The sequence below is a fragment of the Streptomyces sp. PSU-S4-23 genome (assembly GCF_055632315.1).
Window position 1 is genome coordinate 3,865,085 of record NZ_JBVMUU010000002.1, and the last position, 913,712, is coordinate 4,778,796.

A 913,712-nucleotide genomic window follows, 5' to 3' on the forward strand; every position below is an offset into this window, starting at 1 on the left:
GGTGGAGGGCGGGGCCTCGCGCGTGCGGCTGTCGGTGCGCACGGCACCCCACATCGTGCGCCGGTCCACCGCGGGGTGGGCGGCGCAGTTCTCCGGAATCCTCGTACGACGGCTGCCGGTGCGGCTCGTCGACCGGCTGGCCCGCCCGGTGGCGCGGATCGGCGTACCGGACCTGTCGGCGCACGGGCTGCCCCGGCCCGGCACCGGCCTCTACTCCCGGGTGACCGAGGGGGCGATTCCCGTGCAGGACGTCGGGTTCGTCGACGCGGTGCGCGGGGGACGGGTCGAGATCGTGGCGGCCGTCGAGGGCTTCGACGGCGGCAAGGTGGTCCTCGCCGACGGGAACCGGATCGAGCCGGAGGCCGTGATCGCCGCGACCGGGTACGTCCGCGCCCTGGAGGGCCTCGTCGGCCACCTCGGGGTCCTCGACGCCCACGGCAGACCCGTCGTCCATGGCGCCCGCTGCCCGCGCACGGCCCCCGGCCTGTACTTCACCGGCTTCACCAACCCGATCAGCGGCATGCTCCGCGAACTGGCCATCGACGCCGAGAAGATCGCCAAGGCGGTGGCGCGCCGCGCGCAGCGCCCGGAACGGCGGCCCCTCCCGGCCCACTGAGGCGGACCGGGCGGAGCAGGCCCGTCCGCGGGCTCACCCGTCTTTTGCGTGCAGACCAGTTCCTGACGGCGTATCAGTTCAACTAATCTGACACTGCGTCAGTTATTGAATGCTGTCACACAGGAGCGGGCGGACCGATGCTTGGATCAACCCACGGCACCCTCACCACCGACTCCCGCCGGGCCCGGGTCATCGCCTGCGGCGAGCAACCCTCCCCCGTCGTGCACGGCAGGCCGGCCGAGGCAGGCGACCTCGACGTCAGCGGGCGGCCGCTGCACGCCGACGTACCCGATCTGGACCGGTTCTTCCGGCCCGAGTCCGTCGCCGTGATCGGCGCCTCGGACGCCGAGGGCCGGCCGAACACGGGCATCACCCGGCAACTGCTCGCCTGGGCCGAGCGGGTCGGCGCCCGGCTGCACCCGGTGCACCCCACCCGTCGGTCCGTCTTCGGCATCCCCTGCTCCCCCTCCGTCGCGGACCTGCCCGAACAGGTCGACCTCGCCGTGCTGCTCGTCTCCGACCCCCTTCCCCTCATCGAGGAACTCGGCGCGGCCAAGGTGAAGTTCGCCGTCGCCTTCGCCTCGGGTTTCGCCGAGACCGGCGAGGAGGGCGCCGCCGCGCAGGCCCGGCTCGCCGAGACCGTGGAGCGGTCCGGGATACGGCTGCTCGGGCCCAACACCAACCTCAACGCCTTCGAGCGGTTCCGGGAGGACCTGGACGGGCCGGCCATCGCGCTCATCACGCAGTCCGGGCACCAGGGGCGGCCCCTCTTCGCCCTGCAGGAGCTGGGGATACGGCTGTCCCACTGGGCACCCACCGGCAACGAGGCCGATCTGGAGACCGCCGACTTCATCTCCTACTTCGCCGAGCAGCCCGGCATCGGGGCCATCGCCTGCTACATCGAGGGACTCAAGGACGGCCGCTCCTTCCTCCTCGCCGCGGACCGGGCCGCCCGGCGCGGTGTGCCGGTGATCGCGGTCAAGGTCGGCCGCACGGAGACCGGCGCCCGCACCGCCGCCTCACACACCGGCAAGCTGACCGGCGCGGACCAGGTCGTCGACGCGGCGATGCGGCAGTACGGCGTGATCAGGGTGGACACCCTCGACGAACTGCAGGACACCGCGGCCCTGCTGGCCCGGGCGCGCACCCCGCGCGCCGACGGTGTCGTCGTCTATTCGATCTCGGGCGGCACGGGCGCGCACGTCGCGGATCTGGCGGCCGAGGCGGGCCTGCGTCTGCCGGTCCTGTCCGAGGCCAGACAGGCCGAGCTGCACCAGTGGATACCCGGGTACCTGAACGTCGCCAATCCCGTCGACAACGGCGGCCATCCGGTGGGCGACTGGCGCGGACGCAAGATCATCGACGCGATCCTCGACGACCCGGAGGTGGGGGTACTGATCTGCCCGGTCACCGGGCCCTTCCCCCCGCTGAGCGACAAGCTCGTGCGGGATCTCGTGGACGCGGCGGAGCACACGGACAAGCTGGTGTGCGTGGTGTGGGGCTCGCCGGTCGGCACCGAGGCCGCCTACCGCGAGACGCTGCTCGGCTCCTCGCGCGTGGCCACCTTCCGCACCGTGGGGAACTGCATCGCGGCCGTCCGCGCCCACCTCGACCACCACCGCTTCGCCGGAGGCTACCGCTCCCCCTTCGACGAGGCGCCCCGCACCCCCTCTCCGTCCTTCCGCAAGGCGCAGGCGCTGATGCGGCCCGGGCAGCAGCTGAGCGAGCACGCGGCGAAGCAGCTGCTGCGGGCGTACGGCATCCGTGTGCCGCGCGAGCAACTGGTGACCAGTGCCGCGGCGGCGGTGCGCGCGGCGGGGCTCGTCGGCTACCCGGTGGTGATGAAGGCGTCCGGCGCGCGGATCGCCCACAAGACCGAACTGGGTCTGGTGAAGGTCGGGCTGACCTCCGCCAGCCAGGTCAGGGACGCCTACCGGGAACTGACCGACATCGCGCGCTACGAGGGGATCCCGCTCGACGGCGTCCTCGTGTGCCAGATGGTCGAGGCCGGAGTCGAGATGGTCGTCGGCGTCTGTCACGACCGGCTCTTCGGGCCGACGGTGACCGTCGGGCTCGGCGGTGTGCTCGTCGAGGTGCTGCGCGACGCGGCCGTGCGTGTGCCGCCCTTCGGCGAGGAGCAGGCCCGGGACATGCTCTCCGAGCTGCGCGGGCGGGCCCTGCTGAACGGGGTGCGCGGGCGTCCCCCGGCCGACGTCGACGCGCTGGTCGAGGTCGTGCTCCGCGTCCAGCGCATGGCACTCGAACTCGGCGACGCGATCGCGGAGCTGGACATCAACCCGCTGATGGTGCTGCCCAGGGGGCAGGGAGCCGTGGCCCTCGACGCGCTGGCGGTGTGCCGCTGAGCGCAGCGTCCGCGCGAGGTCCGCCCCAGCCCGTACGCACACCCGTACGCATGCCCGTACGCATGCCCGTACGAAACGGAGTACTCCCATGTCCGACTCCCCCGAGACGTCCGCCGGCTCCGCCGATCTGCTCGATTCGGCTGGTTCATTGGTACTGCACACCACTGACAGTCACGTCTCGTGGCTCACCCTCAACCGCCCCGACTCCCTCAACGCCATCACCCCCGACCTGCGCGAACACCTCATCCGGGCGCTTCTCGACGCCTCGGCCGACCCGGATGTGCGCGCCGTGGTCCTCACGGGCCGCGGACGCGGTTTCTGCGCCGGCGCCGACCTGCGCGGCGGGCCGGCGGGCGGGGAGCGGATCCCCGGCGACGTGGCCCGGACCATCCGCCGCGGCGCCCAGCGTCTGGTCGCCGCGGTCCTCGACTGCGAGAAACCGGTGATCGCCGCGGTGAACGGCACCGCCGCCGGTCTCGGTGCGCACCTCGCCCTGGCCTGCGACCTCGTACTCGCTGCCGACTCGGCCGCGTTCATCGAGGTGTTCGTGCGGCGGGGGCTGGTGCCCGACGGCGGGGGCGCGTATCTGCTGCCCCGGCTGGTCGGGCCGCAGCGCGCCAAGGAGCTGATGTTCTTCGGCGACGCGCTGACCGCCGCGGACGCCGAACGCCTGGGCCTGGTCAACCGGGTGGTGCCGGCGGACGCCCTGGAGAAGACCGCGCACGAATGGGCCGGGCGCCTGGCCGCGGGCCCCACCCGGGCGCTCGCACTGACCAAGCAGCTGGTCAACGCATCCCTCGGCGCGGACCGCGCCACCGCGTTCGCCGCCGAGGCCGCCGCCCAGGAGATCAACATGACGACGGCGGACGCGCGGGAGGGTGTGGCGAGCTTCGTCGAACGGCGCACCCCCCGTTACCGGGGCCGTTGAGCGGCCCGTGGAGCGGGCCTGGGTCTTCACTTCTGACGCCGCGTCAGTTTCAATGGGCGATGTGATGGGACACGCGGGGATGGCGGCCACCGCCGTCCGTTACCTCAGGTCGGTCGGAGCGCCCACGGCAGCGGGGCCGGTCGAAGCGCTGCCACGCCCCCACCTGCGGGCCGTGGGGGACGACGAGCGGGCACCGGTCGACTCGGGCGAGTTCCGCCGCGTCCTGGGAGGCTTCGCGACCGGCGTCACCGTGATCACCGCGCCCGCCGCGGACGGGGAGGCGAGCCCGGCCGGCTTCGCCTGCCAGTCGTTCTCGTCCCTCTCACTCGACCCTCCGCTGGTCGTGTTCATGGTCGGCCGTACGTCGACGACGTGGCCGCGGATCGCCCGCGCGGGCGTGTTCTGCGTGAACGTGCTGGCCGCCGGCCAGGCCGAGTTGTGCCGCGGCTTCGCGGTGAGCGGCGGGGAGAAGTTCGCCGGCGTCGACCACGAACCGGCACCCTTCTCCGGCTCGCCCCGGCTCGCGGGCGCCGCGGCCTGGATCGACTGCGCGATCCACGCCGTGCACACCGGCGGCGACCATCTGATCGTGGTGGGCCGGGTCGCGGCCCTGGGGACCGGCGACGACGAGGCCGCGCCCCTGCTGTTCCACAAGGGCCGCTTCCTCCAGCACTACCGGTAGCGCTACTGGACCGGGCGGCTCCTGCTGCCGGCCGGCTCCGGCCTCCGCTCCTCCGAAGCCGCCCCCGGCCGCCTCCAGCCCTCTGCGGCCGCCGTGGCACGGGACCGGCCGGGCGACGGCGCGGGTCGGCTCAGGCCGGGATCGGGACGCGCGTCGCCGGGCGGCGCCGGATCACCAGGGCCATCAGGGCCGCCGCCGCGCAGAGTGCGCCCGACGCGTACCAGACCACGTCGTACGAACCGAACGTGTCGCGCGCGACGCCGCCGAGGAAGGCGACCAGGGCCGCGCCGATCTGGTGCGAGGCCAGGACCCAGCCGAAGACGATGGCGCTGTCCTCGCCGTACTGCTCCCGGCACAGCGCCAGGGTCGGCGGGACCGTGGCGACCCAGTCCAGGCCGTAGAAGACGATGAAGAAAATCATCGGCGGGTGCACGGCCGGGGCCAGCAGCATGGGCAGGAAGAGGAGCGAGACGCCGCGCAGGGCGTAGTACACCGCGAGCAGGCGGCGCGGTTCGAAGCGGTCCGTGAACCAGCCCGAGGCGATCGTGCCCAGCACGTCGAAGACGCCGATGACGGCGAGCAGCGAGGCCGCCGCCGTGACCGGCATGCCGTGGTCGTGGGCGGCCGGCACGAAGTGGGTCTGGATCAGGCCGTTGGTGGAGGCTCCGCAGATCGCGAACGTGCCCGCCAGCAGCCAGAACGGGCCCGTGCGCACCGCCGAGAGGAGCACGGTCACCGCACGCCGCCCGGCTCCGGGCGCGGGCTGCGGCCTGGGCACGAACTCCTCGGCGCCGTACGGCTTCAGGCCCACGTCCGCCGGGTGGTCCCGCAGCAGCAGCCAGACGAAGGGGATCACCGCGAGCGCCGCGAGGGAGACGGTCACCGCGGCCGGACGCCAGCCGCGGTCCTCCACCATCCAGGACAGCACGGGAAGGAAGATCAGCTGTCCCGAGGCGGAGGCGGCGGTGAGGATGCCGCTCACCAGACCGCGCCGCACGGCGAACCAGCGGTTCGTGACGGTCGCCGCGAAGGCCAGCGCCATCGAGCCGGTGCCCAGCCCGACCAGCAGGCCCCAGCAGAGCAGGAGCTGCCAGGCCGCCGTCATCCACACGGTGGCGCCCGAGCCGAGCGCGATGACGGCCAGCGCCGCGGCGACGACCCGGCGGATGCCGAAGCGGTCCATCAGGGCGGCCGCGAAGGGCGCGGTCAGACCGTACAGCGCGAGGTTGACCGACACGGCCGCGCCGATCGTGCCGCGCGACCAGTGGAACTCCTGGTGCAGCGGGTCGATCAGCAGGCCCGGCAGCGAGCGGAAGGCCGCCGCGCCGACGATGGTCACGAAGGTGACGGCGGCGACGGACCACGCACGGTGCAGGGAGGCCGGGCGGCGTCGCCGCGGACGGTCGGGCCCGGTGGGTCGGGGCGTCCCGGAGGTCGATGCGGTGGCGGTTGGCTGGGTCACGCCTAGAGCTTCCGGTCTGCGGTCTCGCGGATCGAGTGGCCCGAAGGACAGCATTCGTTAGGATCGGGCCATGACCGCCGCCGGGGAGTTCGCCGAGGAGTTCCAGGAGTTCCAGGAGTTCCGTCGCCACCGCGTCGTCGTCCTCGCCCTCGACGGGCTGCTGCCGTTCGAGCTGGGCATACCGCAGCGGATCTTCCGGCGCGCCAGGGACGCGCGGGGCAGGCATCTGTACGACGTCATCACCTGCTCGGTCCGGCCGCCGGGCCCGGTCGAGACCGACGCCGACTTCGCCATCCTCGTCGAGAACGGCCCCGAGGCCCTGGCCACCGCCGACACGGTCGTCGTCCCCGCCTCGTACGAGCTGGGCCCGGTGTACGAGGAGGGCGTGCTCACCCGCGAGCTGGCCGCCGCCCTCGCCCGCATCCGGCCCGGCACCCGGCTCGTCGCGATCTGCACCGGCGGCTACGTGCTGGCCGCCGCCGGGTACCTCGACGGCCGTCCGGCGACCACCCACTGGTCCTCCGCCGAGCACTTCCAGCGGCTCTTCCCGAAGATCAGGGTCGACGCGGACGTGCTGTTCGTCGACGACGGCGACGTGCTGACCTCCGCCGGTGTCGCGGCCGGCATCGACCTGTGCCTGCACATCGTGCGCCGCGACCACGGCACGGCCGTCGCCAACGAGGTGGCCCGCCGCACGGTCGTCCCGCCGCACCGCGACGGCGGCCAGGCACAGTACATCCAGCGGCCGCTGCCCGAACCGCAGCGGGCGACCACGGCCGCCGCCCGGGCCTGGGCGCTCTCCCGCCTGCACGAGCCGATCCAGCTGCGCGACCTGGCGGAGCAGGAGTCGATGTCCGTGCGCACCTTCACCCGCCGCTTCCGCGAGGAGGTCGGCGTCAGCCCCGGCCAGTGGCTCAGCGGGCAGCGCGTCGAACGGGCCCGCCAACTGCTGGAGTCCACCGACCTGTCGATGGAGCAGGTGGCGCGGGACGCCGGCTTCGGTACGGCCCAGTCGATGCGGCAGCATCTGCTGGCGGCGGTCGGGGTCACGCCCACCGCCTACCGGCGGACGTTCCGCACGGGCGCGGCGGACCCGGCGGCCGGCCCGGGCTGAGACCGGGCGCCGGCTCCGGAGCCGGCGCCGCGCACCGCCCTGCCCCGACGCCTACGCATACGCATACGCATACGCATACGCCCGGCTGCGCCCCTGCCCGTGACCGGCTCAGAACGTCAGCACGGCCCGTGCCACCCTCCCCGCGTGCGCGTCCGCCGCCGCCTTCTCGTAGTCCTCGACCGGGTATGTCGCGCTCACCAGCTCGTCCAGGAGCAGGCGGCCCTCGCGGTACAACCCGGCGTAGAGCGCTATGTCCCGCTGGGGGCGGGAGGAGCCGTAGCGGCAGCCCAGGATGGACTTGTCCAGGTACATCGACGAGACCAGGAACGTCGCCTCGGCCGTCGCCGGCGGCACTCCCAGCAGGACGGCCTGGCCGTGGCGGTCCAGGGAGTCGATCGCGGCACGGATCAGCTCGACGCGGCCCACGCACTCGAAGGCGTGGTCGGCGCCCGTGGGCAGCAGGTCCCTCACCCCGTCCGTCGTGGTGAGGAAGTCCGTCGCGCCGAAGCGGCGCGCGACCGCCTCCTTCGCCGGGTTCGCGTCCACCGCGACGATCCGCGACGCGCCCGCGATCCGTGCGCCCTGGAGGACGTTGAGGCCGATCCCGCCCGTGCCGATCACGAGGACGGTGTCGCCCTGCTCCACCCGGGCGCGGTTGAGCACGGCGCCCACCCCGGTCAGGACGCCGCATCCGATCAGCGCCGCGGACGTGAGCGGGACGTCCTCGGGGATGCGGACCGCCTGGACCGCCTTGACCACGGTCCGTTCCGCGAAGGCGGAGTTGGACGCGAACTGGTACACCGGCCGCCCGCCCCATGTGAACGGGCGGCCGGGGCGGCCGATGGCCTGCCGGCACATCGTCGGCCTGCCCCGGTCGCACTCCGCGCACGCCCCGCAGTTGGCCAGGGTCGACAGGGCCACGTGGTCGCCGGGCGCGACATGGGTGACGCCCGCTCCCACCGCCTCGACCACACCCGCGCCCTCGTGGCCGAGGACCACGGGCACCGGGAAGGGTATGGTCCCGTCCACCACCGACAGATCGCTGTGGCACAGTCCCGCCGCCGAGATCGCCACCTGCACCTCGCCGGGGCCCGGGTCCCGCACCTGAAGGTCGTCCACGACCCGCGTCCCCGAACCGTCGTACATCACTCCTCGTATGGCGCCCCGTGTCGCGCCTCGTGTCGCGCCTGGCATCCCGACTCCCTCAGCCCTTGGGTCCCCTGGGTTCCTTCGGCAGGCCGAGCACCCGCTCGGCGATGATCGTGCGCTGGATCTCGTCCGACCCGCCGTAGATGGTGTCCGCCCGGCCGAAGAGGAACAGGTGCTGGAACGGGTCCAGTTCGTACGGCGCCGCCGGCGACCAGTCGGCCGGACCCGCCGCGCCCGACGCGCCCCGTACCTGCATCGCCAGCTCGCCCAGCCGCTGGTGCCAGCCGCCCCACAGCAGCTTGGCCACGCTGGGGGCGCCCGGGCCTGCGGTGCCGCCCAGCGTGCGCAGGGCGTTCCAGCGCATCGCCCGCAGCTCGGCCCACTGCCGCACCAGGCGGTCGCGCACGACCGGGTCGTCGGCGGCGCCGGTCGCCACCGCCACCCGTACCACCTCGCCCAGTTCGCGGGCGAAGCCGATCTGCTGGGCCAGGGTGGAGACACCCCGCTCGAAGCCGAGCAGGCTCATCGCGACGCGCCAGCCCTCTCCCTCTGCGGCGACGACGTGCTCGGCGCGGGCCGTCGCGCCGTCGAAGAACACCTCGTTGAACTCGCTGGTCCCGGTGAGCTGGCGGATCGGGCGCACCTCGATCCGGCCGGGCTGGTCCATCGGCACGAGCAGGAAGGTCAGGCCGTGGTGGCGGTGCGAGGACGGGTCGGTGCGGGCGAGCACGAAGCACCAGTCCGCCTCGTGGGCGAGGGAGGTCCAGATCTTCTGGCCGGTGATGCGGTATCCGTGCGGGGCGTCCCGTACGGCCGTGGTGCGCACTCCCGCCAGGTCGGAGCCGGCGCCGGGTTCGCTGTAGCCCTGGCACCACAGTTCCTCGCCGCGGGCTATCGGGGGCAGGAAGCGGGACTTCTGCTCCGGGGTGCCGTGGGCGATCAGGGTGGGGGCGAGGAGGTTCTCGCCGATGTGGCCGGAACGGGGCGGTGCCTGGGAGCGGGCGTACTCCTCCGCCCAGGCGACCTGCTGGGTGAGCGTGGCCCGGCGGTTGCCGTAGCCGTCCTCGGGCCAGCCGAGGCCGATCCAGCCGGCTGCGCCGAGTTCACGTTCCCATTCCCGGCGGTCCGTCGTGCCGCCGAGGTGGTCCCGCAGCCAGGCGCGCGCCTCGCCGCGGAACGAGTCGTCCTCCGGGCCGAACCCGAAATCCATGGTTTCCGCCTTGTGTTGGGTGGGTCGACGGTGGTGCGGTCTCTAGGCGTTGGGGCGTTCCCCCTCCCGCGCCGCCCGTTCCATCGCCGTCAGCCGGTCCAGCATCGGCATCGGGTCCGTGCCCACCGTTCCGGGCAGGAAGTCCGCGATCCGCTCGGGGGTCCAGGAGCCCTCCGCGTAGGCCGCCCGCAGTTCCCTCGGCTGCGCCCAGACCGCCAGCTTGGGGCCGGCGATGGTGTACACCTGGCCCGTGATGCGTTCCTCGCGCGCCCGGTCGGACAGCAGGTAGACCACGAGTGCGGCCACGTCCTCGGGTTCGCCGATCTCCTTGAGTTCCATGGGGACGTTCGCCGACATCCGCGTGCGGGCCACCGGCGCCACCGCGTTCGCCGTCACGCCGTACTTGTGCAGGCCGAGCGCCGCGCTGCGGACGAGGGAGATGATGCCGCCCTTGGCGGCGCTGTAGTTGGCCTGCGCGACCGAGCCCTGGTGGTTGCCGCTGGTGAAGCCGATCAGTGTGCCCGAGCGCTGTGCCCGCATCACCGCCGACGCCGCGCGGAACACCGTGAACGTGCCCTTGAGGTGGGTGGCGACCACGGGGTCCCACTCCTCCTCCGTCATGTTGAAGAGCATCCTTTCGCGCAGGATGCCGGCCACGCACACCACGCCGTCCAGCCGGCCGTAGGCGGCGAGCGCCTCGTCCACCACGCGCTGCCCGCCCGCCATGGTCGAGATGTCCTCCGCCACCGCGAGGGCCTCGCCGCCCGCCGCGACGATCTCCTTGACCACGGCCTCGGCGACCTCGCTGGTGGGGGAGCCGCCCTCGACGGACACCCCGTAGTCGTTGACGACGACCCGCGCGCCCTCGGCCGCCGCGGCCAGCGCCACGGCCCGTCCGATGCCGCGGCCCGCGCCCGTCACGGCGACGACCTTGCCTGCCAAGAAGTTCCCCACGTCCGGCCCCTTCCCGCGGTTTCTGACGGACCGTTAGATTTTATGTCCGGCCGGACGCCTTCAGACAAGCCCCGGGGAGGACCGATGTCACTGCCTGCCGAGTTCCACGAGATCGCCAAGCGCGTGAACAACTGGGGGCGCTGGGGGGAGGACGACGAGATCGGCACCCTCAACCTCATCACCGACGAGGTGGTCAGGCAGGCCGCGGCCTGTGTGCGCAGCGGGCGGCGCGTTCCGCTGGCCCTCCCGCTCCAGCAGGACGGCGTGCAGACCGGCGTCATCCCCGGGCGGGTCAACCCGCTGCACGTCATGGTGCAGATCAACCAGGAGATCTTCGGCCCCGGCACCGTGGCGTGCAGCGACGACGCCGTGACCATGGGACTGCAGGCGGCCACCCACTGGGACGCGCTCACCCATGTCTCGCACTCCGGGAAGCTCTACAACGGACGCCCGGCCGACACCGTCACCGCCCACGGCGGCGCCGCGTTCGGCGGCATCGACAAGCCGCGGCACATCGTCTCCCGCGGGGTCCTTCTGGACGTTCCCCGTGCGCTCGGCACGGAGCGGCTCGACGTGTCGCACGCGGTCACCCCGGAGGACCTCGACGCCGCCGAGGAACTCGCCGGGACGCGGGTGCGGTCCGGCGACATCGTGCTCGTGCGGACGGGACAGATGCGGAGCTGTCTGGCGGGCGACAGACAGGCGTACGGCTTTCCCTCACCGGGGCTGTCGGTGCGCACCCCGGAGTGGTTCCACGCGCGCGATGTGGCCGCCGTGGCCAACGACACGCTCACGTTCGAGATCTTCCCGCCCGAGATCGAGGATCTGTGGCTGCCCGTTCATGCGCTCGACCTCGTGGAGATGGGCATGCTGCAGGGCCAGAACTGGAATCTCGAGGAGTTGTCCACAGCCTGTGGAGAAGAGGGGCGCTACACCTTCCTGCTGTCGGCGATGCCCGAGCCGTTCGTCGGCGCGACCGGCACTCCCGTGGCACCGGTCGCCATCCTCTAGCTCCAGGGCCCGGCCGCACCGCGCCCTACGCGAACTCCGGTACCGGGGCGCCCGTCCCGCGGGAGGCCACCCTGCCGGCCGCCTCCGCTCCGCAGCGGTCCACCTCGCACCAGATGCGCTTGCCCACGCCCTCGGCGTCCCAGCCCCAGCGGTCCGCCAGGCCGTCCACGAGTTCCAGGCCACGGCCGCCCGTCTCGTCACCCGTTGCGTGCCGGGGCACCGGCGGGCAGTCGCTGGCATCGGCCACCTCCAGGCGGACGGTGCCGGACCCGGCACCCGGGGTGTCCTCGCACACGCCCGTCAGCAGCAGTCGCAGCACGGCGGGGCAGCCGGTGTGCACCACGGCGTTGGTGACCAGCTCGGAGACGAGCAGGATCAGCGTCTCGGACAGCGGCTCGTCCGCGCCTATCCCCGACCCGGCGAGCCGCGAACGGGCCCACCTCCGGGCCCGCCCCACCTCCGCGGGGTCGGGCCGGATCTCCAGCTGCACTTGAAGCACCTGCACCGCTCACACCATCCGAACCGGCGGACACATCGCCTCGCGCCTCGCAAGGGCCACGATCGTGGTCATTGTCTGCATGGCAGGAACCAGGATCACGGACCGTGATTCCCTTGCATGACAGCATGGTTGACGTACAGTCACCCCAACAAGCGCTTCGGGCATATTCCAGCGCGAAGGAGTACGCGTGCGGCATACTGTGCGACGCTTGCCCCGGGGAGTCGAACAGGCAGGTGCGACGGCCCGCACCGCCCCGCGAGCGGCGCGCATCGCCGAATCCGGCGCCACCACAGGGGCCGCACCGACATGGCTCAGGCTCGGAACCACTCGCATCTCACACAAGGTACCGGAGCCCTTCGCCGACTCCAGTCCGTGACAAGTCACACGTAGGACACAACCCGGTATCAACGCTCCGTGACCCCGGATTGCCACAATCCGCGACATTCGCCGGACCGCACCCGAAGAACGCCTGACCAGAGGGCCTTCAGGCGGGCTCCGACAGCAGGTCCGCCGCAAGCAGTTCGTCACTGTCCGTGTCCATACCCGTACGGTTGGTCCGCACCCACGCACGCTTCAGGAACAGGTGCACATCCGACTCCCAGGTGAAGCCCATGCCGCCGTGCACCTGGAGGCAGTCGCGCGCACCGCGGACGGCCGCCTCGTCCGCGAGCAGGCGGGCCGCGGCGATGTCGAGGGGGTCGGCGGTGACGGCGGCCGCGTACACCGCCGCGCGAGCCGTCTCGACCCGCACCAGGCTCTGCGCGCACAGGTGCTTGACCGCCTGGAACGCGCCGATCGGCCGGCCGAACTGTTCCCGCGTGCGCGCGTACTCCACGGACAGTTCGCAGGTCCGGGCGGCGCCGCCGAGCTGTTCGGCGGCGGTGAGGAGCACGGCGAGGGGGTCCGGCCCGCCGCCCGGCGGGGGGTCGCGGTCGGGGTCGGGGGGCAGCAGGTGCAGGGGCGTCAACGGGTCCACCGACGCGACCGGTACGGCCCCGGACGCGTCGCCCCGGACGACGTCCGCCTGTGCCAGCCACTCCACGGTCCCCCCGTACGGCGCCGCCACGACCGTCTCCCCGGTCGCCGCGCCCTCCACCTCGCCCGCCGCCAGATGCGTGGCCACCAACGGACCGGGCAGCAGCGCCCGTCCCGCCTCCTCGAACGCCAGCACCGCCTCGGGCAGGCCGAGTCCGACCCCGCCGTCCGCCTCCGGCAGCCGCAGCGCGAAGAAGCCGGCCTCGCCCAGCTCGCGCCAGAGCGTGCGGTCGAGCACGCCGGGCGACCCGGCGGCGGCGCGCAGCGCGTCCCGGCCGAAGCGGCCCGTGAGCAGTGCGCGCACACCGGCCCGCAAGGCCCGCTGGTCGCCGGTCAGTTGGAAGTGCACGGCTGATCACCCCTTCGGCAGTCCCAGGATGCGTTCGGCCACGATGTTCTGCTGGATCTGCGAGGTGCCGGCCGCGATGGTGTACGACAGGGACGACAGCCGGTCGAGCACCCAGGGGCGGTCGAGGTCCAGGGCCTGCGGTCCCAGTACCTCGGCGGCGGCGTCGTACAGCTCCTGACGGGCGTGCGAGTACCTCAGTTTGAAGACCGAACCCCCCACGCCCGGCACTCCGCCGGTCCTCTCCGCCTCGCTCACGTTCCACTGGGTGAGCCGCCACAGGGCGCGGAACTCCGCGTTCAGCCGGCCCAGCCGCCGCCGGAGCGAGGTGTCGTCCCAGCGGCCGTTCCCGCGCGCCTCGCGCGCGATGTCGCCGAGGACGCGGCGGCAGGCCACCACCTCCCCCACGAACGCCGTGCCGCGTTCGAAGGACAGCGTCACCATCGTCACGCGCCAGCCGTCGTTCTCGGCGCCGACCCGGTTGGCCACCGGCACCCGCACCTCGTCGAGGAACACCTCGGCGAACTCGGCGGACCCGGCCAGCGTGCGCAGCGGCCGTACGGTGACGCCCGGCGCGTCCATGGGCAGGGCGAGCCAGGTGATGCCCCGGTGCCTGGGCGCGTCCGGGTCGGTGCGCACCAGCAGTTCGCACCAGTCGGCGACCTCGGCGTGGGAGGTCCAGATCTTGGAGCCGCTCACCACGTAGGCGTCGCCGTCCCGCCGGGCGCGGGTGCGCAGCGACGCGAGGTCGGAGCCCGCGTCCGGTTCGCTGAACCCCTGGCACCAGACCTCCTCGCCGCGCAGCACGGGCGGCAGCCAGCGCGCCCGCTGTTCGGGCGTGCCCTCGGCGGCGATGGTCGGTCCGGCGTGCAGCAGGCCGACGAAGTTGGCCCCCACGTAGGGCGCGCCCGCCTTCTCGGTCTCCTCCAGGAAGATCAGGTGCTGGGTGGGGGTGGCCCCCCGCCCGCCCGCGTCCACGGGCCAGTGCAGGCCCGCGTACCCGGCGTCGTACAGCATCCGCTGCCAGCCCAGGTCGTAGGCGCGCCGGGCCGGCCAGTTGCCGGGGGACGGCTTCGGGGGCAGCGTCGGGAGCACCTTGGCCAGCCACTCCCGCAGCCGGGCCCGGAACTCCTCCTCCTCGGGCGAGTGCGCGAGGTCCACTAGCGGTCCAGGCCGAGGCCGAGCATGCGGATCGCGTTGCCGCGCATGAGCTTGTGGACGGTCTCGTCGTCGAGGCCCTTCACATGGTCGAGGGCGATCTCCTTGGTGTGCGGGAAGGTCGAGTCGACGTGCGGGTAGTCGGTCTCGAAGGTGGCGTTGTCGCGGCCGACGACGTCGAGGGACGCCACGCCGTGCTTGTCGCGGAAGAAGCAGCAGAAGATCTGCCGGTAGTAGTACGTCGACGGCGGCTCCGGGATCAGATCGCGGACGCCGCCCCAGGCGCGGTGCTCCTGCCAGACGTCGTCGGCGCGCTCCAGGGCGTACGGGATCCAGCCCATCTGGCCTTCGGAGTAGGCGAGCTTGAGCCGCGGGAACTTCACCAGCACCCCGCTGAACAGGAAGTCCATCATCGACGCCATGGCGTTGTTGAAGGAGAGCGACGCCTGGACGGCGGGCGGGGCGTCCGGGGACGCGGCCGGCATCTGCGACGACGAGCCGATGTGCATGTTGACGACCGTGCCGGTCTCCTCGCAGACCGCGAAGAACGGGTCCCAGTACCCGGAGTGGATGGAGGGAAGCCCGAGGTGGGTGGGGATCTCGGAGAAGGTCACCGCCCTCACCCCGCGTGCGGCGTTGCGCCGGATCTCGGCGACCGCGAGGCCGACGTCCCACAGCGGGATCAGGCACAGCGGGATCAGCCGGCCGCCGCTGTCGCCGCACCACTCCTCGACCATCCAGTCGTTGTACGCGCGCACACAGGCCAGGGCGACCTCCTTGTCGTGCGCCTCGGCGAAGGTCTGGCCGCAGAAACGCGGGAAGGTCGGGAAGCAGAGGCTGGCCTCGACGTGGTTGAGGTCCATGTCCTTGAGCCGTTCGGCCGGGTCCCAGCAGCCGCGCCGCATCTCCTCGCGGGTGATGCCCTCCAGGGTCATCTCGTCGCGGTCGAAGCCGACGGCGGCGATGTTGCGCTTGTAGGGGAACTTGAGGTCCTCGTAGATCCACCAGTCGGTGGGCGGCCCGTCCGGGTCCATCGTGATCTGGTACTTGCCGCCGATGTAGGCGAGCTCGCCGATCCCGGCCGTGAGCGGCTTGGGGCCGCGCTCGCGGTACTTCTCCGGCAGCCAGGTCTCGAAGAGGTGGGCGGGCTCGATCACATGGTCGTCGACGCTGATGATCCGGGGCAGTTCCGTCATGAGTCCCCTCCGCCTGACATCTCGTATCCGACTCATATCTGATGGGTCGTCAGATTTATGTGTACGAGAAGGCTAGTCCCCCACCCCTGGACCGACAAGGCGGCGGGCCCTACGCTCTGCCACGATCTGACTGTCCGTCAGGAAGTGGGGGCCGTCGTGAACGAGACCGCGCACGCGTTGGGCACGTCCCGGACGCTCTGGGAGCTGGCGGCGCGCCGCGCCGCCCTCACCCCCGACCGGCCCGTCCTGCTCCAGGACGACCGCTGCCTGACCTTCGGCGAGCTGTGCGAGCGGGCCGAGCGGGTGGCCGCCGGACTGTACGACAGGGGCGTGCGCCCGGGCACGGTGGTCGCCTGGCAGCTGCCCACCCGCATCGAGACGGCCCTGCTGTCCTTCGCGCTGGCACGCCTGGGCGCCGTGCAGACGCCGATCATCCCCTTCTACCGCGACCGCGAGGTCGGTTTCGCGCTGCGGGAGTCGAAGGCGGAGTTCTTCGCGGTGCCGGGCACCTGGCGGGGCCACGACCACACGGCGATGGCACGGCGGCTGGGCGCGAAGGGGATCTTCGAGGCGTACGGCGCGGACGGCCTGCCCGACGGGGACCCGGCCGTCCTGCCGCCCCCGCCCGCCGACGGCACGTCGGTCCGCTGGATCTACTGGACCTCGGGAACGACCTCCGACCCCAAGGGCGTCCTGCACACGGACCGTTCACTGATAGCGGGCGGGTCCTGTCTGGCCCACGCGCTGCGCCTGTCGGCTCACGACGTGGGCTCGATCGCCTTCCCGTACGCGCACATCGGCGGGCCCGACTACACGGTGATGCTGCTGCTGTACGGCTTCCCCGCGGTGATGTTCGAGCACTTCGCGCTGCCCGACGCGCTGGAGGGCTACCGCAGGCACGGGGTCACGGTGGCCGGCGGATCCACCGCGTTCTACGCGATGTTCCTCGCCGAGCAGCGCAAACGGCCGGGGACCCCGGTCGTACCGACGCTGCGCCTGCTCGCGGGCGGCGGGGCGCCCAAGCCACCCGAGATGTACCACTCCGTCGTCCGCGAGATGGGCGTGCAGCTCACCCACGGGTACGGCATGACCGAGGTGCCGATGATCACCATGGGGTCGCCGGACGACTCGGCCGAGCACCTGGCGACGACGGAGGGGCGGCCGCCCGAGGGGATGGAGATACGGATCGTCGACGGGGAGGTGCGCCTGCGGGGCGAGGCCGTCTGCCAGGGGTACCTGGACCCGGACCAGACGGCGGAGGCGTTCGACGAGGAGGGGTTCTTCATCACGGGCGACCTCGGCCGGCTGACCGGCAGCGGTCACCTGGTGCTGACCGGGCGTCTCAAGGACGTCATCATCCGCAAGGGGGAGAACATCTCGGCGAAGGAGATCGAGGACCTGCTGCACGAACACCCGGCGGTCCAGGACGTCGCGGTGATCGGGCTGCCCGACGCGGAACGCGGCGAACGGGTCTGCGCGGTGATCGAGCAGCCCCCCGGGGCCGAGCCGTTGACCCTGTCCGCGGTCGGCTCGTATCTGCGCGGGGAAGGGCTGTCCGTGCACAAGCTGCCGGAGCAGCTGGAGGTGGTGGACGCCCTCCCCCGCAACGAGACCCTGCGGAAGGTGCTCAAGTACAAGCTGCGCGAACGCTATTCGGGCACGGTGAAGTAACGCGCGAACGCGGCCACGATCTCCGCCTCGCCGACCCTGCCGTCGCCGTCCGAGTCGAGCGCCGCGGCCACGGTCGCGGCGACGTCCTCCCGCACCCCGAGGGCCCTCAGGACGCGGACGGTCTCCTCGACGGTGACGGCACCGTCCCGGTCACCGTCCGCCACGGCGAGCGCCGCGTGCAGGAAGGGGCGTGCGATCTCCGCGAACCGGTCGGGGTTGTCGCGCAGCCGCTTGACGGCCCCGCCCACGAACTCCTGGCGGGTGATGCGCTGGTCGCCGTCCCGGTCCGCGATCCCGGCCATGCCCTGCCAGAACGCCTCACCCCCGGCGTACAGGGCCTGCCCCTGCTCGGACCGGGCCGCCGTGCCGAACTCGGCGAGGACCGCCTTGGCCGCCGCGCTGAAGTCCTCGCGGTCGATGTAGCCGTTGCCGTCCTGGTCGAAGGTGGCGAAGCGGGCGGCGATCCTGCGCTCGTACTCGGTGCTGACCATGTGTTCTCGGGCCGCCTTACATGACGTCGGGGTGCATCTCGCACGGAGCGTACGACGCCGGGGACTTCTCAGGAGACGGAAAACGACGCTTGTACCAAGACCGCGGGAATTCTGGGACAACAGTGTGGCCGTGCCGCGACGTGGCGTTCACCGAACCGTGCCCTCACACCGGCAGCGGGCTCGGCCGCTCGTCGGTGGCCGAGCCGAGGTCCGGGTGGACGTCGAAGAGGCGGCGCACACCGAGGGCGGCCAGTACCCGGTTGACGTGCGATCCCTCCGGCGCGCCGGGCCCGGGCAGGATCAGCCTGAGCCGGCCCCGGCAGGAACGGATCAGCCGCCGGGTGGCGATCAGCACGCCGACACCGCTGGAATCGCAGAAGACGACCTCGGACAGGTCCAGGACGAGCCGGTGGCGGCCGTCCGCCACGGCGTCGTGGACCCGCCGGCGCAGCGCGGGCGACGTCATCAGATCCAGTTCGCCCGCCACCCGGAGCACGGCCCACGGGCCGTGTTCCTCGTAGGTCACCTCGAACATCACCGCCACGCCTCCCGCTCACCCGCACCCCCCGCCACAACGGAAGCGCTTCTTACGCTTCCGTCAGCGCGGCTGCCCCAACGTCCTTCCATGAAACACCGAACCACCGATCGAAAGCGTGTGGTAGATGAGCCAATTCAATCCGTAACGGTCTCGTTCGTTCAGGTCTGATCGGCGGCCCGTCGGGTAGGCGCCCCGATCACAACCGTCCCACCGCCTCTACCACCTGCGGCCCGTCAAGAGGCGCACATTGCCACAAAGGGGCGTGCGCCGTGCGCCGTGCCGACTACATTTCGAGGAGGCGGAGGACACAGGCCGGGCCGGAACGGAACACGCAGGGCACCGAGGACGAGCAGGGTGAGGGGGCCGCATGGCGGGGAAAGACGCACCGCCCCAGTGGGACCGCGGGATGCAGCAGCGCCTCGCCCGCGGTGAGGCCGCCGCGCTCGGCGAGTGCTACGACCGGTTCGCCCCGCTCGTGCACGGCCTCGCCCACCGCGTGCTCGGGGACGAGGACGCGGCCGACGGCATCACGCGCGAGGTGTTCGCCCGCATCTGGGAGAACCCCGGCTCCTACGACCCGGAGCAGGGCCCCCTGCGCTCCTGGGTCGCCAGGCTGACCCAGGAACTCGCCGTACACCGGCTGCGCGCCACCGGGACCGCCGCGCTCGCCCGGAGCGGGGGCACCCCGGAGGACCTGGAGCGCACGGTGCGGCACGCCTCCGTCGCGGCCCGCGCCGACTACATCGTCGACTGGATGCCGGTCCCCCTGCGCGCCGCCCTGGAGCGCGCGTACTTCCAGCGCCGTGACTACCGCCGGACCGCCGCCGACCTCGGCATCACGGACGACGAGGCCCGCCGCCGCCTTCGCCTCGGCCTCCAGCTCCTGTCCACGGCCCACGACCAGGACCCCTCGGACCCCCCTCCCGAACCGGGGGCGGCGCGGTGACCGGGGCGGAACGCGCGCAGCGCCACGACGCGGGGGAGGGCGCCGGCCGGGACACGGACGGCGACGGCGCGGATGAGCGGCGGGCCTGCGGCGCGGGCCGCTCCGGCGGGGGACCGGGCGCCCTGCGCCGGGGTGGCGCGGGCCCGGGTGGCGCGGGCCCGGGTGGCGCGGGCGAGGACCGGGCGGGCCAGGGCAGAGTCGAGGGCGAGGGCGAGGGCGAGGGTGATGAGCGGGGCGACCCGCCAGGGGACGCGGTCGGCGGGTCCGTCAGGTCCGGCCCCGGTGGCGGGGGCGTGCGCGGCGGCTCCGGCCGGTCCGGGCACGGGGGCCGCGGCTCCGGCCCGTCCGGCCCCGGTGGCGGGGGCGGCGGGCCCGTGCGCCCCGGGGGCGGAGGTGGCGGTGACGCCGGGTGGACGCCTCGCATACCGCTGCCGCGCAGTTCCGTCGAGGACACCGCGCTGCCGTTGCCGCCCGTCTTCGGGCCCGTGCCGCTGATGCTGGAGCACAGGGTGCTGATGTCGCTGCTCGGGGCCTGGGCGCTGGCCGCCTGTTCGCCGGAGGAGGCGGAGGCCGTCGAGGCGCACCTCGGCGAGTGCGGCCGGTGCGCGGACGAGGCGCGGCGGCTGCGCGAGGCCGTGGGCCTGCTGCACCCGGCCGAGAGCCTCGACCTGGATCCGGGACTGCGCGCCCGCGTCCTGGAGAGTTGCCTCGGCCGGCGAGCCCCGCGCATCCCGGTGCCGCAGTGGGCGGCCCCGTACGACACGGAGACCGCGCGTCTGGACGCGCTGCTGCGGGACATGGGCGACGCCGAGTGGCACGCGCCGGTGCGGCTGCGGTGGTTCGACGGCCGGGAACCGGCGAGCCGGCGTACGACGGTCGCCGGTGTCATCGCCCATCTGCTCACCGTCGACGGGCTGGTGGCGGCGGCGCTGGGGCTCGACGACCCGCTCGACGGCGCGGCGGGCGAGGACGGCACGCCACGAGGGCGCACGGAGGCGTACTGGGGCGCCTCGCCCTTCCCGCCGACCCGCGCCGTACGGGGTCCGTGGCGCAGGCAGACCCACGCCCTGGTGCGGACGGCCTCCTCCGCCGAGGAACGCCCCGGAGCCGGGGAAGTCATGGTCTCCTACGGCGGGTTCGCACTGCCGTTGCGGGACGCGATGCTGGATCGGGCCTTCGAGTGCTGGGTGCACGCCGAAGACATCGCGGACGCCGTCGACTATCCCTACCCGTTGCCGGCCCCGCGCCATCTGCACGGGATGATCGGCCTGGCCGCCCGGATGCTGCCGGCGGTGCTGGCGGAACGGCGGCGGGCCGGGCTGGCCCCGCCCGGCCGCACCCGGCACCTCGTCCCCGCCGGCGAGCCCGGGCGCAGCCTGCGCCTGGAGATCGAGGGCGCGGGCGGCGGCGAGTGGCTGATCGCCCTCGACTCGCCCGGCGCGGTCGCCTCCGCCGAACGGGAGGTGGCGCACGTCGTGCTCGACGTGATGGAGTTCTGCCGCCTGGCCGCGGGCCATGTGCCGCCGCAGGAGGCGGCCGCGGGACAGGTGGGTGACCGGGAGGCGGTCGCGGACGTGCTGTTCGCGACGGCCTCGCTCAGCCGGATCTAGTGCCCCAACAGGCAGCGTCTGCCCCGTCGCGACGCCCGGCACGCTCCCCCACGCTCGGCTCCGCTCGCGCGGGCGGTGCCCCCACGACGCCGCTCCTCGACGGGCAAACGTTGCCTGCCGGGGCACTGGCAGCGCCGCGACGGCCCTACGCGAACACCACCGTCCGCCGCCCGTTCAGCAGGATCCGGCGCTCGGCGTGCCACTTCACCGCGCGCGCCAGCGCCTGGCACTCCACGTCGCGGCCGACGGCGACCAGTTGGTCGGGCGTGACGTCGTGGCCCACGCGCTCGACCTCCTGCTCGATGATCGGGCCCTCGTCGAGGTCGGCCGTGACGTAGTGCGCGGTGGCGCCGATGAGCTTCACGCCGCGCGCATGCGCCTGGTGGTAGGGCTTCGCGCCCTTGAAGCTCGGCAGGAACGAGTGGTGGATGTTGATGATCCGGCCGCTGAGCTGCTTGCACAGGTCGTCCGAGAGGACCTGCATATAGCGGGCCAGCACCACCAGTTCGACGTCCAGGTCGCGGACCAGCGCGAGCAGTTGCGCCTCCGCCTCCGTCTTGGTGTCCTTCGTCACCGGAATGTGGTGGAAGGGGATGGAGTACGAGCCGACCAGCTCGGCGAAGTCGGTGTGGTTGGAGACCACGGCCGCGATCTCGATCGGCAGCGCGCCGATGCGGGCGCGGAAGAGGAGGTCGTTCAGGCAGTGCCCGAACCTGCTGACCATCAGGATGACGCGCATCTTCTCGTCGGCCCGGTGTATCGCCCAGTCCATCCGGAAGGAGTCGCCGATCGCCGCGAAGCTCGCGCGCAGCTTGTCGACCGTCACCGGGGCCTCGGCCGAGAAGTGGACCCGCATGAAGAACAGTCCCGTGTCGTGGTCACCGAACTGCTGGCTGTCCTCGATGTTGCAGCCGGTCATGAAGAGATAGCTCGACACGGCGTGCACGATGCCCTGCTTGTCCGGGCAGGAGAGGGTGAGGACGTACTGGTCGGCGGTGGCCGGGGGTCGGGTGGACTGCTCGTTCATGCACGCCAGGGTCTCATGTCCGCGGGCGGCGCGGGGCGGTGTCCCGCCACCCGGACGGCGCGGGGCCTACGCGGAGCGCGTGAGGATCCGCAGCACCTCCAGCGTGCGCGGCGGCGCGTCCGGGTCCTCGCCGTCACTGATCGTGAGCCGCACATGCGCGTCGCGGGCAGCCCGCACCGCTTCCGGCCACGCGTGGTGATCGACGTAGGCCTGCACTGGCGCGTCCGGCCCCACCTGGTGCATGATCCGCAGCACGCGCAGCACGGCGGTGTCGACGAGCGCCGCCTCCTGCGAGTCGCGGAAGATCGTGCCCACGTACTTCTCCGCGGACCAGTTGTCCAGCCAGGTGTCCTCGACCAGGCGGTAGACGGCGTCGGTGACGTCGCCGTACCCGTCGACACCCGCCAGCCAGACGTCCCGCTGGAAGACCGGGTCGGAGAGCATGTGCAGCGCGGAGCGCACATTGCTGCGCCAGCGCCACCACGGCATGTCGTTGAGTGGCATGCCGCCCATGGTGGATGAGCGACGGCCGCGACGGGAAGAGTTCTCCGTACCTTGCACGGTCCCCGATCGTACGTTCCCGCCGGGAACGAGATCACCGGCCCCCGTAATTCACCTCCACGTCACCCGCCGTTGACCGGTGGTCACACGAGGGTTAGGAGTGTGGCGGAATCGTGCGTATGCATGACCGGCAGGCGACGCACCAGCACTCCCCCCACCAGCTCCGGGGCTCCGGGATCCGCCCGAAAAGCCGTGACTCCCCGCGTGCGGGCGGCCCTGTGGACCGCGGGCGCGCTGGTGGCGTGCGGGTCGATCGGCGCGGCGTACGGGGTCGTCCCCGGCACCACGGGGGGTTCCGGGGACGGCACCGTGACCGTCATGACGTGGGCGCCCGAGAAGACCTCGGCGACCAACAAGCCGGGCATGCCGGCGATGGCGCGGGCGTACGCGCGCTGGGTCAACGCACACGGCGGCCTGGGCGGCCGCCGGCTCGACGTGCTGACCTGCAACGACCACAACGACTACGTGGACGCCGCGAAATGCGCCCGGCTCGCCGTCAAGGAGAACGTCGCCGCCGTCGTCGGCTCCTACAGCCAGTACGCGTCCTCCTTCCTCTCCCCGCTGGAGTCGGCGGGCATCCCCTACATCGGGGGCTACGGGCTCACCGACGACGAGTTCAAGAGCGTGCTCTCCTACCCGGTCAACGGCGGCCAGCCCGCGCTGCTGGCCGGACTCGGCGAGCAGCTGGGCAGAAGCTGCGGTCCCGTGGCGCTGGTGCGGCCCGACACCATCGCCGGCGACCAGCTCCCGGTGCTGCTCGACTCCGGGCTGAGGGCGGGCGGCCATGACGCGGCCGTCGATGTGCGCGCCGCCGAGGACGCCACCTCCTTCGACGAGCAGGCACAGGAGGCGCTGCACCGGACGACCGGCGACCCGCGGACGAAGGGCTGCGTGCTGCCGGCGCTGGACGACCGCACCGGGACCTTCATGGACTCCTTCCGCCGTCTGAGCGGCGACTACCCGGCGGTGCGCACCGCGTCCGTGCTCGGCAGCGTCGACCAGTCCGTCATCGACGCGTCGGGCGGCAGCTCGGGGCCCTACGAGGGCGCGTACCTCACCGGCTGGTACCCGGCGGCGTCGGACCCGCGCTGGAACCAGATGAAGAAGGTGATCCGGGAGGAGGCGTTCGGCGACAACCGGATCGATCCGACGGACGCGGGCGTGCAGACCACGTGGATCGCGTACACGGTCCTGCAGAGGGTCGTCGCATCGCTCGGCGACGGTGAGGTGTCCGCCCGCACGATCCGCACGGCCCTCGACAACGGCCTCAAGGTCACCACCGGCGGCCTGACCCCGCCTCTCAGGTGGCGCTTCCAGGACCTGACGGCGGTCATCGACTACCCCCGCCTGATCAACTCGGACGTGACCTTCCAGATCGTGCGCGACGGGCAGCTGACGGCGGCCCGCAAGGGGTTCGTGAACGTGTCGAAGACCCTGGAGAAGTCCTCGGCCTGAGGCGGCCGGGGGATGCTCCGCCCGGTCTGCGAGCGGCGCACCCCCGTGCTCACAGCTGGGTCGGCTGGCGCTCGGTCAGGCCGTACTTCTGCGCGATGACGTTCCACAGCCGCGCGGCCTTCGCCTTCTGTGTGCTGGCCGTGCCGCTGGCCCGGTTGCCCAGCGCGGTCTGGCCGGTGTTACGGGCCTGCCCCTTGTGGCAGCCCTTCCTGCCCGCGGTCTGGTCGGCCCAGGCGGCGTAGTGGGTGTCGGCGGATGCGGACGCCTTCCACGCGCTGTTGAGGGCCTCGGTCAGCTCGGCGTGGCCGGGCAGCCGGTCGACGGCGAGCCCGGACAACCGGGTGACCAGGCCGCCTCGCTGCTTGGCCGCCTCACGCAGGTCGGTGGCCGCCTGGCCGAGGTTCCGGCACGCCTTGACGTCGGCGACGGCCCTGATCACCGTGCCGCGGCTGTTGCCGCTGTCGGCGAGGAGCTTGTCGAGCGCGACCGCCTGCGCCTTGGCGGGGTCGCCGCCCGCCTGCTGCGAGGCGTCCGCGGCCGGGCCCGTCGCCGAGACGTTCTTGCTGTCGTCGTTCTTGGCGTCGGCGCTGCCGCCGCCGAGCAGGGCGCCGGCTCCGATGCCGAGGACGGCTATGCCCACGCCGACGGCCGCGATGAGCGGCACGCGGGATCGGGTCCGGCCGCCACGGCCGTCGCCGCGGCCGTCGCCGCCGCGGCCGTCGTTTGCGCGCCGTCCGGCCGCGCGGCCCATGGGTGCGCCGGCGCCCGGCGCACCCTCAGCGTCGAAGCGCGGCAGGTGCTGGGTGGCCCCGGCGCCGCCCGCGTCGCTGCGGAAGAGGTTGTCGAACTCGGCCGGTGTCTGCCGGTCGCCGCCGGGCGCGCCCGGCCCCGCACCGTAGGGCGCCGGGCCCGGCACGGGCGGCAGGTACTGGGTGGCCTGCGCGTCCGGGTCCGCCGCGGCCGGCGGGCCCCCGGCCCCGGGCCGCCCGAGGAACCGCGTCGCGTCGTCCGCGGGCGTCTCCGGCGGCAGCGCCCCCGGGCCCACCGGGGGTATGTACTGGGTCGCGCCCTCGTCGGCCGCGGCGGGGACCGGCGGAATGTACTGCGTCGCCCCTTCGTCGGGCGCGGTGGCCACCGGGGGGATGTACTGCGTGGCGCCCTCGTCGACGGCGGGCGGCAGGGGCGCGGAGTGGGCGGCGTGCGGCAGGGGGTGTGCGCCCTGCCGCGGGTCCGGTGCGCCCTGGGGCGCAGACCGTCCGGCCGCACCGTACGCCGGCGGCTGCGCGCCCTCGGCCGGCAGCGGCCCGGCACCCCAGGAGGGCTGTGCGCCCGGAGCGCCCCAGTCCGGCACGGGCGCCTGGCCGGGCTGCTCGGGCGCGCGCCAGGGCTGTGCGGAGTCGGCCCCCCACTGCTGGGTGGGCGGCTCCTCGTTCTGCCCGGGGCCCCACGGCTGGCCCCATGCCTGGCCGCCCGCCGGGGCGGCCTGGCCGCCGGGAGCGCCCGCCGGGGCCGCACCGCGGCCGCCCGCCGCGCCCGCCGTGCCCGTCATCCCCGGCAGCAGGGGCTCTCCGCCGTCGGAGGGCAGCACGATGCCTTCGCGCGCGGGCCGCGCCGAGGGCTCCTCGCCCTGTCCGCTCTGCGTCACCGGGACTCCTACGTATGGGGGACCTTCGGAATCGTCGGCTCACGCTACCGGGTCTCCCGAGCCGTGTGCCACGCAGCACCGGGCCCGCCTCCCCTCCCCGTGACGCGGACGACAGGGATGGGAGGGGCCGCGCGGACACGAACCACGCGGAGGAGAGGCGCAGGAGAGGCGGAGGAGAAGAGGTCTGAGGGCCCCGTGTCACCCGCTCACGCCGCCGCCTGCAGCTCCAGCCGCGCCCCGAACTCCCGTACCACCGCCTCGTCCCGGTACGGCTCCAGCCGCTGCTGGAAGTCCTCCAGGTACTCGGCACCGCGGCCCGACCGCAGCGTGCCGAGCAGGTCCACCGCCTTCAGGCCCGTGTGGCACGCCTGTTCCACCTCGCGCTGCTGCACCTGCGCGGTGGCGAGCAGCACCAGGCCGATCGCCCGGCGCCGGGCGCGGGACTCGGGATGCCCCGCCAGGGACTCCTCCGCGCACCGCGCCGCCGCCTCGGCCTGCCCCAGGTCCCGGTGGCAGTGCGCCAGTTCGTCCGCCAGATACGCCTCGTCGAAGTGGGCGATCCAGGCCGGGTCGTCCCCGGACGCCGCATCGGCCGCCTCAAGGGCCGTGACCGCGCGGCCCGACGCGATCTGCGCGGCGCGCGCATCGCCCATCAGCGCGTGCCCCCGCGCCTCGGCGGCGTGGAACATGGCCTCCGCCCTCGGCGTCACCCGCCCCCGCGCGCCCTCCTGCGCCGCGCGCGCCAACTGCGCGATCTCACGCGGGTTTCCGAGCTGAGCCGCGAGATGGCTCATGGAGGCGGCGAGCACATAGCCGCCGTACCCGCGGTCGCCGGCCGCCTGTGCGAGCCGCAGCGCCTGGATGTAGTACCGCTGGGCGAGTCCCGGCTGCCCGGTGTCGATGGCCATGTACCCGGCGAGTTCCGTCAACCGGGCGACGGCGGCGAAGAGTTCGCGCCCCACGGCGTCCCGGTACGAGCCCGCGAGCAGTCCCGAGACGACGCTGTTGAGGTAATGCACGACGACCGGGCGCACATGCCCGCTGCCGTACTGGTGGTCGAGGTCGACCAGCGCCTGGGTCATGGCGCACACGGCCGCCACGTCCGACGTCCCCACCCGCGGCCCGGCCGAACGCGCGACCTGTGCGTCGGGAGCGGAGATCAGCCAGTCACGGCTCGGTTCGACGAGGGCCGACGCGGCGACCGAGGAGCCGGACAGGAAGTCGCGGCGGCCGACGTCGCTGCGCCACAGCTCGCAGACCTGCTCGATGGCGCCGAGCACCGTCGGCGAGAACTGCAGGCCCACACCCGACGCGAGGTTCTTGCCGTTGGCCATGCCGATCTCGTCGATCGTGACGGTGCGCCCCAGCTTGCGGCCGAGTGCCTCGGCGATGACCGCCGGAGCCCGGCCCCGGGGCTGCTGCCCGCGCAGCCACCGGGCCACCGAGGTCTTGTCGTAGCGGAGATCGAGACCGTGTTCCGCGCCGCACATGTTGACGCGGCGGGCGAGTCCCGCGTTGGAACAGCCCGCTTCCTGGATGAGTGCCTGCAGCCTCTCGTTCGGCTGCCGCGCGATGAGTGGCCTTGCGGCCATGGCGTACCCCCTGCTGTCTCACGGCTCGCCTCCGGGGCGCCCCTTCGGCTCACTCGCCTGTGGCTGCGGTGCCTGCCCACGCACCGAGTTGACGTGTCTTCGAGCGGCCGGCCCACCGGAACACCGTCCCGTGCACCGAAAAGATCCGGCCTTGAAGATCGATGCCCAGCGGACATGCCTCTGATGCGGGACATGCGAGGATTGCCGGGGTAAAGGCCGATCCCGTACCCCACACGTGGTTACCCAGCCCCCGCCGCCGATCCTCGTGCGCGCCCCCGCCCGTGCATCCATGCGCCCCGCCCGCGGGAACGGTGCTCCTCCCCGCGCATGTGGGATAAAAAGGACATGCCCAAAAAGCATTCCCAGCCCGGGAGATGGCACCCCGTCGGGCGGCCGTAACCCGCGGTGACGGCTAGAGTTGAGTTCATCGTGGAAGAGACCATCGCGGGCCCTGAAGCTGCCCACATCCCGAAGCAGCGCGGCGATTCGCTGCTGGAAGCCGCCGTACGGTACATCGAGGAACGTCACTGGGACGTGTTCCCCGGGACCTGGCTGGAGGCCGCCGGCGGGGAGCACCACTGCTCCTGCGGCCGGTCCGAGTGCCCCGTACCCGGCGCGCACCCGGTGGTCGACGACTGGGTGACACAGGCGACGGGCAGCGCGACCGTCGCGCGCGGCCTGTGGTCGAAGCAGCCGACCGCGTCGATCCTGCTGCCCACCGGGCGCACCTTCGACGCGATCGAGGTGAGGGAGACCGCCGGCTTCCTCGCCCTCGCCCGCATGGAGCGCATGGAGCTGACGCCCGGTCCCGTGACGCTGACGCCGGACCGGCGCATGCAGTTCTTCGTGCTCCCCGGCGCCTCCGCGAAGGTCCCCGACCTGGTGCGCAAGCTGGGCTGGTCCCTCTCCACCCTCGACCTGGTCGCCTTCGGCGAGGGTGCGTACATCGCCGCGCCGCCCACGCGGTACGGCTCCCGGGGCGCGGTGCAGTGGGTCTGCCGGCCGACGGCCGCGAACCGGTGGCTGCCGGACGCGGAGGAGCTGATCTCCCCCCTGGCGTACGCCTGCGGGCGGGACCGGTAGCTCCCCCGGTCCCTCCGTGCGCCGGGGTGCGCCGGTGGGGTGGGACTCCGTGCGGGGTGCTCCTGCCCGTAGGGTGCTCGTATGACCGAGGGAGCTGGGGCGAGCGTGGCCGCCGTACGGGTGCAGGGGCTCTGGAAGCGGTTCGGGGAGCAGGTCGCGGTCGCCGGGATCGACCTGGAGCTGCCCGCGGGCCGGTTCATCGGGCTCGTCGGGCCGAACGGGGCCGGGAAGACCACCACCCTGTCGATGGTCACCGGGCTGCTCAGGCCCGACGCGGGCACCGTCGAGGTCGTCGGCCACGACGTGTGGCGGGACCCCGTCGCGGTGAAGGCCCGCATCGGCGTCCTGCCCGAGGGGCTCCGGCTCTTCGAGCGCCTGTCCGGACGCGAACTCCTCGGATACACCGGCCGGCTGCGGGGGCTGCCCGGCGCCGAGGTCGACAAGCGGGCCGCCCAGCTCCTCGACGTCCTCGACCTGGCCGGGGCCCAGCACAAACTCGTCGTCGACTACTCGACCGGCATGCGCAAGAAGATCGGGCTGGCCGCCGCCCTCCTCCACAACCCCGACGTCCTCTTCCTCGACGAGCCGTTCGAGGGCGTCGACCCGGTCTCCGCGCAGACCATCCGCGGCGTCCTGGAGCGCTACACCTCCTCCGGCGCCACCGTCGTCTTCTCCTCCCACGTCATGGAACTCGTCGAGTCGCTGTGCGACTGGGTGGCCGTCATGGCGGCGGGCCGCATCCGCGCCCACGGCCCGCTCGCCGACGTGCGCGGCAGCGCGCCCACCCTGCAGGAGGCGTTCCTGGAACTGGTCGGCGCGCACGGCCGCGTCGCGGGCGCCGACCTCGACTGGCTCGGCGGCGGCACCCGATGAACACGCCGGGGATCACCCCCACCGTCGTACGGCTCAAGCTGTCCCTGCTGCGCAACGGACTGCGGCAGTCCGCGGGGCGGCGGGCCGCGTACCTCACGTCCGTCGTCGTCGTGCTCCTGATCGCGGCTCTCCAGCTGATCGGCCTGATCGCCCTGCGCGGCACCGCGCACGCCGGCACGATCGCGGTGCTGCTGGTGGTGGTGCTCGCGCTCGGCTGGGCGGTGATGCCGCTGTTCTTCCCCAGCGGCGACGAGACGCTCGACCCGAGCCGTCTGGTGATGCTGCCGCTGCACCCGCGGCCCCTGGTACGGGCCCTGCTGGCGGCGTCCCTGATCGGCATCGGGCCCCTGTTCACGCTCTGCCTGTTCACCGGCTCGGCGATCTCCGTGGCGCACGGGGCGGCCGCCTACGCCACCGCCGTCGTCGCCGTCGCCCTCGCGCTGCTGGTCTGCGTGGCGCTCGCGCGGGCCGTGGCCGCCGCCAACAGCCGGCTGCTGACCAGCCGCAAGGGCCGCGACCTGGCCGTACTGAGCGGACTCGTCATCGCGGTCGGCGCGCAGCTCGTCAACTTCGGCGCGCAGCAGCTGGGTGCGGCCGGGCTGTCGCGGCTGGACCCGGCGGCGGACGTGCTGCGCTGGCTGCCGCCCGCCTCCGCGATCGGCGCGGTCGACTCCGTGAGCAGGGGCTCCTACGGCACCGCGGCCGCCCAACTCGCGCTGAGCGCCGCGGCGGCGACCGGTCTGCTGGCCCTGTGGTCGCGCAGCCTGACGCGGCTGATGACCTCACCGGACGAGTCCACCCTCCAGGCCGCCGAGCCGGGCCCGAGGGAGCGCACCTCGACGGGCCTGTCCCGGCTGCTGCCCCCGGGGCGCACCGGCACCGCGGCGGAACGCAGCCTGCGCTATGTGTGGCGCGACCCCAAGACCAAGGCGGCGTGGGTGACCTCGCTCGCGATCGGGCTGATCGTGCCGGTCTTCAACGCGCTGCAGGGCACCGGCTCGGTCTACTTCGCCTGCTTCGCGGCGGGCATGCTCGGGATCCAGATGTACAACCAGTTCGGGCAGGACACCTCCGCGTTCTGGATGGTCGCGACGACGATCGCCTCCCCCCGGGACGCCTACGCCGAACTGCGCGGCCGCGCACTGGCGCTGCTGCTGATCACGCTGCCGTACGCCACGCTCGTCACCGTGGTGACGGCCGCGCTGCTCGGCGCCTGGCCCAGGCTGCCCGAGGCACTCGGGCTCTCCTTCGCCCTGCTCGGCGCGATGCTCGCCACCGGCGCCTGGTCCTCGGCCCGCTTCCCGTACTCCATCCCGCAGGAGGGCTACAAGAACGTGGCCCCCGGCCAGGCCGGGCTCGCCTGGATCTCCATCGTCGGCGGCATGGTCGCGGCGGCCCTGCTGTCCTCACCCGTGATCGCGGGGACGATCTGGCTCAACGTCGCCTCGGGGGGACGCGACTGGGCCTGGCTGCTGCTGCCCGCGGGCGCCGGGTACGGGACGCTGCTCACCCTGCTCGGTCTGCGCCTCGCGGCCCCGCGGACCGCGCGGCGCCTGCCGGAGATCCTCGCGGCGGTCAGCAAGGGATGAGCGGACTGGCGGGGGCGGACATCGGAGGACGCAACGATTTCGCCGCAATCTTCGAGGAAGCAGATGTGGGCTGTGTCACGTTCGAGTTGAATGAGGGCGAGCGAGCGGACGAACGCGCCGTATGTGCGGACGCAGCAGCCTGCAGGGGGTTCGGGTGAGTGCTTCCCGGCGTAGTGGGACAACGGACGAGCTCGGGCCGGACGAGCCCGAGCGGGATGGTGCCGATCTCCTCGCCGCGCTCCTCGACGGGATGGACGCGGCCCTGTGCGCCTTCGACGCCGGCGGGATCGTCACCCACTGGAACCGGGAGGCCGAACGGATCCTGGGATGGAACGCCGCCGAGGCCGTGGGACGGCGCGGGTTCGCCGGGTGGGCCGTGCGCACCGCCGACGCCGCCGAGGTCGAGGCGCGGCTGATGTCCGCGATGACGGCCCCCGGGCGCCAGGTGCACGAGTTCGCGCTGCTGACGAAGGACGGCGGGCGGGTGCTCGTACGGACCCAGTCCGCGGCGGTGCGGGGACCCGACGGCAAGCCGGCCGGGGTGTACTGCGCCTTCAGCGAGGTCCACGCGCAGATCGACCTGGAGCGGTCCATCGCCCTCAGCGAGGCGCTGTTCGACGACGCGAGCTGGGGTGTCGTCCTCGTCGACGCGGATCTGCGGCCCACCGTCGTCAACGCGTACGCGGCCCGGGCGCTCGGCACCGGACGCACCGCCGTGCTCGGACGGCCGCTGGGAGACCTGCTCGCCCAGGGCGTCGAGGAGCTGGAGAGCGCGCTGACCCATGTGCTGGCCGAGGGTGCCCCGCCGGCTCCCGCCGAGATGTGGGTGAGCGTGCGCACCGCCGAGGGCCGGCAACCGCGCTGCTGGCGCAGCGGTTTCCTGCGGCTCGCCTCGCCGCTCGCCGAGGAACCGGTTCCGCTCGGTGTCGGATGGCTGTTCCTGGACATCACCGAGGCCAAGCAGAACGAACAGGAGGCGGCGCTGCTGCGGTTCCGCTCCAACCAGCTGCACCGCGCGGCGCGGGCGGCGGCCGAGTGCGAGGACCCGAGGGAGGCGGCCACCGTCCATCTGGACTTCGCGCTCGCCGGGTTCGCCGATCACGCCCTGATCGACCGGGTGGCGGGCGGCCGGGTGGCGGACGGGGACGGGCCGGTACGGCTGGTACGGGCGGCCGCGACGCCGTCCGGCGCGCCGGGGCCGAGCGTGCACACCGGCAAGGCGGGACTGCCCGTGCCCTACGGTGAGGGGCATCCCGCCCTGCAGTGCGTGGCGCGCGCCGGGTCGGTGCGGGCCGACGCGGGCGACGTCGGCCCGGAGGCGGCCCGCGCCTGGGCGCTCGCCCGGCACTGGCCCGCGGACACGGTGCACGCCCTGTGCACGGTGCTGCGCAGCCGCGGGCGGACGCTGGGCGTGGTGACGTTCCTGCGGGGAGCCGGCCGCAGCCGGTTCGAACGGGGCGACGCGGTCTACGGGGAGGACGTGGCGGTCCGTATCGCCGCGGCCCTGGACCTGGCCGACGCACAGGAGGCGCCACGGGAGGCGTAGCCCGCCCGGCCGACCGAAGCACCGAAACCCCCGCGACACCGCCCCCGCCCCCGCTCACCCGCGCACACCCGCCCCACGGCAAGCGGCCCCGCGCCGCCCCCGGCGGCGGGCAGCGCGCGGTGGGCGGGGCGTGGGGCTGGGACGGTGACGGTCCCGGCTACCGCACACTTGCCCAGTGCTCCACCCTTCCGGGTGGAGGTGTAGGGCGTCCTCGCCTCAGCGGCCCGTAGGGCCGCAGCACCATTGCTAAAGTCGCTTTGTCCGACAACGTAGTTGGCGGACCTACCGCCGGACGGGCGGGAAGTCAGGCCTGTGGAGGCCCGGTAAGACCACCTTCGGGTGGCAGAGGCCCGTGAAGCAGGAACCCGAGGGAGCACCGCGTAGCGGTGCTGACCGGAATCACCTGCGTTTACGCAGGTGAGGGCGTCAAGCCTGTCGGTAGAAGATCCGGTCGCCGTACTCGCGCATCACCCGGGCGTTCCACTCGTGGCCGCCGTCCACGTTGCCCGATCGCAGCAGCGGCGGTTCGATGCCGCGGTCCGCGAGGGTGGCCGCGGCCGTGGCCATGACCGCCTGGAGCAGGGCCGCGGTGACGACCGTGGAGGCCGGCGCGAACGGGGCCTCGATCGTGTCGAGGACGAGTTCCGCGTCACCCACCGCGATCTTCGAGTCGAGGACGACGTCGCAGTGGTCCTTGAGGTACGTGCCAGAGGTGTGCCGGGACGTGGTCTCGGAGGCGTACGCCACCGAGGTGACCCCGATGACCCTGACGCCCAGCGCACGGGCGCTCGTCGCCATCTCCACGGGCAGCGCGTTGCGCCCGGACAGCGAGATGATCACCAGGAGGTCGCCGGCCCGCAGGGGGCTGGCGTCGAGGACCGCGCTCGCCAGGCCGTCGACCCGCTCCAGCGCGGACCCCAGCGTCGCCGGCATGACGTCGACGCCGACCACGCCCGGGACCGCGAGCAGGTTCATCAGGGCGAGCCCGCCCGCCCGGTAGACGATGTCCTGCGCGGCCAGCGAGGAGTGCCCGGCGCCGAAGGCGAACAGCCGGCCGCCGGCGGCGACGGTGTCCGCGATCAGCGTGCCGGCCGCCGCGATCGGCTCCGCCTCCTCGTCCCGCACCCGCTGCAGCAGGCCGATCGCCGCGTCGAAGAACCGCCCGGCCGGATCGCTCCCGCCCCGCTGCTCCCCGTCCCCCGGCTGCTCGCTCATCGGCGGCTCCCCTTCGAAGTCCGGTGCCGGTCTCCGGTGTCCGTTTCCGCCGGACGGCCCGTGTCGCGGATCACGTTGCGGTCTGGACCAGTGCGCTGTCAATACGGCCTGAACGAGGGCCGGAGCGGTGCCGTCCGCGCTCCCCCGGTTTCACCGGCGCGCCCCGGTTGTCAGTGGGATGCGTCAGAATTGAGGTCAGGGCCAGCGCATGCCGGTGTGCCGTCGAGCCTCCGGCAATCTCATCGAGGGGCACGTATGTCCGGACTGATCGACACCACGGAGATGTATCTCCGCACCATCCTCGAACTGGAGGAGGAAGGCGTGGTCCCGATGCGCGCCCGTATCGCCGAGCGGCTCGACCAGAGCGGCCCGACGGTCAGCCAGACGGTGGCGCGGATGGAGCGGGACGGCCTGGTGTCGGTCGCCGCCGACCGCCATCTGGAGCTCACGGGCGAGGGCCGCCGCCTCGCCACCCGCGTGATGCGCAAGCACCGGCTCGCCGAGTGCCTGCTCGTCGACGTGATCGGGCTGGAGTGGGAGCAGGTGCACGCCGAGGCGTGCCGCTGGGAGCATGTGATGAGCGAGGCGGTCGAGCGCCGCGTCCTGGAGTTGCTGCGCCACCCCACCGAGTCGCCCTACGGAAACCCGATCCCGGGCCTTGAGGAGCTGGGCGAGCGGGACGGCGCGGACCCGTTCCTGAACGAGGGCATGGTCTCGCTGGCCGAGCTGGACCCCGGCACGGACGGCAAGACGGTCGTCGTGCGCCGCATCGGTGAGCCCATCCAGACGGACGCGCAGCTGATGTACACGCTGCGGCGGGCGGGCGTGCAGCCCGGTTCCGTGGTCAGCGTGACGGAGTCCGCGGGCGGCGTCCTGGTCGGCAGCGGCGGCGAGGCGGCCGAGCTGGAGTCCGACATCGCGTCCCACGTCTTCGTGGCCAAGCGCTGACCGCAGGCTCAACCCCTATGACTCCAGGGGAAGTTGTGATAATCCCGCGATCGTACTGAAACCAAGATTCAGTGCACGGAAGCGCAGCGCGCGGGCCGTTCGCATGCGAGGCTGTCGCATGAGGCATATGACCGGAGGGGCTCTTGGCCGACGCCGACAGCGATGTCGCACGGCCAGGAAGGGGGCGGGAGGATGTGCCGCACACACAGGGAAAGCCCCGGCGCCCGAGAGCGCCGGGGCTCGTCCTCCCCTGTTGTGACCCGGAGCCCCGAGCTCTCAGGGTCATCCCCCTCGGACCGTTTTTCCCCGAGCGGTCCGCCTCCGCTGAAGATCTCCCCGCCGAGGCGGCGGCCAATCATCGAAAGGGGTCACCCAAAGGTGGGGTGTTGTCGCCGGAAAGGGCATTTTCGAATAGTCATTCGATAACGTGGCACCACCGCAGGACGGCAACACTCCGCGACAGCGGTGATCAGCAACACCCGCAGGAGCAGCAGCACGACAGCGGCAGTACGACGAGCGCGTGGACCCGCCGCTCGAAGGGGAGTGAAGGGTCCGGGCGGAGCAGGGGGGTGCCAGACCATGGTGCGGCGCACCGATGTGACCGGAGCGGACGGCCTACGCCTCGCCGCATGGGAGTTCGCCGATCCTCCCAAGAGCAGGGAGAACGAGCGGGCGCCGGGCGTGCTCTTACTGCACGGCCTCATGGGCCGCGCCTCGCACTGGGCGGCCACCGCGCGCTGGCTCTCCGAGCGGTACCGCGCCGTCGCGCTCGACCAGCGCGGCCACGGCCGGAGCGGCAAACCGCCGGACGGCGAGTACACCCGGGAGGCATACGTCGACGACGCGGAGGCCGCCCTCAACCAGCTCGACCTCGCCCCGGCCGTCCTCGTAGGCCACGCCATGGGCGCCCTGACCGCCTGGCAGCTCGCCGCCAGGCGCCCCGACCTCGTGCGCGCGCTGATCATCTGCGACATGCGGGCCTCCGCGCTGGGCGCCGCCACCCAGCGCGAATGGGAGAACTGGTTCAAGTCCTGGCCCCTGCCCTTCGCCACCCTCGCCGATGTGCGCAAGTGGTTCGGCGAGGACGACCCCTGGGTGGAACGCCCGAACCCGGCCCGCGGCGAGTTCTACGCCGAGGTGATGGCCGAGTCCGCGGACGGCTGGCGGCCCGTCTTCGAACCGGAGCAGATGCTGAGGTCCCGCCAGACCTGGGTGTACGACGCGCACTGGGAGGAACTGGCCCAGGTGCGGTGCCCGGCCCTGGTCGTCCGCGGGCTGGACGGCGAGCTGGGCCGGGCGGAGGCCCAGGAGATGGTGCGCGTCCTGCCGCGCGGCCGGTACGCGGAGGTGGCCGACGCCGGCCACCTCGTCCACTACGACCAGCCGGAGGCGTGGCGCGCGGCGATCGAGCCGTTCCTGGACGAGGTGCTCACACCGTGACCGACCGGGCACCCGGAGCCATCGCGGTAGTCCTCCGGAAAAGCGGTTGATCGGTGGCCGACCGGTTCCTAGGGTGTGGAGTACACGGAAAGGAGGTGGTTCGGCAGATGTATGAGAACCGGACGTGTGAGGTGGCTGCGGGCTAGCGGCCCGCCACCACACCCAGTGCGGTGCCGGACCAGCGCATGTGCACCATGCGCAGCCGGCCTAATCCAACGCAGTCACCCGACCCGCGAGCTCGCCGGTATGTCCGGCCGGCTCCCCGCCGCCAGGCGGAGGACCCGAGCTCGCGGGTCGTCTGCGTTCCCGGGCCCTCCCGCCACGCGTCTCAGGGGCTGAGCCGCTCCACCCGCCATGTCCCGTCCGGCTCGGCGGCGTAGCGGAGGCGGTCGTGGAGGCGGTTGCCGCGGCCCTGCCAGAACTCCACCGTCCGCGGCGCGATGCGGTAGCCGCCCCAGTTCGGCGGCACCGAGACCTGGGTGCCCTCGGGATAGCGGGCGCTCAGTTCCTGGTAGGCGGTGTCCAGCTCGGCACGGGAGGCGATGACCGAGGACTGGGTGCTGGCCCAGGCGCCGAGCTGGGAGCCGTGCGGCCGGGTGCGGAAGTAGGCGGCCGTCTCGTCGCGGCCGGTGCGGCTCGCGGTGCCCGTGACGATCACCTGGCGCGCCATCGGGTGCCAGGGGAAGAGCAGCGCGACATGCGGGTTGACCGCGAGGTCCAGCCCCTTGCGGGAGTCGTAGTTGGTGTAGAAGACGAAGCCCTGTTCGTCGTACCCCTTCATCAGGACCGTGCGGGAGCTGGGGCGTCCGTCGGCGTCCGCCGTGGAGACGATCATCGCGTTCGGTTCGTAGACCATGCCCTGCACGGCGGCCTGCGCGGCCTGCTTGAACCAGCGGGCGAACTGGTCCATGGGGTGGGCGGCGAGCGACGACTCGTCCAGGCCCTCGGCGCGGTAGTGGGCCCGCATCGCGGCGGGGTCGGGGCCCAGGTCCTCGGCGGGGCCCTCGGCCGCGCGTTCGACGATGGGTTCGATGGCGGGTTCTTCTGCGGGTTCGTCCGGGAAGAGGTCGGTCACGCCGATCATCTTGCCGTATGCACCCCGGGCCTCCGGTGAGGGTGTGGTTCATCACGGGAATGGCACTGAGTGCCGCCTCCTCTCCCCAAAGGTGGCACTCGGGGATATCGTGCTGATGCCGCTCGGGTTGGATGACCGCCGACCGATCGGGGCATCACCGGGGTGACCGTTTCGGACCGCGAGTTTTCGAGAACGACCGTGGAACCGGGACGGAGAACCGCTCCCGGCAGCTGACGTCCGACGCCCGCCGTCCCACCGGGCCCGTGGACGGGGGCGGGCGGGAGACCCATCGACCACATCCGCCGCACACATCACGAGGAGCCGCCTGATGTCCGACTTCGTACCCGGGCTCGAAGGAGTCATCGCGTTCGAGACGGAGATCGCCGAACCGGACAAGGAGGGCGGGGCCCTGAGGTACCGGGGCGTCGACATCGAGGATCTGGTCGGCCATGTGTCGTTCGGCAATGTCTGGGGGCTGCTTGTCGACGGCGCCTTCAACCCCGGACTGCCGCCCGCCGAGCCGTTCCCCATCCCGGTGCACTCCGGTGACATCCGTGTCGACGTGCAGTCGGCGCTGGCCATGCTCGCCCCGGTGTGGGGCCTGAAACCGCTGCTCGACATCGACGTGGAGCAGGCCCGCGACGACCTGGCCCGCGCCGCCGTCATGGCGCTGTCGTACGTCGCCCAGTCGGCCCGCGGCCAGGGCCTGCCCATGGTGCCGCAGCGCGAGATCGACAAGGCGCACTCCGTCGTGGAGCGGTTCATGATCCGCTGGCGGGGCGAGCCGGACCCGAAGCACGTCGCCGCCGTCGACGCCTACTGGACGTCGGCCGCCGAGCACGGCATGAACGCGTCCACGTTCACCGCCCGGGTCATCGCGTCCACGGGCGCCGACGTGGCCGCCGCGCTGTCCGGCGCGGTGGGCGCCATGTCCGGGCCCCTGCACGGCGGCGCCCCCTCCCGTGTCCTCGGCATGATCGAGGAGATCGAGCGCACCGGCGACGCCCGGGCGTACGTCAAGCAGGCCCTCGACAAGGGCGAGCGGCTGATGGGCTTCGGCCACCGGGTGTACCGCGCCGAGGACCCGCGGGCGCGCGTGCTGCGCCGCACGGCCAGCGAGCTGGGCGCGCCGCGCTTCGAGATCGCGGAGGCGCTGGAGCAGGCGGCCCTGGAGGAGCTGCACAACCGCCGCCCGGACCGGGTCCTCGCCACCAACGTGGAGTTCTGGGCGGCGATCGTGCTCGACTTCGCCCAGGTCCCGGCGCACATGTTCACCTCGATGTTCACCTGCGCCCGTACGGCCGGCTGGTCCGCGCACATCCTGGAGCAGAAGCGCACGGGCCGGCTGGTGCGCCCCTCCGCCCGCTATGTGGGCCCCGGCGCCCGCGGCCCGCAGGAGGTCGAGGGGTACGCGGACATCACCCACTGAGCGGTCACACCGCCGCGCGGGCACGGGGCCGTGTCCGCGCGGGGTGCGCTCGCGGGCGGAGGCGCGGGCAGCGGCGCCTGCGGCCGTGCGGGCGGTGCGTCCCTTGTGGCGCGTGCGGGTCGATGCCTGTCCGGCCGCCGCGCCGGGAACCGCGCCGGACCAAGGGGGTCGGCGTTCGGGACCGCGGATGCCCTCGAGCCGGGGCGTGACGTGCCTGCGCCGGTCACGCGGTGTCCTTCCGGCTCGGCTCTTCCGGGCCGAGGATCGCGAGGCCGAAGGCGGTGTCGTCGACGGGCTTCCGCACCTGGTGCAGGGAAGTGCCCAAGCCCGCCGTGGACGCCTAGGACGAGCGGTTCCCCGCTCCAGGCCGAGGCGAGCCCAGCGCCTGCTCCAGCAGTGCCGCCCACTGGGTCACCACCCGCTCCCGGCGGCCCGCGTCGTCCGTGAGCAGGTTCGCCAGGCCCAGGCCGCGGGCCATGTCCAGCAGGCCCTGGACCGTTTCGCGGGTGCCCGGCCGGGACTCGTCGGCGCCGAGCATGTCGACGGCGATGCGGTGGGTCTCGCGGCCGACGCGGGCCTCCAGCTCCGTCACGCGCGGCCGCAGCTGGTCCTCGTTCGAGGCGGCGACCCACAGATGCAGGGCCGCGCGGAACAGCGGCCCGGTGTACAGGTCGACCAGGGCCGCGACCACCGCTCGGCGGTCGGCGGCGCCCTGCGGGAACAGGGCCCGTATCGCCGTGGAGCGTTCCTCCGCCACGTACTCGACGGCCGCGGTGAACAGGTCCTCGCGGGTCGGGAAGTGGTGCTGGGCGGCACCCCGGGAGACCCCGGCGCGCTCGGCGACCACGGAGACCGTGGAGCCCGCCCAGCCGTGTTCCGCGAGGCAGGCCACGGCGGCCTCCAGGAGCCGCTGCCGGGTGGCCCGGCTGCGGTCCTGCTTGGGGAGGCGTTCGGCCGTGCTCACATCACCCATGCGGGGTCCCGTCGTTCGAGGAAGGCCGTCATCCCCTCGCGGGCCTGCGGGGAGGAGAACAGCCGGGCCGAGAGCGTGGTGAGGCCGGCCGCGTCCCGGTCGAAGGTCTCCAGCACAGTAGCCGTGAGCAGCCGTTTGGTCTCGGCCAGCCCCTGGGGCGAGGCCCTGCGCAGCCCGTCGAGCACGGGCGCGAGGACCTCGTCGACGTCGTCGCCCGCCGCCGTGAGCAGTCCCGTGCGGACGGCCTCGGCGGCGTCGAAGCGCTCGCCGGTGAGGTAGTAGCGGGCGAGGGCGCGGGGGTCGGTGCGCGGCAGCAGCGGCAGGGAGATGACGGCGGGGGCGACGCCGATGCGCACCTCCGTGAAGGCGAAGGTGGCCGCGGTGGAGGCGGCGGCGATGTCGCAGGCGCCCAGCAGGCCCAGGCCCCCGGCCCGTACATGCCCCGTCACCCGGGCGACGACGGGTTTGCCCAGGTCGATGATCTGCCGCAGCAGGTCGACCAGGCCCTCGGGGCGCGGAGGGTCACGCAGGTCGGCGCCCGCGCAGAAGGTGTTGCCGGTGTGGGTGAGGACGGCGGCGCGGACGTCGCCGTCCTCGGCGCAGCGGGTCAGGGCGTCCGCCAGGCCGCCGACGAGCGCGGCCGACAGGGCGTTGCGGTTGCCGGGCGAGTCGAGGGTGAGGGTGGTGACGCCCCGCTCGTGCGTGGTGTGGACGAGTTCGGTCACGAGCGCTCCCTCAGCTGCCGGCGCAGGATCTTTCCGGAGGCGGCCTTCGGCACCGCGTCGATGAAGGTGACCTTCCGGACGCGTTTGTAGGGGGCGACGCGTTCGGCGACGTACATCATCACGTCTCCTTCGGAGAGGTCGCCGGCGTCCGGCTGGCGCACCACGAAGGCGTGCGGAACCTCGTTGTTGTCGTCGTTGTAGACGCCTATGACGGCCGCGTCCGCGATCTCGGGGTGGGTCAGCAGCAGGGCCTCCAGTTCGGCGGGGGCCACCTGGAAGCCCTTGTACTTGATGAGTTCCTTGACGCGGTCGACGACGAACAGCCAGCCGTCCGCGTCGACGTACCCGACGTCCCCGGTGTGCAGCCAGCCGTCCTGGTCGATCATCGCGTCGGTCGCCTCCGGCCGGCCCAGGTAGCCCTTCATGACCTGGGGGCCGCGGATGGCGATCTCACCGGGCTCGCCCACGCCGAGTTCCCGGTCGGGGTCGTCGAGGGAGAGGATGCGCATCTCGGTGCCCGGCAGGAGCTTGCCGACCGTGCCCGGGGGCGCATTCTCGGCGCCGAGCGGGACCACGTGCGTGCCGGGGGACAGTTCCGTCATGCCGTACGCCTGGCCGACCGGCGGCAGGCCGAGCCGGCGCGAGCAGGCCGCGGCGAGGTCGGCGTCCAGGGGGGCGGCGGCGGAGACGATGTACTTCAGGGACGACAGGTCGTAGCCCTCCACGGCCGGGTGCTTGGCCAGGGCGAGGATGATCGGAGGGGCGACGTACAGGTGCGTGATGCGGTGCTTCTCGATGGCCGCGAGGAACGTCTCCAGGTCGAAGCGCGGCAGCACGACGACCGCGGCGCCCAGCCTCAGGGGCGCGTTCATGAGGGCGGTCAGACCGTAGATGTGGAAGAACGGCAGGACGGCTAGGAGCCGCTCGTCGGGTCCGGTCGTCGCCAGCGGTTCCAGCTGCGCGAGGTTCGTGGCGATCGACCGGTGGGTGAGCATCACGCCCTTGGGGACGCCCGTGGTGCCCGACGAGTACGGGAGGGCCGCGATGTCCCTCACGGGGTCTATGTCGACCTGGGGTTCGGGCGCGGTCGTGGCCAGCATGTCGATCAGCGAGCGATGGCCGGGCGCGCTGTCGCAGACGAAGATCTCCTGTATGCCGCCCGCCTTTTCGGCGGCCGTGCGGGCCGTCTCCAGGAAGGGTGAGACGGTGACGATCCAGCGGGCGGCCGAGTCGCGCAGCTGCTTGGCGAGCTCCTCCGCCGTGGCGAGCGGGTGCACGGTCGTCACCGATGCTCCCGCGCGCGTGGCGGCGTAGAACGCCGTGGGGAAGGCGATGGTGTTGGGGCTGTGCAGGGCGAGGACGTCGCCCTTGCGCACGCCCGCCTCAGCGAAGGCGGCGGCCAGCCGCCGGTGGAACCGGTCGAGCTGCTCGTACGTGAGGGTGGTGCCGTCCACGCCGTCGATCAGGGCGGGCCGTTCGGCGAACTCGGCGGCCCGGCCCAGGACCGCCTCGTGGATGGGCAGTTCGACGGCCTGGACGTCTGCGTACTGGCTTCGGAACACGGTTCCTCCTCGTACGGCTCTGTACGACTGCGGTACGGCTGCGGTGGCGGCCGCCGGGTCCTAGTACGACTTCGGCAGGCCGAGGGTCTGGTGGGAGACGTAGTTGAGAATCATCTCCCGGCTCACCGGTGCTATACGAGACACGCGCGCTGCCGTAATCAGCGAGGCGAGCCCGAACTCCCGGGTGAGGCCGTTGCCGCCGAGGGTGTGCACGGCCTGGTCGACGGCCTTCACGCACGCCTCCCCGGCCGCGTACTTGGCCATGTTGGCGGCCTCTCCGGCGGCGATGTCGTCCCCGGCGTCGTACAGGTGGGCGGCCTTCTGCATCATCAGGCGGGCCAGTTCGAGCTCGATGTGCGCCTGGGCGAGGGGGTGGGCGATCGCCTGGTGGGCGCCGATGGGCTGCTTCCAGACGGTGCGCTCGCGCGCGTACTCGACGGCGCGGGAGAGCGCGTACCGCCCCATGCCGACCCCGAAGGCGGCCGTCATCACGCGCTCGGGGTTGAGGCCGGCGAACAGCTGCAGCAGTCCGGCGTCCTCGTCGCCGACGAGCGCGTCGGCGGGCAGCCGTACGTCGTCCAGGGTCAGTTCGAACTGCTTCTCCGCGCTGGACAGCTCCATGTCGAGCTGCCGCCGCCCGAAGCCCGGAGTGTCGCGCGGGACGATGAACAGGCACGGCTTGAGCCTGCCGGTGCGGGCGTCCTCGGTGCGGCCGACGATCAGGGTCGCGTCGGCGATGTCGACGCCGGAGATGAACACCTTGCGGCCGGTCAGGACCCACTCGTCGCCGTCGCGGCGGGCCGTGGTGGTGATGCGGTGGGAGTTGGAGCCGGCGTCGGGTTCGGTGATGCCGAAGGCCATGGTGCGGGTGCCGTCCGCCAGGCCGGGCAGCCACCGCTCCTTCTGCGCGGTGGTGCCGAAGCGGGCGATGACCGTGCCGCAGATGGCGGGTGAGACGACGAGCATGAGGAGGGGGCAGCCGGCCGCGCCCAGCTCCTCCAGCACGATGGAGAGTTCGGCGATCCCGCCGCCCCCGCCGCCGTACTCCTCGGGGAGGTTCACGCCGAGGTAGCCGAGCTTGCCGGCCTCCGCCCACAGTTCGGTGGGGTGGCGGCCCTCCTTGAGGAGGGTGGTGACGTACTCGCGGCCGTAGCGCTTGCCGAGGGCGGCGACGGCCGCGCGAAGGTCCTTGTGTTCGTCGGATTCGATGACGGGGCTCATGTCGGCCTCCCGGGTGCGGGTTCGTTGTGTGTGCTCGCGCTCGCGGTCGCTCGCGCCCGCGCGGCCACGGCCGCGCGGTGGTGCTGTCCCGTGCCCCCTACCGGGGCGTGTCGTCCTCCACGACGGCCAGCAGCGTGCCCAGCTCCACCTGCCGGCCGGGGCTCGCGTGGAGGGCGGTGACGGTGCCGGAGACCGGCGCCGTGATCTTGTGTTCCATCTTCATCGCCTCCAGCCACAGCAGGGGCCGGCCGGCTTGTACGCGGGCTCCGACGGCGAGGCCGTCGGCGACGCGGACCACCGTGCCGGGCATGGGCGCGAGCAGGGAGCCGGGGGCGTGGTCGGCCGCCGGTTCCGGGAAGCGGGGCAGGGCCGTCAGGGCGGTCGGCCCGACGTACACCCGGTCGCCGTAGCGGGCCACCTGGAACTTCCGCTGGACGCCGTCGACGTCGAGGACGACGAGGCCGGCGTCGGCGTGCACCACGCGCACCCCGTCCGCCGCCAGGCCCTCACGGGTGTGCCGGTAGCGGACCTCGTGCTCCTCGCCCGCCATGAGGTAGCGCTTGGCCTGCGGCTGCGACGGCAGGTTGCGCCAGCCGCCGAACCGCGAGCGGCCGTGCGCGTCCGCGAGCGCGGCGGCCAGGGGGGCGTACGGGTCGGGGGCGGGCTCGGTGAGCCGCGGCAGATGGCGCTCGTAGAAGCCGGTGTCCGCCCGGACCGCCGTGAACTCCTCGTGGCGCAGGGACCGTACGAGCAGGTCCCTGTTCGTCACCGGGCCGTGGATCTCGGCCCGCTCCAGGGCGCCGGCCAGCTTGCGGACGGCCTCCGCGCGGGTCGGGGCGTGGGCGACGGCCTTGGCGAGCATGGGGTCGTAGTGGACGCCGATCGTGTCGCCGTCCGCGTACCCGGTGTCCAGGCGCACACCCGGCACGGCGAGGCGGTGCAGGGTGCCGGTCTGCGGCGCCCAGTCGCGGGCCGGGTCCTCGGCGTACAGGCGGGCCTCCACGGCGTGGCCGCGCGCGGAGGGAGGCTCCTCGTCCAGCACGGCGCCCTCCGCCACCCGGATCTGCAGGGCCACCAGGTCGACCCCGAACACCGCCTCGGTGACCGGATGTTCCACCTGCAGGCGGGTGTTCATCTCCAGGAAGTGCGCCCGGCCGTCCGCGACGAGGAACTCCACGGTGCCCGCGCCCGCGTAGTCGACGGCACGGGCGGCCCGCTCGGCCATCTCGCACAGGGACCCGGTCAGTTCGGGCGTCAGGCCCGGCGCCGGGGCCTCCTCGATCACCTTCTGGTGGCGGCGCTGCAGGGAGCAGTCCCGGGTGCCCAGCGTCCACACCGTGCCGTGCGTGTCGGCGAGGATCTGCACCTCGACGTGGCGTCCGCCCTCCACGTAGGGCTCGACGAAGACCTCGTCGTCGCCGAAGGCGGCGAGCGCCTCGGCGCGCGCGGCGGTCAGTTCGGCGTCCAGGGCGTCCAGGTCCCGTACGACGCGCATCCCGCGTCCGCCGCCGCCGGCCGCGGCCTTGACCAGGACGGGCAGGTCGTCGGCGGTGACGGTGGCCAGCGGCTCCAGGCCCATCAGCTTCTTGGCGCGGGTCTTGGATGCCATCGCCTCGATCGCCTCGGGGGGCGGCCCGATCCAGGTGAGGCCCGCCTCGCGCACCGCGCGCGCGAAGCCGGCGTTCTCGGACAGGAAGCCGTAGCCGGGGTGCACGGCGTCGGCGCCGGCCGCGAGGGCCGCCTTCACGATCAGGTCGCCGCGCAGATAGGTGTCCGCGGGAGCCGCGCCGGGCAGCCGTACGGCCGCGTCCGCGACGCGTGTGTGCAGCGCGCCGGCGTCGGCGTCCGAGTGCACGGCCACGGTCCGGATGCCCAGCTCGCGGCAGGTTCGGGCAATACGGCAGGCGATCTCGCCGCGGTTCGCCACCAGTACGGAAGTAATCACGGGCCTCACATCCGGAAGACGCCGAATCCGCCACGCGCGCCCTCGTAGGGCGCGGTGTGGATCGCGGACAGGCACAGGCCGAGAACGGTGCGGGTGTCGCGCGGGTCGATGACCCCGTCGTCGTACAGCCGCCCGGACAGGAACATCGGCAGGGACTCGGACTCGATCTGCTGCTCCACCATGGCCCGCAGGGCGGCGTCCGCGTCCTCGTCGTACGGCCGCCCCTTCGCGGCCGCCGACTGCCGGGCGACGATCGACAGGACGCCGGCGAGCTGCTGCGGGCCCATGACGGCCGACTTGGCGCTGGGCCAGGCGAACAGGAAGCGCGGGTCGTACGCCCGCCCGCACATGCCGTAGTGGCCGGCCCCGTAGGAGGCCCCCATGAGCACGGACAGGTGCGGGACCCGGCTGTTGGACACCGCGTTGATCATCATGGCGCCGTGCTTGATGATGCCGCCCTGCTCGTACTCCTTGCCCACCATGTAGCCGGTGGTGTTGTGCAGGAACAGCAGGGGGATGTCGCGCTGGTTGGCGAGCTGGATGAACTGGGCCGCCTTCTGGGACTCCTCGCTGAACAGCACCCCCTGCGCGTTCGCCAGCACCCCGACCGGATAGCCGTGCAGGGCGGCCCACCCGGTGCACAGGCTCGTCCCGTACAGCGGCTTGAACTCGTCGAAGTCCGAGCCGTCGACGACACGGGCGATGACCTCGCGCGGGTCGAACGGCACCTTCAGGTCGCCCGGCACGATCCCGAGGAGTTCCTCCGCGTCGTACTTCGGCGGGCTCGCCGGGCCCGGATCCGGGTACGCCTTGCGGTGGTTGAGGCGGGCGACGACGCGCCGGGCCTGCCGCAGGGCGTCCTGCTCGTCGACGGCGTAGTAGTCCGCGAGGCCCGACACGCGCGCGTGCATCTCGGCGCCGCCGAGGGACTCGTCGTCGCTCTCCTCGCCGGTGGCCATCTTCACCAGGGGCGGCCCGCCGAGGAAGACCTTGGCCCGCTCCTTCACCATGATCACGTGGTCGGACATGCCCGGCACGTAGGCGCCGCCGGCCGTCGAGTTCCCGAAGACGACCGCGACGGTGGGGATCCCGGCCGCGGACAGCCGGGTGAGGTCGCGGAAGATCGCCCCGCCGGGGATGAAGATCTCCTTCTGGGACGGCAGGTCGGCGCCGCCCGACTCGACGAGGCTGATGCACGGAAGCCGGTTGGCGAGCGCGATGTCGTTGGCGCGCAGCGCCTTCTTCAGGCTCCACGGGTTGCTGGCGCCGCCCCGCACGGTCGGGTCGTTCGCGGTGATCAGGCACTCGACGCCCTCGACGACGCCGATGCCGGTGACCAGGGAGGCGCCGACCGTGTACTCGGGGGAGGCGCTGCCCCACGCCGCGAGCGGGGACAGCTCCAGGAAGGGGGTGTCCGGGTCGAGGAGCAGCTCGATGCGCTCACGGGCGAGCAGCTTGCCGCGCCCGCGGTGCCGCTCGACGTACTTCTCGCCGCCGCCCGCGAGGGCCTTGGCGTGCTCGGCGTCCAGTTCGGCGAGTTTGGCGAGCATGGCGTCACGGTTGGCCCGGTGGTCGGGGTCGTCGACGTCCACGGCCGTGGACAGGACCGTCACGGGAGGACCTCCGAGGGGTCGGACGGGTGGTCGGATGCGCGGTCGGGCGAGGGGCCCGGTGCGCGGTCGGCGGTCGCCAGCAGGGCCTCCGGTATGTCGAGACGGCGGGCGCGCAGCCATTCGCCGAGGCCCTTGGCCTGCGGGTCGAAGCGGTGCTGCGCGGCGACGCCCTCACCGAGGAGCCCCTCGACGACGAAGTTCAGGGCGCGCAGGTTCGGCAGGGCATGGCGTACGACGGCCAGGTGGGCCGTCTCCGGGAGGAGTTCGCGGAAGCGGTCGACGGTGAGGGTGTGGGCGAGCCACCGCCACGCCTCGTCCGTGCGCACCCACACCCCGACGTTGGCGCTGCCGCCCTTGTCCCCGCTGCGGGCGCCGGCGACCAGTCCGAGCGGGGCGCGGCGCGTGGGCCCCGCGGGCGGCGGTGCGGGCAGGGACGGCTCCGGCACGTCGGCCAGGTCCAGCGTGCCGGGGGCCGGGGGCACGGCGACGCGCCGTCCGCCGGGGAGGACCGCCGTGTGCTCCACGGACGCGCGGTCGACGTAGGCGGCCTCGAAGACCCCGTACGGCGCGCCCTTGCCCGGCGGGGCGACCACATGGAAGCCGGGGTAGCTGGCGAGCGCGAGTTCGATCGCGGCGCCGCTGAGCGCGCGGCCCACCGGCTCCGGGGCGGGGTCGCGCACGACGAGCCGGAGCAGGGCGCTCGCGGTCTCCTCGGTCGGGGCGTCGGGGTGGTCGGTGCGGGCGAGGTCCCAGCGCACCTCGGACGGAGGGGACTCGGCCGCGTTCAGGGCCGCCTCCATCTGGTCCCGGACGAGCGCGGCCTTGGCCTCGATGTCGAGGCCGGTCAGCACGAAGACGACCTCGTTGCGGAAGCCGCCGAGGCGGTTCAGGCCGGCCTTCAGGGCCGGGGGCGGCGCCTCCCCGCGCACGCCCTCGATACGCACCCGGTCGGGCCCCTCCTGGGTGAGCCGGACGGTGTCGAGGCGGGCGGTGACGTCGGGCCCGGCGTACCGGGCGCCGGCCGTCTCGTACAGGAGCTGCGCGGTGACCGTGCCGACGTCCACGACGCCGCCGGTGCCGTCGTGCTTGGTGATGACGCTGCTGCCGTCCTCGTGGATCTCGGCGAGCGGGAAGCCCGGGTGGCGCAGCAGGGCGGGCGGATGGTCGGTGAAGAAGGCGTAGTTGCCGCCGGTGGCCTGCGCCCCGCACTCCAGGACGTGCCCGGCGACCACCGCGCCGGCCAGCCGGTCGTAGTCGCCGGGTGACCAGCCGAAGTGGGCGGCGGCGGGCCCGGTGACGAGCGCGGCGTCCGTCACCCGCCCGGTGACCACGATGTCGGCGCCCTCGCGCAGGCACGCGGCGATGCCGTGGCCGCCGAGGTAGGCGTGGGCGGCGAGGGTGCCGGGGTGGGAGGCGGTGAGGTCGTCGCCCTCGACGTGGGCCACGCGCGCCGGGATGCCGAGGCGGTCGGCCAGCTCCCGTATCGCGTCGGCGAGTCCGGCGGGGTTGAGGCCGCCGGCGTTCGTCACGATCCGCACCCCCCGCTCGTGGGCGAGGCCCAGGCACTCCTCCAACTGGCGCAGGAAGGTGCGCGCATAGCCTCCGGCCGGGTTCTTGAGGCGGTCGCGGCCGAGGATGAGCATCGTCAGTTCGGCGAGGTAGTCACCGGTGACGACGTCGAGGGGGCCGCCGGTGAGCATCTCGCGCAAGGCCTCGAAGCGGTCGCCGTAGAACCCGGACGCGTTGCCTATGCGCAGGGGCCGGGGGGCCGCCGGGGCCGGGGTCACGTCGCGGTACCCGTCGCCGTGCCGCTCCCGGGGACGCCGCCGGGCGCGGCCGGCTCGGCGGGGTCGCCCTCGAACGGCCGGTCCCCGCCCGGTTCTCCGCTGGGCGGCCGGTCCCCGCCCGGTTCTCCGTTGGGCGGCCGGCCCGTCCCCGGCGGCCCCGCGAACGCCTGGGCGATGTCCAGCCAGCGGTCCGCGTCCGGACCCTCGGCCCGCAGCGCGAGGTCGGCCCGGTGGGCGCGCTGGGTGACCAGCAGACAGAAGTCCAGCGCGGGTCCGGTCACCCGCTGCGCGGCGTCCTCGGGCCCGTAGGTCCAGACGTCGTTCCCGGACGGCGCGAGGAGCTCCACCCGGAACTCCCCGTCCGGCGCGTTCAGCCCCCGTACCGCGAAGGCGAAGTCCCGTGCCCGCACGCCGATGCGGGCCACATGCCGCAGCCGGTCGGTGGGGGTGCGCGCCACACCGAGCGTGTCCGCGACGTCCTGTCCGTGCGCCCAGGTCTCCATCAGCCGGCCGGTGGCCATGGACGCGGCCGACATGGGCGGCCCGTACCAGGGGAAACGGGTGCCGGACGGCGCGGCGCGCAGGGCGCGGTCCAGGGCGGCACGCCCCTCGCGCCACTCGGCGAGCAGCCGGGCTGGCGGCAGCGCGGCGCCTTCCGCGGCGGCCTCGTCGACCCATGTCCCGGGCGATCCGAGCGCCTTCTGCACCTCCGCCGCGAACGCCTCCGCGTCGGTGACGGCCAGCAGCGCGGCCCGGTCCGTCCAGGCGAGATGGGCGATCTGGTGGGCGACGGTCCAGCCGGGGGCGGGCGTGGCGAGCGCCCACCGGGCCTCCCCCAATCCGGCCACCAGCCGGTCGAGTTCCTCGCTCTCCCGCCCCAGATCGTCGATGACGGACGACGCGTCGGACACGATGCGCTCCCCTCCGGGCACGACGGTGTGTGGGGGGAGCATGGCAGCGGGGACAGAAACAAGCAAGCGTGCTTGCATGGATTTCCCGTCGCGGCCGGGCGCGGCGCCGGCGCCGGCGAGCGCGATCGTCGAGGCGGCGAAGGCGTCCGACGCGCACGAGAAAGGTCCGGCACCCTGGCCCGGCATCTGATCCCCCAGGCCACCGCAGTACAGGCGCATAAGGAGTTCACACGCCTGGCTGAGTCCACTACCCTGAACCGCCAGGTGCATCAAGTTGAACGAACTCGCGATCGCGTCCCAGGAAGGCCCCGTGAACTCCCCTCGCTCCGCGTCCTCCGCCCCAGCCCCCGCCACGGCTGGGGGGAACCCCGCTCCCGCGGCGGCCGGCGGGCATCGCCCGCGAGGTTCCCTGGGGCCCGTGGGGCTGGTCCTCGCGGGCGGCGTCTCCGTGCAGTTCGGCGGGGCGCTCGCGGTGACGCTGATGACGCGGATCGGCCCCCTCGGCGTGGTGAGCCTGCGGCTCGTCGTGGCGGCCGCCGTCCTGCTCCTGGTCTGCCGGCCCCGGCTGCGCGGGCACACCCGCGCCGACTGGGGCACGGTCGTCGTCTTCGGCGCCACCATGGCCGCGATGAACGGGTTCTTCTACGAGGCGGTGGACCGCATTCCCCTGGGCCCGGCGGTCACGCTGGAGGTCCTCGGCCCGCTGGCCCTGTCCGTGCTGGCCTCCCGCCGCGCGGTGAACCTGCTCTGGGCCGCCCTCGCCCTGACCGGCGTCTTCCTCCTCGGCGGCGGTGACTTCGGCCGCCTGGACCCGGCGGGCGTCGCCTTCGCGCTGTCCGCGGGCACGATGTGGGCGGCGTACATCGTCTTCAGCGCCCGCACGGGGCGGCGCTTCCCCCAGGCCGACGGACTCGCGCTCGCGATGGCGGTGGCCGCCGCGCTGTTCGTGCCCCTGGGGATCGCCGAGTCGGGCACCGGCCTGCTCGTCCCGACGACGGTCGGTCTCGGCGCCGCCGTGGCGATGCTCTCCTCGGTCCTCCCCTACACCCTGGAACTCCTCGCCCTGCGCCGCCTGCCCGCCTCCACGTTCGCGATCCTGATGAGCCTGGAACCGGCGCTCGCGGCGACCGCGGGCTTCCTGATCCTCGGCCAGTCCCTGACCTCCGCCCAGGCGTTGGCGATCACTCTGGTCGTCGCCGCCAGCATGGGGGCGGTGCGGACGCAGGTGGGACGGGGCCCAAAGGCGGGAAAGCCCTGAGGCGTAGCCGGGGGAGGGTGAAGGCGGCGAGCGGCGCCTTCACCGCACGGAAGTCTGCCCGGGAGGCCGCATCGCGGCGGGCTCGGCCCGGACCTCGTAGTCCCCCGAGGGCGGCCGCGCAAGACGGCGCCCGCATGATGGCCTGATCGCGTCGGCAAGACATCTTCTTCCCGCGGCGCGTCGAGCGTCCCTCCGCGCCGCGTCAGGGAGGGAAGACATGCGTGTATCTCTGCTTCGGCGCCTGGCCGCGCGGGCCACGACGCTGGGGCTCACCTCGCTCGGGCTGCTCGGCGCGGGCACGGCACCCGCACAGGCCGCGGTCGGTGACTGCCCGGCAGGCCATTTCTGTGCCTGGAAGAGCGACAACGGCACGGGCAGCATGGTCAAGACGGACACCAGCAAGGCGACGCTGGGGGACTGGGAGAACACGTTCCGAACGGTGGTGAACCGCACGTCCAAGATCGCCTGCCTGTACGGCGACCCGGACTACGGCCAGTCCAGCGGCACCGCGGTGTGGTACTCCGACCCCGCGGGTACCGAGTGGGGTCACTCGGACGGCTCGGTCAGCTCGGTGCGGCTCGTCCCCACCGAGCGGGAGTGCACTCTCCCGGCCTACCCGCGGTGGTACGCGCCGACCGCTCCCCAGGCGGCGGGCTCCGGTGATCTGACCGCCGACCGCCGCGCCGACGTCCTCGTCCGGGACATGGCGGGGCGTCTGTGGTTCCTGCCCGGCCGCGGCACCAGCGGGCTGGCCCCGGGCGTGGGTGGTGGACAGCAACTGGTGGGGCCTGAACGGCGCCTTCTGATTCCGGGAAGGGGCCTCCGCTGCCGAGCGGAGGCCCCCTCGCCGACACTGCCGCCGGTTAGCCTTCGAGGATGGTGGAGAAGCGTGGACAACTTTCCTTCGAGGCGGGTGACGAGGCTGAGAACACCTCCGTCCCAGGGCTGCGGTACATCCCCGACTGGCTCAGCCCCGACGCGGGACGGGTGACGCTCTCCCGGATCGATGCCGCGGAGTGGTCGGCCGAACTCAGACGGCGGGTGCAGCACTACGGCCACCGGTACGACTACGGGCGGCGCGGCCTGGCGGCGGACGCGCAGGCGGGCGCCACGGCCCCGCCCCTGCCCTCGTGGGCGCGTGACCTGGCCGCGCGCCTGGCCGGGGAGGGCCTCATGGACCGGGCGGCGGACCAGGTCATCGTCAACGAATACCGGCCGGGGCAGGGCATCAGCGCCCACGTCGACCGTGTGCCCTGCTTCGGTCCGGTCGTCGCCGCGGTCTCCCTCGGCTCCGGGTGCGTCATGGACTTCACCCACCCCGGGGACGGAACGAAGGCCGAGGTGTATCTCGCCCCCGGCAGCCTGTGTGTGATGTCCGGCCCGGCCCGCTACGAGTGGCGCCACGGCATCGCCGCCCGCAAGAGCGACCCGGGTTCCCCGGCTCGGGTGCCACGCGGCCGGCGGGTGTCGGTCACGTTCCGCACGGTCCTCCGGCCCGTCTGACGACGACCGCCCAGCCCGTGTGCGCGCCCGCGGTCACCGACGCGACATGTACAGATCCAACGCCTTGTGCAGCAGGCGGTTGAGCGGGTAGTCCCACTCGCCCAGGTACTCCGCCGCGTGACCGCCCGTGCCCGCCTTGAAGCGGAGCAGGCCGAGGAGGTGGTTGGTGTCCTCCAGGGTGTCGGTGATGCCGCGCAGGTCGTAGACGGCGGCACCCATGGCGTGGGCGTCGGTGAGCATGCGCCACTGGATCGCGGTGCTGGGCTGGACCTCGCGGCCGCGGGCGGTGGAGGCGCCGTAGGAGTACCAGACGTGCGTGCCGACCGTCAGCATCGTCGCGGCGGCCAGTACCTCGCCGTCGTGGTGTGCGAGATACAGCCGCATGCGGTCCGGGTCCTCCGCCGTCAGCGCGGTCCACATCCGCTGGAAGTACGGCAGCGGACGCGGGATGAAGCGGTCGCGCTCGGCGGTCTCCGTGTAGAGGGCGTAGAAGGCCGGCAGGTCGTCGTAGCCGCCCCGGACCACCTTCACGCCCGCCTTCTCGGCCTTCTTCACATTGCGGCGCCACTGCTGGTTGAGGCCGCCGCGGATGTCGTCCAGGGTCCGTCCCGCGAGCGGCACCTGGAAGACGTACCGCGGCTGGCCGGCCGCGAAGCCGTCCTCGCCGCCGGGCTGCGTCTGCCGCCAGCCCATGCGGCGCAGCCGCTCCGCGATGTCGGCCGCGCCCGGCTCGTACTCGGTCGGCGGCACGTCCCGCAGCCGCCGCGCGCCCGGGTCCGCGATCGCCGCCTTGACGGCGTCCGCGCTCCAGCGGCGTACGACCACGGGCGGGCCCATCTTCACCGAGAAGGCGCCGCGGCCCTTGAGGTGGGCGAGCAGCGGCTCCAGCCAGCGGCCGAGGTCGGGCGCGTGCCAGTCGATCACCGGGCCCTCGGGCAGGTACGCCAGATACCGCCGCAGCTTCGGCAGTGGGCGCAGCAGCACCAGGCCCGCCCCGGCCGGCCGCTGCGCGCCCTCCTCGAACCAGCCCAGGCTCTCCGCCCGCCAGTCCGGCTTCACCTCGCCCCACGACGGCGCCTGCATCGGGCTCGCCGACGGACGCGAGGCGATGAACGCGAGGTGTTCCTCACGGGAGATCGGGCGGATGCGCAGGGTCATACGAGGGCTCCTGAGGAACGGGGGGGCTGACATCGGGTACGGACGCCGGAGGGACCGGACCGGCTCCCGGTGCCGGGGCAGCGGCGCGTCACCGGTGGACGGCGTACGCCCTCGCCGGCGGGCGGGAGCCCGCCCCGTCCCGCTCCTCCATCCTTCCGGGTACTTCCCGCGCCGCCACACCGTGCGCGGGAGTTCACCGCGTTGGCCGTCACTCCTTCGTCGCCGGCCGCCCCTCTGCCGGTCCGTGCGGCGCCAGCCCTTCGGCCAGCGCCTCCGCCAGGTGCCGCGCCCTGACACCCGCCAGCTGCTCCAGCTGGGTGCGGCAGGAGTAGCCGTCCGCGAGGACCACCGCGTGGGGCGGGGCCGACCGCACGGCCGGCAGCAGCTGGTCCTCCGCGCAGGCCGTCGACACCTCGATGTGGCCCTTCTCGAAACCGAAGCCGCCCGCAAGTCCGCAGCAGCCGCCGCTCAGTTCGCCCGTCAGGCCGGCCGCGGCGCGCAGCCGGCGGTCCGCCGCGTCGCCCAGGACCGCGTGCTGATGGCAGTGGGTCTGCCCGGCCGCGGGACGGTCCAGCCGCGGCGGCGTCCACTTCGGGGCACAGCGCTCCAGGGCCTCGGCGAACGTCACCACCGCCGCCGCCAGCCGGGCCGCACGCGGGTCGTCGTGCAGCAGCTCCGGCAGGTCCGTGCGGAGCGTGGCCGCACAGCTCGGTTCGAGGACGACCACCGGGCAGCCGTCCGTCAGCAGCGGTTCCATCAGGCCGAGGGTGCGGCGCAGGACGGCGCGGGCGCGGTCCAACTGGCCCGTGGAGACGTAGGTCAGTCCGCAGCAGACCGGGCCGTGGCGGGCCACCCGCCGTACCCCGCCCGCCACCGGCCCGGCACGGCCCGCCGGCGGCAGGACGACCTCGACTCCCGCGGCCTCGAGCACCCGTACGGCGGCCCGGCCGACCGACGGCGACAGGTGCTCCGTGAAGGTGTCCGGCCACAGGACGACCCGCGGCCCGGCAGGGGGCGTCCCGCCCGCCCGGGGCGCCGCGCCCCCGCGCGCCCGCCCGGCGGACTCCCGGCGCCACCACCGGCTGAAGGTCTCCCGCGCCAGGCGCGGAAGCCGCCGCTCGGGCGCGATCCCGCCCAGCCGTTTGCCGAGCGCCGCCAACGGGCGTACGGACGCGAGGGCGTTGACCACCACGGCAGTACGGGTGCGGGCCACCGCGCGCAGCCACACCGACAGCCGGCCCATCGTGTAGTGCGCGGCCGGTCTGGGCCGCCCCGCGTAGTGGTGGTGCAGGAACTCCGCCTTGTACGTGGCCATGTCGACGCCGACCGGGCAGTCCGTGCGGCAGCCCTTGCAGGACAGGCACAGGTCCAGCGCGTCCCTGACCTCCGCCGACCGCCAGCCGTCGGTGACCACCTCGCCGGCCAGCATCTCGTGCAGCAGCCGGGCCCGTCCGCGCGTGGAGTGCTCCTCCTGCCCGGTCGCCCGGAACGACGGGCACATCACTCCCGCGCCCGGGGCCGTCGTCGTACGGCACTTGGCGACGCCCACGCAGCGCCGGACCGCCGCGGAGAAGTCGCCGCCGTCCGCGGGGTAGCCGAAGGCGACCGGCACCGGCCGCCGGGGCAGCGGCGCGAACCTGAGGTTGTCGTCCAGCCGGGCCGGGCGGACCAGCATGCCCGGGTTGAGCAGGCCGTCGGGGTCCCAGACGTCCTTGGCCCGCTCGAAGAGGGCCACCAGCTCCGGTCCGTACATCCTCGGCAGCAGCTCCGCCCGCGCCTGGCCGTCGCCGTGCTCCCCGGACAGCGAGCCGCCGTGGGCGACGACCAGGTCCGCGATGTCCTCGGAGAAGCGGCGGAAGCGGGCGATGCCCGCCCCGGTCAGCAGGTCGAAGTCGATGCGGACGTGGATGCAGCCGTCCCCGAAGTGGCCGTACGGCGCTCCGCGCAGACCGTGGTCGGCCAGCAGGCGCCGGAAGTCCGCGAGGTACGCCCCCAGCCGGGCCGGCGGCACCGCGCAGTCCTCCCAGCCCGGCCATGCCTCGGTGCTTCCCTCAGACTTCGTCTGGGAGGTGCCCCCAGGCATCCGGGTCGCCGTGCCGCTCGCGTCCTCGCGCAGCCGCCACAGCGCGCGCTGCCCGGCCGGATCGGTGACCACCACGGCGTCCGTCACATCCGCGGACCGGACGATCGCCTCCGCACGCGCGCGTGCCTCCGCCCCGCTCGCGCCACCCGCCTCGACGAACAGCCAGGCGCCGCCGCGCGGCAGTCCCGCCGACGGCGGCACCAGGTCGGCGGCCATGCCCTCCACGGTCAGCGGGCTCTGCGGCAGCAGTCCGGCCGCCGCCTGGGCCGCCGCGCTCTCGTCCGCGTACGCCAGCACGGCGAGCGCACGCGCGCGGGGTGCCTCGACGAGCCGCACGACCGCCTCCGTCAGGACGCCCAGGGTCCCCTCGGAGCCGCAGAGGGAGCGGGCGACGTCCGCACCGCGCTCCGGGAGCAGGGCGTCCAGCGCGATCCCGGAGATGCGGCGCGGCAGGACGGGGAAGCCCGTGCGCAGGAGCGCCAGTTCTCCCTCCACCAGGGCCCGCAGGCCCTCGGGCGCACCCCGCCAGTCAGCGCCCGGGGTCAGGGCCTCGCCCCGCGCGGTGAGCACCGACAGCCCGCGCACGTTGTCCGCGGTGGTGCCCCAGGCCACCGAGTGGGAGCCGCAGGCGTTGTTGCCGATCATTCCGCCCAGGGTGCAGCGGGCGTGCGTGGAGGGGTCCGGGCCGAAGCGCAGGCCGTGCGGTGCGGCGGCCTCCTGGAGGCGGTCGAGGACCAGGCCCGGCTGGACCACCGCCGTGCGCGCCTCGGGGTCCAGGGACACGATCCTGTTCATGTGCCGGGTGAAGTCGAGCACGACTCCCGTGCCGGTCGCCTGCCCCGCGGTCGAGGTGCCGCCGCCGCGGGCGACGACCGGCACTCCGTGCGCACGGCACACGCTCAGGGCGGCCGCCACGTCCTCGGCGTCCCGGGGGGCCACGACGCCGAGCGGCACCCGCCGGTAGTTGGACGCGTCCATGGTGTGCAGCGCCCGCGCCGTCGTACCGAAGTCGACCGCGCCGCGCACCGCCGCGCGCAGTTCGGCACCGAGTGTGACGGTGTCCACATCCGTCGCCCCGCGCCGCTCCCCGAGATCCGTCATGCATCCCAGGATGCATCCGGCCACTGACAGTGACCACCTCTGGGTGCGGGTGCCCCGGTCGTGGCCGCCTCGCCGACCGGTCGGCACCGACAGTGACCGGATTCGGTCGCTCAGAGTCCGGATCCGGCCCTCCGTGCGGGTGCCCGCGCCGGCTGGGTGCGCACCGCGTCGCCCTCCCGGTTCCCCGTCAGATGGCACCAGCGGGACCGGAATCTGCACATTATGATCAGGAAGTCTCCTATAGTGACGCCCAATTGAGCACACGGGTCGCTGCTCCCCCTCCGGCCCCGCGCGCCGCACTCGCCCTGGACATGACCTAGGCCGACCGAGGACACCATTCATGACCGCCCCCACACCGTCAGGCGAACGGCCCGCTCTCCGCGCCGTCGCACCCGCCTCGCTGGCCACCGCCTCGGTGGCGGGCCTCGCCGTCACCGCCGCGGTCCTGGCGGCCCCGGAGACGGTCCGCGTCCCCCTCGCCTGGGGCGGGGCCGCGGCGACGCTGCTGCTGTGCGTGGCGGTCGCCCTCGCCGTCCACGGCGCCCGCTCGGCGCGGGTCGCGCGCCGCCGCCTGGACGCCGTGACGCAGGACGCGGGCCGGCTGCTCCAGGAACGGGCCCGGCTCGCCGAGGAGTTCAGCCAGGAGCGGGGGCGGCTGACGGACGGCTTCATCGAGGAACGGGTCCGGCTGAGCGAGGAGTTCGAGAGGGAACGCACCCGGCTCGCCCAGGAGTTCGCCCAGGAGCGCGAGCGCCTCACCGACGGGTTCGCCCAGGAGCGTGCCGCTCTCACCGGGGAGTTCACCGAGGAGCGCGACCGGCTCGTCGCCGACCTCGCCCGGCTCACCGCGGAGAAGGCCCGTCTCACCCAGCGCCTGCGGCAGGCCGCCAACACCCGCGACGCGGCCATATCCGTCACCGCCAACGTCGCCGGCCGCATGCAGGCCCTGGCCACCGGCACCCTCGCCGACCTGCGCGCGATGGAGGAGCGGCACACGGACGAGGACGTCCTCGCCGACCTCCTCCACCTCGACCACCGCACCGCGCAGGCGGGTCGCCTCGCCGACTCCGTCGCCGTCCTCACGGGCGCCCGCTCCGGCCGCCGCTGGGCCCGCCCCATCGTCATGGAGTCGATCCTGCGCGGCGCGATGGGCCGGATCAGCGGCTACCAGCGCGTCCGCCTCCACTCCTCCAGCGATGCCGCCGTCACCGGACACGCCGCCGAGGGCGTGATGCACGCGCTCGCCGAACTCCTCGACAACGCGGCCACCTTCTCGCCGCCGACCGCCGAGGTCCACGTCTACGTGGAGGAGGTCCCGGCCGGCGTCATCGTGTCCGTGGAGGACGCGGGCCTGGTCATGAGCGATGTGCAGCTGCGCCGCGCCGAACGTGCGGTCTCCGGCGACATCACCGAACTGGGCGGGCTCACCGGCACCCGGCTCGGCCTCGCGGTCGTCGGGCGCCTCGCCCGCAAGTACGGCCTGAAGGTGTCCTTCCGGCCGTCGGCGCGCGGCGGCACGGGCGTCCTGATGCTGATCCCGCAGGAGATCCTGTCGCAGCCGACACAGCCGACACAGCCGACGCCGCCGACGCCTCAGTCGCAGTCGCAGTCGCAGTCGTCGCCCGCGGAGCGCGGCCACGCCCACGCCCCGGCCGCCGACGCCGCCGCCGAGCGGGGCGCCTCCGCTCCGGCCTCCGCCAAGCCGGCCGCCGCCGGGCACCGGCCCTCGTACGCCACCGCCCGCGCCCCCCAGGACCTCGATCCCGACCCGGTCCCCACGCACGAGTCCCCGGCATCGGCCGGCACGTACCCCGGCGTCCGTCCCGGCCCGCGTACGAGCACGGAGACGAGCACGGACAAGGGCGACGGCCCGGGCGCAGGCGCCGGCACGAGCAGCGGCGGACTGCCCCAGAGGCGCCGCGGCCAGGCGCTCGCCGCGGCCGAACGCGGCCGGGCCCAGACCACCCCCCGCTCCCAGCGGGAGCCGCTCACCGCCGAGGACGCCAAGACCCGGGCCGCCCGCTTCAGCAGCTTCCGTCAGGCGGTCCGCGGCGCGATGCCGGACCAGGCGGCGGTCCAGGGCACGACGACGGCGGACACCCCGCACGAGCCCCCCGCAGCCGGCACACCGCACGAACCCTCCGACGGTCTCGTACCGGACGCGCCGGTGCCCGGCCCCTCCCCGGACCCCACCGCCGCACCCGAACCGGCCGCCACCCCCTCCCACCCGGAAGGCAAGACCACTTCATGACCGGCACCACGACCGCCGACGAGAAGCTCACCTGGCTCATCGAGGGACTCCTGGAGCGCACCCCGGGTGCCCGGCACGCGCTCGTGCTGTCCCGGGACGGGCTGAAGCTGTGCCGCACTCCGGAGCTCTCGGTCGACCAGGCCGACCAGCTGGCCGCGATCGCCGCCGGCATCCAGTCGCTGTCCCACGGCGCGTCCGTGGAGTTCGGCGACGGCAGCGGGGGCGTGCGCTCGGCGATGACCGAGTTCTACGGCGGCGTCCTGTTCATCGTGGAGGCGGGCGAGGGCGCCCACCTCGCCCTGGTCACCACGGAGGACGCGGACGCCGGGCTCGTCGGGCACAACATGAGCGAACTCGTGGAGCAGCTCGGCGAGCACCTGAGCGCGCAGCCCCGGACCTCATGAGCCGCCCCGGCAGGGACGACGCGCCCGACCGGCTGTACACCCTCACGGGAGGGCGCAGCCGGTCCGACGCTGCCGACCGGTTCGACCTGGTGACGCTCGTGGTCGCCGAGTGCGACCCGGTACCGGGCATGCAGTCCGAGCACGCCGCGATCCTGCGGCTGTGCGAACGGCCGACCGCCGTCGTGGAGATCGCCGCCGAGCTGCGGCTGCCGGTGAGCATCACGAGGATCCTGCTCTGCGACCTCCTCGCGACCGGCCGTGTCAGCGCCCGCCATCCGCGCACCGCCGCACTTCCCGATCCCGACATCCTGGAGCAGGTGCTCGTTGGACTCCGCAACCTCTGACACCCGCACTCCGCTGGGTGCCCAGGCCGACAACGGCCTGAAGATCGTGGTCGTCGGCGGCTTCGGCGTCGGCAAGACGACCCTGGTCCGCTCGGTGAGCGAGATCCGCCCGCTCAGCACCGAGGAGACGATGACGCAGGCCGGCGAGACGGTCGACGACGTCAGCGAGGTGCGGGGCAAGTCCGCGACGACCGTCGCCTTCGACTTCGGCCGCATCACGCTGGACGCCCGCAACGTGCTGTACCTGTTCGGCGCGCCCGGGCAGGAGCGGTTCTGGTTCCTGTGGGACCGGCTGTTCTCCGGCGCGCTCGGCGCGGTCGTCCTCCTCGATACCCGGCGCATCGACGACTCCTGGTACGCCATCGACCGCCTGGAACGCCACGGGATGCCGTTCATCGTCGCCTGCAACGACTTCGGCGGCCCCCGGCACACACCCGAAGAGGTCCGCGCGGCGCTCGCCCTCGACCCGCACGTCCCGCTGATCGCATGCGACGCGCGCTCGCGGGAGTCCGCGAAGCAGGTCCTGATCACTCTGGTCGAACACGTCCAGCGGCTCCGCGCCGGCCAAGCCCCCACATCCGAACAGGAGCTGGTGTGACCACCGCCCCCGTGCCCCTGAGCGGGCCCCGGTTCCAGACCGAACCCACCGCCCTGTACCGGGAGATGCGGCTCGAACACGGTGCCGTGACACCGGTCGTGCTCGACGGCGGCATACCGGCGTGGCTCGTCCTCGGCTACCGCGAGCTGCACCAGGTGACCGGCGACCCGGTGCTGTTCAGCCGCGACTCCGACCTGTGGAACCAGTGGGACAACATCCCCGACGACTGGCCGCTGCTGCCGATGATCGGCCGCAAGCAGCCGTCGATCCTCTACACGGTCGGCGAGCGCCACCGCGAGCGCGCCGCGATGATCAGCGACGCGCTGGAGTCCGTCGACCCGTTCGAAATGCGCCGCCACGCCGAGCGGTTCGCGGACGAGCTGATCGACGCGGTGTGCGCCAAGGGCGAGGCCGATCTCGTCGCGGACTACGCGATGCTGCTGCCCGTCCGGGTGCTCGCCTTCCTCTACGGGTTCGCGGAGGAGCAGGGGCCGGCTCTGGTCACCGCCCTCAACGACATGATCGACGGCCGGGAGCGGGCGCTCGCGGGCCAGATGCACCTGGCCACCTCCATGGCCGAACTGCTGGCCGCCCGGAAGGAGCAGCCGGCGGACGACGTCGTCTCGCGGATGCTCGCCGACACGAGCGGCTTCACCGACGAGGAGATCACCCAGGACCTGATGGTGATGCTGGCGGCGGGCCACCAGCCGACCGCCGACTGGATCGGCAACACGCTGCGGCTGATGCTGACCGACGGCCGCTTCGCGGCGTCCCTGTTCGGCGGGCGCAACTGCATCGCCGAGGCCATGAACGAGGTCCTGTGGGAGGACACGCCCACGCAGAACGTGGCGGGCCGCTGGGCGTCCCGCGACACCCGCCTCGGCGGCCGCCACATCCGCGCGGGCGACCTGGTGCTGCTCGGCCTCCAGGGCGCCAACAGCGACCCCCAGGTCCGCACCGACGGCTCCGCGCTGACCGGCGGCAACAACGCGCACTTCTCCTTCGGCCACGGCGAGCACCGCTGCCCGTTCCCGGCGCAGGAGGTGGCCGAGGTCATCGCACGGACCGGCATCGAGGTGGTCCTGGACCGCCTGCCCGACATCGATCTCGCCGTGCCCGCCGAGACGTTGACGCGCCGCCCGTCGCCGTGGCTGCGCGGCCTCACGGCACTGCCGGTGATGTTTACCCCCACCCCTACCCTTGGAAGCCCTTCCGCATGACGTCTAGCGACAGACCTCCCATAGCCCTGGACCCCTTCGTCTCCGACCTCGACGCCGAGAGCGCCCGGTTGAGGGAGGCCGGCCCGCTCGCCGCCGTGGTCCTGCCCGGCGGCGTTCCCGTGTGGGCGGTCACGCACCACACCGAGGCCAAGCAGCTCCTGACGGACCCCCGGCTGGTCAAGGACATCAATGTCTGGGGCGCCTGGCAGCGCGGCGAGATCGCGCCCGACTGGCCGCTGATCGGCCTCGCCAACCCCGGCCGGTCCATGCTCACCGTGGACGGGGCCGACCACCGGCGGCTGCGCACCCTCGTCGCCCAGGCGCTGACGCCGCGTCGGGTGGAGGAGATGCGGGAGCGGATCACGAAGCTGACGGAGAGCCTGCTGGACCGGCTGCCCGCGGACGGCGGCGTGGTCGACCTCAAGGCGGAGTTCGCCTATCCGCTGCCCATGTACGTCATCGCGGACCTGATGGGCATGGACGAGTCCCGTCTGCCGCGGCTGAAGGAGCTGTTCGAGAAGTTCTTCTCGACGCAGACCCCGCCTCAGGAGGTCGTCGCCACGCTCACCGAGCTGGCGGGGATCATGGCGGACACGGTGGCCGCGAAGCGCGCCGAACCGGGCGACGACCTCACCTCCGCGCTGATCCAGGCGTCCGAGGACGGCGACCACCTCACCGACGAGGAGATCGTCTCCACGCTGCAGCTGATGGTGGCGGCGGGCCACGAGACGACCATCTCGCTGATCGTCAACGCGGTGGTCAACCTGTCGCTGCACCCCGAGCAGCGCGCCCTCGTCCTGTCCGGCGAGGCGGACTGGTCCGCCGTGGTCGAGGAGACCCTGCGCCACTCGACCCCGACCTCCCACGTCCTGATCCGGTTCGCGACGGAGGACGTCCCGGTCGGCGACCGGGTGATCCCGGCGGGCGACGCGCTGATCGTGTCGTACGGCGCGATCGGCCGTGACGAGCGGGCGCACGGCCCGACGGCGGGCGCCTTCGACATCACCCGCGACACGAAGAACCGGCACATCTCCTTCGGGCACGGCCCGCACGTGTGCCCCGGAGCGGCCCTGTCCCGGCTGGAGGCGGGCGTCGCCCTCCCGGCCCTGTACGCGCGCTTCCCCGCCCTCGACCTGGCGGTACCGGCGAGCGAACTGCGCAACAAGCCGGTGGTGACCCAGAACGACCTCTTCGAGCTGCCGGTGCGGCTCGGGGGCTGATGCGCTCCGCCGCCGGGCGGGTGGGCCGGCCCGGCCCACCCGCCCGGCGTAGGGGAGGCTGCGGCCGTTCGGATGGACCGGGGCCGTGGCCGTGGCCGGGGCCGGGGCCGCCGGATCCCGGGGGACGTCGTCCCCCGCCGGGTGTCCGGCTCAGCCACGGTGCGACACCCCGTCTCATCCGACGGACCCCGTTTCGCCCAGGTTTCCTCCACCGGCTACGCTCCCCCCGTGGCTGATATCCAGATCCCTGCTGACATCAAGCCCGCGGATGGTCGTTTCGGCGCGGGTCCCTCCAAGGTGCGGGTCGAGGCGCTGGACGCCCTCGCCGCCACGGGTAGTTCCCTGCTCGGTACGTCCCACCGCCAGGCCCCGGTCAAGAACCTGGTCGGCAAGGTGCGCGAGGGTGTCCGCGAGCTCTTCCAGCTCCCCGACGGCTACGAGGTCATCCTCGGCAACGGCGGCTCCACCGCGTTCTGGGACATCGCGACCCACGGCCTGATCGAGAACAAGTCGCAGCACCTCAGCTTCGGCGAGTTCTCGTCGAAGTTCGCGAAGGCCGCGAAGCTCGCCCCGTGGCTGGCCGAGCCCACCGTCATCGCCGCCGACCCCGGCACGCACCCCGAGCCGGAGGCCGAGGAGGGCGTCGACGTGTACGCCTTCACGCACAACGAGACCTCGACCGGTGTCGCGATGCCGATCAAGCGGGTCGCGGGCGCCGACCAGGGCTCCCTGGTCCTCGTGGACGCCACCTCCGGCGCCGGCGGCCTCCCGGTGGACATCGCCGAGACGGACGTGTACTACTTCGCCCCGCAGAAGTCCTTCGCCTCCGACGGCGGCCTGTGGCTCGGTGTCTTCTCCCCGGCCGCGATCGAGCGCGCCGAGCGCGTCCACGCGTCGGGCCGCCACGTCCCGGAGTTCTTCAGCCTTCCCACGGCGATCGACAACTCCCGCAAGAACCAGACGTACAACACCCCGGCCCTCGCCACCCTGTTCCTGCTCAACGAGCAGCTGGAGTGGCTCAACGGCCAGGGCGGCCTCGACTGGTCGGTCCGCCGCACGGCCACGTCCTCGCGGACGCTCTACGGCTGGGCCGAGGACGTCAAGTTCGCGACCCCGTTCGTCGCCGACCCGGCCAAGCGCTCGCAGGTCATCGGCACGATCGACTTCTCCGACGAGGTCGACGCGGCCGCCGTCGCCAAGGTCCTGCGCGCCAACGGCATCGTCGACACCGAGCCGTACCGCAAGCTCGGCCGCAACCAGCTGCGCATCGCGATGTTCCCGGCGATCGAGCCGTCGGACATCGAGGCGCTGACGAAGTGCATCGACTACGTGATCGAGAAGCTCTAGCGTCCGGCGGTCTCCCGTACGTCGAGGGGCGCCCGGCGCAGGCCGGACGCCCCTCACCCATGCGGCCCCACGGCTCAGGCGGCCGTACAGCTCACACTGGGCACGCCCCCGCCCCCGGGTGCTCCCCCGAACCCGAAGCCCACCGATCCTCCCGCCGGCACGCTCCCGTTGTGCGCCGCGTTGACCGCGGTGACCGTCGGGCCGGTCTGTGTGTAGGTCGCGTTCCACATGGACGTGACCTGCTGCGCGCCGCTCCACGTCCAGGTCACCTTCCAGGAGGCGAGTGCCGTCGTGCCGGTGTTGGTCACCGTGACGTCGGCGTTGAAGCCGCTGCCCCAGTCGCTGCTGACCGTGTAGGCGGCGGCGCAGGACGCCGTGCTCCCGCCGCCACCGCCGCCACCGCCGCCGCCACCGCCACCCGTGCCGGGAAAGCCGGGCGCCTTGATGCTCGCCAGATAGCCGTCCTTCACGGTGTCCACGGTCGTCCAGTCGTCCTTCAGGATCCCGCCGGTGTCACCGGAGTTCGGGTTCCACGACCAGAACGTCCAGTGGAAGCCGTCGGCTCCGTACGTGGCCGTGGGGCGCAGGTACGACACCAGGGCGGCGAGCCACTTCTGGTCCACCGTCGACTGCAGCGTCGTACCGAACTCGCCCACCCACACGGGCGCGATGTTCTGCTTGAAGAGGTAGCCCCAGTATCTGTCCCAGACGCCCGGCATGTTGTCGGGGAACGCCGGATCGCTGAACCAGCTCTGCTGGGCCACGCTCGTCGCGTAGTCGTGGGCCGAGTACACGACCCGGTCGGGCACGTCGAGCCGGACCGGGTACCGCCCGGCGCCCATCAGGTTGCCGCCCCACCAGCCGGAGACGCCGTCGAACGTCTGCACGCCCTCCACGAAGACCAGCAGGCCGGGGTTGGCCGCGAGCACCGCGTTGCCCGCCCGCTGCGCGGCCAGCCGCCAGTCGGTGGCCGGGTCGCCGCAGCCCCAGCAGGCGGGGTCGTGCGGCTCGTTGTGCAGGTCGATGCCGATGACCGTGGGGTTCCCGGCGTAGCGGGACGCAAGCGTCCTGAGATCGCTGATCCACGTCGACTCGGGGACCGCGCTCGTGTACCAGAGCGCCGACTGTCCTCCCGAGTCCGGGCGGTGCCGGTCCAGGATCACCTTCAGGCCGTCCCGGCCGGCGTGGTCGACGATCCTGTCCATGACCTGCAGGGAGGTGAGCCCTTGCAGGTCGGCGTTCTTCCCGCCGGAGAAGTCGATGCTGTCGGGCATCGTGCCGCTTCGGAGGATGTCGTCGCTGTACGGCAGCCGGATGGTGTTGTAGCCCAGCGACTTCATCTGGTCGATCATGCTCTGGTAGTCGCGTGACCAGAGGCCGTGGACGACGTGGTTGCCGGTCTCGAAGCCGAACCAGTTGACGCCGGCGATACGGACGGGCTGCCCCGCCGCGTCGAGGATCTGCCGGCCGCTGGTGTGCCAGTAGCCCGCTCCGGGGGCGACCGCCTCGGCTCCGGCGTGCGCCGGGTGCGCGCCCGCCAGCGGTAACAGGAGCGCGGCGGCAGCACACAGCGCTCTTCGCAAGCTGCGGAACATATGGCTGGTTCCTCTCGGGGAGGCGCGGCCCCGGAACGAATGGGAGCGCTCCCATGCGCCGCGCACTCCCAGGTAACCGGCATGCCATGACCTCGTCAAGAGTCCCGGCGCAGCAGCCGCTTGATCCCGAGGACGAGGGCCAGTCCGACGGCGAGGGCCAGGCCGCCGACCTTGTAGTCGGCGTTCAGGGTGGCATCGCCCCCGGCCGCGCCGCCGCCCTTCCCGGAGGGCGAGGCGGAACCGCCGCCTTCCGTGCGGCCCGGCACGCTCCCGGACTGCACCCGGCTGTCCCTGCCCTCGCTGCCATACATCAGCCTCGACCCGTCGGCGGTGTAGGTGACCGACTCGCCCTGGCCCTGCAGGGGCACGTCGAGCCGGGCCCGCCGCTTGATCCTCCCGCCGTTCCAGTCGTACGCGATGCCGCCGAAGTAGCCGCGTACGGCGAGCTGCCCGCCGTCGGGCGAGAAGGCGGCGTCGGTGGCCCACAGGTCGACGGCGGCGACGGGCCGGAAGACGTTCGTCCCGGTGGCCGACAGCTTCGCCGGGCCCTCGTACAGGTGCCCGCCGTCCTCCTTCTTGTCGATGATGTACACGCGCCCCGTGGTGGGATGCACCACGAGGGACTCGGCGTCCCTGGGGCCGTCGGAGTACTTGACGACGTACTGGGTGGCCCGGACCGTCCGGCTCTTGAGCACCTTCGGCTCGGGCAGCTTGTAGATCCACACGTACGGCCAGCTGCCGCCGAGGTTGTCACCGATGTCGCCCAGGTAGATCTGGTTCCCGGGGCCGATGGAGACGGCCTCGACGTCGCGGGGCCTGCCGATGCCGCTGAGGGTGAGGGTGGCGACGGTCTTGCCGGTGCGGCCGTCCACGGCGTACAGGTACGGACCGTCGTCGCTGTCGTTGTGCGTCCAGTAGATCCCCGGGTGGAGGCGCGAGGCGGCGAGTCCGCTGGACTCGGTGATCCGCGGGTCCGTGACGGTGAAGCCGCCGTCGTCGGCGGACGCGGGCGCCGGCATGGCCAGCGCACCGACGAGAAGGGCCCCGGAGAGGAACGCGAGCGATCGGCGCATGCCCCAAGACTGCCATCCGGCACGGCGGTTCACGGTGCCTGCCGCGCGTGCCGGGCCTCGGCCCGGGGCCGTGCGGGCGTGTCGATCCTCACACCGTCCCGCCCCATACGTCCCACGATGCTCGTCCATGATGAGCGGATGCTCAGGTTCATGCCCGTAGGCGACTCCATGACGATCGGAAGCGCGGGCGAACACACATGGCGCTACCGGCTGTGGCGGCACCTCTGCACGACGTACGGGGGCCCGTTCCGGATCGTGGGCCCGCGCGAGACGCTGTACGACAAGGCGACGGACGAACCGACGTCGTACGCGTACGCCGAGCCGGACTTCCCCCGCGCCCACCTGGCGGGCTGGGGCGAGGGCTGGCTGCACATGGCGCCGCTGATCGCCGAGGCCGTACGAAAGTCGCGGGCGGACGTGCTGCTCGTGTCGCTGGGCCTGATCGACCTGGGCTTCTACACGAACGCCGAGCAGACGGCGGAGAACGTGCGCGGCTTCGTGGCCCAGGCCCGGACGGCGAACCCGCGCATCCGCATGGTCCTGCTCCCGGTGATCCCGAACGTCCGCGCGCAGGAGGACGCCCCGTTCGCCGCCCAGGTCACGCTCTTCAACGAACTCCTGGAGAAGACGGTGGCGGACCTCGACGAGCCCCGCTCCGCGCTCCTGCTCGCGTCACCCCCGCCGGCGTACGACATCCACCGGGACACCTACGACGGCACGCACCCGAACGCGAGCGGGGAGCACAAGATCGCGGCGGCGTTCGCCGAGGCGATGCACCAGGGTTGGGGATTCGGGCAACCGTACGCGGCCGGAACGGATTGACCGGCTTCCGGCGTACCCCGATCACTGTGCGTGTCGTTGTACCGCGCGGCCGCACTCGTGGGGAGGGAGGCCGGGGAGGAGCGCCACGATGACCGTCCTTGACGACAGGATCGCGATGGCCGAGAGCGACAACACGCGCCAACTCGACGAGACGTTCGAGCGGCTCGAGAAGATGCCCGTCCCCGAGGGATACAAGGTCGAGGTCGTCGAGGGGGCCGTCTACATGTCGCCGCAGCGGGACACCCGTTGGGAGATCATCCGCCGGATCGTGCGGGCCCTCGAAGACAGGTTCGGGATGGACGTCAAAGTCCTCTCGGACATCCGGATCGACTTCCCGGGGCATGAGAACGGCTTCTGCCCGGACGTGGCCAAACTGGCCGACGCCGCGGAGAAGGACGGCGACGGCCACTGGCGCCACGAGGACGTCGAGTTCGTCGCCGAGGTGATCTCCAAGAGCACCGCCGCCAACGACTACGGCCCGAAGAAGACCGCCTACGCCACCGCCGAAGTCCCCGTCTACCTCATCGTCGATCCGTACCAGGGCAGGTGCCGCGTCTTCACCCACCCCAAGGACGGCGACTACGCGACCGAGACGAAGACCGCCTTCGGAGAGGACCTGGACCTCACCGGCACCGTGGTCGGCCTCACCCTCGCCACCGCCGGGTTCCCCCGCGACTGAGCCGTCCCGCGTCCGATCTCCCTTGCCTAGAGCGCACTCCACGCCGTTGGGTAGGCGGACATGAAGTACACGCAGCTCGGACGCACAGGACTCAAGGTCAGCCGGCTCGTCCTCGGCACGATGAACTTCGGACCGCAGACCGAGGAGGCCGACAGCCACGCGATCATGGACGCGGCCCTCGACGCGGGCATCAACTTCTTCGACACCGCCAACGTGTACGGCTGGGGCGAGAACAAGGGCCGCACCGAGGAGATCATCGGAAACTGGTTCGCCAAGGGCGGCGAGCGGCGCGACAAGGTCGTACTCGCCACCAAGGTGTACGGCAACATGGGCCCCGACGGCGACGCCTGGCCCAACCACGACAAGCTCTCCGCCCTCAACATCCGCCGTGCGGTCGACGCCAGCCTCAAGCGGCTGCAGACCGACCGCATCGACCTGTACCAGTTCCACCACATCGACCGGAGCACTCCGTTCGACGAGATCTGGCAGGCCGTGGACGTACTGGTGCAGCAGGGGAAGATCCTCTACGCCGGCTCCAGCAACTTCCCGGGCTACAAGATCGCCCAGGCCAACGAGACCGCCGCCCGGCGGGGCTCGTACGGGCTCGTCAGCGAGCAGTGCCTGTACAACCTCTTCGAGCGCCGTGCCGAGATGGAGGTCGTCCCCGCCGCGCAGGACTACGGCCTGGGTGTCATCCCGTGGTCGCCGCTGCACGGCGGGCTGCTGGGCGGTGTCATCAGGAAGCAGGCCGAGGGCGGGCGCCGGGCGGGCGGCCGGACCGCGGACGCGCTCACCAGCCCCACCGTGCGTGGGCAGATCCAGGCGTACGAGGACCTGCTCGACAAGCACGGGCTCGAACCCGGCGAGGCCGCCCTCGCCTGGCTGCTGACCCGCCCCGGCGTCACCGGCCCCATCGTCGGCCCGCGCACGGCCGGCCAGCTCGCCTCGGCGCTGCGGGCCGTCGACCTGGAGCTCACGGAGGAGGTCCTCGCGGGCCTGGAGGAGATCTTCCCGGGCACCGGGCCCTCTCCCGAGGCGTTCGCCTGGTAGGGCACCGTCCCCGTGCGGCGGCGGCTACTTTCCGGCCGCCGCCGCCAGCGCCACCACCGCGAACATCAGCACGAGCACACCGGCCATGATCCGGTTACGGGTCTTCGGGTCCACGCATCGAGCGTAACCGGACCTCAGGGCGCCCCGGTGCCCAGCCCCCACCGCTCCACCGTCTCGTAGCGGGGCTGCTCGCCCGGTGTCCCCGACCGCGGCAGCAGGCTGCGGACGAGGGCGAGCTCGCCCACCGTCCACTCCTGCCCCGCGAACGCGTGCAGCGCCGTGACATACGGCCGCAGATCCGCGTGCCCCCGGCTGCGGGCCAGCGTCAGATGGGGACGGTAGCCACGGTGCTCCCCCATCTCCACACCCGCCCGGCGCGCCGCGGACTCCGCGCGGTCCGCGAGCAGCCGCATCGTCCGCAGGTCCCCCGAGGCGCCCACCCACAGCGTCCGGCCCCCGAAGTGCCCGCCCCCGCCCAGTGACAGCGCGAACGGCGGGGTGCGCCGGACCGCCCGCCCCAGCCGCTCCGACAGGTCCGGTACGACGTCCTCGGCCACCTCCCCGTAGAACGCGAGCGTGAAGTGCCAGGCCGGGCGCTCGGTCCAGCGCAGGCCCCGCGCCCCCGGCAGTCCCTCCAACCCCCGGACGACCGAGGTGAGTTCCCGGATCGCGTCCGGGGGCGGCAGCACCGCGGCGAACAGTCTCATGCCCTCACCCTTCCAGGGAACGGATCACGCCGCACGGCGGCCACCGTGCAGGGGCGCCCTGCACCGGGAGTCCGCCCGGTGCAGGGTCGACTGCGGCGCGAGCGACGACGGCGTACCCGCCGCCCGCCCGGGGCGGCGGTGCCGGCGCGGCGCCCGGGGCACCGGCCGGGGACGCCCCGGGGGTGTCCCCGGCGGCGGGTCAGGCGGACGCCGTCTCCGCACCCTCGCGGGGCACGAACCGCACCCGCGGATGCCCGTGGTGCCAGCCCACGGCCAGCCGCAGCCCACCGGCCCGTGCGAGGACCAGGCCGACGGTCGCGGCCGCCGCGAGGGAGACCGCACCGCCCACGACGAAGCCGGCCCGGGCGCCGTACGCGTCCGTGATCCAGCCGACGACGGGCGCCCCCAGCGGCGTACCGCCCATGAAGACCATCATGAACAGGGCCATGACGCGGCCGCGCATCGCCGGGTCCGTGCCCATCTGGACGGCCGTGTTCGCGGTGACGTTCACCGTCAGGCCGAAGATCCCTATCGGGACCATCAGCAGCGCGAAGAGCCACAGTGAGGGCGCCCCGGCCGCCACCAGCTCCAGGGTGCCGAACGCGGCCGCCGCCGCGATCAGCACGCGCAGCCGGGCCGTGCCGCGGCGGGCGGCGAGCAGCGCCCCGGTCAGCGAGCCGGCCGCCATCAGCGTGTTGAAGAGGCTGTAGGCACCGGCGCCCGCGTGGAAGACATGGTCCGCGTACGCCGACAGCCAGACCGGGAAGTTGAAACCGAAGGTGCCGATGAACCCGACCAGCACGATCGGCCAGATCAGCTCCGGCTGCCCGGCGACATGGCGCAGTCCCTCGCGGAGCTGCCCCCTGCCGCGGGGGGCACGCTCCACGCTGTGCAGTTCCCGGGCGCGCATCAGCAGCAGGCCGGCGATGGGGGCGAGGAAGGACAGACCGTTGAGCAGGAAGGCCCAGCCGGTGCCCACGCCGGTGATCAGGACGCCCGCGACGGCGGGCCCGATCAGGCGGGCGGACTGGAAGTTCGCCGAGTTCAGGCTGACCGCGTTCTGCAGCTGCCGGGGGCCGACCATCTCGGCGACGAAGGTCTGGCGGGCCGGGTTGTCGACGACCGTGGCGAGTCCGACGGCGAAGGCCGCGAGGTAGACGTGCCAGACCCGGACGTGGCCGGAGAGGGTGAGGAAGGCGAGGACGAGGCCCGTCGCCCCCATCGCCGACTGCGTGACCAGCAGGGCCGGACGCTTGGGGAGGCGGTCCACGAGGACGCCCCCGTACAGGCCGAAGAGCAGCATCGGCAGGAACTGCAGCGCCGTGGTGACACCGACGGCCGTGGAGGAGCCGGTCAGGCTCAGCACCAGCCAGTCCTGCGCGATGCGCTGCATCCAGGTGCCCGTGTTGGAGACGACCTGGCCGATGAAGAAGAGCCGGTAGTTGCGGATGCGCAGGGAGGCGAACATCGAGGAGGTGCGGCGCCCGCCCCGTTCGACGGGTTCGGCGGGCTCCGGGCTCTCGGCGGCCGTGGCGGTGCGGGGGACCGCGGGGGTCCGGTCGGCCCGGGGGGTTTCGGGGGTGGACGGGGAGTCGTGGGTGGCTGGTGCGGGGGCGGAAGCTGCTCCGGTTCCCGTACTCAAAGGGGTTCGCCTCCTTGCGATGACGGCTTCGTACGCACGCGGGTGGGGCCGCGTCTGTCACGGTGCGCCCCGGTCACAGGTGCGCGAGTTTCTCCAGCACGGGGGCGGCGGCGCGCAGTGTCGCCCACTCGTCCTCGTCCAGGCCCTCGACGAGCCCGGCCAGCCATGCGTTCCGCTTGCGGCGGCTCTGCTCGAGCATCGCCTCGGCCCGCTCGGTCTGGGTGACCACCTTCTGGCGCCGGTCCTCGGGGTGCGGTTCGAGGCTGACCAGCCCCTTGCTCTCCAGCAGCGCCACGATGCGGGTCATCGAGGGCGGCTGGACGTGCTCCTTGCGGGCGAGCTCTCCCGGTGTGGCGGAGCCGCAGCGGGCCAGGGTGCCCAGCACCGACATCTCGGTCGGGCTCAGCGACTCGTCGACCCGCTGGTGCTTGAGCCGGCGCGACAGGCGCATCACGGAGGAGCGGAGGGCGTTCACGGCGGCGGCGTCGTCGCCATGGTTCAGATCAGCCATGCTCTTTAGGATAACTCATTACTTTCGCTAAGGACCAGTCGCCGGGCTCCCGCCCCATGACATACATCACCCGTACGAGTGATCCGGTGGGGGAACGTGACGCGCCGGCCGGCGGGGTCCGGCGACCCTCGTACGCATGGGGACAAGCGTGCTCAGCGTGCGGATAGACGGGGAGCTGCTCGAACGGCTCCGGCAGCACGCCGCGAAAAGGGGAATGAGCGTCCAGGACTACGTCGTCCGGACGCTCATTCGGGATGACTTCGACGAGCGGATCCAGGCCGCCGTCGAGGAGACGGAGAGGTTCTACGGGGTCACCTGACTCCGGCGCTCCCTGACTCCGGCGCTCCCTGACTCCGGCGCTCCGTTCCGCCGGGGGTGGCACGCCCCGCCGGATCAGGTCAGGCCCAGCGCCGGCATCAGGTAGTAGAACGCGAAGACCGCCGACACCACGTACATCGGGACCGGCACCTCCCGGCCCCGCCCGGCGGCCAGGCGCAGGATCACGAAGGCGATGAAGCCCATGCCGATGCCGTTCGTGATCGAGTACGTGAACGGCATCATCAGCATCGTCACGAAGGCCGGGATCGCGATCGTGTGGTCCGCCCAGTCGATCTCCTTGACGGAGTTGGACAGGATCAGGAAGCCGACCGCGACCAGGGCGGGGGTGGCCGCCTGGGACGGGACCATCGTGGCGACCGGCGTGAGGAAGAGGGCCGCCGTGAAGAGGGCGCCGGTGACGACGTTCGCGAAGCCCGTGCGGGCGCCCTCGCCGACGCCCGCCGTGGACTCCACGAAGCAGGTGGTGGCCGAGGAGGAGCTCGCGCCGCCCGCCGCCACGGCGATGCCGTCGACGAACAGGACCTTGTTGATGCCGGGCATGGTGCCCTCGGCGTCGGTCAGCCTGGCCTCGTCGCCGATGCCCATGATCGTGCCCATCGCGTCGAAGAAGCACGACAGCAGGACGGTGAAGACGAACAGGATCCCGGTCAGCACACCGACCTTGCCGAAGCCGCCGAACAGGCTGACCTTGCCGATCAGGCCGAAGTCGGGGCCGGCGACCGGGTTGCCGGGCCACTTCGGGGTGGTCAGGCCCCAGGAGGGGATCTTCGCGACGCTGTTCAGGACCAGTCCGAGGACCGTCATCGCGACGATCGAGATCAGGATCGCGCCCGGCACCTTGCGGACGATCAGCGCGAAGGTGAGCAGCGCGCCGAGGACGAAGACCAGCACCGGCCAGCCGGTCAGATGGCCGTCGGCGCCGAGCTGGAGCGGGACCGTGGTGTGGGCGACGTCGGGGATACGGGTGACGAAGCCGGAGTCGACCAGACCGATCAGCATGATGAACAGGCCGATGCCGATCGAGATGCCCTTGCGCAGGCCCAGCGGGACGGCGTTCATCACGCGCTCGCGCAGACCGGTGGCGACCAGCAGCATCACCGCGAAGCCGGCGAGGACCACCATGCCCATCGCGTCCGGCCAAGACATGCGCGGGGCGAGCTGCAGGGCGACGACCGTGTTCACGCCGAGACCGGCGGCGAGGGCGATCGGGACGTTGCCGATCACGCCCATGAGCAGGGTGGTGAAGGCGGCTGTCACGGCGGTCGCGGTGACCAGCTGACCGTGGTCGAGCTGGTGCCCGTACAGGTCCTTCGCGCTGCCGAGGATGATCGGGTTCAGCACGATGATGTAGGCCATCGCGAAGAAGGTGGCGAAACCGCCCCGGATCTCACGCGACAGCGTGCTGCCGCGCTCGGAGATCCTGAAGTAGCGGTCGAGGGGGCCGGAGGCGGGCCGGGTGCCCGGCTGCTGGGGGGCGGTGGCCTTGGCGGGGGCCGAGGTGGGCATGCGGGACCTCAAGAGTGCGGGAGATCTGTGCGGGGGTTCGGACAGACGTGATCGAGTCCCGCCTTCGCCCGATCGCCGGCAGGCTCCCCCTGCGCACTGTTGGCGTTTCGTACGGACATAAGCGGCCGGACTCGACTTGTTTCAGTATGAACAGACGACCCGCAAATCGCTATCTCCGCGCGTAGACACCCGTCTCCACCTTGATATGCAAGGTCTCGCGGGGGCACCACCACCCCAGTGGGAGCCCCTCGTAAGCTGTGCCCATGGCGAAGTGGACCCCCAGGCACGAGGCGCCGGAGCCCCTTGAGGGCCCCGTGGTCGCCACCATCACCGGCGGCACGATCCTCTGGTTCGTCCTCTTCCTGGTCCAGCTCCCGTTCTACGGCTGGTTCGCCGGCCACGGGCACACCTGGTGGCTGTGGACCTGCCTGGCCGGCGCCGGGCTCGGCTGCATCGGCATCTGGTACGTGCGCAGGCGCGACGCGGCGATCAGACGCGACGCGGCCGTCGGACGCGCCGCCGGCGGAAAGGTCCCCTCCGCCGAGTAGCCGGCACGGCGGGGCGCCGCCCGCGTACTACCGCCGCACGAGACCCGTCCTCCCCTGGTCGGATCTTTGGGACGCTCGGCGGGTGCGGGTGTATGTCCGCACGTACCGTCGGATGCATGACGCACATCGACGCGGGCGCCGGGCTCGATCCCGTGCATCCCGCCGCGCCACCCGGGCAGACACGAGGACTGACCGCCGCCGAGGTGGCCGAGCGGGTCGCCCACGGTGACGTCAACGACGTTCCCGTCCGCAGCAGTCGCTCCCTGGGCGAGATCGTCCGCGCGAACGTCTTCACCCGCTTCAACGCGATCATCGGTGTGCTCTGGCTGATCATGCTGTTCGTGGCGCCGTTCCAGGACAGCCTGTTCGGGTACGTGATCATCGCCAACACCGGTATCGGCATCATCCAGGAGTGGCGCGCCAAGAAGACCCTGGACTCCCTCGCGGTGATCGGCGAGGCACGGCCGACGGTGCGCAGGGACGGGGTCGCCGTCGAGGTCGGCACGTCGGAGATCGTGCTGGACGACGTCATCGAGGTCGGACCGGGCGACAAGGTCGTGGTCGACGGGATCTGTGTCGAGACGGACGGGCTCGAGATCGACGAGTCGCTGCTGACCGGCGAGGCCGACCCCGTCGCCAAACGGCCCGGCGCCCCCGTCATGTCCGGCAGCTTCGTCGTCGCGGGGGGCGGCGCCTTCAAGGCGACCAAGGTGGGCCGCGAAGCCTACGCCGCCCAGCTCGCCGAGGAGGCGACCCGCTTCACGCTCGTCCACTCCGAGCTGCGCACCGGCATCTCCACGATCCTCAAGTACGTGACGTGGATGATGGTCCCGACCGCGGTGGGCCTGGTCATCAGCCAGCTGTGGGTCAAGCAGCACGGCTTCAAGGACTCCGTCGCCCGCACCGTCGGCGGCATCGTGCCCATGGTCCCGGAGGGACTCGTGCTGCTGACGTCCGTGGCCTTCGCCATCGGCGTCATCCGGCTGGGGCGCAAGCAGGTCCTCGTCCAGGAACTGCCCGCCATCGAGGGACTCGCCCGCGTCGACACCGTCTGCCTGGACAAGACGGGCACGCTCACCGAGGGCGGGATGGACGTCACCGAACTGCGGCCGCTCCAGGGCGCCGACGAGACACGCATACGGAAGGTGCTGGGCGCGCTCGGCGAGTCGGATCCCCGCCCCAACGCCTCCCTCCAGGCGATCATCGACGCCTACCCGGACAACGGGGACTGGCGCTGCATCGAGTCACTGCCCTTCTCCTCCTCGCGCAAGTACAGCGGCGCGTCCTTCAGCGAGGGCGACGGCGAGTCCAGCACATGGCTCCTGGGCGCCCCGGACGTCCTGCTCAACCCGGACGACCCCGCCCTGACCGAGACCGAGCGGCTCAACGAACAGGGGCTGCGGGTGCTGCTCCTGGCCCGCGCCACCCGGGACCTGGACGACGCCCAGGTCAAGGACGGCGCCCGGCCCGCCGCCCTGGTCGTCCTGGAACAGCGGCTGCGCCCGGACGCCGCCGACACCCTGCGCTACTTCGCCCAGCAGAACGTGCACGCCAAGGTGATCTCCGGCGACAACGCGGTGTCCGTGGGCGCGGTGGCCGCGAAGCTCGGCATCGTCGGCGACGTCATGGACGCCCGCCGCCTTCCCCCGAACCAGGCCGAGATGGCGAAGTCGCTGGACAAGGGCACCGTGTTCGGGCGGGTCACGCCCCAGCAGAAGCGGGACATGGTGGGCGCGCTGCAGTCGGGCGGGCACACCGTGGCGATGACCGGCGACGGCGTCAACGACGTGCTCGCGCTCAAGGACGCCGACATCGGCGTCTCGATGGGTTCGGGCTCGGAGGCGACCCGGGCCGTGGCCCAGATCGTGCTGCTCGACAACAGCTTCGCGACGCTGCCGTCGGTGGTCGGCGAGGGCCGGCGGGTGATCGGCAACATCACCCGGGTCGCCACGCTGTTCCTGGTGAAGACGGTGTACTCGGTCCTGCTGGCCGTGCTGGTGGTGTGCTGGCAGGTGGAGTACCCCTTCCTGCCCCGGCACCTGACGCTGCTGTCCACCCTGACGATCGGCGTCCCGGCCTTCTTCCTGGCGCTGGCCCCCAACACGGAACGCGCGCAACCCCACTTCGTCCGGCGGGTGATGCGTTACTCCGTCCCCGGCGGGGTGGTGGCCGCGCTCGCCACCTTCGCCACGTACCTGATCGCCCGCCACTCCTACACCGGACCGGGCGCCCTGGACGCGGAGACCAGCGCCGCGACGCTCACCCTCTTCCTGATCACCCTCTGGGTGCTGGCGATCATCGCGCGCCCCTACACCTGGTGGCGGATCGCCCTGGTGACCTCGATGGGCGCGGCGTTCCTGCTGGTCCTGGTCGTCCCCTCGCTGCAGCACTTCTTCGCGCTGAAGCTGGTCGGGGTGACGGTCCCGTGGATGGCGGTGGGCATCGCGGCGGCGGCGTCGGTCGTCCTGGAGTTCCTGTGGACCTGGGTCGACCGCCGTTTCCCCGCTTGACGCGGAGACGCGAAGACGCGGTGCCTGGCGGGCACCGCGTCGGTCGCCTGTTTCTGCGGGATTACTGATTACTGCACGTCGACGTAGTCGCCCGTGGCGTTCACCGCCGGGGTCGTCGTGGTGCCGGCGAAGCTGAAGCGCCAGTAGCCGTCGTACTTCGCGGTGGTGGTCGCCTTCACGTTGCCGTACTTGTCCGAGTACACCGTCTTGACGGTGCTGTACGTGCTCGTGCCCTTCTTGCGGAACTGCAGCTTCACCGGCTGGTTCGTGTAGCCGTGGTACTTGTTGTCCTCCCAGTTGGCGCGGGACAGCTTGCCCGTGGCCGTCAGGGTCTTGCCCTTCTTCACCGGCTCCGGGCCGGCGTTGACCGTCAGCCTGGAGTAGCGCTGGATCAGCGTGGTGCCGAGGCCGCCCTGGTCGGCGACGCCGACCTTGGTGACGTCGAAGCTGCTGCTGGCCGGGTCCTGGCCGTTCCACGCGATGGCGAGGGCGCCGACGTGCCAGGTGCCCGCGTCGGCGTTCATGAGGTCGCCGTAGTCGGGGTAGATGTCGACGTTGCCCTTGCAGGTGGCGGTCGTCGACGAGGTGGCGGTGCAGGTGGCCGGGTCGTCGCCGAACAGCATGTTGCTCGGGGTGTCGTAGGAGCCCTTGTAGAGGAACGGGCCGTTGTCGAAGTCGGCCGCGGTGATGTCGACGTCCGCGCCGTGCGTCAGGGTGTACGACACGGGGACGGCGACGTGGTAGGTGGTGCCGACCTTGTACGCCTTGCCGATCTTGAGGTTGGAGAAGTTGACGTTCAGCGCGTAGGGCTGGCCGTCGGCGGCGGTGGCGGCCGAGGTGGCGCCGAACGCGGTCTTGCCGGAGGCGGCGTGGGCCGCCTGGAGGACCTTCGCGGCGCCCGCGCCGAACGACGGGGCGGGGTCCGCGGCCTGGGCGGCCGGGACGGCGAAGGCGGAGAGAGCCAGGGCGCCGGTGACGGCGGCCACGGTGGCACGAATGCGCATTGCGTTCCCCAAGTGGAGAAAGGGGCCCACAAGTTGGCTTCACGTGGGGCCCGGTGTCGATGAGTCAGTTGCCTCGGGTGATCAGATCCGTGACCGGAAAGAATGGTTGTACGGGCTCTGATCTCTTTGCCGCCGCGTGACCGTTCGGGCCCGCGGGCACGGTCCCCGCGACCCGGTCGGGGGCACGGGGACCGAACGGCCGCTTGCCTCAGGTCACTTCACGTCGACGAAGTCGCCCGCGGCGCTCACGCCCGGGGTCGTCGACGTACCCGCGAACGAGTAGCGGTAGTAGCCGTCGGCGGACGCCTTGACGGTGGTCTTCAGGTTGCCCGTGCTGTTCGTCTTGATGGTCTTGACCGTGCTGTAGGTGCTGCTGCCCTTCTTGCGGAACTGCAGCTTCACCGACTGGCCGGAGTAACCGGCGTACTTGCCCGTCTCCCAGTTGGCGCGGGAGAGCTTGCCGGTGACGGTGATGGTCTTGCCCTTCTTCACCGGCTCGGGCGAGGCGTCGGCGGTCAGCTGGGAGGCGCGCTGGACGAGGAAGCTCCTGGCGTTGTCCTTCTGGACGTAGTCGCCGTCCTTGCCCTGTGCGAGCACCCACGTCTTCCAGGTGCCCGCCAGCGCGTTGAACACGTCGTAGCGCGCGTCGACGGTGAAGGTCTCCTTGCAGTTCACCGTGGTGCTGTTGACCGTGGTGCAGGTGGCCGTGTCCTCGTTGGGCACCATGCCGCCGTCGAGGTTGTCCATGGTCGGCCCGTGCCACAGCACCGCGAGCGCCGACCTGATGCCCGAGTCGTCGCCGGCGGTGAAGGTGACCGTGAAGGTCTTCTTGGTGGTGGTACCGAGCACGATCGCCTTGCCGCCGTTGACGACGACGTTGGAGATCGTGGTGTCGCCCTGGCCTTCGTCGGCGGGCGACTTCGCCGTGTTCGGCCGAACGCTCTGGGCGAGCGAGCCGACGCCCGGCGTTCCGGCCGCCTGCGCGGCCGGAACGGCGAGGGCGGTAAGGGCCAAGGCGCCGGTCACAACGGCGGCAGAGGCACGAATGCGCATGTGTTTCCCCACGTTCGCAGGGGCACCCGGGGCGGCTCTGAGGCTTCCGCGGTGCCCGGTCTGGTCGGTGGAGTCCGCTGACTCCACCGACAAGACCCGCGGCGAATGTGAACAGTTGTAGGGCGGTGTGAAGTTTTTTCGAAGGCGGGTTTTGCGGCGCCCGGGGCTCAGTCGAACCAGCGGTCCCGGGCCAGCTCCTCGGTACGGGACGGGTCTTCCAGCAGTGCGGCGACCTCGAAGCGGCGCGGCCACTGGCCCGCCGCCCAGGCCAGTCCCGCCGCGACGCCCTCCAGGGTGGCGGCGTGCAGGACGCCGTCCGACGTGAGACGCCAGTCGATCTCCACGCCGTCGACGACGAGTTCCTCGTGTTCCACGTACCACTCGGGGGTGGCGGGCCCGAGCAGGATCCGGACCGGCTCCGGTACGTCGTGCTCGGCGCCCTCGGAGGTCACCTCCCCCGTCACCGACTCGCTCAGCCGCCGCACCTGGAACAGTTCGGCGAGGTCGGCGGCCCGCGCGGGACGCACCGGCAGCAGCGGAAGGCCCTCGGTGAAGGGCAGCAGGTCCGGCGAGTCGACGACCACGGCGCCGGCGGCGTCCACCACCGTCACCCGGCCGTCGACGACCGCGCGCAGTTCGTCCGGCAGGGTCACCTGTTCCGGGTCCAGCTCGGCCAGTGCTCCGTACAGGGCGTGGAGCTGAGCCGCCGAGACTTGCCGCTCCGGGTCGGCGAGCCGGTCCAGCAGCTCGGCGGCGCCACCGGGCTCGTCGAGCAGGGCGGCCACGGACGTCCGCACCCCGAGGGCGTGCAGCACCTGCTCGTCGTCGAAGCCGGTGGCGTCGGCCTCGTCGTACAGGCCGTGCAGCAGCGGATCGCCGCCGGCGGCCCGCAGGCCGGCGGGCCGCCGGCCGTCGAGCACGGGATGGCCCCGCAGCCACCAGGCGGTGTAGGGCCGTACGACCTCGTGGGTGCCGTCCGGCAGCAGGATCCGCACGGGCTGGGTGAGCGCGTCCCGCAGCGGCGGCTGCGACAGGAGGGCGAGGGCCCCCGGCCAGCGGTCGTCGTCGACGAGGTCCAGGTCGCGCACGGCGACGATCTCGGTCGCCACCGGTGGCACCGGAGTGTCGGGCAGCCGGTCGAGGACGTCCTCGCACCACACGTCGACGGCGTCGAGCAGCCCGGCGTCGTCGGGCTCCGCGAAGTCCGAGTCGCGCGGCTCCAGTTCGTCCGGGTCGAGGACGACGTCGGTGGCCCGCACCAGGGCGAAGTTCGCGAGCACACCGCAGGCGGCGAGCGGCTGTTCACCCCAGCGTTCGGCCAGGTCGCCGTCCACGAAGGCGAGTTCGCCCTCGCGCATGACGCTCGCGAAGGGGGATGCGGGAAGGACGAGTTCACCGGCGGGCGCGAGTTCACCGTCCTCGTCGGGCAGTGCGAGGGCGCCGAGCCACGGCTCGTCGCCCGGTTCGAGCCCCGCCTCGCGCACGAGGGCGAGCACGGTGTCCGCCAGTTCCTCGGCGTCCAGGCCCTCCTGGTCCCAGCCGGGGCCTTCGTCCTCCAGCGAGGCGGCGACGGCGGCCCGCACCTGCGGGGTGGTCAGGACGGCGCGCGGGGTCGCCGGCAGGGCGCCGAGCTTCTCCAGGAGGGGGTGGGCGCCGTCGGCATGGGCGACCTTGAGCCCGAGCCGGGCCAGCGCCTCGGAGGTCACCGGCGGCCCGTCGAAGGTCGGCAGCAGGACCTGCCGGGGCCCGATGGTCGTACGGCCGTCGGCGAGCGGCACCGGCAGCCCGGACAGCCGGTCGGGGTCGACCCCGGCGAGGCTGTCGTAGAGCCGCCACCACCAGCCGGGCTCCTTCTCCAGCCCCGCCAGCCGGTCGATCGCCTCCGCCAGCGGCAGCCGGGCGACGCCCAGCGTCCGCAGTTCGGCGCGGCGTTCGAGACCCGCCGGCAGCAGGCTGGGCAGCACCTCGGCGAGGACGCGCACGGTCTCCGCGCCGGCCCCCTCGACGATCTCCGCCTCCCGCGGGCGCAGCACCTCCGGCAGGCTCGCGTCGTCGCCGGCGTCGACCGCGGGCGGCAGGAAGGCGGTGCGCGGCAGCCGGTCGAGGACGGCCCGGCGCAGCGCGCCGTCCAGCTCGCCCCTGCCCAGCGGACCGGGCACCAGGTCGATGATGCCGGGCGTCACCGGGCGCCAGGCGGCCAGGAGTTCGGCGTACGCGTCGGCCGCGCGCTCCACCAGGAAGCCGGTGAGCGGACCGGGGGCGGCGCGGCGGCGGCTGGTGTCCAGCGGGAACGAGGCGATCAGCAGGGCGGGCACGCCGAGTTCCTCGTCGCTGGGGGTGGGGGCGTGCACGACCGGTGCGGTGCGCGGCCGGACCGGTGTGCCGTCGGCGTCGACGGGCACGGCCCAGGTGACGGACCAGTGGGGGCGCAGCCGCTCCTCGACCGGGCGGTCGGCGAGCAGGTCCGGGGTGAGGGGCCCCTGGTGGGAGACCGTGCGCCAGCGGGTGGTGCCGATGGGGGTCCCCCCGCTCGTGGGGGTCCCCCCGCTCGAGCGAAGCCGAGAGTGGGGGATGGAGTCCTCGATGACGGTGTCGGGGCCGTCGGTGCGGCGGCGCAGGGTGCGCGGCGGCTCCTCGCCGATCTCGACGACGACCTCCTCAAGGCCGGGCAGGGCCAGCAGCAGGGCGTCGTCGACGGCGCCCAGCAGCCGCTCGGCGAGGTCCCCGGCGGCGGCGTCGCGCAGCGGGAGGATGACGACGGTGTCGTACGGGTCCGGGGCGGTGCCCTCGGCGGCGAACGGCAGCCGCAGCAGCGGTACGTGCCCGTCGCGGCGGCGGATCTCGTCGCCGAGGCCGGGGCTGTGCAGGGCGGTCTCGGTGGCCAATTCACGGGCCTCGGCCAGCGACCAGCGGACACCGCCGTGCCGGCCCACGACGGCGGGCTCGTCGCTGACGGCGAGGACGGCCGCGAAGCCGACACCGAAGCGTCCGACGGCGTGGGTGTGCTCGCGGGTGTCGCGCTTGGCGGAGGCCCGCAGGGTCGACAGCGACTCGACACCCGCCGCGTCGAGCGGGGCGCCGGTGTTGGCGGCGACGAGTACGCCGTCGCGCAGGGTGAGCCGGAGCCGGCCGGTCACCTTCGCCCGGGCGGCCGCGTCGGCGGCGTTCTGCGCGAGCTCGACGACCAGCCGGTCGCGGTAGCCGCCGAGGACGAGGTCCTCCTCGGCGTTGGCGTCCTCCCGGAACCGGGCCGGGCTGGTGGCCCAGGCGTCCAGCACGCCGCGCCGCAGCCGCGCCGTCCCGAACGGATCGCCCTCGGCCGCCGGCCGCACGAACTTGCTCACGGTTCACTCTCCCTCTCAGCGCTGCGGGACGAAGGTACCGTGCGCCGGGACGGCCACAGCGTGGGGAAGGCTCCGCCGGGGAACCTCCATGACGAGCCGATGACGAGCCGCCGCTACCACGCTCCCTACGAGTGACCCAGCTCCGCCGTCGCCTCGTCCGCCACCGGCGGCACCGAACCGGAGTCCGGGGAGGGCCGCAGCGGGAACGGCTCCACCCTCGTCTCGTCGATCACCGGCGGGGCGGGCCGCGGTGTCTTCGGCATCACCGCCGCCTCCGAGTGGCCGCCGCAGCCGTAGGCCAGGGAGACCATGCGGCCGTCCGCGGGCGAGAACTCGTTGGCGCACACCCCGAACGCCTGCCCGAGGGAGCCCCCGATCGGCATCAGGAAGCCGCAGCTGACGCAGGACGCGGGCGCCGCCTGCGCCATCGGCGTCTTCGCCCCGTAGGCGTCCTCCCAGCGGTCGGCGGCGACATGCAGCCCGTAGCGGGACAGGACCCGGGCGCGGCGCATGCCCAGCTCCTCCGCCACCGCCGCGATCGAGCCGCGCGACGGCGCGAGCGGCAGGCTCGCCGGCACCCCGGCGGTCACCTCCGCGTCCTCCGCCTCGACGAGCTCCGCCATCTCGCCCGACACGGCGGCGTTCGGCGGCGGCTCCTCCTCGCCCGAGAAGCCCGGCTCCAGGCGCAGGTCCTCGGCGTCCGTCGGCAACAGGTCGCCCGGGCCCATGTCCCCGGGGCGCAGCCGCTCGCTCCACGGCACCCACTCCGGCGCGAGCAGCGCGTCCGGGCCGGGCACGAGCACCGTCTCGTCGAGCGTGACCACCTTCGCCCGGGACGCCCGGACGACCGTCACCGCCCAGCGCCAGCCCCGGTAGCCCAGCTCCTTGCACTCGAAGAAGTGCGTGACAACGCGGTCGCCCTCCGACACCATCCCGGCGTGCTCGCCGACGATGCCGGGCGCGGCCGCCTCCTCGGCGGCGGCGCGGGCGAGGTCGACGGCCTCGGCGCACAGGCGGTCGGGGGTGCGGCTTCGCGTTGTCGCTGCGCTCACAGGTATCGCTTCTCTCCTACGCCGTCACGGGTGCGCCCTGCTCGGCGGGGATGCGGACGGAGCGGACCGGAGGGCCGCGTCGACGTCCGCGCCCGATCGCGCTCGGGCACACCTACACATCCATTCTGCGGGATGGCTGTGAGGCGCGCGGCCGAGAACAACCGCCACGGCGCGCTACGCACGCTACCTTCTCCGGGCCCCGGGGCCCACACCGAGGCGCTGGCTGTCCCGGATACCGGCGCGGCACCGCGGCGCCGGGCCGGTGTCGCGGGCGTATCCGGCCCGTCCGGCGCCGTTGGCCGGTTCCGCGCCTTCCCCTGTTGGCCCCCGTACGACACCACTCGGCCCCGTACGCGCGGTAACCGCACTACCCCCGCCGTTCTCGGGGCACTATGGCGGGGTGGCAACCGCAAGGTCGCCCCATGGGACCGCCGGGATCGGCCGGGCCAAGGGGCGCAGCCGAAGTGGCGGCGGTCCGGGCCGGCTGGGCGGGTCCGTCCGCGCGGTCGGCCGTGCCCTGCGGCTGCCCGTCACCGGTACGGCCCGCGGGATCCGCAGGGCCACGCACGCGCACGGCGCCGGCGAGTCCGGCCTCGGCAAACTGATCGAACTGCACGCCGTGAACGGCGCCGGCGATGTGATGATCACCGTGGCCCTGGCCTCCACCGTCTTCTTCTCCGTGCCGACCGCCGAGGCCCGCGGCCGCGTCGCGCTCTACCTCGCCATCACCCTGGCCCCGTTCGCGCTCCTCGCGCCGGTGATCGGCCCGCTCCTCGACCGCCTGCCGCACGGCCGCCGTGCCGCGATGGCCGGCGCCATGCTGGCCCGGGCCCTGCTCGCCCTGCTGCTGTCCGGCGCTGTCGCCACCGGCGGTCTGGAGCTGTACCCGGCCGCGCTCGGCGTCCTGGTCGCGTCCAAGGCATACGGCGTCGTCCGCAGTGCCGTGGTGCCACGGCTCCTGCCGCCCCGCTTCTCGCTCGTGAAGGCCAACTCCCGGGTCACCCTCGGCGGGCTGCTCGCCACCGGGGTGGCCGCCCCCGTCGGCGCCGGCCTGCACGCGATCGGGCCGAGCTGGCCGCTGTACGGCGCGTTCGTGCTCTTCGCCGTGGGCACGTTCCTGTCGTTCTCGCTGCCGCCGAAGGTCGACTCCGCCCGGGGCGAGGACACCGCGCTGCTCGCCGCGGACGCCGAGCACCTGCACGGTCCGCACCGCAGGACGGCCCTGCGGCGGCCCGGGCTGCGGACGGTCGGCCCCGCCGTGACGCACGCGCTGGCCGCCAACGCCGCGCTGCGCGGCCTGTCCGGTTTCCTGATCTTCTTCCTCGCCTTCCTGCTGCGGGAGCATCCGCTCGCCGGCGGGAGCGCGGCGGTGTCGCTGGGCATCGTGGGCGTCGCGGCGGGCGCGGGCAACGCGCTGGGCACGGCCGTCGGGGCCTGGCTGAAGTCGCGCGCCCCCGAAGTGATCATCGTGACGGTCGTGGCGATCGTGCTGGGGGCGGCGATCACCGCGGCGGCCTTCTACGGTTTCTTCCTGGTGACGTGCCTGGCCGGGATCGCCGGGTTCGCGCAGGCGCTCGCCAAGCTGTCGCTGGACGCGCTGATCCAGCGGGACGTTCCGGAGCTGGTGCGGACATCGGCGTTCGCGCGGTCCGAGACGCTGCTGCAGATGGCGTGGGTGCTGGGCGGTGCGATCGGCATCGCCCTGCCTCTGAACGGGGTGCTGGGCCTAGCGGTGGGGGCCGCGATCGTGGCCTCGGGCTGGCTCACGACGGTACGGGGCCTCCTGGCCTCGGCCCGCCGGGGCGGCGCGCCCCACCCGCGGGTGGCCTGACCGCCCTCGGCATCCGCCCGTCCTCGGTGACGTGGCGGGCGGCGGGGCGCCGGCACCCCGGACCGGCGGCGAGCGGCCGGCACCGGCCACGGACGGCCTGCCGACCGGCCGCAGACAGCCTGCCGACCAGCCGCAGACAGCCGACCAGCCGCAGACGGCCAGACCGGCCAGGGGCCGGCAGCCCCGGCCGCAACCGACCCGACCGGCCACAAGCCACCAGACCCCGGCCGCACGCGATCCGACAGGCCGCGCAACCAGCACCTCCTGACCAGCCAGCACCTCCCGGGACCGGCCCGCCACCAGCCACCGGATCCGGCCATGGCCGACCGGCACGACCAGACCGGCCACAGGCCCGCAGACCCGGCCGCAACCGACCCGACCGGCCACAAGCCACCAGACCCCGGCCGCACGCGATCCGGCCGGCCGCGACCAACCAGCACCTCCCGGGACCGGCCCGCCACCAGCCACCGGATCCGGCCATGGCCGACCGGCGGTGAGCGGCTGGGCCGGCCGAGCGGGTCGTGCGGCCCGGGCGCGGGGGACGTGACCGCCGCCGCCGAGCCGACCAGGCCGCGGGCGGGGCCGAACCGGGCGCAGACGAGCAGGCCGCCCGCGCGGCACCTGATCGCACGAGTGCGCGGCACGTCGTGCCCCCCACGTGGGGGGCCGGCTGAGGGTGCCCGATAGCCTTCGGCCATGACCGCACTGCGTTCCCGACGCGCCGTAGCCGCCCTCGGCGCCGTTTCCGCCGGACTTCTGCTGTTGTCCGCCTGTGAGAAGCCGACGCCGCTGGCGACCATCACGGTCGGCAGGAACTCGGTGAGCTCCGAGACCGACTGCTACAACGACGGCAAGACGGTGCCGAGCCCGCAGCTGGCGAAGTGCCTGAAGTCGAAGGACATCAAGTCGATCAAGGTCGATCCCGATGAGACGGTCCGCTTCGGCGTGGACCCGGAGATCGCGGACAAGGGCTGGACGATCCTGATGAACGGCCAGCCCCTGACCGACGCCAGCAAGAAGACCTACCGCACGATCCCGGGCAGCGTGTTCTTCAACGCGCAGTACGGGGCGAGCGGCGACTCCACCCTGGTGTCCGTCAAGGCGGGCGAGAACACGGTGACGGGCCTGTGGACCTTCAAGCTGAAGAAGGAGTCCTGACCACGCGGTCGCAAGCCCGGGGACGGATCCTGGTGGCCACCGCGGTGCCCGTGGAACGGGACGCGGTGGCCAGGGCGTTCACGACCCCGGCCACCGAGGTCCGCCTCCCCGGGGCGGTCGTGCACCGCACCGGCGCCCTCGATCTCGTCGCCGCCGGCGTGGGCCCCGCCCTCGCCGCCGCCTCCACCGCCTCCGCGCTCACCGCCGCCGCCCTCGCGGGCGCCCCCTACGGCCTGGTCGTCTCCACGGGCATCGCGGGCGGCTTCGCGCCGGACGCGCCCGTCGGCGCGCTCGTCGTCGCCGACGACATCGTGGCCGCCGATCTCGGCGCCGAGACCGCGGAGGGTTTCCTGCCCGTCACCGAACTCGGTTTCGGGACCGTCAACCACGAGCCGCCCACACCACTCGTACGGGAGATCGCCGCCGCGACCGGTGGACTCACCGGGGCCGTACTCACCGTCTCCACCGTGACCGGCAGCGCCGAACGCGCCGCCGCGCTGCGCGCCCGGCATCCGCGCGCGCTCGCCGAGGCCATGGAGGGGTTCGGGGTCGCCGAGGCGGCCGCAGCGCACGGTGTCCCGGTCGTGGAGGTCCGTGCCGTCTCCAACCCCGTCGGCCCGCGCGACCGCGCCGCCTGGCGGATCGGGGACGCCCTCACCACGCTCACCGAGGGCTTCGGGAAGCTCGCACCCCTGCTGGAGAGTTGGAAACAGACATGACCGCATCCGGTGAGCCCCTGCAGATCGCCTACTCCCCCTGCCCCAACGACACCTTCGTCTTCGACGCCTGGGCCCACGGCCGCATCCCGGGCGCGCCCGCGCTGGATGTCACCTTCGCCGACATCGACGTCACCAACGGAATGGCCGAGCGCGGCGAGTCCGACATCCTGAAGGTGTCGTACGCCGTCCTGCCCTACGTCCTCGACGAGTACGCGCTGCTGCCGTGCGGCGGCGCGCTGGGCCGGGGCTGCGGCCCGCTGGTGCTCACCCGGGAGCCGGAGACCGCGCTGACCGGCCGGACGGTCGCCGTGCCGAGCGAGAAGTCGACGGCGTACCTGCTCTTCCGCCTCTGGGCCGCGGACACGGTTGGAATCGAGCGGGGCGGGCCCGCAGGGCCCTCGGTTGAGGGTGGTGGTGGGAGACGGGCGGGCGGCGTCGGCGAGGTCGTCGTCATGCCGTTCCACGAGATCATGCCGGCCGTGCGGGACGGGAAGGTCGACGCGGGGCTCGTCATCCACGAGGCGCGGTTCACCTACCGGAACTACGGGCTGCACAAGCTCGCCGACATGGGCGAGCACTGGGAGGGGACCACCGGCCTGCCGATTCCGCTGGGCGCGATCATCGCCAGGCGGTCGCTGGGCGCGGACACGCTGAAGCTGCTCGCCGAGTCCACCCGCGCCTCCGTACGGGCGGCCTGGGACGACCCCGGGGCGTCGCGCCCGTACGTCATGGAACACGCGCAGGAGATGGACCCGGCGGTGGCGGACCAGCACATCGGGCTGTACGTCAACGAGTTCACGGCCGAGCTGGGCGAGGACGGCTACGCGGCGGTCCGTGGGCTGCTCACGCGCGCGGCGGCCGAGGGGCTGCTGCCGCCCCTCGGTCCGGACGCGCTCGTCTTCCCCTGACCCTGACGACCGGGGTCAGACGTCCAGCTGGTCGGCGACCGCCCGCAGCAGGCCCGCGATCTTCTTGCCGGACGCCTTGTCGGGATAGCGGCCCTTCTCCAGCATCGGGGTGATGTTCTCCAGAAGGGTCGTCAGGTCCTGGACGATGGATGCCAGTTCGTCCGGCTTCCTGCGCTGCGCGGCCGCGACCGAGGGGGTCGGCTCCAGAAGGGTGACCGACAGCGCCTGGTCGCCCCGCTGGCCGGCGACGACCCCGAACTCCACGCGCTGTCCCGGCTTGAGCGAATCGACTCCGGCGGGGAGAACCGAGGAATGGACGAAGACGTCGCCGCCGTCGTCGCGGGAGAGAAAGCCGAAGCCCTTCTCGCTGTTGAACCACTTGACCTTGCCGGTAGGCACGTCCGTCCTCGTCCTCGTACTCGTCGGAAACTGCGTCTGCAAAGCGCCCGGGAAACCGCCCGGACAGAACTACAGCGGGCCGCGCGGACCCGCCGGTACCAAGGCTAATGGTCCGGGGGCCGGTGACAAGACGTCGCCGAGTTGTTCCTCGCGCTGGGAACTACCCTGGTCCGGTGCGTGACAAAACCCAAGCGAATTCCCCCGCGGCCGGCGACTGGCTGATCCGTGCCGGTGCGATCGTCTTCTTCGTCGGAGCGGCCGCCACTTTGGTCACGGTGGCCCCGCTGCTGCTCGGGACGAAACCTTTCCCGTCGTACATGTTCGGGCTGAGCATGCTCATGGGGCTCGGCTTCCTGATGGCCGGGGCGGGGATGCTCCAGTCGATCGCGGAGGGCCGCAGGCGGGCGCGCGCGCCCCGCTCACCGCAGACCCGCGCATAGCCGCCCGCCCCGGAGGCGTTGGCCTGTTCCCGACGGCCCCGGGGCGCCGCCCGCGACGGCGTACGCCCCTCCCTGGTTCTCACCGGGAGGCGTACGCCGTCAGCCAGGCGGGGAACTCGGTGAGGTCGCGGAGGACGACGTCCGCGCCCGCGGCCCGCAGTTCGTCGGCGTCGCAGGGGCCGGTGGCGACGGCGACGGAGTACGCCTCCGCGCTGCGGGCGCCGCGGACGTCACCGGTGTGGTCGCCGACGTACACCGCGGCGCCGTGCTCCCGCAGCGCCTCCGCCTTGCCCTCGGCCCACAGGTCGCCGACCACCGCGTCCGGCTCGATGCCGAGGTGTTCCAGGTGCAGCTTGGCGTTGGGCTCGTACTTCGCGGTCACGACGATCGTGCGCCCGCCGGCCGCCCGCACCGCCGCGATCGCCTCGCGGGCCCCGGCCATGGCCGTCGTCTCCGCGATCGCGATGCCGGGATACATCTCCCGGAAGAGATCGGCCATGGCCTCGATCCGCTCCGCCGGGAACCAGTGGACCAGCTCCTCGGCCAGCGGCGGCCCGAGCCGGGTGACGACCAGATCGGCGTCTATGTACGTCCCCGTACGCGCGGAGAGCGCCCGGAGGCAGGCGCGGATTCCGGGCCGGGAGTCGATCAGGGTCATGTCGAGGTCGAAGCCGACGGTGAGGGCGCCAGATGTCATGAAGGCCATTGTCCCCATGGAGGCGGTGCCGCAGTCATCGCCCGCGCCGCGAGCGCCACACCAGGTACAGGGCCGAGGCCAGGGCGGCGCCCCGGACCACCCACGGCCAGGTCTGGGCGATCGCGTCGTTCATATGGCCCTCGGCGATGGGTGCGCCCCAGCGGCCCTCCGTACGGCCCCAGAGCCAGACGACGCCCCCGGCCGCGACCACACCGGGCAGGCCCATGACCGCCCACTTGGACTCGACGGGACTCAGCCGGCGGGACGCCCACGCGATGAGCCAGCCGAGGCCGAGCGCGATCCAGCTGCCGAGGACGGCGCCGGCGACGAGGAGCCCCGCGGCCAGGAGCAGCAGCGGGTTGCCCCAGCCGGTGAGGCGGGGCAGCCGGCGCCGCGGCGCGGCTGCGGTCTCGCCGGCGGCCGCAGCGGCCTCCGCGGCCGGCTCCGGCTCCTCGCCGGCGCCCTCCGGCTTCGGCTTCGCCGTGCCGCCCGGCGGCGGCTTCAGCAGCTCGGGGATCTCCACACCCCCGACGAACCCCGGTACGGCGTCACCGAGCCCGAACCCTCCCCCGGGTCCCCCGGGCCCCCCGCCCTCGACGCGCCACCAGTCGGGCCGGGTGGCGCTGTCACCCAGCTCGTGCGCACCGGCCAGGTGGGGCGGGGAGGCGGCGTTCCCCGATGCGGGGGCAGGGCCGGGCTCGGCGGCGCGGGGGCGGGGCACGACGCGCCGCAGGCCCTTGGGGCGGTCGTCCGGCTCGTCGGCACGCTGGAGGGGCACGGCGGCGGGGCGGCTCCCGGGGGCGGCGCCGCCGGCATCGGCGGCCGCGGCGGCGACCAGCTCGTCGGGGGTGCCGAGGCGGGACAGGATGCGGCGCACGGCGGCCGGGCTGTCGACCGGGGACTTCGCCCGGCGCCGGTCGATCTCGCCGCGCAGCTCGGACACGAGCCGCATGCGCGCGGCCGACGGCAGCTGCCGCTGCTGGGCCAGGTCCCCGACCCGGCTCAGATAGTCGAAGACCAGCTGGTCGCTCTCGATCCCCACGAAGTCCCCTCCGGGACGGGCACATTGGACACCCTGTGCGACGACCGTACCGCCTACGGCTCCGCCGGAGCACCGCGACCGCGCCGTGCCGCCCGGTCGCAGGCGCCGCCACCGGGGCCCGCACCACCGGGGCCGCCGTGCCGCCCCCCGAACGCCATCGTGCCGACGCCGCGGGGGCTGCCCCTGCCGGTCACCCGCTACGGTTGAGCGGATGACCCCCGAGGAGCGCTCGCGCAAGGAACCCCCGGCCACCGGCAGCGGCACCACCGCCCCCCGCTCGCTGGCCGAGTCCCTGCGCGCCCGGGACGACGCCTCCCTGGCAGCCCTCCTGCGCGCCCGTCCGGATCTCGTCGCCCCGGTCCCCACCGACCTCACCCAGCTCGCGACCCGCGCCGCCACCCGTGCGAGCGTCGTCCGCGCGCTGGAGCGCCTCGACACGTTCGCCCTGCAGACCGCGGAGGCGCTGGCGGTGGCCGCGGACCCGGCGTCGTACGACGAGCTCCTCGGCCTGATGGCCGGCGACGGCGGACACCGGGCCGCCACCGCGGCCGACGCCGTGATCGGCACCACGGCCGGCACCGCGGCCGGCACCTCCGCCGGCGCCTCAGGGCCCGTGGTCGCCGAGGCGCTGCCCCGCGCCCTGGCCACCCTCCGCGAGCAGGCCCTCGTCTGGGGCTCCGACGACTGCCTCCGGCTGGTCCGCACGGCCCGGGAACTGCTCGCGCCCTCCCCCCAGCACCCCTCGCCCACGGGCCTCGGCCCCACCGTGGCGGAGGCCGCCGCCGCCATGTCACCCGGCCGCATCCAGGAGATCCTCACCGCCGCCGGGCTGCCGACCACCCATGACACGGTGTCCGCCGTGACCCTGCTCACGGGCCTGTTCACCGACCGCACCCGGATGGCCGCGCTGCTCGACACGGCACCCGCCGACTCCCTGGAGGTCCTGTCCCGGCTGGTGTGGGGGCCGCCGTACGGCCAGGTCACCGCGGCCCCCGCGCACCGGCTGCGCTGGCTCCTCGACCGGGGCCTGCTGCTGCCGACCGCCCCCGGCACGGTCGTCCTCCCCCGTGAGGTGGCCCTGCACCTGCGCGGGGGCCGCGCCCACCGCCGTCCCGAGCCGCTGCCGCCCGCTGTGGAGGCCGCCGCCACCCACCGTCCCCAGGTGGTGGACGCGACGGCGGCCGGGCAGGCGTACACCGCGCTCGCGACCGTCGAGGAGCTGCTGAAGGACTGGGACGAGGGCGGACCGCCGGTGCTGCGCGCGGGCGGCCTGAGCGTGCGCGATCTGAAGCGGACGGCGGTGGCGCTCGACGTGTCCGAGCCCGTGGCCGCCTTCTGGGTCGAACTCGCCTACGCGGCCGGCCTGCTGGCGTCGGACGGCGAGGCCGACGAGCGGTACGCGGCGACCCCCGCGTACGACGAGTGGCGGGAGCTTCCCGCCGCCGAGCGCTGGAGCCGCCTGGCCACGGCATGGCTCGCGGCGACCCGCACCCCGGGCCTGGTCGGCGGCCGGGACGCGAAGGACCGCACGCTCTCCGCGCTCGGCCCCGGTCTGGACCGCTCGGCCGCGCCGGAGGTCCGCCACCGCGTCCTGACCCTGCTCGCCGGGCTGCCCGAGGGCACCGCCCCGGCCCCCGAGTCGGTGCCGGCCCGCCTGCGCTGGGAGCGTCCCCTGAGGGGGGCGCAGCCGACGGCGGACGATCTGCGCACCCGCCTGGCCCGGTGGACGCTGTCCGAGGCGGAGCTGCTGGGCGTCACGGGCCGCGGCGCCCTGTCGGCGCACGGCCGGGCCCTGCTCGGCGAGCACCCGGACCATCCGCCGGCCCCCGCCCAGCCGGTCCCCGGGCCGCCGGCCCCCACCCAGCCCGTCTCCGGGCCCGCGGCCCCCACCCAGCCCGTCTCCGGGCCCCCGGCCCCCACCCAGCCGGTTTCCAGGCCCGCGGTCCCCGGCGCCACCCCCACCGGCCCCGGCGACAAGCTCCCCGTCCACCGGCAGTACCACCGCCCCGGCCTGCGCGAGCCGCTCACCGCGCCCGAGCGGGCGGCGGCCGCCGCCCGTGCCGCGCGGCTGCTGGCCCCGCTGCTCCCCGAGCCGCTGGACCACGTCCTGCTCCAGGCGGACCTGACGGCGGTGGCGCCCGGCCCGCTCCAGCGGCCGCTGGCGGACATGCTGGGTGTGCTCGCGGACGTCGAGTCGAAGGGCGGCGCGACCGTCTACCGCTTCACGCCCGCCACCGTGCGCCGCGCCCTGGACGCGGGCCGTACCGCGTCCGACCTGCACGCGTTCCTCGCCACCCACTCCCGCACCCCGGTCCCGCAGCCGCTGACGTACCTGATCGACGACGTGGCCCGCAGACACGGCCATCTGCGCGTGGGGGCGGCCTCGGCGTATGTGCGCTGCGACGACGACGCCCTGCTGAACGAGATCGTCGCGGACAAGCGCGCGGCCGCCCTGCGGCTGCGGCGCCTGGCCCCGACGGTGCTGGCCGCCGAGGCCGACCCGGCGACGCTCCTGGACGGCCTGCGTGCGATGGGCTTCGCCCCGGCCGCGGAGTCGGCGGAGGGGGACGTCCTGATCACCCGCGCCCACGCCCACCGCACCCCGCCCCGCACCCCGCCGGAGCCGGTCCCGGAGGGGCCCCCGGACCCCGACGCCGCACTCCTGACGGCGGCGCTCCGCGCCATCCGCGCCGGCGACCTGGCCTCCACGGCTCCCCGCAAACCCGCCGGCGCCCCCACCGCGGCCGGCGAGCTGCCGCGCACCACGTCCGCCGAGACCCTCGCCACCATGCAGGCCGCCGTCCTGACCGGCGAATCCCTCTGGATCGGCTACGTCAACGCCGAGGGCGCCGCCACCCAGCGCCTGATCGCCCCCGTCCGGGTGGAGGGCGGCTTCGTCACCGCGTACGACCACACGGCGGACGAGGTCCGCACGTATCCGCTGCACAGGGTCACGGGGGTGGCCGAGCTCGCGGACGACCAGCTGTGATCGTTCCCGTATGAGGCACACTGGACGTTTGGCCGCCCGGATCGGCCATACGGAAAGGGTGCCCGCGTGAATGGTCCGCTCATCGTCCAGTCCGACAAGACTCTGCTCCTGGAAGTCGATCACGAGCAGGCCGACGGCTGCCGTCGGGCCATCGCGCCGTTCGCCGAACTGGAACGGGCGCCCGAGCACATCCACACCTACCGGGTGACCCCGCTCGGCCTGTGGAACGCGCGAGCGGCGGGGCACGACGCCGAGCAGGTCGTGGACGCGCTCGTGCAGTACAGCCGCTACCCGGTGCCGCACGCGCTGCTCGTCGACATCGCCGAGACCATGGACCGGTACGGGCGGCTGACCCTCACCAGGCACCCGGCCCACGGACTGGTGCTGTCGAGCACCGACCGGCCCGTCCTCGAAGAGGTGCTGCGCTCCAAGCGGATCACACCGCTGGTCGGGGCGCGGATCGACCAGGACACCGTCGCCGTGCATCCGTCGGAGCGCGGGCAGATCAAGCAGGTGCTGCTCAAGCTGGGCTGGCCCGCCGAGGACCTCGCCGGGTACGTGGACGGCGAGGCGCACCCCATCGAGCTGCGCGAGGACGGATGGGCCCTGCGGGCCTACCAGAAGCAGGCCGTGGAGAACTTCTGGCACGGCGGCAGCGGCGTCGTCGTCCTGCCCTGCGGGGCCGGCAAGACCCTCGTCGGCGCCGGGTCCATGGCCCAGGCCAAGGCCACCACCCTGATCCTCGTCACGAACACCGTCTCCGCCCGGCAGTGGAAGCACGAGCTGGTGCGGCGGACCTCCCTGACCGAGGACGAGATCGGCGAGTACTCCGGTACGCGCAAGGAGATCCGGCCCGTCACCATCGCCACGTACCAGGTGCTCACCACCAAGCGGAAGGGTGTCTACCCCCACCTGGAGCTGTTCGACTCCCGCGACTGGGGCCTCATCGTCTACGACGAGGTGCACCTGCTGCCCGCGCCCGTCTTCAAGTTCACGGCGGACCTGCAGGCGCGCCGGCGGCTCGGCCTGACCGCCACCCTCGTGCGGGAGGACGGGCGCGAGTCGGACGTGTTCTCCCTCATCGGGCCCAAGCGGTTCGACGCGCCCTGGAAGGAGATCGAGGCCCAGGGGTACATCGCGCCCGCCGACTGCGTGGAGGTGCGGGTGAACCTCACCGAGTCCGAGCGGCTCGCGTACGCCACCGCCGAGACCGAGGAGAAGTACCGGTTCTGTGCCACCACGGACACCAAGCGGAAGGTGACCGAGGCCCTGGTGCGGCGCTTCGCCGGGCAGCAGATCCTCGTCATCGGGCAGTACATCGACCAGCTGGACGAGCTGGGTGAGCACCTGGGCGCGCCCGTCATCAAGGGCGAGACCTCCAACGCCCAGCGCGAGAAGCTCTTCGACGCCTTCCGCGAGGGTGAGATCAGCGTGCTCGTCGTCTCCAAGGTGGCGAACTTCTCCATCGACCTGCCGGAGGCGACGGTCGCCATCCAGGTGTCGGGGACGTTCGGTTCGCGCCAGGAGGAGGCGCAGCGGCTGGGACGGGTGCTGCGGCCCAAGGCCGACGGCCATCAGGCCCACTTCTACTCGGTCGTGGCGCGCGACACCATCGACCAGGACTTCGCGGCGCACCGCCAGCGCTTCCTGGCGGAGCAGGGGTACGCCTACCGGATCGTGGACGCGGACGAGCTGCTGGCCGGGAACTGAGGAGAGGCCGCAGGCCGGGTCAGACGAGCTGCCGGCGGCGGACGCCCGCCTCCTCGCCGTACTCGCCGAGGAGGACGACGTCGACCGCGGCGCCCACGAACACCCTGAGGGCGTGCAGGGCGTCGCCGAGGCGGTGGCGGTGGGTGCCGCTGTCGATGGCGGTCGCGCCGGGCGGCGGGCCGTGCCGTGAGGGGACCGGGGAGAAGGCTGCTGCGCTCATGTCTCCATGGTGGAACCGGGCACCCCGAATGGCGTCGGACCAAGGGTGTAACCTGCGCCGCCGTCCCGTACCCCTGCGGTCCGCCCCGCGTAGTACTCCAGGGGGAGCGCATCCCCTAGGGCGAGCGGGGTGAGGACCCCGAGGCACCGCGGTCCGCGCGCCGGAAGGGCAGGCGGGCGCGCCGGAAAACCGTTGGCCCCCTCATCCGGCCGTCACCTACAATCCCCTCTCTTGCCCGCCTCCCTTCACGGAGAGCCGCTGTCCGGACGGAAACCGGACGGCAGAACCGCCACCTGTCACCGCGCCGGCCGGCCGGTGCGCCCCCGCGCCCCGGCCGGCCCGCTGCCACGCCCCGGAGGCACCTTTCCGTGTCCATCCCGTCAGCCCCGTCCGCCCCCGACCCGGCCCCCGGCCCTGCTCCCGGCCCCGCCCCGGATCCCGCCCCGGATCCCGTCTCCGGCCCCTCCGGCACCGGCCCCCTCGCCCGCGAGCGCTCCCACCTCGCCGCTTCCCGGGCCGCGCTGCGCGCCATGCGCGAGGACGTGGAGAACCTCGACATCCGCGACGTCACCGCGAACTGGGTCAACGCCGAGGTCCTCGCCCGTCAGATCGACGAGCGCATCAAGGCCCTCGCCGACCTCAGCCACACCCCGCTGTTCTTCGGCCGCCTCGACTACCTCCACGCACCCGGCGCCGACCGGGCCGAGGGCGCCGGAGGAGAGAGGTTCTACATCGGCCGCCGGCACGTCCACGACGCCGGCGGCGATCCGATGGTGATCGACTGGCGCGCGCCCGTCTCGCAGCCGTTCTACCGGGCCTCGAAGAAGGACCCGATGGACATCGCACTGCGCCGCCGCTTCGGCTACACCGGCGGCGACCTGACCGCGTACGAGGACGAGCACCTCTCCGACCCCGCCGAGGCCGCCACCACCAGCAGGCTGCTCCAGCAGGAGATCGAGCGGCCGCGTGTCGGCCCGATGCGCGACATCGTGGCCACCATCCAGCCCGAGCAGGACGAGATCGTGCGCAGCGGACTGTCCGGCACGGTCTGCGTCCAGGGAGGCCCGGGGACCGGGAAGACCGCCGTCGGCCTGCACCGCGTCGCCTATCTCCTCTACGCCCACCGCGAGCGGCTCGCCCGCACCGGCACCCTGGTCATCGGGCCGAACCGGTCCTTCCTGCACTACATCGAGCAGGTGCTGCCCGCGCTCGGCGAGCTGGAGGTCCGGCAGTCGACGGTCGACGACCTCGTCGCGCACGTAGAGGTGCGCGGGACGGACACCGCGGCCGCCGCGGTCGTCAAGGGCGACGCGCGCATGGCCGAGGTGCTGCGCAGGGCCGTCCGCGCGCAGGTGACGATGCCCGCCGAGCCCGTCGTGGTGGTGCGCGGCTCCCGGCGCTGGCGGGTGCCCGCGTACGAACTCGAGGAGATCGTCCGGGAGTTGCTGGAGCGGGACATCCGCTACGGCGCCGCCCGGGAGGCCCTGCCGCAGCGGATCGCGCACGCCGTGCTGGTCCAGATGGAGCGGGCCGGGGAGGCGCCGGACGACCGCGTGCAGGACGCCGTCGCCCGCAACCCGGCCGTGAAGGCGGCGGTCAAGGCGATCTGGCCGCCCGTGGACCCCGCCAGGCTCGTCCTGCGGCTGCTCACCGAGGCCGGCTTCCTGGCCGCGCACGCGGACGGGATCCTCGACGCGGACGAGCAGAAGGAGATCCTCTGGGCGAAGCCGGTGCGGTCCGTGAGGTCCGCGAGGTGGTCGCCGGCGGACGCCGTGCTGATCGACGAGGCCGCCGACCTCGTCCAGCGCACCCACTCGCTCGGGCATGTCGTGCTGGACGAGGCGCAGGACCTCTCCCCGATGCAGTACCGGGCCGTCGGCCGGCGCTGCACGACCGGTTCGGCGACCGTGCTCGGCGATCTCGCGCAGGGCACCACGCCCTGGGCGACGCGCAGTTGGCAGGAGGCGCTCGCCCACCTCGGGAAGTCCGGGGCGGCGGTCGAGGAACTGACGGCCGGTTTCCGGGTGCCCACGGACGTGATCGCGTACGCCTCCCGGCTGCTGCCGCACATCGCGCCGGACCTGACGCCGGTGGCGTCGGTGCGCGAGAACCCGGGCTTCTTCGACGTGCGCGCGGTCGCCGGCACCGCCCAGGTGGTGGCCGCCTGCGCGGAGTTGCTGCGCCACGAGGGCTCGACCGGTCTGATCGCCGCCGACGCCCGCGTCCCCGCGCTCGCCGAGGCGCTCGCCGCGGAGGGCATCGGCTACCTGGGCCCCGGCGAGGAGACGACGCACGAGACCCGGCTGACGCTGGTCCCGGCCTCGCTCGCCAAGGGCCTGGAGTACGACTACGTGGTCCTGGACGAGCCGCAGGCCGTCGTCGACGGCGAACCGGACGAGCGCACCGGGCTGCGCCGTCTGTACGTGGCCCTGACCCGGGCGGTCTCGGGCCTGATCGTGACGCACGCGGCACCGCTGCCGCCCCAGCTCGGGTGACGGCGCGCCCCCGGCGCGGGGGCGCCGGGGGCCGGGAGCGTACGGCTCGTGCCGGGGCCGGCCGCTCTACCTGAACTTCCTGCTGGTCGCCAGGTACACCTGCTTGGCGTTGTCACCGAGGTGCGGACCGCTGACATACGTGCTGCGGTCGCTCAGGGAGTTGTTGGAGACCAGGTACGTACGGCCGTTGTGCGTCGTGAACCAGGGGCCGCCGGAGGCACCGCCGTTCATCGTGCAGCCCATCATGTACTGCGCCGGGTACGAGCTCGGGTAGCTGTAGCCGAGCACCAGGCGCTTGGTGGCGCCGCGGCAGTCGTACATCTTCGAGCCGTCGTAGGGCGCCTCGGCCGGGTAGCCGCGCAGCTCCAGGCCCTTGGCCTTGTTGGCCGCCGGCGCGCCGAACCACACCGGGAGCGCCGAACCGACCGCCTCCTGAAGGGACTTGTGGCCCTTCTCCGGCTTGAGGTGCAGCACGGCGTAGTCGTACGCGTAGGCCACCGTGGCCCGGTGGGCGCCGCCGCTGATCCACGCCTGGGACGTGGTGGCCCAGTCGGCCCACCAGACGCCGTACGGGGAGACCGCCGAGGAGCGGGCGTTCCGGGTCGCCTGCTGGATGCCGTACCGGGCGCCGTTGTTGAACGACGGGACGAAGGCGATGTTGCGGTACCAGCCGCCGCCCTTGCCCGCGTGCACACAGTGCCCGGCCGTCCACACCAGGTTGGACTTGCCGGGATGCGCCGGGTCGGTGACCACCGCCGCGGAGCACACCATGGATCCCTGGGGCGTGCTGAAGAACAGCTTGCCCACGGGCGGCGCGTAGCGGTGGTACGTCGCCGGGACCCGCGTGGCCGCCTTCCGCTTCACCGTGCCGTCGGGCGCGTACACCTTGGTGGTGCCGCCCGAGCCGGAGCTGATGCCGCTCGCCTCCGGCACCGCCGGCAGGTTGGTCTTCGCCTCGGCCAGCCGCTCCGGCGTCCAGAAGTCCTTGATGTACGGGTTGGCGAAGTCCTCGGCCTTGGACTTCCAGGTGCCGAAGTCCTTCCAGCCGCCGTCCTTCCACTTCTGCAGGGCCTGGCCGGTGAGGTCGGTGGGGATGCCGTCCGGCAGCTTGAAGCCGCCGATCGAGGTCCCGCCCCCGTCCTGGCCGGTGCCGGCGCCCGTGTCCTTCCGGTCCGCCCGGCCCGACGACGAGGCGGACGCCCTGCTGTCGTCGTCCGCCTTGCTGTCGCAGGCCGTGGCGGTCACCATGACCGCGGCGATCACGGCGGCAGCGGCCGTGACGCCGCGGCGGCGTATGAATGGCATGGAGCCCAGTCCCCCTGTGACGGAAAGTTGTCATGCTCCGGCACGGCCGGAGCGCCCTCAACTATGCACCTCGGCGCCCACGCGCCGACCGTCGGGGGACGGTCAGGACACAACGGCTACCAGGCCGCCACAACTCCGTGACATGGCGTCAGACGGAGTGCGGCGGCCGCCCGTCGACGGCCCGCCGCCACTCCCGCACCGCCTCCGCCGAGACCGGTGCGCCCCAGCCGCCCGGGCGGGCCGCGCCGCCGATGTGGAAGGCGTCGACACCCGCCTCGAGCAGCCGCGGGACATGGCCGAGGCGCAGGCCGCCGCCGACCAGCAGCCGCTGGGTGTGGCCCGGCTCGCCGCGCCGGGCCGCCTCGGCGAGGAGCGTGGGCATGCCGTCGTCCACGCCGGCCGGGGAGCCCGCCGTGAGATAGGCGTCCAGGCCCGGCAGTCCGGCGAGTTGCTCGCGCAGCCGGGCGCGGTCGGCGGAGTGGTCGATCGCGCGGTGGAAGGTCCAGCGGCACCCGTCCAGCTCCGCGGCCATCCGCTCCAGCGCGTCGAGGTCGGGCCCGCCGTCCCGGCCGAGGAACCCGAGCACGAACTCGTCGGCACCGGCGGCGCGCAGCCCGCGCGCGGCGCGCAGCAGCGGCTCGACGTCACCGGCCGCGAAGCCGTCCCGGAGACGGAGCATCACGCGCAGCGCGATGTCGACGGCGGCGCGGATCCCGGCGAAGGTGCGCAGCGGCGGGGTGAGCCCGTCGGCGGCCATGTCGGTGACCAGCTCTAGGCGGTCCGCGCCTCCGGCCTGGGCGGCGACCGCGTCCTCGACGTCGAGGGCGATCACCTCCAGGACTGCACGCGTGCTCATAGGACCCCTTCCGTCGTGTTCCCTGGAGCGGCTACAGGTCTAGTCCAATCTCAGGGTACGACGGCGGGGGCGGTCAGCCGAAGATGTTCAGCTCCTGCTCCCCCGCTCCGGCCAGTTCATAGCGCGCCCCCGCCAGCGGGCGGCCGGAGTAGAGCCGTACGAGCGTGGACGCGCCGCCGATGTAGCGGGCCGGCGGGCGTGTCCCGCTCGCATCGCCCAGGCGCAGCGGTTCGTCGGCGTCGTCGAGGTCCGCGTGCAGCGGGACGTGCCGCTTCACACGGGAGACACGGGCCAGCAGGGTGAGCGCATGGGGCAGCCCGTCGCCCGCGTACGCCCCCGGCTCCCCGAACGCCTCCCGCACGTCCCCGGCGTGCACCCACTCGCCCAGCGCGATCACGTCGAGCACCCCGTCCGCCTTCGCGATCACGGCCCCCGCCCGGGTCATCCCGTGCTCCAGTTCGTCGACGACCCGGGCGTTGCTCCACGCGGCGCGGTCGGCGATGTCGCGTTCGTTGGCCTCGGGGCTGAACACGCCCTTCTCGAACCGGTTCTCCACCACCCGCATCAGGGCCGCCGAGCAGTGCGCGAGCACATGCCGCACCGTCCAGCCCGGACAGGCGGCGGTCGGCAGCGCGAAGTCCGCGTCCGGGCGGGCCCGCAGCAGCGGGATCAGCGCGTCGCGCTCCACGGTCAGCAGGCGGCCGGGCAGATCCGGGTCCCGTACGTCGTCGTGCAGGTCTGCAGTCGTCATGGGACCACGCTAAGGGCCCCCGGCGCACCCGCGGGAGAATGGGCACATGGCCGATCTCGACGCGCTGCGCGCCCGCTGGGCAAGCGCCCTGGAAGGAGCCCGGGGACCGGGCGGCGGCCCCGACCCGGCCCCGTACGCCGACAACCTGCTCGCGCGCTGGCAGGAGCCGCAGCGCCACTACCACACGCTCACCCATCTCACGGCGGTCCTCGACCACGTCGACGCGCTGCAGGCGTACGCCGACGACCCGGACGTGGTCCGCCTGGCGGCCTGGTTCCACGACGCCGTCTACCTCCCGGACCGCTCCGAGAACGAGGAACGCTCCGCCCGGCTCGCCGAACGCGCCCTGCCCGAGGCCGGCGTCTCCCGCGCCGGGACGGCCGAGGCCGCCCGCCTGGTCCGGCTCACCGTCGGCCACGACCCGGCGGACGACGACCGCAACGGCCAGGTCCTGTGCGACGCCGACCTCGCGATCCTCGCCGCGCCCCCGTCCGCCTACGCCGCCTACGCCGCCGGCGTCCGCGAGGAGTACGGCTTCGTCCCCAACGACGCGTTCCACGAGGGCCGTTCCGCGGTGCTGCGCCAGCTGCTCGCCCTGCCACGGCTGTTCCACACACCGAAGGGGCAGGCCGAGTGGGAGGCCACGGCCCGGTACAACATCGCCTCCGAGCTGGAAATGCTGTCGAACTGAGGACGGCACGCGCCTACCCTGCACCACATGCGGACCATGGGCGGGGAACGGGTGACGGAGGCCGTCGCGGGAGCGGTGGCGGCGCTGCGGGCGGGCGTGGACCGGGACTGGGGCGTCAGGGCGGGGCGTGTGGAGTGGAGCTGCCGCCGCACCGCCGAGCACGTGGCGAGCGATCTCATCGCCTACGCCGGCCAGTTGGCGGGGCGCGCCCAGGACGACTACGTGCCCTTCGAGATCACGCTCGACGACGGCACCGGCACCGAGGGCGCACTGCAGGTGATCGAGACGACGGGGGCGCTGCTCGCCGCCGCCGTCGCCACCACGCCCCGCGAGGTGCGCGCCTTCCACCCGTACCCCTTCCGCAGCGCGAACCGTGAGGGGTTCGCCGCGATGGGCGTCGCCGAGGTGCTCCTGCACACCCACGACATCGCCGAGGGCCTGGGCCTGGCGTACGAGCCGCCGGCCGAGCTGTGCGAGGACGTCCTGACCCGGCTCTTCCCGCATGTGCGGCCCGGCCCCGAACCCTGGCCCACGCTCCTGTGGGCCACAGGCCGCGGCGACCTGCCCGGGCGCGCCCCCGTCACCGAGTGGCGCTGGCACAACAACCTGGTGATCCCCGCCGGGCGCGTCACCCTCCAGGGCCTCACGCCCGCGGCCGCCGCCGATCTGAGGGCGGGCGGCACCGGCGGCTTCGAGTGGATCGACGGCGGTCCCTTCGACACCACGCGCGACGCCGCCGGGATCGTCCTCAAGGCGTACGAGGCCGGGGTGCACCGGCCCGAGTGGGGCGTGTTCGTGCTCGTGCGGTCCGAGGACGGCCGCGCCATAGGGAGCATGGGATTCCACGGCACCCCGGACGACGAAGGGCGCGCGGAGGTCGGATACGACCTGGTGGAGGCCGCTCGCGGCCACGGCTACGCGACCGAGGCACTGCGCGCGCTGGCGGCCTGGGCACTGGCCAGGGACGACGTCAAGCGGCTGCTGGCGGTCACCGACCGCGACAACACCCCGTCGCAGGGCGTGCTGGCACGGGCGGGATTCACACGGGCGGGATTCACACGAGCGGGCGAGAACGGGGGGAACGGGGGGAACGGGGGGAACGGGGGGAACGGGGGGAACGGGGGGAACGGGGAGACGTACAACGAGGAGACGTACGCATACATACGGCAGCGCTGACCCCGCTCCCGCGCCCCGTCGCCCGCGCAGACCGGAGACGCACGGCGGCCGCACCACCCCGCGGCCCCGGAGGGCCGACGCGGACCGTCACGAGGACGCCATACCGCCGGTCGCCCTCCCCAGCGACCCGACGGCCGCGACCTTCACGCCCGCCTTGTGACACACCCAGTGCGGGTCCGGGCCCAGCTCCGGCTCCACGTCAAGCGCATGCGGGTCACCGGAAGGGCAGACGGGACACAGCGGCCAGCGTCCGTAGCGCTCCAGCAGGGCGTCCTGGACGTCCTGGGCGACCAGCCCGGCCACGTAGACCGCGCCCTCCGGCCACTGCTCGACCCACCAGCGCCGCTGCACGACGGAGTCCTCGACCAGCGAGACGACGTCGGCCTCGACGACCTCGCCCGCGATCAGGTCGGCGAGCACCAGGGCGCGGGCCGCGTGCAGCGCCTGTTCGAGCGGACTGATGGGCTCCATACGCCCATTGTGCGCACTCTTGACCATACGTCCGAACGGAAAATATCTTTCATCCTGTGACCCAGGACGTGAAGGAAACTTTCGCGGGCTCGGCGGGGCCCGGCGTGCCGCCCGCGCCCGCCGCGCTGGCCGCCAAGGTGCGCACCCTCGCACCCTCCATGACCCGGTCCATGCAGCGCGTCGCCGAGGCCGTGGCCGGCGACCCGGCCGGGTGCGCGGCCCTCACGGTCACCGGGCTGGCCGAGCTGACCGGGACCAGCGAGGCCACCGTCGTCCGCACGGCCCGTCTCCTCGGCTACCCCGGCTACCGGGACCTGCGTCTCGCCCTCGCGGGCCTCGCCGCCCAGCAGCAGTCGGGCCGCGCCCCGTCCGTCACCGCCGACATCGCCGTCGACGACCCGATCGCGGACGTCGTCGCCAAGCTCGCCTACGACGAGCAGCAGACCCTCGCCGACACGGCGGCCGGACTGGACACCGTGCAGCTCGGCGCCGCCGTCTCCGCACTCGCCGCCGCCCGCCGCACCGACGTGTACGGCATCGGGGCCTCCGGGCTCGTCGCCCAGGATCTCGTGCAGAAGCTGCTGCGCATAGGGCTCATAGCCCACGCGCCCGGCGACCCGCACCTCGCCGTGACCAACGCCGTTCAGCTGCGCGCCAAGGACGTGGCCATAGCGATCACACACTCCGGCTCCACCGGCGACGTCATCGAACCGCTGCGCGTCGCCTTCGAGCACGGCGCGACCACCGTCGCGATCACCGGCCGCCCGGACGGGCCCGTCACCCAGTACGCCGACCACGTGCTCACCACCTCCACGGCACGCGAGAGCGAGCTGAGGCCAGCCGCCATGTCCTCCCGTACGAGCCAGCTCCTCGTCGTGGACTGCCTGTTCGTCGGCGTGGCCCAGCGGACCTACGAGACCGCCGCGCCCGCCCTGTCCGCCTCGTACGAGGCCCTGGCGCACCGCCACCGCCCGCGCGGAACGCAGCGCTAGCCCCTTCTCCCGTCCTCCACCCCGAGCAGTGCCGCACCGAAGAAAGCCGCCTTCGATGACCTCCACGTCCGACCCCCGCGACCTCCGCGCCCAGTTGGAGACCCTGACCACCGAGGCGTTCCGCCCGGAACTGTCCGACATCGACCGGCTCCCCACACTGGAGATCGCCCGGCTCATGAACGGCGAGGACGCGACCGTGCCCGCCGCGGTCGCCGCACGGCTCCCACAGATCGCGGCCGCCATCGACGCCGTCGCGGAACGGATGGCCCGGGGCGGCCGGCTCGTCTACGCCGGCGCGGGCACCGCCGGGCGGCTCGGTGTCCTCGACGCGTCCGAGTGCCCCCCGACCTTCGACACCGACCCCTCCCGGGTCGTGGGCCTGATCGCGGGCGGCCCCGACGCGATGGTCACCTCGGTCGAGGGCGCGGAGGACTCCGGAGAACTGGCGGCGCGGGACCTCGACGCCCTGGACCTGACGGCCCACGACACGGTGGTCGGCGTCTCCGCCTCGGGCCGCACACCGTACGCGGTCGGCGCGGTGGAGCACGCCCGGGCGCACGGCGCCCTCACGGTCGGCCTGTCCTGCAACGCGGACAGCGCCCTGGCGGCGGCCGCCGACCACGGCATCGAGATCGTCGTCGGCCCCGAACTGCTGACCGGATCCACACGGCTGAAGGCGGGCACCGCGCAGAAGCTGGTCCTCAACATGCTCTCGACGATCACGATGATCCGCCTGGGCAAGACGTACGGGAACCTGATGGTCGACGTCCGCGCCTCCAACGACAAGCTGCGCGCCCGCTCCCACCGCATCGTCGCCCTGGCCACGGGCGCGACGGACGAGGAGATCGAGGACGCCCTCGCGGCCACGGACGGCGAGGTCAAGAACGCGATCCTGACGATCCTGGGAGGCGTGGACGGCCCGTCGGCGGCACGGCTGCTCGCGGAGAGCCGGGGGCACCTGCGCGTGGCGCTGGAGAAGGCGGGCGGCTGAGGACCGGGACGCCCGCTGACCGGTGGACCGCCTTCCGGAGGAGAGCGGGAGCGGCCTGCGCGCGGCTCCCCCGACGGCGGCCCGCCGGGCCGCACGCTCGTCAGGTGACCGGTACCCCACACGCTGCCACCGCCGCCGCGCTCCTCCCCCTGGTCGGCGGCCCCGCGAACGTCACCTCCGTCGCCCACTGCATGACCCGCCTCCGGCTGGGCCTGGCCGACCGCTCCCTGGTGGACGAGCCCGGCCTGCGGGCGGTGCCCGCCGTACTGGGAGTCGTGGACGACGACACGTACCAGATCGTGCTCGGGCCCGGGACGGCCGCACGGGTCGCCACCGAGTTCGAGACGCTCCGGCGGCCCAGGGCGGCCGAACCGGCCGCCCGCGGCGCCGAGCTGAGGGAGGCGCGGCGACGGAGCAACGCCACCCCGGGCAGGCTGCTGCTGCGCCGCGTCGCGAACGTCTTCGTCCCGCTGATCCCGGCCCTCGTCGGCTGCGGCGTCATCGCGGGCGCGGCCGGCCTGCTGCAGAACCTGCGCCTGCTGCCGTCCCTCACCCCCGCGCTCGCCGCCCTCTCCTCCGGCTTCATGGCCCTGATCGCGGTCTTCGTGGGCCACAACACGGCGAAGGAGTTCGGCGGCACCCCGGTGCTGGGCGGCTCGGTGGCGGCGGTCGTGGTGTACCCGGGCGTCGCGAAGGTCACGGTGTTCGGGGAACCGCTGTCCCCCGGCCAGGGCGGGGTCCTCGGCGCCCTGGCCGCGGCGCTCCTGGCGACGTACGTCGAGAAGTGGTGCCGCACCTGGGTGCCGGGAACCCTGGACGTCCTGGTGACACCCACGCTGACGGTCCTCGTCCCCGGCCTGCTGACGCTGTACGTCCTGATGTACGCGGCGGGTGCGGCCGCCACCGCGATCGGCGCGGCGGCCACCTGGCTGCTGTCCACGACGGGCGCGTTCGCGGGCCTGGTCCTCGGCGGCCTCTTCCTGCCCCTGGTGATGCTCGGGCTGCACCAGGCCCTGATCCCCCTCCACACCACCCTCATCGAGCAACAGGGCTCCACGGTGCTGCTCCCCATCCTGGCGATGGCGGGCGCGGGCCAGGTGGGCGCCGCCCTGGCGGTCTACATCCGCCTCCGCCACGACACCTCGATCCGCACGACGATCAGATCCGCACTCCCGGCGGGTCTGCTGGGCGTCGGCGAACCGCTGATCTACGGTGTCTCGCTGCCCCTGGGCCGGCCGTTCGTCACGGCCTGCGCGGGCGGCGCGGCGGGCGGCGCGTTCGTCGGCTGCTTCGCGATGCTCGGCGACAAGGTGGGGGCGACGGCGATCGGCCCGTCGGGCTGGGCCCTGTTCCCGCTCCTGTCGGGCACGGGCGGCCTGCCCCTGACCGCGGCGATCTACGCGGGCGGGCTGCTGACGGGCTATCTGGTGGGCTTCGCGGCGACGTACTTCTTCGGCTTCGCCGGGCGAGCGGGAGCGGGAACCGCGGCCGAGGTGGCCGCGGCTCCCGTCTCCGGTTCCGCATCCGGGGGGCGATGAACGGGCGCTCACCAGGGGCGGCGCTCCTGGTGAGCGCCCGTTGAGACGCTGAGCGGCTCACCAGGGGCGGCGGTCCCGGTTCATCCGCCGCACCCGTTGCCGCAGCACCTCCCGCGGCGGCGCGGGCCCCACCGACTCCGGCGGACAGTCCCACTCCCGGCCGCCCGCCACCGGCCTCAACTGCACGTAACCGCCCTCGTGCCCCATCACCTCACCGATCCGCCCGTCGCGCCCGTCCACGGCGTACGAGCCGACCGCGGGCGCCGTCCCGCTCACGAGCCGTCACCCCGCCCGCGCAGCACGGCCGCCAGGCGTGAGGCCACGCCCAGGTTGCAGCGGCCGAGATCGACCAGCGCGTACGGGTCACCCTGCGCGCCCGTCACCGGGTCGACCCGCAGCGAGGGCAGCACGATGCCGACGTCGTGCAGGGCCGCACGCAGCAGTTCCACGGCCTCCTCGGCCGAGCGGGCGGGCCGGTGACCCGTAGTCATGTCCATAGCGCCGTTCCTCCACTGTGAGTTTCACGTTCACCACACAGCGTGTCGGCCACCCGTCTAACCTGGCCAGACGGGACACCCCAACAACCACTGCTGTGTGACATGGAGTAGCCATGCCCGGACCGAAGGACCTCGACCCGTCCTCGTCACCCCGCGCGCTGCTGGGCGCCGAACTCCGCCACAGACGCGAGAGAGCGGGGCTGAGCCAAGAGGAGCTGGGACAAAGGCTGTTCGTCAGCGGATCGTTCATCGGGCAGTTGGAGGCGGGTACGCGGCGGATGCAGCCGGAGTACGCCCGGATGCTCGACGACGTGCTCGGCACGGACTTCTTCCTGCGGCACTGCCGGGCGGCGGCGAAGTCGCGGTATCCGGAGCACTTCGCGGAGGCGGCGGAGGCGGAGGCCGTCGCCACGGCGATCCGGGAGTACGCGCCGATGCTGATCCCGGGGCTGCTGCAGACGCCCGGGTACGCGCGGGCCGTGTGCCTTGCACATCAGCCTACTGCGCCTGAGGAGGAGATCGACGAACTGGTCGCGGCAAGGGTGGAGCGGGCCAAGCTGCTCAGCAATCCAACAAAGCCGGTGTTGTGGACCGTGCTTGACGAGGCAGCACTTCGTCGGGTGACGGGCGGGCCCGCTGTGATGGCCGAAGCCCTCCAGCACGTCGTCGGGATGGTTCGCCGGCGCCGAGTCATCGTGCAGGTCTTGCCGTTCAAGGAGGGCGCACACACGCTGATGGGCGGCGCGGTCAAGCTGATGGTCTTCGACAACGCACCGACACTCGTCTATTTCGAAGGCCCTGGAACGGGCAGGCTGGAGGACGAGCGGGCCACCGTCACACGCTACGAACTCGCTTACGATTTGCTCGGGGCCACTGCACTCTCACCGCAAGAATCCCTGGCCCTGATCGAATCGGCGGCGGAGGATTACGCCCATGAGGAGCATCCCTGAGTACGACCTGACCGCGGAGACCTGGCACAAGTCCAGCTACAGCGGCGGCAGCGGAGGCGACTGCGTCGAGGTGGCCCGCTGGCGCAAGTCGACCCACAGCGACGGCAGCGGCGGCAACTGCCTCGAAGTCGCCGACGGCCACCCCGCCGTCGTCCCCGTCCGCGACTCCAAGAACCCCCGCGGCCCGAAGCTGGTGTTCCAGGCGGAGGCATGGGCGGCCTTCGTCGAGCACGTGAAGGCCTGACGAAGGCCGCACTGAGGCCGTCCATGCCCCGGTGCCGGGAGGCTACGGAGGCCGTTCTTGACGGGAGCGTGGCGGGGACCTCGTGGCGGCCGGTCACGGGATTGTGTGGATGCGGTTCAGCGGCGGTGGCGCCACCGGGCTGTGCGCGCCGAGGTAGTCGGTGAGCGCGGCGAGGTCCTTGCCGTCCGCAGTGCGGTTCGCGCCCTGGGTGAACACGGTGAATCCGTCTCCGCCCCCGGCGAGGTACTCGTTCACGGTCACGCGGTAGGTCGCATTCGGCTGCACCGGCTGGCCGTTGATCGTGATCGATGTGATCTTCGATCCGTCGGGCGCCGACTGGGACCAGGTGTACTCCATGTTCGCGGACGGGTCGAGGAGCAGCGGACGCGACCCGCGGTTCGGGAATCCCTGTTCCAGTGCCTGTTTGAGCTGACTTCCGGTCAGGGACAGGGTGACCAGCGTGTTGTCGAACGGCAGCACGCTGAAGGCCTCCCCGTAGGTCACCTCTCCGTTCGGCGGATGGTAGGTGAGCTCCGCTCGGACGTCACCCGGGTCGACCAGGGCGACCTGCGCCCCGTGGTTCGTGGTGGCTTCGAGTTCGGCGTCGGCGACCACATCGCCGATGGCGGACTCGCCCACGGTGGATTTGGGGATGTCGGCGGTGATCCTGCCCACGACCTTGTTCGCGATGGGCGCCGCGAGGGCCACCGCCCGGGCGACCAGGGCCTGGGCCTCGGGGTCCTGCGGCACGTCGCGCGTGACGATCTGGTTGAACGCCGTCGTCCGGTCCCGCAGGACGTCCTTGGTGCGCGGGTCGATCTGCAGGTCCGTCACGGCCAGCTCCCGCCCGTAGGAACTGCCCTGGATCAGCGGACGCCGGTGCCCGGCGGGGTCGTTGACCCAGCACACGTACTGCTGGTGGGTGTGCGCGCTGAAGACTGCGTCGATCTTCGGGCTGACCTGCTCGGCGATGGCGTGTGCCGGTCCCCCGCTCGCCACGTCGCAGGTCTCGGGATCGTTGGGCCTGGTGGTGTTGTCCCCCTGGTGCAGGAGCAGGATGATCGTCTTGACGCCCGCGCGGTTCAGCCGGTCCGCGTACCGGTTTGCCGTCCGCACCTCGTCCTGGAACGTGAGGCCCGCCGTCCCGCCGAGGCTGGCCTCGCTCGGGGTGTCCGTGAGGGGCTCGCCGATGAAGCCCACCGGTACGCCGTTCACGCGCCGGATCCAGTAGGGCGGCAGCGCGTCCCTGCCGGAGTTCTCGAACTTCACGTTGGCGCCGAGGTAGGGGAAGTGGGCGCCCTGGAAGTAGGGGTCGAAACGGCAGCCGTCCACCGGGCTGCATCCGCCGTGCTGCATGCGCTGCAGCTCCAGATACCCCTTGTCGAACTCGTGGTTGCCCACGGAGGAGGCGGCCATGCCGAGCTGGTTCATCAGATCGATCGTCGGCTCGTCGTGGAACAGCGCGGACTCCAGCGGTGACGCGCCGATGAGGTCGCCGACGCCGACGAGGAGGGAGTTGTCGGCCTGGCGGCGGAGCTGCTTGACATGGGTCGCCAGGTAGGCGGCGCCGCCCGCCGGTACCGTCGATCCGTCGCGCCGGAAGACGAGTCCGTCATTGCCCGCGGGCGGCTGGAGGTTGCCGTGGAAGTCGTTGACGCCGATCAGCCGGAGACCGAACGGGGAGCCGGGGCGGTGCCCGTGCCCGTGCCCGTCTCCGTCTCCTGCCACGGCCGCCGGTGCCGCCGTGGCGCCGAGGGCCAGTGCCGCGACCAGGGCTGAGAGCAGCCTCGGACGACGGGAGTTGAACAGCACGGGTCCTCTCTCCGATCCGGGCCGTCCCGTGCCATGGCGCGGGACGGGCCCCACGTGTGCGGGAGCTGCCGTCACGGCGACCGGCTCGCGGCCACAGCGGGCCCGCGGCCGTTCCGCCACCCGGGGGTACTGTGTCCGCGCCGTTGTATGGGCCGTTCGCGCCCCGCCCGGAAGTCACCCGCTCGCCGCAGGGACGCAACGCCTTCGACGCAACGCCTTCCGCAATGGACATGACGCGACGGATATGACTGCCGGTCAGTTCATCTGCCCCGCCGGTCAGCTCCTGTGCCCCGCCCGGCCCTCCCGCACCCGGCGATACGGAGGCTCTACGTCCTGGCCCCGGACACCTCCGCGGCCTGCCCGCCCGGTCCGCCGGAGGCGGGTGCCGGCTCCGTGTCGGCCGGGCGGCGGCGCGGGATGAAGGCGGCGACGGCGAAGCCGAGGAGGGAGGCGGCGACCCCCGTGATCAGGACGGTGCGGAAGGCGTCCTCGGAGGGCAGGGCGACCGGGCCGAGGGACATGGTCATATGGGCCAGGACGACACCGGCGACGGCGCTGGCGACGGACGTTCCGATGGACCGCATCAGGGTGTTGAGGCTGTTGGCGGCGCCCGTCTCGGACGGGGGCACGGCGCCCATGATGAGCGCGGGCATGGAGCCGTAGGTGAAGCCGATGCCGGCGCCGATGACGCAGGAGACCAGCACGAAGTGCCACACCTGGTCCATGAGGGCGATGTTCAGGGCGTAGCCGGAGGCGACGATCAGGGCGCCGATCATCAGGGTCACCTTGGGGCCCCTGGCCCGTGAGACGAGCGCGGACACCGGGGCCAGGGCCATCATCACCAGGCCGGACGGCGCCATGACCAGGCCGGCGGTGAGCATCGACTTGCCCAGGCCGTAGCCGGTCTGCTCGGGCATCTGCAGGACCTGCGGGATGACCAGGGACATCGCGAACATGGCGAAGCCGATCGCCACCGAGGCGAGGTTGGTGACGAGCACCTGGCGGCGGGCGGTGGTGCGCAGGTCCACCAGGGGCTCGCTGACGCGCAGTTCGTAGAAGCCCCAGACCGAGAGGACCACGACGGCCGCCGCGAACAGGCCGAGGGTGGTGCCGCTCGCCCAGCCCCAGTCGGCGCCCTTGGAGATCGCCAGCAGCAGGCAGATCAGGCCGGCCGCCATGCCGACGGCGCCGGGCAGGTCGAAGCGCCCTCCGGTGCGCACCGCGGACTCGGGCACGAGGACCAGGACGAGGACGGCGGCCACGACGCCGAGTACGGCGGAGGTCCAGAACAGCACGTGCCAGTCGAAGGTGTCGGCGATGGCCGCGGCGGTGGGCAGGCCGAGGGCGCCGCCGACGCCGAGGGAGGCGCTGATCACCGCGGTGGCGGAGCCGAGCCGTTCGGCGGGCAGCTCGTCGCGCAGGATGGCGATGCCGAGCGGGATGACGCCGGAGGACAGGCCCTGCAGCGCCCGTCCGACGATCATCGGGGTCAGGGAGTCGCTGAGGGCGGCCGTGACCGAACCCGCCACCAGCATGCACATGCCGAACAGGAGCATGCGGCGCTTGCCGTACATGTCACCGAGCCGGCCCATCACGGGGGTGGCGACGGCGGCGGCAAGCAGGGTCGCGGTGATGGCCCAGGCGGTGTCCGACGGCGAGGCGTGCAGCAGTTGCGGCAGCTCGGTGATGATCGGGATGACCAGGGTCTGCATCAGCGAGACGACGATTCCGGCGAAGGCCAGCACCGCCACCACGGTGTTCGGGCGCGGCGGCGGGGCTTCCCCGGTCGTGGCGGGCGGGGAAGGGGCGTCGGACATGGCAGGGGTCCTCCGTCGGACAGCAGATGTACTTGACTCAAGCAACCTAATCGGATTGATTGACTTAAGCAAGCGAAATCCGGCGGAATCCCAGGGGCGCCCTCCCCGACGGGCTGACGCCCATCGCCCCGCCCCGGGGTGGCACCCTGCCCGCGGGTCCAGGCGGGGCGCCGCCCCCGGAGACCGGCGATCGGTGATCGGCGGTCGGCGGTCGGGGACCGGGGCGAGGGTTCAGTTCAGCGTCTTCAGCGACGCCGCGTCGTACGGCTTCAGTTCGTCGAAGCGGCCCTCAAGGACCTTCTGGGCCCACTGGGGGTCCTGGAGCAGGGCGCGGCCGACGGCGACCATGTCGAACTCCCCCGCCTCCAGGCGGTCCAGCATGCCGTCGATGCCCTTGAGCGGCGCGCCCTCGCCGCGGAACGCGTGCAGGAAGTCGCCGTCCAGGCCCACCGAGCCGACCGTGATGACCGGCTTGCCCGTGAGCTTCTTGGCCCAGCCCGCCAGGTTGAGGTCAAAGCCGTCGAACTCCGGGAGCCAGTGGCGGCGCGTGGAGGCGTGGAAGACGTCCACTCCGGCCGCGGAGAGCGGGGTGAGGATCGCCTCCAGTTCCTCGGGGGTGTCGGCGATCCGGACGTCGTAGACCTCCTGCTTCCACTGCGAGAAGCGGAAGATCACCGGGAAGGACGGCGAGACCGCCGCGCGCACGGCCGCCACGATCTCGGTGGCGAACCTCGTACGGGCCACGACGTCGCCGCCGTACCCGTCCGTGCGGCGGTTCGTGCCCGCCCACAGGAACTGGTCGATCAGATAGCCGTGCGCGCCGTGCAGTTCCACACCGTCGAAGCCGATCCGCTCCGCCGCGGCGGCCGCCTCGGCGAAGGCCGCGATCACGTCGTCCACGTCCTGCGGCGTCATGGCCCTGCCCGTGCCCTCGGTGCCGTCGAGGCGGAGGCCGGACGGACCGACGGCCGGCGCGTCGGGGACGGGCGGGGCGCCGGCCTTGCGGGTCATGCCGACATGCCACAGCTGCGGCACGATCATGCCGCCGGCGGTGTGCACGGCCTCGGCGACCTTCGCCCAGCCGGCCAGCTGCTCCTCGCCGTGGAACCGCGGAACGCGGTCGCTCTGACCGGCCGACCCGTGGTTCACGTACGTGCCCTCGGTGACGATCAGGCCCACGCCGGCGGCCGCGCGGCGCGCGTAGTACGCGGCCACGTCCTCGCCCGGAACGCCACCCGGCGAGAACTGACGGGTCATGGGCGCCATCACGATGCGGTTGGGGACGGTCAGGCCGTTGAGCGCGATGGGCCGCGAGAGGATCTCGGCCGCGCGGGACGGGGAGGCGGAGACGGACACGGGAGGCTCCTTGCCGAGGTGCTGATGCGCCGGGCGCATGCATACGCATGCTCATGCGCTCCAACCGCTCCGCGGACCACGGCATTCCGTATCGGTCCCGCGCTTCGGTGTGATCCCGGATACGGCCGAGGGCGGCACCCCCTGCTTCCAGGGAGTGCCGCCCTCGGTGGAACGGACCGGGTCCGAGCCTGGTTTCAGGCTCAGAAGTCCATGTCACCGCCCGGCATGCCGCCGCCGGCGGGCGCGGCGGCCTTCTCCGGCTTGTCGGCGATGACGGCCTCGGTGGTCAGGAACAGCGCGGCGATGGAGGCGGCGTTCTGCAGCGCGGAACGGGTCACCTTCGCCGGGTCGATGATGCCTTCCTTGACCAGGTCGACGTACTCGCCGGTCGCGGCGTTCAGGCCGTGGCCCGGGGTCAGGTTGCGCACCTTCTCCACCACGACGCCGCCCTCCAGGCCGGCGTTGACGGCGATCTGCTTCAGCGGGGCCTCGAGTGCCAGCTTGACGGCGGCGGCACCGGTGGCCTCGTCGCCCGTCAGCTCCAGCTTCTCGAAGACCGAGGACGCCTGGATCAGGGCCACGCCACCACCGGCGACGATGCCCTCCTCGACGGCCGCCTTCGCGTTGCGGACGGCGTCCTCGATGCGGTGCTTGCGCTCCTTGAGCTCCACCTCGGTGGCGGCACCGGCCTTGATGACGGCCACGCCGCCGGCCAGCTTCGCCAGGCGCTCCTGCAGCTTCTCGCGGTCGTAGTCGGAGTCGCTGTTCTCGATCTCGGCGCGGATCTGGTTCACGCGGCCCGCGACCTGCTCGGCCGCGCCGGCACCGTCGACGATGGTGGTCTCGTCCTTGGTGATGACGACCTTGCGGGCGCGGCCCAGGAGGTCCAGGGTCGCGTTCTCCAGCTTGAGGCCGACCTCCTCGGAGATGACCTCGCCGCCCGTGAGGATGGCGATGTCGCCGAGCATGGCCTTGCGGCGGTCGCCGAAGCCCGGGGCCTTGACCGCGACGGACTTGAAGGTGCCGCGGATCTTGTTGACGACCAGGGTCGACAGGGCCTCGCCCTCGACGTCCTCGGCGATGATCAGCAGCGGCTTGCCCGACTGCATGACCTTCTCCAGGAGCGGGAGCAGGTCCTTGACGCTGGAGATCTTGGAGTTGGCGATCAGGATGTACGGGTCGTCGAGGACGGCCTCCATACGCTCCATGTCGGTGGCGAAGTACGCCGAGATGTAGCCCTTGTCGAAGCGCATGCCCTCGGTGAGCTCGAGCTCCAGACCGAAGGTCTGCGACTCCTCGACGGTGATGACGCCTTCCTTGCCGACCTTGTCCATGGCCTCGGCGATCAGCTCGCCGATCTGGGTGTCGGCGGCGGAGATGGAGGCCGTGGAGGCGATCTGCTCCTTGGTCTCGACGTCCTTCGCCTGCTCCAGCAGGGCGGCGGAGACGGCCTCGACGGCCTTCTCGATACCGCGCTTGAGGGCCATCGGGTTGGCGCCGGCGGCCACGTTGCGCAGGCCCTCGCGGACCAGCGCCTGGGCGAGCACGGTCGCGGTGGTCGTACCGTCACCGGCGACGTCGTCCGTCTTCTTGGCGACTTCCTTGACCAGCTCGGCGCCGATCTTCTCGTACGGGTCCTCGAGCTCGATCTCCTTGGCGATGGAGACACCGTCGTTGGTGATCGTGGGGGCGCCCCACTTCTTCTCGAGGACGACGTTGCGGCCCTTGGGGCCGAGGGTCACCTTGACGGCGTCCGCGAGCTGGTTCATGCCGCGCTCGAGGCCGCGCCGCGCCTCCTCGTCGAACGCGATGATCTTGGCCATGTGAAGTGGTCCTCCCAGGACTGGGGGTGATTACTTCGGACCGCGCCCGCGCCCGCGACGGACGGCCCCGGCCGGTGGTTCCTTGCCCCACCCGGTCCGTGGCCTCACCGACCCGGTCCATCATTGTCACTCTCACCTTCAGAGTGCTAACGCCAATGATTAGCACTCGACCCCCCCGAGTGCAAGGCGCGCCCGCGAAGCGGGCTCGTTGGGGGGTGGTGGCCGGGAGACGGGTGGGCGCAAGGCGCGCCCGCGAAGCGGGCTCGTTGGGGGGTGGTGGCCGGGAGACGGGTGGGCGCAAGGCGCGCCCGCGAAGCGGGCTCGTTGGGGGGTGGTGGCCGGGCGTCAGGGCGCAGGCGTCAGGCCCGTCCTGTGAGGGGACGGGTCAGGTGGTGGGCACGAGCGGCGGGGACTTGTGCGATTCCGGGCGGCATTCGGGGCCGCGTGGACCGAGGGGCCCGTATCCCGGGTGGGATACGGGCCCCTCGACACGTCGATCAGTTCAGTCGTCGGCGCGTACTTCAGCCGGCCACGCGGACCATGTCGGCCTGCGGACCCTTCTGCCCCTGCGAGATCTCGAACTCGACCCGCTGGCCCTCTTCCAGGGTGCGGTAGCCGTCCATCTGGATGGCGCTGTAGTGGACGAATACATCCGCACCACCGTCGACCGCGATGAAGCCGTACCCCTTCTCCGCGTTGAACCACTTGACGGTGCCCTGAGCCATGCCTAACTCCCCTATTACTGGCCCTTGCACAGATCCACACTTCGCGGATCCGGGTCAGACCTCACCCCCCAACGGTTGGGGGCGTGCGCCGGAACGCGTCGACCGCGGCTGAATGTATCTGTCCAACTGCCGTCTGCAACAGGTCAATCGGACGAGAATTCCGGGCATGACCGGTCGGGAATGTACGAAGAATTCGCCCGACTTCAGGGCAAGTCGGGCCCGACAAAAGGAGCGAATGGCGCAAAAGCACTGCACACTTTGGCTACTTCTTGCCGGATGCACGGCAGGAACTCATGGGCCCCGGCGGGGAAACCGGGAGCGCGTTCCCCAACTGTACCCTGCTCAACCATGGAGAATTGCCCCCTCCGTTTCTCTCACGGAGAGGGCAATTCGATGAACTCTCGGTGTTCACCCTTACCGAGGGTAACGAACACTCCGCCGAGTGACCGTCAGCCGCCCGCGACCGCCGGGATGATGGAGACGCCCGCACCGTCCGGCGTCGCCGTCTCCAGGCCCTGCTCGAAGCGGACGTCGTCGTCGTTCACGTACACGTTGACGAAGCGGCGCAGCTTGCCCTGGTCGTCCAGGACACGGGCCGCGATACCGGTGTGGTTCTTCTCCAGGTCGGCGATGACCTCGGCGAGGTTCGCGCCCTCGGCGGGCACCTCGGCCCGGCCGCCGGTGTAGGTGCGCAGGATGGTGGGGATGCGGACGGTGACGCTCATGGGGTTCGACCTCCGGTCGGAGTACGGAGTACGGCTGGCAGGGGATGGGGCGGGCAGGAGGTCAGGCGAGGCCGGCCTCGCGGAACGAGTCGAGGGTGGGGCGGATGGTAGCGCTCAGACCCGTGCCGGCCACCGCGTCGAGGGTCTTGAGGCCGTCACCCGTGTTGAGGACGACCGTCGACTGCGCCGGGTCGAGGACGCCGTTCTCGATGAGCTTGCGCGTGACGCCGACGGTCACGCCGCCGGCCGTCTCCGCGAAGATGCCCTCGGTGCGGGCGAGCAGCTTGATCGCGTCGACGATCTGCTCGTCGTTCACGTCCTCCACCGCGCCGCCCGTGCGGCGCGCGATGTCGAGGACGTACGGGCCGTCCGCCGGGTTGCCGATCGCCAGCGACTTGGCGATGGTGTCCGGCTTCTGCGGCCGGACGACGTCGTGGCCCGCCTTGAAGGCGACCGACACCGGCGAGCAGCCCTCGGCCTGCGCGCCGAAGATCTTGTACGGCCGGTCCTCGACGAGCCCGAGCCTGATCAGCTCCTGCAGGCCCTTGTCGATCTTCGTGAGCTGCGAGCCGGAGGCGATCGGGACCACGATCTGGTCCGGCAGCCGCCAGCCCAGCTGCTCGGCGATCTCGTACGCCAGGGTCTTGGACCCCTCCGCGTAGTACGGCCGGAGGTTGACGTTGACGAAGCCCCAGCCCTCGCCGGCCGGGTCGCCGATCAGCTCGGAGCAGAAGCGGTTCACGTCGTCGTAGTTGCCCTCGATGCCGACGAGGTCGCCGCCGTACACCGCGGCCATGACGATCTTGCCCTGCTCCAGGTCGTGCGGGATGAAGACGCAGGAACGCAGTCCGGCACGGGCCGCCGCGGCGCCGACCGCGCCCGCGAGGTTGCCGGTGGAGGAGCAGGAGAGGGTGGTGAAGCCGAAGGCCCGCGCCGCCTCCAGCGCCTGGGCGACCACCCGGTCCTTGAAGGAGTGCGTCGGGTTGCCGGAGTCGTCCTTCACATAGAGCCCACCGGTCACGCCCAGCTCGCGCGCCAGGTTGTCGGCCTTGACGAGCTTGGTCCAGCCCGGGTTGAGGTTCGGCTTCTCGGCGACGTCCGCCGGGACCGGCAGCAGCGGCGCGTAGCGCCAGATGTTCGCGGGGCCCGCCTCGATCCGCTTGCGCAGCTCCTCGGTGTCGTAGTCCGAGAAGTCGTAGGCGATCTCCAGCGGGCCGAAACACTCCTCGCAGGCGAAGACCGGGCCGAGCGGCACGCGGTGGCCGCACTCACGGCAGGACAGGGCCGCGGCGGGACCGAGATTCACGGAGTTCGTGGTGTTTGCAACTGTCTGCGCAGCCATGTGAGGCGAGGCCCTTTCTCCTCATCTTCCTCACGACGCATCTCGCCGTGAGACGGATTTGGCACCTTCCCTAGCCGGGAGCCTCGCTGTGATGACGAGTGCCGGCTGGAGGGTTGCCGGGGCTTCATCGGGCCGTGTCCCTCTGCCCCTCTGGATGAGCTGTATGCGGTTGTTTCACTGGTATCGGCAGCGGCGGCCCCGACATGCGATGGTCACCGGCGTTGTTCAAGACTGTAACCGAAGGCCAGCAGAGTTGAGATAGTCGTCCGAACCGCGAGACGGATCACACACCGAGACCCATTCGAAGATCCGCCGATCCCCTTTGACGACCGCCGTCCACCGAACGTACCGTCGTCCGCCGAACGTGAGGAGCCGCAGACTGTGCTGGAAGAAGTCGAGCGCTGGCTGAGCACCCGCTCCTGGTCCGTGACCGACCGTCCGCTCCACCAGATCCTGGCCGCGAAACGCGCCTCGGGCTCCACGGTCAGCGTGGTGCTGCCCGCACTCAACGAGGAGGGGACGGTCGGCGAGATCGTCTCCGTCATCCGCCACGACCTCGTGCAGCAGGCTCCGCTCGTCGACGAGATCGTCGTGGTCGACTCCGGCTCCACGGACCGCACCTCCGAGGTCGCCGCGGCGGCCGGGGCGAGGGTGGTGCACCGCGACGCCATCCTGCCGCGCATCCCGGCGGTGCCCGGCAAGGGGGAGGTGCTGTGGCGCTCCCTCCTCGTGACCGGCGGGGACATCGTCTGCTTCGTCGACGCGGACCTGAAGGAGTTCTCGTCGGACTTCGTCTCCGGGATCGTGGGCCCGCTGCTCACCGAGCCGGGCGTGGACCTCGTGAAGGCGATGTACGACCGGCCGCTGACGCTGCCCGGCGAGGGCTCCTCCGGCACGGCCGCCGCGGGCCAGGGCGGGCGCGTCACGGAGCTGATGGCGCGCCCGTTGCTGAACATGCACTGGCCGCAGCTGGCCGGTTTCGTCCAGCCGCTCGGCGGCGAGTACGCGGCCCGCCGCTCCCTGCTGGAGCGACTCCCGTTCCCGGTCGGCTACGGGGTGGAGCTGGGCATGCTGGTCGACGCCCTGCATCTGGTGGGCCTGGACGCGCTGGCCCAGGTCGACGTGGGCGTGCGCATCCACCGCCACCAGGACGGCCAGGCGCTTGGCCGCATGGCCGCCGCGATCTACCGCACCGCGCAGCTGCGGCTGGCCCGCGGCCATCTGATCCGCCCGTCCCTCACCCAGTTCGAGCGGGGCGCGGACGGCTTCGAGCCGCGTACGTACCGCGTGGACACGGAGGAGCGTCCGCCGATGGCCGAGGTCGAGGAGTACGCGGAACGCAAGGCCGCGTGACCGTGTCCCTCCGGGGGCGCGGGCCGGCGCCGCGCCCCGGCGCCGGTTTCGGCCGTTGTATACGGTTCCGCATACGGCCGAACCGCACGTTTGAGCGTTTTCGGCTCGGGCTAGGTTTCGAGGCATGGCTTCCACGCATGTGGCTTCGCATCACGCTCGCGTCCTCGTCGCGTCCAACCGCGGCCCGGTCTCCTACGCACTGGACGAGACCGGGACGCTCACGGCCCGGCGCGGCGGGGGCGGGCTGGTGTCGGGCCTGTCGGCGATCGGCCCGGAGGCGGACGCGGTGTGGGTGTGCGCGGCGCTGAACGACGGCGACCGCGAGGCCGTACGCCGTACGGGCGGCGCGCTCGATCCGTCGGACACGGGCGGGCAGCGGGTGCGGATGCTCGACATCGCCCCGCAGGTGCACGCGGACGCGTACAACGGCATCGCGAACTCGGTGCTGTGGTTCGTGCACCACATGCTCTACCAGACGCCGCTGGAACCGGTCTTCGACGCGGAATTCCGGCGGCGCTGGGCGTCGTACGAGGCGTACAACCGCGCGTTCGCCCGGGCGCTGGCCCAGGAGGCGGCCCAGGAGGCGGCGGTCCTCATCCAGGACTACCACCTCAGCCTGGCCCCCCGGATGCTGCGCGAACTGCGTCCCGACCTCAGGATCGGCCACTTCTCGCACACGCCGTGGGCGCCGCCCGACTACTTCCGGCTGCTGCCCGACGACATCGCGGCGCAGGTCCTCGGCGGGATCCTGGGCGCGGACCGGGCGGCGTTCCTCACCCGGCGGTGGGCGGACGCGTTCACGGACTGCTGCCACGCGGTCCTCGGCCCCGGCATCCCCTCGGGCACCCGCATCGGCGTCCACGGACTGGGCGCGGACGGGGACTTCCTGCGCAGGCGGGCGCACGAGCCGGACGTGGACGACCGGATGCGCACGCTGCGGGAGCAGATCGGCACGGCGCCCGACGGCAGCGCCCGCAAGGCGATCGTGCGGGTGGACCGCACGGAGCTGTCGAAGAACATCGTGCGGGGGCTGCTGGCCTACGAGGAGCTGCTCCGGTCGCGTCCCGAGTGGCGCGGGCGCGTCGTCCACGTCGCCTTCGCCTACCCCTCCCGCCAGGACCTGGCCGTCTACCGGGAGTACACGGCGGAGGTCCAGCGCGTCGCCCAGGAGATCAACTCGCGTTACGGGACGCCCGGCTGGACCCCGGTGGAACTGCATGTGAAGGACGACTTCGCGCGCTCGCTGGCCGCGTACCGGCTGGCGGACGTGGCCCTGGTGAACCCGATCCGGGACGGTATGAACCTGGTCGCCAAGGAGGTCCCGGTGGTCTCCGACGAGGGCTGCGCGCTGGTGCTGTCGCGGGAGGCGGGTGCGTACGAGGAGCTGGCCGAGGACGCGGTGACGGTGAACCCGTACGACATCCGGGGCACGGCGGCGGCGCTGCACGAGGCCCTGTCGATGCCGGCGGACGAGCGCGCCGAGCGGACGAAGCGGCTGGCCGCGCAGGCCACGGCGCTCCCCCCGGCCCGGTGGTTCCTGGACCAGCTGGCCGCGCTGGACGGGTGAGAGGGGCCGCTTGCGGCCGCCGGCCGGGGGCGGACCGCTGCGCCCCGGCCCGGGGCGGGACCGCTGCGCCCCCGCCAGGGCGCTCGGCTCGTTACCGGGGTGCTTCGGCCAGTCGGTGGTCCAGTGATCTCAGGAGCCGTACGACTCCTGCCGGGCCGTCGACCACCAGGTCCGCGCGGGCGGCCAGTTCCGTGACCTCGTCGCTGCCGCTGCACACCAGCAGGCCGTGGACACCGTCGGAGCGCAGCTTGTCGACGGCGGCGAAGGCGGGGAGGTCCCCGAGGTCGTCACCCGCGTACAGGACGGCCTCGGCGCCCGTCGCGCGGGTCCACTCCAGCAGCGCCTTGCCCTTGTCCATGCCCGGCGGGCGCAGCTCCAGGACGAGCCGTCCCGGTTCCACGACCAGGCCGTGGCGGGTGGCGAGGCCGGCGAGGGGTTCGCGCAGGGCCTCGAAGGCTGCCTGCGGGTCCTCGGCGCGGCGGGTGTGGACGGCGACGGCGAACCCCTTCTCCTCGACGTACGCGCCGCTCCCGGCGCCGGAGCCGGCGAGGACGCCGGGGAGCTCGGCGCGGACCGCGGCGATGCCGGGGTGCGGGGCGGGGGCGGTGACGGTGCCGGTGCGGGCGTCCCAGCGTTCGGCGCCGTAGTGGCCGAGGACGACGAGGCGTTCGAGCCCGGGAACCCCGGCGAAGCCGCCGTAGCGGACGGCGACGTCGGCGGGGCGGCCGGTGACGACCGCGACGGAGGCGACCCGGGGGGCGACGGCGGCGAGGGCGGGGACCGCGTCGGGGTGGGCGCGGGCCCGGTCGGGGTCGGGGACGATCGGGGCGAGCGTCCCGTCGAAGTCGAAGGCGAGGACGGCCCGGTCGGGCCGGGCGAGGATGGCGTCGAGACCGTCACGTCCGGCCGGTGTCGTGGGGGTCGGCAAGGAGTCCGCGTGGCTGCCCATGACACGACCCTATCCGCGGGGGGCCGGGCTCACGCATGGCCCGGGGGCGCACCCCGGTCGCGGTCCGTCAGCGCTCGGCGCGGCGGGAGTCGCGGACGCGGCGGAGGCGGTTGACGGTGACCGGGTCGTGGGCGAGGGCACGGGGGTCGTCGAGGAGGGCGTTGAGCAGCTGGTAGTAGCGGATCGGGGCGAGTCCCAGCTGCTCGCGCACGGCGCGCTCCTTGGCACCCGCCCCGGGGAAGCCGCGCCCCTCCATGGCGAGGATGGCCTTTTCGCGGGCGGTGAGGTCGTCCATGGGGGAACGGTATCCGGCGCCTCGGCTGGCCGACGAGTCCGCGGTGTCGGCCCCGGACGGCACCGGTGGCAGACCCCCGCCCCGCGAGTGGACTAGACCTCTTCAGGGTTCAGGCGCCACACTGTCCTTCGTGAGACATGTCATCGCCCTCGACGTGGGCGGCACCGGGATGAAGGCCGCCCTGGTCGGGGCCGGGGACGCGGCGCCGTCCGGGCCTTCCGGGAGCGGCCCGGACCGGCGGCCGCCACGTCAGGCACCCGGCCTGCCCGTGCTGCACCGGGCGCGCCGGGCGACCGGGCGCGAGCGCGGGCCGGACGCCGTGGTGGAGTCGATCCTCTCCTTCGCCGCCGAGCTGCGGGCCCACGGCGAGCGGCACCTCGGCGAACCCGCGTCCGCGGTCGGCGTCGCCGTCCCCGGCATCGTCGACGCCGACCGCGGCATCGCCCGCTACTCGGCCAACCTCGGCTGGCGCGACGTGCCCCTGCGCGACCTGCTCGGCCGCCGGCTCGGCGGCGTTCCCGTCGCGCTCGGGCACGATGTGCGCACCGGCGGGCTCGCCGAGGGCCGGATCGGCGCGGGCAGGGGAGCGGACCGTTTCCTGTTCGTGCCCCTCGGCACCGGCATCGCGGGCGCCATCGGCATGGGCGGCCGGGTGGAGGCCGGCGCCCACGGCTTCGCGGGGGAGATCGGCCATATCGTCGTACGGCCCGGCGGGACCCCCTGCCCGTGCGGCCAGCGCGGCTGCCTGGAGCGTTACGCGTCGGCCGCCGCTGTCAGCGAGGCATGGGCCGAGGCGTGCGGGGACCCGGGGGCGGACGCCGCGGCCTGCGCGAAGGCCGTCGCGTCCGGTGACCCGAACGCCGTCCGTATCTGGCGGGAGGCCGTGGACGCGCTCGCCGACGGGCTGGTCACCGCGATCACCCTGCTGGACCCCGGCACGCTCATCATCGGCGGCGGGCTGGCCGAGGCGGGGGAAGTGCTGTTCGCACCGCTGCGGGACGCCGTCCGGCGGCGGGTCACCTTCCAGCAGCTCCCCTCGATCGTCCCCGCGGCGCTGGGGGACTCCGCCGGATGCCTGGGCGCTGGGCTCCTCGCCTGGGATCTCCTACACACCACTGACCGTTCGGAGGTAACCGCCTGATGCCCCCTAGCAAGGTTCTCGCCGGTGCCCGGGTGGTACTTCCCACCGGGACCGTGACCGACGGCCGCGTCATCGTCGACGGCACGCGGATCGCGGGCACGGCCCCGCGGGACGCGGAGACCATCGACGTACGCGGGCACTGGCTGGTCCCCGGCTTCGTCGACATGCACAACCACGGGGGCGGCGGCGCCTCCTTCCACGGCACCGCCGAGGAGGTGCTGACGGCCGTCCGCACCCACCGGCTGCACGGCACCACCACCGTCGTCGCCTCGACCGTCACCGCCGACCCGGACTTCCTCACCCGGCAGGCCGGGCTGCTGTCGGAGCTCGCCGAGCAGGGCGACATCGCCGGCGTCCACTTCGAGGGACCGTTCATCTCGCCCTGCCGCAAGGGCGCGCACTCCGAGGCGCTGCTGCGCGACCCGGACCCGGCGGAGGTCCGCAAGCTGATCGACGCGGCACGCGGCCAGGCGAAGATGGTCACCCTCGCCACCGAACTGCCCGGCGGCATCGAGTCCGTGCGGCTGCTCGCCGAGCACGGCGTGATCGCGGCGATCGGGCACACGGACGCGACGTACGAGCAGACCGTGGCGGCGATCGACGCGGGCGCCACCGTGGCGACGCATCTCTTCAACGCGATGCCGCAGCTCGGCCACCGCGCGCCGGGCCCCGTCGCCGCGCTTCTGGAGGACGAGCGGATCACCGTCGAGCTGATCGACGACGGCACGCATCTGCACCCGGCCTCCCTCCGGCTGGCGTTCCGTCACGCGGGGGCGGGGCGGGTGGCGTTCATCACGGACGCGATGGACGCGGCCGGTTTCGGCGACGGTCGGTATGTGCTCGGCCCGCTGGAGGTGGAGGTCAGCGAGGGGGTGGCGCGGCTGGTGGAGGGCGGTTCCATCGCGGGATCGACACTCACCCTGGACCGCGCGTTCCAGCGGGCGGTCACGGTCGACGGGCTGCCGGTGGAGGACGTCGTCGCGGCCATCTCGGCCAACCCGGCCAGGCTGCTGGGCCTCTACGACCGCGTGGGCTCCCTGGAGCCCGGCAAGGACGCCGACCTGGTGCTGCTGGACGCCGGTTTCCGCCTCAAGGGCGTGATGCGCCGCGGCGCCTGGGTGGTCGATCCCCAACTGGGATGATTCATCCACTCGTTGGCGTACGGCGGTCGACCCGGGGGACTGGGCCGACCGCCGCCTCGTTTGGCATGATCGAGCCGCCGCACACACCGTCGGCCGAAGCATTCCGGGACGGGGCGTACGCGACCGGCGCAGGTCGCACGGAAGGCGCCGCGACGACTTCGAGGGAGGCCCTCCAGGTGATCCTGACGGTCACACTGAACACCGCTCTCGACATCACCTACCGCGTACGCGCACTGCGGCCGCACACCTCGCACCGGGTGACCGATGTGACCGAACGGCCCGGCGGCAAGGGCCTGAACGTGGCCCGGGTGCTCGCCGCCCTCGGCCACACGGTGACCGCCGCGGGCTTCGCGGGCGGTGCGACGGGCCGCTCCCTGCGGGACCAGCTCGCCGGCACGCCCGGCGTCCAGGACGCGCTCGTCACCATCGGCGGCGCCACCCGGCGCACCATCGCGGTGGTCGACGAGACGACCGGTGACACCACCCAGCTCAACGAGCCGGGTCCGGCGATCGCTCCCGCCGAGTGGTCGGCGTTCCTCGCGGGGTACGAGGACCTGGTGGGCTCCGCCTCCGCGGTGGCCCTGTGCGGCAGCCTGCCGCCGGGGGTACCGGTGGGCGCGTACGCCCGGCTGGTGCGGACCGCCCGGGCCGCGGGCGTACCCGTCCTGCTGGACACGAGCGGCGAGCCGCTGCGCCGCGGGGTGGCCGCACGCCCGGACATCGTCAAGCCGAACGCCGACGAGCTGGCCGAACTCACCGGCTCCCACGAGCCGTTGCAGGCCACCCGGGACGCCCGCCGGCGCGGGGCGCACACGGTGGTCGCGTCACTGGGCGCGGAGGGCCTGCTCGCCGTGGACGCGGAGGACCGCTGGCGGGCCGTGCCGCCGCGCCGGGTCCAGGGCAATCCGACGGGCGCGGGCGACTCGGCGGTCGCGGGTCTGCTGTCGGGCCTGGTGGAGCGGCTGCCGTGGCCGGGACGTCTGGCCCGGGCGGTCGCCCTGTCCGCGGCGACCGTCGTGGCGCCCGTGGCGGGAGAGTTCGACCGCCGGACCTATGAGGAGCTGGTGGACCAGGTGACGGTGACCCGCGGGGCGACGGCCGCGTAGCCGGTGGGCCCCGGCCCCTTAGTTGCTCCAGCCCTTCGTCAGCCAGAACTGGTCGAGGTAGGCGTTGCACTGGTTCCCCTGCTCGCAGGAGACCCTGATGGTGTTGGTGCCCTTGTTGAGCTGGATGTAGTTGTACGTCTTCGTCCAGCCCTTCTCCCAGTCGCCCTGGGGCGCCTGCGCCCAGTTCTTCAGGGACATGGGGGTGGTCTGCGGCGTGCCGTTGACCGTGAGGGTGGCCGTGGCGTCGACGCCGGGCACGCCGTAGCCGGTGTGCAGCGTGTACTTGCCGGTCGAGGGCACGTCCACGCTCCAGTTCACGGCTGCCCCGACGTTGTTGAAGCCCGCGATGTAGACACCGCCGTCGGCCTTGGCGCCCTTGACGTCGGAGGCGGTGGCGGCGGTGCCCTCCAGGCGCAGCGCCTTCGCGTCGATGGCCGGAAGCTTGGTGTCGTCCGTCGACTGCTGGGTGGAGGAGCCGCTCGGGGACGTGCTCTGGCCGGCCGAGGGGCTGGAGCCCGCCTGGCCGCCGGAGTTCCCGTCGTTCCCGTCGTCTCCCAGCATGGCGATGCCGATGCCGATCACGACCGCGGCGACCACCGCGATCGCGCCGATCAGCAGGCCCCTGGTGTTGGGGCCCCGGCCTCGCCCGCCGCCCCCGCCGACCGGCGCCTGCCGGGATGGGGGTGCCCCCTGTCCGAGCGAAGCCGAGGACCTGGGGGAGGGCGCGCCGCCCGGCACGGTCTCGGGGGCGGCGTAGTGCGCATTGGGCTGCCCGTAGGTGCCCTGGCCGTACGCCCCCTGCTGCGGCACCTGGCCGTAGGCGGCCGTCTGGGCCTGCGGCTGCGGCTGGCCGTACTGGCGTTCACCGACGGCGCGCACTCTGTTGACGGAGCCCGGGTAGCCGTAGCCGCCGGTGGGCGGCTGGGCGCCGTTGGCCTGACCGTCGGCGTAGAGGTAGCCGAACGGGTCGTCGTCCTCGGGCGTGCTCGCGCCGTTGTTGCCGGGCGTCATCCCTAGGTACTCCTCAGCAGGTGCGGGTCATATGTGTACGTGGCTGAGTCGCGAGCCTACCTGCTTCCGGCGGCCCGGACGGGTGTTCTTCCCATCACCCTCACGCTGACCTGGGACTTACCCGGCGCGCCGATGCTGTTTGGGACGAGACCGTTTCTCTACGTACATCCGCTCGTCAGCCGATTTCAGCACTTCGTCCGCCGTCATGCCGCAGTGGGCCCAGCCGATGCCGAAGCTGGCGCCGACCCGCATGGCGCGGCCGTCGACCCGGATCGGCTGGATGATCTCGTTGCGCAGGCGCACCGCGAGGTCCTGGGCGTCGGCCTTGCCGAGCCCGTCGGCGAGCACGACGAACTCGTCACCGCCGAGCCGGGCGACGGTGTCCCCGTCGCGCACGCCGCGGGTGAGCCGCCGGGCGACCTCGATGAGGACGGCGTCACCCGCGTTGTGCCCGAACCGGTCGTTGATCGACTTGAAGCCGTCGAGGTCGCAGAAGAGCACCGCGAGCCCCTTGGTGCCGTCGTCGATGCCGCTCTCGGGCGCGACCGTGTGCACATGGTGGTCGAAGGCGTCGTACGGTCCCGGCCCGGCGTGGAAGTCGAAGGCGTGCCCGCCGCCGAACACCGCCGGATGGCCCGCCCCGTGCCCGTCGTAGGCGGCGTCGAGGGAGTCGGCCGCGCCCGGCGGCAGGGAGTGGGGACGCTGGCAGAGGCGGGCGGACAGCCGGGAGCGCAGCTCGGCGGAGTTCGGCAGTCCGGTGAGCGAGTCGTGGGAGGCCCGGTGGGCGAGCTGCAGCTCGCGGCGCTTGCGCTCCTCGATGTCCTCGACGTGGGTGAGCAGGAAGCGGGGTCCGTCGGCGGCGTCGGCGACCACGGAGTTGCGCAGGGACACCCAGACGTACGTGCCGTCCCGGCGCCCGAGCCTCAGCTCCGCACGCCCGCCCTCGGCGGAGGTCCGCAGCAGTGTGCCGATGTCCTCGGGGTGGACGAGATCGGAGAACGAGTAGCGGCGCATGGCGGAGGCGGGCCGGCCCAGCAGGCGGCACAGCGCGTCGTTGGTCCGCAGGATGCGCCCGTGCTGGTCGCCGCCCATCTCGGCGATGGCCATGCCGGAGGGCGCGTACTCGAATGCCTGCCGGAAGGACTCCTCGCTGGCGCGCAGGGCCTGCTGCTCCCGCTCCAGCCGGACGAGCGCCCGCTGCATGTTGGCCCTCAGCCGGGCGTTGCTGATGGCGATGGCGGCCTGGAAGGCGTACATCTGGAGGGCCTCGCGCCCCCACGCGCCCGGCCGCCGCCCGTTGCGCGGGCGGTCCACGGAGATGACCCCGATCAGCTCGCCGCCGACGCCGCCCTGCACGGCGGGCGTGTACATGGGGGCGAAGAGGCGGTCGGAGGGGTGCCACTCGTCCTCGAAGCGGGGCTCGGGGCCGTCGGTGTACCACTGCGGCACATCGTCGTCGTCGAGGACCCAGCCCTCGGTGTGGGATATGAACCGCAGGTCACCCCACGCCTCGCCCATGGTCAGCCGGCGCTCCCAGGCGGCGCGGGAGCCGACCCGGCCGGTGATCAGCGCCTCGGCGGCGGAGTTCCCGGCGAACGCGGCGACGACGAGGTCGCCGTCCGGGCGTACGAGGTTGACGGCGGCGAGCTCGTACCCGAGGCCGTTGACGATGCCGTCGGCGACGGTCTGCAGCGTGTCCGCCAGGCTGCGGGCGGTGTTCATGTCCGCCATCACCTGGTGCAGCTGCCGCAGAGTCGTGAGGCGGACATACGGCTCCGACTCGGTCTCCATTCGCCCTCCCCTCGAGGTCTCGCAGCAACTCCAGGGACGCGTCGCCGTACTACGGTTTCCGCCGGTTTTCCTCGGTACGCTACGGGGCGCACTCCGGAGCGAGCGTCGTGCAGCGTCCCCGCCACTGAATCACAGCGCGCTGCCCACTAGGTACACAGGGTCAACAAAATACGGCCCCTGTGACTCAAGTCACAGCGAAACATGAACAATTGAGTAGGGATTCCGCGTTTTCCCGGTGCCTTTACCGAAGGCAATTCGGAAGTTGTGCAGACGCCGTGATCATACGCGCCAAGTAACGGGCGGATGCACCGAGTTGGTTTCCACGGACCCTACCGCGAGGCCCGGCCCGGCACGGCGCGGGGTCCGCCGCTGGTCCTAGGTCACGGTTCGGACCTGGGGCCGATGTGGGCACCCGCGGGCGCCGACTAGCGTTCTGGCGTGCTCAAGACTCCCCCTGCCCCGTCCGTGCCCGCCGCCCCGCCCGCCTCCGGGCATGCTGAGGGGGTGAGCAACGACGAGTTCCGCGCCGCCATGTCCCGGCTGGCCGCCGGTGTGGTCCTGGTGACCACGCACGAGCCGGCCCTGGACCCGGAAGGGCCGGGCGGTGAGGACGTCGGCATGACGGCGACCGCCTTCCTGTCGGTGTCCCTGGACCCGCCCCTGGTCCTGGTCAGCCTGCGCGAGGGCGCCCGCATGGACGACCTGCTCGCCGAGCAGCCCCTGTGGGCCGTCTCCGTGCTCGCGGAGAGCCAGCGGCACATCGCGGGCCGCTTCGCCATGAGGGGCCGCGTCAGCGACCGGCTCCTGTTCGAGGACATCCCCTACGTCCACGGCGAGGTCAGCGGCGCCCCCCTGGTCCGCGGCGCCCTGGCCACCCTGGAGTGCCGCACGGAACAACGCGTGCCCGCCGGCGACCACACCCTGGTCATCGGCCGCGTCCTGACGGCCCACCTGCCCAGCGCCGACGGCGGCCCCCTGCTGTACTTCCGGGGCCGCTACCGCCACCTGGGCTGAGCACCGGGCGCGCGCCCCGAGGGGCGCGGGGCCGACACACCCCTTCGGCTCCGCCGCGCAGGCGCAGACGGAGCCGGCGCGCGCTGCTCGCCGTGCCGGAGACGCCGGCCCCCGCGGAGCGGCTCGCGTTCGCGCCGCACAAGTTGTTCGCGGTGCCGTTCGAGGGGGTCGCGGCCGTCCCGGTCCGCACGCCGGCCGCGGACCGCCGCCCGTGCCCGGCGCCGGGTCCGGGGCGGTCCGCCCGCGCCCGGGGCGGACCTCGCGGTCCTCGGCCCGGACGCGGTGGCCACGGCGAGCGAGCCGGGCATGCGGTGGCGACGGCGCGCGGACGGGCGCGGTGGCTCTCCGGCCGCCGGGCGGGGAATTCGGTTTCCGCGCGCGGCCCGCGCCGCCGCCGTGCCTTTCGCCGTTCCCTTTGTCCCGCGGCGTTTCGCCCGCCGTACGGCCCCTCGTATCCCCCGGTATCCCCGTCGTCCGCCCTGTCGTCCGCCCCGTCGTCCGCCCGTCTTATGCCGGGCCGTATCCGCGGCCGTATCCGCAGTCGCATACGCGGTCGTATACGCGGTCGTATACGCGGTCATATGCCGCACCGTTCCCTGCCGGGAATTCGCTCGCGCCCGTCCGCGCATGTACTCGGCGCCGTCCGTCAGGGGCCTGACGGACGGCGCCGGGGAGATGTGACGGGAGAACGCGCCGGCCCGCGCCGGCTAGTGCCAGTCGCGCCCCGAGCGCCCCCGCTTGGTCTCCGAGCGCTGCTTCTTCTCCCGCAGCCGGCGCTCATTGATCCCGCGGGGGATGCGGGTCGCCCTGCGGGGCTTCGGCGGCGGCGCCGTCGCCTCGGCGAGCAGGGAGGCGAGGCGCACGGCGGCGGCCTCGCGGTTGCGCCACTGCGAACGGTGCTCGGAGGCGCGGACGGTGACGACGCCGTCGACGAGCCTGCCGGCGAGCCGCTGCAGGGCCCGCTGCTTCCACACCGGGGGAAGTGCCTGCGTCCTGGCCAGGTCGAAGCGCAACTCGACCTGGGTGTCGCTGGTGTTGACGTGCTGCCCGCCGGGCCCCGACGACCGCGAGAAACGCCACATGAGCTCGGCCTCGGGGAGCGAGACGGAGCCACGGACGACGTAGGGACCGGACATGCCTCCATGGTCGCGCGCTGTCCGGTTCACGTCACCCCGTTTTCGGGTGGCCCGGGCCATTTGGGTAAAGAAAGTAAAGAGATCCGGAACCGCGGGGACCCCCCTCGACGTTGGTAGGGGTAGCTGTAGCTTCGTGCCCGTACGAAGCCCGTAAGTACCGCACCGCGCACGCGGACGAGGGAAGGGACTCCCAACAATGGCTGTAAGCCTGTCCAAGGGCGGCAACGTCTCGCTCACCAAGGAGGCGCCGGGCCTGACCGCCGTCACCGTGGGCCTCGGCTGGGACGTCCGCACCACCACCGGCACGGACTTCGACCTCGACGCGTCCGCGATCGCGGTCACCGTCCAGGGCAAGGTCTACTCGGACCAGCACTTCGTCTTCTTCAACAACAAGCAGACCCCGGACAACACGATCGTCCACACCGGTGACAACCGCACGGGCGAGGGCGCGGGCGACGACGAGGCGATCAACGTCAACCTGGCCGGCCTCCCGGCCGACATCGACAAGGTCGTCTTCCCCGTCTCCATCTACGACGCCGAGTCCCGCTCGCAGAACTTCGGCCAGGTGCGCAACGCGTACATCCGCATCGTCAACCAGGCCGGCGGCCAGGAGATCGCGCGCTACGACCTGTCGGAGGACGCCGCCACGGAGACGGCCATGATCTTCGGCGAGCTGTACCGCAACGGCGCGGAGTGGAAGTTCCGTGCCGTCGGCCAGGGTTACGCCTCGGGCCTGTCCGGCATCGCCCAGGACTTCGGCGTCGGCGTCTGAGCGCCCGGCGACGCCCGCACGGCCGTACGGCCGCGGGTCCGTACGTCGTGACACCCCCGGCAGCGGTGCGCGTGGCCGGGGGTGTCCGCGTATTCCCGGGCCGCGGGGCCCGTCCCGCGCTACGTTGCCCCCCGTGATCCTCCACCCCCTCCCCCGCACTCCCGGCCGCGCCGTCCCGGCACCGCTGCTGGCCGAGCTCGCCTCGCTCCACGCCTCCAACCGCGACTACCACACCCTCAGCGGCGACTTCCCGGACCCGGACGACATCCGGCCCGAGCAGGTGGCGGCCGCGCTGGCCGAGGAGACGGCGAACCCGGACGTCGAGGTGCTGGCGGCCCGCAGCGACGGGAAGCTCGTCGGGGTCGCCGTCACCCTCGCCCGCCATCCCGACCCGGCCGACCCGGACCCGTGGATCGGGCTGCTGATGGTGGACGCGGGCATGCAGGGGCAGGGCCACGGCCGCCGGCTGGCGTCACTCGTCGAGGACCGCCTGCGTGCCGCCGGCCACACCGCCGTGCGCCTCGCCGTCCTCGACGGCAACCCGGGCGGCCTCGCCTTCTGGACCGCGCTCGGCTACTCGGCCCTCGGACGGCGCAAGGACCTCCAGCGGGGGCGGCCCTGCACCGTGCTGCGCAAGGCGCTGGAGGAGCGGCCCGCGAACGGGGGGCCGGCCGGGGCGTGACACCATCGCCCCGTGCTCGACATCGGCTACGCCCTCTCCCTCCGCTTCCCGGACCCCCCGCAGACCGACTACCGCCGCGCGGACGTCCACGCCCTGCGGCACGACCTGTTCTGCGGTGACGTCTATCTGGCCGACACCGAGGCGGACCGGGAGCTGTCCACAGCCTGGGGATGGGTGCCGGTGCTTGACTTCGCGTGGGCGCTGTGCGACATCGTCGAGCGACTCGACCGCGACCCCCTCGGCAGCCGCGCCGCCGGCCCGCTCCGCGCCGAACTGGACTTCACCGAGTCCACCGACCGCCTGCTCTTCGAGCGCCGCTTCGGCTGGGTGGAGATCGCGGCACAGTGGCTGCCTGCCGAACCGCCGCTGACCTTCTCGCACGCCGAACTGCGCCGCGAGGCACGCGACTTCCTGCACGATCTGATCGCCGACCTCACGGACCTCCACGAGGACCTCGCGGAGAACCCCGCGATCTGGACCCTCCAGGCCCGCTTCCCCCGCGTCGGCTGACCGGCTGCGCACGGCCTGGTCACCGGGCTCCCCCGACGGCGGGGACCGGCGTCGCCGGGTGCGGCATCACGGCTCCAGCACCACCTTTCCCACGGTGCGCCGGCTCTCCAGGGCCCGCCGTCGCGCAGTCCCCGGCCCGGTGCAGCAAGGTTGAGGCCAAGGCCGCGCGACGGCGTCGGAGGGGATCGGGCGGGGCGGATCGGGCCGCTGTCAGTGGCGGGGTGCAGCATGGGGGCATGGCGCGCAGGAGACAGGTGGTGAAGCCGGCGCGGCGGCCGGAGGTTCGGCTGCCGGAGCTGGTCGCTTTCGAGGACGGGGGGCTGGTGCCCGACGGGGACTACGACGGGCTGGAGTTCCGGGACAGGGACCTCGCCGGGCAGGACGGCGGGGGCGCCCGGTTCATGGACTGCGCGCTGACGGGCTGTGCGCTGGACGAGACCCGGCTGCACCACGCCCGGATGCTGGACTCGGTCCTCACGGGCATACGGGGCGTGGGCACGGACCTGGCCGAGGCGACCCTGCGCGATGTGGAACTGGTGGACGCCCGGCTCGGCGGGGTGCGGCTGCACGGGGCCGTGCTGGAGCGGGTGCTGGTGCGCGGCGGCAAGATCGACTATCTGAATCTGCGCGGGGCGCGCCTCACCGACGTCGTCTTCGAGGGCTGTGTCCTGGTCGAGCCGGACTTCGGGGGCGCCCGGCTGGAGCGGGTCGAGTTCACGGGCTGCGTCCTGAAGGGGGCCGACCTCACGGGGGCGGCCCTGCGGGACGTGGACCTGCGCCGCGCGGCGGAGCTGGACCTGGCCCGCGGTGTGGACCGCCTGTCCGGCGCGGTGATCAGCCACGCCCAGCTCCTGGACCTGGCGCCCGTGCTGGCGGCGGAGCTGGGGCTGCGGGTGGCGGAGGCCGACTGACGCGGTGCGGTGCGGTCCGGGCCGTCTCCGGGCGGGTCAGCGGAAGGCGGCCTGACCGGTGAGGGCCTGGCCGATGACCAGGGTGTGCATCTCGGGTGTGCCCTCGTACGTCAGGACCGACTCCAGGTTGTTCATGTGCCGGATCACCGGGTACTCCAGGGAGATCCCGTTGGCACCGAGGATCGTCCGCGCCGTGCGGCAGATCTCCAGCGCCTTGGTGACGTTGTTGAGCTTGCCCAGGCTCACCTGCTCGGGGCGCAGCCCGACGGTGTCCTTGCGGCGGCCCAGGTGCAGCGCGAGCAGGGTGCCGTTGGTGAGTTCCACCGCCATCTGGGCCAGCTTCGCCTGCGTCAGCTGGAAGCCGCCGATGGGCCGACCGAACTGGGAACGCTCCCCGGCGTAGGCGAGCGCGGCACGGAAGGCGCTGCGGGCCGCGCCCATCGAGCCCCACAGGATCCCGTACCGCGCCTCGTTGAGGCAGGACAGCGGGCCGCGCAGGCCCCGCACCTCCGGCAGGGCGGCCGACGCGGGCAGGCGCACCGACTCCAGGACGAGTTCGCTGGTGACCGAGGCCCGCAGGGACATCTTGTGCTTGATGGCGCGGGCGGTGAAGCCCGGGGTGTCGGTGGGGACCACGAAGCCCCGCACACCCTCGTCGGTCCCCGCCCAGACGACCGCGACCTGGGCCACGGAACCGTTGGTGATCCACATCTTGGTGCCGTCGAGCACCCAGTCGCCGCCGTCCCTGCGGGCGCGGGTGCGCATCGAGCCGGGGTCGGAGCCGTGGTCGGGTTCGGTCAGGCCGAAGCAGCCGATGGCGTCGCCCGAGGCCATCCGCGGCAGCCACTCCCGCTTCTGCTCCTCGCTGCCGTGCCGCCAGATCGCGTACATCGCCAGTGAGCCCTGGACGCTGACCAGGGATCGGATGCCGGAGTCGCTGGCCTCCAGCTCCAGGCACGCCAGGCCGTAGTCGACCGCGCTCATCCCGGGGCAGCCGTAGCCCTCCAGGTGCATGCCGAGCAGCCCCAGCGTGCCGAGTTCCCTGGCGAGTTCACGGATCGCCGGCAGGTCGCCGGACTCGAACCACTCCGCGATGTACGGGTCGACCGCGCGGTCGCACACCTGGCGGACGGCCGCCCGGACCGCCTTCTCCTCGGGGCTGAGCAGGTCGTCGATACCGGCCAGGTCCAGCGGATCGGCCTTGGGGGCGGGGGTCTTCGTGCTCATCGGGGCACCTCTCGTGAGGGATGGGGCAGGGGAGGGGACTGCGGGTCGGCCAGCCAGGCGCGGACGCGTTCGCCGTCCGCGCCCAGGCCCGGCGGTGGTGTGGCCGGGCAGACCATGGCGGTGGAGTAGGCCGCCGGGTGCCGCGGCGCGGCCGTACCGCCGCCGGCCGGCGCCGTGGTGGGGTCCAGGCCCAGCCGCTCGGCCAGCGCGAAGCCGTCGGCGACGGTGCCGACCCGGCCGGCCGGCACCGCCGCGGCGGTCAGGCGTTCCTGCCACACGGCGCAGTCCTGCGCGGCCAGCGGCTCCTCCAGCGCGGCGACCAGCGCCTCGCGGTGGGCGACCCTGGCCGCGTTGGTGGCGAACCGCTCGTCCGCCGCCAGGCCGGGCGCGCCGAGCACCGCAGCCATCCGCGCGAACTGGCCGTCGTTGCCGCAGGCCACGGCGAGCAGCCCGTCACGGCAGCGCAGCGTCTCGTACGGGGCGATCGACGGGTGGCGGTTTCCCATCCGGCCGGGCGGGCGGCCCGTCTCCAGGAACGACTGGGCCTGGTTGACCAGGGCGCCCAGCAGGCTGGACAGCAGGTTGACCTCCACCCGGCAGCCGCGCCCGGTGCGGGCCCGGCCCGCCAGGGCGGCCAGCACGCCGACGGTGGCGTCCTTGCCGGTGAGCACGTCCACGAGGGCGACACCCGCCTTGGTGGGCTCGCCGTCGGCATCGCCGGTGATGCTCATCAGACCGCCGACCGCCTGCACCACGAAGTCGTAGCCGAGCAGATCGGCGCCCGCGCCGGCGCCGAATCCGGTGACCGAGCAGTAGACGACCCCGGGATTGCCGGCCGACACCTGGTCGTAGCCGAGGCCGTGCCGGTCGAGGGCGCCCGGTCTGAAGTTCTCCACCAGCACGTCGGCGCGCCGGGCCAGTTCCCGGGCCAGGGCCAGGTCGCCGCTGTCGGACAGGTCGAGGGCGACGCTGAGCTTGGAGCGGTTGACGCTCTCGAAGTACGTGGTGGAGGTGGCCGACCACGGTGGGCCCCAGGACCGGGTGTCGTCCCCGGCACCGGGACGCTCCACCTTGACGACGGTGGCGCCGAGATCGGCCAGCGTCATCGTGCACAGCGGGCCGGCCAGCACCCGGCTGAAGTCGGCGACGAGGATCCCCTCCAGGGGCCCGCCGCTCATCGCGCACCCCCTCCGGGGTTCGTTCCGGTGCTCGCGGTCCTCATTCCGGGGCTCCTTCCAGGAGACCGCCGACCCGGCGCGGCGGCCGCCGCGGGTTGGTGTCGGGCAAGCGTTCGGGGAGCGCGGTCCCCGGCACGTCCTGGAACGCCGCCGGCCGGGTGGAGCGGTCCAGGGCCGCGGCGCCCACGCCGGTGCGGCGGCGGGCGGCGGCCGTCCGGCGCTGCCCGGGCCGGGCCACGGCAGCGGCGGGGTGGGGAGCGTGGGGGCCGGGAGAGCGCGTGAGTGGGGCGGTGCCGGGAGTCACGGGGGTCCTTCCGAAGGCCGGAGACCGGGGGTGCGTGGGCCGCATCGTAGGCAGCGAAGGGCCGCCAGGACTTTGGATGATCCGACCGATTCCACGGAGACCTCGTGCAGAATGCACGAAGTCGTTCCCTTCAGGGAGGAAGGCGGGGAGGAAGAACGTGCCCACCCTCGACGTCCTGGTGCGTGCCCTCGGCGACGACCTGGCCCCGGTTCCCCCGTCCGTCCCCGTGCCGCGCCGCGAGGTGACCGGTGTCCATGTCAGCGAGCTGACCGACCCCACCCCGTACCTCTCCGGCGGCGAACTCCTGCTCACCACCGGCATGGGCCTCACCGGCCAGACCGCCCAGGCCCGCGCCTACGCCGCCCGGCTGGCACGGCACGGCATCACGGGCCTCGGCCTCGGCCTCGGCCCGGTGTACACCGCCGTGCCCGACGCCCTGACCGAGGCGTGCGCCGCGGCCGGGCTGCCGCTGCTGAGCGTGCCCGGCCCGACCCCGTTCCTGGTGGTCGCCCGCACCTACTGGTCGCTGCTGGCCGCCGCCGGCCAGGAGGAACTCACCGCCGCCCTCGGCGCCCACCGCGACCTGGTCAGGGCCGCGGCCGGGCCGACCCCGGTGACGGCCGTCGTCCGCATCCTGGCCGCCGCGGTCGAGGGCTGGGCCGCCCGGCTCGGACCGGCGGGCGAGGTGCTGGAGGTCTGGCCGCGCCGCCGCCGCGCCCACGCCCGCCAGATCGCCGCGGAGGTCGCCCGGCTGCGCGTCGCGGGCCCTCATTCCTCGGCGACCTTCCCCCTCGGCGACGAGGACGTGGTGCTGCACCCGCTGGCGGGGCACGGACGGCTCAGCGGGTTCGTGGCCACCGGCTGCCCCCGCCCCATGCGGCCGGCCGACCGGCAGCTGGTGCTGACCGCCTGCGCGCTGCTGGCGCTGCAGAGCGAGCAGCAGCGCCGCGGGGTCGCCGCGTCCCGGGCCTCCCGCGCCTGCGTGGCACGGCTGCTGCTGGCCGGCCACGTCGACGCGGCCCGCTCACTCGCCGCGGACCTGGGTCTGGGCGTGCCTCCGAGGCGGGTGCGCCTCCTGTGCCTGGCCGGGCCGGCCGGCGCCGCCGACGACGACGTCCTGGACGCACTGGAGGCGGCCGTCGCCTCGCCCCCTCGCGAGCTGATCGCCCTGTCGGAGGCCGGGGAGGTGTGGGCGCTGCTCGACCCGGCGGACGTGCCCGCCGTCCTGGACGCGGCCCGCGGCCTCACCACCGGGCAGCCCCTGGGGGCGAGGGCGCTGCTGGGCGCGGAGACCGGCCTGCCCGGCCTGCACCACCAGCCGGCCGCGCTGCGCCGCGCCCTCGCGGCGCAGCCCCCGGGCACCGTGCGGGACATGGGCGCGGACGGGGCGCGGGCGCTCGCCGCCGCACCCTCGCTGGAGCCCTTGCTCTCCTACCGCCGTGCGGATCTCGTGCCCGCCGTGGCCGCCTATCTGCGCCACCGCGGCCAGTGGGAACGGGCCGCCGCCGATCTCGGCGTGCACCGCAACACCCTGCGCCACCGGATCGGCACGGCGGCCCGGCTGCTCGGCGCCGACCTGGACGACCCGGACGTCGCCAGCCGCACCTGGCTGGCGATGCGTGAGCGCGGTCTGGCGTGACGCCCGGCCGCGGCGGGCCCGGTCGCGGCGGGCCCGGTCGCCCGGTGGAGCGGGCCGGCTACTTCTGGGCCCCCAGCCGCGCCAGCGCCCCGTCCGTCAGCCGGTACACGGTCCACTCGTCCTGCGGGCGGGCGCCCAGCCCCTCGTAGAAGCCGATCGCCGGGCGGTTCCAGTCCAGCACCGACCACTCCAGGCGCTCGTAGCCGCGTGCGACGCAGAGGCGGGCCAGTTCGGTGAGCAGCGCCTTGCCGTGGCCGGCGCCGCGGGCCTGCGGGCGGACGTAGAGGTCCTCCAGGTAGATGCCGTGCACGCCCCGCCAGGTGGAGAAGTTCAGGAACCACAGCGCGAAGCCGACGACCTCTCCGCCGTCGTCCTCCGCGATGTGCGCGAACGCCGCCGGGCGGTCGCCGAACAGCGCCTCCGTGAGCTGCTCCCGGGTCGCGCGCGCTTCGTCGGCCGCCTTCTCGTACTCCGCGAGTTCGCGGATCAGGGCGTGGATGAGGGGGACGTCGGCCGGGGTCGCGGTGCGAATCATGCGCGCAGTGTCACACAGGAGGGGCGGGGCCTGAGCCCCGCCCCTCACCTCGTGCGGCGGCGGCCGCTCAGTGCAGGCGGCGTGGGTCGATCGCCCAGATGCCGCGCCCGTGCGTCGCCGCGTACAGCCGGCCGTCGGGGCCGGTGCGCAGCTGGAGGACCGCCGTGGTCGGCAGGTTCTCCCCCGCCACCTCCCAGCCCGGCGATCCCGCCGGGCGGACCAGGACGCCGAGGTCCGTGCCGAGCACCACGGTGCCGTTCTTCAGCAGCGCCACGGAGTTCGCGGGCACGTCCGGCAGGTTCCCGGAGACGTCCTTCCAGGTCTCGCCGCCGTCCCGGGTCTCGAAGAGATGCCCGACGCCCGCGCCCGGGCCCTCCGTCCACTTGCGCGAGAAGCCGTTGACGGCGAGCAGCACGTGGTTCGAGTCCGCCGGGTCGATCGCCAGGCCGGAGAGGTAGCGGTTGGGGACGGTCCCGTCGACGGGCAGGTCCAGCTGGTGCCAGCCGGTGCCGTCCGCGTTGCCGACCGCGATGCCGCGGGTGAAGCCCTGGTTGTTGCAGGGCCCGCACCAGGCGGCGTACACCCTGCCGCCGGAGGAGGCGACGGCGGTCGCGGTGTGGCCCGCGCCGAGGTCGTAGGCCCCGGACCACTCGCTGCCGCTGCGGATCGCCCACCCCTTGGTGTTGATCCACACGTGCCGGCCGCCCGCGACCCAGGTGTCCGGGTTCTTGATGTCGGCATTGAGCGGTGCGATGAAGCGGGCCTCACCGGTGGCGTTGTCGGGCGGCGCGACCGAGTAGCTGGTCGCCTTCGACGGGTCGTCGACCCAGCTGCCGTCGTTGACGGCGCAGTTCTGCGTGACCGACACCGCCAGGTAGACGTACTCCGCGGCGACGTTGCACCCGTTGGCCGGGTCCACGATCGTGTCGCCGCCGTCGCCGCCGAAGTTGGAGCCCATCACCCGGTCGCCGGGACGGAGGATCGACTGCCCGTTGTCCTGCAGACCGCCGCTGACCGCGACGCCGCGCGCCGCGCGGTCGATGCCGACGCCGACCGAGTAGTACTGCAGCGCGTCCATCGTGCCGTCGTTCAGGGACGTCCAGTCCGTGGCGTGGCCGTCGGCGTTCGCGGAGCCGTCCACCGGCCGCCGGAACACGCCGCCGTCGTCGCCGACCACGACGTACGGCTTGCCGTTGCTGCTGCCGATCGCCACCGAGTGCTGGTCGGGGTGCGTGGTGGCCGGGCAGTCGCCGCTCTGCTTGGCGGGGTCGATGGACCAGCAGGGGAAGCCGAAGTTCCAGTAGGGGCCGGGGGCGGTCCAGTTCTTGCCGCCGTCCTTGGTCTCGAAGACCTCCTCCAGGCCCGCGTACACATGGTCGGGGTTCTTCGGGTCGACGGTGAGGAACTGGTCGTACCACGCCTGGACGCCGGGCTGGTAGCCGTCACCGGTCAGCGCCGAACCGGAGTCGCGCAGCTGCGTGTAGTCGGCGATCCTCGTCCACGGGCCGGTCGGGGAACCGGACTTGGAGACGAAGATGCCCGCGAGCCCGCTGTCCGGGTTGGACGCCATCATCGCCGGCGACTGGTCGATGGCGTAGTAGCGCGAGCCGTCCGCGCTGCGCGCGAAGGTCACGTTGCCCACGTTGTCGCTGTCGCTGGGCAGGTCCCCGAGCCCGGTCAGCCGCTCCCAGCCGTGGGCGCCCTCGGTGTAGAAGCCGTTGTAGGTGTCGCCGCTGCGCCAGCCGGCCGCGAGCACGACCTTGTGCGGGTCCTTGGGGTCGATCGCGATGTCGCTGGTGATGTTCTTGTAGGGGGCCGACGGGTCGCTCGCCTTCGCGCCGCCCGGCAGATAGTCGGGGTTGGGGGCGAACTGAAGCTTCCACGGGCCCTTCAGGGTCGTCGTGGAGTGGCTCCACACGCCGCGCGTGGTCGCCGCCCACACCGTGTCGCCGCCGAACCGGAGCGCATTGATGGAGGTCGACTCCAGCTCGTCGCCGCCGACCCTGTCGCGCTCGGAGAACCGGCCGTGGCGCGGGTCCTTGAGGACGTAGACACCGGTGCCGAGGAAGGCGGTCGCACTGGTGTTGGCCTCGCCCGTCGCGTACCACAGCCGGCCGCGCGGATCGAGCTGCAGATCGCCCGTGGACAGGGCGGGCAGGTGGTCGGAGATGTTCGTCCAGTGCCCGCCCCCGGTGCGGGACCGGAAGACGCCGCCGTTGGCCGCGCCCGCGTACACATAGCCGTGGTCGTCGGCCGCGAGACCGGTCACGCGCCCGGTGACCCTGCCGGAGCCGCCGCTGGAGTTGGAGTTGATGTCCCGGTAGCGCGGATCGTCGGAGTCGTACGGCAGCCGGGTCACGTCCCGCCAGCTGCCGTCGGTGTGCGGGAGCGCGTTGAGCGCGTCGTACGCGGCGCCGTAGGCGCCCGGCGCCACGATCCCCGGCGAGGTCCGGGCCTCCGCGTACTGGTCCGCCTGTTCGGCGATGTTCCCCGACTCGTCCTCGTCGCCCCCGGGGTCACCGGGGTCCGCCGTCTCCGCGAAAGCGGACAGGCCCTTCTGCTGGTTCAGCTGGGCCTGTTCCCGAAGTGCGCGCACACCGAAGGGATCCACCCCGGTGCCGGACGCCGCCTGGGCCTGCGTCACCGTCAGGCCCAGTGCGGCGGATGCGGCGAACAGCGCCGCCCACGCCCGTCTTCTGCGAAAACCGTCGACTGCCATGAAAGAAGTGCCCTCCCCAGGGGAAGCAGTGGCGTACATGACACAAGCTGCCCCACAGCTTTGGGGAGACGGGAGGTGCGGGAGAAGCGGAGAACGGCAATCAGCGGGTAAAGGTTGTCAGCGGCGGCCGGCCACCCGGTCCGCGAAGCGCGCCAGTCTCGACGACTCGGCGCTGTGCGCGGTCAGTTCGAGCCGGTCCGCCGTCCGGTAGGTGGCGTACATCCCGTGCACGCCCAGCCAACGCATCGGCTCCGGCTCCCACTTGCGCACCCGGTGGTTCACCCACGGCAGCGCGGTCAGGTCACTCGCGCCCGCCTGGCCGGAGTCCTGCCGCACCAGATCGCGCAGCGTGCGCGCGGCGAGGTTCGTGGTGGCGACGCCCGAGCCGACGTAACCGCCCGCCCAGCCGAGCCCCGTCGACCGGTCCAGGGTCACCGTGGCGCACCAGTCGCGCGGCACCCCGAGCACGCCCGACCAGGCGTGGGTCACCCGCACCCCGGCCAGCGACGGGAAGAAGCGGACCAGGATCTCGTGCAGCGCCTCGACGGTGGCGGGCTGCGTGCGGCCGTCGTTGTCCGTGCGGGAGCCGAAGCGGTACGGGACGCCGCGGCCGCCCAGCGCGATCCGGCCGTCGGCGGTGCGCTGCGCGTACATGTACGCGTGCGCCATGTCGCCCAGCGTCTCGCGCCCCTCCCAGCCGATCTCCGCCCACTGCGCGCCGGTCAGCGGCTCGGTCGCGATCATCGAGGAGTTCATGGGCAGCCAGGTGCGCCGCTGTCCCTTCAGCGACGCCGTGAAGCCCTCGGTGCAGCGCAGCACGTACGGGGCGCGGACCGTCCCGTAGGGCGTCACCGCGTGCTTCGGGCGGATCTCGGTGACCGGCGTCCCCTCGTGGATGGTCACGCCCAGCGCCTCGACGGCCGCCGCGAGGCCCTTGACCAGCTTGACCGGGTGCAGCCGCGCCCCGTGCGGGGTCCAGGACGAGCCGACCGCGCCCGTGACCCGGATCCGCCCGGCGGTCTCCCGGGCGCCGTACAGTTCGCGGTCCTTCTCGCCGTACGACAGCTCGTGCTCGTGGAACGCCTTGAGGCGGGCCAGTTGCGCGGGCGTGTACGCCACCTCCAGGACGCCGCCGGCGTGCACGTCCGCGTCGATGCCCTCCTCCTCGGTGGCCCGCACCACCTCGGCGACCGTCTCGTTCATCGCCCGCTGCAGCCGGACGGCGGACTCGTGGCCGTGCAGCCTCGCGTACCGGTCGCGGCCCGCGATGCCGTTGTAGAGCCAGCCGCCGTTGCGCCCGGAGGCGCCGTAGCCGCAGAACTTCTGCTCCAGCACGGTGATGCGCAGGAACGGCTCCGCCTTCTTCAGGTAGTACGCCGTCCACAGGCCGGTGTAGCCGCCGCCGACGATCACGACGTCGGCGGACGCGTCGCCGGCGAGGGGCTCGCGCGGGGCGGGAAGGCCGTCGTCCGCGTACCAGAAGGAGATGCCGCCGTTGGCGACGCTGCTGACTGCGCTGCTCATGCGCGGACGTTAACCGCTGGTGGAGGGCGCTGTCTCCTTCGGATTCCGTGTTTTTCCGCGGCCCCGGGTCAGGGGACGGCAGGCGAGACCGACCAGCACGGCGGAGAAGTGCCCGACATCGGTGAAGGTGGGGGCGGCGGTCAGCGGCAGGGTGTACACCACCAGCACCACCGCCAGATACGCGGGCCGCCAGGGCGCCGCGACCCGGTACGTGAGCACCGCGACCACCCCGGCCAGGGCGTAGCTCACCCCGATGTCCAGGGCGTTGACCGCCGAGTAGGGGGCCGCCCCGTCGCGGATCGCCCACAGCAGCGTGCCCTCGCCGGCGAGCGTGGCCAGCACGTGCGCGGCGACGCACACGGCCAGCCAGCGCGCGGTGCCCAGCCAGCGCTCCGCCTGCGCGTGGAAGACCGTGTACAGCCCCGCGTACGGCAGCCAGTGCCCGCCGTCCATCCACAGGGCGCTGGCCACGAAGGCGTGCACCGGACGGGAGGACAGCTCACGGAGGTTGGTGGACCGGTGCCGCAGGAAGGTCTGCTCGAACTGCGGCGACATGTGGTGCAGGGCGACGGTGGTCACGAACAGGATCAGCAGCCAGACGTAGGTGCCCGGGGCGCCGCGGACGTACGCCGTCACGGCCCCGAGCACGCGTCCTGTCCGCCCGGCCCGGCTCACACCCGCAGTATCGCCGGGGAGGCGATCGGCGCGCCTGCCGAGCCGGGCGGCGGGACACGCCACCGAATGGCCGATCCGGTTTCAGACGGCTCATCCGGTCATAGCGTAATGAACGTGACGAAGCACCACATCGCCTCCCTCGTATGCGCCGCAGTGCTCGCCGGAACGGGCCTCGGCGCCGCACCGCCCGCCACCACCCCCACGACCCGGCTGCTGCACCCCGGGGACTCCATCCAGAAGGCGGTGGACGCCGCCGTGCCGGGCGACACCATCCTCCTGTCCCCCGGCACCTACCGTGAGAGCGTCCGGGTGACCACCTCGCGGCTGACCCTGCGCGGCGCGGGCCCGGGCACCGTGATCGCGCCCGCCGCCGCGGCCGCCGACGCCTGCGCCCGGGCCGGAAACGGGATCTGTGTGGAGGGAACGGACGACCACCCGGTCCGCGACACCACCATCAGCGCGCTGACCGTGTCCGGCTTCGCCAAGAACGGCCTGTGGGCCTCACGGTCCGACCGGCTCACCGTCCACGGGGTGACCGCCGAGAAGAACCGCCAGTGGGGCATCGCGCTGGAGCGGGCCACCCGCGGGGCGGTCGTGGACAACACCGTCCGCGAGAACGGCGACGCGGGAGTCATGCTCGTGAACACGCTCGACACCGAGACGGGAGCCACGGACACCGGCGGAACGGTCATCGCGCGCAACCGGCTGCAGGGCAACCGGGTCGGCGCCTCCGTCAGACGCGTCAGGAACGTCATCGTGGCGCACAACGACATCGGCGGCAACTGCGTGGGGATGTTCGTCGTCGGCGACGAGAACGCGCCGCCCACCGGGGCCGTGACCGTGAGCGGCAACCTCGTCCACGACAACAACCGGTTCTGCCCGAAGACCGCCCGGCTGCCCTTCCGCCAGGGCTCCGGCATCGTCCTGACCGGCGTCGTGGACACCCTGGTCACCCGGAACGTGGTCAGCGGCAACACGGGCACCTCGCCCTTCTCGGGCGGCGTCGTGCTCTTCAAGAGCATGGTCGGCGTCCCCAACGACCGGAACCGCATCAGCCACAACACGCTGCGGGGCAACGGCCCGGCGGACCTCGTCGACCGGGACACCGGAAAGGCCAACGCCTTCCACGGCAACACCTGCCAGGCGTCCCGGCCGGCGGGACTGTGCTGACCGCCCGGCCATACCCCCCTGTGGACCCAGAGAGGAAGGTCGGCACATGACGACCGCAACCCCCGCCCCACCACCGTCCATGCGGCTCAGGGAACTCGCGTTCGGGGCCGCGTGCGCCGCCGCCCTCCGCGCGGCCGCCCGGCTGGGTGTCGCCGACGCGCTGGCGGACCGGCCCATGAGTGTGGAGGACCTCGCGGCCGCGGTGAAGACCGAGCCGGGGCCGCTGCGGCGGCTGCTGCGGGCCCTGTCCTGCTACGACGTCTTCACGGAGAACGAGGACGGGACGTTCGCGCACACCGGGATGTCCCGGCTGCTGCGCGAGGACGATCCGCACAGCCTGCGCGCCATCTCCCTGTGGTGCACCGAGCCCTGGACCTGGGACGCGTGGCCGAGGCTGGACGAGGCGGTGCGCACCGGACGCAACGTGGTCCAGGACCTGTACGGCAAGGAGTTCTTCGACTACCTCAACGAGGACGCCCCGGAGTCGGCCGACGTCTTCAACCGCGCCATGACGACCTCCAGCAAGCAGTCCGCGCGGGAGGTCGCGGAGCTCCTCGACCTGTCGGGCAGTTCGTCGGTCGCGGACATCGGCGGCGGCCAGGGGCATGTGGTGGCGCGTCTGCTGGAGAAGTACCCGTCGATGCGGGGCGCCCTGCTCGATCTGCCGCGCGTGGTGGAGAACGCCGATCCGCGGCTGCGCGAGGGAGGCGCGCTCGCCGAGCGGGTGCGGATCGTGCCCGGCGACTGCCGCGTGGCCGTCCCGGTGCGGGCCGATGTGTACATCATCAAGAACATCCTGGAATGGGACGACGACAGCACCGCCCGCACGCTGCGCAACGTCGTCGAGGCGGGCGGGCCCGGAGCGCGGGTCGTGGCGATCGAGAACCTCGTCGACGACACCCCCTCCATGAGGTTCAGCACCGCGATGGACCTGCTGCTGCTCCTCAACGTCGGCGGCGCCAAGCACACCACCCAGAGCATGGTCGACCGGCTGACGGGGGCGGGCCTGGTCATCGACTCGATCCGCCCCGTCAACCCCTATCTGCACGCGTTCGACTGCACCGTCCCCGGATGACCCCGGCACACGGGTCGCCGGGCCCGCGTCGTGCGCGGACCCGGCGACCCGTGGCCGTGGGGGCGTTCAGGCGCCGCCGTCCCGCTCCCACCGGTAGAAGCAGTGCGCCATCGCGTCCTTCGGGGAGCGCCAGGTCGCGGGGTCGTACGCACTGACGTACGCCGACAGCCGCTCGCTGATGTCCCTGAAGGCGGGGTGGTCGGCCACCTTGGCGACGGCCGGGCCCGGCTCCCGCTCGGACTCGATGAGGTGCAGGTACACCTCGCCGAACTGGAAGAGGCTGCGCCGGGCGACCCCGACGAGGTGCGGCAGTTCTCCCCGGTCCGACTCCTCGAACACCTTGGCGATGTCCGGGGCGGACCCCGGAGCCATGCGGGCGACGATCAGTGCCTGGTGCATCCGCCTGTCCTCCGTCCGGCTCAGTCGCTCAGCGCCGGCGCGGGCCGGTGCTCGGCGGCGACCTTCTCGATACGGTCCCGGATCAGGGCCATCTGGACCTTGGAATTCCGGTTGATGTTGTCCGTCATCCAGTCGTCGTCGACCGGCGCGTCCGGCTTCATCTCGAAGTCCTGCGTCCACACCATCCGGGTGCCGTCGGCGACCTCCTCGTACCGCCACAGGATGTTCATGTAGGCGAAGGGCCCCGGCTCGACACGGCGGGCCTTGACGGTCAGCGCCCGGCGGTCCGTCTCCCGCTCCGAGACCCAGCTCCAGACGGTGCCGTTCTCGTCGGGGTGCATGGTCAGCCGGAACGTCGTCCGGTTCCCGTCGCGGGACAGGACCTCGACGGCCGCGTACTCGCTGAACAGGTGCGGCCAGTTCTCCAGGTCGTTGGTCATGTCCCAGACGAGGTCCACCGGCGCGGCGATGGTGACGGCGTTCTCCGTGTGTCCGGCCATGGTCAGGCTCCTGCCATGAGGGTGCTGTTGATGAGGTCGAGGAACTGCCGGGGCGTCCTGCAGCGCTCCGCGTCGGGAGGCATCGGCGTGCCGTGCCGGTTCTCCAGTTCGCCCACGATGCCGAGCAAGCCGAGCGAGTCGATACCGAGGACGTCGAAGCCCGAGTCGTACTGCTGCTCCAGTTCCTGCGGGGAGACGGTGACTCCGGCGGCCTTCTTCATGAGCTCGGCCAGTTCATTCACGGTGATTTGGGCACTCATACCGTTCCTCTCCTTTACTCCGGGTGGCTATGAGTCGTCGTTTTCTTCGGTCGTTCGCCTACGGGGTGCCGTGCCGCAGCACGAGCGCCGTGTTCGACCCCATGAGTCCCCGGCTGAGGACCAGCGCCGTGCGCACCTCTGCGGCACGGGCGCGGACGGTCACCAGGTCGAGGTCATGGCAGACGTCGACGACGTTGGGGGTGGGCGGGATCAGGCCGTGTTCCATGGCGAGCACCGCCGCCGCGGCGTCCAGCACCGGCGCCGCGCAGTAGGCCCGGCCGATGCCGGTCTTGGGCGCCGTCACCGGCACGCGCCTGCCGTGCGCGCCCAGGGTGTCGGCTATCGCCAGCGCCTCGGCACGGTCCGCCTCGGGTATGCCGAGGGCGTCGGCGAAGACCACGTCGACCTGCTCGGGGGCGCAGCCGGCCTCGTCCAGGGCACCGCGGATGGCCTGGGCGAGCCCCTCCCGCGACAGCTCCCAGCGGGAGGCGCCGGTGAACGTCGCCGCGTGCCCGGCCAGGGTGGCCCGCACGGGAGCGCCCCGGTCACGGGCCGAGGTCTCCTCCTCCACGACGATCATGGCGCCGCCCTCGGCGGGCACGAACCCGCAGGCACCGGCGGTGAACGGGCGATAGGCCCGCGCCGGGTCGTCCAGGGTGCTGAGCTCCTCGTAGCCGAGCTGGCAGACCATCGAGTACGGGGCCAGCGGCGCCTCGGTCGAACCCGCCACGATCACATCGGTGCCGCGCTCCACGGCCCGCGCGGCATGGGCGAGGGCGTCCAGACCGCCGGCCTCGTCGGCGGCGACCACCGAGCAGGGGCCCTTGAACCCGCGGCGGATGGAGATCTGGCCGGTACTGGCGGCGTAGAACCAGGCGATGGACTGGTAGGGGCCGACGAAGCGGCTGCCCCGCCCCCACAGCTGCTGCAGCTCCCGCTGCCCGAACTCGCCGCCGCCGGAGCCGGCCGCGGTGACCACGCCCGCCGAGAACGGCGCCCCGTCGACATCGGCCTGGCCCAGCCGGGCGTCCTCCAGGGCGCGGTCGGCGGCGGCCATGGCGAAGTGGGAGAACCGGTCGGTCTGGACGAGGAAGCGTTCCTCGATCACCGACGGGTCGAAGGCACGGACCTCCCCGCCCACCCGCAGCGGCAGGTGGTCGCAGCCCTCGCGGGTGATCCGGTCCAGGACGCTGACGCCCTCCTGCGTGGACTTCCAGAAGGTGTCGGTGCTCGTTCCGTTGGGCGCGACCACACCGATTCCGGTGATGGCCGCGCGCCGGGTTCGCGGTGCGCTCATCGTGTCCTCTCCCTCGGCCGGGTCAGGATCACCGCGGACTGGAAGCCGCCGAACCCGCTGCCCACGGAGAGCACGCTGCCCAGCCTCCGCTCACGGGCGACGCGCGGGACGTAGTCCAGGTCGCACTCGGGGTCCGGGGTCTCGTAGTTCGCGGTGGGCGGTACGGCCTGGTGGACCAGGGCCAGCACGCAGGCCACGACCTCGATCGCCCCGATCGCCCCCAGGGAGTGGCCCACCATGGACTTGATGGAGCTCATGGGGGTGGCGTACGCGTGCGGGCCCAGGGCCCGTTTCACCGCGGCCGTCTCGTGCCGGTCGTTCTGCCGGGTGCCCGAGCCGTGCGCGTTGACGTAGTCGATCGCCGAGCCGTCGAGGCGCGCGTGGTCCAGCGCGTCCTCGATCGCCCGGGCCATCTCCAGTCCCTCGCCGGTCAGACCGGTCATGTGGTAGGCGTTGCCGAAGGTGGCGTAGCCGCTGATCTCGCAGTACACGTGGGCGCCGCGGGCGCGGGCGTGCTCCAGCTCCTCCAGGACCAGCACCGCCCCGCCCTCGCCCATGACGAACCCGTCGCGGTGGGCGTCGAAGGGGCGGGAGGCGTGCGCGGGGTCGTCGTTGTTCGGGGACGTCGCCTTGATCGCGTCGAAGCAGGCCATGGTGATCGGGGAGATCGGCGAGTCCGACGCGCCGGTCACACAGATGTCGGCCCTGCCCTCCTCGACGGTGTGGAAGGCGTACCCGACCGCGTCCAGCCCCGAGGTGCAGCCGGTGGAGACCGTCTGCACCGGCCCGCGGGCCCCGAAGCGCTCCGCCACCATCGACGCGAGCGTGCTCGGCGAGAACGCGCGGTGCAGATGGGGGCCCGCCTCGCGGTGGTCCACGTCCCAGCGCTGCCCGCGGTTGCTGACCAGGACGTAGTCGTGCTCCAGACGGGTGGTGCCGCCGACCGCCGTCCCCAGGCAGACCCCCACCCGCCAGGGGTTCTCCCCGGCCAGGTCGAGGCCGGCGTCCCGTACCGCCTCCTGACCGGCGACCAGGGCGAACTGGATGTAGCGGTCGGCGCGTTCGATCTGCTCCGGGTCCAGTCCGCAGGCCACCGGGTCGAAGTCGCACTCGGCGGCGATCCGCGAGCGGAGGCCGGCCGGGTCGAAGAAGGTGATGCCTCGCGTCGCGGTACGGCCGTTGGCGAGCAGATCCCAGAACGCCGGGACGCCGATGCCGCCCGGTGCCACGACGCCTATGCCGGTGACCGCCACGCGCCGGGTCATGAACGGACCTGACCTCGGTCGGCCGGCCGGGCACCGCCCGCCCCGGCTCCCTCCGCGGCGACGGCGACGGCGTCCGTCTCCTCCGTGTCGACATGACCCAGCTGCGGGCGTGGGGCGAGCGGGCCCAGATGGAAGACGATCCGGGCCTCCACGTCACCGACGTTGCGGAAGCGGTGCCGCATATAGGCCGGGATCATCAGCCCCTGCTCGGGTCGCAGCGGTGTGGGTTCGCCGTCCAGATCCACCTCGAGGCGGCCGCAGACGACGTACACGAACTCCTCGGAGTACGGGTGGTAGTGCTCGCCGATGCGCTCTCCGGGCTGCACGATGGCCACGCCCATGAAACCGCTGGTGGAGCCGACCGTGGCGGGGGTGAGCATGGCGCGCAGATCACCGCCGCGCCTGCGGTTGGGGTCGATCTCGCTGAGGTCCACGATTCTGGGACGGGGTTTGATCACGTCGTTCCTCCGATAGGGCTTGCGTCGACATGGGCTGGGGCCGGCCGCCGCGCCGCCGCGGCCCGCCGGCGCGGGTCAGGGCCGCGGCCCGCCGGCGCGCGGGTCAGACCTCGGGCGACCGGCGGTCGGTGATGAGATCCATGCGGGCGAGCGCGAGGAAGCGGGCGAGGTCGCCGTGCTTGAGCGCGGAACCGTCCGCACCGACGGCGCGGCCGTCCAGGAGCGTCGTCAGCTCCGCCACCTGCCCGGGGTCCGGCAGGCCGAGGGACAGGGCGGGGTCGGCCTCGAGACCGCCGCGGATGTCGATCAGGCGCACCACGATCTCGTCGCGCTGGAAGATCGTGCTGCTGCACACCGGGCTGTGCGGGTCGTCCGCCGCCGCCTCGTCCCGCTGGGCGAGCAGCCGGGCCAGCCGCGTGCCGCAGCCCGGCCGGGCCGGATAGCACAGCGCGTGCCGCTCCGCCTCCGGGCACTCCTGGTCCGCCGTCACATGGTGCACGGCCGGGACCGCCGCCCGCGTGAAGAAGACCCGCGCCGACTCCGGGTCGGCGAGGTCCCGCTCCTGCTCCAGATACGGGTTGATGGCCTCCTCGACGGCCCGGATCTCGGGCTGCCGGGAGACGTGGCGCAGCGCGGCGAGCAGGTCGCCGCGCACCTCGATGGCCCGCACGACCCGGTTGCCGTGCATGAACAGGGAGGTGCGGCACAGCCGTGTGGTGTCGTCGACCTTCGCCTCGGGCGAGGCGTAGTCCGCGAGGATCCTGGCGACCGTCGGTTCGCTGCCCGGCTTGACGGTGAAGGTGAGCGCGTGGCGGATCACGCCGTCCCCGATCCGGGGCGACGTCTGCAGCCGGCGCCGCCCGGGCCGGGAGCCCGATGCCTCGCTGCCGGTCTCGCGGACGATGTGGAAGCGCAGCGACCTGGTGTCGCGGACACAGCTGTGCAGCGGCTTCACCATCTGCACGTGCTCCTCGCTGTTCACCCAGTCGAGGAAGGGCGGGGCGCTCTCCCACTCGCTGGTGATGAGCCACTGGGAGGGATTCTCGATCGACTGGCAGAGCTGGTCGCTGACATGCCCGGGGACGGACGCGACCTGGTTGCACAGTTGCTCGTACGCCTCCAGGAACTGCTGCTGGGCTCCGTCGTAGACGTCCACCAGGAGGACGACACGGAGCCTGGAACCATCGAACACGGACTGGGAGACCCGTTTGGACACCTGTCGCGTCGCTGGCTCTGAAACACGGTCAGACGTTGTGGTCATCCTGCGCACATCTCCTTCGCGGGGCAGAGGTCGACGACGGCCGCGGGTGACGCGACGTCAGCGTTCCTCCACCCTGTGCCGGTCCCCAGGAGTGCGCGACTCGTATGAACCACGTGGGTGATGGCGTGCGGGGCCCGCTCCCGGAGCGTGCGGGAGATCCTGCGCGGCCCCCGCCCGCCGGCCCGCCGGACCCCTCGCCACCCGTGCGGACGACGCGCCGTTTGCGTCCGGGGCCGCCGTGATCAGAAGCCTCAACACGGCTGTGGCGCAGACCCGTTGGGCGCGCCCCCCGCCGCCCGCGGCGACCGGCGGCCGCGGGCCGCGGTCCCCGAAGGAGTGATCACGTCACCCGGGAGCGAGCCAGGGTGTCGCCGTCCGGGACGCCCGTCCGGCCCGGATGCCGACCGCCGTTCCGGCCGCCGGTGCGGGCGCCGGTACGGGCGCCGGTACGGATCCTCACCGGCGGTCCGGGAAGGGCGGTTCACGGCGTCACGGGACGCGGCCCCCGGCGGGCCGATGGCTGCCGCGGCCGGCGCCCCACCCGGCCCGCGACGCGGAGGACCCGGCCGCCCCGGGCCCCGGGAGGCGACGCCGGCACTCGTCGCGGCCGGAATCCACGGGCCGGCTCGCGCCTCCCGCCGGGCAGGCCCCTGACACGCGTGAACGACCCCGGTCGTCGCGGAGCCGGCCGCCCCGCGGCGGCGCGGTCCCGGCCCCGATCGCGATCGCCTCACCGGTGCGCGGGCTGGTCCTGCATCCCCAGGAACCGGCCGTGCCAGGTGTGGTACCAGACCGCGCCGGTATACGAATTGACCGAGAGCATGCCGGTGATCCGGTCACCGCGCAGCGTGTGCAGGGTGTGGTAACCGGGGAACGCCTCGGGCTCGGCCGCGTGCAGGCCGGGCCGGTGCTCGCGCAGCCACTGGTCGGCGATCCGCACGGCCCGGTCGGCGCCGATCACCGGGGTGCCCGTCCCGGCGCCGGCGGGCATCATGCCGTAGGCGGTGTTCCACATCATGGCCGGGCCGAACTCCGGCCGGACCGTGCCACCGGGGTCGACGAGGACCTCGGTCGCGCCCTTGCCGTCGGGGCCGAGGAGTTCGGCGTAGTAGCCGTTGCTGAACTGCATGACCTCCCCGACGTGCAGGTTCCACCGCTCGGCGAAGCGCCCGGCGGCCCGGTCGGCGTCGGCGAGAGTACGCACGGGCCCCTCACGGGTGACGGCGCCCACCATCGTCCGGGGGGCATGGGGGCCGCGGGGGCCGTGGTACCCGCCGCCGCTGCCCGTCACCCACACCAGTGAGGCGATCAGCGCCGCCACGGCGACGACCAGCACGGTCAGGGGCAGCCACCGGCCCCGCGGCCAGGCGGTCATCGGGGCCTCGGCCGGTGAGCGGCCAGGTGCTTGCGGGCCTCGGCGTAGGCGTCGGCGTCGATCTCGCCGGAGGCGAAACGCCGGTCGAGGATCTCCTCGGGTGTCTCGCGTGTCTCGCGTGGCGCCGGCCCGCGGTGGGTGCCGCCGTCGCCGGGCGCGGTGTGGTGCGTGAGGCGGACCACCGCCCACACCGCCAGGGCGATCAGCGCGATCCACAGCAGGGGCATGAAGGCCATCCACGCCCAGCCGCCGCCGTCCCAGTACATCATCGCGGCTCACCTCCGCAGGAGGGTTCTTCCTTTCACTCTCCGCCGTGTCCGGGTGGCACGGCAGGGCCCTTCGGCCCTGATGCCGGACCGCTCGGCACCGCGTGCAGGGCGCCCGATGGGCGTGCCGGCGCGGCCTCGCCCCGGACCGCTCACCCGGCGGAGTCGGGGGCGGCGGGGCGGGCGATCAGCAGCGGCCGGAGTGCGCCGCCGGAGCGCAGGCGGGACACCAGGGGGCGGACCAGGCCGCGCAGGGCCAGGGCGGCGACGAGAGCGACGGGTCCGGCGATGACGACGGCGCCGAGGACGTCGTGCGGGTAGTGGTCACCGACGTAGACGCGGGTGAAGCCCTCCAGGAGCGCGCAGACGGCGGCGACGGCGCCGAGCCGGCGGTCGAGGAGGAACAGCGCGGCGGCGGTGGCGGCGGCCGTGGTGGTGTGGCCGCTGGGGAAGGCGTAGTCGCCGGGGGCGGGGCACGCGTCGACGTAGTAGTCGTGGGGGAGGGCGCGGCAGGGACGGCCCTCCGCCACCAGCTTCTTGATCACTTCGGCGACGGCGAAGGCGACGACGACGCTGACCGGGGCGGCCAGGGCGAGGGCCATGGCGGAGTCGTCGCGACGACGGGCCCGCCACCAGCCCATCACCATCAGGACGGCGAAGACGCCCAGGCCGAGGTTGGTCGACAGTTCCACGGGGGTGTTGAGCCAGGGAGTGGCGCGGGCGAAGTCGGTGACCGAGGTGAACAGCGAGCCGTCGACGCGGGAGCCGTCGAAGGCGAGGTGGAGCGGTGCGAGGGAGGTCATCAGGCGGGATCTTTCGGGCAGGCGGAGACCGCGGTAACACCTGGGTGCGGAAGGGTGAACGGCAGCCTAACATCTACACGCGCGTAAAAGTTCGGGCGGTACACCGGACCCGCCGCGGCAGGGCGGCGCTCACCAGGCGCCGATCGTCTCCAGGAACAGATGGAGGTCGTGCGCGGCCTCCGCGCTGGACCAGGCCGCGGCGAGCAGGACCGCGACGGTGGCGGCGACGAGCAGGGGATGGCGGCCGGGCGGCGGCGCGAGCAGGGCGGCCACCCGGCGGGGCACGGGTCCGGCGCCGGCCAGGGGACCACGGCGGCGGCCGAAAATGCCGAGCGCTGCTCCCGGCGGGCCGGAACGGGCGGGCGCCCGGCGGGCGGCGAGGGCGGCCTTGCCCACGGCGCGGGCGACACGGGCGCGGTCGCCCGTGGCGGCGGCCGCGTCCTCGTCGGCCCAGCGTTCGGTGGTGTAGGGGACGGCGCCGGCGAGCGGGCGCAGCAGCGGGTTCGCGGCGGCACCGAACTGGGCCAGCGCGACGAACGCGTAGTGGTGAGCGGCCAGGTGGGCGCGTTCGTGGGCGAGCAGGATCTCGTGCTCGCCCGCGTCCAGCACATGCAGCATCCCGGTGGAGACGACGACGCGGCCGGGCAGTCCGGGCAGGGCGAAGGCGTCCGGTGCCGGATCGTCGACGACCACCAGTCCGTCGCGCGCCGGCATGCAGGCCGCGTCCAGCGCGGCAGCGGCCAGGGCCCCCGTGCGGCGCCAGAGCATACGGGCCGTGGTGACCAGCGCGCCGCCCAGCAGCAGCCCGGCGATCAGGGCGACGGACAGCTCGGTGGGATCCGCGCGCCGCGCGACGGGCACCGACCAGTGACCGAGCCCGGCGATCCCGGGCACCAGGGCCAGCCCGGCGATGGTCAGCAGGCCCAGCGAGACGGTGCTCGCCACCGCCAGCACCAGCGAGGAGACGGTCAGCAGCCAGGTGGCCAGGCGCGGTTCGCAGCGCTGCGACACCTGCCGGGCGCCCAGCGGGGCCAGCAGGGGCAGCAGCAGCGGAAGGTAGACGACGATGCGCATCCGGGCCCCTCTCGTACGGTCGCCGGGCTCAGTCGCCGCTGTCCGGCTCGGGGCCGAGCAACTGCCGCAGCAGGTCCGCGTCGGTGGCGGACAGACCGTCGGCGAAGCGGGCGAGCACCGCCTCCCGGTCGGATCGCGCCTCCAGGACCGTACGCATCCGGCGGGCGGCGAGCCCGGCGTCGTCGGTCACGGGAGCGTACGCGTAGGCCCGGCCGCGCCGGGTCCGGGTGAGCAGGCCCTTGGCGTGCATGCGGGTGAGGATCGTCACCACGGTGCTGTAGGTCAGCTCGCCGCCGAGGCGCTCGGCGACCTCGCCCGGGGTCAGCGCGGCCCCGGCCCGCTGCAGCAGCCCGAGGAGCTCGGCCTCGCGCGCTCCGTTGGGCAACCTGGGACCCCGGCCGTGTGCGTCGCCGTCCATGGGGTTCGTCGTTCCCTCACTCGTCGTGCCGTGGTGCGGTGCGTGCTTCCACGGCCGTGCAAAGGCTGCGCAACGGCCCCGGACCAGCGGTCCGGGGCCGGACAGAGCCCCCTGTCGGATTCGAACCGACGACCTTCGCTTTACAAGAGCGGCGCTCTGACCAGCTGAGCTAAGGAGGCGTGCGCAGGTGCGCCCGTGCAGTCTACCCAGGTCCCGGCCCGGTCCCGTCGAAAATTTCCGCGAAGTTCACAGTCCACCGGGTGCTGACAGGGGAGGTGAACGCCGGGTACCGTCCTGAGCCAGTTCACTCTTGTGGACTACACCACAACGGAACCCCGTAGTGGCAACCACCTTTACAACGGATCGTCCGGCACGTTCCTGCCGGTGAAGGGGGCCCATTCACCATGGCCACTGTCTCGTTCGACAAGGCGACCCGGATCTACCCGGGTTCCGACAAGCCCGCCGTCGACGCGCTCGACATCCAGATCGAGGACGGGGAGTTCCTCGTCCTGGTCGGCCCGTCCGGCTGCGGCAAGTCCACCTCGCTGCGCATGCTGGCGGGACTCGAGGACGTCAACGCCGGAGCCATCCGCATCGGCGACCGCGACGTGACCCACCTGCCGCCCAAGGACCGGGACATCGCCATGGTGTTCCAGAACTACGCGCTCTACCCGCACATGTCGGTCGCCGACAACATGGGCTTCGCGCTCAAGATCGCCGGTGTGCCGAAGGCGGAGATCCGGCAGAAGGTCGAGGAGGCCGCCAAGATCCTCGACCTCACGGAGTACCTGGACCGCAAGCCGAAGGCGCTCTCCGGCGGTCAGCGCCAGCGTGTCGCCATGGGCCGCGCCATCGTGCGCGAGCCGCAGGTGTTCCTCATGGACGAGCCGCTGTCCAACCTCGACGCCAAGCTCCGCGTCTCCACCCGCACCCAGATCGCCTCGCTGCAGCGCCGCCTCGGCATCACCACGGTGTACGTCACCCACGACCAGGTCGAGGCCATGACGATGGGCGACCGCGTGGCCGTGCTGAAGGACGGGATCCTCCAGCAGGTGGACTCGCCGCGGAACATGTACGACCGCCCGGCCAACCTGTTCGTCGCCGGCTTCATCGGCTCCCCCGCCATGAACCTCGTCGAGGTCCCGATCGCCGACGGCGGGGTGAAGTTCGGCAACAGCGTCGTGCCGGTCAACCGCGAGGCCCTGAAGGCCGCCGCCGACCGGGGCGACCGCACGGTCACCGTCGGCGTCCGCCCCGAGCACTTCGACGTGGTCGAGCTGGGCGGGTCCGCCGCCTCGTCCCTGTCCAAGGACACCGACGACGCCCCGGCCGGCCTGGCCGTGTCCGTGAACGTGGTCGAGGAGCTCGGCGCCGACGGCTACGTCTACGGCAGCGCCGAGGTCGGCGGCCAGACCAAGGACCTGGTGGTCCGCGTGGGCGGCCGCCAGGTGCCGGAGAAGGGCGCGCAGCTGCACGTCGTGCCGCGGCCGGGCGAGACCCACGTGTTCTCGACGTCGACGGGCGAGCGCCTCTCCGACTGAGACGACCCGGGTTGACGAGGAGGGCCCCGCGGCGGACCGCGGGGCCCTCCTCGTGCTCTCCGAATACCTCTCCAAATACCCCGGCACAGAGGGCATTTCGATCGGCCGCGTCAACCCCTTACCCGGAAATCACGGGTTTCTCATCCCTCGAACCGGTGACTAAATGTCGCCAAATCACTACGCCGCGCTACTCTCACTCGCGTGAAGCATTCCTCTACTCCACGGACACGGCGCGGCCGTGGCCCCGCCCGCCGGGTCGGCCGCACCCTCGCCTTCGTTCTGCCCGTCGTCCTGGTGCTGTCCGGGACACTGGCGGTCACCCGCGTCAACTGGACGGGGAGCCCCTCGGACTCGGTCCTCGCCGCCTCGGAGGCTTCGTCGGCGGACGTCTCGACGCGCGCTTCCAGCCGCGCCCCGCAGGACGTGCTGCGCGACAGGCTCCTGCTGGAGCTCCAGGAGAAGGATCCGGGCGTCGCGCTCACGCACCTCCAGCAGGCCGTCAACGGCCGCCCGTCGCTGGCGAGGCACTGTGCGTCCATCGCCCGCGCGCTGGGCCGCGCCGCGGTCCGCGTGTACGGCCCCTCGCGCGCCCAGTCCTACGCCCGCCCGGTCTGCGACACGTCCTTCGCCTCGGGCGTGTCGGCCCAGCACGGCTGACGCCCCGCCTCCGGCCGGGACCGCTTGCCGGGCGAGGAGGCCGACGGGGCGCGACGTACAGTTCGGTCATGAGCGATCCGAACGCCGCCTCGCGCCCCGTTCAAGCCGTCATCCTGGCCGGTGGCCAGGGCTCACGGCTGCGTCCGTACACCGACGACCGGCCCAAGCCGATGGTGGAGATCCCCGGCACCGGGACCCCGATCATCGGCCACCAGCTCACCTGGCTCGCCGAAGAGGGCGTCACCGACGTCGTGGTCTCCTGCGGCCATCTCGCCGACGTCCTGCAGAGCTGGCTGGACTCGGCCGATCTGCCCGTCCGCGTCACCACCGTCGTGGAGACGGAGCCGCTCGGCCGCGGTGGCGGACTCCGGTACGCCGCCAAGCACCTCCCCCACCCCGACAGGCCCTGGTACGCGACCAACGGCGACATCTGGACCCGCTTCTCGCTGCGCGACATGGCCGACTTCCACACCGAGCGCGACGCGGTCGGCACCCTCGCGCTGGCACGCCCGCGCATCCCGTGGGGCGCCGTCAAGACGGACGGCTTCGGCCGCGTCACCGACTTCATCGAGGCCCCGCCGACGACGTACGAGGTCAACGCGGGCGTGTACGTCTTCTCCGCCGAGTTCGCCACGCTGCTCCCCGAACGCGGCGACCATGAGCGGACCACCTTCCCCCGCCTGGCCCGGGAGCGCCGTCTGGCCGGTTTCCCCCTTCCCCAGGGCGCGTACTGGCGGGCCATCGACACGGCCAAGGACCTCACCGAGGCGGCGAAGGAACTGTCGACGCTGGGACGTTGACGCCGCGCCGCACGCCGACGCCCGGCGGACGCCGCGCCGGGCCCGGCATGCGGCGCGACGGGCCCGGCACACCGTGTGTGCCGGGCCCGTCGACGAGGCGTGCGTGCCGGGTCATCCTCCGTGCGAGGTCACCCCAGCAGCCCGCCCACCAGACCGTCAGAGCCCCCCGAGCTGCGGCCTCCGCCGCTGCCCGCCCCTCCCGTCGGGCCACCGGTACCGCTGCCGCCCGAGGACGACGGACCCGCGCTGGTGCTGGGAGCCTGCCTGGCCGGCGCCGAGTGCGGCGGCGGCACCTGGCCCGTCGTGCCCTGGGTCTGGCTCGGCCGGCCGCCCGTGGCCGTACCCGTCGTGCCCGCCGTGTCCGGTGTCGTGGCCGCGCTCGACGGTGACGACGTCGTGCCCTGCGTGGCCGACGGCTGCGAGGCCGAGGGGGTCGCCTTGTGCCGGTCCTTCACCGGCGTCTCGGGCAGCGGCGAACCCGGCAGCTCGTTGCGCGGCGCCTCCCCGGGCCCGGGGACGACCACCCGGTCCGCGTCCCGCACCGCGCCGCCGAGCATCGACCCGGTCAGCAGCGTGAGCCCGGACACGACCGCCGTCGCCAGCACGCCCCGGCGCAGCACGTACCGCCGCAGCTCCCAGATGTCCGCGCGCGGGCCGAGCCTGCGCCAGGCGCTGCCGGCGAGCCGGGCGTCCACGGAGTACACCGGTGCCCCGGCGATGATCAGCGGGGACCAGGCGGCGAGACAGATGATGTCGGGTGTGTCGTAGGCGGAGACGGTCCGCCAGCTGACGGTGACGATCAGCGCGGCCGACAGGGTCGCCCCGACCGCCGCCACGACCCGCTGCCACAGGCCCAGGATCGTGAACACGCCCACGATCACCTGGAGGAAGGCGACGGCGAGACCGGTGCCCACGGGGTGGTGGAGTGCGAACTGCCGCAGCGGCTCGGCGGGTTCCCAGGGATGCAGCGTGGTGAGCCAGGTGACCATGGAGCCCCGCTTGCCGCCGTCGAAGAAGACGGGGTCGCAGAGCTTGCCCATGCCGGAATAGACGGAGACGGAGCCGAGGAAGATCCGGAGGGGCAGCAGCACCACGCCGAGGTTCATGCGGCGGCCGGGATAGTAGGCGTGCCGGACCGGGTCACCGGCGTGCCGCCTGGCCCGCGGCCCCGGCTCCCCGGTCGCGGTCTCGACCAGCAGCTCCCGCTCCGGGTACTCCGGTTCGTCGTAGGCCGGGTCGTAGGCCGGGTCGTCGTAGGCGGGTTCGTCGTGGTCCGGGCCGTGGTGGCCGGGGCCGCCGTGGCCGGCTCCGCGGTACGCGGGTGCGCCGTAGGAGGGTTCGCGGTAGAGGCGCTCCTCGTGGACGTCCTCGTCGTACGCGCTGCCGGCGCTGCGCATCTGCGGCAGCAGCCGTGTCCCGCCCACGTCGTGGCCGCGCGGCCCGGCGAAGGGCGGGGCCCCGGCGGTCCGTGCGCCCAGGTCGTCGTGGCCACCGGCCCCCGGAAGGCCGTCGGCACCGATGCGCGGGAGGACCTGGGTCGCGCCCGCGTCGAGAGCCGGCTCCTCTCCGTGGCGCACGCTGGCGCTCCGCGCGGCCTGCAGCAGCCGGTGGGCGCCGCTGTCGTCGGGTGCGGACCTGCCGCTCCAGACGACGGGCCGCCGGCGGCCGCCCGTGACGGCCCCGCCCGCCGTACCGACGGCGGGCAGGCGCGCGGTGTCCTGCGCGGCGCTCATGCGCCGTACGACCCGCGGGGACTGCGCGCGCCGTGCCGATCCGCCCAACTGCACACGGAAGCTCGCATGGTTGACGATGACCTGCGCCGGGTCGCTCGGCACCTTCACCATGCTCAGGGCGGGAGTGTCGTCGAATCCCGACGAGCGGCCCCCCGTGGGTGTGCGGGGTGTTCTGGTCTCCACACTCATCTAACCGAGTGACGTGTGGTTAGGACACTGCCTTGACCGCGCGGATCTGTCCGGACCCCGTCAAGCTTGCCCTGTACGACCGGATTACCCCGCACGAGCGAGTGAGGGAACGGCTGCTCGAACGCCTACGGCGTCGGCGTCAGGCGCGCCTGCGGGCCGCCTCGTACAGCACGATCCCCGCGGCCACACCGGCGTTGAGCGACTCGGCGCCGCCCGGCATCGGGATCCGTACCCGGACGTCGCAGGTCTCGCCGACCAGCCGCGACAGCCCCTTGCCCTCGCTGCCGACGACGATGACGACCGGACCCTCCAGGGCCTCCAGTCCGCCGAGTTCGGCTTCGCCGTCGGCGGCGAGCCCGACGACCGTGATCCCGGCCTTCTTGTACGCCTCCAGGGCGCGCGTCAGATTGGTGGCGCGCGCGACGGGCGTACGGGCGGCCGTGCCCGCGGACGTCTTCCACGCCCCGGCGGTCATTCCGGCCGCGCGCCGCTCGGGCACGACGACGCCGTGCCCGCCGAAGGCGGAGACGGAGCGGACCACCGCACCCAGGTTCCGCGGATCCGTGACTCCGTCCAGGGCGACGATCAGCGGGTCCTCGCCCTCGTCGTAGGCGGCGTCGGCGAGGTCCTCCGGGTGCGCGTACTCGTACGGCGGGACCTGGAGGACGAGGCCCTGGTGGTTCAGGCCGCCCGTCATCCGGTCCAGTTCCGGGCGCGGGGCCTCCATGAGGTTGATGCCGCCGCGCTCGGCCGCGAGCTGCAGCGCCTCGCGCACACGCTCGTCGTTGTCGACGAACTGCTGGACGTAGAGCGTGGAGGCGGGCACGCCCTCGCGGAGCGCCTCCACGACCGGGTTGCGCCCGACGACCAGCTCGGACGACGCCTTTCCGCCCGTACGACGCTGGGGGCGCCCCTGGACGCGGCGCGCCTTCGCCTGGGCGGCGCGCTGCTTGGCGTGTCCCGTGCGCATCTCGGCGGGCGGAGTCGGCCCCTTGCCCTCCAGGCTCCGGCGCCGCTTGCCGCCGCTGCCGACCTGCGCGCCCTTCTTGCCGGACATGCGGCGGTTGTTCGCGGCCATGACCTACCCGTCTGTTGAGAATGCCGTACGTACGTATGCAGTGTGCCGCCCGGAGGGCCGGGCGGCACAATCGATCAAGGCCGGTCCGCGGGCCGGGCGGAAAGCGCCCGGCACCGGGACCAGGAGCGCTCAGCGCGGGCCGAGCGACCAGCGCGGCCCCTGGGGGCTGTCCTCGATGACGAGCCCGGACTGGCCCAGCTGGTCGCGGATGGCGTCCGCGGTGGCCCAGTCCTTGCGGGCACGGGCCGCCTCCCGCTGCTGGAGCACCAGCCCGACGAGGCTGTCGACGACCCCGTGCAGTTCCTCGCCGCGGTCGCCCTCGCCGGCCCACCGGGGGTCGAGCGGATCGAGGCCGAGGACGCCGAGCATGGCACGCACCTCGGCGAGCCGGGCCACGGCGGCCTCCTTGTCGTCGGCGGCCAGCGCGCTGTTGCCCTGCCGGACGGTGGTGTGCACGACGGCGAGGGCCCCCGGCACGCCCAGGTCGTCGTCCATCGCCTCGGCGAAGGCCGGCGGCACCTCGGCGGCGGGCTCGACGGTGCCGCCGGCCTTCTCGACGACGCGCTGCATGAAGCCCTCGATGCGCGCGAACGCGGACTCCGCCTCGCGCAGCGCCTCCTCGCTGTACTCGATCATCGAGCGGTAGTGCGGGGTGCCGAGGTAGTAGCGAAGGACGATGGGCCGCCACTGCTTGACCATCTCGCGCACCAGGACGGAGTTGCCGAGCGACTTCGACATCTTCTCGCCGCTCATGGTGACCCAGGCGTTGTGCACCCAGTAACGGGCGAACTCGTCGCCGAACGCCTTGGCCTGGGCGATCTCGTTCTCGTGGTGCGGGAAGACGAGGTCGAGCCCGCCGCCGTGGATGTCGAAGGCGCTGCCCAGGTACTTGTGCGCCATGGCGGAGCACTCCAGGTGCCAGCCGGGCCGCCCGCGTCCCCAGGGCGTCTCCCAGGTCGGCTCGCCGGGCTTGGCGGCCTTCCACATGGCGAAGTCGCGCGGGTCCCGCTTGCCCGTCTCCCCGGCCCCGGAGGGCTGCTGCAGGTTCTCCAGCTCCTGGTTGGACAGCTGCAGGTACCCGGGGAAGGACCGCACGTCGAAGTACACGTTCCCGTCGGCCTCGTAGGCGTGGCCGCGCTCGATGAGCGTGCGCATCATCTCGACCATCTCGGTCACGTGCCCCGTGGCCCGCGGCTCGTACGTCGGCGGCAGGCATCCGAGCACGTCGTAGCCCTCGTTGAAGGCGCGCTCGTTCTCGTACCCGATCGCCCACCAGGGGCGGCCCTGGTCGGCCGACTTGGCGATGATCTTGTCGTCGATGTCCGTGACGTTCCGGATGAACGTGACCTCGTATCCGCGGTACTCGAACCAGCGGCGCATGATGTCGAAGTTGAGGCCCGAGCGGATGTGCCCGATGTGCGGTGCGGCCTGCACGGTGGCACCGCACAGGTAGATCGAGACACACCCGGGCTTGAGCGGGGTGAAGTCACGGATCTGCCGGGCACTGGTGTCGTACAGGCGAATAGTCACGCGTCCAGGGTAGTGGGCCGCGGACAGTGCCTCACGCCCGTGCCCGTGGCGGCCGTCCATGTCGTGACCTTCCGGACGCCGCCGCGGCGGTCAGAGGCCGCCGACGACCTTCCGCGGAACGATCCGCACGACCACCCGCTCCGCGTCCCGGGCCGAGACGGGGTTGAACTCGGCGTACTTCTTGCCGGTGTACTTGAGCGACAGCTCGTCGATGAGCTGCGCCCCGCCCTCCGTCGTCATCTGCGCGGTTCCCCGGATCTCCGCGTACTCGTAGGGCGAACGGGGGTCCTGGACGACGACGCTGACCCGGGGGTCGCGGTCCAGGTTCTCCTTCTTGCGCCGGTCGACGGTGGTGGAGAAGAGGACGTGGTCGCCGTCCCGCTTGACCCACACCGGGGAGAGCTGCGGGCTGCCGTCGGGCTGGATCGTCCCGACGACGACGAAGACGGGGCTGTCGAGCAGGGCCTTGAGCCGGTCGGACAGTACGGCGGACGGCATGGGCACCTCCGGGACCTCGGTCGCTGGTCACCCCCCGGGTACCCTCGCACGCCGCCGGCTCACCCGCACGACGAGCACCGTGACGATCGCCGTCAGCCCACCGGGCACCACGCGCACGATGACGACCGCGGTCAGCCCACCCGCACCACGAGCGCCGTGGCGATCGCCATCAGTCCCTCGTCGCGGCCCGGGAAACCGAGGCCGTCCGTCGTCGCGCCGGACACGGAGACCGGTGCCCCCGCCGCCTCGGAGAGGATCTTCTGCGCCTCCTCACGGCGTCTGCCGATCTTCGGCCGGGGGCCGACGACCTGGACCGCGATGTTCCCGATCCGGAATCCGGCCGCCCGCACGATCCGCGCGGCCTCCGTCAGGAGCGTGACGCCGGACGCGCCCGACCACTCGGGGCGGCCCGTCCCGAAGTGCCGGCCCAGGTCGCCGAGCCCGGCCGCCGAGAAGAGCGCGTTGCACGCGGCGTGGGCGACCACGTCCGCGTCCGAGTGGCCTGCCAGGCCCGGGCCCTCGCCCTCCCACTTCAGGCCGGCGCACCACAGGTCCCGGCCCTCCTCGAAGGCGTGGATGTCGGTGCCGATGCCCACCTGGGGCAGCAGGGGCGCCTCAGAACCCATCGGTCAGCCTCCTGCGTGCCAGGACCGCCTCCGCGAGGACCAGGTCCAGGGGCCGTGTGACCTTGAACGCCTCCGCGTGGCCGGGGACCGCCACCACCGGCAGCCCCAGCTGCTCCACCATGCTCGCGTCGTCCGTCACGTTGTCCGTGACCGTCTCGTGGGCCCTCACCAGCGTCGCGCGGTCGAAGCCCTGCGGGGTCTGCACCGCGCGCAGCCGGGAGCGGTCGGGCGTGGCCAGGACGGGTTCCGGCTCGCCGGGCACGCCCGCCGGCTCGACCTCCTTGACCGTGTCCGCGAGCGGCAGCGCCGGCACCACCGCCGGCGCGCCCTCCCGTACCGCCTCGATCACCGCGTCCACGGTCTCCACCGGGACGAGCGGGCGGGCCGCGTCGTGGACGAGGACGATCTCGTACTGCGGGGGCAGCGCGTCGAGGCCGCGCCTCACGGACTCCTGGCGCGAGTCCCCGCCGGGCACGACCAGGAAGTCCGAACGCTCCGGCAGCGCGTACGCGTCGAGCAGGGACTTGACCTCGGCGACCCCGTCGGGCGGGGCCACGACCACCACCAGTGAGACGGCGCGGGAGGCGGCCATCGCCCGCAGGGCGTGGATGAGCATGGGCGTGCCGTGCAGTGTGCGCAGCGCCTTGGGGGCGCCCGGGCCGAGGCGTACGCCCCGGCCGGCGGCCGGAATCACGACCGCGGTGGGCACTCCGGTGGGCGAGGGGCGCGAATCGTCAGACATCGGTTCCTGTCAGGTTTGTGCGCTCGGCCGGGGTGGGTATTGGCCTGGGGGTGTCCCCCGCTCGAAGGCGAGCCGAGAGCGTGGGGGAAGTGCCGGGCGCGAGCCTTGACCGGACCCTTCCGTGACTTCCGGTCGAGCCGGCTGCCCGGGCCCGGCACGCCAAGTATCGGGGTTGCTCGTGGGCGTACCGCATCCGGGCACGGTGTCGCGGCCCGGCCGGGTCCGTTCGGCATCGCCCGGCCGGTCCGAGGGCTCCGAGTGCGTCGTCGCCCCGCCGGGTCCGGACATGCCGCAGCGCCCGGCGACAGCTATTGCGTCATCGGGCACCGCGGCATGTACATGTGTGCTGTGCGCCGGTCCGTCCGCCGCGTTCCCGGCCGGGAAGGCGAGCGGGGCGGAAGGGCGTCAGGACGCGAGCACCTCGTCGAGCAGGGCCTCGGCCTTGTCCTCGTTCGTGTTCTCCGCGAGGGCGAGCTCGCTCACGAGGATCTGCCGGGCCTTGGCGAGCATGCGCTTCTCACCCGCGGACAGTCCGCGTTCCCGCTCACGACGCCACAGGTCACGCACGACTTCCGCGACCTTGATGACGTCGCCGGAGGCGAGCTTCTCCAGATTTGCCTTGTAGCGACGCGACCAGTTCGTGGGCTCCTCGGCGTACGGCGCGCGCAGCACCTCGAAGACCCGGTCCAGCCCGTCCTGACCGACCACATCACGCACGCCGACGAACTCCGCATTGTCCGCTGGCACACGCACCGTCAGGTCGCCCTGGGCGACCTTCAGCACCAAGTAGGTCTTGTCCACGCCTTTGATCTGGCGAGTTTCGATGGCCTCGATCAGCGCGGCCCCGTGATGGGGATAGACCACGGTGTCGCCAACCTTGAACGTCATGTGACAGGTACCCCTTCCGTGGCTATCCAGGGTAACACGGAAACCGCGTCTTCTGAATGGCGTTTTCGCAGGTCAGGGCATATCTCAGGGCTTGACAACCGCGCCAGGAACGTGCTTCGAAGGGGGAGCGGAACAGGGTATTCGCAGGTCGGAGCGGCTCTGCGGGCGGGGCGAAACCCGCACGTTACACGCATCGGAGGACTCCCGCGAGGCCGGGAACGCCCCCATTTGTCCGCCTCCAAGCGCTCACCTTCCACTACTCCGTTCGGCGTTCGGAGTCGGGTACGAGACGAATCCGGAATTGATCAAGCCGCTCGGCGATCCCGCTTGTTGTCCCGTGATCGGTTTTCGGTACCGCCATGCATTCCTTACGGGAAATCCGCGAGTGCGGACCGGAGACGCTTATGTGAATGCGAGACCATGCACAGGTCAAACGGCTGATCGGACACCACGGGGACCGCGCACCGCGCCGGGGACGCACGCCCCGCCCGGGACGGTCTCCGGGCCGGAGGCCCGGGCGGTCCCCGGGCCGGCGTCCGGGCCGGAGACCGGGCCGGTGTCCGGGCCGGAAGTACCCCTGCTCGGGCGAAGCCGACGGCTTGGGGAGGGTCGGGTGCGGCGGCGGAAGGGCGGCTCGGTACCCTAAGGCCGCTGACAGACACTTAGGGCGGCTTTATCAGGGGGTCGCCCTGCTCCGCCCACGTTCAAGGAGTTGCCGCCGCCGTGAGCAGCAGCCTTCGACGCGGCGCCCTCGCCGCCGCCGCCATCGCGTTCTCGATCTCCTCGCTCGCCGCGTGCGGGGCCGGCAACAACAGCCAGACGCTCCAGATCAAGCCGGACAACGCGGCGACCAGCGTCGGAAGCCTCAAGATCCAGAACGCCATCGTCATCACCCAGCCCGACCCGCAGTCCACCGGCCCCGCCGTGATCTCGGCGACCGTCTTCAACAACAGCGGAACGCCCCAGACGCTGGACTCCATCACGATCGACGGGACCGGCAAGACCGCCGACCTCAGCCCCGCCTCGGGCAAGGGCAAGCTCACCGTCCCGGCCCACGGTTCCGTGGTCATCGGCGGCAAGGGCAACGCCTCCGCCGTGATCGAGAGCAGCCGCGAGGCCATCCAGGACGGCAACGCGCAGAAGATCACGTTCAGCTTCAGCAAGACCGGCGATGTGAGCCTGCGGGCGTTCGTCGTCCCGGCCGCGAGCTACTTCGACAAGTGGGGCCCCAGCAGCATCCCGTCGCCGACCGCCACCGAGACCGGGACCTCCAGCCCGGGCACGGAGACGACCGGCACCCCGACGGGCACCCCGACGGGCGAGGCGACCTCGACGGCGACCGCCACCGGCACGGCCGGCTGACGGTCTCCCGGCCGCACCCGCACGACGAAGGGCGGCACCCCCTGCCGGGGGTGCCGCCCTTCGTGCCGCCTCAGGCGCGCCAGCCGCAGGCGCGCCGAGCCGCAGGCGCGTCCGCGGCCTACGGCTCGAACTTGTAGCCGAGGCCCCGGACGGTCACCAGGTAGCGCGGGGCACCCGGGTCCGGCTCGATCTTGGCGCGCAGGCGCTTGACGTGGACGTCGAGGGTCTTGGTGTCTCCCACGTAGTCGGCGCCCCAGACGCGGTCGATGAGCTGCATACGGGTCAGCACGCGGCCGGCGTTGCGCAGCAGCATCTCCAGCAGGTCGAACTCCTTGAGCGGCAGGTCGACCTTCGATCCGGACACCGTGACCACGTGGCGGTCGACGTCCATGCGCACCGGCCCGGCCTCCAGGGCGGCCGGCGCCACCTCCTCCGGCTCGCCCCGGCGGCGCAGTACGGCCCGGATCCGGGCGACCAGTTCCCGCGAGGAGAACGGCTTGGTGACGTAGTCGTCGGCTCCTATCTCCAGCCCGACGACCTTGTCGATCTCGCTGTCCTTGGCGGTCACCATGATCACCGGGACGTTGGAGCGGCCGCGCAGCTGCCGGCAGACCTCCGTGCCGGGCAGACCCGGCAGCATCAGGTCGAGCAGGACGAGATCGGCGCCGTTGCGCTCGAACTCGTCGAGACCGTCGGGCCCCGTGGTCGCGATGGCGACCTCGAAGCCCTCCTTGCGGAGCATGTAGGACAGGGCGTCGCTGAAGGACTCCTCGTCCTCGACGACGAGCACTCGGGTCACGGAAGGACCTCCGGGGCGGGAAGCGGTTCGTACGGGGATGAGACGGTGGCCGTCCCGTCGGGCCGGCCGTCCTCGTCTTCGAGGTCGGACGGGTGTTCGGTCGCGCGGTCACGGGCGGCACCCGCCTCCGGCAGCCGCAGGGTGAAGGTGGAGCCTTGGCCCTCGGAGCTCCACACCGTGACCTCCCCGCCGTGCGAGGCGGCCACGTGCTTGACGATCGCCAGCCCGAGACCCGTGCCCCCCGTTGCACGGGAGCGGGCCGGGTCGACACGGTAGAAGCGCTCGAAGATGCGCTCCTTGTCCTTGTCGGAGATGCCGATGCCCTGGTCGGTCACGGCTATCTCGATCATGTCGCCGCCGGGCGCGGACACCCGGCGGGCGGCGATGCCCACGCGGGTGCGGGCGGGCGAGTAGTTGACGGCGTTCTCGACGAGATTGCCGAGGGCGGCGGCCAGCTGGCCCCGGTGGCCCCACACGTGCAGATGGGCGGTGCCTCCGGCGGCCATGGTGATCTGCTTGGTGGAGGCGGCGTGCCGGCAGCGGTCGACGGCCTCGGCGACGAGTTCGTCCACGCGCACGGACTCGGCGTCCTCAAGGGGGTCGTCGTTCTGCACCCGCGACAGGTCGATGAGCTCCTGCACGAGATTGGTCAGCCGGGTCGCCTCGACCTGCATCCGGCCCGCGAAGCGCTCCACGGCCTCGGGGTCGTCGGAGGCGTCCATCACGGCCTCGGAGAGCAGCGACAGGGCGCCCACCGGGGTCTTCAGCTCATGGCTGACGTTGGCGACGAAGTCGCGGCGCACCGCCTCGATCCGGCGGGCCTCGGTGAGGTCCTCGACCAGCAGCAGCACCAGCCGGGAGCCGAGGGGAGCCACCCGCGCGGACACGGCGAGCGCCTCTCCCCCGCGCCCGGTGCCGCGGCGCGCCAGGTCCAGCTCGACCTGCCGTATCTCGCCGTCCCGCCGGGTGTCGCGCGCCATCTGGAGCATGGGTTCGACGGAGAGCCTGCCTCCGCGCACGAGGCCGAGGGCGTACGCGGCGGAGCTGGCCTTCACGACGGTGTCGGCCTCGTCGAGCACGACCGCCGAGGACCGCAGGACGGACAGCACGGTGTCCACGCCCGGCGGGAGCACGGGGTCGGTGTGCAGGGAGGTGCGGGTAGGGCGTTTCTGGTCGCGCTCGCTCCAGCGGAACGCCAGCATGGCGATGACACCGGTGAGCACACCGGCGATCGCTGCCGCTGCGGCGACCGCCGCGTTCACGTCCATGCGTCCAGGTTAGGCACGCCCTGACCCCTGGCCGAAGCCATCGGAGTGCGACCTCGAACACTCGTCGCCCAGAGTTCACCTTGGAGCCAGTGATGGTTCATTTGGGGTGACGGAAACCGTCGCGTACGGGCCGGAACGTGGGAGCGTGGGGTGCGTGGAGTGCCGTGTCCGTCGTGTCGGCCATGGCGACGACGGGACCCCGGCCCCGGCCTCCGGGCCCCGAAGAGACATGAGAGAGGGACACCCTGATGCGGGACGCGTACCACGAGGAACTTGACTCGATCGGCGAGGGTCTGGTCGACATGGCCCGGCTCGTCGGGTCGGCGATCGGGCGCGCCACGACCGCCATCCTCGACTCCGACCTGAAGCTGGCGGAGTCGGTGATCGAGGGCGACAAGAAGATCGACGATCTCCACCACGACCTGGAGGCGCGCGCCATAGCCCTGCTCGCCCGCCAGCAGCCGGTGGCGACGGACCTGCGCATCGTCGTCACGTCGCTGCGGATGAGCGCCGACCTCGAGCGCTCGGGCGACCTGGCCCAGCATGTCGCGAAGCTGGCCCGGCTGCGCTTCCCGGAGCGCGCCGTTCCGCACGACCTGTACGCGACCATCCTGGAGATGGGCCAGCTCGCCCAGCGCCTGATGGCGAAGACGGCCGAGGTCATCGTCACCAAGGACGTCGATCTGGCGATGCAGCTGGAGCAGGACGACGACGCGATCGACCTGCTGCACCGCGCGCTGTTCCAGCACCTGATGGACGACCGCTGGAAGCACGGCATCGAGACCGCCGTGGACGTCACCCTGCTGGGCCGCTACTACGAGCGCTACGCCGACCACGCGGTCGCCGTGGCCAAGCGCGTGGTGTACCTGGTGACGGGTGAGCACGCGGACGAGCTCCAGCCGGAGATCCAGCCGGCGACGGGGGTCGAGGGCGCCTGACGGGCCCGGTCCCACCGGGCTCCCAGGGGCCACCGGGCCTCCCAGGGGGCCCGTACGGGCTTGAGGGAGCCCGCCTGGGGCGCGTGCAAGCACCTGTGCGCCGTTGATGCGCCCGGCGGGGTGGGCATGAAATGGGCAACAGGCACCAGTCTCGACAGCCTTGAGGAGGGCCCATGGCCGAGACCCCCAGCGCCCCCGACCCCACGCAGGAGCGCGAGACCGAACAGCCCGCCGAGATCAAGAGCCTGCCACTGGTCGGCGCGTGCGGCTGCGGCTCCGGCTGCGGGTGCGGGTGCCAGTCCGGCGCACCGTGCCAGTGCGGCTGACGGCGGACCCGAGGATCCGGCGGAGCGAGGAACACCGCACGACCACGAGTACGACGACGAGGGGCCCGGCCGCGTGCCGGGCCCCTCGTCGTCGTACGGGCGGGATCCGGCGGGCCCCTCGGCCCTGCGCGGCCGGCCGTTCGCAGCCGGCGCCGTCCGAGCGCAGCATGGAAGGGAGAACAGGCCGAGCGCACCGAAGGGAAGTGCGGAGCCATGACCCAGTTCATCGACGTCCACCACGGGATGAAGGGCATCACGGCCGACCAGCTGAAGCAGGCCCACAAGGCCGACCTCGCCATAGAGAAGGACGAGGGCGTGCACTTCGAGAGGGCGTGGGCGGACCCGGAGTCCGGAATCGTGTACTGCCTGTCCGAGGGCCCCTCGGCCGAGGCGGTCCAGCGCATCCACGAACGGGCCGGCCACAGGGCCGACGAGATCCATCCGGTGCCGCTGTCCATCTGGTGACCGGCAGGTGACAGCGGCCCGTTTCCTCCCCTCCCCCGCACACAGCAGCCGCTCGAACGGTTGAGCGAAGAAAGGCAATGATTCGGCAAAGCCGCCCGTGCGGGAAATGGAGCGCCCAGCTCCGGCGTTCGCATGCCGTAGGGGCGCTGTGCGCCGCCCCCGCACAGCATGCCCCCAGCAAGGAGGAACGCCACGTGAGCCAGTACGCCGGCAGGCTCGGGCGTCGCTCCCCGGCAGCTCCCCCGCGGCTCCGCCTTCCGCACCGCAGGCCCCGCCGCGTGGCCATGCTCTCCGTGCACACCTCACCGCTCCACCAGCCGGGCACGGGCGACGCGGGCGGCATGAACGTCTACATCGTGGAACTGGCCCGGCGCCTGGCCGAGATCAACATCGAGGTCGAGATCTTCACCCGCGCGACCACGGCCGCGCTGCCGCCGACCGTCGAACTCGTCCCCGGCGTCCTCGTCCGGCACGTCGACGCCGGCCCGTACGAGGGCCTCGCCAAGGAGGACCTCCCCGCCCAGCTGTGCGCCTTCACCCACGGCGTGATGCAGGCGTGGGCCGGCCACCGGCCCGGCCACTACGACCTGGTGCACTCCCACTACTGGCTCTCCGGCCACGTCGGCTGGCTCGCCGCCCAGCGCTGGGGCGCCCCCCTGGTGCACGCCATGCACACCATGGCCAAGGTCAAGAACGCCGCCCTCGCCGCGGGCGACACCCCCGAGCCCGCCGCCCGCGTCATCGGCGAGACACAGATCGTGGCCGCCGCCGACCGGCTCATCGCCAACACCGACGAGGAAGCCGCCGAACTCGTACGGCACTACGCCGCCGATCCCGCCAAGGTCGCCGTCGTCCACCCGGGCGTGAACCTGGAGCGCTTCCGCCCCGCCGACGGCCGGGCCGCCGCCCGGGCCCGGCTCGGGCTTCCCCAGGACGCGCTCGTCCCGCTGTTCGCGGGGCGCATACAGCCGCTCAAGGCGCCCGACGTGCTGCTGCGGGCCGTCGCCGTACTCCTCGCCCAGCGCCCCGGACTGCGTTCCCGCCTCGTCGTCCCCGTCGTCGGCGGCCCGAGCGGCAGCGGTCTCACCAAGCCGGAAAGTCTGCAGAAGCTCGCCGCGCGACTGGGCATCGCGGACGTCGTGCGCTTTTGCCCACCGGTCCGGCAGGACGAGCTCGCCGACTGGTTCCGTGCCGCGTCCGTGCTGGTCATGCCCTCGTACAGCGAGTCCTTCGGGCTCGTCGCCATCGAGGCGCAGGCCACCGGTACGCCGGTGCTCGCGGCCGCGGTCGGCGGGCTGCCGGTCGCCGTCCGGGACGGCCGCACCGGATTCCTCGTACGGGGACACAATCCCGCCGCCTACGCGCACGTGCTGCGCGCCTTCGCCGACGACCCGGGACTGACCGACCGCATGGGCGAGGCCGCGGCCCGGCACGCCGAGTCCTTCGGCTGGGGCACCTCCGCCGCCGCGACGGCGGAGGTGTACACGGCGGCGATGCATTCCCACCGGCGCCGGATGCGCACCCACCACGGCTGACGTCCCCACCGCCCACGGCACCCGCGCGGCCCCCGCCCGGCGGCCGTCGCGCCGCCCTCCCGGCCCCGGCAGCGGCCGCAACCCGTCGCGTACGCTCCCAGCATGTCTGAGGCACAGCGAGCGGCACAGGTCATCGAAGAGGTCCTCAAGGACGCCGAACTGGAGTGGGAGAGTCCGCGGGCGGGCTCGTACGTCGTGAAGCTCCCCGGGACGCGCAAGCTGTCGACGACCGTCTCGCTGATCGTCGGCAGGCACTCCCTGTCCCTCAACGCCTTCGTGATCCGGCGCCCGGACGAGAACGAGTCCGGAGTGCACCGCTGGCTGCTGGAACGCAACCTCAAGCTGTACGGGGTGGGTTACGCCGTCGACCCGCTCGGCGACATCTACCTGACCGGCAGGCTGCCGCTGGCCGCGGTCACCGCGGACGAGGTCGACCGGCTGCTGGGCTCCGTCCTGGAGGCGGCGGACGGCAGTTTCAACACCCTTCTGGAACTGGGCTTCGCCTCCGCGATCCGCAAGGAGTACGCCTGGCGGGTGTCGCGCGGCGAGCCGACCCGGAACCTGGAGGCGTTCCGGCATCTCACCGAGCGCGCCGAGAGCTGACCCCCGGCACACCCGCCGCCCGTCAACGGCGCGTCGCGCCACGTCGCGTCGCGCCACGTCGCGTCGCGTCGCTCAGGCCGCGCCGACCTCGGTCCCGGCCGCCTCCAGGCGTGCCTCCGCCGCCGGCTCCTGAGCCGGGAGACGGCCCATCAGCGCCCCATACCCGACCGCGGCGCCCGTACCGACCACCGCGCACAACCCCCACAGCCACACGGCGCCGAACCGGTCGATGACGAAGCCGGACAGCAGCGGGCCGACCAGGGCGGCCACCGACCACGACAGGGTGTACATGCCCTGATAGCGGCCGCGCCCGTGCACCGGGGAGAGGCGCACGACGAGACCGGTCTGGGTCGGCGCGTTGACGATCTCCGCCAGCGTCCACACGCACACCGTCAGCACGAAGACGCCGACCGACCCGGCGAAGGCGGTGAGCCCGAAGCCGTACCCCGCGAGCAGGGACGAGACCACCAGGAGCCGGCGCGGGTCGCGGTGCTCGATGACACGGGTGACCGGGATCTGCAGCACGACAATCAGCACGCCGTTGACGGCGATCGCCATACCGTAGTCCGCGGGTGTGAACCCGGCCCGGCCCATCGCCACCGGCAGGCCCACGTAGGCCTGCTGGAAGATGAGCGCGACGAGGAAGCACAGACCGACCACGCTCATGAAGCGGCCGTCGCGCAGGACGGTGCCCAGACTCACGTCCGCGGCGGTCTCCTTGCCGGCCCGCACCGGCCGCGACTCGGGCAGCTTCACGAAGACGACGACCGCGCAGAGCATCGTCATCCCCGCCTCGATCATGAACCCGGCGAGATAACTGACCTCGGCGACGAAGCCCGCGGCCGCGGAGGAGACGGCGAAACCGAGGTTGATCGCCCAGTAGTTGAGGGAGAAGGCGCGGACCCGGTCCTCGGGCCTGACGATGTCGGCCATCATCGCCTGCACGGCGGGGCGGGAGGCGTTGGCCGCCATCCCCACCAGGAAGGCGACGGCCGCGATCGCGACCGGGTCGCTCATGAAGCCGAGCACGGCGACGGAGAGCGCGGTGGACGACTGGGCGACGAGAAGGGTCGGCCGCCGCCCGAGCCGGTCGGTCATCACGCCCGCGCCGAGGGAGGAGATCACACCGCCGAGCCCGTGCAGCGAGGCGACGAGGCCGGCGTACGAGGCGGAGTACCCGCGCTCCAGGGTCAGGTACAGGGCCATGAAGGTGGCGACGAAGGCGCCCAGCCGGTTGACGAGCGTGCTGGTCCACAGCCACCAGAACTCGCGTGGGAGACCGGAGACGGTCTGCCGGGCAGCGTGTTTGAGGGTGGCGAGCGGCATGAGAGGTCCCCCACGGATGTAAGTGGCTCAAGCGGTATCCACAACTTACGAGCACCGGGCTCCCGGCGGCCACCCGATTAACAGATGCCGTCAACCGACGCACGGCCGAGCGGGCCGACGTCCGCCAGGCGGGCACGGGCGCGAGCGATCAGGGGGTTCGATTACGCTCGGGGCCATGGCCGACGCACCGTACAAGCTGATCCTCCTCCGCCACGGCGAGAGCGAGTGGAACGCGAAGAACCTGTTCACCGGCTGGGTGGACGTCAACCTGAACGAGAAGGGCGAGAAGGAGGCCGTCCGCGGCGGTGAGCTGCTGAAGGACGCCGGCCTGCTGCCTGACGTGGTCCACACCTCCCTCCAGAAGCGCGCGATCCGCACCGCGCAGCTCGCGCTGGAGTCCTGCGACCGGCACTGGATCCCCGTCCACCGCTCCTGGCGCCTGAACGAGCGTCACTACGGTGCCCTCCAGGGCAAGGACAAGGCGCAGACGCTCGCCGAGTTCGGCGAGGAGCAGTTCATGCTGTGGCGCCGGTCCTACGACACCCCGCCGCCGCCGCTCGAGGACGGCACGGAGTGGTCCCAGTCCGACGACCCGCGCTACGCGTCGATCCCGCCGGAGCTGCGCCCCAGGACCGAGTGCCTGAAGGACGTCGTCCACCGCATGCTCCCGTACTGGTACGACGGCATCGTCCCGGACCTGCTGGCGGGCCGCACGGTCCTGGTCGCGGCCCACGGCAACAGCCTGCGGGCCCTCGTCAAGCACCTCGACGGCATCTCGGACGCCGACATCGCGGGCCTGAACATCCCGACGGGCATCCCCCTGTCGTACGAGCTGGACGCCGACTTCAAGCCGGTCACCCCCGGCGGCACCTACCTGGACCCGGAGGCGGCCGCGGCAGCGATCGAGGCGGTCAAGAACCAGGGCAAGAAGAAGTAGGGTTTGTGATCATGCCCCTGACCTGCGCGGGAAGCGCGGGTCAGGGGCATTTTCATGCTCTGGAACCTCCCTGGAACCAGAGCCTTTCGGGCCCGGTCTCGGCTGTTGGCCGGTGCACGCCGGCGTGGCCAGTCGGCCGCCCGCCCTTTGGCTCGCTCCGCTCACGGTCGGCGGCCGTGGCACATCAGCCCCCGGCGTCATCTCCCGGTGCGGTACGCTCTCGCGGCCCACGGCCATGTAGCGTGCGGAAATGACGAGAAGCGAGCGGCTCGCGGAGCAGTTGGACCGGCACTGGCGCAAGAACCTGCGGCCGCGGCTGGACGGTCTTACCGATGAGGAGTACTTCTGGGAGCCGGTGCGCGGCTGCTGGAGCATCCGCCCACGTGGCACGTCGGCCGCACCGATGTCGGCAGGTTCGGGGGAGTGGACGATGGACTCCGCGTCCCCTGACCCGGTGCCGGCGCCGGTGACCACGATTGCCTGGCGGCTGGCACACATCATCGTCTCGTGCCTGGGCTATCGGGTCGGATGGCACTTCGGCGGCCAGGACGTCGACTCCCAGACATTCGCCTACGCGGGGACCGCTGACGAGGCGCTGAAACAGCTCGATGAGATGTACGGGAGATGGAACGCGGGGGTCCGCGCGCTCTCGGACGCTGACCTGGAGAATCCGCCCACGGTGGGTCCCGAGCGGTTTCCCATGGAGGGCATCGTCCTGCACGTCAATAGGGAGCTGATCCATCACAGCGCTGAGATTTCCCTGCTGCGCGACCTCTACCGCTGGCAGGACGGAGCCGTACCGCACCGAATATGACTTTTCGGTAGCTTACGTGGACTCCGTGACGCTCCGAATGGAGATGCTGCCCGCACAGGCCGCTGCGACCCGCAGGCGCTCAAGAAGGTCTGGCACTGCCGAGACTGGCGCGTGGGTGCTGCTGCTCAGCGCCTCGTCTCGTACCTGGTCAGGACCACGCCGCCGGGAAACGTCCGCGTCTCCACCAGGTTCAGGTTCACCCAGCTGTCCAGCGCGGTGAAGAACGGCGTGCCGCCGCCCACCAGGACCGGATGGGCGGCGATCGCGTACTCGTCGATCAGCCCGGCGCGCATGGCCGCCCCGGCGAGCGTTGCGCCGCCGATGTTCATTGGGCCGCCGTCCTCGGCCTTGAGCCGGGTGATCTCGGCGATCGCGTCGCCGGTGACCAGGCGGGTGTTCCAGTCGACCTTGTCGATCGTCGAGGAGAACACCACCTTCGGCGTGTCCCGCCAGTTCCGCGCGAACTCGATCTCCGCCGGGGTGGCGTTGGGCTGCTGGTCGCCGGTCGGCCAGTAGGAGCTCATCGTCTCCCACAGCTTGCGCCCATACAGCGACAGGCCACTGGCCTGCTCGTGGTCGAGCCACCACTGGAACAGCTCGTCGCTCGGCGGTCCGCTCCAGCCGATGTCGTCGCCGGCCGCGGCGATGTAGCCGTCCAGGGTCAGGTTCATGCCGTAGATCAGTTTCCGCATGGCCCAGCCTTCCGTCCGTGGGTGTCCGGCGTATAGACCAGCGCGGCGCGGGAAACTCATCGGTGCGCGATCTGGGCTCGCCGGTAGCCCTCGTGCTCGGGGCTCAGCGTGGTGTACTCGGCCGACTCGGACGGTGCCTGCTGCAGATGCAAGTCACGGCGCGATCGCTGTCTCGCAGGGCATCTCGGTGTTTCCGTTCCTGTGGTCGCAGGAGGCTCAAGCGGATCTTGCGGCCACCAGTCGCTGCGCCGTGCCGATGCGTGAAGTCCTCGGAGTCGCCGCTGACTTCGCCGGGCAGATGGGCCCGGTCGATCCGGGATTCCTCGGTGCGGTACAGGTGGAGGTCATGGCGCTTCCCCCTGTTGATCTCGGAGGGGTAGGCAGGCCAAGGCCGACGGCAGCGCCGTTGCGGGGCCTGCGGTTAATTTGGGCGAGCTTGTCCCCGGCGCCGGCGAGGCTGACACGGAGTCCTTCGACCTCACCGAGCCGGCCTTCGCGCTCGGCCTCCGCGATGCGGGCGTGAAGGTTGTCGCGGATCTCCACCAGACGATCGCGTTGGGCGGGGCCGGGCCAGAGCATCGGGCAGCGGACGCAGGCTTCTCTGAACTGACTGGGTGTTTGGTCCGTGGGATGGTTCCGGAATACGCCAGAGACCTGCCTTCTGCCACCGGCAGAACACCGGCCCGACCGGGCTCGACGATCACTACAGTCCAGGCTCATGACGACGGTTACAACGCGCACGATCGAATACGCGGCCGACGGCCTGACGATGATCGGGCACCTCGCGCTCCCGGCCGGTGTCGACCGACGGCCGGTGGTCTTGGTCGGGCCCGAGGGGGTGGGGCTCAGCGATGTCGAGCGCCGCCGGGCCGATGCGCTCGCCGAGCTGGGATACGTGGCGCTGGCCTTCGACCTCCACGGCGGGCGCTATTTGGGCGACCCTGAGGAGATGCTGGCCCGTTGCATGCCGCTGCTCGCCGACCCCGACCGGATGCGAGGCATCGGCCACGCGGCGCTCGACGTGCTCCGCGCCGAGCCGCGGGCCAACCCGGACCGGGTCGCCGCCGTCGGCTACGGCACCGGGGGCGCAATCGCGCTGGAACTCGGGCGCGACGGCGTCGACCTGCGCGCGATCGCGACAGTCAACGGACTGACCACGGGCCGACCAGGCGAGACGGCGCGCATTCACTGCCCGGTGTGGGCCGGGGTCGGGTCGGAAGACCCGATCATGCCGCCCGCGCAACGGGACGCATTCACCGCCGAGATGCAGGCTGCGGGCGTCGACTGGCGCCTCGTGGTCTATGGCGGCGCCTTGCACGCCTTCCATCACCCGCCGGTCGACCACACCGTGCTCCCAGGGGTCGGCTACCACCCGCAGCACGCGCAGCGAGCTTGGCGGGACATCGTCGACCTGCTCGCCGAGTGCCTGCCCATAACGGAGTGATCTGGTCGGCAACCACGATCCTGGACCGCAACCAGCCGGTCGAACGGGGCTTTTCGCAAACGCCGCGAGCGTGCGTGCCGGACGCCGCTGCGCAGGCGGGGGTTTGTTCACAGGCTCTGACTGAGTGGCTTCGCCGCAGTGGTGAGCAGGGAGCAGCGGGGACTGCGCCACGGATCCGCCGAGGTCGGAACATCGTTCCGCCACCGATCAGCGCGGCCCGGTCGGTTGGCTGACCCACCGTCGTGGCCGACTGTCGTCGGCTGAGGTTCAGACGGACCGCATCCAGGGCGCCCCGCCGTCAGCCGAAGCGGCCCCTGCACCCGGCGGGGGCGCTCCCGACGGGCAACGGCAACAGACTGAGGGGTCGCCTCTACGAGACCCGTCGAGTAGCGCCGCCTCTCAGCCACCCCAATTCTCGACGTGTTCCCGTAGGTGGTTGGCGAGTTCGGGCGGATGGAGTTCGAGCGCTCTCACGACTGACGCGTCCAACGCGACTCGCACCGGCGAGTGCCGATCGTGGCACCGATCTCTTCCATCACTTCGCGGCGTAGAGCCGCTTCAAAGTCGGCGTCCTCAGCGTCAACGCCCCCACCGACGGTCGTGTGGTAGGAGGCGCCGCCCGGCCATCCTCGGCGCAGGAACACCAGCTGACCGCCATCGAACAGAACCGCTCGAACGTTGTGACGGACCTTCATGTACGCGACGACAGTGCGCCCACCCCGGCGAGGAGACAGCAGTTCGGGACGAAGGAGTCCGCAGACCCGTTCCCGGCACGAGGCAGGCCCGACCGGTCACCGGTCATGTCCCACGGGGTGGTGTAGTCAGGGCAGCTGTTTCGGTTCCGGTTGTGGGGTGATCTGCGGTTCGGGTTCGGTCGGCTTGGTGGTGAAGAGCTCGGCCATGGAGGCTTCGGAGAGGTAGCGGCGGTCGAAGACCTGCCACTCGTCGTGGAGTTCGGCCAGCACCGCGGCGGCCAGCCGGTCCAGGGCGGTGGGATTGGGGAAGACCTGGACAACATCGGCCCGCCGTTTGATCTCCCGGTTCAGCCGCTCCAGCGGGTTGGTCGACCATATCTTCTTCCAGTGCGCCGGCGGGAAGTCGGCGAATGCGGTGATGTCCACCGCCGCATCCAGCAGCATCGTCTTGACCTGTGGGAACTGCCGCCCGAGCATGTCGGCGACCACGTTCAGCTGGCTGCGCACCTGCTCGCCGGTGGTCTGCGCGAAGATGGTGCGGATGGTGGCGGCAACCATCTCCCCAGAACCCCTCTCGATCACCGAGAACACGTCCCGGACGAAGTGCACCCGGCACCGTTGCCAGGCCGCGCCGAGGAAGACGGTGCGGATCGCGGCCACCAGCCCGCTGTGGCTGTCGGAGATCACCAGCTGGACGTTCTCCAGGCCACGGGCCCGCAGCGACCGCAGGAACTTCGTCCAGAACGGCTTCGACTCACTGTCGCCGACCATCAGCCCGAGGATCTCCCGGTGCCCCGTGGCGGAGATCCCGGTCGCGATCACCACGGCCTGCGATGCGATCCGGTGATTCACCCGCGCCTTGCAGTAGGTCGCGTCCAGGAAGACGTACGGGAAGACGGTGTGATCCAGCGGCCGCTCCTTGAACGCGGTCAGCTCGGCGTCCAGCTCGCCGCAGATGCGGGAGACCTCGGACTTGGAGATCCCGCTGTCCGCCCCCAGGGCTTTGACCAGGTCATCGACCGAGCGGGTCGAGACACCGTGCACATATGCCTCCATCACCACGGCGAACAACGCCCGGTCTATCCGCCGCCGGCGTTCCAGCAGCGACGGGAAGAACGACCCGCTGCGCACCTTCGGAATCTTCAGGTCCAGGTCGCCGGCCTGCGTGGTCAGCAGCCTCTCCCGGTGTCCGTTGCGCCAGGTCGTGCGCGTCTCGGAGTGCTCGCGCGGCGCGGCACCGATCACCTCGGTGGCCTCGGCCTCGATCAGCTCCTGCAGGATGCGCTCGCACACCACCCTGATTGCTTCAACTCCCTCGGCCCGACGTAGTGACTCCAGCAGCCGCATCAGCTCAGACTGGGACAAGGCCATCGCGTGCTCCTCCGGTCGAACTGCCCGTTCACCAGAGAGACTTGCGCGATGGCCTGCCCTTGTTCAGGGAGCATGCACCGCCAACGGATGCACGCCCCCGGGCAGACACCCGCGCGTTCCGGAACCCTGCCCGACTACACCACTTCACGGGACGCGATCCGGTCACCGGCCCGATGAGCACTCGCGTCGGCGCTGCGGCGGGTGGGATTGCGTCGTCTGCACCTGCGGGGTGCCCCGTCCGGTCAGGCAATGGTTGGACATCGTCTGGTCGGTCCCGTCCGGCGATGGCCCCGCGACAATGACTTGCCCGTCCTCGCCGTCCTTCCCTCTCCTTCCGTCATGCCCCCTCCTGCCGTGATGACCGTCCCTCCCGTCCCGCCCCGCTCTACCTGTCGGGCCGGCAGGTCCGGGCGGACCAGAGGGACCGGAGGGGCCGGGCGGCCCCGGGGGACCGTGCTCGATGCCGTTCGCCTGGAGGTCGATGCGCCGTGCTCGGAGTTCGTCGATCTGCTGTTGGTGGGCGACGAGCACAGCTGACTGCGCAACGACCACGACACTCAGCACTGCGCCGAGCACAGGGCGGCGCCGCGGGCTACGCAACGCCTCATTCACGCCTCTCACGCTGTTCCTCACGCTGTGTGACCGAGACAGTGTAAACGGCGAGTCCTCGGGGGAGGTGGACCACCGCGTCGAGTGTCTGCCCCAGGGCGACCTCGAACGCCCCGAGGCCGCCGATCCCTGCACGGAGGCACTGAAGCACGTCACGGGCGAAGCCCAGGCGAGCACGCGGAACAGTATTCACTTGCCCAAGGCGCGACTTCGGCACCCCGAGGGCAGAAAACCCTCCGCGGTGCATGACGGAGGAGCTGCCAGGGAGCGCCCCGACCCTGCATTCCCGCTACGGCCGAGGTCTAGGTCTAGCCGACCCCGGCGGAACGAGAGCATCCTGGCCGTTCTGGCCGTTCTGACCATCCTGCCCGTTCTGCCCGTCCTGCCCGTCTTTCCCGTCCGTCCCGTCCTCACCTGGTGGGCCGAGGGGGCCGGCCGGACCGGGAGGACCGGAGGGGCCGGACGGACCGGGGGGACCAGGCTTGAGGTGTTCTCGCAGGTCGACGGGCTGTGTCTGCAGACTGTCGATCTGCATTTGCTGGGCGATGAGTGCAGCCGACTGCGCTACGAGCGCGACGGCCAGCACCACGCCGAGCACAAGAGGGCGCCGCGGGCGCAGCGCTTCAATCACGCTTCTCACATCGCCCCTCACTTTGTGTGACGGCGAAAGTGTAAGGGACGGGGATTCAGGCGAGGCGGAGCACGTCGAGTGTCGGCGGCACATCCGGCCAGGCCGGGCCCGCCTCCGGGCCGCGCGAGGCAGCCCAACCGGGAGCCCAGCCGATCAAGCCTCCCGCCTGCGGGTTCTCCATCGAGGGGGTTTCGGACGCTGCGCACCCCCCAGAGCGTCACGGCGGCCAGGGCAGGCCGCAGGTGAGCGGCGGAGACAGATGCCGAGCGGCACACCACCCGGCCGGCGGACCTGATGTGCCGTCGGCGTTCATGTCCGGAAGTCTAGACTCCGTCACCGGCACTTTTACCCAAATTTGCCCTTTTTGTTCCGACGGGGACAGGGCCACCTGTGCGACGGAGGAGGCGGGATGCGTCACCGCTCCGGCAGGACCTGCTGGAAACGCTTCGCCGTTGTCCTCCTCTCGGGTCTGGTCGCCGCCACGGCTCTCGGTATCGGCATGGCCCAAGGAGCGCTGGCCGCGTCGTTCTTCATCTCCGGCCAGAAGTTCCAGATCGCCGCGGACACGCTGCGCGCCCGTGGCCAGAGCATCTACCCCGTGATCGACGTGGCCAGGAAGGGCACGCTCGTACCGGTCGTGGTCCAGGGGTTCCGGCATGCCCGTATCAGCGGGCTGTGCACATCCGTGGAGGTCCCGATCCCGGTGCTGGGTTCGTACACCCTGGTGCTCACCGGGGGAGAACGGCGCCAGGTCGAGGCGACGAACCTGTTCATCGACGCGACCTCCTTGTCGGCCGGTGAGTCGATCTCCCAGAACATCGACCTCGGCGTGGCGGCGGGTGCGGTCAGCAAGGGACCGGTCAGCCCCGGGGACAGGCACTCGCGGTTCTTCGACCCCAACGCCTTCGCGTCGCAGGCGGAGACGGTCTTCCTCAAGGACGTGCGCGTGACCTCGGTCGCGGTCTCGGCCAGCACGTTCAGCGTTCCCGGCCTCAGCCTGCGGCTTGAGCGGGGTCGTCGTAACTGCTTCTGACCCCCACAGGGAGCACACGTGTTCTTGGATTCTCTCGGCAGAGGCAGACGCTCGGGACCACCCCCCACGGTCGTCGGCGTCCGACGCGGATTCAGGGTCTGGCGGGGCGAACGGCCCTTCTGGGCAGGGCTGTTCACGTTCACGGCGGGGCTGCCCATCATGTACGTCCCTTACGCGCACCTGTCTCTGGACGGAGTCGTCCTGGCGCTGGCGACCACGTCCGGGGCGGGTTCCCTGATCATCGGGGTTCTGCTCATGGTCCTGGGCGTCTCCCTCTGGTTCCAGCAGCAGGTTCGCATGTTCGCCGGGATCGCGGCCCTGCTGCTCGCCCTCGTCTCGTTCCCCGTCGCGAACTTCGGGGGGCTGTTCCTCGGGCTCTTCTCCGGTCTGGTCGGCGGTTCCCTGGCCTGTGCCTGGACCCCGCCCGCGAGCGGCGCCGAGTCGCAGCCGCCCCGCGCCGACGCCGATCGGTGCCATCGGTGCGATCGGTGAGATCGGTGCGATCGGTGAGGTCGGTGAGGTCGGTGAGATCGGTGAGGACATACGGCCTGTCGTCAGCATGGCCGGGAGGTGCGGGAACCGTCAGGAGGGGGTCTTCGGCGGGCCGGTGGCGTGGCTCGACGAAATCCCTCCGCAGCGAGCGCGTCAGGCGTAGGTCCACCGCCACGCGTTCGAGCGGTACGTGCACTTGATCCGTGCGCCGCTCTCGGTGGTCGTGACGGCGCCGTGGTCGCTGTTGCGGCAGTACTGCCCCGCCGAGTAGCAGTTCCCCGCGTTGGAGACGATCGAGCAGGTGCCGATGCCGTCCTGGCCGCTGCTTCCGGTGTCGGCCGCCTCGGCGGTGGCCGTCCTGGTGACGGTGACCGTCGGACCGGGCCTGGCCTCGGCCTTGACGGTCTCGGTGACGGTCGGGCCGGGCCTGGGCGTGGCCGTCACGGTCGCGGTTACGGTCGTGGCGGGCTTGACTCCGGCCCCGACGGGCTGCTCTTCGCTGTTCCCGGCGCCGGCGATGAGCGCGCCCGCGAGGAACAGGCCCGAGCCGCCGAGCCACACGCGCTTGCGCTTGCGGAGCGGGCGGGTGTCGGGCCGGCGTGGCGCCGGCGGCATGGGTGTGGTGTACGGATCGGCCATCTCGTCCCCCCAGCGCGATCGGGTGGAGCGACCGTAGTGCCCGGCGGGACGGAATGTGGAGGGGTCGTGTGAGAGGTGACCGTTCTGTGATTGTCGCCGTGTCGGCGCTCCGCGCAGCGGCCGTGTGCCGCTGCGTCGTGTCGGGCGATCAGCGGCACTTGCGGTGGTGGCATGTGGTTCGGGTCGTCGGGGTGTGCTGGGTGGTGGTCGGTGTCTTCTTGCCGGTGCTGCCGGGGCGTTTGCCGGGGGGCGTGGACGCGGACGGTGAGGGGGCGCCGGGTTCGTCGGTGCCGTGGCCCAGGGGGGCCGGTGCGGGGAAGGGGACGTCGGGCAGGCCGGCGAGGGCCTGGCGCATGTACTCGGCCCAGATCTCGGTGGGGATGTCGCCGCCGAACACCTTCTGCAGGCCGCCGACGCCTATCAGGGACTGCAACTGCGGATTCTTCGGGTCCTCTCGGAAGAGGACGACGGAGGTCGCGAGTTGGCGGGTGTAGCCGACGAACCAGGCTGAGCGGAAGTCGTCGGTGGTTCCGGTCTTGCCTGCCGCGGTCCTGCCGAGGGCCTGCGCCTTGGTGCCGGTGCCGCGGGCGATGACGCCCCGGAGCACGTCGGTCACGTTGTCGGCGACCGCCGCCGGCAGGGCCCGTACGGGGGCGGGGGCGGTGAAGCCGGGCAGTGCCGTGCCGTCGTGGGTCACCCCGGTCACCGAGTACGGGGTGGTCTGCGTCCCGCTGGCGGCGAAGGTCGCGTAGACGCCCGCCATCCGGATCGCACTGGGGGTGGAGGTGCCGATGTAGAAGCCGGCGCTGGAAGCGGCGAGGCTGCCGGGGCGCAGGCCGAGGGCTTCCGCCGTCTTCGCCACGTTCCCGTAGCCGACGTACTCCCCCAGTTGCACGTACGGCGTGTTGACGGACTGCTCCATCGCCTTGCGCAGGTCGATGTAGCCCCAGCGCTGGTCGGTGTCGTTGTGCTGGTGGAGGAGCCCGGTCGGGTCGTTGGTGTCCGTGACGTAGTTGCCCTGCTGATCCTTGATCTTGATGCCGTCGTCGCCGTTGAACGTGCTGGCCGGGGTGATCGGCTGCGGGGCCCGGCCCGGGCTCAGTACGGCTCCGTGCTGGAGCGCGGCGGCGAGGACGACGGGTTTGAAGGTCGAGCCGACCGGGACGCCGGAGGTGTCGGCGTTGTCGGAGTAGTGGGCCTGGTCGTAGCCGGAGCCGCCGTAGACGGCCAGGATCCTGCCGGTCGTGGGCTCCACCGAGGCGGCTCCGACCTGGACGTCCCGGTCGACCGGCCGGTGGGCGGGGTCGAGCCGTTCCTTGCGCACCCGTGCGACGGCCCGGGACAGTTCCGCCGTCTTCTTCCTGTCGAAGGTGGTGTGGATCTGGTAGCCGCCCCGGCTCAGGCTGCTGTCGGTGATGGCCGGGTTGTGCGCCTCGGCGTACGACTTGGCGAGCTGGACCAGGTAGCCGGTCTGGCCGGTGAACCCCGAACCGGGGGTCCACTTCCTGGGCACCGGGAAGCCGTCGGCCGCGTAGCGGGCCCGCTGCCCGGGCGTCAGTCTGCCCGTCGTCACCATGCGGTCGAGTACCCAGGACCAGCGTGCTTCCGCCCGTGCCCTGGCGGTGGGTTCGGAGTCCGCGTACTGGAAGAGGCTCGGCTCGTTGACCGCCGCGGCGAGAAAGGCTCCCTGGCTCGCGTCGAGCTTCTCCACCGGGAGGTCGTAGTACATGCGGGCGGCGGCCTGGATGCCGTTGGCCTGGCGGCCGAAGAAGCAGGTGTTCAGGTATCCCTGGAGGATCTGCTGCTTGGTCATCACGGCGCCGATCTTCGAAGAGATCAGCAGTTCCTTGAACTTGCGTGAGATCGTCTGCGACTGGTCGAGGTAGGTGTTCTTGACGAACTGCTGGGTGATCGTCGATCCCGACTGGACGGAGCCGCCCTCGGCCATGTGGACCAGGGCGCGGAGGATGCCTTCCGGGTCGATGCCCGGGTCGGTGTAGAAGGACGAGTTCTCCGCGGCGATGAAGTCCCACTGCACATCCGCGGGCACCTGCGAGAGGCTGACGTTCTGCCGGTTGATGCTGCCGTCGGTCGCCAGGACGGTGCCGTCGGACCAGTAGTAGACGTTGTTCTGCAGCAGCGTCGAGGGATTCGGGTCGGGGATGGTGACCGTGGCGTAGGCGTACCCGATGGCCGCCGCGGTGCCGCCGAAGCAGAGCAGGAAGAGCGCCAGCAGCTGGCGCACCGACGGCAGCCAGCGGCGCGGGCCCGTCCTGCCCCCGCGCGGGTAGTCGATCCATCGTCTATTCTGCGGCGCCCCTCTCCGGGCGCGGCGTGACCCGCCCGGTTCGCGGGTGCGGTGCCGTGAGCCGCGGCGGCTTGTGGCATGGTCACCCGCGGCACGGTTGCCGGCGATGGGGCGCTGCGGCGGTCGGCGCCGGTGTCCACTCATGGGCTCGGATCACTGTCCTCTCGTTACCACTCGGTACCGCTCGGTACCGCTCGGTACCGCTCGGTACCGCTCAGTACCACTGCGTCGGTTCGTGCGATGCGGGCAGACGGACGCCGTCGTACGGGGCCGGGTGCGGGAGCGCGTCGTACGGGGCCGGGTGCGCAAGAACGTCGTACGGGCCCGGATGCGGGGCGGCGGGCTCCGGCGGAGTGCGGTCGTCCCTCGGGGCCTCCGTGGCCGCCGGGGCCCGCAGGCTGCCGTACCGCTCCATGCGCTGCCACCGCAGCCGTGAGCCGGACACGGCGGTGAAGACGGACTGGATCACCACCAGGTACATCAGCTGCCGGTAGACGAACTGCTGCAGTGGCAGGCTCCACAGCGGGCCGGGCCGCTCTCCGTCCAGGCGGAAGGCGTACAGGCCCATCACGAGCTGCAGCAGCAGGAAGGCGAGCCAGAGTCCGGTGATCCGGACCGGGTCGAGAAAGACCAGCCCGTAGAGGGCGAAGACGTCCACGACGGGGGCGAGCAGGGGCAACAGCACCTGGAAGAGCAGCAGATAGACCAGTCCCCGACGGCCCAGCTTCCCCGAGGCGCCGCGCTGCACCAGCGCCCCGCGGTGCTTCCACATCGCCTGCAGGGTGCCGTAGCACCAGCGGTACCGCTGCCGCCAGAGGGCGTTCAGCGACGCGGGCGCCTCCGTCCACGCCCTCGCGCCCTCCTCGTACACCACGCGCCAGCCGGCGCGGCCCAGGGCCATGGTGAGGTCGGTGTCCTCGGCGAGGGTGGCGTCGCTGACACCGCCGAGGTCCAGCAGCGCCCGGCGGCGGAACGCACCGACCGCGCCCGGCACGGTCGGCATGCACTCGGCGAGGTCGAACAGACGGCGGTCGAGGTTGAACCCGACCACGTACTCGATGTGCTGCCAGCGGCCGAGCAGGCCACCGCGGTTGACGACCTTGGCGTTGCCCGAGACGGCGCCCACGCGGGGGTCGGCGAAGGGCTGCACGAGCGTGCGGACGGTGTCGGGTTCGAAGACGGTGTCGCCGTCGACCATGACCACCAGGTCCCAGGTGGCGGCGGCGAGCCCGGTGTTGAGCGCGGCGGGCTTGCCGGCGTTCCGCTGCCGGATCACCCGCACCGGCAGACGCAGCGATTCCACCAGGTCGGCGGTGCCGTCGGTCGAACCGTCGTCCACCACGACGACCTCGACCGGGTGGTCCGAGGCGAGCAGTGAGCGTACGGCCGCCTCGATCCCGGCGCTCTCGTTGTACGCGGGGACGATGACGCTGACCGGCTCGGTCACCTGCGGGCCCCAGGGACGGCCCCGGCGCCTCGTCCGCAGGCGCCGGTGCCGCCGGGCGGCGATGAGCACGACCACCGCGCGCAGCACGCTGATCGCTCCGGCCGCGTACATCAGCAGGCCCAGCAGCCACACGACCCGGTCGCCGCCCTGCAGCACCCGGATGAGGGCCAGCCCCTGCAGATGGTCTCCGGTCCCGGCGGGCCGGACGGGTGGCGCCATGCCGACCGCGTCGCCGACCGTCGCGAAGGCGAAGCCCCGCGTCCTGAGCCGTGGTATCAGGGCGCCCAGGGCCGCAACGGTCTGCGCCCGGTCCCCGCCGCCGTCGTGCATCAGCACGATCTGCCCGGCGTCGCCCCGCGGGGTCACACGGGCGAGGATGCGGTCCACGCCGGGACGACGCCAGTCCTCGGCCTCCCGGGTGGCGAGCACCGTGACATAGCCTGCCGCGCCGGCCTGCCGGAGCACGGACCAGTCGGCGTCGTCCAGGGCCCCGTTCCCCGAGGAGAACGGGGGCCTCAGCAGTGCTGTGGTGACGCCCGCGGCACCCGCCACCGCCAGCTGCGTCTCGCGCAGCTCCAGGGAGCGCTGCCACGGGGCGAGCCGGGTGAGGTCGGGGTGGGTGAAGGTGTGGATGCCGATCTGGTGGCCGTCGGCGAGGATCCGGCGGACCAGCTCGGGGTGGGCGACGACCTGGGTTCCGACGACGAAGAAGGTCGCGTGCACATGGTTGCGGCGCAGCACGTCCAGGATCCGCGGGGTCCAGACGGGGTCCGGGCCGTCGTCGAAGGTCAGCGCGATGGTGCGGGGCCTCACCCGGGCGGTGTGCGGGGAGGCGGCGGCGTTCGCGATCACGGGGCCGCCGTGGAGCACCGGGCCGGGCACCGTGCCGTGGCGGCCGCGGGCGCCGGTCACGTCGTCCGCGGTGACGCCGAACATGTGGTGGGTGTAGCCCTGCAGCAGGAGGGCCGCCGAGAGGGTGACCGCGAGCACGATCAGCAGCAGCCAGTGGGTGCGGGGTGTGATCTGGCTGGTGCGGCTGTGGCGAGGGGGTGCGGTGCGGCGGCGGTTGGTCACGTCAGGGGCCTCGGATCACTTCACGGGATTGTGGGACGAGCCGATCGCGCGGCCCTTCGCGGTGGGGGCCGGGGCCAGGGTCGGGGACGTGATGCCGGTGGACGCCGCGGTGGGCGCGGACGTGGCCACAGGGGTGGCCGAGGCCGTCGGCCCGTCGGTGGGAGGTCGGGAGGGCTTCCGCGCCTCCGTGGGGCTCGCGCTCCCTGCGGAGGGGCCGGTGCCGGGGGAGGAGTCGGGCACGGCCGCGGGAGCCTCGGCCGGGTGCGGGGAGTCCGGCTGCGGGACGAACGGCGAGCTGAGGCTGGGGCCGCCCAGCACGGTGCTGATCAGCAGGGCGACGTAGCCGCCGGCGGGGATCACCAGCAGCCGGGCGGCGCGCAGCACGCGGCGCTGGCGCCGCCCCGAGGAGTCGACGAAGACGGGCCGCGCCGGCTCGCCCTCCGGCTCGGCCGGGACCGGTACGGCATGGCCGGACGCGTCGGGTTCCGGGGGCGGCACGGCGAAAGGCGGCACGTCGGGGGCGTCGGCGTGGGAAACGTCCCACGCCACCACGGCCGTCGCCTGGCCGGTGGCGGCACCGCGGCCGTGGTCGGGCGCGTACGGGTCCGGGTACGGGTCCGGGTACGGGTCCGGGTACGGGTCCGGGTCTGGGTACGGGTCCGGGTGCGCCTGGTCGTAGGCGTACGGGTAGGCGTCGTCGTACGCGTACGGAGACGCGTGGTCGTACGCGTACGGGTACGCATACCCGGACGCGTACCCGGCGCCGCCGTACGGATCCTCGCCGTACGCTCCGACGCTTCCGTCCACACACTGCACGAGTCGTGCCCCCTGTCCTGGCCGACCGACTCGGTCAACCGGAATAAGAGAGCGAACTCGGCCGGAAGTGTTACACCCCGCCCCGGGCCGGGCGACCGAACCCCGTCGGTTCCTCGTCGCCCGGATGACATGAGCCCCGGTCCACTGACACAGGGCGTCAGTGGACCGGGGCTAGCTTTCCCGCCGGGCGTCCGCCCAGTGAACGACTCACGGCGAAGGAACAGCACCTTGGACCACCCATCCGACCGCAGGCCCGGTATCGGCGATTTCGACTTCCTGGCGGGCACCTGGGACGTGGCGAACCGGCGGCTCCTCGCACCGCTGACCGGCGGTGGCGAGTGGGACGAGTTTCCGGGCACCGCCGTGTGTCACGGCACGCTGTTCGGCGGGGCCGCCAACCTGGACGAGATCACCTTCCCGACCAAGGGGTTCTCCGGCCTGACGCTCCGGCTGTTCGACCCGGTGCGCGAGGAGTGGTCGCTGAACTGGGTGAGCAGCCGTACGGGCCTGCTGCAACCACCCGTCCACGGCCGGTTCGGCGACGACGGGCGCGGCGAGTTCCACGGCGACGACACCCACGACGGCACACCGGTGCGGTGCCGCTTCATCTGGTCGGGCATCACCTCGGCGTCGGCCCACTGGGAGCAGGCGTTCTCGACCGACGGCGGGGCGAGCTGGGAGACCAACTGGACCATGGAGCTGCGCCGTTCCGAAGGGGTTCCGGGATGACCGGGACGGTGGCGGCACACGGTGCACCGGCGCGTCCGGGCGGACGGCTGACGGTCCGGCAGGGGGCCGCGCTGTACGTCGGCGCGGTGCTCGGCACCGGGGTGATCGCGCTTCCCACGCTGGCCGTGCGGGCGGCCGGGCCGGCGTCGCTGCCGGCGTGGCTGGGGCTGGTGCTGCTGTCGGTGCCGCTCGCGGGCACGTTCGCCGCGCTGGGCGCGCGCTACCCGGACGGCGGCGGGGTCTCCACCTACGTACGGCACGCGTTCGGTCCCCGGGCGGCGGCGGTGGTCGGCTGGTGCTTCTACTTCGCCGTGCCGGCGGGGGCGCCGGCGGCGGGGATGTTCGCCGGCACGTACGTCGCCACCGCCGCCGTGCTGGTGCTCGGCCCGGCCGCCGGCACGACCGACGCCCCGCTCGCCGAACTGCTCGCCCTCGGTGTGGGCGGCACGGTCCAGGTCCTGGCCGCGGTCGCCGCGCTGCTGCTCACCCTCGGCGCGATGAACGCCTACTTCGCCGGCGCCGCCAGACTCGGCGCGGCGCTCGGCCGTGACGGCGCGCTGTCCTACCTGCGGTGGCGATCCCCGTCGCGGGCGCCGGTGGGAGGCGCCCGCGACGGGGACGGGGAAGGCGAGCCGGATCGCACCCCTACCGGTCGGCCGGGGTGATCTCCCACGTGGTGTTGTCACCGTGCTGCTGGGTCCAGAACATCCGCCAGCCGTCGTGGAACAGCGTCGGCACCTTGGCGCCCAGGATGCCGCGGACGCCGGGGTCGCCGTCGGAGACGTGGATGCCGGTGATCTCGTTGTCGCCGTCGTTCTGGAAGCCGCCGCCCGCGGAGGACAGCATGTTGTCCAGGGTCGCGGAGGGGTCGCGGCCCTCTCCCAGGAAGCGCACCGGCTGGGCGCCGCGCGAGTAGTCCCTGCTCGTGTCGAAGACGAACCCGGAGTCCAGGGTGCCCCGCTGGGCGTGCAGGCCGTCGCCGGCGTCCTCGACGAAGGCGACGTGGGTGCGGTCGAGGAAGGTCACGTTGTCGAGGCCGGTGTGCTCCTTGTCACCGGCGTAGAAGACGCTGAGCCTGCCCTCGTCGGAGCTCGGGTCGCTCTGGGTGAGCTTGTAGAGGGTGCCCCAGCCGCCGTAGCCGGCGTTGGCCGTGGCGTCGGTGTTGGTGTCGCCGGTGGCGTCGAAGTAGAACTCCCGGAAGTCCGTGCCGGGGCGGAACTGGCCGTTCTCGGGCCGCTTGAACGGGGTCGCGTGGGCCGCCTTGGCCAGGGCGTTGGCGTCGAACGCCTTCCCGCTGGTGTCGGACCTGGTGTCGTGGATGGTCACCCAACGGGTGCTCAGGGAGGGACCGTAGGTGCTCAGGTCCTTCTGGTCGTCGGTGAACGCGCCACCGGTCGGGTGCTCGGCGTCGACGTTCTGGTACTCGATGGGGGAGCCGCTGCGGCGGGAGGTCACCTGCAGGGCCTGGAGCCTGCCGCCCTTGGTGAGGTCGCGCTTGTCGTACGGCACGAGCCGGTAGACGAAGCTGCTGGGGACCTTCGTCTTGGTGGCGACCGAGGTGCCGCCGACGTCCTCGATCATCCACAGGTTGCCGGCGGAGTCGTTCTGGATGCCCTCGTAGCCGGCCCGGCCGGTGACGTAGGAGATGTCCTCGACCTTGGAGTCGATGTCCGGGGTGGCCTGGAGAACGGCGCCCTTGTTCCCCTTCTCGGCGGTGAACAGCAGCCGCTTGGCCCAGGGGTCCCAGGTGGCGCCGTCGATGGTGGGGAGCGGCGTGCCGTCGGCCTGCTCGGTGGCCAGCAGCGTCACCCGGTGGGCCGGGTCGGCGTCCAGGTTGATCCGGGTGATGTACCCGCTTCCGCCGCCCTCGTGGCCCTGGAACAGGAAGTGCGTGCCGTACGCGTAGGAGGGGTCCGCGCCGTGCTGGCCGGTCAGCCTCAGGTAGACGTTCTTGTCGGGCTCCGTCTTGCTGGCCTCGACCTTCACACCCGCCGCCTGCGTGAGGGCGGGGTCGGGCAGCAGCGTGCCGTCGCCGAGGTAACCGTAGTACGGGACCTGGTCGGTGGGGTTCTCCAGCTTCAACGAGCCCTGGGCGACGGTGTGCTGGGCGAGCTGCGGCGACAGGAGGTTCGGCGCGGTCACCCCCCGTACGTCGGTCACGGCCTGCACCGGCGACCAGGCGGCCGCGCCGCTGCTGGCGTCGGCGGAACCGGGGGACAGTGCGAGGCCGGCACCGACCACGCCGGTCGCCACCGCTACCGCGACGGCGGTGCCACGTCTCTTCTTGGCCATGTGCGATCACCTTCCGGATGAGCGAGAGCACACAGTCAAGACACGGTCGCCGTCACAGAATGGCTGCGTCGATGTCGGTCGGATTGACACCACGTGAACATTGCGCCGGGCCTGTCGGCCCGGCTCGCGCGGCGCAGTGCCGCGAACGGCGCGGTCCACCTGCGGCGGGGGCCGTCCTTCAGGCGGGGAGCCGGCGGTCGGGACAGGCACGCGGACCCGTCAGGCGGGTGCCGCGGACGGCATGGGCGAGGTGGCCGTCGGGTCGTACGAGGCCATGGGCGGCATCCGGCCATGCGCTGTCCGCGTCGAGCGGTGGACGCCGACGAGGCCGTTCCGCCCGCGCAGGACCGAGGAGGGGTCCGCGTCACTCCACAGAGGGGAGGGGCGGGCGGGGCGCCGCGGCCCCCTGGGGATCCCGGCCCGTGGGATCCCGGCCCGTGGGATCCCGGCCCGTGGGATCCCGGCCGGCGCCGCCCGGCGGCCGCATGGCGAGCATGCGCCAGGTGGCCGGCGTGCCGAGGGGGAAGAAGCTCCGCGAGAACGCGTTCGGTCTCGACCCGGGGTCTCGGCCTGGGAGGTCTCAGCCCGGGGGGTCTCAGCCGGGGGGTCTCAGCCCGGGGGGTCTCGGCCCAGGGGTCTCGGCCCGGGGGGTCTCGGCCCAGGGGTCTCGGCCCGGGGGAGGAACAGCAGGAAGCGGTACGCGGTGTCGGCGCAGCCGACGTCGGACGGCCGCAGGCGGGTCCCGCGCCGGGGCAGGTGCGTCATTCCGCGGCCGCACCGCCGGATTGCCCCGGGCGACCGGTTCGCCCGTCACCCCGAAGGGCGCCGGCATCACCAGGGTGCGGGGCCGGGCGACCGGCGCCGCGGCTCCCGCACCCGGTCGGGGGAGCGGCCGACGATCCGGAACGCGGCGCCGTACGAGCGCAGTCGCGCGGCGCCGGCCGGGGCGGGGTCGACGGGTCGAGGGTGTGGTGTCAGGGGCTCAGGCCCGTCGTACGCGCCCCATCGCGGTCGTCGCCAGGCCCAGCAGGACGGCCACGGCCCCGGTGATGATGTTGCTGAGGATGACCTTCGTCGTCGTGGGGGCACCCGCGACGACGAAGGGGCTGATGATCGTCCAGACACCGATCGCGGCCGCGACCCACCCCATGCCGTAGGTGCGCTCGTACACCGAGCCGAAGCCCACCGCCAGAACGGCCAGCGCGATGCCCGTGACCAGGTTGCTCACCGTCAGGGTGGAGCTGGCGTTGAATCCGATGACCCACGGCGAGATCGCCAGGTAGAGCCCCGCCAGGAGGCTCAGGCCCTCCGTCGCCTGGGCGGCCGGCCGCGCGGACGCCTGCTCGTAGCGGGCGCGCAGGGCCACGATGTCGGGGTGATGCTCGATGCGTGACGGTTGAGTGACCACCTCTGCCACTCCCTTCAGGGATTTTGGGTACTTTGTCCACGGGTATCCCTAAATGCCGGATTGAACCGTTGCACATGGCAAAGACCGGTGCGGGACACGCCCGGCCCTTCACTCCTCGTCCGTGGTCGCCACGGGCCGGGTCCGGCCGGGCTCCGGGGCCTCGGCCAGCTCCGCCCGGACGTGCAGGACGTCGCCGATGAACAGGTCGTAGACCAGCACCCCGATCACGCCGCCGATCAGGGGGCCCACGAGGGGAATCCAGAAGTAGTCGCGGAAGGAACCCGCGAGCGTGCCCGGCATCGCGAGGTCCCGCCAGCCCGCGAGCCAGGTGAACAGGCGCGGGCCCAGGTCTCGCGCCGGATTGATGGCGTACCCGGCGTTCGCGCCGTACGACATGCCGATCGCGGCGACCGCGAACCCGATCACCAGTGGCCCGAGGTTGGCCCTCACCGCCGTGTTGCGCAGGTCGATGACCGCCACGACGAACATGACCAGGAAGGCCGTGCCGACGATCTGGTCCACGAGCGGGCCCCAGTTGCCGCCGTGGAAGTAGGGCGCAGGGAAGGTCCCGAAGATGGAGAAGGAGGCGAGGGTGTGCCCGTTCGTCTTCGGCCCCTTCATGGCGAGGTCGAAGGTGCTGATCGCGTCGTGGTAGACGCCGTACACCAGGGCGGCCCCGACGAACGCGCCCGCCACCTGCGCCACCCAGTACGGCACGACCTTCACCCAGGGGAATCTGCGGCGCACCGCGAAGGCCAGCGTCACCGCCGGATTGATGTGCGCGCCGCTGACCCCGCCCGCGACGTAGATGCCGAACACCACGGCCATCGCCCAGCCCCAGGTGATCAGGAGCCAGTCCCCGGCGCCGACGAAGATCGTCGTGGGGCCCGCGGTACGGCCGGATCCCGGAAGCCCGGCCACCGCCATGGCAACCGAGCCGCATCCGAAGGAGACGAGGACGAACGTCCCCAGGAACTCGGCGAGGCACTCGCCGAACAGGCCTCCTCGGCTCCGGAGCCGGGAAGGCCGTACCAGGGGCGGGATTTCCACAGCCATGTTGGACCCCTCAGGGACTGGTCCGGCCGGTGGCGGCTCTTCTCCACCGCTCAGCGGTCCCCGACACGGCCGGCGCACTTCCGGCACAACCTGCTGTTTGCACGCGGGCGCCCGACCCCGACCGGGGCCGGCTGTTCAAACGCGTGTGCTTCTGTCCGTGGCCACAGGCCGGGCACACACCTGAGTATGGCTCACGGACCGGCACCTCGCCTTTCGCGGACGTCCGTCCCGGCACCTGTGGAACCGACGCCACCGGTGGGGCAGTCTGTCTCCTCGTGGCAAGCGTTCCGCAGCAGAACGGGTCGGGTGACGCCGTCGCGCACATGGTGGTGTGCGGAGACGACGGGCTCGCGCACCGGCTGGCCGCCGAATTGCGCGGGGTGTACGGCGAGCAGGTGACCCTCGTCGTGCCGCCCTCCGAACGGGTGGCCCGGCAGCCGGTGGTGGGCCGTGCCCGCGCCTCGACCCTGTTCGACCGGGTCTCCGCCGCCGTCACGCGCGCGGCGGGCAGCGGCAACGCCAACGGCACCGGGAACAGCGGGAGCGGCACCGGGAACAGCGGCAGCGGCGGACGCACGGCGGGCGCCGGCGGCGACCGTGCGGCTGCCGGACAGCCCGGATCCATACGGCTGTTGGAGGCCGCCGAGGCGTCCGAGGCCGTGCTCGCCGAGGCCGGAGTGGAGCGGGCCGCGGCACTGGCGCTGGTCTATGACGACGACGAGACCAACATCCGTGCCGCGCTCACCGCCCGGCGCCTCAACCCGCGGCTGCGGCTCGTCCTGCGGCTCTACAACCGGCGGCTGGGGCAGCACATCGAGGAACTCCTCGACCAGGCCGCCGCGTTGGCCTCCGGCGGCCCGGACGGGGAGTCCGGCCAGGGGCCCGACGGGAGGTCCGTGGCGTTCGACGCGTCCACGACCGTCCTGTCCGACGCCGACACCGCCGCGCCCGCGCTCGCCGCGACCGCCGTGGCCGGCACCACCAAGGTCGTACAGACCGACGGGCTGATGCTGCGGGCCGTGGAGCGCCCTCCGCCGCGGCCGGGCCAGGTCGCCGACCCGGGACTGTGCACCCTGGCGCTGCTGTCCGCGACGGCCAGCGACCCCGCGGGGGCGGATGGCTCCGAGGGCAGCGGCGACCACGGGCCGCGGCTCCTGCCCGACGAGAGTGCGGTCGCGGCCGCCACGGGGCGCGGCACCGTCGTCCTGGAGACCGTCTCGTACGCGGGCCCCGCCCTGCCCGCGGGGCGCAGTGTCCTGCCCCTCGGCTCGCTGCTGTCGCGGCGGCTGCGGTGGTCGTTCGCCGGGATCGTGGGCTGCGTGGTCGCGCTCGCGGTCGCGTCGATGGCGGTCACCGGTGAACACCCGCTGCAGGCCACGTATCTGACGCTGCTGGACCTGTTCGCGATCAACAACCCGGCCATCGGGGAACCCGCCGGACGGCAGATCCTGCAACTGCTGTCCGGGCTGGTCGGGTTACTGCTGCTGCCCGTGCTGCTCGCGGCCGTGCTGGAGGCGCTCGGCACCTTCCGCAGCGGGAGCGCGCTGCGCAGGCCGCCGCGCGGGCTGTCCGGGCACGTGGTGCTCCTCGGCGTCGGCAAGATCGGCACCAGGGTCATGACGCGGCTGCGGGAGCTGAGGATCCCCGTGGTGTGCGTCGAGGGCGATCCGGAGGCGCGCGGACTGGCGACGGCGCGGCGGCTGCGGGTGCCGGTGGTGCTCGGGGATGTGACGCAGGAAGGCGTCCTGGAGGCCGCCAAGATCCACCGGGCGCACGCGCTGCTGGCCCTGACCAGCGCCGACACCACGAACCTCGAAGCCGTCCTGTACGCGCGCTCACTGCGGCCCGACCTCAGGGTCGTCCTGCGCCTGTACGACGACGACTTCGCCACCGCCGTCTACCGCACCCTGCGCGCCGCGCACCCGGGCGCCCTCACCCGCAGCCGCAGCGTGTCGCACCTGGCCGCGCCCGCGTTCGCCGGCGCCATGCTGGGGCGGCAGATCCTGGGGGCGATCCCGGTGGAGCGCCGGGTCCTGCTGTTCGCCGCCCTGGACGTGGGCGGGCACCCGCAGCTGGAGGGGCGGACGGTCGCCGAGGCGTTCCGCGCGGGGGCCTGGCGCGTGCTCGCCCTGGACACGACGGCACCCGGCGCACGAGGCCCGGCACGCGACCCGGAGTCGGACGACCCCGACCGCCCCTCGGGGCTGGTCTGGGACCTGCCGCCCACCTACGTCCTGCGCCCGGAGGACCGGGTGGTCCTGGCAGCGACACGCCTGGGAATCGCCGAGCTGCTGGGACGCAGACGGCGGGACACGAACGGGGCGTAGGGGCGCCGCGGCCGTCCGGAACCTCCGGGCGGCGGCCCGACGACGGACCCGGGCTCCAGGCAGCGCGACAGCAAGCCCGGGCTCCAGGCCGCAGGCGCCGGGGGCCACCGGCACGAGGGCGGGCGCGGGCCGCAGGCACGCGGGCCGGGGACGCGGGCCGCAGGCACCAGGGCGGGAGCGGGCCACAGGCACCAGGGCGGGAGCGGGCCACAGGCACCAGGGCCGGGGGCGCGCGGGCCACAGGCACCAGGCGGGCGCGGGCCGGGGGCGCAGGGTCCGGCGGGCACGGGGCGGGGGCGCAGGGTCCGGCGGGCACGGGGCGGGGGCGCAGGGTCCGGCGGGCACGGGGCGGAGCCGTGCCGCGTCGTCGGGATCGGGACTGGTCAAAGGGCTTTGCCGGCGGGTTGTCCACAGGCTGGAGGGCCTGGCCGCGGAAAGTCGGTCCGGCCAGGCACTATGGGGCCATGACTGAGAGCAACGGGTCCCCCTCGCCGAAGCGTGGCAAGGACATGCCGGACTGGGAGAAGCGCTTCCGGGCGCCGCGGGTGTCGCTGCCCGACTGGGCGCAGGACGCACCGCACCGATCGCTGTTCGTGTCCAACGCGACCGGGACGTACGAGCTGTATGCGTGGGACCGCGCCACGGGCGAGCAGCGCCAGGTCACGGACCGGCCGAACGGCACGACGGACGGCGTGCTCTCACCGGACGGCGAGTGGATCTGGTGGTTCGACGACACCGACGGGGACGAGTTCGGGGTGTGGAGACGCCAGCGGTTCACACCCGACGCCTCGGCTGCGGACGCGGCGGCCGACGCACCGGCGGCTCCCGGGCTTGAGCCGTCCTATCCGGCCGGGCTCACGATCGGCCGGGACGGACGGACCGCCGTCGTGGGCCGCTCGACCGACCAGGACGGCTCGACGGTCCATCTCGTACGGGCGGGCCGGGACCCGGTGGAGATCTACCGCCATCGCGAGTCGGCCGGGGTGGGCGATCTCTCCCAGGACGGCTCACTGATCGCGATCGAGCACACCGAGCACGGCGACGCGATGCACTCGGCGCTGCGCGTGCTGCGGCAGGACGGCACGACGGTGGCGGAGCTGGACGACACCAAGGGCGGCACGGTGGAGTCGGGCCTGGAGGTGCTGGGCTTCGCACCGGTCGACGGTGACACGCGGCTGCTGATCGGGCACCAGCGGCGCGGCCGGTGGGAGCCGCTGGTGTGGGACGTCGCCTCGGGCGAGGAGACGGACCTGGCGCTGGAACTGCCGGGCGACGTGGCCGCGGAGTGGTATCCGGACGGCTCCGCGCTGCTCGTCGTGCACGGCTTCGAGGCGCGCAGCGAGCTGTTCCGCTACGACCTGGCGACGCGCGACCTGGTGCGGCTGCCGACCCCGCCGGGCACGGTGTCGGGGGCGACGGCCCGCCCCGACGGGACCGTGGAGTACCTGTGGTCGTCGGCGGCCGAGCCCCCGGTGGTGCGGTCGACGTCGGGCGGGGTCGTGCTGGATCCGCCGGGGATGAGAGCGCCGGCGTCGGTGGCGGTGGAGGACGTGTGGGTGCGGGGGCCGGGCGGCCGCGTCCACGCCCTCGTGCAGAAGCCGGCGGGGGCGAGCCGTCCGCTGCCGACGGTGTTCGACATCCACGGCGGTCCGACCTGGCACGACAGTGACGCGTTCGCCGCGGGCCCGGCGGCCTGGGTGGACCACGGGTATGCGGTGGTGCGGGTCAACTACCGGGGTTCGACCGGATACGGGCGCGAGTGGACGGACGCGCTCAAGCACCGGGTCGGGCTGATCGAGCTGGAGGACATCGCGGCGGTCCGCGAGTGGGCGGTGTCGTCGGGGCTCGCGGACCCGGAACGGCTCGTGCTGACCGGCGGCTCGTGGGGCGGGTATCTGACGCTGCTCGGGCTGGGCACTCAGCCGGACGCGTGGACGATCGGGATCGCCGCGGTGCCGGTCGCGGACTACGTCACGGCGTACCACGACGAGATGGAGGCCCTGAAGGCGATGGACCGGACGCTGCTCGGGGGCACGCCCGAGGAGGTTCCGGAGCGGTACGAGGCGTCGTCGCCGCTGACGTACGTCGACGCGGTGAAGGCACCCGTGTTCATCTCGGCGGGGGTGAACGACCCGCGGTGCCCGATCCGCCAGATCGAGAACTATGTGGACCGGCTGGCCGCGCGGGGGGCGGTGCACGAGGTGTACCGGTACGACGCGGGGCACGGCTCGCTGGTGGTCGACGAGCGGATCAAGCAGGTGCGGCTGGAGCTGGACTTCGCGGAGCGGCATCTGGGGAGGTGAGTGGAGCGGCCCGGGGCCCGGGCCCGGACGGCGCGCCGAGCGGTCGCCGGGCCCCAAGGGCGGGCTTGCGGGAGCGGCACCGTACCGTGGAGGGCGTGTACCGGTTTCTGCTGACGCCCCGCTGGTGGGCGATCAACGTCTTCGTGCTGCTGGCCATCCCCTTCTGCATCTTCATGGGGTCCTGGCAGCTGAGCCGGTTCGAGGTCCGGGTACAGGAGCATCGGACGGCCGGCGAACAGGCCGTGGCGGACCGGAAGGCGGCGGCCCGGCCGCTGGACCAGCTCCTCCCGGTGGACCAGTCGACGTCCGGGAAGCGGGCCACGGCCACGGGGCGGTACGGGAAGCAGTTGCTGGTGCCGGACCGGGAGCTGGACGGCAGGCGCGGGTTCTACGTGCTGACCATGCTGCGTACCGACGGCGGCAAGGCGCTGCCGGTCGTGCGCGGCTGGCTGCCGGGTGACGCGGACCCGGCGAAGGCGCCCGCCGCGCCGGCCGGCGAGGTCACCGTCACGGGGGCGCTGCAGGCGTCGGAGAGTCCCGGGGCGACCGGGGGGCTGCCCGCCGGCCAGACGGCGGCCATCAGCTCGGCGTCGCTGGTGAACCTGGTGCCGTACGACGTGTACGACGCCTGGGTCACCCTCGACCGGGCCGACAGCGGGATGAAGGCGGTGCCGGCGACGGCGCCCCAGGGGTCGGGCCTGGACCTGAAGGCGTTCCAGAACCTCGGCTACACCGGCGAGTGGTTCGTCTTCGCGGGCTTCACGGTCTTCATGTGGTTCCGGCTGCTGCGGCGCGAGGTGGAGTACCTCCGCGACGCGGAACTCGGTCTGGTGACCACGGGAACGGACTCCGGGCCGGGGGCCGCGGAGTCCGCGGCCACGGCCGGGAGCCCTGGGGGCGAGGCGGGCGGGACCGCGGGCCCGCAGTCCGCCACCGGCGAAAGCCCGGCCCCGGCCGCCAACGGCTGACAGCCGTCCGGCACCTGCGGGCGCCCCCACCCCCTGCCGCTTCTCCCTGGTCCTCTTCTCCCTGGTCCTCAGTCCTCGCCGTCGGCGCCGCCGCGGTGCTCGGAGTCGTCGTAGCGCTCGCCGGAGCGGTCGTCGGAGTCGTGGCGGCCGGCGCTGTGGTTCCGGCTGTCGTAGCGGTCGTCGGAGTCGTTGTCGTGCTCGCCGGAGTGCTCGCCGGAGTTGTGGCGGCCGGCACCGGGCGTGCGGCTGTCATCGCGGTCGTCGGAGTCGTTGTAGCGGTCGTCGGAGTCGTGACGGCCGGCGCCGGGGGTGCGGCTGTCATCACGGTCACCGCTGCCGGTGCCCGGGACCTGGACGCCGGACTGCTTGACCGGGGCCTTGCCGTCCCCGCCCGACAGTGCGACGGCGGTGGCGGTGCCACCGCCGACCAGGACCGCCGCGGCGGCGGCGATGACGACGATGTTCGGCTTCATGGGTTTCCCTCCGTGGTGGGCTCGGTGCGAGGGCTCCACTGTGCTGCCGGGCACCTGAACCCCACCTGAAGTCACCTGAAGCGTTCTTCAGCTTCGTTCTGCCACTCTTGGCGCCATGCGCCTGTTGATAGTGGAGGACGAGAAGCGCCTCGCGCTCTCCCTCGCCAGGGGCCTGACGGCGGAGGGCCTCGCCGTGGACGTGGTGCACGACGGCCTCGAAGGTCTCCACCGGGCCTCCCAGGGCTCCTACGACCTCGTCGTCCTGGACATCATGCTGCCCGGCATGAACGGCTACCGGGTCTGCGACGCCCTGCGGAGCGCCGGCCACGATGTGCCGATTCTGATGCTGACCGCCAAGGACGGCGAGTACGACGAGGCCGAGGGGCTGGACACCGGCGCCGACGACTATCTGACCAAGCCGTTCTCCTATGTCGTGCTGCTGGCCAGGATCAGGGCGCTGCTGCGGCGGCGCGGTTCGGCGGGCGGGTCGCCGGTGATAGCGGCGGGCGGGCTCAGGGTGGACACCGCCGCCCGCAGGGTGCAGCTCGACGGCGACGAGATCGCCCTGACCGCCAAGGAGTTCAGCGTGCTGGAGCAGCTGGCGCTGCGGGTGGGTGAGGTCGTCGGCAAGGGGGAGATCCTGGAGCACGTGTGGGACTTCGCCTACGAGGGCGATCCGAACATCGTCGAGGTGTACATCAGCACCCTGCGGCGGAAGCTGGGCGCCGGCCGGATCGTCACCGTGCGGGGCGCCGGATACCGGCTGGAGGGCAGATGACGGGGCCCTTCCGTCTCGTCGGCTCGGTGCGTGCCCGGGCCACCCTCGGCGCGACCCTGGTCGTCGCGGTGGCCCTGATCGCGGCGGGCGCCGCGGTGCTGGGCTCACTGCGGTCGAGCCTGATGTCGCAGGCGGACTCCTCGGCGCAGTCCGCCGCCCGCGAGGTTGCCGTCAACCTGGGACTGGGCCATCGGTTCGACCAACTCGACCTCGGGGACGGCGGCGAGCACCCGGTCCAGGTCGTCGACGCGGACGGCCGGCTGCGCGCGGCCAGCGAGGCTCTGCAGAGGATCACCGGGACCGGCGTCACCGCGGTCGAACCGTACCTCCCGAAGACCGCCTCCCCCGCACCCCGGCCCGGTACGGACAGGCCGGAGACGCGGGGAGAGGACGAGCCGGAGGAGGACAGGGCCGAGTACGGGACGGTCGCGCCCGGGCGTGTCAAAGACGGCCACACCTACGCGACGGGCACCGCCACGGTCCGTGGACGGACCTCCGGCTACCGCTTCGCCACGGCCCAGGTGGACACGGAGACCTACGGCACCCTCACCATCCACGCCGGCGCCCTCCGCGACGCCGAGCAGGAGGCCGTGTCCACCGCGACGGCCGTGATGCTGGTCGGCCTTCCCGGCCTCCTGCTCGTGGTCGGGGGCGTGACCTGGCTGGTCACCCGTCGGGCCCTGCGTCCGGTGGAGTCGATCCGTGCCGAGATGGCGGCGATCACCGCCTCCGAGGACCTGAGCCGCCGGGTGCCCGAGTCCGGCTCGGGCGACGAGGTGGCCCGCCTGGCACGGACGACGAACGAGACGCTGGCCGCGTTGGAGACCTCGATCGGACGTCAGCGGCGGTTCGTCGCCGACGCCTCACACGAGCTGCGCAGCCCGATCGCGTCCCTGCGCACCCAGCTGGAGGTCGGTGCGGCCCACCCCGGGCTGCTGGACCTCGACGGCGCGGTGGCGGACACCGTACGGCTGCAGCGGCTGGCCACCGATCTGCTGCTGCTGGCCCGGCTGGACGCGGGTGGGCCGAGGGCGGACGGGCGGGTGGAACTGGGGCCGCTGGTGCGGGAGGAGCTGCGGCAGCGGGCGGCACGGGACACCATCGCGGTCCGCGCCACCGTGGAGGAAGACGTCGACGTGGTGGGATCACGAGGGCAGCTGGCGCGGGTCCTGGCCAATCTGGTCGACAACGCCCAGCGGCATGCCCGCTCCCGGATCGACGTCACCCTCGCGCGGGAGGCGACGGTCGCCGTGCTGCGGGTCGCGGACGACGGCGACGGCGTGCCGCGGACGCAGCGCGAGCGGATCTTCGAGCGCTTCGTCCGTCTCGACGACGCACGCAGCCGGGATGACGGCGGCGCGGGCCTGGGACTCGCCATCGCCCGCGATGTGGCCGAGCAGCACGGCGGAACACTGACGGTGCGCGAGTCCGCACTCGGCGGCGCACTGTTCGAGCTGCGGCTGCCCGGCCTCTAACCACGTGAGGGCGTGGGCGGGGTGGCCGGTCAGGACGCCGGCAGGATGCCGGTGCGGTAGACCGTCCCGGCGCAGGCGTTGGGAATGGTCGCCGTGGAGGCCGCCGAGCCCGCCTCCGGGATGTGGGAGACCGCCACGCTGCCGTCGGCCACGCCGTCCTCCCTGACCAACTGGGGTGATGTGCCGCTGCCGGTCGTGGTCGCGCCGCCGACCGTCGTGGTCGTCGAGGGGCTCGGGTCCGGGGACGGGCCGCCCGTTCCGCCCGTGGTGGGGCACGTCTGCGACGGGACCCAGGCGAACTTGATCTCGTATGCCCCGCCGGGCTTGAGCACGAGCGAGGCGACGTACTGGGCGGGGTCGGGCAGACCCGTGGCCGCGTCGCCCGTGACGTGGTTGACGACGCTGATCTTGGACGCGTCCGCCGCGCCCTGGGCCACCGTGGTCACGCTGCCGCCGTCCGGGACGGTGCAGCTGGCGGTGGAGACGTTGGTGACGTGGAAGGTGCCGTAGACCGTGCCGGTGGAGTCCGGGGTGCCCGCGGCGGCGGTCGCGCCGCCGAGCTGGTCCGCCGTACACGCGGGGGCGGCCTCGGCGGAGGCCGTGGGGTCGGCGCCGCCGGTGGTCCCGTTGCTCGCGCCCTTGCTCTTGTCCCCGGTGCCCTGCTGGCCGTTCGAGGTCTGGTCCTTGGAGGTGCCGGAGGAGCCGCCCGAGCCGCCGGGTCCGCCGTCCGGGTTCTTGCCCTGGCCGGTGCCGCCCTGGGCCTGCGACGCCTCGCCCGCGATGGACGGGTCGGCGTCGGAGCCGGTGGCGTCCGAGACATGGATGAGGGCCGGGATGGCCGTTCCGATGAAGAGGGCGGCGGCCGCCATGCCGACCGCGGCCTGGCGCTTGCGGGCCCTCCGGGCGGGCACCGCACGCCGCAGGTGCTCCAGGGTGCCGTCACGCGGCTCGATGTCCTGCACCGCCTGGTGCAGCATCCGCCGCAGCGCCGGTTCGTCCGAACCGTCCCCCGGCAGCCCCGCCCCGGCCCCGGAGGCCCCGAGGGCCCCCATGAGCCGGTCCCGTCCCGTGCCGAGACCGTCGTGCTCCCGGGTGGAACCGTCCGCGGCGGTCGGGTCGGAAGCGGCGCGGTCCGGGCCGGCTCCGGGCCGGTCCTGGTCTTCGGGGCGGTGGTTCACAGTTCCGTTCCCAGCGTGCTGCTCGTGGTCGTCCTCATCGGGCGCGGGCCGGTCCATCGGCTCGTGCCACGCGTACGGCTCGTGTCGCTCGTGGGAGTTGCGCTCCCAGGGGGCGGTGTGCCTCTCGTCGTACTCGCTCATGCCGGCGCCCCCATGGCGACGCGGAGCGCCGCGATGCCGCGTGAACCGTACGCCTTCACCGACCCCAGCGATATCCCCAGCGTCTCGGCGACCTGGGCCTCGGTCATGTCCGCGAAGTAGCGCAGCACCAGGACCTCGCGCTGGCGGCGCTGCAGGCCCTTCATGGCCTTGATCAGCGAGTCGCGCTCCAGCTGGTCGTACGCGCCCTCCTCCGCGCTCGCCATGTCCGGCATCGGCTTCGTCAGGAGCTTCAGGCCGAGGATGCGGCGGCGCAGGGCCGAACGCGAGAGGTTCACGACGGTCTGCCGGAGATAGGCGAGCGTCTTCTCCGGGTCGCGGACGCGTTTGCGCGCCGAGTGGACGCGGATGAACGCCTCCTGCACGACGTCCTCGCAGGACGCGGTGTCGTCCAGGAGGAGCGCGGCGAGACCCAGGAGGGAGCGGTAGTGGGCACGGTAGGTCTCGGTCAGATGGTCGACCGTGGTGCCGACGGCCGTGGTGCCGTCGACGGCCTCACGCTGATTCGGTATGCGGGCGGGCCGCGCTGCTGGCATGGGCGCGGTCACCGGCAGGCCGCCGGGCGCGCCGGACATGCGGGGGCGCCGGGGCGGGCGAAGGGCCGCACCCCGTGTCCGTACTGTGGTGAATTCGAGTACCTGTGCCACGCCAGTTGGACACGTATCCCCCCGTCGGGGTTGTACGCGACAGGCATCACTTTTGCGTCAGGCAGCAGCACATCCCGCTGCACGTCCTCCCGTGTGCCCCCCAGCACACGGAACCGTGCGTCAAGTGCCCTCATGCGTACCAGCTCTTCCCCTATGCCCCATATCCGACGGCGCCCAGCCCCCCGACGGGCGACCGCAAAGACGCTCCCCGCCCTGCGCGTGGTTGCGGGGCGGGGAGGGAAATATCTTCGAATGCCGACCGGCTTCGGATCAAGTGGCCCGGTCCCACTGGTCCGGACCTTCTCGGCCCACAGGACCGAAACAGATCTTACAAAGGATTCGGCCACTGCCAGCATGTTTTCTCGGCCCCGGGACACCGGCGGGGCGGGACACCGGCCCGGGGACGCGGGCATCGGCGGCGCCCTACGCCGCCCTACGCCGCCCTGCGCTCCCCCGCGACCAGTTCCGCGATCTGCGCGGTGTTCAACGCCGCGCCCTTGCGCAGGTTGTCCCCGCACACGAACAGTTCGAGCGCGGTCGGATCGTCCAGGGCGCGGCGGAGCCGGCCGACCCAGGTGGGGTCGGTGCCCACCACGTCCGCCGGTGTGGGGAACTCTCCCGCCGCCGGGTCGTCGCACAGGACGACGCCCGGCGCCGTCGCCAGGATCTCCCGCGCCCGGTCGACCGTGACCTCGCCCTCGAACCGGGCGTGCACCGTGGCGGAGTGCGTGGTGATCACGGGCACGCGCACGCAGGTGACGGCCACCCTCAGCTCCGGCAGCCCCAGGATCTTGCGGGACTCGTCGCGGACCTTCATCTCCTCCGAGGACCACCCGTCCTCGCGCAGCGACCCGGCCCACGGCACGACGTTCAGCGCGACCGGCTCCGGGAACGGCCCGGTGCCGTCGCCCACGGCGCGCCGCAGATCGCCGGGGTTCGTGCCCAGCTCCGTGCCCGCGACCAGCGACATCTGCGCCCGCAGCGTCTCGATGCCCGCGCGTCCCGCGCCGCTCACGGCCTGGTACGAGGACACGACCAGGTCGCGCAGCCCGAACTCGGCGTGCAGCGCGCCCAGGGCCACGATCATCGAGAGCGTGGTGCAGTTGGGGCTCGCGATGATGCCCCGCGGCCGCACCCGGGCGGCATGCGGGTTGACCTCCGGCACGACCAGGGGGACCTCCGGGTCCATCCGGAACGCGCCCGAGTTGTCCACCACGACCGCGCCCAGCGCGGCGGCGACCGGCGCCCACTGCCGGGCGATGTCGTCGGGCACATCGAACATCGCCACGTCGACGCCGGTCAGCGCCTCCTCGCCGAGCGCCATGACCTCGACCTGCTCACCGCGCACGGTCAGCTTGCGGCCGGCCGAACGCGGCGAGGCGATCAGACGGATCTCTCCCCAGATGTCCGCGTGCTGGGAAAGGATCTTGAGCATGACCGTGCCGACGGCCCCGGTGGCTCCCACGACCGCGAGCGTCGGCCTGCCGGTCCGCGCCGTCATCGGCGCCCCGTGCGCCCCGGGCCCCCGCGGGGGAGGCGGGTCATCGGCCGGTGCCTCCGTAGACCACGGCCTCGTCGCTGTCGGAGTCCAGGCCGAAGGCGGTGTGCACCGCGCGGACCGCCTCCGGCACGTCGTCCGCACGCGTCACCACCGAGATGCGGATCTCGGAGGTCGAGATCAGCTCGATGTTCACGCCCGCGTTGCTCAGCGCCTCGAAGAAGGCCGCGGTGACGCCCGGGTTCGTCTTCATGCCGGCCCCGACGAGCGAGATCTTGCCGATCTGGTCGTCGTAGCGCAGCGAGTCGAAGCCGATCGCGGTCCTGCCCTTCTCCAGGGCGTCGATCGCCTTGCGCCCGTCCGTCTTCGGGAGGGTGAAGGAGATGTCGGTCAGACCGGTCGACGCGGCCGACACGTTCTGCACGACCATGTCGATGTTGATCTCGGCGTCGGCGATGGCACGGAAGATCGAGGCGGCCTCGCCCGGCTTGTCCGGCACGCCGACGACCGTGATCTTGGCCTCGGAGGTGTCGTGCGCGACACCGGAGATGATGGCCTGCTCCACGTGCTTGTCCCCTTGCTGCTGCATCTTTTGAACGAGTGGCTCGCTGCTGACCCACGTGCCCTGCAGCCCGCTGAAGGAGGAGCGGACGTGGATCGGGATGTTGTAGCGGCGCGCGTACTCCACACAGCGATGGAGCAGCACCTTGGACCCGGACGAGGCCAGCTCCAGCATGTCCTCGAAGGAGATCCAGTCGATCTTCCGGGCCTTCTTCACCACGCGCGGGTCGGCGGTGAACACGCCGTCCACGTCGGTGTAGATCTCGCACACCTCGGCGTCGAGGGCGGCGGCCAGCGCCACGGCCGTGGTGTCGGAACCACCACGACCCAGGGTCGTGATGTCCTTCTTGTCCTGGCTGACACCCTGGAAGCCGGCGACGATGGCGATGTTGCCCTCGTCCAGCGCGGTGCGGATGCGCCCCGGCGTGACGTCGATGATCCGGGCTTTGTTGTGGACCGAGTCGGTGATGACACCTGCCTGGCTGCCGGTGAACGACTGGGCCTTGCTTCCCAGGTTTTTGATCGCCATGGCCAGCAGTGCCATGGAGATCCGCTCTCCGGCGGTCAGCAGCATGTCGAGCTCGCGCCCGGCAGGCATCGGGGAAACCTGCTCGGCGAGATCGATCAGCTCGTCCGTCGTGTCGCCCATCGCGGAAACCACGACAACCACGTCGTTGCCGTTCTTCTTCGCTTCCACGATCCGCTTGGCGACGCGCTTGATGCCCTCGGCATCGGCTACGGAGGAGCCTCCGTACTTCTGCACGACAAGGCCCACGTGCGCTCCTCGCTCAGTCCGTCTCTTCCCGCCCCTGCGCATGCAGTGCGGTCGGCTCAGTCTAACGAGCGACCGAATTTCCCTTCCGGGGTACCGCATGGTGAGATGTCCCGCTCACGGGGGCACGGCCGCTCAGGCTCGCATATGCCCGAGCCGGGGCAGCGCACTCGGAACGTGCGATATGTCACAGCGCGGGGCGAGACGGCATCGTCACCCTGCGCAGGCGCGCGAGAGGAACGCGGTCCAGGCGGGGGCGGATATGCGGAGCACAGGGCCGCCGTGGAGTTTGGAGTCGCGGAGGTGGACGGTGGTTCGGGGGGTGGGGACGGCGACCTCCACGCACGCTCCGCCCTCATTGTCGCTGTAACTCGACTTGAACCACTTCAACCGGTCGCTCACAGCTGATCCACCATCCGCTCGATGAAACGGGCTGACTCGTCGGGACCGAGAGCCTGCGTGCGGATCATGCTAAGCCTCTCGGTCACACGGCTGACAACCTCCGGATCGGCCGAAAGCTCGCTGGCGAACGGCCCCTCCGTGAAGGCGAATCGTTCGTGGTCGCGGGTCTCCAACAGCACCATGGGACCCATGATCGCGTCGCTGATGGCTCGTTCGAAGGGAAGCACCTGCACCACGACGTTCCGCAGACCGAACACCTCCAGCAGACGGCGCAGTTGCTCGGTGTCCACTTGGGGGCTGCGCAGCACGGCTTCATAGAGGATGAAGCTCAGGCCGACAGGCGGCTTCCGATCGGTCAGGATCGACTGCCGCTCCACGCGCGCCGCGACCCGCTCTTCCACCGTCTCCTCATCCAGAGGCGGGATGCGGTTCTCGATGAGCGACCGGGCATACGCCTTCGTCTGCAACAGACCGGGGACGAGCGTGGTCTCGTACCACCAAAGGCTGATCGCCTCCTTCTCCCGCTCCATGAAGTCCTGCGCCCGCGCAGGGAACTTCTCCCTCTGCAGGTACTCCTTCGCCGCGCTCAGCAGCCCCTCCGCCCGGCACAACTCGTCCGCCACGTCGAGGACCCGGGGCGTCGGCATGCGGACGCCCTGTTCCATGGACGCGATCGTGTCGAGGGAGTAGTTGGCGGCGGCGGCGAGTTGCTCGCGCGTGATGTTCGCCTTGGTGCGCCAGCGTTTCATCTGGTTGCCGCTGTAGCGCCAGGCGACGGGTGGCTGGGAGTTGTTCCGGCCCGGCATGGCGCGCACCTCCAGCGAATCGGCAACAGCCTTGACCGCTACCGAGCGTAGCTTGACGCCCACCGCTGTGTCACCGGAACGGCTCTCCCGTCCTACCTGACCGGGCGCAGCCCCAGCGGCCTCGCGATCTCCTGGGCCATGACCCTGCCCGCCTCCTCGGCGAGGATCTCGTCGCCGAGGCCCTGGTCGGTGTCGAGGCCGTCCAGTTCCTCCAGGGGCTGGTTCAGCCGTACGTGCGCGACCAGGGACTGGAGCGCGCGGAGCGTCGCGGACGCCGTGGAGCCCCAGTTGGAGAAGTACGAGAACTGCCACCACCACAGGGCCTCGGTGGTACGGCCCGCGCGGTAGTGGACCATGCCGTGGCGCAGGTCCGTGATGACGTCCGCCAGGTCGTCGGAGATCCGGGCCGGGACGGGGGCCTTGCGCGGCTCGTAGGGGTCGAAGACCTCCGAGTAGACGTCGACCGGGTCGAGCATGGCGGCGAGGCGCTCGCGCAGTTCGTCGACGTCCGGCTCCGGGCCCGGGTCGGGCTCGTAGCGCTCCTCCGGCACGATGTCCTCGTGCGCGCCGAGGCGTCCGCCCGCCAGGAGGAGCTGGGACACCTCCAGCAGGAGGAAGGGGACGGCCGAGTCCGGCTCGTCACCCCTGGCGACCTCCGTGACGGCCACCAGGAAGCTCTCGATCTGGTCCGCGATCTGGACGGCGAAGTCGTCCGGGTCCTGCGTCGTGGAGTGCAGCGTGGCGTCAGACATCTAGGAGTCGTCTCCCCTCGAAGGCGCGGCCGAGGGTGACCTCGTCCGCGTATTCCAGGTCGCCACCCACCGGGAGGCCGCTGGCCAGGCGGGTGACCTTGAGGCCCATGGGCTTGATCATGCGGGCGAGGTACGTGGCCGTGGCCTCGCCCTCCAGGTTCGGGTCGGTGGCCAGGATCAGCTCCGTGACGGTGCCGTCGGCCAGCCGCGCGAGCAGCTCCCGGATGCGCAGGTCGTCCGGGCCCACGCCCTCGATGGGGCTGATGGCGCCGCCCAGGACGTGGTAGCGGCCCCGGAACTCGCGGGTGCGCTCGATCGCGACGACGTCCTTCGGCTCCTCCACCACGCAGATCACCGACGGGTCGCGGCGGGCGTCGCGGCAGATGCCGCACAGCTCTTCCTGCGCGACGTTGCCGCAGGTCGCGCAGAAGCGGACCCTCGCCTTCACTTCGAGCAGCGCCTGGGCGAGCCGGCGTACGTCCGTCGGTTCCGCCTGCAGGATGTGGAAGGCGATCCGCTGCGCGCTCTTGGGACCGACGCCGGGCAACCGCCCCAGCTCGTCGATGAGGTCCTGGACCACGCCTTCGTACAACGGACTTGCCTTTCCCGAGGAGCTCCGGCACCTGGCCCGGCCGGGCTCGCTGTCTTGGTACGTACGGTAGTTGGCGCTCGCCCTTCTTAGAAGGGACGACCGGTGGCCGTCGCGATCAGAACGGCAGTCCGGGGATGCCGCTGCCGCCCAGCCCCTGGGCCAGCGGGCCGAGCTTCTGCTGCTGGAGGGTCTGCGCGTTCTCGTTGGCCGCCTGGACGGCCGCGACGATCAGGTCGGCGAGCGTCTCGGTGTCCTCCGGGTCCACCGCCTTCGGGTCGATGACCAGGGCGCGCAGCTCGCCGGCGCCGGTCACCGTGGCCTTCACCAGACCGCCCCCCGCCTGGCCGTCGACCTCCGTCCGCGCCAGCTCTTCCTGCGCCGCGGCGAGGTCCTGCTGCATCTTCTGGGCCTGCTGGAGCAACTGCTGCATATTGGGCTGGCCACCACCGGGAATCACGATCAGCTCCTGGTTTCGTACGGCTGTCAGGGCGGGGTTCTGCCGCCTTGGCACGAGCCTACGTGGTGACCGGGACGATCGCTGCGGTAGTCCGTCCGGACTTCGCCCGGGCCGACGGCGGCACTCTTCCGAGTGAAATCGGCGGTGGTCCTCTCCCCGATCAAGCCCCACTTCCGGGCGGAAAATCGGCGGAACCCGGGGTCCGGCCATCCGGTGGGCGGTAGGAAGGGTGCGGCGCTTCAGCACCATGCGTCACGAGCACATCGCGGAGTGTGCGTCGCGGATCGTCGTAGCTAGGTAGGGAGTGCCGGGTGAGTCAGCCGGAGATGCAGCCCGAGGGTCCGTGCCAGGACGGGCGGGGCGAGGGTGCGGCGGGGCTGCGGCCGGGTGACCTCGTGGGGCGGCCGTTTCCGCACGGCGACTGGGGGCAGCCCGCGGAGCGGCTGGAGGAGCTTTACCGGTGGGTGGAGCGGGGGGCGCTGGAGACGGCGTCCTGGTACCTCGCGGACCGGGCGGGCAAGCGGCGGGCGGCGCGGGTGCTGCGCGCCGGCACCGTGGCCGGGGCCGTGGGCGGAGCCGCGCTGCCGCTGCTCGATCTGGCCGGGGTGACGGACGGGGCCGTGCCGTGGGCGTATCTGTCGCTGCTGCTGGGGGCGGCGTGCCTGGCCGCGGACCGGTTCTTCGGGGTGACGTCCGGGTGGATGAGGGACGTGGCGACGGCGCAGGCCGTGCAGCGGCGGCTGCAGGTGCTGCAGTTCGACTGGGCGTCGGAGAACGTCCGCGAGGTGCTGGGGCCGACGGAGGGGACCGCCGGGGAGGCGGCGGAGCGGTGCCTCTCGGTGCTGCGGCGATTCTCGGAGGACGTGACGGAACTGGTGCGGGCGGAGACGGCGGACTGGATGGTGGAGTTCCGTACCGGGTCGGCGCCGCTGGGGATCCAGTCGGCGGGGGTGTGCCCGCAGCGGGTGGAGGGACCGGTGCCGGGGAGGCAGGCGCCACCGCCCGGGGCGAGGCCGAACATGCCCCGGCAGCGGCCCCCCGAGGCGCGTTGACCGCTGGCCGGCCACACGCGAGCCGGGTCAGCCCTCCTTCGTGTACGTCAGGGAGTCGCCGTTGCTCGTGTTCACGCGCTTGAGGCGGCCGTCCGGCAGGATCGTCAGCTCGGTCGCGGCGCCCGGTGTGCACGACGACGCGGGCTCGCCGACGGTGACCGTCGACGGACCGATCCTCAACGGCCCGTCCGCCGTGGGCTTCTGGTCGAGCTTCGCCTGGAAGACGCAGTGGTACGTGCCGCTGCCCGTCGGGCCGTCCGCCGTCAGGGAGAGCACCGTGTCGCCGACCCCGCCCTGCTGGATGACCAGGCGGCGGGTGTTGTGGCCGGTGGAGTTGTCGATGGCGGTGGTCCAGGTACCGAGGTAGGCGTCGGGCACGGTGCCGGCGGCGGGCGACTGCGAGGCGGGGCTCTCACCGGCCGGGGTGGACGGCGCGGGCGTGCTCGGGCCGGGGGTCGTGGGCGCGGCCGCCGATGTGTGCGAGGGGCTGGCGCCGTTACCCGTTCCCGTCCCGCCGCCCCGCATCAGCGCGTACACGGATCCGCCCGCGCCGAGCGCGACGACCAGGGCGACCACGATCAGTACGGCGGTGGAGCGGCCGCTCCTGCGCGGGGGCGCCTGCGGACCCGGGTCGCCGTAGGGAGACGGCCCGTGCGCGGACGAGCCGTACGGGGACGAGCCGTACGGGGGCGGGCCGTACGCGGACGAGCCGTAGGGGGGCGGGCCGTACGGCGGTGTGGGGGCGAGGGCGGGCCCCTGGCCGGGGGCGGCGGCCGGGGCGGCGGCCCAGCCCGCGGCGTTCTGGGGGTGGCCGTGGGCGGACGGCCGGGGGTGCTGCTGCGGGTGGCCGTGGACGGGTGGCGCGGGGGTGTGGCCGGGGCCGACGACCTGGGTGGGCAGTCGGTCGAGGGCGGTGGGCGGGCCGGGCGGGGGCGGGGTGCTTCCGTCCGGGGCGTCGGGCGCGGGGGCGTGCCCGGGGGACGCGGGTGCGTCCGCCGGGGGCCGCTTGGTGAGGTCGACGGCTTCCGCGGCGCCGGGCCCGAAGCCGGCCGCGGCGCCGTTCACCGCGCCCCCGGGCGCCTGTCCTCCGGGGCCCGGCGTGCTCGCCGCGCCCGCCGCGGCAGGCGGGGTGGCCGGGGCGTGGCCGCCGGCGTGCGGCGGGGTCCGCGCGGGTGCCGGGCCCGCCGGGCCCGTCCCCTCCTCCGGGTTCTCGGCGTCCAGCAACCGCACGGCGTGGCGGCCGAGTTGGGCGACCAGGGCGCTCGGCAGCCAGGGGTCCCGGGTGCGGCCGCCGGAGACCGTGTCCCCGGCGCCCGTCCGTTCCAGGATCTGTGCCGGGGTGGGCCGTGCGGCGGGGTCCTTGCGCAGGCAGTCCCGCACGAGATCGGCGAGTTCCTCGGGTATGCCCCGCAGGTCGGGGTCCTCCTCGGCGATGCGGAACATCAGGGCGTGCACCCCGCTGTCGGCGGTGCCGAAGGGCAGGACGCCGGTGGCGGCGTACGCGAGGACGGACCCCAGGCAGAAGACGTCGCAGGCGGGCGTGATGCGGTCGCCGCGCACCTGCTCGGGCGCCATGAACCCGGGGGACCCGACGAGCGCCCCGGTGCGGGTGAGCCCGGCGGCGGTGACCGTCTCCAGGGCGCGGGTGATACCGAAGTCGATCACCCGCGGTCCGTCGATGGTCACGAGGACGTTGGAGGGTTTGAGGTCGCGGTGGATGAGCCCGGCGGCGTGGATGTCCTGCAGCGCGTGGGCGAGCCCGGCGGCCAGGATGCGCACGGACCGCTCGGGCAGGGCGCCGTGGTCGTGCGAGACCACGGTCTGGAGCGTGGGCCCGGCGACGTACCCGGTGGCGACCCAGGGGATCTCGGCCTCGGTGTCGGCGTCGAGGACGGGCGCCGTCCAGTGGCCGCCGACCCGCCGCGCGGCCTGCACCTCCTGCCGGAAGCGGGCCCGGAACTCCTCCTGCTGGGCCAGCTCCCGCCGGACGAGCTTCACGGCGACGGTACGTCCCCGGTCGGAGCGGGCCAGGTACACGTTGCCCATGCCGCCGGCCCCGAGCCGGGCGATCAGCCGATAGGCACCGATCCTCTGCGGATCACCGGCCCCGAGCTTGTCCATCGCCGCCTCACCTACCCCCCTGCCTGTGCGACAGCCCGAGGATAGTGCTGCCGTACGGGGAGTCGGCCGGCGCGGGGTCCACGGTTCCGTAACGGGCCCCTCGTCCTCCTGTGCGAGCCCGTCCAGCGCCGCCGACAGCCGCTCCAGGACCCGGACCGTCTCGGCGAACCCCGCGTCCCCGAGGGCCTCGGCGAGCCGGTCGGCGAGGGCGGCGTGGCCGGGGCCGATCCGCTCGACCGCGGCCCGCCCGGCCCCGGTGGGCGCGAGGAGTTTGGCGCGCCGGTGGGCGGGGTCGGGCCGGTACTCGGCGAGCCCGCGGGCGACGAGGAGGTCGGCGATGCGCTGCACACTCTGCCGGGTGATGCCCATGGCGCGGGCGACGCCGGAGATGTTCGACAACCTGTCCGCGTTCCCGCCCCGACCGCAGACAGGACGCCGATGTCGCGTCCGCATCCCGGACATCTACGCTCACCCGCATGACCCCTCAGCCCAGCCCCCAGGCCGGCGCCGCCGTCAAGGCCGCGGACCGTGCGCACGTCTTCCACTCCTGGTCAGCGCAGGAGCTCATCGACCCGCTCGCCGTCGCCGGTGCGGAGGGGTCGTACTTCTGGGACTACGACGGCAACCGCTACCTCGACTTCTCCAGCGGGCTCGTCTACACCAACATCGGCTACCAGCACCCCAAGGTCGTCGCCGCGATCCAGGAGCAGGCCGCCACCCTGACCACGTTCGCGCCCGCCTTCGCCATCGAGGCCCGCTCCGAGGCCGCCCGGCTGATCGCCCAGCGCACCCCCGGCGACCTCGACAAGATCTTCTTCACCAACGGCGGCGCCGACGCCGTGGAGCACGCCGTGCGCATGGCGCGGATCCACACCGGGCGCCCCAAGGTGCTGTCCGCGTACCGCTCGTACCACGGCGGCACCCAGCAGGCCGTGAACATCACCGGCGACCCGCGCCGCTGGGCCTCCGACGGCGCCGCGGCGGGCGTCGTGCACTTCTGGGCGCCGTACCTGTACCGCTCGCGCTTCTACGCCGAGACCGAGCAGCAGGAGTGCGAGCGGGCGCTGGAGCACCTGGAGACGACCATCGCCTTCGAGGGCCCCGGAACCATCGCCGCGATCATCCTGGAGACCGTCCCCGGGACCGCCGGGATCATGGTCCCGCCGCGCGGCTACCTCGCGGGCGTCCGCGAACTGTGCGACAAGTACGGGATCGTCTTCGTCCTCGACGAGGTGATGGCGGGCTTCGGGCGCACCGGAGAGTGGTTCGCCGCGGACCTCTTCGAGGTGACCCCCGACCTCATGACCTTCGCCAAGGGCGTGAACTCCGGCTATGTGCCGCTCGGCGGCGTCGCCATCTCCGGTGCGATAGCCGAGACCTTCGGCAAGCGGCCCTACCCGGGCGGCCTCACCTACTCCGGGCATCCGCTGGCGTGCGCCGCCGCCGTCGCCACGATCAACGTGATGGCCGAGGAGGGCGTCGTCGCGAACGCCGCGGTCGTCGGGGCGCAGGTCATCGAGCCGGGTCTGCGCGAACTGGCCGAACGCCACCCGTCGGTGGGCGAGGTGCGGGGCGTGGGCATGTTCTGGGCCCTGGAACTGGTGAAGGACCGCGAGACACGGGAACCGCTCGTGCCGTACAACGCGGCCGGTGAGGCGGCCGCGCCGATGGCCGCGTTCGCCTCCGCCGCGAAGGCGGGCGGCCTGTGGCCCTTCGTGAACATGAACCGCACCCACGTGGTGCCGCCCTGCACCATCACGGAGGCGGAGGCCAAGGAGGGCCTCGCGGCCCTGGACGCGGCGCTGTCGGTGGCGGACGAGTACACCGCGTGAGCCAGGCGTGCGGCGGCACGCGCACAACCCCCACCGCGTAAGGTGACGTGCTCGGAGAGACATGTGTCCGACACGTACCTGTACGCGGATGGGGGGACCCACACCACCATGCCCGGCAATGGCGCCGTTACCCGTAGCACCCTGCGGCAGCAGATCGCGGACGCGCTCCGCGACGAGGTGCTGGCCGGCCGGATGCAGCCGGGGCAGGAGTTCACGGTGAAGGAGATCGCCGAGCAGTACGGCGTCTCCGCCACCCCGGTGCGCGAGGCCCTGGTCGACCTGTCGGCCCAGGGCCTGCTGGACGCGGTCCAGCACCGCGGGTTCGAGGTCCACGCCTACTCCCTCGACGACTACCGCGGCATGATCGAGGCCCGCAGCCTCGTCACCGACGGGATCTTCCACCGGCTCGTGCACGGCGAGGGGGGCGCCGCCGCGGACGACCCCCGCCGCGCCGCCGCCCTCGCCGTGGTGCGGCGCCGCGGCGAGGAGGCCGAGCGCGCCGCCGCGGCCGGCGACCTGAACATCCTCATCGGGTACGACCTGCGCTTCTGGCGCGAACTGAGCGCCCTGTTCGGCAACCCCTACCTGGCCGACTTCCTGCACCGGCTGCGCGTGCAGTCCTGGGTCTGTGCCGTCCAGCACCTGCGCCGGGCCACCGACCTCAGGGGCCGGCTGTGGTCCGGGCACACCGGCCTCGTCGACGCCCTGGCCCGCCGCGACCCCGACGCGGCCGGCGCCGTCCTGGCCGCGTACAACGCTCACTCCCTCGCTCTGCTCGAACACCTGGCCGCCCGATGAGCGCGGTGGAGGCCGCGGACGTCATGGAGGACATGCCTGCCATCTCCATCGGCCTGTCCGTCGTCGTCCCCGCCTACAACGAAGAAGAGCGGCTGCGTCCCACCCTCGACGCCATCACCGGGTACCTGAGCGCGAACGAGGGCCGCTTCGGCACCTGGGAGGTCGTCGTCGTCGACGACGGGTCCACCGACGGCACCCGGGACATCGCCACCGCGTTCTCGGCCCGCGAGCGGCGCGTGCGGCTCGTCACCAGCCCCCGCAACCGCGGCAAGGGCAACGCCCTGCGCCTGGGCGTCCTCGCCTCCTACGGCCGCCGCGTCCTGGTCACGGACGCCGACCTGGCCGCCCCCATCGAGGAACTGGCGGCCCTCGACGAGGCGATGGGCGAGGGCCGCTTCGCGGCGATCGGCTCCCGCGCCGTACCCGGCGCGACCATAGAGCGGCACCAGCACCGGATGCGCGAACTGCTCGGGCGCGCCGGGAACGTCCTGATACGCCGGATCGCCGTGCCCGGCGTCCACGACACCCAGTGCGGCTTCAAGCTCTTCGACGGCGACCGCGCCCGCGAGGCGTTCGCCGCGTCCCGGCTCAGTGGCTGGGGCATCGACGTGGAGATACTCCAGCACTTCCGCCGCTCGGGCTGGCCGGTCACCGAGGTGCCGGTGCGCTGGGCCCACCAGCCCGGCTCCAAGGTGCACGCCCTCGACTACGCCCGGGTGCTGGCCGAGCTGACCGTGCTCAAGGTCCGCTCCCTGCGCCCCGCCGACGTCCTCGCGGTGGCCGCCTTCCTGCTGATGTCGCTGGCCCTGTACTCGGGCCGCTGGGCGGGCCCGGACCACCGCTACCTGCCGGACTCGCTGCAGGACCAGAACCAGTGGGAGTGGTTCTTCGCGGTGACGGCCGACAACGTCGCCCACCTGCGCAACCCGCTCTTCACCACCCTCCAGGGCTTCCCCGACGGCGTGAACCTCATGGCCAACACGGTCATGCTCGGCCTGACCGTGCCGTTCACACCGGTCACGCTGCTGTTCGGCCCCGCCGTCTCCCTCGCGCTGGTGATGACGCTCGGGCTCGCGGCCACCGCCGCCGCCTGGTACCGGCTGATCGCCGAGCGGGTGGTGCCGACCCGTGGCGCGGCCTTCATCGGCGCGGCGCTCGCCGCGTTCGCGCCCCCGATGGTCAGCCACGCCAACGCGCACCCCAACTTCGTCGTCCTGTTCATGATCCCGCTGATCGTGGAGCGCGTGCTGCGGCTGTGCACGGGCGCGCGGGTCGTCCGGGACGGCGTCGTCCTCGGGCTGATGACGGCGTACCAGATCTTCCTCGGCGAGGAACCGCTGCTGCTGGCGTCGCTGGGCATGGTGCTGTTCGCGGGCGCCTACGCGGTCGTACGCAGGGACGTGGCGAGGGCGGCCTGGCGCCCGCTGCTGAAGGGCCTGGCGATCGGCGCGGGGGTGTGCCTGCCGCTCGTCGCACTCCCCCTGTACTGGCAGTTCTTCGGCCCGCAGAGCTACCAGAGCGTGCTGCACGGCGACAGGGCGGGCAACAGCCCCCTGGCCCTGTTCTCCTTCTCCGGACGCTCCCTGGTCGCCGGCGACGACGCGGTGGCGAACGCGCTCTCCCTCAACCCCACCGAGCAGAACGCCTTCTACGGCTGGCCGCTGGCGGCCCTGGCCTTCGCGATCGTGGTCCGGCTGTGGGAGCGCGCCCTGGTCAGGGCGCTGGCGTTCACGGCGGTGGCCGCGGGGCTGCTCTCCCTGGGCCCGCGCTTCCAGATCCCGCTCACCCACGCCACGGTCCCCGGCCCGTGGGCGCTGCTCGCGGACAAGCCCCTGTTCGAGTCGGTCATCGAGGGCCGGGTCGCCATGGTCTGCGCGCCCGTGCTCGGCATGCTGGTGGCGGTGGCGGTCGAGCGGCTGGTGCGCACACCGGGCATCGGCAACCAGTTCATCGGCCTGACGGCGGTCGCCGCCGCGCTCATCCCGATCGTTCCGGCGCCGCTGAGGGCGGTCGAACGCGCTCCGGTGCCGGCCTTCATCACGGACGGGACGTGGAAGTCGTACGTCGGCAGGGACGAGACGCTCGTGCCCATTCCGCTGCCCGACTCGGGCAACGCGGAGGCACTGCACTGGCAGACCGCGGCGGGCCTGGAGTTCAAGCTGCCCGGCGGCTACTTCAACGGCCCCTACAGCAGCGAGCGCACCGGCATCTACGGCGCCTCGCCCCGCTACACCTCGAACATGCTGCGCGACATCAGCTTCACCGGCGTGGCCCCCGTGATCGGCGAGAACTGGCAGGCGCAGGCGCGCCGGGACTTCGCCTACTGGAAGGCTGGGGTGCTGGTGCTGCCCCCGCAGCAGTACCAGGACAAGCTGCGTGAGACCGTGGACAAGCTGGTGGGGCGGCCGGGTACGTGGGTCGGCGGGGTGTGGGTATGGGACCTGCACGGCTGAGGCACCGCGCCCTCACGCCCACCACCACTACGCTGCCTGCACCACACCGATGACCGAGGAGCTTACTGTTGGCCTGTGACCTGTGGCTGGTCCCGCTCGTCGACGTGTTGTGCCACACTCCCGACAATCCCTTCGCCGAGGAACTCGCCCTCTACGACAAGGTGCTGGGCGAGGCCGGGCTGCCGCCGGTACCGGTGTACCAGTACATGCCGGGGCTGACCGGCGATGTCGCGCCGGTCGCGGGCTTCGACTACGACGCGCTGCACTTCCTGCGCCGCGCCTACCTGCTCCAGGTCTGCGGTCTCGCCGTGACCCCCATCGACGAACTGGGCGGGGACTACGAGCAGTTGCTGGAGATGTTCGAGTCGACGGCCCAGCAGTCCCACCTGGTGTGGCACTACGACCACGCGGGCGCCTACGTCCCGGTGGACTTCCCGCACCCCCTGTCCGACGACGAACTCCTTGCGAGCGGCGGCCCGTTGGGCTCGTCGCAGTCGCTGCTGCGGGAGCTGGAGCTGGTGGCGCCGTCGATCGGCATCGACCCGGCCAACCCGCCCGTCGCCCCCGACCCCCCGCTCGCGCCCACCGCGCTGGAGGAACCCGCGCTGCCCGCCCCGTACGACCCGAGCCCCTTCGCCCGCGAACGGCACGTGTGGCTGGGCCTGCACGCGGCGGCGACGCGGAGCCTGGCCCAGGGCTCGATGATCGTCTTCAGCTGAGACCGGTCGGGAACCGGGTCTTCCCGGCGGGAGCCCGCGCGTTTCACTCCGAAGTGTGGAGGGCGGTGCGCAGGAGCAGCGTGTGGACGAGGTGGCCGGCCGCCGCAGGGCGGTAGCGCCAGCTCAGGGGCCAGGCCAGGCCGCCCAGCGCCGGGATGGGGATGTACGAGGTGTGGTTCGGCCCGGCGGTGAGGCGCGTGACCGTGTCGGGCCAGGAACGGTGGGACGTACTGCCGACCGGGACGAGGAAGTAGACGGCACGTCGTCCGTTGTCCTCCTCGATGACCGGGCCAGGGGCTCCGCCGGTCATGCGCGCGAGGCGGTCGGCCAGGGTGCGGCCCCGGTCGCCGCGCGACTCTCGATGCGCTGGCCGAGTACGGTCCCCGGCGCACCGGCGTGGCGCACATCGCCCGACTGGCCGGCACCAATCGCGCGTACCTCTACCGGAACTGGGCGAGTCCCCAGGCGCTGATCCGACAGGCCACGCTGCACGAGCTGAAACGCCTGCTGCACCTGGCCCGTGAGGTGCCCGGCCGGCTGCCGCCCCGCTGCACCGCGGTCCGCTTCGTCGTGCGTGCGGCCCGTCTGCTGCGGGAGCACCCCGTCATCGGCACCATGGCCCGCACCGACCCGGGGCTGATGCACGCCGCCGTGCTGCGCCCGGACACCGTGTGGCACCAGACAGGGTGGCAGTGGCTGAGCGAGCACGTGACCGGACACCTGCCTTGGGGCGCCGAGCAGGACACGGTCACGCTCGCCGTGTTCACCACGGCGCTGCCGTACGCGCTCGTCCCACCACAGGAGTCCTCGGATCCGGTCGCCGATCGTACGGAGATCGACCGGCGGGTGAGCCTCGCCGCGCACGCGTGCCTCGGTCTCCCGCCTGCCTGCCCTGACTGCGCCGGCCCACCCGGCACGGACTGACCCCGCGCCCGACGGCTCCGGTTGTCGCTGATCCGCCGGTACCCGACGGGTCCTCCGCGTGCTCCGCGCCGGACGCCGTCCGGGCAGGACGTGCCGACGGCTGATCCGACGCGGCCCGCCCCCACGAGCCACCGTCCGGCGGCGCGAGGGCTGCATCCCTCCTCACCGCGAAAGGGTCGGGGTGTACTCGGGGCGCCACCACGAACGACGCCCGACCCGCTGCAACCGCTGTGCACAGGTCCCTCCGCCGACGCCTGTTCCCGCTCCCGGCCGACGAGCCGAGCCCTTCCCCAAGTTCTCAACTTCACTCGGGCAGAGGGCCCCGTCGGTCCCCACCGCCGACACGCCCGAGCAGGGTATGGACCGCGCCCCGGCTTCCGGGTCGGCCCACCACTCACTGACCAGCTCTGATCACATATTGTCACCTCCAATTCCGATAGATCATGAAAATGGCGAAACACATCGGAAACCTCAGCTGGCTACCTTTTGCCACAAGCCCTCATACCCCCGGGGGTATTGACAAAAGGAGTAGCACATGACGCCTGCACCCTCACGCAGCACCACCCAAGAACTCGACCGGCGCCGATCCCCCGAACAGGGCGATCCACCCGGCCTCCCCGGCCCGCTCGGCCGCCTCGGCACCTGGTCGGCCACCCACGTCAAGACCGTCGTCCTGTTATGGATCGCCGCGGTGGCCGTACTCGGCGCGCTGGCGCCGCGCGTCGAGTCGGCGCTGTCGGGCGCCGGCTGGCAGGCGAACGGTTCGCAGTCGGTCGCCGTGCGCGAGATCGCGCAGCGGCACTTCGGCGGCAACGCCTCCTCGGCGTTGCAGGTCGTGGTGCACGCCGACCGGCCGGTGAGCGACCCGGCCGTCCAGCGGGTGATCAGCCGGGCCGGTGACATCGTGCGGGCCGACTCGCGGATCGGATCCGTCGTCCCGCCGCAGCCGGGAGCGACCATCAGCCCGGACGGGCACACCGCGATCCTGCTGGCGGGCGCCGGGGACGACCCGAACACGATGGTGCGCGCCGCCGACGGACTGAAGGGGCCGCTGGCCGCCCTGTCCGGGGCGGGCGTCACCGTCCACGCCACAGGCGCGTCCGTGCTGTGGAGCGACTTCAACGCCGCCAACCACGACGCGATGATGCAGTCGGAGATCCTGTCCTGGCCGGTGACCCTGCTCATCCTTGTGCTGGCCTTCGGCTCCCTGGTTGCCGCCGGGCTGCCGCTGCTGCTGACCATTGCCGGGCTGGCCGCCTCGGCCGGGTCTCTGGTGCTGCTCACCCATCTGACGCCGGTGTCCATCTGGGCGATGAACTTCGCGATGATGTTCGCCCTCGCCCTCGGCATTGACTACGCGCTGTTCATGGTCATGCGGTTCCGCGGTGCGCGGATCGGCCGTTCGCTGAGCACCATCGAGGCGGTGGCCGAGACGATGGACACCGCGGGCAAGGCCGTGCTGCTCTCCGGCGCCACGGTGCTGGTGAGTCTGTCCGCGGTGACGCTGGTGCCGTCTCCGGCGTTCCGCTCCATGGCCGGCGGCATCATGCTCGCCGTGGCGTTCGTACTGGCCGCCACCTTGACACTGCTGCCCGCGGTACTGGCCAAGCTGGGACACCGGGTCGACGCGCTGGCGCTGCCCTGGGTGCGGGTCGGCGAGCACCGCTCGCCGCAGTTCGCCGCCTGGGGGGAGCGCCTGTGGCGGCACCCGTTGAGGTACGGCGCCGCTGCCCTGGCGGTGCTGGTCGTGCTGGCCGCCCCGGTCATCGGGCTGCGGACCGCCATGCCGTCGATCGATGTGCTGCCCCCGGACGCCTCCGCCCGGGTCGGCTACACCGCCGTTCAGGACGCCTTCGGCGCCGGCGCCCCCGGCACCCTGCAGATCGCCGTCCCCTCGGGTTCGGCGGCCGACGCCGCGAAGGTGGCGCAGGCGACGCCGGGCATCGCGGCCGTGCTGCCGCCCCAGGCCGCCCCGGACCGCTCCGGCTGGTCGATGGTCCAGGCCGTCCCGAAGGTCGACCCTTCCGACCCCGCGCTGTCCACGACGGTGCACGCGCTGCGGGCCGACCTGCCGCACGGCAGCCTGGTCGGTGGTGCCGCAGTGGAGAACCTCGACCTGCAGCACCTGCTCACGCAGAAGACGCCCATGGTCATCGGCATCATCCTCGTGCTCGGTTTCCTGCTGCTGCTGGTGGCTCTGCAGGCCCCGCTGATCGCCGCGCTGGGCACCGTGGCCAGCCTGCTGTCCACCGGCGCCGCCTTCGGCGCGGCCCGCCTGATCTTCCAGGACGGACACGGCGCCGATCTGCTCGGGTTCACCTCGCAGGGCTTCCTGGACGGCTGGGCACCGGTGTTCTTCTTCGCGATGATCTTCGCCATCGCGATGGACTACACCGTCTTCCTGCTGGCGTCGGCGAAGGAGCACTTCGAACGCAGCGGCGAGCCACGTGAGGCGATGGTCGGTGCGATGGCCCACTCCGGCCGGGTGATCTTCGCCGCGGCGGCCGTCATGGTCGCGGTCTTCTACACCTTCGCGCTGTCCGGGCCGCTCCCGCCGAAGGAGATGGGCATCGTGCTCGGCACCGCGGTCCTGCTGGACGCCGTCCTGATCCGCCTCGTCCTGCTGCCGGTGCTGCTGCGCCTGACGGGACGTGCGGCCTGGTGGAGCCCGGCGTGGCTGCAGCGCGTCCTGCCTGACATCCGCTTCGCCCACGACTGACGCTGCCGGACCCGGCGGCGGTGACCTCGCTCACCGCCGCCGGACGGCCCACTGCCCCGACGTCCCGGCATTGCGGCTAGAACACCGGCGTCCCGTCCTGTGTCAGCCGCCAGTTGGCGTCCGCGAAGTCCGCCGGGTCCAGGGTGCCCTTGGACGTCACGTAGTCGATCATCAGCTGGCGGATCTCGTTGGTGGAGCTGTAGGCGATGTCGGCGGCGGCGATGTGCGGGTAGCCGCTGCCGCCGTTGGCGCGGTAGTTGTTGACGGCGACCACGAAGACCTGGTCGTCGGCGACGGCCGCGCCCTTGTAGGTGAGGTTCTTGATCCGCGATCCCTCGGGCTGCGCGATGTCGATCTCGTAGTCGACGCCGGCGGCCGTGTCGTACATGTAGTCCCGGAAGTTGTCGGCGTTGGTGAGGGTCGCGGTGTCGACCTTCGTGCCGGCCGGGACCTGGTGGTAGTACTTCGCCGCGTACTCCAGGTAGTCCTTGAGCTGGGCGCCGGTGAGCTTCTTGCCGTACAGGGTGTTGTCGTAGATGTAGAGCCCGGCGATGTCCTTGATGGTCACGCTCCCGGCGGGGATGTCGGCGCTGCGGCTGAAGGGCGCGGCCACCGAGATCAGCGGGAGGGCGGCGTCGGCGGTGGAGAGCCCGGCCGCGACGGCCTTCGTCTGGACCTCGTGGATGAAGTCCATGACGGGGACGTCCTTCCAGCAGGACTCGGCCGCCGACAGGTCCTGGGTGCAGGTGCCCACGGGGGTGTTGACGTACTGCACGACGAGGTCGTGGTCGGCCTTGAGGAGCCGGGTGATCTCCGGGTCCTCCTCGGCGTCCTTCGGATCGAGGGTCTGCGCCGTGGTGCCGGTCACCTTCCACTGCCCGTGGCAAAGTTCGAGCTCGAAGTCGAAGACGGTCAGGCGCATGCCCCAGCAGTAGGGCTCGGACAGCACGACGTCCTTGCCGGTCTCCTGGTTCTTGACCGTGTAGGAGGGGACCTCGACATGGGTGTGGCCGACGAGGATGGCGTCGATGCCGGGGACCTGCTCGGCGACGAGGTTGGAGGCGTTCTCGACGTACGGGAGTTCACTGCCGTACGAGGAGGACCCGTCGAGCCCGGAGTGGTCGGTCAGGAAGACGACGTCGCAGCCGAGGGCGCGCAGCCGCGGCACGTACTTCCTCGCCTGCTCGACGAGCCCGGGGAAGACCATCCTGCCGCTGACGTTGTCCTTGTCCCACAGCGCGATACCGGGGTTGGTGAGGCCCAGGATGCCGACCTTGATGTCCGGGGCCCCCGGCACGCGGATCCGCTTCACGGTGTAGGGCCGGAAGGCGGGCCTGAGGGTCCTGGCGTCGAGGGCGTTGGCGCCCAGCAGCGGGAAGCGGCACTGCTCCTCGAACTTCCGCAGCACCTCGATGCCGTAGTTGAACTCGTGGTTGCCGAGCGCGGCGGCGTCGTACCGCATGGCGTTCATGGCGACCGCCATCGGGTGCTCGGGGGCGTCGGCGCCGGTGATCGGATCGACGCGGGCGTAGTAGTACGCCAGGGAGGTCCCCTGGATGATGTCGCCGGCGTCGACGAGCAGCACCCGGTGCTCGCCCTTGGCCTCCCGCTGCTGCCTGATGAGCGTGGCGACGCGGGCCACGCCGACGGAGTTGCCGGCCTTGTCGCTGTAGGCGGCGTCCTTGTAGTAGTCCCAGTCGAAGACGTGGCTGTGCAGGTCGGTGGTGCCCAGGATGGAGAACGACCAGGTGCGGTGCCCGTGTTCGGGCTTCCGCTCGGCCGCCCGGGCCGGGGCGGCCGCGAGGGTCCCCGCCGCGGCCACGGCCGCACCGGTGACGGCCGACTTCTGCATGAACGCGCGGCGGTTCATGGGGCTGACGGGCATACGGGTCTCCTGGGTCGCGCGCGAGGGGGCGGATGGGCGAGCCGTGCGGGACTACACGCGTAGAGCGTGGCCTCACCGCGCCCCACCGGGAACCAGGAACAAGCCATGTCCGGGTCAAGGATGCGTCAGCGCGGCCCCTCGCCGGAACGGAGCGGCACGACGTGTGGCCCCGCGACCGGGTCGCGGGGCCACACGCGGGGCGACGCACGCCTCAGAGGAACGAGTTGATCTCGATCGTCTCGTCGCGGCCCGGGCCGACGCCGATCGCCGAGATCGGCGCGCCCGACATGTCCTCGAGCGCCTTGACGTAGTCCTGGGCGTTCTTGGGGAGGTCGGCGAAGGTCTTGGCCTTCGTGATGTTCTCCTGCCAGCCCGGGAGGTACTCGTAGACCGGCTTCGCGTGGTGGAAGTCCGTCTGGGAGTAGGGCAGTTCCTCGACGCGCTTGCCGTCGATCTCGTAGGCCACGCAGACCGGGATCTGCTCCCAGCCGGTGAGGACGTCGAGCTTGGTGAGGAAGAAGTCGGTCAGGCCGTTGACCCGGGTCGCGTAGCGGGCGATCACCGCGTCGAACCAGCCGCAGCGGCGGTCGCGGCCGGTGGTGACACCGCGCTCGCCGCCGATGCGCCGCAGCGCCTCGCCGTCCTCGTCCAGCAGCTCGGTCGGGAAGGGACCCGAGCCGACGCGCGTGGTGTACGCCTTCAGGATGCCGATGACGCGGCTGATCTTCGTCGGGCCGACGCCGGCGCCCGTGCAGGCACCGCCCGCGGTGGGGTTCGACGAGGTCACGAAGGGGTACGTGCCGTGGTCGATGTCCAGCAGCGTGCCCTGGCCGCCCTCGAAGAGGACGACCTTGCCGTCCTCCAGCGCCTGGTTGAGGACCAGGACGGTGTCGGCGACGTACGGCCTCAGCTTCTCGGCGTAGCCCAGCAGCTCCTCGACCACCTGCTCGACGGCGATCGCGCGCCGGTTGTAGAGCTTGGTGAGGATCTGGTTCTTGACGTCGAGGGCCGCCTCGACCTTCTGCATCAGGATCGACTCGTCGTACAGGTCCTGGACCCGGATGCCGACCCGGTTGATCTTGTCGGCGTACGTCGGGCCGATGCCGCGGCCGGTCGTGCCGATCTTCCGCTTCCCGAGGAAGCGCTCGGTCACCTTGTCGACCGTCACGTTGTACGGCGTGATGATGTGTGCGTTCCCGCTGATCATGAGCTTGGACGTGTCGACGCCACGCTCGTTCAGACCGCTCAGCTCGGAGAGCAGGACCGACGGGTCGACGACGACGCCGTTGCCGATGACGGGCGTACATCCGGGCGAGAGGATTCCGGAAGGGAGGAGGTGGAGGGCATACTTCTGGTCACCCACGACCACCGTGTGGCCCGCGTTGTTGCCACCCTGGTAGCGCACCACATAGTCCACCGAACCACCGAGCAGATCGGTGGCCTTTCCCTTGCCTTCGTCACCCCACTGAGCACCGAGCAGCACAAGTGCGGGCACGCGCGTACACCCCTTCCGGGCGGGGCATGTCCAGGGTCAGGGGAGCACGCGGAGGTCCACCGCCGCGTGCACCGCGACCATCGTTGGCCGCAAACCGTCGGACCGGATGCCCCGGAATAGACGAAGCCCCTGGCGCAATAGCGCAAGGGGCTCTTGCACAAAGATGCTACCCGAGGAAGCGAGGCAGGACCGAGGTGGCGACTTCCGACCAGTTGCTGGTGGTCATCGACCCGGTCGCTCGTCACAGTGACGGTGAGTCGGTACGGATCGCGAAAGACGTGCTCAGCGCGGGTGCGGCCACGAAGATATGCCTCCCCGAGGGGCCGGAGGAATTCGCCCGCGCGCTGGCGCGCAGAGGATCGCGGCGGCCGGTGGTCGTGGGCGACGACCGGGCGCTGCTGCGCGCGGTGACGCTGCTGCACCGGCGGCGGGAGCTGGGCACGACGGGCCTGTCGATGGTCCCGGTCGGGGCCGCGCTGTCACTGGCCCGGTCCCTGGGGGTGCCGACGGGGGCGGTGGCGGCGGCGCGGGCCGTCCTGGACGGGGTGGAGCGGCGGCTGGATCTGCTGGTGGACGACAGCGACGGGCTGGTGCTCGGGGACCTGCGGATTCCCTCGCTCCCGGCCGCCGCGCCGGCTCCGGCCTCGGCGCCGGTGCCGTCCGGACGCCGTGATTCGCCGGCCGGCGCGGAGCCCTCGCCGGCCCCCGGGCCGTGGCTGCGGATGCGCCGGTCGCTGGTGCGGACGCTGGCGGCACGCCCGCCCCGGCTCTCGGCCCCGTCCGGGCCCGGGCCGTCCCGGCTGCGGGTCGAGGTCGACGGCGTGACGCTGGTGGACCTGGACCAGCCGGTGGAGGGGGTGTGCGTGGCGCCGGGGAATCCGGGGGTGGCCGAGGTCGAGGTGCGGCCGGTCTCGGTGGGGGCCGAGGCGACGGCGCTGCGCGCGTCGGGGCGGAAGGTGACCGTGTCCGGGGCGGACTTCCGGTACCGGGCGGACGCGGTGGTCGCGGGTCCGGTGCGGACACGGACGTGGGTGGTGAGGGAAGCGGCATGGAGGCTGACGCTGCCCGCCACGGGCGTGTCCGGGGTGTGAGGGCGCGAAGCGCACGGCCCCGACTCGGACGGCACGGACCGGCGTGAGAGCCGGGGAACCTACCCAGGGCGTGAGGGCACGAAGGGCGCGGCCCCGGCGCGGAGAGCGCGGACCGGCGTGAGGGCCGGGGGACGTGCCCAGGGTGTGAGGGCGCGGAGGGCGCGGAGAGCGCGGCCGGGTGTGAGGGCGGGGGGCGTGTCCGGGGTTGAGGGCGCAGAGGGCGCGGCTCCGGTGCGTCGGCGCCCGGCCCTCGCCGTACGCCCCGGCGCTCAGCCGCCCTCGCCGTAGAGCTTCTCCCGGTGGAGGCGCCAGCGTTCCATCATCAGGGCGATCTCGCCTTCCATGAACTCGAAGAAGGCGAGGGTCTCAGACAGGCGCCGCCCCGCCGGGGTGGCCGCGCCGAGGCTGTCGACCCCGTCCCGCAGGGCGTGCTCCCAGCGCTTGAGCACCGCGTCGCGGTTGGTCAGCGCCTCGTACCACTGGTTGCTGCTGACCCGGTACCGCTCGCGGCGCGAGCCGGGTTCGCGCTCCCGGGAGACCATGTGCTGCTGGGCGAGGTAGCGCACCGCGCCGGAGACGGCGGCCGGGCTGACCCGGAGCCGTTCACCGAGTTCGGCGGCGGTCAGGGAGCCGGAGTCGGAGGCCAGCAGGGCCGCGAACACCCGGGAGGGCATGCGCTGCATCCCGGCCTCGACCAGTTGCGCCGCGAAGCCCTCCACGAACTTCGAGACGGCCTCCGGGTCCCGCCCCACCGCGCTCGGTCCGCTCATCTCCCGATCATCTCCCCTGCTCGCCTGCCCGCCCTGAGTGTATCCGTGGTTTATACGCTTCCTTAACTTCACAAGTTTCTGAAACAAGCGTACCTTCTGAAGCATGACGAAGGCCATCACCGTCGTGGGACTCCACAAGTCCTTCGGCAGGACGCATGCGCTCGCCGGTCTCGACCTGGACGTCGAGGCCGGCGAGGTCCACGGTTTCCTCGGCCCGAACGGCGCCGGGAAGTCCACCACCATCCGGGTCCTGCTGGGCCTGCTGCGCGCCGACTCCGGCGCCGCCCAGGTGCTCGGCCGCGACCCGTGGGCGGACGCGGTGGAACTGCACCGCCGGGTCGCGTACGTCCCCGGGGACGTGACGCTGTGGCGCAACCTCTCCGGGGGCGAGGTCATCGACCTGTACGGGCGCCTGCGCGGCGGCCTCGACCAGCGGCGCCGGGACGAACTGGTCGAGCGGTTCGAACTGGACCCGACCAAGAAGGGGCGCACGTACTCCAAGGGCAACCGGCAGAAGGTCGCCCTCGTCGCCGCCCTCGCCTCGGACGTCGACCTGCTCATCCTCGACGAGCCCACATCGGGCCTCGACCCGCTGATGGAGGAGGTCTTCCAGCGCTGCGTCGAGGAGGAACGCGAGCGCGGCCGGACCATCCTGCTGTCGAGCCACATCCTCAGCGAGGTCGAGGAGCTGTGCGACCGGGTGAGCATCATCCGCAACGGCCGCACCGTCGAGAGCGGCTCGCTCGCCGATCTGCGCCATCTGACCCGCACCAGCGTCACCGCCGAGCTCGCGGCACCGCCCAACGGACTGTCCGGGCTGCCCGGCGTGCACGACCTCGACGTCCGGGGCCACCGCGTCCGGCTGCAGGTCGACACCGACAAGCTGGACGGCGTGCTCAGGTCGCTGAGCGAGTCGGGCGTGCGGTCGCTGACGTCGACGCCGCCCACCCTGGAGGAGCTGTTCCTGCGGCACTACCAGGAGGAGCCGCCCGCCGCCGGAGCCGAGCAGGCCGGGGAGGCGGTGTCCCGATGACCGCCGTGGCGTCGGCCTTCGCGGTACGGGACGGGGGATCCCGCCCGCTGGCCGGTACGGGAACGCTGTTCAGGTTCGCCCTGCGCCGCGACCGGGTGATGATCCCGGTGTGGGTCGCGGTGAACGCGCTGATGGTGCTGTCGATGCCCAACACCCTCAAGGGGCTGTACGGCACGCCGGCCGCACGCGCCGAACTGGCGGCGCAGATGTCCGCCAACACCTCGCTGCGCGCCATGGTCGGGCCCGTCTTCGGCCAGTCGATCGGCGCGCTCACCGCCTGGCGCGTCGGCGTCTACGCCGGACTGCTCGCCGCGGTCATGAGCCTGCTCATCGTGGTGAGGCACACCCGGGACGAGGAGGAGAGCGGACGGCAGGAGCTGATCTCGTCGGCGATGGTGGGCCGGCACGCCCCGCTGACGGCGGCGCTGTCCACGGCGCTGACCGCCAACCTCCTGCTCGCCCTGCTGGTCACCGCGGGCCTCGCCGCCCAGGGCGCCGCGGGGGCGCTGGCGCTGGGGCTCGGGATCGCCGGGGTGGGCATGGCGTTCGCCACGCTCGCGGCCATCGTCGCGCAGCTCACCGAGAGCGCACGGCTGGCGCGCGGGCTGACCGCCGCCGGGCTGGGCGCGGCCTTCGTCCTGCGCGCGGCGGGCGACGCCGCGGCCAACGACGGCTCGTCCGTCATGACCTGGCTCTCCCCGATGGGCTGGCTGGAGAACGAGCGGCCCTACGCCGGCGAGCGCTGGTGGGTGCTGCTGCTGTTCGCGGCCGCGGCGCTGATCCAGTCCTGGGCGGCCTACACCCTCGCCGACCGCCGCGACCTCGGCATGAGCTTCCTGCCGACTCGTCCGGGCCCGGCCATGGGCCGGCTGGGCTCGGCCGAGGCCCTCGCCTGGCGGCTGCAGCGCGGGAGCGTGCTGGGCTGGAGCATCGGCTTCTTCCTCGGCGGGGTCGTCTACGGCGGGATGACACAGGGAGCGGCGGACCTCGTCGGCGACAACGAGAAGGCCCGCGAGATCTTCCAGCGCATGGGCGGCCAGTCCGGACTGACGGACGCGTTCCTCGCCGCGATCGTCGGCATCATGGGCCTGGTCGCGGCCCTGTACATCGTGGCGTCGGTGCTGCGGCTGCACGGCGAGGAGACGTCGGGACGGGCGGAGCCGGTGCTGGCGACCGCGGTGGGCCGGCTGCGCTGGGCGGCCGGCCATCTGGTGATCGCCTTCGGCGGCTCCGTGCTGATCATGCTGCTGGCGGGCCTGGGCATGGCGGCGGGCTACGGCGGGGAGGCCGGCCCGATCCTGGGCGCCTGCCTGGCCCAGTTGCCGGCGGTGTGGGTGATCGGCGGCCTGGCGGTCCTGCTGTACGGCGTGCTGCCGCGGGCCGGGGTGGCGGCGTGGGCCGTGGCCGGGGCGGCCCTGCTGATCGGCTGGATCGGTCCCGCGCTCGACGCTCCGCAGACCGTGCTGGACCTGTCGCCGTACGGGCATCTGCCGAAACTGCCGGGCGGGGAGATGGCCTGGGGGCCGGTGCTGACGCTGACCGGGATCGCGGTGGTGATGGTGGCCGGGGGGCTGGTGGGGCTGCGGAGGCGGGACCTGACGACGTGAGGCGCGTTCAGTCGGCGAAGGCCGTCAGCTCGCCGGTGTCGAGATCGATGTCGACGGGTGCGGGGATACTCGCCTTCTCGCCGAGCTTCGTCGTGTGGATGGTGTGGTACCCGAATGCCGGGTCGGGGTCGCAGTGCACGAGGACCGTGCGGTTGTCCCGGTCGATCAGCAGGTAGACCGGGATTCCGGCCTCGGCGTAGGCCCGGGGCTTCTCCACGCGGTCACGCTGGTGGGTGTCCGAGTCGTACGAGGTGATCTCGACCGCCATCAGCACCCCGTCGGGATCGGCCCAGTCGCCCTGGTCCTTGAAGTGCCCCACGGGCGCCAGCACCGCGTCGGGCCGGGCCCGGCCCTTCCGGTACGCCTCGACCTTCAGGCCCTGGGTCGTGTAAAGGGTGAGTTCGGAACGCGCCTGCTTGCACTGGAAGACCAACCACATCGTGATCTCGCCGTGGTTGCCGTTCGTCACCTTCTTGACCCCGATCCGTCCGTCGATGAACTCGAACCTGACGGTCTCGTCCTCGTGGGCGGCGAATTCGGCGATCCGCTCGAACACGTCCACGGACATCTGAGGCGACGGGTGTTCTGCCATGGACAAGGCGCGCTCTGCCATAACCGTCATGGTGCCTCCCTCCGCAGGCGCACACCAGCCTGCCGGGCCCCAGCGACCCCTCGCTCCGGATCAGCGCATGATCATCCGAACGGGTGATCAGCCGATCTCCACCTCCAGCCCCTTCACCCCCCGGATCACGAAGTTCGGCTTCCGTTCCGGTTCCGCCGCCAGACGGAGGGTCGGGGCCCGCTCCAGCAGCGCCGTCATCGACGCCGTCAGCTCGATGCGGGCGAGCGGGGCGCCGATGCAGTAGTGGATGCCGGCGCTGAAGGAGATGTGCGGGTTGTCCCGGCGGGCCAGGTCGAGGCGCCCGGGGGCGTCGAACACCGCGGGGTCGTGGTTCGCGGAGCCGAACAGCATCGCGATCTCCGCGCCCCGCGGGATCACCGTTCCGTCGATCTCGATCTCGTCGAGGACCCAGCGTTCGAAGAGCTGCAGCGGGGTGTCGTAGCGCATCAGCTCCTCCACGGCGGACGGGACCAGGGAGTGGTCCGCGCGCAGCGCCGCCAGCTGGTCCGGGTGGCGCAGCAGCGCCCACCAGCCGTTCACCGTGGCGTTCACCGTGGCCTCGTGACCGGCGTTCAGCAGCAGCACGCAGGTGGAGACCATCTCCTGCTCGGTGAGCCGGTCGCCCTCGTCGTGCGCCGCGATCAGGCCCGAGATCAGGTCCGGTCCCGGCCTCCTGCGGCGCTCCTCGATCAGCTCCCGCAGATAGGCGGAGAACTCCACGGACGCCCGCACGGCCCTGCGCGCCGTCTCCTCGGACGGGTTCAGCTCGTACATCCCGCAGATGTCCGCCGACCAGGGGCGCAGCGGCGCGCGGTCCGCCTCCGGGATGCCCAGCATCTCGGCGATCACCGCGACCGGCAGCGGCTCGGCGACGTCCGTCAGCAGATCGCCGCCGCCCGCCTCCGCCAGACGGGACGCCAGGTCGCCGGCCAGCGCGTGCACATAGGGCCCGAGCCGCTCGACCGTGCGCGGGGTGAACGCCTTCGACACCAGCCGCCGGATGCGGGTGTGGTCCGGCGGCTCCAGGTCGAGCATGCCGTGGTCGTTGAGCGTGTGGAACGGCTCGTGCTCGGGCGGCGGGGCCGTACGGCCGAAGTCCTCGTGGGTGAACCGGTGCCGGTAGGTCCGGCCCAGGCGCCGGTCGCGCAGCAGCGCCGACACGTCCGCGTGGTGCGGGACCAGCCACTGGTCGCTGGGCTCGTAGTAGTGCACGCGGCCCCGCGCGCGCAGCTCGGCGTAGACGGGGTAGGGGTCGGCTACGAACGCCGGGTCCCAGGGGTCGAACGCGAGGTGGGGTCGGGCTGCCATGACGGGACGCTAGCCCGGCCTCCCCGGGTCTGGCCAGACGTGCCCCGGCCGCCGCGGTCCGGGCCCCGGCGGGTCAGCCCGGTGTCACCAGCCTGGCCTCGTACGCGAACACCGCCGCCTGTGTCCGGTCCCGCAGCCCCAGCTTCACCAGGATCCGGCTGACGTGCGTCTTGATCGTCGACTCGGCCACCACCAGCCGCCCGGCGATCTCCGCGTTCGACAGGCCCTGCGCGATGAGGACCAGGACCTCCGTCTCCCGCTCGGTCAGATCGCCGTACGCCGCCCGCGTGGCCGGCGCGAGGCGCGGTTCCTCGGACAGCTTCGAGAACTCCGCGATCAGCCGCTTGGTCACGGACGGGGCCAGCAGCGCCTCACCCGCCGCCACCACCCGCACCCCGTCGGCGAGCTGGCGGGCCGAGGCGTCCTTGAGCAGGAAACCGGACGCTCCCGCGCGCAGCGCCTGGTACACGTACTCGTCGAGGTCGAAGGTGGTGAGCACCAGCACCTTCGCCGACGCGTCCGCGGCGACGATCTCCCGGGTCGCCTCGATGCCGTTCAGCTCCGGCATGCGGATGTCCATCAGGACGACGTCCGGGGCCAGTTCGCGGACCCGTTCGACCGCCTCGCGTCCGTTGACCGCCTCCCCGACGACCTCGATGTCCGGCATCGCCCCCAGCAGGACCGAGAAGCCCTCCCGGACCATCATCTGGTCGTCGGCGATCACCACCCGGATGGTGCCGTTCGTCACTCGGGGTCCTCCGCCGTGGCCACCGGCAGGAACACCGTCACCTCGTACCCTCCGTCGTCCGTCGCCCCCGCCGTCATCTCCCCCTCCAGCATGGAGACCCGCTCGCGCATCCCGGTGAGGCCGTGCCCGGCGCCGTGCGTCGACTTCTCCAGCGCGACGTGCGGCGGCGGGCCGTTGACTATGCGCAGGCCCAGCCCGCCGAGCACATACCCGATCTCCACCCGGGCCGTGGCGCCCGGCGCGTGCCGCAGCGTGTTGCTGAGGGCCTCCTGGACGATCCGGTACGCCGACAGCTCGACGCCCTGCGGGAGTTCACGCACGGCGCCCGTGACGGCCTTGCCGACGCTCAGGCCCGCCTCCCGCACGTTCGCCAGCAGGGCGTCCAGGTCGGCCAGGGTGGGCTGCGGGGCGTCCGGGGCCTCGTAGTCCTCCGCCCGTACGACGCCCAGGACGCGACGCAGCTCGGTCAGCGCCGCCACCGCGTTCTCCCGGATGGTGGCGAACGCCTTCTCCAGCTCCGGCGGCGGGTTCTCCACGCGGTAGGGCGCGGCCTCCGCCTGAATGGCGACCACCGACATGTGGTGGGCGACCACGTCGTGCAGTTCGCGCGCGATCGTGGTGCGCTCCTCCAGCAGAGTCCGCCGGGAACGCTCGTGCGCGGTCTGCGTCTGCTGGGCGGTGACCTCCTGCGCGGCGCTCCGGCGGATGTGCCAGACGCTGACCGCCAGCAGCACGAGGGCGGACGACACGAGCATGGGCGCCGAGTTGTTGTCGAAGTGGTAGCCGAACAGGGTCTCGGCGGCGAAGCCGTAGACCGCCGTGACCACCCACATCCACGCCGCCGTGCGCGGCCGGGTGCGCACGGCCACCACGGTGAGCACCGTCAGGTGCGAGACGAAGCTGCCGGGCTGCCAGGGCCAGTCGCCGAAGGTCCCGGCGAACGCCGACGAGACCGAGGTCGCCGCCAGGGACAGCCAGAAGGCGCCCACCGGGCGGACCAGTGTCAGCAGCACCGGGATCAGGACCAGCAGGCCGGCCACGGGCGCCGCCGGGCCGCCGTCCGTGCTCCGCCAGCCGACGGACATCGCCAGCAGTCCGGCCCCCGCCACCACGGCGTGCGGCGCCCAGGCCGCGTACCCCCGCATGCGGCCGGACAGCCGCCTGCCCAGCGGGCCGTCGGCGCCCCTGCGGGGCAGCGGGCGGTAGGCGAACGCGTCGTGGAACAGCTCCTGCCGCAGCCCGCGCAGGGCCTCCACGGCCGCCCGGTACTCCGGGCTGCGCGTCGTGTACGAGCGGAACGCACCGTCCGGTGCCGTCCGCGTCCGGGTCGTCTCGGTCACACCGGAAACGGTAGGCGGAGGCGGGCGCCGCCGTCGTCACCGGTGAGGAGGGTCCTCGGGGATCCGTCTCAAGTACTACGGGCGGCGGCCGGTGCGCCGCGCTCAGTGGCCCGACGGCCGCACCAGCCCCGACTCGTAGGCGAACACGGCCGCCTGGGTGCGGTCGCGCAGGCCCAGCTTCACCAGGATGCGGCCCACATGGGTCTTCACCGTCTGCTCGGCCACGACGAGGTGCCCGGCGATCTCCGCGTTCGACAGGCCCTGCGCGATGAGGGCGAGCACCTCGGTCTCCCGCTCGGTGAGGTCGCCGATCCGCGCCCTGAGCGGGCCGCGGGGCCTGGCGCCGAGGCGGGAGAACTCGGCTATCAGACGCCGGGTGATGCCGGGCGCGAGCAGCGCGTCGCCCGCCGCCACCACCCGTACCGCCTCGGCGAGCTGGTCGGCGGAGGCGTCCTTCAGCAGGAAGCCGGAGGCACCGGCGCGCAGCGCGTCGTAGACGTACTCGTCGAGGTCGAAGGTGGTGAGCACCAGGATCCTGGGGTGCCCGGTGGCCTCGGTGATGCGGCGGGTCGCCTCGATGCCGCCCAGCTCGGGCATGCGGATGTCCATCAGGACGACGTCCGGGGCCAGTTCGGCGACCTGGGCGATCGCGTCCTTCCCGTCGACGGCCTGGCCGACGACCCGGATGTCGGGCTGGGCGTTGAGCAGCACCGTGAAGCCCTGCCGGACCATCATCTGGTCGTCGGCGATCACTACCCGGATGGCGCCGCTGCTCGTCATCGGTTCTCCACTCCTGTCGGGGGGTCCTGGGGGCTGGGAAGGAAGCACGCCACGGCGAATCCGCCGGACGCCGTCTCGGACGCGACGAGGGTGCCACCGAGCATCGCGGCGCGCTCCCGCATGCCGAGCAGACCGTGGCCGGCGCCCGGGGACGGCGGGGCCGGGCGCGCGGGCCGGGAGTTGACGACCCGTATCTCCAGGCCACGCGGGCCGTAGGCGAGTTCGACGCGGACGGTGGAGCCGGGGGCGTGCCGCAGGGCGTTGCTGAGGGCCTCCTGGACGATCCGGTACGCGGACAGCTCCACGCCGGGCGGCAGCGGGCGCGCCTCGCCGGTCATCCCGGTCAGCACCTCCACGCCGGCCGCGCGGGTGTTCTCCACCAGGGCGCCGAGGCGGTCGAGGGTGGGCTGCGGGGAGTCGGGGGCGGCGCCGGTGCCGCTGCCGATGCCGTAGGGGTCGGCGGGGTTCTCCGAGCGCAGGACCCCCAGGACACGGCGCAGTTCGGTCAGGGCCTCCAGGGCGTTCTTGCGTATGCCCTCCAGGTTCTCCCTCAGTTCGGCGGAGGGGTTCTCCACCAGGTGCGGGGCGACCTGGGCCTGTATGGAGATGACCGACATATGGTGGGCCACCACGTCGTGCAGCTCGCGGGCGATGCGGTTGCGCTCCTCCAGGAGGGTGCGGCGGGCACGCTCCTCGGCGGTGACGGTGGTCAGCTCGACGAGCTGCGTCCGGGCCTCGCGGCGGCCGCGCAGTGCAGCGCCGAAGAGGAGGACCACCGCGTAGATCACCACAGCGGGCAGCCCCGTCGGGGAGAACGACTTCCCGCCCTCGACGCCCTCCACCAGGTACGTCGTCACGGCGGTCAGCGCCAGGACCCCGGCGCTGACCCGGGTGGGGACCCGCAGGGCGAGCAGGAACAGCACGAGGGCGCACGCCAGGACGCCCGATCCCGTCCAGGGCCACGGCGGCGGGTCGGGGAGCCGGTCCGGGGACGGGACCGAGGCCGGGACCGAGGCCGGGACCGAGGCCGGGGGCGCGTGCGGGTGCGAGACGGCGCCCCCGGCGACTTGGCCGGTCTGCGCGGACACCACGAACGCCGCCAGGGTCAGCCACCAGGCGGGCAGCGGACGCCACAGGGCGAGCGCGACCGCCCCGCCCTGCGCGAGACCGATCGCCAGGGTGAACCCGAGGCCCAGACGGTAGGTGTCGCTCTGCTCTCCCGCGGCCCCGAACGCCAGGACGAGCGCGATCGCGCAGAACAGGACGTGGGGCGCGCGGCGCAGCCGACGCGGGCGTGACAGGGGCGGAAGCGGGGCCGGGGCGAACGTCCACAGGTCGTCGCGCAGGATGCGCGGCAGCCTCCTCAGGCCGCGGAGGACCGACGAGGCCCGCGCGCCGGCGGGAGCCGCGGCAGCCGGAGGCCAGGGACCGCGGCCCGGTGCGCCCGAGGGTCCGCCGCGGCCCGGGTCCCCGTGCCGCTCCTCGTGCGTCCGGTCGGCCATCCCGCCAACCCTAGACACCGCCGGTGCCCTTCGCGCCCGCGGTGCCGGACCTGTGGACGGCGACCACACGGGACCGGCGGCCACCGGACCGGCGCTGTCCCTGTTCATGGGTGCGGAAGGCCGACCAGCAGACCGCGAGCCCCAGCGCGAACACCGGGAGCCAGACCGGGCGGGCCGCCACCCAGGCCAGGTCGTCGGGGGTGGTGTGCAGGCCGGGCAGGCGGCCCGCGAGGAGGCCCGTCGCCGTGGTCGCCATCAGGGCCGTCTGGTGCCACAGGAAGATCGTCATCGCCGAGAGGTTCACCAGCGCCACCCCCGCCCAGGCCAGCGGCCGGCGCAACGCGCGGCGCAGCCGTTCCCGCAGCAGCAGGGCCAGCCCGCACTGGGCCAGGCCGAAGGTGACGGCGGCCAGCGTCGGCGGGTCGAGGTTCGAGACCGCGGCGCCCGGGACGCCCACCATCGACGCCGGGTAGCCCGCCCACACCACCAGCCCGGCCGTCGCCGCCGCGCCGCCCGCCAGCAGCACCCAGCCCGCGCGGCGCCCCTCCAGTTCGCCGCGCGTCCAGGCCGCGCCCAGCGTGTACGGCACCAGCCAGCCCGCCGCCAGGTTCGCCCAGCCGAGCCAGGACGGGCCGCCGAGTCCGAAGCGGACGAGGTCCACATGGAGGACGACCGCCAGCGGCCACAGCGGGTTGAGACGTGTGAGCAGCGGGGTGGCCGCCGTCAGGGCCGCGAAGACGAGCAGGAACCACAGGGGCGACAGGGCCAGCTTCACCAGGGTGCGGACCGTGCCGGCGTCCGCGCCGGCGGCGAGCAGGCCGCCGGCCGCCACCGCCCACAGCGCCAGGAGGGCCGCGACGGGCCGGAACAGCCGGGCCAGGCGGGTGCGCAGCCACGGCCCGTACGGGACGCCCCGGGCACGCGCCGAGGCGTACCCCTTCGTCGCCACATGGCCGCCCACCAGGAAGAACACGGCGAGCGTCTGGAACGCCCAGGAGACCGGGGCCAGCCAGGGCATGTAGTGCAGCGGGCTCTCGGTGCGCAGGGTCCCGCCGTCCGCGACCAGGGCGGTCACCAGCCAGTGGCCCAGGACGACGCCGAGGATCGCGAGGGCCCGCAGGGCGTCGACCGCCCGGTCCCTCCCCGCCGGGGTGGCGTCGTCGACGCGGCGGGCGCCGGCGCGGAGGGCGTTCAGTGCCGTACGCGGGGTGGCCCTGGCGGGCGTGAGGGGAGCCGGGCGCGTGGTGGGGGGCGTGTGCCGGGGCCGGGGGCCGTCGGCTGTCGCCCGGGGGCGCGGTCGTGCGGTCGTCCCGGGCCTGGCCGGCCGTCGCGGGGTCAGGTCACGCACGGGTCACCTCCGCCGTCTCGCCGAGGACGATCCGGGCCAGGTTGGCCAGCGGGACCGAGCCCGGCCGGAAGTAGTCGCTGTGACCGCCGCGGCCCGCGGCGAAGACCCGGGCGCCGTAGGTCGGGGACACCGGGTCCGTGCCGAAGCCGACGGTCGCGCCGAACAGGTCCACTCGGGTGTGGGGCACCTCCCCGATCCGGTCGCCGGCGCCGCGGGCCGCCCAGACGCGGGCACGGGTGTGCAGGTCGGCGGCGGAGTCCACGCCGGTGCCGGGGCTGCCGAACAGCACGATGTCCTGGACGTCCACGGCGGCGGCCGCCCGGGCGCAGACCACCGAGCCGTAGGAGTGGCACAGCAGCGAGATACGTGGCGACGCGCCCCACGCGCCGCGCAGCCGGCGTACGAACCGCGCCAGCAGCGGGGCGGCGTGATCGGCCCGGGTGGGCGTGAGGGCGGCGGTGCTGATCATGCGGGGGGTGTCGTAGCCGAGCCAGGCGACGACGGCGGTCCCGGCCCCCGTGGCGCGGTGCAGGGCGAGCGCGCCCGCGCGGAAACGGTCGTAGGTGTCCAGCGTGGTGTCCGAGCCGGGGACCAGGATCGCGATGCGCCGCGCGGTGGCCGGGTCGCCGAAGACCTCGACGGCGCGGCCCGTGCCCCTGCCGTCGTAGGCCAGGAGGCGGCGGGCCGGGGATGCCATGGCGCGGTCCGCCGCGGCGCGCCCGTGGTCGCCGTGGGCCGCCGCCATGGCGGACGCCTCGGCGGCGTCGGCGCGGTTCGCCTCGTACGTCCCGGTGAGCGTGGCCGTCGACAGCGGCGGGAGCGGTGCCGGTGCGGGCGCCGGGATCGCGGGGCGCGCGGCGGCCGAGAGGGGAACGACGACGGCAGCCGTGACGAGCGCCGCGAGCAGGGTGCGGCGGAGACGCCCGTCCCTCCGGTCTCCCCCACCCCTCCCGTCCGCGCTCGTGACCGCGGCCGGTCCCCTCCCCCGTACCCCCATGGCGTCCTCCCCTTCCGGCCCTCGTGCGGGCCGTTCCGGAAAGGACGCTACGGAGCGTCACACGTCGTCGGCGTCACGCCAGGGGACTCACCTCGGAGGTAGCTCTCAGGTATGACGGGTATGACCGGGCGACCGGGTGGCCGGGTGACCGGGTGGCCGGGTGACCGGGAGGCCGGGTGACCGGGAGGCCGGGTGGGTCACCGGCGCGGCGGCTTCCGCGGCGGCCTCGCGGCGCGCCTACCACGCCAGTTGCGCGACCTCCTCCGCCACCACCGCGCACGCGTCCGCCGCCGGGTCGATCAGGGGGAAGTGGCCGACGTCCTCGAGAAGGGTGAGGCCGACGACCTCGCCCGCCCTCGCCGCCGCCTCCGCGTACGACTCGGCGACGGCCTGCGGGACCACGATGTCCGTGCGCCCCTGCACCAGGGTCGTGGCGATGCCGGTGGGCAGCAGCAGAGCCGGGTCCGCGTACGGCTGCCGCTCCGCGAACAGGGCCTCACCGCCCAGGAACTGGACGGTGGCCCCGGCGCACACCTCCAGCTTGCGGGCGATGTGGAAGTCCGCGATCGGGGCGAGCGCCACGACGCCGCGCAGCGGGGCCGGTCGCTCCATGTGCCACGGGGAGTCCGCCGGGAGGACGTGGCGGGCCGCGGCCCACAGCGCGAGGTGGCCGCCCGCCGAGTGACCGGTGATCACGGTACGGCGCGGATCCGCCTGCGGGAGCGCCTCACGCACGAGCGCCGGGAGCGCGTCGAGGGCGGCCGCGACATCGTCGAACGTATCCGGCCAGCGGCCCGCGACCGGCCCCGTGCCGCCGCTCCCGCCCTCGCGGCCGGCCTGGGCGGGGAGGAGCGCGCCCCGGCGGTACTCGACGTTGGCCACGGCGAAGCCCCGGCGGGCCAGGAAGTCGGCGAACGGGGTGATGTGCGTGCGGTCGTACGGCGCCCGCCACGCGCCGCCGTGCAGGACGACGACGAGGGGGGCGAGGTCCGTGGCCCCGGTCGCCGCGTGTTCCGCCTCCCGAGGGGCGTAGAAGTCGATCACCTGGTCCGGGTGGTCGCCGTACGCGGCGGTGGCGTCGGGGTCCACCGGCGCGTGCGAGAAGGCGGACGCCTCTTCCGCGGCGTCCCGGGCCGCGGCGTCCCGGGCGGACGCGTCGTCCGGTTCTGCGGCATCGCGGGGGACGGCGTCGTCCGGCATGCTCCAACCTCTCAGCGGCAAAACGGATTTGGGTACGTGGTGGCGCGGTGGCCGGAAACAGGACCGGCCGTTTGCGGGGACGGTATCAGGCGGGTGACGTGCGCCGGCATGGGGTTGTCACGCTCGGTGAGGGGCAAACGGATTCACCGTTCCGTTACGGTGTGCGGCGGAAGCGTTCCGTCAGCTCAGCGCGTCCGTTCGTCGTTCGGCGTCGTGTTCGGCGTTGTGGCGACGGTGCCTTTCACGCCAGGAGGTTCCATGTCGGAGGCCGAGTCCGAGGCCGAGCCGGGGGCCGCGGCGTCCGCGTCCCCCGGCGCGGGGGCGCCCGAACCCGGCACCGTACGGCCCGGCGGGCGCACCGCGCGGGTCCGCACCGCCGTGCTGCGGGCGGCCGGGGACGTGCTGGCCGAACACGGGTTCGCACATCTGGATCTGGCGGACGTGGCGCGGCGGGCGGGCGTCGGGAAGACGACCGTGTACCGGCGGTGGGGTTCGGTGACCGCGCTGGTCTCGGATCTCCTGCGCGACATGGCCGAGCAGTCGCTGCCGCGGGTGGACACCGGGTCCGCCCTCGGGGATCTGCGGGCCAACGCGGAGCTGGTACGGCGGACGCTGGCGGACGAGCGGCAAGGGGCGCTGTTCCGGGCGGTGATCGCGGCCGGGGTGTGCGACGCGCGCACCGCGGCGGCGCTGCGCCGCTTCTACGAGGTCAGGGTCGCCGAATGGGAGCCGTGTGTGACGGCGGCGGTGGCACGGGGGGAGTTCCCCGAGGGGACGGACGCCGGGGCGGTCGTACGGGCCGTGTCGGCGCCGCTGTACTACGGGTTGCTGACCACGGGAGCGGCACCGGACCCCGCCGACGCGGACCGCGCGGCCCGCGCGGCGGCGGCAGCCGCGGCGGCGGGGGTGTACGTGCCGTCGGAGTGAACGCGGGAGCCGTGTCCCGGCGGTCCGCCGCAGCCGGTCGGCTCCCAGCGCGCACGACGGCACCAGCCGGGCCGGCCGAGCCGCACCGTGCCGCACCAGGCCCGGCCGAGCCAGACCGAGCCGGACCGAGCCGGACCGGACCAGACCGGACCAGACGGACCGGGCAACTCGAACCGGGCAAGCCGAACCGGACCAGGCCGGACCGCACCACGCCAAGCCGGGCCGGGCGGGGCGGGTCCGGGGGCCCGTCTTCGGGGGCGCCCCCGCACCGCGGCGGCCGTGACCGCAGTGCTCCCCGGCGGCGGGAGCCGGCGGTGTGGCCGCCCCGCCCGCCGTCGCCGGGAAGCTCTCCCGTCCGTGCTGCGGCCGCCGCGGAGGCGCCCGTCAGGACAGGATCCGTGCCAGGATCCGCGCCGCCCGTTCCACGTCCGCGAAGCCCACGTACAGCGGCGTGAACCCGAACCGCAGCACGTCCGGCGGCCGGAAGTCGCCGACCACCCCACTGTCGATCAGCCGTTTCATCACATCGCCCGCGCCGGGGCAGCGCAACGCCACCTGGCTCCCGCGCTCGGCGTGCGCCGCCGGTGTCAGCGACTCGACCGTGCCCGCGGGGACGTACGCCGCCACGCACTCCAGGAAGAAGTCCGTGAGCGCGAGGGACTTGGCGCGCACGGCGTCGACCGACACGTCGTCCCACACCTCCAGCGCCGCCTCCAGGGCGAGCATGGACAGGATGTCCGGGGTGCCGACACGGCCGCGCACCGCCCCCTCCGCCGCCTGGTACTCCGCACGCATGCCGAAGGGCTCCGCATGGGAGTTCCAGCCCGGCAGCGGGGAGTCGAAGCGGTCCTGCAGCTCCCGCCGCACGTACAGGTACGCGGGTGAGCCGGGGCCCCCGTTGAGGTACTTGTACGTGCAGCCGACGGCCAGGTCGACCCCGTGCTCGTCCAGACCGACCGGCAGGGCGCCCGCGCTGTGGCACAGGTCCCAGACGGCCACCGCACCCGCCGCGTGCACCGCGGCCGTCAGCCCGGGCAGGTCGTGCAGCCGGCCCGTGCGGTAGTCGACGTGGTTCAGCAGCACCGCCGCCGTGCGGCCGGTGAGCGCCCCGGGGACCTCCGCGGGGGCCACCGGGCGCAGCGTGCAGCCCGTCATCCGGGCCGCCGAAGCGGCGATGTACCCGTCCGTAGGGAACGTCGTGGCGTCGACCAGGATCTCGTCCCGGCCGCCCCCGCCGCCCCCGCCGCCCCCGCCGTCCCCGGCCATGCGCACGGCCGCCACCAGCGCCTTGAAGACGTTGACGCTGGTGGAATCGCCCACCACGATCTGCCCGGGCGCCGCCCCGACCAGCGGGGCGATCCGGTCGCCGATCCGTTCCGGCGCCGTCCACCAGCCGCTCTCGTCCCAGGAGCGGATCCGCAGTGATCCCCACTGCCTGCGGACGACGTCCTCCATCCGGCCCGGCACGGCCGCCGGCAGCGCGCCCAGCGAGTTGCCGTCCAGGTAGACCGCGTCGTCGAGCACAAACCTCGCGCGCAGCCCGGCCAGCCGGTCGGACGCGTCCAGTTCCTTCGCCTTCGCGGCCGGTTCAGACATGGGAGCGCGCCGTCCACAGCTCGGGGAACACGCTCTTCTGCGCCCGCTTCTCCAGCCAGGCCACCCCGGCGGAGCCGCCCGTGCCCTGCTTGGCACCCATCGCCCGCCGGGTGGCCATCAGATGGTCGTTGCGCCAGCGCCACACCAGCTCGGCCACATCGGTCAGCGCCTCACCGAGGCGGGCGAGTTCATGTGTCCCGTCACCGGAGTAGACGGCCGCCCAGACCGCCTCCACCTCCTCCGACGGCTCGTAGCGCAGGGACGGGTCGCGCCGCAGCACGGCGTCCGGGACGGCGTGCCCGCGCCGGGCGAGCAGCCGCAGCACCTCGTCGTAGAGGCCGGGCTCGTGCAGCGCCTTCTCCAGTTCGGCGTGGACGCGCGGCGCGCCGCGGTGCGGGACCAGCATGGACGCGGACTTCTCGCCGAGCAGGAACTCCATCCTGCGGTACATCGCCGACTGGAAACCGGAGCCCTCGCCGAGGGCGGAGCGGTAGGAGTTGAACTGGGCGGGCGTCAGCTGCGCGAGCGGCCGCCAGGACGCGTTCAGCGCCTCCAGCTCCCGTACGGACCTCTTCAGCGCGTCGATCGCCGTCGGCACCCGGTCCTCGCGCAGCGCGCGGGCCGCCGTCTCCCACTCGTGGACGATCACGGTGAACCACAGCTCCATCACCTGGGTGGTGACCAGGAAGACCATCTCTCCGGGGTCGTCGGAGAGGGTGTGCTGGAGGTGGGTGAGCACGTCCGCCCTGACGTAGTCCTCGTACGGTGTCGTGCCCTGGAAGTCGAGATGCGGGGTCTCGGGCTCCTGCGTCTCCGGGGTCTCCTGGGACTGGTGAGCCTGTTGGGACATCGCTGTCTCCTGTATGTGCCCGGGTAGCGGTCCGCCCCTGCCGATGCCGGCACGGGGGCCCCGGTCCCCACCGGCATCCTGCGCAATGGCCCCGGCCGCCGCAAGGCCCGCCGGGCAAGGGCCGGGCCATGAGCTGCCGACCTGCGCTCCTCGGGGTCAGCCCGAACGGTCGACTTGCGCTGGAGTGCGCTCCAGGTCGTAGCGTCGAAGACACCGGGACGCACGAGGCCCGTGTCACCCGATGCCCCGCACGAGATGCCGAGCGGTGGAGTCCGCCGCTAGATGGATGAGGGGCTTCGTGCCGTCCGAACGACGAACGACAGTGCAGGGAAGGGCTGGGACACAGCATGCAGAAGCGCAGTCTGCGGGACCTCCGGGTGTCGGCCATCGGCCTGGGGTGCATGGGCATGTCCGCCTTCTACGGATCCGCCGACCGGGAAGAGGGGATCGCGACCATCCGGCGTGCCCTCGACCTCGGGGTGGACTTCCTCGACACCGCGCAGATGTACGGGCCGCTCACCAACGAGTCGCTCGTCGGCGAGGCGATCCGGGGGCACCGCGACGAGTACGTGATCGCGACGAAGTTCAACTACCGGATGGACGACGCCGTACCCGGCGACATGAGCACGGTCGGCCCGCAGGACGGCTCGGCCGAGCACGTCCGCAGCTCGGTCCACGGCTCGCTGGAGCGTCTGGGGACGGACCACATCGACCTGTACTACCAGCACCGGGTCGACCCGAACGTGCCCATCGAGGAGACGGTCGGCGCGCTGGGCGAGCTGGTCGCCGAGGGCAAGGTGCGGTACATCGGGCTGAGCGAGGCGAGCGCGGAGACCATCCGGCGCGCCCACGCCGTGCACCCGGTCACCGCGGTGCAGAGCGAGTACTCGCTGTGGTCACGGGATGTGGAGGCCGAGGTGCTGCCCGCCTGCCGGGAGCTGGGCATCGGCTTCGTGCCGTACTCGCCGCTCGGCCGCGGCTTCCTCGCCGGGCGGTTCGCCTCGCCGGACGAGCTGGACGCGAACGACTGGCGCCGCGAGAACCCGCGGTTCCAGGACACCAACCTGGAAGCGAACCTGCGGCTGGCGGCGAAGGTGAAGGAGATCGCCGCCGAGAAGGAGGTGACCCCGGCCCAGCTGGCCATCGCCTGGGTGCTGGCCCAGGGCGAGAACCTGGTGCCGATCCCGGGCACCAAGCGCCGCACGTACCTGGAACAGAACGCCGCCGCGGTCGACATCGCGCTGACCCAGGAGGACCTGGCCCGCATCGACGCGGAGCTGCCCGAAGCGGCGGGTGAGCGGTATGACGAGGCAGGGATGCGCACCGTCAACCGCTAGCGGGGCGGGCAGGCGGCGGCCGTGTTGCCGTCGGCGCGCCTCCTCGCCCCGAGGCGCGCGGCCTGCCCGGCACTTCGCCGTGCGAGGCGTGCAGGCGTGGGGACACCCGCCGGTGTCGGACGTGCGGGCCTGGTCCGGATCGCTGGCGAGCCGGGTCGCGGACTGCTGCGCCTTGCAGGCGTGGACGTCCCGGGCGCTCGTCCGCAAGTGACAGACTGCCTCCATGACGACGCACAAGAACCTGCTCGGCGGCCCGGAACCGACGTACCTGCCGGAGAACGAAGAGGCGTACCGCCTGCTGAGCGAGGAGTCCCGGCCCCCGGCCGAGGTCGCCGCGAAGCACCCCACGTTCTCGCTCGCCTGGGCGATGCTCGCCGACGACGCCTTCGAGGCGGGGCGTGTGGTCGAGTCGTACGCGTACGCGCGCACCGGCTATCACCGCGGTCTGGACGCGCTGCGCCGGGCCGGGTGGAAGGGACATGGACCCGTCCCTTGGAGCCACCGGGCCAATCAGGGGTTCCTGCGCTGCCTCGCCGCCCTCGCCCGCGCCGCCGGCGCGATCGACGAGAAGGACGAGACGGAGCGCTGCTGGCAGTTCCTTCAGGACAGCAGCGCCGAGGCGTACACCGAGCTGAAGCGGTAGCCGTCACGGCGGAGACGGCCGTGACGCCGTAGGGCACCGCCGTACCGCCGTACCGCCGCACCGGCCCGGAGGGCCGGCGAGCCCGGCTCCGCAGCAGCGTCGCCGGGCTCGTCGGAACGGTCCGCTACTTGATCCGGGTGCCGGTGGACCGGAGGTTGGCGCACGCCTCGACGACCCGCTTGGCCATCGACGCCTCCGCCAGCTTGCCCCAGCTGCGCGGGTCGTAGGTCTTCTTGGAGCCGACCTCGCCGTCGACCTTCAGGACGCCGTCGTAGTTCTTGAACATGTGGTCGGCGACGGGACGCGTGAAGGCGTACTGGGTGTCCGTGTCGATGTTCATCTTGACCACGCCGTTCTCCAGCGCGGTCAGGATCTCCTGCTCGCTGGAGCCGGAGCCGCCGTGGAAGACGAAGTCGAACGGCTTGCTGTCGGCCGGCCTGCCGTACTTGGCGGCGACGCCCTCGTTCAGCTCCTTCAGCAGCTCGGGGCGCAGGACGACGTTGCCCGGCTTGTACACACCGTGCACGTTGCCGAACGACGCGGCCAGCAGGTAGCGGCCCTTCTCGCCCAGGCCCAGGGCCTCCGCCGTGCGGATCGCGTCGTCGACCGTGGTGTAGAGGGAGTCGTTGATCTCGTGGGAGACGCCGTCCTCCTCACCGCCGGTCGGGGTGATCTCCACCTCCAGGACGATCTTCGCGGCGGCGGCGCGGGCCAGCAGCTCCTGCGCGATCCGCAGGTTGTCGGCGAGCGTCTCCGCGGAGCCGTCCCACATGTGGGACTGGAACAGCGGGTTCTCTCCGCGGGCCACGCGCTCCTCGGAGACCGCGAGCAGCGGACGTACATAGCCGTCCAGCTTGTCCTTCGGGCAGTGGTCCGTGTGCAGCGCGACCGTGATGTCGTACTTCGCGGCGACGATGTGCGCGAACTCGGCCAGGGCGACGGCGCCCGTGACCATGTCCTTCTTGTGCTGGCCGCCCAGGAACTCGGCGCCACCCGTCGAGATCTGGATGATGCCGTCGCTCTCGGCCTCCGCGAAGCCGCGCAGGGCAGCGTGCAGGGTCTGGGACGAGGTCACGTTGATGGCCGGGTAGGCGAACTTGCCGGCCTTCGCCCGGTCCAGCATCTCGTTGTAGACCTCGGGGGTTGCGATGGGCATCTGTCCGCTCCTTGTATGTGCGGGTCTCGTACTGCGGTACGAACGGGACTGCTGCTTACGGCCCTGACCTAGGGGGGTGCGACGTCATCGTCGTCCCCATCTTTCCAGACATGACCCGATGCTCAGGTCACGGTTCCGACCTGTGGACGGCCTTCCCCGCAGGGCGCTCAGTCGAGGCCGAGCTCGTCCTTCGCATAGGCGAAGCGATAGGGGACGCCGGCGCCCTCCTGGATCTTCTCGGCGGCGCCCGTGGCCCGGTCGACGATCGTCGCGACCGCCACCACCTCGGCGCCCGCCTCGCGCACCGCCTCCACCGCGGTGAGCGGGGAGCCGCCGGTGGTGGAGGTGTCCTCGACGACCAGGACCCGGCGGCCCTTGATCTCCGGTCCCTCCACGCGCCGCTGCAGGCCGTGCGCCTTCGCGGCCTTGCGGACGACGAACGCGTCGAGCCTCTTCCCGCGCGCGGCGGCCGCGTGCAGCATGGCGGCCGCGACCGGGTCCGCGCCCATGGTCAGCCCGCCGACCGCGTCGAAGTCCAGGTCGGCGGTCAGGTCCAGCAGCACCTGGCCCACCAGCGGGGCGGCCTGCCCGTCGAGGGTGATGCGGCGCAGGTCGACGTAGTAGTCGGCCTCCAGGCCCGAGGAGAGGATCACCTTGCCGTGCACCACGGCCTTGTCCTTGATCTGCTGCAGCAGGGCGCCGCGTACGTCACTCATACCGGTCAGCTTAAGGGCGCCACAGGCCCCCGGGACTCCCCGCGGCTCACAGCCGGCGCCACGTCCAGGTGGTCGTGGCCTCCAGCGGCTCGATCGGCGTGACCAGGCGCGGAAGGGTGTTCAGGCCGTCCGGCGGCCCGGTCTGCGGCTCCACGCACACCGCCTCCGGCTGCTGGTCGTACACCACCACCCACTCCTCGCGGCTGGTGACCGCCAGCTCCAGCCGCCCCGGCCAGGTGAGGGTGACGTCGACGCCGCCGGGCATGCCGAAGCAGTCGTCCCAGGGGCCGGGCGTGGGCTCGATGCGGTTCCCCGTGGGCAGGTGGTCCTCCCCGCGCTCCTCCTGCCAGGCGGGGCTGAAGCCGATGCGGACGTCCTCGCCGTCCAGGGTGCGGTTGAACCAGGGGTGCCAGCCGGCCTGGGCCGGGAACGAGGAGTCGTACGTCTCCACGGACATGGTGAGCGTGAGCGAGTCCCCGGTGAGCGCGGCGAGCTGGGTGACACGGCCGGGGTAGGGCCAGGGGGCGACCAGGTCGTAGGTGAGGACGGCCTCGGTCCGCGCGGCACGGGCCACGCGCCAGGCGCCGTCGCGGACGGTGCCGTGGATGGCGTGCGGCGGGGAGTTGAGGGGCATCCGGTGGACCGTCGCGCCGTCGCGGAACCTGCCGTCGCGCATCCGCCCGCACCAGGGGGCCATGGGGAAGCATCCGAACCGCTCACCCTGGCGCAGCAGTTCCGCGCCGCCGACGCGCAGACTCCGTACCCGCCCGCCGTTCGCCGGCGCCAGCACGACTTCCGCGTCCCCCGCGGCCAACGTGATCTCGTCGTTGCTCACGTCGCCGACCCTACTGGGCGGATCGGACCGATCAAGAGGGCACGGACCCGGCCGGACGGAGGCGAGGCTCCCGGCCGGAGGCGGCGATGGCTCCCGGCCGGACGGCAGCGAGGACTCCGCACGGCCGGCAGCGGCAGCTCCCGATCGACCGAACGCAAGGGCTCCGCACGGCTGGCGGCAGCGATGGCTCCCGGCCGGACGGAGGCAAGGGCTCCGCGGCTGGCAGCGGCGGCTCCCGATCGACCGAACGCGAAGGCTCCGCACGGCCGGACGGCAGCAGCTCCCGATCGGCCGAACGCGAAGGCTCCGCACGGCCGGACGGCAGCAGCTCCCGATCGACCGAACGCAAGGGCTCCGCACGGCCGGCGGCAGCGATGGCTCCCGGCCGGACGGCAGCGAGGGCTCCGCGCGGCCGGCAGCGGCGGCTCCCGATCGACCGGGTGCGGCACATCCCGCGCGGCCCGCGGCGATGGCTCCCGGCCGGGCGGAGGCAAGGGCTCATCAGCCGGGCGGCGGGCAGCCGCTCCCCGTCGGCGGTGGCTTCCGTGTGGTCAACGGCGGCGGCGCAGCAGTCGGCCCGCCACGATCGCCGACGCCACGAGCAGGGCCGCCGCCGGGGCCGCCCACCGGAGGGTGGCGGAGGCGGACTCGGGGGCGGGGACGGGCGCGTAGCGGCCGCGCGGCGGTGCGTGGTCGACCTCCTCGGCGCTGCGGCCGATCATCGTGCGCCGGGCGTGCGCCGCCTCGGCGGGAGGCTCTTCCCCGTCGTCGACTTCATCGGAGTCGTCCGGTCCCTCCTCGTCGGCGAGGGGGTCGAGGGACGACGGGGGGACTTCGGTGTCGAAGACCGAGGAGGCCGAGGAGGCCGAGGGCTCCTCGGTCTCCTGCGCGGGCGGTTCCGCCGGCGCCTCCGCGGCTTCTTCGGCAGGCTCCTCGGCGGGGGTCCCGCTCGGCGCCGGCCCGGCGGCGGACGCGGTCTCCGCAGGCGCACCCAGGTTCTCCGCGAACCGGCCCAGCAGCCGGGCCCCCGCCGCCGCAACCGCCTCCTCGGGCAGTTCCGCGATCCGGCCCCCGCCCGTCGCCCTTCCCGTGAACACGACCGTCGCGCCGCCCTCGGCCGCCAGCACGCGTACGGTCAGGGACAGCTTCACCGTGCCCGTCCCCCGGGCCTCCGACGCCTCGCCCTGCGCGGTGAACGAGCCGTCGCCCCGTTCCGCGACGCGCAGCGTGCCGCGGTAGGTGATCGTGTGGCCGCCGACGCGCACCTTCAGGCGGCCGGCGACGGGCCGCGTGCCCGCGTCCTGGTGAAGCCCGGGGATCGCCCGGGCCACCCGGGCGGGGTCGGCCAGCGCCTCCCTGAGCCGCTCGGCGGGAACCGGAACGAACACCTCATGCTTCATGTCGGTCGAGCCTACCCAGCACGGCCCGAACTGCACCCTTCCTCCGCGGTATTCGCACGGCGGGCCACCGGCCGGGTCAGTCGGCGTACCTCGGGTGCACCAGCGTCGACGGGGGCAGCCCCCGCACCCGGGTGCGGGACGCGGCTCGCGCGTCCGCCCGCAGGGACGCCCGGGTCAACGTGCTCAGCCGCGGCTCGCGCGGGTCCAGGGTCAGGGCCGGAGGGGTACGGGCGGCGAGGACGAAGCCCCAGTCGCGCGGGGCCCGGGACCCGTTCGGCGAGCGGTCGGGGCCCGCCGCGAAGCCGGAGGCGCGCCCGCCGACGCGGTAGGGCACCGTGCGCAGGTCCGCCGACCGTATCGTCGCCTCGACCGTCCAGAAGACCCATGGGCGGGACGTCACCGGGCCCGCGTGCACCACCAGGCGCCCCCCGGGCGCGAGGACGCGGCGGGCGAGGCCGTAGAACTCCTGCGAGTACAGCTTGGTGCTCGCGGTGATGCCGGGGTCGGGGAGGTCCGCGACCACCACGTCGTACGTCCGCCGCGTGTGCCTCAGCCCGCAGAACACGTCCGCGGTGCGCACACGGACGCGTGGGTCGGCGAGGGCGTGCCGGTTCAGGGCGGACAGGGCCGGGTCGCGGAGGGCCAGCCCGGTCACCGCGGGGTCCGGCTCGATCACGTCGACCCGCTCCACTCCCGGGTGCCGCAGCACCTCGCGCACCGCGAGGCCGTCGCCGCCGCCGAGGACGAGCACGCGTGCGTGCGGTCCGCCGCTCATCGCGGGGTGCACCAGCGCCTCGTGGTAGAGGCGCTCGTCGCGGCTGCTCACCCGCAGCCGGCCGTCGAGGAAGAGGGCGAGCGGACGGCCGCGGGTGCCGCCGGTCAGGACGACCTCCTGGACGCCGGTGCGCAGCGCGACCCGCACGTCCCCGCCGTACACCGCCTGGCGTGCCGCCCGTTCGAAGTCGTCGACCAGCGCGGCCGCCGTGGCGAGCAGGCCCAGTACGACGATGTTGGCGACGAGGAGCAGCCAGCGGCCGCGCCGGCTCAGGTCGCGCCGGAACAGTCCGAGGACCAGCGCGCCGCCCGCGACCGCGTTGACCGCGCCGGTGAGCAGGGTGCCCGTCAGCTGGCCCAGCAGGGGGAGCAGGAGGAACGGGAAGGCGAGGCCGCCGACCAGCGCGCCCACGTAGTCCGCCGCGAACAGGTCGGCGACCGCGCGGCCCGCGTCCTGGCGGCGGATGCGCTGGATCAGCTCCATCAGCAGCGGCACCTCGGCGCCGATGAGCAGGCCGATCGCCAGCGAGAAGGCGACCAGCAGGCAGCGCGGCCCGGCCGACCAGGGGCCGCCCCAGTCGCCGGTCCAGGCGAAGACCGCGTACAGGGCCATCGCGCTGCAGCCGCCGATCAGCGCGAGCACCGTCTCGACCGTGCCGAAACCGGCCGCGGCACGGCAGCGCAGCCGCTTCGCGGCGAGCGAGCCGACCCCCATCGCGAAGACCATCACGGAGAGCACGACGGATGCCTGGGTGACCGAGTCGCCCATCAAGTACGAGGCGAGGGCGACGAGTTCGAGTTCGTAGACCAGACCGCAGGCGGCGCAGACGAACACGCCGGCGAGGACGAGGAACCGTCCGGTGCCGGGACGCACGGGCAGCCGCGCCGGGCTCTGGCCGCCCTCGACCCAGGAGGCCGGGGCGCCGGGTGGAGCGGGCGCGTGCGGTTCGATCACGGTCGGAACGCTACGTCACGCTTGCACGACGCTTTGTCACCCACACGTGTGGTCCTGCGAGGTTGTGGGGCGTCCGGCACGGCTGTACCCGTCCTCATGCGCGGGAGGGGTTCAGCCGCGCCTCGGGGCGGTCGGAGCGTGCCGTCGGCGCCCGCACGCCCACCCGTGTCCGCGTCGCCACCAGCTGGCCGTCCTGTGGGTAGGCGTGCCATGTGCGCCAGTGGACCTGGCCCTCGTGGCGCTGGGCCAGCAGGGCCGTGAACGCGTGCGGGCTGCCGGGGAAGACGCCGGCCAGGCCGTTGGGATGGTCGGAGACCAGGGCCAGCAGCTCCTGGGCGCGGCCCGCGAAGGACCGGGGGGACAGCACCTCGACCCGGGACGCGAACTCGTACTCCCAGTCGCCCACCCGCTTGGCGACGCCCAGGGGCAGCGGGGTGCTGGAGCCCGCGATGCACGCCACCGTCTCCGAACAGCTGCCCCGCTCCTCCTCCAGGAGTACCTGGTGGGATGCGCCGAGGAGTCTCAACTGAAGCTGCGCGCCGGCAAGTTCCAGATCGAGTGTGGCGAGTGCCGGCAGCGGCTCGCGGCCCAGGGTCCAGGCGAGGTCGGCCGCACGCGTGTCGGTGTAGGAGGTGTTCAGGGTCGTGAGCATGGATCGGCTCCGCTAGCACGCAAAAGTGGGGAGGGATTCCGGCGCGCCCCGGCCGGGCACCGCGGGTGCGGCCGGCTCAGCCGGTCGGGCGCGACGTCCGGGTCGGCCCGGTCGGGCGGAACGCCTGCGGGTCGGTGGCCGCAGGGCGTCCGGGGGGCTGCGTTGGTGGTTGAGAGGGAATCATGAACTGTGGCGCCCCCACAGCGTTTTTACCCAAGTTCGTAGGGTTTCCATCCCACCGAGGGCTCAACAGCGCAATTGTTCAACTATGTTGTGCGCCTGGAGTGTTGATATGGGCGCTGTACGCCCCATTGCGGCGGATCCTTGGGAGCGCGCCCGGCGCACAGCGCCCTGGCGTGCGCCTACACGCTCCCCCTATCGGGTGACTCGCTCCCGAACGGCTGACGGGTAGGGGGCGCACAGGCCGAATGCCCGCCGGCGTACTTCCCGGCGGGCACTCAGCGCACCCGGATGCGTTTCCCCCGCGGAGCTCGGCTGCCCCGTGTCAGCTGCCTCCGCCGCATCCGCCCCCACCGCACGACGAGTGGCCCCCGCCGCACGAGTGGCCCCCACCACAGGAGTGGTGGCCGCCCGAGTGGTGCCCCCCCGAGTGGTGACCGCCCGACGACGAACCGCCGCCGTCGCCCGCCCACCAGCTGCTGCCGCCGCCGCCGTCGCCGCCGCTGCCGCTGCCGCCGGACCGCGCGATCCCCCGCGTGCGCGTCCGCGACCCGTGGCCCCGGGACCGCGATGCCGCCGTCCTGGAGCCACGGCCGGCCACCGCGACGAGCGTCACGACGGCGATAATGACGAGCGCCAGGATGATGCCGAAGGTCATGGCGTCGCCCCCTTTCGAATCCCCCGATGCGGCCCCCCGTGGGCCCCTCTTCCTCGGTGCGTGAACGGGGGATGCCCCCGCGTCACACCCGTCAAAGCAGAGTTGAGGAACTCCAGAGCTTCGGCGCAGGATGGCGGCCATGACCTCCAGTGCGCGCCCCCTCCTCAACCGCCGGCTCACCGAGTTCGGAACGACGATCTTCGCCGAGATGTCCGCCCTCGCCGTGAGCACCGGGTCCATCAACCTGGGCCAGGGCTTCCCCGACACCGACGGCCCCGAGGAGATCCGCGAGGCCGCCGTCCGGGCACTGCGCGACGGCCGCGGCAACCAGTACCCGCCGGGGCCGGGCGTCCCCGAGCTGCGCACGGCCATCAGCGACCACCAGCGCCGCTTCTACGACCTGGCCTTCGACCCCGACACGGAGGTCCTGGTCACGGCGGGGGCGACCGAGGCGATCGCCGCGACCCTGCTCGCCCTCCTGGAGCCCGGGGACGAGGTGATCGCCTTCGAGCCCTACTACGACTCCTACGCCGCCTGCATCGCCATGGCCGGCGCGAAGCGCGTACCCCTCACCCTGCGCGCCCCGTCCTTCCGCCCGGACCTGGACGAACTACGCGCCAAGATCACCCCGCAGACCCGTCTCCTGCTCCTCAACACCCCGCACAACCCGACCGGCACGGTCCTCACCGCCGAGGAGCAGGGCGCCATCGCCGCGCTCGCCATCGAACACGACCTGCTCGTCGTCACCGACGAGGTCTACGAGCACCTCGTCTACGAAGGCGCGCACCACCCCATCGCGGCCCTGCCCGGCATGCGTGAACGCACCGTCTCCATCTCCTCCGCCGGCAAGACCTTCTCCTTCACCGGCTGGAAGGTCGGCTGGGTCACCGCGAACGGCCCGCTCGTCGCCGCCGTCCGCACCGCCAAGCAGTTCCTCACCTACGTCAGCGCGGGCCCGTTCCAGTACGCGATCGCCGAGGCCCTCCGTCTGCCGGACGCGTACTTCGACGACTTCCGCGCCGGCCTCCGCCGCAGGCGTGACCTGCTCGGCGACGGCCTGCGCGCGGCCGGGTTCGAGGTCCACCAGCCCCAGGGCACGTACTTCATCACCACGGACATCACCCCCTTCGGCGAGAAGGACGCCTACGCCTTCTGCCGCGCGCTGCCCGAACGCTGCGGCGTCGTCGCCATCCCCAACTCCGTCTTCTACGACGACCCCGACGCCGGCCGCACCCAGGTCCGCTTCACCTTCTGCAAGAAGGAGGACGTCCTCCGGGAAGCCGCCGACCGCCTGCGACGCCTGGCGTCCTGATCCGGCGAGAGGCGCCCAGGCCCGGGGTGAGGGCCCGAGGACGGGTGGCCTCTCGTCGCCCCCCGCGGGACCGACGTCGCCGTCCTTCCACCCGGGGGGAGCGCTCGCATCGGATGCGGATGCGGATGCGGATGCGGATGCCGGAGCAGAAGTGAGGGCGGATGGCGCCGTCCGTGGGGCTGGCGACGCCTGCGAGGAACCCGGCGGGCTGACGGGGCCTCACCGGCCGGTAGCAGCACCACCGTCCCGTCCGCGGGCGGCGCGCCGGGTGCCGCGGATTCGTACCCGCACGGCCGCGCAATGCTCGCAGATCGGTCCTGAGCGACGCATCGTTCCGGTGTGACCCACGCCAGTACCGTCCCCGCTCCCCCCGTCCAGCGGCCGGGGAACCACGACCGTGCCCGTCCGGCAGGGCGCGGGCTGCGGCTGCCGACGACGGCCGCCGCCGCGCTCGGTCTGTTCGCCGCCGCCCGTCTGTGCGGCGGCCTCGTCCTCGCCGTCATCGCCCAGGCCTGGGACAAGCCGCCCCTGCTGCTGCTCGGGCACTCCTGGGACTCGGTCTGGTACCTGAGGATCGCCGCGCACGGCTACGGGCTCACGCGCCTCGGCCGCACCGGCGTCCAGAGCGACCTGGCGTTCTTCCCGCTCTATCCGGGGCTGGTCCGCGCCCTCACCGCCCTCACCCCGCTCGACGGCGTCGCCGCGGGACTGCTGGTGTCGTGGACCGCCGCCGCGGTCGCCGCGTTCGGGATCCACCTGCTCGGCGCGAGGCTGCACGGCCCCGCCGTCGCCACCGTGCTCGTCCTACTGTGGGGCCTGCTCCCGCACTCCGTCGTGCTGTCGATGGCGTACACCGAGCCCGTGCTGACGGCGTTCGCCGCCTGGTCGCTGTACGCGGTCCTCACCCGGCGCTGGGTGTGGGCGGGCACCCTGGCGGCGCTCGCCGGCCTGACCCGGCCCAACGGCGTCGCGGTGGCCGCGGCGGTGCTCGCCGCGGCCGGGCACGAGGTGTGGCGGACGCGCGGCCGCGCGGTCACCCACAGGCTGTGGACGGGCGCGGCCCTCGCACCGCTCGGCTGGGCCGGCTATGTGCTGTGGGTGGGCCACCGCAAGGGTGATCCGCTCGGCGGCTACTTCACCGTGCAGCGGCTGTGGGGCTCGCGCTTCGACTTCGGGCGGGGCGCGCTGCACTTCGCCGGGCACATGCTGCTGCACGGCACCCGGCTGCTGTTCCCGATGGCGCTGGTGATCGTCGCGGTCAGCACCGTGCTCTTCGCGCTGCTGCTGGTGGACCGCGCCCCGCTGCCGCTGGTCGTCTACAGCGGAGCCCTGCTGGTGATCACGCTCGGCGGCTCCGGTTTCTTCGAGTCCAAGCCGCGCTTCCTGCTGCCGGCGTTCCCGCTGCTCATCGTGGTGGCGCGGGCGCTGGTGCGGACGGCGAGAGCCCGGCCCTGGCACGCCGTCGTGGTGGCATGCGCCCTGGCCGGGCTCTCGTTCGTCTACGGGGCGTATCTGGTGGTACTCGGCCGGTCACCCCTGTAGCCGGGCCGGCTGCCGGGGCCGCGGCTACTCCTCGTCGTCCTCGGGCTTGTCGCCGTCGACCTCCTCCGCGAGGCCGAGCTGCTCGACGAGCCACCGGTCGAACTCGATGGCGGCCCGCACCCAGCTGACGGTCGACGAGACGAAGTGCTCCAGGCTCACTCCGGTGCCGATCAGCATCTGCGCCTCACCGATGAGGCGGACGGTGCCGTCGTCGTGCGTGTGGCTGTAGACCTTGGGCCACAGGGTGCGCCGGTTCCAGTCGTCGATGGACTCCAGCAGCTGCGGCTTCTCGTCGATCTTGTGCGGACGGTCGTAGAACGTGCGCACCGAGAAGACCTGCTGGTCGCCCTCACCGCGGAACATGAAGTACGTACGGAACTGCTCCCACGGCGCGACGAGGTCTCCCTCCTCGTCGACGAGGTGCTTGAGCTCCATCTGGTCGAGGAGCTGCTTCACGAGGTCCTGATCCGGAACCACGGGGCCCGCCGGTCCTTGCGGCTGCGGTTCGGGCTGGCCCCCGAAGTTCGGAATCGAGGACGGGTCGATGCTCACCGTGTTCTTCCCTTCGTACGGATTACGCCATCCTCCCCCATGCGGGGCGGGGGGTGGCAAGCCCGGACGGGTCGTGTCCGCCGGAGGCTGACAGGATGTGGCTGGTCTCCGCCGTCCGGGGGAGACGAGGGGGTGGATGAGGGTGCGCGCGATCCTTTGGGGCCTGTGGTGGCTGTGCGCGGCTTTCGTGGCGGTGTGCCTGGCGGGTGCGGGGTGGGTGGTGTACGCCTACGCGCGGCACGGGGAGGACGCGTTCGGCTCGGCCGAGAAGGTCGACTGCGCCGAGGTCATCCACGTCGCGCGCGCCGCGGACCCCGTGGGCATGAGCGACGAGGACTGCACGCTGTACGACTCGGCACACCGGTCGTACGACGGCAGCTGGCGGATGTCACGCGCCGGGGTGGCCGACTGGCTGAAGCAGTCGTACCCGGGCCTGCGACCGTCGGCGCCGTGCGGCGCCGACCTGTGCATGAACCTCCGCAACGAAGCGCCGCCCGAGGCCAACCGGGTGTGGCTGTGGGTGGAGTACGAGGGCGGGGACACCGCCCTCGTATCCCTGGAGGTCTCCTCGGCCTGACGCCCGGTCAGAGGGTCTTGCCGGACGACGCCGGGCCCACGATCAGCCCGTCGCCGGCCCTGTCCACGCGGACCGTGTCTCCGTCCTTGACCTCCCCGGCCAGGATCTCCTTGGCGAGGCGGTCGCCGATGGCGGTCTGCACCAGACGGCGCAGCGGCCGGGCGCCGTACGCCGGGTCCATGCCCTCGTCGGCCAGCCAGGCCAGGGCCTCGGGCGTGATCTCCAGGGTCAGCCGCCGCTCGGCCAGGCGCTGGGCCAGGCGGTCGATCTGGAGCCGGGCGATCCGGCTCAGCTCGTCCTTCGTCAGCGCCGAGAAGACCACCAGGTCGTCGAGCCGGTTGAGGAACTCCGGCTTGAAGGAGGCGCGGACCACCTCCAGGACCTGCTCCTTCTTCTCCTCCTCGCTGGTGATCGGGTCCACCAGGAACTGGCTGCCCAGGTTCGAGGTCAGCACCAGGATCGCGTTGCGGAAGTCGACCGTGCGGCCCTGACCGTCCGTCAGGCGGCCGTCGTCCAGCACCTGGAGCAGGATGTCGAAGACCTCCGGGTGGGCCTTCTCCACCTCGTCGAGCAGCACGACGCTGTACGGGCGCCGCCGCACCGCCTCGGTGAGCTGGCCGCCCTCCTCGTAGCCGACGTATCCGGGCGGGGCGCCGACCAGCCGGGCGACGCTGTGCTTCTCGCTGTACTCCGACATGTCGATGCGGACCATCGCCCGCTCGTCGTCGAAGAGGAAGTCGGCGAGCGCCTTGGCCAGTTCGGTCTTGCCGACACCGGTGGGGCCGAGGAAGAGGAACGAGCCGGTCGGGCGGTCCGGGTCGGCGATGCCCGCCCGGCTGCGCCGCACGGCGTCCGACACCGCGCGCACGGCCTCGCCCTGCCCGATGAGCCGCTTGCCGATCTCCTCCTCCATCCGCAGCAGCTTCTGCGTCTCGCCCTCCAGGAGGCGTCCGGCGGGGATGCCGGTCCAGGAGGCGACGACGTCCGCGATGTCGTCGGAGCCGACCTCGTCCTTCACCATCGTGCCCCTCGATGCCTCCTCCTCCGCCTCGGAGGCGGCCTCCAACTCCTTCTCCAGGCCCGGGATCTCGCCGTACAGCAGCTTGGAGGCGGTGTCGAAGTCGCCGTCGCGCTGGGCGCGTTCGGCCTGGCCGCGCAGGTCGTCGAGCCGCTCCTTCAGCTCACCGACGCGGTTGAGGGACTGCTTCTCCTTCTCCCAGCGGGCGGTGAGGCCGCGCAGCTCCTCCTCCTTGTCGGCGAGGTCGCGGCGCAGCTTCTCCAGGCGCTCCTTGGACGCCTGGTCGGTCTCCTTGCTCAGCGCCAGCTCCTCCATGCGCAGCCGGTCGACGGCCCGCTGGAGTTCGTCGATCTCCACCGGGGACGAGTCGATCTCCATGCGCAGCCGGGAGGCCGCCTCGTCGACCAGGTCGATGGCCTTGTCGGGCAGGAAGCGGGAGGTGATGTAGCGGTCGGAGAGGGTGGCCGCGGCCACCAGCGCGCTGTCCGCGATCTGCACCTTGTGGTGGGCCTCGTAGCGGCCCTTGAGCCCGCGCAGGATCGCGATGGTGTCCTCCACGGTGGGCTCGGCGACCAGCACCTGCTGGAAGCGCCGCTCCAGGGCCGCGTCCTTCTCGATCCGCTCGCGGTACTCGTCGAGGGTGGTGGCACCGACCATGCGCAGCTCACCGCGCGCCAGCATCGGCTTGAGCATGTTGCCGGCGTCCATGGCGGAGTCGCCGCCGGCCCCGGCGCCCACGACGGTGTGCAGCTCGTCGATGAACGTGATGATCTGGCCGTCCGACTCCTTGATCTCGGCGAGGACGGTCTTCAGGCGCTCCTCGAACTCACCGCGGTACTTCGCGCCCGCGACCATGGCGCCCAGGTCGAGCGCGACCAGCCGCTTGTCCTTGAGGGACTCGGGCACGTCGCCCTTCACGATCCGCTGGGCGAGCCCCTCGACGACGGCGGTCTTGCCGACGCCCGGCTCGCCGATGAGGACCGGGTTGTTCTTCGTACGGCGGGACAGCACCTGCACCACACGGCGGATCTCGTGGTCCCGGCCGATCACCGGGTCGAGCCTGCCCTCCCGCGCGGCGGCGGTGAAGTCGGTGCCGAACTTCTCGAGCGCCTTGTACTGGCCCTCCGGGTCCGGGGTCGTCACCCGGCGTCCTCCCCTGGTCTTCTGGAACGCGTCCAGCAGCTTCTTGGCGTCGGCCCCCTGCCGCGCGAGCACCTCGCCGGCGGCGCCGCCCTTCGCGGCGATGCCGATGAGCAGGTGCTCGGTGGACAGGTACTCGTCGCCGAGGTCCTTGGCACGCTTGCTCGCGTCGGCGATCACGGCGAGCAGTTCGCGGTTGGGCTGGGGCGGCGCGACGGTCGAACCGGTCACGCTGGGCAGAGCGGCGAGCACGCGCTCGGCGCCGGCGCGCACGGACGCCTGGTCGGCGTCCACGGCGGCCAGCAGGTCGATGATGTTCTCGTTGTCCTGCCCCTCGAGCAGCGCGAGGAGCAGGTGGGCGGGGGTGAGGTCGGGGTGCCCCTCGGACACGGCCCGCTGGGTGGCCGCGTTGATCGCGTCCCGGCTCCTGTTGGTCAGCTCGGCGTCCACGTTCGCCTTCTCCTTCTCGCGTCGGCCCGCGCTCAGCTGTCGTCCTTGTTCTCGTCGACTCTGACTAGAGCAACGTAACAAAGTTGAGTCTATTCCACTCAAGGCGTCGAACGGGAGGGGGAACGGCTAAGTTCCGGGCCATGGCCACGCACTCCGTAGACCCGGGCTCGCCCGACGCCCCGTACCTCAGGTTCTGGCGGGAACGGCACCTGTGCACGCTGACGACCCTCCGCGCGGACGGCAGCCCGCACGTCGTACCGGTCGGCGTGACCTACGACCCCGGGGCAGGACTGGCCCGGGTGATCGCCGACAAGGCGAGCGCGAAGGTGGGGCATGTGGCGGCCGCCGGGCCGGAGGGGGCGCGGGTGGCGGTCTGCCAGGTGGACGGGCGGCGGTGGGCGACGCTGGAGGGCCGCGCGCGGGTCTCGGCGGATCCGGAGCGGGTCGCGGAGGCGGAGCGGCGCTACGCCGAGCGCTACGGGCGGACACCGCGGCCCAACCCGTCACGGGTCGTGATCGAGATCGCCCTCACACGGGCACTGGGACACGGCTGATTCCAGCCACCCTCGGATGCCGGCGATACCGGGAGGTCTCCCCGCAAACTGCAGCGGCGTCACCGTGTTCAGGTCACGGTGACGCCGCTGCGGGGGGAAGCACCTGAGCGATCTGTTACGACGGGGGAATCGCGTCAGGCACTGCGGGGGGTGGCTGAGATGGTTCTTACTTCCGTACTGTCCGGCTCGGCCAGCTGGTGGTCGCGCCGGTCCAGGTTCACAAAGATCATTCCGTATCGAATGGCGCACCGCACGGGCTGCGGCGCCCCCCGAGGCCGCCGCAGAAGCCGGTACGCCCGCACGTCCTCGTCCTCGTCACGGGTGACGACGACGGGCTCCCCGAACACGGTCACCATCAACGAGTCACCGCTGTGCGGGACGGCGGTGGCCAGGTCGATGAAGTGCCATCCGGAGCGGTAGGCGGTGGCCATTTCACGCCGGAAGGAACGGTCGTCGGGAGGAATCGTCATACGTCTGCGTCCAGGGGAAGAGCGTTCCAGCCACTGTCCGCCGGGGTGGCCACCTGCACGGCGTTCCAGCCGCTGTCCGCTGGCACGGCGTTCCAGCCGCTGTCCGCCGGTATGGCGTTCCAGCCGCTGTCCGCCGGCACGACGTTCCAGCCGCTGTCCGCCGGCACGACGTTCCAGCCGCTGTCTGCCGGTATGGCGTTCCAGCCGCTGTCCGCCGGTATGGCAGTCCAGCCGCTGTCCGCCGGCACGGCCACATCCACGGCGTTCCAGCCGCTGTCCGACTGGACCACCGATCGGGTCTGCCCGGCATCAAGAACCGAGCCGCTCTGAGCACCGAGAACCACTGCGGCGGAGAAGACGGCTGCAAGCACTGAACCAAGCAATCTCGGTCGCATAGTCGGCTTCGTCCTCACTTGATGGAATCCTCTCCCCCGCAGCACAAGACGATGGCTCATTCAGGCACGTCAATGCCACAGGGGCGATGCATCATGTTCCTGCACGTTCAGGACCCTGGGGGGTGGAGAAATGGCAACACACAACTCAAAACCGACACATCCCCACGCTGTCACTGAGTTGTGCGACGACGGAGCACGGCTTTACGCCAACGCGCTGCGCTCCGGACGGATCACGCGTTCCGAGGTGGAACCGGCGCCGTGCCTGCTGGAGTTCGCGCTGCTGCATCCGGATCCGGACGACGCGAACTGGCTGCGGCCGGTTCCCCCCTCCGTGGCGCTCGCCCAGCGACTGCACCCACTGGAGCGCGAGATACAGGAACGCCGGCGCCAGACCATCGAACTGACCGAATCCTTCGACCCGTTCATCGCCATCAGCACGCAGAGCCCCCAGGCGAGCCTCCACTCGATCACCGTGCTGGAGGGCTTCGAACGGATCAACACGGCACTCAACTCGGCCACCGCCGAGTGCCACACCGAGATGCTGACGGTACAACCGGGCGGCGGCCGACCCACGGACGCCCTCATGGAGGCCCTGGAGCGCGACCGGCCGCTGGCCGACCGCGGCGTCACCATCCGCACCCTGTACCAGCACACGGCCCGGCACAGCCAGAGCACCCTCGCCTACGTGGACCGCATCTCCGACGGCAAGATCCAGGTCCGCACCCTGGAGGAGCTGATCGAGCGTCTGATCGTCTTCGACCGCACGGTCGCCTTCATCCCGGCCAGCGAGGACCGGCGCGTGGCCCTGGAACTGCGCCACCCCGGCCTGGTGCGGTATCTCGCCATGGTCTTCGAGCAGTTGTGGCAACGGGCGGTGCCGCTGACCGAAGAGGTGCCCAACGCCGTCGACCCCAACGGCATCACGGGAGTGCAGCGCTCGATCGCCAAGCTCCTCATAGAGGGCCACGTCGACGAGGCGATCGCGCGGCGCCTCGGCATGAACGTCCGCACCTGCCGCGCCCACATAGCCAAGATCGCGGCGGTCCTGGGCAGCGGCAGCCGGGCCCAACTGGGCTATCTCATCGCACAGTCGGGGATCCTGGAGCAGGGCGACTGATTGGCGGGATCCGATCGGTGGCGCAACGGGCCCCCGGGCAAGGGCGCGTGGCCGCCCGCAGGGGGAAGGCTCGTGGCCGCCGGCCGGGTGAGGGTGCCTGGCCGCCCGCGAGTGAGGGCGCCTGGCCGCCCGCGGGCGAGAGCCCGTGACCACCCGCCGGGTGAGGGCGCCTGGCCGCCCGTGTGGAAGGGCGACGGCCCGGCGCGGGCGAGGCGGGCGACCGGGGCCCGTGGTGTCCGCCGCGGCCGTGGTGCGCGGGTCCTTCCAGCCGTCGCGGCGCCGCCGTGCCGCCGTGGCCGCGCCGCGGGCCCTGACGGCCGTCGTGCGGCCCCACGGCCGGCTCTGCGCGGGACTTGACGGCCGCCCCCGCCGCCCACGGCTGGCGCGGCGCGGGCCCCCGGTCCCGCGGACGGCGCGGTGCGGGGGCCTCGGCCCCGCGGCGGCAGCGCGGCCCGGAGACCGCCTCGCCCCCACGAGAAGCCGCAGGCGCCCTCGCTCCGGCGCGCGAAGCAGGCGAAGCAGGCGAAGCGGCCGAAGCAGCCGAAGCAGCCGAAGCAGCCGAAGCAGCCGAAGCGGACGCGGCGCGGCCGGCTCAGAGATCGGCCGGGGATTCCGGGGCGCCCGGAGCGGTGACCCGGAGCAGTTCCGGCGCGTGCGGGGGACCGTCCAGGCCCGCCTGGGCGATGCGCACGCCGAGCTGCGTACGGCTCGCCGCGCCCAGGGTCTCCGAGAGACGGGCGATGTGCGCGCGGCAGGTGCGGACGCTGATGCCCAGACGTTCGGCGACCACCGCGTCCTGGTGGCCCTCCGCGAGCAGCGCCGCGATCGAGCGCTCCCGGTGGGTGATGCCGTCGATGCCCGTCTCCGGGAGCGGGGAGGTGAGCGGGATCCCCAGGCGCCACAGCCGCTCGAAGACGGTCACCAGGTAGTCGACCACCGCGGGGTGGCGCAGCTCAAGCGCGATGGTGCGGTCGGAATTGGCGGGGATGAAGGCGACCGTGCGGTCGAAGAGGATCAGGCGCTCGGGCACCTCGTCGAGGGTGCGCGCCTCGGCCGCGTCGCCCATCAGCTCCATGTAGTTGTGCAGACCCTGGCCGTGCCGGGCGACATGCGTGTACAGGTCGCGCATGCGCACCCCGCGCCGGCGCATCTCCAGCGCCCGGTGCAGGCCCTCGGAGAGTTCGTCCTCGCGGCGGATGCCTCCCGGCTGCACCGTCAGCACCTCGCCGGTGCACCGCTCGGTCGCCTGGTCCATGGCGGCGCGGATGCGCGGCAGTCCGTCCAGCACACGGATCGCGACCCCCTCCACGGGGCCCTGCCGACGGCCGCCGAGCCCGGCGTACCACTCGACCGCCGCCACCGTCGTCCCGACCCGCGCCTGGCTCGCGCTGACCTCCTCGTACACGCCCTGCAGCAGCCGCGTCATCACCTCCTGCGGGGAGGTCGGCACCAGCCAGTCCATGTCGTCGGGGTCCGGGTGCAGCAGCGCCAGGTCGAGCAGGCAGGGCACCGGCTCGGCGTCGGCGCGCGGCACCCGCCCCCGGCGTACGGCCCGGGAGTACACACGGTTCCCGGCCTCGCAGAGCCGGTCAGCGCCGTGCGTATGCGCGTCCGTCCCGTGCCCGGCCATCTCCCACCCCTGGCTCCAACTCCTGGCTCCAGCGTCCCTGCGCCACGCAGCTCACCGGCAACGTCCTCGAACGTCCTCGACGCGCGCCGGACGCGCGCCGTCCACGCCGCGCCCCACACGCCTTCGCAGCGCAACTATGCGCGGCCGTGCCCGCCTCCGCAACACGGGTTGACCGCCACAACGCCCGTAATTCACCTGATACATCCGGGATCCTCCCCACCTCCGGAACTTCCCTTGCACCGAGCGGATGGGGGGCGGGGTCGGCAGGCCCGGACACGACGGCGCCCGCGACGCGGTGCGATCGCGGGCGGCGAGGAATTGCACAAGCGAACAGAGACGGAAACGGGGAACAGGAACAGGAACAGGAACAGGAACGGAGGCGGGGAACAGGAGCGGAAACGGGGCCGGGAAGCGGTCGAGGAAGAGCGGGCGGGCCGGTGGAGGGAGGACCCGCCCCGCGCGCTACTTCAGCCCGATCGCCTGGCAGTCCGACTTGTACCTGGCGGTGCAGATGTCCTTCACGGTGTAGATCTCGTCCTGGAGCACCGTGTCCTCGATGTTCTCCCTGGTCAGGGCGACCACGGGCACGAGCATCGCCGGGATCCGCTTCTGCGTCGGGCTGTCGACCTTGTCCCGCGTCAGCGCGTCGAACTCGATCGAGCGGCCCTGGACCTTCGCCACCGCCATCTCCGCGGCGCTGGTCGCCTCCTGCGGGTACGACTTGTATACACTCATGTACTGGTCGCCCGCGACGACCCGCTGCACCGCGGCGAGCTCCGCGTCCTGGCCGGTCACCGGCGGGACCTTGTTGACCCCCGCCTCCTTCAGCGCGTCGATGACGGCGCCGGCGATACCGTCGTTCGCGGAGTAGACCGCGGCGATGTTGTTCAGCCCGACGGCCCGGATCGCCTCCGCCATGTTCGCCTTGGCGGCCTCCGGCTTCCAGTCCTTGGTGTCGTACGTCTTGACGATGTTCACCTTGTCCTTGAGTTCGCTGAGCGCGCCCTCCTTGAACTGCGCCGCGTTCGGGTCGGTGACCGAGCCGTTCATCATGATGATCTTGCTGTACGACGCCTTGGCGCCGAGCGCCTCGACCAGGGAGCGGCCCTGCACCTGGCCGACCAACTGGTTGTCGAAGGAGATGTACGCGTCGATCGGGCCCTGCGCGAGCCGGTCGTAGGCGATCACCGGGATGCCCGCGTCCTTGGCCTTCTTGACGCCCGGCGCGATGGCCTTGGCGTCCACCGCGTCCACGAGCAGCACGTCCACCTGGTCGTCGATCATCTGGTCGAGCTGCTTGCTCTGCTCGGCCGCGTCCGCGTCCGCGTTGGCGTAGACCACCTTGCCCTGGCCGTGGGTCAGGGCCGTGATCTCCTTCTTGATGATGGGGTAGTCGAACTTCTCGTAGCGCGTGTTCTCCTTCTCGGGCAGAAGGAGACCCACCGTGATGTCGTTGCCCTTCTTCGGCGTCACGGGGGTACCACCCGTGTCGGCCCCGTCCATGACGCCGCATGCGGCCAGCGAGAGAGCCGACGCGGACGCGGCCAGGGCTATGGCGGCACGACGCACAGCGGTCCTACGAGGAGTACGAGTGTTCACATCAGGTGCCTTCCGGGCGGAGAGGGGGGTGGCTTTGAGACCCAAGTGGCTGAAAGCCAACGCGGCGACGGTATACACCGTCAAGAAGTAGGCGTTAACGAGATGGCAACGGCATCGTTGTGGGGGTCAAGTGAAGACAAAGAGCGTCATGTGAGCATGTGCCGCCCGCACATCTTCGTGACCTGAAGACACCGCTCCCCGCGCACACCGGAACGTGACTCGCCGGTCGACGGTCCGTCACGACGGCACGTCCGGCGCCGCCCCGGCTTTCCTTCGTTCCGGCCGCACACGGCAAAGGGCCCGGAGGTCGTCCGCCTCCGGGCCCTTGAGATGAGATGCCGTCAGTCCGTCTGCTGCTGCCGCTTCGGCCGCCACACCACCAGCGCGCTGGTCTGCTGGACCTCCTGGTACGGCACCAGGTCGCGGCGGTACGAGGCGTGCACCGCCGCCTCGCGCTGCCGCATCGCCGCGGCCGCGCCGTCCAGCGCGGCCTCCAGCTCCGCGACGCGGGACTGGAGCGCGGCGACCTGGTTCTCCAGTTCGATGATGCGCTTGATGCCGGCCAGGTTGATGCCCTCGTCCTGCGACAACTGCTGCACCTGGCGGAGCAGTTCGATGTCGCGGGCCGAGTAGCGCCGGCCCCGGCCGGCCGTGCGGTCCGGGGAGACGAGGCCGAGGCGGTCGTACTGCCGCAGCGTCTGCGGGTGCAGGCCGGAGAGCTGGGCCGCCACCGAGATGACGTAAACCGGGGTTTCCTCGGTCAGTTCGTACGGATTGCGTCGACGGCCGTCCATCTGGTCATGCTCCCTTCGCGGCCTGGAACAGCTCCGCCCGCGGGTCCTCCCCCGCGGTTGCTTCGCGATACGCCTCCAGCGCGTCACGAGCCTTCCCCGAAAGGTCCCTGGGGACACTCACCTCGACCGTCACCAGCAGGTCGCCGCGCGTGCCGTCCTTGCGGACCGCACCCTTGCCGCGCGCACGCATCGTGCGCCCGTTCGGCGTGCCCGGAGGCAGCTTCAGCGTCACCGGGGGCCCGGCCAGCGTGGGCACCCGGATGTCGGCGCCGAGCGCCGCCTCCGTGAACGTCACCGGCACGGTCACCGTCAGGTTGTCGCCCTTGCGGCCGAACACGGGATGCGCGGCCACGTGGACGACCACGTACAGGTCGCCGGCCGGGCCGCCCCGCTCGCCGGGCGCGCCCTTGCCGCGCAGCCTGATGCGCTGGCCGTCCGTGACACCCGCGGGGATGCGGACCTGCATGGTCCGGGACGACTTCGCCCGGCCGCTGCCCTTGCACTCGGGGCACGGGTGCTCCGCGATCAGGCCGCGGCCCTTGCAGTCCGGGCAGGGGTCGGTCAGCGAGAAGCCGCCGCCCGAGCCGCGCGCCACCTGCCCGGTGCCGACGCAGGTCGGGCACACGCGCGGTGTGCCGTTCTTGTCGCCGGTGCCCGAACACGCCTTGCACGGCGCCTGCGAGGACATGCGCAGCGGCACGGTCGCGCCGTCCACCGCTTCCATGAAGCTCAGCGTGACCTCGGACTCGATGTCCTGGCCGCGCCGCGGCTGCGTCCGCGTGCCCGCGCCGCCGCCACCGCGGTTGAACAGGCCCCCGAAGACGTCACCGAGTCCGCCGCCGAAGCTCCCTCCGGCGCCGCCGCCCTGGCCGCCCTGGCCTCCGAAGAGGTCACCCAGGTCGAAGTTGAACGAGCCGCCGCCCGCCCCGGGGCCGGGGCGGAAGCCGCCGTTGCCGAAGAGGGCGCGGGCCTCGTCGTACTCCTTGCGCTTCTTGGGGTCGCCGAGGACGTCGTTCGCCTCGGAGATCTCCTTGAAGCGCTCCTCGGCCCTGGCGTTGCCCTTGTTGGCGTCCGGGTGGAACTCGCGGGCGAGCTTCCGGTACGCCTTCTTGATCTCGGCCTCGGTGGCGTCCTTGGGGACGCCGAGGACCTTGTAGTAGTCCTTCTCGATGAAGTCCTTGGTGCTCATCCCCGACGTCCCTCCTTCCTCACGCCCGACCGGTGCACACCGGCGTGTACGTCAGCCCTCGTCCGGGCCACCGCTCTCCTTGTCCTCGCCCGCCTCGGCCGCCTCGTCGGCCTTGACCGTCTGAGCACCCGGCTGCGGCTCCGCCACCGCCACCCGCGCGGGGCGGATGGTGCGCTCGCCGAACCGATACCCGGGCTGCAGAATCGCCACGCACGTCGTCTCTGTGACGTCCGGCGCGTACGAGTGCATCAGCGCCTCGTGGATCGTCGGGTCGAACGGCTCGCCCTCCTTGCCGAACTGCTGCAGCCCCATCTTCGCCGCGACGGTCTCCAGCGATTCGGCGACGGACTTGAAGCCGCCGACGAGTTCGCCGTGGTCCCGCGCGCGGCCGATGTCGTCGAGCACGGGCAGGAGCTCGGTCAGGAGGTTCGCGATGGCGATCTCCTTGACCGCGATCCGGTCGCGCTCGACGCGGCGGCGGTAGTTCTGGAACTCGGCCTGGAGGCGCTGGAGGTCCGCCGTGCGCTCGCTGAGCGCCGTGCGCACCTGGTCCAGCTGTGCCACCAGGCCTGCGGTCTGTGCGGTTGCGTCCCCCGCCGGGGCCGCCGCCTCCTCCGGGGAGGGGGAGGCGGCCTGCGGCTCGGCGTCATCAGGGGTGGCGCCGGAGGGGACGTCGGGCTTCTCCTCGAAGCCCGGGGTCTCCTCCGTCACGCGGCACCGTCCTTCCGCTCGTCGTCCACGATCTCGGCGTCGACCACGTCGTCGTCGGCCCGGGCCTCGGAGGCACCCGCGCCGCCGGCGGCCTGGGCGGCCTGGGCGTCGGCGTACATGGCCTGGCCCAGCTTCTGCGAGACGGCCGCGACCTTCTCCGTGGCGGTGCGGATCTCGGCCGTGTCCTCGCCCTTCAGCTTCTCCTTCAGGTCCGCGACGGCGGCCTCGACCTCGGTCTTGATCTCGCCGGGGACCTTGTCCTCGTTGTCCTTGAGGAACTTCTCGGTCTGGTAGACGAGCTGCTCGCCCTGGTTGCGGGTCTCGGCGGCCTCGCGGCGGCGGTGGTCCTCCTCCGCGTACTGCTCGGCCTCCTGCCGCATCCGGTCGACCTCGTCCTTCGGGAGCGAGGAGCCGCCGGTGACGGTCATCTTCTGCTCCTTGCCGGTGCCGAGGTCCTTCGCCGTGACGTGCATGATGCCGTTGGCGTCGATGTCGAAGGACACCTCGATCTGCGGGACACCGCGCGGGGCCGGCGGCAGACCGGTCAGCTCGAACATGCCGAGCTTCTTGTTGTACGCCGCGATCTCGCGCTCGCCCTGGTAGACCTGGATCTGCACGGACGGCTGGTTGTCCTCGGCCGTGGTGAAGATCTCCGACCGCTTGGTCGGGATCGTCGTGTTCCGCTCGATCAGCTTGGTCATGATGCCGCCCTTGGTCTCGATACCGAGGGACAGCGGCGTCACGTCGAGCAGCAGGACGTCCTTGACCTCGCCCTTGAGGACACCGGCCTGGAGCGAGGCGCCGATGGCGACGACCTCGTCCGGGTTGACGCCCTTGTTGGCCTCCTTGCCGCCGGTCAGCTCCCTGACGAGCTCGGCGACGGCGGGCATACGGGTCGAGCCGCCCACGAGGACGACGTGGTCGATCTCGTTGATGGAGATGCCGGCGTCCTTGATGACGTTGTGGAACGGCGTCTTGCAGCGCTCCAGGAGGTCGGCCGTCAGCTGCTGGAACTGCGCCCGGGTGAGCTTCTCGTCCAGGTGCAGCGGGCCCTCGGCGGACGCGGTGATGTAGGGCAGGTTGATCGAGGTCTCGGTGGAGGAGGACAGCTCGATCTTGGCCTTCTCGGCGGCCTCACGGAGGCGCTGGAGGGCCATCTTGTCCTTGCCGAGGTCCACGCCGTGGCCGGCGGCGAACTGCTTGACCAGGTAGTCGACGACGCGCTGGTCCCAGTCGTCACCACCGAGGTGGTTGTCACCGTTGGTGGCCTTCACCTCGACGACGCCGTCGCCGATCTCCAGGAGGGACACGTCGAAGGTGCCGCCACCGAGGTCGAAGACGAGGATGGTCTGGTCGTCCTTGTCGAGGCCGTAGGCCAGGGCGGCCGCGGTCGGCTCGTTGACGATGCGGAGCACGTTCAGACCGGCGATCTCGCCGGCCTCCTTCGTGGCCTGCCGCTCCGAGTCGTTGAAGTACGCGGGGACGGTGATGACGGCGTCGGTCACCTTCTCACCGAGGTACGCCTCCGCGTCCCGCTTCAGCTTCTGCAGGATGAAGGCGGAGATCTGCTGCGGGTTGAAGTCCTTCCCGTCCAGCTGGATCTTCCAGTCGGTGCCCATGTGACGCTTCACGGACCGGATGGTCCGGTCCACGTTGGTGACCGCCTGGCGCTTGGCCACCTCACCGACCAGCACCTCGCCGTTCTTGGCGAAGGCGACGACGGACGGCGTGGTCCTGGCGCCCTCGGCGTTGGTGATGACGGTGGGCTCGCCGCCCTCCAGAACGCTGACGACGGAGTTAGTCGTGCCCAGGTCGATGCCGACCGCACGTGCCATTTCGATTCCTCCAGCTGACTTGAGTGGAACAGGCTCAAGGATGCCCGAGGGATCGGGTCGGCGTCAACAGAGCTGAGTCACAGGGGCTCAACTTTGGTTCGGTGGCTCAGGGCAACTGAGGGGCGACGGCGAGTGGGCCCATGTCGCCGTCCAGGAATCGGACGAGACGGCTCACCGCCCCGTCGATCTCCAGGGCGCACCCGTGGAGCACGTCGGGGGGCATCCCCCAGGGGTCGGGGATGTCGTCCTCCTCCGGGGAGACCGGAGCGGTGGTGCCGCGACGGGCCGCCACAGCCGCCACCACCGTCTTCAAACGATCCACCGTGTTCGAGCGATCCACCGTGTTCAAACGATCCGCGCCGCCCGGACCTTCCCCGTCGGGCGCCCCGACGTCCCCTCCGCCTCCGGCGGCGAGGCGTACGAACTCCTTCAGGGTGAAGCAGCGCCGCAACGCGACCGGCGCCAGGCGCACGGCCGCCTCCCGGTGCTCGCGGGCGAGCCCGAGCACCAGCGCCGCCCCCGCCACGAGCTCCGTGGTGAGCCGGCGGGACGCGAAGCCGGAACCGTCCCCGCCCAGCTCCTCCAGCACCGCCCTGGTGGAGGGCTCCATGCCGGGCCAGGGCCGCGCCTCCGTGCCGGCGCTCTCCGGCCGTAGGGCCGACCCGGGCGGCAGCCTCACGGCCAGCAGCCGCTCGGCGAGCGCCGAGCGGTGCACATTGCCGGTGCAGACGAAAAGGACCCGGGTCATTTCCCTCCCGCGCCATGGGCCGCCGCGGCCGCGGCCGCCTCCTGCCGGACAGCGGCGGCGCGGGGAGCGGGCAGGTCGCCGTATCCGCCGTAGGCCCCGTAGGCGCCGTAGCGAGCACCCTTGGGGATCGGGGCCATGCTGAAGACGGTGCCAAGGACGCGGACGCCGACGCGGTCCAGGGATTCCGCGGCGTGGCGCACCTGCTCCCGGCTGGTCTTCGCGGCGCGTACGACGAGCAGGGCGCCCTGGGTGAGCGACGCCAGTCCGACGGTGTCGGCGACGGGCAGCAGCGGTGCGCTGTCGACGATCACGACCTCGTAGGCGCTCGCCAGCTCGCGCAGCACCTCCTCCATGCGGGCGGACGCGAGCAGCTCGGTGGGGTTCGGCGGCACGGCACCGCTGGTGAGCACGGAGAGCCGGCCCCCGGCCTGCTGCATCACGTCCTGGATACCGGCCTGGCCGATGAGCACCGTGGTCAGCCCAGCGTCCTGGACGAGGCCGAAGGTCGAGGCCAGACGCGGGCGGCGCAGATCGGCGTCCACCAGGCAGGTGGAGATGCCCGCTTCGGCAAGCGAGAGGGCGAGGTTCGCCGCGGTGTTGGTCTTGCCCTCACCGGGCATCGAACTCGTCACCACGATGATCCGGGGCCGGTCGTCGACCTGTGAGAACTGCAGATTGGTACGCAGTTTGCGGAAGGCCTCGGCACGCTTGGAGTGGCCGTCGCTGCTGACGAGCGGGTGCCTGGGGGCGCTCTTGTCGTAGGGAATGGTGCCGAGGCTGGGAAGATCGGTGAACTCGCCCAGCGCCTCGCTCGTCTTGAGGGTGGTGTCGAGAGTCTCGCGCAGGACGACGATCCCGGCGCCGAGCAACAGGCCGCCGAGCACTCCCGCGGCCAGGTTCAGCAGGGGGCGGGGCGAGACGGGGGCCGCGGGGGGCACGGCTTCCTGGGTGATGCCCAAGGAGACGGGGGAGACGGGCGGGGCATCGGCCGGGCGCTTCTTGCTGGGCCGGGTGGGGCCCGGCCTCCGCTTGGGCGTTTCGAGTCTCTCGACGACATCGCTGAACCGCCCCGCCACGGCGTTGGCGATCCGGGCCGCCCGCTCGGGTTCGGTGTCCCGCACGGTGATGTTGATGAGCACGGTGTTGAGCGGCGCCTCGGCGGTGATCTGGGACGCAAGCTGCTCTGGCGTGCTGTGCAGCCGCAGCTCCTTCACCACGGGCTGGGTCACCTGACGGGTGGTCACGATCTCGGCGTACGACTGTACTCGCGCCTGCGAGAAGCTCTGCCCCTGGTTCAACTGGGCGGTGTCCTCGCCGGTGCGGGTGGCGACGAAGAGCTGAGTCCTGGCCTCGTAGACGGGGGTGCTCAAGCCCGTCATGGCAAGCGCCGCCCCGATCGCGAGAACCAGACAGACCACGACGGTCGGCCAGCGTCTGGCAAGAGCCTTCAGGAATCCGTGGAGATCCAAGCTGCACCCCTCATAGAACCGAGGGAACCACCCGAAATAGGCTGTTCTGTTCCCTGTACGTGCAGCCGAAGATAGGGACTCGTGCGCTCCAACCGGGGGAGCCACCCCATGTCGCCCCGCCGAACGACCCTGGCGACGCACATCACCCCGTCACTCCGCCGGACCCACGAGGCGAGTCATCGAGGGGCAGCGGCTACCCCATCCGGTGCCTTCTGGACGGCACCCCGCGCCCGTTGTCCGTATGTCCCATTTATTCCATGTATCTAGGTCTTGATACGGCTGACGCTGCGCAGCCTGCCCCGTACAGAACGTCGAGGAGAGTGACCGAAGATGATGACATCGCCGAGATGGCGGGTTGCGCTGGCATCGGCAGCATCGGCTGCCGCGCTGGTCGCCACACCGCTCGCAGGGGCGTCGACCGCCTATGCGCAGTACGGACCGCTGCCCCCGACCCTGACCGTGGACCCCACGACGGTGACCGCGGGCGGCACCGTGACCATCCATGCGGAGAACTTCCCCGCCAACACGGTGCTCACCGAAGAGCTGCACTCGGACGACGGTCGCACCGGGAACAACGGGAACAGGGGGAACAGGGGGGACGACAGGCGCAGCGGGGGCAGTGGACGTAGTGTGCGCGGCGGACACGACGACCACGGCGGGCACAACGGAGGTAACGGGGGCAACGGAGGTAACGGGGGCGATGGAGTCTTCCTGGGCACGGTCACGACGAACGCAACGGGAGTCGCCGACGCCACGGTGACGATCCCGGTGTGCACCTCCCCCGGTTACCACTTCCTCGAGGTGGAAAGTGAGCGCCCCCACCTGGAGGCATGGGCCCGCATCAGGGTGCTGGCATCCGCCAACGGGACCGAACGCTGCCGGGACGACGGCCGGGGTGACAACGGCCGGGGTGACAACGGCCGGGGTGACAACGGCCGGGGTGACAACGGCCGAGGTGACAACGGTGGGCGCGACGAGGGACGCGACCAGGGCGAGCAAAGCGACCAGTCCATGGGCAGCGAGGAGTCCTCGGGCCGCGACGAGTTCTCAGGCCGCAACGAGTTCTCAGGCCGCAACGAGTCCTCCGGCCGCCCCGACTCCGACCAGCGCAACGGAGCCCGGCGGCAGAGCGCCCTCGCGGCCACGGGCAGTGAGAAGGCCATGGCGCTGGGTGGCACCGCTGCCGCACTGGTCCTCCTGGGCGGTGGCACGATGATCGCCATGCGCCGGCGCCGCAGTTCATGACGGAGCGCACCACCCGCAGAGCGGTAGCACGGCGTCCCGGCCTCCGCCGGGACGCCGTCGGCGTGCCCGGGCCCGAGCGCTCCGGCGACCGGGCACCGGGTCGGCATCGCGCGCTCAGGATCGCCCTACTGGCCGCTGCGGCGCTTCCGCTGGCCGGCGCGGCATGGATCGGGGTCACCGGCCTGCTCGCCCGTTCGGAACTGACGGCCGCCCAGCGAGACCTCGACACGCTGCGGCAGTCGGTCGCACCCGTACCGACGCCCGGCCCCGCTGGCGGTGCAACGCCGGCGTCCGCCCAGAACCGTGTACAGGCCGTGCTTTCCGCGGCCGCTCACGCCGCCCGGGCGCATGACCTCACCACCGGCCCGGCCTGGTACCCGGCCACCCTCCTGCCCTGCCTGGGAGAGCCGGTCAGAACCGTGCGGGGGGCCGCGTACGCCGCAGACAGGCTGACCGGCGGCGTGCTGTCCCCCCTGGCCCAGGTTCTACCGACACCCACGTCAGGCAATCGCGGCGACGGGATGTCCAAGGCCCTCGCCGCGTTGCAGGAACACGCACCGGACATCATTCGGGCCGCACAGGTCGCGGCCGAGGTGAGGACCGACGTGGACGGGCTCCCGCGATCCACGTGGCTGCCGGCAGCGGACCGCGCCCGGTCCGAACTCGCGCGGCAGGTCGACCGTCTCGTCCCGGTGATGAGCGACGCCTCCCTCGCGGCCCGCGTCCTGCCGCCCATGCTCGGCGCGCACGGGGAGCGGCGGTATTTCCTGACGTTTCAGAACACCGCCGAGGCGCGCGGCACCGGTGGCCTGCCGGGCGCCTTCGCCGTGCTGCGGGCCGACCGTGGCCATCTGTCCTTCGAGCGGTTCGGCAACAACACCGAGATGGCCACGGTCAAGGCGGACGTCGACCTGGGTGCCGACTTCACGACCCGTTACGGGGGCTACAACCCGACCGGTATGTGGAACAACTCCAACCTGAGCCCCCACTTCCCGTACGCGGCCCGCATCTGGGCCGCGGCCTGGCACCGGCACACCGGCCAGCATGTGGACGGCGTCTTCGCCATCGATCCCGCCACGCTGAGCCGCTTCCTGCGCGTCACCGGCCCGGCGCGCATGCCGGGAGGCGTCGAACTCACCGCCGACAACGCCGTCGACCTCACCGAACGAGCCAGCTACGCGATGTACGACGACGTCACCCGGCGCAAGGCGTTCTTCGTCAAGGCGGCCCGCGCAGCCGCCGGGCGGCTGATGGCGGCGGCCGACGACTCCCACCTGCTGCCCGCCCTGCTCGTCGCCGTGCACGATGCCCAGCTGGACGGACGGCTGAAGGTGTGGAGCGCCCACGAGACAGAACAGCGGCTCCTTGAGACCCGCTCCCTGTCGGGCACCCTCCCAGACGCTCCCGGTCCCTTCGCGGGAGTGGTGGTGAACAACGCGGCGGGCTCCAAGCTGGACTACTACCTCGACCGCAGCCTGGTCTGGGAGGCGAGGGGCTGCTCGCGCGGCGACCGCCCGGTCACCGCGACGGTCACCCTGACCAACCGGGCCCCCAGGGCGGGGCTGCCCGGCTACGTCACGCTGCGGGTCGACTCCCCGCGTCACCGCACCCGTCCGGGTGACAACCGACTCATGGTGTCGTACTACGCCGGGGTCGGGGCCAGTCTCACCGGCGCCACTCTCGACGGACGCCGGGTACCGCTGGCCTCCGGCGTCGAACGCGGCCACTCCGTGTTCTGGCTGAACGTCGAGCTGCCCGTCGGCTCCACCCGCACCCTGGTACTGCACCTGAGAGAGCCGCACGCGGACCACGCCCCCGTCGTCCTGCAGCAGCCCCTGGTGATGCCCCAGCGGACGGTTCTGAAGCCGGGAGGCGCCTGCCATGTCTGAGCGCGGGCGCCGCGCGGGCGCCGCCGTGCTCACCGGCGCGCTTCTGCTCGTGTCGTGCACCGCCGGGAACCCGGCTCGGGACCACCCCGCCCCCGACGACGAGGCCGGGAGGCGCTCCACGACGGGCTGGCGGGCCACCCCGCCCCCGGTCGAACACCTGCGGGTGAAGGTGCTCGAAACCCTTCCCCACGACCCGCGGGCCTTCACCCAGGGCCTGGAGATGGCCGGCGGCACGCTCTACGAAGGCACCGGCATCCCCGGCCGATCCTCGGTACGGGCAGGACGTCCCGGCAAGCGGCCCACGACCCGCACGGCGCTGCCGAAGCCGTTCTTCGGCGAGGGGATCACCGTGCTGGGCCGCACCCTGTGGCAGCTGACCTGGCAGAACCACATCGCCATCGAGCGCGACGCCGGGACGCTCGCGGAGCTCCGCCGGGTCGCGTACCCGGACGACGGCTGGGGCGTGTGCCTGCAGCGGGCACGGCACCGCTTGGTGACGAGTGACGGCTCGTCACGGCTGATCTTCCGTGACCCGCACACGCTCGCGAAGACAGGCCAGGTCACCGTGACCGAAGAGGGCCGGCCGGTGACGGAGCTGAACGAGCTGGAGTGCGTCGGCAGCGCGGTCTACGCCAATGTGCTCTTCACCGACCGCCTCGTGCGCATCGACCCGGCCACCGGCCGGGTGACGGCGAGCATCGACGCCTCCCGGCTACTGCGCGAGGACGAACTCGTCCAGGGGTCCACCCTGAACGGCATTGCGGCCGTCCCCGGCACCGATCAGTTCCTGATCACCGGGAAGTTCTGGCCCAAGACGTTCCGTGTGGTGTTCGTCCCGGCAGGGAAGGCTGGCGGCTCCAAAGCCTGAACCGGAGGGAGGAGCTCCGACAGCGACGCAGATCACCGCCTGCGCCACTACAGTGCGGCGGCATAAGTGGGTAGTCTCAAACGGACTGCATAAGTTACTGCTTAGTAATCGCGTCCTCGGAGTACACAGGAAGTACGCCGTAGGAACCCCTCGCAGGCCCGAGGAGCCCCCAAATGCAACTCGCCGCGATCATCGTGTCGCTGGTCCTGACCGTGGTCGGCGTCGCCCTGCTCGCACGCGCCGTCGGCCAGTTCGTCCGGTACTTCAAGCTGGGCCAGCCCGTGCCCGCCGGCAGCCGGACCGACAACCCCTACCAGCGCAGCGTGACGCTGGTCAGGGAGTTCCTCGGCCACACGCGGATGAACCGATGGGGCATCGTGGGCATCGCCCACTGGTTCGTGGCCATCGGCTTCCTGACCCTGCCGCCGACGATCATCAACGCGTACGGCCAGCTCTTCCAGGCCGACTGGAGCCTCCCGGTCCTCGGCGGTTTCCTTCCGTACGAGCTGTACATCGAGTTCATCGGCACAATGACCACCCTCGGCATCGTCACGCTGATGGTGATCCGCCTGCTGAGCCTGCCGTCGCGGCCCGGCCGCAAGTCCCGGTTCGCGGGCTCCAAGATGGGCCAGGCGTACTTCGTCGAGTACGTGATCTTCACCATCGGTCTGGCGATCATGGCCCTGCGCGCGCTCGAGGGCGCGCTACACCACGTGGACCACTACGAGGCCGCGTACTTCGCCTCGTATCCGCTGATCCTGGCCCTCAAGGGCCTCAGCCTGACCACGCTGCAGAACCTCACGTACTTCTTCGCCATGATCAAGCTGGGCACCACCATGGTCTGGATGATCACGGTGAGCCTGAACACCAACATGGGTGTGGCCTGGCACCGCTTCCTCGCCTTCCCGAACATCTGGTTCAAGCGCAACGCGACCGGCGGGACGGCCCTCGGCGCGCTGCAGCCGATGACGTCGGGCGGCAAGCCGATCGACTTCGAGGACCCGGGCGAGGACGACGTCTTCGGCGTCTCCCAGGTCGAGCAGTTCTCCTGGAAGGGCCTGCTGGACTTCTCCACCTGCACCGAGTGCGGCCGCTGCCAGTCGCAGTGCCCGGCCTGGAACACCGGCAAGCCCCTGTCCCCCAAGCTGCTGATCATGTCCCTCCGGGACCACGCGCACGCCAAGGCCCCGTACCTGCTGGCCGGCGGAGGCAAGACGACGGAGGGCGAGGAGAAGGCGTCCGAGGAGCAGCTCGCCGGTGTGTCGGCCGCGGCTCTCGCGGAGGCCGAGCGGCCGCTGATCGGCACCGTCGAGGAGAACGGCGTCATCGACCCGGACGTCCTGTGGTCCTGCACCACCTGCGGCGCCTGCGTCGAGCAGTGCCCCGTCGACATCGAGCACGTCGACCACATCGTCGACATGCGCCGCTACCAGGTCATGATCGAGTCCGCGTTCCCGTCCGAGGCGGGCACGATGCTCAAGAACCTGGAGAAGAAGGGCAACCCCTGGGGCCTGGCCAAGAAGCAGCGCCTGGAGTGGACCAAGGAGGTCGACTTCGAGGTCCCGGTCGTCGGCAAGGACATCGAGGACCTCACCGAGGTCGAGTACCTGTACTGGGTCGGCTGCGCCGGCGCCCTCGAGGACCGGGCCAAGAAGACCACGAAGGCGTTCGCCGAACTCCTCCACATCGCGGGCGTCAAGTTCGCGATCATGGGCGGCGACGAGAAGTGCACCGGCGACTCCGCCCGCCGCCTGGGCAACGAGCCCCTGTTCCAGGAGCTCGGCATGGAGAACGTGGCCGCGCTGAACATGGCCTTCGGCGAGGACGACGAGGACGAGTCGACCAAGAAGCCGAAGTCGGCGAAGAAGATCGTCGCGACCTGCCCGCACTGCCTCAACACCCTCGGCAACGAGTACCCGCAGCTCGGCGGCGACTACGAGGTCATCCACCACACCCAGCTGCTGCAGCACCTCGTCGACGAGGGCAAGCTGGTCCCGGTGACCCCGGTCGAGGGCCTCATCACCTACCACGACCCGTGCTACCTGGGCCGCCACAACAAGATCTACACGCCCCCGCGCGAGATCATCGGCAAGGTCCCGGGCCTGCGCAACGAGGAGATGCACCGCCACAAGGAGCGCGGCTTCTGCTGCGGCGCCGGCGGCGCCCGCATGTGGATGGAGGAGCGGATCGGCAAGCGCATCAACAACGAGCGCGTCGACGAGGCGCTCTCCCTCAACCCGGACATCGTCTCCACCGCCTGCCCGTTCTGCCTCGTCATGCTGACCGACTCGGTCAACGGCAAGAAGAACGACGGCAGGGCCAAGGAGTCCATCCAGGTTGTGGACGTCGCCCAGTTGCTCCTCGACTCCGTAAAGACACCGGTCGACCCGGCAGGCGAGGCGGAGACGGAGAACGAGCCGGAGCCGGAGCCCGTCAAGTAAACCAAGTTCGTCCAGAGTTCATACGCTGCCGAGGGCCGGGGTCGCCTTCTGGGATCCCGGCCGTTCACATGCGTGGACGCGGGAATCGGGGTGGGCGGACCGCTGCGCCGTGGGACCGGGCGGTGAGGTGGCACTGCGCACTGGTGCAGACGTAGCGCGGCCCGGTTCAGAGTTGGGCGCATTCACTATGAGTGACCTTTTGGGTGTCTGGGGTCGGTTGGGTTCCTACGGTGCTGCTGTGAGGGCCGCCGGGGTGGCGGTCTGGATGCGGACTTGAAGGAGCCTGGAGCGGGATTGGTGTTGGAGCAGCTGGAGCGCGGGAGGCGGCGGCGCGGGCGCGGATGGAGAAGTTGCGGGCTGAGGCACGGTCGATGGCCGACCGGTTGAACGTGGCCCGGACCGACCCGTCCCGTGTGGTGATCGCGCGGCGGCCGGTGGCCGAGGTGCTGGCTGGCGAGCCGGGCGGGCAAGCGGAAGCGGCCGCTCCTGGGGTTTCGGGTCCCGCATCCGGAGTACGCTGATCACTATTGAGATATGACGGCGCATCAGCGAATTATGTCCGTGTTCGTCGCGGCATCGGGCCCGTTGCGGTCGCGGAAGGTGTGCGATGCCCTGGGCATGGGGAGCGAGACGAGTTCACCGAGGCGATGCGCTCCAAGCTCAGGCATCTGGTCGCGGACGGGACGCTGGTCGAGGTGGAGCCGGGGCTGTTCTCCCGCGCCGGGCCAGGGTGGATGCATGAGTACGAGCCGCGGCCAGGACGCGCCCGATGGAGGGGGTCCCCTCTCGGCAGACGGCCTAGAACGGGTGATGGCCGGATTCGGAGCGTTGTGGCGCCTGTTCGGTCAGGTGGTGGGGAACGTGCACGACGAGTCCGCGGACCGGCTGACGCACGCTCAGCTGAAGGACCTGATGGCTTCGCGCGGGCAGGAGGTGATGCGACAACTGCTGCAGGACCACCTGGACCTGCGGTCCTTACGCGAGCCTCGACTGACGGAGGTGACAGGCGCAGACCAGGCGACACGCCGCAGGATCGAGCCGGGATATGAACGGCTGCTGACCACGGTTCGGGACTGTGACCGTGCCCCGGAGGGCCTGCCAGGCGCTGGGGACTTTGGTGCGCAATTCGTGCTTCAACACGCGAGTCGGTAGCTGAGCCGAGTGAGGCGGCTGCCGCACGTGCGGTCGAGCGGGTGTCCGCTCCAGTAGGTATCGAGCCGCACGACGTTGATCGCGCCAGCGGAGAAGGCGTGTTGGAAGGCGGACTCTGAGCAGACCGCGGTAGCTGGGCCTTGCGCATTCCGGTGACGTCGAGGGGCCTGGTTGATGGTGCCTTCCACGCTGGCCCGCAGCCTGTACTGAGCCTTGAAGGCGACGGTCTGCTGTTCGGCGCGGGCGGCAGCGAGGGTCTCATGCAGTTCGCGGGGGCGCAGCGTGAGCATCCGGCGGCCTTGGCGGAAGGTGGTGCACCGGTTTGCGGAGGGAACAGCGCCCGTAGGTTGTGGCGGCGAAGGTGACCACGATGGCGTCCCTGCCGTGTTGTTGGACGGGGTTCCAGTTGCTGCTGGTGCGTCCGGCCGGGCAGCGCGTCTGGCGGGCCTTCCAGTCGATGGAGCACGCGCTTTTGTCGAAGCCCTCGGCGGCCTTGGCCTGCCGGGAGTGGTCGAGCAGGGCGGGGGTGACCATTTCGGTGCCGAGCTTGGCGGCGGCGTGGATGAGGTCGGCGGAAGGGTAGCCGGAGTCGAGGTAGTGCTCGCCGGGCGGCAGGCCGTGCTCGCGTAGCCGCTGCTGGATGGGTGCGGTGGCCTGCACGTGGGGGACGGCGGCGTGGGTGGTCATCACATCCGTGATCAGGTTCGGCGGCAGTAGCCCGCCGTCCTCGTCCCCGCGTCTTTCCCGGTCCCGGGCTTCGGCTTCGGCTTCCGGGGGAGCATGGCAGGTGTCGGTCAAATGGACTTTGTAGCCCAGCCAGAACAGTTCCTCACCCTTGGCCGCCCAGCGCGCGTCGGCGTCGTAGGGCGAGGCCAAGCGGATACTGCCAGGCGGGACACCGTCCGTGTCGGCTTCCCGCTTCCTGACCACCTCTCGCCCCCGGTTGTCGGTGTGGATGCAGTAGGTCTGCACCAGCACCTGCCGCAACAGCTGCACGGCCTCGATCTCGCGGATCCACGACGAGGCGGCATCGGTCCAGGCCACCCGACACAGCGTCAGCGCGTCCCGCCCGAACGCCTGAGCGACCCGTTCGCGCTTGATCTTGGACGTGGGCATCGTCCAGCCGTTGACCCGCTCCCCGTAGCGGTGCGCGAACTCGGCGACGTCGACCACCCCGGCAAGCCAGGCGGGACCAGCCACCGCCAGCGTCTCCAGGGCCGCCCACACGCTCTCCACAGCCAGCTCCGTGCAGTTCAGGTCCCGGACCGCGCTGATGACGTGGGTGGCGTCGATGCGCTGTCTGCCGCCAGCGGCCACCAGCCCGGCCTCCTTGCAGTGCTCCAGCAACCAGTCGAAAACCGTGCGCTCTAAGTGAGTTTCTCGAAACCGAGTGTGGGACTTGGTTTTGTGCTGGTCAGGCATGGTGTGGGGGTGGGTGAGGTAGGTCCGGTGCGTCCGTGGATGTGGCGTGCTGGAGGTGCGTGATGGCGTCGGTGCTGGGGCGGCTGGAGGAGCGGGAGCGTGCGGCCCGGAGGCGGGTGGAGGAGTTGCAGGCCGAACTGGAGGCGGCGCAGTCGGAGTGGGACGAGTGGCTGATCGCCCGCAGGCGGGTCGGCGAGGTGTGGGACAACGGAGGTGAAACCGCAGACGAGGACAGAGAGGCGGGGAAGGTGCCGGACGGGAGTGAGGTCGCGGTGCCGTCGGCGGCGAGGCCCGGGTCGGTGGTTCCTCCCTGGCGGCAGGGGCTGTCGGCCGAGATGCTGTCGCCGGATTATCAGCAGGTCATGGGACTGCTGGCCGAACGCCGTGCCAATGGCGGTCAGCCGCTGAACTGCCGTGAGATCACTGCCTTGTTGGGGCTGGAGGTGGTTCCGGCGAAGACCGAAGGCGTGCGGTGCAAACTCAAGCGGCTGGTTGCGCGGGGATGGGCGCATGAGCCGGTGCCGGGCCGGTTCGCCTGCGGCGACGTGCGAGGCGGCGGGTCATGACCATGGTCATCGACCACAGGATCATCGCTTCCGACGATGCGGGCAGCCTTTCGTAGTCGCGGGCCAGGCGCCGGGAGCGGGTGAGCCAGGCGAAGGTCCGCTCCACGAGCCATCGCTTGGGCAGAACGACGAAGCCCTTCTGGTCGTCGCTGCGGCGGATGACGGTCAGTATCAGGTTCAGCACGGTCGCGCACCAGCCCACCAGCATGCCGGTGTATCCGCTGTCCGCCCATACGCGCCTGAGCCGGTGATGCCGTGCGGCGGCCTGGGCGAGGAGGTCCTGGGCGGCGTCCCGGTCCTGCGTCGAGGCGGGGGTGACCATGACCGCGAGGATCAGGCCGAGGGTGTCCACCACGACGTGCCGCTTACGGCCCTTGATTTTCTTCCCGCCGTCATAGCCGCTGGTCGCGGCCTCGACCGTGGACGTGCCCTTCGCTGACTGCGAGTCGATCACTCCTGCCGTCGGCTCCGCATCCCGGCCCACCGCTTTACGCGTCGCGGCGCGGAGCCGGTCGTGGAACTCGCCGGTCAGCCCCTGCTTGTGCCAGCGGGTGAAGAACCGGTGCACCGCCTTCCACGGCGGGTAATCGGCAAGCAGCGCGGGCCACTTCACGCCGTTGTCCACCACGTACCTGATCGCGTCGACTATGTCCCGGTGGCAGTACTCCTCCGGCCGGCCGCCCCGGCCCTCGGCCCACGCCGGCACCGGGATCATTTCGCGGACCGCGGCCCACTCCGCGTCGCTCATGTCGGTCGGATAGCAGCGCCCGCCGGACGGATTGTCCGCGGCATTGCCGTACGTGTGGGCGAAGCAGTCGCACGTCCGTGTGTCCGGAATGGACTCTTTCACAGCAGACCGATACAACTGCGGCAACAGGGCCTCCCGGTGAGCAGTGGCGTAGACACCCTCTGTGCTACCGAGAGGCCCTGCCTTCATGCCCCCGCGCGGCCACAATCACCTGAACAGCACACCCGTACGGAACCTCCAGCCCCACACTCGGTTTCGAGAAGCCCTCTAATACTCCAGCAGGATTTCGCTGTCTGACCTGGTCTTTTCTGCCGGGTGGCGGGAGTGTAGCGGGACTTCGATCGTGCGGGGGCGGTCTCACGGGGACCGCCCCTCGATCGTGTGACAACGCCGTAGGTAGTGACAGCGGCGGGCGACTGCTTGGCGTCGGCGGCGCCAGTTCGACCAGCTCAGCGCGTGGTGTCGTCCGCGGTGTCCGCTCAGGTGCGGGGGCCGGGCACGACAAGCTGCCAGGAGTCGCCGAACCTCCGCCACTGTGAGCCCGATGACCCCGACTGTCCCACCTGTTCGGCCCCCTTTTCCCAGGGCTGGTTTGCCGTGGCGGCCAGGAAGGCGTGCGCGAGCATGGCCAGAGTGATGTGCCGATACCAGCCCACGTAGCGGCGGACTTCGTACTGGTCCAGGCCGCACTCGTTCTTCGCGGCCTGGAAGCACTCCTCGATCGCCCAGCGCGCCCCGGCAACCCGCACCAGCTCCTGGACGGTGACCTGCAGGGGCGCGTAGGCGAGGTAATAGGCGATCTCGTCGGGCTTGCTGATGCTGCGCCGGGCCAGTGCCCACCGCATCCGGTGCGGGACCTCGCCCTGATAGTCGAACTCGGCGACGGCCGGCAGCCGCACCGCTGCCCAGTGATAGACGCGGGGCCCCTTCGCGCCGTCGCCGCACGAGATCTTCTCCCACGCCTCGGCGGGTGCCTGCGCAAACAGACCATCGATCCGTGAACAGCCCACGCTGAACTGGGACTTGGGCACCGCCAGTACGTAGCCGACACCCGACTGCTCCAGCAGCCGGCGGAACCGGTTGTCCTGACCGTAGGCGGAATCCGCGGTGACCCAGGCAATGGGCAGCGGCGAGGCCAGGGCCCGCAACACCATGTGCCGGGCCAGTTCGCCCTTGGTGGCGAACTCCCGCTCGTCGGGGACCCTTGCGGTGCGGCAGCGTTCCCGGTCCTCAGTCCAGGACTTCGGGAGGTAGAGCTCGCGGTCGACCAGGGCCCTGCCGCGGGCGGAGGCGTAGGCGGCGAAGACGCCGATCTGGCAGTTCTCGGTCCGGCCGGCGGTCCCGGAGTACTGGCGCTGGACCCCGGCCGAGGTGGTGCCCTTCTTGATGAACCCAGTGTCGTCGATGATCAGGACACCGTCGGCCTCGCCGAGCTTGTCGGCGACGTATTCCTGCAGGTCGTCGCGGATGTCATCGGGCTCCCACTTCGATCCGGCGAGGAGGTGCTGCAGGCCGTCAGGGGTGGAGTGGCCAGCCTGTTCGGCCAGCTGGTGAGGTCGGACCGGGGCGCCCTGCCGACGTTGCCGTCGGTGGGTTTCCCCGGCCCGCCTCCCGAACCGGACGTGCCCGATCTCCAGGCATCCAGCTCTCCACAAGCCCTCTCAGGCGGCCGCTGCGATCGTGGTCCCATTGGGCCAAGGCGAGGGGATCTTGTTGCCGCGGTAGAGGTAGCGGTGGGTCCGCACCCTCGCGCACTTGAACAAGGTCACCTCGTCGTCGGCGGGCCACCATCGACCCGCGCTATAGCGACGGCGCAGACTCTTCCAACTGGACAGGCGGTGCTTGCGCCGCAGCCACCCGAAGACCTGGCGCCAGGTGAAGGCCGACAGGTATTGGAAGGTCGCGGCCGACACCCCGTGCCGGAAGTACGCCGTCCAGCCCCGCAGCACCGGATTGAGCTGGTGCAGCACGACTGCCAGCGGCAGGTTCGTGTCCTGTCGGCACAGCGTCTTGACCTTCTCCTTGATGGCCTGGAGGGCCTTCTTGGAGGGGTAGAGGTAGACGTAGTGCTTCTGTGTTCCTCGTTTGCGGTGGCGCTGGAGGCGCCACCCAAGGAAGTCGAGCCCCTCGTCGATGTGAGTGATCGCCGTCTTCTCCACAGACAGCCGCAGTCCCATCGGGGCGAGTGCTTCCGCCACCTGGGTGCGTATGTCCTCGGCCTGCTCACGCGTCCCGGTCACGGCAATCAGAAAGTCGTCCGCATACCGGATGAGCCGGTAGTTGGGCAGATTCTGACGACGTCGTCGGGCCCGCTGGCTCTGTGTGGAGTTCGGCCCGCCCGGACCGGCCGCGATGAACTCATCGAGGACGGACAGGGCGATGTTGGCCAGCAGCGGCGAGAGCACGCCCCCAACGCAATGGGCAACTTCACCTTCGAAGTGACGTTGCGCTACCGAAGGTTGGAAGAGCTGCCGCGCGTCGAGAGTAGGCACCGTCATGACGGGTAGTACGTTCATGACATGGTACGCGGGGAGCGTGTCGACAGCATCGAGTACGCGCGGCGGGTCAACGCTGCCGCGGACCTGCTCGCGGCGGACGTGTCCGGCGCGGAAGCGGCCCGTGTGCTGGCTGCCCGTTTCCGGGTGTCGGTGCGTCAGGCACATCGGTATGTGGAGCAGGCCGTGGCGCAGGGTCGAGTCGCCGTCCCCGAGGCGAGTGTGGTGTTCACCGTCAAGCTGCCCGGATCGCTGGCCGAGCAGGTTCGCGCGCATGCCCGCGCCAGCGAGGCCACCGTCTCCTCGGTGGTGGCCGCGGCGCTGGCCGACTACCTCGGCGATGATGCGGACGGACGGCGGCCCCTGCCGTGAACCAGCCGCCGGTGGAGCTGGAGTGGGTTTTCTCCCGGCACGCCGACGCAGAGCTGCGGGCGGCCTACGCGCTGCTGGTGCCCCGGCGCCGGGCATGCACCCGGGACGATCAGGCAGGTCAGGCGCGGGAAGGAGTGCACGGTGACCACGGCGGCGATCTACGCGAGGGTGTCCTCGCAGCGGCAGAAGAAGGACCAGACGATCGCCTCCCAGACGGCGGAGCTGCGTGCGTACGCCGAACGGATGCGGCTTGAGTTGCCCCAGGAGTGGATCTTCGAGGACGAAGGGCACTCCGGCGCCACCTTGATGCGGCCCGCCCTTGAGCGGCTGCGGGACCTCATCGCCCAGGTCGGCGTGGACGTGGTGGTCGTCTACGCCCCGGACCGCCTGGCGCGCAAATTCGCCTACCAGGCCCTGCTGATCGAGGAGTTCGCCCGCGCCGGCACCCGGGTGGAGTTCGTGCGCGGCCCGCGCGGGGACAGTCCCGAGGACCAACTGCTGGTCCAGTTCCAGGGCATGTTCGCCGAGTACGAGAAGGCCCAGCTGATGGAGCGCTACCGGCGCGGAAAGACCTACCGGGCACGGGCCGGATCGGTGAACGTGCTGTCCGGGGCGCCGTTCGGCTACCGCTTCATCCGCAAGACCCCCGAGTGCGCGGCCCGCTACGAGATCATCGAGAGCGAGGCAGCACTGGTCGCCGAGCTCTTCCGCCGCTACACCGACGAGGGCGCCTCGATCGCCGAGCTGACCCGCTGGCTCACGGACAGCAACACCCCCACTCGCACGGGCAAGAGGCGCTGGGACCGCAGCGTGGTCTGGGGCATGCTCCGCAACCCCGCCTATGCCGGCACCGCCGTCTTCGGCAAGACCCAGGTCCAGCACGAACCCGCCGGCATCAACCGCCGGGCCCGCCTGGCAGGACGGGCCACCCCACGTCCTGCCCGGACCATCGACCGGCCCCGCGAGGAATGGATCGCGATCCCCGTCCCCGCGATCATCACGCCCGCGACCTTCGAACGCGCCGCTGGGCGCCTCGCCGACAACAAGCGCTTCGCGGCACGCAACACCAAGCTCCCCTCCCTGCTCCAGGGCCTGACGGCCTGCGCGACATGCGGATATGGCTACTACCGCACCTCGACCCGCACCACCAACAAGAAGATCTACTACTACCGGTGTCTGGGCTCGGACGACTACCGCTACGAAGGCGGACGCGTGTGCACCAACAAGCCGGTTCGCGCCGACTACCTCGACACCCTCGTCTGGGACCACATCACCGGCCTCCTCACCGACCCCGGCCTGATCCGCACCGAAATCGACCGCCGCCTGGAGCAGGCCCGCACCAGCGATCCGGCCCGCCGCGAACGAGCCCGCCTGGAAACCGCCCTCGCCAAAGCCTCGCGCACCATCACCCGCATGATCGAGGCCTACCAGGAGCAGCTCATCACCATCGACGAACTGCGCTCCCGCATGCCCGACCTCCGAGCCCGCGAAGCCAGCCTGCGCGGCCAGCTCGATGCCCTGACCGCCCAACTCGCCGACCGCGACGCCTACCTCAAAGTCGCCGACGATCTCGAAGGCTTCCTCGCCCAGCTCCGCACCGGCACGAAAACCGCCGACGTCCCCGAACGCCAGCGAGTACTCCGGCTCCTGGTCCAGGACATCCTCATCGGCCCCGAAAAGATCACCATCCGGCACCGCATCCCGATCCGGGAACTCACCCCGGCCGACCACGGTCCGTCACCGGACACCGACGCCGAGGCCGACATGCGCACGGGTTATCCATTGCGTTGGGGGCGTGCTCTCGCCGCTGCTGGCCAACATCGCCCTGTCCGTCCTCGATGAGTTCATCGCGGCCGGTCCGGGCGGGCCGAACTCCACACAGGGCCAGCGGGCCCGACGACGTCGTCAGAATCTGCCCAACTACCGGCTCATCCGGTATGCGGACGACTTTCTGATTGCCGTGACCGGGACGCGTGAGCAGGCCGAGGACATACGCACCCAGGTGGCGGAAGCACTCGCCCCGATGGGACTGCGGCTGTCTGTGGAGAAGACGGCGATCACTCACATCGACGAGGGGCTCGACTTCCTTGGGTGGCGCCTCCAGCGCCACCGCAAACGAGGAACACAGAAGCACTACGTCTACCTCTACCCCTCCAAGAAGGCCCTCCAGGCCATCAAGGAGAAGGTCAAGACGCTGTGCCGACAGGACACGAACCTGCCGCTGGCAGTCGTGCTGCACCAGCTCAATCCGGTGCTGCGGGGCTGGACGGCGTACTTCCGGCACGGGGTGTCGGCCGCGACCTTCCAATACCTGTCGGCCTTCACCTGGCGCCAGGTCTTCGGGTGGCTGCGGCGCAAGCACCGCCTGTCCAGTTGGAAGAGTCTGCGCCGTCGCTATAGCGCGGGTCGATGGTGGCCCGCCGACGACGAGGTGACCTTGTTCAAGTGCGCGAGGGTGCGGACCCACCGCTACCTCTACCGCGGCAACAAGATCCCCTCGCCTTGGCCCAATGGGACCACGATCGCAGCGGCCGCCTGAGAGGGCTTGTGGAGAGCTGGATGCCTGGAGATCGGGCACGTCCGGTTCGGGAGGCGGGCCGGGGAAACCCACCGACGGCAACGTCGGCAGGGCGCCCCGGTCCGACCTCACCAGCTGGCCGAACAGGCTGGCCACTCCACCCCTGACGGCCTGCAGCACCTCCTCGCCGGATCGAAGTGGGAGCCCGATGACATCCGCGACGACCTGCAGGAATACGTCGCCGACAAGCTCGGCGAGGCCGACGGTGTCCTGATCATCGACGACACTGGGTTCATCAAGAAGGGCACCACCTCGGCCGGGGTCCAGCGCCAGTACTCCGGGACCGCCGGCCGGACCGAGAACTGCCAGATCGGCGTCTTCGCCGCCTACGCCTCCGCCCGCGGCAGGGCCCTGGTCGACCGCGAGCTCTACCTCCCGAAGTCCTGGACTGAGGACCGGGAACGCTGCCGCACCGCAAGGGTCCCCGACGAGCGGGAGTTCGCCACCAAGGGCGAACTGGCCCGGCACATGGTGTTGCGGGCCCTGGCCTCGCCGCTGCCCATTGCCTGGGTCACCGCGGATTCCGCCTACGGTCAGGACAACCGGTTCCGCCGGCTGCTGGAGCAGTCGGGTGTCGGCTACGTACTGGCGGTGCCCAAGTCCCAGTTCAGCGTGGGCTGTTCACGGATCGATGGTCTGTTTGCGCAGGCACCCGCCGAGGCGTGGGAGAAGATCTCGTGCGGCGACGGCGCGAAGGGGCCCCGCGTCTATCACTGGGCAGCGGTGCGGCTGCCGGCCGTCGCCGAGTTCGACTATCAGGGCGAGGTCCCGCACCGGATGCGGTGGGCACTGGCCCGGCGCAGCATCAGCAAGCCCGACGAGATCGCCTATTACCTCGCCTACGCGCCCCTTGTCGGTGTTCGCGTGAAAGTGGCCCTGGCAAGATTTCCGTGAAGTTGGGGTGTGCCCCCGTGCGCTGGTGATGCTCCGTCACAGCACGCGGCATTGTCAGCGAGTGTGACGACCTCGTACGGATTGTGTCTCCGCACCTTGATGCGGTGCGGGTGGAACGGGTGTGGGCAGAGGCCGGCACAGTGCATGTGGCTGCCCGTACCCATGAGTTGCAGGTGTCCTGTCCGGACTGCGGTCGCGGTTCGGTGCGGGTGCACAGCCGCTATACGCGTACGCTGGCCGATGTCGCCGTCGGCGGTCGACCGGTGCTGATCGGACTGTCGGTACGGCGGTTGTTCTGTGACAGCCCGCGCTGCCGACGGCGGACGTTCGCCGAGCAAGTTGATGGGCTCACGGTTCGCTATCAGCGCCGCAGTCCTCTGCTGCAGCATCTGGTGGAGACGGCCGGGGTGGTGCTCGCCGGCCGAGGCGGAGCCCGGCTCCTGCGCATCCTGAAGGTGCCCCTGTCGCGGACCAGCGTGCTGTTTCACCTGATGCGCATGCCGCTTCCGCCAGCAGCCGCCCCGCGGGTGCTGGGCGTGGACGACTTCGCGCTGTACGCAGATGTCTACGGCACCCTGCTGGTGGATGCCGACACCCGGCTGCCGATCGAGCTGTGGGCCGGGCGCGACGCCGAGCAGCTGGCCGCCTGGTTGCGGGCACACCCCGGCGTTGAGGTGGTGTGCCGGGACGGCTCGCTCATCTATCGGCAGGGCATCACCGACGGCGCCCCGGAAGCGGTGCAGGTCAGTGACCGCTTCCATCTGTGGCAGGGCCTGTCGAAGCGTGTCGGGGATATTGCAGCCGCCCACCGCGGCTGCCTGCCCGCCGCGGTGCCCGAACCCGAACCGGCCCTGCCACCGAGCCCAGCGGCACCGTCCGACCAGGCCGACACCCCCGCCCGCCGCCACGCGAAGAACCTCTTCGAGGCGGTGCACGCGGTGATCGACACCGGCCGCTCGCTCAACGCCGCAGCCAATCAGCTGGGCCTGAACCGGCGCACCGTGCGCAAATACGCGCGAGCCGCCACCTGGCAGGAGTGCGTACGCCGCACCCGGCCCCGCCGGCCCACCAGCCTCGATCCCTACCTGGAGTACTTGCGGCAGCGGTGGGAGGAGGGCGAGCACACCGCGACCGTGCTGCACCAGGAGATCGTCGCCAAGGGCTACCGCGGCCACTACCAGCGGGTCAAGATGGCCATTGCGCCGCTCCGCCGCGGCCTGCCGATCGACACCCCACGCGAGCGGCCGCCCTCGCCCCGCGAAGTCGCCCGTTGGATCACCACCGCGCCATCGCGGCGCAGCCTGCACGCAGCCGAGGCACTCAGACGGCTGCTCGAACACTGCCCGGAGCTGGACCGAACCCACGACCTGGTGCGTCGGTTCGCCGCCATGCTCGAAGCCCGCGACGCCTCACCGCTACCGGACTGGCTCGAGCAACTCGCAACTTCCCGCCTCCCAGCCTTGGCCAGCCTGGCCAAGGCCATCCGCGAAGACCAGCCCGCAGTAGTGCAGGGCATCACCACCCCGTTCAACTCCGGCGTCAACGAAGGCCGCATTACCGACCTGAAGCTCCAGAAACGGATCATGGCCGGCCGCGCGGGGGTCCGGTTGCTCCGCCACCGTGTCATCCTCATGGCCTTGCTCCGACGCCATCACCCGTGACGGAGCGTCACCAGCGCACGGGGGCACACCCCAACTTCACGGAAATCTTGCCAGGGCCACGTTCGGTTGTACGCCGACACCCCTGGAGGTCACCGTCCAGGAGCTGGTGCGGGTTGCCGGGGCGCGCTGGGCGATCGAGGAGTGCTTCCAGGCCGCGAAGAACGAGTGCGGCCTGGACCAGTACGAAGTCCGCCGCTACGTGGGCTGGTATCGGCACATCACTCTGGCCATGCTCGCGCACGCCTTCCTGGCCGCCACGGCAAACCAGCCCTGGGAAAAGGGGGCCGAACAGGTGGGACAGTCGGGGTCATCGGGCTCACAGTGGCGGAGGTTCGGCGACTCCTGGCAGCTTGTCGTGCCCGGCCCCCGCACCTGAGCGGACACCGCGGACGACACCACGCGCTGAGCTGGTCGAACTGGCGCCGCCGACGCCAAGCAGTCGCCCGCCGCTGTCACTACCTACGGCGTTGTCACACGATCGAGGGGCGGTCCCCGTGAGACCGCCCCCGCACGATCGAAGTCCCGCTACACTCTCGCCACCCGGCAGAAAAGACCAGGTCAGACAGCGAAATCCTGCTGGAGTACTAAGCCATGCCCGGCAAGCCTCGCCCGGGAACCGGGACAGCACGCTGTGGTCGAAGCCGGTGTCCGCCAACTCCATCCCGAGGGCGTATTTCCAGTCGATAGCACGTGTCGCCATGGCCGCGGCCTGCCGGTCGGTGAGGTTCTCGGCGAACTGCAGCACCGTCACCAGCGACAAGGCGCCTGGCGAGAGCCCCAGCGCCCCGCGCACCCCAAACGCCTCGGCGAACGGCTCGTCGGCGAAGACCTACGCGAGCCGGTCGCGGACCTGGATCGCCAGGCTGCCATTGGGAAACGCGGCGCGGGCCACCGTCGCAGTCTGCTCGGGAACCGGCGGCAGGCCCTTGGGCCGCATCGACATCTACATCACCCCCGCAGCCGCGCGACGGGAAAGACAACCGCTCAGGAGATATCACGTACTCAGCCGACCTCACGTCAGGAATTGCGCACCAGAGTCACCGCCCTGCGCAAAACGGGCGAACACGACTCGCATCGGCGCCCAGTCCCGAGACGCACGCGGATAAGTGGGCTTAGCGTGTGGCGCATGACTAACACATCCCGCGTGGCAGCGCTGAAGCCCCGGCAGACCGCTCTCGCCCTCGCGTTTCTGACCGTTGCCTTTCCAAAGGCTGGTGTGAAGATAGACGACTTCCCATTCCCCATCTTCCTCTTTGGCCTGGGTGTTGCCTTGCTGCTGTTGCGGCGATCCACCCCGAAGACTCGACACGCACCAGCAGTGGTCATTGCCGGACTTCTCTATCTTGCATGGGTCGTAGTCAGAGCAGTGCAACTCCACCCGACTGCTGGCAGCGGCGACAGTGTAGCGTTCGTGGCATGGGCGGCAGTGCCCGTTTTCTTCTTGTTCATGGCAACGAGCGTCATCCCAGCTAATCCGGCATGGCTCCGGGCATTGGAACGCGGATTCATGGTCGCCGCCATCTATGGCCTGATCCAGTTCTTTTTCGGGATCGAACGTACCCAGATTCCCGGCCTCACCATTTCCTGGGGCGATTCCTACACCGACAAGCATAACGTGATCTTCTCGGCAGGCGGCGACTTCTCAAAGATCATGAGCACCTACCAGAACGGGAACCTGTTCGGCATTACAGCAGCAGTCTTTCTCGTCGTCGCCGTGCAGAGAGTTGTCCGCGAGCAACGCACCCGCCATGCGTGGACACTGATGATTCTAGCTGCCCTATCGGTCGGGCTGTCGGGCTCACGGACCGCCATCGTTGCAAGCGCTGTCGGCATTACTGCCCTTCTGATCTACCGCGGCTCGGGGGCACGTAAGGTCGCCGTGATACTGATGGTTACGGCTACGACCAGGATCGTGCTCATCCTTACACCTGGACTCACGTCGCGTTACTCAGTCAGCGACCTCCAATCGACTGGCGGTGCTGGACGGATCGACGTATGGAGCAATGCCTTCCAGGCGACCAGCCTGTCGGAGTGGATTCTTGGCGCGCACGAGTTCCTGCCGCTCGAAGGTGCCCCGGGAATCCTCATGCAACTCGGCGCAGTAGGCGTGATTCTCCTAGTCATCGTCGTGGTCAACCTTTCCCGCACCCGAAGCGGGTGGCTTGCGCCCATGGCTGCGCTAGTCGCCGCGAGTTCGCTTGACCACGCCTACGGCCTGTTCCCTACGTGGTTCATTCCTGCGGCGGCATTCGCGTGCTCTCTACCTGTTGGGGCCAAAGAACTGCCGAAAAACTCGGCGCCCCCGGCTGGACGACGGCGAGCAGCCATGAGCATGCGGACGCGACCGCAGGCACCCACGCCCGCTCCACCATCGACGGGATCACCGTCCGCCTGGCCCACTTCGCTCGCCCCCTCGGCGACCTGAAACGCACTCCCGACATCGAGACCCGCTTGGCCGCAATCGGCACCACGATGCGCGTCAGCCAGCCGGTCTCGGTCGGCAAACAGCGCAAACGAATGATCACTTGGGGCCGGTTCCTCGACGACATCGCCCAGCGAGGCTCGTCAGGCGCCCCCACCCGGCATCTGGTCTTCCCCGTGACGTCCATCGCCTGCCGCATCTGCCGCCCCGCTACCTGTCCGCCCACGCCGACCGGTGCTTGGCCCAGGCCCTGCCCGCGTGCCGAGAGTTGACCCGAACGGTGAGGTTGCGTCCTGAGAAGTGGTGTACGGGTTCGACCTGATCCGGGGGTTTGCTCCGGCATCGGGATGGTGCCCGCATAGATGAACGGCCACCGGCTGATCTTCGAGATGTCGAAGCTCGAAGGAGATCAGCACGATGACCGCATCAGACAGTCTGCCCCTGCACGCCCTCGCCGAGGACAACCTCGCTGCGGCGAGTCCCGATCTGCTGCGCGCGATGGTCAAGACGTTCGCCGACGCGCTCATGTCCGCGGAGGCCGACGCCCTCTGCAACGCCGAATACGGGCAGGTCAGCGACGAACGCGTCAACCACCGCAACGGCTACCGCCCACGCGAGTGGGACACCCGCGCCGGAACCGTCGAACTGGCCATCCCCAAGCTGAGGCAGGGCAGTTACTTCCTGCACTGGCTCCTCGAACGCCGCCGCCGCGCCGAACAGGCCCTCATCTCGGTTGGTCGCCACCGCCTACTGCTCGGGGTCTCCACCCGGCGGGTCGAGAAGCTCGCCGAGTCCCTCGGCGTCACCCAGCTGTCGAAATCCCAGGTCAGCGCGATGGCCAAGCACCTGGACGAGCAAGTCGCCGCCTTCCGCAACCAGCCCCTGGACGCCGGTCCGTATGCCTTCGCCTGGGTCGACGCACTGACCCAGAAGGTCCGAGAAGGCGGCCGCATCATCAACGTCCACGCACTGATCGCGGTCGGCGTCAACGCCGACGGACACCGCGAGATCCTCGGTATCGACGTCGCCACCGCCGAGGACGCCCCCGGCTGGCTCGCCTTCCTGCGCTCCCTGATCGCCCGGGACCTGACCGGTGTCCAACTCGTCGTCTCCGGCGCCCACGCCGGCCTCATCGACGCGATCGGTGCCGTTCTACCCGGCTCATCGTGGCAGCGATGCCGGACCCCTTGGAGCCGTACAGAAACAAGGTGTCGCTTCCGCCCGCCCGTGTCGTTGGTCTGGTATGGCACCTTCAAAAGGGGGCACGCGGCCAACTGGCCGTGGGATGCCAGGTGTTGCTGCCGTATCTGAACGAGCGGCAGCGACGGTTGATGCTGGCGGCCGAGGCCCGGCTGCTCGGCCATGGAGGCATCCGAGCGGTCGCCCGCGCTGCCGGGGTGAGCGAGACAACGGTCCGCAGGGGCGTCTTCGAGCTGGAAGCCGGTGAGGTACCGCTTCCCCAAGGACGGATACGCAGGCTGGGCGGGGGATGCAAACGCGCCGAGGAGGTCGACTCCAAGGTTCTGCCCGCGCTGATGTCGCTGGTCGCGCCGGATGAGCGAGGCGATCCGATGTCGCCGCTTCCCTGGACGACGAAATCGCTGCGCCGCCTGGGCGCAAAAGCTGGCCCGGCAGGGCCACGCCGTCTCGGCGATGACCGTGGGCCGTCTACTGAAGGCGAACGGCTTCAGTCTCCAGGCCCAGGTCAAGACGCTTGAGGGCAAGCAGCACCCGGACCGGGACGCACAGTTCCGCTACATCAACGAGCAGGTCAAACGGCACCAAGCCGACGGCGAGCCGGTGATCAGCGTGGACACGAAGAAGAAGGAGATGCTCGGGCAGTTGCCGAACGTGGGTCGGCAGTGGCATCCGAAGGGCGACCCGATCCAGGTCGAGGACCACAACTTCTTCACCGGTCCGAAGGGTGATGCGGCCATCCCGTACGGCATCTACAACCTGACCGCCGATACCGGCCGGGTCAACGTCGGCGTCGATCACCACACGTCCACCTTCGCGGTCGCCTCCATCCGCCGCTGGTGGCAGGCCCGCGGCCGTCTCGACTACCCGCACGCCACCCGTCTGCTGATCACCGCGGACGCGGGCGGCTCGAACAGCTATCGCTACCGGGTCTGAAAGTCGGAACTGGCCGCCCTCGCGGCCGAGACGGGCCTGGCGATCACTGTGTGTCACCTTCCTCCCGGCACATCGAAGTGGAACAAGATCGAGCACCGGCTGTTCTCACACATCACCCACAACTGGCGCAGCCGCCCGCTGACCAGCCACGAAGTGGTCGTCAAGACGATCGCAGGGACCCGCACCCGCAGCGGCCCACGCGTCGAAGCCGCCCTGGACACCGGCGACTACCCCACCGGCATCGCCATCAGCAAGGAATGGTTCCAGGCCTTGCCGATTGAGCGGCATGCCGTCCACGGCACCTTGAACTACGCCCTCTACCCCCAGGAGGCCTCCGACGGTGCCATCCCGGCTCCCGTCGGCGAGGCGGACGGACCCGCCCGGCGCCGCCAGGCCATGCTCAACCGGCTGGCCGACGAGCGACTGACGGGCCTGAACAACACACAGCTCGAGGACCTCGCCGCCGCTGCTGGCTCCGGCTCAGACCGCCCGCACCCAGCAGCGATACAGCGAACAACGCGGCGGCCGGGCCCGCCGCTCACGGGGCAGTGGCCGTCGCCCCCACTCCAGCGGACGTGACCACCGGTGCCGCGGCCACCTTCACTGCCATCGCGAGCGTCATGGGCATCAGCTGGGTGAGCGATCTACCGGCGCCGCAACCTGCTGGAACTCGTGATCCAGCAGTGCGCACAAGTCAGCCAGTGTCGGCGGCCGCCGACGGGTGCGTCGGCCGGTCGCCGCACAGGGCGGCCATAATGCTGCTGTCTCCGCTGCCCGGTGCATAGAGGATGTCTCGGAGGACATTCCAGTTGCCACTCCACGTAAACGTCTTGTACCCGCCCGACCTGGCAAGCCTGGTGACGTACGCCGCCCGCTTGAAGATCGACCTCGGGAGCGCAGCTCGCGATCTCTCGAAACGGAGCTTCTCCTCGACATGACGGATGGATGCACTCGCGATCCCGCTGCCAGTTACAGACATCCGTGAAAGCAGGGACTCGAACCGGTCCCGCTGTGCGACGGCGTCACTACCGGTCCGCATCAACTGGCGTGCACGCCAGATGATCCGTTTCGAGGAGACCCCCAGCACGTTGCGATCATGCTGTCGGTAGCACAGGAACGAGGGATCATCGATCACGTGGAGCTGGCCGCGCAGCGCCGCCCAAATGGCGAGCCAATGGTCGTGCGGCCACCCATCAGGAATGGGAAGGGCATCCCTGATGAGGGTCCGATCAACAGCAAACGTCATGCCTGCGAGAAAGCTGCCTCGGCAGAGCACTGATAGTGCGTGGGGGGAATTCACGGCTTCCAGCTTCGCCCCTGACACCCCCATCGACGAGAACGTGGAGTCACCCAGCGAAGCGCCGGCGGCGTCGATCAGTGTCGCGTCGTGAGCCACCAGGGTTACACCTCGATGTTCTTGCATTGCCCGAAGGGCAGCCTCGACCCTCCCCGCCTGCCAGACGTCGTCCTGGTCGGCGAGCAGGACCACCTTGCCCCTGGCTGCAGACATCGCCCGTTCGAAGTTGCGCGTCACCCCCAGTCGTGACGCACGATTCGGCAGCACGCGCACATTAGGCACGTCTCTCGCTCGGCCGAGTTCCTCGAGCGTACGGTGCACGATGTCGAGAGTGCCGTCGAACGAACCATCGTCGGCGATAACGATCTCCCCCAGGACTGGCGACTGCTCGACCATGCTCGTGAGCTGGGCGCGGACGAAGGACCGGCCATTGAAGGTGCACATCACGGCGGAGGTTTCCATGCTGAACTCGTCAGTCATGCCGCTCGCCCCCTGGGCGCGTGGGCACCCGCGATGGGAGTGATCGCCATCAGTACCTCGCTGCAGACGAGACCCCAAACGACGCCAGCCGCGCCGTGGCGGTATCCAAGGAGCACCATCGCGGGCAGACCGATCACGGCCGTCACCGAAGTCGCCGCAGGCACGATCGTGACGCCACCGAATGGGACGACAGGCATATGCAGGAGCGAAGAAGATACGTTGAGCGTGAAGAAGGCGAATGCATAACCAATACCGGCACGCGGGGGTACTGCCACGTGCCAGCCGAAGACGGGCTGGTTCACCGGGGCAATCACGGAGGAAAGCGCGAGGCAACCGGCGACGCCGAATGTAATGTGCAGGGTGACTGCAACGGACAGGCGTCCGGGCATCGTCGGCGTCTCCCGCAGAAACTCGCGGACCCGCACTTCCACCGCTTCCATCACCGAGCTCGATACCCTCTCATACTTCGGCGGACGGTTCGTGGCCAGCCACCGCTTCACCGAGCTCTTTGAGATCCCGAGAGGCCTCGTGATCCCCCGGACCGGGATCTGCTCGGCGCGATGAAGCCTACGGATCTCTGCCCAATTCTCCATACAGATCACCCTTTCCCCCCTCCTGACCTAGTTCACCAAGATCAGAGTCGGAGGAAGAAGCAAAGTGGGCCAGTTCTGATTGCCTCAAAGAGTCAGCTTCCGGACGTCGTCGAGACCTGTCGGCGACAACCGAAAACTGACCCACTTTGACCGGTTGAAAGTTGACCATATGGCCTTCCCTCGTGGTTGTTCAGTCGTTCGCAGTGGAGACGCGTCCGAGTTCGCGTCTCTTCGTGCGGTAGGAGCCGCCCTTGAGGGAGTCGACCTTCGCATGGTTGGCGACCTGGTCGTTCATCGCGCGGCTACGGTCTCGTCATCGACGACTACCCCCCTCCAGGTATCCAAAGGGTTTGTTGCTGATCACGATGCCCGAGGGCCGCTCGTATCTGTTCGAGTTCAGCAGGTAGCGTTCAAGCTTGCCCCGAACATGAAGGGTGAAGCGAACGGAGCACCTGCGCAGTCGTGACCAGGCTGAGAGCGGCGCCAAGCGGGAGGACGGCAGTGGCTACTTGCGCTCCCGCCCCCAAGCGTTGCCACATAGAGATCGCGCTCTCGGTCCCATTCTGTGGCCTTCTCCACGCGCCCCTGCCTGTCGATTCCTCAACCCCACATGCCGGGAATCGCTGCAACTGCACCGACGGCCTGGGCTCCGAACATCGCCGGGACCAGATACCTCGACGACCAGCGCCCGATACCCGGTACCCGGAAAGCCAACCTGCGGCTGGAAGATTTCCGCACGCGCGAGGACGTGTTCCTGTTTTTCATCACCGACCTGCGCACCTTGTCAACCTCCGACAAGACGAACGCGACCTACGCCTCTCCGCGATCGAAGAGAACATCTCTGGCTGGCCGACCGACTGCGGCTAAGAAGGCCGGCGACCCCGGTCAAGAAGCCCAAGGGCAACGATATCGCCGAGCGTGAGGTTCAATGCCGTGATCGTGACGTCCGCTCGGTCGCCAGGCGCACTCAACAACCGGATCACGCTGATCGGCGCCAGAACATGCAGGACCAGTCTACCTGGGTCATCTGATCTTTAATGCCTTGCTGGGCACGAAAGTCCTCGACCGCTCGGCGACAGCCCCGAACCGCGTGATAGTCGTCCACGATGACATAGCCACCGACCGATAGCTTTGGGTAGAGCGACTTCAGCGCCACCATCGTTGACTCATAAAGATCACCATCGAGTCTCAGCACCGAAATTCGACGGATAGGGGCGGTGGGAAGAGTGTCCTGGAACCAGCCAGGGAGGAACCGGACTTGCTCGTCCAGCAGCCCATAGCGCTCGAAGTTACTCTTCACCTCATCCAGAGAGACAGCGAGTTGCGGAGACTTCCACAGAGCGTCCTGTGCATCGTCGGGATGCCTGTCAGCGTCAGGCTTGGGGAGACCTCTGAAGGAATCCGCGCACCATACGAGACGATGGTGATCTCCGTGCGCCTTCAACATTGCGCGCATGAAGATACTCGCCCCTCCCCGCCATACGCCGGTCTCGATCAGATCCCCCGGAACCTCTTTGTCGAGTACATTACTGATGCAGTGCTGGAGATTATCGAGTCTGCGCAGCCCGACCATCGTCTCTGCTTCGGTAGGCCAGTCCTTGCCCTGCGCTCGTGCTTCCGCATCGAAAGGACACCTCCGAACGATGGCCCACTTACCCTTCGCCGAAATAGCCTTCGTACGGAAAGGTAGCCGCTTCAGGACTGCCGCCCCCAGCGGGGTATCACCAATCCGATGCCACGTCTCACCGAAGGCATAACGTGTGAGGGTTCGTTTGAGAAGGTCCAGGTACAACTGTCGAGGATCAGCCTCACTCGTCTCCGCCGGAGAGTGAACTTGGGGCTGGGTGTATGTGGGGTTCATCCGCTTCCCTTCCGTGTGGAAGTCCTCGGCAAGGCGTGGGCGCGCCGTGGATTAGTGAGTGCCGTGCGTGGCAGCCATCTCGACGAAGCTCTTCATGTCTTATGATCGCGCCAGCACTTGGGCTACGGTGCCGATCTTATCCGCTTGTCCGACGGGTCTGCCTCCGGATTATCGCTGAGATCGCGAGAAACAATCTTCCAGATCAAGGGCCGAAGGCTGGAGATCTACTCAGGTGTTTCGCAAATTCATCCCCCCGATGTCGTAGAGTCGGGCGAATGGGGCTAGTACTGATCTGTGACGTCGCGTTTGATGATCTCGTCATGTTCGCATACGCGGGTGTATGGAGAATCGAACTCGCAGGCCATTGAGTTCAGTTGAGCTGAAGCGGGCGGCAGGTGGAAACACTCACCTAAGGTAGGCTCCACCCGTCTGCTCGACTTGAGTAGCTCGTCGGCCCTTCTCTACTGAGACCACTCGCGCAGCATTGACCCCTTGGAACAGCACAATGAAACAGAGCGCAGCCGCGAGGGCGACAACCGCACCGTTCGTCCCCGCAAGTCGCGCTCCGATCCAGACTCCCGCAACGCCTATCGCACTGCCGGCGGCAGTCGACGTGAAGAGGGCACGCGTTCGGCCGCGCGCAGCTAGGACGTGGCTGCCTGTCACCGTCGCGATGGACCACAGGAGAAAGTACGCTCCGAATGCAGCTGCGGTCGTGCTGCTGATCCTCAGGTCATGCCCGAATAGCAGGCCTGTAAGAGTCGGACCGGCGAATGCCAGTACTGTCAGCCCCACGCTGCCCAGCAGCAGGTGCAGTTTGAAGGACCATGCGGCACGTCGCACGAACTCACGCCCATCGGCCTCGGCAACCCACCCTTGGAGGGCGTTATTGAGCGCGCTGAGGCCTGCCGCTGCCAGGCGCATGACACGGTCGCCTGAACTGAACAGCGCCACAGCCGAGGTGTTCGCAGCGAGTCCGACGATTACCGGGGCGCCGAGCATGTATGCGCCTGCCACCAACTCCGTCGAAGCGGCTGCGACATTCCGGCGAATGCGGTCCACCACCCGCGACGGCGAGAAGTGTTGCCTGCTGCCAGCGGTCTCTGCCCACATGAATGCGATCAAGGGCGTGCACTGCACCACAGCCACGGTGATGGGATACATCAACACAGAACCCGTGACTGTGGTCAAGGTAGCGCCGAGGATGTTGCCTGTCGCCTTGGGAAGCGCGTCATACCACACCATCACGGTCGGCCTACCCGTGCCAACTGCGTACCACGCGATCGAGAAGCCGGAGAGACTAGTGGCCATGGCCGTGGCCCCGACGAGCAACCGTTCATTCAGGCCTGGCAGGAAGAGCGCGCATCCCCAGATCGCTGCCCACGCAGGAAGCGCAGCTGTTACCCGTGACATCGCACACTCCGCGAGCAGCGCCCGGAGTTGGACTCCGTTTGACCGCGCCGCCTCGCCCGGCCCAGTAGTGCTCCAGCCCGCGCCGAGGATGAGCATACCAATGGACCCGATCGATTGACCGATCGCGATGCTCGTCCATTCGGTAAGGGTTGCTGATCTCGCCAGGACTGGCATTGTAAGTAGCGGGATGAGAATCGACATCAGAGGGAGAGCCCCGAAGGCAACCACTCTGCGCACAAGATGTCCCACTTCCGGCGAAGGGGACCGAGCGTCCATCGAGCCGACCGTCCGCCACGACGGGCCCGCGTGCCTCATCGGTGGTACCTAAATGCGCTGTCGACGCCGTCGATGAACAGTGACTTGTCAAAGGGACCAACTTGATCGATGATATCCAGCCTGATCGCCACCCCACTCTGGATAAAGGACGGGATGTCTCGCGTACGCGGGCCCTCAGGGTGGCACAGCACACTCTGTGTGTAACCATCAATGTGCTCCAGCCCCACGACCGTATCGCGGTCCCCCTCCAGTACGCTCACGACCATCGCAACATAGTCTGCGCAGGGTCGGCTGTCCTGATTGAAGGTGACAATCATGCTGCAACCACAGGACCTGGCGAGGTCCAGGCCCTGATTCAAGGCGGCGCCGATCCCCCTGTTCGCGCCCATTCCGATGTTGCAGGCCGCAGCGAAGCCGACATTGGCAGGAAGGGCACACACTTCGACGTCGGGAAACTCGGTTGCCACTCGCTCAAGTGTGTCGTCTGGACTGGCGTCATCGATAACGATCAAGTGCGAGTCGTAGGTCTGCATCAGTAGCGACTTCAAGCAGTCCCGCGTGAGAGCACAATTTCCGTGAGCCGGGACGACGACGTCCACAATCAGCATACTCTGGTGGCCGTGCGGCGCGATCTTGAATGTCTTTTCCGTCAACTGGCACCGCCTGCAAGGCAGACTGCAAGGGCACGACTCACGCGAGCAGCAACCTCGTCCCAACCAAAGTGATCCAATGCGGGCGGCAACAACGTGTCCAGCCCAGAGTCAGCCGCCTTGATGACAAGATCCGCAACCTCACAGGCGTCGTTCGGATTCGTGAACGCCAATCCTCCGAGCCCACAGATCTCGGCCACGGCTCGGCAACCTGTGTAATAGACGACAGGGGTGCCGCAGCGTAGTGCTTCGAGAGCTGGAAGGCCAAAACCCTCGAGCAGGGAGGGAAAGATCAGCGCCCGAGCACCTCGGTAGTAGCTCGCGAGCTTCCCATCATCGATACCGTTGACCAAGATGACTCGCGCTCGAACGCCGACCGTCTCTGCCAGTTCGCCCAGGACACGTCCGTCGCCGGATACCGCAATGAGGTCTAGATCCGGGAGGAGCGAGAGAGCTCTCAGGACCACAGCGGGATTCTTGTGCGGTTTGGCGTTGCCGACGTACAAGAGGTAGGGGCGACTGTGTTCATGAGCCGGGCCGTCGGGGGTGAACACAGCCGAGCAGCCGTTGCCTGTATTGTGGATGAGGACGGCGTCATCACCGAGCCAAGCCTGGAGGTCAGAGGCGGAGGACTCAGAGACCGTGAAGACGTGGCCGGCACTTCGGATAGCAGGACGGACGACGTGTTCGTAATAGACCCGTTGGGCCCTGGCCTTCGAGCCCTTGCCGTGGATGTGGATGAGGTCGTGAACCGTCAGAATCTGACGCGCCCGGGAGAATCCGCTGCCGAAACCCGGGCTGTAGATCAGATCCTCGCTGTGCGGCATGCGCCAGCCCCGGTCCAGGACCGCACGGGGGGACGTCGGGTTCCCGCCGACGGGGAGGCGCTCCCAGTCGAGTTGGAGGCGCGGCAGTACCTCGGTGGCATAGCGGGCGATTCCGTGGTGGCCGGTGTAGCGCTCGTCAACATACAGCGTCATGTCAGGCGCCCACCCATTGGCGGACCTGTCGTGCGAACGCCGTATGTGAGAAGCAGGCAACCCGCGCCGCGGCATCCGTGACGTCCATCGCTAGGGCAGACTCCGCCGCCCTAGCGAGCTCGGCGATCGGGTGGCTTGTGGCGCAGGCGACACCACCACCGACTCCCAGAACCGACTCCGAGGCACCGCCCTCGGTATTCACTAGCACGGGCGTACCGGTCGCCATGGCCTCGACGGGCATGATCCCGAAGTCGTCGACGGCTAGGAACACGAAGAGCAGGGTCTCCTGGTAGAGCGTGTAGAGCTGTGCATCGCTAACCCGACCGACGAAGTGGACGTGGACGGAGACCTCGTCCGCCTGAGCCCGGAGCTGTTTCTCGTCGGGTCCGGTGCCAGCGATCACCACGGGCATTCCGAGCGCCTGCCCCAGCTCGATGACGAGGTCCAGGCGTTTGTAAGACACCAGCCGGGAAGCGCCGAGGATGAACCCGTCGGGAGGCAAAGCATCGAAGAGGGCATCCTCAGTGGCGGTGAGTTCGTCGCGCCACCGATGGACCGCCAGGATCCGCTCGACGTCGACGGGGGGATAGATCACCGTCGCGTCGACGTCCCATGCGCGACGGATGCGGTCACGGATGTACTCGCTGTTGGCGGCGTAGCGCACTCGAGGGTCGGCCGCCCGACGGTCGATCCGCTTGAGCGGGATGCTGGCGGCTCGCGCGAGTAGGCCCTGTCCACGCGCCTCAACCTCGGGCGCCCAGATATAGCGCGCCGGCGAGTGCACGTACGCGTAGGCGTCGAGGCCGGATCGTGCGGCACGGCTCGCCAGATGATGGGAGAACGCGTGCGACGAAGCCAACACGACGTCGTAACCCTTGAGCGACACCCGTCCCCACGCCTGCGGCATGAGCGGCAGGCTCAGCGCCTTCCTGCCCCGAAGCGGCGTCGAGGCCAGGCGTGACTCGCGTACGGAACGTTTGATGGTCTCGGGTGCGTCGTTCCACAGGCACGTGGCGTCGGCCGCCGGGAAGATATCCATCAACTCGCGGAAGACGTTCTCCGAACCGCCGACGCTGGAGATCCACTCGTGCGCGAGCAGCATCCGCGCACCGAGGGGCGCTGGCGACGCCTCGTCTGTGGCGGTGGGTTGGGCACTCACCAGCGACCTCCCGGCCGACGAAGGCAGCGTTGACCTGGCCCGGTCGAACAGGCACGCTCTGTCGCGGTACAAGGCGGGGCCACACACCACCGCGATCCCGAGGCATCTACGAGATCCTCTTGGCTGTCCACCGCGGAGATGTGAGCACCCATGGCTCCATTCGACACAGTCTCGCTGACTACTCCAGTGTCAGGGGCGTTGAGGCCCCCGCCGTCATTCCAGAGGCACCACGCCTTCGTATCCGGAAATGTCTCGACCATGACGTAGTAAACCTTCTCGGAGCCGCCCTTCGAACTGGTCCATTCAAGGGAGATGACACCGCTCATGATGGCCCACGGCCTATCGACGGAACTCAACCATGCCTCGCATATTAGCGGCTTAGTCGATCACCTCTGGTCATTTATCGGAGCCCGGGAGTGTTCCCGATATAGGGGTGACGGAAAATCCTGGCATTCCCTCTCCACCAGCCCTTAGTTACATCACCTGAGGCTGTTACGAACACCTAGAAGAACTCGCATAAGGCCCGTGCTGTAGCGTTCTTTCAACACCTGCCGCTTATTTGTTCCTTCAGCATTCTTCCCCTTCTCGACGATTACAAGATTGTGATAGAAATGCATGCTTACGACGTTCAGATCCGTGTATGTCGGCCGATAGTCAGGGTCGATGAACTCTTCATAGTTCAGACCGTCCGCTAGCCGCTTCAGCATCGACATACTCGTTTTGGGATCGTCCAAATCCTCGCTACCCTGCCATTCCGGCCAGTACGACGTCTGCGTATCTTCGATGGCGTAGATGCCGCCTTCACGGAGCCGAGGGAAGAGCGTCTCAAACGCCGTGATAACGTGTGGACTAAAGTGACTTCCATCATCGATGACAATGTCAAGCGTGCCGATCCTGTCGGAGATAGCGATCAACGACTCGGGCTTGGACTGGTCGCAGACGAACGTCGTAACGCGCTCCTCGTCAACAAATGACTTGTCATGGATATCGATCCCGAAGATCTGTGCGTTCGGGAAGAAGTGCTTCCACGCACGCAGCGATGCTCCCCCCTGGCCAGCTTCACTGTACCCACCGATGCCGATCTCGAGGAGGTTCAGCGCATCGTTCTTCATGTGCTGGAAATGTCGCTGGTAGTGCCGGGCGTACCGATGAGTGCCCCACTTATCCGTATTGAAGTATTCGGCAAGCTTACACAAATCGTCAGAGATCTCCACGAGATTGACCGACGGACCGGTTGATACACCAGACGACCTCCGCTTGAAGCGACACGCCTGATGGCCCTCTTTTCCAATCATGCGCTTAACAGCGTTTCCGGGTGTCGGTGTCGTAGACACGATGCGGATCTCCCTCTACGTGAAGAGAATCATATTTTCGCATTGAATAGTGAATTATCAACCCGCGACTTACGGCCTGCCACCATCGAGCCTGTGGAGAGCACTCGCCTCACCCCCGCGAAGGGGAGAACTAGATCGCTCACACACTCATTCCCGTGGTCAACAACTTAGCATCGCCGCCAGGACGGAGAGCATCCAACACTCCACCAAAGGGGGGAGTCTCTCGGACTGTTCAGGATTACTGATCGAACCACTTGTTCGGCGACAAAGCCCCCAAGGCCCTCTCATCGACCATTCTGCGAACTGGCGGAGGCGTCTTCGAGACGCGTTTGTCCGACCAGTAAACCTCACAAAACCGGGGAAGTCCCGTCGGACCCATCCAACGGCAATCCGTAGATGCAGATGCAGTCCGCCGCGGGTGATACGGGCGGCGGTGTGCAAGGGTCGACATCACGTGACGCTATTTCCCGGATTACAGGGATCCTAGAGTCAGATGGCGCTGCTTATCGGGTGAATCTTCTTCGCAACCAAGCGCAGCAGCCAGCCAGATCGTGGACCTGTCGGACACACTGATCGCGTCGCCGCCTGCCGTAGGTAGTGGGCAGCCTGCCGCGCACCAAGGCCTCAGCCAGAGCGACGTATCGGCCTCCCCGCTGCCACTGCCGTTGTCCTCGAGCGCAGGTGCATTGGATCCGAGGCGAGTTCCGCAGCCAGTTGGAGGGTGAATGTGGCAGTTTGGGCAGTTCCTGCCCAACACATCGTCGGCCGAGCCTGCGCCCACACGCAGCCGGGAGCAGCCTCGCACGAGGCGAGGTTGCGTCGGCGAACCCGCCTGGTACCGGCTGGTCCCGGTCGACACCGTGGCCGCAGGTGCAGCGCTGCCGGCGGCATACCTCGCCTTCAACCCGGACAACGAGACACATGCCCTGCGATGCACGGCGATGGCGGCTGCGTCCGGGCTGCTCGTACTCACCGCCCGCGCCAGCTTCGCCCCACGGAATCAGGGAGAAAGCGGCGTCGCCGACCACTCGTTGCGTGGCTGGCTGCTACCCGTAGGACTGCTCTTGCCTGCCGTCATCCACCACTCCTCGATCAGGCATGCGGAGCAAGGCCTTTGAAAGCACTCGTACTCGCCGGAGGCTCAGGAACCCGGCTACGCCCCATCACCCACACCTCCGCCAAGCAGCTCGTCCCGGTGGCCAACAAGCCCGTGCTCTTCTACGGGCTCGAGTCGATCGCCGCGGCCGGGATCAGGGACGTGGGCATCGTCGTCGGGGACACAGCCGATGAAATCGAGTCAGCTGTCGGGGACGGCGACGCTTTCGGCCTGGATATCACCTACATCCACCAGAAGGCACCCCTCGGGCTCGCCCATGCGGTTCTCGTGTCCCGGGACTTTCTCCAGGACGAGGACTTCGTGATGTACCTCGGGGACAACTTCATCGTGGGCGGTATCACCGGCTTGGTCGAGGAGTTCCGGCGCGCCCGGCCGGACGCCGGGATCCTGCTCACCCGGGTCGCCGATCCGAGCGCCTTCGGTGTCGCCGAACTCGATGAGACAGGCCGGGTCTGTCGCCTCGAGGAGAAGCCGGAACAGCCGCGCTCCGATCTGGCACTGGTCGGTGTCTACCTCTTCTCTCCAGCCGTTCACCGGGCCGTACGTGCCATCAAGCCCTCCCAGCGCGGGGAGCTGGAGATCACTCACGCTCTTCAGTGGTTGCTCGACGAGGGGTACGAGGTTCGCTCCTCCGTCATCGACGGGTACTGGAAGGACACGGGCAACGTCGATGACATGCTTGAGGTGAACAGATCGGTCCTGGAAGGCCTTGAGCCTGCCGTGCGGGGCAGCGTAGACGCGGCTTCGGAGATCATTGGGCGGGTCCGCATCGAGGCGGGCGCCCGGGTGGCCGGATCCCGGATCGTGGGACCCGCGATCATCGGCGCGGGCACCGTCATCTCCCATTCCTACGTGGGGCCGTTCACCTCCATCGCTGCCGACTGTCGCGTGCTCGACAGCGAGATCGAGTACTCGATCGTGCTCGGCGGCTCTGCGATCCGAGGCGTACGCCGTGTGGAGGCATCCTTGATCGGCCGGTACGTCGACGTCACCCCTGCCCCGGCGGTTCCTGCAGCCCACCGTCTCGTACTCGGCGACCACAGCAAGGTACAGATCTCCGCATGACGTACGTCACCACTCGCATCCTCGTCACCGGCGGCGCCGGTTTCATCGGCTCGCACTATGTCCGCACGCTGCTCGGCCCACAGGGCCCCGGCGGTCTCGCCGTCACCGTCCTGGACCAGCTCACCTACGCCGGAAATCAGGCCAACCTGGAACCGGTACGTGGCCATCCAGGCTTCTCCTTCGTCCGCGGCGACATCTGCGACCGAGAACTTGTCGGCAAGCTGGTCTCCGAGCACGACGAGGTAGTGCACTTCGCCGCCGAGTCCCATGTCGACCGCTCCATCCATGGTGCGGACACGTTCGTCCGTACCAACGTCCTGGGCACCCAGACGCTGCTGGACGCCGCGGTGCGCCACCGGCTGCGCACCTTCGTCCACATCTCCACGGACGAGGTGTACGGCTCGCTCGACGAAGGCTCCTGGCCTGAGACCGACCCGCTGTGTCCCAACTCTCCCTACGCGGCGTCCAAGGCGGCCGCCGACCTGCTGTCGCTGGCGTGCCATCGCACCCACGGCCTGGACGTACGGGTGACACGTTGCTCGAACAACTACGGGCCCTACCAGTTCCCGGAGAAGGTCATCCCGTTGTTCATCACCAACCTCCTCGACGACCTGCCCATCCCCTTGTACGGCGACGGGATGAACGTCCGCGACTGGCTGCACGTCGACGACCACGTCCGGGGCATCGAACTCGTCCGCACAGGCGGCCAGCCCGGCGGGGTGTACAACATCGGCGGCGGCACCGAGCTCACGAACCACGACCTCACCGCGCTGCTTCTGGACGCCTGCGGGTCTGGCTGGGGCCGGGTGGAGCACGTCGAGGATCGCAAGGGCCACGACCGTCGTTATTCTGTGGACTGGACCAAGATCCGGTTCGAGTTGGGCTACGCGCCTCGCAAGGACTTCACAGCGGGTCTGGCCGATACTGTCCGCTGGTACCGCGAGCACCGTTCCTGGTGGGAGCCCCTCAAGCGGAGGGCGGCCCGGTGACCCGCTGGATGGTGACCGGGGCCGGTGGGCTGCTGGGTCAGGCGGTCGTCGCCCGGCTGCACGGGGTGGCTGCCATCGCTCTCGACCGGCGCAGTCTCGACATCACCGACCCCGACTCTGTACGAGCCGCCATGGCGGTCCACCGGCCGGACGTCATCGTCAACTGCGCCGCCTGGACTGCCGTCGACGACGCCGAGACCCATGAGACTGAGGCCCTTCGGATCAACGGCCAGGGCCCGGCCCACCTAGCGGCCGGCTGTGCAGCCACAGGTGCCCGGCTCATCCATGTGTCCACCGACTACGTCTTCGCAGGAGATGCCAGCCACCCCTACCCGGAGAACCATCCCACGGAGCCGCGCACGGCCTACGGCCGCACCAAGCTGGCGGGTGAGCGGGCTGTGCTGACGGCTCTCCCAGAAAGCGGGTTCGTGGTGCGGACGGCCTGGCTGTACGGCACGGGCGGGGCCAATTTCGTGCGCACCATGATCCGGCTGGCCGACGAGCGCGACGTTCTGGACGTGGTCGACGACCAGCGGGGACAGCCCACGTGGAACACCGATCTGGCCGATCTGCTGGTGCAGCTCGGTTACGCGGCACTGGCCGGGCAGGCGGCTCCCGGCGTCTATCACGGCACCAGCAGAGGCAGCGCCACCTGGCACGAGTTGGCCCAGGAGACCTTCCGGCTGCTGGGCGCCGACCCGACTCGGGTCCGGCGCGTCAGCAGTTGCGCATTCCCTCGGCCCGCGCATCGCCCCGGCTACAGCGTGCTCGGCCACCAGCGCTGGAGCGAAGCCGGCCTGTCCCCGATCCGCGACTGGCGCACGGCGCTCGCCGAGGCCTTTCCGTCGCTGCTCAGCGCTGAGCGGCGATGACCGGTTCGGCGGACCGATCACTACGCAGTCGGCCGTACCACTCCAGGCACTCCCCATAATCGGGAAGCAGTCCCCTCTCCGCGGCCTCCTGGAGCGTAGGAGCCGCCGCGTCCTTCTCGGACAGCAGCGGCCGCATTCCCTCTGGCCAGTCGATGCCCAGTTCCGGGTCGAGCGGATGGATTCCGTGCTCGCGCTCCGGAGTGTACGGAGCACTGCACAGGTACACCACCGTCGCATCGTCGGTCAGAGCCATGAACGCGTGGCCGAGTCCTTCGGACAGATACACGGCTCTGCGCTGGCGTTCGCCCAGTTCGACTGCCTCCCACCGCTTGAAGGTGGGTGATCCACGCCGGATGTCCACGACCACGTCGAGGACCGCGCCACGTACACAGGTCACGTACTTGGCCTGTCCGGGCGGCACGTCTGCGAAGTGCACACCACGGAGCGTGCCACGCACGGACACGGAGCAGTTCGCCTGCACCACGCTGAGGCGATGACGCAGAGCCGCGGTAAATGCCGCCTCGGTGAACCACTCGTGGAAAGCTCCCCTGGGGTCCGAGAACACCCTCGGCTCGAGCACCCACGCTCCTTCCAAACCCAATGCGTGCATGCCCATACTCCTCAGCCTGTCACTATCAATCTGAACGAGCCTGTCGGCCGCCGGTCACAGCATTCGGCCACTGCACTGAAAAGACGCATGGCCGCTACCTGGACTGACTCGGGCTGCTGGCTGAACCGCGAACAGATGCTCCCGACACAGCGCTTTCTGCCCTCCCCGGCGGGCAAGCACGAGTGCACCGGTGACCGATCCGGACACACCGAGTTGATCACCAGATCATTTTCATGGTCGGCCGACACGGAATGATTCAGCCACGGGGGAATCCGCCCAACATGTTGATAAACGTCAAGCCGAGCAGTTTCAGATCGAGCCGCAAGGACTGGATGCCTGCATAGAGCAAATCACAACGCAAACTTTCCTCCACGGTGCTGGTGTAACCGCCGGTGAGCTGTCTGATCCCGGTGACACCGGGCCTGATCAGATGACGCAGATCGTAATGCGGGATGTGCGGCAGCTTGCGGAATTCCGCAACGAATGATGGTCGTTCCGGCCGTGGCCCGACCAGGCTCATGTCACCGCGCAATACGTTCCATGCTTGCGGTAGTTCATCCAGGCGGTACCGCCGGAGGTACCGCCCCACGCGCGTGACCCGTGCGTCGCCCTCACTGCAGAGGACAGGGCCTGTTTCTCGCTCGGCATCGACGCGCATGGTGCGAAACTTGATCAGCCGGAAGACCCGACCGCTCTTTCCTACGCGGTCCTGGAAATAGAGCGGTGGTCCGTCCCAGCAGACAGTGAGAGCAATCAGCACCATCAACGGAATCAGAACCGGAGCTGCGGCCAGGAGCATCAAGATATCGAGTGCCCGCTTGGCAACACGCCCCTGGAGACTCTTCCGTCTGCGCAGTCGTAGCCATGGCAGGCCGCCGAACCGGTGCAGCCGCACCGAGCCGAGCAGGCCGTAGACGGGGCGCGCCAGGACAAGAATATCCACTTGGTGCGCGCGGCACAATTCCACCATACGGTAGTCGATAGCGTCCATTGGGGACTTCAGCAGCAACAGCTTCGGCCGGCCCAACGACAAAGCGAGCTGAAGATCGGCCAGGTCCTCGCCAGGCCTCAGACGCGCGGTGACATTGAACTCCTCATCCAGCCGGTCGGGACACCCCTTGGCCTCTGCGGCCCCTTCCACGACAATCGCTCGAACCCGCGTGTCCGCACCGCCGGAGCGGGTCTTCCTCTGTGAGGGGAAGCTGAGTCCGTCTGCTGTCACGGGCTCCGCAGGCGCAGCACCACGCCCAGGAAAGACCGGAGGAGCACCGGCTGTCGAATGAGCGGGATTGGATCCCCTAAATGGGTCAGTTAGCGGGTTCCTGCGAGCCACTGTCAACCTCCACAGAGATGCTGCCGCATTCCTTGCTCATGGCATCCACATACCGATCCAATAGACGCCAGCGGATATATTTAGACAGACTTCACCTCCCTGAGGATGTCCTGACATCACATCAGGCGGGTGAAAGTTCCTCTCGGCGGCATCTGTGGTGCACCGACGTATGCAGCGTCGTGGAAGACTCACCCATGCACTCCCGAAGCGCACTTGCCGACAAGGAAAATGCACGCACGAAGGCCCCGTGCATCGCCGAGCGTCTGGTCGCCGACGTCTTCACCGCCCTCGACGAGCAGACCGTCGTCATCCCGGGCGCGGAGGCAGCCGCGGTGATCGTGCCCAAGCTCGCGGCAAACTCACCCCACTGCTGGACTAGCACAGACAACTCGTCTCCGGCATCGCGGAGCTTGTGGAGACCCACCCACTTTCCGAGCTCCTGACGCCGATGCCCGGATAGGTGTCAGGACCGGAGCCAGGGTCCTCATCGACGTCGGCGACGGATCCGCCTTCCCCACCGCCAGCCACCTCGCCGCCTACGCGGGACCGGCCCCCGTCTCTCGACGGTTCCGGGTCCTCGATCCGTGGCGAGAGCCCCTCCCGAAGAGGCAACAAGCACCTCAAACAGGCCTTCTTTCCGTCCGCTTTCAAGAACGGCTCCCACGTCTCCAGCCTGTCCACGTTCAGGACACAAACGCCCAGTGTCCCTGGGCGACCCAACCCTGCGAATGGCGCGGTCAGCTGATCGAGAAGGTAGCTGCCTGAGGTGCCGTACGGCATCTCAGGCCGGGCACGTGATCGAGGGCCCCGGGCGGGCTGGGGAAACATCCCGCGGCGCAGCCCAGGGAGCCTTCTCGGTGCCGTACGGCGAAACCCCGAAGGGTCACCGATATCCTCCTGATTCTCAACTCCGGGAGCTCGGAGGGGATGTCACAGCTCGGCAGCAAAGCCCGGCCCGTTGCCCCGGCCCGGGCACGTCACCCTCCGGGACCAGGTACGTTCGAAGGCGTGGCTGGATTCAGGATCGGACGCGGCCGGGACAACCGCGCTGCTCAAGCGCGACCGCAGCAACCCCCGTACGGACAGCAGGCACCGCAGGGCCCGTCGTACGGCTATCCCTCTGCGCCACCGCAGCAGCAGTACGGCGGGAGACATCCCCACGGCGGTCACCCGCAGTGGAGGACGCCGCAGGGGCACGGCGAGCCGGAGTACTTCGGCGACGGCGGCCCGGGCCACCCGGGGGCCGCGGATCCCTACGCCGCCAACAACCCGGGCCACACCCAGGCCTTCTCCGTCGGCGAGGACCCGTACAGCGCGGGTGAGACGTACCGCGCCGGCCAGGCGTCGGCACCCCCGGTCGGTCCCCGCCTGCACTGGAAGGACCTGCTGCGGGGCATCGTGTTCTCTCCCGCACAGACCTTCCTGCAGATGCGGGACTACACGATGTGGGCCCCCGCCCTGATCGTGACCTTCCTGTACGGCCTGCTGGCGGTCTTCGGTTTCGACGGCGCGCGCCAGGACGCGATCAACGCCACGCTCTCGAACGCGGTCCCGATCGTCCTGATCACGGCCGTGGCGATGGTGATCAGCTCCTTCGTCCTGGGCGTGGTCACCCACACGCTGGCCCGTCAGCTCGGCGGCGACGGCGCCTGGCAGCCCACGGTCGGGCTCTCCATGCTGATCATGTCCATCACGGACGCCCCCCGCCTGGTCGTCGCGATGTTCTTCGGCGGCAACGCGTCCTTCGTCCAGCTCCTCGGCTGGCTGACCTGGGTCGCGGCGGGCGCGCTGCTGACTCTCATGGTCTCGAAGTCCCACGACCTGCCGTGGCCGAAGGCGCTGGGAGCGTCGGCGATCCAGCTGATCGCGATCCTGTCGATCATCAAGCTGGGGACGTTCTAGCCACAGCCTGACGGGAAAGGCCCCGGCGCCGCGTGCGCCGGGGCCTTCGTATCCCCTCGGCGGAGCCTCAGGCGTCCAGCACCTGCCCGGACCGCCTCACGACCGGCGGGTCGACGCTCCACGGAAAGTTGATCCAGCCGTCCGTGCGCTTCCACACGTACTCGCACTTCACCAGGGAGTGGGACTTCTCATAGATCACCGCCGAGCGGACCTCGGCCACGGTGTCGACGCAGAAGTCGTGCACCAGCTTGAGGGTCTTGCCGGTGTCGGCCACGTCGTCGGCGATCAGGACCTTCTTGTCGGTGAAGTCGATCGCGTTGGGGACGGGGGCGAGCATGACGGGCATGTCGAGGGTGGTGCCCACGCCCGTGTAGAACTCCACGTTGACCAGGTGGATGTTCTTGCAGTCCAGGGCGTAGGCGAGACCGCCGGCCACGAAGACGCCGCCGCGGGCGATGCTGAGCACTATGTCGGGTTCGTAGCCGTCGTCGGCGATGGCCCGGGCGAGTTCCCGGACCGCGTGCCCGAATGCCTCGTAGGTCAGGTTCTCCCGTATGCCGGTCATGTCCCGCTCACACCTGGGTCCGGTGGAAGTTGAGGAAGGAACGGGAGGGGGTGGGTCCGCGCTGCCCCTGGTAGCGGGAGCCGTACCGCTCGCTGCCGTACGGGTACTCGGCCGGCGAGGTGAGCCGGAACATGCACAGCTGCCCGATCTTCATGCCCGGCCACAGCTTGATCGGGAGGGTGGCGAGGTTGGACAGCTCCAGGGTGACGTGCCCGGAGAAGCCGGGGTCGATGAACCCGGCGGTGGAGTGGGTGACCAGCCCGAGCCGTCCCAGGGAGCTCTTCCCCTCGAGCCTCGACGCCAGGTCGTCGGGGAGGGTGATGACCTCGTACGTGCTGGCGAGGACGAACTCCCCCGGGTGGAGGATGAACGGCTCGTCGCCGTCCGGCTCGACGAGCCGGGTGAGGTCGACCTGCTCGATGGAGGGATCGATGTGGGGGTACCTGTGGTTCTCGAACACCCGGAAGTAGCGGTCGAGCCGCACGTCGATGCTCGAGGGCTGCACCATGGTCGGATCGTACGGGTCGATCACGACCCGTCCGTTGTCGATCTCGGTCCGGATGTCCTTGTCTGAGAGAAGCACGCCCCGAGAATACGCAAGGCGTGCGGAGCCCCCACAATCGCGGCGGCTCCGCACGCCCCTACCGCTGAGCCGCTACTGCTTCCCCGAGGGCACCGGCACCACATTGCGGAGCCGGGCGCAGCGGGGACACCGGAGGAGCCGGCCGGGGCCTAGGCGCTCGGCCTGCTGCATCGGGAACGAAGCGGTGCTGAACACGTGCCCCTCGGCACAACGGACGACGGTGCGCTCCATCAAGTCCTCTGAGTCCCTTCCCCAAGAGCCTTCGTCTCACTGGCGTGACGGACGACGAAAGCCACATTACGGGATGAAAGGGACGGTCCTCCAGGCGGCACTCCGGCCACCCGCAACCCCCGCTTCCCTCCCCCACCGTACGCCCCAACTCCGGCCCGGCACAGCCCCATCCGAGCCTCGGGACGACCTCGGCCCCCGCGGCTTCAGCGCCGGGGGGCCGGGATGAGGTAGAGTGAGCGGGCGTTCCGGCGCCGGATGGGCGGTCGGACTTACGCGGGTGTAGTTTAATGGTAGAACATCAGCTTCCCAAGCTGAGAGCGCGAGTTCGATTCTCGTCACCCGCTCCATGATGAAACCCCAGGTCAAAGGTCTGGGGTTTGCTTGTTGTCTAGTCCAATTTGGGGGCTCCGTGCCCTTCGCGTGCCCTAAGTGGAGGTCAGGCGACGCTCTCGCGCCCCTTGGGCGGCAGTTCGGCCACTGCGACACCCAGTCATCTCGAATCCTGAGATCCTTTTTCGGTGACCTGGGTCACAGTGTGCGCAAATGGCGCACAAGTCGCTCCAGCAAACCCGCACTTGTCGAGCCTTGAGCACGCTACCCCTTGGTCGTTCTGCTCCGACCTTACGAGCCTGACCGAGACAGCCGGCGTCCCAGCCGATGGCAGAGTGTGCGGATGCTTCCTCCGCCTGGGGCTAGCGACATCACGATGTCTGCGCCCGATGCCTTCGACGTACCGGTATTCGTCAGACGCAGCTCCCCCTTGAACCCCGCGAAAGGTCCCTCGCACACAGAGGTGGAGATGGCCCGGCAGTCCTGGCCGCCAACGAGCAGCGTCCCTCCCGACGGGGACTACCTCGTCACCACCACCTGGCGAGCCCTGCTCGACGGCACGGAAACCGGCGTATTCACCGAGCCCTCCTCGGCCAGCACCGACACGAGCTCCTCACGCCCCACCCGGGCCCGCTCGACTCGCTCCCGCGCGGCATCCACCTCCGCCTGAGCCTGCTCCAGGACCTCCGTCCAGGACTCCAGATCCTGCCTCGCCCGCGCCTCACGCTGTTCCAGCAACCCCAGCACCGACGGCATCGCACCCTCCTTGATCAACAACAAGCCGTCCGCTGCCTGCCCCTACACGGTCGCCGTCATACCCCACACACGAAGAAGTCCCTGCTCATCGAACAGGGACTCCCTTTGCCATAACGCACTAAGCGACCACCACGGCACCCGCTGGCCACGCCGTGGGCGGCGCTGCATGCGAGAGGCGGCAGGCGCGGGCGGCCGTGAGGGCCCGTGCCTGCCGCGCTCCCGGCGGGGTTACAGCGGGCAGGTGATCTGGAAGGCGACCGTGTTGGGGTCGCTGGGGACAGGGCAGAGGAACTGGTCGTAGCGGGTGTCGCTGTCCACAAAACGCTTGAGCCAGGCAATGCTGTACTGGGCGACCGTGGTGTTCGGGCTCGCGAAGGTGAAGTGGTCGGCGCCCTTGAGCTCGACGAACGCCTTGTCGCGGGCGCTTGTCAGTCCGTTGTAGAAAGGCAGGGCGAACTGGGAGACGGAGGCCACGGTGTCGTTGTCGGCGCCGAAGATCATGGTGGGCACCGTGATCCGGCTGGAGACGTCCGTGAGGTCCCAGGGCGCCAGCGGGATGGCCGCCTTGAGCGAAGGAGTGCTCGCCGCGCTCTCCAGCGTGCCGCCGCCTCCCATCGACCAGCCCATCACGGCCAGCCGGTTCGGGTCGATCTCGTTCTTCACCGCGCTCTGGGTGGTCAGATAGGCCAGCGCGGCGAGCTGCTGCTTGCTGCGGTCGGCGGGGAAGTCCCACAGTGCGTTGCTGTCCAGGGTCATCACCACGAAGCCCTGGGAGGCCAGCCGGGGCCCGTACCAGGCGATCTCCGACTGCGGGGCGACGAAGCCCGGCATGATGACGACGGCGCCGAAGGTGCCCTGGCTGGTGTCGGTGGGGTAGTAGACGGTGCCGTCGTTGAAGCCCTGGCCGCTGCCCGACGGCACGGTGACCGAGGCGATGGCGAAGGGGCCGGTCTCGGCGGCGATGCTCGCCCAGGTCGGGTCCGGGCCACGCTGGTAGGGGTTGGCGGCGGCCTGGGCGGGGGTGGTGAGGGCTACCGCGGTGACGAGCGTGAGGATCGCCATGAGCGCTCTAAGGAGGAGTTTCACCAGGAGTCCTCTCGGCGGGCCGTCAGTTGGTGTAGACAGCGGGGGCGCCACTGACGCTGCTGTCGGTCACGGGGGCGTAGGTGGCCGTGAAGTAGCCGTTCGCCGCGCACAGCCCCGATCCGGAGACCTTGGTGAACGCCTGGTTGGTGAAGGCCAGGCTGTTGCCGCTGTTGGAGCTCGCCGCGGAGAGGCTTGGCGCCTGGTAGACGCAGGTTACGGAGCCCAGCAGGGTGGAGAGCACCACCGTGGTCTGGATCGTGCCGCCAGTGGCCGGGGTCACCGTGACGGTGCCGTCGGAGGACGCGGAGGTGGTGTAGGGCAGGTTGTTGACTGTGATGCTCCGCACCGCGGAGACACCGAAGACGTTGCTGGTGCAGCCGCTGAAGGTCTGGGAGGTCGCGGACTCGGTGGCGGTGCCCGGGGCGGCCGGGTTCGCCGTCACCGTGGCGGAGAGCGCCGAGCCTGTGCAGGTGATGCCGGAGGTGCCGTTGCTGCTGGTGGCAAGCGTGGCCTTGGTGCCGCTCGCCAGTGAGGCGGTGAGTGTGTCGCCGACGGAGACGGCGTTGCCGCCGGCGCTGCCGTAGGTGAGAACGGCGCCGTCCGCCGAGGCGGCGGTGGCCGGCAGGAGGGCCAGAGCCGTCAGGGCGGCCGTGGCGGTGAAGGCGGAGACGATGTATGTGCGCATGCGGGGACCTCTGATGCAGGTGTGGGGTGGCGAAGAGGGCCGGGCCGCCGTCCCGGCACGGGCAGGGCGGCGACCCGCGCATGGCGGTTCCCGGGCGAGCGGGAACGACCGGACCAGTACGCGTCTCTGGACACAAGTCAGGGCACGCGGCAGCACTTGTTGACGGCCTTGCGGGTGCGTGACACTGACGGCTCTCGCGGGCCTACGACAGCGGGCCCGCACTTGTTGAAAACCTGTGAAGTTTGTAAACCTGATGGGTATTCAAGTCAAGGCAGTGCGTGCAAGTTCCCGAGAAAGGACGTGAAATGGCAGCAGGCCCGTCCGCGCGGCCTCCGCTGGTGCTGCCCGGTACCCGGACCGGTCGCGACCCGGAACGCTCGCTGCGACGAGGACCGCGCCGCAGCTCGGCCGAGGCGGTCGCCGCGAACCAGCGCGACCGGCTGCTCGACGGCTTCGTCCGCACCGTCGCCCAGGCCGGCTACACCCGCACCAGGGTCAGCGACATCTGCCAGGCCGCGGGCGTGACCAGACCGGTCTTCTACGAGCTCTTCAACGGCAAGGAGGACGCCTTCCTCGCCGCCCACCGATACGGCACGTCCATGGTCTTCAGCGCCATGGAGGAGGCCCACGCCCGGGCCTCCGACTGGCCGGGCCGGGTGCGCGCCGGGCTCGGCGCGCTGCTCGGCATCCTCGCGGAAGCGCCCGAGTTCGCGGCCATGGCCATCGTGGAGATCGACGCGGTCGGCCCCGCCGGCCGGGAGGCGCGCGAGGAACTACTGGCCCGCTTCCGGGAGTTCTTCACCGACCTGCCCGAAGTCGAACTGCCGATCGCCACCGAGGAACTGGTCGACCTCGTGGTCGGCGGGGTGTACTCGGCCATCTACCGACAGATCGCCGCGGGCCGGACCGCGGAACTGCCCACCCTGCTGCCCGGCCTGGCCTTCTCCGTACTGGCCCCATTCCTCGGCCCGCAACACGCTGCCGAGCGTCTCGCCGCCCCGGTGCCCGCCACCAACTCCTTGCCCGCCTGCCTGACCCCGGACAGCTGATCCGACGACACCAGTCTCATGAATCGCTCCCGCACTGTACGGAATATCGCAAACTCGGATATTCCGCGTCTTCAACATTTAGTGGGGGGTGCGCCCCCCGTCGGCTCCGTCGCGTGGTTGCGCAGCGTGAGCGTAAGCGTTGGTTCTCTCGGTTCCGGAAGCCTTGCATTTTGGGTTCCCGGTCACTCGGGGTGACAGGGGCTGGTCGGGGGTCTGCAGGTGGGGCGGGGATGTTTCGGCCTGTTCCGTGAACCTTTGGGGCGGGCGGGCCCTGCGGGCCGGGGTTTCGGCGGCTTGGTGATCGCGGGGAGAGGCTGTCGCACGGCTCCTGCCCGGTGAAGGTCAAGAGCGATTCGTTGTTCGGTTCCGAGGATCAGGGAGGCGTCTGAATCTTGGCTGGTGGGTCGGAACCTCTTGTCGTGCGACCGTGAACGTGATCTTGAGATGCCGCGGGATGTGCGGGACTGGCTGCGCCCGAGCATCTGTGCTGGAAGGTGCTCGACGTCGTCGAGCACCTTGACCTGTCGGCGTTCGAGAACAGCTACCGCGACGACGGGCGGGGCGGGGTGGCCTACCCTCCCGTGAGCCTGATTGCGTTGCTCCTGTACTGCTACAGCATAAGGAGTACGTTCCTCCCGTCGCATCGAGCAGGCTTGCTGGGACGACGTGGGCTGCCGAATCATCACCGCGAACCGCCGAGTGGACCACCCCACCGTCGCGCGGTTCGTACGATGCCACCGTGTCGCCTTGAATTCGCTGTTCGTGCGGGTGTTGTCGCTGTGCGGCCGACGTGGCCTGGTCGATCTCTCGGCGGTGGCCGTGGACAGCTCGCCGATGGAGGCGAACGTCTCACGCGACGCCAACCAGCGGCTCCACCGCCTGGAGGAGACCATCTCCCATTGCGAGAAAGAGATCCACACGCTCGTTGGTGTGGTATGCGCGAGCGGCAGCGACGCTTGTTGATGGGAGCGGAGGCCCTGCTGCTGGGACACGGTGGCATCCGGGCCGTCGCGCGGGCGGCCATGGTGAGCGAGACGACGGTCCGCAGTGGTGTGTTCGAGCTGGAGGCCGGCGAGGCCCCGCTGGGACGGGTGCGGCGGCCGGGCGGAGGCCGCAAACGGGTCGCGGACCTCGATGCGGGGCTGCGGCCCGCGCTGCTGGCGCTGGTCGAGCCGGACGAGAGGGGTGATCCGATGTCACCGCTGCGGTGGACGGTGAAGTCGACCCGCACCCTCGCGCGGGAGCTGACCCGGGCCGGGCACAAGGTCAGCGCCGATACCGTCGCCGATCTGCTGCGGGAGGAAGGCTTCAGCCTGCAGGCCAACGCCAAGACCCTGGAGGGCGGCCAGCACGCCGACCGCGATGCCCAGTTCCGCCATCTCAACGAGCAGGCGCGCGAGCACCGGGACGCCGGCCAGCCGGTGATCAGCGTGGACACCAAGAAGAAGGAACTCGTCGGAGATATCAAGAACAGCGGCCGGCAGTGGCGGCCTGCCGGTGAGCCGGCGCCGGTGCATATCCACGACTTCGCCGACCCGAGGCTGGGCAAGGCCATCCCGTACGGGATATACGACCTGGTGGCGAACACCGGCTGGGTCAACGTCGGCACCGATCACGACACCGCCGCGTTCGCAGTGGAATCGATCCGCCGCTGGTGGTCCGGCCAGGGCCGGGCCGCCTACCCGCAGGCGACACGACTGCTCTTCACCGCCGACGCGGGCGGCTCCAACGGCTACCGCACCCGGGCCTGGAAGCTCTAACTCGCCCGGCTCGCCGCCGAAACGCACCTGACCATCACGGTCTGCCATCTGCCGCCCGGCACATCGAAGTGGAACAAGATCGAGCACCGGCTCTTCTCCCACATCACCATGAACTGGCGCGGCCGCCCGCTGACCAGCCACGAAGTCATCGTCCAATCCATCGCCGCGACCACCACCCGCACCGGGCTGCACGTGACCGCCCAACTGGACACCAACACCTACCCGACCGGAGTCGCCATCGGCGACGCGGAGATGGCAGCCCTGCCACTGACCCGCCACGCCTTCCACGCAACCCGCCGTGTGCTCGCCGCCGCCGTGGTTCTCGCCGCCGCGGCTGCTGCCGTACCGCTGGTCGCCATGGCCGCACTCACGCCGAACGCCGGCACGCCGACCGTGGCCGCCGATGCAGCGGCTGCCGACGGCCGCTACTTCGGCACGGCGGTGGCCTCGGGCAAGCTCGGCAACTCGACGTACTCCACCCGAGGCGGAGGTGTGCGGGACGGATCCGCGACCGGATCCGTCCCGCACACCTCATGGGGCTGTCAGGGCCCTTCAGTCCCGGGCGGTGGTGTCAGCCGAGGCGCCACTGCTGGTTGCTGCCGCCGTTGCAGTCCCACAGTTCGACCGCCGCGCCGCTGGCGGTGGACGCGCCGGTCACGTCCAGGCACAGGCCCGACTGGACGCCGGTGATGGTGCCGTCGGAGTTGAGGTTCCATTGCTGGTTGGGTCTCCTTCGTGACGTACGGCCCGGCCGGCAGCAAGACGATCTACGTCGGCGTCGCCGACCGGTCCACCTCCCTGTACCGCTCCACCGACGGCGGCAGCACCTGGCAGGCCGTCTCCGGGCAGCCCACCGGCCAGATGCCGCAGCACGGCGTGCTCTCCGGTGACGGCTCGCTGTACCTGACCTACACCAACAACCTCGGCCCCAACGGCGTGACGGCGGGTTCGGTGTGGAAGTACACGCCGGCCGGCGGGGCGTGGAAGAACGTCTCCCCGTCCCAGGGAAGCTACGGGTTCTCCGGTCTGGCCGTCGACCCGCAGAGGCCGTCCACGGTGACGGTCACCACCCTCGACCGCTGGTGGCCCGAGGACGAGCTCTACCGGAGCACCGACGGCGGCGCGACCTGGAAGGCACTGGCCGCGAAATCGGTGCGGGACCCCTCCGCCGCCCCGTATGTCGGTACCGGCATCGGGCACTGGATGACCGCCCTGGCCATCGATCCCTTCGACTCCGGGCACGTGCTGTACGGCACCGGCAGCGGCATCTGGGGCAGCAAGGACGTCACCGCCACCGACAGCGGCGGCACCAGCCACTGGACCGTGGGGGCCCAGGGGCTGGAGGAGACCGCACTGGCGGACGCGATCGCCCCGCCCGGCGGCGCCACCCTCATCACCGCCATGGGCGACCAAGGCGGTTTCTGGTACGACTCCCTGACCAAGGTGCCCGCCGGACGGCTGAACAGCCCGACGATGACCAACAGCACCGACATCGACTTCGCCCAGTCCAACCCCTCGATGACGGTCCGGGTCGGCCATGGCGGCGAACAGGACGGCGCCTACTCCACCGACGGCGGCCGCAACTGGAACGGCTTCAAAGCAGAGCCGGTCGGCAGCGCCGACAGCGGCCACATCGCGCTCGCGGCGGACGGCTCCACCATCGTCTGGACCGAGGCCGGCCAGGCCCCGTACCGCTCGACCGACAAGGGAGCGAATTGGTCGAAGGTCAGCGGCCTGGGCACCGACGCCGTGGTCGTCGCCGACCGCTCCTCGGCCAAGACCTTCTACTCACTGACCGGCGGCACCCTCTACGCCAGTACCGACGGCGGCGCGACCTTCACCGCCCGCGCCACCAACCTGCCCGCCGGCCGGCTCACGGCCGTCCCCGGCATCGCCGGGGACCTGTGGATCGCCGGCAGCGCCAAGGGGCTGCTGCACTCCACCGACGGCGGCCGCACCTTCACCACCATCACAACGGTGCAGTCCGCCTCCGCCCTCGGCTTCGGCAAGGCCAAGCCGGGCACCTCCTACCAGGCCCTGTACCTGATCGGCACCGTCAAGAACATCACCGGAGTCTTCCGCTCCACCGACAAGGGCGCCACCTGGCTCCGCATCAACGACGACGCCCACCAGTGGGGTAACTTCGCCGGCCTCGGCATCATCACCGGCGACCCCGACACCTACGCCCGCGTCTACGTCGGCACCAACGGACGCGGCCTCCAGTACGGCGACCCGTCCTGAGCCCGACGCCCGAGCGGGGCCGCAGCCACAACGGCCTGCGGCCCCGCATCGTCAAGGCGAGGTCCACGTAAGCCCTGAGCGTGGCCACCTCGGCGCGGTCGAGTGCGCCGTGCTCGACCGCGGCAACACGGGGTCAGCGCCTGCTCACGTCGGACCTCTGACAGCTTGTGAGCATGTACTTTGGCGGAAGGCCCATGGAGGTGCTCGAGGGGAAAGCGGGCTCTGTCAGCCCGCTTGGGCCGGGATCCGTAGGTTCACCTCGTAGCCGCCGTCGCCGGTGGGTCCTGAGTCGAGGGTGCCGTCCAGGAGTTCGGCGCGCTCCCTACGACCGATGAGGCCCCGGTGGGAGCCAGGGAGGGGCAGAGCGAGGCGGGTGGGGGTGTGTTCGTGACCGTCACGCCGTAGGCGTCGCCCTCGCGCCAGAGCCGTACGGCCGCCGGTGGCGCCGGATGCGTGTTGCGGACGTCGGTGAGGGCTTCCTGGACGGTGCGGTAGACGGCGCGCTGGGCGGGTGTGCTGATGTCCGCAGGGAGTTCGCCGGTGAGCTCGGTGTGGATGCCGCTGGTCGTGACGGTGTGCGGAGGTCGGCGAGAGTGGGCTGCGGGGTAAGTTCTCTGGCTCGCCCCCCGGAGGCCCTGAACAGCGTGACCATGTTCCGCAGTTCGTCGAGGGGGTCGACGCTGAGGGAGCGGATGGTGCTGACGCCCTCTTTGAAGTCACGGTCCGCGGCAGCCACTTGAGGGTCCCCGGCCTGTACGTTGATCAAGCTGACCTGGCGGGACACGACATCGTGCACTCGCGGGCGAGTTGGGCGCGTTCGCGCGCGAGCACGGCCTGGGAGTGCAGGAGGCGTTCGTGTTCGCGGCATCGTCCACCTTCCAGCGTCGAATGGGCCTCGCCACGCTCTGTGTACGCGAAGGCCGTCCCCAACCGAAGTCCGGCCGAGCCCAGCCCAACACCATGCTCGTCCGTGCATGCGCCTGCCGACCGGTCTTCGCGCCCCGTGCCCATAGCGTGCCCATAAGAGCGGACAACCACGGTCAACAGCGGTGCGATCCGACCCGCACGACCGCCCGAGCAGAAGCCATCTGCGCACGTCAGAGCGATACGGCCCGCCCAAGCGCCATCGCTTCCCAAGCTGAGAGCGCGAGTTCGATTCTCGTCACCCGCTCCAACACGAACTGACCGGTGGGAAGGCTGCGCACCTCAACCCCAACCACCAGGCCCTGCCTCATTGCCGTCTCCGGGGGCGCCACTCCTCGCGGTAGTCAGGGTGCTCGGCGTACGACTGCGCGAGGACGCGAAGGGCGTACGCAAGACCGGCAAGGCGCGAGTCGGCCGGATCCATCACCTTGAGGTCCTGGGTCAGCTTGTCAACCAGGTCGAGCATCGGCAGGTGGCTGTCGAGGAGGGCCTCACCACCGAAGGTGTGAGCGACGTGGGCATAGACGTGGTTGTCTTCCTCGTTGCGGGCGCGGAGGAACTCCAGAAGGTCGTCCATGGGCTCATCCTCGCGTGCCGTCTGCGTCGCCGGCCTGACGGGTTCTGTCCCCGCTGTGGCACCTCGCACGCTCGGTGCGGATCAGGTCGTCGAGGCCGGCGGCCACCTCGCGTTGCCGCTCCTCATCGGAGTGCTGACCGGATCAGCGCAGCCTTCCCGGAGGACTGGCCCGCGCGGACCGTCCTGTCCTTGAGGGCCGCGCCGGAACGGGTCGAGAGGCTGTGACCGGTGCGACGAAGATCGTAGAGGCGGAAGCCGTCCGGGAGACCGGCGACCGCGCGGGCCCGACGTCACTTCCGTCCGCAGGGCGTTCGTAGCGGCGTATCGCCTGGCCGGTGGCGCGGTCCAGGTGGGTGAGCCGGGCCAGGCCGCAGCGGGTCGGTACGCGGTGCATAGTGTCCGGGGTCAACCGCAGCGGGCCGGCGATGCGGGCCGGTACCCATCGGCGCGGGACGTGGACTTCGGTGATCCGGCGTTCGGCCCGGGCGGGGAAGCGGGGCGGGCTGAAGTGCGGCCGGCTGGAGCGGCCGGTCATGCCCGTCTCGCCGAACTGGCGTAACGCTCGGCGCATCGCCGGACCGTGGTCGGCGAGACCTGGAAGCGTTCTGCGGCCCGGCGGAGGGGCCAGCCGTCCTCGACCACGCAGCGGGCAGGCGCGGACGGCCGGTCTTTCCAGGACGACAACGACTTCGGCTCGGTCGTCCGCCTCCCTCGCAGCCGCGTACGCCTTCCCCAAGACCCCCGTCAGAACGCCGATTGCCGATGGTGCACACCCGCCGGCAACCTCGCACGCGGCGACAACGGCGACCGTGCGATGCGGCACATCCCCTCAAGGTCGGTAACTACCTGGCCTTGAGGGAACTTCACTGTGCCGTCGTGTGCTCTGCCGCCGTCGCCCCGTTCAGGGTCCGGCGGGCGACGAGCGCCGCGTTGAGGTGCTGCCAGTCGGCGGGCCGGCTGGGGTGGAGGCCGGTGAGGTGGGCGATGCGACGGATGCGATAGTCGACGGTGTTGGGGTGGACATGCAGGGTGGCGGCGGTGCTGCGGCGGTCGAGGTCGTGGAGGAGGTATGTCTCCAGCGTGCGGAGGAGTTCGGGTTTGCGGTCGAGCGGCTTCAGGAGCAGGGCGAGGCCGCTGAGCGCTTCGCTGGGGCGGCTGAGCTGGTAGTCGAGCAGTACGTCGGCCAGCCGGTACAGGCCGGGCCGCCGACCGGTGCGGCGGACCAGGTCCACGATTTCCGAGGTCTGGGTGACGGCGGAGGGAAGCGCGGAGGGGGCGGTGACGGCGGCTGCCGCGGTGATGGACGTACCGGTCGTGCGGGCCATGTGGTCGACCAGTTCGCGCAGTTCGTCCCAGGGCGGCGGGGTGGTGGCGGGCATGAGCGCGGTGCCGCCTGTCGGGTCGAGGGCGGTGAGGCAGGTCTCGTCCGCGAAGTGGTCGAGTGCGGACTGCACGCGGCGGATCTTGCGGCGGGCCGCGATCCTGGCCCGCGGGCCGGGGCCGTTCTCGTCCTGGTGCCGGCTCAGGGACAGGCTCATCGCGACGTAGTGCGGCGCGAGGCGTAATCCGGTGCGCCGGGTGAGGTGCTCCAGGGGTTCTCCTGCCAGCAGGGCCGCCATCAAGGCGTTCCGGCCCACCTGCTCCTGGCTGTCGATGATCGTCCGGGCCTCCAGGTAGGCGGCGCTGACTATGGCGGTCAACTGCCTCTGGAAGAGCAGCAGATGGGTCAGGGTCTCCTGGAGGTCCGCCAGGTCGAGGGGGTCCGCCCTGCTGGTGATCTCGACCCAGCTCATCTCCGTTCCGATCTGGTAGGCGCTGAGGATGGCGTCCAGAGGCACGCCCTCGTCGGCCCGTTGGGCGGCGGAGTCGCGCTGCCGGGTGAGTTCGTCGGCCCGGGGCGGCGCGCGGCGCTCCAGAACGTCGGCGAACAGCCGCAGGCTTCGCTGGACGATGTCCGCGATGTCCCCGGCGACTTCTTCGGACGGCAGCTCGGCGTAGGCGGGCAGCTCGGACAGCAATCGCTCCAGCACGCGCTTCGTGAGGTTCGGAACGCGGGCCCGCAGATGGGCGCCGACCGGCCGTCCGCCGATGGACAGAGGTGTGCCGCCACGGTCCCGTTCCTTGTTATGCGTCACAACGTCCCCAGGAGAACTCTGCGTTACCGGCCAGTTAAAGGCCGCCTCTTGCGTCTGCATGATGACCGGCGACACATTCCCCGGCATCTGGGAGCCGTTGTGAACTCTAGGTCGAACGCAGGCGTTTGGCACCTCGTCAAGTGCGGCATCGGGGCCGCCGCGGCCATGGGCATGATGGTGGGCGTGAGCACCACGCCGGCCGCCGCCGAAAGCGGCGGGGAGCGGTATGTGGCGCTCGGCGACTCGATGGCCTCCGGCCCGCTCATCCCGGACGTCACCGGGCCGCTGGGCTGTGGCCGCTCCACGCACAACTACGCCCACTACCTGGCGCAGTCCCTGGGCGCCGCCCTGAAGGACGTCACCTGCAGCGGGGCGGCGACCGAGCACATGACCAAGTCCCAGAAGCTCTCCGTGCTGGGTGTGCCTGCGGGAGAGGCACCGCCGCAGTTCGACGCGCTCGCCTCCGACACCACGCTGGTCACCCTCACCGTGGGCGGGAACGATGCCGGCCTCGTCGGCGTCGGCCAGAGCTGCGTCCGGCTGGACCCGACCGCAACACCGTGCAAGGAGTCCTACGTCAAGGACGGGGTGGACCAGGAGGCCCAGCGCATCGACGCGTTCGGCCCGAAACTCGCGGCCGTGCTCGACGGCATCCACCAGCGTTCCCCGAAGGCCCGGGTCCTGGTCACCGGGTACGGCGAGTACATCAAGTCCGGTGGCTGCTGGCCCCTGGTGCCCGTGCTGCCCGAGGACGCGGACTGGCTGCAGGGCAGCGTCGACCACATGAACCGCGTGATCGCCGACCAGGCGGCCGCGCACGGCGCCACCTACGTCGACGTCCGCACTCCCAGCGCGGGGCACGACACCTGCCAGGCTCCCGCGGACAAGTGGATAGAAGGCTTCGTCCCCACCGACCTCGCGGCACCGCTGCACCCCAACCGGCGCGGCGAGGAGAACTACGCGCGGATCATCGGCCAGGTCCTGTCGGCGGGGGCGTGAGATGGCTGCCGACCGGCCCCGTACGGCGTCCGCCGCGCTGCTCGTACTGCTCTTGGTGCTCGCCCCGTTCGGATCCGGCACGTCGGCCGCGTACGCCTGGTCGGCAGGGGACGGCGGCCGGTCCGGGGGCGCCGCGCCGAGCGGGGACGCCGCGCCGAGCGGGGACGCGCCCGCCCGCGGCGACTGCGACCCGATCACGCCGGCCCCCTGTCTGCTGCCCTTCCCCAACGACTGGTACACCAGGGCCGACCCCACCACGCCCACCCGCCGCCGGGTCGCGTTCGCGGCACAGGCCATGCCCGCCAATGTGCTCGGCGACCGGGCCGATCCGACGGCCTGGAACCGCGCCGACGGCTTCTCGCCCGGCTCCGCCCTCCTCGTCCACTTCCCCGGCCTGGACCTGGCGTCCACCGGGGCCGCACCGATCACGGACATCGGCCGCTCCCTGGACGACGACGCCCCGATCGTCATCGTGGACACGGCCACCGGTCAGCGGTGGCCGTACTGGGCCGAACTGGACGCGAACGCCCGCAGCGCCGACCGGCAGGCCCTGATCGTCCACCCGGCGCGGAACTTCACCGACGGCCACCACTACGCCGTCGCGCTGCGCGGTCTGAAGGACTCGGCCGGCAGGCCGCTGCCGGTACCGGCGGCCTTCACCCGGCTCGCCGGGCCCGCACTGCCGCACGACGACCCGCTGTACGCCCGCCAGCACGCCCTCAGACCGGTACTGAAGGCCCTGCGGCACGCGGGTGTGGGCAGCGTCGGCCTCGATCTCGCCTGGGACTTCACCGTCGCCTCGACAAAAAGCCTCACCGGCGACCTCCTCGCCATCCGGGACGACGCCTTCCGTCAGCTGGGCGGCGCACCACCCGCCTACACCGTCACCCAGGTGAAGGACTTCACCCGGGAGCAGGATCCGCGCATAGCCCGGGAGGTGCACGGAGAGGTCACCGTCCCCAGCTATCTGAGCGCTCCCGGTGGCCCACCCGGCTCGTTGCTCAACCGAGCTGCCGACGGGACGCCCAGCCAGCAGCCCGGAAACGTCCAGAAGGCGGCCTTCCGGTGCGAGATCCCACGCAGCGCACTCGACCGCCCGTCACGGCCCGCGCTGTACGGACACGGGCTGTTCGGCAGCCGCTCAGAGGTGGGGGCGGGCAACGTCAAGGCGATGGCGGACGAGCACGACATCACCTTCTGCGCCACCGACTGGATCGGTATGGCCGGGGAGGACGTGCCCACCGCCGTGGCCGCCATGCTCGACCTCGGCCGCTTCCCGGCGCTGCCCGAACGCACCCAGCAGGGCATGCTGAACGCCTTCCTCGTCGGCCGGGCCCTCGTCCACAGCCGGGGATTCGCCGATGACCCGGCGTTCCGCTCCGCCGACGGCAGGCCGCTGATCGACACCGCCCAGGGCCTGGTCTACGACGGCAACAGCCAGGGCGGCATCCTCGGGGGTGCGCTCGTCGCCGCCTCCCCCGACATCCGCCGCGGCGTGCTGGGGGTCACCGGCATGAACTACAGCCTGCTCCTCAACCGCAGCGCCGACTTCGGCCCCTTCCAGACCGTGCTGGACCTGGCCTACCCGGACAAGATCGACCAGCAGCTGTACCTGGCCCTCGCCCAGATGGTCTGGGACCACGGGGAGACCGACGGCTACGCAGGCCATCTCACCCGCGATCCGCTGCCCGGCACCCCCCGGCACCAGGTGCTGATGCACATCGCGTACGGCGATCACCAGGTGGCGAACATCGCGGCCGAGGTGGAGGCCCGTACGCTCGGCGTGCGGCTCGTCACGCCCGCGCTGGCAGCGGGCCGCAGCCCGGACCGGGTCCCGTACTGGGGCATCCGGCCGGCCGGAGAGCTGCCCTACCGCGGGTCGGCCATGGTGGTGTGGGACAGCGGAACACCGTCGCCGCCCACCGGCAACACCCCGCCCACCGAACCGGCCTACGGCCACGACCCCCACTCCGATCCGCGCAACTCACCCGCCGCACGGCGCCAGAAGGCCGCCTTCCTCGACAGCGGCGAGGTCGTCGACGTCTGCGCCGGCGCCCCGTGCACCGCCGTCCCCGCCTCCTGAACGACACCCGCCGATCTGCGCAGCGTGCCGGGTCCCGCAAGCGGCTTTAGCTTGATGGTCCCGGGTCGTTCCAGCAACGGGTACCGCGACTGCTGCTGGTCGACCATCGATCGGGTCCTCGTCATCCGCTCGCTGCTGGAGTCCGGACCGCCCGTGCGGTTGGTCAAGGAGGTCCTGCCTCGCCGCACGGACGGTTCCGGTGGTGTCGGCACGGTCGTGGTGTGTGCGGAGTTCCTGTCGGTGCCGCCGGGGTCGACTTCGCGGACGTCATGCAGGCCCATGGAACCTACGCAGGAGGAACACAGGCGCCCTACGCGGCGGGCTTCGAAACGGCCGGCGAGATCGTTGCCGTTGGTCCGGAGGTCGCCAACCCACTTGAGGTTGGCACCCACGTCGTCGGAGCCGGACCGGGCGACTTCGCGCAGTACATGACGATGTCGGCCGCGGAGGTGCTTGCCGTCCCAGCCTGGCCGCCACCACATCCTTCACCGGACGCATCGTCGTGTTCGGTGCCGCCTCCGGCAACGCCAGCCTGACCACACACGACCTGGTTCTCACCCATCCCGTGCAAGTCAAGGGCCTGCACATCGGCGCGCCGGCAACCGCGGCCCCGTCCATCTACGGCGAACTGCTCGCCGAGATCAACACGCTCATGGCCTCCGGCGTGCACTTGCCCGGCACTCCCCAGGTCCATCCCCCGGCAGAGGGACCGGCCGTGCTGCGCACACGGACGGGTGTGGTTCTACTGCCGCCACTTCGGGCTGAGTGCGATGGTGCGGAGCTGCCCCATGGTCAGCGCCGGGGTGGTACGGGTCGCGGCGGTGTGCTGGGTGCCGGAGTTGAAGGCACTGATCACCACCCGCAAGCCGTCGGGGCGCATGGTGTCGACGGTCCACATCACGACTCCGGCACCGCCCTTCTCCCCGGGCCCCTGCCGCTCGGCGACCTTGGTGCCGTCGGAAAGGGTCTCGGAGCCCGATCCGTAGAGCTGGTGCACCACGTCGCGGTCGGCGTTCATGCCGGGCTGCACGTTGACCTGGACCAGGCTCTCGCCCTTCCCGTCGTCGACGACGAGGTAAGTGAACTGGCCGTCGTCGTCGCTGCCGTGGGACGCGACCTTCAGGCCCTTCGGCATCAGACCGGTGAGGGTCTGCCTGATCGCTGCGCCGCCCCCGTCCTGCGGAATGGGCGCTTCCTGCGTTTGCCTCGGGTCCTGGGGGATGGCGTCAATGAGTCCGCGCCATTCCTTCGCCGCCGCGACCCTCTTCAACTCGCCGGACCCCAGGGGCGGTTCAGCGCGGCTGATCGGCGCGTCCTTCTCTGCGGCGGCGTTCCACTCGCTCACCGAGACGTGCTGCCCCGTCGGGGTGACCAGGTTCGCGGTCCACAGTTTGGTGTCCACTCGCCGGTCCGGATACTCGTATCCCTTCAGGATGGTGACGACCGACGCGTCGGGCAGCCGGGTGGTCACACAACTGTCGTAGGGGATGTAGGCCTTGTCCGGACACCGGACGGCCTGGCGTGCGTCATAGCCGCCCGGCCTGACCCGGCTCAGGGAGACGCTGAGGGCCGCGGCACCCTTGCCGTCGTCGTAGACGAGCTGCGCGTACGGGAAACCCCGTGGTTCCTCTTGGGTGCCCCGCCCCGTCGCCTCGCTGAACTTGCCCTTCGGCAGCAGCCTTTCGAGCGTCCGGATCATCTCCTCACCGGTGACGGGGGCGGAGGAGGAGGCGGAGGCAGAGGAGGAGCCGGCCGGGTGCGGGGCGGCGGCCACGGAAGCCGGCCGCGGGTCGGACGACGACCCGCTCCAGGGCATCAGCAACGCCCCGCCCACCCCGGCGAGCGCGACGCCGGCCACGCCGCCCACGATGGCGGCCCGGCGTCGCAGGCGAAGCCGTCGACCGCGGGCCGTCCCGGCCGCGGCGAGCGCGGCCCCGTCGGTGTCGAAGGTGCTGCCTGCCTGGTGCAGGGCGGCAGAGAGCCGGTCCTCGAAGGGCTCACTGTGCTGATCGACGGGCATGACACATCACCGTTTCTGCTGGGTCGAGAAAAGCAAAGCCAGAGGTTGAGGAGCGGCTGAGGCGAGAGATCCGGGTGAGGCGAGAGATCGGAGAGCCGAGACCGGTCGGCCCGTGACTGCTCACGGTCAGGGGTGGGCGTACTGCCCGACGTCCTCGCCGAGCAGCTCACGCAGCCGTGCGAGGGCGCGGACGCACCGGGTACGGACCGCGGCCGAGCTCATGTTCAGCGCGCCCGCGGTCTCCTGGACCGACCGGTCCTCCCAGTAGCGCAGCACGATGACGGACCGGTCCTTGGCGGGCAACCGCGCGAGCGCGTCCAGGAGGGTCAGCCGCAATGAAGGGTCAGAGGTGACGGCGGCCAGGTCGGGAAGTACGTCCCCTGCGCGCTCGCCGCTGCTGCGCCGCCGCTGGTGGGTGAGAAAGACCCGGGTGAGGACGGTCTGCGCGTACGCGGCGGGATTGCCGGCACGGGAGATCCGTCCCCAGCGGACATAGATCCGCCCGAGTGCCTCCTGCACCAGATCCTCCGCAAGATGTGTGTCACCGGCGGTGAGCAGACATGCAGATCGGTACAGATGTCCGGACCGCGCCGCCACGAACTGCGCATAGTCCTCAGCGCGGCCCTGTCTCATCTGCCTGCTCCTCCTGGGTCCGGTGAACGCCGCGGTGTGCTGCCGCCCTCACCTCATTGATGCGGTGAGGGGCAGGAAATGTTTCATGGGACGGATCGGAGTCCGGTGGGAATGCGGATACAGCCGGTGAAACCGGCCGCTACGCACAGCCAGGGTGCGGTGGGGCGCAAGGGCCGACCGAGGTGGGACTCCAGGGGAGCGGTGCGGCAGTGAGGTACAGCAACCACGGCGACCGGCCCCGGCCGGCAGCGTCCCGGAAGGGCCGCTGTCCGACCCGTAGGACCATCACTGGCCGCTTCCGTACGGGGCTACGGGTCCGGACGGAGCTGGCGTCATCCATGCCGCACGCCGCACCGACACCAGCCCCTCCCTGTGCGCGCCGGTCAGCGCCGCAGTGGACGGGGCCAGCGGTTGCACCCCCGTCGGCAGCGTGCAGCGGATCGCGGGCGGGAAGGACCACTCCGCGATCCTCACCTTGGTGTCGTACCACTCAGCGGATGCCGCTCGGGTGATCAACGAGCTGCGCACGGCCTTGAAGTCGTGCAAGGGGTACACGGCAGGCCCCATGAAGGCGACCTACGAAGACGTCGAAGCCACTGACGACGCACCGCAGGGCGACGACGGGGTCGCGTTCCGGCTCCGGTTGACCATGGAACCCGGTGAGGGCGGCCTGAAGCTCCCCGTCAGCGCGATTGCCGTACGTCACGGTTCCACGCTGGCGATCTACAAGGCGGTTTCCGACACTCCAGGAACGTCGGCGAGCGTTCCGAGCGATCTCCTCGACGCCCGGTCGAAAGTGCTGGACGCCGCCGTTCATGCCGCTCCGTAGGCGTGCCCCGTCCAAGTCCCTCGGCGGGGAACCACGGGAGATGCCGGTAGGTCCGCCAACTACGTTGTCGGACAAAGCGACTTTAGCAGTGGTGCTGCGGCCCTACGGGCCGCTGAGGCGAGGATGCCCTACACCTCCACCCTGAAGGGTGGAGCACTGGGCAAGTGTGCGGTAGCAGGAGGGTGACGAGGGCGTCTTCGGAGACAGCCGACTTGACCCGGTCGTGCTCCGGGCACGGCGCCTGCCGGGAGGTTCACAGGGAAAACTCGTCGTGCAGGTCGGCCGCGAGTTCGTCACACAGTCGTGCCGCTCCCTCGGGGTCCAGGTGCGCGGAGACGAGGGCGCCCATCACGGCCGACGTCAGGGCACGGGCCCGGCGTTCGCAGTCCGTGCCCTGCGCCCGCCCGGTCGCTGCGGCGGCCGTGGCTGCGCCGCGCAGGGCGTTGGCAAGGGCGGCGGTGACGCGGTCGCGGTAGGCGAGCCCGGCGGCCCGGGCCTCGGGGTCGCGGGCCCCCAGCTCGGTCATGGTGTTCACGATGAGGCAGCCGCGCACAGCCAGTTCCGGGTCGCCCCGCAGAGTGGAGGCAAGCGTCGCGAAGTAGCCGCGCAGCTCCGGCAGCCCGGCACCCGGCGCCTCCAGCGCCGCAAGCACCGGAGTGACATGCCGGTCCCGGTAGCGCTCCAACGCGGCGTCGAACAGCTTCCGTTTGCTTCCGAACGCCTGGTAGAGGCTGGAGCGGTTGAGCCCGGTGCCGGCTTCCAGGTCACCGATGGAGGTGCCCTCGTAGCCCCGCGCCCAGAAGGTGTCCTTCGCGGCGTCGACGGCCGCCTCGAACTCGAACGTGCGGGGTCGCGCCATGAGGAACCTCCTTGACAGTTTTGAACCAGTCGTTTCATTATGGCACGGAACCATATTGGAACGACTAGTGCAGAACGGCATGTGCGAATGTCACACACCCTCCGGCTGGCCGATCACCGCGCCCGCCTGCAGTACCTGGACACCCCTGGCGGACGGATCGCCTACCTCGACCAGGGCCCACGCGACGGCGCTCCCGTCGTGCTGGTCCACGGAATGCCCACCTCGTCCTGGCTCTACCGTCGTGTGGCTCACCAGCTGGCCACGGCCGGCGTCCGGGCCATCGCCCCGGACCTGCTCGGTTTCGGGGCCTCCGACAAGCCCCGCGACCGCCGCGAGTACGGGGCAGGACGCCAGGCCCGCCGCCTGGTCGCCCTGCTCGACCACCTGGGCCTGCGCGAGGCCGCCTTCGTCGGCCACGACCTCGGCGGCCCGTGGGTCTTCGAGGTCGCCGACCAGGCGCCGCGGCGGATCAACGGCCTGGTCGTCCTCAACACCTCCGCCTACGCGGAGCTGATGCAGCCGCCCCGGGAGGCCCGCATCGTGGGCGGACCGCTCGGCCCGCTGATGCTGCACGCGATGGGATCCCGCCCCGGCAAGTCCCTGATCCACAAGTTCTTCGCCGACTTCACCCACACGGGCAAGGCGCTCGACCGGGACATCACGACGGGGCACTGGCTCCCACTGCATGAGGGAGGAATCCACGCGTTCCGCGCCTTCGCCGTCGAACTCGACGCCGCAATGGGCGAGTTCTCCCGCTACGCCGACGCCCTGCGCCGTCTGCACGTCCCCGCGACGGTGATCTGGGGAACCGAGGATCCCGTGCTGCGTGCCGAGAAGCTGGTGCCGCGCTTTGCCGCCGACCTCCGCATCCCCGACAAGGACATCCACCTGCTCGACCAGGCGAGCCACTTCCTGCAGGAGGACCGTCCGGACGATGTCGCCGCGCTCATCGCCGCCTTCGTCCACGAGCAGGTGCCCCGGACCGCCGACCGCTGACCGTCCCCGTCACAGCGTCAGCCCCAGGGCGGGGACCGGCAACGGGTACGGGTACGGGTTCGCTCCTTGGTGTCGCGGGACCGCTGGAGGTCCGGTCCGGTCCTGAGTCATTGCATCCGCTGGAACCGGGCCGCCCCGATCACTGCGGGATGCGGCCCATCTCCGCGGTGAAGAGCACGGGGTCGCTGTCGAAGCCCCGGATCATCGCGTGCAGTTCCCACGCTCCGGCCGCGTTCCTGGTGAACTCGGCGACCGTCGCGGCCGTGGCGTCGGCGACCCCGGCGAAGTCGTCCGCCAGCAGTTGCCGGTACCCCTCGACGACGACCACCCCCGCGTCGGAAACGTCACCGAAGGTACGGGGGCCGCCGTCCTGGTGGATGGCCACCCCGACCACCACCCGCCCGTAGACGGACGACAGCCGCTCGAACTCCAGCACCATGACCTCGACGAACCCGAAGCCCATACCGGTCCGGCTGTGCCGGATCATGTTGATGGTGCCGTCCGGTGACCGGCTGTCGTAGTGCACGACATACGCCGGCCGCCCGTGGGGATCGTCCGCCGGATACGTCGCCGCGATGATGTCGAGGTGCCGAGGCGGCTCCCCGTACGGACTCGGATCCCACCTAAGCCGCACCTCGACCTTACCCAGCCCCTGGCCCCCACCGCTCACCTTGCCGCTCCCTCTCAGGACCACCGCGAGACCTTCTTGCTCACATGGCCAAGTATGTTCCCCCGACGGGACTTCGACGCCTCCGCAGGAGGCAGGAGTCTCGCCCCGGGACGCCGATCACACGCTTCCGCTCCGCGCAGTGACCGGTTTGGCCCGTCGATGGCATGCCTGCTGCCCGGTGACACTTCCCCCGGGCCAGGGCCCGTCACCGTGCTGCCGGGCCTCACCTGCAGCCTTGAAGATCACGGTGCTCCGAGCCGGCGACCTCCCTCTGCGGAACGGTTCTCCTGCCACCGCCGCAGTGCCGTTCGCACGGCCTCTTCGTCTTCGACAGCGTGGGCTCCGGATGCGCCTGCGGCGCCGAGGATCACCTCACCGTCGGTGTCGGTGTCGGTGTCGGTGTCGGTGTCGGTGTCGGTGTCGGTGTCGGTGTCGGTGTCGGTGTCGGTGTCGGTGTCGGTGTCGGTGTCGGTGTCGGTGACGAGTATCCCGCCGGCCCACGGAACGAAGTCACCGCCGTAGAGGTGCTGGATACCGTCGACGATCCCACCGGCAGGTCGATCGAGCCGGAGGGCTTCAGGGCGAGCAACGCGGTGCGCGCCTTGGCCACAGCGATTCGGCTGGTCATGGGCATACCGCCATCGGCTCGCCGCAGCGCGATCACCTCTCCGGCGAGATCGACGACGGCCACCGCCAGCGGAGGGAACCCTCGCTCCGCACCGACCGCCAACGCGGCTTGGACCAACCAGTCCGCCTCGGCCGACTTCAGCCCGGGAAGGCGTGGAGTACCAGACATGCAAGGGAAGTTATCAGTCGGCCCCAGGGCACAGCAGCGAACAACCGTGGGCGTCGGCGGACTCCCAGCGCGGTCTGGTCTTCCGGTGGTACGGCCTCTGGGCGGGCAGGAGTGCCAGGGCGGGCCGCGCGTCGGCCGGCTGCCGGCGCGGGTGGGGTACAGGCCGTACCGGCTTCCTGCAGTGCCGGGCTCAGGCCGTCGGGTCCGGGCGGCCGCCACGGCGCAGTGCGCGGGCGCACCAGCCGATGATCAGCGCGTTGACCAGCGCCCCGAGGACGACGGCCGCGACGAACAGCACGGCGCCGCCCGGGAGTACGAGCAGCACGAGGCTGGCCGGGGCGGTGGCGAGGAGGGGGATGACGCCCGCCATGGACTCGCCCGAGCCGTCGCCCGCGGTCACCACGAGCGCCCACCCGAGCAGGACGGCGCAGACCACGAGGTAGACGAGGCCGACGACGCCGACGGCCTCGCGCAGCCGGCGCGGGACGGATCGGCCGGAAGCGGTACCGGTCACGGGGATGGGCTCCTTGGTCGCATCGCGGTGGTCAGAGGTGGGGGCCGGGCGGGTTCGGGCGGGCGAGGCCGAGGTCGTAGGCGAGGATCGTCGCCTGTACGCGGTCGCGCAGGCCGAGTTTGCGGAGCAGGGCGTTCACATGGGACTTCACGGTGCCTACGGTGATGCCGAGTTGCCCGGCGATCTCCGCGTTGGTGAGGCCGGACGCGACCAGGGTGAGGACGGTGCGCTGGCTGCCGGTCAGGCTGTCCAGCTCGGGGAGGCTTCCGGCCGGGACCGCGGCGCCGGGTCCGGACGCGTAGTGGCCGATGAGGCGGCGGGTCGCGGACGGGGCGAGCACGCTCTCGCCGGCCGCCACCACCCGGATGCCCTGGAGCAGTTCGGAGGGGCGGACGTCCTTGAGGAGGAAGCCCGAGGCGCCGGCGCGCAGCGCGTCGAAGACGTACGCGTCGAGGTCGAAGGTGGTCAGGACGAGGACACGGGGCGCGTCCTGGCGCCCGGTGATGATGCGGGTGGCGGCGATGCCGTCCAGTTCGGGCATGCGTACGTCCATGACGACCACGTCCGGCGCCAGCTCTTCGGCGAGCCGTACCGCGGCGGCGCCGTCGGCGGCCTCGCCGACGACCGTCATGTCCTCCTCGGCGTCGATCACGGCGGCGAACCCCGCCCGCACGATGCCCTGGTCGTCGACGACCAGCACCTTGAGGCTCATCGTTTCCTCTCGTCGTGGTCCGGCGCGGCCGCGAGGGGCAGCCGGAGGCGGACCGTGCCCTGCGGGCCGGTGGTCAGGGTGCCGCCGAGTGCCGAGACCCGCGTGGTCAGCCGCTGCCGTACGGCGGGGTTGGCGGCGCGGGGCACCCCGGTGGCCGTGAGCGTCAACGTAGCGTCGTCCGCGTCGAGTTCGAGCACCGCCAGCCCCTCGCCGCCGGCCGTGAGCACCGTCTCGGCGGCGTGGTAGGCGGCCAGGTCGACGGCGGTGGGCAGTCGTTCCGGTACCCGGTCGGTCAGCCGTATCTCGATGTCGCGGCCCGTGGCACGGAGTTGGTGGGCGAGCAGGTCGAGCGCCTGGAGGGTGGGCTGCGGACGCAGTTCGGGCCCTGCCGCCCCCTCCCGGACCGTGTCGAGCAGGGCGCGCATCGCGGCCAGGGCCTCGCGGGCGCGTTCGGCGGTCGCGCCGAGCCGGCCCGCCTCCGCCTCCGCGATCATGTCGGCGGTGCGTGAGAGGACCGTGGTCTCCAGTCCGGCGGCGATCCTGCGGCGCTCGGCCCACGCGTCCCGGACGGCCTCCTCGGCCCAGGCGGCGAGGCGTTCGTTCTGGGTGCCCCGGGCGGCCCGGTCACGCCGCCCGCGCAGGGCTCCGGCCCAGCGGGCCGCGCCGACCGCCAGGGATGCCGCGGCCGTCGTCCCCGCGACGACCGCCCAGACGGGGACCGTCGTGCCCCGGTTCAGGACGGCTGCCGTCGCGGCCGCCGCGTGCGCCGCCACGGCGGCGGCCGAGAGAGCGGGCAAGGGAAGGGAAAGGGGAAGGGGGAGGGGGAGGGGGAGGGGGAGGGGGAGGGGGAGGCGCGGGCGCGCGGCGGAAGCAGACGGGCCTGCGGCGGTGCGGCGCGGCAGGGGCGGGCGCGGGCGGCCCTCGGCGGGGGACGGACCGGCTGCCGCACGGGCCGCTTCCGCCGCAAGCGCCACGCAGGTGGCCGCCAGGCTCAGCGCGGGGGGCAGCGCCACCGGACCGGTGTAGTCGCCCATAGCCATCGCCACCGGCCAGAGCAGGGCCAGGCCGAACAGGACTCCCTGGCCCGCGCGGGGCGCACGGCGCAGCCACAGCAGTGCGACCGCCTGTGCCGCGGCCAGCAGCGCGAAGAGCACACCCGCGGACACCCGCGTACCGCTCGACGCGTCCTGCGCCCGGATGACCAGCGCCGGGAGCAGCGGCTGTACGACCAGGCCGACAGCGGCGGTCAGCTGCGCCAGGCGGTAGCTCCGCGGAACGGACCGCTCCACCGGGGCGGCGGTCCGGCCGGGCAGGACCGCGCGCACCTCCCACCCGCCGTCGGCCGTCGGGCCGGTGACGAGGGTGCCGCCCGCCTCCCGTGCCCGCGACCTCAGAAAGCCCTGGCCGCGACCGCCGCCGAGCCCGGCACCGTGCGCCGTCGCACCGGTCGGCGGTGCCGCGCTCGTGACCACGACGTCGGTGCCCGTGTCGCCGTACCGGACCCGCACCCTCGTGTGCGCACCGGGGGCGTGCCGTGCCACGTTGGTCAGCGCCTCCCGCACGATGCCGTACACCGCGTCCGCGACGGCGCCGTCCGGCAGGGGGTCCACCGCGCAGTCCACCTGCTGGTCCAGTCGCCGGAACCCCGCGACCAGGTCCAGCAGCCGTTCCCGTGGTGACGGCACATCCTCGCGGGAGGGAGCCGGCGCCCGTACCGCGCCGAGCGCGCGGGTGACCTCGCGGCCGGTCTCGACCGCGAACTCCAGTGCCTCCTCGGCCAGTTCGGGACGACGTTCACGCAGCCCGAGGGCCGCCCCCACCGTGACCACCACGGCCGTCAGATGGTGGGCGCTGACGTCGTGCAACTCCCTTTCCATCCGGCGTCGTTCGGCTTCCGGAAGCCGATGGCGCTCGGACTCGGCCCGCTTCAGCAGCCGTTCGGCCGCCTGCCGCGCGCGACGGGTCCGCCGTACGAGGAGGCCGGCGCCGCACGCGGCGGCGTACAGCACCGCGGTCAGCACGAGGTCGAGTCCGTCGCGGTCGCTGAGCCCGTGCAGGCTGATGCCCTGAAGGAGCTGCCAGGCGGCGAGCGCCACCGCACACAGCACGGCGGTGAAGGCGTCGCGTTCGGTCGCCACGGTGAACAGGGCCAGTGCGACACCCGCGGTGCCGAGTACGGCCATCGCCCCGGCGGGCAACGGCCCCGCGCCCAGCGCACAGGCGGCGGCAACCACGACGAGGGTGGCCACCGGGCGGATACGGCGGAGCGCGAGCGCGGCCGTCACCACGCCGGCGACCAGGGCCGCCACGAGACCGGCGGACGCGGGCGGAACGGCCCCGCGCACCAGCGCCGCCCCGGGCCACACCACGGCCTGGGCGCAGAGCAGCAGGACCGGGAGAAGCCGGTCGTCGGTTCGCTTCATGGCGGATCAAGGCTATGGCCGCAGGTGAGCGGCCCGGCTCCGGCTGGAGGCGGATTCCGGTCTCTTACCTGGGTTGCAGAGTCTCTGCCCGCGGTTCGACGCGCCGATCGTCCCGCAGCGCGAGGACCGCGCCGCGCCCCCGGCCCTAGGCTCGATCACATCGAGAACGCGGTCGGCCACCGCTTCTCCAGCGCTTCTGCCAGCGGTTCTGCCGGCTGTGCTGCAGCGGTTCTGTCACGCGTTTCCGCGTATCCGACTCTCCGACGAACTCAGGGGGATCTCCCATGTCCAAGCGCATTCTCTTCTTCTCGCTCATCGGTGCCGTCGCCCTCGGCGGAGTGACCGCAGGGGGCCTCGCCCTGGCCTCGACCCCCACGAAGCCGACCCTGGACAACGAGTCGGCGACCTACGTGGCTCCGTCCACCGACAACGCGGGCTCGTTCACCTTCACCGCGGACGTCAGTGACGACTCGGGTGTCCGGGGCCTCAAGGTCCTTGTCTGGCCTGCGAGTTCGAAGCTCAACCCGACCGAGGCGGAGCTTCGCCCGGCGGAGAGCGCCATGTGCCGGCGCACCTCGGACGAGACCAGCCGCTGCACCTACACGCTGAAGGCCACGCAGCGGGAGGCCGCTGAACTGACCAAGGGCACCTGGTACGTCTCCGCGCTGGCGACGGCCGGGGACGGGGACACGACGTTCGTGTCCCGCGCCGCCGGCTTCGAGGTCACACGCTGACCCACCGGTCCGGCCCCCTCCGGCCGGACCCGGGGGTTCTGGGCCGGCGGGGTGGCGATCCGCACCGGCATCCGGTGCTGACCTGGTCGGTCCGCTGAGCGTGTGCGGCCCCGGACCGGCCGGTGCGCGCGGCCCCCGGCGTGTCCCGAGGACTCGCCGGGGGCCGCGCGGCGGTGGTCGGTCGTCAGCCGAAGAGGTTGTACTGCTGCCAGCCGGTGCCGATCGTCACCGGGTTGCCGAAGATGGCGGACGTGGCCTTGCCCGTGCCCGGGTACAGGTAGAGCCTGCCGGCCGGGGTGCGGGCGACGAGGTCGGCCCTGCCGTCCCCGGTGATGTCGCCGACGGTGTCGAACGCGTTGAACTGGCCCCACGTACGGACGTGGATCCGGGCTCCGAACGCCCCCGAACCGGGCTTGCCGGTGCCCGGGTAGAGGTAGACGTAGGAGTTGCTGCTGCTGCGGGCGATCAGGTCGGCCTTGCCGTCGCCGGTGAGGTCGCCGTGGCCGAGCAGCCGGTTGTACTGGTTCCAGCCGCTGCCGACCGCGGCCGGCGAACCGAAGGTGCCGTCGCCCCTGCCCGGGTAGACGTAGAGCGTCCCGCTCGCCGTCACCGACAGCAGGTCGGGCAGGGCGTCGCCGGTGACGTCACCGGGTGCGACGATCTTCGTACGGGTGGACCAGTTGCCGAAGACCAGGGTGGTGGCCCAGCTGCCGCTCGCCGGGATGTAGTGCCGCCAGTAGACGGCGCCGGTGGAGGCGCGGCGGATGATCTGGTCCTGGTAGCCGTCCCGGTCGAGGTCGGTCTGCAGGACGGCGTTCTTGTCGCCGTAGGAGCCCCAGGAGATCCGCGCGGCGAACGACGTGCCCTTGGAGTCGTACTCGAAGCCGGTGTTGTCGGACGCGCGGCGCACGAACAGGTCGGCCCTGGCGTCGCCGCTCAGGTTGGTGTCGTCGATGCGCGGGTAGGTCGCGCCGACGTACGTGCTCACCTTCGTGAAGACGCTGTACGAGCCGGAGGCCACGCAGTCCTGGACGCCCCAGGAGACCACGCCGACGATCTTGCCGCCGACGATCAGCGGGCCGCCCGAGTCGCCGTTGCAGGCGGCGACGGTGCCGCTGTCCGAGCCGGTGGCCGGGGTGCCTGCGCAGACCATGTGGCCCGCGACGAAGTCGGTGGTGTAGGTGCTGGAGCAGGTCGCGTCCGAGACCATGGGGAGGGTCGCGGTGCGCAGCGTCTGCGAGATGTCGCCGCTGGTGGAGCTGGTGCGGCCCCAGCCGTACAGGGTGGCCTTGGTACCCGCACGGTAGGAAGAGGTGTCGTTCGACGTGGTGATGTCGACGGGCTTGGCGCGGACCGGGTTCGGCAGCGTCAGGACCGCGATGTCGTTGTCGATCGTGGTCATGCTGAACGACGGGTGGTTCCACTGCCGCCATACGCCGGAGACGGTGCCTCCGTGCAGGTCGACCGAGCCGTCGCTGTTGTCGGTCGGCAGCTGGTCGGTGCCGGTGATGACGGCGCCGTTGGCGTGCCAGTCGTAGCCCTTGACGCAGTGCGCGGCGGTGAGGATCTTCGTCGGGGACACGACCGAGCCGCCGCAGAAGAAGCCGGTGTCGTCCGAGGTGTCGCTGGTGCCCTTGTCGTCGTAGTACCAGAGCTGCGCCATCCACGGAGCCGTGGTGATCGTGGTCTCCGTACCACCGACGATCTTCGGGTCGACGGTGGACGTCGAGGGGGAGGCCGAGGACGTGGCGGCCGCCGTCGCAGCGGTCGCGGACGGCTTGGAGCGCGTCTTCGAGGCGTGGCCGGTCCGCAGTGCGCCCTTCACACGGGCCGTCAGCTCGGCCTGTGAGGGGACCGCGGCCTTCGCCGGGGTGGGAGCGGGGGAAGCATGGGCGGGCGCCGAAGAAAGGGCGCCGGCAAGAGCGGCGGCAAGCGCCACGGCTGCGGGAACGGTTCTCCGCGCCCGTCGCCTGCGTCTTTCGCCCCCGTTGGCCCTGTGGGCAGAGAACACTCGGGTCTCCCGTCGGTGAATGCGGTCGTCTCGCACGCGGACAGGGAGAAGGCCGCCGGCCGACGGCAGCTCGCGGGCACCGCCAACTGGTCCGGGATCCACACGTTCCCGAAACTCTGTTCCCCGCCCGGCGGCCGGCCGATCGTACGACCGGTCAGGATTTGACCCGGCGACCGGCCAGGAAACGCATGCGGAACAACCGCACAAGAATCTGCAAAGTCGCCGAAGCCGGCGAATCCCCCGCCGGGGCGACCGTGCGGTCATACCGCTGTCGCGTCCAGAAGAACGTACGGCAGCAGCACGGCGGGCAGGGTCAGCAGCCACGGCCTGAGCGGACGCTCACGGTGGAGTGGGAGGATCACGTCCGCGAGCAGTACGAGCAGCAGGGCGAAGAGGCCGGTCACGATGAGGGCGAGCAGGACCGGCCCGCTGTGGTCGATCTGGTGGTAGGTGCATCCGTCCAGGTCGGCCCGGTCGAGGTCGCCGAGGTCGCAGTGCCCATGGGCGACGTGCCAGCGGGCGAGCAGTACCACGGGGATCACCGGAACGCCGATCAGCACGTTCACGGACAGCGGCGCGATGTAGGGGCGGATCAACGCTCGTCCTTCCGGGCGCGGAACTCGGTCAGGCAGCCCGCGCCGATGACGAGCAGGGCGGCCGTCAGGAGGAGGAACAGCGTCGTCCAGTTCATCCACCCGTAGTTCGGGTCGCTGGGGTAGGTGGTCCCGTCATCGCGCACGCAGTCGAAGCGCAGCGGCAGGTAGGAGGCCCGGTGGTGGGTGAGGTGCCGGACCGTGTCCCGGTCGAAGCCGTCCCGGCACGCCGGAGCCGGCACGGAGTCCGCGCCGTCGCCGAACTCCTGCTCGGACGCCAGAACCCCGAAGAGTCCCAGGGAGTAGACGGCGGCGGCCGCACAGGCGGTCAGCCATGCGGCGCGGTGCATCAGATGCACCGTCCAGGGCTGCGGCCGCCCCGGCAACGCCATCGCCATGACCCCTCCCATGGCGATCAGCGCTCCGATGGCACAGGTGGCGGAGACACCGAGACCCACGATCACGAATCCTCACCTCCGCCCGTGCACGACCGGGCGGGCGGGACAGCGACCAGGGGTGTTCCGCAGGCGGTGAGGAGGAGCGGGCCGATGACAACTCGGTGCGGGACGGGGGAGGGTGGGCATCCGGCAACCCCACCAGCATCCGGACCGTCCGGGCTGTGGCGGAGGCCACTCCTCCGGTCACAGCGGCGTCACAGGGCCCTGACGGTCCGGCCGATGGTCTTCGACCGGACCGCCGGCCCTGGGACGGGACCCGTCAGTGGGAGCGGTGTGCCGGCCGGCGCCGGAGTGCGACGACGATGCCGCCGCCGGCCACGACCAGCACGGCGGCGGCGCCGGCGATCACAGTGGTGCCGGTACCCCCACCGGTCTCAGCGAGGCCGGCACGACCGCCGGCGGACGACGCGCAGCCCTGACCGCGTCTCAGTCGGTGGGCGCGCCGAACCACTTGTGTAGTGGGCCCAGCAGGTCCTGCTGGTGTTCGCCGGCCCAGGCCACGTGGCCGTCCGGGCGCAGGAGTACGGCGGGTACGTCCAGTTCCTCGCTGACGTCGACGACGTGGTCGACCCGGTCCGTCCAGCCCGTCACCGACAGCCGGCCGGTCTGGTCGAGGAGCAGACCGCGGCCGCCGTGCATCAGTTCGTAGAGGCGGCCCTGCTTCAGCTTCACGTCCCGCAGGCGGCGGCCAAGCAGTTCGTGGCCCTCGCCGACGTCGTAGCGGACGTCGACCGCGGTGATGATCCCGGTCACGTACCGGTTCACCTCCTCGAAGTCCATCAGCTTCGAGAACAGCTCCCGCAGCGCGCTCGCACCCGGATCGGCCCCCATCAGCGTGATCTGGGCGCGGGTGTTCTCCAGCACGCTCGCGCCCACCGGGTGCCGTTCGGCGTGGTAGCTGTCCAGGAGTCCCTCCGGCGCCCAGCCGCCCACCTCGGCGGCCAGTTTCCAGCCGAGGTTGAACGCGTCCTGGATGCCGAGGTTGAGCCCCTGGCCCCCGGTCGGCGGGTGGATGTGCGCCGCGTCGCCGGCCAGCAGCACCCGGCCGACCCGGTAGCGCTCGGCCTGGCGGGTGGCGTCACCGAACCGGGACAGCCAGCGCGGCGAGTGCGCGCCGAAGTCGGTGCCCCCGAAGGCCCGCAGCCGCTCCCTGAACTCCTCCAGGGTCGGCGGCAACGCGCGGTCCTCGGCCACCCCTTCGGCGGGCACGATGATGCGGTACACCCCGTCCCCGACGGGGGCGGCGCCGAAGCGCAGATGGGTCTTGCGGACCTCCTCGACGACGGCGGCGATCGTCGCCGGGTCCTCGGTCACCTCCATCTCGCCCAGCAGCGTCTCGACCTTGGCGGGCTCGCCGGGAAAAGCGACGCCGAGCCGCCGGCGCACCACGCTGCGGGCGCCGTCGCACCCGACGAGGTAGCGCGAGCGAAGATGCGTGCCGTCCGCCAGCTCGACGCTCACCCCGTCCTCGTCCTGGTTCAGCCCGACCACTTCGCAGCCGCGGCGGATCTCGGCACCGAGTTCGAGGGCGCGCTCGTTCAGCAGCCGCTCTGTGACCGGCTGCGGGGTGGCGAGGCCGTACGGGTGAGCCGTGTCCAGCCGGTCGGGCCACGGCTTCATGATGCCGCCGAACAGGCCGCCGGCCTGGAACTTCTTGCTGACAGCGAGGAACCGGTCCAGCAGGCCGCGCTGATCCGTCATCTCGACGCTGCGCGCGTGCAGGCCCTGTCCGCGGGACTGCCCGGTCGGCTCGGTCAACTTCTCCAGCACGAGCACGCGCACACCGTGCAGCCGTAGCTCGGCAGCCAGCATCAGGCCCGTCGGACCGCCGCCGACAACGATCACGTCGATCGTCTCTGTCATCCCTGTCCCCGTTTCCGCAGGTTGTGGCTTCGGCCGGCGATTCTGCGGTACACCCCGGGTCTTGCCGCAAGCCCCCCGGTGCGCTATACGTTGAGAGTGGCGAGGAGCGGGACTCCTTGCCTTTTCCTTTGCCCCCTCGGTCGTCCGCCGCGTACGACGCCCTCCCCGCGAGGCGGCGGCGCGCGTTCCGCGGCGCAGGCGGCGCCGTTGACCGCGGGGCCCGCGCGGTGCCTGTGGAGCACGACGACCCTGCGGTCCGGGCGGGGCAATATCTGTGTCCGCGAAATGAGAAATTGACGCGGCGCACGACGAGTATTTCTTGGACTGCCCGACGGGGCGGAATTTTCACCGCACCAGGGCCGCCACGGCATGGTACTGTCGACGGCAGTTGCAGTTGTGGTTGCCTGAAGGTTTTTCCGACGGGGTGATCATCACGGCGACCGGAGTCCGCGCAGTGCGGATTCCGAGCACCGTCTCGAAGGAGAAACAAAATGGCCACCGGTACCGTGAAGTGGTTCAACGCGGAAAAGGGCTTCGGCTTCATCGAGCAGGACGGCGGCGGCCCCGACGTCTTCGCCCACTACTCGAACATCGCCACCCAGGGCTTCCGTGAGCTGCTGGAGGGGCAGAAGGTGACGTTCGACATCGGTCAGGGCCAGAAGGGCCCGACGGCCGAGAACATCGTTCCCGCCTGACACCTGCACTGACGCTCACTTCGCAGCTGGGGTCCGCACCTTGGGGTGCGAGCCCCAGCTCGCTGCGTTTTCTCGGGAAATCCTGAGGGAATTCTCTGCCGAACTGGTGTTTTCCTTCCCGTTCCAGTCCGCCGCCTCATCGTTCTCGGCTCGTTCTCGCGATTCTCTGCGCCGCTCCATCGCTGCGGAATTCCTTGATACGTGTCGCATCAAGGAAGGTTCCGCATGAACCGCACGCGCACATCCCGCACCTATGACCGCTCCGGCGGCTCTGCCGCCGGCCGCTCCGGCACTCCGCGCCGTTCCCAGGGCCGCGGACGTCGGCAGGCCGACAGGCCCGACGGCGAGTTCGCGCTGCCGAAGACGCTGACGCCCGCGTTGCCCGCGGTGGAGTCGTTCGCCGATCTGGCCATGCCGACGGCGTTGCTGGCCACGCTCGGCCACGAGGGCGTGACCGTGCCGTTCCCGATCCAGGCGGCGACCCTGCCGAACTCCCTGGCCGGCCGTGACGTACTCGGCCGTGGCCGTACCGGTTCCGGCAAGACCCTCGCCTTCGGTCTCGCGCTGCTGGCCCGTACGGCGGGCCGGCGCGCGGAGCCACGGCGGCCGCTGGCTCTCGTCCTCGTACCCACCCGCGAACTCGCCCAGCAGGTCACCGACGCGCTCACGCCGTACGCCCGCTCCGTGGAACTGCGGACGGCCACCGTGGTCGGCGGGATGTCCATCGGCAGGCAGGCCGGTGCGCTGCGCACCGGGGCGGAGGTCGTCGTCGCGACGCCGGGGCGGCTCAAGGACCTCATCGACCGCGGCGACTGCCGGCTGGACGACGTCGGCATCACCGTCCTGGACGAGGCCGACCAGATGACGGACATGGGCTTCATGCCCCAGGTCACCGCTCTGCTCGACCTGGTGCGCCCCGACGGGCAGCGGATGCTCTTCTCGGCCACGCTGGACCGCAACGTCGACCGGCTGGTCCGCCGCTACCTGACCGACCCGGTGGTCCACTCCGTCGACCCGTCGGCAGGTGCCGTGACCACGATGCAGCACCACGTGCTCCATGTGCAGGACGCCGACAAGCACCGGACGACCACCGAGATCGCGGCGCGGAACGGCCGAGTGATCATGTTCCTGGACACCAAGCACGCCGTGGACCGGCTGACCAAGCACCTGCTGAACAGCGGCGTCCGTGCGGCCGCCCTGCACGGCGGCAAGTCCCAGCCGCAGCGCACGCGGACCCTCGCCCAGTTCAGGAGCGGGCAGGTGACGGTGCTGGTGGCGACCAACGTCGCGGCACGCGGGATCCACGTCGACAATCTCGACCTGGTCGTCAACGTGGATCCGCCCACCGACCACAAGGACTACCTGCACCGTGGCGGTCGCACGGCCCGCGCCGGCGAGTCCGGAAGCGTGGTCACCCTGGTGACCCCCGGTCAGCGTCGGGACATGAGCCGGCTGATGGCCTCGGCCGGCATCACCCCTCGTATCACCCCGGTCCGTTCGGGAGAGGCGGAGCTGAGCCGCATCACCGGTGCCCAGGCCCCTCCCGGCGTCCCGGTCGTCGTCACCGCGCCGGCCGCGGAGCCTGCCCGGCGACGCGCCTCCTCGTCCTCGGCCCGCAGGCGCCGCGGTCGCACCCCCCAGGGCCGGCCCGTCGGCGAGGCGCCGCCCCGCGGTGCGCGGCGGCAGTCCGCCGGCGCCACGGCGGCCCAGGTCCCGTCGTCTCCCTCCCGTCGCCCGGCGGGAGGGCGGGCGGCCGGATGACCGCACGGCCGCGACGGCTCCGCGTACACGGACCGGATCCACGTACGCGGACCGGCTCCAGGTACGCGAACCGGCTCGCCGTGTACGGACCGGTTCGTCCACGGGACGTCCTCGGCGGACCGCTCACCCCGTTCCCCTTCTCCCTGTGAGGCACCATGCGCTGTGTCATCGCCCGGTACCCGTTCGAGCTGACCAAGGCCGGAGTGCTTGCTTCGATGGCGGGCGTCAAGCCCGAACCCATCACGGGTGAGTCCGTGACCATCGGTCGCCGCCGCTACCCCGTCAAACAGGTGGGCGCGGTCGTCACCGGACAGGACCGCCGCGACTTCACCAGCGGCGAAGTCGTGCGGGCCATGATCCGTCTCGGCTTCACCTGCCACTCCCGTCCCGAGGCCGCCCCCGTGTCCGCGGCCCCTCCGCAGCCGGCCGCGCCGGAGCCGTTCGGACGCCCCGGTCCCGGCCTCCTCGGCGCGCCGGCCGGTGATGAGGGCACCGTCGACGACCCCGGCCGGTGACATCCGGCTGAGCGACTGCGACCCCCCGCGACGGCGGGCGGCCGCCCTGGTGCGGCCGCCCGCCGTCGCGGGAGTCTGCACGGCCGCCCGGCCGGCGGATGGTGTTGAATCTCCTCAGGGCCCTGGTGCCGTACGGCGCCAGGGCCCTTCCACGCGTCGCGTAACGAGGTGACATGACAGCAGACAATCCGCTCAGCGATCGACTGGACGACGACGACTACCCCGCCTACACGATCGGCCGGGCCGCCGAGATGATCGGCACCACCCCGGGATTCCTGCGAGCCCTCGGAGAGGCCCGTCTGATCACCCCGCTCCGCTCCGACGGTGGTCATCGCCGCTACTCCCGCTACCAGCTGCGGATCGCCGCCCGCGCCCGCGAGCTCGTGGACAAGGGCACCCCGATCGAGGCGGCGTGCCGCATCGTCATCCTCGAGGACCAGCTCGAGGAAGCCCAGCGGATCAACGCGGAGTACCGCCGTGCCGCGGACGCCGCCGACACCGCCGACACCGTGGACACCGCCGACACCGCCGACACCGCCGACACCGCGGCCGACGATTCCTGTCCGCGGCTCGGCTGAGCACGCAACCCCAGGGCGACGTACCCAGGCCCGACGGCACCCGCCAGCCCTTCCGTCCTCGGCGCGAGGACAGCCCGGCCGCAGACCCCGGACCTGGAACGAATCCGCCTTTCGCCGTCTCTGCAGGCGCGGCGCGTGTCACTCCGCGCCGGACGACCCCCGGTCCGCAGGCTTCCCGGCCCAGGCGACCGCGTCGTCGAGTTCGTCGTACCCGAACCGCCGCACCTCGGCCCGTACGAAGTGGTTCGCGAGCTGGGGCACCAGGGCGGCGAGCCTGCTGTCGGCCGCCAGCGCGACCTTCCCGACCTTCCGGTGGTGGTCGCGGACGAAACGCACGTGGCGCAGCAGGCTCCCGGCGTTCTCCCACCCGGGGAACTCGCGCGCGTGGACCACCACGCCGGCCAACTCGGCGTGCCGCTCCAGCCAGCCGTCCGCGGTCACCGCCAGGGCGTCGAAGTCCGGTACCCGTAGCGGGTGTTCGACCTCGATCACAAGGACTCCCCCGGCCTCCGGCAGGAGATGGTGGGACACCCCGGGGCCCTCGGGCAGCGACGCCAGCCAGCGCAGGGCCTCCTCGCGCTCCCCGGTGCCGTAGACGCGTACCGGGCACGGCATCAGGAAGCCGCTCAGCCGGGTCGCCTCGCGGATCCAGCCGACGTCGGTGACGACCGCGCATCCCTCGAACAGCCGCATGGAGCCGATCCCGATCTTGAAGTCCTCCCACCCGGCCCCCGGGGTGAACGACCGGAACTCCGGGCCGAACTCGTACAGGAGCCGGATGCGGCGGCCTTCCCGGCGCGCTTCGTCGATCAGCGGCTCCACCACCGTCTCGTAGTCGGTCTTCGACACGGTGCCCACCGCGCTCACCGCATCGACCCCGGCAGGCACGTCCTTGGCTCGCTCCAGCATCCCGGTTCCCTCTCAGCGCCGTGCAGTGTGCCGCATTTCGCCCATTTCGCCCCATTGTCCCATCGGTGGCCGTTCCCGGCGCATCGAGCCGGGGTGGTCGCACGGCTGCTACGAGCGGGGTCCCGGAGCGCGGGTGGCGACGGCGGTGGGGGTCGGGACGATGGAGGCGGCGCCCCTGGGCACGGTGCCGGGGCGGGGGCCGGGGGCGACGCGCCCGGGCGTCATCGACGGGGTGGGGCGCGCCGACGGGACGGGAGGCGCCGACGTGGCGGGGGGTGCCGACGTGGCGGGGGGTGCCGTGGGGCGGCTCGCGGGCGGTGGGGCGAGCGGGACCGTCGGGCGTGCGGGTGCCCCGGGTGCGGCCGGGTGGAGCTGCAGGGCGACCGCGGCGGCGACGGCGCAGGACAGGCCCAGCCCGGCCGCGGCGCGCAGCAGCCTGCGGCGGGCCGCGGCGCGGCGGATCGCCTCGTAGCGGCCGGGGGGCGGGCCGAGGTGGTCGGAGGGGGGCCGCAGGATCACCGCGAGGGGGTCGTCCCGGCCGGACTCCGGGCCCTCGTCAGACCGTGTGGTCAAGGCTTCTCCTCAGGTGGACGCGGAGCAGTTCCCGGGCCGCGTGCAGGTCGGCCTTGACGGTTCCCTCCCTGCGCCCGGTCAGCACGGACACCTCCCGGATCGGCATGTCAGCGTAGTAGTGCAGCAGGATCGGGACACGCAGTCGTTCCGGCAGCGACTGCACGAGCAGGCGCACCGACGGGTCGGCCTGTTCGGTGTGGGGGCGGACGGCGGCCTCCGAGGTGGCGCGGCGCAGGGCTCTGCGCTCACGCTCCAGCTTGCGCCAGTGGTCGCGGACGAGGTTGGCCGCGGTGACGTAGAGGAATCCGCGGGGCTCCTCCACGGTCGTCCAGCGGGCCCACAGGCGGGTGAACGCCTCCGAGGCGATCTCGTGCGCCGTCTCGTCGTCGTCGACGAGACGGCGGCACCAGCCGGCGAGGCGCGGGTAGAGGGCGGCGAACAGCTCGGACGCCGCCGTGTCACGGGACCGCTTCAACGCTCTCCATGGTGGTGAGGGCACCCGTAGGGGTCGGTCGTGGGGGCCGGTCGTGAGGGCCGGTCGTGAGGGCCGGTCGTGAGGGCCGGTCGTGGGGGTCAGGGGCTCGTGGCGCTCAGCGCGGCGAACACGATCACGTTGTCGAGGTATCCGTCGCCGGTACGGGGGCCGCCGCAGGTGATGAGCCGCAGTTCCGGACGGTCCACGTCCCCGTAGACGTCGTCCGCCGGGAAGTCGGCCTTGGCGACCGTCCGTACGGAAGCGACGGCGAACCCCACCGCCGTGCCGTTCTCCAGGCGCGTCACGATCCGGTCGCCCCGGTGCAGCCGGGCCAGGTGACGGAAGACCCCGTCGCCGTAGGCGCCGACCGTCACATGACCGAGGATGACCGACGGGCCGGTCTGGCCCGGTGCCGGCGAGTACCGGTACCAGCCCGCGCGGTCGTGGGCCGTCACCGGGGGCACCTGCACACCGCCGTCCGGCGCCAGCCCCAGCCGTATGACCGGGGTGTCGACCCCGATGGCCGGGATCCGCAGCCTGACCGGGGCCGAACGCGCCGGGGCGTGCGCCGCCCGTCCGGGGGTCCGCGAAGACGGTCCGGGGGTCCGCGAAGGCGGTGGCGGCGGGGAATCGCCCGGGCGTGTGTTCCCGGTCCGGTCCGTGCCGTGGCCGGCGCAGCCGGCGAGCAGCGAGGCCGCCGCCGCACCGGCGAACGCGCGCCTGGAGAGCGGGGTCATGCCCCGGTCGCCCGCCGGCGGCGTACGACGAAGACCGCCGCGCCACCCGTGGCGAACACCGCGGCGGCCGCCCCGCCGGCCAATCCGGCCCCGGGGCCGGACCGCGAGGACACCGGCGCGACTCCGGTGTCGGGCGCCCCCTTGGGCACGACGGAGACCTGGCCCCGGGCCGGTACGGCGCTCGGCACCGGACGGGCGGAAGCCTGGGCCCGGGTCGGTGCGGCGCTGGGCGTCGGGGTGGCGGGGGACGGGGCCGGTGCGGTGGTGGCGGTCGGGCGGACCGTGGGGACCGGGGAGGGCCCGTCGGCGAACGCGGGCACGGTGCTCGCCAGCACGGCGGTGCACGCAAGTGCCGCGGCGCTGAGGACGGTTCGGCGCATGGAGTGGCTCTCTTTCTCTTTCGTCTTCGTCGGCCCGCCGGTGCGCGGCGGGCCGGGTGACGGATCGAGCGGAGAGACGAGACAGCGGCGGAACGGGTTGTAAAGAGACGGCAAAGCCGTCGGGGGCCGCCGCCCCGGGTACGGAAGTTGAGCGCCGTACGGCGCCACGGCGTCGATCTCCGCGGGGTGGGACAGGAGCCCCTCACACCCCCCGGTGCCGTCCCTACGCTGACGCGCGTGCGAGGACAGCGGCAGGCGGACGACCGCCACGGCATCGCCCGCGAACGGGCCTTCCGGGCGCCCCGCGCCGACCGCGCCAACGGCTCGGACGGCGGACCGAACCCCCTGCTCGGACATGGAGGCGGTCGGGCCGTCCACGGCGTACGGCGGTCCGCCGCATGCCGGCCGACCCGGCGAACGCCGGCCGGCTGCGGGACCCGGACGACCACCTGGGCCTGCGCGCCCGGACCACGGCGCCCCCGCCCGCGGGCACCGGAACGGGGGCGGGGGCGGGGGCGGGCACCGGAACGGGCGGGGGCCGGCTGAGCCCGGGAGTCCGGGAGTCCGGCGGCGCGCGGGGTCTATCCCTCGGGCTCCGTCGTCAGCACCGTGCGCAGTTGGGTCCTGCGCCGGATGCCGAGTTTGCGGTAGGCGCTGGTCAGGTGGGTCTCCACGGTGCGGCGGGCCAGGTGCAGCAGGTCGGCGATCTCCGTGTTCGTACGGCCGTCTGCGGCGAGTTCGGCGATGCGGCGCTCGCTGCCCGTGAGCGCCCCGGAGCCGGTGAGCGGGGCGGCGGAGCCGCGCCGGGCCTGCGGACAGGCGGTGCCTGCGATGTCCCCCCACGGGGACGGCCGCGGGGACCGCCACCGTCCGCTCCCGGCGGTGGGGGGCGCGGCGGTCCCCACGCCACCCGTCACCCGGTGCCGCGCGATCGCGCCGCTCCTCAGAGCAGGTTGATCGGGCGCATCACAAGCCCCTCGGCACCGCCCCAGCCGTTCACCCGCGCCGCGTCGTCGACGGAGACCGTCTTGAGGCCGTTGGGCAGGTCGAAGATGAGCGTGCCGCTCAGCTCGGTGCCCTCGCCGGCGACCAGGGTCGCGGTGAAGCGGTCGGACTGGTCGTACGACGCCTCGCCCCCCTCGTCGTTCCCGAAGACGTACAGGCCGGCGTAGGCCTTGCCGCCTCCCGCCACGACGACGGGCTCGGTGTCCGGCTCTCCGAGCGTCTTGACGATCGGGGCGTCGTTGCCGGCCTTGAGCCGCACCTGGGGCGCGTCGTTGAGGACACACGGCGTCTTCAGCTTGTTGGTGACGGTCAGCAGGAAGTGGCGGGGGGTCTCCTTGGGCTCGTCCTGGAGCTCGACCGCGGTGGTGAGCCCGTCCGCCTTGCAGTCCGCGTACTTCGTGCCGTTGCCGCCGTCGGTCTCGCCGGTGTCCCCGGTCCCCGTGGCCGTCGAGCTGCCACCGCCGGTCCCGGTCCCGGAATCGCCCGTGGGCGCCGTGGTCTTCGGCGTGCTCCCCCCGGCCGACGCGGAGCCCGAGGAGGTGGCGGTCGGCGACGCGGCGGCCTGGTCGTCGCCCTGGCAGGCGGTGGTCGTCAGCAGAGCCGCGACCACAGCCGCACCCAGGACAGCGCCGCGCAGGCCCCGACGCGGTGAACCGTCCCTGAACGTCTTCGAGTTCATGCCGTTCTCTTTCCCCCGTGACCGGCCTGGAGCCGGCCGTTGGCAAGCAACATCGTTATTGTCGCCGTGCGGTGAGCCTGCCTCACCAGCATCCCGCGTCTGTTACAGCCCTCGTACGAACCCGCAGTCACGGCGTGACCGGGACGGCGCAGGGGCCGTCCTCACGCGCAAGAAGCACACGGCGCAAGGCTGAACCTCGTCTTCGAAGCGGCCGCCTCGCGGGCCGGGTACCCGGCCCGCCACACCGGAGCCGTCGCGGCGGTGCCGGTGGTCACTCCGTGCCGCGGACCACCGTGACCGGGCAGTGCGCGTGGTGCAGCAGGGCCTGGCTGACCGAGCCGAGCAGCAGGCCGGTGAAGCCGCCTCGGCCGCGGGCCCCGGTCACCAGGAGCTGGGCGTCCCGGCTCGCCTCGATCAGGGCCGGCCGGATCCGGGAACGCACCAGGCGCGACTCCACCTCGACCTGCGGGAAGCGCGCCCGCCACGGCTCCAGCGCCTCGTCCAGCAGCCGCTGCTCCGTCTCGCGGAGCCGGTCGATGTCCACCACCACCGAACTCAGGGGGTCGCCGGGGCCCTCGTAGGCCCGCTCGCTCCAGGTGTTCCACACGTGCAACGCCAGCAGGGGCGCCGACCGCAGCGCGGCCTCGGCGAACGCGAACCCGACCGCCGCCTCGCCGGCCGGGGAACCGTCGACCGCCAGCAGCACCGGGCCGGCCGGCTCCGGGTGTTCGCGGACCACCATGAGGGGGCAGTGCCCGTGCGCGGCGAGATGCACCGCCGTCGATCCCAGCAGCAGACCGCCGAAGCCTCCCAGGCCCCGGCTGCCGACCACGACCAGCGCGGCGGTGCGCGACTCGATCTCCAACACCATCAGCGGCTCGCCGACCACCACGGAGCGGCTGGTGACGACCTCCGGCGCGCAGGAGTACGCCCGGCGTTCGGCCTCGGCCAGGGTCCCCTCGACCATCGCCTCCAGGCCCTTCTCGCCCCGGGCCCACGGGGCGACCCCCGGTGGCACATGGGTGGCGGGCCAGCCGAACGCGTGCACGATCCGCAGTTCGGCTTCCCGCAGCCGGGCCTCGCGGGCCGCGACCTCCACCGCCGCAAGGCTGGACGCCGAGCCGTCGACCCCCACAACCACCGGACCGCTCACTTCTGCCTCCCACCATCAGGTGCCCGTTCACCAGGTGCCCGTTCACGCCTGCCCGTGGCTCCACCCTGGGGCCCGCGGCGCGGCACCGGCCAGGGGACCACCAGGCCATGCCCGGGGCCACCCGGCCCTGCCCGCGGTGCGCCACCGCGGTCAGTGACGCCCGGCCTCGCCACGGACCACGGCGACCGGGCAGTGCGCGTGGTGCAGCACGGCCTGGCTCACGGACCCCAGCAGCAGACCGGAGAAACCACCGCGGCCCCGGGCGCCCACCACCAGCAGCTGCGCCGTCCGGCTCGCCTCGATCAGGGCCTCACGGGTGGGACCCCGCACCACCCGCTGCGTCACGGCCACGCCCGGATAGCGCTCCCGCCGGCCGGCGAGCGTCTCGGCCAGCAGGCGTTCCTCGCCCTCGGCCAGCGCGCCCGGCTCGTTCGCGTACGGCAGCGCCCTGTCCTGGGGCGGAGCCATGGGCGCGTTCCACGGGGTCCAGGAGTGCAGGGCGTCGAGCCGGGCGCCGCGCAGCGCGGCCTCGGCGAAGGCGAACTCGACCGCCCTGTCGCCGGCCGGGGAACCGTCCACGCCCAGCACGATGGGGCCCTTGGCCTCGGGGTGATCCCGCACCACCAGCACCGGACAGCGGCCGTGCGCGGCCAGGTGCACGGCCGTCGACCCCACCAGCAGTCCGACGAAGCCGCCCATGCCCCGGGACCCGACGACCACCAGCTCCGCGGCCCGCGACTGCGCCTCCAGCACCGTCAGCGGCTCACCGGTCACCACACTGCCGGTGACCTCCACCCCGGGTGCCACGGCCTTGGCGCGTTCCACCGCCTCGGCCACCAGACGCTCGGTCATGTTCCGCAGCCCGCCCTCGGGCGGGCCCCACGACGACGGCCCCAGGGGCACGTGCATCGCCGGCCAGATGAACGCGTGCACCACCCGCAGCCCCGCGTCCCGCCGCCGCGCCTCCGCCGCCGCCACCTCGGCCGCGGCAAGGCTCGACGCCGAACCGTCCACCCCGACGACCACCAGACCGCCCATCGCGCCTCCTCGCTCGTCCCGGCACCCGCCCGCCGGCCGGACCGGTGGCGCGTCGCGGACCCGCCCGCCGGCCGGACCCGTCTCCCACCCAGCGTCGACCGCATCCGCGTGGCGCGCCACGCGACCAAACCACCGTGACCGGGCCACGCGACCAAACCACCGTGACCGGGCCACGCGACCAACCCACCGTGACCGGGCCACACGGCCGGGCCACGAGAGGGGCAGCCTGGCCGGGCGACCGCCGCGCGCGCCGGTGGCGCCTCACCGCCGGCCGCGCAAGGCCCCGCGAGGCCCCGCGAGGCCCGTGAGGTCCTTGAGGTCCTTGAGGTCCTTGAGGTCCGCGAGGTCCGCGAGGAATCCGCGCAGGAGCGTCACACGGGCTGCACACGGCCTTGCGAAACCCTCGTTAGCGTTGCTGACCGCTCACTTCCCCATGCGAACACGACCAGGCCGCGGCCGGGGGCCGACGGTACGCCGACTCAGGAAGACCAGTGATGGACTACTGCTCCTCGTGCCGCCGGTACCTCAACGGCGCCCTGGTGTGTCCCGGATGCGGTGCCTACGCCCCGGACATCGCCCCGTCCGCCACGGCGACCACGGGCGCGGGGGCGGCGTGGGAGTCCACGGGCGCGGGGGCGGCGTGGGAGTCCACGGCCCCGGACGGGCGGCACGACGGCCGTGCCCGAGACGGGGCGGCGGCCGGGGACGGTGCGGACGGGGCTCCCCGGGTCCCCGGCACCGAGGCGTCCGACGGGGTCACGGGCGTACGGCCCGCGCCGCAGGGCCGGGCGGCCCGCCGGCGCCAGTTGGCCCGTCTGAAGAAGAACCAGCGCCGGGCCGTGATCGCGACGGCCGTCGCGATCGTCGGGGGCGGGCTGACCGTCGCCACGCTGGACCGCGGCACCGCCGACCGGGCACAGGCGGCCACGGCACCGCACGACACGAGCATGGGCGGTGCGGAGGAACAGGCGCTGGAGGACCCCGGCCCGCCGTCGGCACCGCCCCGCACGCACCGGCCCACGCACACGGTGCCCGAGCGCTCCACGCAGTCGCCCGCGACCGGACTCCCGCCCCGGGAGCCGGCCGCCGTACCGCACCGCACCACCCCACAGAGCGTTCGGCCTGATGCGGCCGCCTCTCCTCGTACGACGGCGACGTCGGCCCCGGCGGCACCGTCAACGCAGTTCACCGCCCCGTCCTCGGGCGCCACGGTGTCCGGCGGCTCCGCCACGGCGGCGCAGCAGACCCCCGCGCCCGCCGCCACCGGCGGCACGAACACGGGTACGCCGCCCGCGAGCCCCACGCCCGCGGCCACGTCTCCGTCGCAGATCTGTCTGCTGCAGTTGGTGTGCCTCGGCTGACCGTGCCGCGCCCGGCCACCCCGCCCGGCCCTGCGCGGCACGGGTACGGCGGCGGGCCGGGGTGCGTCCGTCGGCCGAGAAGACGGTCGGGCCGGACGGACGCACGGCCGCCACGCCACCCGCGCAGCAACGGCCCCCGCCCGTAGGCGGGCCCCTACGGGCGCCCAGCCACTGTCCTGAGTCAAAGCCAGGAGTGGCATCCCGTGATCGACAGCCTTCCCGAACCGCGACGCGCACCGGAAGGTGCCGATCGGCCCGTGCGCACAGGGCCTTCCGGTACCCCGTCGCCACCCCTGCGGTGATCCGCCCGGCCCCATGCGGCAGGTGAGGGGACCAACGGCCCCTGCCATCCGGCCCCGCGATCGGGGAAGGCTGAAGGGGCAGAATCGGGGTGGTGGACCGCACGGTCCGAAAGGCGGTCGCGGACATGGCGGGGCACGGCACAGGTTCCGAGGAGACACGCGTGCTGGTCGTGGAGGACGACCGGGGCATCGCGGACTCCCTGGTGCGCGGGCTGCGGCAGGCCGGGTACGCCGTCGAGGGCGTCCGCACCGGGCGGGCGGCCCTGACGGCCGACACCCCCGATGTCGTCCTGCTCGATCTGGGGCTGCCCGACATCGACGGCGTCGAGGTGTGCCGGATGCTGCGCGCGCGGTCGGACGCGGCGATCATCGCCGTGACCGCGCGTGGCGAGGAGGCGGACCGGGTGGTGGCCCTGGACGAGGGCGCCGACGACTATCTGGTCAAGCCGTTCGGGCTGGCCGAGCTGCTGGCGCGGATACGGGCCGTGCTGCGGCGCAGGCGCCCGGCCGAACCCGAGGTGCTGCGGCACGGGCCGCTGGTGCTCGATCTGCGGACCCGGCAGGTCTCCGTGGACGGCCGCCCGCTCGCGCTGACGCCGAAGGAGTTCGGCATTCTGGAGTGCCTGGCCGCGGACCCGGGGCGGGTGGTGAGCCGGCAGCAGATCCTGGAGCGGGCCTGGGACGCCCACTGGTACGGCCCCACGAAGGTGCTGGACGTGCACGTCGCGTCGCTGCGCCGCAAGCTTCGCGTGCCGGGCCTGATCGAGACGGTCTACGGGCACGGTTTCCGGCTCGGGGCGGCGCGGGAGCAACCGTGAGCCGCCGGATCACCTGGACGCTCCTCGTGCTGACGACCGTGCTGCTGGTGCTGGCGGTGGTGCCGCTGGCCGCGTCGCTGACGGCCCGGGAGCGCGTGGCGTTCCGGGACAGCCAGCGGGCGGCCACCCGGGTGATCGCCGCGGCGGCAGAGGAACACCTCTCCGACCACCGGCCGGCGACCACCATGCGGCAGGAGATGGATGCCGCGGCCCGGGCGGGGGACTGCGTCGCCGTGTACGACGCCTCGGAGCGCCTGGTGGCCAGCACGGAGTGCACCGCCGCGCAGGGCGACGAGGCGCGCGAACTGGTGGAGGATGTGCTCGACGGGCACGAGCCGGAGCCGCCGGAGCGCGAGGGACGGCTGCTGGCCGCGGAACCGGCCGGTGAGGTGCGGCAGCCCGCGGGAGCCGTCGTCCTCGCCCGCTCCGCGACCCCGCTCGACGCGCGGATCGCCGCGATCTGGGGCTGGTCCGCCGCGATCGGTGCCGCGGGGCTCGCCGCCTCGGTGCTGCTGTCCGTCCGCCTCGCCCGCTGGGTGAGCCGCCCCCTGTCGACGCTGGACGCCGCCGCCCGGCGGCTCGGCGAGGGCGCCCTCGCCGAGCGGGCCGTCGTCGACGAAGGGCCGCCGGAGGTCCGCCGTCTCGCGGCGACCTTCAACGCCATGGCGGCCCGTACCGAGGCCCTGGTGCACGGTCACCGGGCCGTGATCGCCGACGTGTCCCATCAACTGCGCACCCCACTGGCCGCGCTGCGGCTGCGGCTCGACGTCCTCGCCGCCGGCGCCGAGGACGACACGGCGACGGAACTGGCCGCCGCCCAGGGGGAGATCGCCCGGCTGTCCCGGCTGGTCGACGGGCTGCTGGCGGTGGCACGCGCCGAGCAGACGACGCCCCGCCCGACCGCCGTGCGGGTCGACGAGGTGGTGGCGGAGCGCGTGGCCGCGTGGTCGCCGGTGGCCGAGGAGCGCCATGTGCGTCTGACGGGGGCCGCGGGCCCCGCCCTGTCCGCCTCCCTGGGAGGCGGACATCTGGAGCAGATCCTCGACAACCTGATCGCCAACGCCCTGGACGCCGTCCCCGACGGCGGGAGCGTGACGGTCGACCACCGGGTGCTCGGGGCCTCGGCCCTGGTACGGGTGAGGGACGACGGTCCCGGAATGGACGCCGAGGCGAAGGGGATGGCGTTCCGCCGGTTCGGCAATCCGCGGGCCAGGGGCACCGGCCTGGGGCTGGCCATCGTCCACCGGCTGGTGACCGTCAACGGCGGCACCGTACGCCTGGAGGACACCCCGGGCGGAGGGCTGACCGTCGTCCTGGAGCTGCCGCTGCGGCAGGACGGCGGTCCGGGGCGGGCGGGCCGCCGGTGAACGGCGGGGCCCGGGACGGCGGGGCCCGGGACGGCAGGGAAGCCGGAACGTGGGTGGGCCGCCTTCGGGACCGGGATCTTTACCGGTTCTGAAGAAGAGGTGAGCGGGTTCCGGGGTGGCGCTGACACAGCCTGGAGGGGAACGCAGCCGAACCGGGCCGCCCGATCCACCAGGAGCCGCTGCCATGTCCTTCCCGTCCTCCCCCTTCCCCTCCCCCGGTTCCGGCCCGCCCACTTCTCCTGCATCCCCTGCATCCCCTGCGGACGCACGCGACCGCGGCGTACGGCGGCTTCGCGGCCTGACCCGGTGGATCACGGTCGCGGCGGTCGCCGGCGCCGCCGCGCTGGGCGCCGTCTACACCCATCTGCTGCCCGCCGGTTCGGCGTCGTCCGGTCCGCCCGTGCCGAACCCCGTGGCACCGCCCCCCGCCTACGCGGACGACGGGCACGAGGAGCACGGCGGCGCGGGCGATGACGAGGACGACGACGGAGACGACGGCGAGGGCACCGGCACGGGCAGGGCCCCGGCCGCCCCCGGCCTGCAGGCTCCGGCACAGCCGCCCGCCCCGACGCAGCAGCAGCAGCCCCACGCCACCACGGGGGCGTCATGACCGTTCCGCCCGGCGCACCGTCCCGCGCACCCGCCGAGGTGGTCTTCCCGGCCCTCGGCACCACCGCGGTGCTGCTCGTGACCGACCCGCGGGGGCTGGCGGCCGCGGAGGCCGTCCTGCGTGCCGAGCTGGCCGCCGTCGACGCGGCGTGCAGCCGCTTCCGGCCGGACTCCGAACTCAGCCGCGTGAACCTGGCCGCCGGCACCCCGGTGACGGTGGGCGAACGGTTCGCGGAGGCGCTCGAGGCCGCGCTCCGTGCCGCCCGCCTCACCAACGGCGCCGTCGACCCGACCGTCGGCCAGGCGATGAACGCGCTCGGCTACGACCGCACCTTCGCCTCCCTGCGCCCCGACGACGCCCGCCCCCTGCCGGCGGCCCGGCCCGCCCCCGGATGGCACCGGATCGCCTGGGACCGCCGCACCCGGCGGCTGTGCCTGCCGCCGCACGCGCGCCTCGACCTGGGCGCGACCGCGAAGGCCCTCACCGCAGACCGCGCCGCCCGCCACGCCGCGGCCGCCGCGGGCTGCGGCGTCCTGGTGGGCCTCGGCGGCGATCTGGCGGCGGCCGGAGGGGCGCCGGACGGCGGCTGGCGGATCGCCCTCGCCGACGACCATGCCCGGCCCGACCCGGACGGCGGCCCCGCCGTGGCGGTGACCGGCGGGGGACTGGCGACCTCCGGTGTCCGGGTGCGCACCTGGCGCCGGGCCGGACGCGCCCTGCACCACATCGTGGATCCGGCGACCGGTGAGCCCGCCACGCCCGTCTGGCGCACGGTCACCGTCGCGGCGGCCACCTGCGTGGACGCCAACGCGGCCGCCACAGCGGCGATCGTACGGGGCGAGGAAGCCGTCGACCGGCTGCGCCGCGCTGCGCTCCCCGCCCGGCTGGTGGACCTCCACGGCCGCGTCGTACGCGTCGGCGGCTGGCCCCCCGACGCCCCCGCCCCCTCCGCAGACTCCCGCGCCCCCGACGCCGCCGGCTCCGGCCCGGGCCCGCGGACCACGACGCCCGGAGGCCCCCGATGACCGCCATGACCGCCATGACCGCCATGACCGCCATGACGACCATGACGCCCCTGACGACCCTGGCCTCGGCCGGCAGCCCCCTGTGGTACGCCAGCCGCGCGGGCGGCACCGTGGCGCTGCTGCTGCTCACCACCACCGTGGCGCTCGGCATCGCCTCCGGAGGCCGGGCCGCACCGCGCCGGGCCGGCCGCTTCGAGATCGGGCTGCTGCACCGCAACCTGTCCCTGCTCACACTGGTGTTCCTCGCGGTGCACGTGGCCACCGCGGTGCTCGACCCGTTCGTCCACCTCGGCTGGGCGGTGTCCGTGGTGCCGTTCGGCGCCTCCTACCGACCGCTCTGGCTCGGTCTGGGCACGGCCGCGCTCGATCTGCTGCTGGCGGTCGCGGTCACCAGCGCGGTGCGGCTGCGGCTCGGGGCGCGCCGCTGGAAGGCCGTGCACTGGCTGGCCTACGCGGCCTGGCCGCTCGCCCTCTTCCACAGCGCCGGAACCGGCACCGACACCCGACTGCCCCTCCAGCTGTGGCTCTACGCCGGATCCCTCGCCGCCGTCGTCGCGGCCGTGTGGTGGCGGCTGGCCACGGCCGGCCCGGGACATGCCGCCGGACGGCTCACCGCCGCCGTGGCCGCGGCGGCCGTACCGGTGCTGCTCACCGCGTTCCTCGCCACGGGGCCGCTGCAGCCCGGCTGGGCGCAGCGTGCCGCGACCATGACGGCGGTCCAGTACGGAGGTGGACGGTGAGTCTCCGGGTCCCGGCGTCCGCCGCGCCGTACCGCCTCGCGTCCGCTCCCGGCGAGAGCCCGGCCGCCCGTCTGCTGGCGGGCTGGTACGCCACCGGCCGGCCCGCCACGCTGGAGGAGCACCTGAACCGCTACGGGCCACCCCCCGTCGCCGCGTCGACCGGCACCCGCACCTCCATGCCGCTGGTCCGGGCCGTGGAAGCGGCCGGGCTGACCGGCCGCGGCGGCGCCGGGTTCCCGACCGCCCGCAAGCTGCGCGCGGTGGCGGCGCAACGGGGGCGCGCGGTGGTCGTCGTCAACGCCATGGAGAGCGAACCCGCCAGTCGCAAGGACCGGTTCCTGCTCGCCGTCGCGCCCCATCTCGTCCTCGACGGTGCCGTGCTGGCCGCGGCCGCGGTCGGCGCCGACGTCGTCCATGTGTGCCTGCCGCGCGACCGCTCCGTCCAGCACCGGCAGTTGGGCGCCGCGGTGGACGTCCGCCGGCGCGCCGGCCTCGACGGCGTCGCGGTGCGGCTGCACGCGCTTCCGCACTCCTATGTCTCCAGCGAGTCGACGTCGCTGGTGAGCTGGCTCAACGGGGGTCCGGCCCGTCCGCTGGGCAGCCCGCCGCGCAGCCATGAGCGCGGCGTGGCACGGCGCCCCACGCTGGTCCACAACGCCGAGACCCTCGCCCATCTGGCCCTCCTCGCCCGCTACGGACCGGGCTGGTTCCGGCAGGCGGGCACGGCGGACGAGCCGGGCACCGCGCTCGTCACCGCCTCGGGCGCCGTCGGTGCCCCCGGTGTCCTGGAGGTCGCCCTCGGCACACCGCTCGGCGCGGTCCTCGAACGCGCCGCCGGACCCACCGAGCCGCTGCGGGCGCTGCTGGTCGGCGGCTTCGCCGGCACCTGGCTCCCGGCGGAGCACCTGGACACCCCCCTGACCCGGCGTGACCTGGCCCCGCTGGGCGCCGCGCCCGGCGCCGGCGTGGTCGCCGCGCTGCCCCGCCACGCCTGCGGGCTCACCGAGACGGCCCGGATCCTCGGCTATCTGGCCGCTCACAGCGCCCGCCAGTGCGGCCCCTGCCGCCTCGGACTGCCCGCGGTGGCCGACGACTTCGGCGCGCTGGCCGCCGGGCGGGCCGACCCGGGGCTCCTGACGCGGCTGCGCCACCGCACCGGTCTGCTGCCGGACCGGGGCGCCTGCCGCCATCCCGACGGCGCCGCCCGACTCGCCGCGTCCGCCCTGCGCTGCTTCGCCGACGACGTCGAGCACCACCTGACCCACGGCGCCTGCGCCGCCGCCCGCCGGCCGCCCCTGCTTCCCGTACCACCCGCCACGGCCCCGGAGACATGGCGATGACCCACACCCACACCGGCGCCCACCCCCGCGCCCGCACCCTGCGCATCGACCGCATCGCCTGCACGGGCCGCGGTCTGTGCGCCGAAGTGCTTCCCGAGCTCATCGACCTCGACGAGTGGGGCTACCCGATCCTCAAGGACACGACGGTGCCCCCGCATCTGCGCGGGCACGCCCGCCGTGCCGTCGCCGCCTGCCCGGTCCTGGCCCTGCGCACGGACCGCGCCCGCCGCTGACCGGGGACCCGGCTGCCACGGCCGGGTCCCGGCTCACAGGAACGCCGTGAGAGCGAGCACGACCGTGAGCGCGAGCAGCGGCGGGCCCATCGGCAGCCCGCGCTCCGGCGACGGGCAGATCCCGGCGGGGCGCAGTTCCGGGTGCGCCTTGAGGGCGGTGATCTCGTCCGCCATCAGGGCGTACGAGGAAGGCCGCTGCCGCAGGCGTTCGAGCCACGGCACACCGAGTCCGCGCAGCTGCCAGGTCTCCTCGCCGGTGACCCGGATCCGGACGTCGCCCTCCCGTGTGCACACGGCCGACTGCAGCCGCTCCCACGGCACGTGCCGCACCTTCCAGGCCCCCGCCAGCCACAGTCCCGAGGCGTCCACGGTGATCCGCCAGTTGAGCAGGGTGGCCGCGAGGTTCACGAAGGTGAGGGGGCCCAGAAGCAGGACGGCCCGCCAGCCGAATCCCTCCGCCGCCAGTTCACCGGCGAAGAACCGGACCCCCGCCACCATGGTCAGGGCGAAGGCCGCTCCGGCCGCCCGGAAGGTCTTCCCCGGGCCCCAGCGCTTCGGCCCGGCCAGGGGCGCGAGCGGGACGGCGGCCGGGTCGCCCGGCGCCCGGCCGGCGGGCCCCACGGGGACCGGCGGCAGCGGGCCCCTGCCCGGCCGCGGTAGCCGTACCGGAGCGGAGGTGCGGATGAGCAGCTGCACGCCGTCCGTCTCCGCCGTGTGGAAGTACAGTTCCGCACCCTCGTACGGGGCCCCGAACATGACGGCCTCGCGCACTCCCGTGTCGAGGAGGACCGATGCGTCGTCGCCGTCGTGCGGATCCCCGAAGTCGGCTTGCCCGCCGTCGTGTTCGTCCTCCGGGCCGAGCGCCGGCACGCAGTCGCAGCTGAACAGCGGTGTGCCGCCCACGGTGTCGTCGGCCGCGTACACCCGGGTGCGGCCGTCGTGGTCGAGGCGTTCCCGTACCCGCAGGGCGGGCACGGGGGCGCGGCGCAGGACCGCGGCACGGCGGCGGGAGAGCACCCCCACGGCCAGCAGGGAGATTCCGGGGAGCCCGGCGGCCAGGGTCAGCAGCTGCCAGCCGATGGCGTCGTAGGGCTCGGCCGACAGCCGCCGCCACCCGCCGTCCTCCAGCACGGTCACGGTGGTTCCGGTGCCGTAGTCCTCGGGGTACAGGGACGGGATGTCCAGGGGCCGTCCGTCCTCGGTGCGGACGTGCACCGACTCGTCGTCCCGGCCGGTCACCCGGGTCGTGACGCGGTCGGCCCCGGCCGCGTGCCGCTCGTCGGCGTGGATGCCGCGCAGGCCGAGCAGGACCGCGCCCGCGGCCACGGCGCACAGGGCCAGGCCGATGACGCCGGTCAGCACTCCCCGGGTCAGCGGACCGACGGGTTCCGGCAACGGACGCCGGGCGCCCGCGGCGCGTTCGGCGAGGAGTCGCTGCCGCCGCCGGGCGGTCAGCCGGGCGAGGGCCGCGGCCCAGCCGAGGGCGAGCGCCGCGGTCACCGCCAGGTTCGTGAGCCGCTCCGCCTGGCCGGCGCCCGGCAGCTCACCCGTCACCACCATGGCCGCGAGGGCGGGCGCGGCGACCAGGACCAGCTCCGGCAGCCGCGCGTACCAGTACAACAGGCCCAGGGCGAGGCCCCATTGGAGCATGCCGGGCCAGTCGGGGCCGCAGGGGGCCGCCTCGCTGCACACGGGGACGGGCTCGGCGGCGACGGCCATGGCCACGGTGGCGACCAGCGCCAGGACGGACCAGCGGGGCCGGGCCCACGGGGCGGGCCGGCTCGCGGCCCATGCGGCGGCGTCGGCGGAGTTCCAGGCGGGGGCGTCCGCGGGGGCGGCGTCGAAAGGTATCGGAACAGGTGTGTCGGACACGCGAGGATTATGCGACCACGTCATCATCTCTCTTCCCCCCAGGGGGGAGACGGTGATCGAACCGCGCCGCGGTACCAGTAGTCTGGGAGCGCCGCGGCACCCCACCATCATCCGCCCCGGCGGAGTCACGGCATGAGGATGAACAACAGGTGCTGATCGCGGGCCGGTACCGGCTGAACACCACCATCGGACGTGGCGCGATGGGGGAGGTCTGGCGTGCTGACGACCAGATGCTCGGCCGGCCCGTCGCCGTCAAACTCCTGCTCGCCCAGGGCACCGACCCGACCGCCGAATCCCGTTTCCGCCTGGAGGCCCAGACCGCGGGCCGGCTCCACCACCCGCATGTCGTCGGGGTCCTCGACTTCGGGGAGCAGGGCGGCCGGCTGTTCCTGGTGATGGAGCTGGTGGAGGGCGACAGCCTCGCCAAGGTGCTGTCCGACGACGGTCCGCTGCCCGCCGAACGGGTCGCGGGCATCGCCGCGCAGGCGGCGGCCGGGCTCGCCGTCGCGCACGAACAGGGCATCGTGCACCGGGACATCAAGCCGGGCAACCTCCTCCTGGACGCCAAGGGCACGGTGAAGATCGGCGACTTCGGCATCGCCCGCTTCATGGACGACCCGTCGGGCGCGCTCACGGCCACCGGGCAGATCGTCGGTACCAGCCTGTACATCGCGCCCGAGCGGGCCCTGGGCAAGCCCGCGGGGCCGGCCAGCGACGTGTACTCCCTCGGCTGCGTGCTCTACCAACTCCTCACCGGGCGGCCCCCGTTCCAGGCCGGCACCCCGATCGCCATCCTGCACCACCATCTCGACACGCCGCCCGTGCCGCCGCGCGAGCTGGGTGCCGTGCTGCCGCCCGCCTTCGAGAACTACCTCCTCGGCCTGCTCGCCAAGCGGCCCGAGGACCGGCCCACCGCCCGGCAGGCCGCCGACTGGTTCGGCGCCGGTGCCTGGCGCGGCCGCCCCGAACCGCTCCCGGCCGCCGCCCCGGCGCCACGGCACGTGCCTGCGGCGGTCCCGGAACCGCCGGTGCCGCCCCGGACGGGGCCGGGGCCGGCGACGACGTACAAGCTCCCCTCCGCGCCCCCGGCCCCGGGCGGCCACCGGGCGGCCCACCGCCAGCGGCCGCCGGCGGCGGCCCATCGGGAGCGTCCTTCGGCGGCGGTCCGTCGGGAACGCCCGCCCGCGGGAGGCCGCCGCGACCGCACCCCGGCCGGCGCCCGGCGCGAACGGCCCTCGCTGCGCGCGCTCGCCGCCCGCAGGCCACGCGTGGTGGGGCTGGCCGCCGCGGCGGTGCTGTTCCTCGTCGCGATGCTCGTGGGCATGGCGATGTTCTGAAATCCCGGCGTCGAGGGGGCGTTGAGTTGACGGAAGATTGACCGGGAGAAGGGAAAAGGCGGCAGAGGCGAACTGTATGGTCGCGCGCATGCCCCCACAGCCCCCACCTTCCTCACGCCTGCCCGTCCTTCCGTACCGCAAGCCCACGCGTGGCCGCGACTACTGGGTCCTCGACGGCGTGCTGCCCAACATCGACGAGGTCAGGGCCCGGTGTCTGGCGAAGGACGACTGGACCGAGGGGTACCCGTACTCGCAGGAGAGCTGGCCGGGGCTGCGGACCATGCCGGGGCTCGAACCGGGCGAACTCGACCGCGTGGAACGGCTGGTGCGCAAGGAGACGGGCGCGCGGCGGCTGTGGCAGGAGACGGCCCCCGGCGGCGGCACCCTCAACCACAACTGCGTCCAGGTCGTCGGCGAGCACGAGGGGGAACCGCGACCGCACACCGACTCGCGCGCGCTGTGCCGCTACGCCGCGGTGCTCTACCTCAGCCCAGGCATCCCCAAGGACTGCGGCACCAGCTTCTACCGGCAGAGCCTGCCGGGCGGCGTCCTCGGCGGCAACCTGGTGCAGGCACCGCACAACAACCTGGTCGAGGCGCTGGGCACGCGGTACGTGCCGGCGGACGCGTTCACCGAGGACGTACGTGTGCCGCAGCGCTACAACCGGCTGCTCCTGTACAAGGCCAACATCATGCACAGCGCGACCGGTTACTGCGGCAGCACCCTGGAGGAGAAGCGCATGACGGCCGTCTTCTTCTGGATGGCCTGACCATCCGGAAGCCTGCCCCGGCCCGGGTCCGGCCCGGACCCGGGCCGGACCCGGGCCGGGGAACGCGTCGTCAGCGCGGGGTGAGCGGAAGGGCGTCCGTGTACCCGTTCACCGGCCGGGGGACCCGCTCGACGGTACGGACGTCCAGCGCGACCGGCGCCGAGGCCGTGCCGAGGGTGCCGCCGGGGTGCCAGGTACCGGTGACCGTCACCCAGGTGTCGGCGGGGAGTCCGGGACCCCCGTGCATCCGCACCTTCACCGACTGGGCGTCCGCCGCGCAGCACGAGAGGATGAGCCGGGTCAGGTCCCAGTCGCTCCCCTTGCCGGGCGTGACGAAGCCGGTCATCCGGACGGTGCGCCCCTCGATGGCCCGCGTGTGGTCCTGCTGCACCCGGGTGGTGAAGTCCGTGAGGGTCATGGGCAGCGGCGAGGTCACGGGCAGCGGGTCGAACCGCTCCTGCACCCGCACCGCCCTGGGCGCCTCGCGCGCGGCGGTGTAGGCGCCGAGGGCGGGCGGCGCGTAGAGGAGCAGGCTGAGCGCCGGCAGGAGCAGCAGCCAGGCGATACGGGGCACCGTGGAGTGGTCGTGGCCGTGGCCGTGCGCGTGCCCGTCCGATCCGCCGCCGTCACCGTCCTCGCGCACCTCCACCTCCCGGGCGGGAACCGCCCCCGCCACCCCCAGCACGAGCAGCAGCACCCCCGACGCGATCAGCAGCGGGCGCAGCCCCTCCTTGACGTACCGCAGGTACAGGTCGGTGAAGAGGGAGGCGTGCAGCAGGCCCAGCCCGCTGAGGACGACCAGGGCCACCTGGGCAGGGCGTTTCACAGCAGGACCCCTCCGATCAGCGCGCTGCAGACGACGGCGACCACGGTGGTCGCGGAGGAGAAGCGGAGCGCGAAGGCCCGGCCGAACGTGCCCGCCTGAAGGGCGATCAGCTTGAGGTCGACCATCGGCCCGACCACCATGAACGCCAGCCGCGCCACGGGCGAGAAGCCGCTGAGCGAGGCGGCCACGAACGCGTCGGCTTCCGAGCAGACCGCGAGGACGACGGCGAGGCCCGCCAGGAAGAGCACCGACAGCCAGGGCGAGCCCGAGAAGGCGTCGAGCACCGAACGCGGAACCACCACGTTGAAGGTGGCGGCGGCCATGGCCCCCAGGACGAGATAGCCGCCCGCGTGCAGGAAGTCGTGCTGGAAGCCGAGCCGGAACTCCCGCAGCCGGCTGTGTCCCGGCCGGTGCCCGGTGTGGCGCACGACGGGCCGCAGCCACTCCTCGCGCCCCAGCCAGAGCCACAGCCAGCCCATCACGGCGGCGGTGGCGAGCGAGGCGAGCAGCCGGGCCGCCACCATGGCGGGGCTGCCGGGGAAGGCGATGGCCGTGGCGGTCAGCACGACCGGGTTGACCGCCGGTGCCGACAGCAGGAACGCGAACGCGGCGGCCGGGGTGACCCCGCGGCGGATCAGGCTGTTCGCGACCGGCACCGACGCGCACTCGCAGCCGGGCAGCACCACGCCGGCGACCCCTGCCACCGGGACCGCGAGCGCGGGCCGTTTGGGCAGCACCCGGCTGAACACACGCGCCGGCACGAACGCGTTGATCGCGCCGGACAGGGCCGTGCCGAGCAGCAGGAACGGCAGCGCCTGCACGGTGACGGCGAGACAGACCGTCCGCCAGGCGGCGACCGCCGGGTCGCCCGGGCCCCGGACGGCGACGACGGTCGCGGCGGAGGCGACCACGGGGAGCACGGCGAGGAGCGGCCAGGGCAGGGGCTTGGGGGGCGTCGGCGCGTCGGCGGTCGCCGTGGGGGCCACGGCGACCGCCTGCGTCAGTTCATCCGTCTTCTGCATCCTCGCTCCGGATTATCAGATCGTCCGACTGAACATAGCGGGCAGCGGTCCCGCACCCCCCGTACCGCCACACCCTCGCTTGTCGGCGATCCCGCTTGTTAGCAATGAGATCCATTTTCATGTAGCGTTGGGGACTGCCGGAGGAGGCCGGCCGGCCCGCGAGAGCCGCCTCCTCGGGACACCGCCTGCCGCGGGAACGGCGGACAACCCCTTCACCCCACCCAGGAGTCGACCCATGCGCGTCGCGTTCGTCGGCAAGGGCGGCAGCGGCAAGACCACCCTGTCCGCCCTCTTCGCACGGCACTTGAGCCGTTCCGGCGCCCCCGTCGTGGCCATCGACGGGGACATCAACCAGCACCTCGCCCACGCCCTCGGCCTCGACGAGGACATGTCCTTCCCCGCCCCTGCGCTCAGCACCCGCATCGATGAGATCAAGGACTTCCTGCGGGGCACGAATCCGCGGATCGCCTCCCGCGAGACGATGATCAAGACGACTCCGCCGGGCCGCGGCTCCCGGCTGCTGCGCCCGCTCGGCGACGACGAGATCCACGCCCGGCACGTCCACGAGATCGGCGGCGTGCCGCTGATGGTGACCGGCGCCTTCGACGAGAGCGACCTCGGCGTGGCCTGCTACCACTCCAAGCTCGGCGCCGTCGAGCTGTACCTCAACCACCTCGTGGACGGCCCCGGCGAGTACGTCGTCGTCGACATGACCGCGGGCGCGGACGCCTTCGCCTCCGGCCTGTTCACCCGCTTCGACCTGACGTTCCTGGTCGTCGAACCGACCCGCAGGAGCGTCTCCGTGCACCGCCAGTACCGGGAGCACGCCGCCGGGTTCGGCGTCCCGGTCGCCGTCGTCGGCAACAAGGTCACCGGCGAGGACGACCTGCTCTTCCTCAAGGAGCACGTGGGCGACGACCTGGTGGCCCACTGCGTGCAGTCCGATGTCGTCCGGGCCCGCGAACAGGGCCGCCCGCACGGTGAACTGGAGCCCGGCAACACGCACGCGCTGCGCCGGCTGCGGGCCGCCGTGGACGCCCGCACCAAGGACTGGGACGCCTTCCAGCGGCACGCCGTCTCCTTCCATCTGCGCAACGCCGCCGCCTGGGCCGACCGGGCCACCGGCCACGCCCTCGCCTCCCAGGTCGACCCGGGCTTCCGGCACGGCCCGGAGGCGCTCCAGCCCACTCGACACACCACCCGGTGAACCACCCCACCCCTCACAGACAGGACGCCCCCTGATGTCGCTCGACGTCTCCCCCCAGCTGCTCGCCGAAGCCGAGTCGGGTCCGATCCGGCAGGAGGACTTCGTGGAAACAGTCCGTACGTCCCTGCCGTACGCATACGACCTGATCGCCCGTCTGGTGGCCGAACTGGGCGCCGGATCGGCCGAGTTCGCCGACAACCAGACCCCGCCGCCGTCGGAGAGGGAGCGCGGGCAGCTCCTGCGGGCGCTGTCCAGCGACGCGATCCGGGGCAGCCTGGAGCGCCACTTCGGGGTGGCCCTCGCGTTCCAGAACTGCCACCGGGTGGCCGTCTTCCGTCCCGAGGACCGCGGCGGCGACACCCACACGCGCTTCACGTCGCCGCGCGCGCAGATCCTCAACCAGTCGCCCGGACTGCGCGACTGCTGACCGCTCCCGAGACCGGCCCCGTGCGGCTCACGGTGTGACGACCCCCACACCGTGAGCCGCGGATTTTACCTGTGTAAGAGATTCCCCCACACCGTCAGGCCGTACTTCTGGACGTCGGAACAACCAGGAGGTGCCATGCGCTTTTCGCGGAACGCGGCGGGAACCCTCTTCGTGGCGGGTGCCCTGACGATGACGCTGACAGCGCTCGTCTATCCGTCGATGCTGGGCGTGCAGAAGGTCTCGAGCGCGCCGTCCCGCGTGATCGCCGCCACCTCCTCGGGACCGCTGACCGAGGCGGACCGCGACTTCGTCGTCAAGGTGCGGGCCGCGGGCCTGTGGGAGTTCCCGTCCGGGGAGCTGGCCCTGAAGAAGGGCACGACCCAGGCCGTGCGCACCGCCGGGCAGCACCTGATCGACGGACACGCCAACCTCGACGCCGCCTGCCGCAAGGTGGCCGCGCAGCTGGGCATCACCCTGCCGAACCAGCCGAGCCCCCAGCAGCAGGGCTTCGTGCAGACGCTGACCGCGGACACGGGCAAGAAGTTCGACGAGGACCTCGCCAACATCCTGCGCGTGACGCACGGCCAGATCTTCCCGGCCATCGCCAACATCCGCGCCACTACGAAGAACACCCTGGTCCGCCAGCTCGCCGACCAGGCCAACGACACGGTCCTCGACCACATCACGGTGCTGGAGCAGACGGGCCTCGTGAACTTCGACCAGGTCCTGTTCCAGGAGACGACCCCGCCGAAGCTCCCGAACAGCGACATGACCCCGCCGGTCCCGCAGCCCGGCGAGCCGACCGTGGTCCTCTCCCCGCCGGCGGGCTTCACCCCGCCGCCCTCGACGACGCCGTCGCCGCAGCCGACCCTGGGCTGAGGGCCGGCGCGGCCCCCGCGAGCGGAGAAAGGTGGGCCCGGCGCTCACCGGGGGAAAAGAGCGCCGGGCCCGTGGAGGATGGTCGAAGGGACGCCGGAGGCGTCATACGGAATACGGGTCAGGCGGTGCCGTACGGTGACACGTGTCCCGCGCCGGGCATGAGGTCCCCCATCGTCATACGCCCGCACCCGGACGACGGCGGAGGGCAGCGCGAAGCCGCCGGGACCGTGGCCGGGAGGAATGGTCGAAGAAAACGCCGGACTCACCGGTCACGTGAGTCACAGCTCGAGCACATAGTCGATCACCCGGCACTCACTGTCAACCTCGTTGAATCTCCGACCATTTCGGAGCGCGTGCCTCCGACGCCCCGGGCACCCGGGGACTCCCGATCGGCCGACCGGGGCGCACCGGCCCCGCGCTGCACGCGAGGCACGACGACCGGTTCCGTACCGTTCCCTGTATGAACTTCTGGTCGATCTATGAACAGGGCTTCGCGCGGATCGCGGCGTGCACCGGCCATGCCGCCATCGCCGACCCGCCCGCCAACGCGGAGGCGGTGCTGCGGCAGGCGCGCCGATGCGCCGGGCAGGGGGTCGCCGTCGCCGTCTTCCCGGAACTCTGCCTCACCGGCTATTCGATCGAGGACCTCCTCCTGCAGGACGCGCTGCTCGACGAGGTCGAGGAGGCCCTGCGGACCGTGGTGGCCGGGTCGGCGGAGCTGATGACGGTGCTCGTCGTCGGCGCCCCGCTGCGCCACCGCCACCGGATCTACAACTGCGCGGTGATCGTGCACCGCGGCCGGATCCTCGGCGTCACCCCCAAGTCCTATCTGCCGACCTACCGGGAGTTCTACGAGCGGCGGCAGCTCGCCTCGGGCGACGACGAGCGCGGCGGGACGATCCTGGTCGGCGGCGCGGCCGTGCCGTTCGGCGTCGATCTGCTCTTCGCGGCGCAGGACGTGCCCGGGCTGGTGCTGCACGCGGAGATCTGCGAGGACATGTGGGTCCCGGTGCCGCCGAGCACCGAGGCGGCGCTGGCCGGCGCGACCGTCCTCGCCAACCTCTCGGGCAGCCCGATCACCGTCGGCCGGGCCGAGGACCGGCGGCTGCTGTGCCGCTCGGCGTCCTCGCGCTGCCTCGCCGCCTACGTCTACGCGGCGGCCGGTCTCGGAGAGTCGACCACCGACCTGTCCTGGGACGGCCAGACCATGATCTACGAGAACGGAGTGCTGCTGGCCGAGACCGACCGGTTCCCGGTCGGCGACCAGTACGCGGTGGCTGACGTGGACCTCGGCCTGCTGCAGCAGGAGCGCCTGCGGATGGGCACCTTCGACGACAACCGCCGTACCCACGCCGCGCGTACCGACGGCTTCCGGCAGGTGCCGTTCCGGCTCGACCCGCCGACGACGGACCTCGGGCTGCTGCGCCGGGTCGAGCGGTTCCCGTTCGTGCCGGCCGACCCCGCCCGGCTGGCCCAGGACTGCTACGAGGCGTACAACATCCAGGTCGCGGGCCTGCAGCAGCGGCTGGCGTCGATCGGCGGCCCGAAGGTCGTCATCGGGGTGTCCGGCGGCCTCGACTCCACCCACGCGCTGATCGTCGCCGCCCGGGCCATGGACCGTGCCGGCCGCCCGCGCAGCGACATCCTGGCCTTCACCCTGCCCGGCTTCGCCACCAGCGAGCACACCAAGGACAACGCCCACAAGCTGATGCGCGCGCTCGGCGTCACCGCGGCCGAGCTGGACATCACACCAACTGCGCGGCTCATGCTCAAGGAGCTCGGCCACCCGTTCTCGGCCGGGGAGCCGGAGTACGACATCACCTTCGAGAACGTGCAGGCCGGGCTGCGCACCGACTACCTGTTCCGGCTGGCCAACCAGCGCGGGGGCATCGTGCTCGGCACCGGGGACCTGTCCGAGCTGGCGCTCGGCTGGTGCACCTACGGCGTCGGCGACCAGATGAGCCACTACAACGTCAACTCCGGCGTGCCCAAGACGCTCATCCAGCACCTGATCCGCTGGGTCATCGACAGCGGGCAGTTCGGCGAGCAGACCGGCGAGACACTGGCCGCGATCCTCGACACGGAGATCAGCCCGGAGCTCGTGCCCGGCGAGGAGCTGCAGTCCACGGAGTCCAAGATCGGCCCGTACGCGCTGCACGACTTCACGCTCTTCCATGTGCTGCGCTACGGCTTCCGGCCGTCGAAGATCGCCTTCCTGGCCTGGCACGCCTGGCACGACCGGGACGCGGGCGCGTGGCCGCCCAACTTCCCCGAGCCCAAGAGGACGGCCTACGACCTGCCGGAGATCCGGCACTGGCTGGAGGTCTTCTGCCGCCGCTTCTTCGGGTTCGCGCAGTTCAAGCGGTCGGCCATGCCGAACGGGCCGAAGGTGTCGGCCGGCGGCTCCCTCTCGCCGCGCGGCGACTGGCGCGCGCCCTCCGACGGTACGGCGGGGGCCTGGCTGCGCGACCTCGCCCGCTGGGACGCGACCGGGACCGGAGGATAGCCAGGGCTCGCCGTGCCACCCGCGGACCGGGTCCGGGTGGGGAGGCCCGCCCCCGTGCCCGGACGGGGGCTGTCCCCACTCCGGACCCGCCTGCCTCGGCTGGTCCTTACCCGGCTGGGTAACGTCGGACCGCTCCTCGTCCGGCCACTCCTCACCCGGCCACTCCTTGTCCGGCTGGTCCTTACCCGGCCGGTCCACGTCGGACCGCTCCTCGTCCGGCCACTCCTCGTCCGGCCGCTCCTCGTCCGGCCACTCCTCGTCCGGCCACTCCTCACCCGGCCGCTCCTCGGCTGACCGCTCGTCAGCGGGCCGGTCCTCACGGGACCGCTGCCCGCCCGGCAGGCGCGCGGGCGTGGCGGCCCTGGTCGCCGTCCTCGTGCTCGCCGTCGCCCCGGCGGCCACGGCGCGGCCGCCGGCCCCCGGAGCCGGAACGCGCTGCGGCCCGCACCACGCGCTCCGGCAGGTCCTGCGCACCCCCACCACCCGGGACGGCATCGCCGGGGCCGCGGTCCTCGTCACCGACCCCGCCCCCGGCGCACCCTGCCGGCGCCGGACCGAGGCCGCTGGAACGGCCGACCTGCGCACCGGCCGTCCCATGAACGCCACCGACCGGCTCCGCATCGGCAGCGTCACCAAGACGTTCACCGCGACCGTCGTCCTGCAGCTCGCCGCCGAGCACCGCGTCCTGCTCGACGCCCCCGTCGACCGCTATCTGCCGGGCCTGATCCGAGGGCACGGCCACGACGGCCGCCGGATCACCGTGCGACAGCTCCTGCAGCACACCAGCGGGCTGCCCGACTACCTCGACGCGCCCGAATGGGAGCACCCCGAACGGCTGCGGTACCGCCACTTCGCGCCCCGCGACCTGGTCGCCCGCGCGCTCGGACTCCCCCGCCCGCAGGGCACCTGGCACTACGCCACCACCAACTACCTCGTCGCGGGCCTGCTCGTGCGCGCGGTCACCGGCCACGAGCCCGAGACGGAGATCACCCGGCGGATCATCCGGCCCCTGGGGCTGCGCGACACGTACTGGCCCGGTGACGGGACCCGCATCCGGGGGCCGCACTCGCGCAGTTACTTCACCGCGGACGGCCGCCGCGCCGACGGCACCGCCTGGAACATGACCTTCGGCGGCGTCGGCGGCGCCCTGGTCTCCACCCCCGCCGACCTGGCACGGTTCTCCGCCGCCCTGCTCGGTGGCCGTCTGCTGCCCCCGGACCGGCTGGCCGAGATGCGGCGCACGGTGGCCGCCGACCCCGACCGGCTCTGGCCCGGCGCCCGCTACGGGCTGGGCCTGATCGCCTCCCCGCTGCGCTGCGGCGGCATGTGGTGGGGGCACGCCGGGACCGTGCCCGGCGGCCACCGGGCGCTGACCGCCGTCGGCCCCGGAGGCCGCGCCGTCTCCGTCGCGCTCAACGAGGTACCGGCCACGCTCCGGGCCGAACAGGACTTCCTCGACCTCGTCCAGACCGCCCTCTGCGAGGGCGGGTCCTCGGAAGGAACCCGCGCATGACCGGCTTCACGTCCCTCGCCCGGTACGGCACCTCATCGCGGGCCCGCTTACGACGGCCGGCCCGGGGCGCCGCGGGCCCGGCCGCCCTGTGCCTCGCCGCCGCCCTGGCCCTCACCGCGCTGCCCGCCGCGGCCGCCCCGGCCCGCACGGCCGCCGACCCCCTCGCCCGCTACCACCACCAGCACCTCACCTGGAAGAGCTGCGTGCTCGCCCCGGACGACGACACCGGCAGGCAGCTCCGGCAGGCGGGCGCCCGGTGCACCGACGTCACCGTGCCGCTCGACTACGCCGCCCCCGGCGGCCGTACGATCACCGTCGCGATCTCCCGGATCCGGGCCACCGACACCGCCCATCGCGTCGGACCGCTGCTCCTCAACGGCGGCGGCCCCGGCGGGCAGACGCTCGGCGACCCACCGTGGGTGCGCGGCGCGATGAAGGATGTCGGCGCACGCTACGACATCGTGGGCGTCGACCCCCGCTTCGTCGGCCGCAGCACGCCGCTGGACTGCCACTGGCCCACCGGCACCTCCTTCCGCGGCGCGGGCACCGACCGCGCCGGGTTCGACCGCACCGCGGCCTTCGCCGCGGACCTGGCCCGCCGCTGCCGCAGCCACGCGGGCGACGTGCTGCCGTACGCCACCACCCGGAACACGGCGCGCGACATGGACGTCGTCCGCGCCGCGCTCGGCGAGCGGCGGATCTCCTACCTCGGCTACTCGTACGGCAGTTACCTCGGGCAGGTGTACGCCACGATGTTCCCGGGCCGCACCGACCGCGTCGTCCTCGACGGCGTGGCCGACCCGCACCGCTACGGCCCCCGGCTGCTGCGCGGCACGGAGGCGGCGAACCGGCACGCGCTGGCGGACTGGGCGGACTGGGCCGCCGCCCGCGACACCGCGTACGGACTGGGCCGCACCCGGGGGGCGGTGCTGGCCGCCGTGGAGCACGTGCGGGCCGCCGCCGCCCGCTCGCCGCTGCGGCTCGCGGCCGGCGGGTGGACGAGCACACGCTGCCGGTCCTCCGGCTGAACCGGGCCCCGCCCTTCCGCCCGGCGCAGCGGCCGGAAGGGCGGGGCGCCGGGGACACATCGGGACCGTACCCGTGGCGCGGCTCACCGGCCCGGGCCTCCGGCGCCTCGAACGGTCCCCCACCGCTGGCCCCCGGCCTCCCCCGCGCCGAAGCTGGCCCCATGGACGCCCCGCCCCGTGACGGTCTGCCGCCCTTCGAGGACCGGACCGACTTCGACAACGCCGATCGCGGGTTCGTCGCCGCCCTCACGCCCCGGGTGGTGACGACCGAGGACGGGCGCGTGGTGTGGGACGGGGACGCCTACGGGTTCCTGGACGCGGACCGTCCCGGCACCGCGCACCCCAGTCTGTGGCGGCAGTCGCAGCTGTGCGCGCGGCAGGGGCTGTACGAGGTGACCGAGGGCCTCTACCAGGTGCGCGGGCTCGACCTGGCCAACATGACGCTCGTCGAGGGCCACAGCGGCGTCATCGTCGTCGACCCGCTCGTCTCCGCCGAGTGCGCGGCGGCCGCCCTCGCCGTCTACCGCAGGGAACGCGGTCCGCGGCCCGTCACCGGGCTGGTGTACACCCACTCCCACGTCGACCACTTCGGCGGCGCGCGCGGAGTGCTGCCGCGCGGCAAGGAGGCGGGCGTGCCGGTCCTCGCCCCCGTCGGCTTCCTGGAGGCCGCGGTCAGCGAGAACGTGTTCGCCGGTCCCGCGGTGGCCCGCCGCTCCGGGTTCGTGCACGGAGTGCGGCTGCCGAAGGGGCCCGACGGGCACATCGGCACCGGTCTCGGCACGATCAGGTCCGGCGGCACGGTCACCCTCGTACCGCCGACCGTCGACATCACGCACACGGGGCAGACGGAGACCGTCGACGGCGTCCGGATGCTGTTCCAGCTGACACCGGGCACCGAGGCGCCGGCCGAGATGCACTTCCTCTTCCCCGAGCAGCGCGCGCTGTGCCTCGCCGAGAACGTCACACACACCCAGCACAACATCCTGACCCTGCGCGGCGCCCTCGTCCGCGACGCCCGGGTCTGGTCCCGCTGCCTCGACGAGGCCATCGACTTCTTCGGGGACGCCTACGACGTGGCCTTCGCCTCCCACCACTGGCCCACCTGGGGGCACGAGAACGTGGTGCGCCTGCTGGCGGAGCAGCGGGACCTGTACGCCTACCTGCACGACCAGACCCTGCGGCTGCTGAACAGCGGCCTGACCGGCCCGGAGATCGCGGAGGAGCTGCGGCTGCCGCCCGCCCTGGAGAACGCCTGGCACGCACGGGGCTACTACGGGTCCCTGAACCACAACGTCAAGGCCGTCTACCAGCGCTACATGGGCTGGTACGACGGCAACCCCGCCCACCTGTGGGAGCACCCGCCGGCCGAACTCGCCAAGCGGTACGTGGAGGTGGCGGGCGGGCCGGGGGCGATGCTCGTGGCGGCCCGGCGGTACGCCGACGCCGGCGACCTGCGCTTCGCCGCCACCCTCCTCAACCACCTCGTCTTCGCCGACCCCGCCGACCAGGAGGCGAAGGAGGCGCTGGCCGGTGTGTACCAGCGGCTCGGGCACGGCGCCGAGAGCGGGTCCTGGCGGAACATCTATCTGACCGGGGCGCTGGAGCTGCGCACGGGCACGGGCGGGGCCGACGTCACCACGGACACCGCCGAGATGACATCGGCGCTCAGTGTGAGCATGCTCCTCGACTCCATCGCGATCCGCATCGACGGCCCGCGCGCGGCGAACGAACCGCGGCTGATCATCGACCTGGTCGTGGTCGACGAACAGCGCCGGCACCGGCTCAACCTGGAGCACGGCGCGCTCACCCACCGCAGCCTGCCGCTGCACCGCACGCCGAAGCCGCACGCGGGCCTGACGCTCACCCTGACCCGCCCCGAACTCCTCGGCCTGCTGTCGGGCAAGGGGCTCGCGGGCATCGAGACGGAGGGCGACCGGGGCCTGCTGAAGCGGCTGTTCTCGTATGTGACGCAGCCGGAGCGGGAGTTCGCGGTCGTCACGCCGTAGGCGCGCCTACAGCGGCGGCTGGGCCGGTGCCGGGCCCAGGGTCGTCGTGCCCGGCGCGGTGCGATGGCCGAGGCCCGTGCGATAGGCGTCCAGGGCCGCCTCCACCCGGCCCGTGCGGCGCAGCAGATCGCCGAGCAGCCGGCACAGGTCCGCCAGGTCGCCCGCCGCGCCCGCCCGCTCCAGCAGGCTCAGCGCACGGACGTAGTGCTCCTCCGCGGCCTCCGTGTCGCGCGCGTCCTCCGCGATGATGCCCAGCAGGCGGTGCGCGGCGGCGGAGTGCACGGCGCCGCGCTCGGGCCCGATGTCGCCGAGCACCTCGTGCAGCAGGGCCGCCGCCTCGGCCGACTCGCCGCGCCGGTGCAGCACGTCCGCCAGCTCCACCGCGGCCTGGCTGCGGTAGAGGGCCGCCCGGGTCGCGGAGAGCATGGCGAGGGCCTCGCGCAACTCGCTCTCGGAGCGCTCCAGTTCGCCGTTCTGCGCGTACAGGTAGCCGCGCATCCAGTGGCAGTTGGCCAGCTCGGTGCGGATCTGCAGCTGCCGGTAGAGTTCGGCCGCCTTGACGAGGGAGGCGTCCGCCTCCGCGATTCGGCCCTCCGCGATGAGCGTGCGCGCCACCGACCGGTGCATGCGTGCGACCAGCGCCGGGTCCTTGACCTGGGGCGCCAGCGCCAGGGCGAACTCTGCCGCCTGGGCCGCCCGGGCGTGCGCGCCCATGTCCATGTACGGGCCTATGGCGCTCGCGTAGAGCAGCAGCAGGGCGTCCGGGTCGTGCAGTCCTGAACGATTGAGCTCGTCGAGGGTCGACTCCAGCAGGTAGCAGGCGTACCGGAGTTCACCGGCGAGGTAGTGGGAGACGGCGCGGCCGCGCAGCGCCGGGACCCGGCTGGGCAGGGGCGCGTCGCCCAGCCGCTCCTCCGCCCGTTCGAAGTACTTCCGTCCGGTCGCCAGGTCACCCAGCTCCAGCGCGCACTCGCCGAGCCCGAGCAGCGCGGCGGCCTGCTCGGCCACGAGCCCGTGCGCGTCGGCCTCGCCGAGCAGCTCGCGGTACTGCTCGGCGGCGATCTCCGCCTCGCCGGTGGCGAGGGTGCGCTGCGCGTCCGTGAGCCTGAGGCGCAGACCGGTGGCGAGATGGGCCGGACGGCCGGTGGCTAGCTCGTCGAAGGCGACGCCGAGCCGCTCGGCGAGATGCCTCAGCGCCTCGTCGGAGGGGCGGACCCGGCCGGCCTCCAGGGTGGAGATGTACGCGGGCGTGTAGGCGGGCTCGGCCAGCTGCCTCTGGGTCAGGCCCCGTTCATGCCGCAGCCGCTGCACCCTGCGCCCGATGGTCTCCGGGTCGTCCCGATCCGCCATGCGCTTCATCATGCCAGTAAGCACACTTGAGGGCGGCGCCTTGCTGACTTCTTGTCAATTTCTTTCTCCGGGACCCGACATGGTCGTTCGCCTGGCCCTCTTCCCGCCGGGCCGCTCCCGCCCCTAGGTTGGGGAACACGTTAAGCGTGCTTAATTCGTCGCTGTCATTGCGAGGTCGGTCGCCGTGCCCGGACACCCTCCCGTACGCCACGGACGCATCCCCGCGCGGTACGTCAGGGGGCTCGGCGCGGCCGTCGTGGCCGTGGCCACGCTGATCACAGCGGCCAACGCGGGCCCCGCCCGGGCCGCCGGTCCGGAGCCGGAGCCGGTCCGGCACACCCGGCCCTCCCGGCCGGACGTGCACACCTGGCCGGACGTGCACACCCGGCCGGCCGTGCACGTCCAGCCGGCCGGGCACGCCCAGCCCACCCGGCACATCGGCGGCGCCCAGCGCCCCCAGGGTCTCCGGCATTCCTAGCCCCCGGCGGGCCGGCGCCGGCCGGCTATCCGGGGACGCGCTGGTCCTGCCCCAGTTCCTCCAGGTGCCGCCGTACGTGCCCGAGCGCTCCCTCGCGGCGGCCCGGCACCCGTTCGCGCAGCCCGGCCAGGGCAGGCCCCAGTGCGCGGGCCCGGGCCACGTCGCGCATGCGGCCCCACTGGTGGTGGGCGCGGTCCACGGCCGCCTCCACCGCCGCATCCCCGGGGTCCTGGCCCGCCGAGAGCCGGGCGGCGGCGACCGCCATCCAGGTCTCGCAGCTGTGGCCGGGGTCCCCGGCGAGCATCGCCAGGTCGGCGCGGACCTCCATCCAGTGCAGGGCCTCCTCGGAGCCCGCGCCGTGCTCCCGGACCGCCGCCCGCTCCCACCGCGCGGCGAGCGCGGCCGCCTCCGCGTGCCGCCCGTCCTGGACGGCGGCCGTGAGCGCGGCGTGCGGGTCGGGCGGTGCCGGAACGGCGGCCGGGGGCGGCGCGGGGGTGGAGAGCGCGGTGGGCCGGGGCGGCTGCGGGGCCGGGGTGCCGCCCTGCGGGAACGGCGCGCCCCACGCCGGGGCGAGGATGACGTCCCCCTGGGGGGCGGCATCCGCGTACGCCCTGGTCAGCGCCTGGTGGTGGAGGGTCGCCGGGTCCGGGCGGTGGCCGCTGCGCAGGATCGTCGCCAGGGCCTTCATATAGGCCGGGGCCGCCGGCGCGCGGCGCGGGGGCGGCGGCGCGAGGCGGCCGTAGAGCGTGACCGAGGGGCCGCAGTCGAGGACGGGGGTACCCCCTGTGCGAGCGAAGCCGAGAGCTTGGGGGAGGGCGTGCAGGTGCCGCCAGGTCTCCGGGTCGGCGTGCAGGTCCGCGAACACCGTGCTGGTGCCGGGCGGGCGCAGCCGCAGCTCCTCGCGGATCCAGTGCCAGGGGAAGCCGGTGTAGCGGACCGTGGCGGGTGTGGTGCGGGCCAGCGCCAGGTGCGGCAGGTGCTGGCGGCGGTCGAGCTGCAGCTGCCCGGTGACGTACACCGTGAGCGGGCCGGGGGCGGCCGCCGCGGCGCGCAGCCGGGTGAGGACGGCCTGCGGCTCCAGCGGGTCGGCGAGTTCGACCACGTTCGCGGTGTCCGTCCCGGACAGCACCGGCGGGGCGACGGCCGCGAGCACCGGGAGCACGGAGGCCGCGTCCACCAGGCACCCCTTGCCCGCCGGCGAGGCCGCGAGCAGCAGCACGGTTCCGGGCATGCGTTCCCTCCCCGATCGATCACGTACGTCAGCACCGTAACCGCTGCGCCTGCAAAGGGGCGACGGAGGAAGCGCAAACGCCCGCCGACGGTACGGGGGTTGTGCGGCGCGGGGCGCGCGCGGCGGCCGGGTGCGGCGGGTGTCAGCGGGTGTCAGCGGGCGGTGAACGCGGTCCTGCGGCGCACCGCGAAGATCGTCGTGTCGTCCCCCAGGTGACCGCCGCAGTGGCGCAGGGTGCCGTCGCGCACGAGGCGCACCAGACGGCCGGGCTCGGCGGCGCGGGGGTCCTCGGCGACCGCGCGGGCCACCTCCTCCCGCAGCGGGAAGAAGTCGCCCGCGGCGTTGCGTGCCTCGACCACCCCGTCCGTGACCAGCAGCAGCGTCTCGCCGGGCGCGAGCGGTACGCGCAGCGTGGGCGGCCGCCCGTCGTCCAGGTCGGCCAGGCCCAGCGGGAGGCCCCCGCCGGGCGGCAGGGACCGTACTCCGTCGGCGGCGACCACCAGCGGCGGCTCGTGACCGAAGTTGACGACCTCGATGTGCGTGGGGTCGTCGGGCGGGAAGCCGGCCAGCACGGCGGTGGCAAAGCGGTCGCGCTCGTCCCGGCCGGCGTCCGCGCCGTAGTGGATGTGCCGCACCATCCGGGTCTCCAGCCGGTCGGCGATCGTCCGCAGGGCGGGTTCGTGGTATCCCGCCTCGCGGAACGCGCCGAGCAGTGCCGCCGCGGCCTCGACCGCGCCGAGGCCCTTGCCCTGGACGTCGCCGAGCAGGACGCGGGTGCCGTGCGGCCCGGGCTGGATGTCGTAGAAGTCGCCGCCGACCCGGGCGACGCTGTCGGCGGCGAGGTAGACCGCGGCGTGGTCGAGGCCGCCCCAGCCGGCCGGCAGTGGGCGCAGCACCGCGCGCCGGATGGTCTCGGCGATGTCCTGCATGTGCAGCATGCGCCGCTCGCCGCGCACCCGGACCGCACAGGCCAGCACGGCGAGCACGCTGCCCACGACGACGAGGATGAAGTCCGGCAGCCCGATCTGGAACTGGTGCGGCCAGGCGTGGTCCTCGAGTTCGTAGGTGAGGACGGCCAGGACGGCGATGGCGGTCGTGCCCCACAGGCCGCAGATCGCGGCGGCGATACCGGGGACCAGCACGACCCAGGAGATGATCCGGAACCTGCCGGTCGTGTACCAGTCGACGGCGGCGATGGCGACGAGCAGCGCGAGCGGCGGCACGCAGGCGACGCTGTGCCCGCGCACCCGCAGCAGTTGCTGGCGCCGGCGCAGGGTGTCGGTGGGGGCGAGCCGGTCGCCGGCGAGGGCGCGCGGCCGGCCGCGCGGGTGTTCGCCCGGCCTGCCGGTCCCGGGGCCGGGGGGTGCGTACGCGGAGCCGGCCGCCCCGTCGGGCGCGAGGTCGTCGGGGACGGAGCCGGGGGGCAGCGGCATGCCGCCCGGGCGGGCGGGCCCGCGCCGCCGGCGTACGGATCCGCCCCGGCCGGCCGGGCTCTCCTCCGGCCGGTGGTGGGGTGGTCGCCTGGCGGGCACCCTCGCTGCCGTCCGTCAGCGGGCGACCGGCATGCGGGCGCGCACACGGGCGCCCCGCTCCAGCGCGTCGACGAACGCGGGCGCGTGGTCCTCGGCGCTGATGCGGCCGGTGCCGTCCGCGTCGGTCGGCGGCTGGTCGCCGTCCCCGACGGTCGACAGCCGATCGCCATCCCCGACGGTCGACAGCCGATCGCCGTCCCCATCGGTCGACAGCCGATCGCCGTCCCCGTCGGTCGACAGCCGATCGCCGTCCCCGTCGGTCGACAGCCGATCGCCGTCCCCGTCGGTCGACAGCCGGTCGCCGTCCCCGTCGGTCGACAGCCGGTCGCCGTCCGCCCGGAACCCGCCCGTGCGCTCGCCGGGGCCGGTCCCGGCGGCGGGGGAGACATGCGTCCGGTCCGGGGCGGGCGCCTTCGCCCGGTACGCCGCGGGGGAGCCGGGCTGCTCGCACGGTCCCTCGCCCGGCACGGCCTGCGGGCTGCCCGCGCCGCCGGCCACCGGGTTCCGCGGTGGCGCACACATGCTCCCCACCGCGGCGGCGATCCGGCTGCCCGGCGTTCCCGTCGCCCCGAACAGCACGATCCTCATGAGCCCCAGCGAAACACGGCCCCGTGGGCCGCGCATCCCGACTTGCCGACCGCTCCGGCCAGGTGTGCGCTGGTGAGCGGGGGCGAGGAGAGAGAGGAGTGCTCCCATGGTTCATGCGGCACCTCCGGCGCGGACCGCCGCACACGTGCCCGTCACCACCGCCGGCACGCCCGTCACGGCCTACCGTCCGCCCGACGTCTTCGACCGGCGCGCGCACACGGTGGCGAGGGTGGCGGGCTCCGTCGCGCTCGGGCTCGTCTACGGCTACTGGGCCGCGGCCAACCGGCGCTCCGGCGGCCCCATCACCGGCTGGAACGTGTTCTTCGGCCTGGTGTGCGCGGTCGTGTTCGCGGCACTGTGCATCGGGCTGCTGCGGGTGGCACCGCGGCTGGGACGCATGGCCCACGCGCTGCTGTGGGCGGTGTTCACGGGCATCGCGCTCGGTTTCCTGTACAGCCAGACCGGGCACAGCGTGCTGCGTTCCTCCGGTGTCTCGCTCGCGGTCGGCGTGGTCGTGTACCTGCTCGACTACTACCGCTACTACACGCCGGAGTCCCCACGGCGGCGGGCGGGCTGACCTCCGGTCACCCGCCCACGCCGCGCACAAGGCCCCGGAGCGACGGCCCACGACGACGCCCGGGGCCTTGTGCGTCTCCCTCACTCACCCGCCGCCCGGGATGCGCTCCCGGGAGCCGGCCGAGGAACTCTCCCACCACCAGGTAACACCCGTTCGGGGGAACGCTCCACCGGAGAGCGCGGCCGGGCCGGCGGCAGGTGCCGCGGCCGCCGGCCGCACCGCGGGGCTCGTCACGCCCACCCGTTTGCAGGCCATGGGCTCGCCCGCGGCGTCCGGACGGGTTTCGCTGGTGGCGTGTCTCGACGTGTCAGGGGCGTCCTCGCCGCCGTGCTGGTCGGCCTCGCGTGTCTGCTCGCACCGCTCGGCGTGCTCGCCGCATGGGCGAAGTACGGCATCGAGGACGGCGCCCGCTACGCCGCCACCACCGCCCCGCTCGCCTCCGACGACCAGGTCCGGGACGCCGTCGCGGGCGCCATCACCGACGGCATCATGCGCGAGGTGCACGTCGGCCCGTCCCTGCGGGGCTCCGTGCACACCTTCGTCCACGAGGCGGTCCGCTCGTTCACCGGCACCCCCGCGTTCCGCTCCGCCTGGGACACCGCGAACCTCAGCGCCCACGACGCCGTGATGCGGGCCCTGCACGGCGACGCCGACCGCCCGGTCACCCTCGACCTCGCCCCCGCCGCCGAACGCATGAAGCGGCAACTCGCCGACGAGCACATGCCGTTCGCGGGCCGCATCCCGGTCGCGCACACGGAGATCACCCTGCTGCAGTCGGATGACCTGGTGAAGCTCCGGAAGGGGTTCCACGTGCTCGAAGTCGCCGGTTTCTGGCTTCCCGTCACCGCCGTCTGTCTGGCCCTGGCCGGTATCGCGCTGTCCGTGTGCCGCCGCCGGGCCGTGCTGGCGACCGGACTCGGCACGGCGCTGGGGGCGGCGCTGCTGGGCGTCGCGATCGCGGTGGGCCGCCGGATGACGCTCGACGGCCTTCCCGAGGGCGTCTCGCACCCGGCCGCGGCCGCGATCTACGACGCGCTCACCGGGACGCTCCGCACCGTGTCCTGGCTGCTGCTGGCGCTCGGCCTCGCGGTCGCCCTGGCCGCCTGGCTCACGGGTGTGCACGCGCGACGGCGGCGAGCGTCCGCAGGGCGCGCTCCAGTTCAGGGGGAGCGGCCGACGCGAGCCCGAGCCTGACGCAGTCCGGGGCGGCGCCGTCCGCACCGCGCCCACCGGCCGCGAAGGCCGGTCCCGGTGTCACCGCGATGCCCCGCCGCGCCGCGGCAGCCGCGAACACATCCGCGCGCCAGGGCCGCGGCAGCCGCCACCACGCGTAATAGACCCGGGGGTCGGAGCGCACGGCGAAGCCGTCGAGGTGCCGCGCCACCAGCCGCTGCCGCGCCTCCGCGTCCGCCCGTTTCGCGTCCACCAGGCGCGCCACGGTCCCGTCCCCGATCCACCGCACGGCCGCCTCCAGGGCGAACCGGCCGGCCGTCCACCCGCCCGACCGCAGCGCCGCGGCCGTCTCCTCGCCGTGCCCCTCCGGCACCACCAGGAACCCGACGGTGAGCCCGGGCGCGACCCGTTTGGACAGCCCGTCGACGACGTACGTGCGTTCGGGTGCGCAGGCGGCCAGGGGCTCCCCGCCGTCCGGCCCGCACAGGAACGACCAGATGCGGTCCTCGACGACCGGCAGCCGCAGGTCCCGTGCCACGTCGGCCAGCCGCCGCCTGCGCGCCGGACCCATCGTCACCGACGTCGGATTGTGCAGCGTCGGCTGGACGTACACCGCGGACAGCGGCGTGGAGCGGTGCGCTGCGGCGAGCGCGTCCGGGCGCAGCCCCTGCCCGTCCATGGCGAGCGGTACCAGGACGATGCCCAGGCGCCCCGCGATCTCCTTGACCAGCGGGTAGGTCAGCCACTCGACGCCGACGCGGCCCCCGGGCCGCACCAGCGCGGCGAGGGCGCCCGCGATGGCCTGCCGTGCGTTGCCCGCGAACAGCAGCCGGTCCGGTGCGGGCCGCCATCCGCCGGTGGCGAGGAGCCCGGCGGCGGCCTCACGTGCGGCCGGCGTGCCCGCGGCGGGGGCCGGGCGGGTCGCCTCGGCCAGCACGTCGGGCCGCAGCAGTGGCGCGAGGCCGGCCGCCAGCAGTTCCGGCTGGCCCGGCGCGGACGGGTAGTTGAGCTCCAGGTTCACCGGCGCCGTCGTCGCCGGTTCCGCGAGCGCCTGCCCCGAGGGCACCGGCGAGGCCCGTACGAAGGTGCCGCGTCCCACCTCGCCGACCACGAGCCCGCGCCGCACGAGTTCGCCGTACACCCGCCCCGCGGTCGACGCCGCGATGCCGTGCCGCCGCGCGAACCGCCGCTGCGGCGGCAGCCGTTCACCGGGGCCCGGCCGGCCTGCGGCGATCTCCGCGGCGATCCGGTCGGCGATGCGCCGGTAGTCCTCCATCAGTCCTCCGTCGTCCCGCCTTCGGGTTGCCCCCGGATGCCGGTCGAATGCCCCCTGGATCGCCCGATGGCACGATTGCACCGAGGGCAAAGATCTTATTGCACCGAGCAGTGCGGCCCGCCTAGGGTCATGCTCATGGCACCCTTCCTCGCATACGAGGACAAAGGCACCGGTACCGGCCGACTGCCCCTCGTCCTGGTCCACGGCCACCCCTTCGACCGCACGATGTGGGCCCCGCAGCTCACCGCTTTCGCCCGCACGCGCCGCGTGGTCGCACCCGACCTGCGCGGCTACGGCGCCTCCCCGGTCGTCCCCGGCGTCACCCCGCTGGCGCGGTTCGCAGACGACATCGCGGCGCTCCTCGACGACCTCGGCGTGGAGCGCTTCGTCCTCGCGGGGCTCTCCATGGGGGGCCAGATCGCCATGGAGTGCTGGGCCCGGTTCCCGGAGCGGATCGCCGGGCTGGTCCTCGCGGACACCTTCCCGCAGCCGGACACCGAGGAGGGCAGGCGAGCCCGGTACGCGACGGCGGAACGGCTGCTGCGCGAGGGCATGCGCGGCTACGCCGACGAGGTGCTGCACCGGATGGTCGCCCCGTACGCCGACGCGGACGTGGCGGCGCACGTCCACCGGATGATGACGGCCACGGCCCCGCAGGGCGCCGCGGCGGCCCTGCGGGGCCGTGCGGAGCGGCCCGACTACCGCGATCTGCTCACCCGGGTGACGGTCCCCGCGCTGGTGGTGGTCGGCGAGGACGACACGTACACGCCGGTTGCGGACGCGGAGGCCATGCACGCGGCCCTGCCCGACTCGACGCTGCACGTCGTCGCGGGCGCGGCGCATCTGCCGAACCTGGAGCGCCCGGAGGAGTTCGACAAGGCGCTGGCGGAGTTCCTGGGGCGCCTGGACGCCTGACGCACGGACCCGCCGTCACCCGTTCGGCTCACGCCACCGGGCGCGTCACCCGTCCGCCGGGTGAACCTGCGGGTGAACGTCCCGTCCCGAGGAGGCGACCGCCATGGTCCAGCACACCGCACCCACGCCCCACCCGAAACACGCCGCGTGGACGACCGGCAGCACGGCATTCGCCGGGGTCCTGATGATCGTCGGCGGCATCATCGGCGTGCTGAACGGCATCGCTGGCATCGCCACGAACAACGTCTACGTCCGCGTCGGCAGCTACGTGTACGAGTTCAGCCTCACCACGTGGGGCTGGATCCACCTGGTCGTCGGCGCCCTGGTGGCGATCACGGGCTGGGGCGTGCTCCAGGGCATGGAGTGGGCCCGCTGGGTGGGCGTCGGCCTGGCGGCCCTGTACATGATCCTCTACTTCATGTTCCTGCCGTACGCCCCGGTCTGGTCGGTCATCGCCATCGCGATCGGCGCCTTCGTGATCTGGGCGCTGGTGACACCGGACCGCACCACGGCGGCACGGTAGGCGCGTCCGGCGCCGCAGAACCGCGGCGGACTCCGCCGAGCCCGCCGGCCCCGGCGGCGGCAACCGGCCCGACGGCCGGGGGCCGCCGCTCCGGCAACCGTTCTCCCCCCGCTCCCCGTCCTTGAGGGAGGATCGGGCACCAGCCCACGGAGGGGAAGGCGGCCGGCACGTGGACACTGCGACCACGGAACGGACCGGCCCGGCCGGCACCCGGCGCCGGTCCCGGGCACGTACCGCGGGGGCCTGGTTCGCCGGGCTGCTGCTCGCCGGGGTGAGCACCGTCGTCGGCTGCCGTGCCGCCGGCACCGACGCGCGCACGCCCGTGCCGCAGCTGCTCGCCTTCCTGCCCTGGCTGCTCGCCCCCACCGCCCTCGCCCTGCTCCTCGCCGTGCTCGCCCGCTGGCGCACCGGCATGGTCTGGGGCCTCCTCGCGCTCGGCGCCCTCGCCTGGTTCGCCGAGCCGTACGGCAGGACCGACGAGCCCACCGGCGCCGCCCTCGCCGAGTTCCGGGTGCTGACCTCCAACGTGGAGTTCGGCCACGGCACGGCCTCCCTCGTGGACGCCGTCCGCCGCGAGCGGCCCGACGTCGTCTTCGTCGAGGAGTGCGAGCACCACTGCTCCGCCACCCTGGCGCGCGCCCTCGGCGGCGCCACCGGCGGCTACCCGTACCGTCGGGCGGTGGACGGCGGCGGCTCCGACGGCTCGCTCATCCTCAGCCGGTTCCCGCTGAAGGCCGCGCCCGGCGTACCCGGCACCATGGGCATGCCCGGCGCCGTCGCCGACGTCCACGGCCACGCCGTACGGCTGCAGCTCGCCCACCCCATGCCCCCGCTCCCCGGCCAGGTCCCCCTGTGGCGCAGTGAGCTGGGGGCGCTGCGCTCCTACGCGGCGGCGGGCGGCGGCGCCCCGACGGTCATCGCCGGCGACTTCAACGCCTCCCAGGACCACGCCGCCTTCCGCCGCGTCCTCGACACCGGCCTGCGCGACGGCGCCCGCCTCGCCGGCGCCGCCCGTACGCCCTCCTGGCCCGCCAGGACGGCACCGGCGTTCGGGGCCCAGATCGACCACGTCCTCGTCTCCCGGGACTTCTCCGCGAACTCGGCCCGCTTCCTGGACATCGCCGGCACCGATCACCGCGCCCTGGTCGTCGACATCACCCTCCACGAGCGCGGCTGAGCCACCGGCCGTGTACGACAGGGGGGCGCCGTCCGTCCGGACGGCGCCCCCCTGTCGTACACGCCGATACCGCTACATCCCGATGTCGCGGCCGTCGGCACGCCACACCGCGACCACGGCGGGGCGGACGATCTTCCCGGGTCCGTCGGGCCAGGTGCTGGCCGGCGCCTCCACCGTGGCGCCGTCGACCTCGCCCGGGTGCTGCACGGCCACCAGCACGCGGCGGTCCTGCACGATGGGGCCGCAGGTCTCGGCGCCGGTGGGCACGGTCAGGAACTGCTTGAGCTCACCACGCCGTTCGCCGCGCGTGGCGACGCCGAAGAGGCCGTCGTGCGAACCGAGCTGGTTGCCGTCCGTGGAGATCCACAGGTTGCCGTGCGGGTCGAAGGCGACGTTGTCCGGGCAGGAGATGGGGCTGACGCGGTCCTTCGGGAACCCGGCGAAGTAGGTGGCGGGGTCGGCGGGGTCACCGGCGACCAGGAACAGCGACCAGGCGAACACGGTGGACTCCGGCCGGTTCCGGCCCTCGGTGAGTTCCAGGATGTGGCCGTGCTTGTTGGCGTTGCGCGGGTTCGCCTCGTCGGCGGGCGCCTGACCGCTCAGGCCGCGCTTGGTGTTGTTGGTGAGGACGACGTACACCTTGCCGGTGTGCGGCGAGGGCTGGATGTCCTCGGGCCGGTCCATCTTGGTGGCCCCGGCCTTGTCGGCGGCGAGCCGCGTGAACACGAAGACCTCTTCGGCACTCATGCCCTCGACGTGGGACACCGCCCCGTGCGCGGTGGCCGTGGCCAGCGGGATCCAGGTGCCGGAACCGTCGAACTCCCCGTCACCCGGGAGCTTTCCGCTTCCGTCGATCTCGGAGGCGGGCGAGTCCCCCGTGAGCCTGGCGACGTAGAGGGTCCCCTCGTCGAGGAGCGAGAGGTTGTGCTCGCGCACGGCCCGGGAGCCGCCGTGCCGCATCCGCTTGCTGCCGACGAACTTGTAGAAGTAGTCGAACCGCTCGTCGTCCCCGGAGTAGACGACCGGCCGGCCGTCGTCGGTGAGCCTGACGGTCGCCGCCTCGTGCTTGAACCGGCCCAGGGCGGTGTGCTTGCGGGGCGTGGAGTGCGGGTCGTACGGGTCGAACTCCACGACGTACCCGAAGCGGTGCGCCTCGTTGGGCTCCTGGGCCAGGTCGAAGCGGCGGTCGAACCGCTCCCACTTGCGCTCGGTGCCGGACGTGCCGATGCCGTACCGCTTGTCGGTGGCGCGGCTGCCGTTCGCGAAGTACTGGTTGAAGTTCTCCTCGCCGTGCAGGGTGGTGCCCCACGGGGTGGTGCCGCCGGAGCAGTTGTTGAGGGTGCCCAGGACCGTGCGGCCGGCCGGGTCGGCGGAGGTCTTCAGGAGGTCGGACCCGGCGGCGGGCCCGGTGAGGCGGAACTCGCTGGTGGCGGTGAGGCGGCGGTTGAGGGGGTGGCGCGGCACGGCCGTGAGCCGGCCGGTGTGCCTGTCCTCCTCGACGACGACGGCGCCCAGGCCGTGGGCGGCCCAGGCCACCTCGACCTGCTGCCGGGTGGGGTTCTCGGGGTCGTAGTCCCGGAACATGAGCACCTCGTCGGTGTACTCGTGATTGGCCACGAGGAGCTGCCGGTGGCGCTCGCCCGGAAGCGGGAGCAGGGCGAGGAAGTCGTTGTTGTACCCGAACTGGCCGGCCTGGGCGGCGGCGGTCTGGTTCTCCGGGTCGAAGGCGGGGGCGCCGCGCAGGATCGGGTCGCCCCAGCGGATGACGACGTTCTGGCGGTAGCCGTCGGGGACGGTGACGGCGTCGGCGGTGTTGGGGGCGACGGGCGCGAAGCGGAGGCCGCGGGCGGCGCCGGTGCGGGAGGACACGGCGGCCTGCGCCCGCGCGTCGGCGGCCGCGGTGGCGGCCCGCGCCTGCGGGGCCTTGGCGACGGCGGCGGCACCGGTGGCGGTGGCGACCGTGACGACGGCCGCGGCGCGGAGGGCGGAGCGGCGGCTGAGGGCGCCGGCGATGACGTCACCGACGTAGTCGTTGGAGCTGGTGTTGGGCACCTCGTGGAAACAGGCGTTGCCGCACCGGAAGCGGCAGGTCAGGGCGGACCGCCCGCCTGGGTGCGCGGCGGACGACGTTGCGATCAGTGGCAGCTGCTTTCGCACTTTACTCTCCCCATACGATCCCTTGGCGTGGACGTGACGCTAGGCGTATGGGAGTGCGAGCGCTGGGCGGATGGGTGAACTGTAGGTGAACCAGGGGAATCCGTAAGGGCGTTGAGGTACCCCGTCGGCGTGGCGCGACCTGCGGGAGTGAGCTGTTCGTCACGGTGTGGGTGACGGAGGCGAGGCGGTCTTGACATCGGGCGTGTCCGATGATTGAACCCTCCCCAAGATCGGCACCTGTGGCCGCTAACCTTACGTGTCCGTCCTGGCCAGGGATTGACGGGCATCACCTCTCGCGAAGGGTTGCGCACATGGGCATTCTCACTCTCCTGCGGAACGCGTTCGGCCGCTCACGCAAGGGTCGTACCGCCGAGGGGGAGCCCTCGCGCGAGACGGCCACGGACACGACGGCCACGGAGGCGACGGTTCCGGCTCCGGCGACGGAGCCCGCCGCGTCGGCCGCGCCGACCGCGTCGGCCGCGTCGGCCGAGATCCCGGCGCAGTCGTCCGGCCGGACGACGGACGAGCACGAGTTGGTGGCGGCGGCGTTCGACAACGTGACGGTACCGAGGCAGGGCACGCCTGCGACGGCGGAACCGGTTGCGGAGCCCGAGCCGGCGGCGAAGGCAGAGGCGGCTGCGGAGCCCGAGCCGGCAGCCGAGGTGACGCCCGAACCCGAGCCGGAGCCGGAGGCTGCGCCCGAACCGGAGCCGGAGCCGGCCGCCGAGGCGACCCCGGAGGCTTCGGCCGCCGAACAGGAGCCCGAAGCCGCACCCGAGCCCGAGCCCGCCGACGAGGTGGCCCCCGCCCCGGCGCCCGAACCGGAGGCCGAGACGACCGGGCAGCCCGAGCCGGTGGCGGCCGAGGCGGAGGCGGAGCCCCAGCCCGCCGCCGAAGCCGCCCCCGCCGCGGAGCCGGAGGCCGAGGTCGCACCCGAACCCGAGCCGACCGCCGAGCCCCAGCCCGAGCCGGAGGCCGAAGCCGCCCCCGAGCCGGAGCCGGTCGCCGAAGCCGCCCCCGCCACCGAGCCGGAAGCCGAGGTCGCACCCGAACCCGAGCCGACCGCCGAGCCCCAGCCCGAGCCCGAGCCGGAGGCCGAAGCCGCCCCCGAGCCGGAGCCGGTCGCCGAGGCGACCCCGGAGGCGGCCCCCGCCCCGGAGGCCGAAGCCGCACCCGCCGCGGAACCCGAGCCGGAGGCCGAGACGACTGGGCAGCCCGAATCGGAGCCAGTGGCGGCCGAAGCGGAGGCAGAGCCCGAGCCGGACGCCGAAGCCGCCCCCGAGCCGGAAGCCGAGGTGGCCGCCGAGCGCGAGCCCCAGCCGGAGCCGGCACCTGAACCGGCCGCCGACATCGCCCCCCAGCCGGAGGCGGAACCCGAATCCGATTCTGAGCCCGAGCCCGCGCCCGAGCCCGAGGCACTGGCCGCCGACGACCCGGCACCCGCGCAGCCGGAAGACACCGCACCCGCGCAGCCGGAAGACTCCGCACCCGCGCAGGCGGACGAACCGACCCCCGCACAGACGGACGCCCCCACGCCCGCCCTGACACTCGACGGCGTGAAGTCCCGCGCCCCCGGTCTGGCCACCGCCTACAAGGCCGCGGCCACCGTCCTCGACAAGCGCGGCCTCGCCGGCGCCCGCGCCAAGGTCTACCTGGTCCTCGACCGCTCGGCGTCCATGCGCCCGTACTACAAGGACGGCTCCGCCCAGGCCCTCGGCGAGCAGGCCCTCGCGCTGGCCGCGCACCTCGACCCCGAGGCCACGGTCCACGTCGTCTTCTTCTCCACCGAACTCGACGGCACCGGTGAGCTGACCCTCGCCGACCACGAGAACAAGATCGACGAGCTGCACGCGTCCCTCGGCCGCATGGGCCGCACGAGCTACCACGCCGCCGTGGAGGCCGTGGTGGCCCACCGCAAGCAGTCGCAGGACCCGGCCCTCCCCGCCCTGGTGATCTTCCAGACGGACGGCGCGCCGGACGCGAAGACCCCCGCCACCCAGTCGCTGACGGACGCCGCGAAGAACCACCCGGCCCTCTTCTTCTCCTTTGTCGCCTTCGGCGACCCGGAGAACAAGGCGTTCGACTACCTCCGCAAGCTGAAGACGGACAACACGTCCCACTTCCTGGCCGGCGAGGCCCCGCGCGAGCTCACGGACACGGAGGTGTACGAGGGCATGCTGGCGACCTGGCGCCCCTGACCGCCGCCATCCGGACGCCGCCCGCTTCTCACCGCGCAAAACGGGAAGCGGGCGGCGTACCCATGTCGGCTACGATTTCAAGGTTCGTAGACGATACAGCCGACCCGAAGCCGACGATCGTCACCCCGCGTAGCGACTTGGGAGCAGCCCGCGATGGCTCGACACCTCATCACCAGCGCCCTTCCGTACATCAACGGGATCAAGCACCTGGGCAACATGGTGGGGTCCATGCTCCCGGCGGACGTCTACTCCCGCTATATGCGCCAGCGCGGCCACGACGTCCTCTACATCTGCGCGACGGACGAGCACGGCACCCCCGCCGAACTGGCGGCGAAGGAGCTGGGCCTGCCGGTCGACGAGTTCTGCGCCCAGGCGCACGACGCGCAGAAGGCGGTGTACGACGGCTTCGACCTGGCCTTCGACTACTTCGGCCGTAGCTCGTCCCCGCAGAACCGCGAGATCACGCAGGAGATCGCCCGCGAGCTGAAGGCGAACGGGTTCATCGAGGAGCGGGCCATCCGCCAGGTGTACTCCAACGCCGACGGCCGCTTCCTGCCCGACCGGTACATCATCGGCACCTGTCCGCACTGCGGCTACGACAAGGCGCGCGGTGACCAGTGCGAGAACTGCACGCGGGTGCTGGACCCGACCGACCTGATCGACCCGCGCTCCGCGATCAGCGGCAGCAGCGACCTGGAGGTCCGCGAGACCAAGCACCTCTTCCTGCTGCAGTCGGCGCTGGCCGGCGAGGTCGAGGCATGGGTGGACGAGCGCGCCGACGACTGGCCCGTGCTGGCCTCCTCGATCGCCCGCAAGTGGCTCACCGAGGGCCTGCACGACCGGGCGATCACCCGTGACCTGGACTGGGGCGTCCCGGTCCCGGCCGACACCTGGCCGGAGCTGGCCGCCGAGGGCAAGGTCTTCTACGTCTGGTTCGACGCCCCGATCGAGTACATCGGCGCCACGAAGGAGTGGGCGGACCAGGACCCGGAGAACCGCGACTGGCGTTCGTGGTGGTGGGAGTCGGACGCGGACGTCCACTACACGCAGTTCATGGGCAAGGACAATGTGCCCTTCCACAGCGTGATGTTCCCGGCGACCCTGCTGGGCACGCGCGCGCCGTGGAAGAAGGTGGACGTCATCAAGGCGTTCAACTGGCTCAACTACTACGGCGGCAAGTTCTCCACGTCGCAGAAGCGCGGCGTCTTCACGCACGACGCGCTGGAGATCCTCCCGGCCGACTACTGGCGCTACTTCATGATGGCGAACGCGCCCGAGTCCGACGACTCCTCCTTCACCTGGGAGCACTTCACGGCCACGGTGAACAAGGACCTGGCGGACACCCTGGGCAACTTCGTCAACCGCGTCCTGTCCTTCTCCCGCAAGCGCTTCGGCGACGCGGTCCCGGAGGGCGGCGAGCCGGGCCAGGCCGAGGCGAAGCTCGGCGAGGAGATCGCGCGCCTGCTCGCGGAGTACGAGGAGCACATGGAGGCCATCCAGTTCCGCAAGGCGGCGGCCGCGCTGCGCGCCCTGTGGTCGGCGGGCAACTCCTACCTGGAGGAGAAGGCCCCCTGGCTGGAGATCAAGACGAACAAGGAGGGTGCGGCCCTCACCCTGCGCACGGCGATGAACCTGATCCACCTCTACGCGGTGGTGTCGGAGCCGTTCATCCCGACCACCTCGGCGGCGATGCGCGCGGCGTTCGCCCTGAAGGACGACACGGCGACGTGGGTGACGCGCGACGAGGCGAAGTCCCTCACCACCGTCGCCGCCGGCACCCCCTTCACGGTCCCGCCGGTCCTGTTCGCCAAGCTCACGGACGAGGACCTGGAGAACTACAAGGAGCGCTTCGGCGGCACGGAGGCGTAGGGCAGCGCAGGGGGCGACCCCTTGCGCCCGGAGGCCCGGAAGCGACTCGTTTCCGGACCTCCGCGCGGCCCTCGCCGTCGTCGCCCGGGTCGGCTGGACGAGATGCAGGCCACGACGGACGACGCCTTCCGGCATCTCCCTTGATCGCGAGGAAGATCCCGCCGGTAGAGTCGGCTTGAGGACGATGTCACCTGGGGGTGGACCGATGGCGGCGGATGCAGTGCCCATAGTCTTCGTTCACGGGACGCGTTTCAGCGCGGGACAGTGGAGCATGCAGCTGGCCGCACTCCGGGACGAATTCCCGGTGGTCGCCATCGACCTGCCCGGCCACGGGGAGCGCTCGGCTCAGCCCTGGAGCCTGAGCGCTGCGACGGAGATCATCGCTTCCGCGGTGGACTCGCTCGACCGCGGGCCGGCTCTGATCGTCGGGCACTCGCTCGGCGGATATGCCTCGCTGGAGTTCGCGCGGCGCTGTCCGGAGCAACTGCGCGGGCTGATTCTCGCGGGAGCCAGCGCCTCCACCCGCGGCCTCCGGGCGGCGCCCTATCGGTGGGTCGCCAGGCTGGTCCCTCATCTGCCGGCGGATCGCCTGACCCGGTGGAACGACCGGTTGCTGCGGCGGCTCTACCCACGGGAAGTGGTGGAGGCGACCATCCGCTCCGGCTACGCCTTCCATACCCTGCCAGCGGCCTGGGGCGAGGTACTCGGACGCTTCGACGCGGGTGCGATGCGTCATGTGAAGGCTCCCGTCCTCATCCTGAACGGCGAGAAGGACGCCGTCTTCCGGGCCGAGGAGGCGGACTTCGCCCGCGCGCATCCGCACGCTCGCGTCGAATTGATCCCGCGGGCGCGACACCTCGCGAACTTCGACGACCCGGATGCTTTCACCGACGCCGTCCGCCGCTTCGCCCGCCAACTTCCTGCCGCCGGCTGAGCACTCCACAGCCGGAACCACCCGGCACCCCTGAACACCTCGACAGCGTCCGCACACTCAGCCCGGAACGACGATTGGCGTATTCGTCCCGTCTCCGGAGGCTGTGGCGAGGTCCTTCCGAGGGCGCTGATCGCCGCCGACCGGCACACCGCGCTTCTTGGCGGCGCACACCTCATGGACCGGGCCTTGTCCGACAACATCGGGCGGCCTGCGTGAGGCGACCTGCGAGCGGTCCGCCCGGCGGACGCGGCGAACCCGCGCCCCCTTACCGGCAGGCTTCCCGGCGGCCAGGGCGTTCGCCGCGAACGTGGCCGCCAGGCCCGCCGTGGCCACCGCCCCGGCCCCCACCGCCACGAACCTCCGGCGTGTCAGTTCCGTTTCGCTGTGCGGTTCCTGATGCCCCGTCATGGATCGGGGACGCTGGGCGGCGATCCTGCCAGAAGCGTCCGACGGGACGGGGGCCGTTCGCCAGGCGCCCTTACAATCGCCGCATGGCATGTGCACGCATAGTGCGCCAGGGGTGGAGGGGACTCACGTGACCAAGAATGGGCGTCCGCACAGGGGTGGATGGAGATCGGCGGCCGTGGTGCTGGCCGGGGTGATGGGCGCGGCGCTGCTGTCGGCCGCGCCCGCCGCCGCCGTGCACGGCGCCGTGCCCGGTGACTTCAACGGTGACGGCTGTCGAGACGCGGTCCTGCCCGCGCCCGGCGCGGACGTGTCGGGGAGGACGGCCGCCGGAGCCGTCGTCGTGCTGTACGGGTCGACCTCGGGGCTGTCGGCCACACGGCGTCAGATCATCACACAGAACAGCACCGGCGTTCCGGACACGGCCGAGGCGTACGACCGGTTCGGCTCGGCCACCGCCACCGCCGACCTCAATCGCGACGGGTACGCGGACCTGGTCGTCTCCTCGCCCTACGAGGACACCTCCAAGGGCAGGGACTCCGGTGCCGTCACGGTGCTGTGGGGCAGCAAGAAGGGGCTGACCAGCGGCACGGACCTGCCGAATCCCGCGAGCGCCGCCGACGGGATGACGTCCTACGGGCTCGATGTCGCCGTCCTCGCCGACGGCGCCGGAGCCAGGACCCGGGTCGCGGTCGCCGGATACGGCGGATCCGTCCTCTTCAGCGGGCCGTTCAGCCGCACGGGCACCGTCGGGTCCCGGACGTACCACCAGGACACCCCCTCCGTCGAGAGCGTCGCCCTCGGCGACTTCAACCACGACGGCAGTCCCGACCAGGTCGCCGTCACATCCCGTCTGAGCGGCCTCAGCGGCGGCGCGCTGTACGTGTACCCGACGCCCGCGAACTCCGCGAACGGCACGGCCCTGACCCAGGGCAACGGCCTCATCGCCGCCACCGGCGACGTCAACGGCGACTCGTACGCGGACCTGGTGGTCGGCGACCCCGACGAGCCCTCCACGGCGGGAGCGGACGGCGCGCTCGGCGGTCGCATCCTGGTCTGGTACGGCTCCGCTCAGGGGATCGGCACCGGCGCCAAGCCGGTGCGACTGACGCAGAACACCGCCGGCGTCCCGGGAACCAGTGAGAAGGACGACCACTTCGGCGGTGCGCTGGCCGTGGCCGACCTCAACCGGGACGGGGTCGCCGACATCGTGGTGGGATCGCCGGACGAGGGCAGGGCCGACGCCGGGCAGATCACCGTCGTCCCGGGCCGCCGCTCGGGTGCGCTCGGCACCGGGTCGTACGCCGTCACCCAGGACACGGCCGGCGTCCCGGACGCCTCCGAGACCGGCGACGCGTTCGGCACGACCGTCGCCGTCGGCGATGTGAACCGGGACGGCAGGCCCGAGCTGTTCGTCGGTGCGGCCGGCGAGAACAACTCCACCGGTGCCGTCTGGGTCCTCCCCGGCGGCGGCTCCGGCCCGACGGCCAAGGGCAGCCGCGAGTTCACGGCGCGTTCCGTCGGCCTCACCCAGCAGAGCGAGACGCTCCTCGGCGGCAACGGTCTGCGCTGGCTGCTCTGACCGGTGCGCCGATCCGGCCGGCCGGCTGCTCCGACCGGCGTGCGGACGCCGAACGGGCCGTGCGGACGCCGAACGGGCCCGGAATCCCTGGAGGGATCCGGGCCCGCTGTCGTACGCGTCCTACTTCGGCTGCGGCTTGCGCACCGACAGGTGCAGTTCCCGCAGGCGCTCCTCCGGCAGCTCCGTCGGGGCGCCCATCATCAGGTCCTGCGCGTTGCCGTTGAGCGGGAAGGCGATCGTCTCGCGGATGTTCGGCTCGTCGGCCAGGAGCATCACGATGCGGTCGATGCCCGGCGCGATGCCGCCGTGCGGCGGGGCGCCGAAGCGGAAGGCACGGAGCATGCCCGCGAACTCGCGCTCCACCGTCTCGTTGTCGTAGCCGGCGATGTTGAACGCCTTGAGCATGATGTCCGGCTCGTGGTTCCGGATGGCGCCCGAGGACAGCTCCACGCCGTTGCAGACGATGTCGTACTGCCAGGCCAGGATGTCCAGCGGGTCCTGCGTCCGCAGCGCCTCCATGCCGCCCTGGGGCATGGAGAACGGGTTGTGCGAGAAGTCGATCTTCCCCGTGTCCTCGTCCTTCTCGAACATCGGGAAGTCGACGACCCAGCAGAAGCGGAAGACGCCCTCCTCGAAGTGGCCGGCCCGCCTGGCCGCCTCCACCCGGACCGCGCCCATGATCTTCGAGACCTCGTCGAACTCGCCCGCGCCGAAGAACACCGCGTGCCCGGCGGCGAGGGACAGCCGCTTCGTCAGCTCCGCGACGTTCTCCTCCGTGAGGAACTTCGCGATCGGGCCCGTCAGCGCGCCGTCCTCGCCGACCCGCACCCACGCCAGGCCCTTGGCGCCCTGCTCCACCGCGTACTCGCCGAGCTGGTCGAAGAACTTGCGGGGCTGCGACGCGGTGTCCGGCACCGGCAGCGCCCGTACGTGCTTGCCGGCGAACGCCTTGAACTCCGAGCCGTCGAAGACGTCCGTGACGTCGGCCAGCTCCAGCTGGGCCCGCAGGTCCGGCTTGTCCGAGCCGTACTTGAGCATCGCCTCGCGGAAGGGGATGCGGGGGAAGGGGGACGTGACGTGGCGGCCGCCCCCGAACTCCTCGAAGATCTCCGTCATCAGCTGCTCGATCGGCTGGAACACGTCCTCCTGCTCGACGAAGGACAGCTCCACGTCGAGCTGGTAGAACTCGCCCGGCGAACGGTCCGCGCGGGCGTCCTCGTCGCGGAAGCAGGGCGCGATCTGGAAGTAGCGGTCGAAGCCGGAGATCATCAGCAGCTGCTTGAACTGCTGCGGGGCCTGCGGCAGCGCGTAGAACCTGCCCGCGTTCAGCCGGGAGGGGACCACGAAGTCGCGGGCGCCCTCCGGGGACGTCGCCGTCAGGATCGGGGTGGCCATCTCGTTGAAGCCCATCGCCGCCATCTTGTGCCGGATCGCCGAGATCACGGCCGTGCGCAGCATGATGTTGCGGTGCATGCGCTCGCGGCGCAGGTCCAGGAAGCGGTACTCGAGGCGCCGCTCCTCGTTCACCCCGTCCTCGGTGTTGATCGTGAAGGGGAGCGGGGCGGCCGCGCCGAGCAGCTCGACCTCGCCCACCAGGATCTCGATCTCACCCGTGGGCAGGTCCGGGTTCACGTTCTCGGCGCCGCGGGAGACGACGTTGCCGTCGACGCGGACGGTGGACTCCTTGGAGATGGCGTCCAGCGCCTCGTACGCGGCAGTGCCGGGGTGGGCGACCAGCTGGGTGATGCCGTAGTGGTCGCGCAGATCGATGAAGAGGATGCCGCCCAGGTCGCGCCGATTGTGCAGCCAGCCGCTCAGCCGGACGTCGCTGCCGACGTCAGAGGCGCGGAGCTCGCCGCAGGTGTGGGACCTGTACCGATGCATCGTCGTTCATCCAGTCTTCGCGGATCGGGGTCTGTCCGGGGTCGCTCGCCCCGGTACGTCCGGGCGGGCACGGCCCGGATCTACCAAGCGTACCGGCCGCCCCAAGATCGCCTCCCCACCATTTCGGCAGGGCCCGTTTCCCCTCGACGGGTCCCAAATATCGTCGATAACGAGTTCAAATTGGGACTTTTCTTACCTTCAGTGGCACTCCTCGATCACCTCTTCATACAGTGGGGCAATGCGCACTGGTGAGCCCCTGCCCTCCATGGGGGACGTCCTGGCCACCCTCGCGACGGGGGTGTGGCGCTGGGACCACGCCGCCGGACTCGTCACCATGGACGCCGAGGCCGCACGGCTGCTGGGGCTGCCCCCGGAGGCGACGACGCTCACGGAGGCGGGGGTCCGGGCCCGGTTCCACCCCGTCGACTGGAACGAGGTCGACGGGATCGTCCAGCTCGCCCTGGCCGAGGGCACCATCGCCGAGATCCGGATGCGGATCATGGACGCGCACGGGCGCGTGGTCCGTACCGTACGCAGCCGCTCCAAGCCGTCGATGGACCCCCAGACCGGGGCGTATGCGCTGGTCGGAACGCTCCAGGAGGTCACCGAGCCCTCCCCGGACGCCGCCGCGCGCTCCCCGGTCACCGGCGACTGGCGCCGCTCCCGCGAGGCGTTCCTGCTGGACGCGGGACGCGCGCTGGCCGAGGCGCGGTCCACGGCGGAGGTGCTGCGGGTGGCGGCCGGCCTCTCCATGCCCGGGTTCTCGCCGGACGGCCTCGCGGTCTTCGGGGCCGAGGGCGACCGGCTGACCGTCATCGGCCACCACGGCCAGGCGCCGGGAGAGGAGGGTCCCTTCACGCACATGTCGCTGGAGACGGACTACCCCGCCGCCGAGGTCGTCCGCACCGGCCGTGCCGTCTACCTGTCCTCGCCCATGGAGTACAAGGCCCGCTACCCGGTCTCCTGGCCGCTCGCCGCGCACTTCGGCCGGCAGTCCTGGGCGTTCCTGCCGCTCACCGTGTCGGGCCGCACGATGGGCGCGTGGATGGCGGCCTTCAAGTACCCGGTCACCTTCACGCCCGACGAGCGCTCCGTGCTCACCACGGTCGCCCGGATGCTCGCCCAGGCCCTCTCCCGTGCCACGACCGCCGAGACCGAGCGGGAGCTGACGGAGGGGCTGCAGCGCTCGATGCTGCCCGTGCTCGGACCGGAGATCCCCGGCATGACCGTGGCCGCGCGCTACATACCGACCGGCGGCGGACTCCAGGTGGGCGGCGACTGGTACGACATGATCCAGCTGCCCGGGGGAGGCCGCTTCGCGCTCACCATCGGCGACGTACAGGGCCACGACGTGCGCGCCGCGGGCCTCATGGGCCAGCTGCGGATAGCCCTGCGGGCCTACGCGGCGGAGGGCCACCCCCCGGACGCGGTCCTCTCCCGCGCCTCGCGCTTCCTGCACGGCATGACGTACGGCGCGGACGGCGGCGACCTGCGCTTCGCCACCTGCCTCTACGCCGAGGTGGACCCGGAGACCGGGACGCTGGAGATCGCCCGCGCCGGCCATCCCGACCCGGCGATCCGCATGGCGGACCGGACCGTGCTGCTGCGGCCGACCGCGGGCGGGCTGCCGCTCGGCATCGACCCGGACGCGGACTACCCGACCACCCGGCTCCTCCTGGAGCCCGGCGAGACCATGCTGATCTGCACGGACGGGCTGATCGAGACCGGCGGGCACGACCTGGACACCGGCTGGCGGCGCATACGCCGGATCCTGGAGGAGCACGACGGCGACATCGATGAGCTGGCCGACGCGCTGGTCCAGGCCGTGCACGGGCCCTCCTCGCACCACGCCACCGGGCCGCTGACCGACCGGCGCGAGGACGACATAGCGCTGCTGCTGCTCAGCCGGTCGGGCGAGCCGGCCGGCGGCACCGTCCCCGCCGTGCGCCCGGCCGTGCGCCGGCTGGCGCTGACGGTCGCGCAGGCCGAGCCCGAGCGCATCGCCGGCGCCCGGCAGCAGGTGCGCGAGATGCTGCACGACTGGTCCTCCCAGGACCAGCTGGACTCGGCGGTGCTCCTGGTCTCCGAGGTGCTCACGAACGTCCTCGTCCACACCGACGCGGACGCGCTCCTCGTCGCCGAGGTCGCCGGCGAGCCGAGCGTCGTGGACGGCGGGGGCGGGCGCCGGCTGCGCGTGGAGGTCACGGACGCGAGCGACGACCTCCCCCACAAGCGCCGGCCGGGCGAACTGGCCTCCTCCGGCCGCGGACTGATCCTCGTCGAGCTGCTCGCCGACGCCTGGGGCGTGGAACCGCGGGGCGAGGGCAAGCGCATCTGGTTCGAGCTGTACGAGGAGCCCCCGAAGATGGAGCCGGAGGACGACGATCTGCGGGAGGAGATCGCACAGCTGCGGTGAGGACGGCCCCCGGCCTCCGTCACGCCTCCGTCACGCCTCCGGTGGCTCCCCCTCCGCGCACGGCTTCGGCCCGGCCCCCGCCGCGCCCTCCCCCTCCACGCTCCCGTACCGCACCCGCACCTCGTGCGCGACGCCGAACGCCGCCGCCGTCAGCGGCACCGCCAGCAGCATCCCGAGGATCCCGGCGACCGACGCCCCCGCGGTGAGCGCCAGCAGCACGGCCGCCGGGTGCATCTGCACGGTCCGGCTCTGCACCATCGGCTGGAGCACGTGCCCTTCCAGCACCTGCACGGCGACGACCACCCCGAGCGCCCACAGCGCGATGACGAACCCGCGGTCCGCGAGGGCGACCAGGACCGCGACCGCGCCGGAGATGAAGGCGCCGAGGTAGGGGATGTAAGCGCCCACGAACACGATCGCGCCGAGCCCCACCGCGCCCGGGACGCGCAGGATCAGCAGCCCCACGGCGATGCAGGTCGCGTCGATGAGGGCGATCAGCGTGGTCCCGCGCATGAACCCCTCGACCGCCGCGAAGGCGCGCCGCGCCATGATCTCGACGGTGTCGGCGGCGCCGTGCGGGGCGAGGGAGCGCAGTACCTCCGCGGCCCGGTGGGAGTCGCGCAGGAAGAAGAAGACGAGCAGCAGGGCCAGCACGGCCATGGCGACGGTCTCGCCGACGACGCTGACCCCGCTGATGACGTTGGAGGCGGCGGTCCCGCCGAACCTGCCGAGCAGCTCCCTGGCGTTGGAGGCCAGGTCGTCCAGCGAGGTGCCGGCCGCCCCGAAGTACTCCGCGAGGGACTTCGCGGCCCGTTTGAGCGAGGAGACGATCTGGTCGCCGTTGTCGACGAGCGCGGCGACGACGATGTACACGGCCCCGCCGACCACCGCCACCACGGCGACGCAGGTGACCGCGGCGGCGAGCGACCGGTGCACGCCGACCCGTACCAGCCGCCGGTGCAACGGGCCGAGGAGCGCGGTCCCGAGCAGTGCGAGCAGCACGGGCACGACGGCCGTGCGGAACTGCCCGCACAGCTGGATCCCGACCCAGCCGACCCCCGCCACCAGCAGGACGACGACGCACCAGGCGGCGAGCCGGCGTACGGGGTCGGGGAGGAGCTGCACGCCTCCAGCCGACCACGGCGGGGGCGGGCTGTCCTGCGCGGACGGCCCGCCCGGGTGACGCCCTGTCAGGTCCGGCGGCCGGGTACCCCTCGGTCAGGTGCCCTGGGGCCCGCTCTCGGTCATCCCGTGGACCGCGGGGATCGTGCCCATCCGGCCCTTCTGGAAGTCCTCGAACGCCTGCTGGAGCTCCTCGCGGGTGTTCATCACGAACGGGCCGTAGTGCGCCATCGGCTCACGGATCGGCCGTCCGCCCAGCAGCAGGACCTCCAGGTCCGGGGTGTGGGAGTCCTGCTTGTCGTCCGCACGGACGGTCAGCGAGGATCCGGCGCCGAAGACGGCGGTCTGGCCCATGTGGACCGGGCGCCGCTCGGTGCCCACGCCGCCGCGGCCGGCCAGGACGTACGCGAGGCCGTTGAAGTCCTCGCGCCAGGGGAGGGTGACCTCCGCACCGGGCGCGACCGTGGCATGGATCAGGGTGATCGGCGTGTGCGTGATCCCGGGGCCCTTGTGGCCGTCCAGCTCGCCGGCGATGACGCGCAGCAGCGCGCCGCCGTCGGGGGTGGTCAGCAGCTGGACCTGACCGCCGCGGATGTCCTGGTAGCGCGGGGCCATCATCTTGTCCTCGGCGGGGAGGTTCACCCAGAGCTGGATGCCGTGGAAGAGGCCGCCGGACAGGACGAGCGACTCCGGCGGGGCCTCGATGTGCAGCAGCCCCGAGCCCGCGGTCATCCACTGGGTGTCGCCGTTGGTGATGGTGCCGCCACCACCGTGGGAGTCCTGGTGGTCGAAGGTCCCGTCGATGATGTAGGTGACGGTCTCGAAGCCGCGGTGGGGGTGCCAGGGGGTGCCCTTGGGTGAAACCAGTTGGGGGGCCAAAAAACCGGCTAGAGTCCCCCCATGATCAGACCAGGGGTGGTGACCGGCATGGACATCCATGCAGGGGTCTATGGGCGTCAGTCCGTGGGGCGCGCCAACAAGTCCGAGGTCAGCACAGTCACGCAGCGCACGGCGGGTGTGGCCGAGGCCAAGCGTCGCGGGGCCGTCAGCATCACCGAGTACGAGGACCTTGGCATATCCGCGTTCACGGGCGACGGCCGCCCCGACTTCGACCGGCTGCTGAAAGACTGTCACGACGGCCGGATCAACCTGATCATCGTCTACTACATCAGCCGCCTGTCACGGATGGATCCACTGGACGCCATCCCCATCGTCACGGAGCTGCTCAACCTCGGCGTGACGATCGTCAGCCTCACCGAGGGTGAGTTCCGCAAGGGCAACCTGATGGACCTGATCCATCTGATCCTGCGGCTCGACGCGGCCCACAGCGAGAGCAAGAACAAGAGCGACGCGGTGCGGGGCGCGAAGAAGACGGCCCGTGAACTCGGCGGCTATGTGGGCGGCAAGCCGCCGTACGGCTTCCGCATGGTCCCCGCGACGCGAACGACGGCCGACGGCAGGCCCGTCGTGATCCACGTCCTGGAGCACGATCCCGACGAGGTGCCGGTGATCCGGGACATGTGGGCGCGGATCAAGGAGCACAAGGACATGCCGTACCGCCCCGGAGGGGGACGTCGGCATCCTGGCTCCCTCACGGGCATCTGCGCTCAGATGACCGCCGACGGCGTACCGACGAAGGGGCAGCGAGTCGGCAAGAAGACGAAGGACAGCATCTGGGACCCGAAGACGGCCATGCGCATCCTCCGCGACCCCCGCATCGGGGGCTACGCGGCGACCCCGGTCTACAAGCGCCGGGAGGACGGCAAGCTGACCAGCGCCATCGAGAGCTACCGCATCGAGCGCGACCCCGAGACCATGAAGCCGGTCCAGGCGTACCCACCGATCATCCCGCCGGACGACTGGCACGAACTGCAGAAGTGGCTCGACGGGCGGGGCCAAGGTAAGGGCCTGTCGCGCGGACACGCCGTCCTCTCCGCCATGGACGTCCTGTTCTGCGACTGCGGTGCGGTGATGACGTCGCACCGCGCCACCACTCCCCACAAGGCCGCGTACCGCTGTCGCCGTCGGAAAGCTCTGCCGGGCCAGCACGAGGGCGAGTGCACGATCAGCATGCAGACCCTGGACCTCTACGTGGCTCGGCGGATCTTCGCCCTCATCCAGACGGCCGAGGGCGACCCCGAGACGGCAGTCATCCTCGCCGAAGCTGCTCGACGGTACGCGGCCCAGACGGAACAGCCGGAGATCGTGGGTGAGCGCCGCAGTCTCGTCACCGAACGCGCCGATGCCAAGCACGCGCTGGAGGAGCTGTACGACAGGGAAGAGGCCGGCGACTACGACGACCCCGTCGGACGGCGCCGGTTCCGGGAGCGCAGGGAACGGCTCCTCGGCCGTATGGAGCGGGCGGAGGCCCGTCTCACCGAGTTGGAAGAGGCGGCGACGCCGACGCTCCCGATCCACCTGTGGCTGCCCCTGGGCGCGGGGGACGTCGATCCGGTAGGCGAGGGTTCGTGGTGGGAGGCCGCTACGACCCAGGAGCGCGGGGACTTCGTCAAGTTGTTCGTGCGCAGGGTCACAGTCACCAAGGCGACCGGCGCGGGAAGGTCGACGCCCGTCGAGAGGCGGGCGATGGTCGAGTTTGTGCGACCGGAGCAGGCCGAGAGCGATGGCGCAGAGGCCGACGAATCGCGGCAGAGGAAGGTGTTCTCAGAAGCGGTCTGACCTGCCGCTGACCCGAGACGAGCGAGGAGGAGTACACCCACATCGCCGGTTAGGGAAACCGGCGATTCTCCGGAGCATTGGCGGTGTCCTCGGGGGCGCCGGGCAGCCTCGTCGCTGCTCCGGCGCTCCTGCCCCCATCCATCAGGAGCCGTCTCTTGCACAACCCCTCGCCCAGCCTTTCCGCCACTTCGCCGACCGAAGGTGATTGTCCCGGTCAGGGCCGCCGGCATCGCAAAACCGCGACAAGTGAGTGCACCCGCCCGCGAACCGCTCGCCGCCAGCGACTCGGCACCCCTCGCACGTGCTCGCTGTCCAGGGCTTCCGAGCCCATCGTCGGCGACTGCGACTTCGGCCGCGTCGTCGACGGCAAGCTGCTTGCCCAGCCGGTCTGGCGCCTGCTCATGGTGTCGCCCCAGGCGGCGGAAAGCATCGCAAGCGTGCTCGGAGCCGAGCCGCAGCGGCGATTGGCCAACAGTTCCGAGCAGTTCGAAGTCATAGCCGAAAGGGCCAGTCTCCGAGTCGTCATCGAGAATCCAGACAGGCTGACTGCGCAGATGAAGCTGTGGGACTCCCGCGGCCTCGCGCACCACTGCGACGGGCGTGTGTTCCTGTCCCCGGAAGCTGATGCAGGTCACCCCTGCGGGTGCCCGCCCGACATGGCTGAGCGCAGGGCACGAGCCAGGCACGGCCAGGGGCCGCAGCCGGTCACGACTCTTCTGTTCCGCCGAACAGTCGAGTTCACCACCCAAAACGGCCGCCGCGTCTGCTACCACAAGCCCGTCGTGAAAGTGCTCGGCCCCTGGGCGTCCAGCACTGGGGTGGGCCTCGCCGCCTGAGTCGCGTATTCGGACGAATCCAACCTGCGTAGCGGGCCCCTGCCTGCGCGCGCCCCAGGAGCACCATGGAAGAGACCTTCCCCAACCCACAGAACACCACGAAGGCCACCTGGCCGCCGGTCGCTATTCCCGGCCAGACGATGCTGTCGCTCGGATCAAATCCAGACGGAGACCCCGCCGGTGCCCAGAGCGGGGACGGCGCTGCTGGACCTGCCGGTCCCCACGGCTCCGGTCCCGGGGACCGGGCCACCACGGTTGATCCGCTGCCTGGCTCAGCGAGCCATGGCCGTCCCCTATCCGGCCTGGGGACCGCGCGCGGCCCCGAACGCCCTCCGGCCCAGGCCACGGCGCCGGAACTCTCGGGCGACGAAGAACTGCCGCAGGTGGATACCCCCGTCCTCGTCCGGCCACCACAGGGCGTAGAGCGCCGGACTGAGGTCCACACTGCCGAGCGCGGCCTCGTACGGGCCGAGCAGCCAGCCCCTCATGCGGTCGGCCAGTTCCTCGCCCCGCATCGGGTTTTCGTGGTTCTGGTCGATGATGAGGTGCTCGTTCATACGGGCAAGCAGTGGCACGTCGTCGAGACCTGCCGGACCACGCGCAGCATGCCTTCCTCCCCGGTGGACAGCGCCGGGACGCCTCCTGTATCCGTTCCGGACGGCGTCCCGGCGCCCTCGGTTCTCAGTTGGCAACGCCCGTGGCGGCGGCGTAACGGGCGGCGACATCCTCCCAGTTGACGAGGTCCCACAGCTTGGTGACGTAGTCGGGGCGGACGTTCTTGTACTGCAGGTAGTAGGCGTGCTCCCAGGCGTCGAAGACCAGCAGCGGGGTGGAGCCCTGGCCGACGTTGCCGTGGTGGTCGTAGACCTGTTCCACGATCAGCCGCTTGCCCAGCGGTTCCCAGGCGAGCACGCCCCAGCCGGAGCCCTGGACGGACGCGGTCGAGACGGTGAGCTGCTTCTTGAACGCCTCGAAGCCGCCGAGGTGTTCCTCGATGGCGTCCGCGAGGGCACCGTCGGGGCGGTCCCCGCCGTCCGGGGAGAGGTTCTGCCAGAAGATCGAGTGCAGGACGTGGCCGGAGAGGTTGAAGGCGAAGGTTTTCTCCAGCCCGACCAGCCCCGTCGGGGTGATCTGGTCCTTGTCGCGGGCCTCGGCGAGCTGCTCCAGCGTGTCGTTGGCGCCCTTGACGTAGGCGGCGTGGTGCTTGGCGTGGTGCAGTTCCAGGATCTGGCCGGTGATGGCCGGCTCCAGTGCTGCGTAGTCGTAGGGCAGGTCCGGAAGCGCGTAGGTGCCCATCAGGCACGTCCCCTTTCGCGGTTCACACAGGTGATCGTCCGGGGGCAGCCTACGGCTTTATTGCACATAACTTGCAACAACTTCAGCTATGCATCAGCATGATGATAGGCGGGGTCGGCCCGTCAGCTTTCGTGCAGCACGGCACCCGACGCGGTGCGGTCCTTCCCGAGAGGTGATCGTCTTCTCACCCGGCGCCCGCCGGGCCCCGGCCGACCCCGCCCGCCGCGTCAGCCCTGACACCTCGGACACAGCCCGCTGAGCACCAGGCTCTCCGAGCGGTAGCCGATGGCGCACGCCGCGGCCCGCAACGCCTCAGCCGCCGCAGAGACCGGGATCTGGTCGACCGCTCCACAGCCGGTACACACCGCATGGTGATGCGGCTCCACCGCCAGCCCGCAGCTGACCTGCGTGGCCCCGGCCAGCTGGTGCACCAGGCCGAGCCCGACCAGCCGCTCCAGGGTCCGGTACACGGTCGACACCTCCAGACGCCCGACCGCCTCGCCGATCCGGCGGTGGATCCGAGCCGCCCCGAGGTGGCCGCCGTCCTGCTCCAGCACCTCAAGCACGTACAGGCGCGCGGCGGTGCACCGCGCGCCCCGCTCCCGCAACAGTTCACGGCAGCGCTCTCGCAGGTCATGGGTGCTGCGGGTCACGGAATGCGCCTCCTTGGCGTACGCGGCCCCACCCTTGGGCACTAATGCGACCGTATTGCAACAACCATGTTTGCGCGTCTAGGCTCCGCCTCGCCCTCGCAGAACAAAGGAAGACCCTCCATGGCCAGTCCGACCCGCTCCACCACGCCCCCCGACATCTCCGGATCCCGCTGGCAGGGGGTCTCCCGGTCGATGACCCGCGCCGAGTGGGGCCGCCTGGCGGGCATGGCCGCCCTCATCACCGCGCTGCACGTCATCGGCTGGTTCACCCTGGTGGTGATCGTCGCCCCGGAGCACTACAGCCTGGGCACCAAGACCTTGGGCACAGGCATCGGCATCACCGCCTACACCCTCGGCATGCGGCACGCCTTCGACGCAGACCACATCGCCGCCATCGACAACACCACCCGCAAGCTGATGAACGAGGGCCAGCGTCCGCTCTCGGTCGGCTTCTGGTTCTCCCTCGGCCACTCCAGCATCGTCTTCGCCCTCGCCTTCCTCCTCTCCCTGGGCGTGAAGGCACTGGCAGGCCCGGTCGAGAACGACAACTCCAAGCTGCACGACATCACCGGCTGGATCGGCACCACCGTCTCCGGGACCTTCCTCTACGTCATCGCCGCCATCAACCTCGTGATCATGGCCAAGTCCGCAGGACACCCGATCAGGACCGTCGCACCCCATCGCCACCAGTCACTAAAAGGCCGGGTCAGCGCCCCACAGGAAAGATCCCCGCAGGTCACCGACCTGCCCCGTTACTAGGAGACCAAGAAGGCGGCAGCAAGCGCGGAACGAGCCCTTCCCTGTCCAGGCTGGGCTCGTCCGCATGTAGCTTCAGCGAGCCCTACAGTCCGCCCTCAGACATCCCGTGCACAGCGGGGATCGTCCCCAGCCGACCCTTCTGGAAGTCCTCGAACGCCTGCTGAAGCTCTTCCCTGGTGTTCATCACGAACGGGCCGTAGTGAGCCATCGGCTCACGGATCGGCCGCCCGCCGAGGAGGACGACCTCCAGTTCCGGCGTATGGGAGTCCTGCTTCTCGTCCGCGCGGACGGTCAGCGAACCGCCGGCGCCGAAGACCGCAGTCTGGCCCAGGTGGATCGGACGGCGCTCGGCACCGACCGAGCCCTGGCCCGCCAGCACGTACGCCAGCCCGTTGAAGTCCTCACGCCACGGCAGCGTGACCTCCGCACCCGGCGCCACCGTCGCGTGGACCATCGTGATCGGCGTGTGCGTGATACCGGGACCGGCATGCCCGTCCAGCTCACCGGCGATCACGCGCAGCAGCGCGCCGCCGTCGGGCGTGGTCAACAGTTGGACGTTGCCGCCCCGGATGTCCTGGTACCGCGGGGCCATCATCTTGTCCTTGGCCGGTAGGTTCACCCACAGCTGGAGCCCGTGGAAGAGACCGCCGGACATGACCAGGTGCTCCGGCGGCGCCTCGATGTGCAGCAGGCCCGAGCCGGCCGTCATCCACTGGGTGTCGCCGTTGGTGATGGTGCCGCCACCGCCGTTGGAGTCCTGGTGGTCGAAGATGCCGTCGATGATGTAGGTGACGGTTTCGAAGCCGCGGTGCGGGTGCCACGGGGTCCCTTTCGGCTCCCCGGGCTGATACTCAACCTCACCCATCTGATCCATCATGATGAACGGATCCAGGTGGCGGTAGTTGATCCCCACGAACGCCCGACGGACGGGGAAGCCCTCACCTTCAAAGCCACTCGGCGCGGTCGTCACAGCCAGCACGGGGCGAGCCACGGCATCCGCCGACGCGGCCACGCGCGGCAGGGTCAGCGGGTTCTCGACGGTCACTGCAGGCATGTCGGTACCTCCTTGTGTTCCCACTTTAGTTGACGATTGAACTTTCTGCCACCTCGGAACACAGAAAGCCCGGAGGGCATTCCCTCCGGGCTCGGGATGCTCCCCCGCGGGGCGCGCAGGGGGCGTACAGGGGCATACAGGGACGTCTAGCCGTACATCCGCCGCATCGCGAACTCGACCATCTGCTCGACCGCCTTCGCGTCGAACACCATCCGGTGCTCGCCCTCCATGTCGAGGACGAACCCGTAGCCGGTCGGCAGCAGGTCGATCACCTCGGCCCCGGTGATCACGAAGTACTTGGACTCCTTGCCGGCGTACCGGCGCAGCTCCTTGAGCGTGGTGAACATCGGGATCACGGGCTGCTGGGTGTTGTGCAGCGCGAGGAAACCGGGGTTGTCCCCGCGCGGGCAGTACACCTTGGACGTGGCGAAGATCTGCTGGAAGTCCTCGGCCGACATCGAGCCCGTGGTGAAGGCGCGGACCGCGTCCGCGAGCGACGGCGGCGACGGCTCGGGGTAGAGCGGCGGCTGCTGGCCGTACCCGCCGGGCATCTGACCACCCGGCATCGCCCCGGGCATCTGCTGCTGCGGCGGGGCGTACTGCTGCGCTCCGGTGTTCTGGTAGCCGTACATGCCCCAAAGAGTAGTGGGCCACATATGGGCCATCAGGGGTTGATTCTTATTACCGACGGGTAGCATCATCGGAGCTACTTGTTGGTACGTGAACGATGCGAGGAGTCAGTGCCTCGCCGATCCCTCTACGGAGCCGTCGCCATGGGGCACTACAAGTCGAATCTCCGCGACATCGAGTTCAACCTCTTCGAGGTGCTCGGCCGCGACACGCTGTACGGCACCGGCCCGTTCGCGGAGATGGACACGGACACCGCCAAGAGCATCCTGGAGGAGCTCACCCGCCTCGCCGAGAACGAGCTGGCCGAGTCCTTCGCGGACGCCGACCGCAACCCGCCGGTCTTCGACCCCGAGACGAACACCGCCCCGGTCCCGGAGTCCTTCAAGAAGAGCTACAGGGCGTTCATGGACTCCGAGTACTGGCGCCTCGGCCTGCCCGAGGAGGTCGGCGGCACCACCGCGCCGCCGTCCCTGATCTGGGCCTACGCGGAGCTGATCCTCGGCGCGAACCCGGCGATCTGGATGTACTCCTCCGGCCCGGCGTTCGCCCGCATCCTCTTCGACGAGGGCAACGAGGTCCAGAAGAAGATCGCCGAGATAGCCGTCGAGAAGACCTGGGGCTCCACCATGGTGCTCACCGAGCCGGACGCCGGCTCGGACGTCGGCGCCGGGCGCACCAAGGCGATCCGGCAGGAGGACGGCTCCTGGCACATCGAGGGCGTGAAGCGCTTCATCACCTCCGGTGAGCACGACATGGAGGAGAACATCCTCCACTACGTGCTCGCGCGTCCCGAGGGCGCCGGCCCCGGCACCAAGGGCCTGTCCCTCTTCCTCGTCCCGAAGTACCTCTTCGACTTCGAGACCGGCGAGCTGGGCGAGCGCAACGGCGTGTACGCCACGAACGTCGAGCACAAGATGGGCCTGAAGGCGTCCAACACCTGCGAGATGACCTTCGGCGACCGCCACCCGGCCAAGGGCTGGCTGATCGGCGACAAGCACGACGGCATCCGCCAGATGTTCCGCATCATCGAGTTCGCCCGCATGATGGTCGGCACGAAGGCGATCTCCACGCTGTCCACCGGCTACCTGAACGCGCTGGAGTACGCCAAGGAGCGCGTCCAGGGTCCGGATCTGGCCAACTTCATGGACAAGACCGCGCCCAAGGTCACCATCACGCACCACCCCGACGTGCGCCGCTCCCTGATGACGCAGAAGGCGTACGCGGAGGGCATGCGCGCCCTCGTCCTCTACACCGCCTCCGTCCAGGACACCATTGCGGTCAAGGAGGCGACCGGCGAGGACGCCTCCGCCGAGCACGCCCTCAACGACCTGCTCCTGCCGATCGTCAAGGGCTACGGCTCCGAGAAGGGCTACGAGCAGCTCGCCCAGTCGCTGCAGACCTTCGGCGGCTCCGGCTTCCTGCAGGAGTACCCGATCGAGCAGTACATCCGCGACGCCAAGATCGACACCCTGTACGAGGGCACCACGGCGATCCAGGGCCAGGACTTCTTCTTCCGGAAGATCGTCCGCAACCAGGGCGCCGCGCTGAACTCGCTCGCCGAGGACATCAAGAAGTTCCTGGCGCTGGGCTCCGGCGGCGACGAGCTGGCCGCCGCCCGCGAGCACCTGGCCAAGGCGGCCGTGGAGCTGGAGGCCATCGTCGGCCTGATGCTGACCGACCTCGCGGCCACCGAGCAGGACGTCAAGAACATCTACAAGGTGGGCCTGAACACCACCCGCCTGCTGCTGGCCTCCGGTGACGTGGTCGTCGGCTACCTGCTGCTGAAGGGCGCCGCGGTCGCCGCCGAGAAGCTGGCGACGGCCTCCGCCAAGGCCGTGTCCTCCAAGGACCTGGCGTTCTACCAGGGCAAGATCGCGGCGGCGAAGTTCTTCGCGGCCAACGTCCTGCCGGGCGTGACCCTCGCCCGCAAGGTGTCCGAGGGCGTGGACCTGGACCTCATGGAGCTGGACGAGGCCGCCTTCTAGGCCCGCTCCGCCCGGTTGGCCCCGACCTCCACATCCCCCTTACGAGGGCCCGCTCCCCATCGCCGGGAGCGGGCCCTCGTCCGTCGTTAAGGTGAACCCATGAGCACAAGCGCCCGCCCGCCTCACGCCGCCGCGCCCCCCAGGAACGCTGCGCGCGCGCCTTACGCCTTCGACCGCGGCCACACCGACGACCTGCTGTCCTTCCTCGCGGCGACCCCCACGCCGTACCACGCGGTGGCGAACACCGCCGAGCGGCTGGAGAAGGCCGGCTTCCGGCAGGTCGCCGAGACGGACGCGTGGGACGGGACGAGCGGCGGCCGGTACGTGCAGCGCGGAGGCGCGATCATCGCCTGGTACGTCCCCGAGGGCGCCGACCCGCACACGCCCTTCCGGATCGTGGGCGCGCACACCGACTCCCCGAACCTGCGGGTCAAGCCACGCCCGGACAGCGGCGCGCACGGCTGGCGGCAGATCGCGGTGGAGATCTACGGCGGCCCGCTGCTCAACTCCTGGCTGGACCGCGACCTGGGCCTGGCCGGACGGCTCTCCCTGCGCGACGGCTCGACGCGCCTGGTGAACATCGACAGGCCGCTGCTGCGCGTGCCGCAGCTGGCCGTCCACCTCGACCGCTCTGTCTCGTCCGAGGGACTGAAGCTGGACCAGCAGCGCCATCTCCAGCCGGTGTGGGGACTCGGCGACGACGTACGGGACGGCGACCTGATCGCGTTCCTGGAGGAGGAGCTGGGCCTGGCCGCGGGCGAGGTGACGGGCTGGGACCTGATGACCCACTCCGTCGAGCCGCCGGCCTATCTGGGCCGGGACAAAGAGCTGGTCGCGGGCCCGCGCATGGACAACCTGCTGTCGGTGCACGCGGCCGTCGCGGCGCTGACGGCCGTGACCGCCTCCGACGCCTCCCTGTCGTACATTCCGGTCCTCGCCGCCTTCGACCACGAGGAGAACGGCTCCCAGTCGGACACCGGCGCCGACGGTCCGCTGCTGGGATCGGTGCTGGAGCGCTCGGTGTTCGCACGCGGCGGCTCCTACGAGGACCGGGCGAGGGCCTTCGCGGGCGCCGTCTGCCTGTCCTCCGACACCGGGCACGCCGTCCACCCCAACTACGCGGAGCGGCACGACCCGACGCACCACCCCCGGGCGGGCGGCGGTCCGATCCTCAAGGTCAACGTCAACAACCGCTACGCCACGGACGGTTCGGGCCGGGCGATCTTCGCGGCCGCCTGCGAGAAGGCGGACGTGCCGTTCCAGTCCTTCGTCTCCAACAACGCGATGCCCTGCGGCACGACCATCGGCCCCATCACCGCGGCCCGCCACGGCATCAAGACGGTCGACATCGGAGCGGCGATCCTGTCGATGCACAGCGCCCGCGAACTGTGCGGCGCCAAGGACCCCTACCTGCTGGCGAACGCGCTCACCGCGTTCCTCGCGGGCTGAGCCCCGGCGGCCCGGCCGCCGGCCGCCCCGCATGCCCTCCGCCGGCCCGGGTACCCGGGCCGGGGCCCGGAAGGACCGGACCCACAGGGAGGGCAGGACTCATGGGCCTGGGTGGATGCATCATCCTGATCGCCGTGGGAGCGATCCTCGCGTTCGCGACCGACTGGCACATGAACGGCGTCAACCTGCATCTGGTCGGCGTCATCTTCATGGTCGTCGGGCTGATCGGGGTCGCGACCTTCAGCAGCATCTACCGCCGGAGGCGGGTCGTGGTGCCGCCCACCCCGGTGATCGACGAGGAGCGCCACCACCACCGGGACGGGTACGGCGACGGGTACGGGATCTGACCCCGTCCCGGCGCCGCCCCGGTGGCCCTACTGCGTGTCCATGCCCGCCAGCACCAGCGGAAGCCGCGACGTGCCCCCTTCCGTGATCCGGACCGGGACGCCCCAGTCCTGCTGGTGGACGTGGCACGCCGGGTACTCGTTCGTCCCCGCGGCGGAGCCGCCGTCGGACGCTGTGTCGTCGCAGGACGCCGCCATCGCCGAGACGTGCAGGACGCCCTCCGGTATGGACGGGTCCAGCTCCAGTTCGCGTGTCAGGTCGGTGCCCGCGCCCTCGCCCCGCAGCAGCAGCCCGGGCGGGGTCGAGGAGACCAGCAGACGGGTCGACGGGCCGTAGCGCGTGTCCAGCTTCTGGCCGGCCGGCGCCTGGAAGACCACGTCCAACCGCAGCGTGCCGGGCGCCACTTCGGTGGCGGCGCGCTGGGTGCGGTGGGCGACCGAGGCGACCCGCACCGCCTCCTGCGGCAGCCGCAGCCGGGTCAGCCGGTGCCGGGCCGACTCCACGACCACGATGTCCTCGCCGTCCAGCACGGCGTCCGACGGCTCCCGCAGGTCCGTCGCCAGGGTGGTCAGCTCGTCCGTCGCCGGGTCGTAGCGCCGCAGCGCGTGGTTGTAGGTGTCGCTGACCGCCACCGAGCCGTCCGGCAGCGCGGTCACGCCCAGCGGGTGCTGGAGCAGGGCCTGTCCGGCCGCGCCGTCGCGGTGACCGAAGTCGAACAGCCCCGTGCCGACCGCCGTGTGGACCGCGCCGTCCCGGTCCACCCAGCGCAGGGCGCTCGTCTCGGAGTCCGCCAGCCACAGGCGCTCCCCGTCGGCCGACACCGCGAGTCCCGACGGCTGCGCGAACCACGCCCCGTCGCCCGGGCCGTCCACCAGTCCCTCGTTCGTGGTGCCCGCCGCGACCGCGACCGTGGCCGCCCGCGGGTCGTACGTCCACAGCTGGTGCACACCCGCCATCGCGATCCACACCCGGCCGCCGAAGACCGCCACGTCCCACGGCGAGGAGAGGTCCACCTCCCGGGCGGCACCGGACGTGGGCGAGCCCTGCCACCACTGCCTGCCGGTGCCCGCGAGCGTGGTGACCTCGCCGGTCGCCAGGTCCAGCCGGCGCAGCGCGTGGTTCACCGTGTCCGCGACGACCACCGCGCCCTCCTCCAGCAGCGCCAGGCCCTGCGGCTCGCTGAAGCCCGCCGCCTGCGCCGGGCCGTCCACGAGGCCCCGTACGCCCGAACCGATGCGCCGCACGACCGTCTCGCCGTCCGCCTCCAGCTCCACCAGCTGGTGCCGGGTGGTGTCGCTGACCAGGAAGGTCCCGGACGGAAGCAGCAGCGCCTTGCCGGGGAAGCGCAGCGTCGTGGGCTCGGGCTCCGGCGCCACGTACGGACCGTCGCCGCGGCGCAGCGTGCCCTTCGCCGCGTGCTCCTCCTCCAGCTCCTCGACGAGCCGCGCTATCGCATGGGCGTGGCCCTCGCCGGCGTGCTGGGCGACCACGTACCCCTCGGGGTCGATGACGACGAGTGTCGGCCAGGCCCGGACGGCGTACTGCTTCCAGGTGGCGAGCTCCGGGTCGTCGAGCACCGGGTGCTCCACGCCGTACCGCTCCACGGCGTCCACCACCGCCCGGTGGTCCGCCTCGTGGACGAACTTCGGAGAGTGCACACCGACGATCACCAGGGTGTCGCGGTGCTTCTCCTCCAGCTCGCGCAACTCGTCCAGGACGTGCAGGCAGTTGACGCAGCAGAAGGTCCAGAAGTCCAAGATCAGTATGCGGCCTCGGAAGTCGGCCAGCTTCAGATCCTTCCCGCCGGCGTTGATCCATCCGCCCTTGCCGATCAGCTCGGGGGCACGGACACGGACGCGACGCGATGGGGAGTCGTTCATGGCTCAAGGGTGCCATCCGGGGCCGGGTGCCCGGGAAGCCTGTGGACAACCGCGGTGACGCTGCGTGTGCGGACCCGTACCGGATGCGTACGGGCCCGCGCGGAGAGATGCTCGACGCACAAAGGGGGGCCACCGCAAGGGAGCAGTTTCCATGCCACGAGACATCGACGACCAGCCGCGCCGCCAGGACCGTGCTCGCGAGCACGGTGAGATCACCGGCGAGGAGAGGCGCGACCGGAACGGGCGGGACCCCGCCGCGAGCGGCTCCGGCCCGTCGGACGGCACGCGGAGGCCGGGCACGCACCGTGAGCGCGAGGACCGGCGCTCGACGTGGGACCGCGACGAGGACGTGCAGGAGGGCTACCGGTAGCCCTCACGCCGCCGTTCGCGGTCCTGTACGGGTCCCCCGCGGCGTGCGGGGGACCCGTCGGCGTCCCCGGGCGCCGGGGTGCTCAGGAGAGCGCGTGCCCCGTCGTGGCGTCCACGTGGGCGGGGACCTCCTCGTGGCGGTCGCCGACCGTCATGGTGCCGGTGGGCTCGAACACCAGGATCGACGCCCCGTCCGGCGCGGACGGCTTGTGCTCCGTGCCGCGCGGCACGGTGAACACCGAGCCCTTGGGCAGCGTGACGGTGCGCTCGCCGGGCTCCTCGCGCAGCGCGAGGCGCAGTTCGCCGTCGAGGACGAGGAAGAACTCGTCGGTGTGGTCGTGGGTGTGCCACAGGTGCTCGCCCTCGACCTTGGCGACGCGCACGTCGTAGTCGTTGACGGCCGCGACGATGCGCGGGCTCCACAGGTCGGTGAAGGAGGCGAGGGCAGCGTCGAGGGAGACGGGCTCCATCGGGCCTTCGGGGGCCGTGGTCGGGGTGGGTTCCGCGGGTTCATGGCGTTCCATGCAGGCATCGTGCGGGGTGCCCGCACCCCGGGACGAGTGCTAGAAATCGCATATGCCGCAAGGATCCTCTCAGACGCGGTCCGCGCACCGCGTGGTCCTCGTCGTCGACGAGAACTCGAACCCCTTCGAGATGAGCTGTGCCATCGAGGTCTTCGGGCTGAGACGGCCCGAACTCGGCCACGAGCTGTACGACTTCCGGCTGTGTGCGGCCGCTCCCAGGACCCGGATGCGGGACGGCTTCTTCACGCTCACCGATGTGGCGGGGCTCGACGCGGTCGACGACGCGGACACGCTGATCGTGCCGAACCGGCCCGACACCGACAGCCCCCGCTCCCCGGAGGTCCTGGACGCCGTACGCCGGGCGTACGCGCGTGGCACACGGCTGATCGGTTTCTGCTCCGGCGCGTTCACCATCGCGGAGGCCGGTCTGCTCGACGGGCGGCGGGCGGCCTGCCACTGGATGTGGGCCGAGTCGTTCCGGGCGCGGTTCCCCCGGGTCCGGCTGGAACCCGACGTGCTGTTCGTGGACGACGGCGACATCCTCACCGCCTCCGGCAGTGCCTCGGCGCTCGACCTCGGACTGCACGTCGTACGCCGCGACCACGGCGCCGAGATCGCCAACGCCGTCTCCCGGCGGCTGGTCTTCGCCGCGCACCGCGACGGCGGGCAGCGGCAGTTCGTGGAGCGGCCCGTGCCCGATGTGCCGGACGAGTCGCTCGCCCCGCTGCTGGCCTGGGCCCAGGAACGCCTGGGGGAGCCCCTCACCGTCGGCGACCTCGCGGCGCGCGCCGCGGTGAGCCCCGCCACGCTGCACCGCCGCTTCCGTGCCCAGCTCGGCACGACCCCGCTGGCCTGGCTGACCGGTGAGCGGGTCGCCCTCGCCTGCCGGCTGATCGAACGCGGGGAGGAGCGGCTCGATGTGGTCGCCGCGCGCAGCGGCCTCGGTACGGCCGCGAATCTGCGGGCGCGGCTGCGGCGCGAGACGGGACTCAGCCCGTCGGCCTACCGGCGGCGTTTCGGACCGGCCACCGGGGAAGTCCTGGTCGTATGAGATTCCTCGTACGCGACCGGCTCCTCGGCTTCGGTGACGACTACTGGATCGAGGACCAGCACGGCAACAAGGTCTTCCTGGTCGACGGCAAGGCCATGCGGCTGCGGGACACGTTCGAACTGAAGGACACGCAGGGGCGCGTCCTGGTCGACATCCACCGGAAGATGTTCGCCCTGCGCGACACGATGGTCATCGAGCGCGCCGGCGACACGCTGGCCACGATCAGGCGCAAACGCCTGTCCCTGCTGCGCAACCACTACCGGGTCTCGCTGGTGGACGGCACGGAACTCGACGTCAGCGGCAAGATCCTGGATCGCGAGTTCGCCGTCGAGTACGACGGGGAACTGCTCGCGCAGATCTCCCGGCGCTGGCTGCACGTCCGCGAGACCTACGGGGTCGACATCGTGCGTGACGACGCGGACCCGGCGCTGCTGATCGCGGTGGCGGTGTGCGTGATCCACCTGGCGGAGAAGGAGCACGAGGAGGACTGAGCACCGTGGTGCGGGACGCCCGACCCGAGGCGGGCGCCGGCACCCGGGGCATGCGACGGTGCTCCCCGTCCGGCGTCCCGCGGGGCGCTTGCCGGACGTGCCGTCCGGCTCCGGTGCGTCCCCGCGGCCGTCCGCTGGTCCGGGCACCGGCCGGGCGCGGACGGCTGCCGGCCGCCGTCCGCTACGGCGTGACCGCGAACGACCCCAGGATCGCCGCCGTCAGCTCAGGGTCCCCCTCCACCTTGATGCGGTCCGCCACGGCGTCCGCGGTGACCCGGCCGCAGGCGAGGCGGACGTACGTCTCCCAGTCGAGCGTCAGCGACACCGTCGGGCCCAGTGAGGGCGTGCCGTCGATGGAACCGCGGCCCTCCGCGTTGACCCGGACGGTGCGCAGGAAGTCGATCGGGCCGTGGACGTCGAAGACGATCGCCGCGCCGGGGGGCGCGCCCGCGTCCTTGGCGACGACCTTCGGCAGCGCGGCCAGCAGATGGTCCCGGGCGATGTGCGCGCCCGGCGAGTCCAGGTTGCCCGGCCGGCCCAGCGCCGTGCGCAGGTCCTGCTCGTGCACCCACACGTCGAAGGCGCGGATCCGCATGGCCTCTTCGAGGGTCTGCTCGGTGCCGAGCGGTCCGCGCACCTTGGTGCCCGGGTCCCGCGACTCGTTCCGCAGCTGGCGGTTGCGGCGGATGATCGTGTACTCCAGTTCGGCCGTCATCTCCGGCGCGGTGTGGTGACGGCGGACGTCGACCTGCATCTCCATGTAGCGCTGGTGTTCGTTGGTGACGTGGAACAGGTCGCGCGGGAGGGTGTGGATCGGGCGCGGGTCGCCGAGCATCTCGCAGTCCAGGCCGATGACGTGGGAGACCACGTCGCGTACGGACCAGCCGGGGCAGGGCGTGCGCCGGTTCCACTCGCCTTCCACGAGCGGCTGCACCAGCTCGGATATCGCTTCGATCGAGTGGGTCCAGGCGTCGGCGTAGGGCTGGAGGGTGGGATGCAGACTCACGGAACGGGACCCCTCGGCGGTCGGTGCACGGGCGGTTGTGACGGCGGTAGTGGCGGGAGGCGGCTGTCGGCGGGTGTCTTGGGAGGTTAAGTTACGCTGCTACGAGGCACCCCGGCAGTGCTTTCGTGTGACGATCGTAGGCCCGTGGACAACGGCTCGAATGCCAGGACGGTGGTAGTGTGCGCGCCTCCCTGATCCAGATGCGGGTGGACCCGGACGAATCGGTCGATTTCCGCAGGCGGCGGGTGGTCTCGCTGGTGAAGGATCAGGCCGGAGTCGATCTGGTGGTGCTGCCCGAGCTGTGGACGACCGGCGCGTTCGCCTACGAGGACTTCGGGACCGAGGCCGAGCCGCTCGAGGGGCCGACGTACGAGGCGATGGCGGAGGCCGCGAGCGACGCGGGCGTGTGGCTGCACGCCGGATCGATCCCGGAACGTGACCCTGACGGTCCCCTCTACAACACGTCTCTCGTCTTCTCCCCCTCCGGTGAACTGGCCGCCGCCTACCGCAAGATCCACCGCTTCGGCTTCGACAAGGGCGAGGCCGTCCTGATGGGTGCGGGCACCGTGCCGGTGACGGTGCGCCTGCCGGAGACGACCGTCGGCGTGGCCACCTGCTACGACCTCCGCTTTCCCGAGCTCTTCCGCTCGCTCGTGGCCGCGGGGGCCGAGACGCTCGTGATCCCGGCGGGCTGGCCGGAGCGCCGCCGGTCCCACTGGACGCTGCTGGCCCGGGCGCGGGCGGTCGAGAACCAGGCGTACGTCCTCGCCTGTGGAACGGCCGGCACACACGCGGGGGTTCCGCAAGCGGGTCACTCGATCGTGGTGGATCCGTGGGGCGAGGTCCTCGCGGAGGCGGGTGCCGACGAGGAGACCCTCACGGTGGAGTTCGACCCGGCGAAGGTCGCCGCCACACGGGAGCAGTTCCCGGCGCTGAAGGACCGGGTGCTGGGGCTGGAGCCCCCACGGCGCTGAAGCAGCCGGGTGCCGGAGCAATAGCCCCACAGCGCTGAAGGACCGGAGACGGGGCCGGAGTGCCCGCCGCGCTGACGGGCTCCCCGCGCGGGCCCGCGCACCGGGCTCCGTCCGGCCCTCCCCGGTCCCCCGTTCCGGCTCTACGGCGCCGTTCCGGCTCTACGGGCCCGTTCCCCCGGGCCGGGCCCGGCCCCTACGCCGGTACGTGCACCGTCTCCACCCGGCTCGCCACCAGCCGTTCCCGCTCCCTGCGAGCCGCCTGCTTCCGCAGCCGCAGGATCTGGCCGAGCCCCAGCGCCTGGAGGACGAACACCGCGGAGAAGGCCACGGTGTAGTCGCCGCCCGTGGCGTCCAGCAGCACCCCGACCGCCAGCAGCGTCGTCATGGAGGCGACGAAACCGCCCATGTTGGTGATGCCGGAGGCCGTGCCCTGACGCTCCGGCGGATTCGCCGGGCGCGCGAAGTCGAAGCCGATCATCGAGGCCGGGCCGCAGGCGCCGAGCACCACGCACAGCGTGATCAGCAGCCACATCGGCGCGTGCCGGTCCGGGTAGGCGAGCGTGACCGCCCACAGCATTGCCGTCACGCCGACCGTGCCGAGCACCAGCGGCAGCCGCGCGGCGTGGTGCCGGGCCACGATCTGCCCGTAGACCAGGCCGACGACCATGTTGGACAGGACGACGAGGGTGAGGAGTTCACCGGCCGTCGCCTGCGACAGACCCTGCGCCTGCACGAGGAACGGCAGGCCCCACAGCAGCAGGAACACCATCGCCGGGAACTGCGTGGTGAAGTGCACCCACATGCCGAGGCGCGTGCCCGGCTCCTTCCACGACGCCACGATCTGGCGCCGCACGTAGGCCGCTCCGCGGTGCGGGTACGGCTCCGGCTCGTACCCCTCGGGATGGTCCTCCAGGAAGAGCAGGAGCAGGACGAGCACGACGGCCCCGGCGAGCGTGCTGCCGCCGAACGCCGCCGTCCAGCCCACCCCGTGCAGCAGCCGGGCCAGTACGAGCGTGGAGACCAGGTTGCCCGCCATGCCGACCAGGCCGGCGAGCTGAGCGACCATGGGGCCGCGCCGCGCCGGGAACCAGCGCGTCCCGAGCCGCAGCACGCTGATGAAGGTCATCGCGTCACCGCAGCCGAGCAGCGCCCGCGAGGCGAGCGCCGTGCCGTACGACGGGGAGAACGCGAACCCCAGCTGGCCGGCCGTGAAGAGGACGGCGCCCATGGCCAGCACCTTCTTGGTGCCGAGCCGGTCCACCAGCAGGCCGACCGGTATCTGCATGCCCGCGTACACGAGGAGCTGGAGGATCGAGAAGGTGGACAGGGCGGACGCGTGGACGTGGAAGCGGTCCACGGCGTCGAGTCCGGCCACGCCCAGCGACGTACGGAAGATGACGGCGACGAAGTAGACCGAGACGCCTATGGCCCACACGGCGACGGCGCGCCGGCCGCCCGGTGGATCACCGGGCAGGGAGACGGCGCGGGAACCGGTGGATCGGGAGGTCATCGCACCTCACCCCGGGCCAGGTGGGAGAACCAGCTGACGTGACGGTGGACGATGTCGACGGCCGCCTCGGCGTCGCCGGAGCGCAGCGCCCCGAGGATCGCCTCGTGCTCGTGGAGCGTCTTGGCGATCCGGTCGGGATGCGAGTGCATGACGGCCACGCCCATCCGCAACTGGCGGTCGCGGAGCTGGTCGTACAGACGGGAGAGGATCTCGTTGCCGCCGCTGCGCACGATCTCGGCGTGGAACGCGCGGTCGGTGGCCGCCGCCCCGGCCAGATCGCCGGCGGCGGCCTGCTGCTTCTGCCGTGCGAGCAGGTCCTCCAGACGGGCGATCAGACCGGGCGGCGCGGGCACGGCCTTGCGCGCCGCGTGCTCCTCGACGAGCTGGCGCGTCTCGACGACGTCCGCGATCTCCTGGGCGGAGACGGGCAGGACGAGGGCGCCCTTCTTCGGGTAGAGCCTGATCAGCCCCTCGACCTCCAGCCGCAGCAGTGCCTCGCGCACGGGGGTCCGTGAGACGCCCGCCTCCTCGGCCAGCTCCCCCTCGGTGAGCAGCGTCCCGCCCTCGTAACGGCGCTCCAGGACACCCCTCTTGACGTGGGCGTAGACGCGGTCGGCTGCGGGCGGCTGCTTGGCGGACAGCCTCTCGGACGCGGAGGCGGAAGCGGAGGCCGAGGCGGAAGCAGGGGCAGGGGCAGGGGCGGCGGACGGCGCTGAAGGCATGCGCACATCATAGATACAACACGTACGCATACCGAGAAGCGTCCACCATCCGGACCGGCGCACCCCCCGTCACATTCGTTGCCGCGTCCGTGCATCCATTTGCGCTTCCCGCATGTCTCTTTGAGAGGGCGGGCCAGTCATCCGACCGCCCTCCAGGGGCATGTGGATGCATTCAGTGCATCAGAGACGCAATCGGAGCGTTCAACTTGATTACCGGTATTAAGGGCGTGCGCGTTCGCAGAGCAGCCGCAGCAGCGGTCACCACCGCAGCCGTGCTCACCGCCGGCGTCCTCACCGCGGCACCCGCGCAGGCCGTCACGAAGCCCTCGATCACCGCCAAGGGCGGTTTCGTGATGAACGACGGCACCGGCAAGAGCCTGTTCACCAAGGCAGCGGACACCAAGCTGTCCACCGGCTCCACCACCAAGATCATGACCGCCAAGGTGGTGCTGTCGCAGTCGAACCTGAACCTGGACGCGAAGGTCACGATCCAGAAGGCGTACAGCGACTACGTCGTCGCGAACAACGCCTCCCAGGCCCACCTGATCGTCGGCGACAAGGTCACCGTCCGCCAGCTGCTGTACGGGCTGATGCTGCCCTCCGGCTGCGACGCGGCCTACGCCCTCGCGGACAAGTTCGGTTCCGGCTCGACGCGCGCCGCGCGCGTGAAGTCGTTCATCGGCAAGATGAACAGCGCCGCCAAGAGCCTCAATCTGAAGAACACGCACTTCGACTCGTTCGACGGCATCGGCAACGGCAACAACTACTCGACGCCCCGCGATCTGACGAAGATCGCGAGCAGCGCCATGAAGAACTCGACCTTCCGCGCGGTCGTGAACACGAAGTCCACGAAGCAGAAGGTGACCACCAAGAGCGGCGGCTACCGCTACTACAGCTGGAGCAACACCAACCCGCTGCTCGGCACCTACAGCGGCGCGATCGGTGTGAAGACGGGCTCCGGACCGGAGGCCAAGTACTGCCTGGTCTTCGCCGCGACCCGCAAGGGCAAGACGATCATCGGTACGGTCCTGGCGTCCACGTCGGTGAGCAACCGCACGGCGGACGCGAAGAAGCTGCTGGACTACGGCTTCGCCGTCTGACGTCCCGCCCCGCACGGCAGTGCGAAGGGGCCGGCCGCGGACCTCGGGGTCCGGCGGCCGGCCCCTTCGCCGTACCGGGGCTCCTGAGCGGCTAGGCCCAGGTGATCAGGCGCTTCGGCCGTTCCAGCACGGCCGCCACGTCCGCGAGGACCTTCGAGCCCAGCTCTCCGTCGACCAGGCGGTGGTCGAAGCTGAGCGCCAGAGTGGTGACCTGGCGCGGCTTGACCTTGCCCTTGTGCACCCACGGCTGGAGCTTGATGGCACCGACCGCGAGGATCGCCGACTCGCCCGGGTTGAGGATCGGCGTCCCGGTGTCGACGCCGAACACGCCCACGTTGGTGATGGTGATCGTGCCGCCCTGCATCGCCGCCGGGGACGTCCTGCCCTCACGGGCGGTGGCCACCAGCTCGCCGAGCGCCTCGGCCAGTTGCGGCAGCGTCTTCTCGTGCGCGTCCTTGATGTTCGGCACGATCAGACCGCGCGGGGTCGCGGCCGCGATGCCCAGGTTCACATAGTGCTTGCGGACGATCTCCTGGTTCGCCTCGTCCCAGGACGCGTTGATGTCCGGGTTCCGCTTGACCGCCACCAGCAACGCCTTGGCGATGAGGAGCAGCGGGTTGACGCGCAGACCCTGCAGGTCCTTGTCCTGCTTGAGTTCCTCGACCAGCCGCATCGTGCGGGTCACGTCGACCGTGACGAACTCCGTGACGTGCGGCGCGGTGAACGCCGACCCGGCCACGGCCTGTGCGGTGGCCTTGCGGACCCCCTTGATGGGGACACGGGTCTCGCGTCCGCCGTCGTACGTCACCGCCGGCGCCGGCGCCACGACGGCGGCGGGCGCCTCGGGGGCCGGTGGGGGTGCCACGGCCGCGTGCACGTCCTCACGGGTGATGATCCCGTCCGGACCCGACGGCGTCACCGTCGCCAGATCGACGCCCAGGTCCTTGGCGAGCTTGCGCACCGGCGGCTTCGCGAGCGGGCGCACCTGCCCGCCGTGGCCGTTCAGGTCGCCCTCGGCCGGCGCGGCCGGCGGCGGGGGCTCCTCCACGGGTGCCGGAACCGTCTTGCGCGGGCGGCGCTTCGTGGAGGTCTCCGCGACGCCGTAGCCGACGAGGACCGGCTTGCGGCCCTCCTGCGCGGGCTTCTCCTCGGCCGCGGGCCCCGGGGCCGCGGGCGTCCCGGCGGCCGCGGGCGTCCCGGCGGTCGCGGCCGTCTCCCCGGCGGGGGCAGCCCCTATGACGTCCACCGCGATGATCGGGGTGCCCACGTCCACCGTGGTGCCCTCGGGGAAGTGCAGTTCGCGGACCACCCCGTCGTACGGGATGGGCAGTTCGACGGCCGCCTTCGCCGTCTCCACCTCGCAGACGACCTGCCCGTCGGTGACGGAGTCACCGGGCTGCACGTACCACTTGAGGATCTCGGCCTCGGTCAGTCCCTCGCCCACGTCGGGCATCTTGAACTCACGCACGGACGCCTCAGTCATCGTCGTCACGACCCTCTCCTCAGTACGCCAGGGCGCGGTCGACGGCGTCGAGCACCCGGTCCAGCCCCGGCAGGTACTCCTCCTCCAGCCGCGCCGGCGGGTACGGGGCGTGATAGCCGCCGACCCGCAGCACGGGCGCCTCCAGGTGGTAGAAGCACCGCTCCGTGATTCGGGCGGCGATCTCCGCGCCCGAACCGAAGAACACCGGCGCCTCGTGCACCACGACCAGGCGGCGGGTCTTCTCCACCGACGCCTGGAGGGTGTCGAAGTCGAGCGGGGAGACCGAGCGCAGGTCCAGCACCTCCAGGGACCTGCCCTCCTCCTGGGCGGCGGCCGCGGCCTCCTGGCAGACCTTCACCATCGGACCGTACGCGGCGAGCGTCAGGTCCGTGCCCTCGCGCACCACGCGCGCCTTGTGCAGGGGTCCGGGGATCGCCTCCGGGTCGACCTCGGCCTTGTCCCAGTAGCGCCGCTTCGGCTCGAAGAAGATGACCGGGTCGTCGCTCTGGATCGCCTGCTGCATCATCCAGTAGGCGTCCGACGCGTTCGAGGGAGAGACGATCTTCAGGCCGGCCACATGCGCGAACAGCGCCTCGGGCGACTCGCTGTGGTGCTCGACCGCCCCGATGCCGCCGCCGTAGGGGATACGGACGACGACGGGGAGCTTGACCGTGCCCAGCGAGCGGGCGTGCATCTTCGCCAGCTGCGTGACGATCTGGTCGTACGCCGGGAACACAAAGCCGTCGAACTGGATCTCGACCACCGGGCGGTACCCGCGCAGCGCGAGGCCGATCGCCGTGCCGACGATGCCCGACTCGGCGAGCGGGGTGTCGATGACCCGCTCCTCGCCGAAGTCCTTCTGCAGGCCGTCGGTGACGCGGAAGACGCCGCCGAGCTTGCCCACGTCCTCGCCCATCACCAGGACCTTGGGGTCCGACTCCAGGGCCTTGCGCAGCGACTCGTTGATCGCCTTGGCGAGCGCCATCTTCTCGGCCATGTCACCGTCCCCCTTCTGCCGCGGCGACGCCGCTGTCGGACTCGGTCGCGAACGACGCCTGGTAGGCGGCGAACTGCGCCCGCTCCTCGTCGACGAGCGCGTGCCCGTCCGCGTACACGTTCTCGAAGATCGCGAAGTGGTCCGGGTCCGGCATGGCGCGGACCGCCTCGCGTACCCGCCTTCCCAACGCCTCGCTCTCCGCCTCTAGTTCCGCGAAGAATCCCTCGTCCGCGTGGCCCGAGGCCTCGAGGTAGGCGCGCAGACGGGCGATCGGGTCCTTCGCCTCCCAGGCGGCCCGCTCGTCGTCGTGGCGGTAGCGGGTCGGGTCGTCGGAGGTGGTGTGGGCGCCCATGCGGTACGTGAACGCCTCGACCAGGGTCGGCCCCTCGCCGTTGCGCGCCCGCTCCAGCGCCCACTTGGTGACGGCCAGGCAGGCCAGGACGTCGTTGCCGTCCACGCGCACGCCGGGGAAGCCGAAGCCCTGCGCGCGCTGGTAGAGCGGCACACGGGTCTGCTTCTCGGTGGGCTCGGAGATCGCCCACTGGTTGTTCTGGCAGAAGAAGACGACGGGGGCGTTGTAGACCGCGGCGAAGGTGAAGGACTCCGCGACATCGCCCTGGCTGGAGGCACCGTCGCCGAAGTACGCGATCACGGCCGAGTCGGCACCGTCCTTGGCGACGCCCATGGCGTAGCCGGTGGCGTGCAGCGTCTGCGAGCCGATGACGATCGTGTAGAGGTGGAAGTTGTTGCTGTTCGGGTCCCAGCCGCCGTTGTTCACGCCGCGGAACATGCCGAGCAGATTGGTGGGGTCGACCCCGCGGCACCAGGCGACGCCGTGCTCGCGGTAGGTCGGGAAGACGTAGTCCTCGTCGTCCAGGGCCCGACCGGAGCCGATCTGGGCGGCCTCCTGGCCGAGCAGGGAGGCCCACAGACCCAGCTCGCCCTGGCGCTGCAGGGCGGTGGCCTCGGCGTCGAAGCGGCGGGTCAGCACCATGTCCCGGTACAGACCGCGGAGCTGCTCGGGGGTGATGTCCTCGACATACGGGTCGTACGCGGTGTTCTCGATCCGCAGGCCCTCGGGCGTCAGCAGCTGGACGAGGTCCGGCTGCGATTCCTTCCCGGGCGTCGTGCGGGCGGTGCGCTTGCTGCCGGTGGTGCCGGCCTTTCCGGCGCTGCGTCGCGGCTTGCGCGCGGCAGTGCTCTCCACGGTCACGTGTGCTCCTCCGTCGGTCCGGCCCCCGGGTTCGCCGGGTGCCTGGGGTCCCCTCGGCCCGTTCCGGACCTTGGGGAGCGGCTCGCCTGCAGCTCACGGACGCACAGGGTGGGTGCGACTCGTTCGAGACAGACGTGACAGGTGCCCCGGCGAGCGCCCTGCAGAAGGCACGTTACCCAGTGCTCCACATTTCTGTGAAACCCCTCCTGAGCTGGGATTTTGCTTGGATTTCCAAGTAAATCGAGCAAGTCGGGAACAGGCGCTGGTCACAGCCTTGCAGGGGGCCGGAACAACGGCACGTTATCCCGCTCACCTGGAGCACGGGAAGACGTCATCCGGTGTGGCGCGGCCGACGCGCCGCCGCCCTCACGGACAGCGCGCCACCCGCTACGCGCGGCTGATCACACCGCACGCATCGTGACCGGAACGCACGCTCTGCGACCGGACCGCATGCCCTGTGATCACGTTCGGGAACACCATGTGACCGGTTGCGACTTTCTGTCACAAACCGCAGCTCACAGGGCCGTCTGGTGCCCTACCCTCTGCCGCGTGCCGCGCTCATCCGTACCACCCCCCGTGCATCACGCGCCCCCTGTGGGCGCCCTCCTCCGCCAGTACGCCGCCGGGTCCCCGCTGGCCTGCGAGCCCGTCGAGCAGGGGCTGCTCAACCGCGGCTACCGGCTCCGCACCACGCGCGGCCGCTACTTCCTCAAGCACCACTTCGACCCGGAGACCGCCGCCCCCGCGGCGATCGCCCGCCAGCACCGCGCCACCCGGCGGCTGGCCGACCTCGGCGTCCCGGTGGCGCCGCCGCTGGCCCGCCGCGACGGCCGTACCGTCGCGGTCGTCGGCGGCCACGCGTACGCCCTGTACCCGTGGGTCGACGGACGGCACCGGCACGGCGGCCAGCTCACGACGGAGCAGTGCGGACGGCTGGGGGCGCTCCTGGGGGTGGTGCACGCGAGCCTGGAGCGGGTCATGCCGTGCTCCCGCGCTCGGTCCGCGCCCGGCGCGCACTCCCGGAGCGCCGATCCCGCCGACACCTTCGCGCTCATCGACGCCCTGCTGCGCCGGGTACGCGGGCACCGGCCCGCCGACGCCTTCGACGAACTGGCCCGGCACCGTCTGCTGGAGCGGCGTGCGCTGCTGCGGCGGCACGCGCACCGGCGGCCGCCGCGGGGTGGCCCGGTGGGGTGGGTGCACGGCGACTTCCACCCCTTCAACCTGCTCTACCGGGGGGACACGCCCGCCGCGATCGTCGACTGGGACCGGCTCGGCGTGCAGCCCCGCGCGGAGGAGGCGGTACGGGCCGCGGCGATCTTCTTCGTACGCCCCGTCGGCGCGCTCGACCTCGCGAGGGTACGGTCCTACGCGCGCGCGTACCGCCGTGCCGCGGGCGCCACACCCTCCGAACTCGCCGCCGCCGTCCACCGGGTGTGGTGGGAGCGGCTCAACGACTTCTGGATGCTGCGCTGGCGCTACGAGCGCGGCGACACCCGCGCGGACTCCCAGTTCCCGGCGGCCTCGGCCCTGGCCGTGTGGTGGACGCGCGAGTACGACGCGGTGCGCGAGGCGTTCACCCGCTGAGCCCGGGCGCGGACCCGGCCCCGCAGCCGGGGCGCACCCGCACCGTACGCGCGTGGAGGCCGTTGCGGCGCGGCCCGTGCCGCACCGTCAGGGGAACTGCGGGCCGCCCGTGGTGGCGGGCGCCGACGCCGGGTCGGAGCCGCCGCCCGTGGGCGAGTCCGTCGGCTGGTCCGTGGGGGTCGTCTGCGTCGGCTGGTCGGTCGGCTGGTCCGGCGTCGTGGACGGCTGGGCCGGCGGCTCGCTGTAGCTCTGGGACGGCGTGTACGAGGGCGTGTACTCCGACCCGCCGCCCGTGTCCGCACTGTCACTCGGGGACGACTCGGTGGCCTGGTCCGTCGGCGTCTCGCTGGACTGCGTGTTCTCCTGGGACTTCGTGGGGGTCGGCGACTGCGTGGTGCCCGCGCCTCCGCCCTTCCCCTGGGTGTTGTTGAGCGCCAGCGCCACGCCCGCCGCGATGGCGATGACCGCGAGGACCGCGAGGATCCACAGCCTGCCGCGGCCACTGCCCCGGTTGCCGTGCCCCTCGAAGCCGCCGTCGTCCCCGGAGCCGTAGCCCGCGGGCAGGATCGGCTGCGGGATCTGGGTGGTTCCCGAGGAGCCCGCGGGGTGCGGCAGCACCGTCGTGCCGGCGAAGCCCGCCGCCGGTGTGTGCCGGCCGTCGTGCATCTCCACGGGGCCGGTGTTCCAGGTGCCGGTGTGGCCGCCCTGGTCATACAGCATCTGCAGCGCGTACTGGACCAGCCCGCGCATCTCCTCGGCGGTCTGGAACCGGTCGTCCGGCTCTTTCGCGAGCGAGCGCATCACCAGGCCGTCCAGCTCGGGCGGACACCCGTCCGAGGTCTGGGACGGCGGCGCCGGGATGTCCTGGACGTGCTGGTAGACCACGGACAGCGGTGTCTCGCCCACGAACGGGGGCCGCAGCGCGAGCAGTTCGTACAGCAGACAGCCCGTCGCATACAGGTCGGAGCGGTGGTCGACGGCCTTGCCGAGCGCCTGTTCCGGGGAGAGGTACTGCGGCGTGCCCATGACCATGCCGGTCTGCGTCATCGTGGTGGACGCCCCGTGCAGGGCGCGCGCGATGCCGAAGTCCATCACCTTCACGGCGCCGTTGTCGGTGATGATGACGTTCGCCGGCTTGATGTCGCGGTGCACGATGCCGTGCTGGTGCGAGTAGGCCAGCGCCTCCAGGACACCCGAGACGATGATGAGGGCCTGCTCGGGTCCGGGCGCCTCGGCGTTGATCAGCAGATCGCGGATCGTACGGCCCTCGACCAGCTCCATCACGATGTACGGCACCGACTGGCCGCCCACATGGTCCTCGCCCGAGTCGTACACGGCGACGATCGCATGGTGGTTGAGCCCGGCCACCGACTGCGCCTCGCGCGTGAACCGGGCCTTGGAGACCGGGTCCTCGGCGAGGTCGGACCGCAGCAGCTTGACCGCGACCGTCCGGCCCAGGCGCACGTCCTCGGCGGCGAACACCTCGGCCATGCCGCCCCGGCCGAGTCTGCGGGTCAGCCGGTACCGGCCGTCCCCGACAAGTCCGCCGTTGCCCCACGTCTCCGGCGCGTCCGACATCCCGCCGCCAGTCGCCTCGGGGTCGGACGGGCCCTGGGCGCGCTGCGTCTGTGCCATCGGTCCTCGCCGTCGTTTCTGCCCGCGGTCCGCGCGGTGGTTGGTACGGTCTCCGACGGACCACGCTACAGGCTTCGCGCGAGGCTCCGTTGCGAGAAGGGGTCGAGACGGACGGGCCATCAAACCCTGTGCTGGGTCCCGCGTGCAAATCCTGTGTACCGGCGGTACGTGCGCTGTAACGCTTCCGCGACGCTTCTTTCGCGTACGGTCACGGAACGGGCACCGCGCTTGACGTGTCACTGTCCTGGGGCAGACTTGGCCGGGAATGGGCCAGTCGATCACGGAACCTCGCTGTCGATCGCCGAAGCCACAGGACATGGATCACGGACCGCGGGAGCACGATCAGCCGCTGCCGCCGCGCCGATGGGGGACGCAGAAGATGAGCCAGGACGGCGCACAGGGCTGGTATGCGGGGCGATCGGTCGCCGGCGGCCGCTACCAGTTGCGCGACTTGCTCGGCGAGGGCGGCATGGCCTCGGTGCATCTCGCGTACGACACGGTGCTCGACCGTCAGGTCGCGATCAAGACACTCCACACCGAGCTGGGCCGTGAACAGGCGTTCCGGGAGCGGTTCCGCCGTGAGGCGCAGTCCGTGGCGAAGCTCACGCACACGAACATCGTCTCGGTCTTCGACACCGGCGAGGACGAGATCGACGGGATGACGACCCCGTACATCGTCATGGAGTACATCGAGGGCAAGCCGCTCGGCTCCGTCCTCGACGCGGACATCCGGCAGTACGGCGCGATGCCGGCGGACAAGGCGCTGAAGGTCACCGCGGACGTGCTGGCGGCCCTGGAGATCAGCCATGAAATGGGCCTGGTCCACCGGGACATCAAGCCGGGCAATGTGATGGTGACGAAGCGGAACGTCGTCAAGGTGATGGACTTCGGCATCGCCCGCGCCATGCAGTCCGGCGTCACCTCGATGACCCAGACGGGCATGGTGGTCGGCACACCGCAGTACCTGTCGCCCGAGCAGGCCCTCGGCCGAGGGGTGGACGCGCGCTCCGACCTGTACTCGGTCGGCATCATGCTCTTCCAACTCGTCACCGGACGGCTGCCGTTCGAGGCGGACTCGCCGCTGGCGATCGCATACGCACACGTGCAGGAGGAGCCGGTCGCCCCCTCCTCGATCAACCGTTCGCTGCCGCCCGCGGTGGACGCGCTCGTCGCCCGCGCGCTGAAGAAGAACCCGAACGAGCGGTTCCCGAGCGCCGAGGCGATGCGCGACGAGTGCCTGCGCGTGGCGGCGTCCTTCACGGCCGCCACACCGAGCATCGTGCCGGGAGCGCAGACGTCGAGCGGCGCCGGGGTGAGCTCCGCGGTCTTCCCGCCCGTCGACCAGTCGGTGTCGGCCCCGCCCGGGCCCGTGCAGACGCCCTACCAGCCCGGCCCGTACGGCAGCCCGACGCCCGTGCCGCCCCAGTCACCCGCGTACGGCTACCCGCAGCAGGGCGGCTACCCGACGCCGCAGCCGACCGCCGCGTACGCCCCCCAGCAGTCCGCGGCGACCCCGCCGCCGTACAACATCACCCCGCAGTCCCCAGTCCCGGCGACCGGCGGCTCGGGCGGGAAGAACAACCGCGCCGTGATCATCGGTTCGATCGTGGTCGCGCTGGCCGCGATCGGCGGCCTGATCACCGCGCTGTCGCTGAACGGCAACGGCGGCGGCTCCGGGGGCGGCGGCAGCAGCCCCAGCGCCTCCGCCTCGGCGGTCGCGGGTCACAAGGGCCCGGACACCACGAAGACCATCGAGACGACGAAGTGCACGGAGCCGGACGAGTCGTACAACGACCCGAAGAAGATCCGGGTCCCGGACTTCACCTACAAGTACCTCGGCTCGGTGAAGAGCTGCTTCCAGGCGGCGGGATGGCAGATGAAGGTCACCCCCGTCGACGAGAACACCTGGGGCCAGGACATGATCACGGACCAGTTCCCGTCGGCCGGTACGGACGTCGACCCGAAGAACATGCCGGAGATCGAACTCAAGGTGTCGACCGGCAACCCCTCCTGAGCCGCCCCTGATCCCACGTTGCGCGGGGCCCGGCACCTCGGTGGTGCCGGGCCCCGCGCATGACCGGCCGGGCTCTACGGGTACGGGCCGCCCGCTACAGGTACGGGCCGCCCGCTACAGGTACGGGCCGCCCGTGCGGCCGCCCGCGCGGCGGTCCTCCTCGCCCTCGGGCACCCCGACGCCGGGCGGGAGGGCGCGGCGCATCTGCTCCAGCTGGGCCCGCGCCGCCATCTGCTGGGCGAACAGGGTGGTCTGGATCCCGTGGAAGAGTCCCTCCAGCCAGCCCACCAACTGGGCCTGGGCGATGCGGAGTTCCGCGTCGCTCGGGATCGTCTCGTCGGTGAAGGGCAGGGAGATCCGCTCAAGCTCCTCGACGAGTTCGGGGGCGAGGCCGTCCTCCAGCTCCTTCACCGAGCTGGCGTGGATCTCCTTCAGGCGCTGACGGCTCGCCTCGTCGAGAGGAGCGGCACGCACCTCCTCCAGCAACTGCTTGATCATGCTGCCGATGCGCATGACCTTCGCGGGCTGCTCCACCTGCTCCGTCACCGGGACCTCGCGGGAGTCGTCATCTCCGGTGCCGCCGAGAGCCATCCCGTCCTGGCCCACGACCAGGATCTTCTGGGGGTTCTCCGACGACCTTTCGTTCCTCGGCATCTCCATGGCGTCATTGTCTCGCACCCGGGTACCGCATCACCCGGACGCCCCCCACCGGAAGCGCTCCACGGGTGTCCGCCGCCCTCAGGCGGGCTGCGGAGGGGGTTGCGCCGCCGCTGTCCCGGCGAGGCGCTGCAGTCTCACCACGCAGTGGTCGAGCCAGAGAAGCTCGGCCTCGGTGTGCAGCACCAGCTGTTCCAGGACGAGCAGCCGGGCGACCTCGTCCTGGTGGGCGGGCGGCTCGGCGAGGGCCTCGCAGCGCAGCCGGGTGTACTCCCGCAGCGCCTCCCTCAGATGCCGGCGCTGTACGTCGACCACGGCCCGTACGTCGACCCCGGACGCCCCGAAGGCCATGGACAGCTTGATCACCAGCTCGTCGCGCGGCGGCCCCGTGCGTTCCACCGGACGGGCGTACCAGTCGCGCACCTCGCCCCGCCCGGCGTCGCTGATCGCGTACACCACGCGCCCCTTCGGATCCCGGCCCTGCTGGACGACCAGCCCGTCGCGCTCCAGTCGTGCCAAAGCCGTGCAGACCTGCCCGGCCTCCAGTCTCCACACCGCTCCGGTCCGCGCCTCCAGCTCGGCGCGCAGCCTGGCGCCATGGCGGGGACCCCGCTCCAGCAGCGCCAGCAGACCGTGGCGTATCGACATGCCGGTATCTGTAGCGGGTCGGGCGGGGGAGTGCCAGCCGGGGCCGCCGACGTGGCGGCGCGGTCGCGCGGGGCCGGCGGCCGAGATGCCGGGCGCCGCAGTCCGTGTGACGCTTGTGCCGTTGATCTTGCCGCCCGATCACCGGAGGGGGTCACGCGCTTGACGCCATGGCTCCGCACACCGACCACGGCCCGCACGCTCCGTGCGGCCGTCCTGCCACCGGTCCTCACGACGACGGCCGTCTTCGGCGCGTTCGGCATATCCACCGCGTACGGGACCGGGCCCGGTCCCGTGCTCCGGCCCGCCTCGTACGCCGTCGCCTCCACGGACACCGCCCCGTCCGGCCAATACCCTCCGTCCGGCCGGCCCGCCCAGACCCGTCACGCCGCTCAGCCGGCCGACGCCCCACGGCCCCCGTACGCGGCTGGTCCACTCACCGGCCCCATCGCCGGTCCCGTCGCCGGTCCACTCACCGGTCCCATCGCCGGTCCCGTCGCCGGTCCACTCACCGGCCCCGTCCGTCACGCGGCCGCACCGCGAACGGACATCACCCGGGTCGCGCACGAGCCGAAACACCGCACCGCACCCCCGGCCCCTTCGCCCGGCTCCCGGCACGCTACGCCCGCCAGGGCACCGTCCGGTGACCCCGGGCACCGGGACCCCGCCCGGCACCCGCGGATATCCCACCCGGAGCACGCCGCGTCCGGCTCCCCCAGACATCGCTCCGCCCGGGAGCGCTCCGCCGCCCGCCCGTCCGCCACCCGGCCCTCCGTCGGCCCCTCCAGCGCGGGAAGCCGGGCCGGAGAGGGACGGGTGCGGCCCGGGAGACCGGACCCCGAACCCGAGAACGCGGAGGACGAGCCGGCGTACACCGACGAGGATCCGACGATCCCGGACCGGACGCCGGAACCGACGGACCGCGGCACCGGGGCACCTGATCCGGGCATCGACCCCTCCACCGGTCCGGCCGGCCTCGCGGCGACCTCCCCGGCCCCCCGCCCGCATTCCGCCGGCCCCGCCCGGCAGGCCGCCGCCTCTCAACCCGTGGTGGAGACACTGCCCCTCGGCAGCGGCCTGATCCTCGTCGGTCTCGGCCTCGCGATCGCGCTTCTCGCCCTGCGGCTGCGCCGGGAGTAGCCGAAGCCCCCGACGGGGCACCGACTCGGCAGCGGCACGCTCAGGGCACCACCAGCAGCACCTTCCCGATGTGCCCGCTCTCGTCCAGCACCCGGTGGGCCGTGGCCGCGTCACTCATCGGCAGTTCGCGGTCGACGACCGGGCGGACATGCCCGGAGCCGATCAACGGCCACACGTGTTCCCGCACCGCCGCCACGATCGACGCCTTCTCACCCAGCGGCCGCGCCCGCAGCGAGGTCGCGGTGATCGCCGCCTGCTTCCGCAGCAGCGTGTTGATGTTCAGCTCGCCCTTCACCCCGCCCTGCAGGCCGATGATCGCGAGCCGGCCGTTCACCGCGAGCGCCCGCACATTGCGGTCCAGGTACTTCGCGCCCATGTTGTCGAGGATGACGTCCGCGCCCGCCCCCGCCGTGGCCTGCCGGATCTCCTCCACGAAGTCCTGCTCGCGGTAGTTGATCAGCACGTCCGCGCCCAGTTCGGCGCAGTGGTCCAGCTTCTCCTTGCTGCCGGCCGTGACCGCGACCTTCGCGCCCACCGCCTTGGCCAGCTGGATCGCCATCGTGCCGATGCCGCTGGACCCGCCGTGCACGAGCAGCGTCTCACCCGGCCGCAGGTGGGCGACCATGAACACGTTCGACCAGACCGTGCAGGTCACCTCGGGCAGCGCCGCCGCCTGCCGCACATCGATGCCCTCGGGCACGGGCAGCAGCTGCCCGGCCGGGACGGCGACCTTCTCCGCGTACCCGCCGCCCGCCAGCAGCGCGCACACCTCGTCGCCGACGGCCCATCCCGAGACGCCGGGGCCGAGCGCGGCGATCCGCCCGGAGCATTCGAGCCCGGGGTACGGGGACGCACCGGGCGGCGGGCTGTAGAGGCCCTGCCGCTGGAGGAGGTCGGCGCGGTTGACGGCACTGGCCACCACGTCGACCAGCACCTCGCCCTCGGCGGGTAGGGGATCGGGGACCTCGGCCCACACCAACGCCTCGGGTCCGCCCGGTTCAGGGATGCTGATCGCATGCATGGGACCGACGCTACCGGTCCTCTGGGCTGAGCAGGAGTGAGCCCCGTCAGCCGCACACCCCGGTCGCTGCCGTCTCAGTCCCGTGGCAGCGGTCGGGTCTGCGGCGCCACCTGTGTGCCCGGCGAGGCCCGCACGATCGTGCACGGAGAGGCCGAGGAGCCGTCCGGCGGCACTGGCACTGGTGATCACCACGTCGGCGCCGGACTGCCGCAGCAGCGGAGCGTTCTCCTCGTCCCGCACCGCCGCCACGATCTTCGCCGCGCGGTTGAGCCGGCGGGCGGTCAGCGTGACGAGAACGGCCGTGTCGTCCCGCTGCGTGGCGATGATCTGCCGTGGAAGCCTCACCCGGTGACTGACGAGATGTTCGTCCGGCCGGCGGGCGATCACGTCCCGGCCCGGAAGTTTCACGTGAAACACTCCCCGTCCTTGCTCACCCGGCCCGGCTAGCCTGCCACCCCCCAGGGAAGGTCCAGGAGTTCCAGCTCCTGACCGGAGTGGGCACCCCCCGGCGGTACCACAGCGAGGGCATCGGCGGCGGCGATGCCCCGCAGCATGGCGGGCCCGTTGTAGTGCAACGGCACGACGCTGTCGGCCCCCACGACGACGGGGATGAGCCGGGTGTCGTGCGGGTGACCGTGGGCGGAGCCCTCCAGGGGCAGCGCATACGGCTCCGGCGCCGCCCGGCCCGCGAGGACGCGCAGCAGCGGTTCGGCGAGCGTGAGCAGCCCGGAGACGGCCGCGAGGGGGTTGCCGGGCAGTCCGACGAGGTACTGGTCCTCGCGGGTGCGGGCGAGGAGCATGGGGTGGCCCGGGCGCACCTTCACGCCGTCGACCAGCAGTTCAGCGCCGACGCGGCGCAGGACGGGGTGGACGTGGTCCACGGGCCCCGAGGCCGTGCCGCCGGTGGTGACGATCAGGTCGGCGTCGGACGTCCTCACCGCGTCGAACAGCGCCTCGGCGTCGTCGCCGAGCCTGCGCACGGACACCACCTCCGCCCCGAGCGCGTGCAGCCACGGCGGCAGCATCGGGCCGAGGGCGTCCCGGATCAGCCCGTCCTTGGGCAGACCCTCGGTGAGCAGCTCGTCCCCGAGGACGAGGACGTCGACGCGGGGGCGGGGCACCACGCGCAGGGTGTCGTACCCGGCGGCCGCGGCGAGCCCGAGCACCGCCGGGGAGACCCGGACGCCCGGGGGCAGCAACTGGTCGCCGGCGTGGCACTCCTGGCCCCGTGGCCGGATGTCCTGCCCGGGGACGACGGCGGAGGTTCCCCCTGCTCGGGCGGAGCCGGGAGCCTGGGGGACGGTGGCGTGCAGCCGCCCCTTGTCGTCGATGCGTCCGTGTTCGCTGCGCAGGACGGCGGTGGTGTCCGCGGGGACGCGGGCACCGGTGGCGATCCGCACGGCGGCGCCGTCGGTGAGTGCCGTCGGCTCCGCCTGCCCGGCGAGGATGCCCTCCTCCCGCACGTCCCAGGGTCCGGGGCCGGCGACCGCCCAGCCGTCCATGGCCGAGGAGTCGAAGGACGGGAGATCGGTGAGGGCGGTGAGCGGTGCGGCCAGCACCAGGCCGAGGGCGGCCTCGGGCGGAACGTCCACCGGCTCCCGACGTGGTGCGGAGAGCGCGGCGCGTTCGGCGATCGCGCGGGCGTCGGGCCAGGGGGTCCCCCGGTGACGGGCGTGGTGGCCCGAGCCGGTCGGGGCGGAGGCAGCCGAAGGGGAAGGACCGGCGTCCGCCGGGCGGTGGTCCCGCACCAGGGCCAGGGCCTCTTCCAGGTCCAGATCGTGCCGGCCCGCGTCGTCCCGGTCCACGTCGTCCCGGCCCACGTCGTGGCGGTCCACGTCGTGCCGTTCGGCGCCGTGCGGGTCCCCGGGTCCGCGGGCGGGCCGGGTCTCCCGCGGACCGTCGCACCGACCGCTGTCATCGGCCACGCCCGGTGCCTCCTCCCCGTCCCGGTACTCGGTGTCCAGGCGTCCCCGGACGCCCCACCCGGTCATCCGGCGTCCGGCTCGGCCGGGGCGGCGTCCTCGTCCGCCCAGCGCAGGGCCAGCGCGGCCGCCTTGCGGGCGGCCTCGGCGACCGCCTCCGGCCCGCCCTCGGCCCGCGCGGCGGCGTAGCCGACGAGGAACGTCGTCAGCGGGGCCGCGGGACGGGCGACCCCGTGCGCGGCGTCGCGAGCGAGGTCGAGGAGGACGCCGGTGTCGACGTCGAGATCGATGCCCAGCTCGTCCTTGACTGCGGAAATCCATTCATCCAACACGTACCCATGCTCCCTGATGCGTGATCGGGCGGTGGCGATGTCGTCCCAGGTGTCGCAGTCGAATGACGCGACGGGATCGGAGATACGGGTGAGGCCGAGCCCCGCGAGCAGGCGGCGCAGCGGAAGACCGGTGAGCCCGGCGTGCTCGCTGGACAGCCGCTCCAGCTCACGGCGCAGCGGCGCGCTGCGGTAGGCGGCGACGAGAGGCTGGTCGCGGCCCTCGGTGTCGGTGAGCACCACGCCGTCGGAGCCGCTCGCCAGGAGGGCGCCCAGCAGCCGGCGCACCGTTCCCTCCTCCAGAAACGGCAGATCGGCGGAGAGCACGACGACGTACGCCGCCGTGGTCCGCCTCAGGCCCGCGTCGAGCGCGGCGACCGGTCCCGCGCCGGAAGGCTCCTCGCGGGCCCAGGTCACGGGGCGCGCGAGGGGCCGGGGATCGGCCACGACGACCGTGCCGGCCGCGCCCGCGCAAGCCGTCAGCACGCGGTCGAGCAGCGCCCGCCCACCCACGCGCACGCCAGGCTTGTCGGCCCCGCCGAGCCGCCGGGCGGCACCGCCGGCCAGCACGACGGCGTCGTACCGGTCGGTGCGGGGGTCGCCGAGCGACTTGTACGCGGTCATGCACCCGAGTATGAGCGCCGCGCGGATCATTGCCACCCCCGGGGGCGCGGCGGCGGCGTGGGCTTCCTCACCGTCTCGCCGGGCCCCCCGCCGCGGCCCCGGTCACAGCGTGCGCAGGAGCACCGCCGGTTGTTCCACGCAGTCCGCCACGTACCGCAGGAACCCGCCCGCCGTGCCGCCGTCGCACACCCGGTGGTCGAAGGTGAGCGAGAGCTGCACGACCTGCCTGACGGCCAGCTCGCCCTCGTGCACCCAGGGCCTGGGAACGATGCGCCCGACGCCGAGCATGGCCGCCTCGGGGTGGTTGATGATCGGTGTGGAACCGTCGACGCCGAACACCCCGTAGTTGTTGAGCGTGAAGGTGCCACCGGTGAGCTCCCCCGGGGTGAGGGTCCCGGCGCGCGCCGCCTCGGTCAGCCGCGCGAACTCAGCGGTCAGGGACTCGGCGTCCCGGGCGTGCGCGTCCCGTACGACGGGCACGACGAGTCCCCGCTCGGTCTGCGCGGCGAACCCGAGGTGCACCCGGTCCAGCCGGACGATCTCCCTGGCCTCCACGTCGACGGTGGAGTTGAGCTCCGGGAAACGGGCGAGCGCTGCGGTGCAGATGCGGGCCAGCAGCGCGAGCAGGGAGACCTTGGGCCCTCCGGTCGCGTTCATCGCCGCCCGCGCGCGCATGAGCTCCGTCGCGTCGGCGTCCACCCAGCAGGTCGCGTCCGGGATCTCCCGCCGGCTGCGGGAGAGCTTGTCGGCGACCGCGCCGCGGACGCCCCTGAGGGGGATGCGGGTAGCCCCGGTGACCGCCCCGGGCGCCTGGGAGGCCGCTTCGGCGGTGACCGCCCCGCTCCCCCGGGAGACCGCTGCCGCCGCGGCCTCCGGTGTCCCCGCCGTGCCCGTGCGGGCGGCCGTGGCCCTCAGCACGTCCTCCACGTCCGCCCTCATGATCAGCCCGTCGGGCCCGGAACCCGCCAGCTGACGCAGGTCCACGCCATGGTCGCGGGCAAGCCTGCGGACCAGCGGGGAGATCACCGGAATCGGGCCGTCGGAGCGCTCCGGGGCGGCCTCACGGTGCGTGCGGACCAGGGCGGCGGCCGCCGTCGCCCCGGTGGCCTCCGCGGCCGGCGACGTCCCGGGCCCGGACCCGGGCACTGCCTCTCGCGGCGGCCCGTCCGCGGGCCGCGCGCCGTGCCGGGGCGGCCGCACCCGCCGGCGCCGGGCGGGGGCCGCCGATGTGCCGTACCCGACCAGGACGTTCCCGGAGGACTCCTCCGCCGCCTCCGTGGGGGCTCCGACGGCCACCGTCAACAACGGCGCCCCCACGGGAAGTTCCGTGCCCTCCTCGCCGAAGCGGGCCGTGACCACGCCGCCGTAGGGGCACGGCACCTCGACCATCGCCTTGGCGGTCTCCACCTCGACGACCGGCTGATCGACGGTGACGACGTCCCCGACCTGCACCAGCCAGCGGACGATCTCCGCCTCGGTGAGGCCCTCCCCGAGGTCGGGCAGCCTGAACTCCAGGACCTGGGCCATCAGCTCTCCGCCTCCCACTGCAGGCGCCCCACGGCGTCCAGGATCCGGTCGACGCCCGGCAGATGGTGCCGCTCCAGCATCGGCGGCGGGTACGGGATGTCGAATCCGGCCACCCGCAGTACCGGAGCCTCCAGATGGTGGAAGCAGCGCTCCGTGACCCGGGCGGCGATCTCCCCGCCGGGACCGCCGAAGCCGGTCGACTCGTGCACCACCACGGCCCGGCCCGTGCGACGCACGGATGCCGTCACCGTCTCGTCGTCGAAGGGCACCAGTGTGCGCAGATCGACGACCTCGAGGTCCCAGCCCTCGGCACGGGCCGCCTCGGCCGCCTCCAGGCAGACGGACACCGAGGGGCCGTAGGTGATGAGCGTGGCGCTGCGCCCCGTGCGCCGCACCACGGCCCGGCCGATCGGCTCCACGGCCGCGGGCTCCTCGGGGTTCCAGGAGTCCTTCGACCAGTACAGCCGCTTGGGCTCGAGGAAGACGACCGGGTCGTCGGAGGCGATGGAGGCGCGCAGCAGTCCGTACGCGTCGGCGACCGTGGCGGGCGTGACGACATGGAGGCCCGGAGTCGCCATGTAGTACGCCTCGGAGGAGTCGCTGTGGTGCTCGACACCGCCGATGCCTCCCCCGTAGGGGACACGGATCGTCAGGGGCAGCGGCATCGCGCCGCGCGTGCGGTTGCGCATGCGGGAGACATGGCTGACCAGTTGCTCGAACGCCGGGTACGCGAACGCGTCGAACTGCATCTCCACGACCGGCCGAAGCCCGTACATCGCCATGCCGACGGCCGTGCCGAGGATTCCCGCCTCGGCGAGCGGTGTGTCGGTGCAGCGGTCCTCGCCGAACTCCTCGGCGAGTCCGTCGGTGACCCGGAAGACGCCGCCGAGCGTGCCCACGTCCTCCCCCATGACATGCACGGACGGGTCGGCGGCCATGGCATCGCGCAACGCGCGCGTGAGGGCCTGCGCCATGGTGGCCGGCTTGAGGGCAACGGTCGTCATCGCCCGGCTCCTTCCGCTCCGGCGGCCTCGGCCTGCAGCTCGGCCCGCAGCTGTGCTTCCTGTTCGAGCAGTTGGGTGGTGGGCCGGGCGTACACATGGGCGAAGAGGTCCATGGGGTCGAGCGCCGGGTCCTGGTTCATCCGCGCCCGCAGGTCCGCCGCCATCGCCTCGGCGTCCTCGCGCGCGGCCCGTATCCCGTCGTCGTCGAGCAGGCCGCGGTCCGTCAGCTCCCGCTCCAGCAGCCCGACCGGATCGTGGGCGCGCCATGCCTCGACCTCGGCGTCGGTGCGGTAGCGGGTCGCGTCGTCGGCGTTGGTGTGGGCGTCGAGCCGGTAGGTCACGGCCTCGATGAGGGTGGGGCCGCCGCCCGCGCGGGCGTGGCGCACGGCGTCGCCGAGGACCTCGTGCACGGCGGCCGCGTCGTTGCCGTCGACCAGGCGGCCCGGCATGCCGTAGCCGACGGCCTTGTGGGCCAGGGTGGGCGCCGCGGTCTGCTTGGCGAGCGGCACGGAGATCGCGAAGCCGTTGTTCTGGACGAGGAAGACGACCGGCGCCTGCCAGACCGCGGCGAAGTTCAGGGCCTCGTGGAAGTCGCCCTCGCTGGTGCCGCCGTCGCCGACCATCGCGAGCGCGACCACGTCGTCGCCCTTCAGACGCGCCGCGTGCGCGAGGCCCACGGCGTGCGGGAGCTGGGTGGCGAGCGGGGTGGACAGGGGCGCCACCCGGTGCGCGTACGGGTCGTATCCGGTGTGCCAGTCGCCGCGCAGCAGGGTCAGGGCCTGGACGGGGTCGACACCGCGGGTGACGACCGCGAGCGTGTCGCGGTAGCTGGGGAAGAGCCAGTCGCGTTCCTCCAGGACGAGCGCGGCGGCGACCTCGCAGGCCTCCTGCCCGGTGCTGGAGGGGTAGACGGCCAGGCGGCCCTGCTTGGTGAGGGCCGTTGCCTGCGCGTTGTACCGGCGGCCGCGCACCAGCTGCGTGTACAGCCGGCGCAGCAGCTCCGGGTCGGCCTTGGCGGCCGCCTCGGTGCCGAGGACGCGGTACGGCTGTGCGTCGGGCAGCAGCGGAGCGGGATCGGTACGGGGCTGCCAGGCGGGCGGCGGGGTCGGCTGGTAGGCGCCCCGCTGCTCCATGACCGTCATGACGGCACCTCCTCGTGGGAGCGGCTTCAGGCGCGTCACGGGTGTGATGCGCCTCACCAACCGATTGTTCGGTCGCCGGCACATTTTGGCTACAGGCGGCTCCAGGCTGTGGACAAACGGTTCTCCACAGCCTGAGATGTACGCAGTACGTCCATGGTAGGAAGGCGGGGGCGCATGGCACCTGAACAAATGGCCGAGCCATCGGAGCACGGTCCCTCGCTGCCGCCCCCGCGCACCCTCGACGCCATCGACCGGGACATCCTGCAGATACTCCAAGCGGATGGCCGCGCCTCGATACGCTCGGTCTCGGAGCGCGTCCACGTCTCGCGCGCCAACGCCTACGCGCGGATCAACCGGCTCATCGAGGACGGTGTGATCCGCGGCTTCGGAGCCCGGGTGAACCATGAACGCGCCGGTCAGGGGACCTCGGCGTACATCACCCTGAAAATCGTGCAGAACTCCTGGCGCGCGGTCCGCGAGCAACTGCGCCTGCTCCCGGGCGCCTCCCACATCGCGCTGGTCGGCGGGGACTTCGACGTGCTGCTGCTGGTGCACACGCCCGACAACAGGGCGCTGCGCGAGCTGGTCCTCACCCGGCTCCAGGCGATCCCCGAGGTGCTCAGCACCCGCACCCTGCTGGTGTTCGAGGAGGAGGACCTGGAGCCGGAGGGCTGACCTGGGCGGTCCGGACCGGGAGGACCGGTCTCGGTGGTCCGGCGCGGGCCGGTCTCAAGGGTCCGGTCCGGCGCGGGCCGGATCAGGGTCCGTCGCGGGCCGGATCAGTGGTTGTCGCGCAGCCCGGAGAAGGCCAACCGCACCACGGCGTCGGCGACTTCGCGCTCCCCCACGCCACGCCCGTCCGGCCGGTACCACTCCACGATGGAGTTGATCATTCCGAAGACCAGCCGCGTCGCCAGCCGTACCTCCACGTCCCCGCGCACGTCCCCGTCGGCGGCCGCGGCCTTGAGCAGTTCGGCGACCCGGTGGTCGAACTCGCGGCGCCGCTCCAGCGCCCACCGCTCGGTGCCGGTGTTGCCGCGCACGCGCAGCAGCAGCGTCACATACGGCAGCTCGGCCGTGAGCACCTCGACCATGCGCCGTACGACGTACTCCAGCCGGTCCCCGGTACGCCCCACGCGCGCGTGCTCCTCGTCGAGGATCGCGAAGAGGCCGTCCAGCGCTCGGCTGACGGCGCGGCGCAGCAGTTCCTCCTTGCCCGAGACGTGGTGGTAGATCGACGACTTGGAGATGCCGGCCGCCTTGGAGAGGTGCTCCATGGAGGTGCCGTCGTAGCCGCGCTCGTTGAAGACCTGCACGGCCACGGAGAGCAGGCTCTCCGGCGTGTACGTGTCGCGCTTGGCGGTGGTCATGAGGTGCCCTCCCGCTTGTCGGAGGCGTACGCGTGCCGGTAGAGCGCGAGGGACGGGGCGTAGCGCCCGGAGCGGTCGCGCATGTGCAGGTCGTCCAGCAGCTCGTAGGCCCAGCCTCGGCCGAGCCTGCGGCTCCACTCGAAGGGACCCAGGGGGTAGTTGACCCCGAGGCGCATCGCGGTGTCGATGTCCTCCTCGGTGGCCACGCCCTTGGCGACGGCGTCGTGCGCCAGGTCCACGATCCTGGCCACCGTGCGGGCGACGATCATGCCGGGGGCGTCCCCGATGACGCTGACGTCCTTGCCGAGCGCCTGGAAGAGCCCGATGGCCTCGGCGAGGGTCTGCGGGGAGGTGTCCTGGGAGGCGGACAGCGCGATGCGGGTCGCCCTGCGGTAGTCGAGCGCCAGGTCGAAGTAGACGACATCGCGGAACTCGACGGAGGTCTGCCCGTCGGCCAGGGCCAGCTGACCGCCCCCGGGCAGCACCAGACGGGTGCCTTCGTCCTCGTCGTCCTCGCGGACGACGATGCCCGCCTCGCGGATGAGCGCGAGGAGGTCGGCGGCGGGGCCCAGGTCGCCCTCGGCGACCACGTACGCGGGCGGCTGCGCCTTCTCCGCGGTGTGCGGCTCGGGCCGCTCGGCGCCGTCGCCGTAGCCGTACCAGCCCTGACCGGTCTTGCGGCCGAGCCGGCCCGACTCGACCAGCCTGCGCTGGGCGAGCGAGGGGGTGAAGCGCACGTCCTGGAAGAAGGACTCCCACACCGACCGGGTGACGGACTCGTTGACGTCCTGCCCGATCAGGTCCGTCAGCTCGAACGCCCCCATCCGGAAGCCGCCCGACTCGCGCAGGACCGCGTCGATCGTGGCGGGGTCGGCGACCTGCGCCTCGTAGACGGCGAACGCCTCCGCGTAGAAGGGCCGCGCGATGCGGTTGACGATGAAACCGGGGGTGTCCGCGCAGGCGACCGGGGTCTTGCCCCACGCGCGGGCCGTCTCGTACGCGCGTGTGGCCGACGTGACGTCGGTGGCGAACCCGGAGACGACCTCCACGAGCGGCATCAGCGGGGCGGGGTTGAAGAAGTGCAGGCCGACGAACCGGCCCGCGTTGCGCAGGGCGCCGCCGATCGCGGTGACGGACAGCGACGAGGTGTTGGTGGCGAGGAGGCAGTCGTCGCCGACGATGTCCTCCAGCTCCCGCAGCAGCTGCTGTTTCACCTCCAGGCGCTCCAGGACGGCCTCGACGACCAGGGAGCAGTCCGCGAGCTCCGCCAGGCTCTCGGCGGGCACGAGACGGGCGCGGGCCGCGTCCCGCTCGGCTCCGGTGAGCCGGTCCTTCTCGACGAGCCGGTCGAGGCGGGCACCGATCGCGGCGGCCGCCTCGCGGGCACGGCCGGGGAGTGCGTCGTACAGCCGTACGGGGTGGCCCGCGACCAGCGCGACCTGGGCGATGCCCTGGCCCATGGTGCCGGTGCCCACGACGGCCACGGGGCTGCTGAGGTCGAGTGCTGTCATGTTCGCGATCCTCCCGCACGGCGTTGTCCACAGATGCGGCGGACCCCCTTGTCCCGACCGATCGTTCGGTTACTCTAACTCTGTCCGCCCAGCCCGTCGCCCCCGTCGCTTCACCACCGCTCCGTACGAGGCGCGTCGCACCGCACCTCCGGATTCAATCCTGCCCAGGTCACGAGCTCAAGGGAGAGCTCACGAGACGAGGAGTTGGTCCCGCATGGCCGCCGAACTCACCGCGCACCAGCTGATCGCCCAGCACCGGCCCACCCTCGACAGGGCGCTGGAAGCGATCCGCACGCGGGCGTACTGGTCCCCGCACCCCGAGCACCCCAAGGCATACGGGGAGGACGGCAGCCTGGACGCGGCGGCGGGCAAGGCCGCCTTCGACGCCCTCCTGGGCGGCCGTCTGGACCTCGGCCAGCCCGGCACGGACGACTGGACGGGCGGCGAGGTGTCGCCGTACGGGATCGAGTTGGGGGTCACCTATCCCCACGCGGACCTCGATGTGCTGCTGCCCGCCATGCGCGCGGGGCAGGGCGCCTGGCGCGACGCGGGCGCCGAGATGCGCGCGGTGGTGTGCCTGGAGATCCTCAAGCGGATCAGCGACCGGACGCACGAGTTCGCGCACGCCGTCATGCACACCAGCGGCCAGGCCTTCATGATGGCCTTTCAGGCGGGCGGCCCGCACGCGCAGGACCGCGGCCTGGAAGCGGTGGCCTACGCGTACGTGGAGCAGGTCCGCACTCCCGACACCGCGGAGTGGACCAAGCCGCAGGGCAAGCGCGACCCGCTGGCGCTCACCAAGACGTTCAAGCCGGTCCCGCGGGGCGTCGCCCTGGTCATCGGCTGCAACACCTTCCCGACGTGGAACGGCTACCCGGGCCTGTTCGCCTCCCTGGCCACCGGCAACGCGGTCCTGGTCAAGCCGCACCCGCGCGCGGTGCTGCCGCTCGCGCTGACCGTGCAGGTGGCCCGTCAGGTGCTCGCCGAAGCGGGCTTCGACCCGAACCTGGTGGCGCTGGCCGCCGAGCGCCCGGGCGAGGGCATCGCCAAGACGCTGGCGGTGCGCCCGGAGATCCGGATCATCGACTACACGGGCTCGACCGCGTTCGGCGACTGGCTGGAGACCCATGCCCGCCAGGCGCAGGTCTACACGGAGAAGGCCGGGGTCAACACGGTCGTCGTGGAGTCGACCGGCAACTACAAGGGAATGCTGTCGAACCTGGCGTTCTCCCTGTCGCTGTACAGCGGCCAGATGTGCACCACCCCGCAGAACCTCCTGATCCCGCGGGACGGCATCACCACGGACGAGGGCCCCAAGTCGTACGACGAGGTGGTCGCCGACCTCGCACGGTCGGTCGGCGGGCTCCTGGGCGACGACGGGCGCGCGAACGCGCTGCTGGGCGCGATCGTGAACCCGGACGTCAAGGCCCGCCTGGAGGCGGCGGCCGGCCTCGGCGAGGTCGCCCTGGCCTCCCGGGAGGTCGCCAACCCGGACTTCCCCCGGGCGGTCGTGCGCACCCCGGTGATCGTGAAGCTCGACGGCGCGAAGCCGGACGCGGAGGCCGCCTACATGAGCGAGTGCTTCGGCCCGGTCGCCTTCGCCGTCGCGGTCGACTCCGCTCAGGACGCGGTGGAGCTGCTGCGGCGGACCATCAGGGACAAGGGCGCGATGACCGTCGGCGCCTACACCACCTCGGAGGAGGTGGAGCGTGCCGTCGAGGAGGTCTGCCTGGAGGAGTGCGCGCAGCTCTCCCTCAACCTGACGGGCGGGGTGTACGTCAACCAGACGGCGGCCTTCTCCGACTTCCACGGCTCGGGCGGCAACCCGGCGGCCAACGCGGCCCTGGCCGACGGGGCGTTCGTGGCGAACCGCTTCCGGGTGGTGGAGGTGCGCCGGGAGGCGTAGGACGGCTCAGCCGGCTGCGCCCCCGGTGGCGCTCCAGTGGTACAGCGTCATGGCCACACTGGTCGCGAGGTTGTAGCTGGACACCTGGGGGCGCATCGGCAGGGACACCAGGTGGTCGGTGCGGGCGCGGAGACCAGCGGACAGGCCGGTGCGCTCGGAGCCGAACGCGAGCACGGCGTCGTCCGGCAGCTTCATCCCGCGAAGGTCGTCGCCCTCCGGGTCCAGCGCGAAGAGCGGACCCGGAGGCAGCTCGGGCACGGTCAGCCGCTCCACGGCGGTCGCGAAGTGAAGTCCCGCGCCGCCGCGGACGACCGTGGGATGCCAGGGGTCGAGGGTGCCGGTCGTGACCACCCCGGTCGCGCCGAACCCGGCCGCGAGCCGGATCACGGCCCCCGCGTTGCCGAGGTTGCGCGGGTTGTCGAGGACGACCACGGGAGCCGTGCGCGGCATGCGCCGGAGCGTTTCGAGATTGGCCTCGCGCGAGGGGCGCACGGCGAGGGCGGCGACCCCGGTGGGATGCGGCCGGGGCACGAGAGACCGGTATGCGGCCTCCGGGACCTCCGTCAGCAGTGCCTCCAGGCTGTCGCGTACATCGGGGGCCAGGTCATCGGCGAGGGTGAGCGCGGCCCGCCGGTCGGTGGTGACGGCGACCGGCACCCGGGCGTGGAAGCGCAGGGCGTGCTTGAGCGCGTGGAAGCCGTCGAGCAGGACGCAGCCCCCGGCGAGCCTGTGCCAGGTGCTCAGCGTGCCGGTGGTGCCGCGGGGCGGGTCCGTCATGCGCTGCAGCCTACGTGCGGGGCGGGCCAGGCCGCCCGTTCGGGCGGCCTTTGCGGAGCCCGTGCACCGCTCACGCCGTCGAACTCACGTGCGCCTGCTCGGTGGCGTCCTCAGGGGGCGGCTGGGGCCCGCGCGGGCGGGGCGGCGCCGGACGGGCACCACGGGGTGTGAGCAGCCGTCCGCGCCCGCGCGCCGCCCATCCGCCCAGCCGCCGCAGGAAGGACGTCGGCAGGAACACGGAGTCGGCGGCGATCATCGCGAGCGAGAAGAACGGAAGCCCGAGGACCACGGCGATCACCGCGTGCTCGGTCATCATGAACGCCAGCAGGACGTTCTTGGCGCGCCGGTTCAGAAGGGTGAAGGGGAACGCCACCTGGGCGGCGACCGTCCCGTACGTCACCAGCAGCACCATCGTGCCGTGCGAGGCCAGCAGGTCGGACAGGGCGGGCCAGGGCGAGAAGTAGTCGAGGTGGAGCGGGTAGTAGACGGCCGTGCCGTCCTGCCAGCGCGAGCCCTGGATCTTGTACCAGCCGGCGGTCGAGTAGATGAGACACGCTTCGGCCATCATCACGAGCAGAGCGGCGCCGTGGACGAGGTTCGCGATGACGTCCAGCAGGATGCGGGGCTCCGTGGCAGGGGCGCGCCGGCCGACGTACCACCACAGGCCCTGGACGGCCCACAGCCCCCAGAACACCGCCGTCCAGCCGCCGTCGAGCCGGCCCATGCCCGTCGCCAGGGCCAGCGCGAGGCCGAGCGTCCCCCACAGCGCGGGACCCACCCGGTCGGGTCCGGGGCGCTCTCCACGCGCGCGTGCCGCACCCTCGCGCCGGGCCCTCCGCTCGTCCAGCGACCACACCCGCCCGCAGCGCGTGAACACCAGGTAGACGGCCATCAGATGGATGACGTTGTCGCCGCCGTCGCCCATGAAGACGCTGCGGTTCTGCAGCGACAGCACGCCCACCATGAACAGCACGGACATCGTGCGGGTGCGCCAGCCGACCAGCAGCAGGGCGCTGGAGAGCACGGCGAGGGCGTAGACCGCCTCGAACCACATCCCGCTCTCGGACCACATCAGGATCGTGAAGGCGTGGTTGTCCGCGATGAGCCGCTGGGCCAGATCCCAGCTCCACGGCCCGTCGGGACCGTACATCTCCCGGCGGTGCGGGAACTCGCGCAGCAGGAACAGCAGCCAGATGCCGGCGAAGCCGATCCGGACGACCGCGCTCTGGTACGGGGCGAGGGGAGCCTCGGTGACACGGGCGATGCCACGCGAGACCGACAGGGCGAACCGGTTCATCAGGCGCTCGCCCCCGTCCGCTCGCCCTCCGGCATGGACCACCAGGGCAGTCTGCGGTACTGGGGCGCGGTGGAGATCTTCTCGTCGCTCCACGCGGGGGGCGGCACGTTGGTGGTGCGGGAGCGGACCTGGACGCGTTCGAGGGTCTCGCCCCGGCCGGCCGGGTGCTCGCGGCCGAGGTGCAGGACGACGACGCGGCGCAGATAGTCCTCGGACAGGGCGCCGCGCAGGCCCACGGGCCGGTTCTCGCCGTCGTGCGAGGCGACGTAGAAGTCCCAGGCGCGGCGCAGTTCGTTCTGACGGGTGTGGCTGGGCAGCGGATTGCCGTCGATGGCGGCGCCGTCGAGCGCGGACAGGTCGTACCAGCCGGTCGTCCGCTCGCCGCCGTCCCCGGTGCGCACCTCGGCCCGGACCTGGACGTCGATGTTCTGCTGCAGCGGGTTGGGGGCGAACAGCTTCCAGTTCTGCTCGAACTCCGGGTATATCCAGTCGTCGACCGCCTCACCGTGCTTCTTGGTCACGGTGTTCGCGGGCGCGACGTGCAGGAAGACCATCCCGAGGTGCACACACGCGGCGACGGCGACGACCGCGAGCGCCAGCGCTGCGGCGATCCGGTAGCGGAGGGAGAGGGCGGCGATCCCGGTGCCCGGGGCGGTGGCCGGCTCCGCGGCCGCTTCGGGGGGCGCGCCGGAGGCGGGTGGAGGGCCGGACGAGTCCGGATCGCCCGCAGCCGGCCCGCCGGGGCCCCCCGGCCCGGTGGGCTCGTCGGGCGCCGGATCTCCGGGGACGTCCCGTGTGGTGCCCTCGGGCAGGGAGGAGACCGGGCCGCCGGAGCCGTCCGGCCGCTCCCGCCGCGGCTCCGGTCCCTCGTCGTACGCGTCCATCCCGCCCCGTCTCCCCAGCTTTCCGTGTCCAGAGGCCGGCCGATGCCGGCCATGTCGCCTGCCGCCGTGCGACGCGGTGCACCGCCGCTTGCGCCGTGCGACGCCAACCGGGCCGTGACCGAGCCGTGCGATGCCGTCCGGCCTCGTCGGCCCTGGTGCACCCGCAGCTCGCAGCGCGGGGCCGCGCGCACCGCGCCACCTGTTCGCAGCACACCGCGTTCGCACGGAACGGTACTCAGACCCATGCGCCCCGCACAGCCCGTTGCCCGCACAGCCCATTGCCCGCACAACCCGGCCCGCACCGCCGCCGGCACGCGGTCGGCACCGCGGTCGCCACGACCGTCGGCAGCGGCTCGGAGGTTGTCCACAGCGGTTGACACCCTACGGCGCCTCGTCTCACCATTGAACCGACACGGACCGAACGATCGGTCGGGAGACGACGAGAGATCAAGGGGGCCCGTATGGCGACGGCAGCGGCACGGCGGACGGCGCGCGCGGACGGCACGGCAGAGGCGGACGCGTCGGCGTACGAGGCCCTCTTCGACGCGGCCATCGCCGCCGACGAGCGCATCGAGCCCCGCGACTGGATGCCCGACGCCTACCGCACCACCCTGATCCGGCAGATCGCCCAGCACGCGCACTCCGAGATCATCGGCATGCAGCCGGAGGCCAACTGGATCACGCGCGCGCCCTCGCTGCGCCGCAAGGCGATCCTGATGGCCAAGATCCAGGACGAGGCGGGCCACGGGCTGTATCTGTACAGCGCGGCCGAGACGCTCGGCACCAGCCGCGACGAGCTGCTCGACAAACTGCACGCGGGCCGCCAGAAGTACTCATCGATCTTCAACTACCCCACCCTGACCTGGGCGGACGTGGGCGCGATCGGCTGGCTGGTGGACGGCGCCGCGATCACCAACCAGGTTCCCCTGTGCCGCTGCTCCTACGGCCCGTACGGGCGCGCGATGGTGCGCATCTGCAAGGAGGAGTCCTTCCACCAGCGCCAGGGGTACGAGCTGCTGATGGCCCTCAGCCAGGGCACGCCCGAGCAGCACGCCATGGCGCAGGACGCGGTCGACCGCTGGTGGTGGCCGTCCCTGATGATGTTCGGCCCGCCCGACGACGAGTCGGCGCACTCCGCGCAGTCGATGGCCTGGAAGATCAAGCGGCATTCGAACGACGAGCTGCGCCAGCGCTTCGTGGACGCCAGCGTCCCCCAGGCGGAGTCGCTCGGCCTGACGCTCCCCGACCCGGAGCTCAGGTGGAACGAGGAGCGGGGGCACTACGACTTCGGCCCGATCGACTGGACGGAGTTCTGGGAGGTCATCAAGGGGAACGGCCCCTGCAACGAACAGCGGATGACCCAGCGCAGGCGGGCGCACGACGAGGGCGCGTGGGTACGGGAGGCTGCCGCGGCCTACGCGGCGAAGCACAAGGGCGCCACGGGCGCGGCCGACGGGCCCGCGCACGCGGCCGGTGGACCGTCGGCACAGCAGGCCGGCGAGAGCGGAAAGGCGTGAGGATGACGACCGAAGAGTGGCCGCTGTGGGAGGTCTTCGTGCGCTCGCGCCGTGGGCTCTCGCACACGCACGCGGGCAGCCTGCATGCCCCGGACGCCGAGTTGGCCCTGCGCAACGCGCGCGATCTGTACACCCGGCGCGGCGAGGGCGTCTCGATCTGGGTCGTGCCGTCCGCCGCGATCACCGCGTCCTCGCCTGACGAGAAGGACCCGTTCTTCGAACCGGCCGCCGACAAGCCGTACCGCCACCCGACGTTCTACGACATCCCGGAGGGGGTGAAGCACCTGTGACCGTCACCGTGCACACCGCGGCCGCCCTGGCCCTCGGCGACGACGCCCTGGTGCTCTCGCACCGCCTGGGGGAGTGGGCGGGCCACGCGCCGGCGCTCGAGGAGGAGGTCGCCCTCGCCAACATCGCCCTGGACCTGCTGGGCCAGGCCCGGGTGCTGCTGTCCATGGCCGGCGACGAGGACGAGCTGGCGTACCTCCGCGAGGAGCGGGCCTTCCGCAACCTCCAGCTGGTGGAGCAGCCGAACGGCGACTTCGCCCACACGATCGCCCGCCAGTTGTACTTCTCCACCTACCAGCGGCTGCTGTACACCCACCTCGCCGCCGGGCAGAGCGAGTTCGCCGGTCTCGCGGCGAAGGCGGTCAAGGAGGTCGTCTACCACCAGGACCACGCCGAGCAGTGGACGCTGCGGCTCGGCGACGGCACGGACGTCAGCCACGAGCGGATGCAGCACGCGTGCGAGGCTTTGTGGCGGTTCACGGGCGAGATGTTCGAGCCGATCGAAGGCGTCGACGTCGACTGGGCCGGACTGCGGGCCGCCTGGCTCGACTCGCTGGGCGACATCATGCGCCGGGCCACCCTGGAGCTCCCCCGGGGCCCGCAGTCCGGTGCGTGGACCGCGGGCGCCGGGCGGCAGGGACTGCACACCGAGCCCTTCGGGCGGATGCTCGCCGAGATGCAGCATCTGCACCGCAGCCACCCGGGGGCGTCATGGTGACGGCCACGACCCTGGAGGAGGAGCTGCGCCGGCTCGCCGGCTCCGTCCCCGACCCCGAGATTCCGGCCCTCACACTGGAGGACCTGGGCGTCGTGCGGGCGGTCCACGCGCGCGGCACGGAATCGGTGGAGGTCGAGCTGACCCCGACGTACACGGGCTGCCCGGCGGTCGAGGCCATGTCCATGGACATCGAGCGGGTCCTGCACGAGCACGGTGTACGGGACGTCGTCGTGCGCAAGGTGCTCACCCCCGCCTGGTCGACGGACGACATCACCGAGGAAGGGCGCCGCAAGCTCAAGGAGTTCGGGATAGCGCCGCCCCGCGTGCGGGGCCGGGAGACGTCCGGGCCGGTGACGGTGGGGCTCGGTCCGACCCGCACGGTCGCCGGCTCCCCCGAGGCCGACGGACCCGTGCGCTGCCCGCACTGCGGTTCCGCCGAGACCGAGTTGCTGAGCCGTTTCTCCTCCACCGCGTGCAAGGCGCTGCGCCGCTGTCTGGACTGCCGCGAACCGTTCGACCACTTCAAGGAGTTGTGATGGCGCGCTTCCACCCGCTCCCGGTGGCCGCGGTCGAGCGGCTCACCGACGATTCTGTGGCCCTGACCTTCGCCGTGCCGCCCGCACTGCGCGAGGAGTACCGCTACGTGCCCGGTCAGCACCTCGCCCTGCGCCGCATCGCCGACGGCACGGAGATACGGCGCACCTACTCGATCTGCTCCCCGGCGCCCGCTCCGGAGGAGGAAGGCCCGCGCACGCTGCGCGTCGGCGTGCGGCTGGTCGAGGGCGGGTCGTTCTCCACCTACGCGCTCAAGGAGGTCGCCGTCGGCGACGAGCTGGAGGTGATGACGCCGGCGGGACGGTTCACGCTGGAGCCCGCGCCCGGACTGTACGCGGCGGTGGTCGGCGGCAGCGGCATCACACCCGTGCTGTCGATCGTGGCCACACTGCTCGACCGGGAACCGTCGGCGCGGTTCTGCCTCATACGCAGCGACCGCACCTCCGCCTCGACCATGTTCCTGGAGGAGGTGGCCGACCTCAAGGACCGCTTCCCCGAGCGGTTCCAGCTGGTCACGGCGCTCTCCCGGGAGGAGCAGCAGGCCGGGCTGCCCTCCGGACGGCTCGACCGGGAGCGGCTGGCGCAGCTGCTGCCGGCGCTGCTGCCGGTGGAGAAGGTCACGGGCTGGTTCCTGTGCGGCCCGTACGGGCTGGTGCAGTCGGCGGAGCGGGCGCTGCGCGGACTAGGGGTGCCGCGCACACGGGTCCATGAGGAGATCTTCCACGTGGACGACGGAACGGTGGCCGCGCCGTCCGTACCGGCGCCCGCGCACAGCACGGTGACCGCGCGGCTCGACGGGCGCGGGGGGACGTGGCCGGTCCAGGACGGTGAGTCCCTGCTGGAGACCGTGCTGCGCAACCGGCCCGACGCGCCCTACGCCTGCAAGGGAGGGGTGTGCGGGACATGCCGGGCCTTCCTGGTCTCGGGCGAGGTGCGGATGGACCGCAACTTCGCGCTGGAACCGGAGGAGACGGACGCGGGATACGTCCTGGCGTGCCAGTCGCACCCGGTCACGGAGACGGTGGAGCTGGACTTCGACCGGTGAGCGGTGGACTCGGCCGGCGGTTTCCTCCCGAGGGCCGCCGGCCGGGCGTTCCCTTCTTGTAGAACCTGTTCTATCTTGACGCTCCGTCAGATCACCGGATCCCGCCAGGAGGACAGGCCGTGGACTTCACCTTCAGTGAGGAGCAGCAGGCGGCGGTCGAGGCGGCGAAGGCCGTGTTCGCCGGGGTCGCGCCGGACGGAGTGCCCAGTCCCGCGCTGACCACGGGCGCCGTCGCCGACGACTTCGACCGATCGCTCTGGGCACGGCTCGCGGACGCGGACCTGCTGAGCCTGCTGCTGGACCCCGGGCACGGCGGAGCGGGGCTGGACGCCATCGCCCTCTGCCTGGTGCTGCGGGAGTCCGCCAAGGCGCTGGCCCGGGTGCCGTTGCTGGAGAACACTGCGGCGGCCGTCGCCGTACAGACCTACGGCACAGCGGAGTTGAAGGAGGAGGTGCTCACTCGGGCGGGCAGCGGGGACCTGGTGCTCACGGTGGCCGCGCACGGCCGGACCGGGCACGACCCCGCCGAACTCGCGGTGGTCGCACGGCGGGACGCCGACGGCACCTGGGTCCTGGACGGCATGCAGACGGCTGTTCCGTGGGCGTACAACGCGGATGCCGTCCTCGTACCGGCACACACCGAGGACTCCGGCCGCGCGGTGCTCGCGCTGGTGCCACGGGCGCACGAAGGGGTCGCCCTGGCCGGGCAGATCTCCACCACGGGAGAGCGTCTGGCGGAACTCCGGCTGGAGTCGGCGCGGATCGCGGGCCGGTACGTACTCGACGCCGACGGGGCGTGGGAGTCGCTGCGCCTGCTGCTTGCCACCGGGACGTGCGCGCTCGCCCTCGGCCTGGGCGACGGTGTGCTGAGGATGACGAGCGAGTACACCGGCAAGCGGGAGCAGTTCGGGTATCCGATCGCGACGTTCCAGGCGGTCGCGGTGCAGGCCGCCGACCGGTATATCGACCTGCGCGCCATGGAGGCCACGCTCTGGCAGGCCGCGTGGCGGATCAGCTCCGGGGCCGCGGGTGCGCTCCCTGCTGCCGGAGACGTGGCGGTGGCGAAGATCTGGGCATCGGAGGGAGTACGGCGGGTGGTGCAGACCGCGCAGCATCTGCACGGGGGCTTCGGCGCCGACACCGACTATCCCCTCCACCGGTACCACGCCTGGGCCAAGCATCTCGAACTGTCGCTAGGCCCAGCGCCGGCACACGAGGAGGCCCTGGGAGACCTGCTGGCGGCGCATCCGCTGGGGTGAGCGGGAAGACACCCCCCGGGCCCGGCCACACCCGGTCCACGCCGGTCCACGCCGGTCCACGCCCGGTCCGGGCCTGGGACTACAGCACGACGCCGGGCTCACCCCTGGCGTCCACGACGCGGTGGCCCGAGGCGGCCCAGAGCTGCATGCAACCGTCGACGTTCACCGCGTCGACGCCCTGCCGGGCCAGGTACATCGCGACCTGGGCGGAACGGGCACCGGAGCGGCAGATCACATGGACCCGCCCGTCCTGCGGCGCCGCCTCCATGACCTCGCCGTATCGCGCCACGAACTCGCTGAGGGGAAGGCGCAGGGTCCCCTCGGCGTGACCCGCCTGCCACTCCTCGTCCTCACGGACGTCCGGCAGGAAGTCGCCGGTCCTTGAGGTCTGCGACCTCGACCGTGGGCACACCGGCTCCGAAAGGCACGGTGCGACGCCACCCGGCAGGACCGCGGGGTGCGCCGCGGCCGGATCAGCCGTGCAGCGCCCGCAGCTCGGCTTCCTTCTCCGCGACCTGGGCCAGCAGCTGTTCCGCGATCTCGTCGAGGAGGCCGTCGGGGTCGTCGGGGGCGAGCCGGAGCATCGAGCCGATCGCGCTCTCCTCCAGCTCACGGGCCACGAGCGTGAGCATTTCCTTGCGCTGTGCGAGCCATTCGAGGCGGGCGTACAGCTCATCGCCGGGGCTCGGCCTGCGCTCCGCGGGCACGGGCCCTGCGGCCCACTCGGCGGAGAGTTCGCGCAGCAGGGCCTCGTCGCCGCGGGCGTACGCGGCGTTGACCCGGGTGATGAACTCATCGCGCCGCATGCGTTCCTCCTCGTCCTGAGCGAGGTCGGGATGGGCCTTGCGGGCGAGCTCGCGGTAGAGCTTGCGGGCCTCCTCGCTGGGGCGGACGCGCGGCGGGGTCCGCACGGGCTGGTCCGTCAGCATGGCCTGGGCCTCCGGGAACAGTCCGTCGGAGTCCATCCAGCCGTGGAACAGCTCCTCGACGCCCGGCATCGGCATGACCCGGGCGCGTGCCTCGTGGGCGCGGCGTATGTCCTCGGGGTCGCCGGAGAGGGCGGCCCGCGCCTCGGCGATCTCCGCCTCCAACTCGTCGAGGCGGGTGTACATCGGCCCCAGCTTCTGGTGGTGCAGCCGCGAGAAGTTCTCGATCTCGATGCGGAAGGTCTCCACGGCTATCTCGTACTCGATCAACGCCTGCTCGGCGGCCCGCACGGCCCGCTCGAGCCGCTCCTCGGGCCGCCCCCCGGCCGCGGCACCGCCCGAGCCGGGGCCGGCGGCACCTCCGGTCCCGGTGCCCGCGGTCTCCGCGGCCCCGGTGCCGTCGGCCCCATCGGGCGCGGTGCCCGCGGGTTCATGGGCTCCGGTGCTCTCGGCGACCGGCTCCTCGGCAGCGGACACGGACTCGCTCTGCTCGGCTTCGGGCGTCGTCACCGGACCAGCCTAAGACACGCGGCGGGGGCCGCTCCCGTCCCGCCCGTGCCCCGCCCCGGCGACGCAGGGGCGCCCTCTGCCCTCTTCCTCCCTCAGACCCCCATCTCCGCGGCGATCCGCCCGCTCCGCACCGCGGCCACCAGCTCCGCGTGGTCCGCCTCCGTGCGGTCCGCGTAGGACACGGCGAACGCGGCGAACGCCTCGTCCAGTTCCTCGTTCTTGCCGCAGTAGCCGGAGATCAGTCGCGGGTCGGCGCTGTGGGCGTGGGCGCGGGCCAGCAGCGCTCCGGTCATGCGGGCGTAGTCGTCGATCTGGTCGGCGGCCAGCGCCGCGGGGTCGACGCTGCCCTTGCGGTTGCGGAACTGCCGTACCTGGTACGGGTGTCCGTCGACCGATGTCCAGCCGAGCAGGATGTCACTGACCACCTGCATGCGCTTCTGGCCGAGGACGACCCGGCGGCCCTCGTGCTCCACCTTCGGCACCGGGTGACCGAGCGTGGCCAGATGCGGGAGCAGCGCGGACGGGCGGGCCTCCTTGACCTGGAGGATCAGCGGCTCGCCACGGTGGTCGAGGAGCAGCACCACGTAGGAGCGCGTGCCGACGCTGCCCGTGCCGACCACCCGGAACGCCACGTCGTGCACGGCGTACCGGGCCAGGAGCGGGAGGCGGTCCTCCGACAGCGTCGTCAGATACTCCTCCAGCGACGCCGCGACCGCCGCCGCCTCCGCGTCCGGTATGCGGCGCAGCACCGGCGGCGCGTCCACGAAGCGGCGGCCGCCGTCCCCGAACGGCTCCGTCGACTTCGCCGCGAACCGCCCGCTCGTGTTGGCGCGCGCCTTCTCGGAGACCCGTTCCAGGGTGCCGAGCAGATCGTGGGCGTCCGTGTGGGAGACCAGTTCCTCGTCCGCGATCGCGTTCCACGCGTCCAGGGCCGGGAGCCTGCCCAGCAGGCGCATGGTGCGCCGGTACGCGCCCACGCTGTCCTGCGCCGCGGCCCGGCAGGTGTCCTCGTCGGCCCCGGCCTCGCGGCCGGCGAGCACCAGGGACGCGACGAGGCGTTTCAGGTCCCACTCCCAGGGGCCGTGCACCGTTTCGTCGAAGTCGTTCAGGTCGATGACCAGGCGGCCGCGCGCGTCGCCGTAGAGGCCGAAGTTCGCGGCGTGCGCGTCGCCGCAGAGCTGGGCGCCTATGCCCGTCGCCGGGGTGCGCGCCAGGTCGTGGGCCATGAGGCCCGCCGAGCCGCGCAGGAACGCGAAGGGCGTGGCCGCCATCCTGCCGACACGTATCGGCGTGAGCTCGGGAATCCGGCCGCGGTTGGACTCCTCGACCGCGGTGACCGCGTCCGGGCGGTCGGCGTCCACGACGACCTCGGCGTGCGCCCGGCGCCGCACCCGGGCACGGAGCGCCTTGCCCTCTTCCTTGGGCGAGCCGTGCGCGGGCCACCGCGCGAAGCCCCGCACCTCGGAGATCCTGGTCGCCTGCCGCGGCATCGCCGCCCCGGCCCCTGCACCGGCCTCGGTCATACCGACCGCCTCCCCCGCTGTCCCGCAGCCGTACGAACATCAACCGCGGATGACCGTACAGCCGGTGGCGGGGGAAACGTCAGGCCTTGTGGACAACTCCATGGCTGTGGAAAACCCGGTCACTTGTGCCAGACCGGGTCCGGCCGACGGCGATCGGCGCCGGGACCGGGCCGCCGGGGAGGGACCGCCGGGACCGGGCCGCCGGAACCTGAGCACTGCTCAGCCGCGAAGACGTCAGCACCGCGAGGCTGAGACGTTCCTCACATCTTCCCCGGCGAAGCCCTGCCGCCCATCACAGCGAAACGGCCGCCATCGGGATCCGATGACGACCGTTTCGTCGTGGTGCGCGAGGGGGGAGTTGAACCCCCACGCCCTTGCGGGCACTGGAACCTGAATCCAGCGCGTCTGCCTATTCCGCCACCCGCGCATTGGGTGTGTCCTCCGGCGTCGCTTCCTTGCGGTGTCGGCGCCCTCCGACATCCAGAACATTAGCACGCTGGCGAGGGTGCCTTCACATCCCTTTTCCGCCCGCCATCCCGCCCCTCCCCGGCCGCCCGCCGCCCGACCAGCGACAGCCCCGCCCCCGCCCGGGCACCGTCCCCGGCTGCCCGGCTCCGGACGAGCCCGGGCCGCCGAGCCGAGCCGGGCCGGGGCCGCATACCGGCCGAACCGGCGCCCTCAGCACCCCGGGGCCGCCCCGGCGGCACCCCCGGTGTCACGGCGTCCGCCGCAACCCCGCCCGGCCGCCACTTCGACGGCCACCCGGGCCTCCGCCCGGCCCACCGTCCGGATCTCCGCCCCGGCTCTCTGCCCCGGATCTCCGCCCTGCCACCGCCCTGCCACCGCCCGGGGGGCCGCCCAGCCCCGGGCCGCCTCCAGCCGCGCCCTCCCTCTCCCCGGCGCCTCCCGAGCCCCACGGACCCGCCGCGGAACGTCTCGACGTGTGCCTGTTCACGTATCAACCTCGTACCGGTGACGCCCATCTCTCCAGGAGGCGGACAAGGTGCACAGCCAGGTGCGGGACACTGGTCTTCGGCCACCTCTACGATCCATGCCAGGAGAACGATCGGGGACTGTGTCCAGGAGGAGTTCGAAGGGGTCCTCCGGAGGGAACTCCGGAGGCGTCGACACCCGTCGACGGGGCCGACAGGGGGAACCAGCCGATTTTCCGGCGCGTGGATACGATCAGTAAGCAGTACCAGGTAAGCAGTACGCAGGACGGCAACGACGGAGGAGGTGCCCCATGGGAGTCCTGAAGCGTTTCGAGCAGCGTCTCGAAGGTCTGGTCAACGGCACCTTCGCCAAAGTGTTCAAATCCGAGGTCCAGCCCGTGGAGATCGCCGGTGCGCTCCAGCGGGAGTGCGACAACAACGCGACCATCTGGAACCGCGACCGGACGGTCGTCCCCAACGACTTCATCGTGGAGCTGAGCGCGCCGGACTACGAGCGCCTCAGCCCCTACTCCGGCCAGCTCGGAGACGAGCTCGCCGGCATGGTGCGCGACTACGCCAAGCAGCAGCGCTACACCTTCATGGGCCCCATCCGCGTCCATCTGGAGAAGGCGAACGACCTCGACACCGGCCTGTACCGGGTGCGCAGCCGTACGCTCGCCTCCTCCACCAACCAGCAGGCTCCCGCCTCCGCCCCGGCCGGGCGGCAGGGCCCCGGCGGCTACGGCTACCCGCCCGCCGGCCCCGGGGGGGCTCCGCCCATGCCGTCCGTGCCGCCGCCCGGCGCGCGCCCCGGCGGCTACGGCTACCCGCAGCCCGCCGCGCAGCGGCCCGCGGCCGCCCCGATGGGCGGCGGGCGCACCCGCCACTGGATCGAGATCAACGGCACCCGCCATCAGATCTCCCGCCCGACGCTGGTGCTGGGCCGCAGCACCGACGCCGACGTGCGGATCGACGACCCCGGCGTCTCCCGCCGGCACTGTGAGATCCGGACCGGAACGCCCTCGACGATCCAGGATCTCGGGTCCACCAACGGCATCGTGGTGGACGGACAGCACACCACCCGCGCTACGCTCCGCGACGGCTCGCGGATCGTCGTGGGCAGCACCACCATCATTTACCGGCAAGCCGAAGGGTGAAGCGGGGGCAATGTCAGAGCTGACCCTCACGGTCATGCGGCTGGGTTTCCTGGCCGTACTGTGGCTGTTCGTGATCGTGGCCGTGCAGGTCATCCGCAGCGACCTGTTCGGTACGCGCGTCACACAGCGCGGCTCGCGCCGGGACGGCGGACGGCCGCAGCAGGCCGCCCGGCAGGCGACACCCCCGCAGCAGCGCCAGCAGCCGGCCGGCGGCCGCCAGCGCCGCGGCGCCCCCACCAAACTGGTCGTCTCGGAGGGCTCCCTGACGGGTACGACGGTGGCGCTGCAGGGCCAGACCATCACGCTCGGCCGCGCACACGACAGCACGATCGTGCTGGACGACGACTACGCCTCCAGCCGGCACGCCAGGATCTACCCCGACCGGGACGGCCAGTGGATCGTCGAAGACCTCGGGTCCACCAACGGCACGTATCTCGACCGGACGCGGCTGACGACCCCCACGCCGATTCCGCTGGGCGCGCCGATCCGCATCGGCAAGACCGTCATCGAGCTGCGGAAGTAGTACGACAATGAGCGAGCGGAGCGAGCACGCAGCGGCGGCCCACACGACGGGCCCCGGCGCGCTCCCGACCGGAGGGTGGGCACCGTGCGGATGTACCCGGAGCCGACGGGCGAGGTGCGCATGAGTCTGTCACTGCGCTTCGCCGCCGGATCGCACAAAGGCATGATCCGTGAGGGCAACGAGGACTCGGGCTACGCCGGTCCGCGCCTGCTCGCGATCGCCGACGGCATGGGCGGCCAGGCCGCCGGCGAGGTCGCCTCCTCCGAGGTGATCTCCACCATCGTCGCGCTCGACGACGACATCCCCGGCTCCGACATCCTCACCTCGCTCGGTACCGCCGTGCAGCGCGCCAACGACCAGCTACGCTCCATGGTCGAGGAGGACCCCCAGCTGGAGGGCATGGGAACCACCCTGACCGCCCTGCTGTGGACCGGTCAGCGGCTCGGCCTGGTACACGTCGGCGACTCCCGCGCCTACCTGCTGCGCGACGGCGTCCTGACCCAGATCACACAGGACCACACCTGGGTGCAGCGGCTCGTCGACGAGGGCCGTATCACCGAGGAGGAGGCCACGACCCATCCGCAGCGGTCCCTCCTGATGCGCGCGCTCGGCAGCGGCGACCACGTCGAGCCCGATCTGTCCATCCGCGAGGTGCGCGCCGGCGACCGGTACCTGATCTGCTCCGACGGACTGTCCGGGGTCGTCTCCCACCAGACGATGGAGGAGACCCTCGCCAGCTACCAGGGCCCGCAGGAGACCGTGCAGGAGCTGATCCAGCTCGCGCTGCGCGGCGGCGGCCCGGACAACATCACGGTCATCGTGGCCGACGTCCTCGACCTGGACACCGGCGACACCCTCGCCGGGCAGCTCTCCGACACCCCGGTCGTGGTGGGCGCGGTCGCCGAGAACCAGCACCACCTGCACGACAACGGCATCATGCAGACGCCCGCGGGCCGCGCGGCCGGCCTCGGCCGCCAGGGCCACGGACAGGGCGGCGGGGGCGAGTTCGGCCCGCCCGGCAGCGGCGACACCACCGGCTACGTCCCGGCGGGCAGCTTCGGCGCCTACACCGACGACGACTTCGTCAAGCCGAAGAAGGGCCGCAGATGGCTCAAGCGGTCCTTCTACACGGTCCTGGCGCTGGCCGTCGTCGGCGGAGGGTGCTACGGCGCCTACCGGTGGACGCAGACGCAGTACTACGTCGGCGCGAACGGCGAGCATGTCGCGCTGTACCGCGGCATCAGCCAGGACCTGGCCTGGGTGTCGCTGTCCAAGGTGGAGAAGGACCACCCCGAGATCGAACTCAAGTACCTGCCGCCGTACCAGCAGAAGCAGGTCAGGGCGACCATCACCGAGGGCGGTCTCCAGGCGGGCGAGTCGAAGATCTCCGAGCTGGCCGTGCAGGCGTCCGCGTGCAAGAAGGACTCCCAGCGCCGCGCCGCCGAGAGCGAGAACACCGCCGGGACCGGCGAGGGGCAGGCCGGAGGCACCACGGGAACCACGGCCACCTCTGCGACGTCCAAGGCCACATCGACGCCGAAACCGAGCTCGTCGGCGTCGCCGAGCAAGACCCAGACCGCACCCACTCCCACACCCGGCCCCACCCTCTCGGAGGAAGAGCAGAAGGTCGTCTCACTGTGCGGTAAGCAGTAAGCAAGCCGTGAGGGGCCCTGTCACACCATGAGCAGCAGTACGAACGCGACGACACATCACACATCCACGATCGGCTCGATCGGCACACCGAGTCGCCGCAACACCGAACTGGCGTTGCTGGTGTTCGCGGTCGTCATCCCGGTGTTCGCCTACGCCAACGTGGGTCTCGCCATCAACAAGACGGTGCCGCCCGGCCTGCTCGGCTACGGCGTCGGGCTCGGCCTGCTGGCCGGTGTGGGCCATCTCGTCGTACGGAAGTTCGCCCCGTACGCCGACCCCCTGCTGCTGCCGCTGGCCACGCTGCTGAACGGGCTCGGGCTCGTGATCATCTGGCGCCTCGACCAGTCGAAGCTGCTGCAGTCCATCAACCAGGCCGGCGGAGCGGCGCCGCGCCAGCTCATGTACACGGCGCTGGGCGTCGCGCTGTTCGTCGTGGCGCTGATCTTCCTCAAGGACCACCGGACCCTCCAGCGCTACACGTACATCTCCATGGTCGGCGCGCTGCTCCTGCTGCTGCTGCCGCTGGTCCCCGGCCTGGGTGCCAACATCTACGGCGCGAAGATCTGGATCTCGGTCGCCGGGTTCTCCATCCAGCCCGGTGAGTTCGCGAAGATCGTGCTGGCGATCTTCTTCGCCGGCTATCTGATGGTGAAGCGGGACGCGCTCGCGCTCGCCAGCCGCCGCTTCATGGGGCTGTACCTGCCGCGCGGCCGCGACCTCGGCCCGATCCTCGTCGTCTGGGCGATCTCGATCCTCATCCTGGTCTTCGAGACCGACCTCGGTACCTCCCTGCTGTTCTTCGGCATGTTCGTGATCATGCTGTACGTGGCCACCGAGCGCACCAGCTGGATCGTCTTCGGTCTGCTGATGTCCGCGGCGGGTGCCGTGGGCGTGGCCTCGTTCGAGCCGCATGTGAAGATGCGCGTCCAGGCATGGCTCGACCCGATGAAGGAATACACGCTGAGCCGGCAGGGCGTGGGGGGGCACTCCGAGCAGGCGATGCAGGCCCTGTGGGCGTTCGGCTCCGGCGGCACCCTCGGCACCGGTCTGGGCCAGGGCCACTCCGACCTCATCCGGTTCGCCGCCAACTCCGACTTCATCCTCGCCACCTTCGGCGAGGAGCTGGGCCTGGCCGGCATCATGGCGATCCTGCTCATCTACGCCCTGGTCGTGGAGCGCGGCGTGCGCACCGCCCTCGCCGCCCGCGACCCGTTCGGCAAGCTGCTCGCCGTCGGCCTGTCCGGCGCCTTCGCGCTCCAGGTCTTCGTGGTGGCCGGCGGTGTCATGGGACTGATCCCGCTGACCGGTATGACGATGCCCTTCCTGGCCTCCGGCGGCTCCTCGGTCATCGCCAACTGGGCCCTGATCGGCGTACTGATCCGCATCAGCGACACCGCGCGCCGCCCCGCCCCGTCTCCCGCCCCGAACCCCGACGCCGAGATGACCCAGGTGGTCCGCCCGTGAACAAGCCCCTGCGCCGGATCGCGATCTTCTGCGGGCTCCTCGTCCTCGCACTCCTCATCCGCGACAACTGGCTCCAGTACGTCCAGGCCGACACCCTGCGCACCGACCCGAGCAACCGCCGGGTGCTGATCGCGCGGTACTCCACGCCGCGCGGCGACATCGTCGTCGACGGCGAACCGATCACCGGGTCCAAGGAGACCCCCACCGACAGCCTCAACGACTTCGCCTACAAGCGCACCTACAAGAACGGCCCGATGTGGGCGCCGGTCACCGGCTACGCCTCGCAGGCGTTCGGCGCGACCCAGCTGGAGTCCATCGAGGACGGCATCCTCACCGGCACCGACGACCGGCTGTTCTTCCGCAACACCCTCGACATGCTGACCGGCAAGGAGAAGGCGGGCGGCAACGTCGTCACCACGCTCAACGGGGCCGCGCAGAAGGCCGCCTACGACGGGCTCAAGAAGGTCGGCGGCAAGGGCGCCGCCGTGGCGCTCGACCCGCAGACCGGCGCGATCCTGGCGCTGGCCTCCTACCCCTCCTACGACCCGTCGTCGTTCGCGGGCAACTCCACCTCGGTCGACTCCAAGGCGTGGACGAGCCTGCAGAAGAAGAACAACCCGGGCGACCCGATGCTGAACCGGGCGCTGCGCGAGACCTACCCGCCGGGCTCCACCTTCAAGGTGGTCACCGCGGCGGCCGCCCTGGAGAACGGGCTCTACACGAGCGCGGACCAGAAGACCGACTCGCCGCTGCCGTACACCCTCCCGGACAGCACGACCCCGCTGAAGAACGAGGGCAACATCCCCTGCAAGGACGCGACGATGCGGGTCGCGCTGCAGTACTCCTGCAACACCGTCTTCGGCAAGATGGGCGTCGACGTCGGCAAGGACAAGATGCTGGAGGAGGCGAAGAAGTTCGGCTTCGACTCCGAGCAGTTCACGCCGGTGCGCGCCGTGGCCTCCAACTTCCCCAAGGAGATGAACCGGCCGTCGACCGCGCTCAGCTCGATCGGGCAGTACGAGACCGCCGCGACGCCGCTGCAGATGGCCATGGTCGCCTCGGCGGTGGCCAACGACGGCAAGCTGATGAAGCCGTACATGGTGGACAAGCTGCAGGCGCCCAGCCTGGACGTGGTCTCGCAGACCCAGCCGGAGGAGCTGAGCCGGCCGCTGTCGGAGCAGAACGCGCAGATCCTGCAGTCGATGATGGAGACGGTCGTCAAGCAGGGCACGGGTACCAAGGCGCAGATCCCCGGTGTCACCGTGGGAGGCAAGACCGGTACCGCCCAGCACGGCCTGAACAACAGCGAGAAGCCGTACGCCTGGTTCATCTCCTACGCCAAGCTCGCCGACGGCAGCTCGCCGGTCGCCGTGGCCGTGGTGGTCGAGGACGAGAGCGCCAACCGTGACGACATCTCGGGTGGCGGTCTCGCCGCCCCCATCGCGAAGAACGTCATGGAGGCGGTCATCAACAGCAAGAAGTGACCCCTGTCACGTCCCCTTCACATCAGTGCACGTTGTGATACCGGTCCTGTATCGGGTGGCGGATGTGGCCAGGTCACACAAAGCGAGCCGGGTACCGTATGCCCGGACAGCACACCGCCGGACCACACGCGGGTGTGGTCGGGACCGACGGAGAGGGCTGGTAGGAAGCTATGGAAGAGCCGCGTCGCCTCGGCGGCCGGTACGAGCTGGGCCAGGTGCTCGGCCGTGGTGGCATGGCCGAGGTCTATCTGGCACATGACACCCGGCTCGGCCGCACCGTGGCGGTGAAGACGCTGCGCGCGGACCTCGCACGCGACCCCACCTTCCAGGCCCGGTTCCGCCGGGAGGCCCAGTCGGCCGCCTCGCTGAACCATCCCGCGATCGTCGCGGTGTACGACACCGGCGAGGACTACATCGACGGGGTCTCGATCCCGTACATCGTGATGGAGTACGTCGACGGCTCCACGCTCCGTGAGCTTCTTCACAGCGGCCGCAAGCTGCTGCCCGAGCGGGCCATGGAGATGACCATCGGCATCCTCCAGGGCCTGGAGTACGCCCACCGCAACGGCATCGTCCACCGTGACATCAAGCCGGCGAACGTCATGCTGACCCGCAACGGCCAGGTCAAGGTGATGGACTTCGGCATCGCCCGCGCCATGGGTGACGCTGGCATGACCATGACGCAGACGGCGGCGGTCATCGGCACGGCCCAGTACCTCTCGCCGGAGCAGGCGAAGGGCGAGCAGGTCGACTCCCGGTCGGACCTGTATTCGACGGGTTGCCTGCTCTACGAGCTGCTGACGGTCCGGCCCCCGTTCGTCGGGGACTCCCCCGTGGCCGTCGCCTACCAGCACGTCCGCGAGGAGCCCCAGCCCCCGAGCGTCTTCGACCCCGAGATCACGCCCGAGATGGACGCGATCGTGCTCAGGGCGCTGGTCAAGGACCCCGACTACCGCTACCAGACCGCCGACGAGATGCGCGCCGACATCGAGGCGTGCCTCGACGGCCAGCCCGTCGCGGCCACGGCGGCCATGGGCTCGGTCGGCTACGGGGCCTACCCCGACGACCAGCCGACGACGGCCCTGCGTGCGGGCGGCGGCCCGGCCGGTGTCGGCGCGACCACGATGCTGCCGCCGATGAACCCGGACGACGGCGGCTACGGCTACGACGACCGCCCGGACCGCCGCCGCCAGAAGAAGTCGAACACCTCGACGATCCTGCTGGTCGTGGCCGGTGTGCTCGTGCTGGTCGGCGCCATCCTCATCGGCAAGTGGATCTTCAGCGGCAACGGCGTGGGCAACGACACCGTCGCCGTGCCCAACTTCGTCGGCCAGACGAAGACCGACGCCCAGCAGCTGGCGACCAACGCCGAACTCAAGCTGTCCTTCACCAGCAAGCCCTGCGAGAACCAGAAGCAGGGCAACATCTGCACCCAGGACCCGACCCCCACCACCACGGTCGACAAGGGCAGCACGGTCAACCTGGTGGTGTCCACGGGCGCCCCGAAGGTGACGGTGCCGGACGTCGTCGGCCAGAACGTCGACGACGCCACGACGAAGCTCGAAGGCGACGGCTACCAGTTCAAGGTCGAGACCAAGACCAGGGAGTCCGCGCAGGAAGCGGGCACGGTGCTGGAGACGGACCCATCGTTCGGCACGAAGGTGGAGAAGGGCTCCACGATCACCCTCACCGTCGCCAAGGCGCCGGAGACGGTCACGGTCCCGGACGTCACAAACCAGACCTGTGACGCCGCCAAGCAGCAGATGCAGGCCAGCAACCTGACCGGCAACTGCACCGAGGTGGACACCAGCGACCCGAACCAGGTCGGCAAGGTCATCCAGACCTCGCCGTCGGCGAACAGCACGGTCAAGAAGGGCTCCACCGTCGCCATCCAGATCGGCAGGCAGGCCCAGAACACCCAGGTCCCGGTCCCGAACGTCCAGGGCCAGCGGCTGAAGGACGCCAAGAAGTTGCTGGAGCAGGCGGGACTGCAGGTCAACGTCAACGGCTCCCAGGACGACAACGCCATCGTCCTCACGTCGAATCCGCCCCAGGGCTCCACGGTCAACCAGGGCACCACGGTGAACCTGTTCACGGGCGGAGGCGGCGGCAACGGGGGAAGCGGCGGGACGAACTTCTTCGGCGGAACGAGCGGCTGACACCCCCTACGGGCGAACAGAGCCCCGGCGGCCCGGAAGGGCCGCCGGGGCTCATTCGTGGCGGCTCCGGCAGGCGGCACCGGCCCTTCGTCACTCCGAGACGGCGATGAGCTGATCCGTGAACCCAACCCTCAGCGCAGCTCCTGCGGCGGAGTCCGCGCTGCGTCCACCCCGTCGACCCGTACGAGTTCGCCCCACACGATGTAGCGGTACTCCGAGGTGTAGACGGGGGTGCAGGTCGTCAGGGTGATGTAGTGGCCCGGCTTCTTCACGCCCGCCTCCTTCGGGACGGCGGTGAGGACCTTCACGTTGTACTTCGACGTCTGCGGGAGGATGGCGAAGACCTTGTAGACGTACCAGTCGTCCTTGGTCTCGAAGACGATCGGGTCGCCCTTCTTCAGCTTGTCGATGTTGTGGAACTTCGCCCCGTGCCCGTCCCGGTGCGCGGCCAGCGCGAAGTTGCCGGTCCTGCCCGTCGTCGGCAGGGTCGCCTTGACGGGGTCCGTGTAGTAGCCGGCCACACCGTCGTTCAGGACCTTCGCCGACGTGCCCTTCTCCACCAGGACCTCGCCGTTGTCCATGGCGGGCACGTGCAGGAAGCCGATGCCGTCCTTGGTGTCCAGCGCGCCCGGCCCGCTGTCCGGCTCGGCCGCCCAGTGGTCGCGCACCCTGTCGCCCTCCTGGTGCGCCTTCCGGTCCGCGAGGACGTTCGTCCACCACAGCGAGTAGACGACGAACAGCCCGAGCACCAGCCCGGCCGTGATGAGAAGTTCCCCGAAGACGCTGACGGCCAGCGCGATCCTGCCGCGCCCGCGGCGGCGCCGCCCGGACCGGGAGTCGGAGCCCGGCGACGGCGCGGCGGTCTGCTCGTCCTGGTCGGTCGTCACTCCCACTGCATCTGCCCCGTCTGTTCCACGTGCCTCACGACTCCGCGTGCCCTATGAGATGAGCGCGTCCGGCTTGCCCTTGCTGCGCGGCCGTTCCTCGACCATCTTGCCCCAGACGATGAGCCGGTACTTGCTGGTGAACTCCGGCGTGCAGGTGGTGAGGGTGATGTAGCGGCCCGGCGTGGTGAAACCCGAGCCCTTCGGGACGGGGTCGAGGACACTCGTGTTCGACGGCGACGTCACCGGAAGGATGGAGGCCATTCTGTAGACGTAGTACGCGTCCTGCGTCTCCACCACGATGGCGTCGCCCTTCTGGAGACGGTTGATGTACCGGAACGGCTCCCCGTGCGTGTTCCGGTGCCCCGCGAGCCCGAAGTTGCCCGTCCTGGCGTCCGGCATCGCCGTCTTCAGGCTGCCCTCGCCGTAGTGGCCGACCATGCCCTTGTCGAGCACCTTCGTCTTGCTGGTGCCCTCGGCGATCGGGGCGACCACGTCCAGCGCCGGGATGTGGAGTATGGCGAAGCCCTGGCCGGGCGCGAACACTCCCGGTTCCCGTTTGCCGCTCGCCCAGTCCTGCTGGAGGTGCCGGGCGGCGCTGCCCGCCTCCTGGTGGGCCCGCACGTTCGACCACCACAGCTGGTACGTCACGAACAGCAGCATCAGCACACCGGTCGTGATGAACAGCTCGCCGACCAGACGGCTCGCGACGACCGCCGCACCGGGTTTCTGCGCCCGCGCGGCCCGCCGGGCCTCCACACGGGACAGGGGCGCCTCTCCGGCCGCCCTGGCGGGCTTCCCGGGCGTCTGCGGGCCGCCTCCGTGCCGCCCGTGCCCTCCGCCGTGCCGCTTGGCCGCCTTGCGTCGCGCAGCACGTCCCCCGGGCGCCGGTACGGGCTCCCGCGCGCGGTCCGCGGCCCGACGGGCCTCCTCGACGTCCGCGGCGCGCAGCGCGACCGTCTCGCTGTCCAGGGGAGCGGCCGGGGCCACGGAGACGGGGCCGTCGGCACGGGCCGCCGCGCCGGGAGCCGCCACGCCGTACGGCCCGGCGGCCGCGGCTCCCCCGTAGGAGGGGGCGGCGGCGGGTTCCTGGTACGGGGGGAGCACCGCCGTGGCGTCGTACGCCGGCTGGGGTGCCTGCTGCCCGTGTCCCACGGTCGCTCCCGCGGTGTGGGCGGGCTGGCCGGACCACCCCTGTCCCTGCCACGCGCCGGATCCGTCGTAGGGCTGCTGCCCGTACGGGGACCCGTGTTCCGCGGCGTCGCCGTAGGCGGCACCGCTCTCGCGCTCGGGACGCAGCGCGGTCACGCCGTGGCCCTGCCCACCACCGGGGCGAGCCCCGCCGACCTCGCCACGGCCTCCTGGTCACCGCACTCCGCCAGCCAGTTGGCCAGCATCCGGTGACCGTGCTCGGTGAGCACCGACTCGGGATGGAACTGCACGCCCTCGACCGGGAGTTCACGGTGCCGCAGCCCCATGATGATCCCGTCGTGCGTCCGCGCCGTGACCTCCAGCTCGGCGGGCACGGTGTCCGGCTCGGCGGCGAGCGAGTGGTAGCGGGTCGCGGTGAACGGGGAGGGCAGGTCCGCGAAGACGCCCTTGCCCTCGTGCTCGACCAGCGAGGTCTTGCCGTGCAGCAGCTCCGGCGCGCGACCGACGACGCCGCCGTAGGCCACCTGCATCGACTGCATGCCCAGGCAGACCCCGAAGACGGGCACGCCGGTCGCGGCGCAGTGACGCACCATGTCGACGCAGACGCCGGCCTCCTCAGGGGTGCCGGGGCCCGGGGACAGCAGCACACCGTCGAAGCCGTCCTGGGCGTGCTCGGGCGACACCTCGTCGTTGCGCAGCACCTCGCACTCCGCGCCCAGCTGGTACAGGTACTGGACCAGGTTGAAGACGAAGCTGTCGTAGTTGTCGACGACGAGAATGCGCGCGCTCACTGGTTGTCCACCGTCACATCGTTGAAGGGCAGCAGCGGTTCGGCCCACGGGAAGACGTACTGGAACAGGACATAGACCACGGCGAGCGCCAGCACGACGGAAATCAGCGCCTTCACCCATACGTTTCCCGGCAGATGCCGCCAGATCCAGCCGTACATGCCGTCCCTTCCGTCGCACCACGGCACCAGACTCACGCCGTACGCCACCAGACTAACGGCGGAGGGCCGCCGGTTTCCCTGCCTCCACAGGCTGGGTGGAATCGAGATGCGCCCAGACGATCAGCCGGTGACTGTGCCCCCACTCGGGATCGCACGTCGTCAGCGTCAGATAGCGGCCCGGACGCGTGTACCCGGACTTACGTGGCACAGGGTCGATCACCTCGACGTCCGTCGGCACGGTTTTGTAGGGCCCTTTGTCGATCCGATACGTGAACCAGGTGCTTCCGTCGGTGAGGACGACCGCGTCGCCGGGGCGCAGCCTGGGGAAGTCCTTGAAGGGGTCGCCGTAGGTGCGCCGGTGACCGGCGACCGCGAAGTTGCCCTCCTGGCCGAGCCGGGCGGTGCCCGTGTAGTGGCCGAGGCCCTTCTTGAGGGTGCCCACGGCGGTGTCCTCGAGCACGGGCTTGTTCCACGTGAAACCGAGCCGTGGGATGTACATCACGGCGAAGGGCCTGCCCGGCGCGTACGGCGCCAGCCGCTTCGGGCTCGCCGGGCTCCCGGGAGCGGCGGCCTGGCGCACCGTCCCCGCCGCCCACTGCCGCTGCAGCCGGTCGATCTGGTCGTTCATGGCGCTGTCCGCCTTCACGCCCGTCCAGAAGAGCACGTAGACGACGAACAGAACGATGAGGGCGCCGACGGTGATGCACAGTTCGCTGACGGTCCTGACGATCACACGCACCGGCACAGGTTCCCCCAGCGGCAGCCGTTCCCGGGCCCTACTCCACAGGCTTCGCGTAATGCAGATCCACTGTGCCCGAGTAGCCGGGAAGAGTCACCGTCCCGTTCTCGGTGACTTTCCAGCCGAGACCGTAGACGTTGACGTACACCATGTAGTTCTGGATCGCGGGCGAGTCGGCGAGTGCCTTCTGGAGCCTGTCCGGGTCGCCTATCGCGGTGATCTTGTACGGGGGCGAGTAGACGCGGCCCTGGAGGATCAGGGTGTTGCCGACGCAGCGCACGGCGCTGGTGGAGATCAGCCGCTGGTCCATCACCTTGATGCCCTGGGCGCCGCCCTGCCACAGGGCGTTCACCACGGCCTGCAGGTCCTGCTGGTGGATGACCAGGTAGTCGGGCTGCGGCTCCGGGTAGCCGGGGAGCTTGGCGGTCGCGTTGGGCGGGGCGTCGTTGAGGGTGACCGTGACGGCCTTGCCGGTGAGTTTCCGGGTACCGGCGTTCTTCTCCAGCGCAGTGAGCCGCGCCTGGTCGGCCTCGCTGGTGCCGCCGGCGGTGCGCTTGGCGAGGGCCTCGACGTCGTTGCGCAGGGCTGCGTTGGACTCGTCGAGCCGGGCGTTCTTGTGGCTGCGGTCGTGGATGAGGTCCGAGAGCTTCAGCAGCGAGGAGTCCGTGCGGATGTTGGTGCCCTTGGCCGTGTTGAAGCTGGTGATGAAGAGGAGCCCGGCGAGCGCGAAGACGCCGACGGTGAGGACCCGCACGGGCCGCACACCGCGCGGTCGGGAGGGCGCTGACCCCGTCTGCGGGGGACGGGAACCCTCCTGGGGGGAGTCGGCCGTATTGCTCAACGTACCCTTATCTCCTTCGGCGCCACGGAAGGACTACGCTAACGGACGCCCGGGGGAGTACTCAGTGTCCCCTTGTACGCTCGCCCGGAGCCCGCCCCAGATCCCTGCGCGGCCACGCAGCGCATCGACAGGAGAGACCCTCGTGCCGAAGTCACGTATCCGCAAGAAGGCCGACTACACGCCGCCGCCGTCGAAGCAGGCGACGAACCTCAAGCTGGAGAGCCGCGGCTGGGTGGCACCGGTGATGCTGGCCATGTTCATCATCGGTCTCGCCTGGATCGTCGTCTTCTACGTGACCGACGGCTCGCTGCCGATCCACGCGCTGCGCAACTGGAACATCGTGGTGGGCTTCGGGTTCATCGCGGCGGGGTTCGGCGTGTCCACCCAGTGGAAGTAGCGCCCCGCTCCACCCGGATCCCCTCGGCGCCGGCCGCGACCTGCACCGAGTTATCCACAGCTCTGTACACAGAGCTTGCGACCAGTGGAAAAAGAACGACGATCTGTGGATAACCCATCGGGTGTTGACGCCGGTATGACAGATCCACCCGGCTTCGCAAACCTGTTCGCCCCCTGTCTGACCTGGGAAAACTCCGGTCGGTGACAGGGGGCGCAGCTGTTCCCCACTGCATGCACAAGATCCGCCACTGACTGTGGACAACGCTGGGTACAACCTCGGGCTACGACCTGTGCCTGTCCGCCGCTCAGGTGAGCTGGGCGGTTCTCAGCAGCGTCATCAACACCACGACGGCCAGCACCAGTGCGCATGTTCCGTACTGCACGAGGGCCCGCCGCTTCCGCGGGGCGTGGACCATGGCGTACCCGACCACGACACCGGCGACGAGTCCGCCGATATGGGCCTGCCAGGCGATGTTGAACGCCGGGTTGAAGGTGAAGATCAGGTTGATCACCAGCAGGGCGATCACGGGGCGCATGTCGTAGTTGAGGCGCCGCATGAGCACCGCCATGGCGCCGAAGAGCCCGAAGATCGCACCGGAGGCACCGAGCGAGGGCTGGTTGGGCGCTGCGATCAGATAGGTGAGCGCGCCGCCGGCCAGCCCGGAGGTGAAGTAGAGCGCGAGATAGCGGGCACGGCCGAGGGCCGCCTCCAGCGGGCCGCCGATCCACCACAGGCTGAGCATGTTGAACAGGATGTGGAGGTAGCTGCGAGGGTCGTGCAGGAACATCGCCGTCAGCAGCCGGTACCACTGGCCCTGTGCGACGCCCTCGACGGAGCCGAACAACGAGACATACGCCTGGCCGAGAAGGTCGAACGACTCGGTGAACCGATCGCCGACCGACAGCTGGACCAGGAAGAGAGCCAGGTTGAGGCCGATCAGCACCTTGGTGACCAGGCGCGGGTCCTGGGTGACGGTGCCGCCGGCGAGCGTACGGGGCCGGGAGGCGCCCGGGGCGTGTCCGGTGCCGGAACCGCTGCGGACGCACTCCGGGCACTGGAAGCCGACCGAGGCGCTGACCATGCACTCCGGGCAGATGGGACGCTCGCAGCGGGTGCAGCGGATGCCGCTCTCCCGGTCCGGGTGCCGGTAGCAGACCGGCAGCTCCGGGGCCGCGTGCGATTCTCGGTTCTGCGGGCCCTGCGGGCTGCCTGGCGCCTGGTCCATCGGGTCCCTCACCTTTCCGTACGACGGGGTGCCCCGCCCTTCCTTGGACGGATGGGCGGGGCGCTTTTGTTCCCTCGTGCGGTGTGCCCTCGGACTCAGCCCTGGCGGGTCTCGACGACGACCGACTCGATGACCACGTCGTTGACCGGGCGGTCCGTGCGCGGGTTGGTCTGGGCGCCGGCGATGGAGTCCACGACCTTCTGGCTGGCCGCGTCGGTGACCTCGCCGAAAATGGTGTGCTTGCGGTTCAGCCAGGCCGTGGGCGCGACCGTGATGAAGAACTGGGAGCCGTTGGTGCCCGGGCCGGCGTTGGCCATGGCCAGCAGGTACGGCTTGTCGAAGGCGAGGTCCGGGTGGAACTCGTCCTCGAACTGGTATCCCGGACCACCGGTGCCGTTGCCCAGCGGGTCACCGCCCTGGATCATGAAACCGCTGATCACCCGGTGGAAGACCGTGCCGTCGTAGAGCTTCTTGGTGGACTTCTCACCGGTCGCGGGGTGCGTCCACTCGCGCTCGCCCTGGGCGAGCTCGACGAAGTTACGGACCGTCTTGGGCGCATGGTTCGGCAGCAGCCGGACCTGGATGTCGCCGTGGTTGGTCTTCAGGGTGGCGTAAAGCTGCTCAGCCACGATCTGCCTTCCGTTGTCCTCTGTGACCCCCCGATCCTCGCACGGTACGCCCTGTGGGTCGTCCGGCCGCCACCTCTGGCCCGACATGCACGGAGTGTTCCCTTGATGGGCCAGTGATGGGGACGGACAGGCCGGACGGCCGCCGTGGGTGCACGGCCCGCTGCGGCCCCTTTTGAGCCGCATGACCCGGATGCCCTCCCTCGCATGCCCGGGAGGTGTTGGGGAGGCATGATCCGTAAAAGGCTGGAAAGTCGAAATACGTACGCCACCTAGGAGGAGGAACCCGTGACCCGCATCGACAGCGTGCGCGCCGCGACGGGCTCGGCGAAGGACAGCGTGCTGCACGCCGCGGAAGTGGTGGCGCCCTACGCCGACACGGCCAAGGACAAGGCAGCGCACTACGCGCACGAAGCACGCGTCCGTATCGCGCCGAAGATGACGCAGGCCGCCGAGCAGGCCCGCGTCCAGTACGGTGCCCACCTCGCGCCGCGCCTGGAACAGGCCCGCACCCATGTGCCGCCCAGGGTGGACCAGGCCGCCCACGAAGCCGCCCTCTACACCCGCAAGGCTGCCCGCCAGGCGGCCGATTACTCCCGTCCGAGAATCGAGCAGGCGGTCGCCGCGGCCGGTCCGGCCCGCGAGGAGGCGGTGGCCCGCGGTGCCGCGGCGCTGGCCGCGCTGCGCGGCCAGGTCTCGCCGCAGCAGATCCGCAGGCTGGTGCGCCGGCAGGAGCGGCGGGCCCGGTGCCGGCGCGGCGCCAAGAGGCTAGCGCTGATGGGCGTCCTGAGCGCCGGCGCCTTCGCCGCCTGGAAGTGGTGGGACAGGCAGGCGAACCCCGACTGGCTGGTGGAGCCGCCCGCCGCCACGGAGACCCCGCAGAGCGACCGCCTCACCTCGGTGGACGGCAGCGGACCCAGCGATCTCGACCCCGAGGTGCAGGCGAAGCAGACCGAGGACGATCCCCCCGAGCACGACGACCGCCGCTGAACCTCCACGGACCCGCGCCCGGTTCGCCCGGCGCGGGTCCTGTGGTGCCGTGCAGCGTGAGGCCAGCCGTGGGGCGGGAGACGCGAACGTCTCCCGCCCCACGGCGGTTTTCGCGCACGGAGCCGTCCGGGAGGTGCGGAAGCGTTCACGCGTTCCCCTCCCGATGACGTTTGCAACGCCCCTCGTGTGCACGTTCCGTGGAGACTTCGGTCGCGTAGCGCATTCGCCCGACTACGCATCCGCGGCCGTACCCGTGTACACAAGGCCGCTCATCCCGCGACGGACCGCCCGGCCGCCCCGGCGACCGCCCGGCCGGGGAGCCCGGGAGGCCCGGCACCGACGGTCATTTGCGCAAAGGAATGCAATGTCTGCAAACCTTTCGTGTGACCCGGGTCACCGCGCGACAAAAAACCGGCCAGCCGCCGCGAGGGGCACCTGACCGGTCCGGGATGTGGAGCCTAGGGGAGTCGAACCCCTGACATCTGCCATGCAAAGACAGCGCTCTACCAACTGAGCTAAGGCCCCGAGGGATGCGCTACCGGCCGACGGAACGCGGACCGGCGGGCGCTGCGCACCAGCGTAGCGGGTCACCCCCGGTATCTCGCAAAAAGTTAGGGGGTCCCCGTGGACGACCACTCTCCGTAAGATGCTCGTCGTGGTTCGCTACAGCGAACCGCGGTAGTTGGGGAAGCGATGGGGAGACGCAATGGACGCCGCACAGCAGGAAGCCACCGCAAGAGCGCGGGAGCTGCAGCGGAACTGGTACGGGGAGCCGTTGGGGGCGCTCTTCCGTAGGCTCATCGACGATCTGGGTCTCAACCAGGCTCGTCTCGCGGGGGTGCTGGGACTGTCCGCTCCCATGCTGTCGCAGCTGATGAGTGGTCAGCGCGCCAAGATCGGCAATCCCGCGGTGGTCCAGCGGGTGCAGCTGCTGCAGGACCTGGCGGGGCAGGTCGCGGACGGCAGCGTGAGCGCCGCGGAGGCGACCGAGCGGATGGACGAGATCAGGAAGTCGCAGGGGGGGTCCGTGCTGAGCAACGCCACGCAGTCGACGAGCAGTTCGGGCGCGCCGACGGTCAAGCGGGTGGTGCGCGAGATCCAGTCCCTGCTGCGCTCGGTGGCGGCGGCCGGCGACATCATCGAGGCGGCGGACACCCTCGCCCCGACCCACCCGGAGCTGGCAGAGTTCCTCCGGGTGTACGGCGCCGGCCGTACCTCCGACGCCGTCGCCCACTACCAGTCCCACCAGAGCTGAGCCGACGCCCCGGCCGCCGGGGACTCCCGCGCCGGGGGGTGCGCGGGAGTCCCCGGCGCCGTCCGGAGGCCGGAAGGGGGAGCGACGCACGACCATGGGTGAGGTCTTCGCCGGGCGGTACGAACTGGTCGATCCCATCGGGCGCGGGGGAGTCGGTGCGGTCTGGCGCGCCTGGGACCACCGGCGGCGGCGCTATGTGGCCGCCAAGGTCCTGCAGCAGAGCGACGCGCACGCGCTGCTGCGGTTCGTGCGCGAGCAGGCGCTGCGGATCGACCACCCCCATGTGCTCGCGCCCGCCAGCTGGGCCGCGGACGACGACAAGGTCCTGTTCACCATGGACCTGGTCACCGGGGGTTCGCTGGTCCATCTCGTCGGCGACTACGGCCCGCTGCCTCCGCGCTTCGTCTGCGTGCTGCTGGACCAGTTGCTGTCCGGGCTCGCCGCCGTGCACGCGGAGGGGGTCGTGCACCGCGACATCAAGCCCGCCAACGTGCTCCTGGAGGCCACCGGCACCGCCCGCCCCCGGCTGCGGCTGTCGGACTTCGGCATCGCCATGCGCCTGGGCGAGCCGCGGCTGACCGAGACCGACTACGTGGTGGGTACGCCCGGTTATCTCGCCCCCGAGCAGCTGATGGGCGCCGACCCGGACTTCACGGCGGATCTGTTCGCCGTGGGCCTGGTCGCGCTCTACCTTCTGGAGGGCGCCAAGCCGGACGCCAAGGCGCTCGTCGCGCACTTCACGGCCAACGGCACACCGGGGCCGCCCCGCGGGATTCCCGGGCCCCTGTGGGAGGTCGTGGCAACGCTGCTGCAGCCGGACCCGGCCGCGCGGTTCCGCACCGCCACGGGCGCGCGCAAGGCCCTCGCCACTGCCGCGGAGCTGCTGCCCGAGCCCGGCCCCGATGACGAGCAGGTGGAGATCTTCGACCAACTCGGGCCGCTCCCCGCCGGGTTCGGGCCCGAGGGACCGCTGCGTACGGCATCGGGAGTGACGAACGGATCGGCCGTGGCCCCGCTCCGCGCGCCGGGCGGCCCGTCCGGCCGGCCGGTGACGGCGTCCGCCGGCGCGGGTTCCGCGCCGCAGCCGCCGCACGCCCACGGCTCCGGAACGGACGGCGGACCGGCACGGCCCACGACCGGGCCGATACCGCCGCGGCCCACGACCGCCCCGGCCGCCTCTGCCTCCGGCACCGGCGGCGGACACGGCACCGGCACCGGCACCAACACCGGCGACAGCACGTCCGGGGTGGCGCCCGGCGCTGCGCCCAGCGCGATGCGGCCGGACTCCACGCCTCCCGCCGTACCACCCAGGCCCGCCGTCGATCCGGCGCCGGCCCGGCAGCCGTCGACCATGTCGGACACGGGGAGCTTCCATCTGCCGCCGCCGTTGCCGCGTGAGGCGCTGGGTGCCCTGCAGGGCCCGCTCGGGCAGCCGCCCGCCCCGTCCGCCGGGGCCATGGCCCCGGCCCCCGTTCCCACGGCACCGGCGGTGCCCACGGTTCCCTCCCCCGTCCCGCGTCATGAGCCCCCGCGGCCGTCCTCGTCCTCCCCCGGTCCGCGTCACGAGCCCCCGCGGCCGTCCTCGTCCTCCCCCGGTCCGCCCGCGGTCCCCGGCAGGGCGCTGCCGCAGTCCGTCCACGCCGCGTACGCCGTCCCGTCCTCGTACGCCCCCACACAGCCGCAGCAGATCACACGGCACCACAGGCGACCCACCGCACGCCGGCCGGGGCCTCCTGCGAAGGTCGCCGTGCCGGTCCTGCTCGTCGCGCTCGTGTGCTTCGCGGTGGGGTTCTGGGCCCTCTCACGGCTGTAGCGGCCACCCGGCCTCTCGCCGGCCCCACTCGCCCTTCTCACCCTCTCGCCCGGCCCGCGCCGGCCTCCCGGTCGTCATCCGTGCCGGCCGCCGCGCACCCGCCGCCGGGCGGCCAGGGTCCACAGCGCGAGCCCCAGGACCAGGACGCTCCCGGTGCCGATGCCGCCCACGGCGACCAGTTTCATCGTGCGGCTGTCCGGTCCCCCGCCTTCGCTCCGGCTCCCGCTGCCGCCGTCCCCGTCGCCGTCGGCCCGCGGCACGTCGCCCCCGGTGCCGGCGGCGCGGTCTCCCCCGCCGCCTCCCTCCTCCGCCCCGGCCGCCGCCTCCTGCCGGTCCGCCGCCGTCACCTCGAACACGTCCCGCGGTGACGGCCGTCCCGCGTAGGCCGGACCGGACGCCGGCGTTCCGCTCAGCCGCACGCGCAGCGTCAGCGTGAACGGCCCCTGCCCGAACCTGTCCGCGACCGGTGCGCCCAGGTGCACCGCGAGGTAGTACCAGCCGGCGAACCGCATCCCGCTCGCCCTGCTGCCGACGGCGTGGCGGTTGGCGTACTCGACGGGCGGCAGCGGATCGAGCGCGGCCGATGCCGGGGCGCCGCTGTAACCGGCGTCGGCGTCGTCGACGTGCGCGCGGACCGGGTTGTACAGCGACATGACCATGGCGGTGCCCACATAGCCGGAGCCTGCGGTGGAGCCGCCCAGCTCGGCGGTGGCGGACAGTTGCCGGCCCCAGTCGACGGGCACCTTGTAGAAGAGGGTCTGCCCCGGCCGTATCGCGTCCTGCCAGACGCCCTGCCCGAGGGCGCTCGCCGTGGCGAAGCCGGCTCCGCCCGCGCGCCGTGTCGCGTCACCCGCGAGGGGCTGCGGTGTCGCCGAGTCCCAGGCACCGGGCGGGGCCGTCCCGCCCGGCTGCCGCAGGGCGGGTTCGGACACGTAGTCCAGCTCCAGGTCCCAGTCCCCGGACGCGGGGGCGGACAGGTCGCGCTGTTCGACGACCACGTAGTAGACCCCCGCCCGCCGGCACACATAGGTGCCCGGACCGGTCTCCCGGGCCGCCCACGCGGCGATGGGGTGCGGGCTCTGGGTGGGGCCGACGTGGGTGGTTCCCGAGGAGCACAGGGTGCCGTCGGCGTCCTGGACGGACACCTTGAGACCGTCGGAGGAGGAGACCGCAGCGCCTGCCCTGGGGACGGCCGTCGCGGAGACGTAGGCGGTGGCGGTGGCGTCGAGGTCGAGGCGGTAGTAGCGCTTGCCGTCGGCGGGCACGCTGCTCCGGTAGGTGCGCCCGGGGTCCAGGCGTACGGCGCCCACGGTGCCGGTGGCGCCCTCGACGGTCCGGGCGCCGGGGTCGAACGCGTACGGGGCAGGCGCGGCGGCCCCCGGCATGGCGGTCGTGGCGGCCCGCGCGGGGAGCGCCACGCTCACGCCGAGCACCGCCGTGCACAGGGCGACCGCCGCGCGTGCCGGCGTCCGGCCCCGCCGGAGCGCCCCGCAGCCAGGCTCCGTGCGCCGCCTCATCACCCGCCACCCCCGTCGTACGCCGCCCGGACCGTCGCCCATCCTGCACCGCACGACACGGCGGCACCCGCGCATTGCGTACGAGCGGCCGAAACGGCCTCCCCAGGACACCGGGCAAGGGGCGTGCTCCATGCCGACGCCCTCTACACCCGCCCCGTCTCCGGGGCAACACAAGGCCCCGACCGCATCGACGGCCGGGGCCTGCTCTGATTCTGTCGTCCGTCGGGCTCAGGAACCCGTGGGCACGGAGTCGGTCGCCTCCGTCCACAGATCCTGCTCGGCGCGATCCGCCTGGATCTGGCGGTACACGAGGAGCCCGCCGATGGCGGCCAGTGCGACCAGGAGAAGCTTCTTCACCGCGCGACCTCGTCTTTCCTTGACGTAGGGGACCTCTGGCGCCCGACTATACACACCGACCGATATCGATCGGTGACCTGCGTCGGTGCTCCACCGGCCCTCAACTGCCGCCCCGCACACCCCAGTACGGCAGGACGGCAACGCTCCGATCTGCGTGTGATCAGACCTCACAGAACGTGACGTTCACCGCCCTCCTCACCCGAACCGGATGTTCGGGGCCTCTTGCGCCCGTCCGGGTGGTGTTCATCGGAAGATCGACGCGCCACGGGCGTCGGTCCACCACTTCCCAGCCCTCTTACACATCATGAGGAAAGTACGCAAATCGACCAACCCGAAAGTGAGGGGTCATGGCCGGGAACAAGGTCATGAAACTGTGGACCGCCATCGTCACGGCCTTCCTGGCGCTGTGCGCCGCGCTCGGATTCGCCACCACGACCGCCGAGGCGGCCGTGGCCCAGACGCAGCCGGCACACGACGGCGGCCCACAGGCGACGCTCCCGGTGCCCGCTCCCGACAGCTGGGCGCGCGACCGGTCCCTGCCCCCCACGATGAAGCAACGCATCAGCGCCGAGGCCCACGGAGCCTCCCCGACCTGCCGCCACCGCGCGCGCACGACCGCCGTCGCGTCGACCCCGATCGCCCGCCATGCCCTCAGGAGCCTGCACGAACCCGCCACCTCGATCGAGCCGACGGTGCGCCTGCGGCTGTGACCCCGGCACCGTAGGCCCCGGCACCACGACGACATCTCGGGCGATCTTGCGTACGACGCCTCCACGGCGAACGGCCCGGCACCTGTTCCAAGGTGCCGGGCCGTCGGCGTCGGCCGGGAATGCCGAAGACCCCCGACCATGACCGGTCGGGGGTCTCTTCGCTGGTGGGGCTAACAGGATTTGAACCTGTGGCCTCATCCTTATCAGGGATGCGCTCTAACCAACTGAGCTATAGCCCCGCCGCGCTCTGCGGTGTGCGTCCCGCGCGCTGACCCCTGAAGATTAGCGCACGACGTGGGCAGTCCCAAAATCGATAACCAGGGGTCCCTCGGGGGCGCGCCCGGGAACCCCGGCTACTCGTCCTCCGCCAGCGTCAGCTCGACGCCGCCCACGAAACCCGCGGAGAGGTTGTAGATAAACGCGCCGAGCGTCGCCAGGGCGGTCGCCAGCACGACGTCGATGACCGCGATGATCGTCGTGAACATCAGGACATTCGGCAGCGACAGGAACGACTGCAGGTCGAAGCCGTTCGACTCGTTCGAGCCGGTGGCCTCCGAGATCGTGCCGCCGACCGTCGAGAAGACGCCCATGGCGTCCATGACCATCCACAGCACCGCCGACGCCACGATCGTGCAGATGCCGAGCGCGATGGAGAGCAGGAAGCTGACCTTCATCACCGACCACGGGTCCGCCTTCGCCACCCTGAGGCGCGCCTTGCGCGTCCGGGGGGTGGTGCGCGCGCCGGTGCGGGGGCGGCGTACGGCGCCCGCCGGTGTCTGCGCCGGGTAGGCCTGCGGCGGGTGGTAGGGCCCCGCGGGCTGCTGCGGCTGCCGCTCGCCCGGCAGCGGGGACGCGGCCGCCGGCCCCTGGCCCGGGGCCGGCTGTACGCCCGGTGCGGCCGGCGCGGCGCCCGGAGCGGCCGGGCCCGCTCCAGCCACGTACTGCTGGGTCTGCGGGCCTCGGGTGTCCGTCACAGTTCCCCCCTGGGATCCATGAGACTGATGGGAGCCGGTCTGATCCGTGCCGGAGCCATGGCCGCCGTCCGTCTCCGTACCGGTCGGTCCGGCGCCCGTGGCTCCGCTCACGCTGACTCACTCCTCGTGCTACTCGGCCGAGGGCGTTTCACCCTCGTCCGTGCCGGTCGTCGCGGCACCCTCGGCGATCTCGTCCACGGCCTCCTCGCCGTCGACTTCCTCCGCCTCGCGTCCCGCCTCGGCGTTACGTGCGATACCGACGACGGCATCGCGCTTGCCCAGGTTGATCAGTTGGACGCCCATGGTGTCACGGCCCGTCTCCCTGACCTCGTTGACTCGCGTACGAATCACACCGCCGGACAGCGTGATGGCGAGGATCTCGTCGCTCTCCTCGACCACCAGCGCGCCGACGAGCGAGCCGCGGTCCTCGACGATCTTGGCGGCCTTGATGCCGAGGCCGCCGCGACCCTGGACGCGGTACTCGTCGACGGCGGTCCGCTTCGCGTACCCGCCGTCGGTGGCAGTGAACACGAACGTACCGGGTCGAACAACATTCATCGAGAGGAGTTCGTCGCCCTCACGGAAACTCATCCCCTTGACGCCCGAGGTGGCACGGCCCATCGGCCGCAGGGACTCGTCGGTCGCGGTGAACCGGATCGACTGGGCCTTCCTGCTGATCAGGAGCAGATCGTCCGAGGGCGAAACCAGCTCGGCCCCGATCAGTTCGTCGTCGGATCCGTCCTCCGTCTCGCGGAGATTGATCGCGATGACGCCTCCGGAGCGCGGCGAATCGTAATCCTTCAGAGGCGTCTTCTTGACCAGACCGCCCTTGGTGGCGAGCACCAGGTACGGCGCGGCCTCGTAGTCGCGGATCGCGAGGATCTCCGCGATCGACTCGTCCGGCTGGAAGGCGAGCAGGTTCGCGACGTGCTGGCCGCGGGCGTCCCGGCCGGCGTCGGGCAGTTCGTACGCCTTCGCGCGGTAGACGCGGCCCTTGTTGGTGAAGAACAGCAGCCAGTGGTGCGTCGTGGACACGAAGAAGTGGTCGACGATGTCGTCTTCCTTGAGCTTCGTGCCGCGCACGCCCTTGCCGCCGCGCTTCTGCGAGCGGTAGTCGTCCGTCTTGGTGCGCTTGACGTAGCCGCCGCGCGTGATGGTGACGACGATGTCCTCTTCGGCGATCAGGTCCTCGATGGACATGTCGCCGTCGAAGGGCACCAGCTTGGAGCGGCGGTCGTCGCCGAACTTCTCGACGATCGCGGCGAGTTCCTCGCTGATGATGCCGCGCTGGCGGACCGGCGAAGCGAGGATCTCGTTGTACTCGCGGATCTTCGCCTGGAGTTCGTCGTGCTCCTGGACGATCTTCTGTCGCTCCAGGGCGGCGAGGCGCCGCAGCTGCATCTCGAGGATGGCGTTGGCCTGGATCTCGTCGATCTCCAGCAGGCCCATCAGGCCCTCGCGGGCGATCTCGACCGTGTCGCTGCGCCGGATCAGCGCGATGACCTCGTCGATGGCGTCCAGGGCCTTCAGCAGGCCGCGCAGGATGTGCGCACGCTCCTCGGCCTTGCGCAGCCTGAAACGCGTACGGCGGACGACGACCTCGATCTGGTGCGCCACCCAGTGACGGATGAACGCGTCCAGGGACAGGGTGCGCGGCACCCCGTCGACGAGCGCCAGCATGTTGGCGCCGAAGTTCGTCTGCAGGTCGGTGTGCTTGTAGAGGTTGTTCAGGACGACCTTGGCGACCGCGTCCCGCTTGAGCACGATGACCAGCCGCTGGCCGGTGCGCGAGGACGTCTCGTCGCGGACGTCGGCGATGCCGCCGATCTTCCCGTCCTTGACCAGGTCGGCGATCTTCTGCGCGAGGTTGTCCGGGTTGACCTGGTAGGGCAGCTCGGTGACCACCAGGCACTGGCGGTTCTGGATCTCCTCGACCTCGACGACCGCGCGCATGGTGATCGAGCCGCGCCCGGTGCGGTAGGCCTCCTCGATGCCCTTGCGGCCCACCACCAGGGCGCCCGTCGGGAAGTCCGGGCCCTTGATCCGCTCGATGAGGGCGTCGAGCAGCTCCTCGTGCGAGGCGTCCGGGTTCTCCAGGTACCACTGGGCGCCGGCCGCCACCTCGCGCAGGTTGTGCGGCGGGATGTTGGTGGCCATGCCCACCGCGATACCGGCGGAGCCGTTGATCAGCAGGTTCGGGAAGCGGGACGGAAGGACCGTCGGCTCCTGGGAGCGGCCGTCGTAGTTGTCCGTGAAGTCGACGGTCTCCTCGTCGATGTCGCGGACCATCTCCATGGACAGCGGCGCCATCTTGCACTCGGTGTAGCGCATGGCGGCGGCGGGGTCGTTGCCCGGGGAGCCGAAGTTGCCGTTGGAGTCCACCAGCGGCATCCGCATCGACCACGGCTGGGCCAGGCGGACCAGCGCGTCGTAGATCGAGGAGTCGCCGTGCGGGTGGTAGTTGCCCATGACGTCGCCGACGACGCGGGCGCACTTGTAGAAGCCGCGCTCGGGCCGGTAGCCGCCGTCGTACATCGCGTACAGGACGCGGCGGTGCACGGGCTTGAGCCCGTCCCGGACGTCGGGCAGCGCACGCGAGACGATGACGGACATCGCGTAGTCGAGGTACGAGCGCTGCATCTCCGTCTCGAGCCCGACGGGCTCGACACGCATCGCGAGTTCGCCGCCCTCTTCAGGGGTGACTGGAATGTTCTCGTCGGCCATTGCCGGTGGGGATCCTTCCTGGTGCGGTCAGCTGGGACCGACTCAGATGTCGAGGAAACGGACGTCCTTGGCGTTGCGCTGGATGAACGCGCGGCGCGCCTCGACGTCCTCGCCCATGAGGACCGAGAACAGGTCGTCGGCCTGGGCGGCGTCGTCCAGGGTGACCTGGCCGAGAACCCGGTGCTCCTGGTCCATCGTGGTCACGCGCAGCTCCTCGGCGTTCATCTCGCCGAGGCCCTTGAAGCGCTGGATCGAGTCCTCGCGGACCCGCTTGCCGCGCTGGCGGCCCATCTCGATCAGTGCGTCGCGCTCGCGGTCCGAGTAGGCGTACTCGACGTCGTCCCGGCCCCACTTGATCTTGTACAGCGGGGGACGGGACAGGTACACGTGCCCGGCCTCGACCAGCGGCCGCATGAAACGGAAGAGGAAGGTCAGCAGCAGTGTGCTGATGTGCTGGCCGTCGACGTCGGCGTCCGCCATCAGGATGATCTTGTGGTAGCGGAGCTTCTCGATGTCGAAGTCCTCGTGCACACCCGTGCCGAAGGCGGAGATCAGCGCCTGGATCTCCTGGTTCTGCAGGATCTTGTCGATCCTGGCCTTCTCGACATTGAGGATCTTGCCGCGGATCGGGAGGATCGCCTGGTACTGCGGGTTGCGGCCGGACTTGGCCGAGCCGCCGGCGGAGTCACCCTCGACGATGAAGATCTCACACTTGGTCGGGTCGTTCGACTGGCAGTCCGACAGCTTGCCCGGCAGGGACGCCGACTCCAGGAGGCCCTTGCGCCGGGTCAGGTCACGCGCCTTGCGGGCCGCCACCCGCGCGGTGGCCGCCTGGATGCCCTTGCGGATGATGTCCGCGGCCTCGACCGGGTTGCGGTCCAGCCAGTCGTTGAGGTGCTCGTAGACCGCCCGCTGCACGAAGGTCTTCGCCTCCGTGTTGCCCAGCTTGGTCTTCGTCTGGCCCTCGAACTGCGGCTCGCTCAGCTTGACCGAGATGATCGCCGTCAGCCCCTCACGGATGTCGTCACCGGTGAGGTTGTCGTCCTTCTCGCGCAGCAGCTTCTTGTCGCGCGCGTACTTGTTGATCAGGCTGGTGAGGGCCGCGCGGAAGCCCTCCTCGTGCGTACCGCCCTCGTGCGTGTGGATGATGTTGGCGAAGGAGTACACGCCCTCGCTGTAGCCGCTGTTCCACTGCATCGCGACCTCGAGGGACAGGCTCTTGTCCTTGTCCTCCGCCTCCAGGTCGATGACGGTGGGGTGCACCACGTCTCCCTTGCGGGAGTTGAGGTACTTCACGAAGTCGACGATGCCGCCCTCGTAGTGATACGTGACGGCCTTGACCTCGTCCTTCTCGTCCGCGCCCGCCTCGTCCGCACCGGTCACGGCCTTCGCCGACTCGCGCTCGTCAGTGAGTTTGATCGTCAAACCCTTGTTGAGGAACGCCATCTCCTGGAAGCGCCGCGAGAGCGTCTCGAAGGAGTACTCGGTGGTCTCGAAGATGTCCGGGTCGGCCCAGAAGGTGACGGAGGTACCGGTCTCGACCGTGGCCTCGTGCTGCGCGAGCGGGGCCGTCGGGACACCCATCTTGTAGTCCTGCGTCCAGCGGTGGCCATCGGTCCTGACCTCGACCGAGACCCTGCTGGAGAGGGCGTTCACGACGGAGACGCCCACGCCGTGCAGACCGCCGGAGACCGCGTAGCCGCCGCCGCCGAACTTGCCGCCCGCGTGCAGGACCGTCAGCACGACCTCGATGGCCGGCTTGCCCTCGGAGGGGACGATGCCGACCGGGATGCCACGGCCGTTGTCGACGACCCGTACCCCGCCGTCGGGAAGGATCGTGACGTCGATGGTGTCCGCGTGCCCGGCCAGCGCCTCGTCGACGGAGTTGTCGACGACCTCGTACACGAGGTGGTGCAGACCGCGCTCACCGGTCGAGCCGATGTACATACCGGGTCGCTTGCGGACCGCGTCCAGACCCTCGAGGACGGTGATCGCGCTGGCGTCGTACGAAGCGGTCACCTCGCCTGTGGGCGAGGTGACCTCGGCGTGCACGCCGGCGTCGGTGGACGGGATGTTCTCGTTGGGGTTGCCGGAATCGGCCACGAAGCGCCCTTTCTGGCACAGCACAAGCCAGGCTCGTCGGCGGTTGCCGGAGCGGCTGCGGCATGTTGCGTTGGTAAGCCTTGATCAGCGTTGCTCAGCTCTACCCGGACGGTCCCCACGATCGGGGCGGGATTGTCTCCCAGTCTACCGGTAGCGCCGACAGTGATGGGGGTTTGCCGGTACCTGAGTCCGCATGTGCCGCCCTCAACCGGTCTCACCCGACTCCCCATATGCGGAACGGGGCTCCAAGGGGCTCTGAGCGGCACTCAGCGCTTCCGGCTGTCAACCCTTGGCTACTGCGGAGTCAGGTCGGTGTCCGCCCCCGCGCGGGGCGTGACGGAGGACCTCTCGAGGACTGCTCCGGGCGGCCTCGGGTGATGTATGTCACCCATAGGTGTCGCCGGGCCCGGTGCTCCCCGGGGCGCGCAGGGGACCGAAGCGGCGGGCGGACCCGTCGGGGCCGTGCACCTTGATCAGCCGGACCGTCCCGTGCCCGAGATCCTCGTTGAGACGCGCGACCAGCTGCGGGGCCAGCAACCGCAGCTGCGTCGCCCACGCCGTGGAGTCGCACTGCACGGCCAGAACGCGTTCGTCCTCGTCGTACCGCTGCGGGACGCAGTGCCTGGCGAGGTCCTCGCCGACGATCTGCGGCCAGCGGCCCATCACGCCGCCCACCGCGGCCGGCGTCTCCCAGCCGCGCTCGGTGATCAACCGGTTGATGGCCGCGCCGAGCGCCATCGGGTCGCGGCGGTCGGCGCGCGCCCCGGAGCGCAGGCCACCGCGCCGCGCCTGCTTCTTCTGCTGTGCCGCGTCCCCACGCGCGCGCGCCTGTTCCTTCGCGGCCCTCAGTGCCACGCGTGCGAGGTCCACGCCCGAGGGACCGGGGGTCTTGCCGGGTGCGGGCTCGTCGGTGCTCATGCGCGCTCCACGGTGCCGTCGGACACGGTGTACCGGATCCCCGCCAGGGCTTGTGGCACGTCGTCGTCGACCGCGGCGGTCACCAGGACCTGCTCCCCGGGCGCCACCAGCTCCGCCAGGCGCTCACGACGGCGGGTGTCCAGCTCGGCGAAGACATCGTCGAGGACGAGCACCGGTTCGTTGCCCTCCGCGCGCAGGAGGTCGTACGACGCCAGGCGCAGCGCCAGCGCGCAGGACCAGGACTCCCCGTGGGACGCGTATCCCTTGGCGGGCAGCCGGCCGAGTCTGAGCAGCAGATCGTCCCGGTGGGGTCCCACCAGGGTGACGCCGCGCTCGATCTCCTGCTTGCGGGCCTCGGCGAGCGCGGCCGTCAACTGCTCGCAGAGCGCCTCACGGGTGTACGCCTCACCGGGCGCGGACGGCCGGTACTCCAGGACGACCGGGCCGCCGCCGGGCGCCAGCTGGTCGTACGCCTTGTCGGCGAGCGGCTGGATCGCGGCGATCAGGTCGAGGCGCTGGGCGAGCAGCTCGGCGCCCGCGCGGGCGAGGTGCTGGTCCCACACGTCGAGGGTGGACAGGTCGACGGACCGGCCACCGTGGCGGCGGGCCAGGGCGGCCGACTTGAGGAGGGTGTTGCGCTGCTTGAGCACCCGGTCGTAGTCGGAGCGGACGCCCGCCATGCGCGGGGAGCGGGCGGTGATCAGCTCGTCGAGGAAGCGGCGCCGCTCGCCCGGGTCGCCCTTGACCAGCGCGAGGTCTTCGGGCGCGAACAGCACCGACCGTACGATGCCGAGCACATCGCGCGGCCTGACCTGGGAGGACCTGTTGATGCGGGCGCGGTTGGCCTTGCCGGGGTTCAGCTCCAGCTCGATCAGCTGCCGGCGCTCGCCCTGGCGCACCGCGGCCCGGACGATCGCTCGGTCGGCGCCCACGCGGACGAGGGGGGCGTCGGAGGAGACGCGATGGCTGCCCAGGGTGGCCAGGTAGCCGACCGCCTCGACGAGGTTCGTCTTGCCCTGGCCGTTGGGGCCGACGAAGGCGGTGACGCCCGGGTCGAGCGGGACTTCGACCCGGGCGTACGAGCGGAAGTCGGCCAGCGACAGGTGCGTGACGTGCATGGTCGTTCGCCGACCTCCCCCAGGGTTGTGGACCGCGGAGCGGCCCCGTGGATCACTTCGTCTCGACGGCGTGCCCGCCGAACTGGTTGCGCAGCGCCGCGATCATCTTCATCTGCGGCGAGTCGTCCTGCCGGGACGCGAACCGCGCGAACAGCGACGCGGTGATCGCCGGCAGCGGCACCGCGTTGTCGATGGCGGCCTCCACGGTCCAGCGTCCCTCGCCGGAGTCCTGCGCGTAGCCGCGCAGCCGGTCCAGGTGCTCGTCCTCGTCGAGGGCACCGACCGCGAGGTCGAGCAGCCAGGAGCGGATGACCGTGCCCTCCTGCCAGGAGCGGAAGACCTCGCGGACGTTGTCCACGGAGTCGATCTTCTCCAGCAGCTCCCAGCCCTCGGCGTAGGCCTGCATCATCGCGTACTCGATGCCGTTGTGGACCATCTTCGAGAAGTGGCCCGCCCCCACCTTGCCCGCGTGGACCGAGCCGTACGGCCCCTCAGGCTTGAGCGCGTCGAAGAACGGCTGCACCTTGGCGATGTGCTCGGCGTCCCCGCCGTACATCAGCGCATAGCCGTTCTGCAGGCCCCAGACGCCTCCGGAGACGCCGCAGTCGACGAAGCCGATGCCCTTGGCCGCCAGCTGCCCGGCGTGCTTCTCGTCGTCCGTCCAGCGGGAGTTCCCGCCGTCCACGACCACGTCACCGGGCTCCAGGAGCTCGGCCAGCTCGTCGATCGTGGACTGGGTCGGGGCACCGGCCGGAACCATCACCCACACCACGCGCGGGCCCGCGAGCTTGCCCACCAGCTCTTCGAGGCTGTGGGCGTCCGCGAGGTCCGGGTTGCGGTCGTATCCGATGACGGTGTGGCCCGCGCGGCGTATCCGCTCGCGCATGTTGCCGCCCATCTTGCCGAGTCCGACGAGACCGAGCTCCATCAGTTGTTCCTTAGGTTGCGATGTGGCGTGAGGGCACTTTCGTGCCCGCGTCCGAGCCTAAACCCGGACGCTCACGCACATCTGTGGGCATACACGCTCAAGCGTGTGGCCACGACCTGCGGCTTCACCCGACGGGCCGGGATGACCGGCACACCCGCGATCAACAGGGCCGGCAAGCGCTGTGGACAGCCGCTCAGCCGCTCAGCCGCACCGGCATGATCAGGTACTTGTACGCCTCGTCCGCCTCGGCGTCCACGGCCGGCTTCCCGTTGAGCAGCGCGGGCTTCGTGGAGGTCGTGAAGGACAGCTGGGCCACCGGGGAGTCGATCGCGCTCAGGCCGTCCAGCAGGAAGGTCGGGTTGAACGCGATGGAGATGTCGTCGCCCTCCAGCTGGGCGTCGACCCTTTCCACAGCCTGTGCGTCGTCGCTGGAGCCGGCCTCCAGGATCAGCACGCCCTGCTCGAAGCTGAGGCGCACCGGGGTGTTGCGCTCGGCGACCAGGGCGACGCGCTTGACGGCCTCGACGAAGGGGGCCGTCTCGATGGTGGCGACCGAGTTGAACTCCGTCGGGAACAGCGTGCGGTACTTGGGGAGGTCACCCTCCAGGAGGCGGGTCGTCGTACGCCGCCCGGCGCCCTCGAAACCGATCAGGCCCTCGCCCGCACCCGAGCCGGACAGCGCCAGGATCACGCTGTCGCCGCTGGTCAGCGCCTTGGCGGTGTCCAGGAGCGTCTTGGCGGGCACCAGGGCGACCGCGGACGCCTCCGGGTTCTCCGGCTTCCAGAGGAACTCGCGGACCGCGAAGCGGTAGCGGTCGGTGGAGGCCAGCGTCACCGTGTCGCCCTCGATCTCGATGCGCACACCGGTGAGCACGGGCAGCGTGTCGTCGCGCCCGGCCGCGATGGCGACCTGGGCGGCGGCCGCGGCGAAGACCTCGCCGGGGACGGTGCCCGTCGCGTTCGGCATCGGGGGCAGCGAGGGGTACTCCTCCACGGGAAGGGTGTGGAGGGTGAACCGCGAGGAGCCGCAGACCACCGTCGCCCGTACACCGTCTGTGGAAATCTCCACCGGGCGGTTGGGGAGGGCGCGGGAGATGTCGGCGAGGAGGCGGCCGGAGACGAGGACCGTGCCCTCCTCCTCGACCTCCGCCTCCACGGACACGCGCGCGGAGACCTCGTAGTCGAAGCTGGACAGGCTCAGCTGCCCGTCCTCGGCCTTCAGGAGCAGGCCGGCGAGCACAGGCGCCGGCGGACGGGCCGGGAGGCTGCGCGCCGCCCAGGCCACTGCCTCCGCGAGTACGTCGCGTTCCACCCGGATCTTCACGGTAAGCCGCCTCCTGCTGTTGCCGGCGTTCTCGCCCTGCTTCGCCTTCGTCGTCTGAGTGGTGTCCCGGGCCCCTGGGGCGGGAAGGACACCGGGGACCAGTCTGACGCACGGCACCGACAGTAGGTGCCCGTCGGGGTCAAGTCGTGACGAGGGGCGGCCGGGAGCCGGAGGGCGAGTTGTGCACAGCACCCGCTTCGAAGCGAATTCCCCGGTCTCTCTGATTGGGAGTAGTAGTAGGGCCTGTGGAAACCGTGGATAACCACGTAGGCCCAGGTCACACCGGAGATTTTGTCCACGGGCCCTGTGGGCGGCGGCCGTGGACAACCGGCCCTGTCTGTGGAGAACGGAAAGTTCTGCACATCCCGTGCACAGCCTCGGGGCACTTCTCCCCAGTGCCGTCCCCAGCTTTACCCGCCTTTCCCACAGGCCAACCCGGCACCTTGGTGTGACGCCTTTCACTCGACGCGGTGAGGAGGCGCGTCATGTTGCCGAACAGTGGACAGCGATGTGGAGAAGCCGGGGATCGCTGGGGACAACCGCCTCCAGCCTGTGGGCCGCCGGTGGACAACTGCGTGCACAGCCTGTGGATCTTCTCTCCGTCCACAGTCTGTGGAGAGCGTCCGTCCACGAATCCACAGGCGGCTGAGCTGGTGTGATCGGCATCCTGCCGCCCCACCTGTGGACGCCGTCTGGACAACTGCGCAGTCCCCAGGATGTGGACGGAGGAAAGTCGCGGAATCTGTGGAGAGGGGCCGTAACCCGGTGGGCATTCGAACAGGGGCGGCCGCGGAACGGGCCGGGGTGGGTGCCGCGGAACGAGTGAGGGCGCCCCGGGAGGACCTCCCGGGGCGCCCTCGGCGCCTTGTCCGGCGTCGTCCGCGCGGACGGACGTCAGCCGTTCTTGATGCGGTTCGTCAGCTCCGTCACCTGGTTGTAGATCGAGCGCCGCTCCGCCATCAGCGCGCGGATCTTGCGGTCCGCGTGCATCACGGTCGTGTGGTCCCGGCCGCCGAACTGTGCGCCGATCTTCGGCAGCGACAGGTCCGTCAGCTCACGGCACAGATACATCGCGATCTGGCGGGCGGTCACCAGGGCACGCCCGCGCGAGGTGCCGCAGAGGTCCTCGACCGTCAGCCCGAAGTAGTCGGCGGTGGCGGCCATGATGGCGGTCGCCGTGATCTCGGGGGCCGTGTCCTCGCCGCCCGGGATCAGGTCTTTGAGGACGATCTCGGTCAGGCCGAGGTCCACGGGCTGGCGGTTGAGCGACGCGAACGCCGTCACCCGGATCAGCGCGCCCTCCAGTTCGCGGATGTTGCGGGAGATGCGGGAGGCGATGAACTCCAGGACCTCCGGCGGCGCGTTCAGCTGCTCCTGGACCGCCTTCTTGCGCAGGATCGCGATGCGCGTCTCAAGCTCGGGCGGCTGGACGTCGGTGATCAGACCCCACTCGAAGCGGTTGCGCAGCCGGTCCTCCAGGGTGATCAGCTGCTTGGGCGGCCGGTCCGAGGACAGCACGATCTGCTTGTTGGCGTTGTGGAGCGTGTTGAAGGTGTGGAAGAACTCCTCCTGCGTCGACTCCTTCTGCGCCAGGAACTGGATGTCGTCGACGAGCAGGATGTCCATGTCGCGGTAGCGCTTGCGGAACGCGTCCGCCTTGCCGTCGCGGATGGAGTTGATGAACTCGTTGGTGAACTCCTCCGAGCTCACGTACCGCACCCGGGTGCCCGGGTAGAGGCTGCGCGCGTAGTGCCCGATGGCGTGCAGCAGGTGCGTCTTGCCGAGCCCCGACTCCCCGTAGATGAAGAGGGGGTTGTACGCCTTCGCCGGTGCCTCGGCGACGGCCACCGCGGCTGCGTGCGCGAAGCGGTTGGAGGCGCCGATGACGAACGTGTCGAAGAGGTACTTCGGGTTGAGGCGCGCGGTGGGCTCGCCCGGGCCCGTCGCCGGCGCGGGCTGCGCGCCAAGCGGACCGGGGGCGCCGCCGGTGGGCCGGCCCGTCCCGGCGGGCCCGCCGCGGTGCAGCTGGCCGCCGCCGGGCGGCTCCGGGAGGTCGCGGCGGTCGGGGCGCTGCTGGTCGAAGTCGGAGCGCCCGCCGCTGTACTCGGGGCGCTGCTGCTCGTACGGCGGCCGGGCCGGCGACGGTGTGCGGTAGTCCGGCGGCGGCGTGGCGTAGGGGTCGCGCTCGGGGAAGCCGAGCCGCTGCTGCTGCCAGCCGTAGTCGTCCTGGGGGGAGCGCGGCCAGGCGCCGGGCTCGGAGCGCTGGTACTCGCCCGGGTACGCGGGCCGGGCGGGCGGCAGCTGGTCCGCGCGGGACGGCGGGACCTGTTCGGTGCGGGGGGCGGGGAGCTGGTCGCCGGGGCCCGTGGGGAGCCGGTCGGGCCGGCCGGCGCGGTGGTCGTCGGCGCGGTGGCGGCCGTATCCGCCGTAGCCCCCGTGGCCGTCATGGCCGTCATAGGTGTCACGGCTCTGGGGGGTGGGGAGCTCGGGCTCCTCGTAGCGCGGCGGGGCGGTGGCGGCCGGAGCCGGGGACTCGCCGACGGAGTCGTCGACGGTGATCGCGATGCGGATGGGGCGGCCGCACTCACGGCTCAGCGTGTCGCTGACGACCGGGGCCAGCCTGCCCTCGAGGACGCCCTTCGCGAATTCGTTCGGCACGGCGAGCAGGGCGGTGTCGGCGACCAGTGCCAGCGGCTGGCAGCGCCTGATCCAGTGCTCGTCCTTCGCCTCGACACCCGGTCCGCGCCCCTCACCGAGAAGCTGCTCGAGCACTCGTGGCCACACTGCGGCAAGATCGGCAGGTACGTCAGCCACAGGGCACGCTCTCTCACAGGTCCCACGAAGGAGTGGTCGTGGGACGGGTCGGGATGTCGGTCGGGCGGACGGCCGGGAACGAATCAGCCGGTCCGGGGACAAGGGAACGAATCGGAGTCCAGTCACGGTAGTCAGCGCGACGGGTACGGTTCAAGTTGTTGTCCCCAGCCTGTGGACAAGTGTCTCTCCCGGGTCGCTGGTTTGACCGGATGCCGCGGCCCCGCGTACCGTAACCAGGTCGAGTTGTCGATGGCTGCTGCCGCCTGCCTCCGATGGGCACAGATCACGCACCAGTGCCCCGACCAGGGCACATTTCGGTGATCGGGAAGCGGTGCACTCGGGCGTAATGCGAGCTACTCGTGGGCGCACGGTGACAGCCAGGCGACACCCCGCCACCCACCGAATCATTACTGGAGCCCCCGAGTGAGCAAGCGCACCTTCCAGCCGAACAACCGTCGTCGCGCGAAGACCCACGGCTTCCGGCTGCGTATGCGCACCCGTGCCGGCCGCGCCATCCTGGCGTCCCGCCGCAGCAAGGGTCGCGCCCGACTGTCCGCCTGATCGCGGACAGGTCATGACGTGCTGCCTACCGAGCATCGGCTGAGGCGGCGCGAGGACTTCGCGACCGCGGTACGCCGGGGACGTCGGGCCGGACGCCCGCTTCTCGTCGTCCACCTTCGCAGCGGTGCCACGGACCCGCACGCGCCTGGGGAGAGCGCTCCCCCGACGCGTGCGGGTTTCGTCGTGAGCAAGGCGGTGGGTGGCGCGGTCATACGCAACAAGGTGAAGCGCCGGCTTCGCCATCTGATGCGTGACCGAGTGGCCCTCTTGCCCCCCGGTAGCCTGGTAGTCGTACGAGCGCTGCCCGGTGCGGGTGACGCCGACCATGCACAGTTGGCCCGAGACCTGGATGCCGCCCTTCAACGGCTGCTGGGAGGAGGGGGCGCGCGATGAAGTACCCACTGCTGGTTCTGATCAAGCTGTACCAGTGGACGATCAGTCCATTGCTCGGACCGGTCTGCAAGTACTACCCCTCGTGTTCTCACTACGGCTACACGGCCATAGACCGGCACGGCGCGGTCAAGGGGACGGCACTCACGGCCTGGCGCATTCTGCGGTGCAATCCGTGGTCGCTCGGCGGTGTGGACCATGTCCCGCCGCGCAGGCGTCCGCGGTGGCACGAGCTGCTGCGCAACGCCTGGCGTGCACGCAAGGGCGGGCCCTCCGCCGCCGAGCCGGCCACCGAGGGGGACACCATCCCGTCGAGCCCGGCCGCAGAGACCTCGTCCCATGCCCAAGGAGCATGATTAGTGGACACGATTGCCAGCCTCTTCAGCTTCATCACGACACCCGTCTCCTGGGTCATCGTCCAGTTCCACACGGTGTACGGCGCGATCTTCGGGCCCAATACCGGGTGGGCCTGGGGGTTGTCCATCGTGTCCCTGGTGATAGTGATCCGTATCGCCCTGATCCCGCTCTTCGTGAAGCAGATCAAGGCGACGCGCGCGATGCAGACGCTCCAACCGGAGATGAAGAAGATCCAGGAGCGCTACAAGAACGACAAGCAGCGTCAGTCCGAAGAGATGATGAAGCTGTACAAGGAGACGGGTACCAACCCGCTCTCCTCGTGCCTTCCCATCCTGGCGCAGTCCCCGTTCTTCTTCGCCCTGTACCACGTGCTCAACGGCATCGCGTCGGGTGACAAGATCGGCGTCATCGACGAGCAGCTGCTGGAGAGCGCGCGGAAGGCACACATCTTCGGCGCCCCGCTGGCGGCCAAGTTCACGGACAGCGTGGACAAGGTGACCCAGCTCGGCGCCTCGCTGACCGACGTCCGGGTCGTCACCGCGGTCATGATCGTCCTGATGTCGGCGTCGCAGTTCTACACGCAGCGCCAGCTGATGACGAAGAACGTCGACACGACGGTGAAGACGCCGTTCATGCAGCAGCAGAAGATGCTGATGTACGTCTTCCCCGTCATGTTCGCCGTCTTCGGCATCAACTTCCCCGTCGGTGTCCTGGTCTACTGGCTGACCACCAACGTGTGGACCATGGGCCAGCAGATGTATGTGATCCACAACAACCCGACCCCGGGTTCCAAGGCCCAGGCCGCCTACCTGGAGCGCCTGTACAAGCACGTGACGCACCACGGCAGGACCCGTAGCCGGAGTGAGCGGACCATCGTCAAGGCCATCGTCATCAAGGGCCGTGACCGCAACGAGTTCGAGCGCAAGTTCATCAACGGTCTGGCCAAGGCGGGTCTCGCGGCCCAGCCCGACGGGACCGTGGTGAAGAGCGAGGCCGCGGCCGTCGCCACCGTCGAGGAGGGTGCGCCGACCACGGGCGCCCCCGCCCCCGCCCCCAGGCGCCAGCAGCCCAAGCGGCAGAGCAAGGCGCAGCGCCAGACCGGTGGGTCCAAGCCGGCGGGTGGTTCCGAGTCCATGTCCTCCTCGTCGCCGTCGCTGAGCAAGTCCGACGAGCCGCAGGACGCCGAACCGAAGGACACCAAGCCGCAGGACGCCAAGCCGGCCGCGGGTTCCGCCAAGAAGTCGGGCGCCCAGCCCGGCTCCGGCACCCGCAGCAAGGCCCAGTCCGGCCAGCGCAAGGGTCCGCAGCGGCCCAAGTCCCCGTCCAAGAAGTAAGTAAGGAGTCCATCCCGTGACGGAAGGCACCACCTCCGCCGCTGCCGAGGGTGCAGACACCCTGACCCGCCTGGAGCAGGAGGGCGAGATCGCGGCGGACTACCTAGAGGGTCTGCTGGACATCGCCGATCTGGACGGCGACATCGACATGGACGTCGAGGCCGACCGCGCCTCCGTGTCGATCATCAGCGACACGGGCAGCCGCGACCTGCAGAAGCTGGTCGGCCGTGACGGCGAGGTGCTGGAGGCGCTCCAGGAGCTGACGCGCCTGGCCGTGCACCGGGAGACCGGCGACCGCAGCCGGCTGATGCTGGACATCGGGGGCTACCGGGCCCAGAAGCGTGCCGAGCTCTCGGAGCTGGGCGCCGAGGCGGCGGCCGAGGTCAAGAGCAGCGGCGAGCCCGTGAAGCTCAAGCCGATGACGCCGTTCGAGCGCAAGGTGGTGCACGACGCGGTCAAGGCCGCGGGCCTGCGCAGCGAGTCGGAGGGCGAGGAGCCGGAGCGCTTCGTCGTCGTGCTGCCCGCTTGATCCGGTCCGTACGTTGTTCCGGCCCCGTCTGTTGCGCAGACGGGGCCGAACTTTGTCAGCCTGGTAGTCCCTCACGGCTGCGGTCCCGGCAGCCGATGGTCCCTGATAGTCCTGGCCGGGTGCGCCGAGCGCTCCCCCGCCGTACGGAAGGACGGTCCCCGTGACGGAGGCAGCAGAGCTTCCCCCCGCGCCCGAGCAGGCCCGCGATGTGTTCGGCGATCGGTTCGCGGACGCGGTCCGCTACGCGGAACTGCTCGCCGAGGCGGGTGTGCAGCGCGGTCTGATCGGCCCACGGGAAGTGCCCCGACTGTGGGAGCGGCATCTGCTGAACTGTGCGGTGCTCTCGGAGGTCGTGCCCGAGGGAGTGACCGTGTGCGACGTCGGCTCCGGCGCCGGACTGCCCGGTATCCCGCTCGCTCTGGTCCGCGACGACCTGAAGATCACGCTGCTCGAACCGCTGCTGCGGCGTACCAACTTCCTCACCGAGGTCGTCGAGCTGCTGGGCCTTGACCATGTCACCGTCGTTCGTGGCCGTGCCGAGGAGGTCATGGGCAGGATTCCGCCGGTCCACGTCGTGACCGCGCGGGCCGTGGCCCCGCTGGACCGTCTGGCGGCCTGGGGGATTCCCCTGCTGCGCCCGTACGGGGAGATGCTGGCGCTCAAGGGGGACACCGCGGAGGAGGAGCTCAAGAGCGCCTCCAGCGCCCTGAGCAAGCTCGGAGCCGTGGAGACGTCCATCCTCCACGTCGGTGAGGGGATCGTGGATCCGCCGTCGACCGTGGTGCGCGTGGAGGTCGGGGAGAGCCCGGGCGGTGTGCGCTTCGCGGCCAAGCGGGCGAAGGCGGCCAGGACCGGACGGGCCCGGCGGCGGCGCTGATCCCGGCATCCGGCCGCGTCAGCCCTCGGCGGCCTGCGCATCGGCCGCCCGGACCCATGAGTGCGCGCGACGAGTGGCGGTCAGCGTGGAGCACAGCCACGCAAGCAGAGCCACGACCACGACGACGGTGCCGCAGGTGACCAGCAGCCCGGAGGAGACGGACGTCTGGCCTCCCCCGCTGACCGGCGTGGTGAGCCAGGCGGCCACGAGGGGGCCGACGAGGCCCGCGCCGGCCAGGGGGAACAGCACGGACCACAGTGCCGTGCCCCGTATGACCCGGCTGAGGCCGGCGGTCGTCGACCGTGTGGCGAGCGCCCGGACCCGGCGCAGGAACACGTCGGTGGCGGCGCATCCCGCGGCCACGGACACCACGCTGATCCCTGCGATCCCCAGGAGCACGACCCAGCGGCCCTGGTCGCGAGCGGGGATGCCGGCCGTGATGCTCTCCTCGCCGAGCGCCTTCACCCCTGCCCCACGGGGGAAGACCCGGTAGCCGAGGGCCTTGAGGACGGGGACGGCCAGGTTCCGGCCGCCGGGCTGCACCAGGGCCAGGGTGCTGGTGGTGTCGTCTGCCGCCTGCTTCGCGAGGTCGCCGGTGCCGATCCGGGAGACCTTCACAAAGGAACTGCTCCCCAGGTGCCATTTGATCAGCTCCTGGAGACGCGTGTCCGAAGGCAGACGGTCCAGGCGGACGGGCTCGGCCGGACACGGCAGGTGCAGGTTCTCCAGGGCGGGGCAGTCGCCCTGGAGGGAGAGCATGCCTTCGGGGCCGTCGGACGGAGGCGTCAGGAGCACGGATTCGGCTTCCGGGAGCCCGTGAAGGAAGGAGGCCATCTGGTCGGTGGTCACCCTGCCGTTCGGGACGACCTCGACCACGCTGCGTCCGATCCGGTCGAAGGTCGCCTGGCCTTCGGTGCTCCGCCAGCCGAACAAGCCCTGCCATGCGACCGCTTGCAGGAAGACGATGAGTGCGACGGTCACGCCGGCGACCAGGCGGGCGGGGGTTCCCGGATATGCGGCGACCAGCCGACCGGCCGCCACGGTGCCCGCCCCTCCTCGCTCCTGTCCTCGGCGTACGAGCCGACGCCCGAGCTTGGCGGAGGCCCAGGTCGCGACCGCCGGCAGTGTGAGGGCGGTACCGATGGTGCCGGCCCAGATGAGGCACATGCGCAGCCGCGGGTCGGAGACGAGTTCCGGTCCGCGCATGGCCAGCAGAACCATCATCGGGCACAGCCCGGCCAGCTGGGTGACACGGTGACCGAGCCAGGAGCGGAGCCGACGAGTGGAGGCCCGGCGGGGAGGAAGCAGACCTGCCAGTACGGCCGCACCCAGCACGATGACAGCTGCGGCCACCGGTCCCAGAGCGAGCAGCCAACCGTAGGGCCGCAGGTCCGCGGAGGAGAGCAGATAGCCGGTGTGGGGCACGCGGACGTCCCACAGCAGGGGTGCGGTGACAGGCAGGGCGGCGGCGACGGTTCCCAGGAGGACGGGCTGCCACGCTCCGCTGACGGCCGCCAGAACCCGGCCACGGTGACCTCCGCGGTTGCCGGTCTCCGTATCGGTGCCCTCATGTCGCGCGTGCGCCCCGAGACGCACCGCCACGATCAGCAGGGCGATACCGGGCAGAACCAGCAGGGCGGCCACGGCGGCCAGGAACATCCATTCCGGCTTGTCGTCGGCTCTCCCCGATCCGGGCTCAAGTCCTCGGGAGATCGGGCCCGCTGACGGGCCGAAACCAGTGACGATCTCGGTCGGCTGCCGTGGACTCAGCTCGGTGGCCGGACGTACATAGACGAGCCACTCTCCGGGATCCTCCAGACCCTCCTGGCCGATGGTTCCCGTCGGCTTCCCGTAGCGTCGCTCGATGTGTTCGTTCGCGCCCGCCTTCAGGAGGGCGGGAGAGAGCACCGCCTCTCCGGGGGCCGGCCAGTGACGTACCCCCGGGGGCAGCGGCGCGTTTCCGGAGTGCGGAGACAGGTAGACGACACTGAAGCGGCGTTTGCCCTGCAATGTGTCGGAGCCGACGAGCCACCGCGTCGCATTTCCGGACTTCTGCCATGGAGCCTGCGGCACGGGGGTACGGGCCTGGCGGTGACGGTCCTTGCCCTGATACACGGCGTGCACGCCCGCCGCGGCGCCCAGACCGAGCGCGATCACCAGAGCGGCGAGAAGCAGTGCGATGAGGCGGGGCCCTTGGGCTGTCGCACGGCTCACCATGCGGTCGCCGGTGGACTCGGTCCTGCTTGTGCTCACGGGGCCCTCGGTGATCTCGCTTCGGCTGCTGGTGCGGGTACGGCGATGTGCCGCGGGGGGAGGCCCCCGCGGCACATCGCATCAGCGGCCGTCGCCCGGACGGTCATCCGGACCGCACTGGTCCGGAGCGAACTGGATGTTGACGCAGGCCGTCACCTTGACGACATAGTTGCTGGCGGAGGAGCCACTGGTGACGGTCTTGCCGGCGCCGCTGTGATTGTCCAGCCGCAGACCTGTGGACGACTTCCGGTCGTACAGGGTGTACACGGCGTGGTCGTCGGCGTAGCCGTCCTTGACGGACACGGTCTTGTTGCCCGAGCTCTGATAGCTCCAGGCGGAGACCCACGTGATCTTCTTGCCGTCGGCCCTGGTGAAGCCGTAAGAGGAGGTCACGTCCTCCCCGGCGTCACCGAAAGCCGGAGAGGCACCCAAAAGGGCCGCGGAGAAAGCGGCGACAACTGCTCCTTTTGCAAAGACCTTGGTGCTGAGCATAGAGATTCCCCTGTTTTGTGTGCAGTGCAAGATGCCTCGGCGTTGCGGATATATGCGTATTCCGCAGCCGGGGCGGTCGCAGACACAGTGCCGAGCCGAGGAAGGGGTGTCAAACACATTTGGGCAGCTCAGCGGCGGTGACCTCGGGTCACGCTGTCGGTTTTGAGCCAAGTTCGCCCTGGCTCTCTCGTCAAGCCCGGTTGATTACCTCTTCGCAAATCGGAGGCACGCTGAGATTGTGATGCCCGCGAATTGCGGTGTAGCGGAAGCGAAATTTCGCCGGTATTGGTCCGTGGGTGACGGCCGGGCCGTGGTTCCTGATGTGGCCACTTCTTGCCGTGACGTAACACACTCACTCGCGGGCGGCGCGGGTGGTTCTTGCGTCGGTGGCGTGAGGCTGTGTTCGCATGGCTGCCCTCCACCGGCGGGCTCATCTTGGCGGCCATTCCTCTCTGCGTCGGCGGCTCCGTCGGCGTTACTGGGGGCCGGTCATTGAGTGGGCATACTCCACACAAGAAGCCAAACGTACGCATACCGGGGTGTCGTGTAGGTGCCAACCGGACTGCCGTGCATCGTGTTTCACGTGAAACGTCGCTCACTGCTGCACGGCATCATCAGTCGCGGCCGGGCTGCGGCCGAACCCCGCGACCGTAAGCCCCTTGGATCCCTCGGAGAGCCGTCCACCCACGGTGTCCGGTCCCCCGTGGAGGGTACGGAGTTGTCCACAGAGGTGGATTTCTCCACAGAAGGCCAGACCTCACTGGTTCACGACCCCGAAGACATGGGAGGCTCTGTTCATCGCGAGCCTGAAGTCGAGGAGAGTGAATCCTTGCGGTCCGACGCCAACATCGCGGGACCGATGACCGATCCGGTCCCCGGTCCCCGTACCGAGTCGATGGGGGAGGATGTTTCACGTGAAACACCGCCCCCGATGGACGACACTCCCATCGGTCGTGCTGCCCAACTTGCGGTGGAGGCACTGGGGCGCGCCGGCGAGGGTCTGCCACGACCCGAGCACACCCGGGTCATGGTGGTTGCCAATCAGAAGGGCGGGGTGGGCAAGACCACGACAACGGTCAATCTTGCCGCGTCCCTTGCCCTGCACGGCGCGCGCGTCCTCGTCATCGACCTCGACCCTCAGGGCAATGCATCCACTGCGCTGGGAATCGACCATCACGCCGACGTCCCTTCCATCTACGACGTGTTGGTGGAGAGCAAGCCGCTCGCGGAGGTCGTCCAGCCGGTCCCCGATGTGGAGGGCCTCTTCTGCGCCCCGGCCACGATCGATCTCGCCGGCGCGGAGATCGAGCTGGTGTCCCTGGTGGCGCGGGAGAGCCGACTGCAACGGGCGATCCAGTCCTATGAGCAGCCTCTGGACTACATCCTCATCGACTGCCCGCCCTCGCTCGGCCTGCTGACGGTCAACGCGCTGGTCGCCGGGCAGGAGGTCCTCATCCCGATCCAGTGCGAGTACTACGCGCTGGAGGGCCTGGGCCAGCTGCTGCGCAATGTCGACCTGGTGCGGGGGCACCTCAACCCCGCCCTGCATGTGTCGACCATCCTGCTCACCATGTACGACGGCCGGACGCGCCTGGCGTCCCAGGTCGCGGAAGAGGTGCGCAACCACTTCGGCGACGAGGTGCTGAGGACGAGCATTCCCCGCTCGGTCCGCATCTCCGAGGCGCCGAGCTACGGACAGACCGTGCTGACCTACGATCCGGGGTCGAGCGGCGCTCTCTCCTATCTTGAGGCGGCACGGGAAATCGCGCTGAAGGGCGTGGGCGTACGGTACGACGTGCAACATGCCCACATCGGCGCCCAGACGGAACAGAGCATGGTGGAGGGGATCCAGTGAGCGAGCGACGGAGGGGGCTGGGGCGTGGTCTCGGCGCACTGATCCCTGCTGCTCCTACGGGGGAGAAGGCGGCCGGCCCGGCTGGAGTGGGCGGCGGTGCGCCTGTGTCACCGACCACGGTGCCCGTACTGACGGCGGAGCGGGGAGTGGCGGCCGCGAAGGTGGCGACGCTCCCACCTGTTTCACGTGAAACGGAGGAGCCGTCGGCGAGCGGTGCCTCGGAGACCCCGGCGGTCCCGTTCGGCGCCCACTTCGCCGAGCTGCCGCTCGACTCCATCACCCCCAATCCGCGGCAGCCTCGGGAGGTGTTCGACGAGGACGCCCTCGCTGAGCTGATCACCTCCATCAAGGAGGTGGGGCTTCTCCAGCCCATCGTGGTGCGGCAGATGGGTCCGGCACGCTACGAGCTGATCATGGGTGAGCGGCGCTGGCGGGCCTGTCGCGAGGCCGGCCTGGAGGCCATCCCCGCGATCGTGCGGGCCACGGACGACGAGAAGCTGCTCCTGGACGCCCTCCTGGAGAACCTCCACCGGGCCCAGCTGAACCCGCTGGAAGAGGCTGCCGCCTACGACCAGCTCCTCAAGGACTTCAACTGCACCCACGACCAGCTGGCCGACCGCATCGGCCGGTCCCGCCCACAGGTCTCCAACACCCTGCGATTGCTGAAGCTGTCCCCTGCGGTGCAGCGTCGGGTGGCCGCCGGAGTGCTCTCGGCGGGCCATGCCCGGGCCCTGCTGTCCGTGGAGGACTCGGAGGAACAGGACCGGCTGGCGCACCGCATCGTGGCCGAGGGGCTGTCGGTGCGAGCCGTCGAGGAGATCGTCACTCTCATGGGGTCACGGCCGCAGAGCGCCCCCCGTTCCAAGGGGCCACGCGCCGGCACCCGGGTCTCTCCGGCGCTCAGCGAACTGGCGACCCGGCTGTCGGACCGCTTCGAGACCCGGGTGAAGGTCGACCTCGGCCAGAAGAAGGGAAAGATCACTGTCGAGTTCGCCTCGATGGAGGATCTTGAGCGCATCCTCGGCAGTCTTGCTCCTGGTGAGGGACCGGTCCTTCAGAAGAGCCTTCTGGACCCTGACCATGAGGAGTCGGAGGACTGATTCGACCCTGGGCCGACGTCCCATGGCCGTCCGGCCACTGGAGCGGGCCGTGTCCGGTGTGTACCGGAACACGGCCTGCTCTTTGCTTTCAGGCGGTATCGATGGAATCGCATCGTGGATACGATGCGAACGGGTATGGCGCATCCACCTGGCACCTTCATCGGGGAGGCGGGGGCCATGCGGACCATGAGCCGCACCGGGCTGGTGACCGCGGGCCTGGGCCTGGGGGCGGTCGGCGGGTTCGTCGGCGGCCTGCTCAGGGAGCGGAGCGCTCTGACAGCCGCCCGAGGTACTGCGGGCGAAGGAAGCGAGGAACTCCTTTCATGGGGCGTCGGCTGGTACCGCTCACGCTGGACAACCTTTCCGACCTTCCGAAACGCTGCCGGGGGTGCGTGTTCTGGGAACTGGATCCCGTCAGCGGCGAGGCGGCGGTAAAGGCCGGCACGGCCGCGCTGGAGAAGGAGGCGTGGATCTCCGCCGTCCTGCTGGACTGGGGTTCCTGTGGCCGGGTGGTCTACGTCGACGAGGTGCCGGTGGGCTTCGTGCTCTACGCGCCACCCGCGTATGTGCCGCGCTCCTCGGCCTTCCCGACGAGTCCGGTGTCACCGGACGCCGTTCAGTTGATCACGGCCTTCATCATGCCGGGCTATCAGGGTCAGGGGCTTGGCCGTGTGATGGTCCAGACGGTGGCCAAGGATCTTCTGCGCCGCGGCTTCAAGGCGATCGAAGCCTTCGGTGACGCCCGCTGGCAGGAGCCGGCCTGCCTCCTGCCCGCCGAGCATCTCCTGGCGGTCGGCTTCAAGACGGTACGGCCGCACCCCACCTACCCCCGGCTGAGGCTGGAGTTGCGTTCGACGCTCTCCTGGAAGGAAGACGTCGAACTGGCTCTGGACCGCCTTCTGGGAGCAGTGCAGAAGGAACCGGCGCTGCGGCCGCTGTGAGGGCGGCCGTCCCCTCTCATCTGTTCCGGTCACCCGAATGGGCCGACCCTGACGGGTCGGCCCATTCGGGTTTCACGTGAAACGTCGCCGCGTTGGTCCAGCGGCGTCCGCACCGTACTACTCGGCGATGAAGTCCTCGAGGTCCCGGAGGATCGCGGCCTTCGGCTTGGCACCGACGATGGTCTTCGCGACCTCGCCGCCCTGGTAGACGTTCAGGGTCGGGATCGACATGACGCCGTACTTGGCGGCCGTGCCCGGGTTCTCGTCGATGTTGAGCTTGACGATCTCGATCTTGTCACCGTACTCGGCAGCGATGGCCTCGAGCGACGGGGCGATCTGGCGGCAGGGACCGCACCAGGCGGCCCAGAAGTCCACCAGGACAGGCTTGTCGCTCTTGAGGACGTCCTGCTCAAAGGAGTCGTCGGTCACGTTCTTCAGAGTGCCGGCCACGGCGGGCTCCTTAACTTGGTGAAGCGATCGTACGTACGGGGGTCAGACGGTGGTCTTCTCGGGTTCGGCCTGCTGCTCGCTGTCCGCGAGGGCGGCCAGGAAGCGTTCGGCGTCGAGAGCAGCGGAGCAGCCGGTGCCGGCCGCGGTGATCGCCTGGCGGTAGGTGTGGTCGACGACGTCGCCGGCGCCGAAGACACCGGTGAGGTTGGTCCGGGTGGAGGGCGCGCCGACCTCCAGGTAGCCCTCCTCGTCGAGGTCGAGCTGGCCCTTGAAGAGCTCGGTGCGCGGGTCGTGTCCGATCGCGATGAACAGACCCGTCACGGGCAGTTCGCTGAGCTCCCCCGTCTTCAGGTTGCGCAGCGTCAGGCCCTCCAGCTTGGGATCGCCCTTGATCTCGGCGACCTCGCTGTCCCAGACGAACCGGATCTTCGGGTCGGCGAAGGCGCGGTCCTGCATGGCCTTGGACGCGCGCAGGGTGTCACGGCGGTGGACGATGGTGACGGACTTGGCGAAGCGCGAGAGGAAGGTGGCCTCCTCCATCGCGGTGTCGCCGCCGCCGACCACGGCGATGTCCTGGTCCTTGAAGAAGAAGCCGTCACAGGTCGCGCACCACGAGACGCCGCGTCCGGACAGGGCGTCCTCGTTCGGCAGGCCCAGCTTGCGGTGCTGGGACCCGGTGGCGACGATGACGGCCTTCGCCTTGTGGACCGTACCGGAAGTGTCCGTGACGGTCTTGATCTCACCCGTGAGATCGACGGTCACGATGTCGTCCGGAACCAGCTCGGCGCCGAAGCGTTCGGCCTGCGCGCGCATGTTGTCCATGAGCTCGGGGCCCATGATGCCGTCCTGGAAGCCGGGGAAGTTCTCCACCTCGGTGGTGTTCATCAGCGCACCGCCCGCGGTGACGGCCCCCTCGAAAACGAGCGGCTTCAGCGACGCGCGCGCGGTGTAGAGCGCCGCCGTGTAGCCGGCGGGCCCGGAGCCGATGATGATCACGTTACGGACGTCGCTCACGGCTTCATTCCTCGTCTCTGGAAACTGCTGCTGCGCATGGGAGCCTCTCCCATTACTCTCACCCACCCAACGGATCCTAAGGGGCCCGCATTCCCGGTGTGTCCGGGCACACGGAGACACGGCACCGCACACAGATGCCAGAGGAACACCCGGGTGGGAACCGTCCGCTGCGGGGACCTCAGGAACGGGCGTAGGAGCGGGTCAGCAGGACCTTGCCGGGGGACGCGGAGACATGCTTCACGCACGCGGCGTCGACGATGCGTGCCGTGACCTTCGTGGGGTCCGAGGCATCCGGCGTCACCACGAGATAGACGGCGTTCCCGCGGTACACGCCCTCATCCACAGCCAGCACGGTTGTGTTGCTGAGCGCCTGCTCTATACAGGGGGGCACACTGACGGTGGTGCCCTCGAATGTCTTGTTCGACTCCATGCCCGTGGAACTCCTCGTGCCGTCGTCGGACGCGACGCCCCAGGGCTTGGCGCTGCCGGTGCGGCCCCGGCTCGTCCCCGTGGCCAGGAGGGTTGCCACCTGGCTCTGAAGGGTCCCCTCGGAGTAGGTGTGCGCCGCGTCGGTCTGCTGCTGTGTGGCCGTCTGGGACGCCTTGCCGGGGTCGTCGCCCAGCGTCTGCACCAGGAGAGTGCCCAGGCCCAGGGCGGCGGCCGTGAAGACGACTCCCAGGGCCACGGTCCGCCGCACGCCGCGGCGCCCACGCTTCCCTCGACCCGGCCCGGTGCCCGCACGGGCATGCCCCGAAGGGCGGCCGGTCGGTGACGAGAGCGATGTTTCACGTGAAACATGCGCGACGGAGGACTCGGGGGAGGGGACGTCCGGGGGACCGGGAGCGGTCGAGTCCAGCAGGGCCTCCGCGGCGAGTGCGGCGTCGATCCGGCTTGCCACGTCGCCCGGCATACGGGAGGGCCCCGGAAGGGTGCCCAGGAGGCCGCGGATCTCCTCCAAGGACTCGTAGACGTCGGCACAGAGGACGCAGCCGTCCAGATGACGTCGTACGTCCGTGGTGCGGGAGGGCGGAAGAAGACCTTCGCCGAGGTCGGAGAGCTCGTCGACTTCCGGATGCCCGGCCGCGTCGGTCGTGGATGTCACGCTCGCCCACCTCCGCCCTTCACAGCAGCTGAATCGCCAGGTCCTGCATCGTGTGCTTCCGCTGCGGGTGGGACGGATGCTCCCTGCGCCTGGTTCCGTCCACGGCCCGTCGTCCTGCCGTCCTGGCCGCCGCCCTCCGTCCTGAGATGGGTGAGCAGCGGCAGCAGTCTGGCCCTGCCGCGGGCGCAGCGGCTCTTCACCGTCCCGGTCGGCACCTCCAGGATGCGGGCGGCCTCCGCCACCGGGTAGCCCTGCATGTCCACCAGGACCAGGGCGGCACGCTGGTCGGCCGGCAGCGTGCCCAGGGCTTCGAGCAACTCGCGGTGCAGATCGTTGCGCTCGGCCGGCGCGGACGCCGATTCATGCGGCTCCAGGAGCTGCTCCAGCCGTTCCGTGTCGTCGACGGGTGAGGTCTTGCGGGACGCCGCCTTGCGGGCGCGGTCCAGGCAGGCGTTCACCGTGATCCGGTGCAGCCAGGTGGTGACGGCTGACCGGCCGCGAAAGGTGTGGGCGGCCCGGTAGGCGGAGACGAGGGCGTCCTGAACGGCGTCGGCGGCCTCCTCCCGGTCTCCCAGCGTCCGCAGGGCCACGGCCCAGAGCCGGTCACGGTGGCGACGTACGAGTTCACCGAAGGCGTCGGGGTCGCCCCCCACATGACGGGTGAGGAGGTCCTGATCGCTTGTTCCGCCGTACCCGGCTCCATCGGCCATCGGGCCCCTCCCCCCAGCCCGTGCTCAGCCCGTGAACTTCACGTCGGTGATGGCCTGCTTGTAGCCGGAGCCGCTGTAGCTGTCTCCATCGGCGTGCGGCAGGGCGGTGAGCCACACGAGGACGTACCGGGTCTTCACCGGCTTGGTGGCCTTCACCGTCGGAGAGACACCGGTCGTCGTCAGCGTCCCCAGCTTCCGCATCGAGCCGAGCGGCGTGGACGAACTCATCGAGTCCGTCGCGTAGAGCGTGATCGTCGTGTGGTCGCCGGGATACCGCAGCCCTATCGACGCGGCCGAGACCGTCTGCGCCGAGCCGAGGTCGTAGACGATGCCGACACCGGGCTTGTAGGACGGGTTCATATCGGGACCGTCCTGGAAGCTCTTGGTCCGCCAGTACGTCGAGCTGTTGCCGTCATACGTCTTGGCGACGTCCTCCGGCGCCTGGGCGCTGCCCTTCGCGACGTACTCCTCCGCGCTCTCGATCGTGACCGGTTTGACGGGCTTCGTCGCGCCGCCGTTCTTGTCGTTGCCGTCCGTCGTGTGCGTCCGGTTGGTGTTCTCGGACTTGCCGTCGTCCATGAGCGCTTCCGCGAGCTGCCAGCTCCCGAGGCCCAGCGCGGCGATGAGCAGGGCCGAGACGGCCCACTTCAGGACCTTGCCCGTACGGCTCTGCAGTGGGGGCGGCGGGGGCGCCACAGGCTGGGTGACACCGGGGTGGGGCGCGGGGCGGCCGTAGGTGCCCTGCTGGTACGTCGTGCGCTGGTACTCCGGCGGTGCCGTGAAGGAGGGCTCCGGCGGGCGGATGCGGGGCATCTCGCCGATCGCCTTCACCAGCTCCTCGGGCGTGGTGCAGGGCGCCTCGTGCCGGGACGCGGTGGCGCCGTCGTTGACCAGCGCGCGCATGGCCAGCTCGGACAGTCCGCGGTGGACGCCGGCGCGCACCTGGTCGGGGGCGATCAGGCCGACGCCCTTGGGCAGCCCGGACAGGCCGTAGGCGTCGTCCTCGTACGGCCAGCGCTGGGTGAGCGCGGCGTACAGGAGCGCGCCGATGGCCTCCGTGTCCGCTCGTTGGGGGGTGTCGGAGCCGATGCCGCGCAGTGCGGCGTTCACGGCGAGGCCGCGGATGCGCCACTGGCCGGACGAGGTGCGCAGCACCGTGCTCGGGTTCAGGCGCAGATGGGAGAGACCCTCGCGGTGCGCGGCGGCCATCGCCTGGGAGACCTGGGTGACCATCTGGTAGGCGTCGTGCGCCTCCAGCGGCCCGGTGACGAGCAGCGCGGTCAGCTCGGTGGCGTCGGGCAGCCACTCGTGGACGACATAGACGAGGTCGTTCTCCTCGACGGCGTCCAGGACCTGCACGAAGCGGGGGTCGCCGAGCAGCGCGGCGGATCGGGCCGCGGCCAGCACGGAACGGGCGCGGGCGTGGTCCGCGGGCAGGATGTGGACGCCGACGGCGCGGCGGAGTTTCTCGTCCACCGCACGCCAACTGCTGAAGCCGTCCAGACGGGTGACGCACTCCTCGAGGCGGTAGCGTCTGGCGAGCTTGTGGCCGCTGTGCAGTTCGGGCGGTGAGGCGCTCCCGGGACGCTCGGTCCCGCCGCTCCCCCGCGTCTCGTCGCCGTCCGTGTTCCGCTCCCGGTCCTTGGCCACCCCGTCGGACGTGGACTGGTCCGCCTTGGCGGTCAGCGGCTCGTCGCCGCTGTTGTCTGCCACGTCGACGGCAGCCGTGCTCCGTTCCGCCACCGTCGTTCCTGCCTCCCCATCCGTTGCGCGCTGTCCGACGCAGAAACCAATTGTGCCCACAGTCCGCCGCTATGCACGACACACGGCGGCGGACGATGGTTGTGCGCGTACCCCCGCCTCAGCGCCCCAGGCGCCCGCGGACCATGCCGACCATTGAGTTGAGTTCCTCGATGCGCATCTTCCGTGCGGCCACGTAGAAGACACCGAAGAGCAGGGCGCCACCACCGAGCAGGGCGACGAGCGAGCCGCCGACGCCCTGGCCCAGCGTGTGGCCGATTTCGTAGCAGACCGCTCCGCTCAGCAGAACGGCCGGAACCGAAGCGATCCCCAGTCGTGCGTAGGTGCGCAGCACCCGTGCACCGTCCAGGTCGCCGCCCAGCCGCTTGCGCAGCCGGGCCCAGGCGACCCCGACGCCGATCGCGTACGCGAGGCCGTACGACCCCGCCATGCCGATCACGGCCCAGCGGGCCGGGAGCAGGAAGTAGCAGGCGATGGAGGCGCCCGCGTTCACAGCGGCCACGATGACCGTGTTGTAGAAGGGGGTGCGGGTGTCCTCGTACGCGTAGAAGGCGCGGAGCACGACGTACTGCACGGAGTACGGGATGAGGCCGAGACCGAAGGACATCAGCATGTAGCCCATGTTGGTGGCGGCGCCGGTGCCGGAGGAGCCGAAGATCAGGGTGCACATCGGGATGCCGAGCGCGACGAATCCGAAGGCGATCGGCACGATCGCCACGGCCGTCGTGCGCAGCCCCTGGGAGATGTCGTCGCGGACGGCACCGCCGTCGCCCTCGGCGGCCGAACGCGAGATGCGGGGCAGCAGGGCGGCCATCAGGGAGACGGTGATGATCGCCTGCGGCAGGCCCCAGATCAGCTGGGCGTTGGCGTAGGCGGCGAAGCCGGTGCCGTCGACGGCGGAGTTCTTGCCCGCCGCGGTGGACAGCTGGGAGACGACGAGCGCGCCCGCCTGGTTCGCGAGGACGAACAGCACGGTCCACTTCGCGAGCGTGGCGGCCTTCCCCAGGCCGTGGCCCCTCCAGTCGAAGCGCAGCCGCAGCCGGAACCCGGTCTCCCGCAGATACGGGATCATCGCGAGGGCCTGGACGACGAGGCCGAGCAGAACGCCCACGCCGAGCAGCCGCTGGCCTTCCGGCGGGATGTTCGTGACCTTCATCCCGGAGTTCGCCGCACTGCCGTACACCCAGATGAACATGCCGAGCGTCACGATGATGACGACGTTGTTCAGGACCGGGGTCCACATCATCGCGCCGAACTTCCCCCGCGCGTTGAGGATCTGCCCCATCACCACGTGGATGCCCATGAAGAAGATCGAGGGCAGGAAGTAGCGGACGAAGGTGACGCCGACCTCGTTGGCCGCCGGGTCGCCGGCGACCGAGTCGGACAGCAGACGGATCAGCAGCGGGGCCGCGACGACGGCGAGCACCGTCAGCGCGCCGAGGGCCACCATGACCAGGGTCAGCAGCCGGTTCGCGTACGCCTCGCCGCCGTCCTCGTCCTCCTTCATGGCCCGCACGAGCTGCGGCACGAAGACGGAGTTCAGGCCGCCGCCGACGGTGAGGATGTAGATCATCGTCGGGAGCTGATAGGCGACCTGGAAGGTGTCGCCGAGCAGGCCGACGCCCAGCGCCGAGACGATCAGCGCGGAGCGGATGAAGCCGGTGAGGCGGGAGACCATCGTGCCGGCCGCCATTACCGCGCTCGACTTCAGCAGGCCCGAGGCCCGCCCGCCCTTCTTCGTGGCGGACGCGGGCAGAGGGGCGGCGGCCGGTGCGGGCGCGGGGGCCGGTGCGGCCCCCGCGCCGGGCGGGGGTACGGGAGCGTACGCTCCGGCCTGCGCGGGCGCGTGGACGGGGCCGGCGTACGGCCCCGCCGGGCCCTGGGCCGGGGACGGCGCGGCGGCCGGGCCGGGCACGGAGGGCCGCTCCGCGTACGGCGGTCCACCGCCCTGCTGCTGGTCCTGGAAGAGGTGGGCGAAGGCGTCCGGCCGGTGGTGCTCCTCGCCGGCCTGGGTGACCAGGTCGTCGACCCCCAGGAACTGCGTCGCCCGGGGATCGTCGCCGTACGGCAGGTGCTGTGTCGGCCCCTCCGGCTCGGGCGCCGGCGGCCGGGCCCACACGCGGGGGTCGGGGGTGTACTGCGGTGTCGGAGGCCGCGCGTACAGCGGCTGCTGCGGCTGGTAGGTGCCCGGGGGCGGCGGGGGGTGCGCGGCACGGTCGTAGAGCGCCTCCGTCACCGGATCCTGGGCGGAGAGGTCCTGAGCACGGTAGGGGTCCTGGTCGTAGGCGTCCTGGAGATACGCGTCGGCCGGAGGCTGCGGCGGCACGGGGCCGGGCTCCTGCGGCGGGCCCTCGGGGTAGCCCGAGCTGCCCGCGGCGCCCTGGCCGCGGTCACCGTCGTACGGCGCGTTCATGGTTACCCCACCTCATCGTCCCCGGCCCACCGGCCACGACATCGCTCAACGGTCCACTTTCTCACCCGTGCCGGACGGGTCTGCGCTTTCCGGTGCGGTGTCCGGTGCCGGGTCACTCGGCTGCTCCGGGTCGCCTGCCCCGGACTCCGCGTCCGACTCCTGTTCGGATGCCGTCACGGAGCCTTCGGTTGCATCGGCGGAGCTTTCGGTGCCCCCAGTGTCTACGGTCCCGTCCGCGGCCGCGTTCAGCGCCCCCTCCTGTGCGGCCGCCTCCGGGCCCTCCGGGGTGCTCGGCTGCTCCTCCTCGCCCTGCCGTGCGGCCAGGCGCTTGCGCTGGGTGTACATGCGGAACCCGGCGAGCACCAGCAGTAGCACACCGCCGGCGATGACCAGCATCACCGTGGGTGTGACCTCGGTGACGTTCACGTCGAAGGTGACGGCGGGCCCGTACGCCTGGCCGTCCTCCGTGAACAACTGGGCGATCACGGCGGCCCGGCCGTTGGCGTTGGCCGTGGTGGTGAACTTCACGGACTGGCTGTGCCCGCCCGAGACGGTGATGCGCCGCTCCGCGTAGGGACCGCTGCCGATCTTCAGCCGGGTCGGCTGCTGGGAGGTGAGCCGAAGCACGAGGTGCTCGACCCCTTGTACGAGGTTGTTCTGCACGGTCACGGGGATCGTGGCGCTGCGGCCCGAGAGCTTGGTCTCGGACTTCTCGATCAGCCGTACCTGGCCGATGAGCCCGTCGAGGTACGACTCCACCGTCTGGCGGAAGACCGATGCCTGGGTGGCGTGACCGCGCCAGGAAGCGGACATGGCGCGGTCTATGGCCCGCCCGAAGGGGGTGACGACCCGTGCGGGGCCGGTGAGGATCACCTTGAAGCTGTCGAGCTTGTCCTGCGTGTCCTCGATCTGCTGGAACGCCGACCGCGGCAGTTCCGCCCGGCGCAGCGAGGACGGGTAGTGGGAGGAGGACGGCACCTGTGTCCTGGCGCTCGGGTCCGGTTTGGCCCTGGCGGCCGCGGACAGCTCGGCGGACTGCGACCAGGGGCTGCTCTGCAGCGCCGCCAGCGCCTGCGCCATCGCATGGGCCTGGCTCGCGGACGGCATCCGCTGCGGGGCCACCACGATGCTGCGTTCCTTCTGCGGCTCCTGCAGATTGATCATCAGGCTCTGGGCCAGGAACTCCTGCACGGCGAGAGTGGAGCCGGCGGCCGAGGTCATGTCCCCCTCGAACGCGGTCGACAGCCCGTCGTCCGCGACCACCGCCGTGGTACCGCCGCCGATGGGGCGGGCCGCGGTGGGCGTGTACGGCAGGGAGCGGCTCTCCTTCAGGCTGTCGCTGCGGGCGATCACCTTGTCCGCTCCGGCCGATGTGGCGACCTTGACGATCGACGGGTCGACCGCGCCCTCCACGGGCCAGGCGAAGTCCGTGTCGGGCTTCACGTGCAGGATGGTCTGCACGGTGCTCGCGGCCACGTCCGTGGCGTCCTTGAGGTGGCTCAGGGAGCCGGTGACGCTCTTGCCGTTGTGGGCCAGCGAGGCCAGGTCCGGGTCGGCGAAGGGGAGGGCGACGACCTCCTTGTTCTGGACCGCCTTCTCGAGGTCGGCCAGCCACTGCTTGGCCACCGCCTGGTTCCTGCCCGCCGTGACGCTGTCGCCGGGGCCCTTGATGCTGTAGCTCTCCGTCATCGCGTCGACGGAGGCGAGCAGGTCCGGGTCGATCACCCAGGTGACGTCGAGGTTCCGGCCCAGCGACAGCAGCTGGGAGAGACGGCCGCCCGGCGAGATCTCCTTGGCCAGGTCGTCGTTGCGGAAGACGGGCGTCTGCTCCTGGTCGGGAAGGGTCTCCGCGGTCATGTGGTCCGTCGAGATCAACGGCCAGAGGTAGGTCGTCCTGGTCTTGGTGCCGGTGCCGTCGGGCTGCCAGGGCAGGAACGTCCGCTGGAAGCCGAGCACCTGCTCGTAGGGCTGCGCGGCGGTCTGCCCGGAGAGCGAGACACCGAGCTGGTAGACCCCGTCGGAGCCGAGGTCGAGCTCCTTGACCGGCACGGAGATGCTGAAGTCCTGTGGGACGCCCGGGGCGAGTGCGGCGAACTTCGCGATGTACTTGCCGCCGACCTCCGAGCCGTCGACGCCCGGCAGATAGCCGGTGCGCCGGGCGGCGCTGTCGATGGACGCGCGGCTGCTCAGGGACGGGCCGACGCGCAGTCCCACGTGGGCGTCCGTGACGGTCCGCTTGCCGCGGTTGGTGACCGTGCCGGAGACCGTGAGGGTGTCGTCGTCGGCCGGCGCGCTGGGGCTGAGCGCGTCGAGGGACACGGTGACCGTGTGGGAGCCGCTCGCCTCCGCGGCGGCCCGCTGCCCGGCAGCCTGGGCCGTCGGGCCGGCGGGCAGCTGCAGCAGACCGGCCAGCAGGGGCGCTCCCGCGAGCAGTGCCCCGGTGCGCCGGAGCCACCGGCGGGCAGGTGAGGAACTCATCCCCTGGAATTCTGCCGCCTCGGCCACGCGTTCGCCCGTCCTCGTCGTCGTCAGTGGTCGTCGGAATGTGCGTCCACGCATGGTAACGATGCGGGCGGAGGGGAAGTGCCGCGGTGGCCCCACAAGATCGAAACGGGGCCCCTGGCCTGTCCCTTATGTAGGCATACCAGGGCGGGTGCGTATACGGGGCGCCTGTGTATGTGTACGGAATGCTTGTGCAGGTTCAATGGAGGCGCTCGGCGTGGCCCGGGGCACGTACTCTTTTCTGTTGTGCCGAACGCCAACGAAGACAATCCCCGTGCCCTGAGTCAGGTGCAGCACCGCGCGGTGAGTGAACTGCTGCGGGTGTCCCCTGTCGCCGACGACCTCGCCCGCCGTTTCCAGCAGGCCGGGTTCTCACTCGCCCTGGTCGGCGGCTCGGTGCGGGACGCCCTCCTCGGCCGGCTCGGCAACGACCTCGACTTCACCACCGACGCCCGTCCCGAGGACGTGCTGAAGATCGTGCGGCCGTGGGCGGACGCCACCTGGGAGGTCGGGATCGCCTTCGGAACGGTCGGCGCCCAGAAGGACGCCCGCGTCGGAGACGCTGTCCAACGCTTTCAGATCGAGATCACGACCTACCGGTCCGAAGCCTACGACCGCACCTCGCGCAAGCCCGAGGTGTCGTACGGCGACTCCATCGAGGAGGACCTGGTCCGGCGCGACTTCACGGTCAACGCGATGGCCGTCGCGCTGCCCGAGAAGGAGTTCGTCGATCCCTACGGCGGGCTCGGGGATCTCGCCGGCCGGCTGCTGCGCACCCCGGGCACCCCCGAGGAGTCCTTCTCGGACGACCCGCTGCGGATGATGCGGGCCGCGCGTTTCGCGGCCCAGCTGGACTTCGAGGTCGCTCCCGAGGTCGTGGCGGCCATGAAGGAGATGGCCGGCCGTATCGAGATCGTGTCGGCCGAGCGTGTGCGGGAGGAGCTGAACAAGCTGGTCCTGTCGGCGTACCCGCGCAAGGGCCTGACGCTGCTGGCCGAGACCGGACTGGCCGACCACGTCCTGCCGGAGCTTCCTGCGCTGCGTCTGGAGCGTGACGAGCACCACCGGCACAAGGACGTCTACGACCACACGCTGATCGTGCTGGAGCAGGCGATGGCGCTGGAGGAGGACGGACCCGATCTGACCCTGCGGCTCGCCGCGCTGCTGCACGACATCGGCAAGCCGAGGACGCGCCGTTTCGAGAAGGACGGCCGGGTCTCCTTCCACCATCACGAGGTGGTCGGCGCCAAGATGACCAAGAAGCGGATGACGGCCCTGAAGTACCCCAACGACCTGGTGAAGGATGTCTCGCGCCTGGTCGAACTCCATCTGCGCTTCCACGGCTACGGCACCGGTGAGTGGACGGACTCGGCGGTACGACGGTACGTGCGTGACGCGGGCCCGCTCCTGGACCGTCTCCACAAGCTGACCCGTTCCGACTGCACCACCCGCAACAAGCGCAAGGCGATGGCGCTCTCGCGTGCGTACGACGGCCTGGAGCGGCGTATCGCCCAGCTGCAGGAGAAGGAGGAGCTGGACGCGATCCGGCCCGACCTGGACGGCAACCAGATCATGGAGGTCCTGGGTGTCGGCCCCGGCCCGGTCATCGGCCAGGCGTACAAGTTCCTGCTGGAACTCCGTCTGGAGAACGGACCGATGGAGCACGACGCGGCGGTGGCGGCGCTCAAGGAATGGTGGGCCGAGCAGAGCTGAGAGAGCGGACCTGGGTCATGTTTCACGTGAAACATGACCCAGGGGGCGACGCACGAAGGGGCGGTGTTTCACGTGAAACACCGCCCCTTCGTGCATGCTGAGGGCGTTACTTGGTTTCCTTCAGGCACAGCACGACATCGTGGCCGCCGCCGTACTGGACGTAGGAGACGGTCGCCTCCTTGACCGCCTCGCACTTGCTGTCGTTGCTGGTGTCGGAGAACTTCTCGACGACCTTGAACTGGGCGTCACTGGACGAGCAGTCGACCTCGTTCAGGTCGGGGTTCGAGTTCGTGCCGTCGTTGTGCATGCAGGCGCCCACCGATGTCGTCTCCGCGTCGGTCTCGTTCGCCCACCAGCCGATGCCGAACTTGATGACGCCGATGATGACGGCGACGACGATGATCCCGACGATGCGCAGCATCTTCTTGCTCGCGCGTCCCCCCCGGCCGTTCTGCGGCGGCACCGGCGCGGGAGCGCCCTGGTTCGGGAACGGCGCGTAAGGGCCGCCCTGCGGCGGAACTCCCGGCTGGCCGGGCTGCTGCCCCATGGGCGGTGCAGGCTGCTGAGCGTACGGGTTCTGGCCCTGGGGCGGCGGAGTAGTCACTTTGGGGGTCCCCCCTCGAACGTGGATGCGCAAGGCGCAAAATAAGACGCCCGTAAGCTATCGGTCCCCACTGACAACACTGAAGTCCAGTGAGGCTCCGTAGCACTGATGTGACACTTACCGGCGTTCAAAGCGGGACATAGTCACAGCTACCGCCGCGTAGATAACGGCGACCGTGATCACCAGGGCGGCTGACCGGCCGTCAGGGGGCAGCATCAGGGCGGACACTCCGGCGGCGCCGACGAACGCGACGTTGAAGAGCACGTCGTAGACGGAGAACACCCGCCCCCGGAAGCCGTCGTCGACGGTGGACTGGACGATCGTGTCCGTGGAGATCTTCGCGCCCTGCGTGACGAGCCCCAGGACGAAGGCCGCGACCAGCATGGGTACGGTCGCGAACGGGAGGCCGAGCGCGGGTTCCAGGACCGCGGCCGCCGCGGCGCACACGACGATCCAGCGGCCGGGACCGAGCCGTCCCGCCGCCCACGGCGTCACCACGGCCGCGGCGAAGAATCCGGCGCCCGACACTCCCACCGCCAGCCCCAGCAGGGCCAGGCCGTGCTCCGAGTCCGAGGACAGGGCGTACCGGCACAGCATCAGCACCAGCACCAGCAGTGCCCCGTAGCAGAACCGCATCGAGGTCATCGCGGTGAGCGCCCAGGCGGCCTCCCGGCGCGGCGGCGTCAGGAGATGCCGCAGCCCCGCCACCAGGTCGCGCCCGGTCGCGACGAAGGCCGTGCCCAGCCGGGGCGGCACCGACCCCGGGTCGGGACCCAGCAGTCCGGGCGGCAGGCTCAGCGACACGAGGGCCGAACCCAGATACAGGGCGGCGGCCAGCAGCACCACCGGGGCATCGGAGTCCGAGACCGCCAGGCGTACCGCGAAAGCGAGTCCGCCGCCCGCGGTCGCCGCGAGCGTGCCGGCGGTCGGGGAGAGGGAGTTGGCCATCACCAGACGTTCGGCGTCGACGACGCGGGGCAGCGCCGCGGACAGGCCGGCGAGGACGAAGCGGTTGACCCCGGTGACGCACAGCGCGGAGACGTAGAAGAGCCAGTCCGGGACACGGCTGAGCATCAGGACGACGGCCGTGAGGCAGGCCAGCAGGGCACGCAGCAGGTTGCCGTAGAGGAACACCTGACGGCGGCGCCAGCGGTCCAGCAGGACGCCCGCGAACGGACCGACGAGGGAGTACGGAAGGAGCAGTACGGCCATCGCGGAGGCGATCGCGACGGGCGAGGTCTGCTTCTCCGGGGAGAAGACGACGTACGTGGCGAGCGCGACCTGGTAGACGCCGTCGGCTCCCTGCGACAGCAGCCGTATGGCGAGCAGGCGTCTGAAGTCCCGGAAGCGCAGCAGGACGCGCAGGTCGCGCATGACGGACATGGGCCACAGCCTCACACAAGCACGGGCTTCCCGGGGCGCACGGCCCACATACGCGCAGGGTTCCCGGGCGATACGCCCGGGAACCCTGCGAAGCCCGGCGAAGCGGCCCCGGCGCGGGTGCGCCCGGCCCGGCTAGCGCTCGACCTCGCCCCTGATGAACTTCTCGACGTTCTCGCGGGCCTCGTCGTCGAAGTACTGCACCGGCGGGGACTTCATGAAGTACGACGACGCGGACAGCACGGGGCCGCCGATGCCGCGGTCCTTGGCGATCTTCGCGGCGCGCAGGGCGTCGATGATGACACCCGCGGAGTTCGGGGAGTCCCAGACCTCCAGCTTGTACTCCAGGTTCAGCGGGACGTCACCGAAGGCGCGGCCCTCGAGGCGGACGTACGCCCACTTGCGGTCGTCGAGCCAGGCCACGTAGTCGGACGGGCCGATGTGGACGTTCTTCTCGCCGAGGTCCCGGTCGGGGATCTGGGAGGTGACGGCCTGCGTCTTGGAGATCTTCTTGGACTCCAGGCGCTCGCGCTCGAGCATGTTCTTGAAGTCCATGTTGCCGCCGACGTTCAGCTGCATCGTGCGGTCCAGGACGACGCCCCGGTCCTCGAACAGCTTCGCCATGACGCGGTGCGTGATGGTGGCGCCGACCTGCGACTTGATGTCGTCGCCGACGATCGGGACACCCGCCTCGGTGAACTTGTCGGCCCATTCCTTGGTGCCGGCGATGAAGACCGGAAGGGCGTTGACGAAGGCGACCTTGGCGTCGATGGCGCACTGGGCGTAGTACTTCGCCGCCTGCTCGGAGCCGACCGGCAGGTAGCAGACGAGGACGTCGACCTGCTTGTCCTTGAGCACCTGGACGACGTCGACCGGGGCCTCGGCGGACTCCTCGATGGTGGCGCGGTAGTACTTGCCCAGGCCGTCGAGGGTGTGGCCGCGCTGCACCGTCACACCGGTGGACGGGACGTCGCAGATCTTGATGGTGTTGTTCTCCGAGGCACCGATGGCGTCCGCCAGGTCGAGGCCGACCTTCTTGGCGTCCACGTCGAACGCGGCGACGAACTCCACGTCACGGACGTGGTAGTCGCCGAACTGGACGTGCATCAGACCCGGGACCCTGGACGCCGGGTCGGCGTCCTTGTAGTACTCGACTCCCTGCACCAGCGATGCGGAGCAGTTGCCCACGCCGACGATGGCTACGCGAACCGAACCCATTCCGGTTGCTCCCTGTGTGTACGAGGTGAAGCCCCGACTGGGCCTCACGTGGTGGTGTCGTCGGACGGATCCGGCCGGGTGCTGTCCCGGTGCCGGGGCAGGCCGCCCGTCTCTCCCGATGTGCTGTTGTGAGCGGAGCCGTCGGCAGCGGAACCCCTGAGGTCCCGTCCGGCCCGCTCGCTCTCGATGAGCTCGTTCAGCCAGCGCACTTCGCGCTCCACGGACTCCATCCCGTGGCGCTGGAGCTCGAGGGTGTAGTCGTCGAGGCGCTCCCGGGTACGGGCCAGGGAGGCGCGCATCTTCTCCAGACGCTCCTCCAGCCGGCTCCGGCGGCCCTCGAGGACGCGCATGCGCACGTCGCGGGACGTCTGCCCGAAGAAGGCGAAACGAGCGGCGAAATGCTCGTCCTCGTACGCGTCGGGACCGGTCTGGGAGAGCAGCTCCTCGAAGTGCTCCTTACCGTCCGCCGTCAACCGGTAGACGATCTTGGCTCGGCGCCCCGCGAGCGGAGCGGCGAGGGCGTCGTCGGCGGTGCCGGCCGATTCCTCGGTCAACCAGCCGCTGGCGACCAGCGTCTTGAGGCACGGGTACAGCGTCCCGTAGCTGAAGGCGCGGAATACACCCAGTGACGTATTGAGTCGTTTGCGCAGCTCGTAGCCGTGCATCGGGGACTCGCGGAGCAGGCCGAGGACGGCGAACTCGAGGATCCCGGAACGCCGGCTCATAAGCGCCTCCCTTCCTGCCGCTGTGCCGTCCGCATGGTCTTTATGCCGCGCTGATGTATCGACTCGATACATCAGCACGATAGAACGCTGCTTCGGGTGGGACAAGAGGGAGCACGGTGAACGCGGTCACATCACCGATTCGTGGCAGCGAGTTGCCTGGTTTGAGGGGAACTTCGAGGCTCGGCAGGTTTTGACGGTGCGTAGTCTGTGCGCCATGCACATCACCGGGAACCGAGTGACGACAGGGGACGTCCTCGTCCTCGGTGCAGTACGGGTGAATGCGTCGACGACGGCATCCGTACTTCGGGGGGACCGGAAACCAGCCGCCGTTTCCAGGCGCGTCAGGATGCGCCTGCCCGAGGAGTAATCGTTCGATGAGCGAGCACCGTCGCAAACCGCCGCAGCCGCAGGGAGGCGGACGCGCCGCGGCCCGACGCGGCCAGCCGGCGTCCTCAGGCCGCCGAGCGGCACCGCGAGGCGCCACCGGGTCTTCCTCCGACTCCTATGGGGCCGGAGGTGAGGGGCGCCCGTACGGGGGCCGTGCCGAGGCCCGGCGGGCGGCACAGAGAAGTGTGGGCGGCCGACGCAGAGCGGCCGACGGCGCGGGACGCGGCGCCGGAGGCGGCGGAGGCCGCCGCGGCGGTCCCGGCGGCCCCGGCAGCCCGAGCGGGCCGGGACGCGGCAGGGGACGCGGCCCCGATCCGTCCAGGAAACGCTTCATCGACTATCCGCGCGCGGGCAGGTACGGAGCCGCGCGCTGGGTGCCGTCGTGGAAGCTGGTGTCGGGGCTGTTCATCGGCTTCATAGGAAGCCTGGTGGCGGTCGCGGGCATCGGGTACGCCATGGTGAGCGTCCCGCAGGTGGCGGACACCGCGACGGCGCAGAACAACGTCTACTACTGGGCCGACGGCAGCCAGATGGTCGCCACGGGTGGTGAGACCAACCGCCAGATCATCAACCTCTCGCAGATCCCCAAGGCGATGCGGTACGCCGTCATCTCCCAGGAGAACAAGACGTTCTACACGGACAGCGGCATCGACCCCAAGGGCATCGCGCGCGCCGTCTTCAACATGGCCACAGGCGGCCAGACGCAGGGCGGCTCCACCATCACCCAGCAGTACGTGAAGAACGCCAGGCTGGACGACCAGTCCCAGACGATCTCCCGGAAGTTCAAGGAGATCTTCATCTCGGTCAAGGTGGGAACCACCGTCCCGAAGGACGAGATCCTGGCCGGCTACCTGAACTCCGCCTACTACGGCCGCGGGGCCTACGGCATCCAGGCGGCCGCCCGCGCGTACTTCAACAAGGAGGCCGTGAAGCTGAACCCGGGCGAGTGCGCCTTCCTTGCGGCGATGCTCAAGGGCGCCACGTACTACGACCCGGCGGGCGCGACGTCGCTGGACCCGGCCGCCACTCCTGAGGCCAACAGCAGGCGGGCCCTGCTGCAGATGCAGGACACCCTCGACAAGATGGTCCAGTACGGGCATCTGGAGCAGTCGGTGCGGGCCCAGTACACCAAGCTCCCCACCGTCCAGAACCCACGGTCCAACACCCGGCTCAGCGGTCAGATCGGCTATCTCGTCGACCTGGCCAACAGCTACCTGGTCACTCATAGCGACGAGACCCACATCACCGCGAACAAGCTGCAGCAGGGCGGACTCTCCATCCACACGACCTTCGACAGGAAGAAGGTCAACGAACTCGAGGCCGCGGTACAGAAGGTCCAGAAGGCGAACATCGATCCCAAGAAGCGTCCGAAGACGGATACCCACGTCCAGTTCGGCGGCGCTTCCGTGGACCCGGCGACGGGTGCCATCAAGGCCATCTACGGAGGTGCGGACGCGACCAAGCACTTCACCAACAACGCCGACTCGACCGGCGCCCAGGTGGGGTCGACGTTCAAGCCGTTCGTGCTGGCAGCCGCGATGCAGTGGGGTGTGCGGAATCCCGACGGACCGCCGGAGCAGGCGCAGGACGAGCGCACCATCGCTTCCCCGAAGAGCCTGTACAGCGGCAAGAACAGGCTCAAGATCAGGGATTACGACGGGACGATCTGGAAGAACGAGAAGGGGGAGGAGTGGCTGCAGGCGAACGACGGCGAGAAGTCGGAGGGAAGCCCGCCCAACTACAGGATCGACCTGCGTGAGGCGATGCAGTTCTCGGTGAACTCCGCCTATGTGCAACTCGGCATGGACGTCGGTCTGGACAAGGTCAAGCAGGCCGCCCTGGACGCGGGCATCCTGAAGAGCAGTCTGACAGGCACCAGCTTCCCGTCGTTCTCGATCGGTATTTCCGACCCCAGCGCGATCCGTATGGCCAGCGCGTACTCCACCTTCGCCGCCAGGGGCAAGCAGAACGACCCGTTCTCGGTGGAGATGGTCAGCAGCAAGGACGGGACGGTCTTCCAGCACAGCAGCAGGACCAAGGAGGCGTTCACTGCGAAGGTGGCCGACAACGTGACCGACGTCCTGAAGACCGTGGTGGACAAGGGCACCGGTACCACGGCGAAGCTGCCCGGCCGCGACGTGGCGGGCAAGACCGGAACCACCGACGGCAACAAGTCCGCGTGGTTCGTCGGCTACACCCCGCAGTTGTCGACCGCGATCAGCATGTACCGCATGGACGACGACGAGAAGAGCAAGTCGCGCACCTTCCTGGAGATGTACGGAACAGGTGGCCAAAAGACCATCCATGGCGCTTCGTTCCCGGCCGAGATCTGGCACGACTACATGAGCGAGGCGCTCAAGGGCGAGCCCTCAGAGCCCTTCCCGACGCCCGAGCCCGTGGGTGAGATCATCAACGACACCCCGAGCCCGAGCGTGACGCCCACGCCCACCCAGACGGTGACGGACACCCCGACGTCGACGCCGTCGCCGACGCTGACCGTTCCCTCCACGCCGACGCCGAGCTTCACCTGCGGCAACTTCGGCTGGAACTGCAACACCAACGGCGGCACCAGCAACGGGGGTACCACCGGCGGCAGCACAGGCGGAGTGACCACGTCGCCGTCGCCCACCCTCAGCAGCGGAAACTCACGCGGCAATGGCAACGGCGGCCTCTTCGGAGGCCCGTACGGCTGATCGTCACTGGCTGTGTTTCACGTGAAACGCTCCGTTTCACGTGAAACACCGATCGAAGAGGGGCCGTCACACCCATGGGTGTGACGGCCCCTCGACGCAGAAGAACAGCCCCTGACCGGACCCGCCGGTCGGGGGCTGTTCTCCGTTACCGCAACCGTGCGGGGTGTGAACCTTCCTCACCCTCCGGGACATCCGGCCGTCGCCCCGCTCCAGCAGTGTGACGAGGCCAGGTTGTCGAAGCTCCCGCTGAAGTTCGTCGAGGCGCCGGCCGGCAGCCCCCAGCTGTCACCGGCCCAGTTGTTGTACTGGTACAGCCACAGGTTGTTGTTGGGATCCTTGTTCTTGGCGGAACTCACCGTGTTGTCGATGGCCACCGAGGTCCCGTAGTACGTACCGGTGTACGACGTCTTGCTGTAAAGCGTGTCGTATATGCCGCCGGTGTAGTCCTGGTACCGGTACAGGCAGGCCTCGTCGTAGTCGCAGGAGCCGTCGTAGCTGGCGGCCTGCGCGGAGGTCATCGCGCCCAGGAAGGCCGTGGCCGCAGCGGTCATCACCGCTATCGCGAGGGCGCCACGTCGTTTCTTCACACTGTACCTTTCTTCTGCATTCATCCGGATTCGCCGCCGGAAACAGGCAGTGACATGCTTTGTGGCGGCCGCCGAGAGTATGTGATCAAGATCGATGCCAAGTCAACACCGCATGTCATCAACTGATCTGACTCATAAGGTGTTTGACGGTGCGTCGAGTCATGCGCTCTCTCAAGGGAAAAGGTCATAAAGTGCAAAAGAGGAAAACCCGGGGTGTTTCTTCATCGTCGGTTCCTGGTGGCAAGAGGTTGCCGGCATACTCCGGGGCTGGAGCACGTCGCGTCGCCACCCTCGCGGCAGGCGTCACGCTTCTCGCCACGGCGTGCACCGGTCAGCAGGCACCGCAGGCCAAGCGGGACAACGGTGCGCAGCCTTCCGTCAGTTCCTTTGCCCACGCGCCCAAGGGCTACCCCCTGAGCGCGTTCATGACCGACATCGAAGAACGCCAGACGGTGGATCGCGCCATCAGTGTTCTGGTAAATCGCTGTATGAAAAAATTTGATCTGAGCTGGCCGGAATACGAGCCGTCACCGGGAAACATACCGGAGAACGCCCGGAAGTACGGGGTGACGGATCTGGAGTCGGTTCACGTCTACGGTTACAAGCCACCGCTTCCGGACGGAGTCAGCAAGCAGGAGGCCATCTCCTTCAGGAAGAGGTACGAGGCGAAGCAGAAGGCGGTCACCCCTGCCATGGAGGGGGTGTACAGCGGGAGAGGAGGCTCCGCTCGGCTACCGCTCGGTGTACCCGAAGGAGGCTGCAGCGGAGAAGCCCGGCGCCAGGCGATGGCCGACTCGGTCAACGAAGACATGATGACCGTGCAGACCCTGTTCTGGCAGGCATCCGCATCCACCAGCAAGGATCCCAGGACCAAGGAACTGAACCGCCGGTGGAGCGCCTGCATGAAGAGATCGGGGATGACCTACCCCGATCCGCTCGCGGCTGTGGATGACCCGGCATGGCGGAAGGCGAAGACAGCCAGAGAAGGGCCGTCCCCGTACTTCCCCGCACCCTCGGAAAAGGAAATCAGAACGGCTGAGGCCGATGTGAGGTGCAAGAACGAGACGGACTACATCAAGAAGCGGTCGGACATAGAGGTCCAGTATCAGCGCGCGCTCATCAAGAGAAATGAGAAAAAGCTTGCTGCAGTGAAAGTGCGCAAGCAGCAGGTGATGCGCAAGCTCTATTCGATCACAGGCGGACCGGGGGCGGCAGCGAAATAGGCGCCGAGGCGGCCCTGTACCGCCGTACCAGCACCAGGGATCTCCTGCGCGGTGTCCTGGCAGGTCGTCCACCGGGGCGAGGAACCGGCCGGATGCCCGGTGGTACCGGCCGGATGCCTGGTGGTGTGGGAGGAGCGGACGAACCGGTCCTTCCCTTCCCGGTGTCCTCGGTCTGTACGGCAGGATGGCCTTCATGCCCAGTGCAGAGACGACGCGAGCCAGTGTGCACGAGCCGGACACGGTGCGGCCGACCAAGGAGGACGAGGTCGCCGCGGCCGGCAGTGAGCTGATCGGGGGGCCCATCGGACGACGCGCACTGCTCGGGACGTCCTGGTGGACACCCGTGCGGGTCGTGGCGCTCGTCGCGATCGGCATGTTCGCCCTCGGCATGGTCCAGAAGCTGCCCTGCTACGACAGCGGCTGGTTCTTCGGCGCCAGTTCGCAGTACACACATGCCTGCTACTCGGACATCCCCCACCTCTACCAGGGGCGCGGCTTCGCCGACGGTCTCGTGCCCTACTTCGACAAGCTCCCGGGCGACATGGACTACCTGGAGTACCCGGTCCTCACCGGTGTCTTCATGGAGGTCGCGTCGTGGCTCACCCCGGGCGGCGGGGAACTCCAGTCCCGTGAGCAGACCTACTGGATGGTCAACGCCGGGATGCTGATGGTGTGCGCCGCCGTCATCGCCGTGTGCGCCGCCCGCATCCACCGCCGACGCCCCTGGGACGGCCTCCTGGTCGCCCTCGCGCCCGCCTTCGCACTGACGGCCACCATCAACTGGGACCTGCTCGCCGTGGCCCTGCTGGCCGCCGCGATGCTGATGTGGTCGCGCGGCAACGCCCTCGCCTTCGGCCTGCTGGTCGGGCTCGCCACGGCCGCCAAGTTCTATCCGTTCCTGGTGCTCGGACCGCTCTTCGTGCTGTGCTGGCGGGCGGGCAAGTGGCGCGAGTTCTCGACCGCGGCCCTGGCCGCCGCGGGCGCGTGGCTCGTGGTCAATCTGCCCGTCATGGTCCTCGCCCCCGAGGGATGGGCCAAGTTCTACAGCTTCAGCCGGGAGCGCGGGGTCGACTTCGGGTCGGTGTTCCTGTTCGTCTCGCGCTGGTTCGACGTACAGATCACCCCGGACACGGCCAACACCTGGGCGATGATCATGATGCTCTTCGTCTGCCTGGGCATCGTCGCGATGACGCTGACGGCTCCGCGCCGGCCGCGCTTCGCTCAGCTCGCCTTTCTGATCGTCGCCGCGTTCATCCTCACCAACAAGGTCTACTCGCCGCAGTACGTGCTGTGGCTGGTCCCCCTCGCCGCACTGGCCCGGCCGCGCTGGCGGGACTTCCTGATCTGGCAGGCATGCGAGGTGGCGTACTTCCTGGGGATCTGGATGTACCTCGCGTACACGACCAGCGGAGACGCCCACAAGGGTCTGCCGACGGACGGGTACCAGCTGGCCATCGCCGTGCACCTGCTCGGGACGCTCTACCTGTGCGCCGTCGTCGTACGCGACATCATCATGCCGGAACGGGACGTGGTGCGCCGGGCCGGCGACGACGACCCGGCGGGCGGCGTACTGGACGGCGCCCCGGACGTCTTCGTGCTGGGCGCCGCAGCGCATCCGCCGCGGCACGCGGCGCCCGCTGTGGAGGGCCCGTATGTCAACTGGGGCGGACCCTCCAGCGGAACGCGCCAGTCCGCCACCAACGAGTGAAGCAGCGCAAAGTTCGCACCGCTGAGCCTCAGGTGCACCGGCGGGCAACAGAGCGACTCGGTCTCACTGCGTCATCGAGGACGGACTTGCTTGAAGCGGGTCTGCGCCCTACCGGTCCACAAGCCGGTCGAACTGCGTCGTCGTATGCCGCAGATGGGCCACCAGCTCGTCACCGACCTTGGGCTCCGTCGCGTCCGCGGGGATGAACAGGATCGAGACCTGCATGTGCGGGGGCTCGGCGAACCAGCGCTGCTTTCCCGACCAGACGAACGGGGACAGGTTCCGGTTCACCGTCGCGAGGCCGGCCCGGGCGACGCCCTTGGCGCGGGGCATGACGCCGTGCAGGGCCTTGGGGGCCTCCAGACCCACCCCGTGCGACGTTCCGCCCGCCACGACGACCAGGAAGCCGTCGGAGGCCGCCTTCTGCTGCCGGTAGCCGAACCGGTCGCCCTTGGACACGCGCGTGACGTCCAGGACGGCTCCGCGGTACTCGGTCGCCTCATGGTCCCCCAGCCACAGCCGGGTGCCGATACGGGCCCGGAAGCGGGTCTGCGGGAACTGCTGTTGCAGCCGCGCCAGCTCCTCCGCCTTGAGATGGCTGACGAACATCGTGTGCAGCGGCAGCCGTGCCGCACGCAACCGGTCCATCCAGCCGATGACCTCCTCGACGGCGTCCGAGCCGTCGGTGCGGTCCAGCGGCAGATGGATGGCGAAGCCCTCCAGACGGACGTTCTCTATGGCGGCGTGCAGCTGGGGCAGGTCCTGCTCGCTCACGCCGTGCCGCTTCATCGAGGACATCACCTCGATGACCACACGGGCGCCCACGAGCCCGTACACGCCGTCCACGGACGACACCGAGCGGATGACGCGGTCGGGCAGCGGCACGGGCTCCTCGCCCCTCCGGAACGGGGTCAGCACCAGCAGGTCACCGCCGAACCAGTCCTTGATCCGGGCCGCCTCGTACGTCGTGCCCACGGCGAGGATGTCCGCGCCCAGGCGCGTGGCCTCTTCCGCCAGCCGCTCGTGGCCGAAGCCGTAGCCGTTGCCCTTGCAGACGGGGACGAGCCCCGGGAACTGCTCCTGCACGTGCTTGTGGTGTGCCCGCCAGCGCGCGGTGTCGACGTAGAGCGTGAGCGCCATGGCCGGTCCCGGAACCTTTCTCGTGGCTGCGGTGTGTCAGGGTCTGAAAGGGAATTGTGACGGATCCGCACGGCCGGCGGGGCCCGATGCCCGGCAGCCGAGCAACCCCGGCACGGCTCCGGCAGGTCAGCGGCGCGACATATAGATGTCGAGCGCCTTGTGGAGGAGCTTGTTGAGCGGGAAATCCCACTCGCCGAGGTACTCGGCGGCCTGCCCGCCCGTGCCCACCTTGAACTGGATCAGACCGAACAGGTGATCCGTCTCGTCCAGCGAGTCGGAGATGCCGCGCAGGTCGTAGACGGTGGCGCCGAGCGCGTAGGCGTCGCGCAGCATCCGCCACTGCATCGCGTTCGAGGGCCGGACCTCGCGCCCGACGTTGTCGGAGGCGCCGTAGGAATACCAGACGTGCCCGCCGACGACCAGCATCGTCGCCGCGGACAGATTCATCCCGTTGTGGCGGGCGAAGTAGAGCCGCATGCGGTTGGGGTCCTCGGTGTTGAGGGCCGTCCACATGCGCTGGAAGTACGACAGCGGGCGGGGCCGGAAGTGGTCGCGCACAGCGGTGATCTCGTACAGCCGCTGCCACTCCTCGAGATCCTGGTAGCCGCCCTGGACGACCTCGACGCCCGCCTTCTCGGCCTTCTTGATGTTGCGGCGCCACAGCTGGTTGAAGTTCTTGTGGACCTCTTCCAGAGAACGGTTGGCGAGCGGCACCTGGAAGACGTACCGGGGCTGCACGTCGCCGAAGCCGGCGCCGCCGTCCTCACCCTGCTGCCAGCCCATCCGGCGCAGCTTGTCGGCCACCTCGAAGGCACGCGGCTCTATGAAGTCCGCCTCGATGTCACGCAGACGCTTCACATCCGGGTTCTGGATGCCCTGCTTGATCGAGTTGGCCTCCCAGCGCCGGATGATCACCGGCGGGCCCATCTTCACGGAGAAGGCACCCTGCTGCTTCAGATGCGCGAGCATCGGCCGGATCCACTCGTCCAGATTCGGCGCGAACCAGTTGATGACCGGGCCCTCGGGCAGGTACGCGAGATACCGCTTGATCTTGGGCAGCTGGCGGTACAGCACCAGTCCGACACCGACGAGCTCGCCGTTCCTGTCGAACCAGCCGAGGTTCTCGGAGCGCCACTCCGCCTTGACGTCCGCCCAGGCCGGAACCTGCATGTGGCTCGCCGACGGCAGACTCTGGATGTACGCCAGATGCTGCTCGCGGCTGATCGTCCTCAGGGTCAGGCTCATTCGGGGCGCTCCTCGGGCTGGTGTGTCCCCATGGGTACAGGGGCTCCGGCTCTCGCGCCGAAGCCTACTGCGCCCTGTGAGCGCCCCGTCTGGCCGTGTGGAACCTTTGTGCGTCGAACCGCCGGACGATCCGCGACCGTCCGGCGGCCCGAGGGTCAGCCTCCGACGACTCCGCCGAACAGGCCGCCGTGCGCCATGCCGAGGAAGAAGCCGATGGCGGCGGCACCGAGCCCCAGGATCAGTCCGAAGCGCTCGCGGGTCGTCACGGAGATGAACTGCCCGTATGCGCCGGTGATGATCCCCACCAGGCCGGTCCAGGAGCTGATGAGATGCAGGTTGTGGAACATCGCCGTGACCAGGGCCGTGATCCCGAGGACCAGGGTCACCCCGAGCAGGGTGTCCTGGACGGGGTGCGGCTTGCCGTCCGTGGCGAAGAGGGAACCGGTGGTGCTGGGTCGCAATACCTGTGCCATGGGGCACCTCCTGCGGAAGTCGGCGCTTCGTAGCGCCATACACACCCGATGTGTACAGATTGACGGTCCTCGGGCCCGGATTTCAACCGGAAGTCGTGTGCGGGTACTCTGTACCGTCTGCACCGGTGTCTGTCCAGGCCGAACCCGGGGAAACCGCCGAGCGGCCCCCGATTGTCAGTGGCGGCCGATACCGTTGCGTACGCATCACAACCCTCCTGCCACGGAACGACCGTGGCCGCTGAGTCCAAAGGAGGTGGGTTCCACATGCGTCACTACGAGGTGATGGTCATCCTCGACCCCGATCTCGAGGAGCGCGCTGTCTCCCCGCTGATCGAGAACTTCCTTTCCGTCGTCCGTGACGGTGGCGGAAAGGTCGAGAAGGTCGACACCTGGGGCCGTCGTCGTCTCGCGTACGAGATCAAGAAGAAGCCCGAGGGCATCTACTCGGTCATCGACCTGCAGGCCCAGCCTGCGGTCGTCAAGGAGCTCGACCGCCAGATGAACCTGAACGAGTCGGTCCTCCGGACCAAGGTCCTCCGCCCCGAGACCCACTGAGCGCCCACGCTCAGCCGGTCCCGGGATTCGAGTAGCAGCACAAGCAGCCAGCAGCAAACCCGCCGAGAGGTTCCCCCATGGCAGGCGAGACCGTCATCACGGTCGTCGGCAATCTTGTCGACGACCCCGAGCTGCGCTTCACCCCGTCCGGTGCGGCGGTCGCGAAGTTCCGCGTCGCGTCCACACCCCGCACCTTCGACCGCCAGACGAACGAGTGGAAGGACGGCGAGAGCCTGTTCCTGACTTGCTCGGTCTGGCGCCAGGCGGCGGAGAACGTCGCCGAGTCGCTCCAGCGAGGCATGCGCGTCATCGTGCAGGGCCGGCTGAAGCAGCGGTCCTACGAGGACCGCGAGGGCGTCAAGCGCACGGTCTACGAGCTCGACGTCGACGAGGTCGGAGCGAGCCTGCGCAATGCCACGGCCAAGGTCACCAAGACCAGCGGCCGCGGCGGCCAGGGCGGTTACGGCGGCGGCGGTGGCGGCCAGGGTGGCGGCGGCTGGGGCGGCGGCCCCGGCGGCGGCCAGCAGGGCGGCGCTCCGGCCGACGACCCGTGGGCGACCGGCGCTCCGGCCGGCGGCCAGGGTGGCGGTGGCGGCTGGGGCGGCGGCTCCGGCGGCTCAGGCGGCGGCTACTCGGACGAGCCCCCCTTCTAGACCGTCGGGCCGGGCCCCCGGGGCCGGGCCGGGTCGAGGGCGGGGCAAACCCCAACTTCTTGATCACACAGGAGAAACACCATGGCGAAGCCGCCTGTGCGCAAGCCGAAGAAGAAGGTCTGCGCTTTCTGCAAGGACAAGGTCACGTACGTGGACTACAAGGACACGAACATGCTGCGGAAGTTCATTTCCGACCGCGGCAAGATCCGTGCCCGTCGCGTGACCGGCAACTGCACGCAGCACCAGCGTGACGTCGCCACGGCCGTCAAGAACAGCCGTGAGATGGCGCTGCTGCCCTACACCTCCACCGCGCGCTAAGGGAAGGGTGACCGACTCATGAAGATCATCCTCACCCACGAGGTCTCCGGCCTCGGTGCCGCGGGCGACGTCGTCGAGGTCAAGGACGGTTACGCTCGCAACTACCTCATCCCGCGGAAGTTCGCGATCCGCTGGACCAAGGGTGGCGAGAAGGACGTCGAGCAGATCCGTCGTGCTCGCAAGATCCACGAGATCCAGACCATCGAGCAGGCCAACCAGATCAAGGCCCAGCTCGAAGGTGTGAAGGTCCGGCTGGCGGTCCGCTCCGGCGACTCCGGCCGTCTCTTCGGTTCCGTCACCCCCGCGGACATCGCCTCGGCGATCAAGGCGTCGGGCGGCCCCGAGGTCGACAAGCGCCGCATCGAGCTGGGCACGCCGATCAAGACGCTGGGCTCTCACGAGACGTCCGTGCGTCTGCACCCCGAGGTGGCCGCCAAGGTCAGCATCGAGGTCGTCGCGGCGTAAGCGCAGCACTCGCTGAAGCGACGGTGGGGCCGCACCCTTCGGGGCGCGGCCCCCTGCGTTGGTGGTGTTTCACGTGAAACACCGTGATACGGCGGCCTTCGGTCAGCGCGTCGCGCCCGTCACGATCCACTGCCCCGAACGGGAGCGCAGCCACAGCGTGAGCATCCGCACGACCATCATCAGGATCATCGCCCCCCACAGGGCCACGAGCCCGCCGCCAAGGACCGGAACGAGCAACGCCGCAGGGGCGAAGACGGCCAGGGTGAGCAGCATCGCCCAGGCGAGGTACCGTCCGTCCCCCGCCCCCATCAGCACCCCGTCCAGGACGAAGACGACCCCGCACACGGGCTGTGTGACGACTACGAGCACCAGAACGGGCAGGGCCGCGTCATGGACGGCCGGGTCGCTGGTGAACAGGGGCAGGACGAGCGGACGGGCGGCGAGCACCAGCAGTCCGAGCCCGATCCCGGTGCCGACACCCCACTGGACCATGCGGCGGCATGCGTCACGGGCCCCCTGGGCGTCGTTCGCGCCGAGATGGCGTCCGATGACGGCCTGCCCGGCGATGGCGATGGCGTCCAGGGCGAAGGCGAGCAGGTTCCACAGGGACAGGACGATCTGGTGTGCGGCGATGTCCACGTCACCGAGCCGGGCGGCCACGGCGGTGGCGATCACCAGGATCGCCCGCAGCGAGAGCGTGCGGACCAGCAGGGGGACTCCGGCCCGGGCACAGGCACGGATGCCGGTCGCGTCGGGCCGGAGCGAGGCGCCGTGCCGGCGGGCGCCCCGGACGACCACGGTGAGGTACACGGTGGCCATGCCGCACTGGGCGATGACGGTTCCCCAGGCGGAGCCGGCGATACCCAGACCGGCGCCGTAGACCAGGCCGGCGTTGAGGACGGCGTTCGCGACGAAGCCCGCGACGGCGACGTACAGCGGTGTCCTCGTGTTCTGCAGTCCCCGCAGGATCCCCGTCGCCGCCAGCACGATGAGCATCGCGGGGATGCCGAGCGCGGAGATCCGCAGGTAGGCCGTCGCATGCGGGGCGGCGGTCCCCGAGGCGCCGAAGAGGTCCACGACGGCGGGGGCCGAGAACAGGACGACGGCGGTGACCGCCACTCCGAGCAGGAGTGCCAGCCAGATGCCGTCCATGCCCTGGCGGATGGCGGCCCGCAGATCGCCCGCGCCCACGCGGCGGGCGACCGCGGCCGTGGTGGCGTAGGCGAGGAAGACGAAGACACTCACCGCCGTGGTGAGGAGGGCCGAGGCGACGCCGAGGCCGGCCAGCTGGGCGGTGCCGAGATGGCCGACGATCGCACTGTCGGCCATCACGAAGAGGGGCTCTGAGACGAGTGCGCCGAAGGCCGGAAGGGCCAGAGCGACGATCTCCCGGTCTGACCGGCGTCGGCTGGCGCGGGGTGGCGCGGGAGCCTGTGTCATGGCCACCAATCTAACCGTCCACAGGTAAGAGACGCAATCGGCTAGTGGTCCTTACAGTAAATCTGGGATGCCGTGGCGCTGTGTACCGTTCGTGAGGATCTTGATCCGACCGGGAAAGTTTTTCTTCTGCACAACCGGTGGACGGGAAATCCCCAGGTCAGAGGCGCTCTGGTGTGACGGCTGCGGGCTTGTTCACAGCGCTGTCCACCGTGTCGTACACAGGTTTTGCGGAGTTCTCCACAGCCTGGGGCTCGTCATCCACATGCCCTGTGGATAACCAGATTGGCTGACGGTGCCGGCGGGCCTAACGTGGTCCGGCGCCCGCTTCCCATCCGTCCTCGGAAACGCGCTCGTTCGACGCGTCTGAACCGGAGCTGGGCTTCTCGCTTTGTCAGTGTCGTGTCCTAGAACTGGGGTGCACGGCGAGGTCCGCTCGGCGGACGGGAGGAGGCGGCCCGGTGACCATTTCCGAGCCCTTGGACGATCCGTGGGCCGACAGCGGACCCAGCGATCGTGTGCCCGCCTCCCGCCGCCGCGACGACGGCCGGGGCCGCGACGAGCAGCATGACCGGGGACGCGACAGCGGTACGTGGGAGGGGGCAGGAGCCTCGTTCGAGCGTGTCCCGCCTCAGGACCTCGATGCCGAGCAGTCCGTCCTCGGCGGCATGCTCCTGTCCAAGGACGCGATCGCCGACGTCGTCGAGGTCCTCAAGGGCCACGACTTCTACCGGCCCGCGCACGAGACGATCTACCAGGCGATCCTCGACCTGTATGCGAAGGGCGAGCCGGCCGACCCGATCACGGTCGCCGCCGAGCTGACCAAGCGCGGCGAGATCACCAAGGTGGGCGGCGCCCCCTATCTGCACACGCTGGTCCAGACGGTGCCGACCGCGGCGAACGCCGAGTACTACGCGCAGATCGTGCACGAGCGCGCGGTGCTGCGCCGTCTGGTCGAGGCGGGCACGCGCATCACACAGATGGGGTACGCGGCAGACGGCGACATCGACGAGATCGTCAACAGTGCCCAGGCGGAGATCTTCGCGGTCACCGAGCAGCGCACGGCCGAGGACTATCTGCCTCTCAGCGAGATCATGGAGGGCGCGCTCGACGAGATCGAGGCGATCGGCTCACGGTCCGGGGAGATGACGGGTGTCCCGACCGGTTTCACCGATCTGGATCAGCTCACCAACGGTCTGCACCCGGGCCAGATGATCATCATCGCCGCTCGTCCTGCCATGGGTAAGTCGACGCTGGCCCTGGACTTCGCGCGCGCCGCGTCCATCAAGCACAACCTGCCGAGCGTCATCTTCTCGCTGGAGATGGGGCGCAACGAGATCGCGATGCGTCTGCTGTCCGCGGAGGCCCGTGTGGCCCTGCACCACATGCGGTCCGGCACGATGACGGACGAGGACTGGACCCGGCTTGCGCGGCGCATGCCGGACGTCTCGGCCGCGCCGCTCTACATCGACGATTCGCCGAACCTGTCGATGATGGAGATCCGGGCCAAGTGCCGTCGCCTCAAGCAGCGCAACGACCTGAAGCTGGTTGTGATCGACTATCTGCAGCTGATGCAGTCCGGCTCCAAGCGGTCGGAGAGCCGGCAGCAGGAGGTCTCTGAGATGTCCCGGAACCTGAAGCTGCTGGCCAAGGAGCTGGAGCTGCCGGTGATCGCGCTTTCGCAGCTCAACCGAGGTCCCGAGCAGCGCACCGACAAGAAGCCCATGGTGTCCGATCTGCGTGAGTCGGGCTCGATCGAGCAGGACGCCGACATGGTGATCCTGCTGCACCGTGAGGACGCGTACGAGAAGGAGTCGCCGCGCGCGGGCGAGGCGGACATCATCGTCGGCAAGCACCGCAACGGTCCGACGGCGACGATCACGGTGGCCTTCCAGGGTCACTACTCGCGCTTTGTGGACATGGCGCAGACCTGAGGCGGCCGTGTCCGAGTCCGGCGACCCGGGGCAAAAGCGCTCGACGCGGGGTGCCGGGCCGAGTGGACTGGTGTGATGACGTCATTCCAGGATGAGCTTCTGCCCGCCACCCGCAGGGCCCTGTTGCACCGTATCGCCGTCGCTCAGGCGAAGGGGCGGGCGCCGTCGCTGGTGGCTGCGGTCGTACGGGACGGGCGGACGGTGTGGCATGGTTCGCGAACCTCTGTGGAGGGTCACGCCCCGGACGAGAGCGTCCAGTACCGCATCGGGTCGATCACCAAGACCTTCACGGCGGTGCTGGTGCTGCGGCTGCGGGACGAGGGTGTCGTGGATCTCGGTGACCCGCTGGAGAAGCACCTGCCCGGTACCGGTGTGGGGGAGGCCACCATCGCCGAACTGCTCGCGCACACCGGTGGTCTGGCGGCTGAGTCGCCCGCGCCCTGGTGGGAGCGTACGCCTGGCTCGCTGCGCCCCCGGCTTGGGGATGTGCTGGGTGAGCGGCCGCTGCGTCACCCGGTGGGGCGCAGGTTTCACTACTCCAACCCCGGTTACGCGCTTCTGGGTGCGCTGGTGGAGGAGGCGCGTGGTGCCTCGTGGGAGGAGGTGCTGCGGCATGAGGTCCTGGAGCCGCTGGGGCTGCAGCGGACGAGTTGCCGGCCGCAGGCACCGCACGCGGGTGGCTGGGCGGTGCATCCGTGGGCGGACGTGATGCTTCCGGAGCCTGCGGAGGATCTCGGGCGGATGGCGTCAGCCGGTCAGCTCTGGTCGACGACGGGTGACTTGGCGCGTTTCGCTGTCTTTCTGGCGCGGGGCGACGAGCGGGTGCTGAGTGCGGAGTCCGTTGCGGAGATGCGGATGCCTGCGGCGCCCGCCGAGGCGGCGGATGTGGTGGACGGTTCTGCGTACGGTCTCGGGCTGCAGCTCGAGCGCCGGGACGGGCGTCTCCTTGCCGGGCACTCCGGCTCTCTGCCGGGCTTCCTGGCAGGTCTTGCTCTGAGTGTCGAGGACGATGTGGCGGCCGTCGTGCTGGCGAACTGCACCTCGGGGCCCTCGACCTTCACCGTCGCAGCCGATCTCATCGGTGTCGTGGCCGAGGCGGAACCCCGGATCCCTGAGCCGTGGCGGCCGCTGCCCGATGTGGACCGGTCGGTTCTGGAATTGGCGGGCCAGTGGTACTGGGGTACGCAGGGCTTTGTTCTGCGGTTGACGGCCGACGGCGGTGTCTCACTGGACCCGATGTCGGGTGTGGGCCGCCGGTCGCGTCTGCGGTCCAATGGCGATGGCACCTGGACGGGGCTCGACGGCTACTACGCGGGGGAGTTACTGAAGGCCGTACGGCGGCCGGACGGGTCTGTGAGTCATCTGGACCTCGGCTCGTTCGTGTTCACGCGGCAGCCGTATGACGAGGGGGCTCCCGTGCCCGGTGGTGTGGATCCTGAGGGGTGGAGCGGGATCCGATAGGGGATGCGGTCGTGGGAAGGGGCGTGTTTCACGTGGAACACGCCCCTTCGTCCCGCGCCCCTTCGTCCTGGTCTCAGAGGGGCAGTTTGAAGCCCACGTGCGATGCCTGGAAGCCCAGGCGCTCATAGAAGCGGTGGGCGTCGGTACGGGTGGCGTCGGAGGTGAGCTGGACCAGCTGGCAGCCGTGGCGTCGGGATGTGTCGATCGCCCACTCGATGAGTTCTGTGCCGAGGCCGCCGCCGCGCTCGTCGGCGTGGATGCGTACGGCTTCGATGAGCGAGCGGGTCGCGCCGGTGCGGGACAGCCCTGGGATGATCGTGAGTTGGAGGGTGCCGACGACACGGCCGTCGCGCTCGGCGACCACGAGGTGCTGGTTCGGATCGTCGTGCAACTTCTCCAGCGCGCTCAGGTACGGCGCCAGGTCATCGGGTGACTCGCGCTGAGCGCCGAGGGGGTCGTCGGCGAGCATGGCGACGATGGCCGGGATGTCGTCGGCGACAGCGGGGCGTATGTCGAAATCTCCCATGACGGCACCTTAAGCGGGGTGTGCCGCCGTTGTGCGAACTGGGAGCGAGCGGTGCTCAGGCGGGCACGCTCAAGGATTCGACCACGCGTACCAGCGGTGCCAGTTCGGGGTTCTTCGCCGCCTCGTCGAGTGCCTCCCGCAAGGCGGCGTCATGGGTGGGACGGGCCTCCTCCAGGATCCTGAGGCCGGCGTCGGTGACGTTGGTGTAGATGCCGCGACGGTCGGTGGGGCAGAGGTAGCGCGCAAGAAGGCCGCGGTCCTCGAGCCGGGTGACCAGCCGGGTGGTGGCGCTCTGGCTGAGGACCACGGCGTCGGCGACCTGCTTCATCTGGAGATGTCCGCCGTCGCCGTCGTGCTGTCGGCTGAGTACGTCGAGCAGCGAGTACTCCCGCACGCTCAGGCTGTGTCCGGCCTGCAGCGCGCGTTCGACATGGCTCTCGATCCTGCCGTGCAGCAGGGAGAGGGCGCACCAGCCCTGAGCGAGGGCGGTGAGTGAGGGGTCCGTCGCGGTCATGGCGTTCTCCTCCGTCCCGGAGCGGCTCGCCTCCAGGGTAGAGCACCGCCGCAATAGCCTTCGATTGCTTATATAGAGCGTGTGCAATTATTGTGGACGAGTGCAAAACGCTCATGCAATCCTTTGGGAAGGTGCACCCCATGCCTCTCGCGCTTCTGGCCCTGGCGATCGGGGCCTTCGGAATCGGAACCACCGAGTTCGTGATCATGGGTGTGCTGCCCCAGGTCGCGAACGACTTCGGGGTCTCCGTTCCCACCGCCGGGCTGCTCGTGACCGGATACGCCCTGGGCGTGATGGCCGGCGCGCCGATCATGACCGCGCTCGGCACCAAGATCTCCCGCAAGCGGATGCTGATGGTCCTGATGGGCCTGTTCGTCCTGGGCAATCTGCTTTCCGCGGTCGCCCCGGCCTTCGCGCTGATGCTGGCGGGCCGTGTGGTGGCCTCACTCGCCCACGGCGCGTTCTTCGGCATCGGCTCCGTGGTGGCCGCCGAGTTGGTCGCTCCTGAGAAGAAGGCCGGAGCCATCTCGATGATGTTCAGCGGTCTGACCGTCGCCAATGTCGTCGGTGTCCCCCTCGGCACGCTCGTCGGGCAGTCCGCCGGATGGCGCGTCACTTTCGCGCTTGTCGCCGCGCTCGGCGTGCTCGGGCTGTTCGGCGTTGCGCGACTGGTGCCCGAGATGCCGCGGCCTCAGGGCGTTCACCTGCGGCACGAACTGGCCGCCTTCAGGAACGTCCAGGTACTGCTCGCGATGGCGATGACCGTTCTCGGTTTCGGTGGAGTGTTCGCGGCCATCACCTACATCGCGCCGATGATGACCCACGTCGCCGGCTTCGCCGACGGCTCGGTCACCTGGCTGCTCGTCCTCTTCGGCCTCGGCATGGTCGGCGGCAACCTCATCGGCGGCCGGTACGCGGACCGCGCCCTGATGCCGATGCTGTACGCCTCGCTGGGCGGCCTCGCCCTGGTGCTCGCGCTGTTCACCGTGACCGCGCACCACAAGGTGCTCGCCGCGCTCACCATCGCCCTGATCGGTGCCCTCGGGTTCGCGACGGTGCCTCCGTTGCAGAAGCGGGTGCTGGACCACGCGCACGGTGCCCCGACCCTCGCCTCCGCCGCGAACATCGGTGCCTTCAACCTCGGCAACGCCCTGTCGGCGTGGCTCGGCGGGATCGTCATCGCGGCCGGTCTCGGCTACACCGCCCCCAACTGGGTCGGTGCCCTCCTCGCCGTGTCCGCCTTGCTGCTCGCGTTCCTCTCGGCCGCCCTCGAACGCCGTGAGCGGGCTTCCGGCACGGTCGTCGCAGGGGCGGCGGGCGCCGTGTCCGGCGAGCGGCCGGCCGCCGTCCGCCACTGAGCGGGGCCGCTGCTGAGGCCGCTGCTTGGGGCTGCCGCTTGAGGCCGCTGCTCCCTCTGCCCGGACCGTGTGCCCCCGGACGGCCGGGGCGCACGGGTGCGTCCGAGGCCTCAGCCCGCCGCCACCGTCAAGGGAGCGAAGCGCCGTCTCCAGTCGCCGGGCAGCTTCGGGAGACCGTGCGTCATGACCGCGTTGCAGCCGACGGAGGCGAGACCGCGCTCCTTCAGCCATGCCAGCAGGTCTGCGTGCCGCACATCGACGTCGGTGCGCAGTGGGCGGTCCGTGGCGGCGGCGAGGGAGGCGACGAGTGCCTTGGCCGTCTCCGGGTCGCGAGCGATGAGCGGGCCCACGACCTGTGTGTCCATGTTGGGCCAGGCGGCCGCGTACCCGGTGATGCGTCCGTTCTCCTCGGCGACCCGCACATGGTCGGCGAAGGCGGGCAGTCGCGTGATCATGTGTGTGCGGTCGACGCCGAAGACGTCGCCGTCGAGCCGGATCAGGGTGGTGAGGTCGTCGGCGGTGGCGGGCCGGGTGGCGACGGTGGACGGTCGTCCACCGGATGTGAAGTACCCGCGCACCATTTCGGAGCTGCCAGTGACCTTGAAGCCGAGTTCCTCGTAGAGGGGACGGCCGTTGGGGGTCGCGTACAGGGTGAGCGGGGAGGTTCCACACTCTGCCATCACATGCCGCATCAGCCGGCGGCCGACGCCCTGGCGGGCATGCCGCTCGGCAACGAGCACCATGCCGATGCCGCACAGATCCGGAGTGTGCCGGGAGCCGTACTCGGTCACGACGCAGGCGGTGACCAGACCGCTCTCGGGGTCGTCGATGCCGTATCCCTTCCCAGCGGTGAGGAGCAGGCCCCACTTGTGTTCCTCCCGGGGCCAGCCCCGGTCCTCGGACAGGTCGGCGCAGGCGGTGAGGTCCCGGGGTGTCAGTCGGCGGATGGGCAGAGCGGCGAGAGAAGACGTCGGCACGCAGGGCAGGCTGTCCGACCTCCACGGGCGGCGTCCACCGTTTTGTGGTTGAGGGACACGCTTTCAGCCAGGGTGTGCTGGTACATGCGGTACACGGCGGATGTTTCACGTGAAACGGCGCAGACCCAGCCTGCTGTGTCCCGAGACGACAGTGGAGAGGTCAACCCAGGTCAGGCGCGTGCATGGCCCGTACGCCCTCGATGTTGCCGTCGAGGTAGTGCCGCAGCGACAGCGGTACGAGATGGACGGACGCGATGCCGACACGGGTGAAGGGGACCCGCACGATCTCGTACTCGCCGGTGGGCTCTTCCACCTCGGGACCGTGCCGGAGTCGCTCGTCCATGGACTCCAGATGGCAGACGAAGAAGTGCTGGACCTTCACACCGGTCGCACCGCCGTCCTCGCCGATGTGCTCGACCGTGTCCACGAAGCAGGGCACCACGTCGGTGATCTTTGCGCCGAGTTCCTCGTGCACTTCCCGGTGGAGCGCGTCGACGACGGTCGGGTCCGACGGCTCCACCCCGCCACCCGGGGTGACCCAGTAGGGATCGACGCCGGGCTTGGTCCGCTTGATCAGGATGAGGTCTTCGCCATCGAGCAGGATGGCGCGGGCGGTGCGCTTGACCACGGGACGAACGGTCATGGGTGAAATGTGGCCCAGCCCGTTCCACGTGAAACATCCCGGACCCCACATAGAGCCGAACCCCGAGTGAACGCCGGATGACGCTGGACGATGCCGGACGGTGGAGGGCCCGTGCCGTCGTACGCACTGGTCGGAGACCCGTCCTGCGCCTGCTTGCCGCCGTGTTCTCCGCCGTCACTCCCCGTGGGCGATCAGTCCCAGTCCGCCGCCGACTGCAGCAGCCACTCGTGCGCCCGGGCGATGTGCGGCATGGCCAGCGTCCCGGTGCGGACCACGAGGAAGTACGTCCGCAGCGGGGGCACCGCCGGTTCGTGGAGGGCCACCACGTCGCCCCGTTCCAGTGCCATGGCGCAGAGGTAGCGCGGCAGTACGGCGAGTCCGGCACCGGTGGCGACACAGCCGAGGACGGCACGCAGATCGGGGACGATCACGGTGCCGGAGGCGGCCGGACGGGAGTCGAAGACGGAGGCCCAGTAGCGGGAGACGAACGGCAGCGACTCGTGCACCTCCGCCATCGGGAAGTTCTCCAGGGCGGGCGCACCCTTGCGGCGCAGCTTCCCGAGGCCGACGCGGGAAGCCAGGCGCGGGGCGGCGACCAGCACGTGCTCCTCGTCGCAGAGCGGGGTCGCCGTGAGCAGGGCGCCACGTGGCCGGGTCGTGGTGATGGCCAGATCGTGGTGTCCGGCGGCGAGTCCTTCCAGCGTCTCGTCGGCGTTGCCGAAGGAGGCGCGCAGGGCGAGTCCCGGTCCGTTGCCGCCGGTCAGCTGCGCGAGTGCGGGCAGGGCGCGTTCGGCGGTGAACTCCGGGGGGCCGGCGAGGTGGAGGGTGCGCACGGACGCGTGGTCGTCGAGACCGGTCTGGGCGATCTCCACGAGGGCGTCCAGGTGGGGTGCTGCCTTGTGCGCGAGTTCGTCGCCGATGGTCGTGGGGGTCACCCCGCGCGCCTGGCGCAGGAAGAGGGGACGGCCCAGTTGCCGTTCCAGGGTGCGGATCTGTGAGGTGACGGCCGGCTGGGAGAGGCCGAGGAGCGCGGCGGCGCGGGTGAAGGAGCCGGCCCGGTGCACGGTCACAAAGGTCCGCAGCAGGGCCAGATCCATGGTGCTCCCTTCCCTCCCCGCACCCCCGACCGCGCCAACTATAAATAAGTCGATAGGTCTCTGTCGCTAGCGTGATTGGACACTGACACAGAGTCAACTAGCCTAGTTCGCGCGGTTCTTCGCGCGCAGAACCGGGACGGTCCGAGCCACGAGGGGGGAGGCTCGGACCGTCCGCCGTCCGTAGCGGGGGCCACGAAGGCAGCGAGTCGCGGTCCGCGCCGTGCGCAGCCGGAGCACCGGCCGCCGCTCGGGACCTGGTCACCGCGCCGACGCGTCGAGGGCGTGCAGTACATCCGCCACCAGGTCCTCCGGGTCCTCGGCGCCCGCGGAGAAGCGGATGAAGCCTTCGGGCACCGCGTCACCGCCCCACCGTCCACGCCGCTCGGCGGTGGACCGTACGCCTCCGAAACTCGTCGCGCTGTCTACGAGGCGCAACGCGTCCAGAAAACCGTCGGCATGCGCGCGTGAGGGCAGACAGAACGACACCACGCATCCGAAGCGCCGCATCTGCTGCGCTGCGGTCTTGTGCGAGGGGTCGTCGGGAAGGCCGGGATGGCGCAGTCCCGTCACCTCCGGCCGGCCGCGCAGCGCCTCGGCGACCGCGAGGGCGTTGGCCGTCTGCCGGTCGGCGCGCAAGTGGAGCGTGGCCAGGGAGCGGTGCGCCAGCCATGCCTCCATGGGGCCCGGGATCGCGCCGGCGATCTTGCGCCAGCGCCGTACGGAGGCCATCAGGCCGGCGTCCCGGGACACCACGTATCCGAGCAGGAGGTCCCCGTGCCCGGTGAGCATCTTGGTGCCGCTGGCCACGGAGAAGTCGGCGCCCAGCTCCAAGGGGCGCTGGCCCAGCGGGGTCGCCAGCGTGTTGTCGACGGCGACGAGGGTGCCCTGTGCGTGCGCCGCGGCCACCAGCCGCGGCAGGTCGCAGACGTCGAGACCGGGGTTCGAAGGAGTCTCGACCCACAGCAGCCGTGCTCCGTCGAGGACGCCGAGCTGGGCGTCGCCGCCGGTCGGCGCGGTCCGTACCTCGATGCCGTACGCGGTCAGCTGCTCGCGTGCCAGGGACAGTGCCTGATACCCGTCGTCGGGCATCACCACGGCGTCGCCGGCGCGCAGCTGGGAGAAGAGAACGGCCGAGATCGCGGCCATGCCGGAGGCGAAAACGAGTGTCTCGGCGCCGTCTTCGCAGGGTGCCTCCAGCTCGCCGATGGCGCGCTCCAGTCGGGACCAGGTGGGGTTCTCGTCCCGCCCGTAGGTGTAGGGGCCGGTCGGCTCGCCGGGCAGGTGGTAGTGCGCGGCGAAGACGGGACCCGGCAGGGCCGGCTCGTACTTGACCGGTTCGGGCAGCCCGGCCCGTACCGCGCGTGTGCCGTCGCCGATGCCCTGGCCGGACGAGCCGGTGTCCTCCGGGTTCATGCCGCCCGTCCTTCCACGTGCTCCTGTACCACGGCGAGCAGAGCGAGGCTCGCTTCCTCCACCATCTCAAGACACTCCTCGAAGCCGTCCATCCCCCCGTAGTACGGGTCGGGCACGTCGAGGTCGTCGTCGGCGGCGCGAACGGAAGGGGCCTGCGCGGCGCCCTCGGGCGACGGGCGGGCGTACGAGCGCAGCAGCCGGATCTTCGCCGCGTCCTCGGGCCTGGGCGCGAGGCGGCGCAGGGCCTTGAGGTGCCCCGCGTCGAGGGCGATCACCAGGTCGAGGCGGGAGAACCAGGACGGCTGGAAGCGGCGTGCGGTGTGATCGCTGTCATAGCCGTTCTCCCTCAGGACGGCGACGGTGCGCGGATCGGCGCCCTCCCCTTCGTGCCAGCCGTCCGTGCCCGCGCTGTCGACCTCCACGAGGCCGTCGAGACCGGCCTCCTCGACCTGTGCGCGGAAGACGTACTCGGCCATCGGGGAGCGGCAGATGTTGCCGGTGCACACGAAGCAGACGCGATAGGGCATGCGGCTCACTCAGTCCTCGTCGGGCAGGACGACGTGCAGCGCCCAGGAGACGACCGAGATGATCAGGCCGCCGAGGACGGCGGTCCAGAAGCCCTCTACGTGGAAGCTCAGGTCCAGCTTGCCCGCCAGCCACGAGGTGAGCAGCAGCATCAGGGCGTTGACGACCAGGGTTATGAGGCCGAGCGTCAGGATGAACAGGGGAAACGTCAGCACCTTCACGACCGGCTTGACCAGGAAGTTCACCAGGCCGAAGAGCAGGGCGACGACGAGCAGGGTGCCGACCTTCTTGCCGGTGCTCGAACCGGTCAGGGTGATCTTGTCGAGCAGCCAGACCGCGACGGCCAGGGCCCCCGCGTTGGCGATCGTCTTGACTACGAAATTCTTCATGTGTCTGATCGTGGCAGACGGCATCCGTGGTGAGTACCGAGCGAGGGCGGGCAAGAACGATGAAGGCATTCCGGCTGGACGAACTGGAGGCGGAGCGCGCCGCCAACGAGGGTGCCTACCTCCAGTTCCTCCGGGAGCGGAACATGTCGGTCGGCCTGTACGCGCTCGACGCGGGTGACCACGACCCCCAGAACCCGCACCAGCAGGACGAGGTGTACTTCGTCGTCAGCGGCCGCGCCTCCATCACCGTCGGCCTGGAGACCACCCAGGTCGCCCGCGGCAGCGTCGTGTACGTGCCCGCGGGGGTCGCCCACAAGTTCCACCACATCACCGAGGACCTGAGGGTTCTGGTCGTGTTCTCTCCGCCCGAGAGCTGAGCCCCGTCCCGGGGTTCCCTAGGGGGAGGATCAGGGGAGGACAAGGGACGCGAGTCGCCCGTTCCGGCCCCTGGCGGCCCTAGCATCGAAGGCAGGACACCGAAGGACCCGGACAGCGCAGCCCCCGAAGGAGTCGCGGGGCAACGGGCGGAGAGACGAGGACGAGGCGATGCGAGAGATCTTCGCGGGTTTGCCGTGGTGGGTGAAGTGGGTCGCGGTGCCGGTCATCGCCCTGGTCGTCTTCGGCAGCGTGATAGTGAGCGTCATCGGCATCGTCATCGGGCTGCTCTTCAAGGTGCTGCTCTTCGTCGCGCTGGTCGGCGGTCTGATCTACGTCGTGCGGAAGTTCATGTCGAGCTCGTCGTCACGCGGCGACTGGTGAGGCCGGCCGGCCCTGAACCCGCGGGGCCGCCGGGCGTGCGGTAACGGGCGTGCGGTAACAGGAATCTGAGGTTCCCTCGGGTGGGGGAAGTTTTCACGGTGACGCGGTCTGCGGGCGGCGGCCGACCGTTAAAGTCCGGAGCTCGACGCGCGGCAGGCCCCGCGCGCGGCGCATCCCCTCCCGTGTCGCCGCACGGGAGGTCCTCCTCGCGTCTCCGGGAGTGACCTTGGCCACGGTCGGCACCGCACCCGTGAACCCATCAGCCCCGCCCACCCCGCCCGCACAGCGGCGCACCTCACCGGCGGAGGCCCACCTTCCGCCCGTGCAAGCGCACTCCACCACCCTCATCGGATCCGTGCAGCGGGCGATGCGGCTGCTGGAGGCGGTCGCCGCCCGCGAGTACGGGGCCCCCGCCAAGCAGCTGGCGCGCGAGGTCGGCCTGGCCCTCCCCACGGCGTACCACCTGCTGCGGACCCTGACCCACGAGGGCTATCTGCGCCGCGAGAAGGGTCTGTTCTTCCTGGGGGAGGCGGCCGAGCGTCTGAGCGGCGCAGCGGCTCAGCAGAAACGTCGCAGCATGGTGAACGAAGCGCTCGCACAATGGCGTGATTCCATCGGCGTACCCGTGTACTACGCCGTCTACCGCGAGGGGGAGATCGAGGTCCTCAGCGTCGCCGACTCCCCTGCCTGTCCGGCGGTCGCGGAGTGGGCCGACTTCCGCGAGACCGCGCACGCCCACGCGATCGGCCAGTGCCTGCTCTCCCAGCTGGACGAGGAGGCCCGCCGGGACCACCTCGACCGCTACCCCGTGCAGCCGATCACCCCGTACACCGTGCGCGACGAGCAGACGCTGCTGCGGCGACTGGGGGGCCTGGGGCGGATGGAACCCGTCATCGAGCGCCAGGAGTACGCGCTCGGGACGGTCTGTGCCGCGATTCCCCTCACCGTGGGGGCGACGGCAGCGGCGGTGGCCATCTCCCTGCCGTGCCGCCAGGCGGACCGATTGCTGCCCGCGGCACGCCGGTTGCAGGCGGAGGCCGGCAGGCTGCTGGGGACACGCGCGCTCTCTATCAGCATCTGAAAACTCACTCCTTGTGATCTGCCGTGTACTTTCAGCAAACTTTCAGCAGGTGTCAGGGCGATCATTCCTGGCCAGTCGACGGCTACTGACGGGGTAGGCGATGCGCGAGTCGGTGCAGGCAGAGGTCATGATGAGCTTTCTCGTGTCGGAGGAGCTCTCGTTCCGCATTCCGGTGGAACTGCATTACGACACGTGTGATCCCTATGCCGTGCGGCTGACGTTCCATCTGCCCGGTGATGCCCCCGTGACCTGGGCCTTCGGGCGTGAGCTGCTGGTCGACGGGGTGGGCCGGCCGTGCGGGGAGGGGGATGTGCGCATCTCTCCCGCCGAGCGGGACAGCTTCGGCGATGTGCTGATCCGGCTCCAGGTGGGCGCCGACCAGGCGCTGTTCCGGTCGGGGGCTGTGCCCCTCGTGGCGTTCCTCGACCGCACGGACAAGCTGGTGCCCCTCGGACAGGAGGGCTCCCTCGCGGACTTCGACGCTCATCTGGAGGAGGCCCTGGACCGCATCCTGGCGGAGGAACAGAGCGCGGGCTGACGCGGCATACGGCGCCGTAACGGTTCCTCGCAGCGCTACCACACCCCCAGCCGCGTGCCGTAACGCTTCTGCAGGGCCCTCTCCAGGGCGCGGTGGACCCCGGGCGCACGGCGACCTCAGTGCCTGCGGCGGCGGCCCCGTCCCCCGCGGGCGGGCGCCGCGGTCCGGGCGGCCGGGACGGTGGCCGGGCGGTCCGCCGAGACCACGAGGGCGGCAAGCGCCGTGGTCACCGGCACCGAGGCGACCAGACCGATCGAGCCGACGAGGGTCCGTACGATCTCCTCGGCGACCAGCTCGCTGTCGGCGACCGTGACGACGCTGCTCTGCGCGATCGAGAAGAGCAGCAGCAGGGGCAGGGCGGCACCCGCATAGGCCAGGACGAGCGTGTTGACGACCGAGGCGATGTGGTCGCGGCCGATGCGGATGGCCGCCCGGTACAGACCGCGCCAGCCCATCGACGGATTGGCCTCGTGCAGCTCCCACACCGCGGAGGTCTGCGTCACCGTCACGTCGTCGAGGACACCCAGGGAGCCGATGATGACGCCGGCCAGCAGCAGACCGCTCATGTCGATCGACGGGTACAGGCCGTGGATCAGACCGGTGTTGTCGTCCGTGTTGCCGGTCAGCGCCGCCCAGCCGATGAACCATGAGCCCAGCACACCGATCAGCGACAGGGAGATGAGCGTGCCGAGCACCGCCACGGAGGTGCGGGCCGAGAGGCCGTGGCACATGTAGAGGGCGATCAGCATGATGGCGCTGGACCCGACCACGGCCACGAGCAGCGGATTCGAGCCCTGCAGGATCGCGGGCAGGATGAACAGGCTCAGCAGCAGGAAGCTGGCCGCCAGCGCGACGAGCGCCATCACGCCACGCATCCGGCCCACGACCACCACGGCGACGGCGAAGAGGCCGGCGAGCAGCGCCATGGGGAACGAGCGGTTCACGTCGGTCACCGAGTACTGCAGGTCCTTGGGCGCGGAGGGTTCGTACGCGACCACGACCTTCTCGCCCTGATGCAACTGCCGTGACTGGTCGGGCTGGACTATCTCCGTGAAGGTACGGCCCTTGTCCCTGCCGGTGTCGACGCGCACCGTCGCCTTGTGGCAGGCGCCCTTGGGCTCCTGCAGAACGGAGGAGCCCGCGGCGGCGGAGGTGTCACCGGTCGGTGCGCCCCCCGAGGCGTTCACGGACCCGCAGTCCAACGCCACCACCTTGGTGACCGTGGCCTGCTGGGACTGCCGGTCGAAGCCGACGCCGGTGCGCTTGTGCGAGGGGACACCGTCGGGCCACAGCACCACGAGACCGATCGCGACCGCCACGGTGAACGGGATCAGGATCGCGGCGATGACTCGGCGCAGATGGTGCGACACGGGGGCGGCGGGGCCGTGTCCGTGGCTGTGGGAATGGCCGTGTCCGTCGGCGGGGCCATGGCCGTGGGGCGGCTCGGGGGGCAGGGACGGAGGCGGGTGCTGTGTCGTGGTCACGGACCGAATCATCGCAAGAGCGGGTGAGGCCCACTGTTCAGCTTGCCCGAAGAGACGCTAGCGTGAGACCACCTTTGCACACGCGGGAGCTCGGAGCACCGGGCTGAGAGGGCGCTGACCTCCGCAGACGCGATGTTTCACGTGGAACATCGGCGGGCGGACACCGCTGCGTCGACCGCTGAACCTGTTACCGGGTAATGCCGGCGTAGGGAGTAGGTCTCATGACCATCAAGGACGCACGCACGCCTGCCTCCGTTCAGGAAGACCAGTCCCAGGAGGTCCGGAAGTCCATCGGCTGGCACAAGGGGTATGTCGAGGGCTCGCGCTCCGACCTCCGGGTGCCGGTCCGTCAGGTGCATCTCACCAACGGGCAGTCGGTCACCCTGTACGACACCTCGGGCCCGTACACCGATCCACTCGTCGAGACCGATGTCCGCAGGGGCCTGGCGCCGCTGCGGGAGAACTGGATCGTCGCCCGCGGTGACACCGAGGAGTACGCGGGCCGTCCCGTCCGTCCCGAGGACGACGGGATCAGGCACACCTCGCCCCGTGGGGGGCTGCGCAACCTCGACGCGGTGTTCCCGGGCCGGCCGCGTCAGCCGCGCCGCGGCCGCGACGGGCAGGCGGTGACACAGCTCGCGTACGCACGCCGGGGGGAGATCACCCCGGAGATGGAGTTCGTGGCGATCCGGGAGAATGTTTCCCCTGAGGTCGTCCGCGAGGAGGTCGCGGCGGGCCGTGCGGTCCTCCCCGCCAACGTCAACCACCCGGAGAGCGAGCCGATGATCATCGGCAAGCGGTTCCTGGTGAAGGTCAACGCCAACATCGGCAACTCCGCGGTGACGTCCTCCATCGAGGAGGAGGTCGAGAAGATGACCTGGGCGACCCGCTGGGGTGCCGACACGGTCATGGACCTGTCCACCGGCCGCAACATCCACACCACCCGCGAGTGGGTGCTGCGCAACTCCCCCGTGCCGATCGGCACGGTGCCGCTCTACCAGGCCCTCGAAAAGGTCGACGGGAAGGCCGAGGAGCTGACCTGGGAGATCTACAAGGACACGGTCATCGAGCAGGCCGAACAGGGCGTGGACTACATGACGGTCCACGCGGGCGTTCGCCTGGCGTATGTGCCGCTGACCGCGAACCGCAAGACCGGCATCGTGTCGCGGGGCGGCTCGATCATGGCGGCGTGGTGCCTCGCGCACCACAAGGAGTCCTTCCTGTACGAGAACTTCGAGGAACTGTGCGAGATCCTCGCGGCCTACGACGTCACGTACTCGCTGGGCGACGGCCTGCGGCCGGGCTCGATCGCGGACGCCAACGACGAGGCGCAGTTCGCGGAACTGAGGACTCTCGGGGAACTCAACCGTATCGCCAGGCGTTTCCACGTGCAGACCATGATCGAGGGCCCGGGACACGTCCCGATGCACAAGATCAAGGAGAACATCGACCTGCAGCAGGAGATCTGCGATGAGGCTCCGTTCTATACGCTCGGCCCGCTGACGACGGACGTCGCGCCGGCGTACGACCACATCACCTCCGGCATCGGTGCCGCGATGATCGCCTGGTGGGGCACGGCCATGCTCTGCTACGTCACACCCAAGGAGCACCTGGGCCTGCCCGACCGCGACGACGTCAAGACCGGCGTCATCACCTACAAGATCGCGGCTCATGCGGCCGACCTCGCCAAGGGGCATCCCGGTGCCCAGGACTGGGACGACGCGCTGTCCGACGCGCGCTTCGAGTTCCGCTGGGAGGACCAGTTCAACCTGGCCCTCGACCCGGACACGGCCCGGGACTTCCACGACGAGACGCTCCCGGCGGAGCCGGCCAAGACGGCCCACTTCTGCTCGATGTGCGGACCGAAGTTCTGCTCGATGAAGATCAGCCACAGCATCACGGAGCGGTTCGGAGGCGAGCGGGCCGACGGCGCCACGGCCGACGACATCGCCGAGGGGATGCTGCGGAAGTCGAAGGAGTTCGCGGCGAGCGGGAACCGGCTCTATCTGCCCCTGGCCGAGTAGCCGCGGCTGGAGCCGGCGTGCCCCCGGATCCCTGGAAATCCGGGATCCCTGGAATCTGGGAGTCCTGGAATCCGGGAGCCTGGAACCCTCTGGTGCATCGCCGGCTCCACCGAGTGCTCCGCTGATCGGCGTAGCTCTGGGGCGAGCGAGCCTGCCGTCCGGACGGGGAGGGCAAGGATGCGCCGGAGGTGCTTGCGATGGCTGGCGGCGACGTGCTCATGCTCGTCGATGAGAGCGGGCGGGTGCTCGAGTGGCGGCGTCCGGCCGAGGAGCGGTTCGGATGGTCCGCCGAGGAGGCCGTGGGCCGTCCCGTGGCAGCGCTCATGCACGAGGCCGTGGCCGGTGACGCATGGCGCCGGGAAAGGTTCGCGGACCTCCCCCCGGTGCTGGTGAAGCCCGTACTGCGGGATGCCTCGGTGGGCTGGGAGGTGTTCGCGGCGGCGGACACCGCGACGGGGCAGGACGTGGCGATCCTGAGGGCGATGTTCACGCAGTCCCCGGTGGGCCTGCACGTGCTCGACGACCAGCTGCGCGTGGTCCGCATGAACACCGCGACGCGCGCCCTGCACGACAGGCCGGTCGGGCATCTGCTCGGCCGGCGTTTCACCGAGGCGTACGGCCTTGAGAACGCCGAAGAGGAGGAGGCACTGGCGCACGAGGTCCTGGAGACCGGCGAGGCGGTGGTGAACCGGCTCGTCCGGGGCGTCCACGGCCCGAGCCGGCCCAGACGGCGCACCTACTCGGTGTCCTTGATCCGCCTGGAGAACGCCCGCGGAGAGGTGCTGGGTCTGGTGGCCTCGGCCGTCGACGTCACCGAGCGGGAGAACGCACGGTGGCGCCTGGCCGTCCTGGACAGGGTCCGCACCCAGGTGGGACAGCGGCTGGACGTCATCGCCGTCTGCGAGGAGTTCGTCGGCGCGGTCGTCCCGTCCTTCTCCGGCATCGCGGTGGTCGAGGTGATCGAGGACGTGGTCCGCGGGGAGGAGCCTCCGCCGGCCCCCGTGCACCGGGACGTCCTGCTGCGCCGGGCCGCCTTCCGGGGCCGCATGTCGGCCCACCCGGTCGGTGATGTGCGCCGGCTGCCCTACGGCACCCCGTTCTCACGGGTGCTGTCCGACCTCAGGCCGCGTCTGGTCTCCGTGGAGGAGGACAGCCGGTGGCTCGCCGCGGACCCGGCCCGGGCCGAGGCCATCCGGCGTTCCGGTGCTCACTCCCTGATCGTGGTCCCCCTGGCCCTGCGCGGTGCGGCGCTGGGCGTGGTGAGCTTCTACCGCCACGAGGCCGAGGACCCTTTCGGGGAAGAAGAGGTCGCATTGGCGTCCGACGTGTGCGCGCACGCGGCGCTGTGCATCGACAACGCCCGCAGGTACACCCGCGAGCGGACGATCGCCGCGACGGTCCAGCGCCGGCTCCTGCCCCAAGGGGCCGGAGACCGGACCACCGTGGACGTCTGCCAGCTGCACCTTCCGGGTCTCGAGGGCGGAGGGGCCTGGTTCGACGTGATCTCGCTGCCCGGGGCACGGACCGCGCTGATCGTGGGCGATGTCGCCGGACGAGGCATGGCAGCGGCCACCACGATGGGGCAGCTGCGGACGGTCATCCACTCCCTGGCCGCCCTGGACCTGCAGCCGGACGAGCTGCTGGCCCGCCTGAACGACACCGCCGTCCGTCTCGCCGCCGAGCGCGCCGCGCTGCCTCCCGGGGACCCCCTGCACCGCGAACCGCTCAGCGCCGACTGCCTGATCGCCGTCTACGACCCTGTCGAACTGACGTGTACGATCGCCCGCGCCGGGCTCGCGGAGCCCGTCGCCGTCTTCCCGGACGCCACCTCGGAGACCCTGCCCGTTCCGCCGGGCCCTCTGCTCGCCGGAACCGGCAACGCCCCGTTCCCCGCGACGACGGTCGCTCTTCCCGGCGGAAGCACCCTCGCGATGGGCACGTCCACGCTCGCGGAGGAGGTACTGGCGCCGTCCGGCGCTCTGCGCCCGCTCCTGGACCGTGGCGGCGGCCAGCCCGTCACGGACCTGTGCGACACCATCGCGTACGCCATGAGGGACCGTGACGCGGCGCACGAGACGGTCATGCTGCTCACCCACGTGAAGGCGTTGCCGAAGGACCGGATCCTGACCGTCCCGCTGCCGATGGACCCGGAGGCCGCCCCGATCGCCCGGGCGGCGGTGCGGCGCCGGCTGGAGGGCTGGGGCACGGACGAGGAAACCGCGTTCACCACGGAGCTCATCGTCAGCGAACTGGTCGGCAACGCGGTCCGCCACGGGGCGCCGCCCCTCCGGCTGCGGCTGATCTGCGACCGCATGCTGACCTGCGAAGTGAGCGACGCGGCGACCAGCGCTCCCCGTGTGCAGCACGCCCGTACCGTCGACGAGACGGGACGAGGGCTCTTCATCATCGCGACCCTCGCCACCCAGTGGGGGACGCGCTACCACGTACAGGGCAAGACGATCTGGGCGGAGCTGCCGGCGGAAGCGTCACAGCGGGACGTCTTCGTCGTCGCGTCGCCCGGTGAGGTGAGGACATGAGGACATGAGGGAGCGCCGGCGCGCGCGCCGGCACACGCCGCAGACACCGGTACCGTCCCCCGTGGACGGCCCGGTGTGCGACGTCCTCACGTCCGACGCCTCCCGGACCCGGTGTCCGAGGACCGCGGCGGCCGGAGGCCGCCCCCGTCACTCCGGCCGGTGCTCCGGCCCCCCGAAGTCCGGGCTGGTGAAGTCCGGGCTGGAGAAGCTGGGGCGCGGTCCCGCGGCGGGGCCGCTGTCGGGGCTGCTGAAGCCCGGGCGGTCGTAGCCGAGGTGCGGTATACGGCTGGGCGTCGTTTCCGGGGTCTTCCGGCTCATCGCGGCCGCGCCCGGATCGGCGAGCGCGTCGCGCAGGAACGGCAGGATGCCGCGCTCCAGCAGGGCCTCGCGCCAGGCATCCCTGGCGCGGGCCACCTCCGCCGTCAACTCGCCCCCGGACCCCTCCTCATGTGCGGAGGAGCCGTTGCGCAGAGCGGTGAGCAGGAGGCCGACCGCGGCGACCAGTATCGCCGCCGCGGTCACCGCACCGAAGACCCACCCGGTGGTCAGGAGGGTCCGGGCGAACGCCTGGCGCGGGTTGACCATCCTGAGGATGTAGCCCACGAGCAGGAAGATCGCCGCGGCGGCACCGGCGAGGAAGGGGGCGAGCACCGCGACGACGGCGCCGGCCCCGGCGCTCGCGGCGGCCTCTCCCACGGCGGCGGCGAGCCCCAGCCCGTCCGGGTCCGGCCCCGTGGAGCCGACGGCGTCCTCCTGGACGGGCGGGGTGGACTGCGCCGGCCGGCGCAGTTCCTCGCGCACCTTCACGTAGTAGTGGTACTCGGTGGCCGCCGCCGCGGTGATCAGGGCGGTGGCGTTCAGCGCCATGGTGCGCAGCTGTTCGGGGTTGAGCCGCTGTCCCACGGCGGTCAGGTCCGGGCGGTGTGGTGCGGAGCGCAGCGCCTCATCGAGGATCCGCTCGTAGTCCTGGCGGTCCTCGCTCATCAGGTGCTGCGGAACGCTGTTCATGTGCATCCCCCGATGCTCCGTAGGGCTTGGGGCTCGGCATGCTGACGAGCCGTCGGGCAGAAACGGAGGGGAGCCTGCTACGGATAAGCCGATGGTAGAGCGGTGACGGCACACGGTGACAGGGGGTTTCCGGAAATTGCCCCATGCCTGCGCCGTTCCCCGCCGGTCCCTCGCCGGGGGATCGCTACCCGGTGAACGTTCAGGAAGCCATGGGAAGTTGCTGGACCAGCAGCTTTCCGGCCATGGTCACTCCGCCGTCCATCGCGATCGCCAGCCCGTCCGCGTAGACGTGCGGTCCCTCGACCACCGGGCCCGCGCCGTCCTCGCCGTCCTCGGAGCCGACCTCGCCCAGGAGGTACGGAATGGGGCTGTGGCCGTGGACGACGCGACTGCCGCCGTAGGTGTCCAGGAGGGACCGTACGGCGTTGGCTCCGCCCTCGTCGCGGAAGGCGAAGCGCTTCGTGAACTTCCTGAAGAGGTCCCACACCTCGTCCGCGTCGTTGCGCGTGAGCGTCTCCCGGACGGTGTCGTTGACCGCCTCGATGGAGTCGCCGTAGTCGAGGTAGGCGGTGGTGTCCGAGTGGACCAGCAGATGCCCGTCGACCTCCACGAGCGCGTCCAGGCGGGCCATCCACTGCAGATGGTGGTCCTGGAGCCGGTCCATGTCGGTCTTCTGGCCGCCGTTGAGCAGCCAGGCCGCCTGGAAGGTGGCGGTGCCGGCCCCGGAGTTGACGGGCGTGTCGCCGAACCGCTTCGCGCCGAGCAGCAGCAGTTCGTGGTTGCCCATGAGCGCCTTGCAGTAGCCGCCGGCCGCGGCCGCCTCCGCCGACAGCCGCATCACCAGGTCGATGACGCCGATGCCGTCGGGCCCCCGGTCGGTGAAGTCGCCCAGGAACCACAGCCGCGTCGTGCCCGCCGACCAGCGGCCCGCCGCATCGACGAGCCCCTTCTCCCGGAGCGCCGCCATCAACTGGTCGAGGTAGCCGTGGACGTCCCCGACGACGAACAGCGGACCGGGTCCGTCGGCGGGCTGCGGGGCGGGTGCCGCCGCGGGGTCGACGGTCACCTGGAGCGTGTCACCGCGGTTGATGACCGGGAGGTCCCGTTCGGTGGGGGTGTACGCGGCGGAGTACTCCTGGGGGTACCCCTCCGGTGCCTCGCCGGGGCCGGGGACCTCGCTCGGGGGCGTGCTCTGCGGGTAGGGACCGGTCTCGTGGACGTAAGCGGGCACCCGGAAGTCGCGCAACGTAGCCGTCCGCTCCACCTCGGGTCCCTGACCGGCCCCCTGAGTCATCGACCCCTCCACCATCGCGCCGCATCTGCACCGCATCGGACTGCCTGGTCGCAGCGGCCCGCGGTGTCGTGCGCCCATCATAGGAATGCGGATCGCGCCATGTGATGACCCAGGGGTGGTGAATCGGGAGAGACCCCGGTCCACTGAGGCTTTCGCCCTGATTGGGCGGGGCTCGTGCCCCTGGGGCGCGGAGCCTTCCACGGCCGGCCGCGGGCAGCCGGTGCGTCACCCGCGGGTCACCGGCGGGCTACCTCCCTTCGGGCGACCGGGGAGGGCTGATCGTGGTACGGGGCGAGCGCCGCTCGGACGATGTGCGCACGATCAGTTCCGTCGGTATCACCTGCTCGACCGGCTGGTCCGAGTCCACCCCCTCGATGGCGTCGATGAGGAGCTGGACCACCGCGGTGCCGATTCGGCGCGGCTTCAGCGAGAGGGTGGTGACGGGCGGTTCGGTGTTGGCGTACACGGTGGACTCGCTGCAGCAGACGAGCAGCAGGTCGTCGGGGACGCGCAGTCCGTAGCGGCGGGCGGCGGCCAGCAGGTCGGTGCCGTTCGGGTCGAAGAGCCCGTAGACGGCGTCGGGGCGGTCGGGGCGGGCCAGCAGCCGGTCGGCGGCGACGGCGCCCGCGCAGGGGTCGTGGGCCGGGTACGCCTCGTAGACGGGGTCCTGCCCCACGCGCTCGCACCAGTTCAGGTACGCGGTCGTGGACAGGTGCGTGTAGGTGTCGGTCGTGGTTCCGGTCAGCAGTCCGATCCGGCGGGCGCCCGCCTCGGCCAGGTGGTCGAGGATGCCCAGGACCGCGGCCTCGTGGTCGTTGTCGACCCACGCGGTGACCGGGAGCGAGCCGGCCGGGCGGCCGTCCGAGACGACCGGTAATCCCTGCCGGACCAGTTCGCTGACCACGGGGTCCTGGTCGGACGGATCGATGACGACCGTGCCGTCCAGGGCGACGTTCGACCACACGTCGTGGCGTGAGGTCGCGGGGAGGATGACCAGGGCGTAGCCCCGGGCGAGCGCGGCCGAGGTGGCGGCTCTGGCCATCTCCGCGAAGTACGCGAACTCGGTGAAGGTGAAAGGTTCATCCCCGTACGTGGTCACGGTCAGGCCGATCAGCCCCGACTTGCCCGTACGGAGGGTGCGGGCCGCGGCCGAGGGCCGGTAGCCCAGCCGGTCGGCGACCTCGCGGACGTGGCGTCGGGTGGCGTCCGGCAGCCGCCCCTTGCCGTTGAGGGCGTCGGAGACGGTCGTGATGGAGACCCCGGCGGCGGCCGCCACGTCTCTGATGCCCGCCCGGCCCGGCCGGCTGCCTCGGCGGGAGGTTTCCGCGCGGCTCACCTGGTGCTTCCCTGCTGCTGTCATGGCGAGCCGATAGTAGGGCTCATGCGGTGGGGTAGTGCGGACGCATATGCACTCATTGAGAGGCACGTTTCTGCATGGTCAATGGCCTCCAAATGCCTTGCAATGCAAGGGACTTGAGTGATGCAAGGGCAGTACGTGACTTGTCGGCCCGCAGAAGCCTGCCAAGGTCGCGATATTGCGAAGAGGTCTCAACTCACCTTCACGAGGGATGCGCGCCACGGCGTGAGCCACCGGCGCGCGTGGCGACGGGCGACGCGCCCCTCGATTCATGCGCCTACTTACGGTGATGCGCCCGGGTTCGTTCCGTGATGGCCCGGGTTTCTTCCGTGATGTCCCCGGAGGTTGTCCACAGCCCATTCGCAGCGACGCCGAATCCTCATAAGGTGAGAAGCATTGGAAGCCGGTGGCCGTCATGAGCCGGTGGTTGCGCGAGGAGGACTGCGGTGAGCGAGACGAGCCCGAGGCTGCGTGCCGAGCTGGAGGGTATCCCCACCTACAAGCCGGGCAAGCCTGCCGCTGCCGGTGGCCCGGCGGCCTACAAACTGTCCTCGAACGAGAATCCGTACCCGCCGCTGCCGGGCGTGTTGGAGAGCGTGACCGCGGCGGCCGCGTCCTTCAACCGCTACCCGGACATGGCGTGCTCGGGCCTGATGCGCGAGCTGTCGGAGCGCTTCGGGGTGCCCCAGTCCCACCTCTCGACGGGCACCGGATCGGTCGGGGTCGCCCAGCAGCTGCTGCAGGCCACCAGCGGCCCGGGCGACGAGGTGATCTACGCCTGGCGGTCCTTCGAGGCGTACCCGATCATCACGCAGATCAGCGGTGCGACATCGGTGCAGGTGCCGCTGACCCCGGGAGACGTGCACGACCTGGATGCGATGGCGGACGCGATCACCGACCGGACCCGGCTGATCTTCGTCTGCAATCCCAACAACCCGACCGGCACCGTGGTGCGCCGGGCGGAGCTGGAGCGCTTCCTCGACCGGGTGCCGGCCGATGTGCTGGTGGTGCTGGACGAGGCGTACCGGGAGTTCAACCGTGACGTCCAGGTACCGGACGGCACAGAGCTGTACCGCGAGCGGCCGAACGTCTGTGTGCTGCGCACCTTCTCCAAGGCGTACGGCCTCGCCGGGCTGCGCGTCGGCTTCGCGATCGCCCATGAGCCGGTGGCCGCGGCGCTGCGCAAGACGGCGGTTCCGTTCGGGGTGAGCCAGTTGGCGCAGGAGGCGGCGATCGCCTCCCTGCGAGCGGAGGACGAGCTGATCGGCCGGGTCGGCTCGCTGGTGTGCGAGCGCACGCGGGTGCTGGACGCGCTGCGCGCCCAGGGCTGGAAGGTGCCCGACAGCCAGGCGAACTTCGTCTGGCTGCGGCTGGGGGAGCGCACGGTCGACTTCGCCGCCGCCTGCGAGCAGGCCGGCGTGGTCGTGCGGCCCTTCCCGGGCGAAGGGGTGCGGGTGACGATCGGTGAGACCGAGGCGAACGACATCTTCGTGAAGGTGGCGGAGGCGTTCCACAGGGAGCTCTAGCCCCCGTCGGTCCGCTCCCGGAGCGCATCGCCGCACCGCGCGGTCACGACCCGGGGCCTGTCGGCCCCGGGTTTGGTACCCCCCTGCCCTCTCAGCGTCTGAACTCATGGGTAATAATGCCTTGTGAATGTGAACGCGTTCACAAGCGCGAGGCGCTTTGCTCCTGTGACGTGCGTGCCACCGGGGCCGGGACGTCCGCGTGATTCGGCGACGTAAGGAAAGGAGGGGGCGACGTGGACCTGGCTTTGGCGCCGGAAACGTTGGCTCGGTGGCAGTTCGGCATCACCACCGTCTACCACTTTCTGTTCGTCCCGCTGACGATCTCGCTTGCCGCCCTGACGGCAGGCCTCCAGACCGCCTGGGTGCGAACGGAGAAGGAGAAGTACCTCAGGGCGACGAAGTTCTGGGGCAAGCTCTTCCTGATCAACATTGCGATGGGTGTCGTCACCGGCATCGTCCAGGAGTTCCAGTTCGGTATGAACTGGTCCGACTACTCGCGCTTCGTCGGTGACATCTTCGGTGCGCCGCTGGCGTTCGAGGCTCTCATCGCCTTCTTCTTCGAGTCCACCTTCATCGGACTGTGGATCTTCGGCTGGGACAAGTTGCCGAAGAAGCTCCATCTCGCCTGCATGTGGATGGTCGCCATCGGCACCATCCTGTCGGCGTACTTCATCCTCGCGGCCAACTCCTGGATGCAGCACCCCGTCGGCTACCGCTTCAACAAGGCGAAGGGGCGCGCGGAGCTCACCGACTTCTGGCACGTCCTGACCCAGAACACCGTGCTCACCCAGGTCTTCCACACCCTGTCGGCGGCCTTCCTCACGGGTGGCGCGTTCATGGTCGGCATCGCCGCCTACTTCCTGCTGCGCAAGAAGCACGTGGCCGTGATGAAGACCTCGCTGCGGCTCGGCCTGGTGACCGTCATCATCGCCGGGCTGCTCACCACCATCAGCGGCGACCTTCTCGGCAAGGTCATGTTCAAGCAGCAGCCGATGAAGATGGCCGCCGCCGAGGCGCTCTGGGACGGCCAGAACTCCGCGCCGTTCTCGATCTTCGCCTACGGAGATGTCAGCAAGGGCCACAACAGCGTCGAACTGTCCGTCCCCGGCCTGCTGTCCTTCCTCGCCAACGACGACACGAGCTCCTACGTCCCCGGCATCAACGACACCAACCAGGCCGAGCAGCAGAAGTACGGCGCCGGCGACTACCGCCCCATCATCCCCGTCACCTTCTGGTCCTTCCGCTGGATGATCGGCTTCGGCATGGCCTCCTTCGCCATCGGCCTGGCCGGACTCTGGCTCACCCGCAAGAAGTTCATGCTGCCGCAGCACCTGCGCGTCGGTGAGGACGAGGTGCCGCATCTGGTCCTCTTCAAGCAGAAGGCACTCGGCCCGACGCTCACGACGTGGTACTGGCGCATCGCGATCCTGACCCTGGCGTTCCCGCTCATCGCCAACTCCTGGGGCTGGATCTTCACCGAGATGGGCCGGCAGCCGTGGGTCGTCTACGGCGTGCTGCGCACCAGTGACGCCGTCTCCCCCGGTGTCTCCCAGGGCGAGGTCATCACCTCGATGACCGTGTTCACGCTGCTCTACGCGATCTTGGCCGTCATCGAGGTCAAGCTGCTCGTGAAGTACGTCAAGGCGGGACCGCCCGAGCTGACCGAGGCGGATCTCAACCCGCCCACCAGGATCGGCGGCGACTCCCAGGACGCCGACAAGCCGATGGCCTTCTCCTACTAGGCCGAGGGAGCGCTGACAACATGCAACTTCACGACGTCTGGTTCGTCCTCATCGCGGTTCTCTGGATCGGGTACTTCTTCCTGGAGGGCTTCGACTTCGGGGTCGGCATCCTCACCAGGCTGCTGGCTCGAAGCCGCCCGGAGAAGCGCGTGCTGATCAATACGATCGGCCCCGTCTGGGACGGCAACGAGGTGTGGCTGCTCACCGCGGGCGGCGCGACCTTCGCCGCGTTCCCCGAGTGGTACGCGACCCTCTTCTCCGGTTTCTATCTGCCGCTGCTGATCATCCTGGTCTCCCTGATCGTGCGCGGTGTGGCCTTCGAGTACCGGGCCAAGCGGTCCGAGGAACGCTGGCAGCGCAACTGGGAGACCGCGCTGTTCTGGACCTCGCTGATCCCGGCGTTCCTGTGGGGCGTGGCCTTCGGCAACATCGTGCGCGGTGTCAAGATCGACCGGCATCTGGAGTACGCGGGTACCTTCTGGGATCTGCTGAACCCGTTCGCGCTGCTCGGCGGTCTGGTGACGCTCAGCCTGTTCACCTTCCACGGGGCGGTGTTCACAGCGCTGAAGACCGTCGGCGACATCCGTGAGCGGGCACGGAAGCTGGCGCTGAGGGTGGGGCTGGTGACCGCCGTGCTGGCGCTGCTTTTCCTCGCCTGGGCGCAGATCGACCAGGGCGACGGCCGGAGCCTCGTCGCCATGATCGTGGCGGTTGCCGCGCTGGTCGCGGCGCTCGTGGCGAACCAGGCGGGGCGCGAGGGCTGGTCGTTCGCGCTCTCCGGGGTCACCATCGTGGCGGCGGTCGCGATGCTCTTCCTGACGCTCTTCCCGAACGTCATGCCGTCCACGCTCAATGCCGACTGGAGCCTGACGGTGACCAACGCCTCGTCGAGCCCCTACACCCTGAAGATCATGACGTGGTGCGCCGGGATCGCGACGCCGATCGTCCTGCTCTACCAGGGCTGGACGTACTGGGTGTTCCGTAAGCGCATCGGTACGCAGCACATCGCCGCGGAAGCGGTGCACTGATTCCGGCCGGTGGGTGTGTTTCACGTGAAACACACCCACCCGGGATCGAAGAGCATGTTTCACGTGGAACGTGCTCCAGGAAGAGGGGGGTGTCCCAGGTGAAACCGATCGACCCGCGACTGCTTCGCCACGCCCGTGCCACCCGCTTCTTCCTCGCGGCCGTCGTCGGCCTCGGTGGCGTCGGAGCGGTCCTGGTCATCGCCCAGGCGATGCTGATCGCCGAAGTGGTGGTCGGTGCCTTCCAGCACCACCACTCGGTCGCCGGCCTGCGTACCCCCCTGATGCTCCTGGTGGCCGTGGCGATCGGTCGCGCGCTGGTCTCGTGGCTCACCGAGCTCGCCGCCCACCGGGCGAGCGCTGCGGTGAAGTCCGAGCTGCGGGGGCGGCTGCTGGAGCGGGCGGGGGCTCTGGGACCGGGGTGGCTGAGCGGGCAGCGGACCGGATCGCTGGTAGCCCTGGCCACGCGTGGAGTCGACGCCCTCGACGACTACTTCTCCCGCTATCTGCCCCAACTGGGCCTGGCGGTCGTCGTCCCCGTGGCCGTGCTGGCGCGGATCGTCACCGAGGACTGGGTGTCCGCGGCCGTCATCGTCGGCACGCTGCCTCTGATTCCGCTCTTCATGATGCTCATCGGCTGGGCGACGCAGGCCCAGATGGACCGCCAGTGGCGGCTGCTGTCCCGGCTGTCCGGACACTTCCTCGATGTCGTCGCGGGGCTTCCGACGCTCAAGGTGTTCGGCCGGGCCAAGGCGCAGGCCGAGTCCATCAAGCGGATCACCGGCGAGTACCGCCGGGCCACCATGCGGACACTGCGGATCGCCTTCCTGTCGTCGTTCGCGCTGGAGTTGCTGGCCACGATCTCGGTCGCGCTCGTCGCGGTGACCATCGGGATGCGGCTCGTCCATGGGGACATGGACCTGTACACCGGACTGGTCATCCTCGTCCTCGCGCCGGAGGCGTATCTGCCGTTGCGGCAGGTGGGCGCGCAGTACCACGCGGCAGCGGAGGGGCTCTCCGCTGCCGAGGAGATCTTCGCGGTGCTGGAGACGCCGGTGCCGGCCTCCGGCACACGGCGCGTTGCCGAAGGCGAGATCGCTTTCGAGGGAGTGACCGTCCGGTACTCAGGGCGGTCGTCCGACGCGGTGTCCCAGGTCTCCTTGACGGTGGAACCGGGCGAGACGGTCGCCCTCGTCGGCCCCAGCGGCGCGGGCAAGTCGACCCTGCTGAACGTTCTGCTCGGATTCGTGCGGCCCACCGAGGGGCGGGTGCGGGTCGGGGGCGTCGACCTCGGTTCGGCCGACCTGGAGGAGTGGCGCTCGCGGATCGCCTGGGTGCCGCAGCGGCCGCATCTGTACGCGGGCACCATCGCCGAGAACGTGCGGCTGGCCCGGCCGGACGCGGACGATGCGGCGGTGCGGCGCGCGCTGGTCGACGCGGGCGCGCTGGAGTTCGTGGACGCGCTGCCCGGCGGCGCCGGCACCGTGCTCGGTGAGGACGGGGCGGGTCTCTCCGCCGGTCAGCGGCAACGGCTCGCCCTGGCACGGGCCTTCCTCGCCGACCGGCCGGTGCTGCTGCTCGACGAGCCCACGGCGTCCCTCGACGGGGCGACCGAGGCGGAGGTCGTGGCGGCGGTGCGCCGGCTGGCCGTCGGACGGACGGTGCTGCTGGTGGTGCACCGGCCCGCGCTGCTCGGGGTGGCGGACCGGGTCGTACGGCTGGATGTGCGGGAGCGCGCCACGGCGAGCGTTCCCGCCCCGGCCGCGGAGGCGCCCGTACTCCGGCCCGGGACGCGGGAGAGCGCCGTACCCGCCCCCCACGACGTACTCGCCCCCGAACCCGCCTCGGAACCCGCCTCCGGCGACCCGGCGTCCGCATCGTCCGCCGAGCGGCGTGGCGATGTGCTCGCCCGGGTGCGTGCCATGGCCGGGCCCCGCCGTGGGCGGCTCGCGCTCGCGCTGCTGCTCGGCAGCCTCGCGCTCGGCAGCGCCGTCGGGCTGATGGCCACCTCCGGCTGGCTGATCTCACGCGCGTCCCAGCAGCCTCCCGTGCTGTATCTGATGGTCGCCGTGACGGCCACGCGTGCCTTCGGCATCGGGCGGGCCGTGTTCCGGTACGCGGAGCGGCTCGTGTCGCACGACGCCGTGCTGCGGATGCTCGCCGACACCCGGGTCGCCGTCTACCGCCGCCTGGAGCGGCTGGCCCCGGCCGGGCTGCGCTCGGCCCGGCGCGGCGATCTGCTCTCACGGCTGGTCGCCGACGTGGACGCGTTGCAGGACTACTGGCTGCGCTGGCTGCTGCCCGCCGGTGCGGCGCTCATGGTGTCGGCGGCCTCCGCGGGCTTCACCGCCTGGCTGCTGCCGGAGGCCGGCGCCGTCCTCGCCACCGGGCTGCTGGCGGCCGGGGCCGGCGTGCCCCTGGTGTCCGGCGCCGTGGCACGCCGCGCCGAGCGGAGACTGGCGCCGGCCCGGGGCGTGCTGGCCACCCGGGTGACCGATCTGCTCACCGGTACGGCCGAGTTGACGGTCGCCGGTGCGCTGCCCGCGCGGACCGCCGAGGCGCGCCGGGCCGACGGGGTGCTCACCCGCATCGCCGCCCGTGCCGCCGCCGCCACCGCGCTCGGCGACGGGCTCACCGCGCTGGTTTCCGGGCTGACCGTGACGGTCGCCGCCCTCGTGGGCGCGCAGGCCGTCGCCGATGGGCGGCTCGGCGGCGTGGCCATGGCCGTCGTGGTGCTCACCCCGTTGGCCGCGTTCGAGGCGGTGCTGGGACTGCCGCTCGCCGTGCAGCACCGGCAGCGGGTCCGCAGGAGCGCCGAGCGGGTCTACGAGGTGCTGGACGCCCCCGACCCCGTACGGGAACCGGAACGGCCGCGGCCGGCGCCGGCCTCCCCGTTCCCCCTCGTCGTGGACGGGCTCGCCGCCCGTCACCAGGGGCAGCACAGGGACGCCTTCACCGGCCTCGGTCTCACCCTTGACGAGGGGCGCAGGATCGCGGTCGTCGGTCCCTCCGGGTCCGGCAAGACGACCCTCGCCCAGGTGCTGCTGCGGTTCCTCGACGCGAGCGCGGGCACGTACACGCTGGGCGGCACGGACGCGTACGCCCTCGACGGCGACGACGTACGGCGTCTGGTCGGACTGTGCGCCCAGGACGCGCATCTCTTCGACAGCTCGGTGCGGGAGAACCTTCTGCTCGCGCGGAAGGATGCGAGCGAGGAGGACCTGCGCGACGTGCTCGCACGGGCGCGGCTGCTCGACTGGGCCGACGGGCTGCCCGCCGGCCTCGACACGCTGGTCGGCGAGCACGGCACCCTGCTGTCCGGGGGCCAGCGGCAGCGGCTCGCGCTGGCCCGCGCCCTGCTCGCCGACTTCCCGGTCCTCGTCCTCGACGAGCCCGCGGAACACCTCGACCTGCCGACGGCGGACGCGCTCACCACGGATCTGCTGGCGGCCACGGAGGGCCGGACGACGCTCCTGATCACCCACCGGCTGGCGGGCCTTGAGGCGGTCGACGAGGTGATCGTGCTGGTGGAGGGACAGGTGGTCCAGCGGGGCGCGTTCGCGGAACTGTCGGCGGTGGAGGGGCCGTTGCGGGAGATGGTGGAGCGGGAGGCCCGTGGGGACCTCCTGGGCGGACGGACGCCCGACGACAGCCCGATGTGTCCGGTCCTCGCCGGCGACTAGGACGGGCGACCACGGGACGCGCCCGCGGGACGCGACGGCGGGCCGCGGTCAGGGAGGCGACCGGGGAACGTGACCGGGAGAGGCGATCGGGAGAGGCGACCGGGGCGACCTGCCTACAGCCGTTCCCCGAGGATCCGCTCGATGACCACGGCCACTCCGTCCTCGTTGTTGGCGACCGTCACCGCGGACGCCGCCGCGATCACGTCCGGGTGAGCGTTGCCCATCGCGTACGACCGGCCCGCCCAGGTGAGCATCTCCACATCGTTCGGCATGTCGCCGAAGGCGATGACCTCCTCGTGGGAGATGCCGCGCTCGGCGCAGCACAGCGCGAGCGTGCTCGCCTTGGAGACGCCCGGTCCGCTGATCTCCAGCAGCGCGCTGGGGCTGGAGCGGGTGATGGTGGCGCGGCTGCCGACGGCGAGCCGGGCCAGGGTGAGGAACGCGTCCGGTTCCAGCTCGGGGTGGTAGGCGAGGATCTTGAGGACCGGCTCATGGGCGCCGGGCGCGTCCGCCGCCAGCAGTTCCTCGGCGGGCGCGAGCAGGTCCGGCACCTCCATGTGCAGCTTCGGGTACGACGGTTCCTGGTAGAAGCCGTAGGTCTGCTCGACGGCGTACACCGTCCCGGGCGCGGCGTCCCGCAGCAGTCGCACGGTGTCGACGGCGTTGGCCCGGGCCAGGTCCCGGACGTTGACGAAGCGGTGGGCGCCGGGGCCGCCGTGCAGATCGACCACGGCGGCGCCGTTGCCGCAGATCGCCAGTCCGTGGCCGTGCACGTGCTCGCTGACGACGTCCATCCAGCGGGCCGGGCGGCCGGTGACGAAGAACACCTCGATCCCGGCGTCCTCGGCCGCTGCCAGCGCGGCGACCGTCCGCTCGGAGACCGACTTGTCGTCACGCAGGAGAGTGCCGTCGAGATCGGTCGCGATCAGCCGGGGCGGATGGGTGGAGGCCGGGGTCTCGGGCTGCCGGGTCGCTGAGGTCACCGGCCCATTCTCGCGCATATGCCCGCACGGCCGTGCGAGAGTCCGCGCATGTGAGTGGTGACGCTGCTCACCAGAACCGTCACGCCCCGTCATGATCAGGCCAGTTGGGCGGGGGCCTCCATGGCGATCCGCTCGAAGACCTTCTGGTCGGCGGCGAAGTCGGAGCCGGGAATCGGCCAGTGGAGCACGATGTCGGTGAAGCCCAACTCCGCGTGGCGTCCGGCGAAGTCGACGAACGCGTCGAGGGATTCCAGCGGCCGCCCGCGGTCCGGGGTGAAGCCGGTGAGCAGGATCCTGTCGAGGCCGGTCACATCGCGGCCGATGGCGGCGCACACGTCGGCCAGCTTCTCGGTCTGCCCGCGCAGGGCCCGCAGCGACTGCTCGGGAGTGCCGTCCTCGTACGGCTTGGGGACGCCGGTCGCCACCCATGCCTGCCCGTGGCGCGCGGTGAGGCGCATACCGCGTGGCCCCGTCGCGGCCACCGCGAACGGCAGCCTGGGGCGCTGGACGCACCCCGGGATGTTGCGTGCCTCGTGCGCGGAGTAGTGGTCGCCCACGTACGAGACGGAGTCCTCGGTGAGCAGCCGGTCGAGCAGCGGGACGAACTCGCCGAAACGGTCGGCGCGCTCGCGCGGACTCCACGGTTCCCGGCCGAGCACGGTGGCGTCGAAGCCGGTGCCGCCCGCGCCGATGCCGAGTGTGACCCGGCCGCCGGAGATGTCGTCGAGGGAGATGAGTTCCTTGGCGAGGGTGACCGGGTGCCGGAAGTTCGGCGAGGTCACCAGGGTGCCGAGGCGCAGCCGGTCGGTGACGGCGGCCGCGGCCGCCAGCGTCGGCACGGCACCGAACCACGGGCCGTCGCGGAAGCTCCGCCAGGACAGGTGGTCGTAGGTGTACGCAGTGTGGAAACCGAGTTCCTCTGCGCGCTGCCAGGCCGCGCGGCCGCCTTCGTTCCAGCGGCGGTGAGGCAGGATCACTGTGCTCAGACGCGGACTCATGCTCCGAGCGTAAGCGGCGGCGGAGGCCGGTCACCTCCCGCGCCGGCCGACGCGGGCACGGGGCATCCGGGTGGGACCTCAGTGCGGCCCCGGAAAGCGCAGGTACCGCGGTGGCACGGCCCTGGTGAGCCACACCCCGTTCGCGCTGACGCGGAAGACATGGCCGTCGCGGTGCATGGCGCCGGCGTCCACGGCGAGGACGACCGGGCGGCCTCGGCGGGCACCCACGCGGGTGGCGGTCTCGCGGTCCGGTGAGAGGTGGACGTCGTGCCGGTTCATGGGCCTGAGGCCCTCGGTGCGGATCGCTTCCAGGGACCGCGCCACGGTGCCGTGGTAGAGATACGCCGGCGGGGTCGCCGGAGGCAGCCCCAGGTCGACGTCGATGCTGTGGCCCTGGCTGGCGCGGATGCGGGTGCCCTCGATCGCGAACCGCTTCTTGTCGTTGATGGCGACCACATGGTCCAGTTCCTCGCGTGTGACGCGGAAACCGTGCGCGGCCACCGCGGCGAGCAGCGTGTCGATCTCGACCCAGCCGCCTTCGTCCAGCGTGAGCCCGATCCGGTCCGGCTGGTGCCGCAGGTGTTTCGAGAGATACTTCGACACCTTCACGGTGCGTCTCTCGTCGTGCCTTTCCGTCATCCCTCCAGCGTGCGGGAGAGACGTGGATCACGCACGTGATTTTTGCTCCGGATGTTTGATCCACAAGCAAGTGCGGTTATCCACAGGCAAGTTGAGGATTCTGTGGACAACTGGTCTTGGAATCGGGGCGCTTTGGTCAACTTTGCTGACCTGACCGCAAAATGTGCCATCCGTCCAATGCCCGTGACCGGCAGACGCTTTTGGTGCCGGCGACCACTCGCGCTCCGGACTCGCTGAGGCCAACCGGCCCCCTGTCAGGCGGGTTTGGGAATTCGGGTCGCGGGCGGTGCTTCACGGTCGTGGCCTGCGCGGCGCACGGGGCAACGGGCCGCAGGAGAGCGTGGGTTGGCCAGCTGGGTTCGCCATCCGGTGAGCGGCGCGTGAGGTCCACCCGGGCCTGTCCGCAGCGCCGGGCCGGGCGCAAGACGGTCCGGTGGTTCATGGAGGCCGCGACCGGCAACTGCGGCCGGACGCAGGCCATGTGGCCGGCCTTCTCGTCGATCCGGCTCGGGGCGGCCGCAATTGCGGTCGGCGACCGGTGCCCGGCCGCCAACCCCGCCGCTCACAGTGGCGGTTGCCATCGAGCGACCGCGCGCAGCGCCCGTGGTGCGAAACGCGACATGAAGCGCATGCCGCGCGCCTCCGGAGTGACAGGCACAACGGCCTGATTGCGCACGACGGCCCGCAGGATCGCGTCCGCGACCCTCTCCGGCGGATACCCGCGCAGGCCGTACAGCCGGGCCGCCCGCTTCTGCCGCCGTTTCTCCTCTTCGGCGTCGACGCCCGTGAAGCGGGCGGTCGATGTGATGTTCGTGTGGACGAAACCGGGGCAGATCGCCGACACCCCGATGCCCTGCCCGGCCAACTCCGCGCGCAGGCACTCGCTGAGCATGAGGACCGCGGCCTTGGAGGTGCTGTAGGCGGGCAGCGACTTCGAGGGCTGGTACGCGGCCGCCGAGGCCGTGTTGACGATGTGGCCGCCCTGCCCTCGCTCGGCCATCTGCTTCCCGAAGAGCCGGCAGCCGTGGAGGACGCTCCACAGGTTGACGTCGAGGACCCTGCGCCAGTCCTCGGTGGTGGTGTCGAAGAAGGAGCCGGACAGGCCGATCCCGGCGTTGTTGACCAGGACGTCCACCACCCCGTACGCGGCGGCGACCTTCTTGGCGAGTCTTTCCATGGCCTCTTCGTCGGAGACGTCGACCGTCTCGGCCCACGCCTCGGGGGCACCGATCAGCCGGGCCCGCTCGGCCGTGCGGACCGCGCCGTCCCCGTCCCGGTCGACGGCCACCACGCGCGCGCCGGCCTCGGCGAAGGCGTACGCCGTGGCCCGCCCGATGCCACTGGCCGCGCCCGTCACCAGGACGAGCTGTCCGCCGAACCGCTCCGCGTACCGTCCGGCCGCCGTCCGTGCCGGCCGGCCGCCCTCGACGGCGGTCACGAACTCCGTGATCCAGGAGGCCAGTTGGTCGGGCCGGGTGCGCGGGATCCAGTGTTTGGCCGGCAGCGTGCGGCGGGTCAGCCGTGGGACCCAGCGCTCCAGTCCGTCATACAGCCGCTCCGACAGGAACGCGTCCCCCAGGGGTGTGATGAGCTGCACGGGCGCGTGGGCGTACGCGTCGGTGCGTGGGCGGCGCAGCCGGGACCGGACGTTGTCGCGGTACAGCCAGGCGCCGTGGGCCGCGTCCCGGGGCAGCGAGCGGGTCGGGTAGTCGCCGCCGGGCACCTTCTCGACGCGCCGCAGGATCCCGGGCCAGCGTCTGCCGAGCGGCCCGCGCCAGGCCAGCTCCGGCAGGACGGGGGTGTGCAGCAGGTACACGTACCAGGACTTGGCGCCCTGGCCCAGCAGCTGGCCCACCCGGCGCGGGGTCGGCCTCCGCACCCGCTGTGTGATCCAGTGCCCGAAGTGGTCGAGGGACGGCCCGGACATCGACGTGAAGGACGCGATCCGGCCCTCGGTGCGCTTCACGGTGACGAACTCCCAGGACTGCACCGATCCCCAGTCGTGCCCCACGAGGTGCACCGGCCGGCCGGGGCTGACTGCGTCGACGACCGCGAGGAAGTCGTCCGTCAGCTTCTCCAGCGTGAACCCGCCGCGCAGCGGCTTCGGCGCCGTCGACCGGCCGTGGCCGCGGACGTCGTACAGCACGACGTGGAAACGGCCGGCGAGCCGGTCCGCCACCTCCGACCAGACCTCCTTGCTGTCCGGGTAGCCGTGCACCAGGACGACCGTCGGCTGCGCCGGATCCCCCAGCTCGGCGACGCACAGCTCGATCCCGCCCGTCCGCACCCGGCGCTCGCGCGCCCCCTCGAGAGTCACCCGTCCTCCGTCCAGCGCCGCCGACCGCACTACGTGCCCGTAACGTGACACAGGCGAATGTGACAGTTGTTAGAGAATTCGTCAACAGGTGGTCGGGGGCCTGTGGACGACCAGGACGACAGGGGCGACTCCGCCCACGCGGCCATCCGGTCGTTCGACTTCAGGGGGACCCCTACGGGCCTGTACGACTGGAGTCTGAGGCGCAGACAGCTCTGCGGTCTGACGACGGCAGTGGCCCGTGTCACTACCGTCGACGACGTGACTGTGATCGCGACCGAAAGCCTGAGCAAGCGGTTCCCGAGGGTGACCGCTCTTGACCGGCTCTCCGTGGACGTCGGACCCGGTGTGACGGGGCTCGTCGGCGCCAACGGAGCCGGCAAGTCCACACTGATCAAGATCCTGCTGGGTCTGTCCCCCGCCAGCGAGGGCCGAGCCGAGGTGCTCGGACTCGACGTCGCCACCAAGGGCGGCGCCATCCGTGAGCGCGTCGGGTACATGCCCGAGCACGACTGCCTGCCGCCCGATGTGTCCGCCACCGAGTTCGTCGTGCACATGGCCCGCATGTCCGGTCTGCCCGCGGCGGCCGCGCGGGAGCGCACCGCGGACACCCTGCGCCACGTCGGCCTGTACGAGGAGCGCTACCGCCCCATCGGCGGCTACTCGACCGGCATGAAGCAGCGGGTGAAGCTCGCCCAGGCGCTGGTCCACGACCCGCAGCTGGTGTTCCTCGACGAGCCGACCAACGGCCTCGACCCGGTCGGCCGCGACGAGATGCTCGGCCTGATCCGCCGCATCCACACCGACTTCGGCATCTCGGTCCTGGTCACCTCCCATCTGCTGGGCGAACTGGAGCGCACCTGCGACCACGTCGTCATCATCGACGGCGGCAAGCTCCTGCGCTCCAGCTCCACCAGGGACTTCACCCAGACCACCGCGACCCTCGCGATCGAGGTCACCGACAGCGACGAGCACCCGGACGGCACCCGCGCGGTGCGCGAGGCCCTGCACGCGCACGGGGTGACCACGCACGACGGCAGCGGACTGCCGGGCGCCGGGCACATCCTGCTGCTGACCGCGGAGGGTGAGCAGACGTACGACCTCATCCGGGACGTCGTCGCCGACCTCGGCCTCGGCCTGGTCCGCATGGAGCAGCGCAGGCACCACATCGCGGAGGTCTTCAAGGACAGTGACGAGCAGCGGAAGGAGGCGGTCGGCCATGGCGGTTGAGCAGCCCACGGCCCGTGCGGCCGAGCAGACCCGGATCCACGACATCGGCTACCGCTCGTACGACGGCCCGCGCCTGGGCCGCGCCTACGCCCGGCGCTCCCTGTACTCGCAGTCCCTGCGCGGCGCCTACGGCCTCGGCCGCTCGGCCAAGTCCAAGGTGCTGCCGATGCTGCTGTTCGTGGTGATGTGCGCGCCCGCGCTCATCATGGTCGCGGTGGCGGTCGCCACCAAGGCGAAGGACCTGCCGGTCGAGTACACCCGCTACGCGATCATCATGCAGGCCGTCATCGGACTCTACGTCGCCTCCCAGGCGCCCCAGTCGGTCTCCCGCGACCTGCGCTTCAAGACGGTTCCGCTGTACTTCTCGCGCCCCATCGAGACCGCCGACTACGTGCGCGCCAAGTACGCGGCCCTGGCCTCGGCGATGTTCATGCTGACGGGCACGCCGCTGCTCGTCCTGTACGTGGGCGCGCTGCTCGCCAAGCTCGACTTCTCCCACCAGACGAAGGGGTTCGCCGAGGGGCTGGTCTCCGTGGCACTGCTCTCCCTGCTGTTCTCCGGGATCAGCCTGGTCATCGCCGCGGCCACACCCCGGCGCGGCTTCGGAATCGCGGCCGTCATCGCCGTCCTGACCATCTCGTACGGGGCCGTCTCCACCATCCAGGCCATCGCCGACGTGCACTCCGGCAACTCCGCCACCGCCGTCTGGATGGGGCTGTTCTCGCCCGTCACGCTCATCGACGGTGTGCAGACCGCCTTCCTCGGCGCGACCTCGTCCTTCCCCGGAGGGGAAGGACCCTCGGCGGCGCAGGGAGCCGTCTTCCTCCTCGTCGTCCTGGGGCTCATCGCGGGCAGCTACGGCCTGCTGATCCGCCGCTACCGAAAGGCCGGACTGTGAGCACGCTTTCCATCGACCATGTCTCGCGCTGGTTCGGCAACGTGGTGGCCGTCAACGACATCACGATGACCATCGGCCCCGGCGTGACCGGTCTGCTGGGCCCGAACGGGGCGGGAAAGTCCACCCTCATCAACATGATGGGAGGCTTCCTCGCCCCCTCCACCGGCTCCGTCACCCTCGACGGCCGGCCGGTGTGGCGCAACGAGCAGATCTACCGGCACATCGGCATCGTCCCCGAGCGGGAGGCGATGTACGACTTCCTCACCGGGCGCGAATTCGTCGTCGCCAACGCGGAGCTGCACGGGCTGGGCGCGAAGGCCGCCCAACGCGCCCTCGCCACCGTGGAGATGGAGTACGCGCAGGACCGCAGGATCGCCACGTACTCCAAGGGCATGCGCCAGCGCGTGAAGATGGCGTCGGCCCTCGTGCACGATCCGTCCCTGCTGCTGCTCGACGAGCCCTTCAACGGCATGGACCCGCGCCAGCGCATGCAGCTCATGGAGCTGCTGCGGCACATGGGCGCGGAGGGCCGCACCGTGCTGTTCTCGTCCCACATCCTCGAAGAGGTCGAGCAACTGGCGACGCACATCGAGGTCATCGTCGCCGGACGGCACGCGGCGAGCGGCGACTTCCGGAAGATCCGCCGTCTGATGACCGACCGGCCGCACCGCTACCTGGTGCGCTCCAGCGACGACCGCGTCCTCGCGGCCGCGCTGATCGCCGACCCGTCGACGTCCGGCATCGAAGTGGACCTCGCCGAGGGTGCGTTGCGCATCCAGGCGGTCGACTTCGGCCGCTTCACCGCCCTGCTGCCGAAGGTCGCGCGCGAGCACGGCGTCCGGCTGCTCACGGTGTCGCCGTCCGACGAGTCGCTCGAATCCGTGTTCTCGTACCTGGTCGCGGCGTAGGAGGCCGAAGATGTACGACCCCACAGTCGCCCGGCTCACCTACCGGGGCCTGCTCGGCCGCCGCCGTGCCCTCATCCTCGGTGCGCTGCCCGTTCTGCTGATCGTGATCTCCGCGGTCGTCCGCTCGCTGACGGGCGCCGACGACCAGGTCGCCCACGACGTCCTCGGCGGGTTCGCGCTCGCCACGATGGTGCCCATCATCGGCGTCATCGCCGGCACCGGCGCGATCGGCCCCGAGATCGACGACGGCTCCGTGATCTATCTGCTGGCCAAGCCGGTGAAGCGGCCCACCATCATCTTCACGAAACTGATCGTCGCCATCGCGGTGACCATGGCGTTCTCCGCGCTGCCGACGCTCGTCGCGGGCCTGATCCTCAACGGCAACGGCCAGCAGATCGCCGTCGCCTACACCGTGGCGGCGCTGGTCGCCTCCATCGCGTACGCGGCCCTGTTCCTGCTGCTCGGCACGGTGAGCCGGCACGCCGTGGTGTTCGGCCTGGTCTACGCGCTCGTCTGGGAGGCGCTGTTCGGCTCGCTGATCTCCGGGGCGCGCACCCTCAGCGTCCAGCAGTGGGCGCTCGCCGTGGCCCACAAGGTGTCCGACAGCTCGCTGGTCACCTCGGACGTGACGCTGCCCACCGCGACGGTGCTGCTGGTCGCGGTGACCGTGGGCGCCACCTGGTACGCGGGACGGAAGCTGCGGACGCTGACGCTGGCGGGCGAGGAGTGACCGTCCCCCCGGTGGGGGGACTTCTCTTGACGGCGGCTTCATCTGCGCCCGGGCAGACTGGGCGCAGGGGATGCGCGGCGGAAGGAACGGGGATGGCAGCGCAGACACCGCGGGGCGACGAGCCGGACAGGGCGGCGGCGGGCGAGACCGGAGAGGAGTGGGACGGCGTCGTGTTCGACGAGGACTTCATACGGTCCGCGTCGGCCACGGAGCAGTCCGCGCGCGCCCGGATGCTCGCGGCGCGCTGGCGCGACCAGGCGCCCGAACCTCAGCCGTGGCGCTCCGACGAGCCGCCCGCCGGCTGGTTCTTCAGCAAGGCGCGCCGCCGCAGGTGGCGCCGCCGGTAGCGGCCCCGTGACGTGAGGCCGGCGGGTTCGACGACGTGTTTTATTCGGTGGCGCCCGCTCCGGCGGACCGGCACAGTGGTGATGTCCACGACGCCGGACCAAGCCGGCGCCACACACGGGGAGCGGAGTCCGGCGATGTCCAGTGACAGTGCGTCGTACTCCCGGCAGGGCAGCCCGCGGCAGGCTCCGGAGTAGTTACCCCTCCGTCGAGCCCGCCCCGCCCGGGAGCTGCCCGGGGCGGCCGCTTCGAGCGCGCGATTCCCTTCGCGCGGGCCGCCCACCCGGAGGATTGGCCGAGTGGTAAGGCACCGGCTTGCTAAGCCGTGGTCGGGCCTGGAAAGCCCGCGCGCGTTCGATTCGCGCATCCTCCGCAAACGAATGGGTGCTTCCGACACCTGACCCGATGACCGACACCCGATGACCGACACCTGGCGCCGGAGCCCCGACACCTGGCGCCGGAGCCCCGACACCTGGCGCCGGAGCCCCGGCACCCGGCGCCGGACACCCGGTGCCGAACGACTCAGCCCAGCATTCTCTCCACGACGACGGCGATGCCGTCCTCGTCGTTGGAGAGGGTCACCTCGTCCGCGACCGCCCCCAGGTCCTCGTGCGCGTTGGCCATGGCCACGCCGTACGCGGCCCACGCGAACATAGGGATGTCGTTCGGCATGTCCCCGAAGGCGATCGTGTCCGCGGCCTTCACCCCCAGGCGGCGGGCGGCCAGCGACAGACCCGTCGCCTTGGTCAGGCCGAGAGGGAGGAGCTCCACGATGCCCTCGCCCGCCATCGTCACCCCGACCAGGCCGCCGGCCGCCTGCTGCGCCGCCTCGGCCAGTTCGTCGTCGCCCAGCGTCGGGTGCTGGAGGTAGATCTTGCTCAGCGGGGCGGACCACAACTCCGCGGCGTCCTGGATGAGCCCGTACGGAAGCGGTCCCCCGAACCGGTAGCCGGGGCCGGCCAGGACCTCCCCGTCCAGCCCGTCCCGGCTCGCCGCCAGCAGCAGCGGGCCCACCTCGGCCTCGATCTTCGCCAGGGCGAGAGCGGCGATCTGCCGGTCCAGCGTCAGCGATGTCAGCAGCCTGTGCTCCCCCGCGTGGTACACCTGGGCCCCCTGGCCGCACACCGCCAGGCCCCGGTAGCCGAGGTCGTCGAGGACCGGGCGGGTCCAGGCGACCGCGCGTCCGGTGACCACGATGTGCGCGACGCCCGCAGCGGCGGCCGCGGCGAGCGCCTCACGCGTGCGCTGCGACACCGTCCCGTCGGAGCGCAGCAGCGTCCCGTCGAGATCGGTGGCTATCAGCTTGTAGGGAGAATCGGAGGGCTCGGCCGTGCTCACCTGGCCTCGGGCTCCAGCAGCTCCCGGCCGCCGAGGTACGGGCGCAGGATCTCGGGCACCCGGACGGAGCCGTCCGCCAGCTGGTGGTTCTCCAGGATCGCCACGATCGTGCGCGGTACCGCGCACAGCGTGCCGTTCAGCGTCGCCAGCGGCTGCACCTTCTTGCCGTCCCGCATGCGGACCGACAGCCGGCGGGCCTGGAAGCCGTCGCAGTTGGACGCCGAGGTCAGCTCACGGTACTTGCCCTGGGTGGGGATCCATGCCTCGCAGTCGTACTTCCGCGACGCCGACGCGCCCAGGTCGCCGGTCGCCACGTCGATGACCTGGAACGGCAGCTCCAGAGAGGTCAGCCACTGCTTCTCCCACTCCAGGAGCCGCCTGTGCTCGTTCTCGGCGTCCTCGGGGGCGACGTACGAGAACATCTCGACCTTGTCGAACTGGTGCACGCGGAAGATGCCCCGCGTGTCCTTGCCGTACGTCCCGGCCTCGCGGCGGAAGCACGGCGAGAAGCCGGCATAGCGCAGCGGCAGCCGCTCCGCGTCGATGATCTCGTCCATGTGGTACGCGGCGAGCGGGACCTCGGAGGTGCCGACCAGGTAGAAGTCGTCCTTCTCCAGGTGGTACACGTTCTCGGCGGCCTGGCCGAGGAAACCCGTGCCCTCCATGGCACGCGGGCGGACCAGGGCGGGCGTCAGCATCGGCGTGAACCCGGCCTCCACGGCCTGCGCCATCGCCGCGTTGACGAGTGCCAGCTCCAGCAGGGCGCCGATGCCCGTCAGGTAGTAGAAGCGCGAGCCGGACACCTTCGCACCGCGCTCGACGTCGATCGCGCCGAGCGCCTCGCCGAGCTCCAGGTGGTCCTTCGGCTCGAAGCCCTCGGCGCCGAAGTCACGGATCGTGCCGTGCGTCTCCAGGACGACGAAGTCCTCCTCGCCGCCGACCGGGACGTCGGGGTGCACCACATTGCCGAGCTGGAGCAGGAGCCGCTTGGTCTCCTCCTCGGCCTCGTGCTGCTCGGCGTCCGCCGCCTTGACGTCGGCGGCGAGCCGGCCGGCCCTCTCCAGCAGGTGGGCCTTCTCGTCGCCGGCGGCCTTGGGGATCAGCTTGCCGAGCGCCTTCTGCTCGGAGCGGAGTTCGTCGAAGCGGATGCCGGACGACCTGCGCCGCTCGTCGGCGGAGAGCAGGGCGTCGACGAGCGCGACATCCTCACCACGGGCGCGCTGGGAGGCGCGAACACGGTCGGGGTCCTCACGGAGCAGGCGAAGGTCAATCACCCCTCAAGGCTACCGGTGCGGGGTTCCGGCCCACGACTCCCTATTTCGATCAGTGAGGCATGTCCGCTATGCGGCAATTATTCCGTGTGTCAATGAAAGGGGTTATGCACCCCTTAAGGGGGCAATGGCCGGGCGTCTCGTTGACTCGACTTCCCTGTGCAGAGCGGGATTTGGAGTGTGCTTGTCCACAGGCATCCACAGCCGGACCAAGGTTATCCACAGGCTGTGCGGAAGATCTGTGGACTGTGGAGTTGATCAATCCGAATGGCCTGCGGGAAGCGCAGAATTCCCGGTTCAAACCGCTATTGCATGCACTTTCGGGTGGAAAAGGGTCGCCCCGAAGTGTTGGTCGAAAGAAACGGGTGGACAACTGTGACGGACGGGGTGATGGACGGGCGGAGGAGCCTTGGGAAGATTTGTCGACCTCGCGATGCCGTGTTGTCGACTTGTCCCCAGGTCGAGAAGCCCACCTGTGGATAACTTCTGTGGACAGCGACAATCTGCAGGTAGGACCGGGCGCCCTGACGCCGACAGTCTAGAACCGGCCGTCCTGGCAGCGTGCCACCCAGTCCGCGGCCGACACGAACTCGTCGTCCGACGTACCGGGCCGCAGGGCCCGCGCGTCGCCCGGCTCGATGTCCGCCCGCGGGTACGAGCCGAGGAAGCGCACCTGCAGGCAGATCCGCTTCAGCCCCATCAGCGCCTCGGCGACCCGGCGGTCGGAGATATGACCCTCGGCGTCGATGCAGAAGCAGTAGTTCCCGATGCCCGCACCCGTCGGGCGTGACTGCAGCAGCATCAGGTTGATCCCCCGCACGGCGAACTCGCCCAGCAGGTCGCGCAGCGCCCCGGGGTGGTCGTCGCGCTGCCACAGGACGACGGAGGTCTTGTCGGCGCCGGTCGGAGCGGCCGGCCGGGCGGGCTTGCCCACCAGCACGAACCGCGTCTGCGCGTTCTCCGCGTCGTGGATCCCGGTCTCCAGCGCCTCCAGGCCGTAGCGCGCGGCGGCGAACTCGCCCGCGAACGCCGCGTCGTACCGGCCCTCCTGCACCAGTCGTGCGCCGTCCGCGTTGGACGCCGCCGACTCCCAGACCGCGTCCGGGAGGTTGTCCTTCAGCCAGTTGCGCACCTGCGGCTGTGCGGCCGGGTGCGCGGTGACCGTCTTGATCTCCGAGAGCTTGGTACCGGGCCGGACCAGCAGCGCGAAGGTGATCGAGAGAAGCACCTCGCGGTAGATCATCAGCGGCTCGCCCGCGACCAGCTCGTCCAGGGTGGTCGTGATGCCACCCTCCACCGAGTTCTCGATCGGTACGAACGCGGCCTCGGCCTCGCCGCCGCGGACGGCGTCGAGCGCGGCCGGAACCGACACCATCGGGACGAGCTCCCGGGTGGCGGCCTCCGGCAGCGTACGGAGAGCGACTTCGGTGAAGGTGCCCTCGGGACCGAGATACGCATAACTGGCTGGCATGACCTCACCCTAATAGGCCCGGCGGACCTCGGCTCACCCCTGTGGAAACCGCGGCCTGCCTGGGCACACGCCCGGCCGGGGCACCCGTGACGGCCGCGGCCCGCCGGACGGCCCGCCGGGCCCCGTCCCGTCCGTCCTTCTCCCGTCCGTCCCTCTCTCATCCCTCCAGCAGCCGCTGCCCCACGTACTCCCCGTTCGCGGCCCCGCCCGGAGCCGCGAACAGGCCGCTCGCCTCGTGGCGGATGAACCGCGACAGCGCATCCCCCCGGTCGAGCTTGCGCTGCACGGGGACGAAGCCGCGCAGCGGGTCCGCCTGCCAGCAGACGAACAGCAGGCCCGCGTCAGGGGTACCGTCCGCGTCGAAGCCGTCGTGGTACGAGAACGGGCGGCGCAGCATGGCCGCGCCCCCGTTCTGGTCGGGCCGGGTGATGCGGGCGTGCGCGGTGAGCGGCACGACCGGCTTGCCGTCGGCACCGGTCCGCTCCAGGTCCATCGTGGTCGTCTCGGTGCCGCCGCTGAGCGGTGCCCCGTCGGACTTGCGGCGCCCGATGACCTCCTCCTGCGCCCGCAGCGGGAGCTTCTCCCAGTCGTCGAGGAGCATGCGGATGCGGCGCACCACGGCGTACGAGCCGTTCGCCATCCACGCCGGGTCGCCGGAGGAGGGCACGAAGATGCGCCGGTCGAAGTCGGGCTCGGCCGGCTTGGGATTCCGTGTGCCGTCGATCTGGCCCATCAGGTTCCGGGCCGTCATGGGGTGCGCGGTCGCGCCGGGAGAGCGGTTGAAGCCGTTCATCTGCCAGCGCAGCCGCGCCGCGCCGCCGGCCTCCTTCTGGATGGTGCGCAGGGCGTGGAAGGCGACGAGCGCGTCGTCGGCGCCGATCTGCACCCACAGGTCGCCGTTGCTGCGGCGGGGGTCGAGGCGGTCGGAGGAGAACTCGGGCAGCGGGTCCAGGGCGGGCGGGCGCTGCTTCTCCAGCCCCGTACGGGCGAAGAAGCTGTTGCCGAAGCCGAAGGTGATCGTCAGGGACGACGGTCCGGCGTCGCGCGCGACACCGGTGTCGTCGTGCGCGGCGGTCTCGCCCGCCATCAGCCGCTCGGCGGTCGCCGACCAGCGGCGCAGCAGCGCGGCGGCCTCCTTGCGGCCCGCGCCCGCCGCGAGGTCGAAGGCGACGACGTGGCCGCGGGCCTGGAGGGCGTCGGTGATGCCCGGCTGGTGCGTCCCGTGGAAGGCCACCCGGCCCGTGCCGAGGGACGTCAGAGGGATGGCCTTCTCGGAGGGTGTCGCGGCGTGTCCGGCGACCGCTCCCGCGGTGCCCAGCACGATCCCGGTGGCGCCGGCGGTGCCGAGGAGCCGCCGCCGCGAGATCGCCCCTCCGGGGGAGGGAGCGCGGGCGGCGGTCTCTTCGGGGGTGCCGTTTCCGGGGGCGGCCTTCTCGGCGGAGTGCTTCTCGCCGGGACGGCCCTGGTTCTTCCGGGGACCGGCGTCCTGGGAGGACGCGGGGGGCGTGGACTGGTCAGCCATGGTGAGGTTCAGCCGATCTGCGCGTTCTTGTTCACGGTCACTTGGTCGATGTCGGACGTCCGCACGGTCACCGCGATCCTCCAGTCGCCCGCCATGGGGATCTGCACGCCGCTCGCCGACCAGTGGCCGGCGGCGATGTGGTCGGGCACGACGGGCAGCGGGCCGATGCCTTTCGCCTTGAGCGTGAAGGCGACCTTCACCTCGGGGACGTCGAAGGCCTTGGCGTTCGGCCGCACCACGTAGAGGTGCATCTCGTTGGTGCCGGCGCGGGCCGGGTCGAGGGTGAGTTCCACGGTTCCCTTGCCGTCCTGGCCGCCGGTGTCGAAGGGGAACTTCAGTGCCAGGGAGCCGGTGGAGGGCTGCGATGTGGACGCGGTGGCCGCCCTGGCCGCCTCCTCTGTGCGCCCCGGTTCGGTGCTCGTGAGCGCGGTGGTGACGGCGAGCAGCACGATCGTCACCCCCGCCTCGGTGAGCACGGAGCGGCGCAGCCCCGAACGGACGGGGTCGGCGTCCCGCATCCGCCGGGCCCGCGCCGTCGCCACCGCGGCCTGCTGCCGGGCCAGCTGGGCGGCGCGCGCGGAGCGCCCGGACGTGCCGGAGGCCCGGCTCCCGGAGCCGCGCTCCTTGCCGGAAGCCCCGGTGCCTCCGTTCTTGGCGGAGCCCCCGCTCTTCGCGGACGCACCGCTCCTGGCCGGGGACTTCGCCGCCACCGCCGACTGCTTCTTCTCCTCGGCGCGGCGGCGTTCCGCCGTACGCCACGCCGCCACCGCGGACGCCGACGCCTCCGTCAGCTGCGCCGTCCAGCGCCGCGAGACCCAGGCGAGGCCGACGAGCACGGCGACCAGGCCGACCTTGGCGAGCAGCAGCCGTCCGTACGCCGTTCCGGTCAGTGCCGACCACGACCCGAGCTGGCGCCATGCCTGGTAGACGCCGGTCGCGGCCAGCGTCACGACGCCGGCGAACGCGACGCGCGAGAAGCGCCGCACGGCCGCCGGCTCGATCAACGGGGCCCGGTAGAGCGCGACGAGCAGGGTCGCTAGGCCGCCCAGCCAGACGGCGACCGCGAGCAGGTGCAGGACGTCGACCGGCATCGCGAGGCCGGTCTGGAGGCCGGTCGAGGCGTGCTCGGCCATGGCCCAGGTCGCCGCCAGCCCGGCCGCCACGACGGTCCCGCCGACGGCCAGCCCGAAGGTGAGGTCCCGCTTCTCGGCGGCGAGGTCGGCGTCCTCCTCCAAGGCACCGCCACGGGACTGGCCCTTCGTGCCACCGGCACCACGCGGCTTGCCGCTGCCGCCGGTCGCCTCCTCGCCGTCCGGGTCCCGTTTGACGTACGCCCCGAAGAGCACCGCGATGAACAGCGCCCCCGCGGCGAGGAGCAGCAGCCGGGAGACGAGGGCCGCCCCCGACTTGGTCTGCAGCACCTGCCCCATCAGGGACAGGTCGAAGATGTCGGCCACCTTCCCCGAACTCGTGTACGAGCCACGCAGGAGCAGCAGCGCGAGTGTCGCCGAGGTGATCGCCAGCCACCCGGAGACCACGAGCCGCTGTACGGCCCGCACCCCGGCGCCCCGCTGCCAGCAGGCGAGCACGAAGGCCGCGCCGCCGACCAGGACGATGAATCCGGCGTACGAGACGTACCGCGCGAATCCATAGAGCCAGCCGACCACCCCGCCGCCCGCGGTCGGGCCGGAGAGGGTGACCGTGGTCGCGGACGGGGCGCCGACGGAGAAGGTGAAGGCGCCGGAGACCGGGTGGCTGTCCGCGGACACCACCTGGTAGGTGACGGTGTAGGTGCCGCGGGGCAGCCCCGCCTGCACCTTCACGCCGTACATCGTGCCGCTCTGGTTGAACGCCCTGCCGGTGTCGACGCGCTGCCCCCTGGGGTCGAGGACGCGCAGCGAGTCGCCGGAGAACGCGACCTTCTCGGAGAAGGTGAGCGTGACCTGGTCGGGCGCCTTGTCGACCACCGTTCCCTGGGCGGGGTCGCTGCCGATCAGCGCGGCGTGCGCGGAGGCGGGCGCGGCCCCGCCGAACAGCGCGCCCACGACGGCGAGCAGCAGCGTCAGCAGCCCGCGGACCGCCCGGACCCGGGCCGTGGGGCCGGCGGCCGTACGGACCCTCCTCCGGACGTGCTCTCGGACGTGCCCGCCGGGAGCGATGGCCTGCGTCACGGTGATGCCTCCCTCAGTGTCCGGTCATCGGCTGGTACGTCGCCGACTTCACCGGCATCTCGACGGTCACCGTTCCCGACTTGGCGAAGTGCAGCTGCAGCGACACCTTCTCGCCCTGCCTGGGCCTGTGGCCGAGCTTTGCGAACATCAGGTGGTTGCCGCCGCTGCCGAGGACGAGCCTGCCGTCCGCGGGCACGGCGAACGACTTCTCCTCCCGCATCGCGCCACCCGTGGTGGAGTGCAGCGTGATGTCGTCGCTCAGGTCGCTGGTGACGGAGGTGAGGGAGTCGGCACCGCCGGAGTTGGTGACGGTGAAGTAGCCGGCGGCCATGTCGCCGGTGACGGGCTCCGGCATGTAGGCGCCGCTGACCTTCAACTCGGGCCTGGCCGCGGAGGAGCCGCCGGAGGCGTCCGGGCTCCCGCAGCCCGCGAGCATCAGTCCGGCCGCTATCGCCAGGGTGGGGAAGAAGAGACGGCGGTTCACGGGTTCTCCCCCTTGATGATCTTCGGAAGGTCCTTGATGTAGTCGTCGACGGTGGCGTCCTGGCTGTACAGCACATAGCCGGCGTCGGTCTTCGGTGAGAACGCGACGACCTGGGTGCCGTGGGTGGACACGATCGTGCCGTCCTTGTCCTTCGTGGGCGGCTCGATGCTGATGCCGAGGGCGCGGGCGCCGGCCTGGATGGTGGCGAAGTCACCGGTCAGGCCCACGACCTGGGGGTCGATGCCCTTCAGCCACTTGGCGAGGGCGGAAGGGGTGTCACGGTCCGGGTCGGTGGTGATGAACACGATCCGCAGCGAGTCCTTCTGCGCCTGGCTCAGCTGCTTGTTCGCCGCGAGCTCCTTCTTGGCGACGGCGAGGTTGTTCATCGTCAGCGGGCAGACGTCGGGGCAGTGGGTGTAGCCGAAGTAGACGAGTGCGGGCTTGCCCTTGGTCTCCGCGCGGAGGTCGTACTTCTTGCCCTGGGTGTCGGTGAGGACGAGGTCCGGCTTCTCGAACGGCTGGTCGAGCACGGTCGCGGCCTTGTCCGAGCCGTCCTCCGCGGAGACCTGGACGACGGGCTTGTCTCCGCCGTCGCCGGATCCGCAGGCGGAGAGGGTGAGCGCGGCGGCGGCGAGGAGGCCGACGGCCGCGAGTTTCTTCTTGCGCATGAAAAACGTCCCAGAGGTAGGGGGTCTCAGGAGTCGGTGGTACGTCGGCGGCCGGCCAGCACGCCGTACGCCACGCCCACCGCGCCCACGGCGATGCCGGCGACGCCGAGCGCGCGGGCGGTGGTGTCACCGTCGCCGGAGGCCGCGGACCGGGTGTCACCGGCGGCCGACGTGGCGGAGGCGTCCTCGGCCGTGGCGCCGTTGCGGCCGGTGGACGCGGCGGTCAGCTCCAGCACCGGGGCGGGGTTCTGGGGCTCTTCCTGGCCCTCCTGCTGCGGCTCGATCCAGCGGACGACCTCGTTGTCTGAGTACGTCTGCAGGGCCTTGAAGACGAGTCGGCCGGTGTCCTGCGGGAGCGGGCCGATCGAGAGCGGGAAATTCTGGAAGTAGCCCGGCTCGATGCCCTTGCCGGTCGCGGTCCAGGTGACCTTGGTGACGGCCTCGTCGATCGTCAGGCCGTGCACCGCGACCGGCTTGGCCAGCTTCGACTTGGTGATCCGTACGGTCCAGCCCTCGACGGGCTGCGCCATCACCGAGGCGAGCGGATGGTCGGGCGGGAGGCTGATCTCCAGCCGGGTGGTCGAGGCGTTGTCGCGCTCGTTGGGGACCTGGAAGCCGACCGTCGTGTATCCGCCCTGGACGGCCTCGCCGTTCGGCTGCACGTCGACGTGCGCGGACGCGGGTGCGGACAGGACGAGGACGGCCGACGCGGCGGCGGCACCGGCCGCGGCGAGGCGTGCGATGCGGGACGACGCCTTCGGGGAAGCCGAGATGGCCTTCATGAAGAGCACTCCACTCCGAGTGGGAGTCGGTAGGGGGAAAGGGCGCGTGCTCGGGGGCGGCCACGGCCGTGGTGCCCCGCGGGCACGCGCGCGTGCCGCACGACGGCATCCCCTCCGCACGGACGAGTGGAGTGGCGCGTCGCGTCAGGCAGCGAGCACGTACGGAGTGGGGGAGGGCGGCCCGCGCCGGATCACCGAGTGCTGCAGGGCGGACGCCGGCGGCTTCGGCGGTACGAGGAAGGCGGTGCGGGGGGCGCGCGGTCCGGTCCCGGGCGCGCCGGAGAGCCCGCCCAGCAGGGCGCGCACGAGCGTGAACGCCGCGCGCAGGGACCGTACGAGCGCCCCCTCCGCGAGCTCCTGGGCCGACAGCCGCAGGAGCCCCAGAAGCGCGAGGTCACCGCGGCGCAGCACCCAGCCAGCGGCCACGGCCGCGAGGACGTGACCGAGCAGCATGGGCACGGACGGCAGCATCGACCCCGGGCCGGCCATCGTCGCCAGGGCGTCCGCCGGGTGGTGCACGGTGGACGCGTCCACGCCCGTGTCGAGCCGCGCGTCGGCGAGGATCTTCTGGGCCCGCGCGGGAGAGAGCGCCGCGGCGCTGGTTCCGCACATGATGCGCGCGGCCCGTTCCACGAGCGTGGCGTCGGCCGTCGGCGTCGCGTGCCCGCTCATCGGCACGGCACCCCACTGCTGCCCGAGCTCGAACAGTGTGTGCAGCAGGGTCTGGCCCACGGCGAGGAACGCGACGATGCCGGGCAGGGTGCGCTCCCGCCCGGTGAGCCCGGCGGCGACGGCGAACACGGCGAGGAAACCGGCGCCCAGCGTCCACACCGGAACCGCGGCGCAGGAGGCGAGCCCGTGCCCCGTCGCGGCCAGCACGACGCAGACCGCGGCGAACACCGCGGCCCGCAGAAACCGGAGATCGTATCCGGTGCGCGCCGTGCGCGGGAGGGGGGCACTCATGGCGGCCTCATCATCGCACTGGCCCCTCGGGCGCCGTACGGCAGGTCCGCAAGGCGACATACATGCGGTAATCGGATGGGCGATCCAGAAGATCATGTTCTGGCGCGGGCGGCCCTCGCATACACCCCGCGCGGCCCCGGCGCATCCGCCGTATGGGCGGGATCTCATGGATCCTGCGAATGCCCTCGGGCATGCGTGGCAATACGTAACGGTATGTCGAGCCGCGGCCAGGAGGCTGGAGCATGAGCATCTGGTGGTCACTCCATCTGCGGCGCGAAGCTGCGAGCGTGCCGCTCGCCCGACGGCTCCTGATGGGCACGATGGAGACCGCGGGCGTCGACCCGGACATCTCGTACGACCTTTCCGTCGCCCTCAGCGAGGCGTGCGCCAACGCGGTCGAGCACGGCGGCGACGGCGCACCCGGCGGTACGTCCGGGGCGTACCGGGTCACGGCCTACCTCGACGGCGAGAAGTGCCGCATCGAAGTCACCGACGCGGGCCCCGGGTTCCCCTCCGGCAGATCCCGCCCCGCGCTGCGCCCGGCCCGCGTCGACGCCGAGCACGGCCGCGGCCTGTGCCTCATCCAGGAACTCGCCGACCACGTCCACATCGGCAACAAGCCGGGGCGCGGTGGGGCGGTGGTGAGCTTCGACAAGATCCTCAAGTGGAAGAAGGACGCCCCTCTGGTGGCGGTGTAGCAAAGACGGCGGCCGCGCAGCGGAGCGGCGAGGGGCCGGTCGAGAGCCGGCGGGCCGGTCGTGCGAAGGCCGGGTACCGCCGTCGGCACCCGGCCACGCTCCTGCCTGTCAGCCCTTCAGGGACGCCATCCACGCCACGACCTCGTCGGAGCGCCGCGGCAGGGCCGCCGAGAGGTTCCGGCTGCCGTCCTGCGTGACGAGGATGTCGTCCTCGATGCGGACGCCGATGCCGCGGTACTCCTCCGGAACCGTCAGGTCGTCCGCCTGGAAGTACAGACCCGGCTCGACCGTGAGCACCATGCCGGGCTCCAGCGTGCCGTCCACGTACGTCTCCGTGCGGGCGGCCGCGCAGTCGTGGACGTCCATGCCGAGCATGTGGCCCGTGCCGTGCAGGGTCCAGCGGCGCTGCAGCCCCAGCTCCAGGACGCGCTCCACCGGGCCCTCGACCAGGCCCCACTCGACCAGCTTCCCGGCGAGCACGCGCTGCGCCGCGTCGTGGAAGTCGCGGTACTTGGCGCCCGGCTTCACCGCCGCGATGCCGGCCTCCTGGGCCTCGTAGACGGCGTCGTAGATCTTCTTCTGGATCTCGCTGTAGGTGCCGCCGACCGGCAGCGTGCGGGTGACGTCGGCGGTGTAGTACGTGTGCGTCTCCACACCGGCGTCCAGCAGGAGCAGGTCGCCGGAGCGGACGGGCCCGTCGTTGCGCACCCAGTGCAGCGTGCAGGCGTGCGGTCCGGCCGCGCAGATCGAGCCGTAGCCGACATCGTTGCCCTCCACGCGCGCACGGAGGAAGAACGTTCCCTCGATGTAGCGCTCGCTGGTCGCCTCCGCCCGGTCGAGGACCTTCACCACGTCCTCGAAGCCGCGCACCGTCGAGTCGACGGCCTTCTGCAGCTCCCCGATCTCGAACGCGTCCTTGACCAGCCGCATCTCGGAGAGGAAGACGCGCAGTTCCTCGTCGCGCTCGGCGGTCACCTTGTCGTGCAGCGCGGCCTCGATGCCCGCGTCGTGGCCGCGGACCACCCGCACCGGGCCGGTGGCCTCCCTGAGCTTCTCGGGCAGTTCGCGCACGTCCGCGGCGGGGATGCCGTGGAGCTGCTCCGCCTCGGCGAGCGAGTTGCGGCGGCCGACCCACAGCTCGCCCTGGCCGGAGAGCCAGAACTCGCCGTTCTCACGGTTGGACCGGGGCAGCAGGTAGATCGTCGCCCGGTGGCCGCTCGTCCCGTCCGCGGCCGGCACCGGCTCCAGCACCAGGACGCCGTCCTCCGTCTGGTTGCCCGTCAGGTACGCGTATTCGACGGAGGCCCGGAAGGGGTAGTCGGTGTCGTTGGAGCGGGTCTTCAGACGGCCCGCGGGGATCACCAGGCGCTCGCCCGGGAAGCGGGCGGAGAGCGCGGCGCGGCGGGCGCGGGTCTCGGCGGCCTGGGCGATGGGCTGCAGGTCGTGCAGCTCGGTGTCGGCCCAGCCGGACTTCATGTTCTCGGCCAGCTCGTCGGACACGCCCGGGTACAGGCCGTTCTTGCGCTGCTTGACGGGCTCCTCCTGGGCAGTCTCCGGGGTCTCCGGGAGCTCTTCTGCCACGGTCATCCTCCTAGATGCGGCACTGGACCCCGTCCATCGTACGGTCGTACGGGCGGGGCCCAGGGCGGAAGAGGAACTGCCGGGGGCGCGCGCCGAGGGGCCCGGCGGTGGCGTGGCGGGGGCTCGTCAGCGGGCTCGTCAGTGGCTTGGCGGAGGCTCGTCAGTGGCTCGGCGGGGGCTCGTCAGCGGCTCGGCAGGGCCCGCCGGGCGCTCAGGGGATCACTCGAACCGCGCCGCCAGCAGGATCACGTCCTCCGCGCCGTCCTCCCCCGGCCGCGGCGCCGCCCGGCCGGGGCGCGCCGCCGCGACGGCCGGCTCCTCGGGCAGCATCGCCCGCAGGATGTGGTCCACGACCGCACCCGGGTCGGTACGCACCGGCCTCGGTACGCCCGCGGCCGCCGCGTGCAGCCGGGCGAAGGCGCGGTCCATCGGGTCCCCGGTGCGGCGCAGCAGGCCGTCGGTGTAGAGCAGCACGGTCTCGCCGGGCTCCAGGGCCACGTCGATGCTCGGCGCCTCCCAGCAGGCCAGCATTCCCAGGGGCGCCGACAGCGAGGTCTCCACGAACTCGGTGCGGTGGGGACCGATCAGCAGCGGCGGGCTGTGCCCGGCCCCGGCCAGTGTCACCCTGCGCGTCGCGGGCTCGCAGTAGGCGAACAGGGCGGTGGCGGAGCGGGCGGGCTCGGTGAGCCTCAGCAGCAGCTCCAGGTCCGAGAGGACCGCCACCGGGTCCTCGCCCTCCATCACCGCGTACGCGCGCAGCGAGGCCCGCAGCCGGCCCATCGCGGCCAGCGCGCTGGGGCCCGACCCGGTCACGGATCCGACCGCCAGACCGAGGGCGGCATCGGGCAGCGGCAGCGCGTCGTACCAGTCGCCGCCGCCACGCGGGCCGGTGCGGCGGCGCGCGGCGAGCTGCACGCCGGCGATCCGGGGCAGCCGGGCGGGCAGCAGTTCCTCGGCGATCGTCCTCATGCACGCGCGCGTGCGGTCGGTCTCCACGAGCCGCGCCAGATGCTCGGTCGCGTAGCGGGCGTAGTGGCCGGCGAGATGGCGCTGGCGCTCGACCGGCTCCGCGGGCTCGTCGTAGAGCCACACGGCGGCACCGAGCCGGCCGGCCGCCTCGGTGGACAGGGGGAGTGCGTAGCTCGCGGCGTATCCGAGCCGGGCGGCCACCTCGCGGTGGCGGGGGTCGAGTCCGTCCTCGGAGAACAGGTCGGGCTCGGCGATCTCGCGCTCGCCGCCCGGCAGACCGTCGAGGATCCTGCCGTACGACATCGAACTGCGCGGCACGGTCTCGATGTGCCCGAGGTCGGCGCGGGCCAGGCCCAGGCCGATCGTCGTGTCGGGGCCGAGACCGTCGTGGGGCTCCAGCACGACAAGACCGCGCCGGGCGCCCACGAGGGCGGCTCCGGCGCGCAGTAGTTCCTGGAGCGCTTCGGCGAGTGAGTCCGTGCGTGCCAGGCGTTCGGTGAGTTCGTGGAGGGTCGTGAGATCCGAGACCCAGGCCGCGAGCCGGTCCTGGAGCAGGGTTTCCGGGGCGACGGGGGCGTGCGGGGTGGCCGGAGGGACGTCCGTGGCGGCAGAGGTCGGCGCGACAGTGTGTGCGGGCGGGGGAACCGTTGAATCGATTCCAGCCACTTTCGGAGGGTGAGGGGCGTTCATGGTGACCGGCCTTCGGACCGGTGCGTAGTGCTCGATAGCATCGCAAACCCCCATGTCAATCTGCGCCGCTAGCAGTGTCTCCACATGTACACGCACTCGTGAGGAGATGTCCAGCATTGTCCTGCTGGGATTCCTGGTGTCCGTGGGACCCCTTACTCTCTTACGGAAAAGCAAAGTTGGCCTAAAACAGCCTCGGGCATCGCTCCATTGCGGTCGACTGGCCTCGTTCGACAGAGCGTCACAGCGGTCGTGATGGGTACGTACTCGGTGAAGGCCAGGGGTGGTTGGGACCCATCCGGAACCTGGCGCCGGACCCGGGCGTCTTAGCCACCGACGGCCGAGCCCCATCCTCCCCTGGTGGAGGCGGCGAGTAGGAGCGGGACGGCAAATCGCCAGGCGCCGCCACCCCACGCCATGCCCATGATTGTGATGGGCGCAGTATGGACGCGGACGCAGCCAACGCTCGGCCCAGAGGGGTTCCCCTTGTCCAAGACAGGGGTGTGATGCGCCAGCAGGTACGCACGGTGAAGTGATCGACACATGGTGTGACGTGGTCCTCGGTGTTGCCAGGCGTGCAACGGAAAGGAACGAGCGCTCATGCGCGAGATCCTCGGAAGGCGACGCAGGCTCCTGTCCAGGCGGAACGACGGGAGGCCCGAGTCGATCAGCGCGGCCCTGACCTTCGCGACCGCATGGCGGTGGCCCGTTCTCCCGGGTGTGGCGCCGGATCCGCAGGGGCGAGCCCGCTGCGGCTGCCCCGACCCCGAGTGCACGGTTCCCGGCGCGCACCCGTTCGACCCCGGGCTGCTGGCGGCCACCACGGACGAGCGCATGGTGCGCTGGTGGTGGACCAACCGGCCCACCGCGCCGATCGTGCTGGCCACCGGAGGCCGGGCGCCCTGCGCCGTGAGCCTGCCCGCCCTCGCGGCCTCACGCGCCCTCGCCGCGCTCGACCGGAAGGGCATGCGCCTCGGCCCGGTCGTGGCGGCGCCGCACCGCTGGGCGATCCTCGTGGCGCCCTACTCGATGGAGCAACTGGGCGAACTGCTCTACGCCAAGGACTTCGTACCGGGATCGCTGCGCTTCCACGGCGAGGGCGGCTATCTGGCGCTGCCCCCCTCCGAGACCGGCCATGGGGAGATCCGCTGGGAGCGGGCGCCGCTGCCCGGTTCGGCGGCGCCCTGGGTGCCCGATGTGGAGGCCGTGGTGGATGCGGTCGTCGACGCCCTCACTCGTACGGGTGTGAGCGCACCCGAGTTGTAGGTGTCGGGCGCGCGGCGGAACCGGGCGCCGGTGATCGGCGGATATCTTCGGCTCATGCTGATTCGTCCTGGGGGGCACGGGAAACAGGAGCAGGAGACGGGCGTGCCGGGCCAGGACCGGCCCGAGCCGCACAGGCTGCGCCTGTTCGCGCTCATGGGCGTGGTGACGGTCGTGGCCGCGCTGCCGCTCGCCGTGGCCTCCGCCGGGCCGGTGGGTGACGCGGACCGTGACGCGATCCGCACGCTCCCGCACGATGACGCGAAACGGCCGACCTCCGCCCCCTCCGCGAGGCGGCTGGGCCTCGGTGCGGCCACCGCGGTCCGCTGCGGCCCCCAACTGTCCTCCCGGGAAGGCATCGAGGCGCAGACCTGCGTCATGACGCAGGACCGGGAGACCTGGGCGCGCACGTACTACCGCAACGCCACGGGCGGCCGGCTGATCTCCGTCCTGAGCTTCATGGGGCCCGGTGGCCGCACCATCGAGATGCGCTGCCCGGTGGCCGCGGCGAAGGACCCGAAGACCTGTGAGACGCCGCGGCAGCGCGTCGCGGGCGCTCCGAGCGCGTACTCGGCGGTCGTGGAGTTCGCCCGCAGCGACGGGAGCGGACCGCTGATGCTGCGCTCCGGAAGTGACGCCACCGGGCCGAGCGGACAGTAACGGGGCGGCTCCCCAAGGCAGTTGACGTCTCAACCCGTTTCGTCCACATGCGTGCACATGGAAAGACCCGGTTGCTGGCGACGGGGGATGCACCAGCAACCGGGCTACTGGAACGGTAACAAGAGATCGGCGGTTCGCAAATTCGATCTCGGCTATTCGGACATGGATTTACCTGTCGCAACGGGTACTTGTGACGGGAGTCACCCGTGGGGAGACTCCCGTACCGGCTGACCGGTCGGTCGGGCGATGTCCGGAGGTCAGCTCAGCGTCACCTGTCGGTTGGTCAGCCCGCCACGGGCCCGGCGCTCCTCGGCGGTGAGCGGTGCGTCCGACGCCAGAGCGGCCGTGAGGCGCTCGGCGAACGCGGCGGCCGGCTTCTCGACATCCTCCGCGCTCATCGCGCTCGGCAGGTCCCAGACCGGCACCGTGAGCCCGTGCGCGCGGAAGGACCCGACCAGGCGCGTGCCCTCGCCGAGGCCCGACTGCCCGGCCGGCTGCAGCCGCGCGAGAGCGTCCAGAAGCTGCTCCTCCGGGTACGGCATGACCCACCGCAGATGGTTCTTGTCCGGGGTCTCGCACCAGTACGCGGCGTCGACACCCCTGAGCTTCACGGTGGGGATGGCGGCGGCGTTGGCCCGCTCCAGGGAGGCGGTCACCTCGGGCGTCGCGTTCTCCACCTCGGGGACCCAGAACTCGAAGCCGCTGTGCACGACTGGCTCGAAGGCGCCTTCCGGGTCCAGCAGGTCCTGGAGGCGCGGACTGTCGGAGGGCGCGCGGCGGCCCTTGACCGGGGAGCCCGGTTCGGCGGTGAGGGCGCGCTGAAGGGTGTCCGCGAGGTCGCGGCTGAGGTCGCCCGACGCCGTGTCGTTCTGCAGGCCGAGCAGGACCGAGCCGTCGTCGCGGCGCAGCGCGGGCCACGCCATGGGCAGGACGGTGGCGAGCGTGACCGACGGCACGTCGTCGGGGACGATGCCTTCCCTGAGCTTCAGCTCGACGGTCGCCGCCGGCACCAGCTCGCGCAGCGCCACCCAGTCGCACTCGCCGGGAAGTCCCTCGAACGGGCGCTGCACCAGCTCGGTAGCCGCGTGCGCGGCGGCCCGGCCGTGACATGCCTTGTAGCGGCGGCCGCTGCCGCAGGGGCAGGGCTCCCGGGCGCCGACGACCGGAACATTCCCCTCGGCACCTGCGACGCGGGCACCGTCGGTGGACTGCGGGCGCTTGGCCTTGGTCTGGGGTCGCTTCTTGGCCATCGTGGGTGTCTCCCGGTTACGGCTCGTTTCGTACGGGCGCGAGCCTAGCCGCTCGTACGACGGTCGACGGGATCCTGTGGACAACGCACCGCGTCGTCCGCGTGAGGCGTCCGCCGACGGGGTTCGAAGCGCCTGGCGGCAGTGCCCGAGAGCGGGCAGGCGGGCCGCGGGTGCGGTGGTGCGGTGCGCGGTGGTGCGGTGCGCGGTGGTGCCGGGCCGGGACGGGCGGCGGAGCGACTCCGGAACTACGGTCGTCCGTGACGACGGGGTTCGTACGGGCAGCCGGATGCACGGGCAGCCGGTTGCACGAGCAGCCGTGTGCACGGGCAACCGGCTGCGTGGTCCTCCCGGCCCAGTCGCCGCGGCGGGCCGCCCGCCCTGACGCCGATTCAGACGCACCGTGCCTGTGCGCTCGTGGCCCCCGGTCGGAAGCTCTGACCGGGGGCCGGCCCGGAAAGCCCGCTCGGCACCTTGCTCGGAAACCCGCTCGGCACCTTGCTCGGGGAACCCCGCTCGGGGTTTTGCCCAGGCAGCCCTTCGTGCCGGCGCCTCAGGCACGCCCCGCCCAGGACCCGGTCAGTCCAGGTCGTCGAACGCGTCGGAGAAGTCCAGCCTCGCCATCTCCGACACGGAGGGTGCCGTCACGCGCGTGGCGAAGTCGTCGCGCCGGTTCGCCGAGGCGGCGTCGTCCTGGACGACGACCCACACCGTGACCTCACCGTGGACGTCGTCCCGTACGCCCCAGTCCTTGGCCAGTGCCGTGATGATGTTCAGCCCGCGGCCGCCGCGCGCGGTGACCGAGGGCGTCGCGGGCACCGGACGGGTCGGTCCGCCGCCGTCCGTCACCTCGACCGTGACACGTCCGGAGACGTCGACACGCCACGCGGCGCGCACGTCCCCGTCCCCCGCCAGGCTGTCGCCGAGTGGTCGGCCGTGGCGACAGGCATTGCTGAGCAGTTCCGAAAGAATCAATACGGCATCATCGATGACCGATTCCGACACTCCACCGGCACGCAGTTGCTCGCGCATCCGGTGCCGTGCCTCCCCCACGCCCGCAGGACCATGGGGCACGGCCATGCTCGACGACGTGGGCACCTCCTGTGCCACCACCAACGCCACCCCCGAGACCTCCTTCGCCCCACGCCACGGTGTGAATGCCCCCTTGGACCGGACCGGAAACCGACCCCCGTCCCGCTGCGGACGCACTCACACCGGTCGAACACGGAACGAACGCGCCGGTGCACTCCTCGTAGTCGAGTGGCTCGATTTCCCTGCTTATGCGGAGGAATGAAGGGGGCGGCAGGCGCGGGTCGTTCAGCGGCCGAGCTGGCTCAGCACCGCCCGCGGACGGTTGGTGATGATGGCGTCGACGCCCAGTTCGGCGCAGAGCCGCACGTCCTCAGGGTCGTTCACAGTCCAGACGTGCACCTGGCGGCCCGCCTGCTTCAGGCGCGTGACGTAGGCCGGATTGCTGCGCACGATCCGCATCGAAGGGCCCGCGATCCGGACACCCGCGGGCAGCCGCCCGTCCCGCAGCCGAGGGGAGAGGAACTGCAGCAGGTAGACCGTCGGCAGGGTGGGGGAGGCGGCCCGCACGCGCTGCAGGGACCGCGCCGAGAAGCTCATGATCCGCACCGTCGACGCACCCGGGGACTCCGGGGCGTCCAGGCCGAATCGCTTCAGCAGAAGCAGCAGCCGCTCCTCGACCTGTCCCGCCCAGCGCGTCGGATGCTTGGTCTCGATGGCCATCTCGATCGGGCGTCCGGCGTCCGCGACGAGTTCGAGCAGGCGCTCCAGGGTGAGGACGGAGGTGTGCTCGCGGTCCTCCGGGCGGTACTCCCAGTCGGGTTCCTCGTCGCGGCTCTTCCAGGAGCCGAAGTCCAGGGCGGCGAGATCGGCGAGCTCCAGGGCGGAGACCGCGCCGCGGCCGTTGGACGTACGGTTGACGCGTCGGTCGTGCACGCAGACCAGGTGCCCGTCCGCCGTGAGCCGGACGTCGCACTCGAGGGCGTCGGCACCGTCCTCGATCGCCTTCCTGTACGCGGCCAGGGTGTGCTCGGGGGCGTCTTCGGAGGCCCCGCGGTGGGCGACGACCTGGATCGGGTGCTGTCGTGCGTGGGTCACGGCGACATGGTGCCACCGTCGAGGGGAACGTGTGGGATCGGAGGGCGATGCGAGAGCATCGGGAAGGTGTCGGGGATGAGGAATATTGTTCCATCATGTCCGATATAAAGGATGGTCCGGGACCCACAGCCGCCGCTTATGGTGCTCTGACGCCCGGTGGGAAAAGCTTGACGGCGTACACAGAGACGTGCGCAGCCGAAATGCGCCCGGCGCCGCCCAGGACGGACGAGCGTGAGCGAGGGCGACCCAGTAGACCAGCCGTGGAACGAGGAGAAGAGCTGTGAGCACCGAGAACGAGGGCACTGCGGTACCCCCGGCCCCGTCTGCACCTCCCGTGCCGGTGGACGCTCCTGCTTCCGCGCCGGGCGCGGTCCCCCAAGGCCACGCGCCCTCCGCAGGGGCCGCCGGCCCGGCAGCGGGGAGCACTCCACCCGTGGGCGGCGCACCGTCCGGCCCGGGCGCTCCGCAGCCGGAAGGCGCGCCGACCGCGCAGCTCCCGCCCGTGCCTCCGGGACAGCCCGGGGCCTCCCCGGCCGCCGAGGCGGGCTGGCCGCCGCCTCCGCCGGCCACTCCCGCGTACACGGGAGGCGGCGGAGCGGGCGGCGCCTGGGGCGCCTCGTACCAGGACCCCGCCCCGAAGCCGAAGAGGGGCCGCGGCGGGCTGGTCGCCGCGGTCATCGTCGCCGCGCTGGTCGCGGGCGGCGTCGGCGGCGGCATCGGATACCAGCTGGCCAGGAACGACGACTCCACCGGCTCGACCACCGTCTCCGCCGCCACCAGCGGCGGTGATGTCAAGCACACCACCGGGTCCATCGCGAACGTGGCCGCCAGAGCGCTGCCGAGCACGGTGACGATCGAGGCCGAGAGCACCAGCGGCCAGGGCGGCACCGGCACGGGCTTCGTCTTCGACACGCAGGGACACATCGTCACCAACAACCACGTCGTCGCGGACGCGGTCGACGGCGGCAAGCTCACGGCGACGTTCCCCGACGGCAAGAAGTACGACGCCGAGATCATCGGGCACGCGCAGGGCTACGACGTCGCCGTCATCAAGCTCAAGAACGCCCCGTCGGGCCTCAAGCCCCTCCCCCTCGGCAACTCGGACAAGGTGGCGGTCGGCGACTCGACGATCGCGATCGGCGCGCCCTTCGGCCTGTCGAACACGGTGACCACGGGCATCATCAGCGCCAAGAACCGCCCGGTGGCCTCCAGCGACGGCAGCGCCACCAGCAGGGCCTCGTACATGAACGCCCTGCAGACGGACGCCTCGATCAACCCGGGCAACTCCGGCGGACCCCTTCTCGACGCTAGCGGCGCGGTCATCGGCATCAACTCGGCGATCCAGTCGACCAACGGCGGCGGCCTGGGCGGCAGCGGCCAGTCCGGCTCGATCGGCCTGGGCTTCGCGATCCCGATCAACCAGGCCAAGTACGTCGCCCAGCAGCTCATCAAGACGGGCAAGCCGGTCTACGCGAAGATCGGTGCCTCCGTCTCGCTGCAGGACAGCACCAACGGGGCGAAGATCACCGACCAGGGTGTGAGCGGATCGGCCGCGGTCGAATCCGGCGGCCCCGCGGACAAGGCGGGCCTGAAGCCGGGCGATGTGATCACCAAGCTCGACGACAGGGTGATCGACAGCGGCCCGACCCTGATCGGCGAGATCTGGACCCACCAGCCCGGCGACAAGGTCACGGTCACCTACGAGCGTGACGGCAAGTCCCACACGGTCGAACTCACGCTGGGCTCCCGCGTCGGCGACAGCTGACCCCCGCGGCCGGTCCCCGGATACCCGGGCGCCCGTGCCGACCCGATCCCCTTGTCCCCGCGCCCGCCGATCACGGCGGGCGCGGCGGGCGCGGGGCGGGCCGCCCGAGCGGCCTCAGCGGCCTGGCGACATGGACCCGCATACCCGCTGGTCAGCCATCCTCTGGCGCCCGGTCACGGACGAGTGGCCTACGCCGCCGGTTCTACGGGTTCTTCGAAGAAGAACCACGGGCGCACGCCTGCCGCATGCGAAAACATGAGGCATGCGACCGGACGACTGGCACCTCACCGAAGACGTCGACGACTTCCTCGCCCAAGCCGGGGACTTCCTGCGCTCGCGGCCTGGTCCGCACGTCATGCAGCTGACGTGGGCCGAGAGAGTGCGAACGCGTGGGGCCGACGCGTTCGGCATCAAGACCCCCGTCTTCGGCATGCTGGAGCGAGCGGGCGAGATCCACGCCACCTTCTTCCGCCTTCCGCCCCGTGGTCTGGGCCTCTCCCCGCTCACACCCGAGCAGGCCGACTCACTCGCCGCCCGCCTGGCCGCCCTCGGGCACTCCCTTCCCCGCGTCAGCGCGGACCACAGCACCGCCACCGCTTTCGCCGAGGCATGGCAGCGGCACACCGGCACGACGCCGACACTTCACGACACGCGGCTCCGCCTGTACCGCCTCGGCACGCTCACCCCGCCGGAGCCGCTGCCGGCGGGCCGGGGCCGGGTCCTTGGCGACCAGGACCTTGAGCAAGCCATGTTCTGGTGCGGCGAGTTCGCCAAGGCCGTCGGGGAAGACGTCTCCGTCGACGCCGACACGTGGGCCGGCACCCGCTTCGCCGACAAGCGCTACACGCTCTGGGAGACCCCGGACGGCACTCCCGTCTCTGTCGCGGGCATGAACCCGTTGATCGGCGGCCAGATCCAGGTGGACATCGTCTACACCCCGGCCCACCTGCGCGGCCGCGGCTACGCGGGCGCCGTGACGGCGGAGGTGAGCCGGGCCGCGCTGGCGGCGGGCGCGAGGGACGTCGTCCTGTTCGCGGACCTGTCCAACCCCACCAGCAACGCCCTCTACCAGCGCCTCGGCTATCGCACGCTGTCCGACTGGGCGGCGTACGACTTCCACGACTCCTCGTACACCGCACCGAAAGCCGGTTGAGAACCGGGGGCCCGTGCGGACCACGCAACCCGCGAGACGCCCGGGGCCGGTACGCTGTACCCGCTCCGCCCCTGGTGGACGGGGCGGGAGGTGGGTTGCCCGAGCGGCCTAAGGGAACGGTCTTGAAAACCGTCGTGGCGCAAGCCACCGTGGGTTCAAATCCCACACCCACCGCACCTCGATCACGGCCCCTGACCAGGCAAGACGGTCGGGGGCCGTCGCCGTACGCGCTGCCCGCCGGACACCGCCGTTCCCCCTGGTTTCCCGCCCTGTCGGGCACGGAAGGGGCACGCCTGGGGGCACGACCCGAGGGCCTTGGATCATGGCCTGAGGGGCTGCTGGCTACCGGTTACGGGAATCTCGTACACGATCTCGCAGTGGGCGGCAGGCACGACGATGTCCGCCGTCTCGACGGGTCGTCCCTGGTCGCTGTAGTAGGTCCGCCGGATGTGGGTGACGAGAGCGGCCTTCTGGATGCCGAGCAGCGAGGCTTCCTCGGCGGTGGCCTGCCGGGACTCGGGTTGCTCCACGGCGTGGCTGACGGTGACGCCGATGGCGGCCATGCGGTTGACGACGCCTTGTCCGGTGTGCGGGCCCCCTCGGGGGGACGAGGGTGTCGGCCGTGAGGCCGCCGCTGCCGATGCACTCGAGGAAACGGACCCCGAGGCGGCCTGAATACCTTGCGCCACCAGGACCACCGCGGCACACGAGCGGATACTGCTGCGCTACTGGTGAAGCCGATCAGGGGCCAGCCGCGTCCAGGATACGTTCGCGTAGCCGGCTCACACCCTCGGCCACGGCTTGTGGAACGGCCTCGTTCCACTGGCGGGCCGTCTCCTCCAGTGCTTCGGTGAAGACCTGGCGCAGGCGCCGACGGAACATCAGGAGGCCGGCGGCGGCCACCGGACGCAGGAAGGAGCGTCCGCGCAGCGACAGGACGAGCCGCGCCTCCCACCGGCCGTCGCCGTGCGGCCGAGGCGTCGCCCGCAGGGTGGCCCTGGCAAGACGGTGTCTGACACGGGCCTCGAACGGCGCGCCGGTCGGGCGCCGTCCCGCAGCCGCATCCCACCAGGAACGCAGGTCGACACGGGCGTCGCCCTGCGCATGCCTCAGCGACCGCCATCGGCCGTGGACCTGTACAGAGCCACTGAATTCGGCCTGGACAGGCCGGTCGACGGTGCGCAGTGAGGCTTCCAGGACCACGACGACGCCTTCGTCCGCGAGCGCGTGTTCCAGGCGCAGGGCCGGGGCGCTGCCCCACTGCCGCACAGTGAGGCGTGTGTACTGCTGCTCGTCCTCGGACTCGTACACCGCGCCGGGCGACAGATGGCACCCCTCTGCCAACCGCACCTGGGGCACAGTCCGTCCGTCGGGAAGCAGTACCCGCCCGCCCTCGGCGCGGGTCTCCCGCGCCACGCCGTGCAGCACGCGGAGAGCCTGCTCGAACCAGAGTCGGGGCACGGACTCGACGATCACCGAGTGACTGATGCGGACCATCGGTTCAGCGTGGCCCGTCCGGTTCCGTACGGGCAGGGGCCCGTGCTGCAGTTCCATGACCGGGACATTGCCGCACACCGGCAATGTCGAGAAGGCGTCCGCACCGCATGATCTCCGGTGCCATCTCCTTCGACCCTGCCGGCGGCCCACCGCTCGGGAGTGCCGGGTCCACACGATCGTAGTGCGGTTCTCGCGCTCGCACTCAGGCCGGCCCCCGTGCATGAGCGGCTGTCCTTCTGTCAGCTGTCCCGTTTGATCCACTCGCTGCCGCCGAGCGGGTAGTCGTAGCCCGGGCGGCCCACGTCGGCGCTGGTGCGGAACGGCGTGCCGTCGTTGTCGATGTGGACGGTGCCGCGGCGGCTGCCGCTGGACCAGTCAAGGGTGAGGTCCCAGCGAACGTCGTGGGCCTTGGTGTGGGCGGTGACGTAGAAGACCTCCGGGTCGGACTCGCTGACCTTGTACGGGAAGTCGCGCTGGCCGTTCTTGACGGTGACCGTGGGACTGCCGTTGTCGAGGTCGATGTCGAACGACTTCGTGTCGACGTTGCCGCCGCAGCCGACGCCCATCGAGTAGTCGTTCCAGGCGAGTGGCGCGCCCTTGCTGAGGACGCGCACGTGCAACGCCTCCAGGACGACGGTGTCCTCGCCGGTGCCCTGGACGGTGAGGGCGATCTCCTGATCGGCCGAGGACACCGCCCCGTACGCGGCGGCCCAGCGCGGTGCGTCCTGCTCGCTCGCCGGCGGGCCGACCTGCTCGGGTTCGCTGTTGACGAGGAAGTGCTGGCTGCACGGGTCGTCGTAGACGTAGGGACGGGTGCCGACGTTGAGCGGGAGGGCGTCGGCGGCGCTGCCGTCGGTGCCGAGGGCCCCGCCCTGCTTGCCGCCGTCCTTCGGGGTGCCGGGCCCCCCGGACTCGGTGGCGCCGGCGGAGGCCGATGCGGACGGTTCGTGTCCCTTCGCGCTCGGGGACGGGGAGGCGGACGGCTTCCCGGCGTCCGCCGTGCCGGTGGTCGTGGCGGTGGCACCGGCCGCCTGCCGGCCGCCCGTGTCCTTTCCGGCGGCGAACGGACGCACGGTGAGCACGACGGCTCCCAGCACGGCGACCACCGCGAGGGAGGCGATCAGCACGCTACGGCGTGGCGGTGCGAGTCGGCGCGGCACATCGAGGACGGCCGGTTCGTCGTCCTCGGCCTCGCCGCGTCCGTGCGGTGCCGGCGATCCTGGTTCCACCTCGTCGACCGTTTGCGCCGCCGCATCAGCCGAACCGGCCCTCTGAGCCGAACCGGCCCTCTGAGCCGAACCCGTCGCCGCGACCTGATCCGCCCTGCTCCCTCTTGCCGCGTCCGCCAGGACCCAGCGCCGGTGCAACTCGACCAGCTCGTCCGGCGTCGCGCGGCAGACCCTTGCGAGGCGCTCCACAGGTGCGTACTCGATGGGCACCGCTGTGCCGTTGCAGTAGCGGTGCAGCGTCGACGTGCTCATGTGCAGCCGCTTGGCGAGGGCTCCGTAGCTCAGTCCCGAGCGGTCCTTGAGTTCCCGCAGCAGCCGCGCGAAGGCCTCCGTTCCGCCGGCCCCTGTCGCCCCTGGCACCCGTTCCCCATCCTCTCGTGTTCCAGTCCCGCGTTCCAGGGCCACTGCTTTCTCCCTGGTCAGAGCGCATTCCGCCGTTCCAGCATCCCCAACTGCCCGCCGGGTGTGGCGGTTGGGACAGATCGCCTCACAAGCTTCGGTCATCCAATCACTACCCGCATCCGAACACCGAAGGGCACGGCCACATGTCCGACCTCCGCACCTACCGCACTCGTCTCGTCGGCGCCGCCGCGACCGTCGTTCTCGCCGCGCTCTCCCTGACCGCGTGCAGCGACGGCACAGGCGTCCACGACGAGGGCGCCTCGGCGGCCACCACACCGACCGTGAACTCGTCCTCCGGCCCTTTGCCGTCCAGTACTTCGTCTTCCGGCTCCGGCTCAGACTTCTCCTCCCGGGGGGCAGGGACCGCCGACGGCACCGCAAGGCCCGCCGCGGACACCTCTGCCACCTCTGCGTCGAAAGCGCCTGTCCCCTCCGGCAAGCCGGTCACCTGCGAGGCGTCCAACACCAAGACGGTCGCGGCCCCGCTGAACCGCCCCGTGAACCACCTGCTGCTCACCGTGACCAACACCGGCGGCAAGAGCTGCTACCTCTACGGCTATCCCGCCGTCCGCTTCGGCGAGGCCCAGGCCGTGCCTCCGGTCATCGAGGACTCGCAGCCGCAGGCGGTGGTCACGCTGGAGCCGGGCGAGTCCGGCTACGCCTCGGTGAACCTGTCCGCCGCCGACGGCAGCGGCTCGAACGGCCACACCGTGAACTCGCTGACCGTCTACTTCCGCGGTCGCTCCGGCAACGCGAGTGTCGGCGCGGGCGCTCACCCGACACTGCCCGCGACGGGTGTCTACGTCGACGACTCGCTCAAGGCCACGTACTGGCAGCAGTCGATGGACGACGCCCTCGACTGGTGACGCCCGAGCGCGTACTCGAAGAACCGGCCCTACAGACCCGAACAGGCAGGTGACTTACCATGCGCAGCATCCGCAGGATCTCCCGCTTCGTGACCGCCTACGCCGGCGCTGCCTTCCAAGTGATCGTCTTGGGCGGCACAAGCCGGCTCCCGGACGCGTGTTCTGCCCTCCCCGCCTCGTCGGTCGAGCGCGTGTCCGCCCGGGCTCGGCAGCCGTGATTGCCGAAAGATCTTGAAAACCGTCGTGGCGCGAGCCGCCGTGGGTTCACATCCCACACCCACCGCGCAGGCGAGCGGCCCCTGACCAGGCTATATGGTCAGGGGTGTCTTTCTTGCCGGACCCTTTCCGGCACGCCGGGGTGAGGCCCGTCGGTGAGAGGACGGGGCCCCACCTACGCGTACGGAAACTTGCCGCCCATGCACAGGCGGTGTGCTCAGGTACTCGGGTGGGGGCTGAGTATGTGCGCTCTGGTCGGCGGTGGGGTGAGCCGCAACGCTTGGGACATGCGCCAAGGACTGAGGAAGCCCGCTCTCCAGCTGTTGTCGATCCTCGTGCTGACCTGCGTATCGCTGGTGGTGTGGGCTGCCTGGCTGGGGTGGGACCAGCATCGCGATGTGCAGCCGGACGGTACGACGACCGGCCCGTACGAGGCGTGGCAGGTGATCGGGCTGGTGCTGACGTTGCTGGCACCGGTGTACTGGGCGGCATCCCGGCGCTACATCGCAGGCGCCGTGCTGGGCACCACGACCGGCCTGACCGTTGCCGCCTACGGCGACTGGTCGGACGATTCCAGCGGCCTCTTCGTGGTCGGCGTGGGCATGGTCATGATGGGGAGCCTGGTCGTGACCGCCGTCGTCTCCGCCGTGATCGCCTCTGCCGAACGGCACGGTCGACGGATCGGAGCCTGACGGCACGCCGAGCCGTCCCCTGAGAACCGCCGCGAAGAGATGGGCGGGCCATGGACCTCGTCCTTGACCCGCCGGGTCATCGTCCTCGTGGATCATGTCGCCGAGGACGGCACACCGAAGATCCTGACGAGAGCACTCTCCCGCTCACCGGCGCGGCCGTCGGCGACCGCATCATCACCGACCTCGCGGTCATCGACGTGACGGCCGCCGGCCTGCACCTTGCCGAGCGCGGGGCCTGCGTGCAGCCCGACGAGCTCAGGACGCTGACAGACGCGCCCGTGCATGGGCCGGTTCGCGCCGTGTCCCACGATCTGCGGTCGATGTCCAAGCCGATGGAGCAGGCCTGTCCCCCCGGTGATCCGGACCACGGCCGGTGGCCCTGCCGGCTCCGCGCGGCTGCCGCCTCGCGCTGCGCGGGTGCCGCCGGCGGCGCCGACGATCGGCGCCGCCGGTGACGTGAGCGCGGGGCGAGGCGGCAGGATGCGTGCGGTCAGGCGCGGCCCTTGAGCATGCCGTGCCAGTAGAGGACGGGCAGACCGTAACGCTTGAGCACCCACATGTCGGTGCGCTCCTTGGTGGTGTTGATGAACGGCATGCTGGGGACGGGCTTCGGCTCGTAGTCGAACTCGGCGAGCAGCATCTTGTTGCGCGCCGTGACCAGCGGACACGAGGTGTAACCGTCGTAGCTCTTCGGAGCCCGGCTCTCGCCCTTCATCTCGGCCAGCATGTTGGCGACCACGGTGGGAGCCTGCTTGCGTACGGCGGCACCGGTCCGCGCCGTGGGCAGGTTGGCGGCGTCGCCCAGAGCGAAGACGTTCTTGTAGCGGGTGTGCTGGAGGGAGTGCTTGTCGACCGAGATGTAGCCGACGGGGGTCCCGTCGGACAGCGGGCCGGCCTTGACCCAGTCCGGGGCGCTCATCGGCGGAACCGCGTGGACCATGGCGTAGTCGAGGGTCTCCTCGGTGCCGGCGGCGCGGTCGGCGATGGTCACCCTGCCGGCGGGGCCGTCGATGGCGACCATCTCAGAGCTGAAACGCACCTCGATGCCGTAGCGGGCTGCGACCTTTTCCAGAACGCGGCGCCAGACCGGCACCCCGAACATGGAATCGCCGGGCAGCACGAGGATGACCCGGATGCGGTCGAGCACGCCCTGCTTGCGCCAGTAGTCGCAGGCCAGATAGGCGATCTTCTGCGGAGCGCCACCGCATTTGATCATGCCGGCGGGCTGGGTGAACACCGCGGTGCCCGAACGGGTCTTCTTGATGAGCTCCCAGGTGTGGGGGGCGTACTCATGGGAGTAGTTGCTGGCGACGTTGTTCTTCCCGATGGTCTCCTCCAGACCGGGGACCTTGCCCCAGTCCAGCTGCATCCCGGGGGCCATCACGAGGTAGTCGTAGCCGATGGTGCGACCCGTGGAGGTGGTGACGGTCTGCGCCTCGGGGTCGACGGCGGTGGCTGCCTCGCGTATCCAGTTCACGCCCTTGGGCATGACCGAAGCCTCGGAACGGCGAGTGGTCTCCAGCGGGGCCTGGCCCCCGCCGACCAGCGTCCACAGTGGCTGGTACCAGTGGGTGTCGGTGGGGTCGAGCAGCGCGATGTCGGTCACGCCTGCGCGCCGCAGCCGGGCAGCGGTGGTGATGCCGGCGGTGCCTCCACCGACGATCAGCACGCGGTGGCGGGTCCGACCGGAGCCTGAGTCACGGGCCATCGAGGTTTCCTTTCTAAACCACATTCCCCAGTGCGGGGGCTCGAGCCCCATGGGGAGGGACGAGCTTCCGCAGTATGAAGGGGAATCGCTCGATAAGAGTCCTTCCGGTCGAGAATTTGCCTCAAAGGCAAAAGCAGAAGATTGCCGGCAGGCGGTTTCACTGGAGAGAAGCGGCCGACTGTTCGAGGGGAAAGCACCGCCTCGGCATCATCGGTCCGGCGCTCGAGCGGACACCGCCACCGACAGCGCCCGGTGGGCGCGGACCGCCCTATACGGGCCCGGCACCGGCCGACGGCTGATGTAGCGGTGTACGGGCCTTGCCCTGTGACAGCCACAGGGCGACCGCCTCCGAGATCGGCTGGCCGGTCTGCAGCTCGATGAAACCGAACTGGCCGCCCTGGTTGCACTCGAGGAACCACCAGACGCCGTCCTCGTCCTCAGCGAAGTCGAAGGCGGCGTAGGCCAGTCCGGCGAGGGTGAGGTACTCGTGCACCGACCTGCCGATGCGTTCGGGCACCAGGACCGCCTCCCAGGCGTGCTCGGTGTCGCCGTATCGCCCGTCGACCTGGCCGGGCCCGGCCGTCTTCCGCGCGGCGAACAGCCGGCCACCGACACAGGTCAGGCGGATGTCCGCGCGCTTCGGTACGTACCGCTGCAGCAGCGCGGGGCCGGCCGCGACGGCGGAGAAGTCCGCGCCGGGGCCGATCAGGGTCGTGGGCAGGGCCAGCCCGGGATCACCGGGGGGCGGCCCCGAGGCGGACTTCACCACCACGTTCGTGTGCTCCTCGGCGAACTGCTGCGCCAGGCGCGGGGCGGTGGTGAAGACCGTGGGCGGTACGGCGAACCCGCTGAGGTGAGCGATCCTCAACTGCCAGGGTTTCAGGCGGGCGCGGTCGGCGTTGCATGGATGGTTCATCCAGCGGGCAGGGGCGGAGTAGAGCATTCCATACAGTGCCTGACGGGTCTCGGCGGTCAGCCACGGCGAGGGGTGTGCCGCTCGCGCCGCCGGTTCGCCGGGTCTGCGCACCCATACGGAACGCAGGCCCCCCATGCTGAGCACATGCCCGTTCACCGACAGGTGGCCCTCGAAGTCGCCGTAGGCGTAGTCGGCGGACAGCACGGCCTTGCCCGGCAGGTCGGCCGGGTCGAGCCGCATGACGGGGGTCCCCGTCTCGTGCAGCCGGGCGACCACCATGTCGGCGGTCACGTCCTCCTCGGACGTGAGGATCAGTACGGTCATTCGCTTGCGGGTCGTCGGTCAGTCGTCGAAATGTGTCTGGGAGCCCGCGGTGGACGTCGTCGTGCCGACCGCCAGGAGAAGGTCGGGATCGCTGACGGCCGGGCGGCCGTCGGGAAGCACGTTCAGTTGACGCGACTCGTCGAAGCGGTACGGCGTCACCACGGCCGGAAGCACCTTCGGGAAGGCGTAGTTGAGGGTGAACGGTCGCACGCGAAACCTCCAAGTTCGCACGTTGACTGCGTGCAGTCCCTTACGCGTCGCTCGTGTAAGGAATTCATCGCTTTCCGCCATGTCGGGGGGAAGGCCATCACATGGCCCACCGCTTTCTTCGCGATATCCGCACCACCGGCATCAGTCGCATGCAGATTCCCCATGTCTGACACATCGGACTGGGCGTCACAAGCGTCACTGGAGCTACCGGCGGTGACCGTTTCCTCACCTTCGGGCGGTCTCTGCGCTCCGTTTCATGCGTAAAACGCTGGTCATGCAGCACAAGTCGGGCTTGGCGTGCATTCCGGAAAGGGACGGCCCAGGGCTTTGGGGAAGGCGGCCGGTGACGGTGGCCGATTCCGTCGAGGGGTCATTCCCTGTCCGGGTGAGCCGGTTCCCGCCGGCATGCGCGTGCCTCCCGGCGTCCCCACCGGTCGGCGCCGCGCCGCGCTCAGAGCCGCTGCCCGGTCATCCGGGCGGCCGACGCGATCGTCGAGCGGGCCTCGCGTTCCGTCAGACCGGTGCGCATCGCCGCGTCGATCAGCGCGGGGGTCAGCTCGGGGCCGATCCCGTTCTCGTACGCCCGGCAGGCGGCCCAGAAGAGGCGGGTGTTGCGCTGGCCCTCGTGCGCGGCGAGCACGAAGTGCACCAGGCCCTGGCCGTGCCGCCCCGTCGATGCGGGCGTGGTGTGACGGGCGTGGCGCGGCGGAGGCGTGAGCAGGCGCAGCAGTGCGGGCGGGCAGGGCGCCGGAGGCAGCTGGGCGGTGCCCGGTGCCGTGCGGTAGGTGCCGTGTTCCGTGCGTGAACCGGGGCCGACCAGATATCCGCCGGCGCCCCGGACGTCGATACCGGGGGCCAGCCGGCTCGCCGAGTTGGGCACGACGACGTCCGGCGGGCCGCTCAGCCACAGATGGCGGCCGCCGCTCGGGGTCAGTACGACCACGGTCTCGGGGAGGGTGAACAGATGGCGCAGCGCGAGTTCGCGCAGGGCCGCGGAGGAGTCGGTTCCGGACTTGGTGTCGAGATCGATGCCGATGAGGTGGTGGGGGTGCAGACCGCAGGCGATGCCGTAGCCGGTGGCCCAGGGAGCGGCGGCGAACAGCTCGCGAATGCGGCGCGGGTCGGTCGTGGCGTCGTACACCCCGTGCCCGACGCGGCCGCATTCGCCGTGACAGGCGCGGGCCGATGGATCGGGGTCGTCGCGGTGGGGGGAGCGCAGGGCCGGCAGCTTCGTCCGGGACAGCGGGATCACCGCCAGTCCGCGCTCCGCGGCGGACAGCGCATGGGCCAGGGCCAAGGTGGTGGCCTGCCGGTCGATGGTGGCCATGCCCTCCATTTTCGTACGCACGTTCGAAAAAGGGAAGGGGTGGGGTGGTGGAGGGAAGGGGCGGGGCGGTGGGGTGCCGAAGCGCTTCAGCCCTTGGCGTGCTTGGAGGGTATCGCCCCGATCGGGTCTGTATCGGCTATGTCCTATGGGTATGGGCGACGAAGCTCATCTAAAGGGGTTTATCTGCATGTCCTCACGCTTGAGAGCGAATCACGGCTTAAGGGGTGATTCGGTGGGAGCCGGTGGGCAACTCTGAAGGCGCGACGTCGTACACCGTCCAAGGCCGTCGGCCAACTGCCTTGGAGCAAGCGGTACTTCATGTACATCCCGGCGAAACAGGCCGGTACCCCACCGGGTTCTGGAGGAATCACATGGCAAGCATCCGTACCGCCCGCGTCCTCGCCGCCGTCACGGCTCTGCCGCTCGCCGCCGCCCTCTTCGCGGGCGTCGCCTCGGCGGACACCGGCGCGTTCGCGGACGACGGATCGAACGCGGCCGTCGCGGGCGTGAGTCGCAGCGGGGTCGGGCACAACAATCACGGCAATTCGTCCACCACGCAGCAGCAGGCGGTCGGCTCCGGTGCCTCGAACCAGAACAACACGGCCCAGGTGAACCGCTCCGCGTTCACCTCCATCAACCAGAGGAGCGAGAACGTGGTCATCCACTTCACCCACCTGTGGTGAGCGAGGGGCCGATGCGTCGCCGTCGGCCCTGACGTCCGACACGCCCTTCCGGGGTGTGCTTTCCAGGTCACAGACGTCCGCGCGGCGGTACTCCGGTGCCGCCGCGCGGACGCTTCTCGATGTCCGTGCCCGCGCGCGCGTGCCCGCGGGTCACCCGGCGCGGAGGTCCCGGGGTGCGGGGACCTTGACAGCGGCCCTTATCTGACGGACAGTCAGAAACTCCTCGGTCGTTCGCGATCCCCTCGTCGTACGAGGTCCGGGAGGCCTCCGCCGTGCACCTCGCCCCCACCGAGCGCCAGCAGCGGCTGCGCGCCGAACTGCGCACCTACTTCCGCGAACTCATGCCGGACGGGCCGCCGCCCGCCGACGACGGCGCCCGCCGCCGGGCGCTGCTGCGCCGGATCGGCGCCGACGGTCTGCTCGGTCTCGGCTGGCCCGTCGCGTACGGCGGTCAGGGGCGCGGCGCGGACGAGCAGTTCGTGTTCTTCGACGAGGCGTACCGCGCGGGTGCCCCGGTGTCGATGGTCACCCTGAACACCGTCGGCCCGACGCTGATGGCGTACGGGAGCGAGGAGCAGAAGGCGTACTTCCTGCCGCGGATCCTCAGCGGTGAGACCGTGTTCGCGATCGGTTACAGCGAGCCGTCGGCCGGGACGGACCTGGCGTCGTTGCGGACCCGGGCCGTGCGGGTGGCCGGGGACGGCGGTGCGGCCGGCGGTGCGGACAGCCGCCCCGGTGGGGCCGGCGCGGAGTCCCACGACGAACGGTCCGACGGTCCGGACGCGGGGCGGTGGCGGATCGACGGCCAGAAGATCTTCACCTCCAACGCCCAGCACGCCGACTGGATATGGCTCGCCTGCCGTACGGATCCCGACGCACCCCGGCACGAGGGCATCTCGATCCTCCTCGTCCCGACCGACGCCCCCGGGTTCTCCTGGACGCCGATCGAGACCGTGGGCGGGCTGATGACGACGGCCACCTACTACGACGGGGTCACCGTTCCGGCGGCGAACCTAGTCGGCGAGGAGAACGGCGGCTGGCGGCTCATCACCAGCCAGCTCAACCACGAGCGGGTGGCGCTCGCCGCGCTCGGCCTGCAGGCGGAGGACTTCTACGCGGCCGCGCTGCAGGCGGCGCGTACCCCTGATCCGGTGACGGGGCGGCGCCGGATCGACGAGCCGTGGGTGCGTTCCCGGCTGGCCGAGGTGCACGCCCGGCTGGCGGCGAACCGCCTGCTCAGCTGGCGTCTGGTGGGAGATGTGGGGGCGGGCCGGCTGGCGCCCGGTGACGCCAGCGGGGTGAAGTTCGCGGGAACGGAATCGACTGTCGCGACGTATCGCCTGTGTCAGGAGATCGTCGGGGTGCAGGCGCTGGTGCGGGCCGGCTCACCCGGGGTGTTCGGGGACGGCGAGCTGGAGCGGCTCAACCGGGCGGCACAGATCAACACGTTCGGGGGCGGAGTGAGCGAGGTGCAGCGGGAGATCGTCGCGACGATGCGGCTCGGGATGCGGAGGGGGCGGCGATGAGCGGCGCAGTGAGTACGGAGGCGCAGGCGGAGGCGGAGTTCGCCGCGCGGCTGAAGACGTACGAGGGACGGCCGGCCGCGGTCGCGGGCGTCGGCAAGGACCGGGTCAACGAGCCGATGATCCGCCACTGGTGCGAGGCGATGGGCGACGGGCATCCCGCGTACACCGGCCCGGACGCGATCGCCCCGCCCACCATGCTGCAGGTGTGGACGATGGGCGGCCTCTCCGGTCACGAGGGGCGCACGGAGGCGTACGGCGAGCTGCTCGGACTGCTCGACGAGGCCGGCTGCGCGTCGGTCGTCGCCACCGACTGCGAGCAGGAGTACCTGCGCCCGCTGCGGCCCGGCGACGAGGTCACGTTCGACGCGGTGATCGAGTCCGTCTCCGGCCGGAAGCGGACGAAGCTCGGCACGGGGTACTTCGTCACGACCCGGATGGACGTCCGCGTTGGCGGGGAGCCGGTGGGGACCCACCGGTTCCGGATCCTCAAGTACGCGCCCGCGACGCCGGCCCCCGCGACGCCGGCCCCCGCGGCATCCGCGGCATCCGCGGCCTCCGCGGCAGCGGCGTCCGCACCCACGCGCGGGAAGTCCGGCGGTAGACGGCCCCGACCGGTGATCAACCGGGACAACGCGGGATTCTGGGAGGGGGTCGGCCGGCACCGGTTGCTGATCCAGCGGTGCGCCGCCTGCCGGACCCTGCGCTTCCCCTGGCTGCCGGGGTGCAACGCGTGCGGCTGTGGGGAATGGGACACGGTCGAGGCGAGCGGCGAGGGGACGGTCTACTCGTACGTCGTCATGCACCATCCGCCCTTCCCCGCCTTCGACCCTCCCTACGCGGTCGGCCTGATCGAGCTGGCCGAGGGCGTCCGGATCGTCAGCAACGTCATCGGGGTGCCGTACGACAAGGTGCGCATCGGCATGCCCGTGCGCCTCGCGTTCGTGCGGTACGACGAGGAGTTGGAGCTCCCGGTCTTCCGGCCGGACGAGGCACCGGAGACGCCCGGAGCCGGCTCCGGTCCCGGCTCCGGTCCCGGCTCCGGTCCCGGCTCCGGTCCCGGTCCCGGCTCCGGTGTCGGCCCTGGCTCCGGTCCCGGTCCTGGCTCCGGCACGGGCGTGTCGGCCGTGGCGGCCGGCCTCTCCGACGGTGACGGGCAGCGGGGCGGTGGGCGCTGACATGGACTTCACGCCCACCGAGGAGCAGGCGGCGGCCCGGGATCTCGCCGCGCGGATCTTCGGCGACCTCTCGACACCGGAGCGACTGTCGGCGGCGGGCACCGGCAGCGACGCCGAGCTGTGGAAGGAGCTGTGCGCGGCCGGGCTGGTCGCGGCGGTGGCGGACGTCGGCCTGCTCGGCCTGGTGCTCCTCCTGGAGGAGCAGGGACGGACGACGGCGCAGGTCCCCTTCGCGGTGAGCTGTGCGTACGGGCTGCTGGCGGTGGCCGCGCACGGCTCGGCGGAGCAACGGGAGCGGCTGCTGCCGGCGATCGGGGACGGTGCGGTGGTGGTGACCGGGGCGCTGCCGTCCACCGGGGGCGTACGGGCGGATGCCCGCGGGGAGCTGACCGGCACGGTGCCCCTCGTGCCCTGGCTGAGGGACGCGACGCATGTGCTCGTGGGGGACGGCCGGCGGCGGCTGTGGCTGGTGCGGACGGCCGATGCCCGATGCGAGCCGGTGGAGTCGACGGCGCCCTGGGCGGCGGGGCGGCTGACGCTGGATGCCGCCCCGGCGGAGCCCCTGGGGCAACCGGACGCGTACGCCGACGTGCTCGCCACCGCGCGTACCGCCTTCGCGGGCCTGCAGGCGGGGGTGTGCGCGGGCTCGCTGGCGCGGGCCGTGGCGCACACCAACACCCGGGAGCAGTTCGGGCGTCCGCTCGCCGCCAGACAAGGGGTCCAGCTCCGGGCCGCCGACGCGTACATGGACACCGAGTCGATCCGCGTGACGGCGTACGAGGCGGCCTGGCGCCGCGACGCGGGCCTGCCGTACGCCACGCACGCGCTGACCGCCGCCTGGTGGGCGTCGGAGGCGGGCGCCCGGGTCGTGCACACGGGCCAGCATCTGCACGGCGGAGCCGGGGCCGATCTGGAGCATCCGGTCCACCGGCACTTCCTGTGGGGACGGCAGCTGGACGCCCATCTCGGGTGCGGGAGCGAAGTGCTCCAGGAGCTGGGGGAGTTGATCGTGAGTGGGGAGGAGGCCGTATGAAGGCCGGTGGACCGCGGGCCGGCGCGGTGCGGGCGGGGACCGAGCTGCCGCCGCTGGAGATCGAGATCACGCGCACGCTGATCGTGGCCGGGGCCATCGCGTCCCGCGACTACCAGGACGTGCACCATGACGCGGAGCTGGCCCGTCACAAGGGCTCCCCCGACATCTTCATGAACATCCTGACGACCAACGGCCTGGTCGGGCGCTACGTCACGGACCACTTCGGCCCGGACGCCCTCCTGCGCAGGGTGGCCATACGGCTCGGCGCTCCCAACTATCCGGGCGACACGATGGTGCTGACCGGCACAGTGGAGGAGGCCGACGGGGACACGGCCGTCGTGAAGGTGGTCGGGACCAACGGCATCGGCCGGCATGTCACCGGTACCGTCGTGGTCACCGCTCCGGGCGGAGGTGCCGGATGAGCGTGCGCACGAAGGACGCCCTCGGCGGACGGGCGGCGATCGTCGGGATCGGGGCCACCGAGTTCTCCAAGGACTCGGGGCGCAGTGAGCTGCGGCTGGCGGCGGAGGCGGTGCGGGCCGCACTGGACGACGCGGGGCTGCGGCCGGCGGACGTGGACGGCATGGTCACGTTCACGATGGACACCAGCCCCGAGATCACCGTGGCCCAGGCGGCGGGGATCGGCGAGCTGTCCTTCTTCTCCCGGATCCACTACGGGGGCGGGGCGGCCTGCGCGACGGTCCAGCAGGCGGCGCTCGCGGTCGCGGCCGGGGTGGCCGAGGTCGTGGTGTGCTACCGCGCGTTCAACGAACGCTCCGGCCGCCGCTTCGGCTCCGGGGTGCAGCATCGCGAACCGACGGCGGAGGGGGCCGCGCTGGGCTGGTCACTGCCGTTCGGGCTGCTCACCCCGGCGTCCTGGGTGGCGATGGCGGCCCAGCGGTATCTGCACACCTACGGGCTGACGCCCGAGGCCTTCGGTCATGTGGCCGTCGTGGACCGCGCGTACGCGGCGACGAACCCGGCGGCGTACTTCCACGGCAGACCGGTCACGCTCGCCGACCACGCCGCCTCGCGCTGGATCGCGGAGCCGCTCAGGCTGCTCGACTGCTGCCAGGAGACGGACGGGGGGCAGGCACTGGTGGTCACCTCCGTGGAGCGGGCGAGGGACCTGCCGCGCCCGCCGGCGGTGATCGCGGCCGCCGCGCAGGGTGCGGGCCGCGGCCAGGAGCAGATGACCGGTTTCTACCGGGGCGACCTGACCGGTCTGCCCGAGATGGGTGTGGTGGCCCGCCAGCTGTGGCGGAGCTCGGGGATGGGACCCACGGACATCGATGTGGGAATCCTCTACGACCATTTCACCCCGTTCGTCCTGATGCAGTTGGAGGAGTTCGGGTTCTGCGAGCCGGGCGCCGGGGCGGACTTCGTGGCCGCGCGGAGCCTGCCGCTGAACACCCACGGAGGGCAGCTGGGGGAGGCGTATCTGCACGGGATGAACGGCATCGCGGAGGCCGTACGCCAACTGCGCGGCACGGCGGTGAACCAGATACCCGGCACAGCCCGCGCCCTGGTCACCGCGGGCACCGGCGTCCCCACCTCGGGCCTCGTCCTGACCGCGGACCGGTGAACGGACGCGGTCCGTTCAGGGGCGGACTCCTCAGGGGCGGCCCCTCAGGGGTGCGCAGAGGATCGTCCACCTCCAGTAGGTGGGGGCAGCCCCCCGCCTACAACCTGAGGCGGAGGCCGCTTCGGGACCTGCGGGCGATCCGCCGGAACACGGGGCGAACCTAGCGTGGAGCCATGACCACACCCGTCTGCACCAGCGCTTCGAACGCCGCTGCCTCGGCGAGGCGGACTCTTGCGTACCCGTCGTTCTCGTCGTACGTGAGGGCCCGCCAGCCGGTGCTGCTGCGCACCGCCCGGTCGCTGACCGCGAACCCGAGCGACGCCGAGGACCTGCTGCAGACCGCACTGGCGAAGACATACGTCGCCTGGGAGCGGATCGAGGACCACCGCGCGCTCGACGGGTACGTCCGCCGGGCGCTGCTCAACACGCGGACGTCGCAGTGGCGCAAGCGCAAGGTCGACGAGTTCGTCTGCGACGAGCTGCCCGAGCCGGAGGGCGCACCGGCCACGGACCCGGCCGAGGAGCAGGCGCTGCACGACGCCATGTGGCGGGCGATCCTGAAGCTGCCCACGCGCCAGCGGGCGATGGTGGTCCTGCGCTACTACGAGGATCTCAGCGAGGCCCAGACGGCGGAGGTGCTCGGCGTCTCCGTCGGCACGGTCAAGTCGGCGGTGTCCCGCGCACTCGGCAAGCTCCGGGAGGACCCGGAGCTGGAGCCCGTGCGTTGAACATCACGTCACGAACGCTGATCGATCCCTCCGGGGCCTAGTGACATACCACGTGGTATGTGCGCAGAATCTGCGCAACCCCTTACCACCGCGTAGGCAGTGTCGCCCCGGGAGGACACCGTGCTGAGCACCATGCAGGACGTACCGCTGACCGTCACCCGCATCCTTGTGCACGGTGTGCTGGTGCACGGGCAGTCCCAGATCATCACCTGGACCGATGAGGGCGAGCCGCGCCGCAGGACCTTCGCCGAGGCGGGCACGCGCGCGGTGCAACTGGCCCATGCCCTCCACGACGACCTCGGCGTCCGGGGTGACGACCGGGTCGCGACGCTGATGTGGAACAACGCCGAGCACGTCGAGGCGTACTTCGCGATCCCCTCCATGGGGGCCGTCCTGCACACGCTCAACCTCCGCCTCCCCGCCGAGCAACTGGTGTGGATCGTCAACCACGCCGCCGACCGCGTGATCATCGTCAACGGCTCGCTCCTTCCGCTGCTCGCGCCCCTGCTGTCGAAGATGCCGACGGTCGAGCATGTCGTGGTCTCGGGACCGGGTGACCGTTCCGTCCTCGAGGGCGCCCACGCGCGGATCCACGAGTACGAGGAGCTGATCGCGGGCAAGCCGACGACATACGACTGGCCGGAGCTGGACGAGCGCCAGGCCGCCGCCATGTGCTACACCTCCGGCACCACCGGCGACCCCAAGGGCGTCGTCTACTCCCACCGCTCGATCTATCTGCACTCCATGCAGGTCAACATGACCCAGTCGATGGGCCTGACCGACCAGGACACGTCCCTCGTCGTGGTCCCGCAGTTCCACGTCAATGCCTGGGGCCTGCCGCACGCCACCTTCATGACCGGCGTCAACCTCCTGATGCCGGACCGCTTCCTGCAGGCCGCGCCGCTCGCCGAGATGATCGAGCGGGAGCGCCCGACGCACGCCGCCGCCGTCCCCACCATCTGGCAGGGGCTGCTCGCCGAGCTGACCGCCAGGCCCCGCGACGTCTCGTCCCTCACCCAGGTCACCATCGGCGGCTCGGCCTGCCCGCCCTCGCTCATGGAGGCGTTCGACAAGCTCGGGATGCGTGTCTGCCACGCCTGGGGCATGACCGAGACCTCCCCGCTCGGCACGGTGGCGAGGCCGCCGGCCCACGCGGTGGGCACCGACGAGGAGTTCGCCTACCGGCTCACCCAGGGACGCTTCCCGGCGAGCGTCGAGGCCCGGCTCACCGGGCCGGGCGGCGAGCGGCTGCCCTGGGACGGCGAGTCCGCGGGCGAGCTGGAGGTGCGCGGACCGTGGATCGCGGGCGCGTACTACAACGGCCCGGACGCCGAACCCCTGCGCCCCTCCGACAAGTTCAGCGAGGACGGCTGGCTCAAGACCGGCGATGTGGGCACCATCAGCCCCGATGGCTTCCTCACCCTCACCGACCGTGCCAAGGACGTGATCAAGTCCGGGGGTGAGTGGATCTCGTCCGTCGACCTGGAGAACGCCCTGATGTCCCACCCGGACGTCGCCGAGGCCGCGGTCGTCGCCGTCCCGGACGACAAGTGGGGCGAACGTCCGCTCGCCACCGTCGTCCTGAAGGAGGGCGCCACCACCGACTTCACCGCTCTGCGCGCGTTCCTCGCCGAGGAGGGGAAGATCGCCAAGTGGCAGCTCCCGGAGCGCTGGACGGTCATCGGGGCGGTGCCCAAGACCAGCGTCGGCAAGTTCGACAAGAAGGTGATCCGCCAGCAGTACGCGGCGGGTGACCTGGACATCACGATGATCTGAAGCCGGACATAAGGGAGTCGGGGCGTGTTTCACGTGAAACACCGCCCCGACTCCCTTATATGTCCTGATGTGTTCTAGTTCGTACCGATCCGGGCCAGCAGATTCACGATCCGCTCCTGCACCTCGGGGCTGGTCGAACGCTCCGCGAGGAACAGGACCGTCTCCCCCGACACCAGCCGGGGCAGATCGGCCTGGTCGACGGCGGCGGTGTAGATGACGAGCGGGGTGCGGTTGAGCAGGCTGTTCGCGCGCAACCAGTCGACGACTCCGGCCTGGCGACGGTGTACCTGCATCAGGTCCATCACCACCAGGTTCGGCCGCATCTGCGCGGCCAGCGTGACCGCGTCCGCGTCCGACGCGGCCCGCGCGACCTGCATTCCCCGCCGCTCCAGTGTCGCCGTGAGCGCGAGCGCGATCTCCGCGTGCTCCTCGATGAGGAGCACGCGTGGCGGGTGCTGCTCGGAGTCGCGCGGGGCGAGCGCCTTCAGGAGCACGGCCGGGTCGGCGCCGTACGCCGCCTCGCGTGACGCCTGCCCGAGGCCCGCCGTGACCAGCACGGGAACCTCGGCGGCCACCGCGGCCTGGCGCAGCGACTGGAGCGCGGTCCGCGTGATCGGGCCGGTGAGAGGGTCGACGAAGAGGGCGGCCGGGAAGGCGGCGATCTGCGCGTCGACCTCCTCCCGGGAGTTCACGATGACGGGCCGGTAGCCACGGTCGCTGAGCGCCTGCTGGGTCGTCACGTCCGGCGCGGGCCACACAAGCAGCCGACGCGGGTTGTCGAGCGGTTCCGGAGGCAACTCGTCGTCCAGCGGCCGCATATGGGGCTGGTCGGCGACCTCCACGGCACCGCCGGGACCGTCCAGGGGCTCGGGACCTTCGTCGGCGTTCTCGTCCGGAGCCCCGATGGCGTACGACCGTCCGGCGCCCTCGGAGACCATGCTCAGAGGGGACTGCCCGGCGAGGGACGGCTGTGCCGGCAGCGGAGCCGACGCGGACTGCGGATGCGGGCGCGCCGCCGTCTCCTGGCGTTCACCCGCCGGCTCGGGGGGCGTACCGAGCTTGCGGCGGCGGCCCGCCCCGCCCGGCTGGTGCGGCGGAGGCGTCGGGGACTGCGGGCGGGGCTGGGCCTGCGGTTGGGCAGCCGCCTGACGGGCGAAGGGAACGCCCTGCCCGAGGGTCCGAACGCTGATCGCCCGCCCCTGTGTCGAGTTGGGGTCGACCGGCGCGGCCGACTCGGCGGGCAGCGGCTGGGCCGTCCGTGACTGGGGGGTCCGTGGCCGGGCGGTCTGTGGCTGAGCGGCCTGCGGCTGAGTGGTCTGTGGCTGAGCGGCGTGCTCCGGGGGCAGCGGGGTGCCTGCAGATGGGGTGGGCTGCGGTACGGGCATACCGGCCCCGGAGGTGTCGGCCGCGCCGGGCCATGCCTGCGGCTGCGCGGCCTGCGGGGGCGGCGGCACCGGAGTACCCGGTGCGGGAGTGACCGTTCCGGGCACCCCGCCGACGGGGGCGGCGGCCTGCGGAGGGACCGTCTGCGGGCCCGGCCGCGCCGGTGCCATGGGGTGCGGTACGGGGGCGGGCTGTCCGGGCAGGGGCTGAGCGGGTGTGGCGGCGGGAACCGGCTGACCGGGCGCCGGCGCCACCGGCGCCGGCTGGGCACCGGGGACGGGCAGTGCGGGGCCGGGCTGCACAGGGGGAACGGGTGCACCGGGCTGTCCGGGAACGGGCAGGCCAGGAGCCGGCTGGGCCGGCACCGGCTGACCGGGCGCCACCTGCCCGGCCGGTGCGGCCTGAACCGGAAGTCCCTGCGGAGGGACCGCCTGGGCTCCGGCCGTGGGCGTGGGCACGCCCTGCGCAGGCACGGGCTGCGGGCCGTGCGCGCCCTCCTGCACGGGCACACCGGGGGCGGGCGCAGCCGGCGTCATCGGCCCCCCGGGCAGACCCTGGGCAAGGGGTGTCCCGGTCGAGCCCGCCCCGTCCGGCCCGGCCGGCGGCTGCCCGGGCACGGCGGCCGGGTGGGCGTGGCGACGGCCCGCGGGCACCTCCACCGGATGCGGCTGCGGCGGCGTGTGGTCCTCGGCCGGGTCCTGCGGCACCGCGTCATGACGGCCCTCGTCGACCTGGCCGGGCACGGGACCGGAGGCGGTGACGGGAGCAGGCGGCTGGGGTGTGCGGTCCGCCTCGGCCGGCGGCAGCGCGAACACGGTACGGGCACCGGAATCCGCGGCGGTGGCGCGGTCGTTCGCGGGGGCCAGGGCCCGTCGGCGGCGCCCGGTCGGAGCCGCGGCGGTCCCCACGCTCCCCGCGCTCCCCGTGTTTCCCGCGCTCCCCGCGCTCCCCGTGTTTCCCGCGTTCCCCGTGTTCCCTGGGGCCTCCGCGGGCGGAGTGCCGGAGGCCGCGGGCAGCGCGGGCGGCAGCGCCTGCCCGTCGCCGACACGGCGGGCGCGCCGGCCGGAGGGTGCGGGCACCCCCTGTGGCGGCACGGTCTCTCCCAGCCCGGTGGCGGGCGCCCCCGCGGCGTGCTCGGCGGCGGTCACCACCGCACCCTCGGCCGCGCCCTCGGCGGGGTTCGGCCGTCCACGCCGCCGTCCCGTACCGCCACCCCCGGTCTCCGCGGCGTCCTCGGCCGCGGTCGTCTGCGCCGCGGCGGGCGTCCCGGCCGCGGGCCCCGCCGCACGCCGCCTGCGCCGCCCGGTGGGTGCAGCAGCGGCCGTGTCGGAGGAGGCGGCCGCGGCGGCGCCCACCTCGCTCTCCAGGAACGCGTCCACGGACGACCGGCGGGCCCGCCGCCGCCCGCCGCTCTGCTGCGCGGCCGGCTCGGGCGGGACGGCCGCGGCCCCGGACTCCTCCGCGGGGGCAGGGGGCGCCGCCACCGCCCCGGCGCCACCGCCGAGCGGCACCTCCAGCACATACGCGCTGCCGCTCATGCCGGGCACCTCGTGCGTCTGCAGCACACCGCCGTGGGCGCGCACGATGCCGCCGACGATCGGCTGGTGCACCGGGTCTCCCCCGGCGTACGGGCCGCGCACCTCGATCCGTACCACCTCGCCGCGCTGCGCGGCGGCCACGACGACCGTGTTGTCCATGTAACCGCCCGCCGAGACGGGGGCGTTGCCCGTGGCGTCCACGCCCGCCACGTCCGCGACGAGATGCGCGAGCGCCTGCGCGAGCCGCTGCGGGTCGACCTCGGCCTCGATGGGCGGGGCGTGGACCGCGAACTGCACACGCCCGGGCCCGATCAGCTCGACGGCACCCTCGACACCGGCGGCGACGACCGCGTCGAGCATGACGGGTGTCCGGACGAGGCCGTCCTCTCCGGCGTCCAGACGCTGGTAGCCGAGGACGTTGTCCACGAGGGTGGTGATGCGCGAGTAGCCGGCCGCGAGGTGGTGCAGCACCTGGTTGGCCTCGGGCCACAGCTGGCCGGCGTCGTCCGCGGCGAGCTTGGACAGCTCACCGCGCAGCTCGTCCAGGGGGCCGCGCAGCGACCGGCCGAGCAGGATCAGCAGTTGATCGTGCCGCGCGGCGAGCGCCTCGTACCGGTCCTTCTCGCGTTCGCCGAGCGCGGCGTACCGCTCGTCGCCCGCCGCGATCTCCTCCGCGTGCCGCTCCCTCAGCCCGTCGAGCTCGGCGGCGTGCTCCTCGCGCAGCCGCTCCAGCTCCGCCTCGTGCTCCTCGGTGACCCGCTCCAGCTCTTGCCCGTGCCGCTTCTCGGCCGCGTCCTTCTCGGCGACGACCGCGTCGTACGGCCGCCGGTCGGTGAACGTCAGCACCGCGCCGACGAGCTGGTCGCCGTCGCGCACCGGCGCGGTCGTCAGATCGACCGGCACCTTGTCCCCGCTCTTGGACCACAGCACCTGTCCGCGCACACGGTGCTTGCGCCCGGAGCGCAGGGTGTCGTGGAGCGGCGACTCCGTGTAGGGGAAGGGAGAGCCGTCCTCGCGGGAGTGCAGCACCAGGGTGTGCAGCTCCTTGCCGCCCAGGTCACTGGCCCGGTATCCGAGTATCTGGGCGGCGGCCGGGTTGACGAGCACGATCCGCCCGTCGGTGTCGGTGCCCACCACACCCTCGGCCGCCGCCCGGAGGATCATCTCGGTCTGCCGCTGCGACCGGGCGAGTTCCGCCTCCGTGTCGACGGTGCCGGACAGGTCGCGGACGACCAGCATGAGCAGTTCGTCGCCGGTGTAGCCGTAGCCGTCGTAGGCCTGCCGGCCATCCTCCAGGTTGGCGCTGGTGACCTCGACGGGGAACTCGCTGCCGTCCGTGCGGCGGGCGATCATCCGCGTCGGCTTGGTCCGCCCGCGGGGGTCCATGGAGTCGGGGCGCCGCATGGATCCGGGGATCAGCCGCGAGTCGAACTGCGGCAGCAGATCGAGCAGCCCGCGCCCCACCAGGGCCGTGCCGGGCGTCTCGAAGGTCTCCAGGGCGATGGTGTTGGCGTTGACCACGGTCCCGTTGGCGTTGACCAGGACCAACGCGTCGGGCAGCGCGTCCAGTATGGCAGCGAGGCGAGCAGCGCCTCGGGATGGCCTGCTGCTCACGCGACGCTTCCTCCCTGTTACCGCACCTTGCCCACCGCGGAGGCCATCTTGCCAACCGGCCCGCAGCGTGTCACGCGAGGGAGTCTACGGGCAGCGGCCCAGCTCGCGAGGCCGGATGAGAGGGAGGTCGCACGCGGAAGTGACGCAGAACCTGTGACCGTGCAGGTCGCCGCGCGGGACCCGGAGGCCGCCCTCGGGGACGGCCCTGATCCGGCGGCGCGCGAGCCTACGAACGGACGTCCGGCAGCACGGGCACCAGGTCGTCCCAGCGGGCGATCTGACAGCCGTCGCTGCGGTCGTACCGCGCGTCCACCGGGCGTCCCGCCCAGGTGCCGGTCACCCGCGCGGTGGCCGCGCCGCCGTACTGCATCGTGCACAGGCTGCGCGGCGGCACCGGGGCGAAGGGGTCCCGGCCCCAGACGGTCCGCCGGTCGAGCGCGTCGCACGCGGCGACGGGGTCCGGATGACTGCCGCCCCCCGGGTGGCACCGCAGCACGTACGTACCGTCGGCTCGCCCGGCATGGCTCACGGTGACCACGATCCGGTCACCGAGGGGAACGGGCGGACGCCCGTGTGCGTACGCCGGCGCCGCGGCCCCGGCCGTGGAGAGGAGGGCGACGGCACCGAGGAGCACGCCGCAGGAGGTGAACTGGACCATGCCGTGACTAACGGCGCCGGGGCGTGACGGTTGCGGACACGGCGGGACGGGCCCCGGAGCACCCTGCGGAAGAGGCGTCCCGCCACCCCCTCCGGGCCCGGCCGCCGGAGGGCATCCCGCCCGCGGATTGCGGCCCAGTGCTTTGCCCTGCGGGCTTTCTGCCTAGTACCGTAGGCGTCGATTGGTGACACCCCGCTCGGCTGTGTCATCATCTGCACGCACCACTCGCGCTCGCGCGGGCGGTTGTGCTGGAGGCGTCGCCTAGTCCGGTCTATGGCGCCGCACTGCTAATGCGGTTTGGGCCTTAAAGCCCATCGAGGGTTCAAATCCCTCCGCCTCCGCGCATGATCACCGAAGCCCCGGTCCGTACGGCCGGGGCTTCGACGTTCCCATCCCGTTCCATGCCCTGGCCCTCACCCGTCCGGCACGGCGTTTCCGCAGGTCACAAGGGGTACGGCAAACGGATTTCACATGGCGGCGGCTGTCATGTAATGTTCTTCCTGTCGCCGCGAGCGGGCCGGAAGGGCCCAGGAGCGGGGAGGAAAACAGAACAAGCACTCGTAGCTTAACGGATAGAGCATCTGACTACGGATCAGAAGGTTGCAGGTTCGAATCCTGCCGAGTGCGCACTGTGATGTCTCAGGACATCGGAAACCCTCGAACCTACGGGTTCGGGGGTTTCGTCGTGTTGGTGGGGTGCTGGGGCTGGTAGTCGCGGGTGGGGTCGATGATCAGCTCGCGCAGGAGTTCTCCGGTGGTGGCGTTGACGATGTGGACGTGGAGATCGTCGACGAGCAGGATGACGTTGGTTCGGGCGTAGGTCCGTCCGACGCCTATGTGGTGGAGTTTGCCGCTGACGCGCAGGGTGACCAGGCCGGATTGGTCGATGCGGTCGTGGCGGACACGGGTGTGGGTGTCCGTGTGACGAGGCATACGCGCGCGTGGTCGGTCGGCGCACCCGCCGTCGTGGCTGGCTGCCGGCGGCTGAGGTTCGTGCCACTGTCGTGCCAGATGCAGCGGTCAGCCACGGTCAACCAGGGGTTCGAGCAGTCAAGTTGCCGGGTGTCTCGCCCGTCATCAAAGCCCCGGGAACCGGCACTGCACTCCTGCCTCTCCTAAAGCGGTGGCGGGCACGGCAGCCTTGTCCCTGAGGCCGTGGCTTCAGATACCGCCCTCTGCCGGCACACGAAACACCGGGCCTCGGGCACCCAGCAGCCCGGGCACGGTCTGCCACAGGTCTGCCCCGTTCGCCCGCTCCCATTCCGCGGTCGCCCGGGACTGTGCCCACTGGGCCACGGCCACCGGAACCAGCGTGAGGGGCGGCATCAGCTGATGCGATGTCAGGCCGATGAGCATCATCCAGCAGACCGCTCCACCCACGAATCCGACCGTGCGCCGTAGCGACAGCCGCTGCGCTGTGTCCTGGCCGGTGCGCGGTTGTTCCTCGGTGCTGTCAATCCACGCGGCATGCTCGTACATGCGGCGAAGCCGGGTGCGGAGACGGAAACGCAGCGGCAGCAGCACCAGGGACACAAGAGCCACCGCAACTGCTCCCACCAGGAGGGTCTCCAGCCGGTGAGCCGTACCGATCAAGACCAGCAGCAACCCTTCGGACAGCACCACCCCCGCGCCCATCATCAGCGCGGACATCTGCTGGAAGTACACCACCCTTATCAGCCCGGGTCTGGCGTCCTCGGTCATCGTCCCAGCTCTCTGCCCGGACACCCGCACGGGCAGAGACGATCCAACGCCGTGTGGAACCCGGCGTCAACAGGCCGCGTGTCAGAACATCGCCAAGACTGTCAGACCCCAACTCCTGGGCGCACGCAGAGCAGGCGTAGGCCCGGGTGCAGGGACGCTGTTCACGGTTAGCGCGGCCCTCACTGCAGCGGTGAGGTGAAGGCTTCCGGTCCGGCAGCGGAGTACAACGACCAACGCCCTCGCGCAGTGCCCCTCAGGCTGCGCTGTCGTCTTCCGTCTCGCCCTCGTCGTCGAGCCTCAACGCGTCGTCCATCCGGTCGGCGGCGGCCCGCCGCGTCGTCCCCCTTCGCCGCGGTCGGCCAGTACCACGTCCGGGCGCGCCGGGGCCGGCCGCGCTTGCCCCGCACCGGCGGCACGGCCTGGAGAAGCGGTATCGGTTGGGTGACGTCCCTGCGGTGGCCGCCGGTGGGAGTGGCGGCGGCCCTGGAGTGATCAAACCATCTCGAAGATCATTTCGTTGGGAGCTCCGAGGGCTCCCGACGGAATGGGCCGCCCTCCGATCCGCACACGGCAGGGCAAGGCGAGTGCGAAGGAAGATCACTACTCTGCATGAGTGCTTTCCTACGACGAGTTGACGTCACCGGAGCGTGAGTTGTGGGATATGTTCCCCGAGGGACGCCGGGTGGACCTGCGCACGGGTCTGCCCGAGGACGACCGTGTCACCGAGGGCGGGCAGTGGGGCCCCGGGCGGACGGTTCGGGCCGCTGTGATCGTGGCGCTCCTCCAGGGCGCGAACACCGCGCAGCCGGGCGCCGTCGCGTGTCTGGGGCTCGCCGGGGCGCGGATATCTGGGCACCTCAACCTGGCCGGCGCGCAGATCGCTCACGCCCTCTGGCTTGAGGACTGCTGGTTCGAGGAGGGCGTGGACCTCTCTGGAGCGTCGACCCAGTCGATTGCGATCGTGGGCAGCCGAGTGCCGGGCGTGGAAGCCGGGTTGATCCGTATCGAGGGGCGTCTCGACCTGCGGCGTTCTCGCCTGGAAAGCGGCTCTGCCTCGCCCTTCCAGCGCAGGGTCACCGCCTTGTCGCTCATCAACGCCCACGTGAGCGGCGCCGTGAATCTCAGCGGCGCTGAGATCACCGCACCCGGGGAATGGGCAGTGTCTGCCGGCGGACTGGTCGCGGAGGGCGGCGTCTACTGCGGGGACGGATTCGTCGCCCGCGGTGAAGTCCGTCTGATGGGCGCGCAGCTGCCCGGCGGACTGCACATGCGTGGCGCACTACTGGAACACCCCGGCCAGCGCGGGGTGGCGCTCGCCCTGGACAACGCCGTGGCCTCGACGCTCGACTTCTCCGACGGGTTCATCGCGAACGGGACCGTACGGCTGCGGGGTGCCCGGATCTCGGACAACCTGTCCTTTGAAGGAGCCGTGCTGAACGGGCCGCCCGATGGCCACGGCCCGTCTTTGGCCGCCCTGCTGATGCAGGCCGTCGACTTCGACTTCACCCTCGCCCGGCCGCCGTGCGCCGCCGTGGATCTGCGGGGCGCGCAGGTGTCCTACCTCCACGACAACGAGCACAGCTGGCCGGACGTGGTGGAGCTGGACGGCTTCGTCTACGGCTCCATCAAGGTGGACGAGGCGGGCGAGCGGCGGGAGGCAGTGGGGCGGCGGGACTCCGTGGCCCACCGCGTGGCGTGGATACGACGCAGCCCGGGCTACAGCCCTCAGCCCTATGAGCAGTTGGCGAGCTGGTACAGGAAGGCCGGCCACGACGACGACGCCCGCCGCGTACTCCTGGCCAGACAGCGCCATCGGCGGCAAACTCTGCCCCCGGCCGCGCGCGCGTGGGGGCACCTGCTCGACGTGACCGTCGGTTATGGCTATCGCCCCTGGCTGGCCGGCGTCTGGCTCCTCGTGCTGACTTTGCTGGGCACGCTGTCCTTCGGCACTCACTCCCCCAACCCGGTCGCACCAGGTGAAGGCGCCCCGTTTCAACCCCTCGTCTACACACTCGATCTCTTGATCCCCATCGGTTCCCTGGGTCAGCGCACGGCCTGGTACTGGTCGAACGGGAGCCTCCAGGGGCTGGCCTACCTGCTGATCGCCTTCGGCTGGGTGCTGACGACCGCCGTCATCGCGGGTGTCACCCGCGCCCTGCAGAAAAGCTAGCGGGTGGCGGCTGAGTTCAGCCGTCGCCGGCGGATGAGTGCGCATCCGAGAGTGAGGAAGGCTTCTGGATGTCGTCGCGGATCCCCCAGCGGATCCGCAGGCGGCGGAACCAGCGCAGGCGGCGGAACCAGCGCAGGCGGGCGAACGTGCGCCGCAGTCGGCCGGCACCACGTCCGGGGGGTGCCGGGCCAGCCGCGCTTGCCCCGCACCGGAAGCCGCCGGGGCCGGTGTCAGGGGACCGGGTCGAGACGGTCGGCGCTCGGGCGCCCGGCGCTCAGGTGGGCGGTGAGGAAGCGGGCGGCGCGGTCGAGCGCGGCGTCCGCCTCGTCGAGGCGGCCGTAGTGGTGCTGGAAGACGTGGGGGAGGCCGGGCCCGATTTCGAGCGTGACCTCGACGTCGTCGGCGCCCGCGCGGGCGGCCAGCCGGACCGCGTCGTCGAGGAGCACCTCGTTCGCCCCGACCTGCACGAGGAGTGGGGGCAGTCCGGTGAGGTCGGCGAACACCGGGCTGGCCAAGGGATGATGCGCCCTGTCGCCTGCGCCGACGTACAGATCGGCGTAGGCGCGCACGTCGGCCTCGGTGAAAACGGGGTCGGCGCTCTCCTTGGAACGGATGCTTCCTCCAGCGAGGGTGAGGTCGACCCAGGGGGAGAAGACGACCACGGCGGCTGGTTGCGGCAGCCCGGCCTTTCGGGCGGCGAGCAGTGTGGCGATGCTCAATCCGCCGCCGGCGGAGTCACCGGCCATGACGAGGTCCCGTGGGTCGGTGCCCGACGCCAGCAGCTCGCGGTAGGCCGCGAGCCCGTCGTCGACAGCCGCGGGGAAGGGGTGCTCGGGCGCCAGCCGGTAATCCACCGACGTCGCGCGCAGCCCGGCCCGGCGGGCCAGTTCACCGACCAGCCCTGCGTGGGTGTCCGGTGAGCCGATGACGTAGCCGCCGCCGTGCAGGTAGAGCAGTCGGCCGCGGCCGGAGGCTTCGGCCGGCTCCAGCTCCAGGGTCGGCCGCCCGCCCAGGACGGTCCTGCGGGTGACCACGCCCTCCGGCGCGGGGCGGGTGACAGCCGCGGTGAAACCGCTGCGCTGCTCCTCGGGAGTGGGCCGCATCTCGCTGCGAGGGGCTGAACGGAGTACGGCGTCCAGGGCGTCGCGCTGCTGTCGGGACATGTGGGGCCTCCATGGGTCGGGGTGCGAGGATGGATTCCTGGGAATCCATCTGCCTGCCCCCAACCAGATTCCAAGGAAGATGATTCCCAAGAATCTATTGGAGGTTAATGTGAGCCATGTCACCCCGATCTTCACCGATCTGGTCCGCGTCGAGACCCGGCTCTACAACGCGGTGAGCGCCCGGTTGCGCGCCGAGCAAGGGCTGGGGCTGGGACAGTTCGAGCTCTTGGAGATCATCGACCGCGTGCCGGGGTGCCGCGTGCTCGACATCGTCGGCGAACTGGCGATCACCGTGGGGGCCGTCAGCAAGGCGGTCGACCGGCTGGTGGCGGCGGGCTGGTGCCTGCGGGTCGCGCACCCCCAGGACCGCCGTTCGTCCGTCCTCCGCCTCACATCCGAGGGTGAGAAGTGCCTGGCCGCTTCCCGCCCCATTGTCGAAAGCGAGCTCATCTCACTGACCGTGGCGGTTCCCCCTGGCGACCTGGCCCGCATCGCCTCGACCCTGGCCACCCTTCGCGCAACCCTTGAGCGGCAGCCCGGGTGAACGAGCTTGTCGAGGCGGCAGACGACAAGCAGCCGGGCAACACCATCGCCCGCCACGGACGACCCGCGGCTCTGCGCGGCGATCGTGGACCGGCTCACCTTCAACTCACCTTCAACGCCACCCCCGTCGAGACCGGGACCGAGTCCTATCGCCTGGCCAGGACCAAGATCCGAGGCCGGGCCGCCACACGCGACACCGCCCGCTGAGCCGCTTGCCCACAGACCCGAAGGATCCGCGGCGGACAGATGAGGACGCTGCTCCCGGTCCATTGTCAGCGGCTGCCCCTACGCTTCCTCGCGATCACCGACGAGCGACGGAGAAGCTGCCGTGGGAGTCGACGTCGTGGCCCTGACCGCCAGGAGCGGGCTCGGTCGGCATGAGCTCACGGACCGGTGGCGGGACTGGTGAGCAACCCTCCTCAGGAAAGATCAGGTCGACTGCGGCCGGCGAGAGAAGTGTCTGCGATCACTCGATGAGCTACGACGTCTGTTTCTTGAGCCGAGGCGACGGGCGGTCCTGGGATGAGGTCCTGGAGGCGATGGAGGACGCGGCCGAGCTCAGCGAACCGATCCCTGCCCGTCTCCTTGAAGCGTGGGACCGAATAGTGCCGCAGGCCCGGGTACTGCTGGGCGAAGTGGACATCACGGAGTGCGAGCAGGAGTCGCGAGACCTCAGCCACTCTGGCACCGGCATCGACCTGTCCGTCTTCGGTGAAGAGGTGAGCATCACGGTGCCCTACTGGCACGCGGGGAACGATGCTGCGGTCGTGCTCGGCAAGGTCTTCGCCCTTTCAGCCGTCGTCGAGAAGGAAACGGGGCTGACTGCCTACGACCCCCAGACGGAACGTCCGCTGGCGGAGATGCGGTCGGAGGGCGCGATAGGGCTGATGTCGAGGATCGCCGAGGAGTTGCGCAGCCGCTACGGTGGCTGATCAACCGCCGGGGAAGGCGAGGCCGGTGGGGGTGGAGCGAGGCACACGCGCGCGTGATCGGACCGCGGACCCGCCATCGTGGTGGACTGTCGTCGGCTGAGGTACAGGCGCTCGACGGGGCATAGTCCGGTTGCGGGTGCGCCAGAAGGTCGCAAATGATCGCAGCTTCCCAAGCCGAGAGCACTCTGCCTGGCGGATGCTCGGCCGATCCCTCAGTCACTCAGTCCCATCTCGCCGACGCGCACGCCGGCCTGGAACCGTGAGGCCGCGTCGAGGGCGTCGAGCAGGCCGGCGACGCGGCGGCGGTAGGTGCGCAGGGACATGCCCAGCCGGCGCGCGGCCGTCTCGTCCGTGGCGCCCGACCCCAGGGCGCGCAGGACCGTTCGGCTCTCGGCGTCGAGACGGGGGTGCTCGCCCTGCAGGAAGGCATGGAGACCGGTGGCGGTCTCCCAGGCGGCCTCGAACAGCGCGTATACGCCGCCGACCAGGGTGGGTGCGGTGGTCAGGGTGTATTCGCGGCCGCCGGGGGCGTTCACGCCGGCGAGGATCGCGAACCGGCGGTCGATGACGATCGTCTCGTGAGGCAGAGCGGTGGCGGCGATCCGTACCTGGGCGCCCTTGTCGACGAGCCTGCCGAGGTGCTCGCGGCTGCGCTGGTCGGCGAGCGAGGCCGGGCTGAACAGCTTGCGGATCCGCCCGGGGTCCCCGTTCGTGAGGCGGGCGCCGGCGGCCTGCCGGGCCTCGGGGCGGGACCAGGTGTCGAGGTCGCGGGCGGCACAGACGAACTCCTCGTGGACAGCGGAGAAGACATGCTCGGTACGAGCGAGGAGTTCCAGGTCACCGCGGATCGTCACGATGTCTGCCACTCCGCCATTCTGCCCGATGGCAGCAAGCTGCCACGGGTTCGCGGGCCGCACCCCCGCGGTCCAGGCTGGGGACATGGGAAACGACTTCCGCCTCGGTGGCGACCTTCTGATCGACCGGATCGGCTTCGGGGCCATGCGCCTGCCCACCAACAGCTTCCACGGTCCGGCGCGCGATCCCGGGACCGGTCGCGCCGTCCTGCGCCGTGCCGTGGAACTGGGCGTCAACCACATCGACACCGCCGCCTTCTACACCAGCGGCGACGGCAGCGTTCGTGCCAACGCCCTGATCCGGGAGGCTCTTCACCCCTACCCGGCCGGGCTGGTCATCGCCACCAAGGTCGGCCCCGCCCGCACCCCCGACGGCGGCCTGGCCGCGACCACCGATCCCACGGTCCTGCGGCCCATGGTCGAGGAGAACCTCGAAACCCTCGGTGTGGACCGGCTCGACCTGGTCTATCTGCGCATCGGGGGCATCATGCCGCCACCGCACGGTGAATCCGTCGCCGAACGCTTCGAGGCGCTGGCAGCGCTGCGCGAGGAGGGCCTGATCCGCCACCTCGGCCTGAGCAACGTCGACGCCGGCCACCTCGCCGAGGCCCGTGCGATCGCACCCGTCGCCGCCGTCCAGAACCACTTCCACGCCGCCAAGCGCGATGACACGGAGGTCCTGGCGGTCTGCGAGGACGCCGGCATCGCCTACGTGCCGTTCTTCCCGCTGGGCGGCGGCCTGAGCGACCTCACCGGTGACCGCATGGCCAAGGTCGCGGACCGGTATAACGCCACGGTCCCTCAGATCGCCCTGGCCTGGCTGCTCGGCTCCTCCCCTGTCACCCTGGCCATCCCCGGCACCGGCTCCCTCGCCCATCTGGAGGAGAACACCGCCGCCGGGGAGATCGTCCTCACGCAAGAGGATCTCTCCGACCTCACCTGAGGCGAGGAGCGCTCCGCGCCTGCGTGCGCCTTCAGGCAGAGCTCTTGCATGCGGTCCGGAGGTCCGGAGGTCCAGAGGTCCGGAACGGAGCGCCGCTGCGGGCGTCGGTCAGCGGCCGGGCCACGACCGCCGGAAGCCGCCTACGAGGATCGATGTCAGTGGCGGCCCCTACGCTCGGCGGTGATGACACAGCTGTGGAGATGCGCGGGGCTGCGGTGGGGTGACGGCGTGCCCGTGTTGGCGTGGGAAGGCGGGCGGCGCAGTGGTCTGGAGCGGGGCAAGCGGGTGGCCTTCGCGGTCGTGGCGGGCGGCGTGCGGAGCTGTGTGGGTGCGCGCGGACACGGATGCCCGGCGCGGGCCGGGGTGCCGGGACGCAGCACCGGTGCGCGGTGCGAGGAGTGCGCGCGCCTCGACCGGGCCCACTCGGTCGCCGCCGACACACTCGCCGACGACCCGCGGCCGTACCGCGTCTACCTCGCGTGGTTCGGGCCCGGCATGGTCAAGGTCGGGATCACCGCGGTCGGGCGCGGACCGGCGCGGCTGCTGGAGCAGGGCGCCGTCACCTTCAGCTGGCTGGGGCGTGGGCCGCTGATGGCGGCGCGGCGCGCGGAGGAACTGCTGCGGGCCGCGCTCCGGGTGCCGGACCGGATTCCGTACGCCGCCAAGCGGGCGGTGCGGGCCGGCCTGCCGCCGCCCGGGGAACGGGAGGCCGAACTGGCGGAGCTGCATACGCGGGCGCTGGCGCTCCACGGATGGCCGGAGTCGCTGGAGCGGGCGCCGTTCCGGGCCGTCGACCACAGCGCGGTGTTCGGGTTCGAGGGGCTGCCGCGCACGGACGGCGTGGTGAGCGAGCTGGTCGCGGGCGGGGTGGTGAGCGGGGACGTGCTGGCCGCCGCCGGGCCGGATCTCCATCTGGCCACCGGGCGCGGGGTGGTCGTCCTGGACACGCGTCTGATGACGGGATGGGCACTGACGGCCGCCGACCGGGACGACGTGACCGTGCCGGTGCGCGAGGCCGGGGACACGGGGGCGCAGGAAGGGCTGTTCTGAGGGGGCGGCGACGCCGTGACGGCGTCGCCGGCGGATCGATCCTCCGTGGGTCCCGTCGGGAAGGGACTGGACCGACGGTGCCCGATCACCGATCGTGGAGTCATGAGCGATCACCGCGTTGCGCCTGGCATGTCCGCGCCCTCCCCCGGGGCCCCCGCGCCCGCCCCCGTCCCCGTCTCCGCCCACGAACCCCCGTACTACGCCGTCGTCTTCACCTCCGTGAGGGTCCAGGACGACGACGGGTACGCGGAGACCGCCGAGCGGATGGAGGAGCTGGTCAAGGAGGTCCCCGGGTACCTGGGGATGGACCACGCCCGGACGCCGGGCGGGCTGTCGATCACCGTCGGGTACTTCCGCGACCTCGCCGCCATCGAGGAGTGGCGGGGCGATCTGGAGCACCGGGCGGCGCAGAAGCAGGGGCGTGAGCGCTGGTACGAGTCGTACTCGCTGCACGTCGCCAAGGTCGAGCGCAGCCACACGTTCCGGCGGGCGCACGGAGAAGCGTGAAACGCCCGGGACACGCCCGGCGGCACCGATCCGGCTTGTAGTGACGGGCCGTCAACTATGCGCAGTACACGGCGGTTTCACGGTCTCCCAGGAGTTTCCTGAGAGCCACCTGTGTGTTTCTCAGGGAAATCACAGACGGGTGAAAGGGCGCTCTCAGGGGATCCCGACAAGGTGTCGAGCATGACCACGACCTCGCCCCAGGGGCGCACCGAACTGCTGAGGCCGGACGGGAGCCCCGTCCGAGTGCTGGTGGTGGACGACGAGCTGTCGATCACCGAACTGCTGTCCATGGCCCTGCGCTACGAGGGCTGGCAGATCCGCAGCGCGGGTGACGGACACGGCGCGATCCAGGCCGCGCGCGAGTTCCGGCCCGACGCCGTCGTCCTCGACATGATGCTCCCGGACATGGACGGCCTGGCCGTGCTGGGGCGGCTGCGGCGCGAACTGCCCGAGGTGCCCGTCCTCTTCCTCACCGCGAAGGACGCCGTCGAGGACCGCATCGCGGGCCTGACCGCGGGCGGCGACGACTACGTCACCAAGCCGTTCAGCCTCGAGGAGGTCGTGGCCCGGCTGCGCGGGCTGATCCGGCGTTCCGGTGCCGCCGACCGCCGCTCGGACTCCGTGCTCGTCGTCGGCGACCTCACCCTCGACGAGGACAGCCACGAGGTGTCGCGGGCCGGCGAGAACATCCACCTCACCGCCACCGAGTTCGAACTGCTCCGGTTCCTGATGCGCAACCCGCGGCGCGTGCTCAGCAAGGCGCAGATCCTGGACCGCGTGTGGTCGTACGACTTCGGCGGGCAGGCCAACGTCGTCGAGCTCTACATCTCCTACCTGCGGCGGAAGATCGACGCGGGACGCGAGCCGATGATCCACACCCGGCGCGGCGCCGGTTACCTGATCAAGCCCGCCGCGTCATGAGCGGGCGGCGGCGGTCGCGTACCCGCGGGGGAGGACGACAGCCGCGCACGCTGCGCACGCGGCTGGTCGTCTCGGCGGTGGCGTTGATCGCCGTGGTGTGCGTCGTGATCGGTACGGTGACGACGATCGCGCTCGGGCAGCATCTGTACCGGCAGCTGGACGGCCGGCTGGGCGAGGTGGCGGCGGGGGTGACGGGTGGGCCCATGGGAGCCCCGGTCGGGCCCAAGGAGGTCGCGCCCGAGCACGGGAACGACGCGTTCGCGCTGGAGGACTTCGTCGCCCGGGGCCCGCAGCCGATGAACACCATCGCCGCGAAGGTCGGGAACGGCGGCATCACCGAGGCCAGGATCGGCAAGCGGTACAAGGACGCCAACGGCGTCCCCCAGTCCAGTGCGCGCGCCCTGAGCGCGGCCCAGATCGCCGCGCTCGGTTCCGTCCCCGAGGACGGCAGGCCGCACAGCGTGGACATCCCCGGGCTGGGCGAGTACCGCGCCGAATACCGGACCGGTGTCAACGGCAGCTTCTACGCGGCCGTACCGACCGCGGACGTCACCAACACCATCGACACCCTCGTCATCGTCGAGGTCAGTGTCACGGCCGCCGGTCTCGTGGCGGCCGGTATCGCGGGCTCCGTGCTCGTCGGTCTCGCCCTGCGCCCCCTGCGCAAGGTCGCCGCGACCGCCACCCGCGTCTCCGAACTGCCGCTGCACGCCGGCGAGGTGACCCTCGACGAGCGGGTCCCGGAGTCCGAGACCGATCCGCACACCGAGGTCGGACAGGTCGGGGCCGCGCTCAACCGCATGCTCGACCACGTCCACGGCGCACTGCACGCGCGGCAGCAGAGCGAGATGCGCGTACGGCAGTTCGTCGCGGACGCCAGTCACGAACTGCGCACGCCCCTCGCCTCCATCCGCGGATACGCCGAGCTGACCAGGCGGGGACGGGAGGAGACCGGCCCCGACACCCGGCACGCCCTGGGACGGATCGAGTCCGAGGCAGGGCGCATGACCCTGCTCGTCGAGGACCTGCTGCTGCTGGCGCGGCTGGATGCCGGGCGACCGCTCCAGTTCGAGCGGACCGACCTCGTCCCGCTCGTCGTGGACACCGTCAGCGATGCGCGCGCCGCCGGGCGGGACCACAGCTGGCGGCTCGAACTGCCCGACGAGCCCGCGCTCGTGTCGGCGGACGCCGCACGGCTCCAACAGGTCCTCGTCAACCTGCTCGCCAACGCGCGCAACCACACCCCTCCCGGTACGACCGTCACGGCGCGCGTGCAACAACGCGGGCCATGGCTGTGCGTGGACGTCCAGGACGACGGCCCGGGCATTCCGCCCGGTCTGCTCCCGCACGTCTTCGAGCGGTTCGCGCGCGGCGACTCGGCACGGTCCCGGTCCACCGGCTCGACGGGGCTCGGGCTCGCCATCGTGCAGGCCGTCGCGGCCGCGCACGGCGGTGCCGTGACCGTGGACAGCGTGCCCGGCCGCACCGTGTTCACCGTGCACGTGCCCGCGCTCACCGCCGAGGTGCCGCCGCGCGGCCCGGAAACGGGACCGCGACGTCACTCACAGCCGCACCACAGCGCCAGCACATGGGTGCGACAGGGCGCTTGAGAAGAGTCGGTGCCATGCGAACCGATTCCTCTCCCGGCACCCTGCCGGCGCGGGAGCACCTCCCGGCCGCCGGAGCCGGTACGCCTGTCCTGGACGTAGTCATCCCCGTCTACAACGAGGAGAAGGACCTCCAGCCGTGCGTGCTCAGACTGCACGAGCACCTCAAGCGCACCTTCCCGTACGCGTTCCGCATCACGGTCGCGGACAATGCCTCCACCGACACGACCCCGCAGGTGGCCGCGCGGCTGGAGGCGCGGATCCCCGAGGTGACGTGCTTCCGGCTGGAGCAGAAGGGCCGGGGCCGGGCGCTGCGGACCGTCTGGTCCGCCTCCGACGCGCCGGTCCTCGCCTACATGGACGTGGACCTGTCGACGGATCTCAACGCGCTGCTGCCCCTGGTGGCCCCGCTGATCTCGGGCCACTCCGACCTGGCGATCGGTTCCCGGCTCGCCCGCGCCTCCCGCGTCGTGCGGGGTCCCAAGCGCGAGTTCATCAGCCGTGCGTACAACCTGATCCTGCGCGGCTCGCTGCAGGCCCGCTTCTCGGACGCGCAGTGCGGCTTCAAGGCGATCCGCCGTGACGTGGCCCGGGTGCTGCTGCCGCTGGTCGAGGACACCGGCTGGTTCTTCGACACCGAGATGCTGGTCCTCGCCGAGCGCGCGGGTCTGCGCATCCACGAGGTGCCGGTCGACTGGGTCGACGACCCCGACTCCACCGTGCACATCGTGCAGACGGCGACCGACGACCTCAGAGGCGTGTGGCGTATCGGCAGGGCCCTGGCCACCGGTTCGCTGCCGCTCGACCGGCTCGCCCGGCCCTTCGGGGACGACCCGCGCGACCGGGAGATCAAGGACGTGCCGCGGGGCCTGGCCCGCCAGCTCGTCGGGTTCTGTGTGGTCGGCGGTCTGTCCACCGTGTTCTACCTGGCGCTCTACAGCCTCTTCCGCCAGGTCGCGGCCGCGCAGATCGCCAACGCGCTCGCCCTGCTGGTCTCCGCGGTCGCCAACACGGCGGCCAACCGCCGGCTCACCTTCGGCGTGCGGGGCCGCGGCGGTGTCGTCCGCCACCAGGCGCAGGGCCTGGTGGTCTTCGGTATCGGCCTCGCCCTCACCAGCGGCTCCCTCGCCGCCCTGAACGCGGCGACGAGCGACCCCTCGCACCCCACGGAACTGGCGGTGCTGATCGCCGCCAACCTCGCCGCGACGGTCCTGAGGTTCCTGCTCTTCAGGGCGTGGGTGTTCCCGGAGCGGCGCGACGGCCTCCCGGCGTCTCCGCACCCCGCCGCCGCCCAGCAGCATCCCCTGCACCCCCAGTACCAGCAGCACCCCCAGTACCAGCAGCACCAGCAGCACCACCAGTACCAGCAGCACCAGCAGGACCCGTACGCCGCCCACGACGCGTACGGCACCACCGGGTTCCGCGCCGGTGCCGACGCGGACCGCACCACCTGGAGGGACGCGACCATGCCACTGCAGCCGGTGCGCCCGCACACCACCCATGCGAGGAACCACGATGGCAACTGACCACCCCCGCACGGCCTTTCCGGGGGACACGGCGCCCTCCTCCTGGGGGCCGCCGCCCCGCCCGGCAGATGAGCCCGAGCAGCCGCCGCCGGCGTACGGACTTTGGCGCGGGCGGCCCGAGGACCCGCGCTGGGCGCGCCCCGCCTTCCTGGGGCTGCTGCTCGTCACCGCGGTGCTGTACCTGTACGGCCTGAGCGCCTCCGGCTACGCCAACTCCTTCTACTCGGCGGCGGTCCAGGCCGGCAGCAAGTCGTGGAAGGCGTTCTTCTTCGGCTCGCTGGACGCGGGCAACGCGATCACCGTCGACAAGCCCCCGGCCGCGCTGTGGCCGATGGCGCTGTCGGTGCGGATCTTCGGCCTCGGCTCATGGGCGATCCTGGTCCCCGAGGCCGTCATGGGCGTTCTCACGGTCGCCGTCGTGTATGCGGCGGTCCGGCGCCGCTTCAGCCCCGCGGCCGGCCTGATCGCGGGCGCGGTGCTGGCGCTCACGCCGGTCGCGGCCCTGATGTTCCGGTTCAACAACCCGGACGCGCTGCTCGCGCTGCTGATGGCGCTCACGGTCTACTTCGTGCTGCGGGGCCTGGAGGACGGCCGCACCAAGTGGCTGGTGTGGGCGGGCGTCGCGGTCGGCTTCGCCTTCCTCACCAAGACCCTGCAGGCGTTCCTGATCCTGCCGGCGCTGGCGGTCGTGTACGGCGTCTGCGCACCCGTCAAGCCGATGAAGCGGCTCGCGCAGCTGGCCCTCGCGACCGTCGCGCTGGTCGTGGCGGGCGGCTGGTGGGTCGCGGTCGTCGAGCTGTGGCCGGCGTCGTCCCGCCCGTACATCGGCGGTTCGCAGAACAACTCCTTCCTGGAGCTGACCTTCGGCTACAACGGCCTCGGCCGCATCAACGGCGACGAGACCGGCAGCGTCGGGGGCGGGGGAGGCGGCGGCAACGGCGGCCAGTGGGGGGAGACCGGCTGGAACCGGATGTTCGACTCCGAGATCGGCAGCCAGGTCTCCTGGCTGCTCCCGGCCGCGCTGATCCTGCTCGTCGCGGGCCTGGTGCTCACATTCCCCCACTCTCGACTTCGCTCGAGCGGGGGCACCCCCATGACCGCCCGGACGGACACCGTCCGCAGCGCGTTCCTCGCCTGGGGCGGCTCGCTGCTGATGACGCTGGCCGTCTTCAGCTACATGGCCGGCATCTTCCACCAGTACTACACGGTGGCGCTGGCCCCCTACATCGCCGCCCTGGTCGGCATGGGCGTCACGGTCCTGTGGGAGGAGCGGTCGAGGACATGGGCGTCGCTCACGCTCGCGGCCGCCGTCACGGCGACGGCGGCGTGGGGATACGTCCTTCTCAACCGCACGCCCGACTATCTGCCCTGGCTGAAGTGGCTGGTCCTCGTGGGCGGTCTGGCCGGTGCCCTCGGCCTGGTCTTCGCGGGCCGGCTCGGGCGGCGGCTCGCCCTCGCGGCGGTGGGCGTGAGCCTGGCGGCCTCGCTGGCGGGCCCGGCCGCGTACACCCTCACCACGGTGAACCAGGGCCACACCGGCTCCATCGTCACGGCCGGTCCGGCGGGCGCAAGCATGAGGGGAGGCCGGGGCGGCCGGGGCGGTCCGGGCGGTGGCGGTATGCGCGGAGGCTTCGGCGGCGGCATGCCGGGCCGGACCCAGCCGAACGGCACCACGCAGATTCCGAACGGCCCCCCGGGCGGCGGCGCCGGAGGCTTTCCCGGCGGTGGCATACCCGGCCAGAACGGCCAGAACGGCCAGAACCCGCAGGGCAACGGCACCGGCCCGAACCAGCAGGGCGGCGGCCTCTTCGGCGGCGGCCGGACGGGCGAGGGCGGCATGGGCGGTGCAGGCGGCATCGGCGGTCTGCTCAACGGCGCGAACGTCGGCTCCGAGGCCAAGAAGCTGCTGGAGAAGGACGCCGGGGACTACACCTGGGTGGCCGCGTCCATCGGCTCCCAGAACGCCGCCAGTTACCAGCTCGCCACGGGTGACCCGGTGATGGCGATCGGCGGGTTCAACGGCAGCGATCCCTCCCCGACGCTCGCCCAGTTCCAGAAGTACGTGGCCGAGGGCCGGATCCACTACTTCATCGCGGGCGGCGGCTTCGGCGGCGGGGGCAACGGCAACGGCGGTTCCTCGGTCTCCTCGCAGATCAGTACCTGGGTCGGGAAGAACTTCACCAAGGTGACGGCCGGTTCGGCCACCTTCTACGACCTGACCCGCAAAACGGGCGGGAGTTGACGGTCCGGCGGTGACGGCGGTGGGCGGGGCACCCGTGTGCCCCGCCCACCGGGCTTCTCGCGGCTGCGTTGGCGCACGGGGTGCAGCGGGCAGACTCGCAAGAGGCGGTCGCCGGGAAGCCCGGACCACGGCGTGGCCGGGCGAGCGCGGGACGCTCGTGGCCGAGGTGCGGATCCTCGCGTTCCGGTGGGGGCCTAGCATCGTGACCAGCGGTCGGAGTGTCGAGGAAGGTGCGCCATGGTCAACGCAGCCCAGCGGGCGGGGCGCCCGGCGCGGACCAGCGTCTGGCTGGAGGGCAAGGCGCCTCGGGGCGGTGGAGCGCGCGGTGGCGACGGTCAGCCCTCGGGCCTGGACCGCGGCCGGATCACCGAGGCGACCGTACGGCTGCTGGACGCGGAGGGTCTCGCCAGGTTCTCCATGCGCCGCCTGGCCGCGGAGCTGAACGTCACGGCCATGTCGGTCTACTGGTACGTGGACACCAAGGACGACCTGCTGGAGCTGGCGCTGGACGCGGTCTTCGGCGAGATGCGGCTGCCGGCCGCCGACTCGGACCAGGACTGGCGCGACCAACTGCGGGCGCTCGCCACAGAGTACCGGGCGCTGCTGGTGCGCCACCCCTGGCTGTCGCCCCTCGCCGGAACCTTCCTCAACATCGGCCCGCACTCCATCGACTTCTCGCTCGCCGTGCAGCGGGTGATCCGGCTGACCGGGCTGCCCGCGCACGGCCAGACGGGCGCGATCTCGGCGGTCTTCCAGTTCGTGTACGGCTTCGGCACGATCGAGGGCCACTTCATCGCGCGCTGCGCCGCGGCCGGGATGAGCCAGGACGAGTACTTCCGCCATGCCATGAGCGCGGTGACCCGGAGCCCCGAGCTGAGCGAGGCCGTGCACCGCTCCGCGGACCTCATGCAGGCCCGCGGCGGAGACACGGTGGAGGAGATGCGCGAACGCGACTTCACGTTCGCGCTGGAGACGCTGGTCGCGGGCATCGAGGCGATGGTCGCCCGGGACCAGGGGGGTTCCTAGTCGTCCGAGGACGCCAGGCGGGCCGGGAAGCCGCCCGTCGCCACCGGTCCCCACCGCTGCGGGGTGACCCGGATGATCGACTTGCCCTGCTTGACCATGGCCTGCCGGTACTCGTCCCAGTCCGGGTGCTCGCCCGCGATGTTGCGGTAGTACTCGACGAGAGGCTCGACGGAGTCCGGGGTGTCGATGACCTCGGCGGTGCCGTCGACCTGGACCCACGGCCCGTTCCAGTCGTCGCTCAGCACGATCAGGCTGACCCGCGGATCCCGCTTGGCGTTGCGCGTCTTGGCGCGTTCCGGGTACGTGGAGACCACGATCCGCCCCGAGTCGTCGACCCCGCAGGTCAGGGGCGACCCCTGGGGGCTCCCGTCGGCGCGCCGCGTCAGCAGGATCGCCCGGTGACGGGGTCGTACGAAGTCCAGCAGCTCGTCCAGCGTCACAGCGGTGTTGGTCGCGATGTTCGGTGCCATGGGACGCAGCCTAGGGGCTCGGACCGCCGCGGAGCGTGACCCTGCCGTGCGTACGCCCGGACCGGGCGGCGGCCGCGCTCGTCGGGACGGGAGAACCGGCCCGGGGGCGCGCCGCCACGCGGAACGCGCCGCCACGGGCCGGCGCCCGGACTACTCCGCCGGGTGGGCGAGCCGGATGTCGTGGTCGTCGACGTCGCGTCCGGAGAGCGTCACAGCCGTCGCCACGGGCGGGTAACCGGTCGCGATGACGGTGTACTCGCCGCTGTCCAGGCCGGTGAAGGCGTACCCCCCGTCCGCGCCGGTGGTGGCGGTGCCGACCACGTTGCCCGCCGCGTCCACCAGTGTCACGCGGGCGTCGGCGAGGGGACCGTGCGCGGCCCGTACGACGCCCTGGACCCGGACGTCGGCGGCGAGGCCGATCTCGACCCGGGCGGTCCCGTCGGCCCCGATCTCGGCCGGCAGGGCCCGCGGGCGGAACCCGGCGGCGTTCACCGCGACGGTCACGGATCCCGACGCCGGCCCGGTGAAGGAGAACTCGCCCCGCTCACCGGTGGTCCGGGTGGCGAGCAGGTGACCGCGGGCGTCGGTGACGATCACCATCGCGTCCTTGACGGGCAGCGCGGTCCCGGCGGCCCGGACCGTGCCGGTCAGCCCGCTGGTGCCGCTGAGCAGGACGTCGTACGACAGCGGGTCCTCGTGCACGGCGACCGTGGACGCCTGCGGCTGGTAGCCGTCGGCGGCGGCGATCAGGACGTAGCCGCCGGCGCCCGGCGCGTCCACCGCGTAGGAACCGTCGGCCCGGGCGACCGCCTGGCTCGACTGCCGTCCGCCGAGCGGGATCAGGGTCACGGCGGCCCCCGCGACGGGTGCGTTCCCGCTGTCCCGGACGAAGCCGCGGACCGGGATGCCGCCGGAGGGCGCTGGCTCGTCCGGCGCGGCCACCGTGGCGACGGCCGCGAGCTCCTGGGTGCCTGTGCCCGCGCCTGTGCCCGCGCCCGTGACCGTGCCCATGGGCGCGCCCGTGTCCTCGGCGCCCGGCTCCGGGCCCGCCACCGCCCAGCTCGGCACCTTCTCCTCGGCGGGGGCCTTCTCGGTGGGGACCTTCTCCTCGGCGGGAGCGGGGGAATCCGCCGCGGCCGGCGACCCGGTGGACTCGGAGGCCGCCGCCTGCGCCAGGGCACCCTTGGTCCGCAGCGGGACCTCCTTGATGAACAGCGTGATCACGAAGGCGAGGAACGCCATCGGGGCGGCGATCAGGAAGACGTCGGCGATGCCGTGGCCGTACGCGCTCTCCATGACCGTGCGCAGCGGCGCGGGCAGGCTGTCCATGTCCGGGATGGAGCTGCTGGAACCCGAACCGGAGGCCAGGGCCGCGTACTTGGGGCCGAGGGCGGCGAGACCGTCCTTGACGTAGTCGGTGATCCGGTGCGCCATGACCGCGCCGAGCGCGGAGACGCCCACGGCACCGCCCAGGGACCGGAAGAAGGTGACCGTGGAGCTGGCCGCGCCGAGGTCCGTCGGGGCCACCTGGTTCTGCGTGGACAGCACCAGGTTCTGCATCATCATGCCGATGCCGAGACCCAGCAGCGCCATGAAGACCGCCATCTTCCAGTAGGCCGTGTCGTAGCGGACGGTGCCCAGCAGTCCCAGCCCGGCCGTCACCAGCACGCCGCCGCTGACCAGCCACGCCTTCCACTTGCCGGTCTTGGTGATGACCTGGCCGGAGACGGTGGAGGAGACGAACAGGCCGCCGATCATCGGGATCGTCAGCACCCCGGACATCGTCGGGGACTTGTCCCGCGCCAGCTGGAAGTACTGCGCGAAGAAGATCGAGCCGGTGAACATCGCGACGCCCACGAAGAGCGAGGCGAGCGACGACAGGGTGATGGTGCGGTTGCGGAACAGCCGCAGCGGGATGATCGGTTCCGCGGCCCTGGCCTCGACGAGGACGAAGACCAGCCCGAGCACGATCGCGCCGCCCACCATCGCGTACGTCTGCCACGACAGCCACGCGTACTTGTCACCGGCGAAGGTCACCCAGATCAGCAGCAGGCTGACCGCCGTGGAGACGAAGAACGCGCCGGCCCAGTCGACCTTCACGTCCCGCCTCACCACGGGCAGGTGGAGGGTCTTCTGCAGCACGATCAGGGCGATCACCGCGAAGGGCACGCCGACGTAGAAGCACCAGCGCCAGCCGAGCCACGGGGTGTCGGTGATGACGCCGCCGAGCAGCGGGCCGCCGACGGTGGCGACGGCGAAGGTGGCGCCGAGGTATCCGGAGTAACGGCCGCGCTCGCGCGGGGAGATCATCGCGGCCATGACGATCTGGGCCAGGGCGGACAGGCCGCCGACGCCGATGCCCTGGACGACCCGGCAGGCGATGAGCATGCCGGGGTTCTGCGACAGACCCGCCGCCATCGAGCCCAGTACGTAGACGACCAGGGCTATCTGGACGAGCGCCTTCTTGCTGTAGAGATCCGCGAGTTTGCCCCACAGCGGGGTGGTCGCGGTCATGGCCAGCAGCGAGGCGGTGACGACCCAGGTGTAGGCCGACTGACCGCCGCCGAGGTCGCCGATGATGTGCGGCAGCGCGTTGGAGACGATCGTGGACGACAGGATCGCCACGAACATGCCGAGCAGCAGCCCGGAGAGGGCCTCCATGATCTGCCGGTGCGTCATCGGAGTGCCGTCGGGGGAGCCTCCCCCGTGTTTGGCGTGGGCCCGCACACCGGCCGGTGTGGTCGTTGCCATGGGCTTCCTTTTCCTATGTTCTGTCTGCGGGTGTACGGGGGGTTCCTTCGGCAACGGGCTCCGCGGCGTGGACGGCCGGCGCGAGATGCGGTGCGGAGCGGCAGTCGCCGAAGCTCTGCCGCAGCCGCGCCAGCAGCCGGGTGAGCCGGCCGATGTCGTCGTCGGACCAGTCGCTCAGCCGCTCGGCCAGCAGTTCGGCGGTGCGCCGTGACAACTCGTCGAGCTGGGCGCGGCCGGGTGGTGTCAGGCGCAGGATGCGGGAGCGCTTGTCCGCGGGGTCGGGGGAGCGTTCGATCCAGCCGCGGTCCGCGACGTGCGCGACATGGCGGCTGGTGACCGACATGTCGACGGCGAGCAGCTCCGCGAGCCTGCTGATGCGCATGTCGCCGTGGCGGCCGAGCAGGGTCAGTACGGCGGCGGAGCCGCCCGGGCAGTCGGGCGGCAGGATCCGTCCGAGGTCCCTTTTCACGGCACCGGCGGCGCTGAGCTGACGCGCCAGCTCCTCGTACTGCGCCCGCCCGGCCATCCCAGCCTCCCCAATTCGTTGCTCAAGGCAACCACCATAGGAGAAATTGGTTGCTGCAGGCAAATTAAGTCCCCGACGCCCGGGCTAAAAAGTTGGCAAAGGCATGTATTGGCGAACGTAAATCCACAGGTGGCATGGTGGATGGCGGGAGGGTTCGGCCGTTCGAGGACGAGTCCTTTCGGGACGAAGCGGGGCACGGGGCCAGGGCCCCCACTTGGGCGGGGCCGCACGTATTCGCTAGGGTCCGGGGCCATGGCTAACACCCAGGGCCCCCAGGGCAACCACGACCCCGCGGGCAGCACCCAGATGTTCCGTGCCTTCGTCGACGAGGCTCCGCAGGGCGGCCGGCAGGAGGCGGCCTCCTCGGGCCCCCGCGTCGGCCTGATCGTCGGCGTCGTCGTCGCCGTGGCGATCGTCGCCGCGGTCGCCTGGCTCGCGCTGAAGTAAGCCGGCCGGGGCGAAGCCCTACGTCCACCGGACGGACACGTCGCGCGTCTCGATGTGCATCCCCAGCGGGACCCGCCAGGCGTCGACGCATACCGTCCAGGTCTTCTTCACGGTGGCCCCGGCGGCGATCGGCGCGGGCAGCGACTGCGCGGACTCGATCGTCGCCCAGTCGATCCCGAGCGCCCCGATGATGTGCGTCCCGAAGGTCACCGTGCCCGAACGCACCGCGCTGCCGCCGGTGTTGGCGAAGGAGACGGTGACCTTCTCGCACCACCGCTGTTCCGTGGCCTCCCGCACGGGCTCGCCCACGCTCAGCACAGCGGGTCCGGCGGGTGTCGTACGGGAAGGCGCCGGCGTCGGGGAGGACGGTCCCGGGTCCGCGCCGGCGGGCCCGGTGGCGGGGGGTGAGACGCTCGCGCCGCCCGGTGCGCCGCCCGCGACCGGGGCACCGCCCGCGCCGCCGCCCGGCACGCCCGTGGACGAACCGCCGCTCGGCGAATCCCCTCCGGCCGCCGATGAGCCGGCCGTCCCGGTGGTACGGCTCCCGTGCCCGCCGGCGGTACCGGGCCGGTCCGTCCCTTGGAGCGGCACCAGCGTCACATCTCCCGTGGGCGCCACCGCCGCGCCCGGGACGGAGGGGGTGCCGCCCGCCGGTCCGACCGCGACGTATCCGTCACCACCCGCGCCGCCCGCGCACGCGACCGGCAGTCCGGCCAGGCACGCGAGAACCGCGGAGGCACCGATCACGGCCCGTCGACGGCCCCGCAACCATGTCGCTCGCAGCATCGCGCCAGTGTCGCTGACGGACCGTCAATTCGGAAGCCCGCGAACCTCATGAAGCCCCGGCCGGGCGCCGGAGCGCCGGACGTCCGGCCGGGCGTCGTGCCCCGCGAGGCGTCGTGCCCCGCGGGGCCATGCGTACTCAGTCGGAGATGAGCCCGTCCCGCAGTTGCGCCAGCGTGCGGGTCAGCAGCCGGGAGACGTGCATCTGCGAGATGCCGACCTCCTCGCCGATCTGCGACTGGGTCATGTTCGCGAAGAACCGCAGCATGATGATCCGCCGCTCGCGGGGCGGGAGTTTGGCCAGCAGCGGCTTGAGGGACTCGCGGTACTCCACGCCCTCCAGGGCCGAGTCCTCGTAGCCCAGCCGGTCCGCGAGCGAGCCCTCGCCGCCGTCGTCCTCGGGGGCCGGGGAGTCGAGCGAGGACGCCGTGTACGCGTTGCCGACGGCGAGGCCGTCGACCACGTCCTCCTCCGACACGCCCAGCACGGAGGCGAGTTCGGTGACCGTCGGGGAGCGGTCCAGCTTCTGGGACAGCTCGTCGCTGGCCTTGGTGAGGGCCAGGCGCAGCTCCTGGAGGCGGCGCGGCACCCGCACCGACCACGACGTGTCCCGGAAGAACCGCTTGATCTCCCCGACGACCGTCGGCATCGCGAACGTCGGGAACTCCACGCCCCGTTCGCAGTCGAAGCGGTCGATCGCCTTGATCAGCCCGATGGTTCCGACCTGGACGATGTCCTCCATGGGCTCGTTGCGGCTGCGGAAGCGGGCGGCCGCGTAGCGCACGAGCGGGAGGTTCAGCTCGATGAGCGTGTCCCGGACGTAGGCGCGCTCCGGGCTGTTCTCGTCGAGTGCGGCGAGCCGCAGGAAGAGGGAGCGGGACAGGGTGCGGGTGTCGATGGCTTCCGATGACGGGAGGTCCTGGGCCTCGGGGGCCGGGATGGTCTCGGCGGCCGGGAGGTCCTGAGGGGCCTGAAGGTCCTGAAGCACGTCGGGCGCGGAGTCGCTCTGCGCGAGCGTGAGCACCTTCGAGCTGCCCTGGTCTGCGGACATGCCACCCCCTTTGGGTCGCGGGACGGTCGCGGCGGACGCTCCCGTCGGAGGAACGCAGCCTCCACCTGAATACCGGCCGCGAGGCTGCGGCAAACGCGCTTCCGGAAGAATGTCACATGTCGGCAACACGCTGTAGTGACATGTCGACATGTGAAAGTCGAATGCGCCCTGGTTGGAAGGGTTCTGAGGGTTTTTCAGCGCAGAACCGCCGACAGGGGAAGGTTCGGGCGATTCGCTCTTGTGAGCTATGCGTCGATCCTGTTTGCGGATCGTAGCCGCGCGAAGCTCCTGGCGAGGAGCCTTGACACATGCATCTGGGAGACGCCCAGTTCGGCGCTGATCTGTGACTGGGTGAGGTTGCTGTAGTAGCGCAGCAGCAGGATCCGCTGCTCGCGCTCGGGCAGCTGGACGAGCAGGTGCCGTACGAGGTCACGGTGTTCGACCCCGTCGAGCGCGGGATCCTCGTAGCCGAGCCGGTCGAGCAGGCCGGGCAGGCCGTCCCCCTCCTGGGCGGCCTCCAGGGAGGTCGCGTGGTAGGAGCGGCCCGCCTCGATGCAGGACAGCACCTCCTCCTCGGTGATGCGCAGCCGCTCGGCGATCTCGGAGGTGGTCGGAGAGCGTCCGTACGCCGTCGTCAGGTCCTCGGTCGCGCTGTTGACCTGGACCCACAGCTCGTGCAGCCGGCGCGGGACGTGGACCGTGCGGACGTTGTCGCGGAAGTACCGCTTGATCTCCCCGACGACGGTCGGCATCGCGAAGGTCGGGAACTGCACGCCCCGGTCGGGGTCGAAGCGGTCGATGGCGTTGATCAGCCCGATGGTGCCGACCTGGACGACATCCTCCATGGGCTCGTTGCGGCTGCGAAACCGGGCGGCCGCGTAGCGCACGAGCGGGAGGTTCGCCTCGATGAGCGCCCCGCGCACGCGGTGGTGCTCCGGCGTGCCCGGCTCCAGTTCCTTGAGCTGGGCGAAGAGCACCTGGGTGAGGGCCCGGGTATCGGCGCCCCGGCGCTTCCGGGCGGCGGCCGGAGCCGGGTGGGCGGGAGCCGGATGGGCGGGAGCCGTGGCGGATGTCTGTGCCTGGTCGGGGGCCGGGGCCGGAGCCTCGTCCTGGGGTGGCGCAGTACTGGCCGACACGGTCAACGCCACCTCTTCATCCGTCCACACAACCGTCAACTCACGTCAAAAGCGGTCATAGCATCACAAGAAATGGACACTGTGTGCAAGCACCGCATAACTCCGTGTTGAGGGCGAGTTGATGCGGAGGACGTGGGCGATCACCATCGTTGCGGTGGAGGGCGCCTCGCGTGGTTGCGCCCCCGGGAATCCGGGGGCGGTGTCGCTCAGATTTCGTAGTCGGCGATCACCCAAGTGGCGAACTCGCGCCACAGCGCGACCCCCGCCTGGTGCGCCGGGTGCTCGAGGTAGCGCCGCAGCGCGTCCGCGTCGTCGACCGCCGAATTGATCGCGAAGTCGTAGGCGATGGGCCGGTCGCTGATGTTCCAGGCGCACTCCCAGAAGCGCAGCTCGTCGATCAGGCCGTCGAGGGACTCGAAGGCGCGCACCCCCTCGGCGACGCGCGGGTCGTCGCGCTGGACGCCCTCGTTGAGCTTGAAGAGGACCAGGTGGCGGATCACGGGTGCTCCCAGGGGTACGACGACGGCGGCCGCCCGGCCGTGGGTGCGGCGGGAGGCCTCACTTGGCCCCGTCGGCGAGCCACGTCATGAAGTGGCCGACGGCCTTGGCGGCACTCGAGATGCCCTCGAACCCTATCTGCACGTAGTCGGCGGCCTTGGCCGGGTCGGTGATGATCACGTAGAGCGCGAAGACCACGAGCACGTACAGTGCGATCTTCTTTCCCTGTACCGCCACCGCGGCCTCCCCCGTCTCCTCCGCCCCGCGGGGCCCGGCTTGCCGCGGCCGAGTGTAACCCGGCCGGGTGTTCGGGTCCCGCAAAAGATCACGTATGCACCATGTCCTCACGTCGATCTTCTTTATGTGGTCTTTAGGGACCAACGGCCCGGTCGCCTGGGCCCTTTGTCCCGCCCACGGGGGCGCCCCGCAGTCGCAGGATGGTGTGGACCCGACGGATCTGGCAGGAGTCCCGAGGGCCGGGACCGGACCCGACTGCGGGGTCTGCGCCGTGGGCTTCCCCAAGACGTGGCGTGGGCTTGGGGCCCGATTCCTCACCGGGGAAGGCGGCTTGACCCCCGTAGTCGCCTTCCCCGTAACCGGAAGGAGCCCCGGCGAACGAGCGGCGCCGGGGCTTCGTCGCGCCGTCGGCGATCCGCAGGGCGCCTCGGACGGCTCTGGGTGGACCCGGCGTCGGTCCTGGCCGCGGATGGTTCTGACCGGCGGACGGCCCTGAGCGGTGGCCCTGACGGGCGGTCCGGTCTTGAGCTGTGGCCCTGATGGGCGGTCCGGTCCTGAGCGGTGGCCCTGACGGGCGGTTCCGAGGTGAGCCCGGCGGGCGGTCCCGGCGGGCGGCTCCGGTGGCGGGCCTCGGATGCGCTCCCCGGCCGGGGGACAACCTGACGCGTCCCCCGGCCGGGGGCAGGGACTCAGGCGAGCCAGTCGGCGTAGTGGGTCGGGGCGATGCGGGCGTCACCGTGGGCGATCAGGACGTCACCCTCGACGGCCGCGAACATGCCGGCGGTGTCATCGACGACGACCGAGCGCCCGTCGCCCTTGGCGGTGAGGGTGATCCGGCCGAGTTCGTCGAGGGTGTAGACGTCGGGGCCCGCGACGTTGAGGATGCCGTTCAGGGGCGTGCCCGCGGCGACTTCGGCGACGGCGGCGGCGACGTCGGCGGCGGCGATCGGCTGGATCGGGGTGCGCGGCAGGCGGACCGTCTCGGCGTCCGCCGTCCAGGACAGGACCGCGTCCATGAACTCCATGAACTGCGTGGCGCGGACGATGGAGTACGGGATCGGGCCCCCGGCGAGGATGTTCTCCTGGAGCGCCTTCGCCTGGTAGTACGCCAACTGGGGCACCCGGTCCACGCCGACGATGGAGAGCACGACGAAGTGGCCGACGCCGCCCTTCTCGCTCGCGGTCAGAAGGTTGGCCATGGAGGTGCGGAAGAAGTCGGGCGAGGCGTCGTCGAACGTCGGGGAGTTGGTCAGGTTGACGACGACGTCGGCGCCCGTCACGGCATCGTCCAGGCCCTGACCTGTGATGATGTCGACACCTGTGGACAGGGAGTGCGGTACGGCCCGGTGTCCGGCCGCCTTCAGGTCCTCCACGACCCGCGACCCGATCAGCCCGGTTCCCCCGACAACTGCGATCTTCATGGCTTGCCCCTGCTCTCGATGCATTATGACTGATATGTACCTTATGGAGCCGGGTGGTGGCCCGGGCTTCAACTCGGACATCTTTTGTCCGAGACGATACTCGGACAACATGTGTCCGGGTCAAGGCGGCGTTGTTACGATGCCGACGTGAAGATGTCCGGCGGCGTGGAGTGGGCCCTGCACTGCTGTGTCGTGCTGACGTCCGTGCGGGAGCCGGTGCCCGCCGCGCGACTGGCGCGGCTGCACGACGTCTCGCCCACGTACCTCGCCAAGCAGCTCCAGGCCCTCTCGCGGGCCGGACTCGTGCGATCGGTGCAGGGAAAGTCGGGCGGCTACGTCCTGACCCGGTCCCCGGCGCAGATCACGGTGCTCGACGTCGTCGACGCGGTGGAGGGGCCCGGCGCGGCGTTCGTGTGCACGGAGATACGCCGGCGCGGCCCGCTGGCGGCGCCGCCCGAGGAGTGCACCGCGCCCTGCGCCATCGCCCGTGCCATGGCCGCGGCGGAGGCGGCACGGCGGGAAGCCCTGCGGGCCGTCACCATCGCGGACCTGGCCGCCGACGTCGAAGCCGACTCGGGAGACGGGACCCTGGCGGGTGTCGGCGCCTGGCTGAACGCCGCCGACGCGTGACCGGGGCCCGGACGTCGATCGCCCACCACGGCGCCCGCCGTGCCCTCCGGTCCCGCGCGGCCCCGGCTGCGCCCCCGGACACGGTCCGCCCTGGACACGGGTCTTGGGGGCGGCCTGGACACCGGCCCCGACGCGCGATCTGCCGCGGCTGCGGACCTTGGACCCGGCTCAGGGCGCCGGCCCGGCGCGGCCCCTCGCCGGCGGCTTCGCGGCCGAGGTTCCCGAACGCGCAGAAGGTCCCGGACGTGCGAAGGGCCCCGTCCTTCGACGGGGCCCTTCTTCGGCGGTAGCGGAGGGATTTGAACCCTCGGTGACTTGCGCCACACTCGCTTTCGAGGCGAGCTCCTTCGGCCGCTCGGACACGCTACCGAGGGAGACCCTACCCCACGGGGGGCCGTGCTTTGAAATCCGTTTCCCCGTTCGCCCCGGGCGGGCCTCAGCGGGCCCGGAAGAAGTCTGTGAGGAGCCGTGCGGACGCGTCGGCGAGCACGCCCTCGATCACCTCGGGCCGATGGTTGAGGCGCCGGTCGCGCACCAGGTCCCACAACGAACCGACCGCACCGGCCTTCTCGTCGCGCGCGCCGTAGACCACCCGGTCGACGCGGGACTGCTGCAGCGCACCCGCGCACATCGTGCACGGTTCCAGGGTGACGACGAGCGTGCAGCCGGCCAGCCGCCATTCGCCGAGCGCCTTCGCGGCCCGGCGCAGCGTGAGGATCTCCGCGTGGGCCGTCGGATCGCCCGTGGCCTCGCGCTCGTTGTGCCCGGTGGCGAGCACCGAGCCGTCCCGGGACAGCAGGACGGCACCCACCGGGACGTCACCGCCGTCGGCGGCCCGCTCCGCCTCGTCCAGGGCGAGCCGCATCGCGGCCCGCCACCGGTCGCGCACCGGATCGGGGGCCGGCGTCCCGTCGTTCGTCACCCGTGTGCCTAGCGGACGGTCTCCAGGACCTCCGAGGCGCCCAGGGCCTCGGCGATCGCGCTGAGCGCGTCCTCGGCGTCCAGGGCGCGCAGTTCCTTCTCGCTGACGCCGAGGTCGTCGAGGATCTCGCTGTCTCCGACGGGTCCGTGGGGCACGGAGGTGTCCGCGCCGGCTCCGTCCTCGTCGTCACCCTCGGGCTCACCGTCCTCCGTGCCGTCGAGGTCGAGGGAGTCGAGGTCGGCGCCGTCGTCGCCGGGCTCCCTGCCGAGCAGTTCGTCCGTGAGCAGGATCTCGCCGTACGAGCTGCGGGCGGCGGCCGCGGCGTCCGAGACGTAGATGCGAGGGTCGTCCTCGCCGTCCACGCGGACCACCCCGAACCAGGCGTCCTCCTGCTCGATGAGGACGAGCACCGTGTCCTCGTCGACGGAGGCGTCACGGGCCAGGTCGGTCAGATCCGACAGGGTTTCCACATCGTCGAGCTCTGTGTCGCTCGCTTCCCACCCGTCTTCGGTGCGCGCGAGCAGTGCGGCGAAGTACACCGTGACTCTCCCACTGGTCATAGGCGTGCCGGTTGGGGGTCCCCCCGGCGGAGGTTGCGGGCGGGGAGTGCTTCTCCGAGCCCCACCCACTCGGAATCGTGGCAGAAACAAGGCGTTCAGGGGACATCTTCGGCTCCCTGTGTCTGGCCGTTTTGATCGCGGACGCTCCGATCAAAGCGGTCGGCTCACCAGCGCACTCATTGCCGCCACCTGCGGATCGTACGCGGCCCGGGGCGGTCTGGTCGCACGGCCACCCCCCAGGTGGCGCGCCGCTACCAGCGGAATGTGCGCATGCGCAGGGCGTGACGAAGCCGCGCGGCCTTGGCGCGCCGCGGCTGGACGCGGTCGCGCAACTCCCGCGCCTCCGCGAGTTCGCGCAGGAACAGGGCCCGGCGCCGCCTGCGCTCGGCGTCCGTCTCCTGCGCTTCCGCTTGCTCGTGGGACTTCCCGTCGGGCATAGGCACACCACCCTGGTCGCGTCCCCTTCACTTTCCCTCTGATGGGGGGATTGATGCAGGCCCGGACGGAAGGGGCGCAGGCGGCGCGTGACGTGTGCCGGCGGGGCGGGATGCGCTGTCGTACGGCGGCGCGGGCGGGCGCCGAGGGCCCCGTTACTGTGGGGGACATGCGTCTCCACGTCGTCGACCACCCGTTGGTCGCCCACAAGCTCACCACGCTGCGCGACCGGCGCACCGACTCCGCGACCTTCCGTCGGCTGGCCGACGAACTCGTCACCCTGCTCGCCTACGAGGCCACACGGGACGTGCGCACCGAGCAGGCCGACATCGAGACCCCGGTCGCCCCCACCACCGGCGTCAAGCTCTCCCATCCCCGCCCCCTGGTCGTGCCGATCCTGCGGGCCGGCCTCGGCATGCTGGACGGCATGGTCCGGCTGCTGCCGACCGCCGAGGTGGGCTTCCTGGGCATGATCCGCGACGAGGAGACGCTCAAGGCGTCCACCTACGCGACACGCATGCCGGAGGACCTCTCGGGGCGTCAGGTGTACGTCCTGGACCCGATGCTCGCGACCGGCGGCACGCTCGTCGCGGCCATCCGGGAGCTGATCAGGCGTGGCGCGGACGATGTGACGGCCGTGGTGCTGCTCGCCGCCCCGGAGGGCGTCGAGGTCATGGAGCGCGAACTGGCGGGGCGGCCGGTCACGGTGGTGACGGCCGCGGTCGACGAGCGCCTCAACGAGAGCGGCTACATCGTGCCGGGGCTGGGCGACGCGGGGGACCGGCTCTACGGCGCGGCGGAGTAGGGGCGGAACCGGCCTGCAGGACGAGGCACTCCAGGAGGGGGCGGGCTCCAGGAGGGGGCGGCGGCCGGACGGGACGAGGTGCGGCCGCACGGTGTGCGGCCGCCCGCGGCCGCCCCGTTCGCGGCCCGGCCCGCGCGGGTCTCAGCAGTTCTTCTTGCCGCCGCCCGCCGAAGCCGCCTTCGCCGACGTGGTCAGCGCGGCCAGGGCCTTGTCCGCGGCCGCCTTGTCCGCCAGCGATGTGAACCGGTCGCCCAGGACCAGGTCGACGGCGGTGCCCGTGCGGGCGTCCGTGCGGTGCTCGGCGCCCGCCAGCTGCGTGCCGACGACCGGCAGCGAGGTGTCGAGGGACGTCTTGGGGCCGATCAGCACCCCGGCGCCCTTGACCTTCTTGTCGTACTCCTTCGTCGCGTTGCCGACGTCGCCGATGCGGAAGCCGCGCTTCTTCAGCTCGTCCGCGGTCTCCTTGGCGAGGCCGGCGCGGGTCGTGGCGTTGAAGACGTTGACGGTGATCTGGCCGGGCCGGGGCAGGGCCCGTGCGGCGGTCGTCGGCGAGGTCTTCGTCCTGGTCGCGCAGCCCGCCCTCGCGCCGGACGCCGAGGACGTGCCGCTGCCGCCCGTGAAGACATCGATGAGCTGCAGGGTTCCCCATCCGATCAGCCCGATGACGGCGACGGACGCGACGACGGCCAACACGAGCCTGCCGCGGCGCCGCGGCCGGCGCATCCGCGGGTACTTGTCCCCCGTGATCCGGTACTGGCCGCCCATGCCAGGGGGAGTCAGCATGCTCATGAGCGCAGCGTAGTGGGCCGGGGCGGCAATGCCTACTAGATGATCATTGGATGCCGCACAGTCCAACCCGAAAGGATCAAAGCGGCGGGCTGCGCGTCCGCGTCCGCGGCGCTCAGTCGAGTTCGAGGACCCTCGCGTGCAGGACCTGGCGCTGCTGCAGCGCCGCGCGCACCGCGCGGTGGAGACCGTCCTCCAGGTACAGGTCGCCCTGCCACTTCACGACATGCGCGAAGAGGTCGCCGTAGAACGTCGAGTCCTCGGCGAGGAGGGTCTCCAGGTCGAGCTGCTGCTTGGTCGTCACGAGCTGATCGAGGCGGACCGGGCGCGGCGCGACGTCCGCCCACTGCCGGGTGCTTTCCCGGCCGTGGTCGGGGTACGGCCGGCCGTTTCCGATGCGCTTGAAGATCACACGGAAAGCCTACCGGTCAAGACGTTCCGGGCGCAGCCATGGCGACCGAGTGCGACGCCGGAAAGATGCGGTAAACGGGTGCAAAAAGGGAACAGGCGCTCGAAGTTGGGGAGGTGAGGGCGGCCGCCCGACGGGGTCGGGCGGCCGCCGTGGTGCTAGTCGTGTTCCTGCTCCGGGGCGGCCGGGGGCAGGGGCTCCTCCCCGGGCTCCGGGTCCCGTTCCGGGTTCGGCTTCGTGGTGCGGACGGCCTCCGCGAGCACCAGGGCGTGCAGAGCCGCGTAGGGGTCACTGGGCATGAGGGTGTCCTCGCCTTGCTGGTGGGGGGTGATGGTCCGGAAGCCGGACCTGTCAGCAGAGGAGGACCACGGTGTGCAGGGCCCGCAGGGCGGGGGAGTACGGCGGCCGCACGGGGGTGCGGGACGGCGGGGCCGGCTCCGGCGGCATGTCGCCGGTCCGCGGCCCGGGGCGCTGCGGTGTCACACCGCCCTGCCCCTGGGGGGCCGTGGGCCGCAGCGCCGCGTCGAGCTCGTCGTGCTCGGCGTCGCACGTCCCCGTGGAGGCCGACGCGGAGGCGGCCGGGGCCGGCACCGCCTCGGTGTGTGCGCCCGCCGCGAGCAGCGCGACGAGCACCACGAGCACCCGCAGCCAGGCATACCGATGAACGGTGCGAGGGCCATGCGGGGCGGGGCTCATGGGAGTCATCTCCCCGCCCGGCGCGTCCCGTTCACCGTGTCGGCCGTAAGGTTCGCTCGCACGAGGGACCGGTCGGGTGTGGGGTTGACGCTGGTCATACGGGTGGGGGCGGCGTGGGTCACACCGCGTGCGGGATCTCCTCGGCGCGGCCGTGGATCCGGATCGCGGTGACGACCTCGACGACACCGACGACCACCAGCCACCAGCCGGCGACCAGGGTGAGCACGGCCAGCGAGGTGAAAGGGGAGACGATCAGCACGACCCCGGCGAGGAAGGCGACGATGCCGAGGAAGATCTGCCAGCCGCGCGCGGGCACCGTCGGGTCGTGGGCGGCGGCCACCGTCTGGGTGATCCCGCGGATCAGCCAGCCGATGCCGATCCACAGCGCGAGCAGGAGGATCGACTCCATGGGGCCCCGGAAGCAGAACAGGCCCAGCAGGATCGCCAGGGCGCCGCTGATGAACGCCAGGACGCGCAGCGAGGTGGCCTTGTGCGTGCCGAACGCGGCGACCAGCTGGAGGATGCCGCTGATGAGCAGGTAGAGCCCGAACAGGACCCCGGCCACGAGCAGGGACGGGCCCGGCCAGACCAGGACGAGGATCCCCAGGATCAGGGACGCGACGCCGGTCATCAGGACGGCCTGCCAGGCGGCACGGCTCAGGAGGTGGACGGGGCCCTCGGGTTCCGGGGGCGCGGTCCGGTGCTGACCCCGCTGGGCGTGCACCCGCCGGTCGTCGTACTCCGGGTTCCAGGAGGAGCCGCTCGATGCCTCGGTCATGATCCATGCTGAGGCCGGGGACGAACGGGCCGCCAGCCGGGCGGGTCCGGGCGGCTGACGGGTCACCCTCGGCAGCGCCGCACAGGTGGCCGGGGTGCTCCCAGGCCCCGCAGCCGCCTCGGACGGGGATGGCGGCGGGCTTCGGAGACTAGCCTGCCTGCCGTGACCCCTGATGACCTGATCGCCCACTACGGGCTGGAACCGATTCCGCGTGAGGGCGGACGGTTCCGGCGGACCTGGACGGGGCCGATGCGGGCGGACGGGCGGCCGGAGGGCACCGCGATCGTCGCCCTGCTGACCGCCGCCCCGGACGACTACTCGGCGCTGCACCGCCTCCCGGCGGACGAGGTCTGGCACTTCTACCTCGGGGATCCGCTGGAGCTGCTGCTCCTGGCCCCGGACGGCAGCGCCCGTACGGCCGTCCTCGGACCGGATGTCCTCGGCGGCCAGCAGGTCCAGTCGACCGTGCCGGCCGGGACGTGGATGGGCGGGCGGGTGGCCGCCGGCGGATCCTGGACGCTGTTCGGCTGCACGATGGCGCCGGGCTTCACCTACGACGGGTACGAGCACGGCGACGCGGCCGGACTGACCGCGCGCTACCCGGCCGAGGCGGCCCGGATCGCCGGGCTGTGCCGGTCGTGAGCGGCCTGCTGGAGGGACAGGTGGCCCTGGTGACCGGGGCGGGCGGCGGCATCGGCCGCGGTATCGCCCTGCGGTTCGCCGAGGAGGGCGCGGCCGTCGCGGTCCACTGCCGTACGGCGGTGGAGGCGGCGCGTGACCTCGCCGCGCGCATCGGTGGGGCGGGCGGCCGGGCGGTCGTGCTCCAGGCCGACCTCACCGTCGAGGACGCGTGCCGGCGCATGGTGGGGGACGCCGCCGAGTGGGGCGGCGGCCGGCTGACGGCCCTCGTCAACAACGCCGGGGTGCAGCCGGTGCAGGAACTGGCCGGTATGACGGCCGCCGACTGGCGGGCCGTGGTGGACACCAACCTGTCGAGCGTGTTCGCGTGCACGCAGGCGGCGGTGCAGGTCATGCGGGAGGCGGGCGGCGGCACCGTCACCCACATCGCCTCCATCGAGGCCACGCAGCCGGCTCCGATGCACGCGCACTACTGCGCGTCCAAGGCGGCCGTCGTCATGCACGCGCGGTCGGCGGCGCTCGAGTACGCCCCCTTCGGCATCCGTGTCAACACGGTCTCGCCCGGTCTCATTCAACCTCCCCCAAGCTCTCGGCTCCGCTCGAGCAGGGGGGACCCCCATCCGCCTGGCGGAGGACTGGCCGGAGGGCGTGCGGCGGTGGAGGCGGGCGGTGCCCACCGGCCGGCTGGGGCGCCCGGAGGACGTCGGCGACGCCTGTGTGTTCCTGGCCTCGCCGCTCGCGTCCTGGATCACGGGCCACGACCTGGTGGTGGACGGCGGGATGTCGGCCCGGCCCACCTGGTGACGCGGCCGCCGGCCATGCCGGCGTGACCCTCGTACGGGCGCCCGGTGCCGCCGTGTTGAGCGCGGGGCTCCCCGCGTCCGTACGTAACCGGGACCCGGGACAGGCGATGCGGGAGACATGACGTGGGCGGAGCAGGCGGGGGCGGCGGGAGTTCGGCGGCGGTCGCGCGCGGGTGGCGGACGCGGCGCCCGGCGCTCGTGCCGCTGCTGGTCCCCCTCGTCGCGCTCCTGCTTCTCGCGGGCGCCGGTTCCGCGTCCGCGCACGCCGTGCTGAAGAACGCCGACCCGGTGGACGGCAGCGTGCTGAGGGCGGCGCCGAAGGCGGTCACCCTCACCTTCAGCGAGTCGGTCGGGCTGCTGGAGGACTCCGTCCGGGTGATCGACCCGGGGAACCGGCGGGTGCACACCGGTCGGCAGGAACACGCGGACGGCCGGGCGAACACCGCGCGTGTCACGCTCCCCGCCCACCTCGCGCAGGGCACGTACATCGTGGCGTGGCGGGTGGTGTCGGCGGACAGCCATCCCGCGTCCGGTGCCCTCACGTTCTCCGTCGGCAAGCCGTCCGCGACGACGGCCGTCCTGCCGTCCGACACGGCTCAGGACGCGGCCTCCACGATGCTCTACGACCTCGCCCGCTACATCGCCTACGGCGGTCTCGCCCTGCTGCTGGGGGCAACCGTGTTCACCCGGGTCACCGGTGCGGCCGCGGCCCGCGGACTGCTGGTGGGCGGCTGGTGGACGCTGATGGCCGCCACGGTGGCGCTGCTGTTGCTGCGCGGCCCCTACGAGAGGGGACGCGGCCCGGCGGCGGCCCTCGATCCCGTGGTGCTGCGCGACACCGTGACGGGCCGCCCCGGGCTCGCCCTGCTGGCACGGGTGGCCGTGCTGATGCTGGCGGCGGTGGCCCTGGGCCGGGCCGGAGGGGCGCGGCGGGGCAGCGCGTGGCACACGGCGGGCGTGGGGCTGTCGTCGCTCGCCCTGGCCGTCACCTGGGCGGTGTCCGAGCACGCCGCGGCCGGCATCCAGGTTCCCCTGGCCATGACCTCGGCAGTGCTGCACCTGCTGGCGATGGCGGTGTGGCTGGGAGGTCTGGCGGCCCTGCTCACGGCGCTGCACCGGACGCCCGAGGACCTCCCGGTGTCAGCCGTCGCCCGTTTCTCGCGCCTGGCCTCCGCGGCGGTCGCCGTGCTGGCCGCCACCGGCGCGTACCAGTCCTGGCGGGGCCTCGGCTCCCTCGACGCGCTCACCTCCACGGCCTACGGCAGGCTGCTGACGGCCAAGTTGATCGCGGTGGTGGTGCTGCTGGCGGTGGCGTCGTCCTCGCGCCGCTGGACGGCACGGTGGGCCGCGGCGGGGGCGGGGCCGGCGGGGACCGTGCTGCCGGAGCGGGTGCGGCGGCCGGTGGTGGCGGCGACGGGACGCGCGGGGGCCGTTCCGGGTGACGGCCGGGCGGCGGCCGGCGACGGCGGCCCTGGGAGCGACGGCGGCCCTGGGAGCGACGGCGGCCCTGGGAGCGACGGCGGCCCTGGGAGCGACGGCGGCCCGGGGGGTGACCGCGTCCCGGAGGGCGACCGCGGTGCGGGCGGGGACGGCGGCGCGGCGGCGGACGTACCGGCGGATGCGGAGCCGGTGCCCGCCCGGCGGGCGCTGCGCCGCTCGGTGCTGGCGGAGGCCGCGACCGGGGTCGTGGTGCTCGTGATCACGACGCTGCTGACGGGTGCGCAGCCGGGCCGGGCGGCCGCCGAGGAGGCGGCGTCGAGGGCCGCGGCCGAGCAGCCCGTCGGCCTGACCGTCATGGTTCCCTTCGACATGGGCGCGCGCGGCGGCCACGGCAGGGCGCAGATCGAACTGACCCCGGCGCGGGCGGGTGAGAACGCGGTCCAGGCGCTGGTCTACGGACCCGACGGCGGTATCGCGACCGTTCCCGAACTGCGGCTGACCTTCACGCTCAAGGAGCGGGACGTCGGCCCCCTGGACGCGAAACTCACCGACCGGGGCGGCTACTGGGCCGCGGGCTCGGTGAACCTCCCGCTGCCGGGCACCTGGACGATGAGGGCGACGATCCGCACGACGGACGTCGACCAGGTCACCGTCTCGCGGTCGGTGCGGATCGGCTAGGCCGCGTTTTAGGCCTAGAAGGCCGCCTCGGGGGGCGGTCGGCGGGGCGGTGGGACCCGCGCTCCCCAGGAGGTTGGGCCCACTCGGGAGGGCCGATCGTGCGCTGTCCGATTGTGAGCGGAAGCGATCAAGCCCATGTCGATTACGTTTCCACAAATCCGGCCCCAGCCCTTGACGAGCTACCGAACGTGCGGCTCTTATTACGCCACGATGTTTGGTCCGGTTGGTTTCTGATCGATTCTGACTGACTCGGTATGACACATCGCGACGACCGATCCTTGCCTCCAGGAGCCGTCATGCACCCCTCTCCGTCCGGTCTCTCCCTCCCAGGCCCGAGCCGACGCGCCCTGCTGCGCGGCATAGGCGGCGCCGCAGCGCTCGGCGCGGCCGTACCCCTGCTGAGCGCCTGCGGCGGCAGCACCGGAGCGGGCGACGCGAAGACCGTCACCCTCGGCTCCAACGCCTCGGACGCCGTGCCGAAGAAGGCGTTCGCCGACATCTACGCGGCCTACAAGACGAAGTCCGGGATCACGGTCGACGTGAACACCAAGGACCACAACACGTTCCAGGAGCAGATCAACTCCTACCTCCAGGGCACGCCTGACGACGTGTTCACCTGGTTCGCCGGCTACCGCATGCAGTTCTTCGCCGCGAAGAAGCTCGCCACCCCGATCGACGAGGTGTGGCAGACGGTCGGGGGCAACTTCCCCGACGCGATGAAGGCCCTGAGCAAGGGCGAGGACGGCAAGTACTACTTCGTGCCGCTGTACACGTACCCCTGGGCGCTCTTCTACCGGAAGAGCGTCTTCCAGCAGCACGGCTACCAGGTACCCACCACCTGGGACCAACTCGTCGCCCTGTGCAAGCAGATGAAGAAGGACGGGCTGATCCCGATCGCCTTCGGCGACAAGGACGCCTGGCCCGCGATGGGTACCTTCGACCAGATCAACTTCCGCCTCAACGGCTACGACTTCCACGTCCGGCTGATGGCCGGCAAGGCATCCTGGACCGACGCCAAGGTGAAGGCCGCCTTCGACCACTGGGCCGAGCTGCTGCCGTACCACCAGGACGGTGCGGTCGGCCGCACCTGGCAGGACGCCGCCCAGACGCTCGTGTCCAAGAAGGCCGGCATGTATCTGCTGGGCAGCTTCGTGGCGCAGCAGTTCACCGACAAGGCCGACCTGGACGACCTCGACTTCTTCGCCTTCCCGGAGATCAACCCGGCGTACGGCCAGGACACCGTCGAGGCGCCCACCGACGGGTTCATGCTCAGCAAGGCCCCGAAGAACAAGGCGGGCGCCCTCAAACTGCTGGAGTACCTGGGCACTCCGGACGCCGAGCAGATCTACCTCAAGTCCGACTCCAGCGTGGTGGCCGCCTCCAGCAAGGCCGACACCTCCTCGTACACCGCCCTGCAGAAGAAGGCGTACGACATGATCAGCGGCGCCAAGAGCCTCACCCAGTTCATGGACCGCGACAGCCGCCCGGACTTCACCTCCACGGTGATGCAGCCCTCGCTGCAGAACTTCGTCCGCAACCCGAAGGGTGTCGACGGACTGCTCTCGTCCATCGAGCGCCAGAAGAAGACGATCTTCACCTCGTCATGACCACCGACACCGGCACCCGGACCCCGGAGGCGGCCGCCGTGCCGCCTCCGGGCGCGCGCGAGAAGAAACGCGCCCCCCGAGGGCACCGCCGCCTGCTCACCCGCCGCGACCGGCTCACCCTGGGCCTGATGGCGGGCGTGCCGACGGTCCTGCACATCACGCTCGTGTGGCTCACGGCCCTCGCCTCCATCGCCCTGGCCTTCACCACCTGGGACGGCATCGGCTTCGACTCGATCACCTGGGTGGGGCTGCGGAACTTCAGGGAACTGTTCACCAGCAACCCGCAGTTCTGGCCCGCCGTCCAGCACAACGTCGTCTGGTTCGTCGTCCTGATCCTGATCCCCACCCCGCTCGGCCTCTTCCTGGCCGTGCAACTGGACAAGAGGATCCGGTTCAGCAGGGTCTACCAGACGGCGTTCTTCCTGCCGGTCGTGGTGTCCTTCGCGGTCATCGGATTCGTCTGGCAGCTCGTCTACAACCCCGACACGGGCCTGATCAACAGCCTGATCGGGGCCAACAAGCCGGGCCACTACATCGACTGGATCGGCGACCCGGACCTCAACCTCTGGGCCGTCCTCATCGCCGCCTCCTGGCGGCACACCGGCTACATGATGATCCTCTACCTGGCCGGCCTGAAGGGCGTCGACCCGTCCCTGCGCGAGGCATCGGCCCTGGACGGGGCCAACGAGTGGCAGACGTTCAGGAACGTCATCTTCCCCACGCTGCGGCCCACCAACACCATCGTCCTGGTGGTCACCATCATCGAGGCCCTGCGCGCCTTCGACCTCGTCTTCGTCTTCAACGGCGGGGCCCACGGCACCGAACTGCTGTCGATCCTGGTGACGAACAACATCATCGGTGAGTCCAGCCGCATCGGATACGGGTCCGCGATCGCGGTCGTCCTGCTGCTGATCTCGCTCGGTGTGATCATTCCGTACCTGGTCGGCACCTTCCGGAAGGAGCGCCGCTCGTGAGCACCTCCACCGCCACGACCACGGCGGCCGTGGCGCCGGGGCGGCGTCCGCCCGTCCGTCCCGCCCGGGTGCTGCTGCACGTCTTCCTCGCCGGGACGGCGCTGGCCTGGCTCGCGCCGCTGCTGTGGGCGATGTACGCGGCGCTGCGGCCGTACTCGGAGACCAGCGCCAAGGGCTATGTGTCCTGGCCGGACAAGCTGAGCCTCGGGAACTTCACGAGCGCGTTCACCCAGTCCGACATGACGCACTACTTCGGCAACACGCTGCTGATCGCCGTCCCGGCCGTGCTGCTGACGCTGTTCCTGTCCTCGTGCGTCGCCTTCTACGTCAGCCGTTTCGACTTCCGCCTCAACCTGGCGCTGCTGCTGGTCTTCACGGCGGGCAACCTGCTGCCGCAGCAGGTCGTCATCACCCCGCTGTACCGCCTCTACCTGCTGGTCGACCTGCCGGGCATCACCGTCAGCGGCAAGCTGTACGACTCCGCGCTCGGCCTGGTCCTCATCCACGTGGCGTTCCAGTCCGGCTTCTGCGCCTTCGTGCTGAGCAACTACATGCGCATGCTGCCGCACGAGCTGACCGAGGCCGCGCTCGTGGACGGGGCGTCGGTGTGGCGGATGTACTGGCAGATCGTGCTGCCGCTGTGCCGCCCCGCCATGGCGGCCCTGGCCACACTGCTGTCCATCTGGATCTACAACGACTTCTTCTGGGCGATCGTGCTGATCTCCACCGGCGAGAACATGCCGATCACCTCCGCCCTGAAGAACCTGTCCGGTCAGTACTTCACCGATCCCAACCTGGTCGCCGCCGGCGCCCTGCTCACCGCGATCCCGACGCTGGTCGTGTACTTCGTGCTGCAGCGCCAGTTCGTCAGCGGTCTGACCCTGGGCGCCAGCAAGGGCTGACGCCCCGGCCCGGCCCAGGGCGGCCGCGGCCGGCCCCCCTCGTGCGAAAGAGAACCACCGTGCCCCACCCCGTCACCCCGCCCGACCCCGCGCCCACGCTGTCCGTCCCCGGCATCGTCTACGGCGGCGACTACAACCCCGAGCAGTGGCCCGAGGAGATCTGGGCCGAGGACATGCGCCTGATGCGTGAGGCCGGCGTGACCATGGTCAGCGTCGGCATCTTCTCCTGGGCGCTGCTGGAACCCGCCGAGGGCGTGTACGACTTCTCGCGCCTGGACCGCGTCCTGGACCTGCTGCACGCGGGCGGCATCGCCGCCGATCTGGCCACCCCGACGGCCGCGCCGCCCGCCTGGTTCTTCCGGGCCCACCCCGAGGCGCTGCCGGCCGACCCCGACGGCCGCACCCTCTCCTACGGCAGCCGGCAGACGTTCTGCCCCTCAAGCCCCGCCTACCGTGCCGCCGCCCTGCGCATCGCGGGCAGGCTGGCCGAGCGGTACGCAGGCCACCCGGCCGTCGCGATGTGGCACGTGCACAACGAGTACGGCTGCCACAACGCGGCCTGCTACTGCGACACGAGCGCGGCCTCCTTCAGGCGCTGGCTGCGGACGAGGTACGCCGACGACCTGGCCGCGCTCAACCACGCCTGGGGCACCGCCTTCTGGAGCCAGTGGTACCACGACTGGGACGAGATCCTGCCGCCGCGTGCCACCGGCGCCGTCCCCAACCCGGCCCACCGGCTGGACTGGCGCCGCTTCTGCTCCGACGAACTGCTCGCGCTGTACACGGCCGAGCGCGACGTCCTGCGCGCCGCCGCCCCGGACATCCCCGCCACCACAAACTTCATGGTGATGCCGGACTTCGACGCGCTGGACTACTGGCGCTGGGCCCCGGAACAGGACCTGGTCTCCAACGACCACTACCTGATCTCCACCGACCCCGAGCCGGAGATCGACATCGCGCTCAGCGGCGACCTGACGCGCTCGCTCGCCGGCGGCCCCTGGCTGCTGATGGAACACTCCACCGGCGCGGTCAACTGGCAGCCGGTCAACCGCGCCAAGTGCCCGGGCGAACTGCGCCGCAACGCCCTGGCGCACGTGGCGCGGGGCGCGGACGGCATCGCCTTCTTCCAGTGGCGGGCCTCCAGGGCGGGCGCCGAGCAGTGGCACTCGGCGATGGTGCCGCACGCGGGAGAGGACAGCCGCATCTGGCGGGACGTGGTCCGCCTCGGCGCCGACCTCAAGGCCCTCGCGGAGGTCCGCGGCAGCACCGGCACGGCCGAGACGGCGATCGTCTGGGACTGGAACGCGCGCTGGGCCCTGGAGGCCCCCTCCCAGCCGAGCGCCGAACTCCGATTCAAGGACCTGGTCCGGTCCTGGTACGAGCCGCTGTGGCGGGAGGGCGTGGCGGTGGACTTCGTCCGCCCGGACGCGGACCTGTCGCCGTACCGCCTGGTCCTGGTGCCCAGCCTGTACCTCGTCGACGACGAGGACGCGGCGAACCTCACCGGCTTCGCCGAGCACGGCGGCACCCTGGCGGTCGGCTTCCACAGCGGGGCGGTGGACGGGAACTGCCGTGTGCGGCTGGGCGGTTACCCCGGGGCCTTCCGGGAGGCCCTGGGGGTCAGATCGGACGAACTCCTCCCGCTGCTGCCGGACGATACGCCCGCCCTGAGCGGGGGCGGCACGGCACGGCTGTGGTCGGAACGCCTGCGCACGGAGGGGGCGGAGGCGGTGACCTCGTACGCGGAGGGGCCGCTGAAGGGCGTCCCCGCGGTGACGCGCCACACCCACGGCGACGGTACGACCTGGTACCTGGCCACACAGCCGGACCCGGCCACTCTCGGGTCCCTCCTGCACCGCATCCGCACGGAGGCGGGCGTGGCCCCCGTCCGCACGGCTCCGGGCGGCGTGGAGGTGGTGCGCCGCCGGGGCCCGTCCGCGGACTACCTGTTCGTGATCGACCACGCCGGGCGGGGCGCGGAGGTGCCGGTGGCCCAGGACGCGGTGGAGCTCCTCACCGGCAAGCCGGTGCCGGGGTCGGTGACGGTGGGGCCGGGGGAGGTCGCGGTGGTGCGGGAGCCGAGGGAGCGCTGACCACGGCCGGTCAGGGGGCGCCGGGCTTCGGGCCCTCGTAGCCCGGCCGGGAGGAGGGCGTCGATGCCGACCTCGTAGCGGATCCGGGGGCGGAGGCGGAGTCGGGGGCGGGGCCGGCGGCGGCGCGCGAGGGCGCGGCCAGGGCGGCGGTCGCCGTGAGCGCGGCGGCGACCACGAGGGCGAGGCGCCGCCCGTGCGGGGCGTGGGGGCCGCGGGGCATGCGGGATGTGCGGGGTCTGCGCGATGTCCCTGTCGTGCTCATTTCCCCGGCAGGCTCCTCGCGATGTTCTTCACCACCGCGGCCGACAGTTCCCGGGCGGCCCCGCACAGTTTCGTGGTTCCGCCGGTGCCCGACCGCTGCCGTTCGCTCACGGCCAGCCTGAACAGCTCGATCGTCCGGTCGCCGACGGAGTTGGTGTACGTGCGGTGCGGTGTGCGTACGACGCAGCTGTCGTCACCGTCCTCCTTCGGTGACACGTAACTCGTCGTGCCGGCCACGGCCGCCGGACCGCCGTCGTCCTTGAGGTCGTTGTCACGGGTGAACTGCAGCTGCACCCAGGCGGATTCGCCGTCCGGGCTCGCCCACTCACAGGACCAGCCGCCGAATCCGCGGTCCGACGGCCGCCGCCCTACGCCGGGAAGCCGCTTCAGCGCGCTCCCGTCGAGCAGCGCGCAGGCGTCCAGGCGGGCGAGGGAGTCGGCGGCGGGCGACGACGAGCGCCGCGGCACCGGTCCCTCGTCCAGCACGCCGACCAGATGATCGGTGGCGGCGTCGGCCAGGGCGCACGGGTCGGGCGCCGGGGAGGCCAGCCGCTTCCCGATGACCACGATCTGCTTGCGGTCGGGGGTCGCGACGAACCGCAGGCACTTGTCCCCGTTGCGCCGCATCGACGCGATCCGGACGTTGCCGGCCCTTCTGGTGCCCACACCGCCGTCGAAGTGCTCCGGTGTACGGGAGAAGTTGACCTCCACGTCGGCGACGTCGTCCCCGCTGTCCCCCCGCACCAGCACATCGCATCTGTCCAGCTCGCCGTAGTCCGGGTCGAGTTCGGTGTCGCCGAAGCGGCTCAGCGAGGCGGCGTCGAGCAGGGTGCAGGGATCGGCCGTGCGGGCGTCGCCGATGGCGCCGGCCTGCGCGGTGACCGAGGGCCGCGCTCCGGCCCCGTCCGGCGGGGCCGCCTTGCGGCCGGTGCCGTCGCCGGGACGCCACGGGCCGAAGAGGACCAGACCGGCCACGAGGGCCGCCACCGCGGCCAGCGCCGTGGCGCCGACCGCCAGGGGGCGGCGGTCGCGGCGCGGGGGCCGCGGCAGCCGGAGAGTGAAGGGCGTGAGATGCAGGGTGCGGCCACCCCGCGGTCCCCCATGGCCGTCCGCACGCAGGACACCCTCCTGCCGACCGGGATCCCGCAGGTGTTCCCGGACGTACTCCTGGATGTGCGGGGGCGGCGGGGCGGCGCGGGTCAGCAGCCTCTTCGCCTCGGCGGCGCCGGGGCGGCGCCGGGGGTCCACCTCCAGCATCGCGGTGATCGGCCCGGTGAGCGGGCCGGCCCGGCGCGGTGGCTCGACGCGGCCCTCCAGGGCCTGCGCCAAGTACCCCATGACGTGCTCGAACTCGCCGTACGGCGACTGGCCCTCGACCGCCGCGAACAGCGTGGCGCCCAGCGAGAACACATCGGACTCCATGTCCGCCGACCGGCCCCTCGCCACCTCGGGAGCGAGGTAGCGGGGTTTGCCGCGCACCCCGCCCGTCGTGGTCTGGGTGGCCTCGCTCCACAGCGCCCGGGAGATCCCGAAGTCGGTCAGCCTGGCGACGCCCTTGTCGGTGACGAGGATGTTCTCCGGCGTCACGTCACCGTGCACCACGCCCTCGCCGTGGGACGTGGCCAGCGCGTCCGCGATCTGGCTGCCGATCGACCCGGCCTCCTCGGGCGTGAGGGGACCGCGGTCCGCCATGATCTGCGCCAGGCTGCGTGAGGGCACGTACTCCATGACGATCCAGCAGGCGTCGTCCCTGGTCTCGAAGTCGAAGACCGCCACGATGTTCGGATGGCTGACCCGCCCGGCGTTGCGCGCCTCCTTCATCAGCCGCCGCGCGGCCGAGTAGTCGTCGAATCGCGCGCACTTGACGGCGACCGCTCGCTCCAGCCGTTCGTCCCACGCCCGCCAGACGACCCCCATTCCGCCGCTGCCGATGGGCTCCTGCAACTGATAACGGTCAGCGACCCTGTCACCGGCCTCTGGCGTCACGAGCAACCGCCCCACTCCTCGCCACGCGATACACGTGGTTCTGCAACGGTGACGGAGTGTACTCAGCGGTGTCCTGCTCAGCAGGGCTTCGAGCGGACCGGCACAGGATCCCCCCAGCACACGGCGATTACCTCCTGGTACGACCAACGGCCGTACTTCGTACGGGACTTGCGGCACCCTTCCCGCTCTCCGAACCGCGTGTCCGCGACCCTGCGGCCGACGGGAGCCGGTCGCTGCGCAGGGTTGACGCGCGAGTGCACCCGGCGGGGTCACGAGCAGCCGCAGGCGCGCGACGGACCATGGGGGAGTGACCCGCATCCTGACGCGAAGCGACCTGCACGCCGTGCTCGACCCCCTGTCCTGCCTTTCCGCACTCGGCGACGGCTTCCGCACTGCCGCCGGCCTCCCGGTGCCAGGGCAACGGGTCCGGACCGGCCTGCCCTTCCCCGGCACGGCCACGGCCCTGATCCCCGGGGTGCTGCCCGGCATCGAGGCGTACACGGTGAAGGTCAACGCCAAGTTCCCGGACGCCCGGCCGGCGCTGCGCGGGGTGATCTGCCTGCACAGCGGCCACGACGGCGAGCTTCTCGCGCTGATGGACTCCGCCACCGTCACGGCGTGGCGCACCGGCCTGGCCGCGGCCCTGGGCACCCACCTCCTCGCCGGACCCGCGCCCGGGGACGACGCGATCCTCGGGGTGATCGGAGCGGGCGCACAGGCCGAGCTCATGCTGCGGGGCCTGAGCACGCTGCGCGGCCACGGCGGACTCGTCGTCCACGACACGGACCCGGGCCGTGCCGCCGGCTTCGCCGCCCGCCACGGCGGTCGTGTGCTGGCCTCCGCGGCCGGGGTCGCCGCGGCCGCGGACATCGTTCTGCTGGCCACCTGGTCGACCACACCGCTGCTCGGACTGGCGGACACCCGGCCGGGACAGCACTTCACGAGCCTGGGGGCCGACGAGCCCGGCAAGCAGGAACTCTCCGCCGATCTCCTCGCGTCCGCGCTGCTGGTCGTCGACGACCGGGAACTCGCCGCCGGCACGGGTGCACTGGCCGCCGCCGGTCTCGCCGCGTCGGCGGCCGACGCCACCCTGGGCGACATCCTGCGCGGCGAGCACCCGGGGCGCACCACCGCCGCCGCCCGCTCCGTCTACGCTCCCGTCGGGCTCCCCTGGCAGGACCTCGCCCTGGCCTGGATCGCCTATCAGCGGGCGCAACAGCACGACATCGGCCAGAAGACCGACCTGCTCTCCTGAGACCGCCGACCTGCCGTCGGCCCTCCGGCCTGCCGGCGTCTGGCGGCTCTCCGGCCTGCCGGCGTCTGGCGGCTCTCCGGCCTGCTGGCGTCTGGCGGCCCTCCGGCCCGTTGGCGTCCGGCGGCCCCGCAGCCGGCCCGCCGGCGCCTTCCGGCGCGCCGACCCTCCGGCGCCCTGCGGCCCTCCGGGGGCCGGTCTCCCGCGGCCCGTGCCGGATCCCGGATCACCTTCGCGCCGGGATCCCTCCCCGCGGCCCCTGGCCCCCCGCCAGTCGTGACCCGGCCGGCGTGCGGTGATACAGCACCGTCCGGCCGGACCGGGCGCGGGAGACGAGACCCGACCGGTACAGCACACCCAAGTGGTACGACACCGTGGCGGGACTGAGAAAGTGACGTGCCGCCAGCTCCCCCGTGGAAGCCGGCCCCGCCAGCCCCGCCAGCAGCCCGGCGCGGGTGGGCCCGAGCAGCCGGGCCAGTTCGGTGGACGGGGTCGCCGGCGCGATGGCTCCGCCGCGTACCGGAAAGGCCACCATCGGCGGCCGCCGCCCGCCCCGCACCGGGTCCACGGCCACGCCCGGCCCGGCCGCCACCAGCGACGGCACCACGACCACCAGGGGCACGGCCAGCTCCACCGCGAACCGGCTGTCGACGCGCAACGTGCCGTCGGCCCACCGGATGCCGGGGTGCAGCGAGTTGAACAGCTGCGCCGCACCGTGCCGGGCCAGCACCCCGGCGCACCGGTCGACCTCCGAGTCGAGGGTGGCCTTCGCGGCCGCCCAGTGCGGGGCGAAGGCCAGATCCCAGTAGCGCCGCAGTTCCTCCGCGGCCTGCCAGGCGACATGCCCGCCGCCCCGGGCCATGGCCCGCCGCACCTCCGGCGGCAGTTCCGCGCCGGCCAGGCCGTTGCCCGGGCGGCCGTCGCGCAACGCCGCCAGCTCGCCCATGACACGCCCCGGCGGGGTGGAGCGGACCCGCTCCAGTTCCTCCTCGACGGTGGGCGAGGGCCCGGACGGGTGCGGGCTGAGGAAGTCGGGCACGTAGCCGCCGGTGTCCAGGGCCAGCTCCGACAGCAACGGCAGCCGGGCCCGGCGCAGCACCCTGCGGGCACGCGCCACCCACGGATCGGCGGTCCGCTCCGGGCGCAGCCCCCACGGCAGCAGCGTCGCCGCGACCTCGTGCAACGGCGAGACCGCGAAACGGGATCTGGCCAGCCCGGTGGCGTCCACGGTGAGTTCGATCACGGCCCTCCCGGTGTCTGCCTCGGATTGCGCCTGCCTGGTGCCGCCCGTGCCGTGCCGCCCATGCCGTGCCGGGCGTCCCGTGCCGCGCGTCCTTTCGAACCTGCTCGAATCGTGGCACGGATGCTCGCCGTGGCAGGGCCGCTCGGCGCATCTTGGTGGCCGGCACGGAGGACGGGGCGTGGCGACGCGAGGGACACGGGGGAGGCACGGGGATGCTGGGCACGCGCAGGGCACACGGGACCCGCGGGGCGCGGACGGGCCGGGAGGTACGGAGGATGCGCAGGCCGAGGGCGCTGGCGGCGGTCGCACTGGCCGCCGCCGGCGCGCTGGTGCTGTCGGGGGCGTGCACGTCGGCGGCGCAGGACCGGGCGGCCGCGGCGCCTGCCGGGGAGAGCGGGGGACTCTCCGGCACGGCGCCCTGCCCCGGCGTGCAGGGCTTCAGCTGCGCCACCCTGACGGTTCCGCTCGACCACGGCGGCCGTGCGGCGGGCACGCTGGGCCTGAAGGTGGCGATGGCGGACAACGCGCGGGCCCCGAAGGGCGTCCTGCTGTTCCTGACGGGTGGTCCGGGCCAGCCGGGTGTGCCGTTCGTGGACCGGCTGGCCAAGAGGCTGGCGCCGTTGCTGAAGGACTACCGCCTGGTGATGATCGACCAGCGCGGCACCGGCGCGGGCGCGCTGCAATGCCCCGGGCTGCAGAAGGAGATGGGGTCGTCCGATCTCACCCCGCCCACCGAGCGCGCGGTGGCGGACTGCGCCGCCGCCATCGGTCCGGACCGCCGCTTCTACGGCACCGGTGACACCGTCGCCGACCTGGAACTGCTGCGCCGGGCCCTGCACGTACGGAAGATGACGCTCGACGGGGTCTCGTACGGCACGTACACCGCCGAACGCTACGCCCTGGCGCACCCGCGCCACGTGGCACGGCTGGTCCTGGACTCCGTGGTGCCGCAGACCGGTTACGACCCGATGGACCGGGCCGCCCTGCGCGCAGCGCCGCGCGTGCTGACGGCGGCCTGCGCGGCCATCGGCTGCCACACCGACCCGGCGGCGGACCTGGCCGAGGTGGTGGAGAGGTACCACAACGGCGTGGATGTGCTGGACGCGCTGACCACCTGGGAGTTCGTGGACCCCGACTACGCGGCGGTGATCGACGCCCTGCACACGGCCGCGGGTGGGGACCCCGCGCCGCTGCGAGCCCTCATCGCGGGCGTACGGCAGGGGAGCGCGGCGACGGCGGAAGAGCTGAGCCAGGGGCTGCACGCCTCGACCCTGTGCCTGGACGGCCGCTACCCGTGGGGCAGGGCGGACGCGCCGGCCGCCGGGCGCCGGGAGGCCCTGGAGAAGGCGGGCGCGGAGCTGACACCGGCCGACTACGGCCCGTTCGACGCCGCCACGGCGACGGGCCTCGGCACGATGCTCAGCTGTCTGTACTGGCCCCGCACACCGGTGTCGCCGCTGCCTCCGGGGCATCGCCGGCTCCCGGGCGTACCGGTCCTGCTGCTCGGCGGGGACCGGGACCTGTCGACGCCGCTGGAGTGGCTGTACGACCAGAAGAGGCTGACGCCGCGGGCCCGGGTCGTGGTGGTGCCGGGCGCCGCGCACTCCGTGCAGAGCAGAGCGGTGAGCGACAAGGGCCGTCAGGCGGTGTTCGACTTCCTCCTGGGCCGCTGAGGCAGGGCGGATGTCTCAGGTGAGATGGAAGGGCGGGCCCTGGGCGCAGCCGGGGGGCGTGTTGTTGCCGCTGACGTCGAAGTCGGCGCAGGTGAGGAACAGGTAGTTGAATCTGCCGAGCAGGTAGGCCAGGACCCCGATGGCGACCGTCACGCCGACGGCCGCGAGGCGCTGACCCGCGGGCAGTTGCGCGTAGTCGGTCAGGAGGATCTTCGACAGCAGCCAGGTCAGCGTCGGAGCGCCCAGCATGGTGATCCCCACCATGAGGTAGTGGAGGTAATGGCTGTAGCTCCTCGGCGTCACCATCGCCAGGACGATCCAGAGCGAGGGCACCACCAGGACGATCCAGCCGCCCCAGGGCACGGCGACCTTCCGGTGCAGCATCACGCCCGTGAACAGCACGGCCGTGGCCACGGCCCAGAGGGTCATCACATCGTCGAAGAAGACGGCCCGGTACGCGCCGAGCGTGAACGCGGGCCACCAGATGACGAGCGTTCCCCCGGCGGCGGCGGTCGCGGTGGCATGCAGAGAGGGGTGGATCTCCGGCCGGCCGCGCTTGCCCCCCGGGCCCGGATCACGGCGCTTCTCCCCGGTCATGTCCACTCCGCCCGTTCACCGCCGGCCCGCTCGACCCTATAGAGAGGCGGTTTCGCGAGGACGGCAACACGCCGTCCGCCACAGCGGGCCGAAGGCGGCTTCCGTGCTTCGATGAAGCAGCCGGGTTCGCTGCACCAGCCCGCCGAAGGACGCCCCCATGCCCGAACTGCCCGATGTGGAAGGCTTCCGCGAGGTGCTCCGGTCCTGCGCGAAGGGCAGGACCGTCCACCGCGTCCATGTGCGCGACACGGGCGTACTGCGCGGGATGAGCGCGCGGCGGCTGCGCCGCGCACTGGAGGGCCGGCGCTTCACGGAACCGGAGCGGCACGGGAAGTGGCTGCTCGCCCGCACCGGCGACGGCCCCACCCTCATGCTGCACTTCGGCATGACCGGCGGACTGGTCTGCTGCCGTCCCGGCGACGCGCCCGAGGCGCACGACCGCGTCCTGTTCACCGTGGAGGGCGACCGCGAGCTCCGCTACCGCGATCAGCGCAAGCTCCAGGGCCTCTGGCTGGCCGACGACGACTCCGGCGTCGCACGGCTGCTGGCGCGTCTGGGCCCCGACGCGCTGGCGGTGGACCGCGGGGAGTTCGACGCCGTTCTGACGTCGCGCCGCGGCAGGGTCAAGGCCGTCCTCATCGACCAGTCCGCCCTGGCCGGGCTCGGCAATCTGCTCGCCGACGAGATCCTGTGGCGCGCGCGGGTCTGGCCCGCGAGCCGTGCGGCCGATCTCACCGAGGCGCAACGCCGCCGCCTGTACACCGAGATGCGCCGCACCCTGCGCTCCGCGGTGACCGCCGGCTGCGTCCCGCCGCGCGACTCCTGGCTCACCGGCCACCGCGACGACCCCCTCCCGGCCTGCCCCCGCTGCGGCGCCCCGCTGCGGCGGTCCCGTGTCGCGGGCCGCGGCACGGTGTGGTGCCCACGCTGCCAGCCGGACGGCGCCTGAACCCCGGCGCCCGCACCGAGGGGCGCTCGCCGCGGACCGCGGCACGCCGTGCGGGCGGGGTGGCGCGGGTCCGGACGGCTCGAACAGACCCATCGCCACCGCCGCGAGCGCGAAGCCCCAGTCGGTCGCCGACGGCCGGCGAATCGCGGATGCGCCAGGTGCTGCGCAACCTGCTCTCCAACGCGGTGAAATTCACCGACGCCGGGCATGTGGAGCTGCGGATCGAACCGGTCGACCCGGCGGCCGCCGACATCCCCGACGCGGTGCGCCGCGGTGGCCCAGCCCTCGCCTTCAGGGTCTGCGACACCGGTATCGGTATAGCCGAGCAGCATCTGGAGAGCATCTTCGGCGCCTTCCAGCAGGCCGACGGCACCACCAACCGCAGGTACGGCGGCACCGGCCTCGGCCTGTCGATCAGCCGGGAGATCGCCTATCTGCTCGGCGGCGCCATCCAGGCCCGCAGCACCCCGGGAGAGGGAAGCTGCTTCACGCTGTACCTGCCGATCACACACCCCGCTGTGCCGCGCCCGTCCGGGCCCGCCGATCGTACGGAGACCGCGGACGTCCGTACGGAGACCGCGGACGTCCGTACGGAGACCGCGGACGTCGAGCAGTCCGCCGGTGTCTCCCCAGGGACGCCGGCCGAGCCGCTGCGCCGGGTCCTGGTCGTGGAGGGGCGTGCCCGGGGGCTGCTGGCACTGATCGCCGAGAGCGCCGCGGACGAGGCGGCCGCCGCGGACTTCCCGGTGCGGGTGGACACCGCTGCCGGCCCCGAACAGGTGGCGGACCGGCTCACCGGGCGTACCGTTCACTGCGTGGTGCTCGACCTGGACCTGCTGGGGGACGGTGGGGCGGAGGCGCTGCTGCACATCCTCGACACCGACCCCGCGCTGCGCCGCGTGCCCGTCCTGGGCCTGCGCGGCAGCCCGCCGTCCCAGGCCGAGGAGCAGCGGCTGCGTGCCCACGCCGGCATGCATCCCCTGGAAGTGCTGACCAGTCTTGACGAGATGCGCGCCCGCATCGCCCTGCACCTGAGCGCCGGGCAGCCCGGCGGGGCTCCGCCGAACGGCGTGCGGCGCGATGAGCGGCCACAGCCAGAGGCGCGGCCGGCCGGCGGCACCCTGGCCGGCCGTACCGTGCTCATCGTGGACGACGACGCCCGCAACGTCTACGCCATGACCGGGATCCTGGAACTGGAGGGCATCCGCGTCCTGCACGCGGCGAACGGCCGCACGGGCATCGAGATGCTGGACCGCCACCCGGAAGTCGACCTGGTCCTGATGGACCTGATGATGCCCGAGATGGACGGTTACACGGCCACCGCCGCGATCCGCCGAAGGCCCGGCCGGGCCGGGGTGCCGATCGTCGCCGTGACCGCGAAGGCCATGCAGGGCGACCGCGAGAAGAGCCTGCAGGCCGGCGCCGACGACTACATCACCAAGCCCCTCGACGCCGAAGATCTCGTCGGCGCTCTGCACCGGATGCTGGACCGGTGAGGAACGCGTGGGACCCCATGGACGACCAGCGGCGCGACCAGGACGGGCGGGAGCCCGCAGCCGGGGCGGGTACCCCGGCGGCCGGCTCGGCGGCGCCTGCCGCCCAGGCCGGGGACGACACCCAGGCAGTCGTCCAGGTGGTGCTGGACCGTGCACTCAGCCCCCTGGGCGCCACGGCGGCCGCGGTCTGGGCGGCGGCCACCGACGGCTCGCTCACCCTGGCCGGCCAGGCCGGCTTCGGTTCCGCCGAGGCGGGCAGCTGGCGGTATGTGCCGCCCGGACTCGGCACCCTTGCCCAGCAGGCCGTCGCCGAGGACCGGATGCTCTGGATGCCGGAGCCGAGCGACGTACCGCTGCCCACCATCGGAGGCGGTACCGGCGGTACCCGGGCGGTGCTGCCGGCACAGGTGCACGGGCGGCGGGTGGGCGCCCTGGAGATCCGCTGGCCCCGGTCGGCCGATGCCGGCCTGGCACTCACTCCCGCCCTGCGCCGGCAGCTCGACGGACTCGCCGATCTGTGCGCCCTCACCCTGGGCGGCCACGGAACCGCTTCCGCCGCGGCCGAGCCCGCAGAGGCCGCCGCGGCCGAGCCTGCTCCCGGGGCGCCCGCCGCCTGGCTGACCGCTCTGGCCGACGGGCTGCTGGACTCCGCGGTGCTGCTGCGGCCGCGGCGCGACCGGGCCGGCCGGGTCACGGATTTCGTCATCGCCTACGCCAACGAGCGGTTCGCCGACCCGGCCGGCCGGCCGCGTCAGGCGGTCGTCGGGATGACGCTTCGCCAGGCTTACCCGCTCGCCGCCGGCGGCGGCCTGCTCGGCGCCGTCCGGCGGGTCTACGCCACCGGGCTGCCGCAGCGACGCGAGACCACGGAACTGTCGGGTCCGGCCGGACGGCCCGGGGCAGCCTCGACCGCCCGGGTCGGCCTGAGCCGCCTCGGGGACGCGGTGCTGCTCAGCTGGCGGTTGGCGGAGGGCGGCGACGGGCCGGCCGCGCTGCTGCAGCATGCCCAGCGGCTGAGCCGGATCGGTGGCTTCGAGGAGGACCTGACCACTGGTCAGGTCATCTGGAGCGAGCAGCTGTACGCACTGCACGGGCTGCCACCGGGCGCCCATCCGGTTCCGCTGCGCCGCCTCGGTGCGCACGCCCACCCGGATGACGCGGACGCCGTCAGTCGCTTCCTGCGCTCCGTGCTGCACCGCGGCGAGGAGGCCGCAGTGACCTTCCGGTTGCAGCGCGCCGACGGGGTGGTCCGCCATGTGCGCGTGGTCGCCGAACCGCTGTGCGACGCCCTCGGCGTCCTGGTGGCGGTACGCGGCGCCTATCTGGACGTCTCCTCCCAGCGCTGGACGGAGGTGGCGCTGGCCGCCGCCCGGGATCGGCTGGCCGGCGCCGAGCAGCACGCCGCGGCCGGCTACCGGTTGGCCCGGCAGCTGCAGCAGGCGATCATGCCATCGGCGGACCAGCCTGTGCAGACCCCTGAGGTGCGGGTGGCGGTGCGCTACCGCCCGGCCGAGAAGGACAACCGGGTCGGCGGCGACTGGTACGACGCCGTGCTGCTGCCCAGCGGCCAGGTGCTGCTGACCGTCGGCGACGTCGCAGGACACGGCATCAACGCAGCCAACGGCATGGTGACGCTGCGCAATGCGCTGCGCGGGCTCGCCGTCACCGGCGCAGGTCCGGGACAACTGCTCGCCTGGCTCAACACCGTGACGCACGAGCTGACCCGGGACGTCACCGGCACCGCGGTCTGCGGCCTGTTCGACCCCGCGACCCGCACGTTGCGCTGGGCGCGGGCCGGGCATCTGCCTCCGGTGCTGGTGCGGGACGGCTCGGCGGAGGCCCTGCCGGTGCCCCGCGGGCTGCTGCTGGGCGCGGTCACCGACGCCGAGTACGAGGAGCACGAGCTCGCCCTGCGCCCCCGCGACACCTTGCTGATGTACACCGACGGCCTGATCGAGCGCCGGGACAGCAGCGTGCACGACCAGATCGACAGACTGCTGGCGGCTGCCGCTCACCAGGTCGACGACCTGGACGGCTTCCTGGACGGCCTGCTCCGCCAGAGCAGCTCCGACACCGACGACGACACCTGCCTGATCGCCATCCAGCCGACCGCGGCGCCCCGGCAGCCGGTCCCACGGCGTGCCTCGGCCGAGGCCCGGGCTCAGGGCCGCGGCGGCCTCGCAGCCGCCGATTGATCACCATGCGCGAGGTCTGAACACCGCCGACCATCCACGCACTGGACGAGAACCAGGACAACCGGCCCCCCTCGCCGAAGTGCCGTGTTCGCTTCTGCATGCAGGCATGTCCCAGTGGACCAGTTCTCTTCCGCTTCTACTTCTACGCCAAGATCCTTCAGGGTGGCAGGCACGCTCCGATCAGCTCATCGCCCAGGAGCTGAGCAACGGCGGACCAGCCATCGCCTGCACCAGACTCGCCAGGACCTCGGCCGGTCCCAGGTGAGGCGTGCCCCGCGCTCCCGATCCGCTCGTCGTCCCGCAAAACACGAGCAACTCGTACAACCACCCTCCCCCTTCGCAGGTCCGACCGAGCGGCACGCACGGATGTGCGTACAGCTCGGCTCATCAGGAAGGACTTCCTTGGCTCCCCTACGCACCACCCGACGCTGTCTCGGCGCCTCCGTCGCCACCGTTCTCGCCGTGACGGTCGGTGCCGGCGTCCTGGTCTCGCCCGGGGCCGTGGCCGCTCCTGCTGCCATGACCGGGGCCACGGCCGCCACCGCCACGGCCATCGAGGCGAATCTGCCCCTCGGTGCCGAAATCGTCAGCACTGGCGACACCGGATACCTCACGTCCCGGACGGACGACTCCGGCAACAAGGTCCTGGAGTGGCACAAGTACGCCGACGGCTCGGTGCTGCCGATCAGCACGGGCACCATCGGCTACGACAGCCACTCCGACATCGTCGTGACCAGCGATGGCGGCAGCATGGTCTTCCTGCGGGACATGAGGGAAGGCGCCACCTGGTCCGCGTCCTACGACCTCGCGTCCGAGTTCAAGCCCGGCGCGGAGCTCGTCGGCGTGGTGGGCGACAACCTTTTCGTGAAGGTTCCGACAGGCAGCGGGGACTACCACGAGCTGTGGCAGCTCGCCCAGGTCGACGGGGTCGCCAAGAAGACGAAGCGCTCATCCAACTCCTACAGCATGGACTTCAAGGTCGTCGCTTCCACAAGCGACGCCCTGCTCGTCCTGAGCAGCAACCGGGTCTTCCCGAGCTCGACGACCTTCCGGACCGAGTACTGGAAGACGCGCACGACCGTCAACAGCGACGCGGTGATCGAGTCGGGCAGCAGGATGAACATCGCCCCGTGGACCCAGGCGTCCACGGGCGCCTACACCGCCGACTACGAGGCGTGGGTCGAGTACCGGGCCGGGGCCACCGAACTCGTCGTGGACGGGACGTACGTCCACCAGAGATTCGCCATGGACAGCTCCATGAGCGGTGCCGTCATCGCCGGCGTCACCAGGGACACGCTGCTCTACGGGGTCCCGGGCAAGGCGGCCGACGAGACGCTGAGCCCGCTGTACGCCCGGAGCATCACCGACTCCACCGCCGCGCCGTACAAACTCCTGGAGCACTTCTCCAGCGTGGCCCACGCGCCGGACGGCGGCCTGCTCGTGCGTGGCGCCACGGCGGACGCCGACGGGCTGTTCCGGATCTGGGAGGGGAACGACGGCCTCCCGAGCGCCACGCTCGTGGCGGGCACGGGCCGGGTCCTGGCCGTCAAGGTGACCGAGTCGAAGGTCCCCACCGCGGTGAGCCTGGAGAAGCCGGGCACCACGGTCCCGATGGAGTGGACCCTGTCCCGCGCGAACGCCACCGTGGACCTCACGCTCACGCACACGGCCACCGGCAAGACGCTCACCAGGCGCCTGCCCCAGCCGGTCTCCGACAGCCGCTTCGCCTTCGTCTGGGACGGCGTCCTGGAGGGCATCAGCGCCCCGAACGGCGCCTACACCTGGCAGATCACCGCCACCCCGACCGACGGCGTCGGCGGCCCGGCAACCGCCCAGGGGAGCTTCCAGGTCTCGCGCCGGGCCAACCCGCACGACTTCAACAACAACGGCTCGACGGACGTCCTCGCGCGGGACGCCTCGGGTGCGCTGTGGCGGGACGACCTCTTCGACTGGCCGTCGGGCAGCAAGGTGACCACGGCCAAGCGGACGAGGATCGGCACCGGTTGGCAGGTCTACAACCAGATCGAGGCCGCGGGGAACCTCGCCGGCACCTCGACGGGCGACCTCGTCGCCCGCGACACCTCGGGCGTCCTCTGGATGTACCTGGGCAGGGGCGACGGCACCTTCGCGAGCCGCGTCAAGGTCGGCACCGGCTGGCAGATCTACAAGAAGATCACCGGTGGCAGCGACCTCACCGGAGAGGGCCGATCCGACCTCCTCGCCACCGATGCCTCCGGCGTCCTGTGGCTCTACAAGGGCACCGGCAGCTCGTCCGCCCCCTTTGCCGGCCGCGTCCGCCTCGGCAGCGGCTGGCAGATCTACAACCAGATCACCGCCGTCGGCAACATCGCGGGCACCGCGGCCGGCGACCTCGTCGCCCGCGACACTTACGGCGTCCTCTGGCTCTACCAGGGCAACGGCACAGGCAGCTTCACCACCCGCGTCAGGATCGGTTCCGGCTGGAACGCCTTTTCCCACCTCGTCGGCGCCGGCGACGTCACCGCCGACGGACGCCCCGACCTGATTGCCTACGGCCCGAACGGCACGTACGTCTACCGCTCGACCGGCTCGACGACGGCCCCGTTGAGCCGGCTGACGACCAACCTCTACGCGGGCGAAGGCACCAAGTTCAACAACATCGCCTAGCTGAGCGGTTCGGGCTCCCCGGTCGTGCGAATGCGGGAAGGGGCCGCTCCCCCGTGGATCCCCTAGGCTCGATGTCGCGGCGCGTCCGGGCTGGAACCTGCTCAGTGGGACTAGGGGGAGTGCGCCCGGCAGTCAGTCGAGGAAGGTCACCGTCTCGTCGAGCGGGGCGCGATCCACGCGGATGCACGGTCCGGCCGGATCCGCATGGCCCACTGACACGCCGCAGAAGAGGACAAGTGAATCGGCGGGAGAGACGACCTCGGCGACCGTGCGGTGGTAGATCGACCACGCCATCTGCGGGCAGCTGTGCAGTCCCTCGGCCCGCAGCAGCAGCATGATGGTCTGCAGGTACATGCCGACATCGGCCCACTGGGCCGGTCCCATATCCTGGTCGATGTACGAGAAGAGAGCGGTGGGCGCGCCGAAGCAGTGCCAGTTCGCGATGACCGCCTTGCGCCGTGCGGCTCGGTCGTCGCGGGGGATGCCGAGAGCGCCGTACCGTTTCTCGGCGGCGGTCCTACGACGCTCCCGGTAGGGGGGCTTGAGATCGCGTGGGTACATCGTGTACTGAGGATCGTCTCCTGGATCCCCCGCTGCAGCCCGCGCGACAGCCTGTTTCTTGAGATGCTCCAGCCGCTGACCGGTCAGGACATAGGTGTGCCACGGCTGCAGATTCGCCCCGGACGGTGCTCTGGACGCAGCCGAGAGCACTCTCTCAAGCACTTCCTTGGGGACGTGATCAGAGGTGAACCCCCGCACCGCCCGACGAGTGGACACCGCGTCGTAGACATCCAACGGCCACACCCTCCTGTATCGCCTCACCGCCGTCGGGCTGCTGCTCCCTGTGCCGGGCAGCCCCACCCTTCTCAACGGTTCGAAACGATCGGAGGTGACATCCGGGTGGTGAAATCACGCCTTACCCGCCCACGACGTAGCGGTCCGACGTGCGGACGTAGTCCGCGGCGCCCATGCGCCCGACGGATCCCAGCCGGTCCAGGTCAATGTGGAAGTCGGTGTCGTCGATCAGCCCCTCGTCCGCAGTGACATGGACCACTTCCCCGATGACGACGAAGTGGTCACCGACCGGGACCACCGCGGACGTCCGGCACTCGAAGGCGATGGGGGAACCGTCGATGCGCGGGGAGCGGACTCTCCGGCCGGGCAATGGCCGCAGTCCCGCCGGTTCGTACTCCGACTGTCCGTACGGCAGCGGTTTCGCCGAGGCGGTGGCGGCCTCCGCATGCTTTTCGATCAGCACGTTGATGGTGAACTCACCCGTACCTCCTTCGGCCGGCACCCTGGCGTTGCGGCACGAGTCCTTCTCGGTGCCGTCGGCCCGTCGGCCGACGCAGAACAGCAGGGCCATAGGGGAATATCCCACCGCCGTGTAGTAGGAGAAGGGGGCCAGGTTGATCGCCCCGCGCGGGGAAACTGTGCTCACCATGGCCACCGGCCGGGGGACCACGCTCCACAACAACAGCCGCTCGCGCTGCCGCACGGTCATGTCCGCGACGTCGATGTCCGTCATGGATCAGCAGTTTCCATCGGCGATGGGCCGTACCGAGCTGGAATCTCGAAGGCTGTGGGGTCGTAGGTCCTTCCACTCGCGGTCGATGCAAGAGAGGCACTCGTCCAGCGCGCTGGTGACCCCGACGGGCGACCAGCCCGCCGGGATGGCTTGGCCCGCGGGCCAGACCGAGTACTGCCGCTCAAGGTTGATGACGACGTGGTGGAGGCCGGTGGCGTTGTCCGCTGTCATGGAAAGCCCGCCTTCGTCTCGTGGAGGGGTGAGGGTCCTGTGCCGTGCGTCTCACGCGGGGCTGGGGGCGAGTTCCTCCAAGTGCAGGGCGCCGCGCAGACGCCGCAGCTCGGGGAAGGGGAGAGTGATCCGGCGCATGAGGAACTCCTCCCCAGACGTTCCTCCGGTGCCCTGCTGGCCTCCGACCATCTTCGACATCAGGCCAAGGTGGGCCACCTTCCAGCGCCAGTAGCCGTTGCCGATGTCGAGTAGCGTCTCTGCCACCCGGTGCAGGCCGCCGCCGGCGATCCCGAGGCGGCAGACATCGGCCACCGTGCGGCCCTGACGGCTGGCGCTCGCTGTGAACGCCCGGTACAGCTCCCCCTCCCCTCCGCCATCTCCGAGCAGTCCGCTGAGCTCCATGAACTGCTCCGACTGTGCCCCGCTGGCCGTTCCGAGGTAGGGCCGGAACTGGACGAAATGGTGCAGTGGGAGGCGTTCCAGGACGAGTACCTGTTCGTGCAGGACGCGGAGCAGTTCGGCCGCGCGCCGGAGGACTTCCACGCTGGTGTCCACCCCTTCGGCCGACCCGCCGGCGGAGGACAGCAGGTCCCTGGCCAGGCTCAGATCCGCCACGACCTGCTTGAGCCACAGCTCGCAGGACTGGTGGGCGACGATGAAGAAGTGCTCGGCCAGGACCACACTCCGGTCGGCCGACTCGGGTATCTGCGTCTTCTGGAGAGACAGCAGTAGGTCTGTCTGGAGATAGGAGGAGTAGTTCAACTCGGCCATGGTCAGCTCCGCGTCAGTGAGTCCGGGTGGAGTGCGGTGTCGAGGAAAGCGGTGATGTCGGCGAGGAGGTGCTCGGCGTTTTGGAAAAGATGGAAGTGGTGCCCTTCCCGTTCGAGCAGGCTGAACGGCCCAGTGGTCACCGAAGACCAGCCGGCCAGCAAGACGGCATCCACGAGGGGGTCACTGATGCCGTGGTAGCAACGGACGGGGCAGGGTAGAAGGGTGGTCCCTGGCTCCGGCCGGTACTCCTCGTGCGCCGTGATGTCCGCACGCAGTACCGGCAGCAACACATCCATCAGTTCCGGCTCGTCGACGACGTCGGGGTCAACGCCGCCCAGGGAGCCGATGAGGTGCCACAGTTCACCGTCGGAGAGCTGTCCGGCCCGGACCTGGCCGGCCGCGCCGGGGGGTGGGCAGCTCGAAGTCAGCAGACCAAGGGGTCCTCTGCCCAGCGTGCTGAGGGTCAGGGAGGTCTCGTAGGCGACGAGGGCACCGAGGCTGTGCCCGAACAGTACGGTGGGGAGCGGCGGCAGGCGCAGCAGCTCGGAGGAGAGTTCCGAACTCAGCGCGCGTACGTCGGCCGACAGCGGCTCGCCGAAGCGGTCGCCGTGCCCCGGGTACTGCACCGCGAGAAGTTCCACAGCCGTTGGGAGCGCGGCGGCCCATGCCCCGTATCCCGCTGCGGTGCCTCCGGAGTGTGGGAGGCAGACCAGCCTAGCCATGGGTGCGGATGCTTGAACCAGCGTCCGCAGGCAGTGATCCCGGCGTGTACGAAGCATGAGGTGCTCCTCCGGTTCGGATGTACTCCTCCGGTTCGGATGTGTTCGTAAGTTCTCATGGCGCATCGGGCCGGCGGGGCAATCTTTCGGCTCTCCGTCACTTCCCTGCCGACGGCGAAAGACTTCTGACACAACTGGGGCGGGCCGTTCGGCCGTCTGTGATGATCCGCTTACCGGAGCCGGTGCCGGGCACTGCGAGCAGTGCGTTTCCCGTCTTCAGTGGGGATTGCGGACGATGAGCCGAACAGCGGTCGCCTCGCTCGATCTGACCGACTCACGCACATTCATGGAGCACGATCCATTCGAGTTCTTCGCCGAGGTGAGGGCGAGCAAGCCCGTGTACTGGCACGCCTCCTCGGACGGCAGACCCGGCTTCTGGGTGGTGGCCGGGTACACCGACGTCGTCTCCTGTTACGGCGCTTGCGAAGCCTTGGCTTCGGGCAGGGGCACCGTGCTCGACGTGCTGCTGCGCGGCGACGACTCCGCCGGCGGGAAGATGCTGGCCGTCACCGACCGGCCGCGCCACCGGGAACTGAGGGCCCTGATGTGGCGCGCCCTGTCACCGAAGGTGCTCGGCAGGGTTGCTCTGAAGATCGAGGAGCGTACGGCCGCGCTCGTCGAGGACACCCTCGGCCCGGAGACCTTCGATTTCGCCACCCAGGTCGCGGAACACGTGCCCATGAACACGATCTGCGATCTGCTGTCGATCCCCGAGGCCGAACGGCCCGATCTGCTCCGGTGGAGCAAAGGGGCGCTGACCGGTGCCGACGAACTCGACTCCCTGGAATCACGCAACGAACTCGTCCTGTACTTCATGGACCTGGCCCAGCGGCGGCGCGACGCCCCTGGTGACGACGTGATCAGCACGATCGCCACCGGGCTGATCCAGGGCGACCCGCTGAGCCTCGAAGAGGTCGCGCTCAACTGCTACAGCCTGATCATCGGCGGCGACGAGTCCTCACGGGTCTCCGCTATCAGCACCGTGAAGGCCCTCGCCGAGCATCCTGCGCAGTGGCGGGCACTGAGGGCTGGCGACATCGATCTGGACACAGCCGTGGAAGAAGCCCTGCGCTGGGCGACGCCCTCGTTCCACTTCGCTCGTACCGCCACCCGCGACCAGGTCATCGGGGGTCGGCCGATACGGGCGGGGGACATTGTGACGCTGTGGAACATCTCCGCCAACAACGACGAGCGGGCGTTCGTCGAACCGCGCACTCTCGACCTGTCTCGCTCCCCGAACAAGCACGTCGCTCTGGGCCACGGTCCGCACTACTGCCTCGGAGCCTTTCTCGGCCGGGCCGAACTGCGCGCCCTGCTGAGTGTCCTCGCCAGGACCGTTCGGGACGTGGAAATCACCGGGCTGGCCACTCGGATTGGGTCCAACTTCCTCAACGGCTACAGCTCGCTGCCGGTGCGCTTTCTCCCGAGGTGACGGCACGGCGGACAAGGGGACGGAAATGCGAACCGAGAAGAGGAACGACATGCATGTGACGGTCGACCAGGAGCGCTGCATCGGCTCGGGAATGTGCGTCCTCGCCGTGGGCGAGGTGTTCGACCAGCGGGAGGAGGACGGTGCCGTCCGCCTGCTGCGGGAGGACGTACCGAATGCGCTCCGAGACCGGGTGCGCCGTGCCGCTGAGGTCTGCCCCTCACGGGCGATCACGGTTCAGCAGGACGCGGAGGCTTAGGCAGGGTGCCGGACGTCATAGCCCCGCCGCTTGGCGGGCACGCGTTGCTGGTTCTACTGGTCCAGGCGTCCTTGCTGCTCGCCGCCGCACTGCTGCTCGGGCGGCTCGCGGTACTGTGGAAACTTCCTGCCGTGTCAGGCGAGTTGGCGGCCGGCGTCCTGCTCGGCCCTTCAGGCGTCGGCCGGGTGGCCCCCGGTTTCCACCATTGGCTCCAGATGTCACAGCCGTCCCAGGTTCATCTCCTGGACGCGGTCGGCCAGTTCGGTGTCATCCTCCTCGTGGGGACGACCGCCCTGGAGATCGACCTCACTCTGGTGCGGCGTACCGGCCGGACGTCCCTCACCGTGGGCGCCTTCGGCCTCTTGATCCCTCTGGTACTCGGCTGCGCTTGGGCCTTACTGGCGCCGTCCGCCCTGCTGCCGGCCGGCCGCGACCGCGGCCTGTTCGTCTTCTTCATCGGCGTGGCCATGTGCGTCAGCGCCCTGCCGGTGATCGCCAAGATGCTGTCGGACATGCGGCTGCTGCACCGGGACATCGCCCAGCTGACCATTGCGGTGGGTGTGGTCGACGACGTCGCCGGCTGGATGCTGCTGTCCGCGGCTTCGGCCACGGCAGCGAGCGCGTTTACGTTCGGATCGGTCGCCGTGCCACTGATCCGGCTGGTGCTGATCACGGCCTGTGCCGTGCTGCTCGGCCGCCCGGTGGTCCGATGGCTGATGACCAGGGCGCATGACCCGCACACCGTGAGGGCTACGGCGACCCTGCTGATCGTCGGGTGTGCGGCGGCCACGCAGGCTATGGACATGGAGGCGTCCTTCGGGGCTCTCATCGGCGGCCTGCTGGCCGGTGCCGCCGGGCCGGAGACGACGAGGGCACTGATGCCCCTGCGCGCTGTCACGCTCTCGGTCCTCGCCCCTCTCTACTTTGCTGAGGCCGGCCTGCGGATGAACTTGTTCGCCCTCGGTACACCGATGATCGCGCTCGCCGCACTGGGCGCGCTCGGCGTGGCGATTGTGGGCAAGTTCGCCGGGGCGCTGCTTGGCGCCCGCGTCGTCGGCCTCGATCGCCATGCTGCCCTGGTGCTCGGGGCCGGGATGAATGCGCGCGGAGTCATCCAGATCATCGTGGCCGGAATCGGCCTGCGGATGGGCGTCCTGAACACCGCCTCCTACACCATCGTGGTACTGATCGCGGTCGGCACCTCGTTGATGGCACCGCTGGTACTGCGTCGGGCCGTTCGTCACATCGCGCTCAATGATGACGAGCGGGCGCGTCTACAGCGGGAACGGGAACTGTCGGGCGCCTCCTGAGGAGACGCTCGGCCTACGTCCTATGCCGTGAATGCGGCGAAGTCGATCGCGGCGAGGCGCTCCGGGTCGAGCAGGATCTGAATCTGCGTGATCCGGTCCTGGCGGACGGCGAAGCCCATCACCGACACCGGTGCGCCGTCCCGATGGACCAGGGCGCCGGGGGAGCCGTTGACGAGAACCGCGGTCACCGTCACGCCAGGCTGACGGAACAGTGCGGCTCGCTTCGCCACGTAGTGGGGGCCACGGATCGCGGCCGTGGCAGAAGCGAGCGCCAGGCCGCCGTCCGCGCGGAGTTCGATGTCCGGGTCCAGTACGGTCACCAGCCCGTCGAGGTCGCCGTCGCGTGCCGCGGCGAAGAACGCGTCCACCAGCATGCGCCGGGTGGCGAAGTCACCGCCTGAGTCCGTCTCCTGGGCGCCTTTCACTCTGCTTCGCGCCCGGCTGGCGAGCTTCCGGGTCGCCACCGTCGTCCGCCCGATGACGGCCGCGATCTCGTCGAACGTGAGATGGAACATGTCGTGCAGCACGAAGGCGACCCGCTCCGCGGGGGCAAGCGTGTCCAGCACGATCAGTAGCGCGAGGCTGACCGAGTCGTTCAACAGCGCCTCGTCCTCGGGACTCCGGGACGGCTCGTGCCCGATGACCGGGTCCGGCAGGTGCACGCCGACCGGATCCTCCGGCCGCGCAGCGCGTGACCTCAGGGTGTTCAGGCAGATCCGGCTGATCACCGTGGTCAGCCAGGCGCGGAGGTTGTCCACCTCGTCCGCGTTGCTGCGGCTGAGTCTGATCCAGCCCTCCTGTACGGCGTCCTCGGCCTCGGCATGCGAGCCCAGCATCCGGTACGCGACATTCCTCAGGTGCGGCCGGAAGCCCTCGAACTGCTCCGCCAGCCGATCGTCGTCGTGCACGGTCACACTCCTCGGTCGCCAGGGGTCGTCACTAGTGGGCGGTCAGCCGACCCGATGCATGTGGACCCGACTTGGAGCACGGATGATCACTACTTCATTGCATATCACACGGACTTCGAGGAGGGGTTGACATGAGCTTTTCTCTCACCGAACCGCGGCGGCGCCGGCTGACCCTGTTCGCGATGTGCATGGCCACGTTCATGACCTCACTCGACCTGACCATCGTGAACGTGGCACTGCCGTCGATGCAGAGTGAACTGCACATGAGTGCCGCGGAGCTGGAGTGGGTGATCAGCGCGTACTCACTGAGCCTGGCCGCGATCATCCCGGCCAGCGGAGCGCTCGGCGACCGATACGGCCGCAAACGGGTCTTCCTGACTGGCATGGTCGTCTTCCTGGTCGGCGTGATTGCCTGCGCCGTGGCCTGGAACGCGGCCTCCCTCATCGCATTCCGTGCCGTGCAGGGCGTAGGCGGGGCCGCGATGCTCGCCCTGGGGCTCTCGATCATCACGGAGACCTATCCGCAGGAGCAGCGGGCCGGCGCCATCGGGGCCTGGGCAGCCATCGGCGGCACCGGCTTCGGCGCCGGACCCGTCGGCGGCGGAATCCTGCTCACATACTTCGGCTGGCCGTCGGTGTTCTGGATCAACCTGCCCTTCGCGGCCCTGGGCATTGCCTGCACGGCTGTCGCGGTCCGCGAGTCGCGCAATCCCCGGGCCCGCAGGCTGGACCTGCCGGGGATGGTGCTCAGCTCCCTCGGACTGGTCTTCCTCACGCTCGGCTTCGTCGAATCGTCCGACCGGCCCTGGGGCGCGGCGCTGGTGGCGGTGCCCCTGGCTGTTGGGGCGGTCTTGCTGGTCGCCTTCTTCTGGTGGGAGCGTCGCACGCCGCACGCCATGCTGCCGCCGGCCCTGCTGCAGGCACGCAGCTTCGTAAGTGCCTCGGGCATCTACATGCTGACCTATGGCGGAATGAGCGGCGCGCTCTTCTGGGTGACGCTGTACTTCCAGAACGTCGCGGGCTGGTCGGTGCTGCGCACGGGACTGTCGTGGCTGTTCATGAACATCCCGTTCCTGACCATGGCGCAGTTCGGCGGGCGGCTGGACTCCCGCTTCCGGTCATCGGTGGTGGCCGCTGGGGGGACTCTGGTAGCCGCCGTTGGTGTGTTTCTGCTCAGCCGGGCGGGAACCACCCCCTTTGCTGTAAGCGCCCTCGGATACGCGCTGTACGGCGGTGGCTTCGGCACGTTCGTGCCCGCCGTGACCCATGTGGCGATGCGCGACGTGCCCTCCGGTGTCTCGGGCGCGGCCTCCGGGGTGCTGAACGCGTCACGGCAGGTCGGTTCATCGGTGTGCCTCGCGGTGCTCGGCACTGTGGGCGTGAACGCGGCTTCCTCCGCCTGGCGGGGCAAGGTGTCCGGGCTGGACGGCGCGCGTCGCGACGCGGCACTCGGTCAGGGGCACAACGTGGGTGGCGGCCGGGTGCACATGGTGGTGGACACGCTCGGCACCTCGTTCCGGCAGACCACCGTCGACTCCTTCCTGCACGGTTATCAGCTGGCCGTGGGGATCGCTGCGGCCTGCACCGCCGTAGCAGCAGGACTCGCCTGGACGGGATTCCGGCATCGGACCCGGCAGCCGGGTGGTGTCACGCGCCCGAAGGCGATGGCCCAGGAACATGAGGCCACGATGATCGGGAATGGACCCCACCGGCAGAGTCGGTGATCCACATCACGATGGATCGGTGGTCCGCGAGGGCAGGATGGGAGGTGATCCATCCGCCAGGGCGGCGTGCCCGCGCCGGACGAAGGCGCGGGCACGCCGCCCTGGGCCTGGCTTGACAACTGCGTCAGTGAAAATGCGCGACCGGTCCCCGAACCATGCCGCCTGCGGACGCCGGTGGGTCCGCGCCCGGCCGCATTGCCATGACAGTTCCGGATCTGGGCGCATCCTTCGCCGAATCAACAAGGTCAAATCGCAAGATTGCCTGTTAGCTGCGGGGAGACATTCTTGAGCAAAGGTGTCAAGTTAATACGCTGGCCCATGGAAGCCGACGCGCGGAATTACTGCAGAAGAGCCGGAATTCCCCGGCTGCTGGTGGTGGAGGCAGGCAACGACGCGCCTGTCTGCGTCGACCCCACGGAGGACTGGATCCGAGCACCGGCCCCCCGCGGTGACGTCGAGGCACGGATCCAGGCGCTGACCCAGCGTGTCTACGGGCGGAAGAAACCCACAGTCGATTCCACCGGAATCCTGTATTTCGGCACGGATTCGGTGGCCATCTCCAGTACGCAGATCGGCATCATGGAGCATTTCGTCGCCCACTACGACGAAATGGTCTACCGGGCGGAGCTCGAACAGCACGTGTCGAAGGCTAACGGGGAGATCTCCAGAAATGCCCTGGACCTGCAGATCATGAGGCTGCGCCGCCGCATAGTGTCGGTCGGTCTCAGTATCCGCACTGTCTGGGGTCGGGGTTACATTCTCGAAGCTGCAGCCGACTGACGCATCGCGCCTTGGTGGCAACAGCCGATCGCTCCGGTGTGCCCTCTGCCCGCAGGTCGCGCGGGCAGAGGGCTGTCCATATCAGGGCCCCGATGGTCAGGAGTCCGAGAGCGAGGCCTGAATGTCCAGGGTGATCCGTACACTCTCACCCACGACAGCGGCGGGGATGTGCGGGGCGAGACCGAAGTCGGCCCGGCTGACCGTCACCGAGGCGCTGACACCGAGCACCGGCACCTTGCGCACCGGGTCGGTACCGAATCCACCCGGCTCGGCCACCAGGGTGACGGACTTGGTCACTCCCCGCATGGTCAGCTCGCCATCAATAAGGAGCCGGTCGTCGTGCCGGCGTACGAGCGTGGAGCGGAACACGAGTTCCTTGTGCTGGTCCGCCGCCAGAACGTCCTCACCGCGGATGTAGCCGTCCCGGGCGGCGTAGCCGGTGTCGATGCTGCCCGTCTCGATGCGGGCGGTCACCGAGGACTCCTCGGCGCTCTCCCCGGTGCGGATCGTGCCGTCGAAAACATTGAAACGACCGTGTACCCGGGTCACCCCCAGATGGCGAACGCTGAACCGGACTTCCGAGTCGGAACTGTCGATGGTCCAGGTCCCTGCGGTGTATCCAGGGATGTTCTCGGAAACGGTTTCGGTCATGCCGCCTTCTCCTTACCGGTTGTGCGTCACACAGCCCGCGATTCACGGGTCATGAGTACGACGGACTGTGAACCGGAAAGGTGACCGATGGACGCGCGCCAATCCTTGGCAGATTTCTTCGAGGAGAACCGCAGGGACCTGCTCGGACTCTCGTACCGCATGCTCGGCTCCCACGAGGAGGCGGAAGACGCGGTGCAGGAGACCTGGCTGCGCCTGGAACGCGCCGACACGACGGCGGTGCGGAACTTGCCAGGCTGGCTGCGCACCGTCACGTCCCGCGTCTGCCTCGACATGATGCGCAGTCGGCACGGGGGGCGCGAGGAGTGCTGGGACGATGGCCTGGCGTCGGCCACCGTCGCCACGGGCGAGGGCGACCCCGAGCACGAGGTACTCGAAGCCGAATCCGTCGGTCTCGCGCTGCTCGTCGTACTCAACACCCTCAGCCCCGCCGAGCGAGTGGCGTTCGTGCTGCATGACATGTTCGGCGTGCCGTTCGACGAGATCGGCGGAATCCTGGACCGCACCCAGGCGACCGCCAAGAAGCTGGCCAGCCGCGCCCGGCACAAGGTACGCGCCCCGCGTGAGCGGCATCTGGTGGAGGTGGACCAGCATCGGGAGGTCGTGGCCGCCTTTCAGGCCGCGGCCTGCACCGGGGACACCGGGATCATCGCCGCCCGCCTCGCACCGGATGTGGTGCGGCGCGCCGACGCGGCGGCTCTGCCGTCGGACCGCCCGGCCAGGGTGCAGGGCGTCGACCCGGTCGCCCATGAGATCAGCCAATTCGGGGGCGCGGCCCGGCACTCGGAACCCGCCCTGATAGACGGTCGGGTCGGTCTGCTCGTGGCGCCCGGAGGCCGGCTTCGCCTCGCCGTGTGCTTCCGCATCGAGAACGGCTCGGTGAAAGAGTACGAGCTGGTGGCGGACCCCGCCCGGCTCAGGCGGCTGTGCATCAGGCTGCTGCCCGAACCGTGAGCGCGGCCTCCGGGGGCTCGCCCGGTCGGCCTGGCGGAGGACGTTCTTTCGTAAATCTTTTTCTGCCGGACGGTCCTGCTCCGGCCCGTGCGAAAGTCTGCGTGCAACGTCCAAGGATCTGACCGCACCACCAGGACGGAAATCATGATCAAGGACATAGTGATCGTCGGCGGCGGTACAGCCGGCTGGATGACAGCCACGTACCTGAAGGCGAGTTTCGGCGACCGACTGGCCGCCGTCACGCTCGTGGAGTCGAAGGCCGTTTCCACGATCGGCGTCGGCGAGGCCACCTTCAGCACGGTGCGGAACTTCTTCCGGCATCTCGGGCTGAGCGAGCCCGAGTGGATGCCCCGCTGCCACGCGTCGTACAAGCTGGCCATTCGCTTCGAGAACTGGAGGGAGAAAGGTCATCACTTCTACCACCCCTTCGAGCGCCCGCGCGTGGTCGACGGTTTCTCGCTCGCCGACTGGTGGCTGCACGAGGGCCCGAGCGAACGCTTCGACCAGGACTGCTCGGTGCTGGCCGCGCTGTGTGACGCCCAGCGCTCGCCCCGCCATCTCGGCGGTGGCCTGTTCGAGGAGGTCTTCGAGGCCGGGGAGGCGCGGGACATGGCCCGCGCGATCCCGGAGGGCCATGGAACCCAGTTCCCGTACGCCTACCACTTCGACGCCACCCTGCTCGCCCAGTTCCTCAGCGAGTACGGGGCGGAACGCGGCGTACGGCACATCCGGGACGACGTCCTCGATGTACGCCTCGACGAGGACGGCTTCATCTCCGATGTGCTGACGAGGGACCACGGGGAGATCACCGGCGACCTGTTCGTCGACTGCACCGGCTTCCGCGGGCTGCTGCTGAACAAGGCTCTGGGCGTGCCGTTCGTCTCGTACCAGGAGTCCCTGCCCAACGACAGCGCGGTGGCTCTGCGCGTGCCCGTGGACGTTGCTACCCGCGGCATGCGGCCGTGTACGACCGCCACGGCCCAGGACGCCGGCTGGATCTGGACCATCCCCCTGCTCGACCGGATCGGCACCGGCTACGTCTACTCCAGCGCCTACACCACGCCCGAGGAGGCAGAACGGACGCTGCGCGCGTTCGTCGGGCCGGAGGCCGCCGATCTGGACGCCAACCACATCAAGATGCGGATCGGCCGCAGCGCCGAGTCCTGGGTGAAGAACTGTGTGGCCATAGGCTTGTCCAGCGGTTTCGTCGAGCCGCTGGAGTCCACCGGGATCTTCTTCATCCAGAACGCGGTCGAGCAACTGGTCAAGCGGTTCCCCGGCACCCGTGACGACGAACTGCTGCGCCGCTCCTACAACCGCCAGGTCGGCGACGTCATGGACGGCGTCCGGGAGTTCCTTTTCCTGCACTACTACGCCGCTGCCCGCTCGGACAACGCGTACTGGCGGGACGCGAAGACCCGCGCCATGCCCGACGGCCTGGCCGAACGCCTCGAACAGTGGCGTTCCACGCTGCCCGACGAGAACTCCGTCTTCCCGCACTTCCACGGCTTCGAGCCGTACTCGTACACGGCCATGATCCTCGGCCTCGGCGGACTCGATCTGCGGCCACTGCCCGCGCTCGGCCGGCTGGACGCGACCGCGGCGCGCCACGAGTTCCAGCGCGTACGCAGCCAGGCCGCGGCACTGATCGACCGGCTGCCCGGTCAGTACGAGTACCTCGTCCACCAGGCCGCCGGATTCGACGACACCATGACCGGGCGCCTCGTCCCAAGTGCCTGACGGCGTGCCAGGAGGTGCCTTCGCCATGCCTGTGTCCAAGGCAGATTCCGCCGGCCGCACTGCGGCCAAACCGGTCTCCGCAACCGCGTACAGAACACTGATGGCGGCCTTCCCGGCCGGCGTCGCGGTGGTCACCGCCGCCGACGAGGACGGACAGCAGTTCGGGATGACCTGCACCGCCGTCTCCAGCGTGTCGGTCAGTCCGCCCACGCTGTTGGTCTGCATCCAGCACTCCAGCCGCACCCTCGCGGTCCTCAGCAGAACCGGCCGTTTCGCCGTGAACCTGCTGGACGATCGGGCCCGCACGGTTGCCGAACTGTTCGCCAGCCGGGGTCCGGACCGCTTCGAGCACGTGGCGTGGACCGCCCGACCGGGGTGCGGCGGACCACACCTCGCCCACGACGCACACTCCGTCGCCGACTGCCGGGTCACCGGCTCGGTGCCCGTCGCCGATCATGTCGTCGTCTTCGGTGAGGTCTTCAGGGTCACCACCGGGAACAGCGCACGGCCGCGCCCGCTGGTCTACGGGATGCGCGAGTACTGGTCCCTGGCCCACACGGGCGCCGCGCCGCACCTCACCCCGCTGCCGGGATACCCCTCGAACTCGGACCCCGAGAGGAAGAAATGACGAGCTACGGGATATCGCTGTTGCCGGACACCCTCCCGGAGCAGCGCAGTGCCCAGGAGTACTACGCCAACCTGCTGGCGGTGTCCGAGCTGTCCGAGGACCTCGGGCTCGACTACGTCAAGATGACCGAGCACTACCTGCACTCCTACGGCGGGTACTGCCCCGATCCGCTTGCCTTCCTGTCGGCTGTCGCGGCACGCACCAGCAGGATCCGGTTGATGACAGGGGGCATCCAGGCTTCCTTCCACCACCCGATCCAGCTCGCGGCACGCACCGCCCAGCTCGACGCGCTCAGCGGCGGCCGGCTGGACGTCGGCTTCGCGCGTGCTTTCCTGCCCTACGAGTTCGACTCCTTCGGCATCGAGATGGACGGCAGCACGGAGCGCTTCCGCGCCACCGTCGACGCCGTCGTCCGGCTGTGGACCGAAGCCGGCGTGAGCGAGGACACGCCGTACTTCCGCTACCAGAACGCCAACTCCCTGCCGCTGCCGACCCAGGACCCGCACCCTCCCGTGTGGGCCGCCGCGCTCCTCACCCGTTCCAGCTTCGAGTGGATCGGCGACTCCGGCTACAACCTCCTGATCGCCTCGGCGCCGAGCCGGGAACAGGTGCACCAGGTGCGCGAGATGATCGAGGTGTACCGCAGCAGGTTCAGCAAGGCGCCGAAGAACGCCGGCAAGCAGCCCCGGGTCGCGATCAGTGTCGCGCTGTACCTGGCCGACTCGGACGAGGAAGCGGTCGAGCAGGGCACCGCGGCGCTACGTCGGCACTGGGACACCTTCGGCTCGGCCGCCGCCTCGTGGCGCAGCCGTACCTCCACGTCGTACCAGGGGTACCGCGAGGCTGTGGTCGACAAGCATCAGACCGGCCCGAGCGAGGCCGCAGGACTCGCGGTCATCGGCTCGCCCGACAGGGCGGTCGAGCAGCTGCGGCAGATCGAGAGTGAACTCGGGACGGACATCGTTCTGTTCCAGCTCGACCACGGTCAGCAGCCCCTGGAGACGATGGAACGCAGCCTGAAGCTGTTCGCGTCCGAGGTCCGCCCCCACCTGGGCGGGACGCGGTGACCGCGAGGCCCGTCGGCCGCACGATGCCCGAACTGTTCGAGATACAGGCGGCGAGCACCCCAGACGCTCCGGCCGTCCTGTACAAGGACACCTCGCTCACCTACCGCGCGCTCAACCAGCGCGCCAACCAGCTGGCCCGGCTGCTGATCGACCGGGGCGTTGGCCCGGACCGCTTGGTCGCGCTGGCCGTGCCACGCTCCCCCGAACTGGTCGTGGCACTGCTGGCGATCCTCAAGGCAGGCGGCGCCTACCTTCCCCTCGATCCCCGCTACCCGGCCGCCCGCAAGGCGTTCATGGTCCAGGATGCCGCCCCGACCCTGCTCGTGCGTGCCGGAGCGGGCTCGGCCGAAAGGGCGGAACTGGACGAGGTCGTGCTCGACTCCGAGGCGTGCGCCGAAGCCTGCTCCCGGTACAGCACCGCGGACGTGAGCCAGTCCGAACGCCCCGAGCCGCTGTCGGACCTGCACCTCATGTACGTGATCTACACCTCCGGTTCGACCGGGACACCGAAGGGCGTCGCGGTCACCCATGAGGGTGTCGCAGATCTGGTCGCCACCCAGGCGGACCGCTTCCGGCCGGCTTCCGGCGAGCGCGTCCTGGCCTGGGCCTCGGTCAGCTTCGACGCGGGATTCTGGGACATCGCGCTCGCCCTGTTGCACGGGGGCACCCTGGTGGTGGCCGAAGACGAGGACTTGCTGCCGGGCGACGCCCTGCACGAGACCCTGGTCAAATACCGGATCGACCACGCGGTGCTGCCGCCGGCTGCGCTGAGCGTCACCGACAGCCAGGGAGTGCTGCCCCAGGGCACGATCATGTCCACGGGCGACGCCTGCACCCCCGCGCTGCTGCGGACCTGGGCAGCGGGGCGGCGCATGTTCAACGGCTACGGCCCCACCGAGGTGACGGTCGGCTGCACCATTGCCGGCCCGATCACCGAGGCGGACGGCGTGGGCATCGGCGTCCCCTGGGCCGGGGCCCGGGTCTATGTGCTCGACGAGCACCTGCGGCCCGTGGCCGACGGCGAAGAGGGCGAACTGTACCTGGCGGGCTCCGGGCTGGCCCGCGGTTATGTGGGTCGTCCAGGGCTGACCGCCGCGCGGTTTCTGCCCGACCCCTTCGGGCCGCCGGGCAGCCGCATGTACCGCTCCGGTGACCGCGGCCGAAGGGATGCCGACGGCCGGTTCCACTTTGCTGGCCGGATCGACGGCCAGGTGAAACTGCGGGGATTCCGCGTCGAACTGGGCGAGATCGAAGCCTTCCTCACCGATCAGCCGGACATCGATCTGGCCGCAGTGGTCGTCGAGGGAGAACTCGCCGACGCCCGGCTCGTCGCGTACGCCACCGCCCGTCCTGGTACTGCCGTCGCTCCCTCCGATCTGCGCGCCCGGCTGGCCGCAGCCCTTCCGGAGTTCATGGTGCCGACCCGCATCGAGGTGCTCGACGCCTTTCCCACCCTGCCCAACGGAAAGATCGACCGAGGCGCCCTGACGGGCCGGCACGGCACCGCTGCCCGGCAGCCGACCGGCCCCTCCCAGGAGGCGCGCTCGCCGGAGGACCGGCTGTACGACACGGTCGCCCGGCTGCTCGGCCTGCCGGAGGCCGCCCCCGAGGCGAACTTCTTCGACCTGGGCGGCAACTCCCTGCTCGCGGGGCGGCTGATCGGCTCGCTACGCGAGGAGCTGGGTGTGCGCGTGCCCATCCGGGTGGTGCTCGGGGCGCGGGACCTGAGGGAGATCGCCCAGTCCCTGAACGGGTGACACACCAAGGACGGCCGTACCGGGGCCGCGGCCCCGGTACGGCAAGGAATGGAGAGTTCCGTGACGCAGAAACTGGCCCAGTTCCCGATCCTGAAGGAGCCGGCCTGCCCCTTCGACCCGCCGTCCACCATGCGCGCGCTCGACGACCCGGTGCAGGTCAGGCTCTGGGACGGCAGCACCCCCTGGCTGATCACCGGATACGACCTCGGACGTAAGCTCCTGGTCGACCCCCGGGTCAGTGCCGACTCGACCAAGCCCGGCTATCCGCACTTCGACCTGGGCAGTCGTGAGCGCCGCAAGGACGGACGCTCGTTCGTGGCCATGGACGATCCTGAGCATGCCCGGCAACGCCGCATGGTCTCCTCACCGTTCGCCATCCGCAACATTGAGGCGCTCAGGGGCGATGTGACCGCCATCGTCGACGGGCTCATCGACGACCTGCTTGCCGGGCCCAACCCGGCCGACCTCGTCAGCCGGTTCGCTTTCCCAACCTCCACCCAGGTGATCTGCCGGATGCTCGGAGTGCCGTACGCCGACCACGAGTTCTTCCAGGAACAGAGCACTCTGATGCTGCACCGGGACAGCTCGCCCGACATGGTGGTGGGTGCCCAGGAGGCGCTGCGCGGCTATCTCAGGGAACTGATAGACCGGCAGACCAAGGAGCCCGCCGAGGGCCTGATCTCCTCGGTGATCGAGACCCAGGTACGCACCGGCGCGCTGAGCCCCGAGCAACTGTCGTACATCTCCATGACGCTGCTGGTCGCCGGGCTGGAGACCACCGGGAACATGATCGCCCTGGGCACGCTGGCCCTGCTGCGCAATCCCGACCAGCTGGCGCTTCTGCGGGAGACCGAGGACCAGACGCTGATCAACGGCGCGGTCGACGAACTGATCCGCTACCTCAACATCTCTCACTCCGGCCGCCGGCGCGTGGCCCTGGAGGACATCACTATCGGAGACACCACCATCCGAGCCGGAGAGGGGATCATCCTCGCCAGCGAGCTGGCCAACCGGGACCCGGAGAACTTCCCCCGTCCCGACCGCCTGGACATCACCCGCGACGCTGCGCACCACCTGGCCTTCGGCTTCGGCCCCCACCACTGCCTCGGCCGCCCGCTCGCCACCCTCGAACTCCAGGCGGTGTACGGCACGCTCTATCGGCGCGTCCCCACCCTGCGGCTCGCCATCGACTTCGCTGACGTCCCGTTCAAGTACGACGGTGTGGCCTACGGCGTCCGCGAGCTTCCGGTGGCCTGGTAGCCGGCCGGGCCCCGTGCCGACCCGTCTCAGGAGGAGCCCAACATGCACGACCCGCGTACGGACGCACCGGCGACGAGGAGCGGCATCGTGGTGGTCGGGGCCGGGCTGGCCGGCCCGGTCGCCGCGATCTACCTGGCCCGCCGGTTCGGCCGGGTCACCGTGCTGGAACGGAATGCCGACCCCCGTCACATCCCGGCCGGGCAGGGCCGGTCCCTCATGGTGATCCTGTCGCATCGAGGATGGGCGGTGCTGCGCGAACTCGGCCTGGAGGACGCCGTACGCCGGATCTGTGTGCCGCTCACGGCCCGCTGCGGTCATCTGCCGGACGGAAGTACCGTGATCACCCTCTACAGCCGTAACGGAGCACCGATCTGGGCGGTCGAACGGCACCGGCTGCACCGCCTCCTCTTGGACGCGGCCGAGGCCGAGCCGGGAGTCGGTCTCCACTTCGAGCGCCCGGTCCGCGCCGTCGATCTTCAGACACCAGCGTTACTGGTACGAGCCGGCACCGCCGAACGGTGGATCCAGTGCCAGCACGTCATCGGCTGCGACGGCGTGCACTCCGCGGTCCGTGCAGCCCTGGTCGAGCAGGGCGCTCACGAGCAGGTGAGCACCCTGGAGCTGGCCTACCAGGAGATCGTGCTCGACCTCCCTTCCTGCGATCGAGGGCTCATGCACTACTGGCCGGCCGGTGACGCCCTCTTCGGAGCGTTCCCTCTGGCCTCCTCCGAACTGTTCGCGGGTTCGGTGTTCTTCCGGAAGGACGGCCCCGCGCCCTCCTACACCGCCGCGGTCGGCGGCCCCGCGCTGGCCCGGCAGTTCGCCGACGTCTTCCCCGGCCTGGCTGCTGGCATTCCGGACCTGGATCGGCAGTTGGCCACCAAGCCGGTCTCCACCGTGCGGCTCACCCGCTGCGACACATGGACCTCAGGCGGCCGGGCCGTACTCGTCGGCGACTCCTGCCATGCCATGGCCCCTTTCATGGGACAGGGCATGAACTGTGCCTTCGAGGACGTCCGCACACTCGTGGGCTGCCTGGACCGGGAGGGCGACTGGCAGCGGGCGTTCACGGCCTACGAGCGGTCCCGGAAAAACGACGGCGACGCAATAGCCGACATCTCCTACCAGCACTACAGAACGATGTCCCGGCTGCCCGACCCCCGGCACGAGGCCGAAGAGGCCGTGGCCCGGCGGCTGGTGGCCCTGATGCCGGACCGGTTCGTGCCGCTCTACGAGCGCTGCGCGTTCAGCGAGGAGAGCTACAGCACCGCGCTCGCCGAGGACAGGAAGCTGCGGGAGCTGGCCCGGCGGATACTCAGCCGACACGGCTCCACCGCCGCCGACCTGCCCGATATGCAGCTACGCGCGTCCGTCCCCGCCCAATGAGCTGGTACCGCGCGTCAAGCACGTTCATCCAAGAAGGAATTGCCGGGAGGGCACAGTGATTCTGGTCGTCTTCAGGTCGCGTTTCTCCGAGCAGGTCGACGACGCGTACGGAACAACGGAAGAGTACCTGGCGAAGAAGGTCCGGGAGATGGCCGGCGACGACCTGGTCCATCTCAAGAACTATGTCGCCGAGGACGGCGAGCGCCTGGCCCTGGTGTGGTGGCGGAACCCCGAGACCCTGGAGAAGTGGCGCAACGACCCCGAGCACCAGGACGCCCAGCAGCTCGGCCGGGACAAGTGGTACAAGTTCTTCGAACTCAGCGTCGCCGAGATCGTCCGCGCCAGCTCCAGCGCGGACCCCGAGGAGTACCCAGCGCCCTGAGCGCAGGTACCGCCCGTCACAGGGAGGCGAGTACCGCGCGGGTCACCTGCTCCGTACTCAGAGAGCCCCCCAGGTCAGGGGTGACCCGCCCGGCCGCGATCGATCCGGCGACTGCGGCGTCGATCGCGGCCGCTTCGGCCTCGCGTCCCAGATGCCGGAGCAGCAGTGCCGTGGTGAGCAGGCACGCGAAGGGGTTGGCCTCGCCCTTTCCCGCAATGTCGGGAGCCGAGCCGTGTACCGGCTCGAACAAGCCGAAACCGGTCTCGGGGTTCAGACTCGCCGACGGCGCCAGACCGATCCCCCGGCCAGCGCAGCCGCCAGATCGCTGAGGATGTCGCCGTAGGAGTTGCTCGCCACGATCACGTCGAAGCGGTCCGGCTCGGTGACGAGCTTCATCGCGGCAGCATCGATGTAGAGGTGCCTGGTGGCCGTCCCGGGATGCTGATCCGCCGCGCGCCGCCAGCACTCCTGCCACAGACGGCCACCGGCTCGCACCGCGTTGGCCTTGTCCACGAGACAGACTTCGCGGCGCGTGGTGGAGAACGCGAAGTCCAGGATCCTGGAGACGCCGTGCCAGGTGTTGACGTCCGCGTCGATGGCCACCTCCTGGGGCGAGGACACACGGAGGTTGCCTCCGATGCCGCTGTAGAGCCCCTCGGTGTTCTCGCGGACGATCACACAGTCGATCGCGCGGCGCGCCGGATCCCGCAGCGGGCTGAGCCGATCGTGCAGCAGTCGGACCGGCCGGAAGTTCGCATACAGGTCGAAGCTGTGCCGTAGACGCAGCAGAACACCGCGTACATAGTCGGTCTCTTCCACATCGGGCCGTCCTATGGCCCCCAGCAGGACAGCGGAACTCGCGGATATCCGCGACAGATCCGCCTCACTCAGTGCCTGGCCCTCACGGCGGTAACGATCCGCGTCGACGTGATCGAGGACATCGATCGACAGGCCGGTATCAAGCGCATCCAGCACCTTGAGCGCACACTCGACCACCTCAGGACCGATGCCGTCGCCAGGGATGACAGTGATGGAATCCAACGGTCACCCTTTCTGGAGTTGGGAAAGGGAGCATCCGCCGACCGTTCGACGACCTGGGCACGGCGTAGGGTCAGGCTAGGTGTCTCCCATCCCCGACTGTTCGCTTCTGTCATGGATCATTCATCCTGGTGAGGTTCCCCCGGGATGCGGGGAGAGCGGCTGGTGGTAGGGGTGGTGACGGGCCACCGAAGGACTCGACTCACCGCTTCTCATGACCGAGGTGGCCGGTGACCTTCCGATAGCGTTCACCGCCTGGCCCTTCGTCGACGATCACGCGGCTGAAGAACGCCGGGTACGGGATGGAGAATACGAAGACACCTCCGGGACGCAGCGCCGCCGCGACGTCGCGTCAGGTCGGATGACGTCTGCGGGCATCCCCGAGTGAGCCCAGCACCAGGCCGTGTCTCCTCGATCATGTGACTCATGGGCCTGGCCGTGCTCGGCAGGGGAGACCTCACCGACGATGCGTGGGCGGTGCTGGATCCGCTCGACGGCCTCGGCCCGCACCTCCCGGCGCCGGTCCCCGTCTATCACCGCCGTGCCGATCACCATGACGTCGAGTTCTTGCCGGGCATCCGCCGGCATCCGTCAGAGTCTGCGCAGCTGCTCCCGACCAGAGGCCCCTCCGAGGTGCTCTGGGTGATGACCGTCACGGGCTGCTCCAGGTGTGCAGCCCGGTCCCGACACGCACGCTGGGGAAGCTGTCCTGCCCTGTCCGAGGCGCTGTGACGGCCGCCACACATGCAGTCAGCCTACTGATCGGCGCGCTCGCAGTTGCGTCGGCCGCCCCCGGTCGCAGCCGATGCCGACTAGGCACCGGCCGGGGAAATGCAACCAAAACTGCAACCACAGAACGACGAAGGTCCCGACCGCTGAACGGTCGGGACCTTCGTCTGCCCAGGCGGGCGGTTGCGGAGGATACGAGATTCGAACTCGTGAGGGGTTGCCCCCAACACGCTTTCCAACTGTGGTGGTGGGGTCTGGGGCATCGGACGGGGCCGTTCACCTGCGTTCATCGACGGCCGGTCGTGCGTCCGGCTACCGCCTTCGGTCTCGTCTGAACGGCCGTGAACGGCGCTGAATGAGACGGAAACTGAGACGGACAGCGGGGGCAGGCTCGCTAGCATCTTCGCTGTTGAAGGGGGGAACCATGGCACTGGTCCGCAAGGGATCACGACGGATCGTTGTCGACGGCACGACCTACCGCTGGCGGCTGCGAGGCAGGCCGACGTACGACCAGGGCCTGGCATGGTCGCCTTGCACGTTCGCGGTCGAGCATGCGGACACCCCAGGTACGACGCTCGTGGTCACCACCGACCAGCCGCATCCGAGCAACTGGATCGGTCGAGGAACTGTGCCTGTACTGCCGTCCGATGTTGCCGCGGCTGTTCAGTTCGCTCTGCGAGAGGGTTGGACTCCGACGGCTCTGGGCTCCGCGTTCCACCTCGACCAGTCCGCCGGCTTCACGCCTTCACACTGAACAGAGCCGGAGAATCGTTGGGGCCTGTACCTCAGCCGACGACAGTCCGCCACGACGGCGGGTGCGCCGACCGATCAGGCGCGCGTGTGCCTTGCTGCACCCCCACCGGCCTCCGCCACGCCTCCGTCGGTGGTTGATCAACCACCGTAGCGGCTGCGCAATTCCTCGGTGACCCTCGACATCAGCCCTATCGCGCCTTGCGGTTGGGCCTCCGCCAGCGGACGTTCCGTCTGGGGGTCGTAGGCAGTCAGCCCCGTTTCCTTCTCAACGATGGCCGCCAGGGCAAAGATCTTGCCGAGCACGACCGCAGCATCTTCCCCTGCATGCCAGTAGGGCACGGTGATGCTTACCTCGTCACCGAAGACGGACAGGTCGATGCCGGTACCCGAGTGGCTGAGGTCTCGCGACTCCTGTTCGTACTCCGTGATGTCCACTTCGCCCAGCAGAAGCCGGGCCTGCGGGACTATGCGTTCCCAAGCTTCAAGGAGGCGGGCCGGGATCGGCTCGCTGTGCTGGGCCGCGTCTTCCATCGCCTCCAGGACCTCATCCCAGGACTGCCCGTCGCGTCGGCTCAAGAAGTAGATGTCGTAGCTCATCGCGCGATCGTAGACACTCCTCTCGCTGGCCACAGGCGACCCTGATCTCTCACGACGAGGGGTTGCTCACCAGTCCCGCCACCGGTCCGTGAGCTCGTGCCGGCCGAGCCCGTGCCTGGCGGTCAGGGCCGCGACGTTGACTCCCTGCTCGGTGAGCGCCTCATCGATGTAGGCGCACAACTGCTCGCGCTCATCGGTTTCGAAGGCGCACTCGTCGTGAGCCTCGTTCACGGCGTTCAGGGCCAGGACGACGCGCTCCACTGCGGCGAAGATCCGTGCGTCGTCTCCTTCAGCGAGCGTGGGCAACTCGGCCTCGAACACGTCGAGGACGGCATCGGTCTCCAGCAAGAGCTCTTCGGGGAACAACTCGACCATGCACGCGCAGTCGGGATCCAGGGTGCCGACGGCAAGCTCCGCGGCCTCCTTGGCTATGCCCCTGCGCCAGTTCGTCGTCGGTCTCTCAGCCATGGAGCGGACCGTACAGCGCAGGTCTGACAGCAAGACCCGCCTTCACGAAGGAACCTCAGCTTGGGAAGCTAAGGTGATCTACGCCCGGTTGTTGGGCTGACCTGCAGTGACGCGGTCTCTGCGCCTGCTTGGCCACTGGATTGGTCCCCGGTGTTCCCCGCACGATCTGGCACGCATGTGGCACACTCCTCCGCCCTAACCCCGGGTTGTCGCCCGAGTCGCCCAGGGTGTGCGGTTGTCAGTAACGACCAGCGACACACGTGAAGTGCCGCGCAGCATGCCGGAGTTGCTCGCTAGGATCGGTTCACTGGGCCCAAACGGGGAGGGAAGATCGTGGAGCCGACGCTCATCGCCTTGGCCAACGCAGGCGGTACGGCCGTCGTATCGGCCATGGCTACAGACGGCTGGCAGACACTTCGATCAGGCGTCGTTGATCTGTGGCGCCGATTCCGCCCAGACTCCGCTGTCGAGCTGGAACGAGACCTTGAGACGTCGCGTTCTGCACTGCTCGCCGCTCCCGACACGGAGATCCAACCCATACGTCAGGCTCTTCAGTCAGCCTGGCAGGGGCGCATGCTGACGCTCTTCCTGGAGGATCGGGCCGCTGCGGCAGAGTTCGAAGGCTTGCTGTCCAAACTCACGGAAGCCGGCTCACACAGGACGAACATCACCTTCAACGCCGAGGCCCGTGATCACGGCCGGGTGTACCAGGCAGGCGGGAACCAATTCATCAGCGAGCGATGAGCGCCAGGTAGGACGATGGTGATGGCCCCGGGCCAGCGTGACGAGGAAGGCTCTCGGCGGCAGATGTATGGTCATGCCGAGGGCGACGGGCGTGTGTACCAGGCTGGACGTGATCAGCATCTGACAGTGCACGTGCATGGGGAGCAACCACAGCCTCAGTCGTATGGGAGTGTCCGCAACGCGCGTGCATCGCTCTACGTTCTGCTTCAACTCGTGGGCACACTCGCGTTTGTAGTGGGCTGCCTCATAGTTGCTATGACCCTCCGGAAGGCACTATTTAGCGCCCTGTTCTTTCAGGGCTGCGGCATCGTGGGCGCGAGCTTGGTACTGATGATGATCGTTGAGCGGCTCTTCACAGGTCGCTGGCATAGGTGGTCACGCCCCCGCAAGCGAGCATCGCGAACATAGGGAACCGGGCACACATCAGGTCCCTCATCTGCAGGGATGCCGGTAGATAGCGGAGTCTGATCCACTCGGGCCACTTCTTCTTGCCCTGGGTGTTGTCGGGGATCTTGGTGAGCTGGGTTCTTGCTGGTCGGGGCGGTGGACTCGTGCTCCTGGCGGTCGTCGTTGGTCGTCATTGGCTGCTGTTGAGCGACCTCGGACGGCCCAGGGACGGCCCAGCCTTGCCCGGTGCGGGGCCTCGCTCGTCTGACGGCCGGCACCTTCGTCGCGGCCCGTTGCAGCCTCAGCCGACGAAAGCCCGCCACGACGGCGCGTCAGCCGACCGACCAGGCGCGCGTGTGCCTCGCTGCACCCCCCGGTCTCAGCCACGTTGCCAGTGCCGTCGACCAGAGCAAGGCCCGACGGCCGACCCGTGAAGGCGGCTCGTGAAGGCGGCTCGTGATCTCCGCTCTGAAAACTCTCGGCTTGGAAGGCGTCGTTTTTGCGGGCGATTGTTGGGCTGACTTGTGACATAGCAAATGCGGACCCTAGCGGCAAGCGAGTTGCTCGCCTCCATTACGCGTGCTATCCGCCGGATCCGATACTTCCCCTATCGCGGGCCACACATTGGGGCCTGACCTATCCGAATGCTAAGGCGTGAGGTATACGCCAGAACCTTGATGTGGCTTACTCAAACCAATCGCAACTTGCTGGTGTCCGGCAGGCAAGTCGTTGAAAGCTCTCCCGCCGGACATGATGCTTTCGATCTTGGCTATCTTCTTCCGTTCAGATTGGGAACCCAGCAGCACATGGTCACCCACCCGGGCCTGATGATTGAGCACAGTAAGCGCGACCGTCTTATTGCTCAGCTTGAGTTTGCGATTGAGTACGCCGAGTCGAGCAAGCCGAGGAACATGATGCCGAGACAAGTGAAGTTCGACAGTCATTGCACAATGCTCCATGAAGTCCTCGCATTCAGCAAGCCAGGACTTCATGGTCGAAGCAGAGAGCACTCTTTGAGGAGACTGACCGTGAGCAATCGGATTTCGCTCTTGTACGAGTTCGGCCAAGCGAGAGGAATAAGTCTCGGAAGTTCCGGAAGAAGCGGGATCATTCATCCAGGACATATCTCGCTCCTCTACGCCGATGCGCTTCAGCCACTCTCGTACATTCGACGGCCAAACATTTCGCTCCAGTTTCAGGAGGGATGAACTGTCAGACCATTTGGCCGAGTAAATTTCGAGCAGCGCTTGTTTTATTTGGGATCGAGTTTGCGGATCCCCATCTGTCATGCGACGGGCGGTGTCGAGCGTCAACCTCTCGTGATTATTAAACACTGCATCCGGCATGGATCGAGCATACCTATGGCGATTCCCTAGGAACCCCATGCAGCCTTGCCCGATCTCGTCCAAGGAATATTGGCACGATGCATATGCCAGCAAGACCCAAGCTCCGTAGAAGTCGGAGCGCACAGAAGGGCCGTTCCCTTGACGAAGAGCTTGAGTGGAAGCATCAATGAACTGTCGAACCTCATTGAAGCGCACTGAACAGCGGCGCCATGCCGGATTCATGTACATGCCGGATCAGCTTTCTGCGTCAATGAAACTGCGCAGATACTTCTCCAATTCGATCTCGCGAGTCATTAGATCTGGGCGCTTCTGGCCTCGAAGGTTGAACACCCGTGAGTGTTCCTGGTAGAAGTGAGGTAGCCCGTCCCGGATCTGGTCTCGCTTGAGTCGCAACTCCTCCTTCCTTTCCAGGAGTCGGGAAAGCACATTCATTACGGCGTCGTAAATTGAGACGTAAGGGACGGTAGTCCAGCTGCGCACACGGTATCGCCGAAATGCCTGTTCACCGAAGATCTCCTCAGCGAGGTTGATCGTCTCCAGGAAAATTCCCTTAAGGCGGGCGAGCGTGTGCGGCTCAAAATCATTCGCGGCCCGGAGGTATGCGTCAAGATAATCGCGGATATTGTCGCGATAAACAATCAACCGCTGACGGTTGGCGAAGAATCGAAGCACAAGCTCTACGTCCGTCATTTCGCGCCATGCGCGAGGAATGTCAGCCGCTTCACCAAGTTCCGCCACGGAGAGATCGGTCGAGTTCTCTAGCTCTTCTTCACCAACTGCCGCCACGCCGACCAGTTCCTCAACATTTTCCGGGATTCCCCAAAGGCGACGTAGGGCAGGCGTTTCAGCAAGGCTCTTACATAGGACGTTCATGGGTCCGTCATACAGGGCATTCCTCACCTCTTGATGTGATAGCTGAACGCCGCCAGTATTAATTCGTCCGAATACAAACCTTTTCAGGCGCTCCGGATCCTCACCCCCGTGCGTGGTTTCTTTGAGTAGAACAATCGAAGAGAGGTATCTGCGACTGATTCCATCCTTGATTCTCGACGGCAGCTGAGAATAGCGCATCCCTTCGAGTTCGGTCCAGTATTCCAAACCGGACAGCTCGAAAGAGTTTGTGTAGAATTCTTTTAGTGCAGTCAAGCGCTGAAGGCCGTCCATCACCTCGTAGCGATTGAAATCATATTCGTAGAGGAAAATTGGCGGAACCGGCACATTCATGATGAATGATTCGACCAGCCTGCTCTTTTGGCCAACCGTCCACCTGTGACGCCTCTGATACTCTGGATCGAGCTTATAGTTGCCAGACTCAAGAAGTCCCGTGATGGATTCTAGAGGGTAGCGAGCTTGCTCAGTGACGATCCTGATTTCGCCTCGGTCGTACCGTTCGTTAATTTCTTCGTCTGAAGGCCGCGCTCCGCGCGTTTGTTCCGTGAGGCGCTTTTCGATAAGTTCCCCGCTGAGCAAGGAGGCGCGCTGCCTAAACACCAGACGCCGCATTGCTTCTTGGTCCTGCTCTGCTGTCATTAGAACCCCCTCATGGCGCTGGTCAAGATGAGCTAAGGATAGGGCAGGCGCCTGTCCATTCTCGTGCAAGAGATCCAGTTCGAGGCCTGAATGTGCTACGTGAGGGCTGCGGAGCCTACCGCGCCAGCCGCGTTGTACCTCTCCTCCCTCCCTGGTAGCACACGCTGATTGCTCTGAGCGCGGCACGGGCGCCAGCCGGGCTGGAGCGGGACGAAGGCAGGAGCGCAGGCCCGGCCGGGGGCCGGGCCGCGCGCGGGAAGCGGAGCGAGCCGCACTTGAACCCGTGAAGAGGGTTGTTACTCAGGCTTCGGCTGATCCCGCTGAGGCTCGTCGTGCTCTCGGGCCTGGCGGCCTGTGATTCTGCGGGACTGGTCCGCAGCTCGTTGAAGGGACTGGGCTACCCGTTCTGCGTCGTCTGCAGACAGCAGGACCTCTTGTGTCCAGAGGATCGACAGCCTGATGGAGCCGGTCAACAGGTTGACGGCCACGTCGACTTCGGTGCCGTTGCCGGTCACGTCTCGCACGTTCAGGTCGGGGTCGCTGCTGAAGGCACTCATGAGGCGATTTCCGCAGGGCCGGCGGAGGTGGCGCTGATGCGCCACAGTGGCGCGACGTACTGATCTGGTCGGCTCTCGATGAGCATCTTCCTGAGGGCCTCACGCTGGCTTCCTGGAAGGCCGATGGCTTCCGTGATGCGGCGGAAGGTCGTGTGTGTGGCTCCGTGGTCGCGGGCCTTCGCTTCGAACTGGTCGACCTGCCCGAGAGCGGCTTCCGGGTCGAGGTTCGCTGACGGTTGCTGCTCGCTGAGCCACGCTGCCTTGTTGCGCTCGTAGTCGATCTCTGAGTATCCGCAGATCTCTCGGCTGTGCTGCTCGGCTTCTTCGAGGCTCTCTGTCGTCAGGAGTGCGCGAGCCAACCGGTTCCTGCCGAGAGCGTCGTCCAGCTCTGTGTCGTAGACCCGCGGGCCTTCGCTGGTGAGGGGCACGGGAAGTCCCGCATCCCGTACCTCGCACACCCCTCGTACGCCCCTGGCCGTCGCTGCGAGCATTGCGGTCACCTCCGACGGGTGCCACTCCAGGACAGAACTGATCGGGTCGGTGTCCTTCGGGGTGAGGGTGTGGACGACAGGGCCCAGCGCTCCGCGCAGTTCGTCGATGGGGACTTCGCCATCAAGGCCGGGACCGGCAACGAGCAGTCGGATTGAAGCGTTCACCTGGCAGCAGGCGGCGAGCGTGAGGGCGTCGGCAAGTGGGCTCTTGAGCGTCGGCTCGTCGCCTTGGGCGAGGATGTCCCCGCCTACGTCCAAGAGGTCGATCGAATCGGGCATCAGGTGGCTGATGAGCTCTTCGAGTTGGCGCGTGATGCCCTCGGCACCGTGGTGAGGGTCGATCAGCGCGAAGGTGTGCGGGAGCTCTGCCGCGAGGCGGGGGAGGGTGGAGCCTGCGGGAGCGATCGGTCGGGCCTCGGCCGGCACCGCCCAGACGGCCGGGGTGATCTGCTCCAGGCCGGTGAAGTTGCCCGCCCCGCGCGGGCCCGGTACCGGGTCGATCAGAAGGCGGTCCCACGCGTACGTGAGGATCACCGCTCGTTCCTTGCCACCGTACAGAGCGGCGTCCAACATCGCGGCGGCGACGGCGTCGCCCCCTCCTCCGGCAGCCACAATCAACCGCGTCACGTGTTCAGCGTACGGGGTCAGGGCTTGGCCACTGCCCCTATAGTGGCATGAGGTAATAGCCACTTTGAGGGAACGGGAACGATGCCGCAGATCGAGGAGGCTCAGCCCAAGTACCTGCAGATCGCTCACTACATCCGTGATCAGATTCTGCGGGGGGACTTGCGGCCGGGCGACGAGGTTCCGTCTGAGCGACAGCTCGCGGCGGACTGGAACGTGTCGAGGCCGACGGCTGCCCGCTCGTTGCAGGCGCTGAGCCATCAGGGCCTGGTGGAGAAGCGGCAGGGGTCGGGGACGTACGTGCGGAGTCTGGAGGTCAACCGGCGGGCGCGCGAGCTCTACGGGCGGGCCCGGCAGACCGGGAAGATCTACAGCCCGGGTGAGTACGCGGTGATCACCTCGGCCGGGTGGATGGACGCGCCGGACCATGTCGCAGAAGCCCTCGGACTGGCCAAGGATCGCCGCGCGGTGCATCGCCGACGGGTGACCAACAGCCAGGACGGTCCGATCACGCTGTCCACCTCGTGGTTCACGCCGGACGTCGGGCAGCGGGCGCCGAAGCTCCTGGATCCGGAGCGCATCCAGGAGGGCACTTTGATGTACGTCGAGAAGATGACGGGACGTCAGGGAAGCTACGCAGAGGACCGGATGTGTGCGCGTACGTCAACCGACGAGGAGGCGGCGGACCTGAAGCTGGCTCCGGGCGCGGCGGTGTTGATCGTGCATCACGTGGTCTATGACCTGCAGGATCGGCCGTTGGAGTTCGCAGAGGCCACGTACCCTCCCGGTCGCTGGGCGTTCGAACAGGGGTATCCCCTGACCTGACGGGTGACCTTTCTTGGCTGACTGCTTGCGCGAGACAAGTGGCTAATGCCACCATCCATCAAGTGGCTAATTCCACTTGGCTGGCGGTGTCGCACAGAGCGTCAGCGGCGCCGGGCTGTCGAACTTCCATGCCCAAGACCGGAGACGGCTCATGTTGACCATGGATGAACTGCACCTGCTGCGTGAATCGCCGCTCGGCGCCGGCTACTGGTGTGAGGCGGTGGTGTACGTCTCCGACACTGGCCGATCCTTCTGGCTCGGCTCGCACCCGGCGACCACGCCTCGGCTCGCTTTACGTTGGCTGCGCGGCCGGGCCGGTGATGTCGCCGACTAGCTCGACATGGCCGAGGCCCGCCCGGCTCGCTCCTGGATCTGGGATGACGCTGAGCATGAGCGGGCCCTGTTCGCGCTTACGCAGGGCGAGATGTACGCCTTCACGATCTTCGATGGCGTATGCCGCTATGTGCTGTCGGCCCGGCCGACCGGCGGTGCACGGTGAGCGGGCTCATCTCCCCGGCGGATCGCGTGTGGGCGGTGTCCCTCCTTGGTTGTGAATCCCTGGGTTCTGCTTGCTTACGCCAAGTGGCTAATGCCACCATCCACAAAGTGGCCTTAGCCACTACTGATGAAGGGGGCATGACGTGACGAGTCGACGGCCCGAACAGGAGAGACGTCGGGCCTGTCGCGGATGTCGAGGCCGGGGCTGGAAGCACGTCAGTTCGCGCACGGCTCTTGCGCTCGCCACCGCCAACGACCGCGTACGTGCCACATCGAAACGGCGCTGCCTCGACTGCGACGGCAGCGGCAAGGAGTAAGCGCGGATGGGCAACATGACTGACAACGGCAGCGCTCCCGGCGCCACTCGGCTCGGAGCACTGCTCCTGCATCCGGCCGCCGAGTCGGTGCCCCGAGCGCGGCGGTGGTTCCGGAGGTTCGTCGCGGTCCACGAACCCGCCTGCTCCCTCGACGACTGCACGCTGATGATCTCGGAACTGGTCACCAATGCCATCCTGTACGGCCGGGCCGACGACTCGTGGCTGGTGCGGGTGGAGTGGTACCGGCAAGGAACCTCCCTGCGGGTGGAGGTCCACAACCCGGGCTTTCCCGTGGACGTGCAGGTGCGGCACCCCGAGGCGGATGACGCGCACGGGCGCGGCCTCCTCCTGGTCGACTCCATCGCCCATTCGTGGCGCTCTGGCTCCAGCCGCTTCGGTGGAACGGTGGTCTCCTTCGAGATGGCCGATGCCTGGCCGTCGTCGTGACCGGAGCACCGCCCGTCTCTACTGCGGATACGGGAAGGCCGTTAGTCTGGTTGACCAGTTGACTTGGCTGATTCCGACGGGCGGCGTCCATGGCGTATGAAGTGGCGGCACCGAAGTACGTGCGCCTCGCACAGACGATCCAGCGCCGCATCGAGGACGGCACCTACCTGCCGGGCACCCGGGTTCCGAGTGAGAACCAGTTGGTGCAGGCGTTCGGCATGTCGCGTCCGACCGTCGTGCGGGCGCTGGAGATGTTGAAGCGGGACGGCTGGCTGGAATCCCGGCAGGGGTACGGCACGATCGTCAGGGGCCGTCCTGAAGGCGTCGAGCAGAAGGATCGCCGAGGCCGTGAGCTGCTGGAGCGTGAGGAGTCACGTGTGCCGGGACGCCTGGTCGAGGTGACGCGTGTACCTGTTCCGGCGCGGGTTGCCTCGGCGCTTGGACTACCCAAGCGGACGAAGGTCCTCATGCGTCGCTTCCTGGTCGAAGAAGACGGCGAAGCCGTCGAGTTGGTCTCGTCGTACTTCCCGGCCGGCCTCGTCGAGGGTACGGCGCTGGAGAGCGCCGACGCCTTGGACGGGAGCGTTCGTGAACACCTGGAGGCGCGAAAGAAGGTCCACTTCGACCGTGTGACGGAGCGTGTCTCGGCCCGGCTGCCGGAGCCTGGAGAGGCTTCCCTGCTGGGGCTGCCGGACGGGGTTCCGGTTCTCAGCGTCCTCGTCATCGCGTCCGATGCTTCCGGGCAGGCGCTGTACGTCTCCGATCTGCTGCTGCCTGCCGACCGGCAGGAGCTGGAGGACAGCTATCGCCTCAAGTGAACCCCCGTATGGGCGAGTTGCCTGCGGATCACGCTTGACAAGTCAACCTGGCATCCCTAGCTTCGAACTTGCTAAGTCAACTTGTCATGTGACGGGTTGGCTGACTCAGAAGGGAAATCTCTGTGCGTGTAATCCGTGTGGATGCCTCGTCCGCCACGATCCTGCTCACCGAAGCGCCGGCACCGAAGGTGCGCGACCGGCAGACCGGTGAGATCGCGAAGGACGCTGTGAGCGGTGAGGCGCTGATGACGGTCGGCGTCGTCTACATCGATGAGGGGGAGTCGTCCCTGATTCAGGTCACCGTTCCCGAGAGCGGTGTGACGGAGGGGCTGACGGTCGGTGCTCCGGTGTCGCTGCCGGGGCTGGTGGCGCGGCCGTGGGAGAGCGTGTTCAACGGGCAGCAGCGGCATGGCATCGCCTACCGGGCCACCGCTGTTGCGCCGGGTGCCTTCCCGATGGCTCAGGCGGGCTGATCGCCGTGACCGACCTGGTGACGTTGGCCGAGCTGGGCGGGCCGCTCGCTGCGATAGGCGGTGCGGTCTACGCCCGGCATGCGCATCCGGCGGCGTACTGGTCCGCGGTCGGGCTGCCGGTCTCGGTGGTCCGGCTGATGGCCTCGTATTCCTCGACTATGGACGCGTGTGGGCTGACGGTTGCTCCCTCCAGGTGGCGGGTGCTGGTGACCCGGGCGGCCACGCGTCGGGAGGTTCGGCCGGTGCCGCCCCGCCGGGGCATCATCCGGCCGACCTCGACCGGTCTGCGCATCCGGCTCCGGCTGGCTGCGGGCCAGGAACCGGCGGACGTGGCGGCCTCGGCCGAACGGCTCCGGCACGCCTGGGGTGTTCACGCCGTCCATGTGCGGGACGTCAAGCCTGGTGTCGTCGAACTTCGGCTCGTCGGCTTCGACGTCTTACGGAAGGTGCGGATGCCCCGCCGGGCCGTAGGTGGACCGCTTCGGGTGCCGGTTGCGCTGCGGGAGGACGCGACCGCGTTCCTGCGGGACTACCGGACCGTTCCGCATGAACTCGTTCTCGGCGCCACGCTGTCCGGCAAGTCCATGTACCTGCGGAACCTGCTCACGGGGCTGGCCGCTCAGCCGGTGGTCCTGGTGGGAATCGACTGCAAGCGCGGCGTGGAGCTGGCGCCCTTCGCCCCGCGGCTGTCCGCGCTGGCGACCGACCCGGGCGAGGCTGCCGAGCTGCTTCCGGTGCTGGTGAAGGAAATGGAGGACCGATACGACCTGATCAAGGCCCGGCAGGGCATCGAGCCCGGCACCCCGGAAGAGCTGATCACCTCGGACATCTGGGGCCTGCCCGAAGACGAACGGCCCGCGCCCGTCGTGCTGTTCATCGACGAGGTGGCCGAGCTGTTCCTCGTCGCCACGAGGAAGGAGGAGGAACGGCGCGACGAGATGGTCACCCAGCTCATCCGGCTCGCTCAGCTCGGGCGGGCCGCGGGAATCTACCTGGAGGTGTGCGGGCAGCGCTTCGGTGCCGAGCTGGGCAAGGGTGCGACCATGCTCCGGGCCCAGCTCACCGGCCGTGTCTGCCACCGCGTCAACGATGAAGCCTCGGCCAAGATGGCGCTCGGCGATATCGCCCCTGAGGCCGTCTTCGCGGCCTGCGCCATCGCCCCCGAGCTGCCCGGCCTGGCCGTCGTCGGCGACACCTCCGGCGGCTGGTCCCGCATCCGCACCCCCCACCTGTCCCTCGCCGATGCCGCGGCCACCTGCCGCGAGAGGGCGGACCTCGCCCCGGACGTACCGGCCCTCACGCCCTTCCGGCCGTACGTCCCGCCGCCTGTGAAGGAATCCGGGCCGGTGGCCACGCCCCTCCCGGCCACCGAGTAGCGCACCCGATCCGACGGTCGGCACGGCCGACCGTGCCACGTCCCTACCCCCTCCATGCCTCAAGCCGGAAGGAGTCGCGCCGTGCGTGCCCTGCCCGTCCGCCTCGACGCGGTACTCATCCAAGCGGTGATCGCCGCCGCGCTGTCCTTCGCCCACCTGCACGACCTGGCCTCGGCCGCCGGACAGCACGGGTGGAAGGCATGGGCCTACCCGGTCTCCGTCGACCTGCTGCTGGTGGCGGCTTGGCGGCGGCTCCGCTCCGGCGGGGCGAAAGCGGCCGGGTGGTGCTGGTTCCTCGTCGCGCTGACCGCCTCGCTCGGCGCCAACGTCGCCACCGCCGGACTGCTCGACCTGGGCGCCGTACCTGCCTGGCTGCGCATCCTCGTCGCCGGCTGGCCCGCTGTCGCCTTCCTCGGCGGAACACTGCTCGCCCACGAGGCAACCGCAAGCGTTCCAGCGGATGAGCGCGGGGCGTCGGCCTTGGAACCCCCGACACCCGCCGTCCTGCCCACTGCCCCCGAACTGCCCGCCGCGAAGCCGGAATCGGCCCCGCCCGCGACAACTCCCGTTCCACCCGCCCTCGTCACGCTCGCGCGCAAGGTCGCCGACGAGCACCACGCCCGAACCGGAACAGCCATCGACACCCCGACCCTTCGCGCCCGGCTCGGCATCCCCATGCCGCTCGCCGAAGCCATCGCCACCCACCTCACCTGACCCCGGAGGACTTCCAACTGTGCGTCCGTCCACGCTCCGCGCGCTCAAACGCGCCGCCGAGCTGACCCGACAAAACCGCCTCACCGAAGCCGTGCTGATCGCCGAACCGGTGATCCTCGCCGCCGACAGCTATGAGGGCGAGGAGATCTTGCGCTGGCTCGCCGAGCACGTCACCGACTTCACCGGCGACAACCACCAGGACCCGAAGGAGACCGCCTGATGCCCGCCAACCGCCGCTTCCGCAACGTCGTCCGCATCGGCCCTGTCCAGGTCGCCACGTACTACGACGGCCGGGGCCGCGAGAAGCACACCGCCGCCTGCACCGCCCCGCGCTGCGGCTTCTCCACGGACTACGACACCCGGGCCGCCGCCGAGCTGGCCGCCCGCACCCACCGCTGCGCCGTCCGCTGATCCGCTGGGAGGACCCGTGACCATCACGCTGCCGCTCGTCCTCGTCCTGGGCGTCATCGCCTGGGCCGCGATCAAGTTCCTCGGTATCCGCCTATGGGTCGCCGTCGTGATCGCCCTGTTCGGCTTCTGGCTCTCGCACACCTTCCTCGCCCCCGCCATCGAAACCGGCACCCGCAGCGGCGTCGGCGTCGTCAACGGCACCCACGACTGACAAGGAGTCCCGCTGTGTTCCGCCCCAAACTCCCCGACCCCGCGCCTCTGCCCACGAGCCTCACCACGCACGTCACCCGCCACCAGGGCCAGGCTCCGGCCGCCTCCACCGGCCGTCCGGTCGCCCCGTTCGTGGGGCTCGGCGTCGGCGCGGTCGGCGCCGTGGTCGTCGTCGGCATCGTCCTCACCGCGCTACTGGCGGCCGTCGCCGTCTCGGCCGTGTCCGTGGCCATCGCCGCCGTCGTCCTGCGCTCCCTCGTCACCAGCGCCCACAAACGCTGACCGGCCGCCGGGGCGGCAACAACGCCGCCAAGCATCCCGCTGCCCCGGGGCCGTCCCTCCCAACCACCGAAACAGCCGAAAGGAACCACCATCATCACCCGGCACACTCCGCCCCCGCTGGCGGAACTCGCCATGCTGGCCTCCCTGGGCACTCTGCCCGAGCTGGCCCGCCAACTCTCCACCCTGGGCGGCTGCACCCGCCCCGTCCGCCTCGACGGCCACCGCACCGCATACGAGGTCAACACCACGACCGGCGAGATCGGCCGCGTCCTGCACCACCTGGACTCCGCCGCCCTCCCCGCCGGACAACTCCTCGTCCGCTGCAACAACCGCCGCGCCACCCGCTGCGCGGCCTGCGCCGAGACCTACCGCCGCGACACCTACCACCTGATCACCGCAGGACTCCGCGGCGGCAAAGGCACCCCCGAACAGGTCGCCACACACCCGCGTGTCTTCGCCACCTTCACCGCCCCCAGCTTCGGCCCCGTCCACAACCGCCCCAACAGCGGCCGGGCCTGCCGCTGCGGCACCCGGCACGACGAGAGCGACGCTGCCCTGGGCACGCCCCTCGACCCGGACACCTACGACTACGAAGCGGCCGTGCTGTGGAACGCCCATGCCGGGGCGCTGTGGCGGCGCTTCTCGATCTACCTCCGCCGGGAGGTCGCCAAGCGTGCCGGACTCACCCAACGTGCGTTCCGGCACCATGCCCGGGTCTCCTTCGCGAAGGTGGCCGAGTACCAGAAGCGCGGCGCCGTCCACTTCCACGCCGTCATCCGCCTCGACGGCCCGGAAGGCGGCGACACCCCACCCCCGGCCTGGGCCACCGCCGAGCTGCTGACCGACGCCATCCGGGCCGCCGTCACCGCCGCACGCATCGACGGACCGGAGGTCGACGGCCGGGCGCACCGCTTCGTCTTCGGCCGTCAGCTCGACGTCCGCACGATCCGCTCCGCCGACTTCGACGACGGCCAGGAGCTGACCGAGCGGGCCGTAGCCGCGTACATCGCCAAGTACGCCACCAAAGGCGCCGAGACAGCGACCGGCACCCTGGACCGGCCGATCCGCTTCCTGGCCGAGCTGGCCCAAGCCCGCATCACCGACCACGCCCGGCGCATGATCCGCACCGCCTGGACCCTCGGTGCACGTCCCGAACTGGCAGACCTCCGCTTGAGGGCTTGGGCCCACATGCTCTGCTTCCGCGGCCACTTCTCCACAAAGTCCCGCCGCTACTCCACCACCCTCGGCGCCCTCCGCGACGCCCGCGCCGAATGGCGCCGAGCCCAAGCGGCCCCGCCCGTCCCGCAGGACACCGAAACGACGCTCGTCCTCGCCCACTGGGTCTTCGCCGGAACCGGCCTCAGCACGGGCGAAGCCTGGCTCGCAGCCTCCCTCGAACCCGCCCCCGGAACGGAAGGAGAACCGACCCATGCCTGACTCTCGCCTGACTGCTGTCCTGCCGGAGACGGCCGACCCCTCCTTGGTGCTCCTGACCGTCGAGGAGGCGGCCCGGCGGCTCCGTATCGGCCGTACGACGTGCTTCCGGCTCGTCCTCGCCGGAGAGATTGAGTCGGTCATGGTCGGGCGGCTGCGCCGGGTCCCCGCCGACGCCGTGCCCGCCTACGTGGCCAAGCTGCGCCACCGGTCCGCAGAAGCGGCTTGAGGGGGACGGCATGGCAGAGCAGAAGCGCACTCGTCAGCCCAACGGGGCCTCGTCCATCTACCTCGGTAAGGACGGCAAGTGGCACGGCCGGGTCACGATCGGTGTCCGGGACGACGGCAAGCCCGACCGTCGGCACATCGAGCGCAAGACCAGGGCGGAAGTGACCAAGGCTGTCCGCGACATGGAGCGGGCCCGGGACGCCGGGAAACTCAGGAAGCCCGGCAAGAGCTGGACCGTGCAGAGCTGGCTTGAGCACTGGGTCGAGAACATCGCCAAGCCGTACGTCTCCGAGAACACCTACGACGGCTACGAGGTGGACGTACGGGTTCACCTCGTGCCCGGCCTCGGGGCCCACCGACTTGAGCGTCTGGAACCCGAGCACTTGGAGCGCTTCTACCGCCGCATGCAAGCGTCGGGGAGCTCCGCCGGCACTGCTCACCACGTCCACCGGACAATCCGGGTCGCCCTCGGTGAGGCGGTGCGGCGTGGGCACGTCTCCACCAATGCGGCCGAGATCGCGAAGGCTCCGCGCCTCGAAGAGGAGGACATCGAGCCGTACACGATCGAGGAGGTGCGAAGCCTGCTCGTCGAGGCGTCGAAGCTGCGGAACAGCGCGCGGTGGGTCGTCGCCCTGGCGCTGGGCCTCCGCCAGGGGGAAGCGCTCGGGCTCCACTGGGAAGACGTCGACCTCGACGCGGGGTACGTCCGCATCCGCAAGAACCGGCTGCGGCCCAAGTACCGGCACGGTTGCGGCGACGAGCCGTGCGGGCGTAAGGCCGGTTACTGCCCGAAGAGAGAGCAGATCCGGCGCGAGCACAAGAGCACCAAGTCCCGGGCCGGTCGCCGCACGGTCGGTCTGCCCGACCCGCTGATCAAGCTCCTGCGCCAGCACGAGGAGGAGCAGGAGAGGGAGCGGATCGCCGCCGGTGTCGACTGGGAGGGCAAGGGGTACGTCTTCGCCTCGCCGGTCGGCGGGCCGCTGAGCCCGAACACCGACTATCACGTCTGGAAGCGGCTTCTGCGGGACGCGGGCGTGCGGGACGGTCGCCTGCATGACGCTCGCCACACCGCCGCGACCGTACTCCTCATCCTCGGCGTCCCGGATGTCGTGGTCGACGCGATCATGGGATGGGAGCCCGGGGGAGCGGCCCGGATGCGGGCCCGGTACATGCACATCACGGGGACGATGCTGCGGAAGGTGGCGCAGCAGGTCGGAGACGCGCTCTGGGAGCCGCCGGGCCTGCCCGACGCGGGCCGGAAAGGCGAATGAGACGGAAACCGAGACGGACGAACGCCAGAAGGCCGGGCCACTTTCGTGGTCCGGCCCTCTGAGCTGGCGGAGGATACGAGATTCGAACTCGTGAGGGGTTGCCCCCAACACGCTTTCCAACTGTTCGTCCCGGGGTCCGGATGGGTTCGCCAGCGTCCTGACCTGCGGCGCGGTGGCCGACGCGGGAGCGTTTGGACACCCATGAACGGGGCTGAATGCAACCCAAACTGCAACCCACCCGCGGGTCAGTCAGCGGGCGCCCATCGCTTGATCACGACCGGCGAGCGGTGGGGTGCGGGCCAGATCTGGAGGTGAACCTGCTCGACGGCTTCTGTCGCATCGTGGCCCTCTTCACCCGGGTGGCGGACATTGGCCAGGTTCGCGCGCGAGGCGCGGACGCGCACGAAGCCCTTGGGGACCTCGAAGCGCGCGGCATCCGGTAGATAGTCGGTGCAGCCCAGGACGGCGATGCGGCCAGAGGACACCTCGAAGCTCGCCTCCACCACGTGGTCGAAGTCGTCACCGGCATCGCCCGGCGTCCGGTCGAGAAGCTCGACTGTCACCTCGACGTACATGTTGACCGCGGTTCCGATGCCGAGCATCTGCTCCGAGACCGCGAGGGCATCCGTCACCGCCTCGTCGGTCCAGGCATCACTCAGATCATCTTCGGCGTTCTCGTCCATCACATGGAGCTGGAAGTAGTCCGCGAAGAGCCGCAGCTTGGTTGCCGTCACCGGGTCCCCTGCCCCCTCTGTTGATCTTTTTGCCGGTCATCACTCTGTGCCTTGTTGAGCGTCCGCTGCGAGACGCTGTGCGGCATCGGGCCAGGGCATGGGTTCCTGCGCGTCCTCGGCCATCATGACCTCCTCCTCCCACCAGCCGGTCCCTTCCAGCCACGAGTTCAGCCACTGCGCCAGGGACGGCGAGTCGAGAAACCAGGCGTCAGCCCAGTCATCGGGGCCCGCGTTCGGCTCGAAGAGCAGAACGGGCACGGCGGGATCGAGGCAGTCCACGGCGGCGTACATGCCGCAGCCCCAGTCCAGGATCGGCAGCACGCCGCACGGCCAGTATTCCGAGCGAGCGTTCCGGAGCGGCCCGTACTCGGATACGACGGTTCGCCCGTCGCCGACGAGCGGCAGAAGGGTGTACTCAGGGCCGAAGCCGCCGTTGGCCACCTGCCGGTACAGCAGGCGCAGCAGCGGCGGCAGGCTGAAACCGAGTACATGCTCGGCGTCGGCGATGTCCTGTTCGCTGACGGAGGGGGCAAGGCCCGCCACCTCCTGCTCGGCGCGGTCACGCACACGCAGCAGCAACTCGGGCAGGTCTTTCATGCAACTGCCTCTTCGATGGTGAGATGCCGGGCGATGACGTCTGCAGACTCTGGCGCGAGTCGGTAGATCCCCTGCAGGCTCAGCGCCCGCACGAGCCGGCTGTCCTCGACGTACTTGAGCTTCCGCTCGCCCCGGCGCGAGGTGAAGGTGAGGCTTTCCAGGTGCTTTCCGGGCAGCGGTCGGTCGAACCTGAGCGGACTGCCGGGCGGCCCCAGCACGACCTCGGAGATGCAGCCGCTCTTCAACGGGTGCCAGTGGATCAGCTTGCGATAGTCCTCGTCGCCGAGCTCTGCGCCGGCCCTGCCGTAGTCGACGACCCGCTGGACCTCCATCGAGCAGACCGGGTACAGCGCGGCCTGCCAGGCTCGGACGGCGAAGATCCGGTCGCCAGGCACGACGCCGGCACGTCGGAAGCTCGGACGCGACTGATGGGGACCGCCGAACAGCACCGTCGGGCGCTGCCCCGTGAAGCCTCCGCGTATCAGTTCACGGCACAGGTCATTGGTCCACAGCACGGTGTAGGAGTTGGCCACGGCCGAGAACATAGCGGTGGCCACCGACAGCGCCTCCCGGCTACCGGTCCAGCAGGTGTTGCATGACGGTCTCGGGAATAGCCGGGTTCGCGGCGGCGCGGGCGGCGGTTGCGGTGTCGTGCAGGAGGGCGGCCAGGACGCGGGTGGGCAGGCGGGGATCGGCAACTGCTTCGTCCCTGATGCCCTGGTGGGGGTCGTCGAGCAGGCGGATCACGGATGCGGCGGACAGGCGCTGGTCGCGCAGGGCGCACCAGCGGACACCTGGGTCCGCGTCTCTGCTGAACCGTTCCACCAGTTCGACGGTCGACTCCGGATCGAGGAGAGCGAGCTCGCGCGCAAGGGGGTTGGGATCGTCCGCGTAGCGCATGGTCCCGTGTCGGGGGAAGTTGGGGTGGTCGACCATCCGTGCGGCTGAGTAGCCGTTCCAGCTCTGCACCATTTCCAGTAGTACGTCGGCCGGGGCCTGGGCGCAGTGTTCGGCCAGGAAGAGCCGGACGACCCAGTCCTCGTCGTGCGCCAGCAGGTCGACGACATCGGGTGGCAGGTTCTTCGCGCAGGCGGCGCTGCGGCGGAGCATCACGTGTGCGGAGGTGGCGCAGCGGCGCATGGCCTCTTCGTCGTCCTCCAGTTCCCGGACCCACGGGAGCGGGCTGCAGCGGGCCTTGGGGTTGAACTCGATCGCTATTCGGGAGCGTTCCGCTTCGGTGAGATCCGGGCGGATGGAGATCAGCCAGCGGACGTGGGGGGCGGGGTCCTGGCCGAGCAGGGCCACCAGGTCGGCGTCCAGGTTCGGGTTCTGCGCCGTAGCACTGTGCAGTTCGGTCCCGGTGCCGTGGACCAGGTCCTCGGCCAGTTCGCGGGCGAGCATGCAGGTACGGGCGGCACGTTCTCGGTGCCTGTCGCTGGGGAGTCCGGCGAAGTCAGCCGCCGAGAGTGGCGTGGAGCAGTGGTGCCTCAGAACGGCTTCGGCTCGCACCCCGGCGTCAGGGTCCTCAAGGAGGGCTGCCTGCGCCGAGGGGGCCAGGTGAGTCCAGGCGCGCGGAGCGGCTGCCTCGCGCACCTGGGGGTCTGGGTCGACGGCGAGTGCGGCAAGATGCCGCACCGGCAGGTCGCGGTGGAGGGCCAGTTCGGCGCGTACGCGCGGGCTGGGATCGGCGGCGAGCTGGGCGTACGTCGCATCGGTGAGTGGTGATCGGCCATCCACGGCGCACGTGAGGAATATCCATCGATGATTGGGCTCGGCATCGTGGAAGAGTTCGGCGCGCTGTTCGGCGTTGAGCAGCCATCGTTCCGCCAGCCTTTTGCGTACTCGCCACTCCGGGTGCGCGATCCAGGCCCGGACCACGTCTTCGGGGAGTTCCCGGTAGATCAGCCAGGACGGGAGCCGCTCCTCGGGGCCGACGTTGAGAAGACGAAGCAGCACGGGCGCGGTCGCGGCGCGGTTCCTGGCCAGCCCATCACGCCATGCTCCGCGCAGCCCGGCCGGGGCGGTATTACACCTCAGAATGGTGTTCCAGTCGGCCTTGCGCTGCTCCGCGCTCTCCGCAGCCCGGGCCTGTGCCGACGATTCCAGCCAGTCGGTGAACGGGGCGATGGCGACGAACCAGACCGCGTACTCCTCGGTGGTGGCGCCCAGAACGCTCTCTCCGTCCAGGGACATGGCCACGAATTCCGGTTGGCCCGGCTTCGGGCCGAGAAGCCCGGCCAGATCCCAGCGCTCCGCCAACCGCACTCTGGTCCAGTGGCCACGCTCGCAGCAGGTGCAGCCCTGGTTGGCGACGCTGATCAAGAACTCCCCGTCGGTGTTGATCACGTCGTGCTCGACAGCGAGCCGCTGCCACTGCTGGTTCAACTCAGCGACCAGGTCGGGATGGTCGCTCGGCACAGCAACCGTAAGCTCTGTGTTCCCTGCGATCACCGGCCGCCAGGCGGCCACTGCGGGCCGTACATCGGAGACCCGGCCATGCCCGACTACCTCAAGGCCGGCGCGATGGAACAGTTCGCTCAGTGCACTCTTCCCGCCCGTCATGACGGCCATCTTCCTCTACTGCCAATGGTGCGAAGCTGCGAACCTATGAGCTGGGTCGTGTCCCCGGTCGTGGTGTAGCCGATCACGGTCCGTCGCTTCCACTTTGGAGCCGTCCGCTACTGCCGCTGCCAGCCGTCGTACGATCACCGCTGGTCCCGGCCCGGCGAGCCTCAACAAGGCCTCCGGCGAGGGCGATTCGGGCCGCGACCTGGGGATTCCGTGAGCTTGATCGGCTACACCACTCGGCGGGACGACATCATGAGCTGGTCTGTCGCCGACTCGGACAAGGCTCCTGCGTCACCAAGGGCCGCGAGTTGGGGCCACCCGTTTCAGAGACACTGGTAGGGCCGACGTGACCGGACGCCGCCCCGACGACCGCCACATCGACCTCATTGCCGGTACGAGCCTTGGAGGTCGTGGCCGACTCGGGCCGGGAGGCCGCCGAGCAGGTCGGGGTCAGTATGGCCAATGTGGACGAAATGACACGGCTTCTTCACGAGCCCGCCCTGGCGATCGCTTCGGCAGTAGTCTCTTCCAGGTACTGCTGCTGGCAGAATCGGAGGGGCTCGGCGATGACGGATGCCTATTCGTCGCAGAAGCGTGTGACGCGCTGGGATGTCTCTGTGGGGGACCTGCCCACACAGGTCTTGGCCACTTCGGCGGACAGCCGTCTGTTCCTGCTTCCTGATAAGACGGTTGACGGTGTGGGCATCTACAGGGATGACGCGGCTGGCCTTGCCAAGACCCTGAGGTATCACGGCGTGGACATTGACTTTGCCTCCGCTCGGGAAGACAGACGCTACCTCAGCGAATATGGCGCTGCTGACGTGGTGGCAGTGATCGCGCTCGCCGTGGCAAGCAACCTCACTAGTGACTTGATTAAGGGTATTGCCATGACCGTGTGGCATCGGGCGCGTTCGGCGATCGGGGCGGAATCCACACGTGAGGAAGTGGGCTCCGCGAATGTGACCGTCAGAATCGCCGAGATCGTGCGAAACGATCACGAGATCGTCATCCGGGGCTTGGAAGTCACCAGCCGAGTTGCAGACGTCGAAGGCATAATTAGGGATACGGTCGCCACTAGCTGGCCGACGCGGCTTCCCCCTAGAACTTCAGACACCACCGCACCAGAGGACGCGCCTGAATGAGGATTTATGGTCGCGCCATCCGCGCCGGCGTTCCCCTTCCTCCGGCGGCAGGTCCGGTCCGCCTGGCAATGATGTATCAGGACGGTATAGAGGCGCTGAAGGAGTCCGCGCGCCTGTACGGGCAGTGCTGCCGCAGTATGGCGCAGACCTGGGGTTTGGATCTTTCGCAGATACCCTCATGGGAATCGACAAACGAGTTCATCCAGAGTCACGACCTCCATTCTATGAAAGCCCAGCGGGAATTCCTCATCGAGGTTTGGTCAAGGACAGAACGTCGACTGCGGCGTGAGATCAACCGGCGTACGCACATTTCACCGCTCCTCATCGTCCCTTCAGTTCTACGTGCCGATGAACTCGATCACCAGCAATACGCGGTGATGGCGAATGGGCTGTACGCGGAGCCTGGAGCGCAAGTACATGTTGATCCGTGGCACGACCTGGAGAGCTCGGCACGAATGTCCCTCGCGCGGGCAGTCGATGCTTTCAATTTTCTGGAGGACACCGAGCTCGCCGAACTTGCCCACCAGCATGTGCACAAGATTGCCGCTCTGGTTGGCGGCGTCTTCGGTTGTGATATCACGTACAGCGAGGATATCTACTGGGACACTTGCCCGCTCTCGCTGATGCATCGCAGATGGGGAATGTCTATCGGGTTCACTGCGACACGCCACCTCTCTCTATGCGGAGAAGACCTAGATCTGTGTGAACACTTGCTCGATACAATTTACGAGGTCAAAATTCAGCGCACTGCTGACGGCACATGCAACGCATGTGGGCGCCGTAGCTGTTCACACGTCGATGGCGAAATCGTGCCTGCTTACCCTCACGCAGTCATGGCCGATATGCAGGTCCACGAAATAAGTCTGGTGCCCAAACCGAGAGATCCGCTGGCCCGCATCATGAAAGTCGAGCTCGATCCCCAACTCCTCGCCCACAGCTTGGGAGAAGAACCTGACGGCCGTAACGTCCGCTGCTACCGATGTCTCCATCCCTGTGAGGGCTTCATGACTCCACAGGACTGAAGAGGACGGCATCCGGCGGGTGCACCCGACCACCGCGGACGAGGGCGCGCGGGCCTGCCTGTCCTGCGGGGTGACCGCCTCCCGGGTGAAGGGCTCAGCCATCACCCGGCCTCGTGATCTCCCCTACGGGGAAGGCGGGTTGGAATTTCGCTGGCACAAGCGCCGCTGGTACTGCCGCGAGCCGCAGTGTCCGAGGAAGTCGTTCACCGAGCAGATCCCGCAGATACCGGCCGGCTCGCGGATCACCACGCAGTTGCGCAGCGCCGCCGGGCCCCGGATACGCGATGCTGGGTCCACCGTCATCCAGTCTGCCCGAGACCTGCACCTGTCCTGGCCGACCCCAGGATTTCTCCCGGGGACCCTGCCCTTGGCGATGGCAGCGGCGGTGGAGCGCCCGGCGGCTGTCTCCGGCGGGAGCGGATCAGCCGAGGCGCTCCTGAGAGTCAGCGCTTGCTCGGTTCCGGCGCCTGGGGTTTGCGGTGCCTTCCGGTGCCAGCGCCAAGCGGCTTGCGCTCGGGCGCCGGCACTGAGGTCGGAGGCTCGCTGGCCTGGGGGTACACGATGCGCTTCGCCTCGGCAAGGTTGGCGGCGAACCATGGGGCTCCCACGCGTGCCCGTTCCATCGCTGGATGACGCGGGGCGCGTCCGGGTTTAGGTGAGAGCCCTGGGGGCCGTTGCCCGGCACCAGCGGGATGGCGCGGAGCCGCCCGATCTTCGCGTCACGGCGTTCCGCCCACTCGGACAGCGGTTCGCCGTCCATTCCGCTTCCTCACGACTCGACGGCTGCTCATCGACGAGGGTAGCGCCTCTGCTGAGGCGGACTCTTCGCGTCAGTCGAGACGATGCTCCCAGTTCAAAGCTGGTGCTCCCGCGATCCAATAGTGGTGGGATGCCTGCGTGATGCGGAGCTGAACGGAGTCGATCTCGGGGTGCCCCGCAGCCTCCCAGGCGACGAGCGCCTCCTCGATCCGGTCCCAGAGGGGCGCGGGACCGCCCTGCCGGACCGTCCACCCGTCACCATGGGCGATGAACTCTGCGAAAGACTCCCGGTCGGGGTCGAAGACGTAGAGCAGGCGGGTTCCGTCGCTTCGGGCGGCGCGGACGAGTTGTACGCCGGGCGCGGCGAGCTGGGCGAGGAAGGCGGGCATCCAGTCGTCCAGCAGGGTCGGGGGCACCTTCGTCTCCCGCTCGCTGTCCGCGTAGGCCGTCCGGGCGGACAGATCGCCGGCCACCGGCAGGACGGCTTGGGAACGCGCCTGCATGAACGAAGACCTGCCGATGATCCGGCCCTCGGCGTTGCCGTTGTCGTCTACGGTGACCTTGGCCAGGCCGGTCCCGTACGGCCAAGAGCCCACGGTGCTCAGGATGATGCCGCCGGGCTTGGTCTGGCGGACCCAGGTGTGCGGGATGCGGCGAACGGCGCAGGTGGCGATCACCCGATCGTATGGAGCGTTCCGGGGATAGCCGAGGAGGCCGTCGCCGGTGACGGTCCAGGCCGAGAAGCCGAGCGTCTCCAGCGCGGTGTCCGCGCGTTCCGCCACTTCCGGGTCGACCTCGACCGTGGTCACGTTGTCCGCGCCGAGGTAGTGGCACATCAGGGCGGAGGAGTAGCCCGTGCCGGTGCCGATCTCCAGCACCCGGTTGCCTGCCTCCAAGTCCAGGCTTTCGATCATTCCGACCACCGTGGCCGGGGTGGTGGAGGAGGAGGTGGGTACCCCCGCAACGGGTTCGGCGGTCTGGTCGGCGGTCAGGTGGCCGTCGAGCTGGGTGGTCAGGGTGTCGTAGCGGTAAGCGGTCTTGAGCCACTCGGCCGGGTCGGTGCCAGTAGCCGTGATGGGTCGCCAGGTGCCGCCCTCGTCGAGGAATACCCCGGGGTGAAGGAACAGTTCGCGTGGCACGGCTTCGACGGCCCCGCGCAGCCACGGGGACGTGAGGACCCTGTTCTGCGCCAGCAGTGCGGCGAGGCGGCTGCGCTCGGGCGCGGAGTCGGTCATGAGCTTTCTCCTTGGGTGAGCAGGTCGGCGAATGCGGAGGACATCGGGAGGCTGGTCTCCGTCTCCAGCCACCCCCACTGGCCGTTCGGGTTCAGCTCCAGCCACCAGTAGTTGCCCGTTCGATCCACGGCGAGATCGAAGCTCCCCGATACCAGGCCAAGGGACTCCAGGTAGAGGTGCAGCGCCTTGTTCACCCGGTCGGGGAGGTGTTCGACGGTGTAGGTGAGAGCGCTGTAGTCCTTGCGCCAGTCCAGCATGTCGGAGTCGATGCGTACGGCGAACGTGTGCCGGCCGACGACCAGCACGCGGAGGTCGGCGACTTTGTCCACACGGGACTGGAACAGGTGTGGGGCGACGCGAACGCTCTCGTTGATCTCGTCGGCAGTCACCGGATCAGCCCAGCCGGTAACCGGCACACCATCCCGTGTGTACGGGGTCCAGCGCAAGGTCTTGAAGATCACGTCGCCCTGGTTGGTGATGAACTCTCGGGCCTTCTCCGGGTCGTTGGTCACCAGGGTCGGTGGCACGGCGAAACCGAGGCGCTGGGCGAGGGCGAGTTGCGCGGGCTTGTAGTCGGCGGCGGCGATGCGCAGGGGGTGATTGACCCAGAGCGGGCAATCCATCGCGTAGAGGGTGCCCCCAAGCCCGAAGCGGACCTGCGCAGCCGCGAACCGGGCGTCATCCGGCTCCAGGTGCGAGAAGGCCGGCCACTCGGGGCGGCGCCAGTAGACCGCTCGGACGCGGGTCAGGTCGGCGGCCCTCGACGGGGTGCGCACCTGCCCGGCCATGGAGGCCGGGCAGGTGCCGAACCGAGCCGAGACCGTCAGGCCGGCGCCGATGTCCGCGGGATTGAACCTGACCACGGGCACGTTCTGCCGGTTGAGTTCGCTGATCACCATGTCGGCGGTCAGGTCATCCGCCTCAGTGGCCACCAAGATCGGCCTCTCCTCGGTCATGTCGTCAGTCCTGCTCGGAGTCCTGGTCGTGCCCCTGGTCGTTCTTGGAGTCCGAGTTCGTGGTGGTCGAGGTCTCGGTGCCCTTGCTGGTGCCGTGCGCGCCCATTTCGACCACCAGGCCGTCGCGGTCGCGGAACACGCCGAGCTGCGTGCCGGGGTCGACGGTGACTGAGGCGTGCGGGCGCTGGATGGTGGTCGGGTACGGCGCCAGGCGGCCGGCGCCCCACGGCGCGATCGGCTGTTCGACGGCGATTGTCACTGGGTCTCCTCGAAGCGGAGTGGATGTTGGAGTGAAGCGAACGGACGAGCCTTGGGCCGGTCCTGGCTATGCGGCCAGCAGGCCGCCCACCAGGTCCAGTACCTCGGCCTCGTCGGGCTCGGTCGCCGGGGTGTCGCTCGCGATGACCTCCAACCCACCGCGGTCGGTGGTCTCCGTGCTTTCGGGCATGGTGCCCTCCCCTTCTTCTCTCATTGGACCCAGCCCCAACGGGCCGGGGATGCCTGTCCGTGGCCACGGACAAGCCCGCCACTGGTTGAGCTATCGGTCGTGTTGGGAGGAACCGATGCTTCTGGGAAGCCCCTCACCGGCGGCGGAAGCTGGTCGGTTATCCGCCCTGTTCGCGTTCGGCGGCTACGGCACTCCTGATCTCGCGGAGCCCCCGCTCCGCGAAACCCGGGTCGTCCCACTCGGTAGGCAGGCTCGCCCTGAAGGCGCGGCCCATGGCGTCGAGGCGGCGGTACAGCTCGCGTTGTGTGACGTGCCGGCACCACCACTCCTCGGCGGCCCACAGCGGGCGCGTGAGCCGCTCGCAGAGCGAGGGGCCGGGCGGGTGGAGTATCCGCTGAATGTTTCGCTCACGGTTGGACATAGGCGCTCTGCGCCGTGTGCGCATCCGCATCATGATCTTCATGACGCCACCTCGGCGCGGCTACCGGGCCAGCCCTCTTGATCGAGGAGGAGCAGCAGATCGCGGGTGGTCGATGCCGCGAGCCGTGCGGCCCGCAGTGAAGCAGGGGCGTTGTCGTCCGCGACCACCCGAGCACGGTTCACCATATGTGCGACGACAACCCGGCCGGTGTCCAAGTGCTCCTCCGCCGCCTCCGAGAGGGCGGCCAGATACTCACGCAAGGTGAGGACTGTGGCGGTCAGGTCTTCGTCGGGCACTTCGTCCAGGTGGGCACTGAGCACGTAGTCCACCGTGCTGCGGATGGCTGCCGGGGTGATCTCCATCGGCCTGCTCGGCTCTTGTGACTGCCAGCGGCGCATGGCCTCCAGGAGGCGCCGGAGTGCGCCATCGTCTGTCGCTTCAACGGCCGCCGATGCGAAATCAGGTGCCTGATGGCCAGCAGGCTGCAACTCGCGGGTGGTGCCCGGGTGGCGCCTGTCGAGGCGGCCTGCGGTAGATCGGCGAGTGGTGCGGACCAGGAGGGTGAAACGCGACGGGCGCGCGTGGTGGGCCGTCACAAGTTCACCGCCTTCGCGGCTTCCGCTCCAGTGGACGGGTCGTCTGTCGTCGGTACGTCGATCAGGGCCCAGGTGCTTTTCGTGCCGTCGCCGTGCGGCATCCAGCCCCAGTCGCGAGTCAAGGAGCTGACCAGGACCAGCCCGCGCCCGCTCTCGGCGCTGCCCGCCGATCCGTGACGCAGGATCGGCGGGTTGGCCGAGCCGTCATGGACCTGGATGAGAAGAAGCTCCTCGCCATAGGTGGCGGTGAAGCCGACCTCGGGACACGGGGCGTGCCGGACGGCGTTGGTGACGAGTTCGGATGCAACGAGCTCGGCATCGTCGATGATCAGGGCATCGAGACCCCAAGCGTCCGCGATCCGTCTGACCGACGTCCGGATCAAGGGCACGGATCGGTCGGACAGGAGGAAGCTCATCTGCATGGACGCGTGACGGAGTTCTTGGCCCTGTGCGCCAGGTGCCGCTATGTTGCCGTCGCCTTGGAGGGGGCTGTGGGGTACCGGCAGGGTGCGAAGTCGCTCAGGGCCCAGGCAAGGCGCCGTCTTCTCCTCGACGGTGGACGCGCCGATCTCGTGGCCATGAGGTTCCATCGACATTCGTCCCTCCTTGCCCCATAACAGGCGGCTAGCGCCGCTGTGCTTGATGACACGTCAGAACGCTAAAAGGGTGGAGGGAGGAGAACCCGGAATATTCTTCCGGGGTGGGGAAACCATGCAGCTCCAGGCTGGGGGTCATGCGAGGAATGACCGAGACGTTGAGCGTCGGCGAGCGCGTCGCCTGGTACCGCCGCCGACGCGGCATGCCGCAGGAGGTACTGGCCGGCCTCGTCGGGCGGACAGCCGACTGGTTGAGCAAAGTGGAGAACGGCCGCATCGAGTTGGACCGGCTGTCCGTGATCAAGTCGCTGGCCGACGCTCTCGACGTGCAACTCGGTGACCTGCTCGCCGAGCCGTCGCTTCTGGACTGGACGCCCGACGCCCTGGGCGGCACCGTGCCGAAACTGCGGGAAGCCCTGATGGACTACAAGCAGATGTCCCCGCTGCTGGCATCCGATTCCACCAACCAGCCACCGGACCTGGAGATCCTGCGTACCGAAGTCGGATCGACCTGGTCGGCCTATCAGGACGCGAGATACGCGCGAGCCACCCGTCTGACGCCCGGCATCCTTGCGGCAGCCCAGTACGCTGTCCGCGTCTACGAGGGCGAGCAGCAGCGGGAGGCCCAAGCCCTGCTCGCCATGGCCTACCAGGGCGCGGCCATGGTGCTGACGAAGATCGGCGAAGCTGACCTCGCGTGGATGGCGGCCGATCGGGGTCTGGCCGCAGCGCAGGAGTCAGGCAACCTCGTCGTCACCGGCTCGCTCTTCAGGTCGGTTGCCCACTGCCTGCTCGCCAACGGCCGCCCCACCGCCGCCCGGGACCTTGTGGTGGCCTCCGCCAGCTACCTGGAAAACGGCCTTGCAGACGCCTCGCCGACGTACCTGTCGATCTACGGCACGCTCTTCCTCGTCGGAGCGATGGCCGCAGCCCAGATCGAGGACCGGGCCATGGTGAACGAGTTCCTCGCAGAGGCCGAACAGACGGCCCAGCGTCTCGGACATGACGCCAACCACATGTGGACTGCGTTCGGCCCGACCAATGTCGCTATCCACCGCATCTCGACGGCCATGGAACTCGGCGACGTTCAGATCGCCGTCGACCAGGGGCCACGTGTCGACACCTCCACCCTGCCCTTGGAGCGCCGCGTCCGGCACGCCCTCGAACTGGCCCGCGCGTACAGTGCTCAGAACCGCACGGACGAAGCGCTCTCCCTCGTCCTGGACGCGGAGGAACTGGCGCCCGAGCAAGTCCGCTACCACTTCATCTCCCGCCACCTGGTGACCGCCTGGGTCCGGCAGCAGCGGGGCAAGCCGAGCCATCTGCTGGCCGGGGTGGCTCAGCGGCTGCGCGTCATCGGGTGATCCTTGCGCGACGACTACAGTCGCTGCCATGAGCGACTCCGAAGCCCACGAGGCGGTAGCCCAGCCCCGCACCGCCGCCGGCGTGCTGTTCTTCGACGAGGCCGGACGCGTGCTCCTGGTCAAGCCCACGTACAAGCAGGGGTGGGAGATCCCCGGCGGCTACCTGAACCCGGGCGAGACTCCGAGCGAAGGCGCGGCTCGGGAGGTCAAGGAGGAGATCGGCATCGCCCCGCCGATCGGCCGCCTCCTCATCGCGGACTGGGCACCCCACCCGACCGAGGGCGACAAGCTGCTGTTCGTCTTCGACGGAGGCATCCTCACAGCCGGCGAGCGAGATCAGATCACCCTGGACGGGGTGGAAGTCGACCAGTTTGCGTTCCACGAGGCCGATCAGATCGACGGAGTACTCATCCCTCGGCTGGCCCGTCGAGTCCACGCGGCGATCAGTGCCCGAGCACGATCAGAAACCGCCTACCTTGAGAACGGGGCAAGCCTCGGCGTCGAGGACTGACGCACTGGGCCGAGTGCAGTGCCGGCCTGGGGAGTTGCATCCGCTGCGATACCCCCTTGTCGGTGACGGGGCACGACGACAAGGCTCCGGTGGTCGGGGCCCATTCCCGACCACCGGAGATCACGCCAAGCCGGCATCGCCGGCTTGGTCCTACCTGCGGCGGCGCTGCTGATTGTCTGCCGGGGCGGCTGGAGTCGCGGCCGGCTGGGGCGTGCGCTGCTGGGGGAGAGTGCCGAGGGTGGTGGAGCGCAGGCGGGCAGCTTCGGCGCGGCGGTTGGGGACGGGGTTGCGGCTGGTGTGCTGGATGCGGGCGATCAGGACGCCGGCCGGTTGGCGAGCGGTGGTCAGTTCGCGCTGTGCGGCGGCTTCCTTGAGGAGTTGGTGGGGCTTGTGCCCGCCGGCTTCGGCGTCGGCGAGGACGGTGGCGAGGGCGGACCAGGCGGGGTCGGCGAGGATCCGGTCGGCGTGGTCGGGGATGGCGGCGCGTACGTCGCTGGCCAGGGTGCGACGGGTCTCCTCCTTGGGCCGGCGGGCTTGGAGTTCGGTGAGCGTGGGCGCGAGGGCGTGATCAGCTGCTGCCTGGAGGTGCAGGACGGTTTGGCGAGCGGCGTCGGTCTGGTGAGCGTGGCCCTTGGCTTCGTGCCAGCGGCTGGCGAGGATGGCGGCCCAGACCAGGGCGGCGGTGAGGGCGGCGAGGGCGCTGCCGTCGGGACCGGTGGCGGTGTTGACGATGTCGCGGGCTGCGGTCCGCAGAGTGTGGGCGGCTCGGTCTTCTGCCCGGATTTGCGAGCGCTGGGCACGGGCGAATGCCGTGCTGGCCGCTTGTAGCTGGGCGCGCAGGTCGGCAGGGGCCTTCTGGGCGGTGGCCTCGATCAGTTCCCCGAGGGCGGTGATGTGCGCCTGTGCCCGCGCGTCACCACTGTCGCCGGTGCCGGTGATCTCGGCTTGAAGGGTGTCGAGGGCTTCGGTGGCCTGCTGCCAGGGGGTGGTCGGCCGGTTGCGGCGGGCGGTGGGGTGCTCCTCGGGCACGCTGCTTTCGAGGCGGGCCTTGAGTTTGGGCAGGGACAGGTCGGGGGCAATTTTCCCGCCGGGGTGGAAGATCTGTTTCCCGTCCTTGTTGAGGTCCCCGGGGCGGCCGACGGAGTAGCCGAGAAGGTCTCCGGATGGGCCGCGCCGGGGCTTGACCAGGACGTCGCCGGCTTCGAGGTACGCGAGGAGTTCCTCGGCGCTGGTGGTGTTGGGGATGGCGGCCCGGATGCGGTCCTGGAGCCATTCGCAGCTGGTCTGGTCCCAGCCGAGGCGTTCGGCCTTGTGCATCTCGGCCTGGGTGGGGCGCCGGGCGCCGGTGCGATCGCCCTTCTTCAGCTGGCGCAGCCCGTAGTCCTTCTCGATCTCTCGGCACTCGGCGCCGACGCGCTCGCCACTCTTGTGGAGCCTGGGGCGCCGCCCGTCCTCGCGGACCGTGGTGGCGAGGATGTGAATGTGATCATCCGCGTGGCGCACGGCGATCCACCGGCAGGCGAGGTCGTCACCCTTGGGCGCGATGCCGGCGGCCTGGACGATGCGCTCGGCGATCTCGGACCATTCGACGTCGGAGAGGTAGCGGTCCTCGGGTGCGGCGCGGACGGGGCAGTGCCAGACGTGGTCGGTAATCGGTCGGCCGAGTTCGCTGTTGCGCAGGCGGACGGGCGCGTCGAGGTGGTGGGCCAGTTCGGTCAGGGTGGCGTTCTCGTTCCGGCCGGGGTCGGGCATACCGAGCATGGCAAAGCCGGCCACGATGTGCGGGTCGAGGTGTTCGTCGTGGGTTCCGCGGCCGTAGAGGTAAGCGAGCAGACCGCGGGTGTTGGCGCCGGGCGCCTTGATGGCGGCTATCACGTCGGTCAGACCTCGCTGGTGTCGGCGGGCTGGCGCAGGGCCTCGGCGATCTGCGTCAGCAGGCGGTGCAGTTCGTCGAGGGTGCGGCGGATGTCGGTGGGCGGGTCGTATCCGCCGTTGAGGGCGCGGGCGATCTGGTTGACATTGTTGGCGACACCGGCCAGCTGGCGCATGACGCGGGCGCGGAACTCGTGCGTGAGGCGACGTTCTTCCGCCAACGGCAGGTCGATGAAGAACCGGCCGTCGATGAAGGCCAGGACGACGTCGGCGGCGAACCCGGACAGACCTCGGTAGCCGTTGGCGGCGGCAGCCGCACCCAGCCGGGGCTGCTCGTCGGGTTCGAACCGCAGAGGGCCGACGCGCTCTTCGCGCTTGGTGCCGGTGGGGCGGCGGTTCTTCAGTTCGGCGCTCTCGTCGGCGTCGTCACTGGCGGGCTTGTTGTCGGGCTCGGTCGGGTGGAGGCCGGCGAGGATCTGCTTCTGGGCGGCGAGGAGCTTGTCCGGGTCGGTGCCGACCTCGGCCCCGACCTCCTGGCCCGGCGCGCCCTCGTGCCGGGCCGTCTCCGCCACCCCTGGGGCGGAGATCCCGCGAGTCCGGCCACGAGTCGGACTCGCGGTACTACTGGCTCCGCCAGGAGCCCCTTCACCAAATGCCCGGCGCCAAAGGGCCTTGACGTCAACGTACTTCGATGCTCCGCCAGGAGCCCCTTCACCAAATGCCCGGCGCCAAAGGGCCTTGACGTCAACGTACTTCGATGGCTGATCCGGACCTTCGGTGTTGCTGTCGTCGAGGTGCGGCCTTTTCCTCACTGCATTGTCTCCTGTCGGGGCGCGCGGGGCTGTGGGCGCTGCTGGGCTGTCGGGGGCGTACGGGTGGGATGGTCCGGGCGACCAGCGGTTTGGCGGTGCTGCGTTTCTGGGATAGGGGGCTGTTGGTGGCGCGGCTGCCGGGGTGTCGGCAGCCGCGCCGGCCTGCTGGATCGGGTGGGCTATGGATGTCCTGATGGGTTCAGGTCCGGTCGGCGAGGGGTCGCTGGTCGGGGTGCTCGCGGGCCTGGGCGGCGCCGCGGACCAGAGTGATGGCCTCGGCCAGGCGGCCGGTTCCGGCACCGAGTCCGGATTCGGTCACGGCCTTGCGGGCGCTGTCGCGAGTGATTGCGTCCGGGTCCGGGTGGGCTGCGGCGATCACCTCGGCGAGCCGCTCCAGTGTCGCCATGGGTGGGCGTCCGCCCTGGCTCTGGGTGCGCGGTACGGAACCCTCGTCCTGCCCCTGGCCTGCGCCATCGGGCTCGTCCTCGGGCTCGCTCTGCGGGGAGTCGGTCGGCGTCACGGTTCCCGTGCCGGTGTCCGGATCGACGCTTCGGGACCTCCGGGAGCCCGGAGTTGTTGCTTCGGCGGTCTGCGCGAACCCGGCCTGTTGGGGGTGAGGCAGGTCGTGCGGCTCAAGCCGCTTCGGCTGCTGGTACGAATCCGTCAGAAGGGTTGCGTCGGCTTGCTGCTGCCGGTACGGAACCGGTGCAGTGGTTCGGTACGCCGGGGTTCGCGCCGGGTCGGTGCCGCCGTAGCGGGTGATCAGGATGTGCAGGTGGGTGGCTCCGGCCAGGGCGAGCGGGGCGATGGCGGACAGGACGGTGACGGTGGTGTCGTCGAGGTGGAGGGCCACGGCGCCGGGCTGGTTGAGGTCGAGGGCGTGCAGACCGTTGGCCCAGATGCTGGCAGCGGTGGCGGCGATGAACAGGGTCCACGCATACAGGCGCGCGGGCAGCGGAGCCTCGCGCAGGACCAGCAGGGCGCGGACGCCGTATGCGATGAAGCCGTCGATCACGACGGGGAACAGGTAGGTCAGGGTGGGGCGGACGTGGATGGCGCCGGCCATCTGCCGGAGTGCGTCATAGGACAGGGCGCATCCGGTGACGCCGAGCAGGATGATGGCGAGCCGGTCCCACGAGGTGGCGTGGTGGCGGCCGGTCGGCCCTGTCGGGTCGGCGGTGGGTATGACGGTGTCGGGCATGGTGAAGGTGTCCTTGCGGGTGGACTGCGGGGGTGGGTGCGGTGCGCCGTCTTTGCCGTCTTGCCGTTGCAACCGCAGGTCAGGGCGGGACTGCAGGCTGAGTCGGGTGACGTCCAGGACGGCAAGGACGCGCGATGTGGCGAGCCGGTGGCTCGGTTCGTGCGATGGCCTGTGGTGCGTCGAGACGGATCGCTATCCGTCTTGGGACCGATAGCCGTCCCGCGCCAGGGGCCTTTGACCTGCGGTTTCTCGGCTGGGACGGCAAGGACGGCAGAAGACGGATGTGTGGCTTGGGCCGGTCCCCACCGATGACGCAGTGATCGCGCGGGCTGCGGGGGCCGGCGGCTGGTCAGCCCGCCTCAGCCCGCGTCGGCCTGCGGAGCGCCGAGGGGGTGGACGGCAGGGCAGTAGCGCTTCCAGGCATCGGTGAACTTGGCGCGGGTGTAGCCCTTGCGCTGGATCTCGCCGACGCGCACGTTGCCCGAGGAGATGCCGTACTCGCGCAGCATCGCCCCGAGGCCGCGCGGGGTGAGGCCGCCACGTCCGTGCTCGGCCCAGGGGGCTTCAGTGTCCCCGTTGAGGGCATACAGGATCTCGTCGGTGCTCAGCTGCTCCTGCTCGCCCTTGGCGTGGAAGATCCTGCGGATGTCGGCGAGGATGCGGGCGTTGCTCGGGCTGTCCTGCTCGGCCTCGGCCTCGGCGGCGACCATGCGCGTGCAGGCGTGGCGGGCGAGTTTGGGCCAGGAGCCGCCCGCGAGGTCGGCGACGATCACCAGGGGTTCCCAGGTGTCGGCGGCGCGGTCCTCCACCGGCATGGACGGCTCCAGGACCAGGGCCCGCTCGGCGAGGGGTGTCGCCCACTGCGCGAGATGGGCGCGCAGTTGGTGCAGGGCGGGGCTGTCGCGTTTGGTGCGGTAGGGGCTGACGCGCTCGCCCTCGGCGCGGCGGCGCATCCGGATCACGATCGACCGGTCCATGATCGTGTCGGGGAGGTCGCCGATGCCGGCCAGCGCCGCCATGGCAAAGGTGTGGAAACGGTGCGGGGTGTGGTCGTTGCCGACCACCCGCAGGACGTAGCGGTCACGCTGGTGACCGGCGTTGAGCAGGCCGCGCATCTCCTCGTTTTTCTCGGCCTGCTTGGGGGTGCCGAAGATGGTGTCGGCCTCGTCCACGAGCAGGGTCGGGGGCTCCTCGGTGATGGAGCGGAAGACGGCGGCGGCAGTGGAGTTGACCGTGATGACGGGGTTATGGACGGTCTCGGTCAGGACGTCGAGCAGGCGGGACTTACCGCACCGCTTCGCTGGGCCGACCACCGCAAGGCGCGGGGCGTGCTGCCAGGACGCCTGCAGGTGGGTGGCGGCGACCCACAGCACGGTGGCGTCCAACGCCTCTTCGCTGGGCAGGATCACGAACCGGGCTATTGCCGCCTTGAGCCGGCCCAAGAGGGCCGCGCCCTCGTCGGCGGCGGCGTCCTGGCCGGGATCTGCTGTGTGGATGGGGTTGGGGCGGGTATTCTCGCTCATGGAGATTCCTCACTCGACGGCTCCGGGGGGCAACCCGGTCCGTTGTTGGTCAGCTGTCCAGGGATGGGCGGTGTAGAGGTTTCCGATCAGCCCCCGGTGTTCGTAGCGCCGGGGGTTTTGTCGTTCTCTGGCGGCGCGACCGCCGGCATCAACCTCCTTCAGGTTTGGATTCCCATGCTGTACCCACTGTTGTACTACCCTCGGTGCACAGAAGTCAAACCGGAAAGCGGTTGGACTTTCAATTCCATCATCGCATAGTGCCAGCTCACGCCCTTGTGTGACCTGCACCACTATCAGTTTCATGCTCTTGACGGTTTGGAATCTCATGCTGGTATCGTTTATGCATGGTCCGGTGCAGTGCCGGCTCACACGAGAGGAGGTCAACATGGACCAGCCCAAGGCGCGCCGCCTCATCCCCCGCGAAGGGGAGGCACTGGTGGCTCACAACCTGAAGATCATGAGGAAGGCCGCCCGCCTGTCCCAGGATGACCTCGCCGAGCGCATGAACCGCCTCGGTTTCAAGTTCCACCAGACCCAGATCGCCAAGATCGAGAACGGCACCCGGCCCATCCGCTTCGACGAGGTTCTCGGCCTCGCCAAGGCACTGAACCTGCCCGCCCAGCACTTCATGGCCGAGGCCGTGGCAAGCCCCGACGATCCCCACTATGAGCTCCAGGAGGCAGGTTTCCGCCTCCAGGACCTCGAGAAGGAGTGGAGAACCGCCCAGGACCTCGCCGACGCCGCCAAGGCCCGCCTCGAAGAGGCCGAGCGCGAGTATGACGAGATCGCCGAACGCCTCGGCATCGACACCACCACCGATGATGCGCCGGGGCCCACGTTCTACCCGGCCCCCAACTCGCCCTGGGATCCGCTCCTCCAGGACGCGGACACCCCGGACGCCGAGTAAGTAGGCACACCGCCGTCCCCTCGGTCCCTCGGCGCTACGAACGCCGAGGGCCACGCCAGGGACCCCATCACACCGCCCATCCCGCACAGCAACCACGACGGCGCGTTGCCCCCGCGCCGCCGAGAGGTATCCCATGCCTGAAACGTCCATGCCCATCGCCCTGCTTGCGGACGCGCTCGGCGTCACCCAGCAGCAGCTCCTCAGCCTCGTCCAGGCCAACGTCTCCACCGCGCCCGACCCCACGCTGGTCGCACTCACCGTCGAGGAAGCCGCTCGTCGGCTCGGCGTCGGCCGCACCACGATGTACGCGCTCCTCGCCTCCGGCGAGATCCCGTCCGTGACGATCGGCCGCCTGCGCCGCATCCCGGCCGAGGCGCTCAAGGACTACGTCGCCACCCGCACCCAGTCCGCCCGTTCGACCGTCGCTCTCGCGGCCTGAGGGGGCGGTCATGGCCAAGTCCCGGCAGCCCAACGGCGCCTCCACGATCTACCTCGGCAAGGACGGAAAGTGGCACGGCTACGTCACCGTCGGTGTCAAGGATGACGGCAGGCCCGACCGCCGCCACGTCAAGCGCAAGACTCGAGCCGACGCGACCAAGGCCGTCCGCGAACTGGAGAAGGAACGCGACGCGGGCCGTGTCCGGAAGGCCGGCCAGACCTGGACGCTCGAGTCCTGGCTGGTGCACTGGGTCGAGAACATCGCGGCCCTGCACGTCTCCGAGAACACCATCGACGGCTACCGCGTCGCGGTCTACCACCACCTCATACCCGGCCTGGGCGCCCACCGCCTCACAAAGCTGCAGCCCGAACACCTGGAGCGCTTCTACAAGAAGATGCAGGACGAAGGCAGTTCGCCCGGTACCGCGCACCAGGCCCACCGCACCGTGCGCGCCGCCCTCAACGAGGCCAAGCGCCGCCGCCACCTCACCGAGAACCCGGCCAGCATCGCCAAGGCCCCACGCCTGGTGGAGGACGAGGTGGTGCCCTACACGGTCGAGGAGGTCCAGCTTCTCCTGGAGGTGGCCAACCGCCAGCGGAACGCCGCGCGTTGGGTGATCGCCCTGGCCCTGGGCCTGCGGCAGGGCGAGGTGCTCGGGCTCAAGTGGGCGGACGTCGACTTCGACCTCGGGGTGCTGGTCGTCCACCGGGGTCGGCTGCGGCCTCGGTACCGGCACGGCTGCGGCGACCGCTGCGGGCGCAAGCCCGGGTACTGCCCGCAGAAGGTCAACATCCGCCGCGAGACCAAGGAGACCAAGTCCCGTGCCGGACGGCGGCCCATCGGCGTCCCCGAGGAACTGATGAAGCTCCTTGCGGAGCACCGCGACGAACAGGAGCGCGAACGCCGCCTCGCCCGCGACCTGTGGGTGGAGAAGGGCTACGTCTTCACCTCGCCGACCGGCGAGCCGCTCAACCCCAACACCGACCACCACAAGTGGAAGGAACTTCTGGAGACGGCCGGTCTTCGTGACGGCCGACTGCACGACGCCCGCCACACGGCGGGCACCATCCTGCTGATCCTCGGTGTCCCCGACACCGTCGTCGACGCGATCATGGGCTGGGAGCCCGGCCAGTCCGCTCGCATGCGCCGCCGCTATCAGCACCTGACCAACCGGGTGCTCACCGACACGGCCGATAAGGTCGGCGGACTGCTTTGGCCGTTGGCTGAGAAGCCGCTCGCCGACTGACGCCGCGGGCCCCAGTTCGGCAATGGGTCGGCCCGTACACATCTGGCTTCGGGCCGACCCTTTCGAACTGGATGCGTACGCCACCGAAGTCTTACTCTTCGGCGACCTGCGCTTCGCCTTGCCCGGTGGTGAAGGGCCGACCGCCCTGGTCCGCGACGACAGCCTGCGATGCAGGCTGAACCTCGACCCGCAGCATGGGCCATGCCATGGGGTCGCCTCGACCATCGACGTAAAGCATGTGGCGGACATGTGCGCCCACGAGAAAGTCCTTCTCCGCGAGGTCGCGAATGTAGTGCTCCAGCGACTTCTCCGCGTCCCGGTTCTCCCGCACGCTGTGGAGCTCCGGGGCGATGTCCAGGTAGTCCCGGAGGAGGTCCAAGAACTCCACGATCAGCGACTCGTCATCGTCAGGAAGGCCGTCCGGCAAGGCGTACTCGAACGTCACGCTCGCCTTGATCATGTTCCACAGCGGGTTGCCACGAGTGATCAGTGCCAGCACCCGAGGCTGTGGGAAGGCTGGATCGGAGACGAGCCTCGGGCCGCCAGCAGCCTCCTCGTCCAACGAGCGACGGACCCAAGCAGCGTGCTGCTCCTTGATCTCTCTGAGTCGCTCAACCGTGAAGTGGTTTGGTTGGTCATCGATCTGCTTATGATGCTTGCTGCATAGCAGCAGCAGATTCGTATGGCTGTGCCTGGAGTCATCGTCGAGGTTCCCCGCCCGTGGACCGCCCTGGGAACGGGCCACGATGTGTGCTTCTTCACCGAACACGGATGGATCATCACAGTCCGTTCCTGGGGTAATCACTTCGCCACGGCAGATTGCGCATCTCCCGCCGGCTTCAGCCCACACGATCTTGCGCGTCTTCTCGGAGACCCCCATGCGTGGCACCTTGCCAGAGCGCCCAGGCCGGCGCAGAAGAACCAGACCGGTTTCCTCTGCGCGAAGGGAGTCGTCGAGCTGCCTGAGCGCGAGCAACTGCAACCCAAACTGCAACCCTGTAACGACCTCGGCCCGGGCAGCATGGCTGTCCGGGCCGACGTTTGCCCAGGCGGGCGGGTGCGGAGGATACGAGATTCGAACTCGTGAGGGGTTGCCCCCAACACGCTTTCCAAGCGTGCGCCCTAGGCCTCTAGGCGAATCCTCCGCCGGAAACATTACATGACGGCGGGGAGTGCTAGCGAACTCGTTCAGCGCCTCCGCGATCGGGTACGCTGGGGCCCAGCCCCTCACGCGGCGCTATCTGACTGAACTCCCCCAGGGCCGGAAGGCAGCAAGGGTAGGTCGGCTCTGGCGGGTGCGTGGGGGGTCTTCTGCGTTGCCGGGTACGGGGGCGCACGGGGAGGGGTCCGAGGGCAGGGGCTCGGGCGCGGCATGTTGTCGGTGGGCGCCTATAACCTCGTAGGCGTGTCGTCTCTCGCGCTGTACCGCCGCTATCGCCCGGAGTCGTTCGCCGAGGTCATCGGGCAGGAGCATGTCACCGACCCGCTGCAGCAGGCGCTGCGGAACAACCGGGTCAACCACGCGTACCTGTTCAGCGGGCCGCGCGGCTGCGGGAAGACGACCAGCGCGCGGATTCTGGCGCGGTGCCTGAACTGCGAGAAGGGACCGACACCGACGCCGTGCGGCGAGTGCCAGTCCTGCCAGGACCTGGCCAGGAACGGGCCGGGGTCCATCGACGTCATCGAGATCGACGCCGCGTCGCACGGTGGTGTCGACGACGCCCGTGACCTGCGGGAGAAGGCGTTCTTCGGGCCCGCGAGCAGCCGGTACAAGATCTACATCATCGACGAGGCCCACATGGTCACGTCGGCGGGGTTCAACGCGCTGCTGAAGGTCGTCGAGGAGCCGCCCGAGCACCTCAAGTTCATCTTCGCCACCACCGAGCCCGAGAAGGTCATCGGGACCATCCGTTCGCGGACCCACCACTATCCGTTCCGGCTCGTCCCGCCGGGCACCCTCCGCGACTACCTCGCCGAGGTCTGCCAGAAGGAGGACATCCCCGTCGAGGACGGGGTCCTGCCCCTCGTCGTGCGGGCGGGTGCCGGGTCCGTGCGTGACTCCATGTCCGTCATGGACCAGTTGCTGGCGGGCGCGGGTGCCGACGGCGTGACCTACGCCATGGCCACCTCGCTGCTCGGGTACACGGACGGGTCGCTGCTCGACTCCGTCGTCGAGGCATTCGCCGCCGGGGACGGGGCCGCCGCCTTCGAGGTCGTCGACCGGGTGATCGAAGGGGGCAACGATCCGCGGCGGTTCGTCGCCGATCTGCTGGAGCGGCTGCGGGACCTGGTGATCCTCGCCGCCGTGCCCGACGCCGCCGAGAAGGGCCTCATCGACGCCCCGGCCGACGTACTGGAGCGGATGCAGGCCCAGGCGGGCGTCTTCGGCCCGGCCGAGCTGAGCCGCGCCGCCGACCTCGTCAATGAGGGTCTCACCGAGATGCGGGGGGCCACCTCGCCCCGGCTGCAGCTCGAACTGATCTGCGCACGGGTGCTGCTGCCCGCCGCCTACGGGGACGAGCGGTCGGTCATGGCCCGCCTGGACCGGCTGGAGCGGGGTGTCAACTTCTCCGGCGGCGGTGCGGGACCGGCCATGGGATATGCGCCTGGCCCAGAGGTGCACGGAGGGATGACCGGGGGACCGGGGCCGCAGGCGGCGGCGCCCGTGGCACCCGGCGGCGGTATGGCGGCGGCCCGGGCCGCCGTGCGGAACGGTGGGGCCGGGGGCGCCGCCGGCCCCGGTGGCGCACCGGGTCCGGGCCCGGGTGCCGGTGCGGCCGACGGTGCGGGGATGCCCGCCTCGGGGCCGCCGACCGTGCCACGGGACCCCGCGCCCATCGCTCCCGCGCCCGCGCCCGCGCCCGCGCCGCCGCAGGCCGCGGCCGCCCCCGCTTCCGCGGCTCCCGGCGCCTGGCCCACCGCTGCCCCCACCGGGGGCGGCCGACGGCCCGGCGGGTGGCCCACGGCGGCGCCCGCGGGCGGCCGGCAGTCCCCGGCCGCGTCCGCCCCGGCGACGGCCGCGCCCACCCCGCCCCCCGCCTCCGCTCCGGCCGCGGCGCCCGCGCCGGCACCGGGCGGGCTCGACCCCCGCATGCTGTGGCCGAACATCCTGGAGGCCGTGAAGAACCGCCGCCGCTTCACCTGGATCCTGCTCAGCCAGAACGCGCAGGTCGCCGGCTTCGACGGGACGACGCTGCAGCTCGGCTTCGTGAACGCGGGCGCGCGGGACAACTTCGCGAGCAGCGGCAGCGAGGACGTCCTGCGCCAGGCGCTGGCCGAGCAGTTCAACGTGCAGTGGAAGGTCGAGGCGATCGTCGACCCGTCCGGCGGCTCGGCCCCGCCGCCCGCCGCGGGCCCCGGCCTCGGCGGCGGCTTCAACGGGGGAGGCGGCTCGGGCGGCGGACCCGGCGGCCGCTACGGCGCGGGCGCACCGGCCGCTGCGCGTCCCGAGCCGCAGCAGTCCGCACCGGCCACGCGTCCGGCCGCACCCTCAGCTCCGGCGGCCCCGGCTGCCCCCGCCGCGGCGCCGCCACCCGTCCCGGAGCGGCACGTGGTCGCGCCCGAGGACGACATGCCCGAGGACGACGACCCGGATCTCGACGAGTCGGCGCTGTCGGGCCACGAACTGATCGTGCGGGAGCTGGGCGCCACGGTCGTGGAGGAGATCTCCCACGAGTAGGCACCGTCCCGGACGAGCGGCCGTCCGACGAGCGGCCGTCCCGGAGGGGCGGGCCAGGCGGGGCGGGCCACCGGCTCGGAGGGCGGCGGGCGGTCCGTTTCCTGGACGAAGCCACAAACCACCGCCCACGCCGCCTTCGGCGGCCCCCACAAGGCCACCCTTCCCCGCCCGTTAGACATCTCAGGGGGATAAGAAGTCAAGTGGGACCACGACTCTTGATCGCTACTGAGGCCGCTGATTGGCTGGCCGACATGAATGATCTCGGACTCGTCGCGTGGCCGCCTGCACCGATCAAGACCGAGAGGCTCGTGTTGCGTGAGCCCGAAGCTCGGGACCGTGCGGCGTTCATCGAGCTGCACGCCTCGTCGGAGGTACACACCTACCTTGGCGGCGCCCGTCCGCGTGACGAACTTGAGCGCGAGATGCCCGATGTCCCCGGGCGGCGGCCCGGGTGTTTCGTGGTCGATCTCGACGGGACGATGATCGGCCAGATCCTGCTCAGGAGAGCAGCGGAGCACCTTTGCCCCGCTGCCGTAGGGAAGGTCGATCTCGGCTATCTGTTCCTGCCGCAGGCGTGGGGATTCGGGTATGCCGCCGAGGCGTGCGCGGCGGCACTGGACTGGCTCGAAGACGTCCTTCCGGGTGAGCCGGTGGTGCTCGCTACCCAGACGGCCAACGTCCGTTCGATGCGCCTCGCGGCAAAGCTGGGGTTCGCCGAAGTGGAGCGGTTCCGGGCCTGGGACGCCGATCAGTGGCTTGGCCTGCGAGCCCCGGTCACGTCCTCTGATTGAGTTCGCGCTCGACAGCGTGGATCTGTCGAAGTGCCGTTGTTCTCGTTGACTCAGCCGGGCGGGTTCGCGGGTCATGCAGGCGCTGGAAGGAGTGGCGCGAAGGCGCGTTGCTCGTCGAACGGCTGCCGGGTCTGGAGGCAGTGGTGGAGCTGTCCGAGAAAGCGGTTGAGCAGGTGGCGCTGGGCGGCGTTGTGCCAGTCGCCGTGTTCGCGTCGACGTCGGTAGTGGGCGTTCGCTCCGGGTGAGGCTTGGAGGGCTGAGAAGGCCCAGAGGAAACCCGCGTGCATGAGCCGGTTGTTCTTGACGAAGCGGCGGCCGACGAAGCGTTTCTTGCCGGATGCGCGGGTGATGGGGGCGGAGCCGGCGTAGGACTTGAGTGCTCTGGCGTCGGCGAAGCGGGCCCGGTCGTCGCCGATCTCGGCGAGGACGCGGGCTGCGAGCTGGGGACCGAGGCCGGGGAAGCTGAGCAGGATCTCGCTGTCGGCGTGCTGATGGAAGGCGGCCTCGGTGGCCGTGGCGAGATCGTCCGCGGCCTGGCAGGCAGCGTCCAGCTGCTTGAGCAGCGCCAGCAGCTGCTGGCCGAAGGCGCCCTCGACGGCCGGGAGGTGGTGGGCGTACTCAGCGCGGAAGACGCTTCGCAGGCGCTCGGCTTCGGTGTCGAAGGACCGGGTGCGCCCGCTGCGTTTGAGGGCGGCCCGGATCTGGGCGACGGTGAGCTGGGCCGCCTTCGCCGGAGTCGGGGCCAGGGTCAGGATCACCCGGGCGTCTGCCCTGGTCAGGCCGCCTTCCTTGCCCTGGAAGGCGTGCAGGGCGGCGGGGTAGTACTCGCGCAGCAGCGAGCGGACCTGGTTGGCGACCTGCTGGCGGCTCCAGACAGCGTCCTGCTGGGCGCGGGCCAGCACCGCGATGGCCTGGGCGAGTTCGCTGTCTGCAGGCAGCGGCCGGTGGGCGTGCAGGTCGGTGCGCAGGATGTTCGCCAGGACCAGAGCGTCGCCGGGGTCGGACTTCTTGCGGCTGACGCCGTGCCGGTCGCGGTAGCGGGAGGCGGCGAGCGGGTTGATCGCGAAGACCTTGCGGCTGCCGGTGCGCAGGGCGGCAACGAGCAGGCCGTGGCTGGTCTCGATGGCGACGGGTATCGGGTTCTCCGGGCTGTCGCCGTGTTCGGCCAGGAGGTCCAGGAGCTTGTGATAGCCGGCCGCGTCGTCGGTGATGCGGGCTTTGGCGAGCTGGGTGCCGGTGTCGTCGATGACGGCGATGTCGTGGTGGCGCTCCGCCCAGTCGATGCCGCAGAACACGGTCAAGCTGTCCTCCTAGATCTGTTCGTTTGTGCAGGTCACGAGCACATGCGGGTCACGCGGCGCCCTAATCCCAGGACTCTTCGGTCCGCCATCTCAGTAGCCGTTCGCGACACCAGCGCACCCCAGGGGCTCGGTCTTTCTGCAGAGCTCGCGGGCTCGCGGAGTGGAACGAGAGGTCGGCCCTGGGGCGGGCTCGCGCCGTGACGATCAACGTCCGGCCGGCCGCCGCGAGTTTCGCGGCGTTCACCGAGACACCGGGCTGTGCCGCTCTTGACAGAGGCCTCGAAGGGCCCGGGGAAACGGAGGCATCAGCCCGGTGCCCGCGTCATCACCGCGAAGCACGGACGGCGGTGGGGTTCCGTGGCGGTGGTGAAGGCGCCGGACCTCGCCGCTCTAACGGGAGGCCTCTCGGGCCAGGCTGACTTCAGGCGTTGCCCGACGCCCACGTCACCGTCACGGAACCCACTGGGTGGACAGCGACGCCAGTCTCAGAGCGGGTCTCAGGGACCGTGGGGGCCGGAGGCGTTCCGCTGTCCGTCGCAAGCCGCCCGCTGGCCCCTTGCGGGGACCGGGCCGAGCTGCCTACGCCCTGGATTAGGCTGACCCCGTGAAGGTCCTCGTCATCGGCAACGGTGCCCGCGAACACGCCCTGTGCCGTTCTCTCTCCCTCGATCCCGCCGTCACCGAGCTGCACTGCGCCCCCGGCAACGCCGGCATCGCCGAGGTGGCCCGGCTGCACCAGGTCGACGCCCTCGACGGAAAGGCCGTGGCCGCGCTGGCCGGCGAGCTCGACGCCGGGCTGGTCGTCGTCGGCCCGGAGGCGCCGCTCGTCGCGGGTGTCGCCGACGCCGTGCGCGAGGCCGGCATCCCCGTCTTCGGACCGTCCGGGCAGGCCGCGCAGCTGGAGGGCTCCAAGGCCTTCGCAAAGGACGTGATGGCGGCCGCGGGCGTGCCGACGGCCCGTTCGTACGTCTGCACGAACGCCGCCGAGGTCGCTGAGGCCCTCGACGCCTTCGGCGCCCCGTACGTCGTGAAGGACGACGGCCTCGCCGCGGGCAAGGGCGTCGTCGTCACGCCCGACCTGGAGGCGGCGAAGGTGCACGCGGCCCGGTGCGAGCGCGTCGTCATCGAGGAGTTCCTCGACGGCCCCGAGGTGTCCCTGTTCGCGATCACCGACGGCGAGACGGTCCTCCCGCTCCAGCCCGCCCAGGACTTCAAGCGGGCCCTGGACGACGACGAGGGGCCCAACACCGGCGGCATGGGCGCGTACTCGCCGCTGCCGTGGGCCGACCCGAAGCTGGTCGAGGAGGTTCTGCAGACCGTTCTGCAGCCGACCGTCGACGAGATGCGCCGTCGTGGCACCCCCTTCTCCGGCCTGCTGTACGCGGGGCTGGCGATCACCTCGCGGGGCGTCCGGGTCATCGAGTTCAACGCACGCTTCGGCGACCCCGAGACCCAGGTCGTCCTCGCCCGTCTGAAGACCCCGCTGGCCGGGGTGCTGCTGGCGGCGGCGAACGGCACCCTCGCCGACCTGGAGCCCCTGCGCTGGAGCGACGACGCGGCGGTCACCGTGGTGGTCGCCTCGCAGAACTACCCGGGCACCCCGCGCACCGGCGACCCGATCACCGGGCTCGACGAGGTGGCGGCCCAGGACGCCCCGCACGCCTATGTCCTGCACGCCGGGACCAGGCGTGAGGGCGACACGGTGGTGAGCGCCGGCGGCCGCGTGCTGTCGGTCACGGCGACCGGCGCGGACCTCGCCGAGGCACGCCACCGTGCGTACGCCGCGGTGGGCCGCATCGGACTCGACGGCTCCCAGCACCGTACGGACATCGCGGCCAAGGCTGCGGCAACCGGCGCCTGATCTCCCCGCCGTGGCCGGGCGAGCGCTCGGCAGCCGGGCGCTGCGGAGCCGGGCGCTGCGGCAGCCGGGCGCTGCGGCAGCCGGGTGCGCCGCCGCGGCTCGTTGCGCGGGGGAGCGGACTCCGCGACCGGTGACCCATGCCCCGGCTCGGCGCTCCCCGCTGGGGCCGGGGCCGGGGCCGGTGTCCCGTGCCGTGGCCAGCCGGTGTCCCGTGCCGCGCTCGGTCCCTGTGCCGCCCTCGGTCCCTGCGCCGAGGCCGGGCGCTCGCGCGCTGGTCCGGCCGAGGCGATGAACCCCGTGGAGCCCGAAGCCGTCTCCGGGATCGGGGCCCTCGGCCTGCGCCGGGGGACCGACGCGACCCTGGGCCTGATCCATGCCCTGCGTCATCCACCTTTCCCCAAAGCCATTCCATCGAGTGAGCAGTGACCCATCCGGCTGACGAGGGCCGGGGCCCCAACTAGGGTGCGGCGCAAGCGTTCCGGCACTTGGCCCACCGGCATTGCGATGTCAGTGACGGGTGCCACAGTGGGGGAGTGAGCAACGCACGGGCATCCACCGGCGACCTCTGTGACGGAGACCGTCACGGGGTGCGTCGCGTGGATCAGAGGCGGGACAGAGGGGGTGACGTCCGATCGTGACCGGTATGGCCGTGGAAGCGGGCGCGCAGGCCGCGCGTTCCCGGGCTCTCGCCGTGCTGCGGATCCGCAGCAGGGCGCTGGCCGTAGCCCTGCTGCCCGCCGCCGTCGCCGTCGTGCTGCTCGCGGGGGGTGCCACCGGCCACATCAGCGGTGGACGGTGGGGGATCGCGCGCTGGGTCATGACCGGCGTCGCCGCGGTCGTCCTGCTCTCCGCCGCAGGCATCGCCCTCGTCGTCACCCGGGCACGACCGGCCCTGAGCCCCACGGTCCCGATCAGCGAGGCCGCGGCCCCCGATCTGTACCGGATGGTCCGTGACCTGGCCGACCGCCTCGACGTACCCGCCCCGTCGGCGATAGCGCTCACGCCGGACTGCGACAGCTGGCTGGAGGACCGCACCCACCCCGCCCACGGTCCGCCACCGCCCGAATCCGGCGACGGCACATCGGGGCCGCGGGGGATACGCGGCCTGCCGACCGCCCGGCACCATCGCGCCCCCGCCGCGCCCGTGCTCGTCATCGGCTCGCCGTTCCTGTGGTGGATGCGGGTGGGCGAACTGCGTGCGGTCCTCGCCCCCGTCGTCGCGGGTACGGGACCGTCGGCGCATCCGGACATAGCGGCGGCGCGCCGTTTCATACGAGGGCTGGACGCCGCTGTGGCGGTGACGTCCGCGCCCGCGCGCGGCCCCGTGACCCGTACGGTGCTCGCCGGGGCCGGTTGCGTGGCGCGCCTGCTGCTGCGGAGCTGCCGGGGACACGCGGCGGAGATGGAACGGGGGGTGGCGGCCGCCGCGGCCGAGCGCGCACAGGCCGTGGACTACGGACTGCGGATCGTCGCCCAGGAGCAGGTGGGCCTGGCCTATGCGGGCTGGGACCGGCTTCTGACCAGGGTCGCGCTGCCGGCCTGGCGGATGGGCCGCTGGCCCTCGCGCCTGGACGCCGGAGTGGTCGCGGCGCTCACCGAGCTGTCCCGCCGGGACCGGCTGGCCGAGGGCTTCGCCTCCCGCCTGGGGGAGCGCCCGGCCTGCGACCTGCTCGAAGAGCCCGGCGCGGTGGACGAGGCCGCGTCGCTGCTCGCGGCCCGCCTCTTCCACGGGGGCCGGGCCGAGTCCGGCCCCGACTGGGCCCCGGTGGACTGGCAGGAGTACCCGGACGAGGTCGTCGACCGGAAGTGGCGCACGGACGCGGCCCGCCTCCACCGCGTGCTCAACGCCCTGGGCGTCCGCCGCACCCGCAGCACCATCGCACCGGACGCGCACGGGGCGACGCTGGAGCGCGTGCTGGAGTACCTGACGGTCCGGGCGACCGAGGGCGAGGGGGGCGTGCGGGAGGGCGAGGCCGCTCCCGACGACGACGGCGCGGTCGCGAGCGCGCGCACGGCGGTTCTCGCCGCCGGGCTCAGCGCCGAGCTGGCCCGGGAGGAGGCGGCCGAGGGCGCGATACCGGGCAGCGACTCCGCGGGGCAGCCGCCGGGGCCGGACGGGGCGCTGTGGGACGACGCGACGCTCCCGCTGTTCCCGCTCCAGCCGCCCCGCACCGGCCGGGAGCTGCTCGTCGACCACGTCACCGCGATGGTGTGCTGCGCCGCCATGGACACGGCGGGGGCGGTGCCGGGGCTCGACTGGCTGGACGGCCCGTCCCTCCTGGTCAGGGGCGAACGCGCGACCGATCTGGCGCCCCAGGTTCTCTCGCTCGTCGAGGAGGGCGACCCGGACCCGCTGCGCAACTGGCTCCTCCACCTGGGCATACGCCCCGACAAGCCGGTCCGGCTGGTATGACACCGACCGCCCCCGCCGGCGGCAGCGACACCCCACACGGGCCCCTCCGCCCCTCCGCGGCACCGCCCCTCCGCGGCACCGCGGCGTCGCCCAGGCCGCGCCTTCCGGCCCAGGCCGGCCCCTGCGCAGGCTAGGGACCGGCCCCTCCGCCGCCCAGGGACGGCCCTCCGCCCAGGACGGCGCCCCCACCAGGCGGGCCACCCCGCCTCCGTCCGGCGACGGCACGTCCGCCGCCGCAGGTCCCACCACCGCACCCGCCGCGTCGCACGCCCGCGCCCGCACGCCCGCGCCCGCACCACCGCCCGCGCCCGCAAGCCCCTTCCAAGTCCGCCGGCCCCGCCGATCCCCCCACCCGATCCCGCGCCGATCCCGCGCCGATCCCGCGCCGATCCCGCGCCGATCCCCGTCGACCCCGGATCAGGGCCCATCGGCAGCCGTTTCCCGCCTCAACCCCCCTCACCTGCGACGAAACCCCGCATCACGCCACCGCAACCCCGACTCCTGGCCGGAGGATCCCACTCCGTTCACGTCAATTCGCGACGAACGGTGACGGAGTGGGTGCGTAATGTGATGTGCTGGGACCGATCGCGCACGAGGCGAGGCACGCGAGCACACGACGGACGTCGGTACCGCTCACGGGGGATGAGGGAGGGGACATCATGGGGTCGGAGCACATCCGCCGCTGGGAGTCGGGCGCTCTCGCGCACGCCGTGTCGGACCCCTTCGGCCTGGGCCCGGTGCCCTGGCTCCGGGGAAGCGAGACGTACTTCGACGACACGGGCCACGTGGTCCCCTGGTACGTGGACCCGGCCCCGCCCCACGTCCCGGCCCAGGGTTCCGTCGGGGCGCGCATCCCGGCACCCCGCAGCAGCGGTCCGCGCTCCGCGGACGACGTCCACCGCCAGATCAAGGGCTTCACCTCCACCGGCGCGGTCGCCCCCGGGGAGGCCATCGACTTCCGGATCACGGTCGACCCGCCCCAGGAGTTCGCCGTCGACATCTACCGGATCGGGCACTACGGCGGCGACGGAGCAGCCAAGATCACCACCAGCCCCCGTCTCTCCGGCATCGTGCAGCCGCCGGCGCTCACCGCGGACCGGACGGTGTCCTGCCACCACTGGTGGCTCTCCTGGCGGCTGCAGATCCCGTCGTACTGGAACGTCGGCGCGTACGTCGCCGTCCTCACCACCGCCGACGGCTACCGCTCCCACGTGCCCTTCACGGTGCGCGACAGCCGCCCGGCGGACCTGCTCCTGCTGCTCCCGGACGTCACATGGCAGGCGTACAACCTGTACCCGGAGGACGGCCGTACCGGCGCCAGCCTGTACCACGCCTGGGACGAGCACGGCCGGCTGCTCGGCGAGGCCGACGCGGCCACCACGGTCTCCTTCGACCGCCCGTACGCCGGCGCGGGACTGCCCCTGCACGTCGGTCACGCCTACGACGTCATCCGCTGGGCCGAGCGCTACGGCTACGACCTCGCCTACGCCGACGCGCGCGATCTGCACGCCGGCCGCGTCGACCCCACCCGCTACCGCGGCCTCGTCTTCCCGGGCCACGACGAGTACTGGTCGAGCGCGATGCGCCGCACCGTGGAACGCGCACGTGACCACGGCACCTCGCTCGTCTTCCTCTCCGCCAACACCATGTACTGGCAGGTGGAGCTGGGCCCGTCGCCGTCCGGCGTCCCCGACCGGCTGCTCACCTGCCGCAAGCGCCGGGGCCCCGGCAAGCCCGTGCTGTGGCGGGAGATCGACCGTCCCGAGCAGGAGCTGGTGGGCATCCAGTACGCGGGCCGGGTTCCCGAGCCCCACCCCCTGGTCGTCCGCAACGCCGACCACTGGCTGTGGGAGTCGGCGGGCGCCCACGAGGGCGACGAACTGGAGGGGATGGTCGCCGGAGAGGCGGATCGTTACTTCCCGCGTGCGCCGCTGCCCGATCACCGGGGCCGCATCCTGCTCGCCCACTCCCCCTACCGGGACGGCGAGGGCGTCCTGCGCCACCAGGAGACCTCCCTCTACCGCGCCCCGTCCGGCGCGCTGGTCTTCGCGGCCGGAACGTTCGCCTGGTCCCCCGCGCTGGACCGCCCCGGCCACGTGGACGCCCGTGTCCAGCAGGCGACCGCGAACCTTCTGGACCGCATCTGCAAACGGGACTGAATCCCCGCCCGTACCGCCCCCCTGGATGGGCTCTCCGCCCGTATACGGGAGAATCGAGTCAACAGGAGAGAACGGCGGGGAGGAACCGTGTCCGGATTCGTCGAAAAGCCCGAGCCCGTCCAGGTGCCGGGTCTGGTGCATCTGCACACCGGAAAGGTGCGCGAGCTGTACCAGAACGAGGCGGGCGACCTCGTCATGGTCGCCAGTGACCGCACGTCGGCGTTCGACTGGGTGCTGCCGACCGAGATCCCGGACAAGGGCCGGATCCTCACCCAGCTCTCGCTGTGGTGGTTCGACCAGCTCTCCGACCTGGCCCCGGGCCATGTCCTGAGCACCGAGCTCCCGTCCGGCGCCCCCGCCGGCTGGGCGGGCCGCACCCTGGTCTGCAAGTCGCTGCGGATGGTCCCGGTGGAGTGCGTGGCCCGCGGCTACCTCACCGGCTCCGGCCTCGCCGAGTACAAGGAGTCCCGTACCGTCTGCGGCCTCGCCCTGCCCGAGGGCCTGGTCGACGGGTCGGAGCTGCCCGCGCCGATCTTCACCCCCGCCACCAAGGCCGCGGTCGGGGAGCACGACGAGAACGTCTCCTACGAGGAGGTCGCCCGCCAGGTCGGCCCCGAGACCGCCGCCCAGCTGCGGCAGACCACCCTCGCCGTCTACGGCCGTGCCCGCGACATCGCCCGCGACCGCGGGATCATCCTCGCGGACACCAAGTTCGAGTTCGGCTACGACGGCGACACCCTCGTCCTCGCCGACGAGGTCCTCACCCCCGACTCCTCGCGCTTCTGGCCGGCCGACCGGTGGCAGCCGGGCCGCCCGCAGCCGTCGTTCGACAAGCAGTTCGTACGGGACTGGCTCACCTCCCCCGCCTCCGGCTGGGACCGCACCAGCGAGCAGCCCCCGCCGCCGCTGCCGCAGGAGATCGTGGAGGCGACCCGGGCGAAGTACGTGGAGGCGTACGAGCGCCTGACCGGCCTCCGCTGGTCGTAGCCGGCCCCACCCGGCGCCCCGGACACCGCACACGAGGAAGCCCCCCGGCCTGGGCCGGGGGGCTTCTTGTCACGAGCGGACGACGAGGCTCGAACTCGCGACCTCAACCTTGGCAAGGTTGCGCTCTACCAACTGAGCTACGTCCGCACTGCGCGCTGCGCGACAGCAACTATACCCAACCTCGCTCACCCGCGGGACGCACCGCCGCACGACGGTTCGCCGACCCGTGCCCCGGGGCGGCAGGCGGGAGGCCGCCGCGTACGGTCCCGCGCGGTCACGCGGTCCGCTCGGCGAGCCGTGCCACGGTCGCCCCGCGGACGGCGGATTCGCCTGCCGCGGCCTTCCACACGGCCGCCCGGGATGCCTCGGACGCGGAGAGCGGCGGCGGTCAACTCGGGTGCTCCGCGGCGGTTTCCGCCCGTACCGCACGGAGGATCTCCGCGACCCGCTGCGGCACGGACGCACTGCGGGACGAAGCCGCGCACACCCGCCGTCCGCGCCCGGCTCCGGACGCGCCGGCCGCCCGTGCCGGTGACGATGGGAGCCCGCTTCCCCGGCAGTTCGGTGCGCGGCGGTGTGGTCACCGTCACACCAGCGGTCCGGCGGTCGGCAGATGAGGATTCGGCGCCGCCGCGGCGGCGCGACGGCGCGCCGCCACGTGCGCCCGCAACGGCGTGGCATCGGCGCCGCGTTAAGGGCAGGCACATACGAGAAGGGCCCCGGTCGACTGACCGGGGCCCTTGCTCCCTGGAGCGGACGACGAGGCTCGAACTCGCGACCTCAACCTTGGCAAGGTTGCGCTCTACCAACTGAGCTACGTCCGCACGGCTCCCGACCGGCTTTCACCGATCGGTGCGGGCACCAGCCTACCTGATCCTCCCCCAGGCTCTCGACAAGCCTGAGCAGGGGGCTCTCATGAGTGGTCGGACCGATGCCGTAGAGCGGGTGACAGGGATTGCACACTGCGCCTCCCCCTTGGAAAGGGGGTGTTCTACTACTGAACTACACCCGCGCGACTCCCGGGGTCTCGGCCTTCCGGCCTCGCCCCTCGGCGTGCTCCAGACTCTAGCTGATCACCAGGGGGGCTCCGCAAGTCGGTTGTGAGCGGGGCCCGGTGGGGTACTCGGGGCCCGACGGAGCCGGTCGCCGGGCCCGGGCCCGGCGACCGGCTCCGTCGGCCGCCGCACGGCTCAGTGCGCCTGCGCGAACGCCTCGTACACCTTCTTCGGGATACGGCCCCGCGGCGGCACGTCCATCTGGTGGGAGCGTGCCCAGGCGCGGACCGCGGCCGGGTCGGGGGTCAGTGCCGTGTGCGTGTAGGTCTTCCCGGACTTGGCCTTCTTGCGGCCGGCCTCGACGTAGGGCGCCAGCGCCTTACGCAGTTTCTTGGCATTGGCTTGATTCAGGTCGATCTCGTACGACTTGCCGTCCAGTCCGAAGACGATCGTTTCCGCCGCTTCTGAGCCGTCGATGTCGTCAAAGAGAGTGACCACGACACGCTGCGCCACGAATATCGGTCCCTTCGTGCGGCACCTCCGTGATCACACCATGACGTGCACAGACGTCCGGGGTATGTCGAGGAGATGTCGACTGTCCGGCAGTAATTGAGCAAAGTATCGGCTATTGCCTTTTCCTTTGTACAGTGCTCGGCATTGCATTGGGAAGCCCGGTTGAATACTTCCGCGTGTCCGGGTGCAATGACCGTCCGTCGCTGTTCTGCGATTTTTCCGAGGATTTTCCGTGCGGGCGCCCGCGCCGATGCCGGATCGTGATGGCGGTCACGTAGGATGCTACGAATCTACGCGAGTAGAAATTCTGGGCGGGTAGTCTGAAGGAACCTGCTCAGCACCACACACCGGGAGTGCCAGTGGCACGCGTCGTAGTCGACGTCATGCTCAAGCCGGAGATCCTCGACCCCCAGGGCCAGGCGGTGCAGCGCGCACTGCCGCGGCTGGGTTTCGAAGGCATCTCCGACGTACGTCAGGGAAAGCGATTCGAACTCGAGGTGGACGGGCCCGTCGACGACGCCGCGCTCGCCCGCATCCATGATCTTGCGGAATCCTTCCTCGCCAACACCGTGATCGAGGACTTCACCGTCAAGGTGGAGGAAGTCGCGGAGGCCGCAAAGTGACCGCTCGTATTGGCGTCGTCACTTTCCCCGGCAGCCTGGACGACCGGGACACGCAGCGCGCGATCCGTGTCGCCGGCGCCGAACCCGTCGTGCTCTGGCACAAGGACAAGGACCTCAAGCAGGTCGACGCCGTGGTGCTGCCGGGCGGTTTCTCCTACGGCGACTATCTGCGCGCCGGCGCCATCTCGCGCTTCTCGCCGGTGATGGAGACCGTCATCGAGCAGGCGAAGGCCGGCCTCCCCGTTCTCGGCATCTGCAACGGCTTCCAGATCCTCACCGAGGCCCACCTCCTCCCGGGCGGGATGCTCGGCAACAATCACCTCCACTTCATCTGCCGCGACCAGAAGCTGCGGGTGGAGAACGCGGAGACCACGTGGACCGCCGACTACACGGCCGGCCAGGAGATCCACATTCCGCTGAAGAACATGGACGGCCGGTACGTCGCCGACGAGTACACGCTCGACAAGCTGGAGGCCGAGGGCCGGGTCGCCTTCCGCTACGTCGACTTCAACCCCAACGGCTCGCTCCGCGACATCGCCGGCATCACCAACGAGGCCGGCAACGTCGTGGGCCTCATGCCGCACCCCGAGCACGCCGTCGAGCCGCTGATCGGCACCGGCCGCACAGACGGCCTCCCGTTCTTCACCTCGATCCTCAAGAAGCTGGTCAACGCATGAGCCGGACGCCTCTGGACACGGTCGAGCACGCGGCCGCGACCCCCGACGTCGAGCTGCCCTGGGCCGAACTCGGCCTGAAGAAGGACGAGTACGAGCGGATCGTCGAGATCCTGGGCCGCCGCCCCACCGGCGCCGAGCTGGCCATGTACTCGGTCATGTGGTCCGAGCACTGCTCGTACAAGTCCTCCAAGGTCCACCTCCGCCAGTTCGGCGAGAAGGCACCCCAGAACGACGCCCTGCTCGTCGGCATCGGGGAGAACGCCGGTGTCGTGGACGTCGGCCAGGGCTACGCCGTGACCTTCAAGGTCGAGTCGCACAACCACCCGTCGTACGTGGAGCCCTACCAGGGCGCCGCGACCGGCGTCGGTGGCATCGTGCGCGACATCATCGCGATGGGCGCCCGCCCGGTCGCCGTCGTGGACCCGCTGCGCTTCGGCGCCGCCGACCACCCCGACACCAAGCGCGTCCTGCCGGGTGTCGTCGCGGGCATCGGCGGCTACGGCAACTGCCTGGGCCTGCCCAACATCGGCGGCGAGGTCGTCTTCGACGCCTGCTACCAGGGCAACCCGCTGGTCAACGCCGGCTGCGTCGGTGTGATGCGGCACGAGGACATCCACCTGGCGAAGGCGTCCGGCGCGGGCAACAAGGTCGTCCTGTACGGCGCCCGCACGGGCGGCGACGGCATCGGCGGTGCCTCGATCCTCGCCTCCGAGACCTTCGACGACGCGAAGCCGTCCAAGCGCCCCGCCGTCCAGGTCGGCGACCCCTTCCAGGAGAAGCTCCTCATCGAGTGCACCCTGGAGGCGTTCAGGGAGAAGCTGGTCGTCGGCATCCAGGACCTGGGTGCGGCCGGTCTGTCGTGTGCCACCTCCGAGCTGGCCTCCAACGGCTCCGGCGGTATGCGCGTGACCCTGGACGACGTGCCCCTGCGCGACTCGACGCTCTCGCCGGAGGAGATCCTCATGAGCGAGTCGCAGGAAAGGATGTGCGCGGTCGTCGAACCGGAGAAGGTCGACCGGTTCCTGGAGATCTGCGAGAAGTGGGACGTCATCGCCACCGTGATCGGCGAGGTGACGGACGGGGACCGGCTGGAGATCTTCTGGCACGGCGGGAAGATCGTCGACGTCGACCCGCGGACGGTGGCACACGAGGGCCCGGTGTACGAGCGCCCGTACGCCCGTCCGGAGTGGCAGGACGCCCTGCAGGCGGACGACGCGAACGAGCTGCCGCGCCCGGCCACCGGCGAGGAGCTGCGCGAGCAGGTCCTGAAACTGGTCGGCTCCCCCAACCAGGCGTCCAAGCACTGGATCACCTCCCAGTACGACCGGTTCGTACAGGGCAACACGGTCCTCGCCCAGCCCGAGGACTCCGGGATGATCCGCATCGACGAGGAGTCGGGGCTCGGCGTCGCGCTGGCGACCGACGGCAACGGCCGGTACGCGAAGCTCGACCCGTACGCGGGCGCGCAGCTCGCGCTCGCCGAGGCGTACCGCAATGTGGCGACCACGGGGGCCAGGCCGCTCGCCGTGTCCGACTGCCTGAACTTCGGCTCGCCCGAGGACCCGGCCGTGATGTGGCAGTTCGCGGAGGCCGTGCGCGGGCTCGCGGACGGCTGCCTGCAGCTGGGCACCCCGGTGACCGGCGGCAACGTCTCCCTCTACAACCAGACCGGTGAGGCGGCCATCCACCCCACGCCCGTGGTGGCGGTGCTGGGCGTCATCGACGACGTCGCCCGCCGTACGCCCGTCGCCTTCCAGGAGGAGGGCCAGCTGCTCTACCTCCTCGGCGACACGCGTGAGGAGTTCGGCGGTTCGGCCTGGTCGCAGGTGATCCACGACCACCTCGGCGGTCTGCCGCCGAAGGTGGACCTGGAGCGCGAGCGGCTGCTGGCCGAGATCCTCATCTCGGCCTCCCGTGACGGGATGATCGACTCGGCGCACGACCTGTCCGACGGCGGTCTGGTCCAGGCCGTGGTGGAGTCGGCGCTGCTCGGCGGCAAGGGCGCGCGGCTGGTCGTGCCGGACGGGCTCGACGCCTTCACCTTCCTCTTCTCCGAGTCGGCCGGCCGCGCGATCGTGGCCGTGCCGCGCTCCGAGGAGGTCCGCTTCAACGACATGTGCGGTGCGCGGGGCCTGCCCGCCACCCGCATCGGTGTCGTGGACGGTGCCACGGTCGAGGTGCAGGGCGAGTTCGAGCTGTCCCTGGAGGAGCTGCGCGAGGCGCACGAGGGGACCATCCCGGCGCTGCTCGCGTAACCGCACCGCAAGCGGTGGCGGACACGTCGGTCAAGGCCCCGCCCGGTTCGCCGGGCGGGGCCTTCGTCCGGCGGGCACGGCGTCCGGCGGGCACACGTCCGGCGGCCCTGGCGCCGGCGCCTGTTCGGAAACGGCCCGAACCGCCGCGCCCTGACGGCATAGGCTCGTCCCATGCCCCCGGCGAAGAAGCGCGCACGCACCTATGACTCCGCCATGATCCGTTCCGCGGTCCTCACCCAGTTCGGGAACGTGCGGAAGGCGGTGGGCACCCTCACCCCCGAGCAGTTCGCGCGTCCCACGCGGCTCGGGGAGTGGACCGTGCGGGAGCTGGCCGCGCACATGACCATGGCCGTGGAGACCGTCAGCCGCAACCTCGACCGGGAGGAGCCGCCGAAGCCGCAGCTCGCTCTCCTGGAGTGGCCCTTCGCCACCGCCGTCCGCGCCGCCGACATCGCCGAGGGCACGCGCGGGCTCGCGGCGGACAACCCGGACCTCGGCGCCCTGTACGCCCGCACCGAGGAGCGGCTCGGCGAGCGCCTGGCCGCCGCTTCGGGGACCCGGGTGGTCGCCGCCCGCACCGGTGCCATGACCCTCGCCGACTACCTGGTCACCCGCACCGTCGAACTCGTCGTCCACACCGACGACCTGAACGCCGCCGTCCCGGGGCTCGACATCCCGTACGACCGCCAGGCCCTCGCCGCCTGCACCCGGCTGCTCGCCGACGCGCTCGCCGTGAAGGCGCCCGGTGCCTCGACGGAGGTCCGCATCCCGCCGTACGCGGTCGTGCAGTGCGTCGAGGGCCCCCGCCACACCCGGGGCACCCCGCCGAACGTCGTCGAGACCGACCCGCTGACCTGGATCCGGCTGGCGACCGGCCGCACGGACTGGCACTCCGCCCTCGCCGACGCCAAGGTCGCGGCGAGCGGCGAACGAGCCGACCTCAGCGGACTGCTGCCCCTCATGGCGTGACCGCCGCCCCTCATGGCGTGACGGCCGGGGCTCTCCCCGGCTGACCGCGCAGCAGACCTGAGATCGGCGTGCCGTCCCACGAGTGGGACGGCACGCTGTCGAAGGGCCTCGTCACGGCCTCCGGACGCGGGACGGACATGCCGATCGTCGTCCCCGGGCGGCAGCTCGGCGTCCGCCTCCCGGTGCGACCGGCCCGGCCCCGACGGCCGCGGCGCCAGGCGTGACCCGCCGGGCGGCACCCGGCGCGACCCGCCGGGCGGCACCCGGCCCGGGAACCGCACGGAACCGCCCCGTACCCCCACCCGTCCCACCTCCATGGACAAGCACCGACTGACCCTCACCGTCCTGACGCTCCTCCCGCTCGCCGTGGCCTGCGGAACGCAGACGGGCCCCGGTGGCGGCAGCGGCTCCGCCGGCCCGGCCCCGGGCACGTCGGCCGTCACGGGCGTCCACTGGCGCGTCGACAGCCTCACCAGCGGCGGCGCCACCAAGGCCGCCCCCGACGGCGCCTACCTCCAGATCGACGACCAAGGGCAGGCCCACGGCAACTACGGCTGCAACAGCTTCGGCGCCTCCGCCACGGTCCGGGGCGACCGCATCGACTTCGGCCCCGCGCAGTCCACCGAGATGGCGTGCGAGAAGGCCCCGATGGCGTTCGAGGCGGCCTTCTCCCGCGCACTCGCCGGACGTTCCCTCACCGCGGCCGTCGACCGGGACCGGCTGACGCTCACCACCGAGGACGGCGACCGGGTGCGCCTCACCAAGGAGGGCGACGCGCCGCTGTACGGCACGCGCTGGCAGGTGACGTCGCTGGTCGACGGCGGCGTCGCCTCCTCGCTGCCCGCTGCGGCGACAGGCAAGGCGTGGTTCGTCCTCGACGCGAAGGCCGGCACGGCGTCCGGCAGCCTGGGCTGCAACCGGTTCACGGCGAAGGCGACGGTACGCGACGGTCATCTCACCCTGGGCGCTCCCCGTACCACCCGCAGGATGTGCGACGGCTCACTCATGGACACCGAGAAGTCGCTGGGCACGCTCTTCGACGGGACCCTCGCCTACCGGATCGAGCATCGCGGCATCTCGCTGACCAGCGAAAACGGCAAGGGAGTCAGCGCGGTCGCGGAGCAGTGACCCCGGACGGCCGCCCATCAGGGGTGCCGTACGAGCCGGTTGACCGGATTCGGACCAGTGCGCGATCTCGCCTACACTCGGTGGCGTGCCACGTGGTGACGGTCGACTCAATCACGATCTGCTCCCCGGCGAGAAAGGCCCCCAGGACGCGTGTGGCGTCTTCGGTGTCTGGGCTCCGGGTGAAGAGGTCGCAAAGCTCACGTACTTCGGGCTGTACGCCCTCCAGCATCGGGGCCAGGAATCCGCGGGTATCGCGGTCAGCAACGGCTCCCAGATCCTCGTCTTCAAGGACATGGGCCTGGTCTCGCAGGTCTTCGACGAGACCTCGCTCGGCTCCCTCCAGGGTCACATCGCGGTCGGCCACGCCCGCTACTCGACCACCGGGGCCTCCGTCTGGGAGAACGCCCAGCCGACGTTCCGCGCCACCGCGCACGGCTCCATAGCGCTCGGCCACAACGGCAACCTCGTCAACACGGCGCAGCTCGCCGAGACGGTCGCCGACCTCCCCAAGGAGAACGGCCGCGCCCCACAGGTGGCCGCCACCAACGACACCGACCTCATCACCGCCCTCCTCGCCGGCCAGCACGACGAGGACGGCAGGCCGCTGACCGTCGAGGAGGCGGCCGTCACGGTGCTGCCGCAGGTCAGGGGCGCCTTCTCGCTCGTCTTCATGGACGAGGGCACGCTCTATGCCGCCCGCGACCCGCAGGGCATCCGCCCGCTGGTCCTCGGGCGCCTGGAGCGCGGCTGGGTCGTCGCCTCCGAGACCGCCGCCCTCGACATCACCAGCGCCAGCTTCGTGCGCGAGATCGAGCCGGGCGAGTTCATCGCCATAGACGAGAACGGCCTGCGGACATCCCGGTTCGCGGAAGCGAAGCCGCGCGGCTGTGTCTTCGAGTATGTGTACCTGGCCCGCCCCGACACCGACATCGCCGGGCGGAACGTCTACCTCTCGCGGGTGGAGATGGGCCGCCGCCTCGCCAAGGAGGCGCCCGTCGACGCCGACCTGGTCATACCGACGCCCGAGTCCGGCACGCCCGCCGCGATCGGCTACGCGGAGGCCTCCGGCATCCCGTTCGGCGCCGGCCTGGTGAAGAACGCGTACGTCGGCCGCACGTTCATCCAGCCCTCGCAGACCATCCGCCAGCTCGGCATCCGCCTGAAGCTGAACCCGCTGAAGGAAGTCATCAAGGGCAAGCGCCTGGTCGTCGTGGACGACTCCATCGTCCGCGGCAACACGCAGCGGGCCCTGGTGCGGATGCTGCGCGAGGCGGGTGCCGCGGAGGTCCACATCCGGATCTCCTCCCCGCCGGTGAAGTGGCCCTGCTTCTTCGGCATCGACTTCGCCACCCGCGCCGAGCTGATCGCCAACGGCATGAGCATCGAGGAGATCGGCACCTCGCTGGGCGCCGACTCCCTGGCGTACATCTCCACCGACGGCATGATCGAGGCGACCACCATCGCCAAGCCCGACCTGTGCCGCGCCTGTTTCGACGGCGAGTACCCGATGGAACTGCCCGATCCGGAGCTGCTGGGCAAGCAGCTGCTGGAGACCGAGCTCGCGGCCGGTCCGGCCGCCACGGCCGCGACCGACGCGATCCGCCGCCCGTAGACGGCCCGTAAGACCTGCCGTACGACACGAAAGTTTTCAGCCATGCCTGAGACCACAGGTGCCAGCTACGCAGCCGCGGGCGTCGACATCGAAGCGGGCGACCGCGCCGTCGAGCTGATGAAGGAGTGGGTGAAGAAGACGCAGCGCCCCGAGGTCCTCGGCGGCCTCGGCGGCTTCGCCGGCCTCTTCGACGCCTCCGCCCTGAAGCGCTTCGAGCGTCCGCTGCTCGCCTCCGCCACCGACGGCGTGGGCACGAAGGTCGACATCGCACGCCGGATGGGCGTCTACGACACCATCGGCCACGACCTGGTGGCCATGGTCATGGACGACATCGTGGTGTGCGGCGCCGAGCCGCTGTTCATGACCGACTACATCAGCGTCGGCAAGGTCCGCCCGGAGCGCGTCGCCGCGATGGTGAAGGGCATCGCCGAGGGCTGTGTGCTGGCCGGCTGCGCCCTGGTGGGCGGTGAGACGGCCGAACACCCGGGCCTCCTCGGTCCGGACGACTTCGACGTCGCCGGGGCCGGTACGGGCGTCGTGGAGGCCGACCGGCTGCTCGGCGCGGAACGCATCCGCGAGGGTGACGCGGTGATCGCCATGGCGGCCTCCGGACTTCACTCGAACGGGTACTCCCTCGTCCGGCATGTCCTCCTCGACCGGGCGAAGCTCGATCTCGGCCGGCACATCGAGGATTTCGGCCGCACCCTCGGCGAGGAGCTGCTGGAGCCCACGAAGATCTACTCCCTGGACTGCCTGGCCCTGATCCGCACCGCCGAGGTGCATGCGTTCAGCCACATCACGGGCGGCGGACTCGCGGCCAACCTGGCCCGGGTGGTCCCGGACGACCTGCACGCGGTCGTCGACCGCTCCACCTGGACCCCCGCACCGGTGTTCGAGCTCGTCGGGAGGACCGGCGATGTCGAGCGGCTGGAGCTGGAGAAGACCCTGAACATGGGCGTCGGCATGATCGCCGTCGTGCCCGACGGATCGGCGGAGGTCGCGCTGGCCGCCCTCGCCGACCGCGGAGTCCATGCCTGGGTCGCGGGCGAGATCACCGCCCGGGGCGACCACGGTACGGGTGCGGCACTGGTCGGTGACTACGCGAGCTGAGCCCTCGCGGACAGCACAGAAGCCGGTCCGTGGCCGGGGCCACGGACCGGGTGAAAGCTCAGCGCAAGGTCAAGCGCCGCGACGGTGCTGCGAGGACTGGTCGTCCTCGTCCTCCTCGTCGTCCTCGTAGAGGTCGGCGTACCGTGCGTACAGGTCGTCGTCCTGCTCATCGTCCTCGAACCGGTCGCCGTTCGGCGACGTGTTCGACGTCGATGCGCCCAGCTCCTCGGCCAGGCGTGAGAGGTCCGTCCCACCGCTGTTGTACTTCAGCTGGCGGGCGACCTTCGTCTGCTTGGCCTTGGCCCGGCCGCGCCCCATGGCTCGACCCCCTCAACGACGGGGCTCAACGGCCCCAGAGTCTGACACGCGTTCATGATCCGGAACGGACTCTCCGTGGAGAGGCCGGTCCGTAGGGCTTCCACGGTACCTGAGCCCGCGCCCATACGGTACGTCGCCCGCAGGACGGGCGTGTGCCCAGGACCGGCGAGGCGCCCTGTCCTCGCTGGTCACGGCCGATTTTAACCACTTATTGGCGGACGACCCGCCGATAAGAGTGAGAGTTCTCTCTAACTGCCCATCGGCGGGTACCGGTCAAACCCGGGGGGCCGGGCCGGGAGGATCAGCGTCCGCGTGCCTCCGCCATCCGCTGTTCGGCGATCCGGTCGGCCGCGGCGGCCGGCGGAATACCGTCCTCCTTCGCACGTGCGAATATGGCCAGCGTGGTGTCGAAGATCTTCGCCGCCTTCGCCTTGCAGCGCTCGAAGTCGAAGCCGTGCAGCTCGTCGGCGACCTGGATGACGCCGCCCGCGTTGACGACGTAGTCCGGCGCGTACAGGATCCCGCGGTCGGCGAGGTCCTTCTCCACGCCCGGGTGCGCGAGCTGGTTGTTGGCCGCGCCGCACACGACCGAGGCCGTCAGCACCGGTACGGAGTCGTCGTTCAGCGCCCCGCCCAGCGCGCACGGGGCGTAGATGTCCAGCGCCCCGAGGGGATGGCCGCCCCGGATCAGGGCGTCGGTGTCGGCGGCCACGGCGACCTCGGGGTGCGCGTCGGTGACCCGGCGCACGGCGTCCGGCCGCACATCCGTGATCACGACCCGGGCACCGTCCTCCAGCAGGTGCTCGACCAGGTAGTGCCCGACCTTGCCGACGCCCGCGACGCCGACCGTGCGGCCGCGCAGGGTCGGGTCGCCCCACAGGTGCTGGGCCGAGGCCCGCATGCCCTGGAAGACGCCGAACGCGGTCAGGACGGAGGAGTCGCCCGCGCCGCCGTTCTCCGGCGAACGGCCGGTGGTCCAGGGGCACACCCGCGCCACGACGTCCATGTCGGCCACATAGGTGCCGACGTCGCACGCGGTGACGTAGCGCCCGCCCAGCGAGGCCACGCAGCGGCCGTACGCCAGCAGCAGCTCCTCGGTCTTGATCCGCTCGGGGTCACCGATGATCACGGCCTTGCCGCCGCCGTGGTCGAGCCCGGCCATGGCGTTCTTGTACGACATCCCGCGCGCGAGGTTCAGCGCGTCGGCGACGGCCGCCTCCTCGGTCGCGTACGGGTAGAAGCGCGTACCGCCGAGGGCGGGGCCCAGGGCGGTGGAGTGGATCGCGATGACGGCCTTGAGGCCACTGGCCCGGTCCTGGCAGAGCACGACCTGCTCATGACCTCCCTGATCCGAGCGGAACAGGGTGTGCAGGACGCCGTCGGTTACGTCGGTCACTGTGGTGACTCCCGGTGGTGTAGCGGCGATTGACGGGCGGGTCCCGTGCGGGTGGCGGGTCCCGTGGGCATGAGCGTAGAGCGTGAGCGCGCCGGCCGGCCGCGCAGTGCCCGGGAACACCCTCCCTCGGAGTACGCCGGGGCGGGTTCGTGGGACGATTTGCAGTGGTTTTCCACCCCGCCCGGGCCCTGCTCGGACGGGTTTCGGGTCCGGTCCGATGGGGAGGGAGCAGGCGTGCCCAAGGTGTCCTCGGTGATCGTCCCGTACGCGTCCTACTTGCGCGTGTACGAGCCGCTGGCCGCCTTCCCCGAGCCGGAACGCGACCACTGGGCGCGCTACGCCCGGCGCCCCGACCGCCCCTCGTACCAGGACGAACTGCGCCGGTCCCTGGCGGACTTGCTGCCCACCCCGCCGGTCCCGGTGCCGGTGCACGAGAGCAGCGACGCCTTCGTGACCGAGGTCGACGCGGTGCTGTACGTCTGCCCCTGGCGCACCCGGCTGCGCGGCTGGCAGGCGCTGGGGGAGCTCGCGGAGGAACTGCCGGCGCCGGTCCTGGACGCGGTGCTGCCGCCCGTCGTGCGCCGCCAGGCCGCCCAGGACTACGAGCGCTGGCTCGCCGGCAACCCGGATGCCCGCCCGTGGATCCGCACCGCGACCTGGCAGGTGCCGCTGAACTGGTTCGTGCTGGTCGCGGACGCCGAACGGCGCTATGACAAGGGCTCCGGCGAGGTTCCCCCGATGCTGAGCTACCGCACACCCATGGTGCAGGCGCGGCGCCGCACCGCGCGAGCGCTGCGGACGCTGCGGGAGACGATCGACGAGGGGCCGCTCATCGACGGCCTGGTGGACGTGGGGCGCTGGCTGGAGGAGTTCCATCCGCGGTCGCTGGTCGAGCTGGACTACGGCGGGCTCGTCCATGTCCTGCCGGCCGCGGAGCTGGACGGGGACCATTCCGCGGCGGACGTCGCCGAGGGCATCGAGGCCCTGCGCCAGGGGGACGGGGCGGCGGCCGGGGAGGCCTACGGGCGGCTGGTGGAGCGCTGGCGGGCCGTGCGGGACCGCCGGTCGGCGAACTGAGCCCGGGGCTCGAGCGAACCAGTGCACGAATTGTGACCCGCGTGACATGGTGAAGTGACGACCCTTGGCCCATGGTTGACCTGTCACAGGTCCTACGGGGGACGTAGGGCTCGATCCGGGCTTATGCCGTCAAGCGTGACGGACGGCACTTACATGGACCTTGCGTCGTACGGCCCTCCTCGTGCCAAAATAGGACAAGGAGCCCGGTAGGTGCTCTCTCTATCCATCTATGGGTGGAGAGTCGGCATTTACCGGCTTTGGGGGGTCTGACGCCTCCTGATCGCGCTGTGACTGATCGTCACAGTGGCGTGACTGTCCGTTATGGCATGGTCCATCGGCTTCCGTCGCTGATGAACACCTGGGAGGGCAATTCCATCGGTTTGGCCGACGCGGCTGGACAGATGGTGTAGTTGTAGTGCCGAGGACAAGCCGTTCGTCCTATAACCGACTCGACTCGCGTCCGCCATTTCGGGCAACGCGGGTCAAGGTGCAGAATTTAGAGGAAAGAACCGAGAAGGTTCGGTTCTCCCGAGGAGGCCGCTCATGACCGCTCGCACCCCTGATGCCGAGCCGCTGCTGACCCCGGCTGAGGTCGCCACCATGTTCCGCGTCGACCCGAAGACGGTCACGCGGTGGGCGAAGGCCGGCAAGCTCACGTCGATCCGTACCCTCGGCGGACACCGCCGCTATCGCGAGGCCGAGGTCCGCGCCCTGCTCGCGGGTATCCCGCAGCAGCGCAGCGAGGCCTGAACAACCGCATAGCCGGGCACACCGGCAGGTTCCCCCAATCTGCCGCGACGTCCGGACAACAGCTCCATGCGACGCGGGTCCTGCCCCAACAGGATCCTCGCCCGGGCTCATCAGAGGCACGACAAGGGTGCGTCGTCGATCGCGCTGGACTCCGCCGGGTCCAGCGCGATCTTTTTTGTGCCCCGGTTCGTGCGCGGGGGCCGGTCTGTGAGCGGCCTTGTCGGAGTCTGGGGAGGGGTGTCGGATCTCCTGTGCGCGACTTCGGACCAGAGGTGCAATTGCACATATTAAATTGACTGGTTGTAGGAGGGCGGTAAGTGGGGCACTCTTCGAAACTTCTGTGGTGACACCCGTCACACCGCAGGATGCTTGTTGCGTGAGCGGGGCCTTTGCTATGAGAACTCGCCGATGCGGGGCGGGTGTTGAGCGGACGTACGTCCACGAGTGCCCACCCGGAGGCGGTACGAACCTCCCGGACTGCTACGTCACACGGCGGAGGGAGTGTCGTCCACGGAGGGCGTCTCGGTGCGCTCCTCGCCGGGCTGCTGGGAGGGCTCCATGGCCAGGCGCAGGAGCCGGTGGCAGACCGGACAGCGCCGGGTCAGATGGCGGTACCCGGAAGCGGCCGACAGATGGGCACGGAGCAGAGCACGCGTCTCATGCCGAGCGGACGCCGCCATACGCCACCTCCCGGGGACCGGACAGTCGCTGCCCTGAATTACGGGGTACCGGCGGAATGTGACGCCGTCAAGACGCCCCGAAGCGCATACGCCACCGGGCCGGACCCCGGCTCGCCCCGGCGAGGGGGTCTTGACGGGGCCGCCGGTGCGGGCGGCGTCCAGGGGGACACCGGGTGCGGGACGGCCGGCGCCGCCGTCCGGCGCGTGTGCCGGCGTGCGGCGCGTGTGCCGGCGTGCGGCGCCGGGGGCCCGGCCCCGACCGGTCGGAGCCTTCGGCCGGTCCGGAGCGCCGGAGGCGTGTGCTGCGCTTCAGGGGCCGAGCGGATCGCGGTGCCCGGCCGCCGTCCGGCGCCGCCGGGTGGTGTTCGATGCCGGGTGCCGGCTTATGCGAAAAGCCCCGCGTCGCGAGGACGAGGGGCTCCTTTGAGGCGGTCCTGACGGGATTTGAACCCGCGGCCTCCACCTTGACAGGGTGGCGAGCACTCCAAACTGCTCCACAGGACCTGGCGTCGCCGCGCTCGCCCGCGGACCCGATGACCGGCACTGCGTGCGATGCGCTGCGAGAAGAGACTGTACAGGAGGGTGAGCGCCTGGTCGAACTCACCCGGCGTGAACGGGCCGTCACGGAACCGCGGCGTCGATCGCCTTCACGATGCGCTTGTCGGAGACCGGGTAGGCGGTGCCCAGCGCGTGCGCGAAGTAGCTGACGCGCAGCTCCTCGATCATCCAGCGGATGTCCAGCACCGGCGCGGGAACGGGCCGTCCCTGCGGCAGCTGCTCCAGCAGCCACGCGTATTCGTCCCGCATCTCGTGCACCTTCGCCATGCGCGTCGTGTCCCGCTGGACGTTCGTCGGCATCTGCTGCAGCCTGCGGTCGGCGGCGACCAGATAGCGCATCAGGTCCGGCAGCCGCCGTACGCCCGCCTCCGTGACGAAGCCGGGCTTCACGAGGGCGTCAAGCTGCGCCCGTACGTCCGCCAGGTTCGGCAGCAGCGCCGGGCTCCGTACGGCCTTCAGTCGGCGCTCGCACGCCTGCCACGCGGCCAGCACCTGCTGCACCTGCCCGACCGTGCGGACCGTCGTGTCGACGATCTCCGCGCGCACCCTGTCGTACAGCTTCCGGTACGACTCCTCGTCCCACGCCGGTCCGCCCAGGTCCCCGATCAGCTTGTCCGCGGCCGCCGTCGCGCAGTCGCCGAACAGGGCCTGGACCGAGCCGTGCGGGTTCGCGGAGAGGGCGAGCTTCTGGGCGTTCGTCAGCTTCTCGGACGCGAACTTCGCCGGGTTCACCGGGATGTTCCGCAGGATCAGCCGCCGTGTGCCCTTCCACATCGCCTGCGCCTGCTCCTCCTCCGTGTCGAAGAGGCGTACGGAGACGGTGTCGCCGTCGTCGACGAGCGCCGGGTACGCCTTGACCGGCTGGCCGGCGCGCCGGGTCTCGAAGACGCGGGTGAGCGAGCCGATCGTCCAGTCCGTGAGGCCCGTGCGCTCCAGGGACTCCCCGCCCCGCCGCTCGGCGGTGGCCGCCGCGGCCTGCGAGAGGGCCTTGCGCGCCTTCGGTTTCAGCCGGAGCTTCAGCGCCTCGATGTCCTTGTCCTCGGCGAGCCTGCGGCGCCGTTCGTCCACGATCCGGAAGGTGATCTTGAGGTGGTCGGGGACCTTGGACCAGTCGAAGTCCTCCGGCCCGAACGGCACGCCGACCATGCGCCTCAGCTCCCGGGCCATGGTCACGGTCAGCGGCTCCTGAAGGGGGACCGACTTCTCCAGGAACGCCTTCGCGTAGTCGGGCGCCGGGACGTAGTTGCGGCGGATCGGCTTGGGCAGGGAGCGGATCAGCTCGGTGACCACTTCCTCCCGCAGGCCCGGGATCTGCCAGTCGAAGCCCTCGTCCGTGACCTGGTTGAGGACCTGCAGCGGGATGTGGACGGTCACGCCGTCCGCGTCCGCGCCCGGCTCGAACTGGTAGGTGACCTTGAACTTGAGGCGGCCCTGGCGCCAGGTGTCGGGATAGTCGTCCTTGGTGACCGCCCCCGCCTTCTCGTTGATGAGCATCTCGCGCTCGAAGTCGAGGTGGTCGGGCTGTTCGTGCCGCTTGTGCTTCCACCAGGAGTCGAAGTGCGCACCCGACACGACGTGCTCGGGCACCCGCTGGTCGTAGAAGTCGAACAGTGTCTCGTCGTCGACCAGGATGTCGCGGCGCCGGGCGCGGTGCTCCAGCTCCTCGACCTCCGTGAGGAGCCTGCGGTTGTCGGCGAAGAACTTGTGGTGGGTGCGCCAGTCGCCCTCGACGAGCGCGTTGCGGATGAACAGCTCGCGGCTCGTCTCCGGGTCGATGCGGCCGTAGTTCACCTTCCGCTGGGCGACGATCGGGACGCCGTACAGCGTGACCTTCTCGTACGCCATCACGGCCGCCTGGTCCTTCTCCCAGTGCGGTTCGCTGTACGTCCGCTTGAGGAGGTGGCCGGCGAGGGGCTCCACCCACTCCGGCTCGATCTTCGCGTTGACGCGGGCCCAGAGCCGGGAGGTCTCGACGAGTTCGGCGGACATCACGAAGCGCGGGGGCTTCTTGAAGAGGACCGAGCCGGGGAAGATCGCGAACTTGGCGTTGCGGGCGCCGAGGTACTCGCCCCGTCCGCCGCCGTCCCTGCGCGCGCCGGGGCCGGAGTCCTTGGACTCCTTCACGTCCTTCATCCCGATGTGCGACAGCAGGCCGGCGAGGAGTGAGACGTGGATGTGGTCGGCCGGGGCGTCCTGCTCGTTGAGGTGGATGCCCATCTGCTTGGCGACGGTCCGCAGCTGCGCGTAGATGTCCTGCCACTCGCGGATGCGCAGGAAGTTCAGGAACTCCTGCTTGCACATCCGGCGGAACGACGACGAGCCGCGCTCCTTCTGCTGCTCGCGGATGTAGCGCCACAGGTTGAGGTAGGCGAGGAAGTCGCTGGACTCGTCCTTGAAGCGGGCGTGCAGCTGGTCGGCCTGGGTCTGCTTGTCGGCGGGGCGCTCACGCGGGTCCTGGATGGACAACGCGGCGGCGATCACCATGACCTCGCGGACGCAGCCGTTGCGGTCCGCCTCCAGGACCATGCGCGCGAGCCGGGGGTCGACCGGCAGCTGGGCGAGCTTGCGGCCGGTGTCGGTCAGGCGCTTGCGGGGGTCCTTCTGGGCCGGTTCCAGGGCGCCCAGTTCCTCCAGGAGCTGGACGCCGTCGCGGATGTTGCGGTGGTCCGGCGGGTCGATGAAGGGGAACTTCTCGATGTCGCCGAGGCCGGCCGCGGTCATCTGGAGGATGACGGAGGCGAGGTTGGTGCGGAGGATCTCGGCGTCGGTGAACTCGGGGCGGGCGGTGAAGTCCTCTTCCGAGTACAGGCGGATGCAGATGCCGTCGCTGGTGCGGCCGCAGCGGCCCTTGCGCTGGTTGGCGCTCGCCTGGGAGACCGGCTCGATGGGCAGGCGCTGGACCTTGGTGCGGTGGCTGTAGCGGGAGATGCGGGCGAAGCCGGGGTCGATGACGTACTTGATGCCCGGAACGGTCAGCGAGGTCTCGGCCACGTTGGTGGCCAGCACGATCCTGCGGCCCGAGTGCGGCTGGAAGACGCGGTGCTGCTCGGCGTGGGAGAGCCGGGCGTACAGCGGCAGGATCTCCGTGCCCTGCCAGTCAGCGCCTCCGGCGCGGGGGTACTGCTTCCTGCTGAGCGCGTCCGCGGTGTCGCGGATCTCGCGCTCTCCGGAGAGGAAGACCAGGATGTCGCCCCGGCCTTCGGCCATCAGCTCCTCCACGGCGTCCGTGATCGCGGTGATCTGGTCGCGGTCGGCGTCGTCGGAGTCCTCTTCGAGCAAGGGGCGGTAGCGGACCTCCACCGGGTACGTGCGGCCGCTGACCTCGATGATCGGCGCGTCGCCGAAGTGGCGTGAGAAGCGCTCCGGGTCGATGGTCGCCGAGGTGATGACGACTTTGAGGTCCGGGCGCCGGGGCAGCAGCTGGGCGAGGTAACCGAGCAGGAAGTCGATGTTGAGGGACCGCTCGTGGGCCTCGTCGATGATGATCGTGTCGTAGGCGCGCAGCTCGCGGTCCGTCTGGATCTCGGCGAGCAGGATGCCGTCCGTCATGAGCTTGATGAAGGTGCCGTCCTGGTTCACCTGGTCGGTGAAGCGGACCTTCCAGCCGACGGCCTCGCCGAGCGGGGTGTCGAGCTCCTCGGCGACGCGTTCGGCGACGGTGCGGGCGGCGATGCGGCGGGGCTGGGTGTGGCCGATCATGCCGCGGACACCGCGGCCTTGCTCCAGGCAGATCTTGGGGATCTGGGTGGTCTTGCCGGAGCCGGTCTCGCCGGCCACGATCACGACCTGGTGGTCGCGTATGGCGTCGGCGATCTCGTCCCTCTTCTGGCTGACGGGGAGCTGCTCCGGGTAGGTGACGGAGGGCACGCGGGCGGTGCGCGCGGCGATCCTGTCCTCGGCCTTGGCGACCTCCGCCTCGATCTCGGCGAGTACGGCGGCCCGGGCCTCGGGCTTACGGATCTTGCGCGCGCCTTCGAGCCTGCGGCCGAGGCGGTGCGCGTCGCGCAGGGACAGCTCGGTCAGGCGGGGGGCGAGGGTGCCGAGAGCGGGGGCAGGATGCGTAGACATACGCGGTCCAGGATCTCACCTCGGTGAAATGCGTGGCTAACGATTTGCCCGCGGCGGTTCGGCCCCGGGTGTGCTGCGCGCCGCCCCTGTCCCGCGCCGGCTCAGCTGCCGTCCGGATGCCGGGGGGCCGGGGGCGCGGCCGGGGTGTGCGCGGTCCTCCCCCGGGCCATCGACTTGGCGGTGTTGGAGACGGCCTTGATGCCCAGGTACGCGGTGGTCACGCCGCTGACGGCGGTGAAGGCGGCGGTGAGCACCCCCACGATCACCGACTTGTCGCCGCCCAGCCGCCAGACGCCGAAGATCGCGACACCGGCGATCGCGAGATTGCTGATGATCACCGCGAGCAGGCCGTAGCGGGCCCTGGTGTTCTCCAGTTCGAGATCCTGGTCGACGCCCGACTCGTTCTGGCCCATGCTTCCCCCGTGTCCCCCGACTGCGCCGAACGGGCAGAACGTAGCGCCTGGGAGGGGACATGCCAAGCAGGCGCGGGGGAAGCCGCCGGGGGCGCGGGAGGGGCTCGCGGCTCGGCCGTCCGGGGCCCCGATCACGACGAAAGCCCCGTCCCCTAGGGGCGAGGCTTTCGATGCGGTGGCTGGGGCCGGGGTCGAACCGGCGACCTTCCGCTTTTCAGGCGGACGCTCGTACCAACTGAGCTACCCAGCCACGGGGCTTCACAGGAAACCCCAGCGGTCCTGACGGGATTTGAACCCGCGGCCTCCACCTTGACAGGGTGGCGAGCACTCCAAACTGCTCCACAGGACCAAGCATTGCGTACGACAGTGTCGCACACGGTTGTGCGTGCCCCCAACGGGATTCGAACCCGTGCTACCGCCTTGAAAGGGCGGCGTCCTAGGCCGCTAGACGATGAGGGCTATCGGCCCGCCTGGGCGCTTCTCAGCGCGTCGGGGACGTGAGAAGCATATGGGATGGGGGGAGGGTTCGCCAAAACGGTTTACGGGGTGCTCGGCGAGGGGGTCGCGCGGGTACGGGCCGGGCCGGTCGGGGGTCCGCCGCCCGGGGCGGTGGCGCCCGGGGCGGGGCTTGCGCCCGGCTGGTTCTCCTCGGGCAGGTGGCGGGTCACCTCCGCGGTCGTCCGGCCGAGCCCGCCGAGCCTGATCTCGTCCCACGCCTGGAGCCGGCGGGTGTCCCGGTCCAGGTAGAGGATCGACGCCTCGATCGGGGCGGGGTAGCTGCCCTCGACCGCGCGCAGCCCGCTGCCGCCCGTCGATCCCTCAAGGCGCAGCCGGGTGCCGTACTTCATGACCTCCATGTCCTCGTGGTGCAGATGCCCGGCCAGGACCAGCGGTACCTCGCCGTCCGTCTGGCGGGCGGCCGTCGGCTCATGGGCGACGGCGATGTCGACGGGCGTCCCGGCGGCCCTCTGGTCGCGCAGGGAGGAGGCCAGACGCGCGCCCGCCAGCTCCTCCGCGCGTTCGCCGCCCGGCGCGACCGAGCGGTCCGGGGTGAACTGCGGATCGCCGATCCCGGCGAAGCGCAGGCCCGCGACCGTGATCGCCCCGCCGTCGTCCAGGACGCGGACGTTCCCGATGCGCTCCAGGTAGCGCTGGGTGGTGCGGGAGTCGTGGTTGCCGCGGACCCAGACGTACGGGGCTCCGAGGTCCGCGACGGGGTCCAGGAAGCCGTTCTCCGCCGCCGTGCCGTGGTCCATGGTGTCGCCCGAGTCGACGATCACGTTGACGTCGTACTGGCGCACCAGGGAGGCGATGATTTTCCAGCTCGCCGGGTTGAGGTGGATGTCGGAGACGTGCAGGACCCGGATCGTCGTGGGGTCGGGTTCGTACGCCGGGAGGGTGGACGTGACGTCGTACAGCTTCGTCACGTTCGTCACCAGGCGTGCCAACTCCTTCTGGTAGACGTCGAATTCCGTGACGATGCTGCGCGCGTTGCCGACCAGGGACGGGGCGGAGGAGAGCAGCCCGGAGAACTTCGGCTCCAGGACCGACTTCGGGTTCCAGGTGGCGTACGCGGTCGCTCCGGAGGCGGCGAGGAGGGTGAGCGCCAGGCCGCCCGCGGCGACGGCCCGGCGGGGGCGGCGGTAGACGGCCAGTCCGAGGGCCGTGGCGCCCGAGACCACCGCCACACAGGAGCGCGCGGCGAGGTCCAGCGTGCCGTGCTCGACGTCCTGGGTGATCTCCTGCTGGAGGCCGGAGATCCGCTCGGGGTGGTCGACCAGGGCCTGGGCGCGGACCGGGTCGAGCTGGTCGACGTTGACGTCGAGGCGGACGGGGGCCCTGTGGCTCTTCAGCTCCAGGGCGCCGAGCGGCGACACGTTGATCTTCGTGCCGCCGGTGAGGGAGGGGCGCAGGGTCATGGTGGTGTTCATGGGACCCACCGGGACGCGCACGTCGCCCACGATCAGCAGGCCGAGCCAGCCGCCCAGGATCACGACGGCGACCATGCCCAGGGCCCGGAGCCAGGGGTGGGGCTGCGGGACGAGTTCGGCGGCCGGGTGGGGGCGGAGCGATCGGTAACGCCGGGCGAACGTGCCTGGCGCCCTTCGTATGCGGTGCAGGGCTGTGGCGGGGACGCGGGCCATTGGTCCCCTATGCCCAGGTACGGGGCTCGGTATGCGGGACGGTTCGCGGCTCTCCTTCGAGGGCGTCGTACAGGACAATGGGCCTGTGCTGGAGATGACGCGCGAGGAGTTCGAGGAACTGGTCGCCGAGGCGCTCGACCGGATCCCGCCGGAGCTGACGCGGCTGATGGACAACGTGGCGGTGTTCGTCGAGGACGAACCGCCCGCCGGCGACCCCGAGCTGCTCGGGCTGTACGAAGGCACCCCGCTGACGGACCGCGGGGAGTGGTACGCGGGGGTGCTGCCGGACCGCATCACGATCTACCGGGGGCCGACCCTGCGGATGTGCGGGACGCGCGAGGACGTGGTGGCCGAGACCGAGGTGACGGTCGTGCACGAGATCGCGCATCACTTCGGGATCGACGATGCCCGGCTGCACGCGCTCGGATACGGGTGACCTCGGTCTGCGGATCGCCTGACGTTCTCCGTGCGGGGCGCGTGTCCTCGCACGGACGGCGGGAGTTGGGCAGGGGGACTTCCCGGACCTTCCCCAAGCTCTCGGCCGCGCTCCAGCGGGAGAGCCCCATCGGAGGTGGCTGCCCGTGCGCGCCTGCAACGTACCCGTCCGTCTGGCCGCCACGGTCATGGCCGTCGCCGCGGCCGTCGGCTGCATGAGCGTGGGGGACGACGCGGGCAGCCCCTCCCCGTCCCACTCGGCGGGCCGGCACGGCGGGGCCGCGCGGGGCGGGGCGCCGGGGATGGGCGGGCGCGGGATCGGGGACCGGGACGGCACGCAGCCCAAGGGGGGTTCACCCGGGCCGGACGAGTCCGGGCGCTCCGGGTCGCCGTCCGCGTCGGCGTCCGGGCGCGGCGCCAAGGACGGGAAGGGTCGGCCGACGGACAAGGGGACGGCGCAGAACGGCACGGGCGGCGGCGGTGCGGTGCCGCCGCCCGCGCCCACGGATCAGCAGCCGACCCCCACGCAGACGCCGGCGGATCCCTCGCCGACACAGGTGCCGGATCCTTCGTCGCCGCCCCCGACGACCGCGGAGCCGTCGTCCTCCGCCCATGAGCAGACCGCGCAGCTGCTGCGCACGCGGGTGCCGGCACCCCGGGCCGGGGAGCCGGTCCGCGGCCGCCGGCGGCTGGCGCGGCGTCCCGCCTCCGGCTGACGGACGGGCCGGGCGCCCTCCGCGGGGCGTCCTGTGGTGGGGGTCACCCGCCGAGGGGAGGGCTCGGTTTGCGCTGGGCGGGGGCGGGTGCGTATGGTGGTAGATCGTTTGATCCCATTTGCCCGGCGCCGGTAAAGACGCGCCGCGTGTGGCGCGTACTCTCCCTTGCCGTGGCCGGACCGCATCGAGGCGGTCGATTGCGACTTCACGGATGTTTGGGCGCGTGCCGTGAACTCCGGAAGGTTCGCATTTCGCATGTCTGTCGTCAGTAGTGAGCACGTCGTCCTGACCGAGACCACGGAGGCCACCGAGGCCGCCGAGGCCGGCACCGAGGCGGCCGACACCGCTCCCCAGATCACCTTCGCCGATCTCGGACTGCCCGAGGGCGTCGTCCGCAAGCTCGCACAGAACGGTGTGACCGTCCCCTTCCCGATCCAGGCCGCGACCATCCCGGACGCCCTGGCCGGCAAGGACATCCTCGGCCGCGGCCGGACCGGGTCCGGCAAGACGCTGTCCTTCGGCCTGCCGGCCCTGGCCACGCTGGCCGGCGGCCACACCGAGAAGAAGAGGCCGCGGGCCGTGATCCTCACGCCGACCCGCGAGCTGGCCATGCAGGTCGCGGACGCGCTGCAGCCCTACGGCGACGTGCTGGGGCTGAAGATGAAGGTCGTCTGCGGCGGCACGTCCATGGGCAACCAGATCTACGCCCTCGAGCGCGGGGTGGACGTCCTGGTCGCCACGCCGGGCCGGCTGCGCGACGTCATCAACCGCGGCGCCTGCTCCCTGGAGGACGTGCAGATCGCCGTGCTCGACGAGGCCGACCAGATGTCCGACCTGGGCTTCCTGCCCGAGGTCACCGAACTGCTCGACCAGGTCCCGGCCGGCGGCCAGCGGATGCTCTTCTCCGCCACCATGGAGAACGAGATCCGGACGCTCGTCGACCGGTACCTGAACGCGCCGGTGAGCCACGAGGTGGACGCGGCCCAGGGGGCCGTGACGACCATGTCGCACCACATCCTCATCGTGAAGCCGAAGGACAAGGCGCCGGTCACCGCCGCCATCGCCTCCCGCAAGGGACGCACCATCGTCTTCGTCCGCACGCAGCTCGGCGCGGACCGCGTCGCCGAGCAGCTGCGCGACGCCGGTGTGCGGGCGGACGCGCTGCACGGCGGCATGACCCAGGGCGCGCGCACCCGGACGCTGGCCGACTTCAAGGAGGGCTACGTCAGCGTGCTCGTCGCGACCGACGTAGCGGCGCGCGGCATCCACGTCGACGGGATCGACCTCGTGCTCAACGTGGACCCCGCCGGGGACCACAAGGACTATCTGCACCGCGCCGGGCGTACGGCTCGTGCGGGCCGTACGGGCACGGTCGTCTCCCTCGCCCTGCCGCACCAGCGGCGGCAGATCTTCCGGCTGATGGAGGACGCGGGCGTGGACGCCTCGCGCCACATCATCCAGGGCGGGGCCGCGTTCGACCCCGAGGTCGCCGACATCACCGGTGCCCGCTCCATGACGGAGGTGCAGGCCGAGTCCGCCGGGAACGCCGCCCAGCAGGCCGAACGTGAAGTCGCCGAGCTCACGAAGCAGTTGGAGCGGGCCACGCGGCGCGCCGCCGAACTGCGCGGTGAGGCCGACCGGTTGACCGCGCGGGCCGCGCGGGAGCGTGGCGAGGACCCGGAGGCGGCGCTCGCGGCGGCTTCGGCCGCCGTCGAACCGGCCCACGAGGACCCGGCCGCGGACGCGGCGCCGGTCCCCGAGGTGTCCCTGCCGGAGCAGCCGACGGCGCCGGACGCCGGACGGGCGGAGCGGGCCGGCCGGGGCGAGCGCGAGGAGCGCACGGCCGGATCGTGGTCGTACGAGCGCCGTGAGCGCCGTGACGAGCGGGGCGGTTTCGACCGTGACCGTGACCGTGACCGGGACCGTCGCTTCGACCGCGACCGTGGCGACCGTGGCTTCGAGCGCCGGGACGGTGACCGCGATCGTGGCGGGCGTTCGTTCGAGCGGCGTGACGACCGTGGCGGTTTCCGCCGTGACGGCGACCGTGACCGCGACCGGGACCGTCGCTTCGACCGCGACCGTGGCGACCGTGGCGACCGTGGCTTCGAGCGCCGGGACGGTGACCGCGATCGTGGCGGGCGTTCGTTCGAGCGGCGTGACGACCGTGGTGGCTTCCGCCGTGGCGGCGACCGTGACCGTGATCGTGACCGTCGTCCCTTCGACCGTGACCGTCGTGACGGCGAGCGGCGTCCGTTCGAGCGGCGTGACGACCGCGGCGGTTTCCGCCGTGACGGCGAGCGGCGGCCCTTCGAGCGGCGCGACGAGCGCGGCGGGCACCGGGGCAGCGACCGCCCGTTCAACCGCGACCGCCAGGGCGACCGCCCCGGCTTCCGCTCCGCCACCCACGACCGCCCCTACGACCGCCCCTACGGCCGCCGTGACGACCACCGCGGCACGGGCACGTTCGGCCGCCGCGAGGACAAGCCGCGCTGGAAGCGCAACGGCTGACGCGGGGTCGGGCCGACGGCTCAGCCGGCGGCACGGCACCCACGGGCACGAGCGCCGTGGCCCCCGCGGAACCGGGGGCCAGGGCGCCGGGCACGCCCCGGGCGTGGGCCCATTCGCAGGATCTCGGCCGTCGGCGTGGCCGGGACACCGATACCCGATCGGCGTCCCGCCTTCCTCCGGCTATGCTCGGGGAGGCACCATCGCCAGGGCCCTTAGCTCAATTGGCAGAGCAGTGGACTTTTAATCCATTGGTTGTGGGTTCGAGTCCCACAGGGCCTACGGGCTGTAGGCGGGGGTTAACCCCTCTGACCTGCTACGCAGCGCTCGGGCCGACTTCGGTCGGCTCGGGCGCTGCTTCGTTTTCGGGCCCGTGCGTGAGCGATGCGTGAGCGGATGTGTCCGTGGCCTGCGGATCGGCTGCGGCTTGGGCGGACGGTTCGGCAGCTGCCGGACGCGACCGGGGGATCATCTTCGCCGCCTTCTCGGCGATTTCACGGCCCAGTTCAGGGAGCAGGCTCGTGCACGTGTCGGAGGTCAGCGTGATGGTGGGCTGCCGGAGCGTCAGAATCCGTCGATACGACTGCCGGCGCTCTCCGCAGCCACCTCGGTAATGGTTCCCAGGTGTCACTGGGCGGTTGGAGGTGGTCGGCAGCGTTCTCGGCTCTGCTGCGCGGGCAGTCATCGAGAGGCCCTGCCGGCGCGGCCGAGCACGGGAAGGGCGGCAGCCAGGACGAGCGCCGCGGTGCCGGAGACCAGCAGGGGTATGTGCCCGTCGGTACCCCAGGCCAGTCCGGCCCACAGGCCGGCGAGGAGGACGGCGGCGCCGATCGCGCCCTGGTAGAGCCCCTGGGCGGTGCCCTGCGCCCGGTCAGGGACGAGGGTGGAGATCCAGGCTTTGCCGACGCCGTCGGTGCAGGCGTTGAAGCCGCCGTACAGCGGCAGCACCACGAACACCACCCAGGGGGCGTGGATGAGGCCGAGGCCGAGATAGCCGATGGCGAAGAACAGCAGCCCGGCGGCGAACACGAGCGGGCGGGGCAGCCGGTCGGAGAGTGCCCCGGCCGGGTAGGAGAGGGCGGCGTAGGCGAGGTTGTAGACGGCGTAGGCCCCGACGACCCCGGCGGTGGACAGGCCGAGGTCGTGGGCGCGCAACAGGAGCAGGGCGTCGGGGAAGTTGACCAGGTTGAAGCAGGTCAGGACGGCCAGCACCCGCCAGTAGGGGCGGGGCAGGGTGCGCCACGGCACGCGGGTGGCCGCTTTGCCGGTGGTGCCCTTGTCCGGGGCGTGCCGTGGGTCGCGGACGGCGGCGACCAGCGCGACCGAGGCGATGGCCGGGATCACCGCCACCCAGAACAGGGGCCGCAGGTGGTGGTCGAGTGCCTCATACAGGGCCAGGCCCGCGAGCGGGCCGACGACCGCGCCGGCGGTGTCGGCGGCGCGGTGCAGTCCGAATACCTTGCCGCGCTGGGCGCCCGGGACGTCTTCGACGAGCAGGGCGTCGCGGGGTGCCCCGCGCATGCCTTTGCCCAGCCGGTCGGTGATGCGGGCGACGAGGACCAGGGGCCAGGCGGTGGCGAGGGCGATGAGCAGTTTGCCGAGTGCGGCCAGCCCGTAGCCGGTGCCGATCAGGGGACGGCGGGCGAAGCGGTCGGCCAGCCGTCCGGCGGCGACCTTGGTGATCGAGGCGGCGCCCTCGGCCGCGCCCTCGATGGCGCCGACGGCGGCGGGCGGGGCGCCGAGGACCGCGGTCAGGAAGATCGGCAGGATCGGGTAGAGGAGTTCGCTGGCGGCGTCCTGGAGGAAGGACACCCCGCACAGCACCTTGACGTTGCGGGTCAGCCACGCCGGGCGGTTCCCGGACTGAGGCGCTGCGGTGGCGGGTTCGGTCACGGGTGCAGGATCTCCAGGAAGCGGCCGAGCGCGGTGGTGGTGTCGGCCAGCGCCAGGGCCGTCACGCCGACCAGGGCGGCGGCGAGCAGGGCGGCGCCCCGGCGGGTCTCCGGGCTGCCGCCCTGGAGGGCCCGCACGCGGGCGCTGACCTGGTGGCGCAGGTAGCCCAGCGCGGCGGCGGGACCGCCTCGGCGAGTGGCGGTGGCCAGCGCGGCGCGGGCCAGGGAGCGGGCCGCGAGCGGGCGGTCGGCCACGGCCCGGGCGGCATCCTCGTCCGCCCAGCGTTCCACCGCGAAGGCCAGTTGGTCCCGCACCGGCCGCAGCAGGGGGTTGAGGGCACAGGCCAGCTCGCCGAGCGCGGTGTAGCGGTGATGGCGGTGGATCACATGGGCGCGCTCGTGGGCCAGCAGCACCGTGCGCTCCGCCGCAGGCAGGGCGCGCAGCATGCCGGAGCTGACCACGATGCGCCCCGGTCGGCCGGGCAGGGCGCAGGCGTCCGCGTGGTCGTCGTCCAGCACGATCAGGTCGCCCGCTGCCGGCAGGCTCCGCAGGGCGGCCAGGGCCCGCACGTCGCGACGGCGCCGCCATGCGGCCCGGGCCAGCCGGGCCAGGCCGCAGGCGAGCAGGGCGGCGGCCGGCACACCCAGGGAGCGGGGGACGGGGTCGGTGGCGGCGAGCGCGGTCGGATCGGGGCGTGTGTAGGCGACGACCTCGCCGACGCGGCCCAGGCCACCGGCGGCCAGCACCACCAGGCCCCATGCCGTGGCCACGGCCGCGATCACGGCGGTGGTGGCCAGCGTCCGGGCGGCGAGTTCCGGCGCAAGCCGTCGGGCCAGCCGGGGGCCGGCCGCGGCCAGGACCGCGGGCGCCAGCAGCAGGAGGTAGACCGTCAGGTACACGAGCGAGAGCGCCTTTCCCGGCAGGTCAGTCCGCGGAACCGAGCAGGGCCCGCAGCGCAGCCTGCTCGTCACTGTCGAGGCCGCCGACGAAGCGCTGCAGCACCTCGGCGCGGCGGCCGGTGCGGCGCAGGGCGGCGTTCATCTCCTCCGCCGCCGACTCCGCTGCTTCCCGGCTGGGGGTGTAGGCGTGCGCGCGTCCGGCGGGCTCTCGGTCGAGCAGCCCCTTGGCGTGCAGTCGGCCGAGTACGGTCAGCACCGTCTTGTAGGCGAGGCCGCCTCCGAGCGCGGTGTGCACCTGGGCGGCGGTCATCGGCCCGTCTTCGGCCCACAGCGTGGCCATGACCTCGGCCTCCAACGCCCCGGCCGGACGCCTGGCGCTCGCCTCGGTGGCCGGCTGGTCCTGCGGGCTCGGCATGATCGGCTCCTTCTCTCCTGCCCCGTGTGACGAGGCTGCGGCAGTCCTTTGTCGCACATCCTGTAGGAGTCAGGCTAGTCTCACAGCGTGTAGGACTTCGCGGGCTCCCGGCTTCCCGTGAAGCACTCCGTCTCGCCCGGGCACCAAGGAGAACAGTTTTGGCTTCGACCGCTTCGACCGCGCGGACCGCTTCGACCGCGCGGACCGCTTCGACCGCGCGGACCGCTTCGACCGCGCGGACCGCTTCGACCCGGTGGACGGCGCGGGCCGCCGCCCTGGCCCTGCCGCTCGCCATATCGCTGGCCGCGATGCCCGCCGCCCACGCCGACACCCTCGCCGAGGGCCACTACACCCCCTACGACCAGGGCGTACGGCATGTCGCCACCCTCGCCGGCTACCTCTCCTACGGGCTGATGGCGCTGGCGGTCTGCTTCGGCATCCTGACCACCACCGGCTGGGCCCGCCGCAGCGTCCGCCGCGAGACTCTCTACGGCGGGCACATGATGCTCGCGGTGATCTGCCTGGCCTTCGGCTGGATCCACGGCATCGCCTACGCCTTCCAGACCGGCCGGCACTTCTCCTACGTCAACGTGGTCATCCCGTTCGTCGACGGCGGCGAGCCGGAGGTCGCCTTCGGCATCATCGGCCTGGAACTCGGCCTCGCGGTCGCCGTGTCGATCTGGGTCCAGCGCAGGCTCGGCTACCGCCGCTGGCACCTGGTGCACTACCTCGCCTACCCCGCCTTCGGCCTGTCGCTGCTGCACACCATCACCGCCTCCGCCGAGGTCCAGGCGCTCGGCCTGCTCGGCATCTTCGTGCTCGGCATCGCCGCCGCCCCGATCCTGCTGTTCGTGCTGCGGCTGCTGCCGGCGACCACCGCGGTCGCCACCCGCATCACCCCGCAGGAGGTGTGACGTGTCCGGATCCCACGCCGTCGGCTTCCACACGGCCGTGAACCCCTTCGGCCCGCACATCGCCGTCCCCGCTGAGGCCCCGCTCGCCGCGGCAGTGCGGGCGGTGAAGATCAGCGTCGACAACAACCACTGCGAGTTGTACGGCATCTGCCAGCAGGAAGCCTCGCAGGTCTTCGACCTCGGCCCCGACGGCCGGCTGCGCTACGACACCGCTCCTGACGCCTCGCAGACCCTGGCGGTGCGTCAGGCGGCCCGCTGCTGCCCGATGCAGGCCATCACCCTCGCCGAGGAGGGGCGATGAGCGCGGCCACCGACCGGATCGCCGTCGTCGGCACCGGCCTCGCCGGCCTGTCCGCCGCCGAGCGGCTGCGCGAGATCGGCTGGCGCGGCGAGATCACCATGATCGGCGAGGAGCCGCACCGCCCCTACAACCGCACCCCGCTCTCCAAGCAGCTCCTGACCGGCGACCGCCAGCCCCCCGACCTGGCCCTGGCCACGTACACCGAGCTGGACGCAGCCTGGCGCCCGGGCACCCGCGCACTGGACCTGGACATCGAACGACGGGAACTGCTGCTGCCCGGGAACGAGCGGCTGGCGTTCGACGGGCTGATCATCGCCTCCGGCGTCGAACCCCGCCACCTTCCCGGTGCCCCGCTGCACTCGGACCGGGTGTGGATGCTGCGCACCCTGGCCGACGCCCGCAACGTCGATGCCGCCCTCGCCGGTGCTCGGCATGTGGCGGTGATCGGCGGCGGGTTCATCGGCTGCGAGATCGCCTGCTCAGCCCGCACCCGCGCCCTGGACGTCACCCTCATCGACGTCAGCCCCACCCTCCTGCACCGCGCCCTGGGGCCGGCACTGGGAGCGGCCGTCGGCGACCTGCACCGCGACCACGGCGTCAAGCTGCACCTCGGCGTCGGCGTCTCCGGCTGGTCGGAGGACAAGCGCGGCGTGACCGTGCAACTGGACGACGGCGAGCGGGTCCGGGCGGACGCCGCCGTGGTCGGTGTGGGCACGGTGCCGCGCACCGACTGGCTGTGGCACACCGGCCTGGACCTGACCGACGGCGTGCTGTGCGGACCGACCACCCACGCAATGGGCGGCGACGGGTACGCGATCGACGGGATCGTCGCCGCCGGTGATGTGGCCCGCTGGCCCAACCTCCGCTTCGACGACACCCCGCGCCGCGTCGAGCACTGGATCAACGCCATCGAGATGGGCCGCCACGCCGCCGACGCCCTCCTCCAAGGGCCCCAGGCCGCCACCCCGTTCACGCCGGTGCCCCGCTTCTGGTCCCACCAGCACGGCGTACGCATCCAGGCCGTCGGCATGCCCGGCCTGGGCACCGACATGACCATCCTCGACGGCGACCCCGTCAAGCGCCGCACGGTCGCCGGATACACCCGCCCCGGACCCGACGGCACCCCGGTGCTGGTCGGCGCGGTCGCACTCGACTCGCCACGCTCCCTGCTCGGTTACCGCGACCTGATCGGCCACCCGCCGGCTTCTGCGCGCAGGCGGCGCCGGGCCGCCGCCTGACGGTCATACCCGTGATGCCGCACCCCGCAAGCCGCCGGCGCCCCTCCCCTCCCGGGGGCCCGGCTGCCCCGCCGGCCCTTTCGGCAGGTTCCTGGCCGCCGCCGGACCGGGTGTCGCCGAAGGCTCTTCAGCGGCGGCGCACGGCGTCGGCGCAGCGGGCGTGGATGCGGCCCGACCCGGCGGCGACACCGGACGGGCCGACGTGGTCGTAGGGCCGCGACTCGTCGCCGTCGCGGATCGGCTGGTCGCAGGCGAGGCACATCGTGACGCCGGTGAGCGTCTCGTAGTGGTCGACGAGGGCGTTCAGTGAGCGGGCCAGGCGCCGGGCGTGGGTGATGGCGCCGCCGGGCGCGGGGCTCGGTGCGGCGGCGAGTTTCTGGCGGGCCTCTCCCAGACAGGCGAGCGCGCAGTAGCGGGGGATGCTGTCCTTCGGCAGGCGCGCGGCCAGCCGCTCCACCTCGGGCATGAGCAGCGCCATGTGACCGCGCAGCAGTTCGGTGGGCTCCGTCTCGCCGGTCGCGGGCGGGTCGGTGCTCTCGGCGATCAGGCGGCGTGCCGTGGCGCGCATCGTGTCGACGTCCAGCGGCACGGTGCTGCCGGCGGCCTCCACGGTGCCCGTCACCGGCGCTCGCCCTCGTGGCAGCAGGGCAGAGCGCAGCGCTCCGGCGTGGGCTCGCAGCCGTGCGGCAGGCTCAGCACGGTGCCGCCGTCCCGCGTGACCGAGCCGTCCCGGCCCACCCGGTAGACGCGGATGGTCATTTCGGCACCGGGTTCTGCCGGGACGTTCGGTTGCACGGTGTCGACGCTCCTTCGCAGCGTTGGCCACGCCCCCGGACGTTGTCGCGGGCTCTTTGCGTAACTCCCGACGCTAGGAACTGACGGCCTCCGTCCGCCACACATGTGCAGGGTTTTGCGCGCGAGTTCAGGCGCCACCGGCTCTGGCCGCTTCGCGCTCTTGACGGCATGGCGGGCTGGCGAAACGGTCATGCACACGGCTGCACAGAGCGATCGCGGGAGGCTGACGTGCCACTACAGTTCGTTGGGATCGACCCCGACACCGAGACCGGCGACAGTCCGACGGTGTGGATCGACACGGACAAGCAGGAGCTCCTCTTCCAGGGCTGGACCGCCACACCGGACGAGGAGGCGCGCATCTACGGCGAGGCCGGCACGGCTCCTGGGCACGCTTCTGGTGTCCCGCCCCACGAGACGATCATCCGGATTCCCGCACGCATGGTGCACCTCATCAGGAAGGCATGCGATGACCTCGAACGTTCCGCCTATCGGTGAACTGCTCGATGCCACCCGGCACTCCGCGGTGCACCTGGAGATGCGGGACGTCTACGTCGTCTCCAGAGAGACCAGCGAGTTCCAGCGCTGGCTGAGGACCGGCGAGCGTCCTGACGACCCGGAGGCGGACTACTGGAGGCAGTGGACGAACGCCGTACGGCGGACCGTGGACCGCGGCGTGGTCGTGCGCCGGGCCCGGATCGTCTCGGAGCCGGTCACCGACTACATCCGGTACGAGCACGCCGGTACCCCGGTCAACCTTGCGGCCGGGGAGCAGGTCCGCTGGCTGCCGCGCCGGTGCGCCTCGGACATCGCACTGCCGGGCAACGACTTCTGGCTGTTCGACGGCAAGCTGGTCCGCTTCGGGTTCTTCAGCGGCGAGGGGGACCTCGTCGGCCATGCTCTCGACGAGGACCCGGCCACTGTGAAGCTGTGCACATCCGCGTTCGAGGCGGTGTGGAGACGGGCGATTCCGCACGACGAGTACGAGATCCACTGATTCACGCACCGGGACAGGCCACTTCATGCCCGCATCACCGTCGACGTCGGCGCAGGCCGCGCGAGAGACCGTAGGAAGGCGACTGAAAGAGCTGCGGCAGGACGCCGGGCTGACAGTGGTCCAACTGGCCCAGCGGTGCGGCTGGCACTACGCCAAGACCTCCCGCATCGAGAACGCCCGCACCTCGCCCTCCGTCGCCGACATCCGGGCCTGGTGCGAGGCATGCGACGCCGGCGACCAGGCGGCCGACCTGGTTGCCGCATCCCGCAACGCCGAGTCCATGTACACCGAATGGCGCCGCAAGATCCGTACCGGGCTGCGTCAGGTGCAGGAGTCCTACGGAGACCTGTTCAGGAAGACCCGCCTGTTCCGCATCTACTCGTCGAGGATCGTGCCCGGCCTGGTGCAGACGGAGGGCTACGCGGCGGCGCTGCTGCACACCATCGCGGCCTTCCACGGTGCGCCGGACGACTCGGCCGAGGCCGCCGCCGCTCGCCTGCAGCGTTCCCGGGTCATCCACGAACCCGGCCGCCGGTTCGTGCTGCTCGTGGAGGAGGCGGCGCTGTACTACCGGATGGGCGACTCCGAGGCGATGGCGGCGCAGCTCGGGCATCTGCTGACGGTGGGTGCGCTGCCGGCCGTGTCGTTGGGCGTCATCCCCTCCGATCTGCCGGAGCGGCCCATTCGGCCCCTGGAGGCGTTCCACGTCTACGACGACAGCCTTGTCGCGATAGAGCTGCTGACGGCCCGTGTGACCGTCGGCCAGCCGTCCGAGGTGGCCGAGTACCTGAAGGCGTTCGAGCAGTTGCGGGCCCTGGCCGTGTACGGAGCGGAGGCGCGCGCCCTGATCGTGAAGGCCATCGACGCGCTGCGCTGATCCGGCACGACGGAACGCGGCCGCCCGACGGCCGGCTGCCGCAGCGCCGCTTCCGCGCCCGCGTTTGTCGGTGGCCACGGGCTGGGCGGCGCCGGTTCGGCGGGCTTCCCGCGCCGCAGCGGATCGGGTTGCCTGACCGCCCGCCGGCGCGGGTGCTCTGCCGGACGGCCCGCACGTGTGGACCGCCGTGCCCTGCGGGGCCGTGGCCCCGTCGGTGCCGCCTACCGCGAGAAGCGGCGCATCGTGCGGCGATAGGTGCTCATGCCCACGAGCAGCGGCCCCTGGCGGGAGGCCGCGCGGCGCTCGTCGTCCCGCCGCAGCTCCGGCTCCCGCTCCGTCCCGCCGGCGCAGGGGCGTCCGCCCACGAAGACCGTGGCCGGGTGGCCGTTCACGAGGATCTCGTGGGTCGCCTCGACGGCGAGTCCCGCGGCCAGGAGGCTCGTGCGGTAGTCGGGGGCGCCGCGGCGTGCGCACAGCAGGACGAACCGGCCCGTTTCCGCGTCCAGCACCCGGGCGAAGGACTCGGAAACGGCACGCGTGAATTCCGCATAGGGCATGGGGAGCTCTTCGTACTCGCCCCACGGCGGGTCCGTGACGATGACGTCGATTTCCCCGTCGGAAATGGAGGGAAGAGTCAGGGCGTCCTCTGATTGAAGGCGCACCCGCTGGTCCCCGGTCAGCTCGGCCGGGAAATCGTCCCGATGGGATCTGAGATCCGTGTCGGAGCAGATGATCCGGTGCGCCGGCATGTCCAGCCGGGCCAGGACGAAGGAGCCGCTGCCCGCGAAGGGGTCGAGATACACGTCCCCGGCGCCGGGCCGAGAGGCGAGAACCAGCATCGAGGACAGTTCGTGGGACACGGCGCCGCGGCCCTTCTTCGCCCTGGCGGGCTTCGGCAGCCGGGCGCAGAACATCAGCTCTCGCAGGTCGAGACGGCCGATCACCCAGTACTCCTGGCACTTGCCCCCGGGCTCCACCCGCCGGCCGGTGCTCGTGGACACCGCCTTCTCCAGGTCCCTGCGTGCCCCAGGGCCGAGGGAGGTCAGCTCGCCGTCCACGTGCGCCATGACGCGGAAACCGGGGGTGCGGCCGGGCAGTGCGGGAAAATGCTCCCTGCCGAGCATTCCGGAGAACTGGCGGACGCTCTGGTCGACGTCTTTGCGCGGGGTGGTCGCGAGCACCACGAACGCGTTCTTGGCGAAGGGGATCCGCGCCACCTGCTCCGGGCTCGACGTGGAGTCGAAAACCATGGCGCTGTCGTCGCTGTAATGCGCGCTGAAATCATCGACGAAATGCGAAAGGGCGTCGGCCACCAGATCCGTGGTTCCGGCCGGATACTGGATGAAATAGCGCACTCGACGAGAGTACCCGACCCGCATGGGGCGGTGCCGTCGTGCGACCGCTCGCGATCGCTCCGGCCGGTCGGGCCCCGCACGATCACGGGCGCTCCTCCTGGTCGGGGGTCTCCAGCGAGGCCGCGCCCCGGGCGGCGGCGACGGCGGCCGCCCCCAGCGCCGCGAACGTCTCCTCGGCGCCGAGGGTGTCGTCCGTGCAGACGAACAGCGCCGGTTCGGGAGGCCGGCGAGAGGAGTGGCCGCCGCGCGGACCGCGTGGACGCGCTCGCGCGTCCACGCGGCCGGCCAAGCCCTAACCGGCCGTCAGCTTCGTGAGCGGCAGCGTGTGCTGTGTGTGGATCACCTTCGCGCGCAGATAGCGGACGTTGTGCGCGGTGGTGAAGACGCCCGTGGGGACGCGGTCGGTGACCGTGAGGCCCAGGGCGCGGAGCTGGGCCGCCTTGTCGGGGTTGTTGGAGAGCAGGTCCAGGGCGTCGATGCCGAGGGCGCGGAGCATCTGTCCGGCGGCCGTGTAGTCGCGGGCGTCCTCGGGCAGGCCGAGCGCGGCGTTCGCCTCGTAGGTGTCCAGGCCCCGGTCCTGGAGGGCGTAGGCGTCGAGTTTGTTGTAGAGGCCGATGCCGCGGCCCTCCTGGCGGAGGTAGAGCAGCACGCCGCCGTGCTCGGCGATGCGCTCGACCGCCTCGCGCAGCTGGGGTCCGCAGTCGCAGCGTGCCGAGCCGAAGATGTCGCCGGTCAGGCACTCGGAGTGCAGGCGTACCAGCGGCGGCCTGCCCTCGGGTGCGCCGAGGACCATGGCCACGTGCTCCTGGCCGTCGGCGAGTCCGTGGAAGGTGACCAGGTCTCCGGTGACCGTGTAGCCGTCGCCGAAGCGGAACGGGACGGTCACGCGGGTGCGGACCGTGGCGGTGGGGGAGTCGGTCGAGTGGCTGCTGTCGGCGGCGGCATCGGATGCCGCCGCGTCGCCTGGCTCGCGCATGTCTGTCACCCTTCTCCGGCCGCCGGGTCGCGGGTCCGGTATGCGCTTCCGCTGCGTCGGACGCGCCGTTGTGCTTCAGATTTGAAGCACAAGCTCGGTGGGAGACAGTAACCCTGCTTTAAAGTTCAAGCAATCGATTTGGGGGGACTTTGGGGGAGTTACGCCCTCGACGAACGCCGTCGCCAGGGCGGCGCGCCGCATGGCGATTGCTCCTCGTCTCCCTGGAGCGCCTCCGTGATCCGGCCGCAGATGGCCTCCAGTTGGGCCACCTGCTCCGGCGACAGGTGGTCGAAGACGGCCGCGCGGACCGTGTCGGCATGACCCGGCGCGGCACGCTCCAGCAGCGCCCTCCCCGCGTCCGTCAGGACCGCGATGCTGCCCCGCCGGTCGGTCGGGCAGCCCTCCCGGCGGACCGTGCCGTCCCGTTCCAGGCGGGTGACGGCGTACGTCAGCCGGCTGCGGGTGATCTTCAGGCTCTCGGCGAGGTCGGTCATCCGCATCCGGTGGCCGGGCGCGTCGGAGAGGTTGGCCAGGACGGAGTAGTACAGGTGCGGCATGCCGGCCTCCTGCTGGAGGTGCCGGTCGATCGCGTCCTCCAGGAGCCACGACGCGGCGAGGTACGAGCGCCAGGCACGCTGTTCCTCGCGGGTGAGCCAGCGGGTCGTCATGACCGCAGTCTAGTTATTGTTTAAAAGTTGAACCAAGTGTGCGCGCCGGGGCGCATCGGATCAGACTGCTGTGTCCCGGCGCAGCGAATCCCGACCACTGGAGCGCACCTCATGGCCCACCCCTACGTCCTGTTGTCCGCCGCCGTCTCCCTCGACGGCTTCCTGGACGACACCGGGCCCGAGCGGCTCCTGCTGTCCGGGCCGGAGGACTTCGACCGGGTCGACGAGGTCCGGGCGGGCAGCGACGCGATCCTCGTCGGCGCGGGCACCGTGCGCACCGACAACCCGCGGCTGCTGGTCAACTCCGCGCGGCGGCGCGCGGCCCGGGTCGCCGCGGGGCTGCCGGAGTACCCGCTGAAGGTCACCGTCAGTGTGTCCGGGGACCTCGACCCGGAGGCCCTCTTCTGGCACACCGGCGGGGCGAAGACCGTCTACTCGACCGGCAAGGGCGCCGAGCGGCTGCGCGGGCGGCTGCCGGCCGGCGTGGAGGTGGTGGCGCTCGGGCCGGACATGCAGTGGCGGGACGTGCTCGGCCACCTCGGGGACGTCAAGGGCGTGCGGCGGCTGATGGTCGAGGGCGGCGGGCAGGTGCACACTCAGCTGCTGCGGCAGGGGCTCGCGGACGAACTGCAGCTCGCGGTCGCGCCGCTGTTCGTGGGGGAGGCCGGCGCGCCGCGGATGTTCGGGCCGGGGGCCTATCCCCCGGGGCGGATGCGGCTGGTCGAGACACGGGCGGTCGGTGACGTGGTCCTGATGCGCTACGTGCCCACGGCACCCGGGACCGGGCGGCTGGCCTCCGCCGCGGACCGGCGGTGGCTGGAGGCCGCCTGTGAGCTGGCGGCGCAGTGCCCGCCGTCCCGGACGGCCTTCAGCGTGGGAGCGGTGATCGTCGCGGCCGACGGCACGGAACTGGCACGGGCGCACTCCCGGGAGGGCGGCGACCCCGTGGTCCACGCGGAGGAGGCGGCGCTGGCCAAGCTCGACCCGGCGGACCCCAGGCTGGCCGCCGCCACGGTCTACAGCAGCCTGGAGCCGTGCGCCCGCCGCGCCTCCCGGCCCGCGCCGTGCGCCCGGCTGATCATCGACGCCGGGGTGCGACGGGTGGTCACCGCCTGGCGTGAACCGGACACCTTCGTGGCGTCCGCGGACGGCAACGCGCTGCTGGCGGCACAGGGCGTGGACGTGGTGGTGCTGCCGGAGTACGAGGACCTGGCGAAGGCCCCCAACGCCCATCTGCTGCCCCCGGCCACCCGCACATGACGCCCGGGGACCGCATCCCACCCCGCCCCGCCACCGCCGGCGCGGCGCCGCGCCAGGGCCGCGGACGGCCGGAAAACGCTGGTGAAGGGCCCCGCGCGGAAAACCCGTGTGCCTCCTTCAGCGCGCATGGCGTACACTGATCTCACCGACGCGGGGTGGAGCAGCTCGGTAGCTCGCTGGGCTCATAACCCAGAGGTCGCAGGTTCAAATCCTGTCCCCGCTACTGATGGCCGAGGGCCGGAGTCCGAAAGGGCTCCGGCCCTCGTCGTGTGCCACGGCCCGCCGCGGCCCCGCCCCGCCGCCACCCCGGCCATACGCCCGCCATACGCCCGCCATACGCCCGCCATACGCCGGTCATACGCCGGTCGGCCCACAGCGGTCGCCCGCCGCCGCCCTTCCGGGGAAGCCTGGACAGGTGGTGCAAGGAGGCACGGGGCGGTCCGAGCGGCCGAACGACCAGGACGACGGCGGGCGACGGCCGGGAACGGCGTACGACCGGGCCGGTGTCCGGCCCCCCGCGGGGCGTGACCGGCCCGGTGACCGGCCGTCCGGCGCCCCCGGGCCCGATGCCGGTGCCGGAGAGGTCCTGCCGCCGGCCCGCCTCGGGGCCGGCACCCGCCGGATCCCCTCTGCGCGCCTGGCCGTACGGGCCCTGCCCGCGCTGCTCATCGTCGTCGGTGTCTGCTTCGACTACTTCACCCCGTCCGACCTCACCGCCGGCCCCCTGCTCACCGCCGCACCGCTCGTCGCCGCGCCCCTGTACTCGCTGCGGGGCACCGTCCTGACCGGTGCGGTCGCCGTCGCCTCCATCCTCGCCGTCCACCTCGGGCTCGGCGTCCTCGGGGAGGTCAACGAGATCACCGAGGCGGTCACCGTCGCGACCGTCGCCGCCCTCGCCGTCCTCCTCAACGTGCTCGTCCGCCGCAACGACAGACGCCTCGCCTCCGCCCGCGAGATCGCCGAGGCCGCCCAGCGCGCCGTGCTGCCCGAGCCCGCCGCGCGGATCGGCGGGCTCGACATCGCGGCCCGGTACGAGGCGGCGCAGGCCGACGCCTTCATCGGCGGGGACCTGTACGCCGTGCAGGACTCCCCGCACGGGGTACGGCTGGTCGTCGGGGACGTGCGCGGAAAGGGCATGGGGGCCGTGGCCGCCGTCGCCGTCGTCATCGGCGCCTTCCGGGAGGCCGCCGAGCAGGAGTGCACGCTGGAGGCCGTGGCCCAGCGCCTGGAGCGGGCGCTGTCGCGCGAGGGCGTCCGGCGCGGCGGACCGGACGCCCTCGAGGGGTTCACCACCGCCGTCCTCGCGGAGATCCCGCACGGCCGTGACACCGTCCGCGTCGTCAACCGCGGCCACCCGGCCCCGCTGCTGCTGCTCCCGGACGGCACGGTGCGCGAGATCGAGCCCGACGAGCCGGCGCTGCCGCTCGGCATCGGCGACCTCGGCAGCCGGCCGGACCGTGCCGAGGAATGGGACTTCCCGCCCGGGGCGACGCTGCTGTGCTGCACCGACGGCGTCTTCGAGGCGCGTGATGCGCGCGGCGGGTTCTACGATCCCGTCGGCTGTCTCGCCGGCCGCGTCCGCACCGGCCCGGGCGCCCTGCTGACCGCCGTCACCGAGGACGTCGCCCGCCACACCGGCGGCCGCGCCACGGACGACATCGCCCTGCTGGCCGTGCACCGGCCCGACCGGCCCTCAGCGTCGTCACGCCATGTGAACGGATGACGCCCCTGCGCATAACAACTGATGCACCGTCAATAACGGTGGGGCCCCCGAGGCGTGGCCAAGTCGCCCCATTTAGCCCGTTCCTGGCATGAAAGTCCAGGTCAAAAGCATCAGAGATCTGATGGAACGGCTTGGAATCCGGGCCCCGCGTCTATTAACGTTCGATAACGCAGCGCGGTCGTCCCAGCCGTCACAAGAGGCGGCTCCGTGCGCGTGTGCCGAATCCCGCAAGGGAGCCGGGGAACCACCACCTTGGGGTGAATCGGGCGGAAGCCGCCGTGGCAGCACGGCCGGTGACGCCCGTAGGAGACCTTCCTGCTCCGAACCCGTCAGCTAACCCGGTAGGCCAGTAGGAAGGAAGGAGTGCGCCCACGTGGCGTCCAACGGGCCTGCCCAGAGCACCTCGTTCGCTCCGAACGGCACTCAGACGTTCGGCTTCGCACCCCGTACCGACGAGGGCCCCTGGGAGGAGTGGAACCCCACCGAGGAGTCCCTCCGCCCCGTACGCGGCCGGCATCGCGTCACCAAGCAGCGCGGGGGCGGGCTCGCGCGCAGCTCCACGGTTCTGGGCGTCGGTGTGATGGCCGCCGTCGGCGCGGGCGGCATGGCCACCGCGCAGACCGGCAAGCCCCCGGTGTCGATATCCATGCCGGACCTGTCCTCGGTCGCGGACTCGGCCAAGGCACTCCTCGGCGAGGACTCCGGCGCCCCCAAGGGCTCCGCCACCGCCCTCAGCTCCGCCGGCCTGACCACCGCCGACGCCGCCGCGGGCAGCGCGGACGCGGGCGAGGCACTGCGCGCCCGGATCCTGCAGCAGGCCGAGTCCCAGCAGGACCGGATCGACAGCGCGGCCGCACAGGCCGCCGAGGACGCCGCCGCGAAGAAGGCCGCCGAGGCCGCCGTCAAGGCGCAGGACGCCGCGGAGGCCAAGGCCGCGGCCGAGAAGCAGCAGGCGATCGAGGAGGCCAAGAAGAAGGCCGAGGCCGCGCGACTGGCCGAGCTCGCCAAGCAGTACGCGCTGCCGACCTCCTCGTACACCCTGACCTCCCGCTTCGGCGACGCCGGTTCCATGTGGTCCTCCGGCTACCACACCGGACTCGACTTCGCCGCGCCGACGGGCACGCTCATCAAGGCGGTCCACAGCGGCACCATCACCGAGGCGGGCTGGGCCGGTTCCTACGGGTACCGCACCATCCTCACCCTCGACGACGGCACCGAGCTGTGGTTCTGCCACCAGTCCTCGATCAGCGTCAGCGCGGGGCAGAAGGTGGCCACCGGCGACGTCATCGGCCGCGTGGGCGCGACCGGCAACGTGACCGGGCCGCACCTGCACCTGGAGGTGCACCCCGGCGGCGGCGACGCCATCGACCCGCTGGCGTGGCTGCGCAGCAAGGGCCTCAACCCCTGACATCCCCCTGAGGCGCCGGGTCCGGGCCGTTCCCGGGCCCGAGGCGCCGCTCCCCTGACCCCGGCAGCCCTGGCGACACCCCCCCCGACGGCAGGGCTGCCGGCCGTACCGACACCGACGGACGAGGAGACGGCGAAGCGACGGCGGCGTCCGCGTGACCGCGCGGGGCGCGGCCGAGCGGGCCCGGCCCCTACCGGCGATACGGGTTGTACCCGGGATACGGTGCGGCCGGCCCGTGCTGCGGCGCCCCGTACAGCGGTGCCCCGTACAGCGGCACTCCGTGCGGCGGCGCATACCCGTGGCCGTGCCACACCGGCGGCGCCGTCGCGGGTGCCACCGGCGCCGTGACCCGCGCCGCGTACTCCAGCGCCGGCCGCGCCACCGTCCGGCGCGCCCACAGCGCGCAGAGCAACTCCCGCTCCCGCACGACGAAGTCGGCCCCCGCCCGCCCCCGGCGCCCCCGGTGGCGCAGGAACGCCACCGACGTCGCGAACGCCTCGTACTCCGCGACCGAGCGCGCCGCCTCCTTTCCGCAGTGGTGGCCCGCGTACTCCCGGGCCAGCCGCCGCGCCCGCAGGGAACCGAGGACGAACGGCTCCACCGGTCCCAGCCACCCTGCGGCCGCGTACGCGGGCAGCTCCTCCCGCACGGTCCTCAGCTCACGCTGCCGGGTCCAGATCACCAGCCAGGTCAGCAGCCCGAACGCGGGTGCCATGAAGGCCGCGTAGACCGCGAAGAACCCGTACTCGCCGAACATCGCCGACCCGTTCCACATGGCGTGCATGCCCATGGCGAGCAGCAGCCCGCCCAGCGGCGCCAGCAGCCGGCGTACGCGCTGGCGCTCCGCCGAGAGCGCGGCGAGCCCGAAGCCGATGCCCGTGAGCACGGTGAACAGCGGGTGCGCGAACGGCGACATCACCACGCGCACGAAGAAGGTGGCGGCCGTGACGGAGGCGAGCCCTCGCCCCCCGCTCATCTGGTCGGTCCCGAAGGCCGTGCCCAGATAGAGGATGTTCTCGGTGAAGGCGAAACCGGTCGCGGTGACCCCCGCTATCACCACCCCGTCGACGATCCCGGTGAAGTCCCGTCTGCGGAAGAGGAAGACGAGCAGCACGGCCGCCGCCTTCGCGGACTCCTCGACGAACGGCGCTATGACCGTCGCGCCGAGCGTGTCGGCGCCGTTCGGGTCGGCGGTCGTGGTCGCTATCCACCGCGTCGCGAAGCTGTTCGCGACGATCGCTATGAGCGCGGCCGCGCACGCGCCCCACGCGAAGGCGAAGACCAGGTTCCGCCAGGGACCGGGCTCGACCCGGTCCAGCCAGCGGAAGGCCGCCACCAGCAGCGGCACGGGCAGGACGGCCAGGGCGAGCCCGACCAGGAAGCCCTCGGTGCCGGTCTGCTGCCGCACGAGGGCGAGGATCACGAGCCCGGACAGCGCGAGGAGGGTGATCAGCGCCCCGTACCGCACCCACCGCCTCTGCCACCAGTGCGGGTGCCAGAGCACGCCCCCGTCCACGGGACCGTCGGGGTACGTCGGGTACGGGGGAAGGGTGGTCACGGCATCGACCCTAACGAGACAGGGGCGCCGCCCGCGACGGTGCCCGGTGGACCCGCGGGGCGCTCAGCCGCCGGCGGCCGGCTGGTCTCGGTGCTGTACGCGCCGGAACAACAGATCGTTCACCGCATGACCCTTGTCCAGCCCCTGGCCCTCGAAACGGGTCAGCGGCCGGAACGCGGGCCGAGCCGCACAGCCGCCGCCCGGCTGGGTGTTCTCGAACTCCGGGTGGGCGGTGAGCACCTGGAGCATCTGCTCGGCGTACGGCTCCCAGTCCGTGGCGCAGTGCACCAGCGCGCCCGGCCGCAGACGGGTGGCGGCGAGTGTGAGGAACTCCGGCTGGATGAGCCGCCGCTTGTGGTGGCGCTTCTTGGGCCAGGGGTCGGGGAAGTAGACGCGCAGCCCGTCGAGGGAGTGCGGTGCGAGCATCTCGCGGAGCAGGATGATCGCGTCGCCGTTCCCGACCCGGATGTTGGCCAGGCCGTTCCGCTCGGCGAGGTTGAGGAGGTTGCCCTGGCCGGGCGTGTGCACATCGACCGCGAGGATGTTGGTGTCCGGGTCGGCGGCGGCCATCTGCGCGGTGGCCTCGCCCATCCCGAACCCGATCTCCAGCACCACGGGTCTCGTGTCGCCGAACAGCTCGGCGAGATCGACCACCCGCTGCCCGTCGATGTCCAGCCCCCATGTGGGCCACAGTCGCTGCAGGGCATCCGCCTGCCCGGTGGTCACCCGGCTCCGGCGGGGCTGGAAGCTGCGGATCCGCCGCTCGAAGTGCGACCCGGCGGGATCGGCCTTCGGCCCGCCGGGGAAGCGGGGCTCACCCTTGGCCCGGGAGCGGGGGACGGAGGCGGCGAGGGCAGCGGCGGCCCGGCCGCGGGGTGTGGCCTGGGCGTCTTCGCGGGCGGCATCGAGGGAGTCAGACACAGTGCAGCCAATTTTACGGGGAGGGACGACGGCACCCGGCCGTCCGGTGGGCGGGCGCTCAGTCCCGGGCCAGCGCCGCCAGCGCCCGGCGCGCCACCTCCCGGCCGATCGGCAGGGAGGCGGTCGCCGCGGGGGAGGGCGCGTTCAGCACATGCACCGCCCGCGGGCCCTCCCGGATCAGGAAGTCGTCCACCAGCGTCCCGTCCCGCAGCACGGCCTGCGCCCGCACCCCGGAAGCCGCCGGCACGAGGTCGGCCGCCCCGGCCGCGGGCAGCAGTCTGCGCACGGCCCGTGTGAACGCCCTCTTCGACACCGACCGCCGCAGCTCCCCCGCCCCGTACCGCCAGTGCCGGCGTGCTATCCGCCATGACCCCGGCCACACCAGCGTCGCCCCCAGCTCCCGCGGCCGCAGCGTCCCCCGGCCGTACCCCTCGCGCGCCAGGGCCGGCACCGCGTTCGGCCCGATGTGCACCTGCGCGTCGATCCCCCGCGTCAGATGCACCCCGAGGAACGGGAACGCCGGGTCCGGCACCGGGTACACCAGCCCCCGCACCAGCTCCGGCCGTGCCAGGGCGTAGTACTCGCCCCGGAAGGGCACGATCCGCATGCCCGGGTCGTCGCCGGTCAGCCGGGCCACCTCGTCGCAGTGCAGCCCGGCGCAGTTGACGAGCACCCGCGCCCGCAGCACCGTCCCGTCCGCGGTCCGCACCGCGACGCCGAGCGAGGGGCGCCGGTCGATCCGCACCACCCGTGCGCCGTACCGGACCTCCGCCCCCGAGGCGTCGCCCAGCTGCCGGGCGACCGCCACGAAGTCGCAGATCCCCGTCGTGCCCACGTGGATGGCCGCGAGCCCGCGCACCTCCGGCTCGTACTCCGTGATCTGGGCCGGGCCCAGTTCCCTGACCGGGATGCCGTTCTCCCGGCCGCGCTGGACGAGCGCGTGCAGCCGCGGCAGCTCGTCACGCTCCGTCGCGACGATCAGCTTGCCCGTGACGGCGTGCGCGATGTCGTACTCGGCGCAGAACTTGACCATCTCGGCGGCGCCCCGCACCGCGTACCGGGCCTTGAGCGAACCGGGGCGGTAGTAGACACCGCTGTGGATGACCCCGCTGTTGCGTCCCGTCTGGTGGCGGGCCGGGCCGGACTCCTTCTCCAGGACCGTCACCTGCGTGCCCGGCGCGGCACGTGTGATCGCATACGCCGTCGACAGGCCGACGATTCCGCCGCCGACCACCAGCACGTCGCAGTCGTACGCGATCTTCCGCATCTGCTCCACCTCCCGGTTTCGATAGTGCACTGCGCCACTGACAGTGCGCTCAAACCCGGGAGGCGCCCGAGGGCCGGCGGCCGGCACGGTCACCCGGCGACGGGGAACCGTGCGGGCCTAGGCCGGAGCCATCAGCAGGGGCCGTGCCCGCTCCCGCAGCTCCGCCACGCGCGGTTCGTCGCCGTACGGCTCCAGCCGGTGTATGAGGTCCCTCACATACTCGGTGGTGCGCGCCGACGATATGCGCCCGGCGACCTCCACCGCCCGCACCCCCTGCTCGCACGCCGCGTCCAGGTTGCCCGACTCCAGCTCGGCGACCGCCGACACGACCAGGCGCAGCCCGTGGGAGCGCACGTACTCCTCCGTGGGCCGGGACAGGGCCTGCTCGGTGAAGCGGCGGACCTGGCGGGGCGCCTTGAGGTCGCGGTAGCACTCGGCGGCGTCGGCCGCGAAGCGGTCGTAGGAGTAGAAGCCGAGCCAGGACGGGTCGTTGTCGCCGTCGCGGGCCCGCTCCAGCCAGCCCTCGGCCGCCTTCAGGGACGCGCCGGCCGCCTGGGCGTCCCCCGCGCGCGCGTGCGCCCGTGCCTCGACGAGGCGGAAGAAGCTCATGGTGCGGGCCGTGGCCAGGCCGCGGTTGCGCTCCAGGGCGGCCTGGGCGAGGTCGACGCCCTCGTCGCCGAAACCGCGGTAGGTCGCCTGCAGTGACATGGAGGCCAGGACATAGCCACCCAGGGGCACGTCGGCGGCCGCGCGCGCGAGGCGCAGCGCCTGGATGTAGTAGCGCTGGGCGGCCTCCTGCTGCCCCGTGTCGAAGGCCATCCAGCCGGCCAGGCGCGTCAGTTCGGCGCTGGCCCCGAACAGGGCCCGGCCCACCTCGTCCGAGTACGACCCGAGCAGCAGGGGTGCGGCCTCCACGCGTAAGCACTCGGGCACCATCGACGAACGCCAGTCGCCGCCGCCGTACTTGGAGTCCCAGCGCCGGGCGTCCTCCGCGGCCTCGCGCAGCTTCTGCACATCGCTGTGGCCCACCTTCAGCGGCGCTCCGGGGCCCTCGCCGGGGCCGGGGTCGCGCGCCACCGAGCTGTCGGCCGGGGTGATCAGCCAGCGGGAGGCGGGGGTCGCATAGGCGCTCACGGCGAACGATCCGGCCAGCGACTGCCAGATGCCGCCACTGCCGCCCCGGCGTCCGGCGAGGTCGAGGCGGTACAGCTCCGTCGCCGACTTCACCGCCTGGCCCACGTCCCGGGGGAAGGCGAGGCCCACTTCCGGTGCGGGATCCGCGTCCGCCAGACCGATCTCGTGGAGCGGTACGGGGCGGCCGAGCTTCTGGGCGATGGCCGCGGCGATGAGGTGGGGCGCGGCGCCCTGCGGCACCATGCCCTTGGACACCCACCGCGCCACCGACGTCTTGTCGTAGCGAAGAGTCAACCCGCGTTGGGCGCCAAGGTCGTTGACGCGCCGGGCGAGTCCTGCGTTGCTGATTCCCGCGAGGGCGAGAACGGCGCCGAGCTTTTCGTTCGGCCCGCGTTGCTCCCTGGACATGCGCCACCCCTCGACACAGACGGCTGCCACGGCGGTGGCATAACCGCGCGGCATTCGTAAACCCAGCGTAGTTCGCCGCATCCCAGCCGTTAAGGGGCGTAAATCCGGATGGCGGGATTGTGGTCCGTACCTCAGTACGGAGTGTCGCGGCGTGCTCCTGGTGTGTGGCCGTGCGCCCGTCCGTGCGCTCTTCTCCGGCCACCCGGGGAGCGGTTGCATGGCCGTGCGTGGGTCGGCCCGCTGTACTGGATCCAGTGGGCTGGGGGACACCGCCGCCTTCATCCCCGCGGGCGGCGGACCGGTCCGGGAGGCGAACTCCGCCTCCCGGACCGTGCGTTGCGCAGGGCCCTGTACGGAGCGTGCGCACGCCTGCCCACCCTCAGTCGATTTGGCCGAAAATCGACGGCGGATTCCGGGGGCGATCAAGCCTCCGACCATGGCTGTTGAGGGCGCGAAGGGGGTTCTTGGGGAGCGTATCGGGGGCGCATTCGCGTCGCTGTCCCTTCCCTCCCGCCGTGCCCGGAGCCTGAGTCCACCGGCCCGCGGACCTCTCCGCGCGGGCGCGTTCCCGGGCGCACAAGCGACAACACACGCCCTCGGGGGCGCATTCTTCATGGCAGCATGGGTGCCGTTCGTACGGTGCACTGGTTGTCCACAGCCTGTGGAGGCGTCGATGCGGTGGTTGGTGGGATGGAGCAGCGCCGCCGCCGGTGCCCTCGCGCCCGGCTCCGCCGGAGCCACCGGATACGACGGCGAGACCGTTCACCCGGTGGGCTCCCAGCTCCTGTGGGGCGACCCCGATCCGCTCTGGGCGGTCGGCGACTGGCGCCCCGACGAGGTGCGCGTCGTGAAGGCCGACCCGCAGACCCGGATCGCGGTCCTGGGCACGTGCGGGGCCTCCGACGAGGAACTGCGCGTCGGTCTGTTCGCCGCCCGCGGAGGCGCCCTGCGCCATCTGACCGCATGGCCCGGCAGCTACACCGCCGTCGTCCAGGTGGGGCGCAGGATCACCGTGTGCGGCGACCTGGCGGGCGCGCGGCCCGTGTTCCACACGCCCTGGGCGGGCGGCACCGCATACGCGACCGCCGCGCTGCCGCTCGCCGACCTCACCGAGGCCAACCTGGACTTCGGGCACCTGGCGGCCCTCCTCGCCGCCCCCGACGTACCGGCGGCGGTGCACGACTCGACCCCGTACGACGGCGTGCGGCGCATACCTCCGGGGCACGCGCTCATCCTGCGCGCGGGATCCCGCGAGATCGCCGGGTACGAGCCGGTCGCGTCCCTCGCCGTCGCGGCGCCCCCGGCGGACCCGGCCGACGCGGTGGACGCGGTGCGCGACGCCCTCGTCGACGCCGTACGCGCCCGGCTGGCGGCACCCCGGCACGTCCCGGGCACCGACATCGACCCCGGGCCCGTGCCCGGGATGGGACCGGCGGAACGGCGCGCCGCGCGCGGGATGCCCGTGCCCGGCATCGGCGCCGACCTCTCCGGAGGGCCGGCCTCGGGCACGCTGGCGCTGCTGGCGGCCGGACTCCCCGGCAGGCCCGGCACGGTGCTCGGGCACGGCACGGGGGCCGGCGAACGCCTGCTGGCCGTCACCTTCAACGACCTCGCCGTCCAGGGCCGCGAGGCCGAACTGGAGCGGGCCGGCACCCTGGCGGCGAACCCCCGTCTGCACCACGTGGTGGTGACCGGCGGTGAGGACGTACTCCCCTACGCCGACCTGGAGGTGCCGCTGACCGACGAGCCCGGCCCCTCCCTGGTGACGGCCGCCAGGCACCGGGCGCGGCTGGCGTCGGGCAGCGCGGACCACTTCACCGGCTACGGCGCGCGGCAGGTCCTCGACGCCCACCCGGCCCGGCTCGCGGACCTGCTGATGGACCGCAAGCGGCGCCATCTCGTGCGCCCCGTGGCCGCCCTGGCGAAGGCCGACGGCTCGGTGCTGGTCCCCGCGCGCGTGTACAGCGCGGCACGGAAGCTCGCCCGCACCCCGTACCGGGCCGGAGTCGACGCGCTCGCCGACCGGCTGATGCGGCGGCGGTTCGAGGAGCCCGGGGGCGCCGTAGGGGCGTCGCTCGCCGCGCTCACCTGGGCCAGACCCGGGCCCGCGGCGCGCTGGCTGACCGGTGAGGCCCTCGCTGAAGTATCGGTTCGCCTCCAAGGAGCCGCAGGCGGGACGGGGGTGGGCCCGGGGCAGCGCCCGGGCGACTTCCGCGCGCGCACGGCCCTGGCCCGGCACGCGGCGGACCTCCGCGTCCTGGAACAGGCGGCCGAGGTCCGCTCCCAGCGGCTGCACGCGCCGTTCCTGGACAACCAGGTCGTCCGCGCGTGCCGCGCGCTGCCCGAAGCCCTGCGGGTGCAGCCCGGGGCGCGCGCCGCGATCCTGCGGACCGTCCTGGAGGGCGCGGGCGTCGGCGGCCTGCCGCCCGGCTGGGGTGCCCCCTCGCACGCCTCCTCGGCGGCCGCGGCCCGCACGGGCCTGCGGGTGGCCGCGGACTCCCTGATGGCGCTGTTCGACACACCGCTGCTGGCGGAGGCGGGCCTGGTGGAGGCACGGGTGGTGCGCAAGGCGGTGCGGGCCGCGGCCGAGGGCGCACCGCTCCCCCTGGACGGTCTGGCGGACCTGGTCGCCCTGGAACTGTGGCTGCGCCGGCTGCTGGCCCGCCGGGGCACCTGCTGGACGGGCACGCCGGCCCGGGCCCGCGCGGTACCGGCGGGGATCGCCCCGCGGGGACGGGCGCTGGGTGCCGGGGCGTAACGGTTCCGGGGTCGCGGGCACGCCGCCGCCCACCCCCTCGCAAACCCCGTGCCATGCCACCCGCCGCCGGTGAGAATGGGGCGGTGCGGTACAGGATTCTCGGAGTTGCCCAGGTGGAGGACGACCGGGGGACCCCCGTACCCGTCGGCGGACCCCGGGTCCGCGCGCTGCTCACCGCGCTCGCCCTGCGCCCCGGCCGTACCGCCGACCCGCAGACCCTGATCGACGAGGTGTGGGGCGGCGACCGGCCGCTCGACGCCACCGCCGCCCTCCAGGCGCTGGTCGGACGGCTCCGCCGTGCCGTCGGCCGGGACGCGGTCGTCTCCGGGCCCGGCGGCTACCGGCTGGCCGCCGCCGGCGACAGCGTGGACCTCTTCGTCTTCGAGGACCTCGTCCGGCGCGGTACGTCGGCCCTCGCCCGGGGCGACGCGCACACCGCCGCCCGCGAACTGCGCGCCGCGCTCGCCCTGTGGCACGGCCCCGCCCTCGCCGACCTCCCCGACCGTGCGGCCGCCGCCCGCCCCGAGGCCCTGCGCCTGGAGGCGACCCGCGCCCGCGTCGAGGCCGACCTGCGGCTGGGCCGCGCCGCCGACGCCGTACCCGAGCTGACCGAACTGACCACCGCCCATCCGTTCGACGAACGCCTCCACGCCCTCCTCATCCGGGCCCTGCGCGCCACGGGCCGCGGCGCGGACGCCCTGACGGCCTACGAGGGGGTACGCCGCGCCCTCGCCGAGGGGCTGGGCGCCGACCCGGGACCGGAACTGCGCGCGCTGCACGCCGAGCTGCTGTCCCCGGACCCGCCCCCACCAGCGCCGGACACCCACCGCGGTGCCGGCCCCGCGCCGTCCGGCACCTCTCCCACCGCCCGGGCCGCCCACGCTGCCCCCACCGCCCGCACCGGCGGCAATCTCCGCCCCCGGCTGAACTCGTTCGTCGGGCGGGAACGCGAACTCGACGCCATCCGCGCGGATCTGCGCAGGGCCCGACTGGTCACCCTCACCGGGCCGGGCGGCTCCGGGAAGACCCGGCTCGCCGAGGAGGCCGCCACCGGGCTGCCGCAGGCGTGGCTGGCCGAGCTGGCCCCGCTCGACCGGCCGGAGGCGGTGCCCGCCGCGGTGGTCAGCGCCCTCGGCCTGCGGGAGACCGTGCTGGTCACCAACGAGATGGCGGTGCCGCAGGACGACCCGATCGCCCTTCTGATCGAGCACTGCGCCCCGCGCCGCGAACTGCTGATCCTCGACAACTGCGAGCATGTGGTCGACGCCGCGGCCGAGCTCGCGGAGACGCTCCTGACGCACTGCCCCGGCCTCACGATCCTCGCCACCAGCCGTGAGCCCCTGGGCGTGCCCGGCGAGTCGGTCCGCCCCGTCGACCCCCTGCCGCCCGATCCCGCGCGCCGCCTCTTCCTGGAGCGTGCGGCGGCCGTGCGCCCCGACGCGGGTCCCGCGGGCGACCTGGTGGCCGTCGACGAGATCTGCCGCCGCCTCGACGGTCTGCCCCTGGCCATCGAGCTGGCCGCCGCCCGCCTCCGGCTGCTGACTCCCCGGCAGATCGCCGACCGCCTCGACGACCGCTTCCGGCTCCTCACCTCCGGGAGCCGCACGGCCCTGCCCCGCCAGCAGACCCTGCGCGCGGTCGTCGACTGGTCCTGGGACCTGCTCGACGAGCGCGAGCGCACGATGCTGCGCGAGGCCGCCGTCTTCGCCGGCGGCTGGGATCTCGCCGCGGCCGAGGCGGTGTGCACCGGGCCCGCCGCCGACCTCGTCGGGGCGCTCGTGGACAAGTCCCTGATCGTCGCGACTCCGGTCGGGGGCGGCGACCGCGACGACCGTGACGACCGTGACGGCGGTGACGCCCGCAGCGGTGACGGCGGTGACGGCGGTGACGGCGGCGCTTCGGGCATGCGCTACCGCATGCTGGAGACCATCCACGAGTACGCCACCGAGCGCGCCGCGGAGGTCCCCGAGCTGCGCGCGGCGGCGGAGCGCAGGCACCGCGCATGGGTGCGGGCGCTCGTCGAGGAGGCCGACCCGAAGCTGCGGTCGGCCGAGCAACTGCCCTGGATCCGGCGCCTGGAGACGGAGCTGGACAACATCAGGGCCGGGCTGTACCGGGCCGTCGTCGCAGGCGCCGAGGAGGAGGCCGGCGCGATCGCTCTCGCGACGGGCTGGTTCTGGTGGCTGCGCAACTTCCGCCGCGAGGGCGCGGAGTGGGCGGACCGCGTGCTGCGCCTGGGCGCGGCCCTGGACGCGCACGACCGCCCGGTGGCCGCCTCGTCCGGCGTCCCCGGCGTCCCCGGCGTCTCGGCGTCCCGGCCCCGCGACGCGGGTGTCCCCGCCGCCTCCGCGGTGCGTCCTGCCGCCTTCGCGGCGCGTCCCGCTGCCGACGTCCTCACGGAGCTCGCCGCGGTCGACCACGTCGACGCGTTCCTCGCCGACGAGGACGCCGGGACGGCGCATCCCCTCCACCCGATGCGGATGAGGCTGCGGATGCTGCATGTGTTCCTGGTCGTGGAGTTGCGCCCGGCGGCCTCGGCGCGGGACGAGCGGTGGCAGCGGTACGTCGCCCGGATCCGCCGGGCCTTCGAGCGGGGCGGCCCGGACGCGGCCCGGCTGCCCGGCATGGTCTGGCCGGTGGCCGTGTACCACCTGGACGAGCCGCACCGGGTACGGCACGCCATGGACGCGGTCCTGGCCGACTGCCGCAGACACGGCGGCGACTGGGAGGTCGGCGTCGCCCTCATGATGCGCACGCACCTGCGCGTCGATTCCCCCGGCGGAGTGCACGACGTGGACGGCGATCTGGCCGAGCTGCGCACGCTCAGCCGCCGTGTCGGCGACCGCTGGATGCGCGCCCAGGTGTGCAGCGCGGCGGGCGAGGCGGCGATGGCGCGCGGCTGCTTCGAGGAGGCGAAGAGCGAGTACGGGGAGGCGCTGAGGCTCGCCCACGAGGTGGGAGCGCACGCGGAGGCGCCGTTCCTGCTCGCCCGGCTCGGCGAGATCGCGTACCGCGAGGGCAAGCGGACGGACGCCCGGACCGCGCTGGACGAGGCGAGCGATGCCGCCGACCGGCACGCCACGCAGGACGCCCGCGCTTACGTGTCCCTGCTGCGTGCTCAGATGGCGCTGGACGAGGGGGAGACGGCCCGGGCGCGGGCATGGTGGGAGCGCGCGCGGGCGGAGAGCCACCGGGGCACGCCGCCTCCGCAGTTCATCGCCGCGCTGAACGGCATGGACGCGCTCGTCACGGTCGCCGAGTCGGGCCCGGAGCCGGGGCTGACGAAGCTGGCCGAGGCGCTGGGCCGGGCCGTGGCGAGCCGGTGCGCGGAGTCGGTGACGGCGGGGCTCGTGGACATCGCGGCGAACGTCCTGGCGACCGGCGGCGAACTCGCCGCTGCGGTTCGGCTGCTGGCGGCCGCCGACCGCTGGCGCGGGCGCTCCGTGCGCGCCGAACCGGAGCGCACGCAGGCCGAGCGCACGCGGCGCACAGCCCTGGAGGCACTGGGCCGGGCCCGCTTCGACGCCGAAGGCGCGAAGGGCTCGGCCTTCACCCCGGACGACGTCCTACGGGATCTGGCGCGGGCGTCCGGGGACCCTTCCACCGGGTGAGCCCTGTCCCGTCGCACGCCGTCGGGCGAACGTCGGGTGAGCCACGACTCCGCGCCGTTCGCGGGCGCCCCCGGATCGAACGGACCCCACCCGGACCTCGTCCTGTGGAAAATCACCGAAACGGGCGATACGGGACCCCGGCGGAAGCCACCGGACGGGCGTGACCCGCGGACGCGGGCAGACCCGCCGGCCGCACCGGACCCGCGCACGGGTGGGCGGCGCAGCACCCGCGCACGGACCGCGGACGGCCCGGGAGGCCCCGGACCTCAGGGGCCCGCCCGCGGCCGCCGGTACGCCTGACAGCGGTGACGCCCGCTCACGCCGGGCGTGACCGCAGCCCCTCCAGGAGGATGTCGAGCAGCCGGGACGAGGCCGCCGCCTGCTGGGCGGGGTCCGGCAGCGAGGGCGCCGCCGTCGCGATCACGAGCAGCACGTCCGACACGGTGACGTCCGACCGCAGCTCGCCCGCCGCACGCGCCCGCTCCACGAGCTGTCCGACGACCTCCAGCAGCGTCTCCGCACCCGCGTCGGCCAGCACCGCGGCGGTCCGCTGTTCGACGAGCCGCAGCTCGGCGGCCGGCTGGGGCCGCTGCTGCGGCACCCGCGCCTCCTCCGCCGGCACCGCGCCGGACCTCTCGGCGCCCTCCTCGACGACCCCCACGCGCAACACCTGCGGCGGCAGCAGCCGGCCGGCGCCCGACGCCACCGACGTGCGCAGGAAGCGGGAGAGGGCCGACCACGGCTCGTGCTCCTGGCCGAGTGCCGCCCGGGCCTGGTCGGTCAGCCGGGCGGTCTCCTCCTCGGCTATCCGGCGCACCAGGACGTCCTTGCTCGGAAAGCGCCGGTAGACCGTGCCGACGCCGACCCTCGCGCGCCGCGCCACGTCTTCCATCGGCGCTCCGTACCCCAGCTCGCCGAAGACCTCGCGCGCCGCGCGCAGTACATGTTCCAGATTGCGCTGTGCGTCCACGCGCAGCGGTGCCGTCCGCGCACCGTCCCCGCGTCCGTTACCCACCGCGCCCGCCGATGCGACGGCGGACGCGGACGGCCAATGAGAGTCCTGAATGTGCATAAGCGTTCCCCCGGTAATGACGTCTCCCCCCGGAGACACTCCCCGTCATCGGAAGCCGGAGCATACGGAACAAGCGTCGTATCCGGCCGGACCGCCCGTCGCGGACCCGCCGAACGCATCCCCCGCACCCCGTCGACACACGAACATAGTTGAGCGGGAGTCAATTCAGAAGGGGCAGGTTCCGCACGGAGCGCCCCCCGATCGGAGTACGGGCCGGTTACATCCCGTTTGTACCTGCCGACCTCGTGCCCCTCATACCCGCTGACCTGCGCCGATTCTCCACACCCCGGCAATTCGGTCAACTCCGGCCGGAGCTTGTGTCCGGTCACACAATTTGCTGGGCCTGTGGACAAACCCCGGCGCCGGGTGCGTCATGGGATGGTGACGGCAGCATCCCAATGGGCGACACCCCCCGAAACCTCGAAGTGCGTGCGCATCCTCATCGTCGGCGGTGGCTCCGTCGGTCTGTACACGGCCCTGCGCCTGCAGCAGAAACTGAAAGCGGAGCTCGGCCGGGGCGAGGCGGAGATCGTGCTGGTCTCGCCCAACCCGTACATGACGTACCAGCCATTCCTGCCGGAGGCGGCCGCCGGCGCCATCTCACCGCGCCACCTCGTCGTGCCGCTGCGCCGGGTCCTGGACGGCTGCCAGGTCGTCGTCGGTGAGGTCACGGCCATCGACCACGCCAAGCGCACCGCGACCGTCGCCACGCTCGCCACCCAGGAGACCGGGGAGACGGCGCAGGTCTCCTACGACGAACTCGTCCTCGCCCCCGGCTCCGTCTCGCGCACCCTCCCGATCCCCGGTCTCGCCGACCACGGCATCGGCTTCAGGACCGTCGAGGAGGCCATCGGCCTGCGCAACCACGTCATCGAGCAGATGGACATCGCCTCCTCCACCCGCGACCCCGCCGTCCGCGAGGCCGCCCTCACCTTCGTCTTCGTGGGGGGCGGCTTCGCCGGCGTGGAGGCGCTCGGCGAACTGGAGGACATGGCCCGCTACGCCTCGCGCTACTACCGCAACCTGAGGCCCGAGGACATGAAGTGGATCCTCGTGGAGGCGTCCGACCGCATCCTGCCCGAGGTCGGTGAGGAGATGGGCCGGTACACGGTCACCGAGCTGCGCCGCCGCAACATCGACGTGCGCCTCCACACCCGTCTCGAATCGTGCGTCGACCGCGTCGCCGTCCTCAGCGACGGCACGCGCTTCCGCACCCGTACGGTCGTGTGGACCGCCGGGGTGAAGCCGAGCCCCGTCCTCGCGGCCAGCGACCTGCCGCTGGACGGGCGCGGGCGGCTCAAGTGCACCCCCCAGCTGGCCGTGGACGGCGTCACGCACGCGTGGGGCGCGGGAGACGCCGCCGCCGTCCCCGACGTCACCGCCGCCGAACCGGGCGGGGAGACCGCCCCCAACGCCCAGCACGCCGTGCGCCAGGCGAAGATGCTCGGCGACAACATCGCGCACGCGCTGCGCGGCGAGCCCCTGGAGACGTATGCGCACAAGTACGTCGGCTCCGTCGCCTCCCTCGGACTGCACAAGGGCGTTGCGCACGTCTACGGGCGCAGGCTGAAGGGCTACCCTGCCTGGCTGATGCACCGCATGTACCACCTCGGCAGGATTCCCACCTTCAACCGCAAGGCCCGCGTGCTCGCCGAATGGACGCTCGCGGGACTCTTCAAGAGGGAGATCGTCTCTCTCGGATCACTCGAACATCCCCGTGCGGAGTTCGAACTCGCGGCCGGTGGAAAGCCTTCAGGAAACCCGAAGGGGTCGTCCTGACCGTATCCAGGAACTCCGCCGGAGAGGCGGGCGTCTGACGGATGTCGGTCCGGTCGGCCAGACTGGTCCCCGACCACGGGCGGGCCGACCCCCGCCGCGACGCACCCATCAGGCTTTCCCCACCGCGCTGCACACCCCCCGGGGGCAGGCCCCCGGACCCCGACCGGTTCCGGAGCCGGCCGGAGACGACAACGACGAGGCAAGGAATCGGTGAACTTCACGCGCTGGAGCGCCCGGCTCCCCGGAACGCAGCGCCGCGCGGCAGCGCGGACCGGGCACGCGGTCCCCCCGGACCGGCGGGGGGACGGCTCCGTGCCCGCGGCCCGCGCCGAACGGCCCACCGACGACACGTCGAGCGTGCCCGCGGTCGACGAACTGCCGGTGCGCGAGGTCCTCGACCGTGTTCCGGCCCTCGTCGCCCTGCTGCACGGCCCCGACCACCGCATCGCGTACGTCAACGACGCCTATGCGGCGGCCTTCGGCACCCGCCCGGCCGGCGCACCCGCGCGTGAGGCGCTGCCCGAGCTGGACGAGCTCGGCCTCCTCCCGCTCCTGGACCAGGTGCTGCGCAGTTCCAGGCCGCGCACGGTCAAGTCCCGCAAGGCGCCCGGCGGCCGTTCGTACACGTTCACCTGTACGCCGGTGGACGTACGCGACGACAAGGCCAGGGGCGTGCTGATCTTCGCCGCCGACGTCACCGACCACGCGGAGGCCGCCGAGCGGCTGCGGGCCAGTGAGCGCGAACAGCGCGAGGCCGCGGTGACCCTCCAGCGCTCTCTGCTGCCCCAGGAGCTGGAGCAGCCCGACGACCTGCGCATCGCCGCCACCTACCAGCCCGGCGGCACGGAGGCCGCGGTCGGCGGCGACTGGTACGACGTGATCACCCTCGGCGGCGGCCGCACGGCCCTCGTCATCGGCGACGTCATGGGCAGGGGCGTACGGGCGGCCGCCGTGATGGGCCAGCTCCGCACCGCCGTCCGCGCCTACGCCCGCCTCGACCTGCCCCCGCACGAGGTCCTGCAGCTCCTGGACGGCCTCGCCGCGGAGATCGACGCCAACCAGATCGCCACGTGCGTGTACGCCGTCCACGACCCGAACGAGGGCCGGCTGGTGTACGCCTCGGCGGGCCATCTGCCGATCCTGGTCCGCGACGAGAACGGCAACGTGCTGCGCGCCGACGAACCCACCGGCCCGCCGCTGGGCACCGGCGGCTGGATGCACGCCTCGGGCTCGGTGCCGCTGGGCCCCGGCTCCACGGCCGTGCTCTACACCGACGGCCTGGTCGAGCGCCGGGACGCCGACCTGGACGAGGGCATCGCGGCCCTGGAGGGCGCGCTCGCGGGCGCCACGGGCACGCCGCAGGTGATCTGCGACCGCCTGGTCCGCTCGGCGGGCGTCACGGCGGGGCACGACGACGACGTGGCGGTCCTCGTCCTCCAGCACCCGGCGCGCACGGGCCCGGACGGCGACCTCTTCCGGAACGCCGCGCTGGAGCTGCTCGGCGGCGTGGAGGCGGCCCCACGCGCGCGTGCGTTCGCCTCCGGGGTGCTGACGAGCTGGCGGTTCCCGGTGGACCTGCACGATCTGGGGGTGCTGGCGGCGAGCGAGCTGGTCGCGAACTCGCTGCAGCACGGGATTCCGCCGATGCGCCTGCGGCTGCGGCGCACCGACCGGCGGCTGATCATCGAGGTGACGGACGGGGACGAGCAGCTGCCCCGCCGCCGCCGGGCGGAGCCGGCGGACGAGGCGGGGCGGGGGATCGCGATCGTGGCGACCATCGCCTCCAGCTGGGGGTCGAGACGGACGCCGGGGGGCGGGAAGGCGGTCTGGTGCGAGTTCGCACTGCCGCGCGGGACGGGCTGACCGCCCGTGGCGTCCGGGCCCTCCGGCCCGGACGCGCTCCGGTCAGGCACGCGCCGTCGCGTGTCCCGCCGCGGCACCCCCCTGCGCCACCACACGGCTCCTCGCCGACGGCTGGTTCTGCACCGGGGTGAGCAGCCGCCCGAGCCTGAGCGCGAGGAACGTGATGCCCAGGGAGCACAGCAGGAACGTCACGATGTACGGCGCGGGCAGCGCCGCGGCGAGCGGGCCCCCCACCGCGGGGCCCAGGGCGAGCGCGAGCTGCTTCACCAGGGCGAAGGCCGCGTTGTACTGGCCGGCCAGGCCCGGCGGCGCGAGGTCGGCGACCAGCGGCGCGACCGTCGGCGACAGCATCGCCTCGCCGAGGCCGAAGAGCCCGTACGTCGCGACGAACGCGGCGGTCGCCGTGGCCCGGCCGCCGTCCCCCAGGCCCGCGTACCCCGCCACGGCCCACGCCGCGGCCCAGATCAGCCCCACGGCCGCGATCACCCGTGTCCGCTTGCGCCGCTCCACGAACCCCAGCACCGCGAACTGCGCGATCACGATCACCGCCGTGTTCGCCGCCAGCGCCGTACCCAGCGCGGACGTCGAGATCCCGGCCGTCTCGACGCCGTACGCGCTCAGCCCCGACTCGAACTGTCCGTAGCAGGCGAAGAACAGCACGAAGCCCAGCACGGACAACCGCACCATGGCCCGGTCGCCCACCAACCGCCTCCAGCCCGCCCCGCCGCCCCGGGGAGCGGCGGACTGGAGCGCCGGCGCCCGTGGCACCCGTACGGTCGACATGATCACGACGAGCAGCAGGAACATCGCCGCCTCGATCGAGAACAGCAGGGTGAAGGACGCGGCGCGTGAGACGTCGACCAGGTGACCGCCGATCAGCCCGCCCACGCCGAGCCCCAGGTTCTGCAGGAAGAACTGCACGGCGAAGGCCCGCGACCGGGTCTGAGCCGTCGAGCAGTCCACGATCATCGTGGCCAGCGCCGGCTGCATCACGGCCTGACCCGCGCCGAGCACGGCCGCCGACAGCAGCACGGACACCGGTCCGGCCGCGAGCCCCAGGCTCAGCGCGCCGGCCGCGGTCGTGAGCAGGGCGGTGAGCAGCACCGGAAGCGGGCCGCGCCGGACGATGACCCGTCCGGCGAACGGCAGCACGACGAGCGCGGCCACGGCGAAGACGGCGAGCACGAGACCCGCCGTCACCGCGCCGAGCTCCCGCACCCGCGCCACATAGACGTACAGGTACGGGACGGTGAAGCCGAGGCCGAACGCGCTGAGCGCGCTGCCCACATGGATCCGGCGCATCGCTGCGCCCCTTGCCCTGGTCACGTTCACCTGCCTTGGAAGGAGGGCACTGGTGAGGTCCGACCCCGCGGGCCTTACCTCTGAAGCAGTTAACCCTGAAGACTTCGAAGCTAAAGTTAGATACTAAACAGTACACCCTGAAGGACTTCGACGCCAAGCGTCGCATGCCATACTGCGGGCCATGGGCGACACCCACGGCGTCAGCGAGCCGACCCTCGACGAGCAGATCGCCGCCTATCAGCGCGAGTTCCGGGACCTGGACCCCCAGGTCGAGAAGATCGTCTCGGCCCTGTCACGCCTCAACCGCCGGATGAACGTCGCCTACGGCCGCCAGACCGCCGGGCTCGGCATCAGCAACGCCGAGTGGGAGGTCCTCAAGGCCCTCGTCCTTTCCGGCGCCCCCTACCGCATGGGCCCCGGTGAGCTGGCCAAGCGACTCGGTCTGACGCCGGCCGCGATGACCCACCGCATCGACCGCATGGTGAGCGAGGGGCTGGTCACCAGGGAGCGCGACGAGACCAACCGTGTCCGTGTGATCGTCGAGCTGACCGCCGAAGGCCGCGAGAAGTGGCTGGAGGCGATGCGTCTCGCCTCCGTCTTCGAGGAGGACCTCCTCCAGGACCTCTCCCCCCAGGAACGCACCGTCCTGGGCGACGTGCTCACACGCCTGCTGCGCCGGGTCGAGCACGCCCAGCCGGACGCCGGCGGCCGCCTCAACGACCTGGACTGACACCACCGGAGGTTTGGCGCCGACGAACCCGGGGGATGCTTGACAGTCCATCCCCTGATCCGTAAAGTTCTTCGGGTTGCCACGGAGCCGTAACGGTCCTGGGGCAGCACCTCCCGCCGCAGCAGCGGCACCCAAACCATCCAGCTCGATCTCCCAACGGGGTTGAATTTCGGCGTGCCCGAATTCAAATCGATTTGGGTTCGACGACTCCCGGTCCGACCGGATTGGGAATCGCCGGAGGGATCCGCTAGGGTCTGGGGCGTCGGAACGGCTCAACGGCCGCGAGGACAAACCCGGTTGACAGGGATCGGGCCCGAAAGGGTCTGGTAGAGTCGACAACGCCGGAAGGCCGAAAGGCCGGAAAGCGCCGAGGAAATCGGATCGAGAGAGATCTGATAGAGTCGGAAACACCGAAGGGAAGCGCCCGGAGGAAAGCCGTGAGAGTGGTTCTCGTGGTGAGTACGAAGGAAGCGTCCGTTCCTTGAGAACTCAACAGCGTGCCAAAAGTCAACGCCAGATATGTTGATGCCCCGTCTGTCGGAGCTTTGTGTTCCGATGGTCGAGGTTCCTTTGAAACAACACAGCGAGGATGCTGTGAACCACTGGGTTATTCCTCTGGTGGTTCCGCTCTCGTGGTGTCGACCGGTGGTATTCATTTACCGGCCGGGTAAGCATTCACGGAGAGTTTGATCCTGGCTCAGGACGAACGCTGGCGGCGTGCTTAACACATGCAAGTCGAACGATGAAGCCCTTCGGGGTGGATTAGTGGCGAACGGGTGAGTAACACGTGGGCAATCTGCCCTGCACTCTGGGACAAGCCCTGGAAACGGGGTCTAATACCGGATACGACCCGGGGAGGCATCTCCTTGGGTGGAAAGCTCCGGCGGTGCAGGATGAGCCCGCGGCCTATCAGCTTGTTGGTGAGGTAACGGCTCACCAAGGCGACGACGGGTAGCCGGCCTGAGAGGGCGACCGGCCACACTGGGACTGAGACACGGCCCAGACTCCTACGGGAGGCAGCAGTGGGGAATATTGCACAATGGGCGCAAGCCTGATGCAGCGACGCCGCGTGAGGGATGACGGCCTTCGGGTTGTAAACCTCTTTCAGCAGGGAAGAAGCGCAAGTGACGGTACCTGCAGAAGAAGCGCCGGCTAACTACGTGCCAGCAGCCGCGGTAATACGTAGGGCGCAAGCGTTGTCCGGAATTATTGGGCGTAAAGAGCTCGTAGGCGGCTTGTCGCGTCGGTTGTGAAAGCCCGGGGCTTAACCCCGGGTCTGCAGTCGATACGGGCAGGCTAGAGTTCGGTAGGGGAGATCGGAATTCCTGGTGTAGCGGTGAAATGCGCAGATATCAGGAGGAACACCGGTGGCGAAGGCGGATCTCTGGGCCGATACTGACGCTGAGGAGCGAAAGCGTGGGGAGCGAACAGGATTAGATACCCTGGTAGTCCACGCCGTAAACGGTGGGCACTAGGTGTGGGCCACATTCCACGTGGTCCGTGCCGCAGCTAACGCATTAAGTGCCCCGCCTGGGGAGTACGGCCGCAAGGCTAAAACTCAAAGGAATTGACGGGGGCCCGCACAAGCGGCGGAGCATGTGGCTTAATTCGACGCAACGCGAAGAACCTTACCAAGGCTTGACATACACCGGAAACATCCAGAGATGGGTGCCCCCTTGTGGTCGGTGTACAGGTGGTGCATGGCTGTCGTCAGCTCGTGTCGTGAGATGTTGGGTTAAGTCCCGCAACGAGCGCAACCCTTGTCCCGTGTTGCCAGCAGGCCCTTGTGGTGCTGGGGACTCACGGGAGACCGCCGGGGTCAACTCGGAGGAAGGTGGGGACGACGTCAAGTCATCATGCCCCTTATGTCTTGGGCTGCACACGTGCTACAATGGCCGGTACAATGAGCTGCGATACCGCAAGGTGGAGCGAATCTCAAAAAGCCGGTCTCAGTTCGGATTGGGGTCTGCAACTCGACCCCATGAAGTCGGAGTCGCTAGTAATCGCAGATCAGCAGTGCTGCGGTGAATACGTTCCCGGGCCTTGTACACACCGCCCGTCACGTCACGAAAGTCGGTAACACCCGAAGCCGGTGGCCCAACCCCTTGTGGGAGGGAGCTGTCGAAGGTGGGACTGGCGATTGGGACGAAGTCGTAACAAGGTAGCCGTACCGGAAGGTGCGGCTGGATCACCTCCTTTCTAAGGAGCACTTCTAGGCTGCTTCGGCGGTCCAGAGGCCAGTACATCGGCGAGTGTCCGATGCTGGTTGCTCATGGGTGGAACGTTGACTACTCGGCACACTCGGTTTGCTCTTCTTCCTAGTACTGCTTCGGCGTGGAACGGAAGGTGGAGGGGTGAGGGTGTCGGGCACGCTGTTGGGTGTCTGAGGGTGCGGGTGTGAGCCTGTTCCTTCGGTGCCGGCCCCAGTGAACTCGAGCCTGTTGGTTCGGGGTGGTGGGTGATTGGTCGTTGTTTGAGAACTGCACAGTGGACGCGAGCATCTGTGGCCAAGTTTTTAAGGGCGCACGGTGGATGCCTTGGCACCAGGAACCGATGAAGGACGTGGGAGGCCGCGATAGTCCCCGGGGAGTCGTCAACCAGGCTTTGATCCGGGGGTTTCCGAATGGGGAAACCCGGCAGTCGTCATGGGCTGTCACCCACTGCTGAACACATAGGCAGTGTGGAGGGAACGAGGGGAAGTGAAACATCTCAGTACCCTCAGGAAGAGAAAACAACCGTGATTCCGGGAGTAGTGGCGAGCGAAACCGGATGAGGCCAAACCGTATGTGTGTGAGACCCGGCAGGGGTTGCGCATGCGGGGTTGTGGGTTCTTTCTTCTGCGGTCTGCCGACCGTGGGACGAGTCAGAAACCGTTGATGTAGGCGAAGGACATGCGAAAGGTCCGGCGTAGAGGGTAAGACCCCCGTAGTCGAAACGTCAGCGGCTCGTTTGGAAGATACCCAAGTAGCACGGGGCCCGAGAAATCCCGTGTGAATCTGGCGGGACCACCCGCTAAGCCTAAATATTCCCTGGTGACCGATAGCGGATAGTACCGTGAGGGAATGGTGAAAAGTACCCCGGGAGGGGAGTGAAATAGTACCTGAAACCGTGTGCCTACAAGCCGTGGGAGCGTCGGGCATCAGCTTGCTGGTGTCTCGTGACTGCGTGCCTTTTGAAGAATGAGCCTGCGAGTTTGCGGTGTGTTGCGAGGTTAACCCGGGTGGGGTAGCCGTAGCGAAAGCGAGTCCGAAGAGGGCGTTTTTAGTAGCACGCTCAAGACCCGAAGCGGAGTGATCTAGCCATGGGCAGGTTGAAGCGGAGGTAAGACTTCGTGGAGGACCGAACCCACCAGGGTTGAAAACCTGGGGGATGACCTGTGGTTAGGGGTGAAAGGCCAATCAAACTCCGTGATAGCTGGTTCTCCCCGAAATGCATTTAGGTGCAGCGTCGTGTGTTTCTTGCCGGAGGTAGAGCACTGGATAGGCGATGGGCCCTACCGGGTTACTGACCTTAGCCAAACTCCGAATGCCGGTAAGTGAGAGCGCGGCAGTGAGACTGTGGGGGATAAGCTCCATGGTCGAGAGGGAAACAGCCCAGAGCATCGACTAAGGCCCCTAAGCGTACGCTAAGTGGGAAAGGATGTGGAGTCGCACAGACAACCAGGAGGTTGGCTTAGAAGCAGCCACCCTTGAAAGAGTGCGTAATAGCTCACTGGTCTAGTGATTCCGCGCCGACAATGTAGCGGGGCTCAAGCGTACCGCCGAAGTCGTGTCATTGCAGCATGAGGGTTAACGCCTGTTGTGATGGGTAGGGGAGCGTCGTCTGCCGGGTGAAGCGGCACTGGAAGGTAGTCGTGGACGGTTGACGAGTGAGAATGCAGGCATGAGTAGCGATTCACACGTGGGAAACGTGTGCGCCGATTGACTAAGGGTTCCTGGGTCAAGCTGATCTGCCCAGGGTAAGTCGGGACCTAAGGCGAGGCCGACAGGCGTAGTCGATGGATAACCGGTTGATATTCCGGTACCCGCTGTGGAGCGTCAAACATCGAGCATCGTGATGCTAAGGCCGTGAAGCCGCCGGGTGCGTCTTCGGACAATCTCGGAGTGGTGGAGCCGCCGGACCAAGCGGTTAGTAGGTGAGTGATGGGGTGACGCAGGAAGGTAGTCCATCCCGGGCGGTGGTTGTCCCGGGGTAAGGGTGTAGGCCGCAAGGTAGGTAAATCCGCCTTGTGTGTGGCTGAGACCTGATGCCGAGCCGATTGTGGTGAAGTGGATGATCCTATGCTGTCGAGAAAAGCCTCTAGCGAGTTTCATGGCGGCCCGTACCCTAAACCGACTCAGGTGGTCAGGTAGAGAATACCGAGGCGTTCGGGTGAACTATGGTTAAGGAATTCGGCAAAATGCCCCCGTAACTTCGGGAGAAGGGGGGCCATGCCTGGTGATCGGATTTACTCCGTGAGCTGGGGGTGGCCGCAGAGACCAGCGAGAAGCGACTGTTTACTAAAAACACAGGTCCGTGCGAAGCCGTAAGGCGATGTATACGGACTGACGCCTGCCCGGTGCTGGAACGTTAAGGGGACCGGTTAGCTCACTTTCGGGTGGGCGAAGCTGAGAACTTAAGCGCCAGTAAACGGCGGTGGTAACTATAACCATCCTAAGGTAGCGAAATTCCTTGTCGGGTAAGTTCCGACCTGCACGAATGGCGTAACGACTTCTCGACTGTCTCAACCATAGGCCCGGTGAAATTGCACTACGAGTAAAGATGCTCGTTTCGCGCAGCAGGACGGAAAGACCCCGGGACCTTTACTACAGTTTGATATTGGTGTTCGGTTCGGCTTGTGTAGGATAGCTGGGAGACTGTGAAGCTCCAACGCCAGTTGGGGTGGAGTCGTCGTTGAAATACCAGTCTGGTCGTGCTGGATGTCTAACCCGGGTCCGTGATCCGGATCGGGGACAGTGTCTGATGGGTAGTTTAACTGGGGCGGTTGCCTCCTAAAGGGTAACGGAGGCGCCCAAAGGTTCCCTCAGCCTGGTTGGCAATCAGGTGTTGAGTGTAAGTGCACAAGGGAGCTTGACTGTGAGACCGACGGGTCGAGCAGGGACGAAAGTCGGGACTAGTGATCCGGCGGTGGCTTGTGGAAGCGCCGTCGCTCAACGGATAAAAGGTACCCCGGGGATAACAGGCTGATCTTCCCCAAGAGTCCATATCGACGGGATGGTTTGGCACCTCGATGTCGGCTCGTCGCATCCTGGGGCTGGAGTCGGTCCCAAGGGTTGGGCTGTTCGCCCATTAAAGCGGTACGCGAGCTGGGTTTAGAACGTCGTGAGACAGTTCGGTCCCTATCCGCTGTGCGCGTAGGAGTCTTGAGAAGGGCTGTCCCTAGTACGAGAGGACCGGGACGGACGAACCTCTGGTGTGCCAGTTGTTCTGCCAAGGGCATGGCTGGTTGGCTACGTTCGGGAGGGATAACCGCTGAAAGCATCTAAGCGGGAAGCCTGCTTCGAGATGAGGACTCCCACCCACTTGATGGGGTAAGGCTCCCAGTAGACGACTGGGTTGATAGGCCGGATCTGGAAGCCTGGTAACAGGTGGAGGTGACCGGTACTAATAGGCCGAGGGCTTGTCCTCAGTTGCTCGCGTCCACTGTGTTGGTTCTGAAACCACGAACAATCCCGCTGTCACGCGGTGGGTTGTGTGTTTCGTAGTGTTTCGGTGGTCATAGCGTGAGGGAAACGCCCGGTTACATTCCGAACCCGGAAGCTAAGCCTTACAGCGCCGATGGTACTGCAGGGGGGACCCTGTGGGAGAGTAGGACGCCGCCGAACAATCTTTGAAAAGAGCCCCAACTCCGGGTCGATCCCGTGAGTTGGGGCTCTTTTGCGTTCGTGGCGGCCCCCTCGGAACGAGGGGGCCGGATTCCGCTACCGTGGCCGCATGAGTCACCTGATCAGGCCCATACGCCCGGACGAATGGCGCGCGGTGAAAGAGCTGCGGCTCGTGGCGCTGCGGGACCCGGTCGCGCACCTCGCTTTCCTGGAGACCTACGAGGAGGCCCTCGCCAGGCCGGACTCCTTCTGGCGGGAGCGGGCGGAAGGCGCCGCCGAAGGGGCGGCCGCCGCTCGGCAGCTCATCGCCGAGGGCCCGGACGGAAGCTGGGCCGGCACCCTGACCGTGCTGGTCGAGGAGCCCGGGACGACCGACTGGGCCGGGTTCACGGTCGAGCGGAAGCAGGGGCATGTCGTCGGCGTGTTCGTACGCCCCGAGCAGCGCGGAACCGGACTGACCGAGGCGCTGTTCGCCGCCGGCCTGGAGTGGGCGTGGGAGCGCGGCGCAGAGCGGGTCCGGCTCATCGTGCACGAGGACAACGCCCGGGCCCGGGCGTTCTACCGCAAGGTGGGATTCGTGCCCAGCGGGGTCACCGTGCCGTTGACGGGAGACTCGGGGGATTCCGAACTGGAGCTGGTGATCGAGCGGCCCTAGCGGCTGCTACACCGGCAGCTCGTGGTGCGGCCAGCGTGCACGGGCCTGTTCACGCGAGCGGAGCAGGGCCAGGGTCGGCAGCCCCCGGTCCGCTCCGGTGGACAGGAGGTCCGGGAGCTGGGGAAGGGGGGCGACGGCCGCCACGTCGTCCAGGACCAGGGCGAGTGGTGGGTCGAGGCGACCGGAGGATGACCGTTCGGCCATGCGCCGGCCGCGCTCGACCACGCTTGAGGCGAGGGCCGTCAGCAGCGGCATCGCGCCTGGCTGCTGCCTGGGGTCCTCGATGGATTCACCCACCACATAAAGCGTGCCCCCTTCGTTCACGAAGGAATCCAAGGCGAGGCTGTCATTTCGGTTGGGTGTGCACGCCTCGCGGATGTTGACCGTGAAGAGGGCGGACAGCGCTCGGGCGGTCAGCTCCTGTGCGATGTCCCTGCGTTCCGGGTGCGAGGTGAGCGCGGCCTCCAGTTCGCCGGCCGCCCCGGACGACGCCTTGGGGTTCGTGCGCAGCGCCCGTACCGCCTCCTGGACCTGGGTGCCCTGGGCCCAGCGGTGAAGGTGCTTGATCGTGCGGCCCTCTATGGCGGCGGCGTGCAGATAGCTCCGCAGGAGCGTCTCCGCCACGTCGGCGACCGCCTGGTCGATACGGGCCGTGGGGCGGACCGGGGCGAGCAGCGCGACCGCGCGGGCCGCGGCGGTGGCCTTGTCCTCGCAGCCGGAGGTCGGGGACCAGTGCAGCCGGGCCGGGGTGTCGCACAGGTGGGACGGGTCGTAGAGGAGGACCGGGCCGAGCTTGGCCCGGGCGTCCTTGGTCTCCGACCACAGGGAGGGGTCCGAGGTGACGACGAGCGCGGGGCCCTCCGCGTCGTGCACGGCCTGGGCGGCGGCGGGGCGACGGTCCTCGGGCGTGCCCAGGATGATGCAGGGCGCGGCCCCGGCCCCGACCCCGGCCGGCGGGCTCTCGGCGGTCGCCGTGGTCGGATGGGCCGCCGCCGGGACCGCGGGCGCGCCGGGACCCTCAGGAGCGCCGGGGGCGGCGGGCGCCGGCCGGGATGCCGTGAGCAGGGGCAGCGTCCCGGCGGCACCGGGCGACGGGTCCGGCGCGGAGACCTCGTGCGCCACGGCACCCTGGTGCGGGACCGGGACCTCGTGGGGCGCCGCGGCGCCCGGGCGTGCGGGGCTGCCGCCGGCCGTCGGGTGTCCGCTCCCGCTGCCGGGCAGCCGGCCGGAGGCCGGGGCCGTGGCCTTCCGGCGCGCCCGTACGGCCTTCCAGCGCGCCACGGTGCCGATCGCGAACACGGTCAGCACGAACAGCACCATCAGTTGCCCTATGAACAACCCCCAGAAAAGCCCGTACCCGGACAGCCGGCCGGGCGGGGTGTCCGGCCAGGCGCCCGCGACGTCGTGCGGCTGGGCGAACAGATGGCGCATGGCCATCGGCGTCCGGCTGAAGCGGACGCCCTCCGGCCAGGCGCCCCGCGCGAACCAGCCCGCGAGGCCCGTGGCCGTCCACACCATCAGCGTCACACCGAGCAGGAAGGCGAGCACGCCCACCAGCACGCCGTCGGGGATGCCTCCGTGGCGCTCCTGCTCCCGCTCCTTGTCCGGTCTCATCGGGACCCCATGTCTACGCCGCCTACGCCACCGTGGACTCGGACGAGCCGTCCAGGTCGCTCAACCGCTGTTCCACGAACGCCGCCGCCCGCTCCTCCGCCTCCCGCTCCGCGGCGCGCAGCACGTCGTCCGCCCGGTCGCTCGCCGACTCCGTCATCGCGCGGTCGGTGAAGACCAGCGGCCGTTCCGTCTCCGTGACCAGATGCTTGACCACCTGGACATTGCCGTTGACGTCCCACACCGCGATGCCGGGCGTCAGGGTCGGGATGATCTCCACCGCCCACCTCGGCAGACCGAGCACCCGGCCGGTGGCCCGGGCCTCGTCCGCCTTCTGGGCATAAATCGTCCTGGTGGAGGCCATCTTCAGGATCGCGGCCGCCTCCTTGGCCGCCGCCCCGTCCACCACGTCGCTCAGATGGTGCACGACCGCCACGAACGACAGACCGAGCCGTCGGCCGAACTTCAGCAGCCGCTGGAACAACTGGGCCACGAACGGGCTGTTGATGATGTGCCATGCCTCCTCGACCAGGAAGATGCGCTTCTTCCGGTCGGGACGGATCCAGGTGTGCTCCAGCCACACACCCACGATCGCCATCAGGATCGGCATGGCGATCGAGTTGCGGTCGATGTGGCTCAGGTCGAACACGATCAGCGGCGCGTCCAGGTCGATGCCGACCGTGGTGGGCCCGTCGAACATGCCCCGCAGGTCGCCGTCGACCAGGCGGTCCAGGACCAGCGCCACGTCCAGGCCCCAGGCCCGTACGTCGTCCAGGGCGACGTTCATGGCCTCCGCCGACTCCGGCTCGGGATGCCGCAACTGCTCGACGATGTCGGTCAGCACCGGCTGCCGCTCGACGATCGTCTCGTTGACGTACGCGTGTGCGACCTTCAGGGCGAAGCCGGACCGTTCGTCCAGGCCGCGCCCCATCGCGACCTCGATGATCGTGCGGAGCAGCGCGAGCTGGCCGGTCGTGGTGATCGACGGGTCGAGCGGGTTGAGCCGGATGCCGTGGTCCAGTGCCGCCGTCGGGTCCAGCCGGATGGGCGTTATCCCCATCTCCTCCGCGATCAGGTTCCACTCGCCGACGCCGTCCTCGCCCTGGGCGTCCAGCACGACGACCTGCCGGTCGCGGAAGCGCAGCTGGCGCAGGACGTACGTCTTCTCCAGCGCCGACTTGCCGTTGCCGGACTCGCCGAGGACGAGCCAGTGCGGAGCGGGGAGCTGCTGGCCGTACAGCTGGAAGGGGTCGTAGATGTAGCCCTTCCCGGAGTAGACCTCGCGGCCGATGATCACGCCGGAGTCACCGAGGCCGGGTGCGGCCGTGGGCAGGTAGACGGCCTGGGCCTGGCCCGTGGACGTGCGGACGGGCAGCCGGGTCGTCTCGACCTTGCCGAAGAGGAAGGACGTGAAGGCGTCGGTCAGGACGGACAGCGGATCCCGCATCAGGCCTTACCTCCGAATGCCGGTGGCGAAGGGGAGCGTGTTGACGAAGGCCCGGTGGTGCTCGCGGTCGCACCACTCCAGCTTCAGATAGGACTTGCCGGCCGAGGCACGGATGGTCCGCTTGTCACGGGCCAGGGCTTCCGGTGAGCGGGCGGAGACGGTGATGTAGCCGACCAGGTTGACGCCGGCGGCGCCGCTGGCGAGGTCCTCGCCGCGCTGGTCGAGACGGGAGTGGGCGGCGATGTCACGGGGGTCGACGGTGCGGTTCATCTTGGCGGCGCGGCTGGCCTCGGCCTCGTCGTTCGTCTTCTCGGTCAGCATGCGCTCGATGGCGACCTCGGTGGGTTCGAGGTCCATGGTGACGGCGACCGTCCGGATGACGTCCGGGGTGTGGACCAGGAGGGGGGCCAGGAAGTTCACGCCCACCGGCGTCATCGGCCACTCCTTGACCCACGCGGTGGCATGGCACCAGGGGGCGCGCGTCGACGACTCGCGGGTCTTCGCCTGCAGATAGCCGGGCTCCGTGGCGTCGAGCTCGGCGGGCCAGGCGTTGCGCTGGGTCATCGCCTGGATGTGGTCGATGGGGTGGTCGGGGTCGTACATCGAGTGGATCAGTGAGGCGAGCCGTCCCTGGCCCAGCGGCTGCCGCACGCGGATGTCGGCCTCCTGCAGCCGCGAGCAGATGTCGGTCAGCTCGCGCGCCATGACGACCGCGAGGCCGGCATCCCGGTCGACCTTGCCCCCATGGGGGCGCGCGGCGCGCGCCATGGCCTGGGCCTCGGCGGCCAGCTCGCGGGTGTAGTGCATACAGGCGACGAGGTAGGCGCGGTGCTGTTCGCTGCTCGTCGACACCATGGACTGCAACTGGTCGTACGACCGCTGCAGCCAGCCCGGGGCGCGGTCGTCGCCGCGCTGGACCACGTCCTTGGCGTGTGCGTCCGGGTCGGCCGGCAGGGTGCGGGCCAGCATCTGGAGGCGGGTGACGAAGCCGTCGCCGTTCGCGACGTGCTTGAGGAGCGTGCCGAAACGGTCGACGAGGGCCTCCTGGTCCTCGCTGTCGCGCAGGCCGACGCCCGGGCCCTCGATCTCGATGGCGGCGGTGACGGTCCGCCGGTCGGCGTGCAGGAGCACGGCGATCTCGTCGGGGCCGAACGGCGCGGCGAGCCAGCTGATCCGACCGATACCGGGCGGCGGGCCCACCTCCACCTCACGTCCGTCGAGGCTCGTGCCCGCTTCCATGACACCGCTGCGGTATGTGGCTCCCTGCCGCAGGGTCCGCTTGTAACTGCGGTTGATCTCGAACCACTTGTAGAACGTACGGTGCTTGTACGGCACGTACACGGCGCCCAGCGCGAGCAGCGGGAAGCCCATCAGGAGCACGATGCGCAGGGACAGGACGGGGACGAGGAGCCCGCACATCATGCCGAGGAACGCGCCCGCGATGATCAGCGCGATCTCGCCGGACTCGCGGTTGCGGCCGACGATCGCGTTGGGCCGGGCGCGACCGATCAGATAGGTCCGGCGGGGCGTGACCGGATGCGACACGTGGGACTCGGTCGTCAACGCCCTTCACCTCCCGTGCGGTTGGTACTGCTGTTGCGGGTGTTTCCGGCGTGGGGGGTGTTGGCCGGGCTCGTGCGCTGCGGGGGTGCGGCGGAGGGGACGGATCCGCCGCCCGGCGCGCGGGTGCTGTGCGCGGCCACACCGCCCGACGCGGGGTTGGCGGGGCGCGGCGGCTGGATGCCGGCGCCGCCGCTGTTGCTGTCGGCGCGTGTGCTGTGGGTCTTGATGCCCTGGGCGACGAGGGTCGCCGGGGAGCTGATGACGGCCGCGGCCTTGCGCTCGGCGCCCTGCATGATGCGGTTGTTGCGGGAGGCGGCGATCTCGTCGCCGAAACCGGGCACGAACCGGTAGATCATGGCGCTGGCGAAGATGGCGAGCAGGATGATGGCGAGCCCGGAGACGACGGCCGCGAGCGAGTCCGGTCCGCCGTCCGAGGCCAGGGCGCCGGCCAGCCCGAGCACGATGACGATCACCGGTTTGACGAGGATCACGGCGATCATCACGCCCGCCCAGCGGCGGACGTGGCCCCAGAGGTTCTTGTCCACGAGGCCCGAGTACACGACGACGCCGAGGAGCGCGCCGACGTACAGCAGGACGGCCCTCAGGAACAGCTCCAGGTAGAGGACGCCCGCCGCGAGGATCGAGACGAGCGACACCAGGATGAGCATGATGGGGCCGCCGCCGATGCCCGTGCCCTTGCTCAGCGCGCCGGAGAACGTGCCGAAGAACGCGTCGGTCTGGTCGCCGGTGGACTTGGCGAGGACGTCGCTGACGGCGTCGGTCGCCGAGACCACCGTGTAGAGGATCAGCGGGGTGAAGGCGGAGGCCAGCACCGTGAGCCAGAGGAAGCCGATCGCCTCGGTCACGGCGGTGGTGAACGGGACGCCCCGCACCGCCCGCTTGGCGACGGCCAGCAGCCACAGCACCAGGGTGAGGACGGCGGAGGCGGCGAAGACGATGGCGTACTGCTGGAGGAACTTCTGGTTGGTGAAGTCGACGCTCGCGGTCTCCTTCACGGCCTCGCTGAGCTTGTCCACGGTCCAGGAGGCGGCGTCGGCACAGCCCTTGGCGAGGGAGGAGAGGGGGTCGAGGGTGGAGGTGAGATCGTTGGAACCACCACCGCCGGATCCTCCGGAGGTGTTGCCCTTTTCGCAGTACTTCTTGGCAGGGCCGGCGATCAACGAACACGGGTCGCTCGACGACGAGGGCTTCGGGCTTGGGGCCGCGTAGGCGTTGGAGGCCAGCAGCACGGCCGCCGTCTGTGCTGTCGCTAGGAGGCCGGTGACCCTGAGCGCGCGGGGCGTGCTAGCGGGCATACGTGAACCCTCCGTACTCCTCGACCGCCTTGCTGATCTCGTCAGCCCCGGAGACGGGGTTGTCTCCGCTGACGGGGGTTGGGCCGGTCTTCTGGCTGGTCTCCGTGACCTTCCAGTCGCCCTGGGCCCAGTTCAACTTCACGGTGACGGTGAACCAGCTACTGGTCACGGGGTTGGTGGAACTCTCGCCTGCCAGCCCGAACAAGCCGTTGCACCAGACCTGGACGGTCGCTGCGGCGGAGCTGTACGACGTCACCTTCGTGCCCACGGGCAGGGTGCGGTTGACGAAGGTGCTGCCGGAAGGAGCACTGCCGTCGTTGTTGAGGCCGATCTTCTTCAACAAGTCGGCTGAGTAGTCGGCGTCGAAGCCGGATTGAAGCCGGTTCACCACATTGGGATCCGCCACGACCTGGACGATCTCGTGCCGCTTGGCGGCGTTGAACATGCCGTCAGAACCCAGCACCACCGCATAGTTCGCCGCCGCACTCTGCACCCCCTGCTCATCCCGCGCGAACCCCGAAGGGATCCCGTCCGTCTTCGTGCGGACCGGGCGGGTTCCGGAGGCTGCCGTGGGGGCCGCGTCCGCCTTTCCGCCGTTGTCGTCGCCCGACGAGGAGCCCCCGCCTCCGCGGTTCGCGAAGGCGATCGCCGCGATCAGGAGAACGACCACGCCGACCACGGTCACCAGGCTCCGCGACGAGGACCGGCCCCGTCGCGCGCCGCCGTACACGTCGGTACCCCGGTCCGGCAGTCTCGTCCGTGTCTGCCCGACCCCGCCGTACTCTCCGTCGCCCCCGCCGGAGGCACCGTCACCGAGACTCACGCCGCGCACGCCCCCTCGACGTCATGGCCAATGGAAACCCGTAGCAGTACGACGGTAGCCGTGCTGGTTCCCGCGCGGGCGCGGTGTGGTGACTCGACATCAGGGAAACGCAACCTCAGCCGGTGGGCACGACGGACGGGTGGGTCGGAGGGAGCAGCCGGGCGCACCCGGCCGGGGACTGACGGTGCGCCTGGTGCGGCGGGACGGCCCGGGGCCGGGCCTAGACGGCCATGCCGTACACGATCGTGAACAGCGTGCCCAGAGAGCCGATGATGAAGACTCCGGTCAGGCCGGCGATGATCAGGCCCTTGCCCTGTTCCGCGCTGAACGTGTCGCGCAGGGCCGTCGCTCCGATGCGCTGTTTGGCCGCGCCCCAGATCGCGATCGCCAGGCAGAGCAGGATGGCGACGGCCATCACGACCTCGACCATCACCCGCGCCTCGTTGCCCAGGCTGCCGAACGGGCCCCAGTTCGGGGCGATTCCGCCGATGATCGTGTTGATGTCGCCTTTTTCGGCCGCGAGATGCATGTAAGTCACCGCCCCTGGTGGGTAGTTCCGTATCCCCTGCCACGCGCGCAGAGGTCAGAATCATTCTCGCTGACAATGGCGCTGTCGCATGTCGACTTGACGTCATTGATTGGCGGGTTTCGTACGTGTCCCTTGCCTCCGGCGCGCGCGGGACCCTCATGGGGGGCGCATGGCGGTCCATCAAGGGGCGTATGGTCACTCTGTGTATCATGGCAGGTCATGACGGGCAATGAGGCCGAAGCGGAACCTGTTGTGCGGTTCTCTCGTTGACCTCTTCCGCGCCGCGACGACCCGGTGGGTGCGCGCCGCGGCCCGGCCGTCCGGCCCGCTCCGTCCGGGTGTCACCCGTACGAGCGGAAGGCTATCCCCGGGCCGAGGGGCCTGTTGCGCGGGGTGGCCGTGGCGCGGCCGGGCACACATGTCCGCAGGCGGACCGTCCGCACAGGCGTCCACGCGGCCCCAGGACGTGGAACGGGCCGCGGCTGGATGCCGCGGCCCGTTCCTTGTGATGCCGGTGGCCGAGTCCCCCACGGTGTCCCGCCACCGGCTTTCCCGTGCCCGGAGGATCAGCCCGTGAAGGCTGTGACTCCCTCCGGGGTTCCCCACCCGGTCGGGCCGTCGTACCCCGACTGCGCGGTGCACAGGTAGGTGGTGGTGCAGGAGCCGTTGTTGCCGCTGGTCACGTCGTTCAGCGCGGAGGTGCCGGCCGCGTTGTAGGGGAACTTCGCCGGGTAGGAGCCGCTGGACGGCGTACCGGCGAGGGCGTACACGCCGGCGATGATCGGCGACGAGGCGCTGGTGCCGCCGAAGGTGTACCAGCCTGCCGTGATGCCGTAGGAGTCGTAGACGGAGACCCCGGTCGCCGGGTCGGCGACGGCCGCGACGTCGGAGATGGTCCGCTTGGAGCAGCCGGTGTCGGTCTGCCAGGACGGCTTGGTGTCGTACGCGGAGCAGCCGGAGCCCGTGCCCTCGGTGCTGCTGGTCTTCCACACGGTCTCGGTCCAGCCGCGGCCGGTGGAGCTCTTGGACAGGGCGGTGCCGCCCACGGCGGTCACGTACTGGGAGGCGGCCGGGTACTCGGCGCCGTAGCCGCTGTCGCCCGCGCTGACCGTGATCGCGACGCCCGGGTGCTTGAAGTACGAGGTGTCGTAAGACGAGTCCGAGGAGGACTCGGAGCCGCCGTAGCTGTTGGAGACGTACTTCGCGCCCAGGGTGACGGCCTCGTTCACCGCGGTGCCGAGGTTGGCCATGGTGGCGGACTTGGCCTCGACGAGCAGGATGTGGCAGTTCGGGCAGACGGCGCTGGCCATGTCGAGGTCGAGGGAGATCTCCTCCGACCAGCCGGTGTCGGAGGACGGCAGGGAGGTCGTGGAGCCGGTCTGGCTGACCTTCTTGAAGCAGCCGTTGGCGGTGGTGCAGGCCGGCAGGCCGTAGTAGGAGCGGTACGTGGCGAGGTCCGCCTCCGCGTTGGGGTCGTTGTACGCGTCGACGATGGCGATGGTCTCGCCGGAGCCGTTGGAGGCGGCGGCGGAGGTGAGCCCGTAGGCGGACTGGAGGTCGCCGGGGCCGTAGCCGGAGGGGGTGGCGGCGTCGGCGGCCTTCGGGGTGACGCCGTCCTTCTCCGCCCGGGCCTTCTGGAACGCGGTGAGTCCGCCGGTCACGCGCAGTGCCTTGCAGGCCATCTCGCCGGCCTTGCCGGGGACGGCGCAGGCGCGGGTCCACGTCACGTTCGGGGAGGTGGGGCTCGCCGCGGCGTTCGCGTGGGCGGCGGTGCCGATGCCCGCGAACAGGAGGGCGACGGCGGCGGCGGCAGCGGAACCGATGCGGTGCCATCGGCCGCGGGGGGCGGTTCTGTTCGTCCGGTCAGAGGGTGGGGTGCGCAACGTACTGCCTCCTGGGAGTGGGGTGACAGGGGCGTGCGGGTGCGTGCAGGACGCCGGTACGGTGTCCCCGGCGACGGGCCGAGTGGCCCGCGGACGACGATGACTTGTTGAGTACGCGACAACAAGGGCCTTCTGGAATCCTGACTTCCGCCTTGCCGAACGCGGTCTGCGCCTTACGCGCCGATGGCCGCCCGATGACCGGTCGCTGGCGGCCGCTTGACCCAACTCACAGGTTTTCCATGGGTTTTCCGTCGGCCCTCCAGGGGCGGCGGGACAGCCCGGCCCAGGTCCCCGGCCCCAGCCCTCGCGCACACCCGCGTCCACCGCGCCGGTTCGGGGGCCTCGAACGTGAGTGTGGCGGCTCGTCGGGGTATGCGTGCTCGGAGGGACCGGATGCACCCGAAGGGGGGACCTGGCTGTGGGGCCGAATATCGGCGATGACCTGCGGCAACCGGAGCTCGTAGGCAAATCTCAGGTTGCTCGGAGGGCTTTTCTCACCTTCCTGGGCCACAGTGAGAGGTGATGAACCGCATCACACGTCCCTCCGGAAGCCGCGGCCACGCGTTCCTCAGCACGGTCGTGCTGCTGGCGGTCACCACGTCCTCCGTGGCCGCCGCCGACCGCGGTACCGGACCGCTGGGTGAGACCGTCAAGGCGAGGCTCACCTCGGCCTCGTCGCGGATCGGCCCGCTCTTCGGTACGAGCGGTGCCCTGGAGGGCGGCCACTTCTGCACCGCCTCCGTGGTGCACAGCGAGCGCCGCGACCTGATCATCACCGCGGCCCACTGCCTGGGGGGCGGCGGACCCCTGTGGTTCGTGCCCGGGTACCGGAACGGCAGGGCACCGTACGGGGTGTGGAAGGTGACCAGGACGTACGTCGCCGACGCCTGGAGCAACGACCAGGACGAGGACAGCGACGTCGCCTTCGCCGCCCTCGCACCCCTCGACGGGGCGCGGATCGAGGACGTGGTGGGGGCCAACAGGTTCGCCGCCGGGCGGAGGACCGGTGCCACCGCCCTCACCGTCACGGGGTACCCCAGCTCCCGGGAGACCCCGATCACCTGCGTCAACAAGCCGACGGCCAGCAGCCGTACACAACAGCGCATCGAATGCCCGGGGTTCACCAGCGGCACGAGCGGCAGCCCCTGGGTGAACGGCTACGGCGAACTCGTGGGCGTCCTCGGCGGCCACGAACAGGGCGGCGACACCCCGGGCGTCTCCTACAGCGTGGTCCTGGGGAACGAGGCCGCGGCCCTGTACCGGACCGCCTCGGGCGGGTAGCGGCCTTCCGCCCGCGCCCGCGGGCCGGTGCGGACCGGTGCGGACCGGTGCGGGCCGGTGCGGACCGGTTCACGCCGGTGGTACGCCCGGTAGTGCGCCGATGGCGGGCCGGTGTTGGCCGATCCTGCCCCTTCCCCCCGGCCGGACCAGGTCTTTTCCGGGTCCGTGACCCGGCCTCGCCCCTACACTGACCCTCGGCGGACTCCCGTGTGACGAGGGGCGGTTGAGGGTGCGTAAGGCGTGGATCTGGGCGACCGCTGCCGTCGGCGCCGCGCTCTCCTTGGTGATGCTGCTCGCCGTCGGGGTCTACCTGGTCGCCGGGAGCCTCGCCGGCGGCCTGGGCAAGGGGTCCGTCGCGCTCGCCAAGAACGCGGTGCCCGCCGCGTACGCGACGCTCGTGGAGAAGTGGGGCAACCTGTGCAGTGCGATCAACCCCGCGCTGCTCGCCGCCCAGCTCTACCAGGAGAGCGGCTTCAACCCGAACGCCAAGAGCCCCGCCGCGGCCGAGGGGATAGCGCAGTTCATCCCCGGCACCTGGGCCATCCACGGCATCGACGGCAACGGCGACGGCGTCCGCGATGTCTGGGACCCGCGCGACGCCATTCCGTCGGCCGCCTCCTACGACTGCAAGCTCGCCTCGTACGTGAAGGACGCGCCCGGGAACCAGACGGAGAACATGCTCGCGGCCTACAACGCGGGGGCGTACGCGGTCATCAAGTACGGGGGCGTGCCGCCGTACAAGGAGACCCAGAACTATGTGAGGACCATCACCACCCTGCAGAAGAGCTTCGCCGCGCCCGTGCGGCGGGTCGACCCCTCGAAGCAGGCGGCCGGCGCCATCTACTTCGCGCAGAAGAAGCTCGGCACCCCGTATCTGTGGGGCGGCAACGGGACCGCCGACCAGGGCGGGCGCTTCGACTGCTCCGGGCTGACCAAGGCCGCGTACGAGAGCGTGGGCATCACGCTGCCGCGCGTCGCCAACGACCAGTACAACGCCGGACCCCATCCGAAACGGGACGAACTGCTCCCGGGTGACTTGGTCTTCTTCTCCGACGACCCGACCGATTCCCGCGCCATCCGGCATGTCGGGATTTATGTCGGTGGTGGCTATATGATCGACGCGCCCCGGACCGGTGCGGTGATCCGTTTCGACCCGATCGACACATCCGACTACTTCGGCGCGACGCGTGTCACCGAAGATGGCGCGAAAGCGTTGCCCACGACGGTGTGAACCAGGGTGTGAACGGCGTACGCGCCGGCCCCCGCTGGCCGGAACCCTCCGTTACACCCACCCCCTGAGCTGCGAAGACGAGTCTCTCTTCGATAACGTCTGCGTGATCATTCGGTGGAGTGCGGAACGTTGAAGACAGGACTGTGCGTTCCTTCTGACGTAGAGCGTCGACGGACGGCAGCCGGCTTGACGTGGAGCGGATCTACAGCCACGGGGGTGGTGGAAGCGGCGCGCGCACGGGCGCGCCCGGGCAACGGGACAGACGACGAAGGGGCCGCGCACGATGGCTGGACTCGCCGAATCCGGGTCGAACCCCGACGTCGATCTGCTCTACGACATCAATGGCCTGGCCAAGCAAGCCCCGCGCTGGTTCGACCGCGGCATGGAGTTCGTCGGTGAGTACGGGCTGCTGCTCGCCATGGTCCTGCTGGTCCTGTGGTGCTGGTGGAGCGTGCGCCGGCGGGGCGGTGAGGAGGCGGCGTCGTCCGTGGCCGCGCTGGTCTGGGCGCCGCTGGCCGCCGGTCTCGCCGTGCTGGTGAACGTGCCCATCCGGGGCTTCGTGGAGCGGCCGCGGCCGTTCGTCGACCACCAGGGCATCGATGTCCTCGTCACCGGCAAGACCGACTACTCCTTCGTGAGCGACCACGCCACGCTCACCATGGCGATGGCGGTCGGACTGTTCGTGGCCAGCCGCACCTTCGGGCTCGTCGGCCTCGGGCTCGCCCTGCTCGAAGGGTTCTGCCGGGTCTACATGGGCGTGCACTATCCGACGGACGTGGTCGGCGGGTTCGCCCTCGGCACCGCCGTCGCCCTGCTGCTCTCCCCGCTCGCCATGGCGCTGCTCACCCCGCTCGTGAGGGCGGTCGAGCGCTCGCCCCGGGCCGGGTGGCTGGTCCGGGCCCGCGGGGCGCGTGCCACGGAGCCGCTGAGCCCCGGGGCGCGGACCGGCGCGGCCGCGCAGGAGCGGGATCTGGCGGCGTAGGGGCCGCCGCGGGCGGTGTGCGCCCCGGGCGGTGCGGGGGTGGCGGGGTGCGCGCCGCAAGGCGGGCCTGCGGCCTCCTACGGCGACTGCGGGAACGTGAAGAAGCCGGTCGGGTCGTAGCGGCGCCTCAGTTGCGCGAGGCGGGCGGCCGCGTCCCCGTAGTACGCCGTGCGCCAGTTCGCCAGGGTGGGGTCCGTGTAGTTCTGGTACGCGGCCCCGGACGCGTAGCCGCGCAGGGACGCGTGGGCCGACGTCAGCCAGGACTGGGCCGCCGTGCCGGGCGTGCCCGCCCGCCAGCTCGCGATGTACTGGGCCAGCATGCGTGAACGGCGGTGGACGAACGCCGTGGCCGTGGGCGCCACCCGGTTGACCGCGCCGCCGAGCGCGGTGAACGCGACGCTGCCGGCGCCACCCCGCACCGACTCCATCCGGTGCAGGAGCGTGTGGATGCCGGCCTCCGGGATCGAGCGGTCGAAGAAGTCCGAGCGGGCCGCGTACGTCTCGCGGCCGAGGGCGCCCTGCGGGGACCGGCCCGGTGTCGGGCCCGGCAGATGGCACTGGGCGTCGGAGGAGAAGGACGAGCAGCCGGCGTACACCTCCATCGCACCCTCGTAGGACCGCCGCTTGAGCGAGACACCGGACGCCGAGGAGCCGATCCTCGCGGCCAGCCGGTCGACCGCGTTCTGCAGTTCGCCGTACGTGCCCAGCGAGAACGCGGAGACGGAGACGGTGGGCCTGCCGCCCGCCGTGCCCGAGAGATGGCAGGAGGACCAGATCTCGTCGGGCTGGGCCGGGCCCCACTCCTGCCAGGCCCCCAGCACGGCCGCCGCCCGGGACCAGGGCCAGGTCAGGTACGCGGTCACGGCCTGCGGTGCCGGGTGGGTCGTGAAGTGCAGCTCGGTGACGACGCCGAAGGTGCCGTTGCCCGCGCCCCGCAGGGCCCAGAAGAGGTCCTTGTTCTCCGTGGCGCCGGCGACGAGTTGCCGGCCGTCCGCCGTGATCAGGGTCGCCTGGGTGAGGCTGTCGCAGGTCAGCCCGTACGCCCGGGAGACCACGCCGTGACCGCCGCCGAGGGTGAGCCCGGAGACGCCGACGGTGGGGCAGGAGCCCGCGGGTATCGTCACGCCCTTCGCGGTGAGCGCGCGGTACACGTCGATCAGCTTGGCACCGGCGCCGACGACGGCCGCGTCGCCGCTCGCGCGGATCCCGTTCAGCTTCGAGACGTCGATGATCAGCCGGCCGTCGCCGGACGACCAACCGGCATAGGAGTGGCCGCCGTTGCGTATGGCGACCCTGACGCGGTGCGCGCGGGCGTACGCCAGGACGGTGCGGACGTCCTCGGCGTGCGCCACGTACGCGACGGCCGCGGGCTTCAGTCCGTCGAAGCGCGTGTTGTAGAGCTGGTGCGCGGAGGGCCAGGCGCTGTCGCCCGGCAGGACCAGGGAGCCGGCCAGGTCCTTGGCGAGGGCGGCCCAGCCGGTGGTGCGCGGGCCGGTGGTGGCGGGGCCCGGGGGCGTGCCCGTGGCCGTCGATGTGCCGCCGCTCGCACGGCCGTTGCAGGCGGTGGTGGCCGCCGCCGCGAGCACGGCGGTGGCCTGGCCGATGAACATACGCCGTTGCATGTGCCCTCCCTCGGGTTCCGTGGAACCAGACGGGGTCCCATCACCCGGGGTTCCGCGGCAAGTGCCACGGAATGGCCACGGCGGGCGGGGCGGGGGCGTGCTCCCGGTGTGGCGCTCCCGGTGTGGCTGCTCCCGGTGGTGCTAGCCGGCCGTGTGCCCCGCTGCGTCCGCCCGGGCCAGGCTGCGGGCCCTGCGCGCGGGCCCCCGCCAGCCGCAGGTGCAGCGGGCTACGCAGAAACGGCCCTGTTCGATCGTCGTCGTGCGGTGCTGATCCGGACTGAGGGGGGCCTTCTGCTGCTCCACTCCGACAGGTTACCCAAGGCACATGGACCGCCATGCCGACCGCGTGACGGGTCTCCCTACCGGTCGTTAACCGGAACGACAGGAGGGACACCGGGACGGACCGGCTGGGGGTAGGCAGGCGATGAAGGTGCGGCAGCACGGCCGGGCGGGCGCGGCGGCCGTCGCGACGGTGGGACTCCTCCTGTGCGGCGGCTCGCTCTCCGGCTGCGCGGGCGGCGGGGCCGCCGCCGAGGACGCGCGTTCCGGAGTGGACGCGGTGGAGGTGCTCCACCAGGCGGCCGGCGCCCTGGTGCGCGCGGGCAGTTCCAAGGCCCGGACGTCGATGGAGATGGCCACCGGAGGCACCCGGGTCACCATCCGCGGCGAGGGCGTCTACGACTACCGCGACCGGCTCGGCCGGCTGAAGGTGACGCTGCCGCAGGATCCCGCGGGCGCCCAGGAGCACCGGCCCATCACGGAACTGCTCGCTCCCGGCGCGCTGTTCATGAAGAACCGGGGCGCGGGCGTGCCCGCCGACAAGTGGGTCCGGGTCGACACGACCACGCTCTCGGACGGCAACCTGGTCACCGGCGGCGCCACCGACCCGCTCGCGGCGGCCGAGTTGCTGCGCGGGGTCCGCAGGGCGACGTACGTGGGAAGGACCGAGGTCGCGGGGACGCCGGTGCGGCACTATCGCGGGGTCGCCGACATCGGGCTCGCGGCGCGGAGCGCGTCCGCCGGGAACCGGGGGCCGCTGCGGGCGGCGGCGAAAGGGTTCGCCACGGCCGAGGTCCCGTTCGACGCCTACCTCGACGACGAGGGGCGCGTCCGGAAGGTGCGCCACCGGTTCAGCTTCCTCAACGGGGAGCAGAAGACCACGGTCGCGGTGGCCTCGACGACCCTGCTGTACGACTTCGGGACGCCCGCCGACATCCGACTGCCGGCGGGCGGGGACATCTACGCCGGGAGGATCGCCCAGCAGTGAGGCGCGCCGGGCGCCGGCCGTCCGGGCCGCCCGCCGTGGAAGGGGCCGGGAGCCGGGGTGCGGGGACCGGGCCCACGGGCCGGAAGTGGCGCGGCTGAGGGGCCGGAAATGGTCCGTCCGTGCCATGCGCCGCCCGCGCGCCGCTCCCTACCCTAGAGTCGGTGACGGCAGAAAGAGGTGATGCGCGTGGCTCTGGTCGGTGGTATGGCGGTGCAGGACCACGTGGCCCTCGCCGAGATCGAGCTGTGCGGTGACCTGATGATCGCGGCCTCGGCGGCGCGCGAGGACCGGCTCAGTCTTGAGAGCATCGACGAGGTGCTGAGAGTGGCCGAGGAACGGGACGCCTCCGGCGGGTGAGCCGCGCTCCGGGTCATGCCCCGGGTCATGTCCGCAGCAGGCGGCCGATCGCCTTCGTGGCCTCCTCCACCTTCGCGTCGATCTCCGAACCGCCCCTGAGCGCGGCGTCCGCGACGCAGTGGCGCAGATGCTCCTCCAGCAGCTGCAGCGCGAAGGACTGCAGGGCCTTGGTGGAGGCGGAGACCTGCGTGAGTATGTCGATGCAGTACACGTCCTCGTCCACCATGCGCTGCAGACCGCGGATCTGGCCCTCGATGCGGCGCAGCCGCTTGAGGTGCTCGGCCTTCTGCTTGTGGTAGCCGTGGATGCCGCGGTCGTGGTCGGTCACCACGTTCCCGCCGCCCTCGGAGGGCGCTGTCGCGCCGGCCTCGGTGGTCGTCATCGCGTCCTCCTGTTGACGGTCGCCCGGGGATGCGGAGGGGGGCCGGCGGCCCCCGGGTGCGGGCCCCGCGCATCCCGAAACGGACATATACCCCTGGCGGGTATATGGTAACGAACTTTGCTGGGTATACGGCCCTTGGCCGCTGCCTCGGACGCACCCGCACCGCCCCCCTGCCGACGGCCGTGGCCGATGGGCGACACTGGAGGACGGCCCCTTAGCCGTGGCCGGATGTTGCCCTTAGCATCAGCCTGACCGAAACCGAAGCATCCCGAGGACCCCACGTGCGCTTTCGTCTGACCCCCAGGGAGACGAGCTTCTACGACATGTTCGCCGCCTCCGCGGACAACATCGTCACGGGCTCGAAACTCCTGATGGAACTGCTCGGGGCGGACGCCTCCGCCCGGGCCGAGATCGCAGAGCGTATGCGGGCCGCGGAACACGCCGGTGACGACGCCACGCACGCGATCTTCCACCAGCTGAACTCCTCGTTCATCACGCCGTTCGACCGCGAGGACATCTACTCCCTCGCCGGTTCCCTCGACGACATCATGGACTTCATGGAGGAGGCCGTCGACCTGGTCGTCCTCTACAACATCGAGGAACTGCCGAAGGGCGTCGAGCAGCAGATCGAGGTGCTGGCGCGGGCGGCGGAGCTGACGGCGGAGGCGATGCCGAACCTCCGCACGATGGAGAACCTCACCGAGTACTGGATCGAGGTGAACCGCCTGGAGAACCAGGCGGACCAGATCCACCGCAAGCTGCTCGCCCACCTCTTCAACGGCAAGTACGACGCGATCGAGGTCCTGAAGCTCAAGCAGATCGTGGATGTGCTGGAGGAGGCGGCGGACGCCTTCGAGCACGTGGCGAACACCGTGGAGACCATCGCGGTCAAGGAGTCCTGAGTCGTTCATGGACACCTTCGCTCTGATCGTGACTGTCCTGGTCGCGCTCTTCTTCGCGTATACGAACGGTTTCCACGACTCGGCGAACGCCATCGCGACATCGGTGTCGACGCGCGCGCTCACGCCGCGGGCGGCGCTGGCGATGGCGGCGGTGATGAACCTCGCGGGCGCCTTCCTCGGCAGCGGAGTGGCGAAGACGGTCAGTGAGGGACTGATCCAGACCCCCGAGGGCGGCAAGGGGATGGGCATCCTCTTCGCGGCGCTGACCGGCGCCATCACCTGGAACCTGATCACGTGGTACTTCGGGCTGCCGTCGTCCTCGTCGCACGCGCTGTTCGGCGGGATGGTGGGAGCGGCGCTGGCGGGCGGCACGACGGTCTACTGGTCCGGGGTCCTGGACAAGATCGTCACCCCCATGTTCCTGTCGCCCGTGGTCGGCGTGATCGTCGGCTATCTGGTGATGACGGCCATCATGTGGATCTTCCGCCGGGCCAATCCGCACAAGGCGAAGCGGGGTTTCCGCATAGCGCAGACGGTGTCGGCGGCCGGCATGGCGCTGGGCCACGGCCTGCAGGACGCTCAGAAGACGATGGGCGTCGTGGTGATGGCGCTGGTCATCGCGGACGTCGAGAAGTACGGGGATCCGATCCCGGTGTGGGTGAAGATCGTCTCCGCGGTGATGCTGTCGCTGGGGACGTACGCGGGCGGCTGGCGCATCATGCGCACCCTGGGCCGCAAGATCATCGAACTGGATCCGCCGCAGGGGTTCGCGGCGGAGACCACCGGTGCCTCGATCATGTTCGCGACGGCGTTCCTGTTCAAGGCACCGATCTCCACGACGCACGTCATCACCTCGGCGATCATGGGCGTGGGCGCGACGAAGCGGGTGAACGCCGTGCGGTGGGGCGTGGCGAAGAACATCGTCCTGGGCTGGTTCATCACGATGCCGGCGGCGGCGGTCGTGGCCGCGTGCGGCTTCTGGGTGATCGACCTGGCGTTCCTGTAGCCGAGGGCGCCGGCGCGGCCCCGTGCCCCGGACGGGGGCCGCGGGTGTCGGGGGGCGGAGCGCACCCGGCCGTCCCGGCCCCAGCCGTCCTGGCCCCAGCCGGCCCCGTCCTGCCGCGCGGGTGGTCCGGTCTCGAGATGCGCGCGTCCGCGTCATGACAAGACTGGAGCTATGACTAGCAAGGCACTCCTCGAAGGCGGACCGGACGATCTGGCGGGCAAGGTCGTGCCGATCGTTCCTCCGGGACAAGAGCTCAAGATCCCTCTCCGCGGCGGATACGAGCACTACAAGATGACATCGCGCCACGAGGACCGGCAGGAGGGGCGGGTGACCGTCTACCGCTGGTGGGAACGGACGGAAGTCGCCGAATGACGAACGGGCCCGCCCCCGGGAGCCGGGGGCGGGCCCTCTTCGGCCTCGCGGTGGCACCGCCATGCAGCACCGCGAGGGGTCTTCGACTTCGGCGGATCAGCCGAAGCGGCCGGAGATGTAGTCCTCCGTGGCCTGGACCGACGGGTTGGAGAAGATCCGCTCCGTGTCGTCGATCTCGATCAGCCGGCCCGGCTGGCCCACGGCCGCCAGGTTGAAGAACGCCGTACGGTCCGACACACGCGCCGCCTGCTGCATGTTGTGCGTCACGATGACGATCGTGAAGCGCTCCTTCAGCTCGCCGATCAGGTCTTCGATGGCGAGCGTCGAGATCGGGTCCAGGGCGGAGCACGGCTCGTCCATCAGCAGGACCTTCGGCTCGACCGCGATGGCGCGCGCGATGCACAGACGCTGCTGCTGGCCGCCGGACAGGCCCGAGCCCGGCTTGTTCAGGCGGTCCTTCACCTCGTTCCAGAGGTTCGCGCCCTTGAGGGACTTCTCGACGACGTCCGCCAGGTCCTGCTTCTTGTGGCTGCCGTTCAGGCGCAGACCCGCGGCGACGTTGTCGAAGATCGACATGGTCGGGAACGGGTTGGGGCGCTGGAACACCATGCCGACCTCGCGGCGCACCGCCACCGGGTCGATCCCGGTCGCGTACAGGTCCTCGTCGTCCAGCAGCACCTTGCCCTCGACGCGCCCGCCGGGGGTCACCTCGTGCATACGGTTGAGCGTGCGCAGGAACGTCGACTTGCCGCAGCCGGAGGGGCCGATGAACGCCGTCACCGACCGCGGCTCGACCGTCATCGAGATGTCCTCGATCGCCTTGTGGGAGCCGTAGTAGGCGGTGAGCCCGCTTACGTCGATTCGCTTGGCCATGTTTACGTCACTTCCAGGTGGGACGGATCAGTCGCTGGGTGGCCGCGTCAGCGACCGGTCCTGGGGGCCTTCCAGCGGGCGATCCCGCGAGCCACCAGGTTGAGGATCATCACGAAGCCGATGAGGGTGAGCGCCGCCGCCCACGCCCGGTCGTAGGCCGCGCCGGAGCCCGAGCTGTTCGCGTACTGCTGGTAGATGTACAGCGGCAGCGAGGCCTGCGGGTCCTTGAACGGGTTGCTGTTGATGAAGCTCGTGCCCCACACCAGCAGCAGTACGGGAGCGGTCTCACCGGTGATGCGCGCGATCGCGAGCATCACGCCTGTGGTGATGCCGCCGATCGACGTCGGCAGGACCACCTTGAGGATGGTGCGCCACTTCGGGACGCCGAGCGCGAGGGACGCCTCGCGCAGCTCGTTCGGTACGAGCTTGAGCATCTCCTCGGTGGAGCGGACCACCACGGGCATCATCAGGATCGACAGGGCGAGCGAGCCGGCGAAGCCGGAGTAGCCCATGTCGAGGATGAGGATCCAGAAGCTGAGGACGAACAGACCCGCGACGATCGACGGGATGCCCGTCATGACGTCGACGAAGAAGGTGATGGCCTGGGCGAGCCTGCCGCGCCCGTACTCGACCAGGTACACGGCGGTGAGCACACCGACCGGCACGGCGATCGCGGTGGCGAGGCCGACCTGCTCCAGGGTGCCCAGGATCGCGTGGTAGATGCCGCCGCCGGTCTCGGTGTCGGCGACCACGCCCATCGAGTGGCTGAGGAAGTATCCGTCGAAGACCTTCGCACCCCGTTTGACGGTCTCCCAGACGAGGGAGGCCAGCGGGATGACCGCGAGGACGAAGCAGACCCAGACGAGGCTGGTCGCGACCCGGTCCTTGGCCTGTCGGCGTCCCTCGACGCGCGCGGCGACGGTGTAGGTGCCGAGGATGAACAGGACCGCAGCGATCAGGCCCCACTGGATCTCGCTGCCGAGGCCGGCGCCCAGGCCGATGCCCACGCCGACGGCGAGGGAGCCCACGGCGATCGCCCAGGGCATCCACTTCGGCAGGGTGGCGCCGCGCAGGGTGCTCGTGCGCTTGTGGCGGACGGCTGCGGTGCTCATGCGTTGGCCCCCGAGTACTCCTTGCGGCGGGCGATGATCATGCGCGCCGCGCCGTTGACCAGCAGGGTGATGACGAAGAGGACCAGACCGGAGGCGATGAGCGCGTCACGGCCCTGGTCGGTGGCCTCGCCGAACTTGCTGGCGATGTTCTGCGCGAAGGTGCCGCCGCCCGGGTCGAGCAGGCTGGCCTGGATGTCGAAGGTCGGGGAGAGGACCGTGGCGACCGCCATGGTCTCGCCGAGGGCGCGGCCCAGGCCCAGCATCGACGCGGAGATCACACCGGAGCGGCCGAACGGGAGGACGGCCATGCGGATGACCTCCCAGCGCGTGGCGCCTAGGGCGAGGGCCGCCTCCTCGTGCATCTGCGGGACCTGCCGGAAGACCTCGCGGCTCACGTTGGTGATGATCGGGAGGATCATGATCGCGAGCAGGATGCCGACCGTGAGCAGTGAGCGCGGGGCGCCGCCCTGCCACTGGAAGATGCCGGTCCAGCCGAAGTAGTGGTCCAGCCAGCCGAACAGGCCCTGCATGTGGGGGACGAGGACGAGGGCGCCCCACAGGCCGTAGACGATGGACGGCACGGCGGCGAGCAGGTCGATCACATAGGCGATGGGGCCGGCCAGCCTGCGCGGCGCGTAGTGCGTCAGGAACAGCGCGATGCCCACCGCGACCGGGACCGCGAGGGCCATGGCGACGATCGAGGAGACGATCGTGCCGAAGGCGAGCACCGCGATGCCGAAGACCGGCGGGTTGAGGTTGGTGTTCCACTCGAAGGTGGTCAGGAAGTTGCCGTGGTCGTCGCTGATGGCGAGGGACGCACGGTAGGTGAGGAAGACCGCGACGGCGGCCATGATCACCAGCAGGAAGATGCCGGATCCACGGGACAGACCGAGGAAGATCCGGTCTCCGGGGCGGGTCGCGCCGCGGCTCGGGCGCTTCTGCTCGGCCACGGAGGGCTGGGAGGTGGGCGGAGGCGCTTCAGTGTTCTGTGTTGATATGTCCATCAGGATCTCCGGTCTGCGGAGCCGTTGTGGGTGGCGGCTCCAGGCGGCGGTGCACCGGACGGTGCGGCCCGCTCCGGATGGGGAGCGGGCCGCGCTTCAGGTCAGCTCAGACCCGCGATGGTCTCGCGGACCTTCGAGTTGATCTCGGACGGGATCGGGGCGTACTTGGCGTCGGCCAGCAGGCCCTGGCCGTCCTCGGACGCGATGTAGCTGAGGAAGGACTTCACGGTCGGCAGGGTGTCGGCCTTGTTGCCCTTGTCGCAGACGATCTCGTAGGTGACCAGGGTGAGCGGGTAGGCACCCTCCGCGGTCGGCTGGTAGTTCAGCTTCAGGGCCAGGTCCTTGCCGGTACCGGCGACCTGGGCGGCGGCGATGGCCTTGGTGGCGTTCTCGACGGTGGCCTTGGCCGGGGTGGCGGCGCCGGTCTTCAGGTCGACCGTCTTGATGCCGTCGGCGGCGTAGGAGAGCTCGAAGTACGAGATGGCACCCGAGGTCTGCTTCACCTGCTGGGCCAGGCCGGAGGAGCCCTGCGCGGACTGGCCGCCCTTGGCCTGCCACGCCTTGCCGCCCTCGTAGGGCCAGTCGCTCTTGGCGGTGGCGATCAGGTACTTGGTGAAGTTGTCCGTGGTGCCGGACTCGTCGGAGCGGTGGAACGCCTGGATCTTGAGGTCGGGCAGCTTGGCGCTCGGGTTCAGCTTCGCGATCGCCGCGTCGTTCCACTTGGTGATCTTGCCGTTGAAGATCTTGGCGATGGTCGACGGGTCGAGGGTCAGGCTGTCCACGCCCGGCACGTTGAAGCCGATCGCGATCGGGCCGCCGACCATCGGCAGGTCGATGGCCTGGCCGCCGGAGCAGACCTTCTTCGACTGGGTGAGCTCCTCCGGCTTGAGCGGGGAGTCCGAGCCGGCGAACGCGGTCTGGCCACCGAGGAAGGCGGTGATACCGGCGCCCGAACCGGTCGGGTTGTAGTTGATCTGCACGCCCTTGCAGGCCGCGCTGTACTGCTTGACCCAGGCGTCGATCGCGTTCTTCTGCGCGGAAGAGCCGGAGGCCTGCAGCTGCCCCTTGGCGTCGTCGCACTTGATGGAGGAGGTGCTCGACGCCGGGGCGGAGCTGTCCGCGCCCTTGTCCTTGCCGGTGTCGTCGGAGCCGCACGCCGTCAGGGCCAGGGCGCCGGAGACGGCGACAGCACCGAGGGAAAGGGCGCGAAGCCGGTTCTTGCGCTGAAGCTTCACTTTCGGGAGTTCCTTCCAGGAGCCGCCGACCTGGGGCGGCGTGCGAAGTGTGGCCGGCCCGGTCGGGGGCCGCCGTGAGCGGGGAAGTGCTTCGCACGCCTTCCTGCGTGCTTCGCACCGGGTAAGGCCGAAATTAGGCAGAACAGGTGAAGCGGCCGATGGTCGAAAATGAACGGGAGGTGAACCCCTGCGGACGGTGTGGTTAGGTCACGGAAGGCTTACGTCTCGGACACGGGGACATTCCGGCGGACCCGGTCGTGGCAGGGCGGATGAGCTGCGGTTTCGGCGGGATGCGGGCCGTTGGCGGTCGTACAGGGGGCGCCGCGCGCCCCCTGTGGGGACCGAGCGCCTTCCGTGTCGTTCCGCGCGCCCCCGCGCGGGGATCACCTCGGGTCGAGCGCGTTCAGCAGGGCGTCCACCAGGTCCCGGTCGTGGGGCTGGGTCGAACACCTGCGCGCCGCGGCCGGCGGGAGCCAGAGGACGCGGTCGACCTCGCGGTTCGGGATGAAGGAACCGCCCGCCGCCTCGGCCGCCCAGTAGCGGACCTGCTTGGGGCGTCCCTGCGCCTCGTAGCGGACGGTGGGCAGGGGCGCGCCCGGCACGGCGAGGTACCCCGTCTCCTCCCCGACCTCCCGCAGCGCCCCCGTGAGGGGGTCCTCGCCGCGCTTGAGCTTGCCCTTGGGGTGGGACCAGTCGTCGTACTTCGGCCGGTGAACCAGACATATCTCCAGCTCACCGTCTACGGGGGAGCGGCGCCACAGGACGCAGCCCGCCGCGCGGATGGTGTCGTCGCTCATCGGGTACTCATGGCTCCTCACTCGCCTGCCGCGGTCCGGGGCGCCTACCGGGTCGGTGCCACCTGCCTCTGCCACGACTGCTGGAAGGCGAAGCGGGCCGCCTCCACCTCGTGGCGCTGGTCGGCGTGCAGAACGCCGAGCGCGTACGCCGTCGCCGGGGCGATGCGCGGGGTGCGTGCCGCCGAGGCGGCCGCCGCGGCCGCCTCGGCGGCGTCCCGGTGCCGGTTCAGCGCCCGGCCCGCCGCCGGCAGCCGCCCGTCGGGATCCGAGTGCCCGCCGTGCCCGCCGTGCCCGCCGTGCCCGCCGTGCTCGCCGTGCCCGCCGTGCTCGCCGTCCAGCACCTCGCGGGCGTAGCGGTGCAGCCGCAGCAGCAGCCGCACCTGGTGCCAGGGGGCGTCCTGCGGGTGCGGGGCCGGATCGGGGGACAGGCCGTGGATCAGGGCCTGCGCGTTGTACGGGTGCCCCGCGGTGACCAGCGGCAGCGCGGCGATCGCGTCGTTCAGCCGCTCCTCGGCGGCTGCGGCCAGGGGGCGCAGATCGGCGGTGGCCGCCGCCGGCGTGAGCGGAACCTCGCTGGCCAGGACGGCGACGCTGTCGGCCACCGCGTGGAAGCGGCTCGACCCGAGCGCCTGCAGGGCCGCGGAGTGGGCGCGGGTGCGGGCCAGGGTCAGCTGGCGCTCCAGAAGCGCGCCGGCCTTGGCCGCGCCGACGGTCAGGCTGCCGCGGTCCGGCGCGGTGGGCTGGGCGCGCGGGCCGCCGCCTGCGGAGTCCGCCGCACGCGCCGACTGCGCGGGCAGGACCGGGGAGCCCGACAGCCGGTGCACCGCGAGGAGCAGCCGGTCGAGCCGGGCGGCGTAGGCGTGTTCACGGGCCAGCGTGCCCGACAGCCAGGCGAGTTCCGGGCGCATCCGTTCGGACCAGTCGGCGTCGAGCAGGGGGCGGAAGGTGTGCAGCGTGCCGCTGATGCGGCGGGCCGAGCGGCGCAGCGCGCGCGCCGCGTCGCCGGATTCCTCCGCGCCGCCCTCCCCCGTCCTTGTCCTCGCCCGTGCGGCGCCGGCCCCGTCGGCGCCGGTCTCCCGGTGCTGCCGCAGCGACCGGAGGAACTCCGTGGCCTGGCCCCGCAGGTAGTCCGCGACGGCCTCGCCGGCCACGGGCCCGGCCACGGGCCCGGCCACGGGCCCGGTGGGGGGATCAAGGTGTTGCTGTGCCACGCCGGCGCCTCCGGGCGTCTATGAGCATCTCCTGGATGTTCCGCAGGGGCTGGCCGTCCGCGTCGGTCGCGTGCCGGGTCCACTCGCCGTCCTCACCCAGGTGCCAGGAGGCCGTGGCGTCGGACATGCCGGTCTCCAGGAGCCGGTTGAGGGCCGCCCGGTGGGCCGGGTCGGTGACCCTGACGAGTGCCTCGATACGGCGGTCGAGGTTGCGGTGCATCATGTCGGCGCTGCCGATCCACACCTCGGGCTCGCCGCCGTTGCCGAAGGCGAAGACGCGGGAGTGTTCGAGGAAGCGGCCGAGGACGGACCGCACGCGCATGTTCTCGGACAGGCCGGGGACGCCCGGGCGCACCGCGCAGATGCCGCGCACCCACACGTCGACCGGGACGCCGGCCTGCGAGGCCCGGTAGAGGGCGTCGACGATCGCCTCGTCCACCATCGAGTTGACCTTGATGCGCACGTACGCGGGGCGGCCGGCACGGTGGTGCTGGATCTCCTTGGTGATCCGCGAGACCAGACCGTCACGCAGGGACTTGGGGGCGACCAGCAGCCGGCGGTAGGTCTCGCGGCGCGAGTAGCCCGACAGCCTGTTGAAGAGGTCGGACAGGTCCGCGCCGACCTGCGGATCGGCGGTCAGCAGCCCCAGGTCCTCGTACAGGCGTGCGGTCTTCGGGTGATAGTTGCCCGTGCCGACGTGGCTGTAGCGGCGGAGCGTGTCCCCCTCCTGCCGCACGACCAGCGACAGCTTGCAGTGCGTCTTCAGCCCGACGAGCCCCCAGACGACATGGCAGCCCGCCTCCTCCAGCTTGCGGGCCCACTTGATGTTCGCCTGCTCGTCGAAGCGGGCCTTGATCTCGACCAGCACGAGGACCTGCTTGCCGGACTCGGCGGCGTCGATGAGCGCGTCGACGATCGGCGAGGTCTCCGAGGTCCGGTACAGCGTCTGCTTGATGGCGAGCACGTCCGGGTCGGCGGCCGCCTGCTCCAGGAACGCCTGCACGGAGGTCGAGAAGGAGTCGTACGGGTGGTGCAGCAGTACGTCCCGCTCCCGCAGCGCGGCGAATATGTCGGGCGCGGAGGCCGACTCGACCTCCGCGAGGTCGCGGTGGGTGCCGGCGACGAACTTCGGGTACTTCAGCTCGGGCCGGTCGAGGTTCGCTATGCCGAACAGGCCGGTGAGGTCCAGGGGGCCCGGCAGCGGGTACACCTCGGCCTCGGAGATCTTCAGCTCGCGCACGAGCAGGTCCAGGACGTACCGGTCGATCGACTCCTCGACCTCCAGTCGCACCGGCGGCCCGAAGCGGCGCCGCATCAGCTCCTTCTCCAGGGCCTGCAGCAGGTTCTCGGCGTCGTCCTCCTCGACCTCCAGGTCCTCGTTGCGGGTGATCCGGAACGTGTGGTGCTCCAGGACCTCCATGCCCGGGAACAGCTCCTCCAGATGCGCGGCGATGACGTCCTCGATGGGGACGTACCGCTGCGGGGACGCCTCCAGGAAGCGGGAGAGCAGCGGCGGCACCTTGACGCGCGCGAAGTGGCGGTGGCCGGAGACCGGGTTGCGCACCACGACCGCGAGGTTGAGCGAGAGCCCCGAGATGTACGGGAAGGGGTGCGCGGGGTCGACGGCCAGCGGCGTGAGGACCGGGAAGATCTGGTGGCGGAAGAGGGTGAACAGGCGGGCCTGCTCCTTCTCGGTCAGCTCGTTCCAGCGGACCAGGTGGATGCCCTCCTCCACGAGCGCCGGGGCGACGTCCTCGTGGAAGCAGGCCGCGTGCCGGGCCATGAGCTCGCGGGAGCGGGCCCAGATCATCTCCAGCACCTCGCGGGGCTGGAGGCCGGAGGCCGACCGGGTGGCGACACCGGTGGCGATGCGGCGCTTGAGGCCGGCCACCCGGACCATGAAGAACTCGTCCAGGTTGCCGGCGAAGATCGCCAGGAACTTCGCCCGCTCCAGGAGGGGCGTGTCGGGGTCCTCCGCCAGTTCGAGCACGCGCTCGTTGAACTGCAGCCAGCTGCGCTCCCGGTCCAGGAAGCGGCCCTGGGGAAGCCGGTCGCCCTCCGTCTCCTCGTACCCGTCGAGGTCCGCGTCGAGGTCGGGGTCCAGGTCCGAGACCGCCGGGCCCCTGGTGTGGGGGCGGTGCGCGGCGATGGACCCCACGGACGGCTGCTGCTGATTCTGCAGGGGCGCGCGACTCGAGGGCTCCGCGTCACGCGGGGCGGCCGGGGACGGGTGGGCCTGTGCCTGGGCGTTCTGCTGGCTCATGAACCCATTCTTCCGCGCCGACCGGGTGACGGGCGCGTCGGAGAGAGCGGGCGGCAGCGCGGCGAAGAAACGCCCGCGCTGCCCACCGGCACCCTGGTCGGGGGGTGGCGAGGGCTCTGGCACGGCGGCATTCATTGACCGAGCGTCGCAAGCCCGTCTGAATCAATGGTTACGGCGACATGACGTGCGGGATAGCGGGGAGGGTCCCGCGGAGGTCGGCCGGGCGCCGCCGCCCCGGGGCGGGTCCGGAGGGGAGTGTATGCGCCGCCCCGGGCCGCCCGGTGCCCGGGCCCCTCGGGCGTCCGCTCGGGCGTTCGCTCGGGCTTGCCGCTCAGGTCTCCGTCCGGTACATCAGATCGGTCTCGTAGGTGGTGAAGCCCAGACGCTCGTACACGCTGAGCGCCGCCTTGTTGTCCGCGTCGACGTACAGCATCGCGGTCGTCAGGCCCTGGGCGGCCAGGTGCCGCAGGCCGATCGCGGTGAGGGCGCGGCCCAGACCGCCGCCCTGGGCGCCGGGACGGACGCCGAGGACGTACACCTCGCCGAGCCCCTCCTCCGTGTGGACCTTGGTCCAGTGGAAGCCGATCAGCTCGGGGCCCTGCTCGCCCCGGCGCTCCGCGAGGAAGAAGCCGCGCGGGTCGAACCACGGCTCGGCCATACGGTCGTCGAGGTCGCGCTGGGTGAGGGAGCCCTGCTCCGGATGGTGGGCGAACGCCTCGGCGTTGACGGCGAGCCAGGCCGCGTCGTCCCGGCCGGGCACGAAGGTGCGTACGGTGACCCCCTCGGGCAGCGTGGGCTCGGGCAGGTCGATGCCGGTCAACGGGCAGCGCATCTGGCGCAGTTCGCGGAACAGGGTGAGGCCGAGGACCTGGGCGAGGTGCCGGGCCGCGGGGTGGCCGCCGTGCGCCCACACCCGCAGCCGCTTGCCGGAGACGGCCAGGAGCGCGGAGCCCAGGGCGCGGCCGTGCCCGTGGCCGCGGTGCGAGGGGTGGACCACCAGCTCGGCGGCGGGGGCCTCCACCGGGTCGGTGTCCTCCAGCTGCGCGTATCCGACGAGTGTGCCGTCGACCGTCAGCAGCAGATGCGACACGCCCTCGCGCTCGCCGCCCCGCAACTGCAGCCGCCCCTGCTCGGACACGGCCTGCTGCCCGTCCACCCGGGCGGCCTCCGCGAGCAGCGCGAGCACCGCCCCGGCCTGGCCGGGGGAGAGCACGCTGACGGTCTCGATGGAGCGGGGCGATGCCGGGCGGGCGGTGTCGTCGCTGGTCATGGGTACGAGGGTACGGGCCGGACCCCGGAAACGGGAGGCAACGGCAACCTGCTCGTAACCCCTAACCCCCTGTTGCGCTACGCGCGTTGACCCTAGGCTGCGCGAACGACCGTCTCGGCACGCTCTTTGAAACACGACACAGGACACGACACAGGGGGGCACATGCCGCCGACCTTCCGGCTCAGACCTCTTCACCGCATCCTCGGGGCCGCCGCGGGCCTCGCCACCGTGGGCGCCCTGATGACGGCGCTGCCGGCCGACGCCCACGGGGGCGGGCCGGGCCACGGGCACGGGTACCCGGGCCGCTACCAGGATGTGCAACTGCTGTCCTTCAACGACCTGCACGGCAACCTGGAGCCGCCGGCCGGCTCCTCGGGACGGGTCACCGAGCACGAGGAGGACGGCACCACCAAGACCATCGACGCGGGCGGCGTCGAGTACCTGGCCACGCACCTGCGGCAGGCGCGAGCCGGCCACCCGTACTCCGTCACGGCCGGCGCCGGTGACATGGTCGGCGCCTCGCCGCTGATCTCCGGGCTGTTCCACGACGAGCCCACCATCGACGCGCTCAACAAGCTGCACCTGGACGTCACCAGCGTCGGCAACCACGAGTTCGACGAGGGCGCCGTGGAACTGGCGCGGCTGCAGAACGGCGGCTGTCACCCGAAGGACGGCTGCTACGACGACGGCGAGACGTTCCAGGGAGCGAACTTCCCCTACCTCGCCGCGAACGTGACGGACGAGAAGACCGGCCGGCCCATCCTCAAGCCCTACTGGGTGTGGAAGAAGCACGGCGTCAAGGTCGGCTTCATCGGCGTGACGCTGGAGGGCACCCCGAACATCGTCTCCGCCGAGGGCGTCAGGGGCCTGAAGTTCGGCGACGAGGTCGAGACCATCAACAAGTACGCCAAGGTGCTCCAGCGGCAGGGCGTGCAGTCGATCGTCGCGCTGATCCACGAGGGCGGAGCCCCCGCGTCCAGCGCCTACAACTACGACTGCGACAGCCCCGGCGCCGGCGACGGCATCTCCGGTCCGATCGTCGACATCGCCAAGCACGTCACCCCGGCGGTGGACGCGCTGGTCACCGGCCACACCCACCAGGCGTACGTGTGCACGATCGACGACCCGGCGGGCCGCCCCCGCATGGTGACCTCGGCCTCCTCGTTCGGCCGGCTGTACACGGACACGACGCTGACGTACGACCGCTGGACCGGCGACATCGCCCGTACGGCCGTCAGGTCCGCCAACCACGTGGTCACCCGGGACGTCGCCAAGGCCCCCGACATGACGGACCTGGTCACGAAGTGGAAGACGCGCGCCGCGCCCGTCGCCTCCCGGCCCATCGGCTACATCGCGGGCGAGATCGGCAACACCGGCACCGAGTCGCCGCTCGGCGACCTGATCGCGGACGCGCAGCTGGCGTACGCCAAGTCCGTGGACCCCGGCGCGGACCTCGCGCTCATGAACCCGGGCGGCATCCGCGCACCGCTCACCTACCCGGCGAGCGGCGCCGAGGGCGACGGAGTGGTGACGTACGGCGAGGCGTACACGGTCCAGCCGTTCTCGAACACCGTGAACCTGCTCGACCTCACCGGCGCCCAGCTGATCACGGCGCTGCAGCAGCAGGTCAGCGGCGTGAACGAGGCGTCGCCGAAGATCCTGCAAGTGTCCGGGGGCCTGACCTACACCCTGGACCTGACGAAGTCGGGCGCCGCGCGCGTGGTCGTGGACTCCGTGAAGCTGAACGGCTCGCCGATCGACCCGGCCGCCACCTACCGCGTCGCCGTCAACTCCTTCCTCGCGGGCGGCGGCGACGGCTTCGCGGAACTGGGCAAGGGGGCGAACGTCCTGGTCGGCGGTGACGACCTCGCGGCCTTCGAGAGCTACCTGACGGCCCACTCCTCGGCCACCGCGCCGTACCCGGTACCGACGGCGGACCGGATCACGGTGGTGCGGTGACCGCCCATGGTGACAGGCGCGCGGTGACCGGCGCGCGGTGACGGCCGCGCGATGACCGGACGGCCCGCCCCGGCCCTCGGACGGGGCGGGCCGTCCGCTCACGCACGGTCCTCCCGCGTCGTCTCCGGCGGCGGGGTCGGCGCCCCCGGCAGGCGTACCGTCGCCACCGTGCCGCCGCCCTCCGCCGGCGTCAGGGACACCTCGCCGCCCGCCTGCTGCACGGTGCGCGCCACGATGGACAGGCCGAGGCCGGAGCCGGGCAGGGCGCGGGCCGACGGGGAGCGCCAGAAGCGGTCGAAGACGTGCGGGAGTTCCTCGGCCGCGATGCCGGGGCCGTGATCGCGGACCGTCAGGACACCGTCCACCAGCGCGACCTCGACGGCGGCGCCGTCGGGGCTGAACTTGACCGCGTTGTCCAGGATGTTCACCACCGCCCGCTCCAGCGCGGACGGCTCGGCCCGCACGTACCAGGGCCGCAGGTCCGCCGTGATCGTCAGCTCCGGGCCGCGCAGCCGGGCGCGGCGCAGGGCGGATTCCACGATGCCCTGCCACGCCAGCACCTGCACCCTGCCGGTGTGCTGGCCCTGCTCCGGACGCGACAGCTCCTGCAGGTCGCCGATCAGCGACGCCAGTTCCGTCATCTGGGCCGTCACGGACGCCAGCAGCGCCTTGCGGTCCTCCGCGGGCAGGGGGCGGCCCATCTCCTCGCTGCGGGTGAGGAGCTCGATGTTGGTGCGCAGCGAGGTGAGCGGGGTGCGCAGTTCATGGCCCGCGTCCGCGATGAGCTGCTGCTGCAGGTCGCGGGAGCTCGCCAGCGCGGAGGTCATCGAGTTGAACGAGCGGGAGAGACGGGCGATCTCGTCCTCGCTGTCCTCGTCCACCGGGATGCGGGTCGTCAGGTCCTCGGTGCGGGCGATGTGCTCGACCGCCTCCGTGAGCTTGTCGACCGGGCGCAGGCCGGCACGGGCCACGGCCAGGCCGGCGGCCCCGGCGCCCACGACGCCCACGCCGGAGACGACCAGGAGGAGCAGGGCCAGGTCGTCGAGGGTCCGGTCGGTGTCCCTGAGCGGATACGCCACCAGCAGGGCGTAGTCGGAGTACAGCTGCAGGCCCTCCGGACCCTGGCTGGTCAGGGGGGACGTCAGCACCCGCACCGGGTTGCCCCTGCTGTCGGCGCCGTTGTGGAAGGTTTCCACGTCCCGGCCGGGGTTCTTGGCGATGCCGGTGTCGTCGCCGGTGACCTCGACGAGACCCGCCGAGTTCGGGAAGACACACGGCTTGCCCTGGGCGCTGACCACCTGGATGTAGTAGGTGGTGGGCTGCGGTCCCCGGTCGTCCGGCGGTGAGGGATTGGTGGTGCAGTTGCTCAGGACGTTGACGAGGCCCACCTGGCGGACGGGGCCGCTCGCGTTCTTCAGGTCCCTGTCCACCTGCTCGTACAGCTTGCCCTGCACGATGAACCAGCAGCTCAGCGAGACCGCCGCCACGCCGAACGCCACCGCCGCCGCCACCAGCAGGGCCAGCCGGGAGCGCAGCGGCAGGGACCGGAACCGCTTGATCACCCGGCGCCGCCCTCTCGCAGGACGTAGCCCACGCCGCGCACCGTGTGCACGAGCCGCGGCTCGCCGCCCGCCTCGGTCTTGCGGCGCAGGTACATCACGTACACGTCGAGCGAGTTCGACGACGGCTCGAAGTCGAAGCCCCAGACCGCCTTCAGGATCTGCTCACGCGTCAGCACCTGCCTCGGATGTGCCATGAACATCTCCAGGAGCGTGAACTCGGTCCGGGTCAGCTCCACCGCCCGCCCGCGCCGCGTGACCTCGCGCGTCGCCAGGTCCATGCGCAGGTCGGCGAAGGTCAGTGCCTCGTCCTCCTGCGCGCCGACCGCCGCCGCGTACGAGCTGCGGCGCAGCAGGGCCCGGATACGGGCGAACAGCTCGTCCAGCTCGAACGGCTTGACCAGGTAGTCGTCCGCCCCGGCGTCGAGTCCGGTGACGCGGTCGCCGACCGTGTCGCGGGCCGTGAGCATGAGGATGGGGGTGGTGGTGCCCGCCCCGCGCATCCGGCGGGCGGCGGTGAGGCCGTCCATGCGCGGCATCTGGATGTCGAGGACGACCAGGTCGGGCTGGTACGCCGTGGCCTTCTCCAGCGCGTCCGCGCCGTCCACGGCGACCTCGGTGCCGTAGCCCTCGAAGGCGAGGCTGCGCTGGAGTGCTTCGCGCACCGCCGGCTCGTCGTCGACGATCAGGATGCGCTGGGGTTCACGGTCGCCTTCGGCGGGGCTCATGGGTGTGGGGTTCCTCGAGGTGCGGTGGGCGGGGCTGAACGCACTCAGCCTCGCATGTTTCCCGGCGGGGGCGGAAAGGGCGGGGCGGGGGCCGTCGCCGGGGATCCGCCCCGGACGGACCAGCGGCGCGTGCGTCGCCGGGAGGCCCCGGCAGGGGCGGGCGGCTCAGCCCAGCGCCGCGGTGAGCCGGTGCAGCGGCACCTTGCGGCGGCGGGGGCGCGCGGCGGTGGTCCGCAGGCCCATCAGCTGAGGGACCGCGACCTCCGGCGTACGGGGGACGGGGGCGCGCAGTTCGAGCGGTTCCGGCGCGCGGATCACCGGCGTGTGGAGTTCGTACGCGACGGCCAGGGCCAGGGAGACCCCGGCGGGTCCGACGGGAGCGGTCGACTCGTGCAGCACCTGCTTGATCATGGCGTCCTCCTTTTAGCAGTGGCCCGACGGGCGCCCGTTCAGCTCTGGGAGCCGGAGCGCAGTTCCGCCAGGTCGGCCTTGACGGTGTTGACCGGGATGGCGAAGCCGAGGCCGACGCTGCCGGCGCTCGACGAGGTCGAGTCCGAGGCGGCCGAGTACATCGCCGAGTTGATGCCGATGATGTTGCCGTTCATGTCGATCAGGGCGCCGCCGGAGTTGCCCGGGTTGAGGGACGCGTCCGTCTGGATCGCCTTGTACGTCGTCGTGGACGAGCCCGTGTCGCCGTTGAACTGCCTGCCGCGGAACTCGAACGGCCACTGGCCGTCCGCGCCCTGGCCCTGGCTCTCGTCGGTCGAGACGGTGACGTCGCGGTCGAGGGCGGAGACGATTCCGCTGGTCACGGTGCCGGTCAGCCCCTCGGGGGAGCCGATGGCGACGACCTGGTCGCCGACCCGGAGGCCGTCGGAATCGCCGAGCGTGGCGGTCTTCAGGCCGGAGGCGTTCTCCAGCTTGATCAGCGCCAGGTCCTTCTTGCTGTCGGTGCCGACGACCCGCGCGGTGTAGGACCTGCCGTCGCTCGTCCTCACCTTGACCGAGGAGGCACCGGAGACGACGTGGTTGTTGGTGATGATCTCGCCGTCGCCCGTGACGATGACGCCGGAGCCGGTCGAGTCGCCGGCGGCGGAGGAGGCGCGGATCTCCACGATGCTCGGGGTGACCGCCTTGGCGACGCCGGTCACCGTGCCCTTCAGGCTGGAGGGCACCACGGCGGTGCTGGTGGAGCTGGAGGCGACCGTGTCCTTGCCGGTCAGCTCCTGGATGCCGTAGGCCGTGCCGCCGCCTATGGCCGCGGCGACGATCGCCACGGCGGCCAGGAGGGCGAGCGGGCCCTTGGTGCGCTTCGTCGGGGCGGGAGCCGCCGCCCCCACGGGGGCGGCGGGCTGAGCCGTACCCGCGCCGCCGCCGTCTCCGCGGTCGCCCGGCCGGTGGGCCGGCGGGGCCGGCCACTCCGGGTTCACCGGGGAGGAGGCGTGCTGCTGCCGGGGATGCGCCGGCTGCAGGGGGGAGCCCGCCTGCTGTCCGTCACCCTGGGGGTACTCGTACTCGCCGCTGCGGCGGAAACTCTCGGTCATGCATAGAGAGTGTCCCGTGATCATGAGAGCTTCCTGAGTCACCCCTGAGAAGCCCGACAGAACCGTGTATGCCCGATATAAGGGTGCCTCGGGGCCCGCCCCGGCCGGGGGAGGACGGGGACGACGGTCCCGGTCAGTCCGCGCAGCCGCAGGACCGGCGCACCACGAGCCGTGAGGGGAACAGCTTCACCCGTTCGCGGCGTGATCCCGCCACCCGCAGGCCGTCGTCCAGGACGAGGTCGACGGCCGCACGGGCCATGGCCGGGCGGTCCGAGGCGACCGTGGTGAGCGGCGGATCGGTGAGCGCCGCCTCCTTGACGTCGTCGAAGCCGGCCACGGCCAGCTCGCCCGGCACGTCGATGCGCAGCTCGCGCGCGGCGCGCAGCACGCCGATCGCCTGGTCGTCCGTGGAGCAGAAGACGGCCGGCGGACGGTTCGGGCCGGACAGCAGCTCCAGGCCCACCCGGTAGGCGTCGTAGCGGTTGTACGGCGCCTCGAAGAGCCGGCCCTCCGTGGAGATGCCGGCCTCCCGCATCGCGCGCCGCCAGCCCTCGACGTGGTCGGAGACGGGGTCGCCGACCGCCGGGGTCTGGGCGGTGCCGCCCACACAGGCGACGTACGGGTAGCCGTGCTCCAGGAGGTGGCGGACGGCGAGCTCGGCGCCCCCGAGGTCGTCCGTGACGACGGCGACGTCGTCGATCGCCTCGGGCCGCTCGTGCAGCAGCACCACCCGGGCGTCCCACGCCTCGATCTCGGCGGCGGCGTGGTCGTTGAGCGCGTGGCTGACCAGGATCAGCCCGGCGACGCGCATGCCGAGGAAGGCCCGCAGATAGTGGACCTCGCGCTCGGCCACGTAGTCGGTGTTGCCGACGAGCACCATCTTCCCGCGCTCGGCGGCGGCCTGCTCGACCGCGTGCGTCATCTCCCCGAAGAAGGGCTGGCGCGCGTCCGGCACGATCATGCCTATGAGGTCCGTGCGCCGCGACGCCATGGCCTGGGCGACCCGGTCGGGCCGGTACCCCAGCTCCTTGATCGCGGCGAGGACACGCTCGCGCGTGGCCGGGGCGACCGGCCGGGGTCCGTTGTTGATGACGTAGCTCACGACAGCGGTGGAAGTTCCCGCGAGTCGCGCCACATCGTCCCGAGTCACCTTGGCCACGCGGCGGAGTCTACGCGGATGGACCCGCCCCTGGGCAGGGCGTACGGCGTTCTATGCCTCAGCTGTGACCTCGGACGCGGACACCGGTGCCGTCGCACCCGCGTCCTCCGCCCTCGCCCGGGCCGCCTTGGCCTTCGCCTCCTCGGCTGCCCGCTCCACCTTCTCGGGGGTGACGAAGCGGTAGCCGACGTTCCGAACGGTGCCGATCAGCGACTCGTGCTCGGGCCCGAGTTTGGCGCGCAGCCGCCGTACGTGGACGTCGACCGTGCGGGTGCCGCCGAAGTAGTCGTAGCCCCAGACCTCCTGCAGCAGCTGGGCCCGGGTGAAGACGCGGCCCGGGTGCTGCGCGAGGTACTTCAGGAGCTCGAACTCCTTGAAGGTGAGATCGAGCACACGCCCCTTGAGCTTGGCGCTGTAGGTCGCCTCGTCGACCGACAGGTCGCCGTTGCGGATCTCCATGGGGGAGTCGTCGTTCACGATCTGCTGGCGGCCCATGGCCAGGCGCAGACGGGCCTCCACCTCGGCCGGGCCCGCGGTGTCCAGCAGGACGTCGTCGATGCCCCAGTCGGCGGTGACGGCCGCGAGACCGCCCTCGGTGACGACCAGGACGAGCGGGCAGCCGGGCCCGGTGGAGCGCAGCAGTTGGCACAGGCTGCGCACCTGGGGGAGATCCCGCCGCCCGTCGACGAGGATGACGTCGGCGCCGGGGGTGTCGACGAGGGCCGGCCCTTCCGCCGGAGCCACTCGCACGCTGTGCAGGAGCAGGCCGAGGGCGGGAAGCACCTCCGTCGACGGCTGAAGAGCGTTGGTCAGGAGCAACAGAGAGCTCATCGCGTCCCACCTGCCTTGGTCGTCTCACGTCCGTGCACGGTTCGCTCGCCCATAACGTCTGGTTCCTCCTCGGTCCCTGCCAGGACGTATGCGGCACTGCTTCGTACGGTGCGGGTCCGGTGTACCCGCTGCGCGATCGACGGCCCGGTACACCTGCGGTTTCCCGCTTCGTATACAACGCTCCCGAAAGCACAAAAGGACCCGGGGGCTACGCTGCCCGAGTCCTCATACACAGGAGAATAGCCCACATGAGCACTGGTCCGGCAGGTCGTGTGGCAGGATCCACGCTTCGTCCGCACTGCGAGACGGCCCGTCGCGGGCGCGTACGCACCTTTCTGCGCACGGCCGACGGCGTCGCCATCGACGCCGCATACGATCCGGGGTCCCCCGTATACGACACCGCGTACGACACCGCGTGTGCACCCTCCGGCCATCTGAAGGATCTTGCGATCGTCGTCGCGCACGGCTTCACCGGCGATCTGGAGCGGCCCCACGTCCGCCGGGTGGCGGGCGTGCTCGCGCGCTACGGGGCGGTGGTCACGTTCTCCTTCCGCGGGCACGGGGCGTCGGGGGGACGGTCGACGGTCGGCGACCGCGAGGTGTACGACCTGGCGGCGGCGGTGCGCTGGGCGCGTGAGCTGGGGCACACGTGCGTGGCCACGGTCGGCTTCTCCATGGGCGGCTCCGTGGCGCTGCGGCACGCCGCGCTGTACGGGCCGTCCGGGCCGTCCGGGCCGTTCGCCTTCCGCGCGCCGGAGCACGGAGGGCACGAGGGGCGCGCGCAGGCGGGTACGGACGCGGTCGTCTCGGTGAGCGCGCCGGCCCGCTGGTTCTACCGGGGTACGGCCCCCATGCGGCGGCTGCACTGGCTGGTGACGCGTCCCGGGGGCCGCCTGGTGAGCCGCTACGGTCTGCGCACCCGGATCCACCACCAGGACTGGGATCCCGTACCGGCGTCCCCGGTCGAGTCGGTTCCGCTGATCGCCCCCACGCCGCTGCTGATCGTGCACGGCGACCGGGACGGCTACTTCCCCCTGGACCACCCCCGGATGCTGGCGGACGCCGCCCCCGGCCACGCCGAACTGTGGCTGGAGCCGGGCATGGGCCACGCCGAGCACGCCAGCGACGGGGAACTGGTGGCACGGATCGGACGGTGGGTGGCCGCGAGAGCGAGGTGACCCTCGCGACGATCAGCCGGGCCCGTCCTGACCGCCGTCACCCGTTGCCACCCACTGCCACTCACTGCCACCCATCGTCACCAAGAGAACAGTGACTGTCCATGATCGTGGTGACCCCGGGTCAGTGCGGCGGCTCGCCGACGGCATACCGGCCGTCGCTGACGCGGGGCGCGTACGGGCGGCACCGGGGCGCGGGCCCTACCGGCCGTCCGGTCTCTGCGGCGTGCCCGAGCGGGCGCCGTGACCCGCCGCGGGCCGCTCGGCCGGTGCCTTGCCCGGCGGCATCGGCGACGCGGTGACCATCACCCGGGCGTAGGCACCCATCGCCGCCGCCAGTACCACGAGGATCACCAGCCAGCGCAGGTGCAGACGGGCGGGCAGGGCCAGCGCCCGGGCCAGCAGTCCGCCGGACGGCGGGCGCCCGGAACGCCGGGCACGTGCCCCTCCACCACGGCTCATCGTCGGCTCCTTCGGTTCGCGGTCCGCGAGCGCGGACGGGATCGGCCTATCTGGTCGCGGTGGTCGAGGAGTTCCAGCGGCATGTCGAAGGCGACGGCGCCCACGATCTGCGGGCCGTGGGCGGTGTCGCGGGTGTAGCGGGCGACGAAGCGCTCGGAGCGCAGCGACCCCTCGGTGATCTCGACGTCGGTACCGAGGGACGGGATGCCCACGGCCTGTATCCGCGTGCCGTGCTGCTCGGACCAGAAGCGCGGCACCGGGGCGAAGCGGGCGGCCCGGTCCGGTCCGCGCAGCAGCGCGTCCGCGGCGTGCTGGCCCATCTCCACGGCGTGGATGAGGTGCTCGATCCGGCGGGGTTCGGAGTCGAAGCGCAGGTTCGGCCAGCGGGCCACGTCTCCGGCGGCGACGACATGCGGGGTCGGGCGGCCCCAGAGGTCGACCGCGTGGCAGGTGGGAGCGCACAGCACTCCGTCCGAGACCTCCAGCCCGCTTCCGCGCAGCCACTCCGTGCGCGGTTCGCTGCCCAGGCCCAGGACGACGAAGTCGCAGTCGATCGCCTCGCCGTCGTCCAGCCGCAGCCTGAGGACGTCACCGTGGTCCTGCCAGTCGGTGACCTGTGTGCCGAGCCGCACGTCGACACCCGCCCTGCTCTGGATGCCGGCGACCACGGCACCGACCCGCTCGCCCAGGACCCGGCGCAGCAGTGGCGCGCTGTGCACCACGAGGGTGACGTCGAGGCCGCGGTCCCGCAGCGTGCAGGCCAGTTCACAGCCGACGAATCCGCCGCCCAGGATCACTGCGTGCCGGGCGCGCGCGGCGTCCATCGCGTGCCGTACCGCGGTGGCGTCCGCCAGGGTGCGGATGGTGCGGATCCGCTCGCTGAAGAGCGGGGCCTCGGGAAGGCGCCTGGCGTCCACCCCGGTGGCCACGACCAGTCCCTCGAACGGAAGCCGCTCGCCGCCCGGCATCTCCAGGGCCGACCCGTACAGGTCGAGGCCGACCAGCCGTGTGCCGAGCAGCCAGTGGGCGTCCAGTTCCTCCTCCGCCCTGAACGTCAGGTGGTCCTGGCCCAGCTCACCGGAGAGGAACTGCTTGGACAGGGGAGGACGGCTGTAGGGGCGGCGGGGTTCCTCTCCCACGATGACCAGTTCGCCGTCGAAGCCGCGCTCCCTGAGCCGGCTGGCCGCGCTCAGGCCGGCCAGTCCGGCGCCGGCGACGACGATGCGCTTGCGTCCCGCGCGCGCTCCCGAGCCGCTGCGCGGGGGACGCACCGGTCGCCGGTCGCCGGCCGGCCCGGTGCCGCCCCCGCCCTCGATGCCGATCGCCTGCATGGGGCAGCAGCGCGCGGCCTGGCGGGCCTTGGCCGCGAACTCCGCCGGGACCGCGCGGGTGTAGTGGAGCGAACCGCTCTCCGAGATCCGGAAGACCTCGGGCGCCTCCTGCTGGCATATGCCGTAGATGTGGCAGCGGTTGTTGTCCACGCCGACCCGGACGGGCTCGCCCTCGGGTACCAGCACGGGGCGCGGCAGGTCGAACCAGTCAGCGGGGATCGCGGCAGCGGCCCCGAGCTCGGCCGGAGGCCCCCCGGCCGGGCCGGTGACGCCGTCCGGCGTCCGGACCGGTCCGGCCGGCACACCCGGTGGCACGCTCCCCGGGAGGCGTTGTCCCGGGACCGCGGCGGGGAGGTGCCGCGTCGGCTGTCCTGACGGGGGATGGTTCACCTGGCGACTCCGGTGCCGCCGGGAAAGTCGAGCCGGCGCAGCCTGGAGCGCGACGGGAAGACACGTATCAGGGTCGCCAGAAGCACCGTTCCGGCACCGGTGGCGACGCCGACCGAGACCAGGTTCAGGTGGCGCGGTTCCGGGTGGACCAGAAAGACGTGCAGCCAGATGAGGGCGAACGAAACGTAGGCGAACTGATGGACCCTCAGCCAGCGGTGGTAGCCGAGGCGGTTCTGCAGCCAGACCGAGCACGCCACGGCGATGGCCAGCTCCGTCCCGAGGATGCCCAGTCCCACCGGTACGCGCTGGACCCCGCCGGTGAACGGAACCGTCAGCTCGTCCCATCCGATCCGCCACACCGGCTGGTAGAGGAACGTCAGCCCGTGGATGCCGCCGAAGATCATCGCCGAGAGCGCCAGCGTCATGTGGGCTCCGTAGAACGTGGCCCGGTTCACGGCGCGCTGCATGAACCGCAGCCGCAGCATCACCCCGAGGACGACCGTCGAGACCATCAGTACATAGGCGATGAGCGCGGCCAGCCGAGCGATCTCGTGGACACCCCCGTCATAGGGAATGTCGTGCTGGTACGCGTCCAGGGGCGATCCCGGTATGGGCGGTACCGCCGCACTGGCCCTGGCGTTCGGGAGTGCGCAGAAACCGAATACGATGACGGCAGCGACCAGACATCTGACGAGGGTGGCGAGGGCGGAAGTGCGCCTTGCCGGCACCTTGTCCCTGGGCATGGTGTGAGCTCCTCGCATCGACGTGCCTGCGAATGCACGGGCGGGTCGGCCGCCGCGCTCGAAAGTGCACTCACGCAGGGGACGGCAGCTGCGCCCGGAGGGCGGGCCGCCCGCGGACATTCCCCTCCCCGGAGGGGCCAGCGCGCTGCTTGGCGGCAGACGTTACACGAAGCGGTATCGGCGATCGGGGTTTTCGCGAAGGCGATCAGCGGTGGGAATGCGGGGGAATGTTCTCTTTTGCGAAATCAGCACAAGGGGCTTGCGGGGTCACCTCTGAATTTCCTCTGAATTCTCTGACCGTCCGAAGTCGTCGCAGGGCCGGGCTCTTCGCGCAAACAGGCGCCACGGGTGCGCGAGAGTTCCATATGCCGCGCTCGCGGCGAAGCGGTTTTCCGGGTCCGAAAGCGAAAAGGGCGACATCGCGCGCCATTCGCCCGGACCCGCGGGGCGCTGGCGCGCGGGGGCGGATCCGTTGCGCGGACGGGCCCGCCCGGGACTCTCCGCCCCGCCCGGGAGGCTAGCCTGACGGTGTTCACGACGACGGAGTTGGGGAAGCAGATGGCAAAGGGCACGGTGCGCTACTGGGCCGCCGCCAAGGCGGCCGCCGGGGTCGCCGAGGAGCCGTACGACGCGGGCACGCTGGCCGAGGCGCTCGCGACGGCCCGCGAGCGTCACCCCGGCGAACTCGTCCACGTCCTGCAACGATGCTCCTTCCTCGTCGACGGGGAGCCCGTCGGGACCCGCGAGCACGAGACGGTACGGCTGGCCGAGGGCGGCACGGTCGAGGTGCTCCCGCCGTTCGCAGGAGGATGAGCGATGAGCAACCAGCCGTACGAGGGGTATGACGCGGCCCCCGACCCCTACCACCAGCGGCAGCCGCAGCAGCAGGGGTGGTACGACCCGAACGCCGCGTACCCGCAGCAGCACCCGTACCCGCACCAGCATCCGCACCAGCATCCGCACCAGCACCAGCCGTATCCCCAGCAGCAGTGGGACGGACAGGCGCCGCCGACGGGGTACGGGCAGCCGCTGCCCCCGGAAGTCCCCGGGTACGAACCGCACGGCCACATGGCCCCCGGCGTCGCCCAGGGCGGTGCCGGCACGCGGACCGCGGCCCCGCCCGCGGCGCCCGCCGTCGATGTCTCCCGGCTCCCCGCCAACCAGCGGGCCCGGCTGGAGGGCCGTTCCCCCGTCATCGAGCCGGGGCTGCAGCCCGCCGCGCTCACCGCGGTGCTCGGCGCGCTGCTCGCCGGGGCCGCGGCCGTCGGGTCGTACGCCCTGGTCGTACCGCTCGTGGTCCTGCAGGCGGTGACGGCCGCCGGGTGGTTCCGGCTGAACGGCATGTGGCCCGCCCGCCAGGGCATCGCGCTGGCCTTCCTGGGCGCGCTCACCGCTGACGTCGCGCTGCTCGCGGCCGGCCGGGAGCACGCCCCCGCGGCGATCCTGGGCACCCTGGGCGTCTGGGTGCTGCTGGCGCTGGTGCTCCAGCTGCGTTCGCACGCCGATCCGGACGAGCGGATGTACGGCCTGATGGCGACCGTGGCCTCGGCCGCGCTGTCGATCCTGGCGGCCGGGCACCTCGCGGCCGCGCCGGACGCGGTCACGGTGGGCGCCGCCGCGGCCGCCGTGGCGGTCCTCGCGCGGGCGCTGCCCCTGCCGACCGCGGCCTCCGTGGTCGTGGCGCTGCTGGCGGCGGCGGGTGCGGGCATCGCGCTGGGCAACACGACGGGCATGGACGCCTCCGGTGCCTTCCTCGGCCTGGGCGCGGGCGTCTGCGCCCTGATCGGCCACCGGGTCGCCTCCTACGACTATCCGTCCCGGTTCGTGCACTTCACCGCGGGTGTGGCCCTGCCCCTGGCGGCGGCCGCGCCGGCGGTCTATCTGCTGGGGCGCGCCCTCGGGGTGTGACCGCGGCCGTGTCACAGCTGATCGACAATTCGGCGGTCACCGCGCCGAGCGCGGTTACAGTCGCGCTCGACGGCCACCCGGTCGTCGGTGGCTGCCGTCGTTGATGACGCCGAGGTGGGGGAACACCGAGCATGCGCGCGCTGCGAATACTTCTGACCGTCGCCGTCGTCCTGGGCGTCCTCTTCGTGATCGCGGACCGCGTCGCCGTCCACTTCGCGGAGAGCGAGGCGGCCGACAAGCTGAAGGCGACCGAGAACCTGGCCGCCACGCCGGACGTGTCCATCAAGGGCTTCCCGTTCCTCACCCAGGTCGCCGGCGGGGAGCTGGACGACGTCGAGGTCGGCATCAAGAACTACGAGGCGGCCACCGGCAACGGCACCGAGAAGATCCGGATCGACGACCTGACCGCGCGGATGAAGGGCGTCAGCTTCTCCGGGGACTACAGCTCCGCCACCGCGGCCACCGCCACCGGCACCGCCCTCATCGCGTACGACGAGCTGCTCAAGACGGCCAAGTCCGTGCCCACCCGGGTCGCGCCCGGTGTCACCGCGCGGGTGATCGGCCTCTCCGACGGCGGCAACGGCAAGATCAAGGTCGCGATCGAGGCGAAGGTCCTCGGTGCGACGCTGCCCAAGCCTGTCTATGTGCTCAGCTCGGTCACGGCCCGGGGCGACACCGTCAGGGTGCACGCGGACGCACTGCCCAGGTTCGGCGGGGTCGAGATCGCCGAGACCAGGATCCGGGCGATCACCGACTTCCAGCAGAAGATCGACGAACTTCCCGGCGGTATCGGGCTCGACAGGGTCGAGGCGGCGAAGGACGGGGTGGAGATCACCGTGAAGGGTTCGCACGTCCGGCTGGCGGGGTAGAAGAGCGACGCGAACGGAACACGGCGCCCCGAGTGCGGCGTCCACGTGGCGAGACGCCCCGTCCGCACCGTAGATACGATGACCGGCCGGGCGTCCACGGGCCGTGCGGCGAGGGCCGTGAGACCTCTTACGTCTCGAATCCCGGACAATATCGTCTCGCCATGCGACATGTCGGTGGCACGCCGGGCCGTCCGTCCCTACGATCGACGCCATGCAGTGCCAGGCGAGTGTCCTCCGATCGCGAGGACAGGCGGATCTCACGAAGCGGCGGGCAGTAGACCTGTGCCGCGTCGCCGCCATGCTCTGTCGCACTTTCTGAGCGGGAGAACGCGCTCCCGTATCGACGGCCCCTTCCCGTTCTGACTCAGGGCCACCCGTGTGCCGTGTACGCGCTCGTCCGCGTACCCGCACCCGCACCCTTCTGACCCGCACATCCCGCCGCAACTGCCCCGGAGGAGAGACAACATGAGCCGTAGCGACGTCCTGGTAGACGCCGACTGGCTGCAGGAGCACCTGGACGAACCGGCCATCGCCGTCGTCGAGGTCGACGAGGACACCTCCGCCTACGACAAGAACCACATCCGGAACGCGATCCGGATCGACTGGACCAAGGACCTCCAGGACCCGGTCCGCCGCGACTTCATCGACCAGGAGGGCTTCGAGAAGCTCCTGTCGGCGAAGGGCATCGCCAACGACACGCTGGTGATCCTCTACGGCGGCAACAACAACTGGTTCGCGTCGTACGCCTACTGGTACTTCAAGCTGTACGGCCACGAGAACGTCAAGCTGCTCGACGGCGGCCGCAAGAAGTGGGAGCTGGACGCCCGCGAGCTGGTCGAGGAGGTGCCCGAGCGCCCCGCGACCGACTACAGGGCCCAGCCGCAGGACAGGTCCATCCGCGCCTTCCGCGACGACGTGGTCGCCGCGATCGGCGCGCAGAACCTGGTGGACGTGCGCTCGCCCGACGAGTTCTCCGGCAAGCTGCTCGCCCCCGCGCACCTGCCGCAGGAGCAGTCGCAGCGTCCGGGCCACGTCCCGACCGCCCGCAACATTCCGTGGTCGAAGAACGCCAACGACGACGGCACCTTCAAGTCGGACGAGGAGCTCAAGGAGCTCTACGCCGCGGAGGACATCGACCTCGCCAAGGACACCATCGCGTACTGCCGCATCGGTGAGCGCTCCGCGCTGACCTGGTTCGTGCTGCACGAGCTGCTCGGCGTCCGGAACGTCAAGAACTACGACGGCTCCTGGACCGAGTACGGCTCCCTCGTCGGCGTCCCGATCGAGCTCGGCGCCGCCAAGTAATCCCGGATCCCCGGACCTACCCCGAAGGAAGAACCATGTGTGGAGCGAAGGCCGGCGGCCCCGACGCCTCGACGATCAAGCCCGGTGAGACCACGATCCAGGGCCAGGTGACCCGCGACGGCGAGCCCGTCACCGGGTACGTGCGCCTCCTGGACTCGACCGGCGAGTTCACCGCCGAGGTCCCGACCTCGGCGACCGGACAGTTCCGCTTCTACGCGGCCGAGGGCACCTGGACCGTGCGCGCCCTGGTGCCGGGCGGCACCGCGGACCGTACGGTCGTCGCCCAGAAGGGCGGTCTCGCGGAGGTCGCGATCGCCGTCTGACGGCGTTCTCCATGACGGTCCCAGGACCGTACACGCGGCCGGAGGGCCGCACCCGCCGGGGGTTGGACGCTTGCCGGCCGGGTGCGGCCCTCCGGCATGTCCCGTCCTAACCTGGAGACATGTACGCGCGACGGCGCCACCTGTACTTCGCCATGATGGGCACCTGTATCGGGCTGTTCGTCCTGGCCTGGGGCGTCGTACGCATCTGGTCGGTTCCCGCGGCCGTGGCGATGTGCCTGGTCGCGATGGTGATCCCGCCGCTGGCCGCGATGGTGGCGAACCGCCGCGGCCCCGAGGACCGCTGGTGGGACGACCCGTCCGGGGACCCGAAGTCCGACGAGTGGTGGGACGAGCTGGACGGCAAGAAACGCCGCTAGCCCGGGCCGTCGCTTCGTGGGCCGACCCGCTTGGTGGGCCGCCCCGCTTCGTGGGCCGTCCCGGTCGGCCCCCCGGTCACCCGTCCCCGGCCCGCCTGCCAGCGTCTAGTAGACGAGCGCCTGGGTGTCGTCCGCCACGGCCTCCTGGACGAACACCTGGGCGCCCGCGATCCGCACGCCCTCGATGACGTCCTTCTCCGTGATGTCACGCCGGGCCGCGCACTGGGTGCACAGGGTGATCCGCCCGCCCGCCAGGACCGACTCGATCAGGTCGGGCAGCGGCGCCGCGTGCGGGAGCTCGAACTCGGCGGCCCGGCCCGGCAGCGCGAACCAGGAGGACTCCCCGGTCAGCCAGAGCGACACGTCGACCCCGCTGGCCAGGGCCACGGCCGCCACGGTGAACGCCTGGGAGCAGCGCTCCGGGGCGTCCGCCCCGGCCGTCACCTTGATCACGAGCTTCTTCGCCATGGCTCGCATGGTAGTCCGAACCGTGACGGACTCCCTGGACAACCCTGGTCAGCGCTCATCGGTCTTTGGGGGCGCATGGATTACGGAATCCGTGCTTCGTCTTGTTGGGGGGACGTCTTGGAAGTCTCGGAAGTCGCGGACGCATCCAGACCGGTGCCTGATCCGGATCCGTCCGAAGACCCCGGCGCATCCGCCGCGGATGCGCCCGCCGTACGCCGGAAGGGGCGTACGGCACTGCTGATCGCCGCGGCGGCCGTGCTCGGCGTCGTCGCCGGCACCTGCGTGGGCTACGTCGTCCAGGCCGGCCGCGCACCCACCGCCCTGCCGCCGCTCTCCCAGCCGGAACTCGCCCAGCGCGAGGGCACGGCTCCTGCGCCGCCGTCGGCGGCGCAGGACCGCCGGGTCCGGACCGACGGCGATCTGCGCAGGCTGCTGCTGGAGCGGCCGAGCGGCGCCCGGAAGGCCCTGTCTCCGAGCGGCCGTGGCGGCTGGATGAGCCTCGCGCAGTACGCGGAGGGCTTCACCGAGCCGGACAGCGTGTTCAGCAGTGAGCTCGCCGACGAGTTCCGCCGGGCCGCGGTCGCCGAATGGCGGGTGGGCAGCACGTACAGCGTCGAGATCCATCTCGTGCAGTACCGCCAGGAGGAGAAGGTCGCCGCCGCCGACTCCGCCGACGACGGGCACTACTGGGCCGCTCGCGAAGGCGGCACCCGCAGCTGGGCCATACCCGGCACGGGGGACGGCAGGGCGTACGTCCACACGAAGCCGCTGACCGACTACGGCGTGTCCGTGTACAGCGCGGAGGCACATGCCTGGCGCGGCGACATCGCCGTGGAGATATGGGTCTACGACACGAAGCCGATCCCCAAGGAAAAGATCATGGATCTGGCGAAGCGGCAGATGGGACGGCTGTGAGCGACACCGGTGAGAACAGGGAGAACGCCGAGGGCGCCGAGAAGGCCGACAGGGCCGACGACGCCGAGAGCATCGAGGCCGGCCAGGTCGGCCCCGTGGAACCCATGGGCGCGACCGTCGCCCTGCCCGACCGGACGCCGGCCGGCAGGCCGGTGCGTCGCGGACGGGCCGCCGCCGTCGCCGGAGGCGTCCTGCTGGCCGCGGCCCTGGTCGCGGGGATCGGCTTCACCGTGGTGACCGTCGACGGGGCCGACCGGGACGCGGGCGCGCCCACCTGGAAGTTCCCGGCGCAGAAGAAGGACGCCGAGGTGAGGAAGCCCTCCGGGACCGGGCTCGCGGCCATGCTCGTGCCGTACGGCACCGACGGGTTCAGCCGGGGCCCCGACATCGGCCGGTACGGCGCCGACGCCGACCTGAGCGGCCGCGAGGCCACCGCCCTGCGCAAGGAGTCTCTGCGCGACCTGCCGCGCTCCCAGCGGCTGCGTCTGGAGCGGCAGGTCGACAAGGAACACATCAAGGGCATGGCGCTGCGCAGCTACCTCAGCACCTCCGAGGCGGGCGGTTCGACGGCCTACGCGGACAGGGCGTTCACCATGGAGATCACACTGGCGCGGCTGCAGAGCCGCGCGGCCGTGCGGGACATCTCGTCCTTCCAGAACGCGTTCCTGGACGCCCTGGGCGTCTTCCGCAAGGGACCCTCGATCAAGGGCCACAAGAACGCGCACTGCTTCCTGACGCCGAAGAAGGCAGACGAGAAGCTCGACAGCATGTTCTGCTCCGCGTACGAGGGTGACGTGCTCGTCACCGCGACGGCGTCCGCGGCCAGGCCGTTGGACACCAAGAGCGCCGCGTTCTTGCTGCGTACCCAGCTCGACCGCATCACGGACCCGGGGGAGGCGGTATGACCGAGCAGACGGACCGGGCCGGGCAGGAGGACGCCGGGGCCGAGCTGCCGACGCCCGAGCTGCCGACGCCCGCGGTGCCGGCGCCCGCGGCGCCGGTGCCTGCACCACCAGCCCTCGCGGCACCTCCCGCGGCGAAGGATCGCCGCGTCCTGCGTGCCCTCCTGCGCTGGACCGCCGCCGTGGCCGTCTTCGCGGTGGCCGGGGGCGCGGCCGCGTACGGGATCACGCGGATGGAGCGCACCGACGTCCCCGGACTCGCCACCGTCTCCGACGGGCGCTGGGAGTACCCGGAGCTGACCAGGCCGCCGCTGCCGTCCGGCAGCCCGGGGCCGTTCGTCGAGGAGAACAAGGCCGGAGCACACTACGCCGACCTGCGGGCCCTGCTCCTGCCCGCGCCCCGGGGCGCGGAGGCCGACCCGGCGCTGCGCGGCACGGACGGCTGGCTGCCCCTGGGGACGTTTCTCGCGGAGTTCGCGCACAAGGGCGACCGCGACGACGTCGGACGGCTGCTGACCGACAACGGCCTGCGGCATGTCGCCGCCCGCGGCTGGACCACCCGGGACGGCACGCGCACGCGAATCTACCTGCTGCAGTTCGACACCGCGGCCGTCGTCGACCATCTGATGATGTCCGACGAGCTGACGTCCTTCGGGTCTCCGCGGTACGCCGTGCGCGGTGCCGAGGAGGTGACCCGGGACGAGCGGTTCCCGGGCACCGCCTACGTCGAGCACGTCACCCGCACCGTGTACGTGGAGGCCAGGCCCTACGGCGGTGAGCAGGTGCGTGAGGCGTATCTGTCCGCGGGCGACACCCTTGCGCTGATCGTGCAGTCGCGGAAGGGCGGCGCGAGGGCCGTGCCGTTCCAGCAGACGGTCGTGCTGCAGAGCCAGCTGCTCGGCTGAGCCGGCCCCGCGGAGGACGAGCGGACCTCGGAGAGAGAGCCGGGCCCCGGCCGCGTAAGCTGGGGCCCGGCCTTTGTACCGCATTACCCCCGCTCAACCGAGGAGCACCCGTGGAGATCTTCTTCGAAGCCCTGCTGATCCTGGTCTGCGTCGGTGTCCTCGCGTTCGCCGGACTGACCGTGAAGAAGCTGTACCAGGGCCAGCGCTGACCTCCGCACCTCCCACGTCCCCGACCAGAGACCACTCATGATCGAGATCCCGTCCGACCTCCACAAGGACCTCGTCCCGCTCGCCTTCCTGTTCGGCACCTGGGCGGGCGCCGGCGTACACGACTTCCCCGGTTCCGAGAAGTGCAACTTCGGGCAGGAGGTCTCCTTCACCCACGACGGGCGGGACTTCCTGGAGTACCACTCCCACACATGGGTGCTGGACGGCGAGGGGAACAAGGTCAGGGCGCTGGAGTCCGAGTCCGGTTACTGGCGGATCGACATGGACCGCAAGGTCGAGGTCACCATGGTCCGCAGCGACGGCGTCGTCGAGGTCTGGTACGGCGAGCTGGCCGACAAGAAGCCGCAGATCGACCTCGCGACGGACGCCGTGGCGCGGACGGAGGCATCCGGCCCGTACAGCGGCGGCAAGCGGCTGTACGGCTACGTCGACAGCGACCTGATGTGGGTGGGCGAGAAGCAGACCCCCGACATCCCGCTGCGCCCCTACATGTCGGCCCACCTGAAGAAGGTCGTCACCCCTCAGGACGTCGAGCGCTGGGCCAAGGCGCTCCCGGACGACCTGCCCGACGACGGGATCGCCTTCTTCAAGTAGTCCTAGACTCTTCAGTGTGGTGAGCACCGACTGGAAGAGCGATCTGCGGCAGCGCGGCTACCGGCTGACCCCGCAGCGGCAACTCGTGCTCGAAGCCGTGGACGCCCTGGAGCACGCCACCCCCGACGACATCCTCGTGGAAGTGAGGAAGACGGCGTCGGGGGTCAACATTTCCACCGTCTACCGGACCCTGGAGCTCCTGGAGGAGCTCGGGCTGGTCAGCCACGCCCATCTGGGCCACGGTGCCCCGACCTACCACCTCGCGGACCGGCACCAGCACATCCACCTGGTGTGCCGCGACTGCACCGGCGTCATCGAGGCCGACCTCTCGGTGGCCGGCGAGTTCACCGCCAAGCTCCGCGAGACCTTCGGCTTCGACACGGACATGAAGCACTTCGCGATCTTCGGCCGTTGCAGGGACTGTTCCCTCAAGGGTTCAAGTACCGAGTCGTAGGCTTGGACCATGAAGAGTCCCCTGCTGTCCCTGCCCGGCGCCGTTCCCGCCGAGGGCGTGGACGAAGGCGTCGCCGCCCACTACGGCGACTTGTTCCGTGAGCAGCGTGCCCTTGCCGAGGGCTCCGGATTCGTGGACCTCTCGCACCGCGGTGTCGTCACCGTCAGCGGCGAGGACCGGCTGAGCTGGCTGCACCTGCTGCTCAGCCAGCACGTCAGCGAGCTGCCCCCGCACCAGGCCACCGAGGCGCTCATCCTCTCCGCACACGGTCACATCGAACACGCGCTCTACCTGGTCGACGACGGCACCACGGTCTGGGCGCACGTCGAGCCGGGCACCCAGGACGCGCTGATCGCGTACCTGGAGTCCATGAAGTTCTTCTACCGCGTGGACGTCGCCGACCGCACGGACGATTTCGCGATCGTGTACCTGCCGGCCGGTTCGATCGCCGAGCCCCCCGAGGGCGTCCTGGTCCGCGAGACGCCGTACGGCCGCGACCTCTTCCTGCCGCGTGCGGACCTGGAGTCGTACGCCGGGCGGAACGGCCCCCCGGCCGGGATCCTCGCCTACGAGGCGCTGCGCGTCGAACAGCACCGCCCGCGCCTCGGCTTCGAGACCGACCATCGCACCATTCCGCACGAACTGGGCTGGATCGGTTCGGCCGTCCACCTCCAGAAGGGCTGCTACCGCGGCCAGGAGACGGTCGCCCGGGTGCAGAACCTGGGCAAGCCGCCGCGCCGCCTGGTCTTCCTCCATCTGGACGGCAGCGAGGTCCATCTGCCGCCGCACGGTACGGAGCTGCGCCTCGCGGACGACGGCCCGGACGGCCGCAAGGTCGGCTTCGTGACGACCTCGGTACGCCACCACGAGCTGGGCCCCGTCGCCCTCGCCCTGGTCAAGCGGAACGTCCCGGTGGACGCCGGCCTGGTCGCGGACTCGACGGCGGCGGCACAGGAAGTGGTCGTCGAGCCGTAGGGACCGCCGGGCCGGGGCTCGGGGGCCCGTCGGAAATCCCGTCAGATCTCCAGCAGCACGGTGAACGGGCCGTCGTTCGTCAGGGACACGCGCATCCGCGCACCGAACCGGCCCGTCGCCACCGTCGCTCCCAGCGCCCGCAACCGGGCGACCACCTCGTCGACGAGGGGCTCGGCGACATCGCCCGGGGCCGCCGCGTTCCAGGTGGGGCGGCGTCCCTTGCGGGCGTCGCCGTAGAGCGTGAACTGGCTGATGACCAGCAGCGGCGCGTCGATGTCCGAGCAGGACCTCTCGTCGTGCAGCATGCGGATCGACCACAGCTTGCGCGCCAGCTGGGCCGCCTTCTCCTTGGTGTCCTCATGCGTGACCCCGACGAGCACGCACAGCCCCTCGCCGCTGATCTCGCCGACCGTCTCGCCGTCCACGACGACGCTCGCGCCGTCCACCCTCTGCACCACCGCACGCATGGGGACCATCATGCCGTGCGTTCGGCGATGATCTCTTATGAGGGGATTCTTATCAACCCTTAACCCCCCCATCCGGGGCCGATCGGGAGCACTCGGTCACACGGCGGCCCCGCGCGGTGGCACGATGCGTCTGTCGTGGCGCATCCGTGGGGGCGCCGCGCCGGTCGAGGGGACGGTAAAAGGTACATGAGCACATCGAGTGTCGGGCAGCCGCGCGGGGTCGTGGCGTCCGCCCGTACGGCAGGCATGGGGGAGTGCCGGCCGCCCTTGCAGCGCACGGACAGCCCCGTGCCCGCGGACCTCCCCCCGAGCTCTTCGAGCAGGGGGTACCCCCAGCCGCGCGACCTGGCCGCGCTGCGGCTGCCCGAACTGCGCGCGCTGCGCCGGGACGCCCAGCGGGACGAGGCCGACCTCAGTTATGTACGGCGGCTGCTGCAGGGCCGCATCGACATCCTGCGGGCGGAACTGGCCCGGCGCGGGGGGCGGGCACCCGAGGGGGTCATGGAGCGGCTCGCCGAGATCCTCAGGGACGGGCCCGCCCGTCAGCGTTCCTCGGCGCGTCATGTGACGCTCGCTCCACCGCACGGCGAGGAGTACCGGCGGCTGGCGGCCGAGATGCTCGCCGAGGTCGAACTGTCGGACCTCCAGGCGCGCACGGACGACGAACTGGGGGCCGGCATGCTCCGGCTCGTCCGGTACGAGCAGCGGGTCTCCCGGCGACGGCAGCGGCTGCAGCGCACCGCGGACGACTGCAGCGCCGAGATCGCCCGCAGATACCGCGAGGGCGAAGCCCGGATCGACGACCTGCTCGTCTGACGACCGGGCCCGGCGAACCGGGCCTCCCGGGCACAACCCGGCGGCCCGAGCGCGGTTCTGGCGCCACCGGCCCCGGTTTCTGCCCCGGGCCCCGGTTTCTGCCCCGGGGCCGGCGCGTCCGCCCCATCGCCGGCGCTGGCGAGGGGGCCGCCGGGCCCGCCGGGCCGGGGCGGACCGGCGGGCCCGCCGGGCCGGGGCGGACCGGGCGGTGATCCGGATCCTTGAGCCGGGACACGGGGACGCCGTCCCGGGCGCCCGGGACGCGCAGTTCCCGGAGGCGGCCCCGGGGGGCCGAGTGCCGCACACGCACCCCCGCCCGCGCCCGGCTCCGGAGGCCCGGGGCACCGGAAATCCGCGCGACACCCCCGTCGCCGTCCCCCTAGCGTGGTCCCATGAGCCGCCCAGAGGACCTCGGCGTACGCGCCATCACCGAATCCGAGATGCCGGACTGGATCCGCGCCCTCAACGCCGGCTTCCTCCGCTCCCCCCACGTGTCCGACGACGAGGTCGCCGACCGCAGTACGTACATCGTCCCGTCCCGTACCCTCGCCGCCTTCGACGGCGGCCGCTGCACGGCCACCTTCCGCTCCTTCCCCCAGGAGCTCACCGCCGTCGGCGGGAGGACCGTCCCCGCCGACGCGATCACCAACGTCACGGTGACCGCCACCCACCGCCGCCGCGGGCTCCTGACCCGGATGATGGCGCTCGACCTCGCCGCCGCGGCGGAGCGCGGCGACGTCGTCGCCACGCTCATCGCCGCCGAGTACCCCATCTACGGCCGCTACGGCTTCGGCCCCGCCACCCACACCGCGCAGTGGACCATCGACGTCCCCCGCACGGGTCTCGACCCGCGCCGCCCCGCCCTGGACCCCGACGGGGGCCGAGTCGACCTCGTCGACGGGGCCGAGGTCCGCAAGTCGGGCCCGGAACTGCACGAACGCCTCCGCCGCGGGCTGCCCGGCGCGGTGTCCCGCGACGACCGCTGGTGGCAGGTGAGCACGGGCGCCGTACGGCTCGACCGCACACCCTGGACGGAACCCTTCTACGCCGTCCACCGCTCCGCGTCCGGCGAGATCGACGGCCTCGCCGTCTACGAGTGCGACGACCACTGGGGAGACGACAAGCGGCCCCAGAACACGGCGACCGTGAGGAGCCTGATCACCACGAGCCCGGCCGCCGAGCGGGCCCTGTGGCACTACCTCTGCTCGATCGACTGGATCACCACGGTGAAGACCGGCGACCGCGCACCGGACGACCTGCTGCCGCACCTCCTGCCCGACCCGCGCGCGGCACGCCTGACCACGTACGCGGACTGGCTGTGGGTGCGGATCCTGGACGTCGTACGCGCCCTGGAGGCGCGGACCTACGGGGCCCTTGGCACGCTCGTCCTGGAGGTCGTGGACGAGACGGGGCCGGCCGCCGGCCGCTACCGGCTGGAGGCGGGCCCGGACGGCGCCGCGTGCGCGCGTACCGACCGGGAGCCCCATCTGACGCTCACCGTGGGCGACTTGGCGACCCTGTGGCTGGGCGACGAGTCCGCGGTGCGGCTCGCCGCGCTCGGACGTGTGCGGGAACAGCAAGAGGGCGCCGCCTCCGTCGCCGACGCCCTGCTGCGTACGTCCAGGCGACCGTGGTGCCCGGACATGTTCTGAGCCGTCGCCGGCCCCGGGTGGCGCTCCTTCCGTGCGGGTGGGCTGCGCGTGCTGTGCCGTGCTGTGCATCCGTAGCTGTTCGGTTGTGGTTGTTTGTCCCGTGATTCGGTTGTGGTGGTGATGGTGCGGGATGGTGCGGACCGACCAGGCTCCCGGCTCCCCTCCGGAAGGGAGCCCGGTCGGCCGAACTGCCAGGGCCCGCCGTGTTTGGGCGAAGTTGGTGACCAACTTCAGCTTACTTATCTCCGTTTGGAGACGTCTCATAACCACCTTCCTCTGAACTGCCAGAAGATGGCGTGAAGTTGTAGTGTTTGGTCGTGGAGCCGGAACACGCTGCCGTCAATGGGCGGAAGAGGTCACAACGGCCACAGAGGTCGCACCACGAGGTGGCCGACGAACTGCGCAGCCGGATCAGGTCCGGGGTGCTGCAGCCGGGCCAGCGCATGCCCACGCAGGCCAGGCTGGCGGACGAGTTCGGCGTGGAGCGGGGGGCGGTACGCCAGGCGCTGCGCATCCTGCAGTCGGAGCACCTGCTCACCAACGTGTCCAAGGGAAGCCCGGCGACCGTCGCCCGGCACGCGGGCGAGGCCCTGGCGGCCGGGCCCGAGGTCCCGCCGCAGCCCACGATGGTGGCGCTCGCTCCCCGTATATCCACCGCGTTCGCGGCGCCGCACGTGGAGATCGACGCCCTGTGCCTGACCGCGGTGTCCCTGACGCTGGCGATGGGCGAGCCGTTGCGTGAGATCCACGCGGGGCGCATGAAACCGGCCAAGGTCGACGTGCGCGTGCTGCTGCCGAGCGGCCGGATCGATCTGGCGTTCCCCACGCCGGTGGAGGGCACGGACAGCGAGCGGCTGCGCCGGCGCTGGCTGGCCCAGCGCAACGCGCAGGGCCAGGTCCTCAGGCACAACCTGCTGGCGCTGCGCAGCACGCACGGTGTCGACGTCCATGTCTCCTTCCGCGCGCTGCCCTTCACCCCGCCGGTGAAGCTGTACCTGCTCAACGGGACCGAGGCGCTGTTCGCGTACTACACGGTGACGCGACGCGGTGAGGAGGTCGACCACGAGTACCTGGAGATGTACGACGCCGAGGGCACGCAGTCCATGCTGTTCCCCTTCGCGCAGGGAGCCGGACTGCGGGACACGACCTTCGTGGAGCAGTCGCATCTGTGGTTCAACGCGCTGTGGGAGACGATCAGTTCCGACCTGGAGTTCGGGAACTAGCCGGTCAGAGGGCGGGCTGGGAGACCATCACGGCGAGGACGACGGCCCCGAGCGAGCTGCAGGCGGGGCTCTTGGCCTTGACGCCCACGCTGATCAGCAGCAGGCCGACGATGCCCATGGGGCCGTACTGCCACTGGACGAACTGCTCGAAGCCGACGACGAGGACGGCGGAGAGGAGGGCTATGGCGGGCACGGTGGGACCTCTTTCCGAAGTGTCGGCTCCCGGGGGGCCGGGCGGCGGGGCAAGGGGGAACGAGACATGTGCATGAGGTGACTACCTGCGGATGATGCGTGAGAGGAGGCAAACCCTCCGCCAACTATGCCGAGTTGGTAACCAACTTCATTGAAGTTATCCCCAGTTGGTCTCTGCTTATAAACAACCCTCAAACAACTCCCCATAGATGGACGGGGGTTGTAGCGTTTGGTCGTGACACAGGAGAACGTTGCAGTGAACGGCAGCAGAAGGCTCTCGCCGCAGGAGATCGCCGACACGTTGCGGAACCGCATCCGCACCGGCGACCTGAAGGCGGGTGAGCGCCTGCCGACCCAGGCCGAACTGGCCGAGGAGTTCGGCGTGGAACGGGGAACGGTCCGCCAGGCCCTGCGCGCCCTCCAGGACGACGGCCTGCTCAGCAACGTCAGCAAGGGAAGCCCGCCCCGGATCGCCGAACCCCAGCCGGTCAGTGACGAGCCACAGCCGACCATGGTGGGACTGGCGCCGAGGCTCACGGAGGCGTTCGCCGCGCCGCACGTCCGCATCGACGCGGCCTGCCTGACGGCCGAGACCCTGATGCTGGCGCTCGGCGAACCGGTCCGGCTGATCCACGAGGGGCGCATCCGGCCCAGGTCGATCGACGTGCGGATCCTGCTGCCCTCCCGGGAGATCAACCTGGCGTTCCCGGTCTCCGTCGAGAACCCCGGCGACGAGGACCCGGTCCACAAGCGCTGGCTCGGCCAGCGCAACGCCCAGGGGCACGTCCTGCGCCACAACCTGCTGGCCCTGCGCTCGTCCCACGGCATCGACGTGCGTGTGACGTTCCGCGCGCTGCCCTTCACCCCGCCGGTGAAGCTGTACCTCCTCAACGGGGCGGAGGCCCTGATCGCCTACTACATGCTCACCAGGCGTGAGGAGGAGGTGGAGAGCCGGACGCTGGAGATGTACGACACCCTCGGATCCAAGTCCCTGCTGTTCTCCTTCGAGCGCCGGGCGGGCCAGCGCGACGCCGCGTTCGTGGACCAGTCCCAGAAGTGGTTCGACGCCCTCTGGGAAACCATCACGACGGACCTGACACTCTCCTAGTGACTTCTGATACGACGCACACCGATCCGGCGGCGGCGAAGACAGCACGGACAGAGGAACTGCGGGCACTGATCACGGGTGCGCGCCACATCCTCTTCGACTTCGACGGGCCGATCTGCCGGCTGTTCGCGGGCTACTCGGCGGTGGAGGTCGCACGGGAACTGGTGAAGTGGCTGACGCGGCAGGGGCTGCTCAGACTGCTGACCGAGGAGGAGACGGGCCATCCCGACCCTCAGGCCGTCCTGCTCGCGGTCCATCAGCGGCACGAGGGCAGCGATCTCGTGGCCGAACTGGAGGAACTGCTCACCCAGCAGGAGCTGCGAGCCGTCCCCTCCGCCCGGCCCACCGCGTACGCGGACCCGCTGATACGCACCTGGACGGCCCTCGGCGCACGGCTCGCGGTCACCACGAACAACTCGGCGCGCACGGTCGCCGAGTACCTGGGCGGCCGTGGACTCGCCGACTGCTTCACCCCGCACATCTACGGCCGTACCCGCGAACTCCACCAGCAGAAGCCGGACCCGTACCACCTCAACCGCGCCCTGCGGGCGATGGGAGCGGCCACCGACACCGCCCTCATGATCGGCGACACCCCCTCGGACCTCCGGGCCGCCGAACAGGCGGGTGTGCGGTTCCTGGGTTACGCGGGTGACGAACGCAAGGAGAAACTCCTGCGCGACGCGGGCGCCGAGGTGACCGTGAGGTCACTGGACGCGGTGCTGCGGGTCCTGCGGGAGCGCACTCCGCATTGACGGACACGCCGTGGCACACGGGGTGCGGTCCCGGGAAGTTCCGTGCGCCACGAAGGGGACCGGGTACGGGAAGCGATCTCTTCTGGCACCATGCTCACCCGTGGGGGAGTACCGTGCTTCACTTCCGCACCACAGGTGCGCTCTCATGCCAGGGAACGAACGATGCAAGCCGAACACGTCTCATCTCCCGTGCGAGAACGCGCCGCCGAGATGAGCGGCGATCCGAGCGCGGTCGAGGGGCCGCTCGGGGGTTACCACCACGAGACGTATGTGATCCCGCTGCCCGCAGAGGTCGCCGGCGCGCATCCGGGCCGGGGCAAGTGCCGGGAGCCGCGCAGCGATCTGCTCTGGTTCGACCGCCGGTGTTTCGCCTCGGAGGAGACACTGCTGAGCGCCCTGCAGGGCCGTATCACGGGCATTCCCGAGCTCATCGAGGTCGCGGACGGCGTGCGCCTGCAGCGGTTCGTCGAAGGGCGGACACTGGGTTCGCTGTACCGGTCCGGCCACGAGGTGCCCGACTCCATCGCCGCCCAGATCCTCGACCTGTTCCGCCAACTGGCCCGGGTGGGGCCGGGATCCCTCGATGTGGCACGCGAGTGCAGGCCCGAGGACAGGTCGGCCGAAGGGGACACCGCGGGATTCCTGGAGCGCCTCGTCTGTTTCGCCGAGGAGCGCGTGTACCGGGAGAACCTGGAGCGGTTTCCCGGCCTGTTCACCTCGCTGGGCCTGGACGACGACTGCTTCACCCGGCTCAGACGGCATGTGGCCGGCCTGAGGGAGCGTCCGTTCTGCCTGCTCCACGCGGACCTGCACCGGGAGAACTTCGTCGTCGACCTCCAGGGCCGGCTGTGGACCATCGACTGGGAGCTGGCGATGGTCGGTGACCCCCTCTACGACCTGGCCACCCATCTGTATCTGATGCGCTATCCGAAGGCGCAGCACGACCTGATGGCGAAGCGGTGGTGCGAGGTGATGGAGGAGGAGCGGAGCGGGAGCACGGAGGGCTGGGAGGAGGATCTGCCCAGACTGCTCGACTTCAAGCGGGCCCAGTCCGTGTTCACCGACGTCGTCCGTGCCACCCAGGTCCTCGACGCCCGGCCGGATTCCGCCGGGCCTGTAGGGGAACAGGAGGCCGTGAGGCTGCGGAAGGTGCTGGCCGCCGCCGCGCGCCCGCTGGGCCTGGACACCGTCCCGACCGCGGGCGAGGTCATGTCGTCGCTCAGCCGGTGGCGGCGCCCGGGCGCCCCGTCCCGGGGGTGACCACGGCCTCCGTCGCGCGCCGGACCCGCGCGGCGGGGCACCTGGCTGCCCGCGGAGCACCCGGGCTCGGCCCAGAGGCCCCCACCGGCGAACGCGCCTACCACGACCGCTGCCGCGCCGCCCTCGCCGCCATGACCGACGGCACCGACGAGCAGGTCGTCACCGGCGAGCAGCCGGGCCGGGCATCTGCGCGAACTCCCCGCGGGCCCCCCTTCGCGGAGGCGGAGGCTCGAGGGCTGCACCGGCTGTACGTCCTGTACGTCGTCCTGACGGGGCGGTGTCCCGGCTGGACGGGGTGCACACGCGCCCGCTGCCGTGGTGATCCGCCGTCTCGGGCACCCGTGTTACGGAAGGGGGACCGAGTCATGACCGAGCCCGCACCCGGTCCGCCGCTTCCGCCGTTACCGTGAGCGGGCCGGTGAGGGCGGAGCTCACGCGAGCCCTCACTCCCCTCCCCCCAGGGCTCGTTCACCCCTCACCGGCGCCTCGACGGCGCCCGGCCGCCCCGGCCTCGCCGGGAGCACCCCAGCAGCGGCACCAGCTGTTCCTCCTCGTAGGTGAGATGGGCCTCCAGCTCGGCGGTGAGCCGTTCCACTTCGGGCAGCACGTGCACGGGGTCGGCGTCCTGTCGCGACACGACCCGGCGCAGGCCGTCGAGGAGGGCGGTGATCCGCTCGTGTTCGCGGCGCAGCCGGTCCAGGGCCGGCGCCAGATGCGGATGGCGGTCGCCCAGGAACGGGAACAGGGCGGTGTCCTCCCCGGTGTGGTGGTTGCCGAGCCCCGCGCAGAGCGTGAGGCAGTTGACGCGGAGCTGGGCACCCAGCGTCGTGCCACCGCCCGATGCCGCGAACTCAGCGCGGATCAGGCCCAGTTCACGGCGGAAGACATCGTGGACGGCCTTGATGGCCTCGCCGGGGGAGGACGCGTCGATGACCGGCGGGCCCGGCCTGGCGTTCTCCCGGAGCGCGACGACCGGAATGGTCCGGTCCGTCTTCGCCTGGTACTCGGCCCAGCCGGGGTCCGCCTCGACGGCGCGCGAAGGCGAGTTCGCGGGCGGCGCGATCCAGCACGACGGCGGTCGCCTCGTAGGTGAAGACACCCGTCTCCACGGTGACCCGGGGGGTGGCCACGAGGTTGCGGAACCAGTCCGGATGCCGGGGGGAGCCGCCGGCCGACGCGATCACGAGGACGCGGTCGCCGCTGTCGGGGTAGTAGCCGAGAGGGGTGGTGGCGGGCCCCTGGCCCGCCCCCGCCTCACTCAGAGGCCGGGCACCCGACTCGCTCACGGCACAAGGCCGACCCGGCAGTCATGGCGCCACCGTAGTGGGGTACGCGCCGTGGTGGCAACGGCGGGCCCATCGCCCTCGTCGCCGTCGGTCACCCGTCTGCGCGGCGGTGCCTCCCGGCGTTCCGCGCGCCGCCGGTATGGGATGTACGCCGGTGGTGCGGTACCCGGCGTGGCGCAGCACACTTTTGCAAGCACCTGCTTGCAATTGTTAGCAGACCTGGGGCACAGTGGAGGCATGGCATCGCTCAACGTCGGCAATCTCGGTGAGTACCTGCGCGAACAGCGGCGCAACGCCCAGCTGTCGCTCAGGCAGCTCGCCGACGCGGCCGGCGTGTCCAACCCCTATCTGAGCCAGATCGAGCGCGGGCTGCGCAAGCCGAGCGCGGAGGTGCTGCAGCAGGTCGCCAAGGCCCTGCGGATCTCCGCCGAGACGCTGTACGTGCGGGCCGGCATCCTCGACGCCGAGCGGGACCGCGAGGAGTGGCAGCGCGACGGTGCGACGCGTGCCGCCCTCCTCGCCGACACCACGCTCACCGAGCGGCAGAAGCAGGTGCTGCTCCAGATCTACGAGTCCTTCCGCAAGGAGAACGGCTTCGGGATCGCCCGGGCGGGCACGGCGGACGAGAACGGCCCGGTGGCTCAGGAGGCCCAGGACACGGACGACGCCCAGGACACCGCCGCCCCCGGCCCCCGCACGGCCGACGGCAGCGATGCCGGTCCGCGGCGGACCGCCAGGTGACGGGACGACCGAGATGACCGCCACAACAGGGATCGACGGGACGACCGGCAGGCGTCCCGCGGACCACCCGAAACCCTCAGCCGAAAGCCGAACCGGGAGGACCATCGCCATGGCCATCACCGACGACCTGCGCAAGACCCTCAGTGACCCGACCCCCCTCTACTTCGCCGCCGGCACCGCCGACCTGGCCATCCAGCAGGCCAAGAAGGTGCCGGCCCTGGTCGAGCAGCTGCGCACCGAGGCACCGGCCCGCATCGAGGCCATGCGCAACACCGACCCCAAGGCCGTCCAGGAGAAGGCGGCCGAGCGTGCCAAGAAGGCCACCGCCCGCGCCAAGGAGACCCAGGAGTCCGTCCAGGCCAGGGTCCACGAGTTCTTCGGGTCGCTCGACGCCGACATCAAGAAGCTCGGCAGCACCCTCGACGCCGATCTGAAGAAGCTCGGTGAGACCGCCCAGGACCTGGCCCTGCGGGGCGTCGGCGTGGCCGCCGAGTACGCGGTCAAGGCCCGTGAGACCTACGAGAAGGTGGCCGAGCACGGCGAGCAGGCCGTGAAGACCTGGCGCGGCGAGGCCGCCGAGGAGATCGAGGAGCTCGCTGTCGCCGTCGAGGGCAAGCCGGAGCCCGTCGAGGTCAGGGACGAGCGGAAGCCGGCCGAGGCCAGGACCGAGGTCAGGGCCGAGCCCGCCGCGGCCGCCGCGGCGAAGAAGACCCCGGTGAAGAAGGCCCCCGCGGCCCGCAAGCCGGTCGCGAAGAAGACCACGCCGCCGGCCAAGTAGGCAGCACGGGGACGGGCCGGGCACCCTGGGGGTGTCCGGCCCGTTCTTACGGGTACGGTGGCGGCGTAGGAGTGAGCGGAACGGGCGGTGGACACCATGCTGATGCTGGGCTTCGCGGGGTTCTTGGGGCTGTTGAAGATCGTCCTGATGGCCCTCGCGGCGTTCGGGCTGTTCGACGCCGCCTTCCGGCGCGAGGACGCCTTCCGCGCCGCCGACAAGCAGAACAAGGTGTTCTGGCTGATCATCCTGGGGCTCGCCCTCGTGGTGAGCTACCTCTTCTCGCTCTTCTCGTTCCTGCCGATCATCGGCGTCATCGCGAGCATCGTCTACATCGTGGACGTGCGGCCCGCGCTGAAGCAGGTCTCCGGCGGCGGCCGCCGCGGCGGAAGCAGCAGCGACGGTCCGTACGGTCCCTACAACGGCGGAAGGTAGCCGGCCGGGCGGTGCCCCGGCGCGAGGCTACGGCTCGCGGTCGAGCAGGACGACCGCCATGTCGTCGGTCAGCTCGCCGCCGTTGAGGTCGCGGACCTCGTTGACCGTCGTGCGCAGCAGCTCCTCGCCGTTCAGGCCTTCGGCCAGCCGGCGGCGGACCAGCGCCACCAGGCCGTCCTGGCCGAGGCGTTCGCCGCCCTGGCCGACCCGGCCCTCGATCAGGCCGTCGGTGTACAGCATCAGGCTCCAGGCCGGGCCCAGCTCGACCTGTGTGCGCGGCCAGCGGGCGTGCGGCAGCAGTCCGAGCGCGGGGCCGTTGCCGTCGTACGGCAGCAACTCGGCAGGCCGCTGCGGGCGGACGATCAGCGGGGACGGGTGACCGGCCAGGCACAGCCCGGCCCGGCGGCCGTCCGGCGTGATGTCCACCGTGCACAGCGTCGCGAAGATCTCGTCGTTCTCGCGCTCGTGCTCCAGGACCTGCTGGAGCGTGGAGAGCAACTGGTCGCCGCACAGGCCCGCCAGGGTCAGGGCGCGCCAGGCGATGCGCAGCTCCACGCCCAGCGCCGCCTCGTCCGGGCCGTGCCCGCAGACATCGCCGATCATCGCGTGCACCGTGCCGTCCGGCGTGCGCACCGTGTCGTAGAAGTCACCGCCGAGCAGCGCGCGGGAGCGTCCGGGGCGGTAGCGGGCGGCGAAGCGCAGCGAGGACCCCTCCAGCAGCGGGGTGGGCAGCAGCCCGCGCTCCAGGCGGGCGTTCTCCTGGGCCCGCAGCTTGGACTCGGTCAGCCGGCGCTCGGCCGTGTCGGACCGCTTCCGCTCGACCGCGTACCGGATCGCCCGGCTCAGCAGCCGCCCGTCCAGCTCGTCGCGGAACAGATAGTCCTGGGCCCCGACGCGCACCGCCTCCGCACCGCGCTCGGCGTCGCCGGACGTGGTGAGCGCGAGCACGGCGTGGCGGGGCGCGAGGTGCAGCACGTGCCGCAGCACGGCCAGCTCGTCGTTCTCCTCCGCCGCGCGGCCGGGGGCGGGCAGCGCGAGGTCCAGCAGGATGCAGTGGACGTCGTCGGTGAGCAGCCGCTCGGCCTCGGTGAGGTTGCGCGCGGTGCGCAGCCGGATGGGGCGGCCTCCCGCGTCCAGCGCCTCGGGCACGATCGGCGAACCGGCCGGGTCCTCCTCGATCACCAGCAGGGTGAGTGTGTCGGTCGGGGGCTTGGTACGGGCAGGCCCCTGTCCGGCCGGCGTCCCGGGCGGGGACGCGGCTCGAGCCTGACCACTCTCCACGGCCGCTCTCTGCCGCGGTACGGGTACGGGCATCGTCTTGGGTTCCTTCCCTCCCCCCGAGGGCGCGGTGGGCGAGGGACTCGCCCCACCGACGGGGACCTTAGCGGTAGCCGAGGCCGCAACGGAATGCCCGATCGGGTGGCGTTGGGCAACCGGCCACCGTCATATGCCGCATCCCCTACCTCAGTTGGACACCGCGCGTCCCGACCGGAAATGACGAATGTCACGCCGGCGGAGGTTTGACGCGCGGACACAGTGCTCCAGGTCACGTGGGGCAGGTCACGGAGGGTGTGCCGCGGGTGGTGGGGGAGGCCACGGTCGGATGGCGCCGTTGCGTTGTGGGGCAGGTCACGGGGGGTTCGCCGCCGGTTGCGGGGCGGGTCACGGGCGTGCGCCCGCGCGCCGTGGGGCAGGCCACGGGGCGCCCATCACGTCTGTGGGGACTGGGCCATGGGGGACTGGGGGTTCTCCCCCGGGACAGGGGCCCGGAGCACGGCTTCGGCCGGCGGGCCGAAGGGCCGGATCGGTCGGGGGCCGGCCGGGGGCCCCGGACGGGGGACCCGGCGCGGGCCCGGACGGTGCCCTCCGGGCTCGCGCCCCGGGCCGGCGGCTCCTCGTCCCCTCTCATACGTCCGGGCGTACGACTCCCAGGATCGGCATCGAGCCCGCGCCGGCGATCGTCACCGTCCGTCCCGGGCGCGGGGCGTGCACGATGGCGCCGTCGCCGATGTACATCGCCACGTGGCTGGCGTCGCCGAAGTAGATGATCAGATCGCCGGGGCGCATGTCCTTGATGTCGACGTGCCTGAGCTGTTTCCACTGCTCCTGCGAGGTGCGCGGAATGGCGGTGCCGGCCGCCGCCCACGCCTGGGACGTCAGCCCCGAGCAGTCGTACGACGCCGGTCCCTCGGCGCCCCATACGTACGGCTTGCCGATCTGCTCGGTGGCGAACTCCACGGCCTTCTTACCCTGCGCGGACGCCTTGCCGCCGATCTCCTTGAGTATGCCGGAGCTGAGCCAGGCGGTCTGCGCCTTGTACGCGGCCTCCTCCTCCAGCTTCCGCAGCCGCTCCTGCTCCTGCTTCTTCAGCCGGGACTCCAGCTTCTCCGCCGCGGCGATCTGCTTCTCGATCCTCTTCTTGGCCTCTTCCCTGGCCTTGCGGTTGGCCTCGAGCCTCGTCCACTGCGCGGAGGCGTCGCGCGCGTACTGCTGCAAGTCCTCCTGGGTGCGCGTCATCTCGGCGAGCAGCCCTTTGGTCGCGCGTTCGCCCTGGCGGACGGTGCCCGCGTCGTCGAGGAACTGCTGCGGGTTGTCGCTCAGCCAGAGCTGGACCTCGGGCGGCAGGCCACCGCCGCGGTACTGGGCCCGGGCCGCGGCGCCCGCGAGGTCCTTCAACTCGGCGAGCTTCTCCTGGCCCTTGACGATCTCCCGGGCCAGCCGGACGATCTCGGCAGACTGCTTCTCGGTCTTCTCCTGGGCGGCGTTGTACGCATCGGTCGCGACCGCGGCGTCATGGTACAGATCGTCCAGCTTCTTGCGGACCGCCTCGAGGTCCTTGCCGGGCGTGGGAGTCGTGCCGTCGGCCGGGGCCGGTGTCGGGGCCGGCCGGCCGGGGCTCGCGTACGCGGCGCCGGGTGCGGCCAGCACGGTGACTGCGCAGACCAGGGCGATGGCCGCAGTGGTCATGGTCCGCTTCCCGGATGCCATACTTCGCCCCCAAAGCTGATTTACCGTCAGTAACTTACCGGCGTCACGGGATCGTGCCACGCCTACGCGCAAAGCGACAGAGGCGGGACGTAGCCGCGCAAAAAACTCCCTCTCCTGTCGCACGCGTATGACGATCTCCCTCCCCCGCCGGGCGCCCCCCTAGGGCGATCTTCCGCGAATGTGACGAACGACTCAGGGAGATCGTTCCCCGCAGGTCAGCGGGTTCAGCGGCGGGGCGCCAACGCCCTCCAGGCCACGGTGACTTCCCCCTGGCGCCAGCGCGCCGGGCCGTCGGTGACCGGCCAGTCCACCGCGAGGCCGCGGACGGTGCGTATCCAGCGCTGGCGCGCGCCGTACGAGGCGTAGGGCGCGGCCGCGGCCCAGGCGCGGTCGAAGTCGCGCAGAAAGGCATGCACGGGCTCGCCCGGGACGTTGCGGTGTATGAGCGCCTTCGGCAGCCGCTCGGCCAGGTCGGACGGCCGGTCCAGGGAGCCGAGCCGGGTGGCGAAGGTGACCGTGCGCGGGCCCTCGGGGCCGAGGGCGACCCACACATGACGGCGGCCGATCTCGTCGCACGTGCCCTCGACGAGCAGCCCGCCGCGCGATCCGGTCACCGGGTCGGCGGGGGCGAGCCGGGCGCACAGCCGTTCCCAGACGGCGGTGACCTCGCCCTCCTCGTACTGGCGCAGGACGTTCGCGGCCCGTATGAGGGACGGGCGGCCCGTCACGGGCACCTCGAAACCACCGTGCCGGAACAGCAGGCCCTCGCGGGTGTACGGCTGCGCGGCCGCGACCCGGGCGGGCTCTATCTCGACGCCCACCACACGGGTGCGGGGCGCGGCGGACCGCAGACGGTGGAGCAACTCGACCGCGGTCCACGGCGCGGCCCCGTAACCGAGGTCGACGGCCACGGGATCCGCCGTACGGCGAAGCTCCGCGCCGTGGACCGCGGCGATCCAGCGGTCCATCCGGCGCAGTCGGTTCGGGTTGGTGGTCCCGCGCGTCACCGTACCCACGGGGCGGGACAGGGCGCGGGCTGGCATGGATACGAGAGTAAGCGGCCATGGAGCGGGACGGGCCGGCCTGTGGACAACGGCTCATCTGTGGACGACGGCCTGTCTGGGGACAACGGCCCGTCTGCGGACGAGGGGCGGCCGGGGGCGGCGGGCGGCCGGGCGACGAGGATCCCGCCGCCCCAGCGCGCGGGGCCGACGGCCGCACCGCCCGCCGGTGTGCGGACCGTCCGGAACGCCCCACCTTCCACCGGTCACCTGGTGATCTGCATCACTCTTGTCCATGCCACCTGTGATGTCCACCGGCCCGGCTCCGCTGGGGAAATGGGCCACCCTGTGACGGGTGTGCCCCACGTGACTTTCTTCTGTGGCCTTTCCGGGCCTTCTGTGGGGTGGAATTCGTCGTGAGTCGTCGTACGTCGCATGCGTACAAACCGCTGAGCCTGAAACGACGGGCGTGGCTGACACTCGGTGCGGTGGTGCTGGGAGGCGGCGGGGTCGTGACCTATGCCGTCGCCAGCCCCTCCGGCGACCCCGGCGCGTCGGGCCGGGCCAAGCGCCCGGTGAAGGTGTACGACCTCGCGCTGCACGGAGCATCGGCCGACAAGCGGGAACTGCCGCGCACGGACACCCGGCAGTTCTCCATGCTCGGCGTTTCCTGGACGGGTGCCGCCGAGCGGCTCGACGGCAGGGCGCAGGTGCGCACACGCAGCCTCGAAACCGGCGAGTGGAGCGCCTGGCACGACCTCGAACTGGACGTTGATCCGCTGGAGAAGCCCGACGCGCGTGTGCGCGGCGCCTCCGAGCCGCTGTGGGTCGGCTCCTCCGACGGCGTCCAGGTGCAGGTGCTCCGCAAGAACGGCACCACCAGGTCGCTGCCCAAGGGACTCGAGGTCAACCTGGTCGACCCGGGCGTGGTGACCGCCGCCGAGACCAAGGCGACCGGCGCCCCCGGCGAACCGGCCGGCTTCGTCGCCGCGACGAGCACCGACACCGCGAGCGCCTCGCCCACCGACAGCACCGGCGTCACCCCGACGGACACCACGGTTCCCGCCCCCACCGACACCACGGCTCCCGCCCCGACGGACACCACATCGCCGGCACCGACCGACTCGGGATCCGCCTCGCCCTCGACGAGCCCGGCCCCCACCGTGCCGCCCGCCCCGCCGTCCACCGTCCCCGAGCCGCCGATCACCTCGCGCGCCGACTGGGGCGCGGACGAGTCGATCAGTCCCGACGCGCCGGAGTACAACGCGGATGTGAAGGCCGTCTTCGTCCACCACACCGACGGGGCCAACGACTACTCCTGCGCCGACTCGGCCTCCATCGTGCGGGGCATCTACGCGTACCACGTGCAGGTCAACGGCTGGAAGGACATCGGCTACAACTTCCTCGTCGACAAGTGCGGCACCCTCTTCGAGGGCCGCAAGGGCGGTGTCGACCTGCCCGTGCTCGGCGCCCACACCTACGGCTGGAACCGGGAGTCCGCGGGCATCGCGGTGCTCGGCAACTACACCTCCACCAGCGCCTCCAACGCCGCGCTGACCTCGATCGCCCGCCTGGCCGCCTGGAAGCTCGGCCAGTACGGCGCCGACCCGGCCGGCACCACCCAGCTCACCGCGGGTGCCACCCAGACGAACTACTTCGGCACCGGCTTCACCGCGGGCAGCACCTACACCTTCCAGCGGATCTCCGGCCACCGTAACGGCTACAACACCCAGTGCCCCGGCAGCTCCCTCTACGCCCAGCTGCCGACCGTCCGCGCCTGGGCGTCCGGCCCCGTCCAGGGACTGAAGGTCGCTTCGGTCGGCGGTGCGGGCCTTTCGGGCTCGACGTACTACACCAAGGGCGCCATCACCGTGGCCTGGACGGCCACCACGCCGGCCTCGCTCATCTCCGGCTACGAACTCCTCGTCGACGGCCGGACCGTCGCCACCACCTCGGGCACCGCCACCTCCGCCGGCACCACGCTGGCGCTGGGCAGCCACACCGTCGCCGTACGGGCCGTGCACCAGTCCGGCAAGACCGCCACCAGCGCCGCCGTGAACGTCGTCGCGGAGACGACCGCGCCGGCCTTCACCACCACACCGAAGCTCTCCCTGCGCACCGGCACCGTCAACACCAGCGCCGTACCGGTCACCCTCGGCTGGAAGGCCACCGACAACGCCGCCCTGCGCTACGTGAAGCTGCTGACCCCGACCACGGCCACCTTCGGCCCGACCGTCACCAGCTCCAGCCGCACCGCCGCCTCCGGCACCGCCGCCACCTGGTCGATGCGCGCCTACGACTACGCCGGCAACTACAGCACGTCCTCCCCGGCGTACACCCCCGTGATCCTGCAGGAGAGCGCCGCCACCAAGTACGGCAGCTGGACCGCCCGGTCCTCCACCAGCTACCTCGGCGGCCAGTCCTACTCCAGCGGCTCCCCTGGCGCCAGCCTCACCTGGACCTTCACCGGCCGCTCCGCCGCGTGGGTGGTCTCGCGTGCCTCCAGCTCCGGTCAGGCGTACGTCTACGTCGACGGCACCAAGGTCGCCACGGTCGACCTGAAGTCCTCGACCACCCTGTACCGGCAGGCGATCTGGACCAGGACCTGGTCCGGCAGCGCGACGCACACCGTGAAGATCGTCGTGGTCGGCACCGCCGGCCGCCCCACCGTCACCACCGACGGCCTCGTCTACATCAAGTGACCCCCGCCCCACGCTGACCCCGGCGACCGGCCCCCTGCCTGCGGAGAACCCCAGGGCAGGGGGCCGGTCCCGTGACGGCGACGGCCCGCGGGGGCCGTGGTCCTGGCGCCGTTGCCCGAAGGCGCATCTGAGTAGCCATGCTCATGTGCAGTGCCCGCCACGACGGCATGCTGAGTGACACGGGAATGACCGACCGTCCCCCGCAAGGACAACGGTGGTGGGTATGAGGCACGGGAACGGGCCGTCGACCGCCCAGCAGATGGGCGTCAGCGCGGCGCTGCTCGTCATCGACCTGATGATCATCGCCTGGCTGTGGTTCCGCTACGGGATGACCGGCTGGGCCGACAGCTACGACAGCGACAATCCGCCCGGCGCGCCCAGGGTGGCCTTGCAGGGAATGTGGGTCCTGGCCATCGGCGCGGTCGTCACGGGCGGTGGCCTCCTCGTCCTGCGGTGGCGCATTCCGGGCATCGTGCAGTTGGTCGTCCTGGGAGCCGGAGCAGGACTGCTCGCCTCCTCCGCCGCCGGTGAGTGACACTGGGGGACGCTGAGTGACGCGCACCGGCCTGGCCTCGCCGAGCCTGCCGTCATGGGCTCGTGGAGTTCAGCAGAGGTCGTCCGGTTCGTAGACCATGCTGTGGACGCCGGCGCCCGCTGCCAGGACGGCCACATCCGCTGCGGTCTCCTGACCTTCGGGCGACCGGAACGCCTCCCGCAGGGAGCTGATGTCATCGAAGTCCAACTCGGCGACGAGAAGGAGGAACCGCGCAGTCGTTGCCATCCCCTCTCCCTCCCGCGGCGGGCGGCCACGACCGACCCCCTGCCGCGCCTCCATCACCACAGGAACCGGTCGGCCGCCGTCAGGCGAACCGCCCGACCTCACCCGCTTCCTCGGCGAGCCGGTCACGGGACCATCCGCGGGCCTCCCGGAACTCCCGCACTCGCTGGGCGAGCACACGGAGCATGGTCGCCGGGACGCGCTGGGTGATGGCCTGCCGTGTGTCGTGATCCCGACGGCGGTCGAGGCGAGCGGGCATGGTGTCCCCGGTCAGCCGCTCTGCCGCCCGGACCGCGAACTCTCACTCACCGGTGAGTCGTCCGGCCGGTCAGCGCGACTGGCCGCCGCCCGTAGCGCGTTCTTGTGCAGCTCCTCGCGGAGATCCGGATCATGCATCACCAGATACACCAGTGGGCAGTCCTGCGGACCGGTCACATCCAGCTGGCACAAGGTGCACGGCTGACCGGGCCGCAACGGGCACCGCGCGTCCGGGCGCCGATGCGCATCCCTCACCTTGATCACGCTCCGCTCGGGCCCCGCACCGCCGTAGGCCGGCGGCGGGCCACTTTCACTGTCTCCGCCCCACGCCACCGCCGGCTACCGCCGTCCGTCCCGACCTCGGAGGGCCGTCGGCCCGACGCAAGCCCTCGCTGTCCGGATCCGCCCCCGGCCGGCTCACCCGTGCCTTGGAGGCGCCCCTGATCGCGGTCACCGCCAGGCGCTGACCCGGCGAGGACCGTCCGAACGGTGGCGATACGGCGGTGGTACCCCTGCGGATCACGGCCGAGGGGTACCACCGCGAGCGGTTACGGGAGGCTGACGTGGCCGCCCTTCATCTTCCACAGGTAGTACTTCTCGAACGCGAGCTTGAACGCGTGGTTCTGCGGCCCCGGGATCAGCACACCGTGGTTGCGCGGCGGCAGCATCTTGTCCGCGAGGATCAGCACACCGTTGTTGCCGGCGTCCATCACGCACACCGCCGGGATGTCACCGAAACTCTTGTGGCTGGCCGGCTGCTCGCCACGGATCTGCGCGGCGACGTTACGGGCCGCGACATGCGCCATCTGCTCGGTCGGCAGGCCCGTCTTCGGCACGCCGACCGGGGTCGGGGTCGTCCACGGTGCCTGTACCGCCGCGGCCAGGCCGACCGCGTAGATGTCGTCATACCGCTGGCTCTGGTACGTGTCGCGGACCTCGACGTACCCGCCGCCGTTGGTCAGCCCGTCCGTGCGGCGCAGGAAGTCCTGCCCGGCGAACGGCGGGACGATCATCGCGAACTTGTACGGGATCTTCTCCCCGCCGCTGGTCACGATCGCGCCGTCATCGACGGTGGCCATCGCCGTGTCGGTCCGGAACGCGATGTTCTCCTTGCGGAGGAACATCCCCAGAAGCTGCTCGCCGTGCGGCAGACCGCCGATGCCGAAGTGCCCGAGGAACGGCTCCGCCGTCACGTACGTGATCGACGCCTTCTTCTTCAGGCCCGCCTTGCGCAGCTGGTAGGACGTGTTGAACAGGAACTCGTACGCGGCGCCGAAACAGCTGGCCCCCTGGGTAGCGCCGATGACGATGTCACCGGGCTCCTCGCGGAAACGCCGCCACGCCTCACCGGTGCGCACCGCGCCGTCCAGCGAGGTGATCCAGTGCGAGTTGTCTCGCAGTCCTTCGACCGCGTCCAGGTTCTCCCGAGTCCCTGTCGCGATGATCAGGTAGTCGTACCGCTCCACCCGCCCCGAGACGGTCCGGACCGACTTCGCGACCGGGTCGATCAGGTCGGCGGCGTCCTGGACGAACTCGACCCCGGCCGCCTCGAACGTGGGGGCGACCGGAAACGTGATGTCCTCGGGGGTTCGCTTGCCGAACGGCAACCAGATCAACGACGGGTTGAACAGGAACCGGTCCCGGTCACTGATCACCGTCACGTCCACATCGCCGTGCAACTCGTGCTTCACCGCGATCGCGGCAGTCAAACCGCCGAAATTCCCGCCCAGAACGACTACCTTGGCGCGCATTGCCCCTCCTTGGGTCACCTCAACGATAGCTATGGGGTACAGCCGGAAATAGGGCCGAACGTCCGGACACCCCGTGCCGACTCACCCATCGGACCTGAGCCGATGGACACCCCCGTCGGAGCGCAGGCCATAGGCCGAGGCGGCCTCGGTGGGCACCTGGTCGTCCGTTTGAAGCGGCCCGGCCACCGTTCCCTGCTGCTTCTGCTACGAGGGGGGCGGGCCGGAAAGGCTCTGCGCAGGATGCCGGCGGTGTTCGACTCCGTGCCGTCGGCCTGATCCATTCGACGCGGACGCCTCATGGGGCTCGACGGCCGACCCGGCCACTACGACGGGACACGGCCTGTGTCAGCGGCCGGTCGTGGGGTGCCGTGGAACACCTGGGCGATGTGCCAGGCACGGTGGGCTGCCGCGACGGGGCGTGCGCCGGGCTGCGGGCCGACGAGTGGACGGCCCGCGAGGGCTATGACGTGCGCACGGGCGGCGGGGCTGTGGCCGACGAAGCGCTGTGAGACGAGGATGCGGTGGCCGTCGCCGATGCCGAGGACACCCTTGTCGAAGAGTTTGTGGTGCAGGGAGCACAGACACAGACCGTTGTCGACGTCGTCCGGGCCGTCGAACGCCCACCAACGAACGTGCGCGGCTTCCAGCCCGACGGGCACCGCGCCGACCCTGCCGTCGTAGCCGCAGAAGGCGCACCGGTACTCGTACGCGGTCAGCACCAGCTCGCGCATCTGCCGGTCCCGTTGTCTGCGCACCCTCAACAGCGGCTCGGCCTGCGTCGGTTCCAGATCCAGGCCGACGGCTTCGCACAGTTCGCCGTGGAGCGAGGGCGGGAAATGCAGATCGAGCAGCAACCGCGCCATCCTGCCCAGCAGCGGTGGTTCGCGGCGGAGTGCCGCCCTGAGTTCCGGCACGAGCCGTCCGGCGGCACCCGTCTCCCGGAGATCCCGTACCCCGCTTCCCGGACTGCCCGGCCCGCGGGTGGTGCGCACCTCCCACACACCGTCGCCGACCAAGTGGTGGAACGGGTAGGCGGGTGACGTCCTGTTCGGCGGGCCGTACTCGGTCAGCAGCCGTTGCAGGTCCTCCTCCACCGCGCTGTACCGCAGCTCGCCGTCGGCGTCTTCCTGGAACCGGCCCAGGGCGTACAGGAGCAGCAGCGGCTTGTGCGGGGCGCGCGTCCCGCTCCTGGTCCACTGCCTCAGCTTGGCGGTGCGCTCGAGCCAGTCCATGGCCGGTGATCGTATGACGTTCCACGGCCCGCGGGCGTGCCCTCGATGCGTTGCGCCCGCAGGTCCGGCCGAGTACGGCGGCCTGTCTCCGCGTTCGATCCGAGCGCGGCCCTGCGGCGCCGCCGCGTGGCCGAGATGAGTGTGCCGGGCCGTGCATGAGCGTCGGCGTCCAGTGCTGTTGATCTCACCCTTGGCACCGCCCCGCAGGAGGGAGCGCACCACGGCGGCGTCCCGGCGGCAGCAGCGTCGTCCGGATCCGTCCGTCGGCACGCTGTCCGGGGGCGGGCCGGGGCGGCGATCGACTGTTCGTCCGCTCCGGCCTCGGGCTCAGACGGCGGTGAGGACGGCGCGCAGCCGCTCGTCCTCGCGGATGATGCTGTTCGCGACGCCTGAGCCGACGATGCGCCGGTCCCCCTCGGCGAGTTCGGTGACGCGCAGGCGCTGTCGGGTGCTCAGGGCGGTGGCACCGAGGGCTTGGAGGGCTTCGCAGGCGCCGGAGACGTCCGCTCCGGTTTCGGCGGAGTGGAGGGTGGCTTCGGCGAGTCGCCTGAGGTCGACGACGTCGGGGTCGGTGATGGCGAGCAGGGCGAGGGCGGCGGCCGGGGCCTTTTCGGGGTCGGCGAGCAGTTGTTCCAGCCGGGGGATCAGGGGCCGGGCGGCCGCGCCGAGGAGGGCCGTGGCGCGGATGGCGCGGACGACGGTCCACCGGTACCAGAGCTGGTTGCCAGTGGTGCGGTCGAGGACGGAGGCCAGGATCGTGACGGCTTCCTCGGCGTCGCCGCCGATCTGCCACAGGGCAGTGGCGATCGCGACGTCGCGGTCCAGTTGCGGGGTGGTCGGCTCGGCGTCCTCGCTGACGGCGGCCCTCAGGGCGGGGAGCAGTCCGGCGGCTGTCGAGCCCAGGGCGGCGGCGGCCTGGGCGGCCTCGGCGACCTCGCGCGGGCCGGCGGCGAGCGCCTTGGCGACGGCGTCGAGCAGGACGTCGGTCTCGCCGGTGAGGTCGTGGTGGGCCCGCGCCACCATCAGCGACCCGGCGGCGGCCCGCAGCACGGCGCCGGCCTGCTCGCGCTCGGCCTTTCGGCCGGTAGCTGCAACGGCGGTGATGGCCGTGGCCGCGTACTGGAAGCGGGGCAGCACGGCGTACAGCTCGGGCAAGGCGGCGGCGGCCTGCGGGCCCCACTGGCGCAGCAGGTGGACCAGGTCGGCGGTCTCGTTGTTGCCGAGCCCGTCCGCGGCCAGGCGCGCGCGAACGGCGGCGAGCAGGGCCGGGTCGAAGGGGAAGGCGGGGGCCTGGAAGTCGCCTGCGGCGTCGAGCGCGCGGGGGCGCCGGTCGAGGTCTCGGGCCAGCAGCGGGGCGGCCTGTCGGGGCGCGACCCGGACGAGCACGGCCAATGCCCGGTCAGCCGCCTCGTCGTCGGGCTCGGCGGCGAGTTCGGCGAGGACGGGCGCGGCCTCGGCGGCGGCCGGGCCGAGCTTCCCGAGCAGGGCTGACGCCGGGTACTCGGCGGCGAGTGGAGCGATGGCCGGGACGAGCCGCTGGGGGGCGCTGCGGGAGAGGTAGCAGGCGTGGTCGGCCGCGGAGAGCGCCTCGGCCCGCACGTCGGGGCGGGCGTCGCGCAGGGCGGCGTCCAGCAGGGTGAAGGCGGCCTCGCGGTCTGCCTCGGTCTCGCGGCGCAGCAGGCTGTCGACGATCGCGTGCAGCGGCTCGCGGTGGTGCATGCTGTACCGGTCGACGGCGAGTTCGCGGGCAGGCAGCAGGTCGAGCGCGGTCTCGTGGTGGGCGCCGGTCCACGGCTCCCCGGCGGCCAGGGCGACGAGGAGCGCGGCCAGTCGCAGTGGCGCGGGCGTGTCCGCGCCGAGCAGCGCGCGGGTCTCGACGGCGGCGCCGGAGAGGTCCACCCGGCCGAGGGCGACGAGCAGTTCGGCCCGGACGCGGGGATCGGCCTCGGCCGTCCACCGGCTCCGCAGGGCGACCGGGGCGGCCTCGGTATTCCGGGTGTGGCCGAGCGTCCAGGCGGTGAGCAGCCGCACGTTCACGTCTTCATGCGCCAGCAGCGTTGCCAGCACCGGTATTTGGGTGGCGACGGCGGCCCGTACGGCGCCCGGCGCGATCTCCCACTCGTCATCGCTCTCGGCCAGCCCGCCGAGCAGGCAGAGGACTTCGCTCGTCCCGGGCCGGGCGGCAGCGGCGATCCGGGCGAGGTACGGGACGGCGTCCACGCTGGCGGAGTACACCGTGCCCTGGTGGAGGATGCACGAGTACAGCTCAGAGATCGCTTCCTCGGCATCCCCGCCGCCCTCGGCGAGCGCGCGCAGCAGGCCGGGCAGGTCCTCGGCGGGGCCGTAGGCGTGCGAGACGGAGGCCCAGGGGTGGGCGTCGAGGCCGGCGAGGGCGTCAGCGAGATCCATGGGTGCGATCTTCGCAGCCGGGTCCGACAGGAAGCGCTCCGGCAGCAGTTCGAGGATCAGGGCCGGGATCGGCTCGCCGCTGACGACGAGTGGGAGGAACACGGGCTCGTCTTCTCCCCGGGTGTGGGCCAGCCGCTCGACAGGGCCAACGTCTGGCGCGCCCTCCGCCAGGCGCCGAGGACGTAGACGGGATCGACGCCGCCGAATGGACGCCTGGGGAGCTCCGGCACAGCTTCGTGTCCTTGCTGTCCGCTCGGGGTGTCCCGCTGGAGGAGTCTCCCGGCTCGTCGGCCACTCTGGTACGGCCGTCACCGATGAGGTCTACCGGAAGCAGCTCCGGCCCGTGATCCATGCCGGTGCCGTGGTCATGGACGCATCTTCGGCACTGATCACCATCGGCCGTAATCACGCAGCAAGTCAGACACTCACCGCGCCGTTCTCATGGCCCAGTCACTGCACCGGAGATCTGGCGCGCCAACTCCTCGACGACCTGGGGCACGACACGTTGGGCGCCCTCGTCTTGCAGCGCTTCGGCAAGTGCCTGATGGACCGCCGTGAACGGCTGTCCCGCATGTGAGGCGCGGGTCCGGTCCACCGCCCGCTCGATCTTCGCGAGATTGGCTGCAACGATCGGCATTGCCTTCTCGTACTCGCTGGGGTCTACGGCCATGGGTTCAGTCGATCAGCACCGACCGAACGGATCAAGACCGGCAGCAAGCCGTCCGTTCGTTCCTGTGGCCTTGCCGCACTGGCTGCTGGAGGTCGCGGTGAGCCCGGACACCTCGGTGAGAGGCACCGGGCAGCCCGATGCGTGCCTGCGCCACGGCCGAGGTCGCCGTGACCCTGCCGGGGGCGAGCGTCGTGGTGACCGCCGCTGGACGGCTCCCTGATACGTACCCGGCGCCGCACCGGTGCGGCGAACCTGACCGCCTGCCGTCACGACAAACTCACCGTCCACTCGCGGGCGGCCGGCCTCGGCGCGATCGCCGCGTAGCCGCGCCAGGCCAGGCGCTGCGCCGACACGCTTGGGTCTTCGGCGGGAGGGTTCGTCCAAACACAGGGGCCCGGGGTGGTGTCCGGGCGTCGAAGTTGTCCACAAGAGCTATGCTCGGATACTGGCTTTGCGCTAGGTTCCTGGCATGACTGGTGAGCGGGTACGGCAGCGGCGGCGGCTTCGCGGCTGGTCGCAGGCCGAGCTGGCGGCTGCGGCGGGGATGTCGCGGCAGTCGGTGGCGGCGGTGGAGGCGGGACGGCAGGTCCCGTCGGTGGAGGCTGCGCTGGGGCTGGCGGCTGCGCTGGACTGCACAGTGGAGGAACTGTTCGGGCGGGGTGGCGCACGCGCGGTGCTGCCGGTGCTGGCCGACGATGCCGAGCCCTCGCCGGGGGCGCCGCTTGTGGTGGCCCGGGTGGGTTCCACGCAGGTGTGGTCGCCGATATCGGAGCCGGACGCTTCCGGCTTCTGCCTGGCCGATGCCGTGTGGACGGCGGAGGGTCCGCAGCTGCTGGACGGTGCGAGCGGTGACGGGTTCGTGGTGGCGGGGTGCGAGCCTGCTCTGGGCATGGCGGCGATGGCCGCTCCCGGTAAGGGGGCCGCGCGGCTGGTCGTGGTGCATGCCTCCTCGGGCCGGTCCCTCGCCGCGCTCGCCGCGGGACGGGTGCACGCGGCGGTGGTGCACGGCCCGGCCGACGGCCTGCCGCCGGTGCCGGAGCCCGTGGCGCGGTGGGAGCTGGCCCGATGGCCGGTCGGCCTGGCCTACCGGGACTCCATGCCGTCGCTGGCCGAGGTGGGGTCGGGCCGGGTGCCGGTGGCGCACCGGGATGCCCAGGCCGCGTCCGAGCAGGCCCTGCACCGCGCGCTGGTGGCGGCCGGGGTACAGGAGCAGGTGGTGGGGCCGGTGGCGTCGGGGCATGTGGCGTCGGCACGGATGACGGCTGCGGGGCAGGTGGCTGCCGGGGTGACCACGGCCGCGGCGGCGTCGGCTGCGGGCCTGGATTTCACCGTGTTCGAGGAGCACGTGGTGCAGCTATGGGTGGACCGGCGGTTCACCGAGCACCCGGGAATGTCGACGTTGTTGCAGGTGTGGTGCTCGCCGCGGGTGAGTGCCCAGTTGCGCCGGCTGGGCGGATACACGCTGGCCGGCGCCGGAACAGAGGTGAACGAGTGAAGCGCGCCGGTGCAGGAATAGCCGGGCTGCTGGCCGCGGCCGTCACGCTGACGGGCTGTGGTACGGGCGAGGACGCGTCCGCGAAGGCGGATACGGGCAAGAACGGTACGAAGGTGGTGAAGGTCGCCGCCGCCTCGGATTTGAAGTTCGCTCTTGAGGATGTGCTGAAGGGCTTCCACAAGGACAATCCGGGCACGAAGGTGGAGGTCACCTACGGCTCGTCGGGGAACTTCGCCACCCAGCTGTCCAACGGCGCCCCCTTCGACGTGTTCCTGTCCGCCGACATCTCCTACCCGGACAAGCTGGCCAAGGCCGGGCTGACGGTGGAGGGCTCGCAGTTCGACTATGCGGTCGGACGGCTGGTCGTCTGGGCGGACAAGGGCAAGAAGTTCGGCATCGCCGCCGGGGGCCTGAAGAAGCTCACCGACCCCGGCATCCGCAAGGTGGCCATCGCCAACCCTGAGCACGCCCCCTACGGGCGCGCCGCGGTCGCCGCGCTCAAGAGCGCCGGGGTGTACGACGAGGTCAAGCCGAAGCTGGTGCTGGGCGACAACATCGCCCAGGCCGCCGAGTTCGTCACCTCCGGCAACGCCGACGCGGGCGTGATCGCCCTGTCGCTGTCGAAGGCCGGCCCGATGAAGGACAAGGGCGACATCGCCGAGGTCGGCCTGGCCTCCTACCCGCGCATCGACCAGGGTGGCGTGATCATGAAGAAGGCCGCCGATGTCGACGCCGCGAAGACGTTCACCGCCTATCTCGGCTCGGCGAAGGCCCGTGAGGTGCTGAAGGCGTACGGCTTCTACCTCCCCGGCCGGTAGGGAGCCGGGAAGTGGACTGGCAGGCCGTTGTGCTGAGCCTGCGCCTGGCAGCGGCGACCACCGGCATCCTGCTGCTGATCGCGCTGCCGCTGGGCGCCTGGCTCGCCTACGCACCCCGCCGCTGGTGGCGCACCGGCATCGAGGCCGTCGTCGCCCTCCCCCTTGTACTGCCGCCCTCGGTACTGGGCTTCTACGCACTCGTCGCCCTCGGCCCGAAGTCCCCGGTCGGCCGCTGGTACGAGGACCTGACCGGCAGCCTGCTGCCGTTCTCCTTCGCCGGCCTGCTCGTCGGCTCGGTCCTGTTCAGCCTGCCCTTCGCCGTCCAGCCCATCGCGGCCGGCTTCGCGGGGGTGGACCGCAAACTGCTGGAAGCCTCCTGGTCGTTGGGCGAATCCCGCACCGCCACGCTCGCCCGGATCGCCGTCCCGCTGGCCCTGCCGGGGATCGTGACCGGCGCTGTGCTCTCCTTCGCGCACACCGTGGGCGAGTTCGGCGTCGTGCTGATGCTGGGCGGCAACCTGCCCGGCCAGACCCGTACCGTCTCCATCTCCATCTACGACTCCGTGCAGGCCATGGACTACGCCGCGGCCGGCCGCACCAGCCTCGCCCTACTGGTGTTCTCCTTCGCCGTGCTGGCCGCCACCTACACCCTCCAGCGCCGCTTCACCCACGCAGGAGCCACCCCATGACCCTCACCAGCGCCACCGCCACCGCCACCAACCCGCGAGAGGAAGATCTCGCGCTCCAGGCCCACTTCACGGCCCGGCACCGGCGTGGGCCGGCCATCACCGCAGACCTGACTGTGGCCGAGGGCGAGACACTGATGCTGTTCGGGCCGTCCGGCGGCGGCAAGACCACCATCCTGCGCGTCCTCGCCGGGCTCCACACCCCCGAGTCCGGCCGCATCACCTGCGCCGGGCGGACCTGGTACGACTCGGCCGACCGCATCCACGTGCCCGTCCAGAAACGCGGCGTCGGATACCTCTTCCAGGACTACGCGCTCTTCCCGCATCTGACCGTCGCGGCGAACATCACCTACGGCATGCGCCGCGACTGCAAGGCGAAGAGACTTGCCGAGCTGCTCGATCTGATGGGCCTGCACGGCCTGGCCGACCGCAAAGCGGGCCAGGTCTCCGGCGGCCAGGCCCAACGCGTCGCCCTGGCCCGGGCGCTGGCCACCGACCCGCACCTGCTGCTCCTGGACGAACCGCTGTCCGCCCTCGACACCCCCACCAGGGCCTCCATCCGCTCGGACCTGCGCACACTGCTGCGCGAGGTGGGCATCCCGGTCGTGATCGTCACCCACGAGAGGGCCGAGGCATATGCGCTCGGCGATCGCATGGCGCTCGTCCTCGACGGCACCACCGCCCAGTGCGGCCCAGTCGCCGACGTCATGGACCGGCCGGCCAGCGCGGCAGCCGCCCGAGCCCTTGGCTACGACAACCTCCTGCCCGCCACCCGGACCGGTCCGGGGATCTACGAGCTCGAAGGCGGCCAACACCTCCACCTACCCGCCGCTGATGCGGGCCCGAGAGCGATGATCGCCGCACGGGCCGAACACCTCGTACTGCAATCACGTGAAACCAGTGGCGACACGCCTGTCGACGGCCGCACCCTCGCCGGTACGGTCACCGAGGCCGTCCCCGAAGGCCCCCTGACCCGAATCCGCCTGCGCTTGTCCGACGACAACACGCTGACCGTCCTCACTCCCGCCCGCGACCACAGCCCACCGCACATGCAGCAGGCCGTCGCCGTCACCTTCGACCCCGCCCGCACCCTCGCTCTCCCCGCCTGAGGGCCGCACGCCGATGACCACCCAGCCCACACCCGCCGAACCCGCCACCCGAGCCAGATCAGCCCTGGCACACCCCCGGGGTCAGAGGCATCGGCTCCGCCGGCTTCCTTGCCGACGTCGGCCACGGGATCCCCACTGCGCTACTGCCGTCCCTGCTGACCTCGACCCTCGGCGCCCCAGCCGCCGCGCTCGGTGCGATCGAAGGCGTCTCCGATGCCCTCGCCGGGGCCGCGCCCTTCGGGAGCGCCCTGCCCACCTGGCCGCCAGGGGCCCGTGCGCGGTCGTGCTCGTCGACGAGGAGGACCGGCTGCGGTGCTGCCTGCTCAGCGTGCAGGAGGTGCTGGAGCACACCCAGGCGGTGGCGGTGCTCGACCGGGTCCGCATCTACTGGGCCGGGGCACGGGCGGTGGGCTGGAGCGGCTCTCCTCACCCAGGCCGTTCAGCTGCAGCCGGGCTGCTTCTGTACGGGTGCCCGGATGCACGGTGAACGCCAGGCTTACCGACTGGTGCACCATCCACTGGCCATCCGCCATCAGCCGCCCCGCGTACGCTTGTGCCCGCACCAGGTCGGGCTCGAAGCCGGGCCCTCAGGCGGAGGAGAGCCGAACTCGGGTCGCCGCATCCCGTGCGGCCCGCCCGGAGACGGGACCGGGCTCCCCGCAGGAGGCCACCGCCGCATCGGCGGGCTGCTGAGGACGGATCACCTGCACACTCTGCTGCAAGGCGGAGGCCGGAGATTAGGAAGGCTCTCGGGAGAACCGCCGGGAGCCGTCTTCCGAACTCGGCTCCCAAATGGCTGCCGAAATGGCCCCCGGAAACACCCAGGGGCCCGACCCGCGATGCGGATCAGGCCCCTGACCTAGTGTTCCTCTGTCGGGGTGGCGGGATTTGAACCCACGACCTCTTCGTCCCGAAGCAACTTGGGCGGGGGCTGTGCCTTGGGCTGGTGTGCTCGTCACCTGCGCTGCTGGTCCGCTGGTGTCCGTGCTCGTCCTCCGGTGTGCGTCCGCGTTGTCACGCAGTTAGACACTCACCTGGCGACCTGCCGGACCAGCCGTCCACTCATCAAGCCTGATCTTGACCTGGTGATTGTGGTCTGCGTGGTCAATGACCCACCCGCCGACTTCAGTCCCCAGCTCAGGCAACTCCATGTGGTGGGGCATGTTCCCTCCGACCTCGGCGAGGCCGACAGCGTTGGCGTGGCCCTCGATCTGGACGAAGACACCGAACCTCTGTCGCCCGATGACTCGCCCCGTGACGTGGGTGCCGGCGGGGAGAGCGGCCACGGTCTTGGGCCAAGACTTACGAACTTCCTCAGGTGGCGGCGACTCCAGAGGCCACGCGAACTCTGACATGGGTCCGACGATGGCGCAGCCCAGAGAAGAGCGCCATCAGGTTGGGAAGCTGCGGGCATTTGGGGCTGGTTCGGAGGCTGACCTGGGCGAACGGTCTGGCTGTGGCGTCGTCGGGTTTTTCCCCATGACTCCCCGCTGTTCCCCGCTCGATCTGGTGCGGTTGTGGTGCCGTCGGGCAACAGGCGATCGCGGGTGCCCGAAATTGGTGTGCGGCGGGTCGTGGTGGTCGGCACCCTGGGGTCATGAGTCGTTGGAAGCTCTACGACAACTGGTACGCGGATCTGGCCGGCCTGTCTGTCGAGCAGTTGCGGGAGCGGCGGGCCTTCGCCGCTCAGCGGGCCGAGGGTGCCGTGGCGCGTGGCATGGGTCGCAACCCCAAGGCTGCGCGGGAGTGGCGGCAGCGGCTTCGCGCTGTCGATGACGAACTCGTGAGGCGGGGTGTCCAGGGGGCGTAGCCATCGTGTGAGCCGTCTGAGCCTCAGCTGGACGACAGTCAGCCACGTTGGCGGGTGCGCCGACAGCCTCGCGATCGCACCCACCAACTACACGGTCAAGGATGCGGTGACGGACTGGCTCGCGTACGGCCTGGTTGGCATCGACCCCAGCACGGCCAAGACCTGCGCGATCCTGAGCCAGACGCACGTCGTCCCGTCCCTTGGCGCTCGCAAGCTCCGTGACCTGAGTGCGGAAGACGTCGACCGATGGCTGGCCGCCAAGGCGAAGACGCTCAGCACCCGTACCCTTCAGTCGATCCACTCCTGCCTGAACCGCGCGGTCAAGCGGGCCATGGCCCGGGACAAGGTGAAGCGCAACGTCGTGGAGCTGTGCTCAGTGCCCCAGGGGCAACCGGGGCGCCCCTCCAAGGCGTTCACCTTCGCTCAGGCTGAGGCGGTGCTCAAAGGCGCCGAGGGGACCTCGATGTACGCGTACATCGTCGTCGCCCTGCTGACCGGTGCACGCACGGAGGAGTTGCGGGCACTCACCTGGGACCACGTCTTCCTGAAGGGCAAGCCGGACGCCGACCCGCCGCAGCCCCCGCACATCGCGGTGTGGCGCTCGGTCCGCCGGGGCGGGGACACCAAGACCCGGAAGTCCCGGCGCACTCGCTCTGTCGGCGCGCTGCGTCGAAGCCCTCTGGCGGCAATTCGAAGATCAGGGATGGGATCGGCTCGCCGCCGACGAGGAGTGGGAGGAACACGGGCTCGTGTTCTCGGCCGTGGGCAAGCCGCTCGATGCGGCCAACGTCCGCCGCGCCTTCCGGCAGGCGCTCAAGGGCATCGATGGGATCAACGCCGACGAGTGGACTCCGAGGGAGCTGCGGCACAGCTTCGTGTCCCTGCTCTCCGACCGGGGTGTCCCGCTGGAAGAGATCTCCCGGCTCGTCGGGCACTCCGGCACGGCCGTGACCGAGGAGGTCTACCGGAAGCAGATCCGCCCCGTGATCCAGACCGGCGCTGTGGTCATGGACGGCATCTTCAAGCGCGATTCGGAGCGGTAGTCACGCAGATAGACACGCACACAGAAACAGGTGAGGCACCTACCAAGACCGGTAGGTGCCTCACCTGGTGTTTCGGCTGTCGGGGTGGCGGGATTTGAACCCACGACCTCTTCGTCCCGAACGAAGCGCGCTGCCAAGCTGCGCTACACCCCGATGTCGCTGCTTCTCGCGGCGACGTCGTTTACTTTAGCCCACTGGTGGCTGGAGACGAAATCCGGTTTTCGGGCGGCGGCGGATCGGGTCCGGGCGGACGTGGTCGGCGGCGACCAGGAGGAGGGCCACGACGAAGAACGCCAGGCCGAGCAGGAGTGCGTTGCCTAGGACGCTCTTGTAGCCGAGGTGGCCGGCGTCCAGGAAGGGATAGAGGTAGCGGCCCTCCCGGCCCTGCGGGATCAGCGCTCCCCGTGTCAGGGAGAAGATCAGGTACGCCACCGGGTACAGCAGCCATCGTGTCGCGTGCCGCAGGCCCAGGGGGGCCGGGTGGGTCAGCAGGAGCCAGTCCAGCAGCGCCGCGGCGGGGGTCGCGGTGTGCAGTATCTGGTTGGCGAGAGCCGGCCAGCCTGTGAGCGCGTCGGTGGGGCCGGTCATCGAGAACGTGCCCGGTTCGTTCACCAGGACCACGTGGTAGAGCAGGCCCGCGATCAGGGTGTAGAACAGCGTGCCGCCGGTCACCAGCGGCGGCAGCGGGCGGCGGGCCGTCCACGCCCGCCACGCCGACAGCGCGAAGACCGGCGCGACGAGCACGCCGGTCTGGATCGTGAAGTAGCTCAGCACCCGGACCGGACTGGGTCCGAGGACCAGGTCGAGCGCCACGGCCGCCGCGGTGGCGAGCGCCACCAGCAGGCGGTAGGCCGCTGTCACCGGGCGGCGGACCGGGGTCATCACGGCCGCCGCGGGGACGTCGGACGGCAGCAGCGTCGGCATGCCCGGTACCGCGGGCAGGTCCGGGATGTCCTTGGGTATCGGGGCGATCATGCCCTCACGCTAAGTGAATCGGGCAGAACGGGCGATACAGGTGATCCGGGTGGGTTACCTTCGCTTGAATCCGGGCGGAGGCCGCTATTCCCTCGGCATCAGCGTCAGCAGTGTCGCCTCGGGCGGACACGCGAACCGCACCGGCGTGTAGCGGTTCGTCCCACAGCCCGCCGACACATGCAGGTATGACGTGCGGCCCTCCGCCGTGTGCCGCGACAGGCCCTTCACCCGGTCGGTGTCGAGGTCGCAGTTGGTGACCAGGGCGCCGTAGAAGGGGATGCACAGCTGGCCGCCGTGGGTGTGGCCCGCCAGGACCAGCGGATAGCCGTCCGCTGTGAACGCGTCCAGGACGCGCAGGTAGGGAGCGTGGACCACACCCATGGAGAAGTCCGCCGCCGTGGAGGGGCCGCCCGCCACATGGGCGTACCGGTCGCGCCTGATGTGGGGGTCGTCCAGGCCCGTCAGCTCGACCTCCAGGCCGTCGATCTTCAGCGTCCCCCGGGTGTTCGTCAGGTTCAGCCAGCCCGCCGCGTCGAAGCCGTCACGCAGGTCTTCCCAGGGGTTGTGGATGGCGCGGACCACGGGCGGGTTGCCGTTCAGGCCGTGGCGGCCCCTCGCCTTCTCCACCAAGTAGCGGCCGGGGTTGCGCAGTTTGGGGCCGTAGTAGTCGTTCGAACCGAAGACGTAGGCCCCGGGGAACTCCATCAGCGGGCCCAGCGCGTCCAGCACCTCCGGCACGCCCTCCGGGTCGGACAGGTTGTCCCCGGTGTTGAGTACGAAGTCGGGGCGCAGGCCGGCCAGTGAGCGCAGCCAGCGCTGCTTCTTGCGCTGCCCGCTCACCATGTGGATGTCCGAGACCTGGAGCACGCGCAGCGGGTGCGCCCCCGGGGGCAGCACCGGGACCGTCGCCCGGCGCAGCCGGAAGGAACGGACCTCGAACCCGGCCGAGTACAGCAGTCCGGCGGCGGCGACCGCCGTGATTCCCAGGGGTACTCCGTATCGCGCGCGCATATGACCATCGTGTCAGAACCAGAAGGGGGCCCGCGCACGCCTGTGGACAACCGCGGCCGGTCGGCGGCGGCCGTCGGACGACTCGCGCGGCCCCCTCGAAATCGGCGGGCGGATGCACCGTCACGCCTGCGACAATCAAGCCATGACCACGCTCAAGTCGAAGCTGCAGGAAGACCTCAACGCCGCGATCAAGGAGCGCGACGAGCTCCGCTCCTCGACGCTCCGGCTGACGCTCGCCGCGATCACCAAGGAGGAGGTCGCGGGCAAGGAGAAGCGCGTGCTCTCCGACGAGGAGGTCACCAAGGTGATCACCCGCGAGGCGAAGAAGCGCCGCGAGGCCGCCGATGCCTTCGCGCAGGGCGGGCGCACCGCGCAGGCCGAGCGGGAGAAGGCGGAGGGCGAGGTGCTCGCCGCGTACCTGCCCAAGCAGCTGTCCGACGACGAGCTGCGGCAGATCGTCGCCCAGGCCGTGGAGGAGGCGAAGGCGGCCGGCGCCGAGGGCCCGCGCGCGATGGGCCAGGTCATGAAGATCGTGAACCCGAAGGTGGCCGGTCAGGCGGAGGGCGGCCGTGTCGCCGCGGTGGTCAAGCAGCTCCTCGCGGGCGGCTGACGGTTCGCTCCTGGTCAGCGCGTACGACGACGGGGCGCCCCTCCGGCCGAGGGGCGCCCCGTCGTCGTACAGGAAGCACAGGAAGTACAGGAACATAGGGAGTACAGAAGTCCAGGACGTATCGGAAGCCTCAGAGCCCCCCGCAGGCCCTCGGGAGGGCCTGCGGGAAGATCCGCGAGCGCGGGAGCGAGCTATCCGCGCAGTCCGCCGTTTCCGTTCCCGCCGTTTCCGTTCCCCTGGATCCATCCGTCGGGGATCGAGAAGCTGGGCGTCGGGAGCCCGCCGCCACCGGCTCCTCCGGTGATCAGGCCGCCGATGGTCTGGCCGCCGTTGCGGTTGCCGTTGCCCTTTCCGTCACCGTTCTTGTCGCCCCCGTCGGGGATGGGGTCGGGGATGTCGACGAGGGAGAAGTCCTCGACCGGCTTGCCCGCCAGGGCGCCCGTCATCATGTCGCGCCAGATCGGGCCCGGGACCTGGCCGCCGAAGACCTTCTCGTAGGTGACACCGCCGATGGTGATGTTGGTCATGCGCCGCTTGTGCGCCGGGTCGCCGACCCACACCGCGCCGGCCATGTTCGGCGTGTAGCCGACGAACCAGGCGGCGTAGCGGAAGTCCGTCGTACCGGTCTTGCCCGCGCTGGGACGATCGCCGAGGCCGGCCTGCTGACCCGTACCGTCCTCGACGACACCCTTCAGGATGGTGGTGACCGTGTCCGCGGTGCTCTCCGACATCGCGCGCGTGCACGTCGACTTCGGGACGTCCAGGGACTTGTGCTGGCCGCCGACGGTCTGCGTGATCGACTCGATGGCGACCGGAGTGCAGTACATCCCGCGGGAGGCGAAGGTCGCGTACGCGTTCGCCATCGTCAGCGGCGACATCTCCTGGGTGCCGAGCGCGATCGACGGGGCCTCGGTGATCTTCCGGCCGTCCGCGCGGTTCGCGCCCATCTTGCCGGCCATGTCTATCACCGGGCAGATGCCGATGTCGCTGATCAGCTGCACGTAGTAGGTGTTGACCGACTTGGCGGTCGCCTCCTTCATCGCGTAAGGGCCGCGCTCCGACTCGTTCTCGTTGGTGAGCTTGGAGTTCTCCGTGTTCACCCACTTCCTGCCGTCGCAGGCCGCGACCGGGCTCGGGTACGGCATCTCGTACGGCGACGCGTACTCCTGGGTCGCCGGCTTGCCGCCCTCGATGGCGGCCGCGGCCACGATCGGCTTGAACGTCGAACCGGGCTGGTAGCCCGCGCCGCCGCCCATGGACCTGTCCACCGACAGGTTGATCTGCGTCTCGTCCTTGCCGAAGCCGTACGGCCGGGACTGGCCCATACCGAGGATCTTTCCGGTGCCGGGTTCCACGATGGTCGCGGCCGTGGCCACGTCGTCGCTCTTGTTGACGTGGTCCTTGATGGACTGCTGCACCGATTCCTGCGCCTGCGGATCCAGCGTCGTACGGATCGTCAGACCGCCGCGGTTCCAGGTCTTGGCCCGGGTCTCCCGGGTCTTGCCGAACACCGGGTCGTTCAGGAACACCTCGCGCACGTAGTCGCAGAAGAAGCCCGCTCCCTTGACCGCCGTGATGCAGCCGTTCTTCGGCCGGCTCACCTGCAGCCCGAGGACCGTCTTCTTGGCCTTGTCCGCCTCGTCCTGCGAGATGTCATGCACATCGGCCATGCGCTGCAGCACCACGTTGCGCCGCTTTTTGGCCTCCGCCTCGTCGTTCACCGGGTCGTACCGCGTGGGCGACTGGACGAGGCCCGCGAGGAGCGCGGCCTCCTGGAGGTTCAGGTCCTTGGCGTGCTTGGAGAAGTAGCGCTGGGAGGCCGCCTCGACGCCGTACGCCTGCTGGCCGAAGAACGTGATGTTCAGGTAGTTCTCGAGGATCTTCTTCTTGCCGAGCGTGTTCTCGATCTGGATCGCGTACTTCAGCTCGCGGATCTTGCGGCCGATGGTCTGCTGGGTGGCCTGGGCGACCTTCGTCGGGTCGTCGCCGGCCTCCTCCACGAAGTAGTTCTTCACCAGCTGCTGGGTGAGCGTGGAGGCGCCCTGGGCCACTCCGCCGTTCTGCGCGTTCTGGTTCAGCGCGCGCAGGACGCCCTTCAGGTCGATCGCGCCGTGCTGGTAGAACCGCGAGTCCTCGATCGCGACGATCGCCTTCTGCATGTACGGCGAGACGTCCTTGAGGTCCACCACCGTGCGGTCGCGCGAGTAGACCGTCGCGATCTGGCCGCCCTTGTTGTCCAGGATGGTGGTGCGCTGGCTGAGCTGCGGGCTCTTGAGGTTGGCCGGGATCTCGTCGAATCCCTGGACCGATCCCTTGGCCGCGAGCCCGAGCGCACCCGCGGCGGGCAGGGCGATGCCGGCCATCACCGCCCCCGCGAGCACACTCACGCCGAGGAACTTGGTGGCCTGCTGCACGGGGGACAGCCCCCCGCCCGAGCGCTTCTTTGGCATGAGGGCAGCCTACGTTCTCATTCGCCGGACACGCGTATATGCCTTGGCCTAAGCTGCTCCCAACTGTCACAGCAGTAGGGCCACGTATCAAGTACGTCCGGCGACCCCGAATCGTTCCGGTGTTCCCCCGATTTCTTGTCGGGTGCGTGCCCGAATCCGCCTTGTGTGTCAGCGGGCGTCCGTTGTGACGCCACTGGACCATCCCGGTTTGCCCGGAAAGTCGCGTATGTCGCCAGCTCACTCCCCCGGGTGATCTGCCGCTTACCCATAGTCCGTTCGGGCCATTCAAGATTGGGCCCCTCGGGGGTGTTGCGCTGTGCCCACCTTCCGTAACGTCCTCAACTGGCGGCGGTGAATATGCCGCTGCCGCCGTGGGGGAGCCTCGATTCGGGAGAGGACGGCGCCGGTATGGGCTGGGTAACCGACTGGAGTGCGCAGGCGGCCTGCCGCACTACCGATCCGGATGAACTGTTCGTTCAAGGAGCAGCGCAGAACAGGGCGAAGGCGGTGTGCACCGGGTGCCCGGTACGCACGGAGTGCCTGGCCGACGCGCTGGACAACCGCGTCGAGTTCGGCGTGTGGGGTGGCATGACGGAGCGGGAGCGCCGCGCACTGCTGCGCAGGCGGCCGACCGTCACGTCGTGGCGTCGACTGCTGGAGACCGCGCGTACGGAGTACGAGCGCGGGGCGGGCCTACTGCCCCTCGACGAGGAAGAGGCGTACGAGAACTACGCGGCGGTGAGCTGAGCGCGTCCACTGCGGGGAGTCCGGAGCGCGGCCGGCAGGTGTGCCACGGCCGGCGCGGTCATACACCAATGGGCGTCCCGGGCACGCGGTCACGCCGCTTCCTGCCGTCCGCAGTCGGGCCCTTCGGGCATTCCCCACGGCCTCGCGCCATGCCCACGGCCCGTATGCGGTGCCGTCTCGGGCCCCTGGGCTCGGGACTTGGCCCCTGAGCGCCCGGTGCCGGGTCCGCACGGGACCGCAGACCGGACGTCAGGTGCAGCCCGCTTCACCGGGAGCCGCGTGCACGCGCCTCACTACGGGCATCTCGCGCGGACGTCTCGCGCGTGCGCCTGACATTGCCGAGGAAGCGCCGCACGTGCCGAGGAGGAACGCGTGCCGCTGCCGGCTGGGCGGCCGCCGCCGTGGCAGGCGATCCCGGGCCCTCACGCGGGCGCCTCGCGTGTCTCCGGGCGCTCCGGTCGGTTGGCCGCGAGGCGGTCCCCGATGTCCCGTAGGCCCGCGAGGTCATGGACGTCGCCGGGCAGTGCGGCCACCTCCGCCACGGCCACCTCGGGGTGGAGTGCGGTGAAGCGGTCACGTGTGCGCTGCTCGCGGGAGAGCAACTGCATACGTTCCGCATGCAGCCGCAGCAAGCCCGCGGTGAGTTGTTCGATGCTCCGATCCGGATCCGTGGGGGCGGGGGAGCCTGCGTCGGGAGCCGGTGCAGCGGATGAGGGAGATTCTGAACTTCCGTGCGTGTCGGGAGAGTTACGAAGTCCAGCTTTCCCGCCCTTCTGATCCACAATGCGGGACCCCTCAAGATTTTCGGCGCCGGGCGGATCGGCGGCGAGGTCCAGGGTCTCCGCGGCGGCCAGTGCCCGCTCGGCCGACAGATGGGCGGCGCCGCTGCCGTGCACCCGGTTGAGCACCAGACCCGCCAGCGGCATGTCCTCGGCGGCCAGGCGCTCCACGAAGTACGCGGCCTCGCGCAGCGCGTCCCGCTCGGGGGCCGCCACCACCAGGAACGCGGTGCCGGGCGCCTGCAGCAGCCTGTACGTGGCGTCGGCGCGCGTGCGGAACCCGCCGAACATGGTGTCCATGGCGGCCACGAACGTCTGGACGTCCTTCAGGAGCTGGCCCCCGAGCAGCTTCCCCAGGACACCCGTCATCATCGTCATCCCGACGTTCAGGAACTTCATCCCCGCACGGCCGCCCATCTTCGCGGGGGCCATCAGCACCCTGATCAGCTTGCCGTCCAGAAAGGACCCGAGGCGCTTGGGAGCGTCCAGGAAGTCCAGCGCCGAGCGTGAGGGCGGTGTGTCGACGACGATCAGGTCCCACTCGTCCCGCGCGCGCAGCTGCCCCAGCTTCTCCATCGCCATGTACTCCTGCGTGCCGGCGAAGCCCGCGGAGAGCGACTCGTAGAAGGGATTGCCCAGGATGGCGGCCGCCCGATCGGGGTCCGCGTGCGCCTCGACGATCTCGTCGAAGGTGCGCTTCATGTCGAGCATCATGGCGTGCAGCTCGCCGCCCTCCGCGTCCTCGACGCCCTTCACCCGCCGCGGGGTGTTGTCGAGCGCGTCGATGCCCATCGACTGGGCGAGGCGGCGGGCGGGGTCGATGGTGAGCACGACCACCTTGCGGCCGCGCTCGGCGGCCCGCAGCCCCAGGGCCGCGGCCGTGGTCGTCTTGCCGACGCCGCCGGAGCCGCAGCACACGATGATCCGGGTCGTCGGGTCGTCGAGGAGGGCGTCGACCTCCAGGGCGGGTACGGGGTTCAACGCGCGCACGGAGCCGGTGTCGTGGGGGTGTGCCGCATCGGGTGCGGAGGCCGTGCCGTCGTGCGTGGGGGCCGGGTCCGAGCTCATGAGATCCCTTGCTGACGCAGTTCCGTGGCAAGTTCGTACAGGCCCGCGAGGTCCATGCCCTCGGCGAGCAGCGGCAGTTCGTGCAGGGGCAGGCCCAGCTCCGTGAGCACCGCGCGCTGCTCGCGCTCCAGGGCGAACCGCTCCGCGTACTCGTCGGCCTGCTCCAGCAGCGGGCCGACCAGCCGCTCCGAGAGCCCGCCGCGGCGCGCACCGCCGAGCCCGGCGCCCGACAGGGACGTGGCGATGGCCGTCCGCGGTGCCGTGCGGGCCAGCTCCAGCTCCGACTGGCCCAGGACCGAGGGCCGCACCATGTTCACGATGATCCGGCCCACCGGCAGCCTGGCGGCGCGCAGCTCGGCGATGCCGTCCGCGGTCTCCTGGACGGGCATCTCCTCAAGGAGCGTCACCAGGTGCACGGCCGTCTCCGGGGACTTCAGCACCCGCATCACCGCCTGGGCCTGATTGTGTATCGGGCCGATCTTGGCGAGACCCGCCACCTCGTCGTTCACGTTCAGGAAGCGGGTGATGCGCCCGGTGGGCGGGGCGTCCATCACCACGTAGTCGTACAGGAACCGGCCGCCGCGGTCCTTCCTGCGGACGGCCTCGCACGCCTTGCCCGTCAGCAGCACGTCCCTGAGGCCGGGCGCGATGGTGGTGGCGAAGTCGATGGCGCCCAGCTTCTTCAGGGCCCGTCCCGCGCCGCCCAGCTTGTAGAACATCTGCAGGTAGTCCAGCAGTGCCAGCTCGGGGTCGATGGCCAGTGCGTACACCTCGCCTCCACCCGGGGCGACGGCGATCTTCCGTTCCTCGTACGGCAGCGCTTCCGTCTCGAAGAGCTGCGCGATGCCCTGTCTGCCCTCGACCTCGACCAGAAGGGTGCGTTTGCCTTCTGTCGCGAGGGCGAGCGCGAGTGCCGCGGCGACCGTGGTCTTTCCGGTCCCGCCCTTGCCGCTGACGACCTGGAGCCTGCTCACGTCTTCGAGCGTAACCAGTCCGCGCTCGGCACACGCCGGAGGCTGTGGACAACCGCCGCGACGGTCGGCCGCGCGGCCGACCGCACCGGCGCCGCGGCCGGCCGCGTGACCCGGTGGCCACAGCGGCTACAGTCGGCCCATGACCAAGTGGGAATACGCAACCGTGCCGCTGCTCGTCCACGCCACGAAGCAGATTCTGGACACCTGGGGCGAGGACGGCTGGGAGCTCGTCCAGGTCGTGCCCGGGCCGAACAACCCGGAGCAGCTGGTGGCCTACCTGAAGCGGGAGAAGCAGGCATGAGCGCGGTCGAGTCCCGGCTCGCCGAACTCGGGCTGACGCTGCCGGAGGTCGTGCCACCGCTCGCCGCGTACCAGCCCGCCGTGCGGTCCGGGGCGTACGTGTACACCTCCGGCCAGCTGCCGATGGTGGAGGGCAAGCTCCCCGTCACCGGCAAGGTCGGCGCGGAGGTCACCGCCGAGGAGGCCAAGGACCTGGCGCGGACGTGCGCCCTGAACGCGCTCGCCGCGGTGAAGTCCGTGGCGGGCGACCTGGACCGCGTCGCGCGCGTGGTGAAGGTCGTCGGGTTCGTGGCCTCGGCCTCGGACTTCACGGGCCAGCCGGGCGTCGTCAACGGCGCCAGCGAGCTGCTGGGCGAGGTGCTCGGAGACAAGGGCGTGCACGCGCGCAGCGCGGTGGGCGTGGCGGTGCTCCCGCTGGACGCGCCGGTCGAGGTCGAGGTCCAGGTGGAGCTCACGGAGGCGTAGGAGCGGCTCCCCGGGCGGGGCCTCTCGGGTCGGCCGCTCCGCCGGTGGCTTCCGGACCCTCCGCGGACGGTTTCCCGTCCCTGGGCAGCTGCTGGACCCCTCACCGGCGGTTTCCGGTTCCCCGTGGACGGCTGCCGTTGCTCCGCCGCGGACGGCTGCCGGCTTCTGTACGGGTGGCTGCCGCTGCTGCGCCGCGGACGGCTGTCGGCTCCTGCACCGGTGGCTGCGGATCCTCCGCCGTGGACGGCTGCCGACTTCTGTACCGGTGGCTGCGGATCCTCCTCCGACCGCGGCCGGCGCGGCGGGCGTCCCGCCGGTGACGTGGGCGTCCGCCCGGAGCGGGCGATCATTCCCTCTCGAACATCTGCGCACTACGGGATAGCCTCCGCCCATGGCGAATGGACAGTGGTTTCCACCGGAGTGGCCGGAACGGATCCGCGCGCTGGCGGAGGGCACGCTCACTCCGGTCGTGCCGAAACGCGCGGCCACCGTCATGCTCCTGAAGGACAGCGACGGCGCTCCGGCCGTCCACATGCTGCGCAGGCGCGCCTCCATGGCGTTCGCCGGAGGCGCGTACGCCTACCCGGGCGGCGGCGTGGACCCCCGCGACCACGACCTGCGGATCGGCTGGGCGGGCCCCACGCGCGCGTGGTGGGCGGATCGCCTCGGCGTCGACGAGACGTCCGCCCAGGCCGTCGTGTGCGCCGCCGTGCGGGAGACGTACGAGGAGGCCGGTGTCCTGCTCGCCGGCCCCACCCCGGAGTCGGTCGTCGGCGACACCACGGCCCCGGACTGGGAGGCCGACCGCGCGTCCCTGGTCGCCCGTGATCTGTCCTTCGCCGAGTTCCTCGACCGCCGCGGGCTGGTGCTGCGCTCCGACCTGCTCGGCGCCTGGACCCGCTGGATCACCCCGGAGTTCGAGTCCCGCCGCTACGACACCTGGTTCTTCGTGGCCGCGCTCCCCGAGGGGCAGCGCACCCGCAACGCCTCCACGGAGGCCGACCGCACGGTGTGGATCCACCCGGCCCGGGCGGCCGCCTCGTACGACGCGGGCGAGCTGCTGATGATGCCGCCCACGATCGCGACCCTGCGCCAGCTGATCCCTTACGCGACCGCCGACGAGGCCCTGACCGCCGCCTCCGGCCGCGACCTGACGCCCGTCCTGGCCACGGCCCGTCTGGAGGACGGTGAGATCGTGCTGGCCTGGCCCGGACACGAGGAGTTCACCAAGCACATCCGGACGGGGGGAGCACCGGCATGATCCACGTGGGAGGTGTCCGGTCGTGACGGACGCCGCAGCCCTTCCCGGCCGGCCCCGCGGCGCGGTCCTGTCCGGTCCCGCCACCGAGCGCGCCGTGAACGTCCTCGCCCCCAACCCGTCGGTGATGACCCTCGACGGCACCAATACGTGGATCCTCGCCGAGCCCGGCTCTGAACTGGCCGTGGTGGTCGATCCCGGCCCGCTCGACGAGGGGCACCTGCGCAACGTGATCGACACCGCGGAGCGATCCGGCAGACGGATCGCGCTCACCCTGCTCACGCACGGCCACCCGGACCACGCCGAGGGCGCCGCCCGGTTCGCCGAGCTGACGGGCACCAAGGTGCGCGCCCTGGACCCGGCGCTCCGGCTCGGCGACGAGGGCCTGGGCCACGGGGACGTCGTCCGCGTCGGCGGTCTGGAGCTGCGCGTCGTGCCGACGCCTGGCCACACCTCGGACTCCCTGTGCTTCCACCTCCCGGCCGAGGGGGCCGTCCTGACCGGGGACACCGTCCTGGGCCGCGGTACGACGGTCGTGGCGCACCCGGACGGACGCCTGGGGGACTACCTGGACTCCCTGCGCCGCCTCAGATCGCTCACCGTCGACGACGGCGTCCACACCGTGCTGCCAGGCCACGGGCCCGTCCTGGAGGACGCCCAGGGCGCCGTGGAGTACTACCTGGCCCACCGCGCACACCGCCTCGCGCAGGTCGAGACGGCGGTCGAGAACGGCCATCGTGCACCGAGCGAGGTCGTGGCCCATGTGTACGCCGACGTCGACCGCTCGCTGTGGCCGGCGGCGGAGCTGTCGGTGCGGGCACAGCTCGACTATCTGCGCGAACACGGGCTGATCTGACTCACCGGGGGCGCGGGGCCTTGATCCCGTGCACGCGCGCGTACTCCCCGGCGAGCCAGGGGCCGAGATCGTCGACGTACGACCGCAGGACGGCCGGGTCGCCGTCGGGCTCGTACCCGAGCACGGCCGCCGCGCGCATCTGCTCGGCCCGCTCCGGGTAGAAGGCCGCGAATGCCTCGGCCATCTCCCGCAGGTCGCTCGTCCAGCCGTTCCAGCGGGGCATGACCAGGGTGAAGCCGGTGCGGACGAGGTGCCGGGAGATGCCGCGCACGAGGGTGCGGCGGGCGTCCTGCGTGGTGGCCTCGGCCATGCGGGTGCGCCACCGCGGCAGGTGCAGTGCCAGGTCGCCGTTCGTCTCCCTGGCGAGACGGGAGTCGGGCCGGTAGCGGGGCAGGCGGGGGGTCAGGTCCTCGCCCAGCAGGGGCGTGCACAGGCAGGCGACGAACCACCCCAGGTCGTAGGTCTCCAGAGGGCTCAGCAGCCGTGCACGGCTGAACAGGAGCGTCCCCACGCCGTCGATCTGCGGGCACTCCCGGTCCAGTGCGTCCCCGAGCGCACGGGCGGCACGGTGATCCGCCTCGGTGGGCTCCGCGGCCAGCGCGACCAGCAGGTCGAGGTCGCTGCGCCCCACGCGCGCGGTGCCGCGCGGAATCGACCCGTAGAGGTAGGCGCCGGTCATCCGTGCCCCGAAGACACGGGGGAGCCGCTCCCGAGCGGCGGCGACGACGGGCCGGAAGGGCGGGGTGACCAGCCCGAGGGCTCCCTCACGCCGGATGTGGCCCTGGGCGTCGAGACCTCTGCCAGGCCCGTCGTGGTGTGCTGAGGGGTGGGGTGAGGGGTGGGACGAGTCGGGCATGGGCCAAGTGTGCCGGGCCGGGACCTCGGGACCCCGCAGAGCGACGACGGGCCCCGCATCCACAGGGGAGGCGGGGCCCGGGGGCCGTAGGGGGCCGAGCGTCAGCGGGACCGCTTGGCCAGCCGCTCCACGTCCAGCAGGATCACCGCGCGGGCCTCAAGGCGGAGCCATCCTCGCTGGGCGAAGTCCGCCAGCGCCTTGTTGACCGTCTCGCGCGACGCGCCGACCAGCTGGGCCAGCTCTTCCTGGGTGAGGTCGTGCACCACGTGGATGCCCTCCTCGGACTGCACGCCGAACCGTCGCGAGAGGTCCAGCAGCGCGCGGGCCACCCGGCCGGGCACGTCCGAGAAGACCAGGTCGGACATCTGGTCGTTGGTCTTGCGCAGCCGCCGCGCCACGGCGCGCAGCAGCGCCGCCGCCACCTCGGGCCGGGCGTTCAGCCACGGCTGGAGGTCGCCGTGGCCCAGCCCCAGCAGCTTGACCTCGGTCAGCGCGGTCGCCGTGGCCGTCCGCGGGCCCGGGTCGAACAGCGACAGTTCGCCTATCAGCTCACCGGGGCCGAGTACGGCCAGCATGTTCTCGCGGCCGTCGGGCGAGGTGCGGTGAAGCTTGACCTTGCCCTCCATGACCACGTACAGGCGGTCCCCGGGGTCGCCCTCGTGGAACAGCGAGTCGCCGCGGGCGAGGGTCACCTCACTCATGGAGGCGCGCAGCTCCGCGGCCTGCTCGTCATCGAGCGCCGCGAAGAGCGGGGCGCGCCGCAGAACGTCGTCCACGAGTTCTCTCCTTGTCGACCTGCTCAGGGGATGTTGCTTCCCCGGTTTACCAGGGGACCGTGTTCCCCGTTTTGCCGGACGGTCCAAACAGTGTGATCTGTCACAAGGATGCCGCATTGAAGAGCCCGGGTACGCGGCAGGGGTCCAATTGGGGGCCGATCCCCTGGGTACGCGGCGGATGTGGGTGACGGGCCTTAGGCTGGCCGGGTGTCCAAATCCCCGGTGACAGCACAGGCCAAGGGGGCTGAGCGGGTGGTTGCACGTCGTGATTCCGCTGTGGGCGAACAGGCTCGCGATGAGGTTAATAAAACGGCAAAAACGACGCAAACGGCATCCGGTGGGACGTCGGTGAAGCGGCCTGCCGGGAAGACCGCCGCCGCCAGGGAGACCACGACCGCCGCGAAGAAGGCCACTGCAAAGGCCACCGCGAAGAAGGCGGCCGCCTCGAAGGCCGCGTCCGCCGCCGAGAAGACCGGGACCGCCGTCAAGAAGCCCACCGCGAAGAAGCCCACCGCGAAGAAGGCCGTCGGCAGGAAAGCCACCGCCAGGAAGGCCGCTCCCGTGAAGGCGATCGCCTCGAAGGCCACGATCGCCGTCCAGGGCAGCGTGCCCTCGAAGACCGTCGCCCCGAAGCCGCCCGGGAACGAGTCCCGCACCGCCCTCGTCCGCCGCGCCCGCCGCATCGACCGCGAGCTCGCCGAGGTGTATCCGTACGCCCACCCCGAGCTGGATTTCGAGAACCCCTTCCAGCTGATCGTCGCCACGGTCCTGTCCGCGCAGACCACCGACCTGCGGGTGAACCAGACCACCCCGGCACTGTTCGCCAGGTACCCGACTCCCGAGGACCTCGCCGCGGCCGACCCGGAGGAGGTCGAGGGGATCCTGCGCCCGACCGGCTTCTTCCGGGCCAAGACCAGGTCGGTGATAGGGATCTCCAAGGCCCTGGTGGAGCAGTTCGGCGGGGAGGTCCCCGGCCGCCTGGACGACCTCGTCAAGCTGCCCGGTGTCGGGCGCAAGACCGCCTTCGTGGTGCTGGGCAACGCCTTCGGCCGTCCCGGGATCACCGTCGACACGCACTTCCAGCGGCTCGTCCGCCGCTGGAAGTGGACCGAGGAGACCGACCCCGACAAGATCGAGGCGGCCGTCGGCGCGCTCTTCCCGAAGAGCGACTGGACGATGCTCTCGCATCACGTGATCTTCCACGGCCGCCGCATCTGCCACGCCCGCAAGCCGGCCTGCGGCGCCTGCCCGATCGCCCCGCTCTGCCCGGCGTACGGCGAGGGCGAGACCGACCCGGAGAAGGCGAAGAAGCTCCTCAAGTACGAGAAGGGCGGCTTCCCGGGCCAGCGCCTCAAGCCGCCGCAGGCGTACCTGGACGCGGGCGGGATCCCGGCCCCGCCGCTGGGGGCCGCCGGGTGACGGGCGTGTGCGCACGTGCGCTTCACACGGGGGAGGGGCACCTCCCGTCGGGCCGCGTGGCAGCACACCCGTACGGGGGACGTACGGAACGATCCGTGACCCCATGGGCGTTGGGACCGGCAGAACGGGGGTGGCGATGACGCACGCGAGCGATACGGATCACATGAGCGGCACGGACGGCGGTCGGCTGCGGCTGAGCACGGAGGGCCTGCCCGAGTGGCTCGGCCCCGTCGCGCAGGTGGCGGAGACCGTCGAGCCGCTGCAGCTCAGCCGCTTCCTGCCGCCGGAGAACGGAGAGGGGCGCCAGTCGGCCGTACTGATCCTCTTCGGTCACGGCGACCGCGGCCCCGAGCTGCTGCTGATGGAGCGGTCCGGCACGCTGCGCTCGCACGCCGGGCAGCCCTCGTTCCCCGGCGGGGCCCTCGACCCCGAGGACGGCGACCCGACGGCCGACGGGCCGTTGCGGGCCGCTCTCCGCGAGGCCGAGGAGGAGACCGGGCTCGACCCCGGCGGTGTCCAGCTCTTCGGCGTGCTCCCCAGGCTCTACATCCCGGTCAGCCGCTTCGTGGTGACGCCCGTGCTCGGCTGGTGGCGCGAGCCCAGCCCGGTGGGCGTCGTCGATCCGAACGAGACGGCACGGGTCTTCACCGTTTCCGTGGCGGATCTCACGAATCCGGCCAACAGGGCCACCACCCTCCACCCCAGTGGTCACCGGGGCCCGGCATTCCTGGTCGAATCGGCCCTCGTCTGGGGCTTCACCGCCGGTGTGATCGACCGCCTTCTCCACTACGCGGGCTGGGAGCGCCCCTGGGACCGCGACAAGCAGGTCCCGCTCGACTGGCGCGCATGACAAGGTTGCCCCCGTGCTGGGTTTTCTCCCGGGGCGCCGTGCCGTTGCCGCTGCCCGGCGGGCCGGGATCCCGGCCGGATGACGGCGACCGGAAAGTGACGAGGCGAGGCTTGAAGCAGTGAACGTGCTGGACATCCTGTTGCTGGTCGCCGCCGTGTGGTTCGCGATCGTCGGCTACCGCCAGGGCTTCGTCGTCGGCATCCTGTCGGTGATCGGTTTCCTGGGCGGCGGCCTCATCGCGGTCTATCTGCTTCCCTTCGTCTGGGACAAGGCGACGGGCGACCACAAGGTGAGCACGACCGTCGCCGTCGTCGCCGTGGTCGTGGTGATCGTCTGCGCCTCCGTCGGCCAGGCCCTGACCACCCACCTCGGCAACAAGCTGCGCCGCTACATCACCTGGTCCCCGGCCCGCGCCCTGGACGCCACGGGCGGCGCCCTCGTCAACGTGGTGGCGATGCTCCTGGTCGCCTGGCTGATCGGTTCCGCCCTCGCGGGGACGACGCTGCCGACGCTCGGCAAGGAGGTCCGCGGCTCCAAGGTGCTCCAGGGCGTCTCCCGCGCGCTGCCCGCACAGGCGGACACCTGGTTCGCCGACTTCTCCACGGTCCTCGCGCAGAACGGCTTCCCGCAGGTCTTCAGCCCGTTCGCGAACGAGCCCATCACCGAGGTCCGGCCCCCCGACCCGGCCCTCGCGAGGAGCGCGGTCGCCACCCGCGCGCGACGCTCCATCGTCAAGGTCATGGGCACCGCCCAGAGTTGCGGCAAGGTCCTCGAAGGCACGGGCTTCGTCTTCGACGACCGCCGGGTGATGACCAACGCGCACGTGGTCGGCGGGGTCGACGAACCCACCGTCCAGATAGGCGGTGAGGGCAGGAAGTACGACGCGAAGGTCGTTCTCTACGACTGGCGGCGCGACATCGCCGTGCTCGACGTGCCGGATCTGCGCGCGCCGGCACTGCACTTCACGTCCACGGACGCGGCCGGCGGCAGCAGCGCGATCGTCGCGGGCTTCCCGGAGAACGGGTCGTACAACGTCCAGCCCGCGCGCGTCCGCGGCCGCATCACGGCCAACGGCCCGGACATCTACCACCGTGGCACGGTCCGCCGCGATGTGTACTCGTTGTACGCGACCGTCCGCCAGGGCAACTCCGGCGGTCCGCTGCTCACCACCCAGGGCAGGGTCTACGGAGTGGTGTTCGCCAAGTCCCTCGACGACGCCAACACGGGGTACGCGCTCACGGCCGACGAGATCCAGCAGGACATCGTCCAGGGCCGTACGGCGAACCAGCAGGTGGACAGCGACAACTGCG

At 71.4% G+C, this 913,712-nt stretch carries 809 protein-coding genes, 21 tRNA genes, 3 rRNA genes, 1 other RNA gene, 26 pseudogenes and 2 riboswitches (2 of these 862 running past the window's edge); of the genes and pseudogenes, 409 read left to right on the forward strand and 451 right to left on the reverse strand.

Annotation, left to right across the window (positions count from 1 at the left end):
• The 4 genes from ACZ79I_RS17670 to ACZ79I_RS17685 all read left to right on the forward strand — a co-directional run.
• On the forward strand, positions 1–616 hold the 3' portion of the coding sequence (locus ACZ79I_RS17670; RefSeq protein WP_471498469.1) for a flavin-containing monooxygenase. The gene continues 596 nt to the left of window position 1, outside the view; only the last 616 of its 1,212 coding nucleotides appear in the window; the start codon falls outside the window, past its left edge; the stop codon is at positions 614–616.
• A gap of 137 nt (positions 617–753) precedes the next feature.
• Complete coding sequence (locus ACZ79I_RS17675; RefSeq protein ID WP_471498470.1) at positions 754–2,979, forward strand: acetate--CoA ligase family protein; 2,226 nt, start codon at positions 754–756, stop codon at positions 2,977–2,979.
• 88 nt (positions 2,980–3,067) lie between these two features.
• A complete protein-coding gene (locus ACZ79I_RS17680; RefSeq protein WP_471498471.1) occupies positions 3,068–3,907 on the forward strand; it encodes an enoyl-CoA hydratase/isomerase family protein in 840 nt (279 codons plus the stop codon).
• A 64-nt stretch (positions 3,908–3,971) separates the two neighbouring features.
• Entirely contained in the window at positions 3,972–4,589 is a 618-nt protein-coding gene (locus tag ACZ79I_RS17685) for a flavin reductase family protein (protein ID WP_471498472.1), read from the forward strand.
• A gap of 130 nt (positions 4,590–4,719) precedes the next feature.
• Here ACZ79I_RS17685 and ACZ79I_RS17690 read toward each other — a convergent pair whose 3' ends face one another.
• Positions 4,720–6,051 carry an MFS transporter gene (locus ACZ79I_RS17690; RefSeq protein ID WP_471498473.1) on the reverse strand — a complete coding sequence of 444 codons (1,332 nt, stop codon included), beginning with the start codon at positions 6,049–6,051 and terminating at the stop codon, positions 4,720–4,722.
• A 70-nt stretch (positions 6,052–6,121) separates the two neighbouring features.
• Between ACZ79I_RS17690 and ACZ79I_RS17695 the strand changes: the two genes are divergently transcribed.
• On the forward strand, positions 6,122–7,165 hold the full coding sequence (locus ACZ79I_RS17695; RefSeq protein WP_471498474.1) for a GlxA family transcriptional regulator: 1,044 nt from the start codon (positions 6,122–6,124) through the stop codon (positions 7,163–7,165).
• Between the two features lie 108 nt (positions 7,166–7,273).
• Here the strand turns inward: ACZ79I_RS17695 and ACZ79I_RS17700 are convergent, their stop codons facing one another.
• Genes ACZ79I_RS17700 through ACZ79I_RS17710 form a run of 3 tightly spaced genes read right to left on the reverse strand, consistent with a single transcriptional unit; the run spans position 7,274 to position 10,478 of the window.
• Positions 7,274–8,323, reverse strand: coding sequence for a Zn-dependent alcohol dehydrogenase (locus tag ACZ79I_RS17700; RefSeq protein ID WP_471505038.1), 1,050 nt, complete (start codon positions 8,321–8,323; stop codon positions 7,274–7,276).
• A 46-nt stretch (positions 8,324–8,369) separates the two neighbouring features.
• A complete protein-coding gene (locus ACZ79I_RS17705) occupies positions 8,370–9,524 on the reverse strand; it encodes an acyl-CoA dehydrogenase family protein (protein WP_471498475.1) in 1,155 nt (384 codons plus the stop codon).
• 42 nt (positions 9,525–9,566) lie between these two features.
• Positions 9,567–10,478, reverse strand: coding sequence for an SDR family NAD(P)-dependent oxidoreductase (locus ACZ79I_RS17710; protein ID WP_471498476.1), 912 nt, complete (start codon positions 10,476–10,478; stop codon positions 9,567–9,569).
• A gap of 84 nt (positions 10,479–10,562) precedes the next feature.
• Here ACZ79I_RS17710 and ACZ79I_RS17715 point away from each other — a divergent pair, with 84 nt between their 5' ends.
• A complete protein-coding gene (locus tag ACZ79I_RS17715; protein WP_471498477.1) occupies positions 10,563–11,489 on the forward strand; it encodes a cyclase family protein in 927 nt (308 codons plus the stop codon).
• Positions 11,490–11,514: 25 nt separating this feature from the next.
• Here the strand turns inward: ACZ79I_RS17715 and ACZ79I_RS17720 are convergent, their stop codons facing one another.
• The 4 genes from ACZ79I_RS17720 to ACZ79I_RS17735 all read right to left on the reverse strand — a co-directional run bounded on the left by ACZ79I_RS17720 (position 11,515) and on the right by ACZ79I_RS17735 (position 15,723).
• Positions 11,515–11,994, reverse strand: coding sequence for an ATP-binding protein (locus tag ACZ79I_RS17720; RefSeq protein WP_471498478.1), 480 nt, complete (start codon positions 11,992–11,994; stop codon positions 11,515–11,517).
• Between the two features lie 478 nt (positions 11,995–12,472).
• Positions 12,473–13,372 (reverse strand): acyl-CoA dehydrogenase family protein, encoded by a 900-nt coding sequence (locus tag ACZ79I_RS17725; protein WP_471498479.1) that lies wholly within the window; start codon positions 13,370–13,372, stop codon positions 12,473–12,475.
• 6 nt (positions 13,373–13,378) lie between these two features.
• Entirely contained in the window at positions 13,379–14,530 is a 1,152-nt protein-coding gene (locus tag ACZ79I_RS17730; RefSeq protein ID WP_471498480.1) for an acyl-CoA dehydrogenase, read from the reverse strand.
• Complete coding sequence (locus ACZ79I_RS17735; protein WP_471498481.1) at positions 14,530–15,723, reverse strand: amidohydrolase family protein; 1,194 nt, start codon at positions 15,721–15,723, stop codon at positions 14,530–14,532. Before ACZ79I_RS17735 ends, ACZ79I_RS17730 begins: the two co-directional genes overlap by 1 nt.
• Before the next feature lie 156 nt (positions 15,724–15,879).
• Between ACZ79I_RS17735 and ACZ79I_RS17740 the strand changes: the two genes are divergently transcribed.
• Positions 15,880–17,394: a class I adenylate-forming enzyme family protein gene (locus tag ACZ79I_RS17740; RefSeq protein ID WP_471498482.1), complete on the forward strand. Its 1,515-nt coding sequence runs from the start codon at positions 15,880–15,882 to the stop codon at positions 17,392–17,394.
• On the opposite strand, the gene ACZ79I_RS17745 is transcribed toward ACZ79I_RS17740, so the two are convergent.
• Complete coding sequence (locus ACZ79I_RS17745; RefSeq protein ID WP_471498483.1) at positions 17,373–17,885, reverse strand: EF-hand domain-containing protein; 513 nt, start codon at positions 17,883–17,885, stop codon at positions 17,373–17,375. The genes ACZ79I_RS17740 and ACZ79I_RS17745 overlap by 22 nt on opposite strands.
• 163 nt (positions 17,886–18,048) lie before the next feature.
• The gene (locus ACZ79I_RS17750) at positions 18,049–18,429 is read right to left on the reverse strand and encodes an STAS domain-containing protein (protein ID WP_471498484.1); all 381 of its coding nucleotides are present in this window, start codon (positions 18,427–18,429) and stop codon (positions 18,049–18,051) included.
• 361 nt (positions 18,430–18,790) lie between these two features.
• Here ACZ79I_RS17750 and ACZ79I_RS17755 point away from each other — a divergent pair, with 361 nt between their 5' ends.
• Both ACZ79I_RS17755 and ACZ79I_RS17760 read left to right on the forward strand, forming a co-directional pair.
• A complete protein-coding gene (locus ACZ79I_RS17755; RefSeq protein ID WP_471498485.1) occupies positions 18,791–19,369 on the forward strand; it encodes a sigma factor in 579 nt (192 codons plus the stop codon).
• A gap of 374 nt (positions 19,370–19,743) precedes the next feature.
• Entirely contained in the window at positions 19,744–20,979 is a 1,236-nt protein-coding gene (locus ACZ79I_RS17760) for a maleylpyruvate isomerase N-terminal domain-containing protein (protein ID WP_471505041.1), read from the forward strand.
• Positions 20,980–21,124: 145 nt separating this feature from the next.
• On the opposite strand, the gene purU is transcribed toward ACZ79I_RS17760, so the two are convergent.
• Together purU and ACZ79I_RS17770 are read right to left on the reverse strand one after the other, a co-directional pair.
• Positions 21,125–22,006 (reverse strand): formyltetrahydrofolate deformylase, encoded by an 882-nt coding sequence (purU, locus tag ACZ79I_RS17765; RefSeq protein WP_471498486.1) that lies wholly within the window; start codon positions 22,004–22,006, stop codon positions 21,125–21,127.
• 66 nt (positions 22,007–22,072) lie between these two features.
• Positions 22,073–22,519 carry an SCO4402 family protein gene (locus tag ACZ79I_RS17770; RefSeq protein WP_471498487.1) on the reverse strand — a complete coding sequence of 149 codons (447 nt, stop codon included), beginning with the start codon at positions 22,517–22,519 and terminating at the stop codon, positions 22,073–22,075.
• A gap of 171 nt (positions 22,520–22,690) precedes the next feature.
• On the opposite strand from ACZ79I_RS17770, the gene ACZ79I_RS17775 reads away from it, so the two are divergent.
• On the forward strand, positions 22,691–24,022 hold the full coding sequence (locus tag ACZ79I_RS17775; RefSeq protein ID WP_471498488.1) for an ABC transporter substrate-binding protein: 1,332 nt from the start codon (positions 22,691–22,693) through the stop codon (positions 24,020–24,022).
• 49 nt (positions 24,023–24,071) lie between these two features.
• Here ACZ79I_RS17775 and ACZ79I_RS17780 read toward each other — a convergent pair whose 3' ends face one another.
• A complete protein-coding gene (locus tag ACZ79I_RS17780; protein WP_471498489.1) occupies positions 24,072–25,667 on the reverse strand; it encodes a hypothetical protein in 1,596 nt (531 codons plus the stop codon).
• Positions 25,668–25,873: 206 nt separating this feature from the next.
• Positions 25,874–27,259 carry a transcriptional regulator gene (locus ACZ79I_RS17785; RefSeq protein ID WP_471498490.1) on the reverse strand — a complete coding sequence of 462 codons (1,386 nt, stop codon included), beginning with the start codon at positions 27,257–27,259 and terminating at the stop codon, positions 25,874–25,876.
• A 429-nt stretch (positions 27,260–27,688) separates the two neighbouring features.
• Between ACZ79I_RS17785 and ACZ79I_RS17790 the strand changes: the two genes are divergently transcribed.
• The 4 genes from ACZ79I_RS17790 to ACZ79I_RS17805 all read left to right on the forward strand — a co-directional run bounded on the left by ACZ79I_RS17790 (position 27,689) and on the right by ACZ79I_RS17805 (position 32,350).
• Positions 27,689–28,342, forward strand: coding sequence for a bifunctional DNA primase/polymerase (locus ACZ79I_RS17790; protein ID WP_471498491.1), 654 nt, complete (start codon positions 27,689–27,691; stop codon positions 28,340–28,342).
• An 81-nt stretch (positions 28,343–28,423) separates the two neighbouring features.
• The gene (locus ACZ79I_RS17795; RefSeq protein WP_471498492.1) at positions 28,424–29,215 is read left to right on the forward strand and encodes an ABC transporter ATP-binding protein; all 792 of its coding nucleotides are present in this window, start codon (positions 28,424–28,426) and stop codon (positions 29,213–29,215) included.
• Entirely contained in the window at positions 29,212–30,804 is a 1,593-nt protein-coding gene (locus ACZ79I_RS17800) for a transporter (RefSeq protein ID WP_471498493.1), read from the forward strand. Before ACZ79I_RS17795 ends, ACZ79I_RS17800 begins: the two co-directional genes overlap by 4 nt.
• 154 nt (positions 30,805–30,958) lie before the next feature.
• Positions 30,959–32,350 (forward strand): PAS domain-containing protein, encoded by a 1,392-nt coding sequence (locus tag ACZ79I_RS17805; RefSeq protein ID WP_471498494.1) that lies wholly within the window; start codon positions 30,959–30,961, stop codon positions 32,348–32,350.
• Between the two features lie 426 nt (positions 32,351–32,776).
• Here the strand turns inward: ACZ79I_RS17805 and ACZ79I_RS17810 are convergent, their stop codons facing one another.
• Entirely contained in the window at positions 32,777–33,565 is a 789-nt protein-coding gene (locus tag ACZ79I_RS17810; protein WP_471498495.1) for an SIS domain-containing protein, read from the reverse strand.
• A 255-nt stretch (positions 33,566–33,820) separates the two neighbouring features.
• Between ACZ79I_RS17810 and ACZ79I_RS17815 the strand changes: the two genes are divergently transcribed.
• Both ACZ79I_RS17815 and ACZ79I_RS17820 read left to right on the forward strand, forming a co-directional pair.
• On the forward strand, positions 33,821–34,513 hold the full coding sequence (locus ACZ79I_RS17815; RefSeq protein WP_471498496.1) for a metal-dependent transcriptional regulator: 693 nt from the start codon (positions 33,821–33,823) through the stop codon (positions 34,511–34,513).
• A gap of 579 nt (positions 34,514–35,092) precedes the next feature.
• Entirely contained in the window at positions 35,093–35,953 is an 861-nt protein-coding gene (locus ACZ79I_RS17820) for an alpha/beta fold hydrolase (RefSeq protein WP_471498497.1), read from the forward strand.
• A gap of 328 nt (positions 35,954–36,281) precedes the next feature.
• Here the strand turns inward: ACZ79I_RS17820 and pdxH are convergent, their stop codons facing one another.
• Entirely contained in the window at positions 36,282–36,920 is a 639-nt protein-coding gene (gene pdxH, locus ACZ79I_RS17825) for a pyridoxamine 5'-phosphate oxidase (protein ID WP_471505043.1), read from the reverse strand.
• 436 nt (positions 36,921–37,356) lie between these two features.
• Between pdxH and ACZ79I_RS17830 the strand changes: the two genes are divergently transcribed.
• Positions 37,357–38,457, forward strand: coding sequence for a citrate synthase 2 (locus tag ACZ79I_RS17830; RefSeq protein ID WP_471498498.1), 1,101 nt, complete (start codon positions 37,357–37,359; stop codon positions 38,455–38,457).
• A gap of 340 nt (positions 38,458–38,797) precedes the next feature.
• Here ACZ79I_RS17830 and ACZ79I_RS17835 read toward each other — a convergent pair whose 3' ends face one another.
• The 8 genes from ACZ79I_RS17835 to ACZ79I_RS17870 form a co-directional block, all read right to left on the reverse strand.
• On the reverse strand, positions 38,798–39,430 hold the full coding sequence (locus tag ACZ79I_RS17835) for a TetR/AcrR family transcriptional regulator (RefSeq protein ID WP_471498499.1): 633 nt from the start codon (positions 39,428–39,430) through the stop codon (positions 38,798–38,800).
• Positions 39,418–40,155 carry an enoyl-CoA hydratase family protein gene (locus ACZ79I_RS17840; RefSeq protein ID WP_471498500.1) on the reverse strand — a complete coding sequence of 246 codons (738 nt, stop codon included), beginning with the start codon at positions 40,153–40,155 and terminating at the stop codon, positions 39,418–39,420. Before ACZ79I_RS17840 ends, ACZ79I_RS17835 begins: the two co-directional genes overlap by 13 nt.
• Positions 40,152–41,717: a 4-coumarate--CoA ligase family protein gene (locus ACZ79I_RS17845; RefSeq protein ID WP_471498501.1), complete on the reverse strand. Its 1,566-nt coding sequence runs from the start codon at positions 41,715–41,717 to the stop codon at positions 40,152–40,154. The genes ACZ79I_RS17840 and ACZ79I_RS17845 overlap by 4 nt, the downstream gene beginning before the upstream one ends.
• A gap of 60 nt (positions 41,718–41,777) precedes the next feature.
• Positions 41,778–42,938 (reverse strand): acyl-CoA dehydrogenase family protein, encoded by a 1,161-nt coding sequence (locus ACZ79I_RS17850; protein ID WP_471498502.1) that lies wholly within the window; start codon positions 42,936–42,938, stop codon positions 41,778–41,780.
• Positions 42,939–43,035: 97 nt separating this feature from the next.
• Complete coding sequence (locus tag ACZ79I_RS17855; protein WP_471498503.1) at positions 43,036–44,883, reverse strand: acetyl/propionyl/methylcrotonyl-CoA carboxylase subunit alpha; 1,848 nt, start codon at positions 44,881–44,883, stop codon at positions 43,036–43,038.
• 5 nt (positions 44,884–44,888) lie between these two features.
• Complete coding sequence (locus tag ACZ79I_RS17860) at positions 44,889–46,496, reverse strand: acyl-CoA carboxylase subunit beta (RefSeq protein WP_471498504.1); 1,608 nt, start codon at positions 46,494–46,496, stop codon at positions 44,889–44,891.
• Positions 46,493–48,283 (reverse strand): acyclic terpene utilization AtuA family protein, encoded by a 1,791-nt coding sequence (locus ACZ79I_RS17865; protein ID WP_471498505.1) that lies wholly within the window; start codon positions 48,281–48,283, stop codon positions 46,493–46,495. Before ACZ79I_RS17865 ends, ACZ79I_RS17860 begins: the two co-directional genes overlap by 4 nt.
• Positions 48,280–49,194, reverse strand: a complete 915-nt coding sequence (locus ACZ79I_RS17870) for a TIGR03084 family metal-binding protein (RefSeq protein WP_471498506.1) — start codon at positions 49,192–49,194, stop codon at positions 48,280–48,282. The genes ACZ79I_RS17865 and ACZ79I_RS17870 overlap by 4 nt, the downstream gene beginning before the upstream one ends.
• 310 nt (positions 49,195–49,504) lie before the next feature.
• Here ACZ79I_RS17870 and ACZ79I_RS17875 point away from each other — a divergent pair, with 310 nt between their 5' ends.
• The 3 genes from ACZ79I_RS17875 (at position 49,505) to ACZ79I_RS17885 (ending at position 51,955) form a co-directional block, all read left to right on the forward strand.
• Positions 49,505–50,452, forward strand: coding sequence for an EamA family transporter (locus ACZ79I_RS17875; RefSeq protein WP_471498507.1), 948 nt, complete (start codon positions 49,505–49,507; stop codon positions 50,450–50,452).
• 217 nt (positions 50,453–50,669) lie between these two features.
• The gene (locus tag ACZ79I_RS17880) at positions 50,670–51,443 is read left to right on the forward strand and encodes a peptidase inhibitor family I36 protein (RefSeq protein ID WP_471498508.1); all 774 of its coding nucleotides are present in this window, start codon (positions 50,670–50,672) and stop codon (positions 51,441–51,443) included.
• Positions 51,440–51,955 carry an alpha-ketoglutarate-dependent dioxygenase AlkB gene (locus tag ACZ79I_RS17885; RefSeq protein WP_471498509.1) on the forward strand — a complete coding sequence of 172 codons (516 nt, stop codon included), beginning with the start codon at positions 51,440–51,442 and terminating at the stop codon, positions 51,953–51,955. The genes ACZ79I_RS17880 and ACZ79I_RS17885 overlap by 4 nt, the downstream gene beginning before the upstream one ends.
• 33 nt (positions 51,956–51,988) lie before the next feature.
• Here the strand turns inward: ACZ79I_RS17885 and ACZ79I_RS17890 are convergent, their stop codons facing one another.
• Together ACZ79I_RS17890 and ACZ79I_RS17895 are read right to left on the reverse strand one after the other, a co-directional pair.
• Positions 51,989–53,113 carry a lipid II:glycine glycyltransferase FemX gene (locus tag ACZ79I_RS17890; protein ID WP_471498510.1) on the reverse strand — a complete coding sequence of 375 codons (1,125 nt, stop codon included), beginning with the start codon at positions 53,111–53,113 and terminating at the stop codon, positions 51,989–51,991.
• Positions 53,114–53,321: 208 nt separating this feature from the next.
• Complete coding sequence (locus ACZ79I_RS17895; protein WP_471498511.1) at positions 53,322–56,297, reverse strand: FAD-binding and (Fe-S)-binding domain-containing protein; 2,976 nt, start codon at positions 56,295–56,297, stop codon at positions 53,322–53,324.
• 340 nt (positions 56,298–56,637) lie between these two features.
• On the opposite strand from ACZ79I_RS17895, the gene ACZ79I_RS17900 reads away from it, so the two are divergent.
• The 7 genes from ACZ79I_RS17900 (at position 56,638) to serC (ending at position 63,681) form a co-directional block, all read left to right on the forward strand.
• Positions 56,638–58,548, forward strand: coding sequence for a sensor histidine kinase (locus ACZ79I_RS17900; protein ID WP_471498512.1), 1,911 nt, complete (start codon positions 56,638–56,640; stop codon positions 58,546–58,548).
• A complete protein-coding gene (locus ACZ79I_RS17905; protein ID WP_471498513.1) occupies positions 58,545–58,952 on the forward strand; it encodes a roadblock/LC7 domain-containing protein in 408 nt (135 codons plus the stop codon). The genes ACZ79I_RS17900 and ACZ79I_RS17905 overlap by 4 nt, the downstream gene beginning before the upstream one ends.
• On the forward strand, positions 58,949–59,296 hold the full coding sequence (locus ACZ79I_RS17910; protein ID WP_471498514.1) for a DUF742 domain-containing protein: 348 nt from the start codon (positions 58,949–58,951) through the stop codon (positions 59,294–59,296). Before ACZ79I_RS17905 ends, ACZ79I_RS17910 begins: the two co-directional genes overlap by 4 nt.
• Positions 59,277–59,894 carry a GTP-binding protein gene (locus ACZ79I_RS17915; protein ID WP_471498515.1) on the forward strand — a complete coding sequence of 206 codons (618 nt, stop codon included), beginning with the start codon at positions 59,277–59,279 and terminating at the stop codon, positions 59,892–59,894. The genes ACZ79I_RS17910 and ACZ79I_RS17915 overlap by 20 nt, the downstream gene beginning before the upstream one ends.
• Positions 59,891–61,114, forward strand: a complete 1,224-nt coding sequence (locus ACZ79I_RS17920; RefSeq protein WP_471498516.1) for a cytochrome P450 — start codon at positions 59,891–59,893, stop codon at positions 61,112–61,114. Before ACZ79I_RS17915 ends, ACZ79I_RS17920 begins: the two co-directional genes overlap by 4 nt.
• On the forward strand, positions 61,111–62,334 hold the full coding sequence (locus tag ACZ79I_RS17925) for a cytochrome P450 family protein (protein ID WP_471498517.1): 1,224 nt from the start codon (positions 61,111–61,113) through the stop codon (positions 62,332–62,334). The genes ACZ79I_RS17920 and ACZ79I_RS17925 overlap by 4 nt, the downstream gene beginning before the upstream one ends.
• 228 nt (positions 62,335–62,562) lie before the next feature.
• Entirely contained in the window at positions 62,563–63,681 is a 1,119-nt protein-coding gene (gene serC, locus ACZ79I_RS17930) for a phosphoserine transaminase (RefSeq protein WP_471498518.1), read from the forward strand.
• Between the two features lie 74 nt (positions 63,682–63,755).
• Here the strand turns inward: serC and ACZ79I_RS17935 are convergent, their stop codons facing one another.
• Together ACZ79I_RS17935 and ACZ79I_RS17940 are read right to left on the reverse strand one after the other, a co-directional pair.
• On the reverse strand, positions 63,756–65,276 hold the full coding sequence (locus tag ACZ79I_RS17935) for a cellulase family glycosylhydrolase (protein WP_471498519.1): 1,521 nt from the start codon (positions 65,274–65,276) through the stop codon (positions 63,756–63,758).
• Positions 65,277–65,371: 95 nt separating this feature from the next.
• A complete protein-coding gene (locus ACZ79I_RS17940) occupies positions 65,372–66,349 on the reverse strand; it encodes a WD40 repeat domain-containing protein (protein ID WP_471498520.1) in 978 nt (325 codons plus the stop codon).
• A gap of 138 nt (positions 66,350–66,487) precedes the next feature.
• Here ACZ79I_RS17940 and ACZ79I_RS17945 point away from each other — a divergent pair, with 138 nt between their 5' ends.
• From ACZ79I_RS17945 to ACZ79I_RS17955, 3 genes are all read left to right on the forward strand, one after another.
• Complete coding sequence (locus ACZ79I_RS17945) at positions 66,488–67,171, forward strand: SGNH/GDSL hydrolase family protein (RefSeq protein ID WP_471498521.1); 684 nt, start codon at positions 66,488–66,490, stop codon at positions 67,169–67,171.
• Positions 67,172–67,259: 88 nt separating this feature from the next.
• Positions 67,260–67,850 (forward strand): Uma2 family endonuclease, encoded by a 591-nt coding sequence (locus ACZ79I_RS17950; RefSeq protein ID WP_471498522.1) that lies wholly within the window; start codon positions 67,260–67,262, stop codon positions 67,848–67,850.
• Positions 67,851–67,910: 60 nt separating this feature from the next.
• Complete coding sequence (locus ACZ79I_RS17955; protein WP_471498523.1) at positions 67,911–68,900, forward strand: aldo/keto reductase; 990 nt, start codon at positions 67,911–67,913, stop codon at positions 68,898–68,900.
• Positions 68,901–69,034: 134 nt separating this feature from the next.
• On the opposite strand, the gene thpR is transcribed toward ACZ79I_RS17955, so the two are convergent.
• The 3 genes from thpR to ACZ79I_RS17970 form a co-directional block, all read right to left on the reverse strand.
• Positions 69,035–69,607, reverse strand: a complete 573-nt coding sequence (gene thpR, locus ACZ79I_RS17960; RefSeq protein WP_471498524.1) for an RNA 2',3'-cyclic phosphodiesterase — start codon at positions 69,605–69,607, stop codon at positions 69,035–69,037.
• A gap of 199 nt (positions 69,608–69,806) precedes the next feature.
• Entirely contained in the window at positions 69,807–71,249 is a 1,443-nt protein-coding gene (locus tag ACZ79I_RS17965; RefSeq protein ID WP_471498525.1) for an MFS transporter, read from the reverse strand.
• A gap of 73 nt (positions 71,250–71,322) precedes the next feature.
• Positions 71,323–71,760 (reverse strand): MarR family winged helix-turn-helix transcriptional regulator, encoded by a 438-nt coding sequence (locus ACZ79I_RS17970; RefSeq protein WP_471498526.1) that lies wholly within the window; start codon positions 71,758–71,760, stop codon positions 71,323–71,325.
• 136 nt (positions 71,761–71,896) lie between these two features.
• On the opposite strand from ACZ79I_RS17970, the gene ACZ79I_RS17975 reads away from it, so the two are divergent.
• Entirely contained in the window at positions 71,897–72,079 is a 183-nt protein-coding gene (locus ACZ79I_RS17975; protein WP_471498527.1) for a ribbon-helix-helix protein, CopG family, read from the forward strand.
• A 74-nt stretch (positions 72,080–72,153) separates the two neighbouring features.
• On the opposite strand, the gene ACZ79I_RS17980 is transcribed toward ACZ79I_RS17975, so the two are convergent.
• A complete protein-coding gene (locus tag ACZ79I_RS17980) occupies positions 72,154–73,605 on the reverse strand; it encodes an NCS2 family permease (RefSeq protein WP_471498528.1) in 1,452 nt (483 codons plus the stop codon).
• 263 nt (positions 73,606–73,868) lie between these two features.
• Between ACZ79I_RS17980 and ACZ79I_RS17985 the strand changes: the two genes are divergently transcribed.
• Together ACZ79I_RS17985 and ACZ79I_RS17990 are read left to right on the forward strand one after the other, a co-directional pair.
• Positions 73,869–74,153, forward strand: a complete 285-nt coding sequence (locus ACZ79I_RS17985) for a DUF2530 domain-containing protein (protein ID WP_471498529.1) — start codon at positions 73,869–73,871, stop codon at positions 74,151–74,153.
• Between the two features lie 116 nt (positions 74,154–74,269).
• Positions 74,270–76,663, forward strand: a complete 2,394-nt coding sequence (locus ACZ79I_RS17990; protein WP_471498530.1) for an HAD-IC family P-type ATPase — start codon at positions 74,270–74,272, stop codon at positions 76,661–76,663.
• A 68-nt stretch (positions 76,664–76,731) separates the two neighbouring features.
• Here ACZ79I_RS17990 and ACZ79I_RS17995 read toward each other — a convergent pair whose 3' ends face one another.
• The 4 genes from ACZ79I_RS17995 to ACZ79I_RS18010 form a co-directional block, all read right to left on the reverse strand.
• Positions 76,732–77,667: a hypothetical protein gene (locus ACZ79I_RS17995; protein ID WP_471498531.1), complete on the reverse strand. Its 936-nt coding sequence runs from the start codon at positions 77,665–77,667 to the stop codon at positions 76,732–76,734.
• Positions 77,668–77,880: 213 nt separating this feature from the next.
• Positions 77,881–78,720 carry a DUF5707 domain-containing protein gene (locus ACZ79I_RS18000; protein WP_471498532.1) on the reverse strand — a complete coding sequence of 280 codons (840 nt, stop codon included), beginning with the start codon at positions 78,718–78,720 and terminating at the stop codon, positions 77,881–77,883.
• Between the two features lie 167 nt (positions 78,721–78,887).
• Positions 78,888–82,064: a sacsin N-terminal ATP-binding-like domain-containing protein gene (locus ACZ79I_RS18005; protein ID WP_471498533.1), complete on the reverse strand. Its 3,177-nt coding sequence runs from the start codon at positions 82,062–82,064 to the stop codon at positions 78,888–78,890.
• Between the two features lie 125 nt (positions 82,065–82,189).
• Positions 82,190–83,116, reverse strand: a complete 927-nt coding sequence (locus ACZ79I_RS18010) for a DUF3027 domain-containing protein (protein WP_471498534.1) — start codon at positions 83,114–83,116, stop codon at positions 82,190–82,192.
• A gap of 400 nt (positions 83,117–83,516) precedes the next feature.
• Here ACZ79I_RS18010 and ACZ79I_RS18015 point away from each other — a divergent pair, with 400 nt between their 5' ends.
• The 4 genes from ACZ79I_RS18015 to ACZ79I_RS18030 all read left to right on the forward strand — a co-directional run bounded on the left by ACZ79I_RS18015 (position 83,517) and on the right by ACZ79I_RS18030 (position 87,732).
• A complete protein-coding gene (locus tag ACZ79I_RS18015) occupies positions 83,517–84,947 on the forward strand; it encodes an MFS transporter (protein ID WP_471498535.1) in 1,431 nt (476 codons plus the stop codon).
• A 696-nt stretch (positions 84,948–85,643) separates the two neighbouring features.
• Positions 85,644–86,105: a DUF2771 domain-containing protein gene (locus ACZ79I_RS18020; RefSeq protein WP_471498536.1), complete on the forward strand. Its 462-nt coding sequence runs from the start codon at positions 85,644–85,646 to the stop codon at positions 86,103–86,105.
• A gap of 32 nt (positions 86,106–86,137) precedes the next feature.
• Positions 86,138–86,824, forward strand: coding sequence for a futalosine hydrolase (locus ACZ79I_RS18025; RefSeq protein ID WP_471498537.1), 687 nt, complete (start codon positions 86,138–86,140; stop codon positions 86,822–86,824).
• Positions 86,821–87,732 (forward strand): 1,4-dihydroxy-6-naphthoate synthase, encoded by a 912-nt coding sequence (locus ACZ79I_RS18030; RefSeq protein ID WP_471498538.1) that lies wholly within the window; start codon positions 86,821–86,823, stop codon positions 87,730–87,732. Before ACZ79I_RS18025 ends, ACZ79I_RS18030 begins: the two co-directional genes overlap by 4 nt.
• A gap of 15 nt (positions 87,733–87,747) precedes the next feature.
• Here ACZ79I_RS18030 and ACZ79I_RS18035 read toward each other — a convergent pair whose 3' ends face one another.
• Positions 87,748–88,131 (reverse strand): cold-shock protein, encoded by a 384-nt coding sequence (locus tag ACZ79I_RS18035; RefSeq protein WP_181868159.1) that lies wholly within the window; start codon positions 88,129–88,131, stop codon positions 87,748–87,750.
• A 173-nt stretch (positions 88,132–88,304) separates the two neighbouring features.
• Here ACZ79I_RS18035 and ACZ79I_RS18040 point away from each other — a divergent pair, with 173 nt between their 5' ends.
• Positions 88,305–88,571 carry a hypothetical protein gene (locus ACZ79I_RS18040; RefSeq protein ID WP_471498539.1) on the forward strand — a complete coding sequence of 89 codons (267 nt, stop codon included), beginning with the start codon at positions 88,305–88,307 and terminating at the stop codon, positions 88,569–88,571.
• 79 nt (positions 88,572–88,650) lie between these two features.
• On the opposite strand, the gene ACZ79I_RS18045 is transcribed toward ACZ79I_RS18040, so the two are convergent.
• Both ACZ79I_RS18045 and ACZ79I_RS18050 read right to left on the reverse strand, forming a co-directional pair.
• Positions 88,651–89,277 carry an HAD family hydrolase gene (locus ACZ79I_RS18045; protein WP_471498540.1) on the reverse strand — a complete coding sequence of 209 codons (627 nt, stop codon included), beginning with the start codon at positions 89,275–89,277 and terminating at the stop codon, positions 88,651–88,653.
• Between the two features lie 25 nt (positions 89,278–89,302).
• Positions 89,303–90,310 (reverse strand): hypothetical protein, encoded by a 1,008-nt coding sequence (locus tag ACZ79I_RS18050; RefSeq protein WP_471498541.1) that lies wholly within the window; start codon positions 90,308–90,310, stop codon positions 89,303–89,305.
• 211 nt (positions 90,311–90,521) lie between these two features.
• On the opposite strand from ACZ79I_RS18050, the gene ACZ79I_RS18055 reads away from it, so the two are divergent.
• Entirely contained in the window at positions 90,522–93,299 is a 2,778-nt protein-coding gene (locus ACZ79I_RS18055) for a helicase C-terminal domain-containing protein (RefSeq protein ID WP_471498542.1), read from the forward strand.
• Between the two features lie 66 nt (positions 93,300–93,365).
• A complete protein-coding gene (locus tag ACZ79I_RS18060; RefSeq protein ID WP_471498543.1) occupies positions 93,366–95,009 on the forward strand; it encodes a DNA repair helicase XPB in 1,644 nt (547 codons plus the stop codon).
• A 19-nt stretch (positions 95,010–95,028) separates the two neighbouring features.
• Here the strand turns inward: ACZ79I_RS18060 and ACZ79I_RS18065 are convergent, their stop codons facing one another.
• Positions 95,029–95,229 carry a hypothetical protein gene (locus tag ACZ79I_RS18065; protein WP_471498544.1) on the reverse strand — a complete coding sequence of 67 codons (201 nt, stop codon included), beginning with the start codon at positions 95,227–95,229 and terminating at the stop codon, positions 95,029–95,031.
• Positions 95,230–95,759: 530 nt separating this feature from the next.
• Here ACZ79I_RS18065 and ACZ79I_RS18070 point away from each other — a divergent pair.
• Entirely contained in the window at positions 95,760–97,724 is a 1,965-nt protein-coding gene (locus ACZ79I_RS18070) for a HelD family protein (protein ID WP_471505045.1), read from the forward strand.
• A gap of 66 nt (positions 97,725–97,790) precedes the next feature.
• On the opposite strand, the gene ACZ79I_RS18075 is transcribed toward ACZ79I_RS18070, so the two are convergent.
• The 3 genes from ACZ79I_RS18075 to ACZ79I_RS18085 form a co-directional block, all read right to left on the reverse strand.
• The gene (locus ACZ79I_RS18075; RefSeq protein WP_471498545.1) at positions 97,791–99,029 is read right to left on the reverse strand and encodes a trypsin-like serine peptidase; all 1,239 of its coding nucleotides are present in this window, start codon (positions 99,027–99,029) and stop codon (positions 97,791–97,793) included.
• A 148-nt stretch (positions 99,030–99,177) separates the two neighbouring features.
• A complete protein-coding gene (locus tag ACZ79I_RS18080; RefSeq protein WP_471498546.1) occupies positions 99,178–99,885 on the reverse strand; it encodes a copper homeostasis protein CutC in 708 nt (235 codons plus the stop codon).
• Positions 99,886–99,958: 73 nt separating this feature from the next.
• Positions 99,959–100,636: a maleylpyruvate isomerase family mycothiol-dependent enzyme gene (locus ACZ79I_RS18085; protein WP_471498547.1), complete on the reverse strand. Its 678-nt coding sequence runs from the start codon at positions 100,634–100,636 to the stop codon at positions 99,959–99,961.
• A 46-nt stretch (positions 100,637–100,682) separates the two neighbouring features.
• Here ACZ79I_RS18085 and ACZ79I_RS18090 point away from each other — a divergent pair, with 46 nt between their 5' ends.
• Together ACZ79I_RS18090 and ACZ79I_RS18095 are read left to right on the forward strand one after the other, a co-directional pair.
• Entirely contained in the window at positions 100,683–101,327 is a 645-nt protein-coding gene (locus tag ACZ79I_RS18090) for an HD domain-containing protein (protein WP_471498548.1), read from the forward strand.
• Positions 101,328–101,354: 27 nt separating this feature from the next.
• Positions 101,355–102,503: a GNAT family N-acetyltransferase gene (locus ACZ79I_RS18095; protein WP_471498549.1), complete on the forward strand. Its 1,149-nt coding sequence runs from the start codon at positions 101,355–101,357 to the stop codon at positions 102,501–102,503.
• An 87-nt stretch (positions 102,504–102,590) separates the two neighbouring features.
• On the opposite strand, the gene ACZ79I_RS18100 is transcribed toward ACZ79I_RS18095, so the two are convergent.
• Positions 102,591–102,974 carry a hypothetical protein gene (locus tag ACZ79I_RS18100; protein ID WP_471498550.1) on the reverse strand — a complete coding sequence of 128 codons (384 nt, stop codon included), beginning with the start codon at positions 102,972–102,974 and terminating at the stop codon, positions 102,591–102,593.
• Between the two features lie 56 nt (positions 102,975–103,030).
• Here ACZ79I_RS18100 and ACZ79I_RS18105 point away from each other — a divergent pair, with 56 nt between their 5' ends.
• From ACZ79I_RS18105 to ACZ79I_RS18115, 3 genes are all read left to right on the forward strand, one after another.
• On the forward strand, positions 103,031–103,966 hold the full coding sequence (locus ACZ79I_RS18105) for a MurR/RpiR family transcriptional regulator (RefSeq protein ID WP_471498551.1): 936 nt from the start codon (positions 103,031–103,033) through the stop codon (positions 103,964–103,966).
• A gap of 55 nt (positions 103,967–104,021) precedes the next feature.
• Positions 104,022–104,957, forward strand: coding sequence for an N-acetylmuramic acid 6-phosphate etherase (gene murQ / locus ACZ79I_RS18110; RefSeq protein WP_471498552.1), 936 nt, complete (start codon positions 104,022–104,024; stop codon positions 104,955–104,957).
• A gap of 104 nt (positions 104,958–105,061) precedes the next feature.
• On the forward strand, positions 105,062–106,495 hold the full coding sequence (locus tag ACZ79I_RS18115) for a PTS transporter subunit EIIC (RefSeq protein WP_471498553.1): 1,434 nt from the start codon (positions 105,062–105,064) through the stop codon (positions 106,493–106,495).
• Between the two features lie 57 nt (positions 106,496–106,552).
• Here ACZ79I_RS18115 and ACZ79I_RS18120 read toward each other — a convergent pair whose 3' ends face one another.
• Positions 106,553–106,771 (reverse strand): hypothetical protein, encoded by a 219-nt coding sequence (locus tag ACZ79I_RS18120; RefSeq protein WP_471498554.1) that lies wholly within the window; start codon positions 106,769–106,771, stop codon positions 106,553–106,555.
• Complete coding sequence (locus ACZ79I_RS18125; RefSeq protein ID WP_471498555.1) at positions 106,768–106,992, reverse strand: hypothetical protein; 225 nt, start codon at positions 106,990–106,992, stop codon at positions 106,768–106,770. The genes ACZ79I_RS18120 and ACZ79I_RS18125 overlap by 4 nt, the downstream gene beginning before the upstream one ends.
• A 113-nt stretch (positions 106,993–107,105) precedes the next feature.
• On the opposite strand from ACZ79I_RS18125, the gene ACZ79I_RS18130 reads away from it, so the two are divergent.
• Both ACZ79I_RS18130 and ACZ79I_RS18135 read left to right on the forward strand, forming a co-directional pair.
• Complete coding sequence (locus ACZ79I_RS18130) at positions 107,106–107,942, forward strand: helix-turn-helix domain-containing protein (protein WP_471498556.1); 837 nt, start codon at positions 107,106–107,108, stop codon at positions 107,940–107,942.
• Positions 107,926–108,186 (forward strand): DUF397 domain-containing protein, encoded by a 261-nt coding sequence (locus ACZ79I_RS18135; RefSeq protein ID WP_471498557.1) that lies wholly within the window; start codon positions 107,926–107,928, stop codon positions 108,184–108,186. The genes ACZ79I_RS18130 and ACZ79I_RS18135 overlap by 17 nt, the downstream gene beginning before the upstream one ends.
• Before the next feature lie 93 nt (positions 108,187–108,279).
• On the opposite strand, the gene ACZ79I_RS18140 is transcribed toward ACZ79I_RS18135, so the two are convergent.
• From ACZ79I_RS18140 to thrC, 7 genes are all read right to left on the reverse strand, one after another.
• Positions 108,280–109,998, reverse strand: a complete 1,719-nt coding sequence (locus tag ACZ79I_RS18140; RefSeq protein ID WP_471498558.1) for a bifunctional metallophosphatase/5'-nucleotidase — start codon at positions 109,996–109,998, stop codon at positions 108,280–108,282.
• Positions 109,999–110,324: 326 nt separating this feature from the next.
• The gene (locus ACZ79I_RS18145; protein ID WP_471498559.1) at positions 110,325–111,815 is read right to left on the reverse strand and encodes an MFS transporter; all 1,491 of its coding nucleotides are present in this window, start codon (positions 111,813–111,815) and stop codon (positions 110,325–110,327) included.
• A 231-nt stretch (positions 111,816–112,046) separates the two neighbouring features.
• A complete protein-coding gene (locus tag ACZ79I_RS18150; RefSeq protein ID WP_471498560.1) occupies positions 112,047–113,171 on the reverse strand; it encodes an NADH:flavin oxidoreductase in 1,125 nt (374 codons plus the stop codon).
• Between the two features lie 200 nt (positions 113,172–113,371).
• Entirely contained in the window at positions 113,372–114,994 is a 1,623-nt protein-coding gene (groL, locus tag ACZ79I_RS18155; protein WP_471498561.1) for a chaperonin GroEL, read from the reverse strand.
• Positions 114,995–115,515: 521 nt separating this feature from the next.
• Positions 115,516–115,719, reverse strand: a complete 204-nt coding sequence (locus tag ACZ79I_RS18160; protein ID WP_003986833.1) for a cold-shock protein — start codon at positions 115,717–115,719, stop codon at positions 115,516–115,518.
• 449 nt (positions 115,720–116,168) lie between these two features.
• The gene (locus ACZ79I_RS18165) at positions 116,169–116,444 is read right to left on the reverse strand and encodes a MoaD/ThiS family protein (protein WP_381084555.1); all 276 of its coding nucleotides are present in this window, start codon (positions 116,442–116,444) and stop codon (positions 116,169–116,171) included.
• Between the two features lie 61 nt (positions 116,445–116,505).
• Positions 116,506–117,786, reverse strand: a complete 1,281-nt coding sequence (gene thrC, locus ACZ79I_RS18170) for a threonine synthase (RefSeq protein WP_471498562.1) — start codon at positions 117,784–117,786, stop codon at positions 116,506–116,508.
• Positions 117,787–117,804: 18 nt separating this feature from the next.
• Positions 117,805–117,947: riboswitch (SAM riboswitch) on the reverse strand.
• Positions 117,948–118,167: 220 nt separating this feature from the next.
• Here thrC and ACZ79I_RS18175 point away from each other — a divergent pair.
• Together ACZ79I_RS18175 and ACZ79I_RS18180 are read left to right on the forward strand one after the other, a co-directional pair.
• Positions 118,168–119,139, forward strand: a complete 972-nt coding sequence (locus ACZ79I_RS18175; protein ID WP_471498563.1) for a glucosyl-3-phosphoglycerate synthase — start codon at positions 118,168–118,170, stop codon at positions 119,137–119,139.
• Between the two features lie 124 nt (positions 119,140–119,263).
• Positions 119,264–120,706: an alpha,alpha-trehalose-phosphate synthase (UDP-forming) gene (locus tag ACZ79I_RS18180; RefSeq protein ID WP_471498564.1), complete on the forward strand. Its 1,443-nt coding sequence runs from the start codon at positions 119,264–119,266 to the stop codon at positions 120,704–120,706.
• Positions 120,707–120,797: 91 nt separating this feature from the next.
• On the opposite strand, the gene otsB is transcribed toward ACZ79I_RS18180, so the two are convergent.
• Together otsB and ACZ79I_RS18190 are read right to left on the reverse strand one after the other, a co-directional pair.
• Positions 120,798–121,655, reverse strand: coding sequence for a trehalose-phosphatase (gene otsB / locus ACZ79I_RS18185; RefSeq protein ID WP_471498565.1), 858 nt, complete (start codon positions 121,653–121,655; stop codon positions 120,798–120,800).
• Positions 121,656–121,722: 67 nt separating this feature from the next.
• Complete coding sequence (locus tag ACZ79I_RS18190) at positions 121,723–121,950, reverse strand: DUF3263 domain-containing protein (protein ID WP_471498566.1); 228 nt, start codon at positions 121,948–121,950, stop codon at positions 121,723–121,725.
• Positions 121,951–122,080: 130 nt separating this feature from the next.
• Here ACZ79I_RS18190 and ACZ79I_RS18195 point away from each other — a divergent pair, with 130 nt between their 5' ends.
• The 3 genes from ACZ79I_RS18195 (at position 122,081) to ACZ79I_RS18205 (ending at position 125,339) form a co-directional block, all read left to right on the forward strand.
• Positions 122,081–123,091 carry an ROK family protein gene (locus tag ACZ79I_RS18195; protein ID WP_471498567.1) on the forward strand — a complete coding sequence of 337 codons (1,011 nt, stop codon included), beginning with the start codon at positions 122,081–122,083 and terminating at the stop codon, positions 123,089–123,091.
• Positions 123,091–124,233 (forward strand): N-acetylglucosamine-6-phosphate deacetylase, encoded by a 1,143-nt coding sequence (gene nagA / locus ACZ79I_RS18200; protein WP_471498568.1) that lies wholly within the window; start codon positions 123,091–123,093, stop codon positions 124,231–124,233. Before ACZ79I_RS18195 ends, nagA begins: the two co-directional genes overlap by 1 nt.
• Positions 124,234–124,409: 176 nt before the next feature.
• The gene (locus ACZ79I_RS18205) at positions 124,410–125,339 is read left to right on the forward strand and encodes a 1-phosphofructokinase family hexose kinase (RefSeq protein ID WP_471498569.1); all 930 of its coding nucleotides are present in this window, start codon (positions 124,410–124,412) and stop codon (positions 125,337–125,339) included.
• 18 nt (positions 125,340–125,357) lie between these two features.
• Here ACZ79I_RS18205 and ACZ79I_RS18210 read toward each other — a convergent pair whose 3' ends face one another.
• Together ACZ79I_RS18210 and cdgB are read right to left on the reverse strand one after the other, a co-directional pair.
• Positions 125,358–126,350, reverse strand: a complete 993-nt coding sequence (locus ACZ79I_RS18210) for a carbohydrate-binding protein (protein WP_471498570.1) — start codon at positions 126,348–126,350, stop codon at positions 125,358–125,360.
• A 117-nt stretch (positions 126,351–126,467) separates the two neighbouring features.
• A complete protein-coding gene (gene cdgB, locus ACZ79I_RS18215) occupies positions 126,468–128,141 on the reverse strand; it encodes a diguanylate cyclase CdgB (protein WP_471498571.1) in 1,674 nt (557 codons plus the stop codon).
• 438 nt (positions 128,142–128,579) lie between these two features.
• Here cdgB and ACZ79I_RS18220 point away from each other — a divergent pair, with 438 nt between their 5' ends.
• Positions 128,580–129,155, forward strand: coding sequence for a flavin reductase family protein (locus ACZ79I_RS18220; RefSeq protein WP_471498572.1), 576 nt, complete (start codon positions 128,580–128,582; stop codon positions 129,153–129,155).
• A 707-nt stretch (positions 129,156–129,862) separates the two neighbouring features.
• Here the strand turns inward: ACZ79I_RS18220 and arfB are convergent.
• Positions 129,863–130,291, reverse strand: a complete 429-nt coding sequence (arfB, locus tag ACZ79I_RS18225) for an alternative ribosome rescue aminoacyl-tRNA hydrolase ArfB (protein WP_471498573.1) — start codon at positions 130,289–130,291, stop codon at positions 129,863–129,865.
• 196 nt (positions 130,292–130,487) lie between these two features.
• On the opposite strand from arfB, the gene ACZ79I_RS18230 reads away from it, so the two are divergent.
• The 4 genes from ACZ79I_RS18230 (at position 130,488) to ACZ79I_RS18245 (ending at position 133,166) form a co-directional block, all read left to right on the forward strand.
• Positions 130,488–131,063, forward strand: a complete 576-nt coding sequence (locus ACZ79I_RS18230; protein ID WP_471498574.1) for a TerD family protein — start codon at positions 130,488–130,490, stop codon at positions 131,061–131,063.
• Between the two features lie 133 nt (positions 131,064–131,196).
• Positions 131,197–131,745, forward strand: coding sequence for a GNAT family N-acetyltransferase (locus tag ACZ79I_RS18235; RefSeq protein ID WP_471498575.1), 549 nt, complete (start codon positions 131,197–131,199; stop codon positions 131,743–131,745).
• Positions 131,746–131,757: 12 nt separating this feature from the next.
• Positions 131,758–132,255, forward strand: coding sequence for a hypothetical protein (locus tag ACZ79I_RS18240; protein WP_471498576.1), 498 nt, complete (start codon positions 131,758–131,760; stop codon positions 132,253–132,255).
• A 236-nt stretch (positions 132,256–132,491) separates the two neighbouring features.
• The gene (locus ACZ79I_RS18245) at positions 132,492–133,166 is read left to right on the forward strand and encodes a pentapeptide repeat-containing protein (RefSeq protein WP_471498577.1); all 675 of its coding nucleotides are present in this window, start codon (positions 132,492–132,494) and stop codon (positions 133,164–133,166) included.
• A gap of 36 nt (positions 133,167–133,202) precedes the next feature.
• Here the strand turns inward: ACZ79I_RS18245 and ACZ79I_RS18250 are convergent, their stop codons facing one another.
• Genes ACZ79I_RS18250 through ACZ79I_RS18260 form a run of 3 tightly spaced genes read right to left on the reverse strand, consistent with a single transcriptional unit; the run spans position 133,203 to position 135,875 of the window.
• Entirely contained in the window at positions 133,203–134,393 is a 1,191-nt protein-coding gene (locus tag ACZ79I_RS18250) for an acyl-CoA dehydrogenase family protein (protein ID WP_471498578.1), read from the reverse strand.
• Positions 134,390–135,571 (reverse strand): CaiB/BaiF CoA transferase family protein, encoded by a 1,182-nt coding sequence (locus ACZ79I_RS18255; protein WP_471498579.1) that lies wholly within the window; start codon positions 135,569–135,571, stop codon positions 134,390–134,392. Before ACZ79I_RS18255 ends, ACZ79I_RS18250 begins: the two co-directional genes overlap by 4 nt.
• A gap of 40 nt (positions 135,572–135,611) precedes the next feature.
• Positions 135,612–135,875, reverse strand: coding sequence for a hypothetical protein (locus ACZ79I_RS18260; protein ID WP_471498580.1), 264 nt, complete (start codon positions 135,873–135,875; stop codon positions 135,612–135,614).
• A gap of 157 nt (positions 135,876–136,032) precedes the next feature.
• Here ACZ79I_RS18260 and ACZ79I_RS18265 point away from each other — a divergent pair, with 157 nt between their 5' ends.
• Entirely contained in the window at positions 136,033–137,514 is a 1,482-nt protein-coding gene (locus ACZ79I_RS18265) for a PucR family transcriptional regulator ligand-binding domain-containing protein (protein ID WP_471498581.1), read from the forward strand.
• A gap of 58 nt (positions 137,515–137,572) precedes the next feature.
• Here ACZ79I_RS18265 and ACZ79I_RS18270 read toward each other — a convergent pair whose 3' ends face one another.
• From ACZ79I_RS18270 to ACZ79I_RS18285, 4 genes are all read right to left on the reverse strand, one after another.
• Positions 137,573–138,049: a GNAT family N-acetyltransferase gene (locus tag ACZ79I_RS18270; protein ID WP_471498582.1), complete on the reverse strand. Its 477-nt coding sequence runs from the start codon at positions 138,047–138,049 to the stop codon at positions 137,573–137,575.
• 67 nt (positions 138,050–138,116) lie between these two features.
• Positions 138,117–140,768 (reverse strand): glycosyl hydrolase, encoded by a 2,652-nt coding sequence (locus ACZ79I_RS18275; protein ID WP_471498583.1) that lies wholly within the window; start codon positions 140,766–140,768, stop codon positions 138,117–138,119.
• A 117-nt stretch (positions 140,769–140,885) separates the two neighbouring features.
• The gene (locus ACZ79I_RS18280; protein WP_471498584.1) at positions 140,886–142,292 is read right to left on the reverse strand and encodes an NAD(P)/FAD-dependent oxidoreductase; all 1,407 of its coding nucleotides are present in this window, start codon (positions 142,290–142,292) and stop codon (positions 140,886–140,888) included.
• A 9-nt stretch (positions 142,293–142,301) separates the two neighbouring features.
• Positions 142,302–142,928, reverse strand: a complete 627-nt coding sequence (locus tag ACZ79I_RS18285) for a rhomboid-like protein (protein ID WP_471498585.1) — start codon at positions 142,926–142,928, stop codon at positions 142,302–142,304.
• Between the two features lie 153 nt (positions 142,929–143,081).
• Between ACZ79I_RS18285 and ACZ79I_RS18290 the strand changes: the two genes are divergently transcribed.
• Both ACZ79I_RS18290 and ACZ79I_RS18295 read left to right on the forward strand, forming a co-directional pair.
• Positions 143,082–144,137: a right-handed parallel beta-helix repeat-containing protein gene (locus tag ACZ79I_RS18290; RefSeq protein WP_471498586.1), complete on the forward strand. Its 1,056-nt coding sequence runs from the start codon at positions 143,082–143,084 to the stop codon at positions 144,135–144,137.
• Positions 144,138–144,183: 46 nt separating this feature from the next.
• A complete protein-coding gene (locus ACZ79I_RS18295; RefSeq protein ID WP_471498587.1) occupies positions 144,184–145,212 on the forward strand; it encodes a methyltransferase in 1,029 nt (342 codons plus the stop codon).
• 66 nt (positions 145,213–145,278) lie between these two features.
• Here the strand turns inward: ACZ79I_RS18295 and ACZ79I_RS18300 are convergent, their stop codons facing one another.
• The 13 genes from ACZ79I_RS18300 to ACZ79I_RS18360 all read right to left on the reverse strand — a co-directional run bounded on the left by ACZ79I_RS18300 (position 145,279) and on the right by ACZ79I_RS18360 (position 154,767).
• Complete coding sequence (locus ACZ79I_RS18300) at positions 145,279–145,611, reverse strand: TcmI family type II polyketide cyclase (protein WP_381084497.1); 333 nt, start codon at positions 145,609–145,611, stop codon at positions 145,279–145,281.
• Positions 145,612–145,631: 20 nt separating this feature from the next.
• Positions 145,632–146,111, reverse strand: coding sequence for an SRPBCC family protein (locus ACZ79I_RS18305; protein ID WP_471498588.1), 480 nt, complete (start codon positions 146,109–146,111; stop codon positions 145,632–145,634).
• 2 nt (positions 146,112–146,113) lie between these two features.
• A complete protein-coding gene (locus ACZ79I_RS18310; RefSeq protein ID WP_381084493.1) occupies positions 146,114–146,371 on the reverse strand; it encodes an acyl carrier protein in 258 nt (85 codons plus the stop codon).
• Positions 146,372–146,429: 58 nt separating this feature from the next.
• Entirely contained in the window at positions 146,430–147,668 is a 1,239-nt protein-coding gene (locus tag ACZ79I_RS18315; protein WP_471498589.1) for a ketosynthase chain-length factor, read from the reverse strand.
• Positions 147,665–148,933, reverse strand: a complete 1,269-nt coding sequence (locus ACZ79I_RS18320; protein WP_471498590.1) for a beta-ketoacyl-[acyl-carrier-protein] synthase family protein — start codon at positions 148,931–148,933, stop codon at positions 147,665–147,667. Before ACZ79I_RS18320 ends, ACZ79I_RS18315 begins: the two co-directional genes overlap by 4 nt.
• Entirely contained in the window at positions 148,930–149,391 is a 462-nt protein-coding gene (locus ACZ79I_RS18325) for a cupin domain-containing protein (RefSeq protein WP_471498591.1), read from the reverse strand. Before ACZ79I_RS18325 ends, ACZ79I_RS18320 begins: the two co-directional genes overlap by 4 nt.
• A 103-nt stretch (positions 149,392–149,494) precedes the next feature.
• Positions 149,495–150,652 carry a SchA/CurD-like domain-containing protein gene (locus ACZ79I_RS18330; protein ID WP_471498592.1) on the reverse strand — a complete coding sequence of 386 codons (1,158 nt, stop codon included), beginning with the start codon at positions 150,650–150,652 and terminating at the stop codon, positions 149,495–149,497.
• 730 nt (positions 150,653–151,382) lie between these two features.
• The gene (locus tag ACZ79I_RS18335) at positions 151,383–152,027 is read right to left on the reverse strand and encodes a hypothetical protein (RefSeq protein WP_471498593.1); all 645 of its coding nucleotides are present in this window, start codon (positions 152,025–152,027) and stop codon (positions 151,383–151,385) included.
• Positions 152,024–152,296 carry an SHOCT domain-containing protein gene (locus tag ACZ79I_RS18340; protein WP_471498594.1) on the reverse strand — a complete coding sequence of 91 codons (273 nt, stop codon included), beginning with the start codon at positions 152,294–152,296 and terminating at the stop codon, positions 152,024–152,026. Before ACZ79I_RS18340 ends, ACZ79I_RS18335 begins: the two co-directional genes overlap by 4 nt.
• Before the next feature lie 149 nt (positions 152,297–152,445).
• Positions 152,446–153,096, reverse strand: coding sequence for a phosphatase PAP2 family protein (locus ACZ79I_RS18345; protein WP_471498595.1), 651 nt, complete (start codon positions 153,094–153,096; stop codon positions 152,446–152,448).
• A gap of 129 nt (positions 153,097–153,225) precedes the next feature.
• On the reverse strand, positions 153,226–154,170 hold the full coding sequence (locus ACZ79I_RS18350; RefSeq protein ID WP_471498596.1) for a M56 family metallopeptidase: 945 nt from the start codon (positions 154,168–154,170) through the stop codon (positions 153,226–153,228).
• 28 nt (positions 154,171–154,198) lie between these two features.
• On the reverse strand, positions 154,199–154,588 hold the full coding sequence (locus ACZ79I_RS18355) for a BlaI/MecI/CopY family transcriptional regulator (RefSeq protein ID WP_471498597.1): 390 nt from the start codon (positions 154,586–154,588) through the stop codon (positions 154,199–154,201).
• A gap of 105 nt (positions 154,589–154,693) precedes the next feature.
• Positions 154,694–154,767, reverse strand: a tRNA-Thr gene (locus tag ACZ79I_RS18360).
• 225 nt (positions 154,768–154,992) lie between these two features.
• On the opposite strand from ACZ79I_RS18360, the gene ACZ79I_RS18365 reads away from it, so the two are divergent.
• The 3 genes from ACZ79I_RS18365 to ACZ79I_RS18375 all read left to right on the forward strand — a co-directional run bounded on the left by ACZ79I_RS18365 (position 154,993) and on the right by ACZ79I_RS18375 (position 157,586).
• Positions 154,993–156,129, forward strand: coding sequence for an ABC transporter ATP-binding protein (locus ACZ79I_RS18365; RefSeq protein WP_471498598.1), 1,137 nt, complete (start codon positions 154,993–154,995; stop codon positions 156,127–156,129).
• 201 nt (positions 156,130–156,330) lie between these two features.
• The gene (locus ACZ79I_RS18370; protein WP_471498599.1) at positions 156,331–156,786 is read left to right on the forward strand and encodes a hypothetical protein; all 456 of its coding nucleotides are present in this window, start codon (positions 156,331–156,333) and stop codon (positions 156,784–156,786) included.
• 68 nt (positions 156,787–156,854) lie between these two features.
• Positions 156,855–157,586 carry a nucleotidyltransferase family protein gene (locus ACZ79I_RS18375; RefSeq protein WP_471498600.1) on the forward strand — a complete coding sequence of 244 codons (732 nt, stop codon included), beginning with the start codon at positions 156,855–156,857 and terminating at the stop codon, positions 157,584–157,586.
• Positions 157,587–157,714: 128 nt separating this feature from the next.
• Here the strand turns inward: ACZ79I_RS18375 and ACZ79I_RS18380 are convergent, their stop codons facing one another.
• From ACZ79I_RS18380 to ACZ79I_RS18410, 7 genes are all read right to left on the reverse strand, one after another.
• Positions 157,715–159,508, reverse strand: a complete 1,794-nt coding sequence (locus tag ACZ79I_RS18380; protein WP_471498601.1) for a DoxX family protein — start codon at positions 159,506–159,508, stop codon at positions 157,715–157,717.
• Positions 159,509–159,647: 139 nt separating this feature from the next.
• A complete protein-coding gene (gene rlmB, locus ACZ79I_RS18385) occupies positions 159,648–160,586 on the reverse strand; it encodes a 23S rRNA (guanosine(2251)-2'-O)-methyltransferase RlmB (RefSeq protein ID WP_471498602.1) in 939 nt (312 codons plus the stop codon).
• A gap of 129 nt (positions 160,587–160,715) precedes the next feature.
• The gene (cysS, locus tag ACZ79I_RS18390) at positions 160,716–162,116 is read right to left on the reverse strand and encodes a cysteine--tRNA ligase (protein ID WP_471498603.1); all 1,401 of its coding nucleotides are present in this window, start codon (positions 162,114–162,116) and stop codon (positions 160,716–160,718) included.
• 90 nt (positions 162,117–162,206) lie between these two features.
• Positions 162,207–162,614 carry a PPOX class F420-dependent oxidoreductase gene (locus tag ACZ79I_RS18395; protein WP_471498604.1) on the reverse strand — a complete coding sequence of 136 codons (408 nt, stop codon included), beginning with the start codon at positions 162,612–162,614 and terminating at the stop codon, positions 162,207–162,209.
• 131 nt (positions 162,615–162,745) lie between these two features.
• Positions 162,746–163,240 (reverse strand): 2-C-methyl-D-erythritol 2,4-cyclodiphosphate synthase, encoded by a 495-nt coding sequence (gene ispF / locus ACZ79I_RS18400; RefSeq protein ID WP_471498605.1) that lies wholly within the window; start codon positions 163,238–163,240, stop codon positions 162,746–162,748.
• Positions 163,230–163,982, reverse strand: a complete 753-nt coding sequence (ispD, locus tag ACZ79I_RS18405; protein WP_471498606.1) for a 2-C-methyl-D-erythritol 4-phosphate cytidylyltransferase — start codon at positions 163,980–163,982, stop codon at positions 163,230–163,232. Before ispD ends, ispF begins: the two co-directional genes overlap by 11 nt.
• Before the next feature lie 405 nt (positions 163,983–164,387).
• Positions 164,388–164,870: a CarD family transcriptional regulator gene (locus ACZ79I_RS18410; protein WP_003953493.1), complete on the reverse strand. Its 483-nt coding sequence runs from the start codon at positions 164,868–164,870 to the stop codon at positions 164,388–164,390.
• 723 nt (positions 164,871–165,593) lie between these two features.
• On the opposite strand from ACZ79I_RS18410, the gene ACZ79I_RS18415 reads away from it, so the two are divergent.
• Positions 165,594–166,232 carry a copper chaperone PCu(A)C domain-containing protein gene (locus tag ACZ79I_RS18415; RefSeq protein ID WP_471498607.1) on the forward strand — a complete coding sequence of 213 codons (639 nt, stop codon included), beginning with the start codon at positions 165,594–165,596 and terminating at the stop codon, positions 166,230–166,232.
• 118 nt (positions 166,233–166,350) lie between these two features.
• Here ACZ79I_RS18415 and phoP read toward each other — a convergent pair whose 3' ends face one another.
• A complete protein-coding gene (gene phoP, locus ACZ79I_RS18420; protein WP_464823599.1) occupies positions 166,351–167,022 on the reverse strand; it encodes a two-component system response regulator PhoP in 672 nt (223 codons plus the stop codon).
• Positions 167,023–167,027: 5 nt separating this feature from the next.
• On the reverse strand, positions 167,028–168,299 hold the full coding sequence (phoR, locus tag ACZ79I_RS18425) for a two-component system sensor histidine kinase PhoR (RefSeq protein WP_471498608.1): 1,272 nt from the start codon (positions 168,297–168,299) through the stop codon (positions 167,028–167,030).
• A gap of 248 nt (positions 168,300–168,547) precedes the next feature.
• Between phoR and phoU the strand changes: the two genes are divergently transcribed.
• The 5 genes from phoU (at position 168,548) to ACZ79I_RS18450 (ending at position 172,166) form a co-directional block, all read left to right on the forward strand.
• Positions 168,548–169,237 (forward strand): phosphate signaling complex protein PhoU, encoded by a 690-nt coding sequence (gene phoU, locus ACZ79I_RS18430; RefSeq protein WP_471498609.1) that lies wholly within the window; start codon positions 168,548–168,550, stop codon positions 169,235–169,237.
• A 173-nt stretch (positions 169,238–169,410) separates the two neighbouring features.
• A complete protein-coding gene (locus tag ACZ79I_RS18435; RefSeq protein ID WP_381084450.1) occupies positions 169,411–169,563 on the forward strand; it encodes a hypothetical protein in 153 nt (50 codons plus the stop codon).
• A 213-nt stretch (positions 169,564–169,776) separates the two neighbouring features.
• On the forward strand, positions 169,777–170,028 hold the full coding sequence (locus ACZ79I_RS18440; protein WP_471498610.1) for an SCO4226 family nickel-binding protein: 252 nt from the start codon (positions 169,777–169,779) through the stop codon (positions 170,026–170,028).
• Positions 170,029–170,222: 194 nt separating this feature from the next.
• Complete coding sequence (gene mshA / locus ACZ79I_RS18445) at positions 170,223–171,563, forward strand: D-inositol-3-phosphate glycosyltransferase (RefSeq protein ID WP_471498611.1); 1,341 nt, start codon at positions 170,223–170,225, stop codon at positions 171,561–171,563.
• A 102-nt stretch (positions 171,564–171,665) separates the two neighbouring features.
• On the forward strand, positions 171,666–172,166 hold the full coding sequence (locus ACZ79I_RS18450; RefSeq protein ID WP_471498612.1) for a type III secretion system chaperone family protein: 501 nt from the start codon (positions 171,666–171,668) through the stop codon (positions 172,164–172,166).
• A gap of 72 nt (positions 172,167–172,238) precedes the next feature.
• Here the strand turns inward: ACZ79I_RS18450 and ACZ79I_RS18455 are convergent, their stop codons facing one another.
• Positions 172,239–173,492 (reverse strand): MDR family MFS transporter, encoded by a 1,254-nt coding sequence (locus tag ACZ79I_RS18455; protein ID WP_471498613.1) that lies wholly within the window; start codon positions 173,490–173,492, stop codon positions 172,239–172,241.
• A 175-nt stretch (positions 173,493–173,667) separates the two neighbouring features.
• On the opposite strand from ACZ79I_RS18455, the gene ACZ79I_RS18460 reads away from it, so the two are divergent.
• Positions 173,668–174,429 (forward strand): phosphoglyceromutase, encoded by a 762-nt coding sequence (locus tag ACZ79I_RS18460; protein WP_471498614.1) that lies wholly within the window; start codon positions 173,668–173,670, stop codon positions 174,427–174,429.
• A 250-nt stretch (positions 174,430–174,679) separates the two neighbouring features.
• On the forward strand, positions 174,680–175,243 hold the full coding sequence (locus ACZ79I_RS18465) for a DinB family protein (RefSeq protein ID WP_471498615.1): 564 nt from the start codon (positions 174,680–174,682) through the stop codon (positions 175,241–175,243).
• A 125-nt stretch (positions 175,244–175,368) separates the two neighbouring features.
• On the opposite strand, the gene ACZ79I_RS18470 is transcribed toward ACZ79I_RS18465, so the two are convergent.
• Positions 175,369–175,935: a dihydrofolate reductase family protein gene (locus tag ACZ79I_RS18470; RefSeq protein WP_316763753.1), complete on the reverse strand. Its 567-nt coding sequence runs from the start codon at positions 175,933–175,935 to the stop codon at positions 175,369–175,371.
• Positions 175,936–176,653: 718 nt separating this feature from the next.
• On the opposite strand from ACZ79I_RS18470, the gene ACZ79I_RS18475 reads away from it, so the two are divergent.
• A complete protein-coding gene (locus ACZ79I_RS18475) occupies positions 176,654–177,379 on the forward strand; it encodes a dienelactone hydrolase family protein (protein ID WP_471498616.1) in 726 nt (241 codons plus the stop codon).
• 470 nt (positions 177,380–177,849) lie between these two features.
• Here ACZ79I_RS18475 and ACZ79I_RS18480 read toward each other — a convergent pair whose 3' ends face one another.
• Together ACZ79I_RS18480 and ACZ79I_RS18485 are read right to left on the reverse strand one after the other, a co-directional pair.
• Positions 177,850–178,074 carry an NUDIX domain-containing protein gene (locus ACZ79I_RS18480; protein WP_471498617.1) on the reverse strand — a complete coding sequence of 75 codons (225 nt, stop codon included), beginning with the start codon at positions 178,072–178,074 and terminating at the stop codon, positions 177,850–177,852.
• Between the two features lie 126 nt (positions 178,075–178,200).
• Positions 178,201–179,445 (reverse strand): IS256 family transposase, encoded by a 1,245-nt coding sequence (locus ACZ79I_RS18485; RefSeq protein ID WP_471496683.1) that lies wholly within the window; start codon positions 179,443–179,445, stop codon positions 178,201–178,203.
• A gap of 1,096 nt (positions 179,446–180,541) precedes the next feature.
• On the opposite strand from ACZ79I_RS18485, the gene ACZ79I_RS18490 reads away from it, so the two are divergent.
• The 3 genes from ACZ79I_RS18490 to ACZ79I_RS18500 all read left to right on the forward strand — a co-directional run bounded on the left by ACZ79I_RS18490 (position 180,542) and on the right by ACZ79I_RS18500 (position 182,210).
• Complete coding sequence (locus ACZ79I_RS18490; RefSeq protein ID WP_471498618.1) at positions 180,542–180,715, forward strand: hypothetical protein; 174 nt, start codon at positions 180,542–180,544, stop codon at positions 180,713–180,715.
• A gap of 379 nt (positions 180,716–181,094) precedes the next feature.
• Positions 181,095–181,718 (forward strand): DUF6230 family protein, encoded by a 624-nt coding sequence (locus tag ACZ79I_RS18495; protein ID WP_471498619.1) that lies wholly within the window; start codon positions 181,095–181,097, stop codon positions 181,716–181,718.
• An 18-nt stretch (positions 181,719–181,736) separates the two neighbouring features.
• Positions 181,737–182,210, forward strand: a complete 474-nt coding sequence (locus ACZ79I_RS18500) for a DUF6114 domain-containing protein (RefSeq protein WP_471498620.1) — start codon at positions 181,737–181,739, stop codon at positions 182,208–182,210.
• Positions 182,211–182,363: 153 nt separating this feature from the next.
• Here the strand turns inward: ACZ79I_RS18500 and ACZ79I_RS18505 are convergent, their stop codons facing one another.
• The 4 genes from ACZ79I_RS18505 to ACZ79I_RS18520 all read right to left on the reverse strand — a co-directional run bounded on the left by ACZ79I_RS18505 (position 182,364) and on the right by ACZ79I_RS18520 (position 188,485).
• Positions 182,364–182,849 carry a hypothetical protein gene (locus ACZ79I_RS18505; RefSeq protein ID WP_471498621.1) on the reverse strand — a complete coding sequence of 162 codons (486 nt, stop codon included), beginning with the start codon at positions 182,847–182,849 and terminating at the stop codon, positions 182,364–182,366.
• 148 nt (positions 182,850–182,997) lie between these two features.
• Positions 182,998–185,094: a transglycosylase domain-containing protein gene (locus tag ACZ79I_RS18510; RefSeq protein ID WP_471498622.1), complete on the reverse strand. Its 2,097-nt coding sequence runs from the start codon at positions 185,092–185,094 to the stop codon at positions 182,998–183,000.
• A gap of 277 nt (positions 185,095–185,371) precedes the next feature.
• On the reverse strand, positions 185,372–187,678 hold the full coding sequence (locus ACZ79I_RS18515) for a bifunctional polysaccharide deacetylase/glycosyltransferase family 2 protein (RefSeq protein WP_471498623.1): 2,307 nt from the start codon (positions 187,676–187,678) through the stop codon (positions 185,372–185,374).
• 15 nt (positions 187,679–187,693) lie between these two features.
• Complete coding sequence (locus tag ACZ79I_RS18520; RefSeq protein WP_471498624.1) at positions 187,694–188,485, reverse strand: hypothetical protein; 792 nt, start codon at positions 188,483–188,485, stop codon at positions 187,694–187,696.
• Positions 188,486–188,722: 237 nt separating this feature from the next.
• Between ACZ79I_RS18520 and ACZ79I_RS18525 the strand changes: the two genes are divergently transcribed.
• Both ACZ79I_RS18525 and ACZ79I_RS18530 read left to right on the forward strand, forming a co-directional pair.
• Positions 188,723–189,223: a hypothetical protein gene (locus tag ACZ79I_RS18525; protein ID WP_471498625.1), complete on the forward strand. Its 501-nt coding sequence runs from the start codon at positions 188,723–188,725 to the stop codon at positions 189,221–189,223.
• Positions 189,220–189,888 carry an amino acid permease gene (locus tag ACZ79I_RS18530; RefSeq protein WP_471498626.1) on the forward strand — a complete coding sequence of 223 codons (669 nt, stop codon included), beginning with the start codon at positions 189,220–189,222 and terminating at the stop codon, positions 189,886–189,888. Before ACZ79I_RS18525 ends, ACZ79I_RS18530 begins: the two co-directional genes overlap by 4 nt.
• Here ACZ79I_RS18530 and ACZ79I_RS18535 read toward each other — a convergent pair.
• The 3 genes from ACZ79I_RS18535 to ACZ79I_RS18545 all read right to left on the reverse strand — a co-directional run bounded on the left by ACZ79I_RS18535 (position 189,869) and on the right by ACZ79I_RS18545 (position 193,979).
• Positions 189,869–191,515, reverse strand: a complete 1,647-nt coding sequence (locus ACZ79I_RS18535; protein ID WP_471498627.1) for a PhoX family protein — start codon at positions 191,513–191,515, stop codon at positions 189,869–189,871. The two genes, ACZ79I_RS18530 and ACZ79I_RS18535, sit on opposite strands and share 20 nt — an antisense overlap.
• A gap of 982 nt (positions 191,516–192,497) precedes the next feature.
• On the reverse strand, positions 192,498–192,923 hold the full coding sequence (locus tag ACZ79I_RS18540; protein ID WP_471498628.1) for an SPW repeat protein: 426 nt from the start codon (positions 192,921–192,923) through the stop codon (positions 192,498–192,500).
• A gap of 108 nt (positions 192,924–193,031) precedes the next feature.
• A complete protein-coding gene (locus ACZ79I_RS18545; protein WP_471498629.1) occupies positions 193,032–193,979 on the reverse strand; it encodes an MIP/aquaporin family protein in 948 nt (315 codons plus the stop codon).
• A gap of 323 nt (positions 193,980–194,302) precedes the next feature.
• On the opposite strand from ACZ79I_RS18545, the gene ACZ79I_RS18550 reads away from it, so the two are divergent.
• The 3 genes from ACZ79I_RS18550 (at position 194,303) to ACZ79I_RS18560 (ending at position 199,577) form a co-directional block, all read left to right on the forward strand.
• The gene (locus ACZ79I_RS18550) at positions 194,303–196,306 is read left to right on the forward strand and encodes an NAD-binding protein (RefSeq protein ID WP_471505049.1); all 2,004 of its coding nucleotides are present in this window, start codon (positions 194,303–194,305) and stop codon (positions 196,304–196,306) included.
• A 464-nt stretch (positions 196,307–196,770) separates the two neighbouring features.
• Positions 196,771–198,609, forward strand: coding sequence for a S9 family peptidase (locus ACZ79I_RS18555; RefSeq protein WP_471498630.1), 1,839 nt, complete (start codon positions 196,771–196,773; stop codon positions 198,607–198,609).
• A gap of 95 nt (positions 198,610–198,704) precedes the next feature.
• Entirely contained in the window at positions 198,705–199,577 is an 873-nt protein-coding gene (locus ACZ79I_RS18560) for an SURF1 family protein (RefSeq protein ID WP_471498631.1), read from the forward strand.
• Between the two features lie 68 nt (positions 199,578–199,645).
• On the opposite strand, the gene ACZ79I_RS18565 is transcribed toward ACZ79I_RS18560, so the two are convergent.
• On the reverse strand, positions 199,646–200,050 hold the full coding sequence (locus ACZ79I_RS18565; protein ID WP_471498632.1) for a hypothetical protein: 405 nt from the start codon (positions 200,048–200,050) through the stop codon (positions 199,646–199,648).
• A 115-nt stretch (positions 200,051–200,165) separates the two neighbouring features.
• Between ACZ79I_RS18565 and ACZ79I_RS18570 the strand changes: the two genes are divergently transcribed.
• Positions 200,166–200,828, forward strand: a complete 663-nt coding sequence (locus ACZ79I_RS18570) for a response regulator transcription factor (RefSeq protein WP_471498633.1) — start codon at positions 200,166–200,168, stop codon at positions 200,826–200,828.
• Complete coding sequence (locus ACZ79I_RS18575) at positions 200,825–202,303, forward strand: sensor histidine kinase (protein WP_471498634.1); 1,479 nt, start codon at positions 200,825–200,827, stop codon at positions 202,301–202,303. Before ACZ79I_RS18570 ends, ACZ79I_RS18575 begins: the two co-directional genes overlap by 4 nt.
• A 29-nt stretch (positions 202,304–202,332) precedes the next feature.
• On the opposite strand, the gene ACZ79I_RS18580 is transcribed toward ACZ79I_RS18575, so the two are convergent.
• The 9 genes from ACZ79I_RS18580 to ACZ79I_RS18620 form a co-directional block, all read right to left on the reverse strand.
• On the reverse strand, positions 202,333–203,622 hold the full coding sequence (locus ACZ79I_RS18580; protein ID WP_471498635.1) for a hypothetical protein: 1,290 nt from the start codon (positions 203,620–203,622) through the stop codon (positions 202,333–202,335).
• On the reverse strand, positions 203,619–204,215 hold the full coding sequence (locus tag ACZ79I_RS18585) for a SigE family RNA polymerase sigma factor (protein ID WP_471498636.1): 597 nt from the start codon (positions 204,213–204,215) through the stop codon (positions 203,619–203,621). The genes ACZ79I_RS18580 and ACZ79I_RS18585 overlap by 4 nt, the downstream gene beginning before the upstream one ends.
• 505 nt (positions 204,216–204,720) lie before the next feature.
• Positions 204,721–205,788, reverse strand: a complete 1,068-nt coding sequence (locus ACZ79I_RS18590; RefSeq protein WP_471498637.1) for an aspartate-semialdehyde dehydrogenase — start codon at positions 205,786–205,788, stop codon at positions 204,721–204,723.
• 40 nt (positions 205,789–205,828) lie between these two features.
• Positions 205,829–207,121, reverse strand: a complete 1,293-nt coding sequence (locus tag ACZ79I_RS18595) for an aspartate kinase (protein WP_471498638.1) — start codon at positions 207,119–207,121, stop codon at positions 205,829–205,831.
• A gap of 210 nt (positions 207,122–207,331) precedes the next feature.
• Positions 207,332–207,520, reverse strand: a complete 189-nt coding sequence (locus ACZ79I_RS18600) for a DUF397 domain-containing protein (RefSeq protein WP_471498639.1) — start codon at positions 207,518–207,520, stop codon at positions 207,332–207,334.
• Positions 207,517–208,326 carry a helix-turn-helix domain-containing protein gene (locus tag ACZ79I_RS18605; protein WP_471505052.1) on the reverse strand — a complete coding sequence of 270 codons (810 nt, stop codon included), beginning with the start codon at positions 208,324–208,326 and terminating at the stop codon, positions 207,517–207,519. Before ACZ79I_RS18605 ends, ACZ79I_RS18600 begins: the two co-directional genes overlap by 4 nt.
• A gap of 92 nt (positions 208,327–208,418) precedes the next feature.
• Positions 208,419–209,078, reverse strand: coding sequence for a DUF5063 domain-containing protein (locus tag ACZ79I_RS18610; RefSeq protein ID WP_471498640.1), 660 nt, complete (start codon positions 209,076–209,078; stop codon positions 208,419–208,421).
• A complete protein-coding gene (gene recR / locus ACZ79I_RS18615) occupies positions 209,071–209,670 on the reverse strand; it encodes a recombination mediator RecR (RefSeq protein WP_351223105.1) in 600 nt (199 codons plus the stop codon). Before recR ends, ACZ79I_RS18610 begins: the two co-directional genes overlap by 8 nt.
• 115 nt (positions 209,671–209,785) lie before the next feature.
• Positions 209,786–210,127: a YbaB/EbfC family nucleoid-associated protein gene (locus ACZ79I_RS18620; RefSeq protein ID WP_381084394.1), complete on the reverse strand. Its 342-nt coding sequence runs from the start codon at positions 210,125–210,127 to the stop codon at positions 209,786–209,788.
• A 311-nt stretch (positions 210,128–210,438) separates the two neighbouring features.
• Here ACZ79I_RS18620 and ACZ79I_RS18625 point away from each other — a divergent pair, with 311 nt between their 5' ends.
• Entirely contained in the window at positions 210,439–211,179 is a 741-nt protein-coding gene (locus ACZ79I_RS18625) for an SLATT domain-containing protein (protein WP_471498641.1), read from the forward strand.
• A 27-nt stretch (positions 211,180–211,206) separates the two neighbouring features.
• Here the strand turns inward: ACZ79I_RS18625 and ACZ79I_RS18630 are convergent, their stop codons facing one another.
• Complete coding sequence (locus ACZ79I_RS18630) at positions 211,207–213,699, reverse strand: protein kinase domain-containing protein (protein ID WP_471498642.1); 2,493 nt, start codon at positions 213,697–213,699, stop codon at positions 211,207–211,209.
• Positions 213,700–213,776: 77 nt separating this feature from the next.
• On the opposite strand from ACZ79I_RS18630, the gene ACZ79I_RS18635 reads away from it, so the two are divergent.
• The 4 genes from ACZ79I_RS18635 to ACZ79I_RS18650 all read left to right on the forward strand — a co-directional run bounded on the left by ACZ79I_RS18635 (position 213,777) and on the right by ACZ79I_RS18650 (position 219,102).
• Positions 213,777–215,132, forward strand: coding sequence for an aminotransferase class III-fold pyridoxal phosphate-dependent enzyme (locus tag ACZ79I_RS18635; RefSeq protein ID WP_471498643.1), 1,356 nt, complete (start codon positions 213,777–213,779; stop codon positions 215,130–215,132).
• A 108-nt stretch (positions 215,133–215,240) separates the two neighbouring features.
• Positions 215,241–215,930 carry a GntR family transcriptional regulator gene (locus ACZ79I_RS18640; RefSeq protein ID WP_471505055.1) on the forward strand — a complete coding sequence of 230 codons (690 nt, stop codon included), beginning with the start codon at positions 215,241–215,243 and terminating at the stop codon, positions 215,928–215,930.
• Positions 215,931–215,962: 32 nt separating this feature from the next.
• Entirely contained in the window at positions 215,963–218,383 is a 2,421-nt protein-coding gene (locus tag ACZ79I_RS18645) for a glycosyltransferase (protein ID WP_471498644.1), read from the forward strand.
• 68 nt (positions 218,384–218,451) lie between these two features.
• Complete coding sequence (locus ACZ79I_RS18650; protein WP_471498645.1) at positions 218,452–219,102, forward strand: hypothetical protein; 651 nt, start codon at positions 218,452–218,454, stop codon at positions 219,100–219,102.
• Between the two features lie 43 nt (positions 219,103–219,145).
• Here the strand turns inward: ACZ79I_RS18650 and ACZ79I_RS18655 are convergent, their stop codons facing one another.
• On the reverse strand, positions 219,146–219,412 hold the full coding sequence (locus ACZ79I_RS18655) for a hypothetical protein (protein ID WP_471498646.1): 267 nt from the start codon (positions 219,410–219,412) through the stop codon (positions 219,146–219,148).
• Between the two features lie 53 nt (positions 219,413–219,465).
• On the opposite strand from ACZ79I_RS18655, the pseudogene ACZ79I_RS18660 reads away from it, so the two are divergent.
• Positions 219,466–220,026: pseudogene (locus ACZ79I_RS18660) on the forward strand (TetR/AcrR family transcriptional regulator); the annotation flags it as partial.
• Between the two features lie 535 nt (positions 220,027–220,561).
• Complete coding sequence (locus ACZ79I_RS18665) at positions 220,562–222,745, forward strand: MMPL family transporter (protein WP_471498647.1); 2,184 nt, start codon at positions 220,562–220,564, stop codon at positions 222,743–222,745.
• A gap of 76 nt (positions 222,746–222,821) precedes the next feature.
• On the opposite strand, the gene ACZ79I_RS18670 is transcribed toward ACZ79I_RS18665, so the two are convergent.
• Together ACZ79I_RS18670 and ACZ79I_RS18675 are read right to left on the reverse strand one after the other, a co-directional pair.
• Positions 222,822–224,630 (reverse strand): bifunctional metallophosphatase/5'-nucleotidase, encoded by a 1,809-nt coding sequence (locus tag ACZ79I_RS18670; protein WP_471498648.1) that lies wholly within the window; start codon positions 224,628–224,630, stop codon positions 222,822–222,824.
• A gap of 211 nt (positions 224,631–224,841) precedes the next feature.
• Positions 224,842–226,125, reverse strand: a complete 1,284-nt coding sequence (locus ACZ79I_RS18675; protein WP_471498649.1) for an adenylosuccinate synthase — start codon at positions 226,123–226,125, stop codon at positions 224,842–224,844.
• Between the two features lie 194 nt (positions 226,126–226,319).
• Between ACZ79I_RS18675 and ACZ79I_RS18680 the strand changes: the two genes are divergently transcribed.
• The gene (locus tag ACZ79I_RS18680) at positions 226,320–227,216 is read left to right on the forward strand and encodes a diacylglycerol kinase catalytic domain-containing protein (protein WP_471498650.1); all 897 of its coding nucleotides are present in this window, start codon (positions 226,320–226,322) and stop codon (positions 227,214–227,216) included.
• A gap of 269 nt (positions 227,217–227,485) precedes the next feature.
• On the opposite strand, the gene ACZ79I_RS18685 is transcribed toward ACZ79I_RS18680, so the two are convergent.
• Positions 227,486–227,986: a GbsR/MarR family transcriptional regulator gene (locus ACZ79I_RS18685; protein ID WP_471498651.1), complete on the reverse strand. Its 501-nt coding sequence runs from the start codon at positions 227,984–227,986 to the stop codon at positions 227,486–227,488.
• A gap of 103 nt (positions 227,987–228,089) precedes the next feature.
• Here ACZ79I_RS18685 and ACZ79I_RS18690 point away from each other — a divergent pair, with 103 nt between their 5' ends.
• The gene (locus tag ACZ79I_RS18690) at positions 228,090–229,019 is read left to right on the forward strand and encodes an ABC transporter ATP-binding protein (protein ID WP_471498652.1); all 930 of its coding nucleotides are present in this window, start codon (positions 228,090–228,092) and stop codon (positions 229,017–229,019) included.
• Entirely contained in the window at positions 229,016–230,626 is a 1,611-nt protein-coding gene (locus tag ACZ79I_RS18695) for an ABC transporter permease (RefSeq protein WP_471498653.1), read from the forward strand. Before ACZ79I_RS18690 ends, ACZ79I_RS18695 begins: the two co-directional genes overlap by 4 nt.
• Positions 230,627–230,633: 7 nt before the next feature.
• Here ACZ79I_RS18695 and ACZ79I_RS18700 read toward each other — a convergent pair whose 3' ends face one another.
• From ACZ79I_RS18700 to ACZ79I_RS18740, 9 genes are all read right to left on the reverse strand, one after another.
• Complete coding sequence (locus tag ACZ79I_RS18700) at positions 230,634–231,248, reverse strand: Uma2 family endonuclease (protein ID WP_471498654.1); 615 nt, start codon at positions 231,246–231,248, stop codon at positions 230,634–230,636.
• 87 nt (positions 231,249–231,335) lie between these two features.
• Positions 231,336–232,556, reverse strand: coding sequence for a cytochrome P450 (locus ACZ79I_RS18705; RefSeq protein WP_471498655.1), 1,221 nt, complete (start codon positions 232,554–232,556; stop codon positions 231,336–231,338).
• Positions 232,557–232,629: 73 nt separating this feature from the next.
• A complete protein-coding gene (locus tag ACZ79I_RS18710) occupies positions 232,630–233,304 on the reverse strand; it encodes a response regulator (RefSeq protein ID WP_471498656.1) in 675 nt (224 codons plus the stop codon).
• Positions 233,301–234,644, reverse strand: coding sequence for a sensor histidine kinase (locus ACZ79I_RS18715; RefSeq protein WP_471498657.1), 1,344 nt, complete (start codon positions 234,642–234,644; stop codon positions 233,301–233,303). Before ACZ79I_RS18715 ends, ACZ79I_RS18710 begins: the two co-directional genes overlap by 4 nt.
• A 102-nt stretch (positions 234,645–234,746) precedes the next feature.
• Entirely contained in the window at positions 234,747–235,424 is a 678-nt protein-coding gene (locus ACZ79I_RS18720) for a response regulator (RefSeq protein ID WP_471498658.1), read from the reverse strand.
• Positions 235,421–236,926: a sensor histidine kinase gene (locus ACZ79I_RS18725; protein WP_471498659.1), complete on the reverse strand. Its 1,506-nt coding sequence runs from the start codon at positions 236,924–236,926 to the stop codon at positions 235,421–235,423. The genes ACZ79I_RS18720 and ACZ79I_RS18725 overlap by 4 nt, the downstream gene beginning before the upstream one ends.
• A gap of 10 nt (positions 236,927–236,936) precedes the next feature.
• A complete protein-coding gene (locus ACZ79I_RS18730) occupies positions 236,937–238,121 on the reverse strand; it encodes an acyltransferase family protein (protein ID WP_471505057.1) in 1,185 nt (394 codons plus the stop codon).
• A 145-nt stretch (positions 238,122–238,266) separates the two neighbouring features.
• A complete protein-coding gene (locus ACZ79I_RS18735; RefSeq protein WP_471498660.1) occupies positions 238,267–239,271 on the reverse strand; it encodes an alpha/beta hydrolase in 1,005 nt (334 codons plus the stop codon).
• Positions 239,272–239,508: 237 nt separating this feature from the next.
• On the reverse strand, positions 239,509–240,471 hold the full coding sequence (locus ACZ79I_RS18740; RefSeq protein ID WP_471498661.1) for an alpha/beta hydrolase: 963 nt from the start codon (positions 240,469–240,471) through the stop codon (positions 239,509–239,511).
• A gap of 258 nt (positions 240,472–240,729) precedes the next feature.
• Here ACZ79I_RS18740 and ACZ79I_RS18745 point away from each other — a divergent pair, with 258 nt between their 5' ends.
• Positions 240,730–241,398, forward strand: a complete 669-nt coding sequence (locus ACZ79I_RS18745; protein WP_471498662.1) for a TetR/AcrR family transcriptional regulator — start codon at positions 240,730–240,732, stop codon at positions 241,396–241,398.
• Between the two features lie 384 nt (positions 241,399–241,782).
• Here ACZ79I_RS18745 and kynU read toward each other — a convergent pair whose 3' ends face one another.
• Both kynU and ACZ79I_RS18755 read right to left on the reverse strand, forming a co-directional pair.
• Complete coding sequence (gene kynU / locus ACZ79I_RS18750; protein WP_471498663.1) at positions 241,783–242,994, reverse strand: kynureninase; 1,212 nt, start codon at positions 242,992–242,994, stop codon at positions 241,783–241,785.
• Positions 242,987–243,844 (reverse strand): tryptophan 2,3-dioxygenase family protein, encoded by an 858-nt coding sequence (locus ACZ79I_RS18755; RefSeq protein ID WP_471498664.1) that lies wholly within the window; start codon positions 243,842–243,844, stop codon positions 242,987–242,989. The genes kynU and ACZ79I_RS18755 overlap by 8 nt, the downstream gene beginning before the upstream one ends.
• Before the next feature lie 347 nt (positions 243,845–244,191).
• Between ACZ79I_RS18755 and ACZ79I_RS18760 the strand changes: the two genes are divergently transcribed.
• Positions 244,192–245,181, forward strand: a complete 990-nt coding sequence (locus ACZ79I_RS18760; protein WP_471498665.1) for an aldo/keto reductase — start codon at positions 244,192–244,194, stop codon at positions 245,179–245,181.
• A gap of 223 nt (positions 245,182–245,404) precedes the next feature.
• Positions 245,405–245,824 carry a DUF3151 domain-containing protein gene (locus ACZ79I_RS18765; RefSeq protein WP_471498666.1) on the forward strand — a complete coding sequence of 140 codons (420 nt, stop codon included), beginning with the start codon at positions 245,405–245,407 and terminating at the stop codon, positions 245,822–245,824.
• 124 nt (positions 245,825–245,948) lie between these two features.
• Here ACZ79I_RS18765 and fbaA read toward each other — a convergent pair whose 3' ends face one another.
• The 7 genes from fbaA to ACZ79I_RS18800 all read right to left on the reverse strand — a co-directional run bounded on the left by fbaA (position 245,949) and on the right by ACZ79I_RS18800 (position 253,150).
• Complete coding sequence (fbaA, locus tag ACZ79I_RS18770) at positions 245,949–246,980, reverse strand: class II fructose-bisphosphate aldolase (RefSeq protein WP_471498667.1); 1,032 nt, start codon at positions 246,978–246,980, stop codon at positions 245,949–245,951.
• Positions 246,981–247,147: 167 nt separating this feature from the next.
• On the reverse strand, positions 247,148–247,696 hold the full coding sequence (pyrE, locus tag ACZ79I_RS18775) for an orotate phosphoribosyltransferase (RefSeq protein ID WP_471498668.1): 549 nt from the start codon (positions 247,694–247,696) through the stop codon (positions 247,148–247,150).
• Positions 247,697–247,742: 46 nt separating this feature from the next.
• Positions 247,743–248,531: an aldose epimerase family protein gene (locus ACZ79I_RS18780; protein ID WP_471498669.1), complete on the reverse strand. Its 789-nt coding sequence runs from the start codon at positions 248,529–248,531 to the stop codon at positions 247,743–247,745.
• A 551-nt stretch (positions 248,532–249,082) separates the two neighbouring features.
• Positions 249,083–249,931 (reverse strand): SRPBCC family protein, encoded by an 849-nt coding sequence (locus tag ACZ79I_RS18785; protein ID WP_471498670.1) that lies wholly within the window; start codon positions 249,929–249,931, stop codon positions 249,083–249,085.
• A 76-nt stretch (positions 249,932–250,007) separates the two neighbouring features.
• Positions 250,008–251,660 (reverse strand): polyamine aminopropyltransferase, encoded by a 1,653-nt coding sequence (locus ACZ79I_RS18790; protein ID WP_471498671.1) that lies wholly within the window; start codon positions 251,658–251,660, stop codon positions 250,008–250,010.
• 94 nt (positions 251,661–251,754) lie between these two features.
• On the reverse strand, positions 251,755–252,312 hold the full coding sequence (locus tag ACZ79I_RS18795) for a DUF2617 family protein (RefSeq protein ID WP_471498672.1): 558 nt from the start codon (positions 252,310–252,312) through the stop codon (positions 251,755–251,757).
• 505 nt (positions 252,313–252,817) lie between these two features.
• The gene (locus ACZ79I_RS18800; protein ID WP_471498673.1) at positions 252,818–253,150 is read right to left on the reverse strand and encodes a hypothetical protein; all 333 of its coding nucleotides are present in this window, start codon (positions 253,148–253,150) and stop codon (positions 252,818–252,820) included.
• A 130-nt stretch (positions 253,151–253,280) separates the two neighbouring features.
• On the opposite strand from ACZ79I_RS18800, the gene ACZ79I_RS18805 reads away from it, so the two are divergent.
• Positions 253,281–254,462, forward strand: a complete 1,182-nt coding sequence (locus ACZ79I_RS18805) for a pyridoxal phosphate-dependent aminotransferase (RefSeq protein ID WP_471498674.1) — start codon at positions 253,281–253,283, stop codon at positions 254,460–254,462.
• A 339-nt stretch (positions 254,463–254,801) separates the two neighbouring features.
• Positions 254,802–256,004, forward strand: a complete 1,203-nt coding sequence (locus tag ACZ79I_RS18810; RefSeq protein ID WP_471498675.1) for a mannosyltransferase family protein — start codon at positions 254,802–254,804, stop codon at positions 256,002–256,004.
• 24 nt (positions 256,005–256,028) lie between these two features.
• Here ACZ79I_RS18810 and ACZ79I_RS18815 read toward each other — a convergent pair whose 3' ends face one another.
• Positions 256,029–256,556, reverse strand: coding sequence for a YbjN domain-containing protein (locus tag ACZ79I_RS18815; RefSeq protein ID WP_471498676.1), 528 nt, complete (start codon positions 256,554–256,556; stop codon positions 256,029–256,031).
• A gap of 142 nt (positions 256,557–256,698) precedes the next feature.
• Between ACZ79I_RS18815 and ACZ79I_RS18820 the strand changes: the two genes are divergently transcribed.
• Positions 256,699–257,133 (forward strand): hypothetical protein, encoded by a 435-nt coding sequence (locus ACZ79I_RS18820; RefSeq protein WP_471498677.1) that lies wholly within the window; start codon positions 256,699–256,701, stop codon positions 257,131–257,133.
• A 7-nt stretch (positions 257,134–257,140) separates the two neighbouring features.
• On the opposite strand, the gene clpB is transcribed toward ACZ79I_RS18820, so the two are convergent.
• Positions 257,141–259,741, reverse strand: a complete 2,601-nt coding sequence (clpB, locus tag ACZ79I_RS18825; protein WP_471498678.1) for an ATP-dependent chaperone ClpB — start codon at positions 259,739–259,741, stop codon at positions 257,141–257,143.
• Positions 259,742–259,881: 140 nt separating this feature from the next.
• Here clpB and ACZ79I_RS18830 point away from each other — a divergent pair, with 140 nt between their 5' ends.
• Entirely contained in the window at positions 259,882–260,295 is a 414-nt protein-coding gene (locus ACZ79I_RS18830) for a pyridoxamine 5'-phosphate oxidase family protein (RefSeq protein ID WP_471498679.1), read from the forward strand.
• 134 nt (positions 260,296–260,429) lie between these two features.
• On the opposite strand, the gene ACZ79I_RS18835 is transcribed toward ACZ79I_RS18830, so the two are convergent.
• Positions 260,430–260,765 (reverse strand): hypothetical protein, encoded by a 336-nt coding sequence (locus tag ACZ79I_RS18835; RefSeq protein ID WP_471498680.1) that lies wholly within the window; start codon positions 260,763–260,765, stop codon positions 260,430–260,432.
• Positions 260,762–261,055 carry a hypothetical protein gene (locus tag ACZ79I_RS18840; RefSeq protein ID WP_471498681.1) on the reverse strand — a complete coding sequence of 98 codons (294 nt, stop codon included), beginning with the start codon at positions 261,053–261,055 and terminating at the stop codon, positions 260,762–260,764. Before ACZ79I_RS18840 ends, ACZ79I_RS18835 begins: the two co-directional genes overlap by 4 nt.
• Positions 261,056–261,290: 235 nt before the next feature.
• Here ACZ79I_RS18840 and ACZ79I_RS18845 point away from each other — a divergent pair, with 235 nt between their 5' ends.
• Complete coding sequence (locus ACZ79I_RS18845) at positions 261,291–262,277, forward strand: helix-turn-helix transcriptional regulator (protein WP_471498682.1); 987 nt, start codon at positions 261,291–261,293, stop codon at positions 262,275–262,277.
• Positions 262,278–262,869: 592 nt separating this feature from the next.
• Here the strand turns inward: ACZ79I_RS18845 and ACZ79I_RS18850 are convergent.
• The 8 genes from ACZ79I_RS18850 to ACZ79I_RS18885 all read right to left on the reverse strand — a co-directional run bounded on the left by ACZ79I_RS18850 (position 262,870) and on the right by ACZ79I_RS18885 (position 272,393).
• Positions 262,870–263,907, reverse strand: a complete 1,038-nt coding sequence (locus ACZ79I_RS18850) for a helix-turn-helix transcriptional regulator (RefSeq protein WP_471498683.1) — start codon at positions 263,905–263,907, stop codon at positions 262,870–262,872.
• A 462-nt stretch (positions 263,908–264,369) separates the two neighbouring features.
• Complete coding sequence (locus ACZ79I_RS18855; RefSeq protein ID WP_471498684.1) at positions 264,370–265,506, reverse strand: sugar ABC transporter substrate-binding protein; 1,137 nt, start codon at positions 265,504–265,506, stop codon at positions 264,370–264,372.
• A 341-nt stretch (positions 265,507–265,847) separates the two neighbouring features.
• A complete protein-coding gene (locus ACZ79I_RS18860; protein WP_381084320.1) occupies positions 265,848–266,300 on the reverse strand; it encodes a heat shock protein transcriptional repressor HspR in 453 nt (150 codons plus the stop codon).
• A 4-nt stretch (positions 266,301–266,304) separates the two neighbouring features.
• The gene (gene dnaJ / locus ACZ79I_RS18865) at positions 266,305–267,489 is read right to left on the reverse strand and encodes a molecular chaperone DnaJ (protein ID WP_471498685.1); all 1,185 of its coding nucleotides are present in this window, start codon (positions 267,487–267,489) and stop codon (positions 266,305–266,307) included.
• 51 nt (positions 267,490–267,540) lie between these two features.
• A complete protein-coding gene (grpE, locus tag ACZ79I_RS18870; protein WP_471498686.1) occupies positions 267,541–268,200 on the reverse strand; it encodes a nucleotide exchange factor GrpE in 660 nt (219 codons plus the stop codon).
• Positions 268,197–270,035 (reverse strand): molecular chaperone DnaK, encoded by a 1,839-nt coding sequence (gene dnaK, locus ACZ79I_RS18875; protein ID WP_471498687.1) that lies wholly within the window; start codon positions 270,033–270,035, stop codon positions 268,197–268,199. Before dnaK ends, grpE begins: the two co-directional genes overlap by 4 nt.
• 106 nt (positions 270,036–270,141) lie before the next feature.
• Positions 270,142–270,783 (reverse strand): arsenate reductase/protein-tyrosine-phosphatase family protein, encoded by a 642-nt coding sequence (locus tag ACZ79I_RS18880; protein ID WP_471498688.1) that lies wholly within the window; start codon positions 270,781–270,783, stop codon positions 270,142–270,144.
• A complete protein-coding gene (locus ACZ79I_RS18885) occupies positions 270,780–272,393 on the reverse strand; it encodes a tyrosine-protein kinase domain-containing protein (protein ID WP_471498689.1) in 1,614 nt (537 codons plus the stop codon). Before ACZ79I_RS18885 ends, ACZ79I_RS18880 begins: the two co-directional genes overlap by 4 nt.
• Positions 272,394–272,582: 189 nt before the next feature.
• Between ACZ79I_RS18885 and ACZ79I_RS18890 the strand changes: the two genes are divergently transcribed.
• From ACZ79I_RS18890 to ACZ79I_RS18905, 4 genes are all read left to right on the forward strand, one after another.
• Positions 272,583–273,497 carry a hypothetical protein gene (locus ACZ79I_RS18890; RefSeq protein ID WP_471498690.1) on the forward strand — a complete coding sequence of 305 codons (915 nt, stop codon included), beginning with the start codon at positions 272,583–272,585 and terminating at the stop codon, positions 273,495–273,497.
• Positions 273,494–275,386, forward strand: coding sequence for a DUF4012 domain-containing protein (locus tag ACZ79I_RS18895; RefSeq protein ID WP_471498691.1), 1,893 nt, complete (start codon positions 273,494–273,496; stop codon positions 275,384–275,386). Before ACZ79I_RS18890 ends, ACZ79I_RS18895 begins: the two co-directional genes overlap by 4 nt.
• The gene (locus ACZ79I_RS18900; RefSeq protein ID WP_471498692.1) at positions 275,379–276,254 is read left to right on the forward strand and encodes a glutaminyl-peptide cyclotransferase; all 876 of its coding nucleotides are present in this window, start codon (positions 275,379–275,381) and stop codon (positions 276,252–276,254) included. The genes ACZ79I_RS18895 and ACZ79I_RS18900 overlap by 8 nt, the downstream gene beginning before the upstream one ends.
• Before the next feature lie 173 nt (positions 276,255–276,427).
• Complete coding sequence (locus ACZ79I_RS18905) at positions 276,428–278,695, forward strand: (Fe-S)-binding protein (RefSeq protein WP_471498693.1); 2,268 nt, start codon at positions 276,428–276,430, stop codon at positions 278,693–278,695.
• 1,133 nt (positions 278,696–279,828) lie between these two features.
• Here ACZ79I_RS18905 and ACZ79I_RS18910 read toward each other — a convergent pair.
• Complete coding sequence (locus ACZ79I_RS18910; RefSeq protein WP_471498694.1) at positions 279,829–280,137, reverse strand: hypothetical protein; 309 nt, start codon at positions 280,135–280,137, stop codon at positions 279,829–279,831.
• Positions 280,106–281,269, reverse strand: a complete 1,164-nt coding sequence (locus ACZ79I_RS18915; RefSeq protein WP_471498695.1) for a transposase — start codon at positions 281,267–281,269, stop codon at positions 280,106–280,108. The genes ACZ79I_RS18910 and ACZ79I_RS18915 overlap by 32 nt, the downstream gene beginning before the upstream one ends.
• 62 nt (positions 281,270–281,331) lie before the next feature.
• Here ACZ79I_RS18915 and ACZ79I_RS18920 point away from each other — a divergent pair, with 62 nt between their 5' ends.
• Positions 281,332–281,835 carry a hypothetical protein gene (locus ACZ79I_RS18920; RefSeq protein ID WP_471498696.1) on the forward strand — a complete coding sequence of 168 codons (504 nt, stop codon included), beginning with the start codon at positions 281,332–281,334 and terminating at the stop codon, positions 281,833–281,835.
• Here ACZ79I_RS18920 and ACZ79I_RS18925 read toward each other — a convergent pair.
• From ACZ79I_RS18925 to ACZ79I_RS18935, 3 genes are all read right to left on the reverse strand, one after another.
• Positions 281,750–282,583, reverse strand: a complete 834-nt coding sequence (locus tag ACZ79I_RS18925; RefSeq protein ID WP_471498697.1) for an IS5 family transposase — start codon at positions 282,581–282,583, stop codon at positions 281,750–281,752. The two genes, ACZ79I_RS18920 and ACZ79I_RS18925, sit on opposite strands and share 86 nt — an antisense overlap.
• 479 nt (positions 282,584–283,062) lie before the next feature.
• A complete protein-coding gene (locus ACZ79I_RS18930; RefSeq protein ID WP_471498698.1) occupies positions 283,063–284,238 on the reverse strand; it encodes an IS701 family transposase in 1,176 nt (391 codons plus the stop codon).
• A gap of 6 nt (positions 284,239–284,244) precedes the next feature.
• Positions 284,245–285,099: a group II intron maturase-specific domain-containing protein gene (locus ACZ79I_RS18935; protein ID WP_471498699.1), complete on the reverse strand. Its 855-nt coding sequence runs from the start codon at positions 285,097–285,099 to the stop codon at positions 284,245–284,247.
• Between the two features lie 3 nt (positions 285,100–285,102).
• Here ACZ79I_RS18935 and ACZ79I_RS18940 point away from each other — a divergent pair, with 3 nt between their 5' ends.
• From ACZ79I_RS18940 to ACZ79I_RS18965, 6 genes and pseudogenes are all read left to right on the forward strand, one after another.
• Positions 285,103–285,450: a hypothetical protein gene (locus ACZ79I_RS18940; protein ID WP_471498700.1), complete on the forward strand. Its 348-nt coding sequence runs from the start codon at positions 285,103–285,105 to the stop codon at positions 285,448–285,450.
• A 141-nt stretch (positions 285,451–285,591) separates the two neighbouring features.
• Positions 285,592–287,292, forward strand: coding sequence for a recombinase family protein (locus tag ACZ79I_RS18945; RefSeq protein ID WP_471498701.1), 1,701 nt, complete (start codon positions 285,592–285,594; stop codon positions 287,290–287,292).
• Positions 287,246–287,989 (forward strand): group II intron maturase-specific domain-containing protein, encoded by a 744-nt coding sequence (locus tag ACZ79I_RS18950; RefSeq protein ID WP_471498702.1) that lies wholly within the window; start codon positions 287,246–287,248, stop codon positions 287,987–287,989. Before ACZ79I_RS18945 ends, ACZ79I_RS18950 begins: the two co-directional genes overlap by 47 nt.
• Before the next feature lie 6 nt (positions 287,990–287,995).
• Positions 287,996–288,880: pseudogene (locus tag ACZ79I_RS18955) on the forward strand (IS701 family transposase); the annotation flags it as partial.
• 188 nt (positions 288,881–289,068) lie between these two features.
• On the forward strand, positions 289,069–290,583 hold the full coding sequence (locus ACZ79I_RS18960) for an ISL3 family transposase (RefSeq protein ID WP_471498703.1): 1,515 nt from the start codon (positions 289,069–289,071) through the stop codon (positions 290,581–290,583).
• Between the two features lie 97 nt (positions 290,584–290,680).
• Positions 290,681–290,959, forward strand: a pseudogene (locus ACZ79I_RS18965) (IS701 family transposase); the annotation flags it as partial.
• Here the strand turns inward: ACZ79I_RS18965 and ACZ79I_RS18970 are convergent.
• A complete protein-coding gene (locus ACZ79I_RS18970) occupies positions 290,900–291,376 on the reverse strand; it encodes a transposase (RefSeq protein ID WP_471498704.1) in 477 nt (158 codons plus the stop codon). The pseudogene ACZ79I_RS18965 and the gene ACZ79I_RS18970 sit on opposite strands and share 60 nt — an antisense overlap.
• Positions 291,377–291,709: 333 nt before the next feature.
• Here ACZ79I_RS18970 and ACZ79I_RS18975 point away from each other — a divergent pair, with 333 nt between their 5' ends.
• The 3 genes and pseudogenes from ACZ79I_RS18975 to ACZ79I_RS18985 form a co-directional block, all read left to right on the forward strand.
• Positions 291,710–293,008: a hypothetical protein gene (locus ACZ79I_RS18975; protein WP_471498705.1), complete on the forward strand. Its 1,299-nt coding sequence runs from the start codon at positions 291,710–291,712 to the stop codon at positions 293,006–293,008.
• Between the two features lie 414 nt (positions 293,009–293,422).
• Positions 293,423–294,202 (forward strand): annotated as a pseudogene (locus ACZ79I_RS18980) (IS256 family transposase); the annotation flags it as partial.
• Positions 294,203–294,243: 41 nt separating this feature from the next.
• Positions 294,244–295,697: pseudogene (locus ACZ79I_RS18985) on the forward strand (ISAzo13 family transposase); the annotation flags it as partial.
• A gap of 135 nt (positions 295,698–295,832) precedes the next feature.
• On the opposite strand, the gene ACZ79I_RS18990 reads toward ACZ79I_RS18985, so the two are convergent.
• Together ACZ79I_RS18990 and ACZ79I_RS18995 are read right to left on the reverse strand one after the other, a co-directional pair.
• Entirely contained in the window at positions 295,833–296,915 is a 1,083-nt protein-coding gene (locus ACZ79I_RS18990; RefSeq protein WP_471498706.1) for a glycosyltransferase, read from the reverse strand.
• The gene (locus ACZ79I_RS18995; protein ID WP_471498707.1) at positions 296,912–297,355 is read right to left on the reverse strand and encodes a hypothetical protein; all 444 of its coding nucleotides are present in this window, start codon (positions 297,353–297,355) and stop codon (positions 296,912–296,914) included. The genes ACZ79I_RS18990 and ACZ79I_RS18995 overlap by 4 nt, the downstream gene beginning before the upstream one ends.
• Before the next feature lie 718 nt (positions 297,356–298,073).
• Here ACZ79I_RS18995 and ACZ79I_RS19000 point away from each other — a divergent pair.
• Positions 298,074–298,430: a hypothetical protein gene (locus tag ACZ79I_RS19000; RefSeq protein WP_471498708.1), complete on the forward strand. Its 357-nt coding sequence runs from the start codon at positions 298,074–298,076 to the stop codon at positions 298,428–298,430.
• Positions 298,431–298,487: 57 nt separating this feature from the next.
• Here the strand turns inward: ACZ79I_RS19000 and ACZ79I_RS19005 are convergent, their stop codons facing one another.
• The 6 genes from ACZ79I_RS19005 to ACZ79I_RS19030 all read right to left on the reverse strand — a co-directional run bounded on the left by ACZ79I_RS19005 (position 298,488) and on the right by ACZ79I_RS19030 (position 305,181).
• Positions 298,488–299,300 (reverse strand): TylF/MycF family methyltransferase, encoded by an 813-nt coding sequence (locus ACZ79I_RS19005; RefSeq protein ID WP_471498709.1) that lies wholly within the window; start codon positions 299,298–299,300, stop codon positions 298,488–298,490.
• Between the two features lie 474 nt (positions 299,301–299,774).
• The gene (locus tag ACZ79I_RS19010) at positions 299,775–300,983 is read right to left on the reverse strand and encodes a lipopolysaccharide biosynthesis protein (protein ID WP_471498710.1); all 1,209 of its coding nucleotides are present in this window, start codon (positions 300,981–300,983) and stop codon (positions 299,775–299,777) included.
• Positions 300,984–301,093: 110 nt separating this feature from the next.
• Positions 301,094–301,666, reverse strand: a complete 573-nt coding sequence (locus tag ACZ79I_RS19015; RefSeq protein WP_471505060.1) for a glycosyltransferase family 2 protein — start codon at positions 301,664–301,666, stop codon at positions 301,094–301,096.
• 41 nt (positions 301,667–301,707) lie between these two features.
• Positions 301,708–302,688 (reverse strand): glycosyltransferase family 4 protein, encoded by a 981-nt coding sequence (locus ACZ79I_RS19020; protein WP_471498711.1) that lies wholly within the window; start codon positions 302,686–302,688, stop codon positions 301,708–301,710.
• Position 302,689: 1 nt separating this feature from the next.
• Positions 302,690–303,790: a glycosyltransferase gene (locus tag ACZ79I_RS19025; protein WP_471498712.1), complete on the reverse strand. Its 1,101-nt coding sequence runs from the start codon at positions 303,788–303,790 to the stop codon at positions 302,690–302,692.
• A gap of 536 nt (positions 303,791–304,326) precedes the next feature.
• Positions 304,327–305,181, reverse strand: a complete 855-nt coding sequence (locus tag ACZ79I_RS19030) for a class I SAM-dependent methyltransferase (protein WP_471498713.1) — start codon at positions 305,179–305,181, stop codon at positions 304,327–304,329.
• Positions 305,182–306,295: 1,114 nt separating this feature from the next.
• On the opposite strand from ACZ79I_RS19030, the gene ACZ79I_RS19035 reads away from it, so the two are divergent.
• The 3 genes from ACZ79I_RS19035 to rfbD are packed head-to-tail and all read left to right on the forward strand — an operon-like array spanning position 306,296 to position 309,224.
• Positions 306,296–307,363, forward strand: coding sequence for a glucose-1-phosphate thymidylyltransferase (locus tag ACZ79I_RS19035; protein ID WP_471498714.1), 1,068 nt, complete (start codon positions 306,296–306,298; stop codon positions 307,361–307,363).
• Positions 307,360–308,352, forward strand: a complete 993-nt coding sequence (gene rfbB, locus ACZ79I_RS19040) for a dTDP-glucose 4,6-dehydratase (RefSeq protein ID WP_471498715.1) — start codon at positions 307,360–307,362, stop codon at positions 308,350–308,352. The genes ACZ79I_RS19035 and rfbB overlap by 4 nt, the downstream gene beginning before the upstream one ends.
• Before the next feature lie 8 nt (positions 308,353–308,360).
• On the forward strand, positions 308,361–309,224 hold the full coding sequence (gene rfbD, locus ACZ79I_RS19045; RefSeq protein WP_471505063.1) for a dTDP-4-dehydrorhamnose reductase: 864 nt from the start codon (positions 308,361–308,363) through the stop codon (positions 309,222–309,224).
• On the opposite strand, the gene rfbC is transcribed toward rfbD, so the two are convergent.
• Entirely contained in the window at positions 309,205–309,834 is a 630-nt protein-coding gene (gene rfbC, locus ACZ79I_RS19050; RefSeq protein ID WP_471498716.1) for a dTDP-4-dehydrorhamnose 3,5-epimerase, read from the reverse strand. The two genes, rfbD and rfbC, sit on opposite strands and share 20 nt — an antisense overlap.
• A gap of 256 nt (positions 309,835–310,090) precedes the next feature.
• On the reverse strand, positions 310,091–311,056 hold the full coding sequence (locus ACZ79I_RS19055) for a sugar transferase (RefSeq protein ID WP_471498717.1): 966 nt from the start codon (positions 311,054–311,056) through the stop codon (positions 310,091–310,093).
• Positions 311,057–311,623: 567 nt separating this feature from the next.
• Here ACZ79I_RS19055 and ACZ79I_RS19060 point away from each other — a divergent pair.
• Together ACZ79I_RS19060 and ACZ79I_RS19065 are read left to right on the forward strand one after the other, a co-directional pair.
• Positions 311,624–311,816: pseudogene (locus ACZ79I_RS19060) on the forward strand (IS110 family transposase); the annotation flags it as partial.
• A gap of 278 nt (positions 311,817–312,094) precedes the next feature.
• The gene (locus ACZ79I_RS19065; protein ID WP_471498718.1) at positions 312,095–313,069 is read left to right on the forward strand and encodes a YIP1 family protein; all 975 of its coding nucleotides are present in this window, start codon (positions 312,095–312,097) and stop codon (positions 313,067–313,069) included.
• Between the two features lie 67 nt (positions 313,070–313,136).
• On the opposite strand, the gene ACZ79I_RS19070 is transcribed toward ACZ79I_RS19065, so the two are convergent.
• Together ACZ79I_RS19070 and dcd are read right to left on the reverse strand one after the other, a co-directional pair.
• The gene (locus ACZ79I_RS19070; RefSeq protein ID WP_471498719.1) at positions 313,137–313,634 is read right to left on the reverse strand and encodes a phosphoribosyltransferase; all 498 of its coding nucleotides are present in this window, start codon (positions 313,632–313,634) and stop codon (positions 313,137–313,139) included.
• Between the two features lie 7 nt (positions 313,635–313,641).
• Positions 313,642–314,217, reverse strand: a complete 576-nt coding sequence (gene dcd / locus ACZ79I_RS19075; protein WP_471498720.1) for a dCTP deaminase — start codon at positions 314,215–314,217, stop codon at positions 313,642–313,644.
• 504 nt (positions 314,218–314,721) lie between these two features.
• On the opposite strand from dcd, the gene ACZ79I_RS19080 reads away from it, so the two are divergent.
• Positions 314,722–314,795, forward strand: a tRNA-Gly gene (locus ACZ79I_RS19080).
• Positions 314,796–315,297: 502 nt separating this feature from the next.
• Here ACZ79I_RS19080 and ACZ79I_RS19085 read toward each other — a convergent pair.
• From ACZ79I_RS19085 to ACZ79I_RS19095, 3 genes are all read right to left on the reverse strand, one after another.
• Positions 315,298–315,534: a hypothetical protein gene (locus ACZ79I_RS19085; protein WP_471498721.1), complete on the reverse strand. Its 237-nt coding sequence runs from the start codon at positions 315,532–315,534 to the stop codon at positions 315,298–315,300.
• A 228-nt stretch (positions 315,535–315,762) separates the two neighbouring features.
• Positions 315,763–316,596 carry a dienelactone hydrolase family protein gene (locus ACZ79I_RS19090; protein ID WP_471505065.1) on the reverse strand — a complete coding sequence of 278 codons (834 nt, stop codon included), beginning with the start codon at positions 316,594–316,596 and terminating at the stop codon, positions 315,763–315,765.
• A gap of 46 nt (positions 316,597–316,642) precedes the next feature.
• On the reverse strand, positions 316,643–317,305 hold the full coding sequence (locus tag ACZ79I_RS19095) for a Tat pathway signal sequence domain protein (protein WP_471498722.1): 663 nt from the start codon (positions 317,303–317,305) through the stop codon (positions 316,643–316,645).
• 305 nt (positions 317,306–317,610) lie between these two features.
• On the opposite strand from ACZ79I_RS19095, the gene ACZ79I_RS19100 reads away from it, so the two are divergent.
• The 3 genes and pseudogenes from ACZ79I_RS19100 to ACZ79I_RS19110 all read left to right on the forward strand — a co-directional run.
• Positions 317,611–318,354: a TetR/AcrR family transcriptional regulator gene (locus tag ACZ79I_RS19100; RefSeq protein WP_471498723.1), complete on the forward strand. Its 744-nt coding sequence runs from the start codon at positions 317,611–317,613 to the stop codon at positions 318,352–318,354.
• Between the two features lie 747 nt (positions 318,355–319,101).
• Positions 319,102–319,317: a hypothetical protein gene (locus ACZ79I_RS19105; protein WP_471498724.1), complete on the forward strand. Its 216-nt coding sequence runs from the start codon at positions 319,102–319,104 to the stop codon at positions 319,315–319,317.
• Positions 319,290–320,402 (forward strand): annotated as a pseudogene (locus tag ACZ79I_RS19110) (ISAzo13 family transposase); the annotation flags it as partial. The gene ACZ79I_RS19105 and the pseudogene ACZ79I_RS19110, both read left to right, overlap by 28 nt.
• A gap of 283 nt (positions 320,403–320,685) precedes the next feature.
• On the opposite strand, the pseudogene ACZ79I_RS19115 reads toward ACZ79I_RS19110, so the two are convergent.
• Positions 320,686–320,838 (reverse strand): annotated as a pseudogene (locus ACZ79I_RS19115) (RICIN domain-containing protein); the annotation flags it as partial.
• On the opposite strand from ACZ79I_RS19115, the pseudogene ACZ79I_RS19120 reads away from it, so the two are divergent.
• A pseudogene (locus ACZ79I_RS19120) lies at positions 320,823–322,355 on the forward strand (WD40/YVTN/BNR-like repeat-containing protein); the annotation flags it as partial. The pseudogenes ACZ79I_RS19115 and ACZ79I_RS19120 sit on opposite strands and share 16 nt — an antisense overlap.
• Positions 322,356–322,580: 225 nt before the next feature.
• Here the strand turns inward: ACZ79I_RS19120 and ACZ79I_RS19125 are convergent.
• From ACZ79I_RS19125 to ACZ79I_RS19145, 5 genes and pseudogenes are all read right to left on the reverse strand, one after another.
• Positions 322,581–323,225 (reverse strand): annotated as a pseudogene (locus ACZ79I_RS19125) (sensor histidine kinase); the annotation flags it as partial.
• 361 nt (positions 323,226–323,586) lie between these two features.
• Positions 323,587–323,856 (reverse strand): DUF6221 family protein, encoded by a 270-nt coding sequence (locus tag ACZ79I_RS19130; protein ID WP_471498725.1) that lies wholly within the window; start codon positions 323,854–323,856, stop codon positions 323,587–323,589.
• Positions 323,857–323,860: 4 nt separating this feature from the next.
• A pseudogene (locus ACZ79I_RS19135) lies at positions 323,861–324,146 on the reverse strand (tyrosine-type recombinase/integrase); the annotation flags it as partial.
• 5 nt (positions 324,147–324,151) lie between these two features.
• Positions 324,152–324,540, reverse strand: a pseudogene (locus tag ACZ79I_RS19140) (leucine zipper domain-containing protein); the annotation flags it as partial.
• Between the two features lie 179 nt (positions 324,541–324,719).
• On the reverse strand, positions 324,720–325,952 hold the full coding sequence (locus ACZ79I_RS19145; RefSeq protein WP_471505067.1) for a PucR family transcriptional regulator: 1,233 nt from the start codon (positions 325,950–325,952) through the stop codon (positions 324,720–324,722).
• A gap of 213 nt (positions 325,953–326,165) precedes the next feature.
• Here ACZ79I_RS19145 and ACZ79I_RS19150 point away from each other — a divergent pair, with 213 nt between their 5' ends.
• The 3 genes from ACZ79I_RS19150 (at position 326,166) to ACZ79I_RS19160 (ending at position 329,609) form a co-directional block, all read left to right on the forward strand.
• Positions 326,166–326,990: an SGNH/GDSL hydrolase family protein gene (locus ACZ79I_RS19150; RefSeq protein WP_471505069.1), complete on the forward strand. Its 825-nt coding sequence runs from the start codon at positions 326,166–326,168 to the stop codon at positions 326,988–326,990.
• Position 326,991: 1 nt separating this feature from the next.
• On the forward strand, positions 326,992–329,073 hold the full coding sequence (locus tag ACZ79I_RS19155; RefSeq protein WP_471498726.1) for a hypothetical protein: 2,082 nt from the start codon (positions 326,992–326,994) through the stop codon (positions 329,071–329,073).
• Between the two features lie 269 nt (positions 329,074–329,342).
• Entirely contained in the window at positions 329,343–329,609 is a 267-nt protein-coding gene (locus ACZ79I_RS19160; protein WP_471505072.1) for an alcohol dehydrogenase catalytic domain-containing protein, read from the forward strand.
• A 206-nt stretch (positions 329,610–329,815) separates the two neighbouring features.
• Here the strand turns inward: ACZ79I_RS19160 and ACZ79I_RS19165 are convergent, their stop codons facing one another.
• Both ACZ79I_RS19165 and ACZ79I_RS19170 read right to left on the reverse strand, forming a co-directional pair.
• Complete coding sequence (locus ACZ79I_RS19165; protein ID WP_471498727.1) at positions 329,816–331,093, reverse strand: hypothetical protein; 1,278 nt, start codon at positions 331,091–331,093, stop codon at positions 329,816–329,818.
• A 126-nt stretch (positions 331,094–331,219) separates the two neighbouring features.
• Positions 331,220–331,726 (reverse strand): SigE family RNA polymerase sigma factor, encoded by a 507-nt coding sequence (locus ACZ79I_RS19170; protein WP_471498728.1) that lies wholly within the window; start codon positions 331,724–331,726, stop codon positions 331,220–331,222.
• A 430-nt stretch (positions 331,727–332,156) separates the two neighbouring features.
• Between ACZ79I_RS19170 and ACZ79I_RS19175 the strand changes: the two genes are divergently transcribed.
• On the forward strand, positions 332,157–332,555 hold the full coding sequence (locus ACZ79I_RS19175; protein WP_471498729.1) for a hypothetical protein: 399 nt from the start codon (positions 332,157–332,159) through the stop codon (positions 332,553–332,555).
• Positions 332,556–332,808: 253 nt separating this feature from the next.
• Here ACZ79I_RS19175 and ACZ79I_RS19180 read toward each other — a convergent pair whose 3' ends face one another.
• Positions 332,809–333,414 (reverse strand): TetR/AcrR family transcriptional regulator, encoded by a 606-nt coding sequence (locus ACZ79I_RS19180; protein ID WP_471498730.1) that lies wholly within the window; start codon positions 333,412–333,414, stop codon positions 332,809–332,811.
• Between the two features lie 87 nt (positions 333,415–333,501).
• Here ACZ79I_RS19180 and ACZ79I_RS19185 point away from each other — a divergent pair, with 87 nt between their 5' ends.
• Entirely contained in the window at positions 333,502–334,410 is a 909-nt protein-coding gene (locus ACZ79I_RS19185) for an alpha/beta fold hydrolase (RefSeq protein ID WP_471498731.1), read from the forward strand.
• Between the two features lie 139 nt (positions 334,411–334,549).
• Here the strand turns inward: ACZ79I_RS19185 and ACZ79I_RS19190 are convergent, their stop codons facing one another.
• From ACZ79I_RS19190 to ACZ79I_RS19210, 5 genes are all read right to left on the reverse strand, one after another.
• Positions 334,550–335,080 (reverse strand): TerD family protein, encoded by a 531-nt coding sequence (locus ACZ79I_RS19190; protein WP_471498732.1) that lies wholly within the window; start codon positions 335,078–335,080, stop codon positions 334,550–334,552.
• A gap of 367 nt (positions 335,081–335,447) precedes the next feature.
• Positions 335,448–335,876: a heme-binding protein gene (locus ACZ79I_RS19195; protein WP_471498733.1), complete on the reverse strand. Its 429-nt coding sequence runs from the start codon at positions 335,874–335,876 to the stop codon at positions 335,448–335,450.
• A 190-nt stretch (positions 335,877–336,066) separates the two neighbouring features.
• Positions 336,067–336,390: an SCO4225 family membrane protein gene (locus ACZ79I_RS19200; RefSeq protein ID WP_471498734.1), complete on the reverse strand. Its 324-nt coding sequence runs from the start codon at positions 336,388–336,390 to the stop codon at positions 336,067–336,069.
• A 31-nt stretch (positions 336,391–336,421) separates the two neighbouring features.
• Complete coding sequence (locus tag ACZ79I_RS19205; protein ID WP_471498735.1) at positions 336,422–337,102, reverse strand: response regulator; 681 nt, start codon at positions 337,100–337,102, stop codon at positions 336,422–336,424.
• The gene (locus tag ACZ79I_RS19210; RefSeq protein ID WP_471498736.1) at positions 337,099–339,525 is read right to left on the reverse strand and encodes a sensor histidine kinase; all 2,427 of its coding nucleotides are present in this window, start codon (positions 339,523–339,525) and stop codon (positions 337,099–337,101) included. The genes ACZ79I_RS19205 and ACZ79I_RS19210 overlap by 4 nt, the downstream gene beginning before the upstream one ends.
• A gap of 284 nt (positions 339,526–339,809) precedes the next feature.
• Here ACZ79I_RS19210 and ACZ79I_RS19215 point away from each other — a divergent pair, with 284 nt between their 5' ends.
• On the forward strand, positions 339,810–340,259 hold the full coding sequence (locus tag ACZ79I_RS19215; protein WP_471498737.1) for a DUF5707 domain-containing protein: 450 nt from the start codon (positions 339,810–339,812) through the stop codon (positions 340,257–340,259).
• A 184-nt stretch (positions 340,260–340,443) separates the two neighbouring features.
• Here ACZ79I_RS19215 and ACZ79I_RS19220 read toward each other — a convergent pair whose 3' ends face one another.
• The 5 genes from ACZ79I_RS19220 to rox form a co-directional block, all read right to left on the reverse strand.
• Complete coding sequence (locus tag ACZ79I_RS19220; RefSeq protein WP_471498738.1) at positions 340,444–342,198, reverse strand: trypsin-like serine protease; 1,755 nt, start codon at positions 342,196–342,198, stop codon at positions 340,444–340,446.
• A gap of 332 nt (positions 342,199–342,530) precedes the next feature.
• On the reverse strand, positions 342,531–342,866 hold the full coding sequence (locus ACZ79I_RS19225; RefSeq protein ID WP_471498739.1) for a hypothetical protein: 336 nt from the start codon (positions 342,864–342,866) through the stop codon (positions 342,531–342,533).
• Positions 342,863–343,327, reverse strand: a complete 465-nt coding sequence (locus tag ACZ79I_RS19230; protein WP_471498740.1) for a hypothetical protein — start codon at positions 343,325–343,327, stop codon at positions 342,863–342,865. The genes ACZ79I_RS19225 and ACZ79I_RS19230 overlap by 4 nt, the downstream gene beginning before the upstream one ends.
• Positions 343,328–343,580: 253 nt before the next feature.
• Entirely contained in the window at positions 343,581–343,772 is a 192-nt protein-coding gene (locus ACZ79I_RS19235) for an LAETG motif-containing sortase-dependent surface protein (protein ID WP_471498741.1), read from the reverse strand.
• On the reverse strand, positions 343,748–345,184 hold the full coding sequence (gene rox / locus ACZ79I_RS19240; protein ID WP_471498742.1) for a rifampin monooxygenase: 1,437 nt from the start codon (positions 345,182–345,184) through the stop codon (positions 343,748–343,750). The genes ACZ79I_RS19235 and rox overlap by 25 nt, the downstream gene beginning before the upstream one ends.
• 491 nt (positions 345,185–345,675) lie before the next feature.
• Here rox and ACZ79I_RS19245 point away from each other — a divergent pair, with 491 nt between their 5' ends.
• The 4 genes from ACZ79I_RS19245 to ACZ79I_RS19260 all read left to right on the forward strand — a co-directional run bounded on the left by ACZ79I_RS19245 (position 345,676) and on the right by ACZ79I_RS19260 (position 348,733).
• On the forward strand, positions 345,676–345,879 hold the full coding sequence (locus tag ACZ79I_RS19245; protein WP_381086356.1) for a cold-shock protein: 204 nt from the start codon (positions 345,676–345,678) through the stop codon (positions 345,877–345,879).
• Positions 345,880–346,104: 225 nt separating this feature from the next.
• Positions 346,105–347,640, forward strand: a complete 1,536-nt coding sequence (locus tag ACZ79I_RS19250) for a DEAD/DEAH box helicase (RefSeq protein WP_471498743.1) — start codon at positions 346,105–346,107, stop codon at positions 347,638–347,640.
• Positions 347,641–347,795: 155 nt separating this feature from the next.
• Positions 347,796–348,155, forward strand: a complete 360-nt coding sequence (locus ACZ79I_RS19255) for an SCO5918 family protein (RefSeq protein ID WP_471498744.1) — start codon at positions 347,796–347,798, stop codon at positions 348,153–348,155.
• A gap of 173 nt (positions 348,156–348,328) precedes the next feature.
• On the forward strand, positions 348,329–348,733 hold the full coding sequence (locus tag ACZ79I_RS19260) for a MerR family transcriptional regulator (RefSeq protein ID WP_471498745.1): 405 nt from the start codon (positions 348,329–348,331) through the stop codon (positions 348,731–348,733).
• Positions 348,734–348,871: 138 nt separating this feature from the next.
• On the opposite strand, the gene ACZ79I_RS19265 is transcribed toward ACZ79I_RS19260, so the two are convergent.
• The 9 genes and pseudogenes from ACZ79I_RS19265 to ACZ79I_RS19305 all read right to left on the reverse strand — a co-directional run bounded on the left by ACZ79I_RS19265 (position 348,872) and on the right by ACZ79I_RS19305 (position 355,682).
• Positions 348,872–349,642, reverse strand: coding sequence for a SpoIIAA family protein (locus tag ACZ79I_RS19265; RefSeq protein WP_471498746.1), 771 nt, complete (start codon positions 349,640–349,642; stop codon positions 348,872–348,874).
• 108 nt (positions 349,643–349,750) lie between these two features.
• Positions 349,751–350,215 carry a hypothetical protein gene (locus ACZ79I_RS19270; protein ID WP_471498747.1) on the reverse strand — a complete coding sequence of 155 codons (465 nt, stop codon included), beginning with the start codon at positions 350,213–350,215 and terminating at the stop codon, positions 349,751–349,753.
• The gene (locus ACZ79I_RS19275) at positions 350,199–350,690 is read right to left on the reverse strand and encodes an RNA polymerase sigma factor (protein WP_471498748.1); all 492 of its coding nucleotides are present in this window, start codon (positions 350,688–350,690) and stop codon (positions 350,199–350,201) included. The genes ACZ79I_RS19270 and ACZ79I_RS19275 overlap by 17 nt, the downstream gene beginning before the upstream one ends.
• A gap of 98 nt (positions 350,691–350,788) precedes the next feature.
• Positions 350,789–351,427 (reverse strand): class F sortase, encoded by a 639-nt coding sequence (locus ACZ79I_RS19280; protein ID WP_471498749.1) that lies wholly within the window; start codon positions 351,425–351,427, stop codon positions 350,789–350,791.
• Positions 351,424–351,807 carry a sortase-dependent protein gene (locus ACZ79I_RS19285; RefSeq protein WP_471498750.1) on the reverse strand — a complete coding sequence of 128 codons (384 nt, stop codon included), beginning with the start codon at positions 351,805–351,807 and terminating at the stop codon, positions 351,424–351,426. The genes ACZ79I_RS19280 and ACZ79I_RS19285 overlap by 4 nt, the downstream gene beginning before the upstream one ends.
• Positions 351,808–352,388: 581 nt before the next feature.
• Positions 352,389–352,610 (reverse strand): annotated as a pseudogene (locus ACZ79I_RS19290) (response regulator transcription factor); the annotation flags it as partial.
• A gap of 140 nt (positions 352,611–352,750) precedes the next feature.
• Positions 352,751–353,491, reverse strand: coding sequence for a DUF4232 domain-containing protein (locus tag ACZ79I_RS19295; protein ID WP_471498751.1), 741 nt, complete (start codon positions 353,489–353,491; stop codon positions 352,751–352,753).
• A gap of 271 nt (positions 353,492–353,762) precedes the next feature.
• Positions 353,763–354,644: a universal stress protein gene (locus tag ACZ79I_RS19300; RefSeq protein ID WP_471498752.1), complete on the reverse strand. Its 882-nt coding sequence runs from the start codon at positions 354,642–354,644 to the stop codon at positions 353,763–353,765.
• 150 nt (positions 354,645–354,794) lie between these two features.
• Positions 354,795–355,682 carry a universal stress protein gene (locus ACZ79I_RS19305; protein ID WP_471498753.1) on the reverse strand — a complete coding sequence of 296 codons (888 nt, stop codon included), beginning with the start codon at positions 355,680–355,682 and terminating at the stop codon, positions 354,795–354,797.
• Between the two features lie 494 nt (positions 355,683–356,176).
• Between ACZ79I_RS19305 and ACZ79I_RS19310 the strand changes: the two genes are divergently transcribed.
• From ACZ79I_RS19310 to ACZ79I_RS19345, 8 genes are all read left to right on the forward strand, one after another.
• Complete coding sequence (locus tag ACZ79I_RS19310) at positions 356,177–357,043, forward strand: SCO2400 family protein (protein WP_471498754.1); 867 nt, start codon at positions 356,177–356,179, stop codon at positions 357,041–357,043.
• Between the two features lie 427 nt (positions 357,044–357,470).
• Complete coding sequence (locus ACZ79I_RS19315) at positions 357,471–358,163, forward strand: response regulator transcription factor (protein WP_471505076.1); 693 nt, start codon at positions 357,471–357,473, stop codon at positions 358,161–358,163.
• On the forward strand, positions 358,160–359,530 hold the full coding sequence (locus ACZ79I_RS19320; RefSeq protein ID WP_471498755.1) for a sensor histidine kinase: 1,371 nt from the start codon (positions 358,160–358,162) through the stop codon (positions 359,528–359,530). Before ACZ79I_RS19315 ends, ACZ79I_RS19320 begins: the two co-directional genes overlap by 4 nt.
• 184 nt (positions 359,531–359,714) lie before the next feature.
• Positions 359,715–360,140, forward strand: a complete 426-nt coding sequence (locus ACZ79I_RS19325; protein WP_471498756.1) for a hypothetical protein — start codon at positions 359,715–359,717, stop codon at positions 360,138–360,140.
• Entirely contained in the window at positions 360,137–361,165 is a 1,029-nt protein-coding gene (locus ACZ79I_RS19330; RefSeq protein WP_471498757.1) for an FAD:protein FMN transferase, read from the forward strand. Before ACZ79I_RS19325 ends, ACZ79I_RS19330 begins: the two co-directional genes overlap by 4 nt.
• Entirely contained in the window at positions 361,162–361,905 is a 744-nt protein-coding gene (locus ACZ79I_RS19335; protein ID WP_471498758.1) for a ferric reductase-like transmembrane domain-containing protein, read from the forward strand. Before ACZ79I_RS19330 ends, ACZ79I_RS19335 begins: the two co-directional genes overlap by 4 nt.
• Entirely contained in the window at positions 361,902–363,245 is a 1,344-nt protein-coding gene (locus tag ACZ79I_RS19340) for an NADH-ubiquinone oxidoreductase-F iron-sulfur binding region domain-containing protein (RefSeq protein WP_471498759.1), read from the forward strand. Before ACZ79I_RS19335 ends, ACZ79I_RS19340 begins: the two co-directional genes overlap by 4 nt.
• Positions 363,242–363,478 carry a ferredoxin gene (locus ACZ79I_RS19345; protein ID WP_471498760.1) on the forward strand — a complete coding sequence of 79 codons (237 nt, stop codon included), beginning with the start codon at positions 363,242–363,244 and terminating at the stop codon, positions 363,476–363,478. The genes ACZ79I_RS19340 and ACZ79I_RS19345 overlap by 4 nt, the downstream gene beginning before the upstream one ends.
• A 33-nt stretch (positions 363,479–363,511) precedes the next feature.
• On the opposite strand, the gene ACZ79I_RS19350 is transcribed toward ACZ79I_RS19345, so the two are convergent.
• On the reverse strand, positions 363,512–365,350 hold the full coding sequence (locus ACZ79I_RS19350) for a hypothetical protein (RefSeq protein ID WP_471498761.1): 1,839 nt from the start codon (positions 365,348–365,350) through the stop codon (positions 363,512–363,514).
• 149 nt (positions 365,351–365,499) lie between these two features.
• Between ACZ79I_RS19350 and ACZ79I_RS19355 the strand changes: the two genes are divergently transcribed.
• On the forward strand, positions 365,500–366,687 hold the full coding sequence (locus ACZ79I_RS19355) for a serine/threonine-protein kinase (protein ID WP_471498762.1): 1,188 nt from the start codon (positions 365,500–365,502) through the stop codon (positions 366,685–366,687).
• Between the two features lie 88 nt (positions 366,688–366,775).
• The gene (locus tag ACZ79I_RS19360; RefSeq protein WP_471498763.1) at positions 366,776–367,456 is read left to right on the forward strand and encodes a DUF6445 family protein; all 681 of its coding nucleotides are present in this window, start codon (positions 366,776–366,778) and stop codon (positions 367,454–367,456) included.
• 70 nt (positions 367,457–367,526) lie between these two features.
• Here ACZ79I_RS19360 and ACZ79I_RS19365 read toward each other — a convergent pair whose 3' ends face one another.
• Entirely contained in the window at positions 367,527–368,282 is a 756-nt protein-coding gene (locus ACZ79I_RS19365; protein WP_471498764.1) for a TIGR03943 family putative permease subunit, read from the reverse strand.
• Entirely contained in the window at positions 368,279–369,304 is a 1,026-nt protein-coding gene (locus ACZ79I_RS19370; RefSeq protein WP_471498765.1) for a permease, read from the reverse strand. Before ACZ79I_RS19370 ends, ACZ79I_RS19365 begins: the two co-directional genes overlap by 4 nt.
• 235 nt (positions 369,305–369,539) lie before the next feature.
• On the opposite strand from ACZ79I_RS19370, the gene ACZ79I_RS19375 reads away from it, so the two are divergent.
• From ACZ79I_RS19375 to ACZ79I_RS19405, 7 genes and pseudogenes are all read left to right on the forward strand, one after another.
• Complete coding sequence (locus ACZ79I_RS19375) at positions 369,540–370,511, forward strand: ATP-binding protein (protein WP_471498766.1); 972 nt, start codon at positions 369,540–369,542, stop codon at positions 370,509–370,511.
• Positions 370,512–370,545: 34 nt separating this feature from the next.
• On the forward strand, positions 370,546–370,938 hold the full coding sequence (locus ACZ79I_RS19380) for an SCO5389 family protein (RefSeq protein ID WP_471498767.1): 393 nt from the start codon (positions 370,546–370,548) through the stop codon (positions 370,936–370,938).
• Between the two features lie 135 nt (positions 370,939–371,073).
• Positions 371,074–371,817, forward strand: a complete 744-nt coding sequence (locus ACZ79I_RS19385) for a DUF4142 domain-containing protein (RefSeq protein WP_471498768.1) — start codon at positions 371,074–371,076, stop codon at positions 371,815–371,817.
• A gap of 460 nt (positions 371,818–372,277) precedes the next feature.
• Positions 372,278–374,323, forward strand: coding sequence for an NAD(+) synthase (locus ACZ79I_RS19390; RefSeq protein ID WP_471498769.1), 2,046 nt, complete (start codon positions 372,278–372,280; stop codon positions 374,321–374,323).
• 352 nt (positions 374,324–374,675) lie between these two features.
• Entirely contained in the window at positions 374,676–375,836 is a 1,161-nt protein-coding gene (locus ACZ79I_RS19395) for a serine hydrolase domain-containing protein (RefSeq protein ID WP_471498770.1), read from the forward strand.
• A pseudogene (locus ACZ79I_RS19400) lies at positions 375,833–376,863 on the forward strand (alpha/beta fold hydrolase); the annotation flags it as partial. The gene ACZ79I_RS19395 and the pseudogene ACZ79I_RS19400, both read left to right, overlap by 4 nt.
• A gap of 162 nt (positions 376,864–377,025) precedes the next feature.
• Positions 377,026–378,870, forward strand: a complete 1,845-nt coding sequence (locus ACZ79I_RS19405; RefSeq protein WP_471505079.1) for an alkyl/aryl-sulfatase — start codon at positions 377,026–377,028, stop codon at positions 378,868–378,870.
• 6 nt (positions 378,871–378,876) lie between these two features.
• On the opposite strand, the gene ACZ79I_RS19410 is transcribed toward ACZ79I_RS19405, so the two are convergent.
• A complete protein-coding gene (locus tag ACZ79I_RS19410; RefSeq protein WP_471498771.1) occupies positions 378,877–380,220 on the reverse strand; it encodes a helix-turn-helix domain-containing protein in 1,344 nt (447 codons plus the stop codon).
• 184 nt (positions 380,221–380,404) lie between these two features.
• On the opposite strand from ACZ79I_RS19410, the gene ACZ79I_RS19415 reads away from it, so the two are divergent.
• Entirely contained in the window at positions 380,405–380,698 is a 294-nt protein-coding gene (locus ACZ79I_RS19415; protein WP_471505531.1) for a hypothetical protein, read from the forward strand.
• 25 nt (positions 380,699–380,723) lie between these two features.
• On the opposite strand, the gene ACZ79I_RS19420 is transcribed toward ACZ79I_RS19415, so the two are convergent.
• From ACZ79I_RS19420 to ACZ79I_RS19430, 3 genes are all read right to left on the reverse strand, one after another.
• Positions 380,724–381,929, reverse strand: coding sequence for a hypothetical protein (locus ACZ79I_RS19420; protein WP_471498772.1), 1,206 nt, complete (start codon positions 381,927–381,929; stop codon positions 380,724–380,726).
• A gap of 152 nt (positions 381,930–382,081) precedes the next feature.
• A complete protein-coding gene (locus tag ACZ79I_RS19425; RefSeq protein ID WP_471498773.1) occupies positions 382,082–383,362 on the reverse strand; it encodes a PP2C family protein-serine/threonine phosphatase in 1,281 nt (426 codons plus the stop codon).
• Positions 383,363–383,476: 114 nt separating this feature from the next.
• On the reverse strand, positions 383,477–384,049 hold the full coding sequence (locus ACZ79I_RS19430) for a hypothetical protein (RefSeq protein WP_471498774.1): 573 nt from the start codon (positions 384,047–384,049) through the stop codon (positions 383,477–383,479).
• A 106-nt stretch (positions 384,050–384,155) separates the two neighbouring features.
• Between ACZ79I_RS19430 and ACZ79I_RS19435 the strand changes: the two genes are divergently transcribed.
• Positions 384,156–384,626, forward strand: a complete 471-nt coding sequence (locus tag ACZ79I_RS19435) for a hypothetical protein (protein ID WP_471498775.1) — start codon at positions 384,156–384,158, stop codon at positions 384,624–384,626.
• Positions 384,627–384,920: 294 nt separating this feature from the next.
• Positions 384,921–385,820, forward strand: a complete 900-nt coding sequence (locus ACZ79I_RS19440) for a hypothetical protein (RefSeq protein WP_471498776.1) — start codon at positions 384,921–384,923, stop codon at positions 385,818–385,820.
• Here the strand turns inward: ACZ79I_RS19440 and ACZ79I_RS19445 are convergent.
• Positions 385,735–387,075 (reverse strand): aminotransferase-like domain-containing protein, encoded by a 1,341-nt coding sequence (locus ACZ79I_RS19445; protein WP_471498777.1) that lies wholly within the window; start codon positions 387,073–387,075, stop codon positions 385,735–385,737. The genes ACZ79I_RS19440 and ACZ79I_RS19445 overlap by 86 nt on opposite strands.
• Before the next feature lie 135 nt (positions 387,076–387,210).
• On the opposite strand from ACZ79I_RS19445, the gene ACZ79I_RS19450 reads away from it, so the two are divergent.
• The 3 genes from ACZ79I_RS19450 (at position 387,211) to ACZ79I_RS19460 (ending at position 389,690) form a co-directional block, all read left to right on the forward strand.
• Entirely contained in the window at positions 387,211–387,990 is a 780-nt protein-coding gene (locus ACZ79I_RS19450) for an alpha/beta fold hydrolase (RefSeq protein WP_471498778.1), read from the forward strand.
• A gap of 103 nt (positions 387,991–388,093) precedes the next feature.
• Entirely contained in the window at positions 388,094–388,513 is a 420-nt protein-coding gene (locus ACZ79I_RS19455) for a DUF7144 family membrane protein (protein WP_471498779.1), read from the forward strand.
• Between the two features lie 169 nt (positions 388,514–388,682).
• Positions 388,683–389,690 carry an endonuclease/exonuclease/phosphatase family protein gene (locus ACZ79I_RS19460; RefSeq protein ID WP_471498780.1) on the forward strand — a complete coding sequence of 336 codons (1,008 nt, stop codon included), beginning with the start codon at positions 388,683–388,685 and terminating at the stop codon, positions 389,688–389,690.
• 72 nt (positions 389,691–389,762) lie between these two features.
• Here the strand turns inward: ACZ79I_RS19460 and ACZ79I_RS19465 are convergent, their stop codons facing one another.
• Positions 389,763–391,847: a PhoX family protein gene (locus ACZ79I_RS19465; RefSeq protein ID WP_471498781.1), complete on the reverse strand. Its 2,085-nt coding sequence runs from the start codon at positions 391,845–391,847 to the stop codon at positions 389,763–389,765.
• Positions 391,848–392,158: 311 nt separating this feature from the next.
• On the opposite strand from ACZ79I_RS19465, the gene ACZ79I_RS19470 reads away from it, so the two are divergent.
• From ACZ79I_RS19470 to ACZ79I_RS19485, 4 genes are all read left to right on the forward strand, one after another.
• Positions 392,159–394,045 (forward strand): VWA domain-containing protein, encoded by a 1,887-nt coding sequence (locus tag ACZ79I_RS19470; protein ID WP_471498782.1) that lies wholly within the window; start codon positions 392,159–392,161, stop codon positions 394,043–394,045.
• A gap of 153 nt (positions 394,046–394,198) precedes the next feature.
• The gene (gene metG / locus ACZ79I_RS19475) at positions 394,199–395,914 is read left to right on the forward strand and encodes a methionine--tRNA ligase (protein WP_471498783.1); all 1,716 of its coding nucleotides are present in this window, start codon (positions 394,199–394,201) and stop codon (positions 395,912–395,914) included.
• 205 nt (positions 395,915–396,119) lie between these two features.
• Positions 396,120–396,848, forward strand: a complete 729-nt coding sequence (locus ACZ79I_RS19480; RefSeq protein ID WP_471498784.1) for an alpha/beta fold hydrolase — start codon at positions 396,120–396,122, stop codon at positions 396,846–396,848.
• Between the two features lie 583 nt (positions 396,849–397,431).
• Positions 397,432–398,835 (forward strand): VCBS repeat-containing protein, encoded by a 1,404-nt coding sequence (locus ACZ79I_RS19485; protein ID WP_471498785.1) that lies wholly within the window; start codon positions 397,432–397,434, stop codon positions 398,833–398,835.
• A gap of 120 nt (positions 398,836–398,955) precedes the next feature.
• Here the strand turns inward: ACZ79I_RS19485 and aspS are convergent, their stop codons facing one another.
• Positions 398,956–400,719: an aspartate--tRNA ligase gene (aspS, locus tag ACZ79I_RS19490; RefSeq protein WP_471498786.1), complete on the reverse strand. Its 1,764-nt coding sequence runs from the start codon at positions 400,717–400,719 to the stop codon at positions 398,956–398,958.
• Positions 400,720–400,957: 238 nt separating this feature from the next.
• On the opposite strand from aspS, the gene ACZ79I_RS19495 reads away from it, so the two are divergent.
• Positions 400,958–403,135 (forward strand): SpoIIE family protein phosphatase, encoded by a 2,178-nt coding sequence (locus tag ACZ79I_RS19495; RefSeq protein ID WP_471498787.1) that lies wholly within the window; start codon positions 400,958–400,960, stop codon positions 403,133–403,135.
• A 30-nt stretch (positions 403,136–403,165) separates the two neighbouring features.
• Here ACZ79I_RS19495 and ACZ79I_RS19500 read toward each other — a convergent pair whose 3' ends face one another.
• On the reverse strand, positions 403,166–404,260 hold the full coding sequence (locus tag ACZ79I_RS19500; RefSeq protein WP_471498788.1) for an AI-2E family transporter: 1,095 nt from the start codon (positions 404,258–404,260) through the stop codon (positions 403,166–403,168).
• Between the two features lie 93 nt (positions 404,261–404,353).
• Positions 404,354–405,136, reverse strand: coding sequence for a pirin family protein (locus ACZ79I_RS19505; RefSeq protein ID WP_471498789.1), 783 nt, complete (start codon positions 405,134–405,136; stop codon positions 404,354–404,356).
• A gap of 21 nt (positions 405,137–405,157) precedes the next feature.
• On the opposite strand from ACZ79I_RS19505, the gene ACZ79I_RS19510 reads away from it, so the two are divergent.
• Together ACZ79I_RS19510 and ACZ79I_RS19515 are read left to right on the forward strand one after the other, a co-directional pair.
• Positions 405,158–406,936 carry a recombinase family protein gene (locus ACZ79I_RS19510; protein ID WP_471498790.1) on the forward strand — a complete coding sequence of 593 codons (1,779 nt, stop codon included), beginning with the start codon at positions 405,158–405,160 and terminating at the stop codon, positions 406,934–406,936.
• A gap of 155 nt (positions 406,937–407,091) precedes the next feature.
• Entirely contained in the window at positions 407,092–407,772 is a 681-nt protein-coding gene (locus ACZ79I_RS19515; protein WP_471498791.1) for a hypothetical protein, read from the forward strand.
• A gap of 293 nt (positions 407,773–408,065) precedes the next feature.
• Here ACZ79I_RS19515 and ACZ79I_RS19520 read toward each other — a convergent pair whose 3' ends face one another.
• From ACZ79I_RS19520 to ACZ79I_RS19530, 3 genes are all read right to left on the reverse strand, one after another.
• On the reverse strand, positions 408,066–408,329 hold the full coding sequence (locus tag ACZ79I_RS19520) for a hypothetical protein (RefSeq protein WP_471498792.1): 264 nt from the start codon (positions 408,327–408,329) through the stop codon (positions 408,066–408,068).
• Between the two features lie 124 nt (positions 408,330–408,453).
• Positions 408,454–409,068, reverse strand: coding sequence for a superoxide dismutase (locus ACZ79I_RS19525; protein WP_471498793.1), 615 nt, complete (start codon positions 409,066–409,068; stop codon positions 408,454–408,456).
• Positions 409,069–409,295: 227 nt separating this feature from the next.
• Complete coding sequence (locus tag ACZ79I_RS19530; protein ID WP_471498794.1) at positions 409,296–409,721, reverse strand: Fur family transcriptional regulator; 426 nt, start codon at positions 409,719–409,721, stop codon at positions 409,296–409,298.
• A gap of 120 nt (positions 409,722–409,841) precedes the next feature.
• Between ACZ79I_RS19530 and ACZ79I_RS19535 the strand changes: the two are divergent.
• Positions 409,842–410,363 (forward strand): annotated as a pseudogene (locus ACZ79I_RS19535) (HoxN/HupN/NixA family nickel/cobalt transporter); the annotation flags it as partial.
• 199 nt (positions 410,364–410,562) lie between these two features.
• On the opposite strand, the gene ACZ79I_RS19540 reads toward ACZ79I_RS19535, so the two are convergent.
• Positions 410,563–411,534: a pirin family protein gene (locus tag ACZ79I_RS19540; RefSeq protein WP_471498795.1), complete on the reverse strand. Its 972-nt coding sequence runs from the start codon at positions 411,532–411,534 to the stop codon at positions 410,563–410,565.
• Positions 411,535–411,680: 146 nt separating this feature from the next.
• Positions 411,681–412,166, reverse strand: a complete 486-nt coding sequence (locus ACZ79I_RS19545; RefSeq protein ID WP_381091046.1) for an SseB family protein — start codon at positions 412,164–412,166, stop codon at positions 411,681–411,683.
• 141 nt (positions 412,167–412,307) lie between these two features.
• Here ACZ79I_RS19545 and ACZ79I_RS19550 point away from each other — a divergent pair, with 141 nt between their 5' ends.
• The 3 genes from ACZ79I_RS19550 to ACZ79I_RS19560 all read left to right on the forward strand — a co-directional run bounded on the left by ACZ79I_RS19550 (position 412,308) and on the right by ACZ79I_RS19560 (position 415,945).
• Complete coding sequence (locus ACZ79I_RS19550; protein ID WP_471505082.1) at positions 412,308–414,149, forward strand: acyl-CoA dehydrogenase; 1,842 nt, start codon at positions 412,308–412,310, stop codon at positions 414,147–414,149.
• 99 nt (positions 414,150–414,248) lie between these two features.
• A complete protein-coding gene (locus tag ACZ79I_RS19555) occupies positions 414,249–415,598 on the forward strand; it encodes a M18 family aminopeptidase (RefSeq protein ID WP_471498796.1) in 1,350 nt (449 codons plus the stop codon).
• A 101-nt stretch (positions 415,599–415,699) separates the two neighbouring features.
• Positions 415,700–415,945: a DUF6458 family protein gene (locus ACZ79I_RS19560; RefSeq protein WP_471498797.1), complete on the forward strand. Its 246-nt coding sequence runs from the start codon at positions 415,700–415,702 to the stop codon at positions 415,943–415,945.
• 27 nt (positions 415,946–415,972) lie between these two features.
• On the opposite strand, the gene ACZ79I_RS19565 is transcribed toward ACZ79I_RS19560, so the two are convergent.
• Complete coding sequence (locus ACZ79I_RS19565) at positions 415,973–417,823, reverse strand: NHL domain-containing thioredoxin family protein (RefSeq protein ID WP_471498798.1); 1,851 nt, start codon at positions 417,821–417,823, stop codon at positions 415,973–415,975.
• A 151-nt stretch (positions 417,824–417,974) separates the two neighbouring features.
• Here ACZ79I_RS19565 and ACZ79I_RS19570 point away from each other — a divergent pair, with 151 nt between their 5' ends.
• Entirely contained in the window at positions 417,975–418,193 is a 219-nt protein-coding gene (locus ACZ79I_RS19570) for a hypothetical protein (protein WP_471498799.1), read from the forward strand.
• An 82-nt stretch (positions 418,194–418,275) separates the two neighbouring features.
• Here ACZ79I_RS19570 and ACZ79I_RS19575 read toward each other — a convergent pair whose 3' ends face one another.
• Complete coding sequence (locus ACZ79I_RS19575) at positions 418,276–418,716, reverse strand: cupin domain-containing protein (RefSeq protein ID WP_471498800.1); 441 nt, start codon at positions 418,714–418,716, stop codon at positions 418,276–418,278.
• 52 nt (positions 418,717–418,768) lie between these two features.
• Here ACZ79I_RS19575 and ACZ79I_RS19580 point away from each other — a divergent pair, with 52 nt between their 5' ends.
• Positions 418,769–419,767 (forward strand): GlxA family transcriptional regulator, encoded by a 999-nt coding sequence (locus ACZ79I_RS19580; protein ID WP_471498801.1) that lies wholly within the window; start codon positions 418,769–418,771, stop codon positions 419,765–419,767.
• The gene (locus ACZ79I_RS19585) at positions 419,764–420,258 is read left to right on the forward strand and encodes an LURP-one-related/scramblase family protein (protein WP_471498802.1); all 495 of its coding nucleotides are present in this window, start codon (positions 419,764–419,766) and stop codon (positions 420,256–420,258) included. The genes ACZ79I_RS19580 and ACZ79I_RS19585 overlap by 4 nt, the downstream gene beginning before the upstream one ends.
• A 181-nt stretch (positions 420,259–420,439) precedes the next feature.
• On the opposite strand, the gene ACZ79I_RS19590 is transcribed toward ACZ79I_RS19585, so the two are convergent.
• Positions 420,440–421,264 (reverse strand): maleylpyruvate isomerase family mycothiol-dependent enzyme, encoded by an 825-nt coding sequence (locus tag ACZ79I_RS19590; RefSeq protein WP_471498803.1) that lies wholly within the window; start codon positions 421,262–421,264, stop codon positions 420,440–420,442.
• A 179-nt stretch (positions 421,265–421,443) separates the two neighbouring features.
• Between ACZ79I_RS19590 and ACZ79I_RS19595 the strand changes: the two genes are divergently transcribed.
• Positions 421,444–422,238, forward strand: a complete 795-nt coding sequence (locus ACZ79I_RS19595) for a carbon-nitrogen family hydrolase (protein ID WP_471498804.1) — start codon at positions 421,444–421,446, stop codon at positions 422,236–422,238.
• Positions 422,239–422,431: 193 nt separating this feature from the next.
• On the opposite strand, the gene ACZ79I_RS19600 is transcribed toward ACZ79I_RS19595, so the two are convergent.
• Both ACZ79I_RS19600 and ACZ79I_RS19605 read right to left on the reverse strand, forming a co-directional pair.
• Positions 422,432–423,748 (reverse strand): MFS transporter, encoded by a 1,317-nt coding sequence (locus ACZ79I_RS19600; RefSeq protein ID WP_471498805.1) that lies wholly within the window; start codon positions 423,746–423,748, stop codon positions 422,432–422,434.
• Positions 423,745–424,470: a GntR family transcriptional regulator gene (locus ACZ79I_RS19605; RefSeq protein ID WP_471498806.1), complete on the reverse strand. Its 726-nt coding sequence runs from the start codon at positions 424,468–424,470 to the stop codon at positions 423,745–423,747. Before ACZ79I_RS19605 ends, ACZ79I_RS19600 begins: the two co-directional genes overlap by 4 nt.
• 227 nt (positions 424,471–424,697) lie before the next feature.
• Here ACZ79I_RS19605 and ACZ79I_RS19610 point away from each other — a divergent pair, with 227 nt between their 5' ends.
• Positions 424,698–425,570 carry a D-alanyl-D-alanine carboxypeptidase family protein gene (locus ACZ79I_RS19610; protein ID WP_471498807.1) on the forward strand — a complete coding sequence of 291 codons (873 nt, stop codon included), beginning with the start codon at positions 424,698–424,700 and terminating at the stop codon, positions 425,568–425,570.
• Positions 425,571–425,661: 91 nt separating this feature from the next.
• Here the strand turns inward: ACZ79I_RS19610 and ACZ79I_RS19615 are convergent, their stop codons facing one another.
• The 3 genes from ACZ79I_RS19615 to pdhA (ACZ79I_RS19625) are packed head-to-tail and all read right to left on the reverse strand — an operon-like array spanning position 425,662 to position 429,263.
• Complete coding sequence (locus ACZ79I_RS19615) at positions 425,662–427,062, reverse strand: dihydrolipoamide acetyltransferase family protein (protein WP_471498808.1); 1,401 nt, start codon at positions 427,060–427,062, stop codon at positions 425,662–425,664.
• 10 nt (positions 427,063–427,072) lie between these two features.
• Positions 427,073–428,050 (reverse strand): alpha-ketoacid dehydrogenase subunit beta, encoded by a 978-nt coding sequence (locus ACZ79I_RS19620; RefSeq protein WP_471498809.1) that lies wholly within the window; start codon positions 428,048–428,050, stop codon positions 427,073–427,075.
• A gap of 1 nt (position 428,051) precedes the next feature.
• A complete protein-coding gene (gene pdhA, locus ACZ79I_RS19625; RefSeq protein WP_471498810.1) occupies positions 428,052–429,263 on the reverse strand; it encodes a pyruvate dehydrogenase (acetyl-transferring) E1 component subunit alpha in 1,212 nt (403 codons plus the stop codon).
• Between the two features lie 576 nt (positions 429,264–429,839).
• On the opposite strand from pdhA (ACZ79I_RS19625), the gene ACZ79I_RS19630 reads away from it, so the two are divergent.
• Positions 429,840–430,850, forward strand: coding sequence for a phosphotransferase (locus ACZ79I_RS19630; RefSeq protein ID WP_471505086.1), 1,011 nt, complete (start codon positions 429,840–429,842; stop codon positions 430,848–430,850).
• Between the two features lie 87 nt (positions 430,851–430,937).
• On the opposite strand, the gene ACZ79I_RS19635 is transcribed toward ACZ79I_RS19630, so the two are convergent.
• Positions 430,938–432,485, reverse strand: a complete 1,548-nt coding sequence (locus ACZ79I_RS19635; protein ID WP_471498811.1) for a protein kinase domain-containing protein — start codon at positions 432,483–432,485, stop codon at positions 430,938–430,940.
• Positions 432,486–432,864: 379 nt separating this feature from the next.
• On the opposite strand from ACZ79I_RS19635, the gene ACZ79I_RS19640 reads away from it, so the two are divergent.
• Positions 432,865–434,499 carry a protein kinase domain-containing protein gene (locus ACZ79I_RS19640; RefSeq protein ID WP_471505089.1) on the forward strand — a complete coding sequence of 545 codons (1,635 nt, stop codon included), beginning with the start codon at positions 432,865–432,867 and terminating at the stop codon, positions 434,497–434,499.
• Between the two features lie 114 nt (positions 434,500–434,613).
• Here ACZ79I_RS19640 and ACZ79I_RS19645 read toward each other — a convergent pair whose 3' ends face one another.
• Positions 434,614–435,159 (reverse strand): bacterial proteasome activator family protein, encoded by a 546-nt coding sequence (locus ACZ79I_RS19645; protein ID WP_381091006.1) that lies wholly within the window; start codon positions 435,157–435,159, stop codon positions 434,614–434,616.
• A 78-nt stretch (positions 435,160–435,237) separates the two neighbouring features.
• The gene (locus tag ACZ79I_RS19650; protein WP_471498812.1) at positions 435,238–435,804 is read right to left on the reverse strand and encodes a PadR family transcriptional regulator; all 567 of its coding nucleotides are present in this window, start codon (positions 435,802–435,804) and stop codon (positions 435,238–435,240) included.
• A gap of 813 nt (positions 435,805–436,617) precedes the next feature.
• On the opposite strand from ACZ79I_RS19650, the gene ACZ79I_RS19655 reads away from it, so the two are divergent.
• A complete protein-coding gene (locus ACZ79I_RS19655; RefSeq protein WP_471498813.1) occupies positions 436,618–436,941 on the forward strand; it encodes a hypothetical protein in 324 nt (107 codons plus the stop codon).
• A 40-nt stretch (positions 436,942–436,981) separates the two neighbouring features.
• Here ACZ79I_RS19655 and ACZ79I_RS19660 read toward each other — a convergent pair whose 3' ends face one another.
• From ACZ79I_RS19660 to pdhA (ACZ79I_RS19690), 7 genes and pseudogenes are all read right to left on the reverse strand, one after another.
• A complete protein-coding gene (locus ACZ79I_RS19660; protein ID WP_471505092.1) occupies positions 436,982–437,962 on the reverse strand; it encodes an NAD(P)H-quinone oxidoreductase in 981 nt (326 codons plus the stop codon).
• 141 nt (positions 437,963–438,103) lie between these two features.
• Positions 438,104–438,304, reverse strand: a pseudogene (locus tag ACZ79I_RS19665) (NAD-binding protein); the annotation flags it as partial.
• A gap of 101 nt (positions 438,305–438,405) precedes the next feature.
• Positions 438,406–439,953 carry a molybdopterin molybdotransferase MoeA gene (locus ACZ79I_RS19670; RefSeq protein WP_471498814.1) on the reverse strand — a complete coding sequence of 516 codons (1,548 nt, stop codon included), beginning with the start codon at positions 439,951–439,953 and terminating at the stop codon, positions 438,406–438,408.
• A complete protein-coding gene (locus tag ACZ79I_RS19675) occupies positions 439,950–440,837 on the reverse strand; it encodes an NTP transferase domain-containing protein (RefSeq protein WP_471498815.1) in 888 nt (295 codons plus the stop codon). Before ACZ79I_RS19675 ends, ACZ79I_RS19670 begins: the two co-directional genes overlap by 4 nt.
• Positions 440,838–440,939: 102 nt before the next feature.
• Entirely contained in the window at positions 440,940–442,364 is a 1,425-nt protein-coding gene (locus tag ACZ79I_RS19680; protein ID WP_471498816.1) for a dihydrolipoamide acetyltransferase family protein, read from the reverse strand.
• The gene (locus ACZ79I_RS19685) at positions 442,364–443,368 is read right to left on the reverse strand and encodes an alpha-ketoacid dehydrogenase subunit beta (RefSeq protein ID WP_471498817.1); all 1,005 of its coding nucleotides are present in this window, start codon (positions 443,366–443,368) and stop codon (positions 442,364–442,366) included. The genes ACZ79I_RS19680 and ACZ79I_RS19685 overlap by 1 nt, the downstream gene beginning before the upstream one ends.
• On the reverse strand, positions 443,365–444,510 hold the full coding sequence (gene pdhA, locus ACZ79I_RS19690) for a pyruvate dehydrogenase (acetyl-transferring) E1 component subunit alpha (RefSeq protein WP_471498818.1): 1,146 nt from the start codon (positions 444,508–444,510) through the stop codon (positions 443,365–443,367). The genes ACZ79I_RS19685 and pdhA (ACZ79I_RS19690) overlap by 4 nt, the downstream gene beginning before the upstream one ends.
• Positions 444,511–444,699: 189 nt before the next feature.
• Here pdhA (ACZ79I_RS19690) and ACZ79I_RS19695 point away from each other — a divergent pair, with 189 nt between their 5' ends.
• Positions 444,700–445,185 (forward strand): Lrp/AsnC family transcriptional regulator, encoded by a 486-nt coding sequence (locus tag ACZ79I_RS19695; RefSeq protein WP_471505095.1) that lies wholly within the window; start codon positions 444,700–444,702, stop codon positions 445,183–445,185.
• A gap of 104 nt (positions 445,186–445,289) precedes the next feature.
• Here ACZ79I_RS19695 and ACZ79I_RS19700 read toward each other — a convergent pair whose 3' ends face one another.
• Both ACZ79I_RS19700 and ACZ79I_RS19705 read right to left on the reverse strand, forming a co-directional pair.
• Positions 445,290–445,880, reverse strand: a complete 591-nt coding sequence (locus ACZ79I_RS19700; protein ID WP_471498819.1) for a TetR/AcrR family transcriptional regulator — start codon at positions 445,878–445,880, stop codon at positions 445,290–445,292.
• Positions 445,877–447,391, reverse strand: a complete 1,515-nt coding sequence (locus tag ACZ79I_RS19705; RefSeq protein ID WP_471498820.1) for a 3-hydroxyacyl-CoA dehydrogenase — start codon at positions 447,389–447,391, stop codon at positions 445,877–445,879. The genes ACZ79I_RS19700 and ACZ79I_RS19705 overlap by 4 nt, the downstream gene beginning before the upstream one ends.
• Before the next feature lie 214 nt (positions 447,392–447,605).
• Here ACZ79I_RS19705 and paaN point away from each other — a divergent pair, with 214 nt between their 5' ends.
• Positions 447,606–449,297: a phenylacetic acid degradation protein PaaN gene (paaN, locus tag ACZ79I_RS19710; protein WP_471498821.1), complete on the forward strand. Its 1,692-nt coding sequence runs from the start codon at positions 447,606–447,608 to the stop codon at positions 449,295–449,297.
• Between the two features lie 6 nt (positions 449,298–449,303).
• Here the strand turns inward: paaN and ACZ79I_RS19715 are convergent, their stop codons facing one another.
• The 3 genes from ACZ79I_RS19715 to ACZ79I_RS19725 form a co-directional block, all read right to left on the reverse strand.
• Complete coding sequence (locus ACZ79I_RS19715) at positions 449,304–450,074, reverse strand: TrmH family RNA methyltransferase (RefSeq protein WP_471498822.1); 771 nt, start codon at positions 450,072–450,074, stop codon at positions 449,304–449,306.
• A gap of 70 nt (positions 450,075–450,144) precedes the next feature.
• Positions 450,145–451,371, reverse strand: a complete 1,227-nt coding sequence (locus ACZ79I_RS19720) for an HTTM domain-containing protein (RefSeq protein WP_471505097.1) — start codon at positions 451,369–451,371, stop codon at positions 450,145–450,147.
• A complete protein-coding gene (locus ACZ79I_RS19725) occupies positions 451,371–452,255 on the reverse strand; it encodes a DUF5819 family protein (RefSeq protein ID WP_471498823.1) in 885 nt (294 codons plus the stop codon). The genes ACZ79I_RS19720 and ACZ79I_RS19725 overlap by 1 nt, the downstream gene beginning before the upstream one ends.
• A gap of 461 nt (positions 452,256–452,716) precedes the next feature.
• Here ACZ79I_RS19725 and paaA point away from each other — a divergent pair, with 461 nt between their 5' ends.
• From paaA to ACZ79I_RS19755, 6 genes are all read left to right on the forward strand, one after another.
• Positions 452,717–453,772, forward strand: a complete 1,056-nt coding sequence (gene paaA / locus ACZ79I_RS19730) for a 1,2-phenylacetyl-CoA epoxidase subunit PaaA (RefSeq protein ID WP_471498824.1) — start codon at positions 452,717–452,719, stop codon at positions 453,770–453,772.
• 2 nt (positions 453,773–453,774) lie between these two features.
• Positions 453,775–454,062, forward strand: a complete 288-nt coding sequence (gene paaB, locus ACZ79I_RS19735; protein WP_361654246.1) for a 1,2-phenylacetyl-CoA epoxidase subunit PaaB — start codon at positions 453,775–453,777, stop codon at positions 454,060–454,062.
• Complete coding sequence (paaC, locus tag ACZ79I_RS19740; protein WP_471498825.1) at positions 454,059–454,778, forward strand: 1,2-phenylacetyl-CoA epoxidase subunit PaaC; 720 nt, start codon at positions 454,059–454,061, stop codon at positions 454,776–454,778. The genes paaB and paaC overlap by 4 nt, the downstream gene beginning before the upstream one ends.
• Positions 454,772–455,314 (forward strand): 1,2-phenylacetyl-CoA epoxidase subunit PaaD, encoded by a 543-nt coding sequence (paaD, locus tag ACZ79I_RS19745; protein WP_471498826.1) that lies wholly within the window; start codon positions 454,772–454,774, stop codon positions 455,312–455,314. Before paaC ends, paaD begins: the two co-directional genes overlap by 7 nt.
• Entirely contained in the window at positions 455,314–456,378 is a 1,065-nt protein-coding gene (locus ACZ79I_RS19750) for a 2Fe-2S iron-sulfur cluster-binding protein (RefSeq protein WP_471498827.1), read from the forward strand. Before paaD ends, ACZ79I_RS19750 begins: the two co-directional genes overlap by 1 nt.
• Positions 456,379–456,497: 119 nt before the next feature.
• Complete coding sequence (locus tag ACZ79I_RS19755) at positions 456,498–457,637, forward strand: acyl-CoA dehydrogenase family protein (RefSeq protein ID WP_471498828.1); 1,140 nt, start codon at positions 456,498–456,500, stop codon at positions 457,635–457,637.
• Between the two features lie 79 nt (positions 457,638–457,716).
• Here the strand turns inward: ACZ79I_RS19755 and ACZ79I_RS19760 are convergent.
• From ACZ79I_RS19760 to ACZ79I_RS19775, 4 genes and pseudogenes are all read right to left on the reverse strand, one after another.
• A pseudogene (locus ACZ79I_RS19760) lies at positions 457,717–458,047 on the reverse strand (rhodanese-like domain-containing protein).
• A 63-nt stretch (positions 458,048–458,110) separates the two neighbouring features.
• Positions 458,111–459,073, reverse strand: coding sequence for a J domain-containing protein (locus tag ACZ79I_RS19765; protein ID WP_471498829.1), 963 nt, complete (start codon positions 459,071–459,073; stop codon positions 458,111–458,113).
• Positions 459,074–459,165: 92 nt separating this feature from the next.
• The gene (locus tag ACZ79I_RS19770) at positions 459,166–460,596 is read right to left on the reverse strand and encodes a DUF2252 domain-containing protein (protein WP_471498830.1); all 1,431 of its coding nucleotides are present in this window, start codon (positions 460,594–460,596) and stop codon (positions 459,166–459,168) included.
• Positions 460,597–460,936: 340 nt separating this feature from the next.
• Positions 460,937–461,023 (reverse strand) — tRNA-Leu (locus ACZ79I_RS19775).
• An 816-nt stretch (positions 461,024–461,839) separates the two neighbouring features.
• Between ACZ79I_RS19775 and ACZ79I_RS19780 the strand changes: the two genes are divergently transcribed.
• The 6 genes from ACZ79I_RS19780 to pknB all read left to right on the forward strand — a co-directional run bounded on the left by ACZ79I_RS19780 (position 461,840) and on the right by pknB (position 469,968).
• The gene (locus ACZ79I_RS19780; protein WP_471498831.1) at positions 461,840–462,685 is read left to right on the forward strand and encodes an FhaA domain-containing protein; all 846 of its coding nucleotides are present in this window, start codon (positions 461,840–461,842) and stop codon (positions 462,683–462,685) included.
• A gap of 10 nt (positions 462,686–462,695) precedes the next feature.
• Entirely contained in the window at positions 462,696–463,208 is a 513-nt protein-coding gene (locus tag ACZ79I_RS19785; protein ID WP_381078936.1) for an FHA domain-containing protein FhaB/FipA, read from the forward strand.
• A 120-nt stretch (positions 463,209–463,328) separates the two neighbouring features.
• Positions 463,329–464,861 carry a Stp1/IreP family PP2C-type Ser/Thr phosphatase gene (locus ACZ79I_RS19790; RefSeq protein WP_471498832.1) on the forward strand — a complete coding sequence of 511 codons (1,533 nt, stop codon included), beginning with the start codon at positions 463,329–463,331 and terminating at the stop codon, positions 464,859–464,861.
• Positions 464,862–464,888: 27 nt separating this feature from the next.
• Positions 464,889–466,325, forward strand: coding sequence for an FtsW/RodA/SpoVE family cell cycle protein (locus ACZ79I_RS19795; RefSeq protein ID WP_471498833.1), 1,437 nt, complete (start codon positions 464,889–464,891; stop codon positions 466,323–466,325).
• On the forward strand, positions 466,322–467,809 hold the full coding sequence (locus ACZ79I_RS19800; RefSeq protein WP_471498834.1) for a peptidoglycan D,D-transpeptidase FtsI family protein: 1,488 nt from the start codon (positions 466,322–466,324) through the stop codon (positions 467,807–467,809). Before ACZ79I_RS19795 ends, ACZ79I_RS19800 begins: the two co-directional genes overlap by 4 nt.
• Before the next feature lie 170 nt (positions 467,810–467,979).
• Entirely contained in the window at positions 467,980–469,968 is a 1,989-nt protein-coding gene (gene pknB / locus ACZ79I_RS19805) for a Stk1 family PASTA domain-containing Ser/Thr kinase (RefSeq protein ID WP_471498835.1), read from the forward strand.
• A 131-nt stretch (positions 469,969–470,099) separates the two neighbouring features.
• On the opposite strand, the gene ACZ79I_RS19810 is transcribed toward pknB, so the two are convergent.
• From ACZ79I_RS19810 to ACZ79I_RS19835, 6 genes are read right to left on the reverse strand one after another with little or no spacing between them, the layout of a single operon-like run.
• Positions 470,100–470,861 (reverse strand): class E sortase, encoded by a 762-nt coding sequence (locus ACZ79I_RS19810; RefSeq protein ID WP_471498836.1) that lies wholly within the window; start codon positions 470,859–470,861, stop codon positions 470,100–470,102.
• A 45-nt stretch (positions 470,862–470,906) separates the two neighbouring features.
• Positions 470,907–472,160, reverse strand: coding sequence for a class E sortase (locus ACZ79I_RS19815; RefSeq protein WP_471498837.1), 1,254 nt, complete (start codon positions 472,158–472,160; stop codon positions 470,907–470,909).
• Positions 472,157–472,795, reverse strand: a complete 639-nt coding sequence (locus ACZ79I_RS19820) for an aminodeoxychorismate/anthranilate synthase component II (RefSeq protein WP_471498838.1) — start codon at positions 472,793–472,795, stop codon at positions 472,157–472,159. Before ACZ79I_RS19820 ends, ACZ79I_RS19815 begins: the two co-directional genes overlap by 4 nt.
• Positions 472,792–472,989, reverse strand: a complete 198-nt coding sequence (locus tag ACZ79I_RS19825; protein WP_471505536.1) for a hypothetical protein — start codon at positions 472,987–472,989, stop codon at positions 472,792–472,794. The genes ACZ79I_RS19820 and ACZ79I_RS19825 overlap by 4 nt, the downstream gene beginning before the upstream one ends.
• Positions 472,990–473,005: 16 nt before the next feature.
• Complete coding sequence (locus ACZ79I_RS19830; protein WP_471498839.1) at positions 473,006–473,692, reverse strand: class E sortase; 687 nt, start codon at positions 473,690–473,692, stop codon at positions 473,006–473,008.
• Between the two features lie 37 nt (positions 473,693–473,729).
• On the reverse strand, positions 473,730–474,533 hold the full coding sequence (locus ACZ79I_RS19835) for a DUF881 domain-containing protein (RefSeq protein ID WP_471498840.1): 804 nt from the start codon (positions 474,531–474,533) through the stop codon (positions 473,730–473,732).
• Positions 474,534–474,675: 142 nt separating this feature from the next.
• Here ACZ79I_RS19835 and crgA point away from each other — a divergent pair, with 142 nt between their 5' ends.
• Positions 474,676–474,930, forward strand: a complete 255-nt coding sequence (crgA, locus tag ACZ79I_RS19840) for a cell division protein CrgA (protein ID WP_471498841.1) — start codon at positions 474,676–474,678, stop codon at positions 474,928–474,930.
• Between the two features lie 304 nt (positions 474,931–475,234).
• Here the strand turns inward: crgA and ACZ79I_RS19845 are convergent, their stop codons facing one another.
• Complete coding sequence (locus tag ACZ79I_RS19845; protein ID WP_471498842.1) at positions 475,235–476,155, reverse strand: rhomboid family intramembrane serine protease; 921 nt, start codon at positions 476,153–476,155, stop codon at positions 475,235–475,237.
• Between the two features lie 95 nt (positions 476,156–476,250).
• The gene (locus ACZ79I_RS19850; protein WP_471498843.1) at positions 476,251–476,784 is read right to left on the reverse strand and encodes a peptidylprolyl isomerase; all 534 of its coding nucleotides are present in this window, start codon (positions 476,782–476,784) and stop codon (positions 476,251–476,253) included.
• 285 nt (positions 476,785–477,069) lie between these two features.
• Here ACZ79I_RS19850 and ACZ79I_RS19855 point away from each other — a divergent pair, with 285 nt between their 5' ends.
• Entirely contained in the window at positions 477,070–477,771 is a 702-nt protein-coding gene (locus ACZ79I_RS19855; RefSeq protein WP_471498844.1) for a DUF5324 family protein, read from the forward strand.
• Positions 477,772–478,223: 452 nt separating this feature from the next.
• On the opposite strand, the gene ACZ79I_RS19860 is transcribed toward ACZ79I_RS19855, so the two are convergent.
• Positions 478,224–478,296 (reverse strand) — tRNA-Ala (locus ACZ79I_RS19860).
• Positions 478,297–478,477: 181 nt separating this feature from the next.
• On the opposite strand from ACZ79I_RS19860, the gene ACZ79I_RS19865 reads away from it, so the two are divergent.
• Positions 478,478–479,026, forward strand: a complete 549-nt coding sequence (locus tag ACZ79I_RS19865) for a helix-turn-helix domain-containing protein (RefSeq protein WP_381078968.1) — start codon at positions 478,478–478,480, stop codon at positions 479,024–479,026.
• 94 nt (positions 479,027–479,120) lie between these two features.
• Positions 479,121–480,839, forward strand: a complete 1,719-nt coding sequence (locus ACZ79I_RS19870; protein WP_471498845.1) for a serine/threonine-protein kinase — start codon at positions 479,121–479,123, stop codon at positions 480,837–480,839.
• 74 nt (positions 480,840–480,913) lie between these two features.
• Here ACZ79I_RS19870 and ACZ79I_RS19875 read toward each other — a convergent pair whose 3' ends face one another.
• Positions 480,914–482,263 carry a hypothetical protein gene (locus ACZ79I_RS19875; RefSeq protein ID WP_471498846.1) on the reverse strand — a complete coding sequence of 450 codons (1,350 nt, stop codon included), beginning with the start codon at positions 482,261–482,263 and terminating at the stop codon, positions 480,914–480,916.
• A gap of 321 nt (positions 482,264–482,584) precedes the next feature.
• Positions 482,585–482,713 (reverse strand): DLW-39 family protein, encoded by a 129-nt coding sequence (locus tag ACZ79I_RS19880; RefSeq protein ID WP_003999697.1) that lies wholly within the window; start codon positions 482,711–482,713, stop codon positions 482,585–482,587.
• A 347-nt stretch (positions 482,714–483,060) separates the two neighbouring features.
• Between ACZ79I_RS19880 and ACZ79I_RS19885 the strand changes: the two genes are divergently transcribed.
• Complete coding sequence (locus tag ACZ79I_RS19885; protein ID WP_471498847.1) at positions 483,061–483,423, forward strand: DUF6344 domain-containing protein; 363 nt, start codon at positions 483,061–483,063, stop codon at positions 483,421–483,423.
• A gap of 162 nt (positions 483,424–483,585) precedes the next feature.
• On the opposite strand, the gene ACZ79I_RS19890 is transcribed toward ACZ79I_RS19885, so the two are convergent.
• The 9 genes from ACZ79I_RS19890 to dnaA form a co-directional block, all read right to left on the reverse strand.
• Positions 483,586–483,662, reverse strand: a tRNA-Ile gene (locus ACZ79I_RS19890).
• Positions 483,663–483,776: 114 nt separating this feature from the next.
• Positions 483,777–484,508 (reverse strand): DUF3566 domain-containing protein, encoded by a 732-nt coding sequence (locus ACZ79I_RS19895; RefSeq protein ID WP_471498848.1) that lies wholly within the window; start codon positions 484,506–484,508, stop codon positions 483,777–483,779.
• An 18-nt stretch (positions 484,509–484,526) separates the two neighbouring features.
• Positions 484,527–487,121, reverse strand: coding sequence for a DNA gyrase subunit A (gene gyrA / locus ACZ79I_RS19900; protein WP_471498849.1), 2,595 nt, complete (start codon positions 487,119–487,121; stop codon positions 484,527–484,529).
• A gap of 42 nt (positions 487,122–487,163) precedes the next feature.
• Positions 487,164–489,248, reverse strand: coding sequence for a DNA topoisomerase (ATP-hydrolyzing) subunit B (gene gyrB, locus ACZ79I_RS19905; protein ID WP_471498850.1), 2,085 nt, complete (start codon positions 489,246–489,248; stop codon positions 487,164–487,166).
• Between the two features lie 360 nt (positions 489,249–489,608).
• Complete coding sequence (locus ACZ79I_RS19910; RefSeq protein ID WP_471498851.1) at positions 489,609–490,142, reverse strand: DciA family protein; 534 nt, start codon at positions 490,140–490,142, stop codon at positions 489,609–489,611.
• Positions 490,139–491,260, reverse strand: coding sequence for a DNA replication/repair protein RecF (gene recF / locus ACZ79I_RS19915; protein ID WP_471498852.1), 1,122 nt, complete (start codon positions 491,258–491,260; stop codon positions 490,139–490,141). Before recF ends, ACZ79I_RS19910 begins: the two co-directional genes overlap by 4 nt.
• A 52-nt stretch (positions 491,261–491,312) precedes the next feature.
• Positions 491,313–492,188: a phosphogluconate dehydrogenase (NAD(+)-dependent, decarboxylating) gene (gene gnd, locus ACZ79I_RS19920; protein WP_471498853.1), complete on the reverse strand. Its 876-nt coding sequence runs from the start codon at positions 492,186–492,188 to the stop codon at positions 491,313–491,315.
• Positions 492,189–492,381: 193 nt separating this feature from the next.
• A complete protein-coding gene (dnaN, locus tag ACZ79I_RS19925) occupies positions 492,382–493,512 on the reverse strand; it encodes a DNA polymerase III subunit beta (RefSeq protein ID WP_471498854.1) in 1,131 nt (376 codons plus the stop codon).
• Between the two features lie 894 nt (positions 493,513–494,406).
• Positions 494,407–496,326: a chromosomal replication initiator protein DnaA gene (gene dnaA, locus ACZ79I_RS19930; protein WP_471498855.1), complete on the reverse strand. Its 1,920-nt coding sequence runs from the start codon at positions 496,324–496,326 to the stop codon at positions 494,407–494,409.
• Between the two features lie 423 nt (positions 496,327–496,749).
• Between dnaA and rpmH the strand changes: the two genes are divergently transcribed.
• The 6 genes from rpmH (at position 496,750) to rsmG (ending at position 500,374) form a co-directional block, all read left to right on the forward strand.
• Entirely contained in the window at positions 496,750–496,887 is a 138-nt protein-coding gene (gene rpmH / locus ACZ79I_RS19935; protein ID WP_003956500.1) for a 50S ribosomal protein L34, read from the forward strand.
• A gap of 18 nt (positions 496,888–496,905) precedes the next feature.
• Positions 496,906–497,280: a ribonuclease P protein component gene (rnpA, locus tag ACZ79I_RS19940; RefSeq protein WP_471498856.1), complete on the forward strand. Its 375-nt coding sequence runs from the start codon at positions 496,906–496,908 to the stop codon at positions 497,278–497,280.
• Complete coding sequence (yidD, locus tag ACZ79I_RS19945; protein WP_471498857.1) at positions 497,277–497,633, forward strand: membrane protein insertion efficiency factor YidD; 357 nt, start codon at positions 497,277–497,279, stop codon at positions 497,631–497,633. Before rnpA ends, yidD begins: the two co-directional genes overlap by 4 nt.
• A gap of 3 nt (positions 497,634–497,636) precedes the next feature.
• On the forward strand, positions 497,637–498,968 hold the full coding sequence (gene yidC / locus ACZ79I_RS19950; RefSeq protein ID WP_471498858.1) for a membrane protein insertase YidC: 1,332 nt from the start codon (positions 497,637–497,639) through the stop codon (positions 498,966–498,968).
• A 16-nt stretch (positions 498,969–498,984) separates the two neighbouring features.
• Positions 498,985–499,497 (forward strand): Jag family protein, encoded by a 513-nt coding sequence (locus tag ACZ79I_RS19955; RefSeq protein ID WP_471498859.1) that lies wholly within the window; start codon positions 498,985–498,987, stop codon positions 499,495–499,497.
• A 160-nt stretch (positions 499,498–499,657) separates the two neighbouring features.
• Complete coding sequence (gene rsmG, locus ACZ79I_RS19960) at positions 499,658–500,374, forward strand: 16S rRNA (guanine(527)-N(7))-methyltransferase RsmG (protein WP_471498860.1); 717 nt, start codon at positions 499,658–499,660, stop codon at positions 500,372–500,374.
• An 18-nt stretch (positions 500,375–500,392) separates the two neighbouring features.
• On the opposite strand, the gene ACZ79I_RS19965 is transcribed toward rsmG, so the two are convergent.
• Positions 500,393–502,627 carry a hypothetical protein gene (locus ACZ79I_RS19965; RefSeq protein ID WP_471498861.1) on the reverse strand — a complete coding sequence of 745 codons (2,235 nt, stop codon included), beginning with the start codon at positions 502,625–502,627 and terminating at the stop codon, positions 500,393–500,395.
• An 81-nt stretch (positions 502,628–502,708) separates the two neighbouring features.
• Entirely contained in the window at positions 502,709–503,119 is a 411-nt protein-coding gene (locus tag ACZ79I_RS19970) for a hypothetical protein (RefSeq protein ID WP_471498862.1), read from the reverse strand.
• Positions 503,120–503,900: 781 nt separating this feature from the next.
• On the opposite strand from ACZ79I_RS19970, the gene ACZ79I_RS19975 reads away from it, so the two are divergent.
• From ACZ79I_RS19975 to ACZ79I_RS19985, 3 genes are all read left to right on the forward strand, one after another.
• Positions 503,901–504,974, forward strand: a complete 1,074-nt coding sequence (locus ACZ79I_RS19975; protein ID WP_471505099.1) for a ParA family protein — start codon at positions 503,901–503,903, stop codon at positions 504,972–504,974.
• Positions 504,971–506,074, forward strand: coding sequence for a ParB/RepB/Spo0J family partition protein (locus ACZ79I_RS19980; RefSeq protein ID WP_471498863.1), 1,104 nt, complete (start codon positions 504,971–504,973; stop codon positions 506,072–506,074). Before ACZ79I_RS19975 ends, ACZ79I_RS19980 begins: the two co-directional genes overlap by 4 nt.
• A 323-nt stretch (positions 506,075–506,397) precedes the next feature.
• Positions 506,398–507,015 carry a GNAT family N-acetyltransferase gene (locus tag ACZ79I_RS19985; protein WP_471498864.1) on the forward strand — a complete coding sequence of 206 codons (618 nt, stop codon included), beginning with the start codon at positions 506,398–506,400 and terminating at the stop codon, positions 507,013–507,015.
• A gap of 117 nt (positions 507,016–507,132) precedes the next feature.
• Here the strand turns inward: ACZ79I_RS19985 and trxA are convergent, their stop codons facing one another.
• The 7 genes from trxA to ACZ79I_RS20020 form a co-directional block, all read right to left on the reverse strand.
• Positions 507,133–507,465, reverse strand: a complete 333-nt coding sequence (trxA, locus tag ACZ79I_RS19990) for a thioredoxin (RefSeq protein WP_141316111.1) — start codon at positions 507,463–507,465, stop codon at positions 507,133–507,135.
• Between the two features lie 42 nt (positions 507,466–507,507).
• Complete coding sequence (gene trxB, locus ACZ79I_RS19995; RefSeq protein ID WP_471498865.1) at positions 507,508–508,479, reverse strand: thioredoxin-disulfide reductase; 972 nt, start codon at positions 508,477–508,479, stop codon at positions 507,508–507,510.
• Between the two features lie 178 nt (positions 508,480–508,657).
• Positions 508,658–509,581: an anti-sigma factor gene (locus ACZ79I_RS20000; protein WP_471498866.1), complete on the reverse strand. Its 924-nt coding sequence runs from the start codon at positions 509,579–509,581 to the stop codon at positions 508,658–508,660.
• A complete protein-coding gene (sigM, locus tag ACZ79I_RS20005; RefSeq protein ID WP_471498867.1) occupies positions 509,578–510,291 on the reverse strand; it encodes an RNA polymerase sigma factor SigM in 714 nt (237 codons plus the stop codon). The genes ACZ79I_RS20000 and sigM overlap by 4 nt, the downstream gene beginning before the upstream one ends.
• A gap of 24 nt (positions 510,292–510,315) precedes the next feature.
• Complete coding sequence (locus ACZ79I_RS20010; protein WP_471498868.1) at positions 510,316–512,034, reverse strand: protein kinase family protein; 1,719 nt, start codon at positions 512,032–512,034, stop codon at positions 510,316–510,318.
• 118 nt (positions 512,035–512,152) lie between these two features.
• Positions 512,153–514,465 carry a murein biosynthesis integral membrane protein MurJ gene (murJ, locus tag ACZ79I_RS20015; protein WP_471498869.1) on the reverse strand — a complete coding sequence of 771 codons (2,313 nt, stop codon included), beginning with the start codon at positions 514,463–514,465 and terminating at the stop codon, positions 512,153–512,155.
• A gap of 45 nt (positions 514,466–514,510) precedes the next feature.
• Positions 514,511–516,970, reverse strand: a complete 2,460-nt coding sequence (locus ACZ79I_RS20020) for a DUF6049 family protein (protein ID WP_471498870.1) — start codon at positions 516,968–516,970, stop codon at positions 514,511–514,513.
• Positions 516,971–517,213: 243 nt separating this feature from the next.
• Between ACZ79I_RS20020 and ACZ79I_RS20025 the strand changes: the two genes are divergently transcribed.
• Entirely contained in the window at positions 517,214–518,680 is a 1,467-nt protein-coding gene (locus ACZ79I_RS20025; RefSeq protein WP_471498871.1) for a CCA tRNA nucleotidyltransferase, read from the forward strand.
• Positions 518,681–518,786: 106 nt separating this feature from the next.
• Here the strand turns inward: ACZ79I_RS20025 and ACZ79I_RS20030 are convergent, their stop codons facing one another.
• From ACZ79I_RS20030 to ACZ79I_RS20045, 4 genes are all read right to left on the reverse strand, one after another.
• Positions 518,787–519,284: an LppU/SCO3897 family protein gene (locus ACZ79I_RS20030; RefSeq protein WP_471498872.1), complete on the reverse strand. Its 498-nt coding sequence runs from the start codon at positions 519,282–519,284 to the stop codon at positions 518,787–518,789.
• 117 nt (positions 519,285–519,401) lie between these two features.
• The gene (locus ACZ79I_RS20035; protein WP_471498873.1) at positions 519,402–520,667 is read right to left on the reverse strand and encodes an MFS transporter; all 1,266 of its coding nucleotides are present in this window, start codon (positions 520,665–520,667) and stop codon (positions 519,402–519,404) included.
• Positions 520,668–520,799: 132 nt separating this feature from the next.
• The gene (locus tag ACZ79I_RS20040; RefSeq protein ID WP_471498874.1) at positions 520,800–521,882 is read right to left on the reverse strand and encodes an inositol-3-phosphate synthase; all 1,083 of its coding nucleotides are present in this window, start codon (positions 521,880–521,882) and stop codon (positions 520,800–520,802) included.
• 44 nt (positions 521,883–521,926) lie between these two features.
• The gene (locus ACZ79I_RS20045; RefSeq protein ID WP_381079029.1) at positions 521,927–522,607 is read right to left on the reverse strand and encodes a PadR family transcriptional regulator; all 681 of its coding nucleotides are present in this window, start codon (positions 522,605–522,607) and stop codon (positions 521,927–521,929) included.
• A 374-nt stretch (positions 522,608–522,981) separates the two neighbouring features.
• On the opposite strand from ACZ79I_RS20045, the gene ACZ79I_RS20050 reads away from it, so the two are divergent.
• Positions 522,982–525,687, forward strand: coding sequence for a transglycosylase domain-containing protein (locus tag ACZ79I_RS20050; protein WP_471498875.1), 2,706 nt, complete (start codon positions 522,982–522,984; stop codon positions 525,685–525,687).
• 176 nt (positions 525,688–525,863) lie between these two features.
• On the opposite strand, the gene ACZ79I_RS20055 is transcribed toward ACZ79I_RS20050, so the two are convergent.
• On the reverse strand, positions 525,864–526,274 hold the full coding sequence (locus ACZ79I_RS20055) for a peptidase inhibitor family I36 protein (protein WP_471498876.1): 411 nt from the start codon (positions 526,272–526,274) through the stop codon (positions 525,864–525,866).
• Positions 526,275–526,699: 425 nt separating this feature from the next.
• Between ACZ79I_RS20055 and ACZ79I_RS20060 the strand changes: the two genes are divergently transcribed.
• Both ACZ79I_RS20060 and ACZ79I_RS20065 read left to right on the forward strand, forming a co-directional pair.
• A complete protein-coding gene (locus ACZ79I_RS20060; RefSeq protein WP_471498877.1) occupies positions 526,700–527,497 on the forward strand; it encodes a hypothetical protein in 798 nt (265 codons plus the stop codon).
• Between the two features lie 193 nt (positions 527,498–527,690).
• On the forward strand, positions 527,691–529,205 hold the full coding sequence (locus tag ACZ79I_RS20065) for a glycosyltransferase family 87 protein (RefSeq protein WP_471498878.1): 1,515 nt from the start codon (positions 527,691–527,693) through the stop codon (positions 529,203–529,205).
• A gap of 108 nt (positions 529,206–529,313) precedes the next feature.
• Here ACZ79I_RS20065 and ACZ79I_RS20070 read toward each other — a convergent pair whose 3' ends face one another.
• The 3 genes from ACZ79I_RS20070 to ACZ79I_RS20080 all read right to left on the reverse strand — a co-directional run bounded on the left by ACZ79I_RS20070 (position 529,314) and on the right by ACZ79I_RS20080 (position 532,063).
• Positions 529,314–530,345, reverse strand: a complete 1,032-nt coding sequence (locus ACZ79I_RS20070; RefSeq protein WP_381079035.1) for an alanine racemase — start codon at positions 530,343–530,345, stop codon at positions 529,314–529,316.
• Between the two features lie 126 nt (positions 530,346–530,471).
• Entirely contained in the window at positions 530,472–531,590 is a 1,119-nt protein-coding gene (gene femX / locus ACZ79I_RS20075; RefSeq protein WP_471498879.1) for a peptidoglycan bridge formation glycyltransferase FemX, read from the reverse strand.
• A gap of 155 nt (positions 531,591–531,745) precedes the next feature.
• Positions 531,746–532,063, reverse strand: a complete 318-nt coding sequence (locus ACZ79I_RS20080; protein ID WP_471498880.1) for a hypothetical protein — start codon at positions 532,061–532,063, stop codon at positions 531,746–531,748.
• 264 nt (positions 532,064–532,327) lie between these two features.
• Between ACZ79I_RS20080 and rpsF the strand changes: the two genes are divergently transcribed.
• The 4 genes from rpsF (at position 532,328) to rplI (ending at position 534,054) form a co-directional block, all read left to right on the forward strand.
• On the forward strand, positions 532,328–532,618 hold the full coding sequence (gene rpsF, locus ACZ79I_RS20085; RefSeq protein ID WP_381079041.1) for a 30S ribosomal protein S6: 291 nt from the start codon (positions 532,328–532,330) through the stop codon (positions 532,616–532,618).
• Positions 532,619–532,695: 77 nt separating this feature from the next.
• Positions 532,696–533,271, forward strand: coding sequence for a single-stranded DNA-binding protein (locus tag ACZ79I_RS20090; protein ID WP_471498881.1), 576 nt, complete (start codon positions 532,696–532,698; stop codon positions 533,269–533,271).
• An 81-nt stretch (positions 533,272–533,352) separates the two neighbouring features.
• Positions 533,353–533,589, forward strand: a complete 237-nt coding sequence (gene rpsR / locus ACZ79I_RS20095; RefSeq protein WP_003949403.1) for a 30S ribosomal protein S18 — start codon at positions 533,353–533,355, stop codon at positions 533,587–533,589.
• Positions 533,590–533,607: 18 nt separating this feature from the next.
• Positions 533,608–534,054, forward strand: coding sequence for a 50S ribosomal protein L9 (gene rplI / locus ACZ79I_RS20100; protein WP_471498882.1), 447 nt, complete (start codon positions 533,608–533,610; stop codon positions 534,052–534,054).
• 102 nt (positions 534,055–534,156) lie between these two features.
• Here the strand turns inward: rplI and ACZ79I_RS20105 are convergent, their stop codons facing one another.
• On the reverse strand, positions 534,157–535,494 hold the full coding sequence (locus ACZ79I_RS20105) for an MATE family efflux transporter (RefSeq protein ID WP_471498883.1): 1,338 nt from the start codon (positions 535,492–535,494) through the stop codon (positions 534,157–534,159).
• Positions 535,495–535,952: 458 nt separating this feature from the next.
• On the opposite strand from ACZ79I_RS20105, the gene dnaB reads away from it, so the two are divergent.
• The gene (dnaB, locus tag ACZ79I_RS20110) at positions 535,953–537,425 is read left to right on the forward strand and encodes a replicative DNA helicase (protein WP_471498884.1); all 1,473 of its coding nucleotides are present in this window, start codon (positions 535,953–535,955) and stop codon (positions 537,423–537,425) included.
• Between the two features lie 75 nt (positions 537,426–537,500).
• Positions 537,501–538,886, forward strand: a complete 1,386-nt coding sequence (locus tag ACZ79I_RS20115; protein WP_471498885.1) for a serine hydrolase domain-containing protein — start codon at positions 537,501–537,503, stop codon at positions 538,884–538,886.
• Between the two features lie 73 nt (positions 538,887–538,959).
• Here ACZ79I_RS20115 and ACZ79I_RS20120 read toward each other — a convergent pair whose 3' ends face one another.
• Positions 538,960–539,412 carry a GNAT family N-acetyltransferase gene (locus tag ACZ79I_RS20120; protein ID WP_471498886.1) on the reverse strand — a complete coding sequence of 151 codons (453 nt, stop codon included), beginning with the start codon at positions 539,410–539,412 and terminating at the stop codon, positions 538,960–538,962.
• Between the two features lie 55 nt (positions 539,413–539,467).
• A complete protein-coding gene (locus tag ACZ79I_RS20125) occupies positions 539,468–539,926 on the reverse strand; it encodes a MarR family winged helix-turn-helix transcriptional regulator (protein ID WP_471498887.1) in 459 nt (152 codons plus the stop codon).
• A gap of 140 nt (positions 539,927–540,066) precedes the next feature.
• Between ACZ79I_RS20125 and ACZ79I_RS20130 the strand changes: the two genes are divergently transcribed.
• Positions 540,067–541,284, forward strand: a complete 1,218-nt coding sequence (locus ACZ79I_RS20130; RefSeq protein ID WP_471498888.1) for an MFS transporter — start codon at positions 540,067–540,069, stop codon at positions 541,282–541,284.
• A gap of 110 nt (positions 541,285–541,394) precedes the next feature.
• Here ACZ79I_RS20130 and ACZ79I_RS20135 read toward each other — a convergent pair whose 3' ends face one another.
• The 6 genes from ACZ79I_RS20135 to ACZ79I_RS20160 form a co-directional block, all read right to left on the reverse strand.
• On the reverse strand, positions 541,395–542,261 hold the full coding sequence (locus tag ACZ79I_RS20135; protein WP_471498889.1) for a GNAT family N-acetyltransferase: 867 nt from the start codon (positions 542,259–542,261) through the stop codon (positions 541,395–541,397).
• A gap of 160 nt (positions 542,262–542,421) precedes the next feature.
• Positions 542,422–542,904: an NUDIX domain-containing protein gene (locus ACZ79I_RS20140; protein WP_381083868.1), complete on the reverse strand. Its 483-nt coding sequence runs from the start codon at positions 542,902–542,904 to the stop codon at positions 542,422–542,424.
• 191 nt (positions 542,905–543,095) lie between these two features.
• Complete coding sequence (locus tag ACZ79I_RS20145; RefSeq protein ID WP_471498890.1) at positions 543,096–544,001, reverse strand: LysR family transcriptional regulator; 906 nt, start codon at positions 543,999–544,001, stop codon at positions 543,096–543,098.
• Between the two features lie 258 nt (positions 544,002–544,259).
• The gene (locus ACZ79I_RS20150) at positions 544,260–545,414 is read right to left on the reverse strand and encodes a cystathionine gamma-lyase (protein WP_471498891.1); all 1,155 of its coding nucleotides are present in this window, start codon (positions 545,412–545,414) and stop codon (positions 544,260–544,262) included.
• Positions 545,411–545,941: a low molecular weight protein-tyrosine-phosphatase gene (locus tag ACZ79I_RS20155; RefSeq protein ID WP_471498892.1), complete on the reverse strand. Its 531-nt coding sequence runs from the start codon at positions 545,939–545,941 to the stop codon at positions 545,411–545,413. The genes ACZ79I_RS20150 and ACZ79I_RS20155 overlap by 4 nt, the downstream gene beginning before the upstream one ends.
• Positions 545,942–545,950: 9 nt before the next feature.
• Complete coding sequence (locus ACZ79I_RS20160) at positions 545,951–546,328, reverse strand: phage holin family protein (protein WP_471498893.1); 378 nt, start codon at positions 546,326–546,328, stop codon at positions 545,951–545,953.
• 59 nt (positions 546,329–546,387) lie between these two features.
• Here ACZ79I_RS20160 and ACZ79I_RS20165 point away from each other — a divergent pair, with 59 nt between their 5' ends.
• From ACZ79I_RS20165 to ACZ79I_RS20180, 4 genes are all read left to right on the forward strand, one after another.
• Positions 546,388–546,705, forward strand: a complete 318-nt coding sequence (locus tag ACZ79I_RS20165; protein ID WP_471498894.1) for a cupin domain-containing protein — start codon at positions 546,388–546,390, stop codon at positions 546,703–546,705.
• 169 nt (positions 546,706–546,874) lie between these two features.
• A complete protein-coding gene (locus tag ACZ79I_RS20170) occupies positions 546,875–547,087 on the forward strand; it encodes a DUF5326 family protein (RefSeq protein WP_471498895.1) in 213 nt (70 codons plus the stop codon).
• Between the two features lie 226 nt (positions 547,088–547,313).
• Positions 547,314–548,168: an IclR family transcriptional regulator gene (locus tag ACZ79I_RS20175; RefSeq protein ID WP_471498896.1), complete on the forward strand. Its 855-nt coding sequence runs from the start codon at positions 547,314–547,316 to the stop codon at positions 548,166–548,168.
• 100 nt (positions 548,169–548,268) lie between these two features.
• Positions 548,269–548,706: an SsgA family sporulation/cell division regulator gene (locus tag ACZ79I_RS20180; RefSeq protein WP_471498897.1), complete on the forward strand. Its 438-nt coding sequence runs from the start codon at positions 548,269–548,271 to the stop codon at positions 548,704–548,706.
• Between the two features lie 116 nt (positions 548,707–548,822).
• Here ACZ79I_RS20180 and ACZ79I_RS20185 read toward each other — a convergent pair whose 3' ends face one another.
• The gene (locus tag ACZ79I_RS20185; RefSeq protein WP_471498898.1) at positions 548,823–550,190 is read right to left on the reverse strand and encodes a YibE/F family protein; all 1,368 of its coding nucleotides are present in this window, start codon (positions 550,188–550,190) and stop codon (positions 548,823–548,825) included.
• 221 nt (positions 550,191–550,411) lie between these two features.
• Between ACZ79I_RS20185 and thiC the strand changes: the two genes are divergently transcribed.
• Both thiC and ACZ79I_RS20195 read left to right on the forward strand, forming a co-directional pair.
• Positions 550,412–552,214, forward strand: a complete 1,803-nt coding sequence (gene thiC, locus ACZ79I_RS20190; RefSeq protein WP_471498899.1) for a phosphomethylpyrimidine synthase ThiC — start codon at positions 550,412–550,414, stop codon at positions 552,212–552,214.
• Between the two features lie 197 nt (positions 552,215–552,411).
• Entirely contained in the window at positions 552,412–554,751 is a 2,340-nt protein-coding gene (locus ACZ79I_RS20195) for a SpoIIE family protein phosphatase (protein WP_471498900.1), read from the forward strand.
• A gap of 147 nt (positions 554,752–554,898) precedes the next feature.
• On the opposite strand, the gene ACZ79I_RS20200 is transcribed toward ACZ79I_RS20195, so the two are convergent.
• From ACZ79I_RS20200 to ACZ79I_RS20210, 3 genes are all read right to left on the reverse strand, one after another.
• Positions 554,899–555,765 carry a hypothetical protein gene (locus ACZ79I_RS20200; RefSeq protein WP_471498901.1) on the reverse strand — a complete coding sequence of 289 codons (867 nt, stop codon included), beginning with the start codon at positions 555,763–555,765 and terminating at the stop codon, positions 554,899–554,901.
• A 193-nt stretch (positions 555,766–555,958) separates the two neighbouring features.
• Entirely contained in the window at positions 555,959–557,068 is a 1,110-nt protein-coding gene (locus ACZ79I_RS20205; RefSeq protein WP_471498902.1) for a metallophosphoesterase, read from the reverse strand.
• A gap of 232 nt (positions 557,069–557,300) precedes the next feature.
• On the reverse strand, positions 557,301–558,413 hold the full coding sequence (locus ACZ79I_RS20210; RefSeq protein WP_471498903.1) for a LacI family DNA-binding transcriptional regulator: 1,113 nt from the start codon (positions 558,411–558,413) through the stop codon (positions 557,301–557,303).
• A 443-nt stretch (positions 558,414–558,856) separates the two neighbouring features.
• Here ACZ79I_RS20210 and hisC point away from each other — a divergent pair, with 443 nt between their 5' ends.
• The 4 genes from hisC (at position 558,857) to cydD (ending at position 566,386) form a co-directional block, all read left to right on the forward strand.
• Positions 558,857–559,936: a histidinol-phosphate transaminase gene (gene hisC, locus ACZ79I_RS20215; RefSeq protein WP_471498904.1), complete on the forward strand. Its 1,080-nt coding sequence runs from the start codon at positions 558,857–558,859 to the stop codon at positions 559,934–559,936.
• Between the two features lie 233 nt (positions 559,937–560,169).
• Positions 560,170–561,678 (forward strand): cytochrome ubiquinol oxidase subunit I, encoded by a 1,509-nt coding sequence (locus ACZ79I_RS20220; RefSeq protein WP_471498905.1) that lies wholly within the window; start codon positions 560,170–560,172, stop codon positions 561,676–561,678.
• 20 nt (positions 561,679–561,698) lie between these two features.
• On the forward strand, positions 561,699–562,706 hold the full coding sequence (gene cydB / locus ACZ79I_RS20225; protein WP_471498906.1) for a cytochrome d ubiquinol oxidase subunit II: 1,008 nt from the start codon (positions 561,699–561,701) through the stop codon (positions 562,704–562,706).
• A gap of 98 nt (positions 562,707–562,804) precedes the next feature.
• A complete protein-coding gene (cydD, locus tag ACZ79I_RS20230; protein WP_471505101.1) occupies positions 562,805–566,386 on the forward strand; it encodes a thiol reductant ABC exporter subunit CydD in 3,582 nt (1,193 codons plus the stop codon).
• A 113-nt stretch (positions 566,387–566,499) separates the two neighbouring features.
• On the opposite strand, the gene ACZ79I_RS20235 is transcribed toward cydD, so the two are convergent.
• The 4 genes from ACZ79I_RS20235 to ACZ79I_RS20250 all read right to left on the reverse strand — a co-directional run bounded on the left by ACZ79I_RS20235 (position 566,500) and on the right by ACZ79I_RS20250 (position 571,323).
• On the reverse strand, positions 566,500–567,387 hold the full coding sequence (locus ACZ79I_RS20235) for a Cof-type HAD-IIB family hydrolase (RefSeq protein ID WP_471498907.1): 888 nt from the start codon (positions 567,385–567,387) through the stop codon (positions 566,500–566,502).
• Positions 567,388–567,464: 77 nt separating this feature from the next.
• Positions 567,465–568,367, reverse strand: coding sequence for an LLM class flavin-dependent oxidoreductase (locus ACZ79I_RS20240; RefSeq protein ID WP_471498908.1), 903 nt, complete (start codon positions 568,365–568,367; stop codon positions 567,465–567,467).
• Positions 568,368–568,445: 78 nt separating this feature from the next.
• Positions 568,446–569,006, reverse strand: coding sequence for an RNA 2'-phosphotransferase (locus ACZ79I_RS20245; protein ID WP_471498909.1), 561 nt, complete (start codon positions 569,004–569,006; stop codon positions 568,446–568,448).
• 562 nt (positions 569,007–569,568) lie between these two features.
• Positions 569,569–571,323 (reverse strand): SDR family oxidoreductase, encoded by a 1,755-nt coding sequence (locus tag ACZ79I_RS20250; protein ID WP_471498910.1) that lies wholly within the window; start codon positions 571,321–571,323, stop codon positions 569,569–569,571.
• Positions 571,324–571,587: 264 nt separating this feature from the next.
• Here ACZ79I_RS20250 and ACZ79I_RS20255 point away from each other — a divergent pair, with 264 nt between their 5' ends.
• The 6 genes from ACZ79I_RS20255 (at position 571,588) to ACZ79I_RS20280 (ending at position 575,804) form a co-directional block, all read left to right on the forward strand.
• A complete protein-coding gene (locus ACZ79I_RS20255) occupies positions 571,588–572,550 on the forward strand; it encodes an ABC transporter ATP-binding protein (protein ID WP_381087046.1) in 963 nt (320 codons plus the stop codon).
• Positions 572,540–573,448 (forward strand): ABC transporter permease, encoded by a 909-nt coding sequence (locus ACZ79I_RS20260; RefSeq protein ID WP_471498911.1) that lies wholly within the window; start codon positions 572,540–572,542, stop codon positions 573,446–573,448. The genes ACZ79I_RS20255 and ACZ79I_RS20260 overlap by 11 nt, the downstream gene beginning before the upstream one ends.
• On the forward strand, positions 573,445–574,356 hold the full coding sequence (locus ACZ79I_RS20265; protein WP_471498912.1) for an ABC transporter ATP-binding protein: 912 nt from the start codon (positions 573,445–573,447) through the stop codon (positions 574,354–574,356). Before ACZ79I_RS20260 ends, ACZ79I_RS20265 begins: the two co-directional genes overlap by 4 nt.
• A 10-nt stretch (positions 574,357–574,366) precedes the next feature.
• Positions 574,367–575,086: an ABC transporter permease gene (locus ACZ79I_RS20270; protein WP_471498913.1), complete on the forward strand. Its 720-nt coding sequence runs from the start codon at positions 574,367–574,369 to the stop codon at positions 575,084–575,086.
• A gap of 92 nt (positions 575,087–575,178) precedes the next feature.
• The gene (locus ACZ79I_RS20275) at positions 575,179–575,433 is read left to right on the forward strand and encodes an SGM_3592 family protein (RefSeq protein WP_471498914.1); all 255 of its coding nucleotides are present in this window, start codon (positions 575,179–575,181) and stop codon (positions 575,431–575,433) included.
• A 283-nt stretch (positions 575,434–575,716) separates the two neighbouring features.
• A tRNA-Ser gene (locus ACZ79I_RS20280) sits at positions 575,717–575,804 on the forward strand.
• A 149-nt stretch (positions 575,805–575,953) separates the two neighbouring features.
• On the opposite strand, the gene ACZ79I_RS20285 is transcribed toward ACZ79I_RS20280, so the two are convergent.
• From ACZ79I_RS20285 to ACZ79I_RS20325, 9 genes are all read right to left on the reverse strand, one after another.
• Positions 575,954–576,769 (reverse strand): HAD family hydrolase, encoded by an 816-nt coding sequence (locus ACZ79I_RS20285; RefSeq protein WP_471498915.1) that lies wholly within the window; start codon positions 576,767–576,769, stop codon positions 575,954–575,956.
• The gene (serS, locus tag ACZ79I_RS20290) at positions 576,766–578,043 is read right to left on the reverse strand and encodes a serine--tRNA ligase (protein ID WP_471498916.1); all 1,278 of its coding nucleotides are present in this window, start codon (positions 578,041–578,043) and stop codon (positions 576,766–576,768) included. The genes ACZ79I_RS20285 and serS overlap by 4 nt, the downstream gene beginning before the upstream one ends.
• Before the next feature lie 535 nt (positions 578,044–578,578).
• Complete coding sequence (pheA, locus tag ACZ79I_RS20295) at positions 578,579–579,511, reverse strand: prephenate dehydratase (RefSeq protein ID WP_471498917.1); 933 nt, start codon at positions 579,509–579,511, stop codon at positions 578,579–578,581.
• A gap of 157 nt (positions 579,512–579,668) precedes the next feature.
• Positions 579,669–581,033: an iron uptake transporter deferrochelatase/peroxidase subunit gene (gene efeB / locus ACZ79I_RS20300; RefSeq protein ID WP_471498918.1), complete on the reverse strand. Its 1,365-nt coding sequence runs from the start codon at positions 581,031–581,033 to the stop codon at positions 579,669–579,671.
• An 8-nt stretch (positions 581,034–581,041) separates the two neighbouring features.
• On the reverse strand, positions 581,042–583,102 hold the full coding sequence (locus tag ACZ79I_RS20305; RefSeq protein ID WP_471505106.1) for a copper resistance CopC/CopD family protein: 2,061 nt from the start codon (positions 583,100–583,102) through the stop codon (positions 581,042–581,044).
• A 115-nt stretch (positions 583,103–583,217) separates the two neighbouring features.
• Positions 583,218–583,688, reverse strand: a complete 471-nt coding sequence (locus tag ACZ79I_RS20310) for a copper chaperone PCu(A)C (RefSeq protein WP_471498919.1) — start codon at positions 583,686–583,688, stop codon at positions 583,218–583,220.
• A complete protein-coding gene (locus tag ACZ79I_RS20315) occupies positions 583,685–584,356 on the reverse strand; it encodes an SCO family protein (protein ID WP_471498920.1) in 672 nt (223 codons plus the stop codon). The genes ACZ79I_RS20310 and ACZ79I_RS20315 overlap by 4 nt, the downstream gene beginning before the upstream one ends.
• Before the next feature lie 26 nt (positions 584,357–584,382).
• The gene (locus ACZ79I_RS20320) at positions 584,383–585,138 is read right to left on the reverse strand and encodes a YcnI family copper-binding membrane protein (RefSeq protein WP_471498921.1); all 756 of its coding nucleotides are present in this window, start codon (positions 585,136–585,138) and stop codon (positions 584,383–584,385) included.
• Positions 585,139–585,282: 144 nt separating this feature from the next.
• On the reverse strand, positions 585,283–586,101 hold the full coding sequence (locus ACZ79I_RS20325) for a hypothetical protein (RefSeq protein WP_471498922.1): 819 nt from the start codon (positions 586,099–586,101) through the stop codon (positions 585,283–585,285).
• A 242-nt stretch (positions 586,102–586,343) separates the two neighbouring features.
• On the opposite strand from ACZ79I_RS20325, the gene ACZ79I_RS20330 reads away from it, so the two are divergent.
• Positions 586,344–586,799, forward strand: coding sequence for an ATP-binding protein (locus ACZ79I_RS20330; RefSeq protein ID WP_471498923.1), 456 nt, complete (start codon positions 586,344–586,346; stop codon positions 586,797–586,799).
• A gap of 108 nt (positions 586,800–586,907) precedes the next feature.
• Here the strand turns inward: ACZ79I_RS20330 and ACZ79I_RS20335 are convergent, their stop codons facing one another.
• Together ACZ79I_RS20335 and ACZ79I_RS20340 are read right to left on the reverse strand one after the other, a co-directional pair.
• Positions 586,908–588,386, reverse strand: a complete 1,479-nt coding sequence (locus tag ACZ79I_RS20335) for an aminopeptidase P family protein (RefSeq protein ID WP_471498924.1) — start codon at positions 588,384–588,386, stop codon at positions 586,908–586,910.
• Between the two features lie 213 nt (positions 588,387–588,599).
• Positions 588,600–590,156 carry a PP2C family protein-serine/threonine phosphatase gene (locus ACZ79I_RS20340; protein WP_471498925.1) on the reverse strand — a complete coding sequence of 519 codons (1,557 nt, stop codon included), beginning with the start codon at positions 590,154–590,156 and terminating at the stop codon, positions 588,600–588,602.
• A gap of 480 nt (positions 590,157–590,636) precedes the next feature.
• On the opposite strand from ACZ79I_RS20340, the gene ACZ79I_RS20345 reads away from it, so the two are divergent.
• Complete coding sequence (locus ACZ79I_RS20345; RefSeq protein ID WP_471498926.1) at positions 590,637–591,302, forward strand: bifunctional DNA primase/polymerase; 666 nt, start codon at positions 590,637–590,639, stop codon at positions 591,300–591,302.
• Between the two features lie 54 nt (positions 591,303–591,356).
• Entirely contained in the window at positions 591,357–591,959 is a 603-nt protein-coding gene (locus ACZ79I_RS20350) for a hypothetical protein (RefSeq protein WP_471498927.1), read from the forward strand.
• 257 nt (positions 591,960–592,216) lie between these two features.
• On the opposite strand, the gene ACZ79I_RS20355 is transcribed toward ACZ79I_RS20350, so the two are convergent.
• The 3 genes from ACZ79I_RS20355 to ACZ79I_RS20365 form a co-directional block, all read right to left on the reverse strand.
• Positions 592,217–593,209 carry a DUF5926 family protein gene (locus ACZ79I_RS20355; protein ID WP_471498928.1) on the reverse strand — a complete coding sequence of 331 codons (993 nt, stop codon included), beginning with the start codon at positions 593,207–593,209 and terminating at the stop codon, positions 592,217–592,219.
• Between the two features lie 576 nt (positions 593,210–593,785).
• Positions 593,786–594,328, reverse strand: coding sequence for an ATP-binding protein (locus ACZ79I_RS20360; protein ID WP_471498929.1), 543 nt, complete (start codon positions 594,326–594,328; stop codon positions 593,786–593,788).
• A gap of 195 nt (positions 594,329–594,523) precedes the next feature.
• Complete coding sequence (locus tag ACZ79I_RS20365; protein ID WP_471498930.1) at positions 594,524–595,333, reverse strand: glycerophosphodiester phosphodiesterase; 810 nt, start codon at positions 595,331–595,333, stop codon at positions 594,524–594,526.
• A 280-nt stretch (positions 595,334–595,613) separates the two neighbouring features.
• On the opposite strand from ACZ79I_RS20365, the gene ACZ79I_RS20370 reads away from it, so the two are divergent.
• The 3 genes from ACZ79I_RS20370 (at position 595,614) to ACZ79I_RS20380 (ending at position 598,425) form a co-directional block, all read left to right on the forward strand.
• Complete coding sequence (locus tag ACZ79I_RS20370; protein ID WP_471498931.1) at positions 595,614–597,098, forward strand: S1C family serine protease; 1,485 nt, start codon at positions 595,614–595,616, stop codon at positions 597,096–597,098.
• A 262-nt stretch (positions 597,099–597,360) separates the two neighbouring features.
• Entirely contained in the window at positions 597,361–598,251 is an 891-nt protein-coding gene (locus ACZ79I_RS20375) for a GNAT family N-acetyltransferase (protein WP_471498932.1), read from the forward strand.
• Positions 598,252–598,340: 89 nt separating this feature from the next.
• Positions 598,341–598,425: transfer RNA gene (locus ACZ79I_RS20380), tRNA-Ser, on the forward strand.
• Positions 598,426–598,571: 146 nt separating this feature from the next.
• Here ACZ79I_RS20380 and ACZ79I_RS20385 read toward each other — a convergent pair.
• From ACZ79I_RS20385 to ACZ79I_RS20395, 3 genes and pseudogenes are all read right to left on the reverse strand, one after another.
• Positions 598,572–598,856: pseudogene (locus tag ACZ79I_RS20385) on the reverse strand (UTRA domain-containing protein); the annotation flags it as partial.
• A 136-nt stretch (positions 598,857–598,992) separates the two neighbouring features.
• A complete protein-coding gene (locus ACZ79I_RS20390; RefSeq protein WP_471498933.1) occupies positions 598,993–599,748 on the reverse strand; it encodes a hypothetical protein in 756 nt (251 codons plus the stop codon).
• A gap of 239 nt (positions 599,749–599,987) precedes the next feature.
• Complete coding sequence (locus ACZ79I_RS20395) at positions 599,988–601,337, reverse strand: helix-turn-helix domain-containing protein (RefSeq protein ID WP_471498934.1); 1,350 nt, start codon at positions 601,335–601,337, stop codon at positions 599,988–599,990.
• A gap of 185 nt (positions 601,338–601,522) precedes the next feature.
• Between ACZ79I_RS20395 and ACZ79I_RS20400 the strand changes: the two genes are divergently transcribed.
• The 3 genes from ACZ79I_RS20400 (at position 601,523) to ACZ79I_RS20410 (ending at position 603,608) form a co-directional block, all read left to right on the forward strand.
• Positions 601,523–602,245, forward strand: a complete 723-nt coding sequence (locus tag ACZ79I_RS20400; RefSeq protein WP_471498935.1) for a DUF4232 domain-containing protein — start codon at positions 601,523–601,525, stop codon at positions 602,243–602,245.
• 503 nt (positions 602,246–602,748) lie between these two features.
• Complete coding sequence (locus ACZ79I_RS20405) at positions 602,749–603,153, forward strand: hypothetical protein (protein WP_471498936.1); 405 nt, start codon at positions 602,749–602,751, stop codon at positions 603,151–603,153.
• Between the two features lie 50 nt (positions 603,154–603,203).
• Positions 603,204–603,608: a hypothetical protein gene (locus tag ACZ79I_RS20410; RefSeq protein ID WP_471498937.1), complete on the forward strand. Its 405-nt coding sequence runs from the start codon at positions 603,204–603,206 to the stop codon at positions 603,606–603,608.
• 35 nt (positions 603,609–603,643) lie between these two features.
• Here ACZ79I_RS20410 and ACZ79I_RS20415 read toward each other — a convergent pair whose 3' ends face one another.
• The 4 genes from ACZ79I_RS20415 to ACZ79I_RS20430 form a co-directional block, all read right to left on the reverse strand.
• Positions 603,644–604,861: an NAD(P)/FAD-dependent oxidoreductase gene (locus tag ACZ79I_RS20415; protein ID WP_471498938.1), complete on the reverse strand. Its 1,218-nt coding sequence runs from the start codon at positions 604,859–604,861 to the stop codon at positions 603,644–603,646.
• 268 nt (positions 604,862–605,129) lie between these two features.
• Positions 605,130–606,101 (reverse strand): ATP-grasp ribosomal peptide maturase, encoded by a 972-nt coding sequence (gene tgmB / locus ACZ79I_RS20420; protein ID WP_471498939.1) that lies wholly within the window; start codon positions 606,099–606,101, stop codon positions 605,130–605,132.
• Between the two features lie 18 nt (positions 606,102–606,119).
• Complete coding sequence (gene tgmA, locus ACZ79I_RS20425; RefSeq protein ID WP_388366037.1) at positions 606,120–606,311, reverse strand: putative ATP-grasp-modified RiPP; 192 nt, start codon at positions 606,309–606,311, stop codon at positions 606,120–606,122.
• Positions 606,312–606,762: 451 nt separating this feature from the next.
• Positions 606,763–607,638, reverse strand: coding sequence for a bifunctional DNA primase/polymerase (locus ACZ79I_RS20430; RefSeq protein ID WP_471498940.1), 876 nt, complete (start codon positions 607,636–607,638; stop codon positions 606,763–606,765).
• 371 nt (positions 607,639–608,009) lie between these two features.
• On the opposite strand from ACZ79I_RS20430, the gene ACZ79I_RS20435 reads away from it, so the two are divergent.
• From ACZ79I_RS20435 to ACZ79I_RS20470, 8 genes are all read left to right on the forward strand, one after another.
• Positions 608,010–608,321, forward strand: a complete 312-nt coding sequence (locus ACZ79I_RS20435; protein ID WP_388366031.1) for a hypothetical protein — start codon at positions 608,010–608,012, stop codon at positions 608,319–608,321.
• Positions 608,322–608,593: 272 nt separating this feature from the next.
• A complete protein-coding gene (locus ACZ79I_RS20440; RefSeq protein ID WP_471498941.1) occupies positions 608,594–609,847 on the forward strand; it encodes an acyl-CoA dehydrogenase family protein in 1,254 nt (417 codons plus the stop codon).
• Positions 609,844–611,022, forward strand: coding sequence for a bifunctional MaoC family dehydratase N-terminal/OB-fold nucleic acid binding domain-containing protein (locus tag ACZ79I_RS20445; protein ID WP_471498942.1), 1,179 nt, complete (start codon positions 609,844–609,846; stop codon positions 611,020–611,022). Before ACZ79I_RS20440 ends, ACZ79I_RS20445 begins: the two co-directional genes overlap by 4 nt.
• Before the next feature lies 1 nt (position 611,023).
• A complete protein-coding gene (locus ACZ79I_RS20450; protein ID WP_471498943.1) occupies positions 611,024–612,055 on the forward strand; it encodes an acyl-CoA dehydrogenase family protein in 1,032 nt (343 codons plus the stop codon).
• A complete protein-coding gene (locus ACZ79I_RS20455; RefSeq protein ID WP_471498944.1) occupies positions 612,052–612,477 on the forward strand; it encodes a MaoC family dehydratase in 426 nt (141 codons plus the stop codon). Before ACZ79I_RS20450 ends, ACZ79I_RS20455 begins: the two co-directional genes overlap by 4 nt.
• The gene (locus ACZ79I_RS20460; RefSeq protein WP_471498945.1) at positions 612,474–613,640 is read left to right on the forward strand and encodes a lipid-transfer protein; all 1,167 of its coding nucleotides are present in this window, start codon (positions 612,474–612,476) and stop codon (positions 613,638–613,640) included. The genes ACZ79I_RS20455 and ACZ79I_RS20460 overlap by 4 nt, the downstream gene beginning before the upstream one ends.
• Before the next feature lie 173 nt (positions 613,641–613,813).
• On the forward strand, positions 613,814–614,368 hold the full coding sequence (locus tag ACZ79I_RS20465; protein WP_471498946.1) for a SigE family RNA polymerase sigma factor: 555 nt from the start codon (positions 613,814–613,816) through the stop codon (positions 614,366–614,368).
• 99 nt (positions 614,369–614,467) lie between these two features.
• Positions 614,468–616,144 carry a long-chain fatty acid--CoA ligase gene (locus tag ACZ79I_RS20470; protein WP_471498947.1) on the forward strand — a complete coding sequence of 559 codons (1,677 nt, stop codon included), beginning with the start codon at positions 614,468–614,470 and terminating at the stop codon, positions 616,142–616,144.
• Positions 616,145–616,218: 74 nt separating this feature from the next.
• Here the strand turns inward: ACZ79I_RS20470 and ACZ79I_RS20475 are convergent, their stop codons facing one another.
• A complete protein-coding gene (locus ACZ79I_RS20475) occupies positions 616,219–620,679 on the reverse strand; it encodes a PAS domain-containing protein (protein ID WP_471498948.1) in 4,461 nt (1,486 codons plus the stop codon).
• A gap of 226 nt (positions 620,680–620,905) precedes the next feature.
• On the reverse strand, positions 620,906–621,337 hold the full coding sequence (locus ACZ79I_RS20480; RefSeq protein ID WP_471498949.1) for an SSI family serine proteinase inhibitor: 432 nt from the start codon (positions 621,335–621,337) through the stop codon (positions 620,906–620,908).
• Positions 621,338–621,587: 250 nt separating this feature from the next.
• On the opposite strand from ACZ79I_RS20480, the gene ACZ79I_RS20485 reads away from it, so the two are divergent.
• Both ACZ79I_RS20485 and ACZ79I_RS20490 read left to right on the forward strand, forming a co-directional pair.
• Positions 621,588–621,678: transfer RNA gene (locus ACZ79I_RS20485), tRNA-Ser, on the forward strand.
• A gap of 213 nt (positions 621,679–621,891) precedes the next feature.
• A tRNA-Arg gene (locus tag ACZ79I_RS20490) sits at positions 621,892–621,964 on the forward strand.
• Positions 621,965–622,000: 36 nt separating this feature from the next.
• Here ACZ79I_RS20490 and ACZ79I_RS20495 read toward each other — a convergent pair.
• The 3 genes and pseudogenes from ACZ79I_RS20495 to ACZ79I_RS20505 all read right to left on the reverse strand — a co-directional run.
• Complete coding sequence (locus tag ACZ79I_RS20495; protein WP_471498950.1) at positions 622,001–622,270, reverse strand: hypothetical protein; 270 nt, start codon at positions 622,268–622,270, stop codon at positions 622,001–622,003.
• A 228-nt stretch (positions 622,271–622,498) separates the two neighbouring features.
• On the reverse strand, positions 622,499–623,038 hold the full coding sequence (locus ACZ79I_RS20500; RefSeq protein WP_471498951.1) for a hypothetical protein: 540 nt from the start codon (positions 623,036–623,038) through the stop codon (positions 622,499–622,501).
• Between the two features lie 348 nt (positions 623,039–623,386).
• Positions 623,387–623,517, reverse strand: a pseudogene (locus ACZ79I_RS20505) (IS5/IS1182 family transposase); the annotation flags it as partial.
• 134 nt (positions 623,518–623,651) lie between these two features.
• Between ACZ79I_RS20505 and ACZ79I_RS20510 the strand changes: the two are divergent.
• A complete protein-coding gene (locus ACZ79I_RS20510; protein ID WP_471498952.1) occupies positions 623,652–625,208 on the forward strand; it encodes an oxidoreductase in 1,557 nt (518 codons plus the stop codon).
• A gap of 230 nt (positions 625,209–625,438) precedes the next feature.
• Here ACZ79I_RS20510 and ACZ79I_RS20515 read toward each other — a convergent pair whose 3' ends face one another.
• A complete protein-coding gene (locus ACZ79I_RS20515; protein WP_471498953.1) occupies positions 625,439–626,371 on the reverse strand; it encodes an alpha/beta hydrolase in 933 nt (310 codons plus the stop codon).
• A gap of 79 nt (positions 626,372–626,450) precedes the next feature.
• On the opposite strand from ACZ79I_RS20515, the gene ACZ79I_RS20520 reads away from it, so the two are divergent.
• From ACZ79I_RS20520 to ACZ79I_RS20530, 3 genes are all read left to right on the forward strand, one after another.
• A complete protein-coding gene (locus ACZ79I_RS20520; RefSeq protein ID WP_471498954.1) occupies positions 626,451–626,915 on the forward strand; it encodes a MarR family winged helix-turn-helix transcriptional regulator in 465 nt (154 codons plus the stop codon).
• Positions 626,912–627,121 carry a hypothetical protein gene (locus ACZ79I_RS20525; protein ID WP_471505538.1) on the forward strand — a complete coding sequence of 70 codons (210 nt, stop codon included), beginning with the start codon at positions 626,912–626,914 and terminating at the stop codon, positions 627,119–627,121. The genes ACZ79I_RS20520 and ACZ79I_RS20525 overlap by 4 nt, the downstream gene beginning before the upstream one ends.
• Before the next feature lie 266 nt (positions 627,122–627,387).
• Positions 627,388–627,846, forward strand: coding sequence for a hypothetical protein (locus ACZ79I_RS20530; protein WP_471498955.1), 459 nt, complete (start codon positions 627,388–627,390; stop codon positions 627,844–627,846).
• 212 nt (positions 627,847–628,058) lie between these two features.
• Here ACZ79I_RS20530 and ACZ79I_RS20535 read toward each other — a convergent pair whose 3' ends face one another.
• Positions 628,059–628,712, reverse strand: a complete 654-nt coding sequence (locus tag ACZ79I_RS20535; RefSeq protein ID WP_471498956.1) for a DNA-binding response regulator — start codon at positions 628,710–628,712, stop codon at positions 628,059–628,061.
• 73 nt (positions 628,713–628,785) lie between these two features.
• Between ACZ79I_RS20535 and ACZ79I_RS20540 the strand changes: the two genes are divergently transcribed.
• The 8 genes from ACZ79I_RS20540 to ACZ79I_RS20575 all read left to right on the forward strand — a co-directional run bounded on the left by ACZ79I_RS20540 (position 628,786) and on the right by ACZ79I_RS20575 (position 638,522).
• Entirely contained in the window at positions 628,786–629,643 is an 858-nt protein-coding gene (locus tag ACZ79I_RS20540) for an oxidoreductase (RefSeq protein WP_471498957.1), read from the forward strand.
• Positions 629,644–629,826: 183 nt separating this feature from the next.
• Positions 629,827–630,693 carry a DUF2797 domain-containing protein gene (locus ACZ79I_RS20545; RefSeq protein WP_471498958.1) on the forward strand — a complete coding sequence of 289 codons (867 nt, stop codon included), beginning with the start codon at positions 629,827–629,829 and terminating at the stop codon, positions 630,691–630,693.
• A gap of 102 nt (positions 630,694–630,795) precedes the next feature.
• A complete protein-coding gene (locus ACZ79I_RS20550; protein WP_471498959.1) occupies positions 630,796–631,200 on the forward strand; it encodes an antibiotic biosynthesis monooxygenase family protein in 405 nt (134 codons plus the stop codon).
• Between the two features lie 180 nt (positions 631,201–631,380).
• Positions 631,381–632,121: a response regulator transcription factor gene (locus ACZ79I_RS20555; protein WP_471498960.1), complete on the forward strand. Its 741-nt coding sequence runs from the start codon at positions 631,381–631,383 to the stop codon at positions 632,119–632,121.
• The gene (locus ACZ79I_RS20560; RefSeq protein WP_471498961.1) at positions 632,118–633,731 is read left to right on the forward strand and encodes a sensor histidine kinase; all 1,614 of its coding nucleotides are present in this window, start codon (positions 632,118–632,120) and stop codon (positions 633,729–633,731) included. Before ACZ79I_RS20555 ends, ACZ79I_RS20560 begins: the two co-directional genes overlap by 4 nt.
• Before the next feature lie 14 nt (positions 633,732–633,745).
• On the forward strand, positions 633,746–635,254 hold the full coding sequence (locus ACZ79I_RS20565; protein WP_471498962.1) for a bifunctional glycosyltransferase family 2/GtrA family protein: 1,509 nt from the start codon (positions 633,746–633,748) through the stop codon (positions 635,252–635,254).
• Complete coding sequence (locus tag ACZ79I_RS20570) at positions 635,244–637,496, forward strand: ArnT family glycosyltransferase (RefSeq protein ID WP_471498963.1); 2,253 nt, start codon at positions 635,244–635,246, stop codon at positions 637,494–637,496. Before ACZ79I_RS20565 ends, ACZ79I_RS20570 begins: the two co-directional genes overlap by 11 nt.
• Positions 637,497–637,733: 237 nt before the next feature.
• On the forward strand, positions 637,734–638,522 hold the full coding sequence (locus ACZ79I_RS20575) for a TetR/AcrR family transcriptional regulator (RefSeq protein ID WP_471498964.1): 789 nt from the start codon (positions 637,734–637,736) through the stop codon (positions 638,520–638,522).
• Here the strand turns inward: ACZ79I_RS20575 and ACZ79I_RS20580 are convergent.
• The 3 genes from ACZ79I_RS20580 to ACZ79I_RS20590 form a co-directional block, all read right to left on the reverse strand.
• Complete coding sequence (locus tag ACZ79I_RS20580) at positions 638,519–638,992, reverse strand: PPOX class F420-dependent oxidoreductase (protein WP_381079885.1); 474 nt, start codon at positions 638,990–638,992, stop codon at positions 638,519–638,521. The two genes, ACZ79I_RS20575 and ACZ79I_RS20580, sit on opposite strands and share 4 nt — an antisense overlap.
• Positions 638,993–639,142: 150 nt before the next feature.
• The gene (locus tag ACZ79I_RS20585; RefSeq protein ID WP_471505110.1) at positions 639,143–641,671 is read right to left on the reverse strand and encodes an MFS transporter; all 2,529 of its coding nucleotides are present in this window, start codon (positions 641,669–641,671) and stop codon (positions 639,143–639,145) included.
• Positions 641,672–641,756: 85 nt separating this feature from the next.
• Complete coding sequence (locus tag ACZ79I_RS20590) at positions 641,757–642,269, reverse strand: MarR family winged helix-turn-helix transcriptional regulator (protein ID WP_471498965.1); 513 nt, start codon at positions 642,267–642,269, stop codon at positions 641,757–641,759.
• Between the two features lie 252 nt (positions 642,270–642,521).
• On the opposite strand from ACZ79I_RS20590, the gene ACZ79I_RS20595 reads away from it, so the two are divergent.
• On the forward strand, positions 642,522–642,716 hold the full coding sequence (locus ACZ79I_RS20595; protein ID WP_471498966.1) for a hypothetical protein: 195 nt from the start codon (positions 642,522–642,524) through the stop codon (positions 642,714–642,716).
• Positions 642,717–642,734: 18 nt separating this feature from the next.
• Here the strand turns inward: ACZ79I_RS20595 and ACZ79I_RS20600 are convergent, their stop codons facing one another.
• The 6 genes from ACZ79I_RS20600 to ACZ79I_RS20625 all read right to left on the reverse strand — a co-directional run bounded on the left by ACZ79I_RS20600 (position 642,735) and on the right by ACZ79I_RS20625 (position 647,842).
• Positions 642,735–643,502 (reverse strand): hypothetical protein, encoded by a 768-nt coding sequence (locus ACZ79I_RS20600; protein ID WP_471498967.1) that lies wholly within the window; start codon positions 643,500–643,502, stop codon positions 642,735–642,737.
• A gap of 136 nt (positions 643,503–643,638) precedes the next feature.
• Complete coding sequence (locus ACZ79I_RS20605) at positions 643,639–644,550, reverse strand: RNA polymerase sigma factor SigF (protein WP_471498968.1); 912 nt, start codon at positions 644,548–644,550, stop codon at positions 643,639–643,641.
• A 245-nt stretch (positions 644,551–644,795) separates the two neighbouring features.
• A complete protein-coding gene (locus ACZ79I_RS20610; protein WP_471498969.1) occupies positions 644,796–645,686 on the reverse strand; it encodes an RNA polymerase sigma factor SigF in 891 nt (296 codons plus the stop codon).
• A 206-nt stretch (positions 645,687–645,892) separates the two neighbouring features.
• Positions 645,893–646,186 (reverse strand): Dabb family protein, encoded by a 294-nt coding sequence (locus ACZ79I_RS20615; protein WP_471498970.1) that lies wholly within the window; start codon positions 646,184–646,186, stop codon positions 645,893–645,895.
• 58 nt (positions 646,187–646,244) lie between these two features.
• Entirely contained in the window at positions 646,245–646,421 is a 177-nt protein-coding gene (locus ACZ79I_RS20620) for a hypothetical protein (protein WP_471498971.1), read from the reverse strand.
• A gap of 689 nt (positions 646,422–647,110) precedes the next feature.
• Positions 647,111–647,842, reverse strand: coding sequence for an SDR family oxidoreductase (locus tag ACZ79I_RS20625; RefSeq protein ID WP_471498972.1), 732 nt, complete (start codon positions 647,840–647,842; stop codon positions 647,111–647,113).
• Between the two features lie 153 nt (positions 647,843–647,995).
• Between ACZ79I_RS20625 and ACZ79I_RS20630 the strand changes: the two genes are divergently transcribed.
• Complete coding sequence (locus ACZ79I_RS20630; protein WP_471505112.1) at positions 647,996–648,472, forward strand: RrF2 family transcriptional regulator; 477 nt, start codon at positions 647,996–647,998, stop codon at positions 648,470–648,472.
• Between the two features lie 284 nt (positions 648,473–648,756).
• Here ACZ79I_RS20630 and ACZ79I_RS20635 read toward each other — a convergent pair.
• The 4 genes from ACZ79I_RS20635 to ACZ79I_RS20650 form a co-directional block, all read right to left on the reverse strand.
• A tRNA-Ser gene (locus ACZ79I_RS20635) sits at positions 648,757–648,841 on the reverse strand.
• 67 nt (positions 648,842–648,908) lie between these two features.
• Positions 648,909–649,337, reverse strand: a complete 429-nt coding sequence (gene tadA / locus ACZ79I_RS20640) for a tRNA adenosine(34) deaminase TadA (RefSeq protein WP_471505115.1) — start codon at positions 649,335–649,337, stop codon at positions 648,909–648,911.
• Positions 649,338–649,402: 65 nt separating this feature from the next.
• The gene (locus ACZ79I_RS20645; protein ID WP_381079953.1) at positions 649,403–649,933 is read right to left on the reverse strand and encodes a tRNA adenosine deaminase-associated protein; all 531 of its coding nucleotides are present in this window, start codon (positions 649,931–649,933) and stop codon (positions 649,403–649,405) included.
• Positions 649,934–650,205: 272 nt separating this feature from the next.
• Positions 650,206–650,391, reverse strand: a complete 186-nt coding sequence (locus ACZ79I_RS20650) for a hypothetical protein (protein WP_471498973.1) — start codon at positions 650,389–650,391, stop codon at positions 650,206–650,208.
• Positions 650,392–650,558: 167 nt separating this feature from the next.
• Between ACZ79I_RS20650 and upp the strand changes: the two genes are divergently transcribed.
• The gene (gene upp, locus ACZ79I_RS20655; protein WP_381079865.1) at positions 650,559–651,194 is read left to right on the forward strand and encodes a uracil phosphoribosyltransferase; all 636 of its coding nucleotides are present in this window, start codon (positions 650,559–650,561) and stop codon (positions 651,192–651,194) included.
• Positions 651,195–651,335: 141 nt separating this feature from the next.
• On the opposite strand, the gene ACZ79I_RS20660 is transcribed toward upp, so the two are convergent.
• The 5 genes from ACZ79I_RS20660 to ACZ79I_RS20680 form a co-directional block, all read right to left on the reverse strand.
• Positions 651,336–651,959, reverse strand: a complete 624-nt coding sequence (locus ACZ79I_RS20660; RefSeq protein WP_471505118.1) for a LytR C-terminal domain-containing protein — start codon at positions 651,957–651,959, stop codon at positions 651,336–651,338.
• Between the two features lie 136 nt (positions 651,960–652,095).
• On the reverse strand, positions 652,096–652,392 hold the full coding sequence (locus tag ACZ79I_RS20665) for a type II toxin-antitoxin system VapB family antitoxin (protein WP_004943146.1): 297 nt from the start codon (positions 652,390–652,392) through the stop codon (positions 652,096–652,098).
• A 155-nt stretch (positions 652,393–652,547) separates the two neighbouring features.
• A complete protein-coding gene (locus ACZ79I_RS20670; protein WP_381079861.1) occupies positions 652,548–652,688 on the reverse strand; it encodes a hypothetical protein in 141 nt (46 codons plus the stop codon).
• Between the two features lie 52 nt (positions 652,689–652,740).
• Entirely contained in the window at positions 652,741–653,085 is a 345-nt protein-coding gene (locus ACZ79I_RS20675) for a hypothetical protein (RefSeq protein ID WP_471498974.1), read from the reverse strand.
• 118 nt (positions 653,086–653,203) lie between these two features.
• Positions 653,204–653,863, reverse strand: a complete 660-nt coding sequence (locus ACZ79I_RS20680) for an HdeD family acid-resistance protein (protein WP_471498975.1) — start codon at positions 653,861–653,863, stop codon at positions 653,204–653,206.
• Positions 653,864–654,025: 162 nt separating this feature from the next.
• Between ACZ79I_RS20680 and ACZ79I_RS20685 the strand changes: the two genes are divergently transcribed.
• From ACZ79I_RS20685 to ACZ79I_RS20715, 7 genes and pseudogenes are all read left to right on the forward strand, one after another.
• On the forward strand, positions 654,026–654,505 hold the full coding sequence (locus tag ACZ79I_RS20685; protein WP_471498976.1) for a cupin domain-containing protein: 480 nt from the start codon (positions 654,026–654,028) through the stop codon (positions 654,503–654,505).
• A pseudogene (locus ACZ79I_RS20690) lies at positions 654,493–655,306 on the forward strand (SDR family NAD(P)-dependent oxidoreductase). Before ACZ79I_RS20685 ends, ACZ79I_RS20690 begins: the two are co-directional and overlap by 13 nt.
• A gap of 122 nt (positions 655,307–655,428) precedes the next feature.
• Entirely contained in the window at positions 655,429–657,423 is a 1,995-nt protein-coding gene (locus tag ACZ79I_RS20695; RefSeq protein WP_471498977.1) for a copper resistance CopC/CopD family protein, read from the forward strand.
• Positions 657,424–657,719: 296 nt separating this feature from the next.
• Positions 657,720–659,030 (forward strand): ABC transporter substrate-binding protein, encoded by a 1,311-nt coding sequence (locus ACZ79I_RS20700; RefSeq protein ID WP_471498978.1) that lies wholly within the window; start codon positions 657,720–657,722, stop codon positions 659,028–659,030.
• Complete coding sequence (locus tag ACZ79I_RS20705) at positions 659,027–660,004, forward strand: carbohydrate ABC transporter permease (RefSeq protein WP_471498979.1); 978 nt, start codon at positions 659,027–659,029, stop codon at positions 660,002–660,004. Before ACZ79I_RS20700 ends, ACZ79I_RS20705 begins: the two co-directional genes overlap by 4 nt.
• Positions 660,001–660,906 carry a carbohydrate ABC transporter permease gene (locus tag ACZ79I_RS20710; protein ID WP_471498980.1) on the forward strand — a complete coding sequence of 302 codons (906 nt, stop codon included), beginning with the start codon at positions 660,001–660,003 and terminating at the stop codon, positions 660,904–660,906. Before ACZ79I_RS20705 ends, ACZ79I_RS20710 begins: the two co-directional genes overlap by 4 nt.
• Positions 660,907–660,965: 59 nt before the next feature.
• Complete coding sequence (locus ACZ79I_RS20715; protein WP_471498981.1) at positions 660,966–662,999, forward strand: beta-galactosidase; 2,034 nt, start codon at positions 660,966–660,968, stop codon at positions 662,997–662,999.
• Between the two features lie 10 nt (positions 663,000–663,009).
• On the opposite strand, the gene ACZ79I_RS20720 is transcribed toward ACZ79I_RS20715, so the two are convergent.
• A complete protein-coding gene (locus tag ACZ79I_RS20720) occupies positions 663,010–663,261 on the reverse strand; it encodes a hypothetical protein (RefSeq protein ID WP_471498982.1) in 252 nt (83 codons plus the stop codon).
• A complete protein-coding gene (locus tag ACZ79I_RS20725; protein ID WP_471498983.1) occupies positions 663,258–665,204 on the reverse strand; it encodes a serine/threonine-protein kinase in 1,947 nt (648 codons plus the stop codon). Before ACZ79I_RS20725 ends, ACZ79I_RS20720 begins: the two co-directional genes overlap by 4 nt.
• Before the next feature lie 349 nt (positions 665,205–665,553).
• Here ACZ79I_RS20725 and ACZ79I_RS20730 point away from each other — a divergent pair, with 349 nt between their 5' ends.
• On the forward strand, positions 665,554–666,501 hold the full coding sequence (locus ACZ79I_RS20730; RefSeq protein ID WP_471498984.1) for an ornithine cyclodeaminase family protein: 948 nt from the start codon (positions 665,554–665,556) through the stop codon (positions 666,499–666,501).
• A 223-nt stretch (positions 666,502–666,724) separates the two neighbouring features.
• On the opposite strand, the gene ACZ79I_RS20735 is transcribed toward ACZ79I_RS20730, so the two are convergent.
• Complete coding sequence (locus ACZ79I_RS20735; RefSeq protein ID WP_471498985.1) at positions 666,725–667,741, reverse strand: ArsR/SmtB family transcription factor; 1,017 nt, start codon at positions 667,739–667,741, stop codon at positions 666,725–666,727.
• A gap of 275 nt (positions 667,742–668,016) precedes the next feature.
• Between ACZ79I_RS20735 and ACZ79I_RS20740 the strand changes: the two genes are divergently transcribed.
• Positions 668,017–669,414 carry an alpha/beta fold hydrolase gene (locus ACZ79I_RS20740; protein ID WP_471498986.1) on the forward strand — a complete coding sequence of 466 codons (1,398 nt, stop codon included), beginning with the start codon at positions 668,017–668,019 and terminating at the stop codon, positions 669,412–669,414.
• Positions 669,415–669,429: 15 nt separating this feature from the next.
• Here ACZ79I_RS20740 and ACZ79I_RS20745 read toward each other — a convergent pair whose 3' ends face one another.
• Positions 669,430–670,011: a hypothetical protein gene (locus tag ACZ79I_RS20745; protein ID WP_471498987.1), complete on the reverse strand. Its 582-nt coding sequence runs from the start codon at positions 670,009–670,011 to the stop codon at positions 669,430–669,432.
• Between the two features lie 157 nt (positions 670,012–670,168).
• On the opposite strand from ACZ79I_RS20745, the gene ACZ79I_RS20750 reads away from it, so the two are divergent.
• The 4 genes from ACZ79I_RS20750 (at position 670,169) to ACZ79I_RS20765 (ending at position 677,297) form a co-directional block, all read left to right on the forward strand.
• Complete coding sequence (locus ACZ79I_RS20750; RefSeq protein WP_471498988.1) at positions 670,169–670,960, forward strand: Fpg/Nei family DNA glycosylase; 792 nt, start codon at positions 670,169–670,171, stop codon at positions 670,958–670,960.
• A 149-nt stretch (positions 670,961–671,109) separates the two neighbouring features.
• A complete protein-coding gene (locus ACZ79I_RS20755) occupies positions 671,110–672,456 on the forward strand; it encodes a response regulator (protein ID WP_471498989.1) in 1,347 nt (448 codons plus the stop codon).
• The gene (locus ACZ79I_RS20760) at positions 672,453–674,651 is read left to right on the forward strand and encodes a SpoIIE family protein phosphatase (RefSeq protein ID WP_471498990.1); all 2,199 of its coding nucleotides are present in this window, start codon (positions 672,453–672,455) and stop codon (positions 674,649–674,651) included. The genes ACZ79I_RS20755 and ACZ79I_RS20760 overlap by 4 nt, the downstream gene beginning before the upstream one ends.
• A gap of 402 nt (positions 674,652–675,053) precedes the next feature.
• A complete protein-coding gene (locus tag ACZ79I_RS20765) occupies positions 675,054–677,297 on the forward strand; it encodes an FG-GAP repeat domain-containing protein (RefSeq protein ID WP_471498991.1) in 2,244 nt (747 codons plus the stop codon).
• 132 nt (positions 677,298–677,429) lie between these two features.
• On the opposite strand, the gene ACZ79I_RS20770 is transcribed toward ACZ79I_RS20765, so the two are convergent.
• The 5 genes from ACZ79I_RS20770 to ACZ79I_RS20790 form a co-directional block, all read right to left on the reverse strand.
• On the reverse strand, positions 677,430–678,092 hold the full coding sequence (locus ACZ79I_RS20770) for a nitroreductase (RefSeq protein ID WP_471498992.1): 663 nt from the start codon (positions 678,090–678,092) through the stop codon (positions 677,430–677,432).
• A 121-nt stretch (positions 678,093–678,213) separates the two neighbouring features.
• Positions 678,214–678,825, reverse strand: a complete 612-nt coding sequence (locus ACZ79I_RS20775) for a flavin reductase family protein (protein ID WP_471498993.1) — start codon at positions 678,823–678,825, stop codon at positions 678,214–678,216.
• Positions 678,826–678,828: 3 nt separating this feature from the next.
• On the reverse strand, positions 678,829–679,056 hold the full coding sequence (locus ACZ79I_RS20780) for an MbtH family protein (protein WP_471498994.1): 228 nt from the start codon (positions 679,054–679,056) through the stop codon (positions 678,829–678,831).
• A 51-nt stretch (positions 679,057–679,107) separates the two neighbouring features.
• Complete coding sequence (locus ACZ79I_RS20785) at positions 679,108–679,827, reverse strand: tryptophan 2,3-dioxygenase family protein (RefSeq protein ID WP_471498995.1); 720 nt, start codon at positions 679,825–679,827, stop codon at positions 679,108–679,110.
• A gap of 2 nt (positions 679,828–679,829) precedes the next feature.
• Positions 679,830–680,672: a thioesterase II family protein gene (locus ACZ79I_RS20790; RefSeq protein WP_471498996.1), complete on the reverse strand. Its 843-nt coding sequence runs from the start codon at positions 680,670–680,672 to the stop codon at positions 679,830–679,832.
• A 169-nt stretch (positions 680,673–680,841) separates the two neighbouring features.
• Between ACZ79I_RS20790 and ACZ79I_RS20795 the strand changes: the two genes are divergently transcribed.
• From ACZ79I_RS20795 to ACZ79I_RS20805, 3 genes are read left to right on the forward strand one after another with little or no spacing between them, the layout of a single operon-like run.
• Positions 680,842–682,038 carry a cytochrome P450 gene (locus ACZ79I_RS20795; protein WP_471498997.1) on the forward strand — a complete coding sequence of 399 codons (1,197 nt, stop codon included), beginning with the start codon at positions 680,842–680,844 and terminating at the stop codon, positions 682,036–682,038.
• A 49-nt stretch (positions 682,039–682,087) separates the two neighbouring features.
• The gene (locus ACZ79I_RS20800) at positions 682,088–682,294 is read left to right on the forward strand and encodes a ferredoxin (RefSeq protein WP_471505120.1); all 207 of its coding nucleotides are present in this window, start codon (positions 682,088–682,090) and stop codon (positions 682,292–682,294) included.
• Positions 682,295–682,299: 5 nt separating this feature from the next.
• Positions 682,300–683,604 (forward strand): cation:proton antiporter, encoded by a 1,305-nt coding sequence (locus tag ACZ79I_RS20805; RefSeq protein WP_471498998.1) that lies wholly within the window; start codon positions 682,300–682,302, stop codon positions 683,602–683,604.
• Between the two features lie 20 nt (positions 683,605–683,624).
• Here the strand turns inward: ACZ79I_RS20805 and ACZ79I_RS20810 are convergent, their stop codons facing one another.
• A complete protein-coding gene (locus ACZ79I_RS20810; RefSeq protein WP_471498999.1) occupies positions 683,625–684,512 on the reverse strand; it encodes a sigma-70 family RNA polymerase sigma factor in 888 nt (295 codons plus the stop codon).
• 131 nt (positions 684,513–684,643) lie between these two features.
• Here ACZ79I_RS20810 and ACZ79I_RS20815 point away from each other — a divergent pair, with 131 nt between their 5' ends.
• Positions 684,644–686,236 carry an MFS transporter gene (locus tag ACZ79I_RS20815; protein ID WP_471499000.1) on the forward strand — a complete coding sequence of 531 codons (1,593 nt, stop codon included), beginning with the start codon at positions 684,644–684,646 and terminating at the stop codon, positions 686,234–686,236.
• Positions 686,237–686,554: 318 nt separating this feature from the next.
• Positions 686,555–687,016: a winged helix-turn-helix domain-containing protein gene (locus ACZ79I_RS20820; protein ID WP_471499001.1), complete on the forward strand. Its 462-nt coding sequence runs from the start codon at positions 686,555–686,557 to the stop codon at positions 687,014–687,016.
• A 96-nt stretch (positions 687,017–687,112) separates the two neighbouring features.
• Here the strand turns inward: ACZ79I_RS20820 and ACZ79I_RS20825 are convergent, their stop codons facing one another.
• Positions 687,113–687,667, reverse strand: a complete 555-nt coding sequence (locus ACZ79I_RS20825; protein ID WP_471499002.1) for a YceI family protein — start codon at positions 687,665–687,667, stop codon at positions 687,113–687,115.
• A gap of 87 nt (positions 687,668–687,754) precedes the next feature.
• On the opposite strand from ACZ79I_RS20825, the gene ACZ79I_RS20830 reads away from it, so the two are divergent.
• The 8 genes from ACZ79I_RS20830 to ACZ79I_RS20865 all read left to right on the forward strand — a co-directional run bounded on the left by ACZ79I_RS20830 (position 687,755) and on the right by ACZ79I_RS20865 (position 696,859).
• Complete coding sequence (locus ACZ79I_RS20830) at positions 687,755–688,639, forward strand: sigma-70 family RNA polymerase sigma factor (RefSeq protein WP_471499003.1); 885 nt, start codon at positions 687,755–687,757, stop codon at positions 688,637–688,639.
• Between the two features lie 144 nt (positions 688,640–688,783).
• Positions 688,784–690,379 (forward strand): tryptophan halogenase family protein, encoded by a 1,596-nt coding sequence (locus tag ACZ79I_RS20835; RefSeq protein ID WP_471499004.1) that lies wholly within the window; start codon positions 688,784–688,786, stop codon positions 690,377–690,379.
• 100 nt (positions 690,380–690,479) lie between these two features.
• Positions 690,480–691,007 carry a flavin reductase family protein gene (locus tag ACZ79I_RS20840; protein ID WP_471499005.1) on the forward strand — a complete coding sequence of 176 codons (528 nt, stop codon included), beginning with the start codon at positions 690,480–690,482 and terminating at the stop codon, positions 691,005–691,007.
• Positions 691,004–692,074 carry an LLM class flavin-dependent oxidoreductase gene (locus ACZ79I_RS20845; protein WP_471499006.1) on the forward strand — a complete coding sequence of 357 codons (1,071 nt, stop codon included), beginning with the start codon at positions 691,004–691,006 and terminating at the stop codon, positions 692,072–692,074. The genes ACZ79I_RS20840 and ACZ79I_RS20845 overlap by 4 nt, the downstream gene beginning before the upstream one ends.
• On the forward strand, positions 692,071–693,831 hold the full coding sequence (locus ACZ79I_RS20850; protein WP_471499007.1) for a non-ribosomal peptide synthetase: 1,761 nt from the start codon (positions 692,071–692,073) through the stop codon (positions 693,829–693,831). Before ACZ79I_RS20845 ends, ACZ79I_RS20850 begins: the two co-directional genes overlap by 4 nt.
• A 48-nt stretch (positions 693,832–693,879) precedes the next feature.
• On the forward strand, positions 693,880–695,091 hold the full coding sequence (locus ACZ79I_RS20855; protein WP_471499008.1) for a cytochrome P450: 1,212 nt from the start codon (positions 693,880–693,882) through the stop codon (positions 695,089–695,091).
• 42 nt (positions 695,092–695,133) lie between these two features.
• A complete protein-coding gene (locus ACZ79I_RS20860; RefSeq protein WP_471499009.1) occupies positions 695,134–696,477 on the forward strand; it encodes an FAD-dependent oxidoreductase in 1,344 nt (447 codons plus the stop codon).
• A 55-nt stretch (positions 696,478–696,532) separates the two neighbouring features.
• Positions 696,533–696,859, forward strand: a complete 327-nt coding sequence (locus ACZ79I_RS20865) for an antibiotic biosynthesis monooxygenase family protein (protein WP_471499010.1) — start codon at positions 696,533–696,535, stop codon at positions 696,857–696,859.
• Positions 696,860–696,875: 16 nt separating this feature from the next.
• Here ACZ79I_RS20865 and ACZ79I_RS20870 read toward each other — a convergent pair.
• Positions 696,876–697,855 (reverse strand): annotated as a pseudogene (locus tag ACZ79I_RS20870) (isocitrate/isopropylmalate family dehydrogenase).
• A 468-nt stretch (positions 697,856–698,323) separates the two neighbouring features.
• Here ACZ79I_RS20870 and ACZ79I_RS20875 point away from each other — a divergent pair.
• Both ACZ79I_RS20875 and ACZ79I_RS20880 read left to right on the forward strand, forming a co-directional pair.
• Positions 698,324–698,629, forward strand: coding sequence for a hypothetical protein (locus tag ACZ79I_RS20875; RefSeq protein ID WP_471499011.1), 306 nt, complete (start codon positions 698,324–698,326; stop codon positions 698,627–698,629).
• A 421-nt stretch (positions 698,630–699,050) separates the two neighbouring features.
• Positions 699,051–699,380 (forward strand): hypothetical protein, encoded by a 330-nt coding sequence (locus ACZ79I_RS20880; protein ID WP_471499012.1) that lies wholly within the window; start codon positions 699,051–699,053, stop codon positions 699,378–699,380.
• 137 nt (positions 699,381–699,517) lie between these two features.
• On the opposite strand, the gene ACZ79I_RS20885 is transcribed toward ACZ79I_RS20880, so the two are convergent.
• Positions 699,518–699,976: a hypothetical protein gene (locus ACZ79I_RS20885; RefSeq protein ID WP_471499013.1), complete on the reverse strand. Its 459-nt coding sequence runs from the start codon at positions 699,974–699,976 to the stop codon at positions 699,518–699,520.
• A gap of 66 nt (positions 699,977–700,042) precedes the next feature.
• Positions 700,043–700,444, reverse strand: a complete 402-nt coding sequence (locus tag ACZ79I_RS20890) for a hypothetical protein (protein WP_471499014.1) — start codon at positions 700,442–700,444, stop codon at positions 700,043–700,045.
• Between the two features lie 333 nt (positions 700,445–700,777).
• On the opposite strand from ACZ79I_RS20890, the gene ACZ79I_RS20895 reads away from it, so the two are divergent.
• Positions 700,778–701,188 (forward strand): hypothetical protein, encoded by a 411-nt coding sequence (locus ACZ79I_RS20895; protein ID WP_471499015.1) that lies wholly within the window; start codon positions 700,778–700,780, stop codon positions 701,186–701,188.
• Positions 701,189–702,222: 1,034 nt separating this feature from the next.
• Here the strand turns inward: ACZ79I_RS20895 and ACZ79I_RS20900 are convergent.
• From ACZ79I_RS20900 to ACZ79I_RS20915, 4 genes are all read right to left on the reverse strand, one after another.
• The gene (locus ACZ79I_RS20900) at positions 702,223–703,149 is read right to left on the reverse strand and encodes a HEPN domain-containing protein (RefSeq protein ID WP_471499016.1); all 927 of its coding nucleotides are present in this window, start codon (positions 703,147–703,149) and stop codon (positions 702,223–702,225) included.
• Positions 703,150–703,155: 6 nt separating this feature from the next.
• Complete coding sequence (locus tag ACZ79I_RS20905) at positions 703,156–704,451, reverse strand: DUF262 domain-containing protein (RefSeq protein WP_471499017.1); 1,296 nt, start codon at positions 704,449–704,451, stop codon at positions 703,156–703,158.
• 296 nt (positions 704,452–704,747) lie between these two features.
• Positions 704,748–705,008, reverse strand: a complete 261-nt coding sequence (locus ACZ79I_RS20910) for a hypothetical protein (RefSeq protein ID WP_471499018.1) — start codon at positions 705,006–705,008, stop codon at positions 704,748–704,750.
• Positions 705,005–706,126, reverse strand: a complete 1,122-nt coding sequence (locus tag ACZ79I_RS20915; protein WP_471499019.1) for a DUF1152 domain-containing protein — start codon at positions 706,124–706,126, stop codon at positions 705,005–705,007. The genes ACZ79I_RS20910 and ACZ79I_RS20915 overlap by 4 nt, the downstream gene beginning before the upstream one ends.
• 81 nt (positions 706,127–706,207) lie before the next feature.
• On the opposite strand from ACZ79I_RS20915, the gene ACZ79I_RS20920 reads away from it, so the two are divergent.
• From ACZ79I_RS20920 to ACZ79I_RS20990, 15 genes are all read left to right on the forward strand, one after another.
• On the forward strand, positions 706,208–706,948 hold the full coding sequence (locus ACZ79I_RS20920; protein ID WP_471499020.1) for a GntR family transcriptional regulator: 741 nt from the start codon (positions 706,208–706,210) through the stop codon (positions 706,946–706,948).
• A gap of 151 nt (positions 706,949–707,099) precedes the next feature.
• The gene (locus ACZ79I_RS20925) at positions 707,100–707,282 is read left to right on the forward strand and encodes a hypothetical protein (protein ID WP_471499021.1); all 183 of its coding nucleotides are present in this window, start codon (positions 707,100–707,102) and stop codon (positions 707,280–707,282) included.
• 6 nt (positions 707,283–707,288) lie between these two features.
• Entirely contained in the window at positions 707,289–707,447 is a 159-nt protein-coding gene (locus ACZ79I_RS20930) for a hypothetical protein (RefSeq protein WP_471499022.1), read from the forward strand.
• A 322-nt stretch (positions 707,448–707,769) separates the two neighbouring features.
• Positions 707,770–708,210, forward strand: a complete 441-nt coding sequence (locus tag ACZ79I_RS20935) for an ATP-binding protein (RefSeq protein ID WP_471499023.1) — start codon at positions 707,770–707,772, stop codon at positions 708,208–708,210.
• An 89-nt stretch (positions 708,211–708,299) separates the two neighbouring features.
• Positions 708,300–709,028 (forward strand): GntR family transcriptional regulator, encoded by a 729-nt coding sequence (locus tag ACZ79I_RS20940; RefSeq protein WP_471499024.1) that lies wholly within the window; start codon positions 708,300–708,302, stop codon positions 709,026–709,028.
• 122 nt (positions 709,029–709,150) lie between these two features.
• The gene (locus ACZ79I_RS20945; RefSeq protein ID WP_471499025.1) at positions 709,151–709,501 is read left to right on the forward strand and encodes an SCO3933 family regulatory protein; all 351 of its coding nucleotides are present in this window, start codon (positions 709,151–709,153) and stop codon (positions 709,499–709,501) included.
• Between the two features lie 5 nt (positions 709,502–709,506).
• A complete protein-coding gene (locus tag ACZ79I_RS20950) occupies positions 709,507–710,877 on the forward strand; it encodes an FtsK/SpoIIIE domain-containing protein (RefSeq protein ID WP_471499026.1) in 1,371 nt (456 codons plus the stop codon).
• 81 nt (positions 710,878–710,958) lie between these two features.
• Entirely contained in the window at positions 710,959–711,591 is a 633-nt protein-coding gene (locus ACZ79I_RS20955; RefSeq protein ID WP_471499027.1) for a DUF2637 domain-containing protein, read from the forward strand.
• Between the two features lie 19 nt (positions 711,592–711,610).
• Positions 711,611–711,811 (forward strand): RING finger protein, encoded by a 201-nt coding sequence (locus ACZ79I_RS20960; RefSeq protein ID WP_471499028.1) that lies wholly within the window; start codon positions 711,611–711,613, stop codon positions 711,809–711,811.
• On the forward strand, positions 711,811–712,002 hold the full coding sequence (locus tag ACZ79I_RS20965; RefSeq protein WP_471499029.1) for a mobile element transfer protein: 192 nt from the start codon (positions 711,811–711,813) through the stop codon (positions 712,000–712,002). The genes ACZ79I_RS20960 and ACZ79I_RS20965 overlap by 1 nt, the downstream gene beginning before the upstream one ends.
• Before the next feature lie 16 nt (positions 712,003–712,018).
• Entirely contained in the window at positions 712,019–712,213 is a 195-nt protein-coding gene (locus ACZ79I_RS20970; protein ID WP_471499030.1) for a hypothetical protein, read from the forward strand.
• 14 nt (positions 712,214–712,227) lie between these two features.
• The gene (locus ACZ79I_RS20975; RefSeq protein ID WP_471499031.1) at positions 712,228–712,494 is read left to right on the forward strand and encodes a SpdD protein; all 267 of its coding nucleotides are present in this window, start codon (positions 712,228–712,230) and stop codon (positions 712,492–712,494) included.
• 132 nt (positions 712,495–712,626) lie between these two features.
• Positions 712,627–713,931, forward strand: a complete 1,305-nt coding sequence (locus tag ACZ79I_RS20980) for a replication initiator (RefSeq protein WP_471499032.1) — start codon at positions 712,627–712,629, stop codon at positions 713,929–713,931.
• Positions 713,924–714,157 carry an excisionase family DNA-binding protein gene (locus tag ACZ79I_RS20985; protein WP_471499033.1) on the forward strand — a complete coding sequence of 78 codons (234 nt, stop codon included), beginning with the start codon at positions 713,924–713,926 and terminating at the stop codon, positions 714,155–714,157. Before ACZ79I_RS20980 ends, ACZ79I_RS20985 begins: the two co-directional genes overlap by 8 nt.
• 10 nt (positions 714,158–714,167) lie before the next feature.
• Entirely contained in the window at positions 714,168–715,427 is a 1,260-nt protein-coding gene (locus ACZ79I_RS20990; protein WP_471499034.1) for a tyrosine-type recombinase/integrase, read from the forward strand.
• 245 nt (positions 715,428–715,672) lie between these two features.
• Here the strand turns inward: ACZ79I_RS20990 and ACZ79I_RS20995 are convergent, their stop codons facing one another.
• From ACZ79I_RS20995 to ACZ79I_RS21010, 4 genes are read right to left on the reverse strand one after another with little or no spacing between them, the layout of a single operon-like run.
• Positions 715,673–716,161 (reverse strand): hypothetical protein, encoded by a 489-nt coding sequence (locus ACZ79I_RS20995; protein ID WP_471499035.1) that lies wholly within the window; start codon positions 716,159–716,161, stop codon positions 715,673–715,675.
• A gap of 39 nt (positions 716,162–716,200) precedes the next feature.
• Positions 716,201–716,758 carry an SMI1/KNR4 family protein gene (locus ACZ79I_RS21000; RefSeq protein ID WP_471499036.1) on the reverse strand — a complete coding sequence of 186 codons (558 nt, stop codon included), beginning with the start codon at positions 716,756–716,758 and terminating at the stop codon, positions 716,201–716,203.
• Entirely contained in the window at positions 716,755–717,291 is a 537-nt protein-coding gene (locus ACZ79I_RS21005) for a hypothetical protein (protein ID WP_471499037.1), read from the reverse strand. Before ACZ79I_RS21005 ends, ACZ79I_RS21000 begins: the two co-directional genes overlap by 4 nt.
• A gap of 40 nt (positions 717,292–717,331) precedes the next feature.
• The gene (locus ACZ79I_RS21010; protein WP_471499038.1) at positions 717,332–719,176 is read right to left on the reverse strand and encodes a PE-PGRS family protein; all 1,845 of its coding nucleotides are present in this window, start codon (positions 719,174–719,176) and stop codon (positions 717,332–717,334) included.
• A gap of 560 nt (positions 719,177–719,736) precedes the next feature.
• Between ACZ79I_RS21010 and ACZ79I_RS21015 the strand changes: the two genes are divergently transcribed.
• The 3 genes and pseudogenes from ACZ79I_RS21015 to ACZ79I_RS21025 all read left to right on the forward strand — a co-directional run.
• Entirely contained in the window at positions 719,737–720,468 is a 732-nt protein-coding gene (locus ACZ79I_RS21015) for a hypothetical protein (RefSeq protein ID WP_471499039.1), read from the forward strand.
• Complete coding sequence (locus tag ACZ79I_RS21020) at positions 720,465–721,490, forward strand: hypothetical protein (protein WP_471499040.1); 1,026 nt, start codon at positions 720,465–720,467, stop codon at positions 721,488–721,490. Before ACZ79I_RS21015 ends, ACZ79I_RS21020 begins: the two co-directional genes overlap by 4 nt.
• A 19-nt stretch (positions 721,491–721,509) precedes the next feature.
• A pseudogene (locus tag ACZ79I_RS21025) lies at positions 721,510–721,668 on the forward strand (transposase family protein); the annotation flags it as partial.
• A 265-nt stretch (positions 721,669–721,933) separates the two neighbouring features.
• Here the strand turns inward: ACZ79I_RS21025 and ACZ79I_RS21030 are convergent.
• From ACZ79I_RS21030 to ACZ79I_RS21065, 8 genes and pseudogenes are all read right to left on the reverse strand, one after another.
• Positions 721,934–722,250 (reverse strand): annotated as a pseudogene (locus ACZ79I_RS21030) (DUF6087 family protein).
• 70 nt (positions 722,251–722,320) lie between these two features.
• A complete protein-coding gene (gene tgmC, locus ACZ79I_RS21035; RefSeq protein WP_471499041.1) occupies positions 722,321–723,484 on the reverse strand; it encodes an ATP-grasp peptide maturase system methyltransferase in 1,164 nt (387 codons plus the stop codon).
• Positions 723,481–724,440, reverse strand: a complete 960-nt coding sequence (gene tgmB, locus ACZ79I_RS21040) for an ATP-grasp ribosomal peptide maturase (RefSeq protein WP_471499042.1) — start codon at positions 724,438–724,440, stop codon at positions 723,481–723,483. Before tgmB (ACZ79I_RS21040) ends, tgmC begins: the two co-directional genes overlap by 4 nt.
• 4 nt (positions 724,441–724,444) lie before the next feature.
• Complete coding sequence (tgmA, locus tag ACZ79I_RS21045) at positions 724,445–724,699, reverse strand: putative ATP-grasp-modified RiPP (protein ID WP_471499043.1); 255 nt, start codon at positions 724,697–724,699, stop codon at positions 724,445–724,447.
• A 66-nt stretch (positions 724,700–724,765) separates the two neighbouring features.
• Positions 724,766–724,888: a hypothetical protein gene (locus tag ACZ79I_RS21050; protein WP_471499044.1), complete on the reverse strand. Its 123-nt coding sequence runs from the start codon at positions 724,886–724,888 to the stop codon at positions 724,766–724,768.
• A 157-nt stretch (positions 724,889–725,045) separates the two neighbouring features.
• Positions 725,046–725,351: a hypothetical protein gene (locus tag ACZ79I_RS21055; protein WP_471499045.1), complete on the reverse strand. Its 306-nt coding sequence runs from the start codon at positions 725,349–725,351 to the stop codon at positions 725,046–725,048.
• Positions 725,348–725,905, reverse strand: coding sequence for a hypothetical protein (locus tag ACZ79I_RS21060; protein WP_471499046.1), 558 nt, complete (start codon positions 725,903–725,905; stop codon positions 725,348–725,350). Before ACZ79I_RS21060 ends, ACZ79I_RS21055 begins: the two co-directional genes overlap by 4 nt.
• Positions 725,902–726,501, reverse strand: coding sequence for an ATP-binding protein (locus ACZ79I_RS21065; RefSeq protein ID WP_471499047.1), 600 nt, complete (start codon positions 726,499–726,501; stop codon positions 725,902–725,904). Before ACZ79I_RS21065 ends, ACZ79I_RS21060 begins: the two co-directional genes overlap by 4 nt.
• Positions 726,502–726,647: 146 nt before the next feature.
• On the opposite strand from ACZ79I_RS21065, the gene ACZ79I_RS21070 reads away from it, so the two are divergent.
• The gene (locus ACZ79I_RS21070; RefSeq protein ID WP_471499048.1) at positions 726,648–727,865 is read left to right on the forward strand and encodes a helix-turn-helix domain-containing protein; all 1,218 of its coding nucleotides are present in this window, start codon (positions 726,648–726,650) and stop codon (positions 727,863–727,865) included.
• Positions 727,866–727,893: 28 nt separating this feature from the next.
• Complete coding sequence (locus ACZ79I_RS21075; RefSeq protein WP_471499049.1) at positions 727,894–728,376, forward strand: NUDIX domain-containing protein; 483 nt, start codon at positions 727,894–727,896, stop codon at positions 728,374–728,376.
• A gap of 150 nt (positions 728,377–728,526) precedes the next feature.
• On the opposite strand, the gene ACZ79I_RS21080 is transcribed toward ACZ79I_RS21075, so the two are convergent.
• The 4 genes from ACZ79I_RS21080 to ACZ79I_RS21095 form a co-directional block, all read right to left on the reverse strand.
• The gene (locus ACZ79I_RS21080; RefSeq protein ID WP_471499050.1) at positions 728,527–730,251 is read right to left on the reverse strand and encodes a relaxase/mobilization nuclease domain-containing protein; all 1,725 of its coding nucleotides are present in this window, start codon (positions 730,249–730,251) and stop codon (positions 728,527–728,529) included.
• A gap of 5 nt (positions 730,252–730,256) precedes the next feature.
• The gene (locus tag ACZ79I_RS21085) at positions 730,257–730,820 is read right to left on the reverse strand and encodes a MobC family plasmid mobilization relaxosome protein (protein ID WP_471499051.1); all 564 of its coding nucleotides are present in this window, start codon (positions 730,818–730,820) and stop codon (positions 730,257–730,259) included.
• Positions 730,821–731,259: 439 nt separating this feature from the next.
• Positions 731,260–732,261, reverse strand: a complete 1,002-nt coding sequence (locus tag ACZ79I_RS21090; RefSeq protein ID WP_471499052.1) for a DUF2637 domain-containing protein — start codon at positions 732,259–732,261, stop codon at positions 731,260–731,262.
• A 359-nt stretch (positions 732,262–732,620) separates the two neighbouring features.
• Positions 732,621–733,784: a DUF3631 domain-containing protein gene (locus ACZ79I_RS21095; RefSeq protein ID WP_471499053.1), complete on the reverse strand. Its 1,164-nt coding sequence runs from the start codon at positions 733,782–733,784 to the stop codon at positions 732,621–732,623.
• A 385-nt stretch (positions 733,785–734,169) separates the two neighbouring features.
• On the opposite strand from ACZ79I_RS21095, the gene ACZ79I_RS21100 reads away from it, so the two are divergent.
• From ACZ79I_RS21100 to ACZ79I_RS21110, 3 genes are all read left to right on the forward strand, one after another.
• On the forward strand, positions 734,170–734,691 hold the full coding sequence (locus ACZ79I_RS21100; RefSeq protein WP_471499054.1) for a helix-turn-helix domain-containing protein: 522 nt from the start codon (positions 734,170–734,172) through the stop codon (positions 734,689–734,691).
• A gap of 133 nt (positions 734,692–734,824) precedes the next feature.
• Complete coding sequence (locus ACZ79I_RS21105; RefSeq protein ID WP_471499055.1) at positions 734,825–735,130, forward strand: helix-turn-helix domain-containing protein; 306 nt, start codon at positions 734,825–734,827, stop codon at positions 735,128–735,130.
• Between the two features lie 10 nt (positions 735,131–735,140).
• Entirely contained in the window at positions 735,141–736,376 is a 1,236-nt protein-coding gene (locus ACZ79I_RS21110; RefSeq protein ID WP_471499056.1) for a tyrosine-type recombinase/integrase, read from the forward strand.
• 91 nt (positions 736,377–736,467) lie between these two features.
• Here ACZ79I_RS21110 and ACZ79I_RS21115 read toward each other — a convergent pair whose 3' ends face one another.
• Positions 736,468–737,256 (reverse strand): HNH endonuclease, encoded by a 789-nt coding sequence (locus ACZ79I_RS21115; protein WP_471499057.1) that lies wholly within the window; start codon positions 737,254–737,256, stop codon positions 736,468–736,470.
• Positions 737,257–737,436: 180 nt separating this feature from the next.
• Positions 737,437–737,521: transfer RNA gene (locus tag ACZ79I_RS21120), tRNA-Ser, on the reverse strand.
• Between the two features lie 73 nt (positions 737,522–737,594).
• Here ACZ79I_RS21120 and ffs point away from each other — a divergent pair.
• The 3 genes from ffs to ACZ79I_RS21135 all read left to right on the forward strand — a co-directional run bounded on the left by ffs (position 737,595) and on the right by ACZ79I_RS21135 (position 740,846).
• Positions 737,595–737,691, forward strand: an RNA gene (gene ffs, locus ACZ79I_RS21125) — signal recognition particle sRNA small type.
• Between the two features lie 90 nt (positions 737,692–737,781).
• Complete coding sequence (locus ACZ79I_RS21130; RefSeq protein WP_471499058.1) at positions 737,782–740,055, forward strand: DNA polymerase III subunit gamma and tau; 2,274 nt, start codon at positions 737,782–737,784, stop codon at positions 740,053–740,055.
• Positions 740,056–740,306: 251 nt separating this feature from the next.
• Complete coding sequence (locus ACZ79I_RS21135; protein WP_471505122.1) at positions 740,307–740,846, forward strand: GNAT family N-acetyltransferase; 540 nt, start codon at positions 740,307–740,309, stop codon at positions 740,844–740,846.
• 71 nt (positions 740,847–740,917) lie between these two features.
• Here the strand turns inward: ACZ79I_RS21135 and ACZ79I_RS21140 are convergent, their stop codons facing one another.
• Positions 740,918–742,147, reverse strand: a complete 1,230-nt coding sequence (locus tag ACZ79I_RS21140) for an IS110 family RNA-guided transposase (RefSeq protein ID WP_471499059.1) — start codon at positions 742,145–742,147, stop codon at positions 740,918–740,920.
• Between the two features lie 604 nt (positions 742,148–742,751).
• Here ACZ79I_RS21140 and purD point away from each other — a divergent pair.
• The 4 genes from purD (at position 742,752) to ACZ79I_RS21160 (ending at position 749,567) form a co-directional block, all read left to right on the forward strand.
• The gene (gene purD / locus ACZ79I_RS21145; protein WP_471499060.1) at positions 742,752–744,008 is read left to right on the forward strand and encodes a phosphoribosylamine--glycine ligase; all 1,257 of its coding nucleotides are present in this window, start codon (positions 742,752–742,754) and stop codon (positions 744,006–744,008) included.
• A 643-nt stretch (positions 744,009–744,651) separates the two neighbouring features.
• Entirely contained in the window at positions 744,652–746,421 is a 1,770-nt protein-coding gene (locus tag ACZ79I_RS21150) for a hypothetical protein (RefSeq protein ID WP_471499061.1), read from the forward strand.
• A gap of 659 nt (positions 746,422–747,080) precedes the next feature.
• Complete coding sequence (locus ACZ79I_RS21155; RefSeq protein ID WP_471499062.1) at positions 747,081–748,580, forward strand: N,N-dimethylformamidase beta subunit family domain-containing protein; 1,500 nt, start codon at positions 747,081–747,083, stop codon at positions 748,578–748,580.
• 87 nt (positions 748,581–748,667) lie between these two features.
• Entirely contained in the window at positions 748,668–749,567 is a 900-nt protein-coding gene (locus tag ACZ79I_RS21160) for a phosphoribosylaminoimidazolesuccinocarboxamide synthase (RefSeq protein WP_471499063.1), read from the forward strand.
• A 74-nt stretch (positions 749,568–749,641) separates the two neighbouring features.
• On the opposite strand, the gene ACZ79I_RS21165 is transcribed toward ACZ79I_RS21160, so the two are convergent.
• The 4 genes from ACZ79I_RS21165 to ACZ79I_RS21180 all read right to left on the reverse strand — a co-directional run bounded on the left by ACZ79I_RS21165 (position 749,642) and on the right by ACZ79I_RS21180 (position 751,075).
• Positions 749,642–749,714, reverse strand: a tRNA-Gly gene (locus tag ACZ79I_RS21165).
• Positions 749,715–750,315: 601 nt separating this feature from the next.
• Positions 750,316–750,391, reverse strand: a tRNA-Gly gene (locus ACZ79I_RS21170).
• Between the two features lie 116 nt (positions 750,392–750,507).
• Positions 750,508–750,579, reverse strand: a tRNA-Gly gene (locus ACZ79I_RS21175).
• 178 nt (positions 750,580–750,757) lie between these two features.
• Positions 750,758–751,075, reverse strand: a complete 318-nt coding sequence (locus tag ACZ79I_RS21180) for a histone-like nucleoid-structuring protein Lsr2 (protein WP_388378574.1) — start codon at positions 751,073–751,075, stop codon at positions 750,758–750,760.
• A gap of 359 nt (positions 751,076–751,434) precedes the next feature.
• On the opposite strand from ACZ79I_RS21180, the gene purS reads away from it, so the two are divergent.
• The 7 genes from purS (at position 751,435) to purM (ending at position 759,449) form a co-directional block, all read left to right on the forward strand.
• A complete protein-coding gene (gene purS / locus ACZ79I_RS21185; protein WP_019982969.1) occupies positions 751,435–751,698 on the forward strand; it encodes a phosphoribosylformylglycinamidine synthase subunit PurS in 264 nt (87 codons plus the stop codon).
• Positions 751,695–752,375 (forward strand): phosphoribosylformylglycinamidine synthase subunit PurQ, encoded by a 681-nt coding sequence (gene purQ, locus ACZ79I_RS21190; RefSeq protein WP_471499064.1) that lies wholly within the window; start codon positions 751,695–751,697, stop codon positions 752,373–752,375. The genes purS and purQ overlap by 4 nt, the downstream gene beginning before the upstream one ends.
• Positions 752,372–754,630 (forward strand): phosphoribosylformylglycinamidine synthase subunit PurL, encoded by a 2,259-nt coding sequence (gene purL / locus ACZ79I_RS21195; protein WP_471499065.1) that lies wholly within the window; start codon positions 752,372–752,374, stop codon positions 754,628–754,630. The genes purQ and purL overlap by 4 nt, the downstream gene beginning before the upstream one ends.
• 171 nt (positions 754,631–754,801) lie before the next feature.
• Positions 754,802–755,599, forward strand: coding sequence for a maleylpyruvate isomerase family mycothiol-dependent enzyme (locus ACZ79I_RS21200; protein WP_471499066.1), 798 nt, complete (start codon positions 754,802–754,804; stop codon positions 755,597–755,599).
• 315 nt (positions 755,600–755,914) lie between these two features.
• A complete protein-coding gene (locus ACZ79I_RS21205; RefSeq protein ID WP_471499067.1) occupies positions 755,915–756,727 on the forward strand; it encodes an META domain-containing protein in 813 nt (270 codons plus the stop codon).
• Positions 756,728–756,812: 85 nt separating this feature from the next.
• Positions 756,813–758,339 carry an amidophosphoribosyltransferase gene (purF, locus tag ACZ79I_RS21210; RefSeq protein ID WP_471499068.1) on the forward strand — a complete coding sequence of 509 codons (1,527 nt, stop codon included), beginning with the start codon at positions 756,813–756,815 and terminating at the stop codon, positions 758,337–758,339.
• Positions 758,340–758,381: 42 nt separating this feature from the next.
• On the forward strand, positions 758,382–759,449 hold the full coding sequence (gene purM, locus ACZ79I_RS21215; protein WP_471499069.1) for a phosphoribosylformylglycinamidine cyclo-ligase: 1,068 nt from the start codon (positions 758,382–758,384) through the stop codon (positions 759,447–759,449).
• 69 nt (positions 759,450–759,518) lie between these two features.
• On the opposite strand, the gene ACZ79I_RS21220 is transcribed toward purM, so the two are convergent.
• Positions 759,519–759,767: a DUF3073 domain-containing protein gene (locus tag ACZ79I_RS21220; protein WP_381090855.1), complete on the reverse strand. Its 249-nt coding sequence runs from the start codon at positions 759,765–759,767 to the stop codon at positions 759,519–759,521.
• 301 nt (positions 759,768–760,068) lie between these two features.
• The gene (locus tag ACZ79I_RS21225; protein WP_471499070.1) at positions 760,069–761,163 is read right to left on the reverse strand and encodes a Leu/Phe/Val dehydrogenase; all 1,095 of its coding nucleotides are present in this window, start codon (positions 761,161–761,163) and stop codon (positions 760,069–760,071) included.
• Between the two features lie 234 nt (positions 761,164–761,397).
• Between ACZ79I_RS21225 and ACZ79I_RS21230 the strand changes: the two genes are divergently transcribed.
• A complete protein-coding gene (locus ACZ79I_RS21230; RefSeq protein ID WP_471499071.1) occupies positions 761,398–762,240 on the forward strand; it encodes a DUF8083 family protein in 843 nt (280 codons plus the stop codon).
• Between the two features lie 543 nt (positions 762,241–762,783).
• Positions 762,784–762,990: a developmental transcriptional regulator BldC gene (bldC, locus tag ACZ79I_RS21235; protein ID WP_003949541.1), complete on the forward strand. Its 207-nt coding sequence runs from the start codon at positions 762,784–762,786 to the stop codon at positions 762,988–762,990.
• Between the two features lie 485 nt (positions 762,991–763,475).
• Here the strand turns inward: bldC and ACZ79I_RS21240 are convergent, their stop codons facing one another.
• The 8 genes from ACZ79I_RS21240 to ACZ79I_RS21275 form a co-directional block, all read right to left on the reverse strand.
• On the reverse strand, positions 763,476–763,670 hold the full coding sequence (locus ACZ79I_RS21240) for a DUF6274 family protein (protein ID WP_471499072.1): 195 nt from the start codon (positions 763,668–763,670) through the stop codon (positions 763,476–763,478).
• Between the two features lie 429 nt (positions 763,671–764,099).
• Positions 764,100–764,174: transfer RNA gene (locus ACZ79I_RS21245), tRNA-Asp, on the reverse strand.
• 117 nt (positions 764,175–764,291) lie between these two features.
• On the reverse strand, positions 764,292–768,296 hold the full coding sequence (gene hrpA / locus ACZ79I_RS21250) for an ATP-dependent RNA helicase HrpA (RefSeq protein WP_471499073.1): 4,005 nt from the start codon (positions 768,294–768,296) through the stop codon (positions 764,292–764,294).
• A gap of 101 nt (positions 768,297–768,397) precedes the next feature.
• On the reverse strand, positions 768,398–768,709 hold the full coding sequence (locus ACZ79I_RS21255) for a hypothetical protein (protein ID WP_471499074.1): 312 nt from the start codon (positions 768,707–768,709) through the stop codon (positions 768,398–768,400).
• Between the two features lie 176 nt (positions 768,710–768,885).
• A tRNA-Phe gene (locus ACZ79I_RS21260) sits at positions 768,886–768,959 on the reverse strand.
• A 24-nt stretch (positions 768,960–768,983) separates the two neighbouring features.
• Positions 768,984–769,058, reverse strand: a tRNA-Asp gene (locus ACZ79I_RS21265).
• A gap of 37 nt (positions 769,059–769,095) precedes the next feature.
• Positions 769,096–769,168, reverse strand: a tRNA-Glu gene (locus tag ACZ79I_RS21270).
• An 80-nt stretch (positions 769,169–769,248) separates the two neighbouring features.
• Positions 769,249–770,853, reverse strand: coding sequence for a metallophosphoesterase family protein (locus ACZ79I_RS21275; RefSeq protein WP_471499075.1), 1,605 nt, complete (start codon positions 770,851–770,853; stop codon positions 769,249–769,251).
• A gap of 85 nt (positions 770,854–770,938) precedes the next feature.
• Here ACZ79I_RS21275 and ACZ79I_RS21280 point away from each other — a divergent pair, with 85 nt between their 5' ends.
• The 4 genes from ACZ79I_RS21280 (at position 770,939) to ACZ79I_RS21295 (ending at position 774,791) form a co-directional block, all read left to right on the forward strand.
• Entirely contained in the window at positions 770,939–771,289 is a 351-nt protein-coding gene (locus ACZ79I_RS21280) for a metallopeptidase family protein (protein ID WP_471499076.1), read from the forward strand.
• A gap of 145 nt (positions 771,290–771,434) precedes the next feature.
• Positions 771,435–772,004, forward strand: a complete 570-nt coding sequence (locus ACZ79I_RS21285; RefSeq protein WP_471499077.1) for a hypothetical protein — start codon at positions 771,435–771,437, stop codon at positions 772,002–772,004.
• 255 nt (positions 772,005–772,259) lie between these two features.
• The gene (locus ACZ79I_RS21290) at positions 772,260–774,512 is read left to right on the forward strand and encodes a DEAD/DEAH box helicase (RefSeq protein WP_471499078.1); all 2,253 of its coding nucleotides are present in this window, start codon (positions 772,260–772,262) and stop codon (positions 774,510–774,512) included.
• A 206-nt stretch (positions 774,513–774,718) separates the two neighbouring features.
• Positions 774,719–774,791, forward strand: a tRNA-Lys gene (locus tag ACZ79I_RS21295).
• A gap of 399 nt (positions 774,792–775,190) precedes the next feature.
• Here ACZ79I_RS21295 and ACZ79I_RS21300 read toward each other — a convergent pair.
• Genes ACZ79I_RS21300 through ACZ79I_RS21310 form a run of 3 tightly spaced genes read right to left on the reverse strand, consistent with a single transcriptional unit; the run spans position 775,191 to position 777,716 of the window.
• On the reverse strand, positions 775,191–776,402 hold the full coding sequence (locus tag ACZ79I_RS21300; protein WP_471499079.1) for an MFS transporter: 1,212 nt from the start codon (positions 776,400–776,402) through the stop codon (positions 775,191–775,193).
• Positions 776,399–777,301, reverse strand: a complete 903-nt coding sequence (locus tag ACZ79I_RS21305) for a M56 family metallopeptidase (protein WP_471499080.1) — start codon at positions 777,299–777,301, stop codon at positions 776,399–776,401. The genes ACZ79I_RS21300 and ACZ79I_RS21305 overlap by 4 nt, the downstream gene beginning before the upstream one ends.
• Positions 777,302–777,326: 25 nt before the next feature.
• Positions 777,327–777,716: a BlaI/MecI/CopY family transcriptional regulator gene (locus ACZ79I_RS21310; protein ID WP_471499081.1), complete on the reverse strand. Its 390-nt coding sequence runs from the start codon at positions 777,714–777,716 to the stop codon at positions 777,327–777,329.
• A gap of 158 nt (positions 777,717–777,874) precedes the next feature.
• Between ACZ79I_RS21310 and ACZ79I_RS21315 the strand changes: the two genes are divergently transcribed.
• The 3 genes from ACZ79I_RS21315 to ACZ79I_RS21325 are packed head-to-tail and all read left to right on the forward strand — an operon-like array spanning position 777,875 to position 780,169.
• Entirely contained in the window at positions 777,875–778,630 is a 756-nt protein-coding gene (locus ACZ79I_RS21315) for a ferric reductase-like transmembrane domain-containing protein (protein ID WP_471499082.1), read from the forward strand.
• Between the two features lies 1 nt (position 778,631).
• Positions 778,632–778,931 carry a ferredoxin gene (locus ACZ79I_RS21320; RefSeq protein ID WP_471499083.1) on the forward strand — a complete coding sequence of 100 codons (300 nt, stop codon included), beginning with the start codon at positions 778,632–778,634 and terminating at the stop codon, positions 778,929–778,931.
• The gene (locus tag ACZ79I_RS21325) at positions 778,928–780,169 is read left to right on the forward strand and encodes an NAD(P)/FAD-dependent oxidoreductase (protein WP_471499084.1); all 1,242 of its coding nucleotides are present in this window, start codon (positions 778,928–778,930) and stop codon (positions 780,167–780,169) included. The genes ACZ79I_RS21320 and ACZ79I_RS21325 overlap by 4 nt, the downstream gene beginning before the upstream one ends.
• Positions 780,170–780,296: 127 nt before the next feature.
• On the opposite strand, the gene ACZ79I_RS21330 is transcribed toward ACZ79I_RS21325, so the two are convergent.
• Positions 780,297–780,791, reverse strand: coding sequence for a DUF6415 family natural product biosynthesis protein (locus ACZ79I_RS21330; RefSeq protein WP_471499085.1), 495 nt, complete (start codon positions 780,789–780,791; stop codon positions 780,297–780,299).
• Positions 780,788–780,964 (reverse strand): hypothetical protein, encoded by a 177-nt coding sequence (locus ACZ79I_RS21335; protein WP_471499086.1) that lies wholly within the window; start codon positions 780,962–780,964, stop codon positions 780,788–780,790. The genes ACZ79I_RS21330 and ACZ79I_RS21335 overlap by 4 nt, the downstream gene beginning before the upstream one ends.
• Before the next feature lie 228 nt (positions 780,965–781,192).
• On the opposite strand from ACZ79I_RS21335, the gene ACZ79I_RS21340 reads away from it, so the two are divergent.
• From ACZ79I_RS21340 to ACZ79I_RS21350, 3 genes are read left to right on the forward strand one after another with little or no spacing between them, the layout of a single operon-like run.
• Positions 781,193–781,459, forward strand: a complete 267-nt coding sequence (locus tag ACZ79I_RS21340) for a hypothetical protein (protein WP_471499087.1) — start codon at positions 781,193–781,195, stop codon at positions 781,457–781,459.
• Positions 781,431–781,958 (forward strand): DUF6879 family protein, encoded by a 528-nt coding sequence (locus tag ACZ79I_RS21345; protein WP_471499088.1) that lies wholly within the window; start codon positions 781,431–781,433, stop codon positions 781,956–781,958. The genes ACZ79I_RS21340 and ACZ79I_RS21345 overlap by 29 nt, the downstream gene beginning before the upstream one ends.
• A 25-nt stretch (positions 781,959–781,983) precedes the next feature.
• Positions 781,984–782,835, forward strand: a complete 852-nt coding sequence (locus ACZ79I_RS21350) for a helix-turn-helix domain-containing protein (protein ID WP_471499089.1) — start codon at positions 781,984–781,986, stop codon at positions 782,833–782,835.
• Between the two features lie 221 nt (positions 782,836–783,056).
• Here ACZ79I_RS21350 and ACZ79I_RS21355 read toward each other — a convergent pair whose 3' ends face one another.
• The 4 genes from ACZ79I_RS21355 to ACZ79I_RS21370 all read right to left on the reverse strand — a co-directional run bounded on the left by ACZ79I_RS21355 (position 783,057) and on the right by ACZ79I_RS21370 (position 785,834).
• Positions 783,057–784,190, reverse strand: a complete 1,134-nt coding sequence (locus ACZ79I_RS21355) for a TRM11 family SAM-dependent methyltransferase (RefSeq protein WP_471499090.1) — start codon at positions 784,188–784,190, stop codon at positions 783,057–783,059.
• 82 nt (positions 784,191–784,272) lie between these two features.
• The gene (locus tag ACZ79I_RS21360) at positions 784,273–784,467 is read right to left on the reverse strand and encodes a hypothetical protein (protein ID WP_471499091.1); all 195 of its coding nucleotides are present in this window, start codon (positions 784,465–784,467) and stop codon (positions 784,273–784,275) included.
• 15 nt (positions 784,468–784,482) lie between these two features.
• Complete coding sequence (locus tag ACZ79I_RS21365; protein WP_471499092.1) at positions 784,483–785,166, reverse strand: GTP cyclohydrolase II; 684 nt, start codon at positions 785,164–785,166, stop codon at positions 784,483–784,485.
• Between the two features lie 158 nt (positions 785,167–785,324).
• Positions 785,325–785,834 carry a MarR family winged helix-turn-helix transcriptional regulator gene (locus ACZ79I_RS21370; RefSeq protein ID WP_471499093.1) on the reverse strand — a complete coding sequence of 170 codons (510 nt, stop codon included), beginning with the start codon at positions 785,832–785,834 and terminating at the stop codon, positions 785,325–785,327.
• Positions 785,835–785,945: 111 nt separating this feature from the next.
• Between ACZ79I_RS21370 and ACZ79I_RS21375 the strand changes: the two genes are divergently transcribed.
• The 4 genes from ACZ79I_RS21375 to ACZ79I_RS21390 all read left to right on the forward strand — a co-directional run bounded on the left by ACZ79I_RS21375 (position 785,946) and on the right by ACZ79I_RS21390 (position 790,225).
• Positions 785,946–787,094 (forward strand): dihydrofolate reductase family protein, encoded by a 1,149-nt coding sequence (locus ACZ79I_RS21375; RefSeq protein ID WP_471499094.1) that lies wholly within the window; start codon positions 785,946–785,948, stop codon positions 787,092–787,094.
• A 149-nt stretch (positions 787,095–787,243) separates the two neighbouring features.
• Positions 787,244–787,317: transfer RNA gene (locus ACZ79I_RS21380), tRNA-Met, on the forward strand.
• Positions 787,318–787,509: 192 nt separating this feature from the next.
• Positions 787,510–788,817: a PP2C family protein-serine/threonine phosphatase gene (locus ACZ79I_RS21385; RefSeq protein ID WP_471499095.1), complete on the forward strand. Its 1,308-nt coding sequence runs from the start codon at positions 787,510–787,512 to the stop codon at positions 788,815–788,817.
• A gap of 206 nt (positions 788,818–789,023) precedes the next feature.
• Positions 789,024–789,180, forward strand: a riboswitch (cyclic di-AMP (ydaO/yuaA leader).
• A 10-nt stretch (positions 789,181–789,190) separates the two neighbouring features.
• Positions 789,191–790,225, forward strand: a complete 1,035-nt coding sequence (locus tag ACZ79I_RS21390) for a M23 family metallopeptidase (protein ID WP_471499096.1) — start codon at positions 789,191–789,193, stop codon at positions 790,223–790,225.
• Between the two features lie 190 nt (positions 790,226–790,415).
• On the opposite strand, the gene ACZ79I_RS21395 is transcribed toward ACZ79I_RS21390, so the two are convergent.
• The 4 genes from ACZ79I_RS21395 to ACZ79I_RS21410 all read right to left on the reverse strand — a co-directional run bounded on the left by ACZ79I_RS21395 (position 790,416) and on the right by ACZ79I_RS21410 (position 795,513).
• Positions 790,416–791,783, reverse strand: a complete 1,368-nt coding sequence (locus ACZ79I_RS21395) for a PrsW family intramembrane metalloprotease (RefSeq protein WP_471499097.1) — start codon at positions 791,781–791,783, stop codon at positions 790,416–790,418.
• Positions 791,784–791,846: 63 nt separating this feature from the next.
• Positions 791,847–792,704 carry a tRNA (guanosine(46)-N7)-methyltransferase TrmB gene (gene trmB / locus ACZ79I_RS21400; protein ID WP_471499098.1) on the reverse strand — a complete coding sequence of 286 codons (858 nt, stop codon included), beginning with the start codon at positions 792,702–792,704 and terminating at the stop codon, positions 791,847–791,849.
• 58 nt (positions 792,705–792,762) lie between these two features.
• The gene (lhgO, locus tag ACZ79I_RS21405) at positions 792,763–793,971 is read right to left on the reverse strand and encodes an L-2-hydroxyglutarate oxidase (protein ID WP_471499099.1); all 1,209 of its coding nucleotides are present in this window, start codon (positions 793,969–793,971) and stop codon (positions 792,763–792,765) included.
• A 117-nt stretch (positions 793,972–794,088) separates the two neighbouring features.
• Positions 794,089–795,513: an MFS transporter gene (locus ACZ79I_RS21410; protein ID WP_381090781.1), complete on the reverse strand. Its 1,425-nt coding sequence runs from the start codon at positions 795,511–795,513 to the stop codon at positions 794,089–794,091.
• Between the two features lie 673 nt (positions 795,514–796,186).
• Here ACZ79I_RS21410 and ACZ79I_RS21415 point away from each other — a divergent pair.
• Both ACZ79I_RS21415 and ACZ79I_RS21420 read left to right on the forward strand, forming a co-directional pair.
• Positions 796,187–798,271: an asparagine synthase-related protein gene (locus ACZ79I_RS21415; RefSeq protein WP_471499100.1), complete on the forward strand. Its 2,085-nt coding sequence runs from the start codon at positions 796,187–796,189 to the stop codon at positions 798,269–798,271.
• A gap of 83 nt (positions 798,272–798,354) precedes the next feature.
• The gene (locus ACZ79I_RS21420) at positions 798,355–801,882 is read left to right on the forward strand and encodes an AfsR/SARP family transcriptional regulator (protein ID WP_471499101.1); all 3,528 of its coding nucleotides are present in this window, start codon (positions 798,355–798,357) and stop codon (positions 801,880–801,882) included.
• Between the two features lie 316 nt (positions 801,883–802,198).
• Here the strand turns inward: ACZ79I_RS21420 and ACZ79I_RS21425 are convergent, their stop codons facing one another.
• Positions 802,199–802,954, reverse strand: coding sequence for a TetR/AcrR family transcriptional regulator (locus ACZ79I_RS21425; RefSeq protein WP_471499102.1), 756 nt, complete (start codon positions 802,952–802,954; stop codon positions 802,199–802,201).
• Positions 802,955–803,332: 378 nt separating this feature from the next.
• Here ACZ79I_RS21425 and ACZ79I_RS21430 point away from each other — a divergent pair, with 378 nt between their 5' ends.
• Together ACZ79I_RS21430 and ACZ79I_RS21435 are read left to right on the forward strand one after the other, a co-directional pair.
• Positions 803,333–804,733: an NAD(P)/FAD-dependent oxidoreductase gene (locus ACZ79I_RS21430; protein WP_471499103.1), complete on the forward strand. Its 1,401-nt coding sequence runs from the start codon at positions 803,333–803,335 to the stop codon at positions 804,731–804,733.
• A 210-nt stretch (positions 804,734–804,943) separates the two neighbouring features.
• Positions 804,944–806,596 (forward strand): ATP-binding SpoIIE family protein phosphatase, encoded by a 1,653-nt coding sequence (locus ACZ79I_RS21435; protein WP_471499104.1) that lies wholly within the window; start codon positions 804,944–804,946, stop codon positions 806,594–806,596.
• 42 nt (positions 806,597–806,638) lie between these two features.
• Here ACZ79I_RS21435 and ACZ79I_RS21440 read toward each other — a convergent pair whose 3' ends face one another.
• A complete protein-coding gene (locus ACZ79I_RS21440) occupies positions 806,639–807,898 on the reverse strand; it encodes an MFS transporter (RefSeq protein ID WP_471499105.1) in 1,260 nt (419 codons plus the stop codon).
• A gap of 181 nt (positions 807,899–808,079) precedes the next feature.
• Between ACZ79I_RS21440 and ACZ79I_RS21445 the strand changes: the two genes are divergently transcribed.
• The 5 genes from ACZ79I_RS21445 to ACZ79I_RS21465 all read left to right on the forward strand — a co-directional run bounded on the left by ACZ79I_RS21445 (position 808,080) and on the right by ACZ79I_RS21465 (position 815,108).
• Positions 808,080–808,628, forward strand: a complete 549-nt coding sequence (locus ACZ79I_RS21445) for a MarR family winged helix-turn-helix transcriptional regulator (protein ID WP_471499106.1) — start codon at positions 808,080–808,082, stop codon at positions 808,626–808,628.
• Positions 808,629–809,302: 674 nt separating this feature from the next.
• Positions 809,303–810,827 (forward strand): 16S ribosomal RNA (locus ACZ79I_RS21450).
• 306 nt (positions 810,828–811,133) lie between these two features.
• Positions 811,134–814,256: ribosomal RNA gene (locus ACZ79I_RS21455) — 23S ribosomal RNA — on the forward strand.
• Between the two features lie 80 nt (positions 814,257–814,336).
• Positions 814,337–814,453 (forward strand): 5S ribosomal RNA (gene rrf / locus ACZ79I_RS21460).
• The 16S, 23S and 5S rRNA genes sit together here, the layout of an rRNA operon.
• A 109-nt stretch (positions 814,454–814,562) precedes the next feature.
• Positions 814,563–815,108, forward strand: coding sequence for a GNAT family N-acetyltransferase (locus ACZ79I_RS21465; protein WP_471499107.1), 546 nt, complete (start codon positions 814,563–814,565; stop codon positions 815,106–815,108).
• A 6-nt stretch (positions 815,109–815,114) separates the two neighbouring features.
• On the opposite strand, the gene ACZ79I_RS21470 is transcribed toward ACZ79I_RS21465, so the two are convergent.
• The 7 genes from ACZ79I_RS21470 to ACZ79I_RS21500 all read right to left on the reverse strand — a co-directional run bounded on the left by ACZ79I_RS21470 (position 815,115) and on the right by ACZ79I_RS21500 (position 824,280).
• On the reverse strand, positions 815,115–816,722 hold the full coding sequence (locus ACZ79I_RS21470; RefSeq protein WP_471499108.1) for a type IV secretory system conjugative DNA transfer family protein: 1,608 nt from the start codon (positions 816,720–816,722) through the stop codon (positions 815,115–815,117).
• 22 nt (positions 816,723–816,744) lie between these two features.
• Entirely contained in the window at positions 816,745–818,166 is a 1,422-nt protein-coding gene (locus tag ACZ79I_RS21475) for an ATP-binding protein (protein WP_471499109.1), read from the reverse strand.
• A gap of 6 nt (positions 818,167–818,172) precedes the next feature.
• On the reverse strand, positions 818,173–819,729 hold the full coding sequence (locus tag ACZ79I_RS21480) for an SCO6880 family protein (protein WP_471499110.1): 1,557 nt from the start codon (positions 819,727–819,729) through the stop codon (positions 818,173–818,175).
• The gene (locus ACZ79I_RS21485; protein WP_471499111.1) at positions 819,726–821,045 is read right to left on the reverse strand and encodes a hypothetical protein; all 1,320 of its coding nucleotides are present in this window, start codon (positions 821,043–821,045) and stop codon (positions 819,726–819,728) included. The genes ACZ79I_RS21480 and ACZ79I_RS21485 overlap by 4 nt, the downstream gene beginning before the upstream one ends.
• Positions 821,035–821,868, reverse strand: a complete 834-nt coding sequence (locus tag ACZ79I_RS21490) for a DUF8175 domain-containg protein (protein WP_471499112.1) — start codon at positions 821,866–821,868, stop codon at positions 821,035–821,037. Before ACZ79I_RS21490 ends, ACZ79I_RS21485 begins: the two co-directional genes overlap by 11 nt.
• A gap of 220 nt (positions 821,869–822,088) precedes the next feature.
• Entirely contained in the window at positions 822,089–822,397 is a 309-nt protein-coding gene (locus ACZ79I_RS21495) for a hypothetical protein (protein ID WP_471499113.1), read from the reverse strand.
• Positions 822,398–822,963: 566 nt separating this feature from the next.
• Positions 822,964–824,280 carry a S53 family peptidase gene (locus ACZ79I_RS21500; RefSeq protein ID WP_471499114.1) on the reverse strand — a complete coding sequence of 439 codons (1,317 nt, stop codon included), beginning with the start codon at positions 824,278–824,280 and terminating at the stop codon, positions 822,964–822,966.
• A gap of 522 nt (positions 824,281–824,802) precedes the next feature.
• On the opposite strand from ACZ79I_RS21500, the gene ACZ79I_RS21505 reads away from it, so the two are divergent.
• The 3 genes from ACZ79I_RS21505 to ACZ79I_RS21515 all read left to right on the forward strand — a co-directional run bounded on the left by ACZ79I_RS21505 (position 824,803) and on the right by ACZ79I_RS21515 (position 827,774).
• On the forward strand, positions 824,803–825,561 hold the full coding sequence (locus ACZ79I_RS21505; RefSeq protein ID WP_471499115.1) for a trypsin-like serine peptidase: 759 nt from the start codon (positions 824,803–824,805) through the stop codon (positions 825,559–825,561).
• 223 nt (positions 825,562–825,784) lie between these two features.
• The gene (locus ACZ79I_RS21510) at positions 825,785–826,792 is read left to right on the forward strand and encodes a bifunctional lytic transglycosylase/C40 family peptidase (protein ID WP_471499116.1); all 1,008 of its coding nucleotides are present in this window, start codon (positions 825,785–825,787) and stop codon (positions 826,790–826,792) included.
• Between the two features lie 283 nt (positions 826,793–827,075).
• Entirely contained in the window at positions 827,076–827,774 is a 699-nt protein-coding gene (locus ACZ79I_RS21515) for a phosphatase PAP2 family protein (protein ID WP_471499117.1), read from the forward strand.
• Between the two features lie 77 nt (positions 827,775–827,851).
• On the opposite strand, the gene ACZ79I_RS21520 is transcribed toward ACZ79I_RS21515, so the two are convergent.
• Entirely contained in the window at positions 827,852–829,396 is a 1,545-nt protein-coding gene (locus ACZ79I_RS21520; protein WP_471499118.1) for an FAD-binding oxidoreductase, read from the reverse strand.
• Between the two features lie 424 nt (positions 829,397–829,820).
• Here ACZ79I_RS21520 and ACZ79I_RS21525 point away from each other — a divergent pair, with 424 nt between their 5' ends.
• Together ACZ79I_RS21525 and ACZ79I_RS21530 are read left to right on the forward strand one after the other, a co-directional pair.
• Positions 829,821–830,663, forward strand: a complete 843-nt coding sequence (locus ACZ79I_RS21525; RefSeq protein ID WP_471499119.1) for an SCO4651 family lipoprotein — start codon at positions 829,821–829,823, stop codon at positions 830,661–830,663.
• Positions 830,664–830,849: 186 nt separating this feature from the next.
• The gene (locus ACZ79I_RS21530) at positions 830,850–831,020 is read left to right on the forward strand and encodes a hypothetical protein (protein WP_471505540.1); all 171 of its coding nucleotides are present in this window, start codon (positions 830,850–830,852) and stop codon (positions 831,018–831,020) included.
• A 25-nt stretch (positions 831,021–831,045) separates the two neighbouring features.
• Here ACZ79I_RS21530 and ACZ79I_RS21535 read toward each other — a convergent pair whose 3' ends face one another.
• The gene (locus ACZ79I_RS21535) at positions 831,046–831,402 is read right to left on the reverse strand and encodes a metal-sensitive transcriptional regulator (protein ID WP_471499120.1); all 357 of its coding nucleotides are present in this window, start codon (positions 831,400–831,402) and stop codon (positions 831,046–831,048) included.
• A gap of 281 nt (positions 831,403–831,683) precedes the next feature.
• Here ACZ79I_RS21535 and ACZ79I_RS21540 point away from each other — a divergent pair, with 281 nt between their 5' ends.
• The 3 genes from ACZ79I_RS21540 (at position 831,684) to ACZ79I_RS21550 (ending at position 833,682) form a co-directional block, all read left to right on the forward strand.
• Complete coding sequence (locus ACZ79I_RS21540) at positions 831,684–832,304, forward strand: DUF47 domain-containing protein (RefSeq protein ID WP_471499121.1); 621 nt, start codon at positions 831,684–831,686, stop codon at positions 832,302–832,304.
• Between the two features lie 7 nt (positions 832,305–832,311).
• Positions 832,312–833,310: an inorganic phosphate transporter gene (locus ACZ79I_RS21545; protein ID WP_471499122.1), complete on the forward strand. Its 999-nt coding sequence runs from the start codon at positions 832,312–832,314 to the stop codon at positions 833,308–833,310.
• Positions 833,311–833,481: 171 nt separating this feature from the next.
• The gene (locus ACZ79I_RS21550; protein WP_381091955.1) at positions 833,482–833,682 is read left to right on the forward strand and encodes a DUF5988 family protein; all 201 of its coding nucleotides are present in this window, start codon (positions 833,482–833,484) and stop codon (positions 833,680–833,682) included.
• A 96-nt stretch (positions 833,683–833,778) separates the two neighbouring features.
• Here ACZ79I_RS21550 and pstB read toward each other — a convergent pair whose 3' ends face one another.
• The 8 genes from pstB to mshD form a co-directional block, all read right to left on the reverse strand.
• Complete coding sequence (gene pstB, locus ACZ79I_RS21555) at positions 833,779–834,555, reverse strand: phosphate ABC transporter ATP-binding protein PstB (RefSeq protein ID WP_471499123.1); 777 nt, start codon at positions 834,553–834,555, stop codon at positions 833,779–833,781.
• Positions 834,556–834,602: 47 nt separating this feature from the next.
• Complete coding sequence (pstA, locus tag ACZ79I_RS21560; RefSeq protein WP_471499124.1) at positions 834,603–835,667, reverse strand: phosphate ABC transporter permease PstA; 1,065 nt, start codon at positions 835,665–835,667, stop codon at positions 834,603–834,605.
• Positions 835,664–836,671, reverse strand: coding sequence for a phosphate ABC transporter permease subunit PstC (pstC, locus tag ACZ79I_RS21565; RefSeq protein ID WP_471499125.1), 1,008 nt, complete (start codon positions 836,669–836,671; stop codon positions 835,664–835,666). Before pstC ends, pstA begins: the two co-directional genes overlap by 4 nt.
• A gap of 101 nt (positions 836,672–836,772) precedes the next feature.
• Positions 836,773–837,906: a phosphate ABC transporter substrate-binding protein PstS gene (gene pstS / locus ACZ79I_RS21570; protein ID WP_471499126.1), complete on the reverse strand. Its 1,134-nt coding sequence runs from the start codon at positions 837,904–837,906 to the stop codon at positions 836,773–836,775.
• Between the two features lie 383 nt (positions 837,907–838,289).
• On the reverse strand, positions 838,290–838,703 hold the full coding sequence (locus ACZ79I_RS21575) for an NUDIX hydrolase (protein WP_471499127.1): 414 nt from the start codon (positions 838,701–838,703) through the stop codon (positions 838,290–838,292).
• Between the two features lie 44 nt (positions 838,704–838,747).
• Positions 838,748–839,914 (reverse strand): CHAD domain-containing protein, encoded by a 1,167-nt coding sequence (locus tag ACZ79I_RS21580; RefSeq protein WP_471499128.1) that lies wholly within the window; start codon positions 839,912–839,914, stop codon positions 838,748–838,750.
• Positions 839,895–842,312: an RNA degradosome polyphosphate kinase gene (locus ACZ79I_RS21585; protein ID WP_471499129.1), complete on the reverse strand. Its 2,418-nt coding sequence runs from the start codon at positions 842,310–842,312 to the stop codon at positions 839,895–839,897. Before ACZ79I_RS21585 ends, ACZ79I_RS21580 begins: the two co-directional genes overlap by 20 nt.
• Positions 842,313–842,508: 196 nt before the next feature.
• Entirely contained in the window at positions 842,509–843,447 is a 939-nt protein-coding gene (mshD, locus tag ACZ79I_RS21590) for a mycothiol synthase (protein ID WP_471499130.1), read from the reverse strand.
• 162 nt (positions 843,448–843,609) lie between these two features.
• On the opposite strand from mshD, the gene ACZ79I_RS21595 reads away from it, so the two are divergent.
• Entirely contained in the window at positions 843,610–845,406 is a 1,797-nt protein-coding gene (locus ACZ79I_RS21595; protein WP_471499131.1) for a bifunctional metallophosphatase/5'-nucleotidase, read from the forward strand.
• A 98-nt stretch (positions 845,407–845,504) separates the two neighbouring features.
• Here ACZ79I_RS21595 and ACZ79I_RS21600 read toward each other — a convergent pair whose 3' ends face one another.
• From ACZ79I_RS21600 to ACZ79I_RS21625, 6 genes are all read right to left on the reverse strand, one after another.
• Positions 845,505–846,968 (reverse strand): sensor histidine kinase, encoded by a 1,464-nt coding sequence (locus ACZ79I_RS21600; RefSeq protein ID WP_471499132.1) that lies wholly within the window; start codon positions 846,966–846,968, stop codon positions 845,505–845,507.
• A complete protein-coding gene (locus tag ACZ79I_RS21605; protein WP_471499133.1) occupies positions 846,965–847,693 on the reverse strand; it encodes a response regulator transcription factor in 729 nt (242 codons plus the stop codon). The genes ACZ79I_RS21600 and ACZ79I_RS21605 overlap by 4 nt, the downstream gene beginning before the upstream one ends.
• 165 nt (positions 847,694–847,858) lie before the next feature.
• Positions 847,859–848,104, reverse strand: coding sequence for a hypothetical protein (locus ACZ79I_RS21610; protein ID WP_381091977.1), 246 nt, complete (start codon positions 848,102–848,104; stop codon positions 847,859–847,861).
• Between the two features lie 38 nt (positions 848,105–848,142).
• Positions 848,143–849,237 carry a S1C family serine protease gene (locus ACZ79I_RS21615; protein WP_471499134.1) on the reverse strand — a complete coding sequence of 365 codons (1,095 nt, stop codon included), beginning with the start codon at positions 849,235–849,237 and terminating at the stop codon, positions 848,143–848,145.
• A gap of 133 nt (positions 849,238–849,370) precedes the next feature.
• Positions 849,371–850,396, reverse strand: coding sequence for a LacI family DNA-binding transcriptional regulator (locus ACZ79I_RS21620; RefSeq protein WP_471499135.1), 1,026 nt, complete (start codon positions 850,394–850,396; stop codon positions 849,371–849,373).
• A 51-nt stretch (positions 850,397–850,447) separates the two neighbouring features.
• Positions 850,448–851,227 carry a response regulator transcription factor gene (locus ACZ79I_RS21625; protein ID WP_471499136.1) on the reverse strand — a complete coding sequence of 260 codons (780 nt, stop codon included), beginning with the start codon at positions 851,225–851,227 and terminating at the stop codon, positions 850,448–850,450.
• A 248-nt stretch (positions 851,228–851,475) separates the two neighbouring features.
• Here ACZ79I_RS21625 and ACZ79I_RS21630 point away from each other — a divergent pair, with 248 nt between their 5' ends.
• The gene (locus ACZ79I_RS21630) at positions 851,476–852,405 is read left to right on the forward strand and encodes an alpha/beta hydrolase (RefSeq protein WP_471499137.1); all 930 of its coding nucleotides are present in this window, start codon (positions 851,476–851,478) and stop codon (positions 852,403–852,405) included.
• 198 nt (positions 852,406–852,603) lie between these two features.
• Here ACZ79I_RS21630 and ACZ79I_RS21635 read toward each other — a convergent pair whose 3' ends face one another.
• The 3 genes from ACZ79I_RS21635 to ACZ79I_RS21645 form a co-directional block, all read right to left on the reverse strand.
• On the reverse strand, positions 852,604–852,864 hold the full coding sequence (locus ACZ79I_RS21635) for a hypothetical protein (RefSeq protein ID WP_471499138.1): 261 nt from the start codon (positions 852,862–852,864) through the stop codon (positions 852,604–852,606).
• The gene (locus ACZ79I_RS21640; RefSeq protein WP_471499139.1) at positions 852,861–854,498 is read right to left on the reverse strand and encodes an FAD-dependent oxidoreductase; all 1,638 of its coding nucleotides are present in this window, start codon (positions 854,496–854,498) and stop codon (positions 852,861–852,863) included. Before ACZ79I_RS21640 ends, ACZ79I_RS21635 begins: the two co-directional genes overlap by 4 nt.
• Before the next feature lie 83 nt (positions 854,499–854,581).
• On the reverse strand, positions 854,582–855,328 hold the full coding sequence (locus ACZ79I_RS21645) for a ferric reductase-like transmembrane domain-containing protein (RefSeq protein WP_471499140.1): 747 nt from the start codon (positions 855,326–855,328) through the stop codon (positions 854,582–854,584).
• A 558-nt stretch (positions 855,329–855,886) separates the two neighbouring features.
• Between ACZ79I_RS21645 and ACZ79I_RS21650 the strand changes: the two genes are divergently transcribed.
• From ACZ79I_RS21650 to ACZ79I_RS21680, 7 genes are all read left to right on the forward strand, one after another.
• Positions 855,887–856,141 carry a MoaD/ThiS family protein gene (locus ACZ79I_RS21650; protein WP_471505124.1) on the forward strand — a complete coding sequence of 85 codons (255 nt, stop codon included), beginning with the start codon at positions 855,887–855,889 and terminating at the stop codon, positions 856,139–856,141.
• Between the two features lie 3 nt (positions 856,142–856,144).
• Positions 856,145–857,236 carry a hypothetical protein gene (locus ACZ79I_RS21655; RefSeq protein WP_471499141.1) on the forward strand — a complete coding sequence of 364 codons (1,092 nt, stop codon included), beginning with the start codon at positions 856,145–856,147 and terminating at the stop codon, positions 857,234–857,236.
• A gap of 131 nt (positions 857,237–857,367) precedes the next feature.
• Positions 857,368–858,105 carry an LmeA family phospholipid-binding protein gene (locus tag ACZ79I_RS21660; protein WP_471499142.1) on the forward strand — a complete coding sequence of 246 codons (738 nt, stop codon included), beginning with the start codon at positions 857,368–857,370 and terminating at the stop codon, positions 858,103–858,105.
• Between the two features lie 211 nt (positions 858,106–858,316).
• Positions 858,317–858,424 carry a putative leader peptide gene (locus ACZ79I_RS21665; RefSeq protein ID WP_356788782.1) on the forward strand — a complete coding sequence of 36 codons (108 nt, stop codon included), beginning with the start codon at positions 858,317–858,319 and terminating at the stop codon, positions 858,422–858,424.
• 146 nt (positions 858,425–858,570) lie between these two features.
• Complete coding sequence (locus ACZ79I_RS21670) at positions 858,571–859,410, forward strand: sulfurtransferase (protein ID WP_471499143.1); 840 nt, start codon at positions 858,571–858,573, stop codon at positions 859,408–859,410.
• Between the two features lie 35 nt (positions 859,411–859,445).
• On the forward strand, positions 859,446–859,733 hold the full coding sequence (locus ACZ79I_RS21675) for a DUF1416 domain-containing protein (RefSeq protein WP_009189358.1): 288 nt from the start codon (positions 859,446–859,448) through the stop codon (positions 859,731–859,733).
• Between the two features lie 119 nt (positions 859,734–859,852).
• Complete coding sequence (locus tag ACZ79I_RS21680; RefSeq protein ID WP_471499144.1) at positions 859,853–860,110, forward strand: DUF3099 domain-containing protein; 258 nt, start codon at positions 859,853–859,855, stop codon at positions 860,108–860,110.
• Between the two features lie 105 nt (positions 860,111–860,215).
• Here ACZ79I_RS21680 and ACZ79I_RS21685 read toward each other — a convergent pair whose 3' ends face one another.
• A complete protein-coding gene (locus ACZ79I_RS21685) occupies positions 860,216–860,578 on the reverse strand; it encodes a DsrE family protein (RefSeq protein WP_471499145.1) in 363 nt (120 codons plus the stop codon).
• A 153-nt stretch (positions 860,579–860,731) separates the two neighbouring features.
• Between ACZ79I_RS21685 and ACZ79I_RS21690 the strand changes: the two genes are divergently transcribed.
• The 6 genes from ACZ79I_RS21690 (at position 860,732) to ygfZ (ending at position 865,551) form a co-directional block, all read left to right on the forward strand.
• Positions 860,732–861,493: a hypothetical protein gene (locus tag ACZ79I_RS21690; protein ID WP_471499146.1), complete on the forward strand. Its 762-nt coding sequence runs from the start codon at positions 860,732–860,734 to the stop codon at positions 861,491–861,493.
• Positions 861,490–862,398 carry a hypothetical protein gene (locus ACZ79I_RS21695; protein ID WP_471499147.1) on the forward strand — a complete coding sequence of 303 codons (909 nt, stop codon included), beginning with the start codon at positions 861,490–861,492 and terminating at the stop codon, positions 862,396–862,398. Before ACZ79I_RS21690 ends, ACZ79I_RS21695 begins: the two co-directional genes overlap by 4 nt.
• The gene (locus ACZ79I_RS21700) at positions 862,395–863,300 is read left to right on the forward strand and encodes a hypothetical protein (protein ID WP_471499148.1); all 906 of its coding nucleotides are present in this window, start codon (positions 862,395–862,397) and stop codon (positions 863,298–863,300) included. Before ACZ79I_RS21695 ends, ACZ79I_RS21700 begins: the two co-directional genes overlap by 4 nt.
• A gap of 246 nt (positions 863,301–863,546) precedes the next feature.
• Entirely contained in the window at positions 863,547–864,122 is a 576-nt protein-coding gene (locus ACZ79I_RS21705) for a heme-binding beta-barrel domain-containing protein (RefSeq protein WP_471499149.1), read from the forward strand.
• Between the two features lie 16 nt (positions 864,123–864,138).
• The gene (locus ACZ79I_RS21710; protein WP_381092007.1) at positions 864,139–864,576 is read left to right on the forward strand and encodes a Fur family transcriptional regulator; all 438 of its coding nucleotides are present in this window, start codon (positions 864,139–864,141) and stop codon (positions 864,574–864,576) included.
• 9 nt (positions 864,577–864,585) lie between these two features.
• Positions 864,586–865,551: a CAF17-like 4Fe-4S cluster assembly/insertion protein YgfZ gene (gene ygfZ, locus ACZ79I_RS21715; protein ID WP_471499150.1), complete on the forward strand. Its 966-nt coding sequence runs from the start codon at positions 864,586–864,588 to the stop codon at positions 865,549–865,551.
• A gap of 41 nt (positions 865,552–865,592) precedes the next feature.
• Here the strand turns inward: ygfZ and dtd are convergent, their stop codons facing one another.
• Positions 865,593–866,018 (reverse strand): D-aminoacyl-tRNA deacylase, encoded by a 426-nt coding sequence (gene dtd / locus ACZ79I_RS21720; protein WP_471499151.1) that lies wholly within the window; start codon positions 866,016–866,018, stop codon positions 865,593–865,595.
• A gap of 186 nt (positions 866,019–866,204) precedes the next feature.
• On the opposite strand from dtd, the gene ACZ79I_RS21725 reads away from it, so the two are divergent.
• From ACZ79I_RS21725 to ACZ79I_RS21735, 3 genes are all read left to right on the forward strand, one after another.
• A complete protein-coding gene (locus ACZ79I_RS21725) occupies positions 866,205–866,834 on the forward strand; it encodes an RsiG family protein (RefSeq protein ID WP_471499152.1) in 630 nt (209 codons plus the stop codon).
• Positions 866,835–867,226: 392 nt separating this feature from the next.
• Positions 867,227–868,486, forward strand: coding sequence for a GNAT family N-acetyltransferase (locus ACZ79I_RS21730; protein WP_471499153.1), 1,260 nt, complete (start codon positions 867,227–867,229; stop codon positions 868,484–868,486).
• 311 nt (positions 868,487–868,797) lie between these two features.
• Positions 868,798–869,709, forward strand: a complete 912-nt coding sequence (locus ACZ79I_RS21735) for a winged helix-turn-helix domain-containing protein (RefSeq protein ID WP_471499154.1) — start codon at positions 868,798–868,800, stop codon at positions 869,707–869,709.
• Positions 869,710–869,713: 4 nt separating this feature from the next.
• On the opposite strand, the gene ACZ79I_RS21740 is transcribed toward ACZ79I_RS21735, so the two are convergent.
• A complete protein-coding gene (locus ACZ79I_RS21740; protein WP_471499155.1) occupies positions 869,714–869,902 on the reverse strand; it encodes a hypothetical protein in 189 nt (62 codons plus the stop codon).
• A gap of 228 nt (positions 869,903–870,130) precedes the next feature.
• On the opposite strand from ACZ79I_RS21740, the gene ACZ79I_RS21745 reads away from it, so the two are divergent.
• From ACZ79I_RS21745 to ACZ79I_RS21755, 3 genes are all read left to right on the forward strand, one after another.
• Positions 870,131–871,009: a GntR family transcriptional regulator gene (locus ACZ79I_RS21745; protein WP_471499156.1), complete on the forward strand. Its 879-nt coding sequence runs from the start codon at positions 870,131–870,133 to the stop codon at positions 871,007–871,009.
• Positions 871,009–871,761, forward strand: a complete 753-nt coding sequence (locus ACZ79I_RS21750) for an HAD family hydrolase (RefSeq protein ID WP_471499157.1) — start codon at positions 871,009–871,011, stop codon at positions 871,759–871,761. The genes ACZ79I_RS21745 and ACZ79I_RS21750 overlap by 1 nt, the downstream gene beginning before the upstream one ends.
• A 162-nt stretch (positions 871,762–871,923) precedes the next feature.
• Positions 871,924–873,021: a phosphotransferase gene (locus ACZ79I_RS21755; protein WP_471499158.1), complete on the forward strand. Its 1,098-nt coding sequence runs from the start codon at positions 871,924–871,926 to the stop codon at positions 873,019–873,021.
• Between the two features lie 475 nt (positions 873,022–873,496).
• On the opposite strand, the pseudogene ACZ79I_RS21760 reads toward ACZ79I_RS21755, so the two are convergent.
• Positions 873,497–874,283, reverse strand: a pseudogene (locus ACZ79I_RS21760) (nitroreductase family deazaflavin-dependent oxidoreductase); the annotation flags it as partial.
• Positions 874,284–874,544: 261 nt separating this feature from the next.
• Between ACZ79I_RS21760 and ACZ79I_RS21765 the strand changes: the two are divergent.
• The 3 genes from ACZ79I_RS21765 (at position 874,545) to ACZ79I_RS21775 (ending at position 876,258) form a co-directional block, all read left to right on the forward strand.
• A complete protein-coding gene (locus tag ACZ79I_RS21765; RefSeq protein ID WP_471499159.1) occupies positions 874,545–875,048 on the forward strand; it encodes a helix-turn-helix domain-containing protein in 504 nt (167 codons plus the stop codon).
• A gap of 109 nt (positions 875,049–875,157) precedes the next feature.
• Complete coding sequence (locus ACZ79I_RS21770; RefSeq protein WP_471499160.1) at positions 875,158–875,826, forward strand: hypothetical protein; 669 nt, start codon at positions 875,158–875,160, stop codon at positions 875,824–875,826.
• Positions 875,827–875,922: 96 nt separating this feature from the next.
• Positions 875,923–876,258, forward strand: a complete 336-nt coding sequence (locus tag ACZ79I_RS21775; RefSeq protein WP_471505126.1) for a DUF2516 family protein — start codon at positions 875,923–875,925, stop codon at positions 876,256–876,258.
• A 27-nt stretch (positions 876,259–876,285) separates the two neighbouring features.
• Here the strand turns inward: ACZ79I_RS21775 and ACZ79I_RS21780 are convergent, their stop codons facing one another.
• The 3 genes from ACZ79I_RS21780 to ACZ79I_RS21790 form a co-directional block, all read right to left on the reverse strand.
• The gene (locus ACZ79I_RS21780) at positions 876,286–877,572 is read right to left on the reverse strand and encodes a PP2C family protein-serine/threonine phosphatase (RefSeq protein WP_471499161.1); all 1,287 of its coding nucleotides are present in this window, start codon (positions 877,570–877,572) and stop codon (positions 876,286–876,288) included.
• Between the two features lie 591 nt (positions 877,573–878,163).
• Positions 878,164–879,246: a C40 family peptidase gene (locus tag ACZ79I_RS21785; RefSeq protein WP_471499162.1), complete on the reverse strand. Its 1,083-nt coding sequence runs from the start codon at positions 879,244–879,246 to the stop codon at positions 878,164–878,166.
• 224 nt (positions 879,247–879,470) lie between these two features.
• Positions 879,471–880,289 (reverse strand): class I SAM-dependent methyltransferase, encoded by an 819-nt coding sequence (locus ACZ79I_RS21790; protein WP_471499163.1) that lies wholly within the window; start codon positions 880,287–880,289, stop codon positions 879,471–879,473.
• A gap of 413 nt (positions 880,290–880,702) precedes the next feature.
• Here ACZ79I_RS21790 and ACZ79I_RS21795 point away from each other — a divergent pair, with 413 nt between their 5' ends.
• Entirely contained in the window at positions 880,703–882,949 is a 2,247-nt protein-coding gene (locus ACZ79I_RS21795; RefSeq protein ID WP_471505129.1) for a peptidoglycan recognition protein family protein, read from the forward strand.
• 223 nt (positions 882,950–883,172) lie between these two features.
• Positions 883,173–883,484, forward strand: a complete 312-nt coding sequence (locus ACZ79I_RS21800) for a DUF6234 family protein (RefSeq protein WP_471499164.1) — start codon at positions 883,173–883,175, stop codon at positions 883,482–883,484.
• 69 nt (positions 883,485–883,553) lie between these two features.
• Here ACZ79I_RS21800 and ACZ79I_RS21805 read toward each other — a convergent pair whose 3' ends face one another.
• From ACZ79I_RS21805 to ACZ79I_RS21830, 6 genes are all read right to left on the reverse strand, one after another.
• A complete protein-coding gene (locus ACZ79I_RS21805) occupies positions 883,554–883,730 on the reverse strand; it encodes an EthD domain-containing protein (protein WP_471499165.1) in 177 nt (58 codons plus the stop codon).
• A gap of 79 nt (positions 883,731–883,809) precedes the next feature.
• Entirely contained in the window at positions 883,810–883,986 is a 177-nt protein-coding gene (locus ACZ79I_RS21810) for a helix-turn-helix domain-containing protein (RefSeq protein WP_471499166.1), read from the reverse strand.
• Positions 883,987–883,997: 11 nt separating this feature from the next.
• Complete coding sequence (locus ACZ79I_RS21815) at positions 883,998–884,318, reverse strand: DUF6767 domain-containing protein (RefSeq protein WP_471499167.1); 321 nt, start codon at positions 884,316–884,318, stop codon at positions 883,998–884,000.
• 215 nt (positions 884,319–884,533) lie between these two features.
• Positions 884,534–885,736: an NAD(P)/FAD-dependent oxidoreductase gene (locus ACZ79I_RS21820; RefSeq protein WP_471499168.1), complete on the reverse strand. Its 1,203-nt coding sequence runs from the start codon at positions 885,734–885,736 to the stop codon at positions 884,534–884,536.
• Positions 885,737–886,059: 323 nt separating this feature from the next.
• Positions 886,060–886,968 (reverse strand): phosphorothioated DNA-binding restriction endonuclease, encoded by a 909-nt coding sequence (locus ACZ79I_RS21825; protein ID WP_471499169.1) that lies wholly within the window; start codon positions 886,966–886,968, stop codon positions 886,060–886,062.
• Between the two features lie 327 nt (positions 886,969–887,295).
• On the reverse strand, positions 887,296–889,479 hold the full coding sequence (locus ACZ79I_RS21830) for a hypothetical protein (RefSeq protein ID WP_471499170.1): 2,184 nt from the start codon (positions 889,477–889,479) through the stop codon (positions 887,296–887,298).
• Here ACZ79I_RS21830 and ACZ79I_RS21835 point away from each other — a divergent pair.
• A pseudogene (locus ACZ79I_RS21835) lies at positions 889,408–889,782 on the forward strand (tyrosine-type recombinase/integrase); the annotation flags it as partial. The gene ACZ79I_RS21830 and the pseudogene ACZ79I_RS21835 sit on opposite strands and share 72 nt — an antisense overlap.
• A 34-nt stretch (positions 889,783–889,816) precedes the next feature.
• Here the strand turns inward: ACZ79I_RS21835 and ACZ79I_RS21840 are convergent.
• Positions 889,817–890,047, reverse strand: a complete 231-nt coding sequence (locus ACZ79I_RS21840) for a hypothetical protein (protein WP_471499171.1) — start codon at positions 890,045–890,047, stop codon at positions 889,817–889,819.
• 469 nt (positions 890,048–890,516) lie between these two features.
• Between ACZ79I_RS21840 and ACZ79I_RS21845 the strand changes: the two genes are divergently transcribed.
• The 5 genes from ACZ79I_RS21845 (at position 890,517) to ACZ79I_RS21865 (ending at position 894,642) form a co-directional block, all read left to right on the forward strand.
• Positions 890,517–891,542, forward strand: a complete 1,026-nt coding sequence (locus tag ACZ79I_RS21845) for a substrate-binding domain-containing protein (protein ID WP_471499172.1) — start codon at positions 890,517–890,519, stop codon at positions 891,540–891,542.
• On the forward strand, positions 891,539–892,360 hold the full coding sequence (gene modA / locus ACZ79I_RS21850; protein WP_471499173.1) for a molybdate ABC transporter substrate-binding protein: 822 nt from the start codon (positions 891,539–891,541) through the stop codon (positions 892,358–892,360). Before ACZ79I_RS21845 ends, modA begins: the two co-directional genes overlap by 4 nt.
• An 11-nt stretch (positions 892,361–892,371) precedes the next feature.
• A complete protein-coding gene (gene modB, locus ACZ79I_RS21855) occupies positions 892,372–893,049 on the forward strand; it encodes a molybdate ABC transporter permease subunit (RefSeq protein WP_471499174.1) in 678 nt (225 codons plus the stop codon).
• Entirely contained in the window at positions 893,046–894,155 is a 1,110-nt protein-coding gene (locus ACZ79I_RS21860) for an ABC transporter ATP-binding protein (RefSeq protein ID WP_471499175.1), read from the forward strand. Before modB ends, ACZ79I_RS21860 begins: the two co-directional genes overlap by 4 nt.
• A 283-nt stretch (positions 894,156–894,438) precedes the next feature.
• A complete protein-coding gene (locus tag ACZ79I_RS21865; RefSeq protein ID WP_471499176.1) occupies positions 894,439–894,642 on the forward strand; it encodes a hypothetical protein in 204 nt (67 codons plus the stop codon).
• Positions 894,643–895,177: 535 nt separating this feature from the next.
• Here the strand turns inward: ACZ79I_RS21865 and ACZ79I_RS21870 are convergent.
• Positions 895,178–895,510 carry a hypothetical protein gene (locus ACZ79I_RS21870; RefSeq protein WP_471499177.1) on the reverse strand — a complete coding sequence of 111 codons (333 nt, stop codon included), beginning with the start codon at positions 895,508–895,510 and terminating at the stop codon, positions 895,178–895,180.
• Between the two features lie 242 nt (positions 895,511–895,752).
• On the opposite strand from ACZ79I_RS21870, the gene ACZ79I_RS21875 reads away from it, so the two are divergent.
• Both ACZ79I_RS21875 and ACZ79I_RS21880 read left to right on the forward strand, forming a co-directional pair.
• A complete protein-coding gene (locus tag ACZ79I_RS21875; RefSeq protein ID WP_471499178.1) occupies positions 895,753–895,965 on the forward strand; it encodes a hypothetical protein in 213 nt (70 codons plus the stop codon).
• 16 nt (positions 895,966–895,981) lie between these two features.
• A pseudogene (locus ACZ79I_RS21880) lies at positions 895,982–897,008 on the forward strand (tyrosine-type recombinase/integrase).
• 79 nt (positions 897,009–897,087) lie between these two features.
• On the opposite strand, the gene ACZ79I_RS21885 reads toward ACZ79I_RS21880, so the two are convergent.
• The 3 genes from ACZ79I_RS21885 to ACZ79I_RS21895 form a co-directional block, all read right to left on the reverse strand.
• Positions 897,088–897,161 (reverse strand) — tRNA-Pro (locus tag ACZ79I_RS21885).
• A 33-nt stretch (positions 897,162–897,194) separates the two neighbouring features.
• Positions 897,195–897,983 (reverse strand): Pr6Pr family membrane protein, encoded by a 789-nt coding sequence (locus tag ACZ79I_RS21890; protein WP_471499179.1) that lies wholly within the window; start codon positions 897,981–897,983, stop codon positions 897,195–897,197.
• Positions 897,984–898,067: 84 nt separating this feature from the next.
• Positions 898,068–898,994, reverse strand: coding sequence for a metallophosphoesterase (locus ACZ79I_RS21895; protein ID WP_471499180.1), 927 nt, complete (start codon positions 898,992–898,994; stop codon positions 898,068–898,070).
• 142 nt (positions 898,995–899,136) lie between these two features.
• On the opposite strand from ACZ79I_RS21895, the gene ACZ79I_RS21900 reads away from it, so the two are divergent.
• A complete protein-coding gene (locus ACZ79I_RS21900; RefSeq protein WP_471499181.1) occupies positions 899,137–899,604 on the forward strand; it encodes a GatB/YqeY domain-containing protein in 468 nt (155 codons plus the stop codon).
• A gap of 191 nt (positions 899,605–899,795) precedes the next feature.
• Here the strand turns inward: ACZ79I_RS21900 and ACZ79I_RS21905 are convergent, their stop codons facing one another.
• On the reverse strand, positions 899,796–902,054 hold the full coding sequence (locus ACZ79I_RS21905) for a transglycosylase domain-containing protein (protein ID WP_471499182.1): 2,259 nt from the start codon (positions 902,052–902,054) through the stop codon (positions 899,796–899,798).
• 408 nt (positions 902,055–902,462) lie between these two features.
• On the opposite strand from ACZ79I_RS21905, the gene wblA reads away from it, so the two are divergent.
• Complete coding sequence (wblA, locus tag ACZ79I_RS21910; RefSeq protein ID WP_310763220.1) at positions 902,463–902,801, forward strand: transcriptional regulator WblA; 339 nt, start codon at positions 902,463–902,465, stop codon at positions 902,799–902,801.
• Positions 902,802–903,223: 422 nt separating this feature from the next.
• Here wblA and bagB read toward each other — a convergent pair whose 3' ends face one another.
• Together bagB and bagA are read right to left on the reverse strand one after the other, a co-directional pair.
• A complete protein-coding gene (gene bagB / locus ACZ79I_RS21915) occupies positions 903,224–904,648 on the reverse strand; it encodes an ATPase BagB (protein WP_471499183.1) in 1,425 nt (474 codons plus the stop codon).
• Positions 904,645–905,622, reverse strand: a complete 978-nt coding sequence (gene bagA / locus ACZ79I_RS21920) for an ATPase BagA (RefSeq protein WP_471499184.1) — start codon at positions 905,620–905,622, stop codon at positions 904,645–904,647. The genes bagB and bagA overlap by 4 nt, the downstream gene beginning before the upstream one ends.
• 139 nt (positions 905,623–905,761) lie before the next feature.
• Between bagA and ACZ79I_RS21925 the strand changes: the two genes are divergently transcribed.
• The 4 genes from ACZ79I_RS21925 (at position 905,762) to ACZ79I_RS21940 (ending at position 908,501) form a co-directional block, all read left to right on the forward strand.
• Positions 905,762–905,923: a DUF4177 domain-containing protein gene (locus ACZ79I_RS21925; protein ID WP_003975360.1), complete on the forward strand. Its 162-nt coding sequence runs from the start codon at positions 905,762–905,764 to the stop codon at positions 905,921–905,923.
• Positions 905,920–906,387 carry a RidA family protein gene (locus ACZ79I_RS21930; protein ID WP_471499185.1) on the forward strand — a complete coding sequence of 156 codons (468 nt, stop codon included), beginning with the start codon at positions 905,920–905,922 and terminating at the stop codon, positions 906,385–906,387. The genes ACZ79I_RS21925 and ACZ79I_RS21930 overlap by 4 nt, the downstream gene beginning before the upstream one ends.
• Before the next feature lie 391 nt (positions 906,388–906,778).
• A complete protein-coding gene (locus ACZ79I_RS21935; RefSeq protein WP_471499186.1) occupies positions 906,779–907,648 on the forward strand; it encodes an NUDIX hydrolase in 870 nt (289 codons plus the stop codon).
• Between the two features lie 22 nt (positions 907,649–907,670).
• Positions 907,671–908,501, forward strand: coding sequence for an MBL fold metallo-hydrolase (locus ACZ79I_RS21940; RefSeq protein WP_471499187.1), 831 nt, complete (start codon positions 907,671–907,673; stop codon positions 908,499–908,501).
• A 1-nt stretch (position 908,502) separates the two neighbouring features.
• Here the strand turns inward: ACZ79I_RS21940 and ACZ79I_RS21945 are convergent, their stop codons facing one another.
• Together ACZ79I_RS21945 and ACZ79I_RS21950 are read right to left on the reverse strand one after the other, a co-directional pair.
• The gene (locus ACZ79I_RS21945) at positions 908,503–909,357 is read right to left on the reverse strand and encodes a nucleotidyltransferase (protein WP_471499188.1); all 855 of its coding nucleotides are present in this window, start codon (positions 909,355–909,357) and stop codon (positions 908,503–908,505) included.
• A 101-nt stretch (positions 909,358–909,458) separates the two neighbouring features.
• The gene (locus tag ACZ79I_RS21950) at positions 909,459–910,133 is read right to left on the reverse strand and encodes a Crp/Fnr family transcriptional regulator (protein WP_103837943.1); all 675 of its coding nucleotides are present in this window, start codon (positions 910,131–910,133) and stop codon (positions 909,459–909,461) included.
• Positions 910,134–910,481: 348 nt separating this feature from the next.
• Here ACZ79I_RS21950 and nth point away from each other — a divergent pair, with 348 nt between their 5' ends.
• From nth to ACZ79I_RS21965, 3 genes are all read left to right on the forward strand, one after another.
• Entirely contained in the window at positions 910,482–911,552 is a 1,071-nt protein-coding gene (nth, locus tag ACZ79I_RS21955; protein WP_471499189.1) for an endonuclease III, read from the forward strand.
• A 136-nt stretch (positions 911,553–911,688) separates the two neighbouring features.
• Positions 911,689–912,402 (forward strand): NUDIX hydrolase, encoded by a 714-nt coding sequence (locus ACZ79I_RS21960; protein WP_471499190.1) that lies wholly within the window; start codon positions 911,689–911,691, stop codon positions 912,400–912,402.
• A 118-nt stretch (positions 912,403–912,520) separates the two neighbouring features.
• Positions 912,521–913,712, forward strand: the 5' portion of a protein-coding gene (locus ACZ79I_RS21965; protein WP_471499191.1) for a MarP family serine protease. The gene runs 8 nt beyond the window's last position; 1,192 of the gene's 1,200 nt are visible here — the first part of the coding sequence; its start codon is at positions 912,521–912,523; its stop codon lies off the right edge, out of view.

Coding starts and splice junctions, on each gene's coding strand:
- ACZ79I_RS17675 (WP_471498470.1), top strand. CDS start 754: ATGCTTGGATCAACCCACGGCACCCTCACCACCGACTCCCGCCGGGCC.
- ACZ79I_RS17680 (WP_471498471.1), top strand. CDS start 3,068: ATGTCCGACTCCCCCGAGACGTCCGCCGGCTCCGCCGATCTGCTCGAT.
- ACZ79I_RS17685 (WP_471498472.1), top strand. CDS start 3,972: ATGGGACACGCGGGGATGGCGGCCACCGCCGTCCGTTACCTCAGGTCG.
- ACZ79I_RS17695 (WP_471498474.1), top strand. CDS start 6,122: ATGACCGCCGCCGGGGAGTTCGCCGAGGAGTTCCAGGAGTTCCAGGAG.
- ACZ79I_RS17705 (WP_471498475.1), bottom strand. CDS start 9,524: ATGGATTTCGGGTTCGGCCCGGAGGACGACTCGTTCCGCGGCGAGGCG.
- ACZ79I_RS17715 (WP_471498477.1), top strand. CDS start 10,563: ATGTCACTGCCTGCCGAGTTCCACGAGATCGCCAAGCGCGTGAACAAC.
- ACZ79I_RS17735 (WP_471498481.1), bottom strand. CDS start 15,723: ATGACGGAACTGCCCCGGATCATCAGCGTCGACGACCATGTGATCGAG.
- ACZ79I_RS17745 (WP_471498483.1), bottom strand. CDS start 17,885: ATGGTCAGCACCGAGTACGAGCGCAGGATCGCCGCCCGCTTCGCCACC.
- ACZ79I_RS17755 (WP_471498485.1), top strand. CDS start 18,791: ATGGCGGGGAAAGACGCACCGCCCCAGTGGGACCGCGGGATGCAGCAG.
- purU (WP_471498486.1), bottom strand. CDS start 22,006: ATGAACGAGCAGTCCACCCGACCCCCGGCCACCGCCGACCAGTACGTC.
- ACZ79I_RS17770 (WP_471498487.1), bottom strand. CDS start 22,519: ATGGGCGGCATGCCACTCAACGACATGCCGTGGTGGCGCTGGCGCAGC.
- ACZ79I_RS17775 (WP_471498488.1), top strand. CDS start 22,691: ATGACCGGCAGGCGACGCACCAGCACTCCCCCCACCAGCTCCGGGGCT.
- ACZ79I_RS17785 (WP_471498490.1), bottom strand. CDS start 27,259: ATGGCCGCAAGGCCACTCATCGCGCGGCAGCCGAACGAGAGGCTGCAG.
- ACZ79I_RS17795 (WP_471498492.1), top strand. CDS start 28,424: ATGACCGAGGGAGCTGGGGCGAGCGTGGCCGCCGTACGGGTGCAGGGG.
- ACZ79I_RS17800 (WP_471498493.1), top strand. CDS start 29,212: ATGAACACGCCGGGGATCACCCCCACCGTCGTACGGCTCAAGCTGTCC.
- ACZ79I_RS17810 (WP_471498495.1), bottom strand. CDS start 33,565: ATGAGCGAGCAGCCGGGGGACGGGGAGCAGCGGGGCGGGAGCGATCCG.
- ACZ79I_RS17815 (WP_471498496.1), top strand. CDS start 33,821: ATGTCCGGACTGATCGACACCACGGAGATGTATCTCCGCACCATCCTC.
- ACZ79I_RS17820 (WP_471498497.1), top strand. CDS start 35,093: ATGGTGCGGCGCACCGATGTGACCGGAGCGGACGGCCTACGCCTCGCC.
- pdxH (WP_471505043.1), bottom strand. CDS start 36,920: ATGCGGGCCCACTACCGCGCCGAGGGCCTGGACGAGTCGTCGCTCGCC.
- ACZ79I_RS17830 (WP_471498498.1), top strand. CDS start 37,357: ATGTCCGACTTCGTACCCGGGCTCGAAGGAGTCATCGCGTTCGAGACG.
- ACZ79I_RS17835 (WP_471498499.1), bottom strand. CDS start 39,430: ATGGGTGATGTGAGCACGGCCGAACGCCTCCCCAAGCAGGACCGCAGC.
- ACZ79I_RS17850 (WP_471498502.1), bottom strand. CDS start 42,938: ATGAGCCCCGTCATCGAATCCGACGAACACAAGGACCTTCGCGCGGCC.
- ACZ79I_RS17880 (WP_471498508.1), top strand. CDS start 50,670: ATGCGTGTATCTCTGCTTCGGCGCCTGGCCGCGCGGGCCACGACGCTG.
- ACZ79I_RS17890 (WP_471498510.1), bottom strand. CDS start 53,113: ATGACCCTGCGCATCCGCCCGATCTCCCGTGAGGAACACCTCGCGTTC.
- ACZ79I_RS17895 (WP_471498511.1), bottom strand. CDS start 56,297: ATGACGGATCTCGGGGAGCGGCGCGGGGCGACGGATGTGGACACCGTC.
- ACZ79I_RS17900 (WP_471498512.1), top strand. CDS start 56,638: ATGACCGCCCCCACACCGTCAGGCGAACGGCCCGCTCTCCGCGCCGTC.
- ACZ79I_RS17905 (WP_471498513.1), top strand. CDS start 58,545: ATGACCGGCACCACGACCGCCGACGAGAAGCTCACCTGGCTCATCGAG.
- ACZ79I_RS17910 (WP_471498514.1), top strand. CDS start 58,949: ATGAGCCGCCCCGGCAGGGACGACGCGCCCGACCGGCTGTACACCCTC.
- ACZ79I_RS17925 (WP_471498517.1), top strand. CDS start 61,111: ATGACGTCTAGCGACAGACCTCCCATAGCCCTGGACCCCTTCGTCTCC.
- ACZ79I_RS17935 (WP_471498519.1), bottom strand. CDS start 65,276: ATGTTCCGCAGCTTGCGAAGAGCGCTGTGTGCTGCCGCCGCGCTCCTG.
- ACZ79I_RS17940 (WP_471498520.1), bottom strand. CDS start 66,349: ATGCGCCGATCGCTCGCGTTCCTCTCCGGGGCCCTTCTCGTCGGTGCG.
- ACZ79I_RS17945 (WP_471498521.1), top strand. CDS start 66,488: ATGCTCAGGTTCATGCCCGTAGGCGACTCCATGACGATCGGAAGCGCG.
- ACZ79I_RS17950 (WP_471498522.1), top strand. CDS start 67,260: ATGACCGTCCTTGACGACAGGATCGCGATGGCCGAGAGCGACAACACG.
- ACZ79I_RS17955 (WP_471498523.1), top strand. CDS start 67,911: ATGAAGTACACGCAGCTCGGACGCACAGGACTCAAGGTCAGCCGGCTC.
- thpR (WP_471498524.1), bottom strand. CDS start 69,607: ATGAGACTGTTCGCCGCGGTGCTGCCGCCCCCGGACGCGATCCGGGAA.
- ACZ79I_RS17970 (WP_471498526.1), bottom strand. CDS start 71,760: ATGGCTGATCTGAACCATGGCGACGACGCCGCCGCCGTGAACGCCCTC.
- ACZ79I_RS17975 (WP_471498527.1), top strand. CDS start 71,897: ATGGGGACAAGCGTGCTCAGCGTGCGGATAGACGGGGAGCTGCTCGAA.
- ACZ79I_RS17980 (WP_471498528.1), bottom strand. CDS start 73,605: ATGCCCACCTCGGCCCCCGCCAAGGCCACCGCCCCCCAGCAGCCGGGC.
- ACZ79I_RS17985 (WP_471498529.1), top strand. CDS start 73,869: ATGGCGAAGTGGACCCCCAGGCACGAGGCGCCGGAGCCCCTTGAGGGC.
- ACZ79I_RS17990 (WP_471498530.1), top strand. CDS start 74,270: ATGACGCACATCGACGCGGGCGCCGGGCTCGATCCCGTGCATCCCGCC.
- ACZ79I_RS17995 (WP_471498531.1), bottom strand. CDS start 77,667: ATGCGCATTCGTGCCACCGTGGCCGCCGTCACCGGCGCCCTGGCTCTC.
- ACZ79I_RS18000 (WP_471498532.1), bottom strand. CDS start 78,720: ATGCGCATTCGTGCCTCTGCCGCCGTTGTGACCGGCGCCTTGGCCCTT.
- ACZ79I_RS18020 (WP_471498536.1), top strand. CDS start 85,644: ATGACCGCACTGCGTTCCCGACGCGCCGTAGCCGCCCTCGGCGCCGTT.
- ACZ79I_RS18030 (WP_471498538.1), top strand. CDS start 86,821: ATGACCGCATCCGGTGAGCCCCTGCAGATCGCCTACTCCCCCTGCCCC.
- ACZ79I_RS18045 (WP_471498540.1), bottom strand. CDS start 89,277: ATGGCCTTCATGACATCTGGCGCCCTCACCGTCGGCTTCGACCTCGAC.
- ACZ79I_RS18055 (WP_471498542.1), top strand. CDS start 90,522: ATGACCCCCGAGGAGCGCTCGCGCAAGGAACCCCCGGCCACCGGCAGC.
- ACZ79I_RS18065 (WP_471498544.1), bottom strand. CDS start 95,229: ATGAGCGCAGCAGCCTTCTCCCCGGTCCCCTCACGGCACGGCCCGCCG.
- ACZ79I_RS18070 (WP_471505045.1), top strand. CDS start 95,760: ATGCGCGAGGACGTGGAGAACCTCGACATCCGCGACGTCACCGCGAAC.
- ACZ79I_RS18075 (WP_471498545.1), bottom strand. CDS start 99,029: ATGCCATTCATACGCCGCCGCGGCGTCACGGCCGCTGCCGCCGTGATC.
- ACZ79I_RS18080 (WP_471498546.1), bottom strand. CDS start 99,885: ATGAGCACGCGTGCAGTCCTGGAGGTGATCGCCCTCGACGTCGAGGAC.
- ACZ79I_RS18085 (WP_471498547.1), bottom strand. CDS start 100,636: ATGACGACTGCAGACCTGCACGACGACGTACGGGACCCGGATCTGCCC.
- ACZ79I_RS18090 (WP_471498548.1), top strand. CDS start 100,683: ATGGCCGATCTCGACGCGCTGCGCGCCCGCTGGGCAAGCGCCCTGGAA.
- ACZ79I_RS18095 (WP_471498549.1), top strand. CDS start 101,355: ATGCGGACCATGGGCGGGGAACGGGTGACGGAGGCCGTCGCGGGAGCG.
- ACZ79I_RS18100 (WP_471498550.1), bottom strand. CDS start 102,974: ATGGAGCCCATCAGTCCGCTCGAACAGGCGCTGCACGCGGCCCGCGCC.
- murQ (WP_471498552.1), top strand. CDS start 104,022: ATGACCTCCACGTCCGACCCCCGCGACCTCCGCGCCCAGTTGGAGACC.
- ACZ79I_RS18125 (WP_471498555.1), bottom strand. CDS start 106,992: ATGGACATGACTACGGGTCACCGGCCCGCCCGCTCGGCCGAGGAGGCC.
- ACZ79I_RS18130 (WP_471498556.1), top strand. CDS start 107,106: ATGCCCGGACCGAAGGACCTCGACCCGTCCTCGTCACCCCGCGCGCTG.
- ACZ79I_RS18135 (WP_471498557.1), top strand. CDS start 107,926: ATGAGGAGCATCCCTGAGTACGACCTGACCGCGGAGACCTGGCACAAG.
- ACZ79I_RS18145 (WP_471498559.1), bottom strand. CDS start 111,815: ATGTCCGACGCCCCTTCCCCGCCCGCCACGACCGGGGAAGCCCCGCCG.
- groL (WP_471498561.1), bottom strand. CDS start 114,994: ATGGCCAAGATCATCGCGTTCGACGAGGAGGCGCGGCGCGGCCTCGAG.
- ACZ79I_RS18160 (WP_003986833.1), bottom strand. CDS start 115,719: ATGGCTCAGGGCACCGTCAAGTGGTTCAACGCGGAGAAGGGGTACGGC.
- ACZ79I_RS18165 (WP_381084555.1), bottom strand. CDS start 116,444: ATGAGCGTCACCGTCCGCATCCCCACCATCCTGCGCACCTACACCGGC.
- thrC (WP_471498562.1), bottom strand. CDS start 117,786: ATGGCTGCGCAGACAGTTGCAAACACCACGAACTCCGTGAATCTCGGT.
- ACZ79I_RS18180 (WP_471498564.1), top strand. CDS start 119,264: ATGGCTTCCACGCATGTGGCTTCGCATCACGCTCGCGTCCTCGTCGCG.
- otsB (WP_471498565.1), bottom strand. CDS start 121,655: ATGGGCAGCCACGCGGACTCCTTGCCGACCCCCACGACACCGGCCGGA.
- ACZ79I_RS18190 (WP_471498566.1), bottom strand. CDS start 121,950: ATGGACGACCTCACCGCCCGCGAAAAGGCCATCCTCGCCATGGAGGGG.
- nagA (WP_471498568.1), top strand. CDS start 123,091: ATGCCCCCTAGCAAGGTTCTCGCCGGTGCCCGGGTGGTACTTCCCACC.
- ACZ79I_RS18210 (WP_471498570.1), bottom strand. CDS start 126,350: ATGACGCCCGGCAACAACGGCGCGAGCACGCCCGAGGACGACGACCCG.
- cdgB (WP_471498571.1), bottom strand. CDS start 128,141: ATGGAGACCGAGTCGGAGCCGTATGTCCGCCTCACGACTCTGCGGCAG.
- arfB (WP_471498573.1), bottom strand. CDS start 130,291: ATGTCCGGTCCCTACGTCGTCCGTGGCTCCGTCTCGCTCCCCGAGGCC.
- ACZ79I_RS18230 (WP_471498574.1), top strand. CDS start 130,488: ATGGCTGTAAGCCTGTCCAAGGGCGGCAACGTCTCGCTCACCAAGGAG.
- ACZ79I_RS18245 (WP_471498577.1), top strand. CDS start 132,492: ATGGCGCGCAGGAGACAGGTGGTGAAGCCGGCGCGGCGGCCGGAGGTT.
- ACZ79I_RS18250 (WP_471498578.1), bottom strand. CDS start 134,393: ATGAGCACGAAGACCCCCGCCCCCAAGGCCGATCCGCTGGACCTGGCC.
- ACZ79I_RS18255 (WP_471498579.1), bottom strand. CDS start 135,571: ATGAGCGGCGGGCCCCTGGAGGGGATCCTCGTCGCCGACTTCAGCCGG.
- ACZ79I_RS18270 (WP_471498582.1), bottom strand. CDS start 138,049: ATGATTCGCACCGCGACCCCGGCCGACGTCCCCCTCATCCACGCCCTG.
- ACZ79I_RS18275 (WP_471498583.1), bottom strand. CDS start 140,768: ATGGCAGTCGACGGTTTTCGCAGAAGACGGGCGTGGGCGGCGCTGTTC.
- ACZ79I_RS18280 (WP_471498584.1), bottom strand. CDS start 142,292: ATGAGCAGCGCAGTCAGCAGCGTCGCCAACGGCGGCATCTCCTTCTGG.
- ACZ79I_RS18295 (WP_471498587.1), top strand. CDS start 144,184: ATGACGACCGCAACCCCCGCCCCACCACCGTCCATGCGGCTCAGGGAA.
- ACZ79I_RS18300 (WP_381084497.1), bottom strand. CDS start 145,611: ATGCACCAGGCACTGATCGTCGCCCGCATGGCTCCGGGGTCCGCCCCG.
- ACZ79I_RS18305 (WP_471498588.1), bottom strand. CDS start 146,111: ATGGCCGGACACACGGAGAACGCCGTCACCATCGCCGCGCCGGTGGAC.
- ACZ79I_RS18310 (WP_381084493.1), bottom strand. CDS start 146,371: ATGAGTGCCCAAATCACCGTGAATGAACTGGCCGAGCTCATGAAGAAG.
- ACZ79I_RS18315 (WP_471498589.1), bottom strand. CDS start 147,668: ATGAGCGCACCGCGAACCCGGCGCGCGGCCATCACCGGAATCGGTGTG.
- ACZ79I_RS18320 (WP_471498590.1), bottom strand. CDS start 148,933: ATGACCCGGCGCGTGGCGGTCACCGGCATAGGCGTCGTGGCACCGGGC.
- ACZ79I_RS18330 (WP_471498592.1), bottom strand. CDS start 150,652: ATGACCACAACGTCTGACCGTGTTTCAGAGCCAGCGACGCGACAGGTG.
- ACZ79I_RS18335 (WP_471498593.1), bottom strand. CDS start 152,027: ATGACCGCCTGGCCGCGGGGCCGGTGGCTGCCCCTGACCGTGCTGGTC.
- ACZ79I_RS18340 (WP_471498594.1), bottom strand. CDS start 152,296: ATGATGTACTGGGACGGCGGCGGCTGGGCGTGGATGGCCTTCATGCCC.
- ACZ79I_RS18345 (WP_471498595.1), bottom strand. CDS start 153,096: ATGACCTCCCTCGCACCGCTCCACCTCGCCTTCGACGGCTCCCGCGTC.
- ACZ79I_RS18350 (WP_471498596.1), bottom strand. CDS start 154,170: ATGCGCATCGTCGTCTACCTTCCGCTGCTGCTGCCCCTGCTGGCCCCG.
- ACZ79I_RS18355 (WP_471498597.1), bottom strand. CDS start 154,588: ATGGACGGCGACGCACACGGCCGGGGTCCCAGGTTGCCCAACGGAGCG.
- ACZ79I_RS18365 (WP_471498598.1), top strand. CDS start 154,993: ATGGCCACTGTCTCGTTCGACAAGGCGACCCGGATCTACCCGGGTTCC.
- ACZ79I_RS18375 (WP_471498600.1), top strand. CDS start 156,855: ATGAGCGATCCGAACGCCGCCTCGCGCCCCGTTCAAGCCGTCATCCTG.
- ACZ79I_RS18380 (WP_471498601.1), bottom strand. CDS start 159,508: ATGAGTGTGGAGACCAGAACACCCCGCACACCCACGGGGGGCCGCTCG.
- rlmB (WP_471498602.1), bottom strand. CDS start 160,586: ATGGCCGCGAACAACCGCCGCATGTCCGGCAAGAAGGGCGCGCAGGTC.
- ACZ79I_RS18395 (WP_471498604.1), bottom strand. CDS start 162,614: ATGCCGTCCGCCGTACTGTCCGACCGGCTCAAGGCCCTGCTCGACAGC.
- ispF (WP_471498605.1), bottom strand. CDS start 163,240: ATGGGTTCTGAGGCGCCCCTGCTGCCCCAGGTGGGCATCGGCACCGAC.
- ispD (WP_471498606.1), bottom strand. CDS start 163,982: ATGTCTGACGATTCGCGCCCCTCGCCCACCGGAGTGCCCACCGCGGTC.
- ACZ79I_RS18410 (WP_003953493.1), bottom strand. CDS start 164,870: ATGACGTTCAAGGTTGGCGACACCGTGGTCTATCCCCATCACGGGGCC.
- phoR (WP_471498608.1), bottom strand. CDS start 168,299: ATGGACGTGAACGCGGCGGTCGCCGCAGCGGCAGCGATCGCCGGTGTG.
- phoU (WP_471498609.1), top strand. CDS start 168,548: ATGCGGGACGCGTACCACGAGGAACTTGACTCGATCGGCGAGGGTCTG.
- ACZ79I_RS18435 (WP_381084450.1), top strand. CDS start 169,411: ATGGCCGAGACCCCCAGCGCCCCCGACCCCACGCAGGAGCGCGAGACC.
- ACZ79I_RS18440 (WP_471498610.1), top strand. CDS start 169,777: ATGACCCAGTTCATCGACGTCCACCACGGGATGAAGGGCATCACGGCC.
- ACZ79I_RS18450 (WP_471498612.1), top strand. CDS start 171,666: ATGTCTGAGGCACAGCGAGCGGCACAGGTCATCGAAGAGGTCCTCAAG.
- ACZ79I_RS18455 (WP_471498613.1), bottom strand. CDS start 173,492: ATGCCGCTCGCCACCCTCAAACACGCTGCCCGGCAGACCGTCTCCGGT.
- ACZ79I_RS18460 (WP_471498614.1), top strand. CDS start 173,668: ATGGCCGACGCACCGTACAAGCTGATCCTCCTCCGCCACGGCGAGAGC.
- ACZ79I_RS18465 (WP_471498615.1), top strand. CDS start 174,680: ATGACGAGAAGCGAGCGGCTCGCGGAGCAGTTGGACCGGCACTGGCGC.
- ACZ79I_RS18470 (WP_316763753.1), bottom strand. CDS start 175,935: ATGCGGAAACTGATCTACGGCATGAACCTGACCCTGGACGGCTACATC.
- ACZ79I_RS18475 (WP_471498616.1), top strand. CDS start 176,654: ATGACGACGGTTACAACGCGCACGATCGAATACGCGGCCGACGGCCTG.
- ACZ79I_RS18480 (WP_471498617.1), bottom strand. CDS start 178,074: ATGAAGGTCCGTCACAACGTTCGAGCGGTTCTGTTCGATGGCGGTCAG.
- ACZ79I_RS18485 (WP_471496683.1), bottom strand. CDS start 179,445: ATGGCCTTGTCCCAGTCTGAGCTGATGCGGCTGCTGGAGTCACTACGT.
- ACZ79I_RS18495 (WP_471498619.1), top strand. CDS start 181,095: ATGCGTCACCGCTCCGGCAGGACCTGCTGGAAACGCTTCGCCGTTGTC.
- ACZ79I_RS18505 (WP_471498621.1), bottom strand. CDS start 182,849: ATGGCCGATCCGTACACCACACCCATGCCGCCGGCGCCACGCCGGCCC.
- ACZ79I_RS18530 (WP_471498626.1), top strand. CDS start 189,220: ATGACCGGGACGGTGGCGGCACACGGTGCACCGGCGCGTCCGGGCGGA.
- ACZ79I_RS18535 (WP_471498627.1), bottom strand. CDS start 191,515: ATGGCCAAGAAGAGACGTGGCACCGCCGTCGCGGTAGCGGTGGCGACC.
- ACZ79I_RS18545 (WP_471498629.1), bottom strand. CDS start 193,979: ATGGCTGTGGAAATCCCGCCCCTGGTACGGCCTTCCCGGCTCCGGAGC.
- ACZ79I_RS18550 (WP_471505049.1), top strand. CDS start 194,303: ATGGTGGTGTGCGGAGACGACGGGCTCGCGCACCGGCTGGCCGCCGAA.
- ACZ79I_RS18555 (WP_471498630.1), top strand. CDS start 196,771: ATGACTGAGAGCAACGGGTCCCCCTCGCCGAAGCGTGGCAAGGACATG.
- ACZ79I_RS18565 (WP_471498632.1), bottom strand. CDS start 200,050: ATGAAGCCGAACATCGTCGTCATCGCCGCCGCCGCGGCGGTCCTGGTC.
- ACZ79I_RS18570 (WP_471498633.1), top strand. CDS start 200,166: ATGCGCCTGTTGATAGTGGAGGACGAGAAGCGCCTCGCGCTCTCCCTC.
- ACZ79I_RS18575 (WP_471498634.1), top strand. CDS start 200,825: ATGACGGGGCCCTTCCGTCTCGTCGGCTCGGTGCGTGCCCGGGCCACC.
- ACZ79I_RS18580 (WP_471498635.1), bottom strand. CDS start 203,622: ATGAGCGAGTACGACGAGAGGCACACCGCCCCCTGGGAGCGCAACTCC.
- ACZ79I_RS18585 (WP_471498636.1), bottom strand. CDS start 204,215: ATGTCCGGCGCGCCCGGCGGCCTGCCGGTGACCGCGCCCATGCCAGCA.
- ACZ79I_RS18590 (WP_471498637.1), bottom strand. CDS start 205,788: ATGACGGCGCGGACCGGCAGGCCGACGCTCGCGGTCGTGGGAGCCACC.
- ACZ79I_RS18605 (WP_471505052.1), bottom strand. CDS start 208,326: ATGCCGGGCCGGAACAACTCCCAGCCACCCGTCGCCTGGCGCTACAGC.
- ACZ79I_RS18610 (WP_471498640.1), bottom strand. CDS start 209,078: ATGTCTGACGCCACGCTGCACTCCACGACGCAGGACCCGGACGACTTC.
- ACZ79I_RS18635 (WP_471498643.1), top strand. CDS start 213,777: ATGACCCCTCAGCCCAGCCCCCAGGCCGGCGCCGCCGTCAAGGCCGCG.
- ACZ79I_RS18640 (WP_471505055.1), top strand. CDS start 215,241: ATGCCCGGCAATGGCGCCGTTACCCGTAGCACCCTGCGGCAGCAGATC.
- ACZ79I_RS18645 (WP_471498644.1), top strand. CDS start 215,963: ATGCCTGCCATCTCCATCGGCCTGTCCGTCGTCGTCCCCGCCTACAAC.
- ACZ79I_RS18655 (WP_471498646.1), bottom strand. CDS start 219,412: ATGACCGGCGGAGCCCCTGGCCCGGTCATCGAGGAGGACAACGGACGA.
- ACZ79I_RS18665 (WP_471498647.1), top strand. CDS start 220,562: ATGACGCCTGCACCCTCACGCAGCACCACCCAAGAACTCGACCGGCGC.
- ACZ79I_RS18670 (WP_471498648.1), bottom strand. CDS start 224,630: ATGCCCGTCAGCCCCATGAACCGCCGCGCGTTCATGCAGAAGTCGGCC.
- ACZ79I_RS18685 (WP_471498651.1), bottom strand. CDS start 227,986: ATGAGCGGACCGAGCGCGGTGGGGCGGGACCCGGAGGCCGTCTCGAAG.
- ACZ79I_RS18690 (WP_471498652.1), top strand. CDS start 228,090: ATGACGAAGGCCATCACCGTCGTGGGACTCCACAAGTCCTTCGGCAGG.
- ACZ79I_RS18695 (WP_471498653.1), top strand. CDS start 229,016: ATGACCGCCGTGGCGTCGGCCTTCGCGGTACGGGACGGGGGATCCCGC.
- ACZ79I_RS18700 (WP_471498654.1), bottom strand. CDS start 231,248: ATGACGGTTATGGCAGAGCGCGCCTTGTCCATGGCAGAACACCCGTCG.
- ACZ79I_RS18705 (WP_471498655.1), bottom strand. CDS start 232,556: ATGGCAGCCCGACCCCACCTCGCGTTCGACCCCTGGGACCCGGCGTTC.
- ACZ79I_RS18720 (WP_471498658.1), bottom strand. CDS start 235,424: ATGACGAGCAGCGGCGCCATCCGGGTAGTGATCGCCGACGACCAGATG.
- ACZ79I_RS18725 (WP_471498659.1), bottom strand. CDS start 236,926: ATGGCCGACCGGACGCACGAGGAGCGGCACGGGGACCCGGGCCGCGGC.
- ACZ79I_RS18735 (WP_471498660.1), bottom strand. CDS start 239,271: ATGGGGGTACGGGGGAGGGGACCGGCCGCGGTCACGAGCGCGGACGGG.
- ACZ79I_RS18740 (WP_471498661.1), bottom strand. CDS start 240,471: ATGCCGGACGACGCCGTCCCCCGCGATGCCGCAGAACCGGACGACGCG.
- ACZ79I_RS18745 (WP_471498662.1), top strand. CDS start 240,730: ATGTCGGAGGCCGAGTCCGAGGCCGAGCCGGGGGCCGCGGCGTCCGCG.
- kynU (WP_471498663.1), bottom strand. CDS start 242,994: ATGTCTGAACCGGCCGCGAAGGCGAAGGAACTGGACGCGTCCGACCGG.
- ACZ79I_RS18755 (WP_471498664.1), bottom strand. CDS start 243,844: ATGTCCCAACAGGCTCACCAGTCCCAGGAGACCCCGGAGACGCAGGAG.
- ACZ79I_RS18760 (WP_471498665.1), top strand. CDS start 244,192: ATGCAGAAGCGCAGTCTGCGGGACCTCCGGGTGTCGGCCATCGGCCTG.
- ACZ79I_RS18765 (WP_471498666.1), top strand. CDS start 245,405: ATGACGACGCACAAGAACCTGCTCGGCGGCCCGGAACCGACGTACCTG.
- fbaA (WP_471498667.1), bottom strand. CDS start 246,980: ATGCCCATCGCAACCCCCGAGGTCTACAACGAGATGCTGGACCGGGCG.
- pyrE (WP_471498668.1), bottom strand. CDS start 247,696: ATGAGTGACGTACGCGGCGCCCTGCTGCAGCAGATCAAGGACAAGGCC.
- ACZ79I_RS18785 (WP_471498670.1), bottom strand. CDS start 249,931: ATGAAGCATGAGGTGTTCGTTCCGGTTCCCGCCGAGCGGCTCAGGGAG.
- ACZ79I_RS18795 (WP_471498672.1), bottom strand. CDS start 252,312: ATGCTCACGACCCTGAACACCTCCTACACCGACACGCGTGCGGCCGAC.
- ACZ79I_RS18800 (WP_471498673.1), bottom strand. CDS start 253,150: ATGACCTTCGGCATCATCCTGGCGCTCGTCATTATCGCCGTCGTGACG.
- ACZ79I_RS18805 (WP_471498674.1), top strand. CDS start 253,281: ATGGCGGCCATGACCTCCAGTGCGCGCCCCCTCCTCAACCGCCGGCTC.
- ACZ79I_RS18830 (WP_471498679.1), top strand. CDS start 259,882: ATGGCCACGCACTCCGTAGACCCGGGCTCGCCCGACGCCCCGTACCTC.
- ACZ79I_RS18835 (WP_471498680.1), bottom strand. CDS start 260,765: ATGACGATTCCTCCCGACGACCGTTCCTTCCGGCGTGAAATGGCCACC.
- ACZ79I_RS18845 (WP_471498682.1), top strand. CDS start 261,291: ATGGCAACACACAACTCAAAACCGACACATCCCCACGCTGTCACTGAG.
- ACZ79I_RS18850 (WP_471498683.1), bottom strand. CDS start 263,907: ATGGCCGGGCACGGGACGGACGCGCATACGCACGGCGCTGACCGGCTC.
- ACZ79I_RS18860 (WP_381084320.1), bottom strand. CDS start 266,300: ATGGACGGCCGTCGACGCAATCCGTACGAACTGACCGAGGAAACCCCG.
- dnaJ (WP_471498685.1), bottom strand. CDS start 267,489: ATGAGCACCAAGGACTTCATCGAGAAGGACTACTACAAGGTCCTCGGC.
- dnaK (WP_471498687.1), bottom strand. CDS start 270,035: ATGGCACGTGCGGTCGGCATCGACCTGGGCACGACTAACTCCGTCGTC.
- ACZ79I_RS18880 (WP_471498688.1), bottom strand. CDS start 270,783: ATGACCCGGGTCCTTTTCGTCTGCACCGGCAATGTGCACCGCTCGGCG.
- ACZ79I_RS18890 (WP_471498690.1), top strand. CDS start 272,583: ATGATGACATCGCCGAGATGGCGGGTTGCGCTGGCATCGGCAGCATCG.
- ACZ79I_RS18895 (WP_471498691.1), top strand. CDS start 273,494: ATGACGGAGCGCACCACCCGCAGAGCGGTAGCACGGCGTCCCGGCCTC.
- ACZ79I_RS18900 (WP_471498692.1), top strand. CDS start 275,379: ATGTCTGAGCGCGGGCGCCGCGCGGGCGCCGCCGTGCTCACCGGCGCG.
- ACZ79I_RS18905 (WP_471498693.1), top strand. CDS start 276,428: ATGCAACTCGCCGCGATCATCGTGTCGCTGGTCCTGACCGTGGTCGGC.
- ACZ79I_RS18910 (WP_471498694.1), bottom strand. CDS start 280,137: ATGCTCACGCTGCGCCCCCGCGAACTGCATGAGACCCTCGCTGCCGCC.
- ACZ79I_RS18915 (WP_471498695.1), bottom strand. CDS start 281,269: ATGCCTGACCAGCACAAAACCAAGTCCCACACTCGGTTTCGAGAAACT.
- ACZ79I_RS18920 (WP_471498696.1), top strand. CDS start 281,332: ATGGCGTCGGTGCTGGGGCGGCTGGAGGAGCGGGAGCGTGCGGCCCGG.
- ACZ79I_RS18925 (WP_471498697.1), bottom strand. CDS start 282,583: ATGAGCGACGCGGAGTGGGCCGCGGTCCGCGAAATGATCCCGGTGCCG.
- ACZ79I_RS18935 (WP_471498699.1), bottom strand. CDS start 285,099: ATGAACGTACTACCCGTCATGACGGTGCCTACTCTCGACGCGCGGCAG.
- ACZ79I_RS18940 (WP_471498700.1), top strand. CDS start 285,103: ATGGTACGCGGGGAGCGTGTCGACAGCATCGAGTACGCGCGGCGGGTC.
- ACZ79I_RS18975 (WP_471498705.1), top strand. CDS start 291,710: ATGACTAACACATCCCGCGTGGCAGCGCTGAAGCCCCGGCAGACCGCT.
- ACZ79I_RS18990 (WP_471498706.1), bottom strand. CDS start 296,915: ATGACTGACGAGTTCAGCATGGAAACCTCCGCCGTGATGTGCACCTTC.
- ACZ79I_RS18995 (WP_471498707.1), bottom strand. CDS start 297,355: ATGGAAGCGGTGGAAGTGCGGGTCCGCGAGTTTCTGCGGGAGACGCCG.
- ACZ79I_RS19010 (WP_471498710.1), bottom strand. CDS start 300,983: ATGTCGATTCTCATCCCGCTACTTACAATGCCAGTCCTGGCGAGATCA.
- ACZ79I_RS19015 (WP_471505060.1), bottom strand. CDS start 301,666: ATGCTGATTGTGGACGTCGTCGTCCCGGCTCACGGAAATTGTGCTCTC.
- ACZ79I_RS19020 (WP_471498711.1), bottom strand. CDS start 302,688: ATGACGCTGTATGTTGACGAGCGCTACACCGGCCACCACGGAATCGCC.
- ACZ79I_RS19025 (WP_471498712.1), bottom strand. CDS start 303,790: ATGCTGCTCGCGCACGAGTGGATCTCCAGCGTCGGCGGTTCGGAGAAC.
- rfbB (WP_471498715.1), top strand. CDS start 307,360: ATGACGTACGTCACCACTCGCATCCTCGTCACCGGCGGCGCCGGTTTC.
- rfbD (WP_471505063.1), top strand. CDS start 308,361: ATGGTGACCGGGGCCGGTGGGCTGCTGGGTCAGGCGGTCGTCGCCCGG.
- rfbC (WP_471498716.1), bottom strand. CDS start 309,834: ATGCACGCATTGGGTTTGGAAGGAGCGTGGGTGCTCGAGCCGAGGGTG.
- ACZ79I_RS19065 (WP_471498718.1), top strand. CDS start 312,095: ATGTCACAGCTCGGCAGCAAAGCCCGGCCCGTTGCCCCGGCCCGGGCA.
- ACZ79I_RS19070 (WP_471498719.1), bottom strand. CDS start 313,634: ATGACCGGCATACGGGAGAACCTGACCTACGAGGCATTCGGGCACGCG.
- ACZ79I_RS19085 (WP_471498721.1), bottom strand. CDS start 315,534: ATGCCGTCGGTGCTGGGGTTGCTGGAACAGCGTGAGGCGCGGGCGAGG.
- ACZ79I_RS19090 (WP_471505065.1), bottom strand. CDS start 316,596: ATGGCGATCCTCACGCTCGTCACCGCGGTAGCCCTCACCACCCCCGCC.
- ACZ79I_RS19095 (WP_471498722.1), bottom strand. CDS start 317,305: ATGCGCACATACATCGTCTCCGCCTTCACCGCCACGGCCGCCCTGACG.
- ACZ79I_RS19100 (WP_471498723.1), top strand. CDS start 317,611: ATGGCAGCAGGCCCGTCCGCGCGGCCTCCGCTGGTGCTGCCCGGTACC.
- ACZ79I_RS19130 (WP_471498725.1), bottom strand. CDS start 323,856: ATGGACGACCTTCTGGAGTTCCTCCGCGCCCGCAACGAGGAAGACAAC.
- ACZ79I_RS19150 (WP_471505069.1), top strand. CDS start 326,166: ATGGTGGGCGTGAGCACCACGCCGGCCGCCGCCGAAAGCGGCGGGGAG.
- ACZ79I_RS19155 (WP_471498726.1), top strand. CDS start 326,992: ATGGCTGCCGACCGGCCCCGTACGGCGTCCGCCGCGCTGCTCGTACTG.
- ACZ79I_RS19160 (WP_471505072.1), top strand. CDS start 329,343: ATGCAGGCCCATGGAACCTACGCAGGAGGAACACAGGCGCCCTACGCG.
- ACZ79I_RS19165 (WP_471498727.1), bottom strand. CDS start 331,093: ATGCCCGTCGATCAGCACAGTGAGCCCTTCGAGGACCGGCTCTCTGCC.
- ACZ79I_RS19170 (WP_471498728.1), bottom strand. CDS start 331,726: ATGAGACAGGGCCGCGCTGAGGACTATGCGCAGTTCGTGGCGGCGCGG.
- ACZ79I_RS19180 (WP_471498730.1), bottom strand. CDS start 333,414: ATGGCGCGACCCCGCACGTTCGAGTTCGAGGCGGCCGTCGACGCCGCG.
- ACZ79I_RS19185 (WP_471498731.1), top strand. CDS start 333,502: ATGTCACACACCCTCCGGCTGGCCGATCACCGCGCCCGCCTGCAGTAC.
- ACZ79I_RS19195 (WP_471498733.1), bottom strand. CDS start 335,876: ATGTCTGGTACTCCACGCCTTCCCGGGCTGAAGTCGGCCGAGGCGGAC.
- ACZ79I_RS19205 (WP_471498735.1), bottom strand. CDS start 337,102: ATGAGCCTCAAGGTGCTGGTCGTCGACGACCAGGGCATCGTGCGGGCG.
- ACZ79I_RS19210 (WP_471498736.1), bottom strand. CDS start 339,525: ATGAAGCGAACCGACGACCGGCTTCTCCCGGTCCTGCTGCTCTGCGCC.
- ACZ79I_RS19215 (WP_471498737.1), top strand. CDS start 339,810: ATGTCCAAGCGCATTCTCTTCTTCTCGCTCATCGGTGCCGTCGCCCTC.
- rox (WP_471498742.1), bottom strand. CDS start 345,184: ATGACAGAGACGATCGACGTGATCGTTGTCGGCGGCGGTCCGACGGGC.
- ACZ79I_RS19245 (WP_381086356.1), top strand. CDS start 345,676: ATGGCCACCGGTACCGTGAAGTGGTTCAACGCGGAAAAGGGCTTCGGC.
- ACZ79I_RS19250 (WP_471498743.1), top strand. CDS start 346,105: ATGAACCGCACGCGCACATCCCGCACCTATGACCGCTCCGGCGGCTCT.
- ACZ79I_RS19255 (WP_471498744.1), top strand. CDS start 347,796: ATGCGCTGTGTCATCGCCCGGTACCCGTTCGAGCTGACCAAGGCCGGA.
- ACZ79I_RS19260 (WP_471498745.1), top strand. CDS start 348,329: ATGACAGCAGACAATCCGCTCAGCGATCGACTGGACGACGACGACTAC.
- ACZ79I_RS19265 (WP_471498746.1), bottom strand. CDS start 349,642: ATGCTGGAGCGAGCCAAGGACGTGCCTGCCGGGGTCGATGCGGTGAGC.
- ACZ79I_RS19280 (WP_471498749.1), bottom strand. CDS start 351,427: ATGACCCCGCTCTCCAGGCGCGCGTTCGCCGGTGCGGCGGCGGCCTCG.
- ACZ79I_RS19285 (WP_471498750.1), bottom strand. CDS start 351,807: ATGCGCCGAACCGTCCTCAGCGCCGCGGCACTTGCGTGCACCGCCGTG.
- ACZ79I_RS19295 (WP_471498751.1), bottom strand. CDS start 353,491: ATGAACTCGAAGACGTTCAGGGACGGTTCACCGCGTCGGGGCCTGCGC.
- ACZ79I_RS19305 (WP_471498753.1), bottom strand. CDS start 355,682: ATGGGCGGTCTGGTGGTCGTCGGGGTGGACGGTTCGGCGTCGAGCCTT.
- ACZ79I_RS19310 (WP_471498754.1), top strand. CDS start 356,177: ATGGACTACTGCTCCTCGTGCCGCCGGTACCTCAACGGCGCCCTGGTG.
- ACZ79I_RS19315 (WP_471505076.1), top strand. CDS start 357,471: ATGGCGGGGCACGGCACAGGTTCCGAGGAGACACGCGTGCTGGTCGTG.
- ACZ79I_RS19325 (WP_471498756.1), top strand. CDS start 359,715: ATGTCCTTCCCGTCCTCCCCCTTCCCCTCCCCCGGTTCCGGCCCGCCC.
- ACZ79I_RS19330 (WP_471498757.1), top strand. CDS start 360,137: ATGACCGTTCCGCCCGGCGCACCGTCCCGCGCACCCGCCGAGGTGGTC.
- ACZ79I_RS19335 (WP_471498758.1), top strand. CDS start 361,162: ATGACCGCCATGACCGCCATGACCGCCATGACCGCCATGACGACCATG.
- ACZ79I_RS19345 (WP_471498760.1), top strand. CDS start 363,242: ATGACCCACACCCACACCGGCGCCCACCCCCGCGCCCGCACCCTGCGC.
- ACZ79I_RS19360 (WP_471498763.1), top strand. CDS start 366,776: ATGCCCCCACAGCCCCCACCTTCCTCACGCCTGCCCGTCCTTCCGTAC.
- ACZ79I_RS19370 (WP_471498765.1), bottom strand. CDS start 369,304: ATGCAGAAGACGGATGAACTGACGCAGGCGGTCGCCGTGGCCCCCACG.
- ACZ79I_RS19375 (WP_471498766.1), top strand. CDS start 369,540: ATGCGCGTCGCGTTCGTCGGCAAGGGCGGCAGCGGCAAGACCACCCTG.
- ACZ79I_RS19380 (WP_471498767.1), top strand. CDS start 370,546: ATGTCGCTCGACGTCTCCCCCCAGCTGCTCGCCGAAGCCGAGTCGGGT.
- ACZ79I_RS19385 (WP_471498768.1), top strand. CDS start 371,074: ATGCGCTTTTCGCGGAACGCGGCGGGAACCCTCTTCGTGGCGGGTGCC.
- ACZ79I_RS19390 (WP_471498769.1), top strand. CDS start 372,278: ATGAACTTCTGGTCGATCTATGAACAGGGCTTCGCGCGGATCGCGGCG.
- ACZ79I_RS19405 (WP_471505079.1), top strand. CDS start 377,026: ATGGACGCCCCGCCCCGTGACGGTCTGCCGCCCTTCGAGGACCGGACC.
- ACZ79I_RS19410 (WP_471498771.1), bottom strand. CDS start 380,220: ATGGCGGATCGGGACGACCCGGAGACCATCGGGCGCAGGGTGCAGCGG.
- ACZ79I_RS19420 (WP_471498772.1), bottom strand. CDS start 381,929: ATGCCCGGAACCGTGCTGCTGCTCGCGGCCTCGCCGGCGGGCAAGGGG.
- ACZ79I_RS19425 (WP_471498773.1), bottom strand. CDS start 383,362: ATGCCGCTGCCCCCCGGCTCCGTCCCCGACGACCTCGCGCCCGACGGG.
- ACZ79I_RS19430 (WP_471498774.1), bottom strand. CDS start 384,049: ATGAGGATCGTGCTGTTCGGGGCGACGGGAACGCCGGGCAGCCGGATC.
- ACZ79I_RS19435 (WP_471498775.1), top strand. CDS start 384,156: ATGGTTCATGCGGCACCTCCGGCGCGGACCGCCGCACACGTGCCCGTC.
- ACZ79I_RS19445 (WP_471498777.1), bottom strand. CDS start 387,075: ATGGAGGACTACCGGCGCATCGCCGACCGGATCGCCGCGGAGATCGCC.
- ACZ79I_RS19450 (WP_471498778.1), top strand. CDS start 387,211: ATGGCACCCTTCCTCGCATACGAGGACAAAGGCACCGGTACCGGCCGA.
- ACZ79I_RS19455 (WP_471498779.1), top strand. CDS start 388,094: ATGGTCCAGCACACCGCACCCACGCCCCACCCGAAACACGCCGCGTGG.
- ACZ79I_RS19470 (WP_471498782.1), top strand. CDS start 392,159: ATGGGCATTCTCACTCTCCTGCGGAACGCGTTCGGCCGCTCACGCAAG.
- metG (WP_471498783.1), top strand. CDS start 394,199: ATGGCTCGACACCTCATCACCAGCGCCCTTCCGTACATCAACGGGATC.
- ACZ79I_RS19480 (WP_471498784.1), top strand. CDS start 396,120: ATGGCGGCGGATGCAGTGCCCATAGTCTTCGTTCACGGGACGCGTTTC.
- aspS (WP_471498786.1), bottom strand. CDS start 400,719: ATGCATCGGTACAGGTCCCACACCTGCGGCGAGCTCCGCGCCTCTGAC.
- ACZ79I_RS19495 (WP_471498787.1), top strand. CDS start 400,958: ATGCGCACTGGTGAGCCCCTGCCCTCCATGGGGGACGTCCTGGCCACC.
- ACZ79I_RS19510 (WP_471498790.1), top strand. CDS start 405,158: ATGATCAGACCAGGGGTGGTGACCGGCATGGACATCCATGCAGGGGTC.
- ACZ79I_RS19520 (WP_471498792.1), bottom strand. CDS start 408,329: ATGAACGAGCACCTCATCATCGACCAGAACCACGAAAACCCGATGCGG.
- ACZ79I_RS19525 (WP_471498793.1), bottom strand. CDS start 409,068: ATGGGCACCTACGCGCTTCCGGACCTGCCCTACGACTACGCAGCACTG.
- ACZ79I_RS19540 (WP_471498795.1), bottom strand. CDS start 411,534: ATGCCTGCAGTGACCGTCGAGAACCCGCTGACCCTGCCGCGCGTGGCC.
- ACZ79I_RS19545 (WP_381091046.1), bottom strand. CDS start 412,166: ATGTACGGCTACCAGAACACCGGAGCGCAGCAGTACGCCCCGCCGCAG.
- ACZ79I_RS19550 (WP_471505082.1), top strand. CDS start 412,308: ATGGGGCACTACAAGTCGAATCTCCGCGACATCGAGTTCAACCTCTTC.
- ACZ79I_RS19555 (WP_471498796.1), top strand. CDS start 414,249: ATGAGCACAAGCGCCCGCCCGCCTCACGCCGCCGCGCCCCCCAGGAAC.
- ACZ79I_RS19560 (WP_471498797.1), top strand. CDS start 415,700: ATGGGCCTGGGTGGATGCATCATCCTGATCGCCGTGGGAGCGATCCTC.
- ACZ79I_RS19565 (WP_471498798.1), bottom strand. CDS start 417,823: ATGAACGACTCCCCATCGCGTCGCGTCCGTGTCCGTGCCCCCGAGCTG.
- ACZ79I_RS19570 (WP_471498799.1), top strand. CDS start 417,975: ATGCCACGAGACATCGACGACCAGCCGCGCCGCCAGGACCGTGCTCGC.
- ACZ79I_RS19575 (WP_471498800.1), bottom strand. CDS start 418,716: ATGGAACGCCATGAACCCGCGGAACCCACCCCGACCACGGCCCCCGAA.
- ACZ79I_RS19580 (WP_471498801.1), top strand. CDS start 418,769: ATGCCGCAAGGATCCTCTCAGACGCGGTCCGCGCACCGCGTGGTCCTC.
- ACZ79I_RS19585 (WP_471498802.1), top strand. CDS start 419,764: ATGAGATTCCTCGTACGCGACCGGCTCCTCGGCTTCGGTGACGACTAC.
- ACZ79I_RS19600 (WP_471498805.1), bottom strand. CDS start 423,748: ATGACCTCCCGATCCACCGGTTCCCGCGCCGTCTCCCTGCCCGGTGAT.
- ACZ79I_RS19605 (WP_471498806.1), bottom strand. CDS start 424,470: ATGCCTTCAGCGCCGTCCGCCGCCCCTGCCCCTGCCCCTGCTTCCGCC.
- ACZ79I_RS19620 (WP_471498809.1), bottom strand. CDS start 428,050: ATGGCCGAGAAGATGGCGCTCGCCAAGGCGATCAACGAGTCGCTGCGC.
- ACZ79I_RS19635 (WP_471498811.1), bottom strand. CDS start 432,485: ATGGCACAGACGCAGCGCGCCCAGGGCCCGTCCGACCCCGAGGCGACT.
- ACZ79I_RS19640 (WP_471505089.1), top strand. CDS start 432,865: ATGAGCCAGGACGGCGCACAGGGCTGGTATGCGGGGCGATCGGTCGCC.
- ACZ79I_RS19645 (WP_381091006.1), bottom strand. CDS start 435,159: ATGGAGATGCCGAGGAACGAAAGGTCGTCGGAGAACCCCCAGAAGATC.
- ACZ79I_RS19650 (WP_471498812.1), bottom strand. CDS start 435,804: ATGTCGATACGCCACGGTCTGCTGGCGCTGCTGGAGCGGGGTCCCCGC.
- ACZ79I_RS19660 (WP_471505092.1), bottom strand. CDS start 437,962: ATGCATGCGATCAGCATCCCTGAACCGGGCGGACCCGAGGCGTTGGTG.
- ACZ79I_RS19670 (WP_471498814.1), bottom strand. CDS start 439,953: ATGACCGGGTGGGGCGTCCGGGGACGCCTGGACACCGAGTACCGGGAC.
- ACZ79I_RS19675 (WP_471498815.1), bottom strand. CDS start 440,837: ATGACCGCGTACAAGTCGCTCGGCGACCCCCGCACCGACCGGTACGAC.
- ACZ79I_RS19680 (WP_471498816.1), bottom strand. CDS start 442,364: ATGGCCCAGGTCCTGGAGTTCAGGCTGCCCGACCTCGGGGAGGGCCTC.
- ACZ79I_RS19685 (WP_471498817.1), bottom strand. CDS start 443,368: ATGACGACCGTTGCCCTCAAGCCGGCCACCATGGCGCAGGCCCTCACG.
- pdhA (WP_471498818.1), bottom strand. CDS start 444,510: ATGACGGTCATGGAGCAGCGGGGCGCCTACCAGCCGACCCCGCCGCCC.
- ACZ79I_RS19695 (WP_471505095.1), top strand. CDS start 444,700: ATGGCCGAGCCATCGGAGCACGGTCCCTCGCTGCCGCCCCCGCGCACC.
- ACZ79I_RS19700 (WP_471498819.1), bottom strand. CDS start 445,880: ATGACCACCGCCAAGCGCGACACGTACACGCCGGAGAGCCTGCTCTCC.
- ACZ79I_RS19705 (WP_471498820.1), bottom strand. CDS start 447,391: ATGACAGCACTCGACCTCAGCAGCCCCGTGGCCGTCGTGGGCACCGGC.
- paaN (WP_471498821.1), top strand. CDS start 447,606: ATGGCCGCCGAACTCACCGCGCACCAGCTGATCGCCCAGCACCGGCCC.
- ACZ79I_RS19715 (WP_471498822.1), bottom strand. CDS start 450,074: ATGACGGACCCGCCCCGCGGCACCACCGGCACGCTGAGCACCTGGCAC.
- ACZ79I_RS19720 (WP_471505097.1), bottom strand. CDS start 451,371: ATGAACCGGTTCGCCCTGTCGGTCTCGCGTGGCATCGCCCGTGTCACC.
- ACZ79I_RS19725 (WP_471498823.1), bottom strand. CDS start 452,255: ATGGACGCGTACGACGAGGGACCGGAGCCGCGGCGGGAGCGGCCGGAC.
- paaA (WP_471498824.1), top strand. CDS start 452,717: ATGGCGACGGCAGCGGCACGGCGGACGGCGCGCGCGGACGGCACGGCA.
- paaB (WP_361654246.1), top strand. CDS start 453,775: ATGACGACCGAAGAGTGGCCGCTGTGGGAGGTCTTCGTGCGCTCGCGC.
- paaD (WP_471498826.1), top strand. CDS start 454,772: ATGGTGACGGCCACGACCCTGGAGGAGGAGCTGCGCCGGCTCGCCGGC.
- ACZ79I_RS19750 (WP_471498827.1), top strand. CDS start 455,314: ATGGCGCGCTTCCACCCGCTCCCGGTGGCCGCGGTCGAGCGGCTCACC.
- ACZ79I_RS19770 (WP_471498830.1), bottom strand. CDS start 460,596: ATGACCGAGGCCGGTGCAGGGGCCGGGGCGGCGATGCCGCGGCAGGCG.
- ACZ79I_RS19780 (WP_471498831.1), top strand. CDS start 461,840: ATGGGAGTCCTGAAGCGTTTCGAGCAGCGTCTCGAAGGTCTGGTCAAC.
- ACZ79I_RS19785 (WP_381078936.1), top strand. CDS start 462,696: ATGTCAGAGCTGACCCTCACGGTCATGCGGCTGGGTTTCCTGGCCGTA.
- ACZ79I_RS19790 (WP_471498832.1), top strand. CDS start 463,329: ATGAGTCTGTCACTGCGCTTCGCCGCCGGATCGCACAAAGGCATGATC.
- ACZ79I_RS19795 (WP_471498833.1), top strand. CDS start 464,889: ATGAGCAGCAGTACGAACGCGACGACACATCACACATCCACGATCGGC.
- pknB (WP_471498835.1), top strand. CDS start 467,980: ATGGAAGAGCCGCGTCGCCTCGGCGGCCGGTACGAGCTGGGCCAGGTG.
- ACZ79I_RS19845 (WP_471498842.1), bottom strand. CDS start 476,155: ATGGACCAGGCGCCAGGCAGCCCGCAGGGCCCGCAGAACCGAGAATCG.
- ACZ79I_RS19865 (WP_381078968.1), top strand. CDS start 478,478: ATGGACGCCGCACAGCAGGAAGCCACCGCAAGAGCGCGGGAGCTGCAG.
- ACZ79I_RS19870 (WP_471498845.1), top strand. CDS start 479,121: ATGGGTGAGGTCTTCGCCGGGCGGTACGAACTGGTCGATCCCATCGGG.
- ACZ79I_RS19885 (WP_471498847.1), top strand. CDS start 483,061: ATGGCCGGGAACAAGGTCATGAAACTGTGGACCGCCATCGTCACGGCC.
- gyrA (WP_471498849.1), bottom strand. CDS start 487,121: ATGGCCGACGAGAACATTCCAGTCACCCCTGAAGAGGGCGGCGAACTC.
- ACZ79I_RS19910 (WP_471498851.1), bottom strand. CDS start 490,142: ATGAGCACCGACGAGCCCGCACCCGGCAAGACCCCCGGTCCCTCGGGC.
- recF (WP_471498852.1), bottom strand. CDS start 491,260: ATGCACGTCACGCACCTGTCGCTGGCCGACTTCCGCTCGTACGCCCGG.
- gnd (WP_471498853.1), bottom strand. CDS start 492,188: ATGGAGCTCGGTCTCGTCGGACTCGGCAAGATGGGCGGCAACATGCGC.
- yidD (WP_471498857.1), top strand. CDS start 497,277: ATGAAGTACCCACTGCTGGTTCTGATCAAGCTGTACCAGTGGACGATC.
- ACZ79I_RS19970 (WP_471498862.1), bottom strand. CDS start 503,119: ATGCTCAGCACCAAGGTCTTTGCAAAAGGAGCAGTTGTCGCCGCTTTC.
- ACZ79I_RS19975 (WP_471505099.1), top strand. CDS start 503,901: ATGGGAGGCTCTGTTCATCGCGAGCCTGAAGTCGAGGAGAGTGAATCC.
- ACZ79I_RS19985 (WP_471498864.1), top strand. CDS start 506,398: ATGGGGCGTCGGCTGGTACCGCTCACGCTGGACAACCTTTCCGACCTT.
- sigM (WP_471498867.1), bottom strand. CDS start 510,291: ATGGCCGATGGAGCCGGGTACGGCGGAACAAGCGATCAGGACCTCCTC.
- murJ (WP_471498869.1), bottom strand. CDS start 514,465: ATGAACGCGCCGTACGACGGTGACCGCGGCCAGGGCGCCGCGGGCAGC.
- ACZ79I_RS20035 (WP_471498873.1), bottom strand. CDS start 520,667: ATGTCCGTCATGCGCGACCTGCGCGTCCTGCTGCGCTTCCGGGACTTC.
- ACZ79I_RS20040 (WP_471498874.1), bottom strand. CDS start 521,882: ATGGGTTCGGTTCGCGTAGCCATCGTCGGCGTGGGCAACTGCTCCGCA.
- ACZ79I_RS20045 (WP_381079029.1), bottom strand. CDS start 522,607: ATGAGCCGGCGTTCCGGGATCCTCGAGTTCGCCGTCCTCGGCCTGCTC.
- ACZ79I_RS20050 (WP_471498875.1), top strand. CDS start 522,982: ATGAGCGAGCACCGTCGCAAACCGCCGCAGCCGCAGGGAGGCGGACGC.
- ACZ79I_RS20060 (WP_471498877.1), top strand. CDS start 526,700: ATGACCGACATCGAAGAACGCCAGACGGTGGATCGCGCCATCAGTGTT.
- ACZ79I_RS20065 (WP_471498878.1), top strand. CDS start 527,691: ATGCCCAGTGCAGAGACGACGCGAGCCAGTGTGCACGAGCCGGACACG.
- ACZ79I_RS20070 (WP_381079035.1), bottom strand. CDS start 530,345: ATGGCGCTCACGCTCTACGTCGACACCGCGCGCTGGCGGGCACACCAC.
- femX (WP_471498879.1), bottom strand. CDS start 531,590: ATGAGCCTGACCCTGAGGACGATCAGCCGCGAGCAGCATCTGGCGTAC.
- ACZ79I_RS20080 (WP_471498880.1), bottom strand. CDS start 532,063: ATGGCACAGGTATTGCGACCCAGCACCACCGGTTCCCTCTTCGCCACG.
- rpsF (WP_381079041.1), top strand. CDS start 532,328: ATGCGTCACTACGAGGTGATGGTCATCCTCGACCCCGATCTCGAGGAG.
- ACZ79I_RS20090 (WP_471498881.1), top strand. CDS start 532,696: ATGGCAGGCGAGACCGTCATCACGGTCGTCGGCAATCTTGTCGACGAC.
- rpsR (WP_003949403.1), top strand. CDS start 533,353: ATGGCGAAGCCGCCTGTGCGCAAGCCGAAGAAGAAGGTCTGCGCTTTC.
- rplI (WP_471498882.1), top strand. CDS start 533,608: ATGAAGATCATCCTCACCCACGAGGTCTCCGGCCTCGGTGCCGCGGGC.
- ACZ79I_RS20105 (WP_471498883.1), bottom strand. CDS start 535,494: ATGACACAGGCTCCCGCGCCACCCCGCGCCAGCCGACGCCGGTCAGAC.
- ACZ79I_RS20115 (WP_471498885.1), top strand. CDS start 537,501: ATGACGTCATTCCAGGATGAGCTTCTGCCCGCCACCCGCAGGGCCCTG.
- ACZ79I_RS20120 (WP_471498886.1), bottom strand. CDS start 539,412: ATGGGAGATTTCGACATACGCCCCGCTGTCGCCGACGACATCCCGGCC.
- ACZ79I_RS20125 (WP_471498887.1), bottom strand. CDS start 539,926: ATGACCGCGACGGACCCCTCACTCACCGCCCTCGCTCAGGGCTGGTGC.
- ACZ79I_RS20130 (WP_471498888.1), top strand. CDS start 540,067: ATGCCTCTCGCGCTTCTGGCCCTGGCGATCGGGGCCTTCGGAATCGGA.
- ACZ79I_RS20140 (WP_381083868.1), bottom strand. CDS start 542,904: ATGACCGTTCGTCCCGTGGTCAAGCGCACCGCCCGCGCCATCCTGCTC.
- ACZ79I_RS20145 (WP_471498890.1), bottom strand. CDS start 544,001: ATGGATCTGGCCCTGCTGCGGACCTTTGTGACCGTGCACCGGGCCGGC.
- ACZ79I_RS20150 (WP_471498891.1), bottom strand. CDS start 545,414: ATGAACCCGGAGGACACCGGCTCGTCCGGCCAGGGCATCGGCGACGGC.
- ACZ79I_RS20155 (WP_471498892.1), bottom strand. CDS start 545,941: ATGCCCTATCGCGTCTGCTTCGTGTGCACCGGCAACATCTGCCGCTCC.
- ACZ79I_RS20160 (WP_471498893.1), bottom strand. CDS start 546,328: ATGAAGAATTTCGTAGTCAAGACGATCGCCAACGCGGGGGCCCTGGCC.
- ACZ79I_RS20165 (WP_471498894.1), top strand. CDS start 546,388: ATGAAGGCATTCCGGCTGGACGAACTGGAGGCGGAGCGCGCCGCCAAC.
- ACZ79I_RS20170 (WP_471498895.1), top strand. CDS start 546,875: ATGCGAGAGATCTTCGCGGGTTTGCCGTGGTGGGTGAAGTGGGTCGCG.
- ACZ79I_RS20180 (WP_471498897.1), top strand. CDS start 548,269: ATGCGCGAGTCGGTGCAGGCAGAGGTCATGATGAGCTTTCTCGTGTCG.
- thiC (WP_471498899.1), top strand. CDS start 550,412: ATGACCATCAAGGACGCACGCACGCCTGCCTCCGTTCAGGAAGACCAG.
- ACZ79I_RS20195 (WP_471498900.1), top strand. CDS start 552,412: ATGGCTGGCGGCGACGTGCTCATGCTCGTCGATGAGAGCGGGCGGGTG.
- ACZ79I_RS20200 (WP_471498901.1), bottom strand. CDS start 555,765: ATGCACATGAACAGCGTTCCGCAGCACCTGATGAGCGAGGACCGCCAG.
- ACZ79I_RS20205 (WP_471498902.1), bottom strand. CDS start 557,068: ATGGTGGAGGGGTCGATGACTCAGGGGGCCGGTCAGGGACCCGAGGTG.
- ACZ79I_RS20210 (WP_471498903.1), bottom strand. CDS start 558,413: ATGACAGCAGCAGGGAAGCACCAGGTGAGCCGCGCGGAAACCTCCCGC.
- cydB (WP_471498906.1), top strand. CDS start 561,699: ATGCAACTTCACGACGTCTGGTTCGTCCTCATCGCGGTTCTCTGGATC.
- ACZ79I_RS20235 (WP_471498907.1), bottom strand. CDS start 567,387: ATGCGCGAGAATGGGCCGGTGACCTCAGCGACCCGGCAGCCCGAGACC.
- ACZ79I_RS20240 (WP_471498908.1), bottom strand. CDS start 568,367: ATGAGTCCGCGTCTGAGCACAGTGATCCTGCCTCACCGCCGCTGGAAC.
- ACZ79I_RS20245 (WP_471498909.1), bottom strand. CDS start 569,006: ATGACGGAAAGGCACGACGAGAGACGCACCGTGAAGGTGTCGAAGTAT.
- ACZ79I_RS20260 (WP_471498911.1), top strand. CDS start 572,540: ATGGCGGTTGAGCAGCCCACGGCCCGTGCGGCCGAGCAGACCCGGATC.
- ACZ79I_RS20270 (WP_471498913.1), top strand. CDS start 574,367: ATGTACGACCCCACAGTCGCCCGGCTCACCTACCGGGGCCTGCTCGGC.
- ACZ79I_RS20275 (WP_471498914.1), top strand. CDS start 575,179: ATGGCAGCGCAGACACCGCGGGGCGACGAGCCGGACAGGGCGGCGGCG.
- pheA (WP_471498917.1), bottom strand. CDS start 579,511: ATGCCAGCCAGTTATGCGTATCTCGGTCCCGAGGGCACCTTCACCGAA.
- efeB (WP_471498918.1), bottom strand. CDS start 581,033: ATGGCTGACCAGTCCACGCCCCCCGCGTCCTCCCAGGACGCCGGTCCC.
- ACZ79I_RS20315 (WP_471498920.1), bottom strand. CDS start 584,356: ATGCGCAAGAAGAAACTCGCGGCCGTCGGCCTCCTCGCCGCCGCCGCG.
- ACZ79I_RS20320 (WP_471498921.1), bottom strand. CDS start 585,138: ATGAAGGCCATCTCGGCTTCCCCGAAGGCGTCGTCCCGCATCGCACGC.
- ACZ79I_RS20325 (WP_471498922.1), bottom strand. CDS start 586,101: ATGAGTGCCCCCCTCCCGCGCACGGCGCGCACCGGATACGATCTCCGG.
- ACZ79I_RS20330 (WP_471498923.1), top strand. CDS start 586,344: ATGAGCATCTGGTGGTCACTCCATCTGCGGCGCGAAGCTGCGAGCGTG.
- ACZ79I_RS20335 (WP_471498924.1), bottom strand. CDS start 588,386: ATGACCGTGGCAGAAGAGCTCCCGGAGACCCCGGAGACTGCCCAGGAG.
- ACZ79I_RS20340 (WP_471498925.1), bottom strand. CDS start 590,156: ATGCTGGACATCTCCTCACGAGTGCGTGTACATGTGGAGACACTGCTA.
- ACZ79I_RS20345 (WP_471498926.1), top strand. CDS start 590,637: ATGCGCGAGATCCTCGGAAGGCGACGCAGGCTCCTGTCCAGGCGGAAC.
- ACZ79I_RS20350 (WP_471498927.1), top strand. CDS start 591,357: ATGCTGATTCGTCCTGGGGGGCACGGGAAACAGGAGCAGGAGACGGGC.
- ACZ79I_RS20355 (WP_471498928.1), bottom strand. CDS start 593,209: ATGGCCAAGAAGCGACCCCAGACCAAGGCCAAGCGCCCGCAGTCCACC.
- ACZ79I_RS20375 (WP_471498932.1), top strand. CDS start 597,361: ATGCGACCGGACGACTGGCACCTCACCGAAGACGTCGACGACTTCCTC.
- ACZ79I_RS20390 (WP_471498933.1), bottom strand. CDS start 599,748: ATGGTCCGCATCAGTCACTCGGTGATCGTCGAGTCCGTGCCCCGACTC.
- ACZ79I_RS20400 (WP_471498935.1), top strand. CDS start 601,523: ATGTCCGACCTCCGCACCTACCGCACTCGTCTCGTCGGCGCCGCCGCG.
- ACZ79I_RS20405 (WP_471498936.1), top strand. CDS start 602,749: ATGCGCCAAGGACTGAGGAAGCCCGCTCTCCAGCTGTTGTCGATCCTC.
- ACZ79I_RS20410 (WP_471498937.1), top strand. CDS start 603,204: ATGGACCTCGTCCTTGACCCGCCGGGTCATCGTCCTCGTGGATCATGT.
- ACZ79I_RS20415 (WP_471498938.1), bottom strand. CDS start 604,861: ATGGCCCGTGACTCAGGCTCCGGTCGGACCCGCCACCGCGTGCTGATC.
- tgmB (WP_471498939.1), bottom strand. CDS start 606,101: ATGACCGTACTGATCCTCACGTCCGAGGAGGACGTGACCGCCGACATG.
- ACZ79I_RS20430 (WP_471498940.1), bottom strand. CDS start 607,638: ATGGCCACCATCGACCGGCAGGCCACCACCTTGGCCCTGGCCCATGCG.
- ACZ79I_RS20435 (WP_388366031.1), top strand. CDS start 608,010: ATGGCAAGCATCCGTACCGCCCGCGTCCTCGCCGCCGTCACGGCTCTG.
- ACZ79I_RS20445 (WP_471498942.1), top strand. CDS start 609,844: ATGAGCGGCGCAGTGAGTACGGAGGCGCAGGCGGAGGCGGAGTTCGCC.
- ACZ79I_RS20450 (WP_471498943.1), top strand. CDS start 611,024: ATGGACTTCACGCCCACCGAGGAGCAGGCGGCGGCCCGGGATCTCGCC.
- ACZ79I_RS20455 (WP_471498944.1), top strand. CDS start 612,052: ATGAAGGCCGGTGGACCGCGGGCCGGCGCGGTGCGGGCGGGGACCGAG.
- ACZ79I_RS20460 (WP_471498945.1), top strand. CDS start 612,474: ATGAGCGTGCGCACGAAGGACGCCCTCGGCGGACGGGCGGCGATCGTC.
- ACZ79I_RS20465 (WP_471498946.1), top strand. CDS start 613,814: ATGACCACACCCGTCTGCACCAGCGCTTCGAACGCCGCTGCCTCGGCG.
- ACZ79I_RS20480 (WP_471498949.1), bottom strand. CDS start 621,337: ATGGTCCAGTTCACCTCCTGCGGCGTGCTCCTCGGTGCCGTCGCCCTC.
- ACZ79I_RS20495 (WP_471498950.1), bottom strand. CDS start 622,270: ATGCCTCGTCACACGGACACCCACACCCGTGTCCGCCACGACCGCATC.
- ACZ79I_RS20500 (WP_471498951.1), bottom strand. CDS start 623,038: ATGACCGAGGACGCCAGACCCGGGCTGATAAGGGTGGTGTACTTCCAG.
- ACZ79I_RS20515 (WP_471498953.1), bottom strand. CDS start 626,371: ATGTCCCGACAGCAGCGCGACGCCCTGGACGCCGTACTCCGTTCAGCC.
- ACZ79I_RS20520 (WP_471498954.1), top strand. CDS start 626,451: ATGATTCCCAAGAATCTATTGGAGGTTAATGTGAGCCATGTCACCCCG.
- ACZ79I_RS20530 (WP_471498955.1), top strand. CDS start 627,388: ATGAGCTACGACGTCTGTTTCTTGAGCCGAGGCGACGGGCGGTCCTGG.
- ACZ79I_RS20540 (WP_471498957.1), top strand. CDS start 628,786: ATGGGAAACGACTTCCGCCTCGGTGGCGACCTTCTGATCGACCGGATC.
- ACZ79I_RS20545 (WP_471498958.1), top strand. CDS start 629,827: ATGACACAGCTGTGGAGATGCGCGGGGCTGCGGTGGGGTGACGGCGTG.
- ACZ79I_RS20550 (WP_471498959.1), top strand. CDS start 630,796: ATGAGCGATCACCGCGTTGCGCCTGGCATGTCCGCGCCCTCCCCCGGG.
- ACZ79I_RS20555 (WP_471498960.1), top strand. CDS start 631,381: ATGACCACGACCTCGCCCCAGGGGCGCACCGAACTGCTGAGGCCGGAC.
- ACZ79I_RS20560 (WP_471498961.1), top strand. CDS start 632,118: ATGAGCGGGCGGCGGCGGTCGCGTACCCGCGGGGGAGGACGACAGCCG.
- ACZ79I_RS20565 (WP_471498962.1), top strand. CDS start 633,746: ATGCGAACCGATTCCTCTCCCGGCACCCTGCCGGCGCGGGAGCACCTC.
- ACZ79I_RS20570 (WP_471498963.1), top strand. CDS start 635,244: ATGGCAACTGACCACCCCCGCACGGCCTTTCCGGGGGACACGGCGCCC.
- ACZ79I_RS20575 (WP_471498964.1), top strand. CDS start 637,734: ATGGTCAACGCAGCCCAGCGGGCGGGGCGCCCGGCGCGGACCAGCGTC.
- ACZ79I_RS20580 (WP_381079885.1), bottom strand. CDS start 638,992: ATGGCACCGAACATCGCGACCAACACCGCTGTGACGCTGGACGAGCTG.
- ACZ79I_RS20585 (WP_471505110.1), bottom strand. CDS start 641,671: ATGACGCACCGGCAGATCATGGAGGCCCTCTCCGGGCTGCTGCTCGGC.
- ACZ79I_RS20590 (WP_471498965.1), bottom strand. CDS start 642,269: ATGGCCGGGCGGGCGCAGTACGAGGAGCTGGCGCGTCAGCTCAGCGCC.
- ACZ79I_RS20595 (WP_471498966.1), top strand. CDS start 642,522: ATGGCTAACACCCAGGGCCCCCAGGGCAACCACGACCCCGCGGGCAGC.
- ACZ79I_RS20600 (WP_471498967.1), bottom strand. CDS start 643,502: ATGCTGCGAGCGACATGGTTGCGGGGCCGTCGACGGGCCGTGATCGGT.
- ACZ79I_RS20605 (WP_471498968.1), bottom strand. CDS start 644,550: ATGTCCGCAGACCAGGGCAGCTCGAAGGTGCTCACGCTCGCGCAGAGC.
- ACZ79I_RS20625 (WP_471498972.1), bottom strand. CDS start 647,842: ATGAAGATCGCAGTTGTCGGGGGAACCGGGCTGATCGGGTCGCGGGTC.
- ACZ79I_RS20630 (WP_471505112.1), top strand. CDS start 647,996: ATGTCCGGCGGCGTGGAGTGGGCCCTGCACTGCTGTGTCGTGCTGACG.
- tadA (WP_471505115.1), bottom strand. CDS start 649,337: ATGCGGCTCGCCCTGGACGAGGCGGAGCGGGCCGCCGACGGCGGTGAC.
- ACZ79I_RS20650 (WP_471498973.1), bottom strand. CDS start 650,391: ATGCCCGACGGGAAGTCCCACGAGCAAGCGGAAGCGCAGGAGACGGAC.
- upp (WP_381079865.1), top strand. CDS start 650,559: ATGCGTCTCCACGTCGTCGACCACCCGTTGGTCGCCCACAAGCTCACC.
- ACZ79I_RS20660 (WP_471505118.1), bottom strand. CDS start 651,959: ATGGGCGGCCAGTACCGGATCACGGGGGACAAGTACCCGCGGATGCGC.
- ACZ79I_RS20670 (WP_381079861.1), bottom strand. CDS start 652,688: ATGCCCAGTGACCCCTACGCGGCTCTGCACGCCCTGGTGCTCGCGGAG.
- ACZ79I_RS20675 (WP_471498974.1), bottom strand. CDS start 653,085: ATGAGCCCCGCCCCGCATGGCCCTCGCACCGTTCATCGGTATGCCTGG.
- ACZ79I_RS20680 (WP_471498975.1), bottom strand. CDS start 653,863: ATGACCGAGGCATCGAGCGGCTCCTCCTGGAACCCGGAGTACGACGAC.
- ACZ79I_RS20700 (WP_471498978.1), top strand. CDS start 657,720: ATGCACCCCTCTCCGTCCGGTCTCTCCCTCCCAGGCCCGAGCCGACGC.
- ACZ79I_RS20705 (WP_471498979.1), top strand. CDS start 659,027: ATGACCACCGACACCGGCACCCGGACCCCGGAGGCGGCCGCCGTGCCG.
- ACZ79I_RS20720 (WP_471498982.1), bottom strand. CDS start 663,261: ATGAGCACGACAGGGACATCGCGCAGACCCCGCACATCCCGCATGCCC.
- ACZ79I_RS20740 (WP_471498986.1), top strand. CDS start 668,017: ATGCGCAGGCCGAGGGCGCTGGCGGCGGTCGCACTGGCCGCCGCCGGC.
- ACZ79I_RS20745 (WP_471498987.1), bottom strand. CDS start 670,011: ATGACCGGGGAGAAGCGCCGTGATCCGGGCCCGGGGGGCAAGCGCGGC.
- ACZ79I_RS20750 (WP_471498988.1), top strand. CDS start 670,169: ATGCCCGAACTGCCCGATGTGGAAGGCTTCCGCGAGGTGCTCCGGTCC.
- ACZ79I_RS20755 (WP_471498989.1), top strand. CDS start 671,110: ATGCGCCAGGTGCTGCGCAACCTGCTCTCCAACGCGGTGAAATTCACC.
- ACZ79I_RS20775 (WP_471498993.1), bottom strand. CDS start 678,825: ATGACGGACATCGACGTCGCGGACATGACCGTGCGGCAGCGCGAGCGG.
- ACZ79I_RS20780 (WP_471498994.1), bottom strand. CDS start 679,056: ATGACAGCGGACAACGCCACCGGCCTCCACCACGTCGTCATCAACCTT.
- ACZ79I_RS20785 (WP_471498995.1), bottom strand. CDS start 679,827: ATGGCCGAGTTGAACTACTCCTCCTATCTCCAGACAGACCTACTGCTG.
- ACZ79I_RS20790 (WP_471498996.1), bottom strand. CDS start 680,672: ATGCGCCATGAGAACTTACGAACACATCCGAACCGGAGGAGTACATCC.
- ACZ79I_RS20795 (WP_471498997.1), top strand. CDS start 680,842: ATGAGCCGAACAGCGGTCGCCTCGCTCGATCTGACCGACTCACGCACA.
- ACZ79I_RS20800 (WP_471505120.1), top strand. CDS start 682,088: ATGCATGTGACGGTCGACCAGGAGCGCTGCATCGGCTCGGGAATGTGC.
- ACZ79I_RS20815 (WP_471499000.1), top strand. CDS start 684,644: ATGAGCTTTTCTCTCACCGAACCGCGGCGGCGCCGGCTGACCCTGTTC.
- ACZ79I_RS20820 (WP_471499001.1), top strand. CDS start 686,555: ATGGAAGCCGACGCGCGGAATTACTGCAGAAGAGCCGGAATTCCCCGG.
- ACZ79I_RS20825 (WP_471499002.1), bottom strand. CDS start 687,667: ATGACCGAAACCGTTTCCGAGAACATCCCTGGATACACCGCAGGGACC.
- ACZ79I_RS20830 (WP_471499003.1), top strand. CDS start 687,755: ATGGACGCGCGCCAATCCTTGGCAGATTTCTTCGAGGAGAACCGCAGG.
- ACZ79I_RS20835 (WP_471499004.1), top strand. CDS start 688,784: ATGATCAAGGACATAGTGATCGTCGGCGGCGGTACAGCCGGCTGGATG.
- ACZ79I_RS20840 (WP_471499005.1), top strand. CDS start 690,480: ATGGCGGCCTTCCCGGCCGGCGTCGCGGTGGTCACCGCCGCCGACGAG.
- ACZ79I_RS20845 (WP_471499006.1), top strand. CDS start 691,004: ATGACGAGCTACGGGATATCGCTGTTGCCGGACACCCTCCCGGAGCAG.
- ACZ79I_RS20855 (WP_471499008.1), top strand. CDS start 693,880: ATGGAGAGTTCCGTGACGCAGAAACTGGCCCAGTTCCCGATCCTGAAG.
- ACZ79I_RS20860 (WP_471499009.1), top strand. CDS start 695,134: ATGCACGACCCGCGTACGGACGCACCGGCGACGAGGAGCGGCATCGTG.
- ACZ79I_RS20875 (WP_471499011.1), top strand. CDS start 698,324: ATGGGCCTGGCCGTGCTCGGCAGGGGAGACCTCACCGACGATGCGTGG.
- ACZ79I_RS20880 (WP_471499012.1), top strand. CDS start 699,051: ATGGCACTGGTCCGCAAGGGATCACGACGGATCGTTGTCGACGGCACG.
- ACZ79I_RS20885 (WP_471499013.1), bottom strand. CDS start 699,976: ATGAGCTACGACATCTACTTCTTGAGCCGACGCGACGGGCAGTCCTGG.
- ACZ79I_RS20890 (WP_471499014.1), bottom strand. CDS start 700,444: ATGGCTGAGAGACCGACGACGAACTGGCGCAGGGGCATAGCCAAGGAG.
- ACZ79I_RS20900 (WP_471499016.1), bottom strand. CDS start 703,149: ATGTACATGAATCCGGCATGGCGCCGCTGTTCAGTGCGCTTCAATGAG.
- ACZ79I_RS20905 (WP_471499017.1), bottom strand. CDS start 704,451: ATGACAGCAGAGCAGGACCAAGAAGCAATGCGGCGTCTGGTGTTTAGG.
- ACZ79I_RS20910 (WP_471499018.1), bottom strand. CDS start 705,008: ATGAGTGCCTTCAGCAGCGACCCCGACCTGAACGTGCGAGACGTGACC.
- ACZ79I_RS20920 (WP_471499020.1), top strand. CDS start 706,208: ATGCCGCAGATCGAGGAGGCTCAGCCCAAGTACCTGCAGATCGCTCAC.
- ACZ79I_RS20925 (WP_471499021.1), top strand. CDS start 707,100: ATGTTGACCATGGATGAACTGCACCTGCTGCGTGAATCGCCGCTCGGC.
- ACZ79I_RS20930 (WP_471499022.1), top strand. CDS start 707,289: ATGGCCGAGGCCCGCCCGGCTCGCTCCTGGATCTGGGATGACGCTGAG.
- ACZ79I_RS20935 (WP_471499023.1), top strand. CDS start 707,770: ATGGGCAACATGACTGACAACGGCAGCGCTCCCGGCGCCACTCGGCTC.
- ACZ79I_RS20940 (WP_471499024.1), top strand. CDS start 708,300: ATGGCGTATGAAGTGGCGGCACCGAAGTACGTGCGCCTCGCACAGACG.
- ACZ79I_RS20965 (WP_471499029.1), top strand. CDS start 711,811: ATGCCCGCCAACCGCCGCTTCCGCAACGTCGTCCGCATCGGCCCTGTC.
- ACZ79I_RS20980 (WP_471499032.1), top strand. CDS start 712,627: ATGCTGGCCTCCCTGGGCACTCTGCCCGAGCTGGCCCGCCAACTCTCC.
- ACZ79I_RS20985 (WP_471499033.1), top strand. CDS start 713,924: ATGCCTGACTCTCGCCTGACTGCTGTCCTGCCGGAGACGGCCGACCCC.
- ACZ79I_RS20990 (WP_471499034.1), top strand. CDS start 714,168: ATGGCAGAGCAGAAGCGCACTCGTCAGCCCAACGGGGCCTCGTCCATC.
- ACZ79I_RS21000 (WP_471499036.1), bottom strand. CDS start 716,758: ATGAAAGACCTGCCCGAGTTGCTGCTGCGTGTGCGTGACCGCGCCGAG.
- ACZ79I_RS21020 (WP_471499040.1), top strand. CDS start 720,465: ATGAGGATTTATGGTCGCGCCATCCGCGCCGGCGTTCCCCTTCCTCCG.
- tgmC (WP_471499041.1), bottom strand. CDS start 723,484: ATGACCGACTCCGCGCCCGAGCGCAGCCGCCTCGCCGCACTGCTGGCG.
- tgmB (WP_471499042.1), bottom strand. CDS start 724,440: ATGACCGAGGAGAGGCCGATCTTGGTGGCCACTGAGGCGGATGACCTG.
- ACZ79I_RS21050 (WP_471499044.1), bottom strand. CDS start 724,888: ATGCCCGAAAGCACGGAGACCACCGACCGCGGTGGGTTGGAGGTCATC.
- ACZ79I_RS21055 (WP_471499045.1), bottom strand. CDS start 725,351: ATGAAGATCATGATGCGGATGCGCACACGGCGCAGAGCGCCTATGTCC.
- ACZ79I_RS21065 (WP_471499047.1), bottom strand. CDS start 726,501: ATGTCGATGGAACCTCATGGCCACGAGATCGGCGCGTCCACCGTCGAG.
- ACZ79I_RS21070 (WP_471499048.1), top strand. CDS start 726,648: ATGACCGAGACGTTGAGCGTCGGCGAGCGCGTCGCCTGGTACCGCCGC.
- ACZ79I_RS21075 (WP_471499049.1), top strand. CDS start 727,894: ATGAGCGACTCCGAAGCCCACGAGGCGGTAGCCCAGCCCCGCACCGCC.
- ACZ79I_RS21090 (WP_471499052.1), bottom strand. CDS start 732,261: ATGCCCGACACCGTCATACCCACCGCCGACCCGACAGGGCCGACCGGC.
- ACZ79I_RS21095 (WP_471499053.1), bottom strand. CDS start 733,784: ATGAGCGAGAATACCCGCCCCAACCCCATCCACACAGCAGATCCCGGC.
- ACZ79I_RS21100 (WP_471499054.1), top strand. CDS start 734,170: ATGGACCAGCCCAAGGCGCGCCGCCTCATCCCCCGCGAAGGGGAGGCA.
- ACZ79I_RS21105 (WP_471499055.1), top strand. CDS start 734,825: ATGCCTGAAACGTCCATGCCCATCGCCCTGCTTGCGGACGCGCTCGGC.
- ACZ79I_RS21110 (WP_471499056.1), top strand. CDS start 735,141: ATGGCCAAGTCCCGGCAGCCCAACGGCGCCTCCACGATCTACCTCGGC.
- ACZ79I_RS21115 (WP_471499057.1), bottom strand. CDS start 737,256: ATGGGGGTCTCCGAGAAGACGCGCAAGATCGTGTGGGCTGAAGCCGGC.
- ACZ79I_RS21135 (WP_471505122.1), top strand. CDS start 740,307: ATGAATGATCTCGGACTCGTCGCGTGGCCGCCTGCACCGATCAAGACC.
- ACZ79I_RS21150 (WP_471499061.1), top strand. CDS start 744,652: ATGGCCGTGGAAGCGGGCGCGCAGGCCGCGCGTTCCCGGGCTCTCGCC.
- ACZ79I_RS21155 (WP_471499062.1), top strand. CDS start 747,081: ATGGGGTCGGAGCACATCCGCCGCTGGGAGTCGGGCGCTCTCGCGCAC.
- purL (WP_471499065.1), top strand. CDS start 752,372: ATGAGCCGGACGCCTCTGGACACGGTCGAGCACGCGGCCGCGACCCCC.
- ACZ79I_RS21200 (WP_471499066.1), top strand. CDS start 754,802: ATGCCCCCGGCGAAGAAGCGCGCACGCACCTATGACTCCGCCATGATC.
- ACZ79I_RS21205 (WP_471499067.1), top strand. CDS start 755,915: ATGGACAAGCACCGACTGACCCTCACCGTCCTGACGCTCCTCCCGCTC.
- purM (WP_471499069.1), top strand. CDS start 758,382: ATGCCTGAGACCACAGGTGCCAGCTACGCAGCCGCGGGCGTCGACATC.
- ACZ79I_RS21220 (WP_381090855.1), bottom strand. CDS start 759,767: ATGGGGCGCGGCCGGGCCAAGGCCAAGCAGACGAAGGTCGCCCGCCAG.
- bldC (WP_003949541.1), top strand. CDS start 762,784: ATGACCGCTCGCACCCCTGATGCCGAGCCGCTGCTGACCCCGGCTGAG.
- ACZ79I_RS21240 (WP_471499072.1), bottom strand. CDS start 763,670: ATGGCGGCGTCCGCTCGGCATGAGACGCGTGCTCTGCTCCGTGCCCAT.
- hrpA (WP_471499073.1), bottom strand. CDS start 768,296: ATGTCTACGCATCCTGCCCCCGCTCTCGGCACCCTCGCCCCCCGCCTG.
- ACZ79I_RS21255 (WP_471499074.1), bottom strand. CDS start 768,709: ATGGGCCAGAACGAGTCGGGCGTCGACCAGGATCTCGAACTGGAGAAC.
- ACZ79I_RS21275 (WP_471499075.1), bottom strand. CDS start 770,853: ATGGCCCGCGTCCCCGCCACAGCCCTGCACCGCATACGAAGGGCGCCA.
- ACZ79I_RS21290 (WP_471499078.1), top strand. CDS start 772,260: ATGTCTGTCGTCAGTAGTGAGCACGTCGTCCTGACCGAGACCACGGAG.
- ACZ79I_RS21310 (WP_471499081.1), bottom strand. CDS start 777,716: ATGCCGAGCCCGCAGGACCAGCCGGCCACCGAGGCGAGCGCCAGGCGT.
- ACZ79I_RS21325 (WP_471499084.1), top strand. CDS start 778,928: ATGAGCGCGGCCACCGACCGGATCGCCGTCGTCGGCACCGGCCTCGCC.
- ACZ79I_RS21345 (WP_471499088.1), top strand. CDS start 781,431: ATGACCTCGAACGTTCCGCCTATCGGTGAACTGCTCGATGCCACCCGG.
- ACZ79I_RS21350 (WP_471499089.1), top strand. CDS start 781,984: ATGCCCGCATCACCGTCGACGTCGGCGCAGGCCGCGCGAGAGACCGTA.
- ACZ79I_RS21365 (WP_471499092.1), bottom strand. CDS start 785,166: ATGCGCGAGCCAGGCGACGCGGCGGCATCCGATGCCGCCGCCGACAGC.
- ACZ79I_RS21370 (WP_471499093.1), bottom strand. CDS start 785,834: ATGACGACCCGCTGGCTCACCCGCGAGGAACAGCGTGCCTGGCGCTCG.
- ACZ79I_RS21375 (WP_471499094.1), top strand. CDS start 785,946: ATGGCCCACCCCTACGTCCTGTTGTCCGCCGCCGTCTCCCTCGACGGC.
- lhgO (WP_471499099.1), bottom strand. CDS start 793,971: ATGCGGAAGATCGCGTACGACTGCGACGTGCTGGTGGTCGGCGGCGGA.
- ACZ79I_RS21410 (WP_381090781.1), bottom strand. CDS start 795,513: ATGTCCAGGGAGCAACGCGGGCCGAACGAAAAGCTCGGCGCCGTTCTC.
- ACZ79I_RS21415 (WP_471499100.1), top strand. CDS start 796,187: ATGCGGTGGTTGGTGGGATGGAGCAGCGCCGCCGCCGGTGCCCTCGCG.
- ACZ79I_RS21425 (WP_471499102.1), bottom strand. CDS start 802,954: ATGCACATTCAGGACTCTCATTGGCCGTCCGCGTCCGCCGTCGCATCG.
- ACZ79I_RS21430 (WP_471499103.1), top strand. CDS start 803,333: ATGGTGACGGCAGCATCCCAATGGGCGACACCCCCCGAAACCTCGAAG.
- ACZ79I_RS21440 (WP_471499105.1), bottom strand. CDS start 807,898: ATGCGCCGGATCCATGTGGGCAGCGCGCTCAGCGCGTTCGGCCTCGGC.
- ACZ79I_RS21445 (WP_471499106.1), top strand. CDS start 808,080: ATGGGCGACACCCACGGCGTCAGCGAGCCGACCCTCGACGAGCAGATC.
- ACZ79I_RS21465 (WP_471499107.1), top strand. CDS start 814,563: ATGAGTCACCTGATCAGGCCCATACGCCCGGACGAATGGCGCGCGGTG.
- ACZ79I_RS21470 (WP_471499108.1), bottom strand. CDS start 816,722: ATGAGACCGGACAAGGAGCGGGAGCAGGAGCGCCACGGAGGCATCCCC.
- ACZ79I_RS21475 (WP_471499109.1), bottom strand. CDS start 818,166: ATGCGGGATCCGCTGTCCGTCCTGACCGACGCCTTCACGTCCTTCCTC.
- ACZ79I_RS21485 (WP_471499111.1), bottom strand. CDS start 821,045: ATGCCCGCTAGCACGCCCCGCGCGCTCAGGGTCACCGGCCTCCTAGCG.
- ACZ79I_RS21495 (WP_471499113.1), bottom strand. CDS start 822,397: ATGCATCTCGCGGCCGAAAAAGGCGACATCAACACGATCATCGGCGGA.
- ACZ79I_RS21505 (WP_471499115.1), top strand. CDS start 824,803: ATGAACCGCATCACACGTCCCTCCGGAAGCCGCGGCCACGCGTTCCTC.
- ACZ79I_RS21515 (WP_471499117.1), top strand. CDS start 827,076: ATGGCTGGACTCGCCGAATCCGGGTCGAACCCCGACGTCGATCTGCTC.
- ACZ79I_RS21520 (WP_471499118.1), bottom strand. CDS start 829,396: ATGCAACGGCGTATGTTCATCGGCCAGGCCACCGCCGTGCTCGCGGCG.
- ACZ79I_RS21525 (WP_471499119.1), top strand. CDS start 829,821: ATGAAGGTGCGGCAGCACGGCCGGGCGGGCGCGGCGGCCGTCGCGACG.
- ACZ79I_RS21535 (WP_471499120.1), bottom strand. CDS start 831,402: ATGACGACCACCGAGGCCGGCGCGACAGCGCCCTCCGAGGGCGGCGGG.
- ACZ79I_RS21545 (WP_471499122.1), top strand. CDS start 832,312: ATGGACACCTTCGCTCTGATCGTGACTGTCCTGGTCGCGCTCTTCTTC.
- ACZ79I_RS21550 (WP_381091955.1), top strand. CDS start 833,482: ATGACTAGCAAGGCACTCCTCGAAGGCGGACCGGACGATCTGGCGGGC.
- pstB (WP_471499123.1), bottom strand. CDS start 834,555: ATGGCCAAGCGAATCGACGTAAGCGGGCTCACCGCCTACTACGGCTCC.
- pstA (WP_471499124.1), bottom strand. CDS start 835,667: ATGAGCACCGCAGCCGTCCGCCACAAGCGCACGAGCACCCTGCGCGGC.
- pstC (WP_471499125.1), bottom strand. CDS start 836,671: ATGGACATATCAACACAGAACACTGAAGCGCCTCCGCCCACCTCCCAG.
- ACZ79I_RS21575 (WP_471499127.1), bottom strand. CDS start 838,703: ATGAGCGACGACACCATCCGCGCGGCGGGCTGCGTCCTGTGGCGCCGC.
- ACZ79I_RS21585 (WP_471499129.1), bottom strand. CDS start 842,312: ATGAATGCCGCCGTGCCAGAGCCCTCGCCACCCCCCGACCAGGGTGCC.
- mshD (WP_471499130.1), bottom strand. CDS start 843,447: ATGACCAGCGACGACACCGCCCGCCCGGCATCGCCCCGCTCCATCGAG.
- ACZ79I_RS21595 (WP_471499131.1), top strand. CDS start 843,610: ATGCCGCCGACCTTCCGGCTCAGACCTCTTCACCGCATCCTCGGGGCC.
- ACZ79I_RS21605 (WP_471499133.1), bottom strand. CDS start 847,693: ATGAGCCCCGCCGAAGGCGACCGTGAACCCCAGCGCATCCTGATCGTC.
- ACZ79I_RS21610 (WP_381091977.1), bottom strand. CDS start 848,104: ATGATCAAGCAGGTGCTGCACGAGTCGACCGCTCCCGTCGGACCCGCC.
- ACZ79I_RS21615 (WP_471499134.1), bottom strand. CDS start 849,237: ATGACCGAGAGTTTCCGCCGCAGCGGCGAGTACGAGTACCCCCAGGGT.
- ACZ79I_RS21625 (WP_471499136.1), bottom strand. CDS start 851,227: ATGAGCTCTCTGTTGCTCCTGACCAACGCTCTTCAGCCGTCGACGGAG.
- ACZ79I_RS21630 (WP_471499137.1), top strand. CDS start 851,476: ATGAGCACTGGTCCGGCAGGTCGTGTGGCAGGATCCACGCTTCGTCCG.
- ACZ79I_RS21635 (WP_471499138.1), bottom strand. CDS start 852,864: ATGAGCCGTGGTGGAGGGGCACGTGCCCGGCGTTCCGGGCGCCCGCCG.
- ACZ79I_RS21645 (WP_471499140.1), bottom strand. CDS start 855,328: ATGCCCAGGGACAAGGTGCCGGCAAGGCGCACTTCCGCCCTCGCCACC.
- ACZ79I_RS21650 (WP_471505124.1), top strand. CDS start 855,887: ATGGCAAAGGGCACGGTGCGCTACTGGGCCGCCGCCAAGGCGGCCGCC.
- ACZ79I_RS21655 (WP_471499141.1), top strand. CDS start 856,145: ATGAGCAACCAGCCGTACGAGGGGTATGACGCGGCCCCCGACCCCTAC.
- ACZ79I_RS21660 (WP_471499142.1), top strand. CDS start 857,368: ATGCGCGCGCTGCGAATACTTCTGACCGTCGCCGTCGTCCTGGGCGTC.
- ACZ79I_RS21665 (WP_356788782.1), top strand. CDS start 858,317: ATGCAGTGCCAGGCGAGTGTCCTCCGATCGCGAGGACAGGCGGATCTC.
- ACZ79I_RS21670 (WP_471499143.1), top strand. CDS start 858,571: ATGAGCCGTAGCGACGTCCTGGTAGACGCCGACTGGCTGCAGGAGCAC.
- ACZ79I_RS21675 (WP_009189358.1), top strand. CDS start 859,446: ATGTGTGGAGCGAAGGCCGGCGGCCCCGACGCCTCGACGATCAAGCCC.
- ACZ79I_RS21680 (WP_471499144.1), top strand. CDS start 859,853: ATGTACGCGCGACGGCGCCACCTGTACTTCGCCATGATGGGCACCTGT.
- ACZ79I_RS21685 (WP_471499145.1), bottom strand. CDS start 860,578: ATGGCGAAGAAGCTCGTGATCAAGGTGACGGCCGGGGCGGACGCCCCG.
- ACZ79I_RS21700 (WP_471499148.1), top strand. CDS start 862,395: ATGACCGAGCAGACGGACCGGGCCGGGCAGGAGGACGCCGGGGCCGAG.
- ACZ79I_RS21705 (WP_471499149.1), top strand. CDS start 863,547: ATGATCGAGATCCCGTCCGACCTCCACAAGGACCTCGTCCCGCTCGCC.
- ygfZ (WP_471499150.1), top strand. CDS start 864,586: ATGAAGAGTCCCCTGCTGTCCCTGCCCGGCGCCGTTCCCGCCGAGGGC.
- dtd (WP_471499151.1), bottom strand. CDS start 866,018: ATGCGTGCGGTGGTGCAGAGGGTGGACGGCGCGAGCGTCGTCGTGGAC.
- ACZ79I_RS21725 (WP_471499152.1), top strand. CDS start 866,205: ATGAGCACATCGAGTGTCGGGCAGCCGCGCGGGGTCGTGGCGTCCGCC.
- ACZ79I_RS21730 (WP_471499153.1), top strand. CDS start 867,227: ATGAGCCGCCCAGAGGACCTCGGCGTACGCGCCATCACCGAATCCGAG.
- ACZ79I_RS21755 (WP_471499158.1), top strand. CDS start 871,924: ATGCAAGCCGAACACGTCTCATCTCCCGTGCGAGAACGCGCCGCCGAG.
- ACZ79I_RS21765 (WP_471499159.1), top strand. CDS start 874,545: ATGGCATCGCTCAACGTCGGCAATCTCGGTGAGTACCTGCGCGAACAG.
- ACZ79I_RS21770 (WP_471499160.1), top strand. CDS start 875,158: ATGGCCATCACCGACGACCTGCGCAAGACCCTCAGTGACCCGACCCCC.
- ACZ79I_RS21775 (WP_471505126.1), top strand. CDS start 875,923: ATGCTGATGCTGGGCTTCGCGGGGTTCTTGGGGCTGTTGAAGATCGTC.
- ACZ79I_RS21780 (WP_471499161.1), bottom strand. CDS start 877,572: ATGCCCGTACCCGTACCGCGGCAGAGAGCGGCCGTGGAGAGTGGTCAG.
- ACZ79I_RS21785 (WP_471499162.1), bottom strand. CDS start 879,246: ATGGCATCCGGGAAGCGGACCATGACCACTGCGGCCATCGCCCTGGTC.
- ACZ79I_RS21790 (WP_471499163.1), bottom strand. CDS start 880,289: ATGCCAGCCCGCGCCCTGTCCCGCCCCGTGGGTACGGTGACGCGCGGG.
- ACZ79I_RS21800 (WP_471499164.1), top strand. CDS start 883,173: ATGAGGCACGGGAACGGGCCGTCGACCGCCCAGCAGATGGGCGTCAGC.
- ACZ79I_RS21805 (WP_471499165.1), bottom strand. CDS start 883,730: ATGGCAACGACTGCGCGGTTCCTCCTTCTCGTCGCCGAGTTGGACTTC.
- ACZ79I_RS21810 (WP_471499166.1), bottom strand. CDS start 883,986: ATGCCCGCTCGCCTCGACCGCCGTCGGGATCACGACACACGGCAGGCC.
- ACZ79I_RS21820 (WP_471499168.1), bottom strand. CDS start 885,736: ATGCGCGCCAAGGTAGTCGTTCTGGGCGGGAATTTCGGCGGTTTGACT.
- ACZ79I_RS21825 (WP_471499169.1), bottom strand. CDS start 886,968: ATGGACTGGCTCGAGCGCACCGCCAAGCTGAGGCAGTGGACCAGGAGC.
- ACZ79I_RS21840 (WP_471499171.1), bottom strand. CDS start 890,047: ATGGCCGTAGACCCCAGCGAGTACGAGAAGGCAATGCCGATCGTTGCA.
- ACZ79I_RS21845 (WP_471499172.1), top strand. CDS start 890,517: ATGACTGGTGAGCGGGTACGGCAGCGGCGGCGGCTTCGCGGCTGGTCG.
- ACZ79I_RS21860 (WP_471499175.1), top strand. CDS start 893,046: ATGACCCTCACCAGCGCCACCGCCACCGCCACCAACCCGCGAGAGGAA.
- ACZ79I_RS21870 (WP_471499177.1), bottom strand. CDS start 895,510: ATGTCAGAGTTCGCGTGGCCTCTGGAGTCGCCGCCACCTGAGGAAGTT.
- ACZ79I_RS21875 (WP_471499178.1), top strand. CDS start 895,753: ATGAGTCGTTGGAAGCTCTACGACAACTGGTACGCGGATCTGGCCGGC.
- ACZ79I_RS21890 (WP_471499179.1), bottom strand. CDS start 897,983: ATGATCGCCCCGATACCCAAGGACATCCCGGACCTGCCCGCGGTACCG.
- ACZ79I_RS21895 (WP_471499180.1), bottom strand. CDS start 898,994: ATGCGCGCGCGATACGGAGTACCCCTGGGAATCACGGCGGTCGCCGCC.
- ACZ79I_RS21900 (WP_471499181.1), top strand. CDS start 899,137: ATGACCACGCTCAAGTCGAAGCTGCAGGAAGACCTCAACGCCGCGATC.
- ACZ79I_RS21905 (WP_471499182.1), bottom strand. CDS start 902,054: ATGCCAAAGAAGCGCTCGGGCGGGGGGCTGTCCCCCGTGCAGCAGGCC.
- wblA (WP_310763220.1), top strand. CDS start 902,463: ATGGGCTGGGTAACCGACTGGAGTGCGCAGGCGGCCTGCCGCACTACC.
- bagB (WP_471499183.1), bottom strand. CDS start 904,648: ATGAGCTCGGACCCGGCCCCCACGCACGACGGCACGGCCTCCGCACCC.
- ACZ79I_RS21925 (WP_003975360.1), top strand. CDS start 905,762: ATGACCAAGTGGGAATACGCAACCGTGCCGCTGCTCGTCCACGCCACG.
- ACZ79I_RS21930 (WP_471499185.1), top strand. CDS start 905,920: ATGAGCGCGGTCGAGTCCCGGCTCGCCGAACTCGGGCTGACGCTGCCG.
- ACZ79I_RS21935 (WP_471499186.1), top strand. CDS start 906,779: ATGGCGAATGGACAGTGGTTTCCACCGGAGTGGCCGGAACGGATCCGC.
- ACZ79I_RS21945 (WP_471499188.1), bottom strand. CDS start 909,357: ATGCCCGACTCGTCCCACCCCTCACCCCACCCCTCAGCACACCACGAC.
- ACZ79I_RS21960 (WP_471499190.1), top strand. CDS start 911,689: ATGACGCACGCGAGCGATACGGATCACATGAGCGGCACGGACGGCGGT.